This is a genomic window from Bacillus sp. NP247, from assembly GCF_018966865.1.
In the GTDB taxonomy this organism is placed as follows: domain Bacteria; phylum Bacillota; class Bacilli; order Bacillales; family Bacillaceae_G; genus Bacillus_A.
In genome coordinates this window covers 172,162-1,094,907 of the sequence record NZ_CP076653.1, presented here as the reverse complement: position 1 = coordinate 1,094,907, position 922,746 = coordinate 172,162, and the positions used below count along the sequence as shown (strand labels likewise).

The following is a 922,746-nucleotide window of genomic DNA, read 5'->3' as shown; positions in this document are numbered from 1 at the left end:
GAGCAAACACAGGAAGAAGATCGACAAAGAGTTATACAGGCTATGGAAGAGATGGCTAAAAAGCAAGCTGAAGAAAGTGATGTTGTTCATGAAGGACCAGTTGTGCTTGGTTATCTTATTAAGCCAGATGAAGAGATTACGCCGCTGCGTGAAATTCAAGATGAAGAAAGAAGAAAAACCGTTCAAGGGTATGTTTTCCATGTAGAGACGAAAGAACTTCGTAGTGGACGTACGTTATTAACTTTAAAGATAACTGACTATACGAATTCTATTATGATTAAGATGTTCTCACGTGATAAAGAAGATATCCCGATGTTACAATCCTTGAAAAAAGGAACTTGGGTAAAAGCGCGTGGTTCAGTTCAAAATGATACATTCGTGCGTGATTTAGTTATGATCGCAAATGATATAAATGAAATAACGGGACCTTCTCGTAAAGATAAAGCAAAAGAAGGGGAAAAAAGAGTAGAACTTCATCTTCATACTCCAATGAGTCAAATGGATGCTGTTACTTCTGTTTCTAAGCTCGTTGCCCAAGCAGGAAAATGGGGGCATGAGGCTATTGCAGTTACAGACCATGCTGTTGCACAGTCATTCCCAGAAGCATATTCTGCTGGTAAAAAGGCTGGAGTTAAAGTTCTATATGGTGTAGAAGCAAATTTAGTTAATGATGGTGTACCAATAGCGTATAACGAAGCACATCGTCTACTTGCAGAAGAAACATATGTTGTCTTTGACGTTGAGACAACAGGGCTATCTGCTGTATATGATACAGTCATTGAGTTAGCTGCTGTAAAGATAAAAGGTGGCGAAATTATTGATCGCTTTGAATCTTTCGCAAATCCTCATCAACCATTATCGGCAACGATTATTGAACTAACAGGTATTACAGATGATATGTTAACTGATGCACCAGAAGTGGACGAAGTGTTTAAAAAGTTTGAGGAATGGATGGGTGACCATACGCTTGTTGCTCATAACGCAAGCTTCGATATGGGCTTTATTAACGTAGGTTTTAAAAAGGCTGGGATAGAAAAAACGAAAAATCCAGTTATTGATACGTTAGAACTTGCACGGTTCTTATTCCCAGAAATGAAAAATCATCGATTAAATACGATGTGTAAAAAGCTTGATATTGAATTAACGCAACATCACCGTGCGATTTATGATACAGAAGCAACGGGATATTTACTTGTGAAGATGTTAAAAGATGTGATCGAAAAGGGATTTGAATATCACGATCAACTAAACGATAGTATGGGACAAGGGGATGCATATAAACGTGGGCGTCCAAGTCATATGACATTACTTGCCACATCAGATGTTGGGTTGAAAAATTTATATAAACTTGTTTCATATTCTCACTTGAATTACTTTTATCGTGTACCACGCGTACCACGATCACTATTAAAAAAATATCGTGAAGGCATTATAGTAGGAACAGCTTGTGACAAAGGTGAAGTGTTTGAAGCTATGATGCAAAAAGCGCCTGAAGAAGTAGAAGAAATTGCGCAGTTCTACGATTATATTGAGGTCATGCCTCCAGAAGTGTTACGTCATTTAGTAGAACGTGAACTTGTTCGAGATGAAGGACAGTTAAAAACAATAATTTCTAACCTAGTAAAACTAGGTGAGACGTTAGATAAGCCAGTTGTTGCTACTGGGAATGTGCATTATTTAGATCCAGAGGACGCGATATATCGGAAAATTTTAGTCAGTTCGCAGGGCGGAGCTAATCCGTTAAATCGCCATTCATTACCGCCTGTACATTTCCGTACAACAAATGAAATGCTAGATTGTTTTTCATTCTTAGGTGAAGACAAAGCAAAAGAAATTGTTGTGACAAATACACACAAGATTGCATCATTAATTGGTGATGTTCATCCAGTAAAAGATGATTTATATACACCGAAAATTGAAGGTGCCGATGATGAAACACGTGATATGAGCTATGTAATGGCACGAAGTATCTATGGAGATGAACTACCGGAAATTGTAGAAGCTCGTTTGGAAAAAGAATTGAAAAGTATTATTGGACATGGATTCGCCGTTATTTATTTAATTTCACATAAGCTTGTGAAAAAATCGTTAGTAGACGGTTATTTAGTAGGTTCGCGTGGATCGGTAGGTTCATCATTTGTTGCAACGATGATGGAAATTACAGAAGTAAATCCATTACCACCACACTATGTATGTCCAAAGTGTAAACAATCAGAGTTCTTTAATGACGGTTCTGTAGGTTCTGGTTTTGATTTGCCAGATAAAGAATGCCCAACATGTAATGTTCCATACGTGAAGGATGGGCATGACATTCCTTTCGAAACGTTCCTTGGATTTAAAGGGGATAAGGTACCCGATATCGATTTGAATTTCTCCGGAGAATACCAACCCCGTGCCCATAACTATACGAAGATACTGTTCGGAGAAGATTATGTATACCGCGCAGGAACAATTGGTACGGTTGCGGAAAAAACCGCTTATGGATATGTGAAAGGTTATGCTAATGATCATAACTTAACAATTCGAAATGCAGAGATTGATCGCTTAGTTGCGGGATGTACAGGTGTAAAGCGTACGACCGGACAGCATCCAGGTGGTATTATCGTTGTTCCAGATTACATGGATATTTTTGACTTTTCACCAATTCAGTTTCCGGCTGATTCAATAGGTGCTGAGTGGAGAACAACGCACTTTGACTTCCACTCAATTCATGATAATTTATTGAAACTTGATATATTAGGACACGATGATCCGACTGTTATTCGTATGCTTCAAGATTTAAGTGGTATTGACCCGAAAACAATCCCAACGGATGATCCAGAAGTAATGAAAATTTTCTCTGGTCCAGAATCTTTAGGGGTAACGGAAGAACAGATTAACTGTAAAACAGGTACACTTGGTATACCAGAGTTTGGTACGAAATTCGTAAGACAAATGTTAGAAGAGACGAAACCAACGACGTTTTCAGAGCTTGTCCAAATTTCTGGACTGTCCCATGGTACAGATGTATGGTTAGGTAATGCGAATGAATTAATTTATAACGGTACGTGTACACTGAGTGAAGTTATCGGTTGTCGTGATGACATCATGGTATATTTAATTTATCAAGGCTTGGATCCATCATTAGCTTTCAAAATCATGGAGTCGGTGCGTAAAGGTAAAGGTGTACCAGAAGAATGGGAAGAGGAAATGAGAAATAACAATGTACCAGGTTGGTATATTGATTCATGTAAGAAGATTAAGTACATGTTCCCTAAAGCCCATGCGGCTGCTTACGTACTTATGGCTGTACGTATCGCATACTTTAAAGTACATTTCGCACTTTTATTTTATGCGGCATATTTTACAGTTCGTGCAGATGACTTTGATGTAGAGGCGATGGCGAAAGGTTCAGCATCCATACGTGTAAAAATTGATGAAATTGCACAAAAAGGATTGGATGCAGCACCGAAAGAGAAGAGTTTATTAACGGTACTAGAAATGACACTTGAAATGTGTGAGCGTGGTTATTCATTCCAAAAGGTTGATTTATACCGCTCGCATGCAACCGAATTTATAATTGATGGTGATACTTTAATTCCTCCATTTAATGCAGTGCCTGGTCTTGGTACAAACGCGGCTTTCAGTATTGTTGAAGCTCGTAAAAATGGTGATTTCTTATCAAAAGAAGACTTACAGCAGCGCAGTAAGGTTTCTAAAACGATTATTGAGTATTTAGATGGTCAAGGTTGTCTAGGAGATTTACCGGATCAAAACCAGTTATCACTGTTCTAATAGGTAGGAAAAATCTTTGCAAATCAACATTTGCTATGGTATACTATAAACCGAGATAACCATGTCATGTATATTTTGTGAAAAAGAGAGTGGGGAAACCCACTCTTTCGTGTTACTATCTACATTTTGCTTATGTAGATAGTAATGATATTTCTGTCGTATATACATATTTTGTTACAAGTTTTACTTCTTAAATTTGGTAATACTAAGACAGATATTCCCTGCTTAACGGCAGGGGCTTTTGTTAGCTAACGAGAAAGAATAAGATAGACCGTCTTTATGAACGGAATCTTTTCTTGTAAATGGTACATGGCGGCAGGAAGGAGGCTGTTTATGGATAAGAAAGTCACAGAAATTGTAGAAGCATTTGCGCAGCCAATCGTTGAAGAGTTAAATCTTGAACTTGTAGATGTAGAGTATGTGCAAGAAGGACAAGACTGGTTCTTACGCGTATTCATCGATTCTGAAAAGGGAGTCGAAATTGAAGAATGCGGTGCGGTAAGTGAACGTTTAAGCGAAGCTTTAGATAAAGAGGATCCAATTCCTCATCTTTACTTTTTGGATGTATCATCTCCTGGAGCGGAACGCCCATTAAAGAAAGAGAAAGACTTCCAGCAAGCGGTAGGAAAACAAGTGGCAATTAAAACATATAAGCCGATTGATGGTGAGAAGATGTTTGAAGGAAAGCTACTTTCCTACGACGGTACTACAATTACACTACTATTAACAATTAAAACACGTAAAAAAGAAATCCAAATTCCAATGGATAAAGTTGCAAATGCGCGACTTGCTGTTACGTTTTAGTAAGAAGGGGGATCTTCATGAGCACTGAGTTGTTAGATGCTTTGCTCGTATTAGAGTCAGAAAAAGGTATTAGCAAAGATATTATTATTGATGCGATTGAAGCAGCATTAATCTCTGCTTATAAACGCAATTTTAACCAAGCACAAAACGTTCGTGTGAGCTTTAACCCAGAAGTGGGAACAATTCAAGTTTTAGCACGTAAGGACGTTGTGGATAATGTATTTGATCCACGTCTTGAAATCTCTGTAGAAGAGGCAAGACAAATTAATCCAAACTACCAAGATGGCGACGTACTAGAAATTGAAGTAACGCCAAAAGATTTTGGTCGTATTGCAGCGCAAACTGCAAAACAAGTTGTAACACAACGAGTTCGTGAGGCGGAACGTGGTGTTATTTATTCAGAATTTAGTGATCGTGAAGAAGACATTATGGTTGGTATTGTACAGCGCCAAGATGCTCGTTTCATCTATGTAAGCTTAGGTAAAGTAGAAGCTTTATTACCTGTAAGTGAGCAAATGCCAAATGAGCAATATAAACCACATGATCGTATTCGCGTATTTATTACAAAAGTAGAAAAGACAACAAAAGGACCACAAATTTACGTATCACGTACACATCCTGGTCTTTTAAAACGTTTATTCGAAATGGAAGTTCCAGAAATTTATGATGGAACTGTAGAAATTCGCTCTGTAGCACGTGAAGCAGGCGATCGTTCTAAAATTTCTGTATATGCAGAGAATATCGATGTTGATCCAGTAGGTTCTTGTGTAGGACCGAAAGGACAACGTGTACAACGCGTCGTAGATGAACTAAAAGGTGAAAAGATTGACATCGTTCGCTGGTCGAATGACCCAGTTGAATATGTTGCAAATGCTCTAAGTCCATCACAGGTTGTTAAAGTACTTGTAGATGAAGAAGAGAAAGCAACAACTGTTGTTGTTCCAGACCACCAGCTTTCATTAGCGATTGGTAAGCGTGGACAAAATGCGCGTCTTGCAGCTAAATTAACAGGCTGGAAAATTGATATTAAAAGTGAGTCTGATGCGAAACAACTTGGTATTGTGACAGAAGAAGATAGCGTAATCGCATTCGGATTCGATTCAGTTGAAGACGAAATCGAATAGAGGTGATGAGTATGAGCAATCGAAAAGTTCCGTTAAGAAAATGTATTGCGACGCAAGAGATGAAGTCAAAACGAGAGCTCGTTCGCATTGTTCGTTCCAAAGAGGGCGAAGTGTCTATTGATTTATCAGGAAAAAAATCAGGACGAGGTGCATATTTATCAAAAGATAAAGAAAGCATTATTCAAGCCCAAAAGAAAAATATTTTGGAACATCATCTAAAAGCGAAAATCGACAGTTCTCTGTACGATGAGCTTCTTGAGCTTGTTGAGAAGGAGTCGAAATAAGTGTCTGATTGGAAATCGTTTTTAGGACTAGCAAACCGCGCTCGAAAAATTATTTCGGGTGAAGAACTCGTTTTAAAAGAAGTACGAAGTGGCAAAGCAAAGCTAGTATTGCTTTCTGAAGATGCGTCAGCGAACACTACAAAACGTATCATTGATAAAACCACGTACTATAACATACCAATGAGAAAAGTCGAAAATCGACAACAATTAGGGCATGCGATTGGGAGAGACGAGCGAGTCGTTGTAGCTGTGTTAGATGAAGGCTTTGCGAAAAAGCTACGTAGCATGCTCGATACAAATTACCGGGGGTGAAGGTATGAGTAAAATTCGAGTACATGAATATGCAAAAAAAAATAATATCTCAAGTAAAGATCTTATGACAAAACTAAAAGAGATGAATATCGAGGTTTCGAATCATATGACAATGTTAGAAGATGAAGTAGTAAACAAATTAGATAATCAATATAACACTGGAGCAGAAAAACCTTCTGTTGCAGATGAGTTTGAAGTAGAAGATAAAGTTGTTCGCAGTAAAAAGAACAGCAATAATAAGAAGAAGAAAAAAGGCAAAGGAAATGAAGACAAACGTCAAGATAACTTTGCTGGAAGACAACAAACGCAAATAGTAGAAACACCAGATAAAATCACTTTCTCTGGAAGCCTTACAGTAGGTGACCTTGCTAAAAAGTTAAGCAAAGAGCCATCTGAAATTATTAAAAAGCTCTTCATGCTAGGAATTATGGCAACAATTAACCAAGACTTAGATAAGGACACAATTGAGTTAATTGCTACTGATTACGGTATTGAAGTAGAAGAAGAAGTAGTTGTAAGTGAAACTGAATTTGAAACATTCATCGATGAGCAAGATGATGAAGAAAACTTAAAAGAACGCCCAGCTGTTGTTACAATTATGGGACACGTTGACCATGGTAAAACAACATTGCTTGACTCTATCCGTAATTCAAAAGTAACTGCTGGCGAAGCTGGTGGAATTACTCAGCATATCGGTGCATACCAAGTTGATGTAAATGATAAAAAAATTACGTTCTTAGATACACCAGGTCACGCGGCATTTACAACAATGCGTGCTCGTGGTGCACAAGTAACTGATATTACAATTCTTGTTGTTGCAGCTGATGACGGTGTTATGCCACAAACAGTTGAAGCGATTAGCCATGCGAAAGCAGCTGGAGTACCAATTATTGTTGCTGTGAATAAAATGGATAAACCAGCGGCAAATCCTGATCGTGTAATGCAAGAATTAACAGAATATGAATTAGTTCCAGAAGCTTGGGGCGGAGACACAATTTTCGTACCAATTTCTGCAATTCAAGGCGAGGGAATTGACAACTTACTAGAAATGATTCTTCTTGTGAGTGAAGTAGAAGAATATAAAGCAAATCCAAATCGCTATGCAGCTGGTACTGTAATTGAAGCACAGCTTGATAAAGGTAAAGGAACTATCGCGACATTACTTGTTCAAAACGGTACACTTCGAGTTGGAGATCCAATTGTTGTTGGAACATCATTCGGTCGTGTTCGTGCAATGGTAAGTGATATTGGTCGTCGTGTAAAAGTTGCTGGTCCATCAACTCCTGTTGAAATTACAGGTTTAAATGAAGTGCCACAAGCGGGAGATCGTTTCATGGCATTCGCTGATGAGAAGAAAGCTCGTCAAATCGGTGAATCACGTGCACAAGAAGCGTTAGTTGCACAACGTGGTGAGAAATCTAAATTCAGCCTGGAAGATTTATTCCAACAAATCCAAGAAGGCGATGTAAAAGAAATTAACTTAATTGTGAAAGCAGACGTACAAGGTTCTGTAGAAGCAATGGCAGCATCACTTCGTAAAATTGATGTTGAAGGCGTAAAAGTGAAAATTATCCACACTGGCGTAGGTGCGATTACAGAATCTGATGTTATTTTAGCTTCTGCATCTAATGCAATTATAATTGGATTTAACGTACGCCCTGATGTGAATGCGAAGCGTACAGCTGAATTAGAGAAAGTTGATGTTCGTTTACACCGTATTATCTATAAAGTAATCGAAGAAATTGAATCAGCAATGCAAGGTATGCTGGATCCAGAATTCGAAGAAAAAGTAATCGGTCAAGCGGAAGTTCGTCAAACATTCAAAGTAACAAAAGTTGGAACAATCGCAGGTTGTTACGTAATAGACGGTAAAATTACACGTGATAGTGGCGTTCGTATTATCCGTGATGGCGTAGTAATTTTCGAAGGACAACTTGATACGTTAAAACGTTTCAAAGACGATGTAAAAGAAGTTGCGCAAAACTATGAGTGTGGTATTACAATTGAGAGATATAATGATCTTAAAGAAGGGGACATCATTGAAGCATACGTTATGGAAGAAGTGAAGCGATGATTATCGCTTCACTCTCATTCGAGTGTATGATTTACGATGTGCATTCTTTAAAAGAGAAACGAGCAATTTTGCAACGTGTGTTAACTCGTGTGAAACAGCGCTATAATGTAGCTGTTTCTGAAGTTGGGCATCAAGATGTATGGCAACGTACAGAAATTGCAATTGTTTCCGTATCCTCAAATCGTGTTGTCTGTGAAAAAGAAATGAATCGTGTACTTGAGTATATCGATTCATTTCCTGAAATTGAACGTACGATAACACATTTGGAATGGTATTGAATGAGGTGAAGAGTTATGAAATTACGTGCGAACCGTGTGGGCGAGCAAATGAAAAAAGAATTAGGCGACATTATCAGTCGTAAAATTAAAGACCCACGTATTGGATTTGTTACAGTAACAGATGTACAAGTAAGTGGAGATTTACAAATTGCTAAAGTATATATTTCTGTTTTAGGTGACGAAGAACAGAAAGAAAATACATTAAAAGGTTTAGCGAAGGCAAAAGGCTTTATTCGTTCAGAAATTGGCCAACGTATTCGTCTTCGTAAAACACCGGAAATTTCCTTTGAGTTTGATGAGTCTATCGGATATGGTCATCGAATTGATACACTTTTACATGAAATTAATAAAGACGGTAAACGTGAAGAATAATGGATAGACATTTGTCTATCCATTTTTTCAATGTAAAATAAGTTTTGCATAATTGCAATTACTACAAAAGAATAACGATGAGGTGAATATATGGAAGGTGTAGTATTATTACATAAGCCAAAGGGAATGACATCACATGATTGTGTGTTCAAATTAAGAAAGATATTGCGTGAGAAACGAATTGGCCATACAGGGACACTGGATCCAGATGTAACAGGAGTATTACCTATTTGCGTAGGGCGTGCAACGAAAATTGCGCAATTTTTAACAAGTGAAACAAAAACATACGAAGGTGAAGTGACATTAGGGTTTTCAACAACAACAGAAGATGCTTCTGGTGAAGTTGTGGAGAAACAAGATGTAAATCGTGTCATTACACGTAAAGAAGTAGAAGAGGTATTAGCGGAACTAACAGGGACAATTGAACAAATGCCACCGATGTTCTCAGCTGTAAAAGTTAACGGGAAAAAACTATACGAATATGCAAGGGCAGGACAAGAAGTTGAACGTCCAGTTCGTACAATTACAATCCATGAATTTGTATTACTTGATGAACGTGAAGTTTTTGAAGGGGAAAACATTTCATTTCGTTTCCGTGTAACGTGTAGTAAAGGAACATATGTAAGAACGCTAGCAGTAATGATTGGTGAAAAACTTGGATTTCCATCACATATGTCTCATCTTGTAAGAACAGCATCTGGTGAATTTTTATTAGAAGATTGCATATCATTTGAAGAAATTGAAGAAAACGTGCAAAATGGAACAGTAGAGTCTATTTTCATTTCAATTGATGAGGCGCTAAGTAAGTTTCCAAAAATGGTTGTAGATGAAAAGCAAGCTGAAAAAATAAAGAACGGTATGTTCTTAAGAAATGAATTAGAAACAACAGCACCATTTATTACAGTATTTGATAAAAACGATCGTTGCTTAGCAATTTATGAGCATCACCCAAAACACCCTGGCATGTTAAAGCCAATGAAAGTACTTGTGAATAATCAAGAACTAAAGCTATAATGAATTATTGGAAGGATTATTACAGAAAAAGGTGAATTCAAGCGTGAAACTTATTCATTTAACTCATCCACATGAACAAAATAAAATAGAATTACCACCTACTGTAATGGCATTAGGATATTTTGATGGCATTCATTTAGGACATCAACGTGTAATTCGAACAGCGAAAAAAATAGCGGATGAAAGAGGATGTAAAAGTGCTGTCATGACGTTCCATCCACACCCATCTGTTGTATTGGGAAAAAAAGAAGCGCATGTGGAGTATATTACACCGATGCGCCTTAAAGAAGAAATCATCGCAAGTTTAGGAATTGAGATCTTATATGTGGTGAAATTCGATGAGCCATTTGCTGGATTATTGCCACAACAGTTTGTCGATGAGTATATTATTGGTTTAAATGTAAAGCATGTAGTAGCAGGCTTTGATTATTCATATGGACGTTTAGGAAAAGGGAAGATGGAGACTTTACCATTTCATGCAAGAGGGGAGTTTACACAGACCGTGATCGAAAAAGTTGAATACCAAGAAGAAAAAGTAAGTTCTACTTCATTACGAAAGTTAATTCGAAACGGTGAAATGGAACAAATTCCATCTATTTTAGGGAGAGCTTACACGGTAGAAGGAACAGTTGTACACGGTGATAAGCGTGGACGTCAAATTGGTTTTCCAACGGCAAATGTAGGTTTAAGTGATGAATATTTGTTGCCACCTGTAGGTGTATATGCGGTAAGGTTGAAGGTTCATGATGAATGGCATGATGGTGTATGTAATATCGGATATAAACCAACTTTCAAAGAGAATGAGCGTCAATTATCTATTGAAGTGCATCTATTTGAATTTAATAAAGACATATACGATCAAAGTGTTACAGTGGAGTGGCACATGCGTATAAGAGAAGAAAAAAAGTTTAATGGAATTGACGAGCTAGTTGCGCAAATCGCTCAAGATAAAAAGATTGCCCAAGAATATTTTGCGAGCGTAAAGAATATACTTGCTTTTTCAAATGAAAAGTAGTATTCTATGTTATGTACTTTATGACAACCATTACTTGGCATTGCGACTCACCGATGCTTGCTAGGTAACTGGGGGTTTAATTATTAGGAGGTGAAATAGGATGGCTTTAACACAAGAGCGTAAAAATGAAATCATTGCACAATTTAGAACTCATGAGACTGATACTGGTTCTCCAGAGGTTCAAATTGCTGTCCTAACGGAGCAAATTAACACTCTAAACGAGCACTTACGTACTCACAAGAAGGATCATCATTCACGTCGTGGTCTATTAAAGATGGTTGGTAAACGTCGTAACTTACTTACTTACCTTCGTAATAGCGATATCACACGTTACCGTGAATTAATCACAAAGCTTGGCTTACGTCGATAGTCAAAGAAGCGGGAATATTCCCGCTTTTTTGTTAGGTAAAAATATATCTTCCACTCTTTATAGCTTACTTAATTTTCGGCAATACTAGAGGAAAGAATATTGTGATATACTATCCATTTACATAGAAGAATTGAATATTTTAAATTGAGAGGGGTACTTAAATGAGTCAGGAAAAGCAAGTCTTCTCGATAGATTTAGCTGGTCGTCAGCTAACAATTGAAACAAGTCAGCTTGCAAAACAAGCAAACGGAGCAGTATTAGTAAGATATGGCGACACAGCAGTTCTATCTACAGCAACTGCATCAAAAGAGCCAAAAAATGTAGATTTCTTCCCGCTTACAGTAAACTATGAAGAGCGTTTATATGCAGTTGGAAAAATCCCAGGCGGTTTTATTAAGCGCGAAGGCCGTCCAAGTGAAAAAGCAATTTTAGCAAGTCGTTTAATTGACCGTCCAATCCGTCCACTTTTCGCAGATGGTTTCCGTAATGAAGTACAAGTTGTCAGCATCGTAATGAGTGTTGATCAAGACTGTTCTTCTGAGATGGCAGCTATGCTGGGTTCTTCATTAGCATTATCTATTTCAGATATTCCATTTGAAGGTCCAATCGCAGGTGCGACAGTTGGTCGTATTAATGGCGAGTTCGTTATTAATCCAACAGTAGAACAGCAAGAACAAAGTGATATTCACCTTGTTGTAGCTGGTACGAAAGATGCAATTAACATGGTTGAAGCAGGAGCAGATCAAGTGCCTGAAGAAACAATGTTAGAGGCGATTATGTTTGGTCATGACGAAATTAAACGTCTAATTGCATTCCAAGAAGAGATTGTACAAGCTGTCGGTAAAGAGAAAACAGCAGTGAAACTTTATGAAGTAGATGCTGATCTTAATCAAGCTGTACGTGAGATGGCTGAGAAGGATATGCATTCTGCAATTCAAGTGCACGAAAAACATGCACGTGAAGATGCAATTAATGTAGTGAAAAAGCGTGTAATTGAGCATTACGAAGCTCAGGAAGTTGACGCTGATACATTAGGACAAGTAAGTGAAATTTTATATAAAATTGTAAAAGAAGAAGTACGTCGTCTTATTACAGTTGAAAAAATCCGCCCAGATGGTCGTAAAGGTGACGAAATTCGTCCTTTAGCATCAGAGGTTGGTATTTTATCTCGTACACATGGTTCTGGTTTATTCACACGTGGACAAACACAAGCGTTAAGTATTTGTACATTAGGCGCATTAGGCGATGTGCAAATTTTAGATGGTCTTGGTGTAGAAGAATCAAAACGCTTCATGCATCATTATAATTTCCCATCATTTAGTGTTGGTGAAACAAGACCGATGCGTGGACCAGGTCGTCGTGAAATTGGTCACGGTGCACTAGGAGAACGTGCTCTTGAGCCTGTACTTCCATCTGAAAAAGATTTCCCATATACAGTACGTCTTGTATCTGAAGTGTTAGAATCAAATGGTTCTACTTCACAAGCAAGTATTTGTGGTAGTACTTTAGCGATGATGGATGCTGGTGTTCCACTTAAAGCTCCAGTTGCAGGTATTGCAATGGGTCTAGTTAAATCTGGTGAGCATTACACAATTTTATCTGATATTCAAGGTATGGAAGATCATTTAGGTGATATGGACTTTAAAGTAGCAGGTACTGCAAAAGGTGTAACTGCACTGCAAATGGACATTAAAATCGATGGTCTATCTCGTGAAATTTTAGAAGAGGCATTACAACAAGCGAAAATTGGTCGTGTGCACATTCTAAATCATATGTTATCTGTTATTGCTGAACCTCGCATTGAGTTATCTGCGTATGCTCCGAAGATTATTACAATGACAATTAACCCAGATAAAATTCGTGATGTTATTGGACCAAGTGGTAAACAGATTAATAAAATCATTGAAGAAACTGGCGTTAAAATTGACATCGAGCAAGATGGTACAGTATTCATTTCATCAATTAATCAAGAGATGAATGAAAAAGCGAAGAAAATTATCGAAGATATCGTTCGCGAAGTACAAGTAGGAGAAATCTACTTAGGAAAAGTTAAACGTGTTGAAAAATTCGGTGCGTTCGTTGAATTATTTAGCGGTAAAGATGGACTTGTTCACATTTCTGAACTAGCACTTGAGCGCGTAGGTAAAGTAGAAGACGTTGTGAAAATCGGTGATGAGATTTCAGTTAAAGTTATCGAGATTGACAAACAAGGTCGTGTAAACTTATCTAGAAAAGTATTGCTAAAAGAAGAGCAAGAAAAAGAAGCTGCTAAAGAAGAAGCAGCTAAAGAAGAAAACGCACAAGAGCAACAATAAGTGAAAGCCAGTTTAGCTGGCTTTTTTTGTTATGTAAAAAATGTGATTCATTTAGATTTTTATGTGAGTATAGGTATAGTTTTCATTATAACGCTCAAATTAACAAAGATAAGAAGAAAATGGTTTCTTTTTTATAGTTAATGGGAGGGTTTATATGAAAGCTCGTATATTAGCGTACATTTTTATATTTTCTTTATATGTGGGTTTTGGCTCTTATTCCGTTTTTGCGCAGGATAACTTGCATGAAGAGATTCAAAAGCATGTAAAACAGTACGAGGTTATGCCGCAAAATGCGATGATTGATAAGATTTGGAAGGCGACGCCTGGGTATAATGGAAGACAAGTGGATATAGAAGCGTCCTACAATAATATGAAGAAAATCAAGAAGTTTGATCAAAAACAACTTGAATTTAAGGAAGTATCACCGAGTGTACACTTAGAAGATTTACCACCAGCTCCCATTTATCGAGGACATCCAAATAAAAAAATGGTGGGATTAACAATTAATGTGGCCTGGGGTAATGAGTATTTGCCACGTATATTAGAGATATTGAAAAAACATGATGTCAAGGCGACTTTCTTTTTAGAAGGACGCTGGGTGAAAGAAAACTTACGATTTGCCAAAATGATTGTCGATGCAAATCAAGAAGTAGGAAATCATTCTTACACACACCCTAATATGAAAACGCTATCTACAGATGAAATACGAGATCAATTACAAAAAACGAATCGAATGATAGAAGCAGCTACAAATCAGAAAGTGAGATGGTTTGCTCCGCCAAGCGGAAGTTTTCGGGATGAGGTAGTAAAAATAGCGGATGATTTCCAAATGGGGACGATTATGTGGACCGTAGATACAATTGATTGGAAGCGGCCAGAACCGGGTGTGCTATTGCAGAGAGTAATGCGGAAAATACATCCAGGTGCTATTGTGCTAATGCATCCTACTTCATCTACAACAGAAGCGCTAGATACTATGATTAAAAATTTAAAGGAACAAGGATATAAAGTGGGGAATATTACAGAATTACTAGATGAAAAACGAGTGGATTAAATACATTTGCATGACATTCATCTCTAAACTTGTTATCATTAAATAATAGCAATTATTTAGAGAAACTGGCATTAGGAGGAAAGTTTTTGATTAAAAAATATACGTGTAAAAATGGTGTAAGAATTGTTATGGAGAATATACCAACTGTACGCTCGGTTGCGATTGGTATATGGATCCACGCAGGTTCAAGAAATGAAAATGAAAAAAATAATGGAGTTTCACACTTTTTGGAACATATGTTCTTTAAAGGGACAGAAACGCGAAGTGCAAGAGAGATTGCAGAATCATTTGATAGCATTGGTGGGCAAGTAAATGCTTTTACTTCAAAAGAATATACATGTTACTATGCGAAAGTGCTAGATGAGCATGCTAAATACGCGTTAGATGTTTTAGCAGATATGTTCTTTAATTCAACATTTGATGAGGAAGAACTGAAAAAAGAGAAGAATGTTGTATGTGAAGAAATAAAAATGTACGAAGATGCGCCAGATGATATTGTGCATGATATGTTAACGAAAGCAACATATGAAACGCATCCGCTTGGATATCCTATTTTAGGAACAGAAGAAACGCTTGAAACATTTACAGGTGATACGTTACGTCAATATATGAAAGATCATTACACACCTGAAAATGTTGTTGTATCAATTGCAGGGAATATTGATGAAGCATTTTTACAAACTGTAGAGCAATATTTCGGTAGTTACGAAGGAACAACAAATCGTGAACAAGTACATAGCCCAATTTTCCATTTCAATAAAGTAGCACGTAAGAAGGAAACAGAACAAGCTCATTTATGTTTAGGATATAAAGGCTTGCAAATGGGACACGAAGATATTTATAACTTAATTGTATTAAATAATGTTTTAGGTGGTAGTATGAGTAGCCGTTTATTCCAAGAAGTACGTGAGCAACGTGGATTGGCGTACTCAGTATTCTCTTATCACTCTTCTTATGAAGATACAGGAATGTTAACACTTTACGGTGGAACAGGTAGTAAACAATTAGATACATTGTATGAAACAATGCAAGAAACGTTAAATACGTTGAAAAATACAGGTATTACAGAAAAAGAGCTTGTTAACAGTAAAGAACAATTAAAAGGAAACTTAATGTTAAGTTTAGAAAGTACGAATAGTCGTATGAGCCGTAATGGTAAAAACGAATTGCTTCTTCGTAAACATCGTTCCCTTGATGAGATTATTGAAAGTGTAAACACTGTAACAAAGCAAAATGTAGACGAGTTAATTCGCAATATGTTTACCGATGAATTCTCTGCGGCGCTTATTAGTCCAGATGGGAAACTGCCAAAAGGAATCAAACTTTAATCGATTTTGTAATTCATTCGCTTTCGGAAATAACCGTATCTCTTTTATATGAGATACGGTTATTTTTTTTATATATGCAGAATAGGTACTTATTATAGGATAACCTTCATGAAAAGTAGGATAGGGGGAGATTTAATGCGTTTAAGTGAATTAAGTGGTAAAGAGATTGTGGATTTAGAAAGAGCAGAAAAAATGGGAGTTTTAGGTCATGCAGATTTAGAAATTGATGAGAGAGATGGACAAATACAAGCGCTTATTATACCTGCTGGGAAATGGGGAGGTTTCAAAAGAGAACAGCAAGAAGTGAGAGTAGAATGGAGCACAATTAAGAAGGTAGGAAATGATATGATTCTTTGTGATTTTACGAACCATTCAAAATCGTAGTGAAAGATGACCATTTTGGTTGTCTTTTTTTATCTTTATATAAAGTGAAGGCTTTTACGAGCAGCCTGACTGCCTCCTAACTTCTTTGTTTCAGCCGAATTTTGAGGTCCTCGCAAATAGCGGGATAAAGAAGATAAATTACGTGTGCTTTTTGTTTTTCAATCACCTCAAACTCGTACATTACATATGATGTGGAGGAAAAAGAAAAAGTAGGCATTTTTCTTATAAATGAAAGAAAAAGAAGGTGAATTAGGGAATGTTGACTGAGATGCATATTGCTGTCATAGGAGGAGATGCACGGCAGCTAGAAGTAATTCGCAAGCTAGTCGAACTGGACGCGAAACTTTCATTAATAGGTTTTGAACAGTTAGACCATGGCTTCACAGGGGCAGCAAAAGAAAGTATACAAGATTTAAATTTCACTTCTTTAGATGCAATTATTTTGCCGGTTGCAGGGACGAATGCCAAAGGAGAAGTAGATACTATTTTTTCAAATGAAAAAGTTTCCATAACGAAAGAACAAATTGAAAAGACGCCAGAAAACTTTACTATATATTCAGGTATTGGTACACCTTACTTGGAAAATCTTGTATCTACTACAAATCGCAAACTTATTAAATTATTTGATCGTGATGATGTTGCAATCTATAACTCTATTCCGACTGTAGAAGGTACACTAATGATGGTTATTCAACATACTGATTACACAATTCATGGATCGAATGTAATGGTTTTAGGATTTGGTAGAACTGGTATGAGTGTTGCAAGAGCCTTTCAATCATTAGGAGCACATGTCAAAGTTGGAGCGAGACGTTCGGAACATATCGCTCGTATTACAGAAATGATGTTTTCTCCTTTTCATATGCAAGACATAGAGAAAGAAGTAGGCAATATCGATATTGTTATTAACACAATCCCGCATCTCGTTGTAACAGCAAGTGTAATTTCGCGGATGCCAGCTCACACGTTAGTTATTGACTTAGCTTCTAAGCCGGGTGGCACGGACTTTCGCTATGCGGAGAAGCGTGGAGTGAAGGCACTATTAGCACCTGGTCTTCCTGGGATTGTTGCGCCGAAAACAGCAGGACAAATATTAGCGAATGTTCTTTCTCAGTTATTAATAGCAGATGCAATCGCAAAGGAGGAGGATGAGAAATGAGTTTGAAGGGGAAACGAATTGGTTTCGGATTTACAGGCTCACATTGTACGTATGAAGAAGTTATGCCACATTTAGAGAAGTTAATTGCAGAAGGTGCAGAAGTACGTCCCGTTGTTTCTTATACTGTCCAATCAACAAATACTAGATTTGGTGAAGGGGAAGAATGGATTAAAAAGATCGAAGAAATAACAGGATTTAAAGCAATTAATTCAATTGTCGGAGCAGAACCACTCGGACCCAAAATCCCGCTAGATTGCATGGTAATTGCTCCTTTAACTGGAAATTCGATGAGTAAATTTGCGAATGCGATGACAGATTCTCCTGTATTAATGGCAGCAAAAGCGACGCTTAGAAATGGAAAGCCTGTCGTATTGGCTGTTTCAACGAATGATGCTTTAGGGTTAAATGGCGTCAACCTAATTACACCAACAAGGTGACGACAAAGCATAAACGCTTATATATCGCCATCTTGAGGGAGCTTAGGGTAAAGCACAAGTTCAAAATCATCGAGCCTTTGCCACTTTTCTTTCTTATAAACAGCCTTTTCTAAAACTGACTTTAGGAGGCTGTTTTTCTTTTTGGGATCATCTGTTTTAAAGTACAGATCAAGAACATGCTCCACTTGAGGTATTGTATCTTTCTTCACTTTTTCCTTCCTAATTTCTGTTTTAATTTCTTTCTTTAAGTTTTCCATCGTGGAAGTAATTTCAGTAATGCGATCAGAAACTACATTCGAGCGTTCTAAAAACATATCGACTGTGTAAACGCCACGCTCTAATAAATCATGTAAATTATTTTTTTGTTTTTGGACATCCACTAATTCTTTTTCAAGCTTGCGTAATGCAGCTTCATTCATTTGAATAACTTGTGTTTCTTTTAATTTGTCATCTTGCTTATGTTTTTCAAAATCAGCTTTATAGTTGATGTACCATTCTTTTAAAGCCTCGAGTAAACGCTTTTCAATTAATTCAGTATAGCTTGATTTGTTTTCACAGCCACGGTGTTTACAATCCATTGTTTCTTTTCGGTTCTTTGGATAACGCTGTACCATACTGTAACCACATTTAGCGCATTTAATAATACCAGCCAATGGATTCTTTATTCCATTCGTATTGTAAGGAATGTGATATCTTGAGTTTAATTTTTCTTGCACTTGTTCAAATAAGCTTTCGGGTATGATAGGTTCATGTTTTCCATCGGCAATAATCCAATCTGATTTATCTTGTCTTGCACAGCTACGTTTTACAGCATCAGGCTGTTTTACTTCTTTTCGCTTTTGCCATGTTACTTTTCCGATGTACACATTGTTCTTTAATATATCTAAGATGCTATAAGGATTCCATTCATTACCTAACTTACTTTTGTAGCCAAGTTCATTTAACTTGTTTCTGATTGCGCTAGCGCCCATATCCTCGTTTGCATACCAATCAAATATCATTCTTATGACAGAAGCTTCTTCTGAATTGATTGTTAAAGTACGCTCGCGCTTATTTAAACGATGGATATCATATCCGAATGGTGCATGTGTGCCAAGGTAATTTCCAGCCTCTACACTTGCGATACGACCGCGTTGCATACGGCGTGTAATAATCTTTAACTCCTTACGTGCCATAAACGCTTCAAATTCGCTGTATTCTTCGTCCCACTCATCATTAAGGTCATAAGTCTTCCTAGGTGTCATAATCTTCGTATTCGAGCGTTTAAACGTCTCTAAAATGATTCCTTGCTCTTTCATACCACCACGACCTAAACGGTCCATATCCATACAAAGAACAACATCATATTTATTATCTTCAATTTCTTCAAGCAGTGCTAACATCTCAGGCCGTTTCACTAAGCTCTCACCTGAAACGATTTCCTCGCGGACAGAAAGAACATTTAAATTCATTTCCTTGGCAATTTTCAGCAGGGTAGTGCGGTGCTTTGCTAATGTTTCGCCTTCGCCGCGTGCTTCGGCCTCTAAATCGGCACGGGATTTTCTTAGGTAGATTGCAGTTTTCATAGACGGAACCTCCTTATTGATAAAATTATACGAACAGTAATGGATAGAAAGAAGTAAATAACAATAGGAAAAGTTTTCTATTAAGAGAACATTATTTCCTGTTATCATTTTAAATCATCTGTTGGTTGAGCATTTCTTTTGTTTTTTAATGCGGTTAACTTCATCTTTAATGATTTTAAAAATCCTTAAAGATGAATTCTATATATTCGCTAGGTCTTCACATCGTCCTGATTTTATTTAAATTCTATTATTAAACTTAACAAATAACCAGGCTGATTTGAATTGTTATGTAAGAAAAAACCATTTGGGCAAGGACTACTAAACAAATTTATTGTGCGACTAAGGGTGCTCTAGAGAGGACTTTCTGTAAATGGGTAGCGAATAATTGGTTTTCATAATGTAGCAAGCGTTCATTTGCCATTTGAAATGAAACATTAAAAGTCTCTGCTATTAGGCATATTGCTTCTACTCTTGTATCAGGGAAATCCAGTTTCCTTAACATAAAAGTAGGGATACAAAAATGTAGCGTAAAATTTTTTGCTTTTGCCTCTTGATAATCTAAAAACATTTTTGGTATATGTAATTGGTTTCCTACATGAAATAAAATATGGCATAGTTCATGTCCGAAATCTTCCCATTGATTATGGATTGATGTTCGATTATCAATGATAATACTAGGTAATTCGTCCTTATTAATGGCGCGACTTCCAAATGGAGCAAAATGTAACCAAATATTTAATTTTTGGTCAATTGTTATCATATCAATCTGTTTGGGAATCAAGATTGATAATGATCGATACATTTTTTCAATATAGTCTTCGAGCTGTGTTGTGTAGTAGGGCTGCGTTTTGTGCATATATTAGTTCACTCCATTATTTTATAGATAAAAACAAACGTATGTTCTTTTTTGTGGAAAAATAAAAGCCTAAAAAGGCTTTTATTTTTTTTATGAACCTGGAGAATTATTTTGATTTTGAATTATTTTTCGTAATATCTTAGTACGTTCTTCACGATTAATGTTTTCATATTCATTTAGAAAAACTTCGAGTTTGTTCAATAATTCATCTTGTCGGCTGGCATCTTCTTCAATTTTGTGGCGTTCAGTTAACATTTTTGATATATCATCGTAAACAATAAATGTGATATAACCACCAAATCTAAGTGCTGATAATAACATATATATAAGACTTGTGAAAAGTATAATATTAAAATATTGAGCAATTAGGGAATTGTTATCTGACGAAAAGAAAAGTGTTAAGATAATGTATAGGAAACCACCAATTAATGCATTCCTAAGATATTTAATGAGTTTTGTAAGATCTTCTTCCGATAAAGTGGAAATAATTGAACCACGTTTTACGCTAGTAAAAATTGTAAAAAGCGCAAAATAAACACCAATAAATATAGCAGCTATACTGATAAATGAACTTTCTTTTTTACTTAAAAAATAAGAAAGAAAGTTGTTTATATTAATGGAGCCATTAAACCAATTCAAGATAATTATGAGAGAGGCTAGTGAGAAAAACACAATGCATTTTAAACCATGTTCTTCCAGAAAAAGAAAAAATCTATCTAATCGTTGAAACATGGGGCACCTCCTAATTATATAAGTGTCATGTACTAAATGATTATACCAGGAAACTTAATACTTTTAAAAGGCGCATGCTTTGAGAAATTTGAACTTGCTGGTTCGCGATCTTCATAATATTCATTTGAAATCTCATCACATATATATTCCCAGTTATTGTTTTTATCCACATTTTTCAAAAACATTGATTTGACACCATCATGTTTAAGATCCACTTCTTCCATACGGCCTGTAGAATCGCTCTTATATTTAATTTTTACAGTTTCAAATAATTCACTTTCCTCATAAGCTAACAACTCAAGAAGGGATAGTAATTGTTCTGATTGTATGCCTACTTTCTTTCTTCCGTTGCCAAAGGATAGTTTTGCTGTATTAGCGCCAAATTGCGAATGTGTTTCAACGGTCTCACGGATTAATTTTCCTAATAAACTTTGGGGCTTATTCATTTTTGAAATGAAATGTTTTGATTTTCCTGCAATATCTAGTTTTATTTCAATTTGTCTAATATCATCAGATTTTGCAATATCTGCCCAACCTAAATTAGTTTCTACGGGTAATATTTCAATGTCCCAAGTGTTATTAGCATTTTTCGGAAGGAACGAGGATAAATATTGCGCTATCGAATTTATCCGAGGGCCATAATGGTTATATTCCACAATAAGTAATTTTTGAGTAGGGACAAATAATGCTGAACTCATCTCTAAGATGTCTTTTTTTATAAGTTCAGCTAAATCGGTTCCTTTTTTAGCCTCATAGGGCTTATGGTCCCGATACTTACCAAACCCAATTTGTCTATTACGAGACTTTGAAGAGTTTATTTCTGGCATCATTGCTTTTGAAATATAATCAATACCTTTAATCGTTCTTTGTCTATTCTGAGCACTTAGGGGTATGATTTTGTCAAGAAAATCATCTATTGCTAGGTCTGTTCTTTTTCCGTTTAGTGTAATATAACAATTGTAAAGATATGCATACTTTTTCATGAAGTTTCCCCTTTAATATTGATATTTTTTAATAGTTACTTAGGATGCTAACATTATGTATTTATGTAATTTTTAGGATTTGCACATTAAATGAAAACACACCATGTCGTGTGTTTTCATTTAATGTTATTTTAGCTTTTAAGTTCGGACCATAACTAATCATATGATTAGTTATGGTCCGAAAAAAATGCCTGAATATACATTTCAATTAGTATTGTTTATCCCCAGGTCTCCGATTCTTTTCTTTTTCCTTAATAAATTCCCAAAACTGTCTCAGCTCTTCCTGCTTTTCAGGGGAAGCATCTTTAATATCTTTGAACCACAAACCTAAGTCTGGGTCTGTTAAAGGATTATAGGTATCAATGTCTTTTTGAGTAACATCTCTGCCTAAAAGATAGTCAGTTGAAACCTCAAAGAAATCTGCAAACTTATTTAAAGTGTCATAATCAGGTTTTCTGTTCCCATTTTCATAACCTGATATTGTTGATTCAGCAAGATTTAATTTTTGACCTAACTCTTTCATAGTTAGGTTGTTTTTTTTTCTTAATTTGCGTAAGTTTTCTCCAATCATAGGAATCCTCCTATTCATCTTCTACGTTTAATTATACTTTGCAAAGTGCAAAAATTGAAATGAATTGGCAAAAACTTTGCAAAACGCGTTGACACTTTGCGAAATGCATAGTATATTTTGGTTAACAACACAAAATGCATAGTTTTAGGCGGTGATAATGAAATGGATGGTCCAAAAGAAATCCGCATGGAATTGGGGATTAGTATTGAAGAAGCTGCAAGAAATTTGGGTATTTCAGGCGGATATCTATCACAAATTGAAAATGGGCAGCGACAAATTAGCACAGAGAGAGCTGATCAAATAGCCAAGCTATATGGGAAGAGGAAAGAAGATATTTTTTTACCTACTCGCTATTCAGTTTGCAAAGTTTTGAAGTGATGAGGATTTAAGTATTGGTACGTAAATAAACAATAAGATCTGATTAATGAAAGAGGGTGAGAAAATGCCAGCAACTAACATGGCAGTACCAACAGATCCGTCGCATAAACATATAAAAAGCACTTCAAGAGGTGACACCATGAGCCAACAAGAAGAATATGCAGCGACTTATGAATTTGGAAAAACGAAAGTCCATGTTGTGGCTCCTGAGCCAAAATCGCAAAAAGATATTGATAAACTCCTTCAAGCATATTACAAGGCTGGTTGGGCCATCATCAAAGAAATACAAGTGAAAGAAAACATTGAGGAATAGTTCCTCTCTTTTTACATGAATAATAGACAAGTTACGTATGTACTAAATTCATTGTAACCATTTGAAAACTAAATATGGAGGCGAACAGATATGGGAACAAGCATATACTGCAATTCAGCAATAGGGGAATTATTACAGAATGCTAGAGAATGTTGTGATAATGTTCAGCTGAAAACGAAGAAAGGACTATCTAAGTACCTTGGCATTACACATGAACGCTTAACTCGTATTGAATCTGGACTTTCTAAACCAGAATTTGAGCTTGCGATGGATTGGTGCCATGCAACAGGAGCAAATTTGAATCAACAAGCGATTGAACATATTTATGGTGTTGGGTTACCGCCAACAGATCCACGTTTAACTCAAGATGTGAATTTACAATTGATGAACTACATTAAACAGGCTGAAGAGGGGATTATAGCAGCGAAGGAAATCATGAACTTACAAGTCGCAACAAGGTCATGGAAGCTTGATGAAAAAAAGAAACATGAATACGCAGTTCATGCAAAAGAAATCTTCGATACAATCCAAGCTACTCAATGTGTAGTACAAGCTCTTGAGCAGGTTCATTTTGGCATTATGGAACAAATACAAAGAAGTTGGTTGCAAAAGGCTATGGCGGAGAACGTTATTATTCAATCGGTGGATAGCTTAATGACTTTAACAAAGATGCTGTAAAGGAGGAAGAAAAATGACAGTAGATTATAAGCAACCTAGCTTAAGAGAATATAAGGAATTAATTCGCTATGATGCAAAACTAACTGGTGAAATTAAAATAGCAAAAACACTTGGTGAGGATTCAAAGTCAGTTGAGTTAAAGCAAGAGAAAAAGTTAGTGGGGATTCAAATCAAAATTATCGAAGCATCATTCATTTTAAAACATAAATGGGCAAAAGAAAAAGCTACCGCCTAGACAACAGTAGCTCTAATAAAAATATTGTAAAGCAATTATAACATTTTATAAATCATTTGGACAAGCACTGTGCTTGTCGTTATGACCAGAAAGGGATTGTTCCTCCCATCCCCTTAAAATACGTCTTTCTGGTTGTAACGATGCGTACAGCATCAGTCAAAACTGTATGAGGGAGGAAAGTGAAGATGAAAAGGATTCAATTAACAGACGGACAACCAACAAGTGTTAGGAGAGAAGATCTCAAATCAGGAGCGGTCGAGTTATTGGAGATAATTAAGACGGCATGTTTGAATAGTAGTTTGAGTTATGTGGAAGTAAATAAAGCTCTTCATGTGGTAGATGAAGAGCTTTATAAAAGAGTTATTAATAGTTCTTGTGAAAAATCATTAAATTAAACTGAGGTTATCTTCTTCTAACTCTTTTTTGTACTTGTCGTATTGCTCTTGGTTAGCACCTACAACATAAGTGGTGTTGTAGTATGCTTGCTCGTTATAGATGTCGATTAGCTTTGTACCAACATGCAATAGCGTCCAACCTTGTTCTAAATAATCATTGGCACGTGAGTTAGCTATGTCGTCATCAAATTCTAAAGTAAATACAATGTCTTTCATATGTAACACCTCCCTCTATGGGAGATTATACCAAAATAATAGATTTTTAGATATTTTTAGTAATTAGACAAGCGTTGTGCTTGTCGTTATGACCAGAAAGGGATTGTTCCTCCCAATACCTCTACAATGTTCCTTTCTGGTTGTAACGATGCGTACAGCATCAATTTAATTAGAAAGGAGATGTAATTCATGAACGATAAAAACAATCGTCTTCATGATCTAGTTCTTCCTGGGGATTTTTCATTTGCGAATAAACTTCGTAACTGTATGAGTGAATGTATTCATAACATGTTTAATGCAGAATCAACCGAAGAATCAAATCACTGGGAAGAAGAGCTGGAGCGATGTATGAGGGAATTTAAAATGCTTCGTGATACAAAAGAGGAACATGAGGCATCGATGAGTTATCGTGTAGTGATTAAAGATTTAAGAGCAAGAGGAGTTAACGCTTCATTGGTAACACGTAGAAAATAAAAAAGTCTATCACTTGGCAGAGTGATAGATAAATGGTCTTGCAAAGATCTTAGGATTAATTATATCAAATTAGCATTCGTATAACAACGGAGTGTGCCGCATGCTTTTAGACAAATCATCACATAGAGTGTTGCTGAATCCTAAAGTGTTTCAACAAGCAACATCAGAGCAACACCTAATTTACTTAGTAAAACAATATCTCAAAACAGGATATAAGAATTATCGCTTATTACGTGTAGAAGACGGATTTGCGATATGTAAACGGGAGGATGAATAATATGGCAGTTTATAGACCAGTACACGTTTCATTTTGGCAGGATTCATTTGTTTTAGATCTTACACCGGAGGAGAAGTATTTCTACTTATATTTGATGACAAACAGTAAGACGTCTCAATCAGGAATCTATGAGCTTCCACTTCGTATTATTGAAACCGATACAGGATATAACCGTGAAACTGTTATGAAGCTACTAGAACGTTTTGCTGAGTACGGAAAAATTAATTACAACCAAAAAACAAAAGAGTTGTTCTTAATCAACTGGTTGAAATTCAATCCGATTAAAAATGTAAACATTGAAAAGTGTGTTTTAAAAGAGATTCAATCTGTGAAGGACCAAGATTTTTTAGCTGATTTCTATGAAACATGTTTGCAATTAGAACGTGAACAAGATTTCAAAATCCCTCGTATTAAGGAGTATTTATCAGTCCGTTTGGAGGGGCTTATAAGGGGCTTCCAAGACCCTAGCAAGGAAGAAGAAAAAGAAAAAGAAGAAGAAAAAGAACAACAACAAGAAGAACGCGCAAGCGCGGAAGAAGTTGTTGAGGTTAATCCGATTTCTTTTTACGAACAAAACTTCGGACTGATTACACCTTTTATTGCAGATGGTATTCATGCATGGATAGATGATTTAAATGCAGAGCTTGTTGTAAAAGCTATGGAAATCGCTTTAGAGAAAAATACAAGAAACATGAATTACGTAAATACGATTTTAAGAGATTGGCATCTTAAGGGATTGAAAACAATAATGGACGTTGAGGCAGCTGATAAAGCATTTCGTACTCAGCGATTAACAAAAGCGCAGCAACAGACACAAGCACCTTATCAACAAAAAGGCTTATCGGAATCTACTAAAAACGTAATACAGCAGCAAAAATCATGGGAACAAAACATTCCAACGGATGAAGAACTTGCAGCGCTTAATCAAAAAAGTGGGTGGATGGTTCAATGAGTAACGATATGATTCGTAACACAGAAGCTGAACAAAGTGTTTTAGGTAGCATTATCCAAGAAGGCGATTTAATTAAAGATTGCCAGCTAAAGGCAAAACAGTTTTCTTTACCAACACACCAAGTGATTTTTAAAGCGATGAGAGAGTTAGAGGATGCTGAGGTTCCAATAGACCTTGTCGCTCTCATGGGGAAATTCGATGAAAGCTTTATGAATCAGATTGGCGGAATTGAATTCTTTGTAAACCTGACAGAAGTTGTAACGACAACTAAAAACTTCTCGTATCATGAAGGTTTAGTGATTGAAGCTTGGAAGATGCGACATGCTCAAGAGGTTGCTGGTAATTTATATAATCGTCTTCAGCATGAAAGAGATATGAGCGCTATTAGTACATCGATTGATGAATTAAGCGCCATTGAGGAAACAGGTTATTCAGATGAATTTAACCTAAAGGAAACACTAGTTGATCTGTATAAGAACATGCAAATTGATGTAGGGGATTTAACCGGTATACCAACTGGTTATGACGACTTAAACAGAATGACCGCAGGATTGCAAGAAGGTGATTTAATTATTATCGGTGCCCGTCCTTCGATGGGGAAAACAGCATTTGTATTAAACATTGCATTCCATGCAGCAAGCGCTCATACAGCAACAGGGGTCTTTTCTCTAGAGATGGGCGAAGAACAGTTACTTAAGCGTATGATTTCAAGTACTGGAAATATAGATGCTACGAAATTAAAGAACCCTAAAAAGCTATGTAATTTAAAGGATTGGGAAAAGATTAGTCAGGCTATGGGCTTGATAAATGATTTACCATTAGAAATTTACGATAAAGCAAATGTAACGATGCAAGAGATTTACGCAAAGACTAGGAAATTAAAGCGTAAGTATCCTGATAAAAAGGTGCTAGTCGCAATTGATTACTTGCAGCTTATTGTAGGTGATTCGAAGCATAGAGGAAACCGCATGCAGGAGATTGGGGAGATTAGTCGCAAGTTGAAACTTATGGCAAGAGAGCTAAATGTATGCGTGGTTGCATTATCACAATTAAGCCGAGCTGTTGAAAGCAGACAGGATAAACGCCCATTACTATCAGATTTACGTGAGAATGGTCAAATTGAGCAAGATGCGGACTTGATCGCATTTTTATATCGCGAAGATTATTACGACCGTGAAACAGAAAATAAAAACATAACGGAAATCATTTTAGCGAAACAGAGAAATGGTCCAGTTGGTGTTGTTGAATTAGCATTCATTAAAGAATTTAGTAAGTTTGTAAATTTAGAGCGGAAGTTCAATCACCAACAGGAGGCTTAATCATGCTGTTACGTCAGGAAGTAGAGCGTAGAAAACTAGCGATCATTCGTAAATTATTGGGATTAGGATTAGCTGAAATTAACGGACAAACATTAGATCAGCTAACGTTAACGCAGCTTGAAGGAATCTTAATTGCAAGCTTGCAGGTATTGGAGGGAAAGAACAATGCCAAAGCAATTAACAATTTTTGACGTGGAACCAGTTGTATCATTTGATCCTAAGAAAGCTCATATTAACCGTTTGAATTCAAAATTACGGTATGCAGATGTGGTTGTAAAAATACCACGTCACGCCAAAGCGATTGATGAATTAAAACCAACGACAGCGCCTGATCAACGTTATGAGTTATTTGAAGATTACACAATTGGAATTTGGCGTTATAAGCGAGCGGAGGATAAAGAATTTGTATGGGAAGAAGCAGAAAAAATGTGTAAGCAAGCACGGGATGAAAAAAAGCCGATTCCAATACGGCTTCATTTATCATTTGAACAATCATTTGTTCCAGAAAATGTTGTGCGATATTTGTAGACAAACAAAAAAGCCGAGATTGCTCCCGACTTACTTCGACAAAGTAATTATAACATATGGGAGTGATCTTGGTGGGAATCAGAAAAGAAAATCTTGTAGAAATGACAGCTGAAATAGATTTGAAAATAAACGGAATATATGTTGTTAAAAATGGTCAAGTCCAACTAATAGAACCACCTCAAGGTGGATTTGGTGAACAATCATTTGTATATCAAAGTGGAAAAGTAATTCGTATGGAAGAACGAAAAACACAGTTACTTTAATCAAATTTGAATTTTATTAAAAAATTGGACTAAAAGCATCGATAATGAGATGGGAAAAAGAGCATCATCACTGAAATAAAAAAGCCCTGCACACAGGGCGTATAAAAAGATACCTTAGCAATAACGACGATTAGGGGGACGTATTAGCTAAGGTATCTGGATGGATGGATGATTGCATACTAAGTATGCAATCAAGAGCATTGTTGAATGTATTGGGTTATTCAACACGTTCAGAATAACACGAAATTTCTGCTAATTCACCCGGTAAATTTATCCTAAAAATATTCGGTAGGATTTTTAGGTCTAAAATATGTTCATAAATTATAACAAAAGCGTTATTTTAACTGAAAGAGCATCCAACCTTTATTTAAAGGCTCTTTGATTTTAACTTCAGATGTGTCTCTAATTGAATAGTTATCACGAAAATTTACAACAGCAGAAATTTTTTGCTTTTTATTATCTGCCACATGTCCACATAGGTGGATTTCATGTGTTCTATATTCTTCGGAAGGTTCAACTTTTTTAATTATAATATCAAGATCCTTTTCTTTTTTAAAGTAACCGATAGTTACTAGTTTAGCAGTTTTACTTACTTCCGGCCATTCTTCACTGTATTCTTTTGGAACGAATTGAGATGAAACAAAGTGTATAAATAAAATGGGGATAGTAATAAAAGCTATACATACAATGCCATAACGTAATAATTTTCTTTCCACAAGCTGTCACCTACCAATGGTGTTTTGTTTAATCAAGTTAACAATCTATATATTAAACCATTATTAACCAGGAAGACATTCTTTTAGGTGACATTAGTATTACAAATTTGTAAGGTTTATTAGAAAAATTAGCTTAATGGAAAGTTGAATAAAATAGTTATTTAACCATAAATGAATAGAGCACACAAATATGTGTGCTCGTAGAAGAAATGTAATCAGAATGTCTCATGAGAAGCAAAAAATTGTAATCAGATTTTCATGAGTAAATTTTTAATATTGTATGCCTTAATTTGATTTATGAAGCATGTCACTAAAGAAAATCATCGAGTGGGATTTAGATTTAATTTAAACAAAATCCTTATTTAAAAACAAGAATCCCTAGAGTTAGGGCTCTAGGGATTCTTGTTTTGGTATATCTCACACGGTTTTATAAAAAGGTTAGAACATACTGAAGATAACATATGAATGTTTCATAAATGTATCGAAAAAGTGAACAAAATTGCTATTGCAGAAGTAGCAGAAATGAAGTTTCTAATAGTTAAGTACGTAAAAGGTGTTATTTCCAGTGGATAAAATGCGCGTGGGGCACCTAATCATTATTTTATCGGAGGAAAAGAATATGTTATGAACTTGGTTGAATGAAAAAATGAAAATTTTACTTTAAGCGAAGTTAATGAAATATATTTTTGGGGTTATATCAATGATTGTTATCTCGATGGACACTTTAACTTTATAAAAGTCCTAGAAGAAAAACACAACTATGAGGAATAGTAAGCTATAAAAGTGAACAAAATCGTTATTTTGTACCAAATGAAAAGAGCACACTAATAAGTATGCTCCTTGAAAGGTAGATTGCTATGCCTGGAGAGTCTCCAGACAATAACATATGCTTGTCTAGTTTAAGTGTGAAAGGCTTTTTAACCAAAAAGCTATTTAAATAAAAAAACCCCGTTTGTCTGCGGGGCTTCTAAGGGTAATCGTCAAGTAATGACGTACTCGACTAATTAACCATATCATGAATTTTTTGGTAAAAATACTGGTAAATGTGTCCAAATTAATGAGGCGAAATTTTGAACAAAAAATGCTATTTTAATAGCAAGGGGGCGGAGTACACCTAAAGGATTACGCCGTTTAAAAAGGTGAATCGCTCATATGTATCGGAACTATACAGGAATGGGCCCAGCACATGGGAGCATATGGGGATTCCCGATATGAAAGGAGAGCCGGAAGGCTCTCTTTTTTTGTTATAGGGTCCGCCAACAAAACGATAAACTGCAAGTGCATCAATACATTAGAAATTTTGTGAACATGAAGTACAAGGTCCGCCAGTAGGTTGGAATACAACATTATCAACAAAAGCTGTTGCTCCTTCCCCACCTGTAGCAATATTTTGGAAAGCAACACATGCTGTAGTTACACCAGCAGGTATACACACAACGAGAGTATAATGTTGGAAGCTAGATTGCGGTTGATTCGCAGCTGGGATAATATTCGGAATATTCGATGGGCCAAGAGTTGCAGGGAGAGGAGGACATCCATGTCCAAGTTCTGGGAAAGATACAGAAGCTATAAGAAATGCACCATCCCTTATATCCGCAGCAAAAGAAAACGTAAAACAACAACCTTCGCCAACATCAACCGATTGATTAATACTTCCACCTGATTCAATTGACGCAGCTAAGATACTAAGTGTCCCATTTGAAAGAATACGACCACTATGGGCGTTTGGAAAACCTACTTCTGAAACATTTCCATTTTGAATCCAACCTGGAACTGCATCACCTGTTACACCTGGCACGTCAAAACCAGGGTTATCAAGAATATTAGTACATGGACAACATGCTACCGCTGTTGGACCCGTTGGGCCTGTTACTCCTGTTGGACCTGTTGGACCTGTTGGACCTGTTACTCCTGTTGGGCCTGTTACTCCTGTTGGGCCTGTTACTCCTGTTGGACCTGTTGGACCTGTTGGACCCGTTGGACCAATTTCAGGTGGAGGTAAAGGGGGGCCGAAACATTCGCACGGAATATGAAATTTCTTTTTAAATTTACTCATTTTTACACCATCCTTATCATTCACCCACTTACACTATATAATTTATGAATTAGCTAACACGCATGTATAAGGAGAAAGCCTTTAAAAACAAAAAAAATAAACCTAAGCCCTTATGTCACCAATATAAACACATTCCATAATATATAAGGAACATTGGTTCACTTCCTGAGTCAATACCGTTGAACCTGTTGGTCCTGTTGGTAAAGTGAATGGCGGAAAATAGGTGGGCGTGTTGAGCCAATTAAACTTGATTCAACAGCAGCTCCACGGAAAACAATATTTTCTTCATTCATAAATTCACCTCCTATGATTGCTCCTCATAGGAGGTGAATTTATTTGCAAAGTTAAAAAAAGCATACGTAGGCTTATAAATTAAATTTAAATTTTAGTCAGTTACTAAAATATGAGAAAATGATATAATAATACCAATTACACATATAGTCCTACTGGAAGAACCAGCGGACACTGAACTATGAAGAGCATTAGTAATATTGCTCTGTAGTTTGGTGTCCGCTTTTTGTTTTTTATTAACAAAATAGACAAGGAGCGTTTATATATGAATCAATTAACTTTCTTACCTAAAATTGACCGCAAAGCAACACAGGTTCGTTTAGAAGAGATGCTTGAAAATGTTCGTATTTATAGACAGTTCGGGATGATTAGAAATGAGATGAAGGTTACAGCATCTAGCGAAGTAAGATATCACGGTCCAACAAATATAGTGGGAAAACCAGCTGAAGATGTCGCTTTAGCAAATGTTGTTATGAGTGAAAGAGAAGTGAAATTACAACGTTTGTCTTTTCAAATTGATAAGGCATTAAGTCGTTTTAGTAAAAATCAAAGGGATATTATTGTAAAAAGATATTTAGAAGATGAAGAAGTCTTTGATTACATGGTTTATAACGAAATTGGTATGAGTGAGCGTACGTATAGACGAAATAAATCTAATGCTTTTTATAAATTAGCTTTTGCTCTTAGATTAGAAGTTTATGAGACTGAAGAAACGGGAGGTAATGATTAATGAATTTTGTTCAACCGATACGTGATCCAGAGCAAATACAGCAGTTAAAAGAGTATTTTAAGGAAAAGAGCTTACGTAATTATATTCTCTTCATTATGGGTATTAATACAGGCCTCAGAATCTCAGATATTTTGAAATTGAAGATAGGTGATGTCAAAGGCAGTCATATATCTATGAGGGAAAAGAAAACAGGGAAACAGAAACGAATACAGATTACTGCAGCACTGAAAAGAGAACTTAAATGGTTTATTATAGAAAGAGAAGACAATGAGTATTTATTGCAAAGCAGACAAGGTAAGAATCGTCCAATTGGTCGTAGCATGGCATATAAGATATTAAGCGGAGCAGCGGCAGAGTTCGGGTTAGATGAAATAGGAACACATACGTTAAGAAAAACATACGGGTATCACATGTACATGCAAACGAAAAACATAGCATTACTCATGGAGATATTCAATCACTCGTCAGAGAAGGTCACGTTACGTTATATAGGTGTAAACCAAGATGCAATGGATAAAGCAATGACTAGGTTTAAAATCTAATCACTGCTTTTTTCTTTTTAAATCTAGGGGTATCGCCACACATCCATCAACTTAAGCGTTTAGGCTATTTTTAAAGTTAAAAACACGTTACTATTCTCCTATTGTTGACGAATAATAAAGTTGTAAAAAACTCCAATGTATTCACCTCAATTTATACTTAAAACAAATTGTGCACAGCGATTAATAATAATATAAATCCACTTAAAGCTGTGCTAAATTGTCCTAATGTCCAAGATCCAATTTTTACATTTGCAACTTTTTTTCCTAATTTAACTCCTAACCAAACAGTTAAAAAGCTGAATATTGCTGCTGATAATGAAATAGCAAATGGAGATAATTTTAATAGCCCTGCACCTAGTCCATTCGTTAGAGCATTCATAGATATAGCAATACCAAGAACAATAGCTTCAAAAAAGCTAATATTTCCTGATTTATCAAGGTCAGCTTTTTCAGGAGATTTTAAATATCCAGTAATAACATTTGAAACAGATTCATCGTCATCAAATACTTCTTGATTAACTTTCTTTTTTCTTGGAATTGTCATTAAAATAATTCGCAAACCAATTACAAACAAAAACACTGTACCAATAACGTCAGATAATGTACCAGGAAAAACTTTTGAAATATATTGCCCAAACAAAATACCCATTTCACTAAAAACAAAAGCAATAATCGCAATTATAAAGTTAGCTAAAAAACCTATACGAATATTACGAATACCATAAGATATGCCTACTCCAAAATTATCTATACTAGAGGATAACGAAAGTAATAAAATGGTGATTAAAGCTGTTATAGCCACAATTATCATACTCCCTTTTTGTTCTATGCTGAAACAGCAAGCTATTTTCTGGGTTATTGTATGTTTTTGCATAACGTGTTGTTCTTCATAAATGCTGGTGGTACTCCTATACAGTTACTCATAAATTTCGTACCGTGTAACTCAAAAGAGAAAGTTTAATTAAGTCAATGATTGCAAGGGATTTAGCGAAGGGGTCAGTTACACACAATATAAGATATGGGTAATTCAATTAAATATAAGATTGTTATTTTGTCTATAAATAATACGAAGTTAAAAATTGAATATTATATTTTTTCGAAAAAAATGTTTCAACAAATAATAATAGGAATTAAAATATTAATGTATAAAGAGATAAAGTATGAAAAATAAAGGAGTGATTGAATTGAGTTTTGACGGAATTATGGGGAATCTTATTGCAAGTGCGATTTATACGTTGTTGGGGATTATTGTGATTTGGATTTTTCGAACACCCAATAAAGAAAATGAAGTAGCTGCTACCACTATAAATAATTCAATTAAACATATTCAAATTATTAATCTTCCACCAAAAATTACGGAAACAAGAAAAGTAAATAGCGACATATCAAGAGAATGGTTAATTATCCATATAATAGCTTCTCTTATTTTGATTTATCTATCTTTAGTTTACAGGAATGAGATAATAGATTTTGGGTATATAACATTTTCTTTTGGCCTTATTATTTCAATACTAATAATCTACGGGGTACATAAAGTAGCAATATTGCAAGAATTACCCACGAAAGATAAGATTGGATTGTTTTTTCCACTTGTTTATTGGTGTATGTTTCTTATAGTTAATATGAGTTTGAGTTCTCCAATAATAAGCAACTCTAATATAGATAACGCGGAGCAGTTTATAAAAACTGGAGGATGGAATGGATTGTTAGGAAGATTCTTTAACGTTTCAAGTACTTATCATCAGGAATTTATAACAATCATGCTTAAATTTTTTGGGATTGGATTACTTTATATAAGTTTGATTTGGATTATTAGATTCCAGTTGTTCTTTGTATTAAATTGGATTGTTAATGTGAAAAATCAAGGGGATACAAATAGCTTTATTATGTGGATGTATAGAAGGTTGTTTGTTTATAAATTTACTAATTATATTATCGCGATTACATGTATGTTATTAATTTCATTTATTTTGATAAATGGATTTTTATATTTAGTAATACCAGACATAAATAAAATCACATTAGCGGTGTTCTAAGAAATTTAATTGTGGCAGAGTTGTGACCGATTTTTGGCAGTAAATGTGCCGGTTGTTTTGGAATTAACGTGATATATTTGTATTGTGAGCAGTGGCGGAAAACACAACTCATAAAAATTCCATTATAATATGTTGTCTAAACGGTTTCATAATGACGGCAAATAAAATCCGAAACCAGCAGATGGTAACGATTGAATGATACCGTTATTAAGGAGAGCTTTTGCTCTTCTTCCAGTTACTGATATAGGACATATAGTCATTGAACAGATTTTGCAGTAATTGGAAGAAAAACAAGAGGTTGGATAGGAGAGAGCAACTGGTGCATGGTTGCTCTTTTATTACGTGCTATATAATTGAATGTGATACGCTTTTGGATAGATATGTAAAATGACATTGTCATATAGTACAATGTTAATATCGAGATAGAAAGGAGAGATATAAATGAAAGTGAATTTTAAAGATGAAGTAGGGAAAGTGATTTTTAGTGAAGAAAACAATGATGTACCTGGATTGATTGCCATATTAAAAGAAACACGTGGTGTAACAGTAGGTATTGTGAAATATGAGGTTACAGATTATGAATTTAGGTACTTTATGATTTGTCCTGATAATGATAGAAAAATGGTGTCAGAGTTAGATATTATATTAAGAGAAATTAGATAAAATTCCTTATGGAGTGCTTTATATTATGTTAATAATTGTAATGTAATATTAATATTATTATAATAAGATTTTAAAATTAAAAATACCTTCTTTCATTGTATTATTATGGTAGGAGGTGATTAGAAAATGAATCAGGTTCAAGAGTTAGTTAGTGCACTTACTCCTATTTGGCTTATAGCTGGTGGAGTTACTTTTCTATCTTATTGTATTTTTGAAGGAATCCCGAAATTGATAGATAGTATAAAATATTAATTATGTAAGAGGTGAATAACTATGAGTTTAAAATCAGGTTTAAATTCAATTGATCAACAAGGTGTGTTTGTTGATGATACTTCAAATGCATTATATGAATATAAAGTGTTTCATATCGACATTAATCATCCGACGTCACTTATATTTACTAACTTAAGAACAGGAAAAACATATGGTCCAATCTTACTACCAGATGATACAGAAACTATTTCGGACGCTGTTTATAAGGTTTTAAAAGAAAGGGCTAATGAGCTTTACCCTAATATATAACAATGAGAAGGTCACAATTAATAAATTGTGGCTTTTTATTATGCCAAAAATACAAGGTGGTGAGAGGGATGGAAAACAAAAATGTAGCATTGTCTCAAATCATTATTGAAGTTAGAACAGGTTATAGATAAGTTTTTGAATAAGGGTGAACTAAAAGAAATATCAGTTGGTATTGTACTAAATGGCATGGTTACAGCCGAATCAATTGTTAGAAAGATAAATGAGCTAGATAAAAATACAAGAACGTTTTAAATAGGAGTGAGATAAATGAAACTAAACAAAGAAGAACAAACAGTTATTATCGGTAAGTTAATCAATAATGTTATCGGTGTGGAGTTAGTAAAACAACGCATTGATGCTCAGAAGTTAGAAAAAGCTATATCAATGCACAACGAAATGAACGATGACATGACACCAAAGCAAACACGAGAAGCGCTTATTAGTGTGTTAGATAAAACAATTGATGAATTCCTTGAGAATAAGGAGCGAGAATAGATGATAGGAGTATTTACTTACCTTATTGTCGGGCTATTGTATACAACATTAAGATTATATCCATTAATATGTGAGGTTGCATATAAGAATGTGGATGATGTTGTATGGTTGATAGCAACAATAGTTATATCGATTGTTGTCATCTTCTTTTTAATTGCGTTCTGGATTATCCTGTTAGCATTAGATATCGCTAAGTTGTTTTATAAATGGAGAGGTAAGCTTCATGAATGAATACAAAACCAAACAACAGAAGCGTAAGTTCTATGATAGTGGTGAGTGGAAGAGTATACGTGAACAAGTAAAGAAGCGAGACAACTATGAGTGCCAAGAGTGTAAACGCAATGGTAGTGTTCGAGTGGACACCAATGAGTATAGTGAGAGTGCAAAGCGTAAGAAGATTCAACTCGTTGTCCATCATATAAAAGAACTTGAACATCATCCAGAACTTGCATTAGAAATAGACAATTTAGAAACAGTATGTGTGGATTGCCATAATAAAGAACACGGTAGAACATTCAAAAAGAAACAGAACAAATGGGAACACGATGAAAAGTGGTAAAAATGATTCAGAAACCATACCCCCCCTTAAAAAAATTCATCAATTTTTCGTATAAGGGGCACCGGAGGAGGGGGTCGTTTTTCCAGATTTTTAAGCTGTTTCGTATAGGACCCCTACCCAGTATGAAAATATGATTGAATCGAGGTGATATTATGGCGGACGTTGATGAGCGTGAGGTACTAGTAAACAAAGAAAAAAATCGTTTAAAAAGATTATTTAAAGACATCCCACCTAGCAAGTTAAAAGTGGTTGAAGGATTAATTATTCAGGCAGCAAGATTACGAGTTTTATTAAATGAAATGTGGATGGATATATCTGAGAATGGTGACTATGAAATGTTCTCACAATCTGATAAAACAGAGCCGTATGAAAGAGAACGACCTGTTGCCCGGTTATATAATACCCGTGATCAATCATATCAAAGGGTCATTAAACAACTAACGGATTTGTTGCCAGAAGGAAATAATAAAAAAGAAATTAAGAAATATTCGGCAAGTGATTTAATATGATTGTTCATAAACATGTAAGTGAATATATAGAACTATATGAAACGGGAACAGTAGTATTAAATAAAGAACGTATCATGCTTATAAATTATTTAAAGCAAGATATATTAACCCGTAATGATTTACATTTCGATATGGATTTAATTCATAAATGTGTAACTTTCATAGAAAAGTGGCATTTCAAATTAAATTCCTTTCAGAAATTTTTAATAGCATTTGTGTTTTTGTTTGATGAATATGAGGATGTTTATTTTGATCAGCATTTCTGGATGATGGCAAGGGGGGCTGGTAAAAACGGATTGATTAGTGCATTGACACACTTCTTTATTAGTGAATTGCATGGTATTGAGCATTACAACGTATCAGTAGTTGCTAATACAGAAAGACAGGCTAAAACTTCTTTTATAGATGTTTATGAAAAGAATAAAAAACATGGAATATTAGATGAGCTATTTGTATCAACAAAACAATTGATAATAAATAAAGCTACTCGTTCAACTTTTGAATTCCATACATCTAATGCAGGAAGTAAAGACTCGTTAAGAGACGGGTGTGTTATTTATGATGAGATACATAGGTATGAAAATAGCGATGTTGTAGAAGTATTCTCTAGTGGTTTAGGTAAAGTTCCTAACTCTAGGGAATTTTTTATTACCACAGATGGATTTGTCCGTGAAGGTTATCTTGACAAAATGAAAGAGCGAGCTATGAATATCCTGAAAGGGAAAGAAAAAGAGGATAGGTTGTTTCCTTTTATTTGTAAGCTTGATAACGCTGAAGAAGTAGACAATCCCGATATGTGGGAAAAAGCTAATCCGATGTTTAGTAAGCCAATGAGTCAATACGCTAGAGGATTGTTTAAGAAAGTTATGCGTCAGTATAAAAATCTAGAAAACGATCCGTCTAACAGAGAAAATTTCATGACTAAGAGGATGAATATACCGGAAGTAGATTTAACAAAATCTGTGGCTTCATGGGAAGAAATATTGAGAACAGGTTATGAAGAAGATGGAGAAATCCTTAGAGAGATTCCAGATTTGAAACACAAAGTAGCTGTGGGCGGCCTCGACTTCGCCAGCATCAAAGACTTCGCGGCGGTCGGTTTACTATTTAAACATGGTGAGGATTATATTTGGAAAGGTCATTCATTTGTACGTAAAGGATTCTTGGACAAGGTGAAATTAAAAGCACCTATTTATGAATGGGCCGAAAATGGCTTGCTAACAATTGTGGACGAGCCAGTTATTAATATCGCACATATTGTTGATTGGTTTGTAAAAATGCGTGAGTTATATGGGGTTAATACGATTGTAGCTGATACATTCCGTCTTGACCTTGTAAAAACAGCACTTGAAGCTGAAGGTTTTAAATTGTTGTATATTCGTAATCCAAAAGCGATTCATTCTCTTTTAGCTCCACGAGTTGAAACGTTATTTGCAAATAACCGTATTATTTTTGGTGATAATCCATTAATGCGTTGGTACACCAACAACGTCTACGTCCACATTAAAAAAGACGGCAACAAAGAGTACTTGAAAAAAGATGAATTTAAAAGAAAAACGGATGGATTCCAAGCTTTTATTCATGCACTATGGCAAGCGGATAACATTCTTGTGGATGAATTCGACTTTATGCTGGACGGTATTAAGTTTTAATAAAAGGGGGTGATAATCATTGGATGGCTGGATGCAGTATTTAAAAGGAATAGTGAATTAGGATTTATGTTTGATGTGGAAATGTTTATTGATAAAACGAACAGAATCCACATGAAAAGACTAGCGATTGATACATGTATTTCTTTTTTAGGAAGGACGATTAGTCAGTCAGAATTTAGAGTGAAAAACGGTGAAGAATTTGAAAAGAATGAGCTTTATTACCGATTAAATGTTAGGCCAAATAAGAATATGACAGCAAGTACCTTTTGGGAGAGGTTCATTTACAAACTTATTTATGATAATGAAGCTCTAATTATACAAGCTGATGATGGTGATCTACTTATCGCTGATGACTTTGAACATAACGAATACGCTGTGTTTGAAGATACTTTTACGAATGTCACAGTAAAAGATTATCAGTTTAAGAGAAGCTTTAAACAAAGTGAAGTTATTCATTTGAGATATCGAAATGATAAATTATCACCACTCATTGATGGTCTTTTTGCTGATTATGGTGATTTATTCGGTAGAATATTAAACTCACAAAAGCGTAAAAATCAAATTCGTGGAACAGTTGATATGGACATGCTTGCTGCAAAGAGTAAAGAACATCAATCAAAGTTGCAAGAGTTCATTGATAACATGTATAAAGCAATTGGAGAAAAAGATGTTGCTATCATTCCACAACAGCCTGGATTCAAATACGCTGAAACATCAGGCGGTGGGAACTCTGGTCAAAGTGTGGACGAAATCAATAAAGTAACCAATGGTTTTTTAAATCAAGTAGCGATGGCTTTTGGTATTCCGACAGCTTTGTTATATGGCGAAATGGCGGATGTAGAGAAGCAAACGAAGAATTACATGCTTTTCACAGTGAATCCTTTATTAAAAAAGATTTCAGATGAAGCAAACGTTAAATTCTTTGAAATGAATGAGTATCTTGAAGGGAAAAAAATTGAAGTTAAAGCTATTTCCTATCAAAGCATATTTGATCTTGCAACAAGTATCGATAAACTTATTTCTTCAAGTGCATTTACAGGGAATGAGATTCGATTGGAAGTAGGATATGAAGTTTCTGATGATCCGAATTTAAACAAACATTATATTACAAAAAACTATACCGAAACGAATTTAAATAAAGGAGGTGAGAATACAAATGACGGTGAAAATTGACGTTAAAGGGCCAATTATTTCTAATGATGAAGCTTGGATTTATGATTGGCTTGAAATGGATGCTGCAAGCCCAGGTAAGGTTTCAAAAGAACTTACTAATGCCAATGGTGAGGATTTAATCGTATCAATCAATAGTCCTGGCGGTTATGTACACGAAGGATCAGAGATTTATACAGCATTAAAAAATTATCCAGGTCAGGTTGAAGTTCAAATTGTTGGTTTAGCTGCAAGTGCGGCTTCAGTTATTGCAATGGCTGGTGATAAAGTTCGAATTTCACCAACAGCACAAATCATGATCCACAATGCTTCTATGTGGAATGGTGGAGATCATCGTGATATGGAAAAAGCGGCTGAGATGTTGAAAACAACAGATCGAGCAATTGTAAATGCCTATGTCATCAAAAGTGGTAAATCTGAAGAGGAACTACTTAATATGATGGCTGAAGAAACATGGATGGGCCCACAACAAGCATTAGAAAACAAGTTTGTGGATGAAATCATGTTTATGGATAATCCGGTTAAAATGACTGCTTCAGCTGCCACTTCTGCCATGCTTCCACAGAAAGTAATCGACGGTTTTAGAAATGGAACTCTGAATAAAGGTAAATCTGAAGGAATTACAAAAGAAGATTTAAACGCTGCATTATCAGGGTTAAAAAACGAAATCCTGAATGATTTACAAACAAATACAAATCCAAAAGAGCCTATTCAAGAGCCTGTTAATACAAAACAGAATCTGAGTACGCTCTTTTTAACTTTAGGAGGAAAATAAAATATGGTGATTAAATTTAATAATTTTGAAGAAAAGAAACTAGCATTTGCGAAAGCAACACAGGAAGGTACAGCAGAAGAACAATCGGCAGCATTAAATTCTATGATTGAGGCACTTGCTACAGATGTTCGTTCAGATATCTTAAATCAAGTGAATGAATCAATGGTAGATCGTTCTATTATGCAATCTCGTGGCGCTAATGTATTAACAAGCGAGGAAATGAAGTTCTTTAATGCAGTTGTAGAAGAAGGTGGCTTTAAGTCTACTGAAACTTTACCTAAAACAACACAAGAACGAATTTTTGATGACTTAGTTCAAAGCCATCCGTTACTAGGACATATCGGCTTAGAGAACTTAGGAGCTGTGACAGAGTTTATTTATGGAGATCCAGAAGGCGCAGCAGTATGGGGACCATTATTTGGTGATATTAAAGGGCAATTAAATGCTGCATTCCGAAAAGAATCTATTACTCAACTTAAATTAACTGCGTTTATTCCATTAGCGAACGATATGCTTAAACTTGGTCCAGTTTGGGTGGAACGATATGTTCGTACAATGATTTCAGAAGCAAGGGCAGTAGGTTTAGAACGAGGATTTGTAATTGGTACAGGTAAAGAAGAGCCTATTGGATTGTTAAAAGATCCAAGTGGAAGTGTTGTTGGTGGAGTGTATCCTGACAAAAAAACAGCAGGGACTTTAACTTTCGAACCAGGGCGCAAAACAATTAATGAAATGAAAGGTGTTGTTAAATTACTAGCTAAAAAATTAAATGCTGATGGTTCAGATGCAGATCGACCAAAAAATATTGCTGGTAAAGTGGTTATGGTAACAAACCCATTTGATACTTTTGATATACAAGCAAACGCAACAATTCAAAATGCAGCTGGGGTATACGTGACTAGTTTACCATTTAATCCGATTCCTTCAGAATCAGTATTTGTACCTCAAGGTAAGGTGCTGTTTTTTGTTAAAGGAGAGTATATCGCGGCGATGGGTGGAACGGAGCCAATTAAAAAGTTTGAAGAAACATTAGCTTTAGAGGATGCAACACTGTATATTGCTAAACAATATGCTACAGGCAAGCCAAAGGATAAATATACTTCACAAGTTTACACATTGAAACTTGAAGAAGTAACGCCACCAGCACAAGGATGATTTGAATGGATACAGTAATTTCAAATGAAATATTACAGCAATTCAAAGATAGGATGCGATTAGGTGACGATGAAGACGATAACCTAAAACGTATCCTTTTTGTATCTAATAAAGCGTTAGTAAAAATATGCGGATCTTATGACATAAATAATGATGAAGCGTTCAAAGAATTAGTTTTTGAACGCTCTCGTTATGTCTATAATGATGCGCTTGAGTATTTTAATAGTAATTTTTTAACGATGATTAATAGTTTCAGCATTGAAAAAGCTTTAGAAGAAATTGTATTGGACGGTGATTAATATGCGTCCTTTTCAGTACAAAAAACCACTGAATACAGGTGATTTTAGGAATCGAATTATCATTGAACAACCTGAAGTAATAAAAGATGAATTGAATCAACCAATTGAAACAGATTGGAAAGAAGTAAAAAGAGTATGGTCGATGATAAAAACAGTGAAAGGGTCTGAGTATATTGAAGCTTCAGCTTCACAAGCTACTCGGATTTATCGATTCGTTATTCCATACACTTCTGGTATCACGGAAGAAATGCGAATTAATATGAAAGGTCGTATCTTTGATATTATCGAACCGCCAATGAATGATGATGAAATGTATCAAACATTGACTATTATCGCAAAGGAGCATGTTTAGTATGAATGATTTTGCGAGCGAGATTGCTAGAGAATTACAAAGATATGCGAATGTTGTGGAAGAAAAATTAGAAAGTGAAATTGAAGAAATAGGGGATATCGCTGTAGGTAAGTTAAAACAAGGCAGTCCTAAAAAAACAGGCGCTTATCGTAAAGGATGGCGTAAGAAAAAAGAAGATAACGGCGTTGTTCTTCATAATACACAAGGACAACTAACACATCTTTTAGAAAATGGACATGCAAAAGTTAGTGGTGGTCGAGTTCCAGCAAAAGTGCATATTCGTCCAGTTGAAGAGTATGTAATTGATGAATTGCCAAGACGTATCGAAAGGGCGGTTCAACAATGACATTAGGTGAATTAACAAAAATTCTTGAAGCTACAGGTTATTCTGTGGCTTATTCGCATTTCACAGCACCAGTACCAAAACCGCCATACATTTGTTTCCTTGTGGATGGATCAGCGAATTTAATGGCTGATAACAAGGTTTACCACAAGATAAATGACTTAAATATAGAGCTTTATACAACTAGAAAAGATTCAGTTGCAGAATCCAAACTTGAACAAGTCCTGGACGATCATGAAATACCTTATGATTCGTCATTCGAAGGGATTATTGAAACAGAAAAAATATATCAAAAATTTTATGAAACGAGGTTGATGTAAATGCCAGAAAACAAAGTGGCTTTCGGTTTAAAAAATGTTCATTATGCACCATATGAGGTGAAAGATGGTGTTGTTACATTTGGAACGCCAATTCCAATGCCTGGTGGAGTTGAATTAACGTTTGATCCACGAGGTGATTTGATTGAATTTTACGCTGATGACATGCTGTTTTACTCCGCAAGTAATAACCAAGGATATGATGGAACGTTATCAATAGCGAGTATTCCAGAACAATTTGCCATTGATGCGTTAGGCGAACAATTAGATGAAACAGATGGTGTATTAAATGAGTTAGCCGATGCAAAAGGCAAACCATTCGCATTACTATTTGAATTTGATGGTGATTTGAAAGCGACTCGACACGTTATGTTTAGTTGTACAGCAAGTCGTCCTACGATTGCATCTAAAACAAAAACAAGTTCAGCTGAACCAAATACAAACGAGTTAAAATTCGTTTCTAGTCCAATTGACATTGCCGGAAACCGTATGGTTAAAACAAAAACGACCGCTAAAACAACACCAGCAATTTATGATAACTGGTATAAAAAAGTATATATAAAAACACCAGCAGCGCCAAAAGGAGCATAAGTAAATGGAAAAGACAATTACAATAGACGGCAAACAAGTCAAATTAAAAAGTACAGCAGCAACAGTTAAACGATATAAGGCACAATTCAGACGTAATTTATTTGCAGATATGATGGGGTTAGGAGCAATTAATGCTTTAACTACACCAAATGGATCGGAACAACCAATTGATATGCCTAATGTTGATATAAGTAAAGTGGACTTTGAACTTATTTATGACTTGACTTGGTTATTCGCTAAAACGGCTGATTCAAGTATTCCTGACCCTATGACGTGGCTGGATGAATTTGAAGAATTCCCTATTGAAGAAATCATGCCAGAAATAATGGAACTAGTTCAACTCACTATGGGAGCAAAAAAAAAATAACAGGAAATGATGAAGAGCAAGGGACATTCAGTGATGAAGAATTAACAACTGATTTGTTCCTTGCTCTTTGTTATAAAGCAAAATTAACACGTTGGGATTTAGAAGACATGACAATTGGTGATTGTTTTGATTACATTGCTGAATTTGCTGAAATGGAGAATCCGGACAAAGAAAAAGTCAGAAAAGCGAATCAAAAAGATTACGATTCTTTCTAAGAAATGAGGTGAGAAAATGGCAGGAAGAATTAAAGGGATTACGATTGAAATCAATGGGAACACTGAGCCGTTACAAAACGCTTTAAAAGATGTAAATAAACGTAGTAATGATTTAACAAAAGAATTAAAAGATGTTGAACGGTTGTTAAAGTTTGATCCTGGTAATGTGGAAGCATTAGCGCAAAAGCAACAGCTACTCACACAACAAATAGAAAATACCACACAAAAGCTAGACAAATTGAAGACAGCTGAACAACAAGTTCAAGCACAGTTTCAAAACGGAAAAATTTCTGAAGAACAGTATCGTGCTTTTAGGCGTGAAATTGAATTTACACAAGGGTCTCTTGATGGTTTAAAAAACAAACTCGGTAACATGAAAGCTGAACAAGAAAATGTAGCAAGTTCAACAAGGCAATTAGAAACTTTATTTCATGCTACAGGTAAAAGTGTTGATGATTTTGCAGGGGCATTAGGAAATCGTCTTGTGAATGCAATTAAAAGCGGAACAGCTACAAGCCGTCAGTTAGAACAAGCAATTGGGATTATTGGGCGAGAAGCATTAGGAACAGAAGCTGATATTGAAAAGTTGCAAAGGGCACTTCGTTCTGTGGATGCTGGGAACTCAATACAACAAGTACGAAATGAGTTAAGAGATTTACAACAAGAAGCTGGAAGAACAGAGAAGAAGTTTGAAGGACTAAAGGTAGGATTAGAAAACGTCATAGGTGGTATAGCTGCCGGTGGTGGTATTGCAACTGCGATTGAAAAAGCAATGGATATGTCAAAGTTGAAAACTAAGATTGATATAACATTCGATGTTCCAGAGTCCTCTAAAAAATCAGTGGAAGAAGCAATAAGAGGCGTAACCGCTTATGGGGTGGATGCTGAAGAATCGCTTGCTGGTGTACGTAGACAATGGGCTTTAAATAAAGACATTAGTGATGAAGCGAATGCATCTATAGTAAAGGGAGCAGCAACAATCGCGCAATCCTATGAAGGAATAGATTTTACAGAATTAATTCAAGAAACATACGAAATAGGTAGTGAATTAGGGATAACTCAAGAAAGTGCTCTTGGTATGGTTGATGCGTTGTTAAAAATGGGATTTCCACCAGAGCAACTAGATATCATTGCCGAATACGGAAGTCAGCTGACTCGTGCAGGTTTTAAAGCTGAAGAAGTCCAAGCGATTATGGAAGCGGGGGTTGAAACGGGTAGTTGGAATATCGACAATATGTTAGATGGGCTGAAGGAGGGGCGAATCCAACTAACCGAATTTGCTCAAGGTGCGGATAAAGCTTTAAAAGAAGCACTTGATGGATCAGGCATTGCAACTGAACAAATAGAAAAATGGGGTGCAGCTGTCGCTAAAGGTGGAAGTGACGGTTCGAAAGCTATGGTGGAAGTAGCTAAAGCGATAGAAGGAATAGAAGATCCTGTTAAAAAGAATCAAGTAGGGGTTAAAGTTCTAGCCACTATGTTTGAAGACCAAGGACAAAATTTAACTAATACTTTAATAAACGCTTCAGAAAAAACAGTAGACTTCCAGAAGAATCAGGATAAATTAAATGAATCCATAAAAAAAATGGATGCAAGTCCAGCAGTTAAGTTTCAAAAAGCAATGCAAGATTTACAAGTAGCATTAAAGCCTGTTCTTAGTGTTATAGCTGATGTTATTTCTAAAGTAGCAGAATGGATTTCTAACAACCCTAAATTAGCAGCCACGTTGACAGCTGTTGCAATGGCTATCGGCATAATCTCAGGTGCAGTGATGGCACTTGCTCCTATAGTTATGGCGGTGATGAGTATTTTTGAGATTGGAGCGGCCGCAGCGCTAGGGATAGTCGCTGCTGTTCCTCTTATCATAGCGGCTATAGTTGCTCTTGGGATTGCTATTTATAAAAATTGGGATGATATCAAAAATTGGACAATAGAAACCTGGAATTCTATTAAGGAATATTTAATAGAACTTTGGGACGGTATCGTTCAATCCTGTAGTGAATCCTGGTCTTCATTTTTAGAAATAATGCATGAATTTTTTGATCCAATAGGTCAGTTTTTTAGTGATTTATGGACGGGTATAGGTGAGATATGTAGTAGTACCTGGAATTCTATCGTTGAATTCTTTTCTGGGGCTTGGGCCTCGTTCACTGAAATGATGCATAGTTTCTTTGATCCGATAGGCGAATTCTTTAGTATCTTATGGTCTGGAATTGTTGAAACAGCATCTTCTTGGTGGTCTTCTTTAGTTACAACAGCTTCAGAACTGTGGGGGACATTAGTGCAAACCTGGCAGGAAACCTGGAATACAATTCTTACTGTTTTAGATCCAATTATTTCGGCGGTTTCTACCGTTTTAGAAGCTGGTTGGCTACTTATTCAAGCTGGAGCGCAAATTGCCTGGGCAGCCATTTCCCAATTTATTATTCAACCAATCAAACAAGCTTATGATTGGGTAAGTAAACAAATCGGTGAAATGGTTGCTTGGCTTGGTACACAATGGGAAATCGCAAAAGCTGTGGCACAAGTTGCATGGGGATTATTTAAACAATATATCATTCAACCGGTTCAGGAAACATGGAACTTAGTGAAAGAAAAATTTAGTGACTTAGTTTCTTGGCTTGGTTCACAGTGGGAAACAGCGAAATCTTACACCCTTATGGCTTGGAATTTAATAAAACAGTATGTTATCCAGCCTGTTCAAGACTTGTGGAATGCAACCAAGCAAAAACTTGGAGATTTAGCAAATTGGATATTAAGTAATTGGGAAACGATAAAATCTTATACACTTACAGCGTGGAATTTGGTGAAAAAATATGTGATTGATCCAGTCACTGAAACGTATAATCAAGCTAAGCAAAAATTTACTGATTTATATAACTCAGCTAAAGAAAAATTTGATTCTGTGAAGAATGCAGCGCAAGAAAAATTTGAAGCGGCAAAACGTTTTATTGTTGACCCGATAAAAGATGCTGTTGACAGCATAGAAAAATTTATTGGGAAGATTAAGGGATTCTTTAGTGACTTGAAATTAAAAATTCCAAAACCAGAAATGCCACCTCTTCCGCATTTTAGTTTGCAAACAAGTACAAAAAATGTTTTAGGGAAAGATGTTACTTATCCATCTGGAATTAATATTGATTGGCGCGCGAAAGGTGGTATATTCACTAAGCCTACAATATTCGGGATGAATGGCGGAAACTTGCAAGGCGCAGGAGAAGCTGGACCAGAAGCGGTTTTACCATTAAATAAAAAGACACTTGGAGATATTGGTGAAGGTATTGCTAAGACTATGATTGGTACTACCAGATCTATGAGTCAATTAATGGGTGATATGAGTCGCATGATGGATAGTTCTATGAGCCAGTTATCAGGATTAAAGACTGTTATGAGTGGTGTGTATGGAAGTATGTCAAATAGCAGACAAGCCATGACAAACGGTGTATCAAATCAAGTATTTAATTACTCGTCTGGATCATCTGGTGGCGGAGCAATTCCAATGCTTGGTGGTGACTTGGTAGTTGAGGTTCCTGTTGTTTTAGAAGGTCGAGACGTGGCACGTGGAACTTATCGATATACAAAAGAGTATCAAGAAAGAGAAGAACGAAGAAACTCAGACTTTTAGGTTTCTTTTACTTTATAGAGAAACGAGGTGTCAAAATGAGCTCTTTTACATTTAACAATGAACGTAAAAAATATATCCAAATAGAAAAAGGATGGAGTCCACCAACATGGGCACCTCTAAAACGAAATTTTTTAAAAACACCTGGATATCCAGGTGCAAGATTATTAGGAACGGAAACAGATCCTCGTCCACTTCCTGTTCCTGTGGGAATTATCGTTCCAGATGGAACAGATTTAGAAACGTTAAAAGAAGAAATAGCAGCTTGGTTAATTACAGAAGAAGCAGTTGAGCTAACTTTTGACACAAAACCAGATAGAACATATATAGCTGTTATTGATGAAGATTTTAATGTTGATGATTTTGTGAGTCTAGGAAAAGATACTTTAAAATTTATTTGCCCAATGCCATATAAGTTAGGTCCTGTACAAAAGAAAACCTTGGCTATTGCAAATGGTGACTTAAAGACTAGTTTTCTTAACAAAGGTTCTGTAGAGTCTAATCCTATTATAGATATCACTGTAGGAGCGCAGAGTCCTTTCCTTGATGTATGGAATGATGACGAATACTTTAGACTGGGATATCCTACAGGGGTTAAAACTCGTGTTGCAAAACAAAATGAACGTCTCATATGGGACGAAATGAAAAGTTTAACCCCTTGGACAGCTGTAACTGGAAAAATAGGTATTTACAAAAGCTCGGGAGCTATGAAGGTGTGGCAAGGGTATGCTTTTACACCTGATTCGTACGGAACGGGAACAGATACTGAGTGGCGCGGTCCTTTTATGAAGCGAACGATTCCTAATACAGGAGGCGTTATTCAAGACTTTAGACTTGATGTGCAAATGAATTTCCAATCCGAACACTGGAACAGAATGGGGAAAACTGTAGTAATGCTTTTAGATGCTAACGACAACGTAATAGTTGAACTAGCAATGGCTGACGAGTATATGAGTCATGAAATGACAACGGCACAAGCGATTATTGATTCAGGAGGTACTAGAAAGTGGATTTTTGACGAGATGGGAATGTACTCTGATACATTTAATGACTTTAGAGGACATGTTTCAGTAGCTCGCCGGGGCAAAGAATGGAGTTTCTATTTTGCTAAATATCGCAAAAATACTGAAATAGATGATGCTAGTTTTGTTCGTACATGGAGAGATGAGTCTGACAGTAATCCTATGACAGCTAGACCAGTAGCAAAGATAGCTGTAGGTTGTATTGTTTATGGTGCGAATCCGCCTGCTGACATTGTATTTATTGAAGATGTTAAGTTTTGGAAAATAAATACTTTAACAATAGATGAAACTCCTTATATTTTCGATGTAGGAGATAAAATTCAAATAGATACAGAACGTTCACTTGTAACGATAAACGGAACAAACGCAATAGCGCTGAAAGACATATTTAGCACATTTCCTGTTGTGAAACGAGGGCAAAATGAAATTATAGTACGTCCAGCTAATGTGGGGATACCGGAATTAACATACAGGGAGCGATTTAGATGAGAACACCAAGTGGGGACGTACATGTTGTTGATTTTAAAACAAGTCAAATCGTTTCAGCTATACAACCCAAAGACTATTGGGATGACAAACGACATTGGGAAATTAAAAATAATATCGATACATTAGAGTTTAGAGTGTTTGAGAATACAGAGCATGCAGCAATGCTTGTGCAACAAAATTTAGTGTTAAAAGAAGTACGTGGTCGTAGAATCGTTCCTTATGTCATTACAGAAGTGGAAAAAAATTCTGATGATAGGTCATTAACAGTTTATGCATCAGGTGATTGGATTCAACTTGCTAAAGCAGGAATTATTAGCCCACAAAAGTTTGAAAGTAAAACATTGAAAGAATGTATGGAAATAGCCCTTAAAGGGACGAAATGGAAAATAGGTGAAACAGAACATAATGGATCGCATTCTATGACCATTGATGAATTTACCGATCCATTAAATTTACTTAAAAAGATTGCAGCTTCATTTGAGTTAGAAATTCAATATCGTGCTGAAGTTTTGGGCTCTCAAATCGTTGGTCGTTACGTTGACATGGTTAAGAAAAGAGGACGAGATACAAAAAAAGAGGTAACCCTTGGTAAAGATTTGATGGGTATTAAACGTATTGAAAACTCTCAAAATATTTGTACTGCCTTATTAGGTTTTGTGAGAAAAGAAGGCGGAGGTTTTATTACTATTTCAGAAATAAATAATGGTGTACCTTATCTTGTGGATGATGATGCTTTTCAAAGATGGAACGAAAAAGGACAGCATAAATTCGGATTTTATACTCCAGAAACAGAAGATCAAGACATGTCTCCGCAACGTCTGAAGATTCTTATGAAAACAGAAATGGATAAACGCGTGAATACTTCTGTTTCTTACGATGTTCAAGCTCAAAGTATTGGACGAGTATTTGGGTTAGCGCACGAACTAATTAATGAGGGCGATACAATACGAATTAAAGATACAGGATTCACACCTAAGCTATACCTTGAAGCGCGTGCTGTTGCTGGTAATGAATCCTTTAAAAATCCCGATCAAGATGATTATGCGTTTGGTGATTATCGTGAGATTGTTGATCCAAATGATGAGTTGCGTAGATTGTACCAAAAGATGCTTAGCTCATTGTATGACAAGGTTCCTCAAGGACTATTTGACCAATTAAAAGACCGAGTGAATGAACAAAATAAAGATATTATTGATGCTAAGGATAAAGCAGATAAGGCTCAAAAAGAAAGTCAAACAGCCAAAGATTTAGCAGAAGCAACTCAAAATTACATGGAGCAAAATCTTGTGGATATCATAGAAAGTGTTAAACCACCTACTGCTAATCTCAAACCGAATAAAACGTTATGGCGTGACATTAGTGGTGGTAAGCCTGGTATTTTAAAAATATGGACTGGCACGGTTTGGGAATCTGTTGTCCCTGATGTGGAGAAGGCAAAGAAAGAAACTTTAGAGCAGGTCAACAAAGATATTGAGTCCACAAAAACAGAGTTAAATAAAAAGGTCCAGGAAGCGCAAAATCAAGCAACAGGACAAGTAAATGAAGTGAAGGAAAGTTTACAAGGCGTTAGTCGTACGATTTCTAATATTGAGAACAAACAAGGTGAAATTGATAAGAAGGTAACTAAGTTCGAACAGGATTCTAGTGGATTTAAAACTTCTATTGAATCGTTAACGAAAAAAGATACTGAAATTAGTAATAAATTAAATACGGTTGAAACAACTGTGGAAGGTACAAAAAAGACTGTTTCTGATGTGCAGCAAACAACAAATGATCTTAAGAAAGTAACAACTGAAATTAAAGAGGAAGCTGGGAAGATTAGCGAAAAATTAGAGAGTGTAGAAACGAAAATTGCTAATACCAAAATAGGTGGGCGTAACGTTGTAGTAGGTACAACTATTCCGGCTGTTATGATTGGTACTAATATTAATAATCAAGCAGTAACTATTTACAGATTTGCAGCAGGTGATTCCCGCGACATTATGGACGGCAAGGAGTTTATGGTGTCCTTTGGCTGGGAAGTTATCGGTGATGCACCAGTGGGTAAGATGTACATGCAGGGAAGTAATCCCTATCCAGGGTTTACAGGTGCTGTTACCTTTAGTTCTACGAATAAAAAGGGTAGCTATTCCCGCGTTGCTTTAATCCCTACAGGTACAGCAGCGTTTCTTGGTGTAAACATGCGTTGTGATGGTTTGGTAGGTACTCTGAAAATTAGTAATTTCCAAATAGAAATAGGTAATAAAGCAACTGAATGGACACCAGCACCTGAAGACCAAGTAACGACCGATGAATTCACGAAGAAAACCACCGAGATTGAAAAAAGTGTGGATGGCGTTAAAACTACTGTAACAAACGTTCAAAATAGCCAAGGTACAATGCAAACAACCCTGAACCAAGTACAGCAAACTACAAATTCAAATTCTCAAAATATTACATCACTAACGCAAATGCAGGGGCAACAAGGGGCGATTGTTCAACAAAACACTAGCGATATCACGCAGTTGAATAATCAAATTAAATCTAAAGTTTCTGATACCCAAATGCAAGAATATGTAGGAGGGTTAGGAAGTACAAACTTACTATTTAACACTGCATTCGAAAGCCGAACAATAGAGGCTTCTACAGGAGTTATAACTAGTAGAACACCTAGTGTCGATAAATGGGGTTTATGGGCTAATGGAACAAACTTTAAAGCTGCACCTGAGTCAGCTCGTAACCACGATGGATTTAACTCTGTGAAGTTAGAAACTACTGATCTAACAGCTAACAAACCTTCTAGTATGTATCAAGGTGTAGCAAGTCAAGCTAACTCAGGTGACCATGTATTTTCTGCTTGGTTTTACACTGATAGCAAAGCCTTATTAGATGGTGGGGCTTATATAGAAGTATCTTATTACAACGGTGGGACTTGGGTAGCTTCTAAAGCTGTACAACTAGTACCTTTACTAGTTAATAACTCATGGGTATATGCTTCGGCAACTCTACCTGCCCCTGCTACAGCTCATAATGCTGTTCGAGGGAACGTAACTATTAATCGTAATGGTAGACTGTGGGTTTCACAACCACAATTACAAAAAGGTACTACGCCTTCAACATTCATGGAGAACCCTAAAGATTACGCTAACTATGAACAACTTGTAGGTGAGATTGCTAAGAAAGTTGCTACTTCTGATTTTAACTCTAAAGTATCAACTCTTGAAACAAGTATAAATCAGCAGTCTAAAAGTATCGAGTTAAAGGCAGAGAAAACGGATGTTTACACAAAAACAGAAGCAAACGGTCAATTTGGAAGTAAGGCTATTGTAGATACTCATACAAGCACACTCAGTGTAATGAGTAACGAGATTAACCTCAGAGTTAAATCCGGAGATATCGCTTCCACAATCAATCAAACAGCTCAATCTGTATTGATTCAGGCTGGTAAGATTTATCTGGATGGCCACATTGAAGCGAAACACTTGAAAGCTCAAACGCTCCAAGGTGTGACTATACAGACAGCACCTCAAGGTTCAGGTGCTAACCAAATCCGCTTGAATGCTCAGAACATGACTTTATACGGCAGCAATCAGGCTCGTGGTTACTTTGGGTTTATTAACCGTACAGATAGTAATATTCAGTCTGCCTTAATCTTAGGTAATGATTATGAAAGTTCAGGAACCCTTAACGGTTCTTTAGTACTTGATCAAACTACAATTGCAGGAACTCAATGGACTAACTCAGTTGCTTCCATTGGAATTGCTACTGGTAAAAGTGGCAATGACATCTTGAAATCAAGTTACATTAATTTCTATCGTTACGATGGAGGAATGGAGCTCAAGTCTCAAGGTGACTTCAAGATTCTGAATGATAACGGAAACGTGATCTTAAATGCTAATGCTACAGGATCAACAACTGGTTTTATAAATTTAAGTGCTTCTAAGGATATTAACTTTACTGCTAAACGTGGCTACTTTTACTTTCACACAAGTGACAACCGCTCATACCCTTCTCTAGTAATTACGGATAAAAGCCCTACAAATAATGGCGATGTTGATTTTACCTTTGCAAATCAGCTTATGTTTAGAGTGGCAAGACATCCTGACTATGTTGGGGACGGATTACAGATTAAAAATGGAACGGGAACTTCTTGGGCAAACATGAAACTAGGCGTATTACGAACGATGGGGAACATTGGCTGTGATGCAGATGTGTATGCAAAGAATTTCATTAATACGTCTACACGGAAAGTTAAAACAAACATCGAAGACTTACCTTTCTCAGCACTGAAAAAAGTTAATAGCGTAAGAATTAAAAAATATAATTTAATCTCTGATGTTGAAAAATACAATGCAGGTGAAATTGATGCTTTACCTGTAAACTACGGTATGATTGCAGAAGATACTGATGAAGTATTCACAACAAAAGAAAAAGATGCAGTCACACTGTATGGCTCTGTTTCTATTACAATGCAAGCGGTACAAGAACTAGACTATAAAGCAGACAATATGCAGTTTGATATTGGAATGTTAAAACAAGAACTCGAAGCAGAAAAACTTGAGAAAGTTTTCATCCAGGATCAACTTTACGAATTAAAGGATTTAGTAGTTCGTCAGGAAGACAGAATAGCAAAGTTAGAAGAATTATTACTACAACAATTAATTGATAAGAAACCAGAGCAGTCATAGGCTGGTCTTTTTATTTTGTATAAACTACGGCTTTTAGAGACAAGTGTGCGATAACATGCTTTTTTATTTAAAAAAAAGGCGACTGTAAGTGTAATGTATATGGGCTCTAAATATTAACGAGCGGATTTGATGCAGGGTAAGTTATCTTTGTAAAAGAACTAAGGATTAAGATTAATAAAAAGTGATTTAAAAAACGTTACTCTTGATGTCGATTAAATCACTAAGTTAAATTAATCCTGTGAATCTGCGTTGTCATGATTCGCTGAATTCGAATCGTGATTATTACCTTCCGAATGATCCTGAGCGCTTTTCATAGATGCTGTAATAAATGCTGTTGTCGTCACAGCATTCATCCAATTTGCTTCAGCATCATTAGCATTTGTTCCTGTTTCGTTCTGAGTACCAATTTCTTGTGTTGAGGAATGATTTTTTAATTCTTTTTCAATAGATTTGTTATGTTTTTTCTTCCTACCAAAAATCTTCATGGATACTTGTAATATAAAGCATACAATGAAGACTATTAGAAGAAAGAAAAAGAAAATTAAAGATAAATCAATGATCTCTTCCATATGCATACCTGCTTTCTACTTTAAGTGACAATAAATATCCTTAATTGAATGAGCATTCTATATTTTTTAAATCAGTGTACCAATTAGTGAGATATATGTACTACTAAACGATAACAAAAAACGCAGTACTATAAAACATTAAGAGCAAAATAAACAATAGTAAAATCATTCTGAATAAAATACGGCATTTATTCCAAAGAGGGACGAGCAATCGTCTCTCTCTTTTTATTTTGAAAGGAGCTGAACCAATGCAAGAAATTCAAGATTTAAAGCAAGAGATCCAACAGATAAAGTTAGATCAAAAAGATATGCAACGAGACATCCGAAACATAGAAACACGTACCACTGTCAATGAAAAGGACATTGTGAATATAAACAAACAGCTTGAGAAGATTAGCGCCAATACTACTTGGATTCTCCGTATCATTATTGGTGCAATCGTAACAGCACTTATCGGTTTATTGTTGAAGGGTGGTGGTATGTAATGATTGAGATTACTGTAATGATTGGAATTGTTGTTGGTCTTTCACAAATCGCTAAAACAATTGGATTACAAACAAAATACGTTCCGTTATTAAATTTAACGCTTGGCATTGTGCTAGGCGTTTTATTTTTGGGCGGAGATATCAAAACAAATGTATTTCAAGGAATCATCATTGGACTGTCAGCAAGTGGATTATTTGACCACACAAAAATTATGAAAAAGGATGTTGATGCTAAATGAAAAAGTTAATGAAACATGTTACTTCATTTCTTATGATTCTAGTACTTGCTGTTTCTTTTACAACAAGTGCTTTTGCTGATAGAACGCTTATTATTCCTGATTTACCAAAACAACCATACCGTTATGGTGTAGGTGCTTATGAAGGCGTTGTAGCTCATTCCACAGCAACTCCAGAAGCGCCAGCTATCAATATTCAAAAATACGAGTCTCGTACGTGGCGTTCTGCATTCGTTCACTATGCAGTCGATTGGAACGAAACAATCCAAATCGCTGATACAAAGTACATTGCTTATGGAGCTGGACCAGGAGCAAATAAACGCTTTGTTCATGTAGAGTTATGTGAAACAAGAGATTATGAGAAATTTAAGCGCAGCTATGATAAATACGTAAAGTTACTAGCTAAAATCTTACGTGATCGAGGATTATCTGTAGAAAAAGGATTGTGGACTCACTACGATGTAACGAAATATCTTGGCGGTACAGATCATGAAGATCCACTTGATTACTTAAAATCTCACGGTGTATCTGAAGGGCAATTTAGAGCGGAGGTACAACGAGCATATAATAATTCAAATGTTGAAGTTTCTGTTCCTGAGAAACCTTCTAAACCAGCTGAAGTGCCTACGGCTGTTACTGATGGTGTGGCTTATATTGAAGGTTACAACGTTAACTTACGCAAAGGACCAGATACAAGCTATTCTAATATTCGTCAGTTGAACAAACCAGAATCATATATTGTTTGGGGCGAAAAGGATGGTTGGTTAAATCTTGGCGGTGAGCAATGGATTAAGAACGATCCATCTTATGTTAAGTTTAATAAGAAAAGTACAGTGGATTCTTCTATTGTAGGAAAGCGTGTTGTTTCTAAAGTTAACAATCTACGTTTCTATGATGTTCCATCTTGGCAGGATAAAGATGTTGCTGGTTCTGTGGATGCAGGGTTAGGATTCACAATTGATGCGAAAATAAATGTCAATGGATCGTCACAATATAAAGTACACAACAGCCAGGGTAAAACATACTATGTAACAGCAAATGAAGCCTATGTGTATGTGAAGTAAAAACAAGAGCCGTCATTTGACGGCTTTTTTTATTGCTATGTAATTAGAATTTACTTTTAGATAATGCTTTAAGTACTGGCTTTACAATTAAACCTACTAAACGAAAAGTTTTAAATATAGAGCGTACAACCTTCATGAAGATGCTCCCCCTAAATTAAAGGACATATCTTATTCCTCTATTTCTTTTATTGCGTTTAGTGAATCATTAAAATGTTCCAAACCATCAAGTACAGATTGTTGATACCATTCAACCTTTTCTTTATCGTTTCCTTGCTTTCACCGTCACACCACTTTAACATGTTATATGATACTAAAACTACTTCACTTTCTTAGCTTTTAATACGTTTTCTTTTACATCCTCCATTTGAAAAACGTCATTTTTAAATGACTTTATAGTATACTCTATGTTAGAGTTAAGACTGTCCTTATCTTGATTCTTACCTTCTTGCACATACTTATCAATTGCAAGATTAAGTTTCTTTGTTGCTGAATCATATGTCCATTTACCTTTTATATAGTTTTCCTTATGGTCCTTTTTACTTCTACTCTCATATAACATGTATGAACCATCTTTTTTCAAGTCTAAACCTACAGAAAAGAAATTATTCTTATAAATACCCCAGTGACCTACTAGTTCTTTACTGTTTGACGATATACCAATCTCTCCATCTGTAAGGCTCATAAAGAATGAGTCTGAAACAAAACCATCTATATTATCGTCATTTATTTTAGATACATCTTTCTCAGTCTCCTCTTCTGTCTCATAAGTAGAAGTAGACTTTTTATCTTCTTTATCAGAGTCTAGAGATGCTAACGCACCTCTTAGCTGTGCTTCAATCTGTTCATCGCTATAATGCAACTGTTTCATATCCTTTACCATCTTATCTGCATTAAACTCTTTATCCACCTGTCTATACTCTGATTGAGTAAGTCCGTATGTTTCTAGCGTACAACCTGCTAATAACATAACAGGTAAAGCTAACGCTATTAGTTTCTTTGCTTTCATTATGTATACTCCTTTTTAAATGAATCGTAATTAATTAACATATGAAACCATAACATAAATTACATGAATAAGATATACAAATATTCCATCCTTAAGAGGGGTTTTGAGCGTTTTAACAATATGAAAACATGTATTACGGTTGTAGAGAACCCCGCTCCGTATGCTTTTGAAAAAATTACACCGTATCCGATCCTCAACGTTTGGGGGCAGTTTATGCTTTCATAAACTCACTATCGAAATAGAACTTGCCAACCAAATTAATACAATACTGTTGAATTCGTTTATTGTATTAATAAAAAACGTATGATATATATGCTTGGGAATGAAAATAAATTTACAGGATGTGAAATGGCAATATAATAGAAGAAAGAAGAAATATTTATATTGTCATCACCCTGTTGGCGTCAACCTCATGCGCCTAATGGCTACAAAAGACATATACTTCGTACCATTCGGCCAAGATGCACCAGAGAAAAAACCGAACTCAATGGTAGCTCGTATGGAGTTACTTGAAGATACAGTATTAGAAGCGTTACAAGGAAAACAATTACAACCTGTCGTTGTAGAAAAATTCAGATATATGAATTAAAAAACGAAAAAAAACGGACAATTTTTGATGAAACCATCATTCTTACTGTAGAATATGATAAAATTAACGTTATTAAGATTAGAAGGGGCATAGTAAGCTCCTTCTAATTCTAAGTTATAGAAGGATTGGTATCTAGAAAGGGGCATAGTGATGGAAAAGCAAAAAACTTTTCATGTCGCTGTAGTTGGAGCAACCGGCGCAGTTGGTGAACAAATGTTAAATACTTTAGAGAAACGAGAATTTCCAATTGGGAAGTTAACGTTACTTTCATCTAAACGATCTGCAGGTAAGAAACTTGTATTTAAAGGCGAAGAATTTACAGTTCAAGAGGCAACTCCTGAAAGTTTTGAAGGAGTAGATATTGCACTATTTAGTGCTGGTGGATCTGTATCGAAACAATTAGCGCCTGAAGCAGCAAAGCGCGGTGCAATTGTTGTTGATAATACAAGTGCATTCCGTATGACAGAAAACGTGCCACTTGTTGTACCTGAAGTAAATGAAAATGATTTAAAAGAACATAATGGTATTATTGCAAATCCAAACTGTTCTACAATTCAAATGGTAGTAGCTCTTGAGCCAGTTCGCCAGCAATATGGTTTAAAACGAGTAATCGTTTCCACATACCAAGCTGTATCAGGTGCTGGTGCGGCAGCTATTGAAGAACTTCATGAACAATCACAAGCAATCTTAAATGGTGAAGAAGTAAAGGCGAATGTTTTACCTGTATCAGGTGACGAAAAGCATTTCCAAATTGCTTTTAATGCTATTCCACAGATTGATAAATTCCAAGATAATGGATTTACATTTGAAGAAATGAAAATGATTAATGAAACGAAAAAAATTATGCATATGCCTGAATTAGAAGTAGCTGCGACATGTGTACGTTTACCAGTTGTATCGGGTCATTCTGAGTCTGTGTATATTGAAGTAGATAAAGAAGGCGTAACAGTAGAAGAAATGAAAAACTTACTTGCAAATGCAGAAGGTATTGTACTGCAAGATAATCCAGCAGAGCAGTTATATCCAATGCCAGCTACTGCAGTAGGTAAAAACGAAGTATTCGTTGGAAGAATCCGTAAAGATTTAAATAATGATAAAGGATTCCATCTTTGGGTCGTATCTGATAACTTATTAAAAGGCGCTGCATGGAATTCTGTTCAAATTGCAGAGCGCTTAGTAAAATTACAATTAGTGTAAACGGCTAAGAGAAGGTGCAAAATATGAAAATTATTGTTCAAAAATTTGGTGGTACATCAGTACGTGATGACAATGGGCGTAAGCATGCGCTTCACCATATAAAAAAATCGTTAGCTGCTGGTTATAAAGTAGTTACTGTCGTATCAGCAATGGGCCGTAAAGGTGAACCGTATGCAACTGATACGTTATTAAGTCTTGTAAATCAAGAGGAATCTAATATTTCTAAACGCGAGCAAGATTTATTATTATCATGCGGAGAATTAATCTCAGCAATCGTTTTCTCGAACATGTTGAATGAGAATGGTATAAAAGCAGCAGCATTAAATGGTGCACAAGCTGGTTTTGTAACGAATGGTGACTTTACGAATGCAAAGATTATTGAAATGAATTGCGATCGTATACATGAAGAGTTACAAAATGTAGATGTTATCGTCGTTACTGGATTCCAAGGTCAAACGAAAAATGGAGATACGACAACACTTGGACGCGGAGGTAGTGATACTTCAGCTTCAGCATTAGGTGTTGCGCTTCATGCTGAATATATCGATATCTTCACAGATGTTGAAGGTGTTATGACTGCGGATCCTCGCATTGTAAAAGATGCGCGTCATCTTCAAACTGTAACATATAACGAGATTTGTAACATGGCTTATCAAGGTGCGAAAGTTGTCCATCCGCGTGCGGTTGAAATCGCGATGCATGCAAAAGTACCACTTCGTGTACGTTCTACGTATTCTGATAGTGAAGGTACGCTTATTGCGGCATATGATGGTGCCACAAAAGGGCAGGATGTAGAAGAACGTCCTGTTACAGGGATTGCCCATGTGTCAAACGTAACGCAAATTAAAGTGCTTGCAAAAGAAACTGCATACGATTTACAACAACATGTGTTTAAAGAAATGGCTAATGAAGGGATTAGTGTGGACTTAATTAACATTTCTCCTACTGGTGTAGCTTATACAGTAAATGATAGTGTATCAGCTCGCGCTGTCGAATTGTTGAATCAACTTGGATATGAGCCAATTGTGACAGAGCATTGTGCGAAAGTATCTATTGTTGGAGCTGGAATGGCAGGTATTCCAGGGGTTACTGCGAAAATCGTCACAGCTTTAGCGGAAAAAGGTATTCAAATTCTGCAATCAGCAGATAGTCATACGACAATTTGGGTTCTTGTAAAAGAAGCCGATTTAGTGGAGGCTGTGAATGCATTACATAGTGCATTTGAGCTTTCAAAAGAAAAGCAACTGGAACAATAAGGAGTGAGATCATGATAGATTTTGGGACAATTGCAACTGCGATGGTAACACCGTTTGATAAAAACGACAATATCGATTTTGCAAAGACAACGAAATTGGTAAATTATTTAATTGATAACGGTACAACAGCAATCGTGGTAGGAGGAACGACTGGAGAATCTCCTACATTAACATCAGAAGAAAAAGTAGCGTTATATCGCCATGTCGTATCTGTTGTCGATAAAAGGGTGCCCGTAATCGCTGGAACAGGTAGCAATAATACGCATGCTTCTGTTGATTTAACAAAAAAGGCAACTGAAGTTGGTGTTGATGCAGTTATGCTAGTGGCACCGTATTATAACAAACCGAGTCAAGAAGGGATGTACCAGCACTTTAAAACAATCGCTGAAAGCACTCCGCTTCCGGTAATGCTATATAATGTTCCAGGACGATCTATTGTACAAATCTCCGTTGATACAGTTGTTCGTTTATCAAAAATAGAAAACATTGTTGCGATTAAAGATGCAGGCGGCGATGTATTAACAATGACAGAAATCATTGAAAAAACAGCGGACGACTTTGCAGTATACAGCGGTGATGATGGTTTAACATTACCAGCTATGGTAATTGGAGCAAAAGGTATTGTTTCTGTAGCATCTCATGTTATCGGGAATGAAATGCAAGAAATGATTGCTGCATTCCAAGCTGGAGAGTTCAAAAAAGCGCAGAAATTACATCAATTACTAGTAAAAGTAACGGATGCACTATTTATGGCGCCAAGCCCAACACCAGTAAAAACAGCATTACAAATGGTTGGATTAGATGTAGGTTCTGTACGTTTGCCACTTCTTCCATTAACGGAAGAAGAAAGAGTAACGTTACAATCTGTAATGCAATCTATTCCTCGTTAATAAAAATGACCTAGTGTGAAACTAGGTCATTTTTATTTTGACCAACTATATGTAAGTGGTGAAAATTAGCTATAGCTAATAGGCTGTAATAAGAAGGGGACGGCAGGGGGGAGGATTAGTAAGAAACTGATTACAGAGATAAGATTTTTTTAGTGAATATCGTTTCGTGTTTATGTAAAGAACTCACATGAATATTTTTCCATTAAACTCCTATTACGTAGGAAAAATAGTAAGTATGATATGAAAATCCCCCCCGAAAATTACAGCCTCACTTTAGCGTCTTCTCTTGTCTTTCGCATAATTTAACTTGTGTTCTATTTCTTGTATCAGGTATAATATGGCTAAGTAGCTTAGTACGGGTATGCTTAGCAAAATTAGTAAAAATTACGATTCAATGAAATTTTCATATCATATCGAATAAGATATTTGATTTATATAATGAAAGAGAGGTGAAACCTGGTTTAAAAAATTAACAAGGACATGATATCGCATAACGGTAAGGACATTCGTCTTGGACGGTGAATATATGGTGGTTGTAGAGTTTCCCCTGGTGTCTCTGCAATTTTAGTGAAATCAGTGTTTGCAAGATTTTTAAACCAGGCAACAACATGAAGAGAAAAGAGAATGAGTCTGTTAAAGTATTTGCTCTTGGCGGAGTAGGTGAAATCGGAAAAAACATGTACTGTGTTGAAATTGATTCTGAAATCTTTATTGTAGATGCAGGATTGATGTTCCCGGGAGATGAAATGTTTGGGATTGATATTGTTATTCCTGACATTACATATTTAGTAGAAAATCAAGAGCGAGTAAAAGGACTATTTATTACCCATGGTCATGAAGATCATATAGGTGGAATTGTTTATGTGCTTCGTAAATTATCTATTCCAGTATATGCGACGAAATTAACGGTAGGACTTATACAAGAAAAGCTTGGCGAAGCAGGAATGTTAGGCCGTGTAGACTTAAAAACAATTGACTCGAATTCAACAGTAGAGTTTAATTCAACAACTGTGTCATTCTTCGGAACGACACATAGTATTCCGGATTCTGTGGGTGTTTGTTTCCATACATCAAAAGGTGCTGTAGTATATACAGGAGACTTTAAATTTGATCAAACTCCAATCGGAAATAGTGGAGCAGATCTTGGGAAAATGGCGCAAATTGGAAATGAAGGCGTACTTTGCTTGTTATCTGATAGTACAAACGCTGAACGTCCTGGTTATACAGGTTCGGAAAAAGAAGTTGGTATAGAGATTTCTAAAGTATTCTATAGTTCAGAAGGACGTATTATTGTTGCTTCATTTGCCTCCAATGTACATCGAATTCAACAAGTGTTTGATGCAGCTGCTGAAACTGGAAGGAAGGTAGCGGTAGTAGGACGTAGTATGGTGAAAGTGGTAGATATTGCAAGACGTCTTGGTTATTTAGATGTTCCAGAAGGTATGGTTATTTCATTACAAGAAATAGACAATTTCCCGGAAAAAAAGGTAGCTATTTTAACGACTGGTAGTCAAGGGGAACCGATGGCAGCCCTTTCTAGAATGGCGAAGCAAGCTCATAAACAAATTTCAATTCGTAAAGGTGATACTGTTGTTATTGCAGCTTCTCCAATTCCAGGAAATGAAATATCAGTATCAAAAATTATTGACTTGTTATTTAGAGCTGGGGCTGAGGTTATTTATTACGGTGAAAGAAAAGTTCACGTTTCAGGTCACGGTAGCCAAGAAGAATTAAAGTTGATGATAAATTTAATGAAGCCGAAGTATTTTGTACCCGTACATGGTGAGTTCCGTATGCAAAAAGCACATGCATATTTAGCGGAAGATGTAGGTATTACGAGAGAGAATATCTTTATCGTAGAAAAAGGTGATGTAATTGCTTTTGGTGACGATGAAGCAAAATTAGCTGGTAAAGTGCAAGCTGGCAATGTTTTAATTGATGGATTAGGTGTAGGTGACGTCGGTAACATCGTTCTTCGAGATAGAAAGATGTTATCTCAAGATGGAATTTTAGTTGTTGTTGTAACACTAGGTAAGGATGAGAAGAAAATAATCTCTGGTCCAGAAATTATTTCACGCGGCTTTGTATATGTTCGTGAATCAGAAGCATTAATCGAACGATCCACAGATATTGTACGTATGATTGTTGAACAATCAATTAAAGAGTATACAATTGAATGGTCTATGTTGAAACAAAATATTCGTGAATTATTAGGGCAGTTCTTGTACGAAGAAACGAAGAGAAAGCCAATGATTTTACCGATTATTATGGAAGTATAAAGAAGGTCACCTTTACAGGTGATCTTTTTCTTTTTTAACCCCATCGAATGAAATTCATAACTTAAGAAATAATAGTTATATACGAGTGAAAGGGGATGCGATATGACAGAACGTGATCGTTATACAAATGAAGAAAAAGAAGCTGAGCCGAAAGAAGTTCCAAAAGAAGCTTCTATAGTGGAGAAAATTCAGCAACTTGGACAGACGAATGTACCACAAATGAATGAATCGCGTATTCATTGCTTAACAATTGTTGGGCAGGTGGAAGGTCATATTCAGTTGCCACCACAAAATAAAACAACAAAATATGAACACATCATTCCGCAAATTGTCGCCATTGAACAAAATCCGAAAATTGAAGGTTTACTGTTAATATTAAATACAGTTGGAGGTGACGTTGAAGCTGGGTTAGCGATTTCTGAAATGGTGGCCTCGCTTTCAAAACCAACTGTATCTCTTGTTTTAGGAGGAGGGCATTCAATCGGTGTACCGATTGCAGTCTCAACTGATTATTCATTTATTGCCGAAACAGCGACGATGACAATTCATCCGATTCGTTTAACAGGTCTTGTTATAGGTGTGCCGCAAACATTTGAGTATTTGGATAAAATGCAAGAAAGAGTCATTCGATTTGTGACAAAGCATTCGAAAGTAACGGAAGATCGTTTTAAAGAGCTTATGTTTGCAAAAGGGAATTTGACGCGTGATATTGGGACGAATGTAATAGGTGGAGATGCAGTGAAGTATGGTCTTATAGATGGTGTCGGTGGTATTGGTAGCGCACTTCGAAAATTAAACGAATTAATTGATGAACGCAAGGATAATAGTGCAGAAGGGGCAATGCTGCAATGATTTTATATACAATTATGCCAGAGCAACTTGTGTATCCAGCCGATTATTCACAATGCGAAAGCCAAAAAGTTGTGAATATAAATGGTGTGGGATTAGTGGTTTCTGAGGAGGATAATCAATGTTACTCTATTGTACGTGTATTAAGTACGAATCCGTCTCACTACCTAGAGTTTGAGCCTGGACAGAAAATTACCTTTTAGCAAAAAGAAGGATTTTGTTTAGGAGCTATGGTATAATATACAAAACAAGACGGTTGAGCAGCCATGAGTAGGCTGCTTTCTTCTGTTTATTTAACATTTTACAAGAAGTGTAAAAATAGAAGATATAAAGACCTGAAAAATAGAGAGAAAGACATATAAGTAGAGCTTTTTTATAAGGAAGTTGTACTTAATTTTTAGAACACGAGGTGAAGAAATGGCAAAACAAAAGCAAAGAGGGACGAAGGCAAAGGCAAGACGTACGATAAAGCCAACTTTGTATTATGAAATCGTCGGGTTGACTCTTTTTGCGCTTTCAATTATTACGATTTTACAGCTAGGTGTTGTAGGGAAATCGTTTGTGTTATTTTTTCGCTTCTTCTTTGGTGAGTGGTACATAATTGGTGTGTTAGGTGTAATAGCTTTATCTGTTGCATTTGTAATAAAGCGTGGATGGCCAAACCTTTTAAATAAACGGCTAATAGGTGTTTATTTAATTGTACTAGCAATATTAATGTTTAGTCATATTACATTATTTAACCTTCTTACGAAAGATGGAGCTGTGCAAAATACTTCTGTAATTGTTAGTACAAAAGATTACTTCTTCCTTGAAATGAAAAAGGGCCCGGATAGTGTTCATTTAGGTGGTGGTATGTTCGGTGCACTGATGTTCGCAACGTGCTACTTTTTATTTGACGAAGTAGGGGCATATATCATTGGAATTATTTTAGTTATTCTTGGAATACTTTGTATAACAAATAAGCATATTGGAGAAGTACTTGCTCCGGTAGGGAGAATTCTTAGAAGTCAATTTCAAGTAATGCAAGGGGATTATAAAGATTGGAAATCTCAAAGGGTCGCCGAGCAAACTGAAAAGAAAAAAACAACAAGAAGCAAGAGGCGTGAACGTGTTGCTGAACAAGAAGAAGCTATTGAGCCAGTAGAAGAGATAGAAATTGGTCCACCAATTATTTCAAATTTTACTGAGAATTATCCAGTAAGTGAAGAGACGGAAAAGCAAATAGAAGAAAATGATTTAATCACTCCTCCGTTTATTGAAGAGGCAGTTCCGCCTACGCCAGAAGAACAACCTCAAAAGAAACGAGGAGAAAAAATCGTTGAATCGCTAGAAGGCGAAACGAAAGCACCTCCTATGCAATTTTCTAATGTGGAAAATAAAGATTATAAGCTTCCTTCGCTTGATATATTAAAGTTTCCCCAAAATAAGCAAGTTACAAATGAAAATGCGGAAATTTATGAAAATGCTCGTAAATTGGAACGTACATTCCAAAGTTTTGGTGTGAAAGCGAAAGTAACAAAAGTACATAGAGGTCCTGCAGTTACGAAGTATGAAGTGTATCCTGATATGGGAGTAAAGGTAAGTAAAATTGTTAGTTTAAGTGATGATTTAGCGCTTGCATTAGCAGCGAAAGACATTCGTATTGAAGCACCTATTCCTGGGAAATCAGCTGTAGGGATTGAGGTTCCGAATTCAGAAGTTTCTATAGTAACGCTTAGAGAAGTTCTGGATTCAAAGGCGAATAATCACCCAGAAGAGAAGTTATTAATCGGTCTTGGACGTGATATTACAGGAGAGGCTGTATTGGCACGTTTAAATAAAATGCCCCATTTATTAGTAGCTGGTGCGACTGGTAGTGGGAAGAGTGTATGTATTAATGGAATTATTGTAAGTATTTTAATGCGTGCGAAACCGCATGAAGTAAAATTAATGATGATTGATCCGAAAATGGTAGAGTTAAATGTATATAACGGTGTTCCGCATTTATTAACACCAGTTGTAACTGATCCGAAAAAAGCGTCACAGGCTTTGAAGAAAGTTGTGAGTGAAATGGAGCGTCGTTATGAATTATTCGCGCATAGCGGTACGCGTAACATTGAAGGGTATAACGATTATATTAAAGAACATAATAGCCAATCGGAAGCGAAACAACCTGAATTACCATATATTGTAGTGATTGTGGACGAGTTAGCTGATTTAATGATGGTTGCTTCTTCGGATGTAGAAGATGCAATTATGCGTTTAGCGCAAATGGCACGTGCTGCTGGTATTCATTTAATTATTGCGACTCAGCGCCCGTCAGTTGATGTTATCACCGGTGTTATTAAAGCGAATATTCCATCGCGTATTGCATTTGCTGTATCTTCCCAAATAGACTCTCGAACGATTCTTGACGGTGGTGGTGCAGAGAAGTTGCTAGGTCGTGGAGATATGTTGTTCATACCAATTGGTGCATCGAAACCTGTTCGTGTACAAGGGGCGTTTTTATCAGATGATGAAGTTGAGAGAGTTGTAGAATCTGTTATTGCGCAGCAAAAAGCACAATATCAAGAGGATATGATTCCACAAGATGTTCCTGAAACAAAGCAGGAAGTAGAAGATGAATTATACGATGAAGCGGTTCAGCTTGTAGTAGAAATGCAAACAGCATCTGTTTCTATGTTACAACGTAGATTTAGAGTAGGATATACGCGAGCAGCTCGTTTAATTGATGCCATGGAAATGAATGGTATAGTAGGCCCTTATGAAGGTAGTAAACCAAGGGGAGTACTCATTAAAGATGTGCAAGAAAAAAGTTCTTAAAAAAAGCCTAATTGTTTTTACAATTAGGCTTTTTTATATGCTGTTTTTGTTATATACTATAGTCAATATGAAAGAAAGGGCTTACATCGTAGAGTGATCTTTAGAATACGAATGCTTATCATTTTGGTTTTCGAAACGTTCGATATTTAATGTAGAAAAATGTTGAATTATGTTGACACATATGGGAGCAAGTGGTAAGATTACTTCGAAAAGAATCACTGCCTCATATAATCTTGGAGATAAGGTCCATAAGTTTCTACCTGGCAACCATGAATTGCTAGACTATGGGGGAAAAGTGTGTAACAAAGGATGTAAGGGATCTTTGTGCCGAACTTTTTCTCGATATGAGGAATGTTTATGGTGCAAAGTTTTTTTTATGGAATAAAGAGTGAAAATTTCACCTTGAAAAATTATTAATACTTGTTCGATAATTACACTTATTTTTAGTATTTAGTAATTATGCTGTGTTGTAAGTTGAAAAAAGAGAAAAGAAGTCTTACATCAGAGGTCGAATAATTGAAATGCGGGGGAGTCTTATGTCAGTAAAATCCGATAGTCGTCACCTATATTTGCGGGTGATTGATCACATCAAAGGAAAAATTAAAGATGGGGCTTACAAAGAAAAGCAAAAGTTACCTTCAGAGTTTGATCTAGCGAAAGAACTTGGTGTAAGTAGGGCAACTTTAAGGGAAGCACTACGTATTTTAGAAGAAGAAAATGTTGTTATTCGTAGACATGGTGTAGGGACATTTGTAAATGCGAAACCGTTATTTTCTTCTGGAATAGAGCAGCTTTCTAGTATTACAGATATGATTTCTAGTGTGGGGAAAACACCGGGAACAATCTTTTTATCATCATCTACAACAACTTTAACAGAAGAAGAAAAAGAGAAATTCAATTGTGAAGATGCTTTTAGTGCAGTAATGATCGAGCGTGTTCGTACAGCGGATGGGGAACCAGTTGTATATTGCATTGATAAACTGGCAAAAGAGATATTACCAGATTTATCGGGATACAATGAGGAATCGCTGCTTACAGTAATACATAATAATACGCACAAGCGAATCACATACGCAGTTGCTCACATTGAGCCAATAGGTTATCATCCGAAAATTTCACCGATTTTAGAATGTGAACCTGAGACAGCATTGCTAGTTTTAAAACAAATGCACTATGACCAAAATGATGAGCCAATCTTATATTCTATTAATTACTTTAGAGCTGACAAGTTTAGCTTCCACGTATTAAGAAAACGTATGTAGGTAAGTTCCTTTTTAGGGAGGTGACAGCAAGAAGTAGGGACAGCAGCGTATGAATCAATAGACAAATCATTTCAGGAGGGGTTTCTAGTATGAAGAAAAAAACAGGTCTTTTATTATCGTTAACGTTAGCAGCAAGTGCGGTGTTAGGTGCATGTGGTAGCTCGGATAAAGAGAGTAGCGACAAAAAAGAGTTCAAAGTTGGTATGGTTACTGATGTTGGGGGCGTTGATGACAAATCATTTAACCAATCAGCTTGGGAAGGTTTAACGAAATTTGGTAAAGACAACAATTTAAAGAAAAATGAAGGATACCGTTATCTTCAATCAAGTAAAGATGCAGACTATATCCCGAATTTAACGAAATTTGCGAAAGATAATTATAACACAACATTTGGTATTGGATACTTAATGGAAAAATCAATCGAAAAGGTCGCTGAACAGTATCCGAAAGAACAATTTGCGATTGTAGATACAGTTGTAAAGAAGCCGAATGTAACAAGTATTACATTTAAAGACCATGAAGGTTCATTCCTAGTTGGGGCTGTAGCAGCAATGACAACAAAATCAAATAAAGTTGGTTTCGTTGGTGGTGTGAAGAGTCCATTAATTACAAAATTCGAATCAGGTTTTAAAGCTGGTGCAAAAGCAGTAAATCCAAATATCGAAATTGTATCGCAATATGCTGATGCGTTTGATAAGCCAGAAAAAGGATCTGTATTAGCTTCAGCAATGTACGGTCAAGGTGTTGACGTAATTTATCACGCTTCAGGTGCAACTGGTAACGGTGTATTCACAGAAGCGAAAAACCGCAAGAAAAAAGGTGAAAACGTTTGGGTAATCGGTGTTGACCGTGACCAAAACCAAGAAGGTATGCCTGAAAACGTAACTTTAACTTCAATGGTAAAACGTGTTGATATTGCAGTTGCAAAAGTGGCACAAGAAGCGAAAGATGGTAAGTTAAAAGGCGGTAAAGTAGAAGAGTTTGGCTTAAAAGATGAAGGTGTCGGTATTGCGAAAACAACTGACAATGTGAAAAAAGTAAATCCAGAAATTTTAACAAAAGTAGAAGAATTTGAGAAGAAAATTACTGCTGGTGAAATTAAAGTACCTGCGACTGATGAGGAATATAAAACATACGAAGCTTCTCTAAAGAAATAATGATAGAGAAATAGCAAAGGTTAGTTCTTAGAACTAACCTTTGTATATATAAAATTACTTTTAATAGAGTGTAATTGGGGAGTGTTCCCTGCTAGAAGGAGGAACAAAATGGAATACGTAATTGAGATGAACAATATTACAAAAGTATTCCCAGGCATTGTGGCGAATGATGATATTACGCTGCAAGTAAAACAGGGAGAAATACATGCTTTACTTGGAGAAAATGGTGCAGGGAAATCAACGCTAATGAATGTACTGTTCGGTTTGTATCAACCAGAACAGGGAGAGATTAAAATTAAAGGGAAACCTGTAAAAATTACAAATCCGAATATAGCAAATGACCTTGGAATTGGGATGGTCCATCAGCATTTTATGCTTGTTCATAATTTTACAGTTACAGAAAATATCATTCTTGGAAATGAGCCAAAGAGAAAAGGGAAAATCGCTGTTGAAGAGGCTGCAAAAGAAATTAAACAATTATCTGAACAGTACGGTTTAGCTGTTGATCCATATGCAAAGATTGAAGATATTTCGGTTGGGATGCAGCAAAGGGTTGAAATATTAAAGACACTTTATCGTGGTGCGGAGATTTTAATATTTGATGAACCGACGGCAGTGTTAACTCCTCAAGAAATTAATGAATTGATTCAAATTATGAAAAAACTTGTACAAGAAGGGAAATCTATCGTTCTTATTACACATAAGTTGAAAGAAATTATGGAAGTTTGCGATCGTTGTACAATTATTCGTAAAGGTAAAGGGATTGGTACAGTTGACGTTGCGAAAATGGATGAACATAAACTTGCAGAATTAATGGTCGGACGTCAAGTGAATTTTAAAACAGAAAAAATAGAGGCCAAACCGAAAGAAGAGGTTCTGTCTGTTGCGAATCTTGTCGTTCATGATGCGCGCCAATTACCTGCTGTAAAAGGCCTTGACTTAACTGTTCGTGCAGGAGAAATTGTTGGGATTGCAGGGATTGATGGAAATGGACAAAGTGAATTAATAGAGGCGATTACTGGTTTACGAAAAGTTGAGTCAGGTTCTATTGCAATTAAAGGAAAAGAAATAACGAATTGGCCTGTTCGAAGAATTACAGAGGAAGGAATTGGTCATATTCCAGAAGACCGTCATAAACACGGGCTAGTTCTCGATTTTTCTGTTAAAGACAATATAGTTTTGCAAACGTACTATAAAAATCCATTTTCTAAGAAGGGGATTTTAAATTTTAGTAAAATCACAGAGAAAGCAAAGGCGCTTATTGAACAGTTTGATGTACGTACACCTAGTGAACAAACATTAGCGCGTGCTCTATCAGGTGGAAATCAGCAGAAAGCTATCATTGCACGTGAAGTAGATCGTAATCCAGATTTATTAATTGCAGCACAGCCAACACGTGGTTTAGATGTAGGTGCGATTGAATTTATTCATAAAAAATTAATCGAGCAGAGAGATAATGGGAAAGCGGTATTACTTCTATCGCTAGAACTGGATGAAATTTTGAATGTAAGTGATCGAGTTGCTGTTATATATGAAGGGAAAATTGTAGCAATTGTCGATGCGAAAGAAACAAATGAACAACAGCTTGGTTTGCTGATGGCTGGCGGAACGGAGAAAGAGAAGGTGAATACAAATGGCTAAAAAATTTTTAACGGAGCGAACAATTAACATTTTAGTTCCTATATTATCCGTTATTTTTGGTTTACTTGTTGGTGCCATTGTAATGTTAGTTAGTGGATATGATCCAATTGTTGGGTATGCAGCGCTTTGGGAAGGAATGGTTGGAAATCCGCAGGCTATCGGTGAGACGCTACGTACGATGATTCCACTTGTGTTAGCTGGTCTGTCTGTTGCATTTGCGTTTCGTACAGGTCTTTTTAACATTGGGGTAGAAGGACAATTATTAGTTGGATGGCTTGCCGCTGTCTGGTTTGGATATGCAGTATCGTTACCAGCATTTTTGCATATTCCGTTATCTATTTTAGTAGCCGCGATTGCCGGTGGTTTATGGGGGTTTATACCTGGATATTTAAAAGGGAAGCTTAAAGTAAATGAAGTAATTGTCACAATTATGATGAACTACATTGCACTTTATGTTACGTATGATCTTATTAAACGTTTTATACATGAAGGTAATGAGAAATCTTATGATGTACAAGCGAGTGCTTCATTAGCTTCTGATTGGCTATCTTCATTGACAGATGGATCTCGTTTGCACTGGGGAATTGTTGTAGCTATTTTAATTGCTATTGTAATGTGGTTCTTATTAGATAGAACTACGTTAGGATATGAGTTGAAATCGGTTGGTTTTAACCAAAATGCATCGCAATATGCAGGGATGAAAGTCTCTCGTAATGTTGTATTATCAATGACAATTGCCGGTGCTTTTGCTGGAATTGGTGGGGCAATGGAAGGTCTAGGAACATTCCAAAGTATGACGGCAATGACATCGTTTACTGGTATTGGATTCGATGGGATTGCGGTAGCTCTTCTTGGAGGAAATAATCCGTTTGGTATATTATTATCGGCTTTACTGTTCGGTGGTTTGAAAAGTGCAGCCCCGCAAATGAATTTTGAAGCAGATGTACCTTCTGAGTTAATTAATGTTATTATTGCATGTATTATTTTCTTTGTTGCTTGCAGTTATGTTTTACGCTGGGCACTTACACGCATGAGCAAGGAGGGGAAATAAATGAGCTTTATAGATATTTTAGCCATTCTTGTGACTGGTACGTTATATACGGCAGCGCCACTTATTTTTACGGCGTTAGGTGGAGTGTTCAGTGAACGTTCTGGGGTTGTAAATATAGCATTAGAAGGTTTAATGTTATTTGGTGCATTTACTGGTATCGTTACAACGTTATTAATGGGTGATACGTGGGGAGCAATGACTCCTTGGATTGCACTATTATTTGCAGCTATTGGTAGCGGATTATTTGCACTTCTTCACGCAGTAGCATCCATTACATTCCGCGCGGATCAAGTAGTAAGCGGGGTAGCGATTAACTTTTTGGCTCTCGGTTTAACAGTATTTGCGATTAAGAAAATCTTTGGTAAAGGACAAACTGATTTTATTCAATACCGAATTGAAAAAATCGATGTTCCAGGACTTTCGGATATTCCGGTAATAGGGAAAATCTTTTTCTCAAATGTACCGTTAACATCGTATATTGCTATTATTTTAGCTTTTGTTGTCTGGTACATTATTTATAAAACGCCGTTCGGTCTTCGTCTTCGTGCTGTTGGTGAACATCCAATGGCAGCAGATACGATGGGGATTAATGTATATAAAATGCGTTATATTGCAGTTTGTATATCTGGAATGTTTGCAGGAGTGGGTGGTGCGGTCTTCGCAATGTCGATTTCTGGTAACTTCTCAGGTTCTACAATTACTGGACAAGGTTTCTTAGCGCTAGCAGCTATGATTTTTGGTAAATGGAATCCACTTGGTGCTCTTGGAGCAGCGCTGTTCTTTGGATTTGCTCAATCACTTGGAATAACAGGTGGTACAATTCCTGTATTAAAAGAAATTCCAAGTGTATTCTTAACGATATTACCGTATGTATTTACAATATTAGCACTTGTTGGTTTTGTAGGCCGATCTGAAGCTCCGAAAGCACTCGGAACGCCTTATGAAAAAGGAAAACGATGAGTATTTAGAAAGTATAAGAAAAGCTCGCACATTAGTGCGGGCTTTTTTACATAGAATATATGTAATACGTAATTTTACTATGTTCCTTACATATTAAAGTTTTTAGAAAGACTCAAATGTAAGCATAATAAGGAAGAAAAGTTGATTTTTTATTTCTAAAAACTGTATATTGAAGAGGAATATTCCTACATACGTAAAGGAGGGCTATTAATGAAACTAATGGAACAGCAACTGCATGAATTAGGTGGCTTGCGAGTACATATTATTCCGACTGATAAATTTAAAACGAATACCTTTGTATTTCGTTTTAAAGCACCTTTAAATGAGGAGACGGTGACAGAGCGTGCCTTATTGCCATACGTATTGCAAAGTGCGACAGAAAAACTGCCTTCTGTAATTCGTCTTCGTCAATATTTAGAAGAATTATATGGATCTTCTTTAGCGGTAGATGTAAGTAAAAAAGGGGAAGACCATATCATCTCTATTTATGTAGACATTGCAAATGAAACATATTTACGCGATGCACCACCGTTATTTGAAAAGGCGCTTTCTATGTTATCTGATATTGTTTTAAGTCCAGCAACGGAAGGGGACGGTTTTTTAGCTTCTATTGTAGAAAGTGAGAAACGAGCACTCTTGCAACGAATTGAAGCTACTTATGATGATAAAATGCGTTATGCAAACGAGCGTTTAATTGAAGAAATGTGCAAAGTAGAACCATATCGCTTAAGTGCAAATGGAAAAAAAGAAAGTGTAGCTTCTATTACAAATGAAAGTTTGTATCAATATTATCAAAAAGTGTTAGCTGAAGATGAAATGGATTTATATATCATTGGTGACATTTCAGAAGATGCCGTGGAGCTTGTAAATAAGTATTTTTCGATTTCACCTCGCGCTATGAAAGAGAGAAATGTACTTCTTCATAAACGAAATAATGAAGAAAAAGAAATTGTTGAAAAACAAGAACTAAAGCAAAGTAAATTAAATATAGGCTATCGCACATTCATTACGTATAAAGATGAAGAGTATTTTGCATTACAATTGTTTAACGGATTATTTGGAGGGTTTTCTCATTCGAAGTTATTCGTAAATGTCCGTGAAAAAAATAGTTTAGCGTACTATGCAGCATCGAGATTTGAAAGTCATAAAGGTTTGCTCTTCGTTATGTCTGGGATTGAAGCGAAGAACTTTGAAAAAGCTGTTGAAATTATTAAAGAACAGATGAAAGCAATGCAAAGCGGTGATTTTTCAGAGGAAGAGATTCAGCAAACGAAAAGTGTAATTCAAAATCAAATCTTAGAGGCAATTGATACACCACGTGGTTTTGTTGAAATGCTTTATCACGGGGTAATCTCAGAGCGTACGCGTCCAGTTGAAGAATGGCTAACGGGCATAGAAAGCGTGACGAAAGAAGAGATTGTGAAAGTTGCTAATAATATTGAACTAGATACAATTTACTTTTTACATGGAACGGAGGGAGAATAAATGGAGAAAATTGTATATGAGCAATTAAAAGAGACACTATATTATGAAAAACTTCCGAATGGATTAGACGTATATATCTTACCGAAACAAGGCTTCAACAAAACATTTGCAACATTTACGACGAAGTACGGTTCTGTTGATAATACATTTGTTCCGCTTGGAAAAGAAGACATGACTCGTGTACCAGATGGAATTGCTCATTTCCTTGAGCATAAATTGTTTGAAAAAGAGGACCATGACGCGTTTCAATTGTTTAGTAAACAAGGTGCTTCAGCTAACGCTTTTACATCTTTTACAAGAACCGCTTATCTCTTTTCCTGTACATCAAATGTAGAGAGAAATTTAAATACGTTGTTAGACTTTGTACAAGAACCGTATTTCTCTGAAAAAACGGTTGAAAAAGAAAAAGGTATTATCGGTCAAGAAATTCAAATGTACCAAGATAACCCAGACTGGCGTTTATACTTTGGGTTAATCGATAGTTTGTTTGTGAAACATCCAATTAAAATTGATATTGCAGGGACGATTGAGTCTATTAGTAAAATTACAAAAGACCTACTGTATGAATGTTATGAGACTTTTTACCATCCGAGCAACATGTTATTATTTGTTGTTGGAGCGATTGATCCTGAAAAAACAATGGATTTAGTTCGTGAAAATCAAGCGAAAAAAGATTACGAAAATCAACCGGAAATCGTTCGCTCTTTTGAAGAGGAACCAGAAGAAGTAAATGAAAAGAAAAAGATTATTTCAATGCCTGTTCAAACTCCAAAATGTTTAGTTGGTATTAAGGCAACGAATTTAAAAGAAAAAGGGCAAGCCCTGTTAAAACAAGAAATTGCGCTTACATTACTTTTAGATTATTTATTTGGAAAAGGGTCAGTTCATTACGAATCTTTATATAATGAAGGTCTTATTGATGATTCGTTCTCGTATGACTATACAGAAGAAAATAACTTCGGTTTTGCAATGGTTGGTGGAGATACGAAGCACCCTGATGAATTGGCAGAGCGATTAAAAGGTATTTTACTACAAACGAATTATGATCAGTTAGATGAGACTGCGCTGGAACGGGTGAAGAAAAAGAAAATTGGTGGATTTTTACGATCGTTGAATTCACCTGAATATATTGCAAATCAGTTTACACGATATGCGTTTAATGAATCTAGTTTATTTGATGCTCTTACAGTGTTAGAAGGATTGACTGTTCAAGACCTACAACAAGCAGCAAAAACACTATTAATTGAAGAGAAAATGAGTGTCTGCCAAGTGTTACCAAAAAAGTGAAGTAATATTTGAATTAAAAACGCAGTATCTATATCCCTCATCTAACGTTTGGTTATTGCCAAATGGTAAGATGAGGGTATTATTTATTTATACATAAAAGATAAGAGAGGGAATTTATGAAAAAGTATGCATTAGTAACTGGAGGAAGCGGAGGGATTGGCTCTGCTATTTCGAAGCAGTTAATTGAGGATGGTTATATAGTCTATATTCATTACAATAAAAGCGAAGAGAAGGTAAGGGAGTTACAAAAGGAATTTGATGTAGTGATTCCTGTGCAAGCAAATTTAGCTTCTATCGATGGAGCGGAGGAATTGTGGGGACAAATCGAACATCCTATTGATGTTATTGTATACGCAGCTGGAAAGAGTATCTTTGGATTAGTAACAGATGTTACTAATGAAGAATTAGATTATATGGTGGAGCTTCAAGTGAAGAGTGTATATAGACTTTTATCGATGGCGCTTCCACCGATGATCGGGCGGAGAAGTGGTAATGTTGTCATTATTTCATCCATTTGGGGGCAAATAGGAGCATCTTGTGAGGTGCTGTACTCAATGGTGAAAGGTGCACAAAATTCATATGTGAAGGCTTTAGCGAAAGAAGTTTCTTTAAGTGGATTGCGCGTTAATGCGGTAGCGCCAGGTGCGATCGAAACAGAAATGTTAAATGTGTTTTCAGAAGATGATAAAAATGAAATCGCTGAAGATATTCCATTAGGTAGAATAGGACTACCCGAAGAGGTAGCAAAAACAATCTCCTTCCTTGTTTCGCCAGGAGCTTCTTATATTACGGGGCAAATTATTGGAGTCAATGGCGGTTGGCATTGTTAAAAATTTCTTACATAAAAATAAAAAAATGGACAAATTAAGCATGATTCTATTACTCAATAGTGAGGTGCTTAAACATGTCAGTGTTAGATAATTTTGATCAGTGGAAGAGCTTTTTAGGAGAACGTTTAGAACAAGCGGGGGGAAAAGGGCTTGATGGTGGTGCCGTATCAGATATGGCATTTCGTGTTGGTGATTATTTAGCAAATGAAGTAGAAGCGCGCAACGATCAAGAAAAATTATTGTCTGAGCTTTGGAAAGTTGCTGATGAACAAGAGCAACATACAATCGCAAATTTAATGGTGAAGTTTGTACAACATAAGTAAAAGTAGAGAGGAGAAGCTCCTCTCTCTTTTTTTTGTATAATAATTAGGAGGAATAGATTATACATTTAGCTTCCCTATTAAGGTGAAATCATATAATATAGTACGTAGGTGTAAAGTAAGCGTGGGGGAGTGATCATGGATGATTGAATGGTATTTTGAATATGAAATACATAAAAACCGACCTGGCTTACTTGGTGACGTTTCTTCGTTAATCGGTATGCTTGGCATCAATATTGTCACAATTAATGGTGTAGATAATGCACGACGTGGACTTTTGCTTATGTGTGATAATCAAGAACAAATCTCTAGACTTGAATCAATTTTAAATACGATGGATAATATAACGGTAACGAAATATCGTCCGCCAAAGCTTAGAGATAAGCTAGCAGTTAGACATGGTAGGTACATACAACGAGATGCAGATGATAAGAAAACATTTCGATTTGTGCGTGATGAACTAGGATTACTTGTAGACTTTATGGCGGAGATAATGAAAAAAGAAGGTCATAAATTAATCGGGATACGAGGAATGCCTCGTGTCGGAAAAACAGAATCTATTGTTGCCGCAAGTGTTTGTGCAAATAAGAGATGGTTATTTGTATCATCTACTCTCATTAAGCAAACTGTTCGTAGCCAATTGATTGAAGATGAGTATAGCGACGATAATATTTTCATACTAGATGGAATTGTGTCGACAAAGCGTGCCAATGAAAGACACTGGCAGCTCGTTCGTGAAATCATGAGATTGCCTGCAACGAAAGTTGTAGAACATCCGGATGTGTTTGTGAGTCAGTCAGAATACACATTGGATGATTTTGATTATATTATCGAATTGCGTAACGATTATGATGAAGAAATTCAATATAATTTAGTAGATGAAATTGAGCAAGGTACGCGAAATAATTTCTCTATGTTCGACTTTTAAAGAAATATTGAGGTGTTAGTAGTGACGGAATTAGGACAAAAGCTGATAGAAGCAAGAGAAGCGAAAGGCTTGGCTATTGATCAGCTGCATGAGATTACAAAAATTCAAAAACGCCATTTAGTAGCGATTGAAGAAGGCAATTATGATGTGTTGCCAGGAGCTTTTTATGCGCGTGCATTCATTAAACAATATGCAGATGCTGTTGGATTAAATGGAGAGGAACTGCTTGTAGAATATCAGAGCACGATACCACAATCTGAAAAACGTGAAGTTCCACAAGTATCAACTGGACAAAAAACACAAGAAACAATGCAAAAATCTTCATCATGGCCAATTGCAGATCATATGCCGAAAATTTTGATTGTGTTGTTAGTAATCGCATTTGGAGTGGTAGTCTGGTTTGTTATTCAAGCGTTAACTGGAAAAGATGATAGGCAAGTTCCGAATGCTCAAGGTGAGAAAATTGAAGTTCAAAAAGCAAAAGATTCTCCGCTAGATACGAAGAAAGATGAAGTGAAAGCGGAAGAACCTAAAAAAGAAGAACCAAAGAAAGAAGAGCCAAAGAAAGAGGAACAAAAAGGACAGCCAACTGGTGAGAATGAAATTAAGTTAGTTGGAACCGATAAGATAACATCTACTTTGGAAATTCATAATAATAAAGCGTTAGAATTGGAAATTACAACAAAAAACGCAAGTTATATAGGTATTAAAAATGAGGCAGGAAATGATATCTTTAGCGGTACTTTACAGGCAGGCCAGACCCAAAAATATGATTTATCAACAGCGAAAGAGGTAAACCTTAATATAGGAAGTGCACCGAATGTTGAATTTAAATTGAATGGCCAAGTCGTTACATTCCCGTTGAATCCTGAAGAGAATTTTCATCAGAAATTCTTGATTAAAAATCTAGGGATAGGGCAAGCTGCGCAATAACAGTCATCGCTTCGATGACTTTTTTCAATGAACAAATGTTTTTGACATGATGGAGGAATAGCTGTGAATTTACCAAATAAAATTACAATATCTAGAATCTGCTTAATTCCAATTTTTATGGTAATTATGCTAGCGCCCTTTAACTGGGGCTCATATACAATTGGTGATGTCAATTTACCAATTCAACATTTAGTAGGAGCACTAATCTTTATAATTGCTTCAGCTACAGATTGGATTGATGGATATTATGCAAGAAAATATAATCTTGTAACGAATTTAGGGAAATTTCTAGACCCGTTAGCAGATAAATTACTTGTTTCTGCAGCACTTATCACGTTGGTAGAGATGCAATATGTACCTGCTTGGATCGTTATTGTAATTATAAGCCGTGAGTTTGCAGTAACAGGTTTACGCCTTGTACTTGCTGGGACAGGGGAAGTAGTTGCAGCAAATCAGCTAGGGAAAATTAAGACATGGACACAAATTATTGCGATTGCAGCATACTTATTACATGATGTACCGTTAAATTTACTTCATATTCCAGTTGCAGATATTTTCATATGGATTGCATTATTCTTTACCGTTATTTCAGGGTGGGATTATTTCTGGAAAAATAAAGATGCTTTTGTAAAATCAAAATAGAAGCTTATGGGGGAATTGGGATGAATGCTGAAATTATTGCGGTTGGAACGGAATTATTACTTGGACAAATTGCAAATACAAACGCCCAGTTTTTATCTGAAAAGTTAGCTTCAATCGGAATTAACGTGTACTACCATACTGTTGTTGGGGATAATAACAAGCGATTACAGAAGGCAATTGAATTGGCTGAAGAACGAGCTGATATGCTCATTTTTACAGGTGGATTAGGACCGACAAAAGATGATTTAACAAAAGAAACAATAGCATCTAGTTTAGATGAAGAGCTTGTGTATGATGAAAAGGCATTAACATCGATAAGCGATTATTTTAAGCGTACAGGCCGTGAATTTACAGAGAATAATAAAAAGCAGGCGCTCGTTTTAAATGGATCGACTGTATTTGCGAATGATCACGGTATGGCGCCTGGTATGGGGTTAAATAAGAACGGAAAAGTTTATATTTTATTACCAGGACCACCAAAAGAAATGAAGCCGATGTATATAAGTTACGTAGAGCCTTTTTTATGTAAGTTTACAACGGGGGAAAATATTTATTCTCGTGTTCTTCGTTTTTTTGGTATTGGGGAATCTCAATTAGAGGTGAAAGTTCAAGATTTAATTGATGGTCAAACGAATCCAACCATTGCACCACTCGCAAATGATGGAGAAGTGACATTACGTTTAACTGCCAAACATCATGATGCTGATGAGGCGGAGAAACTGATTCAGCATGTGGAAGATTTGATTTTAGAAAGAGTAGGAGAATTTTTCTACGGATATGACCAAGATTTCCTTCATTACAAGGCAATAAGGCTATTGAAGGAAAAAGGGTTAACTTTAGCATGTGCAGAAAGTTTAACAGGTGGTCTTTTTGGAAATCAAGTAACAGAAAATGCTGGTGTTTCGTCTGTATTTAAAGGCGGTGTCATTTGTTATCAAAATGATGTGAAGCAACAAATTTTACATGTACCTGAAGAAGTGTTGCGCACTGACGGCGCGGTTAGTAAACAGTGTGCTCGTTATCTTGCTGAAAATGTAAAGAAACTGTTAAAAGCAGATATCGGAATTAGTTTCACTGGGGTGGCAGGACCGGATGCTTCAGAACATAAAGAACCAGGAACAGTATTTATTGGATTGGTGATTAAAGATGAACCAGCTGTAGTCTTCTCGCTTAATTTAAGTGGAAGTCGTCAACAAATTAGAGAACGCTCTACAAAATATGGATTTTATCATTTATTTAAAAAGCTAGAAGAGATATAAATTTCTTCTAGTTTTTTTTGTTGGAAAACCTAGTTTTATTCGATATAAAATAAAAAAATCGAATAAATGTTCGATTTTTGTTGGCAAATTGAATTGAAAATAGGTATAATAAGATTAGCAATTTAGTTAAGGAGGAATTTTGAATGAGCGATCGTCAAGCGGCATTAGATATGGCGTTAAAACAAATAGAGAAGCAATTCGGTAAAGGTTCAATTATGAAATTAGGAGAACAAGCGGAGCGTAGAATTTCTACAATTTCAAGTGGTTCTTTAGCACTTGATGTGGCACTAGGGGTAGGCGGATACCCACGTGGCCGTGTTATTGAAATTTATGGACCTGAAAGTTCAGGTAAAACAACAGTTTCATTACACGCAATTGCGGAAGTACAGCGTCAAGGTGGACAAGCAGCGTTCATTGATGCGGAGCATGCAATGGATCCTGTATATGCACAAAAATTAGGTGTTAACATCGATGAATTACTATTATCACAGCCTGATACAGGGGAGCAAGGACTAGAAATCGCAGAAGCACTTGTACGAAGTGGCGCGGTTGATATTATCGTAATTGACTCTGTAGCAGCTCTTGTACCGAAAGCCGAAATCGAAGGGGACATGGGTGACTCTCACGTTGGTTTACAAGCACGTTTAATGTCACAAGCACTTCGTAAACTTTCAGGTGCAATCAACAAATCAAAAACAATCGCAATCTTTATCAACCAAATTCGTGAAAAAGTTGGGGTTATGTTCGGGAACCCAGAAACAACTCCAGGTGGTCGTGCGTTGAAATTCTATTCAACTGTCCGTCTTGAAGTACGTCGTGCTGAGCAGTTAAAGCAAGGTAACGACATCGTTGGTAATAAAACGAAAGTAAAAGTAGTTAAAAATAAAGTAGCACCGCCATTCCGTGTTGCTGAAGTTGATATTATGTACGGAGAAGGTATTTCAAGAGAAGGTGAAATCTTAGATATGGCTTCTGAACTTGATATCGTTCAAAAGAGCGGTGCTTGGTACTCTTATAATGAAGAACGCTTAGGACAAGGTCGTGAAAATTCGAAGCAATTCTTAAAAGAGAATACGGATTTAAGAGAGGAAATTGCATTCTTTGTTCGTGAACATCACGGAATTGGTGAAAATTCTGGTGTTGAAGACACGGAAGATTCAACTCGTCAAGATTAAAAAATAAAAGACACGGTCCCGTGTCTTTTATTTTTTAATCCACTATGAAAGCGTTGTATATAGCTGGAGATAAAATATTTATTCTATCCAAAAGGCTATGTGTAAAGGGGAATATTCATATATTTTAAGTGAATGAATTGGGATTTTCTAAGGTTTTCCAGGATAATATGCCGTCTGTTTTTTTAATCCACATAAGATTCAGGGCGGAAGGTAAAGAAAGTAAAAGTAGACAACGCTTGACAATGAAAATTGCGATAGATACAATGAGAATGTATATTTTTTCTTATATACGATATACTCTTCTCAAGAAGAGAAGTAATATTCGGAGTAAGACTTAAATCTTGCCGAAATAATAATATGACATTTTAATTGTGAAATGAAGAAAGTCCCTTAAAAAAGCGGGACGACGGTCTTTGCTGTACGTTGTAATTCAATGTACATGCCGACAGTCTTTTTTCATTCATAGCAAGGGGAGGTGAAATCATGAGTAGTAGTACAGTTTGGATACTCATCTCCATTTTGCTTGCAACAGTCGGTGCAGTTGTTGGCTTTTTTGTTCGAAAGTCTATTGCTGAAGCGAAGATTAATGGTGCAGCTAATGAAGCAAAACGTATTCTAGACGAAGCGAATCGTGATGCTGAAGCACTTAAGAAAGAAGCGCTTTTAGAAGCAAAGGATGAAATTCATACACTTCGTACAGAAGCTGAATTAGAAATTCGTGACCGTAGAAGCGAATTACAAAAACAAGAAAATCGTTTAATGCAAAAAGAAGAGAACCTTGATCGTAAAGACGAAACGCTCGATAAGCGCGAGCAACAGTTAGAAAAGAAAGAGGAATCTCTTGTAGCGAAACAACAACAGATTGAAGAGTTGGAAAGCAAAGTGGGAGAGTTAGTTCAAAAGCAACAAACAGAATTAGAGCGCATTTCCAATCTGACCCGCGAACAAGCGAAAGCAATTATTCTTGGTAAAGTGGAAAGTGAAGTTTCTCATGAAATTGCCGTTATGGTAAAAGAAAGTGAAGTTCGCGCGAAAGAAGAAGCGGATAAGAAGGCAAAAGAGATTTTATCTCTAGCAATGCAAAGATGTGCAGCTGATCATGTTGCTGAAACAACCGTTTCGGTTGTAAATCTTCCAAATGACGAAATGAAGGGACGTATTATCGGACGTGAAGGTCGTAACATTCGTACGTTAGAAACGTTAACAGGTATTGACCTTATTATCGATGATACACCAGAAGCGGTAATTCTATCTGGATTTGACCCGATTCGTCGTGAAACAGCTCGTATCGCTCTTGATAAACTAGTACAGGACGGACGTATTCACCCAGCGCGTATTGAAGAGATGGTCGAAAAATCAAGACGTGAAGTGGACGAGTATATTCGTGAAGTCGGAGAGCAAACAACGTTTGAAGTGGGTGTTCATGGCTTACATCCAGATTTAATTAAAATTTTAGGTCGTTTAAAATACCGTACAAGTTACGGACAAAACGTCTTAAAACACTCTATGGAAGTTGCATATTTAACTGGACTTATGGCAGCGGAGCTTGGTGAGGATGAAAAACTAGCAAGACGTGCTGGTCTATTACATGATATCGGAAAAGCAATCGATCATGAAGTAGAAGGTAGTCACGTTGAAATTGGTGTTGAACTCGCAACGAAATATAAAGAGCATCCTGTTGTAATAAACAGTATCGCATCTCACCATGGTGACACAGAACCAACTTCTATCATTGCAGTTCTAGTTGCTGCAGCAGATGCTTTATCAGCTGCAAGACCGGGAGCTCGTAGTGAAACGCTTGAGAATTACATTCGTCGTCTTGAAAAGTTAGAAGAAATTTCAGAGTCTTATGAAGGCGTAGAAAAATCTTTCGCAATTCAAGCAGGACGTGAAGTTCGTATTCTGGTAAAACCAGATACAATTGATGATTTAGAAGCTCATCGTTTAGCTCGTGATATTCGAAAACGTATTGAAAATGAACTGGATTATCCAGGACATATTAAAGTAACTGTTATTCGTGAAACACGTGCAGTGGAATACGCAAAATAAAGTGGTGAAACACCACTTTATTTTTTTGTGTTGGAATTGGGTAAAATAAAGAAAATTATTTATGAGCAGTATGCAAGTGAAAGAAACTTATAATAGATAAATTGTAACTGTTGTAAGGAAATAGCTTTAAGTTATAGTATGGTAATAAAAAATGTAGTACATAGAAAGGGTAAGACATATGAGAATATTATTTGTTGGGGATGTAGTAGGATCTCCTGGTAGAGACATGATTCAACAGTACGTACCGGCATTAAAGAAGAAATATACACCCACAGTAACAATTATTAATGGAGAGAATGCTGCAGGTGGACGTGGAATTACGGAAAAAATATATCGAAACTTTTTAGAGTGCGGGGCACAAGCGGTTACGCTTGGAAACCATGCTTGGGATAACCGTGAAGTATTTGAATTTATTGATGATGCAAAATATCTTGCAAGACCAGCTAACTTCCCGGAAGGAACGCCGGGAAAAGGGCTTATCTTTGTAAATTGTAATGGAACAGAAGTTGCAGTTATTAACTTACAAGGACGTACGTTCCTTCCTCCAATTGATTGTCCATTCCGTAAAGTGGATGAGTTAATCAGCATTGCAAAAAAACGTACAAACATTATCTTTGTTGATTTTCATGCTGAAACAACAAGTGAGAAGCAGGCGTTAGGTTGGTACGTAGACGGTCGTGCTACAGCGGTAGTAGGTACACATACACACGTTCCTACAGCTGATAATCGTATTTTACCAAGCGGAACAGCTTATATTACAGATGTTGGTATGACTGGCCCATATGATGGGATTTTAGGTATGGATCGCGAAGCGGTATTGAAGAAGTTTTTAACGAACTTACCAGTGCGTTTTGAAGTGACGAATGGTAGAACGCAATTAAGTGCAGTGTTAATTGATGTGGATCCTAATACAGGGAAAGCGAAGAAAATTGAGCGCATTTTAATTAATGATGACCAGCCGTTTTTTGACTGATTTTTAATGAAAAGTTAGAGAATTTGTTATATTTTAATTTTTTAGAAAAATTACAGAAATTTAGCAGGAATACGTGCCATTCCTCGTGAATATAAGTTAAAGTGAAATAATTGCTATTACTTTTTATAGAAACGAGGAGGAAACGCGGAATGGAAATATTAAAAGTTAAAGCAACGTCGGTCCCTAATTCTGTAGCTGGTGCACTTGCAGGTGTTATTCGCGAACGCGGAACAGCAGAAATTCAAGCTATTGGTGCAGGTGCATTGAACCAAGCGGTAAAGGCAGTAGCAATTGCAAGAGGATTTGTAGCGCCTAGCGGTTTGGACTTGATTTGTATCCCAGCTTTTACAGATATTATGATTGATGGTGAAGAGCGTACAGCGATAAAATTAATTGTAGAACCTCGTTAAGTTGAAACAACCTGTTTGCATGTATGCAAACAGGTTGTTTTTGTAATGGAGGAATGAAAATGAAAATTTTTGATGCTCATTGCGATGTACTCTTTCAGTTATGGAGTGCAAAAGGGAAAAAAGACTTTCAAAACGATTCACAATTACATATTACATTTGAACAATTAAAGAAAAGAAAAGGAAGTATACAATGCTTTGCTATATATGTACCAGAAACAGTAGCGTATGAAAGGCGTTTTGAAGTTGCACTGCAAATGATAGATATTTTTCATAATGAAATTCTATCGCTACCAGGAATGAAGTTTATTCAAACAAAAAACGATATTAACATGCTAAAACAGGACGAGATTGGAGCATTATTAACATTAGAAGGATGCGAAGCAATTGGAAAAGAAACGATGAAATTACGTTTGTTTTATCGCTTAGGTGTACGTTCTTTTGGATTGACATGGAACTATGCCAATTTGTTAGCTGATGGAGCGCTAGAGGCACGTGGAGCAGGTTTAACTACATTTGGTAGACAAGTTGTACAAGAACTTAATACGTTACATGTATGGACTGATGTGTCTCACTTAAATGAAAGAAGCTTTTGGGATGTTATTGAAATTGCACAAAATCCGATTGCATCTCACTCGAACTGCCATCAACTATGCCAGCATCCACGCAATTTGAATGACGAACAAATAAGGGCTCTCATAAATCGAAATAGCATTATGGGGGTTACTTTCGTACCGCAGTTTTTAACGAATGAAAGACAAGCGAATATAGCAGATATATTAAGGCATGTGGAATATATTTGTTCATTAGGTGGAGAAAAAAATATAGGGTTTGGTTCTGATTTTGATGGGGTTTTAGAAACGGTTGTAGGTGTAGAAGCATATAGAGATTATGAAAGTATAATTAATCAACTGTGTAAAAAGTATAGTGAATCAACTGTAGAGCGATTTTTGTATAAAAATTTTGTTGACTGTATAACGTTCTAAAGATTACGTTTTAAAAATTCAGAAAAATTAAAATAAATTAACTTGAATTTATTGATTTTTTTAAGACCTAATACTAGAATGGTAAACGAAATAGCATTATACTAAAGATTAAGTGAAATCAGAAGAGGCATAATTTGTGTCCATTGTAGTTTATTTGCATAAAAAATGCTAAACTATTACTGTAAAAAAATACACTACAATGAATGCAGCCAAAAGGGGTGTAGGAGATGATTAGTCAACTTTCATGGAAAGTTGGAGGCCAACAAGGTGAAGGAATTGAAAGTACAGGAGAAATCTTCTGTATTGCATTAAACCGATTAGGATATTACCTATACGGTTACCGCCACTTCTCATCACGTATTAAAGGCGGCCATACAAATAATAAAATTCGTGTAAGTACAACAGAAGTACGTGCGATCTCAGATGATTTAGATATTTTAATTGCTTTTGATCAAGAAACAATTGATTTTAACTTCCACGAACTACGTCCGGGCGGAATTGTAGTTGCGGATGCGAAATTTAATCCGACAATACCTGATAATACAGATGTAAATCTATATGTGATACCGTTTACAGATATCGCTTCAGAATTAGGCACATCTTTAATGAAAAACATGGTTGCTGTTGGGGCATCAAGTGCGGTATTAGGATTAGACGAAACAGCTTATTTAGAGGTTGTTGAAGAAATCTTTGGCCGTAAAGGAGAGCAAGTCGTTCAAAAGAATATGGAAGCAATTAAACGCGGCTCTCAATACATGAAAGAATTGCTTGGTGAGAAAGTAAACATGATGCAGCTTGAAAAAGCTGATGGTAAGAAACGCATGTTTATGATTGGAAACGACGCAATCGCATTTGGTGCGGTAGCTGGTGGTGCTCGCTTTATGTCTGCATATCCAATCACACCTGCATCTGAAATTATGGAATACTTAATTAAAAAGCTACCGAAAGTTGGCGGAACAGTAATCCAAACTGAGGATGAAATCGCAGCTTGTACAATGGCGATCGGTGCAAACTACGCTGGTGTTCGTACATTAACAGCATCTGCTGGTCCTGGTCTTTCTTTAATGATGGAAGCAATTGGTTTAGCAGGTATTACTGAAACACCACTAGTTATCATTGATACACAACGTGGTGGTCCAAGTACGGGCTTACCAACAAAACAAGAGCAGTCTGACTTAATGGCTATGATTTACGGAACGCATGGTGAAATTCCAAAAATCGTAATGGCGCCAAGTACAGTTGAAGAAGCTTTCTATGATATTGTAGAAGCGTTTAACTTAGCAGAAGAATATCAAGTGCCTGTTATCTTCTTAACAGATCTACAGCTTTCTTTAGGAAAGCAAACAGTAGAACCACTTAAGTTAGATAAAGTTGAAATTCGTCGTGGTAAGCTTGATTTAGAAGTAGAATTACCAGAACGTGAAAATAAAGCATATTTCAAGCGTTATGAAGTAACAGAAGATGGAATTTCACCACGTGTTTTACCTGGTATGAAAAATGGTATTCACCATGTTACAGGTGTAGAGCATGATGAAACGGGTAAACCATCTGAATCAGCGTTAAATCGTAAAGATCAAATGGACAAACGTTTCCGTAAAATGGCGAACTTGCAGTTTAATAACCCTATTTACAAAAATGCTAAGCATGATGACGCAGACGTATTGTTAGTTGGCTTTAACTCAACTCGTGGTGCGATCGAAGAGGCAATGCAGCGTTTGGAACAAGAAGGAATGAAAGTAAACCATGCCCATGTACGTTTAATTCATCCGTTCCCAACAGCTGAAATCGATCCACTTGTGAAAAAAGCGAGGCGTGTTGTAGTAGTAGAAAACAATGCAACTGGTCAGCTTGCTAACATTATGAAAATGAATCTTGGCAATGGTGAGAAAATTTCTAGTCTTTTAAAATACGATGGAAATCCATTCTTGCCGAAAGAGATTTACAACGAATGTAAAAAAGGGGTTGTATTAAATGGCAACATTTAAGGACTTTCGTAACAGTGTAAAACCAAACTGGTGCCCAGGTTGCGGAGACTTCTCGGTGCAGGCTGCGATTCAGCGTGCGGCAGCTAACGTTGGTTTAAATCCAGATGAGCTAGCTGTTATTTCTGGTATCGGCTGTTCCGGTCGTATTTCAGGGTATATTAATTCATATGGTTTGCATAGTATTCACGGACGTGCTCTTCCGATTGCACAAGGTGTGAAAATGGCAAATCGTGATTTAACAGTTATTGCATCCGGTGGTGACGGTGATGGTTTTGCGATTGGTATGGGACATACAATCCATTCTATTCGTCGTAACATTGATATTACGTACATCGTAATGGATAACCAAATTTACGGATTAACAAAAGGTCAAACTTCACCACGTAGTGAAGCTGGGTTTAAAACGAAAAGTACACCACAAGGTTCAATTGAACCATCACTAAATGTTATGGAAATGGCTTTAACAGCTGGTGCGACATTTGTGGCGCAAAGCTTTTCAAGTGATTTAAAAGAATTAACGCAAATTATTGAAGCTGGTATTAACCATAAAGGCTTTTCATTAATTAATGTATTTAGTCCATGTGTTACTTACAATAAAGTAAATACTTATGATTGGTTTAAAGAGAATTTAACGAAACTAAGTACAGTAGAAGGATATGATCCATCTAACCGCATGATGGCTATGCAAACATTAATGGAAAAGAACGGGTTAGTAACAGGTTTAATTTATCAAAATACAAAGCAGCCTTCTTACCAAGAGCTTGTAAAAGACTATAGTGAAAAGCCTTTAGTGCAGTCTGATTTGAATATGGATCAGAAAATGTTTGATGAGCTTGTTGCTGAATTTATGTAATGATCGGAGAGAAGGTTGCCACTTGGCAACCTTCTTTTTGAGTTAATAAAAATAAATAATAGATTTGTTTACTTAGAAAATTCAGAATGATAAAATGATATATAAATCGTTGTATAAAAATAGCATGTTCATTAACTGTGAAATGTAATATAGGATAAGGCTTCTTCTTTGTTTAAATTGGCGAAACGCTGCATACTATGGTAATGTGTATAGGGATAAAGCAATATGCTTTTGGGTAGGACAAGATGAAATAATAAAAAGGGAATGTCTATTTGTGTGGGGAAGACTTCATTCTTACGGATGATTAGATCGATTACTCAAGTTTCAAAGGGCAAGTTATCTCTCAAGCTATCTAACATCATTGAGATGGGTCTAAGCGCATTAAAATGGACTACAGAGTGTGTATAGTTAAGGGTGAAAGGAGATTACCGATGAACGAGCAACAACGATTAGCAAGTCGACAAGCAAATTCCTCTACGAAAAAAGAAGAGAAAGATTATAGTAAATACTTTGAAAGTGTATACCAACCACCTTCCTTGAAATTGGCGAAAAAGCGTGGGAAAGAAGAAGTTAAAATTGAACGAGATTTTGGCTTACCTGAAGAGTTCCGCAATTTTGGCGCAGGAAGAAAGTTTTACATTCGTACATATGGCTGTCAAATGAATGAACATGATACAGAAGTAATGGCTGGGATTTTTACAACACTTGGATATGAGCCAACCTTTTCAACTGAAGAGGCAGATGTGATTTTATTAAATACTTGTGCAATTCGTGAAAATGCTGAAAATAAAGTGTTCGGTGAACTTGGTCATTTAAAATCATTAAAGCGAAGAAATCCGGATCTTTTAATTGGTGTATGTGGTTGTATGTCACAAGAAGAATCTGTTGTAAATAAAATTATGCAAAAAAATCAGCATGTAGATATGGTGTTTGGTACACATAATATTCATAGATTACCGTATATCCTAAAGGACGCAATGTTCTCAAAAGAGACGGTAGTTGAAGTTTGGTCAAAAGAAGGGGATGTAATTGAAAACCTTCCGAAAGTACGTCGTGGTGATATTAAAGCTTGGGTAAATATTATGTATGGCTGTGATAAGTTCTGTACATATTGTATTGTACCGTATACACGCGGAAAAGAGCGTAGCAGACGTCCAGAAGATATTATTAAAGAAATTCGCCATTTAGCTGCGAACGGTTATAGAGAAATTACGTTACTTGGCCAAAACGTAAACGCATACGGTAAAGACTTTGAAGATATACAATATGGTCTTGGCGATTTAATGGATGAACTTCGTAAAATCGATATCGCACGTATTCGTTTTACAACAAGTCATCCACGTGATTTTGATGATCATTTAATTGATGTTCTTGGAAAAGGTGGTAACCTAGTAGAACATATCCACTTACCAGTTCAATCTGGTAGTACAGATATGCTTAAAATTATGGCGCGTAAATATTCGCGAGAACACTATTTAGAGCTTGTACGAAAAATTAAAGAAACAATTCCGAATGCAGTACTAACGACTGATATTATCGTTGGTTTCCCAAATGAAACGGACGAACAGTTTGAAGAGACGATGTCATTATATCGTGAAGTAGGATTTGATACGGCATTTACATTTATTTATTCCCCGCGCGAGGGTACACCAGCTGCAAAAATGCAGGATAATGTTCCGATGGAAGTGAAGAAAGAGCGATTACAACGCTTAAATACACTAGTGAATGAATATGCAGTTAATAAGAATAAGCGTTATATAGGACAAATTGTAGAAGTATTAGTTGATGGAGAAAGTAAGAATAACCCTGAAGTACTTGCGGGATACACACGTACGAATAAACTTGTAAACTTTGTTGCTTCAAAATCTTTAATTGGTCAACTTGTGAAAGTAAAAGTAACGGAAGCAAAAACTTGGTCTCTTAACGGGGAATTGGTTAAGGAACCGATTGAGGTGAAATAATAGATGAAAGTATATACAAAAGATGAAATTGTTGAGCAAGCGAAAGAATTAGCAAAAATGATCTCTGAAACAGAAGAAGTCGATTTCTTTAAGCGAGCAGAAGCACAAATTCATAAAAATGAAAATGTAAAGCGAGCAATTGATGAAATAAAAGCTTTGCAAAAACAAGCAGTAAACTTGCAACATTATGGGAAATGGGAAGCCTTGAAAAAAGTAGAAGCTGAAATTGATGCACTTCAAGATAAGTTAGATAATATCCCAGTTGTACAGGAGTTTAAATCGTCACAAACATATGTAAATGACTTATTACAGCTAGTTGCTAGTACCATTTCTAACAATGTAACAGATGAAATATTAGTTTCAACTGGCGGCGATGTGTTGAAGGGTGAAACTGGTGCAGCGGTAGAAAGTAAAAAAGGAAATTGTGGTTGTTAAAGAGATGTCTTATTGGCATCTCTTTTTTTTAATGAGTTATATCGTAAATTCTTCTCAAAAAAAGAATGACACATTCCGCTATTGTCACGCATATGATTAAGTGAATAGTGATTGAGGAGGGTTACGAATGTCCGAATTTAGAGAGATTATTACAAAAGCAGTGGTTGGAAAAGGACGTAAGTATACAAAGTCAACGCATACATGTGAATCGAATAATGAGCCAACAAGTATTTTAGGGTGCTGGGTAATTAACCATTCGTACGAAGCGAGAAAGAATGGGAAACATGTGGAAATTGAAGGTTTCTATGATGTAAACACTTGGTATTCATTTGATGGAAACACAAAGACTGAAGTTGTAACAGAACGTGTTAACTACACTGATGAAGTAAGCATTGGGTATCGTGATAAAAACTTCTCTGGTGACGATTTAGAAATTATCGCTCGTGTAATTCAGCCGCCAAATTGTTTAGAAGCTCTTGTATCGCCAAATGGTAATAAAATTGTTGTGACGGTAGAACGTGAATTTGTAACAGAAGTAGTTGGGGAAACGAAAATTTGTGTAAGTGTAAATCCTGAAGGTTGCGTAGAATCAGACGAGGATTTCCAAGTCGATGATGATGAGTTTGAAGAATTAGATCCGAACTTTATCGTCGATGCAGAAGAAGAGTAAGAGAAAGCTAGGGAGAAGTTCTTCCTAGCTTTTTACAGTACATAAGTGGTGCTGAATGAACATGATTCCTTATGAAATGTGCTATAATGAGGGAAGACTCCTGGAATAGGAGATATCGGTGTCCGTGAAGTGTGACATATATGAATATAGATTATTATGTAAGAATTATGGAGGAAAGACATGACGCAATATACGCCTATGATACAGCAATACTTAAAGGTTAAGGCAGACTATCAAGATGCCTTTTTATTTTTCCGATTAGGTGATTTTTATGAAATGTTCTTTGAAGATGCGGTTAAAGCAGCTCATGAACTTGAAATTACATTAACGAGCCGAGATGGTGGTAGTAGTGAACGTATACCGATGTGTGGTGTACCGCATCATGCAGCTAAAAATTATATTGAACAACTTGTTGAAAAAGGATATAAAGTAGCCGTTTGCGAGCAAGTGGAAGATCCAAAAACAGCTAAAGGTGTAGTACGTCGTGAAGTAGTACAATTAATTACGCCAGGAACGATGATGGAAGGGCGTACAATAGACGAGAAAGAGAATAACTTCTTAGCAGCATTAACACATTTTGAAGATGGATCTTATGCGTTAGCTTGTAATGACTTAACGACTGGACAAAATACAGTGACGTTATTAACAGGTTCGGTAGAAGACATTTTATTAGAAGTGTATGCGACTGGTTCAAAAGAAATTGTTGTAGATTCTACCTTTTCAAAAGATGAATTAAATAAATTAACTGAAACATTAAAAATGACGATTTCGTATGAAGATGCAACAACTATTCCAGAAGGATTAGAACATCTTGTGAAAAATGTTTCACAAGCAAAGTTAATTAAAGCAATTGGACGCTTATTTAACTATGTGATAAGAACACAAAAACGTTCGTTAGATCACTTACAACCAGTAGAAATTTATTACACGAACCAATTTATGAAAATTGATGTGCATTCAAAACGCAATTTAGAGTTAACAGAGACTCTTCGTACGAAGGAAAAGACAGGCTCATTATTATGGCTATTAGATAAAACAAAAACGGCTATGGGTGGGCGTATGTTAAAACAGTGGATGGAACGTCCACTTATCCAGAAAGAAAAAGTTGAAGAACGTTTAGAAATGGTTGAAATGTTTGTAAATGATTACTTCTTACGTGAAGATTTAAAAGAAAAATTAAAAGAAGTATATGATTTAGAGCGTTTAGCAGGGAAAGTTGCATTTGGTAATGTAAATGCACGGGACTTATTACAATTAAGACGTTCTTTACTTCAAGTACCAGCTATTTTAGAAGCGATTAGTCTTTTAGATAATGCTTATGCAGCAAGGTTAATCCAAGGTGCGGATCCATGTGAGAGCTTAACTGAATTACTAGGAAGAAGTATTCAAGAAAACCCACCGCTTTCTATTAAAGATGGAGATATTATTAAAGACGGTTATAATAACAAGCTTGATCAATATCGTTACGTTAGTAAAAACGGAAAAACGTGGATTGCTGAGCTTGAAAAACGAGAGCGTGATATTACAGGGGTTAAATCATTAAAAATTGGGTACAACCGTATTTTCGGCTACTACATTGAAGTGACGAAGGCGAATCTTGCAGCACTTCCAGAAGGGCGCTATGAGCGTAAACAAACACTTGCAAATGCAGAACGTTTCATAACAGATGAACTAAAAGAAAAAGAAACATTAATCTTAGAAGCAGAAGAGAAAATTGTACAATTAGAATACGATTTATTTACAGCACTTCGCGAAGAAGTAAAAGTATTCATACCGAAATTGCAACACTTAGCGAAAGTAATTAGTGAACTAGACGTACTGCAAAGCTTTGCGACAGTTAGTGAAGAAGAGCAGTTTGTAAAACCTGTTTTAACAACTAAGCGCGAAATCTTTATTAAAGATGGTCGTCATCCTGTCGTTGAAAAAGTATTGAACGGGAAATTGTATGTACCGAATGATTGTATTATGCCGGAGAAGATGGATGTCTTTTTAATTACAGGACCGAACATGTCTGGTAAAAGTACGTATATGAGACAATTAGCACTTGTTACTGTTATGTCACAAATTGGTTGCTTTGTACCAGCGACCGAAGCAGTATTACCTGTCTTCGATCAAATCTTTACGAGAATTGGTGCAGCAGATGATTTAATCTCAGGTCAAAGTACATTTATGGTTGAAATGTTAGAAGCGAAAAATGCAATTGCAAATGCATCAGAAAGAAGTTTAATTTTATTCGATGAAATAGGACGCGGTACATCTACGTACGATGGTATGGCACTTGCACAAGCAATCATTGAACATATTCATGACCAAATTGGTGCGAAAACATTATTCTCTACACATTATCATGAATTAACAGTGTTAGAAGAAAGTTTAGACCAGCTAAAGAATGTACATGTTTCAGCAATTGAAGAGAATGGAAAAGTAGTTTTCCTTCATAAAATTCAAGATGGAGCGGCTGATAAAAGTTACGGAATTCACGTTGCTCAACTTGCCGAGCTTCCAGATAGCTTAATCGCTCGCGCGAAAGAAGTGTTAGCGCAACTAGAGGGACAAGAAGAAATTATCATTCCGAAACGAGTAGAAGTGAAAGTGCAAGAAGTTGCTCCAGAACCAGTTGTTGTAAAAGAAGAATCGGCAAAAATAGAAGAAGAGAAAGAAGAAGAATCACAACTATCTTTCTTTGGAGGAGAACAGTCTTCGAAAAAACAAGACAAGCCTGTGCTCGATCAAAAAGAAACGGCAGTACTTGCACAAATTAAAAAGATTGATTTACTCGATATGACGCCTTTAGAAGCGATGAACGAACTGTATCGCCTGCAGAAAAAGTTAAAGAAAGGATGAGTAAGTAGATGGGGAAAATTCGCAAACTCGATGACCAACTCTCTAACTTAATTGCGGCAGGGGAAGTAGTAGAGCGCCCTGCCTCAGTCGTAAAAGAACTTGTGGAAAATTCTATCGATGCGAATAGTACATCTATTGAAATCCACTTAGAAGAAGCTGGTTTATCAAAAATTCGCATCATTGATAATGGAGATGGCATTGCCGAAGAAGATTGTATCGTTGCGTTTGAACGCCACGCAACGAGCAAAATTAAAGATGAAAACGATCTGTTCCGTATAAGAACGCTCGGATTCCGCGGTGAGGCATTGCCAAGTATTGCCTCAGTTAGTGAATTGGAATTAATCACTAGCACAGGTGATGCGCCTGGTACCCACCTTATTATTAAAGGTGGAGACATTATAAAACAAGAGAAAACGGCAAGCCGAAAAGGAACAGATATTACAGTACAAAACTTATTCTTTAATACACCAGCGCGCCTTAAATATATGAAAACTATTCATACAGAGCTTGGGAATATTACAGATATCGTGTATCGTATTGCAATGTCTCATCCAGAAGTATCGTTAAAACTGTTTCATAATGAAAAGAAATTGCTTCATACATCAGGAAACGGTGATGTAAGACAAGTACTTGCATCGATTTACAGCATTCAAGTTGCGAAGAAGCTTATTCCAATTGAAGCCGAATCTTTAGATTTCACAATTAAAGGGTATGTAACATTACCAGAAGTAACGAGAGCATCTCGAAATTATATGTCAACGATCGTGAATGGCCGTTACGTTCGAAATTTCGTATTAATGAAAGCCATTCAGCAAGGATACCATACATTATTGCCAATTGGACGATATCCAATCGGCTTCCTATCGATTGAAATGGATCCAATGCTTGTTGACGTTAACGTACATCCAGCAAAATTAGAAGTTCGTTTTAGTAAAGAACAAGAATTGCTAAAGCTTATCGAAGAAACATTGCAAGCGGCATTCAAAAAAATACAGCTCATTCCAGATGCAGGTGTAACAACGAAGAAAAAAGAAAAAGATGAAAGTGTGCAAGGGCAGTTCCATTTTGAGCATACAAAGCCGAAAGAATCACAGGTGCCAAACATTATTTTACCGACTGGCATGGATGAAAAACAAAAAGAAACAACGACTGTAAAACAGCCAGCACAACTGTGGCAACAGCCGAAGCAAGAATGGCAACCACCACAGTCGCTAGTAAGAGAAGAACAAAGTTGGCAGCCATCTACTAAACCGATAATCGAAGAACCAATTCGGGAAGAGAAATCATGGAACAGTAACGAAGAAGACTTTGAATTAGAGGAATTAGAAGAAGAAGTCGGGGAAATAAAAGAGATTGAAATGAACGGTAACGATTTACCACCGCTTTATCCAATTGGACAAATGCATGGAACATATATTTTCGCTCAAAATGATAACGGGTTATATATGATTGATCAACATGCAGCGCAGGAGCGCATCAATTATGAATATTTTCGTGATAAAGTGGGACGAGTTACGCAAGAAGTACAAGAGTTACTTGTACCGTACCGTATTGATTTATCTCTTACTGAATTTTTGCGTGTCGAAGAGCAATTAAAAGAATTAAAAAAAGTGGGACTATTTTTAGAGCAATTCGGCCATCAATCCTTTATCGTCCGCTCGCATCCAACATGGTTCCCAAAAGGTCAAGAAACAGAAATCATCGACGAAATGATGGAGCAAGTTGTCAAACTAAAAAAAGTAGATATTAAAAAACTACGAGAAGAAGCAGCTATCATGATGAGCTGTAAAGCTTCCATAAAAGCAAATCAATATTTAACGAATGATCAAATATTTGCTTTACTTGAAGAGCTGCGCACAACAACAAACCCATATACATGTCCACACGGAAGACCAATTCTTGTACATCATTCTACTTATGAATTGGAGAAGATGTTTAAGAGGGTTATGTAGGGATACTGTTCATAGAGAAAAAAGGGTTTCTTGTTATTTTAATAAAATATAGAGAGAAATAAAAAGGAGCGATAGTAACAAGTCGCTCCTTTTTAATATAATTCTTTTGTAACTATATATAAAAAATTTATTTATAAACTAGAAATAACCTATTTGTAATTTATATGTGCTTTCTCATTTTTTTGTAAGGAAAGAGGTTTTTAATTTACAGATTTATCAGAATTATGTAAAGTGTAGATAAAACTATAAAATGGGGTGTTCTTTATGTGTACTAGTTTGACATTACATACAAAAAATGGTCAGCATCTTTTTGCAAGAACGATGGACTTCACATTAGATATGAATCAAGAAGTAATAATCATTCCTCGACATTACCAGTGGAATAATATAACTGGTGAAACCATTAATACGAAACATGCTACGGTCGGAATGGGAATTAATCATCAAGGAAGGATCATTATGGCGGACGGAGTAAATGAAGCAGGTATGACATGTGCAACACTCTATTTTCCAGGATTCGCTACTTATAGTCAAAGCATAGATGACAACAATATGAATTTAGCTCCATTTGATTTTGTGACTTGGAGTCTTACGCAATTCAATTCTGTCAAAGAGTTAAAGAAATCTGTAGGTAGCCTTACCTTTTTGGATATACCATTACCGGATTTAGGACTTACGCCACCACTCCATTGGATTTTAGCGGATAAATGGGGAGATTGCATTGTACTGGAGCCGACAAATGAAGGATTAAAAATGTATGACAACCCACTAGGAGTGATGACGAATAGTCCGGAGTTTAATTGGCATTTACAAAATTTAAGACAATATATAGGACTTAAATCGCGGCCATTCGCGCCAACTGAGTGGAGTAACTTACCATTAAGTGCTTTTGGTCAGGGCTCAGGCTCAATGGGACTTCCAGGGGATTTCACCCCGCCATCAAGGTTTGTGCGGGCAGCATATGGCAAACAAAACATTCAAGGTATAGATAGTGAAGAAGAGGGAGTATCGGCCCTATTTCATATCTTATCAAATTGCGAGGTTCCTAAAGGCGGAGTAATAACAGAAGAAGGTACATTAGATAATACCATATATACAAGCGTAATGTGTATGGAGTCCGGAACATATTATTATCATACCTACGATTGTAGACAAATTATAGCCATTCATTTATTTCATGAAAATTTAGATACAGATGAGATTAAAGCCTATTCGTTCCAACGGAAACAAAAAATATTTTATGAAAACTAAGTAGCTTTGAAACAACGCTTAGTAAATTTTTAAATATATATAATAGAGTAATAATGACCTATAAAAAGTAGGAATCGGAAGGAATATAATTGATAATCTAATAAGTAACCCGAATAAATATCCCTTAAGAAAAAATAGATGCAAAATATTCAAGGTATTATATAAATTCAATACAACGACTTCTAGAAATGATAAAAAGGGAAGGGTATCAATGTACCTCATTCCATATGCTCTTTGTTACTTAATTGTTTATAGTCCGCTCCTGCATCGATAAAAAATGTTGAACCTCCCAGTGTAAATAAATTGCCTATATAATTCTTGGGTACTTCTTTAACTTTGTGATTCATCATAAATCTACTCCTTTCTCCAATGACTCCTACCAGTAAAATTCTGCTAGTAGGAGCATTTGTTAAGGAGAAGTGATGGTGAACTCTATCGCCTAATGTATTCGAATATTATTATCCTGATTATCTCTGAAAACGCTAAAGAACTTATTTTTTAATTAAACTAGCTTTTATTTCTTCTAGAAGGGCCATTAAAGTGCTATTATGCAAAGTAAACATGAGCGTACTCCATTTATAAATATAAGGTATGGAAAAAATCCATACCTTATATTTATAATTCAAGTTCTTCCATTATCTATGTATAAAAAAGCGCTGTATATCAGCACTTTTTAAAAGTACATGAGTTGTATAAGAGAGATTTATACATTACTAAAAACATAACTATGCAAGGTCTAATATAGATTCTTATTTGGCACATTGTTACAAGGATCTATACGATTATTTATTTTTATTATTATTAATTTTTTCAGTATATAAAACTTGCTCCTTATAATGCCTTTTAATTGGGAAGTTATGTGTACCTGTGCCGTTCTTGAATTTTTTATCAATGGGGTTCTTTAGAGGGACTGTTGTAGTTTCAGTAAATTCATATGGGTAATTTATTTTAGATTTATCTTCAAACATGAAAATGCCTCCTTTTTAGGATTTCCTGAATTCTTTACTATAACATGATATGCATATATATTTTTTTGGACTAGTTATTTATATAGGTTAATGGAATTTAATTACATAACTATTGAAATATTTTATAGGAAAACAATTCGAGAAAGATATTGTATGAAAAGCCGTTGACTAATATTGTTGTTTTTTAAGTTATTGTGATGTATCTGAAATTCTGAAGAGACGTGCCATATAGGTTCATCTAACAACTATTATATGAGGTTTTTTTGTTTGTCAGCGAATCAAACATTGCATATATATTCGTTATAGATTGTTTTTATAATACAATCCACATTGAATTTTCCTAATAAAATAATGTGGAATATTATAGTATTATTAGGTTATTAGGAACATTTAATGTTGTCTCACAACTGAAAGGGAATTGAAAAAGAACTGAAACTTTTCTCATAAAAATTCAATCTTACTTGAAAAATGAAAGGAAAATGAAATTTTCCAAAAGAAATTCTTTGTTAAGATAAAAAGCATACATACAAAAAAGTATTGACATTTGGAGAAAAACGTATTTTCAAGATATAGTGGGGGAAAAGATGAGATTAGAAAAACAATTAATAAAAAAGATGTATTATGAAACATTCCTAATAGAGAATGAAACACAACCACCTCTTCAAGTACTTGGAGAATCTTATTTAAACGAAGAAAAAGATGAGATTTCCGATGGGTCTTATATTCGTTTTGCACAGGGAGAATTTTATTACCACCATCAAGATTTTGAAGCAGCTATTTTTAAATGGGAGAAAGTTAGTAATGAACTAGCACCATGGGCACAAAAAAACATTGCTGATGCTTACTTCGAACTTAACCGATTATCAGTTGCTGAAGATGTTTATACTTCCATTACTACTGATAATAAAATATTGATGACCGAAATTGGACTGCAATTACTTTCTCTTTACATCGAGAAAAATAATTTTGATTCAGCTTTCAATGTTATTAAAGAAGCAGTTAATTTAAATCCCGATTATCCAAACGTCACAATAATTGCCCGTTCCTTGTATGAGGAACAGCAAGATTTTGATAGTGCAGTAGAGCTTGCTGTGAATGAGTTAATTCGAACAGAATCTTATCCGTGGTTTGAGGTTCTAAAAGGATATATCGATAAAGGATTTACTAAAAATATTTCACCAGATTATTTTTATGAAATATTAGTTACATTAAATAATGTAGATCAAGTGCAATTTACGCAAATTGTTTCATCACTTTGGAACAGTTATAAAAATGAACAAAATTACTTATTATGGCTTAACACAATAAATGAATTTTTCTTACATATCGAAATACATTCGTCCGATATATGGGACAAAATTTCTTCTCTTTACGAGGAAACGTACTTTGAATTAATTCAAGGTCAATATATGCTTAGACAATTACATGATATCATTCCAAATCTGTTAACAAACTGGCTAAAGGTAGTCAATCCATCTCACGCTGTATTTCCATCTGCAGCTGTATTGGCATGGGATGAGATTTTTCCTTCCAAAATAGATTCAGCAAACATAAAACATGCGGAAAACCTACTGTCATATTCTATTAATCATGTGAATGGCTTAGAGTATAGTTTACATCTTTTTGAATCTATTACACAGTGGGCACAAAAGCATGATATAGAAATGGGTCACAGATTTAGATGGTTAGTTGGCGAGCTTGCAGATTTAAGAACAAATCGTATTTTAGTAACGGGAACTTCAGGAAACGGAAAAACTGCATTTATTAACTCTATATTAGGAGAAAATATATTAGAAAGCTCAATCTCAAATGTAGTGGTTTTAAAAAATGATGCTCATACAGAAATTAATGCTATAACAGATTCAGCAATTACAACAACTGAGAATTTCTCTGATTACCATAATATGATGGCAGTGCATCATCAAACATATAGAGAGAGAGCATGTGTTGAATTTAAATTACCATGCAGATTTTTAAGTAAAAATAAACTTGCATTTGTAGTTACACCTGGCTTTAATAGGAATAACGACACTAGAGATGAAATATTCGAATATTTAAATTCTGTAGATGAATTATTGTTCGTATTGAATGCGGATTCACCTTTTACTGACAAAGAACGTGACATTCTATTAAGCATTCAAGAACATACACCAAATCTACAAATTCATTTCTTATTAAATAAAATCGATAACATTTATAGTGAAGCAGAAGTAAAAAGAGTTTTACATGATACGCAAGCGAGAATAAACGCATATTTCCCGCATGCGAGACTTTTCCCTTACTCTTCGTTATATACAAGTAGTCAACAACTAAATGATTTAACTGAGTTTATTCGTTTTAACTTTAACCATAAAAATATCGATGCAGAACGTACTGAAAAGCTATTGTTTTTCATTCGAAAAACAATTACATATCTTCTGGATAAACGCGTTGAGAAGGAAAACAATCTATTAGATGTTATTAATTGGAATGAAGATATGTTAGTTAAACTAAATGGTTGTATTAATAACCTTACTGCTTTTGAAAAGGAAAAAATTCATTTAATTACAGAATCATATCGTGCAATGAAAACTGAGATTACTAATGATCTTACTGAACGTATTCCGAAGCTATTACAGAGTTGTTCTGATTTAATTAGTGAAGACAGCGATTTCGGGCACATTGATATTGAACTAAATACAGCGATGAACGGAAGAGTACACAAATATTTAGAACAAACTGTATTACCTAATTTTGCTCGTTCTATGCAAAATTGGATTGCAACTTCTAATAATGAGTTCCTTCAAAGTCAATCGTACTTAGAAGAACTCAGTGAAGGACTTAATTCTTTATTTGGAGAAAATCGGATACAGTTAGAATGTGACTTTAAAGTGCTTGATGACTGGCGCAGAGATACGGATAGAATGACGACTAGAATACAAATGGAAGAAGTAAATATTTTACGCCGGTTTACGCCAGCAAAATTTTTACTGAAAAGTGCCGGCAAATTATTTGGGGTTCTTCCAAAGAATAGAGCGATGCTATATAACAAATACAAACAGTATTTAGAAAATGAAGATTATACCGAGGTAACGGCTTCTATTATGAAGAAATTTTTCTTGCAATTTGAGCTGTTTGAAAACACACAAGAGCGGGATATTAATATGTTCTTTAGGAATCCATTTAACTCCTTGAAACAAGCTGTAGAAAATACTCATTTAGAAATACAAGAAAAACAAGAGATATTACATAAAATGAAATCAAATCCTGAAGTTTATCATGATTCTATAACGCTCTTTGAATTGAGATTACGTCAATGTGAAGTAATCTTAAATATAGGTGAGTATAATGCCTATACAGATTTAACTTTAGAAACAATCATAGAATAAACGTAAAACAACTCCAAAATATACACTGAAAGTAGATTTTGGAGTTGTTTTTTGCTTACGTCCGTATAATATGTCAGGACTTTTTTTATATTAAATTGCATCAAGTGTTATAAGAGAGTAAAAAGGGAGCAACTGTAGTTAGTTGCTCCCTTCGCATATATAGATTATTTTTCAGTTTCTTTAATTTTAGTTTTTACTTCTCCAGTTTTAATTTTATTACTTTCTGAGAAACGTAATAAATCGCCTTCAATAATTTTGTCAGACATTCGTAATTCATTTTGTGCACGGTTAATCATTTCTTGAGCTTCTTTTTTGGGTAAATCTACAACCTCACCTGTTTCTCGATTATAAAAAGTATGATTTGTATAGGCGTATTTGTCTGTAACGAAGCTACCATCACGGAAAACAACAAATCCGGTATATTCATCTGAAAACATATCATGGCCAAAACGGATATCGTTAGTAGTATCAACCCCTAATAAATTTAGAATCGTAGGTTTCATATCGATTTGTCCTGTGGGCTTTGAAATGGTTTGACCTTCTTTTTGTCCAGGGACATGAATATATAAAGGTGTACGTTGTAAATTTAAAGTATCAAATTCTGTTATTTGATTTTTTTCTAAAAACTGCGCCATTGCGCGATTATGTTTTTCGGAAATGCCATAATGATCACCGTATAACACAATAATAGAATCATCATAAAGCCCCTCAGCTTTTAAACGCTCAATAAAGTTTTTAATTGATTCGTCTAAGTAACGAGCTGTTACGATGTAACGATCAAATACGCCATTACCAGAGTTATATGGTTCAATGAATTTTGTATCTTCATCATACGTAAATGGATAATGGTTTGTTAAAGTAAGGAAACGAGCATAAAATGGTTGGTCAACAGTTTTTAATATATCTACTGATTGATCAAAGTATTCGATATCTTTTAATCCCCAATTTAAATTTGTTTCGGGCGTAATTTTGTAATCAAGTTCATTATAGTAACGATCATAACCAAGAGCAGAGTACATGATATTACGATTCCAAAATGTTGCGTTATTCGCATGGAATACAGAAGTGAAATAACCTTGCTGGCGTAAAATTTCTGGAGTCGCAGTATAATCGTTGTTACCGTGTGTGAAGAATACAGCTCCTCGATTTAATGGATACAATGACGTATCAATTAGAAATTCAGAATCGGATGTTTTTCCTTGTCCAGTTTGATGAAAAAAGTTATCAAAGTAATAGCTTTCATTTATGAATTCATTCAAGAATGGCGTAACTTCTTGGCCATTGACTGATGCGCCTATTAAGAAGGTTTGCAAGGATTCAAGAGTAACGACAATTACGTTTTTTCCTTTCGCTGCACCAAACATATTAGGATTCGGCTCACTTTGGTTTGCCTTTACGTAGTTTTCTGTTTCTTGTAGTTTACTACTATCAGCAAGTGCTTTTTGTGACCCTGCTTTTACTTGCAGTGTTAAATCATATACTTGATGAGTATATAGTCCTAAATTTTTAACAAGCATTACTCGGTCGAAGGATCTCGTTAATAATTCAGGTCGCTCTTTTTCTGCAAGATGTAGATTCGCAAAAAATACAGCAATCGTTAAGAGAAAATATAACAAGCGTGCAGAATGAGTTACACGTCCTGTTTTAAAGACTATTGATTTCTTCTTTAACAAAATAAAGAAGAAAATAATGTCTACGAATGCGAGTATAATTTTGTAGTTCAATATTTCTATAATACTGCCGCCTAATTGGCCAAAGTTTGATGTTTGTCCAAGTACTGGTAACGTAACGAAATCATTATAAAAATCATAGAACATTACATTCCCAACAAGTACGATTGTTAATAAGAAATTAATACATAGCGCTATATAATTTCGCTTTTCACCAGTTGCAAATAATGCTAATCCAACAAATGCTAATGATGCAGCTAGGGGGCTAATAAATAAAATAAGCTCTTGTGTAGAAGACTCAATTTTTAAATCAAAACTGAATCGTGTAATAAGGTATGTTTTTAACCATACTGCTAAAGCAATTATTATAACAAAGCTTATATTTTGCATTTGTAAATTTATTTTATTCTTCATTTTTACACCTTCTTTATATGGATTATTTAACCAATGTTATATATTATATTTTTATAACTATTAGAGTGTAATGAACCATTTAGATTATGTTTTTCTAAAGGTAATAATTTGAAGTATTCATATACATATGATGGGGAATTTTAAAGCGAAGTAACATAAATCTAAATTTTTTTAGAAGCGGAGCAGAAAAAGTCATATTTGTAGCGAAAGTGACTTATAGACATCCTAACATAATAAACACTATGATGATGTTACAAAATATCGAACAAATGAAAGTGTAAATGAATAGACCCTTTTTAAATTATTGACATTAAATTAGTTAGAATTTTAAAAAAGTTATTTTAAAGTAAACGGTTATATCAATTAGTAGAAAACTACATTCTACATAGAATGTAGTTTTTCATATATCACGTAAAATCCTGATTCTTTGTGGGTTAATCATTAGCGGGGGAGGGATAAGGATTTCATTAACGTTATTACTAGATATAAAACATTTGACTGGCATCTTAATTAAAGAGTTTAAATATCTGATAAATATTTTCCAACATACAGACCGCTTGCGGCTGCTTGAGATAATGAATGAGTGACGCCTGAACAATCTCCAATTAAAAATAGCCCATTCATACTTGTTTCAAAATGGTTATTGATTTTTATCGTAGGAGCATAGAACTTTCCATCAATTCCATATAATAAAGTATCTTGATCGATAGGTTCTCGGGTAAATTGTTCTAAACGTAATAAAAATGCTTTGAGCCCTTCAATATATAATGGAGGGATTTCTTTATGCAAATCTCCATACTCTCCTTGCAGTGTAGGTTGTATACGATTATGTTTCATGCTGTTTTCCGCCGTAGGTTGTTTCTTTAGTAAGTCCTCTAAGCGCTGTATAACAATCCGATCTCGTCCTTGGTTAATGCTTTTAATAATTGAACTTGCGTATACATTTGCTTCTTTGAGAGTTGGAAAATAGCGCGGGATAAACAAAGTGAAATTTAAGTTAGGAGTGCCAGTTCCTTGTTCTCGAAAATTTTGACCGTCAGGCATAACTAAACCTTCTTCGTACTTCCGAATAATGCGTCCTTTTGGATTCATACAGTAAGTAGTTGCTGTGAAATTTTCGCTTTGATAAGAAAGTTTCGTTTCGAAAGTATCTTTTAATATAGAACGTAATTGATGTTCTTTCATTTCTACTCTAATACCTAAATCTACACGTGTTTGCTCCTGAGAAATATTTAGAGAAGTACACATTTCTTTTAACCAATCCGCCCCAGAGCGCCCAGTTGCAAATACTAGTTGTTTAGAATGAACTATTCCTTGGTTTGTTTCTATTTTGAAATGATCTTTCTGTTTCATAATATGTTGTACATCTATATGAAATTGAATATTTATTTTCGTAAGTAAAAATTCATAGAGCTGCTGAAAAATGCTGTTGGAAAGTTTAGTGCCCAGATGCCTTACTTCCGTTGTTAACATTTGTAAACCACACGCTTCAGCTCTCTTAGTAAGATTTAGATTTTCTGTAGAATATTTTGAAACTGAACTTCCGCCAAACTGGCATAGAATTTCATCTACTTCAGCCAGCAGGTGCATAAAACCTTCTTTACCTACTTTTTGCTCAAGTTCGCCTCCAAAGCCGTTTGTATAATTAAATTTTCCTTCAGACTTTCCTAAACCACCAAACCCGAAATATTTATCACATGCAGTACAGTTACATATTTCCGCTTGTTCTAAAGAGCAATTTCGATGTTCTAACGATTTGCCTTTATCAAGAATTAAAACCTTTTTGTTGCTTTTGGCTAATGTATAAGCCATAAAAATGCTACTCACTCCAGCACCGATAATTGTAATATCATACATATTTTTTCACCTGCTACCGAATAGTTTGTTTGCTATTTTCTTAGTGTATAACAATTTTACGAAGTTAAGAAATAGCTTGTATTAATAAAGTCATAGTTGTGGATTTGATGCTCTCTCAATTACTCTAAATGGTGAATGAGATACAACAGTTTTTTTATTTGAAAAGAGAGATACTTTTAAATAATCATTTTATCATATGGTTAATAAAAAGCTTACATATAAAAAGAACAGACCTTTTAAGTAAAGAGGTCTGCTAATAATTTGAAATTAATTATAGTTTTATTACGTATCTTTATTTAGCAAAGACATGGTTACCTATGACTGCTACTGTTTGACGTGTAGTAATCCATTTGCTTGTTGATGTTTTCGGATTATAGAAATAAAGCCAATCAGAATGTATTCCATTTGTGGAGATAGCCTCTTCTACTGCCATTTTTGCTTCTGCACTTGCAGGCTGATTAATTCTTCCATCTGTAACAGGAGTAAATGCATATCCGTGTTTAATAGGTTCATAAATAACGCCTGTTATTGTATTAGGAAAACCTTTTGCATTTACACGATTTAAAATAACTTTCGCCACTGCCACTTTTCCTTTATATGATTCGCCACCCGCTTCAGCAGTAACTAAGCGTGCCATTAAGTCTTTTTCTTTTTCTGAAATACTTGAATTAATTTTTAAATGTTGTCCTGTATAAAGCTTGTTTCCGACTGTATTGTTAATTTGTTTTATAGATTGAACGGTAACATTGTAACGCTTTGCTATCGTTTCTAATGAATCTCCCGGCTGTACTTGGTAAATAATTTGTCCAGAAGTGTTCGAAGTTTTTTCGTTTTGATGAACTGTAACCTCATTTGATTTCATAGATCCTGGAATATGTAACTGTTCTCCAATAAAAGCTTGATCGTTTCCTTTATTATTCGCTTGTTTAATGGCTTGTATGGAAACTCCATATTGCTTACTGATGCCCCAAAGTGTATCATTCTTTTTTACTGTATGTATGGTGGAAGCTTCAGCTGCACCTTGATTACATACGAATGTAATTGCTGCTGCAGATAAAGGAATTATATGTTTTATTTTTAATAATTTCATTGTAAATCCTCCCAATAAAAAATTAAGTTTTACCTGTTGAGTAATGTAGTTCAGAGTATATAAGGTATGTATTTACATTTTAATATAAGTATATTAGCACGTACGGAATAAATAATCATCATAAGTTTTTTTATTTATATCATGTAGGACCCAAATATGAAATATTGCATATGAAAGCCCATTGAAGTTCGTATTGTTGATTACTATAATTTATCTAGTGAAAAGGGATATTAAATTTTTCTAATGCATTGAGAATATGTGGATGTTTTTAAATTTTACTTCTATGCAATATTCCATATTTATGAAACATTATTTATTAAGTAGCTTACATTATATTCGGAAAGTTAGATGTAAAACAGAAAAAGGAGGAATAATAATGAACAATAAGAAGTTTATTTTGAAGTTATTCATATGTAGTATGGTACTTAGTGCCTTTGTATTTGCTTTCAATGATAAGAAAACCGTTGCAGCTAGCTCTATTAATGAGCTTGAAAATTGGTCTAGGTGGATGCAGCCTATACGTGATGACATACCGTTAGCACGAATTTCAATTCCAGGAACACATGATAGTGGAACGTTCAAGTTGCAAAATCCGATAAAGCAAGTATGGGGAATGACGCAAGAATATGATTTTCGTTATCAAATGGATCACGGAGCTAGAATTTTTGATATAAGAGGGCGTTTAACAGATGATAATACGATAGTTCTTCATCATGGGCCATTATATCTTTATGTAACACTGCATGAATTTATAAACGAAGCGAAACAATTTTTAAAAGATAATCCAAGTGAAACGATTATTATGTCTTTAAAAAAAGAGTATGAGGATATGAAAGAGGCGGAAAACTCATTTAGTAGTACGTTTGAGAAAAATTATTTTCGTGATCCAATCTTTTTAAAAACAGAAGGGAATATAAAGCTTGGAGATGCTCGTGGGAAAATTGTATTACTAAAAAGATATAGTGGTAGTAATGAATCTGGGGGATATAATAATTTCTATTGGCCAGACAATGAGACGTTTACCTCAACTATAAATCCAAATATAAATGTAACAGTACAAGATAAATATAAAGTGAGTTATGATGAGAAAGTAAACGCTATTAAAGATACAATAAATGAAACGATTAACCATAGTGAAGATGTTAATCATCTATATATTAATTTTACAAGCGTGTCTTCTGGTGGTACAGCATGGAATAGTCCATATTATTATGCGTCCTACATAAATCCTGAAATTGCAAATTATATGAAGCAAAAGAATCCTACGAGAGTGGGCTGGATAATGCAAGATTATTTAAATGAAAAATGGTCACCATTACTTTATCAAGAAGTTATAAGAGCGAATAAGTCACTTGTAAAAGAGTAAAGCTGATGAGAGTAAGAAGCGATGAAATACGTCGCTTCTTTTTTGTTTTCTAATAATTAACATTAAATATAGTTTTATATATCATACGTTCATGATAGAAAAAAATTGAAACTTAAGCTATAATTACACATATAAAATTTGTACCCATAAATTTTATATGTAGTAATGAATTTTATTTATTGTAATGAAACGGAGGTATATATTATGAAGTTTCCACATGATTTTTTATTTGGGGCTGCTTCAGCTTCTTATCAAGTAGAAGGTGCATGGAATGAAGATGGAAAAGGTGTTACGAATTGGGATGAGTTTTCAAAAATCCATGGCAAGACATATAATGGAACAAATGGTGATGTAGCTGTTGATCATTATCATCGATATAAGGAAGATGTTCGTTTAATGGCTGAGATGGGATTAGAATCATATCGTTTTTCTATTTCGTGGGCGAGAATATTGCCGACTGGAGATGGAGAGGTAAATAAAAAAGGAATAGAATTTTATAACAACTTAATTGATGAATGTTTAAAATATGGGATTGTACCGTTTGTCACTTTATATCATTGGGATTTACCGTTACCTTTAGAAAAGGACGGTGGATGGACGAATAAAAGAACAGCGGAAGCTTTTGTAAAGTACGCAGAGATTTGCTTTAAGGCGTTTGGTGATAGAGTGAAACATTGGATTACTTTTAATGAGACAGTGATGTTTTGTGGATTAGGGTACTTAAAAGGTGCACATCCACCAGGGATACAAAATGATGTTCCAAAGTATTTTCAAGCGACTCATTATGTATTTTATGCACATGCAAAAACAGTTGCAGTGTACAAGCAGTTGAAACAATATGGCGAGATTGGTATCACGCATGTTTTCTTGCCTGCTTATAGTGTGGATGATCAAAAAGAAAATATACTAGCAGCAAATCATGCGAATGAATATGAAACGTATTGGTATTATGATCCAGTTTTAAAAGGCGAGTATCCGTCCTATGTTGTACAACAATTAAAGAAAAAAGGATGGACTCCTAATTGGACGGTTGAAGAATTAGAAATCATTAAACAAAATGCCGGGAAAAATGATTTTATTGGCTTGAATTATTATCAACCGATACGAGTGGAAAGATACGATGTGGATCTAAAGAATGAAGAACATTCTCGAGAAAACTCAACACTTGCTCCAGGTAATCCTTCTTTTGATGGATTTTATCGAACAGTTAAAATGGATGATAAAACATATACAAAATGGGGATGGGAAATATCTCCGGAAGGTTTCTTAGATGGCTTGCATATGTTGAAAGATCGTTACGGTGATATAAAGATGTATGTAACGGAAAATGGACTTGGTGATGAAGACCCAATTATTGACGGGGAAATTGTAGATGTGCCGAGAATTAAATTTATTGAAGAGCATTTAAAAGTAATGAAGCGTGCGATTCAAGAGGGAATCAATTTAAAAGGCTATTATGCATGGTCAGTTATTGACTTGTTAAGCTGGCTAAATGGATATAAAAAGCAATATGGCTTTATTTTTGTCGATCATAATGATAACTTAAAACGTAAGAAGAAACTTTCGTTTCATTGGTATAAACATGTGATTGAAACGAGAGGAGAAGAATTATAACAGATAAAAGAGTATTTTAGGAGAAAGTGTATGAGTGCAAAGTATAAACAAATTGCAGATGTGTTAGAGCAAAACATTCGAGATGGGTTTTTTACTGAAACAAAAAAACTACCTACAGAAGAAGCATTGATGAATCGATTTGAAGTAAGCCGTAATACGATACGTAAAGTAATTAGTCAGCTTGTTAATAGAGGTTATATTTTTCAAGTACAAGGTAGTGGGATGTTTTTACGCGAAACTTCTGTAACAGATTACATTAATTTAGGTAGTTTACGCGGATTAACGAAAAACCTCGTTTCGCAAAATATTGAAACGAAAGTGTTAGAGGTTGAAGTAATAGAGGCGAATGAAGAGATAGCAGAACGGATGCAATGCGAGATTGGAACTAGGATATATTTTTTGCAGCGCTTAAGAATTGTAGACAGTAAACCATTCTCTATTGAAGTAAGTTATTTCAAAAAAGATATCATCCCATATTTGAATGAAGAGATAGCATTAAGCTCTGTATACAGCTATTTCATTGAAGATTTACGATTAAATATTGGTTTTGCCGATAAAGTTATTAGTTGTGAAAAAGTAAATAAAGAAAATGCACAGCTTTTAGAACTAAATGAAGGTGATCCGGCGCTTCTTATTGAAAATACAGTTTATCTTGTTAATGGAACAATTTTCGAGTTATCTCAATCGATGTTTCATTATGAAAAGACCAAACTCCTGAATCGGATTAATTTTAAGTGAAAAATGAATATAAATAATCTTGCGAAAAAGCAACTGAATCCTAAGTGAGCAGTTGCTTTTTATTTTTAAAGTGGATGAGCAAAAAAACACAAAAGTGGTTGGTCCGTTTTTTACAAACATCTATTATGATAAGAGAAGAAAGGTAGTATTTTATCGACGTTTTAAAGAGGAAGTTTTTTATTAAAATAGACTGGCCTTAGAGAGGTGAAAATACAATGAGTTTTGCAATTTCACTAGTTGTTATTATTGTAGTTGTATCGCTGTTTGGGACCGTACTGGTTGCACGAAATGTGGAGGAGAATTACGGTAAGTCTACAAAGAGAAATGTGAAAAACTTATCAACTATCTATATTATCCTTCTTTTTGTTCTACTTGTTGGGGTAACGTGGTATGCGGTAGTGATTTGATAGCTTTTTAAAGGAAAAGGTTAATATTGTGTATGATGGAGGAGAATTGTTTTGATAAAAAATGAGCGCCACGTTTTAGTTGTTTTCCCGCATCCAGATGATGAGTCGTATTGCGTGGCTGGCACAATTTTGGCTTATACTGAGCAGGAAATCCCTCTTACTTATGTTTGCTTAACACTTGGTGAAATGGGAAGAGCGATGGGGAATCCACCATATGCAACACGTGAATCTTTATATGCTATTAGAGAGAAAGAGTTAAAGCGAGCTACAAATATTTTAGGGATTGAAGATTTACGTATGATGGGATATCGTGATAAAACTCTAGAATTTGAAGAACCCGGAAAATTAAGAAGTTTAATTCAAACGTGTATCGAAGAATTGAATCCGTCGTTAGTCATTTCTTTTTATCCAGGATATGCAGTGCATCCAGATCATGATGCAACAGGAGAAGCAGTAGCCAGGGCGTTAGCTAATATTCCAGAAAATAAGAGGCCAACATTTTATGCGGTAGCTTTTTCAAATAATCATGAAGCAGAAATAGGACCTCCAAGTTTTAAAAATGAAGTAAAAGAATATGTTCCAAAAAAGTTGGAGGCATTGCAAGCACATGCATCACAATTTGCGACTAAGGTAACGGAACTGAAAAGAGAGTATGAAGATGGTGTTCCAGAAACAGTTGAGTGGTTAGAAAGAGAGCCGTTTTGGATATATCCATTTAAAGATAAGAATGAGTGATGCTATAGCTGAAGGTGATGAATATATATTTTGAATATAAGAATCGAAAGATTTTTTACAATATAGAAGGATCGGGTCCTGTCATATTGTTTTTACACGGTCTTGGAGGAAACTCAAATAATTGGTTATATCAAAGGCAATATTTTAAGGAAAGTTGGACAGTGGTTTCAATTGATTTACCTGGACATGGGAAATCTGAAGGACTAGAAATTAGCTTTAAAAAATACTCAAATGTTTTGTATGAGTTATGCAATTATTTAAAGTTACAAAAAGTAGTCATTTGTGGTCTTTCAAAGGGGGCTAGAGTAGGAATTGATTTTGCTATTCAATATCCAAGTTATGTTTCTAGCTTAATTGTTGTAAATGCATTTCCCTATTTGGAACCAGAAGATCGGAAAGAACGACTTGAAGTATATGATTTACTTAGCTTACATGATAACGGAAAAACATGGGCGGATACATTATTGAAGGCGATGGGAGTAGAAGATAATGAAATAATCGTTCGAGGATTTTATCAATCTTTACTGTCTATTAATCCGGTGCATATTCAAAGGTTATTTGCTGAATTAGTTGATTATGATCAAAGACCGTTTCTTTCAAATATTTCATGTCCTGCTTTAATTATAAGAGGGGAAAATGATGATTTTGTCCCAGAAAAATATGTAAGAGAGTTTGAAAAACATTTAAAAAATACAACTTTCATTGAGTTTGAAAATAGCGGGCACTTGCCTTATTTAGAACAGCCGACTAGCTTTAATATGACGGTAGAAACATTTTTAAATCATGCGCTTAATTAATACCATTGTAACAGTGAATACTGTTATTAGTGAGTAAGGTATAGTTAGTTTTGAGAGGAGGCAACTATATGGAATGGAAACCAAATCGTGCAGATAAGACACCTGTATATAAACAAATTGCTGATTATATTGAAAGGGGTATTTCTTCAGGTGAATTTCCTTCTGATAGTAAGTTACCTTCTGAGCGTATGTTGGCAAAGGAGTTTCAAGTGAACCGGAGCACAATAGTAGCTGCATATGAAGAATTAAAATCACTTGGAGTAGTAGAACGGCAAAAAGGAAGCGGAACGCGGGTAAATACAGACATATGGGGTGTGTCACATAAACGAATACCGAACTGGGGTAGGTACGTTGAGGATGGATCATTCTTACCTAATGTACCACTTGTTCAACAAATTAGAACGGAAACACAAAAAGATGATTTAATTAATTTAGCGAGTGGTGAATTGTCACCAGAATTAATTCCGAGCGATAAATTTCGAACGATTTTGTCGGAGAACACATTTATGGAAAATCTTGGTTATGACCATCCGCTTGGAAATGAAATGTTGAGAAAAACAATTGCAGCACATGTCGAGCAATATAAACAAATTGAAGCGGATTCAAGTTCTATACTCATTACATCTGGAGCACAACAGGCGCTTAATCTTATCGTTCAATGTTTATTAAAACCTGGCGATGCGATTGCGATTGAGGATCCGTCGTATTGTTTCTCACTTCCGATGTTTAAATCCGCCGGTTTAAAAATATTCCATTTACCTGTTGATCAGTACGGAATGAATCCAGATGATTTAATTGATTTGCACAAAAAGCATCGTATTCGTATGGTGTTTTTGAATCCAGATTATCAAAATCCAACTGGCACTGTGCTTTCATTAGCGAGACGTAAAAAGATTTTAGAGCTGTCTTCTGAATTCGGTATACCGATTGTAGAAGATGACCCATACAGTTTAACTTCTTTTAATGGAGAAGTGAATCCAACATTAAAATCAATGGATCAAAATGGAAATGTCCTTTATGTAAGTTCATTATCAAAAATTGTTGCATCAGGATTACGTATTGGCTGGGTAATTGGTCCTACGGGCGTAATAGAGCGTTTAGCAGATGCGAAGCAGCAAGTTGATTTTGGTCATAGTGTATTTACTCAGTGGGTAGCAAATCAATTTTTAGAATCAGAGGATTTTCATGCGCATATTACAATGCTTCGTGGACAATTGAAACAAAGAAGAGATGAGTTAATTAGAAAACTTGAAGAATTATTAGGGGATCGAGTTGAATTTTTCGTTCCGGAGGGCGGAATACATTTATGGTGCAAAGTGCAAGGAAAGTTTGATGAATATCATTTATTAGGTGAATCTATACGAAATGGTGTAGCATTCGTTCCGGGAAGTGTTTTAGGTTCTAAAAGTGAATATATTCGTTTTACTTTTGGACGAGTGGATGTAGAACAAATTTCACTTGGAATTATGAGATTTGCGGACACTTTAAATGAAATTTAAGAATAGTGATGCACGATATTGAAATGAGGGAAAGAGATGAAGTACGTGACGCTGCTACTTCAAGTAGGTGTGCTATATGTATTTAGCTTAGCTGGTACTTGGATTCAGGGAGTATTCCACCTATCGATGCCAGGAAGTTTAATTGGGATGTTAATGCTGTTCTTACTCCTTTCTACTCGTATTTTGCCATTAAAGTGGTTGGAGGTAGGTGCGGAAAAATTAATAGTATTTTTACCGTTATTTCTAATCCCTTCGACAACAGGGTTAATGGAATACGGATCTTTTCTTTTAAGTAAGGGGAGTGTTATATTCCTTTTAGTTGTTGCAAGTACGATAGTAACATTGATTGTTTCAGGGTATGTAAGTCAATTGTTAGTAACATCAAAAAAATAAAATCGACAAGGTGCGCTATTCAAATGGTCTTAATTATTATTACTGTAGTAATATATTTATTTGCGACAAAGCTGTATAAAAAATATACGTTTCCATTTACGTTACCGGTATTAACAGTTACAGCAATTATGATTTGTTTATTCCTTATTTTTGGAATCTCTCATCATGAGTATAAGGAAAATGGAGGAGACATTCTTTCAGGCTTCTTGAGCCCTGCAATTGTAGCGTTAGCCATACCTCTATTTAAAGAGAGAAAGATACTTATGAAAAACTTTTTATCGATACTGATCGGCGTAGTGATAGGTATAGTGGCTTTAACGAGTATGAATGTAGTGATTGGTGGAATTTTAAATATAGATAAGGAACTTATACTAACAACTCTACCGCAATTAGCGACGATGCCTATTGCCATTTCATTAGCGGATCAAATTGGTGGTATTCCTTCTATGACTTCTAGTTTTGTAGTTGTTGCAGGAATAACAGGTGCTATTATCGGACCAACAGTACTTAAGTTTTTCCATATAACAAGTACGATTGGAAAAGGAGTTGGAATGGGCTGCGCCTCACATATTATCGGTGTGAGTCGTCTAGTGAAGGAAGGCGAGAAAGAAGCGACTATCGGTTCGGTAACGATGATTGTAACCGGAATACTCATTAGTATATTAATACCGTATGGAACGAAAATTATATTTTAAAATGTAATGGAGATGATAAAAGTGACAACGTGGTTTATAGTTACATTATTTATTTTTGGTTCTCTTAAAGTACTAGTTTCTAGTATGCCAACTTCTGTTGTAGAATCTATTATTAGTAGATTTGAATTACATCAAAAACTTGAGGAGGAGAATACCTCTATATCGATAGATGGAAAAAATATAGAGGGAGAAATGAAACTACAAGTTATTAACGAATTTAATGAGGCCTTATTTTTGGATAAACATTATTTCCCACCTCAAGGAGAAGGAACACCAATAGTCATTGATACGAAAAAAGGGAATAAAGAGATTAGATTTTCTCTATATAGCTATGAGGAACATGTTGATGTAATAAAGCAATATAAGAAGAAAGTCGTTGCCTATCGTTTACGCTCTAAGAGTCTGCAAACCCCTACATCATTAGCCATAACTGAAGAGTATGCTTAAGAAGAGACCTATAATGGTCTCTTTATTTTTGTAACCAATTATATACTTTCCAAATAAAAGAATGGAAAATCATATAACCAAATAAAGAATATGTATGGTTCCAATCTGCACTATGTACAAATAAACCTAATCTCTCAGCAACTTGCTCAAAAATACTAGCACAAATACCTATTGAAAAAATAAATAGAGTTCTAGAAGCTGTAGATAATTTTTTTGAAACTTGTATAAAAGAGGCTGTTAAAATCGGCAGTACAAACAACGTAAAAGCTATGTTAACTGAAAATATGGATGAGAAGGGCCTAACTGGAAAGGAATATAGTTGTTTATTAACAAAGAAAGCATCTAAACAAGTTCCAATAATAGCAGAGAAAAAAACTGTAATTATTAAAGCTAGAAAGTCATTCTTCCTCTCGGAGGAGGACATTTTTCTTTGCGAGAAGGGCAAGTTCAATTTTTTCGAGTGTTTTGCAGTAGTCTTCTGAAATTTGTCCACTTATACTTTCCTCCTTATCAACTAAGTAATTTACAACTTGCCAATCAGTAAACCAATCTTTACTTTCATCTTCTTCATGTTTCATATCGCGCCATGCGTAGATGAGTGCAGGACTGTATATACGATATGCGCCACTACGCAACTGGCACTTCTTTATTCGGCGTTTATAAAACTCACGGAAAAAAGATTCATTTACACTTGAAAATAAATGAGGCCAGTAATCTTTCCTTGAGCCTGTGTGTGGATGATGCTCGGCCCAACTTATTATTTGAGATAAAATATGTGTATCCCGAAATAATAGTGAATACAATCTTTTTCCAATTAAGATTCGTTCATGCAAGGACGTAAAATGCTTCATTGTATCACCAAATAGTAATACTTTTTGTTTCTTATCATTTTCGTAGAATGGGAAAAGGATATGATTAAACTGAAAGAAATCAAAGAGTTTAAATCCAATACTATTTAGTACAGTCTTTTTAAAGTGTACATTTTGAATAACTCTTTTTTCTAAGTAGTTTTGTTCATTAATAATAGTTGCAATCGCTAATGTTTTTTTGTTACCTGTTTTCCAAAAATCGTTCCACATCGTTTCCATAAATGTAGAAACATTTAGGTGAGGGAGAAGGTGAAATAGCCTTTGTGATCTTTTTACACTCTGTTCATATAGCAAAAATTGAGGATATATATCTTGGAAAATGAGCCAATTTCCTCTTTCTAAGAAAGAAAAAAATGTAATTTGCTCTTTCTCAGATAAAATTCTCGTATATAAATCTCCCTTTAAATCGGTCATATTCCAACCACCGTTACGTGATACCATATGCCCAAGTAGTGCCCAATGTATTTCTGGATATTGAATGTAAAATTGGTAGTATGCACGTGTTCTTGTTACATTATTTTTATTTAGTTGTTTTGTTTGTGCTTTTATGTTGTCGATGATGAGTTGCTCTTCTTTCGTTAATTTATACATGGTTCCAGAATGAATGAGTTTGCATTTTAGTTTTAACTCATTTTTCACATCAAATAGGGAGAGAGGAAGTGCTTTGGAAGCTTCGTTATATGTATTATTTGAGTTGCTTTGGTACATTCCATTACCCTCCTTTTCATGAATTTAAACATGATATTAGTTATGAATCATTCTATTTATTTTATTACGAGTATATGAAATAAATGAGCGGTGTTTTTTTACAAGTAATATAGCTATCGTGCAAACAGTATGAAAAAATCTTACCGTTAAGAGGTGAAATGAAAAACAGAAACTATGTTTAATAGTTTCTGTTTTTTTATTTTGTCAATTAAATGTAACAAACGACGATTATGATTTGAATCAATTGAAAGTAATTCAATCGCGTTAATAAATACAATTTTTAATGAAATGTCCGGTAGGAGGAAAAGGAATGCTTAATAAAATAATTTTAATTACTGGTGGTACAGGTTCGTGGGGGCATGAACTTATAAAACAACTATTAGAAAAATCACCGAAAGAAATTAGAGTTTTTTCAAGAAACGAAACAGTTCAATTTGAAATGCAGCAGCAATTTATAAATGAAGATAGATTGAAATTTATTATTGGAGATATTCGTGATAAAGACCAACTCGTATATGCTTGCCAAGATGTACATTATGTATTCCACCTTGCAGCTTTAAAACACGTTCCAGTATGTGAGTATTATCCTTATGAAGCTATAAAAACAAATATACATGGTACGCAAAATGTAATTGAAGCATCTATCCAGATGCAAGTTGAGAAAGTTATATATGTTTCAACGGATAAAGCAGCCGATCCATCAAATACGTATGGGATGACAAAAGCAATTGGTGAAAAGTTAATGGTTCATGCGAATGTGCAAACGAAGAAAACAAAATTCATTTGTGTTCGTGGTGGAAATGTTTTAGGAACGAGTGGAAGTGTGGTACCGCTTTTTAAAAAGCAAATTAAAAAGTCTTCACAGGTAGGGATTACTGATGAAAATATGACTAGATTTTTCTTAACAATTGAAGATGCTGTTGGATTGTTATTTAAAGCAGCATCTGAAGGAAGAGGAGGGGAGATCTTTGTTATGAAAATGCCAGCATGTAAAATAACGGATTTAGCAAAAGTGTTGATTGAAGATTCAAAAAAAGAAAACGTGAAGATAAAAGAGGTAGGGATAAGACCTGGTGAAAAATTAAGTGAAATGCTTTTATCTGAGGTAGAGAGTAAAACAAGTATAAGTTTTGATCAAAATTATTTTGTGGTACTACCGACTATTCCTATAGAAGGACTTCAAGAATATTATGCTAGTTATCCGCTTGTGGATGTGAAGAGTTTTAGTTCTCAACAAGACTTACTTGCAAAATATGAGGTGAAACAAATGTTAGAAAAAGGAGGGTTTTTACTATGAAAAAAAATGCGAGCCTTTTAATAACTGGTGCAAATGGTTTCACAGGGCGCCATGCTTGCCAATATTTTTTAGACAAGGGCTTTCATGTAATTCCTATGTTTCAGAATCGTTCACATAGAGAAAAATGCAGAAATGGAATTACTTGTAATTTAACTAATAAGAGCGAAGTAATGAAGGTAATTAAACAAATAAAGCCAGACTATGTATTGCATTTAGCAGGAAGGAATTCGGTCATAGAGTCTTGGACAGCTGCTCTTGAATACATGGAGATTAATGTAATAGGGACGTTATATTTATTAGAAGCAATTAAGCAAGAAGCACCACATTGTAGAACATTAGTTATAGGATCTGCATTGCAAGCAGATAGTATGAACAACATAAAAGTTTCAAATCCATATAGTTTAAGTAAAACTATGCAAGTAATCGTCGCAGAGGCTTGGGGTGGATTAATGAATTCAAATATTATCATTGCAAAGCCCTCGAACTTAATTGGTCCAGGAGTATCGAATGGTATTTGTTCTATTCTTGCAAAAAAAATGATAGATATAGAGTCGGGTAAAAGTGAACCAATTATTGAAGTAAACAGTTTGAAAGATAGTAGGGACTTTCTAGATGTACGTGATGCAGTTAAAGCGTATCATATGTTATTGCGTGATGGTATAAATGGAAAAGAATATAATATTGGGTCAGGAGTAAAACGATCTTTATTAGATGTATTAGAACAATATAAAGGATTAACACAGCAGAACTTTACTATAAAAGAAACAGAGAATTTTGAGGATGACTCAAATAAAAGTTTAGTGTTAGAGGATATAAAAAAATTAGGTTGGGTCCCAAAAATCCAATTTCATCAATCATTAAAAGATGTACTTGAGTATGCGAAGCGCAGTGACATCTGCATGCAATGAAAAATAAAAAAGGGTGTAAGAAGTATATGAATGGTGATGAAGCAATAGATAATCAAAATACGCTATTTCTTTCGATTGTTGATACGCTGGATTGGAAAGATGAAGAAGCGCATGTGTTGCACCTCTATGAGGCAATAAATCAATATCGAGCGTATGTGGAAGGAAAAAAGGTTGATCGAATAAAGCCAGCACTAGAGACAAGAACTAGGCATGTGATTCAAGTTTTTGCTCAGTATGAGTGTAGTGAGTATGGAAATGATTTTTATGAACTCATCAAAGATCTTTTACAAGATATAGGACTTGAGTTGAATATTTACATAAATAATAGTAAGCATATTTACATTTGAAAGATTAATATAAAGCTAGATTTTTAATGATAAAGGTGGATATAAGTTATGAGCAAAACGATTCTTTTTACTGGGGGCGGTACAGCCGGACACGTTATGATTAACATTGTATTGATTCCTAAATTTATAGAAAAGGGATGGAGAGTCGAGTATATTGGATCTCAAAATGGAATTGAAAAATTATTAGTTCGAAATGTTAAGTATAATAGTATTTCAACCGGGAAGCTTAGGAGATATTGGGATTGGGAGAACTTTAAAGATCCTTTCAAAATTATACAAGGTTGTTTACAAAGTTATAAATTAATTAAGAAAATGAAGCCTGACGTTATCTTTTCTGCAGGAGGATTTGTTTCAGTTCCTGTAGTTATAGGGGCATGGTTAAATCGTGTACCTATAATAATACGTGAACCAGATAGTACGTTAGGGTTGGCAAATAAAATAGCATTACCTTTTTCTAAAAAACTATGTACAACATTTCCACAAACAGGGGGTAATGTAAGTACTGAGAAGAAGGTTTATGTAGGGCCAATTGTAAGGGAAGAAATTGAGAGAGGTAACGTATTACGAGGAAGAAGCTATTGTAAATTTCAGCAAGATAAACCGGTATTGTTAATAATGGGTGGGAGTCAAGGTGCTAAGTGGATAAATGATATGGTAAGGAAAAGTTTAGATACATTAATATTAAATTTTAATATTGTTCATATGTGTGGTAAAGGGAAGGTGGACTCAGCTATTGGAATGGAAGGTTATATGCAATTTGAATATATAGGGGAAGAGTTACCGCATATACTGAATATGGCAAGTGTTGTAGTTTCCAGAGCGGGTTCTACTGCTATTTCTGAATTGTTATTTTTGAAGAAACCGATGTTGCTTATTCCTTTAACTAATGGTTCCAGTAGAGGGGATCAAGTTTTAAATGCTGACCATTTTTCTAGGCAAGGATATGCGGAAGTTTTACTTCAAGATAGAGTAAACACTAGTACATTTACACATGCAGTAAATCAGCTATATGCAAATAAGGAGAGATATGTTCAAAACATGAATGGATATAAGAAAACAAATGATGAGGGAATTCATCAATTAATAGATTTAATAAATGAAGTGGTGAAATAATAGGGGGTTAAATGGAAAAACAAAAGGAAAGAAGGTATCTTCTTTCCTTTTGTTTTTCAAATTTATTATTATGTAGCCTATTATATTCTGTATAGAGCTATATACTATGGACGAATACCGTTTTCTAGCAGCTTAGTAAATGCATTTGTATAAATAGGTTTACTGTAATAATAACCTTGAATAAACTGACATTTATTTTTTTGAAGGAAATTCACGTGTTCTTTCGTTTCTGCACCTTCAGCGATAACCGACATTCCTAATGTATGTGCTAATGTAATGATCGTTTTAATGATTTCCAGTCCATCTTCACACGTTTCAGACATTGTAATAAATTCTCTCGGGATTTTTAACGTATCGATGGGATATAAAGGTAAGTAGGCTAGCGAAGAATAGCCTGTACCAAAGTCGTCGATTGAAATGTGAACCCCTAAATTTTTTAGTGTACGTAGTTTTATCAATGTTTCTCTCTCATCCATCATTGCAATTCGTTCTGTTAATTCTAGATCGAGAGAACTTGCAGGTAAGCCTGTATTTGCTAATGTAGAAGAAATAGACTTTACAAAGCCTTCTTGTTCAAATTCTTTAGCAGATAGATTTACTCCTATTTTTAAATGTGAATATCCGAGTGCGTGCCAACGTTTCATTTGCTGACAGGCTTGCTGTAATGTCCATTTTCCTATTGGAATAATTTGTAGTGTTTCCTCGGCAATTGGAATAAATTCATATGGAGAAATAACACCTAATTCGGGATGGTTCCATCTGATTAAAGCTTCAGCACCGATAATTTTATTAGATTCACTATCAATCTGAGGTTGATATAAAAGGAATAATTCTTCATTTTGAATTGCATTTGGTAAATCTTTCTCTAATTTTAATCGTCTTTCAATTTTTTTAGCGATTACATCGTCATAAATAGAGACAGAGTTAAGCTCTTTTTCCTTAGCATCATACATTGCAACATTAGCGTTTTTTAAGAGTGTAGCGGTATCGATTCCACCAGATGGATATATAGCAATCCCGATACTAAGTGATAAAGTTAATTTATGCTCATGTATGACAAACGGTTTTTTCATGCTTTCAAATAGTTTGTTACATAACTGGAATAAGGAATCATGGTCTATATAGTTTTCGATTAAAATTGTAAATTCATCGCCACCGATTCTTGACACATGAGTATGTGATGGAAGACATGATTGGAAACGTTTTGCTACTTCTTCTAATATGTAATCACCTGACGAATGTCCAAGTGTATCGTTAATTACTTTAAAGCGATCTAAATCTAAATATAATAATGCAAACTCACTTTGTGTTGTTTGAGCATTATTTATAACTTTTCTTAATTTCTTATGGAAAAAGGCACGGTTCCCAATTTTCGTTACAGTATCATGGAATGCTAAATATTTTATTTCTTCTTGTTGTTTTTTGAGCGCAGTAATATCCTTTACCATAATATAGCTTCCTGAAATTTGCCCATCTATCATAATAGGAACGATGGTAACGTATAAAAAATAAGTAAAGCCATCTTTATATTGAGAACTAAGTTGTAAAGATGCTGATTCTTGTTGTTTAACCTTTTCTAATGCAGATGCTAGTTTATGTTTATCTTCATCTAAAATAATTGAAAAACATGTTTCACCAAGTAACTCGTTCGTTGGTGCTCCAAGTAGTATACTCCCAGCTTTATTTACATTTAAGAATATTCCATTTAAATCAATCGTAAAAATAGGATCAGGGTGATACTCATATAAAGATTTGAATTTTTGTTGTTTTTGAGATAAAGCATCTGATTTTTGGACTAAATCAGAGGTTCTTAAAGTAACTTTTTCTTCTAGTTGAGCATTAAATGCCTGTAAACGTTTTGTTAGGGAATTATTTTGCATACGCACAATAGAATGACGGATGAGTACGAAAACAAAAGTAATACAATTTCCTGTAATGAGAGTTGAAGATGCTGTTTGTTCTTTTAATGTAAACCCGATTAGTATTGCAACAGCAAGATAGGGAAATACGACTAATACTTTTTTTCCTAGTATAGGGTTTACAATGAAATAATTTTTATGACTATTATAATCTTCTGAAATAGCCCCAGCTATTGCGATAAGTAATATAGGTATTCTATATAAAAGACGTAATAACGTTATAGTGTCATTTGCTAAATGGCTACATAAGTAGAAATAAATATAGTTAAAAGTTGCAGAACTTATTAATACAAAAATAAAAATATAAATTTTCCGTTTTGAATTAAAAACAGTTGGACGGAAAAAGAGACTAACACCTAGTAGAAGAAATAATAGGTCTGCAACTGGATATAGAAAGGAGAGAAAAATATCTCCCAGTGAAAGGGAAAATATATTTAAATCTGGCTGATTAAATAAATACCATTCTAATGTAAATATAGAAATGAGTACGATACATAGATCACAAAGAAAGAACGCCTTTTCCCATTTATTGCATTCTTTTAAGATTTTATAGCAGAAAGCGATAAGACAGAAGAATAGAAAAAACATGTAAAATACATCAGAAATAGTAAAGTGATGTATTGGAATTTCGAAGAAGGTATCTTGATATGTATATACTATTTTTCCTAATAAAAAACTCCCAATCGCTATTGTGATACATATCCAAAAAGGGTTTGAACTAACTTTTTTAGAATATATAGAGTAAATTAGTGATATAAATGTAATGGCTTCAACGATGAGTGAAGCGAAGCGTACATTCAAATTTGAAAAATGAGTAGGGAACAGAAAGAAAAACATAGAATAGATTGAAAAGCATATTAACGTTGCGATTAATATACATATTTGTAAATTTTTATTTAATTTCAATAAAATCACCTTCTTAAATTATGCACTATATTCGTAATATCTATACGTAGTAATATTACTTAAGGATTGTATCAGATTTCCTTATAAAAAGCATGCTTATAAGAAAAAAATGAAGAGTATAATACTTCTTAAAATTGAAAAAATGTTGTAGTTAATTATTTTTAGGTTATAAGGAATGTAGATAAAATTTGTATATTTAGTCATTCTGTAAATTTTAAATATTTTTTAGTAATTTGCAAGTGGAGATGCAAAATTGCATATAAAATGATGGAACTTCTCTCTAGATGAGGGGAGTTTTTCGTTATTATAGAGTATTAAGTAAGACCTTTGTATGTACCTATTCTCATACTAATGAGGGATTAAAGAAACGTGTTAATTATATACAATAATATGTAATACAGTAATTGATTTTTAATATGGAGGGAAAATCATCATGAAATGGGTGAAGTTTAGAATAGCACGTCCAACTGATAAATTTGAAGAGGTTATAGCATTCTATGGAAAAGGGTTAGGTTTAAAACGTATAGGTGAATTCTACGATCATGAAGGCTATGATGGGATCATGTTTGGTCTACCAGATGAAGAGTATCATTTAGAATTTACAAGACATATAGATGGGAGCCCTTGTCCGGCTCCGACAAAAGACAATTTACTTGTATTTTACATGCGTGAAGATAGTGAAATGAAAAAAGTGAGTGAAAGGCTGCATGCAATGGGATACGATGAAGTAGAACCAGAAAATCCATATTGGAAAGATAAGGGGATAACGATAGAGGATCCGGATGGTTGGAGAATTGTATTGATGCAAATAGAAGAATGAGGCTAGAGAAGTTTCGAATTTTGATAGAGTGTAAGAAAAGATAAAAAAGTTTCCTTGGAGGAGATACACTCATAGGGAAGCTTTTTTATATTTGTAATCTGAAAATTAAGATTTGAAATTAACTTCTGAAAAGATATAAAATGAGAACGTGTATTCTTCTGAGTTTGAGAGGGTTGTTTTTAAAGGTGAATATAAAAATAGGGAGGTTTTTTATGATATGCCGGATTAGGGATGCAGAAGTATACTATGAAATCATTGGAGAAGGAAAGCCAGTACTTATCATACATGGGTGTGCTCCTGACCATAGATTAATGAAGAGATGTATGGAAACAGTGTTTCAGAAGTCTAAAGGATATCAGCGAATTTATATTGATTTACCTGGAATGGGAAAATCGAATACCCCAGATTGGATAAATAGTTCAGATTGTATATTAGAACTGTTAACTGCATTTATTGAGAAAATCATCCCAACTAAAGATTTTTTACTAGTAGGAGAGTCTTACGGGGGATATTTAGCTAGCGGGATACTTTCAAAGATGTTTGATAGAGTTAATGGATTATTGTTAGTATGTCCTGTTGTTGTAGCGCAACGAGAAAAAAGGCTTCTTCCAGATAAACAGGTAATTGTAAGAGATGAAGAATTTTTAAACGCGCTTACTTCAACCGAAAGGGAAGAATTTTGTGAATTAGCAGTGGTTGCGAATGAGTATACATATAAGCGTTTCAAAGAAGAAATTAAGCCTGGGCTAGATATTGCTAATGATGGGTTTATTGAAAGATTACAAAAGAGTTACTCTCTTACTTTGGACTTCCAGCATAAAAAATATGAGAAACCCGTTCTTTTTTTAGCTGGAAGACAAGATATATCGGTAGGTTATCAAGATATTGTAGGAATCATTGAAGATTATCCAAGAGCAACATTAGCGGTATTAGATATGGCGGGACATAATTTGCAAATTGAACAACCTGAATTATTTGAGAGTTTAGTTTCGGAGTGGGTTAGACGAACTGCTCAGCAAAGTTCATAAAAGAAGAATAAATTAATATTTTGATTGTGTTCAAGTTTTGATACGGAAAAGATTAAATTAAGTAATTAACTTATAAATATTTTCAAGGAGGAATTATGAATACATATATCTATATGGTTAGGCATGGTGAATCGCCAAAATTAGAAGGAAATGAAAGAACACGTGGATTAACTGAGAAGGGAATTTTAGATGCTCATAGAGTAACTGAGATATTAGAAACAGAGGGAATTGATACTTTCATTTCAAGTCCGTATAAGAGGGCTATGTTAACGATAGAAAAGTCAGCTAATTACCATGAAAAAGAAATAGTAGTATATGAAAATCTCAAAGAGTGTAGGTTTTTAAGTGAGGATAAGATTATATCAGATAAGGAAGTGTATCCACTCGTAAAGAAGATGTTCTCTAATCCAGATTTCACACTAACTGGAGGAGAATCGTATGTGGATTGTCAGAGAAGAGTAGTGAAAATATTAAAAGAAATATTAATGGATTTTCAAGGACATAAAATTGTAGTTGGTACACATGGGCTTGTAATGACATTGATGATGAACTATTTTGATAACCAATATGGGCTTGAATTTTTAATGAATACATCAAAACCAGACGTATATAAGCTAGAATTTAAAGACGAGCAATTAATAAATGTAGAGAGATTATGGAGAGAAGAATGAAATGGAGTATATAGAGTGTGTTTTAAAAGTTACTTTTGAAACACACTCTTTTTTTGAAGAGAAAGCACCTTTATCAACTATTTTTAGAATGTTAAATCAATAAGTAATTATTCAGTTTTTGAATAGTTTATTGAGAAATTGGTTTAGGGAAACAACTTTAAATGTGACAAAACTCCAAACGCTGGATTTATATTCAATAGGAGAAAAAGATGTAGAATTTTGTCTTCTTGTACGTGTTTACTTTTCATTTCGTTACATATAGGCTTTGTGGTGTAAGGGGGGACATCGCCTTTACACTAAAATTATAAGGAGGTCATTGTGATGAAAAAAATGAAAAAATTTGCAGGAGTAGCTCTAGCGGGTTCAATTGGATTAAGTGGATTACTTTTTTTAGAACCAAGTGTAAGCGCTGCAGAAACAATGCAAGTGAAAGAGGAGAAGTTCAATGCTATTAATGTAGCGATGAATCAAAGTGAATCTTATTTATTGAGTGGTAGAAGTATTGATATTCTTTCAGGAGATAAAGAAGCGGTACAATTAAGTAATTATACAGTTCAGTTCAATAAACCAGGTAAGTACGTTATTAGAGTAAATGGTTGTATTTATAATGATGTATATACTTTTATTGTGAATGAGTAGTATATGCTTTTGATGTTTAATTAAATATATATTATCGGATGAAAAAAGAAACACCCTATTTGCGGTGGGAATCGTAAATAGGGTGAATTATTTGTAAGAAAGTTAATGAAAAGAGTAATTGGTATTAAGTTATGTTTTATATATTTTCATTAATTTGCTCTTTGTTTTTGTTATGTAAAATATGTAAGAGTGCTTGAAATATCTTAAATGATTGCTGAAAGATTGGACTTTGAATAAAAGTGTATAGAAAAGTTACGATGAAAACAGGACCTCCTAGCATATATCCAATAACTAGTACAACGCATTCTACAATGATTCGAGCCCGGCTAATAGACAGTCCAGTTTTGTCAGAAATAGTAAGCATGAATCCATCGCGTGGTCCAGCACCAATTCCAGCCGCAACGTACATACCGCCCCCAATACCTGTAATTACAATACCAGAAAACAAAATGAATAAGTTTATCCATAAATAATCAGTAGCGTTTGGAAGGATGTTTGATTGTAAGAAAAAGTCCATAATAGGACCGATAAGTAGTGCATTTAAAAATGTGCCCACGTTTATATATTTTCGATCTACTAGTAAAGAAATGAGAACGAGGCATAATCCACATATGACACTCCACGTACCAATGGTCCACCCAAATCTTTGGTAGAGGGCCATATTTAAAACTTCCCAAGGGTGTAAACCGAGGAATTTAACTTTGACTGCGAGAGCATTTCCAAGTCCAAAGAAAATTAATCCTAGGAAAAAAAGAAAATAGCGAAAGAGAGTTAGCCTCATCTTTAAAACCTCCCAATATATAATGATGTATATTACATGTTTGAATTCCAATGTACAAATATTATGTCTTTTTATGATTTATTAAAAATGTAAATGGATATATATTTTCACAGTCAAAAAAGTTAAAATATTTCGTTTTAAGGATTATAATAGAGAGAGAACTATAAAAGAAGTGAACGAATTTGAAACAAGAACTAATTGAAAGATTTACGAGATATGTAAAGATTGATACACAATCAAATGAAGAAAGTCATACAGTGCCTACAACACCAGGACAAATTGAATTTGGTAAGTTACTAGTGGAAGAGTTAAAAGAGATTGGATTATCAGAAGTGACGATGGATGATAATGGTTACGTAATGGCAACACTGCCTGCTAATACAGATAAGGATGTTCCTGTAATCGGCTTTTTAGCTCATTTAGACACAGCAACAGACTTTACGGGGAAAAACGTAAAACCACAAATTCATGAAAATTTTGATGGTAATGCAATTACGTTAAATGAAGAGCTAAATGTTGTGTTAACACCAGAGCAGTTCCCGGAATTACCATCATATAAAGGACATACCATTATTACAACTGATGGTACAACACTTCTAGGAGCAGATGATAAAGCTGGTCTTACAGAAATCATGGTCGCAATGAATTATTTAATACATAATCCGCAAATTAAGCATGGAAAAATAAGAGTAGCATTCACACCAGATGAAGAGATTGGTCGTGGGCCAGCTCATTTTGATGTAGAAGCGTTTGGTGCAACGTTTGCTTATACGATGGACGGAGGTCCATTAGGCGGTTTAGAATATGAGAGTTTTAACGCTGCAAGCGCTAAATTAACTTTTAGAGGGACAAATACACATCCTGGAACAGCGAAAAACAAAATGCGTAACGCAAGTAAACTTGCTATGGAGTTTAATGGGTATCTACCGGTAGAAGATGCACCAGAATATACGGAAGGTTATGAAGGATTCTATCATTTACTTTCTTTAAATGGTGATGTTGAGCAAAGTAAAGCTTACTATATTATTCGAGATTTTGATCGTAATCATTTTGAAGCGCGTAAAAATAACATTAAAGATATTGTGAAAAACATGCAAGAGAAGTACGGTGAAGATGTGGTCGTTTTAGAAATGAATGATCAATACTATAACATGCTTGAAAAAATTGAACCAGTGAGAGAAATTGTTGATATTGCATATGAAGCGATGAAAAGTTTAAATATCGAACCGAACATTCACCCGATTCGCGGTGGAACAGATGGATCACAATTATCATATATGGGATTACCGACGCCAAATATTTTCACTGGTGGTGAAAACTACCACGGTAAATTTGAATATGTTTCGGTAGATACTATGGAAAAAGCTGTTCAAGTTATTGTAGAAATCGCAAGACGATTTGAAGAACAAGCCTAAAAAAGAACCAAGTAGTACGAATGTGCTACTTGGTTCTTTTTAATATAGCACGCGCCATAAATAAAAAGTCGCATAAGATTCCCAATTTATCCAATTTGTCGCAAAGTTTTTTATTTCATTTTTAGTCGGTTTATTTTCGGAACCTTTTATAAATTTAATTGCATTATGTAGACCAACATCATCAATTGGAAAGGCTGAAGGGAAGCGTAAACAGCGCATTAAAACATAGTGGGCAGTCCATGGTCCTATACCATGGATAGCGGTTAATTGTTTTTCAGCAAGCTTTACATCTTGTGTTTGTAGTAATGATTCTTTTGATAGTTTCCCTTCTGTAATAAGCTTCGCAATACCGATTAAATATTCACATTTTCTAGTCGTCATTTTTAATTTTTTAAGATCCTCTACATGTAAATTTGCAATTGTTTCAGGTGATGGAAATATCCTATGTTTTCTATCGTTCCATTTTACGTAACTTCCAAATTGTTCAACCAATCTTCTTTTTAGCGTATAAGCATATGCGAGGTTAATTTGTTGACCGATAATTCCCCAGGAAAGTGCTTCAAATAAATCTGGAATACCTAATGTGCGAAGCCCATAATACTCTTGAATAGGACCTTGAAGGAGTGGGTCATGTTTAGCTAATGTATAAAAGGGAGCTAAATCGGTAGTTAAATCAAACCACTCTTTTACATAGTTAACTACAGCATCGCATACCCATTTTTCAGAGTTATAGGATTCTCCTAAAAAACGTATTTGAATATTTCCGTCAGTATTTATACTAATTTCAACTAAAGGATTTACATGTTCAACAGGGATGACTTTATAAATTTTGTTATCTTCAATGTGAAACATACATTCATTGTTAGAACGTGATAGATAGCGTAAGTTTTCTTGGAAATTAAATTCTTTTGGAGCTGCTAAAGTCAATGTGCTATTATATTCTGCTGTCATATGAATTCCACCTGTAACTTTTCTAATGTAAGCAATTCTTCCTTCATTTCTAGTCCCCCTCTAAAACCAGTTAGTTTTCCATTTTTTCCTATAACGCGATGGCAAGGAATTGTAATAAGAAGAGGGTTGGCCGCAATAGCAGAAGCAACGGCACGCACAGCTGTAGGTTTTTGAATTCTTTCTGCAATTTCTGAATAAGAATAGGTCTTCCCGTAAGGAATTTCACGTACCGTATTCCAAACGGATAATTGAAAAGCAGTTCCGTAAGCATCGATAGGGAAAGTAAAAGTTTTACGCTTGTTTTCTAAATACTCGATAATTTCTTTCTTATATGTTTGCATGTAATCTGGATTGCAAGTCAATATATGTTGGGGCTGTTTTTTTCTAGCCCATATATTTAGTTCTTCAAAGTTTGCATCTTGTGATCCAATGAAACAAAGTCCATTTTCAGTTGCAGCAATATGAAAGCACCAATTTTTATGTGTAAGTAGCGTCCAATATATAGATTTATTTTTGTAGGAATTCATCATTGTCTCCCTCTTTCATTACGTTCTTCTTTCGATATTCAGTAGGAGTAAATCCAGTTTTCTTTTTAAATAAAGTTGCGAAATACTCTTGGTTTTCTATCCCGACAGCAGTACTAATTTCCTTAACGGATTGCTTTGCATGTGAAAGATATTCCGTCGCTTTCATAATCCTGAATTGCTGTATATATTCTATTGGGCTAATTCCTGTCATTCTTTTGAAAGTGCGTTGTAAATGAAAGGGGCTACCGTGGCACATTTCCGCCAGTATGTCGAGAGTTAATACTTCGTCAAAATGCTTTTCAATATACTCTTTAATTTGTTCTACCCACTCTTCATTTGGTAAAGTGATCCCATTTGGTTTACAACGTTTGCACGGACGAAAGTTTTCCTGCAATGCTTGCTCTGCATGAAGAAAAATCCGTACATTGTTTTGATTCGGTATTCTTGATTTACACGATGGTCGGCAAAAGATACCAGTTGATTTCACAGCATAAAAGAATTTGTGGTCATAGGAAGAATCGTTATGAATAATTGCTTGCCAATACTCACTTGTTAACGTAAATCCTTCATTGTGCAAAGAACATCACCTCTGAAATTAGTATAGCCTGAATAAAGTGCGTATGTACGTATTCAAAAATGTAAGAGCAAGATTACAAAGATGAAAATATGATTGTTTTTTTATTTTGTGATAGCATGAACTTTGAAAGTGAACAGCAAGAGGAGGATTATAAGTGAAGTTAATTTCATGGAATGTAAATGGTTTGCGTGCAGTTATCGCAAAAGGCGGATTGTTAGAATATCTTGAGGAATCCAATGCAGATATATTTTGTCTACAAGAAATTAAATTACAATGTGGACAAATTGATTTAAATCCAGAGGGATATTATACATATTGGAATTATGCTGTGAAAAAAGGCTATTCAGGAACGGCAATTTTTACGAAAAAAGAACCAATTTCTGTTACATATGGTTTAGGAATTGAAGAGCATGATCAAGAAGGACGAGTTATTACATTGGAATTCGATGATTTTTATTTGATAACACTGTATACACCAAACTCAAAACGAGGATTAGAACGTTTAGATTACAGAATGAAATGGGAAGACGATTTCCGGGCGCATATTAAGCGATTAGATGAAAAGAAACCGGTTATTTTCTGTGGAGATTTAAATGTTGCTCATAAAGAAATAGATTTAAAAAACCCAAAAAGTAATCGCAAAAACCCTGGATTTTCTGATGAAGAAAGGGAGAAGTTCACACTTGCTTTAGAAGAAGGGTTTGTTGATACGTATCGTTATCTTTATCCTAACCAGGAAGGAGCATACTCTTGGTGGTCATATCGTATGGGAGCAAGAGCGAAAAATATTGGATGGCGTTTAGATTATTTTGTTGTCTCGGAAAGAATAAAAAATCAAATAATAGATGCGAAAATTAACAGTGAAGTAATAGGATCAGACCATTGTCCAGTTGAATTGCATATAAATTTCTAAAAAAAAGAAGTATCTTCCTGATTAATCTGTACCCTTTGTAAAGGACATTTTAAAAAAAGTTAGGCGGCATCAAGAAGATGATTTCTGTATTCAACAGGAGTCATCTTCTTTAAATTCCATTGATATCTATGCTGATTATAGTATTTCATATAGTCTTTAATTTCTTGTTTTAACTGAGGGAAAGACGTACAAGTTTTTATGTGTGCTTCATCTTTAAAGTGCCCGAAAAAAGATTCTTGAGGGGCATTATCCCAACAGTTTCCTCGTCTTGACATAGATTGTCCCAGCTTTAATTTTTTGACTAATTTTTGATAAGTAGGACTTGTGTAATGAGCTCCTTGATCTGAATGAATATAGGCACCTTCCGTTAATCGCACTCTCTTATTCTTCTTTAGTTTGTGAAGAGTCGTCGTTGCGATATCTAGTGTAAGTCGTTCTGAAACATGATACGCCAAAATTTCATTTGTGGACCCGTCTAGAATGGTAGATAAATATCCTTTCTGATTCTTACCATAAAACAGGTATGTGATATCTGTCAGAAGTACCTTTCCAGGTGTACCTTGCCTGAATTCTCGCTTTAATTGATTCGGTACCACGAAGTGTTCTTTCGTCGCTTTCAACATTCTTTTATAGGGATTCGCTTTACGAATGGGACAGATTATCCCATATTTTTTCATGATTCTACGGATACGTTTCAAATTGTAGACAACTTGAAATTGACCCGCCAATGTCATTTTGATTTGACGCGCCCCTTTCTTTCGATTTTTAAATTGAAATGCCTTTAATATGAGTTTCTTCACCACTTCATCTTGATGTATTCTTTCTTCTCGCCTACTTTGAGAAGTGGTGGAAAAATAATTATAGTATCCAGAACGCGAAACACCTGCAATTTTACACAAATATCTCACCATATTTTTTAGGCTATATTTTCCAATAATAGAACGAATTAATAGGTACTTTTGACTAGGTTGTAACGTTATTTTTTTCCCATCCTCCCTTCCATAAATTTGATCTTTTTTAACAGCTCATTTTCAGCTTTTAATAAGTTTCGTTCCGCTTCCAAACGTGCATATTTCTCTTCTAATGTAAGCTCTCTTTCTAGCTTTCTTCCCGAGTTTTCCTTACGTGTATCTCTTAAACCAAACACACCATTTTCCTTATAGGAAGTACGCCATCTATTTCCTGATGACACAGCACGTTGTAGACCGATGATGTCTATATCAAATCCACATTCTTCAAAAATAATACGAGGTGGTTTTCCCTTTTCATTTTCTTCAATAAAGATACGTTTAAATTCATCTGTGTAGGTAATGCCTTTCTCACTTACAGATTTTACGTATGGATTCTTCGATAGGTTTTGTGTTTCCTTTGTGGTGAATAATTTTTTTGTCATTCTGAATGTTCTCCGATTCTAATTTTCTTCTTATTATACAAGAAATACCCTATCGAATAGACTTTTTTAAGTGTCTATTCGATAGGGTACAGTTTACATAGCGGGGATACTTCTTTTTTTATTCAATTTGTTAAAATTTTTCAAATCATTCTTGAAATAATTTAATATTAAATATATACTTAGTAACGATAATCATTATCACTGAAAGTGATTATCAACGGATGGGGTGTAAAAAAGAATTATAGTTTAGGGGAAGTGAACGAGAATGAGTTCCGGATAAAATCATTAATCTATGAAATATATGTATGGGACAAGTTTCATGTAGTTAAGTTTTTATATAAAAATAATCTATTTACAGATTTCGAGAGGAGATATATAAAGATGAACAAGAAATTATTTACATTAGGGATGATAACAGTTTTAAGTGTAGGGTTAGCAGCATGTAATAGTGCAGATAAAACTTCAGGAGAACAAAAACAACAAACAAAGGCTAGTGAGACGAAAAAAGACGAAAAACGAAAAATTACATATTTAGGTAAAGAATATACAGTGCCAGCAAAAGTAGATAAAATTGCGACAGCTAGTTTAGAGTCAATGGAAGATGCGGCAGTACTTGGAATTAAACCAGTTGGAGCGATTACTGTAGGTGGTAAATTACCAAAGTATCTTGAAAAAGATTTAGAAGGTGCAAAATCTGTAGGAGAGAAAATGGAACCGAATTTCGAAACATTACTTCAATTAAAACCAGATGTTATTACATCAAGTACGAAATTCCCAGCAGAAACAGCTGAGAAGTTTACAAAAGTAGCTCCTACATTCCCGGTATCACACGTTTCAACAAATTGGGAAGATAACTTAAAGTTAATGGGAGAACTAACTGGTAAAAAAGATAAAGCAGAAAAAATTATTAAAGATTACAATACAGACGCTGAAAAAGCAAAAACAAAACTTGGAGATAAGTTAAAAGATAAAAAAGTACTTGTCATTAGACTAAGAGCAAACGACCTATTCCTATACCCAGAAGGAGTATACTTTAATCCTGTCATTTATAAAGATCTTGGATTAACTGCTCCAGAACAACTTAAAACTGTAAAAGCACAAGAAAAAATTTCTTTAGAAAAACTTGCTGAAGTTAATCCTGATTATATCTTCTTACAATACGAGGCAAGCGAAAATAATAAACCAAAAGTGCTAGAAGACATTGAAAAAAATCCAATTTGGCAAAGTATGAATGCTGCGAAGGAAAAGAAAGTATTTGTAAACGTTGTAGATCCGATGGCGCAAGGTGGTACAGCTTGGAGTAAAACAGCATTCTTAAAAGAAGCAGTAAAAAATTTATCTAAATAATACAATAGGTAAGGTGCGTTGAATGATATGCAGAAAACTAATGCAGTACCAGTAACTATATTATGTATAGCACCCATACTCATCTTATTTACAGTTATACTTTCTATTTTGTATGGGGCAAAAAGTATTGATGTTGAAACAGTGTGGAACGCATTATTTCATTTTGATTCAAGCGATGTAGATCATAATATTATTATTACTTCACGTTTACCAAGGGTAGTTGCAGCTCTTTTAGTCGGAGCATTTCTAGCCATATCAGGAGCACTTATGCAGGGGATGACAAGAAACTATCTTGCATCCCCTTCTATTATGGGTGTGACGGATGGTGCAGCCTTTGTTATTACACTTAGTATGATTTTCCTTCCAGGAATGTCATCGATCGGTATGGTTTTATGTTCAATGATTGGATCTGCACTAGGAGCCGGTATCGTGTTCGGTTTTGGTTCACTCCTTCAAAATGGCTTATCCCCTGTTAGATTAGCAATTATAGGAACAGTTATTGGAACATTTTTAAGCAGTGTATCGGCCGCGATGGCTTCATATTTCCAAATTTCTCAAAATGTTAGTTTTTGGTTTAATGCAAAGTTAGATCAAGTGGATCCTAATATAATTAAAATTACGATACCTTTTGGGATAATTGGGATAATTTTAGCACTGTTCATATCAAAATCTATTACCATTCTTTCTTTAGGAGAAGAAGTTTCTATTAATCTAGGACAGCGTACAAAACTAGTTAAAGCAATGGCGATTTTATCAGTAATTTTTTTAACTGGAACGGCAGTTGCTTTAGTTGGGAAAATTGGTTTTGTAGGTTTAATTATTCCGCATATTACTCGCTTTATAATTGGGGTAGATTATAAGTGGATTTTGCCATGTGCAGGCGTTATTGGTGGAATTTTCTTAGCATTATGTGATGTATTAAGTAGATTTGTAAACTATCCATTTGAAACGCCAATTGGAGTTGTTACATCTTTAATTGGAATTCCATTCTTCCTTTATTTAATCCGTACAAGAGGAGGAGAGAGACATGCCTAAAAGTTCAAGTCAACGTTTTGGAATGACGATGGGGATTATTATATTTTTAATTTTTAGTGCAATTTATATTAGTTTAACGAATGGTACGTTCGACATTACGATTACAGATGTATTTAAAACACTCTTTAGAATAGACCCAGTACCAGAGCATGATTTAGTTATTTTTGATTTTCGTCTTCCGCGCATTATAATTGCTGGATTAGTAGGATTAGGATTAGGCGTTGCGGGTGCCGTTATTCAAGGGATTACGAGAAATGGATTGGCAGATCCGGGTATTTTAGGAGTAAATGCCGGGGCAGGAACAGCCATCGTCATTTTTATGTTTTTCTTTCAAGGACAATTAAAGAGCACAGACTGGGTTTCTATTATGATGATGCCAATGTTTGGTTTAGTTGGTGGATTAGGTGCAGCTATCATAATCTATCTGTTTTCTTGGAAAAACGGTAAGTTAGATTCACAGCGACTTTTGTTAACAGGGATTGCAATTGGATCAGGATTTGGAGCATTCTCTATGTATTTATCACTCAAAATGAAGTCAACTGATTTTGAAATGGCTGCAGTTTGGGTATCTGGAAGTATATATAGTGCAAACTGGAAGTATATTGTTGCTATGTTACCGTGGCTTATCATTTTAATTCCGCTTATACAAAAGAAAGCTTATTTATTAGATTTATTTCAATTGGAAGAAACGAGTATTACAAGTTTAGGTGTTGCAGTAGAACGAGAGAAATCAATTTTACTATTAAGTAGTATCGGACTTGTGAGTGCATGTGTTGCTGTTTCAGGAAGTATTGGTTTCATCGGATTAATGGCACCGCATATAGCGAAAAGGCTCGTCGGTATTCAGCATAAATATATAATTCCTACGTGCGGAGTAATCGGAATGTTTCTTGTAATTGCTTCAGACTTTATTGCAAAAACAGTTTTCACACCTATAGAGTTACCAGTTGGAATTGTTATTTCTATTGTCGGTGTACCGTATTTCTTATATTTACTTTATAAGGCGAAAGCGTAAGAGGGGGAATAGAAGTGAGTATTTTAAGTGCAAAAAATTTAGAAACGAGTTATGAAAAGCTTACAGTGTTTCGCGATTTAAATGTGGAAATACAAGAAGGAAAAGTAACGACAATTATAGGGCCAAACGGGTGCGGGAAATCAACACTATTAAAAACGATGGGACGAATTTTAAAGCAAAAAAGTGGTAAAGTGTATTTGCAAGGACAGGATTTAAATACAATTCCAACGAAAGAAATTGCGAAGCAGTTAGCTTTACTCCCGCAAACTCCGATTGCACCAGGAGAGCTTAAAGTAGAAGAATTGATCTCTTATGGACGCTATCCACATCGAAATAACGTAAATAAGTTAACCTCAAAAGATAAAGAGATGATTGATTGGGCATTAGATATAACGAAAACATCTGCTTTTCGAACGAGACAAATTACAAATTTATCAGGTGGTCAACGACAAAAGGTATGGCTAGCAATGGCGTTAGCGCAAGAAACGGAAGTGTTGCTATTAGATGAACCAACTACATATCTTGATATGTCCCACCAATTAGATGTATTACAAATTGTAGAGAAATTAAATAAAGAACATAATTGTACGGTTGTTATGGTATTACATGATATTAACCATGCAGCAAGGTTTTCAGATGAAATCATTGCAATGAAAGAAGGGGAAATTGTTACAACTGGTAGCCCAGAAGAAATAATTACAAATGAAGTATTAAAAGAAGTATTTCATATTGATGCGCGTGTCATGATTGATCCGTATAATGGGTCTCCTGTTTGTTTCGGCTACGATAGCGTTGTATCTCAAGAAGAGAAAGTAGAAATATATGTAACAAGTTAACAAAGGGGGATTTACAATGAATACAACTATTGAAAAACAGCAGATTGTTACATCTAATACAGAACAGTGGAAAATGTATTCAAAATTAGAAGGTAAGGAATATCAAATTCATATTTCAAAGCCGAAGCAGCCAGCACCGGATTCAGGTTATCCTGTCATATATGTATTAGATGGAAACGCATTTTTTCAAACATTCCACGAAGCGGTTAAAATACAGTCAGTTAGAGCAGAAAAAACAGGTGTTTCACCAGCTATTATAGTAGGTATTGGTTATCCAATTGAAGGGGCATTTTCAGGAGAAGAAAGATGCTATGATTTTACGCCTATTGTAATTTCAAAAGATGCTCCGTTAAAACCGGATGGCAAACCGTGGCCTAAAACAGGAGGGGCACCTAACTTCTTTACATTTATTGAAGAAGAATTGAAACCACAAATTGAAAAAAGTTTTGAGATTGATAAAGGAAAGCAAACGTTATTTGGGCATTCTTTAGGTGGTTTATTTGCTTTACATATACTGTTTACAAACGTAAATGCCTTCCAAAATTATTTTATTAGTAGCCCATCTATTTGGTGGAATAACCAATCCGTGCTTAAAAAAGAAGAGAACCTTATAAATGAATTAAATAATGCTAAGTTTGAAACAGGGGTATTCCTTACAGTCGGATCATTGGAGCGAGAGCATATGGTTGTAGGTGCAAATGAATTATCAGAGCGCCTTCTCCAAGTAAAACACGATCAGTTTAGATTTAAGTTTTATGAAGCTGAAGGGGAGAACCATGCATCTGTTGTGCCGACTTCTTTAAGTAAAGGATTAAGATTTATTAGTCATTTATAGAAGAATTAATAGCATAAAAAAGAATCCCATATTATGTGGGATTCTTTTAGTTAATAAGGTATACTACATACATAATCAAATATGCATTTGAATAAGAGGTGTTACATATGAAGGAAGAACATTGTGAACTTTGTTATCATGATGAGCAAAAAGTAAAACATGCAAGTGACATGTTGGAGAAAGAAAATATAAGTAGTGTAGCGAAAATGTTTAAGGCACTTGCAGATGAAACACGATTAAAAATAGCTTATGCATTGTATATGGAAAAGGAACTTTGCGTACGTGATGTCGCAAGTATTATTCATAGTAGTATTGCAACAGCATCGCATCATTTAAGGTTGTTACAAACAATAGGATTAGCAAAAAAGCGTAAAGAAGGGAAACTTGTTTTTTATTCATTAGATGACTCTCATGTAGATGGATTAATTGAATTAGCGTTTAGTCATAGTAGTGAAATGAACAAGAAAGAATTCAATAAGTAATCGTGCATTTTCATAAAGATATTTCTTTATGAAAATGCAACTTTAAAAGGAGAGGAGATAATAAGTATGATAAAGTTAGTTTTAATACGACATGGACAAAGTGAATGGAATGTTGAAAATCGGTTTACAGGTTGGACTGATGTTGATTTATCAAATACTGGTCTTAGAGAGGCAAGAGAAGCTGGAGAGATTTTGAAAGCCAATGGATTCTCATTCGATATAGCATATACATCTGTTTTAAAAAGAGCGATGCGAACTTTATGGATTACTCTTGAGGAAATGGATTTAATGTGGATACCTGTTCATAAAACATGGAAATTAAATGAGAGACATTACGGTGCACTTCAAGGGTTAAATAAAGAAGAAACAGCAAGGAAATATGGTGATGAGAGAGTAACTTTATGGAGACGTTCAACAAATGTACGCCCACCAGCTCTTACAAAAGATGATGAGAGGTATGAAGCGGCACATCCGAAGTATAGAGATTTAAAAGAAAATAAGTTTCCCTTTACAGAAAATCTAGAAGATACAGAAAAACGAGTTGTTTCATATTGGGATGAAGAAATAGCCCCTAATTTAAAAGATGGAAAAAAAGTGATTATTGCAGCGCATGGAAATACAATACGAGCTTTAGTAAAACATTTAGATCAAATTTCAGATGAAGATATAGAATATGTAAACATTCCAACAGGAACACCATTAGTTTATGAATTAGATAACGATTTAAAACCGATAGACCATTATTATTTGAATAGGGAAATTTGTATAAAATAAACACTTCAATATACCTTACATATGTATTGTATTTTTATAATGGAGGTGATTTATATTGTTACATTATACGGTCGTAAATAAAAAGAATTGTGAGTCATGTGGATTATGTACTTCTATAGCACCTGATATATATCAATTAGATGGAAGAGGGAAAGCATTTAGTGCATTAGATAACAACCAAGGAATAATGGGAATCCCAAAAACTTTCTTGAAAGCAATGTTGGCGGCAAGTGCCAGCTGTCCAACAGGTTCGATTCAGGTAAGAAAAGAGCCATTTATAAATAAAGTAAAAATTCAATAGAGGAATTATTAAAGACAAAACAAAATTAAAAGGAGGAATTTATATGGGACATCATCACGGTCACCAACATCATGGGCATTCCCACGGACATCATCATTTTGAAGAGAGCAGAGAAGGGAATAAGAAAGGTTTAATTACGGCATTAGTAATTACGGCAATTATTATGTTTCTTGAATTTTTTGGAGGACTAGTTACAAACAGTTTAGCCTTATTATCTGATTCAGGACATATGTTAAGTGATACAAGTTCGTTATTATTAAGTTTAATTGCAATAGGACTTGCAGCTAGAACAGTTACTTCTACAAAAACATATGGATATTATCGTTTTGAAATATTAGCAGCATTAATTAATGGAATTACGTTATTTGTTGTGGCGGGACTTATCGTGTGGGAAGCAATCGGAAGGTTTTTTGAACCACCAACTGTAGCGAGTGGTCCAATGATGTTAATTGCGTCAATAGGTTTACTAGCAAATTTAATTAGTGCATGGGCGCTTATGAGACAAGGTGATGTGAAAAATAACGTGAATTTACGTAGCGCATATTTACATGTTCTTGGGGACGCTTTAGGATCAGTTGGTGCGTTAGTAGCTGGTGCACTTATGTTTTTATTTTCATGGTATATTGCAGATCCAATTATCTCAGTAATTGTAGCGCTATTAATTTTAAAGAGTGCATGGGGAGTAACAAAACATTCCATTCATATACTTATGGAGGGTACACCTGTTTCAATTGAGATAGAACAAGTTAAGCAAGCTATTAAAGAAGTAGATGGTGTACGTGATATACACGATCTTCACATTTGGACAATTACATCAGGATTAGATGCATTAAGTGTTCATGTTATGATTGATAAAAATCAAGATGATCAAGAAGTGCTTCAAAATATTATTAATATGTTAAAACATGATTTCCATATTGAACATAGTACAATTCAAATTGAAACACTTAAGATTAAGCATAGTGAAATGGTCGTTTAATAAAATTGAACAAAAGACTATGGAGAATTTCCTCCATAGTCTTTTGTTTGTGTCAGTAGAATTGTCCTTTTTGAAAGTTTTGTTTCAACTTTTCGTCTAAAGAGACAAAAAGTTGTCACAATTCGGTCACAATTAGCATAAACATAAAATAGACGAAATGAACTTACTTCCAAAAGGCTTGGTTAATTCAATTTATGATTAGTAAAGCTGAAAAAGCGCGGATTAAAAGTTCACTATATTCTCAAGGAGGTAGATCGTATGAAAACTATTCTTGCTATCGCTGGGCTTATTTGGGTTTTATCACATGGCATTCCAATTTATGAAGGAGAGCAAATTCGCAGTGCTCTGAATAAAAATTTTAATGAATATCATATCATTGATCGGCAAGATAATGTTGTGACAGTTCGAGTGAATGATTGTTTTCATACGGTAACCGTTGAAGGAACTTCTGTAGTGAATGATACAAAAGTATGCGATCAACAATAATTATATATAGGAAGAAAAAAGTCTCAATTTAGATCTGTAAAGATTGAGACTTTTATATTTGTGAAACATTAATAAGCGGGGACGGACAATCCCCGCTTATTGATGTTTCATTTTATTGAATTTTGAGGGGAGATGTAATGCTTTTTTGAGAAAAAGGTAAGGGTATAATGATAATTGGGACTGAGAAGCTAATAATGTGTTAAGAATAATCATAAAGAGGAAATATACTCATATGGGGTATCATACATAGATATTTAATGCTATAATTGGTATACTCGTAAAAGTAATTGTTTTATTGGATGAAGAGAAACTTTGAGAAGGTGATAATATGGATCATAAAGAGCATGAATCAGTAACACATAGATCAGAAAAAGAAAAAGAACAAATTATAAATAGATTAAAGAGGATTGAAGGCCAAGTCCGTGGTATTCAAAACATGATTGAAAATGATCGTTATTGCGTTGATATTTTAGTTCAAATTTCTGCGATTAATGCAGCGATGAAAAAAGTAGGAATGGGTGTCTTAAAAAACCATACAAGTCATTGTGTTTCAGGAGCTATTAAAGATGGTAATGGTGACGAAGCAATTGAAGAATTAATGACAGTATTTGAACGTTTTTCAAAAGCGTAAAAACAAGCTAGTATGTAACTGGCTTGTTTTTTTTGTTTATCCTTATATAGGACTTAGGTGTATTGTTGTGAAAAAGTGTGCGTAAAATAAATTTTTAGAAAATAATTGAAAAATCGTGATACAAAACCATTGATTACCTTAGGGGGGTATGGTAAGATGTAGTTGTGATTAACAAACAATGAAGAAACAAGAGGAGGATTTTAAATGGAACAGTTAACATTAAAAGTTGAAGGTATGTCTTGTGGACATTGTGTAAATTCTATCGAAGGCAGCGTGAAAGAACTAAACGGTGTTGAACAAGTGAAAGTTCAATTATCAGAAGGAACTGTTGAAGTTACTATCGACTCATCAGTTGTAACGTTAAAAGATATCGTTGCTGTAATTGAAGATCAAGGATACGATGTTCAATAATTATTTTTAGATACGGAAATAAATCGTACTTTAAACGAAGTACGATTTATTTTGCTAATAATTATACCTTATAAGGGTATATAGAGGTGAGAGACATGAATGAACAAAAAGAGGCCAATCTTCAAATATCAGGAATGACATGTGCAGCATGTGCAAATAGAATTGAAAAAGGTCTTAAAAAAGTAGAAGGTGTTCAAGAGGCAAATGTAAATTTTGCACTTGAAAAAACAAAAATTATATACGATCCAACTAAAACAAATCCGCAACAATTTAAAGAAAAAGTTGAATCGTTAGGATATGGAATTGTAAGTGATAAAGCTGAGTTTACTGTTTCGGGAATGACATGTGCAGCATGTGCGAATAGAGTAGAAAAACGTTTGAATAAGCTAGAAGGTGTGAATAAAGCGACAGTAAACTTTGCTTTAGAATCGGCTACAGTTGACTTTAATCCTGATGAAATCAGTGTAAATGAAATGAAGAGCGCGATTACAAAGTTAGGATATAAATTAGAAGTAAAATCAGATGAACAAGATGCATCAACTGATCATCGATTACAAGAAATTGAGCGACAAAAGAAGAAATTTATCATTTCATTTATTTTATCATTCCCGTTATTGTGGGCAATGGTGAGCCACTTCTCATTTACATCATTTATCTATTTACCTGATATACTTATGAACCCTTGGGTGCAGCTAGCTCTTGCAACTCCAGTACAGTTTATAATTGGAGGCCAGTTTTATATTGGTGCTTATAAAGCGTTACGCAATAAAAGTGCCAACATGGATGTTCTCGTGGCACTTGGAACCTCTGCAGCGTATTTCTACAGTGTGTATTTAAGCATTCAATCAATTGGTTCTTCGGAACATATGACAGACTTGTATTTTGAAACGAGCGCAGTACTTATTACATTAATTATTTTAGGTAAATTATTTGAGGCGAAAGCAAAAGGACGTTCGTCAGAAGCGATTAAAAAATTGATGGGGTTACAGGCGAAAACAGCTACAGTTGTACGAGATGGAACAGAAATGAAAATTTTAATCGAAGAAGTGGTAGCTGGTGATATCGTTTATGTAAAGCCTGGTGAAAAAATACCAGTAGATGGTGAGATTGTAGAAGGAAAGTCAGCGATTGATGAATCGATGTTAACGGGTGAAAGTATTCCAGTTGATAAAACAATTGGGGATGTAGTAATCGGCTCTACAATGAATAAAAATGGATTTTTAAAAGTTAAGGCTACTAAGGTAGGTAGAGATACTGCATTAGCTCAAATTATTAAAGTAGTAGAAGAAGCTCAAGGATCGAAAGCGCCTATTCAAAGGGTAGCTGATCAAATTTCTGGTATTTTCGTACCAGTTGTAGTTGTGATTGCTATTATTACATTTGCGGTGTGGATGATATTTGTTACACCTGGTGATTTTGGCGGAGCGCTTGAGAAAATGATAGCAGTACTTGTTATTGCTTGTCCATGTGCTTTAGGTCTTGCGACACCTACATCTATTATGGCTGGCTCAGGAAGGTCAGCTGAGTATGGTATTTTATTTAAAGGTGGAGAGCATTTAGAAGCAACGCATCGATTAGATACGATTATTTTAGACAAAACGGGTACAGTAACAAATGGAAAACCAGTATTAACAGATATTATTGTAGCAGACGGATTTGAAGAGAAGGAAATATTAAAATTAGTCGGTGCGGCAGAAAGAAATTCTGAACATCCACTTGCAGAAGCGATTGTTGAAGGAATTAAAGAAAAGGGAATTGATATCCCAAATTCAGAAACGTTTGAAGCAATTCCGGGATTTGGTATTGAATCGGTTGTCGAAGGAAAACAATTATTAATTGGTACACGCCGATTAATGAAGAAGTTTAATATTGATATTGAAGAAGTTTCTAAATCAATGGAAGAACTAGAGCGAGAAGGAAAAACAGCAATGCTTATTGCGATAGATAAGGAATATGCTGGAATAGTTGCCGTTGCGGATACTGTTAAAGATACTTCAAAAGTAGCTATCGCAAGGCTTAAGAAAATGGGTCTAGACGTTGTTATGATTACAGGAGATAATACACAAACTGCTCAGGCAATTGCTAAGCAAGTTGGTATTGATCACGTAATTGCAGAAGTATTACCTGAAGGAAAAGCAGAAGAAGTGAAAAAACTTCAAGTAAAAGGTAAGAAAGTAGCGATGGTTGGAGATGGAATAAATGATGCTCCCGCTCTTGCTACGGCGGATATTGGTATGGCAATTGGAACAGGAACTGATGTAGCGATGGAAGCAGCGGATATTACGTTAATCCGTGGTGATTTAAATAGTATTGCTGATGCAATCTTTATGAGTAAGATGACGATAAGAAATATTAAGCAAAATTTATTCTGGGCACTAGCTTATAACGGATTAGGAATCCCAATTGCGGCGTTCGGTTTCTTAGCACCTTGGGTTGCAGGAGCAGCGATGGCATTTAGTTCTGTATCAGTCGTATTAAATGCATTACGATTACAAAGAGTTAAATTAAAATCTTAAAAAGCTCATTAAATAAATGCATATGATTATTACAAAAACAATACTTATTCAAAGTATTGTTTTTGTTCGTATAGAAAATAAAAAGATATAATAAAGCAAAAATATTGAATTGTAGATAGCAGAAAAAATAAGTGTTAGTTTGATAAGGAGATTTACATATGTTGAAGGATATTATAATTAGAACATTCCAGAAAGAGGATTTAGAGCAAGTATTACAGTTGTTCTATGAAACAGTTCATACGGTTAATGCAAAAGATTATAACGTGTTACAGCTACAGGCATGGGCACCAGATCGACTAGATAGAGAAAGATGGTTAGAGTCTTTAGAAAAGAATATTTGTTATGTTGCCGATTATAAAGGAGTAATAGTGGGATTTGGGGATTATAATGATGAGCATTACGTAGATCGTTTATTTACACATAAAGGATATCAAGGGAAAGGCATAGCTTCTTATATACTACAGAAGTTAGAAAAAGAAGCAGTGAAATTGCAGCATAGGGAGATATATACTGAGGCGAGTATTACAGCAAAACCTTTCTTTGAAAGAAATGGTTATATTTGCTTAAAGGAACAAAAAAAGCAGCATAATGGTCAAATTTTTATTAATTATGTAATGAAAAAAATAGCCTTCTCATAAACGAGAAGGCTATTTTTTCATTATTTTACAGCTTCTTTAAGTTCTTTACCAGCTTTGAAAGCAGGTACTTTAGAAGCTGCGATTTGCATTTCTTCACCAGTTTGTGGGTTACGGCCTGTACGAGCAGCTCTTTCACGAACTTCAAATGTACCGAATCCGATAAGTTGTACTTTTTCACCAGCAGCTAAAGTGTTAGTGATTGATTCTACTACAGTTTGTACAACTACAGTAGCTTCTTTTTGAGAAATCTCAGCGTTTTGTGCTACGTTTTTAATTAATTCTGTTTTATTCATGTTTTTCACCTCATATGTAAATAATGCTATTTAAGTTGTTATTATAACGTATAAAACATTCGAGAACAAGTGTACGTACATATATTCGCAAAAAAAATGAAATTTGTAATATTTTTTAGGACCACTTTATAGACATTCAATTTAAGCGGATACAGACTTTTTCTTTACTACAGTTTGCTCTTTATTGGAAGATAGTTTCTTATTATAAGATATGAAATAAGGTAATGCTACAAATAACATACCCCCTACTAAGTTTCCGAAGAAAACAAAAATGAAGTTTGGAAAATATTCACCCCAAGTTAAATGACCAGAAAAAATTGCAGCTGGGATGACAAACATATTGGCTACAACGTGTTGAAATCCAATAGCAACAAAAGTCATAACAGGGAACCAAATACCGACAATCTTTCCGATAAATTCTTTACTTCCCATACTGAGCCAAACAGCTAAACAAACGAGCCAATTACACCCGATTGCAGAAATGAAGGCTTGTAGTGGTGTATCTTGTAGTTTAGCTTGTGCAATAGAAACTGTTTTTGCTAAAAAAGCTCCCTCCGTTAAGCCGACGATATGACCAAAAAAATAAGCGACGAATATAGCACCTATGAAATTGCTAAACGTAACAATAACTAAATTTCGTATGAAGTGAAATAAGTCGATTTTTTTGTGAAGCCATGCCATTGAAACGGTCATCATGTTGCCAGTTACTAATTCACCGCCTGCAAGGATAACGAGTATAAGACCGATAGGGAATACGGCAGCACCTAGAAAACTAGTAAATGATCCCCAAGATTGTGGCATTGTTCCGATAACATGGATATCAAGTAAATATCCTAATGCTATGAAAGCACCACCAAAAAAACCGAGAATTAGCATAGGGAGCAATGATAAATGAGCTTTTTTTCTTCCGGAATTAGCAGCAAGTTCCGTAATTTCTTCTGGTGTAAATACAGACATGAATAACCTCTCCTTAATAGAATGATGGATTGAATAGAAGGAACATTTTAAAGAATCTATGTATTATAAAAATATGTTATGACTTCTGTATAAATTTGTCAAAGTGAATGGGGATAAAATTGGATATAATGACATTGTTCATGTTGTCACATTAATGTAACAATAAGGCTTTAAAGTGATTTTAGAGGTGAAAACATGAATACGCATCATGTAAAAAAAGAACGGAAAAAATCAATCGTAAAGATATTTATTATTAGTTTCATAAGTATATTAATGATACCAGTAAGTTTGTATTTCTATGCGACTGAAATAGAAAGAAGACTAGTAACAGTTACGTGGAATGAAATAGACGCTCCTACAATTCCTAAAGAGTTTAATAATAAAAAAATATTGCAGTTCTCAGATGTACATTTAGGACCAGATTTTACATTGAAACAACTAGAAAATTTGGTGGAGAGGATGAATGAATTACATCCAGATATAGTAGTTTTTACAGGAGATTTAATAGATAAGTTTGGATCCTATAGTGCGGAAAGAGAAGAAGCAAAGGTTATTTTGCAGAAAATTAAAGCTCCCCTAGGAAAATATGCTGTGTTTGGGAATCATGATAGAGGTGGGGGCGGTAGTTTATTTTACAAAAAGTATATGGAGGAAGCTGGTTTTTCTGTGTTAGTAAATGAAGTGCAGAAAATTAAAGCGGAAAACGGCAAGTATATTACAATATCAGGTTTGGATGATTTTTTATTAGGGAAGCCACAAATAGACTCGACTTTAAAAAACTTAAGACAACAAGATTTCAATATGCTATTAATACATGAGCCGGATGTTGTAGATAAAGTATCTCGTTATCCAGTCGATTTTCAAATGTCAGGACATAGTCACGGAGGACAAGTTCAAATTCCTTTTATAGGTCCATTAATTACTACAAAACTAGCTGAGAGTTATGTTGAAGGTATGTATGAATTAGAAGGGAAGAATAGGCCGTTACACTTATACGTAAATCGTGGTATTGGGACAACCCGAATGCCTGTTAGATTTTTGAGTGTACCGGAGCTTTCACTATTTGTATTGAAGCAAAGTAGTGACTAAAGTAGAACGTTTAATATTTTGAAGAATTAAGAGTACTTTTAAAGAAAGTTCTCTTTTTTCATTGATTAAATACGGAATATTATGTATTTTTTATTTAAACTGTTAAAAAGAAAGGGGAATTTTTATGATAGAAACATGGCATAAAGAATTGGAAAGTTTATATAATCAAATGGTTTCGTGGCGAAGAGATTTTCATCAATACCCAGAGCTATCGTTTCAAGAAATAGAAACACCGAAAAAAATAGCTGAAGTCTTAAAAAGCTTTCGTATTGATGTGAAAACGGATGTAGGCGGAAGAGGGGTAATCGGCGTAATTGAAGGTGGAATACCTGGGAAGACGATAGCGTTACGTGCTGATTTTGATGCACTACCTATTCAAGATGAAAAACAAGTCTCATATAAATCAAAGGTTCCTGGTGTAATGCATGCTTGTGGGCATGATGGACATACAGCAACACTTTTAGGAGTCGCAAAAGTATTAAGTGATAACCGAGACCAGCTTTCTGGAAAAATAGTACTTATACATCAACATGCGGAAGAGAAAGAACCCGGCGGGGCAATTGCTATGATTGAGGACGGTTGTTTAGAAGGAGTAGATGTTGTTTTTGGTACACATCTATCTTCTCAAATGCCCTTAGGAATTGTTGGTGCGAAGGCTGGAGCGATGATGGCAGCAGCGGATACTTTTGAAGTGAAGATTCAAGGGCGAGGCGGTCACGGAGGTATGCCGCATCATACTGTAGATGCCATTATCGTTGCGACGCAAGTTATTAATCAGTTGCAACTATTAGTTAGTAGAAAAGTAGATCCGTTACAATCTGCTGTATTAACAGTTGGTACATTCAATGCTGGTCAAGCGGATAATATTATTGCGGATACTGCTACATTTACAGGAACAATTCGGACGTTAGATCCTGAAATAAGAGATTTTATAGAAGAAGAATTCAAACGAATTGTAGAGGGAATCTGTCATTCACTCCATGCGGAAGTGGATATTCAATACAAACGTGGATATCCAATATTAATTAATCATTTGGATGAAACGAATCGTTTTATGAAAATTGCAGAGCGTGATTTTGGAAGAGAGCGTGTATTAGAGGTTCCACCTATTATGGGCGGAGAAGATTTTGCATACTACTTAGAACATGTTCCAGGAGCATTTTTCTTCACAGGTGCCGGTAATGAAGAAATAGGAGCAACATATCCACATCATCATCCTCAATTTGATTTTGATGAACGTGCAATGTTGGTTGGTGGTAAATTGCTTTTAAGTCTCGTAAATAGCTATTTAAGAAATGGAGAAGGATCTCTTCATAATTTAGATATGGATGTGAAAAAGTAATTTACATAAATAAAAAATAACAATAGGTTACTTTATATAACCTATTGTTATTTTTTGTTATTTTTGCAAGGGAATGGCATCAAAATATGTTCTATAGTTATTGGAGAATTCAAAGTTGTTTTTTGCATCCCAATTAATGGACCAAGACATTAGACCACGAAATGCAGGGTAGCCACTTTGATTAGAAAGTTTATACTTTCCTCCGAAAGGAATTCCTTTAATAATATAATCTAAAGCTTTTTTCATTTCAGTTGGAGAAATATATCCACCGCTTGGAGCTGCTGCCGGTGCTGCAGGAAGCCCAATCATTACTTGATCTGAACGAAGAGCCGGGAAAATGTTATTTGGATTACCACCTACAGGAAATCCATGTAAGAGCATATCGGCCATCGCGACCTCGTAGTCTGCGGTTCCTTGATTATAATTATTACCGTCCATTCCAATGCCGCTACCAGCATTGGAATGTTGAACGTGAATGTACGTTAGTTTGTCTTTCACTCCGTAAATAATTGGTAAATATGCACCCCATATGCTTCCATATGCACTATAACCGCCCTGAACATAAGCTGTTTCAGGTGCCATGCTTAATAGAAAATCTGGACCGTAATGGTCTGAAATTGTTCGAATAGCTGAGATAAGATTCACGATTTGAGGAGTTGACGGGTTTTTAAAATTAGTGTCATTTCCGTTTAAGTAAATACCTGATTCAAGGTCAATATCTATTCCATCAAAACCGTATTTATCGATAAGAGATTGTATGGAATTAATAAAACGTTGCTTAGCAGCATTGTCAGGAAGTAAAACGACCCCATTTTGTCCACCTATTGAAAGAACCACTTTTTTTCCTTTACTTTTTAAATAGGAAATATCAGATTTGAACTCTGCATCTGTACCATACACAGGGGAAAATTCAACAGTGGAACGATCACCACCAGTTTCACCGAAAGATACATTTATTACATCCCATTTTGGTGAAACGTCTTTTAATTTAATAATGCCAGTACCGTTATCAAAGTTATGCCAATATCCAACGAGTAGTTTTGATCCTAAATTGTTTGCAGCTTGTGTTTGGAAGGGGACTAGTGGTAGCAGTAAGAAAATTACTAAAAGACAACAAATGAATTTGAACTTGTTTAACATATCAACACTCCTATACAAAAAGTTGTCTAGATGTATAATCTTGTTTATTTAATTATATCTGAAAATTCTTTCTTTTCGAGGTGACTATAATTTTCTCAACAATTTTGTGTGGAAAATTATTAAATCTAATGTAATAATTTCTGTAGGAGGTTGAATTACAATTATTAAATTCAGAATATTTTGATATATTTTAAAGTGTAGGACAAGATTTTATGCATAATACTCTTACATAAATTTCAAAATTAAGTTTGGAAGGGGATGTACAAGAGTTGGATAAAAATCTAAAGAAAGACCTCAAAATACGTCACATTACAATGATCTCAATTGGCGGCGTAATAGGGGCTGGTCTGTTTGTTGGAAGTGGTGCAGTTGTGCATTCAGCAGGACCAGGTTCTATCGTTTCATATGCATTAGCAGGACTTTTAGTCATTTTCGTCATGAGAATGTTGGGAGAAATGGCAGCAATTAACCCGACGAGTGGTTCATTTGCAACATATGCACGAGAAGCAATTGGTCCATGGGCGGGTTATACAATTGGGTGGCTATATTGGTTCTTCTGGGTAATTGTTATTGCAATAGAAGCTACAGCAGGTGCTGGTATCATTCAATACTGGATTCCACAAATTCCACTATGGTTATTAAGCTTAATGTTAACAATTTTATTAACGTTGACGAATGTTTTTTCGGTGAAATCATTTGGAGAATTTGAATATTGGTTTTCTTTTATTAAAGTAATAAGTATTGTCTTATTCCTTTGTCTTGGACTTGCTGTTATTTTAGGGTTTGTACCAGGAACGGAAGCACCTGGCACTTCAAATTTAGTAGGGCAAGGGGGATTTATGCCAAATGGGATAAGTTCGGTTCTGCTTGGAATAACCGTCGTTATATTTTCATTTATGGGGTCAGAGATTGTTGCAGTGGCGGCTGGTGAGTCTGCTGAACCTGTAAAAGCAGTAAAAACAGCAACAAATAGCGTAATTTGGCGTATTCTCGTATTTTTCATTGGATCTATTGCTGTAGTTGTTACACTCCTTCCATGGAATTCAGCAAACATACTAAAAAGTCCGTTTGTAGCTGTACTTGAGCATATAGGAATACCAGCAGCAGCACAAATTATGAATTTTATCGTTTTAACAGCTGTACTTTCTTGCTTAAATTCGGGCTTATATACAAACTCAAGAATGCTTTTTTCGATGGCAGAAAGAGGAGATGCACCAAAGGTATTTTTAAAATTGAGCAGTAGTGGTGTTCCAGTTCGGGCAGTTTTATTTGGAACTTTCTTCGCTTATATTGGAGTTGTTTTTAGTTACATATCTCCAGATAAAGTCTTTCTATTTTTAGTGAATGCATCTGGTGGGATCGCATTACTAGTTTATCTCGTTATTGCAGTTTCACATTTAAAGATGCGTAAAAAAATGGGAAAAGTAGAACAACAAAATTTGAAAGTGAAAATGTGGCTTTTCCCGTATGTAACGTATGTTACAATTGCCGCTATAATAGCAGTTTTAGTTGCAATGCTAGCAATTGAATCTTTACGTTCGCAAGCGCTTTTAACGATGCTTGTTACTGTTCTTATAATACTTTCTTATTTTATTCTTAATAGAAATAAAAATAGCACAGTTTTGAAACCTGAAAGTAGAAAGGAAGAATCTGTTCGATTCTAATTTATTGTTTTGGAAGAGAGTTACACCCAATCATTGCTATAAAAGAATCATATATAAACATAGAAACAAGTAATTACTATTGTCATAGTGAATATAAACTTTTTTCTTGACTTTTTATACGAAGGCGAGCAAAATGGTAAAAAAGGAAGGGGGGATGATGATGGAAGAGTACGTATTGGAGCTTTATAATTTGCTATATACGACGGATTGGCAAGATATTGTTTCGTTTCTTGGGATAGTATTTTGTATGAAAATTGTAATCGTATATATGGAAGAGCAAGGTATGTTCTATTCCTTCTCATCCCCGTTCGATGTGCAACGAGAACCGTTGCTAAACTATGCCAATATAAATGATAAACAAATTCCTTTTGTTATATTCTTTATGATTCGTTTTATAACGGCGATTGTGAAGAAGAAGGAAAGTGATGAAGAAGAATGCCATCCAACTTGTTATGTAGCCAACGCTTTTTAAGCTAAATACAAGGAGGAGATTTATATGTGGTTTCGATTTCTTATGATTGGTTTCTTTTCATTAACAGCAATTTCATTAATGGGATATCAAGTGTCTGAAATATATCAAGCGTATAGCAATACGTTTTTTAATAAAAACTAATCGGATTGCTATTTAAATAATAAAGCGATAAAATCCTTCTTAAGAAGTATTGTTAAGAAGGATTTTTTCTTTGTTTTGTCTTACTGTGTCAAACTATTGTCACATTTACACTGTGAATAATATGTTAAAATAGTGAGGTTACGTATACATATTTGAAGGAAGAGGGAGTGACCATTTTGGTGGATCAATCAACAAGTCAGAAAAGCTATGCTCCTATTGTGATAACGCTTTCTGTAATTGTAAATGCGATTATTTTATTTTTGTTCTTTGGACCTGTTGGCTATGAAGGAGAAGTACATTTTGATGTAACTATCTTACCAATGTTAAATGCAATCTTTAATAGCTTTACGTTTGTATTCTTATTAGCAGCTTTATTTTCTATTATTAAAAAGAATGTAAAGATGCACCGCGGTTTTATTCTTGCGGCATTTACAACGACTTTATTATTTTGTGTGTCATATTTATCGTATCATTACTTGGCACCGGCAACGCATTTCGGTGGAGAAGGTTTCATTAAATATGTGTATTTCATCATTTTAATTACACATATTATCCTTGCGGCAATTATTGTACCACTTGCATTATTTGCACTTGTATTTGGTTTTACGAATCAATTAACACGTCACCGTAAAATTGTACGTTGGACGATGCCGATTTGGTTATATGTGAGCTTATCTGGTGTTATTGTTTACTTAATGATCTCACCTTATTATCAATAAAAAACCTCAGCCTAAAGGCTGGGGTTTTTTTGTTAAGCAAATTTGTTTGTGAAATTAAAAAAGTGTGGTATACAAAAGTATAGTTGCTTTTCATATGGAAGGGATGGTAAAGGTATATGCAAAATTTTGTATTTCGTAATCCAACAAAACTTATTTTTGGTAAAGGACAATTGGAGCAGTTAAAGACTGAAATTCCGCAGTTCGGTAAAAAAGTTCTTCTCGTATATGGAGGAGGAAGTATTAAAAGAAACGGTATTCATGAAAATGTAATTTCTATTTTACAGGAAATAAATGCGGAAGTATTTGAATTAACTGGTGTTGAACCGAATCCACGTTTATCAACTGTAAAGAAAGGAATTCAAATTTGTAAAGACAATGGAGTTGAATTTATTTTAGCAGTTGGTGGTGGAAGTGTAATCGACTGTACAAAAGCGATTGCTGCTGGCAGTAAATATGATGGAGATGTGTGGGATATTGTAACGAAAAAAGCATTCGCTGGCGAGGCGTTACCATTTGGTACTGTACTTACTCTTGCGGCGACAGGTTCTGAAATGAATGCAGGCTCAGTAATTACAAACTGGGAAACGAATGAAAAGTATGGATGGGGTAGTCCAGTTACTTTCCCGCAGTTTTCAATCTTAGATCCAGTTCATACTGCGTCTGTACCGAAAGATCAAACAATTTACGGTATGGTAGATATTATGTCACACGTATTAGAACAATATTTCCATCATGGAACAAATACAGAACTACAAGATCGTTATTGTGAATCTATTTTAAGAACAGTCATTGAAACAGCTCCTAAGCTTTTAAGTGATTTAGAAAATTATGAGCATAGGGAAACAATATTATATTGCGGAACGATGGCGTTAAACGGCATTTTAGCGATGGGAGTAAAAGGAGACTGGGCAACTCATAATATTGAGCATGCAGTTTCTGCTGTTCATGATATACCGCACGGGGGCGGCCTTGCAATTCTATTCCCAAATTGGATGAAGCATGTTGTAGATGAAAATGTGAGTCGTTTTGAACAGTTCGCTATTCGTGTATTCGACGTAGAAACAGATGGGAAGACAGATCGAGAAGTTGCATTAGAAGGAATTGAGGCGTTACGTCAATTTTGGACTTCAATTGAAGGACCAGCGACATTAGCTGATTACGGTATTGGAGAAAATGAAATTGATTTAATGGCGGATAAAGCGATGGCTTATGGTGAATTTGGTAACTTTAAAAAACTAAATAAAGATGATGTTCTAAATATATATAAAGCTTCTCTATAAGTGGATTGAAAGAAGAAACCTATTTGATTATTGTATCAAATAGGTTTCTTTTTGTTATTTGCAATCGTTTTTTTGAATGATTATGATTATTTTTGATTGTTTATGGTTGATTTTTGTGATCGTTTTCATTATACTGTAATCAAAGAAGAGGTGAATAAAATGTTAACTCCTGAACGTCATCAAATGATATTGCAACTTGTAAAAGAACAGAAAGTAGTTAAATTACAGCAATTAGTTGAAAGAACAGAAAGCTCTGAATCAACAATACGTCGTGATTTAGCACAATTGGAAAAGCAAAGGTTATTAAAAAGAGTTCATGGCGGAGCCTCTGTTTTAACAGGAAAAGGACAGGAGCCAACGATGGTTGAAAAATCATCCAAAAACATTCAAATAAAACAACAAATTGCTAAGTATGCGGCTAGCGTTGTTGAACAAGGTGATTGCATTTATTTAGATGCAGGAAGTACAACATTTGAAATGATTCCATTTTTAATAAATAAAGATGTTACTGTCGTTACGAACGGACTTATGCATATTGAAGCTTTAGTTGAAAATAATATTCGTGCGTATTTACTAGGCGGAATGATGAAGAGTAGGACGAAAGCTTTAATTGGTGCAATGGCGCAAGAAAGTATGCAGAAATATCGCTTTGATAAATGTTTTTTAGGAGCGAATGGTGTACATGAACAGCTTGGTTTTACAACGCCAGATCCAGAAGAGGCACTCTTAAAACAAATGGCACTAACATTAGCGAACGAAGGATATTTCTTAATTGATGAAAGTAAGTTTTCAGAAGTTGCGTTTGCGAAAATTGCAAATGTTGAAGATGCAAATATTATTACAAATCATTTAGAAATTGATTTAGAAAAATATAAACAACAAACCAATGTAATTGAGGCTGATAAACAATGATCTATACAGTTACTTTAAACCCATCTATTGATTATGTAGTACAAGTTAATTTTTTTGATTTAGGAACAGTAAATCGAGCAGAAAAAGATATGAAGTTTCCTGGAGGGAAAGGGATTAATGTTTCTCGTGTTCTTCATCGCTTAGGTGTTGAAAATGTAGCACTTGGATTTACTGGTGGATTTACTGGTCAATTTATTAAAGATGTATTACATGATGAAGGGGTAACAACAAACTTTGTCCAAGTAGATGAAGATACTCGAATTAATGTGAAAATAAAGGGGAAAGAAGAAACAGAATTAAATGGACAAGGTCCTATTGTGACAAAAGAGCAGTTTGGCCAGTTAATGAAAAAAATTGAAAATATGCAATCTGGAGATTGTGTGGTACTTGCTGGAAGTGTACCAGCCTCTATTCCAAATACCTTTTATGAATCAATTGCTGCGTTTGGAGCGGAAAAAGGTATTCGTGTAGTAGTAGATGCAAGTGGAAGTGCACTGCAGCATGTAATTAAAAATAAGCCATTTTTAATTAAACCAAACCATCATGAACTTGGTGAGTTATTCGGAGTGGAGCTTTCAACAGTAGAAGACATTTTACCGTATGGAAAAAAATTAATCGAACAAGGTGTAGAGCACGTTATTGTATCAATGGCGGGAGATGGAGCTTTATTATTTACGGCAGAAGGTATATATGAAGCAACTGTTCCAAAAGGTGTTGTAATTAATTCAGTTGGGGCAGGAGATTCTCTTGTTGCAGGGTTTATAGGTAAATATGAACAGACAAAAGATATTGAAAAGGCATTCCAATATGGCGTTGCAACAGGGAGTGCAACAGCATTTTCGGCAGATTTATGTAAAAAGGAAAAAGTAGAAGAATTATTGTCGCAAGTAATTGTTACAAAGCGATAGGGGGAAACAACATATGAAAATTACAGAACTATTAAAAAGGGATACGATCATTATGAATTTGACAGCTTCAAATAAAGAAGCTGTCATAGATGAATTAGTTGAGAAATTAAGTGGTGCCGATCGTTTAAATAATAAGGATGAATTTAAAGAAGCTATTTTAAAGCGAGAGTCCCAAAGTACGACTGGAATTGGGGAAGGTATCGCAATACCTCATGCGAAAACAAAAGCTGTTAAGCAACCATCGATTTGTTTTGGTAGAAGTGTAAGCGGTATCAACTATGAATCGCTTGACGGACAGCCTGCGCATTTATTCTTTATGATTGCTGCGAGTGAAGGGGCAAATAATACTCATTTAGAAACGTTATCTCGTCTCTCTACGTTATTGATGGATGAAGGGTTTCGCAAGCAATTGTTAGAAGCGAAGGATGAGGATGAACTTCTCCGTTTATTTGATGAAAAAGAGAATGAAAAAGAAGAAGAAGAAGTTGAAGTTGAAGTAGCAAAGCCGGAAGGGAATGAACCGTACGTATTAGCAGTTACGGCTTGCCCGACTGGAATCGCTCACACATACATGGCTGCGGATAGTTTAAAAGCAAAAGCGGCAGAATTAGGGATTGCGATTAAAGTTGAAACGAATGGATCAACAGGTGTAAAGAACGGTTTAACGAAAGAAGACATTGAACGAGCGACAGCTATAATTGTTGCGGCAGATAAACAAGTAGAAATGAACCGTTTTGCTGGAAAACATGTTATTCAAGTGCCAGTCGCTGATGGGATTAGAAAAACGGAAACACTTCTTAATCGAGCTGTAAAACAAGACGCACCAATCTTTAAAGGAATAAAAGAAGATGGGAAGACAGAAAGTACAGAGAAAGAAAAAGGGTTAGGAATTTATAAGCATTTAATGAGCGGTGTAAGTAATATGCTTCCATTCGTTGTTGGTGGCGGAATTTTAATTGCATTAGCATTTATGTTCGGTGGAATTAAGGCGGAAGGTCCTATTGCTGAAATATTAATGAATATTGGCGGTGGAGAAAAAGGAGCCTTTTTATTCCTTGTACCTATTTTAGCTGGATTTATTGCAAGTTCTATTGCTGATCGACCTGGTTTTATGCCTGGCGTTGTCGGTGGATTTTTAGCAGCACAAGCGAATGCTGGATTTTTAGGCGGATTAATTGCTGGTTTCTTAGCTGGCTATGTTGTTTTAGGATTGAAAAGATTGTTTTCAGGATTACCAGTACAGTTAGAAGGAATTAAACCTGTTTTGTTATATCCAGTCTTTGGATTGTTAATTACAGGAGTTGTAATGCAAAAAGTAGTAAACCCGCCTGTAGTAGCATTAAATGAAATGTTAACAGGATGGTTAAATGGTTTGAGTGGTACGAATGCTATATTATTAGGCCTTATTTTAGGTGGCATGATGGCAATTGATATGGGTGGTCCAATTAATAAAGCTGCATTTACATTTGGTATTGCTGCAATAGAAGCACAGAACTTTGGAGTGCACTCTGCTGTTATGGCTGGTGGTATGGTACCGCCACTTGCAATTGCATTTGCAACTACATTCTTTAAATCGAAGTTTACTGAAGCGGAACGTAAATCTGGTTTAACAAATTATATTATGGGAGCGTCGTTTATTACAGAAGGTGCTATTCCATTTGCCGTTGCCGATCCGGTGCGTGTAATTGTAAGCTGTGTTGTTGGTTCAAGCATCGCGGGTGCCTTATCTATGTTATTCCAAATTACATTGCCGGCACCGCATGGTGGATTGTTTGTTATCGCATTAGTGAATAAACCGTTGCTATATATTTTCTCTATATTAATTGGGACGATTGTTTCAGCTATTATGATAGGGGTTTGGAAGAAGAAAGCTAAATAAAAGATAAAAAGGGACAGCTAATAGGAGTTGTTCCTTTTTCATTACAAAAAGTAATTTAATAATTGGATTATGATGGATTTTGGTAAAAGATGTAATAAAAAGTGATTTTTTTGTAACAAAAGAGTAATACTGTAATTTTTTTTGGAAAAAAATTCTTATACTAATGTGTGAGAAATATATGAAAACTATTGCTAATTTTGGTGGGAATACAATTCTTTAATATGGAAATTTATGTTACAAATCATTAATCGTTTATTACGAATGCTTTGTAATTGTGTGATTTTCGAAATTCTACAAAAAACTGTTGCTATAATGAGAACACGAAAACAAAGCAAATGGAGGCTATTCATGAAAAAATTATTAGGTATAGCAACAGCAGCAGTTTTTGGTCTTGGGATTTTTGCAGGTTCTGCTAAAGCAGAAACGATTGTAACAACAGATGTATTAAACGTTAGAGAAAACCCAACTGTAGAATCAAAGCTTGTAGGTAAAATGTTAAGTGGAAATAAATTAGATGTTATAAATACAGAAAACGGATGGTCCAAAATTAAATTAGATGGCAAAGAAGCGTTTGTAAGTGCTGAGTTTACGAAAAGTTCTTATTATGTAACAGCAAACGTATTAAACGTTCGTGCTGGAGCGAGTACTGATTCAGAAATTCTGGGCACGCTTAAAAAAGATGACTTGATTGAAACGACAAATCAAGTACAAAACGAATGGTTACAATTCGAATATGGTGGGAAAGCGGCGTATGTTCACGTACCATTTTTAACAGGTACAGCACCTGTTATTGAAAGAAAAGAAGTTCCAGCTCAAGCTGAAGCACCAACTAAGGTGAAAACGGCGGTTAAAAATGATACGGCAGTTAACGGAAAAGAATCAGTTAAAAGTGGAGCATCAAGTAAACCAGTAGCGCAAGCGAAGCCGGCAGCTAAACCAGTGGCGAAATCTACTGAAACAAGTGAACCTGCTGGTGGTCGTGAAATAACAGTAGAAGCGACAGCTTACACAGCGAATCCGGGTGAAAATGGCACATATGGTGGTCGTGTGTTAACTGCGATGGGGCATGATTTAACAGCGAACCCAAATATGAAAGTTATTGCTGTTGATCCGAAAGTAATTCCTCTCGGATCAAAAGTGTGGGTGGAAGGATATGGAGAAGCGATTGCTGGAGATACTGGTGGTGCGATTAAAGGAAACCGTATTGATGTTTTAGTTGGTTCAGATAGCACTGCTGATAGTTGGGGTCGTAAATCCGTTAAAGTGAAAGTTATAAAATAATTTATTAAAACAAAAAACGGCTGCTTGAAAATGTCTAAGCGGCCGCTTTTTTTATATAAGAATTATTGAAAAGGGTAAATTGTTTTGCCTGTAATAATTTTATACGCGGTGCAAAATTGAGTTTGCATATACTCTGTATTTTTATTTTCTGGATGTAACGCTGTTTCTTGAAGAGTAGAATGAAAGGAACGTAGTAAACAATTTAGTGCGAAGTATAATTCTTCTTGTGAACAATTTTGTTCTTTTGTAGCGGTAGCTAAAATAAGGTCTTTTATTAATAATGGAAAATCGATAGTCGCTTGTTTCATAGTCATGGCACCCTCTCCGAGCTATTTTTTATCATGTATATGCAGAATTGGACAAGCTATGCTCTTTTTTTATGTGTAATTTCATGTACTGGATTCAAAGAACTTGCAATCATGCCGTTAAAATTGGTAAGATTGGGTATAATCAATAGATGGAGTATATTACATAAAGAGAGTTGAATGATATGGGAGAAGTGCAACGCGAAAAAGTTGCTGTCATCATTGGGCCAACTGCTGTCGGGAAGACGAAATTAAGTATCGATCTTGCAAAAGCGTTGAATGGTGAGATTATTAGTGGTGATTCCATGCAAATTTATCGTACGATGGATATCGGGACTGCAAAGGTGACGATAGATGAGATGGACGGAATTCCGCATTATATGATTGATATAAAAAATCCGGAAGATTCATTTTCTGTGGCGGAATTTCAAGAACGTGTCCGTAAGTGCATTCGAGAAATTACAGAGCGCGGGAAATTACCAATTATTGTTGGTGGAACCGGTCTCTATATACAATCTGTTCTATTCGATTACCAGTTTACAGATGAGGCTGGGGACGCTACATACCGAGAACAGATGGAAAAGTTGGCACTAGAACACGGTGTGGAATATGTACATAAAAAGTTGCAAGAAGTAGATCCAGAAAGTGCAGAGCGTATTCATGCCAATAATGTAAGGCGTGTTATTCGGGCGTTAGAAATTTTTCACACGACGGGTGAAAAAATGAGTAACCAGCTCGAAAAACAAGAAAACGAGTTACTGTACGATGTTTCATTAATTGGCTTGACAATGGATCGAGAAATGCTATACGATCGCATTAACTTGCGTGTTGACCTAATGATTGAACAAGGTTTATTAGAGGAAGTAAAAGGTCTGCATGAAAGAGGAGTGCGAGAGTGTCAATCTATTCAGGCGATTGGTTATAAAGAGCTATATGATTATTTTGAGAATCGTGTCTCTTTAGAAGAATCGGTATCACAATTAAAGACGAATTCACGCCGTTATGCCAAACGTCAATTAACGTGGTTCCGTAATAAAATGGATGTCGCGTGGTTCGATGTTACTGATGGTGAAAAAACGTCAGAAATTTTACGATACATAGAAGGAAAGTTACAACTAAAGTCGAATAATAGTAAGTAGAGAAAAAGAGGAGGATTCGACATGAAGCAATCAATCAATATTCAAGATCAGTTTTTAAATCAACTCCGTAAAGAAAATACGTTCGTTACGCTGTACTTATTAAATGGTTTCCAGCTTCGTGGATTAATTAAAGGTTTTGATAACTTTACAGTCCTACTGGAAACAGAAGGTAAGCAACAGCTTATTTATAAACATGCAATTTCTACATTTGTACCTCAAAAAAATGTTTCCATTGAATTAGAATAGTAATTAACTGTACATAACAAAAAAGAGCGAGAGAACTCGCTCTTTTTTTATTTGTTATTAACTGCATAAGATTGAAATTTAAGCGATTCTAAATACAGTTAGCCTGATGTTAGTGTTTCCGGTTGCAGGAATTGTAATCTCGTTAAGAGTAGATTGGACAGAAAGATTTGTGCCAGCCGCTAAAGTTTCAATTGTTGTAAAGGAAAGTGAGTCGCCTATTAGATTTGAAGAGAAGTTGTCAGTTGCGACTGCCCCATTAATTGAAATTCCTACTCCAAGTGGAGCACATCCTGGCGCAGTTGTAGAAATGGATACGCTAATTACATAAATACCAGCGTTGATAACAGTAACTGTATTTGTGCCGTTAAAGATAATATTGTTTACGTTAATTGCAGTACTAAAGATAAAGTTATTAAATTGGAGTACTGTTTGTTGAATGTTGTTTGTAACGACAATTGTTGCTACTGGGAAACCAGTTCCAGTCGGGCCAGTCGGTCCTGTAACGCCAATTCCAGTAGCGCCAGTAGCACCAGTCGGTCCTTGAGCGCCCGTATTCCCTTGAGCGCCCGTATTCCCTTGAGGCCCGGTAGCGCCGGTAGCGCCCGTGTTACCTTGAGCACCAGTATTGCCTTGAGGTCCAGTAGCACCTGTGTTACCTTGAGCGCCAGTATTCCCTTGAGGTCCAGTCGGCCCGCCAGAAGGCCCCGTCGGTCCAGTTGGTCCAGTAACTCCGATACCAGTAGCGCCGGTAGCGCCTGTGTTACCCTGAGCGCCAGTATTGCCTTGAGTTCCGGTAGCGCCCGTGTTACCTTGAGCGCCTGTATTACCTTGAGTTCCGGTAGCCCCCGTATTACCTTGAGGTCCAGTAGTGCCCGTGTTGCCTCGAGGACCAGTAGCGCCCGTGTTACCTTGAGCGCCCGTATTACCTTGAGGTCCAGTAGTGCCCGTGTTACCCTGAGCGCCTGTATTGCCTTGAGGTCCAGTAGCGCCCGTGTTGCCTCGAGGTCCAATAGCGCCGGTAGCCCCCGTGTTACCTTGAGCCCCTGTATTACCCTGAGCGCCCGTATTACCTTGAGGTCCAGTGGCACCGGTAGCGCCTGTGTTACCCTGAGCGCCCGTATTGCCTTGAGGTCCGGTAGCGCCTGTGTTACCTTGAGCACCAGTATTGCCTTGAGGTCCAGTAGCACCAGTAGCGCCTGTGTTACCCTGAGCCCCCGTATTACCTTGAGGTCCAGTGGCACCAGTAGCGCCTGTGTTACCTTGAGCACCAGTATTGCCTTGAGGTCCAGTGGTGCCGGTAGCACCCGTGTTACCTTGAGCACCAGTATTGCCTTGAGGTCCAGTAGCGCCCGTGTTACCTTGAGCACCAGTAGTACCTTGAGGTCCAGTAGCACCTGTGTTACCCTGAGCACCAGTATTGCCTTGAGGTCCAGTAGCGCCTGTGTTACCTTGCGCGCCTGTATTACCTTGAGGTCCAGTAGCGCCTGTGTTACCTTGCGCGCCTGTATTACCTTGAGGTCCAGTAGCGCCGGTAGCACCTGTGTTGCCTTGAGCGCCCGTATTACCTTGAGGTCCAGTAGCGCCCGTGTTACCTTGAGCGCCTGTATTACCTTGAGGCCCAGTAGCGCCAGTGGCACCCGTGTTACCCTGAGCGCCAGTATTGCCTTGAGGTCCAGTAGCGCCGGTAGCGCCCGTGTTACCTTGAGCGCCAGTATTGCCTTGAGGTCCAGTAGCGCCAGTGGCACCCGTGTTGCCTTGAGCGCCCGTATTACCTCGAGGCCCAGTAGCGCCAGTGGCACCCGTGTTACCTTGCGCGCCTGTATCACCTTGAGGTCCAGTAGCGCCGGTAGCCCCTGTGTTACCTTGAGCGCCCGTATTACCTTGAGGTCCGGTAGCGCCCGTGTTACCTTGAGCGCCTGTATTACCTTGAGGTCCAGTGGTGCCGGTAGCACCCGTGTTGCCTTGAGTGCCCGTATTACCTTGCGCGCCTGTATTACCTTGAGGTCCAGTAGCGCCGGTAGCACCTGTGTTACCCTGAGCGCCAGTATTGCCTTGAGGTCCGGTAGCGCCTGTGTTACCTTGAGCACCAGTATTGCCTTGAGGTCCAGTAGCACCAGTAGCGCCTGTGTTACCCTGAGCCCCCGTATTACCTTGAGGTCCAGTGGCACCAGTAGCGCCAGTGTTACCTTGAGCACCAGTATTGCCTTGAGGTCCAGTGGTGCCGGTAGCACCCGTGTTACCTTGAGCACCAGTATTGCCTTGAGGTCCAGTGGTGCCGGTAGCACCCGTGTTACCTTGAGCACCAGTATTGCCTTGAGGTCCGGTAGCACCAGTGGCCCCCGTGTTACCTTGAGCGCCTGTATTACCTTGAGTTCCGGTAGCGCCCGTGTTGCCTTGAGTGCCCGTATTACCTTGAGGTCCAGTAGCGCCGGTAGCGCCCGTGTTGCCTTGAGGTCCGGTAGCACCAGTGGCACCCGTGTTACCTTGCGCGCCCGTGTTACCTTGAGCACCAGTATTGCCTTGAGGTCCAGTAGCGCCAGTGGCCCCCGTGTTGCCTTGAGCGCCAGTATTGCCTTGAGGTCCGGTAGCGCCCGTGTTACCTTGAGCACCAGTATTGCCTTGAGGTCCAGTAGCACCAGTAGCGCCAGTGGCCCCCGTGTTGCCTTGAGCGCCAGTATTGCCTTGAGGTCCGGTAGCGCCCGTGTTACCTTGAGCACCAGTATTGCCTTGAGGTCCAGTAGCACCAGTAGCGCCTGTGTTACCCTGAGCGCCCGTATTACCTTGAGGTCCAGTGGCACCAGTAGCGCCCGTGTTACCTTGAGCACCAGTATTGCCTTGAGGTCCAGTGGTGCCGGTAGCGCCCGTGTTACCTTGAGCACCAGTAGTACCTTGAGGTCCAGTAGCACCTGTGTTACCCTGAGCCCCAGTATTGCCTTGAGGTCCAGTAGCGCCCGTGTTACCTTGAGCGCCTGTATTACCTTGAGGTCCGGTAGCGCCCGTGTTACCTTGAGCACCAGTATTGCCTTGAGGTCCAGTAGCACCAGTAGCGCCTGTGTTACCCTGAGCGCCCGTATTACCTTGAGGTCCAGTGGCACCAGTAGCGCCAGTGTTACCTTGAGCACCAGTATTGCCTTGAGGTCCAGTGGTGCCGGTAGCACCCGTGTTACCTTGAGCACCAGTATTGCCTTGAGGTCCAGTGGTGCCGGTAGCACCCGTGTTACCTTGAGCACCAGTATTGCCTTGAGGTCCGGTAGCACCAGTGGCCCCCGTGTTACCTTGAGTGCCCGTATTACCTTGAGGTCCAGTAGCGCCGGTAGCGCCCGTGTTGCCTTGAGGTCCGGTAGCACCAGTGGCACCCGTGTTACCTTGCGCGCCTGTATTACCTTGAGGTCCAGTAGCGCCCGTGTTACCTTGAGCGCCTGTATTACCTTGAGGTCCAGTGGTGCCGGTAGCACCCGTGTTACCTTGAGCACCAGTATTGCCTTGAGGTCCGGTAGCACCAGTGGCACCCGTGTTACCTTGCGCGCCTGTATTACCTTGAGGTCCAGTAGCGCCCGTGTTACCTTGAGCGCCCGTATTACCTTGAGGTCCGGTAGCGCCGGTAGCACCTGTGTTGCCTTGAGCGCCAGTATTGCCTTGAGGTCCAGTAGCGCCAGTGGCCCCCGTGTTGCCTTGAGCGCCAGTATTGCCTTGAGGTCCGGTAGCGCCCGTGTTACCTTGAGCACCAGTATTGCCTTGAGGTCCAGTAGCACCAGTAGCGCCAGTGGCCCCCGTGTTGCCTTGAGCGCCAGTATTGCCTTGAGGTCCGGTAGCGCCCGTGTTACCTTGAGCACCAGTATTGCCTTGAGGTCCAGTAGCACCAGTAGCGCCTGTGTTACCCTGAGCGCCCGTATTACCTTGAGGTCCAGTGGCACCAGTAGCGCCCGTGTTACCTTGAGCACCAGTATTGCCTTGAGGTCCAGTGGTGCCGGTAGCGCCCGTGTTACCTTGAGCACCAGTAGTACCTTGAGGTCCAGTAGCACCTGTGTTACCCTGAGCGCCAGTATTGCCTTGAGGTCCAGTAGCGCCCGTGTTACCTTGAGCGCCTGTATTACCTTGAGGTCCGGTAGCGCCCGTGTTACCTTGAGCGCCTGTATTACCTTGAGGTCCGGTAGCGCCCGTGTTGCCTTGAGTGCCCGTATTACCTTGAGCGCCTGTATTACCTTGAGGTCCAGTAGCGCCGGTAGCACCTGTGTTGCCTTGAGCGCCCGTATTACCTTGAGGTCCAGTAGCGCCCGTGTTACCTTGAGCGCCTGTATTACCTTGAGGTCCGGTAGCGCCCGTGTTACCTTGCGCGCCTGTATTACCTTGAGGTCCAGTAGCGCCGGTAGCACCTGTGTTGCCTTGAGCGCCTGTATTACCTTGAGGTCCGGTAGCGCCCGTATTACCTCGAGGCCCAGTAGCGCCCGTGTTACCTTGAGGTCCAGTGACACCCGTAGCCCCCGTATTACCTCGAGACCCAGTGGCACCCGTAGCTCCAGCTGGTCCAGTAGGCCCTGTAGGCCCTCTGCCGAACGAAGCTGAATTAACTAGAGTAGTTTGTAACTCTGCAATTAATTTAAGGAGTTCTTGGAGTGTACAATGATCGATTCGGAATAACTTTGTGATGTAAAGTAAATAATTAATTAAAATTTGGAGTTCAACAAATACAGCATCCGGTACGAAGGTTGGATTTTTTAATGTAGTTATTAAGTTTTTTATAATAGCTAATCCTTGCGCTTTCAGGGAGGAAGTAGCGTCTAGCGAACAGATGAATTTACTTAGTAGGTTTAAAGTATCAATTAGATCTTCGATGTTTTTAGGAGACGGATTGGCGAAAAGCTTTGGGATTATTTTAATTAAATCGTTAATAATCGCTCGAAATGTTCTAATTTGTGCTTTAGAAATTGGGATGGATGGTGTGTTTGAGATTCGTCCGGCGCTACTTGGAAAGCATGGTTTGGAGAATTTGTTTTGACTGTCGTCATAACGAGACATTAAATCTCTCCTTTCTAATGAGAATGTGAATGAAACTCATCATAGTAGATGCAAAAATTAGTTAAATGGTCATAGTAAAATTTTTTGTTTAAAGAGAAAATAGAAAAAACGCCTTACAATAAGGCGTTTTTTCTATTTTCTGCGTATTTATAATATCGTTTTAGTGAAATTTTTGATTTGAATCCAGCTAGTTTTATAATTTCTGATTCCGGCGTTTCTTTTTTTATTAAGTTTAAAATATAGGTGTTGCGAAAGTGTTGTCCTGAGATTCCTTTGCGTAAATTCGCTCTTGCTACTTCAAGTCGGATCATTTTTTGGATAGCGATTTCTGTTAGTGCTTTTGGTGCGTCGTTTTCGTATACCCATCTGTATGTTCCGCGGTTAAAATCGAATGCAACAAACAATGGGTCATTACTATGGTATTTAGGACGAACTGGTTCTGGAATACTTTTATAATATGTGTACAGTTGTTTTTTGTCTTCGGTTGCTAATGTGATTGTTCTTTCTACGCCTGCGGTTGCTGGAATAGAAAGTGTATTAGTTTCGAAATGAACGTGATGCATAGCTAGTGCTGTAAGTTCCTGTAAGGATAGTCCGTAATCGATTAATAGACTTAAAATAGAAATATTACGATCCATTAATAACGGACGAACAGGACGTTGTTTTTCTGAAAGTCCTTCTAATGAAGTGACTATATGCTTTAATCTTTTTTCTTCATCGGATGAAATGAAATCTTCATTACGCAATGAACGGTTTGGTTGAATAGTAATTTCCATATTCTTTAATGGATTTGGAATGTTAAGAAAATGATGCATTCTATTTAATACAATAAATACGCGATGCATTGTTTTCTCAGAGTAGTGTCGATTCTTTTTTAAGTCTGAAAAGTAATCTTCATAGTCTTTTGTACAAAGTGTTGCCCATATATTACTGGAAGGGAGCTTTTTGTTTTTTTCTAACCAATGTCCAAAATCTTCAATGTCATAAACGTAACGTTTAATGGTTGAAGACTTTCGGCCTTTATTCAATAAAAAAATAGAAAAGGCTTGTATTGTATCATGGAATTCCGTTGTTTCCATAGTCCCACCACCTTAATTATTTCTTATATTATAGCAAACTTTTCTGAAAATAGGCATTTGCAAGAGGGACTGGAATAATAATATTTGGTGAGTGGATAAAATGAGGTGATTGTATGGAACAATCGATGCGTAAGAAAAATAACAATCAAATTAATATTGTATTAAACCATCGAAAAAAAATTTCGTTACCGGCATCAGAAAATCAAACGGTAATTTCAAGTGAAACCACTACTAAACATGAGATGTTGCAGAGAATTGAAGAAGAGATGGGAAAACTTGTTGGGATGGATGATATAAAAAAGATAATAAAAGAAATTTATGCTTGGATTTATGTAAATAAAAAAAGGCAAGAGGTGGGGTTGAAGTCTGAGAAGCAAGTGCTTCACATGTTATTTAGGGGGAATCCCGGTACTGGGAAGACAACCGTTGCTAGAATGATAGGAAAATTGTTGTTTGAGATGAATATTTTATCGAAGGGGCATTTAGTTGAAGCTGAACGTGCTGATCTTGTAGGTGAGTATATCGGTCATACAGCGCAAAAGACGAGAGATTTAATAAAGAAGGCTATGGGAGGGATTTTATTTATTGATGAAGCGTATTCATTAGCGCGGGGTGGAGAGAAGGATTTTGGGAAGGAAGCTATTGATACACTTGTGAAGCATATGGAAGATAAGCAGCACGGTTTTGTATTAATTTTAGCTGGATATTCAAGAGAGATGAATCATTTTCTTTCATTAAATCCAGGATTACAATCTCGTTTTCCATTTATTATTGAATTTGCGGATTACTCGGTAAATCAGTTGTTGGAAATTGGAAAGAGAATGTATGAAGAGCGTGAATACCAGTTATCAAAGGAAGCTGAGTGGAAATTTAGAGATCATTTACATGCTGTAAAGTATTCGTCGCAAATTACATCGTTTAGTAATGGGCGGTACGTACGGAATATTGTTGAAAAATCAATTCGCACACAGGCTATGCGGTTGTTGCAAGAAGATACGTATGATAAGTATGATTTAATTGGAATATCAAGTGTTGATTTAATGTTGGAAGAGGAGACGCACAGTACATAAACTGTGCGTCTGTTTTTTGTGCATAAGTTCGTTTATTCTTTTTTTTCTTTTTCTTGGTGAGATTTATGGAAGCGTTCCATTTTAGCGCTCTTTTCGTGTGCTGAATTAGGATCGTGTCCAAATTGGTTTACTGAGCTTTTTTGAGCACCTTTGTTAACATGGTTTGTCATTGGTATTCACCTCGCTTTAAAAATTAGTATAAACATTATGTAAAGAAAAACTCGTTAGAAAAGAAAAACCTCTTTACGATATGTAAAGAGGTTAGAGTGTTATTTATGCATTGAACGTTCCTTTGTATCGATACGTCTATGCGGTAAATGCCATTTGTAATGAATAGAAATCATGCGGAAGCAAACAATTAAAATGAATAAGGTGTATAAAGCCCAATCGCTAACGATAATTTTAGCGCCAATTAAGAAACCTGCTAAAATCGTCCAAAACGCATATACTTCAGCTCGGAGGACAAGAGGTTTTCTACGAGCTAAAAGGTCGCGGATAATACCGCCGCCGATGCCTGTTAAAACAGCAGCTACGATTGTAGCGCTAATTGGTAAATCTAGTTTTTGAGCATAGAGTGCTCCTTGTACAGCGAATGCTGATAAACCGATGGCGTCCGTGATGTTTTCCCATTTTTTCCACTGTCTAATTAATTTATTTGGAAAAAGAAAAATAATCGTCATTGATAATAGTGCGATTTGGAATAACATGTCTTGTTGCCAAAATGCGACGATTGGATAACCGATTAATAAATTACGAAGGGCACCTCCCCCAAATGCGGTTGCCATTCCTAAAATATATACCCCGAAAATATCATAATCTTCTTCCATTGCAACAATGGCTCCGCTTAGTGCGAAGGCGATTGTGCCTATGATGCTAAAAATCTCCCATGCCATGAATTTTCTCCCCCGCTAACTAGATGAAATATGCTTCCTCTGCTATTATATTAGAAGGTTTAAATTTCGAAAAGGATGAGTGAACATATTTGATGGAAGAAAAAGAAAAAGTCATATTAGTTGGCTGTCAATTGTCGCAAGATGATGATGAAAAATTTATGCATTCCATGAAAGAGCTTGTATCGCTAGCAAAGACTGCGCGAGCGGAAGTGTTAGTATCAACGACGCAAAAGCGCCCGAAGTTTCATCCTGCGACTTATATAGGAAAAGGTAAACTTGAAGAGCTTACGCTGTTAACTGAAGAATTAGAACCAGCTGTTATTATTTTTAACAACGAGTTAACACCAAGCCAAATTCGGAATTTATCTTCAGTATTAGATGCGAGAGTGATTGACCGAACGCAGTTAATACTAGATATCTTTGCGCAACGTGCGAAATCGAGAGAGGGTAAGCTTCAAGTAGAGCTAGCTCAGTTGCAATATACAATGCCGCGCCTTATGGGGCAAGGTTTGTCTTTATCACGTCTTGGTGGTGGAATTGGTACAAGAGGACCGGGAGAGACGAAGCTTGAAACGGACCGTCGTCATATTCGATCGCGTATTGATGAAATAAAGAAACAACTTGCGGTTGTTGTGGAACATCGAAAAAGATACCGTGAGAGAAGAAAAGACAATAAAGTATTTCAAGTTTCATTAATAGGGTATACAAATGCAGGGAAATCGACGCTATTTAATAGATTAACGGAAGCGGATACGTTTGAAGAAAACTTATTGTTTGCAACGTTAGATCCGACAACAAGAAAGATGCCGTTACCTTCTGGTTATACAGTATTGCTAACTGATACAGTTGGTTTTATACAAGATTTACCTACGTCATTAATTGCTGCTTTTCGTTCAACACTAGAAGAAGCTGGTGAAGCGGATGTTATTTTACATGTTGTTGATTCGGCAGATTCTAATTATGTAGGGCATGAGCAGACAGTAAAACAATTATTGTCAGACCTTGAAATTAATCATATTCCTATTATTACGTTATATAATAAAAAAGATAAATTGCATCAAAACTTCATTCCATTTCCGAAAAGTGATTTCTTAATGACTAGTGCTTTTGAGGAAAGTGATTTACTGCGTATAAAAGAAGCGATAGAAATGAAGATGAAGGAAGAAATGGATGATTATCAAGTGGAAATTCCTCCGAGTGAAGGTAGGTTGTTAACGCTTTTAAAGACGGAAACGTTATTAACTAAAATGGAGTTTCTAGAAGATAAATTTGTATATGATTGTACAGGATATATATTTGCTCATTCATCGCTTAATGGGCAATTAAAGAGATTTTTAGTGGAAGAAGGAGAAAATAATAATGTTTGATCGTTTGAAAAATGGAGAAAAAATGGCTCCAATCGTAAAAGAAGTAGAAAGTCAAATTATAGAAGTGCATAAACGTGTGGATGAAGTAATTGAGAGTAATCAATTTCGTGTGCTAGAAAGTTTTCGTAAACATAAAATTAGTGATTCGCATTTTATTCCGACGACAGGTTATGGGTATGATGATATTGGTCGTGACACGTTAGAGAAAGTGTATGCGGATGTATTTGGAGCGGAAGCGGGTCTTGTTCGTCCTCAAATTATTTCGGGTACTCATGCAATTTCAACAGCTTTATTTGGTATTTTACGTCCGGGAGATGAGTTACTATACATAACGGGGAAACCGTATGATACGTTAGAAGAAATCGTTGGTGTGCGCGGAAAAGGTGTAGGCTCATTTAAAGAATATAATATTGGTTATAACGCAGTTCCGTTAACTGAAGAGGGGTTTGTGGACTTTGAAGCTGTTGCAGCTGCGATCCATAGTAATACGAAGATGATTGGTATTCAGCGTTCAAAAGGATATGCTACTCGTCCATCGTTTACTGTTTCACAAATTAAAGAGATGATTGCGTTTGTGAAAGAGATTAAACCTGATGTTGTTGTATTTGTAGATAACTGCTATGGCGAATTTATTGAAGAAGAAGAGCCATGTCATGTTGGTGCGGACTTAATGGCAGGTTCTCTTATTAAGAATCCTGGCGGGGGAATTGTTAAAACGGGTGGTTACATTGTCGGTAAAGAACAGTATGTTGAAGCGTGTGCATATCGTCTAACATCTCCGGGGATTGGTGCGGAAGCAGGGGCATCTTTATACAGTCTACAAGAAATGTATCAAGGTTTCTTCTTAGCGCCGCATGTTGCGGGGCAAGCGCTGAAAGGTGCGATTTTTACAGCGGCATTTTTAGAAAAGTTAGGAATGAATACATCGCCAGCGTGGAATGCTTCAAGAACAGATTTAATTCAGTCTGTTCAATTTGATGATAAAGATCGTATGGTTGCGTTCTGTCAAGCGATTCAATATGCATCTCCGATTAATTCGCATTTCACTCCGTATGCAAACTATATGCCAGGTTATGAGGATGATGTAATTATGGCTGCGGGGACGTTTATTCAAGGTGCAAGTATCGAATTGTCAGCTGATGGCCCAATTCGTCCGCCTTATGTTGCTTACGTACAAGGTGGGTTAACTTATTCGCATGTAAAGATTGCGATTTGTTCTGCGATTGATGCGTTAATTGAAAAAAATCTATTAACAATTTCTTAAAGGGAAGCTGTCGATTTCGGCAGCTTTTTTCGTGTGAAAGCAATCATTTGTACCATTAGAAAAAAGAGTGGAAAAATTTATAAAAAAACATGTAAGAAAAGCTAACATCTATTGACACTAAACATAACATGGTATAAAATGAGAAACAGTTAAGGCGAAGGAGGAACTGAAACAATGAAAGAAGATAGACGTTCTGCTCCGCTGTTTCCAATTGGTATTGTAATGGATTTAACACAATTATCTGCACGTCAAATTCGCTACTATGAAGAGCATAATCTTATTTTTCCAACCCGTACAAAAGGGAATCGTAGATTATTTTCATTTAACGATGTAGATAAATTGTTGGAAATTAAAGATTTGTTAGATCAAGGCTTAAATATGGCCGGAATTAAACAAGTATTGCAAATGAAAGAAAATCAAACAGAAGCAGTGAAAGTAAAAGAAGAAACGAAAGAAATTTCAAAATCCGAGCTTCGCAAAATTCTTCGAGATGAACTACAACATACAGGTAGATTTAATCGGACTTCATTGCGACAAGGTGACATTTCAAGGTTTTTTCACTAAAGATAACTGATTCTGAAGGTGTTTAGAGGGACTAAGGAGGAATTTATAATGGCTAGGTACACAAAAGAAGATATTTTCCGTTTGGCGAAAGAAGAGAATGTAAAGTATATCCGTCTGCAATTTACGGACCTTTTAGGGGTAATTAAAAACGTAGAAATTCCAGTGAGCCAATTAACAAAAGCTCTTGATAACAAAATGATGTTTGATGGATCTTCTATTGAAGGTTTCGTACGTATTGAAGAATCTGATATGTATTTATATCCGGATTTAGATACTTGGGTAATTTTCCCTTGGACAGCTGAAAAAGGTAAAGTAGCTCGTTTAATCTGTGATATTTACAATGCTGATGGTACTCCATTTGATGGCGACCCACGTAACAACTTAAAGCGTGTGTTAAAAGAAATGGAAGCATTAGGATTCTCAGATTTCAATCTTGGACCAGAGCCAGAATTCTTCCTGTTTAAAGTTGATGAAAAAGGAAATCCAACACTGGAATTAAACGATAACGGTGGATACTTCGACCTTGCGCCGATGGATCTAGGGGAAAACTGTCGTCGTGATATCGTTCTTGAACTTGAAGAAATGGGCTTTGAAATTGAAGCATCTCACCATGAGGTTGCACCAGGTCAACACGAAATTGACTTTAAATATGCAAATGCAATTCGCTCATGTGATGACATTCAAACATTCAAGCTTGTTGTAAGAACGATTGCTCGTAAACATGGTTTACACGCAACATTTATGCCGAAACCATTATACGGTGTGAACGGTTCAGGTATGCACTGTAACTTATCATTATTTAAAAATGGTGAGAACGTATTCTTCGATCAAAACGGTGATTTACAATTAAGTGATGATGCTCGTCACTTCATCGCAGGTATTTTAAAACATGCACCAGCATTTACAGCGGTAGCAAACCCAACTGTAAACTCTTACAAGCGTTTAGTGCCTGGATATGAAGCTCCATGTTACGTAGCATGGTCTGCACAAAATCGTAGTCCATTAGTACGTATCCCTGCATCTCGTGGTATTAGTACACGCGTAGAAGTACGTAGTGTTGACCCAGCTGCAAACCCGTATTTAGTAATGGCAACATTATTAGCAGCAGGTCTTGATGGAATTAAAAACAAATTAACTCCACCAGCTGCAGTAGACCGTAACATCTACGTAATGACGAAAGAAGAGCGCGAAGAAGCTGGTATCGTTGATTTACCAGCAACATTAGCGCAAGCGTTAGTTACTTTACAATCTAATGAAATCGTATGTGGCGCATTAGGTGATCATTTACTTGAGCACTTCATTGAAGCAAAAGAAATTGAGTGGGATATTTTCCGCACGCAAGTTCACCAATGGGAACGCGATCAATATATGTCTCTATACTAAGAGAGAAAAAAGCCCTGATACTACGGTATCAGGGCTTTTTCGTCATTTATCTACAATAAATTATAGCGAATGCTGTCGCATTTTTAGAGGTGTCAACAAGAGGTAATTTAGTAAAAATAATTTCTGTTGACTCGTTCTATATAAAGAACTAAAATGGCATTAACTAGAAATGTTTGTATATTTAAAACAATAAAAATATTATTTTTTCTTGATGTTTTGATGTCAATTTCAAGCTCATTGGTTTTAAATGAGGAGGGAAGTTATGGATAAGGAAATAAATTTAAAAAATCTATTTACTATCATACGGAAAAGAATTTGGATACTTCTATTATACAAATAGGAATTGCAATATGGTTATCCGTGAAAATAACTATTTTTGTTTTATTCGCGGGAATTGTATTAGCGTATTTTTCAAGACGGTTTATAAAAAAATCAAGGGAACTAGGGAATAGGACATCGGAGATAGCAAGGGGATATATTGGAGGGATAACCGATCATTTTAATGGTGTGAAAGATATTAAGAGTAATATGCTGGAGGATGCTAGATATAAATGGTTAGATAATTGGTGTGAAAAAATAGAGAAAGAGCAGCTTGAATTCATAAGGTTGAAAAACCATTCTCAGCTTTTTTATAAAATTACATCGTCTGTATTAATTGCCATGCTTATTTTTGTATCTATTAAATTGTTTAAATCTGAACCCACCCAATTACTATTAATCATACTCATCTTTTCGAGACTATGGCCACGATTTACGGCAATTCAATCAAATTTAGAACAACTGGCTGCAAGCATTCCTGCTTTTAAGTCATTATGGGAATTACAAGAGGAATGTAATGAAGCGATTGAAATGCAGGATATACATCAGCAAAAACATATAAAGGCGATTTGTATAGAACAGGGTATTGAATGTAAGGATATTTATTTTCGGTATAATAAGAAGGAGCATTTGTATGCACTTCAAAATATTAATGTGCAAATACCAATCAATAGTATGACGGCTATTGTGGGACATTCGGGAGCTGGGAAGAGTACATTAATCGATGTTTTAATGGGATTGATTCAACCAGAGAAAGGTCAAGTATTAATAGATGGAACCCCTCTTACAAGTGAAAATTTATTGTCATTGAGACGGGCTATTAGTTATGTGCCACAAGATCCTTTCTTATTTAATGCAAGCATAAGAGAAAATTTATTGATGATTGAGCCGAATGCGAGTGAAGAACAAATTTGGACTGCATTAGATTTTGCTGCTGCTGCTGAATTTGTACGAATACTTCCAAAAGGGCTTGATACTCTAATTGGAGATCGTGGAGTGAGACTTTCAGGTGGTGAACGTCAACGACTTGTACTAGCTCGAGCTATTTTAAGACAACCATCCATTTTAGTATTAGATGAAGCTACGAGTGCATTAGATACTGAAAATGAAGTAAAGATCCAATCAGCAATAGAAAGATTGAAAGGAACGATGACTATTATTGTTATTGCGCATCGTTTATCTACGATCCGTAATGCAGATCAAGTTATTGTTTTAGGAAAAGGTGAAATTGTTCAAAAAGGTGAATTTAATCAATTGGCTAAAGAGAGAAAAGGTGTATTTCGAAATTTATTAGGGTCACAAATGGAAGTTGGTTCTTAGAGGAGAAAGATTGAATGAAATCTTGTATTATTGTAATTCAAGTTGAATGATAGCCCGGATAATGGTCAGTTACAGCAGATCTTATTCGGGCTTTTATATTTGTGTTTTGTAAATTTAGGGAATAAATATAATTTAGTACCTTGCAATAAATAGTATCAAGTGGTATATTATGGATAAAATAAGTACCGTGTATTGAACAGTACTAAAATGAGAAAGGGGGATTGTCCTTGAATGTTCAGTTTAAAAAAGGTGTGTTAGAACTGTGTGTATTGGCGCTTGTAAAACGTAAGGATTGTTATGGTTATGAACTTGTTCAGCAAATTTCAAATAAATTTTTAATATCGGAAGGTTCTGTATATCCGCTATTACGTCGTTTAACGAAAGAGGGATATTTCCAAACATATTTAAAAGAATCCACGGAAGGGCCGCCCCGTAAATATTATCAACTAACAGAGCAAGGAGAGATACAACTTACGTTATTAGTAACAGAGTGGCGTGATTTTGCTAAAGGTGTTCAAGAAATTATTGAAGGGGTGGAATGGGATGAGTAAAGAGCAGTTTCTTAAAGAATTATCAAGTCATCTTAGAAAGTTACCGGAAGAAGAGCGACAAGATATTTTATTTGATTATGAAGAACACTTTCAGTTTGGGATAGAAGAGGGGAAAACTGAATTAGAAATAATAAAGGGACTCGGTTCTCCGAAAGTAATTGCGAAAGATTTGCTTGCTTTGTATCGCTTTGATGAGATGAAAAAGGATCCATCGACTTCAAATATAACAAGAGCTGTCATGGCAGCGGTTGGACTTAGTTTGTTTAATTTTATTATTGTGTTAGCCCCATTAATTGCAATTATAGCTTTTATATTTTCCTTTTGGGTCGGTGGTATTGCTAGTGTAGTGACACCATTTTTCGTTATTTTAAAAGTATTTATGGGTACTTTTATTTGGTTGGATTTTTTCGTTAGTATAACGTTTGTCGGAGTAGGTTTGTTGTTCTGTATTGTAGCTTATTATAGTACGAAGTGGTTTAAAAGATTATGTGTACGCTATGTAGTGTGGAACTTCAAAATGATAAAAGGGGAGTAGATGATGAAAAAAATATTATTAGTAGCTATCGCTTGTATCATTATTGGAGTAATAGGGATTTCACAAACATATGAAAAAGCAGTACAAACTGCAGAAAAAGGAGATAGAGAGGACGTAATTAAAAACGAAACGCTAAAAAATGTAGAAGTTAAGTTAGATGCTGGAGATATTGTTGTCCAAAAATCTCCTGATTCCTTTTTTTATGTAAAGCAAACAGGTGACGTAAGTAAACAGGAGATTCGTATTGCTGAAGATGGTGATACATTAAAAGTCATAGGGAAAATAGAAAAAGGTGTTTCATTTGATTTTTCATTTTACAATTTCGGATTTCAAACGCCTACATTAACTATATTAGTACCTGAACGTTCTTATCAAGAGATAAAAGTAAATTCATCCGCTGGACAAATAGAAATAAGTAATGTGAAAAGTGACCGCGTAAGTGCTGAAACACTCGCCGGAGAAGTGGATTTGAAACATATAACAGCAAAGAGTGTGGAGGGTTCTACAAAAGCTGGTGAGGTGAATTTTAAAAAAGTAATAGGGAAAGCATCAGCAAAAACGGCTAGTGGGGATATAGATATTATTGATCATGATTCTAAATATGATTTAGAGGCAATTTCAACTGCTGGAGATGTAGATATTACTTTATTGGAAAAACCACAAGATGCAGTTATAACTGGGCAAACAGCTGCTGGAGACGTGACAATTTTTAATGAAGAAAATAAAAATATAACGATTGGTAATGGTAGTAAAAAGATTAGCGGCAAAACTGCTGCTGGAGATGTTACTATTGAAACGCGTTAATAATGAATGAAATGAATTCTTTTGAATGAACGGAAATCTATCAAAATATAAAAAGAAGATAATTACTTATATAAATAGGTAATTATCTTCTTTTTATTACTTTTAATGTAAATCACGATATACGCCAATTACTTTTCCAATAACTGACACTTGTTTTAAAATAATAGGTTCTAGTGAAGAGTTTTCCGGTTGTAAACGGAAATGATCTTTTTCTTTATAGAAACGTTTAACAGTTGCTTCGTTATCTTCTGTTAAAGCAACTACAATTTCACCGTTGTATGCAGACTGTTGTTGGCGAACAACAACTAAATCACCATCAAAGATACCAGCTTCAATCATGCTATCTCCAGAAATGCGTAACATAAACACTTGATCTGCTCCAGAAACGATACTAGCTGGAAGTGGGAAGTGATCTTCTACACTTTCGACTGCTGTAATCGGTAAACCGGCAGTAACTTTTCCGACGATTGGAACTTGAATAACAGATTGTGTTTCTATTCGGTTGTCACCTAAAATTTCAATTGCGCGTGGTTTTGTTGGGTCGCGTCGAATATATCCTTTTTCTTCTAGTCGTGATAAATGTCCGTGCACTGTAGAACTAGAAGCAAGGCCGACTGCTTGACCGATTTCACGTACGGAAGGTGGATATCCTTTTTCTTGTACTTTTAGCTTAATAAAGTCGAGAATGTCTTGCTGGCGTTTCGTTAACTTTTCCATGTTTTCTAACACCTCGTTTTCTTTCATTTTTCTTATTATTAAGTATAACATGCGAAAAAACATTCTACAAACATAAGTTCGAACGAAAGACGAATTTATGATACACTATAAGGAAAATATAGTGAGAAAGAAGGGTTCAAAATGAATGCAATTATTTATGCACGTGTGAGCACAACAAAAGAAGCGCAGGAAACATCATTATTGCGTCAAAAAGATGAATTATTGCATTTAGCTGAGCGCTATCAAATGAATGTTACAAAGGTGATTGAGGAGCAGGCTAGCGGTTATACAATTGAACGTGATGGCATATTAGAAGTGCTAGATACAATTCGCGATGAACAAGTTGATGTACTTCTAATACAAGATGAAACGCGCCTTGGTAGAGGGAATGCGAAGATTGCATTAATGCACTGTTTACATAAAGAGGGAATAAAAGTATATACACATACGCATAATGGAGAATTAGAACTCTCTGACTCTGATTCGATGGTGCTAGATATAATTGGGATTGTTGAAGAGTATCAAAGAAAGATCCACAATTTAAAGATTAAGCGTGGCATGCAAAGGGCGATAGAGAAAGGGTTTCGTCCGGAAAATAATTTGAAAAATCGTCATTTAAGTATAGGACGTGAGAAAAAAGAAGTGCCAATTGAGGAAATTGTACGTTTACGCCGGAATGAATTAACTTTTGAAGAAATTGCAGCAACACTTCGTGGTTTTGGTCATGATGTTTCAAAAGCAACTGTACATCGAAGATATGTAGAATATACAAAGCAATTGCTTGATAAAGAGGATTAACTATTGTATGATAATAATCAGTTTTGAGTAGAAGGGGGATTCGAGATGCCAAGTCACGAACTCATTGAACGCATTAACTTCTTAGCGAAAAAAGCAAAAGCTGAAGGCTTAACTGAAGAAGAACAACGTGAGCGCCAATCGCTACGTGAACAATATTTAAAAGGATTTCGTCAAAATATGTTAAACGAATTAAAAGGAATTAAAGTCGTTAACGAAGAAGGCACGGATGTTACACCGGCGAAATTAAAAGCTTTAAAAAAGCAAGATAATGCAAAATTAAATTAAAAGATGGGCGCAGCCCATCTTTTTTATTTGTTAAAATCGTTATTTAATAACTTTCCAGTTGTCATTTTTCGTTGCTTCTATCCTTTTATGCTTCAATATATAGTTAGCGATAAGTTCAGACATATCTGTTGGTATGTCTTTTACTATTGGTTTATTTTGAAACATAAAGAAGTTCCCACCACCGCTTGCACGATAATTATTCATAACAACGTCATATTCTTCATTCATATTAAGAGAAGCGCCTTTATACTGTAAAAACTCTATTCTCTCCCCAATAGGTTTTGAAATGTTTAATACATACGAAATTCCTTCCCACATATCGTAATTATAGTGCGCAGGTTTTGGTTCTATGAATGCAGGATTAACAATTATATCTCCATCTTCATTTAATGTGAAATAAGTAGCAGAGAGTTCGAGAGCATCCTTTATATCTGCTCCAGTCACTCGAATAACCTGTAATGTGTTTGGATAAATATAATTGGTAACGATATCCCGCATTGTGACATGTTGCGGGAAACCTGGAGATGTATTTTGGAACAAACTTGTACAAGAAATAGAGACATTAGCTATTTCCATCTGTATTTTATTTATGAATTCAATAAAAGGATGGTCTTGCAAACGAGTTTGCATAGCATCTAAAATTCGCATGTCCCCATGAATGATTCCAATAGGTTGATCAAGCCAATTTTGTGTTTTCTCTTCATAATCGGCTACCAAGGAAAGAACATCTTTGTCTGCCTCAATTCCTTGTACGGGCAATAACTCTGAATAACTCTCTTTTTTCACCCATTTTTGTTCTGCTTTTTCGAATGTTACTGTTACTTTTCCAACTGAGTGTCCATTGCATCCGGTCTGTAAAACTGTTACACCATTATCCGTTGTTTGAGCAATTTCTCGGTGTTGGTGGCCTGTTAGTAAAATATCTATGCCTTCAATGTCATGGCATATTGCATATCCTTGGTTTTCACCTGTTAAAACTTCAGTCGGTTCTCCAGTTTGTAAATCACGTTCAAATCCTCCGTGATAGGCGACGACTAGTAAATCTGGTTTTTCATGTTCACGGATGTAAGAAACCCATTTTCTTGTAGTTTCGAATGCGTCTTCAAATAGTAGATCTTTAATGTGATGGGCTTGTTCCCAATTTGGGATGTAATGCGTTGTTACCCCTAAAATAGCAATTTTCACATTTGATTCGATATGTTTTATTATATATGGTTTCCCGAAATAAGGTTCTTTTATGTTTTTATCTAAAATGTTTGCTGATAGGTACGGGAAGTTTGCAGTATCTACAGCATGATTTAATATATCCATTCCATAATTGAATTCATGATTGCCGATAATTGCAGTGTCATACTCTAAGTAGTTAGCTAATAAGGACATTGGATTTTTCTTATCTTTTTCGTATGTAGCGTAATGATAAGTAAATGGTGTTCCTTGTATAAAGTCACCGTTATCAATCAAAAGAACGTTTGTATTTTGAGAACGTTCTTTTTTTATGAGAGTAGAAATTTTAGCTAAACCAATTTCTGCTTTGGAGTTATCTTGGTAGTGAATTGGATACACTGTACCATGTACGTCGCTTGTTAATAAAATATTTAAAGTTACAATTTGATTTTGATTCAACACCATTCACCTTTTCTATTGTTATCTTTCAATTAATCATATCAAATATATGAAAAGAATTTTAATGTGAATGTATAGAATGTGTAAAGATTCTGTAAATAAGCAATTGTTTGTAAAAATGTGTGATATATTTCTTCATGTTTATGGAAGATTATTTTATAACAACGAAAAATGGAGGCATTAACATGTTGAAAAAAGTTTTTGCAATGAGCACAACAGTTGTACTAGCAGCGGGATTATTAAGTGGATGTGGAACGAAGGAATCAAGTGCAAGTAAAAATGAAGATACGAAAAAAGGTTATGTACCGAAGACGCTAAATGTTCAATTTGTTCCTTCTCAAAATGCAGATACGTTAGAGGCGAAGGCAAAACCATTGGAAAAGCTATTAAGTGATAAATTAAACATTCCGGTAAAAGTTAGTATTTCAACAAATTACAATACAATTGTAGAAGCGATGGCATCTAAGCAAGTAGATGTAGGCTTTTTACCTCCAACAGCGTATGTGTTAGCACATGAGAAAAAGGCTGCAAACGTAATTTTACAGGCGCAACGTTTTGGGGTAGATGATGAAACCGGAGCTCCCACAAAGGATTTAGTAGATGTTTATAAATCAGAGTTTGTTGTTAAGAAAGATTCTAATATTAATAGTGTAAAAGATTTAAAAGGTAAAAAAATTGGCTATCAAGATGTAACATCATCAGCGGGTTATGTATGGCCTGCGGCTGTATTGTTAAAAGAGGGAATCGATCCGTTGAAAGATGTGAAACCTGTTACATTAAAAGGTCATGATCAGTCACTTATTGCTCTTTTAAATGGTGATGTAGATGCAGCTGTTGTATTCCAAGATGCTCGCAATATTGTAAAAAAAGATTATCCGAATATATTCGATCAAACGAAAATAGTAAAATTTACGGAGAAAATTCCAAACGATACAATTTCTGTACGCTCTGATTTAGATGCAGAGTGGAGCAAGAAATTACAAGATGCTTTCATTGAAATAGGAAAGAATGAGGAAGGGCACAAAATCATTAAAGAAGTATACTCACATGAAGGATATGTTAAATCTGATGATAGTAAATTTGATATTGTTCGTGAATATGGAAAGAAAGTGAAAACGCAATAATACATATGGAAATGGCGACTAACTGGAAAGTGTGTGATTTCAGTTAGTTTGCCGTTTTTCAGTTATTGATAATACATAGAAGGTAGGTAAGATGTGTGATAGAGTTTCGAAATGTTTCCAAAGTGTATCCGAATGGTACAAAAGGATTGAATAATATAAACTTAAAAATTCAAAAAGGTGAGTTTGTTGTAATGGTCGGGCTATCCGGGGCTGGAAAATCTACACTTCTCAGATCGGTAAATCGCCTTCATGAGATCACAGAAGGAGAAATCATTATTGAAGGGGAGTCTATTACTGCTGCAAAAGGAAAAGGATTACGACGCATGCGCCGAGATATTGGTATGATTTTTCAAAGCTTTAACCTTGTGAAGCGATCAACGGTACTGAAGAATGTATTAGCTGGGCGGGTTGGATATCATTCTACATTGCGTACAACGTTAGGTCTGTTTCCGAAAGAGGATGTGGAGCTTGCATTCCAGGCGTTGAATAGAGTGAATATCTCAGAAAAAGCATATGCACGGGCTGATGAATTATCAGGGGGACAACAGCAACGTGTATCAATTGCTAGAGCATTGGCACAAGAAGCAAAAATCATATTGGCAGATGAGCCTGTTGCTTCGTTAGATCCACTGACAACAAAGCAAGTAATGGATGATTTGAAGAAAATTAATGAAGATTTTGGAATTACGACAATTGTAAACTTACATTCTATTGATTTAGCGAGGCAATATGCTACTCGTATTATTGGATTACATGCTGGTGAAATTGTTTTTGATGGATTAGTAGAAGAGGCAACGGATGAAAAATTCGCTGAAATTTATGGGGACGTAGCTCAGAAAAGCGCATTATTAGAGGTGGCAGCAAAATGAATGAAGTGACGATATATTCGAAATCGATACCGAAGCCGCCGAGTAAATTGAAACATATGTTAACGGTTATTCTAGTTATTTTACTGTTGTGGGGTAGTAGTGTACAGGTCGACGCATCATTTTCAAAACTAGTAGTTGGTTTTCCAAATATGATGGATTTATTGAAGGAAATGGTGCCACCAGATTGGAGTTATTTTCAAATTATTACAACAGCAATGTTAGATACAATACGTATGGCGATTATTGGAACGACTTTAGGGGCGATTTTAGCCATTCCACTTGCACTATTTGCCGCAAGTAATGTATTTACTAGTGTATTTTTGTACAGTCCAGCTCGATTGATTTTAAATTTTATACGAACAATACCAGATTTATTATTAGCGGCTATTTTTGTAGCGATTTTTGGAATAGGACCACTTCCAGGTATTTTGGCTCTTACTTGTTTCTCGATTGGACTCGTAGCGAAATTATTGTATGAGTCCATTGAATCAATTGATCCAGGTCCATTAGAAGCGATGACAGCTGTAGGAGCGAATAAGGTGCAATGGATAGTTTATGGGGTCATTCCGCAAGTGAAAGCGCACTTCGTCTCCTATGTACTTTATACATTTGAGGTGAATGTACGTGCAGCAGCTGTTCTAGGTTTAGTAGGAGCAGGTGGTATTGGATTATATTATGATCGTACACTTGGATTTTTACAATATCAACAAACTGCCTCCATTATTATTTATACCCTTTTTGTTGTATTGCTAATTGATTATATAAGTACATTGTTGCGGGAGAAATTATAATGAGTAAAACGACGATAATCATACCAAAACCGAAGAAACTAAGTGTAAATCGCTGGATTATTTTTATAGCACTTACAGTTGTATATGTATGGGCCTTTTCAGGAGTCCCGTTAGAGGGAATAAAGAATACGGCGGGAGAAATTACAAAAGCAATTATGACAGGCGTATTAAACCCAGATTGGTCGTATGTATCTTTGCCAGATGGTGAAGATTTATTACATGGTTTAATTGATACGTTCGCAATTGCGATATTAGGTACATTTATTTCTGCTTTTTTATCTGTTCCATTTGCTTTTTGGGCGGCAACGAATATGAGTAGTGGAAAATTAACTTCAGGAACTGGGAAATTTGTACTTAGTTTTGTTCGTACATTTCCAGAATTAGTTATGGCTCTTTTATTTATAAAAGCTGTTGGTCCAGGCTCTTTTGCCGGAGTTCTAGCTTTAGGGTTACACTCTATCGGAATGTTAGGGAAACTATATTCGGAAGGAATTGAAAATATAGATAAGGGACCGACGGAAGCGTTAATAGCAACGGGTGCAAATCGGTTTCAAATACTTTGGTATGCGGTATTACCACAAGTGTTACCGGATTTTCTATCGTATACGTTATACAGGTTCGAAATTAATGTACGATCCGCTGCGATTTTAGGTGTTATTGGAGCAGGTGGTATTGGTACGCCATTAATTTTTGCACTTAGTTCACGTAATTGGTCTCGTGTGGGAATTATTTTATTAGGTATCATTTTAATGGTAATTATAATTGATTTTATTTCAAGTTCTATTCGTAAGCGAATTATTTAACTTATTTTAAAAGCGTCTAATTCAGATGCATTTTTGTATTTTTAAGTGTTTATCAAAAAAGTTGGTATAGAATAAATTAGTGTATTTGTATAAAAATACAGATAATTCCCTTTCTTTTTAAAATAAAAATAATAAAAAAGTATGTCATATTGAATGCCCATACATTCCCGTAATCACTGTTTTTTTTATGGGAAATCAAAAAAACATCAACATATTTGTCGATACATGTTGTATAATCTTGCGTGGGAAGCTATCATATAAATGTATAAAACGTTTACTAACATACGCGAAGGGAAGAATAGCATGTCACATTCAATCGAACAACTTTCTATCAACACGATTCGCACATTATCCATTGATGCGATTGAAAAAGCAAACTCTGGTCACCCAGGAATGCCAATGGGTGCAGCACCAATGGCTTATACATTATGGACTCAATTTATGAAACATAATCCAAATAACCCAACGTGGTTTAACCGCGATCGTTTCGTATTATCTGCAGGTCATGGTTCAATGTTATTATACAGTCTACTTCACCTATCTGGTTATGATGTAACAATGGATGACTTAAAGAACTTCCGTCAATGGGGAAGCAGAACTCCAGGACATCCTGAGTACGGTCATACTGCAGGTGTAGACGCAACGACTGGTCCACTTGGACAAGGTATTGCAACTGCTGTAGGTATGGCAATGGCTGAAAGACATTTAGCGGCTAAATATAACCGTGATGCGTATAATGTAGTAGATCATCATACATACGCTATTTGTGGTGATGGAGATTTAATGGAAGGCGTTTCTGCTGAAGCATCTTCATTAGCTGCTCATTTACAATTAGGTCGTCTTGTTGTGCTTTACGATTCAAACGATATTTCATTAGATGGCGATTTAAATCGTTCATTCTCTGAAAGTGTAGAAGATCGTTACAAAGCATACGGCTGGCAAGTAATCCGTGTTGAGGATGGAAACGATATTGAAGCAATCGCGAAAGCAATTGAAGAAGCGAAAGCTGACGAAAAACGCCCAACGCTAATTGAAGTAAGAACGACAATTGGTTTCGGTTCTCCAAACAAATCAGGAAAATCAGCTTCACACGGTTCTCCACTTGGTGTAGACGAAACAAAATTAACGAAAGAAGCATATGCTTGGACTGCTGAACAAGACTTCCATGTAGCAGAAGAAGTATATGACAACTTCCGTAAAACAGTACAAGATGTTGGTGAAACGACGCAAGCTGCGTGGAACACGATGCTCGGTGAATATGCACAAGCATATCCAGAATTAGCAAACGAACTGCAAGCAGCAATGAACGGTCTTCTTCCAGAAGGTTGGGAACAAAGCTTACCAACTTATGAATTAGGATCAAAAGCAGCAACACGTAATTCTTCAGGTGCTGTAATTAATGCTATTGCAGAGTCTGTACCATCATTCTTCGGTGGATCTGCGGACCTTGCTGGTTCTAACAAAACATACATGAATAACGAAAAAGACTTTACAAGAGCTGATTACAGCGGTAAAAACATTTGGTACGGTGTACGTGAGTTCGCAATGGGTGCAGCAATGAACGGTATTGCACTTCATGGCGGTTTAAAAACTTACGGTGGTACGTTCTTCGTATTCTCTGACTACTTACGTCCAGCAATTCGCCTTGCAGCATTAATGCAATTGCCTGTAACATATGTATTCACACATGATAGTATTGCTGTTGGTGAAGATGGTCCAACACATGAGCCGGTTGAACAATTAGCAGCACTTCGTGCAATGCCAAACGTTTCTGTTATTCGTCCAGCAGACGGTAACGAATCAGTTGCAGCTTGGAGACTAGCTCTAGAATCTACAAAAACACCAACTGCATTAGTGTTAACTCGTCAAGATCTTCCAACATTAGAAGGTGCAAAAGACGATACTTATGAAAAAGTAGCAAAAGGTGCATATGTAGTTTCTGCAAGCAAGAAAGAAACTGCTGATGTAATCTTAATTGCAACTGGATCTGAAGTAAGCTTAGCAATCGAAGCGCAAAAAGCTTTAGCAGCAGACGGCGTTGATGCAGCTGTTGTTAGCATGCCATCTATGGATCGCTTTGAAGCTCAAACTGCTGAGTACAAAGAATCTGTACTACCAAAAGCAGTAACGAAACGTTTCGCAATTGAAATGGGTGCTACAATTGGATGGCACCGTTACGTAGGTCTTGATGGAGATGTACTAGGTATTGACACATTCGGTGCTTCTGCTCCTGGTGAGAAGATTATGGAAGAGTATGGATTTACTGTAGAGAACGTTGTTCGTAAAGTAAAAGAAATGCTTTAATGATTGTAGAAAAATCTCTCCAGCATGGGGAGATTTTTCTATGTAATTGAGTTTTTTCGACAGGAAAAGTTTTTTCTCTCTCCGTAGTCAGACAATCATTGCAAATTTTCTCTTATATAATGTAGGGAAAAGGTTGTCCAGATCGGGAGGGAAAAAATGAAAATGTATGAATTGTACTTAATTCAAGAGGATATTGCGAAAGCTTACTTTGGTCGTGAATATTTGTTTTTTGATTTATTTGCTCGATTTTCAGAATCTGGGTCCCTTTCGGAGAAGAAAGTATTATATAAACAAATGACGTATATTACGATGCCGTTACAAGTAATGAAAATTGATCATAAATTAGAACAAGCTTTGCGTGTTCTTGGTAAATATGAAAGAACAAATCATACTCATACGCTCGATACAGGAGCCGAATACGGCGAAATAATGGTGAAACCACAATATATTCGAATGAATACTTCTGGAAATGTATCCATGGAAACAACTTTCTTTGAAGTGCTTAGAAAATGTGAGTTAACATTTTTAGCGATGGATTATGAAAATAAAAAGTACGGTTGGTTAAATCCTCTCAAACAAGTACGAACATATGTGTAAAAAATGTCGAATAGTATCTTGTCTTATTGAAAAGGTTTTAGTACACTGTAAGGTAGACAACATGAAGGAGGAAAAGATATGCCAATGTGGTTAGGTATTCTAGTGGGCGTAGTAGCACTAGTAGCAGGCGTGGCGTTAGGATTTTTCATTGCCCGCAAATATATGATGAATTACTTACAAAAAAATCCACCAATTAACGAACAAATGTTAAAAATGATGATGATGCAAATGGGACAAAAACCTTCCCAAAAGAAAATCAATCAAATGATGAGCGCGATGAACAAGCAACAAACAAAATAAGCGCAAAAGGCACTCTTACCGGGTGCCTTTTTCTTTTGGGTGCAAAAGATATTTAAAACTTTTAAAAATTCTGTATATTTGTTACACTGAAAATATCGCTCATTTTAAGGGAGGAGGGTAAATATGAAAGTGTTTTTTAATTTAGCTTGGTTTTTTAAACAAGAAAAACGAGCGTACATAATCGGAATTATTATGTTATTTGGTGTCGCGCTTCTTGAACTTGTAGCGCCAAGAGTACTAGGCATTGTAGTAGATGAGATTAATAATGGAACATTAACGTCTGAAAAATTGTTGAACTGGGTTATTCTATTAGTAGTTGTAGGAATTACGATGTATATATTACGTTACTTATGGCGTATTATGATTTTTGGATCTTCTTTAAAACTAGCTCGTCAATTGCGAAAGAATTTATATGAACATTTTACAAAGATGAGCCCATCCTTTTATCAATCACGTCGTACGGGCGACTTGATGGCACATGCGACAAATGATATTCAGGCGATTCAACAAACTGCTGGGTCAGGTGTGTTAACACTCGTTGATTCATTAGCTGTTGGAGGATGTGTACTCGTAGCGATGGGGTTTACAATTAGCTGGAAGTTAACGTTATTAAGTTTAATTCCGATGCCAATTGTAGCTATTTCTACAAATTATTATGGAACTTTACTGCATAGAAGATTTCATAAAGCACAGCAATCGTTTTCTGAAATCAATGATAAAGTACAAGAAAGTATGAGTGGGATGAAGGTAATTCGCTCACTTGGACAAGAGAAAGAGGATTTACAATCGTTTCGGAAGAAATCGGAAGATGTCGTACATAAAAATATGCTAGTCGCACGTATTGACTCGTTATTCGATCCAACGATTGCCCTAATTGTCGGATTTTCATTTTTAATCGCAATTTGTTACGGATCATTATTAGTTGTACGGGGTGAATTAACTGTAGGAGAATTAGTAACATTTACAACATACTTAGGGACTCTTGTATGGCCAATGTTAGCTTTTGGATGGCTATTTAATATTATGGAGCGTGGACGTGCTTCGTATGATCGTGTGGAGAAAATACTTTCACAAACTTCTGATGTAGTGAATAAGGAAAATGCTATACATGCTATAGCAAGTGGTGATGTTTCGTTTGCTGTTGATTCGTTTTCTTATAAAAAGAATGAACTATTAAACTTAAAAGATATTTACTTTAACTTAAGAAAAGGTGAAACGTTAGGAATTGTAGGGCGTACCGGTGCAGGGAAGACGACGTTATTAAAATGTTTAATTCGCGAGTATGACCACTTTAATGGTGAATTAAAAGTTGGTGAGCGGGATATTCGAGATTTAACACTTCACGGTGTACGCTCTGCAATTTCATACGTGCCGCAAGATCATTTTTTATTTTCAGCGAGTATTGGGGAGAACATTGCTTTTGGAAAGGCCGATGCTACATATAAAGAAATTAGTAGGGCTGCTGAGATTGCTTGTATTCATAATGATATTATTCAATTTTCGGAAGGGTACGACACGGTAGTAGGTGAAAGAGGGGTTTCGCTATCGGGAGGCCAAAAACAGCGAATTTCCATTGCACGTGCGTTATTAACGAATGCTGAAATTTTAATTTTAGACGATTGTTTATCAGCTGTAGATGCAAAAACAGAAGAAACTATATTAACTGCATTGAAACGAGAAAGAGCAGAAAAAACAACGATTATTACTGCGCACCGTTTAAGTGCGATTCAGCATGCAAATCTTATTCTTGTTGTTGATGAAGGTAAGGTTGTACAGCGAGGAACACATGAACAACTAATGAATGAAAATGGTTGGTATAAAGAAATGTACGAAAGCCAGCAGTTAGAGACGTTGGTAGAGAAAGGAGGCGTATGATGGCTAAGAAAAAGCGGAGTGATTTAAGGAGATTGCTTTCTTATATGAGACCATATAAGGGATTATTAGCATTAGCATTTTTATTTCTAGTTGGTGCAACTGTAACTGAAATGATGGGTCCTTTTTTAATTAAACAATTTCTTGATGAACACTTAGTACCACGTGACTTTGAACAATCAGCACTTGTTACTCTATTTGTAGTGTATATTATTGCTCACTTATTAAAAGTATTATTTACTTATTTAGACTTATTGTACTTTCAAAATATCGCTTTTAAGATTGTTCAAGATATGCGAGTCGAAGTGTATGAACATGTTCAAAAGTTGTCATTAAGTTTCTTTGATCGTACGCCGATTGGTACGCTCGTATCTCGTATAACGAATGATACGGAAGCGATTAAAGATTTTTATGTTAGTGTACTATCAACATTTGTGAAAAATGTAGTCTTTTTAGTAGGGATTTTAGTAGCGATGTTTTTACTAGATGTAAAATTAGCGCTATTTTCTCTTATATTAATTCCAATTATGTTTGCGATTATGGTACTGTATCGCCGGAAAAGTGCAGCTTTTTATTTAGAGGTACGTAATCAACTGAGTGTATTAAATGCAAAGCTAAATGAGTCCATTCAAGGGATGAATATTGTTCAAGTGTTTCGGCAAGAAAAGCGGATGAGAAAAGAGTTTGAAGAAGTGAACAACAAGCATTATAGTGCTGGACGTCGTACATTGAAATTAGATGCATTACTTTTACGTCCAGCAACAGATCTTGTTCATATTGTAGCAATTGCGTTAGTTCTTGGTTTATTTGGAATTGACGCTTTAAAGAGCCCTGTGGAAGTAGGGGTTTTATATGCTTTCGTTAACTATATTCATCGTTTCTTCCAGCCAGTAAATGAGATGATGATGAAGCTATCTTTCTTCCAGCAAGCGCTCGTTTCATCATCACGTGTATTTCATTTAATGGATGATAAAGATTTAGCTCCTGTTCAAATCGGGAGTGAAAATCCACGAGTAGTTAACGGAGAAATTCAGTTTAAAGATGTTACTTTTTCATATGATGGAAAGCGTGACGTTTTAAAAAATGTATCTTTTCACGTAAAGCCAGGGCAAACGGTTGCTTTCGTTGGACACACTGGTAGTGGTAAGAGTACAATTATGAATTTATTAATGAGATTTTACAATATTAAATCAGGTAATATTGTAATAGACGGAGTGGGTTTAGAGAAATTTGAAGAACAAGAAATTCGAAAGAAAATTGGTCTTGTGCTGCAAGATGCATTTTTATTTGCTGGAAATGTAAAGCAAAATATTCGTATGTATAATGAAGAGATAACGGATGAAGAGATAGAAGAAGCAGCGCGGTATGTGCAAGCGAATACGTTTATTGAAAAATTACCAGAGAAATATGATACAGAAGTAGTCGAAAGAGGAGCTGCGTTTTCTAGTGGTCAAAGACAATTAATTGCTTTTGCTAGAACGATAGCAACTAATCCGAAAGTATTAGTGTTAGATGAAGCGACGGCAAATATTGATACAGAAACAGAGGAGGCTATCCAAACGGCATTGCAGCAAATGCGAAAAGGTAGAACAACGATAGCGATTGCACACAGATTGTCTACAATCCAAGATGCGGATCAAATATTTGTTATGCATGAAGGGGAAATCATAGAAAGAGGAACACATCAGGAGTTACTTAGTAAACAAGGACTTTACTACAATATGTACTTGCTACAAAATAAAGGGAGTTTACAAAAGGCCTTGTAATTACAAGGCCTTTTTTGAGGTGTTAAAAGTGTATTAATGGAGTTTCTGGTGGACGGTGTAGTTTCAATTCCACTTTCTTCTTAAACATCTCAACAAAATAAATATAGTAGAACTTTATTACTATAGCATAAACGTCGTGTCCACTAACTGAAGTTATACATATTGTATACAGAATAAAAAAATTGATAGGAGCTTTTATATGCAAAATAGATCCAGTTCAAATGTTACGTTTATCGATGTGTCTCATTGGGAAGGAAACATTGATTGGAATGCTGTGAAGTCATCTGGCATTCCAGCGGCGTATGCAAAAGCGACGGAAGGTGTGAACTATATTGACCCTACTTTCGTTCAAAATGTACAAGCTGCGAGAAATGCGAATGTATTAATCGGTGCATATCATTTTGCGCACCCAGAACAAAATGATGCAATTTCAGAAGCGAAATATTTTGTGAATATATTACAGGGTAATCAGACGGACTTAATTCCTGTATTAGATTTAGAATCGCCAACGGATACTAGCAATAGTAGTTTAACGGGTGCGACTATATCAAATTGGGCAAGAAGTTTCGTAAATTATGTGAAACAAGCTACTGGGAAAAGTGTAATGTTATATACAGGAGTTTGGTATATTAATGAATTTGGAATTAACGGGTTAAGTGACATTCCACTATGGATTTCCAGATATTCTAGTATACCGCCTGCTGATGCTGGTGGATGGACAGAGTGGACAGCATGGCAGTACACAGATTCTGGTCAAATTTCAGGTGTAGGAAATTGTGATGTATCAGCAGCTGTTTCATTAGAAGCTTTACAAGGAAATGGAGCAAGTGGTGGAGGTAATGTTCCCACGCCTAATAATGCGACTCCAGTATACGGAGTTGCTGTAATTAATGGAGATAATGTGAATTTACGAAGTGGACCATCTTTACAGTCTAGTGTAATTCGCCAATTGAATCGTGGCGAATCATATGAAGTTTGGGGAGAACAAGATGGATGGCTCTGCTTAGGGACAAATCAGTGGGTATATAATGATTCAAGTTATATTCAGTATAAACATTATGTAGCAACTATTACTGGCGATAATGTGAATCTGCGAGACGCTCCATCATTAAACGGGAATGTTATAAGACAGTTACATCATGGTGAATCATATCGAGTATGGAGTAAGCAAGATGGATGGCTTTGCTTAGGGACAAATCAGTGGGTATATAATGATTCAAGTTATATTCAATATGGTGTGCAATAAAGTGAAACTTTAATTGATGAGGATTGTCCACACTGATTATTGGACAATTGGCCAGTACCAAGTGTTTTTTACCAGCAGTCTAACTATAAAAAGGTATCTTACTTGAGGTGCCTTTTTATAAAAAATATATAATTTTTACAAAGTGTATATTAAAAGCATAGTATAATATAATTGATATATTTATAAAAATAATCGGAAATGAAATAAAGGAGTAATAATATGGAGTATGTGCTAATAGGTGGGATTTTAATATTATTAGCTGTAGTGTTTGTACTGTTTTATAAAAATAAACAGTTAGAATCAGAGAGTCAGCAAGTGGAGTTTGAAAAGAAACAAGCGATTGAAACGTATGAAGATGAGATTGCAGCTACGATTACAGAGCATAAAGAACAACAGGATACTTTAAAGAATATGGAACAGAAAAAATATAATGATTTACAAGTGAATACAGCTAGAGAACTTGAAAATATGCGTATGATGAAAAATCAATTGGCTGTTCAACATAGTAAAGAACGTAGTGAAATGCAAGATAAACATAGTAACGAAATACATATGTTTCAAAATTTAATTGCGGATTTACGAGAATATACAAAAAATGGTACTGAAGTGAATGCGCATGAAACATTACATTATATGAAGCGAGGTTTCGTTGAGCAAGGAATAATAATAGAAGAAGAGTTTCATATTATACCGAATGTTTTTATGATACGCAATAAATATAGAGATAAACGTGACATAAACGATAATCGAATCCATAACCTCATCTTATGTAAAACTGGCATTTATCTACTTGAGACGAAAGAATGGACGGGGACATTAATTCATGGTTTAACGAGAGAAAATGCTGGTATATATTCATTTATGATTGAGGAAATTGGTAAGTATCAACATGAAATTGAAAAAGAAGAGACGTTTGAATTTATTACGGAGGGAACTTCATTAACTTTGCAAGTAAGAAATGAAGGGAATCCAGCGTATAAAGCGAAAATACTATCTCAAACTTTATATAATTGTTTGGAAGAAATGCAAGTAGATATTGTAAAGGAAAAAGTAAAACCGATTGTATATTTTGAAAATGAGAGTGGCAAAGAAGTTATTGATCTTTCTAATGAAAAATTGCCGAGATTAAAAGATAGAGAGCAAATTGTAACGTTTTTCAGAAATGAAATTTTAACAGGTAAAGTAATATATACAGCACGAGAACTACAAAAGATTAGAGATATGATTGGCCAGATGAATGATGTTGCGAAGTGAAAAATAAAGTAAAACTTTAATCAGCAGGGCTTTATGGGCAAACGGACTCCTACCCTGTACAGCCGAAATTTGAGGTGGGGGTCTAACTGCCCGCAAATAGTGGGATAAAGTAGGTGCTATTTGGATGGAGAAAGGTAAAAGCGCTATATTGTGGGGAATGTTGTACGCTTATTTTTGTTTGTATATATTAATGTACATTGCGTTTATTTTTGTTATTGATATGGTTCATGTGCCATTGAGTGTAATGAGTATTTTTGTGGTAGTAATGCCGTTTATTTTATTAGTTATTATTCAAAAGTCTATCTTACATGTTTCTGCAAGACGTAATAAAGATAAGAAACTGTTCACTGTAATGATGGTGGGTCTCATTCCATTGGTAGTATGCACAATACAATTAAGTGCAAATAAATACATTTCAAACTTTAATCAGGAACGATGGTTAAAGTTTGAAGATAAACGGGTACATATGGTAGATGACTTAATGCAAGAACATAAATTAATAGGGAAATCAAACGAGGAAATTACAAAATTATTAGGGGCTCCTACAGAAACAAGAAGTTTGGAAGAGGGAATTACCACTTTGTACTATCTTGGGAATGAACGTGGTTTCATTTCTATAGATAGTGAATGTCTTGTTTTGCAATTTGATAGAGATGGTAGGGTTATAGAATATAAGGTGCAACGAGATTGAAATAGTGAGAGGAAGAAGCTATACCTTTTATAGCTTCTTTTTTATTTTTCAATATGTTATAGAAAGGGGATGTGAATTTTGACTGGAATAAGGAATGAAAGCGGAGGTGATGCATATATTTAGATGCATTGGGTAGTTTTTTATAATTTTGTATAAAATGAAAAGGAGGTAAGACGGTGAAAGCGATACCGACTGATGTCCTGAGTAAGGAATTGATGGAAAGAGAAGGGGTTATATCTATTACAGTGAAGGAATTTGAAAAGATAGAAGTGGCTGGGGTTGTTGTCTCTGGACCAGCTGTAATTTTGATTAATCAAGATTAAGTACATATTATCAATATAGAAAAGTAGTAAAAGCATCCGTTTAGGGTGCTTTTTATTTGTATAGAAGTGTGCATATGATAGATAATTGGGGTATTGGAGGGGGAGTATGTGGCAATTATTATAACAATGTTATTAATGGGAGTTTTATTAGGATTTGTCGGAGCAGGAGGAGCAGGGTTTATCATCGCGATACTCACTCTGGTATTCCATATCCCTATTCATGTTGCGCTTGCAACATCTTTAACTGCTATGGCATTTACAACATTATCTGGAGTAGTAAGTCATTACCGAGAAGGGAATGTTGTGTTTGTAATAGGTGGGATTGTTGGGGGATTTGGAGCAATTGGTTCCTTTATTGGTTCAAAGTTTGGTTCGCTAGTACCAGCACATCTTCTGCACTGGTTTACAGCGGGTATGTTATTTTTATCTGCAATTTTTATGTTTATTCGATTGATTATGTTCCAAAACAGGGAGCAGTCGTCTTTAAAAGGGGGAAAAGAACTTACGAAAGATAACTTGATTAAATGTATATGTCTCGGACTGGTTACTGGAATTTTAGCTGGTTCGTTTGGGATTGGTTCAGCACCCTTTATCCAACTCGGGTTAATGGTTCTATTAGGTTTAACGATCCGTCAATCTGTAGGGACGACAATGCTCGTTATATTACCAATCGCAATTGGAGGTGGGCTTGGATATAGTTCGGAAGGGTATTTAGATTATGTATTATTAGTACAAGTTTTAATCGGGACAATGTTAGGCGCATATATAGGAGCTAAGTTTACAAATTATGCACCTCGCATGCTTCTAAGGTTTTCGATGATTATGACACCAATATTAGCTGGATGTATGTTGTTAGTAGATTAAAGAGAATATATAGAAACATATTAATATGTTTTACGAATGAATTATGTAAGTAATTCATATTTCTCATATAAAAAGATTTGCTTTAATATAATGAGTGTAAAGTTCGAGTATTCGAAGTATTACTTGAATTATATCCCTATCCCTTTTCTAAAAAATGCGAACAAGTTTTGCCCTATTCTATTCAATAGCTTATTGTATAGAAATATATTGTTCGATGACCATTATGGAACGCACATAATGGGTAAATCCCGATCCTTAAAGAGGATGCCCCTAATCTTCATGTGAAAATATGATCGGATAAGAAAGCTGGCCAATTTATGGTCAGCTTTCTTTTTGTTCAAAGAGTAATTCTTCTTTAATTTCTGTTTGCAATAATAAAGTTTTTCCGAAACGACGTTTACATTCAGCCCGTACTTTTTGAATGGCTAGTAGCTGAGAAGTAGCAGGCACTGTGACAATTGCTTGCCGAGGTTTCCGATTTTCTTCACAAAAAACACATTCCACAACATATTTAGAAATCATAATTTCATCCTTCCGGTTTGAATTTCTAAGAAGGGACTGCTCATGAAGTTGATGTAATCTTTCGTCATCGTTTTACTTTTTCCCTCTTTTTTCAAGGATAAATATAAAGAAAGATAGAAAGTTAGTATGGGGGGAGATAGGATGAAAAGATGGATTGGTACGGCAGCTATATGTATGAATGAAAAGAATGAGTTTCTAATGGTATTACAAGGAAAAGTAAATGAAGAGAAGCGATGGTCTGTGCCGAGCGGAGGACAAGAAGAGGGAGAAGAGCTTGAAGAGTGTTGTGTTCGTGAAGTATGGGAAGAAACGGGTTATGAAGTAGAAGTTATAGACAAGCTATGTGAAAAAAAGGGGATAACATATGGGGTACCAGTTCATGTGTATTACTATGTTGTGAAGTTAATAGGCGGTAACATGAAAATACAAGACCCTGATGAGTTAATACATGAAATAGATTGGAAAGGAATAGATGAAGTGAAAAAATTATCTTTAGCGTTTCCAGAAGAATATGAGCTATTATATAAATATAAAAATAAAAAAGAAAGTGTTTAAACACTTTCTTTTTTATTGTATCCAAGATAAGAAAAGCGGAACGATAACTAAACTAGCTCCAGCTGTTAAAAGCATTGATAAACTTGCAATTGTACCTTCTACAGGACCGATTTCAAATGCTTTTGATGTTCCGGTTCCATTCGCGCTAGTACCTAGCATTATACCTTTTGCGAGCGCTGTTTTAATACGGCATATGCGTATGAGCGTAGGACCGAGTAATGCTCCAGTTAAGGCAGTTAATACGACGAAAACGGCTGTTAATTGCGACATGCCGCCAATCATTTCTGAAATAGCCATTGCAATAGGTGTTGTTACAATGTGCGGTGCTAAACTTTGTTCTATTGTAGAGTCAATTTGAAAAAAATCAGCTAATAGTGCGGAAGTAATAACCGATAGAAATGAACCAACAATGACATTAATTAAAATGGCCGTTCCATGTTTTTTTAATAAATTAAAGTGTTTATAGATTGGCCATGCGAAAGCAACTGTAGCAGGTTTTAATAATTCTGTTAGCCAATGACTACCAGATTCGTAGGTTTCGTATGGTGTATCTAATCCAAGTAATAAAGCAATTAAAATGATTGGGCATACAAGAAGGGGAGACAGCAAACTCCAATTCCAGCGTTGATACATTTTTTTAGATACCCAATATGTGAATAGTGTTAATAGTAAACAAAGAAAGCCGGTCATTGTGGTGATCCTTTCCGCTTTAATAGCAATTCTGTTAAAAGTCCTGTTACGAGAGTGACACACAGTGTACTAATCACGATAATTAAAATGAGATCGATTCCATATTGTGATAATGTATCTTTGTAACGAATGACAGCGACTGCAGAAGGGATGAAAAATAAAATAAGTTCTTTTAATAAAAAGTCTGCACCGTCTTGTATCCATTCTTTTTTCACTATGTTAAATTTTAATGAGATTAATAATAAAAAAATACCGATTATACTTCCTGGAACTGGGAGGTGTGCCTGTTTTGCAATCCATTCACCTGTCCAAGCGAAACAAAATAATAATAAAATTTGCCCGCTTAACTTCCACCATTTCATACAGTAACCACCTCTTTGTTTTTTACATAAAAATTGTAAAAAATAATTCGCAATTTCTACTATACGTTCATTCGAAATATTTGTCTAATATATAAATTATATGTTATTAATATATTAGATGTATTAATCGAAAGTGAAAAGGGTGTCCAAAATGGAATTACGGCATTTGCAATATTTTGTTGTAGTGGCAGAGGAGTTACACTTTGGACGAGCAGCTGCTCGTTTACAAATGACACAACCACCGCTTAGTCAACAAATTCAGCAATTAGAAAAAGAAATGGGAGTTATGTTATTTTCAAGAACAAAGAGAAAGGTTGAATTAACAGAAGCAGGGGAAATGTTTTTAAAAGAAGTAAAAAAAGCGTTTGAACAAATTGAAAAAGCAGTAGAAGTTGCACAAAGTGCACAAAGGGGAGAAGTTGGATCACTTTCAATTGGTTTTGTAGGTGCGGCGATATATGATATTTTACCGTCAATCGTCAGGGAGTATAGAAAGAAATTTCCGAGAGTGTCTGTAGCATTACATGAATTGTCAACACCGGATCAGGTGCATGCACTTCATGATAATCGAATTGATATTGGATTTTTACGTCCGCCAATTCCAACGCAATTACTTGAGTTAGAACCAATTCAAAAACTTTCGTGTACGTTATGTTTACCGAAGGCACATCCGCTTGCTGAAAAGGACGAAATACATATCGAAGATTTAAGGGATGAACCGTTCGTATTTATTACGAGACCAGTATGGCCAGCGTTATATGATACAATTCTATCACTTTGTCGTGATGTAGGTTTTAGTCCGCACATTGTACAAGAAGCAACGGAGTATCAAACTGTCATGGGTCTTGTAGCAGCAGGTATTGGAATTACGGTGATACCTGTATCAGCAAATAAATTGTATAAAACAGAAGTTGTGTATAAGGAGCTATGTGACTCTAATTTTGTTGCAGAAATGTCAGTGGCTTATAAAAAAATGAATAACAATCCAGAGTTGTTAGAGTTTTTGAAAATTGCAAGAGAGAAAAAAAGGATTGAAGTGGAAGATGCGAAGGCTGAATAATTGATGGAGTTATAAGGCATTCATGATAATTAAGTTGTATAAAGATTCACCTCGTTAAACAAAAACCGGAAATGCAACTAAAGTGCATTTCCGGTTTTTTTTTTTTTAATGCTAAAGAGGTAAATATGCTTGGTTTCTAGGACTAAAGGCTTAGTAAAGATTCCGATTGAAGTGCGATGTTTAAAATGTCATATTCTTATACACTAGTAGTATAGAATGCGTATGTTATGAAGTAAGGTAGGGGGAAACTATGTCTTTATTTCGGTTAGCGAGAAAAAATATACAAACATTTGCTACCAAAAGGTTAAAACAATTTATGTGGATTGCTATGAATACAATGATTTGTTTTTTTATGGTATCATTCCGATTCAATGAAGCTGTAATAAGTAAAGCGGGACATACACTTATATTTGTAAATTGGTTTTATGCTATGTTTCTATTTGTAGTTTTTGTATGTATTTTCATTACTTATAAAATGACAGCCTCGCTTCTACAGGTAAGAAGAGAGGAGTTTAAATCGTACGAAGTAGTGAATATGACGAGAAAAGAAATGTTATGTTTATTATGTCAGGAGCAATTATTAATTTACGGGGGAGCTTTCGTCTTCGGATTAATTCATGGTATGTTATTTTTGAAATTATTTATTATTATTTTTATGAAAGCAGTAGGAATCCAAGGATTAACAAATGCACCGATTACGACGTATGCGATAATGATAACAGCAGTTGTTATGATAACCGTCATTATAATATCAATGTGGCAATGTTGTAGGTTTACACAAAGGTTAAAGGGTGAAAAGTCATATGAAACGAGGAGAAAGGCATGAGAAATCATGGCTTTTTCTTCATTTTACACATGTTATTAATCATGATACAGTGGGAAGAACTGAAAAAAAGAGTTAAGAAGAAAGGTTGTATGGAATGATAAATGAGCAAGCGATCGTAAAAGTTGATCGATTAACAAAGCGAATTGGTTCAAAGATGTTAGTAGAAAATATTAGTTTTGAAGTGAAAAAAGGTGAAGTAGTTGGCTTATTAGGACCAAATGGTGCTGGAAAAACGACATTAATGCGAATGATGGTCGGAATGATTCGTATGACAGAAGGAGAAGTATGGATTGATGGTCAATCTGTAAAACAGCAATTTGAAAAAACTGCTGCGAAAATTGGCGCTGTAATTGAGACACCAGAATTTTATCCTTTCTTAAGCGGCTATGAAAATTTAACATATTTCGGACGAATGAATGGGAATGTGACTGAAGAGCGTATCGATGAAGTTGTGCAACTATTAGGAATGGGACAAGTGATTGACCGTAAAGTAAAAGCATATTCACTCGGTATGAGACAACGTTTAGGAATTGCTCAAGCACTTATACATAATCCAGATGTATTAATACTAGACGAACCAACGAACGGATTAGATCCTAGTGGCATACATGAAATGCGGATGTACATAAAGAAAATTGCACATGAACAAGGAAAAGCTGTTCTTGTCTCTAGTCACTTACTCTCAGAAGTTGAATTAATGTGTGACAGGGTTATTATTATTCAGCATGGAGAATATGTCGCAACACAAAATATTCAAAGTGATAAAAAGGAAGAAACAGAAGAAATACATATACGTGTAGATGATGCGAATAAAGCGGCAAAGGTTTTAGAATACGATGTTTTAGTAAAAGAAAACGAATTAATTATAAACGTGAAAGATGAAGAAATTCCGAATATTCTGCGTATATTGATGGAGAGAAATATTCAAGTTTATCGTGTTTATGAAGAAAGAAAAACGCTAGAAGAGCAGTTTTTAGAATTAACAGGGGGAAAAGATATTGTTTAATTTAGTTTATAACGAACTGTATAAAATATTTAAGCGAAAGCGAACGATTATTCCTTTTGCAGTTATTGCGGTATTAATTATTGGATTAGGATGGGTTACGGTAAAGTATTTAGAGCCAGAAACAAAAGGATGGAAAGCGGATTATACAGAACGAACTGTAGAAATTGAGAAAAAGCTAGGCATGAAAAAAGAGGATATTTTAACAGAAAAGTCAGGAGACGAGCTTGTAAAGGAATACCAGCTTAAAATGAAGCATTTAGATACGAATACAGCGCCAGCAAGTAGTTCTCCACTTTCTTTCATGAGAGATACTGGTTTTATTGTTTTTCCTATTTTACTTCCGTTTATTCTCGTATATGCGAGTACAATTTTTGCGAATGAATATAGCTGGGGAACATATAAATTTTTAACGATTCGTCCAGCGAGTCGATTTAAAATATTAACAGCAAAATTTTTAGCAATCGTTATATTTGCAGCGTTATTGTTTATATTTAATATGATTTTCTCAGTTTTATGTGGTCTTGTTATTTATAAATTCCAACAGCCTGCATGGAGTGAATTTATTTTCCAAGATGGAAATATTATAAAACAAAATATTTTTGTGGAAGCAAGTAAGTATTACGTTTTATCGTGGCTGCCAACTCTTGTGTACGCAGCGTTTGCGTTTATGATTTCTGTATTGACGAGATCTAGTGGAGGCGCGATTGGTATTTCACTATTTCTCGCATTATCGGGGGGAATAGCGCTAATTCCAGCAGCAAGATATGAATGGGCAAAATATTTATTACCAGCGAATACAGATTTATATGGGCTTTTAAAGGGTGGAAGCTTTATTGATGGAGTAACATTCCCATTTGCTTCTTGTATGCTTCTTCTATACTTAGTTGTATTTTTAGGGGTTTCCTATACTGTATTTATAAAACGAGATTTAACAGCATAAACAAAAGCCGTTAAGGGTAACTTAACGGCTTTTTGCTTGTAATAATTGATGAATAGCTTCTTCGGCTAATAAGGCGAAATACTCCGCGCTAATAGGCAATGCTTTTTCATCTACTGTAAAAGCTGGATGATGCCATTCATGTGTACCACTTGTTCCCATAAAGACGAATGAACCTGGTGTTTCTTGTTGGTAAAAAGAAAAATCTTCTCCTGCCATTGATGGTGTAGGAGAGATAACGTTTAGATTCATTTGCTCTGCAATCTGAACAGAAAAATCAGTGAGTACTTTATCGTTTTGAACAGCAGGAGGACCTGGGTAAAATTTGAATTCTGTTTTTGCACCTAGTGCATCAGAAATGCCTTTAATGATACGTTCCATTAATGCCGGAATCTTTTCGCGTGTTTCAGCTTGGAATGTACGAACAGTTCCTTCTAATGTAGCTTTTTCAGGAATAACGTTCCACGTATTCCCTGAATGAATGTTTGTTACACTTACGACAGCGTTATGAGAAGAACTAATATTTCGGCTTACAATTGTTTGAAGTGCCATAACGATTTGAGATGATGCAACGATAGGATCGACGCCGGCATCAGGCACAGCTGCATGTGTCCCAACACCATGAACTTCAATTTCAAATCGATCTACTCCAGCCATTAGTGGACCGTCTTTAATACCGATTGTACCTACTGGTAAATCGGGCTTATTATGCATACCAAAAATGGCTTGCACATTCTTTAAATGTCCAGCTTCAACAACTTTACATGCTCCGTTTCCACTTTCTTCAGCAGCTTGGAATATAAAGCGAACAGTTCCGTTAAGAGAAGCTTCTTTTTCTTTTAATAAGTAAGCCGCACCCAACATAGCAGCTGTATGAAAATCATGCCCACAAGCATGCATTTTACCTTGTATTTTTGAAGTGTATGGAAGGTCTGTTTCTTCCTGTATAGGAAGGGCATCGATATCAGCACGAAGCGCTACAATCGGTCCGTTGTTATTACCAGAAATTTCAGCGATAATTCCTGTTTCTAAATTGGAATCAATAATAGTAATGTTAGCTTCTTCTAACCAATTTTTTATCGCTTTTGTCGTTTCAAATTCTTCGTATGATAGTTCCGGGTATTCGTGTAAATGTCGACGAATAGAAATAAGTTTTTCTGTTAATTGATTTGGAATGGATGCCACTTATTATGCCCTCTTTCTTAAGTGAAATATTTGTATTCATTATATAACACAATAATAAAAGAGAGGATTCTCAAATGAAAATCCTCTCTCGTTTATGCTGCCACTTTTTTATGAGTATGCTGTTTTTTATAACGTCCACGCATTGCGTATGCAATTTGCGGGATTGCGATACCAATCAAAATAAGTGATACACCGAACCATTGTGAAGATAGTACAGCTTCTTTTAAAACGAATACAGACATAATAGTTGTAACTGGTAGTTCTGCTGCACCAAGAATAGTCGCTAATCCAGAACCGATTTTTGGAATGCCAATTGTAAAGGCAATAGATGGAATAACGATACTAAATATTCCTAATCCTAAGCCATATTTCCAAAGCCCTTGAGAAATGGCACCGTTCATAATAAATGTTGGCGGGAATACGAGCATTACTAAAGTTAAAGCACCAGCCATTAAAAGAACACCGCGCGGTAATGAAGGCACTTCAACAGCAACTTTTCCGCTCACGAAAATGTATGTTGCGAATGTAACGGCAGATAATAAACCTAAAATGATTCCAGTCGTATCGAAAGCACCTGCTGATTTTTCTAGTAAACCACTTGATAAAAATGTACCTACAAGTAAGAAAATAACCGAAATAACTTTTTCTCTTGAAGGTAATGTTTTCGTTGCGACTGCTTCAATGATAATCCCAACCCAAACGAACTGGAATAAAAGTATAATTGCAATAGAAGCTGGTACAGTTTTTAATGAAGCGTAATAAAAAATTCCAGTGAAGCTTGCCGATGTTCCTGCAACGAATAAAATTAACGCTTGTTTTAATGGAACACGGTGTCTAGAAAATAGAAGTGTAATAGTAAGCAAAATAATCCAACCGAACAAATATTGGCTACCAATTACCTCTCCAAGTGAAAATCCTTCTGCATAAGCAAGTTTAACGAAAATAGCTAAAATCCCATAACTACACGCTCCTAATAAAACTAAAAGAGAATAACGAAGCATGAAAAATTCCTCCCATCTATAGGAAATTGTTCCGTAACGGACATATATAACTAGAGGGAAGTATACAAAATTAAAAATAAAGGGTCAACTGAAAGAAAAGTGCGACATTTTATAGAATAATAATAAAAGTATGATATTTATGCATAATCTTGAAATTAATAATAATTAAAGTATTGTAAAATCAGCGTTGCATTGTATAAAGACAGCATTTGAAAAAAATATTTTTTCAGGTCGATATGTGTGAAGTTAATTGTAATGTGCTAAGTATTTGAGAAACTGTGAAACCTTTGTTATGTTAGTAACAACTAGAAAGAGCTTCATAATTCAATTGAGATTGTTCTATATAATAGAAGGAAATGAAAACGTTTTATTAGAAAATGTTTGAAAGGGTAGTTTTTCTTATTATCACGTTGTTAAAGTGAGTTCACGAATTGTTCATAGTATTTTTATGTGTTTTTGCTACAATATGTAAGGAGAGGAGTGGAATCATGCAAGATATTAGTATTTTTTTAGCGTTTGGCGCTGGATTTTTATCATTTATTTCCCCATGTTGCTTACCGCTTTACCCTGCATTTTTATCATACATAACAGGTATGTCGGTTTCTGAATTGAAAGAAGAAAATGCAATGCTTCGTAAAAGAAGTATGATACATACAGCGTTTTTCTTACTTGGTTTTTCAATTATTTTTATTGCAATTGGATTTGGTACAAGTTTTATCGGAGGAATCTTTACGGATTATAAAGATTTAATTAGACAGTTAGGTGGTATATTTATCATCGTGTTCGGTTTAATTATTGTTGGTGTGTTTAAGCCGAAGTTTTTAATGCAAGACCGTAAATTTACATTTAAAAATCGTCCGAGTGGTTATTTTGGATCAGTACTAATTGGATTGGCGTTTGCCGCAGGATGGACGCCTTGTACTGGGCCTATTTTAGTGTCAGTAATTGGATTAGCAGCAACGAATCCAGAATCGGCAATGATTTATATGATTGCATACATACTTGGATTTGCTATCCCATTTTTCATTCTTTCATTTTTCATTACGAAAATGTCTTGGATTAAAAGAAATAGTATGGCGTTCATGAAAGTCGGAGGATACATTATGATTGTTATGGGTATCTTCTTATACTTTAATTGGATGACGAAAATTATCGTATATTTCTCAAGTTTATTTGGTGGTTTTACCGGTTTTTAGTATTATTCTGTGAAAATGTTGGAAATACTAACGGAAAAGCATATAATGAAAGTATATTTTGCATATAGCCACAAAAAAGGATGAGAAAATATGAACATAGTTCTTTTATCAAGTATCGTTGCTGTTTGTATGGCTGTCGGTGCGATGTTTATTCGTTTAAAAGCAGCTAAGAAACCTGCAACATTGAAAAAAATTATACTTCCGCCATTTTTTATGAGTACGGGAGCATTGATGTATGTTTTTCCTGAATTTCGATTAACTCCAGCAGAAATGTTAGAAGCAATTGGTGTTGGTTTGATTTTCTCTATTTTTCTTATTAAAACATCTAAATTTGAAATTAGAGGACAAGAGATTTACTTGAAGCGTTCAAAAGCATTTGTTTTTATATTAATTGGATTACTGGTAGTGCGGATTGTATTTAAAACATACTTAAGTCAATCTCTTGATTTAGGACAACTTAGCGGCATGTTCTTCTTACTTGCGTTTGCGATGATTGTATCCTGGAGAATTGCGATGTACCGTTCCTTTACGAAATTACAGAAGGAAATGGAAAAAGAAGACGGTTTTTATAATGAAAAAGATATGAAACTAACTTAAAACTGTATATGTATTAAATAAAAAGACAGCGCCAAAAACGCTGTCTTTTTATTGATATTGTTAACATCCTCTATTCCAGCCGCGACGTATAAAACGTTTACCATTGATGTTAACTTGTTGAAAATAGGGAAAAAAATGAAGATTATTTTGCAAGTAAAGTTTTATAATTCGAATAATCAATCTCTTTTTCTTGCAATTTTTTAACTAAAAATTTATGATCACGTTTTGGTGTGGCAATGATATATCCTTTAATAATTAAATCTTGTGTAATTTGAGAGGCATTTTCTTGTAAGGCGAGTTCTCCAATTTTACCAGCAATTTTTGATTTAGCAACATCGCGAAATAGTTCTGGAACAGGACTTACGAGCTCTTCTAACAATTGTTTTTGCTCGTCAGCCCATAAATGTCTCGTTTTATTTATGTAGTGTGCTTCCCAATCTAAAATAGACATACCGTCTTCTTTTGGTAATCGTTTCAAAAATTTTCTAAACATAAAGTATCCACCGATAGACATAAGCCCTAATAAAATGACAGTCCATAATACAATGAACCAACTGAACCATCCTTCGAGCAAGCGTACCCCCCCTTAATGATTGTGGTTTTCTTTTATTCATATTATAAACAGTGAGATTCATAGAAAGCAAGAACGCTTGGTCAATTTGACCAAGCGTTGTAGTTTAAACGAAGTATAGTTGTTCAACACGTAAAATATCATTTTCATCTTCTACATATTCAATGATAAGAGTGCCAACTTTACGATCTTTATCTTCAGTTGTGAAAATAGAGTAAGAAGTAAAACGTTTTGTTGATAAGCCGCTTATATGTGTAGGTAAAGAAATGTAGTCGTTATCGCGGAAGAATTCCATCAGTTCAATATCTTCAAATTCTTTTCGGTCAACTTGTTTATTTGTATAGCGGCGTTGAAGTTGTTTTAACGATGCATTCCAAGAAATTGCTTTTGTGTCGTATACCATTGTTCTATCCCCTTACTGTATGTAATCATTAAGAACATATGTTCCATGTTAGTATACTATTTTTATAAGAAAAGTGGAAGCAAAAAATAATGTAAGCTTGGAAACCCAAGCTTACATAAAAAATGCGTTTATAATCATCTCTATTTTTCATTATAAGTCAGATGGGAATAGGAAACAAGATGGTAAGTATTTAGTTGATAGTTTTCAAAATTCTGTATATTATAAAAGTAACTTACGATAGTGAAAAGGAATGATCGGTATGACTTATATAGTTTCACTTCAAGGACCGATGGCAAGTGGGAAAACGACATTAGCAAAAAGATTAGAGAAGAGAGGACATTCGATTATATATGAAAACCCTTATCCAATTGTAGAAAAGCGGAAAGAATTAAATTTGGATATTTACACAAAAGACGGGTTTATTACAAATCAAAAAATGTTTATTGAAGCAAAAATAAAAGAGTTTCAAAATGTAAAGGAATCGATTGTTATTTTTGATCGTGGACCAGAAGATATTGAATTTTATACAATTTTTTATCCGAAACTTATTGGAGAAGATTGGGATATAGAAACAGGATTGCAAGAAGAACTATATAAATTAAGAGAGTGCCGTTCGAATGCAATTTTTTATTTAGATGTTTCGAAAGAGAATGTATATAACAGAAAAAATAATGATATCACAAGAAATCGAAGTACATTTGAAGAGCAATATAAATTAGTAGAAACTGAAAAAGAATGGTATAAACAATTTCCTGTAACTTATGTGGACACAAATACATTATCAGTGAACGAATTAGAAATATATTTTATGGAATGGTTAAGGGGGAAAGGAATATGAAAAAGATACTTTTATTCTTATACCCAACATTTGCAGAGTTTGAAATTACGGTAGCAACGGCAATGTTGAAAAATGAATATGAAATCATTACAGTCGGAGTGACGAAGGAAACTGTTATAAGTGAAACTGGCTTGCGAGTACAGCCGCACATAGAATTAAATGAAACTTGTGTAGAAGAATATGAAGGAATTATTATTCCGGGTGGAGATGCAATACATATGAAGGAGGCAGAATTACTCTTCTTAGTTATTCGTCAATTTTCTGAGAAAGAAAAATTAGTGGCAGCGATTTGTGCTGGACCGTATGCGTTAGCAAGAGCAGGTTTATTCAAAGAAATTTCTTATACAGTGACCATAGATTATCAAAAATTAGATTGTTTTCCAGTAGAAAACTTTGTGTATGAAGAAGTTGTACAGCAATCACATATTATTACGGCGCAAGGACATGCATTTGTGCCATTTGGAATAGCAATTGCTTCTTATTTTGGAGTAGCGAACGAACATAATATAAATTTTTATAGTGGTAAGGGTAATGTGGTAATGGAGAAGCTTTTACCTGAAAACGTGTAAAAGCTAGCATTTGCTAGCTTTTTTCTTTTTTACATCGATAAATCGCTAACGTTTTCGGATCGCGCCATATACCGTTGTGAAGTGATAATTCACTTTCTATCTCTTCTTTTAGCCATTCCTTCATTTCGGTGTGAAGATATATATTATCAGGTATATTTAGTGACGGAAACATGCTAGAAATATAGTTTACAATCGGAGTAGCATGATGGAAAACGAGTGCATTATGAATAATTGTTTCTTCAACAGTTGGAAAAACAGATTGTAATAGTTCTTTTCCATTTTCTAAACAAAATGGAGATGCTGACGGTGATGTTTTAGGTAAATCAAATGCGACTAACATTTTGTTACACATTTCATCCATACGAGGTAATGAAACTTTAGAATTTGTTGTAGCTAATAGTGCGCCGCCAGGACGAATTATCTTATGGAATCCTTGAATAGTTTTTTCGACATCTTTCATGTGGTATAACATATGCCTTGCGATTACCCAATCATAACAATTAGCTTCGAAAGGAAGTTTACTAGCATCACCGAGTTTCCATTCAATCATATTATTCGTTATAGCAGCTTCAGAAAGCATAGTGTCTGATTGATCAAAACCGGTTAGATATCCTTTATGACCATTAGTTTGCAAAAGGGAAAGAAATTTTCCATTAGCACACCCGACCTCTAATATTTTTTCCTCCCCTTGGAGTTGTAAATGTTCAATGACGACTTCATCTACATTCACTTGTTTTTCTTCGTAATGTTTATGCGTATCGATACGTGTTTGTAAATGGTCACTAACGTTGTATTGGCGTTTTACATCATTCATTTTTTCACATTCCACCTTTGTGCAAAATTGCTGGACCGCATGTGTTAATACGTCTGTTTTATTTAAACCTTCGTAATGGAGTGCCGATTCAAATCTTTCAAGTAATTTCTCTTCAATTCGAAAATGAATATCTTTTCGCTTTGCCACTGAAATCTCGCCCCTTTGCGTCTGTTAGTGAGACTATAGCACGTCTGAAAAAAATCTGTAAATAAATTGTGTACACAAGTATGAGAGGGATAAAAAATTGTTTGAATAATATTTTAAACTATTGACGATTTAACCGTTTTCATATATTCTTAAATTAAGTAATATTCAAATAATTCAAAAGAAATGAGAGAGTCACATGCTTCTTCAAGGAACACATCGAATTGGTCGTATGGCTATGCTGTTGGCACTTGCGGATGAGAATGAAAGTCCCGTATTATCTATTCCAAAAGGCTGGAAATATTGTACTGGGAAAGTTGGTTCTATGAATTCGCAAAAAGTAGTAGCAGCAATGGAAACAGCGGCTAAGAGCAACCGAGTTATTGAAACAGATGTTTACAGAGAAACACATGCACTTTATCATGCAATTATGGAAGCTTTGTACGGAGTGACGAGAGGTCAAATTCAGTTAGCAGACGTTCTTCGTACAGTAGGACTTCGCTTTGCGATTGTGCGCGGTACACCATACGACGGAAAAAAAGAAGGCGAATGGGTTGCTGTTGCACTTTATGGAACGATTGGTGCACCTGTAAAAGGATCTGAGCATGAGGCGATTGGTTTAGGAATTAATCACATATGATTTGCCCATAGTCTATTAGTTAGAAGGGGGCCTTATTTTTTAGGACAGAAGTCTGTCTTAAAAAGATAAGGTCCCCTTTTGCCTTTATAAGGAGGAAAAAGAATGATTACGTTAACAGGACACACATTGACAGTTGAAGAAATGAAGAGGTTGTTACTTGAAGGTGAAGGTGTAACAGCTTGCCCAACTAGTATGCAAAAGGTAGCAGAGTGCCGCGAAGTAGTTGAGAAAATCGTAGAAGACGGAAAAGTCGTTTACGGTATTACAACTGGATTTGGAAAGTTTAGTGATGTGCTTATTCAAAAAGATGATGTAAAGGCACTTCAGCATAATTTAATTCAGTCACATGCGTGCGGAATAGGCGATCCATTCCCGGAAGAAGTATCACGCGGGATGTTAATTTTACGAGCTAATACGATGTTAAAAGGAGTATCGGGTGTTAGACCACTTGTTGTAAACATGCTTCTTGAGTTTGTAAATCGTAAAATTCATCCAGTCGTTCCGCAACAAGGATCACTAGGAGCGAGCGGTGATTTAGCACCTTTATCTCATCTTGCTCTCGTTTTATTAGGGGAAGGTGAAGTGTTCTACAAAGGAAAACGAGTTCATGCGATGGTCGCTCTTACAGAAGAGGGACTTGAACCTATTGAACTTGAAGCAAAAGAAGGTCTTGCGTTAATCAATGGTACACAGGCGATGACAGCGCAAGGAGTTCTTTCTTATATAGAAGCTGAAGCAACGGCTTATCAATCTGAATTAATCGCTTCTATGACAATTGAGGGATTGCGCGGCATTATTGATGCATTTGATGAAAATGTTCATAAAGCGCGTGGTTATAAAGAGCAAGTAGAAGTAGCCAGCAGAATTCGTGACATTCTTCATGATAGTAAACTTATTACAAAGCAAGGAGAACTTCGGGTACAAGATGCATATTCACTTCGTTGTATCCCGCAAGTGCACGGTGCTTCTTGGCAAGTTTTAAATTATGTGAAAGAAAAATTAGAAATTGAAATGAATGCAGCAACAGATAATCCACTTATTTTTGATGGTGGGGAAAAAGTAATTTCAGGTGGTAATTTCCACGGACAACCGATTGCATTTGCAATGGACTTCTTAAAAGTAGGAATGGCGGAGCTTGCAAATATTTCAGAGCGTCGTATTGAACGCTTAGTAAATCCGCAATTAAATGACTTACCACCATTTTTAAGTCCAGAACCAGGACTTCAATCAGGTGCCATGATTATGCAATATGCAGCAGCGTCACTCGTTTCTGAAAATAAAACGTTAGCACATCCGGCGAGTGTAGATTCAATTCCGTCGTCAGCTAACCAAGAAGATCACGTAAGTATGGGAACAATCGCTTCACGTCATGCGCATCAAATTATTCAAAATGCAAGACGCGTTCTGGCAATTGAGATGATCTGTTCGATGCAAGCAGCAGAATATCGCGGGATTGAAAACATGAGTACAGTGACGAAGGTCTTCTATCATCAAGGTCGTCAGCAAGTGCCTTCTATTACAAATGACCGTATATTCTCAACGGATATCGAAAATATCGCGCATTGGTTAAAAACGAATTATTCGATAAAAGAAAGATTGGATGTAAATGCAGCACTATAAAACGAGAAAAGGGAGAGATTGAAATGGAAAAAGTACAACAAACAATTCGTGCGCCAAGAGGAACAGAATTACAAACGAAAGGGTGGGTTCAAGAAGCAGCACTTCGTATGTTAATGAACAATTTAGATCCTGAAGTTGCTGAAAAACCAGAAGAACTAGTTGTATATGGTGGAATTGGCCGTGCAGCTCGTAACTGGGAAAGCTACCATGCAATTGTTGATTCATTAAAAACATTAGAAAGCGATGAAACGTTACTTGTCCAATCAGGAAAACCGGTAGCAATTTTTAAATCACATGAAGATGCACCTCGCGTTCTTTTAGCGAACTCAAACTTAGTACCAAAATGGGCGAACTGGGATCACTTCCGTGAACTAGAGAAAAAAGGTCTTATGATGTACGGACAAATGACAGCTGGTAGCTGGATTTATATTGGAACACAAGGGATTTTACAAGGAACATATGAAACATTTGGTGAAGCGGCACGCCAGCATTTCGATGGTTCATTAAAAGGCACAGTAACACTTACTGCTGGTTTAGGTGGTATGGGTGGTGCACAACCGCTTGCTGTAACGATGAACGGCGGTGTTGTAATTGCTATTGATGTAGATAAGCGTAGTATCGATCGTCGTATTGAAAAGAGATATTGTGATAAGTATACAGAATCATTAGAAGAAGCATTGGCTATTGCAAACGAGTATAAAGAGAAGAAAGAACCGATTTCAATTGGATTATTAGGTAATGCAGCAGAAATTTTACCTGAGTTAGTAAACCGTAATATTATCCCTGACTTAGTTACGGATCAAACTTCTGCACATGATCCATTAAACGGTTATATTCCAGTAGGTTACACAGTAGAAGAAGCAGCGAAACTTCGTGAAGAAGATCCAGAACGTTACGTACAATTATCAAAAGAAAGTATGAAAAAACATGTAGAAGCAATGCTTGCAATGCAAGAAAAAGGCGCGATTACATTTGATTACGGAAATAACATTCGCCAAGTTGCTTTCGATGAAGGATTAAAAAATGCTTTCGATTTCCCGGGATTCGTTCCAGCATTTATCCGTCCATTATTCTGTGAAGGAAAAGGACCATTCCGCTGGGTAGCACTTTCTGGTGATCCAGAAGATATTTATAAAACAGACGAAGTTATTTTACGCGAGTTCGCGGATAATGAACATTTATGTAATTGGATTCGTATGGCACGCCAGCAAGTTGAGTTCCAAGGTCTTCCATCACGTATTTGTTGGCTTGGTTATGGCGAGCGTGCAAAATTTGGTCGCATTATTAATGAAATGGTGGCTAATGGGGAATTATCAGCACCGATCGTTATCGGCCGTGACCATTTAGATTGCGGATCAGTAGCATCTCCAAACCGTGAAACAGAATCGATGAAAGACGGTAGTGATGCAGTAGCAGACTGGCCAATTTTAAATGCATTAATCAACAGTGTAAACGGTGCAAGCTGGGTGTCTGTTCACCACGGTGGTGGCGTTGGTATGGGTTATTCACTTCACGCTGGAATGGTTATCGTTGCAGATGGAACAGAAGCAGCGGCAAAACGTATTGAACGTGTACTAACTTCTGATCCTGGTATGGGTGTTGTTCGTCACGTTGATGCAGGCTATGACTTAGCGGTTCAAACTGCGAAAGAAAAAGGCGTTAACATTCCAATGATGAAATAAGGAGGAAGAAACATGCTGGACACTTTACTAATAAATATCGGTCAATTACTAACAATGGATCAAGAAGATGGCTTGTTAAGACGGGAAGCGATGAACACGCTTCCTGTTATTGAAAACGGTGCGATTGGAATAGAAAATGGCGTGATTACTTTCGTTGGAACAGCGGAAGAAGCAAAAGGATTACAAGCGAAAGAGGTTATTGATTGCGGCGGGAAAATGGTTTCTCCTGGTCTTGTTGATCCGCATACTCATCTTGTGTTTGGTGGATCTCGTGAAAATGAAATCGCGCTGAAATTACAAGGCGTTCCGTACTTGGAAATTTTAGAACAAGGCGGAGGTATTCTTGCGACTGTAAATGCAACGAAACAGGCATCGAAAGAAGAACTTGTGCAAAAAGCGAAATTCCATTTAGACCGTATGCTATCTTTCGGTGTAACAACCGTAGAAGCGAAGAGTGGTTACGGATTAGATGACGAGACGGAATGGAAACAATTAGAGGTAACTGCGCAATTACAAAAAGAGCATCCAATTGATTTAGTTTCAACATTTTTAGGTGCTCATGCAGTTCCGAAAGAGTATAAAGGAAGATCGAAAGAATTTTTACAATGGATGCTAGATCTATTACCAGAGATGAAAGAGAAGCAATTAGCTGAGTTCGTTGATATTTTCTGTGAAACAGGTGTGTTCTCTGTAGAAGAATCAAAAGAATTTTTATTAAAAGCGAAAGAGTTTGGCTTTGATGTGAAAATTCATGCAGATGAAATCGACCCTCTTGGTGGTGCGGAAGCAGCGGCTGAAATCGGTGCAGCGTCAGCGGACCATTTAGTTGGCGCTTCTGATAAAGGAATTGAAATGCTTGCGGATTCTAATACAGTAGCGACTTTATTACCAGGAACAACTTTCTATTTAAATAAAGAAAGTTTCGCACGCGGTCGCAAAATGATTGATGAAGGTGTTGCGGTTGCTTTAGCTACAGACTTTAACCCAGGTAGCTGTCCAACTGAAAACATTCAGCTTATTATGAGCATTGCGATGCTGAAATTGAAAATGACACCAGAAGAAGTCTGGAATGCCGTAACGGTTAACTCATCTTATGCCATTAATCGAGGCGATGTAGCTGGGAAAATTAGAGTTGGTCGTAAGGCGGATTTAGTTTTATGGGATGCTTATAATTACGCTTACGTACCGTACCATTACGGTGTAAGTCATGTAAATACAGTATGGAAGAATGGTAATATCGCATATACAAGAGGTGAACAATCGTGGAGCACGGCCACTATTTAAAGAAAAATGCAAAGTTTATCGATCGCGAAGTAACGAAATGGAGCGAAATGATTAAAGATTGGGAGGAAGGGGAGGAAATATTCGGTGCTGCCTTAATTGGAGCACCCCTTTCTAAACCATCTATTAGTCATTCAGGAGCATGTTTTGCACCAAAAACAATTCGTTCAATGTTAGATGCATATAGCACGTACGCAATTACAGAAGGACATGATATGAAAGAAAGTGTTCTTCATGATTGCGGTGATATTACGATGCATGTGACAGATATAAAAGAGAGTCATAACCGAATTGCGAAAACAGTTGGTCACTTGACGAAAGTAAATCCGAAAATGATACCAATCGTTCTTGGTGGTGACCACTCGATTAGTTTTCCGAGTATAACTGGTTTTGCAAATAGTAAAGGGAAGATCGGTATTATTCAGTTTGATGCCCATCATGATTTACGTAATTTAGATGATGGTGGTCCATCAAATGGTACACCGTTCCGTAGTTTGCTAGAAAATGATGTGATTATAGGAAAACAACTCGTTCAAATTGGGATTCGTAATTTTTCAAATGCACGAGCGTACCATGAATATGCAAAAGAGCATGGCGTGACAGTGTATACAATGAAAGATGTAAGAGAGCGAGAAATAAAAGATCTTATTTCAGAAAGTATTGAAATATTAAGAAAACAAGGTGTGACTTCTATTTATATTTCTCTTGATATGGACGTACTAGACCAAGCGTTTGCGCCAGGCTGTCCAGCAATTGGCCCTGGTGGAATGGATAGTACAACTTTACTTGATGCAATTGAATTCCTGGGTAAAGAGCCACTCGTTCAAGGGATGGATATAGTAGAAATTGATCCAACTCTTGATTTTAGGGATATGACGAGTAGAGTAGCTGCGCAAGTGATTATGAGTTTTCTTTTAGCGCGAGAAACGATTAGTAAACAGGTTAGTATATAAGCGAGGAATCGTGTGTGTGAAGTTTTGAAGTAACCGTTTTTGTCTTTCATGTTGCACATTATATAAAAACACATCGCTACTTATATGTAGTGATGTGTTTTTTTGTTTTACAAGGTATATAAAATTGGAGGAAATGGGTGTGAAAAGGTAACAAAAATGCGGGTTTTTTAGTGTTTCTGTACAGATTGAATTTTTATGCGTAAATAAATTGACATAGAAAATATTTTTGTGATATTATAAAAATTTTGCTAAAAAAATAAATGTGTGTTAAGATTGAGAAGGTTACCATATATGGAGGTGGATTATTTGTTTCAAATTGGCGATAACATCGTTTATCCAATGCACGGAGCAGGTATAATTAAAGCCATAGAAGAAAAGGAAATCTCAGGAGAAAAACAACAGTATTATGTTATAAAAATGTCGGCTAGTAATATGGAAGTGATGATTCCTATTGGGAAAGTATTGACTTCAAATATACGACCAGTCACAGATATAAAGGCATTAACAAACATAATAGATATTTTTCAGCACGGGGAATCAGATAGATTACTGACGTGGAAACAAAGGTATAAAGTGAACACAGACAAAATAAAAACGGGTAAAATACAAGAAGGTGCTGAAGTTGTACGTGATTTATTACGTATGCAGAAAGAAAAAGCACTTAATGCAAGCGAAAAGAAAATGTTAGATAATGCACATGAATTTTTGATTAGTGAACTGGGATTAATTGAAGGTATCACAGAAAATCAAATAAAAAGCTTTTGTTAAGATTCATTGTAGATAATGTATTACATCCCAAAAAAGATCTTGAATTTTTTGGGAATATAATTATAGAAAATCAATCATTTCAAAAACATTCAACTCTTTCAAACCACTTTTAAAGCATTAACCTCGTTTGTTATGACTACAATTTAATCCATTTTTATTTTTTAATTTCTTTTACGAATGTTCGAAGTTTAATTCAATACTTCGATAAAATAGTTACTTGATTTTTGCAATCCTGATTCACACTGGCACGGACAAGGAGCCGTAAGGATGAAAGAGAGGTAGGGCTTTCATTGTTTTAGGTATATAAGTTTTTATTTTTAGAAGAATACTGAGCCACTCTCATTTCTATTGTTAAGAGATTTTCCATATGTGAGGAGATAATAATTGTTTATTTTCTTTATGTAAAAGAGATAAACGAATTGTTAGCCTTATATGGTCAACTAAAAGAGGTTTCCTAATTAGGAAACCTCTTTAATTTTTGTTTTTGTTATTCTATTTATTTAATATTCGAATATTTAATGTTAAAGACGTATAAATTGACGTTACTATTTAAAAGTAAGTATGATGCGATTATAGTAATTTTTTTATAAGGGGGAAGAAAAATGACAAGTTCAAACAATAAAGCAGCAAATATTTATGCAGGAACAAATATAAATAATTGGGGATCTTTTGAAAACATTGATGAAACAAAGGTGTTTGATCCGATTCAAATTGGATCTTGGTCTCTTCGTAATCGCATAGCGATGGCACCGATGACGAGATGTTTTGCAAATAATGAGACCGGGGTAGTTGGTACTGATGTAGTAGAGTATTACCAAAAACGTGCTGCGGATGGGATTGGATTAATTATTACAGAAGGAATTGTCATTAGCCCGAGAGCAAAAGGGAATCCGGGAGTACCAGGTATTTATACACAAGCGCAAATTGATTCTTGGAAACCTGTTACAGAGGCAGTACATAAAGAAGGCGGAACGATTATTGCTCAAATATGGCATGTTGGACGTATGAGTCATCACGAAATAATTGGTGGTCAAATGCCGCAAGCGCCGTCTGCTATTGCTGCGGAGGGTAATGTTCCGCGTTTTCGTAAACCGTTTGATACACCAGAAGCAATGACAATAGAAGAAATAAAAGAAGTTATCGGTCAATATGCACAAGCTGCAAAGAACGCAATCGAAGCTGGATTTGATGGAGTAGAAATTCACGGTGCACACGGATATTTAATTGATCAATTTACTTATGAATTTGCAAATAAGCGCACAGATAAATATGGTGGTGATTTAAAGCAAAGGTTAACATTTATGAAAGAAGTAACCGCGGCTGTAATTGAAGCAGTTGGAGCTAATAAAACACTGCTTCGCTTCTCTGCCTTTAAAGGTGATAACCCTGCCTATATGTGGGAAAACCCAGAACTTGCGATTGAAACTTTTGTAAATATGTTTAAAGAAGTTGGATTAACGATGATTCACCCTTCAACGATGAATTATACGCAAGTTATTGCTGACGGAAAGAATTTTCATCAATTAGTAAGAAAATATTGGGATGGTACTATTGTTGGGGTGGGCAATTTGAATCCGAAAGAGGCAGAAGAAGCATTGCAAGAAGGAACAATTGATGTAGCGGCGTTCGGAAGACCATTAATCGCTAACCCAGATTTTGTTCATCGAATTAAAAAAGCTGAAAGTTTAGTTGAATATGACGCGAAAGAGCATCTTGCTACGTTAGTGTGAATAAGGATAAAAAGAGAACACATCGAGTGTTCTCTTTTTATTATGGAATTTCATATATAGGGGGAAGCGGAATGAGTGAAGCGCTACTCGTTATTATTAGTATATTGCTCTTTTTGATGCTACTTTTAATTGTCTTTTTTATTATTACATTTTTTATTAAAAAACGGACGCATCATTCTATATTAAAACTGCATCCATACTTAGGTAGAATGCGCTATTTACTCGAAAAAATAGGCCCGGAATTTCGGCAATATTGGTTTGATCATGATACTGACGGAAAGCCTTTTTCGCGCTACGATTTTCAAAGTGTTATGTTTCTAGCGAAATATCGTTCTGAAATACTTGGTTTTGGATCAAAACGGAATTTTGAGGAATCTGGCTATTATATCGCTAATACATTATTCCCCACATTAACAGATGAATTAAGTGTGAATCTCACGCAAGAACGTGAGGGGAAAAAGTATATGATTCATAAAGAAGGATTATTTTCAAGAAGAGAAAAATTGACGGCGGATACAACAAACCTTTGGTTGTATGAAGAAGATGATGCAATTATAGTCGGCGAAAATCGTAAATATCCATGGAAACTGTATGGTATGTTTGGAGCGTCAGCAACTTCTTACGGTGCGATTGGGGAAAATTATATTTTATCAGCTGGGTTTGGTGCAAAAATGGCAGGTGGTTCGTGGATTAATACTGGGGAAGGGGGCGTAATTCCAGAACATTTACATACGGGTGCGAATATCGTTGCGCAAATTGGTCCGGGATTATTCGGATACCGTGACGAGGACGGGAATTTTTCGATGAAAGAGTTTATGGAAAAGGCGAAAGAAAGTAATATTAAAGCGTTTGAATTGAAATTTGGGCAAGGAGCCAAAATACGTGGTGGTCATTTAGAAGGACAGAAGGTAAATGAGAAAATCGCTTCCGTTCGGAAAGTACGAGAAGGTGAAACGATTAATTCGCCAAATCGATTTTCATTTATTAATAGTGCGGCAGAGGCTTTATATTTTATTCAAGATTTGCAAGAAAACGGTGGTAAACCAGTGGGCATGAAAATTGTAATTGGTCAACAGAAGCCTTTGGAAGATTTATTAAAAACAATGAAAGAATTAAACATCTATCCAGATTTTATTACAATCGACGGTTCAGAAGGTGGATCAGGTGCAACGTATAAATCGATGGCAGATAGTATGGGGCTACCGCTGATACCGGCATTACTTACATTTATTGATACGGCGAATCATTACGGTGTTCGGGATAAATTAAAGGTGTTTGCCTCAGGGAAATTAATCACACCAGATAAAGTAGCGATTGCTTTAGCTATCGGTGCAGATGCCGTAAATTCAGCACGCGGCTTCATGATGGCAAGTGGCTGTATTATGGCGCTTCAATGTAATTCAGGGCAATGCCCATCGGGTGTTGCAACTACGAATCCGCACTACCAAAAAGCATTAGATCCGTATGAGAAGAAATGGAGGGTAATGAACTATATTATTAGTATGAGATATAGTTTGTTTTCATTAGCGGCAGCCGCGGGAGAAAAGAGCCCGCGCCATTTAACGAGAGAGCATATTGTGTTTAAAGATGAAAGGGGAAAAATTGTTCCGCTATCGGAGCTGTTCCCTACAGTAAATCGAAAATAAAATATATGTGTTAAAAGTCATACGTTGGTATGACTTTTTTATTCGATAATAAAGTTAATTAAGAGAACAATAATTTAAATAAGTAACTTATTGACAATGAAAAATAAGTTACTTATAATAAATCTTGAGTTCGAGATAAATCGTATTCTAAATAAAGATTTATTATGATTATAAACCGAACAAATATTTTTTTGTGAATTATCTCGAATTCGAGATAAAATTATAATGGCGGATTTTACTTTGCAGTATGGACAAAATGAATAATGAATTGTAGTGTATAAAAAGTTTTTTATAACGAAATAAAAAAGGAGTGGGTGAAATGGAAAAGAAAACAATGGGGATACATCATATTACAGCAATTGTAGGGCATCCACAAGAAAATGTAGACTTTTATGCTGGTGTATTAGGGTCACGTTTAGTGAAACAAACAGTGAATTTTGATGATCCAGGTACGTACCATCTTTATTTTGGTAATGAAGGAGGAAAGCCTGGAACAATTATTACGTTTTTTCCATGGGCAGGTGCTCGCCAAGGAATTATTGGAGATGGTCAAGTAGGAATTACTTCATATGTCGTACCAAAAGGTGCAATGGGGTTTTGGGAAAATAGACTAGAAAAGTTTGACGTTTCATATACAAAGATGACTCGATTTGGGGAGCAGTATTTAGAATTTGATGATCCACATGGTTTGCATATAGAATTAGTTGAAAGAGAAGAAGGCGAATTAAATAATTGGAATTTTGGAGAAGTTACGCCGGAAGTAGCAATTAAAGGATTTGGCGGTGCTGTTCTTTTATCGGCACAACCTCAACAAACTGCTGAATTGTTAGAACACGTTATGGGTCTTGAGAAAATTGGAGAAGAGGGTGAATTTGTTCGATTCCGTTCTTCTGCTGATATTGGAAATATTATTGATTTAAAATTATCAACAATCGGACGCGGTCAGATGGGCGTTGGTACAGTTCATCATATTGCTTGGAGAGCGAGCGACGATGCTGATCAACTAGATTGGAGAGAACATGTATCTCGCTTTGGGTACGGTGTAACTCCTGTGCAAGATCGAAATTATTTTAATGCAATTTATTTTAGAGAACACGGGGAAATTTTATTTGAAATTGCGACAGACCCTCCTGGCTTTGCTCATGACGAATCTGTAGAGACGATGGGTGCGGATTTAAAGTTACCGGAGCAATATGAACCAAATAGAAAACAGATTGAACAAACGCTCTTACCATTTGAAGTGAGAAATTTAGACTAAAGTGATTGAAAGGGGAAGAGGATTATGATGAAACATGTTTTTCAAAAAGGAAAAGATACATCAAAACCAGTGTTGTTATTACTTCATGGTACAGGTGGTAATGAATTAGATTTATTACCACTTGCAGAAAGAATTGATCCAGAAGCTTCTGTATTAAGTGTTAGGGGAAATGTATTAGAAAATGGCATGCCACGTTTCTTCCGTAGATTAGCAGAAGGTATTTTTGATGAAGAAGATTTAATTTTCCGTACGAATGAATTAAATGAATTTTTAAATGAAGCGGCAAAAACATATGAATTTGATAGGAACAACATTGTAGCTATCGGTTATTCAAATGGAGCGAACATTGCAGCGAGCTTATTATTCCATTATGAAGATGCATTAAAAGCTGCTGTTCTTCATCATCCAATGGTGCCTAGAAGAGGAATACAATTGCCTAATTTAGCAGAAACAGCGGTATTTATCGCAGCGGGGACAAATGATCCAATTTGTGCGCCTTCTGAGTCAGAAGAATTGAAGACGTTATTAGAAAATGCCAATGCCAATGTAACAATGCATTGGGAAAATAGAGGACATCAATTAACGATGAATGAAGTAGAGAAGGCAACAGAATGGTATGAAAAAGTGTTTTCACATGCATAAATAGTAGACTAAATCGAGTATAAAATCACAAAGATTTTATACTCGATTTTTTTGTTGCAATTTAAGGAATTAAAAGAGAATAGGAAAGTTATGTTAAAATATAAAGAAAAGCAAAGGGGTTCCTGTTTTGTTAATGAGCAGGGGTGTAGAATAATTGGCAATTTGTTTTAAGTGTGTCGATTTTTCTAATAATGAGGGGGAACTATTAGATGTCAAACTACGAAAATGAAGAAATGCTAACGGGAGGGAATGTCTCAAACGTATATCGTTCGGAAGATACTGTTCGACGAGAATTAAAGCAAGGCAGTACCAAAATTCATAAGCTATTAAATCATTTGGAAAACAAAGGTTTTAGTTATGCACCAAAGTTTTTAGGTATTGATGATAAAGATAGAGAGATATTATCATTTATTGAAGGAGAAGCTGGTAATTATCCTTTAAAAGAGTACATGTGGTCTGATGATGTTTTAAAAGAAATAGCGAAGATGCTCCGTCTTTATCATGATGCTGTGAGTGATTTCCCGTTATCAGATGATTGGAAACCGATGGATAATACTCCAAATAAAATAGAGGTTGTATGCCATAATGATTTTGCAATATACAACATTATTTTTAATAATGAAAAACCAGTAGGTATTATTGATTTTGATGTTGCTGGTCCTGGACCAAGACTTTGGGATATAGCCTATACTCTTTACACTTGTGTCCCATTAAGTAGAGTTTATTATAAGGAAACAGGTGAGGCAGTTTATTATAGTTCATTACAGCATGCGGATCGTATAAAGCAAAGGGTTAAATTGTTTTTTGAATCTTACGGTGGGGGTATGGAAGAAGATTATCTGGAGATGGTATTGCTACGATTAGAAGGGTTATGTAAATATATGAAAAGAAAAGCTAAAGAAGGCGATATGAACTTCAAAAAAATGATAGATGAAGGACACCTTGACCATTATGAAAACGATATTAAATTCATTCGTGAACATGGAAGAGAATGGATGTAATGAAATACGTTTTATACAAAAATAAAGCTCAGAGTCATATAGGGACTTTGAGCTTTTTAGTGTAGATGTATAGTTACGAGTTTGTTACAGGCTGAGATGTAGCAATTGGTAATTGGATATCGACAGTTGTTCCTATATTTAATTCACTTGAAATGAATAATTTTCCGTGATGCTCTTGAATGATTTTATAGCACATCATTAAGCCGAGACCAGTTCCTTTTTCTTTCAAGCTATAAAAAGGTTCGCCAAGACGAGCCATGCGCTCTTCAGGAATCCCACAACCTTCATCGATAATACGTATTGAAACAAAATCATTTTCTAACGAAGTTGTTTGAATGAAAATGTTACCACCATCAGGCATCGCCTCAATCGCATTTTTTACTATGTTAATAAAAACTTGTTTTAATTGATTACTGTCACATTGAATGTCAGAAATATAATCGAAATGGTCCATGATGATATGAACGCTATGCATAATTGCTGTTGGTAAAATAAAAGTTACAACTGCTTCAATTAATGTTTGTACGTTGCATGTATGAATAGATAACACTTGTGGTTTAGACATCGCCATAAATTGGCTTGTTATAGATTCCATTTGTGAAATCTCACTCAACATAACGTCCACATACCATTTATTTTCCTCATTTATTTCTGGATGTAATAATGTTAAAAATCCTTTTAATGAAGTGAGTGGGTTTCTAATTTCATGTGCAATTCCAGCTGTCAGTTGTCCTACTACTGCAAGCTTTTCGGATTTTCGTAATAACTTTTCAGTTTCTTTTAGTTCGGTAACGTCCCTTCCCATCACTATAAGACCTTTGCGTGAGCCATCAGGATGGAAGAGTGGGACTTTTGAAATACTTAAAACTAGGTCGAAATCATCTCTATGTATAATAAATTCCTCTCCGTGAAGAATTTGTCCTTTTTGCCATGTTAGTTCATCGACTTCTTCACAATGTAAAAAAGATTCGCGGTACGCTTCGTTGTATTGAATGAGTTCATTATCTCTTTTTCCATGATAAGGTACGTTATGGAAATTGAAACAAGAAAGCGCATAGTCATTCGCCTCAAGCCAGCGTCCTTCATGATCTTTAAAAATAACAAACGCAGGCATTGAATTCATTAATGTGCGTAATCGTTTCTCACTCTCTTGTAATACTTTCTCAATTCTTTCTGATTTTTCAAGAGGTTTCATAATGGCGTATACACCTGTTAAACGGTTTTTAACAAAAATAGGAACTAATTTTGTTACGACATCTAGTAAATATCCATCTTTATGATAAACAGAGAGGATATACTCTTTTTGATTATCAGCTACAGTATTTTTTATGTATTGTGGCACTTGATCAGAAATATGTGCTTCTAAAATAGAAGTAATTATTTTACGCTCTAATTCGTTAGAAGTGTAACCTAATATTCTTTCAGCAGAAGGATTAATATGTAAAATAACACCTTCTAAACTCAATGAAATAATACTATCAGGGTTATGTTCAAAAAGAGAGGCGTACATTTCTGCTAAAGAACGATTTTGTATATGGTTTCGCAAGCGTCCAGATACGTTCGGATGACGCTTTTTTTGAGTAGATGAATATTTTTTACGACTCATAATATTTCCTCCGTACAACTAGCATCTAAAAAAAAGATTAATCTAGTACTAACTATAATATAGGTGCAATGTGTATTTCTATAAAAAATGGAAATTATATAATAAATTTTCTTTTTTATTTTTAGTAGAAGGTAAAAAAAGGTAGTAATAAGAGAATCTTATATTGCTTGATTAATTTTATGTAAGTTACATGAATGTATTTTCGTTATAACATTAGAATAGAAGAGGGGGAGAAACATGAAAAGTTATATTCAAGGAATTGATCATGTACAAGTAGCTGCGCCCGTAGGATGTGAAGAAGAAGCGCGAGAATTTTATGGTAATAAAATTGGAATGGAGGAAATTCCAAAGCCGGAGGAATTAAAGAAGCGTGGTGGGTGTTGGTTTAAGTGTGGAAATCAAGAGATTCATATCGGAGTTGAGCAAAATTTTATGCCAGCTAAAAAGGCGCATCCAGCTTTTTATGTTACTAAAATTGACGAATTTAAACAAGAATTAATACAACAAGGTATTGAAGTAATAGATGATCATGCACGCCCAGAAGTAATTAGATTTTACGTTTCAGATCCGTTTGGAAATAGAATTGAATTTATGCAAAATAAAAACTAGGTGAAGGTCCACCTAGTTTTTTACGCTTTTCTAAACAATCCTAATACTTCAACAGTCTCCGTAATATTAACGAATGCATGAGGATCAATTTCGGAAATCGTTAGTTTCATACTTGCTAACTCTTCACGAGAAACAACTGTCATAAGTACACGTTTTTTTTCGTTTGAATAAGCACCTTCACCATCAAGTAACGTAATTCCGCGTACTACAGTTGAAAGAAGCTTTTTTTTCATTTCTTCCGCTTGATTTGTTACAATCATAAGTGTAACTTTACGATGTTTCGTATGAACGGCATCAATTACTTTACCAGTTACATAAATTGAAAGTAAGCTTGTAAGTGCAACATCCCAAGTGAAGAAAAAGCCTGCAATGACAACAACAACTGTATTTAAACCGATAAGAAATCCGCCAAGTTTAATATCTCGCTTGCGAGATAACAACATACCGATAATATCAAATCCACCAGTTGAACCATGGCAGTTAAAGACAAGACCGATACCAGCTCCGGCGATGACACCGCCAAATACCGATGATAAAAGTGGATCTGTTGCTACGACTTTTACTGGAACATAGTATAATGCAACAGATAATACAATTACAGAAACAACCGTGTTAAAAATTACTTTTTTTCCAAGACCTATGTATCCTAAAATAAGGATAGGTAAGTTCAATGCAAAGTTAATAATACCTGTGTTTACAGGGGTTACAATCCCTAAAATAATAGCAATTCCGCCAATTCCACTACTTAAAATTTTATGGGGGATAAGGAAAAGATTAAAGGCAATTGCGATAATAATAGAACCAAAAATAACACCAAGAAATCTGACCATCTCTTTCCCGTCCTTCACTAAATAATCATATTATTTCAAGATTATATATGAAATTGAAAGTTTTTTGGGAAAACAGTTTATTTTGGAAAATTAGATTAATCTAAAAAGTTCGAGTGTTTGATAAATTGGGAGGGGATACAGATATGAAGATAACGACGTATCAACAGAAGAGTCCTTTAAAACAAGAGTGTGAGGATTCATTTTTTTGTAATGAAGATAAAACGATTTACGGTGTATGCGATGGAGCAACACCGTTAGTTTCATTTTGTGATGAAGAAGGACATAATGGAGCATACATCGCTTCACATTTATTTGTAAGTCATTTTACTTCGCTACGAGAGATTAATAGTTTACAAGATGAAGTTGCAAAGGCGAATGAATTATTGCAAAACAAGATGCTAGAGTACAAGGTTGATACGAGAAAAAAAGACCATCTGTGGTGTACATGTATTGCAGCGGTTCAAATAGAAGGCGATAAACTTGAATATGCACAATTAGGTGATTGTATGATCGTTGCAATACTTCAGGATGGAGCGATAAGAGTATTAACGAAAGATACAGTTAAGGGAATTAGTAAACGCGCAAAAAAGAAGAGAGAAGAGGATCGTAAAAAAGGATTACCAGTCCCGGAAGAACATGTTTTTCAAGATGTTCGGGAGCAGTTGAAATACAACCGCTATCTTGCGAATGTGCCAAACGGTTACTCCGTTGCAAATGGGATGAAAGAAGCAATGACTTATTTACAACATGGGGAATTACATGTAGCTGATGTAAGTGGGATCTTTATTTGTTCGGACGGATTGTTCCATCCGGAGTGGTCGTTAGAACAAATTGTGATATATATAAGAAAGAATAGTATAAAAGAATATGTAGCAATCATTGAAAGGCTAGAAGGAGAAAATAGAATAAGACCAGATGATAAAACCGTTATTATGATCGATTTGTAAGAGGAGGATGTTCATATGGAAATTAAATGTGCAAATTTAACATTTCAAAATGAGTTAGTTCCTTTAGAAAAAGTAAATAAACTGATTATCCACCATACGTCAGAAGATGGATGGGATGTGTATAAAACTCACGAATTTCATCAAAAGGTAAGAGGATGGAGCGGGATTGGTTACAATTATTTTATTGAAGAAGATGGAACTGTAGTCGAAGGACGAGGTTTACATATTGGAGCACATGCGAAAGATAATAATAGGGATACAATTGGAATATGTATGACGGGAAATTTTGATAAATATGATCCAACTACTGCACAAATGAATTCATTATATTCTTTATGTAAAATGTTTATGAAGCAGTTTGCCATAGAGAAAGGGAATATACTTGGCCATAGGGAGTTAGAAGGGGTTACAAAAACTTGTCCAGGAAATCGCTTTTCTATGGTAGAGTTAAGAAAAGTATTATCTTAAATATAGAGGAGTAACTCATGATGATGAACATAAAAATACCGACTGATAAAAAAGAAGAGCTTGTAGCACAAATTCAGCAATTTTTCGTTGAAGAAGATTTAGATGAGATTGGACGTTTTCAAGCAGAACGTTTAATAGAAGAAATGATTAAATTAGTAGGACCATTTGCATACAATCAAGCAATTGGAGATGCAAGAAAACTTGTAACTGAAAAGTTATCAAATATTGAAGAAGATTTATATGTGTTAGAGAAGAATGAAGGGAAATAAAAAAAGACTAGAAATTCTAGTCTTTTTTTTATTTGATTGGCAGAAAAAAACATGGAGAAAACACGGAAAGGACATTGGAAGTACACTTTTTATTTTTAGAATATTCTTAGTTTTAAAATACTTCAGAAAGGAAGAGTGCAATGAGATTAACGCCAAGAGAAATTGATAAAATGCTGGTAGTTGTTGCGGCTGATTTAGCTTATCGACGAAAGGAGAGAGGGCTTAAGTTAAACTATCCAGAAAGTATCGCTATTATTACGTATGAAATTTTGGAAGGAGCAAGAGATGGTAAAAATGTAGCGGAATTAATGGAGCTTGGAAAAAATATTTTAAGTGCTGAAGATGTTATGGATGGTATTGCAGACATGATATCAGATATTCAAGTTGAGGCAACTTTTCCTGATGGAACAAAATTAGTAACTATTCATCAACCAATTCATTAAAGGAAGTGAATGAGATGATTCCAGGGCAATATATCCTTGCGAAAGAAGACATAGTATGTAATGGAAATAAAAAAGCAACGAAAGTTAAGGTGTTAAATCAGGGAGATAGACCGATTCAAATTGGATCTCATTACCACTTTTATGAAGTGAATGAGGCGTTAAAGTTCAATCTTAGTGTAGCAATTGGACAACATTTAAATATTCCAGCGGGTACAGCGGTAAGATTCGAGCCTGGGGATGAAAAAACGATTGAATTAGTTCCATACTCAGGGAAGCAAGAAGTATATGGATTTAAAAATAAAGTGGATGGCGATATTCAATCTTACAAAAAAAGAGGGAGATAGCATGAGTTTTAAGATGTCACGTAAACAATATGCTGATTTATATGGTCCAACTACAGGAGATTCTATTCGTTTAGCGGATACACAATTATTCGCACATATTGATCGAAATTACACCGTATATGGTGATGAAGCTGTCTTTGGTGGAGGAAAATCAATTAGGGATGGCATGGGACAAAATTCGCAACTTACAAGGGAACAGGGTGTTGTGGATGTTGTTATTACGAATGCAATTATTATTGATTATACAGGAGTATATAAAGCGGATATTGGTATAAAAGATGGAAAGATTTCAGCAATTGGTAAGAGTGGTAATCCTTCAGTTATGGATAATATTGATATCATCATTGGAACATCAACGGAAGTAATTTCTGGTGAGCGGAAAATCGTTACAGCTGGAGGTATTGATACACACGTGCATTTCATATCCCCACAACAAATTGATACAGCATTAGCTTCAGGTATAACAACTTTAATTGGTGGAGGAACAGGACCGGCAGAGGGTACTAAGGCAACTACAATAACACCGGGATCTTGGAATTTAAGAAAAATGCTAGAAGCAGCAGAAGCTTTTCCTATAAATCTTGGGTTTTTAGGGAAAGGAAATAGTTCAAGTTTATCTGCCCTGGAAGAACAAATATTTGCAGGGGCTATTGGATTAAAAATTCATGAAGATTGGGGAGCGACTTCTTCAGCAATTAATCACTCGTTACAGATCGCTGATAAATATGATATTCAAGTTGCTATTCATACTGATACGTTAAATGAATGTGGTTTTGTGGAAGAAACGATAAAGGCTATTGATAATCGTGTTATTCATACGTACCACACTGAAGGGGCTGGTGGTGGACATGCACCAGATATTATAAAGATTGCTGCACTGAATAATATTTTACCTTCTTCAACGAACCCGACCTTGCCATATACAGTGAATACGTTGGATGAACATTTAGATATGCTCATGGTATGTCATCATTTAAAAGCAAATATTCCAGAAGATGTAATGTTTGCGGATTCAAGGATTCGAAAAGAAACAATTGCAGCAGAGGATATTTTGCAGGATTTAGGGGTTTTCAGCATGATTAGCTCTGACTCACAGGCGATGGGAAGGGTTGGAGAGGTTATTATTCGCAATTGGCAAACCGCCGATAAAATGAAAAAGCAGATTGGTAGTTTAGAGGGAGATAAAGAATATAGCGATAATAATAGAATTCAACGTTATATAGCTAAGTATACGATTAATCCAGCTATTACACATGGGATTTCAGAATATGTCGGCTCTATTGAAGTAGGAAAGTATGCAGACCTTGTAATATGGGATCCCCAATTTTTCGGTGTTAAGCCAGATATGGTTTTGAAAAACGGGATGGTAGTGATGGCATTAATGGGAGACGAGAATGCTTCGATCCCTACACCACAACCATATTATGAAAAAAAGATGTTTGGTGCATATGGAAAAGCAGTACAGTCAAGTTCGATTACATTTGTATCCAAAGCAGCTTACGAGAATAATATTAAAGAAAAATTAGGTTTAAATAAAGTTGTATTACCTGTTAAAAATACGAGAGAGATTTCTAAGCAAGATATGAAGCTGAATAATGCAACACCAGAAATTGAAGTAGATCCGCAGACATATGAAGTTAAAGTTGATGGACAAGTTATTACGTGTGAAGCAGTAGATGTATTACCTATGGCTCAAAGATATTTTTTATTTTGATATAACGGGGGAGAAAAAATGATTATTGAAAAAATTAATAACAACGTATGCAATATGAATGATTTTTCAAATACAAAAAAGCATCTTGATAAAATATTGATTTCTAGTGAACTTTTATTGAAGAGGGTTCAGAAATTATTTTCAGAATCTGGTTTTGAAATTGGGGTGTCTTTAGATAATGGGGAAACATTAAAGAATGGTGATATTTTATATGAAGATGAACATCGTATTGTATATATTGAAGTGTTACCAGAAGAGGTAATTGTAATTACTCCAACGTCAATAAAAGAAATGGGAATTATTGCGCATAACTTAGGAAATAGACATTTGCCAGCACAATTCGATGAAGGGTGTATGATTTTGGCGAACGACTACTTAGTAGAAGATTTACTCAAAAAGGAAGGTGTTCCTTATCAAAAAGAAAATAGAGTATTACCAAAACCGTTCAAGCATGCTTCACACAAACATATTTAACCTACTTAACCTACTCCAAATTAGTGATTCGAACTTCCCAACAGGAAGTTTTAGTCACTCTTTTGGATTAGAAACATTTATTCAAGAGGGACAAGTTACAAATAAAGGCGAATTTTTCAAATGGATTAATCGATATGTAAAAGTGCAATTAACACACACGGACGGCTTAATTTGCAAATATACTTACGAAGCCATTAAGAATAATGATGATAAGAAAATTACATTTTTAGATGAATTAATAACGGCACAAACATTGCCCTTTGAATGTAGAAAAGCAAATAGAATGATTAGTAAAAGTACCTCTAAGTTGTGTTGTGAATTGTTTTCATTTGAAAATTTAAATGTGTACAAAGAAAATATTTTTTGTAATAGATTACAAGGACATCCTAGTATCGTATACGGAATATTAGGGGCGGAATTGAAAATGACAATAGAAGAAACGCTCTTAGTTTTCTTATATTCATGTGTTGGAAGCATTATTCAAAATGGTGTGAGAGCCATTCCTCTTGGACAGACAGATGGTCAAAAACTATTACAAGAATGCCATGAATTGATCTGTGAATCTATTGATAGAATTCAAATGCTTTCATTAGAGGATTTTGGATTGAATGATCCTGAATTCGAAATAAATCAAATGCAACATGAAGATGTAAATATAAGAATCTTCATGTCATAGGGAGGAAAAATAAAATGATAAAGCCTATTAAAATTGGTATTGGTGGCCCGGTAGGTGCTGGAAAAACAATGTTAGTTGAAAAGTTAACAAAATATTTAAATACAGATTATGAAATTGCAGCAATTACAAACGATATTTATACGAAAGAAGATGCAAAAATTTTATTGAAAACAGGTGTTTTGCCAGAAGATAGAATTATTGGTGTAGAGACAGGAGGGTGTCCACATACAGCAATTCGAGAGGATGCTTCTATGAATTTTGAAGCAATTGAAGAGCTCATGATTAGACATAGTAATTTAGATATTATTTTTATTGAAAGTGGGGGTGATAATTTAGCTGCCACATTTAGTCCAGAGCTAGTGGATTTTTCAATTTATATTATCGATGTGGCACAAGGAGAAAAGATTCCTCGTAAAGGTGGACAAGGAATGATCAAATCTGATGTATTTGTTATTAATAAAACGGATTTGGCACCTTATGTAGGGGCTGATCTTGGAGTTATGGAGCAGGATACGAAAAATTACCGACATAATAAACCATATTTTTTTACAAATTTGAAGGATGAGGAAGGCTTACAGGGATTAATAAATTGGATGCGACAAAACATCATGTTAGAAGGATTGAAAAAATGAAAGCCCCTACAGGTGTCTTAAACATTGATGTGATGGAAAAGAGACATAAAACGGTACCTATTAAGGTTTATCATAAAGATGCCTTAAAAGTAACGCAACCAATATATTTGGACGATTATGGTAGAGCATATTACTATATCATGAATTCTGGTGGAGGTTATTTAAAAGGAGATTTCTATTCTATAAATATAAATGTTCATGAAGATGCGAAAACATATATAACAAGCCAATCAGCAACGAAAGTTTACAAGACTCCAAATAGTTATGCTTTGCAAGAATTGAATGTTTATATTGGTGAAAATGCTGTTATGGAGTATTTACCAGATCCGTTGATTATGTACAAGGATGCAGCATATAAGCAAAAAACAAATATATATATGCAAAATAATTCTACATTGATTTTATGCGATTCAGTTACGCCTGGTTGGTCTCCAAATATGGAGAAGTTCACATACCAGTATTTTGATTCGCTAACAAAAATATATATGGAAAACAAACTTGTAGTTTACGATCATCTATTGTTAAACCCTTTCAAAGAGCCGTTAGATCAAATGGGAATATTAAATCAATATTCCCATTATGGTACTTTCATAGTTATTAATGAGAATATTACAAATAATTTAATTGCAGCATTGAAAACTTCGCTTTCTAACACTAACAATATGAAGATTGGAATATCTTCTATGCCATGTAAAGGCTTTGTCATACGCATACTTAGTCATAATACAGAGGATATGGAATCTATATTTTTTCAGTGTCATCGTTTTGTTAGAGAGAATTGTCTGCATGAAGAATTAACATCCTATCGAAAATATTAAGTAGGAGAAGGGGATAATATGACTAATGTGGGATTATTATTTGTAGGTGCAGTTCTATTTATGAATGCACTAGCAGCTTTTAAACTCATTGATAGCAAAAGTGTAGGGTACTTCAATTTGTTTGTAGGGGCATTACAAACTTTGACACCATTATATTTATTATTTACAGGAAGTCAATCCGATGAGTGGACTATCCTATCTAATGGAACTATTTTTTTATTTGGTTTTACTTATTTATATGTTGGCCTTACGAATATATTAAAACTTGATTCTTCAGGTGTAGGTTACTATTCTCTCTGGGTTGCTATTATTGCAACGGTTATGGGAATAGTGAATCAATTACATGAGAGTGGAAGTCTACAAAGTACAATAATTTGGTTCTTTTGGGCGTTCCTTTGGTTTTTATTTTTCCTGCAAGATGGGTTGAAAAAGAAGATTCATATTTATGTAGGGATTGTTTGCTTCGTTGAATCTTGGATTACGGCAACGATACCAGCTCTGTTAACACTTACAAATCATACAGACGTGCTAAATAATTTTGTGATTATTTTAGCGACTGTTATAACGATTTTAGTTTTTATTATGGCACTTTTCTTTTTTAAGAGTATTCAATTTAAAGTAGAAAGGGTTAGTAACTATGTGGAAAAGTGAATTAAAAAAAGCAACTAACTTTTTTGTTATTATTATATTTCTTCATGTACTTGGAATTCTCTTATTATTACCTGCACTGTATAAAGGCAATAGCATAATTGGAATGGCTATTATTGCATATTCTTTAGGATTGCGTCATGCGTTTGATAGTGATCATATTGTCGCAATTGATAATACTGTTCGGAAATTAATTGAAAAAGGTAAAAACTCACAGGGGGTGGGTTTTTACTTCTCATTAGGACACTCTACTGTAGTATTTGTGATGATCGCATTAATTGCTTTAATTGGAAAAACAGCAAAACATGGAATGGAGAGTTTTTCTACTATAGGCGGTATTATCGGCACAATTGTTTCTAGTACATTCCTTATTATTATCGGTCTTACCAATCTGATGTATCTTATTAAAGTGTTACGAAGCGAAGAGGATAAGCAGCCAGAAAACTTAGGATTTATATACCGTTTCACGCAACGCTTATTTACGTTTATTGATAGTCAAAAGCAATTGTATATAATCGGTTTTTTATTTGGTCTTGGTTTTGATACAGCAAGTGAAATCGGATTAATTGCTCTTTCTACAGTAACTGCAACAAGTCAATCTATCCCGCTTGTAAGTATATTTGCTTTTCCCATTTTGTTTGCTGCAGGAATGTCGTTGATGGATACATTAGATAGTACATTCATGAATACGAATTATAAGTGGGCAATGGAAAATAGTCGAATTAGAAATTCATATAACGTATTAATTACCTCAATATCTGTTATAACGGCTTTTTTAATAGGGGGTTATCAACTATTATCTTTACTTATTGAAAGCTATAATTTACAGGGGCCGTTTTGGAATCTCATACAGGTAGTTAATTTTGATTATTTGGGTATATGTCTTGTTGTATTCTTTATTATTTCTCTTATTGTTTTTGCTGTGTGGAATAGAAATGCACTTAAAGAACCACTTACAAAGAGTATAGAGAAATAAAAATATATTGTATGTTATTTGGTTAGTTATGTATATAAAGTAAAGATAAAATCTTATAAAATAATAAAAACACGTTAGATGGAAATACATCTAACGTGTTTTTATTATTTATGTTCCTTATATTCATGTACTTTTTCTTTTACATTACCAACTGTATCTTTTGCATTACCTTTTACTTTATCCCATTTTCCTTCGGCTTGTAATTTCTTATTGTCCGTTACTTTTCCGACAACTTCTTTTACTTCACCTTTTACCTTATCAATGGCACCTTCTACTTTTTCTTTTAAACCATGATCATGCTTTGTCATACATTTCTCCTCCTTGTAGTTTGATTAGAATTCTCTTTTCATATTGCAAGTTGAATGATGTATCTAGTAATAGCGTAACAAATATAGTTCGAATATTCAAATGATTAATAGAATAGAAAAGGAATTGTCATAAAATGTTTAAGGTTGTAATGCGAAGAGAAAAAATGTTAATTATATGTCTTTCACAGTCCATATTGATTTTGTATAAGCGATTTTCAAATGAGCACGTTCCATATTATTTTGACTACCACTACCAAATCGAGCTTGTCCAACTATTAAATGACAGTCTGTTGCTATAGCTGTTTCTATTCGTTTTTGAATTAATGCAGTATGACAACCTTTACGCTGAAATTCCGGTAAAGTAGCAGAAGCAGCTAATGAGGCAATACCTTTATTTACATACAGTACACCAATGCCTGCAGGGATATTTTGAACTTCAGATATGAAAAAATGCCACCCGGGTTTATTGTAAAGAATTTCGTTATTTTGGCGAACACCATCTTTTGTAAAGGGGGGCATATTAAATCCACGTACATATATGTCTGCAAAAATATCAAACTCATTTTCTTTCAGTTTGCGTACTGAAATGCTAGAAGGGAGAAGGGATGAATCTTCTCTCGGTATACTATATAAAGCAGTATGGAAGCTAGATTGGTAAAAGCCTTTTTGAGATAAGTATTGAAATAGTTCAGTTGTGCCTTGCGCTGGTGTGATTTCAAAACGGCAAGGAATTTGTAGTGATTGATAATGAGAGATGATTACATCTAACTCATCTGTATTTATAAATGTAATGCCTTTTACCGTATTAAAAGCAGGACCAGTAATTACTTTTGATGAAAAGGCAGTGGCACTTCCGAATTTTTTTATTTGTATTTGCATTGGATTTCCGCTCAGTGCTTGTAGTGCTTCTAATCTAGAAGAAAGCATATCTATTTCTGCGTTTTCAATTTCACTTGCTGTATCGAGTGTCATAATAGTACTCATAAAATTCCTCCAAAAAAAATATAGTCATAGTATATATACGTTTTTTCTAATAGGATTCCTGTTGTAATCTAAGAGAATAAGAAGATTTTTGGAAGGGAAATGGAAGTTAACTGTCGAAGGGAGTAGAAACAGATTAAAGGTGGTGCTCTCATGAAACAGAAAGACGTGCAGACATGCTCTCATTGCGGTTCTCATAACATAGGAGAAGGTGAGTTTATCGGTTATGCACAAATACGGAAAAAGGAGACGATGTTCACATCTTCACCAGTGGATGCTTATATTTGTACAGATTGCGGGAATATCCTTTTATTAAAGGTACGGAATTATGAAAAGTTTAAACAGAAGCCGTTATGATTGTTGAGAAGTGGTCATATCCAGCGTTGTATACGAAACGTCTTATATTAAGGGAAATTAATATGAGTGATATTTTACATATATCCGAGTATGCTTCGGATAATAAATTAACAACTTATACTGTATGAGATGAACATCGATCGTTAAATGGTACGAAAAAGTTTATTTATGAAATCATGGAACGATATGAGAAAGAAAAAGTCGCTCCTCTTGGAATAGTATTAAAAGAGAAGCAGAAACTCATAGGGACATGTGGATTTATAAGTTATGATTCAACTATACATAAATCGGAAATTGCATACACCTTGTCGCGAAAATATTGGGGGAAAGGACTAGCTACCGAAGCGGCGTTAGCTTTTTTTAGTTATGGATTTAATGAGTTACATCTTAATAGCATCGAAGCGGGATGTAATTCAGAAAATGAAGCAACTGAAAGACTAATGAAACGTTTAAATATGGAGTATGAGTGTACGATTCAAAATGATTTGTTTGTAAAAGGTAAATATCGTGATACGAAAAGGTATCGTATATCCCGAGAAAGATATAGGAATAAATGAAATATGTCATAACGAAAACTCCTTTAAATGAATAAGGGAGTTTTTTATTTCCATAACAATAATTACCTTTAATTGTTATAATTGGTTATTGAGAGGGGTTGTTTTATTAACGCCATAATCATAGAAGAAAAACAGCTAAAACGTATACAAAACCGCCATATAACATAATCGCAACCGTAAGTTGACAAAGTGCAACCGCAGGAAGATAGAGATAGGGGCAATGTTTACATACAATTTAGTTAAGAAAACAAGGGGGACACACATATGGGATTTGGTGAGAAACTTTTTAAATTAAGAAAGGAAAAAGGCCTTTCTCAAGAAGCATTAGCTGAGAAATTAAACACGACAAGGCAAGCGGTTAGTAAATGGGAAAACGGTCAAGGTTTTCCAGAAACTGAAAAGCTAATAATGATTGGAAATGTATTTGAAGTATCGCTTGATTACTTATTAAAAGAAACTGCTGAGCAAAGTAATGAAAAGGAACATGGTTATTATGTAAGTAAGGAAATGGCAGAAGGGTATATAGTATATGGGCAAAAAATTTCTAAATATATCGCATTAGGGTTTAGTTTGCTTATTTTATCTACAATACCGTATTTATTATTCAAAGAAGATCCAACAATGTCTACATTCCTTATCATTATTATTGCTGTCCTTGGAATTGGAGCGATTATGGTACCTGTAACGATAGAAGAGAGTCGATACAATGTATTGAAAAAGGAAGAACTACTATTTGATCCAAACTTTTTAAAAGAATTGACAAAAAGATATGCGACTATTAAAAAGAAATATGCTGCAGTAGTAATTGTTGGACTTTGTTTCATAGCAGCGGGTGCAATACCATTTTTGTTTGAGAAAAAGCATATCACTTCAGGAGAGTTAGTACAGTATTATCCTTACTGTGTGGTTCTTATTGCAATTGGTTTTTATCTTTTTGTTAGTGTTTTAGGAGTGTTAGAAACGTACAGAATTTTAGCGGAAAATAAAGAATATAGCAATCGTTTTATCTTTAAACTAAAAAAGAAAATGAGAGAAAAAGTGGATAATTTTTAATAGGAGAAAACGTGTTTTAATTCGTTTTTTTATTAAAAGCTAAGATAGGAGTGGAATGATGTCAAACCTTTTAGAAATTGAAAATTTGAGTAAATCATTTGGAAACAAAGTTGTTTTAAGAGATGTATCATTCAATGTGCCGTCTGGATCAATTGTTGGATTTATTGGTGATAATGGAGCAGGTAAATCAACAACATTTAAAACAGTACTACAATTAATTTCTAAAGATAGCGGTACAGTAAAAATATTTGGTGAAGAAAATATAAATAAACATGCCAAGATTAAGGAAAAGATTGGAGTCGTATTTGATGCTATGAATCTACCGGCTCATCTTACAATAAAACAACTAAATAAGGTTTTTGAAAAGATGTTTGAATCTTGGGACATAGAAAATTTTTATCGATTAGTTCATTCTTTCTCTTTACCTACTGATGAAAAAGTAGGTGAATTCTCACGTGGGATGTCAATGAAACTATCCATAGCTGTTGCATTGTCGCATAATGCAAAATTATTAATCCTAGATGAAGCGACGGGAGGTCTTGATCCTTCATCTAGGGAGGGCGTGTTAGAGGAATTAAAAAGTTTTGTGAGTAAAAGTAATGGTGGTATATTACTTTCTTCTCATATTATGAGTGATGTAGAAAAAATAGCTAGCCACCTTATCATTATAAAAGATGGAGAAATTTTATTGAATGAAGAAAAAGATAAGGTTTTGGACAGTTACGCCATTGTAGATGTTGATGTGGAACAACTAACTTTAATCAACAAAGATATAGTTGTGGCAAAGAGGAACCATGGTTCTTATTTCAATGTACTCGTATCAGATGTACATAAATTACCAAGTGGGATTGCTCATAGAACCATCTCGATAGAAGAAATGAGTGTCTTATTAACGAGGAGTGAAAAATAAATGAGAGGTTTATTATTGACAAACTATTACCTAGTGTATCGAACTTTCTTTATGTTCATGGGAATAGCGATATTGGGAGCGGGATTCGTGTTTTATTTTGGTGATGCTTCAATGTACCGTTTAATTGCTACGTTCATTATCTTATTTGCTGCGATTCCTGCACTTGAAGTTATTAAATATGAGAGTAAGTCGGGTTATGAAAAGTATGTACTTACTTTACCGGTTACTAGAAGTAATATTGTGCAAAGTCACTATTTTTTCTATTTTTTAGTTGTAATTATTGGTACCTTATTATCTTATGGCGTATTTTATGTATATGGTTTAGTTTCAGATACACCAATTGATGATGGTATATTCAAGAGTGTTTCTTTAGGGACTTTCATCATTCTTAATGCCGGAGCAATAGCCTATCCACTCCTCTATATTTTTGGAGCAGAAAAATCTGATGCTATTACAATTGGAGGCGCATGCGGGGGACTTGTTACTTATTTTGGATTACAAAGTGTAATTGGCTATCTAATAGAACAATTTCCAATATCAAATTTAAATTCATCTGTATACATTTCAATTCTATATACAATATTTGGCGTTATCCTATATATCTTTTCTTTTTTTATTTCGGTATTTATATATCGTAAGAAGGAATTTTAATAGATTCTCTCCTAGTATTTTCTGAATTATTTCCAAAGAAATAATTCAGAAAATACAGAAAAAATATCGTAATTTTTTGTAGAAGTCTGTTATAATGAACGAAATGAAAACGCTTTAAAGGGAGGATGTAAACAATATGATGATGAATGTACCTCTAACGATTAGTTCTATGATGGAAAGGGCAGAAAAACTATTCCCAAAGAAAGAAATCATTTCACGGACGCATGATACAGTTACGACCTTAACGTATAAGCAGCTAGGGGAAAGGACAAGAAGGCTTTCCAGTGCGTTAAAAAAGCTTGGGATTAAAGAAGGCGAGCGCATAGGAACGTTAGCATGGAATCATCATCGACATGTGGAAGCATATTTTGCTATTCCAGGTATTGCTTCCGTTTTACACACAATTAATATTCGTTTATCTCCTCAACATATTTCATACATTATTCAACATGCAGGAGATCGAATTTTACTTATTGATGAAGATCTCGTACCACTTGTTGAAAATATTCAATCACAATTATCAACCGTACAAGCCTACATTATTATGACTGATAAAGACGAACTTCCAAAAACTACACTGCAGCCTGTATATCATTATGAAAAGCTATTAGAAGAAGGCGATTCCAATTTCCAATTTATAAAAGATATTGATGAAAATACACCTGCTGGTATGTGTTATACGTCAGCGACTACAGGGAATCCAAAAGGTGTTGTTTATACACATCGTAGTACAGTTCTGCACTGTATGGCACTTGGTTTAGCAGATACGACAGCTTTATCAGAAAGTGATGCGGCAATGGCTATTGTACCAATGTTTCATGTGAACGCTTGGGGACTTCCTTTTGCAGCCACTTGGTTTGGAACTAAACAAGTTCTTCCAGGACCGATGTTTACTCCGAAAATTTTATTAGAGATGATTCAAGCTGAAAAAGTAACGATAGCAGCAGGTGTGCCTACAATTTGGCTTGGTGTTTTACAAGAGTTAGAAAATAATAGTTACGATTTGTCTAGTATTACGAGAATATTATGCGGTGGTGCGGCTGCACCAAAAAGCGTTATTAAAGCATTTGAGCAAAAATATAATGTTCCTTTCGTACATGCATATGGTATGACTGAAACAAGCCCACTCGTAACACTTGCACGTTTAAAAAGTTATGAAACAGAATTATCGTATGAAGAGCAATTGGAAATCCGTTCCAAACAAGGATATCTTGTCCCTGGTGTAGAGATGAAAGTAGTCGGTACAAACGGTGAAGTGAAGTGGGATGGTACTGAGATGGGAGAGTTATGTTTACGAGCACCTTGGATCGCTGAAAGCTATTATAACGATGATCGTACTGTCGAAGGATTCCGAGACGGCTGGTTATATACTGGTGATGTCGTTACAGTTGATGAGGAAGGCTGCGTGAAAATTGTTGATCGTACGAAAGATGTTATTAAAAGCGGAGGAGAATGGATTTCCTCAGTGGATCTTGAAAATGCTTTAATGGCGCATGACGCTATATTTGAAGCGGCTGTCGTTGCAGTTCCTCATCCGCAGTGGCAAGAGCGCCCAATTGCCTGCGTTGTTCAAAAGAAAAATAGTACGGCTACAAAAGAAGAACTATATGAGTTTTTAAAACCACAGTTTGCGAAGTGGTGGTTACCAGATGATATTGTATTTATGGAAGAAATACCGAAAACATCTGTTGGGAAGTTTTTAAAGCAAACGCTCCGGAAAGAACTGGAGCATTTGCATAAAGAGAAATAAAATAAGTTTAATTGTTAACTTGTTTTAAAAATAAGTTGACAAAAATCAAGTGGAAAGATAATATAACTCCTATAATATGTTATCTAAAATGGAATTTAAGTTTACAAACAGGAGAAGCAAATATGAATACAAAAAATTTAGTTTTCGTCGCTTTATTCAGTTCTATTATGGGAGTACTAGGGTTAATACCTCCAATCGCTCTTGCTATTACACCAGTTCCTATTACATTACAATCGCTTGGAGTTATGCTTGCGGGTGGACTGTTAGGATCACGTCTTGGTGCACTGAGCCAGCTTATTTTCTTACTTATTGTCGGAGTTGGAGCGCCACTACTTGCTGGCGGGCGTGGAGGCCTTGGCGTATTTTTTGGTCCAAGTGCAGGATATTTACTTGGTTATATTCTAGGAGCATTTGTCATTGGTTATTTAATTGAGCGTTTACGTGAAGTTTCCATAATAAAAGTATTATGTATTAATATAATTGGTGGTATTTTCGTAGTTTATGTATTTGGTATTATTGTACAAGCTTTCGTAATGGATATTTCCATATGGCAGACGATGAAAGTAAGTGTCGTATTTTTACCAGGTGATTGCATAAAAGCGATTATAGCAGCAATTCTCGTGACAAAATTACATCGTTCATTGAAACACATTATTACGCCCGCTTTAAAGAATGGGAAATATACAAATGCGGGATAAGAAAGAGAAGAAACACGTTAATTGCGTGTTTCTTTTTGTTATTTTGTAAAGAAAGGACGTCTCATATGGGGATTACAAAAGAATACAAAAAATATGCTTCTTTACAACCGAATAAAATAGCGATTAAGGAAAATGATAGAGTTTTAACATATAAAGAGTGGTTCGAGTCAGTTTGTAAAGTAGCAAACTGGTTGCATGAAAAAGAATCGAAGAATAAAACGGTAGCAATTGTTTTAGAAAATTGTGTTGAATTTTTGCAAACATTTGCTGGAGCAGCGATGGCAGGGTGGATTTGTGTGCCACTAGATATAAAGTGGAAGCAAAATGAGCTTGAGGAAAGAATAGCACTTAGTAATCCAGATGTTATTGTTACAGAGCATTATAGATTGAAAGATATATCGAGTGAAGGCGGAAATATACAATCAATTGATGAGTGGAAACGAATGATTGGGATGTATAACTCTACATATCAAACGCTAGAAAATGGTGGGAATAACCCTTTTTATATGGGATTTACATCAGGATCTACTGGAAAAGCAAAAGCATTTTTACGTGCACAAAAGTCGTGGGTCCATAGTTTTGATTGTAATGTACATGACTTTCATATGAAAAATACAGATTCTATTTTAATAGCCGGAACACTCGTTCATTCTCTTTTCTTATACGGTGCAATAAGTGCATTATATTTAGGGCAAACGGTGCACATAATGAGAAAGTTTATTCCAGATCAAGTACTGGATCAGTTAGAAACGGAAAATATTTCGGTCATGTATACAGTTCCGACAATGCTAGAATCTTTATATAAAGAAAAAAGAGTAATGGAAAATAAAATGAAAATTATTTCGTCAGGAGCGAAATGGGAAGTTGAAGCGAAAGAAAAAATAAAGAGTATATTTCCTTATGCGCAAAAATATGAATTTTACGGTGCATCGGAACTAAGTTTTGTAACAGCACTAGTTGATGAAGAGAGTAATAGAAGGCCAAATTCAGTAGGGAAACCTTGCCACAATGTGCAAGTGCGAATATGTAATGAATCAGGAGAAGAAGTACAGATAGGTGAGATAGGAACTGTTTATGTGAAAAGTAATCAGTTTTTTATGGGATATGTATCGGATGGTATTGTAGTTCCAGAGTTGACCGAAGATGGTTGGATGACAGTGCATGATGTAGGGTATCAAGATGAGGAAGGTTTTATATATATAGTTGGTAGAGAAAAGAATATGATTCTATTTGGAGGAATTAATATTTACCCAGAAGAGATAGAAAGTTTGCTATATACACATCCAGCTGTTGAAGAAATTGTTGTTGTTGGTGTGAAAGATAGCTATTGGGGTGAAAAACCGGTCGCTATCGTAAAAGGAAGCGCTACAAAGCAACAATTAAAGAGTTTTTGCTTACAACGATTATCATCTTTTAAAATACCGAAAGAATGGTATTTTGTAGATGAAATACCTTATACGAGTAGCGGAAAAGTAGCTCGCATTGCAGCTAAAAGTATAGTTGGAAAACAGGAGAAGGTACATGAATAGAGCGGTTATTGTAGAAGCGAAAAGAACGCCTATTGGCAAGAAGAATGGGATGTTAAAAGATTATGAAGTTCAGCAATTAGCAGCACCACTTCTTACATTTTTAAGTAAAGGAATTGAGAGCGAAATAAATGATGTCATATTAGGAAATGTCGTTGGGCCAGGAGGTAATGTTGCAAGATTATCTGCTTTAGAAGCAGGACTCGGTTATCATATACCTGGTGTAACGATTGACCGGCAATGTGGTTCTGGTTTAGAAGCAATTCGCATCGCATGTCATCTTATTCAAGGTGGGGCTGGTAATTGCTATATTGCAGGGGGAGTAGAGAGTACAAGTACGTCACCTTTTCAAAATAGAGCGAGGTTTTCACCTGAAACAATTGGAGACCCTGATATGGGGTTAGCGGCTGAGTATGTTGCAGAGCAGTATAACATAACGAAAGAGATGCAAGATGAATATGCTTGTCTTAGCTATAAAAGAACGCTGCAAGCATTAAAAAAAGGATATATACAAGAAGAGATATTACCTCATTATTTTAATGGATCATTAGATGAATTTATTAAGCGAGAAATGAATTATGAAAGAATGATTAAGAGAACGAAACCTGTATTTTTACAAAATGGAACGGTAACAGCAGGGAATTCGTGTGGTGTAAACGATGGAGCATGTGCTGTACTTGTAATGGAAGAAGGGCAAGCTCGAAAATTAGGATACAAGCCTGTTCTTCGTTTCGTTCGCAGTGCTGTAGTTGGAGTGGATCCGAATCTCCCGGGAACGGGTCCGATATTTGCCGTACAAAAACTACTTAGAGAAATGAATTTAGTAATAGAAGATATTGATTGTATTGAGATGAATGAAGCGTTCGCCGCTAAAGTTGTTGCATGTGCGCAAACGTTACAAATTCCGTATGAAAAGTTAAATGTAAATGGTGGTGCAATTGCGCTTGGTCATCCGTATGGTGCGTCTGGAGCTATGCTTGTAACACGCTTGTATTATCAGGCGCAAAGAGAACGTATGAAACATGGAATTGTGACATTAGGAATTGGGGGTGGAATAGGGCTTGCTCTTTTATTTGAAAAAGTAGAAGACTAGCAAGTTAACTAGTTTTCTACTTTTTGAGGAACATAAACATTGCTACCAGGTTTTGCTTTTATTTCGTTCCAAGCAGCGATAGCATCTGTTTTTGATTTTCCTTTGTTGTATGGATCTTCGAAAAAAGAACGAGTAAAACGATTGTATTCAAACTGTGCGCTGATAGTTGTTTTATACGCGGGATCTTTTTTACGTTCGTTTTCTTCATACCAAAACGTTATAGCGTCTTCATACGTTTTTCCGATATTCTTTTTAAAAAACTTTTGAAGGGCTACTGTAAAGCGGAATTTTTCTCCAATTTTTTCTTTGAAAAAAGCACGCACATCTTCACTACAGCGGTGATTTTCAGTAATAATTGTTTGAAGAGAAAGATCTTTATAAGAGAGGGAAGCTTTACTCACTTTTTGATGAGAACGGTTTTTTAATACTTTACCCGTAGTTAAATAATGTGAGATACGACCGCTTATTTCGATCTTAGAGCCACTAGCTGGTAAATCATGCTCACGACAAAATATTTGTAGTTCAGCTTTTAACCAATAATAGTTTTGGAAATCTTCAAGAGATATAGACTTTGTTAAAGGTGGGCGCATGAATATAACAACTTCTTTCTTCCATAATTTTCTTTAATTATAAAACGTACGTTCTTTTTGTGGAAGGATTAATTTATAAATTTAATGGGAAGAGGAGATTACATATGGAAAATGTAATGCAAGTTCGTGTTACTGGAATTTTAATTGAAAACGAAAAGGTATTGCTAGTAAAGCAAAAAGTTGCTAATCGGAATTGGTCTTTACCTGGAGGAAGAGTAGAGAACGGTGAAATGTTAGAAGAAGCAATGATTCGAGAAATGAAAGAAGAAACCGGATTAGATGTTAAGGTTAAGAATTTATTATATGTTTGTGATAAACCAGATGCTCTCCCGTCTTTATTACATATTACATTTCTGCTTGAAAGGATTGAAGGTGAAATTACTTTACCTTCAAACGAGTTTGATCATAATCCAATTCATGATGTACAAATGGTGCCAATAGAAGAATTAAGTAGTTATGGTTTCTCTGAGAAATTTACTAAACTTGCATCTGAAAACTTTCTGAATGCAGGAAGTTACCAAGGCTTAAAACAAAATATTGGCTTGTAAATATAGGAGGAGGCTGTTATTGTGCAGCAGTCTCCTCTTACTCTATAAGTTGTATTTGTATTCGTATTTTGTCGGTAAATCGATATTTCTTATAGAATCGTTGATATATTGTGAGTTGTGATAGATATATTTGCAGAATCGTTCATATAATTTCATTTACTGTACTACTGTGCACGAAACAGAAAAGAGAAGTGGATGTCACACAGTTCAATGACATCCACTTCATAAAATAATCTACACTGCAGATTGTAAAGAAGAAACAAGCCGAATTAAAAACTCATCTCCACTCATAATTGCTTTCCCACCGCCACGAGCACTCTTTTTATTTCCGCCACCTTTTCCTTCAATTGCAGGAAGTGTATCTTTTAAAAGGGTATTCATATCGAGTGCGACTGTTTTTCCGCAAGCAAGAATACATTGTAATTTGTCCTCGTTTTCAATAACGAAATATGTAATGGCATGTTCTTGTTGTTCTGTAATGATAGCAGAAAGCTTTGCGATTTCTTGCATAGAACGATTTGCAAATACTTTAGAAATAAGTATGCCGGCATGTATTTCTTCTGATTGTTGTAATAGTTCATTTGCTTCTACAAATAATAGTTTTTCATTCATCACTTGTATTGTTTTTTCGTTTTCTTTTTGAGAGGTAAGAAGCTGTGCTACTTTTGTTGGAATATCAGTTTCGCTACTGTTCAATTGCTTAGAAACATCTGTTAATATTTGTTGATGTTGTCCCATTAATTTAAGAGAACGCCAACCAGCAATAAATGTTAAGCGTATACCCCCTTTATTACGCTCCCATTCTAGTACTTGAATAGGACCTACTTCACCTGTATGCTTCGGATGTGTTCCACCACAACCGTTGTAGTCATAGTTTTCAATAATAACAACGCGTATATTTTCTGTCATAGTTGGTTCTTTGCGAAGAGGTAATTTTTTCGCTTCTTCTAAGTTCATCCATTGGGTACGAATAGGGTGGTTTTCAAAAACAATTTGATTAGCAATTTGTACGGCCTTCTCAACAGTTTCGGTAGAAAGGTTAGCAGTTTCTAAATCAATTGTTATAGTTTCTTTTCCAAGGTGGAACCCGATTGTCGGTATGTTAAAGTGATCCCAAAAAGCAGCGGATAAAATGTGCTGAGCTGTATGTTGCTGCATATGATCAAAACGGCGTTGCCAATCAATTTTTCCGTCTACTTCTTCTGTATGTAATTGTTCTACTATGAAATGGCGAATTTCTCCATCTACTTCTTCAACGTTAATTACCGGAATACCATTTAAAGTTCCAGTATCATATGGTTGTCCGCCGCCTGTTGGATAAAAGGCTGTTTCATTTAAAACAACATATAAGTTACCTTCTTTATCATAATCTTGCTTTATAATTTTAGTAGTAAAGTCTTTCGTATAAGCGTCGATGTAATATAATTTTTGTTCCAATTTTCTTTCCCCTTTCGTATTCACTAGTTTCATTGTAAAACAATTGAAATAAGTTTCCTAATATTTCGGAAGAAAGAAACTATTTTTAGAATTTTCTTGCTATAATAAGAAAAAGAAAATGCGGGGGTGGAATGAAATGCTATATGAAAACGGCGTAGATAAACTGCTTAGTTTAAGCAGAAATATTTCCGAATTATATCGAGAATTAAATGAGATGACCCGGATTTTAACGGAATGTAATCGAGAAAGTGTGAAATTTGATCGGTTATATGTAAAGGAGTTACTTTGGAAAAAAGAAGATGTGATGGAGAAGTATGATCAATTACTCGTCCAGCTTTGTGTTAATGAATGCTTTGATTTAAAAAGTGTAATCACTGGCGAATATAAGTATACATATGAAGAAGTAGAAAGCATTATTTTACAATTTAATGAAAAATATAATGTAGCTATTTTGATTAAAGATGTTTGTAAAGAACTACAGTTTACATATGGAATTGATATGGAGATAACGAGAACCGCTCGGGTATAAACATTTCAATTATAGAAAAAGGAAGAAGAAAGCAGGTCCTTTGCTTTCTTTTTTTATGTAGGAAAAGAGAGAGTAGGTTTAAAGATGAAGGGGAAGTTACAAAATATTCATCCACTTGGAATGAGTATCATTATAGGGACATTATTTGCTAGGTTTGCTACTTCAATGAGCATTCCTTTTTTAGCGATTTATTTAACGACTGTTAAAGACGTATCGGCTGGAATGACCGGTGCTATCATTGGAACGAGTGCGCTTGTTGGAGTGTTTGCTAGTTTTATTGGGGGCAATTTATCGGATCGATTCGGCCGAAAGATGATTATAATATGGTCCATGATTGTTTGGGTATTTGTATTTATAGGATTTTCAGTTGCAGATCATGTTTTGAGTTTCTTTTTATTAAACGCTTTGAATGGACTATGTCGTTCTTTTTTTGAACCGACATCAAGAGCGTTATTATCAGATTTAACAAAACCAGAGTATCGGTTACTCGTCTATAACTTACGATACGGTGCAATAAATGTTGGAGTTGCGATCGGACCAATTGTTGGATTACAGCTCGGAAGTGCAAAATCAACAATTCCTTTTTTAGTAGCCGCTGGAGTTTACATTTTATATACAGCTATATTAGCACTGCAATTTAAGAAATATCCACTTGATAAAAAGAAAATAAATACAGAAAAGCCTGTTACAATACTAAATGCAATTCGTATATTGCGAAAGGATGTAGTATTTTTAGTTGCTTTAGTCGGTATTATTTTGAGTAATAGTGGTTTTTCGCATTTCACGACGACACTATCTCAATATTTTGCAAATTCACATATATTTCAAGATGGAGTAAAACTGTTCTCATATATGCTAACTTTAAATGCAATTACAGTAGTAGTTATTCAATACCCTGTTATTCAAATGTGTAAAAAGTATACGCCGTTAACGTCTATTATGGTTGGAACGTTATTTGTGAGCGGGGGATTATTTGGATTTGGACTAGTAGAATCTATGTTAGGGGCTGCTATTTGTACAATTATTTTTACATTCGGAGAAGTATTAATGTTTTCAATGACAGATGTATTTATTGATGAGATAGCTGTTTCACATTTGAAAGGGACATATTTTGGAGCTATGGGTTTTTCAGGAATTGGAGGAGTAATTGGTCCTTGGTTTGGGGGAGTACTTCTCGATTATTACGGGTACCAAAATGGGTTTGTAGTATTTTTAGTGCTAGCTATATTTTCAACTGTAGCATTTCCTGTACTTTTAGTTACAAAAGGCTTATTGAAAAAAAGGTACGATAGAAATTATAATATAGAAATACAAGTGAAATAAAATAAGCCCCAGCAAGTTACTGGGGCTTATTTTTGTATTTACGTTAACTCTCAATTTGAAAAAAGAACCTTCTTTTCATGCTTATCGGCAACTTCATTTTTGGAAATATGAATGGCTAAAAATCCATTCTCTAAGCAGGCTAGCATCTTCTTATAAATGATAGTAGTAGGTAAAGGGATTGTTCGCTGTAAAGAAGTGTTTTTATGAAGTATGCATATATTTAGGCCTGTCTCCATCTTTTTAATGAGTACATTTTGTTCAGTTGCATTTGGTACATCTGTTTCCAAAATGTATTCTTGTTCTGTTTCACAAAGGTCAATATGAATTTGATTTGGAAAACTAAAATTACTACAAGAATCAGAACAAAATTGATCCATCCATTCTTCGAAACCATCAACATGAAAAAGACAATCCTTCTTTTTCTTGCCCATGTAAGACACCCTCCGTAAAGTCTCAATTCATACTATGTTATGCATGAATGAAGTAGGGGTGAAGAATAAATGGAAAAATATAAACATTGTATGTGGCAAAAGTAGCCAGTGTGAATGCTTTGTTTTACATATCATGATGCGCATGATTTTTTTGACGAGAATGGTTACGGTTTTTTACTTTATGAGATCCGCTTAACGGTTCAGGTTGTCCAGAAGATTGCCCTTTTTTCTCGCTTTGACGATTAGATTGATTATTGTTTTTACCCATTGTATTTTACACCTCCTCTTCCTATTTAGAATGAGAGAAGTTTGCGAATTTATACGAGAATGTTTTTTTGGAAACGGGTAAAGATAAGTAGGACTAACTCATATAGGAAGGGGAAAATGATATGCCATATCATAAAGATAAGCAACAGGCTTTTCAGGCTGCACAGCAAGGGTTTGTTCAAGCGGAAAATATATTCAATAATATTGTGAAAAATGACCCGAATTACAGCCATGATTTAAAAAAGTTACGCCAAGAAGTGCAAGAGGCGTACGAACAGATTCAAAATGCACTTGAAGTAGCATCAGAAACGCAGCGTCCACAACTTGAGCAATATGAAAGTAATCTCCAAAATATAATGCAGAATGTAGATCAATTAGAAAAGTAAAGGAAGGGTGTTGTGAATTCAACAACCTCCTTACTTTTAGTGCTATTATGCAGAAACAAAAAATTATTCTATTAATTTTTTCTTTAATTTGTGCAGTACATATATTTCAAGTGGATAAAGTGGAAGCTAAAATGTTGTTAAGAAAAGAGTTAGAGCCAACTGGCTATGTAACGTGGGAAGTGCCAAATAATGAAAAGGTTATTGCAATCACATTTGATGATGGACCAGATCCAACATACACGCCGCAAATTCTAGATTTATTACATCAATATAAGGCAGAAGCGACTTTTTTTATGATTGGATTTCGAGTTCAGCGTAATCCATATTTAGTAAAGCAAGTGTTGAAAGAAGGGCATGAAATTGGAAATCATACGATGAATCATTTGTATGCGAGCAATTCATCAGATGAAAAATTAGAAAATGATATTTTAAATGGAAAGAAATATTTTGAAAAATGGGCGAAAGAACCTTTATTGTTCCGCCCACCAGGTGGATATATTAATGATGCTGTATTTACTACGGCAAAAAAAGCTGGGTATCAAATTGTTCTATGGTCATGGCATCAAGACCCTCGTGACTGGGCGAATCCAGGTACTGAATCCATTGTAAATCATGTTGTGAAAAATGCTAAAAGTGGAGATATTGTACTATTACATGATGGGGGAAGTGATCGTAGTCAAACAGTGGCGGCATTAGCAAAAATTTTACCTGAGCTGAAAAAGCAGGGTTATCGATTTGTGAAGGTTTCGGAGTTGCTACGTTATAAGCATTAAAAAAATCCCAAAAGGTACGCCTTTTGGGATTTTTTGTTACTGATTCTTTTTTCGTTTCTTATTATTTTGTCGCTCTGCTGGTGTTAAAGGTTCATTTGCGAACTCTTCGTTATAACCAGTTCCTTGCCCTTGTGCGGATGCAGTATTCATTCCTGAAATAGTATGATTTGCTTTTCGTTTACCCATTGTTTCTCACCTCTATAATGTTTTTTAAAGATGAATCATGAATTGTTCATAACATATATGAACGTAAAGTAGAGTGCTTTACTTTACAATAATAGTATTTATAAGGAGCATGGACACTATTCAAATTTAGAAAGATAAAGAAAACTTATTATAATCCATAAGTTTCTTATTATTTACTTATTTAGAAAGTTGTAATAAGATATTATCGTAAGGTATTGAAAAGTTTGTCTACATTTTATATTCAGACAACTTAGCCACGTTTAACAGGGGGGAAACATAATGGTCAAACATAATCCATTTCAATCACGTGCAACTTTTGAACTAGATGGAAAGACGTATCATTATTATCAATTGAAAGCGCTTGAAAACGCAGGGGTTGGCAACGTATCTCAATTACCATATTCCGTGAAAGTTTTACTTGAATCTGTACTTCGTCAAGTAGACGGACGCGTAATTACAGAAGAACATGTTACAAATTTAGCGAAATGGGGAACGAAAGATGTTCAAGATATCGATGTTCCATTTAAACCATCTCGTGTAATCTTACAAGACTTCACAGGTGTTCCAGCTGTTGTAGATTTGGCTTCGCTTCGTAAAGCAATGGCAGATATGGGCGGGGATCCTGACAAAATTAATCCTGAAATTACTGTAGACCTTGTAATTGACCACTCTGTACAGGTTGATAGAGCGGGTACAGCAGACTCGCTTGCATTCAACATGGACTTAGAGTTTAAACGTAATGAAGAACGTTATAAATTTTTAAGCTGGGCACAGAAATCATTTGATAACTACCGTGCAGTTCCACCTGCAACAGGTATTGTACACCAAGTAAATCTTGAATATTTAGCACCGGTTGTTCATGCGGTGAAAAATGCTGAAGGTGACTTAGTCGCATACCCAGATTCATTAGTTGGAACAGACTCACATACAACAATGATTAATGGTATCGGTGTTCTTGGATGGGGCGTTGGTGGTATTGAAGCAGAAGCAGGAATGCTTGGACAGCCTTCATATTTCCCAGTACCTGAAGTAATCGGTGTGAAATTAACTGGTACACTTCCAAGTGGTACAACAGCAACTGATATTGCATTAAAAGTAACACAAGTGTTACGTCAAAAAGGTGTAGTTGGTAAATTTGTTGAGTTCTTCGGTAATGGACTAAAGAGCATGCCTTTAGCTGACCGTGCAACAATTTCAAATATGGCACCAGAATACGGTGCAACTTGTGGATTCTTCCCAATCGACGATATTTCATTAGAATACTTACGTTTAACAGGTAGAGATGAAGAGCAAATTCGCGTTGTTGAAGAATATTGTAAAGCAAATGGCTTATTCTATACAGCAGACAGCAAAGATCCAATCTATACTGATCTTGTTGAAATTGATTTAAATACAATTGAATCTAATCTTTCTGGACCGAAACGTCCGCAAGATTTAATCCCACTTTCAAATATGAAAGAGGAGTTCCATAAAGCTGTTTTAGCACCAGTTGGAACACAAGGACTTGGATTCAATGAGCAAGAGTTTGATAAAGAAGTGAAAGTTACATTAAAAGATCAGGAAGTAACGATGAAAACAGGCGGAATTGCAATCGCTGCGATTACAAGCTGTACAAATACGTCAAATCCATACGTATTAATTGGAGCAGGTTTAGTTGCGAAGAAAGCAATTGAAAAAGGACTTAAAGTACCTGGTTACGTAAAAACATCATTAGCACCAGGATCTAAAGTTGTTACAGAGTACTTAGATAAGTCTGGTTTAACAACGTATCTAGATCAATTAGGTTTCCAAACAGTTGGTTACGGCTGTACGACTTGTATCGGTAACTCTGGTCCATTAGCAGAGGAATTAGAAGAAGCAATCGCAGCAAACGACTTACTAGTAACATCTGTTTTATCTGGTAACCGTAACTTTGAAGGTCGTATTCATCCGCTTGTAAAAGCGAACTACTTAGCATCACCACCACTTGTTGTGGCATATGCACTTGCAGGTACTGTTGATATTGATCTGAAAAATGATGAAATCGGTAAAGATGCAAATGGTAATGCTGTTTACTTCAATGATATTTGGCCATCAGCTAAAGAAATTGAAGATGTAGTTCAAAGTGTTGTTACATCTGAATTGTTCAAAAAAGAATATGCACAAGTATTTAACAGCAATGAGCGCTGGAATGAAATCCAAACTTCAAACGAAGCTTTATATACTTGGGATAATGATTCAACATACATTCAAAACCCACCGTTCTTCGAAGGTTTATCTAAAGAGCCAGGTGAAGTTGAAACATTATCAGGTTTACGCATAGTTGGTAAATTTGGTGACTCTGTAACGACAGACCACATTTCACCAGCAGGTTCAATTGGTAAGCATACACCAGCTGGACGTTATTTACTAGAAAACGGCGTACAACCAGTTGACTTTAACTCTTACGGTTCGCGTCGTGGTAACCATGAAGTTATGATGCGTGGTACATTTGCAAACATCCGTATTAAAAACCAAATCGCACCAGGTACAGAAGGCGGATATACAACATATTGGCCAACTGGTGAAGTAACATCTATCTATGATGCTGCTATGAAATATAAAGAAGATGGAACAGGTCTTCTAGTTGTTGCTGGTAAAGATTACGGTATGGGAAGTTCTCGTGACTGGGCTGCGAAAGGTACAAACTTATTAGGCATTAAAGCAGTAATCGCAGAAAGCTTCGAGCGTATTCACCGCAGTAACTTAGTATTAATGGGCGTATTACCACTTCAATTTAAAGATGGCGACAGCGCTGAAACGTTAGGTCTTGTTGGTAACGAGTCATTTGAAATTCAAATTGACAAAACAGTTAGACCACGCGATCTTGTAAAAGTAGTTGCAATCGATTCAGAAGGAAAAGAGAAGCAATTTGAAGTAGTAGCTCGTTTCGATAGTGAAGTTGAAATTGACTACTACCGTCACGGTGGTATCTTGCAAATGGTTCTTCGTTCGAAAATCGAAGAGTCTAAAGTGTCAAACTAAATAATTGAAATGAACGATAAGGAAGCTAACGTATGTTAGCTTCCTTATTTTATGGAAAGGGATGAGACCAATTGGTTTCATCCCTTTCTTTTTACTGCGAAAAATGGAGGGAACGGCATGAAAGAATATAAAAGAATATTGTTACCGTTACGACAAGAGAAAATATTAGTAATAGCAGCTATACGTAGTGGAATAATTGCTGCCATTTTAAATTTATCACGCCCACTATTCATGGGGCTAATTGTAGATAACCTTATTCAACAGGAATTAAAAGGTGCATATTTGTACATTGCATTGTTTGCCGGTAGCCGCTTTATGCTGTGGATGAATAATCTTTTATTTGATTATGTAAGCTCAAAAGCGAGTCAGCGAATATTACGAGAGAAGCGTATAGATGTATTACGTCATTTTTTCTTATTACCGTTTGAAGAAAGTGAGAAGGTAAAACAAGGAGAGTTAGAAACTTTGGTCGTGTCTGATATTCCGAACTGGATACGGTTATATGGATCTATATTAATAGAATATATCCACGCTATTGCACAATTTATTGGTGCGTTCATAGCTCTACAACATATCGATGTACAGTTCATATGGTGGATAACTCCGTTTTTATTTTTAAGTGCAATGGTTCCAATGCTTATGGGGAAAAAAGTAAGAAATATTGCGAGTATTGCTCAAAAGAATCAATCAATTGTTGTAGAGATGATGTCACAATTTGTAAAAGGCATACAAGATTTGCGTAGTTTACAAAAAGAGAGCTGGGCAATTGGCTTATTTAAAGGAGTGACAGTAAAATCTTATAAAACAGAAGTAAAGAAGACGATGTTGCAACATTGTATTGGGATAGTTGGAACGGTAATAGAAACAGGAGCATATATAGTTGTTCTTATTATAGGAGCAAAAAAAATAATAAAAGGGGATATGGAAGTCGGTTCGCTTGTGGCGGTATTAGCTACAATTGAGATGTTATTTTTCCCCGTTCGTTATGCGAGTGATTTATTGATGATGACACAAGTTGCTATTGCTTCGGCCAGTCGAGTTTTTTGCTTTTTAGATATACAGGCTGAATACAGAAATGTAGAAAGAGCGATGGGAATGAGATTAACAAATGTTTCATTTAAAGAGAACGGTGAAGAGAGATGTAGAATTAAAAATATTCATTTGGAGATTAATCCTGGGGAATTCGTGATCATTGTAGGAGAAAGTGGTGCAGGAAAAACAACGCTTTTAAAATTAATAACGGGTTTATATAAACCATCTAACGGTAGCGTTGTTTATTATGGTAATGAGGCTCGGATGACTACAGTATGGCAAGAACCACGTTTTTTTCGGACGACAATAAAAGAAAATATATATTTCGGGGAAGAGGGCTTAGAAAACCAGTTAGAAAAAAATGCTGAACTTGTAAATGTAACGCCGATTATTAGGGGGTTACCTGAAGGGAGTCAAACTGTACTACATAAAAGTGGTGAAGAGTTTTCTGGAGGGGAAAGAAAACGTCTTGCACTATTGCGAGCGATTGTATCAAATCCGAATCTCATTATTTTAGATGAACCGACTGCGGGGTTAGATCCGGGCAATCAAGAAGTGGTTTGGAATATGATTGAAGGGCTAGGAAGAGATGTAACGAGAATTGTGGCAACACATGACGTAGAGAGGGCAATACTAGCAGATCGTGTTATTGTAATGAGAGAAGGAAGTATTGTTGAATGTGGAAATCCTAGAGAGTTATTAAATCGTAATTCATTGCTTAAAGAAATGCTAATAAAAAGATAAGAGCTATGTAGCGCTCTTATCTTTACTCAGTCTTATTAAGTTGATACGTATAAGATTCAGGATCGCTAGTACTAAATTCTTTGACTAAAGTAAGTTGATTTGTATCTGGGTTATATTTGAAAATTTTGACCGTATGTTCGCTACTTAGTGATGGATTATATTCTTTAATAGCAAATGTATTTTCTGCAATCTGTGTCATATTACTGGTGGGGAGATTTTCTATGGAATCATGATTTGTAGAAATTTCAACGACTCTTTCACCGTTGAAAAATAAAAGAACGATTACTAAAACAACTAAGCATATTCGTATATAGCGAAGTTCTTTGCTAATAGGGTGTTCTTCCAAAACAATCATCCTTTCTATAACTATTCTATAGTAGTAATGGTAGTCATCGTGAAGAAACTAAGAATACTGAGACCTGCCAAAAGGATAAATGAGATTAAAGCGATATAGAGACAAATACGCCCAACTTGTTTTTTTTCAGGATCTTTACTGAATAGTGAGATGATCCATGTGATAATCCCGATTGGGGAAAATATAAAACTAAGTATATATAGAAGTACTTTTTCAAATAAATTCATAAGAACTCCTTTCAGTATTAAATGACCATATATTTCTAATTATATAATAAAAAGGTAAATTTTTCATCTTAGTTGTAAAAATTCTGATTATTTCGACTGTGAATATTTCCAAGCTTGTCCGTATAAGCTAAAATAAGGTATATAGTATTTTGATGAATTTGTTAAAAGAACATAAACACGTTAGGGTGATATAAAATGTGGAGGAAGCTTACGATTATTGTAGTGTTAGTTTGTTTAGCGGGATATGCAGCTTATGAACAGTTCGGTAATAAAGATCAGGCGGTACAAGGGAAGCAAGAAAAAAGTGAAGCTGCTATGAAAGAGATGATTGCAAGTAATGGTATTGAAATAGGAAAGAGTGCACCAAACTTTGAATTAACTAAGTTAGATGGAACAAATGTAAAGCTATCCGATTTAAAAGGAAAGAAAGTTATTTTAAATTTTTGGGCAACGTGGTGTGGGCCTTGTCAGCAAGAAATGCCTGATATGGAAGCTTTCTATAAAGAACATAAAGAAAACGTAGAAATTTTAGCAATAAATTATACGCCTTCAGAAAAAGGTGGGGGAGAAGAAAAAGTAAGCAATTTTGCTAAGGAAAAAGGAATTACTTTTCCTATTTTATTGGACAAGAACATTGATGTGACAACAGCGTATAAAGTAATTACAATCCCAACTTCGTATTTTATAGATACGAAAGGTGTAATTCAGGATAAGTTCATTGGACCGATGACGCAAAAAGAGATGGAAAAACGAATTGCTAAATTAAAATAACGGTGAAAAGGTAGAGGTGGAGAGTTCCCATTTCTGCCTTTTCTTTTTCAAGTAGTGATAACTTCATGATATGATGTAAGAAATATAATCGTTAATAGATAAAGGAGTGTATGGAGTGGGGAATGTATCCTTACCGTTAGATTATGTTGTAATTGATTTTGAAACAACAGGATTTAACCCTTATAATGATAAAATTATTCAAGTTGCAGCAGTGAAATATCGTAATCATGAACTAGTAGATCAATTTGTTTCATACGTGAATCCAGAGCGTCCGATTCCGAGCCGAATTACGAGTTTAACAGGTATTACAAATTATCGTGTTTCAGATGCACCAACAATTGAAGAAGTGTTACCTTTATTTTTAGCATTTTTACATACAAATGTTATTGTGGCTCATAATGCTTCTTTTGACATGCGCTTTTTGAAAAGTAATGTAAATATGCTTGGGCTTCCTGAACCTAAAAATAAGGTGATTGACACTGTGTTTTTAGCAAAAAAATATATGAAGCACGCACCTAATCATAAACTTGAGACGTTAAAGCGAATGCTTGGAATTCGTCTAAGTTCTCATAATGCATTTGACGACTGTATTACGTGTGCAGCTGTTTATCAAAGATGTGCATCAGTTGAAGAAGAAGGAAAGAGAAAAGCGAAGAAAGAAGTGCTTGATGAAACAATAGTATTTGAAGCGGTAAAAGAAATGCTTGTACGAAATAACCGTGATATTGAATGGATTCGTTGTATGAATGTAGGAAGCTATTTAGATATAAAAGCTTTTTATCCGGTTATGAGAGTAAAAGTAAAAGGGCGAAAGAAATACATATTAACAGAAATATTAGAAGATGATGTGAAAGAAATATGTACGAGTTTAAAATGTGAACCGGCGTTAAAAAGTGAAGTTGGTAATACGAGAATTATGCTTAATAACTTAGAGGATGTCTTGAAATTAGAAAGTTATATTTTAGAACAGTATGATTTCGTATTACGAGCGCTGCGTGATTATAAAGAAAGTGAAGTGAATGCAGAAGAAAAATTAAAAGAGTATTTAAAAGTTTTGGTATAAAAAACTCCGTGTGCTATTTTGAAGTGAACCCGAATCGTGGTACAGGAAAAAACACCTCCTGAATTCGCATACAAAGTATGTAAATTTAACGGAGGTGTTTTTCATTTGAAGGGCAGAGTACATTACTGAGAAGAAGTAATGTGATTGATTTGATATTGAAAGGACCCCACCATTTTAGTCAGATCTAAAATGGTGGGGTCCAAGTTGTTTTCTAGTGAGTCACTTATTAAAAGTAAAGCTGTTTAGTTACCTTACAAATTCTCTTTGGGAAAGTTCTGGTAAAAAATTACTGAACTCACTCATTTCTTCTACATTGTGTTTATATAAACCACTTAGATTAATAAATGGTGGTAATCCTTTCGGGAAAATGAATGTAGAAGTCATTACTGTACCGTTCTCGGATTTTTCGTATTGATGTATTACTTGTGAAATTACATCGTCATTATCATCTAAACATGAACCCATTAAAACATGGCTGTAATGGGTATTTATAGGACAATCTTTAGGGTCTTCCCATCTAATTCTTAGCGGGAATTCTAGTCCATCCCCAGCAGATTCGATTGAAGCTGATATGGCTCCTACATGCCCATGCACTTTAGGATCAACTAGCCACTTAAAATCAACATGTTCTTCTGGGTGCCATAGTTTATATCGTTCAGAGTTATCAATATTATCCCACCACCAGTCAATCATTTCTGGTGTTACGTCATTCAATTCATGTTCAACTACTATTGATACTTGGTTTTTCATTTTTGTACCTCCTATTTTTTAACCAACATAGTGTCGGTTATTTATATTGATTATTATAGTTTGTGTATTGCATACGTTCAATAAACAGAAATAGCCGATCTGTTGTATTCTGAACACTTTATAAAAATATGTCTAAAAAAATTTAGGAGGGGGGAAAATTGGCAAAAGCATACACTGATTTACGTATAGCTCGTACTAAAGAAGCAATACGTGATGCACGAATTAAATTAATACATCATTGTATACGGTTAAGGATATTACAACTAAAGCCAATATTAATCGAGGGACATTTGCTCGGAAGTCAAAATATTTTCCGAATTAAGATATGGATGAGATGGTAACGTATCGATCAAATTTATCGTTTCAACAACCTGTAGGAAAAAAATATCCTTTTGGAAAAATGCCAAAAGTACTAAGTGAATTGGAGTAGATGGTTTAGATGTTTTGATATGTGTCCCGATTTCGGGGGCCATTGCAATTTATTGTGCATGGAGTTTTTTTAGGGGTACTAAAACATAAAATTTTCTTACAAATCTGATTAAAGAGTTTTTTGTTTGCTCATACTATGTAGTAAGAATGAGAAAGAGAGGGTGAACAGCATGAGAAGAAGTCGCCGTAAATCGTTTGAAGAACTTGTAAATGAAAATAAACAACAATTATTAAGCGATCGTGATGCAATCGATCGAATTGAAGAACGTATTGAAAAACGTTATGAAATGAAACTTTTTAAGCAGGCTGAATAATTCTTAACACTAGTACGATACTAGTGTTAAGGAGGCGATAGTAATGGGTAATCCGAAAAAGAATCCAAAAGACTTTGCACCAAATCAAATTGGAACGCAATCGAAAAAAGCTGGTGGCAATAAAGGAAAGCAAATGCAAGACCAAACTGGTAAGCAACCGATTGTTGATAACGGTTAAAAAAGAAGAATGTTATCATTCTTCTTTTTTGTGAGAGAAGTGAAGAAATAAAGATGTATTTTTAACAGGAATATGAAAAAAGAGCTGACTTTCGTCAGCCTTTTTTCGTGATTGTAAAATTTTCAACGAGTAAACGCCAATTTTGTGGGAATGGTAGACCAATTTTCCAATAGCTAATGCCGCCTATTCCTTGTTCTTTCATTAAATTAAATTTACTTTGCACGGACCGTGAATCTTCAAACCAAACTTCATGTTGTACGCCGTTTTCGTCAAAGTAATTAAAGTGTGGAGCTTGAGCCGTGAAATCATAGCGGATAGGAACATTGTATTTACGAGCTAGTGCAACAGCTGCGACAGAACTAATTGCTTTTGCAGGTGGATTTCCTTGTTTGAATGGCAGTTTCCAATCGAAACCGTATAAATTTTGCCCCATCATAATTTTTTGTGGTGGCATTTGAGATTTTGCATATTGAAGTACTTCTTTCACTGGGCCAATAGGAGAAATCGCCATCGGTGGCCCGCCTTGCCAACCCCAGTCGTATGTCATAATGACGACAAAATCAACAATTTGCCCTTGTGCTTTATAATCGTGAGCTTCAAAAAACTTTCCTTTTTGATTTGAACTTGTTTTCGGTACGAGAGTTGTGCTCAATGTGTACCCGCTAGGTAAGCGTGTTTTGACATTTCGTAAAAAGCGATTATATGCCTCGCGGTCTTCGGGTGCCACATTCTCGAAATCGAAATGAATGTCTCGCATACCATATTTTTCAGCTGTTTGTAAAATGTTTGTAATGAATTTATTTTGGATTGTTGCATCGCGTAAAATAACCGATGTCAGATCGGCACTGAAATTTCCATTTTCAATATTTGTAATAACGAGCATAGGGATGGTTTTACCTTGCGTTGCAATAGTAGCAATTTTAGCTGTTTCAGTAGGTTCTTTTAATGTACCATCTCTTTTTGCTTCAAAACTAAAGTAGGCTAAATATGATAAAAATGGATTAATAGCACGTGTAGCATTTACTAAACTTTCTTTTATTGGAATGGTTGAAGGTTGTAAATAAGCGATGGATTCTACTGCTCGCTTCGTTCCTTTCGGTATATATAATTGTTGTCCGACATGGAGAATGGATTTTAAAGATAGATTATTAACTTTAGCTAAACTAGCGAGAGGAACGTTATATGTTTGAGAAATTCGATAAAGGCTGTCACCAGGCTGTACATAATAGTTATTTCCTTTTGTATTAACGATAAGTGCCTGACCAACAACGAGTGTTTCGGCTGGGTTTAGTCCATTGTCTTTTACAATTTCTTCAGGTGTAGATCCATATTTTGATGCTAAACTATAAACACTATCACCGCTACGAACAGTTACAATTTGAATCATATGCTTGCCCCTTTCGGTAAAAGATTCACTGTTTTTATTTTATTTTTGATTCCACTGTATTATGATTAAATGTATGCAAGGCAGCAGAAGTGAAAGAAGGCGAATACATATGTTTGTAGCAGAACATGAAGTTGAAATCCGCTATGCGGAAACAGATCAGATGGGTGTTGTTTACCATTCAAACTATTTAGTGTGGCTGGAACTTGGGCGCACGAAACTTATACAAGATTTAGGGTTTTCATATGTTGAAATGGAGAAAGAGGGAATTATTTCTCCTGTGTTAGACTTGCAAATTTCATATCGTAAAGCGATGCGTTACGGAGAAAAAGCTATTGTGAAAACGTGGGTTGATACTGTGAGCCCGCTTCGCGTTGTATATGGATATGAAGTTTATAATGGTGATGGTGAACTTTGTATTACTGCAAGCACGACGAATATTTGTGCGAAAAAAGAAGGATTCCGCCCTGTATCATTTAAAAAATTATATCCTGAGTGGTATGCGAAATATGAGGAAATCAAGAAAAAATAAAAAAGCGTGGCAGAAGCCACGTTTTTTTATTTTTCATAATTAAATTGCGGGAAATCGTCACCGTCGTTAAGTGTAACAGATAAATTATGTCCATCGAAGAACCACTCATCATCGCCTTCAATAAAGAAGTTAATACCTTCTTCTTGAGTTTGAACAGCAGGATGTGCAGGATCATCTTTACGAATTCCTAAAGAAAGTCCTTTTTGCACAGTACTGCAACCACCGTATTGTACGAAAAAGCGTAGTGTTTCACCTGATTGTAGGTTTAATTCGTCTTTATACCATTGTGCTGCTTCTTTTGTTACGGAAAGATTCATGTATAGTTCCTCCAAATTATGTTGCTTTTTCTTAAGTATAAAAAATAACGCAAAAAGACGCTATTAATATGCTTCACGTTTTCTTTTTGCGTTATGTGGGTTACGATCTTATTTTTGCTTTTTTGAAAAGTTTGCTTTCGGTTCAGTTTTATTTATAATTCGTCCGATATTTGCACGGTGTTTATAAATAACCATACCAGCTAATAAACACATCGCAATAATGAAGATTTTATCCCCGCTAACAATTGATGCAATAACAGCAACGACAGCTGTTACCATAGAAGAAAGTGATACGTATCTTGTTGTAAATAAAAGGGTGAAAAATACAACAGCTAATATTGCAAATACAACTGGTGAGTAGCATAATAGCACGCCAGCAGAAGTTGCAACTGCTTTACCACCGCGGAATTTTGCGAAGATTGGATAGACATGTCCAAGAACAGCGGCTAATCCAAACCATAGTGGGTGAGTATCTAATCCGAAAATAATCGGTAGAGCTGTTGCTAATGTGCCTTTTAAAATGTCAGCAATTGTTACGATAAAACCTGCTTTTTTCCCTAATGTACGGAATGTATTTGTTCCGCCTAGATTACCGCTTCCATGCTCACGAATGTCGATTCCATAACCGATTTTTCCAACGACTAATGCAAATGGAATCGAACCGAGTAGATAGGCAACGATAAATAAAAGATATGTAATAATCATGAGTTCAGTCTCCTTTATACAAATGTGTTGATAAAGGGTAAAAAGAGTTTTTCCCGTATATTGTACCATACATTTGTAAAGAGCACATTTCTTTTTTATAAATGAAAAATTCATTATTTCGTGAAAAAAAATTCACAGGAATGTTACATTTCTCACAGAAACAGCGAGACTATATGTTGTAACATTTTAATCAAAAGACAACAACATATTGATGGAGGGTTATGAATGTTACAACGAAATACATGTGGAGAAGAATTAATGAAAGTGTTTGGGACAATTGTCCACGGCAATGAACAAGATTTAATGCAAGAAAATGCAAATGTAGATGGGCGCTCTCCGATGGGAGTAATGGGAACGTTCGCATCTGAGAGTGCGAGATATTTTGCTGTAGAAAAATTATTATCAGATCAAGTGAAAGAAGCGATAAATAAAAATATATTATATCCACATGATTTAGACTTTTATGCGACAGGAACGACGACTTGTTCGCAAATTCCGTTAGCACAAATGCTTGCTAATGGTTTTCATACTGGGCATGGACATATGAGACAACCGCAAGACATTAAAAGTGCGTTGGCACTTTCGTCTATTATTTTTCAAGCGAATCAAAATATGCAGCACGGTGGTCAATCGTTTGCACTCTTTGATATTGATTTAGCTCCCTATGTGAGAAAAACCGTACTGAGACATAAAAAGCGACTACAATCATATCCGCTTACGAAAGAACAAATTGAGGAATTCGCATGGAAAGAAACAGAAAGTGATACGTATCAGGCGTGTGAAGCTTTCGTTCATAATTCAAATAGTATGCATAGTAGGGGCGGGGGACAAGTACCGTTTATTTCTATTAATTACGGAACAGACACATCGAGAGAGGGAAGACTTTTAATTAAACAGCTGTTAAAAGCGACGCAAGCTGGACTTGGAAAAGGAGAAACACCGATTTTCCCTATTCAAATTTTTAAAATGAAAAAAGGTGTAAACTTTGAAGAATGTGATCCGAACTATGATTTGTTTGAATTAGCATTAGAGACGACAGCAGAGCGATTATTCCCCAATTTTTCATTTTTAGATGCTCCGTTTAATGCAGTGCATTATGATGGGCGACCTGAAAGTGAAGTATGTTACATGGGATGTCGCACTCGTGTTATGTCTAATATACATGGAGAAGAAACAGCAATAGGAAGAGGTAACCTGTCGTTTACTTCTATTAATTTAGTGAAATTAGGGCTAATTAGTGGATCGAAAGAAGCGTTTTTTGAAGCGCTAAATTATTACTTAGATCTAGGAATTAAGCAATTATTAGAGAGGTTCGCGTATCAATGTACGAAGCGAGCGAGAGATTTTCGATTTTTATATTCACAAGGTGTATGGCGTGGTGGAGAAAAGTTACAGCCTGAAGATTCAGTAGCACCTATTTTAAAGCAAGGGACGTTAAGTATTGGTTTTATCGGTCTTGCGGAATGTTTAGTAGCTTTAACAGGAAAGCATCATGGAGAAGATGAGGAATCATGGAAACTTGGATATGAAATCATTTCCTTTATGAGGGAGAGAATGGATAAGGCGACAGAAGAACATCAACTGAATTTCTCAATAATTGCAACGCCTGCGGAAGGGTTATCAGGGAAGTTTGTGAAAAAAGATAGAGAAGAATTTGGTGAAATTAGCGGTATAACGAACCATAACTACTATACGAATTCATTCCATATTCCAGTTTATTATAACATTCAAGCGATAAATAAAATTCGTTTAGAAGGACCTTTTCATGCTCTATGTAATGGAGGGCATATTACGTATATTGAACTAGACGGAGCAGCGATGCATAATCAAAAGGCGTTAAAACAAATTGTACAAGCGATGGCAGAGCATGGCGTTGGGTACGGTTCAATTAATCATCCTGTTGATCGTTGTAAATGTTGCAGTTATCATGGAGTTATTGGAAATGAATGTCCAAGCTGCGGAAATGAAGACGAGGTCCATATAGAAAGAATTCGTCGTATAACTGGCTATCTTGTAGGAGATATGTCGAAGTGGAATAGTGCGAAACGTAGTGAAGAGATGGATCGGGTGAAGCATAAATGAAAGTTATGAATATCATTCATGATAGTGTAGTAGATGGAGAAGGGTTGCGGACAGTCGTGTTTTTTGCGGGCTGTCCGCATCGTTGTTTCGGTTGCCATAATTCGAAATCGTGGAATATTTGCAACGGAACTGAAATGACAGTAGAAGAAATTGTGAAAGAGATTGAAAGTAATTCATTAACTGATGTAACATTTTCAGGTGGAGATCCATTTTTACAAGCTGCTGAAGTGAAAAAAGTAGCAAAATCGGTGAAAGATTTGAAAAAAAATCTATGGATGTATACAGGTTATACGCTAGAAGAGATACAGAGTTCGCGAAATAATGATATGATAGAGTTGTTACATTATGGGGATGTTTTAGTCGATGGAAGATTTGAACTTGATAAAAAAGATTTAACACTTCCATTTCGCGGAAGCTCCAATCAACGTATTATTCGATTGAAAGAGTAAAAAGGCGGGATAGATTATATGAATAAAACAGTATTGCTTGTTGAAGACGAAAGAAGATTACGTGAAATTGTTAGTGATTATTTTCGTAATGAAGGCTTTGAAGTAATCGAAGCAGAAGATGGAAAAAAAGCGCTAGAATTATTTGCTGAACATACAATTGATTTAATTATGTTAGACATAATGTTACCAGAAATAGATGGTTGGTCTGTTTGTAGAAGAATTAGAAAAGAGTCAGCAGTACCAATCATTATGCTAACAGCACGTTCGGATGAGGATGATACATTACTAGGTTTTGAATTAGGTGCAGATGAGTATGTAACGAAACCATTTAGCCCGAAAGTGTTAGTAGCTCGCGCGAAGACATTATTGAAACGTGCGGATGGTGCAGTAGGAGTAACGGAAGAAAATACTATGTCCTTAGCTGGAATAGAAGTGAATCGTCTATCTAGAACCGTTTTAGTAGATGGAGAAGAAATTATATTGACGCATAAAGAATTTGAACTTCTCGTTTATTTAATGGAGAACAAAGGAATTGTGTTGTCACGTCAACATTTATTAGATCAGTTATGGGGATATGATTACTACGGTGATGACCGAACGGTTGATACACATATTAAAAAATTGCGGAATAAGCTAGGAGATAAAGCGAAGCATATCGGTACGGTTATTCGAGTTGGTTATAAATTCGAAGAATAATCTGGAACGAATTGTGCACTTTAGCCTGGAAATGTAGCAATTTTAGATCCTCTTTCTGAAGGTAGAATGTTCAAAAAATACTTTTCTTGTCTACAATGGTAGATAGGAGTATTTTTTTAATTGGATTTCACGATGAGTTCACAAGAAGGACACAAAACGTGACTATACTAAAAATACGAATTCACCAGAGAGGGGAAATAAAAAATGGGATATTACGACGGACCAAATTTGAATGAAGAGCATAGTGAAACGAGAGAAGTGAGAAAATCAGGCAGTAAAAAAGGTTATTTCTTCACAGGTTTAGTGGGAGCTGTAGTCGGGGCGGTTTCGATTAGTTTTGCAGCACCTTATATGCCATGGGTGCAAAATAATGGAGCTGCAGTTTCATCATTCAATTCTAATAAACAAGTAGAAGGTACTGTAGTTCCTGTTGTCAATAAATCAAAAAACGAAACTGATTTGCCAGGTATGGTTGAAGGTGCAAAGGATGTTGTTGTTGGTGTAATTAATATGCAACAAAGTATTGATCCGTTTGCGATGCAACCGACAGGTCAAGAACAAACAGCTGGTACAGGCTCAGGTGTTATTTATAAAAAGGCAGGAAATAAAGCATATATCGTAACAAATAACCACGTAGTAGATGGTGCAAATAAACTTGCCGTTAAACTAAGCGATGGAAAGCAAGTCGATGCAAAATTAGTTGGTAAGGACCCTTGGTTGGACTTAGCTGTTGTAGAGATTGATGGGTCTAATGTGAATAAAGTTGCAAGTTTAGGTGATTCCAGTAAAATCCGTGCGGGTGAGAAAGCAATTGCAATCGGTAATCCATTAGGATTTGATGGAAGTGTAACGGAAGGTATCATCAGTAGTAAAGAGCGTGAAATTCCAGTTGATATTGATGGTGATAAACGTCCTGATTGGCAAGCACAAGTTATTCAAACAGATGCAGCGATTAACCCTGGTAATAGTGGTGGTGCACTATTTAACCAAAACGGTGAGGTAATCGGTATTAACTCAAGTAAAATAGCTCAGCAATCAGTAGAGGGTATTGGTTTTGCAATTCCAATTAACATCGCAAAACCAGTTATTGAATCACTTGAAAAAGATGGAGTAGTGAAACGTCCAGCACTTGGAGTCGGTGTAGTTTCATTAGAAGATGTGCAAGCTTATGCAGTAAATCAATTAAAAGTGCCAAAAGAAGTAACAAATGGAGTTGTATTAGGTAAAATCTATCCAATATCACCAGCGGAAAAAGCAGGTTTAGAGCAATATGATATAGTAGTAGCGTTAGATGATCAAAAAGTAGAAAATTCACTTCAATTCCGTAAATATTTATATGAAAAGAAAAAAGTAGGCGAGAAAGTAGAAGTTACTTTCTATCGTAACGGTCAAAAAATGACGAAATCAGCTACGTTAGCAGATAATTCAGCTACTAAGAATCAATAATCGGAATAAAAGAAAGTCTCTTTCATGTTGAAAGAGACTTTCTTTATCGGATATACTAAAGGAATAGGAGGGATTAATTATGACAATTGAAAACCCAACTCGTACGGAAATTGGTGAAGTATTGAAGAAAAGTAAAACGATTGCAGTTGTTGGATTATCAGATAAACCAGAACGCACATCATATATGGTTTCAAAAGCAATGCAAGATGCTGGGTACCGCATTATTCCAGTAAATCCAACAGTAGATGAAGTACTCGGAGAAAAAGCGGTTTCTTCACTGACGGATATTAAAGAACATGTTGATATCGTAAATGTATTTCGTCGCTCAGAATTTTTAAAGGATGTTGCGAAAGAGTTTGTAGAGATTGATGCAGATGTTTTCTGGGCACAATTAGGAGTACAAGATGAAGATACATATAAACTTTTACAAGAAAAAGGCTATACAGTAATAATGGATCGTTGTATTAAAGTAGAGCATGTAATGACAAAATAGTATAGACTTTAAAGATAGAAAGATTGATTCAGCCCTCGCTTTTTACATAAGTAGGGCGGATGAACGAGGTGTTCATCATGAGATTTTTTAAAGGCTGTTTTTGGGGATTGTTACTTGTTATCCCGTTTTGGATATTGATCATTTGGATCATGATAAAGGTTTGGAATGTATAATGTTGGAATACATATCCATTTCTCGTTGACAAACGATTATTTTTCTGAAATAGTAGCCTAGAGGGATCCTTGTGAAAAAAAACAAGGATTTTTCTATTGAAAATGGTATATAAAAGAGATAAGATAACTTGCCAAAACTATAGTCGAGGCGTTATTCTATAATAGAAACATATGTTCTGATTTGATTAGGAAAGGGGCAAGGAGTTTGGCGAAGCATCAGTTCCAATATAATGAAGATGCAATTCAAGTGTTAGAAGGACTTGAAGCCGTTCGAAAACGCCCGGGTATGTATATCGGGAGTACGGATAGCCGTGGATTGCATCATTTAGTATATGAAATAGTAGATAACTCCGTTGATGAAGCATTAGCGGGATTTGGCGACGAAATTTCTGTCGTAATACATAAAGATAATAGTATTAGCGTTATTGATAAAGGGCGAGGAATGCCTACGGGAATGCATAAGCTTGGAAAACCGACACCTGAAGTTATTTTAACTGTACTTCATGCTGGTGGTAAGTTTGGTCAAGGGGGCTATAAAACGAGTGGTGGTTTACACGGTGTTGGGGCATCAGTTGTAAATGCCTTGTCAGAATGGCTAGTAGTAACGATTAAGCGTGATGGTAACATTTATGAACAACGCTTTGAAAATGGTGGTAATCCTGCAACGACGTTAGAAAAAATCGGGAAAACGAAAGAGTCTGGTACAACGATGCACTTCAAACCAGATACAACTATTTTCAGCACAACAAATTATAATTATGAAACATTATGTGAGAGATTACGTGAGTCTGCATTCTTATTAAAAGGAATGAAAATCTCGATAAAAGATGAACGTAATGATTTAGAAGATGTGTTTCATTATGAAACAGGAATTGAGGCTTTCGTTTCATACTTAAACGAAGAGAAAGATTCGATTCATCCAGTTGTATATTTCTCGGGTGAGCAAAATGGAATTGAAGCAGAGTTAGCGTTTCAGTTTAATGATGGTTACTCAGAAAACATTCTTTCGTTTGTAAATAATGTACGTACAAAAGACGGTGGTACACACGAAGCTGGATTTAAAACAGCAATGACACGTGTGTTCAATGAGTATGCTCGTAAAGTTTCTTTATTAAAAGAAAAAGACAAAAATTTAGAGGGTACAGATATTCGTGAAGGATTAGCTTCGATTGTTTCTGTACGTGTACCAGAAGACGTACTCCAGTTTGAAGGGCAAACGAAAGGGAAACTAGGTACAAGTGAAGCTCGTTCTTCAATTGATGCAATTGTATCTGAGCATTTAGCTTACTTTTTAGAAGAAAACCCGGATGTAGCTACACTTCTTGTGAGAAAGGCAATTAAAGCAGCACAAGCACGTGAGGCTGCTCGTAAAGCGAGAGAAGAAGCGCGTACTGGTAAGAAGAAGAAAAAATCAGAAGGTACTTTAAGCGGGAAGTTAACACCTGCACAATCACGTAATCCTCAGAAAAACGAATTGTATTTAGTAGAGGGTGACTCGGCTGGTGGTTCAGCAAAGCAAGGGCGAGATCGTCGTTTCCAAGCGGTGCTACCATTACGTGGTAAAGTAATTAACACGGAAAAAGCAAAGCTTGCTGATATTTTTAAGAACGAAGAGATCAATACGATTATTTACGCAATTGGCGGCGGCGTAGGCAATGAGTTCGCTGTTGAAGACATTAACTACGATAAAGTTGTTATTATGACCGATGCAGATACGGATGGAGCACATATTCAAGTGTTACTACTGACGTTCTTCTACCGTTATATGAAACCACTTATTGAAGCTGGTAAAGTATTTATCGCACTTCCACCTTTATATAAAGTAAGTAAAGGAAAAGGGAAAAGTGAAGTAATTGAATATGCATGGTCTGATGAAGAATTAGGTGATGTAACGAAAAAGGTCGGTAAAGGCTATATGTTGCAGCGCTATAAAGGACTTGGCGAAATGAATGCCGATCAATTATGGGAAACAACGATGAACCCTGAAACACGTACGTTAATTCGTGTGAAAATTGACGATGCATCAAGAGCGGAGCGCCGAGTTACGACATTGATGGGTGATAAAGTAGAACCTCGCCGTAAATGGATTGAACGTAATGTACAATTTGGTATGCAAGAAGAAGGAAATATTTTAGAAAATGAAATGATTATGGAGACGGAGGTGGAATAACATGCAGGCAGAGAAGTTTCATGACCTCCCGCTTGAAGACGTGTTAGGTGACCGCTTTGCACGTTATAGTAAATATATTATTCAAGACCGCGCGCTTCCAGATGCGCGTGACGGTTTAAAACCAGTACAAAGACGTATTTTATATTCCATGTATGTAGAAGGAAATGTACATGATAAAGCGTTTCGTAAATCAGCTAAAACAGTAGGTAATGTTATCGGTAATTATCATCCACATGGTGATTCCTCTGTATATGAGGCGATGGTCCGTTTAAGTCAAACTTGGAAAGTACGTAATGTTCTAGTTGAAATGCATGGAAATAACGGTAGTGTTGATGGGGATCCAGCAGCAGCAATGCGTTATACAGAAGCACGTTTATCACCAATCGCATCTGAGTTATTACGTGATCTTGATAAAGAAACAGTAGAATTCGTGTCAAACTTTGATGATACGAGTGAAGAACCTGTTGTATTACCGGCGATGTTCCCAAACTTATTAGTGAACGGATCTACAGGGATTTCCGCTGGTTATGCAACAGAAATCCCCCCGCATCATCTTGGAGAAGTAATTGATGCTACAATGATGCGTATCGATCAGCCGAATAGTTCTGTGGATGACTTGTTAGCCGTTATTAAAGGACCAGATTTTCCTACAGGTGGTATTATTCAAGGGATAGATGGCATTAAAAAAGCGTATGAAACAGGTAAAGGTAAAATTATTATTCGCGGAAAAGCAGAAGTTGAAACGATTCGTGGCGGGAAGCAACAAATCGTTATTACAGAAATTCCGTACGAAGTAAATAAAGCGAATCTTGTTAAGAAAATGGATGAATTACGTATAGATAAAAGGCTAGATGGAATTGCTGAAGTGCGTGATGAGACAGACCGTACAGGCCTTCGCATCGTTGTAGAATTAAAAAAAGAAGCGAATGCTGAAGGTATTTTAAATTATTTATATAAAAATACAGATTTACAAATTCCATACAACTTTAATATGGTAGCGATAAATAATCGTCGTCCAACACTTATGACATTACCTAAGATTTTGGATGCATATATTGGACATCAGAAAGAAGTTGTTACAAGACGCTCACAATATGAATTAAGAAAAGCAGAAAATCGTCAGCATATTGTAGAAGGTTTAAAGAAAGCATTATCAATTTTAGATGAAGTAATTGAAACAATCCGCGGGTCTAAAGATAAGCGTAATGCGAAAGATAATTTAAGTGCGAAATTTGGATTTACAGAGGCACAGTCAGAAGCAATTGTTTCGTTGCAATTATATCGTTTAACGAATACAGATATTACAGCGCTAGAGCAAGAAGCAGCTGAACTCAGTAAAAAAATTATAGAGTTACAGTCAATTTTACAAAGTGAAAAAAGACTTCTTCAAGTTATTAAAACAGATTTGAAGAGAGTAAAGAAAACATATAGTGATAATCGCCGTGCGGTAATTGAAGAGGAAATTGAAGAAATTAAAATCGATGTGGAAGTAATGATTCCGCAAGAAGATGTCATCGTTACTGTAACGAAAGAAGGATATGTGAAACGAACAGGTTGGCGTTCACATAATGCATCGAACGGCAAAGACTTCGGTATGAAAGAGGGTGACATCTTACTTGAGCGTTTCGATACAAACACGACAGAAACCGTTCTTTTATTTACGAACAAAGGAAATTATATTTATCTTCCTGTATATGAAATGCCAGAAATTCGTTGGAAAGATTTAGGTCAACATGTTGCGAATCTTGTTACACTCGAGCGAGATGAAGCGTTAATTTGGGCAACAGTCGTACCGAATTTTGAAGAAGAAAAACGATTTATCGTATTTGTTACAAGAAACGGTATGATTAAAAAAACAGAATTAAACCAATATAAAGTTCAGCGTTATTCACGGGCATTCGTTGCTGTAAACTTGAAAAAAGATGATGAAGTAGTTGATATATTTGCGACAGATGGAACAAGTGATATTGTTCTTGCAACACATGGTGCATATGCACTTGTATTCAATGAAGAAGAAGTAAGTCCGGTTGGTGTAAGAGCAGCTGGTGTGAAAGCAATTAATTTAAAAGAAGATGACTATGTTGCTTCTGGTAAACCGTTAAATGGTGAAAAAGATCAACTTATTCTCGTTACGCAGCGAGGTGCTGTGAAACGTATAAAGGCATCGGAAATTGAGAAATCAACGAGGGCGAAGCGGGGCCTTGTAATTTTTAAAGAGTTAAAACGCAATCCGTACCGCATTGTCGGTATTGAAATTGTTCGAGATGACGAATTAGTTTACATGAAGACAGAGAAACACATTGTAGAAGAAATTGATCCGAAAGCGTTTCGAAATAAAGACCGGTATAGTAATGGTAGTTTAGTACTAGATGTTAATGATACTGGTGAAGTAATTGAAACGTGGACGAAGAAAAGAACGTAATGAAGTGAGCATCTTGCTATGAATGATAGTAAGATGCTTTTTTCTAAGCAAATCATTGTGGATATAAAAATAATCTTGTTATAATAATAAAATGAAATCGTTCTCATAAAGTGAAACTTTAATCAGTGGGATTTTCTTCATTCCCCACTGATTATTAGTTGAACCAATCGGGCTTTTACGAGCAGTTGATCCCTCACCTAACTTCTTTGCATCCGTTGAATTTTGAGGTAGGGATCTTACTGCCCGCAAGTAGCGGGATAAATGGAGGGGCAACATGAAAAAAATAGGTGTAGGGATTGTAGGATTTGGATTTTCTAGTACAACATTTCACATCCCGTTATTACAAACGATAGAAGAATACGATATTCGTGCTATTTTATCATCAAAAGAAGAAGTAGTGAAACAAGCATTACCAAATGCTGAAGTTGTTGGTACAATTGATGAATTAGTAAATCGAGCTGATATTGCCTTAGTGGTCATTACTTCGCCGAATACAACCCATTTTCCATATGTAAAAGAAGCGATTGTACACGGTAAGCATGTTGTTGTGGAAAAACCATTCGTTGTTTCAATTGAAGAGGGAGAAGAACTTATTTCATTAGCGAACCAACATAATGTCGTTTTAAGTGTTTATCATAATCGCCGTTTTGATAATGATTTCTTAACGATAAAGAAATTATTACAAGAAAAAAGAATAGGAAATGTATACGCATATGAAGCGCATTTCGATCGTTTCCGCCCACATGTACGCGATCGTTGGAGAGAAAAGAACTTACCAGGATCAGGTATATTATATGATTTAGGATCGCATTTAATTGACCAAGCATTATCAATATTTGGGAAACCAGATGCAATAAGCGCAGATGTAATAAAACAACGACCAGGTGCAGAAGTTGATGATTACTTCCATGTTGTACTTCACTACGGAGTAAAGCGCGTTATTTTACATAGTAGCAGTTACGTAAAGCAAGCTGGACCGCATTTTACACTGCATGGAGATAAAGGTTCTATTGTGAAGTACGGTATGGATTCACAGGAAGAACAATTAAAAAATGGAATGAAGCCAGGCGATAACGGTTATGGAGCAGACTCTGAAGAGAATTTTGCTACCTTAGAAACAGAAGAAGAGTTAGTACGTATTCCGACAGAAGTCGGCTGTTATGACATGTATTATAAAGGTGTAAGAGATAGTATTGTAAATGGTGAGAAACCACCTGTAACAGCAGAAGAAGGCTTGGAAGTTATAAGACTTATTCAATTAGCTATTGAAAGTAGCGAAACGGATAGAGCCATTCCTGTACGATAAAAAAGACACGAACTTCGTGTCTTTTTTATTAGGAACATGTGAATATGACGAGTTATTTAGTTTAATCGTTTATCATACATTAACTGGATTTGTATGCCGAAAGGATCTTCAATAATACCATATGCTTCACTAAATATATTTTTTTCTAATGGAGAGATTATTTTTACATGCTTATCGGAAATTAAATTATTATAAAATCTTTGTATTTCTTCTAAATTAGCGCTTTGAATGCAAAGTGACATGTTATTTCCAACGTTATAACGTTCATTAGATTTCATTGTATCTTCTGCTATCATTAGCTTTGTATTCCCAATTTGTAGAACAGAGTGAGAAATATAATCTTTATTTTCGCTTGTAATTTCAAAAGAACTGTCTCTTTTGGCCATTTCTTCATACGTAACAATCATTAGCTTCTTGGCTTCTAAATTGCGAATGTAAAAATTAATTGCCTCCTTTGCTTTCCCATTCATTGAAAGAAAAATAGCTATTTCTAATGTCATAAATATCTTACTCCTTTTTTAGTTAATAAGTATAATATAGACTAAAAAGGTTTCAATATGTGACACCTTTTATGGAGGGAAATATGAAAAAATCTGAACGAATAAATGATATGCTTATTTTCTTAAATAATAAAAAATATTTTAATTTAAAAGATTTAATGAATAGATATGCTATTTCTAAAAGTACCGCGTTGCGAGACATTCAATCATTGGAAGAAATAGGTGTGCCAATATATTCTGAATTAGGTAGAAATGGAAGTTATAAAATTATAGAAAATAGTATGTTATCACCAATTTATTTTAGCGTGGATGAAATGTATGCTTTATACTTTTCAATCCTTACATTAAATGGATATAAGACGAAACCATTTAATATAGAAAGTATTGCACTTGAAAATAAATTTAAAAATGTATTACCTGATAATGTGAGTAAAAATATTTCAATTATGGAACAAACGCTTTCCTTTGAAGTAACAAACCATAGTAATTTTAGTCCGTTCTTGAAAGAAATTTTACAAGGGATTTTTGCTGAAAGGGTTTATCGTTTAACATATTTGAAGAAAGATAGGGAGAAAGAATTAATTGTCCAATTCATTCGAATAGAATCTAAATTCGGACAGTGGTATGCTAAGATTTTTAATTTTGAGACGAGGGATATTCAAATAATCAGATGTGATAAAATTCTTTCTATTACAGAAACAAATAATACTAATCCTAAAAAGCTGGAAGAACTATTAAGTTATCTTGCTGCTTTTCACAGAAAACCTGATGCAATTGATTTTACTGTCATTGTTAATCAATATGGAAAAGACATCTTTGATAAAGAGAGTTATCCTTCTATGAGGATACAGAAAGAAAATGAAAATTACATTATAACAGGCTATTTTAACAAGAAAGAAGCAGATTTTATTTCAAGTTATTTTGTAAAGTTTGGAAAAACGATTATTTCAATTCAGCCTCTCATGCTAAAAGATTTAATCTATAATAAGGTATTATCTATAACGAATCATTTAAGTTCTTTGAGATAAAGTTAGTTTTAATAATTCTTTTTGGCGTGAAAAAGCCCTTGAGATTTAAATATCCAAAGGGCTTTTTTTGATTTTGTTTGTTCTTTAGAAAAAATTATTTTTCTGGGACGGAAAGTCCGTAAAAGAACATCGTAACTATATCTTGTATATGTTTTTCTCGATCTCCTTCAAGAAGCTGTGCCCCGAAATCATCACCTAATTTAGTGAACATTTGAATGTAAAGTAACATCATTTCTTTTGAAAGGTGTGGATTAATTTCATTTTTGCGCTGTGCTTGTTCTAATATTTCTAAATACCAAGGCAAGATTTTTTCGTTTTGATAACTATAAATAAATTCTCGGAGCGTTTCGTCTCTTTGCATCATTTGTAGTAACATATCAGGCTGAAATAATCCCCCAGTATTCATTTTTCTTACAATCATTTTTTGCATCATATCATGAAAAGGTAATTTTTCTTCTGCAAGATCTTTATAATATTGAAATTCAGATATTATAAATTCTTGTATAAGTTCCCTAAATAACGCATCTTTACTTCCGAAATGATTATAAATTGTAACTTGAGAAACGTTTGCTTTTTTTGCAATATGTTCTATTTTTACTTCATTAAATCCGCGTTCTGAAAATAATATAAAGGCCGCATCTTTAATGGCACGTTTTTTCTTTTCTTTCACTTTTTCAAAGCCGTTCAAAGTAATCACCTCATTTAAAATATACAAGAAAAAATAATTAAAAACAATATTTTTGAAATATGGACATATAAATATTTCAAAAAGTTGTTGCGAATATGAAAGATGAGGAGTACAATGATTTTGAAATATCATACATTAAATATTTCAAAAAATGAGGTGGGCTTATGATTTCAGTTCAAAATGTTACAAAACAGTTTTCAAATGGAAAAGGCTTGTTTGATATTACATTTGAAGTGAAAGAAGGAGAAGTTTTTGGCTACTTAGGACCAAATGGTGCCGGGAAATCAACAACGATTCGTAATTTAATGGGATTTATAAAACCGACGGCTGGTAAAGCGACAATTTTCGGATTAGATTGTTGGGAAGATGCTGCGAAAATTCAAAGAGAAGTTGGTTATTTACCAGGAGAAATTTCTTTTATTGAAGGAATGAACGGATTAGATTTTTTAAAGTTGATGCAAGGAATGCGTGGGTTAAAAGATATAAAAAGACGAGATGAATTAATAGAACGTTTGCAATTCGATGTGAAAACACCAATTCGAAAAATGTCTAAAGGAATGAAACAAAAAGTAGGGATTGTTGCTGCATTTATGCATGATCCAGAAGTACTAATTTTAGATGAACCGACATCAGGACTCGATCCACTTATGCAGCAACTATTTATAGATTTAATATTAGAAGAAAAGCAAAGAGGGAAAACGATTCTTATGTCGTCGCATATTTTCACTGAAATTGAGAGAACTTGTGACAGAGTGGCTATTATTAAAGATGGTTGCCTTGTAACAGTTGAAAACATTCATGATTTACAAGGCATGAGAAGACAGGTGATAGATGTAACTGTATCATCAGAGGAAGAAATCGAGTCTCTTAAACAATGTGATTTGCAATTTGAAGGAGTGAAAGGTAGAGAGGCATCAATTATTGTGCAAGGAAACTATCAAACTGTTTTACAAACACTTTCAAACTATAATGTAACGGCACTTCAAACGAGAGCGACGGATTTAGAACATTTATTTATGCATTATTACGAGAAGAAAGAAGGGGTAAAGCATGAATAAACAACTATTTTTAGCTAGTTTGAAAGAAACTCAAAAAAGTATATTGAGCTATGCTACTGGTGCAGCTCTTTATTTATGGTTATTAATTTGGATATTCCCATCGATGGTTTCAGCGAAAGGGTTAAATGAATTAATAAGTGCTATGCCTGATAGTGTAAAAAAAATCGTTGGAATGGAAAGTCCGATTCAAAATGTAATGGATTTTTTAGCGGGTGAATATTATAGTCTATTGTTTATTATCATTTTAACAATTTTTTGTGTCACGGTTGCAACGCATTTAATTGCTCGTCATGTAGATAAAGGGGCGATGGCATATTTATTAGCAACACCTGTATCAAGGGTGAAAATTGCAATTACACAAGCTGCTGTTCTCATATTGGGGCTACTAATTATTGTAATTGTTACTTATGTAGCTGGTATATTAGGTGCAGAATGGTTTTTAAAAGATAATAATTTAAATAAAGAATTATTTTTGAAGATAAATGTAGTCGGAGGGCTAATATTTTTAGTGGTTAGTGCCTATTCATTTTTCTTTTCCTGTATATGTAATGATGAAAGGAAGGCACTTAGCTACTCAGCAAGTTTAACAATCCTATTTTTCGTATTAGATATGGTAGGGAAATTAAGTGATAAGTTAGAGTGGATGAGAAATATATCCTTGTTTACATTGTTTCGTCCGAAAGAAATTGCTGAAGGAACATATAATATATGGCCAGTAAGTATAGGTTTAACTGCTGGAGCGCTTTGTATCTTCATAGTAGCAATTGTAGTGTTTAGGAAGAGAGATTTGCCGTTGTAAAGTAGAAAGTCCACTGAATTAGTGGGCTTTTTTCGTTTGTGAATTCGAAGGGATATCTTTTAGAGAAACATTTAAGTAGATAGTCAAAATGGAATGTTTACATTTTTTCTTGTAGAAATATTCAAAAAGAAGTGAACCTTTTTCTAGGATACTTCGTCTAATATGTGTAAAGTTTAATTAATAGAGAGGCTGAAACAGGAGGACCAATTGTGAAAGTAATTCCTTTATATAAGATGATTGTAAAAGAAGAAACGGATGTTTCTTTAGCAAAAAAGGGTAATCATGAGGCTTTTATGACACTTATACATACAGAAAAAGTAAAGATGTATCGCATTGCGAAGGCGATGTTACGTGATGAGACGAATATAGAGGATGCGATGCAGGCAACAATTTTAAAAGCTTATGAAAATATAAAAAAACTGAAAAAGGAAGAGTTTTTTCAAACTTGGCTCATTAGAATTTTAATAAATGAGTGTAACAATATAATTCGCTCTTATAAAAAAGTAATTGTAATTGAGGATCATGATAGTAATATGGTGGCGTTCGATCGATATGAAGATATTGACCTTTGTAATGCTATTCAGTCTTTAACGGAAGAACTAAGAGCTGTAACTGTACTTTATTATTATGAAGATATGAATCAAGAAAGTATTGCAACGCTTTTAGAAATTCCAAAAGGAACGGTTAAATCAAGATTGTCACGTGCAAGGGAACAATTAGAAGAGCGATTAAAGATGGAGTAGGAGGTGGTTAAAATGGATAAAGAAAAATCATTTGATGAAAAATTAAAAAAGAGAATAGAAAAAGATAATACCGTATTGCCACAGGCACTAAACGAAAAAATTAATGATACACTTCGTAATCTTCCTGTAAAAAGAAAGAGTTATAGAGTACATATGATGTTTATTAGTGCTGCTGTTCTAACGCTGTCAATTGTATCTATGTCTGAGTTTTCTATACAGAGCTTTGCACAAAATGGAGGGATGTTTAATTACGTAAAGAAGAATGCGTTTTCTGATTATGAGAATGAAGAAGAAATGAAGTCGAACGTCAATTATCCAGATAAGGAAAAGATTCATCAAAAGATGCTTGATTCAATTGATCATTTCCAAAATGTTTCAGGGCAATTCGAAGAATATTCTAGCTCTACAAGAATTGCTACAACATATAAATATGCGATTGATACGGAGAAACAAAGTGGTATTTCATCTAAAGAAGACAAACTATCGAAAAAAAGCACGATTATTTATAGCGAGGACGGAAAAAAAGAGTTTAATGATAAGAATAATACGTATAAAGAGACGAGATGGAGCCCAAAAGAAAGAAATAATGAACTATTAAAATTAAGCCCTACGGAAAGGTTGTTGAGAAAATCAGGTGAGAAGAAACGGTATGATGACGAATATGTGGGATTCGCTAAGTACAGTATTCAATCAGAATTTGCTGATCTATTAATTCGATATAAAGATTGGAGTTATAAAGAAACGAAGTATCTTGGACTCGATTGCTACAAAATAGAAGGGGTAATAAACATAGAAATGCCTGTAAGTACATCTGAAGATTTTAGAGGGAAATTTGAAATGGTTGTAGATAAAAATACGGGGATTATGTTGAAGTTCCTTAGTTTCCATGAAGGTATGATTCAATATTCGATTACGACTGAATGGATACAAATTAACAAAGGATTGAAAGAGAATGTATTTCAAAAGGATAGCACTAATTATGAAAAATTGAAAAACATATTAGATGAATAGAAAACGGAGGGAACTATATGGAGAATACCTCTCCTTCAAGAGAAAATAAAAATAAACGAAAATATAAAAAGACAACGATAATAAGTGTATTGTTAGGAGTATTACTATTTGGTGGAGTTGGTTATGGTGCTTATGTATATATGAAAACTTCTAATCTCGTACAAAAATCTAATATGAACTTATCGCGTGGTGAAAAATCAAATTTACGTGAGAAAGCTGTAAAGCCAATTACAAACAACGTTTCAATGTTAATTATGGGAATTGATGAAAATCAAGAACGGCAAAAGGGGTATAATGGTGCATTTCATACGGATGCATTATTATTAGCTACGTTTAATAAAGAAGATAAGACAGTGAAGTTAACCAGTATACCACGAGATACATATACATATGTTCCAATCGAAAAGAAAAAAGATAAAATAACACACGCATATGGAAGTGGTTTCGTTAAAAATGGAAAAGATGGAGGGCCACAAGCTTCTGTTGAGGCAGTAGAAAAGTTACTGCAAGTGCCGGTAGATTATTTTGTGAAATTTAATTTTGATTCATTTATTAAAATTGTTGATGGGCTCGATGGTGTTGAGGTAGATGTCCCAGTTGAATTTACTGAACAAAATAGTAAAGATGAACCTGATACGATTCACTTGAAAAAAGGGGTTCAAAAATTAACGGGAGAAGAAGCACTTGCTTTGGCGAGAACTCGTCATATTGATAGTGACGCAATGAGGGGACAGCGCCAACAACTTGTTATTGAGGCGATTTTAAGTAAATTAAAAAGTGTAGGGTCTATTACAAAACTGGAGAAAATGGTTGAGGCCGTCGATGGTGATTTTAAAACAAATTTAGCATTGGATGATATTTTATCTTTTTATAAATATGGTTTAGATTGTTCAGTTGAGAAGATTCAGCTAAATGGTGATGATTTATATTTACCAAATGGCCAAAATGGACAGCGTGTATATTATTATAATCCTAATAAAAAGACTTACAAAATTTGAGTAATACACTCAGAACACATCTTGGATTAAGTGAGAAACAAATTGAGGGAAATTAAAGCAGATCTTATATCTGCTTTTTTTGTTTTTGTAGGAAAAAGATTTCTGGAATATACATTATTTATTAACGATAATCTACAGTCTATTTATTAGAAAATATAATTAACACTATTAAATTAGTGTATATGTAACGATAAAAAACGATGCTAAAAAACTATATGGAATTTTTATGAATATTACTGTAAGAAAATAATTTTTTAAAAATTTTCAATAATAATACTTTACAAATTTTAAAAAATTAGTAGAATAAGAATTAGTAAGAATCGTCTGATAAATATATAAAGAAAAACAGAATTATCAGAAAATTCTTTAATAGCTATCGTTAAGAATTGGGGAGGGTACAGAAAATGAAAAAGAAAAAAATGAAAAAACTAACAGCAGTTGTAGTACCGGTTTTAGCAATGAGCATGGCACTAACAGCATGTTCTACATCAGGCGGAGATAAAAAAACAAGCACAAACTCAAGTGGAGATAGCAAGTCAGAGGGAAAATTAGCGGCAAAACAAGTGTTGAATCGAACAGTAAACCAAGAGATTCCAACGATGGATTCTTCTAAATCAACAGATACAGTATCTTCACAAATGCTAGGGAATACGATGGAAGGATTATATCGTCTGGATAAAGATAATAAGCCTATTCCAGCTGCAGCAGAATCTAGCACGAAAAGTGAAGATGGTAAAAAATATACATTTAAACTACGTAAAGATGCAAAATGGTCAAATGGAGATCCAGTAACGGCGAAAGATTTCGTATATGCTTGGCAACGTCTATTAGATCCAAAAACAGCTGCTGAGTATGCATTTATCGCATTCCCAATTAAAAATGCAGAAGTGGTTAATAAAGGTGAAAAACCTGTAGCCGAATTAGGAGTGAAAGCGGTAGATGATCTTACGCTTGAAGTTGAATTAGAGCAAGCGGTACCGTACTTCTTAAACTTAGTAGCATTCCCATCGTACTACCCATTAAATGAAAAATTCGTAAAAGAAAAAGGGGAGAAGTTCGGTATAGAGTCTGATACAACAGTTTATAATGGACCGTTCGTTCTTAAAGATTGGAAGCATGAACAAGGATGGCAATTAAAGAAAAATGATCAATATTGGGATAAAAAGACTGTAAAACTTGAAGAAGTTAACTTCAGTGTTGTTAAAGAACCAGCAACTCTTATCAATTTATATGATAGCGGTCAAGTTGACTTTGCTTTATTAACTGGAGAGTTCGTAGATAAATACAGAAATAAGAAAGATGAATTCGGAACATATTCACAAGTGAGTACGTATTTCATTCGTATGAACCAAAAACGTGATGGACAAGATACACCATTAAAGAGTAAAAAGTTACGTGAAGCAATTGCACTATCAGTTGATAAAAAGAATTTAGCAAACGTAATTTTAAATGATGGATCAAAAGAAGCTGACTTCTTAGTACCAAAAGGTTTAGCAACTGGACCAGACGGTAAAGACTTCCAAGAAACGTTTAAAAATGGTTTAAAACCAAATGCTAAAAAAGCTGCTGCAGCTTGGGAAGAAGCGAAAAAAGAGCTAGGTAAAGACCAAGTTACAATTGAATTCTTAAACTATGATACTGGTAATGCGAAAAAAGTTGGAGAATATATTAAGGACCAAATTGAGAAGAACTTAAAAGGTGTAACAGTTAACATTAAACTTCAACCATTTAAGCAAAAACTAAAATTAGAATCTGAGCAACAATATGATATTTCATACGGTGGTTGGAATCCAGATTATGCAGATCCAATGACGTTCTTAGATATGTTTGAGACTGGACATTCTCATAACCAAATGAGCTTCTCTGACCCTAAATATGACGGCATGGTGAAAAAAGCTGGAACGGAATTAATGAGCGATGCAAAGAAACGTTGGGAAGAGTTAGGAAAAGCTGAAAAAACATTACTTGAAGAAGATGTAGCGATTGTACCTTTATATCAACGTGGAGATTCTTATGTTTTACAACCAAATGTAAAAGGTGTAGTAAAACATAATATCAGTCCAGAATTTAGCTTTAAGTGGGCTTATGTAACCGAGAAAGACGGGAAATAATAGAATTTAAAAAAGCATTCCAAAAGTAGCTAATCTACTTTTGGAATGCTTTTTTTAGTGTAATTAAATAGAGAAGAATAAGGGGTATAGTATGTAAATACAGTAGATGAGGGATAAATCATACTAAATTACGAAGAAAAAATCTGAATATTTAAAATAAAACTATTTACAAACGCGAAAAATAGAGTAGAATAATATTAGTTATAATTTTCTGAAAAGTAAATCCTTAGCAAGGGGTCTCTCAAGGGTTGGTACTGTACATATAATTGGGGAGGGTATAAAAATGAAGAGAAAAAAGATGAAAAAGTTAACAGCAGTTGTAGTACCAGTTTTAGCGATGAGCGTTGCATTGACAGCGTGCTCTGGGTCAGGTGGAGAGAAGAAAACGACTACTACATCTAATAGTGGGGAAGAAAAAAAATCTGATATTAAATATGCAGCGAAGCAAGTATTAAATCGTACGGAAAACCAAGAAATTCCGACGATGGACACTTCTAAATCCACTGATACGTTAGGGGCACAAATTTTAGGGAACACAATGGAAGGGTTATATCGTCTTGATAAAGATAATAAGCCTATTCCAGCTGCTGCAGAATCAAGTACGAAAAGCGAAGATGGTAAAAAATATACGTTTAAACTGCGTAAAGATGCGAAATGGTCAAATGGAGATCCTGTAACAGCGAAAGATTTCGTATACGGATGGCAGCGCTTACTTGATAAAAACACAGCGGCGGAATATGCGTTTATTGCCTACTATATTAAAAATGCAGAAGCGATTAATAAAGGTGAAAAACCTGGAACTGAATTAGGAGCGAAGGCGGTAGATGATTACACGCTAGAAGTAGAATTAGAAAAACCGGTACCGTACTTCTTAAATTTATTAGCATTCCCGTCATACTATCCATTAAATGAAAAGTTTGTAAAAGAAAAAGGCGATAAGTTTGGCTTAGAAGCAGATACAACGGTGTATAATGGGCCATTCGTTATGTCTTCATGGAAACATGAACAAGGATGGCAGTTGAAGAAAAATGATAAATATTGGGATAATAAGACTGTGAAATTAGAAGAAATTAATTATAGTGTAGTAAAAGAAGTTGCTACGAAAGTAAATTTATATGATACAGGATCAATTGATTTCACACTACTATCAGGAGAGTTTGTAGATAAATATAAATCGAATAAAGATGAATACGGTGAGTATGCAGAATCAAGTACATTCTTCTTACGTTTAAATCAAAAGCGTAACGGACAAGATACACCGTTAAAGAGTAAAAAACTTCGTGAAGCAATTGCATTATCAGTTGATAAAAAAGGTTTAGCAAATGTTATTTTAAATAATGGATCAAAAGCAACAGATCAATTGGTTCCAAAAGGGCTTGCGACAGGACCTGACGGTAAAGATTACCAAGATACGTTTAAAAATGGTCTGAAACAAGATACGAAAAAAGCAGCAGCTGCATGGGAAGAAGCGAAAAAGGAACTTGGAAAAGATCAAGTTACAATTGAATTACTAAGCTATGATGATGGAACTGCGAAAAAGATTGCTGATTATGTTAAAGATCAAATTGAGAAAAATTTAAAAGGTGTAACGATTAATACGAAAATTCAGCCGTTCAAACAAAAATTAAAATTAGAGTCAGCGCAAGATTATGAAATCTCTTATGCAGGTTGGAGTCCAGACTATGCGGATCCGATGACATTTATTGATATGTTTGAATCGAAGAGCCCATATAACCAAATGAGTTATTCGAATCCGAAATACGATGAAATGGTGCAAAAAGCAGGTAATGAATTATTATCTGATCCGAAGAAGCGTTGGGAAGCGTTAGGAAAAGCAGAAAAATTATTCCTTGAAGAAGATGCAGGATTAGTTCCTTTATATCAAACAGGAAGATCATATGTAATGAAACCGAATGTAAAAGGCGTCGTTAAACATAACATCAGTCCAGAATATAGCTTTAAGTGGGCGTATGTAACTGAGGATGGCGGGAAAAAATAATATAGAGGCATTTTAAAAGTGGCTAAGCTGCTTTTGAAATGCTTTTTTGTATGAATAGGAGAACAAGGCACATGGAAATTTTGAGAAATGTTGAGGTTGCTTTTAAAATTCTACTGTAGGAAATTAGAAAAGAGTTCAACAATTGGATAGATAAATGATAGCAGAGAGTTCATATTGATGAGAAAAATATAGAACTTAGTAATAGAGAAGAATAAGAGGAGGTATGATTACATATAGTAGATGGGGGATAATTCATATAGTAGTAATAGTAAAATAACAAGTTACTATCATAAAAAAATAAACTTTTAGAATATTCTTAAAAATACTTTACAAAACCGAAAAAAATAGTAGAATATTAATTAATAAGAATTTTCTGATAAATAAAGTTGGTAGAAATCTCTAAAAGTTAGTAGCGTACATATAATTGGGGAGGGTACAAGAATGAAGAAAAAGATGAAAAAGTTCACGGCGGTTGTAGCGCCAGTATTAGCGATGAGTATGGCGTTAACAGCATGTTCTGGGTCTTCCGGTGGGGAAAAGAAAACGACTACGACGTCTAATAATGGTGGGGAAGAGAAGAAATCCGATATTAAATATGCGGCAAAGCAAGTGTTAAATCGTACAGAAACGAATGAAATTCCGACGATGGATACTTCAAAAAATACAGATACACTTGGCTCGCAAATTTTGGGGAATACAATGGAAGGTTTATATCGCCTTGATAAAGATAATAAGCCAATCCCAGCTGTAGCAGAATCTAGTACAAAAAGCGAGGATGGTAAAAAATATACATTCAAATTACGTAAAGATGCAAAATGGTCAAACGGTGATCCTGTAACGGCGAAAGATTTCGTATTTGCATGGCAACGTCTAGTAGATCCACAAACAGCTGCTGAGTATGCATTTATTGCTTACTATCTTAAAAATGCAGAAGCAATTAATCAAGGGAAAGCAGAAGTTTCTACGTTAGGCGTAAAAGCAGTTGATGATTATACGCTTGAAGTTGAATTAGACAGACCGGTACCATATTTCTTGAACTTAATGGCATTTGCATCATACTATCCGTTAAATGAAAAGTTTGTAAAAGAAAAAGGGAAGAAATACGGTTTAGAGTCCGATACAACAGTTTATAACGGTCCATTTGTGCTTACTGATTGGAAACATGAGCAAGGTTGGAAGTTGAAGAAAAATGATCAGTATTGGGATAAAAAGACAGTGAAATTAGAAGAAATTAATTATAGTGTAGTAAAAGAAGCAGCTACTAGGGTGAATTTATATGATACAGGTGCAATTGATTTTGCACTTTTATCTGGAGAATTCGTTGATAAGTATAGAAATAAAAAAGATGAGTTTGGAGCATATTCGGAAACAAGTACGTTTTACTTACGTCTAAATCAAAAACGTGGTGGGCAAGATACACCGTTAAAGAGCAAAAAATTACGTGAAGCAATTGCATTATCGGTTGATAAGAAGGGTTTAACTAATGTAATTTTAAATGATGGTTCAAAACCAGTTGATTACTTAGTAGCAAAAGGTTTAGCAAGTGGACCAGACGGTAAAGATTTCGCAGAAACATTCAAGAATGGTTTAAAACAAGATTCCAAAAAGGCAGCAGCAGCTTGGGAAGAAGCGAAAAAAGAACTTGGAAAAGATCAAGTGACAATTGAATTATTAAATTATGATACTGGTAATGCGAAAAAAGTTGGGGAGTACGTAAAAGATCAAATTGAAAAGAATTTAAAAGGTGTAACAGTAAATATTAAACTTCAACCATTTAAGCAAAAACTAAAATTAGAATCAGATCAAGATTATGATTTCTCATATGGTGGCTGGAATCCAGATTATGCGGATCCGATGACGTACCTTGATATGTTTGAAACAAAAAATTCTCAGAACCAAATGAGCTACTCAAATTCAAAATATGATGAAATTATTGATAAAAGTAAGACGGAATGGATGGCTGATGCAAAAAAACGTTGGGCAGAGTTAGGGAAGGCAGAGAAATTGTTACTTGAAGAAGATGTAGCGCTTGTACCTTTATATCAAAGTGCTAAAGCATATGTTATGCAACCAAATGTAAAGGGAATTGTGAAACATAATATTAGTCCGGAATATAGTTTCAAATGGGCGTATGTAGAAGAGAAATAATAAAAGAAAAAAGCATTTTCAAGTTGCGGTATTATAGCACTTGAAAATGCTTTTTTTCTGTGCACTATTTTTTTATGGATGAATATATGTATTATAGAAAACTCAAAGGAGAATCTCATGAAACGAAACACATACATTGATTTTCTAGCTTATTACGGAATAGGGAGTGCTCATCCCGGTGGCTTTACGCTAACGAAACAATTGCTAGCTCAATTGCCGCTTAGACAGGGAGCTAATGTCCTTGAAATAGGTTGCGGCACGGGGAAAACAGCGGCGTATATGACAAAAGAATTGGGTTATAAAGTGACAGCGGTTGAAAAAAATGAAATTATGATTCAAAAAGCGAAAGATAGATGGTTGTTTGATGGTTTAAATATACAATTGATTCAAGGAGATGTAGAAGGATTACCGTGTTTAAATGATTCATTTGAGCTTGTACTTGGAGAATCTATACTCGCTTTTACAAATAAAGAAAAGGTTATTTCGGAATGTTATCGTGTATTACAGGAGGATGGAAAGCTTGTTGTCATTGAAATGATTACCGAAAAACATATTGAGAAGAAAGAGGAAGAAAAGATTGGACAGTTATATGGTATGAAAGAATTACTAACTGAGAATGAGTGGATTCATTTATTTAAAGCAGCAAATTTCAAAAAAATCACAATTGCGGGTGGCGGAACTATTGCACAAACAGTTGCAGGGCATATGGAGGAGCCAGAGTGGAATGTATCATCATTTATTCCAGAAGAACTGTATGAGGCGTGGGTACAGCATGAACAAGTACTACTTATGTATCAACATATTTTAGGGCATCGTATTTTTATATGTGAAAAATAGAAAAGAGAGTTGGCTAAAGATAGTCAACTCTTTACTATATTAGATGAAAAATAATGCAGCTAAAGTAATTCCAAAAATGAAACCAAATCCGAGTTCAACGCCCCAGCCGCCACCCCAGCCGCCGCCACAACCACGGTCACAGCCACGGTCACAGCCACCGCCGCCGCCGCCCCAGCCCCAGCTACCGCCACCGCCACATCCGAAGCCGCAGCTGTCACATCTACTAAGACCACCGCAAATATCACATCCACTGTTTGAATATGCGTCATAGTATCCAAATCCTGTATCAAAAGATGAACGCCCTTTTACCGGTTCGATCCAAACAGAATCATCTGTCACATCTACTATTTTACCTAAATGGATGCGACCGTCACGATCTTCAATTCGAACTACTTTTCCAAAATAACGTTGGCATGTATCATAACATTTTTGTCTATGCATGTTCTTTCCTCCTTCCCATTACAGTAATACGATATGTAAGCGGGACAAGTGTGGCTTGTATGAATGACCTATCTATCATAATTGTTATAGGAAAGGGGAAATATACGAACAGGATACATAACGAGGAGGAAGAGAAATGAAATCTACAGACCAATTTCAGACGTACGAAGTTCCTTGGGAAGAATTTATTGAAGCATTGCGGGGGGAAATGAAGAAACAAGTAGGGGCAGATATTATTGATACGGTCGTATGTAATTTGAAAGATGGTTTTGAAGTGTATACATATATGCAAGGAGATTTGGATTTTGAATATAAGGAGGCGCTTGAAAGAAAATACGGAAGCGATGCGAAGATACCTAACTTACTAACGGTTATGCTGTTAGCTAGTATTTACAATACAAGTGAAGAGAATATACGTTTACATGCAGATCAAAAGGAAAATCCGATTGTTGAAGTATATGTGAAGAAGTAAAGAGTGCGCTAATTATAGCGTGCTCTTTATTTCTTGTATTGAAAAGAAAATCAAACTTTAATGGTGGAATTTATAGCGGGAAAAGTATGAAAGCTATGTGTTATTTCAGATATATAATAAGGAAAAAACTCGAAATAAAATATGGGAGTAGTTCATTTTTGTTTACATAATGTAATTGTTGTGAACTGTTGTCCTAAAATACAAGTCATATATCTTGTTTCCCCTCATAAATTTAAACATAGGAATTTGTCTACAAAGGTGGCGAAGCCTCATCATGAAAATTCGAATTTGTGCCACGTTCATGTTGTTTCTATTTATATGTTTACCTTTTTCAGTTTTTGCAAAAGGAGAGGAGGCAAAGGAAAGGGTCGTTTCACTTGTATATGATGATTCGGGCAGCATGAGAAATAACGATCGCTGGAAGTATGCCAATTACGCCTTGCAAAGTTTAGTTGCGCTATTAGATGAGAAAGATAAGTTTTCTTATGTTCCAATGAGTAAGCCAAATGATCCGTTAAACATTTTGTTAACAAAGGATCAAAGGCAAACAGAAATTAATGGAATCGGCGCGTGGAAAACATATTTAAATACTCCATTTAGCGCAGTAGAAACGGCGATGCAATCTATAAAGAAGGAAGCAGATATAGATGGGAAACGTGAATTTTGGCTTATTGTATTAACTGACGGGGCATTTAATGATTTGGAGAAAGATAAGGTTGGCGGAAAAGAACAAATTAAACAGAAGTTAGCACAGTTTAAGAAAGAAATGGATTCTAAAAAGATCTCTTTGCACCCAGTCTTAATCACGATGGAAGAGGATTTAGGGCAGCAAGAGAAGCTGCAGTTAAATACGTTTAAAGAGATTTGGAAAAAAGAAATGAATGGAGTTGTCATGCCGTCTAGCGGTGAGGATGGTATTGTACAAAGTGTGAATCAAGTGGCAGCATTAGTTGCAAATCGTGATCCGTTTTCTTCTGTTGAATCGATTGTCAAAACGAAAATAGTAGGGAAAAAAGTAGAGATTACAACACCGTTTCCATTAAAGCGCATGACACTTGTACGACAATCACCTTCTTTGTCTAATTATAAAGTTATGCAACTTTCCAAACCGTTACAATTGCAGTCTTCTTTTTCCATACATGCACCAGGAGAAGCTAAATTATTCGGAAATATAGTGCATGTAAGTACAGAGAATCAGGAAGTGATTAAGCCAGGGACATATACGATAGAAGTGGATCAGGACATTGAGAAAGAGGGATTACAAGTACTTGTTGAACCAGCGCTTAATTATACAGTTTCTACGTATGACAAAGATGATAAAGATAGAAAAAATGTTGAGAAAATGTATGAAGATGTGACAGCCGTTATTGAAGCGAAACCTACTGAATTACCAATTCAAACTTCTTATTTCGAAGCAGAAGTAGAAATAGACGGAAAGCAGTATCCGATGAAGTGGGATGATAAAAGACATGTGTTTTATTACGAGACAAAAGTTGGTAAAGAGTTAGTACGCGGGAAAGTCCATATGAATATAAAGGGATTTTATAGACAGACGAAAGAATTCAAGATTGAACCAGCTGAAAAACCAAAATTATCACTTCGAGCTGTTACGAAAGATTATGAAGAAAAGGTAACAAATTTAGAAAATAGTAAACCGTTCATTTTACAACCACTATTAAATGGTGAACCAATGACAGAAGAGGCTGTAAAGAAATTATTAAAATCTACTGGTGTCACATCCAATCAATCGATCAACTACGAATTAAAACAGCATGGTAGTCAAGTTTATGTTTATCCTCGACCTTATTACTCCGACACATTCAATTTTACAGATACCGGCACCGTAGAGGCTACCATCACGATCAATGATTCAAAATTACAAGAAGTAAAGGAAAAGATTGTACTGCACATTGAAAATGCGCCGTTTTTTGAGAAGTATGCGCTCGTTTTTAAATTTGTAATTCCTATTACTTTATTACTTTTAATAGTAGGAATTATTATTTTAGGATGGATTGTTCGTCCGAGATTTCATCGGAAAGCATTACTATATTACGAATGGGATCAAGAAGTAGCGAAAGATTGGCTTTATCAATCTGAACCAGAGTTACTTAAAAATAAATGGTGGAAGCACTATTTTGGCATTCCATTCCGAGCAGAAAGAAAGACTGTGCAATCTGTAACATTAATAGCGAAAAAAGGATCGAAATCTATATTTGTAGCGAAAGAATCGCAAGTAGTTGGGATGATTATTGATGGAATGTTTATTACAGAGGAAGAAGTGGGAATGGAGCATAAGACGTTGTATCCAAATGAACTTTTAGTAATTGATAGAGGATATGGTAAGGAGATTTACCGGTACGAATGTGAATAGTAGATAGGGTGTAAGAGGGGCGGAGGAGGCCCGGCTCTCTTTATTCTTCTTTTCAAACAAGCAAGAATAGGAAGGTGGTTCACATGACATTACAAGTTCCAACAATTTTAATTGGCTTAGGTGGAATCGGTAGTACTGTCACACATCAAATATATGAAAGATTATCTGAGGAGCGTCGTAAAAAGGTAGCGATGCATGTATTTGATACAGATGTGAATACATTGAGTAAATTTGATCATATTCGGAAGTTTAAGACGCAAACGAGCTCGAGTAAAACACCGAGAGAGTATATTGCGGGAGATCCAACGATTCAAGAGTGGTTCCCGATGGACCCGACTATACTTGATAAACCGTTAACGGAAGGAGCGGGACAGTTACGTGTCATTTCACGTTTAGCGTTACGTGCTGCGATGAAAGAAGATAAACTCACATCGTTTTGGCAAGAAATCGAGAAGATTTTTCCAGTTACAAGTGATCAGACGGAATATGGTGTACGTGTCATTATTGTAACATCACTAGCTGGCGGAACAGGCTCAGGGATGTTTTTACAAATCGCATTATATTTGCGTGAAATGCTCCGGAAGAAATTGCAGCATCACAACATTTTAATTCGCGGTGCGTTTTTAATGCCTGATGTTTTAGTTAAGACGAGAACGGTTAGTGCGAAAGAGTTTGAAACTGTGCAAGCGAATGGTTATGCATCGTTAAAAGAGTTGCACGCTATTACGCTCGGGTCGACTGGTGAATTATCAAAACGAGGCGGCGTAACGATTGAATTAGAATATCGTCCTGATCAAGTGGATGAAGATGGAAGAACAAATCATACGATAAAGCAGCATCATTTACCGTACAATTATTGTTTCTTATATGATTATGAAAATTTACATGGGCACCATTTGCACAATTTATCGGATTATATGGAGCAAATGGCAAATACGATTTATTTACAGTTATTTAGTCCAATGTCTGCAAATCATTTTGCGCAAGAAGATAATCAAATTCAGCAATTGGCAGAATCGAGTGGGAAAGGGAGATATTGCGGAGCAGGAACGGCGAAGCTCATTTATCCGTATGAGCACGTTTTGAAATACTGTGCTTTAAAATGGGCGGTGCAAGGTTTAGATGAATCTTGGCTTCATTTAGATCAACTGTTTCAAGAGAAGAAGCAAAGATATGATCAAGATGTAAAGCGCGGTATGCAGCGTGAAAAGCCAGAGCGCGGGAAAAGTTATTTAGAAGATTTAGAGCATCTTGCTACTCGTCCAGAGCAGGCCCATATTTTTTATAGACAAATGTTCAATGAGACGCGCGAAGGGGCAGAGGGCGGTAAGGTTGGTGTTGCGAAGTCTAAGTTGTTTTTAGAGGCTGTCGAAAGCTATGTACACCGTACAGTGCAAAAAGATGAAGAATTAAACCGCCTGCAGCATGAGTGTAAAATATCGGCTGCCAAACTGAAAATGATGGAACAAATGAAAGGTGAAGTAGCGAGAGTTGATCATGCGGTTCGTTTATATGCTTATGCGATTCCGAGCCGTGTACATGAGCATGTGACTACACTTTTATATGACATGGTCGAATCAGACCGCTTTATACCGAGTGGATCAGAAGGACAGTCTTATCAATTAAATACATGGTTTTTAAAGAAAACGGATCCGGTTCATCCTGTCGCAGCACGTTTTATGCTGTATGAAATTCGTAAGCAGTTAGTAGAGAAGATGAATCGACTGCATGAAAATAATGAACAAAAGCGTAATTTAATTCAAAACTACGATAAGAAATTTAATGTGAGTAATATTGATGGAACGGTAACGGCTGTTCGCCGCGTTGAAATTGCTCAGCAACAAGGCTGGGTCGGGAAAATGTTTTATAATCAGCAACGTTTGTTCAAAAAAGAATTTGAAGATATCGTAACGCAATATGTCCACAAATTAAGTGAGTATCGTAAAGAAATGTTGTTAGAACTCGTGTATCAATCGCTATACCAAGCAGTTGATAAAATGATCCAATATTGGGAAAGATTCTTTGATAATTTACACGAAACACGTGAAAATTTATTGTTTGAAATCCAAAAGCGAAGCAAGGAATTTGAGGGGAAAACGAACCCGACGAATGTATATGTATTAGCAGAAGAGAAATTGCAAGAAAAGATTTGGCAAGATATGCAGCAGCATTTAAATTTAGGTGTATTACCGAAAGATATATCGTCCGAAATTTATATGAGCTTGTACGGGGAATATTGTCGTGATGCGAAAGCCGAAGAAATTCAGTCGAAAAAGGTGGAAGACTTCTATCGTGAACATATATTGAGTTATTGTTATGACGAACTTCAAGTGCGCTATCGTGACAAACTGGAGCTTAATATCGTTGAAGCATTGCGAAAAGAAGCAGATTTCAAGAAACGTGATCGTGATGAATACGTTCGTGAAAAAATTGAAGATCTTTTCCATTTAGCAAGTCCGTTCGTTCCGAAAGTTTCTCATCATAGAGAATTACAATATTGGGGTGTACATCCATCTTTAAAACAAGAATTGCAAGAAGAGTTATTGCAAGAAATGTTTAAAGAAAAAGATACGGTAAACGAGGCGTTTTCACCATTTGAAGTGATTTGTTATCGTGCTCATTACGGATTATCGCTACAAGATTTTCCTAAGCTTTCATCTGGGCATATTGCAAATGGCTTTATGAACGATAAAGGTGACTACTTTCAATCGTATTATCGCCGCGTGAACAAATTAAATAGTAAAAAATCTAGTTTGACGCCGCATTTAGATAAATATTGGCACTTACCAGCCTTTATGCCAGACTTGAATGCAACGCAAACGAAGTTAGATTACGATAAATGTAATCGTGCTCTTCTATACGCGTATATGTATCGCTGGATTAGCCTAGTGGCTGTAGATGGACAGTTCGTGTATCAATATAACGGTGTCGGCCGTAGCTTTTTAATCCAGTCGATGGGGAAAAATATTTCAAGCGAAAGTTATAAGTTGCACAGAGCATTGCTTCATAATCCGTTTATTTATGAAAATATCTTGTCCAGGTTTGAAGAAGAGCAAGAAAAGGCAATGATACAAGGTGGGCATTTATATACACATGCATTTGTATTAGGGGCTCAAGATATTAGATGGCTTCGTAAAGAGCATGTCCATAATATTTTAGATATGATTTTAATGTATGATCGTGAGGCAAAATATGACCCGACGTTAGAAGAAACATCTGATGATTTGTTAAGGCTATTCCTTGATGAAATTGAGCTGTATTTCCAAAACTATTACGGAACAGGTGCAGATATGGTTGCAAAGAAAGAGAAAGAGATGTTTATGAAACAATTGTGGGATCGTTCGTATGCGAAAGGGTATGTGGATCCAAATAGTGCGCCTTATAAAAAATGGCAAAATGTATTACATGTTCCCGATGAAGAAGAAGTGCCAAAAACGAATGTATAATGAGTGAAAAGGGAATCCTTAAGAATGGCAATACAACTTTAGAAATGAGGGATTCCGATGCCGTTTTTAGGAAGTGTATATCAAATATTTGGATTATATCCAGAAATTTATTATGGAATGATTTCAGCAGAGCTGCAAGAAGAAGCTCGAAAGGAACATATCGATAATAGTAGTACAGAAATTGAAGCGGAAGAATAAAGCGCAGATGAACATCTGCGCTTTTTTTATTGTCCTAAGTGAAAATACTGTTTGTAATTTGTAGGGAAGTTAATCGGTCTAACAAGATGAAGAGTTATTTCTATATAACGAATCGACTGGTTTTATTGTGTTTGCATACGGGGATTACATTGGATTCAATGTATAAAAATGAATTTTGAAATAATGAAAAGTGTATTAAAATGGGAATTGATAGTGTTTGTTAGTGGTATCGTATATTTTGAAATGCTATTTTGTTTATAATTATTCAATTCGGGTGAATTAATTATATTGTTGACAATATAATTAATCGTGTGATAAATTCAATCAATCTTCTAAAAATATGCCTGTTAATAAGCGTATTTTCAGGAGATTGATTTTTCTGATTTTTAGGTGTGTAATTTGTGGAGTTTATATAGGGAGTGGAAGTAAAGCATGAATATTATTAATGTGTAATAGCAAAAGTAATAAAGATTGTAATGAGTAAGGGATAATTTTGAAAAAGAGGTTTCTACGAATGAGTTTATTTATAAAGAAAGCAATGAATGAAGAAAAGAAAAAAGTGTTACAACAAACTTTAGGAGCAATTGATTTAACGCTTTTAGGAATTGGAGCAATTATTGGTACAGGCATTTTCGTATTAACAGGTATTGTAGCAGCGAAACATGCTGGTCCAGCAATTGTATTATCTTTCATGTTAGCTGCAATTGTATGTGCTTGTGTAGCCTTTTGTTATGCTGAATTTGCATCTACAGTCCCGGTCTCAGGAAGTGTGTATTCGTATACGTATATGACATTGGGTGAGATTTTTGCTTTTATAGTTGGCTGGTGTGTTATGTTAGAGTACTTATTAGCTACTTCTGCGGTGGCGGCGGGATGGTCAGCCTATTTTCAGTCATTGCTACTAGGGTTTAATATTCATATTCCGGCAATCGTTGCTTCTGCACCAGGGATGGGGAATGGCGGAATTATTGACTTGCCAGCGGTTATAATTATTTTAGTTGTTACATTTTTACTAAGTCGTGGTGTGAAAGAAAGCGCACGTATAAATAATATAATGGTTATTATTAAACTGGCTGTTATTTTAGTATTTATTATTGTAGGGGCAAAGTATGTAAAGCCAGAGAATTGGCAGCCATTTCTTCCTTTTGGATACCATGGTGTTATTGGGGGAGCTGCTACTGTATTTTTTGCCTTTTTAGGTTTCGATGCAGTTGCAACAGCAGCAGAGGAAGTGAAACGCCCACAACGTAACGTCCCAATTGGGTTGCTTGTCTCTTTATGCATTTGTACAATTCTTTATGTTGGTGTTTCATTCGTGTTAACTGGAATGGTTCCATTTACGGATCTGAATGTAGCTGATCCAGTAGCATATGCACTGCGTATTGTAGGAGAGGATAGAATTGCTGGTCTATTATCAGTTGGAGCGATAGCTGGTTTAACAACAGTTCTGTTAGTTGCTATGTTCGCATTTGTTCGAGTATCGTACTCGATGAGCCGAGATGGATTGCTACCAAAAAGATTTTCAAGTGTTCATAAACGTTATCAAACACCATTTTTTAATACATGGATTACAGGAATTCTTGCAGCTTTATTAGCAGGTTTATTGGACTTGAATTTGTTGGCAAATTTAGTGAATGTGGGAACGATAACAGCGTTTATATTTGTATCTATTGCTGTCATTGTATTAAGGAAGACACATCCTAATTTGAAAAGACCGTTTCGTGCTCCGTTAGTTCCATTCTTACCTATACTTGCGATAGTAAGTTGTTTATATTTAGCATTAAATCTTTCTAAAGCCACTTTAATCAGTTTTGCAATTTGGGTTATTGTAGGTATTTTTATTTATTTTATATACGCGAAAAAACATAGTAAGATTAGAAATAAAGTATAAGGTATTACAATGATGGTTGTAGGCTAAAGTTTTTTTACCTATAGCCATTTTTATTTGTGTGCACCTTGTTTTCGTGTTAACATAAAGCGAATTTTTTAAGGGAGAGAATAAGATGAAATGGATTTATTTTATTGTTATCAACGTTATAGCATTTAGTATGATGGGGCTTGATAAGAGAAAAGCAAAGAAAAAGCAGTGGAGAACGCCAGAAAGTACGTTGTTTTTATCAGCTGCAGCTGGAGGAGCGGTTGGAGCTTGGATTGGTATGTATATGTTTCATCATAAGACACATAAAAGCAAATTTGTCTTCGGTATTCCAGTGCTCGTTATTATAACAGTAGGCGTTTTTTTATACATATAAAGGATTTGCAAGAGGAATGTCGAAAGAAATGCAGATTGAATATTGGTAAAGTAAGCATGTGAGACTTTATAATGAAGAAAAAAGAGAAGAGGAGAAAAAGGAAGATGGGGAGTCAAACAGCAGAGCAAAAACAGGGAATTATATATGCAGCAGGTGCGTATACGATGTGGGGAGTCCTTCCGATTTATTGGAAATGGGTGGAAGAAGTACCGGCAGATGAAATATTAGCGCATCGTATTGTTTGGGCATTTGTTTTTATGTTGTTAGTTTTAGGAGTAACGAAGAGGTTTCGTCAGTTTGGTGGGGAGTTAGTGGCCCTTTTTAAACGACCTAAATTATTAATGTCATTAACAATTGCTTCGGTACTTATTAGTGGAAACTGGTTTGTATACATATGGGCCGTAAATCATAATCATGTAATCGAAGCAAGTCTTGGGTATTATATTAATCCACTTATAAGTATTTTACTTGGTACAGTTGTTTTAAAAGAGAAGCTTAATTTTTGGCAATATGTTGCGGTTGGTTTAGCTGGATTAGGTGTTGTCATTTTAACGGTACGTTTCGGATCAATTCCATGGGTTTCTCTTTCGCTTGCTTTTTCATTTGGATTATATGGATTAACGAAAAAATTATTAAATTACGACGCAACAATTGGGCTTACGATGGAAACGATGTTAGTGACACCATTTGCACTTATATATTTGTTTATGACAGGAGTTCATGGCTTTGGTTCGTTCGGTTCTATTTCGGCAATATCAACGCTTCTTTTAATAGGGGCGGGTATTGTTACAGCGTTACCACTCTTTTATTTTGCTAAAGGAGCACAACTTATTCCGCTCTATATGATAGGTTTTTTACAATACATCGCGCCGACTATTAGTTTAATTTTAGGTGTGTTCGTTTTTGGTGAACATTTCACATCTACTCATATGATTGCGTTTTTCTGTATATGGATTGCTTTATTTGTCTTTTCAATGGCGAAAACAAAGTTTCTACTACAGAAACAACCAAAATTTATTAAAAATAAATCAGCAAAAGTATCATAATGCGTAGTATTTTCTACGCATTTTTCTTTATACTTATATTATATAGAAATTCCATTATAGTCAGTGAGGAGCTGAAAAACATGGAAACAATTTTACATAATGATCCACTTATAGCAGCTATAATTTCTTGGTTTTTAGCACAGTTAACGAAAGTCGTTTTTAAATTAATAAAAACAGGCGAGTTTGATTTTGCTAAGTTCTTTGCTTCAGGTGGAATGCCAAGTTCGCATGCTTCGACTGTTACTGCACTTGCTACAGGTGTTGGAGTGGTGGAAGGTGTGGAGAGTCCAATATTTGCGGTTGCCGCTATTTTTGCCATTATTGTTATGTACGATGCTTCAGGAGTAAGGCTTGCGGTAAGTAAGCAAGCGAAAATATTGAATGATTTTTTTCATGGTAGACAAACAGAATATAAAAAGTTAAATGAGCTCGTTGGACATACACCGTATCAAGTTGTTGTTGGTGCACTATTAGGGATTGTTGTCGGGGTTGGGTATTGTTTGTAAGCAGAATGTGTGTAATACACGTTCTGTTTTTCTTTGCTTTCATACATATTTAGCTAAGTTTTCGAATATCGTATACGGACTTAGAAAGGGTGGGTGAGCGGTTTGCTACTATATGACAAAGTGCGTGAGGAGATAGAGCGGAGAACGACTGCACTTCAAACGATGCAAAGGCAAGACGGAACGTGGCAATTTTGTTTTGAAGGAGCTTTGCTAACGGATTGTCATATGATTTTTTTACTCAAATTATTAGGGCGCAATGACGAAATAGAACCGTTTGTAAAAAGGTTAGCATCTCTTCAAACAAATGAAGGGACTTGGAAATTATATGAAGATGAAAAGGAAGGGAATTTATCCGCGACGATTCAAGCATATGCTGCTTTACTTGCTTCGGAAAAATATTCGAAAGAAGATATGAATATGAGGCGAGCTGAAATGTTTATTAAGGAACACGGGGGAGTTTCTCGTGCTCATTTTATGACGAAATTTTTATTAGCGATTCATGGAGAATATGAATTTCCTGCGCTTTTTCACTTTCCAACGCCAATCTTATTTTTACAAGATGACTCCCCCCTCAGTATATTTGGGCTAAGCAGCTCAGCGCGTATACATTTAATTCCGATGATGATTTGTATGAATAAGAGATTCCGTGTAGAGAAAAAGTTATTGCCAAATTTAAATCATATTGCAGGCGGGGGTGGGCAGTGGTTTCGAGAGGAGCGGTCCCCGCTGTTTCAATCGTTTTTAGGTGATGTGAAAAAGGTAATATCTTATCCATTATCGTTACATCATAAAGGATACGAAGAAGTAGAGCGCTTTATGAAGGAGCGTATAGATGAAAATGGAACATTATATAGTTACGCGAGTGCTACGTTTTATATGATGTATGCTTTGCTTGCATTAGGGCACTCTATTCAGTCTCCAATTATTGAGAAAGCTGTGACAGGATTAAAATCTTATATATGGAAGATGGACAGAGGAAGTCATTTGCAAAATTCTCCTTCTACCGTATGGGATACCGCTTTACTTAGCTATTCATTGCAAGAAGCTAAGGTTACAAATGAAAATAAGATGATTCAAACGGCGACAGAGTATTTATTGCAAAAACAACAAACTAAAAAGGTAGATTGGAGCGTACATGCATCATCACTTGTAGCCGGCGGTTGGGGATTTTCAGATGTTAATACGACGATCCCTGATATAGACGATACTACAGCTGCCCTTAGAGCGTTAGCGCGAAGTAGAGGGAGTGATAGAGTAGATGATGCGTGGGGAAGAGGCGTGGAATGGGTAAAAGGATTGCAAAACAATGATGGAGGCTGGGGAGCTTTTGAACGAGGGGTAACGAGCAAGTTATTATCGAATTTGCCGATCGAAAATGCGAGTGATATGATAACTGATCCGTCCACACCAGATATTACAGGTAGGGTGTTAGAATTATTCGGAACGTATGCACCGAATGAATTGCTTGAAGAGCAAAAAAAGAAAGCTATCAAATGGTTAATGGATGTACAGGAACAGAATGGATCATGGTATGGAAAATGGGGGATATGTTATATATACGGGACATGGGCAACGATGACAGGCTTACGTGCATTAGGAGTGCCTTCTACTCATCCATCATTGAAAAAAGCAGCTTCATGGCTCGAACATTTGCAGCATGAAGACGGAGGGTGGGGAGAATCCTGTCAAAGTAGTGTAGAGAAAAAATTTATTTCTTTACCCTTTAGCACGCCGTCACAAACAGCGTGGGCACTTGATGCACTCATTTCTTACTATGATCAAGAAACACCGATTATTCGAAAAGGGATTTCATATTTGCTCGCGCAGCCTACAATGAATGAAAAATATCCTACTGGTACAGGGTTACCGGGTGGGTTTTATATTCGCTACCATAGTTATGGGCATATATATCCGTTACTTGCTTTAGCGCACTACGTAAAGAAATATAGAAAATAAACCGAGAGATACTCTCGGTTTATTTTGATGGGTAGTAGGTCCCTGTTGAAAAGAATAAGGAACGTTGTAGTGCCTTATTTTTCGGTTGATTGGCGTTTTTGACGTGCATCGGCGGCATTTGCACGTGCGTTTGCTTCTAAGTCATTGTGGTCAGCGAATTCGCGAGCGAACTCAACATCAATGCCATCGGCAGCTTTGTTTCGATTTACATTCTTTTTTTTCATTCGACACAATCTCCTTGTGTTTTATCCCGCATAAACGGTTAGTAAAACTCCCATCTCAAAATTCAGATGGAACAAAGAAGCTAGGTGGGAGATTAACTGCCCGTAAATGCCCGATTGGTGAGGGCTAATAATCAGTAGGGGATGAACAAAATCCCCACTGATTAAAGTTTCACTTTATGCGGCGTTGCAAAGTTAGTTTGACACAAATAGACTTTTTTATACAAAGAGGATTTGGAAAGCATAGAGCCGAAATATACAATATAACTAATAGAAATGGGGGATAGGGATGGACTTATTGAATGGGAAAACAGCTGTTGTAACGGGTGCTGCGCAGGGAATTGGAAAAGAAATCGCACGTGTTTTTGCAAAGCTAGGGGCTAAAGTATTAATTAGTGATGTAAATGAAGAGAAGCTACAAGAAACGACACGTGAATTATCAGATGAAGGGTATGATGTGAGCTTATATCGATGTGATGTGAGTAATCAAAATGAAGCGAAGTCGTTAATTGAATATGCGGTGCAAAAATTTGGTACATTACATATTTTAGTGAATAACGCTGGGATTACAAGAGATGCAATGTTACATAAGATGGAGAAGTCTGCTTGGGAACAAGTATTACAAGTGAACTTAACTGGCGTTTTTTATTGTATGCAGCCAGCACTTCTTTATATGAGACAACAACAGTATGGACGGATTATTAATATTTCTTCTATTAGTAGGGAAGGAAATATTGGACAAGCAAATTATGCGGCTACAAAAGCAGGGGTTGTGGGCTTAACAAAAACAGCAGCGAAAGAGGTTGGAAGTTTTGGTATTACGTGTAATGCGATTTGTCCAGGATTTATGGATACTGATATGACAAAAACAATACCGGATAAAGTAAAAGAGAAAATGGTTGGAGCGATTCCAGTTGGAAGAATCGGAACACCGGAAGATATTGCAAACGCAGCTGCCTTTTTAGCATCAGAGTATGCGTCTTATATTACAGGAGAGGTATTAAATGTGAGCGGTGGGTTGCAAGTGTAAATGAATACATAATGAAAAGAACCTGACCGAGTAGGTCAGGTTCTTTCTCGTTAATTTAAGTTAATCCAAACGCTCTTCACTTCTGTATAGTTGTTCAGCGCGTAAGATCCCATTTCGCGGCCAAGGCCAGATTGTTTAAATCCTCCAAATGGAGATGCTGCATCAAAGACGTTATAACAGTTTACCCATACTGTACCTGCACGTACTTTGCTTGCAATATAATGTGCCGTTTTTACGTTCTCTGTCCATACACCAGCCGCTAAGCCGAATTGTGATTTATTCGCACGATCAATTACTTCATCAATATCGTTAAACGGTAATGCGGAAATAACTGGACCGAAAATTTCTTCTTTAGCGATTGTCATCTCATCATTTACATCAGCGAATACTGTAGGAGAAACGAAGTAACCTTGGTCGAATGGTTTGTTTCCTCCGCAAAGTACTTCAGCACCTTCTGCAATCCCTTTCTCAATATAACCCATTACACGTTTTTGTTGTTCTTCGGAAACGAGAGGTCCGATTGTAGTTTCTGGATTTAGACCAGCACCTTGATTTAATTTTTTTGAATATAGAACGAGATCAGCCATGACATTATCGTACATTTTCTTTGGAATAAATAAGCGTGACCCAGCACAGCACACTTGTCCTTGGTTAAACATAACACCAGAAAGCGCAGCTGGAATCGCTCGAGATAAGTCAGCGTCTGGTAAAATAATGTTTGGCGACTTACCACCAAGTTCTAATGTAACGCGTTTTAACGATTCAGATGCTTGTCTCATAATTTGTTTGCCGACTGGAGTAGAACCTGTAAATGCAATTTTATCTACGAGTGGATGATTAACGAGAGCTTGTCCAGCTGTTTCACCGAATCCAGGAACGATGTTAACAACGCCTTTCGGGAATCCAGCTTCTTCAATTAATTCAGCTAAGTATAGAGCGGATAGTGGAGTTTGTTCTGCAGGTTTTAAAACGATTGTACAACCTGTTGCAAGGGCTGCTCCCATTTTCCACATTGCCATAAGAAGTGGGAAGTTCCATGGGATAATTTGACCGACAACACCAACAGCTTCATGGCGTGTATAGTTAAAATATTCACCAGAAACAGGGATTGTTTGCCCAACGATTTTTGTAGCCCATCCAGCATAATAGCGCATATGTTCAATTGCAAGAGGAACGTCTGCTGCTAAAGTTTCGCGGATTGGTTTTCCATTATCTAAAGTTTCGAGCTGTGCCAGCTCTTCTTTATGTTCTTCCATTAAATCAGCGAGCTTGTACATAAGACGGCTTCGTTCAGCAGTGCTCATGCGTGACCAAGGACCTTCATCGAAAGCCATTCGGGCAGCTACAACAGCTTTATGAATGTCTTCGCGACCAGCTTCAGCAACGATAGCGAGTGTTTCACCAGTTGCTGGGTTAGGAGTTTTAAACGTTTTTCCAGAAGCGCTTTCGATGAACGCTCCGTTCACATATAGTTTCTTTGTGCCTTGAAGAAATTTCTCTACCTTTTCATGAAGATTTACAGCTAGTTGACTCATTGTATAACCCCCTTGAAAATATAATTTAAACGCAGTACGAGACGGCGTTTATTCCGAAATCAAGGATGTAGGAACTAGATGAAAAGCCTCTACTTAAAATCATAAATAACAAATACTGAAAATTCAAATTTCATTTGTGTTACAATTGTAAAAAATATGTAATGTAAGAGAATCTTCTATATGATTATAAAAATTCCTGCTTGTTTTTGCTTTCTAGTAGGAAAAACTAGAAGAACAGTGGTACAATAATACATCGTGAGAGGAGGAAGAAAATGAAGGATTATCATGATGATCCACGCTTTCGAGTTGCCCATAGAGAAGCACTAATTGGTCTTGGACTTGCTATTATTAATTTTATAATATGGTACGGATTTGCTTATGGGCTTGGAAGTAAGGATCCGAGTGAATATACATATGTGTTAGGATTTCCAGCATGGTTTTTTTATAGCTGTATCGTTGGATTTATCGTAATGGTTATTTTGCTTAGTTTAGTTGTTCGTTTTGTATTTAAAGATATTTCACTCGATGAGGAAGAAAAAAGTGAGGAATAAGAGATGAATTGGTATGTAATCATTCCAATGATAATTTCGTTTATCGTTGTGTTTTTAATTGGTGTATATGCATCAAGGCGTGTACAAGCAACTGCTAATAATAAATTTTTACAAGAATATTTTCTTGGTGGACGTGAGCTTGGTGGCTTATTATTAGCTATGACTATGATAGCTACGTACGGTAGTGCAAGTAGCTTTATTGGTGGACCTGGTATTGCATACAATATGGGTCTTGGATGGGTACTATTATCAGCGATTCAAGTTGTAACGGGATATATCGTTTTAACGGTTATCGGTAAAAAATTTGCGATTATCGCAAGGAAGATGGAAGCGATTACGCTTATTGATTATTTAAAGGGAAGGTACAATAATAAAGCAGTTGTTATACTTTCTGCGTTATGTATAATTATCTTTTTATTTTCGGCAACAGTAGCCCAGTGGGTCGGCGGTGGACGATTAATTGAGTCGTTAACGGGTCTATCTTATACAACAGCACTATTTTTATTTACTTTTTCTGTACTTGTGTATGTGTTAATTGGTGGATTTCGTGCAGTCGCTTTATCAGATACGTTATTAGGCATCATTATGCTAGTTGGAACGACAATCATTTTAGTTGCAACTGTCATTGCTGGTGGTGGGATTGAAAAGATTATGCATGAACTCGTTCAAATTAATCCGAATTTAATAACACCATTCGGAGCAGATGGCAGTTTAACGAAATCATATGTTACATCATTTTGGATTTTAATTGGAATTGGTGTTGTTGGTTTACCGCAAATTAGCGTACGTGCAATGTCATATAAAAATTCAAAAGCTATGCACCAAGCTCTAATTATTGGAACGGTTGTCGTTGGTACAATTATGATTGGTATGCATTTAACGGGCGTATTTGCACGAGTAGTACTTCCAGGTATAACGGTACCAGATAAAGTAATGCCGCTACTCGCGATGGAAGTGTTGCCACCTTGGCTAGCTGGAGTTTTCTTAGCTGCACCAATGGCAGCAATCATGTCCACTGTAAACTCATTACTATTACTTGTAAGCTCGTCAATTATTAAGGACATATATGTGAATTACATAAATAAAGATGCAGCGGATAGTACGATAAAGAAAGGTAGTCTATGGATTACTGGTATCGTAGGATTATTCGTATATGCTGCCGCTATTAAGCCACCAGACTTTTTAATTTGGTTAAATTTATTTTCTTTCGGTGGTTTAGAAGCAGCGTTCATTTGGCCGATTGTGTTAGGTTTATATTGGAAAAAAGGAAATGCAGCTGGAGCTCTCGCATCTATTTTAGTTGGAGTAGGTTCCTATATGTTTATTCACCTTTGCTACCCTAATCCATTCGGTATACATACAGTTGTTTTCCCGATTTGCTTTGCATTTATTTCTTATATAATTGGTAGTATGGCTACGATGAAAAAAGTAGCATAAAAATATAGAAAAACGTAGGGACTTCTAATATGAAGTTCCTACGTTTTTTGTTTATACAAAATTTATCTTTTTCATTCTGTATTCCGTCATGTATTCATAAAGTAATAACAATTGATGGGATGGAGTTGAGGTCTATGAAAAAAATATTATTTTTAGGAGACCCAGGAATTGATGACTCTTTAGCAATAATGTATGGATTGTTGCATCCTGATATTGATATCGTTGGAGTCGTAACTGGATATGGGAATGTAACGCAGGAAAAGGCGACAAGTAACGCAGCGTATTTGCTGCAACTGGCAGGACGGGAAGATATACCTGTTATTAATGGGGCCAAAATACCTTTTTCTGGGGATTTTGTGACGTATTATCCAGAGATTCACGGCGCAGATGGCTTAGGACCTATTAAACCCCCAAAAGCTTTTTCACCAAATATAAAACCCTTTTGTGCATTTTTCGATATTCTTGAAAAGTATAAAGGAGAATTAATTATTGTTGATGCTGGCAGGTCAACAACATTGGCAACAGCTTTTATTTTAGAAAAACCGATGATGAAGTATGTGAAAGAATATTATATAATGGGCGGTGCATTTTTAATGCCAGGCAATGTTACACCAGTCGCAGAGGCGAATTTTCATGGTGATCCTATTGCGTCACATTTAGTTATGCAAAATGCTAAAAATGTGACATTAGTGCCGCTTAACGTTACATCTGAAGCTCTTATTACGCCAGAGATGGTAAAATATATTACGAAACATTCTAAAACGAGTTTTAATAAATTAATTGAACCAATTTTCACGTATTATTATAAAGCTTATAAAAAGTTAAATCCGAAAATAACAGGAAGTCCAGTACATGACGTTGTAACAATGATGGTCGCGGCGAATCCATCTCTTTTAGATTACGTGTATCGTCGTGTGGATGTAGATACGCTTGGAATTGCAAAAGGAGAAAGTATTGCTGATTTTCGTCCTCAGCCTGATTCGAAGGCATTGAAAAATTGGGTGAGAATCGGTTGGTCATTACATTATAAAAAATTTCTTGAGGATTTTGTGAAAATTATGACGTAGACATAATAGGAGCATACAAGTTAAAATAATGGAGATGGTTATGTAAATAACCATCTCCATTATTTTATTTTTTAAAAGATAAAGAGAGAAGAGTTACACAATAGGAGAGGAATTTTACTTGAAAAAAACTATAGTATGCGCAGTGATTGTGGGTATTTTTGTTTTACTAATATCGGGTAACTTTTTAGTGAAAAAAGTGTGGAGTTCAAATAATGATGATGCGCAGTATATAGCATCTTTTATTGAAGAACATAAAGATGAAAAAAATAGTGCGCTTCTAGTAAAAAGAAATGATAAAGTTGTGTATTCTGTAAATCCAAATGTTGTTTTGCCAGTTGCTAGTACGATGAAGTTAATTGTGGCGCTTGAATATACGAAACAAGTTACAGAGGGGAAAATTGATCCGTCTAGTTTCGTTTCAATTAATGATGTGAATCGTTATTATGTACCGAATACAGATGGTGGTGCACAAGATAGATGGCAAAATTATTTACAGAAAACCGGGAAGTTAACTGAAGGAGCAGTTTCTTTAGAAGAAGTTGCAAAAGGGATGGTTAAGTTCAGTTCAAATGCAAATACTGAATATTTAATGGAAGTATTAGGGCTAGATAACATTAATCGAAATTTACAAAGCTTAGCACTACCTGCACACCAACCACTATTTCCGATTGTTTCATCTTTATATATTCCAGGATATTTGCATAAAGAATTACATGTTCCAAAATATAAAATAGAGAAAAAGTTAAAAGAAATGTCTCAAGAGCAATATCGTGAATATGCTATGATTATTCATGAACGCTTGAAAAAGAAGGGGCCATTATTACAGAAGGAAATTCCTCTTTATTTAGAGGAACGATACGATAAAATTTGGTCGGATAGATTGCCTGCTGCTTCCGCAAACGATTATATGGTACTGCTTCAAAAGGCAAATCATAAAGGTGGCCTTACAGAAGCTGAAGAAAAAGTGTGGGCGAATATCGTTGAAACAGATATGACTGCAAAGAAATATCGTAAAACATTCAGACATGCTGGACAAAAGAATGGCTATACACAATGGACGGTAACTAAAGCAGTTTATGCAATGGATAAACACGGAAACTGTACGGAAATTGTTTTCTTAGCAAATAATTTAAATGAAGATGACAGTGCTGAAATACGTAAACACTTAGCAAATTTACACTTCCAAGTATTGCAAAGTGATAAGTATGATGCGACTTTTATTAAATAAACTCGGTGCTATGAGCGCCGAGTTTATTTTTACGTACAAGCACTTTTTTGCCATCCCTGGGTATGATGGGTAGTAATACTTGGGTGAAAGGGGAAAAGGTGATGAAACAGAGTAAAGAAGAGTTTATTAAGAATGAAGGCGCTGATTTCCCTGGGAAAACATATGTGGATTGTGTATTACAGCATGTATTTGATTTTCAACGCAATTATTTATTGAAAGATATGTTTCAAGTGCATAGGGCACATATTATTATGTTAACTGAAGAAAAGCTGATGAAAAAAGCAGAAGCTAAAGTTATATTAACAGCACTTAAAAAGGTAGAGGAAATTCCCAAGGATCAATTGTTATATACGGAGCAGCATGAAGATCTTTTTTTCTTAGTTGAACATTTACTTTCTCAAGAAGCGAAGTGTGAATTTGTCAGTAATATGCATATCGGTAGAAGTAGAAATGATATGGGTGTAACGATGTATCGTATGAGTTTACGGCAATATGTATTACGGTTAATGGAGCCCCATTTATTACTGCAAGAAAGTATGCTGGAGCTCGCCGGTGAACACATGGAAACAATTATGCCTGCGTATACACATACACAACCAGCGCAACCAACAACATTTGGTCATTATGTTTTGGCAATTTACGATACGATGCAAAGAGACTTAGAACGAACGAGAAAAGCGTATCATCTTGTAAATCATTCTCCAATGGGGGCAGCTGCCCTTTCTACAACAAGCTTCCCAATTAAGAGAAAACGAGTTGCGCAGTTACTTGGGTTTACAAACGTAATTGAGAACTCATATGATGCTGTCGCTGGAGCGGATTATTTATTAGAAGTTAGCTCGTTACTAATGGTTATTATGACGAATACGAGTAGATGGATTCATGATTTTTTACTATTAGCAACGAAAGAATATGATGGGATTACTGTAGCGAAGCCATATGTGCAAATAAGTAGTATTATGCCGCAAAAACGAAATCCTGTTTCAATAGAACATGCCCGTGCTATTACGAGTAGTGCCTTAGGGGAAGCATTTACTGTATTTCAAATGATTCATAATACACCATTTGGCGATATTGTCGATACGGAGGATGACTTGCAGCCATATTTATATAAAGGAATCGAAAAGGCGATTCGTGTTTTTTGTATTATGAACGCAGTTATTCGAACGATGAAAGTAGAAGAGGAAACGTTAAAAAGTCGTTCATATAAACACGCGATTACGATTACAGATTTCGCAGATGTTTTAACAAAAAACTATGAAATACCATTTCGGCATGCGCATCATGCAGCTAGTGCGATTGCGAATATGTCATTGGAGAAGAAAAAGGAGTTACATGAATTAAATCTCAAAGACATAAATGTATACTTACAAGAAAATTTGAAAGTAAATTTATTAGAAGAAGAGTGGAAAGAAATTATATCACCAGAAGCTTTTATTCAAAAAAGAAATGTATATGGTGGACCGAGTAAAAAAGAGATGGAGCGTATGATTAATAAGCGTAAGGAATCGTTTCGAAAAGAAGAAGAGCTATTTGTGAAGGAAAAGAAGAGAGTTTTGCATGCTGAAAATGATTTGAACACATTAGTTTCAAATATTATCGAATCGTAAAAGAAGGATTTAATGAATTAATCGCCAATACCTTATTTAAATATAAATTGAGGGAAGAGATTGTCGATGATTCAATTACAAGTATATGGAAATGTTATTCATTTCAAAAAGGATGTTATACCATTTTTAGAAAAGAATGAGCAGGAGAATAATTTGCTATTAGGTGTATTACAAGTTGCTGAAGAGCCGATGTTTATGGCGGCAGCGAAACAAGGGGAAGAAGTTACGATTGTATTTCTTCAAACAGTGGAGAAACAAGTTATTGTAGCCATATCTGAAATTTCGGAAGAGGCTATAGTGGAACTTGCAAAAGAGTTATCGAAAGCATATCCGGACATTCCTGGGTTGATCGGTAATAAGAAAATTGCACAGAAATTAGCCGAAGAGATTGCGATGTTAGAAAATAAGAAAACGAATGTTGTAATGGAACAAGGTGTATATGCATTACAACAAATTAAGAAGAAGTGGAACGAGGATGGAATTTTTCGAGAAATAACTAATGATGAGTTGCCATTAATAGAAAAATGGATATATCAATTTTGTGAAGATGTGAAGCTCCCAACTACGAAAGAAGAAGCAACACAAACCGCACATACATTAATCACTAATAATCGTCTATTTGGTTTGGAAGTGGAAGGAAGGTTAGTTTCCGTAGCTGCAAAAACACGACCAACTAAAAATAATATAACAGTTAATTTTGTATATACGCCGAAAGAAGCAAGGAAAAAAGGATATGCATCCAAATGCGTAGCCGCACTCAGTCAACGTATGTTAGACGAAGGGTACAAGACGACTACACTATATACTGATTTAGCCAATCCGACATCTAATAAAATTTATCAAGAAATTGGTTATGAACAAATTGCGGAGTCTGTCCTCATATTTTTAGAGAAGTAGAATAAAAAGGCGTGCTATTTTAGCACGCCTTTTTATTATTCATCAATTCTAATGACCTCGCCTTGCGGAAAGTCTGCAGTTTCTAGTAAGTTACGAATAGCTTTCGCAACATATTCAGGTGACAGTAGTTTTCCTTCTTCTTTTAATGCGGTGAATCGTTCTAAGTTAATAAAGTCTTCTTTATTTGTATCACGAATTTGTGCTTGCATATTTGTATCAACAACACCTGGTGCAAAAGCGACGATTTTTACAGGAAATTCTTTTTCCGCTTCTTCAGTAGCTATGCACTGTGTAAACATATTTACACCAGCTTTCGTTGTACAATAAGCACCCCAGCCAAAGTAAGGATTTTTTCCTGCACCAGATGAAATGTTTATAACACGTTTATCTACTTTCCAGCCTTTCGTATGTTTCATGAAAGTGGATGTAAGAATCATAGGTGCGATTAAATTAATTTGAACGTTCGTAATCAATAGTTCGCTTTCTGACTTTTCAATGGGCTTTATTGGTGCAACTGTGCCCGCATTATTAATTAAATGAATAGATGAGACAGTGCCTTCGTCAATAGAAGAAAGAATGTCATTAAAATGAATTTCTAAATTATGTACATCTTTAAGGTCTACGGAATGGAAAATACAATTGCTGTTATTCTGCTCTGCAAGTTTAGTAAGCTCTTTATTTTCTCTTCTAGAAATAGAGATGACCGTTGTATTTTCTTCTAACAATTGCGTGGCAATTGCCTCACCTAAACCTTGTGAAGTTCCTGTTACGATAACGTAGCGCATAGTTTTATAAACCCCTCTCGTATGTGCGGAATTTTGTTGGACAACGTACACTCTATAGTTTGTCTACATTTTATAGTATAGAGCACTTTTTACTATAAATGAAATGAGATGATTATGTGCCTTTTATGAATCGCTTTACAACGACAGTAACTGGTGCCGTCACGTTCACTGGGAACACGTTGGGACTCAGTCCTACATCTCCTGCACCAGGCAATAACTTCGGTACGATTGATGTATTTACTACAGTAAATACATCGCTTCAAGTGCCAGGGTTCCCAGCAGGAACGACAAATGATTGGCCATTAAATTCTTCAAGTGCAATTTTAAACCTTCCAGCAGGGAGTAGTGTTTTATACGCAGAACTAGTGTGGGCTGGCACATACAGGACTGATACTGAGGATGTTACTGCATTTTTAAATGATAATATTTCGTTTACAACACCAGCGGGAACATTTTCAGTTGCACCAGATCCTGCAACTGCTCAACAAGGATCAGTTGGGAATCAGTTTTATTACGTTAGATCTGCCAATGTAACAAACTTTGTTAATGGAGGAGGAGCGGGGACATATACAACTGGGAGTGTTCCTGCTGCGAGAACTGCTGCCAATTCAACTATTAGTCGATCGGTAGGCTGGACACTTGAGGTAGTTTATCAAAATGCGAGTTTACCACTTCGAAATTTATCAGTGTATGCAGGTCAAGAAATCATCGATGCTTCATCGCCACCAGTTGATGCTATTATTTCAGGTTTTGCAACGCCGTCTACGGGGACAGTTACAGGAAGAGTACTTGTAACTGCTCAAGAAGGTGATTCTAACATTGTTGGAGATCAACTTCGTTTTGGGCCGAACGCGAATGCTACAGTTGCATTATTCGGGCCGAGAAATCCCGCAAATAATTTCTTTCAATCACAAATTTGTAATGACAATGGGAATTTAGATACGAGCGGCACGTTTGGGAATTTGAATCAGCCGTTAGGGGCAGCCTTGGCTGTCAGAAGACAAGGGTGGGATATTACGAATGTAGATGCTTCATCATCATTAGTAAATAATCAAACGTCAGCGACAGTTCGCTTCATTACAAATGGAGATGGGTATGCAGCGGCAGGTTTTGGTGTTCAAATTGATGCAACGGGGCCAATTATAAATCCTGTTAAATCGGTGGATAAAACAGTTGCAGCAGTTGGCGATATTCTTACCTATACGATTACCGTTCCGAATACAGGGACGGGAAGTGCAGATAACGTTGTATTACAAGACATTATTCCGAATGGAACGACATTTATAGCCGGCAGTGTGACAGTAGGAGGAGTAACGCAGCCGAGTGCAAATCCAGCTAGTGGAATAAATTTAGGGACAATACCTAATAATGCTCAAAGAATCGTTACATTTCAAGTGAGAGTAACGTCATTCCCAAGTCCAAATCCAATTTCCAATCGTGCAATGGTTTCTTACCAATTCCGTCCTTTCGTTGGAAGTCCTCCTATCACGAGCACAGCATCTTCAAATACAGTACAGACGACGGTAAATCGTGCAAATCTAAGTTTGCAAAAATCTGTAGATCTACAGACGGCAACACTTAATGACGTACTAACCTACACAGTGAATGTCACGAACAATGGGAATGTCGCTGCAAATAATGTTATTTTTGTTGATAGTATACCTGCTGGAACAACGTTTGTAACAAATAGTGTTACGGTAAATGGAGTAGCGCGTCCAGGAGCGAATCCAGCAAGTAGTATTAATCTTGGAAGCATTAATGCTTCGCAAACGACTGTAGTACGCTTTCAAGTTCGAGTGACATCTAATCCTCTTGTAAATCCAATTCCGAACCGTGCAAGTGCAACGTTTAACTTTATTCCGGTTCCTGGTCAACAACCAGTTTCAGGCCAAGCGACGAGTAATACAGTATTTACTACAATAAATATAGCTGATATAAGAACGAGAAAAACAGTAGATAGAGCTTTTGCGACAGTTAATGACGTTCTTACGTATACCGTTACAATTGAAAATACAGGAAATGTACTGGCGACGAACGTTATTTTTCAAGATCCAATCCCAATTGGAACGACTTTTATACCAAATAGTGTAACTGTTGATGGAGTTTCGCAACCTGGGGCAAATCCAGCGACTGGGTTTACAGTAGCGAATATATCTCCAGGTGGAAGTAGAACGGTGACTTTTCAAGTACGAGTTACATCTACCCCATCAGGAGGTACGATTGCGAATCGCGGTAATGTATCTGCTAATTTCGTCGTTATTCCGAATCAACCGCCAGTAACGATTAATAGGCAAACGAATACCGTTGTAACACAAGTTAATACAGGTGGTTTAAATGTAATAAAAGAAGTAAATACAGCTCAAGCGGCAGTAGGTGATACTTTAACATACACGATTGCCGTCCAAAATACAGGTAACGTTCCGTTAACAAACGTATTTTTCCAAGACACTACTTCTTCAGCGGTTTCTTTCGTTGCAAACTCTGTAACAATTAATGGAGTACCGCAAAGTGGATTGAATCCAAATACAGGATTTTCTCTTCCAAATATTCCTGCGGCTCAAACAGTTGTAGTCACATTTGATGTATTAATTGTACAGGATCCAGAAAATGAAGATATTTTAAATCAAGCAAATGTAACAGCAAGTTTTCAAGTGAATCCGAGCGAACCGCCAGTAACAATCAATGTTCCTAGTAATATTGTGAATACAACTGTACAATCAGGGAATTTTGAAGTTGTGAAATCAGTGAATACGGATGTTGCAACGGTAGGTGATGTTTTAGTATATACAATCGAAGTCATAAATGCAGGTAGTGTACCAGCTACAAATGTATTTTTCCAAGATTCAATTCCACAAGGGACATTATTTATTGAAAACAGTGTATTTGTTAATGGTGTTTTACAAGAAGGGGCAGATCCAGAACTTGGATTCCCATTAAATAATTTGCCTACTGGCGCGAGTGTAATTATTTCATTTGAGGTATTAATTGATGAAATTCCGCCAGGGAATAATGTTGTAAATAACGCGAATGTAACTGGAGATTTTCTTGTAAATCCAACAGAACCACCAATTACTGTGACGGTACCAAGTAATACCGTAATGACAGTCGTAAATTCTGCAGGATTAAATGTGATGAAAATTGTAAATGCAAGTGAAGCAGGTGTAGGAGATACGTTAACGTATACAGTTACTATACAAAATAGCGGCACGGTAGTAGCGACAAATGTATCATTTCTCGATCCGATACCAGCTGGCACAACATTCGTAGCAAATAGTGTAACGATTAACGGAACCCCGCAACCAGGATTAGATCCGACTATTGGTTTTTCGCTTGCTAATATTCCGGTTGGATCGATGGTAACAGTCATTTTTCAAGTGTTGGTAACAAGTGTACCGACGAATAGAGTACTTCCGAATAATGCAAATGTCACTGCTGATTTTCAAGTAAGCCCTCTGCAGCCACCGATTACAATTATAACGATTAGTAATATCGTTGTGACACGAGTAAATGTAGGATCAATTAATGTAATAAAAAGTGTAAATACGCCGCAAGCAGGTGTAGGAGATACGTTAACATATACGATTCTTATTCAAAATACAGGAACTGTTCCTGCAACAAATATCATTTTTCAAGATCCAATCCCATCTGGAGCTACATTTGTAGCGAATAGTGTAACGATAAATGGAGTTGTTCAGCAAGGTGCAGACCCTATAGCAGGTTTTCCGGTTACAAATATTCCAGTCGGGCAAACCGCTACAATTACGTTTCAAGTTACAGTGACTAGTGTTCCAAGTGGTGGAAATATAAGAAATCAATCAAACGTGACGGCAAGTTTTCTTATAAATCCAGCAGGTCCTCCTATAACGACTGTTACGAATAGTAATTTTGTAGTGACACAAGTAAATACAGCACAGTTAAATATACAAAAATCTTCATCTGTACAACAAGCAGCACTTGGAGAAACTTACACGTATTCTGTTGTCATTCGAAATAACGGAACAGTTACAGCAACGAATGTTTCCTTCATTGATACAGTTGCTCCAGAAACAACATTTGTCGCAAATAGTGTAACGATAAATGGAACTTCTCAACCTGGATTTGATCCAAATTTAGGTTTTGCGCTTCCTAATATTGCAGCTGGGGCACCATTGACAGTAACGTTCCAAGTTACAGTTGTTGCACCGTCTACACGCGGAGCTGTTTTGAATACAGCATCTGCTACAGCCACTTTCTTATTAAATCCTTTACAACCACCTGTAACAACGACAAATTCTAGTAATACGACGGTAGTGACTATACCGTTACCACCTCCAGGGGAAGTGACCGCTACAAAAACAGTTAATGTTGCTGCTGGAGCTGTTGGAGATGTATTAACGTATACTGTGCTAATAACGAATGTAGGAATTATACCTGTTACAGATGTACTCTTCCAAGATGTCATTCCAGAAGGAACAACATTTGTAGAAAATAGTGTAACGATAGGTGGAATACAGCAACTTGGTGTAAATCCTGAAATAGGATTTACAGTTACTCCGTTATTAAATGCTGGTGGAAGTATTACGGTAACGTTCCAAGTGACGATTACTGAGATTCCAGATAATGAAGTTATATTAAACGATGCTGACGTTACATTTACTTCACAACCAAATCCGCAGGAACCACCGATTACACAAACGATATTAACAAATTTAGTCGTTACGACGATTAATATAGCGTCTATTTTCCCATTAAAACTAGTAGATAAAGAGGCAGCGACGGTTGGAGAAATATTAACCTACGATGTACTAATTTTTAACTTTGGAACAGTGACAGCGACAAATGTTCAATTTCTTGATTCTAGTACGAGTGGTGTAGCATTTGTTCCAGGAAGTGTGAGTATAAACGGGATACCAGAACCAGGATTAGATCCGTTCATAGGCTTTACAGTTCCAGATATACCTGTAGGTGATTTTGTACTTGTCACATACCAAGAGATGGTAACGAGCATACCTCAAGGTGGAACAGTTGTTAACTTTGTGGACGTTACGGCTACATTTGCTGTAAGTGAAACAGAGCCGCCTATTACTGAAACGACGACAAGTAACACGACATTAACTGAAATAAATGAATCTGGTTTGAATGTTTTAAAATCAGTAAGTCAGCCAATCGTTGCAGTAGGCGATACAATCACATATACAACAGTAGTTCAAAATACAGGGACAGTGACAGCGACGAATGTTCAATATAGTGATGTATTACCGTCCTCTATAACATTCGTACCGAACAGTGTAACGATAGGCGGTGTGTTACAACCTGGGTTCAATCCTAATAATGGATTCCCACTTCCAGATATAAATCCAGGTGGAAGTGTAGAAGTCACATTCCAAGTAACTGTTGTCAGCGTTCCATCAAATGGAACGATTGCCAATACGGCAAATGTTACTGGGAGCTTTATATTAGTGCCAGGAGAACCACCGGTTACAGTAAATCAGCCAAGTAATACAACACTCACAACTGTAAATAGAGGGCGCTTTAATGTTATTAAACAAGTAAATAGAGCTGCTACCCTAGTTGGAGATGTATTAACGTATACAGTGCAAATAACGAATACAGGAACAGTAACAGCTAACAATGTTCAGTTTATTGATACGATTTCAGCAGGAGCATCATTTGTACTAAATAGTGTCACGGTAAATGGAGCCCCGCAACCAAACTTAAATCCGATTACTGGATTTGGAGTTGGAGATATACTCGTTGGCGAAACTGTTATAGTGACGTTTCAAGCGACAGTTACGACCATCCCTTCATCAGGAACAATTACGAACGTTGCAAATATAACGGGAAGCTTTATTTTAGTGCCAGGAGAACCACCAGTTATAGTAAATCAGCCAAGTAATACGACAATAACGAGGGTAAATAGAGGGCGCTTCAATATAATAAAAACAGTAAATAAACAAGCAACGCGATTAGGAGATACGTTAACTTATAGTGTGCAAGTTACAAATACGGGAACGGTAACTGCGACAAATGTTCAGTTTATTGACGTTCCATCGCCTAGTTTAGAATTCGTTCCAGGAAGTGTACAAATAAATGGGATCCCGCAAGTAGGTTTAGATCCTTTTGTAGGTTTTTCATTACCGGATCTTGCAGTAGGTAATAGCGTATTAATTACATTTGAAGTAAATGTAATCGCAATACCACCTTCTAATAGTATTATGAATTCGGCGAGTGTAACGGGTGATTTTGTATTGATTCCAGGAGAACCTCCGTTTACAATTACGAATTCAAGTAATACGACAGTCACACCAGTAAATAGAGGCAGTTTAGATATGCTGAAAGAAGTAGATCATTCAATTGTTGGAGTAGGAGAAATGGTAACGTACCGTGTTCGCATATTAAATACTGGTACGGCTGATGCGATGAATGTTCAATTTATTGATGTGCTATCTCCGGAAGCTGCTTTTGTACCAAATAGTGTAACAATTAATGGCGTTCCGCAGCCAGGGTTAAATCCACAGGCCGGATTTGCGATACCAGATATTCCAGTCGGTGAGACGGCGATTGTAACATATGAAGCTACGATTACAAGTTTTCCAGACGGTGGTACAGTAGTGAACGTTGCTGGGGCATTAGCAGAATATATTTTAGTACCAGGGGAACCGCCAGTTACAGTGATGGACACGAGTAATACAGTTATTGTGACAGTAAATACTGCAATCTTATTTGTTGCAAAAGGAGCAAATCTTGAAGTAGCAATGGTAGGAGATGTTGTCACTTACGGAATTGCCGTTATAAATGATAGTACAGTTCCTGTGACGAATATTGTTTTAACAGATATCATTGATCCAAATACGTTATTTATAAATGGCACGGTAACGGTAAATGATGTACCTCTTCCATTTGCCAATCCGAATACTGGTATTCCGTTAGGTGATTTTCAGCCAAATGATGCGGCAATTATTAATTTCCAAGTTGTAATAACAGGAGGACAAATAAATAATTTAGTTACAAATACTGCTACAGCGACTGGACTCGCAACTGTAAATCCGAATGAGCCGCCTGTAGTAGTTGAAGGCGATAGCAATACAGTTGTTATCCCGTTTATCCCTCAAAATGTCTCAACGACAGTCGTAAAAACGGCAGATCTTCAAACAGCAACAATTGGAGATGTCATTACGTTTACGACAGTCATTACAAATACAGGTGATACTGTCATGCAAAATATTCGTTTTCAAGACATGTTAGATAGTAGTGTTCGATTTATCCCTGGAAGCGTAATAGTCGATAGTGTTCCATTACGAAATGTAAGTCCAGTATCGGGGTTTCTCATAGGGAGTTTAAATCCGGGTGAAGCGCGGACAGTTTCGTTTCAAGTAGCAGTTCAGAGCGCACCAAGTGGTTCAGGGAATTATATTAATCAAGCGAGTATCCGCTTCGAACATCAAGTAGGCACAGTATTGCCACCTGTTACACAAACAATAGATAGTAACATAGTTGTCATTCCATTTGTTCCAACGATAGAACAAATTTGCGAAACGAACTTTAATTGCTTAGATAAAATTCCATTTCAATGTTCTCCATGTAATCACTTGCAAATAAATAAAAAATAAATACAAAAAGAGCATCTTGTAAGAATAGGATGCTCTTTTTTATGTGTATCAATCATGTAGATTCTTTTTCGGGTGAGGTGAAAAATTCGTTGGTTTTGTTGGAGAGTAGAAATGGAATAGCTCCTTTTATGACAGAAATATCCCAGTCCCACCATGCAAGTTTTTCTAGTTTTTCAATGGTTTCTTGTGGGAAACGATATCGAACTAGTTTGGCAGGGTTCCCAGCCACAATTGCATATGGAGGTACGTCTTTTGTAACAACACTCTTCGCACCAATAATGGCCCCGTTACCAATTGTAACTCCAGATAAAATACAGGATTGATAACCAATCCATACATCGTTACCGACTACGATATCACCTTTTGACGAAGGGTGACCAGTAATATGTGCTCCTTCATCGAAAAGAGCATTAAATGGGTAAGTCGTTATCCAATCAGCGCGATGTTCACCGCCAAGTATGAAAACGATTTCTTCTGCTAATGAACAAAACTTGCCTATTTTTAATTTTGTTTCATCATTCCACGAAAAAATAGTAGGACCTACTTTGCTATAGGTATAATCACCAATATCATATTGGGCGTATTCAGGTTTTTGATTTAAATATAACATGATTAATTTAGCATCCTTTCTGTAGCAAGTAATGGATATGGAACAGTATATGCAAGTTGGAAGGAAGGTGGATATTCTTGCAAGAGAAAAAACATGCAAGTTCTCGTACAATATAGGCTGTATGTTAAACTAATTATAAGGAGGGGGAAAATATGAGACACCAAATGGGGCTATATAACGGACCTTTTCAATCAATTTGTTCGGGTAAAAAAGTATATGAAGTTAGATTGTATGATAAAAAGCGTCAACAAATAAAACAAGGTGATGAAATTGTATTTACTAACCTTGTGACGGCAGAAATAATTGTTGTAAAGGTAACAGAGGTAAGGGGATACGAGAGCTTTAAAGAAATGTATGAACAAATTGATGGGAAATTATTTGATTGTGAAAATGTTAGTTTAGAGGAAAAGTTAGAAAGTACATACAAAATATATACGAAAGAACAAGAGCAAGAGTGGGGAACAGTTGCAATTGGCATTAAGGTAATAATATGAGAAGAAATCGCGGTGCAGCCATAATTATACAGGATGGTAAAATCGCTCTTATAAAACGTGTTCGAGAAGGTGAGGTATATTTTGTTTTTCCGGGCGGGGGAATTGAAGAAGGAGAAACACCTGAAGAAGCAACGAAGCGAGAGGTTTACGAAGAATTAGGGGTACATATACAGATGGGGCACCTTATTGCAACGGTGGAGTATAACGGTACCGAGTATTATTATGATGCCCATATTATAGATGGAATTTTTGGAAGTGGTAAAGGTGAGGAATTCAAACGGAAAGATAGAGGCAGCTATATTCCTTTATGGATGCCGGTAAATGAATTGGAAAATGTAAATATAAAACCTTATGAAGTGGTTGGAAGTATCTTCGATTATTATATAAGATAAGGTCTGACAACATACAAAAAAAACCATTGACATAGCCTTCTGATTTAAGTATTGTATTCGAGTATGTTTATAATCAGGAGGTTTATATGAGCAATCAAACTACTACACATCATGTGAAAATGACAACAGCAGATCCATCTGGAATCGGTCTATTTGGATTAGCGATGGTAACACTTGTAGCATCATCTCAAAAGTTAGGCTTAACAGATGGCGTTTCACTTGTATTACCATGGGCAATCTTTTTAGGAGGATTTGCACAAATCTTTGCATGCATTCACGATGCAAAGCATAACAATACGTTCGGTACAACAGCATTTGGTGCGTACGGCCTATTTTGGTTAGGTGTTGGAATGACTTGGTTAATTCAACTTGGAGTATTTGGCGAAAAATTAGCCCAAACTGCAGATTCAAAACAGCTTGGTGTAGCCTTTATCGGATACTTGATTTTCACGACCTTTATGACAATTGGTGCAATGGAAACACATAAAGTATTATTTATGATTTTCGTCCTTATTGATTTCTTATTTATCGGTCTTTCATTAAGTACTTTAGGTGTTATGCCGCACGCAATGCATAATTTAGCAGCGTATTCTGAACTATGTATTTCATTGTTATCTTTCTATGGTTCAGCAGCAGCCGTGTTAAATACACACTTCGGAAAAGTTGTATTACCAGTTGGAAAACCATTTGGTATTTTTAAAAAGTAATAAAAAAGAACGGATGATTGTATAGTCATCTGTTCTTTTTTATTTATTTATTGATAGCTACAGTAGTAGATCCTGTCATTTCGGAAATCTTTTGAGAGCTTGCGGGGTTGCCGTCTATTGTTACATGAACTTGTTGCTTAGGGTTTGCGGTAACAACCCAGGCGTTTGGTAAATAGCGTGATTTATGAGATAAGGTTGAAGGGATGTTTAAAATGTCTCCCATTGCGTACAATGTCGCTGACGAGCCCCCGTCCATTGCCATTGCATTTATGGCCCCTTTTTCATAAAGAATATCTTGGCAGTCTCTTAAAGAAGCTCCGATACTATGAGGCTGTCTTCCATCAATGATGAAAAACATAATTGATCCATCTTTTTTCTGAGCCATAATACTTCGGGGACCATAGCCCCATCCGCCATCATTTGTAATCATTTTTTCGCCATTTACAATTAGTTGAGGCATAAAGCCAGCAGCGGAAACGACATTCTTATTTAACAGTTGATTAGCAGAAAACTCTCCTGAAACCATTTGTCCGTATTTTGTAAGTCCACTGACGAGAGTAGGGGTATTAATGTCTTGCGGTGTGTTTATGACCTTCCCGTTTTCCATAACAATACCGATGCCTGTTTTACCACCACCATGCCCCGTTTCATCCCAGAACCCACTAGCATTTACAGCAGCAAGTGCATGGTTTCGTTTTGCCATGACATATATTTTTTCCCCAACGTCTTTTCCTTGTGAACCTTGTTGTGTAACGAGTTTTACATTTAATGGATTACTAATAGTCATTAATTTACCTTCGAAAAAATGGTCGTTATATTTTTTCTTAACTGTTTCAATCGAAACAGTTAGTGGTAAATCTTTCTTTCGCTCTAATTCTTGTTTTGAAAGCTTTGTATTGGCAAACTCGCTATTTTTCCACTTTGGATTTGTAATGGATTGAGAAATATCATTTAACTCGTTATCAGACAGTAATGTAATTTTTGCGTATTGCGGATGTTGAGACGTTAAAATACTTTCCGCTGCGATGACACGTAAATTATGGCCGTATGAAGTGCCAAATAGAATAATGGCACCCACTGTTAATAATAGTGCTGTCAAAAGGGATGATATTTTTAAAAGTCTAATAAAAATTTTTTTCATTATAAAGACTCCTCTTTTTGTAAAATCGAAATTGTTTGTTACCTGAAAAAAATGAAATGTGTAAATGGCCTTTCGCATTATATATGCAACATATGAAATGTGAAAGGATGTATATACAATAAGTTGAGAAACTAGATTTGGCAATAGACGAATATGAATGTTAATACTCAAAATGAAAAAGTAATAGTCAGATGTACGATTTCTTTTAACATAAATGAAAAGGATATAAATCGGATGAAAATAATAATTGAAATTGATTCTCATTATTAATATAATGAGAATGAGAATCATTTATTGTAAGAGGGGGATGCCAAAGTGGCGAAAATTTTAATAGCGTATGCAAGTATGTCAGGGAATACAGAGAGTATTGCTGATTTAATTAAAGTAAGTTTAGATGCCTTTGATCATGAAGTAGTATTGCAAGAGATGGAAGGTATAGATGCTGAAGAATTATTAGCTTATGATGGAATCATTTTAGGATCTTATACGTGGGGTGATGGTGAATTACCATTTGAAGCGGAAGATTTCCATGATGAGTTAGAAAATATAGATTTAACGGGTAAAAAAGTGGCTGTTTTTGGATCAGGTGATACGGCGTATGAACTGTTTTGTGAAGCGGTAACGATATTTGAAGAACGTCTTGTAAAATGCGGGGCAGAACTCGTACAAGAAGGATTGAAAATTGAATTAGCTCCAGAAGATAAAGAAGACGTTGAAAAATGCAGTGATTTTGCAATTGCTTTTGCCGAGAAGTTCTAGGAATGGGAGTGTCAACGTGGAAACAATGTTAAGTGCAACTGCTATTACAAAGTTAAGAAATGGAAAGCTTTTGTTAGCTACTACATATAATGGTTTATTCATTGAAAAAGATGGAGAATGGAAACAGGTTTTAACTGGTTTCCAAAAACGAATTCGAGATTTATATAGTGAAGATAACGTAGTTTACGGAGTAGGAGACGAAGGAGTTTTTATTCGTAGTATGAATGGTGGAGAAACGTGGACGGTCCAGCGCTTTCCAACGAAAGCAACGAGCTGGAATGTACGTAGTAATGAGAATGGAACAGTAATTGCTCATGGAGATAAAACACTGTATCATTCTAATAATTTTGGTTCCACATGGGAGACTATTCAGCCATTTCTTAATTACGGTAGTGAGGCACCATCTATTCGATCATTATTTTTATATAAACATTACTTATTTATCGGTACGAAAATACATACTAAATATGGTGGTGTTTGGCTTTTTGATTTAGAGACACGTAAATTAAAAAGGATTAAAATAGCGATGAATCAGATGATTTCTGCGTTGACTATACATAATTCCTATTTAGTAGCGGCAAGTGGATCATGCAAGGGAATTAGCGGGAATATTACTTTTTGTAGAATAGATGAGAGTATCGAAAGTGATAAAATATGTTGGCATACATGTCAAAGTGAACAAAAAGCTAGTAGCTATTTAGATTTAAGTGTAGATCAACATGTGTTATATACAACGTCAACGCAAAATAAGGCGGGAATTAGCACTGTTTGCCGTGTGCTTCTTAAAGAAGGAATTGTTACAGTATGTGACTCGGTTAAAGGGCATGGTTGGCGCATTGTTAATGAAAAAGAAGGCTATGTTGTAGCTGGATCAGGTGAATTAAAAGCGATGCAGTGGAAGGAAAAAGCTGTATAGCTTAAAAAAAACTTTACTTTTATTATATTGATATGATATAGTTACTTTAAACCATTTTACTTTTAATAATATAGAGATTTAAATGAGCTGTAACTTCCGAGGAGGATAGCAATATTAAATCTCCTCTGGGGGTTGCAGTTTTTTAATATATGAAGTATTATTGTAAAGTGGTTGAAAATGAATATGTACATATAGGTACATTGTAGGAGGATTTTTTAAATGCAAAACGGTAAAGTAAAATGGTTTAACGCAGAAAAAGGTTTCGGTTTCATCGAGGTTGAAGGCGGAGAAGACGTATTCGTTCATTTCTCAGCTATCCAAGGCGACGGCTTCAAATCTTTAGAAGAAGGTCAAGAAGTTACTTTCGAAGTAGAACAAGGTAACCGTGGACCTCAAGCTACAAACGTAAACAAGAAGTAATTATGAAAAAAAGAAGGGCTTGCCCTTCTTTTTTTTGCGTTTTTATTGAATATCCTCCTATGTACATGTAATAATAAGACTGAATTTTTGATTTTTGTGTGAAGTTTTTCATGCATAAAGTGCATTAATAAATACTGAAAATAAAGTATGTGTGTGAAAAGGAATTTAGAAAGAGGTAAATAAATTGAAAAACGCTACACATTTCATTGTGTTTGATATTGAAAGGAATTTTAGGCCATATAAATCAGAAGATCCGTCAGAAATAGTTGATATTGGAGCTATAAAAATAGATGTGAGTACAATGAAGGTTATTGGAGAATTTTCAGAGTTAGTAAAACCAAGTGCCCCATTAACTCGTCATACAACAAAATTAACTGGAATTACAAAGAAAGATTTAATTGGTGTAGAGAAATTCCCTCGAATTATAGAGGAATTTATTCAGTTCATTGGAGAAGATTCTATATTTATTTCATGGGGAAAAGAAGATTATCATTTTCTATCTCATGATTGTACATTACATGGCCTAGAATGCCCATGTATGGAAAAAGACAGTAGATTTGATTTGCAAAAGTTCGTTTTCCAAGCGTATGAAGAATTGTTTGAACATACACCAAGTCTACAGTTCGCAGTAGAACAGATCGGTTTAACATGGCAAGGAAAGCAACACCGAGCTTTAGCAGATGCTGAGAATACAGCAAATATATTTCTTAAAGTATATGGCGAGAGAGATATTAACAAACGATATAAAAGACATGGTGAGCTTGAACTTGTAAAGAACGGGAAATTAACAGAAAAAGCGAAAAAAAAGATGCGGAAATGGGTATTTAAAGAAATGAGAAAAAATACAGAGCGTCCTTTTGTATGGAATGCATTCGAAAGTAGTGACACGTGGGAAAGTATAACGGAAAGATATTATATAAGTGAATCTGCAGTAGAACTTCTGAAAAAACACTTTCCTACGGCGGTGAGAAAAGCGGAGCGGCAGCTTAGGTATTTGGCTGAGATGGAGAAAGTAGTAGAAGAAAGTTAGTAATAAAATTTATTTTATTCATATGTACAACTAGACTTCAGTATTAAGTTGCTGAAGTTTAGTTGGAAAATTCACGGCTTGTCCTGTATTGTTAATGGAATATTTTGTTGTTTTTAGTACGGATATACATAGAAAAGAGTGTAGTTTAATGGAAGCAATCTTTAACATGTTAACCGTTTTAGTTTTTTGATAATATTTACCACACTATTTGCACTAATTACACTTCCTTTCATAGCAAAGAAGAAGAATTGGAAAAGGCTTAATATATCTTTAACTCGTGGTGTATTAAAGATTAAAATCGAAGAGTAAGGTAAGAGTCTTATACAAGGGAGGTGTGATAGTGATAAACTTGGAAATCAAAGATGTCACCGTACAGATGGAATTAAATGGTGTCTTTTGGAATGAGGATGGAATTGCTGAAATGATGGTGACTACAAAAGCGGAGCATTCTCTTATTCTTCGTCTAGTAGTTGACTTAGAAAGTAAAACGATTCGTGCGATGAATGCCGAGATAGTGGGTGGGTTCTGTCCTCTGTGTAAACAGAAAAGGAACGAATGTAGTGAACTTAATGACGTGCAAAATAAAATGGATATTTTAGAAGAAGCCTACGATTGGGTGAGAGAGCATCCGGAATATCGTTTTCAATTATCTTTTTACGACTACAATAAATTTGAGGTAGTAAAGTGAAATTTTCATTTTAACAACATACATAATGACTAAAAGGAAAAACACCAACAACTTATAGAAGGACTTGGTCAACTAGAAATATTGAAGCAGATGTCTCTCATGGAAATACGCTTGATTCTACAAGAAATGTCATCTTGGAGCAAAAATAATTTTTAAAAATAAGCATATTTGTTATAAAGAAGAAAAACCGATTCTTAGTAGAATCGGTTTTTAATATAAATGTCAACTATGTCCCAAATAAAAGAGCGCTTGTTAATAGAGCTCAGTAAAAATAGGTATATGGAAGCATTTATTCAATTCCATTTGGATCATAAGAATACTGCTGCTTATTCTCAATCCGCTCAATCACATCTTGCAATTCATCTGGCTTCAGAAACTCAATCGGAGAGAAGCCTTTCTCAAACGTAAGTGTATCAGCCTCAATCATTAATACGTATCGGTCATTTACCTTTGCGATATGTATTAGGTCTCCGAAATCAGCAAGCAGGGCCTTCACAGAGATATGATCTGCTTTTAGCTTTAATTCTACTTCAGGAGCGTGCTCGACAATTTGAGCAGTTGCTTCCATTACTTCCTCTGTTGAAAACTGTTCCATAATTTCGCGTTTTGGACTGGCAGCCCATACTTCCATCGCTTGGTCAAATTGTTCGCGTTCTTCAGTACCTTCTTCAAATACATCTTCAATTTGGTCGTATACCATGTCCATTACTTGTGTTTTCATAATTTCAGGCATAGAGCGTTCGTACTCGACGAATTTTAAGAAGTCTTCAAAGTAGCGGGCGTGTGATGCCTGATGTATTTTTAGTTCGCCAGGCTCGACCATACCTTCTTCAGGCATGTACGGGTATTGGATAGATTTCATATTTTTTGTTGTGATGGCCATTTCGACGTTACGAATCAGTGTTGATTCATCTGAAATAGAAGCAACTTTCGGTTCGAAGTCACATTTCATAACGAAAACGAATGGATCATCAAAATATTTGCGTAGTTTTGCTTGAGCGATCAAAAATACACCACCGCGTACAGCGCTTGTGTCAAGATATGTATAAACGAGAGGTTCGCTCATATCTTTAAAGTTTTCTTTAGTTTCTGCAAAGCGAATACGATTAAATAAGTTGTAATGAGGGTTTGAATCAAATTCGTGCCCTTCTTCTACAATAAAGCGACCAATCTTTGTTGGGGCTTGTTCTGTTTTTGCGTGACGTTCTACTTTTCGCTTTGAAATTTTTAATAATTCACCATTCAAAAATTCTTTTAAAGAGCTATCTTCATACTCTTCAGCGTCTAATGTTTGAAAATGTTTATAGCGTTTATCAACTGCTTCACCTTTTCCTTCTACTTGTACTACATAAAAGGAAAGAAAATTTATTTCAAAATCCATATTTATCACCTTGTTTCATTTCATTAACTCTTATCAGTATAGAGATGGAAAAAACTTTCGTCAATTTATATAAGGAAGGGGGAGTCCCTTCCTTATATATTTGTTATTTTTCGAAATTAAAAACCATCTTCTAATGCTGAAAATGGAATGTTTAGTCTATTTTCTACTGTACGTAAACGCTGATTTAAGCGGTTTAATCTACGTGTATGACGCTCAACTGTGTTTTCTAGTTGGCGTACTCTTTGCTCAAGCTCATTTACTCGTCGTTCTAGTTGACGGTTTCCAGTGCCAGGAAAAGAGATTGGAAGTTGAAATTGTCGATTTTGATCATATGGATTAACTTCTTCTGTTTGGTCAATATATTGTTGGTATTGTGCCTGTAAATCATATTGAGGTTGGTAACCATATTGGTTATATGGATCATAAGGATTGTAGGGATACATAAAAACATCCTCCATTTCTTTATAATAGGTTAAATTCATCATAATGTATGAGCAAAAGCGGAGTAGTGGCACGGCAAATACCTAATTATGTTTACAGGATTTTTCTTTATAAATAAGAATATGGAGTTTTTACATTTGTATTTATTTCGATTGATGGTATATACTGGATAAAAGGGTTAAGGTTACATAAAGGTTACAATTCTATCAAACTAAAATTTTTATATAAATATGTATAGACATTTACAAAAGAAAAGAGTAATTTTAATAGAGTAAAAAACAACTTGTAACATTTTCTAAATATATTGTAAAATGATTGTAACAAAACATACATAAAATGAAATAATACATAAGAAATAGTGTTGGGGAAAAGGAGAGAGTATATTGTTCCGAAAAATAAAGGGTATATTAGTAGGGGTGCTATGCGTAGCTGTAGTAAGTGGTTGTGGTACAAAAGTAAGTGATGTGGCATTAGTAAGTGATATTGGCGGGAACGTTGTAGAGGCTAAGGCTGATGTACAGGATTCAATTAGCTTAGTGGATGGGCGTACTGGTACTGAAGTGAAAAAAATAGACTTATCGAGTTTAGGTTATTTTGAAGATGAGGCAAAATTCAAAGCAGCGGTAACGAAGGTTGCTAGTGAAGTTGGTAAAAGTGTCGATAAAAAGATGGTACCTTCACGTTTGGCACCTGATGGAACGTGGCAAGAAGGAAAGCCTGCTTATGAGTTAATGGAAAAAGAATTAGTGGCTAAATTATTAAATGTAGGTATGTGGGATTCTTCTTATCAGTTACCAATTGTGGAGAAAAAACCGGTTGCAACACTTAGTGATGCTCAAGGAAGTGGTACTGTAATTGGTAGATATGAAACGAATTTAGGTGGCTCAGCAGGTGGTAGAGTTGAAAATATTCGTTTGTCTGCGGCGAGCATAAATGGGGTTGTTTTAGCGAAGGGAGACCGTTTCTCTTTCAATGCATTAATCGGTGATACAACACCAGATAAAGGGTACCAACTAGGAAAAGAAATTGTGGATGGTAAATTAGTAGATGGTTATGGTGGTGGTGTTTGTCAAACATCATCAACGCTATACAATGCAGCAGATCAAGCTGGTTTGAAAATGGTAGATAGAACTACACATTCTAAAACAGTAGGTTATGTCCCGCAGGGAAGAGATGCTACAATTGCTTATCCATATTTAGACTTAGTATTTGAAAATACGAATGATGCTCCTGTTAAGCTTTATATGGGCATACAAGGCGGAAAGTTAGTTGCTGAAGTACATAAGATGAAATAAATATCATAAGTTATAAGAATAAAAGATTGGAAGCCATTATTTCTAAGTTTATTAGAGGTGATGGCTTTTTGTGTGCAGTTTATCCTGTATTTTAATAATGAGTGAGGAAAAGTTTCACTGTATTAAGATTAGTAATTTTGATGGCATATTGTTTGTATGTACGAAATAAGTATAAATTTAATTCTTAGTTTTCCTATTGACATTGTTTTAATTTGGCTGTATTCTTCATAATAACAACTAAATAAATGGAAAAATTTATTAGTTTTTTTATCGAGAGAGATGGAGGGACTGGCCCGGTGAAATCTCAGCAACAGGCTACAAAAGTACTGTGCTAATTCCAGCAAACGTATGAGGCGTTTGAAAGATGGGGGAAATGGATTAACATTCAACTCTTCTTATATGTGTAAGAAGAGTTTTTTGTTTAGAGAGGGGGATAGAGTGAAATTTGATGTAACGTATTTTTTAGAAAGTTTTCCGCAATTATTTAAATATGTATACATAACTTTAGGGATTACTGTAGTTTCAATGATTATTTCTTTCTTTATAGGGATTGGCTTGGCGATCATTACAAAAAACAAAACGAAATTTTTATATCCAATTGCAAGGGTGTATATCTCTTTCTTTAGAGGGACACCGTTATTAGTTCAATTGTTTGTGTTGTATTTCGGATTGCCACAAATATCTCCGGCTTTTACAGTACTTACAGCTATGCAAGCAACTTTAATTGGTCTCAGTTTAAATAATGCTGCTTATTTGTCAGAGATAATTCGAGGTTCATTAAATGCTGTGGAATCAGGGCAAATGGATGCTTGTTTATCAGTTGGAATGACAAAGGCACAAGCAATGCGACAAATTATTTTTCCACAGGCTATTCGTGTAGCTGTACCATCACTTGGAAATAATTTTGTCGGATTGTTAAAAGAATCTTCACTATCTTTTGCACTTGGGGTGGCTGAAATTTTAGCACAAGCGAAAATGCTAGCGGCACAATCCTATCGTTATATGGAAAGTTATTTAGCGGTAGCGATTGTGTATTGGATTATTACAATCGTAATTAGCTGGGGACAGAAAAAGTTGGAGAAGAAACTTGATGCACCGTATTTATAAGAGAAATGAGGTGATATATGTGATTGAGCTAAAAGATTTGTATAAGTCTTACAAACATAATGAAGTGCTGAAAGGAATTTCACTTACTGTCAAAAAAGGGGAAGTGGTAGTAATCATTGGACCTTCTGGTTCAGGGAAATCGACATTACTACGATGTTTAAATTTATTAGAACAACCGGATGATGGCAGTATTAGAATTGAAGATTTAGAGATTCATACGAAAAAACTTTATCAAAAAGAAATAATAAAATTACGCAAAAAAACAGCAATGGTTTTTCAAAACTATAATTTATTTAAAAATAAAACAGCGTTGCAAAATATTACAACACCATTAACGGTTGTGCAGAAAAAGAGTGACGAAGAGGCAAAGAGAATAGCGAGAGAAATATTAAAGCAAGTAGGCTTAGCTGATAAAGAAAATTTTTATCCGACAATGTTATCAGGTGGGCAACAGCAAAGAATTGGGATAGCTAGAGCAATGGCTTTAAATCCTGCTGTATTACTATTTGATGAACCGACTTCTGCGCTTGATCCAGAATTAGTTAATGAAGTACTACAAGTTATTAAAGATTTGGCAAGGCAACATATAACGATGGTTATTGTTACACATGAAATGAATTTTGCGAAAGAGGTGGCAGATCGCATTATATTTATGGCTGATGGCATTGTCGTAGAGCAGGGAACACCAGAAGAAATTTTTCGGAATCCCAAAAATGAACGTACGAAAAAGTTTTTACGACAATTAAATGCATCTGAAGAAGGAAATCATTTCGTTATTTAGGAGGAAGAGTTATGAGAAAATCGTCATTATTACTAACAATAGCATTAACACTATCAGTTGGAGCTTTGTCTGCATGTGGTTCTAATGTATCAAGTGAAAAAACAAATGAAAAAGTAGTGAAAGTTGGGACTTCTGCAGGTCGTAGTCCATTTGTTTTTAAAGAGGGTGAGAAAGTAACAGGTTTTGATGCTGAAATTATTGAAGCGGCTGCTAAAAAAGCTGGATATAAAGTAGAATGGAATGTTTCTGATTTTGAAGGATTATTCGGTTTATTAGATTCAGGTCGTATCGATACGATTGCAAATGAATTATCCGTTTCTCCGGAAAGAAAAAAGAAATATGATTTTTCGATCCCGTATGTGTATTCAGGTTCTGTTTTTGCGGTGAAGAAAGATAATAATACAATTAAATCGATAGAGGATTTAAAAGGAAAGACTGTAGGCGTTGGACTTGGTACAGCAGGCGAGCAAGAGTTAAAAGCTTTAAATAAAAATAATGCTTTTACGATTAAAACGTATTCAGAGGATCCAACGGCGGAATTGAACGAAGTAGGATTTGGACGCGTCGATGCTTATTATAATGATAAAGTTCAAGTGGAAACAACAATAACGAAGGCGAAACTAGATAATGTGAAAGTGGGATTTGGTCCACTTGAATGGGGAGAGATTGCATTTCCATTTGCAAAAAAGAGTGAAAAGTTAGAAGATATAAATAAGGCGTTAAAAGAATTAGAACAAGATGGAACATTAAGCGATATATCGAAAAAATGGCTAAAAGTTGATGCTACGAAAAAACAAAATTGAGGTGTATTCGTTGAATGGGGTTATTGCCCATCAACTAATATAAAAAACTAAAGGGAATAAGAGAGGAAGTTATCCATGGTACAAATTCATCCGCAAACACGCATTGGTCATGTTGAATTTAAAGTGAAAGATTTAGAGCGTCAAATTGATTTTTATAAGAATGTAGTAGGCTTAGAAGTAATAAAGAAAGAGGGGAATAAAGCACATTTAGCTGGAAAAGGTGGTAATAATACATTACTTGTTCTTGAAAAATTAGAGGACGGGGTACTGCAAGAACCACGTACAACGGGAATATACCATGTTGCCTTTTTAGTTCCGACTCGTGAGGCTTTTGCTTCGGCATTATTTGGTGTGCTTCGTAATAAGAACGTAATTGATAGTCCAGCTGAGCAAGAAGGGCGTTATACATATTCAAATGAAATTTTACCAATTTCAAGGTTTAATAGCGCAAGTGATCATACGTATAGTGAGGCGTTTTATTTACAAGACTTAGAGGGTAATGGTATCGAAATATATGCAGACCGTCCGCGAGATCAGTGGGGAGAAGGGCCAGGAGGAAGTACGCCACTTGATTTAAAAGAACTAGCAACGCTCGTTGATTATGAGTTTGATGGTTTACCAGCCGAGACGGTGGTTGGACATGTACATTTACGAATAGCTGATGTAGATAAGTCACATGAATTTTATGTAGATACAGTAGGTTTTGAAGTGCAACAGCGTGAAGATGATTGCTTATTTATTTCAGCAGGAGGATATCATCACCATATTGGTGCAAATACGTGGAATGGGGTAAATAACCCGCATCCATCAGTACATGCAACTGGACTGAAGGTGTATACGATCGTATTACCTTATAAAGAAGCGTTAGATGAAGTGAAGGAAAGATTAATAGACAAACAACATGAAATAAATGAAACTACACTTGGATTTACAGTAGTAGATCCAAGTGGTATTACAGTCCAGTTTGAAATAGAAGTAGTATAAAAGGGGCCAGAAAGTGTGTAATCACTTTCTGGCTTGCTTTTGCTTATTTAGAGTTCAATCCAATACCTTCTCACAACATTACCATCTTTTTCAGTGAAATCATCATCACGGAGACCGCCGTTATGTAAAATCGTTTTCTCAGAAGCCGTATTCACTTCGTCACAAACGACAAGTACTTTCGTGATGTTTAATTCTTTCGTTTTTTCTAATGATAACTCTAGTAACTTTGTAGCATAACCTTTTCTTCTTTCAGAAGGACGAATGCCATAACCGATATGACCACCAGCGTTAAATAGATGATCAGTTAAACTATGACGTATATTAACAACTCCTAGAACTCTATTTTCATCTGTCACGAGCCAATAAGTAGAATCTGGTACCCAAGTTTCAGGAATATTTATTCCGTTATGTGCGTCGTGTAATTCTTGAATCATTGCCGTGAAATTAGAAGGTTTTTTTGAAATAACCCATGGAATCATCGTTTCACCGCTATCTTTCCATTCGTTATAAAAATCTAAATATTCTTCTTGTAAATCAGTAGTAGGTGTAAGTAAAGAGACGTTCATTGTTAGTAAGCTCCTTTTATTTATGTTTATTTCACAAAAATTATGATATAAAATGAAAGCGCTTCCTGATTTTCTCAACCTCATTTCATGCAACTCATATGCCATTTTTAACTGAAAATAAGTTAGACGTTGAACTTTAAAGTTTTTTGTATGAGAAGTAGGTTGTTTTATTTATGTTAATATTTAAAATATTAACATAAAATCACTGGGATATTAAATGTATTTTAATAAAATGCTTTTATATCGATGGATAGATGCATGTGATAATTTTTGTTTTATCTCTCTATAATGAATAAAAGGGGGAAGTGCTCGTGAGCTTACATATTGATTTTATTATACGAATCGGTGTTGCTGGTTTGTTAGGGGCGATAATCGGTATTGAAAGGGAAATTCGCTCAAAAGAAGCTGGATTAAAAACACATTTCCTAGTAGCCGTAGGGAGTGCTTTAATAATGGTCGTTTCGAAATATGCTTTTTCGGATATTATGTTTGAAGAACATATGGCTCTTGATCCGAGCCGGATTGCAGCGCAAGTTGTTAGTGGAGTTGGATTTTTAGGTGCAGGTACAATCATTATTCAAAAGCAGGCAGTGAAAGGATTAACGACAGCGGCTGGTTTATGGGCCACAGCAGGAATAGGGTTAGCAATTGGAGCAGGTATGTATGTTGTAGGGATCGGAGCGATGATTCTCGTTTTGATTGGTTTAGAGATTGTAAGTCGTATTTTTAAGGTGCAATTTTTATTTCCGCAAAATATAACAGTGCAAATGTGTATAAATAAACAGGAAGCGGTACAACAAATAGTAGAGACGCTACAAGTGAAAGGTATTCCAATACTTTCATATGAAGTGGAATCTTTACAGCAAGATACAGGTGTAGTTTATAAGGTAGGAATGCAGCTGAAAAATATATCACCTGAAGAAAAGAATGCATTAATTCAGTATATGCAAACATTACCGGAAATCACGTTTATAAAGTTAAAATCATAGCGTTGAAAAAGGGGTTAGATGTAGCAGGAATTTCGCTATTATCTATCCTTTTTTGACATAAATCACATGTGAAGTCAAGTGTTAATTTCACTTTGAATGGATACATGTGTGAACGTTCCCTTCTTTTTTCTCAATACAGAATAAATAGTCAGAATAGTAAAATAATGGTGCGGGACATTAAAAAATGTAAGGTAGGGGAGAGCATGAAAGGCTATTCAACAAAAGTTTTAGTGGGGGTAAGTTTTGCTAGTTTAATGTTAGGGAGTTTTCAAGGAAGCATATTGGCGGAAGATAATAAGGGAGAGCAAGTTTCATATCGAAATGTGCTAAAAATGGAGCCGGTTGGTGTACAACTGCCAGTGGAAGAATTAGCTCATTCATCGAAAGTATTAGAAAGCAAGTCTTTTGAGAAAAGGCTACAATTTGCTGATTTATCGCAAAGACCGCCTGAAGTAAAAAAGGAAAGTAAGCAATTAGCTGTAGCGAAAACTTATACAATTGCTGAATTAAATCAATTAAGCAATCAACAATTAGTAGATTTACTTGTAACAATCGATTGGGAGCAAATTACGGGGCTATTTCAGTTTAATAAGGACAGCCTTGCATTCTATCAAAATGATAGTAGGATGCAGGCGATTATTGATAAATTGAAGCAGCAAGGACAAGCTTATACGAAGGATGATTCAAAAGGGATTGAGACATTAGTAGAGGTATTGCGCTCTGGATTTTATTTAGGTTTTTATAATGCAGAATTAAGTAAACTTAATGAGCGGGGCTATCATGACAAGTGCTTGCCGGCGTTAAAAACGATTGCGAACAATCCAAATTTCAAACTCGGTACATTGGAACAAAATAGAGTTGTATCATCATACGGAAAATTAATAGGAAATGCTTCGAGTGATGTGGAAACGGTAACATCGGCTGCAAAGATTTTTAAGCAATATAATGATAATTTTTCTACATTGGTAGATAATCTTTCAGCTGGAAATGCGATTTACGATATTATGCAAGGTGTTGATTACGATATTCAATCGTATTTATACGATACGAGAAAAGCACCGAAAGATACAGTATGGTATCAGAAAATAGATAGTTATATTAATGAGTTAAGTAGATTTGCGTTAATGGGAACGATTACAGAGAAAAACGGATGGCTTATTAATAATGGCATTTATTATACGGGTAGACTCGGTACATTCCATAGTACAGGGACAAAAGGATTACAAGTTGTAACGGATGCGATGAAAATCTACCCTTATTTAGGTGAGCAATATTTCGTAGCAGCTGAGCAAATTACGACGAATTATGGCGGGAAAGATGCAAATGGTAAAGTGGTTGATTTAGATCAAATACGAGAAGATGGTAAGAAAAAATATTTGCCAAAAACGTATACGTTTGATGATGGGGCAATTGTTTTAAAAGCCGGAGATAAAGTGACTGAAGAGAAAGTGAAACGTTTATATTGGGCAGCAAAAGAAGTGAAGGCACAATTCCATCGTACGGTTGAAAGTGACCAACCTTTAGAAAAAGGAAATCCAGATGATGTATTAACGATGGTTATTTATAATAGCCCAGCTGAGTATCAATTTAATCGTCAATTATACGGATATGAAACAAATAATGGTGGTATGTATATAGAAGGAACAGGAACGTTCTTTACTTATGAACGTACACCAGAAGAGAGTATATATAGTTTAGAAGAGTTATTCCGACATGAGTTCACGCATTATTTACAAGGTAGATATGAAGTGCCAGGACTTTGGGGACAAGGTAAGTTTTATGAAAATGAGAGATTATCTTGGTTTGAAGAAGGGAATGCTGAGTTTTTTGCAGGTGCAACGAGAACGGATAATGTTGTACCGAGAAAGAGCATTATAGGAGGGCTATCTTCAAATCCAGCCGAACGTTATACGGCAGAGCGGACGTTAAATGCAAAGTATGGAACGTGGGATTTCTATAATTATTCCTTCGCTTTACAATCGTATATGTACAATAAGAGATATGATATGTTTGATAAAATTCATGATCTTATTAGGAAAAATGATGTGACAGCATATGATGCATATCGCTCTGCTTTAAGTAAAGATGCCAATTTAAACAAAGAGTATCAAGACTATATGCAAATGCTTGTTGATAACCGTGAGAAATATAATGTTCCATTAGTATCAGATGATTATTTAGCAACTCATGCACCGAAACCAGTTTCGGATATTGCGGCAGAAATTACAGCGGAAGCGAAATTAAATAATGTATCGGTAAAGAAAAATAAATCACAGTTCTTTAATACATTTACACTGCAAGGAACGTATACAGGTACTGCTGCAAAAGGAGAATATGAAGACTGGAAAACAATTACGCAAAACGTTAATGATACGTTAAAACGTTTAAGTGCAAAAGAATGGACAGGCTATAAAACTGTAACAGCTTACTTTGTGAATTATCGTGTGAATGCATCAGGGCAATTTGAATATGATGTTGTGTTCCACGGTATTAATACAGAAGAAGGTGCTGTGAATAAAGCGCCGGTCGCGGTTATTAATGGTCCGTATAGCGGAAATGTGAATGAAGCAATCTCGTTTAAAAGTGATGGATCAAAAGATGAAGATGGGAAAATTACTTCTTATAAATGGGAGTTTGGCGATGGTACTGTAAGTAATGAACAAAATCCAACTCACGTATATACAAAAGAAGGAACATATACGGCAAAATTAACAGTAACAGACGATAAAGGAGCAGCTAATACTAATACAACGAGCGTAACAGTTAAAAAGAAAGAAGATAACAGTGTAGAACAAGAGCCGAATAATTCATTTCAAACAGCGAATAAACTGCAGCTAAATCAATTGTTACGGGCTAGTTTAGGAAACGGTGATACAAGTGATTACTTTGAAATAAATGTAGAAACTGCGAAAAACCTTCAAATTAACGTAACGAATGAAAATAATATCGGAATAAACTGGGTTCTTTATTCAGAAGCAGATTTAAATAATTATGTTACGTACGCCCAGCAGCAAGGTAATAAATTAGTGGGTAATTACTACACGTATCCAGGGAAGTATTATTTACATGTATATCAGTATGGCGGGGGAACAGGGAATTATACGGTAGAAGTGAAATAGTAAAAAGGTCGCCATTCATGGCGACCTTTTTATTACGCGTTATACCCAAATAATTTTAAATCTTCTCCTGAGTCTGAAATTATTTTTTTAAATCGCAATCCTACTTTTTCTAACAGATTGCCTGAAGCAGCATTATCTATAGAAGTAATTGCTACAATTCGTTTCATACCTAGCTTATGTACACCGTATTCGATTACCGCAGCAGCTGATTCATAGCCGTACCCTTTCGAACGGAATTTTTCTAAAAAGGCAAAGCCGATATCAACATCTTCTAATGAATCTCTTTTAATAAGGCCGCACATGCCAAGTGGAGTGAGATCTTCTTTTCGTTCAACTAAGTAAAGACCAAAGCCCATTTTATTATACATATCGACTGGTCCGTTTAAAATATAATTTGTTGCATCTTCTAAGTTTCTAACCCCTTTATCACCGATAAACTGAATCCATGCAGGATCATTTACTAACTCGAGAATAAACGGAGCATCTTGGATATCGAACCAACGAAGAGTGAGTCGTTCAGTTTCAAGAACTATCAATCTATTGCACCCCCATTAAAAGTTATAATAATTAGTATGGATTGTGTAACACAAAAGCGCAACATATTTTAATAGAGCCCTGCTTGTTCACATAAAGTTCGATTGTTTTGTATAAAAGGATATTTTATAATTAGGATTGACTGTAAAGAGTGAGACGCTTATACAATGGCTCCTAGGAAACTAGGAGTTTTTACTATATAACTATCATTATTACTAAATATGACGCACTACACATTCTACTTAAGGAGGTACATAATGAAGAAATTATATAACGCATCGTTTACGTATTTAATTATTGGTTTACTATCAGGAATATTCGCTAGGGAGTATGGGAAATTTAAAGGGATAATAGGATCTACACTATTAAATCTTTTGCATACACATACGTTAGTACTTGGATTTTTCTTCTTTTTAATTGCTTTAGGATTAGCAAAAGTATTCGCGTTTCATGAAGTGAAAGGATTTAATAACTGGTTTATTTTACATAATGTTGCATTAACTTTAATGCTAGGTTCGTTGGCAGCGAGAGGGCTTCTTCAACTAAATGGAGCGGACTTTAAAGGGTTAACTTATATTGTAGGGTTCTCTCATTCTATGATGGCATTTACTTTAGTTTGGTTTATGATTTTATTGAAAAAATCGTCTAAAATATAATTTTAAAAAAGAACTTGTAGGGAATACTGCAAGTTCTTTTTTGTATATAAAATTACAGGAATCTTACTATTCTGATTACTTTGTATAAAAATGGTATAATTAATGTGGCGTAAATAATATAAAAGGAGAGTACGTAATGGAAATAACAATTGAACGTTTAGTAAATGAATTAAAGGATGTACTTCCTGAAGATCAAGTAGTGGTTAATAAGACAGTTAGAGAGTTACATAGTAAAGATGAATCTTACCATACTAGTAGTTTGCCAGATGTAGTTGTGTATCCGAAAACGGCTGAGGAAGTTAGCAAGATTATGAAAGTAGCGAGTCAGCATGGAAAGGCTGTCGTTCCATTTGGAGTAGGCTCCAGTTTAGAGGGCCATATAATTCCTTATGAAAAGGGGATTACGGTTGATTTTTCATTAATGAATAAAATACTTGAAATAAGAGAGAAAGATTTTATTGTGAGAGTGCAGCCAGGAGTGACTCGTTCTCAGCTCAATAAAGAATTGAAGAAATACGGTTTGTTTTTTAGTGTAGACCCCGGAGCAGATGCAACGTTAGGTGGAATGGCTGCTACGAATGCGAGCGGAACGACAGCGGTTAAGTATGGCGTAATGCGTGATCAAGTTCGTGATTTAGAAGTGGTGCTTGCTGATGGGCAAGTGATACATACTGGCAATTTAGCGGCGAAGTCATCATCAGGTTATCATTTAAATGGTATTTTCGTAGGATCAGAGGGTACGCTTGGATGCTTTACAGAGCTAACATTAAAAGTATACGGCATACCAGAACATGTTATGGCTGCGAGAGCATCGTTTCCAACTATAAATGATGCAGTAGAAGCTGTTATTAATATACTGCAAGCTGGCATTCCAATTGCGAGAATAGAACTTGTTGATGAATTATCTATGAAACAAGTAAATCATTATAATGAAACAAATTACAGAGAAGAACCAACACTGTTTTTAGAGTTTCACGGAAATGAAGCAGGGCTAACGCAAGATATCGAGTTTACGAAGGAAATTGTTTTTGATCATAAATGTAAAGAAGTCGCTTTTGAAACTGAAACTGCGGCAAGAAATAAATTATGGGATGCAAGACATAACTTAGCTTATTCTTACGTTCATAGTTATCCTGGTAAAAAGCTAATGAGCACAGATGTATGTGTGCCAATTTCAGAGTTAGCTGGCGCGATTCAAAATGCGAAAGAGGCATTAGATAAAGTTGGTCTTGTTGGTGGTATTCTTGGCCATGTAGGAGACGGGAATTTTCACGTGCTCTTAATGATTGATCCAAATGATAAAGATGAAGTGAAAAAAGCGGACGAAATAAATGAAAGTATTGTACTGTATGCTCTTAAACGAGGGGGAACGTGTACTGGAGAACACGGCGTTGGAATTGGAAAACGAAAGTATCAAGAAGAAGAACATGGGGCGGCATTATTAGTTATGGAGAAAATAAAGAAAGCTCTTGATCCGCAAAATATTTTGAATCCGAATAAAATTTTAAAGCTAAAAGATAAGGGCTGATGAAATTTGGAGAAACGAATTATACATCTTGAAGGATTGGTCGTTTTATTAGCAACGATTTATATATACTCATTATGTGGATTTAGCTGGCTATTATTTATCGTATTACTATTTATACCTGATTTAGCAGGGATAGCGTACGCTATTAATCACCGTGTCGGTTCCAAAATTTATAATCTATTTCACACATATATCATATCCATATTACTTGTTTTAATAGGGGTCTATTTTAAGATGGATACAGTTTTAATGGTCGGTTTAATATGGACAGCACATATTGGGATGGATCGGATGCTTGGATATGGATTGAAGTATGAGACTGATTTTAAGGATACTCATATTCAGAGGTTATAAGGTATATGCAGTCTTTATAGGAATTAAGAAGGGTGATAATTTGAATCCGGTAATAATGATTGAAGAGTATGAAGCAAAATGGGAAAGTGAATTTTGTAAGCTCCAAACAGTTCTTCAACACGCAATGGGACAAAACATTTTGTCTACCGAACACGTTGGTAGTACATCCGTTAAGGGGCTTGCTTCTAAACCGATATTAGATATCGATGTCGTAATAGAAGAGTATGATATTTTTCCTAGAATAATAAAGAAACTTGAAAAGATAGGTTATTTTCATCAAGAAGAGTGGAGTATTAAGGGGAGAGAAGCCTTTGGGAGAAAGGATCAATATGTTCCGAGGGATGGAGAGAATACAATTTGGATGGAACATCATTTATATGTATGTGATAAGAATAGTGAAGAGTTAAGAAGACATGTAGCGTTTCGTGATTATCTTCGTGGGAATCCAGAAGCTACTATTGAATATGGGAAGTTAAAGAAAGAATTAGCAGAAACGGCGAAAAATCGATCAAGTTATAGCTTAGGTAAAACGGAATTCATTAGAGCGGTATTAGAAAAAGCTATGAAGGGTAGTTAAATAGTGGAGTTTGTATCAATAAAAAAATTGACTAAGGTGGCAGAAATCATATAATGCCACCTATTATTTTTGAAACAGAGGTTTCGGCCTATAAGCACTGCCCTTATAAAACAATTACAATCTGCCCCTGCCAAATAATAAATCTCGTAAATATAATGGGAAATAAGAAGATAAGAAAAGAGGGAGCTTATGTACATACCAAAACATTTCACTATACAAGATGAAGAGACGAAGTACGAAATGATTGAACAAAATAGCTTTGCAACTTTATTTTCTCAACATAACGGAGCACCGTACGCAACGCATTTACCGTTATTGTTAAATAGGGAAACACTTACTTTATATGGTCATTTTGCACGTCCAAATGAGCAATGGAAAGATAGTGGAAATCAACAAGTGTTAGCTGTTTTTCAAGGACCACATAGTTACATCTCTCCGTCATGGTATGAAACAAATAAAGCAGTACCAACATGGAACTACGTTGCGGTGCATGTATATGGAGAGCTAGAAATTGTTGAAGATGAACAGGAATTAATAGATTCTCTTCAAGATTTAGTACATAAATATGAAAATCCAAAGAGTACCTACTCACTGAATGATGTAGATCCGAATTATATGCAAGGATTAAGTAGGGGAATAGTTGGGTTTAAAATAAAGATAAATAAAATAGAAGGAAAAGCGAAGTTAAGTCAAAATCATTCTGTGGAGAGACGAGAATTAGTTATAGAAGAACTTGAGAAAGTTGGGAGTGAAGGGAGCAGGGGGATTGCGGGGTTGATGAGAGAAGCTTTTTATAATAATTGATGGAAAGATGAACGTATAAAAGAATTCATTTTGGAAAGAACTCTTCAATTTTTATAGATACGAGATCAGGTGAATTAAGGTAGGGCATCAAATTTAATCAATAGGAAAAATTTAAAGGTGTTCTTCTAGTAATATTAAATTAACCGTGAATGACTATACATTATAAATGTTTTTTAAAAATTTGGCATGGAGAACAGACTTATTACATTATGAATAATATGGTTTGTATAGTATGCCTGTTTATGTATTAAACCCACATCAATTACCTCAGGAAAAGATGACTTATGATAAAGGAAATGGGTTTAAATTGATGTTTGAAAACTTATAAAATCAATGAGTTGGAAAATATTAAAGTAGTGAGGACTAATGTTTAATAATATGAGGATTGAGTCTTTTAGTCAAAACATTTGGAGATAAATGTTATTAAATTTACTAGCACTAAAAAAGAAAGTCGTGTGTATATGACTTTCTTTTTTAGTGGAAATTTCAAAAAAAATTCACATGAAAGCTCATAAAAATCAACCGCCACCGTCACCTTCTGATAACATAACTTTAAGTATCTCAGAAGGGTTAGATGAAGTGTCATTTACTACATTAGCTGTTAAAGTTAATAGAGTGATAATTCCCATCAGACTTAATATTATTTTTTTCATTTTAATGCTCCTTTCTCAAAAGATTGTTGCCTTGCTTGTAATGCTAAATGAAAATAGTTACTTGCTTTAGAATGTTGATTTTCTTCATGAAATTTAGTTGCTAGAGCTTCATAATATTCTTGAACATTATCGTATAGTTTTTCGCTTTTAAAATAGGTAATTCCTGCTAGAGTTATTTTTTCGAATTCTTCGGCAGGTGAATTATTGTTCATTTCTCTTAAAATAAAATTACGATGTTGATATTCTTTCTGTTCCAATTCATTACAAATATTTATTCCTTTTTCAATTAGGTCATGAGCAGCGGCAGTCTGTTTTAGTTTGTAATGCTCTTTTGCTTTAACATAGATGGCCTTATAATGATTTGGAGATTTTTCAACAACTTCTGAAAGATAACGAATGGCTAAAACGGAGAGGTTTTGTGTTGCATACATCCACCCTAAGTTGTGTCGAACCATTAAAATAAATCTTTTTTCACAGATTTTTTGAAATTGATCCATTGCAGCTGTAAAGTGTTCTTCGGCTAGTTCCCATTCTTTTAAATATGTACAGGCTAGGCCTAAAATATTGTCACAAAAAGCCATGTTGATTTCATACCCAGAGTGATTAGAAAACATATCTTTAGCTTTTGTTACTTCTTTGATAGCTTGAAGTGCTTGTTGATTATCATAGTAAGAATATCCTAGTTTATAGTAGAATTCCGCCTTTTCAAGTTCATCGGGAATATATTGAAGTAAAGACTCGGCTTTATAATAATGTTCTTTTGCTAGTAGATAGTTTCCAACTGCGTCAGAATGAATTGCTTTAAAGAAATGGTAGTAATAGGATAAAAAATTATTTGTTGGGATTTCAAATGATTCAATTTTATTAAAACTTGCTTTAGATACACCTAAGTTATCAATTAAGTAGTTATATCGGAAGTTTAATAAAGAATAATAAAGTAATAGATTTTGATCTTGTACAATATCTTGAGAATTAGTTTTTAATGTATTAATTTTAATATCTAGTTGCTCTTTGAGATGAGTTGCGTTATCTATATGCCTAGATCGTATTTCAATGTACCATTCATTTAATAGTTGTGTGATTTGTTCACTTTTAGTGGGTGTAAACATAAAGGTTCCTCCTTTTTTGAATATTCTTATAAAATATAATAACAGAAATGATATTACTTGAAAGTGGAAATATTATTTCTCAACATTTGTTGAGTATGTTTATTGTTAAACCTATTGGAATAGAGTGAGTTGTTTATATTATTTTTTGAAAAAATAAAAAAAGATAAGTGGAAAAATTTATTATTAAATAGAAAAGGTATTTTGTTAGGGATACCTATTATATGTTGGAGTATAAGCCCTTCCTAATTAAGCAGCACACAAAAAAATGTGCCTTCAATAATTGAAAGCACATTAAAAATATTAAACAATCACGTCCCACAAAAAGTACGATAAGGACGATTCGTCGGCACAGGTGGAACGCAGTATTCGTCTTGCTCTGTAGAATACGCATAAGGATTTGATAAAGCTTCAAGAAGTTTATCCATTACGCTATAGTCTCCATCTTTAACAGCTGCTTCTAGTGCTTCTTCTACTTTGTGGTTTCTAGGGATGATTACTGGGTTGTTATTTTTCATTAATTTGTATGCATCATCTTTCGATTCTTTTTGTCTTTCTAACCGAGATTGCCATAGCTCGTACCATTCTTTAAATTCGGGACTTTCAAATAAAGGTGCATTTTCTAATGTAGTGTCAGTTAATGAACGGAATGTATTTGTGTAATCTGCTTTATATTTTTCCATTGCTTTTAAAAGTTTCTCAATAAGGGATTGATCTTGCTCTTCATTGCTAAATAGTCCTAATTTCTTCTTCATTCCGAGGAACCAATTGTTTTCGTACTGCACGCTAAACTTTGAAATTTCATCTTGTGCAATCTTTAGCGCTGCTTCTTCATCTTCGTGTAGAATCGGCATTAAAGATTCAGCTAATCGTGCAAGGTCCCATGCAGCCATATAGGGCTGATTTCCATATGCGTAGCGGCCTTTTACATCAATAGAGCTAAATACTGTTCCTTGGTCATAACTATCCATAAAGGCACAAGGACCGTAATCAATCGTTTCACCGCTAATCGTTATATTGTCAGTATTCATTACGCCGTGAATGAAGCCGACGATTTGCCATTTGGCGATGAGGCTGGCTTGTTTCTTAATAACTTCTTGTAGTAATGAAACGTATGGATTTTCAGTAGATTCAATTTCTGGATAATGTCTTTTTATCGTATAGTCAGCTAACGCTTTGAGATCCTCGATTGAGCCGCGAGCTGCAGCGTATTGGAATGTTCCAACGCGTATATGACTGCTTGCAATCCTTGTTAAAATAGCTCCAGGTAGCTTTGTTTCGCGATAGATTGGTTCGCCCGTTAAGACTACTGCTAAACTGCGAGTAGTTGGAATATCAAGCGCGTACATCGCTTCGCTAATAATATATTCACGTAGCATCGGACCGAGTGCAGCGCGGCCATCACCACGGCGCGAATATGGAGTTGGACCGGAACCTTTCAATTGAATATCAAACCGTTCGCCTGAAGGAGTAATTTGTTCTCCAATTAAAAGGGCACGACCATCTCCTAACATGTTGAAGTGACCAAATTGGTGCCCAGCATACGCCTGAGCTAGTGGATGAGCTCCTTCTGGGATTGCGTTACCAGCTAAAATGGCAACTTCGGCTTCCTTTTTTAATTCCTCAGGATTAAAGCCAAGAGATATTGCTAAAGAATTATTTAGTTTAATTAACTCTGGTGAGTGTACAGGAGTTGGGGGGATTTCTGTATAAAATGATTGTGGTAAAGTCGTATAACTATTATCTAAATTCCAAACAGCTTCATTATTTTTAGCCATTTGATCTCCTCCTTTTTGTATTTTTAATTATGTATTTGTACATATGTATTCTTTGTAAAGTTAACTAAAAGTATAATGTATTATTTCCCCTTGCAATCTATTGTAAGGACTTCATTGCATTGTGTCTATTTAACAGCGAATGCAAAAACCCCATTTTTGAAAAGATTCATTAAAATGGAGTTTTGTTATTATTTAATTTTTACAATTATTTTTCCTTTTGCTCTTCCGGACTCTGAATATTCCATTGCTTTTTGAGCATCTTCAAAAGGAAAAACTCGATCAATTATAGGTTTGATTTTTCCAGATTCAATATAGTTTGCAATAATACGTAATTGATCCCCACTTGGTTTCATAAACAAAAACGAATATTGAGCAGTATGCTTTTTTTCAAGTGCAGTAAGTTTTTTGCTTGATAATGAAAATAAGAGTGTTTTGAAAAATCCTGAACTAAATTCTTTACCGAATCGAGCATTCGGCATTCCTGAAATGGAAACAATTTTTCCGCCGCTTTTTATAATATCGAATGATTTTTCAAGTGTTGTACCGCCAAGTGTATCAAATACCGCATCATAATTTTTCAGTATATCTTCAAATTTTTCTGTTTTGTAATTAATAATTTCATCTGCGCCAAGAGACTTTACTAAATTTTCACCAGCTTCACTAGCAGTTGTTGCAACAGTGGCACCCATTATTTTTGCTAACTGAATTGCGAAAGTACCAACACCGCCGGATCCAGCGTGAATCAAAATCTTTTGTCCTTTTTGTAATTGCATGATGTCATGTAATGCTTGATATGATGTTAAGCCAACGAGTGGAATCGACGCCGCTTCCTCAAAACTTAAATTATTAGGTTTTAAGGCTATATCATCTTCATGAATGGCTATATATTCCGTAAAAGTACCAATCTTATTTTTTCTTGGACGTGCATATATTTCATCACCAACTTTAAATTGAGTCACCTTTGTTCCGACTTTTACAATGACACCAGAAAAGTCATTACCAAGAATAAGGGGCATTTTATATTTAAGTAACAACTTCACTTTTCCATCGCGTATTTTAAAATCAATTGGGTTAATGCTAGCTGCATGAATTTCTGCGAGCACCTCATACTCATTTATTTCAGGTGTGGGCATCTCAGTCATACGCATTGGAACTTTCCCATACTTATCAATCACCATTGCTCTCATTTCTTATACCTCCAAATTTCAATAAAAGTTTTGCAGTAGCTTCTCAATATCTAATACAAGATTTTTTAATAATCCTAATTTTGTACGTATGTCAATATAATAAAAGTTCTTTGTACCTTCTTTACGCATTAAAATAATACCAGCTTCTCGTAAAATCTTAAGGTGATGTGATACTGCTGGTCGAGAAAGGTGTGTTTGTTTCGTAATTTCTCCTACACGTAATCCGGTTTGACATTCCGTTTCCATGAGAACTAACAAAATAGCTTGCCTTGTTTCATCGCCAATTGCCAATAATACTTTTTGGGAATCAATAAAATCTTTTTTTATAACATTTAATTGTTCTTGTTTATTCATTTCAATCACTTTACCTCCAATAAATTAGTCGAAAGGTTTAAAATGATGAACCATTACATCGATACGGTAATGCTACATGATTGTTGTATGAGCTGCAATATTGGGAAAGAAAATCGAGACGAATGAAATTTTATGTGTTGAAAATGATAGGGGGATAGAAAAGGATTTTATATTTTATAATACGTTGTTTACAGATGAGAAAGGTTAAGTCATTGACCAAAAAATTAAGCGGTTGTAACCCTGTATAATTTATAGGGTTACAACCGCTTATAATGTTTTTATTATTTTGGTGTCTACTAAAGTGAGTTCTTTAATTTTACTCTTTCATACACGCATAATTCAAGCGGATTATAGATGTATGAAAAAGTAAAAGTAATTTGGGGCGTAATCTATTTATATGATAATTCAAAATGAAATATAAGTCTATATTTTTGTTGATTTTTTGATTATATTTATGTCACTGAGCTCAGAAGAACAAATGTGGAGGGAAAATATATGAAATCAAAACATGTACCAGTTTTAATTGTTGGAGGGGGATTATCAGGATTAGCGTCTGCGTTATTTCTTGGAAAACAGAACATTGAGTACTTACTTATTGAAAGGCATCCGTCTACTGCGATTCATCCGAAAGCGGGTGGAATTACATTTCGCACAATGGAATTATTTCGAGAATTAGGTCTAGAAAAACGAATTAGATTAGCTGGTAAAGCATTAGAGGATTGTCGCGGGAGAATTGCGGTTCAAACAATAGCTGAGGTAAAAAATGAAGAGTTGGAACAAATAAGGGCGGCACAGTATGAAAATAATGAAAAGTTAGTTCGTGAAGTGGAAGAGATTAGCCCATCAAAACAAACTGCTTGTTATCAAATTACTTTAGAAGAGATGATGTTACAATACGCGCAAAAGTTAGGCGGAAATCTATCTTTTAATCATGAACTGGTTTCTTATGAGCAAAATGAGAACGGAGTAATAGCAACGATTCGAAATCGTGAAACGAAAGAAGAGAGCATGATTCATTGTGATTATGTAATTGCAGCGGATGGGGCGAAAAGTAACATACGTGAAGAGTTAGGGATTTTAACCGAGGGCCGTGGCACAATCGGTGGTTATTATATGAACATATATTTTGAAGCAGATTTAAGTGAATGTATTAAAGGAGACGCATTCGGTTTTACTATGATACGACATCCAAAAGTAATTGGTGCGCTTATTCCAGTCGATAACGAAAGTAAATGGATTTATCATGTAGCTTATGATCCAGTAAAAGGGGAGCGACCAGAGGATTTCTCTATAGAACGCTGTAAACAAATTATTCAAACTGCAATTGGAAGTACGGATATTAAGTCAGAAATATTAAGTGTTTTGCCATGGGAAGCGAGTGAAAGTACAGCGGTGAAATTTCAGGAAAATCGCATCTTTTTAGTTGGTGACTCGGCACATATTATGCCGCCAACAGGAGGATTTGGTTCAAATACAGGGATACAAGATGCACATAATTTAGCTTGGAAATTAGCGGCTGTTATAAAAGGGAAAGCAAATCCCAAATTATTAGAAACGTATCATGAAGAGAGATATCCTGTTGCGAAATTAACGACGAACCATGCGAGTAGTATATTATTTCGTGCTGCGGGCAGAGAGGAAGGTAATTTGAGTAATATGGATAGTTTAGCTGTCACTGCTGGTTATCAGTATTGCTCAGAAGCAATTATAGACGAATGTAACACTCCGCATAGTATGGATGTAGTAGATTTGAAGGGACGACCGGGAACGCGTGCACCACATTTTTGGGGAACTTATGAAGAAAATGAAGTTTCTATACTTGATCTATTTGGTAGCAACTTTGTATTACTTACTGGGACAGAGCCAAGTGCTTGGGCTGAAGCAGTACATGTTGTTTCATCCCGATTAGGAGTAAAGATGAAAGTTTATCAGGTTGGTTTAACTGGTGATTTCATCGATCAAGGTAACTCTTTTAGAAAATTATACGGGATAGAAAATGGAGGAGCGGTAGTAATAAGGCCAGATGGATTTATAGGATGGCGTACGGAAAACGAGGCCTTAAAGCCGAACGTATTACTTGAAGACGTAATGAAGCATTTATTGTGTAATTAAATAAGAAGCACCGCTTGTATTTCAGCGTCATTTCCTTTTAAAAACGTAATCTGTTTTTTGTAATATTCAATTATAACCATGTTATTTTTTGTTACCTGATAATGAAATATCAAATCATCTAAACGATTGCGTTTATCAGTCTTTTTCAAATTAACAACTCCATTCTTGTTAATGTGTAGCGAATGTTACATAAGAAATTGAAATTCAAGTTGGATGCATCCGATTGTAAGGTGGAAATTTTACAAAAAAGAAATACAATAGAGAGTAGTCAAAATTTGAGTGTAAGAAAAAGGAATCTAGTGTAATATGATGAATGATAGATAAATTATAAAATGTTTGAAAATTAATAGATATAGCATAAGAATAGAATGGAATAGAATAGTATAAAGTGAAATTGGATAAAAGAGGGTTCCTATATGTTTAAGAAATGGTTAATCGTTTTCTTTGTTTTTGCTATTTTTTGTGGGAGTGTCGCTGCACTCATACATGCAAATAAAGAAAAGAAATACAGTTTGAAGGCATTTTCGAATTTTGAGGATAAGGTTGGAAATGATAAACCGAAAGTTGATGCAAATCAGCAAAAACGTTATGATATTGCAGCAACGAAACTCGATCAATATTTAAAAGATAAAGGATTTAACGGAACGGTTCTCGTAACAGATAAAAATAATGTAGTTTTACGAAAAGGCTACGGGTATGCGAATGTGAAAGATCAAGTATTAACAACGCCAAGAACGAAATATCGAATTGGTTCTATTACGAAAACAGTCGTTGCAATATCTATCATGCAACTAAGAGAAAAAGGGAAATTGAATATTGAAGACAATGTAAATAAGTATATTCCATCGTTTCCGGCAGATAAAAATATTACGTTACGAAATTTATTAACACATACGTCCGGGTTACCAGATCAGGGACAAGGTAGTGTTGATGCGGCGTCACGTTTAAAGTTAGTAACATGGATTGGAGCGCAAAAGTTGCAATTTCCTGCAGGAACAGGATGGAAATATACAGATTATAATTATATGGTACTTGCGTATATTGTAGAAAAGTTATCGAATAAAACGCTGGCTGAATATGTGAAAGAAAATATTTTTACTCCTGTTGGAATGCATGAATCTGGGATGGGGGCAACTTTTCCTGGAGATATGTTTTTAGCAGAAGGATATACGAAAAAAGATAATGAGTTAGTAGTTACGCCTCGTTTAAGAATGAATTGGCTATATGGTTGTGGTGAAATGTACACTACAGTTGATGATATGAGAAGGTTAGATGAGGCAATTATGGATGGGAAGCTGCTTTCTAAACAAAATTTATCAGATATGTTTACTGTATCACCCGCTAGAAAGTATGGATTTAGTTTCTATATTTACCCAGATTATTATCATAATCATGGTGTATTAGCTGGTTGGAACACATTTAATAATTTTAATTGGGATAAACGAACTTTTGTAATTCTTTTCTCTAACGTACAAAATGGAATGAACGATGCATTTAATCAAGAGTTTAGAAAGATGGTGAAAGATTTAATAGAAGGAAAATAATTATTTGAAAATCGGTATTGATATAAAATTATCAATACCGATTTTTTTATTTAGTGAACAAGCAGGTATGAGAGGGGATTAATATTAGAATAAATTTATGAAGGAAGTTAAATGATATTAATGTTAAATATAGGAAATGTATTTTGTGAATGTCATCTATTTGTATTGAAATTATGTGATTATCATGCGGAAGAATAATTGGTAATTTTTACATTGATGAAAAAGCTTGAGCTTCACACTATGTTAAGCCTTACATTATTGGAGACATGAACAGGAGGTTGAAAAATGAAAAAAATAGTAAAGTTTTGTTTAATAGCTACATTATCTACAACGATTATTAGTGGGTGTTCTTTTGAAGGAGGTAATGAAAATGCAAAAGGGAAAGAGAGTGAAAAGGTAGAGGAACAGAAAAAAGTTGGAAAATATACGATGCCGGATGAAAAAGATAAACATGAAGGTACATGGCTACAATGGCCACATGAATACACATATGGTCAAGAGTATAAGCAGGAAGTTGAACCTATTTGGATTAAGATGGCAAGTGCTTTAACTGAGGGTGAAAAAGTCCACATTGTTGCATACGATGAGGAGGAGAAAGAGCGAATCAATAAGCTTTTAATAGATAAAGGGCTAAATATGGAGAAAATTGATTTCTTTATCGCTCCTACTGATGATGTATGGGCAAGAGATAGTGGACCAATTTTTGTTTATGACAATAATAAAAATCTAAAAATATTAGATCCAGCATTTAATGGTTGGGGGAAGAAAACTCCTTATAAAAATGATGCCCGTGTACGTGAGAATGTTAGTAAACAATTAGGGATTGAAAGAATTGATTGGGGGAAATTCGTCCTTGAAGGTGGCGCAATTGAATTAGACAGTAATGGGACTGCTTTATTAACTCGAAGTGCAGTAACGAATAAAAATAGAAATCCTGATTTATCAGAAAAGGAAATTGAAAAATATATAAGTGACCTTGGGGTGACAAACTTTATTTGGTTAGACGGAGTGCCTAATTTAGATATTACGGATTTTCATATTGATGGATTTGCTAAATTCCATGATAAATCTACCATTGTAACGATGAAAGAAGATGACTTGGCGGAATGGGGCTTGTCAAACAAAGATATGGATAAATTGTTAGATGCAAAAAATGCTTCAGGAAAGAAATATAAGTATGAATACTTACCGCTTAGTAAAGATAAAGTTACTTTAGAAGGTGGAAAAACTCTCGATTATAAGGGGTCGTATATCAATTATTATATTGGGAATAAAGTGGTATTGGTTCCTAATTATAATGATCCAAATGATAAAATTGCAAACGATACGATTCAGAAGTTATACCCAGATCGCAAAGTAGTGGGAATTGACGTGAGAGAACTTTATAAAAATGGCGGAATGATTCATTGTGTTACACAGCAACAACCCATTCAATTGAAGTAATCGATTATAGTTTCGCTATGTTGCTTTATAGGCAAAATAGGTGAAATGCTATCACCTATTTTGTCTTGTTTTGACATCTGTAATAAGAGTTAAGTGTAAAATTATTATGTAATGATAATTAAATATAAATATATTGTCAGTATTGTTTTATATGGAAAAGGAGAAAAATGTTTGTGTTAAAGAATATAAAAAGAGTTTTTTCGTTGTTCCCTATCGTTCTACAGTACATTTTAAATGTTGCTTTGATCTGTTTGGGAATTGTTTTAAGTGTGTTTCTGATGAAAGAAGTTATTCAATTTATACAAGAACTTAAATTCGATAGTGAGGAATCTAGTTATCATTTGATTGATAGTATCGTCGTATTCTTTTTATATTTTGAATTCATCGTAATGATTATAAAGTATTTTCAAATGAACTTTCATTTTCCATTACGTTATTTTATATATATAGGTATTACGGCTATTGTTCGTCTGATTATTATAGACCATGATAGTCCAATGGATTCATTGTTATATGCTTGCGCGATTCTTGTATTAATTAGTGCTTTATTCATTGCAAATTCTAGAATAATGCGTCGTGATTTAGAAGAGTGAACATTTGTTGTTTAAATCAAAAAAGATGTTTTATCTTTTGGTAAAAAGGAGTAACGGTATTGAAAGAAATAATCTTAACCAGTTTCATAATAATAGGGTTTATGATTCTACTATTTAATTGTATCCTTTCATAATTTTTAAGATGAAAGAAAGTGTACAATAGTAGCCAAGAAAGAGGTTTTGGTAAATATGGTTCATTACAATAATCAAAATAGTTTACATCAAATATTTACATTAAAGGGAACAGTTATAAGAGATATTTTTCCGCAAATTTTATTATATATATGCGTTTCAACGGTAGTAACTGTGATTAATTATTATTATGTAGCAATAAAAATGAATCAAACTCCTTGGGTAATTGTTGGAGGGGCTTTAGGTCTACTGTTAGTTTTTCGTACTAACACTGCTTATGATAGGTATTGGGAAGGTAGAAAGTTATTTGGTACGATTGTTGCTTGTACTAGAAATTTAGCAGTTAGTTTTTTATGTTATTGGGAGCCCGAAGGGAAAAAGACGGATCAGGAAAAACTAAAATTTTTACATCTATTAATTGCTTTTCCAAAGATAGCGAAAGGACATTTGAGAGATGAAAAAGATTTATCTGAAATAAAAGCATTGTTTGATATTTGTTCTGAGAAGGAAAGGGAAATGTTGACGGAGTCTATTCATTTACCGATTAGTATAGTTTTTATGTTAAAAACTATACTATCAAAAGGTTTGAAAACGGGTCAAATTCATCCAAATGCAATAATTAATATGGAAGCTGATTTGAATACCCTGCTTACGGCTGTGGGTGGATGTGATCGGATTAAAACAACGCCTATTCCTTTTGCATATTTTGCTCATATTAAAATTTTACTGCTCATATTTTGCGGGACTTTATCGATTGGTCTTGTTGATAGCCTTGGATGGTTTACGGTACTTGCAACTACGTTTATAAGTTTTGCATTTATAGGAATTGAAGCAATAGGGGTTGAAATTGAGGATCCATTTGGTCAAGATCCAAACGATCTTCCGCTTGAAGCAATTTGTATAGGGGTAGAAACGAATTTAGTGAATTTATATAATCAAAACGCCCTATTAGAAGTCATGGATTTGAATCTTGATAAAAAAATCATCTAATCCTTCATTGTGTACGACGATTGAAATTTTAAAATCTTGTCAAGAGTCAGTTTACGGCTTAACGACGGCTTTATATTTTTTATATAAATATATAATATTTCTCCGTGCTATAATCCGTTCATGAAATGTGCACGTTTCAAAAATTGTAATGAAAAGAGAAATGAATTGGGGAATAGTTGGCTTATTGAAAACAGTTATTCAATCATTATTAAAAAGTGAGGTAAATAATATGGAACAACAACATAATGGAATTATTTTTACTGCAATACCAGACGAATCGAATGAATATTATCAACCATTTTATGAAGACATTATTTATTTTAATGAATACTTAAATGAAAATAAAGCATTTACCGATCAACTTATATCTTTATCTGTTGAAGAGCAAGACTTTCATACAAGCTTTTTTGAGTATGATGATATTTGGCTAAGAGATGTTGCACCAGTTGTAACAAATCATCTAGTTAAATTTAAATATCAACCAAATTACTTACCGAAAGATCAAGGACGATATTTAGATCAACAATTTAATAAATGGTTGAAAAAGAACGACTTTGAATATGTGACATCTCCATTGATATTAGACGGTGGAAATCTTATTTGGAATAAAAAGGATACCGTTATATTAACGGAACGCATATTTGATGATAATTATGATTGGACGGAAGAAGAAATTATAGAGCAACTGGAATGGGATTTAGATGTGAGTCGGGTTATTATTATTCCTGCTGAAGAAGGAGATGTACTTGCACACGCAGATGGAATGGTTAAATTTATTGATGAACATACAATGTTTATTAGTGATTTTTTAGGAGATCATGAATTTAGATATAATGTTCAAGAAATTATTCAAGAGCAAATGCCAGAAGCTGAATTTATAGTTGTTCCTTCATCATATACAGAGAAAGGGCAGTATGATCAAGAAATAGCATCGGCAAAAGGGTTATATATAAATATGTTAGAAACATGTGATACGATTTACATTCCTAAGTTTGGATTAGCTAAAGATGGGGAAGTTTTACGATATATTCAACAACATACTAAGAAACAAGCTATTCAAATTCATGTAGGAGAAATATCGACAATGGGAGGCGCGATGAATTGTTTAACGTGGTATTGTCCTAGTCATTTGTTACCTTCAAAAATGAAAAAGCTGAACGATCAGAATGAAGGTTCTTCAATCAGAAAAATATTTGATTGGTTTTAATAAATAAGTTTATATAAGAAAATATATTCAAGGGGTATTTATATGTATACAATTACTGAATTTTCACGGATTTGTAAAATGAGTACACGAATGCTAAGGCATTATGATAAAGAGGAGATATTAAAACCAGCATATGTGAATCCGGTAAATGGATATAGATATTATGAGCAAGGGCAGTTAGAAATAGCATTGAAAATTAAAAAGCTGAGGGAGTACAAGTTTCCTTTACCGAAAATTAAAGTCATTCTCCAGTCAGCAGATCAAAATTCATTTATTAAACATATGCAGGCGCAAATTATAGAGTTGTCTCATGAGGTGAAACAAAATTTACAGGTTATTTCTGAAATGAATGAAATGGTAAGTATGAACAATGGTCTTAATATTGCTCGTCATAGAAGTTACGATATATTAATTGGAATGAGAAATGAAATAACGGTAATTGCTCAAAGATTACAAATAGATATAGATGATATGGATGATTATTTTTATGACTTATATGAAAATGTACAAAAAAATAGCTTTCAAATAGTCGGTTCTCCATCCGTAGTTTTTTATGATAAAGAGTATATTCCAAATCACAGTGATATTGAATTAAGAATTCCGATTATGGATGATGACAATAAAGGTGTATTACAAGAGTGTGAAATAAAAAAGCTAAATGAGCATCAAATCGTTACTACTATGCATTATGGTAGTTATGACTATATAGGTTACGCTTATATAGCGTTAGAAGAATGGGTGGAAATAAATGGTTATGTAATAGACAATGCGCCATATGAGGTCTATATAAAGGGACCTGAATGTGATTGTTTAGTAGAGGAGTATGTGACACAAATTTGTTTTTTAGTTACGAAAATAGAATGAGAATAAGGATTGACATTAACATTATGTCAATCCTTATTCTATATACGAGAGCGATTTATCATAATAAAAAGGAGAAAGAATATGAAAAGAAAAATCTTACTTATTTGTCTGGTTCTTAGTATGGTATGGATTTCAGCGTGTACGCCTGAAGTAGGAGAAGGTGGGAATGGTAGCTCTGCTCTACCTAGTCAGTTGCCTAAAAATGTAGTGTTTAAAAATGGTACAATCTATACTTCTAATGAAAAGAAAGAAATGGCAGAAGCTGTAGAGATTAAAGATGGGAAAATCACTTTTGTCGGTTCAAATAAGGATGTAGAAGAGTTGATTAATAAAGATACGAAAGTGATAGATTTACAAGGACGTCAAATCCTTCCTGGTTTTGTGGACAATCATAATCATATTTTTGAAGCGAAATCACCAGCAGCGGGGAATTGTAGCGTTTCACCAGATGCTTCGCTGCAAGAACAACGCTCGTATTTAAAGGCTTGTAAAAAAGATGTAAAGACAGGGGAATGGGTAAGCGGAACTGGGTTTAGTTTGGAAGAGCTGTTAAAAGATATGGACGAAAAATCAGAACAGCAAACTCCATTACAAGTTCTTGATGAGTTATTTCCTAATAACCCAGTATTAATTATGGAAAGAACCTCTCATTCTGTATGGGTTAACTCGAAAGCATTGGAGTTGGCTGGTATAAATCAAGATACGAAAGATCCGCAAGGCGGAAGAATTATTCTGGATCCAGAAACAGGAGAACCGTTTGGTATTCTTTATGATACAGCTGGAGATATTGTGATGGAAAAAGCATGGAATTCCCAACCGAATCTGTTTGAAAAAAATTATGAAGGTTTGCTGGACGGCTTAGATGAAGTTGCGAAGAATGGTATTACTACAGTCGGTGATGGACGTCTCTATTGGAAACGAGGTTGGTTAGATGTTTGGAATAAAGTAAATGATGAGAAAAAGCTAACGTCGCGAGTAGTACTTCGTCCATGGGTGTATCCGAATTTAAATGAAGCAGAACAAATGGAGTATTTCCAAAAAATTAAGCGTGATGATCTGTCGTCCCGCATGCTCATCAATCAAGTGAAGATGTATAGTGATGGAATTAGTATTAATAGTACAGCTAAAACGCTTGAAAAATATAAATTTGAGTGGTTTAAAGGAACCCCGTATGGTTTGAACTATATTCCAGAAGAAAAAATGAAATGGTGGTTAACAGAACTTAATAAACTTGGTTACGGTGCACTCATTCACACAATTGGAGACGGCGGGGTAAGAGAGAGTTTAAATGCAATTGAAGCAGCGAAAAAAGAAGGGGCGAATCAGCCTTATACGCTCACGCACGTGGAGATGGTAGAAGATAGTGATATAAAACGTTTTGCTCATTTAGGGGTTAGTGCTGATTTTCAAGTAGGTCATGATTTTGCGGAAGATCCTAAACAAAGCTGGGCAAGTACGTATTTTACAGATCAGCAAATGAAACGAATTATGCCGTTAGGGAAAATTTGGGGAACGGGCGCGAATGTATCACTTAGTAGTGATTGGGATGTAAACGAACTGAATCCACTTGTGACAATTTCGAATGCATTAAGTATTGATGAGAAAGGCTTGTCTGATGTACATGCAGCTATCGATGCTTATACAATTAAGCCAGCTAAAGCATTAGGTCTTGATAATATTACTGGCTCGATTGAAGTAGGGAAATCAGCGGATATCGTAGTACTAAATGAGGATATTACTAAAATGAGTGTCGATAAGATTCCAAATGCGAAAGTTTTAATGACTGTTTTACAAGGGGAAGTAGTTTATCATAAGGAGAAATAGCGAGTGATCTTATAAAGTTTCCGCAAGTAAAATAAAGATATTTCTGTTGACCTTAACACGATGTCAAAGTTTAAACTGAACTTACATTCAAAGAAGGGGTGAACATGTATGATGAATATACAGAATAGTTTGTTTCATATGCCTGCTGAGTGGGAAAATCATGAGGGGACATGGCTTCAATGGCCTCATGATAGAACTCATAGAGGTGAAGGTTATAGAGCTAAGTTAGATGGTATTTGGGTAGCGATGGCTAAGGAGCTTCATTACGGAGAAAATGTGCATATAGTTGTATTTGATGAGGAAGAAAAAGTACATGTCCAATCGAAGTTAATGGAAGCGAAAGTGAATATGGATAAAATTGATTTCTTAATTCAAGAAACTGATGATATTTGGATAAGAGATAATGGACCGATCTTTGTCAAAGATAAGGAGGGGAGTCTCTACTTAACACACTGGATTTTTAATGGTTGGGGGGATAAATATCCGTATGAAAATGATGCTGTTATTCCGGCCGAAATAAGTGAAATGTATAGCATTCCAAAAGTTGAATCAAGTGTCTGTCTAGAAGGTGGAGGAATAGAGATAAACGGAAATGGAACCTTAATGGCGGCAAAAACTTCTATTATAAATGAAAATCGAAATCCCACACTAAGTCAGGAAGAGATTGAAATGGAGTTAACGAAGTATTTGGGAGTAACGAATTTCATATGGATAACTGGTATTCGCGGTGAGGATAATTATGATGAAGATACGGATTACCATATTGATGGGGCAGCGCGTTTTGTAAATGAAAATACGATTCTTTATGAATATGATCCTTTCGGGGAAGGAGAGGCGTACCTTTTGGATGCGCAAGAAAAGCATTATCAAGAATTGCGACAAGCGAGAAATATAGATGGAAATCCATTTCAACTCATCCCAGTACCGGTAACAAGAAGTGTTGTAAAAGAAGCAGACTGTAAGGGCTCATATCTGAACTTTTATATTGGAAATGAAGTTGTATTGGTTCCTATATATGGTGATGAACATGATAAGTTAGGACTTCAAATCATTGAAGGGCAGTTTCCAGGAAGAAGGATTGTTGGTATTCATGTAAATGCACTGTATGCGTATGGTGGTATGATTCATTGTGTGACGCAGCAACATTTAGAATAAAGTGATTCATATGAAAAAGCATGCAGAGTATATACTCTGCATGCTTTTTTCTATAATGCTGAAAACTCTTCAACAAGTTGAGTAAAGCGATTTAATGCACTTTCAATCGGTTCTGGCGTAGTTAAATCAACACCGGCTTTTTTCAGTAGGTTTAATGGATAGTCGGAACTTCCGCCTTTAAGGAATTCGATATAGTTTTTCTGTGCATTTGGATCACCGCTTAATAATTTATCGGCAATTTGAATGGCAGAGGCGAATCCAGTTGCGTATTTGTACACGTAAAATGGAAGATAGAAATGAGGGATTCTAGACCATCCATATTTTACTTCTTCATCAAATACAAGTGAATCACCGTTATATTCTCTAAATAGCTTTTCATAAATTTCGCTAAAGACTTGGGCGTTTAATGGTTTACCTTGCTGAGCCATTTCATGTGTGATTTTTTCAAACTCAGCAAACATGATTTGTGTAAAGAAAGTACCTTTAAAGCTCTCAATAAAGTGGTTAATTAAATGATTACGCACGTTCGTTTCTTTTGCTTCTTTTAATAAATAGTGAATTAATAACACTTCATTTACTGTAGAAGCGACTTCTGCAACAAAGATAGTATAGTGTGCAGAAATTCTTGGTTGGTATCCGTGTGAGTAATGCGTATGCATACCGTGACCGCATTCATGAGTAAGAGTGAAAAGGCTATTTAAATCATCATGATGATTTAAAAGAATGAAAGGATGAACACCGTATACACCAAAGTTATAAGCGCCAGAACGTTTTCCAGGTGTTTCTCTCACGTCTATATAGCGTTTATCTTTAAAGCTTTTTAATGTTTCAATATATTCTTCACCTAAAGGAGCGAGTGACGCGATCATTATATCAAACGCTTCGTCGTATGGAATGTCTTGTTTTACACCTTTTACTAAATCAACACTCAAGTCGTATTGTCGTAGTTCATCTACATTTAATTTTTCTTTTCTAAGCTCATTATATGTATGTAATGATTGAATGTTTTTTTTCGTCGTATCGATTAAATTTTCATATACTTCTTTCGGAACCATATCGCCAAATAATGATTTTTCTAAAGCTGATGGATATTTTCGTAGCTTTGAAACAGTAACATTATTTTTAATAGCCGCAGATAAAGTAGAAGCAATGGAGTTTTTTAACTGAACATACGGTTTGTAATAAGCTTTATAAGCTTCTTTACGTTTCTCACGATTCTCATCTTCTATTAACTTTGCATACATTCCGCGTGTTAAGTTTACTTTTTCTCCATCATCAGTCGTCACTTCACCAAAAATTATATCTGCATTATTTAACATACCAAATGTATGCTGCGGAGAGGAGAGTGCTTCACCCATTTGTGATAAAATCTCTTCTTGGTCTTTATTCAAAACGTGATTTTTATAACGATATAATTCGAATAAGTCTTCTTTATAATATTGTAAGCCTTCTGCTTCTTCTATGTAAGAATGTAATGTGTTTTCATCTATACTAAGTAAGAATGGAGAAAAGAAAGATTTAGCCGCACTTACTTTCACGTGTAATTGTGATACTTTATCGACAAGGGATTGGGCGTCAGTATCGCGTGTGTCAAGATCAGATTGTAATCGTGCATAAGCGAACATTAAAGATATTATGCTAGATATTTCTTCACCCTTTGTTAAATAGGCTAATAAACTATTGCCATCGTTAATATTTCCATTAAACTTGTGTAATTCATTCGTTAATACTTCAATTTTATGAAAATCGTTTTCCCAATCTTCAATTGTATGGTAAATATCCGTTAAATCCCATTTTTCTTTATCAGCTACTTGTAGTCGATCGTTAAGTTCTGTCATAATCATTTCCTTTCTAAATATGTAGTTATATTCCTATATAACTATGAAATACAACAAATTGCAAAAAATCCCTGCTGTAAATAGCAAAGATTAAACAGTTATAGTGTAATTCCGAACTTTGAATGTAAAAGATTTGTATATTGCTCGTCTGTAACTTCTTCTTTAGATTTTTTACCGTCTTTTGTTATTGTAAGACTATCTTTTGTTAAAGAAGCGTGTCCGTCATGTGTAAGTTTTACAATAAGAGGTACTTTGTTAAATGGTGAGCCCTCATGTTCAACAATGATTTTTTGTGCTGCATTCGCTTTCGTTTCATCCACTTCTTCTATATAAAATGCATAGCCTAACGTCCAATCATCAGCAGAAGATTGATCCAGAAACTCATTGTTTTTACGCATTTCTAAAATGTAATTTCCTTTTTCAGTTGTTTCTTTGCGAATACGATAATCTCCTGTTACTGAGTGAACGACTTCACCTGAGAAAGGAACAGGTGCAAGAGGTAAGTATGATCCGAATCCCACTTCAATTAAATAAAGTGCATGATGAAGTTTTAAAACAGTTGCGATATGTCCGGAATCGACAGCCCATATAGAGTTTGCAGCATTATAAACTGTCCCTGAAACTAAATAAACATCCAATCCAAAGTCTTTAAGAAAGTAATACATAGTAGGATTTAGTTCATAACAAAGACCGCCACGGTTGTTTACTAAAATTTTTTCTTTTAAATTCTCTTTTGATATTTCTTTAAAGTTATTTTCGAGAATATTTAAGTTTTCAAATGGAACAGTTTGCGCCATTCTATACATAATTTGAGATAAATCTTCAAATGATACGGTTTCTTTTTCTTCTATATGTAAACGTGCGAAAAATTGTTTTTGAAAGTCTGTCATAGAAATCCCTCCATCATACTTTTATAGATAAATTGTATACAATTTTGAATACGATGTGAATTTTAAACTATGTGGGGGTACTTGTGGAATAGTTGAATTCATATTTTGAAAAATAATGCGAGAGATTAAAAGATTGTTACTTTACTAACTGTAGAACGAATATTATAATAATTTTAACGAATTATGCAAACGTTTTCTTGAAGGGGATGGTGTAAATATGTTGAAAAGAATTACGGTAGTCTGTTTATTGTTTATTTTGCTTTTTCCTAATATATATGGGGGGAATAAGGCAGAAGCAGCAACGATAAATAATGGAACATTAATGCAGTATTTTGAGTGGTACGCTCCGAATGATGGGAATCATTGGAATCGTTTGCGTTCTGATGCTGAAAGTTTAGCTCATAAAGGAATCACATCTGTATGGATACCACCTGCATATAAAGGGACTTCGCAAAATGATGTAGGGTATGGGGCCTATGATTTATATGATTTGGGGGAGTTTAATCAAAAAGGAACGGTGCGGACGAAATATGGGACAAAAGCACAGTTGAAATCTGCAATTGACGCTTTACATAAGCAAAACATCGACGTATACGGTGATGTAGTTATGAATCATAAAGGTGGGGCTGATTATACTGAAACCGTAACAGCTGTTGAGGTAGACCGTAACAATCGAAATATTGAAGTATCAGGTGATTATGAAATTAGTGCATGGACGGGTTTTAATTTTCCAGGGCGCGGAGATGCTTATTCTAATTTCAAATGGAAATGGTATCATTTTGACGGAACGGATTGGGATGAAGGAAGGAAATTAAATCGAATTTATAAATTTAGGGGTATAGGTAAAGCGTGGGACTGGGAAGTGTCTAGCGAAAATGGAAATTATGATTATTTGATGTATGCAGATCTTGATTTTGATCATCCTGATGTTGCGAATGAGATGAAAAATTGGGGAACATGGTATGCGAATGAATTAAATTTAGATGGCTTTCGTTTAGATGCTGTTAAACATATTAATCATGAATATTTACGCGATTGGGTAAATCATGTCAGACAGCAAACGGGGAAAGAAATGTTTACGGTGGCTGAATATTGGCAAAATGATGTCCAGACTTTAAACAATTATTTGGCGAAAGTCAATTATAATCAATCTGTATTTGATGCACCGCTTCATTACAATTTTCATTATGCTTCAACAGGAAATGGGAATTATGATATGAGAAATATTTTAAATGGAACAGTAATGAAAAATCATCCTGCACTCGCAGTTACTCTCGTTGAGAATCATGATTCTCAACCTGGGCAGTCATTGGAATCTGTAGTAAGTCCGTGGTTTAAGCCGCTGGCATATGCATTTATTTTAACTCGTGCAGAGGGCTATCCTTCAGTTTTCTATGGTGATTACTATGGGACAAGCGGAAATAGTAGTTATGAAATTCCAGCGTTAAAAGATAAAATTGATCCAATTTTGACGGCACGAAAAAACTTTGCATATGGTACGCAGCGTGATTATTTAGACCATCCAGATGTGATTGGCTGGACAAGAGAAGGCGATGGTGTACATGCTAATTCTGGTTTAGCGGCATTAATCTCCGATGGACCAGGAGGATCAAAGTGGATGGATGTTGGAAAGAATAACGCTGGGGAAGTATGGTACGATATTACGGGTAATCAAACAAATACTGTAACAATTAATAAAGATGGATGGGGGCAATTCCATGTAAGTGGAGGCTCAGTTTCCATATATGTTCAGCAGTAAATTGGTGATGAAAAAGAAGAGGTAGACTGAAATATAAGTTTCCTCTTCTTTTTACATTCTGTATAGTTATAAAAGTATGGCACCTTTACTTCTTACAAAACATATAGTATGATAATTTCAGTAAATTAGATTTCAATGACCATAAAATATAAATTAATGAGAGGTGCTTTTTGTGAGTGCGGTAGGTACTAAATAGGAAAAATTTAATGAAATAAATCGGATAAGAACAGGGGATTTTTATGTACATCATACCCCTAACTTTGTCATGGATTTATTTCGATACCTATGAAGATACCTACAATACTTTATAAAGCGTGTAATAAGGGGATTGCCATCTGTTTTTATGGCTTATTTCCTCATATGTTATTACACATGCCTTGTAAATGTAAAAGCTGCGGTATCCCCCGCAGCTTTTTTGTATATATTTATGATGTATAAAAATGGTAATTGAATAATGTAGAACTCATTGGAATCTAATGAGTAGGTATCTTCATTAATGATGAAAACCAATCATAGTGAGGAGAAACAAAATGAATAAGATGACTTTTGAAAAGTTACAATATAACGAATTAATGGAAATAGTGAAATCATATTGTGTAAGTGGATTAGGTAAGGAATTATTAAATAAATTAGAGCCGAGTACGAGTATAAAAGTAGTAAGAAATCGCTTAAATGAAACGACAGAAGCACGAGCTATAGTAGATGCAGAAGGGCATGTTCCTTTCTTCGGAATTTCCAATATCGCTAGTACAATTCAAAAATTAGAAAAAGGGATGATTTTAGATCCAGAAGAGTTAGTGAGTGTTTCAGACTTTTTACGTGGATGTAGAAAGATTAAAAAATTTATGTTAGATAAAGAATTCTTTGCGCCAGTATTATCTTCGTATGCAAATTCAATGTCTGAATTTAAAAGTATCGAAGAAGAAATTAACTTTTCGATTAAAGGAAATAGCATTGATGCGGCGGCTAGTAAAGAGTTGAAACGAATTCGAAATAACATTGATTCTGCTGATGGAAAAATAAAAGAACGTTTAACGAAGTTTTTAAATAGTAGTGCAAATAAGAAGTATATTCAAGAATTCTTTATTAGTAAAAAGGATGATCGTTATACGATTCCAATCAAATCTACCTATAAAAATCAAGTTGCGGGAAGTATTGTTGAAGCTTCCGCTAAAGGTTCTACTGTATTTATAGAACCACATACGGTTACAAAGTTAAATGCGGAGCTCGCAAGTTTGAAAGCAGAAGAAGCGATGGAAGAGTATCAAATTTTAGCGACTTTATCAGGAATGGTATTAGAAAATATTTATCATATAAAAATTAATATGGAATTGATTAGTCAATATGATATGGTATTTGCGAAAGCGAAGTTTAGTAAATCAATCGATGGAATAGAGCCGAAATTAAATGATTATGGCTACATTCATTTAGTAAATTGTAAGCATCCGCTTTTAAGTGGGAAAGTAGTACCGTTAAACTTTGAAATCGGTCAAAACTACCGAAGTTTAATCATTACAGGACCAAATGCGGGCGGAAAAACAATTGTGCTAAAAACAATCGGATTGTTAACATTAGCGACAATGTCAGGCCTTCATATCGCTGGAGATAAAGAAACAGAAATTGCTATTTTTGAAAATGTGTTTGTAGATATTGGTGATAATCAAAGTATTGAAAACGCACTAAGCACATTTTCATCTCATATGAAAAATCTTTCTGAGATTATGAGGATGTCAAATAATAATACGTTACTACTATTTGACGAAATAGGAAGCGGTACAGAACCAAATGAAGGTGCTGCACTTGCGATTTCTATTTTAGAAGAGTTGTACCTTATGGGATGTATTACAGTTGCGAGTACGCATTACGGAGAAATTAAACGATTCTCAGAAATGCATGATGATTTTATGAATGCAGCAATGCAATTTAATAGTGAAACACTAGAGCCACTTTATAAATTAGTGATCGGTAAATCAGGTGAAAGTAATGCACTTTGGATTGCGAATAAAATGAATGTGAGAGAACATGTACTGCAAAGAGCGAAAGAGTATATGGGAAATAAAGAATACGCTATAGAAAAAGTAAATGAAAGTAAAATTAGAAAACCGAAAATGGTGCAAGAAAAAAGAGAAAATGACTATGAATATAAAATCGGCGACCGTGTGAATTTGTTAGATCATAACGATTTCGGGATTGTATATAAGGAAAAAGATAATTTCTATAATGTCGTTGTATATTATAACGGTGAATTTGTTGAAGTGAATGTGAAACGTATTACTTTAGAGGTAGCGGCGAAAGAATTATACCCAGAAGGATATGATTTAAATACACTATTTGTTGATTATAAAGAAAGAAAAATGCAACACGATATGGAGCGCGGATCGAAAAAAGCGCTTCGTAAAATTGAAAAAGAAATAAGAAAGAATAGAGGGTAATATAGAATGGTAACGATTAGACAAGAACAAAAAAATGATTATAGAAAGACAGAAGAAGTTGTAAAAGAGGCATTTTTAAATGAAGAATTTAGTGATAAAAAAGAGCATGAACTTGTAAAACGTATTAGAGAATGTGACGCATTTATTCCGGAGTTATCCATCGTTGCGGTAGATAAGGAAACAGTCGGTCACATTATGTTATCGAAAATTACAATAGAACAAGATGGGACTACTGTAGATTCATTAGCACTTGCACCAGTTTCAGTAGCACCAAGCCATCAGAAGAAAGGAATTGGTGGAAAGCTTATCACGGCTGCTTTAGAAAAAGCGAAAGAATTAGGATACGGGTCAGTTGTAGTATTAGGGCATCCAGAATACTATCCGAAATTCGGATTTAAAAAAGCAAGTGAGTGGAATATAAAAGCACCATTTGAAGTGCCTGAAGAAGTGTTTATGGTAATGGAATTAACAGAAAATGCTCTTGAAGGTGTAGAAGGAATTGTACAATATTCGAGTGCTTTTGCTGAGTAGGAGTATCGGTTAAGAAATGTAATCATAAAAGATGCTATCTTTTTGTAGGGATATACAGAAAGATAGCTTTTTTTATTAAGCAAATCTACTGACGTATATTTTGCTCAATGAATAATTGAAGTGGTAAAATTGATATAGAAATGTAAAGGGAGAGAAGAGAATGAATAAGCGAGAAACAGATAGCAATGAGAATGTAGTTACGTTATATGTTACGAGACACGGTAAAACAATATTAAATACGAATCATCGCGCGCAAGGTTGGGCAGACTCTCCATTAGTAGAAAAAGGTGTTGAAGTTGCCTCTAATTTAGGAACGGGATTAAAAGATATTCATTTTACGAATGCGTATAGTAGTGATAGCGGTCGAGCGATTGAAACTGCTAATTTAGTATTAAAATATAGTGAGCAATCAAAGTTGAAAATTGAGAAAAGAAAAGATTTACGAGAATTGAATTTCGGTATTTTTGAAGGTGAAAAACTTGATAATATGTGGGAAACGATTGGGAAAGTCGCGGGCGTTACATCACCAGAAGAACTCATGAAGCTTTCTATTCAAGAAGTGATTAATCTTATTAGAGCAGCGGACCCTACGAAACAGGCGGAAGATTGGGAGCTGTTTTCTTCTCGCATAAAAACAGAGATTGATAGAATTAGTGAAGAAGCTGCTAAAAATGGAGGTGGCAACGTTTTAGTTGTCGTTCATGGGCTTTTGATTACTGCCTTAATAGAAATGTTAGATTGTAGTAAAACAAAGCTTGGAGTGGAGAATGCAAGTGTAACGAAAATTTTATATAAAGACGGGGAATATGTCGTCGAGTCGGTTGGAGATATGAGTTATGTTGCAAAAGGAACAGAAAGTGTGGAAATATAATCCTATCTCAAATAGATATAAGAAAAGGAAGTTAGTAAAATCTAGCTTCCTTTTCATTTTTTAGTACATCATTTATAGGGTTGTGTTGGAATATTATGGTGGATTTTTCTGTTGTGTAGAGTGTTTCTTTGTTCAACAATCGGGTCATTTAATTGAATAAGGGCTTATTCTTTTGAATAGGACCACTTTGTTAAAAAGGATACATCCAATTTTTAGCGAATACAGGGTTATAAATAAGAAAAAGTGGTGAGGTAAATAGGAAAAGAATGTAATTCCTTTTTGGACAATAAAACGGAAAAATGTATAATTAACAGGCTCCAGAGCGCGGGTTGTGTTTTCGCAGAAGAAGAGACCCGGTTACTTATTTCAGCAGCACGAACTCCAGAGGACCTCAAGAGAATGGTGAAAATGCGAGCCGATGGTGTACCACTTGAATATGTTGTTGGATACGCAGAATTTTGTGGCTTGCGGATAGAAGTGGACCGAGGTGTTTTCGTGCCTCGTCAACGTACCGAGTTTCTTGTTCACCAAGCAGAAGCTCTGTTATGCTTTGGTGATATCGTCGTTGATCTATGTTGCGGTTCAGGTGCTGTGGGTGTAGCTCTGGCGGCAGCTTTAGGACGAGTTGAATTGTATTCTGTTGATATTGATCCTGTCGCAGTACGATGTGCAAGCCGCAACGTAACAAATTTCGGTGGCCATGTTTTTGAAGGTGACTTGTATAAAGCTTTGCCTCACGCACTTAAAGGCCATGTGAACACCCTAGTTGCAAACGTACCTTATGTTCCTACCGAGACAATAAAGCTGCTTCCACAGGAGGCCCGCCTACATGAACCGAAAATGGCGCTTGACGGAGGAGAGGATGGACTCGACATTCAGCGAAGAGTAGCAAAAGAAGCATTTCTCTGGCTAGCACCGGGAGGTCATCTTTTAATAGAGACGAGTGAAATGCAGGCAACTCAGACCTTTGAAATCTGGGCTTACCACGAAAGTGGCTAGAGACGAGGAACTAGACGCTACAGTCGTTATAGGATCGAATTCTAGTTTTTAGCATAGATCCGTACGTAGTCTTACTCAAAAATGAAATGATAATTTCCTAGCAATATACAAATAAAAAAATCCATATTCAATTAAAGGGCGTTTTAATTGAGCAAGGAGCACAAAAAATTATCAAAATTTATTCAAAAGCTATACTGGCCCGTTATTTGAAGCAGAAAGGAGATAACATATTAGTCATATAAAATATGTTATCTCCTTTCATTTATCAATTTTTTTCAATTTAGGTCTTGATAAAGCTTCTTTTTTAATTGGAGTGATTATGGGATTAATAAAATCTTCCCTGTACTTTTTCTGCTCTCTAATAATTCATGAGCAAGAGCACCATCTTGTAAAGAGAATGTAGTGGGACTCGCAATGTTTAATTTTCCAGTAGTGATCCAATCAAATAATTGAGTAGAGCGCTGCTTACGTTCTTCAAAAGTAGTAAGCACGTTCCAAAGGTCTCCGCCAGTTAAAGTTTTTGAAGTATCCATAAGCATACGCGGATCAACGGGCGCAGGATTACCGCCAGCCATTCCGTAAAATACGACAGTACCGCCAATTTTAGTAGCGTTAAAACTTTCCTCTAATGTAGAACCTACTGATTCATATACAACATTTACTCCAGTACCATTTGTTATTTCAAGTACTTTTGAAGGCCATGCTTCCGTATATAAAAATACGTGATCAGCACCAGCTAACGTGGCTACTTTTGCTTTTTCGTTTGATGACGTAAGGCCGATTACTGTTCCGCCTAGTAGTTTAATCATTTGAATAAGAAGTTGCCCAACGCCACCAGCCGCAGCGTGTACTAAAGCTATATCACCTTGTTTTATTTGATAGCTATCTTTCGTTAAATAGTGTGCAGTTAATCCTTGTAATAATACAGAAGCGGCTGTTTCAAAAGAAATAGATTTAGGAAGTGGAATTGCTTTCTCTGATGGAACAGCTACTAATTCTGCGTTTGCAAATGGAACATCAGCAAATGCAATACGGTCTCCAGGATTGATATTCGTAACGTTAGCTCCTACTTCTTCAACAATACCAGCGCCTTCATAACCTAATATATATGGTGGATTGCCAGCGAGATGATAATCGCCGCGGCGTCTATAAATATCAGCAAAATTTAAACCGATTGCTTTCGTGCGTACAAGAATTTCATTTGGATTTATGATTGGATCATGTATTTCTTTATATTGTAGAACATCTGGATTTCCAAACTGTTCGAAACAAAGTGCTTTCATATGGAATACCTCCATTTATATTGTTTGTCGATGCTCTTTATCATACAATACAAATATCAATAGACAAAGAGAATTATTTCGATGGAATCAATCGGAAATATCGATTGAAAAGAGGGATGATAAATGGAGATAAAACAATTAATTACATTTAAAGTAGCGGCAGAGACTTTGAACTTTACACAAACTGCGAAGAAATTAAACTTTGCCCAATCGAGCGTAACGGCGCAAATTAAAACGTTAGAGGCGGAGCTCGGTACGCCATTATTTGAGAGATTAGGAAAACGCCTTTTCTTAACTGAAGCAGGAAGGAAGTTTCAATTATATGCTGATAAGATGATCGCACTTAGTGATGAAGCGAAAATGGCTGTGAAAGATGATGAGGAACTAGCAGGTACGTTAATAATTGGTGCACAAGAAAGTCAATGTACATACAGGCTTCCTTCTATATTAAAGAGGTTTAAGGCACAATTTCCTCAAATTAAACTTATATTTAAACCTGCGCATTCCAATAAAGATGCGAAAGAGCAATTGATGGAGGGGAAAGTAGACCTTGTATTTATTTTAGACGAATGTAAAACAGAAGATGTTTTACATGTGGAGCCACTTATGAAAGAAGAATTAAAAGTAGTAGCGGCGCCAGGGCATCGTTTACTTGAACAACCTTCAGTTTCTACAAAAGATTTAGAGAGTGAAACACTTTTATTAACAGAACTAGGTTGCTCGTATCGGACTTTATTTGAAGAGTTATTTCGGGCAGAAGGTGTATTTCCAGCAAATAAAATTGAGTTTGTTAGTGTAGAAGCAATTAAACAATGTGTCATTGCAGATTTGGGTATAGCTGTTTTGCCAGCAATCGTAGTAGAAAAAGATATAAGAGAAGGGACGATAAAAGAGTTACATGTAGAAAATGCAATCTCACCGATTTATACACAAATTGCTTGGCATAAAGATAAATGGATGACAGTGCCACTGCAGCAATTTATTGATGTGACGAGGGAGTTTTTTACAACAGATTAAGTGGAGAAATATTTGTTTTAAATAAAAGGGAAATGGCATTTTTGTCTAGAGAGAACCGATGCTTGAATGAAACAAGTATCGGTTCTTTTATGTTTTAAATAAAGAATGCTATAAAATGTGTATTTCTCAACTTTTTTTCTTACAAGGATAAGTAAATTTCTTCGTATATTCCAATAATCATAAGGAAATTTACAACGTTTATTTGTTTCTGTAAGATGCCTCTAGGAAGCATGGAAGGAGGGGCGTACATAGGGGAAAGAGTGTCTTTATTATACGTACTTATTTTGAGGGGGGAGATTTACAATGTTTAAAAAGCTAATGAAAGTATGTGTGTTAAGTGCAGCGAGTGTAGGGGTATTATTTAGTTTTCAAGGAAGTACATTTGCAGCTACTGATCTTAGTAGTTATTATGACGGGAAAAACCCAGCAACAACGAAAGTATACGGAGGCAGTACAACATGTGATGCAGATGGATTTAATGCAAAGTCTACAGCGGTTTACGAAGGTAGTAAAAAAGTAGGCACAGTGTATTTACGTTACAGTAATAACTGTCACGCAGCATGGTCTAAGCTTGTTTTAGATCAACCAGCACCTTCTGTTTCCGGGGGGATATATGCTTACGCTGTTATTAATAAATATAAAAACGGTGTATTCCAAAAATCAGTAGATTCTAATAGTGGTAATGGAGCGATTAAAACAGGTCAAACGAGTACGTATACAGGAATGGTATTTGATTTAACTGCTGATTTTGGTTATACAGCTGATGCTGAAGCGGTGACGATTAATAATGGTTACGGGAAAACAGCACGTTACTAATAAAGGAGTGAAATTATATGAAACTTTTAAAAAAGGCGAGTGTATGTTTAGCACGACTAATAGCGATAAAGCATATGCTGAAGACCATTCATATGATGGGAAAAGTCCTTATTATAATAGCTGTGATCAATCCGCAGTAACGAAAGAGAAAAAATGGATAGATTCAAATTCTTATGTAGAATTAAAATTTAGCACGACGTGTAAAACAGCATGGGCAAAAGTTACTGTAACCCGCCCAGCAGTTTATAATAACGAAGCTGATGCAAGGATTGTTAGAAAAACAGATGGAAAGGCATATACTTGCGGAAGTGCTGGAGGAAATGGTGTTGTAAATAAAGGGCAAACATCATGCTATACGCCAATGGTATATGATTTAGATCCAAGAAAGGCACAAGCGCAGGGAAAACATGCCATTCCGAATAGTGATGCATATAATTATGCGGAGACAATTTGGTATTAATACGATTATACATGTGTTAAGAGCTGTTATTTGATATAAAAATGAAAGAGCCTTACTGCATTTTATCCCGCATTAACGGGCAGTAAGACCCCCACCTCAAAATTCAGCGAAAGCAAAGAAGTTAGATGGGGGATCAACTGCCCGTAAAAGCCCGATTGGTTCAACTAATAATCAGTGGGGGATGAACAAAACCCCCACTGATTAAAGTTTCGCTTTATTGTGGTAAGGTTCTTTAAAATTGTTTAATAGATTAAGTACATTCATTTACAAAGGTCTCTCTCTATAATCGCTTTTAAGTATGGCCATAATAATTTCATCCGAGTATGTATCGTTATAAAATAAAGATTGACGTAAAGTTCCTTCTTTTATAAACCCAACCTTTTCATAAGCTCTAATTCCACGTAAGTTATGGTTAAATACTTCTAACTGTAAACGATTTAATGTGAGTTGTTCAAAAACAAACTTTAAAACTATTTTAATAGCTTCAGTTCCATACCCTTTTCCGGTTAAGGGAATAGAAATCATCGATATTCTGAATACTGCTTTTTGGTTCTCCTCATCGATATTTAAAATCGATAACTCTCCAATCATTTCGTCATTGCCTTTCAAGCAAATAGCGAAATCATAGCGACTTGAATCATTATTTATATTTTCTATATGTTTCTTAATTTGTTCTAATGAAAAAGTAGGCTTGGTCCCAGTCATATATCTTATTTCTTTATCCATCGTACTTTCTAATATAATGGGTGCATCTAGTTCACAAAGGGGCCTTAAATAAATTCTTTCACTCTCTAATCTCATTATAAATTTCTCCTTAAGTTTGGTGATAGAGTATATAAATATTTTTGCTCTACATGGAAGAAGAGTTTTATTTTGTGTATTGTTTGAAAAGTATGTGTCTTACTTTGATGTTACATGAATTTTATCATGATATGGTATACCTAAAACGAATAATAAAAGTTTTATACATAACAAAATGTATCAACGAGTTTTTTATAGATATTTTAAGCTGAAAACAAGCATGTACCAATAATCTACATTGTAGTTCAACAAGAATTAAATTATTTTATCGTCACTTTAAAAGCGCGTGTCTTTATCGTTTTTCAAAACAAGCCTTTTTTGTTTATTTATTCCCCCTTAACGGATAGTAAGACTCCACATTCGAATTGCGAATGAAGCAAAGTAGGTAGGTGGAAGTGGGCTCACTCATAAAAGCCTGATTTAGTATGGATGTTCCTTTAATGTTTTTGGGGTAATTTAACATGAAATATTTTCTTTTATCCAAATTTATGCTGTAATTAAAACAAAGGAGGCAAGTAAATGGGGAATGAGATTAAACGATATGTAATATGTACTTTAATAGTTACATGGACACTTTGGGGGTTATTAATTAGCTTGATAAGATTAAACATTACGACATTTGGTACACCGCTAGCGAGGATACTATTTGTTTTCGGCGGAATCATGCCGGCAATCATTGCGATTAGTCTAAAGAAAAAATATGGATCAAAAGAGGAGTTTAGAAGTTTCATTAAAAATATTGTAAATCCTAAACATCACTTTGCATGGTATATTCTAATCACGATTCTAGCTTTTATTAGCTGTTACCTTCCAACGATATTTGGTGGAGCAACGATGCAAAAACCATTATACGTGGCGTTACTTAGTTTTCCAATAATGATCGTTGGTGGTGGTCTTGAAGAAATTGGATGGAGAGGATTCTTACAACCTGCCCTTCAGAAAAGATTTCCGGCATTTTTTAGTACGGTTATTGTGAGCTTTATATGGGCAATTTGGCACTGGCCGTTATGGTTTATTCCAGGCACGAATCAAACTCAAAGGGATTTTATAGCCTTTATAATTACGACAATTGCCGTTTCTTTCTTATTAACTACAATTTTTAACGCAACTAAAAGTATTTTTATGTGTCTAATTTTTCATGCGCTTCTGAATTCTTTTTGGAGTGTGTACGTGCCAAATGATAAAATTTTACCAGCATTTTCAACTTTATTTTTCGGAATATTCGTATTTATTTTGTGTAAAGTTGTAATAAAAAGAAAGAACCTCTTATTGATTAGGTAACTGCAATAATAAAAGGAAACATATTAATATATTTTTTATGGATATGAAACTAATAAATAAGAACACGACACAAACATAATTAAAATAACATACAAGTTTGTGCCACAAAAAAATTGCAGAACTATAAACAACATCAAAAAGAATGAAGAGCCTTTTCATATATAAACAATGCTAACGACAGTTATAGTAGTTGAGTTGTTAGAATTAACTAAGGTCTGTATCAGGAGGAGTGTATCCAAGGTGACGAGCCATGGATACGATTTGTCCTTTATGATGAAACTCATGTGTTTCTGTATGAGTTAAAAGCCATAGCGGTGTTGTACTCCAAGGTTCTTTTTGCCATTTCACTTCATTGGCTATAATTTCGAGCCAACGGTCATTGTATACATCTAAAAAACGTATTACAACTTCATCTACTAACTTAAATCTAGACGGACTTTCGCGACATCTGCATGCTCAATTTCATAATCACTAGCAAATGAAAAATCTGCTCGTTTTTGGTTAAATGCGAATGATCCGAGCCAGTATCGATAGCAATCGGCTACATGAATATGGGTTTTTATAATGCTGCCGCTTCCGAAATTAGGAATTGTATTGTGTAATTTTTCTAGTGGGATTTCCTCCAAAAACGTAAATAGAGTTTCTCTTGTAGAACTAATAAGATTATATTGTTGTTTTAAAATATCTAACACGTAATTACACTCCTTTTTTGTTTACTAAAATATTTGCGCTGTAAGTAATTCTATATTTACGAGGGCTGTACCTTTTTAAAAAGACATATTGCCGAAGTACATTAAGCATATTAGATGTTTTTCTTAATTGTTTCTGATAGATTAAACAAGGTAAAACTTTAATAAGTTTAACATTCTTAGTTCATAATAAATTGTACATAAAAAAGGGGACGATAAAATGAATAGAACAGTTGGTTTAAAACAATTTGAAATGACGCGCGGGGCATTACTTAAATTTATGGAAACGTTAGATGATAAAACTGTGGATACGCAGCCAGAGGGCTTTAACAATACAATTCGCTGGCATATTGGTCACGTGTTAACGACAGCCGAAATTTTTATGTTTGGAAGAGAATTTAAACAATTGCCAACTGAATATCCAGGTATGTTTGGATATGGTTCAAGACCATCTAAATGGAAAACAGACGGGCCATCATTAGAAGTGTTAACGTCTCAATTAAAAGAACAAGCAAAACGTATTAACGAAATTCCAGCAGAAGCATTTGGAAATAAACTTCCAGAGCCATTCTTAGGATTGGAAACAGTAGGGGAGCTTTACGGTATGATGTTATACCATGAAGCGGATCATATTGGTCAAATGAAGGCGATGGAACGTCTTGTGAAATCTCTATAGTTTTGAATTTAATTGCTTAAAAAAACGAAATCCCAGATGGATTTCGTTTTTTTATTGAGCAAGTAGAGAAAATTAATTAATTTTAATATTTCTAACGTAATCAGCATTATCCTTTCGACTGCTTCAAATGTTTGAGTTGTGTAACAATCATAATGCTAATAACAACGAGTAAAAACCATGAGCTAATTTTGCTTAAGTGAACGAGGTTCCATGCTTCGCGTTGATTTGGATATTGCCATGCTCCGAAAAATGTTGTGATGTTTTCCGCAATCCAAATAAAGAATCCGATAAGGAAAAAGGAGAGTACGAGTGGCATTTTATATGTAACGCCTTGTAATGAAAACTCCACGAAAGTTCGAAAGAAAACAATAAATAAAAGTAAAGTTAATACCCATCTAAAGTCATATAGAAAATGATGTGTAAAAAAATTGAAGTAAATCATAGCGCCTAATGGTACTGCAAAAATAGCTTTCGGCCAATTATACATTTGTAAATGCAATCTTCTCCACGCTTGGCATATGTAACTTGCGACACTCGCATACATAAAACCGCTGTAAAGCGGAACTCCGAAAACTTTTGAATAAGCCTCTTCAGGATAACTCCATGAACCGAAATGTACTTTATATATTTCTAGTAAAAGGCCAATGAGGTGGAAAACAGTAATTACTTTCAGTTCATCTTTTGTTTCAAGACCTGTTTTGTACATAATCCATTGCATAAGAAGACAAACGACGAGTATGAAATCATAGCGATATAATCCTGGAATTGAAATGATTTTTGAAAGGGCTAGTGTTAAAAAAATGACGACTGGGAATAAGCAAGATAATGCTTGTTCGTAAGTGAAATGTAGTAGTTGTTTTATATAGTACATTGTGTCACCTTCGGTATTTTATTGGAAAAATCAAAAAAATTAATAAGTATACTACAATTTGAAAAATAATCCAGTAGTCTATTTTGCATGTATTTGTAAGTTTTAGAAGGGAATTGTAATAAGTATTTTAATATTGTAGCAAAGTAAAAAAATAGTTTGCTATTTAAAAAAAGTGGGGATATAATATCTAAATGAAAATGATAATTATTATCAATAATGATTATAAATAAAAAATGATTATAAAAAACAACTGAATATAAAGGATGAAATGAAACATGTTACATAAGCCTACTGTACATGCTGGCAATAATCGCTGGATACATATTAAGTTTATTTCTTTCATAAGCTTAACAATTTTATGCTTAATTGGATCTATATTTTTAGCCGTTGCATTCGGTGCAAAGGATATTCATTTGCAAACGGTGTGGGCAGCGGTGTTTGATTACAATCCGAAATTAACGCAGCATCAAATTATTTATGAATTAAGGCTCCCAAGGGTAATTGGAGCGGCAGTTGTAGGAGCTGCTTTTGCAGTCGCTGGAGCTGTTATGCAAGGAGTAACACGAAATCCTTTAGCTGATGCAGGTGTGCTCGGAATAAATGCGGGTGCGATGTTTGTAGTAGCACTTAGTTTTGCTTTTTTCCCGCATATGCCGTATTCCTACTTAATGATTGTTTCCTTTATTGGAGCAGTTTTAAGTACCGTACTTATTTTTATTATCGGATCAGCAACATCAGGCGGATTAACACCGATGAGGTTAACGATTGCAGGAGCAGTTATGGCAGCGCTTTTACACTCATTAAGTTCAGGTATTGCAATTTATTATGATTTAAGCCAGGATTTAGCGTTTTGGTTTGCTGGTGGTGTTGCGGGGGTTAAGTGGGAACACTTGAAATTTTTAGTGCCTATTATTCTCATAACGATTGTTTTTGCGACAGTGCTAGGGCGATCTATTTCACTCATATCAATGGGGGATGATGTTGCTACGAATTTAGGTGTGAAAACGAACCGTACAAGAATACTTGGGATGATTATAGTAGTTATTCTTGCAGGTGTTTCTGTTTCAGCTGTTGGTTCTATTGGATTTGTAGGACTAGTCATTCCGCATATTGCTAGAAAATTAGTTGGTGTTAATTATCGGCTTATTATTCCTATGTCAGCATTATTAGGAGCTATGTTATTAGTGTTAGCTGATTTAGGAGCAAGAACAGTAAATCCTCCTAAAGAACTTGCGATAGGAATTATGGTAGCTCTTGTTGGAGTTCCGTTCTTCCTTTATATAGCACGTAAAGTTGGGAGGGAGTTATAAGTGAAGGATCTTTTTAACACGGATAAAAAGAGAGCTATTACTGTAACTACAATTTTCGGATGTATAAGTATCGCTGTAATTTTGATTAGCTTAAATACGGGGACGCTGAGTATCGCACCGCTCAAAGTAATTCAAACGCTTTTTGGCTATGGTGATTTTGAGAGTGCAACCGTGCTATACGATTATCGTATGCCAAGAATTATAATCACCATGTTAGCCGGTATTGGCCTTGGGGTTTCCGGTGCGATTTTGCAAGGGCTATCTCGTAATGCACTCGCAGATCCCGGTATTCTCGGATTACATTCGGGTGCATCTTTCGGGCTTATTGTATTTGTTACTCTCTTTCATTCTATTAACGAGAGTGCATCGATTTTAATACCGTTATTTACATTTGGCGGAGGAGTGTTAGCTGCATTTCTTATTGTTTTGCTTGCGAGTGATCGGTCAAAAGGTTTACTTCCTATTCGACTTATTCTTGTTGGTATTGCAGTTTCAGCTGGTTTTAGTGCACTTTCATTATTTTTCTCGCTCAAGTTAAATGATGAGACGTATACATTCGCTTCTAGGTGGTTAGTTGGTAACGTGTGGGGAAGAGATTGGATTCATGTCCTAGCATTATTACCTTGGATTTTGATACTAACTCCGTACGCATGGCTGAAATCTAAAACGTTAAATGCACTGTCACTAGGTGATAGTGTAGCAGCAGGACTTGGTGTATCTGTTCAAAAAGAACGGTTACTACTTTTAGCTACAGCGGTAGGATTGTCTTGTGCAAGTGTATCGATGGCAGGGGGAATTGGCTTTATCGGCTTAGTTTCTCCGCATATTGCAAGGAAGTTAGTAGGTAGTACATATCAGCACTTCCTTCCGTTAGCTGGCATTATTGGAATGATTATTTTAGTACTCGCAGATACGATAGGTCGTTCTGTATTCGAGCCAAACTCTATTCCAGCTGGTGTAGTAGTAGCGGCTTTAGGAGCGCCGTATTTTCTTTATTTACTTACAAAAACAAAATAAATACTTCAAAGAGGAGAACATATGAAAAAGAAACTTTCCATTTTATTTAGCATTATGTGTATTTTAGTATTAGCAGCATGTGGTCAATCGAAACCTAATGAAGAGGCAACTAAAAAAACGGAAAAAAGTAATGATCCAAAAATTGCTTCAATGTCTATTCACTTAACAAATGATTTACTTGCATTAGGAATTACACCAGTAGGTTCTGTTATTGGTGGAGATTTAAAAGATTTCTTACCGCACGCAAAAGAGCAGTTGAAAGATACGAAGAAACTTGGGGTTGTAACAGATCCGAATATGGAAGCATTACTTCAATTAAAGCCAACTGAAATTTATGTGGATGAAAAATATGCTGGCAAAGATTTAGCGAAATACGAAAAAATTGCAAAAACACATACTTTTAATTTAGATGAAGGTACGTGGAGAGATCATTTAAAAGAAGTAGGTAAACTTGTAAACCGTGAGAAAGAAGCGGATAAATATATTCAAGACTATGAAGAACAATCAAAACGAGTAAAAAGTTTAATAGATAAAGAGCTAGGTAATAACGAAAAAGTAATGGCAATTCGCGTGACCGCAAAAGAATTACGTGTATTTAGTACGAAAAGACCGATGGGACCAATTTTGTTCCAAGACTTAGGATTACAACCTGCAAATGGTGTAGAGAAAATTGATGGGAACCGTCCTTTCGAAGTCATTTCACAAGAAGTATTACCTGACTTTGATGCAGATGCGATTTTCGTTGTTGTAAACAGAGACGATAAAGCAAAAGCAGCATTTAAACAACTTCAAGAAACACCAATTTGGAAAGACTTAAAAGCTGTAAAAGGTAAGCACGTATACATTATTAATGACCAACCATGGCTTGACTATTCTGCTTTAGGAAATAAAATGGCGATGGATGAAGCGGAGAAAATGTTTACGAAATAATACAGTTTTGCTATTAGGAAAGGCCCTCTAAATTTGGAGGGTCTTTTTATTGTTTTTATTGTTAGAATAAATGAAAAATTATACAATGAAGTTAATTTAATGTAGAGGAGATGTGCCAATGTCAGCGCTTATTGTAAGTATCCCGTTCATACAAGAGTATATGGAAAAAGGGGATAAATAGGCTAGAATTATTGTCCCCGCTATTTAAAAAGGGGGAGTTTCAGATGACAATTAATCTTTTTCAAGATAAAACAATTAAATTATCAGCTGTTAGAGAAACAGATACTAAAGTAATGGCTAAGTGGCAAGAGGATAGTGAGTATTTAAGAAATGTAGATACAGACTTAGCATGCCCGCAATCTTTACATGAAATATCAAATGATGGACTATTTAAGGGACGAAGATCGAATAGTATTTCTTTCATGTTAAGAACAGTTCATGATGATCGCTTAATTGGTTTTATTGCAATTCATGGCATAGAGTGGAATAACAGAACAGGTTTATTAGCAATTGGTATAGGGGATACAAAAGATAGGGGAAAAGGATATGGGAAAGAAGCAATACATCTTATTTTAAAGTATGCCTTCTATGAAATGAATTTACACCGCGTCGGTCTGGATGTTATTTCTTATAATAAAGCAGCCATTGCGCTATATAAAAAGATGGGTTTTCAAATGGAAGGTTGTATGAGAGAAGCAGTTCAAAGAGATGGAAAGTGTTTTGATCGAATGATTATGGGGATATTGCGGGATGAATGGATGGAGCTGCAAGATTAAAAATACATTCCATATTATATATGTAGTATGCAGGAGATACAATGATAATTGGCGAAATTTTACAGTGAGCTGATTGAATTTATCCCGCTATTTGTGGGCGGTAAAACTCCCACCTCAAAATTCGGCTGGTGCGAAGAAGGTAGGAGATCAACTGTCCATAAATGCCCGATTGGTTCAACTAATAATCAGTGGGGGATGAAAAAAACCCCCACTGATTAAAGTTTCACTTTATAAGGAGCTATGCGAGATGAACTTAGAAAAAAGTAAGCCAGTAAACGAAGAGGTCGCTGAATTAAAGGAGCTTATAAAAGAGCTACACGGAAGTGTGCACCAACTTCAAAGTGAAGTGCAGCAACTAAGGCATGAAAGACCGGTCGTTGAAGTGAGAAAAGGTGTTCAACTATCACCAACAATCGTCGGACAAATAGGTGGTATGATTTTAGGTGGATTAGCAATTATAGGTATATTTTGGTGATGAAAGAAGGTTTGCAGCATGGTGCTGCAAACCTTTTGTATTTGATGATATAATTTCGTACACTACAATTTCTACATTAAATAACGTAAATAAATGTAAGCATGTGATAACAATAGCGCAATGATAGTTAAGGGGAAACCGATTTTTAAGAAGTCCATATAAGAGAATCCATGTCCTTCACGTTTTGCAATACCAGCAACGACTACGTTTGCGGATGCTCCGATTAACGTTCCGTTTCCTCCTAAGCAAGCTCCAAGAGATAACGCCCACCAAAGTACTTCGATTTGCGGGGAATCGACAGATAGTCCGAGTCCTATAGCCAAATCTTGAATAAGTGGAATCATTGTTGCAACAAATGGAATGTTGTCAATTGTCGCAGATGCAATGCCAGATACCCATAAAATAAGTATCGCAGCGAAACCGATATCGCCATTTGTTACGTCGAGTACTTCTTTTGCAAGTGAAGAAATAAGTCCGATATCAATTAACCCGCCAACGAGAACGAATAGTCCGGCGAAGAAGAAAATAGTTACCCATTCAACGTGGGCAAATACATCTTCAATATCATGTTCTTTCACACCGATTAACATAAGAAGTGTAGCACCTGTCATCGCAATAACGGCAGCGTCTACATGAATAATAGAATGAAGTACAAAGCCTAAAATAGTTAGTCCTAAAATCGTAATGGATTTTAAAAGGAGGCTTTGATCTTTAATATAATCTTTCTCATTTAATGCCATTAATTTTTCAATTTGCTCAGGTGTTGTTTTTAGTTTGTTACGATACATGAAGTAAATAATGCCAAGTGTAACGATAGAAATAATAATTACGATTGGAGCTAAGTTTAGTAAAAAAGCATTAAAGTCTAAGTGCTTATTTGCTGATCCAATCATAATGTTAGGCGGATCACCAATTAACGTTGCTGTCCCGCCTATATTTGAAAATAGTACTTCTGAAATTAAATAAGGAACAGGGTTTACTTTTAAAATACGTGTAATGGATAGTGTAACAGGTACGATTAATAATACGGTTGTTACGTTATCCAAAAATGCAGAACCGACAGCGGTTAATAGGGATAGTAATAATAAAATGCGAATCGGTTTTCCGCCAGCTGCTTTCGCTGCTTTAATGGCTACAAATTCAAATACACCTGATTGACTCGTAATATGTACGAGAATCATCATTCCGATTAATAGGGTGATCGTTTCCCATTGAATATGTGATGTGAAAGCAGTATGTAAATCTACAATTCCAAAAATAATCATAATAGCAGCACCGAATAGTGCGATTACAGCACGATTCAATTTTTCAGAAATAATAAAACCGTACGTGACTAAAAATACGGCAATTGCAAAATAATATTGCCAATTTGCTACTTCATGTGCTGAATGTTCCAAGCTTGTCACCTTCTTTAAAGTATGTATTCAATTGTAAAAATGCATCCCTCTGCATAATTTATATTGTAGCAAATTCAAAAAAGAAAGAAAACTATTTAACAAAGTGAAGGAAAAAATGTGAATTCTACATAGGATATAAAAAAATAACAAAACACAGTGCAAATTATTAGGAAAAGTGGGCGTTGTCCTCTAATATAGAGATAGCAATTTACATTATTTTTGCGTAAAATGGTTTAAAGAGGTGAATTCCGATGGAAATAGTAAAAGATAGTTCTCTTATTCAAAATGAAATTGAACGTTTTGTAAATAAAGATGTATATATTCATTTAGAAACGACAAACGGAGCGTATGCATCACACATAAATGAAAAGATGATGACAGTTGGTGCTTTCATTCGAAATGCAATCATTCGTTTTGAACGCGGGAAAATAACTGGAACAAATCCATACCGAGTTGGTCTAAAAATGGATCATGGTTGGGTATATGCAGAAGGTATTACGCACTGGGAAGTAGACGATCAAAAGCGTTTATTACTAGCTGGACATGATAATCTAGGCCGCCTAGCAGTTGCGCTTGAATTAAGCTTAACACCATTTAAGTAAGAAGGAGGGAAACTTATGGAGAGACATGTACTTGTTGTATTTCCGCATCCAGATGATGAGGCGTATGCTGCGGGAGGAACAATTCGCTTATTAACAGATCAAGGAGTACCTGTAACGTATGCATGTGGTACTCTTGGACAAATGGGACGTAACATGGGGAAAAACGTATTCGCTAACCGTGAAACGATTCCAAATATCCGCGAGAAAGAATTGAAAGAAGCTTGTGAAGCGATGGGCATTAAAGATTTAAGAATGATGGGCTTCCATGATAAAACGTTAGAGTTTGAAGATGTTGATTTCGTTGCAGACAAAATTGAAGCAATCATTCAAGAAGTAAATCCATCTCGAATTATTACATTTTATCCTGAGCACGGCGTACATCCAGACCATAATGCATTTGGCCGCGCTGTAGTTCGCGCTGTATCACGTATGCCAAAAGAAGAGCGCCCAGTCATTCATGCAGTTGCAATTACGAAAAATCGTGAAGCGGTACTAGGTGAACCGGACGTTGTAAATAATATTAGTGAAGTATTTGAACAGAAATTAGCTGCACTAAGTGCGCACCGTTCACAAACAGAAGCAATGCTTGAAGACACGCATGCAAAAATAAAAAATAAAGATGCAGCAACATTAAAATGGCTGCAACTTGAACAATTTTGGACTTATAAATGGGAGTAGGCTAGAAGGATATCTTCTAGTAGCTCCTACATAGAAAAAGCGCCGTCACTTGTGACGGCGCTTTTTGTGCTATTTTTTCGTACTAGCCAAATACATGAGCATGTGGAATTTTTCATCTATTACATGATAATCAAAATAAGGTCCTGGATCTGTACAGTAACCGATATTTTCACTTTGCGTGATTTGAAATTCGTGACCTGAAAAATTTTTTTCTAAGTATTTTGGATATAAAATATGTTCGTGAGAATTTGGATATAAGGCTGAAATGTTTTTCAAGGATTTAGCCGAGCTATCATAATACGAGTATCCGCCGACAATCGTTGAACTGTTATGTAAATAGTTTTTTAGAACGTGAATCGGAAACTGCGGATTTAGTAGTGAAAAATCAGTTATTGTAAAACTATCCACAAAAACATCGATGCTAAACGGTTTCAATGGTAGATTTAAATCGGAATTCAAAATATAAAGGACGCGTGGCTTCGGATTCATACGCTCAACTCTGTTTCTAACCTTCTTGAGCATCTCAAGTGAATAGCCACTGAATACATAGGATGCGCTTGTTTCAAGAACATCGATATATTTGGGTAGTGACACGAAAGCGTCAACGTTTGTTTCCACAATTAATTTGTTTTTCAAATCTATATTTTGTAGAACTTTTTGAAATTGAAAATTAATTTTTTCAAATAAGTTAATCATTTTGGGATTGATTTCTTTAATCGTTTCTTTATCGTAAAAATAAGATGGATAAGGAGACGTCTCGTACAAGTTCGCGGTAATAATAATACCTTCCTCGATAGCTGCTTCGTATCCACAGCTACAAGTTAAACTCCCCGTGTGAATGTAGACTATTTTAATCGTTACATCTTTCATTTCAAGGGGAATGCGGCATTTCGGACAATAGAGCAGATTTACAAAGTCAAGTGGAATCCCTGTAACATTCTCTTCTTTAGGTGAAGGTGAGCTAGTTTGAACCGCTTTTTCAATCAAATGAATCGCTTTTGATATGTCTTCTTTTTTATTGTTTAGCTCGTTCTTTTTATCAGTGAGTAAGTTGTTGTAGTAGTCGATATCCTCATGGTCCGAGAAGTTTGTGACACGTCGATACGATAAAATTCGTTGGATTTCTATCAATGAAAAATGAAATTTTTTCAGCTCAGTAATAAAAGTCATGTCGTCGAAACACAATTGGTTCATTTGATACTGGGTGTTTTTTTTGTCTGGTATTAATAATCCTAGTTCAATGTAATAACGAACTGTATCGGTTGTCACATGAAAAAGCTTCGCAAATGTACCAATCTTCATAGATGTACCCCCTGATGAAAAAAGTGGAGTTACTCCACTTTTTTCGCAAAATGAATTCAAAAAACTCTCAAATGGCTATTGACTTGGAGGAAACTCCAAGTCATATTATTAATTTAATAAATGAGAATATTTTGAATATTTTTGACTGTATTGTAACATACATGTCACGAAAGGAGAAGGATTAGCTATGGATAAGATGGATCATATGGATACTCTCTCACTTTGGAAAGCGACTGCAAACAGCTATGACAAAGGAAAACCTCTTGAAGGAAATGAAGAGGCGGATGTTGTCATTATTGGTGCAGGTTTCACAGGTCTTTCTTCTGCATATCATTTGCAAAAGTTAGGGAAGAGTGTCATTGTCCTTGAGCAGGAAACAATCGGATATGGCGCAAGCGGTCGCAACGGCGGGATGGTATTGCCGGGCTATAAGTCAACGATGCAGGAGCTTGCCAAGAAGTATGGTGCCGAAGAGGCGAGACAGCTTAACGATCTTTCTCTGCTTAGTGTTGAATTAGTTAAAAACATTATCGACGAGCATCAAATCAACTGTAATTTTAGAAAGACAGGTCACATTGTGGCAGCTTACAAAGCCAAGCATTTTGAAGGATTGAAACATGAAAGCGAATACTTAAACAAAAATTTTGGATATGAATGTAGCGTGCTTAATCGAAGTCAGTTGCATCAAGAAATTGATTCCCCGCAATATTATGGTTGCTTAGTCGACAACTCGAGTTACTCATTCCAACCACTGAACTATGCAATTGGTTTGGGAGAAGCAGCTAAATCAATTGGTGCAAAAATCTTTGAGCATTCGAAAGCACTATCTATTGAGTACGGCCGAAATATTGTGAAAGTTGTTACAGAAAAAGGTACTGTTACAGCGAAAGACATTATTGTTGCTACAGATGGTTACTCTGGAAAAATCATGGCTGAACTGAATAAAGGCGTACTACCAATTTCGGCACGCATTATTGCTACTGAACAGCTTTCAGAAACACTTTTGAATACCGTCATTCCTAAAGATCGCATGGTTTTTGATACGAGTAGTTTTCTTTACTATTTCAGGCGTACACCAGATAATCGGATCGTATTTGGCGGTGGTGATATTCGTCCGAACTTAGGTGATGCCGTTTATCAAAGTGTTTACGATGCCATGGTTAAAATAATGCCAAAACTAGAAGGAAGCAAGATTGATTACAGGTGGGGTGGATTTATCGGTGTGACAATTGATACGTTCCCGGTTATCGGCAGATCTAAAGAAGGCGCATATTTTGCAACTGGTTATACAGGCCACGGCGCGTCTCTCTCAACATTGTTTGGTAAGTTATTGGCACAATGGATTGTTACGGGGAATGCAGGTGGATATCGATTTGAAAAGGAACGCCTCAAATCATTCCCATTCTATAATCAGAAAACGATGCTGGTCAATATAGCACATATTGGTTTCAAACTGGTAGATATTATTGCGTAAAGGAGAGGTGTTTATGGAAATTAACATGTTCATTGACGGAAAATGGGTAGAAGCATTATCGGGTGCTAGACGAAATATTATCAATCCTGCAACTGAAGAGGTTATTGCGACGTCTGCCCATGGATCAGCAGATGATGCCAAGATAGCAATCCAGGCGGCTCGTAAAGCGTTTGACAGCGGAATTTGGTCAGATTTATCGGCTGATGAAAGAGCTGATTATTTATATAAGATTGCAGACCGTCTTGAAGAGAAGACAGCTGAAATTGCACGTTTGGAAACTGCAAATAACGGTAAAGTTATTCGTGCAACAACCTATGTAGATATTCCTGTATCGGTTCAATGCTTCCGCTATTATGCTGACTTGATTAAAGGTATGAAAAAGGAATCTTACAATCGTGATGATTCTTCAGAAACGATTGTTATTCATGAACCAATTGGTGTTTGTGGACTGATTGTACCTTGGAACTTCCCGCTTATGCTAGCTGTTTGGCAAATTGCTCCTGCACTTGCCTCAGGAAATACAATTGTAATTAAGCCTGCCGACGTCACTCCTGTAAGCGTATTTAAATTATTTGAAATCATCGAAGAGGTTGGACTTCCGGACGGAGTAGCAAACCTAGTATTAGGACCTGGCTCAAAGGTTGGAAATGAGCTTGCAGAGAGTCACGATGTTGACAAAGTTGCCTTTACCGGTGGGACAAAAACAGGTCAAAGTATTATGCGCGCAGCTGCGGGCAATATGAAAAAAGTCACACTTGAATTAGGCGGGAAATCTCCACTTATGGTGTTTGACGATGTGGATTTTGAAACGGCAGTCGATAATGCGATGTTTGGTATTTTCCACAACGCTGGGCAAGTTTGTTCAGCTGCATCCCGTTTGCTTGTACAAGAGACCATTTACGATAAGTTTGTTGAAAGATTGGCCGAGCGTGCGAACAAAATTGTAGTTGGAAACGGAGAAAGCGAGAATATCGAAATGGGAGCTCTCACAACCGAGTCTCATATGAATGACGTTTTACATTATATAAAGAGTGGAATTGAAGAAGGTGCAAAATTAGTTTGTGGTGGTAAACGTTTAACAGAAAATGGGCTTGATCGAGGGTTTTTCATCGCACCAACAATCTTTGCTGATGTAAATGCAGATATGCGTATTGTTAAGGAAGAGATTTTTGGACCAGTCCTTGTTGTACAGAAATTTAAAGATGAGGAAGATGCGATCCAAAAAGCGAATGATTCCATTTATGGATTAGCCGGTGCTGTATTTACTGAAGATATGGACCGAGCAAAACGTGTCATTAGTAAATTACGTGCGGGAATTACTTGGATTAATAGTTATCATCTTGCTTATGTTGAAGGTCCTTGGGGCGGATATAAGCAAAGTGGAATCGGTAGGGCTTTAGGTGTTGCCGGACTGGAGCACTTTATGGAAACGAAGCAAATCAATATCCACCAGCATGCCAAGCCTGTAGGTTGGTATGTGAATTAATTGAGCTTAACTTGCTATATAAATTATTTGTAAGGGGATATGCTCATGAAAATAGTGGACAACCGTCCGTCATCGAACATAGAGAAGCCAGAAGGAATGAATAAGTCGGTGGATGATTCAGTGCTCGGAACCAAAAGTATTCCGTTACTATATTTACGGTTTGCTTTGGCAGGAATTATGGCTAATGTAATTCTAGGAGTTGTATCGGTTATCGATGGCTATTTCGTCAGTGGCTTTCAGGAGCTGGAAATCGAAGGGATAGGAATTGGATTTACCGTTATGGTTATTACCCGTATGATCGGTGTTCTTTTGGGTGTGGGAGCCGGAGCGGTCATTTCACTTCGACTGGGAAAAGGAAAGCTAGAAGAAGCTAGAAGTATTATGGGACAAACTTTATGGTTTACTCTTTTCCTTTCCTCTTTGTTAGCTATACTTGGATTGGCCTTTGAAACGGATATTATGATTCTATTTGGAGCAAGTGATGAAGCGCTTCCGTATGCGGTGCAATATAGCCGACTACTATGGATTTCGTTGCCATTAACGATATTGGCCGTTGTATTAAGTATTTTAGCTAATATCGATGAAAAACCTATATTATCAATGAACAGTTGGTTAGTCGCAGCGGCTGTTGCTGGAATTATGGAATGGATTATGGTAGTGAAGTATGACATGGGGATGATGGGTTCTTCATGGGCTAATACGATTTCGCAATCGATTCCTGTTCTCTTAATCTTTTATTTCTGGTTTGGTAAAACAAAACTTAAGCCGAAAATGAAAGACATGATGATAAATTTCAAGAAAATTGGTGAAGTAGTTTGGACGGGTTTTGCATCTTTCTCTAGTCAGTTCATGATGTTTATTGCAATTATTTTCACCAACAATTTACTGCAAAGCTACGGAGGTGGTCTGCACGTTGCGGCTTTCACGATTCAAAATGGTTACATTACAAATCTCCTCGCTTTAGCGGCGCTCGGTGGGATGACAGGGCTTCAACCGATTATTAGTTATAATTACGGTGCAGGCAACCTTGATCGTGTGAAACAAGCAATTAAGATGGGACTCATTTTTACAGTTTCCTTCTTTGTAATTGTGACAGCCATATTAATCATTTTTGCAGATCCAATTGTGTCATTTTTTTCCGGTGGTAATCCTGAATTGCAAAAACTGGGCATTTGGACGACGGTTGTATTCAATTGTTTGTTTACACTTAGTGCAGTTAGCTTGCTTGTCTCTGGTTATTTTGAATCACAGGAGAGAAACTGGTCCGCAACGTTTATTAGTGTAAGCAAAATATTATTGTTCATGTTACCATTTCTATTTATTTTCCCGAAATTCTGGGGTGTAGAAGGTGTATGGTACGCTGCTCCTGCTGCAGAAATTCCAGGTGTTCTCATTGCTATATACTTTATGAGAAAAGAGTTTAAACGTTTAAAAGCTACCAATATTAATACAGATACCAATGTTAAAACAGTAGATTTATAGGAATGTATTCCGTCAAAATTACTAATAAGAGAGAGGGATATCATCATGTTTTTTGCGAAAAAAATTACAGCAGAAGAAGCAGAGCAACTAGGTGCCAACACATGGGAACCATGGGTAGGTGAACCGAATAAAGGAACGTGGCATGTAGAAGAACAGGAAGTTTTCTATGTGACAGATGGTGAAGTGTTTATTACTGTTGATGGGAAAAAGTATCATGTTACAAAGGACTGGGTTGTTTCCTTGGCTAAGGACCTTGTTTGTGAATGGGATTGCCCAGTATTTTTGAAAAAGAATTATAAGATGAACCATGAGATTGATCTGAAATAATGTGAACTGGGAGTGAAAAAATGCTAAGCAGATGACTGCTCCTACGTATTCAATGGACAAGATTAGTAATGTTGGAGATATGTAAATCAGTTTACATATAATCAAATGAATGCGCTTTCTTTTGAGCGGTGTAATACAAAGGATGGTTATCTTAAAATTAGGAGGTTTCACCATGGTAGTAACGAAAAATGTACAAACGTTAAAAAATTATATTGGCGGACAATGGATAGAATCCACAAGTAAACAAGTTGAAGATGTACCAAATCCAGCAACAGGCGAAATTATTGCTCGTGTGCCACTTTCGACTAAAGAAGATTTAGATAGAGCTGTAGCAACTGCTAAAGAAGCATTCAAAACTTGGAGAAGGGTGGCTGTACCTCGGCGTGCTCGGATTCTATTTCGTTATCAACAGTTATTGATTGAAAACTGGGAAGAGTTAGCGAAACTCGTTACCTTGGAAAACGGAAAAAGTTATAAAGAAGCTTACGGTGAAGTACAGCGAGGGATTGAATGTGTTGAATTTGTTGCAGGTGCACCCACTTTAATGATGGGAGAGCAACTTCCTGATATTGCTACTGGTGTTGAATCAGGGATGTATCGTTACCCGATTGGAGTAATCGCAGGAATAACGCCATTTAACTTTCCAATGATGGTGCCATGCTGGATGTTTCCACTCGCGATTGCATGCGGAAATACGTTTGTATTAAAACCATCTGAAAGAACACCATTGCTGGCAAATCGCATAGCTGAACTGTTTAAAGAAGCAGGTCTTCCAGATGGCGTGTTAAATATTGTGCATGGTGCACATGACGTCGTGAATGGCGTTCTTGACAATGAAGATGTGAAGGCTGTATCTTTCGTTGGTTCTCAACCTGTGGCTGAGTACATATATAAAACAGCAGCAGCTAACGGCAAACGTGTACAAGCTCTAGCAGGTGCAAAAAATCATTCGATCGTATTAAAAGATGCGGACCTTAATTCTGCAGTGAAAGAAATTACAAGTGCTGCCTTCGGTTCAGCTGGTGAAAGATGCATGGCGGCGGCTGTTGTTGTCGTGGAAGAAGAGGTTGCAGATGAGCTCGTTAATAGACTGCTTCAAGAGGCTAATGCAATTACGATTGGTAATGGCCTGGAGGAAGATGTTTTCCTTGGTCCCGTTATTCGCGACGGACATAAAGAGCGTACACTCGGATACATTCAATCTGGTATAGAGCAGGGAGCGACACTTATTCGTGACGGACGTGAAGATGATGCAGCAAACGGTAACGGTTATTTTGTTGGCCCAACAATTTTTGACAATGTGACACAGGAAATGAAAATCTGGCAAGATGAAATTTTCGCACCGGTTCTTTCTGTTGTACGTGTAAAAGACTTGGCGGAAGCGATTCATGTTGCTAATGCATCACCGTTCGCAAATGGTGCATGCCTATACACCGATAGCGCGAAAGCTATTCGTGAATTCCGTGAAGAAATTGATGCAGGTATGCTTGGGGTCAATCTTGGGGTTCCTGCTCCAATGGCATTCTTCCCATTCTCAGGTTATAAGAAATCCTTCTATGGTGATCTCCATGCAAATGGAAAAGATGGCGTAGAATTCTATACTCGCAAGAAAATGCTTACGGCTCGTTATTGAAAGATTGATCCCGCATTAACGGGCAGTAAGATCCCCACCTCAAAATTCAGCTGGAGCAAAGAATTTAGGTGGGGGATGAACAAAACCCCCACTGATTAAAGTTTCACTTTATGTGAAACCATAAAAGAATAGAATGGAGTTGGTGATTGTGCAAGCGACAGAGCAAACACAAAGTTTGAAACAAGCAGATGAAAAGTACCTTTGGCATGCAATGAAAGGAGCATCCCCTAATCCAACGAATTTAATTATTACAAAAGCAGAAGGAGCATGGGTGACGGATATTGATGGAAACCGTTATTTAGACGGCATGTCCGGTCTTTGGTGCGTGAATGTTGGGTATGGACGAAAGGAGCTTGCAAGGGCGGCTTTTGAACAGCTTGAAGAAATGCCATATTTCCCTCTGACACAAAGTCATGTTCCTGCTATTAAATTAGCAGAGAAATTGAATGAATGGCTTGATGATGAATATGTCATTTTCTTTTCTAACAGTGGATCGGAAGCAAATGAAACGGCGTTTAAAATTGCTCGTCAATACCATCAACAAAAAGGTGATCATGCACGTTATAAGTTTATTTCACGCTATCGTGCTTATCACGGTAACTCAATGGGGGCTCTTGCGGCAACAGGTCAAGCACAGCGAAAGTATAAATATGAACCACTCGGACAAGGGTTCTTGCATGTAGCACCGCCTGATACGTATCGCAATCCAGATGATGTTCGTACACTGGCAAGTGCTGATGAAATCGATCGTGTTATGACATGGGAGTTAAGTCAAACAGTAGCCGGCGTGATTATGGAGCCGATTATTACCGGGGGCGGCATTTTGATGCCTCCTGATGGATATATGGAAAAAGTAAAAGAAATTTGCGAGAAGCACGGTGCGTTGCTCATTTGTGATGAAGTTATATGTGGATTTGGCCGGACTGGGAAGCCATTTGGATTTATGAATTATGGCGTTAAACCAGATATCATTACAATGGCAAAAGGTATTACAAGTGCGTATCTTCCTTTGTCAGCAACAGCAGTCAGAAGAGAAATTTATGAGGCATACGTAGGCAGTGAAGATTATGATCGCTTCCGCCATGTGAATACGTTCGGAGGGAATCCAGCTGCTTGCGCCTTGGCTTTGAAAAATTTAGAAATTATGGAGAATGAGAAACTCATTGAACGTTCCAAAGAATTGGGTGAACGACTGTTATATGAATTAGAAGATGTAAAAGAGCATCCAAACGTAGGGGATGTTCGCGGAAAAGGCCTTCTTTTAGGTATTGAACTAGTGGAAGATAAGCAAACGAAAGAACCGGCTTCCATTGAAAAGATGAACAAAGTCATCAATGCTTGTAAAGAAAAAGGTCTAATTATTGGTAAAAATGGTGACACTGTTGCAGGTTACAATAATATTTTGCAACTTGCACCTCCATTAAGCATTACAGAGGAAGACTTTACTTTTATCGTTAAAACAATAAAAGAATGTTTAGCTCAACTGTAATTAATTATTGATAAATTTTGCTGGAAAGCGGAACAGCATCTCGAGAGATATATCTTTAAATATGGAACGAATCACTCTAAAAGAGTAATTCCGAAAGGGCTGAGTTTATGAAAGCTGATGTTGTATTGATAAATGGAGAAGTTATTACAGTAGACCAAAAGAATACAGTGGCCGAGGCTGTAGCAATAAAAGATAATCGTATCGCAGTTGTTGGTTCAAATCAGGAGGTTAAGAGTTTTATAGGAGAAAAAACGAATGTAATTGACCTGCAAGGAAAAACGCTTCTTCCTGGATTCATTGATTCCCATCTTCACCTCATTTCTTATGGGCAAAATCAGTTGGCTGTCAGTTGTAAAGCTGAACATATTGATTCTATCGAGGCTTTGTTAGATGATTTGAAAAAGAAGGCATTAGAAACGCCAAAAGGTGAATGGATACGTGCTTGGGGCTTTAATGAAACCGCTGTGAAGGAAAAGCGTTATCCAACAATTACTGAGCTGGATGAAATTTCAGTTGAACATCCTATTATTATAACTCGTACTTGCCACCATATAAGCGTAGTGAACAGCAAAGCTTTAGAAATTGCGCGAATTAACGAGGACACACCGAACACGAGTGGGGGAGTTATTGAAAAGGATCAGGCAGGAAAGCTTACAGGAAGGTTAATTGAAGCAGCAAATATGAGGATGAGTGAGGTTGCAAGTTATAAAGAAAGTGAAATGATGAAGGCAGTAAAAATTGCATCAGATCATTTCGTTGCAGCTGGCATAACGAGTATACATGACGCAGGTGGAGATGGACCTGAGAGCTTTCGTTTACTGCAACAAGCTGTGAAGAGTAGAGATATTCGTGTCAGAATATATGCAATGATATGTCAGTTAAATAACTCCCATGAATTTGTTAATAAAATGGTCGAAGCTGGTGTGGTAACTGGTACCGGAGATGAAAGATTCAAAGTTGGACCAGCTAAAATGTTTACAGATGGAAGTAGCACAGGGCCTACAATTGCAACCCGCAAGTCATATTCTAGTGACTCTAACAATTATGGTATTCTTTATTATAGTGAGGAAGAAATCTATCAAGTTTTAGGTGAAGCACATAAAAAAGGTTATCAAATCACTGTACATGCACAAGGTGATAAAGCTATTGAAATGTATTTAAATTGTGTAGAAAGAGCGCTAGAGGAATCGCCAAGAAAAAATCACCGTCATCGGATTGAGCACGCGGGAATTTCTTCACCAGATTTACAAGAGAGAATGAAAAAACTCGAGATAGTTCCAATTCCGAATCCTCCATTTCCATATGAATTTGGAGAGATATATGCACGGCACTATGGTGAGCGTGTTAACCACATGTACGCTGCTCGTGATTTTATTGATCGTGGCATCATTGCAGCAGGTAGTTCGGACGCGCCAGTTACTGACTATAATCCTTTATTAGGAATTCATGTTGCTGTTAATAGAAAAAGTAAGTCTGGGATGGAGATTGGTGCGAATCAATCTATAAGTATAATGGAAGCTATTAAACTATACACATGGAATGGCGCTTATGCGAGTTTTGAAGAAGAGATAAAAGGAAGTATAGAGGTCGGTAAGTTAGCGGATTTAGTTGTATTAAATGACAGTATTTTAAATGTCAATCCAGACCAAATTAAAGATTTAAAAGTAGAAACAACGATTATTGATGGAGAAATTATCTATCAAGAAGAACAATCAGTGAAAATTTAGCAATAAAAAAACGCCCCTTCAATTGTGAGATTGATTTTAACAATTGAAGGGGCGTTTCAGTTGTTTAGTTGCGCTTTTTAAATCGTATTAATTTTCCGAGAGAATGGAAAGGACATTCGTGTACTAACAAATATTCAGATTATGAACACTAGAAAACAAATACAACCTATCATATAATTGAAAGACTATATTGTAAAATCAATGTTAATATTGCCCTCCTATAAGTATTAACATGCGTAATTGAGGTGTTTTCTTTGTTGTTTTATGATCGAATTTCTATAATGGCCCCTCCTGTTCCGTAGCTAAGGAAAGTCTATTCATTTCTGAGATTTTCAAAGTTATAGGAGGGTATGAAAAATGAAAAAAGTCTCAGTACCATCACTGTGGTTAATGGTTATTCTTGTGGCATTTCCGCAAATTAGTGAAACAATTTACACACCGTCTTTACCAGACATTTCAAAGGCGCTACATGTAAGTAATAATGAGGTGCAGTTAACGCTTAGTGTTTATTTTGCTGGATTTGCTTTAGGTGTATTTTTTATTGGATGGTTATCAGATATAATTGGTCGTCGCCCAGCAATGTTATTTGGAATTGTAGTATATGGCGCTGGAAGTTTCTTATGCTATATTGCAAGTTCCATTGAAGTTTTATTGCTAAGTCGTTTTATTCAAGCGTTTGGGGCAAGTGCAGGATCAGTTGTTACACAAACGATTCTTCGTGAAAGTGTAGATGGGCATAAACGCCATGTTATGTTTGCTCAAATTTCGGCAGTCATTGCTTTTACACCAGCGATAGGACCGTTAATTGGTGGCTTTCTTGATCAAATGTTTGGGTTTAAAATAGTATTTTTAAGTTTAGTAGTTATGAGTGTTGGGATTTTGCTGTATACGTTTGTTTCTCTTCCGGAAACAAAAACGGGCGCAGTAATGGATAAAATAAATGTTTTCGTAGTAGCGAAAAGATTAATTACAAATCCGAAAGTAGTAACATACGGTCTATTAATTGGAGGAGCGAATGGTGTTTTATTTAGCTATTATGCAGAAGCCCCGTTTATCTTTATTGAATACTTTCAGTTATCGCCTAGTATGTATGGATTTTTAGGAATCGTTGTCGCTTCTGCATCAATTATTGGAGCGAAAGTTTCAAAACGGTTACTGCCTATTTATAAACCGGAGAAAATCATATATATAGGTTGTATTGTAATGACAGGGGGAGCAGTCATTTTATCTGTTATTACTTATGTTGGATCAAATCCAAACATAATATATATGATTGGATTTTTAGTAGCGATGTTTATATTGCTATTAGGAATTGGGGTAGCATTACCTAACTGCTTAAGTTTAGCATTAGTAGATTTTCAAGATGTCATTGGTACAGCAGGTGCATTGTTTAGCCTAGGGTACTATATAATAGTGACGGTGACAATTTGGGGTATGAGCCAGCTTCATACAGGTTCGTTGATGGTGATGCCGCTATATTTTCTGGCTATAGTAGTTATCATGATGGTGTTTACTAAGGTGTTTATTTTTGGTAAGCAAACTTCAAAATCGATTTAAATATGAAATGGTAAAAGAGTCTCATTTTTTAATGAGACTCTTTTATATTTTTTTCATAAAATATAGGTATGAATATGTAATTAATGTTAAAATATAACAAAGTTGTATAGTTATAGTTTTTGGGAGGTGAAAATATGTTAATGAATCTAGCATGCGCTCTACTAATCATTTCCGGACTTACAATAGTTATAAGAAAAACTTTCATTGTCAACCACTATCTTTGTAATTTAATGGCATTCTTTTGTGCTTATATGACAACATCTTCTTATATGTTAAATCAACTTTCATTAGTGAAAACAATAGTTGTACTAGTTTTGTTGTTTATAACTTTAGTTCTCGTATACTCACATTTCGATATTAGAGGGCTAGCTTTTAACGATTATACAGTGTTTAATTTATCTTCTAGCCGAGTGAATATATTAGTGAAAGAAGGGCTTACTGAAGCAAATATAGAATTTACTTTGGATAAAAATAATATATATTTATCAGGATCTCCTGTTAAAATTCGAATATTAAATAGACCATTACATACAACTAATATTTTATTTAGGAAATGTCCAGAGAATATGAGGACAGAAATTAAAGGTATTATTGAGAAAAAGATAAAAGGTGAAGAAAAGAGGCTTCCACTTTCAGGTGTAGTGTTGATTGTATTAAGTGTAGTTATATTTTTCTTGAAATAGGAGATAGGAAAGAGAAATTTTCTCTGTAAGCATTGGGTAAACAAGAGAGTGAGAAGTTAGTAATATTGTAGTTTTACTAATATATTAAATTCCCTGCGGGATGTGTTAATCGGACATGCGGGTAATTACATTATGAACTATAAATATTGAAGTACATGCTGTATAAAACCGAGGAAGAAATGCTTTCCTCGGTTATTTATATTGTAATAACATTTACACTAGAATCATATTGAATAGATGTATTTTATTTCTAATTAAGTTAAAAATTAAACGTAATCATGCATATTAATTTATTGAAAAAATAATTGAATTTTTCAGATAAATGAATTAATATAAAATAAGTAATTTTAAGATTTATAGAATATTGGAAGATGAGAGGTTTTGAGAATTTTATTAGGGGCAAAAAACGATTTTAGGATAGCTTTAAAGCTAGTGTAAAATGACGTTTGCTTCATCATTTTCAGGGCCGAAAGGAATTAGGGGAAAGCATCTTGTTTTAAAATGCGGCTATGAATCATCTAAGAGGGGGAAGTGAAGTGGCAAACAAAGAATTGAAAAGAGGCTTAGAAGCACGTCATATTCAAATGATCGCTTTAGGCGGAACGATTGGTGTTGGTTTGTTTATGGGGTCAGCCAGCACGATTAAATGGACAGGTCCGTCAGTAATGCTTGCATATGCAATTGCAGGTATTTTTATCTTCTTCATTATGCGTGCCATGGGAGAAATGTTGTATATGGAGCCAAGCACAGGTTCATTTGCGACATTTGGTCACAAGTATATTCATCCGCTAGCTGGTTATATGACAGCGTGGAGTAACTGGTTCCAGTGGGTTATCGTTGGGATGTCAGAGATTATCGCAGTTGGGGCATATATGAAATATTGGTTCCCGGATTTACCAGCTTGGATACCTGGTGTTATCGCAATGGTTATTCTTAGTGCTGCTAACTTAATTTCGGTTAAGTCATTTGGTGAATTTGAATTTTGGTTTGCAATGATTAAAATTGTTACGATTTTATTAATGATTATTGCCGGATTCGGTCTCATTTTCTTCGGAATTGGGAACGGAGGAGAAGCAATTGGTATATCTAATCTGTGGAAAAATGGTGGTTTCTTCACAGGTGGTTTTTCAGGATTCTTCTTTGCGCTATCACTTGTAGTTGGGGCATATCAAGGTGTGGAATTAATCGGGATTACTGCTGGTGAAGCGAAAAATCCGAAGAAGACACTTACTAGAGCAATTCAAAGCACAATTTGGCGTATTCTAATTTTTTATATTGGTGCTATTTTCGTTATTGTAACTGTTTATCCTTGGGATCAATTAAGTTCAATTGGTAGTCCGTTCGTAGCAACTTTTGCAAAGGTTGGTATTACGGCAGCTGCGGGACTTATTAACTTCGTTGTTATTACAGCAGCGATGTCTGGTTGTAATAGTGGTATTTATAGTGCTGGACGTATGCTTTATACACTAGGTGTGAATGGACAAGCACCGAAATACTTTACGAAGATTTCTAATAACGGTGTACCTTTATTTGGTACAATGGGTGTAATTATCGGTTTAGCGGTTGGTGTTGTTTTAAGTTATATTGCACCAAAAAACTTATTCGTATATGTATATAGTGCGAGTGTACTTCCTGGTATGGTGCCATGGTTTGTTATTTTAATTAGTCAAATGCGTTTTAGAAAAGAAAAAGGAGCAGAGATGAAAGATCATCCATTCAAAATGCCATTTGCTCCTGTTACAAACTATTTAACAATTGCCTTTTTAATTATGGTATTAATCGGTATGTGGTTTAACGATGATACTCGTATTTCACTAATTGTAGGTATTGTTTTCTTAGCTATCGTAACAATTAGTTTCTATGCTTTCGGAATAGGGAAGAGAGCTCCGTTAGACGTTCAAAATGATCAAGAGATTTCAAGTAAATAAAGGTAAAAAAGTCCGATTTCATATTTAGAAATCGGACTTTTTTATTAAAACTTTTCTAATACAATCTTCCCAATTGTACGTCCACTCTCAAGTAATGCATGTGCTTTTCTAAGGTTTTCTGAATTTATAGGTGTTAGCGTATCGTTTAAAGTTGTACGAAGGATACCTTCATCTAATAATTCGCTCACTTTGTTTAATAGTTCGTGCTGCGTAATCATATCACCAGTTTCATACATCGCTTTTGTAAACATAAACTCCCAAACGAATGTAGCACTTTTACTTTTTAAAATCCCCATCTCAAGAGGGTGCTCATTTTCTACGATAGAGCAAATTTTCCCTTGTGGTTTAATAATGTCACCCATCGCGTGCCAATGTTGGTCTGTATTATTTAAGCAGAAGATGTAATCTACATCTTTTAGTCCAAATTCTAATAGTTGATCTTTTAAAGGTTGGTGATGGTTAACTATATAATCGGCACCGAATTTTTCAACCCAATGTATTGTTTCGTTGCGTGAAGCAGTTGCGATTACATTTAGTCCAGCCCATTTCGCAAGCTGAATTGCGATGGAACCTACACCACCAGCTCCGCCGATAATTAAAATGTTTTTAAATGTGTTTTCACTTTTCTTAGCGTAATCAATCCCTAAACGTTCAAATAGACCTTCCCAAGCTGTGATGGCTGTTAAAGGAAGTGCTGCAGCTTCAGCATCACTCAACGTTTTTGGTTTTTTACCAACGATTCTTTCATCAACTAGATGGTATTCACTATATGTACCTTGTCTCGTAATGCTTCCAGCGTAAAACACTTCATCGCCTTCTTTAAATAACGTACAACCATCGCCAGTTTGCACGACAACACCACTAGCATCCCAGCCAAGTATTTTTGCTATATCTTCTTTTTTATCCTTCGGAGATCGAACTTTTGTATCAACTGGATTAACGGAAATTGCGTTAATTTTTACAAGTATATCTCTTCCTGTGGCAACAGGTCTTTCAACTTCAATATCAATTAAACTGTTTTCTTCTTCAATAGGTAAGTATTCATGTAAACCAATTGCTTTCATTTCTATTCCCTCCATTAAAGTAAGAGTTTTTCTCTTTTATTATAGTAGGTAAAGTGTCATTATGTAAAAAAGTTGAGTCCTTTCCATTTTGTTAAAGGCTTGTTTCATCCTAATTTAGAACTTTGTAACTGGAGAGGAGCCATCGTTTTGATTTTATAGGCGTCGGATGAAAGGTATACTTATTTTTCCAGTGTACCTTGCAATGAACAATACCAAGTGTTATATTATACTTGTAGTTACTTATTATAAAACAGTACTAAACAATAAATAGTAGTAGATGCCAATTAGAATAGGGTGAATGAATATTGAATGTACAATTTAAAAAAGGAGTTTTAGAACTTTGTGTTCTTGTCTTACTTGATAAGCAAGACCGTTATGGGTATGAATTAGTTCGAAGTATTTCCAATCAAATTGAAATATCAGAAGGGTCTGTTTATCCTCTACTTCGTAGATTAACTAAAGAAGAATATTTTACAACGTATTTACAGGAGTCTTCAGAAGGGCCTTCAAGGAAGTATTATAAACTGACGGATAAAGGTAGAACGTATTTGTACCAACTTTTGGAGGAATGGAATGAGTTCTCACAAGGTGTCAATCAATTAATAAAAGAAGGTGTACGTAATGACGAAAGATAAATTTTTACAACAATTAAACGTATCTCTAAAAAGATTATCTGAAAAAGAACGTGCAGATATTTTAAAAGATTATGAAGAACATTTTACTTTCGGATTAGAGGAAGGAAAAACTGAAGAAGAAATTACAGCTTCATTAGGTTCGCCAGCTCAAATCGCCAAAGAGTTATTAGCAGGTTATCATATTGAGAAAGTAACAGCGAGTGCAACAACAGGAAATGTTTTTCGGGCAATTTGGGCAGTAATTGGATTAGGATTTTTCAATTTAGTAATCGTGCTTGGACCTGCAATTGCAGTAGCCGCATTGATTTTTTCGGGGTGGGCTCTAGGAATCTCATTTTTGTGTTTACCACTGCTTGTTATTGTTGATACCATTGTGCATCCAAATACATTCTTACTTTTTAACCTTTTCGTTTCTTTAGCACTTTGTGGACTTGGATATTTCATTGTAATCGCTATGTTATCTTTAACGAAGCTAGCAAAGAATGGATTTGTTCGTTATTTAAAGTTCAATATAGCACTAGTAAAAGGTGGTTTTAAGCATGATAAATAAAAAGAAACTTTCAATCATTGCAGGTATTATTTTCATTATTGGGATTGTGGGAAGTCTATTCACTTATCGTTCAATTGCCACAGTACCAATTTCAGAAGAAAAGGTCATTAACAATAATAATGTGTCAAGCGTCATTATCGATACGAATAACGTGCGTGTTAACATCAATCCTACAACAGAAAGTAACATGAAAGTAACATTAGATGGGGAAGTAAATCCTAACATAAAAAGAACATTAGCTACGGATGAAAAAGATTCAACGCTTCTCATTTCTTACAAAGAAAAACAACAGAGTTGGTTCAACTTCAACATTTCTGAAGTATTGGTCCCATTAACATTAAATGTCTATCTGCCTGAAAAACAATATGATTCATTAAAAATTTCCAATAACAATGGTTACGTTTCTGTAAAACAACAAAATATAACGCATTTTGATATCAATACAAGCAATGGGCGTGTTGAATTAAGAGAGATCAATTCGCAAAAAATTAATGCGGAAACAAATAATGGAAGTATGGACTTTAAAGATATAACGGCGCAAAATATTCATGTGAAATCGAATAATGGACGAATAATGCTAGATCATGTTGAAGGTGAACTAGAAGGGCAATCTAAAAACGGAAGTCTTTCTCTTAAAACAAATGAACTTGATCGAAATCTCAATTTTACGACTCACAATGGCAAGATTAATATTGAAACTGAAAAAGAACCAACTAATGTTCAATTTAATGTCTCTGTCGACAATGGAAAAGCGAATATCCTGAATAAATATAATGGAAATGCCGTTATTGGGAAGGGAGAAAATCAAATTAAATTAAACACACATAACGGAAGTATTTCAGTGAAAAAGCATGGAAACTAAAGTAGCATATTACTCTTGAAAATTTTCGCTCATCACATATAAAGAGCATGCAAATCAATAATAAATAAGCAAAATAGCCGACGCCTTTTTTAAAACATGTAGGTAGTCGGTTATTTTATGTCCAAAATTCGTTTTAACGTCTTGGTTTCGACGACTCAATCATTTCCCTGAAAATATAAAATATACTCTGTTTTCAGAGAACGGGAGTGTTATTATAAGAAAAAGTGATACTTTTATCTTACATACTTAAAGGAGGATTGGATTTCTGCATAGGCTTTCCAGTATCACTGGATTTGGAATGAAAAGTTGTGAACAATTGAAAAGATAATAGTTGAAATAATGAAAGGTGAGAAGGAGTTTATTTCTCATAAGCGAAATATAGTATTGTTTTATCCTAAATTATTTGTAAAGGTGGATACATAATGACAGTAAAGAAGCTTTATTTCGTCCCAGCAGGTCGTTGTATGTTGGATCATTCGTCTGTTAACAGTACATTAACACCAGGAAAATTATTAGACTTACCGGTTTGGTGTTATCTTTTGGAGACTGAAGAAGGACCTATTTTAGTAGATACAGGTATGCCAGAAAGTGCGATTAATAATGAAGGCTTTTTAACGGTACATTTGTTGAAGGACAGATTTTACCGAAAATGACTGAAGAAGATAGAATCGTGAATATTTTAAAACGCGTTGGTTATGAGCCGGAAGACCTTCTTTATATTATTAGTTCTCACTTACATTTTGATCATGCAGGAGGAAATGGTGCGTTTACAAATACACCGATTATTGTGCAGCGTGCTGAATATGAGGCGGCACAACATAGTGAAGAATATATGAAAGAATGTATATTGCCGAATTTGAAATACAAGATCATTGAAGGGGATTATGAAGTCGTACCAGGAGTTCAATTATTGTATACACCAGGACATACCCCAGGGCATCAGTCACTATTCATTGAGACGGAGAACTCTGGCCCAGTGTTATTAACGATCGATGCATCGTATACGAAAGAGAATTTTGAAGATGAAGTGCCGTTCTCGGGGTTTGATTCGGAATTAGCCTTATCTTCAATTAAACGTTTAAAAGAAGTTGTTAGGAAAGAGAACCCAATTGTTTTCTTTGGACATGATATAGAGCAGGAAAAGAGCTGTAAAGTGTTCCCTGAATATATATAAATAGAAAAAGTCATGAGCCTAGTAGCTCATGACTTTTTCTATTAAATAACCTTTTTAAATAAGTTATATACTTTTTTCGAATTACCTTCATTTAATTGATAATAAGTAAGATCTACGTCATCAGGAGAGTTTTGTTGGGCAATCATGACTTCACTACGGTTGTTATCTACTATCCAAATTAAATATTGTTTATAAGTCCCATCTTGGAAAGTAATCCACATATTACAATCTACTAAATCAGAACCTTCTTCATCTAGCGTTAAATCGCCTTTTTTTGCTGTATCCATACTGTTAATGAATGTTTTTAATTCATCTGTTTTTGTAAGGAAAATAGATTTTTTTGTCTTAAGCGACTCTACATGTATATCTTTTATTTCCTGTTTCCCTAAAAAAACAGGAGGTGCATTTGGGTCTCTTTGAGTTGAAATAATAGTAGCTTTTTTCTTCGGTTTATTTGTTGTATAGAAATCTTGAATAGATTTTCCAGAGTTTAAAAACCATACGATTCCAAAAATAATGAATGCGCTACCTAGCAGTAAAATGATTTTCTTAATAGGATATTCTCCTCTCTATTGCTTCATGTGAAGAGCTTTTCTATTAATATATGATAGGTAAGCGTAAAGTATTATAGTTGAACGTGATTATGCTTCACGGTTTTTATAGGACGGTCAACGAGTAAATTGTAAGTAAGCCCAATTAATACGAAAATCCCACCGACAACTTTTCCTATAGAGAGTTCGTTTGACAGGAAAAAATCAATGATAGTTCCCGCAAATAATTGTCCGATAAAGATGAGCAACGTTAAATAAAATGCCGATATTTTAGGAGTAATATAGTTTGATAATGAAATAACGATAACGCCTACTAATCCGCCTAAGTATACAGCGATAGGAATAGATTGCAGTGTATGACTAGGAATATAAAATGAATCTGAACTGAAAATTAAAAATAACATAGAGAAAAATAATCCAGTAATATAATTGAAAAATGTACCTTCCCAGTTTCCAATTTTCTTTGCTAAATTTGCATTAATAATTCTAGCAACAACGATAGAAACACCAGCTAAAATAGCGATACAAATATATAACATTTTCTTACCCCCATTAATAAATTGTCATGACTATAATCCCAGAAGAGATGAATAATAATCCAATTAGTTTTTTCTGTTCAAACTTCGCAACCTTCATTCCTAATAAACCGAAATGATCAATAACAATTGAAGCAATGGATTGACCGAGTAAGCTTAATGCGATTGTAATAGAGGCACCAAGGGCGGAGAAACTTATGTTGCTAAAAAGAACAGTGAATACTCCAATGGCTCCAGCGCTATATAAAAAAAGTGGAATACTTTTATCAAACTGGATTTTATTTTTGTTTATGATTAAAACGAAAATAACTGCTATTAAACCTACAAGATGAATGATAACACTCGCTGTATAATTGCCAGTCGACTCAGATAAAATCCCATTCAAAGGAAGCATAATGGCAATAAGCACACCAATAAAGACAGAAAGAAAGTTATACAATGTAAAATCCCCTTTATATTTCATATTTGTAATGACTGTATCACGGTGAAATTGTGTATTACTATGACATATGTCATAGTGAAAGAAGAAAATTTTGATTACAATGGGGATGAGTTGTAAAGGTGGGGGACTATGAAGAAAGTATGTAATTCTAATAAACTAGCAGAATACATTAAGCGAAATAATATTGATTCATTTTTTAGTAATGATATGAAACCATATATGGAACTTATATTCTTTAAGAAGAATGAGTTCATTTGTAGAGAAAATGAAGAGATAGATTATTTATATTTTTTTGTTGAAGGAAAAGCGAAAGCATTTAATACATTAAGTAATGGGAAATCTGTATTATTATGTTTTTATGACAGTTTGCAGTTGCTAGGAGATGTAGAGTTAATTCACTCTCAAAGAATCACTTCAAACGTACAAGTTATGGCAGATTCTTATTGTGTTGGTTTGCCTTTAGGGAAAGTTAGAAATCAGTTGTTTCATGATGCGAAATTTTTAAGATGCATTTGCGGTTCTTTAGCCCACAAATTAAATCGTCTTTCAAAAAATAGTACAATTAATTTACTGTATCCACTTGAAAATAGACTCGCGAGTTACATGTTAGTAGCTGGAGAAAGGGAGGTACAACACGGGAATAGAATTGTGTTTAGTGGGAATTTAACGGAGATAGCTGAATTGTTAGGAACAAGTTATCGACATTTATTACGAACATTAAATACCTTTTGTGATAAAGGGATAATACAGAAAAACAATGGATGCTTTGAAGTGATGAATGTGGATATTTTGAGGGAATTGGCTGCGGATGTATATAAATAATATATTAAAGTGGGGATTTAGATGAAAATAGCTATAATTTCAGATATTCATGGGAATAGTCACGCATTAAAAGCAGTATTAAAAGATATTGAACGTCGCAAGGCCGAAATGATAATCAATTTAGGAGATAGTGTGTATGGGCCGTTAGATCCTTTAGGGACAATTGAAATATTAATGAATAACGAGATGATACATATTAAGGGTAATTGTGATCGTATGCTTTGGGAACCTATACAAGAGCAGTCTGCTACACTAACTTTTGTCCAAAAGCAATTAACAAAAAATCATATAGATTGGTTAAAACAACATTCTTCCCAATTTATTGTAGACGATATTTTATTTTGTCATGGTACGCCAGCTTCAGATGAGGTGTATTTATTAGAAGAGATGGACGAGAATGGTGCAGTATTAAAGAGTGAAAAAAATATAATGGATCAACTCCAAAATATAGAACAAAAAATAATAGTATGTGGACATACGCATATTCCTAGAGTGGTTTATTTAGCAAATGGAAAGGTCATTATAAATCCGGGGAGTGTAGGACTTCCAGCATACAAAGATGAATTACCCGTTTTGCATAAAATGGAGTCAGGAACTCCACATGCAAAATATGTAGTGATAGAAAAGGTGCTGGGAGAATGGATAATTGAACAAATTTCAGTACCTTATAATTGGGAAGGAGCTGCTCGAGTAGCTGTTCAGCAGGAAAGGCATGATTGGGCCAGAGCTTTAAGGACTGGGAAGGTAGAATGAAGGGGAGTTTACTTTATAGTGAGCTGCTCTTTTTATTTTTGGATAAACATTGAATTATATAAAAATAAAATGTTATGATTACGGAAATACATGAACATATGAACATGTATTCATGTATTTGTAAGAAGGAGGGATTGGAGTGAAAGATATAATTATCGTTGGAGCTGGTCAAGGTGGATTAGCAATGGGATACTATTTGAAGCAGGAAGGATATAATGTTTTATTAATTGAGGCGGGAAACCGAATTGGTGATTCATGGAGAGAACGCTATGAATCACTACAACTTTTTACACCAAGGATATATAGTAGCTTGCCAGGTATGGCATTAATAGGAGAGAAAAATGGATTTCCATATAAAGATGAGATTGCAAATTATTTAGAAGGATATGCAAGGCATTATAAATTACCCGTACAATTGCAAACCGAAGTTTTAAAAATAAATAAAGAAAAAGATATATTCGAATTACATACTCCTACAGAAATTTTACAATCAAAAAAAGTTGTTATCGCAACAGGTGGTTTTCGACAACCACTCATTCCCTTATTTTCACAACATCTTTCATCGCATGTTTTTCAAATACATTCATCACAATATAAATCACCATCACAAATTCCTAAGGGAAAAGTACTAGTAGTAGGTGGCGGGAATTCAGGCATGCAAATAGCAGTAGAACTTGCAAAAACTCATGAAGTTACGATGTCTATCAGTCATCCTTTAACGTTTTTGCCGTTACATTTTTTTGGGAAAAGCATTTTTAATTGGCTAGAAAAAATGGGTTTATTATATGCCGAAATACATACAAAGAGAGGAAGGTGGTTTCAGAAGAGAAAGGATCCTATTTTTGGTTTTGAAGGTAAGGTACTCCTACGTAATGGGGCAATGAAACTACAGGAAAAAGTGGTAAGTGTATCAGGAAATAACATTATGTTTCAAAATGGTGATACATATAGTGCAGAAAGCGTTATATGGTCAACTGGTTTTATGCAAGATTATAAATGGATTGAAATAGAAAAGGCAGTGAACGAGAAAGGATTTCCTAATCACGTAAAGGGAATCAGTCCAGTAAAAGGATTGTATTATATTGGATTGCCATGGCAATCTCAAAGGGGTTCTGCACTTATTTGTGGTGTAGGAAAGGATGCAGCGTATTTGCTTTCTGAAATCAAAAAAATAGATCAGTAGCAGCAACTACTGATCATCCATATGTACATGAATTAGGAGAGGTCAAACATTTATTAACTTTATTATAATAGATTTCCACGGAATAAAAAACTGAAAATTCTTATTTTTATGTTGAGAAAGTTTTTTTGTATCGAAATATATGAAAAAACAGGAATTTTCATTGGGAAGAAAAATGATATTTATATTTTAGTAAATTATGATATAGTCTATATTAGAGCTATTTCCATAAATATAATTACTTGTAAATTATATTTATGTGAAGGAAGGAGAAGCAATTATGAAGTTTGATGATCAACGCCTACTAGGAGCCCGATTAGGTTCAATGCTCGTAACAGAGGAAAATCAATATTTAGTAATTAAGAAAAAAGATCATTATGCATTATTAAACATATATAATTTAGAATGTACTCATGTTGAAGTACAACTAGAACATATTGAAGAACTGTTGCGTGAAGATTTTCAAGAAAGTATAAAGGAAATTATCGCACCGGAACATATAAAAATTGTTGCGAAAAATGTTATATAAAGAAAGAAGCTGGGTGAATCAGCTTCTTTCTTTATATATGTCTAATTCATTATAAGGATAGTGTTTTTAAAACTTCACCAATGATGCCCTCCATTTGATGAACACCTAAGTCTGTATTTGTCATAATAGTAGCTCCATTACCTCTATGTGGATAACAAACCATCATACATTGAAATCCAACGCCCCATCCGAGTGAATAAATTTGTAAGTCTTCATTCGAATCCTCTAGAAAAATGCCTAATCCAGTCCATTTTGAGCAACCTTGAGGAGAAATCATGTCTTGAACTGTTTTTTGAGAAAGTTTTAGTTTACTATTTCCTTGTAAGGAATGAATGATTTCAATAACTAAAGTTGATAAGTCAGTCGGTGTTGTCCAAATGCCTGCAGCAGCTGCGAATGGATAAAATGGATATTTCTCATTTGTTACAGTTCCATCTTTATTATGCCCGCAAGAAAAAGCGTCGGTTTTATCTATGTCTTCGGGGGAGAAGAGTGTACTGTCTTTCATTTGTAGTGGCTGGAAGATATGTTCTTCTAGTAACTGATTAAATGATTTCCCTGTAATATTTTCAAGTAGTTGTTCGATTATACAAAAATTTGCGTCCGAGTAGTGAAATTCACTTTCTGGTTCATAATTTGCTTCTATAGGTACTGGGCAATATAATGATTTACCAGCAAGGAGTTCAGACATGTTAGGTAGTCCTTTTGCAAGTGTATAATGTTCAAAACTATTGGGAGGGTCAATGATTCCAGATTGGTGACTTAATAAGTTTCGTAACGTGACTTTTTTCTGTGAAGTAAATAGATTGGTAGGGATGTTCCAGGATGTGAGTCTATCATTTACGTCTTCATCTAAATGTACGATTCCTTGATCTGATAACGTTAGTACGAGCATTGAGGTGATGAATTTGCTAATAGAACAAGAATTGAATATGGAATTCGTATTGACAGTTCTAGTTGTTCCACATTCAAGTGTTCCGAAGGCAGTAGTTTCATCAAGCCTACCGTCACGTATAACGGCAAGGCTTAATCCTGCAACGGAATATTGGTTCATTTTCTCATATATATTGTTACTTTTTAAGTTCATAGTGACTCCTTTCTTTCAAAAGACAGAATATTAGTTTTATTATACAGCAGTAAATAGAGAGAATGAGAGAAAAAGAAAACACTTCACCTTTTATCGATGAAGTGTTTTCTTATTTTAATTTAATTCGAAGTGAATGCTTTAAAAAAATTATCTCGGTACATGTACATAAGCCATGAGGTTGTTATTAAGGAAATAATGATTTCTTTATTTTTAATTGGTGCATTGAAAACAAGCCAACCAACTATATCAAATAATAAGTGTAGTACGATTGAAAGAACTACAAATTGTAGTAGTGTATTCAAAAATCTTTTCATAAAGTGTCCCCTAAAATAAAAGGTTTTATCAATAGTGTTGTATATTACTATTATACATTAAATGTTTCGTATGGTAAAATTTACATAAGTTACTTAAATAAAACATATGAAAGCTAGTAAAGGAGGAGCAGTCATAGAATTTTGGATTGTCATACCAATTGTGGCTTTTGGATTTATGTGTATCGCTGAAAAATTAAATAAAATCGAAAAGAAAAATGATGTGCGTTTAAAGAGGATTGAGGATAAATTACAACTGATTACGAAAGAAATGGGAATTGTAGAAAGAGAACCTGAGATTAATAAAGAATTGCGTCAGCTTGTGGAAGATGGAAAAACGATTACAGCAGTTAAGAGAGTAAGAGAAGCATTTGGTTTTTCAATACTAGAAGTAAAGCAATATGTCGATAAATTATGAAAAAGATCATCCAATTGGATGATCTTTTTTTAATGAATCATACGTGTATTTACATAAATTTCTATTATAAAGTGTCCAATTACAATGATAGGAATAATGATTTTGACATTAGGAGTAGTGAAGACACTACCGATTGTAGCAATGACACCAGCAATTAGATTATAAAGACCAACTATTTTTGATAACTTCATTTTGTCCCGCATTAACGGGTAGTAAGACTCCCGCCTCAAAATTCAGCTAGGGCAAAGAAGTTAGGTGGGAGATCCACTGCCCGTAAACGCCCGATTGGTTCAACTAATAATCATTGGGGGATGAACAAAACCCCCAATGATTAAAGTTTCACTTTATTAGGTACACGTCGTTCATTGAACCCTGATAAGAGCCAAGTGTATTGTTTTACTCCGATGAAATAAGCTAGTGCAAATGAAATAATTGCTAGTATAAATAATGATGGATACGCGAAGAGAGTCACCAGAAACACCTCTGTTAATGGACTATAAATAAATTATAGTATGAATGTTATAATTTAACAAAATACAGTTTTGATTTTAAGTGTAATAGAAAATGGCATTTGTGAAGAAGGGAGATTAAGTATGAATATTTCAGAATTACAGAGATATGTAGCAAGTTTTAGTAAAGAAAAAGGGTTTCAACATACAACAATTGAAGAACGCACGATGTATGCGATGGCGGAATTAGGTGAATTAGCGGAAGTTATATTAAAGCGTGATAAAATACAAGATTCGAAACGAGAGATTGGTTTAGAAATGTTTGATGTAATTTGGAATGTATGTGATTTAGCGAATAAATTAAATATTGATTTAGAGAAGGCGTTTGAAGAAAAAATGAAAATTAATAAAAAGCGTGAATGGTAAAAAGAAGATTAATAAAAAAGCGTACAGAATTTTGTACGCTTTTTTATTAATCGCATGAAAAATATGTAAGAAAAGATGGAACAAACTTTTGGAATGAATTGTCTATTATAGGTAATAACTATTTATTTTGAAAGAAAGGATTGATAAGGATGAAAAAGAATATGTTATTAAAAATAGGGTTATGTGTTAGTTTACTAGGAGCAACTCAATTTGTTAGTACAATTTCTTCTGTGAAAGCGGAACAAAAGCTAGAGCAAAAAGTAATAAAGAATGAGACCGGAACTATTTCACTTTCTCAGTTAAACAAAAATGTATGGGTTCATACGGAGTTAGGTTATTTTAACGGAGAAGCAGTTCCTTCGAGTGGTCTAGTTCTTACTACTTCTAAAGGGTTAGTACTTGTCGATTCTTCTTGGGATGATAAGTTAACGAAGGAATTAATAGAGATGGTAGAAAAGAAATTTAAGAAGCGCGTAACGGATGTTATTATTACACATGCGCATGCTGATCGAATTGGCGGAATAAAAACGTTGAAAGAAAGAGGCATTAAAGCGCATAGTACAGCATTAACCGCAGAATTAGCAAAGAAAAATGGATATGAAGAGCCGCTTGGAGACTTACAAACAATTACAAATTTGAAGTTTGGAAATATGAAAGTAGAAACGTTCTATCCAGGGAAAGGACATACAGAAGATAATATCGTTGTATGGTTACCGCAATACAACATTTTAGCTGGAGGCTGTTTAGTGAAATCCGCGGAAGCTAAAGATTTAGGAAACGTTGCTGATGCTTATGTAAATGAATGGTCCACATCGATTGAGAATGTGTTGAACCGATATGGAAATATAAATTCAGTAGTGCCTGGTCATGGGGAAGTAGGGGATAGAGGGTTACTTATACATACATTGGATTTGTTGAAATAAGAAATGATGGAAATATAAAAGCGAGGAGAAACAATTTTCTCCTCGCTTTCTTCTAACTATATTTAAATGCGAAGCTATCAATTATGCCTGCATACGTTACTGAGATTTTAATTCCAAGTATACAAATACCAGTACCGTCATAATTGCTATAACAACGTAAGTAACATCAAGCATTATAAGTGTTTTTAAAGTTTCAGTCATCCTCATTCACCCCTGGTATAAAAATATAACATAATCTCTTGTCAATTAGATCAGAGATTATAAAGATAACAACACATGAAATTTCTTAAGTAGTTTCTATATAAATATATCATATAAATAATGTAAACAATGTTAAGATAGTGTAAATGTATTGTAAGGAAAGAGGGTGCTCTCATAATGTGTATAAATCTTTTAATTTGTAAATACTATGTATCTCTTGTGTGCCGAGTAGAAAAAAGTTATAACATGTGAAAAATAGATTTATTTTGATAAATCAATCACAATGGTAGCTGTTACTACATTTTCCTCTAAGACTTCTACCTGTACTTGTTCATCGTTTCTCCAATTGATATTGAAGTTCTCTGTCGTATACATGTCCTTAAGAGTGACCTCTTTATATTTTTCTAAAATGCTACCTCTTTTCCCATAATAGATTCTTACAGTTGAACTGGGACTTGGTCCTTTTGATTTTATTGTTTCCCTAAACTCGATAATATTTATTAGATTTGGAGATTCACTTTTTTGAAAGGTAAAGGAACTGACCACTTTTTGTATTTTCTTAAAAACAGAACTACTGGATTTATCTGATACATTAAATTCCACAACTTCAGGTACTGTTTTTTTTCCGCGTAGCGTTATCGTTGCTTCATAGTCGCTTTTCCAATCTATTGAAACGTTTGAAGAATCGAGACGTTCCCCATCATTTGCAATACTTGTGTCCAAATGTTCCCACAAGCCGTATTTAATTCTGACGGGGGAGGAACTAAGAGAAGAGTCTGAATCTATTTTCACTACTTTAATTGTATTTTTATTATTTGGAGAATGACTTTTTTTAAGTGTAATGTCCTGTAAATACAAAATGTAAGAAAAACAGCCTACTACTAAAATAATTGGAATTAAAATACGTCTGGCAGTAACGGGATGGATTCCTATCGTTTTTTTCTTCGTACTTTTTATATTTTGTTCAAGGTCTTTTTCAATACTCGTTTGAACTTTTACTTTGGGCAGGCGAATAAGCCACCAAATGAAAGCTATAAGTAGTAAGAAAAGAGGTATTCCTTGAATAAAGAGAAATCCTTTCCAAAAATCAAGTCTAGTACTATATGGAGAATCTGTTGCCATCACCCCTATAAAAAGTGCCACTGGACTTGCAAGTATATTTATCCCTAAACCGATCATTACGAATGAAAGATTTTTATTTCTAATTTTTCGTGACCCAGCCATAATAAACAGAAATACTGCAATACCGAGTATAAGAAACAGTATTCCGTAATAAGACATCATATATACCATATTATCCCTCCATAACTTTAATTGTACCATCAGCCAGGAAAATTTTGTGGAATATTAGATGGATATGATATTTATATTTCTTAAAAGTGCGTCGATACATTATGCGAATAAATGATTATACGAAAATATTAATATTAGAAGACGGTAAAAATATTATGTCAACAATGTGAACTGTCACAAATCTTTATATATTATTGTGATTGATATCACATCACTTTTTTTCAATGGGTATTATGCTTAAGGTGTAATGAATGATTGGGAGAGGGTGGGATGATATGTTTTGTTATCAATGTGAACAAACGCCAACAGGCGGATGTAAAGTAATGGGTGTTTGTGGCAAGAATGAAACGATTGCGAGTTTACAAGATACGATTGTGTTTGGGCTAAAAGGAATTGCAGCTTATCGCACACATGCTGCTCAGCTAGGGTATACGGATGCATTTGTAGATGCTACAACACAAGAAGCTTTATATATGACATTAACAAATTCTAACTTTAACGAACAAGAGCATATTGATATGGCTATGAAAGTGGGGAAATCAGCTTTACGGGTAATGGAATTATTAGATGAGGCACATACGAATCATTTTGGTGTGCCAGAGCCTGTACAAATTACACAAAATCGTGTAGAAGGTAAAGCAATTGTAGTTACGGGCCATAATTTATTTGCACTAGAAGAACTATTAAAGCAAACAGAAGGAAAAGACATTAATATTTATACACATTCTGAAATGCTACCAGCACACGGATATCCGCAGCTGAAAAAATATAAACATTTAAAAGGAAACATCGGCAAGGCATGGTATGATCAAAGACGCCTTTTTGAAAAATTTACTGGTGCCATATTAGCTACAACGAACTGTGTTATGCCAATTAAAGGATCGTACGCTGATCGATTCTTTTCATATGATATTGCAGGTTTAGAGGGTGTACAAAAAATTGAAAATGATGATTTTACGCCATTAATTCAAAAAACGCTAGAACTTCCAGAAGTACATATGGAGTCGGATGAACAGTTAGTGACAGGGTTTCATCATAATACAGTATTATCATTAGCTGCAGAAATTATTGACGCAGTAAAAGAAGGGAAAATAAAGCGTTTCTTTGTTATCGCCGGTTGTGATGCACCGGGAAAAGGCGGAGAATATTATCGTGAATTAGCAACGTCACTTCCGCCAGAAACGGTTATTTTAACAACTTCTTGCGGGAAATTCCGCTTTAATGATGTGGATTACGGTGTTGTACCTGGTACGGAAATTCCGCGTTACATTGATTTAGGACAGTGCAATAATTCAATTTCTACAGTGAAAATAGCGGCTACTTTAGCTGATGCTTTTCAATGTGAAGTGAATGAATTGCCAGTAAGTATTGTCCTATCATGGTTTGAACAAAAAGCAGTTGCCATTTTACTCGGGCTATTTAGTCTTGGGATTCAAGATATTCGCATCGGTCCAAAGGCTCCTGAATTTATTTCACCTGGCGTGCTTGATGTATTACAAGAAACATTTGGTTTAAAACTAATTACAAATGCAGCAGAAGATATGGCTATGATGTTATCGTAACAGAAAAGATGTTTTCACGTAATTGTGGCTTTATAAATCATTTGTATGTGCGTGAGTAAACGTACATACAAATGATTTATTTTATTAATAAAGAGGATCTGCTATATCTATAAATTTTATGATTTTATAAAGCTTTTAAAGGGTAACACCACATGCCCATCAACTTAAGATTTTTAAGTATCCCCAAAATGAAATTTCTACATGAATATCTATAACTTCATTTCTTTTTCATTTGATTTTAAAATAAGCTTTCTATTTTTAACAACCAACGATACCCCCTCAAATTATACGAATAAAATCCAATTATTTATTAGGAAAAAAGATTGAAAATAATACGGTAGACTAAAAAATAAAATATTATTTATGATAATCATTCTTTTATAAAATTTAAATCGGAAATAGCCCTACTCATTTTGATTGCACATTTTCAAAATGGAGGAACTTTTTTACTATAAAATCAATATCTGTAGCATATTTTTGTTGCAAAAATTCTCATTCTTATTTTGATAGCGATATGGGTACATATACATGCCTATCAACCTTTTATTATGAAGTGGCCCTTGAATATATTGTTTTTTATTGACAGACATAAAAATGATTTATTTGTCGTATTGATATTTTATAGACGTTATCATAAAAAATTTGTGTATATATAAACTAAATTTATTTTTGTTTGGTTTTATTAAAGTGGTTAGGCAATGTTAATAACAATAAAATAATGGATATATCACCTGCAAAAAGAATGAAACCAATACGGAGAAGATGATTTTGTTAAAAATTCGAAAAATAAGCGTTATTAGCTCTTGAAGAAAAATTACAAGCATATGGAAAATTGGGTTATACAAAAAGTCCTAAAGGGGGACGGAATTATGGAGCAAAGAAAGTATTCAGTAACATCACAAGATCGAATGAATTATGTATTAGGTCTTTATTCTGCAGATCAACAAATTAATGCAGTTCTTTATTTTCCTGTAGGTATATCAAAGGAAATACTTGAAGAATCAGTAAGGATAACGTTACAATTACAGCCAGTTTTGAACAGCCGGTTTGTAGAAAATGATCTTCCTTACTGGGAGGAACATGCATCTGGCAGTAACTCACCTATTTGCTTTTTTGCAGAAGGAAATAATCAAGAACTTGAAATGATGGCAATAGATTTTATTAAGGAACCTGGTGATCGTATTCAGGGACCTATGGTTCAAACAAAATTATTACGAGGTACTACAACAGATATGTTAGTTGTGAAATTATCTCATCTATGTTCAGATGGTGCAGGAGTCAAGGAATATATTAATTTACTTGGAACAATTTATACTCAGCTTTCCTTGGGACGATCTAAGAATCAAATTATAAAGGAATTTGGTGAGGGAAATAAGAGTTTTCGAGATCAATCACATGTATTCAAATATGCTGGAATATCGGACATAAAAAGTGCGTATCGTCCTAACCAAGAACAACAGGCATCGTTATGGTCTTTTCCATCTCAACCTAACAAAAATAAATTCCCCCAAATGTCCGTACGGCGATTGAGTCATGAGCAAACTCTACGTCTAACCCAATGGACAAAAGTACAAAAGGCTACCTTGAATGATGTAATCATGACTGCATACTTCCGAGCTTTATCACATTTCACTGTGTATGCAGAACCCCGCACCACAGAAAAAATGATCGGTTTGACAATTGATTTACGTCGATATCTGCCTAATTATACAACTGGTGCTATTTGCAACTTATCTGGTATGGAAATGCCAGTGATTAAAATGGAAGACGATGAAACATTTAATCAGACTCTTGTTCGAGTTAAACAGTCAATGGATAAAATAAAGTCTCAAAATCCAGGTCTTTCTTCAGCAGCAGGAATGGAGTTGCTGGCAGGTATGAAGCTATCTACGGTGAAGGAAATGTATAATCAGCAATACGAACAGGCTGTACAGATGGGGATGGCGCTGCCGTTACTGACAAATTTCGGAGTAATTGCTGATGAACCTATTCAGTTTGGTGAAATCCAAGCTGAGGACGGGTATATGACATCACCCATTATGTATGCACCATTCTTTTTAATGGGAGCAAGTTCTTATAATGGAAGACTTACATTTACAATTGGTTATCATGCGCCGGATACATCAAAAGAAAAGGTAGACAAATTTTTAGAAAGCGTTGTGAATCAACTATCATAAATAAAATAAAAGCGCAAAAATTTCTAGCGGAATGTTATTTTAGGGGCTCGTCTCATGTACGGCTAACCTCTGTTGTAAACTCTTTTTGTTAAATCTTCTCTGACCGCACCTGTCTCTATGTTTTATATTTATGGGAAATCGTAGTGAAAAACAATTTGCATCGCGAAAAAAACACGATATATCGGTATAAAAATACTAAAAAAAGAGCGGATTTAAACTACACTTTGAATCAGCTCTTTTTATTACTTTTTTGAAATGTTTCATACATATTACTCATATTAGGAGTCCCGTCCATGCTCATCAACGTAAGATTTTAATATATTCTCAAAACGGAAATTTTATATCTCTACAGTTACGAAATGAGAGACAATTACCAAACGGTTATGTAAGAGATGCGATTGTATATAGTATTATTACAAGCGAATGGCCGATTATAAAAAAACAACTATTACAAAACTAGCTGTATATAAATAAGGAAATAAGGTCAAATATATAAAATCGAGATGCTCCCCCATAGCTAGCTATGGGGGAGCACCCCCTCCAATAAAAAATGTATATATTTTTGTTGTAGAGCTTTTTTAGCTTATTAGGTATATGGATAGTCCATCATTAAACGGAGGCTGTATCCGATTGGGATATAGCTGATTTTTTAATTTTTTTTATAATCCAGTTGACATTCCCTCTACTTAGTCATACAATGTAGTTGTAATAAGTAATACTGAATAGTTCAGATTCACAAAAAAACTATTCAGTAAAAATTCGCCTTAGTACTCTGTGATACTGAATATAAGTCAGACAGAATAGGGGGTAGAGGAGGATCATAATATGGAAAATTTAACTGAAATGCTGAAAGGTTCGCTAGAAGGGTGTGTGCTGGAAATCATCAGCCGCCGTGAAACATATGGCTATGAGATTACCCGCCACCTGAATGATCTTGGGTTTACCGAAGTCGTAGAGGGAACGGTGTATACTATCCTCGTACGATTAGAAAAGAAAAAGCTTGTGAATATTGAAAAGAAACCGTCAGATATGGGACCGCCTCGTAAGTTTTATTCGTTAAATGATGATGGCCGCCAGGAGCTTGAATTGTTTTGGGAAAAATGGGATTTTGTATCGTCAAAAATTAACGTCTTGAAGTCAAACTAGCCTCATAAAATAAAATATTCCGGCCGATATTTTGAGGGTTTCTTGTTCTGCTTTATAAAAAAGGAGGGAAATAAAATGTTAGAAATGTTCAAAAAATTAATTGGTGATAAAAAAGAGTACAAAATGATGATGGCACGAGTTGGGGCTCTGCCAGAGGACTACCAGTTTGTATTTAAGAAAATTCAAAACTACATGTGGAATTTTTCAGCGGGCAACGGGATGGATATGCTGCACATTCAGTATGAATTAATCGATTTGTTTGAAGCTGGTGCGGCGGAAGGCAGACAAGTGCTTGAAATCACTGGGGAGGACGTGGCATCTTTTGCTGACGAATTAGTGGCAAACGCTAAAACGTATGTCTCCAAGTATCGTGAAGATTTGAACGAGAGTATCATGAAGCAATTGAGAAAAAAATAAATGCAATAGGTAATACCGACTGATTAGCTGGTTACAAATGTGAATTGCTGCCATCGCTATTCAGTTATATTTTTAAACCACTACTAAGTAATACTGATTATCAGTGATACTAAATAGAGGGTATAGGTAATCTATTTTTATAAGGGGGAAAAAGTATGAGCAATGCAGCGATTTCTGTAAAAGGTTTAAAAAAATCTTTTAAAGACAAGGAAGTTTTAAAAGGGGTGGATTTTGAGGTGCAGCGTGGCGAAATCTTCGCGCTGCTGGGCTCAAATGGAGCGGGCAAGACGACGACGGTCAATATCCTTTCGACGCTGATGAAGCAAGATGGTGGTGAAGTAGGTATTTGTGGTTTTGACGTCCAGCATCAACCGGATCATGTCCGTCAAAGCATCAGTCTGACAGGACAGTTCGCAGCTTTAGACGGTATGCTCTCTGGGAGAGAAAACTTGATAATGATCGCCAAGTTGCGTGGAGTTTCTAGTCCCGCTCAAGTTGCCGATAATTTGCTTGCAAGGTTTAGTCTGACCGATGCAGCCAACCAGAGGGCAGACCAGTATTCGGGAGGGATGAAGCGCCGGCTTGATATCGCCATGAGCTTGATCGGGACACCAGCAGTCATTTTTCTCGACGAACCAACGACAGGCCTTGACCCTGAAGCGCGTATTGAAGTGTGGGATACAGTCAAGGAACTTGCCGGCGGTGGCACAACGATCTTGCTGACGACTCAGTACTTGGAGGAAGCAGAACAACTGGCTGACCGTATTGCTATCTTGCATGGCGGAAAAATTATCACGACTGGTACTCTTACTGAACTTAAAGAGATGTTCCCGCCAGCAAAAGTGGAGTATATCGAGAAGCAGCCGACATTGGAAGAAATTTTCCTTGCGATCATCGGCAAAAAGGAGGAGATGTAAATGAAGAGCAAAACAGGGGTATTACTAGGGCGCTTAATGCGCAACATTATGCGTAGTCCAGATACGATTATTACGGTAGCTATTACACCGATTATGATGATGTTGTTGTTTGTCTACGTATTTGGTGGTGCCATAGAGACAGGAACGGACAACTACGTCAATTATTTATTGCCGGGAATCTTGCTGATGGCTATCGCATCCGGTGTCGCTTACACTTCCGTGCGGTTGTTTACGGATGTAAAGAGTGGGCTGATGGCACGTTTCATTACTATGCCCATCAAGCGTTCGTCGGTATTATGGGCTCACGTATTAACATCACTTGTTGCTAATGTGCTTACTATCGTGGCGGTTATCCTTGTTGCGCTCTTAATGGGCTTCCGTTCCAGCGCTAATATTCTGGATTGGCTTGCGGTAGCTGGAATACTTGGGATGTTTACGCTGGCGCTAACATGGCTGGCTATCATTCCTGGTTTGACAGCGAAGTCTATGGAAGGGGCGACAGCCTACTCGTACCCGCTGATTTTTCTGCCCTTTATTAGTTCGGCCTTTGTTCCTACCGAAACGATGCCAAAAATTGTTCGTGCGTTCGCTGAGAACCAGCCTGTGACTTCAATCGTGAATGCGATTCGTGCCCTCTTATATGAAGGGACTGTTGGCAACGATATTTGGATCGCACTTGCTTGGTGCGTTGGCATTATGGTTATCGCTTACTTCTTCGCCGGTAAAGCATTTAAACGTCAGTTAGGGTAACACCACAAGTTCGGTGCACTATGGCAACTAAATCTTCTGGAATAATATATATGGGAAAATGGATTTAAATCACATTAATCATAGTTATTGCTATAATTGTTAGTATTCTTACTGGTTACGCAGTTGGGACGTAAGTAGGCTCAGGCGTTGAGAAAAAGCAGACTGAGAGAGTTAAAGGGGAAGAGATAATATTTTGACCGCAATTCTAATTGCCATATAATAAATGCAATTTTTATACATGAAAAGCCCACCTATTTTCGTAGGTGGGCTATATCTTTATTACACAATACGAAAGTATACTCTTTTTTCTAAATATGCAATTATACATATTTAGAAAAAACTACACTTAATAAATATTACATATAGTAAATGGAAACTTGTGGTGTTATTCTTTTAACAGGCGTAACGTGTCAAACATAATAGAAGGTGTGATGGTACTAAGTGAGAGAAGTTCCTTTTTTCTGAAAAATGCATGTTAATTCGATATTAGTTATAATTATTCAGTTAGATGATTTTATGTTTTCTTAATTTATTCCTTTATATCTACAATGATTATTTATTATAACAGTTTTCACGTCTAAAATAAGATGTTTCAGAAAAGGGGAATATAACTATCTTTATAATGAGTTCCCAATATAATCAACGTGTTAACAAAAAGGATATCTGTATTATTTTCCCCTTTTTGCTAACTAATACAGCTTCAAAAAATAGACACAATTGCTATATACCAATTGTAATTTATTATCTATTCATAATTCTGTTTATTCTGTCTTTCTAAAAATAAAAAAAAATTAGACTCGCAAATATAAACGTTATAATGAGGGCGTCGAGAGGTAACCGATTACCTACGGAGAAAATATCAAACATTTTAAAATTGGACAGACTGAAACGATTAATTGCAGAAAGGTGTGTGACTAGAAGGGGGATTTCTTCAAAATAGTTTAGTAGCAGCGGACATCGTACTAGCTGGTGTAAACAATATCATCAATGCTGACGAAGTATAGGGTTGGAGGATAAATGCCTCGCACATTAAGAGAGACAGCTTTAGGTGGAATCGTTTACAATATGGTGCATCAAGTAAGCGGTTCATTTTTAAGAATGGTCTATATTCTTAAGCCTAAAAAGAGACGTAAGAATAGGATACAAGGGGGATTTATTATATGAATGGGAATACTGCAAAAAAAATAGAATTTCAAGCTGAAAATACTGCAGTGAAAAATGAGGAATATCTAGATCCTAAAAAGTGGCATAAACAAGATACTACCTGGGCATTGAGCCTTTTTGGAACAGCAATTGGAGCAGGAGTACTCTTTCTACCTATTAATGCAGGTTCAGGTGGCTTATTATCATTACTGCTAATTACATTGCTTGCATATCCAGTTATGTATTACTCACATAGGGCGCTTGCTAAAATGATATACGCTTCTAATTCTGCTGATCAGGGGATTACAGGTACAATTAGAGAGTATTTTGGAAATAAGGCAAGTATCATTTTTAACATAGTATATTTCGGCTCAATTTATACAATCGTACTGATGTATTCGGTTGCGCTTACAAATACTGCAAGTAGTTTTATCGTGCATCAATTGCACATGCCGGAGCCTCCAAGGGCCATTTTATCGCTTGTATTAGTGCTTGGTCTTATCGCTATACTAAATTTTGGTCAAGATATTACTGTAAAGATCATGAGTATGCTAGTGTATCCTTTCATAGCTTCTTTACTTTTTATCGCAATATCTTTGATCCCGCAGTGGAATACGTCAATGCTTAGTTTTTCAAGTGTTTCTACTGCTTCAACAGGAACAGGATATTTTGGAACGATATTGATGATACTACCAATCATCGTATTCTCATTTAATCATTCACCTATGATTTCATCATTCGTTGTGAAACAGAGGGCTACGTATGGAATAGAAGCTACTGATGCCAAATGTGCACAAATACAAAAGGTTTGTTATATCATGACATTCGTGGTTGTTATGTTCTTCGTCTGGAGCAGTACATTGAGTTTGACTCCAGAGGATCTTAAAATGGCAAAAGAGCAAAACTTATCGATCCTTTCATATCTTGCTAATGAGCTTAATTCGCCTGTAATCACTATTGCAGCGCCTATCATTGCTTTTGTGGCTATTACAAAGTCTTTCCTTGGCCATTATATAGGGGCATATGAGGTAATGCGTGACGTAATTATCAAGTTTGGTAAAACACGCGGAAAAGCTATCGAAGAAAAAACAGTTAAGACAATGATTCTTTCTTTTGTCGTATTAACATGCTGGTATGTTGCTTATGCAAATCCAAGTATTCTTGGAATCATTGATTCCCTTAGCGGTCCGTTAGTTGCTGCGATCTTATGTCTATTACCAATGTATGCGATTCGTAAAGTACCAGTACTGGCTAAATACAGAGGGAAAATGAGCAATGTATTTGTCATTATTGTAGGTATACTTACTGTCCTAGCAAGTATTAAGTCATTATTCTAATTCATTATTGTTAGTTCAAGTGCTAAAATAGTGGGATATGAATAAAGAATGAAAGAGATTATGGATAAGATAAATCCACATTCGAATTTTAAACAAGTAATTTAATGAGGGTTAAACTCTAATATAAAAAGACATGAACAAAGATTAGTTCATGTCTTTTTTGTGTTGGCGTTATTACAAGAAGAGCGTTTAAAGTAGCGGTAGTAAATAAAATGTTTTTACTAGGTATTTGAATAGAAGTAACTGGCATCTAGTCAAACTCAATATTATTTTGGGTTTAACTGGTCACTGCTTATGGGCAGTATAAACATAATCTCTCTTTTAAACCTTCTAACACTTCTTCAGGCACTTCCTTGATTTTGATATCTTTACCTAGGAAAAGTAGCCAATTTGTTATTTCTGTTAATTCATCGAGATTGTTAACATTGATAAAAGTCTTTAGAATGGCTGTGGATTGGTAAGGATTTGTATAGGAAATAGAAATTTTTATAGGATGGTATTTTTTGAACTGGGCAATCGCTTTTGGACCAAGTTCAAGTACAAGGTTGATTGCTTCGTCCTTCTTACTTAGTTTTTCTAAAATCTTTTTCTTACTTAATCTCTTTTTCGTCGTATAGGGTTCGACATTGACGAGATGATCGACAGGGAGCATCTTCTTTTTTTCTTCTTTTATGTCAAAGGCTTCAATTATCCAATGGCTTTTTTCTTGATAAAGGTGTAGTAGATAAATTGGATAAGACTTGATTTCTTCCTCTTCTTTTACGGTAATCAATAAATGACTATCCAAAAGAAGGATTTGGATGAGTTTTTCTAACATAGGATGGGGGAGGTCAGAAAGCTCAAGTAGGTCAGGATTATGAGGGTTAGTTCCTTCAAAAAGCAAGATTTGATTTAAAAGAATAAGGTCATCTTGCTGGATTTCTGAGATGAGTCCTATTAGTTTTTCAGCTAAAGACTGACGACTCTTTAGATAGGGAAGCTGTTGATTTCTTGTGGCCATAAAGGCAATAAAAAGAGCTTTGACCTCGTTATCAGTAAAGCGAACAACGGGCAGGATAGAGTTATGCATGACAAAATATCCCCCATCTCTTCCAACTTCAGTGACGAGTGGCATCCCCATGGCTTCAATTTCTTTAATGTCTCTAATAGCTGTCGATCGTGAGATGTTAAATTCTCGTATGATTTCAGAAATTGTAAAGTGGGAGCGGTTGTTGATATACCGCATGATCGTATTAATTCGTTCAACTTTTTTCATTTTGCTCTCCTAAACAGTATCATTTTTTGACATGATTTAAGGATATTATAAACTCATCAGATGAAAAGATAAATCATTTGATTAATTTAAAAAAGAGGAAGGTTTTGAATATGAAAAATTATACTTTAGAAGAAAAAGATAGCTTTATCGTGTTAGGTATTGGAACGGAACTTAAGAGCGAATACACAGACTTTGCTGGAATAAATAAAGAAAAGGAAGACTTTTGGGAGGCCGTTAAACAAGATGGAAGGCTTGACACTTTAAAGGATTTAGCCACAAATGATTACATTTTTTCTGTGAGCGAAGCGGTGAATAACAAGATGATGTATTACGCTGGTGTCATGACAGAGGCAACGATACAAGAAGAATCTAGAGTTATCCAGTTTCCGAGGGGAGAATACCTAGTAGTTAAAGGGGAGGGCAAGACATCTGAGGAGCTAAGTAATAAGCTTACTGGTATTGCATTTGGCCAAGCATTAGCAGAAGCAAAAGATTTTGCCTATGTTGGTGGGCCAAATACAACAGTTGAGATGGGGCAGCAAAACGGCCTAGTATTTGGTGAAATGTGGATTCCAGTTGTTAGGAAGTAAAGAGTTAAAAGGAGAGATGGAATTGTCCAATATCGTTGATTTTAAAAATGTAACTACAGATGGCTTAGAGTCTTCACCTGTAGCAGAAGCGCTTGCTGGTTTACGTGCCCATGAAGCACGTTACTTTATGAACAAATACAAGCATGAATTTACGGTTGTACCAGCTAGTGAAAGCGAGAAGACTCTTGATTATGTGAACCGCATTTTGAAAGAAGAACGTGATATTGAGTTTGCGGCTAAACCTTTAGAAACATCATGTTTTCAAGTGGAAAATATTAAATTTGCCTATGTCTTCTATGAGGATGGTCTTGCAATCAACATCATGTATACATTGGATAATCCGAAGAAGCGGGCTGTTGGATTTAAGCTTTCTGAGGGAATGGAGATACCAAAGGATTTAGAAGCGAAATTTAAGTTTGCTAGGCAGAAGTCTAAACTTGCTGGAACAATTCGAGGTTCGTTTTTTGTAATTAAGGGAGAATATATTGCAAGTTGAAGGGTCAGTCGTTTGTTGTATTTTAAAAGGCATGATTATGTAAAATATTCATAGTCTGCTACACACTACGTTCTTATAAAATGAAACAAAGGGAAATTACTGTAAGGGAGTGGCGGGGTGAGCAAAAAAAGGCTATTTGAGTTATTCTTAGTAACTTTTGCGGTTCTGGTGCAAAAATAAAATAAAAGAGAATAAAGCGCATATATTCCTAACGGAATCGTATCTTATGCTGCAAGTCCAAACAATTGATGGATGAATTCTTTCTGATTTTGGACAGACTGGTCCCGTAAATCAAGCTGTTCTTTTTTAATCATATGCATGGCTTCTACTCCAGAAAGAATGGATGTAGCTGTGTCAAAACATTTGAACCCTAGCATAGAACGGATTCGCTTCTTTATAAAGCGATGATCTTGTTCTACTATGTTATTCAAGTACTTTTGTTGTCTAAGTTGCATACCATCAGGTATGCTTTTTTCTTTTTTTAACTGTTCAATTGCTATAGGATAAGCCGGGTTCTTATCGACTGTTATAACACGTGGCTTTGAAACATGAAAAGACCGTAAAGCTTTCTTGAAAAAGCGCTTTGCAGCCTTCTGGTCTCTTGTTTTGTTTAGGAAAAAATCAATTGTGTTTCCTTTCGAATCAACAGCACGATACAGATACATCCATTGACCTTTTACTTTGATATATGTTTCATCGACTCTCCAAGAGTCATTTGTTTGTTTGAGGTGACGACGGATTCGTTTGTCCAATTCAGGACCATACTGATGAACCCAACGCATAATCGTTGTATGAGAAATGGATAAACCCCGTTCTTCTAGCATTTCCACCAAATCACGAAAACTAAGGTTGTACCGTAGGTACCATCTTACCGTTAACAAAATAATATCAGGCTGATAATGATTCCATTTGAATACATTTTCCTTTTCCATACCAATCACGCACCCTTTCTAAAGGAATAGTAACAGTATGTCCAAGATTTATAGATTCATTGCAATTGTCCTTAGTTTTTGCACCAGAACCTATTTTGTTGACTTCATAAAAAAAATAACTAATTTTTTATTTTTTAAGTATTAATATCAGTATCTTTATGCTTTATAGATTCATAGCATACGTTTTATAGTTTTTGTACTAGAGCCATAAAAACTGTTTTGGGATAATCCGACAACATACGTGTGCCAGCGGGTGAAATCAATCAACTGCTGGTATTCAATCTGAAGATGGAGCGAAAAAATCAACCTGTAGATGGACTTTTATTTGGCCGCTGGTGGTTACACTGATTATGTACCCTAAAAAAGGAAGAGGAGTAGGAAAAACATGATTAATTATCTCATCATTTTGGCTATTGTCATTTTGTTATCTTTAAGGGAGAAAGAAATCCGGCCGTCCCGTTTATGGATTACACCGGCACTATTCGTTTATTTAATTTTTTCCAGCATGAAACAGATTGATTTGGGCGGAGGTAGTTTCTTTCTTTATTTGATCTGTCTGTTTGTCGGGCTAACAATCGGCGCATGGAGAGGAAAGCTGGAGAAAGTATGTATCAATCCAGTAACGGGGAAAGCAACCTCACAAGGTTCCATTGCCGGCGTCGTTATTTTTCTGGTAGTCATGTTGCTACGCTTGCTTGTGGGCAGTTGGGGAGCACAACATGCTTTGCTTTCCTTAAGTACAGCATTGCTGTTTATTCCGCTTGGCAGTGTTATCACCCGTCGTTATGTTATCTACTTGAAATATAAACAACTAACGGGGGGACAGAGCTGCTAGTTAGCTGGTGTGTAAGTTGTTATAATAGGAATAACAATTCTGCGGGAGGCTCATATATGCAAATCAAACGGCAGCTTGCAGCGTTAGGGCAATATATGCTCAATCGTAGTCGAACTGTTATTTTAAGTTTGTTGTTGCTGTACAACTTCTTCATAGGGAAGGCAAAAGTAACATCTTTTCCTAAATTGGCAGCTGGATTGCTAGTCAGCTGTGCTTATTTGGCTCTACTTTGGCTACCCGAAAGGATGTGGGGTGAACGTACCCGCATTGCTTCCGTTATTGGAACGTGGATGTTGACGGCAATGTATTGGGTAATTTTTGATGCGGAAAGTACAGCCGTCGTCCTCGTCTTATATCTTGTAGGATATATAGTACTACGGATGCCCACCAAATCATCCGTTTTGTTAACAGGCGCTATAATCGCGGCGGATGCACTTGTTTTCTTTCTGCTGAGAGAGCAAACAGAAAAGATTCTTGTCTATTCAATCGTGCATGCAGGTACTTACGTGATGTTTTGGGGAGCGAGATTGAAACGGGAAGCGACCGAAACGAGCAAACGACACTACGAACAGTTGCGGGAAGTACATGCCGAATTGGAGAAGGCTCATAAAGAGCTTCAACAGACACACCAAGATTTGGAGGAGGCGACTGTTCGCTTGCTATGGTTTGCTGTACTGGAAGAGAGAAATCGGATTTCGTGTGATCTTCACGACAGCATCGGACATGGATTAACGTCAGTTATCGTTCAGCTTCAGGCACTGCCTTATATCATGAAAAAAGATGCGGCGGAAGCAGATATTTCGCTGAAAACTACTTTGGAAGTGGCACGTCGCTGCTTGCAGGACGTACGTACGGTCGTTCACCAGATGGCGGTTAATGAAGCGGGGCTTGGCTTGGTAGCCTTGCAAAGTTTGGTGAAGCAAGTCCGGGAGCAGGGGCACTTAGACATTGCACTTACTGTAGATGGTTCGATTAGTAGTATTAATCCGGAAATTTCAGAATCTTTATACCGGATTCTTCAGGAGGCGCTTACCAATGTTATCCGTCATGCTCATGCTTCCCACGTTGATGTTGAGGTCTCGGAAAGTGAGGGAGTACTGACAATGTCGGTAGCTGACAATGGGATATGGACTGATAGAACTCCAATTTTGTCCGGTTTAGGGCTGACGAGCATGAAGGCGAGAAGTGAGAGAGCAGGCGGGACTTTACGGATTCATGGGGTAGATCCCCATGGCCTAAAGCTCGTAGTTTTAATGCCGCTGCATGAGGATGGATAAAAGGAAGGTGAAGGGAATTGACGATGCATTCGATTCAGGTCCTAATTGTGGATGATCAGCAGTTGGTCCGACATGGTTTACGATTCATTATAAACGCACAGGAGGACATGGAGGTTGTTGGGGAAGCAGCTGGCGGAAACCAAGCTGCTTTGTTGGCTAATCGTATTCATCCTGATGTGGTACTGATGGACGTCCAAATGCCGGAGGGCGGTGGGATTGAAGCTACTCGTAACATAATTGAGGTTAATCCGTTGTGCAAAGTCATAATTTTGACCACGTTCGATCAGGAAGATTATGTTTACGACGGCATTCGGGCGGGAGCGGTAGGTTATTTACTTAAGGATGCGGAGCCAGAAGAGCTCGTAGATGCCATTCGAGCTGCGTGGAAAGGTGAAGCAATTTTCCGTACAACGGTCGCCGCAAAAGTGATCAGTCAGGTCGTCCGCTCATCTCAACAGTTGCAGCAGGCAGCGGAGTTTACTTCTGACGCCCAGCCGTTTGAGCCGTTAACGGATCGGGAATTGGAAGTGCTACAACAGATGGCGTACGGATTGCGTAACGGAGAAATCGCCAAAAAGCTTTATATTGGTGAAAGTACGGTCAAGACACATGTTCACCGCATCTTTCAAAAGTTTGGTGCCGAAGACCGTACGCAGGCAGTTGTAATAGCAATCCGTAACCGGATTGTAAAATAAGCTAGTGCCAATTATGATTTTAGTACGATAATAGGGAGAAATGAAAAAAATCTTTTTCTACAGTTAGTTATTTTGAGGATTTAGTTCAGGGGGTATTTACATTTCCTAGCTTAATGGTGATGTGGTGGTACCCCCTTTTTAAACATAAACATATGATTAGACTTTTCATCTCCCCCCAATTTGTTGGTGTTATACACCTACAAATTGGGGAAAGAGTCTTCTTGGCTAAAAACGATAAAAAATAAAGTGAATTCAACTTTTCTGGGATATATCGAAGGCGAAACAAATGGAAGTAGTATTGAATTATGGAGGGTAGAACTAAAGGGAGGACGCATTATTTACGTCCTCTATTTATTTGTTTATTTAATACATTTCATATTAGTAAATACGCAGCAAACATTATCATTTAAATAAATCTTCTATTATATTAGCAGGGGATGGTGATAGAAAAGTGTGTTCCTTTTCCTAGTTCACTTTCTATCTCTATATCTCCGTTTAATTCTTTAATAATACTGTACGCAATCATAGTACCAAGCCCAGTACCTTTTTCTGTTGTTGAATAAAATGGCAAGGCAATACGTTTTATTTGTTGGGAAGACATTCCTATTCCTGTATCAATAATATCAATTACAATATTATCTTTTATTTTTTGTATATTTATTTGTAATACGCCACCATTTTTCATAGCCTCAATTCCATTTTGTATGATGTTGGTTAGACATATTTTTAATTTTTCAGTATTAGCATTTATGTAAAGGGAATCTGTTGTAATATGCTGTTTTATTTCAACATTATATGAAAGAGCGAGTGGTGAAATATTATCTTTCACTTGATTTAATATGTAATTAATATCTAGTTCCTCTTTTATAATGTTTTGTGGTTTGGTTAAAGATAAATAGTTATTAATAGTAGATTGTATTTGCTGCATTTCAAGTAACATAATTTCTAAGTACTTATCTTGAGACATCTTAGCACTCTCATCTTCATTTAGTAATTGAGTGAATCCACGTACCGTGGTCAGTGGATTATGAATTTCATGCGCGATCGATGCAGCTAGTTCGCTAGCTATATAAAATTTTTCTGCTCTTTGCATTCTTTCTTTTATTTTATATTTCTCGATCATTCCTTCTATTAAATAAACTGATAATAATACTGTGAAAATATTTATGATTATATAATTGAATAAAAATTCAATGAGAGTAGAGTCAATTTTACCACCTGTATTTATTTGCGTTACAATACCGCAGATAGAAAGGGAAGTTGTACATATCAAAATAAGTAGAATACTTAATAATATCTTCTTTTCCTTGAAATAAGTAGGTGACAAGTAACGAAACATGATTGTAATAACAGAAATAATAGTAAAGATAATAAATGATGGGAAGACTCCGCTTCCACCTAAGTAAAATCTATAAGAAAGATATAAAACTCCAATACAAATAATGCTCTTTGTATTTCCATATAGAAAAACTAATATAATGGGAATAAAACGTAAATCATAAATGAACCCAGCGTGTAAATGAAAAGGGAAAGTCATACAAAAAATAATTGCAGTGGAGGAAAGTACAGAAATTAATATATTATTACATGCCATTTTTTCTTTATGTTCTAGCCAAAATACTTGGTAACTAAGGATACAAATAATAATAATAAATGTATTTAATAATAGTGTAGGAATTCCCATAGTTTATACCTCTCTGAGAGTTTGTAAGTAGGATTATGTATGTGTTTAATCTAGGTGTTTGATTTTATTAGATTTTCTATCTTTAAAAAAGAAAAGGAAGGGCACTTGAAAAAGTGCTTTTTTACCATTTATATTAAAATCGATGAGGAAGATAGAAATAAAAAGTTACTTTTACTTATGAACAAAAAAATTGAAAGTAGCCCTTGTATAGGTAAAAGATGAAGCAAATTACTGAAATAGTTACGTTTCTCTGGAGTGAATATTCCGAAAAAACATTGTGTATGGCGAAATCCATTTTATAACCTTCGCCATATTAACATGTAACTTATTAAATTACAAAGAAAAAATTAAAAATTATTATTTTTTTGTTATTTTAATTTATTTAAAAACGTAAAAGTATTCAAGAGGTTACCATTGAGATGCTAGGGTACTTAGACCAATATTCGAACTTCGTAATAACGTTGTTACTTTTTTACTAATATTCTTAATACTAATTTTAGTATAATTAATTGATTGAAAGTTCTAACAATTATCTGCGTACCCCTTTTTTTATATCATTTTATATTAAATACAATGATATTTATTGTCACATAATAATGCAAATTTCCAGTAAACTAATAGAAAAAATCCTATAAAAACATAATTTACTATCTTTTATATAAACATTGCAGGTGTAAATGCAATAAAATTTCATTATTAATACATATATTCAATCTGAAAATATCTGTTTACATATTAAAATATCTTTGTAGTGGTCCTTCATGCCAAAAATCGTTTCCGTACTCCAACTACCGTTATTCTAGTATTTTACCAAGTTTCTTATTTTGTTAAGGTATCCTAATATTGTTACTTTTATGAAATGAAATGTTTTAATATCATAATTTATAGTGGATGTTGAGAAAATAAATAATTTGTAAAAATAATATAATATTTGTAACTTTATGTCTTATAATATGAAATATCTTCGTTGTGATTATTTTAAATATTTGAATAATACATCAGATTCATTTTATCTAGGGAGGTTTTAAAATTGGGGAAAAGAGTTGTTAAAAGAGTTTTTGCATTATTATCAGTACTAGCATTATTCTTTAATGTGTTTCTACCGAAGGCAAATGCGGAGGTTATGACGCATGAAAAGTATTCAATGAACTGGAGTTATAGCAACAGTTTAGGTAAGTACATTCGAACTGAAATTATTAAAAATTCAAGCGGCCAAATTGCTTATTGTTTAACTCTTGGCTTAAAATCACCAAATGGTGAAGATCTTCCTGAAATGGGGAAAACAGATAATGTAGTATATAGGGTCCTATTAAATGGTTTCCCACAAAAAAGTGTAGAACAACTGGGAGTAGCTAATAAGAATGAAGCACATTATGCAACTCAGCTTGCGGTTTGGAATGCATTAGGTCAACTTGATGTAAATGAATTAAAGCATGAGAATAAAAATGTTGAAAAAGCGGCTAAGGCAATTATTAATGCTGCAAATACAAGTGAAGATACTCAAGATATTTTTATGAACGTGATTCCTGCTGAAAAGCAAAAGGCAGAATTAAAGGGTGAGTTCTTTGAAACAAACCTATACACAGTACAAACAAATGCTAAGAGTGGTTCTTATAAGGTAGTAGCGAAAAATGCACCTAATGGAGTTAAAATTGTTAGTGAAAATGGAGAAGTGAAAGATCAGCTTTCAGTTGGGGAAAAATTCCGTATCCAAATTCCTAAAGATACAAAAACAGGTGAATTTAATCTAAGTGTAGCTGCTAACTTAACTAAAGTTCAAGCAATTGCTTACCGCGGTACTGATACTGTTCAGAATGCTACAGTACTACTAGAAAGAAATGAAGAGAAGCTTAGTAGTGACCTTGCAGTAAATTGGGAAGCTGCTGGTTCTTTAAAAATTAAAAAAGTTGGAGAAAATGGTGAAGTTTTAGCTGGTGCAGTATTTGAAGTCTTTAATGCAAATAATGAATCAGTTGGAAAAATCACGACTGGTGCTGATGGTACTGCAGCATTAAATAACCTACCAATTGGTACCTACACAGTAAAAGAAATTAAAGCACCAACAGGTTATGTTTCAGGTGATAAACCACAAACTATTGAAGTTAAGACAGGGGAAATAGGAGCTGTTCAAGTAGTAAACAACAAAGTAAAAGGTAACATCGAAATTAAAAAACTTAGTGATTCAGGAAAGGTTTTACCTAATGTTGAATTCACAGTCTTTACTGAAGATGGGAAAGAAGTAAAAAAAGTAGTAACAAAAGAAAATGGAATTGCAAATGTTGATGGTCTTACGTATGGTAAATATTATTTCTTAGAGACAAAAACACCTAATGGATATATTGGAAATAAAACAAAGTATCCTTTTGAAATTAAAGAGCACAATAAAACACTTACTTTTACAGTGGAAAATACAGAAGTGAAAGGTAGTGTGAAATTACTAAAAGTAGATAATGAAGATATCAGCAAGAAATTAGAAGGTGCAGTATTCGAGTTAAAAGATGCAAGTGGGAAAGTAATTGGAGAATATAAGACAGATAAAAATGGTGAAGTTAACGTCAAAGATTTAGCGTATGGTAAATATTCATTTGTAGAAAAGGCCTCTCCAAATGGTTATGTTCTTATTACAGAACCAATTGTGTTCGAAATAAAGGAACACGGAAAAATTATTGAGCTATTGGCAGTCAATCATCTTATTAAAGGTGATCTAGAAATTACAAAAGTTGATGTAGCTGATGGAAACAACAAACTTCCAAATGCAGAGTTTACAATTTATAATGAAGCAGGAAAAGAAGTAGTAAAAGGAAAAACAGACGATAAAGGTATCGCGAAGTTTGAAAAGTTACCATTTGGAAAATACACATATAAAGAAACTATTGCACCAAAAGGTTATGTATTGAATGAAGAAACGTTTTCTTTTGAAATCAAAGAGAATGGTCAAATCATTAAACACATTGTCAAAGATGAAAAGATTCCTTCAATAAAAACAACAGCTACTGATAAAACAGATGGTACAAAAGAAATGCACACTTCTAAGTCTGTAACCATCCAAGATAAAGTGGAATACAAAGACCTACAAATAGGTAAAGAGTACACTTTAAAAGGTAAATTAATGGATAAAGAAACTAATAAACCATTAGTTGTAAATGGTAAAGAAGTAACATCTGAAACTAAGTTTACACCAAAAGAAGCAAATGGTTCTATTACTTTAGACTTCACATTTGATGCAACTGGTTTAGAAGAAAAAGAAGTAGTAGTATTCGAAGATGTACTGAAAGAAGGGAAAATTGTTACAACACATGCTGATATCAACGACAAAGGTCAAACAGTTAAGTTTGTTAAGCCTTCTGTAAAAACAACAGCTACAAACAAAGCTGATGGTGGAAAAGAGATTCATGCAAACGATTCTATTACTATCCAAGATAAAGTAGAGTATACTAACTTAGTTGTAGGTAAAGAGTACACTGTAAAAGGTAAACTAATGAACAAAGCTATTAACAAACCATTATTAATTGATGGTAAAGAAGTAACAGCTGAGACTAAGTTTACTGCAAAAGAAAAGAATGGTTTTGTAACATTAGACTTTACTTTTGTTGGTGCTGAACAGCAAGGAAGAGAAGTAGTTGTGTTTGAAGACTTATTACATGAAGGTCAAGTAATTGCAACTCACGCTGACATTAACGATGTAGGTCAAACAGTTCGATTTGTAGAACCTTCCATTAAAACAACAGCTACAAACAAAGCTGATGGTTCTAAAGAGTTAGACGCTTCTAAATCTGTAACAATCCAAGATAAAGTGGAATACAAAGACTTAATCGTGGGTAAAGAGTACGTTGTAAAAGGTAAACTAATGGATAAAGCAACAAACAAGCCATTATTAGTTGATGGTAAAGAAGTAACAGCAGAATCTAAGTTTACTGCAAAAGAGAAAAATGGTTCTATCACACTAGATTTCACATTTAATGCTTCTGCATTACAAGGTAAAGAAGTAGTAGTGTTTGAAGAACTGTATCAAGATAATGTCTTAGCCGCTATTCACGTTGACATTGAAGATAAGGGTCAAACAGTGAAATTTAAAGAGGTAAAACCGGAACAACCTAAACCAGAACAGCCGAATCCAGATAAAAATACTCCAACATCAGAACAACCTAAAGAGCAAGTAAAAGAACAACCACAACCTAAGAAAGAAATTCAATCTAAAATTGGATGGTTACCGCAAACAGGTACTAACCTTACAAGTTGGATCTCTATGGCTGCAGGTGCATTATTGTTAATTGTGGGTGGAGTGATTTTCCTAAAACGTAAAAATGCATAAAAATTTAAAAATAAGCACATCTGTTTTTTTACAAGATGTGCTTATTTTTTATGTTAATAATTTAGTCCTATTTACAGTATTTTAATCTATTTGCTTATTTTTGAGTTGTTGTAATAATTCCCTGTTTTTTTTCCTTAGCTTCCAAAGTGCCAGCTTCTAAATTCACTGTGAGACAAAATCCCTTAGCTATTTCAAAAGATCTCATAGAGAACTGGGGGATATAATGCTCTTTTTTTACAAACTGTGTTTTTTCTGCCGTGATAAAGCAACAAATCCTTTCCTGTTATCTCAATGAAGATAATTTTACCAAAAAAAGAAAGTATTAGCCTTTTAATTTTTGTTTGCATTTTTGTGTTCTAACGAGGATTACATTATAAATAGTAGGTCTTTTAATTACCTTATCAAGTTATTTTTTGTTAGTTAGAAACAGGCATAAGAAAATTACATAGATATATTGCGAAAATGTAGTATGCAGGATTGCATGAATAAAATGGTTGCAATTTCGACCAACCTGTAACTATAATGGTTACAAGTTGGTCGATACCAATCAAACAAATACAATCATCATGAATGGAGATGTTATAGAATGGGTATGAAAAAATTAATTTTAGCAGGTGCTTTAGGGTTCGCAGCATTATCAGGAACGAATCTACCAGGATTAGAAGCAACAAAAGCGAGTGCAGCTTCTATTGAAACGAATTTCTCGACATTAGAAGGACACGTTGTAGAAGTGGATCATGGTGTGATTGTTGTGAAATCTAAACAATACGAAGAACCTGTTAGTGTGTATATAGAAAATCTTTCGAATGTGAAAGTAGGAGACGAAGTAAAAGCGACTGGATCTATGATGCGTAATTTTACGGAATATATGGTTGCAACAGAAGTTGAAAATACTACAAACAAATTAGGTATGCATTTGAAAGAAAATGGCTCACCTGATTATGTGATTGGTGAAGTATCAGAAGTAGGTACGATGGAAGACAGTGCTACTAAATATGTCGTTGTTGAGTATCCATCACTAAATGGGGAGAAAGACATTATTGACGTGTTCTTAACAAAGGGACAAGTATTTAAAACAGGTGAGAAAGTTAAAATTGATATGAAGTATGTAGGTTGGGGCGGCATTTCTATTAATTACAACACAGTTGATCATATCGAAAAAGTGCATGAGGTAAACAATAACACTCAAAATAATGATGATATGTGGATTTGGTCTTAATAAGATTAGTAATATTAGAATCAAAACAGTAAGACGTACTTATGTTGTAAAAGCTATACTGAAGAGAGTATAGATTATAAAATTTATTTCGATTAAACAAAGGAGAGGAGTCTATTCTATGACTTCTCTCCTTTGCTTTATTCGAACTTTGTTTGAGTCTATTTATATGACCATATTTAAGCAAAAATAGTTTTTAAAATCGACACTTTGTTTGTAGTAAATAATACATAATTTTGTTTTACAGTTCTAATTAATATACGATCAGTTGTCCCATATGCTGTTCCGATACGGATTGCACTTGGTTCTTCAACACCCGCATAGGTAGCATCTTCGGTAACCTCAATCACATCACGTAATGGAATCGTGACCTCCGCAAATTGCCATGAAATAATTAACTCTTCTTTTGTTTTTTTGACATCAATACCTAGCATTATACCAAGACCTTTCTATAATAGAATGCTACACTTCTTATCTTATTGTGCAAATTTTTAGATTATTTTTCTGCATGTATGAATAGAGCTGATATTTTAAGGGTGCCAAAAGAAAGGGAAGATATACTATCAATCTATTAAGGAATACGTTATGAAGAAAAGTTCACAGGGAATTAATATGGATTTGATAGGGTTGAAGTATGATGAATGAGTAACAGTAGGAGTTGCAGGAAGGAAATGAATGATGAGACTTAAATTAGTAGGAACCTTAACTTGTATAGTAGTAATGTTAGGTATCTTTATCATTTACACCAATAGTAGTAATGTTAGGTATCTTTATCATTTACACCAATATATCTATTGGTAAAGAACCATATAAGACAAACCATGAAACTAGTGAAAACTCCATAAATAAAGAAAAAAATAGTAAGCAAAATGGGACCTCAAATAAGATAGCAAGTTCCTTTGCTAGTATACAGGCTGTAGTAAATAAGGAATATGGTTTACCCGAAGACTATATGCCAGAGGATTTAGTTGTACCAAATGTACCGTTCTCATTTAGTGGAACGGTAGAAAAGAGTCATCTTCGTAAAGAAGCAGCGGAAGCGTTAGAAAAACTATTCCTTTTAGCTAAGCAAGATGGGATCCAGTTGAATGCTATTTCAGGATTTCGTTCCTATGAGTATCAAAAAGGTCTGTATGCCAACAATGTTAAAAAGAAAGGGCAAGAGCATACGGATCGCTTCTCTGCAAAGCCAGGGCATAGCGAACATCAAACAGGGTTAACGATGGATGTTTCTTCTAAAAGTGCGAACAATGAACTAGAGCTATCCTTTGCGAATACGAAGGAAGGAAAATGGCTGAAAGAAAACGCGCATCGTGCAGGGTTTATCATTCGTTATCCTAAGGGGAAGGAAAGTATTACGGGTTATGCATATGAACCTTGGCATATTCGCTATGTAGGAGATATTGCTGAAAATATATATAAGGAAAAACTGACTTTAGAAGAATATATGAATCTATGAAAATAGAATTGAAGAGTTAAACTGTATTCATTGTTTATGAATGCTACTTTTTCTATTAAAAAGCCTAATTTCTCAATGTTTTGTAGAGAAATTAGGCTTTTTTCATCACTTCATTAGAGTTTTTTAGGCTTCGTTCGTTGGTATACTTCACACAATATTATAAAGGAAATAGAACTTACTGAAGATAACATATGAATGTTTTATAAATGTATGAAAAAAGTGAACAAAATCGTTATTTTGCACAACAAGGTAGTCAGCGTAATGAAATAACTGCTTGTAAAAAAAGAAGCCCTACAGGAAATATTACAGGGCTTCACCAAGTTGAGTTATGTCGTATTCACAAGGGATTTTAACATGATATTTGTGTTGAATAAACTGGTAAATGTGTCCAAGTAATTTGGAGCTATTTTATAAAAAAAGAGAAGCGCTTAATCAGGACGCTCCTCTTAATGCCAATACACAATAACTATCCCATTATACTGTATAAGCGTAAAATATTTAACAATTACCTTCATGGTAAATATTTCATTTTGTCTTAGTACCTTTAAATCACGAAAAAAGGTTCCGCTGTTTCCAACAGAACCTTTCCTAAAATGGCAAAGAGTAACTCTTACCTTACTCTTTGTTCATATACTACAGGAGTGTTAATGAAAATCAAAGGCTCCTTATATTGAGAAATAAAGAAGAATCATTCTAAAGAATCTTATCTTTGTTATAAATATAAGAGCAATTAGCAAAAACTAACTGCTCATCTCCAAGGGGGAACAAGGAGAAAACTCTAATGTCATCTATATTATTGACAGAATATTGAGTTTTACTCATAAAAAACTACGTTTAACTTAATGCATAACCCACAATCAAAGTTAGTGTTAAAAATACTGATAATAACAATGTTAGTAAGACTGTTGCTACACTCCTAAGCATCGCAATCCAATTATTCATCTTAGAAAATCCTATAATGCCAGCAAAAAAAGTTCCTATTGTTAAAACTAGTAATATAAATAAAGGGTGAATGTGTAATGAATCCGTGAAAAATTTGAATAATTCAAGTGGAATTTCAAAATATAAACGGAATAGTCCAACGCAAATCAAAGAGCATATAAAGGACCATAGATTGAGGTTATGCTTCATAGCTTTCTCCTATGTTATCAAAATAGTTTTACTCAATTTTAATGGGAAATAAACGAAAAAGATAGAGGTTATAAATTAGAATCAATTTTTTAACAAAATAATCCTTTTAATAGAAAGCGAGGAATAACAATGGGACTCGGAAACCGTGGGATGGCATGAATCAATTTGATCAGGACCATCAAAAGGTAGCAAATAACATTGAAGTAGCAAAAGAGAAGATGGCCAGCAAGAAACGTAAATTATTAAAGGCTTAATGGATAGCGAAACCATGCAGAGTGGATGGTGGGGGCTACTCTCTATGCACGTTTCCTTTATTCAACAAAGAGATAGTAAAATTTCACGCGCCTGATGTGAATATAAAAACCAAAATTCGAAATAGGGGGATTACAGATGGAGCAATTATCATTCTTTCCAGAAATAAATAACGAGGAATATAAGTTAATACAAAAAGCAGTAGTGAAGGTATTGCGAGATTACAAGGATCTATCAGTCCGTATGATGAACCAAAGCGAATGTGAAAGGGAAAGTATTCAGTTATTCCCAGAATTACGTGATACGAAGAAGATTAACGATTACAAATACTTACAGATTAGAAGAGCAATAGAACATTCATTGGATATAGAGCAAAGGGAGAGAATCGAGCGGAAATATCTAAAGAGTGGTGTAATGAGTGATAAGGCGATAAAGGCTCAAATGATATTAGCTAATGATTGGTATTATTACCAGAAAAAGAATGCAATTATGGCAATTGCAACAGCCTTACGGATTATTTAAAAAAACAAGGAGGGATTGTCAAGAAATCTGTGTAAGTTTTTGAAACGAACACATAGAATAGCAAATATTAAGGTAAGATCGCTTCTGTCTTTTTTATCTTCTTTTGACTTTTGGTTTGTGTGATAATTAAATCGAAAGGTCGTGGAAGAATGAAGATAGCCGTGATACAAGCAAGTACCCAAATTAGCAAAAATGAACTGATTTTTGAAGAGACAAAAAGGGCTGTGGCGAGGCATGGATATGAAGTACTCAATTTTGGTGTTACAGTTGAAGAATCCGAGTTAAGCTATATCCAAGTGTCCTTAGCTGTTGGTCTACTTCTAAATTCAGGTGCAGTTGATTTTGTCGTCACTGGATGTAGTAGCGGTGTTGGTATGTCGATTGCCTGTAATACACTTCCGAATGTCATTAGCGGTTATCTGCCAACTCCAACAGATGCGTTCCTATTTGGTAGGATAAATAACGGAAACTGTGCATCACTGCCACTTGGATTGAACTTCGGTTGGGCGGGCGAATTAAATCTTCGCTTCACGCTTGAGAAACTATTTGAAGAACCGTTCAATACTGGGTATCCTGAAGAATCCGCCGAACGAAAGAAACGTGATGCAGAACTTTTTAAAGCAATCAAGAGTTTTTCACATCATGGCATCGTTGAGATTCTAAGTCAGCTAGATGGAGCCGTTATTAATCCTGTTCTTCAAAAGCAAGATTTAGTGGAATTCCTCTTGCGAAATGGCACCAACATAGATATATCAAATTATCTTATCGAACAAACGAAGCATTTAAATTACGGTAGGTAAATACTATATTTTTCAATACGTTTGGCGAATTTATCGTTAACCATAAGTTGATTCAACACCATTGACCAATTACGGATATGACCGCCATTCCATTTGTTTTGGAGTTCTTTTACACGTAAATACAGAACCTTGAGTAAGGCGTTTTCGTTCGGGAAAGCGCCTTTTTTCGTTACCTTACGGAAACTTGAATTGATGTTAGTATATTAACTAGTTAAAAATGGGGAAAGAAAAATGAAGATTATATTTGATGTGATTAAAGATGAAAATTTTGATTTTACTTTATTAGAAACAAAATTGCTGAAAACTTTTAAAGAAATAGATAATGTAGCAATAGTTGAAAAGGTTGAAGATAAAATTTTTGAAAAAAGATGATGTACCAACCCATTTGGCGGAGATTACTATTAATGTTACAGGAAAGAATATCGGATATAGATCAGTTTCAGCTAGTATATTTATTGTTCTAGAAAGTCTATCAATGAAGCTATTCAATATTAATATTAGTATACATTAAGCATCCAATATGGATGCTTTTTTCTTTGTTATATAGAAATTATACATTAAACATATATTTATAAGCGCTGTTACGACACGCTAAGGAAAGTAATAAACAAGATGAGGCCAATGAAACCGTATAAAAACCAAAAGAATCCTAAGATGGGGAATATTTTATGAAAATTAAGCATGGTAAACCTCCTTGGGTATATAGAGGATTATAATATATCGTTGGTCTATTTAGAAGAGAAAACATAAATTAGTACACATTAAACGTGAATTTGAACAAAATGGACATTTGGTTTAAATGAGTATATAAATAGGAAGAATCTAATTATTTGGTTCACATTTTAATCCAAGGGGTACAAATTCGATGCGACGTGAAAAGGATTTGTTGAAACAATGGAAGGCGGATTTGCAAGCTATTCAAGAAGAAAAAAGGCTGGAGAAGAAGGCTAAGAATAAGAAATATAGTATTCCTGGTAATACAGCTGACTTCATGAATGGAAAGAATACTTATCGTAAAGAGAATGGGGTATGGAAGCAAAGAAATAAATAATGTGAGGATAAATGAGTTTGATTAAGTGTATAGCAATTTTCGTAGGCGCTGCCGTGATCTGGGTGGCGTCTTGTTTGCTGTTAAGGAAAGATAAGGGGTAAAATAGATTTGAAACTTAAAGATTAGATAATAACATTATTACTTTAAAATGCAGAAAGTAGACTAGTAAACAAGCTGTTTTTGTTTTTTAGCATAGAATATGATGAATCCTAGACTAGAGTTAAGAGGAGGTAATTATATTTATGGGATGTAATTGTAATTTCAGACGTTCCCGAGATTGTGATAGATTTTGGGATGATTTAATGTTCTGCAGACGCAGAGATTGTGATGACCGTCGTTGTAGACGTGACCGCGACTGTGATTGTGATGAATGTCGTCGTAAACGTAATCATGATCGTGACTGTGATAAGCGTCGAGAATGGTAAATTCCTATTGGAGAGTGCTTTGAAGAAAAGCGCTCTTTTTTGGTACATGGATTTTCTGGTCTGATTTCTTGTTAAGGAAAGATAACAAAACAAATGAACACAGCGAATGAAAATAAAGAATGAAACGTCCGCTATGGGTGTACTTATTTAGAATTGCATACGTTCATAATTTAGACATATTTAAAATACTTATTTTACAACTCTCTTCATGTTCGGTTTACATGTACGGAAATTAAATGCTGTTATTAAGCTATAGTTAATTTACGGACAAAGGGGAGAAATAGAATGATTCTTGGATATGCTCGTGTATCGACACAAGATCAGAACTTAGTAAGGCAACTCAAACAATTGAGTGATTATGGATGTGATTATGTGTTTGAAGAAAAAGTTAGCGGGGCTACAACAGACAGACCTGAGTTATTACGTATGTTAGACAATCTGCGTGAAGGTGATGTAATTGTAGTAACTGAATTAGCACGTATTACCAGAAGTACACAAGACTTATTTAAACTTATAGAAACAATTAAAGAAAAAGGCGCTTCTATTAAGTCGTTAAAAGACAATTGGCTTGATACTACAAGCGATAATCCATACAGCACTTTCCTACTCACTGTAATGGCTGGTGTTAATCAGTTAGAACGTGACCTAATTCGAACGCGGCAACGAGAAGGTATTGAACTAGCTAAAGAACATGGTGTTTATAAAGGGCGCCCTAAGAAGTACGATGATGATAATCCTAATATGGAACATGCTTTAGATCTGCTTGCAAACCGAAAGGAAAACAAGTTTACAGTAAAGAAGATATGTGAAGTTACAGGTGTAAGCCGCACGGTTCTTTATGAGGGAGCAAAAGAAAAGGGAGTTATGTAGATTTTAAAGCAGCGAATCCGCTGCTTTTTTATTTTATCAAATAAATTGTTTTTGAGTAGAAATGAAAATAGGGGTTTGCCTTAAACATTTATTATTAATCAAGAATATGAGTATAGAAACAGGCTTAAATTTTGTAATGGTGGAGGAGATTGTTGTGGACATAACTCAAAGTGTGGTAAGAATAGTGGTTAATGGGAAAGACCTTCCGTTCACTTCAGTTCAAACCTCTGCATGGAATCATGGACCTGTAAATGATTTAATCGTTTCGACGAATCAGAGAGTGAATGAGCTTTATCAATTCATGTGGTCACAAGTACCAGTTACGATCTCGGTGTATTTTCTTCAAGGGGCGGACTTAATGAGATTCGCTAGGATCGCTGGAATTAATGAACGTGTAACGGGAGAATATATATATCATTTCATTTGGGGATAAGAAGAATTCAAAGTAGCTTAACAGCTGCTTTTTTATTTTGCATAGAAAAAGGAACCATAATAGGCTCCTTAATTTGATTCAGAAGTTGTGTAGTTTTTCTTGATGATATCTTTTATGTTGATAATTAAGGATATAAGGAATCCAGCAGCTAGGATACCGTTTGCCCAGTAATATGTATTCCCGGATGTAAATTTATTATTAAAGGAATCGATATTATAATACACTAAGCCTGCTGAAATGACGGTAGAGATTACTAACGTACCAAAACTTTTCATGACGCCGCCCTCCGATTCTGAAATTTTAGACTTTTAATACAATTATACATTTAAATAAAAAGGTTTACAAAGGAAATACCATAAGGAGGAGTTATAACGAGTTTCTTCCAATTGATGGTTTTTATTTTTGAAAAAATAACTATTTTATAAAAAATATTTTTTTGACCCCCATAAAATCATTTATTCCTTCGAATATATATAAGTAGAAGAAAACAAATGAAAGAAAAAGCTAAAATTACCAAAAATATAGCGAAGAGTTATTCAAAGATTGCAGCTAAAATAAAAAAGAGCAAGAAGAACAAGTGATATTGCAAAAGAAAACAAGAAAGTAGTACAAAATACAGACTTCACTTTAGTACAAGTGGAAAAAATAGTTATATAAAAAAGTCGGCCTCGAAAAATATGAGCAACAGAAATAAGACAAGCCAAAAGAAAAGTACTAAGAAAATGTGCTTGAATGGTCACTTATTTAGTGACCATTTTGCTATTTAAAGCAGAAGGAGGCAGGGAGATTACTAGTGTTGAGTTTAGTAATGAAAATCTTAAAAAAAACGAAAATAGAAGATATCGTATTTAACATACAAAACAACGGAGGAGATAAGGAAGCTTTTATCGTACAGTATCAGCCGTTTATTAGAAAATCAATCTCGTCTGTCTGCCGCAGGTATATTACAGAACAGGATGATGAATATAGCATTGGATTGTTTGCGTTTAACGAGGCAATTGAACAGTATTCATATAAAAAAGGAAAATCTTTTCTAGCGTTTGCTGATCTTCTTATAAAAAGAGATGTAATTGACTATATACGCAAAGAGTCTAAGCATAATCTTGTCTTTTTAAAAGAAGATAAGCAAGAGGGAATATTAGAAATGCAAGTATCGCTTACGGAGTATATGAAAGAGATGGAAAATAGTAACCGTAAGGAGGAAATTCTTCATTTTCAAAGTGTGCTAGCTGAGTTTAAAATCACATTTTCAGAGCTTGCTAAGGAATCTCCTAAGCATCGTGATACGCGTGAGCACTTAAGAGAAATTGTAAAGATTATTATAAAAGACGAGAAAATGATGGAAGAGCTGTTCAGAAAGAAAAAGTTACCGCTGAAACATATTGAACCACGTGTTAGGGTAAGTCGTAAAACGTTGGAGCGACATAGAAAATACATTATAGCAATGTGTATTATCTTTGCAAACAACTATACATATATTCTTGATTATATAAGAGGGGGAAAGCATGATGAATAAAGGAATTGTGATGGATATAAAAAAACATAGCGTAGTTGTTTTAACTCCAAATGGAGAGTTTATTACGTTTAAAAGAAAAGTACACTCTTACATAATTGGAGAGGAAATCTCGTTTAACAAACAAGAGCAAAGAGAACCGCGTTTTTCAATCCCTTCTTTCTTAAAGCCTGCATCATTACTTGTTACTTGTTTTCTATGTGTGTTGCTGTTTTTCTACAACCAACCGGAAGAAAAAGTATTTGCTTATGTCTCAGTGGATATAAATCCAAGTTTAGAGGTGAGCGTAACAAAGGATCTTCGTGTTATAGATTTACGAGCTTGTAATGATGATGGAAGGCGTATTTTAAAAGAAATAAAGCGATGGGAAAATAAAGACCTGCAAGACGTAATACGTACTATTATAAAACACAGTCAAGAGGATAAGTACTTAACGAATGATAAGCAAGTTATGCTAACAGCTGTTACAAAGGACAAGTCGCTAGAACCACAGTTGGAAAAGGCTATGCAAAAATTAAAGAAAGAGTATGAGACAAAATATGTTACAGTCGTATATCAAAGCAGTACGATGCAAATGCGGGAGAATGCTAATAAAGCAGGAGTTGGCACAGGTGTTTATATAAAGCAAGAGAATGAGAAGCAGAAATCGCTTACTCCACCTGCGCCGCCGTCTAATCAAGAGGAGCGCGATGAGGAGATACATTCGCAACCAAAGTCATCTCCTGAAGTATCATCGGATTCGTCTCCTGTAAAAGAAGAGAGATACGAGAAGCAGGAGCATATAGAACAAAAGCAATCCAAGGAACAGCAACCGAAGCAAATAAAAGGAAATAATGGACACCAACAAGAAAACAACGGTAGAGGATCTCAGCAAGGAAATAATGGACACCAACAAGAAAACAACGGTAGAGGATCTCAGCAAGGAAATAATGGAAATCAGCAAGAAAACAACGGTAGAGGATCTCAGCAAGGAAATAATGGAAATCAGCAAGAAAACAACGGTAGAGGATCTCAGCAAGGAAATAATGGACACCAACAAGAAAACAACGGTAGAGGATCTCAGCAAGGAAATAATGGACACCAACAAGAAAACAACGGTAGAGGATCTCAGCAAGGAAATAATGGACACCAACAAGAAAACAACGGTAGAGGATCTCAGCAAGGAAATAATGGAAATCAGCAAGAAAACAACGGTAGAGGATCTCAGCAAGGAAATAATGGACATCAGCAAGAAAACAACGGTAGAGGATCTCAGCAAGGAAATAATGGACACTAGCAAGAAAACAACGATAGGGGATAAAAACAAGGAAATAAAGGTAATATAAACGAAAATAACGGGCCTGAAAATGAGGACAAAGACATTTCTACCACACAACATCAAGGGAATGAAAAGAAGAATCCATAGAATATTGAAGATGGGAATTCGTTTCATGTTAATAAATCTCTCTAGTTTCAAACTAAAGAAATTCTTATTATTTAAATTTTTTAAATGACGGACACAAAATCGTATATCCTTTCGAATTATATATATGGATATCATTAATATTTATATAAAAGGGGAGAAAAAATATGAAAAAAACAAAAGAAATGTATGAAGAAATCGCTGAAGTATTAAAGGTATTGGCACATCCTGTCCGTTTATCCTTAGTAAAAATAATGCTTGCAAAAGGCCCTACTAATGTAACAACAATGTATGGAGATTTACAAATGCCTCAAAGTACAATTAGTCAACATTTATCCAAACTAAAGGCTGCTAAAATCGTAACTGGTACTCGAAAAGGATTAGAAATTTATTATGAGGTAACGGACAATCGTACAAAAGCGATATTAGCAAGTTTAGTTTAAATGCTGACTTTCTAGACTTCAAAATTAAGAAGAGGATAGGAAAGTAATTCTGTGGCTATAATTTTTTAGGAATTTACATAAGAGCTATATTTATATGAATATGTAATTTTCCTTCGCTACAGTTAATTCCTTTGAGAAATAAGCTTTTTTTCATTTTAGGGGTATTTTTTGTTAGCTTAATAGTGATATGACGATACCCCTATTATAAAATTTCAGAAGAATTCTTGACATAGAAGATGTAACAAAGTTGATAGGGTTCTTTTAGTCATTTAATCTTTTTATTTGATGGTCTTTTCCCCATTCAAATAGTTCATCCATAATTTGCATTAAAGATTTTCCATGTGCGCTTATTGTGTACTCAACCTTTGGTGGTACTTCTTGATATACAGTACGATGGATAATTCCATCAGCTTCAAGTTGCCGAAGTTGTTGTGTAAGAACCTTTTGCGTAATGTTTGGAATTTCTCGTTTTATTTCATTCGTTCGCATTTTTCCATCCATCAAAATACATAATATATGAACTTTCCATTTTCCACCGATTACTTCGAGTGTCGTTGCGATTGGGCAATCATCATTTTGATTCATTTAACACCTCCAAAGGTACCTCAAGGTTCCTATAGCACTTGAAAGTACGTACTTTCCAATTATATGTGATTCATTCATACTAATACTAAAGGGTTTGAATTATTTATAAGGGGGAAGAAAATATATGAAAACACTTGTAATTGTAGCACATCCTGATATTGAAAAGTCTCGAATTAATAAAAGATGGGTAGAAGAACTTGAGAAATATTCAGATGAAATTACGGTGCATGAATTATATAAAGCGGCACCGAATTGGGAGTTTAATGTTGAAGAGGAACAAAAGCTGTTAGTAGAACATGACCGATATATATTTCAATTTCCGCTCTACTGGTATAGCTCACCACCATTATTAAAAAAATGGTTCGATGATGTATTAACATATGGATTTGCTTACGGATCTAAAGGGGATAAAGTGCAGGGGAAAGAGTTTGGTGTAGCTATTTCTATAGGTGGATTAGAAAAAGACTATGAAAATAGCGGGATCACAATGGCTGAGTTGACGAAACCATTTCACGCTACAAGCTTATACACGGGAATGGAGTTTATTCCTTCCTTCTATTTATATGGTGCAGAATATGAAATCAGTGATGAAGAGATTGAAAAAAGTGCACCTGAATATGTGAAATATGTTATGAACAAGGAGTATTCTAATATATAAGGAAAAATAGCCATTTACTTGTTAAGTAGATGGCTATTTTTTCATATGTTTTATATTCACTAAGTGTAATCTTTAGTAAATTAATAGTTAATCTGGTAAAATAAAAACCCTAACATATATAAAGGGGAGTTTTACTTGAGAACGATGCGACAATTATTACAAAAGAGAGCAATGCAATCACCAAATTTGGAAGCGCTTGTCGGGGGAGAGAAAAGATATTCGTTTCAGCAGTATAATGAACGAGTAAACCAGCTTGCACATTATTTGTTACATAACGGTGTGCAGGTAGGGGATCGCATAGGAATACTATGCAAAAATAATCATCCGTTTCCAAGCATTATGATGGCAAGTTTGAAAATTGGAGCGGTATTTATTCCGCTAAATCATCAGCTTACAGCTTATGAATTAGAAACGATTGTAAAAGAAGCAAAGTTAAAAGTATTAGTTATTGATGATGAATTTAGTGAAGTGTTATTAAAGGTTGATGCTGTTAAAGAAATTCCTTATGTAATTAAAACGACAGAAGAAGGCTTTGGTTCATTTGAATTAAAATTGCGAGAACAGCCAATTACAGAGCCGAACGTAGAAGTTCATGAAGATGATGATGCGATTTACTTATTTACTTCAGGAACGACTGGACAGGCAAAAGCATGCGTAATTGGTCATAAAAACTTACATCATTATTTTACTGAGATTGCGGGGCAAAGAGAAATTCCAGCAGGTGAACGCTTTTTATCAGTGCATCCATTGTTTCATATGAGTGGAGTGCTTTCTATTTTAAATTGCATTTATCATGGCATAACGATGATTTTCTTATCTGATTCAAATCCTACTCTTATTTGGGATAAGATTGAAGAAGAGAAAATTACTACGATGCTTGCGTTTCCAGCGGTGTATAGTTATATGCTTGATGAACTAAATAAAAAAGAGCGTAACATTTCGACCTTTAAAGTAGCGCAAAGTGGTGGTACAAAAGTTCCAGAAACGCTCATTCAAAAATATATGAAAAAAGGAATATATATGGTGCAAGGGTATGGTAGTACAGAAGGTTGGGTAGTAACTTCTTGGCATCCAAATATGGGAAAAGAAAAAATGTCTTCTGTAGGGAAAACACTTAAGCATGTAGAATTGAAAATTGTTCATCCAGAAACAGGGAATGAACTAACAACAAATGAAGTTGGAGAGATTCATGTAAGAAGTCCATACATGTTTAAAGGATATTGGAATAATGAAAAGGCGACAAAGAAGGTAGTAAAAGATAATTGGTTTAACATGGGCGATGCAGGTATGATAGATGACGATGGATTCCTACATATTATGGGAAGATATAAAGACGTTATCATACGCGGTGGTGACAACGTATATCCAGATCAAGTAGAAGATGTCATTCATGAAATATATGGTGTTCTAGAAGTTGCAGTAGTTGGAATTCCAGATGACTTTTGGGGTGAGGTTCCAAGAGCTTATCTTGTGAAGGATATCGAAACATCATTAACAGAAGAAAGTATTGTTCAGCATTGTAAGAATAAATTAGCAGGTTACAAAATACCAGAAGTGGTATTCATGGAGGAGTTACCGAAAAACGCTTTAGGGAAAGTGTTGAAGAGAGAGTTACGGGATGTAATTCTTATGAAATAAAAGGTTATTAAATAATGAGGAATCCAGTTATGTATAAAGCATAACTGGATTTTTGTTTATAAAAAACATAATAATTTACTAGATTTTGTATTTTGTGTAAGATAATAAAGAATATTCAATAAAATAATTAAAGGAAGAGATATAAATGAAGCTGCCGCTATTACAAGTAGAGACAGAGAGGCTGATTATCCGTCCATTTCAAAAAGAGGATTATGAAAGTTGGTTAGATGGATTCAATAAGAGGTTACCATCTCAATATAAATACGATGATGGCTATCATGACATGTCGTCTTCAACAAAAGAATGGTTCACGGAATGGATAAGAGGGTTTGATGAGGCGGCACGACGGGATGAAATGTATGTGCTAGGTGTTTTTCAGAAAGAAGATGGCGCCAATATTGGAAAGCTAGAGCTTATAAAGATTTTACGCATGGATTATCAATGGGCGATGATGGGCTACTCTATTCATAATCAATATTGGAAAAATGGATACGGAGTAGAAAGTGTAATAGCTGTGCTACCGTTATTTTTTAATAGCCTTCAATTTCATAGAATTGAATTACATATACATGTCGATAATGAGCCATCCGTTCGTCTTGCAGAAAGAGCTGGTTTTTCATTTGAATGTATGAGAGAGGCATTTTCTATGGGGAATGGTAAGTGGGCAGATTTTCTTGTTTATTATAAAAATAAGGAGATGAATATATGAGGATACTTATTACAGGTGGAAATCGAGGATTAGGATTACAGTTAGTAAAGGTATTTCATGAAAATGGACATATAGTTTATCCACTAGTTAGAAGTAAGGAAGCGATAGGACAATTGAATAAGGTTTTTACCTCGAGATGTTTTCCTATATTAGCAGACTTGACAGATGATGAGAGTACTGAGCGAGTTAAGAAGCAAATTGGAGAGTACACAGAGCATATTGATCTAGTTATTAATAACGCTGGAATTACTGGAAAGGAAACTGAGATTTTACGTACAAATTCAGAAGAGTTAATGGAACTATTTAACGTTCATTGTTTAGGTGTTATTCGAGCAATAAAAGGTACGTATTCAGCTTTAACTAAATCAAATCAGCCGAGAATTATAAACGTATCATCTCGTTTAGGCTCTTTACATAAAATGGCCAAAAAAGAATTTCCACAAGGGCAGTTCTCATATTCATACCGGATCGCAAAAGCTGCACAAAATATGTTAACGCTCTGTTTACAACAAGAGTTTGCGGATAAAGGAATTCGTGTAACCGCAATTCACCCTGGAAAATTAAAGACTGACATTGGTGCTTTTGATGCGAATATGACTCCTACTGAAGGAGCTCAAAATATATATGATTGGGTAATGGATTCAAATGAGGATGTTTCGGGTAAGTTTGTTGAGCCAGGTTTAGGGGAGTTGGAGTGGTAATGTACGATCTTACAACCATTCAAAATAGATTTGGACCTTCAAAAAAATTTTAAAAGAGGATTAGGGGATATGAGAATGAAAAAAGTAAACGTAGTCCATTATGATGCATTTAGTAATAAACCGAATATGGGAAATCCAGCAGGCATTGTATTAGAAGCAGATGGATTAGGGGAAGAGGAAATGCAACTCATTGCTGAAAAGGTTGGATTTAACGAAACAGCTTTTGTTCTTTCTTCAGAAGTAGCAGATATAAGAATTCGCTATTTTACACCTGGTCATGAAAATGATTTATGTGGTCATGCGACAGTAGGGTCAATATATGCACTTCATGAAAGAGGAATATTGGGAGGGAAACATAAGTTAACGATTGAAACGAAGGCGGGAGTTTTACCAATACATATAGGTGCGAATGAAAATGGGGAAACTTTTATTAAAATGAGACAAGCAATACCTAAGTTTCAAAGTTTTGCAGGTTCCAAAGAGGCATTAGCTCACAGTATTGGTCTTGAAGTGAATGATTTAGATGGAAATTTACCAATTGTATATGGAAGTACTGGTATTTGGACTTTAATTGTACCTATTAAAAAAATTGATGCATGTGAAAGAATGAAACCTAATAATAATGAATTTCCATCGGTGCTAAAAGAAATGCCAAAGGTTGCGATCCATCCACTTTGCTTGGAAACATATGATGCAGAAGCAAAAATGCACGGTCGTCATTTCTCATCACCTTATTCTGGAACAATAGAAGATCCAGTGACAGGAACTGCTTCAGGTGTAATGGGAGCGTATTATGCGACGTATTTGGAGAAAGATTTTGACCATGAACTGGAGTTAATCGTTGAGCAAGGACAGGAAATGAATAAAAATGGTCGTGTAACGGTTTATGTAACGAAAGATGTAGAAAATGAGAAGTTACAAATACATATTGCGGGAACAGCGGTATATGTGAAAGAGTTTGAAATTTCAATATAAAAGAATAAAGCCCAGCACATAGCTGGGACTTCTCTTTATCCCGCTATTTATGGGCAGTAAGACCCACACCTCAAAATTCAGCGCAAGCAAAGAAATTAGGTGTGGGATCAACTGCCCGTAAAAGCCCGATTGGTGAGGGCTAATAATCAGTGGGGGATGAACCCCCACTGATTAAAGTTTCTCTTTATCTGTTCAACACTTCAATATACGAAGCATCCCCAGTTGTTCTTATAGTAGAGCGGAAATTGTTGTGTTCTAACGTTTCAGCAACTTGTTTTAATTGCTGTGCATCATCGTGATGAATGAGTAAACTATCTGCACCACTTTCTTCTATATGAATATGTTCGACGGTTCCAATTGCATCATGTATAGCTTTTAAAAATTCAGGTTTCATATTGTCCTCCTATATGTATGTAACGTTATTTTTAGTATTTCCTTATTTTTGAAATATAAAAGTAGAAGAAAGGGGAAATGAAAATGAATATAACGCAGTTTAAAGAACATATTACATCACTTTTTGAAGAGCATCTTAATAAATACGGCGATGACGAGTATGGCTTCACTCATATTAGTAAAGAGGAATTTCACAAAATAGGATACACGACAAATTTGACGCTAGAAACAATTGAAGAAGCATATCGAAATGGGGTTGATATGATACTTACACATCATGCGCCGTGGAGTTTTTTATTTGGTATGGAAGAGGCTTGTATTGAGAAATTAAAAGAATATGAAATGAATCATTTTTGGATTCATTTGCCGTTAGATTTTGTAAAGTTTGGCACGTGTACGTCGTTATTTAACGAAATTGGGATACATACAATACTGGAGTATTCCACGTATGAGGAAGAAGAGCTACCGGGAATAGGAGAATATAAAGAAGCGATTCCGTTTTCAAACTTAGTTGGAAAACTTGAAGAGAGAATGGAAGAGAAAGTGAAGAGTTGGAAAAATCATGATAAGCCAGTAAAACGGATTGCGATATTAACAGGTGCAGGAAACAATACAAACCTTATTGAGCGTGCACTAGAAAAAGGTTGTGATACGTACATAACAGGAGAAAAAACATTATATACAGTGCAACATGCGAAATTTAAAGGCATTAACTTAATTGTAGGTAGTCACACATTTACAGAAGTGTTTGGTGTAGAAAGTTTGGCTCGTAAGTTAAAAGAAAGAGATAATTCAATAGAAATTACTAGATTAAATGAAGAGCATTTGGAGTGAGGGAAATGGTAACTATATATGCAAATTATGGGGAATCAAAAGTGAAGTTAACGTGGAAAAAAGATTGTATATTGCCAGAATACGAAAGAATCACGAGTGTTCACGGTTTTTGTTTTCATAATAATAATAAGATTTTACTGATAGACCATGAGCAGCGTGGTTGGGACTTTCCTGGTGGGCATATAGAAGAAGGGGAATTACCAGAAGAATGTTTTAAAAGAGAAGCGTGGGAAGAAGGTTATGTAAAAGGAGAATGTACTTTATTTGGATATATTATCGTTGACCATAGTGATAATCCAAATTGGAATGAAAATAGTCCGTATCCAAAAGTAGGGTATCAGCCGTTCTACCGGATGGAGATTAATGAAGTGCATAAGTTTGACGGTGAGTATGAATCCGATAAAAGGATGTTTGTTAGAGTAGAAGAAATCGCATCGCAATATCATAAATGGAATGAATTATATGATGAAATCTTGAAAGAGGCAGTCTTAATAAATTAAAAATTAATTTCTGTTATATTAAGATGTTGGAAGGAATCCTCTTGAAATTGTCAAATAATAGTAAAGTTGTCTTTTAAATTAAGGGTGGAGAAATGGACATTTCAATAATCGCTGAACAACTAGTTAATGAGAAGGTTATTTCACATTATCCGAAAAGCATGAAAGTGTTGAACGGAGGAACGACAAGTACAGTATATTTGTTGGACGCGAAATACGTTGTAAAGCTGAATGAATCAGAAGTGATACGTGAAGAAGCTGATTTTCTTTCTTTTTATGAAGGGAATACTTTATTTTCAAAGCTTTTGTATAAGGAACCTTTAAATAGATATATTGTGTATTCCTTTCTCGATGGGGCTACTTCGTGCGAACTTGGGTATAAGAGGAGCACACTTTGTACAATTGTTAAAGAAGTAATTAATACGTATGAAATAGTTCCAGAGGTAGATGGATGGGGATGGAAAGATAGTCCGGTTCAATCTTGGACAGAGTTTTTATTAACAAATGTAATGGAAGCTCGTGAAAATTTGAAGCAGTGCATAAGTGATGAAGAAGATCAGCTTGTTCTTACACTTGTAAATAGTCCACAAAGAGGTACTGGAATGGATAGGCCGTTTTTATTACATGGTGATCTTGGATTCCATAATTTTATATTTCAAAAGAATAAGTTAACCGGTGTGATAGATCCTTTACCAGTCTTAGGAGATCCTATATACGATTTAATTTACGCGTTCTGTTCAACACCAGAAGATTTAACGAAAGAAACCATTCAGTATGTGATGAAACAATGTGCATTTCGTAAAAGGGACCGAGATTTATATGAAGAAATAGTAATAGGTTTATATTTGCGTATTGATACATGCTTAAGACACCACCCAAAAGATTTAGAAGATTACTTAGTAGTTTGGCGTTATTGGATGAATGAGATTATGTTCGATAGCGAAAATAAGACGACATTATAGCACTTATATTTTGGGGGAGATATAGAAATGAACATTTCAGAAGCAAAAAGAGATTTAGCACAAAAAACGAAGAAGGGATTTCCTGTTATAATAGCTGGTCTTTTATTTTGGATTGTAGCGAGCATAACTGGTGTTCTTCTTTCAGAAAAGCAAGTTGTGTGGGTATATTTAATTGGTATGGGCTGTGTGTTTCCTTTCGGCTTAATGATAGCTGCTATATTAAAAATTGATATGTTTGCGAAAGGAAATCCGCTAGGGACTTTAGCTGGGGTAATTGGTGGGATAAATGTATTGAATATTCCGTTTGTATTACTTGCATATTTTCAATTTCCGGAGTGGTTACCTTTTGTAGTAGCGATGTTAATAGGTGTTCATTTTTTACCATATGTATGGATTTATGAAAGTAAAAGTTATGGTTTTTTATCAGTAGGAACTGTATTAGTAACGTCAGTATGTGGGATTCTTTTTGCAGAAAAAGGATTTATTGTAATTCCTATGGCGGTTACAGTTGTCTACTTTGTTACTCTTATAAGCGTATCACTTGAAAATAAAAAAGCAGAAAACGATCAACAAATATCAGCTTAATAAAAAATTAAAGGAATAGGAGAATAACTATGAATAATTTCGTTTGTACAACGTGTGGCGTGCAATATGCGGCGGGTGTGGAAGAACCGGTAAGTTGTGTTATTTGTGATGAGGAGAGACAATATGTTAATCCGAAAGGGCAGTCTTGGACGAGTTTAGAAAACTTGCAAACTGGTGGTACGTATGAAAATGAAATTATCGAAGAAGAAAAAGGACTGTATAGTTTTACAACTAAACCAGGATTTGCGATCGGTCAAACGGCATTTGTAGTGAAAACGGAGTCATATCGTTTACTATGGGACTGTATTACTTATTTAGATGAAACGACAATTACGAAAATAAAAGAGCTTGGCGGATTAGATGCAATTGCATTATCTCATCCGCATTATTATTCAACACAAGTAGAATGGGCAGAAACATTCGATGTACCAATTTATATACACGAAGACGATAAAGAGTGGGTAATGCGTCCTAGTAGTCGTATTATTTATTGGACTGGTGAGTCTTTACAATTAGCAGATGGAGTAACAGTGCATCGTCTCGGAGGACATTTTAGTGGCGGTTCTGTATTACATTGGGAAGAAGGAAATGATGGAAAAGGTATTTTATTAACAGGTGATATCATTCAAGTTGTAGCGGATCAGCAGTGGGTAAGCTTCATGTATAGCTATCCAAACTTAATTCCATTACCGGCGAGAAAAGTTGAGGAAATGGCGAATCGAGTGAAACCGTTACAGTTTAATCGTTTATATAATGCTTTTCACCGAGTAGTAAAAGAAAATGCAAATGAGGCAGTTGAACGTTCTGCTGAAAGATATATGAAAGCGATAGAAGGAAAGTTGTTTCATACGTAAAAGGAGAGTTAGCTTTATGAAAACTTTAGTATGCTTCGGAGATAGTATTACAGCTGATGAAACATTTTTTGGTGGAACGCCAAGGTTAACGCCACGTTTGCATGAGATGTTTCCAAATTGGAAAGTGGTTAATGCAGGTGCTGCGGGTGATAATACGTTCGATGCACTACAAAGGATTGAAGAGGATGTATTATCACATGAACCAGACTTTGTAACAGTTTTTCTTGGTACGAATGATGCAGTTTCTTTTGCTCAAGTCCCATTACAAGCATATAAAGAAAACTTAGAGAAAATTGTAGGCACGATTTCACCAGAAAAAGTATTACTTATTAGCCCGGCGCCAGTTGATGAAGAAAGACAACGTAATAGAACAAATGAAATACTCGGCCAGTATGCAGAAGTTGTAGAGGAAGTAGCGAAGCAAACCGGGAGCCATTTTCTAAATTTGTATGCTGAGATGATTCAGGAAGAAAATTATAAAATATTCGTAGAAGATGAAGAAAAAGATGGTTTGCATTTTGGACTAGAAGGCTATGAGTATGTAGCGAAGTTAATTGGTGAAAAGTTAAAAGGGATTTTATAAAAAAGCAAAGCGATATGATATGATCCCCTTATAGTAGACAGGAAAAAGAAAGCGCATTACCCTGTTTACTATGGAGGGGATTTTTTATGGGGAAAATTAGAGTCACTTACGATGTAGAATTTAAGAAACAAGCTATAGATTTATACTTAAAAGACGGCATGAGTTATAAAAACATTGCGAAAGAATTAGGTATTCATCACTCGGTTGTAAGTCGTTGGGTGAAACACTTTGAAGCTGAAGGAATCAAAGGACTAGAAGAAAAACGCGGTAAAGCGAAAGGACCAGGTTTAGGTAGACCAAGGGTTAGACCCGAAGATCCAGAAGCTAAGATCAGACGATTAGAAGCGGAAAATGAAATGTTAAAAAAGCTCTTAGGGATGTAAAAGGAGGAATGAAAGTCGTATCCAAAACGAAAAAATTCGAAGTCATCCATGAAATGACAAAAACAGGTTATACAGTGACCATTCTATGCGATATTGCTGGTGTAACCAGAAGTGGGTACTACAAATGGATAAAACGGCATACGACGCCTTCAAAAAAACAATCAGAGGATATCGAAATTAAGAAAAAGATATTGGCGTGTCATAAAAAATTAAGAGGAATTTATGGATATAGAAGAATACAAGTGTGGCTGAAAGCCACATATAACCTTTATTTGAATCATAAGCGCATCCAAAGATTGATGCGTGAACTAGGTATCAAAGCCGTAATTAGGAAAAAACGACCTTATTACGGAAAAAAAGAAGCTTATGTGATTTCAGAGAACCATCTAAATAGGGAGTTTCAAGCTTCAAAACCGAATGAGAAATGGGTAACCGATATTACCTATTTGATTTTCAATGGACAGCGCTTGTACTTATCCGCTATTAAGGATTTATACAATAATGAAATTGTTGCCTATGAAACCAGTCGTAGAAACGACTTGAAACTTGTGTTAGATACACTGAAAAAGGCAAAGAAAAAACGAAATGTGAAGGGAATCCTTTTACATAGTGATCAAGGGTCCCAGTATACATCTCGTCAATATAATCAATTACTTAAAAAATATCAGATGAAGGCAAGTATGTCTCGAAGAGGCAACTGTTGGGATAATGCTTGTATGGAAAACTTCTTCAGTCACTTTAAGGCAGAGTGTTTTCATTTACACTCCTTCCATAAAGCGAATGAGGTCAAACTTGCCGTGCGTAAATATATGCACTTTTATAATCATCAAAGATTTCAAAAGAAATTAAATAACCTGAGTCCATATAAATATAGAACTCAGGTTGCTTAGTTGCGCTTTTTAAATACTGTCTACTTGACAGGGGTCACTGCAATATCGCTTTGCTTTTCATTGTTTTTTAGTAGATCAATCTAGAAATGCTTGTTGCAATGCTTTCAGCCCATCGCTGTAGATGCAATGAAACAGATTAATTGCCTCTTTATCACTAACCCCTACAGGAGTGAAAGTACCAGACCACTCTACTAACGATGTGTTACTTTCAGTACCTTCTTTACCTGGATTGTAGATAGATAATTAGTGACTGGGAATGGTGCATTCATTATTGAATACGTGTAGTAGCGTTCCTTATCATTGAATACTTCTAAGCGCTCTATAATCGTATCACGATCTGGATTAGCTAGATGACGTACGCGTCCACCTTCAGTTACTTTGCTGCTAGGTATATAAGGTAACCAGTCTGGAAGGGAGTTAAAACCTCCGATTAATTGCCATACTTGTTCAGGTGAAGCAAAAACTGTCATAGATGTAGTAGTATGTGCCATATTTATTACACTCCTTTTTATCCCGCTATTTGCAGGGAAATAATCAGTGGGGGATGGCCCCCTGATTAAAGTTTCACTTTATTTCACGTTGATTGGTAGTGGTGCATTAGGTGCTACTAGTTTTTGTTCGCGCATTTCTTCCCAGAATGCTGCTGGAATTACTGTGTTTAATGCAGTTTGGTCTTCTACAATTCGTTCAGGTTTACTTGCACCAGGAACAACGGCAGCAACTGCTGGGTTAGCTAGTGGAAATTGTAATGCAGCAGCCTTGATGCTGATTTCGTAACAATCTGCAAGAGCTTTGATTTTCTCAACTTTTGCAATAATTTCTGGTGATGCCTTTTGATATTCGAAGTGAGCACCTCCAGCAAGAATACCTGAGCTATATGGGCCACCAACAACAATATCCATATTATGCTTTACAGCTGCAGGCATTACTCGTTGCAAGGCACGCTCGTGGTCTAATAGTGAATAACGACCAGCTAACAAGGAGATATTTGGCTTCGCTTCTTCCAAATCAAGCATAAGTTCAATTGATTCTACTTTGTTTACTCCAAGTCCCCAACCTTTAATGACTCCTTCTTCACGTAAACGTGTTAGCGTACGGAATGCTCCTGTACGAGCCGTTTCAAATTGTGAAATCCACTCGTCGCCATAAAAGTCTTGTGCTAAATCATGAATGAAAACAAAGTCTAGACGATCTGTTTTTAAACGTTTCAAACTTTGCTCGATAGAACGAAGGGTTGCATCTGCGCTATAGTCATTGATCATTTTATTTTTACGACCAAATTCGAAAAGTCCGCCTTTTTCACCTAAATCACGTGCAGATGGATCTTCCAGTTCATCCGAAATAGTTCGACCTACTTTCGTACTTAAAAAGTAATCATCACGATTTCTTTTCGAAAGTGCTTCACCAAGACGAATCTCCGCTAATCCAGATCCATAAAGTGGAGCTGTATCAAAGTAACGAACGCCATTCTCCCAAGCAGCATCCACTGTAGCGATTGCTTCTTCTTCTGGGATATTACGGTACATATTTCCTAGTGGTGCTGTACCAAAACCAATTTTTTCTTTTAGTGAATTACTCATTAAAGATATCCTCCTAAAATGTATTTAAAAATTAATTAATCATTGTGAATGGATGTGAAAATCAATACATGTCATTTCATCGTCTGACAAAATGCATTATAAAAGTATTGAAACAGTTAAAAAAAGTAAGCACTTTAAAGTACGATGGGTATCTAAAAGGTAACAAAGGTAATTTCTACTACTGAATTACTTACTCAACTCTTACAAATGCTATTATGAAATGTATTTTACATAATGAAAAGTACGTACTTTAAAGTGATATAGATACTAAAAAGTAATACAGGTACTTTTTAGTGCCGTACTACTCATGTACTGTTTACGTATGCTATTATGAAACATGTTTAACACAATAAAAAGTACGTACTTTAAGGTGCTATAGATACTTAAAAGTAATATTTAAATGTTTTAGCTTAATTGCCTTATGAAATTATTAAAGGAGATCTTTATATGAAGACATGCAATATTCCTGTGGAGGCAACTTTAGAGGTTATCGGTGGGAAGTGGAAAGTAGTTATTCTTTGTCATTTAAAGAAAGACAAAAAGAGAACGTGCGAATTAAAATAATTAATGCTTGGTATTACACAAAAATAGTAAAAAGTCGGGATGAAAATCGAAATGATTTCTATCCCGGCTTTTTAATTTAATATTTTAGGTGTTTTCAGCATGCTGAAAATGTAAATTGCTTTTGCGATTTCTATAACTATAAGAGCTATGGAGAATAAAACTGAAAGAGTATGTAAAGAAATGAGTAAAAAGGTTTATTTAATATATAATTATAAAATTAAAACTATATACTTTTAATAATAAAAATATATAATAAATGTAGAAACGAAAATTTATGAGCAAGGAAGTTGAAGAACATGACATTGACAATGGGCTTTATTGGATTTGGAAAATCAGCTAACCGTTATCACCTACCATATGTAAAAATACGTAAAAATATAAATGTGAAAACGATTTTTGTACGCCAAATTAATGAAGAATTAGCGGCTCCATATGAGGAAAAAGGTGTTTACTTCACCACTGATTTGGACGAATTGTTGAATGACAAAGAAATTCAAGTAGTGACGATCTGCACGCCAGCGCACACGCACTACGAATTGGCGAAAAAAGTTATACTTGCTGGAAAATCAGTTATCGTTGAAAAACCATTTTGCGATACAGTAGAACATGCTAAAGAATTATTAGCTTTAGGCCGGGAAAAAGGTGTAGTAGTTATGCCTTATCAAAACCGTCGTTTTGATGGTGATTTCTTAGCTGTGAAGCAAGTTGTTGAACAAGGATTCCTTGGTGATATTGTTGAGGTTGAATCGCACATTGATTACTTCCGTCCAGGCTCAATCACTCACGAAGGTCCAAAAGAAGAAGGTTCATTCTACAGTTTAGGTATTCATACGATGGACCGCATGATTTCACTATTTGGCCGTCCGAATAAGGTGACATACGATATTCGTAATAATGAAGTGGAAGGTGCGGTTGATAACTATTTCGATGTTGATCTACATTACGGAAATCAGCTGAAAATTAAACTGAAAACCAACCATGTTGTAGCGAAAGATTATCCACGCTTTATCGTTCATGGAACAAACGGATCATTTATTAAATACGGTGAAGATCAGCAGGAAAATGATCTGAAAGCGGGTGTTATGCCTGAGAGTGCGGGCTTTGGTGAAGATTCCCCGATGTACTATGGCGTTGCTAAATATCGCAACGCAAACGGTGACTGGATTGAAAAACAAATTAAAACGCCGCTTGGTGATTACGGTCGTTTCTATGATGCGGCTTATGAAACAATCGTAAATGGTGCACCAAAACTTGTGAAAGACGAAGAAGCGGTAACGAATATTGAAATCTTGGAAAATGGATTTGCTGCACCCTCACCTTCAGTTTACAAACTTGAAGCTTTAAATTTGAATGAATAGAAGGTAGTTAAGCATAAAAGGAGGTAGGGAAGTGGCAAGTGGATCAACTCAAGTAAAATACCTCGGCATTTATCAAAAAATTAAACAGCAAATTTTAGACGCTGAATATAAAATCAACGAAAAAATTCCGAGTAGCCCTATCCTTGCTGAAGAATTTGGCGTTTCAGTTCTTACTATTAAAAAGGCGTTGGACTTGTTAGTAAGAGACGGCTACATTATTCGCCGGCGCGGAAGTGGAACAGTGGTTCAAGATTGGCGTCAGCAGGAAAAGGCACGAATGATTCAAACCTTAACAGGTACGAAAGCAGTTTACGGCAGTGAGGTAGAAAGTAAAATTATCGAGTTTACAATTGTAGGTGCTGATGAAATAGTTGCTGAAAAATTGAGGATTTCCGTCGGTGATTTTGTCTATAAAATCATTCGCCTCCGTATCATTCACAGTATTCCGACGATTATGGAGCATACATGGATGCCAATTTCGGTCATTCCAGGTGTTGAAGCTTCAGTTTTAGAGGAGTCGATATACTCGCACATTCAAAATAAACTTGGTCTTGAGGTGGGAACATCCGTTGTCAGGGTCAAGGGAGTTCGCCCAGATGATAGGGAAAAGCAATTTATGAACTTAACCAATCATGACTTTCTAATGCGGGTCGAACAAGTAGCCTACTTGACTGATGGACGAACCTTCGAATATTCTTACGCCGATCATCTGCCAGAAACCTTTGAATTTGAAACAGTCATTACGGCAAAAAGTTATAAAGGGTCATAAAAAAACAGGTTGGGGCAAGTATTGCCTCAACCTGTTTTTTATGTCTTCGATAGAATTTACACATATAGTAGGAACAGTTATCCCGCTATTTGTGGGCAGTAAGACTCCCACCTCAAAATTCAGCGAAAGCAAAGAGGTTAGGTGGGGTCGGGCTGCCCGTAAAAGCCCGATTGGTGAAGGCTAATAATCAGTAGGGGATGAACAACCCCCCCCACTGATTAAAGTTTCGCTTTATTATTCATCAGCTGTAATAAGCATAGAAGTGTTCCCATTCTTTTCGAGATGACCTTCTCCCCAAGCGCAAAGTGAATCTAGTATGGCTCCTAAAGACGAACCGTAATCAGTTAAAGAATACTCTACTTTCGGTGGTACTTGGTCATATATTTTTCTTTGGATTACATCGTCTTCTTCTAGTTCACGTAATTGCTGTGTTAGCATTTTTTGTGTAATACCAGGCATTAAACGTTTTAATTCGCTTGTTCTTTTTGTTCCTTTCTTTAAATGACAAAGGATAACAACTTTCCACTTTCCACCAATAACTTCTAAAGTCGCTTCTACAGGAATATTGTATGTCTTCATTAAAAAACCTCCTTTGATGAATTTAGATTTCAGTTTTGGGGCCACATACGTTTTCGTACTAAAATATTTCTTTTTAGTGCCTATAAAACTTTAAAGTGCGTACTATTTATTGTGCTAAATATATTTCATAATAACCGATGTAAGAGGGAAGTAAGCAGAACTGCACTAGAAAATTCATATGTTACTTTTTAGTACCTATAATACTTTAAAGTGTGTACTTTTTATTATGCTAAATATATTCCATAATTGCACATGTAAGCGAGAAATGAATAACATGTACTTTAAAATGCATTTAGAATTGGTTAGCGTAACACTATGGGAGCATTCACACAAAAGAAAACGATTTGTTACGGTAATAGAATTAATCCAAGACTTAACAGTTGATTAATAGAACTGTAAAGTTTAAAATTACAGTATGGTTTTAAGAAGTGATTTGTCATCATTTGTAAAATGTAGATACATTAATTTTATTAAAGTATCATTTTAAAAGGAAACGGATAGTTAAGATAAATTAAACATTGCCGAATAAATAACATTACGTGAATTTGATTCTAAACTGTAATTTTTTTAAATACACTTTTATAACCCATATTTGAAATAAGTGTACAATTGATAAAAAGCATTAAAGGAGTGTGTAAAATATGGTGATTCTATATACAACAGCAAGCTGTGCTTCATGCCGAAAAGCAAAAGCATGGCTTGAGGAGCATCAAATTGATTATATTGAAAAAAACATCGTATCAAATTCTATGACGGCTGATGAACTTAAATCAATTCTTCGTTTAACTGAAGAAGGGGCTACTGAAATTATTTCAACTAGATCCAAAATTTTTCAGGAATTAAATATAAATATTGAGGCGCTTTCGCTTAATGAATTTTATAAATTAATAATTGAACATCCACAAATGTTGCGTCGCCCAATTATGCTGGATGAAAAAAGATTACAGATTGGTTTTAACGAGGAAGAAATTCGCAAATTTTTACCACGTAGCGTTCGAACATTTTTGAACATTGAATTGCAAAAGTTGGCTAATTAATAAGTAATATTTCTTAAGGGGAATTTTTTGAAAGGAGGAAGCAAGAGATGATTGAAGTATGCGTTACAGTTAATTATAAAAATAGAAATTATCAAACAAATGTTATTGTGAGCAAAGATACGATCTGGACAAAAATTGAACAATTGGCAGAAGAACAAGTCAAGAAACAGTGGAATCTTTAAATTTATTTTACACTTAAAGAGCTAAATGAAGTAATGGAACATAGATAAGCTCCGATAGAATACAAAGAAATTTATTTCTTCATGGTAAGAATTATTTATATATTTTAACGTTTGACAAACTTATCTGTAATATTTATGGTTACAGTATGTTGAAAAGTGATTAGTAATTTATATCGTAGGAGGAAGACTATGAACAGTGACTTTACCTTGGCCATTCACAGTTTAACTTATTTAGCTCTACAGCCAGACCGGATGTCAACAAGTAATGCTATTTCAGAAAGTGCCGGTGTTCACCCAGTACGCATCCGCAAAGTGCTAAGTTTGTTAAAAAAACATAAGTTTATACAATCAAAAGAGGGGATTGGTGGAGGATTTATTTTTGCTCGAGATTTAAGTGAAGTTAGTCTCTGGAATATTTATCAAATAACCTCAGAAGGTGCTTTGCAACCTAAATGTCCAGAATCGAATGACCAGTGTATTGTAGGTTCGAATATGCGAAAAGTCCTTTTTACTATTTTCTTAGGTGCTGAAGAACATCTAGGTGAATATTTAAAGAACTATACAATGAAAGAAGTTGTTGATCTTATTAATCAAGAAAGATGAGCGGTTTGATTGTTATATAGCCGTGAGGTTCTTAACGTTTAAATGTAATAAAAAACAGTACAGTTTGGTTTTTATATCTTGTTTGCCGTCACTAAAAAATGAGAAGTTATTCTATTTTATTAATACTAAAATCATTTGTAAGAAGGTGAAAAAGTATGATGTCAAATAATAATCCTGTTTTAGAAGTAGGAGATTGGGTTCGAGGGATATCAAGGGAGGGTGAATTAATAACTGGTTATATTGAATCATTTGATACCCTAGGAGAATTAGTGAAGGTAATGGTTATTAGATGTGACAACGAAGACACAATAAGCAAAACAATTTCAATTTTAAGTAAGCACGTTAAAAAACTTCCTGAATCAAAGGCAATAAACAAGGAGCAAATCCTTTTTCTGATAGATCTGGCATTAGTAACCGGAGATGAAGAATGGTTTATCGGGCTTTCTTCAAAATTAAACGCCATAAAAGAGCTAGTTAATTTTCCCGACTAGCGACAAAAAAGCCACCTTTCACATAAGGTGGCTTTTTCGGTACTCACATGAGCAAAACTTAGTATCTTTTCACAAGTTCATTGTAGCGCTGTAAAAAATATAAACACCTTAATATATTTTAACTAGTCACGTTTAAATAGACCTTTTGGAGCGATAAGCTCTAAATTAGTACCATCTGGATTACGGAAGTAGGCAACTCCTGTACCAAATCCAGATTTCAAGCCATCTTCTTCTTGAAAGACAATTGGCGCGCCATCTGGTTGTACCCCAATTGCTTTTAGACGTTCTACAGCGGCATCAATATCTTCTACTTCAAAACAAAGATGCATTGTACTAATTTGATCATTTGAGTAACATGCTTTATCTGATTTAGGGACAATATATTCTAAAATATCGATGCTCAAATTGTCTAAGTGAAAGTTGGTATATTTAATACGAGTATCTTCAAGTCCTTGGGTCTGCGCCATTCTCTTTCCGCCAATTTCATCGATGTTTGATATTTTCTTACCTGTTAATGCTTCATAAAAAACGATAGATTTTTCTAAATTACTTACAATAATTCCAACGTGATTTACTTATGAGAAGCCTGCTGTTTTTTCACTTATCTTAGTTGCCTCCTATTTTTTAGGTGATGTAATTGTGAAACTTATAAAAATGGACCTTAAATGATAACATGACAAACAAGTTGTTTTTTTGAAAATTTATTCTTTTCATCAATGTTTTACTGTAATTAAAATGAGCCTTTAATAGAAGTTCTATTCTAAGTCTTTTGTAACAAGGCAGGAAAGAGTGTGTGCATGAAATCGTAACTTATGTAAATGTATCGTGGAAGAGTGTCTTTATTATGAATAAAGACACGGGAAATATAAGAGTGTTTTTCGAACAGAAAAGAATCTAATACCGACTAGGTTCTTTTTATTTCACTTGATAAAAAACTCCATAGATGAATTCGGATGGCGGTCATTGAGTGAAAAAAGTTTAATATTTAAAATATTAATGTTTAGTACATACATTTTTAAAGTGTTAAATATATTTCATAATAGTCTCTGTAAGAGGGGGATAAGTAGGAAAGTACTTTAAAGTACTTATAGCACTTTAAAGTACGTACTTTTTATAACTTTGAATATCATTCATAATAGCACCTGTAAGAAGAAAGTAAGCTTTACGGTACTAGTTACTCGATGTTACAGCAGTTTATATTCAGATTGATTGAAAGGTTGTACTATATAGCCTAATAATTTCAAAAAATGCCGGTGGGGCATAAAACAGTTATGGAGGTTAAAGATATGAGTACTTCAAATATGAGTGAAATAAGTCAACAAATTTTAATAGAGGAGGAAACTCTTCAATTTTCCTCTTTTACAAATGAAGATGCCTTGCAATTAGGTTTATTTATCGTTGAAACAGCAAAGCGAGAGGGAAAATTGATTGCTGTTGATGTAACAAAAAATGGTGTGCAATTATTTCATTTCAAGATGACAGGGACAACTGAGGAAAATACGAAATGGATTGAGCGTAAAAAACGGGTCGTTTCCCTGCATAATCATAGCTCGTATTATATGCAGATACAAAGTGAAATAACTGGAATCTCATATAATGAAAAATATCTTTTAGATGCTTCAGAATACGCTGCGTTTGGGGGATGCTTTCCTATCCAAATAAAAAACGTAGGGGTTATTGGGATGATAACAGTCTCAGGATTACCACCAGAAGTAGATCATGAATTGGTTATAAGAGCAGTTAAAAACCATTTGAAGCAGTAATGGAATTCATTTTAATGGTCAAATTAAAAAGGCAAAAACGAACATATTTCTGTTCGTTTTTGCCTTTTTATTATTTGTTTCCTGTAATGAGCAAGGACGTATTCCCATTCTTTTCGAGATGACATTCCTAAAAAGTACAAAGAGAAGCTAGTATGGACTCTAGAGGCCAACCGCAATTAGTTAAGTAATATTCTATTTTCGGTTGTACGCTATTCTTTGGATTATACCGTCTTCTTCTAATAAATAGACAAAACTCTGAAATAGATTACGGAATAAAAACTCTTTAATTCGAGATATTTTTCTTGACGATAATAATTTATGTAGTTAATATGCTGGATATAAGGTTATTTAATAACTAAAAGTAATTAAATATATATTATTAAGTATAGTTCGATAAATAAGCAAGTTGTGGTAGAAATGCTTTGAATTGCCACTATTAATATTGGGGACAATTAGAAAGCGAAAGGTATAAAAGAATTGAAATTTGATAACTCTTTGTTTTTTATAAAAAGAAAAGAGTTAGAAGATAAGAAGAAGCGAGAATGAATCAACAAGAGTATGAGCTTCTGTACAATTCAGTTTTAATATAGTGACAATGATTATACACCATGAGGGGGACTGAAATTGGGATCAATGACCTTTGTTTTATTTGGAGCGACAGGGGACTTAGCGAAACGAAAAATTTACCCCGCACTATATAACTTATATAGAGATCAAAAGCTTCCAAAGCAAATATCCGTTATCGGGCTTGGAAGACGTCAAGTATCTCATGAAGATTTTCAAAAAAGAATAAAAGAATCAATAGAGACGTTTTCTCGTCAGAGGGAAGAAGGTACTCCAGAACTCGAAGGTTTTTTAGATAATTTTCGCTATTGCTCATTAGATGTGAGTAAGCCGGAAGACTATGAGAGATTATTACAAGTCGTTCGTGAAAGGGAAGAAGAACTACATATAAAAGGTAATAGAATGTTCTATCTTTCAGTTGCACCTGAATTTTTCGAGACAATCGCTTTGAATATTAAGGAAAGCGGACTTGATAAAACGGATGGATGGAAACGCCTAATGATTGAAAAACCATTTGGGCACGACCTTACATCTGCTCGTGAGCTTAATGATAAGCTTAGTCGAACGTTTGAAGAAGACGAGATATACCGTATTGATCATTATTTAGGTAAACCGATGATTCAAAACCTTGAAGCACTAGAATTTGCAAATCCTGTTCTCCAATCGATTTGGAACAAAGAACATATAGCAAATGTACAAATAACAGCTAGTGAAACGGTTGGGGTTGAAGAAAGAGCCGGATATTATGATCACGCAGGAGCCATTCGTGATATGGTTCAAAATCATATGTTACAAATATTAATGATGACTGCTATGAATCTGCCGGAAAAGATTAACGCGTGTGAAATTCGAGAGGAAAAACGAAAGGTAATGGAGACGCTTCGTAAAGTGAAAAAAGAAGACGTTCAAAGCCATATCATTCGCGGTCAATACTCTTTGGGAGAGATAAAGGGACAACAAGTTATAGCGTATAAAGAGGAGCCAGGAGTAAATCCTTCTTCTAACATAGACACATTTGTTGCTGCACGCTTATGGATCGATAATCCGTTTTGGACTGGCGTTCCATTTTATATACGAACAGGCAAAAGAATGAAAGAAAAGTCTACTCGTATTGTAATTGAATTTAAAAATACGTTAAAACAGCAATATCAAGATAATAATCCAAATGCAGAACCTAACTTATTAATAATTGAAATTAGCCCAGGTGAGAATGTTTCATTACAGTTAAATAGTAAAAATCCATTGAAAAATGGAGAGATTGAACCAATTCGTATTAACTTTACTTGCGAGCAAGCGGATGTGGGAGTACCTGAAGCATATGAAAGACTTATCCATGATGCTGTGAGTGGAGACGCTACATTCTTTGCACATTGGAGAGAAGTTGAATTGTCATGGGAATGGGTACAACCAATTCTCGAAGCATTCGAGGAAAACTTATTGCCACTTCATGAATATGAGTCTGGTTCATATGGTCCAGATGCGGCTAATGCACTGTTACAAGAAAGTGAATTTAAATGGTGGTTAGATCAAAAAACGGAAAAATAAGTACATTCTTTAATGAAGGTATTTAGGGGGACAATTACTATGGCACAAAACATAAATCAATTAGCAGTGAATACACTTCGTACGTTATCGATTGATGCTATTAATGCGGCAAATTCAGGTCATCCAGGTCTTCCAATGGGAGCAGCACCGATGGCTTATGCATTATGGGCGAATCATTTAAATTACAATCCTAGTCACCCAGAATGGTTTAACCGTGATCGTTTCGTTTTATCGGCGGGACATGGATCTAGTCTATTATATAGCCTACTTCATTTAGCTGGATATGACGTTTCAATTGATGACTTGAAAAGTTTCAGAAAGTTAAATAGTAAAACACCAGGACATCCTGAATTTGGTCATACTCCTGGAGTTGAAGCGACTACAGGACCGTTAGGACAAGGGATTGCCAATGCTGTCGGAATGGCAATGGCAGAAGCTCATTTAGCAGCGAAGTTTAATAAGGATGGTCACTCTATTATAGATCACAATACGTACGCTTTAGTTGGAGATGGTGATTTAATGGAGGGTGTCTCTTATGAAGCGATGTCAATGGCAGGACATATGAAACTTGGTAAGTTAATTGTACTGTATGATTCAAATGAAATTTCACTTGATGGTGAATTAGGCATTGCTTTCTCTGAAGATATTCAGAAAAGGGCAGAATCTGTACATTGGCAATATGTAAGAGTTGAAGATGGAACCGATGTCGATGCTATTACAAAAGCCATTCAATTAGCGAAAGAAAATATGGATCAACCTACTCTTATAGAAATTAGAACAATTATAGGTTATGGAAGTCCAAAAGTTGCTGGAACAAATAAAGCGCATGGTAACCCGCTTGGAGTAGAAGAGGCGACAGCGACAAAACAAGTGTATGGTTGGCATTATGAGGAAGATTTCTTTGTACCTGAAGAAGTGAAAGCTCATTTTAATGAACTGAAACAAAAAGGTATTGAAAAAGATAACGACTGGAATGAGCAGTTTAACTTATACAGAGAAGTGAACCCTGCACTAGCGGATGAATTAGAAAAAGCGATTACAGGTGAGGTTTTAATCGAAGCGAATGATATTCTATCCTTTGATACTGAAAAAACAATTTCAACTCGTGTTGCAAGTGGGGAAGCTATTAATCATTATGTGAAATCGATTCCTTCTATTTTCGGTGGAAGTGCGGATCTTTCGCATTCTACTATGACAGATATGAAAGGTGAAGCAGTGTACGCAGTAGAATCGTTTGCTGGCCGAAATATATACTTCGGTGTACGTGAACATGCAATGGGAGCGGCAGCGAATGGGCTGGCACTTCATGGAGGAGTAAAACCTTTCGTGAGTACATTCTTTGTATTTAATGATTATCTTCGTCCATCAATTCGACTTGCTGCATTGCAAAAGTTACCTGTTACTTATGTATTTACACATGATTCGATTGCTGTAGGAGAAGATGGTCCAACTCATGAACCAATTGAACAATTGGCAGCTCTTCGGGCAATTCCTGGTCTAACAGTTATCCGCCCATCAGATGCAAATGAAACAGCGAGTGCTTGGGCCTATGCTTTACAGCAAACGGATGGCCCAGTCGTTTTAGTACTTAGCCGTCAAAATTTACCGGTGTTTGATGAAACGAAAGCGAATATAGAGAATCTTTCTAAAGGAGCTTATGTATTAACACAAACAAATGAAAATCCGGATGTGATTTTAATTGCGACAGGTTCTGAAGTATCATTGGCTGTTAGTGCGAAAGCAAAATTAGAAGAAGAACATGTTTCTGTTCGTATCGTCGCAATGCCGAGCTGGGAGTTATTTGATCGTCAATCACAAGAATATAAAGAATCGGTTCTTCCGTCTTCTGTAACAAAACGAGTATCTCTTGAGATGGGTGTATCTCTCGGTTGGGAGCGTTATGTAGGCCAAGAAGGAAAAGTATTATCAATTGAAACATTTGGAGCTTCAGGAACTGGAGCTGAAGTCATGAATCTATTTGGATTTACGACAGAAAATGTTGTTCACATTACACAAAATGTATTGAATTCTTAAGCTATGACTGTGAATACCTTTCTAGATTTATCGATACTGAAAGGTATTCAAAATCGTAGTGATATGGATTTTTAATAAAAGATAATCTGAGGAGGAATTATATTATGCAAGTAGGATTAATTGGTTTAGGTAAAATGGGATTAAACTTAGGGAAAAATTTAATTGATCATAAACATGAAGTAGCAGCATTTGATTTAAATACGAGCGCAGTAGAAGAAATGAAAGAGTATGGGGCTACAGGCACATCTAGTTTAAGTGAACTTGTTCAGTCATTAGAATCACCAAGAATTCTTTGGGTTATGGTTCCGCATGCTGTTGTTGATTCTGTTATTGATGAGGTTACACCATTGCTTTCAAAAGGAGATATTTTAATTGAAGCGGGTAATTCACATTATAAAGAGTCTATTCGCCGATATGAGCAATTAAAGAAAGATGGCATTCACTTTATGGATGCAGGAACTTCTGGCGGAATGGAAGGAGCTCGTAATGGTGCTTGTTACATGATCGGAGGAGATCAAGAAGCTTGGGAAATCGTTGAACCTATCTTCCGCGATACAGCTGTAGAAAATGGATTCTTATATGCTGGAAAAGCTGGTAGTGGTCACTTCTTAAAAATGGTTCACAATGGAATTGAATACGGTATGATGGCTGCTATTGGTGAAGGATTTGAGATTCTAGAGAAAAGTGAATTTGATTACGATTATGAAAAAGTATCAAGAGTATGGAACAACGGTTCAGTAATTCGCTCTTGGTTAATGGAATTAACTGAAAATGCATTTTCTAAAGATGCAAAACTTGATGAAATTAAGGGCGTTATGCATTCTTCTGGTGAAGGGAAATGGACAGTAGAAACAGCATTAGACCTTCAAACAGCAACGCCTGTTATCGCAATGTCTCTATTAATGCGCTACCGCTCATTAGACAATGATACATTTACAGGGAAAGTTGTAGCAGCTCTGCGCAATGAATTTGGCGGACATGCAGTAGAAAAGAAATAAAGTGAAACTTTAATCAGTGGGGGTTCTTTATCCACCACTGATTATTAGCCTTCACCAATCGGGCTTTTACGGAAAGCCCGAGCCCCAATCTAACTTCTTTGCTTCGCTGAATTTTGAGGTGGAGGTCTTACTGCCCGGCAAATAGCGGGATAGGCATCCTAAACATGTAACTCATCAACGTTTAAAAACTGGAGGGAATTAATTATGAAGTTTTTTATTGATACTGCAAATCTTGAGGACATAAAAAAAGCATATAAACTTGGAGTTTTAGCTGGTGTTACAACGAATCCTTCTTTAGTAGCAAAAGAGGGTGTTAAGTTTGAAGACCGTATCGCAGAAATTTGTCAGGCAGTACCTAAAGTTGAGTCTGTTTCGGCAGAAGTAACGCCAGATGCTGTTACAGCTGAAGAAATGATTGCTCAAGCAGAAGAATTAATTAAAATTAACGGTGGCGATAAAAACGTCACGATAAAACTTCCGATGACGTTAGCAGGATTAGAAGCTTGTCGCTATCTTACTGAAAAAGGTGTGAAAACGAACGTTACACTTATTTTCACTGTGAACCAAGCTCTTTTAGCAGCCCGAGCAGGTGCAACGTACGTTTCTCCATTTTTAGGACGTTTAGATGATATTTCTGAAGATGGTGTACTATTAGTTGCTAAAATTGCTGAATTATTCGATATTCATCAATTAGATACACAAATTATTGCGGCTTCTGTCAGACACCCAGATCATGTAACTCGTGTAGCGATGGCAGGTGCTCACATTGCAACAATTCCTTATAAAGTAATTGAACAACTTGCTATGCACCCATTAACAGACCAAGGTATTGAAAAGTTTGCTGCGGATTGGGCAAAAGCGCCTAAATTATAATGAAGTGAAGTTTTCAATTGCTTTTTCACGAGAGGGCCACTCTCTATGTAACTTAACTTCATCCTATAAACGTAATCTCGAGTTTGGCATCTTATTACATGAAAACGGCAATATAAAGAGAAAAGATTCATTTTCAAAATAGCACAATAGATAGGAAAAGGCCCCCCTTATGGGAGTAAAGTTTGTTAAAACGTAATTCTCATAAGGGCGAGTCTTTTTTCGTATAAATTATGGTGCTCTCAAGTATGTATATGTAAATATCCTTCTCACTTAAGGAAGAACTTTGTGGGTGCTCTTTTGTTATAGGAATATTTTGAAAGGGGTTACATAGTGAACTCGAAATATATGATTGGTGTAGATATTGGGACAACTAGTACAAAATCAGTTTTGTTTTCGATTGATGGGTCTGTTATTGCAAGCCACGGGATTGAATATCCTTTATATTCTCCAGCACCAGAAATAGCAGAACAAGATCCAGAAGAGATTTTTCAAGCAGTGATACATACGATTAAAGAAGCTATACAATCAAGTGATGTACAACCGATTGATATTCTTTGTGTTTCCTTTAGTTCGGCAATGCATAGCGTCATCGCTGTAGACGAAGAGGGGACTCCATTAACGAGATGTATCACTTGGGCAGATAATAGAAGCGCAAGCTGGGCGGAGAAAATAAAGAATGATATGAATGGTCATGAAATTTATTTGCGTACTGGCACACCAATTCATCCTATGTCACCACTTTCGAAATTAGTTTGGCTACAGAATGAGCAGGCAGAATTATTTGCAAAAAGTTATAAATTCATTTCGATCAAAGAATATGTTTTTTATAAGTTATATAAGGAATATGTAATTGATTATTCAATAGCATCGGCAACAGGAATGTTTAATTTGAAATCTTTAAAATGGGATGAAGAGGCTCTACATGTTGCAGGAATTACAGATGAAAAGCTTTCTAAGCTTGTTCCAACAACGCACAGCTTAATAGGATTAGATGAAGAACTTGCAAAAGAGATGAATGTACTTGTTTCTACGCCTTTTGTAGTAGGGGCGAGTGATGGAGTACTATCCAATTTAGGTGTAAATGCAATAAATCCTGGGGTTGTTGCGGTTACAATCGGTACAAGTGGTGCGATACGTGCTGTAACAAATCGTCCTGTAACAGATCCAAAAGGTAGAATTTTTTGTTATGTCCTAACTGAAGACCATTGGGTAATCGGTGGACCTGTTAATAACGGTGGCATGATTTTCAGATGGGCTCGTGACCAATTAGGCACTTCAGAGATTGAACTTGCAAAGCGCTTAGGAAAAGATCCATATGAAGTGCTTACTGAAATAGCAGGAAAAGTGAATCCGGGGTCTGATGGTTTATTATTTCATCCGTATTTAGCAGGGGAAAGAGCTCCTTTATGGAATGCAAATGCGCGAGGATCTTTCTTTGGACTTGGATTGCATCATAAGAAAGAACATCTTATCCGTGCTGTTTTAGAAGGGGTAATTTATAACTTATATACCGTTCTTCTCGCTTTAAAAGAGCTAATTGGCGAACCGAAAAAAATTCAAGCGACAGGTGGTTTTGCAAGGTCGGAACTTTGGAGACAGATGATGGCGGATATTTTTCATCAAGATGTATATGTTCCTGAAAGTTTCGAAAGCTCTTGCTTAGGAGCTGCTATCCTTGGTTTATATAGCTTAGGTGAAGTAAATACATTAGACGTAGTTGCTGAAATGGTAGGTGCAAATTTCTATCATGAGCCAAATATGGAAAGTGTGAAAAAATATAAAGATTTAACGCCGATTTATATTCGTTTGTCCCGTCATTTAGAAGAAGAATATGAAAGTATAGCAGCTTATCAAAAAAAATGGGTTTAAAGGCTATTTAGCAAGAAAATATGGTAACGTATAAAGAGGTACTCCGATTTTTTAGGATATTCTTTCAATATAAATAGTTTAAGGCTACTTAGTAAGAAGTATGATGAACAAAAACTATAGGGAGAGGGTTATGAAAATGAAGGATAACAAAGAGTTTATTGGATATGTTGGAACTTACACGAAAGAAAATAGTGAAGGAATATATAAGTTTACTTTAAACACAGAAGCGAAAAGAATTAGTAATGTAACACTTGCGGCCAAGCTGGATAACCCTACATATGTAACGATTAACCGAAATAATGAATATCTCTATTCCGTTGTTAAGGAAGGCGAATCTGGCGGTGTAGCTGCTTATTCCATTGATAGTCATACTGGAGAACTAAAAGCGAAAAATAGACAAGTAGTAGAAGGTGCTTCTCCTTGTCATATTAGTGTTGATAGTGGAAACCATACAGTAGTTACAGCGAATTACCATAAAGGAACGATTGAGTCTTTCGTAGTAAATGAAAAAAATGGAACTGTAAATCCTGCCTCATCTATTATGGCGCATGAAGGTTCAGGTCCGAATAAAGAAAGACAAGAAAAACCACATGCGCATTATGCGGGATATACTCCTGATGAAAAATATGTGGTCGGTGTTGATTTAGGAATTGATAAGTTAATTACGTATGAAATAAAAGATAGTACATTAATAGAAGTAAATAGCTTGTCTGGGAAACCAGGAAGTGGTCCAAGACATATTACTTTTCATCCAAATGGAAAATACGCTTATGTAATGACGGAGCTTAGTTCAGAGGTTATTGTGTTAACATATAATGCAGAAGAAGGGTCCTTTACAGAATTACAGTATATTTCTACCGTTCCAGAAGAGTTTGGTGAAAATAGTCAAGGAAGTGCGATTCATATTTCTTCTGACGGCCGTTTTGTATATGCAGGTAATCGCGGCCATAATAGTATCGCTGTCTTCAGTGTGGATCAAAATTCAGGTCAGCTTACATTTGTTGAACATACATCTACAGAAGGAAATTGGCCGAGAGACTTTGTATTAGATCCTACTGAAAAGTTTCTTGTTGCTACAAATGAAAAGTCACATAATCTTGTGCTATTTTCAAGAAATGAATCTACAGGAAAGTTAACACTTTTACAATCTGATGTTGTTGTGCCAGAGCCTGTTTGTGTTAAGTTTTTGAATGTTTAACTTGAGTTGTTTATTCATGTTCTTCGTATGGAAGAATTAGGATGCGGTCACTTATAACACCCTTTTCAAAAAAATAAGGTGAGGAATGCCTTTTCTTAGTGTACATAATAAATCGTTATGTGGTATATATGGAAACCGCAGGTATATTTGCAAAAAATAAAAGCACCCATTTTAGGGTGCTTTTACAACTTATAGACTATTCATCATGTCTCCAATTACTGTTATTTTTAAAAGTGTAATATCAGGATAATTTAATCAAATTAATTGATGCTGCAAGTTTTCGACCATCACAAGTGTCTATAACTTCATCTAATACATTTCTCAATTGAACAGTAGCATTAGCTGGGATGAACACAATAGCACCACCAGAAACAGTGGCACAAACATTGCGATCAGCTTCGTTATCAGTAACGCCAAATCGCGTTTGATTATTGGGAACTTCCACCCCGTTTATGAATATCCCCAAATCCCTGTCACCGCCAGGAACACCGGGATCATAATTCACACTTACATAATATTCAATATAATATGCCCCAGCTTGAACAACGTGGATAGTCACTCCATCAGGATCTAGATTTAATCCACCAGCTGTCTGCCCAGTAGCATTCCAAGGCATAGGCTGGTTGCTGACTAATGTGACAAAGTTAGTCTGATAAAAATTACCGAAAGCCGGTGAAAATACACTTGGTGGTCCCTCGATAACAACCTTCTGTACGCATGTTTTGCATTCTTTATGACATCTACAGTTACAGTGTCTATGTCCGCACTTCTTACAACGTTCAGACAAAAAAACATCTCCCATCTTATCAATTAGCTATTAGTATGAGCTATTAGTAATATATTAAGCTTTTTACAAATACGAAACGGATGCTTGTCCTAGGAGATTTGAATTATTTATAAAAAGCATCATATAATCGACACTGTTTCTGTTCAAACTAACGGACGTACAGAGAGCGGTCCTGACCACTTCCCATGCATTGGTGTAAAAGGTTCAGGTATGGGCATACAAGGTATTATGACACGTGAAAAAGTAACTGTATTAAACTTAGTTTAATATTATAAGAAGAAGTGCTTTTTTATTGTTTCTTTTTCGGTCTACGTACTAATTCGCCGCCGCAGTTTGGACAAACGTTTTGTCTTTCTTCTGTACATGGTGCGCAAAATGTACATTCATATACGCAAATGTATGCTTCAGAATTTGACTCGAGCGATTGATCGCAAATTTGACAGTTGGTTTTCATTTCTAATGCCATAGTAATCCTCCTTGTTATTTGAAAGTTCTTAATTTAATTATAATTGATAGTGTAGTGGAAGTCTTTTTTTATTGAAAAGAAATAAAAGGATTATGTTGTTGTTTGAAATGAAATATGCCCGTTTATTTTAAATTTGATAATTTACTATAGTTGGATTATTATGGAATAGTTGAAAGGCAACTGGGGGTATATATTTTGACTAATAATAACGATTATTTTCATGTAGAAGAGGATGTAAATCACAATGGTTTAAAAGCAGACTGTGAAAAGTGTTTTGGTTTATGTTGTGTGGCGTTACCGTTCGCAGCATCGGTAGATTTTGCAGTGAATAAAGATGGTGGTAAACCTTGTTCAAATTTACAATCAGATTATAAATGTAGTATACATAAAAATCTTAGAGGAAATGGCTATAAAGGCTGTACAGTATTTGAATGTTTCGGTGCTGGGCAGAAGATTTCTCAAGTTACGTTTAAAGGAATCGATTGGCGGAAAGATGCTCAGCATGCTAGAAAAATGTTTGATGCTTTCCCAATCATGCATCAGCTTCATGAAATGCTGTGGTATTTGAATGAATCTCTTCTATTAAATGAGACACAATTGATTCATAAAGAACTAAGTAAAGCGATTGAAGAGACGGAGCGCCTTTCAAATTTAAATGCGGACGAGTTAATGAAAGTAAATATTCCATTACACCGTGCAGAAGTAAATGTTTTACTTTTAGAAACGAGTGAGCTAGTTTGGAAGGAAATGAATGCCGCGCGTAAGAAACGAATTAGTCACCGCGGAGCAGACCTTATGGGGGCAAATTTGAAAAAGAAAGATTTGCAAGGAGCAAATTTAAGAGGAGCATATTTAATTGCGGCTAACTTAAATGGTGCAGATTTAAGAGGAGCAGATCTCATCGGAGCAGATTTGCGTGATGCAGATATTCGCGGAGCAGACTTTACAAATAGTATTTTTCTTACGCAAGTTCAAATTAATGCGGCGAGAGGGGATAAACATACAAAATTGCCGGAAATGCTGTCCCGTCCCGCGCATTGGAGTGCGTAAAGAGTATGGAGTGAGTTAGTTTGGATATGTTTCAGTATTTAGAAGAGATGCAAGAGGATGTCTTTTCGTTAGCAGTAGAGCAAATAGAAATGAAGTATTTTAAAATTTGTAGCATGTTAGCGTCTACAGAATATGCAGAGCGAATTAGAGCAATTGATTTAGAGTCATATAAGGAAAGTATTCGAGTAGGCTTGAATGAAGCTGTACAAATCGCTACTAGTGAAGGGGCAAAAGCGCTTTATTTTGAGTATGATCTCGAGAATGAATGGGATAGTCAGTTTTATATTTGTGAGGAATATGTTCCACTTGAAGAAGAGGATGATGATTGGGCATCTGAATGGACATATGATATAGAGGGGCCGAGGTCTGTAGAATTAGCGGATATGTATGCTGAAAATGGTTTTGATACAACCGAAAAAGCAATCGGTATAACTTTATATTTAATTACAAGAACAGTATGTAGTTTTATGCGTGTATGTAGTGAAGTGCAAAGCAATATGCCAATTTGTATTGGATTCCATGATCAAGATCCAATAATACGAACAGGAAGAGACTAAGTCTCTTCCTGTTTTTTTATACTACGTTCGCTTTTCAAACGTAGTAATGATAACACTGCATATAATAAGAATACCACCAATGAAAAAGTTACTACTTAACGTCTCGTTTAATAAGAGCCAGCCAAGTATTGAACCAACGATAGGTTGGAAGAAGAAAAATAATGAACCGATGCTAGCATCCATTAATTCTAATCCTTTATTCCAAAGGAAAAATGCCCCTGCTGTTGAGACGATTCCTAAATATAATATGCCTAATATTACGTACGTATTTATTGCTTCGATAGAGGTTGATTGGAATTCCCATATCATAGAAGGTGTAATGAAAAAGAGTGAAAAGAATATTGCGTACGTTGTAATAACTAAAGATGAAAATCGAGCTGAAGCGATTTTTACATAAATGGACAGTAAAGCCCACGTAATAGCGGCCCCAACTAAAATGATTGTACCGATAAAATAGGAGCCGATTTCAATATCCCATCCGATAACGATAATGACACCGATTGTCGCTATTATAGTTGATAACAGTCTACGAGCAGTTAGTTTTTCTTTTAAAATGAGCGCTGCAAATATAACCATAAATGCAGGTGTAGCTGATGTTACTAAAGAGCCTGTATGAGCGTCGGATAATTTTGTACCGATGAATTGACATGTAATCGAAATGAAATATCCGATAAATCCAATCCAAGCGAATAGTAGCCAATCTTTTTTGGAAATGGTTACTTTTTTCTTTTGTTTTTTCTCAGCTATTTTTAAAATCATATATAAAACAACGAAAGCGATAATAAAGCGTAGCCAAACGAGTGTAAGTGGTGGGATATAATCGAGTACATATTTGCTAACGACGTACATACCACCCCAAATACTTGCAGCTAGTGATAAGCATATAGCTCCTAAAATTGTTTGTTTCATTTGAAGTACCTCCGTCTATTTTTAGGGTTATGATATATTCCCTAAGACGAGGCATAATGCACTTGTTATATGAATGCCCGTCTTAGTTTATAGACGGCCTACAGGTTGATCGTTTTCGAATGAAGTGTTGTAGTACATATGCATATTCCCCCTTCTGTTTTTATAATAATATTATAACTTAATTTTCAGTTTATTGAAGGGTTATGCGATATATTGTTATGCAACTGTATGTTAGTCATTATATAAAGTGGGTTTTTCTGGAAAATAGGAGGTGGTTTAAATCAAAAGGATGGTTACTAAAGCAAACATTGATTAATAGTAGAAAAACATATTTTTAATATAAGAGAAACCTTTTACATAACTGGTAAGTATATTAAGAGTAGGATGAAAAAATAGATTAATAGAAAAAGAGGAGGAGATTATAATTACTACAACTGTTATCTCTCATTTTTATAATGAAGAGTATTTGTTACCATGGTGGCTTATGCATCATACGAAACTGTTTGATCATGGCATTTTAATTAATAAAGGTTCAACAGATCGTTCTGTTGAGATTTGTAAAAAATTCGCACCACATTGGGAAGTACGAGATTCTGCACATCCAGAATTTGATGCGTTAGCAACTGATCGTGAAGTAATGCATGTAGAACAAGAATTAAAAGGTTGGAAAATGATTTTAAATACGACCGAGTTTCTTTGTGTTCAAGATAAAAAACAATTTTGGAAATCGCTTAATGAAATGGGAGGAAAGATGTACTGGCTGGAAGGGCTTATCATGGTCGATAATCCTGACTATAGTTATCCAGAACTTAGGTATGATATGCCTTTAATGAAACAGCGATTTCACGGTTACTTACCGGAAGATTGGAGATTATGGAGAAGAGGTAGATTCATTCATAATAATGAACATGGAAGTTACACTGTTGGAAGGCATTTAACTGCACATAAATTTATGAATTACCCACCTCTTGCTTGTATTGCATGGCTTGGATTTAGTCCGTGGAACGACTCGATGAGGAAGAGAAAATTACAAATTGGCCCGACTCTTTCTGAAGGTAGTAAGCATGCAGGAATGGGGACACATCATATCATTACACCTGAAAGATTAGAAGCATGGTATAGAGAATTAGCGGGAGGTACAAAGGATTTACGCTTTAGTACTGCATATCGTTACGCTTTTTTATAAATGATTCCCACCATAAAATTGTATCTTCAATTCCAGTGTTCAGATCGTGTTTTGGTTTCCAGTTCACTTCGCTTTTTAAACGTGCCACATTAACACCAACAAATAAAGGTTCATCTTTAGGAAAAGGGATAGCACCTAGTTTAATTAAATTTTCTTTTCCGATTTTTTTAGCAATGATCGAAGCTAATTCTTTAATTTGTACAGATTGACCAGATGCGATATTTATTGAACCTGTAACGTTGCAGTTTAATAATGTTACGAGAGCGTCAGCGACGTCACTAACATGGAGAAAGTCTCTTGATTGTTTTCCGTGTGTACATAGTGCTTCCTCGTTTTTAAATAAGGAGTTGATAATGTTAGAAACGAGCCGATTATCTTGTTCGTAAGGGCCATACATATGAAAAATTCGGCCCCAACAAATGCTGAGACTGGTTTGTTGAGCATATGTTTGTAGCCAGGAGTGCAGTGCATTTTTACATAATGAATACGGGGTTTTATAGGAAAGAAGCGGTGAATCTTCAAATAATACGCCATTAAACCATTCATACTCCGCGCCAGTACCTGCAACGACGACGCGTTTTCCACCACATGTTGTGAAGTGTTGGATTAAAGAAATACTGGACTGGAGCCAATAATAATTATTGATGGATACATAGCATTTGGGCGGCACTGCTTCCCATGCTAAATGAACAAGGTGACTAGGCTTAATGTCGTATATGAGTTTTTTTATTTCTTCATCGCAAAGCAAGTTTACTTTATGCCAATGGCAGGAAAGGTGAGAAGGCTTATTTTTATTATACGTGGCGTGAACTTCATAACCCTTTTGTATAAGTGAATGTACAACATATTTACCAATCCATCCACTACCGCCTGTTACAAGGATTTTTTTCATAGTTCGATCACCTCAACTTCTGGAACCGTCACTAAAAATTTACCGCCCCATTCACGAATGAAAGAGCATTCTTTCATAATTTCATCTTTCAAATTCCAAGGAAGTATAAGAATATAATCAGGTTTTGTACGTTTAATTTCTTCTGGAGATTTTATTGGAATACGGGTTCCTGGTAAAAGAAGATTTTGTTTGTGAGGGTTTTTATCTACTGTATAAGCTAGAAATTCTTTTCCTATCCCGCAATAATTTAAAAGGGTGTTTCCTTTAGCTGGAGCACCATAACCGATAATTTGTTTGTTTGAAGCTTTTGCATCGATAAAAAATTTCAAAATATCTATTTTCAATTGCTCCACTTGTTTCGAAAAAAGGAGATAGCAATCTAATGTATCTAGTCCGTGATCGACTTCTTTTTGGATTAATTTTGTAACATTGGAATGGATAGTGGATTGGGCACTTAGATGGTTTATAAAAATACGCAATGAACCACCGTGCGTTGAAAGTTCTTCTGCATCAACAATTTGTAAATGATGATGAGCTAAAATTTTTTGGAGACTTATAAGTGAAAAGTAGGAGAAGTGCTCATGATAGATTGTATCAAATTGTTTAAAGGAAATGAGATTTAATAGGTGAGGAAATTCAATTGTAATGGTGCTATCTTGTTTTAATAATGTTTTTAGGCCAGCGACAAAATCATGTAAGTTTGGAACATGTGCTAACACGTTATTTGCGATGATTAAATCCGCTTGTGGAAGCTCTTTTGCTAAGTCGTTTCTGAAAAAGTTTACATTCGTAGGAATTCCTTTTTGGATAGCGATTTCCGCTACATTTTTTGCTGGCTCAATTCCTAACGTATTGATATTTTCTTTTTGAAAGTATTGCAATAAATACCCATCGTTACTTGCGATTTCAATTACCTGCGAATGTTTCGTTAAATGGAACCGCTTAATTGCCATTTCTACGTATTGTTTAGCGTGCTGTAGCCAACTTGAGGAGTAAGAGCTGAAGTATAAATAGTCATGAAAAATATTGTGAGGAGATTCAAATTCATCTAATTGTACAAGTAAACAAGAGCTACAAACAAATGTGTGCAGCGGATAAAAAGGTTCCATTTTATATGAGTTTTCTGGAGCTACAAATGAGTTAGCGAGAGGAGAAACGCCTAAATCTAAAAAAGTATCCTTTAGCAATGAGTCGCAAAAACGGCATGTTTTTTGTTCCATTTTATAGCCCCCTTATAAATTTTTGAATGCATCGATTTGTTCTCTTGTGAAGGATTCTATGTTTTCGCCTGCTGCATATTTTTTGTACCATTCAACAGTCCAAGCAATAGAGTTTTCTGTGGATAGCTTAGGAGTCCAACCGAGCTTACTTATAGCCTTTGTACTATCGAGTGTTAAAATAGGTGATTCATAAGGAGTATTTGTAGTGGGAGAAAGGATTGTTAGTGGCTTATTCCATAATTTTATTACAGATTGGATGACATCATGAACGCTTCTATTAGGTTCATTAATTGGTCCGAAATTCCATCCTTCTGCATACTCAGTGTGATGCCAAAGTTTCTCAGCTAGAAGGATATAGCCATGTAAAGGATCTAATACGTGTTGCCACGGGCGAATGGCGTTTTTGTTTCTAATACTTAATGTATCATTCTGTAAATACGCACGAATGATATCTGGAAATAATCGGTTTTCTGCCCAATCACCACCACCGATTACGTTACCTGCCCTTACAGAAGCAAGTGAAGTAGTATTCGTGTGAAAGAAAGATTTATGATAAGATGTTGCAACTAATTCAGCGCAAGCTTTGCTAGCGCTGTATGGGTCATAGCCACCTAAACGATCGGCTTCTACAAATGCTCGATCGCCACTCCCATCATTTTCGTAGCATTTATCACTTGTAACATTAATAATGACACGTACGCTTTCGACGTGTTTTGCTGCTTCTAATACGTGAACAGTACCTAAAACATTCGTTTTAAATGTATCGATAGGTTTTTCATAGGAAGAGGTAACGAGTGGCTGAGCAGCTAAATGAAAAATTATATCTGGTTGATACTGCTTGATAGCATGTAATAATACATCGTAATTTGTAATATCACCTTTCACTGTAGTACACTCTTTTGCTACGTTACATTGTTCAAAAAGGTTAGGGGTGGATGGAGGATGTGAAGAATAGCCGATTACTTCTGCACCTAAAGAAGTAAAAAAAAGGGTGAGCCATGAGCCTTTAAAGCCAGTATGTCCTGTAATAAATACTTTTTTCTTATTCCAAAAAGATAATGAAGTCATATTACCAGACCTTCCATGGAGCGTTATTATTTTCCCATAACTCAACTAATTTATTTTTATCACGTAATGTATCCATCGGATGCCAAAAACCAGTATGTTGAAATGCTTCCAATTCATTTTTATTTACTAACTGAACTAAAGTATCTGTTTCAAATACAGACTTGTCTCCACTAATGTAATTGAAAATATTGTGATTTAATACAAAAAATCCACCGTTAACCCAACCGCCATCACCTAGTGGTTTTTCTTGAAATGATGTAACAGATTGTTTATCTATAACGAGGGAACCGAATCTACCTGGAGGTTGTACGGCTGTAACAGTGGCCATTTTTCCGTGTTTTTTATGAAATGTAATAAGATCTTTTATATTTACATTACTTAATCCATCGCCGTAAGTTAGAAAAAAAGGTTCGTTCCCGACGTAATTTTGTATCCTTTTCACTCGGCCACCTGTTTCTGTATTTAGGCCAGTATCGATAAGTGTAACTTTCCATGGTTCGATACGATGTGAATGGCTAGTGATTGTGTTGTCGCTTAAATGTATTGTGAAATTTGACATGTGTAAGTTGTAATTTAGAAAGAACTCTTTAATTGCATAGCCTTTATAACCTAAGCAAATAATAAATTCAGTAATACCGTAATGACTAAACAGACTCATAATGTGCCATAGAATAGGCTTCGTACCAATTTCAATCATTGGCTTTGGTTTTAAATGTGTCTCTTCCCCAATCCTTGTACCGTATCCGCCAGCAAGAATAACAGCTTTCATTTTTTCCTCCTATTTATAAAAAAGAATTTGATATCGATGTTATTATGATATGTTCTTAAATTCGAAAGGTTGAAAGGAACGGACGATTTAATGACTATATTACGGTAGTGCCGGTTTTCTAAATTCGATAATTTTGATATATAGTTAGATTAATAGGATAGATACTATAAGATGAGACGATAAATTTTGTATAAATTATGAATAAGAAACCGTCACGTTTGACTGTACAGTTTATGTGCTGTATGATGGTAGTAATATAAACAAGGGGGGAAGATCGTTGGGAAGGTGTATCGAATCGGACAGTTGGCTCTCATGGCTCACGTGTCGAAACGAACGATTGATTATTATACGAATCTAGGTATCTTAAAAGCGGAGCGATCTCAATCTAATTATCGCTATTACGACGAAACAGCATTTGAGACGTTACAATTTATTGAAAAGTGCAAAGAAATGCATATGCCGCTTTGTGAGATTAAAGAGAAAATCGAGGAGAAGAAGAAGCTGCTCGGTATCAATGAACACGTTTCGAAACAAGTGAATGAAGTGACAGACCATATTCATAGATTAGAAGCAGAGCTAACGGAGTTAAAGCCTCTTTTAGATGAATTGACTGATTCACAACGTGAAAAAATATCGAAATCTTTATCAGGTCAAACGACAGCTTTAATACAAACGCTTGCTCTATTATTATAGAATAAGTGAAATCCGACCTCTTTAATTTTTGTATCGGGCTATGTTTTCTAACGAACAAATAAGAAAACATTATAGTATACAGGAGGTGGACACCTTAGTTTTTTAACTAAGGGGATTCATTGGAAATATTTAATTTAGTCATGGTTGCGATTTTAATCGCATTTACTGGATTTTTCGTAGCAGCAGAGTTTGCGATTGTAAAAGTACGTTCAAGTCGTATTGATCAGCTTGTTGCGGAAGGGAAACGCGGTGCTTTAGCAGCGAAAAAGGTAACAACAAATTTAGATGAATATTTATCTGCTTGTCAATTAGGTATTACAGTTACAGCTATGGGATTAGGTTGGCTAGGTGAACCGACAATCGAAAAGTTATTACACCCGTTATTTGAGAAATGGAACATAAATCCTTCTATCTCATCAGTATTAACGTTTGGCCTTGCTTTTATGCTAATGACGTATTTACACGTTGTCGTAGGAGAATTAGCTCCGAAAACGATGGCAATTCAAAAGGCTGAACAAGTAACGTTGTTATTGGCAGCTCCGTTAATGATGTTCTATAAAATCATGTATCCATTTATTTGGGTATTGAACGGTTCAGCTCGTGTTATAACTGGCTTATTCGGTTTAAAACCAGCTTCTGAACATGAAGTAGCTCATACAGAAGAAGAGTTACGTCTTATTCTTTCAGAGAGCTACGAAAGTGGAGAAATTAATCAAGCTGAATACAAGTATGTAAATAATATCTTTGAATTTGATAATCGCATTGCGAAAGAAATCATGGTACCGCGTACAGAAATCGTTGGTTTCTATCTTGAAGATTCAGTAGAAGAACACATGAAAGTAATCCAAAATGAACGATACACACGTTATCCGATTTTTGGAGAAGATAAAGATGATATTATCGGTATGGTCAATGTAAAAGATTTCTTTATTCGATATATGAACAACGATCAAGAAGATTTATCATCGATTCGCACGTATATGCGTCCGATTATTGAAGTGATGGAAACAACTCCAATTCATGATTTATTACTGCAAATGCAGAAGAAGCGAATTCCAATGGCTGTTTTATATGATGAGTACGGAGGAACAGCTGGAATTGTAACGCTTGAAGATATATTGGAGGAAATCGTCGGCGAAATTCGTGATGAATATGATGAAGATGAAGCACCACCAATTCAACATGTGAACGAGTACCATAAAATTGTTGATGGAAAAGTTCTAATCTCAGAAGTTAAAGATTTGTTTGGATTACACATTGAAGAAGATGATGTGGATACAATCGGTGGATGGATTATGATGCAAAATCATGAAATCGAAGAAGGACAATACGTTGAAGCAGAAGGCTATGAATTTAAAGTGTTAGAAAAAGATGCTTATCAAATTAAACGTGTTGAAATTCAAAAAATGGATCTTGAACAAGAACAAGAGAAAGCAGCAACTGTGTAAGTTGCTGCTTTTCTTTTGACACATAATAAAATGTGAAATTAGGAGCGGATATTTTGATTCAAGTAGCCTTACGTGTATATCGAGTACAATTGTATACGATCTTTAGTGGTTTACTACTAATGTGGGCGGTTACTCCGTTTGGGAAACAAGTGACAGGGTTCGGTATTGGTTTAGCAGTTAGCGCATATTGTCTTTGGCTATTAGCTCGCAGAGTGGAGAAATTAGGAAGAAGTATCGTGATGAAAGAAAAGGCTCCTGGATTAGGAGTTCTAAACCGATTTGCAGCCGCAATATTAGGGGCTATCATTATGTTTGAAATTGAGCATGAAATGGAAATGTGGGCATTTGGTACTGGAATATTAGGTGGACACTTTTTAATGATTGCGAATTTAGCCTATGCAAATATGCAGTTAGTGAAAGAAGAAGAGAAGCAAAGAGAACATGCTTCAAAAAACATAGAGTTATGATGAAAGGGACCTAATCAGGTTCCTTTTTTGCGTTTAATAACAAATGATATAATACGATTGATTTAATGGTACTTATCGAATTTACGCCAAATATAATACGCTTATTTTTGGGGCTTTTCAATAGTATGAAAAAAATTAAAAAAAAATTAAAAAACTCATCGATTTCTAAAGGTTATGTATGTTATCATGACAAAAGAATTTGCGAAAGAGGTGGATACCAATGTTACAAGCGTTACTTATTTTTGTGCTTCAAATTATATATGTTCCAGTATTAACAATCCGAACGATTTTGCTTGTAAAGAATCAAACAAGATCCGCTGCTGGTGTAGGATTGTTAGAAGGAGCTATTTACATTGTCAGTTTAGGGATTGTGTTTCAAGATTTATCAAATTGGATGAACATTGTCGCCTACGTCATTGGTTTTAGTGCGGGACTATTATTAGGCGGTTATATAGAGAATAAATTAGCAATTGGATATATTACGTATCAAGTTAGTTTACTAGACCGTTGTAATGAATTAGTAGATGAATTACGTCACTGTGGATTTGGCGTTACAGTATTTGAGGGTGAAGGAATTAATTCTATACGTTATCGCTTAGATATCGTTGCAAAGCGTTCGAGAGAGAAAGAGCTTTTAGAAATTATTAATGAAATTGCACCGAAAGCGTTTATGTCTTCTTATGAAATCCGTTCGTTTAAAGGTGGATACTTAACGAAGGCGATGAAGAAGAGAGCGCTGTTGAAGAAGAAGAAAGATGAACATGCATCATAACCGGTTTTGTTGACGGTGGGGAGATATTAAAAGTAGATTAATTTGGGATACCAATTCACATATGAATTGGTATCCCTCTTTTGTTGTTATAGCAGAACTTTAATGGATTTACTGTACCAATTATAAATAAGGAAACAGATTGGAGACAGCACTTAATTTTATGTGGTGTTGTAAAAACCTATGCTAAATTCATTACGAATTGGATATTCAAATTTATGATTAAATGTAGACAGGAGAAAGAACTTAATACGAAGCGAACTTATTTTTTTATGGAAATTACAATTTTTACATTTTAAAATTATAATATGGAATAGTTGAATTCATTTATTTCGGAGGTAGTTACTTGAATATTAACGAGAAGGCAATTGAAATGTTTGAACAAAATGAATATGAAGAAGCAATGGAACTGTTTCAACAAGCAGTACATGAATCTAGAGGTGTACAATCTCTCAATAATCTTGCTTGGATGTACTTTTATGAGGAAGAGGATGATGATAAAGCTCTTGAATTAATAAGAGAAGCTGTTAAGTTGAATCCCTCCGCATACTTTCCTTATAACATTTTAGGGGAAATTTACATGAAACAAGAAAAGTGGGAAGAAGCGAAAGAAGTATTACAAAAGTCTAGTTCGATTCAACCCTCCAATGAAGCATATCACAATGTAGCTGTAGCTCATTATAATCTTGGAGGGCTGGAAAAAGCTTCGGAATTTTTCTTGCGAGTTGCAGGGGATTCGGACATTATAATGTATAACTATGTAAAATGTTTAATTGATTTAGGGCGAACGAAAGAAGCGAAAGAGAAGTTAGATGCTTTTAACAGGAAATCTGATAATTTTGTAGGGGAAATTATCAGATTTATATGTTGAGTTGAATTGCTATAAAGAAGCAATTCAATGGTTCGAAAAGGGATTCAAAGAATACCGGAAAAGTCCCAATTGGATTGGTAGATTTGTTTATGCTCTATATAAAGCTAATAATTTCTCCCGTATAAATGAAGTTATATGGGAATCTATTGAGCAGAAGACAGCAGAAATAAAAGATGTTCAGAATGAAGAAGTAGAAGAAAACTGGACAGAAAATGATAAGAAAGAGTTAATTGAAGAATATATAGAAGAGAACAATTATTATAAAAAAATGATAGAACGTATCGAATCTGGATATGTTCCAGGGTTATACTTTGAAATTGATCATATAGGGGCTTGTTATTTATTTGGTTGTAAAAGACATAATCACCTTGAATATGAAAAATAAAAAGATTCGACTGTCAAACATGATGGTCGAATTTTTTTATTATAGGTCGCTTGTCTAAAGGTACCATCTCAATTGTAATATGTTAAAGATGTTTTGTATCATTAGATAGGAATATATCCCCTTTAGAGACCCCTTTTTTTATATTTAAAATATGTAGTGAAATAAAGCCAATAAGTCCTATTCCGCCGAAAATAAGCCATGGTGTATACATTCCGTTTAAGTTGGATGTAAAAGATGTACCGGCATAATTACCGATGATAAAACCAAATGCGAGTGATAGTTGATAAAATCCGAAGTAAGTAGCTGTATACGATTCGTTACTGTAATTTGCAATAGCGATATCAGCGTTAGGTAATACGAGTGTTTCACCGATTGTAAATAAAATTACACAAATAAATAGCCAATATGGGTCTTGAAATAAAGGAATGAGTAAAAAGGAAATACTCATTAATAAAACACCGTATTTAATAATCGAAAGGGTGTTGTATTTGTGAAATAGTTTTCGGAATAATACCATAAATATGACGCCTGTTATTGCATTTATCGTAATAACTAGTGTAGCAAGTTGATTGCTATTACTAATGTTTTTCATATGAAGTGGAAGTGCGACAGTAAGCTGAGTAAACATAATATAGAAGAAAATCATGATAAATGAAAACAGAAGGAAAGATTTGTTTTGTAAAATTGCCTGTATTCCTAATGTAATAGACGTGTTTTCAGTAGAAACTTGGAAGTGGTTTTTAAGTAAGTAAAAGATTAAAGCGAATATCAGCATAAGAAATCCTGTTAGAGAGAAAGCATAAATCGGATCGAGTAAGAGTAAAAAACCTCCTGCGATTGGTCCGATTATTGCACCGCAATTAAAGCTAAGGTTTAAATATATAAATAAATTTTTTCTCATATGAGCTGGTTGTGAGCCAAATATAGCGCGAGCAGCAGGTTCGTAAAATGCAGTTCCAAAGCCAATAAGTGCGGAAGAAATAGAAATTGTATAGAAATCAGAGGATATTCCTAAAGCAATAAACCCAATTCCTCTTAAAAATAATCCAGCTATCATCATAATGATATAGCCTATTTTGTCCGCGATTAATCCTGAGAATAAAGGGATAACTCTTGATGTGATTGTCATAACCGTCAAAACTGTTCCGACTTGCATGGCTGAAAAGTGGAGAAAATTTAATAGATAAATAGCTAAAAATGCAAATACCGCAAAATAACCAAAAGACATAAAAAATGAAGAAATAAGCATGAAACGTATCGGTATTGAGAAATTTTTCATAGAACTCCTCCTAATTTTGTAACCAGTAAAATCAATTGATGGTTAACTATTTTATATTATAATTATACATAAAGTCAGAAAAAAGTAAATTTTAAGAAGAAGGTGAATGGAATTGAATCAGAATGCACCACATGAATTAGAATATATTCGGGAATTTTTAAATACATGGAAAATACCAAACGATACGAGAGAGCCAATTGATTTGCTACAAACAGAAGGTGATATAAAGCAATTTATGAAAAAATATTTTCATGAAGAGCTTTCATTTCATACAATAGATGAATTGAAAAATTTTCGAGAAGACATTCGGTTAACAATTGAAGGCGAAGGATCGTTGCAAAAATGGTTAGAAAAGTACCCATTTCATGTACATATAAAGGGAGATATGAAAAGTGTTACATATGAACCGGTGCAAGAAGAGAATGTGTATACAAAAGCATTGAGTATTGTTTTAATGGCGATTCAAGAAAAGTCGTGGGGAAGGTTAAAAGCCTGTCCAGATTGCCGCTGGGTATTTTATGATCATTCGCGTAATGGAAGTAAAAGATGGTGCGGTATGTATGCTGGGGAAGAAGGCGGAAGAGCGTGCGGTACAATTGCAAAAGTGAAAAATTACCGAGCGAAGAGAAAAGGAAGATCGGGTTATAATGTGTAATTATTATTGGGAGTGGAAAATAGAATAGAGGGGGATGCAAAGCATGGAACAAACAAAAATGTTACAAGTGAATAAAAAGTGCTGGGACGTAGTAGCACCTCATTTTTTTCAAGTAGATTGTTTGCCTAAATACGGACCGTATACAGCATCAGAAGAGGAAATTCATTTATTCGACTCCATTGAGAATAAAAGTATTCTTGATATCGGATGTGGTAGTGGACATTCTTTGCGATATATGGCGGAGTGCGGTGCGAAAGAGTTATGGGGACTCGATCTTTCAGAGACGCAAATTGAAACAGCAAATGAAACGTTAAAGTATTGGAATCCAAAGTTAATACGCGGGGCAATGGAAGAAGAAGTAAATATACTGACAGAGCATTTTGATATAGTGTATTCCATCTATGCATTAGGATGGACGTCTAATTTAAGAAAAACATTGGAACTGATTTATTCGTATTTAAAGCCAGGTGGAAGTTTTATTTTTAGCTGGGAGCATCCGGTATATTCAAACTTACAGTATGGTACAGAAGAAATTGTTTTAAAGTCTTCGTATCATGAAGAAACTCCTATTATGTTTGAAACATTTAAAGGGGAAGAAGTACAAGCGACATTATATAAGAGAAAAATGAGTACATACATAAATGAGTTAAATAGAGCCGGATTTACAATTGAGAGAATAGAAGAACCTGAACCATCTAGCGTATTTGATGGAGAAATAGCAGAGCCTTCTACGAAGTATTATTCTTTATATAAAGCTAGGATGGTGCCGACGACGTTCATTATTAAGGTAAGGAAGTAAATAATGCTGCATAAAGAAGGGGGAAAAATGAGTCATATTAATATGGTGAAAATTGGTGAAGTATTATTTCTAACATTAATATATATCCAGAGTATATTGGAGGATTAGCTGGCCTTGAGGATTACTATCATGCAATTGTTATTTTTTATATGAATGATTTCCAGGAAGAAAATAACGAGTCGTGGGCTAGAAAGCCAAGGGGACTAAGTGATTTAGATGAAAAAGGATGTTTTGCGCAACGGACAAAGTATCGTCCAAACCCTATTGGAATTACTACTGTTGAAATATTGTCCATTGAAAATAATGTTATGACTGTGCAAGGATTAGATGCTAATGATCAAACGGCTATTTTAGATATAAAACCATATATTGCTGCTTTTGATGCAAGGGAAAATGTTAGTGTTCCAGATTGGATGAATAAATTGATGCAAGATTATTTTTAATGCTAATACAAAAAGATTTGCAGTTCATAATTGCAAATCTTTTTGTGTTAAATATTGTATGCATGGTTTATTTATCTCTTCGGTTGAAAAATATGCTGAAAAAAGTATTTGTGATGTAAGTTATCTACAACTTTATTTGCTTGATATGTGCGATGTTGTTCGAGTCGAAGTCTTTGCTCCATCATTTTTATTGCGTGATCAGATAAACGTAACATAATACATCTCTCCTTTTCTATAAATATAGGTTTTTAATTGATATCGTTCCCATAATTATAACTAAGGAGGTATACTGTGTAACATAGGCAAAAAGCACCTTCCTCTCCCATTACGCTTACGAGGTTAGCTGTCGGACTCGGGAAGTGAGAGTTTCCCTACTTAAAAAAGATTCGCCCCAAGTAGCATTGCTACAAAAATGGTTCCCCCGCTCCAAAAATTCGGACTCAGCAAAAGGTTTTATAAAGTAAAAAATAACATAAAGAGATAACTAAGTCAAACTATTTTATGTTTTCTGATTTTTTAATTGCGTAAGAATCAAATCATCAGGAAATGTTGTATCCGCTACTTCAATGAATCCGTGTTTTTTATACAATGCAATAGCGGGGGTATTTGCTTTACCTGTTTGTACAATGTATGCCATTGAAGAAGGGAACATGTTAAATATATAAAGTAGGAGTTTCGTTGCGATTCCTTTTTTAAAAAAATCAGGCGATACAACTAGTCGGTGAATATCAATTAGCTTTGCTTCTTGTATAAAAGAAATAAAGCCGACAAGTTTATCTTCAGAAAAATATCCATAGAATGTTTCAACGCAACTTTGAATATCGTTTACAGTATCATATAAACGGGGTATTGCAGTACTGTTTAAATAATCTGCTTCAACTTTATAAGCTGGAATTTGAATCTGTAAAATGGATGCTGCTACCTCAAAAGAACTGGAATGTAACTTATGAATCATAGATAATGAAGCCCCCTTTGAATATGATATATTAATATAATTGATTGATGGGTAAGTTTGACAATATTTTTCTTTTTTGCATATAATATATGTATATCCATACATAAAATGTCCTTGCGTTTATTTTTATAGCAGAATATGGTTAGTGTAAATGAATTAGTAATCTTATATGGGAGTTTTGTTACTCTTGTATTTGATCATACAAAACTATAATAGAAATGGAGGACTAAAAATGGGATGGATTATCACATTAATAGTTGGTGCTATTATAGGTGCAATTGCTAGTTCTATAACGGGTAAAAATTTCCCAGGTGGTATGTTCGGAAATATTATCGCAGGTTTATTAGGTGCTTCGTTAGGCAGTAGATTATTTGGATCTTTTGGGCCATCATTTGGTGGAATTCATGTCGTGCCAGCATTATTAGGAGCAATCGTATTAATTCTTATTGTATCATTTGTAGTGAAAGCTGCAAGGAAATAAAGATATAGATAATGATGAAAAGCCCTGAGGAAGGGCTTTTCATCATTCAAAGAGGTGGTTTCATTGGAGAAAGTAAATATAAGAAAAAGAGACAAGTTAAAAAAGTTTTTTAGAGAACAAAATTATTTAGCAGTGTTACTTGGATTTGCATTATTGTTCATTAACATATTATTGCTAACAAAAATTTCTTTCGTTTTTACCCCGTTTATCGTCTTTTTAAAAACAATCTTCTTCCCGGTATTATTAGCCGGAGTGCTATTTTATATCTTGCACCCATTCGTTTCACTTTTAGAAAAGAAAGGTGTTTCAAGAATCGTATCGATAGCCTCGATATATTTAATAGTACTAGGATTATTTGTGTTTTTAGTTGTAACGGTTATCCCTATTATTAAAGATCAAATTGATGCATTAATAGATAACTTACCGTATTTCGGTCATGAAATCGAACGAGCAGCACGTAGATTTGGGGAAAGTAATTTACTCGGTAAAATTCAGGAGAATTTAAATATTGATGTAGCGAATATAGTAAAAGACTACACAGTCGATTTTACAAAGTCATTATCATCAGTAACTGGAAATGTAACTGGATTTTTAAGTACACTTACAGAAGTTGTTTTAACATTTGTCATGGTTCCGTTTATATTGTTCTATCTATTAAAAGATGGTGAACAATTACCGAATCACTTTTTGAAGTTTATTTCAGAGCAAAGACAACCGGCAGCAATGAGAATACTAGATGATATGCATTATGCGATTAGTTCGTATATAAGAGGGCAAATTATCGTTAGCTTGTTTATCGGTATCATGCTATTAATTGGTTACCTTATTATTGGTATTAAATATGCGGTATTACTTGCTATTTTAGCGATGATTGTAAATATCGTTCCGTACGTAGGTCCAGTTATCGCAATAACTCCAGCGTTAATTATCGCATTTATTGACTCGCCAGGAATGGTTTTAAAGGTAATTATCGTTATGATGGTTGTGCAATTAGCAGAAGGTAAGTTTATCTCCCCGCAAGTAATGGGGAAAAAGCTAGATATCCATCCGATTACAATTATATTTATCATTTTAACTGCTGGAAACTTATTCGGTATTATGGGGATAGTTTTAGCAATTCCAGGGTATGCGATATTAAAAGTGTTAGTTACACATAGTTATAGATTTGTAAAATTGAATACGTAAAAAAGAGCTAAAACAGAGAAACCTGTTTTAGCTCTTTTTTATTAATAATTGATTTGCGTATTGGCGTGCCCATTGATCAGCTTCTAATATAGCATCGAGTGAAGGGTCGTTTACGTTATGATGAGCTTCAACTGTATTGTAAATTGTTTTTTCGATATCGAAAAATGTAATTTCATTTTTAAGAAATAGTGCATTTGCAATTTCGTTCGCTGCATTTAATACAGCTGGAGTTGTACCGCCAATTTTTCCACATTCAAATGCATATTGTAGACAGGGGAACTTCTCTAAATTTGGTTTTTCAAAATGCAAACTACCAATTTCTAATAAATTTAATTTTTCATAGGATGAAGGTAGTCGAGTAGGGTAGTGAAACGCATATTGAATCGGCATTCTCATATCAGGGGCACCGAGCTGTGCCATGACTGATCCATCAATAAACTCTACTAAAGAGTGAATGATACTTTCTTTATGAATCATAACATCAATTTTTTCATAAGGAATATCGAATAGCCACTTAGCTTCCATCACTTCAAACCCTTTATTCATTAACGTGGCAGAATCTATCGTTAGTTTTGCGCCCATTAACCAGTTTGGGTGTTTTAATGCATCCTTCGCTTGTAATGTTCTCATTTCTTCACGTGTTTTATCACGAAAAGCGCCGCCAGAAGCTGTAACAATTAATTTTTCGATTTCCTTATTATTTTCCCCATTTAAACATTGGAAAATAGCTGAATGTTCACTATCGACTGGAATTAGGCGGCATCCGTTTTGTTTCGCTAGTTCGGTTACGATATGTCCAGCTGAAACTAAAGTTTCTTTGTTAGCGATGGCGATATCTTTCTTCGCCTTTAATGCTTCAATTGTTGGGAGTAAACCTGAAACACCGACAACTGAACTTAATACAAGATTTGTATCAGGATGGGTAGATACTTCAATTAAACCATCAGTTCCATATGTAATTTTTGTATTTGTTGAAATACGAGAACGTAATGTGTCCGCTAATTCTTTTGTCGCTACGCTTACAATACGAGGCTGAAACGACTCGATTTGTTTTTCGAGAAGATCGATATTATAATTTGCGGTTAAACCGACGATTTTAAAATGTTCAGGATGAGCTGAAACGACATTTAATGCAGATGTACCAATGGATCCTGTTGAACCTAAAATGGATATATATTTTACCATGAAAAAACCTCCAAAGTTGTTACGATTATTTCTGCAAACCTATATATTATTAGACAATTAAGGTGGGAATTCCTGCTATATAAAACAGAAAATTAGGGTTTAATTGGAAAGGGAATGTGATAAACTGTAAAAAATAACCAAAAGCAATGAAAGAGAAGAGTACATATTCAAAACTTTTCAGAGAGCTGATATGTGGTGGGAATCAGTAAGAGATGAATATGGAATGGACTCTGGAGCTTCTTACTGAAATGAGTAGGTAAAGACGGTTACTTCACGTTAAGAAGTTGAAGTGAGCTATAATGATAGCTAATAAAGGTGGTACCGCGGGAGTCTCTCGTCCTTTTTTTAAGGATGAGGGGCTCTTTTTGTTTTTTTATTTTGAGAAAGGAGGAGTTAGTATGAGTGAAAAAATAATGTTAACAGGAATTAAGCCGACAGGTTATCCACATTTAGGAAATTATATTGGTGCAATTAAACCTGCATTGCAAATGTCAAAAAATAATGAAGGAAAAGCATTGTATTTTATAGCTGATTATCATGCGTTAAATGCTGTGCATGATCCAAAGAAGTTCAGTAGTTATACGAAAGAGGTAGCAGCTACATGGTTATCACTCGGACTTGGAGAAGATGTTATTTTCTATCGACAAACAGAAGTGCCAGAGATTTTGGAATTAGCTTGGATATTAGCTTGCCTAACTCCGAAAGGGCTTATGAACCGTGCTCATGCGTATAAAGCGAAGGTGGAGCAAAATAAAGAAGCGGGATTAGAAAGTGATGCAGGTGTGAATATGGGATTATATACGTACCCGATTTTAATGGCAGCTGACATATTACTATTTCAAGCTACTCATGTACCAGTTGGAAAAGACCAAATTCAGCATATTGAAATTGCGCGTGATATTGCGACGTATTTTAATCATACATTCGGCACGATATTTACACTTCCGGAGTATGTAGTGCAAGAAGAAGGTGCAATATTACCTGGTCTTGATGGAAGAAAAATGAGTAAAAGTTACGGAAATGTCATCCCGTTATTTGCAGAGCAAGAAAAACTACGAAAGCTTATTTTTAAAATAAAAACAGATTCTTCACTTCCAAATGAACCGAAAGAACTAGAAACGTTATTTACAATCTATAAAGAATTTGCGACAGAAGATGAAATTCAGTCAATGCGTGAAAAATATGAAACTGGAATCGGATGGGGCGATGTGAAAAAAGAGTTATTTCGCGTTGTAAATCGTGAGTTAGCTGGACCTCAGGAAAAATACGCAACGTATATGAATGAGCCCGATTTACTATATGAAGCATTAGAAAAAGGCGCTGAGAGCGCGCGGACTATTGCGAAGGTGAATTTGGTGGAAATTAAAAAACGGATTGGATTTGAGAGGGAACGTTAAGCGTTCCCTTGTTTTTTTCTGTATGAACCTTAAATATTTATTCGTTATATCTGTATGTGAAGTGAGGAGGCACATTTTCTTTCTAAACTTATTAGTTGCATATATGAAAAAATATGCTAATATAGGGATACTTATTAAACCGCTTTAATAAGTATCATTAAAGTCACTTATTAAACATGTTTAATAAGTGTAATTCATTCGATAACAAAGGAGAGGATTGTATGAAAACTGAGAAAGAAAAGATGTTGGCGGGAGAAATGTATATTGCGGATGACGAAGAATTAGTGGCTGATAGGGTGGAGGCAAAACGTTTAACACGCCTTTATAACGAGGCAATGGAGACAGGAGATGAACAACGTTTTACGTTATTAAATCAGCTTTTAGGTTCTTCAGCTGACGGGAAAACACACATTAATCCTGAGTTTCGTTGTGATTACGGCTACAATATCCATGTTGGAAAGAGCTTTTTCGCAAATTTTAATTGTGTTATCTTGGACGTTTGCGAAGTTCGAATCGGTGATAATTGTATGTTTGCACCTGGTGTCCACATTTATACTGCTACTCATCCGTTACATCCGGTGGAACGGAACTCTGGCAAAGAATATGGGAAGTCCGTAAAGATAGGCAACAATGTTTGGGTTGGCGGAGGAGCTATTATTAACCCTGGTATTTCAATTGGAGATAATGTTGTAATAGCCTCTGGGGCAGTTGTGACAAAAGATGTGCCTAATAATGTAGTAGTTGGTGGTAACCCAGCCAAAGTTATTAAAACGATAGACGAATAGAAATCATTTTTCACGGGTGCATGAATAAACTGGTGTCGTATCGTATAGACAATGTGAAAGGTGTTTCATATGAAGAAAAATAGTGTGGACAATCATACAAAGACATTACTTGCCTCTCGAAATGCTCTTTTTCTTTTATTTGCTTTGCCAGGCGTCGCATTTGCTACATGGATTTCAAGAACAGCAGCTACTCGAGATATTTTAGCAGTGTCAAATGCAGAAATGGGCTGGATTTTGTTCGGACTATCTGTCGGTTCAATAATCGGTTTGCTGAGTGCAAGTCGCTTTATTGACTGTAAGGGAGCTAGAGACGTTATTATAGGCAGTATGTTTTTTATGATTGTTGGATTACTTTGTTTAGGTATTACTATTTATTTTGTTTCTAGTATGGGGGCTTTTAGTAGCTTACTAGTATTTGGAGTAGGATATGGATTAGCAGAAGTCGCATTGAATGTAGAAGGTTCTTCTATTGAGCAGAAATTAGGAGCAACTCTTCTTCCGAAATTTCATGGCCTTTTTAGTATAGGAACTTTAATAGGCGCGCTCAGTGGTTCTGCCGCCATCTCGCTTCACATCCCGATTCTGTATCAGTTTCTTGCGATTTCGGTCGTGTTTGTATTACTTGTATGTATGTTGTATCGTTTTCTTCCGCATGTAACAGGAAAGAAGGAGAAAGGGCGGAACAAAAAGCGAGCGAAGCATACTTCCTTACGTATGAAAAAAAGGATTCTTTTAATTGGTATTTTTGTACTTGGAATGGCATTTACAGAAGGAAGTGCAAATAATTGGCTACCTATCGTAATGGTAGACGGACATCAGCAAAGTGTAGTGACAGGCTCTATTATGTACACCGTTTTTGTATTGGCAATGACATTAGCTCGTATGTGTAGTAGTTATTTCCTTGATTGATTCGGTCGTGTCGCTGTCATACGTGCTACTATTATGATGGCGATTATAGGAATTTCAATCATAATATTTGGGAGTAACTCGTATTTTCTAGCATTTGGTGTAGTACTGTGGGGGATTGGTGCCGCGCTAGGTTTCCCAATTGGTCTTTCTGCCGCTGGAGATGACCGTGAAAATGCGACTTCTAATGTTGCTACGGTTTCTATCATCGGTTATACAGCGTTTTTAGTCGGACCACCATTTTTAGGTATACTAGGGGAATCATTCGGAATACGCAATGCCTTGCTAGCTGTTTTATTATTTGTTCTCTTATCTGGAATTGTATCGTCTGTTACGAGAGAAAATAAATCGAGCTAAACAAGGAGTGCATGCAGCGGAAATATATCATCTTTATTGCTTTAGAAAATGATGTATGATATATTGTCAACGCAACTTATTAAAAATGTTTAATAAGTATGTTGATTAAGGTGGTGAGCGATTTGAGTGAACAATTTGTTACTCAAAAATCGATTAAAGAGACGATCCTTCGCGGCATTCGTACAGCTCTTCTAGAGCAAGGTAGTGCAACGAAAGTTGAACTTAGTAATATATTAGAAATCAGTTTTCCAACGATAAGTAAATTTATAGAAAAAATGAAACAAGATGGTGAAATCACTTTAGTCGGACTAGATGATTCAAGTGGTGGAAGAAGAGCGAAACGATATGCATATAATCCGGAATATATGTTAGGTTTAGCGATATTTTTAGAAAAAAATGAGACAAACTATACAATTTTTAACTGTTTAGGGGAAGTAAAAGAACAAGGAAGTACTTCAAGTGTATTAATTGATACTGGCGTAAACCTATTATCTAAACATATAGAAAGTCTTATAGCTACATTTCCGAAAATAAGCTCTATATCAATTGGTGTGCCCGGTTCGGTTGATAATGGTCGTATTTTTTATATACCTGGTTATGAAAAGTTTCAGAATTTTAATTTGAAAAGTCACTTGGAGGACCTATTCTCTATACCTGTAGTAATAGAAAACGATATGAATGCCGCAGTCCTTGGCTATCATAAAAACACTGGAAATAATGATAATTCATCTCTTGTATATTTGTATTCAGGTCAAAATGGTCCAGGTGCAGGTATTATGATAAATGGAGATGTGGTACGAGGAAGTACATTTTTCTCAGGAGAGATATCTTTCGTTCCGCAGTATGATAATAAAAATTTCTTACAAGCTTTGAGAAGTGGAGATGAAGTGAGAGAGTCTAATAATCCAGAGAAATATAATATAGATGCTATTACCCGTTTAATCTCTGCATTTATAGCTATTATTAATCCTCATGCGTTTATTTTCTGTAACGATGAAGTGAATCAATTTGTAATAGATCAAATTATAAAAAGTTGTCCGAAGTACATTCCAGCGGAACATATTCCAAAAATAACAGTGAGCGATTGGAAAGAAGATTATTTATATGGATTAAAAAGCCTTGGACTTGATCTCATGATTACTAGAACAAACAAAGAAAATTAAGTGTACTTGCAATTAAACATCAAATTGTTGGTTGTATAACATAAAAGAAAAGGTGTCGATTATGAAAATTGAACATGTAGCAATTTGGGTGAATGATTTAGTAGGAATGCGTGATTTCTATAAACAATACTTCAATGGTGAAGCGAACGCATTATATCACAATCCGAAAAAACAGTTTGAATCGTATTTTATAACTTTTGAAAGTGGCGCACGTCTAGAACTTATGAGGCAAGTAGGGATAGGTGATGAAATACAAACACAAACAATAGGATATGCGCATATTGCTTTTTCTGTAGGTAGCAAAGAAAAAGTCAATCAATTAACTGAAATGTTAAGAGAAGTAGGATACCCTGTGTTAAACGGTCCACGCACTACAGGGGATGGTTATTATGAAAGTGTAGTAAGTGATCCTGAAGGAAATCAGATTGAGATAACAATCTAAATACTAAGGAACAATTCGGATTTCCGGTGAAATAAAACACCCTCATTTCACGTTATAATGACGGGAAATGAGGGTGTTTTATTTCTATATACAATATGTAATGTTTTTTAATTGGAGTGCTGAAACTCCCTAATAATCCGCTCAATGACTGGATGAAGAGTAATAGGCAACCTATCAAGCGGAAAGAAGCGTAATTCTTTTGACTCAGCTTGATCACATATAAGTTCGCCGTGGAATTCTCGGCAAATATAAACAACGAGTACACCGTGTACTTGATCGCCGTTTGGATAGATTTGAAAAAAATCTGGTCCTGAGTATGTACGGAACAGTTCTGGATCTTTAATGATAAGCCCAGTTTCTTCAAATACTTCTCGCTTTAAAGCATCTTCTAACGTCTCGTTATATTCTAAGGCGCCACCAATAATACCCCAGCGGTTAAAGTCTGTTCGGAGCTGCAGTAACACTTCATTTTTCTCATTTAATATAATGGCGTGTGAGCCTATTAATATAAGTGGATGATTTCCTACTAGATTTCTTACGTCTTCAATATAACCCATAATTTTTCTCCTTGTATTTAATAATAGTTTGGAAGTTCTTTTAACATTTTTTCTGTTTTACGTGCTGTATAGGCTAAGTTATGATCATCTTTTGTTCTAAAGAATAATGTACGTAAAAAGGTTTTAATGTTGGCACATAAAATACAATACTCATTAAGCGAAAGGCGTTTTCTAATTTGAGGAAGCCTTTTTATTTTTTTATAAATAATTGAAATTAACTCATCTTGCGGGAAGTCATGATACAGCATGGATATTAATGGCGTAACAATACGCTCATCTTCGTTATTATGAAAAATATCAGATGGAATGAAGATTTTATTTAATAAACAATGAATGAGCTCTTCATACCATTCAAAAGTCGTATGTGAATTATGAACAATTTCAGTCAAAGCATCAGATACGTGGGCGATACAATGAGCCCATCCTTTATTTTCGATATATCCTCGAAAGTCCATTTCTAAGTTTGTATATGTAATGAGTTTATTTTTTATCTCCTCGATATCCTCTTCTGTAAAAAAGTAGTGAGAGTTAGCGAATTGGAGTATTAACGCAATTAAAGAAACAGTGTAAGAACGTGTGAAAACCCCATCTGTATGTGGGGAGTAAATGTCACAATATAAATACTCATCACTTAAACAAGTTTGCAACAGTAATTTCAGCTGATCGTCCATAAGGAATTCATGATGAATGAAATGCGCAAAACATTTATATATAAGTTGGTAACGAACGTAACTATCAGTCGTTCCGATGTACTGAAGCATGTTCAAAGTTAACTCATTTACATTTATATGATGCAGCTGCGAATAGTCATTTTGTTGTATAAGCTCTAACTGTTGTTGCAATGCTGTAATATCCAATGGAGAACCTCCTCCGTACTTTAAAGATGCGATGTTTTCTAGTATTCTATATATTCAAGGACAATCCTGCTCATGCAAGGAGAACTATTAGAAATTCGAGTATGACATAGATGAGGGAAGAATATGACGACAATAGAACAGTTAGAAAAACATTTTAAAATAAGAAGAAGTGCTTCTTCTATAACAATAAAAGAAAATAACGCAGAGATTTTTACAGAAGAGCAATTAGAAGAGATGATGCAATATTGCGTCGCTGAGGCAGAAAATGAAGGATTAGAAAAACTACATTTTGAGGTTTCTTCAAAAAGCCCAAATTATAATGTGTATAAGAAATGCTTCGAAACGTATTCATTTGAATATGTTACTGAAAACATGATTGTATTTAAAGATATATACGAAGTAGAAGATATAGAAAGTGATATTGATTTTAAATTAATTGAAGAAGTAGGAGAAGACGTTTTTTATTCACTGTGGAATGAAGTGACAGGAGAACAAGTCGATTATAATCAATTTGTACATATGATGGAACAAGAAATTGGTGGGCAATGGAAAGAGCATTGTTTAACAGCAGTTGTAGGTGAAGAGCCAATAGGAATTGTAATCCCGCATATTGAGAGAGGTACGTTAGAAGAAGGAAAACTAATGTATTTCGCAGTCGCTCCAAATATGCGAAATAAAGGGTATGAAACAGCATTCTTTACAGGGGCAATGTTTGTTTTAAAAGAAATAGGAGCATCTTATTATATTGGGGAGACAAATGTACAAAACGAGTGGATGAAGGATGTTTTTGAAAAGAATGGATGTCAGCTGTTAAGTGCTACCGAGCGATATGTGAGGAAGTTTTAAGATATAATCTGGAACTCATCTAGTGAGAATCCGTGTACAAATTTTGAACAAGTGAAAGAACTTTATGCCTGTTTGTAAGATAAAAAGAAAAATGAGAACGACAAAGTAGATATTCCTATAATACAATAGAGTAAGATTCGATTATAAGAGAAAGCGTTGGTGAAAGAATGGGGCAGCAAAGAAATTGGTTACAAGCAACTGTAGAAAGAAATGAAGCTACTACGTTACAAATAAAGTGGGAAAATAATATAGAAGAAGTGAAAATTTATTGGAGTAATTCACCAGATCATATTGAAGAAAATGGTGAATTACTTGTAACGGTAAATGGAGAATCATCATGTATAATTGAAAACCCGAGTGAGAATGAGCGTCCCTATTTTAGGTTAGTAGGAAATAATGGACAAGCAGTTACAGTAGCTGAGCGTAGATTGCCACTACAAGGAGCGTTTAACTTCCGTGATATGGGAGGATATGAAACGACTGAAGGCCGTAAAGTAAAATGGGGCAAATTGTACCGTTCTGAAGAATTAGCAGGATTAACAGAATGGGATATCGAGTATTTACAGAAGTCGGGCTTAAAATTAATTTGTGATTACCGTACAGACTTTGAAGTAAAGCATAAGCCGAATCCAGGCATTACAGGTGCTCGCCAAGTATGCTTACCAGTTATGCAAGACTTAGCGAAAGATTTAAATATAAATGAGTTTTTCCAAGTTGGTGACCTATCTATGTTAGGGAAACCAGGCGAATACCTTGTGAAAATGAATCAAGATTTCGTCGATGGCAACGAGGCTTTCATAAGCTTTTTACAACTCGCACAAAACCCGGAAAACTTACCGTTAGTAAACCACTGTACAGCTGGAAAAGACCGTACTGGATTTGGCTCAGCATTATTACTACTTTTACTAGGTGTACCAGAAAAAACAGTAATGGAAGACTACTTACTAAGTAACGGTTTTCGTGAAAAGTTAAACGAAAAAATGATGGCCTTTTTAGGTGCGAAATTACAAAACGATGAAAGTAGAGCAATATTAGGTGCAATGTTTGAAGCGCGCGCTGAGTATTTACAAGCTGCGATTGATGAAATCCAAAAGCAATACGGATCAGTTGAAGCATATGCTGAAAAAGCTCTTGGCTTTACGAAAGAGTCGTTAGAGGAAATGAAAGTGTTATTGCTAGAAGATAAATAACAAGGAGGGAGGCTGATTTGGATTAGCCTCCTTTTTTTATTGTTGCTATAATTTTGTTTATGAGGATGTTGTGCACCGAGGAGAAAATGGATGAAAAGAACTTACGAATCGGGGGATAAAATGATCCATACACGTTTAAAAGCAGAGGAGTTAAGGGGAAATTTAACAACAATATTAAGTCAAGAATATAAGGAATTAGCTGTGCAGGATTTAAAGGTGATTGGAACGGGAGTGCAAAATATCGTATTTCGCGGAGATTCAGAAAAAGGGCCATTAGCATTTCGAGTGCCGTGGGAAAGAGAAGTAGAAAATATAAATGAAGATGTATTTAATAGTCGGATTTCGTTGCAAAAGGAAGCAGAGCTTTCTAAGTTTTGCAATTCAAAAGGCATTCCAGTACCAAGGATACACGGATTGCATCTTTCTACCGACCTTGATTTTTTGATTTCAGATTATGTGGCTACAGATCATATGCCTATTTCTGCTTATAAAATAGGAGAACTAGTTAATAAACTTCATAGTATGCCAATTAAAGGTTTACATTACGAGCAGAATATTAAAGAGCCAATTAGTAAGTATATAGCGGAACGCATTGTGAAACGAGTAGAAGGTTTTAATACAATTACGAATTGTGGTATTAAACTTCCAGATGCACAAACAATTGAACATATTCTTAGTACAGCTAATCATGTAAAGTGTTTATTACATATGGACATTCGACCAGCCAATTTAATTGGGTATAATGGAGAAGTTAAAGCAATGGTTGATTGGGATAACGCTTTAATTGGTCATCCATTATTGGAGCTTATGAGAATAGCTGAAACAAATGAGGTTAGTTGGGATGAATTTAAAGATGGATATAAGAATGATAGTATCTTTAATGCTACCCCTCATATTGTTAATTTATTTTATAGACTAGATACAGCGGTCATGCTAGCAAACTTATTTATAGCACATTTGAAAATAAAGGATAAAGGTGTATTCTATAAAGAGCGAGTCAAAGCACTTTATAATGAAATATATAAAAGCTTATAATTAAGCTATGAAAATGAAGTTTTGAAAATAGGAATTGAGGCGAACATCATGAAATACAAAGTAATACTATTCGATGTAGATGACACATTATTAGATTTCCCTGAAACGGAAAGAAACGCATTACATAACGCGTTTGTACAGTTCGGCATGCCTACAGGGTATGATGATTACCTTGCAAGTTATAAAGAGATTAGTAATGGATTATGGAGCGATCTAGAAAATAAAATGATTACGCTAGGTGAATTAGCGGTAGATCGATTTAGACAATTATTTGAACTTCATAGTATAGAAGTAGATGCGCAGCAATTTAGTGATGTATACCTTGAAAAATTAGGGAAAGAAGTACATCTTATAGAAGGTGCAGTGCAATTATGTGAGAATCTTCAAGATTGCAAGTTAGGTATCATTACGAATGGATATACAAAAGTACAACAATCAAGAATTGGGAATTCGCCTTTAAGTAACTTCTTTGAACATATTATTATTTCTGAAGATGTTGGCCATCAAAAACCGGCACGTGAGATTTTTGATTATGCATTTGAGAAGCTTGGGATTACTGATAAATCAAGTGTACTAATGGTTGGAGATTCACTAACTTCAGATATGAAGGGCGGAGAAGATTACCGCATTGATACTTGTTGGTATAATCCGAGTCTGAAAGAGAATGCGACGAGTGTTAAGCCGACTTATGAAGTGGAGAGTCTGCTACAAATTTTAGAAATTGTGGAAGTCGCGGAAGAAAAGGTATCCTCATTTTAATCGTGTTAAAAGTTGTCGAATAGTTGATATATTTTAAGCTGTTTGTAATTGGTCATTACAAACAGCTTAAAAATAAAAAACGATTGTCTCTTAGGATCCGAGCAATCGTTTTTTTATTTTTGTACCCTATCTCCACCAAGTTAAAAAAATGTTTGTTCCCCAGTTCTGAAAAAAATGAACTTAATTCTCATAAATAACTGTAAAGTTGTAAAAATTTCGTTTTGGGGGTAATCCAAAACCTTAAGTTAATGGGCATGGGGTGGAACCCTTTCCTTGTTTAGACCGGATATCCGCCTGTTGGCGGTGGCCAAGCACTAAATAATCTGCGAATCAGCACAATTTCTCCTAAATGGTAGGAGTTATGAGATGCAATATTGCGTAGAACGCCACCAGGGGTTTCACCAGGCCATTCCTCCAATGTTTTATCCAATTGAACAGTTTGGGCAATCGTGCATGCCTGTTCAATCCCTTGAAGAAAATACTGAATAATTTGTTGCCACTCTTCTTCATTGCCAGGCCATTCTTCTTCAGGCCAGCTCTCTTTTACATGGGCAGGCAATGCTGGCTTCTTTCCCTGAGCGGATAATAAGAGAAAATCTTGCCAATAGGTCATGTGTTTTACTAATTGATAAATAGAATAAGGCAGTTCCTCTCTGCGTTTTCCCGCAAGCGCCACGTCTATATCCAACAAAGCATTCTTGATGGGAAGATGTCCTCGTTCTCCTCTTAACGATTTTACTAGTGCCTGACTAAATGCTTTATCTGATTGCTCCATAATAACTGACTCCCGTCCTGTTTTATTTTCTAATTTGCTGATTTTATGGTTCCGTCTCTTTTATATGCACTAAATATATTATAGAAGCTTTACGACTATTAAGAGAAAGTAAAATAAGGAAAAAATTACAAGAATGACTGGCTTCTTAACGTATAGGAAATCGTTGGTTTTTATTTGACTAGTACCTTAATGTACAATTGTAGTAACAGATAAATCGAAGGTTCGAATGACAACATCCAGGTCTGCGTTAATGTCAGCCGCTTTTGATTTTAGTTTTTCCGATCCCTCCTGAATTTTATCCAGTTGATTTTATTGTGAATGAACTATGAGTTGATTATAATGGTTAGAGTGAACTCTAAGTCAAGAAAAAATAATAAAAGGATAGTTATTCTATTATGAGGGAGTTCGCGAAGAAAAAATAGCGCTACCATACTAAGGTCATTTACGTGTTATAATGCATGAATTAAATATATGTATATACATAGTTTCTCAGAGTGATGCGATGTTAGGCATGAGCTGTGTAACAACTAGAGGTGAGTGAAAGATGTTAACGTTTTTATTTGAGTTAGACAAGGCTATTCCACAGAAGGATGAGCCACGGTATGCTGCTTATACTAAGGGCTTTATTGAAGGGGATTTAACGATTTGTGTGGGTGACAGAGTACTTTTTCAAAAGTCATGCATGAAGGTCGCAGAGCTCGGCATTTATTTAGGACAGTGGATGGAACAAGTGCAACACGGGCAGAACGTACATATGAATTATGAAACGATTGACCGTGATGAGATAATTCTTGGCTTCTTTTATGAAGAGGACGATCAGTGGAGAATTTCTTCCAGTTGGCAACAATTTGAACTTCATGAGCGTATCTCTACTACAACATTAGTAGGGAGCGTTCAACGCTATTTATATGAGCTAAACAAGGAACTGCGCGCGATAGAATATCCTGTGACGTTTGATCAGTACTTAAGAGGAGAGCGAATGATGCAGCTTTCTTACAAACGACCGTGTGATAGTAAAGCGGATACGACGTCGATAGAGGTTTACAATGAAAGCAAACAAGTAGGCGTAGTACGAGGCTATTATAAAAATACGTTGATGAAAGTACTAGATTTCATTCCAAAAGTTGGTAGTAATATCATTTATGAAATAAAGGATAGTAAGGACACTATTCGCGTCATTGCAAAGGATGTAAGTAGGCAGCGCCAAAGAAGGATTTTAGTAACGTACAAAGATAATAATGATGTAGAGCATGAAATACTTGTATGTGACGGAAAGTTATTGGATGCAAATTTCTTATTTACCTTTACATATAAGAGAGAAGAATATGTTGTTCACAAAACTTCAATTGGGCTTGGAAAGTTATTACGAAAGGGCTATGTAATTGCAGATTGGAATATTCGTCTTGAGGAAGATATGTATTACATCGAGATGAATGTATATGATGATGACTATATGCAGGATCAATACTTACTGTTAGGCGTATTTCATGCGGTTTTGTATGGGTAATAAAGTGAAACTATAATCAATGGGAGCATCCTCCACTGATTGATTATCAGCCCGACTCCCACAAATAGCGGAATAAATGAGAAGTACCGGTATTCTTCATGGAAAGAATGCCGGTATTTTTTATGCTCTTCTGGTGACTGGATGCCCTTTATCAATCCTCAAAAATAAAAATCTCATCAATCGTACTATGTAGTACCTTCGCTATATCGTGAGCAAGCTGTAAGGAAGGGTTATACTTTCCTTTTTCAAGGTGGCTAATCGTTTCACGACGTACACCAACTTGTTTCGCTAAATCTTCTTGTGTCATGTTCAATTTGGCGCGGTATTCTTTTATTTTCGTCACGAACGCCATGGCGCATCTTCCATTTCATCAACAGGTTTATCGTAAAAGAACATAGAGAAACTGAACGTAAGAATGAGTGTGCTGAAAATAATAGCGATATCAATCTCTTGTAAGATTGGATTTGGAAATAGCATTTCAATGAACATAATGATAGCGGTAGTTAGTAATGTAACGATAAATGCATTGCGGCACGATTTATTGACGATTTGTTCAAACAGTTCATCGTGTTGAACCATTCTATACGATGTGAAAAAGGAGAAGAAACAGAACATAGTAAATAATCCTTTTTCATAAAAAAAGCCGAGAAAACCGAAGAAACCGAGAAAACCTAAATATTTAATCCAAGTTGTTTTCATGATAGGTACTCCTTGCAATATTATAAATAAGTCACATTATGTTATAAATATATCACATATGGAAATTCATAGTAATAATAGTTTTGCGATTTATTTCATAATAATAGTAAAAAAGGTTAAATATTCTGTAAAATAAAAAGGGAAATATCGTAAAATGGTTGTAAGGAGGGGGAGGAAGAAATGTTAACTGGGATAATAATCGTTATATTACTTGTAGTGATTACTGTAATTGCGACGGTGTTAATCGGGAGAAATGGTGATGCGAATTATAGTAAAGCTACAAAAGGGAATATTAAACGTCTTACGATGATTTATATTATATTAGCCGTTGTTTTAATCGTTGGATTAGGAGTGTACATTTATTTTAAAGGTTAAATAAACTGAAAAATGTAAAAATCTTAAAATAGAAGTATGCTATAATATCAATATAGTTATTTGGTAATTAAGGAAAGGATTGGATGGAATGATTGAAATTACGAATGTGTCAAAAAGTTATAATGGGTCTAACTATGCAGTAAAAGATTTAAGTTTATCAGTACCTAGCGGAGAAATCTTTGGGTTTTTAGGACCGAATGGTGCGGGTAAATCAACGACAATTAAGATGATTACTGGTATTCACGCGGTGGACAAAGGGACTATTACGATTAACGGCAAAAATATTATGGAAGAGCCGATGGAAGCGAAGAAGACGTTTGGTTATGTGCCGGATAGTCCAGATATGTTTTTACGTTTAAAAGGAATTGAATATTTAAACTTTATGGCTGATATGTATGAAGTGCCAAAAGAAGTACGACAAGAACGAATAGAGTCTTTAGCGAAGAAATTTGACCTTTATAATGCTTTATCTGATCAAATTCAAAGTTATTCACACGGTATGAGACAAAAGATTGTTATTATTGGTGTGCTCGTGCATGAGCCAGATGTATGGATTTTAGATGAACCGTTAACAGGGCTTGATCCGAAATCTGCATATATTTTAAAAGAAATGATGAGAGAGCATGCGGATAAAGGAAAGATTGTATTTTTCTCTACACACGTATTAGAAGTAGCGGAAAAAATATGTGACCGCGTTGCTATTATTAATAAGGGGAATTTGCAGTTTAAAGGGAATTTAAATGAAATGAGAGATCATTTTAAATCCAATGAATCACTTGAAAAAATGTTCTTGGAGATGACGGGCAATGAGTAAAATTTGGACGTTAACGAAGGTATTATTGAAATTAAATTATGCAGATTTCATAGCAGATAAAAAGAAACGATGGGCATATTTATTTTCATTTGCAGCCATTTTATTTGTAGGTTTTTTAATCTTCGGTTCGATGACCCATGGAATATATGAAGGAATGATACACCTCGGACAAAATCCAGGAATTGTTATTGCGATGGGATTAGCGATTGCTAGTATATGGGTATTTTTGATGAGTATTATGAATATTTTAACAGTGTTTTACTATAGTAATGATGTTGAAATGTTACTACCTTTACCGTTAAAACCAGCGCAAATTATTTCGGCAAAGTTCTTTACAGTGTTAATTACACAATACGTAATGAGCTCATTTATTTTATTGCCTATCTTTATTACTTATGGTTTAAAGAGTGGTGCTTTCATTACATATTACATTTACATGATTGTCATTTACTTATTCTTCCCGATCATTCCGCTAGTTTTAGCTTCGTTAATTATGACAATTATTATGAGGTATACGAATATAGCGAAAAATAAAGATCGAGGGAATATATTCATTGGGATGGTAAGCATACTATTTATTGTAGGAATTAATGTGTTTATGCAATGGAGAAATAAAAGTGCAGTATCTGGAGCTGGAGATTCGGTTGCGAATTATCTTGCAAATAATGAATCCTCACTTTTCATACAAATGACAAATTATTTTCCAACTACATATTTTGGAGCGATGGGATTAGTAGAAAATGCATCGTGGAAGGGAATATTATACGTACTAATATACATTCTTATTTCTATCGCATTTTTCGGGCTGTTTTATTACATTGCAGGGCGTACATATTTAAAAGGGGTTATTGGACTTTCAACGAGTACAGCAAAAAAAGAGGTCATCTCAGCAGAGGGTTTACAGAAATCAACCGTACAAAGTTCACACTTGAAAGCGTATGTGAAAAAAGAATTTAAAACGTTATTCCGTACACCGCAATTTTTCTTAAATTGTATCGTACAAACTTTCGTCATGCCGATTATGTTGTTCTTTATTTTATTTGTACAAGATGGAAATTTAAAGTTTATTACAGAGTATATTAACAATCCAGAGACAACTGGATTTGCAATCGGTGTTGGCCTTTGTGCATCGTTATTTTTAATGGGTAGTAACGTCATTGCAACAACGTCATTTTCACGTGATGGAAGCTCTTGGTTTGTGAATCGATATTTACCAGTAAAGGCTTCGGATATCTTTTTTGCGAAAGCAATCACTGCTTGGTTAATTAATGTGATCATTTTAGCAGTATTTGGTATTACGATGGCAGTTGTAGCTGGGATTTCTCCAGTCTTCATGATACTGTGGTTTTTACTAAGTGCGAACGGGTTGCTATTAATTAATTTAATCGGAACACGCTGGGACGCACAAACTGCAGATATTCATTGGGATACAGAACAGAAATTATTTAAAAGTCGATATACAACTTTGTGGAATTTTTTAGCTAATATTTTAATAGCTTTAATTATTGTAGCGGGAGTAAGTGTATTATACTTCTTCCTTCAAGTAGGACTTTGGGTTATGTTTATCGTTTTATTTGCAATGTTTACGATTGTAAATTATATCTTTATTAAAATTTTAAAATTAGGTGCAGAACGTATATTGTCAAATATTAATTAAGAAGGTAAATCCTCTGTATTCGTGCAGGGGATTTACGTATAGATGGGGGAGAAAAGGTGAAGAAAATAGCAATTGTAACAGGGGCAACTCGTCTGAATGGAATTGGTGCAGCTGTATGCAAGGTGCTTGCTCAAAAGGGGATAGACGTCTTTTTCACGTACTGGCCTCGGTATGATAAAGGAATGCCGTGGGGAATGAATGATCGAGAACCCTTTTTGTTGAAAAAGGAAATTGAAAGTTACGGCGTTCGATGTGAAATGGCAGAAATCAACTTATCGCAGTCTTATTCGCCTAATCGTGTATTGTATATGGTATCAGAACGGTTAGGTGATCCATCTATTCTTATTAATAATGCAGCGTATTCTACTCATACAAAAATTGAGGAATTAGATGTAGAACAACTAGATAAACATTATACAGTTAATGTTCGGGCAACTATGTTATTAAGTTCATTATTTATAAAACATTATGCATGCAAGCAGAGCGGAAGTATTATTAATCTTACTTCAGGGCAGTCATTAGGTCCAATGCCAGATGAACTAGCATATGTGGCAACGAAAGGAGCAATTGAAGCATTTACAAAATCAGTAGCACCAGTTGCGATGGAGAAGGGGATTACCGTTAATGCCGTTGATCCAGGGCCAACCAATACAGGATGGATTACAGAAGAATTACAGCATCATTTAGTATGGAAATTCCCGCAAGGTAGAGTTGGAGAACCGGTGGATGTTGCCCGTTTAATTGCTTTTTTAGTAAGTGAAGAGGCGAAGTGGATTACTGGGCAAGTGATTCATTCGAATGGTGGTTATTCATAAAAATATTATGTTAACAAAGTTGAGAAACAAAAAAAGTTGGCTAATTTTATTTTTTTTGTATAAATAAAATGTCAAAAAAGAGAAAAAGTTGATAGGAGAGTATGTTGTCATTTGTAGATTGAAAATCTTCATGTGACAACATACTCTTTTTCTTTTGCTACAGAGGAGAAAAATGAAGTAGAAGAAACTCGAATATTAAAATTAATTTATCGTTTTTTGTACGTATTATTATGAAGATTACTGTCGGGAAAATGGTGATTCGTGTGAAAAGGGATTTTTTAAGGGGAAATAGAATCGTAAAGAGGAGGATAAATTATATAAACATAGGGGGATTTATATGAAAATGAAAAAGGTCGCTATCGCATCAGTAGCAATTGGTACAATGCTTACAATGGCAGCTTGTAGTACCTCCACAGATAAAGATGCAGCGAAGAAGGATCAGGCAACTGCACAAAATGAAGAGCAATCAAAAACGACAAGTGCAGATGAAGCGTCAAAAACAACGAAAGATACTGAAAAAGACACAAATACTTCTTCGAATGAAAAAACAGATAAGGATGCAAAAAATACGAAAGAATCAACAGGAACAGAAAGTAACGGCAAAACAACAAAAGAAAAAGAAACGACAGGAAAAACGAATGATCAAACTACTAGTGGCAAAGCAACAGATCAATCAACTAGCGGAAAAACGACAGACCAAACGACAAGTGGAAAGACAACGAAAGATCCGAAGAAAAGCGTAGCTGTGAAAACAAATGTAAAAGAAGTCGTTACATTAATTGAAAGCTTAGACAAGCAATTAGCTGCAAATCCTAAATTAGAAACAGTTAATAAACTTGGAAAACAAATTAATGAGAAGTGGGATGTTATTGAAAAAGAATTAGAAGCATCGCATCCGACTGAGTACAAAACAATCGGCCAAAGTATGTATCCGTTAATTGTAGGAGCTGAAAAAGAAAAGATAGATGTTAATAAAATGAAGTCATTAACGACGAAAACGAAAAAAGATTTAAATCAATTATTAACGAAGCTTTCATAGTTTCAAAAGCCTACTCGTGTGAGTAGGCCTTTTTAGTTTGTTGAGGCTCGCCTTATACTATCTAAATCTTTTTAGTTACTGTTCATTTTCGGTGGGTGTGAAGAAATAAAGACTTCATTTGAAAGGAACATCCCAATGATAAAAATAAAACCATTACGGACAATTAACAATGGTAATTGTGACGCTAGCCATTGTTCCAGGAGAATCAAGAAGTGAAGCAGTAACGATTACTGTTCCAGGTCCATTTGCGGCTAGAAATACAGCGGTAAAGTTACCTGAAGCATTGGTGATGGTAGCAAGAGGAACCATAAAAGCAAGAGAAGGGTTACTAAATGAAAAGCTGACTACTACCCCTGCAGCAGGACTACCGTTCACTAATACTTGACCCGAAAAAAATAAAGTATTATTTCCTTGGGTGGATACACATGCTGTGGTTGCGTTAGAAGTTAAGGTAATAGATGCAGGTCCAGCAGGAAGATTAAATCCTGTAGGTCCAGTATTGCCAGTAGGTCCAGTAGCGCCAGTAGGTCCAGTATTGCCGGTAGGTCCAGTATTACCGGTAGGCCCGGTGTTGCCAGTAGGTCCAGTATTGCCGGTAGGCCCGGTGTTACCAGTGGGCCCGGTAGGTCCAGTAATACCGGTGGGACCTGTAGGGAATTGAAAGGGTGGAACAGGTGGAAGGGTAGGCCCAATTGAACCTGGATTTAGCGCAGCAGAAAAGAAAAACTCGTCCATTATATTTCACCTCAGAAAAGTTCGTATTACTAATAGTAAATGCAAAAGTAGAACAAAGTGAAATGGACAAGCGATTGTATTTTTTAATTTAATACAATAGTTATTTTGTAGAAAAGGAGAATGAAGAACATGAAATATGGAGTGTATATTTGTTTTGGGAAGTGATGACAACTCACGATAACTAATTTAAAGCGTGTGACGAGGCGCAACAGTTAACCAGAGATACAGGTATACAGGTGTAGTACATGGTGTTATGCCGATTGAAGAGAAAAAGATTGATAAGACGAAAGTGATTGAATTGTTATCTACATAGATAGTAGATACGCATAGTAACGGGAACTTTGAACGAATGTACAAGTCTATAGATATTTCTTAAGATAAATTATGTGAGGAATTAAGTATTTGCGTTGAAGAAGTACAAGATTGTGTAATAGAGAAGTTCTAAAAAATCCGTATTATAATACATGTTATATAAGCAAAGAAGAGCCTGATATGGCTCTCAGGCTCTTCCCTCAATAGCAAAGAGTAAGTCTTTTAATTACCCTTCTGCTACATAATACACAAAATTTATATATGTGTGTAGAGCAAAAAATTCCAATATAATTATTTGAATATAGTGTTCAAGGATAAAAACAGGGGATTAAAATAAGGAATTAAATTACAAATGTTGATATAACGCTTGAAATCAATAGGTTTCCAACAAAGTACAGGTAATAAAGTGATATTACGATAACGAAATATGAAATATTGCATATCGAATTATGAAAGTGAAAACGGAACAAAAACGTTATTTGATATAGAAAGAGATTTAGGAATTGCAAGGTGAAAAGTTTAATGAATAATCCACTTTCATTCAATATTCATAGTATGCAAGATGGAATACAAAAATATTTACAGAGGTGAGGTGAATAAAGAATGCTTTGTAATTATTTTTACAATGAAACGCAAATGCGTCCTTTAGGAGGGCAGGGGCCTGCGCAAAGTACTATTCAAGCCGTTCATCAGGCTATACAAGCACAGCAACAAGCATTACAAGCACAACAAATGCAACAAAGTTATTATCCACCCCAACCGTATTATTCATTACAGTCTTATTATCCACCACAGGCGTATTACCCATCACAATCATATTACCCGATGTAGATTACACAAGGATGGAATTTATTTTTGATCGTTACCATATGAAACTGTATATGTTTTATAGCGGGAAATGACAAAATAGAAATAGCTCTTTGATGTAGGCTGCAAAAACATAAATTTCATATTTAAAAAAAGAAAAAAGATTGCCTGTATCTTAAGAGGCAATCTTTTTTGAGTTGTTTGTAATGGCTAATTACAGGTTTTAAATATTATTTAGTGTTATTTCTACTCTCCAAAACCTTCTCCATATTATGAGTTGCCCATTCCATCATTAAAAGGATCATTGGACGTAGTGACTCGCCAAGTTCGGTTAACGAATATTCTACTTTAGGAGGTACTTCACGGTATACCTCTCGATGTACGATACCATCTGCTTCAAGTTCTCTAAGTTGAAGTGTTAACATTCTTTGAGTGATATTAGGTTTTAATCTTTTTAATTCGTTAAATCGCTTTTTACCATCTAATAAATGATAAAGAATAACACCTTTCCATTTTCCACCAATAACTTCAACCATAGCTTCTACTGGACATGAATAAGTATTTAAAAATGGATAATTCACATCATCTTCTTTCGAACTAACCATAAAAAAGACTCTCCTTTTACAATAGTATCTTTTTTGATACTATACCACATAAATGTGCGTACTTGTATCATTGTTGCTTAAAAAATATAATTTGGTTGAGCAAAAAAATAATGAAAAGAGGTTTTTTTTATGACTAACACAAATACAAAACAAAAAATTATGGAAGCTTTTAACTTTAGACATGCATGTAAAGAGTTTGATCCTATGAAGAAAATTTCAGAAGATGATTTTAAATTTATTTTAGAAACAGGCAGATTATCTCCTTCTTCTTTTGGCTATGAGCCTTGGAAATTTATTGTGGTACAAAATAAAGAATTAAGAGAAAAACTATTACCATATTCATGGGGAGCAGGTGGGCAGCTCGCAACAGCAAGTCATTTTGTCATTGTTCTTTCAAGAAATATTAAAGATATGCACTATGATGCAGCGTATATTCAGCACATGATGAAAGATATTATTGGATTACCTGAAGAAGCCCAACAGATGAGATATGAAATCTTCAAAAAATTCCAAGAATCCGATTTTAAATTGCTAGACTCCGAACGTGCTGTACTTGATTGGTCATCAAAGCAATCTTATATTGCTTTAGCTAATATGATGACTAGTGCAGCTCAAATCGGTATTGATTCTTGTCCAATAGAAGGATTTGATAAAGCGAAAGTAGATTCTTTACTTCGTCAAGAAGGAATTATAAAAGACGATAATCTTGAAGTATCAGTTATGGTTGCCTTTGGTTACCGTAAAGGAGAGCCGAAGCGTGATAAAACAAGAAAAACTATGGATACAATTGTTGAATGGATTTAATAAGATAAATTTGTATCCATATAACGAAAAAAACGCCATCCTTTCTGTAGAAACATAGGAAAGGATGGCGTTTTTGTATGACGTCTGTTTGTATATTTGCATAGGAAGTTCAATTTCTTTTTTCAAAACTTAGTTTGATGGACACGTGGAGGCACTTTTTAATTTAGTGAGAGTGTCTTAAAAATAGTTGAATTGCTTGCTCAGGTACATAGAATTTCCCATTGCTTTCTACAACGATGCTTCCTAATTCATAATCTTTTCCATCGATACAGATAATGTTTTTATTAACAGACAATCTTGCCTCCGTATTATCGCGTTTTGCTACAAGTACAGGGTTTAGTGCATCTTTTTTATCAATCGTTACAATTGCACCAATTTTTTTAAAGGATGTTTCAGCATCTAAAAATAATTTCTTAGTTATTTCTCCTAATTGAAAGCCCATTGCTTTGGCCATTGTCTTCGCAATGTCGGTATTTTGGACTAAACCGTATGGCTTTTGAGGACCGTAAGAGTATAAGAATACATCTTCACCCGTATGACCACCAGTTGTAAAACCGAGGTTCGCACGGTTGGACAATAATGTAGTAAGGATCGGACCTACATCAGCTTTCTTACGTGCAGCTTTTAATTTTTCTCCTTCATCATCAGTTAAGTTGTCTAAACCGTATAGAGCAGCTACTTCTTTTATATTAGATAAATCATCTTGTAGTTTATTTGTAGCACCTTCAATTGTCATTTTCGCCTTTTTCAGTGGGGCAATGTAAGCTGATACTGGCGTGGTATCATATCCTTTTGTGGTATTGCTGTTACCAATGGAAATACCGCTATTTCCATGATCGGTTAAAGCGATGACCATAGTATTACGATCTTTCTTCGCAAACTCTAACGCTTCGGTAACCGCATCATCAAATGCCAATACATCGCTAATCATCCCGATTGGGTCATTTGCATGTGCTGCCCAATCTGCCTTACTGCCTTCTACGAATAAGAAGAAACCATCTTTATCTTTTGATAATGTTTGAATTGCTTTTCTTGTCATCTGGGAAAGAGTTGGCTGCTCAGGATGATTTGCTTCACGATCCATATCGAACGCAAGGGCAGTATTAGAGAAAGAACCCCAGATTTTATTTGATTTGGAGTTTAATAACGCATCTTTTGTTTCGACAAAGTCGTACCCTTTGTCTTGAATTACTTTTACTAAATCTTCGTTGTCTTTACGAATTCCATTGCTTGTCGTAGGCTGAAGTGCTGCCTTTCCACCACCTAATACAACTTCTATATTTTGATAAACTTGCTGTCCACCAAGCACTTCAAAATTCTTGCGGTTAGCATGGTGAGCGGAGAAACTAGCCGGAGTAGCATGCTGGATTTCTGATGTAGCAACGATTCCTGTTGCGCGGCCTGAATGTTTTGCACCTTCTAAGACGTTGGCAACTGGACGAAACTTGCATTCTTCTTTAATTGGCTCTAACCCAGGCGAATTCACAATAGAAGGTAATACGCCCACATAGCCTGAATTTGATTTATTTCCTGTCGCTAAAGCTGTGGCTGCCGGTGCAGAATCCGTAATAGCTGATTCTGCTGAATACGTACGAACACCTCCGGATACAATTTGATCTAGTGCAAGAGGTGAACCTTTATACCACCGGGCTAATGTTGTAGCAGAAGAGCTTGTCCCATCTATAACCATGAAAATTACATTTTTAGGTGGCTTTACTGCTTTTTTTACTGCAGCTTTTATCTCGTTATCGTTCATCATGATTCCTGCTGCTAATGACCATAGTGCTACCGTTCCCGCTAATGTTAGTCCCATTATTTTTTTACGAAGAGTAGTCATTGTGGTTCCTCCATAGGTTGTTTTCGATATCCCAATCTAACGTTCGTATGTAAACAAGATTTATTATTAGTAGTACCCTATTGCCACGAAACTAACAATAACTATGGAGTTAAAATGCTTTACACGAAAAGTTAAATTTAAGCTACTTTTTCAGCAAAATCTTCTTCTCATATAAAACATCTTTGTATCCTTAAGTTGTACGGTCTTGCCTATAAAGAGAATCTTCTCTTTATTTTATGGGAACCATTTATAAAAAGGATGGTGGAAGAATGGCAATTGATCGAGTTTGTACAATTGGGCCGGCAAGTAATAATAAAGAGACATTAGCTCAGTTAATAAATAATGGTATGAAAATTGTTCGGTTGAATTTATCACATGGCACCCATGAAAGTCATAAAACAATCATGCGTTTAGTAAAATCGTTAGACGATTCTATTAAAATTCTAGGGGATGTACAAGGTCCTAAAATAAGATTGGGTGAAATGAAAGAGGAACAAAGTACACTTGAAGCAGGCGAGTTATTTATTTTACGTACCACTCCAGTTGAAGGGAATAAAAAAGAAGCAAGTGTTGATTATGTAGGGATTGCGAACGACGTGAAAGTTGGAAGTAGGATTCTTATTAATGATGGAGAAGTTGAGTTAATTGTTGAAAAGGTAAGTGCGGAAAAAATAGAAACGAGGATAAAAACAGGTGGAAATATTGCCTCTCATAAAGGGGTAAACTTACCAGGTGCAATTGTTAGTTTACCAGCTATTACAGAGAAAGATAAAAAAGATATTCAGTTTCTTTTAAGAGAAGGTGTTGATTTTATTGCGTGTTCCTTTGTGCGAAAACCTAGTCATATAAAGGAAATACGGGATTTTATACAAGAGCATAAAGAAACTTCGCCCAAATTAATTGCAAAAATAGAAACGATGGAAGCTATCGAGAATTTTCAAGACATATGCAAAGAAGCGGATGGCATTATGATCGCAAGGGGAGATTTAGGTGTGGAATTGCCGTATCAATTTATTCCATTGTTACAAAAAATGATGATTCGTGAGTGCAATCGAACGAATACATATGTAATTACAGCGACACAAATGCTTCAATCTATGGTAGATCACTCTATTCCTACAAGAGCTGAGGTGACTGATGTATTTCAGGCCGTACTGGACGGAACGAATGCTGTTATGCTTTCTGCTGAAAGTGCGTCAGGGGATCATCCAATCGAAAGTGTGAAAACATTACGTCTCGTTTCTGAATTCGCGGAGCATGTAAAAAAAGATGGTCCTTTTGCGATGAAAGATGTATTGGAATTACTACATAAGTCTCTTTAGTATGAAAATTTATATTTATCGATTATAGTATTAATTGGATACTTATGCTGAACCAGCAAGAATTTGTTGTTCTTTCTGTATGAATTTAACTTTTTTATGGAAAGATGTGTAAGTAAGTGTATGGCTTGAACGTTTTATTTTTTAGAGTATGATAGGAGGAGAATGAATATGGAAGCAATTGAAGTAGGCGAAATTTTTAGTCTTACCGATGAGAATAATGAAGAGCAGGAAGTTGAAGTGCTTGGAGCGATGGATGTCGAAGGAGCAGAATACATTGCGGTTGCCTTTGTAGAAGACATTCAAACAGAAACAGAGGAAGACATTGATATCTTCTTTTTAAAAGTAGAAGAAGATAATGAATTCTCATACATAGAGAATGACGAGGAATTTGAAAAAGTATCTGCTGCGTTTGAGAAGATTATGGACGAGCAAGAGCAAGAGTAAGAGTAGTTTGACGCAAGAGGGAGATGCATATCTGCCCTCTTTTTTGTATAGGGTTAAAAAAACTGTCTCTAACTTCTATTTTTCAATTCACTATGAATCATACACTTCTTTTATGTTCGTGGAAGCCGCATCTAATAGAAGGAAAATAGACGCTATAATATGTATAGCGATTTGTATATATGGAAAGAAAGCAACTAGAATAGCCAAGATTCCTATATAATTAGCATAGCCTTTCATACCTGCCTTTTTAGCTAATACAATAGTAATAATATGTAAAGCAATTACTATAAGAAATGGTATCCCGGATAAGTCAACTAGCCCCTGAAATAAATAACAAGGAATTAATAATAGATGGGAAATACCTGTAGTCCACTTTAATGCTTTTACGACTGCCTTCAAAGTAAATGCCTCCTAAATAAGTTAATATGAATATATTACCAAATATAGTGGTGAGTGGATATGTTTTTGTGATTTACACTTATGGGTTATAATAATTATATTATGTAAACTTAATGGGTTTTATCTGTTCAATAGAAAAACCACCCAAATGAGGGTGGTTCGTATTACATATAGTTATTTAATGTGCCATTTTCCAAAGAGAAGAGGGGAATCTTCACTTCAGTACCTTCCTTCATATTACGCAGCACAACGGTTTCTGTAGTAATTTCTTCTTCGCCAATAATAAGTACATACGGGATATTTTCTTTATTGGCGTAATTAAGGGCACGTTTTAATTTGCGTCCTGCTAGTTCGAGTTCAACTTTTAATGAAGTAGCAGCACGTAGTTTTTGGGCGATTTGTAAACATTGTAATTCTGTTCCGAGTGGAATGATAAATAGATCCGCTGTAGATGATGTGGTTTCTTGCTTTTGAAGTGCGGTATAAATAACATCTAAACCGAATGAGATCCCTACTGTTGGATAGCTCATATTATCACCACGGAAGGCGCCAATAATATTATCGTAACGACCACCGCTACCGATGCTAGATGTAATCATGCCATCTTTTAGAAAGATTTCATACACAGTGCCTGTATACATTGTGAGTCCTCTTGCTAAAAATGGATTGAATATCGTATTTTCATTTATTCCGAGAGCGAGTAAGTATTGCTGCAATTGTTGTAATTCGTTTACTCCCTCGGTAACGAGTGTATTATTAAATGCTTCTTCAAATTCAGTAAGCTTAAACTCCATACAAGATAAAACGGTACTACATACTGACTCTACTGTTTGTACAGCGATTTCGCGCCCTAATAAATCTTTCTTTACACCATCAATCCCGATCTTTTCGATTTTATCTAATGATAAAATTACGTCACTCGTTAATTCGGTAGGGATGTTAATAGACTGGAGAATACCGTTTAATAATTTTCGATTATTATATTGAATCGTTACTTCTAAGTTTAACGTTCGGAATAGTTCAAATGCCATACTCATGAGTTCAGCTTCTGCCATGACGGACTCTACACCAACTATATCAACATCACATTGAATGAATTCACGGAATCTCCCTTGTTTAATCGGACCATCTCGAAATACTTTTCCAATTTCATAACGTTTAAAAGGAAGGCGGATATTTGGATTCATCGCAACAACTTTGGCGAATGGAATTGTTAAATCGTAACGTAAGGCAAGATCGCGTTTTCCTTGATCTTGAAGTGTATATATTTCTTTTAAAATTTCATCACCACCACCGTATTTGTATGACATAAGATCATACATATTTAACGTTGGTGTTTCTAACGGTTTACATCCATAACGTTCAAACGTATCTTCACATGCTCTTCTAATTTTGTTTCGCAATACTTGCTCCTCTGGTAAATAGTCTTTCGTTCCTTTTACATTTTTCATTTCCATTGTAATCACTCCTTTTTTTAATTAAAAAAAGCTATGCAGGTATAAAAATACCCACATAGCTTTATGAACGCTTCGTGGGTCAACAGGAAAAGCCCTGTACCCACGAAGAAAAATTTTTCTTCGGATACACGGCGTTATGTATGATGATGAAGTTGGAAAAAAGTATTGAAAGTACACATATGAAATCTCTCCTTAATAAGTTTTTTTCAAAGTATAACAGATGATTTTTGAAATATCAATATTTTCAGTTTTAAAGGGAAGCCTATTAATTCCACAGTAGCTACAAGATATCTTCTGTTCGTGCCATTTTTACCGCCTCTTCACGATTGCTGACACCTAGCTTTGAATAGAGATTTGAACAGTAATTACGGATCGTTCCTTCAGATAAAAATAGCTTAGCAGCAATAGATTTATAGCGTAATCCTTTTGATAGATGCTCTAAAATTTCCATTTCGCGTTTTGTAAGTCCGTACGGGTAAGTTTGTTTAGTCGATCCGATTTTTTCTAATTGCTCACGTTGAAGTTTCATTTCCTCGAAAACTCGTGTAGCAACCGATTGATCGATCCAAGTCCCACCATTATAAATAAGCTTCAAGGCTTCCTTCATTTCTTGTGGATGAATAGACTTCAACATGTAACCTTCAGCTCCATGCTCTAGTGCAGTTGTTGCTTGTAAGGAATCTTCAAATGTTGTCATAAGAACAATTTTCATATTAGGCCAACGTCGCTTCATTTCTAGTAAAGCTTCAATACCATTCATTTCTGGCATTTGAATGTCCATTAGTACAATGCCAGGCTGTAATTGTTCACATAGTTTTAAAGCTTCAGCTCCATCGTGTGCTTTGCCAACAACAGTAAAATCAGTGTGATGCTCTAAAATTTGCTCTAAACTATTTGTAATAAGTTCCTGATCATCAACGACCAATAAGCGAATTATGTTGTGTACAAATTCTGTTTGTAATGGAATATTACAAACGATGAATGTTCCTTGTTCAGTACTAGAATGAACAGATAATGTACCATGAAATTGTTCAAGTCGTTCTTTCATTCCACTGAGGCCAAAGCCAAATTGAATTTCTTCCATTCCAATACCGTTATCTTCAATTTGCAATCGAAGTTGTTGTCCGTCGAAATGCAGTTGAACGGATATGGTGCTCGCTTTACCGTGCCGAACAGCGTTTGTTAACGACTCCTGAAGACAACGATATAGGCAAAAATTCACTTTTTGCATCACAAGAGTTTCATTGCCAATCGTACGAAATGTAACGGTTGTACCTGTAGATTTTATAAATTCTTCTGTTAATTGTTGCAGTGATTCACTTAATGAATTACTAAGTGGATTATGAGATAGCTCGTGTAGATGCTTTCGAATGTCATCTAGACTATGCTGAGCAATGCTGATAAGTGAATCAATTCTTTCAAACTGTGAATTCGGTACTGATGATTTTAGTGATGTGACGCCAGCGATGAGAGAAGTAAGTGTATGACCAATTGTGTCATGTAGCTCATGTGACAATCGATTACGCTCTTCTATGAGAGTAAGCTCTTCAATCCTTTTAATATGTTGTTCTAATAGTAGTTTTTGCTCTTCAATAATTCGAGATTGTTTATGATACTGAATTAATATATTAAAAGAAACGCCAATGGCAAAACCGATGCTACAACTAACAATCATTTCGTATGGCGACCGCCAGGCAATCAAGGCGTTCAATAATGGGAATACAAATCCACAAAAAATACCGCTCCATATATAATTATTTTGATTACTACATAGGCCAATAGTGATTACGAGTAAAATGAAAGGCCAAAGTAAATTTGGGGCTACGGATGCTAAATAAAGATAAAAACAACCTGCGGTGATAATATCGAATGCAGGGTACCATTCTGTTTTCTTATATCGAATAATTAATGGTACAAGGTAAACGACAAAAGCGAGAGCAAGTACGATTATACTTGACGTATGAATGAATGATGGAGACATAAAATTAGTACCAATGATAATGAATAGCCAAAACGTTCGTACTAATATAAATATCCAATCATACCAAAACCATTTTTTTGTGAATGAGAACATAAATTATGCACCTACTTATATTTTAAGGTTAATTATCTAATGATTCAGATTCATCATGTAACATATCTTTTAAATCGTCAATAGAAAGACAGGCAACAAAGCATGTCATATGAAGCAGTTGACAGTTTATCACATGTTTTATGTGACAGAGGTGCACATAGTGTCACGAGTAAATTAAAGCATTTTGTCACTATGTTATTTAACAATATTGAAGTTAAGGTGAGGGAGTGAGGCAACAGAAAAATTCAAAATAATAGGAGCGATGTATAATGAAGTCATTTTTCTTAAAAAAAGGAACGGTTCTTACTTTAACAGGGACTATATTGGTTGGAGCGTTAGCGATACCTTCTCATGGAAACATACATGCGGTAAACAAAAAGATATCAACTGAGCAAGTTGTCGATAAAGCTGCCGATACAAAAAATATTCCAGGAGTCATTGTTACTGTGAAAAATGGAGAAGCTAGTTGGTCATATGCTTCTGGTGAAGCAAATATTGAGAGGAATCATAAGGTAGATGCTGACTCTGCTTTCAGGATCGGGGGCACAACGAATACGTTTGTAGCTACAGTTGCATTGCAGCTTGCTGGAGAGAAGAAACTAAGTCTAGATGATACGGTAGAGAAATGGTTGCCGGGACTTATAAAAGGGAAAGGCTATGATGGTAACAAAATTACGATTCGTCAATTATTAAATCATACAAGCGGAATTGCAGATTACTTGAATCCAGATCTTAAAGCGAAATTAATAGAGAATCCAAGTGAGAATTATAGACCGGAACAATTAATTTCCCGTGCCTTAGAATTAGAACCGGTAAAAGGCTGGTCATACTCGAATACGAATATGGTTATTGTAGGATTGATTATTCAGAAGATAACAGGGGAATCATATACCGAGCAGATAAAAAAACGAATTATTGAACCTCTTAGTTTAAAAGAAACAGTCCTTCCTGGAAGTTCGATGGATATTCCGAAAAAAAATGCCCGTGGCTACTTGAATACGGGAGATAAATTAGTAGATATTACTTTGTTTAATCCATCAGTTGCTAATGCTAGTGGTGAAATGATTTCGACAGGAGAAAATATGACAACGTTCTTCCGTGCCTTATTAAGTGGTAAACTACTGACACCGGAGATACAGAAGGAAATGGTGACTAACACAGTTGATACCCCATTAGGAAAGTATGGGCTTGGCATTCACGCAACAAAATTGCCAGACGGTACTGAAGTATGGGGACATGGTGGTGGTATTCCTGGTTTTACTAACTTTGCTGGTGGAACGGAAGATGGTCAACATGTTATCTCGATAAATATTAATGTATTAGGAGCAGAAAAACAGATTAACAATATATTAGCTTCAGAATTTGCTGGAAAATCAAAAAAGGAACCTGCGGATAAGGAAAAGAAAAGTAATCATAGAGAAGAAGTTAAAAACGTAATGGATCGAGTAGTAACGAATAAAAAAATCCCAAGTGTTATAGCTGGTGGATTAAAGGATGGAAAGCGGTGGTCTTATGCTACAGGGACGGCAAGTTATGAAATACCACGCCCAGTGGAACCGAATTTTTCATTCCGTATCGGAAGTATCACTAAGACATTCACAGCTTCTGTTGTACTGCAATTGGCTGAAGAGAAGCAATTAAACCTTGATGATTCAGTCGAAAAATGGTTGCCAGGAGTCGTACAGGGTAACGGATATGATGGAAATAAAATTACAATTCGTCAGTTGTTGAATCATACAAGTGGAATTGCAACCAATATAGATAAGGATATGCGAGATTTTACACTGCCCCAAAACCCATTTCGTTACTATAGTACCGATGAACTTATCAGTTTAGCACTTGCGAAGCCGCCTGTATTTGCACCAGGGGAGGGCTGGGACTATTCGAATACAAATACTGTTATAGCTGGGAAGATTATTCAAAAGGTAACAGGAGATACGTATGCGGAGCAAATTAGAAAAAGATTCATTGAGCCACTGGGGTTAAAAGAGACATTCGTAATGGAAGCAAGTCCGCACATACCAGGTGAACATGCTACAGGATACAATATGGATAGATCGGGTCGTTTATATGATTTGACAGAAATAAATCAGTCATGGGCGAATGCAGCTGGAGATATGGTTTCAACAGTGAAAGATTTGACTACCTTCTTCAGTGCACTGTTGGGTGGAAAGCTTCTAAATCAAGAGCTAATGGATCAGATGTTCAAAACAGTAGATTCACCTATAGGTAAGGTTGGACTAGGGGTTTATGAAGAAAAAACACCGGACGGACAATCATATTGGGGGCATGCTGGTGGGACATATGGATTTGAAACGAGGGTCGGTGGACCTATTGGAGGAGAGCATATTTTAGTAACTGCTATCAATGCAGTAGGTCCGGAGGTTATTGAGGGGAGGGATAAAATATTTAATAAGGAGTTTGGACGTTAAATGTAAAACCGACATCAAGCCTTTTATTTGAAGGGGAGAGTCGGTTTTCTTTTTGCTCCCTTAGTACCTTTAAGTTGAGAATGTTTAGAGTCAAAACCTAATAATTAAAGTTTTACTTTAAATTGAACAATATGTGAAGTTTTGTAGGAGAATTTGAAAAAGGTGTATAATAAAAGGAAAATTAATGATGTGAAATAAATTTCTATGTATTAAAAGGAGAAGCTCATGAAAAAAGATAAAACTAATGCGATGCGAATATTAGATAAAGAAAAAATTGAATATTCGATGATGTCATATGATCCGGACGATGGGAAAATTGATGGAGTGTCAGTTGCCGAGAAAATTGGACGAGAAGTGAGAGAAGTATATAAAACGTTAATCGCTCAAGGGAATAGTAAAAATTATCATGTTTTTATCATTCCAGTAGATGAGGAACTAAATTTAAAAGCAGCCGCAAAAGCAGTAAGTGAAAAGAAGATTGAAATGATTCCTGTTAAAGATATTACGAAAGTTTCAGGGTATATTCGCGGCGGTTGTTCACCGATCGGAATGAAGAAATTATTTTCTACATGCATTGATGAGAGCGCACAAATACTTGAAACGATGATAGTAAGCGGCGGGAAAATCGGTATACAAATTGAGCTGAAAGTTGATGACTTGGCGAAAGTGACGAGAGCGCAGTTTGGTGAGGTAACGAAGTAAATATACATAGAGAAAGAAGTTCTAGTTTTATGGAGCTTCTTTTTATTTTTGGATGGTTGTTGTGGGTTAATCTAGTTTAGGATATATTTTTTTCGGTATAATGTATTATGAAAATAGGATTCTCTATTGATTTGCCATTTAAAAAACGAACATTTTTTAAATATTAACAAAAAACGTTCATATTTTTATTGCGTATGCATTAATAGTTTGTTATATTATCCATATAATAATTTTAAATATCATCACTCGTATATACTCGGTAATATGGTCCGAGCGTTTCTACCTAGTTCCCAATGAAAGAACTGGACTACGGGTTAAAGTATTCGGTCGTTCTATGTAATGAGTGCTACCGATTTATAATTTTGCATTTGTTTTATCTTTTGCTTAATTAACTTTGACTATCGTAGTTCTAGAAAGTAGAGAGTTTTCTACAGTTTCTAGAACTTTTTTCTTTGGACCAAAACCTCGAGTATAGAAAACAACAAGAGAAAGAGGAGAGATTATTTATGAAGGACAATCTGTTGAAAAAATATGGTGCCCTAGCAACTACTATCGCATTATCATTCTCAATACTTGCAGGATGTAGTGCTAGTCCAAAACAAGTAGCAGAGGCAAAAAGCAATCAAAACCCTATCTTAATCCAAGGTCCAATGCCGATAGAAGCTGAAAAATTTGCAAAAAGGTTAAAAAATGTGAAAGAAGAAAAATCTGGGAGTTTTGTATTTTATAAAGGAACTGTAGACAATTATCCTGTAATCGTTGCGAAAACAGGTAAAGGAATGGAAAATACAGCAGCCGCTACAGCAGTGGCTATTGAAAAATATAAGCCTATAGCGATTATTAACCAAGGAACATCAGGTGGACATGATCCTAATTTAAATGTATTTGATATTGTTTTAGGAAAAAAAGTCGCGAATATAGGTTCATTAAAAACAACAAATATGGATGAGAATCAAGGAATTGAGCCGGCAAAATGGATATCTATGGACTTAATGGCTTCTGAAGGAAGTGCAGGAGAAGATCCAAATGCTGAGAAAATCCGATACTACGAGGGAGATAAGGATTTACTTGCAGCAGCTAATGCAGTAAAGGATAAATATACAAAAGGTAAAGTGGTTGAAGGTACGATAGGTTCAGCAGACGTTTGGAATAATGAAGTTGATAGAATTAAGTGGTTCCATACAAAATACGGTACATCTGTAGAAGAAATGGAAGGCGCTGCCGCAGCGCAAATCGCAAAAGCTTATGACGTACCATTTTTAGGAATTAGAGTATTATCTAACAATAAAACAAACGGCGGAAAATACAACCCAAATACAGCAGCGGCAAATCAAGAATATGTATATGAAGTAGTTAAAAAGTATATAGATTCGATGCCAAATAAATAGAAGTAGTTTTATGCTCAACATAAACGTCAATTAGCTCCAAAAGTTTCCGGGACAGATAGATTTATCTTAGGAATGATAGTTGAAAAAGAAAAGCTTGTTTCTTATTAAAAAATATAAGAAATGAGCTTTTTTATTTAGAAAGAATTGAGTAATTAGTTTATAGCGTTAATGTGCAACAATGAATATTGTAATAATGTAATGGAGGTGAATGTAATATGGCTTTTACTACAGGTCCTATTGAAAACTTGGGAAATCAACCTGCTAATGCAAATAGAGTTAGGGTGAAAATCCTTAACCGTACTGCTGGCCCACTTACTGGAGTAGCTAGAGTTTTTAGACTTGACGGTTCAATAGTATTAATTGAACAGGTGAATTTCAATGTGAATTCTAATGCTTCTACTATTGAAACTCTAAGTTTAGTTCATCCTGCTTTTGGACAAGCATTTGAATATGAAGTTCAAATTGTTCCTAATCAACCGGGTGGGCTATATAGTGTTTATGGAATAACAGCTGAAAGTGTTATCATTACTGCACAACGGGTTGTGAATGCAGAATTAACACAGTTTCTTTAATTAAAATAGATTGGTGCCTACATGGTATCCAATCTATTTTTGTACTTATTCTTCAGAGGAAGAAGAGTTTTATACAAAAAATAAAGACAGTTATGGAAAAAGGAAAAGTCGAGCTATTATCTTGATTTGTACTATTTCTGTCCTAGACTCTATCTGTTTTGTTGCACGGTTTTCTTTGAATGATTTTTATTCAAAATGTTTTTTGGGTAATTTATTGAATATGCATAATTGCATAAAAAAATTGAAATTTATAAGTTAACATTAAACTACTTTTTAATTGTAAAGAATAGTTTAATAATCTTTACTAGAGAAGGATGTTCCTTGTGAAAAGTGAATTTTTTTGAAAAGTAGATAAACCAAAAGTGTGGAAATGATACAGACTGAATAGGGTTTTGTATTAAATAAAAAGAGAAGGGGAATGGAGTTTTAAACGTTTTCGTAGTTTTAGGGAGAACATTTTTAGTGAATGACTTCAAATTATATTTTAAAGGGGAAATGGGTATATGAAGTTCCGAAACACAAAACTTGCTATGGTTACACTATCTTCATTTTTTATTTTAGGTTCAGCATCTCTATCATTCACAGATATCATACATGGTGAAGTAGTTGCAGCATCTCCACAAGTAGATACGTTTTCAGCACAAGAGATTACTGTAAAAAACTATGACGATACATATTATAATAACGCTATAGGAAAAACGGGTTTAGAATTAAAGAAGGAACTTCATAATGTTATTGATAATCATACAAAGATATCATACAGTGCGGTTTGGGAAGCGCTAAGAGATACTGATGAAGATCCAAATAATAAAAATAATGTGTTGCTCTTATATACTGGGCGTTCGCAAGGGAAATTTACGAATGGTTCAGGAGTTGATAACTGGAACCGAGAGCATGTTTGGGCAAAATCTCACGGTGATTTTGGAACGGCTGCAGGACCTGGAACAGATTTGCATCATTTAAGAGCGACGGATGTATCTGTAAATAGTTCACGTGGAAATCTGGATTTTGATAATGGTGGTATGAATCATTCGGAAGCGACAGAATGTAAATATGATAGTGATTCTTGGGAACCTCGTGATAGTGTAAAAGGAGATATCGCTAGAATGCTGTTTTACATGGCTGCTCGTTACGAAGGAGATAACGGCGAAATAGACTTAGAACTAAATGAAAAGGTGGATAACAATAAAGATCCATACATGGGGAAACTATCTGTTTTACTAAAATGGAATGAACAAGACCCTGTCGATGATTTAGAGCGAAAGCGTAATGAAGTGATTTTTACAAAATATCAACATAATCGCAATCCTTTTATTGATCATCCTGAATGGGTAAATAAAATTTGGAAGTAAAATACTTAAAGGTATTTTACTTCGAGAGAAGGGATTGATCACTATGGTCAATCCCTGTTTATATCTATACTAGAATAAGTGATTTTTATAGGATTGGAGAATAGAATAGATATTTTATCAAGTTAAGTATAATATGGTCTTTTAGTACGGTCCCCACTCAATATTCACGCCAACAATAAGAAAAATAAGTCCGATGATAAACCAAATGAATGCAAGTGGAGCCATAAATCGAATCCATTTTCCATAAGAAATGCCACTCGCTGCGAGAACGCCCATTAAAACACCGGAAGTTGGGTTGAGGCAGTTCACAACACCTTCGCCAAGCATAACAGCCTGTACTGTAACTTGGCGTGTAATATGCATGAAATCAGCTAATGGAGCTAATATCGGAATGAAAATAACAGATTCTCCTGTCCCGGATGAAATGAGGAAATGTAATGCGGCACTACTTACATACATACCGATAACCCCAAATACAGGGCTATGTCCTTCGAGAGACTGTGCGAGTTGGTTAACGATTGTATCAAGTAATTTGCCTTGTTCTAAAATGACTGAAATACAACGAGCCATTCCGACGATCAAAGCACCGTAGATGAGATTTTGACAGCCTGCTAGAAAAGTAGAAGCGATATCGTTCGCTTTCATGCCACCTATTATTCCAGCAGTAATTGCTATGAAAATAAAAGTAGCGGTCATTTCTGCGTCTGTCCAATGTAGACGAAAAGCACCTATTAAAAATACAAGTAATGATAAAGCTGAAACGAGTAAAATTAATTTATGACGTATTGTCCAAGGAACTTCTGTTTTCTCTGTTTCTTTCTCACTTGAAAGAGCGTTACTTGGAAACCAGTTATCTCCGAGTATGCTTCCTTTATTCGATTTTTTTAAGCGTTTTACATACCAATTAATATACAAAATGGTGGCAATTAAAAAAGAAACATAGATTGCTGTGCGTAAACCAATCCCTGAAAACATCGGAAGTTCTGCGATTTTTTGTGAAATGCCTAAAGGTGAGGGAGATAATATAGTAGCATTAAAACCAGCATAAGTGCCTAAATAAATAATTGCTACGCCGACGATAGCGTCCCATTTTAATGTGCGTGCAACGATGATGCCGATGGGGATAAAGCCGATAACTGAGTTAACGATAATGCCAGTCGTCCCGAGAATAGAAAAGAGTGCGGCGACAATACAAATGAAAAGTAATTGCTGATTACGAAATTTGTTAATCACATGATAGATTAAACCGTCAAGAGCACCTGTTTTTTCAAGAATCGCAATAGCTCCACCCGTAAATAAAATTAAAAAGATGATAGGAGCAGCAAGTGTCATTCCTTTTTCAATAGCAGTAAAAAAAGAAAGAAATCCTACCGGCGATTGTGGAACAGAATGATAACTTCCTGGTATTGTCGTTGTAACAGTACCGTTTGTAACTCTTTTAAACTCTCCAGCAGGAACGAAATATGTAGCAATGGCACAAAGTAAGGCAATAAAAAATAGTAGTACGTACGCGTCAGGCATTTTAAACTTTCGTTTACTAGGCTGTTTTTTTGCCTCGGTCTGTAATTGCATAGAACCCCTCCCTTTCACTTTGTTAATTTTTAATATTCTGAAATTTATCTGTGGAATAGATTATAATAAAGGTAGCTTCTTAAGGCAATAGTTTTTCTATCCTTTTTCTGCACATACAAATTATTGCAACATTAGACAGGGAAACGAAAAAAATCCAAGAATATGTAATATAAAAGGAAAAGAAAAGAGGGAAAGAGATGTGGAAAACTACGGATCTATGTGATGAATTTGAACAGGAATTACAAATATGTCGCCAGTCTTTTCAATCTTATGGAAAGAAAGAACAATTCTATGGGAAAATCGCAACAGTAAAAGTGAAGGATGATAATGTACTAGTAAAAGAGGGGTTACAAACACTGCCGGAAGGAACAGTATTAGTGGTTGATGGCGGAGCTTCTAAAAATTGTGCGTTACTTGGTGATAATTTAGCAGCTATTGCGGAAGAAAGAAACTTAGCAGGAATTATTGTAAATGGGTATGTTCGTGATTCTATGGATCTAAAAAATATTAATATTGGTATTTTAGCATTAGGGACGATGCCAAATAGAAGTGTAAAAGAAGGAAAAGGAGAAAGAAATATTCCGGTGCAATTTGGTGAAGTTGAATGGAAGCCGAATGAATATGTTTATGTAGATGAAGATGGGATTATTGTTAGTGATAAAAGCTTTCATAGTGAGGGATGACTTCTATTAATGGAAGCTTATTAATCTATTATTCTTAGAAAATAAATCTGATAAATCATGGACAAAAATCTTTGTCAATAGTAAAATAATACAGAAAATCAAAATTTGCAGAATGTATAGGTTTATCGTGTTTACGATAACTTGAAAAGGGATTAAATTTTGCCTAGAAAAGTGAATGTTATCACAATGGTGCGTTCATAAACGAAATTATTTTTCCTATACAAATATAGACGCGAATAATGCGGGTAGGAGGTGTTGTGCATTTTGTTCGACACTTACAAAAAGAGAGTGTCAATCACACGCCCTTAAAGGGTCTTTTTTGTGTAAATGTTAGTAAAGGGAGGAAATTTTGGGATGGCAATGTTAAAGAAATGGCTGCTTACATCATTAATGGCAGTGGCACTTGTATTTGTTTCTTTTACGAATACAGTACATATTACGTTTGCTGAAGGAAAGACAGCGAAACTTGCAATTATTGGTGAATCACAAAAAGGAATTATGTTATGTCCAAAAGAAGTTTCCATTGAAGATGGAGAAACAGCTTTTAGTTTGCTACAAAAAGTCATGGGTGACAAAGTAACATCTGAAAGTATGTCATTTGGAACGTATATAAAGGGTATCGATGGATTAATGGCCGGAGCAACGAGCGGTTGGTTATATGATGTAAATGACAAATCTGCAGAAGTTGGTGCGGATAGTTATAAATTAGAGTCTGGGGATGTTGTTGCATTTCGTTACGTTGCAGACTGGAGCAATATGAGTCAAGAAACATTGCAACAAACTCTGGACAAATTTGGAACTTGTAAAACTGTAGAAGAGCCAAAGACAGAGGAACCGAAACCAGAGGAACCGAAAACGGAAAAACCAGATGGTAAAACAGAGGAACCAAAACCAGAAGAACCGAAAACAGAAAAACCAGATGGTAAAACAGAAGATAAAACAACAGAACAACCAAAGCAAGAGAAAGTTGAAATTCCCGTAGCACAATTAAACGAAGCAATTTCTAAAACATCAGAAAAGATGTTACAAGATGGAATTGGTAGTGATTGGGTTGCAATTGGACTTGCTCGTTCAGGTGTAAATGTTCCACTTGAAACGAAAATAAACTATGTTAAGCCAGTAGCTGAAAAAGTTAAGAAGCGTTTAAATCGTTTTTCAGCAACAGATTTAGCTAGAACGATTATTATGATGAATGCAATGAACGTAGATCCTACAAAGGTAGAGGGACAAAATTTAGTACAAAATTTATTTGAATCAGATAAAGTGAATTCCGTTACAGGATACGCATTTACATTACTTGCATTAGATACAAAGAAATATGAGGTTCCGGCCGAAGCGAAATGGAATCGAGCTGCTTTAGTACAAGCACTTTTACAGGCGCAGCATACAGACGGTGGCTGGACATATGATAGTTCAAGTAATAAAGAAAGTGCTAGTAACGTTGATGTAACAAGTATGGTATTAGCAGCATTAGCTCCTTATCAAGAACAACAAGACGTTAAGCCAGCTATTCAAAAAGCTGTGGATTACTTATACAAGCAGCAGTTAGGTAATGGTGGTTTTGCCGCTGATGGACAAGAGAATTCTAATAGTACTGCACAAGCAATTATTGGACTATCGTTAGTTAAAGATGTAGATCACAATCGTCTTAATAAAGCAGTACAAAATTTAATGTCATATCAGCTTCCAAATGGTGAGTTCAAATGGTTACCAAGTGATCAAAAGGGTAGCGGAATGGCTACAGAGCAAGCATTTTTAGCTTTACTTCAGTTTAAAGAGGTTGGAAAATCGATTTATGATTGGTCAAATGTAGTAGAGAATGAAATCGATACGAAACCAATTGTAGAACCAGAACCAACTGTAGAAGAAAAAGAAGTTGTAGAACAACCGAAACAACAAGAAGAGTTACAAAAACAACCAAAAGATGAAAATCTAAAAGTTGTTGTAGATAACGAACGAGTTAATAAAGAAACAAATAAGAATAAGAATCAATTACCACAAACAGGAGCATCTTCTCATAGTGCAGCTACACAAGTAGGTATGGGTGTATTATGTATCGCTTCTGCATATGTATTATGGAGACGTAAAGCAGCTTAACAAAAATTAGGAGCAATCATTTGCTCCTAATTTTATTATAAAAGGTGAGGGCTAATAATGAGTGGAGATGAACAAAATCTCCACTCATTAAAGTTTCACTTTATTATGAAAGGTGAGGGGCAGCATGAGCAAGATGAAATGGTTCATTTCTTTAGTTCTTTCATTGGGATTATTAGCCGGATGTGAAGAAACGGCTGTAAAGCCTGAGAAGAAGGTAGAACCGAAGCAAGAAGAGCAAAAAGAAGTACCGAAACCGGAAGAGCAACAAGCTGAACCGGAACAGAAACCACAAGAAGAGCAGAAAGATAAACAAGAACAAAAAGTAGAAGAGAAACAAAAAGAAGAAAAAGCGCAGGAACAACCTGAAGTAAAGAAAGAAGAGAAACCAAAGGAACAGCCTGCTGCAAATAAACAACCAGAGCAACAAAAAGTACAAGAAGAGAAACCTCAGCAGCAGAAAGCGCCAGAAGTAAAAGAAGAAGCAAAGGTTGTTAATCAGCCAAAAGAAACACCAAAGCAGGAGCAAAAGAAAAATCCAGAAGAGAACAATAATCTACCAGCTCCGCCAACACCGGTACCACCACCAAATCCAGTACCACCACCAGTACCACCACCAGTACCACCACCACCAGTACCTAAAGCAAAACAAGTTACTATCTCCGTAAAAGGAAATGAAGGATACTTATTAGGTGCGAAAAAGGTTGATGTACAAGAAGGTGCTACTGTATATAGTGTACTAAAGAGTACAGGATTAGATGTTGATGCAAGTGGATCTAAAGGTGATGTTTACGTAAAAGGGATTAATGATTTATACGAAAAAGATATAAGTGATACAAGTGGTTGGAAATACCGTGTGAACGGTGCATTTCCGAATCGTAGTGCTGGTGTAGTTACAGTAAAACCAGGAGATACAATTGAATGGGTGTATGTATTAAAATAAGAAAGGACCTTCGGTAAAGGACTATGAAAATAAGCTTTTCTTCTTTACATCCTTTTGTGAATTTTTTCTATTATATTGGGGTGATGATACTATGTATGATGTGTCTTCATCCTCTTTTTTTAATTGGAGCGATTGTACTAATAGTAATCTTAAATATAGTGCAAGGAAATGGCGAGAAAATAAGAAAGATGCTGCCTAGTACTTTTATATTCTTTTTGATGGTAATTTTATTCAATTCTTTGTTAACACATAGAGGCGCGACTACGTTATTTTGGTTAGGAGATAGCCGGATTAAGCTGGAGGCGTGTATGTATGGGCTTGTAATGGGGTTATTATTAGTTGCGATTATGTTTACGTTTGCTTCTTATAACGATATTATTTCGAGTCATAAATTTTTATATTTGTTTTCAAGAATTTCACCGAAAGTTGCATTGTTAACGATGATTACAGTGCGATTTGTTCCTTTGTTTATTAGGCGGTTAAAGAAAATTACACTCGTCCAAAAAACGAAAGGCGTACAATTAGATTCAGGTTCACTCATTGAGCGTATAAAAAATGGAATGCAATTACTGCAAGTATTATTAGTTTGTTCGTTAGAAGATGCACTACAAACAGCAGATTCTATGCAGGCTCGTGGATTTGGTGTAACGAAGCGTACGACTTATACTCGATATAGAATGGAAAGAAGCGATTGGTATGCGCTAGGTTATTTAAGTATTCTATTTATAGCCTCATTCATATTTAGTTATTATGGCGGAGGGAAATTGATTATTTATCCGAAAGTGGAATCAATACTGTTCCAGCAATACGATGGAATGATGTTTTTCCTATTTATGATGTTTATTAGTTTACCGATTGTAATGGAAGGAAGGGAATGGATATGGTGGCGCATGCAAAAATAAAGAATTTGTCATTTATATATGCTGATGAAAATGAATACGCGTTACAGCATATTTTTCTTTCTGTTCAAAAAGGAGAATTTATAGTACTTGCTGGTGGTTCTGGTTCTGGGAAGACAACTTTATTGAAACATTTTAAAAAGGAGTTACTTCCAATTGGCACGCGTTCTGGGCATACATATTATGATGGTGCTTTATTAGAAGATGTACCTGATTTATTATCTGCACAAGAAATTGGTATGGTATTTCAAAATCCAGAAAATCAGCTCGTAATGGATACAGTTATTCAAGAATTAGCATTCTCTTTAGAAAATATCGGGCTACCATCACATATTATTCAAAAAAGAATAGCGGAACTCATTAGCTTTTTAGGATTTCAAGATTTGTTACATCAATCTGTTCATACTTTATCTGGTGGTCAAAAACAACTAGTAAATTTAGCAGCAGTATTAGTCATGCAGCCGAAGCTACTATTACTGGATGAACCGACAGCGCAGCTAGATCCGATTGCTGCAAAAGAGTTTTTAGGATTGTTAAAACGTATTAATGAAGAACTTGGAATTACGATAGTTTTAAGTGAACATCGTTTAGATGAAGTCATACCGCTCGCAACACGCGTTGTTTGTATGGATAACGGCAGAATCATTTATGATGGTACGTCTAAAAGTGTGATAGCGAACATGTGGGAAGTAGAAAAGCTTCGTCCATTTATTCCACAAATTCCAAGATTGTTTTTAGAGTGGAATGTGAAAGAGATTCCATTTACAGTGCGAGAAGCGCAAATGAAAATGAATGATTTTTCAGCGATATCATATAGGAATGGGCAAGTAGAACAATGTGAGAGGCAAGAAGTAATTTTAAGTGCAGAACATATATCTTTTCAATATGAAAAAAATAGTCCACTTATTTTACGAGATTTAACAGTGAACATCGAAAAAGGAAAATGGACAGCTTTAGTTGGGAAAAATGGAACTGGGAAGTCTACACTGTTAACGATTTTAGCAGGATTGCAAAAAGCTAGAAGAGGTAAGGTAAAGTGGAATGGAAAAGTGATACATAAAATTGATTCGAAAGAACGATTTAAAAGTATAGGGTATGTATCGCAACATCCGTACTATCATTTTACATTTGATACAGTATGGGAAGAGGTTTATGAGCGTGCGCGTGAATTATATGGTGAAGAGGGAAAAGTAATAGCAGAAGAAATGTTGAAAAAGTTCTGGTTAGATTCACTTAAAGAGCGCCATCCACATGATTGTAGCGGCGGAGAGCAACAATTACTCGCATTATGTACAACGTTATTATCAAAGCCAACTTTATTATTACTGGATGAGCCGACAAAGGGACTAGATCCATGGAAAAAGGAAAGAGTAGGAGAGCTATTTAAACAGTTGCAAAAAGAAGGTACAACAATTGTAATGGCAACGCACGATATTGAGTTTGCAGCGAAATACGTTGATCAATGTATGATGTTATTTGACGGGAAAGTCATTATGAATGATGAACCGAAAGAGTTCTTTAGTGGTAACTTCTTTTATACAACATCTATTAATAGATTCATCCGTAGAGAGTTGCCATTTGCATTAACGTGGGAGGATGTGTACGAAGCGTGTCCAAACGATATGTTGCATTTATAATATTTATTTTTGCTGTTGTAATATGTACACTACTCTTTACGACTCTTATTATGGACGGGTATTATATGGTAAGTAGTTTGTTTATATTAGCTGCCATTATGCTACCTTTCTACATCCGTTTTGAAAGGAAGGCGTTTGTTTCACGTGAAATTGTTATCGTTGCTGTGTTAGCGGCGATTGCAGCAGTTAGCCGGGTACCATTTTCGATATTACCGAGTGTACAACCGACTTCCTTTGTCATTATCGTTTCTGCAATTGTTTTTGGAAGTGAAACTGGCTTTATGATTGGGGCAACGGCGGCCATTGTATCTAATATTTTTTTAGGACAAGGTCCGTGGACGCCGTGGCAAATGTTCTCTTGGGGCATGATCGGATTTATAGCTGGACTATTACGTAATACATTTTTAATGAAAAAACTGTGGGGAAGACTGTTGTACGGATTCGTCGTTGGATTTTTATTTGGCTGGATTATGAATTTCTGGGGTCTCCTTGGTTTTATACAGGAAGCAACGTGGGAAACAGTTATTGCCTACTATGTCGCAAGTTTTTCTTTCGATCTTAGTCATGCGATATCGAATGTTATTTTCCTTCTGTTATTTAGTACGTCATGGATTACGATCCTCACAAGATTTAAAAAGAAATACGGTATATTAGATGAGCATAACGTGACATAGAAAAGCATACTCATATAAGGTAGGGTCGCGACTTACATATTCGTTTGCCTCTTTCATGCTTCTTACATATTGTAAGGAGCATTTTTTATTGTCAAAAAATAGATCTAATATATATCCGTTATTATATGAAATTATTTGTATAATAGTAGGTGAGAATTATTTTCAAAAGGGAGGTGTATAGTTAATGAAGTTAGTTATTCCGAAGCAGCATGGAGCATGGGCGATGCTTGTTATACCATTTCTATTAAGTGTATTACTTGGTAAACCTACTTTTTATCATATCCCATTGTTTTTAGCCTGGTTCTTTATCTATCTAGCTACTTATCCATTTCTCATGTACATAAGGCAAAGACGAAAAAAAGAATTTCTACACGCTGCAATTATTTATTTTATCATTGCATTCGTATTTGGGATGATTTCTTTATTATATGAATGGCGAATTCTTTTATTCGCAGTAGTCATGATTCCATTATTTATTGTAAATATGTATTACGCTCGTCAAAAAAATGAACGAGCATTACTAAATGACATTTGTGCGATTATAGTGTTTTGTATAGGTGGTTTAATCAGTTATTATTTCTCCATGAAATTCATAGATAAAACAGCATTATTCATTGCGCTTATTTCATTTCTATATTTTTTAGGAAGTACGTTTTATGTGAAAACGATGATTCGTGAAAAAAATAATCCGAAGTATCGTTTTATATCTTGGGGATATCATATTGTATTAACGGTGATTGTATTTGCTATAAATCCATGGTGTTCACTCATATTTGTACCAAGTGTAATTCGGGCCATTATGTTGTATGGCAAAAAGATTTCTATATTAAAAGTAGGGATTTTAGAAATTGTTAATTCTGTATATTTTTTAATAATAACGGTAATAATGATGAAGTATGCCATTTGAAAAAACTTCCCATCTTTTGATGGGAAGTTTTCATTCTTGTTCTAAAATATGAACGGTATAATCACATCTTTGTAATGCTTGTTCTACAGCGTAAAGGGATTGTTCAATACGTGCGCGATTAAAATCTTCTTCAACAGTTTGTAATGCATCTTCTAAACAATGTTTCGCTTCTTGTAATGATTGAAATGAATCTTGTACGTATCCACGAGCGTTCTTTTGCAACGTAGTAACCTCCTTCTGTACATCTATTTGTAGTATGAACAGTTAAGAAGAAAATATAATTTATTATATTTATTTGACAATTATAATGAAATTACGTATAGTTAAATTTAAAGTGAATATTTTCTTATCCAGAGAGGTGGAGGGACTGGCCCGATGAAACCCAGCAACCGCGATGCAGGTGCTAATTCCAGCAGAACATTTTTGTTCTGGGAGATAAGACGAAGATATACGTAACTTCTTCTTATCGGAGAGGTTTTTTTGTTGCAAAAAAACCGATTACGAAAGCATATAATAAGAAGAAAGGGGTTGCGAAGTACTGTGACACTCGAAAAATACGTAAAACTGCGTAGTACAGTTTATGAATATATGATAGAGCAAGATAAGCCAATATCATTGTTAGATATTCAAGAACATATCGTTTCGCATCATGAAGGAAAATTCACTAAAAAAATGTTACATCAATTTTATTTATCAAGACTATTAGATGAACTCAAACTGGATGGGAAAATTACTTTAGCTGATGATGAATATCGCTATGCTGAAAAAGGGGTATTTTATAAAGCGGGAAAAGGGAGCTAGGCTCTCTTTTTTTTGAAGTATGTAGTGTAAAAGACTGCTAAAGCAGCCTGATACAAGGGAATGGGTGTTGAGTGTGTAGTGTCAAAGATTGAATGTGCCTGAAAGAGGCACTTCATATCGGCTGCAAATGAAAAGAGACACCTTCGCCGAATAGGTGTCAGTCGTTTGTCACGTAGACTCGCTACTTGACAGTTATTAGAATAACATGCAGGATTTTGGAAGTCAAAAGGGAATTAAAGGAAGAGGTGTTGTTATGTACGCATATTTATTAAAAGAACTACATAGGTATATCCCGAACTACATTGTTGATAGAGGTTATGAATATTATGAAGAGGGACATGTAGAAGATGTTGAAGTACATGATAATAAAGTATTTGCTTTTGTGACTGGTAATGCAGGAAATTATGAAGTAGTTATTGATCTTGAAGATTTTGCAGGAAGTAGTTGCGAGTGTCCGTACGAAAATTATTGTAAACATATGGCGGCAGTTGTTTATGATATTCAAGGTGCTGGTGAGAGTACGGTTAAAGAGAAACTGAACGGTTTAGAAAAAGAAGAGTTACTAACAGTATTAAATCGTTTGTTACAAAGTTCGAAAAATGTCCAAATCGTAGAGAAGATGTTAAAGAAAGGGTAGATTTAACTGTAGAGGGGAGTTGCTTTATAGTGAACGTATTAATTATATACGCTCATCCTAATTCTTCAAGCTTTAATGGGGCAATTTTAGAGCATGTGCAAAAAGGACTTGAGGAAACAAATCATTCTGTTACGCTACTTGATTTATATAAAGAACAATTTGATCCAGTGCTTGTATTTAATGAAGAGAAGAAAAGACGTGATTTACTAAATGAAGAAGAGACGAAGCGATATAGAGAATTAGTGCAGAAGGCGGATATTCTTCTTTTCATATATCCAATATGGTGGTGGGGCATGCCTGCTATTTTAAAAGGATTTATCGATCGTATTTTTGTAGCTGGATTTGCTTATAAATATGAGGGGGCATTACCGAAAGGCTTATTTAAAGGTAAGAAGGCGTGGGTTATTAATACGTTAGACTCACCGTTATGGTACGTAGCACTATTATATCGATCAGCGGATTGGATTATGATGAAAAGAGGGGTTTTGCGTTTTTGTGGTATTCGCAATATAAAACGTTCTGCTTTTCAATCTGTGAAAACGAGTAAACTAGATAAGCGTGAAAAATGGCTATTACAAATAGAAGAAAAGGCTCGTACATTATGAATGAAATAGATCATAATATAAAGTGTTGCAATGATGATGACGAACTTTTTCGTACGTATATTAAGTGTTTAGTCCAATTGAAGAAGTGTAGTGAAGCGTTAAAACAAATTCAGATACAATTAAGAAATGATTATTTAATAAGAGGGATTTGTGAAAGAGAAGTTGATGAGGTGATAAAGGGAAGTAAAGAATATGAAACATATTTTCTTCCTAAAGTATTGCAGTGGAATTTCCTTAAGAACAATCCTCATATGATTGGAAAAGTGTGTGAAGATTTGTTTACATATGAAGCATTAAATCATGCCGAGATAGAGTGGAGGAAGGTAATGAACTGTATAGATAAAGAATGATTTATTATATAAAAAAGCTAGTATAAAACTAGCTTTTCGTTTAAATAAATAAGAAACATAGACTAATGATAAATCCTGCATATAGTAAGTTAACAACACAAAATCCCATAATATCACGAGCGCCTAAACCAGCTATCGCTAATGCCGGTAATGCCCAGAAAGGTTGGATTAAATTTGTCCAAGCATCGCCCCATGCAATTGCCATCGCTGTTTTCGCAACAGGTACACCAAGTTCAGCGCCAGCTGGAATCATAATTGGTGCTTGCACTGCCCATTGACCGCCTCCAGATGGAACGAAAATATTTACAATGCCAGCACTTAAAAATGTAAAGAGCGGGAATGTGGTTTCATTAGAAATGCTAATAAAGAAAGTAGAAATAGCTCCTCCAAGCGAAAGCCCTTCACTATTTACTCCAATCATCATCCCCATAATTCCAGCATAAAACGGAAACTGAAGTAAAATACCTGAAGCACTCTTAGTTGAGTCAGAGAAAGCGCGAATATATTGAATCGGAGTACGGTGGAAAATAAGACCCGCAATCAATAACATAAAAATAACGATATCAAGTGTAAGGTTAAAGCCTTTCGTACTAAAATAGTTAAAAATATAAATAAGACCTAATAATCCAATGCAAAGTGTAATAATCATACTATTTTCCATTTTTTCAGCGAATGTTTTTTGTCCTACTTCTTGAGCGGCAGCTTCTTCATGGAATACACTTGGATCCACTGTAATCGTATGTTTTTCATCTGGATGCATTGCTTTATTAATGAGAGGCATCGTAATTAAAAAGATAATGACTGGAACGAGAGCGTATGGTGAGAATAAAGTTTCTGTTATTGGAATCGCTTCTTTAATACTTCCAGCCGTCGTTTTGATTAAAGTTTCGCCGCCTGTTGCTAACGTAAGAGGGATAGAAGCAGAAAGGCCTGCATGCCAAATGAGAAATCCGGAGTAAGAAGAAGCGATTGCTAACCTATAATCTAATCCTTCTAACTGTCTTGCCACTTCTTTTGCATATAAAACAGAGACAACAATACCAAATCCCCAGTTTATGTATGCTCCTAGTAAACTTACAATTGAAATTGCGATAATACCTTGGCCATTCGTTTTTGGTAGTTTTGCTGCTTTCGTTAATCCTTTTTTAATAAGAGGAGCGTTTGCTAATGCCGATCCTGTCACGAGTACAAGAGCCATTTGCATAGAAAAGGCGAGAAGTCCCCAAATGCCATTGCCCCAATGATTAATCATCTCGATCGGTGTTTGATGCGTTGCAAACATGCCGAAGAAGATAACGAAAACGGTTAATAAGCATGATAAAATAAACGGTTCTGGTAAGAAGCGTTGCACTAAGGTGACACAACCATTTGTAAATGAACGAAACAAAATAGATCAACCTCCTTATGTATATTTATTACAATATTCGAGGTTGTTTGAGGGATAACCTTTAATTTGCGGAAAATTCAGATATTTAAGGTGATTATAATTTATTGATAGATTGATATTATTAATAAATGGATAGGCTTATACTAAGTTGGATAGATAAAATAAGGGCATGTAAACTTAGACTATTAAATTAAGCGAGGGTGCTACTATTATTGTTTTAGAAGTATCATTTTCTCCTGATTTTTATTCTGAATTTAAGAATACAGAAGTGTCTAAAGCAAATCTGTATATAACAGGTTATATCGATAAATTAGCTGATGAAAATCATTTTGATTTTATTAAAAGTATTAATTTAGATTGAAAAAGTGCACCTCCGATTGTTAGACTGTGTCTAATAATCAGAGATGCACTTCAAAGGACGCAACTTTTTTTATTGAACTAAAGCACCTGTTAGCTTAATAGCAAATGATTAAAATCCACTATTTCTCCCAAAGCTCGATCAATCGACCTTCAGGATCTTTAATCCAAATAAACTTTCCAAATTCACTAATCTCTTCTTTCTTTTCAAGAGGTACACCAATTTGTTCAAGGTGCTGAATAGTCTCGTTTAGATTATGTACTTGGAAATTCAACATCACTTGTTGTTCTGTTGGAAAATAACTGTCATTCTCGGTAAAGAAAGAAAAGATAGTCTCAGTTCCTAATTCGGGTTTAATCACAGTCCCATTCCAATTTTCTATTTCAATCTTCAATACTTCACTGTACCATTTTTTTATAACATCAATATTTTTAGTTCTCCAAAATATTCCTCCGAAACCTTTTATCATTGTATTTAACTCCTGTCTGTCTTTTAATTTTTAATGACATAGTATGTATTTAATATATCAAAACAAAATAGGAATAGTAAGGGAAATCAGTTGTTTCACCATTCTGAACAATCGGTACATACGAAGTGCACCCAGTGCTTTCTCCATCTGCTAATCTATTTCCTCCGACAAAAAATAAGCCAATACATTCGTTAACTCCTTGAGTATATGGGAGTAAATTTTTTATAGTATCTGGATTAAAACAATCAATTTTATCTACGAAATATTCTTCATTGAACAACTTGTATAAGTTGTATATTATTAATAAATATAGCTTGTACACTTTTCATAATGGTATTTGTTAAGTTTTTTTATAAAATAATCATGTGAAGTCAACATAACTTATTGTATCAATAATATATATTTGCGTAGAATAGCCATTTTAAGGTTTTGAAGTAACCCCCTAAATGAAAATTATATTTCTCTAAAGTTAGTTACTTAGTGAAGTCTGCTCATTTTTTTCGTATTAGGGAAGAAGGTACTTTTTTACTTGATGGGTATGGGGTAGTACCCCTTTTAGCAAAACCGGAGTGGGAATGATGAGTATAAATAGTTTTGTGGGATTGATAAAGGACGAATTATTAAAAGAGGTAAGCATAAGAAGTGAGGATGAATTCGAGCCTGTAGTAGTTAAAGATATTCCCAGACTTTGGAAGTGTTTAGGGACAGGTAATTATGCCGCAGTATTTATGCACAAAGAATACAAAGATTGGGTAGTGAAAGTTTACGCGCGAGAAGGAGAAGGAATTGAAAAAGAATCAGAAGTATACCGAAGAATCGGAAATCATCCTTCTTATTCGAAGCTTATATATAAAGGGGGAAATTTCATAGTATTGAAACGTTTAAAAGCAATTACCTTATACGATGCTATTCATAAGGGGATTAAAATTCCTAGACAGGTAATCCTTGATATCAATGAAGCTATAGAATATGCAAGAGAACAAGGATTAACTCCTTGTGATGTTCACGGGAAAAATGTGATGATGGAAAACGGAAGGGGGTATGTAGTCGATGTATCTGATTTCTTAAAAACAAAAGAAGATAGTAAGTGGAGAGACCTAGAAAAGGCATATTTTACATTTTACTTGCCTTTCATTTATAAATTGCCTTTCCCTGTTAAAATACCGTATTTCATGTTAAACATTGTTAGACGTTCATATAGAAAATATAAGAAGCTTAAAAAGAAATTCAAATTGTAAAAGTGCCACATACTTATCTTTAGGTTAGATAAGTGAACCACTAGTACACAAAAGGACCGTACACTTTAGATATGTCTAATATGTACGGTCCTAATTTTATAACTTCATGAATTAATTTATTTATAAAATGATTGTAACATTTGTATATAATACTGATATTATTATGAGAAGTAAATCTTCTTGTTTTAATAGAAAATACCCATTTCAGTACATTCCATTTTAAACATATTGATGTACTATAGTTCTAAACAAATCACAATAACGGATTAGAAGGGGAATAAACTATGTACACAGACTCAATTGAGTATTAAAATTTTAATCTAATTTACCTTTGCAAAGATGCAGGTATCAATTAGTTTTTTACTGTCAGCTGAAAGATCTTCATTACGTAATATCCCCTCAAGCTCAAAACCTAGTTTTTCAGGGATCGTACGACTTTTCGTGTTAGTAGATTCGCATCTTATTTCAATCCTTCTAAATTTGAGTAACTGAAATGCAAGGTTTGTTAACTCACTTACTACCTCTGTCATATATCCATTGCCACTAAATTGCGTGTTAATCCAGTATCCAATTTCACATTTAGAAATCTTCCAATTAATTCCGTGAAGGCTAGCAGTTCCAATAAAATCATTAGTATCCTTATGATAGATAAGATAGCGAAAGCTTTCTCTTTTTAAAAAATCTATATGGGCATTTCTCAGGATAATTTCCGTTTCTTCAACAGTAGGGATTGACTGGAATAAAAGCAACCATTGCTTTAACTCACTAATGGAATCCTTAATAGCTTGGTGTACGACATTCCCGTCACCAGCTTGAAGTGGTGCTCGAAGAATTAGTCTGTCTGTTTCTATTTGTAACGGAACATCTAATAAAATAGGATGCATATCATTTCTCCTCTCGAAAACTTTAAATTATGACAGAATGAAACTTATATAATAAAAAAACTTTCACCCAAAAGAAATAATTCTTGAGGACGAGAGTTACAATTTTGTGGTACCACCTCAGTTTGTTGATATGTCCCAATATCAACCTCTTCGGGTACGTTACTATAATAAATAAATTAAAAAATACCCTATCTCACTAACAGGAGATCCGTCACAGCATCACTATAAGTTATTATAGAACCGTGCGAAGCTCCTAGTCTTTCTTCATTAAGAACTTGATATGTAGCAATACAGTAAAGCTTATCTCCCATAAAGGGATCTCCCAAAAATTAGTGAACAATAAATATATATTCAATTAATTACTTAGAAATCCCTTTTCACATATTGAAAACTAAACTGCCAGTTGGTACAAAAAATGGCTACCGAAGCAGCCTTAGGTTGTTCAACTAATGCATGCGTTAGTTGAATAAGGAATTATTATTTTTCATCTATTGGCTTCCAATTTTTATCTTTTGCATAATGGGGTACCGCCACATCGCCATCAATCTAAAATTTTATAGCAACCCCAGAACGAAATTTTGTACTAACTTGTAACAAAAAAGCTCATTTTTTCGTTTTGGGGTAATTCTGAATTCTTAAGTTGATGGGCATGTATGGTGACCCCTTATAGAGTTCAGTAAGGATCAGATAGTATTCCTTGTGCCAGCATCAGTTATTCAATCTTATGTTGGGATGTCTCAGTCTCATCAACCGAATTGTAAGAAGTCGATACCGAGAGCAGACTTTGATATTTATGGATACTTAGTAGAACAAACAGAACGAGCACCAGTTGATTACTTACAATACATCGATGAGACAGGATTAATTCCAGGGGTGTTAGATGGGATGATTCAGATAGATCAGGACCATAAAAGGATAGTAAATAACATTGAAGCAGCGAAAGAGAAAATGAATAATAAAAAACGTAAATTATTAAAGGCTTAATGGATAACGGAACCATGCAGAGTGGATGGTAGGGGCTACTCGCCATGAATGTGTCCCTTATTCAACAATGAGATTGTAAAATTTCACGTATCATATATAAAATTTAAATTACAAATTCGAAATAGGGGATTTCTGCATAGAAAGACAATTAACTTTATTACCAGCAATCGATGATAAAAAGGTGCAAAAAGAAATAGTCAGCATCTTAAAGGAATACCGTGCATTAAAGATGCGAATAAACAGAAAGGGGGTGTAAATTATGTTTACATCCTCTATTTATTTAATTTAGCTGCATTAATAACTACCATTACAATGATATACTACTAGTGACCATTTCAAGAATGGCCATATATTTTTATGACAAACTGCTTTAGAAAGCTTAAGAATTCTTAAGAACTTTTGCCCCTATTTCTTAAGGTTTGGGCTCTAGAGTATGATTATGAATGCAAACATGCGGTGTGATTAATTATGAAAACAATTCTCTTTCTTATTTGAGTATATAATGAACCCAAAATCAGTTGGTGCAGCCCTGTCCAGTTCAAAGTTTCTTGAAGACAAAATGATTGAAGAAATTGATCTTAAGAAAGCGTATTACATTGTCGAATATGGAACAAGTACAGGTGTATTCACAGAAAAATTAATTAAAAGAAGAAATCTCAAGACAATTATTCTATTAGTGGAAAATAATAAGGGATTTTATTTTTTTACTAAAAGCAAAATTTAAAGAAGAAGGGAACTTATTAATTGTATATGGATCAGCAGTAAATATTGAACAATATATTAAGGGAACGATATCACTTATATCCATTATGCTATTTCTTGTCTTCCGTTTGCAAGTTTACAATAAAGAGACGATAAACATGTTTCACCTGCTTATGTCTTTAATTGTTCAATACGAGAAAAAATGTGGAGGAATAATATGGAGTCAAAAATTCTTATTGTTGATGATGATAAGGAGATTAGAAATCTAATCTCTGTTTATTTGGAAAATGAAGGTCTGAAAACTCAAAAGGCAGAAGATGCTTTGGAAGCTTTACAACTGTTAGAAGAAAAGGAATTTGATCTTATTATTTTAGATATTATGATGCCGAATATGGATGGTATTGAAGCTTGTATGAAGATTAGGGAAGATCGTAATATGCCTATCATTATGCTATCTGCAAAATCTGAGGATATAGACAAAATTCAGGGTCTAGCCTCTGGTGCAGACGATTATTTATCAAAGCCGTTTAACCCATTGGAATTAATCGCTAGGGTAAAATCCCAATTAAGAAGGTTTAAAAAATACAATACGTCAATAGAACATAATAAAAGCATTCTAGAAATTGGTGACTTAACCGTGAATTCAGATACTCGTCAAGTATGGGTAAGGGGAAAAGAAACTAGGCTAACTCCAAAAGAGTTTGATATTCTCGAACTACTTGTCCGTAACAAAGGGATTGTCCTGAGTGTAGCAAAAATATATGAAGTAGTTTGGAAAGAGGTTTTTTATAAATCAGACAATACCGTCATGGTGCATATTACAAAAATAAGAGACAAAATTGAAGAGGATTCTAAACATCCCATTTACATTAAAACTATTTGGGGAATTGGTTATAAAATATGAAGAATGTTAGTTTTAGAAATAGGATAATTATAAAACTTCTTGGTGCTGTTGCAGTTAGTTTTTTTGTTTCATTCGGTTTAACAATCCTTATTTTGCAATACGTCATAGATCCATTTTTTATAAAACACGAAGATTTTGGCATGTTTGAATTCAGATTCGCAATGTTGTTCTTATTCACGTTCGCAATTTTTAACTTTATAATAATTTTTTTGATATTGGTTCGAAAGAAAATAGCATATTTGAAGCTCATTTCTGATAATGTGAATGATATTGCCAATGGAAAACTGGGTTTAACTATTGGGATTAACGGGAAGGACGAATTAACCCAACTTGCTCAAAATATCAACTATATGTCCAAGAAATTGGAAAATACATTTGAACAGGAAAGACGATTAGAACGTACAAAAAATGAACTTATAACCAATGTATCTCATGACTTACGCACACCGTTAACATCTATTATTGGCTATATAGATCTATTAAAAAGAGGGCAATATAACAGTAAAATACAATTACAAGAATACCTTGAAACCACTTATTTAAAATCACAGAGACTGAAATATTTGATTGATGAACTGTTTGAATACACCCGTTTATCAGGTATAGATGCTAATTTAAACTTTAATGAAGTCGATTTATCAGGTTTGTTGGAGCAAATAGTTGGAGAATACATTCCTATATTTGAAAAAGAAAGTTTGAGCGTTCAAAAATCAATCACGGAAGAAACAATACCTATTTTCATGGATATTGAAAAAATGGTACGTGTATATGAAAATCTGTTTATGAATGCGATAAAGTACAGCATGAAACCATCTGAATTATCTGTATGTCTTGAATTAATGGATAACAAAGCAATTTTGAAAGTATCAAATAAAGTCGAGAAACCGCCTGTTAGCGATCCAAATAAATTGTTTGAAAGGTTTTTTAGGGGGGACAAGGCAAGAAAAGATGACCAGGGAAATGGTCTTGGGCTTGCTATCTCAAAAAGAATTGTTGAACTTCATCATGGTAATATATATGCAGAATATAAAGACGGCTGGATGTCCTTCATTGTTGAACATCCAATTAAATAGAATGGCTTATGGAATTATAGTTTCCATAAGCTTTTTTTTATAAAAACTTAAGAAATCTTAAGGGTTTTACGGGGTGTTTCCTAACTTTCATAGTTTATCATGGGTGTATTCAAAGTGATGAGGTGAGTGAAGAAGATAAAATGAAAGTTTTCATTGTAGCTTTAGGGTGGATGCAAGATGACTATTTTGTTAGTAGCAAATAAAAATAGTAGCTTATTGTAATGAAATAGAAAGAACAAACGTAGGAGGATATATATGATAAAACCAGTTGTAGATGTAAAAAACATTCAAAAATTGTACGGTAAAAAAGGTGAGAATCAATCACACGCGTTAAAAGGTGTATCATTTTCGATTCAAGAGGGAGAGTTTGTTGGTATTATGGGGCCTTCTGGTTCTGGTAAAACAACATTATTAAATGTAATTTCAACGTTAGATACAGCAACGGGCGGTATTGTTGAAATTGCAGGTACTGATATTACGAAAATGAAGCAAGGTGAGCTTTCTGATTTCCGTTCGCAAAAATTAGGATTCATTTTCCAAGACTTTAACTTATTAGAGAATTTATCTATATATGAAAATATTGCACTCCCACTTTCACTTCAAGGTGTCTCATCTCGTAATATTGGAAAGAAAGTAGAAAAAGTAGCTGATATGTTAGGCATTACATCAATACTTCAAAAGTATCCTTCTGAAGTATCTGGTGGACAAAAGCAACGTTCTGCAGCAGCACGTGCGTTAGTGCATGAGCCTGCAATTATTTTAGGGGACGAGCCAACAGGAGCTCTTGATTCTAAAAATGCAACAAGTTTACTTAATGCCATGACAAGTTTAAATAAAGAGCAAGGTGTATCCATTATGATGGTTACACATGATCCTTACAGTGCAAGTTACTGTCAGCGTATTTTATTCATTCAAGATGGTGAGTTATATAAAGAAATTTATCGGGGTGGTACCCGTGAAGAATTCTATAAAGAAATTTTAAACGTGCTTGCAAACTTAGGCACACAAAAAGCGTAAGGAAGGAAGTTCAATCATGTTATTTAAGCTTTCTATGTCAGGCCTAAAAAGTAAGTTGCAAGATTACATTGTTTTACTTGTTGGTCTTATTGTCTCTATTTCAACTTTTTATATGTTTCAAACGCTAGCATCCAATAAAACGTTCCTTGAATCTAACTCTTCTATTAGGGATATTGTGTCTGTATTTAAAATTGGTTCCTTTTTGTTAGCGGTTATTACATTTTTCTATATTTTATATGCAAACTCTTTCTTATCAGCTCTTCGTCAAAAAGAATTTGGTATGTATATGATGTTAGGAGCAAAAAAACATAAAGTTACCTTACTTATGTTTATCGAAACAATCATATTAGGTGGCACATCTCTTTTGATTGGAATTACAATTGGTGTAGGACTTGCAGAAGGTATCGGTCAGCTATTAATGAAACAACTCGAGTTTGCTGGCGAAGGTTATAAAGCATTTTATCTTCCATCTATTGCTATTACTTGCGTCTTCTTCTTTGCACTATTTGTATTATCGGCAATTATGAATAGCATTAAATTTTCTCGTATTTCTGTACTTCAACTTGTACATGCAGATGAACAAACAGAACGTGTTGCCATAAAAGGAAAAATGACAGTTGTAATTGCATTCCTTGGTATTCTTTTATTAGGTATTGGTTATGCATCACTGATTTATATGTCATATGTAAATTCGCTAATTGTTTTGGGATTAATGGCCGTTGGATTAATCTCAGCAACCGTTGGTACTTACCTAATATTTGGATCACTTCTCCCAGTTATGATTAACAAGCTAAAGAGTAATAAAAAACGTAGTGAAAAAGGCCTCAATGCTTTTACTTTTGCACAATTAAATTTCCGCATTAATGGTCTAACAAATGTGCTTGCAACAGTAGCAATCTTAGTGGCTCTTGGTGCTGGTGGAATTGCTTGTGGTATGGCATTTAAAAACAACATCCTAAAAATGACAGATCAAATAGAAATTTACGATTCAGTCATTCATAATCCAACAGCGGAAGAAAAGACAATTTTGGGTGGTATCTTATTTCAAGAAAAACTAGAATATCATTACAAAGTGGATGATAAGTATGTTTATTATCTTAAAGAAGATGTAGAGAAAAATCGCCCTTTCATACAAGGTATGAAAATAGAGAAAGTTTCAGAGGAATTACCCATTGGTGCATTTTCAATAAAACGGGCTAAAGGAGAGACATATACAAAACAATGGATCCAGGCTTTCAGAACGATCCAGCCCAATTATTTATATCCTGATTATGAAATGAAAATTGTAGATCAAAACATATACGATGGGTTGAAGGGTAAAGAAAGTACTGTATTTATGGGGAAAACAAATGATTTTGGATCATACATAAAAGAATGGAAAAAACTTGATGAATTACAAATAGCAAAATATAAAAATGTGAAAGCGGAAGGATTGGATAGTAAGTATCAAGCATATATTAGGGGTCATGATTTTGCCAGCGGAATAATGTTTATGGGTTTCTTCGTTGGAATTGCATTTTTAGCAATGATGGCAAGTTGCTTAATGTTTAAAGTTCTGTCGGGAGCATCAAAAGATGTAACACGTTATCAAATGCTTCATAAAATTGGTGTCCGCCGAGAATTATTAAAAAAATCAATTTATAAAGAGTTATTCTTCATATTCTTATTCCCAGCAATTGTAGGGATTACTCATATATTAGTTGGTATGAACATGTTTAGTCCTCTTGTAATCGATCCGTACGCTCGCATTTGGTTACCACTTGTTATTTTTGTAGTGATTTACTCGATTTACTACTTGATTACAGTTCAATTATATAAAAGAATTGTACTTCCGAAAGAGAAGTAATAAGTATATAATTTTTAACTATGGATCGTTCAATATTTTCGACTTTATAATTTAAGAATTAGATAAGAAATACTTAAAAAGACCTAAAACTAATTGTTAATGTTTTGGGTCTTTTATATTTAGAAACGTTGATTTTATCATTTTAGCCAAGAAGACTCCTTCCTCAAGGAACGCGAAGTGAGTAGCTGGGAGATGAATTGGCTTCGGACAAGGTATGGCAGGAAGCCATCTTAATTGTTCGACATACATAAAGTGTTACTTCACTATAAACCGAATGTGCATTCGGTGTATAATAGTCATATATCGGAATGGAGGTGAATCAAATGATAATTAATAAAGCCTTTAAGTTTCGTATCTATCCAAATCAAGCACAAACAATTCTAATTAATAAAACGATAGGTTGTTCTCGCTTTGTATTTAATCATTTCCTATCCCTATGGAATCACGCATATAAAGAAACTGGAAAAGGTTTTACATATGGTACATGCTCTGCCAAACTTCCTGCCATGAAGAAAGAGTTTGTTTGGCTCAAAGAAGTGGATAGTATTGCGATTCAGTCGTCTGTTCGCAACCTTGCGGATGCGTATACACGATTTTTCAAAAAACAAAATAGTGCCCCGCGTTTCAAGTCCAAGAAGAATAAAGAATGAAGCAATAAGGCTTCTAACCGCAAGGACTGCGGGGTTAGCCTAATCAATTAGAGTTCGATTAGGAATCCCCCACTTCTAAACGAAGTGAAAGTGGGGGTAGTTCAATTTAGAATTTCTAGTCTAAATAGTTTGGAGTTTCATGTCTTTGTACAACAAAAAAGGGGTGTGAAAAGATATGATAGTAGGAACTTATTTTATAGTGTAAAATGCTAAATTATCTACAGATACATTGCATTTAGTAGCCATTTTCTTGTCCATATATCGAGACAAGAAAATGGCTATTTTGTTAAACGAAGACAGCAAAGTGGGTACTTTGTAAAAATAGTATATACTAATTAAGTGTGAAGTTAAAAATCAATTTTATATTATTAACAAACATAGTTATGAAGCATCTATTTTCTTGACCCATTAGGAGGACATGAAGATCTATACCTATGTTAATTTCTTTCGTTCTTATGTTGATGGGCATAGGAGAGGATTTCACAAATATAAAATAATATTGACAATACAAGATTACAAGTGTAATATTCAGTTACGGATTACAAATGTAATCTGAGGGAGGTATAATTTAAACTAATGAAAGAATTACCTAAAATTTCAGAAGCTGAGTTAGAAGTAATGAAAGTACTGTGGTCAAAATCTCCACAAACGGCAAATGAAGTGATTGAAGAGTTAGAGAAGAAAATGGATTGGAAACCCAAAACGATTCGAACACTAATTAATCGATTAGTTCACAAAGAAGCAGTTGCTTACCATCAAGATAAAGGGCGTATGTACGCTTATTATCCTTTGGTTTCGCAAGATAGTTATTTGCAAGTAGAAACAAAATCTTTACTTAAACGTTTCTATGGTGCAGCATTTAAGCCCTTGCTAGTAAATTTCTTGAAAGAAGAAAAGCTGTCTTCAGAAGACATTAACGAGCTTAAACGTATCCTGGATGAGAAAACTGAGGAAAATCAGAGGAAGGATAGATCATAATGACAGAAATGTTAATTAATGTCTATCTTCCTCATTTTTTCGATTGGTTGATAGAGACCTCTATTATGGCGAGTATATTAGTGGGCCTAATCCTATGTATTAAGGTCTTGTTTAGAAATAAGTTAACGCCACGTTGGCAATACATGCTATGGATCATATTAATAATAAGACTGGTATTACCTTGGTCGCCAGATAGTTCCTATAGTATCTATTCTGTTCTTACATACAAGAATGATGATGCATTCATTTCTAGCCGAAACCCTGTAGATATTTTTCTTTCAAAAGAACGCATGCATGAATTGAAAGGTATAGACGATACAAAGGTTCTCACAAAAGAAGATAATCATACCTCAAGTTCAACACAACCTAATCAGGCACACAAGACACAAACACACAATAATGAAAAGCAGGATGGTGAGACGATTCCATTCTATACAATCTGTATATACATTTGGCTTACAGGCGTTATTCTTCTAAGCTTTGCTACTTTTATAATGAACAGGCGTTTACTCCTTTACATACAAAAACAACCTGTTATTAAAGATGAAAAGATTGTCCAGATTTTCGAAAAGTGTAAGCAATCTATGTCTGTTCAACGAGATATCCCTTTACTTGTATCTGGAAAGGTTTCCAGTCCAACAGTGTTCGGATTTTTTCGGCCAAAGTTGTTATTGTCAACTGTACATATGAAAATATTAGATGGATATCAGTTACGCTATATTTTTCATCATGAATTAGCTCACATCAAACGAAGAGATGTTGGTGTGAATTGGCTTATGCATGGCTTACTAATTTTAAATTGGTTTAATCCCATTCTATGGTATGCCTACTCATGTATGCGGGAAGATCAAGAATTAGCATGCGATGCATTAGCCCTTACATATATAGATTCAGAGGAACAAATTGCGTATGGACATACTATTATTAGTCTTTTGGAACATTACTCAAGTTATTATAAAGTACCGAGTATGGCCAATTTCAGTAAAAACAAAAGGATGTTAAAAAGGAGAATTTTAATGATTAAAAAATTCCAAAAAAAATCGTATCGTTGGTCTGCACTAGGGGCTATAGCAGTTATTGCTGTATCATCTGTATCCTTATTAAATGCACGTGCTGATATCTCAACTAATCCTGAGAAACAACAAATAGAAGTGAAAAATAATATGAAAGAATTAAAAAAACAACCTGATATTCCTATACAGAAAATTGTAGAAAAAATGATTGGTACAAAAGAACAAGCAGAATCAGAATTTTTTGTTTCAGAAGGAGAATATAATACTTTACTTACAGAGCTTGGAGTGGCGAAGAATCTGTTTACCAAAGAAGAATTTGATCAATTCATTTCTTTGGAAACAGAAGCACATATTTTAGGTAAAAAAGTAAGACTAGTAGGAAGTCCTGAAAAATTAGACTCAGAAGAGCAAAAAAAATATGAGAAAAATAGTGAAGAAATTGGACCATTCAGACAGAAAATTTATTCACATTTTAGATTAACTAAGAAGGAAGCACAGAAATATCTTGATTTTCCAATTAAGACACCAACTTATGTAGTAAAAGGGTATAAACTAGCTGGAGAAGATGTTCAAACCCCGATGACTACTGGAAAGAAGAATCCAGTGATTGTTTCGGAATATCACAGTGAAGATCCTTTGTCTTGGTATGTTGTGAATCTATCTGCCGTGAGAGATAAAGAAGATAATCCATTTTATGGGATAGTGGAAGAGAGTGACAAGATAACAAATTATGAGTTAGAAGGTACAAAAATTACTTTAGCAGAATCGTCGGAAAGTAATACGAAGCATATGGAAATAATTGTTCCTGAAAAAGGGAAAAGTAGCGCTTATCAAATCAGAATTCTTGCAAATAATTTAAATAAAGAAGAGTTAGAGAAAATTATGCTGTCCTTTTTAAAATAAAAATAGAGTCTTAGGATCTCGTTCCTGAGGCTCTATTTTTTTAGTTTAAATGAAACCATTAAGTGAGAAGAGAAATTAGTATAGTCTACATAATGAGAAAGTAAGATGAAATTTACTTTTGTTAGTTTGATTGAGGCGGAGAAGTATTATATAAAAAATAAAAATTTAATACATCATTTGAATCAAGGTTGACATATTGTATGGAGAACAGGAGGGAGTATGATTCAAAAGAAGTAATAGCAGAATACATCACCAATTCCCCTGTTAGCAACTGAAATTGTTGTATATTAAATTTGATTAAGTAATTCTTATAGTAGTGGTCCTCACATACTCATCCAGCTAAATAATTGTATACATGAAACAGAAAACATCCTTTCTCTATATTTCTACAAGAAGAATAACGCTTTCTATCAATTATGGCTATAAAATTATTTTAGGTTAATAGTTATGTGACGCTCCCCCACTATAAACAAAGACGAAGTCTTTAAGCAGAATCCGTCTTTTCGGCGTACAATGAATTAGAACTATTATTAGTAACTGACTAAAATTTAACTTTGTTACTGAACTTTCCATTTCTTATAAAAATAGATTAATTGAAAGAGCACTATAGCAACAGAAAAAAACGTAACAAGAAAAAAAGTAGTTAATTCTAATTGTACAGAAGATAATATAAATAAAGCTAAAGCAACTAAAGGGATTGATAAAATTATAGAAAAAAAAGGAGAATCCCTTGTGAGAATAAGATTTCGACTTTTTCCTTGCTATCGATAATGAGACGTTATGTTAACTTTAAATGAATACAATATACAGGAAAAATTTTCTTATAAGCGTATTATCTAAGTGATACAATTAGGAAAAGGGAGGTATATGTATGAAAAAGGGTTCTATAAGAAGAATATTCCTGAAGGAATGGACGTTTACTCTGGTACTGATAGCAATTTTCCTTAATGTTTATATCCAAAAAACAGATATAACACACATTTCCCTTCTCAAATTACTGTTTATTCCGATTATCTTTATCATTGCTCATTTCATAGATAAGAAATTTGCAAAGTATGCAAGTTAAGCATAAGAGGTGGCACCAACATTTCGCGAATTTTGTAGGCTAAGGCATAACGTAGTCATTGATTGAAAATATTTCGTAGGATTTTATAAATACAGAAACCCACGAGGAATATTCTTTAAAGGAGAGTGATTACTTTATGTTAAGAGAATGGATAAATAAGGTGAAAGAACCTAAATGTATTCATAAATATAACTATATTAAAACTCAAGATAGTGAAAATTTTAAAACAGGACAGATCGGTACAGCTAGTTTTTATAAGTGTGAAAAGTGTGGAAAAGAAAAGATTGAATATAAATATAACAGTGATATAAATAGTAACTATTGGAATATATAAGGTAAATTGTTAAATGAAACGGAGATTTATTAATATTAATTATTCACTATCAAAAAATGAGAAAAAGATTGCTCTAATATTAAAAATTAGCTTCCTATAACTAAATTTATGTAAATAAGCTGTCCACATGGGCAGCTTATTTTATGAAAATCACTTTCTACTCTAAGAAGTATTCAGTTTCTTGTTTTTCTTCAAAAATTCTATATTATTACACAAGACTGATTTAGTTCAATAAAACTGTTGCTTAGACTTTTTTGTCTAAATACTTTGGCCTTTCATGTCCTTGTTGTAGCAAGACGTGAAAGTAGGACCTAATTTCATAGTGTAAAATATTTCATTTCCGACGGAAACCGTCCATTTAGTACCTATTTTCTTGTCCTCATACGGGGACAAGAAAATGGGTACTTTTTTAAACGGAGACAACAAAGTGGATATTACTTCAAATGTCTTCATCATGCATGGAAATCCTTTTTTAATAAATAGTTTCTATTGAAATGACTATGAATCCATCCGTTTTTAAATAGTGCTGCTGTTACACCGTAACCAGTTTGTTTATTTCCACTAATTACATAAGTCTTATCGTTTTTGCACCAGAACTGATACCCCTACATTTATCTGCCTCTTTGGTAAGGCATCGAATAAACCTTACTTAATCCATTGCGATTTCTGATAACTTACATGCAGAGGTATCGTTCAATATAACAAAAATGTAATGTTAATGAAATGTAATTCCACCGATACTATTAATGAAATTATATAAAATGAATGGGAGTTAAAGAATTTTTATAATGAAAAAGGAGAAGTATTAATGCGAAATATATTAAGTGTAGAAAAAATTGAAAAATATTATGGTAATAAAGATAATGTAACAAAGGCTATAGATAATATTAGTTTTAAGGTAGATGAGGGAGAATTTGTAGGGATAATGGGGCCTTCAGGAAGTGGAAAAACTACATTACTTAACTGTATATCAACTATTGATAATGTTACTACGGGAAAAATAATGATAAATAATAGTGATATTACTCGGTTAAAATCAAAGTCACTAGATAAGTTTAGACAAAATGAATTAGGGTTTATATTTCAGGACTTTAATTTATTAGATACCCTTACTGCTTATGAAAATATTGCCCTAGCGTTGACAATAAAAGGTGAGAAAAGTTCAAAAATTGATGGCAAAATACAAGCAGTTGCAAAATATTTAGACATTGAACAAGTATTAAGCAAATACCCTTATCAAATGTCAGGCGGACAAAAACAAAGGGTTGGTTCGGCAAGAGCTATCGTAACAGATCCATCTTTAGTACTTGCAGATGAACCAACAGGATCGTTAGATTCTAAATCAGCTAGATTATTACTCGAAAGATTTGAAAGTTTAAATAAGGATTTAAAAGCTACAATACTTATGGTTACTCATGATGCATTTACAGCAAGCTATGCTCGTAGAATTCTTTTTATTAAAGATGGAAAAATATTTATCGAGTTGGTAAGAGGGAATGATTCCAGAAAAGAATTCTTTACTAAAATTATCGAAGTTATAACCCTTCTTGGAGGTGACGATAATAATGTACTCTAAGATTGCTATTGGGAATGTAAAGAAAAGTCTTAAAGATTATGCAATATATTTCTTAACACTAACACTGGCTGTTTGTATATTTTATAGCTTTAACTCAATAGAATCACAAAAGGCACTTATGGAAATTAACGCTTCAGATAGAAAGTATGTGCCTACAGTAATGAATGCTATCTCAAATGTGTCAGTATTTGTATCCGTAATATTAGGTGGTTTAATATTGTATGCAAATAATTTCTTAATTAAAAAACGTAAAAAAGAATTAGGAATATACATGACTTTAGGTATGGGAAGAAGAAACATATCCAGAATATTAGTAACAGAGACATTTCTAGTTGGCGTTATATCTTTAGTAAGTGGACTTATAATAGGTATTGGAGTATCGCAGGGATTATCTACATTTGCATTAAAGTTATTTGAATTGCCCATCAATAAATATAAATTTACAATTTCAACAGGTGCTATAGGTAAAAGCGTATTATACTTTGGAATCATGTTTTTGCTTGTTATGTTATGTAATGTATATGTTGTTTCTAAATACAAAATAATTGATTTGTTAACAGCAGGTAGAAAAAACGAAGATGTAAAATTTAGAAATCCTCTTATCTATGTAATCACATTTATTATGTGTGTAGCATCACTTGGATATGCATATGTGACTGTACTAAAAATCGGATTGAATTATAATAATCCTATGCTAGTGGTATCAATCATTCTTGGCATATTAGGTACATTTCTGTTTTTCTTTAGTTTATCTGGATTTATGTTATATGTTGTAAAGAAGAATAAAAAAGTCTATTTTAAAGGGTTAAATATATTTATCATCAAACAAATAAATAGTAAGGTTAATACAAATTTTATATCCATGTCTGTAATCTGTTTAATGTTATTCCTTACAATGGTGGCTTTATCTACAGGAATCAGCTTTAACAGAATGTTGGACGCAACAATGAAAGAAGAAACACCATTTGATGCCAGTATTATGTTGATGAATAGGGATGAAAGTTACACGATAGAAGACGTATTACATAAAGCTAATTTTAAACTAAGTAATAACGAAAAATATGTATCTTATAATGTATATTCAACAAAGATGGAAGTGGGGGACTTTGTACCAGAAGTACCTAAAAATGCTAAGAATATCGGTTTGGATTTCATTAAAGTATCTGATTATAATAAAATTTTAAATCTTAAAGGTGAAAAGAAAATTACTTTAAATAACAATGAAATTTTACTTTTATCAAATAATAACCGGTTGGTTAATTGGATAAATGAAAGATTAAAAAATAGCAATAAGGTGAATATTAAAGAAAAAGAATATCTGGTAAAAAACGCTAAAGTTATACAAGAGAATCTTTACACTTCTGATGCGCAACCTTATTTCTTCACAATCGTTATAAATGATGAGTTTGTATCAGGTTACAAAATTGGTACATCCGTACTTAATGTAAATTATTTAGATGGAAATAGAGAAGAATATAATAAAAAATATGATAACGTTGCACGGGGCTTTTATGACGAAAATGGCCCGAAATTAAATATTGTATATATATCAGGCAAATCAAAGGATGAAGTTCGTGCAGAAAGTAAGGGATTGAAAACTATCATACTGTTTATTGGGATATATATAGGTATTGTATTTTTAATAACGAGTATGGCTGTATTAGCTCTTCAACAATTATCAGAAGCCAGTGATAGCATAGATCGATATAAATCTTTGAAGAGAATTGGTTCAAATGGAACAATGATTGACAAAACGATTTTTATTCAAACTTTCGTATACTTTAGTCTTCCAGTTATTCTTGCCCTAATTCATTCTGTAGTTGGAATTTATGTAGTCAATAATTTTATTAACACAATTCAACAAACAGACATTACTTTACCAGCATTGATGACTGGCTTAGTATTTCTTGTAGTTTATGTAGGATATTTCTACACAACATATGTCGGGTATAAAAATATTGTAAAAAGTAATATTTGATTTTATAATGCTCATTAAGGCTATTACACCTTGTTTCTCAAGATGTAATAGCCTTATATTCTATATAGGAAGGGAAAAGTCATGAAAAAAATCATTCTGATTGAAGATGATGAAATCATTAGAGAAGAATTACAACATTTTTTTATAAAGTATGGATATGAAGTAAAGGCTCCCACAGATTTTAATCATATTATCGAATATATAGAAAGTGAGAATGCAGACCTTATATTACTAGACATAAATCTTCCTGTGTTTGATGGCTATTATATATGCAGAGAAATACGTAAAACTTCAGATGTTCCAATCTTTATGGTTACAAGCAGAGATAGTGATGTAGATGAACTAATAAGTATGAATTTAGGAGCAGACGATTTTATAACAAAGCCATATAATACAGAAATACTATTAGCAAGAGTAACAAACATTTTAAGAAGAACAACTGGAGATTTCAAGACGAATCATATCTTAATTTATAGAGATTTTAATTTAAATCTTTCAAATGCAACAGTTACTTATCAAGACAAGTCTGTAGAGTTAACTAAAAATGAAGTTAAAATACTCTCATGTTTAATAAATAATCGCGGAAATATTGTAAAAAGAGATTCACTCATCGAAACTTTATGGAAATCTGATTATTTTGTGGATGATAGCACCTTAACAGTTAATATAAATAGATTAAGAAAAAAGCTTGAAGATATAGGTATAGAAAATCCAATTACAACAAGAAGAAGCTTAGGGTATATAATGCCATGAATATAGGTGAATTTATTAAAGATAAAATGGTAGTAATACTATTTAATGTACTGGTATTTATTATACTAGCAGGTATATTGCTGACTGTGAATGTTCCGTTCATTATCATATTCTTTGTCTTTTGTATTTGGTTTTTTCCATTGATTTCATATATGGCTATAGAATTTATAAGATGTAAAATTTATTATAATGAGATTAACGGCATATTAGAAAACTTGGAGAAAAAATACTTACTTCCAGAGGTAGTAAAGGAAGCAAACTTTATACATGGGGAAAAGCTTAACGCTATACTGAAAGAAGTAAGTAGAGATATGCATGAAAATGTAAAGTATTATAGAGATATGCAATTGGATTACAGAGAATATATAGAAACATGGGTGCATGAAATTAAGACACCAATAGCTTCTACAAAGCTTATAATTGAAAATAATCAAAATGAAGTAACGAATAAAATTGACTCTCAAATGGATCGGATTGAGGGGTTTGTTGAACAGGTTCTGTATTATTCTCGAAGCTCTAACGTGAATAAAGACTATATGATAAAGCCAATCAACCTTGATAATGTAGTAAGGAATGTAATTAAAAGAAACTATAGGGATTTCATTCATAAGAGAATAAAATTAGATATACAGGATATTGATGAGATTGTATATAGTGATGGAAAATGGATTGAATTTATTATTAATCAAATAATAGGAAATTCTATAAAGTACTCAAATAACAAAGAACAAATGATACGTATATACACAATTAAGAAAACTAACTCAGTAATACTAACTATAGAGGATAATGGAGTAGGGATAGTAACTAAAGATATAAATAGAGTTTTTGAGAAAGGGTTTACTGGAGAGAATGGAAGAAGATTTAGCAAAAGTACAGGAATGGGCTTGTATCTTTGCGAAAAATTGTGTTCAAAATTAGGATTGAAAATTGGCATTGAATCTGAAGTGAATAAAGGAACTAGAGTTACATTAATATTTCCTTTATCAGGTATGGTGACTTTTGAGTCTTATTTATAAAAGAAATGCTGCATCTTCCTACGAATTTCATATGAAACTTATAAACAAATGCAAAACGGTATGAAAAGAGTAGAAATTCTCTTCGTACCGTTTGTATTATTTAGCCATTTAACATATTGGTATATTTAATTGTGAATCGAATGGATGTTAATCTGAAGTAGTCATTACTATTTTTGATGGCCACTAATACTTAACGCAAGATTTGATTCGGTTGCTACACAGACCTCGTTAGCGAGAAATTGTACACTATATAGAACAGTAAAATAAATATCCGATCCCTTAGCTTACAAGGAATCGGATATTTTGTTTCCAAATTGTGTCCAAACTTGCAATTTTCTTTTTTTGATATGGTGACCCATGCCCATCAACTTAAGAATTTAGAATTCCCCCAAAAAATTATGAGTTTTTTGTTACAAGTTATCACAAAATTTCGTTTTTGGGGTAGTTTTATTTTCTTAGCTTGATTGCGATGAGCGGTACCCCATAAAGGCCCCTGATACATAATTGATGTTCTGCCATTTGTAGAAAACAATCCACTTATACCATTTTAACAAGAAGAAATATCTCGTCCATGTTGTAATATTGGCTTACGTTAAGCTTGTGAAAAAATCATATTCATGTATAATACAATTGATGTATGATACATTAGTTGTAGGAGGGTGACCTTTTTGAAAAGAGAAGATGCCTTAAAACTAAGAACAGATATTAAGAAAATGATTATAATAACTGGGGTTTTTGAATCTCAAAATTTGCCCAATGGACCATTTGAAAAACCTTTACCAACTTCTCAAATGATGGCGTTAGAGGAACTAGAGGTGGAAAAATTAACTGTTTGGCAACTATCCAATAAACTTAGATTAGAGACTTCAACTGTAAGTAGATTGGTAGATAAATTAGTAAAAAAGAGGCTTATTTATCGTGAAGTAAATGAAAAAAATAGAAGAGAACTTTTTCTGCACCTCACAGAAAAAGGTCACATAACTGTTAATTGCTTAAGAGAGCAATCCATTACATTTTATCAAAGTATTCTCAATAATTTATCAGAATCAGAACAAAAAATAGTTGTGGATGGTTTTGAATTATTTATTGATTCTATTTCTAAGCCTTTTGATTAGAGTGAGGTAAATCATAACATTTGGAGGATAAAATGAGTTTGGATTTTGAACGTCCTATTATTGAATTAAAAGAGAAATTTGATGAATTAAAGAAAATTATGAAAGAAAATAATGTAGATTTATCTTCAGAAATTCATGTATTAGAAAAACGTTTAAATAAAATGCAAGATAAAATTTATTCTAATATTACACCTTTTCAACGAGTTCAAATTGCAAGGCTACGTAACCGGCCCACGACATTGGACTATATACCTTTATTGTTTACAAACTTTCTCGAACTTCATGGTGATCGATTATATGGTGATGATAAAGCAATGATAGGTGGTATTGCAAAATTTAAAGGGATGCCCGTTACGGTTATTGGTCATCAAAGAGGTAGAAATACAAAGGAAAGTATAGAAAGAAATTTTGGAATGGCACATCCAGAAGGTTATAGAAAAGCGCTAAGACTTATGAAACAAGCTGATAAATTTAATCGCCCTATTATTACATTTATTGATACAATAGGCGCCTATCCAGGGAAAGGGTCTGAAGAACGTGGAATTTCTGAAGCGATAGCTCGAAATCTATTTGAAATGGCTACACTTAAAGTGCCAATTGTTTGTATTGTAATTGGAGAGGCATCAAGTGGTGGAGCTCTTGGCATTAGTGTCGGTAACCATATCCATATGTTAGAGTATTCATGGTACTCGGTAATTTCGCCAGAAGGAGCAGCATCTATCCTATGGAAGGACGCTAAGTATGCTCCAGAAGCTGCTGAACATATGAAAATTTCAGCAAAAGATTTAAAACATTTAGGAATTATTGATGAAATCATTCCTGAAATTAAAGGTGGAGCACAAAATGATATAAAATCACAGGCAAAAATGATTGAATCTGTAATCGAATCATCTCTAAAAAAATTGATACTATTATCCTCGGAAGAGCTTATACAACAGCGATATGAAAAGTATAGACAAATAGAGAATTATAAATGAAGATATTTAAAGTCCGTATTACATTTCGGAGGATTATCGCAAAAAATTCTAAAATTTTTGTAAGTACCCTCTTAAACTGGGATATGCTGATACTATTACTCTACAAAAGATGTGTGATCGGTATGGAAAAGGAAAATTTGTTCAAATGGAAGCATTATCAGCAAGATATTATTTTGTTAACTGTACGTTGGTACGGTACAACTTAATTTTTCGTGATTTAGTAGAAATGATGAGGAACCAGGATTATCCTACCATTATGCTAGAAATATATATGTTATATTTTCTCTTCCACTACCTTTGCACCAGAACCAAAAAATACGCTATTCTTTCTGTAGAATCATAGGAAAGGATGGCGTTTTTGTATGTATCTATCAATTTCTGACGAATTACAATTATTTGCTGAAGAATTATATGAACATCTTACCCCTTCATTTTTGGAAAATCTCGCTAGAGAGCTAGGTTTTGTAAAACGAAAACGTAAATTTTCAGGGTATGATTTAGCTACTATATGTGTCTGGATTAGTCAACGAGTAGCGAGTGGTTCATTAGTCCGATTGTGTAGTCAGCTACATGCATCAACAGGAACTCTTATGAGTCCTGAAGGACTAAATAAGCGCTTTAATAAAAAGGCAGTGTTCTTTTTGAAACATATTTTCTCCACATTATTAAAAAATAAAGTTTGTGGAAAGTCAGCAATTCCAAGTGCTTCACTTACCTATTTTCAGCAAATTCGTATTTTAGATGCAACCATTTTTCACGTACCAAAATACTTGGCCAATGTATATCCTGGATCAGGTGGTTGTGCACAAACAGCGGGTATAAAAATCCAGTTAGAATATGATTTACATAGTGGTCAGTTTTTAAATTTTCAAGTGGAACCAGGGAAAAATAATGATAAAACCTTTGGAACAGAGTGTTTATCAACATTACGCCCTGGTGACCTATGTATTCGGGATTTAGGCTATTATTCACTGGATGATTTAGATCAAATGGATTAACGTGGTGTGTACTATATATCGCGACTCAAATTAAACAATAGGGTATATGTCAAAAATGAATTTCCTGAATACTTTCGAAACGGAACAATAAAAAAACAATCTCAGTACATCAAAGTTGATTTAGAGCACATCATGGATACCTTAAAACCAGGACAGCCCTATGAAATAAAAGAAGCTTATATTGGAAAGGATAAAAAACTATTTACTCGGGTGATTATGTATCGATTAACAGAAAAACAACTTCGTGAGCGTATGAAAAAACAAGTGTACACAGAAAGTAAAAAAGGGATTACATATTCGGAAAAAAGCAAACGATTAGCTGGCATGAACCTATATGTTACCAATACACCTTGGGAGATTGCTCCGATGGAACAAATCCATAATTTTTACTCTCTCCGCTGGCAAATTGAAATCATTTTTAAAACTTGGAAATCCTTATTTCAAATTCATCATTGGCAACATATTAAACAAGAGCGATTAGAATGCCATGTTTATGGAAAACTCATTGCCATTTTTCTATGTTCTTCTACTATGTTTAAGATGCGACAATTAATTTTACAAAAGAAGAAACAAGAATTAAGTGAATATAAAGCAATTGGAATGATTCAAGATCACTTATCGAGTTTGTATCAAGCCATACAACAAAACATCCAAGAAATAACAAAGATCCTAATCAGCCTGTTCCACCTCCTACAGAAGAACGGAAGAAAATCTCATCGATATGAGAAGAAGACTGTTTTTGATATTATGGGTGTTGTTTATGAGTATAATGGGTTGAAAAAACAAAAGAAAGTTGCATAATTTAAAAAAGGAAACCCGTTAGGGTTTATTTGGTATGCATATTATTAAGAGTATGCTTCTATTTTAGGAATGCTTTACCTCCACAAAATGAAAGTACACTTTGTTTTCATTTTTAAGTTGATGGGCATGTGACGCTACCCCTATAAAGGTATAGTTTTCGTACTTTCATATACAATCATGTCACTTAAGTAATGTGAGCGTCGCTGCTATTACATTGTCGACAAATGAACGTTGGGGGCGAGATTTCATCATAACCGTTAGACCGATTAACGCTACAATCAGTGCCTGTGCCAAAGACTTTGCATCTGTGTTGACTTCCAGCTCACCTGATTGGATTCCACGTTCGATCGTCTCCTGAAAAATGACGGCGAGGTACATTTGATGTTCTCTGGTCAAAATTTCAAATCGCTCATCATGAGGTGCTAGTTCAACCATTGTATTGATACAAAAACAACCTTTACTAAGATCTCCTGCGTATTCTTCATTGACGACATCGGCAAAGAAAATAGAAAATGCCTCTTTTACAGAGGAGTGACTTTGAAGCCTAGTTCGTGTATCAGAGGCCCGAGACATTGTATATCTGCGAAGTGCGGCTTCAAACAATTCTTTCTTATCTCCAAAAGCTGAATAAATACTAGGGCGTTGAATGCCCATTCTAGAAGTAAGATCACTTAATGAGGTAGCCTCATAGCCCTTCTCCCAAAATAACTGCATTGCTGCATCTAAAACTTGATCCTCATCAAATTCACGGGTTCTTGCCATTAAGAATTCTCCTCCTCAAACTTTGATTTTATTAATTGTTTTAGGATAGGTGTGTAGGTAATTACAATTGTTGTTTTTTATTACCAAACAGTATGTAATTATTATATATTTAGTCATTCTCTATGTCAAACCAATCTCCATTCATTTAATACAACATTAACTTTAGTGCAAATAAATCGTTGACATCATGAATAAGGCTAAGTTATATTTACCAGTAATCATATTGTACTGAACGGTATGTTATGATTAAAAATCTAATGTGATTGGAGGTTAAGGTATGTTTAAAACAGAGACAAATATAGAAGATGATCCACTCTACACTAAGATAAGTCATAAATCTTCCATAACAAAACCTAATTTGAATCAACAGCCATCCATGTCTCATGCTTTGGCATTATTGTTTGCGACTGCCTGTGGAATGTCTGTTGCCAATATTTACTTTGCACAGCCGTTGCTTGATCAACTATCTAATGAGTTTAGTATTGACCATTCCATTATTGGTGTTGTTATTACCGTTACACAAATTTTTTATGGAGTGGGCTTACTGCTACTCGTACCGCTTGGAGATTTGCTAAACCAGCGACGTCTAATTGTCGGTCAGATGCTATTATCTACAACAGCTCTGGTTATAGTTGGTACTGCTTCCTCCAGCATGGTACTTTTCGCAGGTATGGCTTTGGTGGGTCTGCTTGCAGTTGTGACACAGACTCTCGTGGCGTTTGCAGCGACCATCGCTTCCCCTACAGAAAGAGGACGTGTCGTTGGCATTGTAACAAGTGGGATTGTTATTGGCATACTTCTCGCACGTACTTTTGCTGGTATATTAACAGATGTTGCGGGATGGCGTTCTGTATATCTATTTTCTGCTGCGCTCATGCTTTTGATGGTTTTTATGTTTATAAAGATGTTGCCCAATGTTGACCGCGAGGTAAAATCGCTATCCTACCCTCAGTTGATTAGATCGGTGCTTGCTTTGTTTATTCAAGAACGAACGTTACGCGTTCGCTCCGTTCTAGCTATGCTGATTTTTGCTGATTTCAGCATTTTGTGGACTTCACTAGTACTGCCACTTAGTACACCGCCAATTGCTCTATCTCATAGTGCAATTGGCGCATTCGGTCTTGTAGGCGTGGCTGGAGCCTTAGCTGCGGCACGGGCAGGGAAATTGGCCGATCAAGGTTACGGACAACGAACGACAGGTATTGCTTTAGCTCTATTATTGATTTCATGGTTGTTCATCAGTTATATAGAGCAGTCATTAATCGCGTTAGTGATAGGGATAGTTCTACTTGATTTGGCCGTACAGGCAATACATGTCACGAATCAAACCATGATCCTTCCATTGCATACAGAAGCACGGAGTCGACTTACTGCTGGATATATGGTGTTTTATTCTATCGGCAGTGCTGGTGGTTCAATTGCTTCGACTCAAATATACGCACACTTTGGCTGGGGAGGGGTTTCCTTACTCGGAGCCTCTGTCAGTGCTTTCGCTCTTCTTTTTTGGGCTATGACCAGACGAGTTAAGATTTCATGAAATAAACGTGTGTTAGTCAATATGAGAAACACGTTACTACCATAAAGGAAATGATTAATTTTTTTGACTTAAAATCTAATTGGACTAGGAGAGATGACAAATGGAAATAGGTATTACGTCTTTTGTAGAAACGAAACCAGATGTACATAGTGGTGAAGTGATAAGTCACGCACAGCGATTGCGTGAAGTTGTTGAAGAAATCGTTCTTGCTGATCAAGTAGGACTTGATGTGTTTGGTGTTGGTGAGCACCATAGGAAGGATTATGCAGCGTCCTCTCCAGCGATGGTTCTATCAGCCGCGGCACCACAAACGAAAAAGATACGGCTCGCGAGTGCAGTAACTGTGCTTTCTTCAGCTGATCCTGTGCGCGTTTTTCAGGATTTTTCCACACTGGATGGCATTTCAAATGGACGCGCAGAGATTATGGCGGGTCGCGGTTCCTTTATCGAATCTTTTCCATTGTTTGGATATAACTTGAAGGACTATGAAGAACTGTTTGAAGAACATTTGGACCTACTGCTCAAAATACGTCAGTCCGAAAAAGTGACTTGGGAAGGCGGACATCGACCAGCAATCAATAATTTAGGTGTGTATCCAAGACCTGTTCAAAATCCTTTACCGATATGGGTTGGTAGCGGTGGAAATCAGGAGTCTGCTATCCGTGCCGGTTTTTTGGGATTACCACTTATGCTGGCGATTATTGGTGGTAGCCCAATGCACTTTGCACGAATTGTACAGCTATATAAGAAAGCGGCGGCTCACGCTGGTCATGATGTATCAAAACTTCAGGTGGGATCTCATTCGATTGGATTTGTTGGAGAGAATACGGAATTGGCAGCAGATACATTTTTCCCTTCCACTCAGGCAGGCATGAATAAACTTGGTAAAGAGCGGGGTTGGCCTTATTATGATCGTTCCAGCTTTGATGCTGCACGAAGTTTTGAAGGGGCATTGTATGTTGGTGATCCAGATACAGTCGCCGAAAAAATCATCCATCTTCGTAAGCATGTAGGGATTACACGCTTTATGATGTATGTACCATTAAGTACCATGCCACATGATCAAGTCATGCGTGCCATAGAATTGCTTGGAACAGAAGTTGCCCCTCGTGTAAGAGAGGAAATTGCCAAATGGGAAGCTGAAGGAGAACAGGAGACACATCTATTCCGTTAATTATTCCATAAGGATTGCATCAAGTCTCATTATTTAACTGGAGGAATTTATATGAAAATTGACAGTCGAGTATTACCAGAATTAAAACAGGATTTCTCACAATTTCCAGGCTTTCAATTAGAGGGGGATCTAGAGGCGAGTCGAAGTCTCTTGTCGAATCCACATTTGGAAAAATCAGAGCTGGTACACATGACCAAGCGAATGATTCCTGGCGCTGCTGGCGAGATGTTAGTTAAAATTTACGAACCCGTTGAGAACAATCTTGATAAACTTCCAGCTATGCTGTGGATTCACGGTGGCGGATACGTAATGGGACACCCCGATATGGACGATGTTTTGTGTGAACGCTTTGTTCAGAATGCTAAATGCGTTGTTGTGTCTGTCGATTATCGACTTGCTCCCGAACATCCTTATCCAGCGGCTATCGAAGATTGTTATGCAGGCTTGGTTTGGATGACAAATGAGGCAGACTCGCTGGGCATTGATGTGAATCGAGTTGCGATCGCCGGTGCAAGTGGAGGCGGTGGACTAACAGCAGCGCTTGCGTTAATGGCTCGGGATAAAGGAGGTCCATCTATTATATTCCAGATGCCGCTGTATCCGATGCTTGACAACCGCAACATAACACCATCAAGCTATGAGATTACAGAAGAACACGCAACATGGAATAGAGCAAACAATTTGACGGCTTGGAGTATGTACTTGGGCAAGGAGAAAGATTCCAACGAGCTATCTTCCTATGCCGTACCTTCGAGAGCAGAAAACTTAGCCGGGCTACCGCCAACTTATACATGTGTAGGTCAACTCGATTTATTTCGAGATGAAACCATTGAATATGTAACACGACTTGCACAAGCAGGAGTAGACGTTGAATTTCACCTCTACCCCGGCTGCTTCCATTGCTTTGAAGTATTTGTGCCTGAAGCCGTAGTAAGTCAGCGTGCCAGTCAGAATTATTTTGATGCGATGGCACGGGCACTTCATCCATAATTTATCTTAGCTCAGTCATCAGGGTGTTCAACTGAAGGCATGAGTGATAGCTCTAGGTTTATTCGATGAGCAAAGATTACAGGACGAAGTACAAATAGTGCTACCATATACTTTGAATTTTGCCCCTTACTCATTGATTAAAAAACAGTAAATACTTCAAAGTTTGAATAGCTAACCAAGGTTTCAAAATAGTGTGCCAGCAATTCAACCTTTTTACTGGGGTTACGATCATAAGCATAATCAACACTTTGGAGCGGATTTTTTCGTAAGGCGAGTTACTTTTTTAATCGTATTCGTACTAAACAGCAGCAGGAAACGGCGATAGACTGCATCCTTAGCTGGATATTCATTTCAAGCTCGAAAAAAATAGAATTAAGTTCTTTTGGTAGTTGATGATATTGGTTATTTTGATGTATCGTAGTTAAGGCACCTCTTCTGTGGTAGTGATTTCTAGGCAATCTCACTATACCAAAGAACGAGGTGTTTTTTCATTTTACTCAAGTTGTCAAGTACACAATTGATAGACTCTAAATTCAATATAGCTAAAGCTTCCCACTTATTTTATAGGTGCGAAAGTTGGTTCTGTTGCAAAGTTTTTACAGATAGAAAGTTAGGATGGGGTATAGCTGAATTCTATACAATTGTGAGTAATTGCTGTAATTCATTGGGTTCTGGTGCAAAAAATCTCTTAAACTTGGACATACTGATATTACTACTCTATAAAAGGTGTGTGATCAGTATGGAAAAGGAGAATTTGTTTAAATGGAAGCATTATCAGTCTGAACTAATCTTATTAACAGTAAGGTGGTACCTACGGTACAATTTGAGCTTTCGTAACCTGGTGGAAATGATGGAGGAAAGAGGATTATCAATTGCTCACACAACGATTATGCGCTGGGTTCATCAATATGGACCTCAATTAGAAGACATACAACTAAGACAAGTTAGATATCTCAATAATATAGTGGAACACAGGATCATCGTTTTATTAAGAAACGCGTGCGTTCTATGTTGGGGTTCAAGTCATTTAAAACAGCAACCTCTATATTGAGTGGTGTTGAAGCCATGCATATGATGAAAAAAGGACAACTTCACCGACAGGTGAAGTCTATCCAAGACGAAGTTGAATTTGTACATAACTTGTTTGGAATTACATCATAATCTGGAATTGAACAGAATGTGTAGGCTCTATGTCTCTATTAAATGATTTTTGCACCAGAATCCCCCATAGCTCTCGAAGTCTACGGACTTAAAACGAGAAGATTCTTAGTCTTCTGCCAGTCACCGAATGTAAAGCGCGTAGATAAGGATAGTTAAAAAATTATATGATGCGGTGGCTTGGAAAAGGTTGAGGATAGTCTTTACCTTGAAAGAAGGAACTTTACCATTTGTTTTTTTCATTTCTCTCTATTGGAGATGTGAACTATGGATGATAGTTTTATAAAACATATTTTTTGAATTATTTAATACAAATATATATAATTATATTAATACATAGATGTCAACTTATTAAAAATGGGGAAAGAAAAATGAAGATTAAATTTGATGTGGTTAAGGATGAAAATTTTGATTTTACTTTATTAGAAACGAGATTACTGAAAACTTTTAAAGAGGTGGATAGTGAAGCAATAATTGAAAAGATTGAAGATAAAATTTTTGAAAAAGATAATATGAAAACCCATTTAGCGGAGATTACTATTAATGTTACAGGAAAGAATATCGGATATAGATCAGTTTCAGCTAGTATATTTATTGTTCTAGAAAGTTTATCAATAAAGCTATTCAATATTAATATTAGTATACATTAAACATCCAAAACTGGTTCTTTTTCTTTGTTATATAGAAATTACACATTAAACCAGTGAACATTCTAATAAGACAAGTATATGATGGATCGTGAGACGAGTTATCATATGAGGTAAAACTTGGAGTGCCATACTTACTTGTTGAAGAGTACCTAATGGCGGGTACTCTTTTTATTGCACCTTTTGACAAGGACAAGAATATATTGAATTATGGGACAAGTTCTTCGTGTCTCATTCAATACTCATAGGAAACCCCTTATCACACATTTTAGCATCTACTGACGTGGATGCTCTTTTTTATTGAACAAAATGGACATTTGAATAGATAATGCCTTCCTTAAAATAACCTTAATTAAAACATAGTTTTGATAATATATGGAAAATAAATGGTACAATTTTCTGGTATAACCTAAATAAATTTTTTTTAGAAAAGGGGTAGAAGGGAAATGTTCCAGAAGTTCAAGTTTTATTTAATGAGCATTTTAATTAGTTCAATGTTAGGCGGAATTATTATAGGTGCTAATTTCTTGGTCCATAACATATATAATTTAGTTGCAGGTAAAGAATATCATTTTAATATGTGGTCTTCTATTATTATATTTAGTGTTGTATTTATTTCGGGTTTCTCGTACGCGTTGAAGAAGGGGCCAGATATATTTGTTAATGATTAAACCAATAGCAATTATCGTAGGCGCTGCCGTGATCTGGGTGGCGTCCTGTTTGTTGTTAAGGGATGATAATTGGTGAAATAGACTTGCAATTTGAAGAATAAATACGAATATTATTATTCTAAAATGCAAAACATAGACTAGTAAACAAGCTGTTTTTGTTTTTTAGCATAGAATATGATGAATCCTAGAGTTGAGAGGAGGTAATCATATTTATGGGATGTAATTGTAATTTCAGACATTGCAGAGATTGTAATAGATTTTGGGATGATTTAATGTTTTGCAGACGCAGACATAGAGATTGTGATGACCGTCGTTGTAGACGTGACCGTGACTGCGATTGTGATGAATGTCGTCGCAGACGTAATCATGATCGTGACTGTGATCGCGATAATCGTCGAGATTGGTAAAGTCCTTTGAATGAGTGCGTTTCTTTACAGCGCTCTTTTTTTCGTTTATGAGTTTTCTAAATTAATACTTATTAAATAAGAAGAATGTAGTTGCAATTAAAAATTGCAAGAACAGAAAAGGGGCTAACTCAACAAGAATTAGCCGTGCTTGTAAATGTTACTCGACAAACCATTGGTCTTATTGAACTTAATAAATATAATCCATCTTTATTTGCATTGATATAGCTAAATCACTCGATAAAACTTTAGATGAATTATTTTGGGAGGAAAAATAGAATGGAAAAACTAAAAAATTGGTTTTCACTCAGTACACATTCAGATGAAAGAATTCAGCAAATTGAAATGAAAATTTGGGCCCAATCTGGAATTGTGGTTTTATTGCTAGCCTTCATAGATTTAATAATAAGGGGCGTATACTTACAAAGACCGTTTCTAGAATGGGCTACAGCTCTTGGTATAATTATCTGTTATACGGTATTCTTCTTTATTAGATCCATTTTAGCTGGTGTTTACGAACCAGAAATCGATAACAAGGAAAAATTAAAAGATAAAGTATCATATACCCTTATTTTATCTTTTACTGGTGTATCCTACACTACATATCATAATCAATTACCTCAAGACATTGTTGGATGGATGTTAGTATGTTTAAAGTTCATTTTACTTGTTACTATCTTGTTTGGTATTCAATATTTTCTTACTAAATTAGTATGGAATAAATCCAATAAAATTCAATAAGTATAGAAAAAAAGCTTATCTTTTAGCACTTAATGATAAGCTTTTTTATTGTTTTCTCCATCTCGTTTTCGTTTTAGGGGGTATTTTGTTTTGATAGCTTGATAGTGATGTGGCGGGCCCCTGTTTATAACTATGTGTTAGTTCTATCCTAGTATTAGGCTCAAAACGTATAAAAAGACACTACTTAAAGTGTCTTTTTATACGTTGACATCAATGAGTATTATCTTCAATCGAAAGATTGAAATTGTATTTTCTAAAGAGGATGAACTCGCTTTAGATGGGCAAAGCAGGATTTGTAACTGGTTGTATAATCAACTACTTCATATTGCGAAAGAAGATTATCAAAACGGGTCCCTATTCCTATATCACACTTGTACTTTCTTGATATATCAGTCTTGGAGTATCCATCTTTGTATAACTAATACCATTCATCGACATATTTATCCCATGGACTTTTAGGACGAATCTCTACAAGTCCCTCCAAAGTTCTATTTACTGTCTTTGCATCTACTTTATATAATTGACCGATCTTCCGAAACGACATTTCTGATTCGTATAATTCTTTCCATTCCTTTTGCTACTTTTCATACTTTAATCCTTTACCCATAATTAACGCCTTATTTTTTTACATTGTACCACTTATTCTTGCTTTAAGGGGAAGTAGGGTATATCGGTCAACTAAAATGAATATACATAACTACATAAAAAAGAACTTTGCAGATGGTAATTTCCTAGTTAGGTGTATTCATTTGGCTTTTCGTTATGACTGAATTGTTTTAAAATGTTCGAACGGACAATTAAATAGTGGAGGGCTCTGAATGAAGGTAAATCTAAATATTGCTTTAAAAATTATTGGGTTAGAATTATTAATATTGGTTTTTTACACGCTTAACGGGGCCTATCAAACTATTGCTAAACCATCCAGCCCGGTATTCCAGTTTATCGGACTTGTTCCTTTAGCGGTTGGGATCTTATTGTATTTAATAATAAAGAATAAGTGGGTATACTACTTCTTTGATATTAAGTTAAATAGTTCGACGAAGAATAACTTTCTATTGAGCTCTCCTCTAGTGCTTGTTCTGCTAGTAATACTAATTGGTAATAAAGGATTAAATACAACATCAATATCTGATCTGATTTTTATGTTTATCATACAATTTTGTGTTGTTGCATTTATTGAGGAAACTTTTTTTCGGGGATTTATGCTTAAAATGTTATTTTCAAAAGGAATGAAAAAATCAGTTTTGATTTCAAGTTTCCTGTTTGGTATCACACATTTATTGCAACTGGTTGGTGGGCAGTCTGTTGAAGATACCATTTTACAAATCGTATATGCGTTTTTAGTGGGGCTTGTTCTATCTTTACTTATTGTAAATAGGCAATCTATTATCATCACCATTACTTTTCATGCTTTTAATAATTTCTTGAATTTTATGGGGAATGTTCAAGGCTCATCGCTTTTTGCTTATGTTATTATTGCAATTTTATTTTTCTATACCATTTATTTATGGAAACGAGCTCATAAAAAAGAGTGTGTACGACAAGATATAAATTTAGCGGTTTGAGCTAAATGAAGTTTTCGTATTTTGATACTTAAGGGGCAGCATATCTATTGGTATGCTGCTAGTCTTCGTTTGCAAAAGGGGTGTTTGCATTCCTTTGTTTAAACACGGTAAATTTATGGTTAATAATTATGAATGAGAAAAAGTACTAACATCATTAAGATTTAGCACTTTTGTGTTTATTGATTTTATCAATGGATTCATTAAACTTATTTTGTTCCAGAAATCCATTGTTTCTGCATTAACTGTTCGTCATCATATTTTTTACAACCACAGATGCATTGCTTATTAATCGTGTAGTTGATTTGTTGAATAACTGATGTGTTTTGGTTATTCAATTCGTTTGCATATCTTGATTCTTGAGGCCAACCATCTGAAGAATTATTAACTTCAGCGCTCCAAGAATCGTCTTGAAACATAGCCACTGCGAAAATAAAACCTACGATAATGATTACTACTGCTGTTACTACTGATTTTTTCATGATTTGTTACCACCTTTGATTTCATCGCTATCAAGCTAATATTTTAAAGTACCTCTAAAACGAAAAAAACGGTATTCTTTCTATCTAAGATGTAGGAGGACTATCGTTTGTTTTTTTAAAATGTAAAAAACTTTTAACATTTATAATGAAATTATATAAACTAATAATGTAAAAAGTTTTTGACAAAATTAGGAGTGATGTTCATAAAAATGGAGAACATAATTCGTATTTTACGTAAAGAAAAAAAGCTTTCCCAAGAAGATTTAGCTAAATTATGTCATGTTTCAAGACAAACGATTAATGCGATTGAGAATAACAAATATGATCCTACATTGGAACTTGCTTTTAATTTAGCTAAATCCCTTGGCTTAACGGTTGATCAATTATTTATTTATAAAATCTAGATAAGGAGTAGAGACAAATGAAAAATGGAATTAATATCTTATTTACTTGTTTATACATTGTGATTATGGGTTTACTTGCTTTTGAATGGTATGAGAAACAACAGATTTCTATAACCTCGTTATTTGTAGCAACAATCATTTTGCAATCATTATTTATGAAGAGAATTTTGAAAGGTAAAAAAGAGAGCGAGAATTTTATTGATGAAATATTTTTACATACATTACAAAAAAGCTTATCAATTTGCTGTTTTGTAATGTATGTATTAACTTTAGGTACTTTATTTTTATCAGAAGGAACATGGAATTTTAGCCATATGCATAATAAACCGTTAATCTTTCTGGTTTTCTTATATCCTATCGTTTACCAAATAAGTCATATATTCGTTTCAAGAAACAACTCTTAATAGACTATTTAAAAGTGAAAAAAGCGCTATTCTTTCTGTATAAGTTCAAAACGCCATCCTTTCCAATGATTCTACAGAAAGCATAGCGTATTTTTATATTTTAGGGGGTATTTTGTTTTGTTAGCTTGATAGTGATGTTGCGGTACACCGTATAGCAAAGATTTTTCAAGAATTTGTGGATTTTATAGAAAACAAACGGAATATCAAGTAAAATATTATGTATTGTTTTATACATTTCAAAAGTTATTTTGATGATATTTTTGTAAGTGTATGAGTGGAAGTATCATCATGTATAGTATGGTTGAAATGGCACAAGAGAACTTTTTTAGTTCCTATCATTCTCTTTGATAAATGTTTGAAATACTTTTAAATATTGATATATCTAGGAGAATTTAGAGATTTCGATTGATTATATGCAATGAAAAATGAAAGTGTTATTTTTAGGTTTCTAACTATTATGATTCACATTAAAAGAAGTGTAAGGAGGAAGGTATATCTACTAAAATAGCGAGATATACTAAATTAAACATGAGTATTAGATTTAATAAAAAAGTAGTAGTATTAACAGCCGGACTAACCGTATTATCCTCACCGATGGTATCGATTGCAGAAGAACAACAATCGGTAAATAACCATCAATCCATAAGTGTTCAAGAACAAGCTGTAACTGCTCGACTTCAAGTATCAGACGAACAAGCTTTAAAAAGTATTGAAGAGAGTTTTGAAGGAGTAGACGGACGTGGTGGAGGTACTGTCGATAATAAGAAAGTGGACAGTCTTCAAAGTTCAGAAGGTATTTATGAAGAAACGGGTACATTAACGATCCCTAACAATTCAAATAGAACAAAGCGTAGTCTTTCTTTCTCAGCACCTAAAGTTTCTAGTACTATAAATGGCGTTCCATTTACTGAATGGATTGTTCCAGAAGGAAACGATAATATTCGCCCTCAAAACCATATGATTCCAAAGTATATTACAATTCATGAAACTGATAATAAAAGTGTAGGCGCAGGGGCTAAAAACCACGCTCAATATTTATATAACCAAGCTGTAGGGAACACAGACCGGGCTGCATCATGGCACTTTACTGTAGATGATAAAGAGATTTATCAACACTTACCATTAAACGAGAACGGATGGCATGCAGGAGACGGGGATGGTTCAGGTAATAGAGAATCTATTGCAATTGAAATAGCAGTTAACAGCGATGGTGACTACAATAAGGCAGTGGATAACGCCAAGAAACTTGCAGCTTATTTAATGAAAGAAACAGGTGTACCATTAAATAATGTTGTAAAACACCAAAAATGGAGTGGTAAAAACTGTCCTGCTATTATGATTAATAGTGGGCAATGGGTTCCATTCGTAAGTGGCGTTGAAGGATATTATAATAAATTTTATCAACCAACAGACGATATAACAGGAGGTTGGTATGAGTCAGCTATTCGTGATTTGAATAGAAGAGGTATTATGGTAGGAGAAGGAAACGGTATTTTTGCACCTAATAGATCCGTAACAAGAGCTGAGTTTGCTCAATTAATCTCTAAGTCTCTAAGTCTTCCAGCTGGAGAAGCAACGTTTAAAGACTTAAATGATGCAAATCCAACTTTACGAGATGGTATTAAGCGTACTGCAAGTGTGGGCATCATTTCTGGTAGAGGAGACGGTTATTTTGACCCTAACACACCTATTAAAAGGGAAGAAGCAGCAATTATTGTAAATAGAGCTTTACAGTATAAAGGAATAAATGGACCATTGGCAAACTTACCATTTGCAGATAAAGATCAAATTATCTATAAAGAAGCTGTACAAAGATTATACGGCTTAGGTATTGTAAAAGGTATGGGGGATAATCTGTATGTCCCTAAAGGAACAACAACTCGTGGTGAAACAGCAGCATTCATTTTAAACATGCTTCAAGTAATTGAAACTGGTAGTGTTCAAAAAGGAATTGGTACGGCTGAAATTAATGGCATTGGGGTAAATGTTCGAAGCGGGGCAGGAGCTGGCTACCTTGTTGTTAGAAAAGCAAGCAAAGGTGAAAAAGTTACAGTATACGAAGAAAAGAACGGTTGGTTAAGAATTGGTACAGATGAGTGGATTTATAATGAACCTAGTTACATCGTCTATAAGAAGGATGGAAATTAAATCATACACCCGGCATTTCATTTATTCTCAGGCAATGGAGAGCATTTTCCCCATTGCCTGTTTTTGTGTTGCAGCCTTTTTAATGGTTATATAGAGATTTGAAATGAAGTTGCATACATGTATTCAGTTATATATGATTGTCTTATAGGGATAGTACCCATGTCCATCAACCTCTACAAAAACATACTCAAGAACTATTAAAAATCTTACTTCGTTTGTTTAATTTTTTACAAAAAAACGGAAGGGAATCTCATCGATATGAGAAGAAAACAGTCTTTGATATATTGGGTGTCATGTACAATTGCTTTGTTACTTTCTACAAAAAGAATAGCGTTTTTTTCGTTGTAGGGATACTAATTTACATTAGCTTGATAGCGCCGTGGCGTTGCTTTAATCTAGCCAAGCAAACGATCTCGATTCTCTTGTATTTGTACACTAACAATCTGGTGAAAATAAATGATTCTGTTTTATAGGACGTGTTTACTTAATTTCCAGTAAAGTGGTTCAAGTCGCAGGAAGGCACCTTTGGGTGTTTTTTTTATGGAAAATCCCCACATAAGGTGCAGGGATTTTCATGCTACGAATATATATAACTGATTATTTAATATATAACGAAGTGCGCCACGTATCTCTTGGATAATTTATTGAAGTCTTTTGATATTCAAAAGTCCCTTCTTGATGATTTGATGCGTCCCATTTATATTCCCAACCTACAATAGGATTACCACCAATTATTTGTGAACCAATACTTTTCACATCAAATCCATTCATTTTGGCAAAAGGAAACTGGCCATACCCTATTTCTTTTGTGTAAACATACAAGTAACTACCCCCATGATCTTTAGTTGTACTAAAACTATTAGGGGTAATGTATTCAACTCCACCCAATTGTGATTCCACTTTTACTACACTTAAAGAAGTTAGAGGTGCTGCTGGTCCTGCTGATGCCTCCGATGCCATTCCTAATCCAACTACCGCTGCCACCGCTAATGATGATATCCCTAATGTAACTTTTTTAAACATATAAACATCCCCTTGTTTTATAATAAGTACAAGTTTGATATTAGCAGAATTTTATAATAATATTCCTTATTTTGAAAATGTTAACAAATTATACTTTTTTAGATATGCAATTTAGCATATCGATTGACATACAGGATAATCCATCCACTATTTTCGATATAAAAACTATTAACCCCAAATATAGATTTGAATCATGTTTCTCAATGACCAATATAACTTAACATGGTAAAATATTATTTGGATGAAAGTCCAATATATATTATTAAAATTAAAGTGGTTCAAGTCGGAGGAAGGCACCTTAGGGTGTCTTTTTTTAATTTTCAAGGGGACCTCTCAATTCATACGTAAAAACGTAAGGTAAAGTGAACCCGTTAAAATACATGGAATGAACCCTAATTTTAACCTCTTATCTAAAGGAGAAACTATTGTTATGGGATATGGTGGTAGTTGCAGTAGTTGTGACGGCGGCTTTGCTTTATTAGTTGTATTATTTATTTTATTAATCATAGTTGGAGCTAGCTGCTTCTGCTAAAAAACTATTGGGAAAGACACTCTTATATGGGTGTCTTTTCTTTATGGGGTCTCGCCACATCGCTATCAAGCTAACAAAACAAAATACCCCCCTAAAATAAAAAATACGCTATTCTTTCTGTAGAATCATAGGAAAGGATAACGTATTTTTTGATTTCTTCTATTCAATGTGTACGTTAATATTTACGCATGATGTGATGACTTATATTAACCCTTTATTGCTACTAAGGTAGGAGATATACCAAAAATAGGATTATAAAGTACATTTTTCTTGAGTGGCTCGAAAAGTAAAGAATCGTTGCCGTCCTCCTTAAACGGTTAACTAACCCCAATTTTTTTCTATTTTGACGACATGCTCAACGCTGTGGAAAAATAAGTTTATTTTCTGTTCCTAAAAGCAGCCTTTGTATATTTTCCATATGCCTGAAAATAACCATAAACGCCATTAGGAATGCAAATATATAAAAATATAAGGTATTCCCAAAAACAGGAATAATCGAAGAAACTCATTCAAAATGGAAGAACGGAGAAATAACAGCTATTATGTTTATGACAATGTTAGAATTAAAGAAAAACACATTTTATAAAATAATGAAGGAATATGAAGAAGCAAAGTAGCATCTCTCCTATAGGAAATGCTATTTTGCCCCCGGTTGTAAGAACACTGGTACGGCCTCCTTGTAGCTCATCAGACACTGAAATAGACAGACAAAAAACGCCATTCTTTCCTATAATTCTACAGAAAGAACAGCCTATTTTTTCGTTTTATGGATACAATTTTACTTTATCTTTATGCTGATGGGATACTCTCCCTAAACATTTGCCATAATTCATGTTTGGATGAATGCTTACTTCTGTTTAATAGGCAGTGCATAATAGCCAAAAGCCAAATCGAGCAAGGCGCTCGCTTCTTGACGCAGTAACAGATCTTTCGGACGGAAGGTAAAAGATCCGTCAGCGTTGATGGTAGTATCAGGGTCTATGATTCCTTGTGAGGCAAGGGATTGAATGGACTGGACCGCCCAGGCATCCGCAGTGTCGAGCAATTTCACATGATTGGCTTGGTCAGGTTGAATCTGCTTCAAGTTTTGAATCATGGTTGCTGCAACTTGTCTGCTAATCGGAGTCGCACGGTCATATCCTGGTATGCCTGCTATAAATTGCTTCTTAATCCCTTCGGCTTGACCCGGGAAAATGCTCCATCCATGTGCCAACAACAAGGAATCAGTAAATTCTCCTTGTGTCATCGTGCCCATCGGATCGAATAGATTATCCGCTTTAACATCCATGATGTTTAAAGCATGAAGATTGTCGATATGGCTTCTATAGTTACTCTTTTGCGGGACGTCTGCAAAAGGTGATTTGATATTGATTTTCTGAGATTGAGCAACAATGCCTAGGCCTTTAGGACTGGTGTAATAAAAATATGCGATTTCTCCGGCCGCATTTTTTTGGAAAGCAATCTTATTTCCTTCTGGATCCTCAAACAACAACGGGTGAATCATTTTAAGGACTTGTTTGCCAGCTGTTTCATCTTCCATGACCAACGTTCCATTCTCATAGGTAAAGTGGGTACGAATCGCAAACGCACGTGTGTTTTGGTACATGCCCAAGTATTTTTGGGATTCTTTTTCCTCTAACGAGAGATATACTGTTTTCTCCGCCTTGGGAGCAGGGAAATAATGGTCCATGAACGCTTCATACACTTCTCGGCTCATCATAGAATCATTATTGTAAGACATGAAGAATGCGGTTTTTTGTTCAGGTATCAAAACCATCAATGAAGAATGTCCTGGCATATTCCCGCCCTTTAATACGACATGTTGACCATTGGCAAGGTCATTGAAATATGTTTCAAATCCAACTGTCGCAATAGGAATCGTCTTATCTACGAAAACTTGGTAGGTATGCATCATATCCATGCTTTTTTTACTTGCGATTTCTTTACCTTCAAACTTTCCATTCTGTAGCTGCATAATCATGTACTTTGACATGTCTTCCCCAGTGGACAAAATGCTTCCTTGTGGTCCATCAGTTGGAGCGTGCCCATTTGTTGGATGAGAATCGCCAGTGGGACCGTAATGTGTAGCCATTCTTTTGAGAAGGTCAGGCGTAAAGCGCACACTTGTAGACTTCATGCCTAATGGTTTGAAAATATTCTTTTCCATATATCGTGAGAAAGATGTGCCTGTAACATTCTCCACTGCAAATCCTGCGAGTAAAAATGCAAAGTTGTCATACGTATAAGCTTCACCGGGTGGCCGTACCACTGTCGGCATATGTTTAGGTAGAAATTCCCTAATAGATATATTTTGATTTGCATATTCAGGCCCGATTAGCGTGGTGATATCGGGCAGGTCTACGCCGCTGGTATAGGTCAACATATCAAACAGGGTGAGGGGTTTTCCTGTTTTATTGGGGATTTTTAATCCACCGAGATATTGTTGTACATCTTGATCTAGTTTAAGCTTTCCTTTATCAACTTGTTGCATCACGGCCAAGGCGGTAAAAGTTTTCGAGACTGAAGCGATTTGAAAGACCGTGTCCTTATTGACGGGAATCTTCTTTTCTTTATCTGCATAACCATACCCTTTATTGACGACGACCTTTCCATCATGAACGACGACAAAACTTGAACCGTTCACATTGTACTTCTTCATTTTTTCTTCGAATAACGGATCAGCAAAAGATTCTACTTCTTTTTTGTTATTAGGTGCTTTCGTCATTTTGATATTGGTTGCAAGTGTCGATGACTTTGATTTTCCAACTTCTAATGTTTGTTGGGAACATGCAGAAATCATGCTTGTAGAAGTGAGCAGAATTGCGACGAGCCCCAGTTTATTGATTGCTTTTTTCATTTTTGTACACTCCTTTATGAGATTGAAGATTTCTTGTTTGCACAACGAGTTGTCAGCTCGTTAGTGTATGAACCGAGTGTAGCAAGTAGCAAGTCATAGTAACTAGTGACCTTTCGTCATATTCATGCATGACATAAAAAATAGAGCGTAGTACGGCTAGTTTTATACCCACGACCTACAAGTTATGACATTTTGACACTACTGTGCGTGACAGATGAAAAGTTAGAATCGAAGGGCGACTCATAGAGTATTAGCAAAGAAAAGAAAATGGAGGAGAGAATCTAATGACAAAAGAATCTGTTCAAAAAAGCTTGCAAGATTTCTACTTTTTGTTGTTTACCTTTGGATCTGGATTATTTTACTTTTTCTTTTATTTGGTCAGTATGACATTTGCATTGGTGCTGACGGTGATCTTCGTAGGTATTCCTTTGTTGGTATGGGTGCTGCAAACAACTCACACGTTTGTCCAGTATGAACGCATTCAGACGAAAGTTTATACGGGTATATCGATAGAGCCAATCTTGTCAATGACAAAAAATGAAGGGGATAAATGGATTAAAGCGAGAGAGGCAATTCTTAATAGTAGCAATTGGAGAGCTATTTTTTGGCTCATGCAAAAATCTTTTGTTGGAGTGATTAGCCTTATATGTGCCGTTATATTGTACGTAGCTCCGTTTGCATTTACCTTAGCACCATTGCTTTTTCAATATTTTGATATATACTTATTGGGAATTGTTGTGAATTCATGGCAGAAGGCTATTTTTGTCATGATTGTTGGGTGTATTCTCATCTGGATATGTATTTGTATTGGAAACAGCTTAGTTCGAACAATTGGAATGTACACGCGTTCCATGTTCAAAGCTATTAAGGGGTGATAATTTGTTTAAGACCTTGAAACTATGGCTCTGGTATGATTGGGTATTACTTTGTATACGTTTTATCATTTGGCTATCATTGATGGTAACGACTATCCAACACCGAGACCATTTGACTATACCGCTTTGGGTCATTATCCTTTGGGAAGTCACTTCATTTTCAATACCATGGATTTGTTTAATGTTCAGTTATCGCTATTATCTATTTACTGAGATAATTTTATTTGGCGGAGTATGCTTCTACTTAACTTTATTATTTCCGTCAGCGTACCTTGCTTTTTTAATGCCGACTTTTATGATTGCGGCAAATAGTGCTCATAAATCATACCGTTGGTCGGCTTCTATCACAATTGTTTTATTTCCGTTGCTCATTGCAATATTTTCCCATGGAATAGATGTATGGGGGATTATTCTACAAATCGGTCTGGCTTTTGCTGTGGGTTCTTCCTTTCGTTTACTAGTTGTCAATTACCGTCAAAGTGAAACGATTCGGAACCAAAAGCATGTATTGGAACAGTACGTATCTCAAGTTGAGCGGATTACTTTACTGGAGGAACGTGACAGGATCTCAAAAGATTTACATGATACGATGGGGCATTCTTATACCTCAATTATTATGGGGATGGAAACATTACGTACGGAATTAAAGACTAAAGAAGGAGAGCAAAAGCTCGACTCATTATTACAATTGGCCCGTAACAGTATGGAAGAAGTAAGAATGTATTTACATCAGATGGACTTACCACAAGAATCGCTTTCCTTAACTGTCACATTACAACAATTGACAGAGGAATTTGAGAAGCATGCAAAAGTAAATGTACGTACTCGAATAATAGGGGAAGAGTATATGGTCTCCAAGCAATCAAAACTGACAATGTACCGGAGCTTGCAGGAATCATTAACAAATGCGGTTCGCCATGGACACTCCACCGAAATCATTGTGTCACTTCATTTTGAGCCGCAACAGATAAGATTGGATGTGCAGGATAATGGCTGCGGGGGAGAGGAATGGAAGGATGGCTTCGGATTAACTGCGATGAAAGAGCGCATGAGTCAGTTACAAGGGAGAGTTATTGTTTACTCCAAAAAAGGAGAAGGGACGTTAATTTCATGTGTGTTACCGAGACTTGTACAATTGTCCAATGAACCAATCCGCTTGTGTATCGTCGATGATCATTCTTTTATTCGAGAAAGTCTTCATACAATTTTGGATGGACAGGATGGCTTGCAAGTAGTGGGAATGGCTGAAGATGGAGAACAGGCTGTAGAATTGTGTGAAAGACTGAAACCAGATTTAGTATTAATGGATTTAGAGATGTCCAATCTGAATGGGATTCGTGCGACCAAAATAATTAAGGGAAAATGGCCAGACATTCGTGTCCTCATTCTTTCAACGTTTCAGGATACCAAAAGGGCGAAGGAAATCATACGAAATGGAGCTGACGGTTATTTGCTGAAATCCATAGATTCTCGTGAACTAGCTGAATCGATTCGCCTCATCTATCGGGGAGGCACGATGATTGACCAAGATTTGTTCCATAAGATGTGGGATGGAAATGATGAGGAAGAGTCAGTCGGATTGAAGTCAGATGGAAAAGAGTATGGCTTAACGAAACGCGAGTTAGAGGTTTTGAATCTTTTGTCTCAAGGAATCCGTTATAAAACAATTGCTTCGAAACTTTACTTATCAAATGGCACAGTTAGAAATTATGCCTCTACTCTTTATGACAAGCTAGAAGTCAAAAATCGAGAAGAAGCCGTGCAAAAAGCAAGAGATACAGGATTACTTTCGTAAGAGAGAGTGCTGTCATCTGCTAGGGGTACGTGAATGATTATAGGTTTCAGGGACCACACTTCAAAAAATGTAATTTGAATGTCTGTTATAGGCAATTTGATAGATTTTATAGATTCTATAAATAATGTTTAATTTTCAATGAAATTATATAAAGGCAATTGCATAAAACCCAACATAATCGATCTTATGTTGGATTTTATAGTGAACATTAGCTATGTAACCCTTATACATGGAATTAATTTAAAGGATGGCTCTTCATACCCCGAATCGTTCACATACCTATACAGCATATAACTTTTAATAATGATTCTAATTTTGATGATGGAGTAACATAATAAATCGAGATTCATTCAGTTTTGATGCTTCAGGATTTTCGTAAATCATTTTTAATCAAATTTTATTCCAAGTCAACACCTAGTAAGAATCTATCTTAAAAGTTCTTAATTTTTTTGTAAATACAGGAATAAATTTATTTTATGTATTGTCTATTAAGCGTAATAGCTTTTTTAAAGAAGTAAGATGTCAAGAAAGGGATGATAAAAATGAAAAAAAATGATGTTAAAAGTAGGTCTATGTGTAAGTTTATTAGGAGTAAGTCAATTTGCTAGTGCGGCATTCCCAGCGCAAGCTGCAGAGAAAGTTGAGCAAAAGATAATTAAAAATCAAGAAGGTACTATTTCAATCTCTCAGTTAAATTCCCATGTATGGGTCCATACAGAAATGGTTTATTTTAATGGGGAAGCAGTACCTTCAAATGGCTTAATTCTAAACACCTCAAAAGGGATAGTGCTTATTGATTCTTCTTGGGATGACAAGCTTACAAAAGAATTAATAGAGATGATTGAAAAGAAATTTCATAAACCGATAACAGATGCAATTATAACGCATGCTCATGTAGACCGAATTGGAGGAATTAAAACGTTAAAAGAAAAAGAGATTCAGGTACATAGTACAGCTCTAACGGCTACACTAGCAAAGAAAAATGGTTATGAAGAACCAATTATGGATTTAAAGGACATTACAAATATGAAGTTTGGAAATATAAAAGTAGAAACATTTTATCTAGGAAAAGGGCATACAGGGGTAGCACCACATGCCCATCAACCTAAGCTTTTAAATCCCCCCAAAATGGAAATTTTGTGTTTTTATAGCATAAAAGTTTATTTTTCTCCTATTTGGGATGACTAGTTTTCTTAAGTTGACGGACAATTCCTTCCTTTACTTCTTCTCACTTATCGCTTTATTCACCATTTCTATCAGCTGCATTGGAATGTTAAAATGATTTTGTGCGAGATGAAGTTCGGTTAGCCCCTCTTCTTCACTTGATTTTAATTCGCGTACTTCGTGGTGAAGAGCTTCCATTTTTAAATCTAATTCAGTCGCAACTATAGCGGCTTCTTTTAATTCTGACGTGAGTCTTTCGGGAACTGAATGGTTATATTTATAGTAGATTTTGTGTTCCAAACTAGCCCAAAAGTCCATGGCAATCGTCCTGATTTGTATCTCTACACAAACTCTTTCTTCTCTGTCTGACATATATACTGGTACTTTCACGATTAAGTGTAGGCTTTGATAACCGTTTGATTTTGGCTCTTTTATATAATCCTTACATTCAATGACCTCAACATCCTTTTGATTGCAAAGCATCTCACTTAGACGGTAAATATCCGATCTAAATGAACACGTCATTCGAATACCTGCAATATCCTTCACTTGCTCCTTTATTGCTAAAAAAGATAACTCGATGTTTTTTCTTAATATTTTTTTAAAAATACCTTCGGGCGATTTTAAGCGTGAAGTCGTATGTTCGATTGGGTTGTAATCGTGAATATGCTGAAACTCCTCTTTTAAAATATTTATTTTCGTATTCATTTCATCCAAAGCAAATTTATAGACCAGCATAAACCTTCTCAATTCCTCTTTTATTGCATTCAATTTGTTCATCTGGATGGGCTTATTCATAGTTATACTCATTCCTTTCGTTCGCCTTGAGCGTTTTTTATATTCCTAAATTACAGATATACCAGCAAACTGCAAATCATGTGGAGGTGAGTGAGCCGCCCTGTCGCAGGATAATCGATAGTTATATGTGTAGATTGCTTTCCCATACACAAATAAATCGCTTAGAGCACTGCAGATTTATCTTTGATAAACAACTCATTTGTAGCTGGGTGATCAGCCTCTGCTGACTATCTCAGTACATCATACTAACAATTATCTTTATCTCAAATACGTGTGATTATGCTATTAATGGGGTAAAGCCGAAATAAGTGTAGAAACAGGTCATATTCTTACTTTTATTTCTAATTTATTCATCTGTTCGGTAATCATAGCCAAGATTTGAATGTGCAAATCTTGGAGGCTGTGTAGCGATGGAAGCAAATCTCGCAATAAGCATTTTAAACGGACTATAATAAAAAGCGGACATTTAGTTGGTTGTACAACCATTTTATTTACTACTAATGGGTTATACATTTTTAACTATCAGTATTATTGGTTTTGTTGTATCTAAATAAAAAAGGTCATCAACAATAAAAAAACACTAACCTTACATAAGATTAGTGTTTTTTCATTGTATTTTCCTCTTGTTTTTGGTAATGAGTGCTGGCTAATCTTGTGTGGGCCAAACGCCACGAATTTAACGTAACTTTATATGGCGTAAATGAATTTTTTATTCGATAGATCCAGGCAATTGTACCTTCCAGATTTATGTAAGTGATTTTAAATCCACACTAACTCAAACTTCTTTATTACTTGATTTAAAAAGTATATACAACTTCTTGGCAAGAAATTGTGGTGTATACGGCATGTCCCTATGTAACCACTTTACAATTGTTCCAATTAAAGCTGAAGAACCGTACCAAATAACAATATCTTTTGGAATGTCTTTAGTAACGAGAAAGGGGTGACTTTCTGTTCTCTCTGTTATTTTGTCTGAAAGTGTATTTAACAAGCGTTCTGTAAAAATCGGTGTTCGCCTAGAACCAAGAACTACTTTATAGAATTTAGCATTGTCAGCAATGTACTCAAGTAGGTCTACGAGTTTTAACCATTCTATATCCTCAGAGGAATCTGAGAGGTTTTCCGTGCTTATCATTATCTTTTCAATATCCTCGACCATTTCCTGTGCCATTTTCTCCAACATGTCATGAATATCACGATAATGGAGATAGAACGTAACACGATTAATGGTCGCACGTTCTGCAATTTTATTAACTGTTATTTTGCTAATTTCCATCTCTTGTAGAAGATCTATTAAAGCCGCTTTTATTAACTGGCGTGTACGAATGATTCGAGGGTCTACACGGGACTTTGGATGGTTTTTCATATCTAATCACCTTTCCTATTAATTAGAAATTTACAATATTCTAAGTTCTGTCTATTATCTTAGACTTTATTAACAGAAAGCATAAGAAGTGATAACTAATAGACAGTTATTAAGAAATTGTCTGTTGTCATAATGATCTTTAATAATGTAATTTATATAGTGTAAATTATTCAACACTTTGTAAAAAAAGTCTACGTTAAAATTAGAAAGGATATGAAAGAATTGCATAATCAGACTAAAACAGTCCCAAATTCGATAAAAAAAGGACCTATTATGTTCATTATGATTTTAGGTGCTTTTCTTGCAACATTAAACCAAACACTCATGAGTGTCGCTACTCCTGAACTTATGGTTGAATTTAAGATCTCGGCTACAACAGCCCAGTGGTTAACAACCGGTTACATGCTAGTAAACGGCGTCTTGATTCCTATTACCGCATATTTAATGCAACGGTTTACCACACGTGAACTCTTTCAAACTTCCATGCTTATATTTCTAGCTGGAACCATTGTTTCGGCTGTAGCAACAGGATTTCCTGTCTTGTTAACTGGACGTATGATTCAGGCAGCCGGTGCAGGAATCATTATGCCATTGCTTACGCATGTTATTTTGACCCTCTTCCCTCGCGAAAAGAGAGGAGCGGCTATGGGAATGGTGGGGCTTGCCGTCATTTTTGCGCCAGCAATTGGTCCTACAATTGCCGGATACATTATTGATAACTATAAATGGGAAACGATGTTTTACGGAATGATTCCATTTGCTATCCTTGTTATTGTGCTCGGATTCATTTATCTCCGAAATGTATCCGACCGAATCAAGACAAAACTTAATATCCTAAGCGTTATTCTCTCTACCATTGGTTTCGGTGCATTAATTTATGGTTTCAGCCAGGCCGGAAGCCTTGGCTGGTCAGATATAGAGGTAGCAGGTACGATTACTGTAGGTATCTTAGCCCTTGTCCTCTTTTCATGGAAGGAATTAAGATCACAAAATCCATTGCTTGACTTGCGTGTATTTAAATACAATATGTTTTCTTTAACAACAATAATTAATATCGCAATTACTATGGTTATGTATGCAGATATGATGTTACTTCCGTTATACCTCCAAAATATGCGTGGTTTCACAGCCATTGAGTCGGGTCTTCTGCTTCTTCCTGGTGCGCTGGTCATGGGATTCCTTATGCCAGTTACCGGTAAGCTATTCGATCGCTTTGGTGCGAAATGGTTAGCTATTACTGGAATGACAATTACCATTATTACAACAATGGGTTTTATCAACTTGACGGATTCCACTAGTTATATCTATTTGATTCTCATGTCAACAGGGCGTCGCATTGGTATGGCCTTAATGATGATGCCGATTCAGACTGCTGGTCTAAATCAATTGCCACAGCGGTTAAATGCACATGGAACAGCAATAAGCAATACGATTCGTCAAGTTGCCGGTGCTGTCGGTACTTCGCTTCTCGTGACAGTGATGACGAGCCGTACGAAATCACATCTGCAGGATATGGTTCCTACCGCAGCAGCTAAAGGATTGAATCAAAAAGAGCTTGTTACAGAAGCATCTATACAGGGGATTAATGACGCTTACCTTGTCATCATTGGAATTGGCATCATCGGATTAATACTTTCTTTCTTTATAAAGAAAGTTAAACAGGCTTCCGAATTAGAATCTGACATTCCCGCAGAGATGGTAACTACAGAGAAATTAAAAATAAATTAAAACCATTTGAATTCCCGAAACAAAAAGAAGAAATTTATACCAACTGTTAGTCACCATATTTGGAGTAAATCGCTTCTATCTTATGCTGGCTAGGAATGAGACGTACTCCAAATATGACTATTTATAGATTGAATTATACAATTTGTATTTTTAAGGAGGAATATCAGTGAAAAAAGAGGTTATTGCAATTCAAGAAATCCCTAATTTCCAGACGCGTACTGAAGAATTTTTCCCTTTAAAGTGGTATAAAGAAATGCTTTACAATCATTCTGTTTATTTTCACGAGGAAACGAATACATGGAATGCGTTTAAGTATGAAGATGTTAAGCAGGTGTTAACCAATTATGAATTCTTTTCAAGTCAAGGGCCTAGAAGCGGTATTTTTGTCGGTGATAATAAAAATCAAAAAAACACTTCACCTATAACAATGATTACGTTCCTTGATCCTCCTGACCATCGAAAAGTACGGTCCTTATTGGCAGCAGCTTTCACTCCCCGCAGTTTAAAAGAGTGGGAACCCCGTATTCAACAAATTGCAACGGAGCTTGTAGAAAACATACAAGAAAATTCTACGATTAATATTGTGGATGCTTTGGCATCCCCTTTACCTGCTCTAGTAATAGGCGATTTATTTGGCGTACCTGCACAAGGTCAAGGTCAGTTTAAAGATTGGGTTGATATTTTGTTCCAACCATACGACAAAGAAAGGTTAGAAGACCTTGAACAACAAAAACAAAAGGCAGCGAAAGAATATTTTGAATATCTTTATCCTATTGTAGTTCAAAAACGTTCGAACCTTTGTGATGATATTATCTCTGATTTGATTCGAGCTGAAGTGGATGGGGAAAAACTTACGGATAATGAGATTGTACAAACAACTATGTTACTTTTAGGGGCAGGTATTGAAACAACTAGTCACGCAATAGCCAATACATTCTATTCATTGCTTTATGATGACAAGTCATTATATGAAACACTAAGAAAGGATATAGGCCTAGTCCCTAAAGCCATTGAAGAAATGCTTCGATATCGCTTTCATATTTCAAGAAGGGATCGTACGGTCAAAAAAGATAATAATCTATTAGGAATTGAGTTAAAAAAAGGTGACGTAGTCATTGCTTGGATGAGTGCATCCAATATGGATGAAAACATGTATAGCGATCCTTTTTCTATAGACATTCATCGCTCAAATAATAAAAAGCACCTAACTTTCGGAAGTGGTCCACATTTTTGTTTAGGTGCACCCCTTGCACGATTAGAAATGAAAATTGTATTAGAGGTATTCTTACAAAAGTTTTCTTGTATCGAACCAGTTGAAGGATTTGAATTAGAAAAAAACTTAACTGCTTCTGCTACGGGACAGTCCTTGACTTATCTACCAATGAAAGTTTATGGGATTCAGCCCATACCCATTAACTTAAGAAACTAATTGTTCCCCAAAACGAAAAAACGAGCTGAAATTTCATAAATCACCAGCCCTATAAGAGTATTTTGTTACACGTTAGTACAAAATTTCGTTCCGGGGGTACTATAAAATTTTAGCTTGATGGGCATGGGGTAGCACCAACAAAACACAAATTTCGTACGCTACGACAACATAACGATTTTATGCTGCACGTAAAAAACTGATTAGTGAGAGCTAATAATCTGCGGGGGGAGGGACACCCCCGTGAATTTAAGTTTCACTTTATAAAAAAGTAAGGATCGGTCGGTACTGCTTGTTATTTGACGATTACTTTTCCATCCATTCCTTTCAAGTAGTGGAACCTACATATTAGTTCATATGTACCGGGAGTTTCAGGTTTTACGGTAATTGTTATTTCTTTTCCTGACGGGACTTCGGCGTCAATTCCGAGTTTTTTCACCGTAAAGGTATGTTCTCTATTTCCTTTGTTTTTTAATAGCAACGTTGTCGTTTTCCCAACCGGAACAGTGATGGTACTCGGATTAAAGTAATCATCATTCAATTCAACCTCAATAGGCTGTCTCACAGCGTCGGATTCGGCAAATACACGGAGCGAACCTAAAGTAGTCATCACTACAATCATCGCAAGTGAAATAATCAATACAGTTAATTGTTTTTTCACAGACATTCGCAATCCCTCCTTTCCTAAGCACTAGTCTTTTCAAATTTATAAAATATTATCAAAATAAATAGGCTTTAGGCGTGGTTTGAATAGTAATTCTTTCGGCAACTTCTAATAACCAAGTGATAACTGGAATAGGATTTGGGTAAATAAAAAAAGCCTCCACTACTGTGGAAGCTTTTCCAAATGATGTGCAATATCAATATACATATCGGAATAAACCGAATGGATTTCATTACTAGGCGCAGCGTTAGAAGAGAAGTGGACGATTACCATATTTGCTGTCGGATCGATGTAAAGCGTTTGTCCGTAACTGCCTAACACTTCGAAAGCGCCTTGTTCATTGTGCGGAATCCACCATTGATTATGATAAGAAATTGAAGCGCCGCTGCCAATGGCGAGCTCATCTTCTTGTACATTTTTCACACTTTCTGTAATAGAAGAAGGGACGATTTGTTCTCCATTATATTGACCATTATTTAAAAGTAATTGCCCGAATCTAGCCATATCCCTAGCAGTTGCATTTAAACCGGCGCTTGCTTGTTCTACTTTTGTTTCATCTGTAACGTAATAAGCGTCTTCTTCCATCCCAATTTGAGACCAAATTTGCTCGCTTACATTTTCAGCTAATGATTTTCCTGTGATTGTTCGGATAATCCAAGCGAGTGTTTCACTTGAGCCGTTATTGTAAGAAAAAGCGGAGCCAGGTGGTGCAGTTTCTTCTGCTTCTAGTAACATATCATAAATTTTCATAGGCCCCTCGTAATTTTTACCTCGGGGCAAAATATTACTAGCCAAATATAGTTGTGCATCTTGATTTTCTAGTCCTAGCTGCATATATCCATGAGTAGGGTACTGTGCAGAAACTTGCATGTCCATTAATTGCTGAAGTGTTGCTTTTCCGAACGGTGTGTTTTTTAATTCTTTTATGTAAGTGTCAGCTGTTTTCTTTACATCAATAAGATTTTCTTCAGCGAGAGATTGTATGATTGCACCAGTAAACACTTTTGCTAACGATGCCATTCCATGAGGATCACTCTCGTTATATCCATTGAAATATCGTTCATAAACAAGTTGATCATTATGTACCACGACAAAAGCGTCTGTTTTGTTTTCGTCTAAAAGTTTTTTTAGAGGAGTTGTATTTCCAAATCTACGTTGGACAACAAAAGCGTCTAAGTTTTGTAACGTGGTAGGGAAGGGAGCAACTTGGTCAGGGTTGTTTTTTACTTCATTTATTAAAGTGAATTCTTTCATATGTGTATACGACCAGCGTAAGTAAGGATCGTCTAACCAGTTTTCCTTCGTCACGTTATTTTTCGAGGGGGTCGTTTTATTATGTTTGAAGTATGTAAAACCAAGCCCTGTAATTCCAAATATCACTGTTAGCATAAGTAAGAGTAGGGGAGATTTTTTAAATTTCATATAGGTACCTCCTTTAGTTTCTATTATAAGTATACGCTCGTCTTGAAAGAAATACAAAATAAGGAAAGTAAACGGATAAGTTTACTTTCCTTATGAATGTTAAGCAGATATTTGTCCATCGGTGCTTTGCTTTTTGAATTTTTGTTTTCGTCCGTGTAATCCATAATAAAGTAGTAAAGTGAACGCAACGATAATAGCTGCGATAAAATACATATTATGATAACTTGACCTAGCTGCGACTATACCTAAAATAAAAGAGCCAAAGCCGAGACCGCTATCAAAGAATGAGAAGTACGTAGCTGTCGCAGAACCACGTCGATGGTTTGGAGCGGCAGAAATCGCAATCGTTTGGAAACTTGGAATTAATGTTCCGTAACCTAAACCGATTAGCATACCTGCGCCAAGGAACCAAAATGAAGTTTGCGCTTGGCTTAAAATGAACATCCCGATTGTGAAAATAATGATAGCTGGATAAACAAGTACATTTTCACCGAAGCGATCAAAAAGCTTTCCTGTAAATGGACGAGAAATTACCACAACAAGTGCGTATAAAATAAAGAAGTAACTTGCAATTTCGCTTAAACCGAGTTCTTTTGCATAAATAGGAATAAAGGATAAAATACCACTATAAGAAAAGGCTAAAACAAATCCTGTTAGAGCGATCGGAATAGAAGATGGTTCAAGTAAGTCCTTCCATTTCATTTTTTCTCGTTTTTGTTTACTTACTGGTGCTTCATGCGGAATATTTACAAGTAATCCTAATAAAAATGCAAGTAATGAAAATAAGGAACAAACGATAAATAATACAGTAAACGAAAAATGAGAGATAATAGTTAAGCCTAGAAAAGGACCAATTACCATTGGCAAACTCATAAATACGCCGAAATATGAAAGTGCTTCGCCTCGTCTATGAGCTGGTGCAACATCTGTTACAATCGTACCAGTTGCAGTTGTTGCCATCCCAAACCCAATACCATGTAAGAAGCGAAGGGCAAGTAATAAAAATAAACTTTGCGTACCGAAATACATAACAGTAGCGGCTAAAAATAATGAAAGTGAAATAAATAAAATTTTCTTTCTTCCTAATTCATCGAGCCATTTTCCTGTGAATGGTCTACATAAAACAGATGAAATAAGAAAAACAGTTGCAACTAAACCAATTTCCTCAGGTTTTCCTTTTAGGCCGTCTATAACGTAGACGGGCAGAGTAGTCATAAGCATGTAAAATGTTAAAAAGAGAAACAGACTACTAAAACAAGTTCCGAGGAAATCCTTCGTCCAAAGTTTTTCACTTTGCATCGTCATCCCTCCATATTAATGATCTAAATTTTTGATAATTTGTTGTAACAATTGAAAAGCTTCATGTAAGTCTTCTTCTTTAATACCTTCTAGCGTCTTTTCTTCAAAGGAATCAACTTCTTCTTGCCATACTGGAATCATTTCTATTGCTGTTTCCGATAAGGAAATGAGCTTCTCACGGCGATCTTTTCCTTCCGTACGTATAATCCAGCCCATCGTTTCCATACGTGTTAACGTGCGGGTCATCGTTGGTGATTCAACATTTAAATACTGACATAATTCTGTTTGAGTACAAGATCCAGTTTGATTAATGCGGAAAATAACAGCCCATTGCGCACTAAATAATCCTGTTGGAGATACACGTTCATTAAATTTCTTCGTAAACTTACGAGAAGTTTGACTGACAATGTGGAAAAAATGTTGTTTTTCGTCCATGTATTTTGATCCTTTCAAATTAGTTACCTAGCTAACTATATACCCTTTTATTTTAATTGTCTAGTAATAGACATGTTGTTTTATGTGGGAATTTCGTATAGATTTTATATTGAGAACGTACATTCTGTATGGTATTCTTTAATTAAGTAAAGAATTTTCTTTCTATTAAAAGAATGGGGGAACTTGTGATGATTAAGCCTGCAACAATGGAGTATGTTTCACTATCGAACGGAGAAACGATTGCATATCAAGAAGTTGGAAGGCAAAATGAAGAAATACTCGTGCTCATTCATGGAAATATGACGTCGTCACAACACTTTGATTTAGTTATTGAGAAACTACAAAATCAATATCATATTTACGCAATTGATTTAAGAGGATTTGGACAATCAACGTATAATAAGCCGATAGATTCTTTGCAAGACTTTGCAGAAGATGTGAAACTTTTTATAGATAAATTAAATTTGAAGAAATTTTCATTAATGGGATGGTCAATGGGTGGTGGTGTTGCGATGCAATTTACAGCGAATCATCCAACATTTGTCGAAAAGTTGATTTTAGTAGAATCAGTGGGAATGAAGGGATATCCAATCTTTAAAAAAGATATTAACGGGCAACCGATCGTATCAAGTTTAGTAAAGACGAAAGAAGAAATCGCGCAAGATCCCGTACAAATTGCTCCAGTGCTAGATGCGATAAAAAATATGAATAAAGTATATTACCGTACAGTATGGAACCTATTAATATATACACATAATCAACCTGAACCGGATCGTTATGAAAAGTATTTAAATGATATGTTAACGCAGCGCAATTTCGTTGATGTGAATTATGCGCTCATTACATTTAATATTTCGGATGAACATAACGGGGTTGTAGAGGGAAATAAGCAAATTCATCATATTAAAGCTCCAACACTCGTCATACAAGGTGACAGAGATTACGTCGTACCGCAAGTAGTCGGTGAGGAATTAGCAAAACATTTGCCAAATGCAGAGTTGAAGATATTAGAAGATTGCGGACACTCACCGTTTATAGATTGTTTAGATGTATTTATAAAACATGTTGAGGATTGGTTAGAAGATAAGTAGGTTGAGGAAGAAGTTAGATTAAATGTATCTAGCTTCTTTTTTGTGGGAAAACCAAAATTATTTCAGCCACTAGTTCTTTCTTATTCCACAGTAAACAATATATAATGAGTGTGGTGAATTACAAAAGGGAGAGATTAGGGATGTCAATGCGTTTTACATTTTGGATTATGGTTGGGATTGTGGCAATCTCAGGTTTATCACAAGGGATGCTCTTACCTGCCATCGCAATGATTTTTGAACAAGAAGGGGTTAGTTCAAGTATTAACGGTATTCATGCGACGGCATTATACATCGGGATATTATTTATTTCACCGTTTCTTGAAAAACCGATGCAAAAGTTTGGAATGAAACCAATTATCGTAATTGGTGGGTTTCTCGTTATTATTTCATTATTCTTTTTTACACAAACATTTTCATTTTGGGTATGGTTTATTCTTAGGTTCCTAGTTGGTGTTGGAGATCATATGCTCCATGTCGGAACGCAAACGTGGATTACGACAACGTCAGATCCTAGTAAAATAGGTAGACAAGTATCGATATACGGTGTATTCTTCGGAATTGGTTTCGCAGTTGGCCCGTATTTAGCAAGCACTGTTCAGTACGGTCTTGCAACACCATTTATCGTATCTACTATACTTTGCTTAATAGGATGGCTTTTACTACTACCAACGAAAAATGCATTTCCAGCACAAGATGAGGCAAAAACTGAAAGTGAATCATCCTTTTCTCGTTATAAACAAGTCGTTGGATTAGCTTGGATTGCGCTAATTGGTCCGCTCGCATACGGCGTACTTGAAGCGATGTTAAATAGTAACTTACCAGTATACGCACTTCGCAAAGGATGGTCTGTATCGGAAGTTTCCTTCTTATTACCAGCATTCGCAGTTGGGGGCATTATTACACAAATTCCACTCGGTATATTAAGTGATAAATACGGAAGAGATCATATTTTAACGTGGACGTTCAGCGTAAGTACGGGCATTTTCCTAATCGCAGCAGTATTTGATCAATATTACTGGATTGTCTTTGCATGTATGCTTATAGCAGGTATGGTCATTGGCTCGTGCTTCTCACTAGGGCTTGGATTTATGACAGATTTATTACCGAGACACTTACTACCAGCAGGTAATATATTATCCGGAATCGCCTTTAGTATAGGAAGTATTATGGGACCTGTATTAGGAGGCATATTTATAGAAAAAATACAGTATACAAGCTTTTTTATTGCGGTTATGATTATAATGGGAATTCTCGCAATGGTATATATGGTCTACATGAAGAATCAATTCGCATCAAGAAAAATAGAAAGTAGGTTAGGGCATGACAAAACAACCTAATAAAAAGAAATTTGAAGTACTCGAAAACGAAACAATTACAGACTGCTTAGCGCGTATGGAACAAGAAGGATATGCACCGTCTCGTCGCATGGAAGAGCCAATCTTTCATGAAGTAAAGAAAGACGGAAAAACAGAAGTTGAACCGTGTGGTAGAAAAATTGTTTTTGAGGGGAAATTGAAGTAATCTCATAACAAATAGCCATCCAATTCATTTGAGTTGGACGGCTTGTTTTTTTACTGAACAATGAAAGGCTTAGCTAGAGATCCTTGTTAGTGAAGGTAGTATAGAGAGAAACTAACTACATAAAAATGTAAATTTAAGGATGGTGAATATATTGAATTTTAGGATTGGGACATCAGTTATAGAGCTGGATACCTATACATTTGAAGGAAAGAACAATTATACAAAAGTAGGATGTTTAAAAATATATTAATTTGTATGATAAAAACAAAACATATTTTAAAAAAATTAGAAAGGAGGGAGAAATATATAATGATACAAAGCATATATGAAACTCATTTACATGTAAGAAATTTAGAAAAGGCGATAGATTTCTATCAAAATAAGTTAGGTTTAGTATTCGCAAAAAAACTATCGAAAAGACGAGTTGCGTTCTTTTGGGTAGGAGAAAATAAAAAACAAATGCTCGGATTATGGGAAGTACATACTAATGAAGATTTCGAGATGAAACACTTCGCTTTTCGTGTAGATGTAGAGTTTTTAAAGACTTCCAAATTGTGGTTAGAGAAGCGTGGAATAGAGGTGGTAGGGAGTCAGGGGAAAGGAAATCAAGAGCCAATTGTCCAAAGGTGGATGCCAGCTGCAAGCGTATATTTTCTAGATTGTGATGGAAATAAATTAGAGTTTATTTCTATGTTATATGATGATCCAGATGAACTAGAATATGCAACGTATTTAAGTGAATGGAATGCGGAGCACTAAGAAAAATAAAGTGGAACTTTAATCAGTAGTAGTTTTACAGCTTTGTATTATGTTAAATAGATAGAAACAAAATAAAATCCCTCAAGAAAAGGCACGTTCTTGAAGGATTTTTTTATGCTTTATATATTTTATATTGCTTGTAACGTATTAATGATGTTCACTTTTAGATATTTCAGCGCGTTGAATATAACCATCAGAGAAGCTGAAGTAAAGAGAATAGCTTCCTCGATTATATATAAAGCCTTCACTAGTCATATCCGCTCCAATTTCATCTGGCTCACCAAACCACTCTTTTAATTCCTTGATAGATATATCCATTTTCACCCATATATATCTAGCGTCCGAAGGGTACATATCAATATAATAATTTCCGTATACTGCTGTATTAGGTGCATCACATTCTGTACATGGTGCTTGCTTCCAAACATCAGGTACTCCAAATTCTTTTTTTACCTCAGATATATCTTTACCCAATGCATTTAATTTAAATGGACCAAACGTCCCATCTTGTAAAGCTGTTGTTAACATTTGTTTCATTTCTTCTTTTGTATTGATGTTGAAATTATAATCTCTGTTTTTTGCTATTGCATTATATAAAAATTGTGCATACTCCTCACGTTTCACAAGCATGTTGCCATTGTAATTACCTGCCTCATCACCGTAGGATATTCGGTTACTACGTAGTGTATTTACAAATGCATAGGCCCAATGATCTTGAGGTACATCTTTAAAGTTACTTTGTCCTTTTGATTGTAATTGAAATGCTTTTTGTAATACTACTGCCATTTCATAACGAGTTAATGCATCATCTGGACGAAAAGCACCTGTTCCATCACCCGTCATAATTCCAGCCTGTACAATAGCTTTAATATCCTTTTCAAACATATGATTTTTAATATCGTTAAACATATTGCTCTGTTCATTGTTTGCTGTTAAACCTAAATGACGAGCGATTAAAGAAGTTACCTGGCCTCGAGTAATATTATCCCCAAAACCAAATTTTCCATTTCCATATCCGTTAAAAAGTCCTGCTGACGCTAAGTAATCAATAGCATCTTTTGACCAGTGGTCCTTTGGTACATCTGTAAATACAGTGTTCGCATTGCCAGCTACTTTATAGTTATTCGTAGTTGTTTGTGCGTTTGCTGTGCCTACCATCATTGTAGTTGCTAGTGCTGTGGTGATCACGAATCCCAAAATTTTTTTAGCTTTGCTTGTTTTCTTGCCCATTTGCGAAAGCCTCCCCAGTTTAATTTAACTTTATTAAATATACGTATTACACATATACATCTAATGCAGCTAAATGTACACATCGTAATTATAACATGTAAATGATGGTTATTTGTCATTCATTTCCTTAATGTGGATAAAATTTCAATAATCTATATGAAACTATAATTTTTAGATGATAAATATTCATTGCTATTTAATTGAAGAAAAATGCGAAAGCTTTTTATAAAATATGGAAATGTTAAAACCCCTTTGATAAAATAGCAATATGCAAAAATAATTATTTATAAATTCTCAATGTAATGAATATTCATGTTTAAATATACGAATTTAACTACGTAGTTATTGTAATAAAGGGGGAGAAAGATGTTAGATGAATTGTATAATGCTTTTTTAAATGCATCGGGTTTTACAGAAAGCGCGAGGAAACGAGATCAGTATGATAAATTACATGATTATTTAAAAGATCAAGAAAGAGAGTTAAAACGATTCATTCAAGATGCTGAATCAGCGAAGAGAGATTATGAGAGTAAAAGTAATGGCTTAGAAGCTAATAAAATTCCGGCAGTTGAATTTGAACAAAAACGTCATGAAAAGGATGAAGACTTACATACAGTATTATCCTACTTTAAAAGTGAATTAAGCGATGTTGGATCTGCGATAGGTACAGCTTATGCAAAGTATTTGGAATATAAAGCGAAAGCAGAAGCAGAAAAAGCGTCAGCATATGCTGCAGCGACCAAGGCTTTTGAAGAAAAGAAAAAGGAAATTGAAAAACTTATCCATTAAGCATACAAAGAATGGGGGAATCAACATGAGTGGTAAAGAGGTTGAAATTATAGGAAGTAACACTGCAAGTGCCATTTCTTACGCACAAAACATAGAGAACGGTATGAAGGATTCTTTAAATCAAGCGAAAAATTTAAAAGCATACGTTACATGTGCGAACTGGAATGGAAAAACGAGAGATGCCTTTTTAAGTTATCTAGATTTAATCATTCAATATAACTCAGAAATGGTAGAGGCATTTGAAGGACATACGAAAGCTTTGAAAGAGTTAGATAAAAGTATTCAAACGTACGGAGATAGATCGGAAGTAAGGGCGATAAAACAGTTGTGATGGAGAAATGAGGGATAAAAGAATGGGAAAAGAAATGAATTTTGCACCTGCTGAATTATACGTTCTCGCAGGTGCAGCGGGGGTTACGGATATATTTGGATTGCCAAACCGTGACGTAATTATTTTACTTGATGAAGAATGTGTCACGAAAGCAACTACGAGTTTAGAAGAAAAAGGCTTACTTACAAGTGAAAATGGAATTACCCCTGCAGCTTTTCAATTGATTGAGCTATTAAAGGAATATGAAAATTGTCATGAATACACGAGAATTAATAATGTATTAATTGGTTTTTTGAAACATGATAAAGATCGAGTGGCTGTATTAACAGAAGTAGAGCTAAATAAAAAATACGAGATCGACTACATACCAAAGCCAGACGTATATTTTTCCTTATTAACACGCATCCCGTTCTTGTTGAGAGAACCGAGGGAAATAGAAGATACATTTTTCTCAAAGAGAATGACAGAAACAGAACAACAAATATTTGAGGAAAAAGATTTATCAAATAAAGACGTTATAGCGATGGAAACGTATACAAGGCCTCGGAGTAATAGAGGAGGAAAATGGGAATGTTTCTTATATTTCACTGAAGGAGAAGATTACGTTCAAATAGATGTAGAACGTAATCGATATGACTGGGTGAGCCTCTATGCGGTGAATAAGAAATTGTATGACGTGTTAAAAATGCCGTATAAAAAATTAATTGATCCGAGACAATTCTCGTTAGGAGGTATTGAATAATGCAAGTATCAATGGGAGATGGCGGTTCTAGTGGTGGAGAAGAAGTATTAGTTAATTTTCAAGAACTACTTGATATAGTAATGAAGTTAGAAAACATATATACAATCCATGTAGACGTCATTGGAACGAATATTGAGAGTTTATTAAGCTGTGATTTTTATCAAAAAGGTGAAGCGATGAGAGTAATTGAAAAATATCCTGATATATTACACAAAACACTTGAATTTGCTGAACACTATTCTAGGTCGGCGACAATTGTAAGGAACGTATGTGTAGAAATGCTTGAAAAGGACGAACAATTACGTGAAATATTAAGTAAGTTGTAGAAATCACCATACGGCTGGGGGATGAAAACGAAATGGATGTGAAATATAGACCTGAACCATGGCAAAACATGGGAGATGGTATGAATCGAATTACAAAAGATGCACTCATAAAATTAGGGGACGCAAATGAATTATTAAAAAAAATTGATGGAAGAATACGAGATTTAGACACGGATGGTAGTATACATTTTAACCCAAAAGATCAATCGCAAAAAATCGGGGAATTACTCGAGAGCTATTCGACATTACAAAAATATTGCGGAGAAGCAGGGCGATTGGTCTCTGAACATATAGATAAACCTTTTTTAATAGAAATGGATAAATTCGCTCAAAAAATGAGAGATACATCTATTCTCAGTTTCAAAACAGATAACCGAATTGGCTCCACAACAACGACAGTATTACCAGACTCGCACGCGGGGTACGGAAGTGTACCACAAACAATAAAAACAAAAAAAGATAAAATAACAGTAGAAGATATTTTTAAAGATTCACCCGCATTTGATAACGTACTGAGAGAGGAATACAAAGAACTAAAAAAACAAAATCCAGATGCAAAACTAAATTATGAAGAATACAAGAAAGTAGTCCCATCCACACGAGGATTTGAATACAAATCGATAGAAGATGAACAGAAAAAACTAGAAATGGTGCGAGACATAGGAATAGGCGCAGGAATCATCATCACAACAATCCTTTGCCCACCACTCGGGGCCGCTGCCGCAGTTGTATACGGCGCTGTACAAATAAAAAGCGGTATTGACGGAGAAGACTGGGGAACACACAGGAAATTGAGCCAAGAAGAGCGGGTAGGAAACATCATTTTTGGCGGATTAGATGCAATCCCAGTTGTTGGAGCTGTAGGAAAAGGAGTAAAAGCATTCAAAGGCACGAATGAATTAGCTGATTTAGCAAAATTATTAAAATTCAAAGAAGGAATGCCTGGTTTTAATCCAAATTTGGGTAAAAATGTGGTACAATCGCTTAAGGAAAATAAGACTTTGAAGAATGCACTAGATGCTATGAAAAACACAAACATTCCAGTAGCAGTTAGGGTAGCAGATACTGGAATGGGAGTGAAGCTTCCTTATATAGAATATTCAACTGTTGGAGAAGTAACTGGAAAGTTTTCAAAGGCAAGTACGGCAGCTAAGGATGACGCTTATCAACTTGCTAAGGGTAGTGGTGGCTCAGGGGTTAGTAAGGAAGGTAGTGTGGCTAAGGGTACGGGTAATAGAGAGGCTGAAGTTCCACCTGCTTTTAGACAAACTGATTTTGCTAGTTCTTATGAAGCAAGGTATAATCAGACACCTTCACCAGTTAATTCGAAGGTTGAATTTGAAGGAATCAGAGGAGAATCTTTAAGTACGCTTAAACCACCACCAGACCCTATATTGAAACGTATATTAGATGAAGCTGGGATTAAAGGTATTCAATATAAAAATGGAGTTCCTGATTTTTCGCCAGTATCAAAGGCGCAGGTAGAAATCAATTACATGGTAGGTGGCACTGCTGGATATGGATCAGCAGCAAGACGTCTTAATTTTACTCAAGCTGATGAAAAATTGGCTGAGCAATTGAATAATTCTCCTGAATTAGCACGTAAGTTTGGGATGGAATCTGGTGGAATTACATGGAAACAAATAGAGAAATATCGACGTGCAAATAAGTTAACTTGGCATGAATTGAATGATGTAAAGATAGTGCAACTTGTACCAACAGAGATCAACAGCAAATTTGGACATCTTGGTGGAGTAGGTGAAATCAATGCAGGAGCGTTTATGCCAAATGGATTTGCTAGTAAACAATAAAGGAGATATATATAATGAAAATAAATGATGCAATTTTTGGCGAACTTGAGTTTAATAATTATGATTGGATTGGATATAAAAACATTGAGTTTTTTGGGAACGAAGTTAAGGTGGCGTTAATAGTTAGGGGAGAAGATGATGGTCAGTTTGAGGAAGAACAATATATGGCATATAATTTTTTAATAGAAAGATGGCAACAATTACAACAAAGTATTTTGGAGCCTATATTAGATTATTATAAACAAAAAAGATATGAACTTGGTTACGATGTTGAATCTAACGAAAATTATCCTTTAATAGAAACAGTTACTCAAATTCTCGAAAAAATAACCTTAGCTGGAATTTTTGTTCCAGATAATGACCTTATCGACTTTCTTGATATCGGACTTACGTTTGACTGTACATGGGATATGGAAAATGGATTAGGCCTTTGTCTTGTGAAAGGTGAAGTAACTGAGGTAGGTTATCAGGACGTTGTACTTTAAACTTTGGAGCCTATTTTTATAGAGACAATAAAATTGTTTTTTTAGTCATTCGGAATATATGGGCTGATTGAATTAAGGTATAGTTGAAGTGTACAAAAAAAGAAAAGGTCATTTTGAAGTACGCACTCCATGATGGTTGTACCATCATGGAGTACTATGTGCAATGATAGAATAGAAAACGAAATACGAGCTTAGGCGAGATGACATTTTACTGTGCGACGAATACAAAGACATGGAATGGACATAAAACTAACGAACTCGTACAAACTCGTAATTTTTAACGTAGTAGTTGTCACGACATATCAAAGGTGTCATACTGTCGCCATAAAACTTACAAATTTAATGCTACTTAAAAACACATGAACTTAAAGCACTTGATTGTCAATTAAAGGCAACAAGTGCTTTTTTGTGTTTTAGCGTAGAAATTTAAAAGAGTACTATAATTTTATAAATGCATTAAGTGTTAAATTTTTATTGTTGTTTTATAGATTGTAATGGCTATGTACAGTGTATGACGATAGTAGAGGAAAAATAAAGGGTTGTGTTATTTTTTGAAGTCATCGTACAGTGTGTTGTAACGGATGCATATTACGCACAAGTTAGCCGCAAAAAACGGGTAAACGTTACAGGGATTGTAATTGCTGTAACGGGAGGGAGTTTGATATGGAAGGGAAAGTTGTTGGTTATGTACGAGTTTCAACAGAAGGACAAGTGCGTGAAGGTTATAGCTTAACGTATCAAGTTGAAGAAATCGAACGGTACTGCACTGAAAATAAACTACAACTGCTTCACATATACGAAGATAAAGGAATTAGCGGAGCGACAGTAGATGAAGATGGATTAACAGTTGAACGTGAAAGCTTACAAGAACTATTGTCAGATATGGCATATCAACAAGTGAAGCACGTGATAGTACTCAATACATCTCGGTTATGGCGCTCTGATATGGCAAAAGTGTTAATACAACGAGAGCTAAAGAAACATGCGGTTGATGTGAAAGCAATTGAACAACCGAATTATAGTATATATGCACATGGCCCTAATGACTTTTTAGTAAATGGCATGTTAGAACTATTAGATCAATATCAACGTCTTGAAATTGCATTAAAACTAAGTCGAGGCAGAAAGAAGAAAGCAGAACAAGGTGGATATGCAGGTGGCGGTGTGATGTTTGGTTACAGGGCAAATAAAGGACAAAAAGTGTTAGAAGTGGATACTAATAAAGCAATCGTTGTACGTAGACTATTTGAGCTACGACACTTTTTTAAGCATTGGTCACTTACTCAATTGGCAGAAAGACTGAATATGGAAGGCTATTGTACACAGAAAGGGAAGCGGTTTACGAAAGTACAAGTGAAACGCATGTTAGACCGAGAGAACTTTTATCGAGGGGTATATACATACGGGCAAATACAAACAAATGGGAAACATCCAGCAATTATATAACAGTCTTACTTAAAAAAATCGCTCATTTTACTATATGTACTTATGAAATTATGAAAATGGATAGGCTTGCGTACCTATGCGCATCGGAAGATGAACGCTCGAACTAAGGTTGCCGACATTTTTATATATGACTAAATCATTGAATAGAGGGATGAGTTATGCATAATAGGCAGAACTATTTGTATGTAGGAGTAGATTTACATAAGGAGCATCATACGGCTGTTATTATTAATTGTTGGCAAGAGAAATTAGGAGAAATAAAATTTGATAATAAACCATCTGCATTTTCGAAGTTTTTATTAGAAGTAGAGACATATGTGTGTGATGGGATAACTGTTGTATTTGGTTTAGAGGATGTTGGTGGTTATGGAAGAGCGTTAGCGAAATATTTAGTAGATCATGAACAAATAGTGAAAGAAGTAAATCCGGCTTTATCATTTTTAGAACGAAAAAGCCAAGTGATGATACAAAAAAATGATAGTTGGGATGCGGAATGTGTAGCACGCATACTGGTAAACAAATTTAATCAATTGCCAGATGCAAAGCCAAACGATTTATTTTGGTCGATACAACAACTAGTATCAAGAAGGAATGCATTAGTAAAAGCACAAAGTGCGTTAAAGAACCAACTACATATTCAATTAAACCATCATTATCCAAGTTATAAAAAGTTTTTCTCAGAATTAGATGGGAAAACAGCATTAGCGTTTTGGCAGCAATATCCGTCACCCTCTTGTTTAGAGAGGGCGAATATAAAGCAATTAACAGCTTTTTTATTAGATGTTAGCAACAATACATGTTCAGTAAAGAAAGCAAGCGACATATTAAAACTTGTAAAAGAAGATGGACAAACAATGAAAGAGTATCAAGAAATGCGAAACTTTTTAGTAAGAAGTATTGTACGGGAGATTGAGTTTAAAAAGAAGGAAATGAAATACATCGAAAGAGAATTAAAACAGCTAGTAAATCTACTAGATTATCAATTAGAGACGATGCCGGGAATAGAACTTGTGACGGCATCAGCATTAATAGCTGAGATAGGAGATATAAGACGATTTCTAAATGCCAATAAATTAGCACGATTTGCGGGGATTGCGCCTGTTTACTTTGGTTCTGGTGGGAAAGGTAAGACACATAAAAGCAAACAAGGAAACAGGGCGTTACACGCTTTATTTTATAATTTAGCTGTACAGCAAGTGCAAGTAGCGAAAGGAAGTAAGTTACCTAGAAACCCAGTGTTTCATGCATACTATCAAAAGAAGCTTAAAGAGGGCAAAACCAAAGGACAAGCATTGGTATGTATTATGAGAAGACTTGTAAACATTGTATATGGCATGATGAAATATAAAACAGCTTATGAATTGCCGGTAGTGGAAGAAAAAGAAGTAGTTTAATAAGGTTTACATGGTTTGTTTTTTTATTGTGAGGGTTTAAGATTACAACATAGGGTACGGGTGAAGCTACTAGACTTATTCCAGGTACCCCTGGAAAGGTTACAGGAGGTAGTTCTACAAAATTAGGGCAAAATTTATTGGAATCCATGGGGCTTCCACGTTCTGCATCACGGAAAGGATATCAGGCGCAACATATAATACCTAAAAACTTAAGAAATCATCCGGTATTAAAGAAAATTGGAATGGATATGGATCATGCTGATAACGGGATATTTTTACCGATACCAGCAAAAGATCCAAGTGCTTTGTCTAGGCATAGAGGATTTCATAGTGTATATAATAATGTGGTTAAAGATCATTTAGATAAATTAAATATCAATCAAAGTATTAAGGAGTTGGAACAACAAGTATTTGAATTGCAACAAAAATTAAAAAAAGGTACAGAAAGTGGCTTGCCATTATACAAATCAAAGGTATTAGAAATTGGTATTGAGAAGTTTTACAAGACAAAATTAAATGAAGAAATAAAGATTTGGCAAAGAGGTGGCGGCGCTACTGAAGAACTTTGGGAAAGGTGGATAAATAAATGAAGTACGGAAAAAACACTCAATTAGTCGAAGAGGTTATTAATTTTATTACAAATTTACAACTTTTTCATAATGAAAACCTTCTAAATCGTGATGTTGTTATGGTTAATGAGTATGAAAGAGCACAAGAATTGGCATGGTCTCAAGATTTGGATGAGGTTGAAAACGTTTGGGAAGATATTAAATCCTCAGAAGGTGGGGAAATAATAGGACAATTATATGAGCATGATTTAAACTCTATGGAGCGTCCTATAAGGGAGATTATTCAATCATCCGAGAACTATCCAGGTGATTTTGTATTACAATATATTGATATTTTTGAAGAAATAATTGGAGATTTACATATGTGTGCACTAAATCGTTTAGTAAATGGAAAAGTTGATAATTTTTATGAAAGAATCTTTGAGGTTTATAAGCTTGGGGGATGGCCTTGTGGATGGGAAGGTGAATATCCAGAAGGGAGAATGATTGTATATTCACCAGATAAAAAATAAAGTATATTTGTAGTGGAAAGAAAAACAATAAGTGGTTTAAAAGTAGAGACCCATGATGGTTGTACCATCATGGAGTATTACGTACAATGATAGAATAAGAAAACGAGGTACGAGCTTAGGCGAGATGACATTTTAACGAAAGATGAATATAAACGCATGGAAGAGACATAAAATTAACGAACTCGTACAAGTTCGTTAGTTTTAAATTAATATTTGTCACGATATATATAAGGTGTCATACTATTATTATAAAACTTATAAATTAAAGCTACTTAAAAACAGATGAACTTAAAGCGCTTGATTGTCAATTATGGCAACAAGTGCTTTTTTGCATTTTAGCGTAGAAATAAGTTGGTAAACGTATAATTTTATAAATGTATTAAGTGTTAAATTTTATAAACTGTAGTGGCTTTGTACAGTGTACGACACTACTAGAGAAAAAACTATTGTAAAAATAAAGGGTTGTATTATGTTTTGAAGTCATCGTAAAGTACGTTTTAACGGATTTACGTTACGAACACGTTATCCGCAAAAAAACGGATAAACGTTACAGGGACTCAAATCACTGTAACGGGAGGGGATTTATGATGGGAGAGAAAGTAGTTGGTTACGTACGAGTTTCAACGGAAGGACAAGTACGTGATGGGTATAGTTTAGCGTATCAAGTAGAAGAGATTGAACGTTACTGTAACGAAAATAATTTAGAATTACTTCATGTGTATGAAGATAGAGGATTAAGCGGAGCGACTGTTGATGAAGAGGGATTAACAGTTGAACGGGATGGACTACAAGAGCTATTGTCGGATATGGTGTATAAACAAGTAAGCTATGTTGTTGTGTTGAATACATCACGATTGTGGCGTTCTGATATGGCGAAAGTATTGATACAACGAGAACTAAAGAAACACGAAGTAGATGTGAAGGCAATTGAACAATCAAGCTATAGTATTTACACACATGAGCCAAATGACTTTTTGGTGAATGGCATGTTAGAGCTATTAGACCAATACCAACGACTTGAAATTGCATTGAAGCTAAGTAGAGGTAGAAAGAAGAAGGCTGAACAAGGTGGATATGCAGGTGGTGGTGTATTGTTTGGCTACAAGGCAACAAAAGGACAAAAGGTGTTAGAAGTAGATGGTGAGAAAGCAGTAGTTGTACGTAGACTATTTGAATTACGACACTTTTTTAAACATTGGTCACTTACGCAATTGGCAGAACAATTGAATGTGGAAGGCTACTGCACAGCGAAAGGTAAACAATTTACGAAAGTACAAGTGAAACGCATGTTAGATAGAGAGAATTTTTATCGTGGCATGTATAAATACGGGAAAATACAAACAAAAGGACAACATGCAGCAATTATTTTATAAATTCACTTAAAAAATTAGCTCATTTTACTATACATACTACTAGAGTTATGAAAAATGGATAGGCTTGCGTACCTATGCGCATCGAAAGATGAACGCTCGAACTAAGGTTGCCGACATTTTTATATATGACTAAATCATTGAATAGAGGGATGAGTTATGCATAATAGGCAGAACTATTTGTATGTAGGAGTAGATTTACATAAGGAGCATCATACGGCTGTTATAATTAATTGTTGGCAAGAGAAACTAGGAGAAATACAATTTGATAATAAACCATCTGCATTTTCGAAGTTTTTATTAGAAGTAGAGACATATGTGAGTGATGGTATATCAGTTGTATTTGGTTTGGAAGATGTTGGCGGCTATGGAAGAGCATTAGCGAAATATTTAGTAGATCACGAACAGGTAGTAAAAGAAGTAAATCCAGCTTTATCATTTTTAGAACGAAAAAGTCAAGTGATGATACAAAAAAATGATAGTTGGGATGCGGAATGTGTAGCACGCATATTGATAAACAAATTTAATCAATTACCAGATGCAAAGCCAAACGATTTATTATGGTCAATACAACAACTGGTTTCAAGACGGAATGCATTAGTAAAAGCACAAAGTGCATTAAAGAACCAATTACATATTCAATTAAACCACCATTATCCAAGTTATAAAAAGTTTTTCTCAGAGTTAGATGGAAAAACAGCATTAGCATTTTGGGAGCAATATCCGTCACCCTCTTGTTTAGAGGGGACGAATATAAAGCGATTAACAGCTTTTTTATTAGATGTTAGTAACAATACATGTTCAGTAAAGAAAGCAAGTGAAATATTAAGGCTTGTGAAAGAAGATGGACAAACAATGAAAGAGTATCAAGAAATGCGAAACTTTTTAGTAAGAAGTATTGTACGGGAGATTGAGTTTAAAAAGAAAGAAATGAAATACATCGAAAGAGAATTAAAACAGCTAGTAAATCTACTAGATTATCAATTAGAGACGATGCCGGGAATAGAACTTGTGACGGCATCAGCATTAATTGCAGAAATTGGGGATATAAGACGATTTCTAAATGCCAATAAATTAGCACGATTTGCGGGGATTGCACCTGTTTACTTTGGTTCTGGTGGGAAAGGTAAGGTACATAAAAGCAAACAAGGAAACAGGGCGTTACACGCTTTATTTTATAATTTAGCTGTACAACAAGTGCAAGTAGCGAAAGGAAGTAAGTTACCTAGAAACCCAGTGTTTCATGCATATTATCAAAAGAAACTTAAAGAGGGGAAAACAAAAGGACAAGCATTGGTATGTATTATGAGAAGGCTTGTAAACATTGTATATGGCATGATGAAATATAAAACAGTTTATGAATTGCCGGTAGTAGAAGAAAAAGAAGTAGTTTAATAAGGACATGGTTTGTTTTTTTATTGTGAGGGTTTAAGATTACAACATAGGGTACGGGTGATGTTGGTAAGGGAGCCAGTGGGGCTAATGAATTCGATGATATCTTAGTTGATTCATACAAAAATCTGAGGAAAAATAAAGAAATTTCAGGTCAAGCACATCATTTGAATCAAGATGCTGCTTTTAGAGACTATATTCCAAGAAATGACGGACTTTCTGTAAAATTGGAAGGAAATATATTTAAAGATATAGATAGCCCCCATTACAATGCTCATAAAAGTTTAGAAGATTTTTGGAATGTTTACAGGAAAAATGGAGATCTAGCAGGGCTTAAACCTAATTTAACAGACTATAACAATACATTGAGAGATTCTTTAATTAATGCAGGGTTATCAGAAACACAAGCAAACAAAGCAGTTTCAGAAGCGATCAAGCAACAAATAAATGCTGGTCTTTTGGCTGATGATTTCGTACCTAGAATACCGGGGAGAATTAATTTACCTAAACCAAAACCAAAACCTTGATGGAGGAAGTAAAGTGAGATTAGAAAATGAAGTCGTGAAGTCTTTATGTAGAATTGATTTTTTATCACACACTAGGAAATTAGAAATTGATTTTGAGATAGTACCAACTTTAAAATTGGCTAGTAAAAGTATTAATCAATTAAAGTGGGAGAACCTTTGTTTAGATAGAATAGGAGATGTTACTTCACATTTATCAAAGAATTATAAAGAAATGTATAATAAAAATTGGAATAATTTAGCGATGGATATAAAAAAAGAAATTATTCCCATTGTTGATAAAAAATTGTCTGTTCTGATTAGTGAAGGACAACTTTTAGAAAACATGAAAAGTCAAATTTTATTTGATATAATGAATATCGCACTATATAAAAGTTATTCTTTAGTATGCGAGTCTGAATTTTATAATTGTTTATACGAAATATATATAAATGGTTATATTCCATGTGGGTGGACTGGAGAATATCCTAAAGGAAATATAAAAGTTATATGATAAGGAGTGAATTTTTTTGGAAGAAAATAAAGATTTCCTTAGTGAATGTATGAATATTATAAACACTACCATATATAAGGTTTTTAAAATAGACATCAATGATGAACAAGAAAAGCAAATCTTAGGTGCATACCTTTTTGGAATGTTTAATGGATTAGGACACGAAAAAAATATTAAACCTGTTGACATACAAGGTGCTATGATTCAGATTTTAAACGAAAAACTAAATTATTCTTTAGAGTCTGCTGTTCAATTTAGCCAGTTTCTTATTAATTCCACAGATAAAAATTTCCATCCTACTATGTTTGCTATTATCCATAGAGGGTTGGAAGGATATTCCATGTGTAAAGATGGTAGAAATGAAGAATTATCACGAGATTTTCATGATATTATTGAAGTTGTTAAAACAGCAACCTAAATTAAAATTAAGATAGTATGTGCTATTTCACTAGATTCTATGAGCGAAGGAGAAAGATTTTTAAAGAATAAAGTGAAATGGCTAAAGCAAATGATGGGCATGTTAAACTAGAAAGCGGTCGAGATAATTCAAAGCCAATTATTATATTGAAAGTTTCTTGAAAACTTATTCGGAAACATGGTACGATGCACATGAAATTTATAGTGGTTACTGGAGTTTTGAAAGTGGAGCAATCGCAAAAATTTAAAAATTAGATGACTCAACTTTGAAAGATACTTCATACTCCCCCCTATGATATGGTGCATTACCAAGAAAAATAAATGTAAGAATCCACAGTGATAAACTTTTACACTGTGGATTTTTTAAATTTGTGTTTAAGTACCTACTAAGGGTACGGGTAAAGGTAGTAAGAAAATCTCTGATGTTCCTCATGTAAAAGAAGCAAGAGATATTATAGCAAAGAGAACAAAAGGATTAGATTTAAATCAGCATCCAACTACGACAAAGTAAATGAGTTCTAAGAAAATGAAAGCATTAAGAGATAAAATTGATAATAGAACTATTACAAAACAAGAGTATGCAGACTACATCTGGAATAAGAAATTTGCTAAAAGACGGGATAAAGGAGTTAAAGAATTTTGGTACCAAGAACAACAAAGAATATTAAATAATGAACCGCTTACTCGAGAGTAGTCTCAAGAACAGTTAAAAGATATTCTTGCTGGTAAAACTCCTAAATTTGATGGTAAACCAATTGCAGGGCATCATAGTTATAGTGCTGCAAAATATCCGCATCTCGCTGATAAGGGAGAAATAATCTATCCAGTAACTTTTCGTGAGCATTTTTACGGATGGTATGGAAGAAATTGGAGGAATAGTATTCCAGGTGAGCCAATAATACCAATTAAAGACTTTTAAGGAGGTAAGAATTTATGGTGAAGATGAGACTGGAAATTGATGATGATTCAAATAAATTAAAGTATGTATCGATTATCAGACAGAATAATGGAGCAAGTATTCAAGATATTAAAAGAAATATAGAAGATAATAATGTGGTACTAGAATGTGATTATTTTGATACAGATGAATTAAAAGACTTCAAAAAAACAATGGAGGCTTTAATAAGTAAGGGGGCTACTGTACATTTGTTTCAAGATAATCGAGCGGTTCAAATTGATTATATAAGTAACCTTATTAGTTCATATGAACAAATTGATGAAGACAGAGAAAAGCTAGATGATAGAATTTTAGGTAATGATTAAGAGAGATTAGGGTATTGAAATATACATTATCAACTTTATGTATTGAATAGCGAAGAAAATAATAATAATTATGCTGTTGAAGATAAACACACATAAACGTATATGTAGATGAATAAAGATAAAGTATATTTGTAGTGGAAAGAAAAATAATAGGGTGTTTGAAAATATGTACTCCATGATGGTTGTACCATCATGGAGTACAATGTGCAATGATAGAATAGAAAACAAAGTACGAGCTTAGGCGAAATGACATTTTACTGTGCAATGAATATAAACACATGGAATGTATATTAAATTAACGAACTCGTACAAACTCGTAAGTTTTAACGAGTAGTTGTCATGATATACAAAAGGTGTCATACTGTTACTACAAAACTTACAAATTTATGCTACTTAAAAACAGATGAACTTAAAGCACTTGATTGTCTATGAAAGGCAACAAGTGCTTTTTTACGTTTTAGCGTAGAAATTTAACAGAGCACTATAATTTTATTATGTAAACTTTTTCTGTTTTTTCACATAGTGTATACAACTAACAGGGAGGGAAATGTTCACTATTATTTTCATTTCTATTATAACGAATTCTACAATAGAAGACAGAACGTATATTTGGTATAATTGAAACATACTATATGGAATTACGGACATGAGTTTGAAATTCATGTAATAAGGTAAGTACTACATAACAATAAATAATATTTAAAGTTCCAGTACATATAGGATTCAGTTCATGTTATCTAAATCAATTGTGAGAAAGGAAAAGATGTAATGAATCAAATTTCATTTGAAGATTTATTTGAAGAAGAAAAAGAAAAGGTGGAGGTATCCGAGATACCCGTACCGTTATCGCCATTGCAAAAAGCTATTTTGGAATTACTTAATTCTGAAGAAATAAGTGCACTTGAGCTATGCGAACGATTAATACGATCTGGTAAAATACCCGATGAAAGATTCACTACGAATAAGCCGAAAGCATATGGGCAAGTATGCTTAATATTAGAGGGTTTTGTTACGGAAGGGAAGCTTATTTTTATCAAAAATGATGAGAAAAGGGATAGGGTATATAAATTGAAAGAAGAAGTTTCTAACGGATAAGATGTACAGTGGGAAATGAATGATTGGTTCCCCGTAACTTTTAATATCTACAAAAAGGGTGTCAATCTTGCTTAGATTGACACCTTCATACTTTTAACATCTTACATATTTACGTTTGAAACCAAGTCTTCCTCTATCAACTTCTTTCTGAATACTTTCGTGAGCATTTAGTAAACTGCTTTTTTTCTTATCACGTTTTACTTCAACTATACCAACTTCTTTTGCAGTCTCGACTGCCTTTTCGTGTAGTGGTACATATGAAATTGCCACAGTGTTTAAAAAATTATTCATAGCGGATTTTGTTCGTTCTGGCGAATCATGAATTGTATTTTTCACCATTTCAAGCATATCGGAAATTTTGCTTTCGGAAAATTCATTGTCTTTGCGATTTCCTAAAAGCCAACAGTAGCAACTCCAGCCTGCAGACATTCTAAGCTCGTCCCCACTTGCAATCCATTTATCAGCAACGTCTTGTGCAATATTTGATTCTGATAAAGTTATTGCTACTACATAATCAGACAGCATATAAAAATACGCCCCGTCCATCCAGCGATCAAAATCTGACTCATTCATAGCTTTTGGATCCGCGATAATGCCTGCAAAGTACATAGTATCGTAGTTACCTGTGGAATAAAGTTCCTCAGCTAACTCTTGATTTGATTTAATTTTATTTTCTTAGCGATTGGTTTCATAGCGCCCGTAGCTACGCCGAAAACTGGCTCGTGCGCACCATTAGATATGTATATTTTTTTCGTTCGTTCTTTACCGAGGGCTTCAAGCTCTTACATAACTGTTTTAAAATCCATAGCTGTGCACTTCCTTCCTTAATATAAAGACAATTTTAATTGTAATCATCTAGTTTGTATTTTGTATTAAGTCTTCCATACTTCTCAAATTTAATAATAATTGTATTCAAGAGGCATGTTTACTTTCTATAGTTTCTCGACATTCGGTCTGATTTTTGAATGAAATGAAGCCAGAGCTAATCGGGAGAATGGTATAATATAGAAAAACTGGACGGGAAAAATTACATAGGGGGAATTTAATTGGAAAAAGAGCTGAATAGGTTATATAGAGAGGTAGCGGAAACGGTTAATGAAATGATTCCAGAAGAGTGGGAGAAATTTTATTTTTATGCTCAAATATCAGAAACTGGAGGGGGAACATACTTTTTCTATAACAACCTCAGAAGTAAAGAAAAATATAAATATAGTGTGGGAATTCCTTTTAAATACGAAGTTGATGAAGAGGAATTTGAAAGGAAAGAAGACTCTTTATATAAATTGAGTAAGGAATTAAGAAATGTTTTCAAAGATAATCAGCAAAAACTTTGGTACTCCTTTACGATGTCTCTTGAACATAGTGGGAAATTTAACATGCATTTTGATTATACAAATTGGTTCGATACAGAATATAGTTTTAGTGATCAAATGATTATTTGGAAACATAAATACTTAGGCGAAGTACCAATTGATGAAAATGCTAAAGCGCTAATTAATAAGTATGATAATGAATTTCCGAATAATCCTATTTAACTGAATAGAAAGAAGAAATGGTTTTTATAAAAATCACGAGTTTTAAAGTAGTTGATAAGTTATAGAGTTAATTCTACAAGATAAGAATTAAAGGAGAAATACAATGGATAAGATTCAAATTGCGAAAAGAATTAGAGAGTCTATAAAGAGTGGTCAATTAAACACGTTAAGAGATTTACTTGAGAGAGAGCCGAAGATGTTGGAATATGTGATGCCATTTGGTACGTGGTTACATGTAGCGACAGCGCATGGACAGTTAGAAATAATAGATTACTTAATCAATTCAGGAATTAATATTCATGCAAAGGGTGGGACTTTTTCTACAAATGCCCTTGAAAGAGCTGCTACGAAAGGATATCTACATATTGCAGAGGATCTCATTAAACACCAAGTTGAAATAGACACTAGTGAGCCGGATCGAAATCCTCTGTTTGCTGCAATACATAGCAGTCATTTTGAAATCGTTAAATTGCTAGTTATGAATGGTATAGATATAACGATAAAATATTCTGGTAATAATATGAAAGATATGGACGCTTATACGTTTGCTGTTGAAAGAGGAGAGATGAAAATTGCTGAATATTTAAAGTGTAAGTTGAATGAGAAAGTATAATATATTTTCATAGTGGAGGACGCTATTAATGGAAGTACATGGAATGGTTTCAATATGGTTAGGGAATATGGAAACGCAAGATCAGTTAGATGTATATATGGAGGTTACATATGATGAAGAAGGAGACTCTATACCAGCAAGGTTTTTTGTTGATTTTAATATTGATATGATTGATGTAGATGAGGATTTTATTGAAAAGGAAGTGTTAGAAGAAGCGAGTGATGATATTTCTGTGTTGTTAACGGGATGCTCATATGATGATAAAATACTTTCTCGAATTAAGGAAGAAGTTAAATTAAAGAAATCCTATAATTCTATCGTATTAATTTATAATTTTCAGTATGACAATGCCGTTAGTAATTTTGAAGGCTTTGATTTTGTAACTGCTACAAGCTATCTATAGTTGTGAGAAAATCATAGTAAGGTAAGGAAGAATAAAAAATGAATATGTATAGTTTTCCCAATAAATATTTGGTATGATGGTGAATGGGAAAAATATACAGATTGTTAATGGTTAATAGAAGGGGGGATTGTATTGAAAAGAACACCTGAATTCGTATTAGGTTTAATTGGTGGTATTTTGGGAATTATAATTTCTATTATTTTAATAATTGTAGCCATTAATGTTATGGAAGGTTTTGATTACAAACTTTTGGCTTATTATTCTATTGTTTTAACGGTTCAAATAGGGTTATTCGTTTTAGCATGTTTAGTAAATAAGGTTAATAATAAAGCTTATGGAGTTTGTATGATCGTGGTTCCTATAGTTATGTTATTTATGTCATTATTCTTTTTGTTTATTCCAGTAATTTTACAAATCATTTCTGGTTCATTTGCATTTAGGACATTAAAGTTAGAATCTAATTCATGATTATGAATTAAGTTTGGCTTTTGGTGTCTGTATATTCGGAACATTATGCGTTATCGTATGTAGTTCAAATTAAAATAAGATACAAAGTTGTATGTTTTAGGAGGAGAAACAAATGATTATTTGGTCAGGTTGGGGTTTTTTAGTCGCAATTATTGTAATTATTAATACTCTTTTGGGTAAGGTTTTCTTTGAATCTATAACGGGAGACGCTACATATTTTCAAGAACATAGTTGGCCAATGGCGGTAATGTTTATTATATCAGGGGTTATGTCTTGGTATTTAGGAAAATATATTAATAAGCCAAATGGGAAAATTTATATAGATGCCGAAACTGGTGAAAAAGTTATGTTTAACAAAAAGCACTCACTATTTTTTATAAAAATGGAATATTGGGGACCGATTTTAGGAGTTATTGCGATTGTAACTTTAATTACAAGATAAAAAAAGAGGATGGGTATAGTAAGAGTAATCTATTCAAGTAGAAGGAGAAATCAGTCATGAATGCAAAGAAACTACTAGGGGTAGCAGTTCCGGTCATGTTGTTATTTGGTTGTGGAGTTTCTGAGAAAACGAACACTTCTAAACAGGAGAAAACGGAAGAGTCTAAAGTAAAAGAATCGAAGTCTAATAGTAAGAAAGAAAAAGTTTCGAAGGAAGATTATCCTAATAAAGTGTATAAATTAGGGGTAGAGTTTGATAAGTTGTTTGCGGAGCATAATAAAATAACAAGAGAGGTTTTTGACGGTAAGAAAAAGAAATCAGACCTAGTAGATAGTGTGAAAGAATTAAATAAAATGTTAGATAAATTCGAGTCGATAGATCCCCCTGCAGAGTATGTAAATCAACAAAAGGATTTTGAAAAAGCAATTAGTTATTTTAGAGAGTCTTTTTCTTTAATAAATGAAGTATTCACCCGAAAAGAAAAAAGAGAAAAAGGTGATAAGACTGATAAAGAGTTAATCGAGAAATCCGAAAAGCTAGTGAAAGAAGGAGATATTTACTGGCTTAAAGCATTCAAAAATCTTGAAGGGGATATTAAAGTCGGTGACGGTACAGTATCTATGAAAGATTTGAAAGAGTTAGATAAGAAAGCTGGAATTAACACGGATAACGTTATGAAGAATGTGAAAGATGGTACGGAATTAATCGGTAATTGGGGATTCAAAGGAACAGACGGTTTCAATATGTCACTCATTCTAGAAGGTGATAAGACATTTGAAACGTATGGTAAAGGTGAGTATCCAAATAAAAAGAATTATATTGAAGGAACTTGGGAATATGATAAGGAAGCTTTTACAATCTATTTACATCTCAATAAACGTTTAGTAGACGGTGTAGAAGATACAATTCAAAAAAAGAAAATAGCATATAAAGTTCAAGATTATGATGGGGAAAACTTACGATTATTTAATGAGACGTCATTCAATACAATTAAGTATGTGAAGCAAAGTTAAAGTTATGTAGGGACTAGGTTTAAATGGCATAGTCCTTAATTAAAGTGTGAGTATGTAAATAATAGGTTATCTTTGGTTCTGTCTACTTAGTATCATGTTATTGTTTAATAAGGTAATAAATGAAATTTAAACTTAAACATGCGAGGTTGGTTACAAATGATAAAGAAATTTACTAGAGTAGTATTAACGGTGGTTATGCCAATCGGTCTTATTGCAGGTTGTGGAACTGCTGAAAAAACTGAAGCAAAAGAGCCGAAAGCGGTACAAGCGGAGAAAAAGGATTATACGGATTACTCATACGGTAGTAAAGGTATATTAGTAAGCGGAAAAGCGAAAGAACGTCTACAATACGAGGTTGGATATATGGATGATAACAAGTTAATTGGGATTGATGAAAATATTGAGGACTGTATTATTTTAGATAATAAAGATGAAGCTGGTTACATTTGGAAACAAATAGAGCGCGGATCTATTATTGAAGTGCAATATGGTAAGGACCACAAAGACATCGTAGGGGTACAATTAGTAGGAGATCGTAAGCCATACGAAATTAGTGATAAGTTTGATCGAAATACGATAAACGAGATTGTCGGAAAAGTTAAAGGTAGTTTGTAATAGATGTATTTCGCTAGTATATGATCTATTATCATGAAATGGCGAATCGCATACATAAAATTTGGAATCAACGGCATTTTTAATATGAAAATGCCGTTGATTTATTTTAAAAAGTAAATGGTATTCTATAATCTTGTAGAAAAATACGTATTAAAAAATATATAAATGAATTATTCTTCTTTTAGTTGTGATGATCGTCGTAAGGTCATTGTCCAGAATAAAAGAGCACAAGCACTAACGGATGCACCTAATATACAAACTCCGTTCCATCCGTAGCTTGCATAAATGTTTGTGGAAAGAATGGCGCCTGTAGCACTGCCGATAGAATAAAAAATCATGTAACTGGCAGTGAGGCGACTTCTCGCTTCTGGACGCACTGTGAAAAGCATACTTTGATTGGTGACATGTACAGCTTGCACAGCTAAATCTAAAAGGATAACACCGATAACTAGTAGGAATAGAGAATGGTTCATTAATTTAATTAGGAGCCATGAAAGTAATAATAAGGATAAGGCTATGCCAGTAGTTCTTTCTCCGAATCCGCGATCAGCGAGTTGTCCGGCCTTAGTGGCAGCTAATGCACCAGCAACTCCAGCAAGACCAAATGCTCCGATAGCTGTATGTGATAGATTATACGGTGCAGCACTTAGAGGTAAAACTAATGAAGTCCATAAAATACTGAAGGAAGTAAAAATAAGCAATGCTAATATTCCGCGAATACGTAAGATCTTTTCTTCTACAAATAATAAGAGAACAGAACGTAATAAGTTACGATAGGTCATAGCTGTTTTTTTATGTTCAAGATTAGGTAAATTACGATATAACAACCCAATTACGAAGAGCATAAGTACAGCAGAGGTAAGATAAACGGAACGCCATCCCGCTAAATCTGTTAATGTTCCGGCAAATGTACGAGCAAGTAGAATTCCTATTACGACACCGCTCGTGACGAAACCTACTATTCGCCCACGGTCTTTTGGGTTAGCTAAAATGGATGCGTATGCGACGAGTGTCTGCGTAACAGTCGCAAGAATTCCGACTAAGGCCATACCTATAAAAAGTACGGTACTGGAAGGAGCGACTCCGACCACAATTAAAGCGAAAACGGATAAAAGCATTTGAACAATGATAAGTCTTTTTTGGTTTAACAAATCACCAAGTGGAACTAATAAAAGTAATCCGAGTGCATAACAAACTTGAGTAATCGTAATAACGACACCAATAGTTGAATGGTTGATCTTAAACGCATTTGATAAAGAATCAAGTAGAGGATGAGCGAAGTATATATTCGCCACAGCCATCCCGCAAGCTATTGAAAATAATAGAGTTATATAGCGGGGCATGATTGTATTGATAGGTGATTGGAACTGATCATTATTCTGTGTAAGAGCAGTTGTCATTTTTTCTTTAGCATCCATAATATCATCTCCTTTTGTTTTTAAAATAATGTATCGAACGGTATGTTATTTCGTAAGTCAAATATAATCAGGGATAATTTGCTATGTCAAGTGAATTGTAAATTAAATTCAGTTTCTTTTGACATATCATTTATAATTTAATACGATATATAATATACTGATTAGTACATAAAAACGTGATTTATAATTTAGAAAACAGGTGAAAAAAGAGGAGGGATTAAATGGCCCGACTACGTGAATTTGATAAAGAAAAAGCTTTGGATGCTGCTATGCAACTTTTTTGGGAGAAAGGATACGCTGCTACTTCATTAAGTGATCTAACTGCTAAAATGGAAATACAAAGACCGAGTTTATATGCGGCATTTGGTGATAAAGAAGGGCTGTTTGAAGCTGCATTACGGAGATACACAAATATACACGCGGCTAGTATTCGAACAAAACTTCAAAAAGAACAATCTGTAAAAAAGGCCATTCGTACATTTTTTGAAAATATGGTGGAAGAGGAATATAAAAAAGAATCAAATAAAGGCTGTTTTTGTATTAACACAATGGTTGAGATTGCCCCTCATAATGAAAAATTTGAAGTGCTGACTAGAGAACATCAAATGTATCTTTCAGTTATATTTCAAGAATTAATTACTAAAGGAATTCAGTCAGGAGAACTGCAAAGTGATGTGAATGCTAAAGCATTGGCACAAACGCTAGTCACTTCATTAATCGGATTAACAGTGTTAATGAAATCTCGTCCAGAACGTTCAGTTGTAGATAATTCGGTATGTATCATATTATCGTTACTAAAATAAATGTAACAGAATCGTATTTCAATCAACTATGTCGATTATAGACACTTTTATTTATAAACTTTTAACTTTAAGCACTGAATTGTCTACGAAGGCAACAAGTGCTTTTTATTTTCGTGTAAATATGAGCAGGTGAATCATAATGGTTGTCTGCAATATATGAAGATTGCTGGAGACATTTGTAATTAGGCATCGGATAAGAGAGGAATGAAAACACTATATAAGCCCCTTCAAAGCCCCTTATAAGCACCTACCAAGTAATAAATCACTAAGAAAAAGAAAAAGAAAAAGAAAAAATAAAACCGTCGTTGTAGTAGTTAAAAAAAATTGGAATTCAAATGCAAAAACAAAGCCCTCATCCCTATATGTATATTGAAGGATTGCAATTTACCTTTTTATGAATAAAAGGAGGTGGGAAACATATGGCGGTGTACCGTAATGTGCAGGTGAACTTTTGGCAAGATGAATTTATTTTAGATTTAACGCCAGAGGAGCGTTATTTTTATATATATTTGTTAACTGGTACGAAAACGAAGCAATGTGGTATTTACATATTACCGAAGCGTTTGGCAGAGCTTGAAACTGGTTACAGTATGGAGACTGTTGAGAAGTTATTGAACCGGTTTGTGGAATACGGGAAGATTTTATATGATGCGGAAACGAAAGAGTTATTCATTATAAATTGGTTACACTATAATCCTATTTTTAATACGAACATAGAGAAATGTGTATTACGTGAGCTGAAAATGGTGAAAAGTAAAGAGTTCCTACATAAGTTTTTGCATAAATGTCTTGAAGAAGAATGCAAGATTCCGTTATTACTTCAGTATTTTGGTATGCCAGAGGAAGAGATTGATAGTAATTCACAACAAGTAATTATTCAAGAGAAGGAAGAGGTAGAAAGAGTAGAGGATGCCACTCCGCATAGTGAAGTTTATAAATTTTACGAACAAAACATTAGTAGTCTATCTCCATTATATCGCGAAGGAATTAAAGGAATGGATGCAAAGCGTTTCAGGAGATAAAGTACTAGAGGCACTTAAAATTGCGTTTGAAAATAATAAGGGGACACTTGCTTATGTAAAGGGGATTTTGAAGAATTGGTGTAAGAAAGGACGAGTAAGCTTCAATGAAGGAAAGGAAATAGTGCGTAAGAGAGAAGTATTCAGTTTGTATGATCCATAGCATGAGTAAGGAATGATTTCTTCTTTTCTAAAAGGTTCTTTCACAATAGAAGCGAATAGATTGAGAGAGGAGGGATTGTATGGAAGTCGTCATAAAAAAGAAACGAAATAGGGGAAAAAGGATTTTTATTTGGTCTAGTAGTGTCGTTCTTTTTTTGTTTATTTGCGCTATGATTTTTTTGAACATATATACGTTGAGTTCTATGCCAAAGATAGATGGAACGATAAAACTTGAGGATTTACAACATGCTGTTGCGGTGAAACGAGATAGTAAAGGTGTACCACATATTAAAGCGGAAAATGCGCATGATTTATATTTCTCGCAAGGGTATGTACAAGCGCAAGATCGTTTGTTTCAAATGGATTTAAGTAGAAGACAAGCTTCTGGTATGTTAAGTGAAGTTGTAGGGGAAGCAGCTGTTGATCGAGATAAATTGTTTCGAACGCTCGGTTTACGGCGAGCGGCAGAAGCATCTGTTAGTCAATATGATGGAGAAGCGAAATATGCCCTGCAGTCATTTGCTGATGGGGTGAATACTTTTATACGTGAAGCGAAGGCCGAAAAGAAATTGCCGGTTGAGTTTACTTTATTAGGCTATGAACCTGCTGAATGGTCAATTGTGGACTCTTTAACGATTGGAAAGTATATGGCGTTTGATTTAGGAGGACATTGGCACGGACAAGCGTTTCGATATTGGGCGTTGAAAAATCTTCCGGAAGAGCAAGCGAATGAGCTATTTCCAGCCTATCTGAAAGATGCACCTAGATTACTAGCTGAACTGAAAAATACAAATGTAAATGTAGCACAAAGTTTTTCAAAGACGATCATTCCACCAGAGTTTAATGGGAGTAATAACTGGGTTGTGAGCGGTGAGAAGAGTGCGTCTGGTAAGCCGATTTTAGCGGACGACCCTCATTTATCTCTTGCGACACCTTCTATATGGTATCAAACAAAGTTAGAAACGAAAGATGTAAATGTGAGTGGAGTTATTTTTGCGGGTGTTCCTGGTGTTATGCTAGGGCATAATAAAGAGATTGCATGGGGTGTTACGAATACAGGTCCAGATGTGCAAGATTTATATATTGAAAAGAGAAATCCTAATAATGAAAATGAATTTTTGTATAACGATAAATGGGAAAAGGCTGCTGTTGTTGATGAATCTATTAAAGTGAAGGACGGAAAAACAATCCCTTATAAAGTTACAATTACGAGGCACGGTCCAGTTATTTCGGAATTTGCGGATAAGGGTAAGGAGAAGACGAAAACAGTATTCGCTTTAAGGTGGACTGCTTTAGAGCCTTCCGCTGAATTAAAGGCTGTATTAAATATGAATAAAGCGAAAGATTGGAATGAGTTTGAAACTGCACTTCAAGATTTTCATACACCAACTCAAAACTTTGTGTTTGCATCAAACGACGGCACAATTGCTTATAAAGCGAATGGAAATATACCAGTGCGTAAAAAAGGTGATGGTAGTTTGCCAGTGCCAGGATGGACAGACGAATATGAATGGGAAGGGTATATTCCGTTTGATCAGCTACCGAAAGTAATAAATCCAAAACAAGGGTTTATTTCAACTGCAAATAATAAAATTGTTGATGACGCTTATCCGTACCATATTAGTAATACGTGGGCGCAGCCATATAGGCAAATGCGTATTCAAGAGTTTTTACAAGAGAAGGAAAAGTATACGGTGAAAGATTTAGAAGATTTACAGATGGATCAAAAAAATTTATATGGGAAAGAGTTTACTCCTATATTGTTAAAAGAGTTAAATAAAGCATCTTTAAATGAAGTAGAGAAAGAAGGCGTAAAACAATTATCGAAGTGGAATTTTTACGATAGTAAAGATGAAGCGGCACCATTAATTTTTCATTTGTTAATGAAAGAGATTTCGAATACGTTATTTTCAAAAGAAATACCGAAAGATGTGATGGAGTTATTTGAAGGGAAGTCACAAGTTGTTGATGAATTGATTCGAAAACAAGTAGCAGGAGAAAATAGCGCTTGGTTTACGAAGTACGGAGGCTTCACAAAAGTTGTGCATACATCGTATGAGAATGTAATGAAGAAATTACAGAAGGAATATGGACCAGATGTTGCGGAGTGGAAGTGGGGAGATTACCATCAACTTGCTTTTACACATCCAATTTCGAGATCATCTAGTATATTAGCACTACTTGCATTTAATCGTGAGAAACCAGTTCCAATTGGCGGAAGCCAAGTTACCGTTCAAGCAGCAAGTTACGGAGATAACGGTATTGTAAATCATGGAGCTTCTTGGCGATTCGTTATTGATACGAAAGATATGTCAAACGGTTATCATATAGTAGGGCCAGGACAGTCAGGGCATTTTAGAAGCGATTGGTATCATGACCAAATAGATGATTGGGTGAATGGCACGTATCATACGACTACTTTAAATACAGATGGAATTGAAGGGGAAGTATTAACTTTACAGCCGTGATGTTGTTAGAAGAGATTTTTACATATGTAAGAGTCTCTTTTTTATGATTGTGACAAAATTTGACAAAATATTCTGTAGAAGTTTGTTATGATTTCTTTTGGAATAATTTGTTTAAGAGGAAACGGGGCGTATAGCATAAGGTTTTACAATAGTAGAGATACATTTTTTATGGTATACATACGTTCTAAATTCAAGGATTTCATATGGGGAGAAGGACAAGAATGAACGACATGGAGAAATATCGAGAGAAAATTAAAGTGATTTCTTTTGATAGAGAAAAAAATCAAATGGTTGAAGTGGAAGAGAGTAAAATAACTTTTGATGATATTGGTGGAATGGAAGATATTAAAAAGAAAATAAATATGGACTTTATTATGCCGATTAAGAATCCAGAGTATTTTCAAGCTTTCGGTAAGAAAGTAGGAGGCAGTTTATTATTTTATGGGCCGCCTGGATGTGGTAAGACATTTTTAGCGAGAGCAGTTGCAGGTGAGATAAACGCTAATTTTATTCATTTAGAGTTGCAAGCAATACTATCGATGTGGTCAGGAGAAGCAGAGAAAAATTTACATGAAGTGTTCGAAGAGGCACGAAAAACAAAGCCTTGTATTTTATTTATAGATGAGTTAGACGCATATGGCGGGAATAGACAGAAGATGGGTGCTCATCATCAAAGAACGTTAGTTAATCAATTGCTAGTGGAGATGGACGGAAGCAATTCTTTTAATGAAGGTGTTTATATAATTGGGGCAACAAATACACCATGGTATATTGATCCAGCGTTACGACGACCAGGCCGTTTTAATTCACTTGTTTTTGTGGCACCACCAAATAAAGAGGAAAGACTGACAATACTAGAGTTGAAAACAAAGGATAAACCGAGAATGGAATTGCAGTTAGATTTTGTTTCGAAGTATGCAGAGCATTTTTCAGGGGCAGATTTAACATATTTAGTGGAAGACGCTATTAATGAAGCTATTCAGCGTTCATTTGAAACGGGACAGTTACAACCCTTATCCAATGAAGATTTATTAAAAGCAATGAAAAAACGGCAACCGACAACTTTAGACTGGTTCTCAACCGCAAAAAATTATGCAACGTTTAGTGATGTAAATAAAGATTTTGACAAAGTATTAGAGTATATGGAAGAACACCAATTGAAATAAATGATATTAGATTGGGGGAAAGGAATAGATGGAGGAGCAACTTAGGAGAATCTCGCACTTATTGAAGCTTGGTGATGTTGAGCTTGCAAAAGAAGAAGCGGAATGGATGATTAAAGAAGATCCAGAAGATGCTACTGGTTATATTTGTTTAAGTCATGTGTACTACTTTGGTTTTCGACAAATTGATGAAGCAAGTAAATATTTAGAAGAAGCACTAAAAATAGATCACTTAGATGAAAATGTTTTGTTAACAGCGCTAGATATTTTTTATGCGCAAGAAAATTTTGAGAGATTAAAAGAGATAGCAGAAATAGGGATAAAAAATTATCCGGAAGAAGGCGTATATTACTTTTATGTGGGCGAGGCAAAAGTACATATAGAATCGCTTAATAAAGGTATTACTTACTATAACAAAGCGATAGAGTTAGAACCTGAAAATGATATGTATGTAGGAAGATATGCTTTTATTCTTTTAAGTTATTATCCGAAACGAATAGAAGAGGGTATAAAGGCGGAAAAACGTGCTTTAGAGCTGAATCCAGAAAATGTAACAAATCTAGTCTCTTTTGCAAATGTAGCAAAAGAAAAAGGGAATTTTAAAAAAGCAAGAATGCTAGCTGAAACTGCAATACGATTAGAGCCAAATCACGAAGGTGCTTACAAAATTTATAGGGATACAATCGGAACGAAAAATAAGTATTGTGCCTTTATGGCAAGTTTTACGTATACATTTTGGAATGCATTTTCTAAGTTTTGTAAAATATTTTTGTTTGCAAGTAAGAGGAATCTTAAATTGCACTACATTTTAGTTATTTTAAGCCTTTTAGGTTGGATAATACTTCCTGTATATTTGACAGGTTGGTATGCCGGTTCCGTGTATATAGTTATTTTTATGATGTATAGCATTTCATCTATTATAAAAGGGCGGATTCATAAAGAAGTAGGATTAGGAACACCCTTTGATGCTGAATACAATGTGAAAAGAAATAAAATCATTCGAAATCGTGAAATTTCCAATATGGAGAGTACAGTTGAAAAAGGAGAGACTACTACTATTCCGACTGCGAAACTATCAAAAGAAGAACTGGAAGCACAATTAGAGGGATTTTGGAGTAAAGGAACTGTGTATGATGGGCAGCAAGAAGTTGCGGCGGCAGTGAAAGAGCCCGCTTTATCATCAGCTGAACATAAAAAGATTCAATCATATTCAGATATTGAATCGCCTAAATATAATAAATGGTATATTTGTTTAATTGTCGTTTTATCGATCTCCTTTATATTTAAAGCTGGGAAATTGTATAACTTAAATCATACAAATACGGCGAATACGACGCCACAAATTAGCCAAGAAACGAAGAAAATCATTGTAGAGCAACAGGATAAAGCTCTCAAAGATACGAAAGAATCGTTCGATAAGTTTGAAGTAGTATCTGTATTATACGTATTAAGGAAAGGGGAATGGAATGGAAGTTCAATCGATAAAGTTGTAGAGAAAAGTTATGTACCGGTTATGTTAGAAAAAGTAGGACAACCAGTTGCGGAGAAATTAAAAACAGCAAATCCTATGAAAATTTATAAAGAAGATATAAGAACGTATGTATTACTTCAAAATGAAGATAACTCTTTTATAATCGAAATTTCGGCAAGGAAGTTAACTCATATTTACGGTGAAAGTTGGAATAATGCGCAAGAAGAGATGCAAAAATATGAAGAGTTAATCGGGAAAATAGAGTCACACGGTGTTGAGACAGGGGGGATTTAGTATGAGTATAAAAGTAATAAGAACAACAGGGATAATGGGGGGAGCAGCAAGAGTCGCTGTAAAGGTAGATAACGAAGTAGTAATGAAATTAGAAAATAATGAAGAATACACGCTTCCTTTTGAATTAGATGAAGCAAATATAAAAGTAAAACAATTGTTTTTTGGCAGTAAAGAAAAGAAAGTAAAGGATGGCGATGTAGTAGAAATTAAGATAAATAGTATCGCCATACTATTACTAATGGTGTCAATAATGGCCATTTTATTCGGTTCTTCAATGGGTATAAATATTGTTGTTTTTGGTGTTATAGGAGCATTAGTTACAATGGTATATGGATTGAATAACTGGTTTAGTTTAGAAGTTAAATAATAAAACTGAAGAGTGGGCTGAATCATTGCACGTATTTTGGGGTTCTTTAGTTCATGTAGTTTACTATACAGGAAATGTAATTATTTTTGACGGGAGAATGGGGAGGATTATTATGAAGAGAATGATTGCAGTATCTAGCTTAGCACTTATGGTAGGTTTAACAACTGGTTGTAGCAGTGAAAAAACGAGCGATACAAAAACAGCATCCGTACAGAAAGAAAAAGAGTTAGTAGCGAAAGATATTTTTAATAAAGCAGCTGACGGATTAAAACAAGAGGAAAATCTCACATTAATATATGACGTAGCAATGAATGCGAGCAGTAAATCAGAAGGTATAAAAATGAAAATACAGATGGAGCCGAAACTGAAAAATTCTGGAACTGAAATGAAAATGAGTGGAACTGACATTGTAACGTACGAAGTAGACGGAAAGGTCGTTGCTCAAGTGAAAAACCCTGATACAGGGGAGCTAATTACGGTGCCGAATGATCAATTTAATAAAGATGATTTGATGATGAATAAAAATTTCTTTGAAGAGTTGGATTTACCAGAAGCGTTAGCTAAGAAAATGAAGACTGAAAAAGATGGAGATAAATATAAACTTATACTTGAATTAAAAGGAAAAGAGGCAATGGATACGTTACAGAAAGTCAATGGGAATATGAAAAAATTGACTGAAGAATTGAATATGGATGCATTAAATGTTGAATACATTATAACGAAAGATTATAAGCTTGAAGCTGTAAATTCAAATATAAAAGTGAGTGCAAATGAAGAACACATGAATCTAATTATGAATATGAATGTTGATTCAATTGAAAAATTTGATCCAATTAAGTTGCCAGAAGGAATTTAATAATTTGAATCGTGAAAAGGTAGGAAAAAGGAGCGGAAATCCGCTCCTTTTTTTATTTTCCCTACTATTATTTATATGAATAAAGGCGAACGAAAGTTCTATTAATAAAAATCTCACTTTATATTTTTCTGGAATATATGTGTAACGTTGTATAAAATAATCAAGAAAGCCAAAAATTACAGGGGGAAAGTTTTGAAAAAAAATAAGGGTTTAGTAAGTTTTTTAGGAGTGTGTATTATGTTGTTTTCTTTTTGTTTTCAAGGAAATGTACAGGCAGATGTAAATACTGTTCAATCTGGAAAAATAAAATCAGGAAACGTAACGGTATGGGAAGTAGGAAATGTAGCGAAAGTGTTAGCTGATGTAGAACGTTTGAATTTAAATACGGTGAATGTACCGATTCAAGTTGATATTCCGAATGTGAAGTCGACTAATATGGTAATTGATCAAACGCAAAAGAAACAAGCTATTATTTTAATTCAAGAATTATTAAAGCGTAATATACAAGTTATAGTGGAACCGTTCCCATTTATTCAGCAAGGAAATATTGGAGAAACAGAGTGGAACCCGAGTAATATTAACGATTTCTTCTGGAATTGGAAAACGGTTGTTTTACAAGATATTTTTAATTCTATTACAAGTAAGTACAATGTTTATGGGCTGAAAATCGCTTCTAATTTCGTTAATATGGAATATGCAGAAGGATATTGGAATGATACGATTAATTTTGTTCGCCAGCAGTATAAAGGAAATGTTTTGTATCAAATGAACTGGTGGTTAACTGCAAGCTTTGATCCTTCTTTTGAGGCGAAATTTAAAGAGAAAATAAATCGTCCGTATTTAAAAAAGGTGGACATTGTAAGTATTGATAGTTGGTTTGAAGTTTCAGGGAAAAGAAATCCATCATACGAAGAAGTAAAACAAAGTTTATTTGCGACGACAGTATATAATCGTGGCCAAAATGTTGTTCAGCAACTGGAACAATTACATAAAGCAACAGGAAAGCCAGTGTACTTTGGTGGATTTAACGTACCGGCGCGTGAAATTGGACTACAAAACCCGTGGAACCCAGATGTTACGAATGTGTTTTCAAAAGATGTACAATTTAACGGGTGGCGTGCTTACCGAGATGTATTAGAATCGAAGCCGTATTTTAAAGGTTTTTCAATTTGGTTTATCGGATCTAATGATAGTAATCATTCATATCAAATACATAGTAAAGAAGCAGAGACAGTTATTAATGGCTGGTATAAAAAATAATTTTTATAAAGTAGGTAAGTTTTAGAATCGGCTACATATATTTTAGTGAAAGGCCTTTCACCATCTTATCACCTAGGGGGCAATCATAATGAAATTTTTGTCATACCTTACAGTAATTTTGGTGATTCTTGGCGGTTTGAATTGGTTGTTTGTAGCGTTAGATTATAATGTAGTTGAGAAATGGTTTGGTTCTATGCCGGCGCTTGTGGATACTATTTATTGGCTCTTTGGTCTTTCAGCTATTTATCAAATTTTCGATCGGTTCTTTACGAGTAAGTAGCTATTATACTTTATTACTAGAGTGTTAAGTACGATTATGTACTTAACACTTTTTTGTATGTTTATAAAAAAGTGTTTGCACTTGCAAGCGATTCCAGCGCGTCTTGCGCCGTAATAACGGAAAACAAATTGACCGTGTATTGTATATAGGTTATAATTCAGAAAGTTTAAAAAATAATAAAAATGAGAAATAGGGAGGTTATCTGGGTGATGGAGAGAGTGTATAATTTTTCAGCAGGACCATCTATACTCCCTTTGCCAGTTTTAGAGAAAGTGCAAAAGGAGCTTGTAAATTATAACGGGACAGGCATGTCTGTTATGGAAATGAGCCATAGATCTTCTTATTTCCAAAGTATTATTGATGAGGCAAGCAGCTTACTTCGTGAATTAATGAACATTCCTAATGGATATGAAGTTTTATTTTTACAAGGTGGTGCGTCATTACAATTTTCTATGATACCGTTAAATTTAATGAGCACGTATAAAAAAGCTGGGTATGTACTGACAGGTTCATGGTCTAAAAAGGCACTGCAAGAAGCCGGAAAAGTAGGAGAAGTACAAGTGATTGCTTCTTCTGAAAAAGAGAAGTTTACTACGATTCCTAAAATGGCTGATTTACGAAGTGATGAAAAACTAGATTATGTACATATAACAACTAATAATACAATTGAGGGGACAAAGTATGTGGATATACCACATTTAGAAACAGTGCCGCTTGTTGCGGATATGTCCTCAAATATTTTATCAGAACAATATGATGTTACGAAGTTTGGCCTCATATATGCGGGTGCGCAAAAGAATTTAGGGCCAGCGGGCTTAACGATTGTAATTATAAAAAAAGATTTAATTGGTGGGGCAGATCGTTTTTGTCCTACAATGTTAAACTATGAAACTTACAGTAAAAATAACTCCCTATATAATACACCGCCCACCTTTAGTATTTACGTAGCAAAACTTGTACTAGAGTGGTTGAAAGAACAAGGCGGGGTATCTGCGATGGAAGAACAAAATAGAATGAAATCTTCACTTCTTTACAATTTTTTAGATGAATCTAAATTGTTTACTTCACCAGTTGATCCCACGTATCGATCACTTATGAATATTCCGTTTACAACACCGTCAGAAGAGCTTAACAATCAGTTTTTACAAAAAGCGAAAGAACGTGGTTTCATTACGCTAAAGGGACATCGCTCAGTAGGTGGTATGCGCGCTAGTATTTATAATGCGATGCCAGTCGAAGGTGTTGGGCAATTAGTAGATTATATGAAGGAATTTGAGCTTGAAAATAGATAGGGAGATGGGGATATGTTTCGTGTTCAGACGTTAAATCAAATTGCAGAAAAAGGTTTGCAAGTGCTTAGCGGAGAGCGTTATGAAGTAGGGGATAGAATGGAATACCCAGATGGCATTTTACTTCGCAGCTATTCTTTACATCAAGAAGAGTTTTCAAAAGACTTAAAGGCGATTGCAAGAGCTGGTGCTGGTGTAAATAATATTCCTGTCGAGCGATGTACAGAAAAAGGGATTGTAGTATTTAATACACCAAGAGCTAATGCCAATGCAGTAAAGGAACTCATTATCGCCAGCCTTATTATGTCTTCACGTAATATTATTAATGGAGTAAGCTGGACGAAAAATTTAGAGGGTGAAGAAGTACCTCAGCTTGTTGAATCAGGAAAAAAACAATTTGTTGGATCAGAAATTGCAGGGAAACGTTTAGGGGTTATTGGACTTGGCGCAATCGGTGCTTTAGTTGCAAACGATGCGTTAGCTTTAGGGATGGACGTTGTCGGATATGATCCTTACATTTCAGTTGAAACAGCTTGGCGCCTTTCTACACATGTACAAAGAGCATTTAGTTTAGATGAAATTTTTGCAACATGTGATTATATTACACTGCATATTCCTCTTACGAATCAAACGAAGGGAATTATTGGTGAACACGCTGTAGAGAAGATGAAAAAAGGTATGCGTCTATTCAATTTCTCAAGAGGAGAACTTGTAGATGAAAATGCTCTTCAAAAAGCGTTAGAAGAAGATATTATTACACATTACGTAACGGACTTCCCGAATGAAAATGTTATAAAGATGAAAAATGTAACAGCGACGCCTCACCTTGGTGCATCTACATCTGAATCGGAAGAAAATTGTGCGGTCATGGCAGCACGTCAATTACGTGAATATTTAGAGACAGGAAATATTCGTAATTCAGTAAACTATCCAAACGTCGAACTGCCTTATATAGGAAAGAAACGTATTACAATAATGCATCAAAACGTTCCGAACATGGTAGGACAAATTACAGGATGTTTAGCAGAACATCATATTAATATTGCGGATATGATTAATCGTAGTAAACATTCTTGGGCATACACAATGATTGATATTGATAACGGAATTGATGATATAATAAAAGAGAATATTGTGGAAAATATAAGCAAAATTACAGGTGTTGTAGCCGTTCGAATGATTGTGTAAAGGAGAGAGAAACTTGGCAAAAATCCGACCGTTTCGGGCCATTCGTCCAGTAGAAGAAAAAGCAGCGGAAGTCGCAGCTTTACCGTATGACGTATTAAATAGTGAAGAAGCAAGAGAGGTTGTAAAAGGAAATCCATATTCATTCTTACACGTTGACAAAGCAGAAATTGATTTAGACCCGGCACTTTCACCATACGATGATCGCGTATATGAAAAAGCGGGTGAAAATTTAAAGCAATTTATACAAGAAGAAGTGTTCGTTCAAGATGAAGAGTCAGCGCTTTACATTTATGAACTGACGATGCAAGGAAGAACTCAGTCAGGTCTTGTTGTTTGTACATCGATTGACGAGTATGAAGATGATACAATTAAAAAACATGAAAGAACGCGTCATGAAAAAGAACTAGATCGCATTCGTCACGTAGATGTGTGTGATGCAAATACGGGTCCTATTTTTTTAACGTACCGTACAAAAGAAGAAGTGAAGCGTTTAATTGCAAGCTGGAAAGAAGAACATGCGCCAATCTATACATTTACAGCGGAAGATGGTGTGGAGCATGTTGCTTGGAAGATTGAAGATGAAGATGTAATTGCCACTTTAGTAAATGAATTTGAAGATATTCCTAACTTGTACATTGCAGATGGACATCACCGCTCTGCATCAGCTGCAAAAGTAGGACTTATGCGAAGAGAACAATATCCGAATTACACAGGAGAAGAGGAATTTAACTTCTTCTTATCCGTTTTATTCCCTCACGATGAATTATCAATTTGGGACTATAACCGAGTTGTGAAAGATTTAAATGGCTTATCTGAAGAACAGTTTTTAAAGCAAATCGCGCAGTACTTTTATGTAGAAGAAGCAACTGTTTCACCGTATAAACCAAATGAGCCAAAATCATTTGGCATGTATATAAACGAGAAGTGGTATAAGCTTACTGTGAAAGAGGAAACATTTGATGCGAATGATCTCGTTAGAGGTTTAGATGTATCTATCCTGCAAGATCATTTATTAAGCCAAGTGCTTGAAATACATGATCCGCGATCTGATTCACGCATCGATTTTGTCGGTGGAATCCGTGGGCTAGAAGAACTAGAACGTCTTGTGAACAGCGGTGCATATAAAGCTGCATTCGCGTTATATCCGACGTCAATGGATGATTTATTAGCAATCGCAGACGCTGGAGAAGTAATGCCGCCAAAATCAACGTGGTTTGAGCCGAAACTGCGCAGTGGGTTGTTTGTTCATTCTTTAAAGTAAATATAGACTTCATTAGTTTGAAAAACCGAAATGATTTTAGTTTCGGTTTTTCTTATTTTAAAAGAGTTTTTGAGGAGGGGTATGGATGAAATTGCAAGTAGGCGAAAAAATCACCTTTGAACGAACTTTTACAAAAGAAGATGTTGTGTTATTTACGGAAGTATCTAAAGATGAGGGAATCCACCATGTTACACCAGATGAACAAGGACGATTTGTTGTACAAGGTCTTTTAACATCAACATTGCCTACAAAAGTTGGTGGTGATTATAATGTATTGGCTCGTAAAATGGATTTTGAATTTTTACGCCCCGTTTTTAGCGGTGATACAATTCGTTGTGACGTAACAATTGAACAATTTGAACCCGATGAAAAAAATCGTACAAAGATTATTGCGATGTTTACATGTATGAACCAACTTGAAAAAGAAGTATTGAAGGGGAGTTTTTCTGGGATTATTCTTTAATCAGTAGGCGAAGGAAGCAAGTAAAATAAGTGTGGGGGAACCCCCCACACTTATTTTAAGTTTCACTTTATTCCACTCCACTTTCTAAAACATAGAAAGATCCATTATTACAATCGATTTCTGCCATCGCGCCGTAAGGTAAAATAAACTTCGGTTCGGTATGACCAAAATTTAAATTATAAAGAACTGGTAAATTCTCTAAATTATTTTCCTTCATAACCTTCAGTATTTCATGTTTATATTCTTCATAATATTGTTCATCTTTTGGTTTACCAAAAATGATTCCCTTTGCTTTTTGCAGAATGCCTTGTGCTGCATAGTTTCGAAGCCAATATTTTATATAACTTGGTTCTGGATGATCTTCAGAAGTTTCAAAGAAGAGAATACTATTCTCCCAATATTTTTTCTCAGGCCAAAGCGCCGTTCCTTTTGCAAATTCGAGCACTTCAATACAACCACCAATTAAACGTCCTTGTACAGTAGTAGAGCCTTGAAGTACCTCATAGCCATTGTTGTGCTGCATAGTACGCCTTTGATTTTTATTCGACTCTATCCATTCTAAACGCTCGCTTGTCCATTCATTAGCTGGTTGAATTTCGCCAATAGTTTCATTTGAAAAGAGAGTTCGATTCACCATTTCAATTGTATATGGATCCATCTCTACATTTTCGGCAAAATCGGTCAAAATTGCTGGACCGTAAAAAGAGGAAAGACCTGCTTTATGGCAAAATAAATGTGAAACGGTAACGTCAGAGTACCCCATAAAAATTTTCGGGTTTTCACGTATCACATTAAAATCTATATAAGGAAGTAAACGGATACTATCTTCTCCGCCAATATTCGCAATAATTGCTTTAACGCGCGTATCTTTAAATGCTGTCATTATATCTTCTGCACGAGCCCCTGGATTGTTATAAAGATATTCGCTGCCTTTTAAACTATTTGGCATTGGAATAACCGTAAGACCAAAAACTTCTTCTAATCTTCTTACTCCTTGCTCATAACGCCATCTTAGCTCAGAATCACCTGCTCCTCCCCACGAAGGGCTTACTGTTGCCACAATATCTCCGGGCTGTAATCTGTTTGGTTTTATTAACATTTTAACTCCGCTCCTACATAATGTAATGAACTACGATTAATTGAAAAAATATGATGCATGACATTATTTTCTTCATCATCAATCCGTTTACCTGCTGATATTCAAGAATTTAGCATTAGTGTTGAATATAGGAATAATCGATTCATATTTAAAAATCACAGTATGCAACATTGCATGAGAAAGATGGTTGCTATTCCTTCTAACCTGTAACTATAATGGTTACAGGTTGGTCGTATCCAATCAAAAAATAAAATCAGCATGAATGGAGATGTTACATATGGGTATAAAAAAAATAATTTTAGCAGGTGCTTTAGGAATCGCAGCATTATCAGGAACGAACTTACCAGGATTAGAAGTAACAAAAGTGAGTGCAGCTTCTATTGAATCAAATTTCTCGATGTTAGAAGGGCGAGTAGTAGAAGTGGATAATGGTGTGATTATCGTTAAATCTAAGCAATACGAAGAACCTGTTAGTGTTTATATTGATTCACTTTCAAATGTGAAAGTAGGGGATGAAGTAAAAGCTACTGGATCTATGATGCGTAATTTTACGGAATATATGATTGCAAATACAGTTGAAAATACTTCAAATAAATTGGGTATGCACATGAAAGAAGACGGTTCTCCTGATTATGTAATTGGGGAAGTATCAAAAGTAGGAACGATGGAAGATGAAGGAGACGGTTCTACTAAATATGTCGTAGTTGAGTATCCATCGCTAAACGGTAAGAAAGTTATTATTGATGTTTTCTTAACAAAGGGACAAGTATTTAATACGGGTGAGAAAGTAAAAATTGATATGAAGTATGTGGGCTGGGGCGGAATTTCTATTAACTACAACACAACGGATCATATTGAAAAAGTTCATGAAGTAAAGAACAACGTTGAAAATAATGATGATGTTTGGATTTGGTCTTAATAAGGCGAGTATAAGTCGTTATTTGCAATTTACTCCAAACAATAAATGTAAAAACTAAATGTATCACGCAGTACCCATCAAATTATCATGTGTATGACAATTTGATGGGTATTTTTTATTTTGTGTTTTTTTGAGAATAAGGGATTTTCGATTAGAATATGATGTTTAAATCGGAGCGAGTTTAAAAAATACAATAATGGAAGAGGTGTTTAAGGGTGGAGCGAGATGAGATTTATTTACGAGCTAAAAAAAGGGTGGAGAATTTAAAAGCGTTTTACATTCATTTAACGGTTTATATACTAGTTAACTTAATGCTTTTTTTTATAAATATAAGCTCTGATTCAAGTGAATTATGGTTTTTATATCCACTGGGAGGTTGGGGGATCGGTATCGTTATACACGGTTTGACAACTTTTCCATTTGGGATATTCGGAAAAGAGTGGGAAGAACGAAAGATTAAAAAATATATGGAGAAAGATAAGTAAATTTATTTCTGGAATGTATGAATATAAAATCTCATATAAATCTCTGGGATCAAATGCTTGATGCGAAGTCTATTCTATGGCTTCGCATATTTGTTTTTTATTCGAAGTTTGTGCGAGTCAGTGTACATATTCATTTTTAAGAGTGAATTGCGTGTGAAATCAAAACTTTATTTGTAGTACATAATAAATAAAGTTGTTTTACTGTTTTAATTACATGTGGATATAGGATTAAAGTTTGTTTATTATCTTATATTAAAATAAAAAAAGACCACTGTTCGATTTGAATATTCCACGATATAATGGTGGGAGTTTAAACTTGAATAAATATTTACATAAGAAGTGAGGTACTGTATGAAAAAAAGAACGACAGACATTATTTTTATTATTATTGGTGCATTTCTTTTTGCGTTAGGTGTGAATTTGTTTGTTATTCCGAACGAGTTTGGTGAGGGTGGAGTAACGGGTATCACGATTATTACCTACTATTTATTTGAGTGGTCACCAGGCTTAGTCAACTTAATTTTAAATGCGATTTTGTTAATAGCCGGTTATAAATTTTTGAATAAGATAACAACAATTTATACGATCATTGCTGTAGTTACTAACTCGCTATTTCTTCATTTGACAGAAGGCTGGACTATTGCTTCGGATGAAATGCTGGTAAATGCCATTTTCGGAGGAATATTTATAGGATGCGGGATTGGTCTAATCATTCGTGTTGGCGGAACAACAGCAGGTACTACCATTTTAGCAAGGATGACGCATAAATATTTAGGATGGAGCATTAGCTACGGTCTACTGTTCTTCGATTTAATTGTTGCGTTTTCATCTTATTTCATCATTGGTGCAGAAAAACTGATGATAACAATTATTATGCTATATGTAGCAACGAAAGTGATGGAGTTTGTAATTGAAGGTTTAAATCCGAAGAAAGCCATTACGATTATTTCTGATAATCCGAATGAAATTGCCGGGAAGGTGACTACCTTAATGGGCAGAGGGGTTACCGTGTACTCAGGTCATGGCTATTACACGAAAACTCCGAAGGAAATTCTTTATATTGTTATTAATAAGCAAGAAGTAGTGAAGCTAAAACGGATTGTTCAAACTACGGATCCGGCTGCGTTCATCGCTATACACGATGTTCGTGACGTATTTGGAGAAGGATTTGTTGATATTTCTAAGGCTTAATAAGAGTTAGAATTAGTTTTTAAAAAGGCAGAAAATGAGCAATATTTTTTATTGAAATAATCTTAATGCGAAAATATGAGAATCTATTTTGAGCACTTAATTATCAAGACCTAAATTTTAAAAAAACAAATAAATTCAAGGACATTATATATTTTATATGACTAATATGTAATGTCCTTTCTTATTCCACAATGATGCCCGTTTGTTGACGATTAATTTTAATTATGCTTTTTGTGCCGAGTCCAATGCTTTTTTTAATTCGTCCGGTTTTTGAGTGCCGATTACCACTGTGTTATATTTCAACTTTAACTCTATACCTTTCTTTCCATTCATGTTATAGGCCTTTTCACCTTTAAGGTTAAAACGAATTCCCCATCCTCCGAATCTTTTTAGTGGACTGTAAGTAATGCTTTCATAGTGACGTATATTTTTGAAAAGGTACTGTTTATATTGAAAATGAAAAGGAACAAAACGAACATAAAGACCTTTTTCACGGACCTCTATGATCAGTTTCAATACCCCAAGCATTAATACAGGAAAGGCAATCCCAAAAAACAACCACAAAGCAATTAACACACCATTGGGAGCTGGTTTATCTCCAAACGGGGTATCAAGGATAATTTGTTGAATGAATCCATACCACATCAGTGCGGCGATCCCCAATATGAGTATCCATGCCCAAATTTGTTGTGGTCGCTGAACCTCACGAAAGATAATACGTTCTTGTTGTTTCATTAATAATTGTCACCTCCTAAATGATTTATTACAGGGAATCATCCAGTAATATGTGTCCTTTGTTGTTATTCTCTATGAGAACCTCTTGTACTCTCATAGCACTTCACCCCTAAAAAAATTAACGCTCAGTCTAAAGACCTCACAACGCTTTCCGTTATGAGATGCGTTAGCTACCTAAATTATACAAACTTTTCTGAATCCGGTATACATATAGAGTTTTATTTTTATTATCGGTATAAGTAATCTAATGTTTATAAGAAAAGAGGATATATGCTCATATATTGAACGTAATATCCTCTTCTTAGTTTATTCTATTTAAAATCTATTTCAAAATGGATTCTTTTTATTTATCGTAAAATATTGGCTTGTAGGTATTATTTATGAACCTTTATTCCAAAGCTACATTATCATACGATCTGTTGTACTGTATTGCGGTTCTAATGCGTAGTATCTTTGATAACCTCAATAATTTCACTTTATGGATTTTAAAATTTAGCTCATTGCCATGAAAAAATTAATGCTGTAATTGTTTTTCTTTTTCTTGCAAAAAATCCAATTGTTTCTTAATGTAAGGATGTAGAAGGATGAACAAGAGAGGGTTTAATGAAGATGATACATATTTTATTAGCTGATGATGACAAGCATATTAGAGAGTTATTACATTACCATTTACAAAAAGAGGGTTTTAAAGTTTTTGAGGCTGAAGATGGAAAGGTAGCTCAAGGGATATTAGAGAAAGAAAATATTCACCTTGCGATAGTGGATATTATGATGCCATTTATTGATGGCTATACGTTGTGTGAAGAAATTCGAAAGTATCATGATATACCTGTTATTTTATTAACTGCAAAAGATCAGTTAGTTGATAAAGAAAAAGGATTCATTTCTGGCACGGATGATTATATTGTAAAGCCATTTGAACCAGCTGAAGTGATTTTCCGTATGAAAGCATTATTGCGCCGTTATCAAATGCTGAGTGCTGATATTATTACGCTGCACGGGACGACAATTGATCGAAAAGGGTTTGAAGTGAAGTGTAACGGTCAGACGATTTTATTACCGCTGAAGGAATTTGAATTATTATCGCAACTTGCTAGTTATCCTGGAAGAACATTCTCGAGAGAAGAATTAATTGAATTAGTATGGGGAATGGATTTTGAAGGGGATGAACGAACAGTCGATGTTCATGTGAAGCGACTGAGAGATCGTTTCTCAAAACGAACAGATGATTTTCAAATTACAACAGTACGTGGACTCGGTTATAAGTTGGAGTTGAAATAAGATGAAATCATTGTATTCTAGATTTGTTTTTATGACGGTCGGGATTATGCTACTTAGTAGTATTATCGGTTTTTTATTAACAAATGTGTACTATCAAGTGAAGTTAAAACCGTACAATAGTGAAAAGATTTTAATGTATGCTGAGGAAGTAAAATCATTATACGAAAAACAAAGTGAAGAAAATAAAGAGGCATACTTACAGTCAATTGCGAAATTAGGATATGAAATTTATATTGTAGATGACCAAAAGAATGGAAAGCGCATCGGGAATGCGTTTCGTAAGATAACAATTAGTGATGCTACAGTTCATAAAGTACTGCAAGGTGAAACGTATAATGGTGTTTCCACATATCCAACCCGCCTGTTTATTACAGGATTTTTCGATAATGAATTAATTAATAGTGTAGGTGTCCCGTTAAAACATGGTGATAAACAATACGCTTTATTCATTCGTCCTGACATTCAGCAACAATTTGGTGAGATGAGAATTTTTCTAGCGGTGTTACTTGGTTTCATCGTTGTATTAAGTATCATTTTTATAGCGATTGCAGCAGGGTATATTGTGCGTCCTATTCGAACATTTACGAAAGCTACCAAAAAGATTGCAAGTGGTGAATATGATATTGAATTAGATGAAAATCGAAAAGATGAAATTGGTACGCTAGCAACTAATTTTCAAAAAATGACGAAGAGTATAAAAGAATTAGATCAAATGAGACAAGAGTTCGTTTCTAACGTTTCTCATGAATTCCAATCGCCACTTTCTTCGATACAAGGTTTTTCGAAAACATTACAATCGGAGAATATGAGTGAAGAGGAAAGAAAACGTTACTTGAAAATTATTGAGGGAGAAAGTAAGCGGATGTCTAGTTTATGTAAACAGTTACTTACGCTCGCTTCATTAGATAAAGAAGAGAAAGTTCTACAAATTAAAGAGTTTCACTTACAAAAGCAAATTAAAGACGTCATTTTTATGCTTGAATGGAAATGGCGTGAAAAAGATATCGCCGTTGAATTTGATGTACCTAATATCACTATACAAGGTGATGAAAACTTACTTCATCAAGTATGGAGTAATATTTTTACGAATAGCATTAAGTTTTCAAACGATGGCGGGACCGTTGAATTTGTTGTAGAAGAATTAGAGTCTAGCGTTATAATCTCTATATCAGATAATGGAATTGGTATGGAAAAAGAAGAAATGGATCGTATTTTTGATCGCTTTTACAAAGTAGATACAGCAAGGGCAAGGAACGTGGAAGGAAGCGGCTTAGGATTATCGATCGTACAGAAAATTGTTGAACTGCATCAAGGAACCGTTTCGGTATATAGTACGAAAGGGGAAGGGACTACTGTTCGGGTTGAACTTCCTAAATAAATGAAAAAGAAGACAATTTCACAATGGAAATTGTCTTCTTTTTGCTATAAAGCCGCACCTTTCCCACGTTCTTCCTTAAACCGCACTCCAAAAGTATCAGCTGTAATTTCATCAGCTTTCGGCAATGAACGTAATTTCGGATGAAGTAGCCATACGAGAGAAATAAATAAAATACCGATGCTAGCGAGCGCGAAAATGAGCTGGCTACTAAATACATTTGCAGTGTATCCGCCAATTAAAGAACCGAAAGGCATCGCAATTGTGCCCATACTTCGCATGACTGAGTTGATACGTCCAATATATTGATTTGGAATTACAATTTGACTAATTGTCGCAAATAATATATTCGTGGCACCAATTGGTATCCAAGCTAGGCCAAATAAGAAAATAGACAGCCATTGAAACGGTACAATCGTAGAGAGAAACCAAAAGATAGCACCAGTCGCAAAGCCAATAATAGAGACACGGCCAACATTACGTTTACCAACCCATGAACTTAATAATGCTCCAATTAAACTACCTGCTGATATAGCAGCTAAGAAGAAGCCGTATGATTTCACACCGCCTAAAGAATCAGCGAAAGAAGGGAGTATTGCCATCGTCATACCGATTGAAAAATTGGCAACAACGGAACCGATTAAGAATACGCCCATTAAGGAACGGAAGACGATTGAAAAACCTTCTTTTAAATCAGAAAAATATTGTTTAGTTGAAAGTGATGTGCTCGTTTCTGTTTGCTTTGGCATTTTTAATGAAAAGAACAAAAGGGCAGTAATCGCGAATGTAAAAGAGTCGATTACATATAAAGTAATGGCGCCAAATAGTGCTACTAATATTCCAGAAAGAGTCGTGCAAATTAAATCAATGCCTTGATACGCAAATGAAAAGAGAGAGTTCCCTTTTAATAATTGTGTTTTATGAAGTAGAAGTGGTAAAGCTTTTGACTGTGCGGGATAGGCGAATTGCTCGATAAAGGCTACGATTGGCATAATGATGAGTAGTAGTTGTACTGTTAATAGGTCGAAGTAGTGTGTAATAGGAATGATTAAAATAAGAATGCATTGCAGAACTTGTGTGATGACGAGGGTGTTTTTTATTGACCATCTATCAACGAATGGACCAGTAAGAAATTGTAATGCAGAAGGTAATAATGTAAGGAAACCAGCCAATCCAGAATAAAAAGGATTACCACTAAGTTCATATACGAGCCACATCGCTGCTACGTAATATAAGCTATCTCCTATGTTGGTAAAAATTCTTCCTAAAAATAATAAGAGGAAATTCCGGTTTTTCAATATGTCCATTTAATCTACTCCTTTATAAAAATTTTATTTGGTAAAATAAAATTGACCGTTTGTGAAAAAAGAAGAAAAATCGTATTACGATTTTTCTTCTTTTTTCACAAAGCGCTGCATCGCTCGTTCATCGATTTGTAGTGCAGTAGTAGAAATGTAATAAGATTTACTATTTGGATCTTTATCTGCGTCTTTTGCGATCTCATTTAATTCAGCCATTAATTCATGAAACTTTTTCACCCACACTTGAAATTGTTCTGGCGTTGCATCAAACTCCCAGCAGGACGAAACGTAATTCCACTCAGACGGGTCTTCGCTTACTTTTCGTAATGTAAAAGCTTCTTCTGGTGCAGCGAGAATATGGCTTTTCGTTCTTTCTGTCATTTGTAAAAAGATTTGGCGACCTGATTCGCTTAATATTTCTAAATGAGGTAATAGATCTGCGGCAGGAGTGAAGCCTTTAGCAACAGATTGATAAAACTTTTGAACGATGCCATTTTTCTCTTCTGTATATACGATTTCTATAAAACCATTTTTCTCTAATTCTTTTAAATGATAATGAATTTTCGCCCTTGAAATGCCGAATTTTTCAGATAGTAGTTGTCCTGTATAAGGACGTTCACATAGACGCATCATCATTTCGACTCGTAGTGGATCGCTCATTGCTTTTAGTTGGCTATAAGTAGTTAGTGTTAACATGGGCTTCAACGTAATCAGCTCCTCGAATTAAATTACTCGGTCAATATTATTTGACTGAATTGTATCAAGGATTTTATTTATTTTCAATACTTTCAGAAAATTTATTTTTCACAATGTAATCTTCTGTTCATATTCCGTTCATATTTCTTTTTTATTATAAGTGCATAGAAAGTAATAGGAAGGAGCGAGCGAAATGTTTTTAGCTCTGCGTGAATTAAAACAATCAAAATTAAGATATGGATTAATCGGACTTATTATGGTGTTATTATCATTTTTAGTCCTTGTAATTTCAGGATTAGCAAATGGATTATCATATGATAATGCTTCATCGATTCAAAATATGGAGGCAAATAAATTTGTACTAGCGGATGATGCGGAAAATAAATTACTTCGTTCACAAATTAAGCAAGATGATGTAGATAACGTAGTAAATCAAGTAGGCGAGAAAGAGGCCGTTCCGTTTCGTGTAAAAATTTCAACTTATGAAAAGAAAGATAGTTCAAAAAAAGTGGATGTTGCTATTTTCTCAAGTGAACGTGATTCATTTTTAGAACCGAAAATTGTAAAAGGTGAGAAATTAGGTACAGCAAACAATGAAATGGTTGCTGATGAATCAATTAAAGAAAAAGGAATCGATATTGGAGATACAATTATTGATCCTGTTTCAAAGAAAGAATTTAAAATCGTTGGATTTACGAAAGATCAAATGTTTAGCCATACACCAGTCGTTTATGTAAATGAAGACGTATGGGGCTCTATCTCTCAACCAAACCAAAAAGATTATAGTGCAATTGCACTTAATACAGATAAAGACATTAAAAATGCACATGTTATCGACAAAAAAGAAGTATTACAAAGTATTCCAGGATTTAAAGAAGAACAAGGAACATTAACGATGATTATTGCGTTCTTACTTGTTATCGCAGCGTTACTAATTGGTGTATTCTTCTACGTAATTACATTACAAAAAACACAGCAATTAGGTGTATTAAAAGCAATCGGTACGAAAAATTCTTATTTAGCAAATAGCTTAGTCGTACAGGCGTTATTCTTATCAGTCGTGGCGATGATAATCAGTATTGTTCTTGTACAAGGGTTAGAACAAATTTTACCAGCAGGTATGCCGTTCTTATTAACAACACCGATGATTGCACAATATGCAGCAATCTTTATCGTAATTAGTATTTTAGGAACACTTATTTCGTTATATCAAGTATTAAAAGTTGATGCATTAGAAGCAATTGGAGGCGGGATGTAATGACTTCATTATTAAAATTAGACAAAGTGAGTAAAGTGTACGGAGAAGGGAATACAGAAGTAACAGCCCTTCATCCGATGTCGCTAGATGTGAAAGCTGGAGAGTTTATCGGAATCGTCGGTCCCTCTGGATCAGGGAAAAGTACGTTATTATCAATCGCGGGTGCTTTACTATCACCGTCAAAAGGGGATATTTACATTCGTGAGCAAAATATTACGAAGTTATCAGAAAAGGAAATGACAGACATTCGTTTGAAAAAAATCGGATTCATTTTCCAGTTCGCAAATCTTGTTCCATATTTAAATGTAAAAGAACAATTGCTTTACATTGCAAAGCTAAAAAAAGAAAACAAACAAGAATCTGAAAAGCGTGCGGATCACTTATTAGCGGCATTTGGATTAGGAGAAAGAAAAAATCACTATCCAAATCAACTATCTGGTGGGGAAAAACAAAGGGTAGCAATCACTCGTGCTTTCATGAACAACCCAGATTTAATATTAGCTGATGAACCAACTGCAAGCTTAGACTCAAAACGTGCTCGTGAAGTCGTTGAAATGATGAAACGTGAAGTGAAAGAAAGCCAAAAAGCAGCAATTATGATTACACATGATGAAAGAATGCTTGATGTATGTGATCGTATATTGACGCTTAGAGATGGAAAATTGGTATGATGAAAAAGGAACTCTTACGATTGTAAGAGTTCCTTTTTCTATTTAAATTAAAGAGGCTTTATTTATTTTGTCATGCATTAACAAGAGGAAGAGGGTGGTATACTTTGTGGAAAACGGAATAGATTTTCAGGGTCATATTTTGCTTTTATTTTCCGAAGTTTAGCAAAGTTTGATCCGTAATATTCTTGTCCGAAATTTTCGATGTTTTGATCTGGAACATTAACATAAGAACCAGTTACATAAGGTTTTATTAATTGGCGTACTCTTTCAACTGATGCTAGATTTGCAGCCTCTTCGGACTTATCTTTCCAACTAGCAGTCCATTCCGTATAAAATAATGGGCTACGCCAAAAGAAAGCTGTTTTATTGCTAGGTACTTTACTTATAGCACCTCCCCAATTAATAAAAAAGAAATTAGCTTCTGTTCCAGTAGCTTCTTCTAAAAATTGTTTCATAATTGAAATAGGCTCTTCCGGCCAAAGGTTAAGTGCCCAAGCCGAAGAAAACTTAACGCTCTGATCAGAGCGACCAGGGATTGGCTCATCCGGATCTAAGAAATCTATAGCGGCTGGGTAGGGCAATTCTTCTATAACAATTTGTGTTGGAGTTCCAGCACTTGTTAAAGGTTCTAATAAGTTTATAAGCTCGTTTTTTGAACCTAAAAATATACCTTCTGCATGACAAAGTCCATTTATTTTGCTGTAGATTTCAAGTAGGCATCCTAATCGTGAGTCTACAAAAGGAGCCCATTCTTGCCAGACTTTGAAAACAGTTTCTAACTGATCCCATGGCCAAATGATATTGAAGACTGTGGCAGTATTAGGGGCACGGTGAAGCTTCAATGTATATTCAGTATTGTATCCGAAATTTCCACCACCACCACCTCTAGAAGCCCATAATAAATCTTTATTGCAACATAGATCTGCTTGAATGATTCGGCCTGTCGCATCTACTGTTTCCAAAGCAATAAGGTTATCACTTATTAGACCGATTGTTCGTGAGACTACTCCAAATCCACCGCCCATTGTAATGCCACCAATTCCAACTGTTGGACTATCTCCAAACGGTGACATGAAACCTTCCCTAGCTAGTCCTTTTACAAGTGGACCGACGTGAATTCCAGTTTGAACGGTTGCTATACCATTCTTTTTATCTAAACTAACTTTGTTCATATCACTTACATCGATAACAATGCCGCCATTTACTACAGAAAGATTTTTATCTAGCGCATGCCGACCGCTTCTGACACGTAAGGGAACATGATTTTCGCGAGCCCATTTAATGGCGTTACTGACATCATTTGAATTTTGTGCAAAAACAAAGACGAGGGGGAAGACATCAACGTAAGGATTCCAATTCTTAATAGCTTCTAAATAGCCTGGATCTCCTTTGTAAATTACTCGTCCTGTGAGCTTTGTTGAACCCATTTATTTCACTCCTTATAAATATTTTATAGATGTCGTTCTAATGTAGCCAGGGAACATGGTCATGTAGTAATTAGAAGAATAAGGACTTTATGGGAGGGAGGATGAAAATATCCTGTAGGCACTAGTAGAGGGTGAATATGTGGCAGTCTAGATGATTTGGAAAATTTTATTGCTACACAAGTTCTATTAGTAGTGTATGAATTGAGAGTTAACTTTGTTAAAGAATTGTACATTTTCCTATCAACATGACTTAGGTGAGTGAATTACAGTACGAGTGAAAGTTTTCTTGTTTTGTTAAAGCATAAGGAACGAATATAAGTTTGGAATTTGATAAATGTATTTGTTTTTTGTAGTATCATAGTGGAAAAGTAAAAGGTCTGCCATTACAAAAATGATATGTGGATAGAGAGAGTTCTATTTTAGAAGAATAGTTAGTCCATAAACTTACATATATTTGGTCTCTTCCTTAAGAAGCCGATGCAATGGTTCTTAAGGAAGAGACCGTATATTATATAAAATAAATTATAACTGCCTTATAAAAAACTTTTAATTTTATTACGCGCAAGTAATAAAACGCCGCCTAGTACAGATAACATGCCTAAAGCCATATTATTTGATTCTTCACTACCAGCGTTAGGAAGTTCTCTAGCATTGTTGTTTGTATTTGTAGTACCAGTTTTTGTTTCTGTTTGTTTCGATTGAGATACTTCATTAATTTTGTTATCTACATTTTGCTTCGTTGTATGGACTTCAGCTAATTTGTCATCGATTTTCTTCTCAGTATGTTTAAAATCGTTTATTTTAATATCTAAGTCTTGTTTTTTCTTTGTTAAATCGTCTGAAACAGTTTGTTTCGCTTGTTTGATTTCGTTCAATTTATTTATTAAGTCCTGTCTAGTCTCTTGTAACTCAGCCAGTTTGTTTTTCACATCTTGTTTAGCTAGTTCTAAGTTAGATGAAAGACTATCTAAATTTTGTTTAATTTTCTTCAGTTCCTCTAACGTGTTACCGGTATTCGGCTTATTTTCTTTAATTTCAGCCAGTTTGTCCTCAGCAGTTTGTTTCGCTTTCTTTAACTCAGCTAATGTTTCATCTACATGTTTTTTAACTTCCTTAAGTTCATTAACCTTTGCATCGATATTTTCTTTATGCTGCTTAATTTCATTCACTTTTTCATCGACAGTTTGTTTATGTTCTTTAATCTCATTAACCTTTTCATCAACAGTTTGCTTATGCTCTTTAATTTCAGCAATTTTATCCTCAGCAATCTGTTTATCTTGCTGAAGTTTTGCATCTAACTCTTGTTTATGTTGTTTAATCTCGCCAATTTTTTCATCTGCAACTTGTTTACGTTCATGTAGTTCGTTAACCTTTGTATCAACATTTTCCTTAACTTGGTTAAGTTCATTTAATGTTTGATCCACATTTTCTTTGTGCTGCTGCAATTTCGCATCTAACTCTTGTTTATGTTGCTTAATTTCAGCTAATCGATCTCCAGTACTTTGCTGGGGAGTAGCATCATTTACTTCTGCATGAGTAGGGGTAGATCCCGCAATCATTGCTAAAGCTAGTGTAGACGCAGCGATTGTTTGTTTTGTTTTCATATTTTTGTACCTCTTTCCTATGAATGAACTCTATTGTGTAAAATTGAGCATATAAAAGCAGATTATTATATCATTATATACCATGTGTGATGCCCAGAGGAAGTATTTGCATAATAATCTATGATTATGTAATTCTTATAGTCTCTTATTTTTGGATAGGAGACAAATCTTCAGCAAGATGAACAATTTCTTCTATAGTAGAGTTTACATCCTTATTATTGCGAATAACAAACAAATAATCAGCCTCATTTTCTACAGGGTCTACTACATCTTCATGCAGTGATTCAGTTTGTTGGCGATTTAACACTTCTTTGAAACTAGAATAATTACCTCTAAAGATATTCGTATTTCGTGTACTACGAGCCACTCTTTCATAAAGTACGTCATCTGGAATGTCAAAATGAACGAGTATGCGTACATATTCCTCTTTCTTAAACAGTTCATTTAGCAAATACATCCGGCCGTTCCGGCTTCTATTTGAGTTGCAAATGATAAGGTGTAAATTTGTATATTCTTTTGCATAATCAACAATGAATTTCGAAAGACTGTGCTTAAATGTATTAGGGCCTTCAGTTGGCTGTAATTTTTCATAATGCATGTTAATAAATTCAGCTTGGTTATCTTGATCCATAACGAAAGAGTGGGGTAACTCTTTTTCTAGTTCTCTAGCAAATGTAGTTTTTCCACTGTGGGTTTTTCCCACGGTAATAATGACTAATCGTTTCATATTGGCCTCCATATATATTGTTATAATCTGGAATATTCGATGTGAATCGACAATTTCCCTGCCAGAGAATATACAAAGTGTCGGAGTGTTAGTGGGCTGAAAATTTCACAAAAAACTTATTTATTCTATAATTTACCAATGAGAAAAAAGTGTAGAATAGGGTTCTCCTAATCAGGAGAATCCTATTTTTGCTGTGAAAATGAAGGAGTATGATGTGATGTTGTCTTAACTCAAATGAACTAAAAATATTCTGTTTAGAAAGGAGGCAGCAATACTATGGTTATTGAAATAGATATATCTAGAAGGAAATTTAATTTCGTTTATTCCTTTCGAGGTGAAGCATAAGGAACAATCATTTGAAGCTTTAAAAAAGCCCTGAAGTATGGAAATGCTCCTGGCGAAAAGGAGATCTAGGGCAAATGTTAATGATAGCTGTTAATAATAAAAAAGGTGGGGATTAAAGTGGGAGCTAAAATTTTTAATGGCAGGCATATAGCCAATAGCAAGGATAAAGAATTTGTTGTTTTTATTATTGGTATGCGTATTAATAACTTATTGGAATTTTGGAAGTGGATACCAGTTTTTAATGCTATGGGACCTATGATTAAAGAATTGTATCAAAACCCACAATGGGGTTTCTTACATACAGAATTCTTATTTAGTTGGAGAAAAGTAATTTTAATTCAATACTGGAAGGGATTCGACGAATTAGTAAACTATGCTCACGGAGAAAACCATTCATATGCTTGGAAATCATACAATAATAAGATTAAAGATAATGGGAGTGTCGGTGTTTTTCACGAAACTTATCAAATAGAAAAAGGTGCTTCTGAAGCAATCTATGTTAATATGCCAAAAACAGGTTTATCTAGAGCTACCGAACACATACCAGTATCTCAAGATACTAATACTGCTCAAAAAAGAATGAATAAATAATTTAGAATATTCAATATTAAAACCGATAAAAATCCTCTATTGATATGAAAAATGAAGTAGGAGAAAGGCACCTTAGAGTGTTTTTTCTTTATTTTCAAAAGGACCTGTTCAATGAAATAGGAATATTCTGTATGCAATTTCAATTTTCCTCTTGAAAACATACAATTTATCGAGGTGTTAAAGAGAGTTGAAAACTTGACAAAAAAACTTATTTATGCTATAATTTACCAATATAAAAATACGGTGTATAATAGGGTTCTCCTGGCCAGGGGACCCTATTTTTGTTGTGAAAATGAAGGAGAGTGTATGTGCGTGAAACAAGGTGAAGCAAGTGTAACGTCGTTAGTATCAGCTTTTGGAAGGGCATATCATAGTGAATTTGATAGTCCTAAAATCTTTGATGATTATGTAGCTAAAGATTTAATTTCACAAAAAGAACGTAACAATATTGAAATGAACATGGTTCAAGGGATACATTTTTTCAATAAAGACATTGCAGAGAAGTTTCAAGACAATCCAAAAGAAATATTAAAATGGATTACGCAAGTTCAGTTGTCACCAACACCTTTAGCACGTGCAGCCTATTGTGAACGAGTATTACTACATGAAATTACACTAGGAGCAAAACAATACGTCATACTCGGTGCGGGATTAGATACGTTCAGTTTTAGACACCGAGAATTAGAAAATAAAATAGAAATATTTGAAGTGGATCATCCTTCTACGCAACAGGCTAAGAAGGTAAGAGTGAAAGAAGCAGAATTTGAAATTCCAAATAACCTTCATTTTGTTTCGATGGATTTTACGAAAGGATTTTCCTATGAACAGTTACGCAATGACGGATTTCAAAATAAAAAGACTTTCTTTAGTCTTTTAGGTGTTGCGTATTATTTAACGAAAGAGGAACTTTCCAGTTTAATAGAATGTTTATTTGAGTCGGTTCCAGCAGGGAGTTCCATCGTTTTCGATTATCCTGATGAAAACTTATTTACGGAAAAAGGATTGTCCAATCGAGTTGAAAACATGGTGAAAATGGCTGAAGTAGGCGGAGAACCGATGAAATCATGTTTTTCTTATCGCGAAATGGAAGCACTGTTAGAGAAGTCCGGTTTACTCATTTATGAACACTTATCACCAGAGGATATAAATAAATTATATTTTGAGGGACGAAACGATTTTTTAGAAGCTTTTGAGACGGTGCATTACGTTCATGCGGTGAAGAAGTAGATAATCGTTATGATGAATATTCAGGGGAAACAATTGGGATTTCTTAAGAAAGAAGAGATTTTGTCTTTTAATTGTACACACGAATCAATTTACTTTAATAGTTAGATTCAAATAAACTATGATATGATTAGTATTGGATTTCTTAATAAGGGGGTTTTAAAATGACGCCAGAACAAATTGTTAGAAAATTTTTTGATGAAGTACGTTCGGGGAATAATCCTGACTATTCAAATCAATTAATGGCAGAAAAAGTATTGGCACATCAAATTGTATCTGAAGAAGAACAAACAGTTTGCAGAACACCTGAAGATTATACTGAACATGTAAGAGAGATGATTGAAGTATACGGTAATTTTTCTTTAGAAATTCAAGAATTTTTAGTACAAGGAAGTAAAGTATATGTACGTTGGAAACAAGTAGGTATGCATCTAGGAGAAATCGATGGATATCAACCTACAGGACTCCCAATAATTCAAATAGCAAGTGCGGTGTATAGAGTAGAAGATGGAAAAATTGCAGAGTATTGGATTCAAATTGATAGGTCAGGAATTCAAAACCAATTAGAGCGCAATAAAAATATTCAGTAGTTAACTTTTAAAGCTATAAGTAGGCATGGGGAGAAATCTCTGTGTCTCTTTTTTTAGGGGAAATAAGGAAATGAGATGTAGTGTGGGAAGTAGTAAGTATATGGTTATTGGAAGGGAAATTCGATGGTTTAAAGAATATGTAGTATGAATGTAAAAGATTAAGTAGCAATGATTAAGGAGAATATAATGTACACAATTGGACAAGTCGCTAAATTTTTAGGTGTATCTAGGGATACTTTGAAGTTTTATGAGGAAAAAGATTTGGTCAAGCCTAAGCAAAGTATCGAAAATGGGTATAGAAAATATAATCAGTTTGATATTTATGATATAACAACGGTAAATTTCTATAGGGAAATGGATATTGAAATAAAAAAAATTCAGGAATTAAGAAAGAGTAAGAGTATCGAGGGAATAAAATCATTATTAGAAGAGAAAGAACAAGAAGTGTTAGAGGAAATAGAATATAAAAAACTTCTTTTAAAAAAGCTTCAAATAGTGAAAGAAGATTGCGGAAAAATCAAACGATTCTTAGGAGAATACACAGTAAAAGAAATGAAGCCTTTAGAAATAAAAGGAGAAATAGAACATTTTACTGCGTATGATGAATATGAATCTTTGAAAAAGAACACGGACAGCTTAAAAAAAGCAGTTACTTTAACATCTTTACGAAGAGTCATAAGTTTTAATGAAGAAGGTATTATAGAGGATAAATTTATAATTGTAAGAAAAGTAGAGAACTTTGATAAAGAAATAGAAGGTGAAGTTCTATCGCATCCAAAATGTATTTATACAGTTATTGAAGATGGAAGATGGTCAACTGGTGGGAAAAGTATTGATCATAATGTGGAAGCTAGTTTAAGAAAAGTAGCAATAGAAAAAGGGTATGAATTTTTGGGGCTAGTTTATATAAATCAATTATTGACCACTTATGAAGATGGGCTTGAACGTATATTTTTAGAAATTTATGCACCTATAAAATAATGCAGATATGTATTGACCTGTGAGTAACCCCTAGGTTTAAGCTGAAGGTAGTAGTAAATATGAGCGTTAATATATTTACGAAATACTTAGTTTGAAGAGGGGAATATACATGGATAGAGAAAAGAAACTAAAAAAACTAAAAAAACCAGTAGCAAGTTTTATTCTACTAACTAATCTCATATTTTTGGCACTTTTTTGTCTTGTAGTAGCCATAAGCCTATTAGGATTTTCTACATGGGTAGTTGATGTAATGTTCTGTATATCAGCTTGGTCCTCAACCTTTGCTTTTGCAATACTATTTAAAAAAATCTATCCTGGGCAGAGTTTTATCCAATTTGTAAAAGATAAATTCAAGAATAAACTTAAATTTTCTGTGATTCTTACTACGATTATGATTCAAGCCTTCATATTTTTGATGATTTTATTTCTCGTATCTAATAAAAGTTCAGTAGACTCTATTTTTACTATATCTTCATGGGGAATGCTGGTTTATTTCTTTTTTAAAACCCTGCTTTCAGGGCCAATAGGAGAAGAATTAGGGTGGAGAGGTTTCGCTCAAAGTGAGCTCCAAAAGAAGCATTCGCCATTCAAAGCTTCGGTAATCATAGGGTTTTGGTGGGGTATGTGGCATCTACCTATATGGTTTACTACAGGGTATGTGGGCATTGATTTAATCAAATATATTCTATTCTTTATGATTGCAATCATATCTACTAAGATCGTTATGACAGCATTTTATAACTTAAATCAGAATTTAATTATCCCAATCATCATCCACCAATTCTTTAATTTTTTTATTGGCCTAGTAAACGGAAACTTAATTGATTTAATCACGTATAACGCGATTTTTTATTTAGTAGTAGCAGTTTTAATCATTGTTATAAATCCAAAGAGAGTACTGTATGGAAAGGAAGATATAAACATTATTAATGAAAAGTATCATAGGAGATAGTGATAGCTGTATCAAACCTTTTTGAAAAACAAGGAAATGAAATATAGCGATGGAAAATATAATTATAAGTATATTGCTATTGGAAGGCGGGGAATTATGAAAAATTATATAAGTGTTTATATAGGAGTAGTTGCAGCTATAAGCATTTTTGTACTTTCAATAGTTTTCCTTTATTTTAACCCTTATAGTGATCAAACACTTACCCAAGAAACCTTTATTACGTTTTTTTTCATGTTCTTATTTCCTGCTTTTTTAGCAGTTATTGCAGCATTTATTAGGAAAAAGATTTTCATGATTGTTTGTAACATTTGGTTGTTACCAGGAACTCTTTATTTAGGTGTAGCAACGATTCCAAGTATTTGGAATTTGTATATTGTATTTCTAATTGTTTATTTTTTATCTATTGTTTGGATGAAAAAGGGGTGAAGAGTTTAATGAGAAGAGAATTATCTAAATTAGCAGATATACTAGTCAACCATTCTACTAAAGTGCAGCCTGGTGATCAAGTGTTGATCCAAAGTGTTACAGAAATAGATCCCGCAGTCGTTCGTGAAATTATTAAGTCAGTGGAAAAAGCAGGGGGATATGCACATGTATCAATGCGCGACGTTTCTGTTACGAGGCAATTAATTTTGTCTGGATCTGAAGAATAATTTAAATTATTAGCAGATTGGGAATGTTATCGCTTAAGTAAGATGCAAGTGTATATTAATCTTCGTAGTCCTAGGAATGCATACGAATTAGCGGATGTACCATCAGAAAAAATGAAATTATATCAAAAGATATTTGGAAAAGCTCATAGTGAAGCAGTGTATAAAACAAGATGGGTGACAACTCGAATTCCGAATGCAGCTTCTGCGCAAGAAGCGAATATGAGTACTGAGGCTTATGAAAAATTTTATTTTGATGTATGTACGCTAGATTATAATAAGATGTCGAAAGCAATGGATCCGTTAAAAGAATTAATGGAAAAGACAAAAGAAGTAAGGATTATTGGAGAAGGTACGGAGTTGAATTTTTCAATTAAAGGAATTGGTGTTTTAAAGGGGGATGGTACGGATAATATCCCTGATGGTGAAATATATACAGCACCTGTCAAAGACTCAGTAAATGGATTAATCTCATTTAACACAGTATCTGTTCAACAAGGTTATGCGTTTCAAAATATTAAGTTACATATGAAGCATGGAAAAATAATAGAGGCATATGCAAACGATGCAGAGCGAATCAATCGAATTCTTGATACGGACGAGGGAGCAAGATATATTGGAGAGTTTGCGCTGGCGTTTAACCCTTACATACTATATCCGATGAATAATACGTTATTTGATGAAAAAATAAATGGTAGTTTTCATCTAGCGATTGGAGATTCGTTGCAAGGTGCAGATAATGGGAATACGTCAGCGATACATTGGGACTTAGTACATATTCAAAGACCAGAGTATGGCGGTGGTGAAATTTGGTTTGATGATGTACTAATTAGAAAAGATGGGGATTTTGTTTTGTCAGAGCTGTTAGGATTAAATGAAGAGAATTTAAAAAGGTAAAGTGCTTTTTGGAAGTTGTGTAAAGGAGATTAAAACCCTAGGACAGGGGCAATATAGGAGGAAGTTAAAATGGGAAAGAGTGAAATGTTTCAAGATTTTAATTTTAAATTAGTGGTAATTGAATCTTTATTAGATAAAGAGCCACTATTTCTAAAAGAATTGAAAGACTTAATAGATAAGCATACGAATAATTCTGAATGGTATTCAGGAGCTGGGCCAATTGTTGAAATCAGAGATTTTTTAGAAGAGTTAACTTTGGAAATAAGTGATTTGGAAAAGGTTGAATCCCTTTGCTTTGATGGTGGTAATGAAATTTATCATATTTTAAAGCCTGATTGGGACGGTGAAGACAGTTTATTTGATGTTATATCTGTTGAAGGATTTCAAAATCTAAAAAATTTAAAAACAGTGGAATATATTTCAATGTGTTACCTGAAAGTATTAGAACCATTAAAACAAGCTGGAATAGAAATTGAGGATTAATGAAGAGAATTTAAAATGGTCAAGTACTTTATTGAAATTGTGTAAAGGAAATTAAAACACAACATATTAAACGAATTGATTTATCGTATAAATTTACATTCAGTTAATATTAGTAGGTTAATAGAAAAATTAGTGTTAATTGTTGAATGGGGCGTGTAAAAAAGACAAAATCTCTTAAAAAACACTTAAATTTTTGCTCCATTAATCTTTACAATCTCTCTCTATAATGTGAATTGGACAAGCATCTAAGAGAAAGTAGAACATGTCAGTTTATACATTTTATTATTAGGGGGAGAATTTGTATGAAAAAGGCAGTTGCTTCATTAGCTTTTATGGCAGCGTTATTATCGACATTTTCAGTACATGCGGAAGGGAAAGAGCAAGTCCGAAAGTCAGCTACAACTTTTAACGTTATTAGTGATATTCAAGGGGATTTAGGGGATTTTGATCATGTGTTAAAAGATATGAACAAAGTGATGCCACTTTCTAGAGCGCTTATTATGAATGGGGATATAACATCAACTGGACAGCAGTCACAATATGATGATGTTAAGCGTGTATTAAACAAAAATAAGGTCCCGGAAAATGTATGGTCAACAGTTGGAAATCATGAATTTTATGCTGGTAAATGGACGGCTGATGGGAAACTTTCTCAAAATACATGGCCAAATGGTGTAACTGAGGAAACTTTATTTAACCGCTATCTGAAATTTAGTGGACAGGAAAAGGTATATCATAAAAAAGAATTAGACGGTTATCCGCTTCTATTTTTAGGAACTGAAAAATATATGAAATACCACGATTCAAAAATGTGGGACGAAGTATATATGAGTGATGAGCAACTAGGTTGGTTAAAACAAAATTTAGAAGAGTACAGCCAAAAAGATAAAAATAAACCAATTTTCATTTTCTCTCATCACGTTTTACCTGATACTGTGTCTGGATCAAGGCAATCACCATATTTACAAGACTATTTAAACGTTGATAAATTGTACGATATATTAAAAGACTATCCGCAGGTCGTTTTCTTTACGAGTCATACGCATTGGGATTTAAACTTACCGGATTGGGCTGGTAAAAAGAAGATTGCAGGTGGAGATGAAAAAGGATTTACAGTTGTAAATACGGGCGGAATTGAAACGGGCTGGATGTCAGCTGGACCAAATGGCGGAGAGAAACCTGCTCCGGATGGATATTCATTTAAACAAGGACTACAAATAAAAGCATACGGTAACGATGTAATCGTAACAGCTTACGATTATAAACGTGATAAAGATATTAAAAAATTATTAATTAGCGATTCGAAAGTTGCACAAATGGCACCAAATGTTACAGCAGATGACAGTAAAAACGTAATCGTCGGTGCAACAGAATACATGGAGTATTCTATAGAAGGAACGAATGAGTGGCATACGTATAATCCAGGGAATCCTCCGAAATTTGATGGGGACAAAATTGTATACGTACGCCATAAAGGCGAAATGAATTTACAGCCGGGATTAACGCAGCTACTTCGTTTTTCGGTAAATAAGTAATTGGAAAGGGCCTACTTTTTAATGAGTGGTCCTTTTCGGTTTTGTCGGTAAGTCGATATATTTGAAAAATCGCTCGTATAAATTTCATGTACCGAATTGAAGTGATAAAAGCGTAAATGCAATTTCATGTACTAAATTCCAATACATTTTTAACCCAGAAAGGTGACTTCATCATTTTTACATGTAATAATAGTATCGTTACATACATTGTGAAAGAAGTACAAAAGGAGCGTTATTTATGAATTTAGCTAAATTCCCGAGAAAAAAATATACAGAATCATATACACCGATTGAAAAATTAAACAATTTTTCTGAAGTACTTGGTGGGCCAACTATTTATTTTAAAAGAGATGATTTACTTGGTTTAACAGCTGGTGGTAATAAGACGAGAAAGTTAGAGTTTCTAGTTGCGGATGCACAGGAAAAAGTTGCAGATACGTTAATTACAGCTGGTGGTATTCAGTCCAATCATTGCCGCTTAACACTTGCAGCTGCGGTAAAAGAAAAAATGAAGTGTATCCTTGTGTTAGAAGAAGGACTTGAGCCAGAAGAGAAGCGAGACTTTAACGGAAACTATTTCTTATATCATTTACTAGGTGCTGAAAATGTAATTGTCGTACCAAACGGAGCAGATCTTATGGAAGAGATGCATAAAGTTGCGAAAGAAGTAAGTGAGAAAGGTAATACACCATATGTAATACCAGTTGGTGGATCAAATCCTACTGGTGCAATGGGATACGTTGCTTGTGCGCAAGAAATTATGGCGCAATCATTCGATCAAGGAATTGATTTCAGCTCAGTTGTTTGCGTAAGTGGTAGCGCGGGTATGCACGCTGGTTTAATTACTGGATTTGCTGGAACACAAAGTAATATCCCTGTAATCGGAATCAACGTAAGTAGAGGAAAAGCAGAGCAAGAAGAGAAAGTAGCAAAACTTGTAGAGGAAACGTCAGCTCACGTTGGTATTCCAAACTTTATCCCGCGCGAAGCTGTTACATGTTTTGATGAATATGTAGGGCCGGGTTACGCGCTACCAACGCCAGAAATGGTGGAAGCTGTTCAATTACTTGCGAAAACAGAAGGTATTTTACTTGATCCAGTGTATACAGGTAAAGCAGTAGCGGGACTAATCGACTTAATTAGAAAAGGTACATTTAATAAAGAAGAAAACATTTTATTCGTACATTCAGGTGGTTCACCAGCTTTATATGCGAATACATCATTATTTGCGTAAGTGTAAAAAGCATTGGGTATCCAATGCTTTTTGTTTTGAATTAACATTGAAATTTGATACAATTTCGTGAATATGCGATGTTTTTTCAACGTTTATTAGTAAACAACGATATACATGTTTATAAAGGAGATTGAACTATGACAGAATTTTGGGAAGCGAGTTTTATAGAAAATCAAATGATGTGGGGATTTGAAGCTTCAGACTCCGCAATTTTGACGAAGGACTTTTTCCTTGAAAAGAAAGTGAAGGATATATTGATTCCTGGTATTGGATATGGAAGAAATGCAAAGGTTTTTATTGATAACGGAATAGGTGTAACAGGTATTGAAATTTCTAAAACAGCGATTGAACTGGCAAGGGAAAATGAACTTAATGCTGATTTCTTCCATGGTTCAGTAACTGATATGCCATTTGATAGCAAACTGTATGACGGTATATTTTGTTATGCACTGATTCATTTATTGAATGAGGATGAGAGGGAGAAGTTTATTAAAGATTGCTATAACCAATTAAAACCAAACGGATATATGATTTTTACTACTATTTCAAAAGAAGCCCCAATGTTTGGAAAGGGCAAACAACTGGGTAAAGACTACTTCGAGATAATGGAAGGGGTAAAAATGTATTTCTATGATATTGACTCGGTAAAACAAGACTTTGGAAAATATGGACTGATAGAAACTACGGAAATTGTTGAGCCACATAAGAATGCGGAAAATAAGCCTCCATTTAAATTTATAATGATCAAGTGTCAAAAAAACTTTAATTACATAATAGAAACACCGAAATAGAAGCGAAAGCTGTGGTATATCAAATTTGGATTAGTTCTAGTAAGTATAAAGCAGAAGTAATGGCGGGAGATAATCGGTATGCTCAATTAACTAAAAGAAGAACTTGCCCATGCCAATTAGACTACTAATCATTCCTATTCCATTCATGGTGCTTTTTCCTACTGTAAGTAAGTTTCCAAACATTCCCGGCTGGCCGTTACCTCCGTTATTCCCCCATCCCATGGGATTTACCTGTCCTCCCCAGCCTGTAGGGTTTCCAAAAACACCCCAGTTATTGGTACTAAAATTAAAAGGCTTGGCTGGCGGTGATAGCAAAGCGGTAAGATGCCCTTGTGCGAACATCCCCGTATGATTGAATGGGTGGGCCCAAGGAAAGAGGGATTTTTGAAAATTGAAACCTGCATGGCCGGCTAATGGAGCCCAACTAGCAGGATGTCCTTGGGGCATCATCCCCGCATAATTGTTTGGCTGGCCCCAAGAGAAGGGGGAGGTTTGGGAATTGAAACCAGTATAATCGGCTGATGAATTCCAGCCAACCGGATAGACTCGATAACTCCAATTCTCAGGAATCCCAAGACCATTTATTCCCTCAGCTTTAGTTATTTGGGGCTGTGAATATAATGATGCCATTGAAATTTGGTTATTATATAGTTGCCCGTTCCCCTTTGAATTCAAATACCAATATTGGTGCATACGCTTATTCCCCTCACTTTAAAAATGTAATGTTAGACTTAGCCTATGTAATATTCCTTTTTATGGATGGTTAAATAACTAGATCTACAAGCCCATATTTAAAGGAATGTGTGCGTGGACTTGTTGATTTATTATCAAGAGAAGGAAAAAAACCTAAACGACAAACTTTGTGAAGAAAGTTCATTCGTTTGTTCGTAATTTTTTCATAGAGTCTTGCAATTTGTAATCTAATTATCTTTTGATTGTTTAGAACCTTTTTTTTTGCGTAACAAAGACTTTTTTAAAGGTTAATCTATTTTCAGTTTTTCTCACCCATTTAGGAATTTCGTATGATAAGAAAACTTTTTTATAAAGAAATGCTTATTTCTTGTAAGTTAAATAGCTTATTTTTCATTTAACATTTCCGACGTTAAGGACAAGCAATGAATTATCAAATAGCCAACAGCACTAATTGCTATAAGAATGAAAAGAATAAGTTCTAGTGTAACAGGTATTTTATCTAATCCTAATCCCTTAATTTGGGTTTTTATATAACGATTCTAGTATATATAGACTTATCGACATTTCCACTTTCAATTACCAAAGATTCTAGGTTCTTGACTTATTTTAGAAGGGTATTTTCAATTGCTTCTTTTGTTTATTTCAGCCCTAATTTAATTTCGGTTATAACGCAGTATAGCGTCTCCTTTTGTCATTTTCAAAACAAGCTCATTTATACATTCATTCAAAATCTTATTTAAATGTTTATAAAGGTTTAGTCAATGAAGAAGATTTAAAATGTTATGTTGAGAAAATGGAATTGCTAAAAAGAGAATATCTATTTGAAGAGTTTGGCAAAATACTGCGAGGGTAAAGTATTCTTGTACAGATATGCAAACGATTTAAACTAATCAATGAAATTTATAATGAAGGAGCAAACAAATATATGAGTGAAACATTACATAAAAGAAACCCACCATATTTAATGCTTGTAATTCTTTTTATTGGGGCATTTGTTTCATTTCTAAATAACTCGCTTTTAAATGTAGCTTTGCCATCAATAATGAAAGATTTAGACATTAAAGATTATTCAACGATTCAGTGGCTTTCTACAGGGTATATGCTTGTTAGTGGTATATTAATTCCAGCATCAGCATTTTTAATAACCCGCTTCTCAAATAGGAGCTTATTTATTACATCCATGATAATTTTTATTCTTGGTACTGCCTTAGCGGCTTTAGCGCCGAACTTTGGTTTATTACTTACTGGCCGGATGGTTCAAGCAGCAGGTTCTTCAGTCATGGGGCCTTTGTTAATGAATATTATGCTAGTAAGCTTCCCAAGAGAAAAACGGGGAACAGCAATGGGGATTTTTGGATTAGTTATGATTACAGCTCCAGCAATTGGACCGACACTATCAGGTTATATTGTAGAGTATTATGACTGGCGTTTGCTTTTTGAAATGATTTTACCGTTAGCGATTATTAGCTTACTGTTAGGGATTTGGAAATCTGAGAATGTCATGAAACAAAACAAAAATGCAAAACTTGATTATCTCTCATTACTATTATCTTCTATCGGTTTTGGCGGTTTGTTATATGGATTCAGTTCTGCAAGCTCAGGTGGTTGGACGGATACAGTTGTCTTAACAACCTTAATCATAGGCGCTATTGCCCTAATTGCTTTCGTTATCCGTCAATTAAAAATGAATGAGCCGTTATTGGATTTACGTGTTTACAAGTACCCAATGTTTGCACTTGCGTCTGTAATTGCAATTGTCAACGCTGTGGCCATGTTTTCAGGTATGATTTTAACACCAGCTTATGTACAAAACGTCCGTGGCATTTCGCCGCTGAACTCTGGGCTGATGATGCTTCCGGGTGCGGTAATAATGGGGGTTATGTCACCAATCACAGGTAAACTATTTGATAAATATGGCCCTCGGCTTCTTGGCATAGTAGGACTTTCCATTACAGCTGTTTCAACTTATATGTTGGCAAACCTGCAAATTGACTCTAGTCACACACATATTATTCTTATTTACACACTGCGGATGTTTGGGATGGCAATGGTGATGATGCCACTTATGACAAACGGTCTTAATCAATTGCCAACTCGCTTAAATCCGCACGGTACGGCTGTTAATAATACAGCTCAACAAGTGTCCGGTTCGATTGGTACTGCTATTCTTGTTACGATTATGAATTCTGTAACAACAACAAAAGCTGAAAGTCTAATGTCTGATGTAGATCCAACAACCTTCACAGAAACTACGAAGGCAATATTAACTCAGAAGGCTTTATTATCCGGAATTCAATATTCATTCTATGTAGCGCTTGGCATGAATGTTGTTGCACTACTATTAGTTTTTTTCGTCAAACGTGTAGATACAAGCGCGGAAGCTGTCGAGAGGTTAAATCGGTAGAGAAAAATAAAACTCTAGATAATGATTCCTACAAGTTTTTGCTGATTAGTTAGACTATGAAGAAATGCAAATTTCTGCTGCTAAGGCGCCAGTATTTAAAGCTGGAAAAGAACCAGTGAAATAATTACATATAGTAAAAAGGATCTGATATTCATATCAGATCCTTTCAGATTGAAGATAAACATATTGTTCAATTAAATCATGTGTTTGTTTTTTTATCTATTTCTCTATCCAGCTCAACTTTTTTATTCGGTTTTTTTTATTTTCACTCAATATTTTCTACATGTAAACATTTAGTTTCACAGTAATAGCCTTTGCCGCCAACATAAACTTTTTCTATTTCATTCTTGCTATTGGTTGCTAATTTAACTAATATTTCGGAAGGTGAGTGTAAAGAATAACCTTGTTCAAATACATAGACTTCTTTTTGCGAGTAGTGCTGTTCATAAAGGTAGCAAGCTAATGCACCGTTTGAAGTTCCAGTCGCTGCTTCTTCATTGATGTCGTATAGTGGAGCAAAATTTCTACATATAATTCGATTGTCATTAAAAGTATATAGATGCATCCCGATAACATTATAATACTTGCTGATTTCTTTAATTTTTTCAAAATTAGGCTGCAGTGCATGTAATTGTGTTTCGCTTTTTATAGGAATTAAAATATCTTTTAAGCCCGTGGAGACAATTTGAATTGGGTATGTATTGTCTATAGCTTTAGTGTCAAAACAGTCGATGAACTCGTTTGGAGATACAACATCATAGAATATCGGTTTGTTTTGTTCCATGAATATCATGTCATCTTTTATGGTAATAGTAAGAACACCGCTGTTCGTTTCAATCGTATAGCGATTCCTGAAAAGTTTATTTAAATGCATCAGTATCGCGAAAGAGCCAATTGTGGCATGACCACATAAATCAACTTCTTCTTTTGGTGTAAAATACTCAAATTTATAATCAGCAATTTCAGATTCTGATATAAATGCGGTTTCCGCATAGCCCAGTTGTTTGGCTATTGCCATTTTTTGAGTAGTGGTCAATGTATTCTCAATAAATACCACTCCTGCTTTGTTTCCGCCTTTATGATCCTTGCTAAATGCACTTGCAACATAAACGGATATTTTCATAAGACACCTGCCTTCCTCACTCATAGTAAATTGTAGCATAGAAAGCACTACGTATAAATGTTGTTGGATAAATTTGCTATAAAGCAAGAGGCAAACTTTTTTTTAGCATCTGAACTCTCCAAAAATAGTTTGACTAGACATTAGAAACTATTGACTTTCCAAATACTACAATCTTAAGCTCATCAACTTCTTTGTTTTGGGTATTCGCTTTTCTTAGCTTGACGGATATGTAGTGCAACTGTAGCTGCAAAATAAAGTTTGATCAAAATATGTGGAGAGTTTTTAGGTTGAATTTGATTTATAAAAAAGATGAATCAAAATGAGCGTTTTATAAACAAATACAAGAGCGGACATCCGTTTGCAATTTCTCATAAACATTAATAATTTTAGATGATCTTTTAACATCAACATTATAATAATTTGCTTCATTTTAAGTTAGTATTTTTTCTGCAAGTTACAAATCTAATAGCCAACAACCAAAATAGATTACCAACCTTATACGCAATATCATAATCATGAATAGTTAGGGAAAAGATAAAATAAGGTAGTCAATTACATATCTTTATCCCAGGCGATTCATTGCTATCTTCTCTTTATTGAATGGGATATTTTATCCCGCATTAACGGGCAGTAAGACCCCCACCTCAAAATTCAGCGGAAGCAAAGAAGTTAGGTGGGGGATCAACTGCCCGTAAAAGCCCGATTGGTTCAACTAATAATCAGTGGGGGATGAACAAAACCCCCACTGATTAAAGTTTCACTTTATTTCATGCTTTTTTGAAAGGGTGTCTTTAATGGAAAAAAAAGTATCTGCCATTCCTCAGCCGAAAACATATGGACCGCTGGGTAATCTCCCATTAATCGATAAAGATAAACCGACTCTATCGTTTATTAAGCTGGCGGAAGAGTATGGTCCCATTTTTCGAATTCAAACTCTAAGTGATGCCATAATTGTCGTTTCCGGACATGAACTGGTAGCAGAAGTCTGTGACGAAACACGGTTCGATAAAAGTATAGATGGTGCTTTAGCAAAGGTTCGTGCCTTTGCTGGGGATGGATTATTTACAAGTGAGACTCACGAGCCTAACTGGAAAAAAGCTCATAATATTTTGATGCCTACATTCAGCCAACGGGCAATGAAAGATTACCATGCTATGATGGTCGATATTGCCGTACAACTCGTTCAAAAATGGGCACGACTTAATCCGAATGAAAATGTGGATGTTCCGGAGGATATGACCCGCCTTACATTGGATACAATTGGTCTATGTGGATTTAATTACCGATTTAATAGCTTTTATCGTGAGACCCCTCATCCTTTTATCACTAGTATGAGCCGTGCTCTAGATGAGGCGATGCACCAATTACAGCGACTGGATATAGAAGACAAACTCATGTGGAGAACGAAACGTCAATTTCAGCATGATATTCAATCCATGTTTTCTTTAGTAGATAATATTATTGCTGAACGTAAAAGTAATGGAAATCAGGAAGAAAATGATTTACTTTCCCGTATGTTAAATGTGCAGGATCCGGAAACTGGTGAAAAATTAGACGATGAAAATATTCGTTTCCAAATTATCACCTTTTTAATAGCTGGGCATGAGACAACAAGTGGATTGTTATCTTTTGCAATCTACTTTTTACTAAAGAATCCGGATAAATTGAAAAAAGCCTATGAAGAAGTAGATCGGGTTTTGACAGATCATACTCCAACATACCAACAAGTTATGAAACTTAAGTATATACGGATGATTTTAAATGAATCGCTACGTCTATGGCCTACTGCTCCAGCATTCAGTCTCTATGCAAAAGAAGATACAATGATTGGTGGGAAATACCCAATTAAGAAAGGAGAAGATCGTATTTCTGTTCTTATTCCACAGCTACATAGGGATAAAGACGCATGGGGAGACAATGTGGAAGAATTCCAACCTGAACGATTTGAAGAGCCGGATAAGGTTCCTCATCATGCTTATAAGCCATTTGGAAATGGTCAACGAGCATGTATCGGTATGCAGTTTGCACTTCATGAAGCCACTCTCGTAATGGGAATGCTTCTTCAACATTTTGAATTAATCGATTATAAAGACTATCAGCTGGACGTAAAACAAACATTAACGCTAAAGCCCGGTGATTTTAAGATTAGGATCCTACCCCGAAATCAAACTATCAGCCATCCTACTGTCCTTGCACCTATAGAGGAGAAGCTGAAAGAACATGAAATCAAGCAGCAAGTTCAGAAGACTCCTTCTATTATTGGAGCCGATAATCTTTCGCTTCTTGTTCTGTATGGCTCGGATACAGGGGTAGCAGAAGGTATTGCAAGAGAACTAGCAGATACAGCTAGTTTAGAAGGTGTTCAAACGGAAGTGGTAGCTCTTAATGATCGAATTGGAAGTCTGCCAAAAGAAGGAGCAGTTCTTATTGTAACTTCTTCTTATAATGGAAAGCCGCCAAGTAATGCGGGGCAGTTTGTGCAGTGGTTGGAGGAATTAAAACCGGATGAGCTAAAAGGTGTTCAATACGCAGTTTTTGGTTGTGGAGATCATAATTGGGCTAGTACCTATCAACGGATTCCAAGATACATTGATGAGCAAATGGCTCAAAAAGGAGCAACAAGATTTTCTACACGTGGAGAAGCGGATGCAAGTGGTGATTTCGAGGAACAACTCGAGCAATGGAAACAAAGCATGTGGTCTGATGCGATGAAGGCATTTGGATTAGAACTCAACAAAAATGTGGAGAAAGAGCGTAGTACTTTGAGTCTACAATTCGTCAGTCGTCTTGGGGGATCTCCTCTTGCGCGGACATATGAAGCAGTTTATGCATCTGTACTGGGAAATCGTGAACTCCAATTATCTAGCAGTGATAGAAGCACTCGACATATCGAGATATCTTTGCCAGAAGGTGCTACCTATCAAGAAGGAGACCACCTTGGGGTGCTGCCAAGTAATAGCCAGAAAAATGTCAACCGAGTTTTAAAACGCTTTGGATTAAACGGGAAAGATCAAGTTATACTGAGCGCAAGTGGGCGCAGTGTAAATCACTTACCTTTGGAAAGTCCTATTAGTTTATTTGACCTTCTTAGTTATAGTGTTGAAGTTCAGGAAGCAGCCACTCGAGCACAAATACGGGAATTGGTGACATTCACAGCTTGTCCTCCTCATAAAAAGGAATTGGAATCATTATTGGAAGAAGGAGTTTATTATGAACAAATATTTAAAAAACGTATTTCGATGTTGGATCTTCTTGAAAAGTATGAGGCTTGTGAACTCCGATTTGAACGCTTTTTAGAACTTCTTCCTGCGCTCAAACCGCGTTACTATTCTATTTCAAGCTCTCCACTCGTTGCACAGGATCGTCTGAGTATTACGGTCGGTGTTGTTAATGCACCTGCATGGAGTGAACAAGGGACATATGAAGGAGTTGCTTCTAATTATTTAGCTCAGCGTAATAATAAAGATGAGATTATCTGTTTCATTCGAACACCACAATCAAACTTTCAATTACCTGAAGATCCAGAAACACCAATTATCATGGTTGGACCAGGTACTGGAATTGCACCATTCCGTGGATTCTTACAAGCGCGTCGTGTTCAAAAGCAAAAAGGTATTAACTTAGGACAAGCGCATCTATATTTCGGTTGTCGTCATCCTGAAAAGGATTATCTCTATCGTACAGAACTGGAAAATGATGAAAGAGATGGATTAATCTCTTTACACACAGCTTTTTCTCGCTTAGAAGGATATCCAAAAACATATGTACAGCATTTAATAAAACAAGATAGAACCAATTTAATTTCGTTATTAGATAATGGAGCTCATCTTTATATATGTGGTGATGGAAGTAAAATGGCTCCGGATGTAGAGGATACCCTTTGTCAAGCATATCAAGAAATTCATGAAGTCAGTGAAAAAGAGGCAAGGAATTGGTTGGATCATTTGCAACATGAAGGGCGATATGGAAAAGATGTTTGGACTGGAATATAAAGTATTCTTAATTAGATAAGTAATACTTAACTAATGAACTTCTTTTGACTAAGTGTTACTTATACAAAATAAATTTATTTATGAAAATCCCGTATTCTTTATGGAATACGGGATTTTCCTGTTTTAAATAAGCTGGACTGATAATGTTGCCGTTGTCATAAAATTCACTTGCTTACAAGCTTCCAACACCATTGTTTTTCTTCGCAAATTCTTGTCCAATTGCTTGTGCAATTATAAAAAACGAAACCAAAACAAATAGTTGTCTATATACTTCGTAACCACACCATTAAAGCGTTCCATCCATTCATATGCAAGAAAGTTTAGTTAGCTAATAGCATATGTTTTATTGAAAGGGTGTGATTGAATTATGGATCGGCCGAACTGGGGAATTGGAGGGTTAGTATTCGTTGGCTGCATGTTTCTTGGTGGAGGAGTGGGATCTATGTTAGGAAGTGCCCAAACTGGATGGATGATAGGAATGGGTGTTGGATTTCTTGGAATGGCTTTAACGAGACTGATTAGAAAGTAATGGAATAAGGGTTCTTCTTCCAGTGAAAAAGGAAATATGCATGTAAGTAATTACTTACATACGAGCTCTATAATATGTAGTAACGGTACTTATACAAAGCCACTCTCTAACAGAAAGTGGTTCTTTTTGTTGTCGGCTCTGTTAAATTGCATTTTTGATTTTTATGTATTTACCAAAGTAAACTTTTGAATAGAAATTTACTTTCATTTCCACTAAAAGAAAAATGATTTTGAAACATCTCTAAAACGACCAAGCTAGATTCCTTGGATACTATCGATAATAAGATGTTATGTAAATTAAGAATGAATATTATATACATCATTTAGACTCTGGTAACAATTCATATGATCAAAAATAATTTGGCTAATAGATTTCGTTAGTTTGCCATCATCTTTTTGTAACCAAATAGATTCATTACCGTTTCAGACCTATGTATGAATTCATAACCTAACAGTAAAAGGGAGATGATTGAAGGTATGACAATTAATGATGAATCAATTTGTCAACAGTTTGCAAGAATTATCGGCGGTCAAAAAGGATTCGCCGGTGGGAAATGCGTGGTAACAATAAATCGGGATGAAATACAAGCAACAATCTTGGGAAAACGTTTTAGGGTAACAACTTCTTTTTCATTCGAATCAAGAGATAATAAAACTGGACGGGCATTATGTCTAGGCCGGATAGCGCTCTTACAGAAGGAAGTCACTGAATTTGTTGCTACAATTATTAAACAAGGAATAATAGTTTCGTCTATACACAATGAGTGGTTATGTGATGATCCAAATTTGATTTACGTTAATATCGAAGACGTTGATGATCCACTAATTTTCGCAAGAAAAGTCAGAAGAGCGTTATGCAATTAGCTAATATCTTTAGTTAAATAAGTGATTATGTTAATTAGAATATTTCAGAGTGTTGAATGGTATATTTGGAAAATAGATTTAAGTGAATGATTTTATAAAATCAAAGAAGGCGTTCCATATTTGGAATGTCTTTTCCTGGTGTTGTGTTGTTTGTGTTCTTTTTAATGACAGGAACGAAAATTATATCCGGGAAAATGGCAGATGAGTTCAAACGATTTGGTTTACCTTCTTTTTTAAATTTCTTAACTGGAGCTTTTGAGATTGTAGGAGCGATTGGAATGTTGATAGGGATTTGGGTTCCAATACTAGCTTTATTAGCAGGATTATTGTTAGGAGGTACGATGCTTGCAGCTGCACTTACTCTTATTGTATTAGCGAGAGATCCCTTTAAGAAGGCAATACCTGCGCTTGTCTTGTGTGTCCTCAGTTTAGGGATAAGTTTTTATCATATTTTTTAAGCATACTCTAAAATAGTTAAACTCTATGTGTTTTGTAATTATTTTATAGATAGGGGGTGTGAGAACACATGAATGGATTATTATTATTTAACGTCTTAGCGGTACTCATTCATTAGTAGTATTAATGTATTTAGATGAATAATAATTAACCGGACAATGTAGAATCCACTAAATAAAAAACAGGACCTGATGTTCATATATCAGGTCCTGTTTCACTATGTATTATTATTTCACTGCCGCTTTTAATTCTTTTCCAGCCTTAAAAGCAGGTGCCTTTGAGGCAGCAATTTGCATTTCTTCACCTGTTTGTGGGTTACGTCCTGTACGTGCAGATCTTTCACGCACTTCAAATGTACCAAAACCAAGAATCTGTACTTTCTCTTCATTTGCTAGCGCATTTGTTATAGCATCTAATACAGCTTGTGTCGCTGCAGCTGCATCCTTTTGTGTAAGTTCTGCTTTTTCTGCTACTACTTTTGTTAATTCTGTCTTATTCATTTTCTGCACCTCTTTACATATAATTAGGTGATTATTATAACGTGCCTATACTCCTGATGCAATCAAAAATAGTATAAGCATCTCCGTGTAAATCAGGTGTTTTAATATATAAGGGTACCGCCACGTCACTATCAAGCTACCAAAATAAAATCCCGCATAACGAAAAAACGGTATTTTTTCTATCTAGGATGAGTACCGAAGTTCATTTTTAGCGTTTTTGGAGCGACTTGTTCTGTTAGATTGATAGGCATAGAGTGGGAACACTTTTTATAATGATTTATTACTTGTAAGGGACTATTTAGCGTGAATTGAAAAAAATATCTACCATTTTTATGTGTCGTTCTATTAAGAAATCTAAATAAAATCAATTAATTGCGATAAAATCTAGTCAAAAATAATGAAATTTCAGGAAAAATAAGGTACACTAGTCAATGGTTTTGGTTTAAAATCGATTGACGTTAATGTATACGGGGGAAAGATTGATGAACAACAATACAGTAAATGAATCAGTTGAAGAAGTTGATAGAAAACGAGTAAGATCAAGCAAACGTTTTACAAATTGGAAGTTTATCGCAGCGGGCATTGGTATAATTGTACTTCTCATTGGGGGAGTGAGTTATTATCAGGCAACTCACTTTAATTCGAATGTTACGATTAACGACACAAAAGTCGGTGGTTTGAGCGCTGATCAGGCAATACAGAAATTAAAAACATCTGGATTAGCAAACAAAGTCTATGTCGATCAACAACAAATTTTAGATGAAAAAGATACAAAAACGGAACTCACGGAAAAAGATTTGCCTCAAGTTAAGAAACTATTAAAAAGTCAGTGGACATTTTTCCCTTCCTTAAAGGAAAAAAATTATTCATTGCTACCAGAAAAGGCGGATCAGTATCGTAGTGAAACGATGAAAAAACTTGTAGAAGAAAAGCTCGTTTCAATGAATAAAGAATTAAAAGCACCTCAAGATGCTATGGCGAAGCTCGAACAAGGCAAAGTTATTATCTCGAAAAGTGTTGAAGGAAAGCAGTATGACATTACTAATCTACTGAAAGATTATGACAAGCAGAAGTATAAAAGCGAAATTCATCTGAAGTCTACATACATAAAGCCTATTAAAGAAGACGATCCGATTGTCAAAAAAGAGGAGCAAGCACTACAGGATCTTCTTGGGCAGTCCATTGATTATAAAGTGCAGAATGAAGTGTATCCTTTAAAAGCGAAAGATTTAATTCAAAATGCTTCTATGTCAAAGGATATGAAAGTTACAATCGATGCGAGCGACATTAAGAATAAGATTGCTGAAATTAATAATGCTAAATCAACATTAAATAAAGATTTCACATTTAAAACTCATTCTGGTTCGGTTATACAAGTAAAAGGACAAGGCTATGGCTGGGCACTAGATGTTGAAAAAGAAACAAAACAAGTTCAACAAGCCTTTGAGAAAGGCGAAAAATCACTTTCTGCTTCTAATATTCACGGAAATGGGTGGGAGAAGGAAGGGATCGGTTATGAAACAACATCGAATAATGGCATCGGAGACACGTATGCGGAAGTTTCAATTGCAGAGCAACAAATTTGGATTTACAAAGATGGAAAATTAGTAGTTACAACAAATGTAGTAACCGGTAAACATAGCACGAGTGAAGATACATCACCAGGTGTGTGGTACGTCCTATATAAACGAACACCATACACGTTGAAAGGCAGCGCAGTAGGTAAAGCTGATTATGCAGTTAAAGTAGATTACTGGGTTCCATTCACAAATAGCGGTCAAGGATTCCATGATGCTGGCTGGCGAACAAACTGGGCGAATAATGCCTATGTAACAGGGGGATCAGGCGGGTGTGTTAACCTTCTTCCTAATGTTGCAAAAACTGTATATGATAGTTTGAATACTAATGATCCAGTTATTGTGTACTAGAAAATAGCAATTTCGCGTGAAGCGATGTATGTATCTAGAACTTAAATTTAAAAAAGAAGCAGGAAATCGCGAGTGATTTTCTGCTTCTTTTTTATTATTTATACTATGCACTTCTCGTGTGCAGGGGGAGAGTTATAAGAAATACAAAATATAAGCTAGGTACATTTAAACATAAAATGTGGTTATCAAGTCAGAGAAAGGCACCCGATGGTGTCTTTTCTTTATTTCCAAAAGGACCTGCTCAATATCATAATGGATTTTTATTGATGGCATTTATATTTATATTTACTCATAAGAATGGAACTAGCATAGTATTTACTGGGGGGATTAAGAATGAATAGGGATGAAACCTCATTACATCCTGATACGGGTGTTACGTCTGTAATGTTTGTTGAACGATCATTAAATGAAATTCGTTTTTGGTCTAGAATCATGAAGGAACATTCTTTTTTTCTTCGATTGGGGTTTAGATGTGAGGATACCCAACTAATCGAAGAAGCTAATCAATTTTATCGATTGTTTGAACATATCGAACAAATAGCGTATTCCTATACAAATGAAACAGATCCTGGGCAAATAAAAAGATTTAATTCAGAAGTACAACAAGCTGCAACTAATATTTGGGGATTTAAACGAAAAATTCTAGGATTAATTCTCACATGTAAATTGCCAGGGCAAAATAATTTTCCGCTGTTAGTTGACCATACGAGTAGGGAAGCTGATTATTTTAGAAAACGTTTAATTGAATTAAATGAAGGTAAATTAGATGCCCTTCCTGATGCTATTATTAAAGAAAATGTTTTCTTTTTAAGGATTATGGCAGACCATGCTAAATTTATTGGTCATCTTCTTGATCCATCGGAAAGAAAGCTTGTAGATACAGCACGGAATTTCAGCAATGATTTTGATGAATTAATGTATCAAGCAATTGACTTAGAATCTATGAAACCACAATCTCAAACAGTTCCTCTTTTAGATCAATTTTTAGATCAAAATCGTGTGTCAGTCACATCTCTTCGGGATTTTAAGAAAACGGCACGTGATTTAATTGAGCAATGTAAAATAAAGAGTATCATTCATCCATTATTAGCAGACCATGTATTTCGTGAAGCTGATAGGTTTCTTGAAATAATTGATATGTTTGATGCTCATCTTACCAATATTAAATCACAACCTAGATAGTAAAAAATAAGGAAAGATACTATTTTACCTTAAGCTGAGAAGTTAACAATTTATTGTTAGCTTCTTTTCCTTGTGATTTTTAATATTTCCAAGCAATGTAATGAAGCTTACTTAGCATATAAGCTACAAGAACAAGGAAAACAGGATAAGTGATTTCCTTCTACAAAGATGTGTGGCGATTGTAGAAACAAAAAAGAAATGTTACTATCTGAAAGAACATATGAGTGTTCGTGTGGACTAAAAATAAGTCGTGATTATAATGCAGCTATCACTCTCAAACAGGAAGCCATACGCTTATTAGCGCTGGTAATGAAATAGCCTTTGGAACAAGGGAGTTAGCTCGGCTGTTTTAAGACAAGTTCTTTAGCTATCAAAAGTAGCGATGAACCGAGAAGCCCACACTTCAAGTAAGCTCGTAAGAGGTACTAAGTGGTGGGTACTTCACATAACTTTATTAGCCCCTTACACATTATCCAGAAGAAACAAAGTGGAAAGTAATTGAGATGAAAAGAATGGTTATTCAAATCATGCTATTATGGAGAAGCTTGGAATTAAAAATATTAAATAAAATTGACAATGAATATCGTTTTCATTTAATATGAAGTCGTCACATTTAATTGGAGATGATTTTTGTAAAAAAGTCTACTTTTCTATTAATGTAATAGATTCCCATTAAGGTGTCACTTTCAAAAATTATCACTGATTTTTTATGAATTTAAACGTGGGAAGGGATAAAATAAAAATGAACTGGAAAAAAGGCGGGTTATGGATTATTATTTTTTTCATTGTAAAAGGTACGATTTCTACACTTTTACTTGTTACAGGTGCTAAATATTTTAATTTATCATATATGCAACTTTTCGTACTAGTACTGATCTTATTACTGATTTCTCTCATAAGTCGAAAATTGCTTTATAGACATAAACAAAATAAAAAGCAAAAAGAGCTAAATATATAATGAAGCCCCAGAGATCTTTGGATTTCTGGGGTTTTACTTCGACAGTCTTTTTTTAGGGAATAGCACCACATGCATATCGACTTAACAGAACAGGTTGCCCAAAATGATAAAAATGAAGTTCGGTGTTTTAAAAACATGAAATTTCCATTTATAGCGTACGTTAAAGTCTAAGTTTGATAGCGATGTAGCGGGCTCCCTTTTAGAATAGTGGAGTATAAACGTGAAAAAACTCCTAACAAATCTTGTTAGGAGTTTTTTTAAATACGTGATATTTTATTTATCAATATTTTTTAATCTTCATTATCGATTTCTATTACGCCTGTTCTAGCGCTAACTTTTAAAACATTTAATAGATTCTCAGGTGTCTTGATTTCCACTCCATATTCAAATTTAGATTGTGTTAAGTTGTCATCTTCTAATTCGAATTCTTTTTTTACATTAATAATTTCTCCATTTGTATGTGCTAAAGCAATTTCACGAACTTGTTTTTCTGTGTAGTTGTCATTCTTTTTTGCATAATTGTAACCCATACCATAATATCCACCAACAATAGCGATACCAATTACTAAAGTAGAAATTATACTTATAATTATTTTCTTTTTATGTTTTAACATTTTCATCCACTCCTTAATGATTAATCATCTATTCCAAATCTTGCTTCAAGTGCATTTTCTGCGTGCTCTAATTGATCTTCAAGTATATCTTGTTCTCTTTCTTGTATTTGATATTGTTCAACAGTTATCGTTCCAGCGTGATAACCTGCTTCTAGCTGATCATCAGATAGATCTATCTTGTCATCTAATTGGTCAATTTCTTTTTTTGCTACTAAGTACGTATTTAAGTTATCTTCTTTTGCTCCAACTGGTTTCGTGTTATTTGCCTTTTCTACAATAGATGTGACTTCGTTTTTGAAATCTTGTGTTTGCTTAGTATCATTCATAGCAGGCCCTGTTTTGTGTGGTTCTTTTTGTAGTTGAGCAACTTCTTTTTGTAATTTATCATTTTCCACTTTCAGTTGTTGTATTTCTGTATCGTTATCAGTTTGAGTAGAACAAGCTGTTAAGAATAAACAAGACATTGCTCCAATTATTATCCAGTTTCTCATCATGTTTTCCTCCCTTTAATTGAGCGCCTTATCCTTGTCTTTATATTACTGAATAAACATTAAAGGAAGATTAATGTACAAAAAAATAAAATGATATAATTAAATAGTTTCTAATCTTTCTTTAATGTTTTGGAATTATAGTGATACATATAAATAAGAAGAAAAGGAGAATGTTAATGCGAGTGCTTATTGTCGAAGATGAACAAGACTTACAAAATATATTGGTAAAACGATTAAATGCAGAATATTATAGTGTCGATGGATGTGGGAGTGGAGAAGATGCCTTGGATTATATAAGCATGGCTACCTACGATTTGATTGTGCTTGACATTATGATTCCCGGAATAGATGGTTTACAAGTATTACAAAGATTACGCGCGGACAATAATACAACTCCTGTCTTGCTTCTTACAGCTAAAGATACAATTGATGATCGCGTAAAAGGACTCGACTTAGGTGCGGACGATTATTTAGTAAAGCCGTTTGCTTTTGATGAATTATTAGCAAGAATTCGAGTGTTGATGCGAAGAAAAAAAGGAAACACATCTAATGTGTTTGAAATTGCGGACCTAGTGGTGGATTGCAATATGCATAAAGTAACAAGGGGAGATCGAGTTATCAATCTTTCCAGTAAAGAATTTGCTATTTTAGAATATATGATTCGTAATAAAGAAGTTGTGTTGACACGAGATAAAATTGAGCAACATGTGTGGAATTACGACTATGAAGGTGGATCGAATATTATTGATGTTTACGTCCGATACCTTCGTAAAAAAATTGATAGCCAGTTTGAAACGAAGTTAATTCATACGGTACGAGGCACTGGTTACGTATTGCGAGTAGAATCATGAAAAGACTATCAATAAAAATGAGAGTAACCCTGTGGTATACGGGGTTAGTTGTAATTATTATGGCACTCGTGTTAGCTTTTATTTTAACTTCTTCAGATAAAGTTGTGCTTTTTAATATGAAAAATCAATTGAAGAGCACAGTAAAAGAAAGTATTGAAGATATCGAATATAAGCATGGGCAGTTAAAGATTGACGAAGATTTTGAAACTTTGGAAGATGGAGTAAATATCCTCATTTATAGTAAGCAAGGTGAGCTGCTGGCAGGAAAAACAGGCTTTAATAAAAAGGTATCGCTTAAATCAGATGAAATACAAACCATTAAAGACGGTAATAAAGAATGGATAGTATATGATTTTCTCTATCATGTAGGCGGCGATGAGCAAGTCTGGGTTCGTGGAATAATGACCATGAATCAATTATCATCAACTATGAATACGATTATATGGGTAACACTCATCACATTTCCATTACTTATTCTCATTGCGGCAGTGGGAGGCTATTTTATTACGAAAAGAGCGTTTCGACCTGTGAAACAAATGAGCGATTCAGCGAGTGAAATTGGTGATGGTAAAGACCTTTCGAAGAGAATTAATTTACAAGGTTCATCGAAAGACGAAATGTATCATTTAGCACAAACCTTTGACAAAATGTTTGAGCGGTTGGAGACATCATTTGAAAGTGAAAAACAATTTACATCTGACGCATCTCATGAATTAAGAACACCAACATCTGTTATTATTTCGCAATGCGAATACGCCTTATCGCAGAGGCATAATCCGAAAGAAATGGAAGAATCGTTAGAAGTAATTTTAAGGCAATCGAGTAAAATGTCCTCGTTAATCTCACAACTCTTATTATTAGCACGAGTTGACCAAGGAAAGCATGATACTTTTCAATTTGAATGTATCAATATGAGTGAATTAACGGAAATCGTTGTAGAAGAGCTTTTATTAATGGTTCAAGAAGCTTCGATTGATATAACAACAAATATAGAGGAAGACCTGTTTATTAAAGCAGATCAAACATTGATGATGCGTTTATTAATGAATTTACTAACGAATGCGATTGCTTATAGCAAAGCGGATGGCATTGTGAATATGCAACTGTTCCGTGATGAAACCAACATAATAGGTAAAGTCTCCGATAAGGGCATAGGCATCAGCGAGCAACATATTGCGAAAATATGGGAACGCTTCTATCGAGTTGATGCAGCACGAACATCTTCAAACATTGGAAACACAGGTTTAGGATTGTCGATGGTAAAATGGATTGTCGAACTACACGGAGGAGAAATTACCGTTGAAAGTGAATTAGGGGAAGGTAGTACTTTTACATTTAAACTACCAATTGAAAAACGAACATAATGTATGATCGGTCTGTAGCTTCAGAATAAAGATTGATTAGAAAACTCTCTTCAATCCTTATTTAAAAGTAAATACAAAAACTCCATTTTGAAAAAGAGTGATCAAAATGGAGTTATTCTTTTTAGCTATATATAAGATTTTTATAAAAAAATTGATTACATAAACAGGGCTCACCACATCGCATCAAGCTAAGGGGCTAAGAGGGTGTATGTGAGTGTGATTGTTTGAGATTTTTACCACTACACTAAAGATATGCATAACAAATAAATCGATCAAAATCCCGATCCTTTTCTATCTCTCCGTCTCAAAAAACTCAATCCACTCTCCATCAGGACCAGCGAAGAATATGTAACGTGTTCCATCTGGTAATGTCTCGATTTCTTCTCCTAGTAAAAATGTTACTTCGTGTTTTCTTAGTCTTTCAATTTCATCTTCTAATGAATCTACCTTAAAGCAAATGTGATGTACTTTTCCTTCTGCTGGAAGGGAAGAGTTGTAGCCTTCAATTAATTCGAGTATCGTTTCCTTCGATTCTTCTACACCTAAAAAAGCGAGTTTTAAGTTTGGGTTAGGGTGTCCCATACGTTTAATAAGCTGTAAACCGACTACTTCTTCGTAAAATGAAATAGATGTCTCTAAGTTTGCAACCATAAGTCCTACGTGTTCAATTCTTCTAACTGGCATGTGTACTCCTTCTTTCTGAAAATTATATATAAAATAATATTGAATATTGAGAAAATAAGCAAGATAAAAACCTTACAAATTTTAGCGTGTTATATGGTATAGTGAGAAAGTATGTTTGGGGAGAAGGAAGGAGATTATACTATGAATACACCTACTCAAACTCCTTCATTATCGGAAGCGATGAAAGAGTGGCACTATGCATTAGCATATGAAATTAAACATTGGAAAACGATAGGTGGTAGTAAAATTTCTATCATTAACGGTCGTTTTTTATATACAGATTATGAAAATACAGTGTATGTATTTCAGCTTATTTCGGAAGTAAGCTTACCTGAAGGTTCACCAATTCGAATTGAGTTCGATGGTGAGGAAGCGACAGGGGAAGTATTATCTGTACACGGATTAGAAATAGAGCTGAAGTTAAATGATTATATACAAGGCGAAATACGAGAAGCGGTTTTATATAGTGAACCGTGGCAACTTTTAGAGCAACTACAAGAGAGATTGAAAGAAGCGCGTAAAGATAAGCTGAAACGTAATCGTATAAAGCGTCTTGTTGATGGGACGAGTAGTCCGAAGCATATTGAGAAGATGAAAAATACGAAAAATGAATTAGCGTATCGCTCGTTTTATAATCCGACAACGTACGTATGGGGACCGCCTGGCACAGGGAAGTCTTACAATTTATCGCGTATTATTTCTGCTCATTATCAAAAAGGGAAATCGGTACTTGTATTAGCTCATAGTAATGCGGCAGTGGACGTATTAATGAGTGAAGTAACGAAGCAAATTGAAAAGAAAAAGAAATGGACGCCTGGCGAAATTGTTCGTTACGGTTATAGTCAACATGAACATATACGAAATCATGAAACGTTACTTGCATCGAAGTTAGTAGAAACGACGAACGGATCATGGGGTGAGGAAAGACTCTACTTAGAAGAAACACGCCAAGATCTTCGTGAAAAAATTCTATCGTATAAGGCGACGTCTTCTGATAAGAAGCGTATGCAAGAAATAGAAGGTGAACTTCGAAAGCAAAAAGCGAAAATTAAAGAAGTAGAAAAAGAATATATTGAAAATGCGAAAGTAATTGGTGCGACTTTATCAAAATGTGCAATTGATGCGCTTATTTATGAGCGTACATTTGATTTAGTTGTCGTAGATGAAGTAAGTATGGCATATGTTCCTCAAATTGCATTAGCTGCTTCTCTTGGGAAACGTATCGTCGTTTGTGGTGACTTTTTACAATTGCCTCCTATTGCGATGGCGAACCATGAACTCGTTCGAAAATGGCTCGGCGAAGATATGTTTTATCATGCCGGAATTGTTGATTCTGTAAATAAATCAGAAGCACATCCCAACCTTTTTATGTTGCAGGAACAAAGGCGTATGCATGCGGACATATCGAAGTTTACAAACTCATTTATTTATAAAAATAGAGTATACGATCATCCATCTGTTTCAGAGCGTAAAGAACTTGCACAGTTGCAGCCGTTCGCAAATGAGGCGAGTGTTTTATTTGATACGAGCTCAATGGGAGCTTTTTCGTTAAAAGATGCTGCTTCGGGTTCTCGTTTTAATATTATGTCTGGTTTAGTAGCGATGCAAATGATGTTAATCGGACTGCTAGACGGTGTGCAATCTATCGGTGTGGTTACGCCTTATAGGGCACAGTCACGCTTTTTATCGACGTGTATTAGAGAAATGTTGCAGAAAACGAAATATCAACACATACCAGTATTAGCGGCAACAGTTCATAAGTTTCAAGGTTCTGAAAGAGATATGATGATCTTTGATACAGTTGATAGTTATCCGCAAGAACGACCTGGTGTGTTATTCTTTGACCATAAAAACCATCGTCTCGTCAATGTAGCAGTAACGAGAGCGAGAGGGAAGTTCATTCAATTATCGGATTGCCATTATATGCGTAAAAATCTTTCGAGAAAACAAGCGTTATCACAATTAACAGCTCATATAGAACGTCACGGAGATGTGTATGATCGCACGACATCAAGACAATTATGGGAGAGAAAAATATCGAAACGATTACGCTGGTTTATGGAAATGAATCTTGAAGAAACGAAAGGGCTATTAAAAGATATTTTAGCCGCAAAACGAAAAATCATTATTTCACTTCCAAGTACGAAGCAAGTAGATAAACGAGTATGGCAAGCGTTAATGCGTACAAATGCGCAAATAACGGTTTATAGTGATGGACCAGTTCCATTAAAAAACGTAAAGTTACAAAGACAAAATAAAGCATTCCCATTTGTATTAATTGATGATGAAATCTTTTGGGCAGGGGCACCGCTCACATCTCAAATGATGTTTGAAGGTAGTACGGAATTTCCATATATATGTGCAAGACTGCAAGCACCTGAGACAATTGGTGTATTAAAAGGATTTTTAGATATTCGGTAAATTCGGATAGGAATTCCTTGACTTTTAGTTGAAATGAACTTAGAATGAAAATAATTTAATATAATTTTATGAAAATTCTTATCACGAGAGGTTGAGGGACTGGCCCTATGACACCTCGGCAGCGGATTCTGTATGAATACTGTGCCAATTCCAGCAAGCGTACGACTTGAAAGATAAGAAAGAAGCTCATTTTTGAATGTATATTTCAAAGCCTCTTTCTATCTTTTAGAAAGAGGCTTTTTTACGTGAAAATAAGAGGAGGAAGAAAAAATGGGAGCGACAGGGATAACGTCACAAAGAAAAACAATTGAAGAGAGTATAGAAAGAAATAAGGAAAAGTACATACAAACAAGTCACGACATTCATGCGAATCCGGAGATTGGTAATCAAGAATTTTATGCATCAAGAACGTTAAGCTTATTACTAGGTAGTGCAGGATTTCAGTTACAGCACAATATAGCAGGTCATGAAACAGGTTTTATCGCACGGAAAAGTTCAGGAAAAAAAGGACCAGTTATCGCATTTTTAGCTGAGTATGATGCTTTACCAGGACTCGGTCATGCGTGTGGTCACAATTTAATTGGCACAATTAGCGTTGCGGCAGCAATCGCATTATCAGAAACGCTTGAAGAAATTGGGGGAGAAGTTGTCGTATTCGGGACGCCAGCAGAGGAAGGCGGACAAAATGGTAGCGCAAAATCGAGTTATGTAAAAGCTGGTTTATTTAAAAACATTGATGCGGCGCTTATGATTCATCCGAGCGGAAAAACAGCGGCGACGAGTCCTTCACTAGCAGTCGATCCACTTGATTTTCATTTTTACGGAAAAACAGCTCACGCCGCGGCTTCACCAGAAGAAGGGATTAACGCATTAGATGCGGTAATTCAGCTCTATAACGGTATTAACGCACTTCGCCAACAACTTCCGTCAGATGTGAGAATTCATGGTGTCATTACTGAGGGCGGAAAAGCACCTAATATTATTCCTGACTATGCAGCAGCAAGGTTTTTCATCCGCGCAGCAACGAGAAAAAGATGTGCAGAAGTAACAGAAAAAGTAAGAAACATCGCACAAGGTGCTGCATTAGCAACAGGCACGAAAGTGAAAATTCATCAATTCCAAAATGAAATCGATGAATTGCTCGTAACAAAAACATATAACGACATCGTAGCGGAAGAACTAGAGTTATTAGGTGAAGATGTAAACCGTAAAGAAAGAGTAGGAATCGGGTCAACAGACGCAGGAAACGTAAGCCAAGTCGTACCGACAATTCATCCGTACATTAAAATCGGCCCAGATGACTTAATCGCACATACGAATGAATTTAGAGAAGCAGCTCGTTCAGAACTAGGAGACAAAGCGTTAATTACATCGGCAAAAGCATTAGCGAATACAGCGTATCGATTAATTACGGAAGAAGGGCTGTTAGAGGGGGTGAAGGAGGAATTTAGGGAGGCGCAGAGGAATCAGGGATAGGGAAGAAGGAGAATTATACCCGGTATTTTTTAGTAGGAAATTGAATGGAAAAAGAACCAGCCTATGGCTGGTTTTATTATATTATAAAAGAATTTTCCGCATAAACTTGATATCTGCTACTCCTCTACTTTAGTACCCTCTTACTAGAACGACAATTTCTCCTCAAATTCACTCTTTAAAACAATTAAAGGAGACGATAATCCAAATTGCATTAAAGAGTCTAAAAATGCAGCGAGAGAATCCATCGAATCGCTCATGACCTTCATCATATAATTAAACTCCCCGCTAATTCGATATAAATCTGTTACTTCAGGAGCAGCATTACAAAATTGGATAAAATCAGAGCATTGGCTTGTTTTGAACATAATGAATGCTTGGATGTTTTTATTAATTTTGGAAGGTTCAAATTTCGTTCGGTAAGCCGCTATAACCCCTTGATCTTCAAGCTTGTTAATTCGTTCTTTTACAGCAGGCTGCGTCATTGATATAATTCGTCCTATTTCTGAAACAGAGATTCTCGCATTTTTATATAGCAAGTTCATAATTTTATGATCGATTTCATCCAGTTTTACTGCGTTTTGCATTGTGTAGCCTCCTCATTGTGTTTTCTAAAGTAAATCACAAATTATAACTATAATATCATAAGTGAACGAACTAAATTACCTGTAAATCTATATTTAAAATTATTGGTATTTGAATAAAAATATAAGTGTAGGATTTATTAAACGGAAATTTAGGGAGGATGGAAAAAATGAAAAATCTTGATGGGAAAGTAGCGTTAGTAACAGGAGCGAGTCGCGGCATTGGCCGTGCCATTGCAATGAGATTGGCGAAAGACGGTGCATTAGTTGCGATTCACTATGGACGAAATAAAACAGCTGCAGATGAAACGATTAGAGAAATTGAATTTAATGGAGGGAAAGCATTCTTAATTGAAGCTGAGCTTAATTCAATTGATGGTGTCAAAAAGCTAGTAGAACAATTAAAGAATGAATTACAAACAAGAGTTGGTACATCAGAGATTGATATTTTAGTAAACAATGCAGGCATAGGTACACAAGGAACGATTGAAAATACGACAGAAGAAGTTTTTGATGAAATTATGGCCGTAAATATGAAGGCACCGTTCTTTTTAATTCAGCAAACATTACCGCTTCTACGAGAACAAGGACGTATTATTAACATTTCATCAGCCGAAGTACGGCTTGGTTTTACGGGATCAATTGCATACGGTTTAAGTAAAGGTGCGCTTAATACGATGACTCTTCCTCTAGCTAAACATCTTGGAGAAAGAGGTATAACAGTGAATACAATTATGCCGGGATATACGAAGACAGATATTAATACGAAATTGCTAGATAATCCAGAAATACGAAATTTTGCTACGAATTCATCTGTTTTCGGGCGAATAGGGCAAGTTGAAGATATTGCAGATGCAGTAGCGTTCCTTGCTTCTTCTGATAGTCGCTGGGTAACAGGGCAAATTTTAGATGTTTCTGGAGGGTTTTGTTTATAGAAAAGGGGGGAGCTTCATAACCATCAGCTTTAGATTTCGTATTTTATTAGTTTGATAGTTATGGAGCACTACCGTTTGGAAATAAATCAAATTACGATATGAACCATAATTTTTCCATTTCGGGAAGGCTACGGTTCTTTTTATTTGTAGAAAATTTATGATAGGAGAAAAGGTTTGTATATTAATCAAAAAAACTTGATTAATAAGTTGCATAAAAGATTAATAGTCGTATATACTATAAACATCAAAAAAACTTGATGAAAGGGAGTGAATTATAGTGGCACAAGATTTTCAGCTATTTGAGAAAAAGTTTAAAGCATTGGCTGATCAGAAACGTTTAGAGATTATGTATGAACTTTGCCAGCGAGGACAGACGTGTGTATGTGATTTAACAGAGATTTTTGAAATGACACAATCTAAGTTGTCATATCATTTGAAGATTTTATTAGATGCTGGTTTAATTGTAAAAGAAACAAAAGGTACGTGGAGTTATTATGATTTAAATGATGCGGAAGTCAATAATTTATTATCAGAAGAATTGTGCTGTATCTTTAGAAAAACAGGAAAAGGTAGTTGCTGTTAAAATTTTGATCTATTAATCAAAAAAAATTGATTAATGATAATTAAAGGGGATAATTGAACCATGAGATATGCTCATGTCGGTATAAACGTTACGAATTTAGAGAAGTCTATTGAATTTTACGAGAAGGTATTTGGTGTATCACCAGTTAAACTGAAAACGGATTATGCAAAATTTTTATTAGAGACGCCAGGACTTAATTTCACGCTGAACGTACGAGATGAAGTGAATGGAAATCAGGTAAATCATTTCGGTTTCCAAGTGGATACAGCTGAAGAAATTATATTACATAAAGCAAGATTAGAAAAAGAAGGTTTCTTTGCGCGTGATGAGATGGATACGACTTGTTGCTATGCAGTGCAAGATAAGTTTTGGGTAACGGATCCTGATGGGAATGAGTGGGAATTCTTTTATACAAAAGCAGATAGTGATGTTCATAAAATTGAAGAGTCATCTTGTTGCACGACTTCTAATGAGGTAGATAAAAATTCTTGTTGTTAATAGGAGATGGAAAATAAAATGAAACGTTTATCTTTTCTAGATCGATATTTAACACTATGGATCTTTCTAGCTATGGCTGTTGGGATTGGTTTAGGGTTTGTGTTTCCTAGTGTAGTAGACGGTCTGAATACATTACAAGTTGGCACGACGTCTATTCCGCTTGCTGTTGGTTTAATTGTAATGATGTACCCACCATTGGCGAAAGTTCGTTATGAGGAAATGGGGCGGGTATTTAAAGATGTAAAAGTGTTAGTTTTATCTTTAGTACAAAACTGGATTATTGGTCCGGTACTTATGTTTGTTTTAGCCATTATTTTTCTTCCTGATAAACCAGAATATATGGTCGGACTCATTATGATTGGGTTAGCACGTTGCATTGCAATGGTAATTGTTTGGAACGATCTAGCTGATGGTGATAAAGAATATGCAGCTGGTTTAGTTGCTTTTAATTCGGTATTCCAAATGTTATTTTTCTCGGTTTATGCATACGTGTTTGTAACAGTAATCCCGGAATGGTTAGGAATTGAAGGGGCTATTGTTAGTATTACAATGGCAGAAGTTGCGAAATCAGTATTTATCTATTTAGGAATCCCTTTTATTGCAGGTATGTTGACACGATTTGTATTCGTAAAGTTAAAAGGAAGACAGTGGTATGAAAAGGTGTTTATACCTAAGATTAGTCCACTTACGCTAATTGCATTGCTATTTACGATCATCGTTATGTTCTCTTTAAAAGGGGAAATGATTATTAGTGTACCATTTGATGTAGTAAGAATAGCAATTCCGTTATTCATTTATTTTATTGTGATGTTTTTTGTTTCTTTCTTTATGGGAAAAAAAATTGGTGCAAACTATCCGGTGACAACAACGTTAGCATTTACAGCAGGTAGCAATAACTTTGAATTAGCGATTGCTGTAGCAGTTGGTGTGTTCGGTATTCATTCAGGTGCGGCATTCGCAGCCGTTATCGGACCGTTAGTTGAAGTACCTGTAATGATTGCACTTGTAAACGTTGCTTTTTGGTTTAAGCGTAAATACTTTAATGACCAACCAATAAAAAGTTAAAACAAAGGTGGAAAACAACATGGAAAACAAAAAGACAATTTACTTTTTATGCACAGGAAATTCATGCCGAAGCCAAATGGCAGAAGCTTGGGGAAAACAATACTTAGGAGATAAGTGGCATGTATATTCTGCAGGTATTGAAGCACATGGAGTGAATCCAAATGCTATGAAAGCAATGAATGAAGTAAATATCGACATAACAAATCAAACATCAGATGTGATTGATTCAAATATTTTAAATAATGCTGATTTAGTCGTTACTCTTTGTAGTCACGCAGATTCTGTTTGTCCTTCGACACCTCCGCACGTTCATCGTGTTCACTGGGGATTTGATGATCCGGCAGGAAAAGAGTGGTCTGAGTTTCAACGTGTTCGCAATGAAATCGGTGAACGGATTAAACGATTTTCTGAAACAGGTGAATAAATAAAAGAAAGAGTCAATCTTCTATTGTATAGGGGATTGGCTCTTTTTTCTATACATAGTCACTACTGCATTGGTTTACAACAACTATCTCAACGAATGCAGAATATTATGTAAGAATGATATAGTTAGAATGGTAGTCTGCCTCTATTAAATTTATATATAGAAAAAAACACTATTGGTAATTAACGATGAATAAAATTTTGGTTTTTAGAGTAATCGAGATAGTAATCATAAAAAATAGCGTGTAATAACAATTTTTTCACATGAAAGGAAAAAAGGATGAAACACATAATAAAAGACTTATTAATGAATTATTTTAAAGAAATTCATTCACTAGCAGTGGAAGAAGAGTTACATAAAGATAGTTGGAATACGGATCTGCATTATAAAATAATGGTAAATGGAAAGCGGTATTCCGCAAGGTTTATAAATAGCAAGCGAACAATTAATCCAGCTTTTGGGGCGTTATCAAACGAACAACTGAAAGAGCAAGTACGGTATACGTATTATTTACGCAAGCAGGGGATTCCTTTTATGCAAATTAACAAGAATAGGGCAGGAGATTCATTTACGTTTTTCACTTGGAATGATAAACAGTACCGATTTGTATTGTCTAATTGGATTGAAGGAGAACATATTACACTTTGTACAGAAGCTATCGCAGAAGCATTTGGAAAGGAAGCAAGAAAGATTCAAGATATTTCTAGTGCATTTCAAAGTTCGATTTTTCAAAAGAAATCTCATTTGGATGGGTATGCCCAGTTTATTAATATGTTAGAAAGTAAGGCAAGCGTATGTAAGGAATTGCGGGAGTATATAGATCTTGCTAAATATCATATAGAGTGCGCATATACGAGTGAATTAGAGTTTATCGTACAAACAGACTTAAATCCTTTGAATGTTTTATGGTGCTCAAGTCAACAGGTAAAAGGAATTGTAGATTTTGAATCTATTAGTTATGTTGACCGTATTGAAGGGTTAGCCTTTTTAATAAAGTGGTATTCCCGAACAGAAGGAATACAGTCTCATGAAGTATGTTCAAGTGTTGCTAGGGCATTTTTAGAAGGGTATAAGGCTTATAATATTGTAAACTCAAATGATTATAAGAGACTTTCTTCATTATTATGGTTATCCGGTAGTTTGAATTGGAATTTTGTGAAGAAAACGTTAAGTGTGTTAGATGATGAGAGAGGGTTAGAGGAACATTTGAAAGTTTATAGAGTAAGGGGAGAAAGTTTGGCTTCATTGTTAATTTGTAGATAACATTTTTTCTCCTTTGGGATTTATAAAACAAAACATATGAGGTGTTCTAAAAATGAAAATACAAATTGTATTGTTTGACGGCTTCGGAGAGCTTGTTTCCTTTGCGCCTTTTGAGGTATTGAGAAGAGCGATAGAAGAAGGGGCTCCATTTACGGTTGAATTCGTATCAAGTGAACCGAAGCATGAGGTTACTACTTCGTTTGGAGTTACGGTTAAACTACATGATTTTTTACGAATGGATAATCGTCCAGATTTGTTAATTGTACCTGGTGGTGGCTGGAATCATAAAGCTGAACGTGGGGCGAGAAAGCAAGCAGAGATTGGAACTTTGACCAAAATGATTAGAGAGATGCACAAAGCAGGAACTATTGTTGCTGGAGTTTGTACAGGAGGTATGCTACTAGCTGCCGCTGGGATATTGGATGGTAAAAAGGCGACGATGCACCATTTGGCGCAGAGCGAAATCAGTGAATACGGGGCAGAGCTTCTTCGTTACAGAATTGTGGATCAAGGGAATATTATCACTGCAAGAGGAGTCACTTCAGGACTTGATTTGGGACTCTGGATCACGGAAAGGTTCGCAAGCTCTAAAATTGCAGCTGCCGTTGAGTATAGAATGGAATACGAGAGGCGAGGTGTTGTTTGGGGGTAATTTGAATTCTTTTTTATTAGCTTAATCATAGTTTTTTGCTGTAGACCGCATTGGGTATTCTCAAACGGAAGAAATATAGTTCAACTATTGCTAGGGTATTTTTCATAATATTTTAACCTTAAATGATTATTAAAGATTGTCTTCATTGATAAGTAGAGAAAGAGCCAACTCATACGAGTAGGTTCTTTCGTTTATATACTATAGTGCTAACTTTTCACAGTAATATCCTTTTTAGAAAATCATAGAATGGATAATGTATTTTGTTTAATAGTGATAATGATTTTATTATATATTTATAAATTCGTAAAAATTAGTTTACAAATTTGCATCCAGCTTATATAATTTGACTCATGTAAAAAAGTTTCCTTAGGGAAACTTAGGCGTGAATTTACATTCATATTATATTTTTTTGTTCGAAAGTTGCCTTTACGCAAAATAATTATATTAACGAAAAAAAGAAGGGGGAATACATAAAAAATGAGTGAGGCTATAATCGTCAAAGATTTGTTTGTATCCTATCAAGGGAATCAAGTAGTTCAAAACGTTTCCTTTGAAATTGAAAAAGGAAAACTCGTTGGAATTATTGGTCCAAACGGTGCGGGGAAATCTACTTTAATGAAAGCTGTTTTAGATTTAATCCCAAGTGATAAGGGATATGTTCGAATTCTTGGAGAGGATATTCGAAGCGCTAGAAAACATGTTGCATATGTACCGCAAAGAAGTGATATAGATTGGGATTTCCCGATCACAGTTATAGATGTCGTACTAATTGGAACGTATCCATCTTTAGGGATGATGAAAAGGCCGAAGAAAGAGCATCGGGATTGGGCGTTTGAATGTTTAAAAAAGGTCGGAATGGAAGAGTTTAAAAATCGTCAAATTGGTGAGCTTTCAGGTGGACAACAACAACGTGTCTTTTTGGCGAGAGCTTTAGCACAAAAGGCGGAGATATTCTTTTTAGATGAACCGTTTGTTGGAATTGATGTAACGAGTGAAGAGACAATCATTACAATTCTGAGAGAATTACGTAAAGAAGGAAAAACGATTGTCGTTGTACATCATGATTTAAGTAAAGCAGAATCGTATTTTGATAAATTACTATTATTGAATAAAAGCTTAATTCATTACGGAGAAGTACGACAAGTATTAGAACCAACCGTTATGTCAAAGGCATATGTAAATCAAGGAATATTGTCTAATAATGCAGCGGAGGTACATTCATCATGAAGATTGTAGAATTTATAGATGCATTAACGCAGTACAGTTTTCTGCAGAAGGCGTTATTAACTTCCGTTATGGTAGGAATTATTTGTGGTGTCATTGGATGTTTTATTATTTTACGAGGTATGGCATTAATGGGTGATGCCATTTCCCATGCCGTTCTTCCAGGAGTAGCGCTTTCTTATATGATTGGAATGAATTATTTCATAGGAGCGGTTTTAACAGGCGTTATTACTGCAGTTGGAATTGGTTTTGTAAGTCAAAATAGTCGCATTAAACATGATATGGCGATAGGAATTATGTTTACATCTGTATTCGCTGTAGGGATTATTTTAATTACTTTTATGAAGAGTAGTTCTGATTTATATCATATTTTATTCGGGAACGTTCTATCGGTTCGTTCGTCTGATATGTGGATGACACTTATTACCGGAGTGGTCATTATTGGCCTTGTAATGTTATTTTACAAAGAATTACTCGTATCCACTTTTGATCCAACGATGGCGCAAAGTTATGGGTTGCCGAATAAATGGATTCATTACGGCTTAATGATTCTTCTTACAATGGTTACAGTTGCTTCACTTCAAACTGTTGGAATTATTCTAGTTGTCGCTATGCTTATCACACCAGCGGCTACAGCGTATTTATTAACAAACCGTTTATGGGTCATGATTTATTTAGCGGCAGGCATTGGTGCACTTTCATCTGTAGTAGGGCTATATTTTAGTTTCTCTTATAATCTTGCTTCAGGTGCAACAATTGTTCTTGTTGCAACATTCTTATTCGGATTGGCATTCTTTTTCTCACCGTCACAAGGGTTGTTTTGGAGAGCTATAAAAATTAGAAAAAATAGAGCAGAGTTGTCATAATTGATTGGAGGATAAAGATGAAATTAAAAAATGTTTTATTTTCGATACTTTGTATTTTCGTATTTGCATTAACAGCGTGTTCTAGTAACACAAATGGAAAAGAAGAGGGCAGTGGCAAATTAAAAGTTGTAACTACATACTCAATTATATACGATATGGTGAAGCAAATTGGTGGAGATAAAGTTGAGATTCATAGTCTTGTTCCAATTGGAGCTAACCCGCACGAATATGATCCACTACCAAAAGATGTTATGAAAATGACAGATGCAGATATGGTGTTTTACAATGGGTTAAACTTAGAAGAGGGCGGAGCATGGTTTGAAAAACTATTGAAAACTGCAAATAAATCAGAGAAAGATGCACCTGTTTATAAAGTAAGTGAAGGTGTAGAGCCTATTTATTTAGAAACAAAAGGATTAGAAAAAGAACCAGACCCGCATGCATGGATGAATATTAAAAATGGTATTTTATATGCTGAAAATGTGAAGAAGGCATTAATTAAAGAAGATCCTAAAAACAAAGAGCTCTATACTAAAAATGCCGACAAGTATGTAGCAGAACTTCAAAAATTACATGATGAAACGGTGAACAGAATTCATCAAATACCTGAGGAAAAGCGTTTCTTAATCTCTAGTGAAGGTGCTTTTAAATACTTTGGAAAAGCATATGACATTAAGACGGGATACATTTGGGAAATTAACTCAGAAAATCAAGGTACTCCAGATCAAATTAGAGATGTTGTAAGTTTAATTCAAACAAATAAAGTTCCAGCATTATTTGTAGAAACAAGTGTAGATCGACGTAGCATGGAAACTGTTTCAAAAGAAACAAACGTACCGATTGCAGGTACAATTTTTACAGACTCACTAGGTAAATCAGGTGAGGATGGAGATACTTACTTGAAAATGATGAAATGGAATATAGATACAATTATTAATGGGTTACAAAAATAAAATCTAGCTAGTGTAACTATTGAAGTTCTATAAGATCAGAAAGAGCCAACTCATGTGAATTGGCTCTTTCTTTTAAGTATCATGTTTATTAATAATTTGGCTGAATATATCTTAGTTATATTCGCTTCGTAACAGCTTCTAAAGAAGATGAAACAATATTACAAGAAGCATCACCTTCAAAAATCCCATTAGCCTGTAAAATGAGGGAAGTTCAACATAATGGACATAAACGGTGCTTATACATGTAAAGTAAGAGGTCACTAAAATGAATAAAGACTGCTAATATTGTAGGATTTGGTTGGGAGAATTTAAAGAATTATGAAAGATTAAAGGATAAAATACAACTCTTGCGCTTGCTAAGTATGAAGATGCGTTACAATTTTACGTATCTACTAAAATCAATATAAATTTACATCGTTCACCAAGTGATCAGGAATTGAATTGTAATTCTGTAAATATCCAAGCATATTCAGTAAATAATAGGACGTTTGAAATTAATGCCGTAGGTTCTTTTCAATTAACTGATATACGCCCAGATGTATCAAAGCATTATACACCAGATGTCGAAATAGAAACTTTTTATAGTGCATCGGAGTATTATTTGGAACATGTACAAGAAAGAAAACGTATAGCAAAAAATGGGCTGGATAGGACTTTGAAAAATCACACATATGATAAACGAATGCTACAATTATTAAACTATATTAATTTCATGGGCGTGAAGGTGTAGTCTAATTATTAACTTAAATATATTAGCATCGGTAAACATGAAGTTAAGCGTTTAGTGCTTTCAACTAGAGTTAACTCTCGCATTCTATAAAAATCATTTACGAAAAAGGAACTTGGATAATTTTGTCTAATTTATTCATTCTGAAAAAACAATTTCGTATTCGAACTAATTTACATCTAATAATTAGAGGAGATTAAAAATGAATCACTTTTTTGTAGAATTTGGCGAATATCAAGCAAGTGTTTGTGAATGGGGGGATAAAAGTAATCCTCAAATCATTTGTTTTCATGGTTTAGGAAGTACAAAATTAAGTTTTATAGAAATAGCGGAATTTTTAAAAGATAAATATCATATTGTATCGTTTGATCTACCTGGACATGGGAAAACACCAAATTTTGAGAAGGATGAAGATTACGGTGCATCCCATTTAGCAAATTGGGTAGTAGCATTACTTGAGCAGATAGGAAAAGAAACATTTCATATAGTAGCACATTCATGGGGAGCAAGCGTTGCACTTCACTTTGCGGCAGAACGTCCAGAAAAAGTGAATAAAATGGTTTTGTTAGATGGTGGTTATCATCATGGTGAAATGAATGCAGATTATTTTGCGAAGTTATATAAAGATGCGAAAGAAGGAGAGTGTCCACCGCGATCATTAGAAGAAGAAATCAACCATTATGAAAAAGATTTTGATGAATATATTTTTGATAGCAAAGAAGCATTCTTCCAATCAGAAAAACTGGCTTACAGCAGGTGGTCACCATTAATAGAACGTGCGGTTTATGACTTAATGCGAGAAGAAGATAGTAAAGTAAAATGGCATGCTACTGGCGATACCGCTAGAGGGGTAATTAAGTTTCAATATACGGTGTATAAAACATTGAAATCTCATAAAATTAAAAGCGATATTTTATTATTGTATTGTGATCTTCCCGATAATTATTTGAAAATAAGAGAATTGCAGATTGCGGAATTTAAGAAGCATATTGATATTACGACTAAGCTTTATAAAGATACAGGGCATTTAATGCATTGGGATAGACCAGAAGAGATTGCTGAGGATGTTTTAAATTGGTTGATATAAAGAAGGTCCGTTGTTCGAATGTGAGCAACGGACTTTCTTTTGAAAAACTTAATTCAAGAGTGATAAGGGGACAAGCAAGAGCATTAAAGTTCTATCGCCAATTCTTTTTTTGATATAATAGATGTGAAGCAGGAAATAGATAGAAAGATACTGCTAGTAATTTATACTTAAAATGTAGGGAGATTGAACAGAGTTATGGGGAATGAAAAAGAAATTAGTTCCGCTAAATTAATATGGAAGATGACGCGCCCACATACATTAACGGCGACGTTTTCTCCTGTAATATTAGGGACTGTGGCATCACTTTATGTTGCCGAGATTCATTGGCTTTTATTTATTGCGATGATGTTTGCATGTTTAGCATTGCAAATAGCAACGAATTTATTTAATGAGTACTATGATTTCAAACGTGGATTAGATACCGCTGATTCTGTTGGCATCGGTGGTGGAATTGTCCGTCATGGATTGAAACCAAAAAATGTTTTAACAGTTGCGCTTTTATTGTATGTAGTAGCAGCATTTATTGGAATTTATATTTGTATGAATAGCAGCTGGTGGTTAGTCGTCATTGGTTTAATTGGGATGGCGGTTGGCTATTTATATACAGGTGGTCCATTACCAATTGCGTACACTCCATTTGGAGAATTAGTTTCTGGATTGTTAATGGGGACATGTTTTGTACTCATTGCTTTCTTTATTCAAACGAATACTATAACGATTGAAAGTATATTGATTTCCATTCCAATTGGAATTTTAGTAGGTGCAATCAACATGTCGAATAACATCCGAGATATCGAAGAAGATATTAAAGGTGGAAGAAAGACGTTGGTAATCCTCCTTGGGAGAGAAAAAGCAGTGGTAACACTAGCTGTAGCTTTTTTAATTGCTTATTTATGGATTGCCGTAATTGTGTTGATGGGTTATATAAGCCCTTGGGCATTAGTTATGTTCCTAGGTTTGAAAAAGCCAATCTCTGCTATTCAAAGCTTCCAAAAAGGAGCAAAGGATCCCGGGTATATGCGCATCGCGATGAAATCAACAGCGATGACAAATACGATTTTTGGTTTCTTATTATCAGCAGGATTATTAATTAGTTATCTATTTTAAATAAAAAACTATTGTTAAATGACTAAACTCCAATTTCTTAATTTTAATATAGAGAAATTGGAGTTTTTATCATTTTTAAACAAAATCGACATTATCTGCACTTTATCTTTATCAGCATTCATTACTATTTTCATTAGAAACTGAATGAAAAGCTGATAAGGAGATTGTTAAAATGAAAAAAAGAGCGATATTGCTTTTATTTATTATATTAATAATGGGCACAGGAGTTAGTTTAATACATGCTAAGGGGCATAAAAATATATCACAAGAGGATTTACGATTAAGAGGAAAAACAATTGTAATTGATCCGGGGCATGGTGGAGGAGATAGAGGGACGAAAGGAAAGAAATTTGGAACGATTGAAAAAGATCTTAATTTAAAAGTAGCACAAAATATAAAGAAAGAATTAGAAGAAAGAACGGATGCAAAAGTTATATTGACACGTGAAAAGGATACTAGCTTACTTCCAGAAACAAAGCAAAAGGAAGAATTACAAGCTCGTGTCAAAGTAGTTAAAGACCATTCGGCGGATCTTTATATTAGCATTCATCATGATGCTTTTAAGGATACAAGTGTAAATGGAATAACAACTCATTATGGGGCTAATAAAAGAAAAGATAAAAAGTTAGCTAAAATCGTACAAGAAGCTATTTTTGATCAAAATATAGATAATCACGATAGAGGCATTCATGGAAGTGATTTTCTTGTCTTAAGAGAAAATCCTTCCCCGGCAATTTTAATTGAGCTAGGGTTTACATCTAATGCGAGTGATGAAAAAAGAATGAATTCAGAAGAATTCCAAACAAAATCGCAAAAGGGTATTGTGGATGGCATTATTAATTATTTTATTATGTAATAAAAGGGGCAAATAGAAAAATACTGTTCTTTCTAAATTTTAATTAGAAAGAGTAGTATTTTTTATTTTTGGTGTATACCCAGCTTTCAAATTTATGAATTACCTTAATGGTATTAGAGGGACAAATACTTTTCTAAAGAGTGAATACAATACGTTATTCTTTAACTGATTTCGACATTATCTGCATTTTGTCTTTATTTTTCTCTATTAATCTATTTATTGTAAATATCGGTTGAAACTAATGATTCAGTCGAGGAAAGGCTCAGCCTTATAAATAATTAATATGAAAATCAATAGGGAAGGATCGAAAAATAATGAAAGAATCACAAAATAAGAAAAAAACAAGTGTATTAACTAAGGTAATAATATCTCTAGGAGTTGTTTTGGCAACGACCTTTTTCACATTCTTTTTAATTGGAGAATGGAACTCTACCCCAGCGAAGGGAGTAGCTAAGGAAAGTATGAAACAAGTTAATACTCAACAACAAGAAAAGAAAAAGGAAACATCACCGGCAAAACAAAAAAGACCTGATGGAAAGCCAGTAGGAAAAGTTGTTTATTTAACATTTGATGACGGTCCTAGCGAATTGACTGGGAAATTTTTAGATGTACTAAAAGAGCAAAATGTTGCTTCGACATTTTTTATGCAAGGTAGCAATTTACAAAATACAGGTTTTCAGGAAAATGTAAAACGAGCAGTAAAAGAAGGACATTATATTGGTGCACATAGTATGACACATAATAGTGATAAGTTATACAAAAAAGGACAATTTGTACCAGAGATGAAAGAAACGTTAGATTTTATCCATAATATTACGGGTACAACTCCTAAACTAGTCCGTCCACCATATGGATCTGCACCAGGATTAAAGGGTGAGGAAATTCGTAATCAAATTGTAGAAGCTGGAATGAAAGTTTGGGATTGGACAATTGATTCAAATGATTGGAAATTAAAAGATAATCCAACTCAGATTATCGAAAATGTAAAGAAACAGACAACAGAAGAAGTAGAAGTTGTTTTAATGCATGAAAAGGCACAAACATTACAAGCTCTTCCTGAAATTATTAAATTTTATAAAGAGCAAGGGTATGAATTTGGGGTATATAATGATGAAGATCATTTTCGTCTAAACTTCCAGAAAGATCAACGTTTATAGTATAAACATAGTTATCTTAAAAAGGTGTTTTTTATTACTAAAGTAACAACTAAACTAAAGTCGATTTTCTATACGTTAAAGAAATCGGCTTTTTCTTTATAAAATTTTATTTTAAAACGGCATTTGAGGGCTCGTATTATTTTTTCTAAACTTATTAGTTAAGATTATTCGACAATCATATTAATAATAATTAAAGTATAGAATATACAGATCTTAGGGAGGTGATATATGTGAAGAAATGGATGAAAATTACTCTATACTCTTTACTAGGCTTCTTAATTGTAGGAAGTATTACTTTTTTGACTTGGTCTCAGTTTACTTATAAACCAACGAAAGAGGCTTTGGCTTTAGTTGATAATAAAAAAGATGAAGAGAATATAGTATTTGGACAGAAAGATGCTAAAGTAGGGATTGTTTTTTATCAAGGTGCTAAAGTAGAAGTTGAGTCTTATAGTTACTTGGGGGAAGCTCTTGCAAAAGATGGGCATTTTGTAGTAATGCCTAAGTTACCATTAAACTTAGCGATACTTGGAACAAATGTGGTAGACAGTATAATTGAAAAGTATCCTGAAGTTCAAAAATGGTATGTTGCTGGGCATTCAATGGGTGGAGCTATGATTTCTAGGTATGCCTTTCAACATGAAGAAAAGGTAGACGGTATTATTCTCTTAGGTTCTTATCCTGCAGATGATTTCTCTAACAAGCTGATGCCAATGCTATCAATTTATGGGGAAGTAGATGGCTTAGCCACTGTAGAAAAAATAATGAACAATAAAAAATTAATGTCAAAGAATACAACTATGCACATGATAAAAGGGGGGAATCATGCTAATTTCGGCATGTATGGCGAGCAAACAGGTGATAATGCTAGCTTAATTACGTCAAAAGCACAACAAGATGAAACAGTGAAAGTAATTGAAGAATGGTTATTAAAACAATGATAGCGAATGTAATAAATTTACCGAAAGGATTCTCCCACCCCAAGCATGTGTAGGAAGATAGCCTAACGGTAGGTGGGAGAGATAATAAAGAGCCAACTCGTACGAATTGGCTCTTTTATTTATTTGCTATCTCCAATTGTCCCCTTATTTTCTCCGGAATATCCTTTTCAGAAATAACATCGTAAGAATAGACATACTTTCCTTTCACATGAATCTTTAAGTAAGTTTTTCTTATGAAATCATTAGGAGTGTTAGTTCCTACTGTATATTCTTTCTCATTCCTTGATTCATCAACGCCTTTTAGTGAGTACATAGCTCTTCCTTTATGATGATAATCCGGAACGCCATATCCTTTCGCAATGGCGTATACATCTTTTTCTTCAGCAATCGGATTAAATCTGTCCAAATCCCCGCGTAATATGAAAGGTAGTAAGTATATAGGGAGGCCTATTCCTATTATGTAAAGTACAAATTTCTTCATGATTGTTTCTCCTTTTACGTATTTACGTTTTTCAGTATAGAAAAAACTTCTTATGAATATAGCGGGGAATTTCTTAAGTTTTTCTTAACAAAATTTTTAAAGTGTGGTTATTTTAACTAATGTTTTCATGGAAATACCTGACAAAAGAACGAATGCTCTTTTGTCAGGAGTGATAACCTTAGTGAAAGCGCAATATCGAGTGAATAAAATAATACAGTTAATGAGTAAAGAAGGACAAAAAATCAATTTTAATTCAGTTTCAGAAAAAGCACTTGTTTCTAAAGCATATTTATATAGAGAACCCTTAATTAGAAAAAAGATTGAAGAGTTACTTCAACAGCAAGAAGGAATGCATGATTTTAAAAAGACAAAAAAAGACATCCGATGCCTAAAAAGATGTAATCATAAAAACTTTGAAAAATAAAATCAACCATTCAAAACATAGGAACAAGTTATTAGAAAGTGAAAATGAGCATCTAAAAACACAACTAAAAAAAGAATTAGGAAAAGTATATGGAAATTTATGCCGCATTAACGGGCAGTAAAACTCCCACCTCAAAATTCAGGTGGAGCAAAGAAGTTAGGCGGGAGATCGACTGCCCGTAAACGCCCGATTGGTGAAGGCTAATAATCAGTGGGGGATGAACAAAACCCCCACTGATTAAAGTTTCACTTTATAAATAGGAAGAAAAATCGTATCATTTTTCAGATAACATACTTAACAGTACTAGGGTCTTTGCACACTTTTATGTTCAGAAAAAGAAGTTAAATCATAATTATACATAATAAAATCTTTTGCAAATATCTCTTGAACCAACTGAAGTGTTTCTGCGTCATAAAAACTATCATAAGTAGGTAATCGTGGGAAAAGAGGCTTGGTAATATCAGCTTCTGCATAAATCCCTTTGTAAATCATCTTGCTACTTTGATGATGCCAAGATTTTGATAATAGATCTAATGGTGATTTTTTAAATTTATACTCCTCTTCTAGTTTCGAAATTCCTGTGTTGAAACTTTCTAGATAAATATAGTTCGTAACAAATTCCTCTTCCCCTTGTATATATTGGTGGGTAAAGTGAGGATCTACTAGATCTAATTTGGTCATGTGTGCTTTTAAATAATACAAAAATAGTTTAAAGGAAATGGGTTTATTGCAGGTTTCGTCACCATACAGAAATAGTCGAATGGGCTTCCATGCGGGATGCTCAATATTTAGCGATGGAATCAGAGCAGCAAAAGAACTTACTGCTCTTCTATAAGGGTTTCTTACTAGTTTATACGTATTCTTTTCTTTTGCTTGTAATCCGTTGGCTAATTGTATTAAATGATCTGTAGAGTTTGTGTATACTTCATACTCATAATTATGAATAAAAGGGTCATAATTTATTGCTTCTTCAAATAAATTAATTTGATAAAAAAACCAGTTTGCTAGCGACGTACAACCACTTTTTTGGCTCCAAAATAAGATTAGAGGAAAATCTTTATGAAAATGAGGTACACGTCCTCGCTTAAGTATAAAATTATATAGTTCTGTATAATCCATTTTGAACCTCCATTCTTATATAACAAAAGTATAAAACGCTTTCAATTAAGAGGTGACTAACTTTAGTCCACTAATACAAATAATGATAGCTAGAAATATTTGAAGAGGTTTAACGGGGATTTTAGTGGAGCATTTACTACCAAGTATGACTCCTGGAATAGAACCGATAAGTAAATTAATTGTTAATATATAATCGACGTTTCCTAAATTCATATTTAATATGCTTGCCACAGTAACTAATATGAAAGCATGTGCAATATCTGTTCCTACTAATTCAGATGTTTTCATTTGATATAAATAGATCATTGCAATAGCAAATAAAGAACCAGAGCCAACCGAGGTAAGTCCAACGATAAAACCAAGTATAGCACCAATAAAAATAGTTAAATTCTTCTTTTGTTCTAAAGTTTGTTTTTGAAAATAATTTTGTGTAGATTCATTATAGAAAAAGGCTTTTATAAAAATAGAGATTGCTGCAAAGATTAAAACATAACCTAATACATATTTTATGATTCCCTCTCGATTGAAATGAAAAATTGGTAAAAAATGAATAGTTATTATTGCGATAACTGCACTAGGTATGCTCCCCATAGCTAGATATTTTACTAATCTAAAGTTTATAGTCTTCTGTTTCCAGTGTTGGGATATTCCAAACATTTTAGTGATAGAATTATATACTAGATCTGTTCCAACAGCGATGGAAGGACTTATACCTAATGTTAGGAGAAATGGAGTCAATAATGCTGCGCCTCCTATCCCTGTTACCCCCACTAATACCCCTATGATGAAACCCATCATTATAATAGAAACACTCATTATATTTTCCCTCCTATCCCGATGGCTCTTACTTATTCGTTACCATTTTTAAATAGCCGTTCAATACGGGAATTTATACGGGATATTTGGTGAAAATAAATTCCGTTTTTTCTTATATCCATACATATCAAAAGAAAGGGTAACTAAATGAAAAATGATAACTACTCATACCAGTGTATTTAAATACCAATGTAAAGGTACTTAATTTTGTAGATGAAATGTTAGTGTATTAAAAATAACTCATATATGTGTATGAAATTTCTAGGCGCATTGAAACTTAATAGCGGTACAGTCGATATACGTATAAAAATATATTATAAGGATACATTGTTTTATGAATTTATTTATCTTTAGGTTATATAGATTACATAAAGTTAAAAAGTTGTTGGCATTCAGGAATTAAACGAAGATCTTCAGTTTGTTGCGCATATTGCATGAATCTGTCCCACGCGTGTAAAATGTTTAAATAATAATGCTGAAAATAGAGGGGGATTCACACCATTTCTAGATAAATTATGACTTCCTTCTGTATATAAATATTGGAAAATATAAGTTTGTAAATTAATTGTGAATATATTTTATTTTTAAAAATATCCCTTGATAAATACACAGAATTATTGTAAAGTGATGATAATTAAAATGTATATTGTTTGAAAGCGATGAAAGGAAATAGTAACAAGTATTTTTTCTTTTAGAGAGTCGGTGGGTGGTGTAAACCGATAGAAAGAACTTGTGAATCCGTCCTTGAGCGAAATGTGGAACACTTCAATGTGAAGTTAGTAATCGTTTCCGGCTAAAAGCCGTTAATAATTTAAGTGGAGGGCGTATATTTTTGCGCTTTCAACTAGGGTGGCAACGCGGGTTAACTCTCGTCCCTTTTATAGGGACGGGAGTTTTTTGTATTTTATTTAGTAAACATCCTAATTTTAATACGATTTGTTACTTAATTAAGGGGGAAATAAAACATGTTAGATGTAAAAGTATTACGTACAAATTTAGAAGAAGTAAAGAAAAAATTACTTTATCGTGGTGGAGAGTTTTTTGAATTAGATAAATTCGAGGAATTAGATCAAAAGCGTCGTGAACTGTTAGTGAGGGTAGAAGAGTTAAAAAATAAACGCAATGAAGTATCTGAACGTATTGCGAATTTCAAGCGTGAAAAACAAGATGCTAATGAACTTATTAGTGAAATGCGTGAAGTAGGAGAAAATATTAAAACGTTAGATGATGAGTTACGTTATGTAGAAGAAGAGTTAAATACAATATTGCTAGCATTACCAAATCTACCTAATGAGACAGTGCCTGTTGGAACATCAGAAGATGATAATGTCGAAATACGCAAGTGGGGAGAAATAAATGAATTTTCATTTGAAGCAAAACCACATTGGGAAGTTGCTGAAAAATTAGGATTACTAGATTTTGAGCGTGCAGCAAAAGTAACGGGAAGCCGCTTCGTCTATTACAATGGATTAGGAGCACGTTTGGAGCGAGCGGTAGCTAACTTTATGTTAGATTTACATGTTGAAGAACATGGGTATACAGAGGTGATTCCGCCATTTATCGTAAATAGCGATAGTTTATTAGGAACAGGACAATTCCCGAAATTTAAAGAAGATGTATTCACATTAGAGGGAACAGATTACTCTTTAATTCCAACAGCGGAAGTACCATTAGCAAACTATTATCGTGATGAAATTTTAAATAGTGAAGATTTACCTATTAATTTTACAGCACATACTCCATGCTTCCGTTCTGAAGCCGGTAGTGCAGGACGTGATACGAGAGGGTTAATTCGTCAGCACCAATTTAGTAAAGTTGAAATGGTTAAATATACAAAACCTGAAGATTCATACAATGAGTTAGAAAAATTAACAGCAAATGCCGAAAGGGTATTGCAATTGTTACAATTACCTTATCGAGTGATTGTATTATGTACTGCTGATATGGCATTTCCTGCTGCAAAAACATATGACATTGAAGTTTGGTTACCAAGCTATGGCGTATATCGTGAAATTTCTTCTTGCTCAAACTGTGAAGATTTCCAAGCGCGTCGAGCAAGTATACGTTTCCGCCGTACACAAGGTGCAAAACCAGAGTTGGTACACACATTAAATGGTTCTGGATTAGCTATAGGTCGTACAGTAGCGGCTATTTTAGAGAACTACCAACAAAAAGACGGTTCAGTTATAATTCCAGAAGTATTGCGTCCATACATGAGAGGAATAGAAGTTATTAAATGAGAAAGATATTGATTTGAGATAAAGTGTAATAGCTTATAAACGTTTTGAGGAATACAGAATTATTTAAGTTGATGAAGACGGGAAGAAATTCTTTTAGGAGGTCACATATCAAGATTAAATAATTTTACTGTGTAAGTACTTTTCTATAATAAATATAAAAGGTTAAGGAGATATTAATAATGCATAATCAATATAGATTAATAGATGAATTTAATAATGCGGAATTTGATAAAAGTTTAAAATGGTTCTCCCCACCTAAAGGTTGGGAGGTTAATAGCAATAAATCGAAGTTAATAATCAAACCTGATAAAGAGACAGATTTCTGGCAAAAAACACACTATGAATTTCAAGTTGATAACGGCCATTTTTTATACTATGAACTAAATGGAGACTTTAGATTAATTACGAAAGTAAGCTCTAAACCAGTGAATAAATATGATCAAGCAGGTTTAATGGTTCGATTTTCAAAAGATACTTGGTTAAAGACATCTGTTGAGTATATACCTGATGACAATAGTAAATTAGGTGTTGTTGTAACAAAGAATGGATATTCTGATTGGTCTAGTCAGGAATTTTTGGGAGATTTAAATTCTCTTTACTATCGTATAACAAGAAAGGGTAATAATTACTATGTTGATTATTCATTAGACGGGGGGTTATGGAAACAAATAAGAATGGCTCACCTTTTTGAAGAAAAAGATTGCATGAAAGTTGGCATTTATGCTTGCAGTCCACAAGGTGATGGGTATGAAGCAGAGTTTGAATTTATTAAGATTGAAAATATAGATGATAATACAAAGGTTTACTAAAAGTATAAAGCTAACATAACTTTTATAGGTCTATTGAATGAAAAGTTGATTAATTGTGAATTTGAAATAAAGGTAAGGTGTTTTGAATAGAATACCTTAGTGTATTAGTAAAACCCTGAATCTGTAAGATAGAGTATATAAAAATATTTGTTGGCTAGATTGTTATTTTAAAAAAAGAATGAGCAATGTGAATGTAATTGAAAATACAAAAGTGGAGAGAGTGTTTGAACAGTATCCTAAAAACATTTAATCGAGCGATTGTATTTGCTGTAAATGATAATATGCCAGTTGAAGAATTAAAACAGTGCATTGTATTGGCGTTCACTTATCATACTTGAAAACATCTTCCTGTGCTTGGTCTTTAATAAAGAGAAGTTAAAACATTTTTATAAGAACCTCTCAGCGAAGTAAAGTAATATTTATATATTTAGCTAGTAAAAAAAGGAGTGAGCTATATTTTAGCTCACTCCTTTTTTTATCTTAATGTCCGGTATTTAAAGTGATTTTTCATTTGATACAAATTCTTTTAGCGTCTGCAGTTCTTGGGATAAATCCGATTCAAAGACATCCTCTTGATCGCTTCTAAAGATCAAATTCTTCTAGTCTATATCACGAAATTTTCTATTAATTATTTTTTAATCATCTTTAACAGTTCTTACTGCGGGGTACACTCTAATTAGATTGTTTAGAGCTAAATATGTGCAATTTAATGTTTAATGGTGAAAATAACATCAGCATTTGAATATTGAGGGAAATCTCTTAAGTTTCTTAAAAAAATTTAAAAGTACGGTTATTTTAACCAATATTTTCATAAAAACGCCTTTAAAAAGAACTAATGTTCTTTTGTTAGGGGTGATAACCTTGTATGATTATTCTCTTTTACCGAATCGTATTATTTTATGTGTAGATCTTCGTAGCTTCTATGCAAGTGTGTCATGTATTAAAAAAGGACTTGATCCACGGTATACAAAATTGGCTGTCGTAGGAGATGTAAATCGGAGTGGATCAATCGTATTAGCGGCAACACCGCCATTAAAAGCATTAGGAGTTAAGAAGATGGCACGGTTGTACGAAATACCGAATCGGCCAGATATTATTATTGTAAATCCAATTATGCATACGTATATAAAATGTTCAAATTACATAACGGGTTTAGCTCTGCAGTATGTCGCGCCAGAAGATTTTCATCAATATAGTATCGACGAGTTTTTCATGGATTTGACCGCGAGTATTCATTTGTTTGCGAGTAATCCGTGCGAGTTCGCATTAAAGTTCAAGCGAGAAATATGTGAACGTACACGGATTGAAAGTACGATTGGGATAGGGCCTAATTTATTATTGAGTAAAGTAGCAATGGATATTGAAGCGAAAAAGAATAAAGATGGAATAGCGCACTGGACATATGACGATATACCCGAGAAGTTATGGTGTATTAGACCGCTCAGTAAATTTTGGGGTATATCGTACAAAACGGAAATGAAATTGAATCGAAAAGGTATACATGCAATTGGAGAATTAGCTCAGTATCCTTTGAAATATTTAAAGCAATCGTTTGGTGTAATAGGGGAAGAATTAGTGCGCCCGTAAGGGGTATGTTTGAATCTGTCGATAGCAAGACAGCAGGATATATTGCAACGCCTGTCATCACCTAACTTATCCGGGAAGGAAACTAAACGGGGAGTGTAGCATGTTAGGAAAGTCATAAGTTGACTAAGTACTAAGTCACGACTGAATGGCGAGATGAGAATTGTAAACAAGGATGAAGGTTGCATTACTTGAACGATAACCTGAGCAGTCCCATCGCCGGCTACAGCGGAAAGTACTTATAAACGCTGTATAATCTTAGGGAATTAGTATTGCAGTTCTGCTAATTCCAGCAATACGATAGATTAGGCAATCCTAGTAAAGGATAAAAGGTGAAAGTCGCATCCGACATTACAAATAGCTATGTCAACATACATCTAAACGGGGATTACCTAAATCAGGAAGCCCATAGGGCTATAGTTTTCTGGAACTTGAATACCTGACATGGTAACGGAGTTCTCGTAGTAGTCAGAGATAGGGAAAGCCTATTACAAGGCAAAGGGGAACAGCTTATCCAGCTATATACACGATGGAAGGAGCGTGAGGCTCATGAGAAATCCAGATGATGTATTAGGCAGTCTAGTAACAAAGTCTAACAATAAAAACTATAAATATAATCGTCTTTACAGAAATCTATACAATCCAGCCTTTTATCTAAAAGCCTACACAAATATCAGCTCTAATCAAGGAAATATGACAAAAGGGACTGATGGAAAAAACATCGATGGTTTCAGTTTGGAGAAAATAAATATCCTAATAGAATCGCTAAAAGATGAGAGTTATCAACCACACCCCTCCAAGCGGGTCTTCATACCTAAAAAGAATGGCTCAAAGCGTCCATTAGGTATACCAACATTCAAGGATAAACTTCTACAAGAAGTTATTCGAATGATACTCGAAGCGATATATGAAATGAGTTTTAAGGAAAGCTCTCATGGTTTTCGTCCCAAACGGAGCTGTCATACGGCTTTACACAAAGTACGTAAAACTTTCACTGGGGTGAAATGGTTCGTTGAAGGGGATATTAGTGGTTTTTTCGACAATATCGACCACCACACACTTATAGCATTACTAAGAAGGCGGATAACTGATGAGAAATTTATTCGCCTAATATGGAAATTTCTACGAGCAGGATACCTAGAAGAATGGAAGTATCGAGGTAGCTATAGTGGCACCCCACAAGGGGGAATCATCAGCCCACTTTTATCTAACGTGTATCTAACAGAATTAGATACTTTTATGGAAGAGTACCAAAAAGAGTTTTCTAAAGGAGCAAAAAGGAAAACTACAAAAGCCTATAAACGTCAGGAATACCTAACATACAAACACAGAAAACAACTAAAGGAAAACTGGGGACAGCTCACGGAACAAGAAAAGAAGCAAGGAATTATAAAATATAAATCCTTGAAAGAAGAGTTGCTTAAAACTCCTTTCGGAGACCCCATGGATGACTCATACAAAAGAATTCAATATGTCAGATACGCGGATGACTTTCTTGTGGGGATAATTGGTAACAAAGCGGATGCGGTAAAAGTTAAAGAAGATCTAACAAACTTCTTAAGAGACAAGCTAAAACTTGAATTGTCACAAGAAAAAACACTAATCACACATAGCTCAAAAAAAGCAAGATTCTTAGGATATAACATCACAGCAAATAGAATGCCAGTTACTAAACGTGATAAAAATGGATTTCTAACCAGACACCAAATTATGAGATGTAAACTGTATCTTCCTTCGGAAAAATGGATTGAAAAGCTCAAACAATATGGAGCTCTACGCATCATGGCAGATGGGAAATGGAGAATATGGCATCGCACTTATCTCCTAAATAATGACGAACTAGAAATATTAAACACGTACAATGCGGAGATAAGAGGACTATATAACTATTACAGTCTTGCAGAAAACGTTTGTACACTCCAAAGCTTCCACTACTTTATGAAATATAGTTTCGTCAAAACTCTAGCTGCAAAACATAAAACATCTGTAGCTAAAGTAATGACAAAATATAAAGTTAAGGGAGATTTAGCTATTCAATATCAAACAAAATCCGAGAAAAGAATCAGTTACTTTTACAACGATGGATTTCGAAGAAAAGACAAGATTATGAATATAGTTCAAGACAATCTACCAAATTCACAACTATGGTGGCGTAATAGCTTAATCAAGAGATTGTGCGCAAATAAATGTGAATGGTGTGGAAAAAGTGATGCACCTTTAGAAATGCATCATGTTAAAAAATTGAAAGACTTAGAAGGCAAAAAGCTGTGGGAAAAGAAAATGATAGCAAGGAAAAGGAAAACCTTAGCATTATGTACAAGGTGTCACCAAGACCTACACAGCGGAAAGCTAGATGGATAAGTGGAAAGCCGTATACATCGAGAGATGTACGTACGGTTTGGAGGAAAGCACACGAAAATCTAACATAGCAATATGTCAAGACGTTGGGTGCTTATCCTACCATTTACATAGTAATGGGATTGATTTTAGCAGAATAGCAGAGAAATATGTTCCAGCGACAACATCTATAGCAAAGAGCCAAATATTATTACGTGATTACTCAATTGAAGAGTTCATAGTTATTTTATTAGAGCATATAGAAGAAGTTTGTTACAGGTTGAGACGAGAAAAGAAATGCGCTCAAACAATCCATTTTTCAGTTGGATATAGCAAGGAATATGGCGGTGGAATAAGAAAGGCACATACGTTAAATAGAGCAACAAATTTAACGATGGATATTTACAATGTTTGTACATATTTTTTATACGAGCGTCACAAAGGGGAACCGATTCGATCGTTAAGTGTCTCATTAACAAACCTTATTAATGAAGGAGAAGAGCAAATTTCACTTTTCGATAGCATTATACAAAGAGAAAAAGAAATGCGATTAACGAAGGTTATGGACGAAATTCGAACACGGTTTGGTAAGAACAGTATTTTACGAGGGATTTCCTACACAAGCGTCGCAACAGCAAGATATAGAAACACATTATTAGGAGGACACAAGTCGTGAAGAATGCTAATATACCAAAAGGAAGAGGGATGGTAAAGTGGCAACCGTTTGCCAGTATGCCAGAGCAGTTCGCAGTTATTAAAGAAATGATACAGGAGCAAACGAAAGTCTCGCGTCCAGTCTTAACACAAGATGCAAAAGAGGTGCTTGAAAATAAGTTATTAACTTCATTTTTAGGTGAAGAAGAGATTTTACTTACATATTATAAAGATGGCTATCTATATAAAAATTACATAACAGTAATAAATATAAATCCATTAAGTGAGACGATTACTTGTACGGATGTTTTTCATAATAAAAGAAGGTTTAAGTTTGGTGATGTAATTGAAGTGAATTAGAGGGGGGAAATAAAAGTGATTATCTCTTCCTAACTTAATTATACCACGTAAATAACGTTCGAAATAGACTGTTTATTCTCATTTACTATTGTTACAATCAAGAACACATGACTAGTAAGGAGAGGTGCCAAATGAGTTCTTTCGTTCTCGATTTTCAGGAAATAGAAAAAACACAGCTTTCGCTCGTTGGTGGAAAAGGATTGAATTTAGGGGAGTTAACAAACATTCAAGGGATACAAGTGCCAGAAGGATTTTGTGTTACAACGGTAGGATATGAAAAGGCCATCGAACAAAATGAAGTGTTTCAAACTTTGTTGACTCAACTAGTAATACTAAAAATTGAAGATCGAAATCAAATTGGTGAAATGAGTAAGAAAATCAGAGAAACCATTATGGAAGTAGAAATTCCTTCCGATGTAGTGGAAGCGGTGTCTCATTATCTCTCTCGTTTTGGCGATGAGCATGCTTATGCAGTGCGTTCTAGTGCTACTGCTGAAGATTTACCATATGCCTCGTTTGCTGGTCAACAAGATACGTATTTAAATATCATCGGAAAAGAAGCGATTTTGCAGCATGTAAGAAAGTGCTGGGCTTCCTTATTTACGGATCGTGCAGTAGTTTACCGAATGCAAAATGGTTTTGATCATAATCAAGTTTCTATATGTGTTGTCGTTCAAAGAATGGTTTCCCCGGAGGCGTCGGGCATTTTATTTACTGCTGATCCGATTACTTCTAACCGAAAGGTGTTATCGATTGATGCCAGTTTTGGACTTGGTGAGGCTTTAGTATCAGGCATAGTATGTGCTGATAATTATAAAGTGAAGGAAGAAAAAATAGTCGATAAGATGATAGCAACTAAAAAATTGGCTATCTATGCTTTAAAAGAGGGCGGAACAGAGACGAAACAGATTGATCCGGTTCAGCAAAAGATTCAAACATTATCTGAACAACAAATATTACAACTAGCACAGATTGGAAGACAGATTGAAGCTTATTTTGGTTGTCCGCAAGATATTGAATGGTGTTTAGTTGAGGGGACATTTTATATTGTCCAAAGTAGGCCGATAACTACTCTATATCCAATTCCAGAAGCAAACGATCAAGAAAATCACGTGTATGTATCCGTTGGTCACCAACAAATGATGACCGATGCGATGAAACCACTAGGGTTATCTTTCTTCCTGTTAACGACTAGTGCTCCTATGCGTAAAGCGGGGGGAAGGTTATTTGTTGATGCTACACCAAAATTAGCTTCACCTACTAGCAGAGATTACTTAATAAACACTTTAGGAAAATCGGATCCGCTCATACGAGATGCATTAACGACTGTAATAGAGCGAGATAATTTTATCAAATTGTTACCGGAGGATGAAAAAGAAAAGAGTGTTGGTAAAAGTATGCCGCCTGCAAGATCGCAACCACAAATCGAAAACAATCCAGCAATCGTTACGGATTTAATAAAGAATAGTCAAGCATCGATCGAAGAGTTAAAACAAAACATTCAAACGAAATCAGGGATGGATGTACTTGATTTTATTTTGGAAGATATTAAGCAATTAAGGGAAGTATTATTTAGCCCGCAAAGTATAGCTGTCATTATGGCAGGTATGAATGCTTCAACATGGATGAATGAAAAGATGGAGCAATGGCTAGGTGAAAAAAATGCAGCAGACACACTTTCTCAATCGGTACAAAATAATATTACTTCAGAAATGGGTTTAGCATTAATGGATGTTGCGGATGTGATTCGTCCTTATCCGAATGTCATTGAATATTTACAACATGTAAAAGATAATAGCTTTTTAGATGAATTAGTTCAGTTTAAAGACGGAGAAAAAGCTCGAGATGCAATCGATGCTTTTCTAAATAAATACGGAATGAGATGCAGCGGAGAAATCGACATTACGAAAACGCGCTGGAGTGAAAAGCCAACTACAATTATCCCGATGATTTTAAATAACATAAGAGATTTTGAAATTGGTGCTGGTAAACGGAAATTTGAAGCAGGGCTGCAGGAAGCTTTGAAAAAAGAAGAAGAGTTATTAGAGCGATTGCAGCACTTGCCGGATAGTAAACAAAAAATAGAAGAGACGAAGCGAATGATTAGTAACATTCGCAATTTCATCGGTTATCGCGAATACCCGAAATACGGTATGATTAATCGCTATTTCATATATAAGCAGGCAATATTGAAAGAAGCCGAGCAACTCGTGCAAAATAGCGTTATTAATGAAATAGAAGATATATACTATCTAACTTTTGAAGAACTTCGCGAAGTCGTCCGTACAAATAAACTAGATTACAAGGTTATTCATAAACAAAAAAATGATTACAAAGTATATGAAAAACTAACGCCACCGCGTGTGATGACGTCTGATGGAGAAATCATTACAGGTAAATATAAACGAGAAAATCTCCCGGCTGAAGCGATTGTAGGTCTGCCTGTTTCCTCAGGGGTTATTGAGGGGAGAGCTCGCGTTATTTTAAATATGGAAGATGCGAATTTAGAAGATGGAGATATATTGGTTACGGCATTTACTGACCCTGGCTGGACACCATTGTTTGTGTCTATAAAAGGGTTAGTCACTGAAGTTGGCGGGCTCATGACGCACGGAGCAGTTATCGCACGTGAATATGGATTACCAGCAGTCGTAGGGGTAGAGAATGCTACGAAACTAATAAAAGACGGGCAACGAATTCGGGTACATGGAACAGAGGGGTATATTGAAATACTGTAGTTGCACTTTAAATGAAAGATCATCCGCTATAAGTAGTGGAGGGTCTTTTTATTTTTTAAGCCAGTTGCTATCACCTGAAACATCGATGAATCAGAATGTATATCAATCCAAAACAAAGAATATTTTCAAAAATATTACAAATTAAGACAGTACATTGCGAATTATTAGAATATTCTTTATTATATAAACGTTGGAACGTATTTAATATTGGGGAGGAATAGGGATGAAGAAAAAGCCTTTTAAGGTGCTGTCTACGCTTGCGGCGGCAGCTGTGCTTAGTTGCACATTTGGATTTGGTAGTCAATCTGTTTATGCGGCAACGCCGTCTAGTGTAGGAGCTTTAAGTCCAATTGATGAAAATTTAATTCCAGAGGAGCGTTTAGCAGATGCGCTCAAGAAACGCGGTGTAATTAGTGAATCTACGTCGAAAGCAGACACATTAAAAGCTGTTGAAAAATACGTAGAGAAGAAAAAAGGCGAAAATGCTGGAAAAGAACCAGCAGGGGATAGTGTCTCGAGAGAAGCTTTTGACTTTTTGAAAAAGGTTAAAGATGCAAAAGCAGATGCAAAAGAAAAAGTTGAGCAACCTGCTATTGGTCCGGTAGTTGGACAAGAGCCGGTTAAAGGGGGATTAAACGGCAAAGTACCAACTACTTCAGCGAAGCAAAAACAGTATAATGGTGATGTTCGTAAAGATAAAGTTCTTGTATTGCTAGTAGAGTTTGCTGACTTTAAGCATAACAATATTGATCAAGTACCAGGTTATATGTATTCAAATGATTTTAATCCAGAACATTATCAAAAAATGTTATTTGGTGATGAGCCGTTTACACTCTTTGATGGTTCAAAAGTCCCAACATTTAAACAATATTATGAAGAGCAATCTGGTGGTAGTTATACAGTTGATGGGACAGTAACAAAGTGGTTGACAGTTCCTGGTACAGCAGCGGATTATGGTGCAGATGCAGGAGATGGCGGTCATGATAATAAAGGACCAAAAGGACCTCGTGATTTTGTAAAAGAGGCATTAAATGCAGCTGTAGAAAGTGGTATTGATTTATCGGAATTTGATCAATACGATCAATATGACAATAATGGTGATGGCAATAAAAATGAACCAGATGGTCTTATTGATCATTTAATGGTTATTCACGCTGGAGTTGGGCAAGATGGAGGCGGTGGTAGACTAGGTGATGACGCAATTTGGTCACATCGCTGGAATCTTGGAGCACCATATCCAATTGAAGGAACAAAAGCAAAGGTTGATAACTGGGGCGGTAAAATGGCAGCATACGACTACACAATTGAGCCAGAAGATGGAGCAGTTGGTGTATTCGCACATGAATTTGGTCATGATTTAGGTCTTCCAGATGAGTATGATACAAAGTATTCAGGGGCAGGTGAGCCAATTAACTCTTGGTCTGTTATGAGCGGTGGCAGCTGGGCTGGTAAAATTGCAGGTACAACACCACCGAGTTTCTCTCCGCAAAACAAAGAGTTCTTTCAAAAGAACATGGATGGGAACTGGGCAAATATTGTAGAGGTTGACTATGATAAATTAAATCGTGGTATCGGTCTTGCGACGTACTTAGATCAAAGTGTAACAAAATCAGCTCGTCCTGGTCTGATTCGCGTTAACTTACCAGATAAAGATGTAAAAGGTATACAGCCTGCATTCGGTAAGAAATATTACTATAGTACAAAAGGCGATGATATTCATACAACATTAGAAACACCAGTGTTTGATTTAACAAATGCAACAAATGTGAAATTTGATTACAAAACATTGTATGAGATTGAAACAGGTTATGACTTCCTAGAAGTACATGCAGTGACAGAAGATAATAAGAAAACGTTAGTGGATCGAATTGGCGAAAAGAATGTGAAAAATGGTCTAGACACAACGGATGGTAAATGGGTAGATAAGTCATATGACTTAAGTCAATTTAAAGGTCAAAAAATAAAACTAGTATTCGAATACATTACAGATGCTGGTTTTGCAGGGAACGGTTTTACTCTTGATAACGCTACATTAACTGTAGATGGAAATGTTGTGTTCTCTGATGATGCAGAAGGCGAAGCGAAATTAAAATTAAATGGTTTCGTTACAGCAAACGGTTTTGATAAGAAGAAACATAACTACTATTTAGAGTGGAGAAACCACGCTGGTGCTGATCAAGCGTTAAAATATAGTAGTGGTGTACCGTATAATACAGGTCTTGTTGTATGGTATGCAGACTCTAGCTTTACAGATAATTGGGTTGGTATGCATCCAGGCGAAGGTTTCTTAGGGGTTGTTGACTCTCACCCAGAGGCAATTGTTGGAACGCTAAACGGCAAACCAACTGTTCAAAATAGTACACGATACCAAATCGCAGATGCTGCGTTCTCCTTTAACCAAGTGCCAGCATGGAAAGTTGTATCTCCAACACGCGGAACATATGATTACAAAGGGTTACCAGGTGTAACGAAGTTTGATGATTCTAAATCGTATATGAACGATTTAATCCCAGATGCAGGACGTAAAGTACCGAAGTTTGGATTGAAATTTGAAGTAGTTGGACAAGCAGATGATAATACTGCAGGTGCAGTTCGTTTATATCGTTAATAATGGAGAAGCTGTTGAATAGGATTCCTTTCAACAGCTTTTTTCATAGGAACATAAATTTCTAGCTATTAATAAATACACAGCTATAGGGTATTACTCTAATGAAAATTACATAATAGTAGTTGATATAATAAAACCATTAAATGAGATGATTACTTTTACAGAGACAGAGATGTTTTTCGTAATAAATGCATCTGTAAGGTTATTGATGTAATTGAGGTTGATAAAAACATAGTTCAATGCGACTGACTTATTTTTTTAAACCTGCTGCATAGAAAGGTCCATGAACTGCGATTGTTGATAAAATACGAGCAATTTCCTCCGGTGTTTCTTTTTGCCCACTATTTAACCATTGCTGAATGACACCTATATGAGCAGATGCCATATAAGAAGCTAAGTATTGGCTTGGAAAGATAAATCTCCGTTTGGACTAAGTACAGCTTTTATAAAGTCACTATTTTCATTTAGAAATTCAAGAATAGAAGCGAGAAGTGCAAATGGAGTCGTTGGGGAAGGGTTTGATCCAAGATCCGCAATAACTTCCGGAAATTTCTTTTTTGCAATGCTAGACATCTCGTACATAATTTCTTCTTGGCATCTCGTCATTAAATCAAATTTATCTAGGTAATGTGTATAAAACGTACCACGGTTTATGTTTGCTTTCGTTGTAATATCTTTTACTGTAATGGCGTCAAAGCCTTTTTCTTCAATTAATTCCACAAATGCATTTCGTATTGCCGTTTTCGTACGAATCACTCGTAAATCTAAATTACTATCTCGCAAAGTATGTCCCTCCTAAATTTTCTTCAACATATTTATCAAATGTGTCTTATAACCGACACATTCGCGATTTCTGATTATTGTATAAGGTTCAACGCAAACATATAATTCAAAATATAAATAAACAACACGTTGTTCACTTATTGTAACTGAAATTAAAGGAGGGGAAAAGAACATGTTTAAAAATAAACTTTTATTATTATCACCAGTCATTGCACTACTTATTGTTTTTATTTTTTCATTAACATTATTTCCAAGCGTTCAACCTCAGCCGAAAAATTTACCAATTGCAATTGTAAACGAGGATCAAGGAGTAGAAATTCCGAACCAACCTAAAATGAATATGGGGCAAACGATTGTTGATACGATGAAAAAAACATCGAAATCAGATGAAGAACCTGCGGTGAAGTGGGTAGAAGTGAAAAATAAAGAAGCCGTTCAAAAAGGTTTAAATAATAAAGAATATTATGCGGCATTAGTCATTCCGAAAGAATTTAGCGCAAAACAAGCATCATTACGAACACCACAGCCATCATCACCAGAGGTAGAAATATTCATAAATCAAGGAATGAATACAGCTGCATCAACTATGGCAGGGCAAATATTAAATGGTGTGGTTGATAATATGAACAATACTGTTCGTACGCAGCTACTAGATGGGTTTAAAGCAAAAGGTGCTACTTTAACAACAGATCAAGCTTCAAATTTAGTAACACCTATTGCGAAGAAAGTGACAAATGTGAATGAGGTCGGAAAAAATAGTGCGAACGGTAACTCGCCAATTTCTTTATTCCAACCGCTATGGATTGCAAGTTTAGCTAGTGCAGCGATTATCTTTATTGCGATTAGCAAAATGCCAGTAGGTACAAGAAAAGAAAACTTTGTATTAAAACTAAAACAAATATTAGCTGGAGCTATCGCGGCGCTTGTAATTGGATTTGGTCTTACATGGATTGCAGATGGAATGGTAGGATTAAATATTTCGAATGTAACGGATACGGCGTTGTTCTTATCTATTACAGCGTTTAGTTTCTTCTTAATGATTTCTGCAGTGCTTTCATTAGTTGGACTAAATGGAATCGGATTATTTGCACTCTTACTATTCTTCGGAGCACCGTTATTATCATTAGCACCTGAAATGTTGTCTCCGTTTTATCAAGATTGGATTTACTCATGGTTACCAATGAAATTTATGATCGAAGGACTTAGAGAAATATTTTTCTTCGGAAAAGGGTTAAGCTGGAGTACACCTGTTACTGTGCTTGTTTGGATTGGTGTGGTAAGTATGGTTATCGTTTTAATAACGGCTTTCAAGCGTAGTGCAATAAAGGAACATAAAACTGAATTAAGCGCTTAAAAGGTAAAGAACGTTTCACTTGTAGTGAAGCGTTTTTTTGATGAATTCATTATGAATTGATAAGAAAATTAAGCAGCGATAGATAGGTTTTTTCAATATTTTAAAGGTGATTGAAGAAATAATATTTGCGGTTCTTTTTTGTATACATGCTCCTACTATTTCAAAGTGCATAAAATGTTATGCGAAATTATGGAGGGGATACGATGTATAATTCGAATTATCAAGATTGGTATAGGCAGAATGATAAGTTGATAAGTGATATTGAAAAAGCTATAAACGGAGAGTTTACTGCCATAAATTGCTATGCTAAATTAGCTAACATGGCTCCAAATCAAGTAGAACAAAAACAAATTCTTGAAATCCGTAATGATGAAATAAGGCATTTTCAAAATTTTGTACAAATCTATACGAATTTAACTGGCAGGCAGCCGAAACCGCAGATCAATGAAGGATGTCCTAATACTTACTTACAAGGATTAGAATTCGCTATACAAGATGAGCAAAAGACTGTAGATTTTTATTTAGAAATTTCAGATGAAACATCAGATGCATCTATGAAAGACTTGTTGCGGAGAATAGCTGCAGATGAACAAAATCATGCGGTATGGTTTTTATATTACTTTGTGAAGTCGAAGTGAGCATTAAGAATGAATGGCTGATGTGGTGAATATATTAGGAATTATTTTAAAACGCAGTACAACAATTGAATAAGATATTTAAATGTAAGCAGAAGGAAACCGTTTCGCTAGTAGTGGAGCGGTTTTTTGTGATGAAATACAAGTTACATAGGTATCGACAAAATAGAGTAATCAAATTTGATATATAATGTATGAAACAAAAATGAAAATAAAAATAAATAAGCTAGGAGCAAACATATGAAAAGAGGAATTACAGTAGATATTCTAGATGGATATGATAATTTACTTTGGAAAGTGTTAAGGCCAATTGATATTACTGCATTTGATTGGCAAGCCGTGGGAAGGGAGGAAGCTTATATAATAGTAGGGAATGGATTAGGTCCAGAATTATTTTCAGAAGATAACGAGATCATGGAAGGATCAGAATTAAAAAAACAAATAAAAGATAACATATATTATCTTTTATTTGTAGACTTAAAAGCATATCCAAAAGGGGAAGTACTAGGAGAAATTGAAACATATGAAGAATTTAAGGAGAGTAAGTGTGAAGTAGTCGTATTAGTAGCCGATGGTGATTACATACAAATTTATGCGAAAAAACAAGAAGAGATTGAAATGATGTATGAAAACGCACTGAATCAAGGATTTTATGTAGAATATATTACAGATGAAAATGATGGAAGGACTCGTATGTCAGTATGGTAGTAATTTGAAAGGGGAACAGCAATATGGAGAGAAATATTAGTAAAGAATATACAATTCGAATTGCTACTGAAAATGAAAGTGATAGTATTATAATTCTATTAAAAGAAGTAGCACAATGGCTACAACATAAAGAAGTGGATCAGTGGCAGTATCTTTTAGGAGAGGAAGCTACGGCTGAAATACTAGAATGTATAAGAGAGAAATATACATATGTTGTTATGAAAGAAGATGAAATAGTTGGTACAGTTACGGTTTCTCCTAAACAAAATGAATGGGATGAACACATTTTTGGTAAAGAGGAAGTTTCTAATTCATTATATATTCATAGATTTGCGGTAAAACGGAAGTATAAGGGGAATGGAATAGGAGAATGGATTTTGCATTGGGTAGAAGAGAATGTGCAAAGTGATAAAGAGTATTTGAAGTTAGATTGTGTTGGGCATAACCAACTGTTGAATGATTTTTATAAGCGATGCGGCTTTGAATATATTGGTAGTACAGATGGGCTTAGTAAATTTCAAAAGAGAAGGAGAAAGTGAATGAATCCAATTAACGTAAGTTTAGTTGAGAAGTTAATACAGGAACAGTTTCCTGAATGGGCACATTTAGAAGTGAAGCCTGTAAAGCTTAGCGGGCATGATAATAGAACGTTTCATTTAGGAGATCAGATGAGTATGAGATTACCAAGTGATGCAGCATATGCACCGCAAGTAGAGAAAGAAAATATTTGGCTTCCTATATTAAGTAAGGGACTTTCTTTACAAATTTCTGCACCAATTGCGAAAGGGAATCCATCTGAAGAATATCCGTGGCCTTGGTCTATTAATAAGTGGATAGAAGGGGAGACCGTTACGAAAGAAAATGTTCGTGACTTAGATGAGTTTGCGGCGGACTTAGGTTCATTTCTAGTAGAATTGCAATCAATTGATACGAGTAACGGACCAATAGCTGGAGCGCATAATTTTTACCGGGGTGGGCTTATATCTGTATACGATAAAGAGGCAAGGGTAGCCATTGAAAATAATAAGGATGTTTTTGATGAGACATTATTAAAACATCTTTGGGATTTAGCACTTAGGTCAACATGGGATAGCAAACCAGTTTGGGTTCATGGAGATATAGCGCCGGGTAACTTACTTGTTAAAGATGGGAAGCTTAGTGCCGTAATCGATTTTGGTATTTTAGGAGTAGGAGATCCTGCCTGTGATGCAGCGATGGCATGGACGTTTTTTGATGAAAATAGCAGAAATGTATTTAAAGAAGTATTAAGTATGGATGAAGAAACGTGGAATAGAGCGAGAGGATGGGCGCTTTGGAAGGCGTTAATTACATACGATGCGAATAAAAATAGTAATAAAAAAGTGGCAGAAGAATCTTATCGTGTGATTCAAGTGATTGTGGATGATTATGAGAGGTAATAGAAAAAGGCTTATTTTGATTGTATATTTCAAAATAGGCTTTTTTACATGATTAAATATTCAAAATCAAAAAAAGGAATCTAACATCATTATACAGAATATTTAGATAATAGGAGGTGTCGAATTTTGAATGAAATTGAATTAAAAAGGAATGTAATTAAGGCAGGGCGAGAGAAGGGGATTATTCTTCGGTTTATACTCACTAGTCTAGTAGGTGTGTTTATGTTTTTCGTACCAGTTACGATAAACGGTGCTTCGTCAATTATGATTGATCATATCGTATCGTGGATCCGGACTTCAGTTCCTTCTGTAGTACCATATTACGCACTACTTGTAATGATAATTGGTGCGATTTATCCATTTTATACGAAGAAATGGAATGCATCCATTGTAGATATTTGTTTTTCTATTTTAAAAGTAATAGGTGTTGTTTTTGGCATATTATATTGTTTGAAAGTAGGACCAGCTTGGTTCTTTGCGCCAGATGTTGGCCCGTTTTTGTATGAGAAGTTAGTGATATCAGTAAGTTTACTCGTCCCAATTGGCTCGACGTTTTTAGCGTTATTAGTCGGATATGGATTGCTTGAGTTTATCGGCACGTTTTGTCGTCCGATTATGAGACCGTTATGGAATACGCCAGGACGATCAGCAATCGATGCGGTTGCCTCCTTCGTTGGAAGTTATTCACTTGCACTTCTTATTACTAACCGGGTGTATAAAGAAGGAAAGTATACGACAAAAGAAGCAGCAATCATCGCCACAGGTTTCTCAACAGTATCCGCAACATTTATGATCATCATCGCAAAAACATTAGACATTATGCATTTATGGAATATGTACTTTTGGACTACGCTTGTTGTAACATTCATCGTGACTGCTATCACCGTAAGAATCCCACCACTTAGTAGAAAACCAGATACATATGTAACAGAAGAAGGTTTCCCAGAGCCTGTTTATAAAGAGAAAATGCTAGAACGCGCTTGGGAAGATGCGTTAGAAGTATCAAAATCTGCGCCGAGTGTAATGAAAAATATTGCAGTGAATTTAAAAGACGGTTTTATTATGACGATGGGAATATTGCCATCGATTATGTCAGTAGGGTTAATTGGTATCGTCTTAGCAAAGTTCACGCCAATATTTGATTGGATCAGTTACATTTTCTATCCATTTACGTGGCTATTACGATTGCCAGAAGCAGACTTAGCTGCTAAAGCGGTATCAGTTGGTATTGCAGAGATGTTTTTACCATCGTTATTAGTTGTAAGTGCACCACTCGTGACAAAGTTTGTCATTGCGGTTGTTTCCGTATCATCTATTTTGTTTTTCTCCGCATCAATCCCTTGTATTTTATCGACAGATATTCCGTTAAAAGTATCTGAACTTATTATTTTATATGTGCAAAGAACGATATTAACGTTGCTTATTATTACGCCGATTGCTTATTTGTTGCTTTAAAAAGGAAAGGTATTATCAAAATGGGAAAGCTGGAAAATTATAAAAAAGTAGATTTGAAAATTAATATTTGTGATAAAAATATGAGTAATATACATGTGATATATAAATGCGGGAACAGTTATTTCTGAGTTTTAAAGAGATAAAGCTATAAAAAAGAACCCTTCCGCAAAGGTTGGGTTCTTTTGTTTGTTATTTTTTATTAAAAGCAGGGTGTTCCCACATCGCTATCAAGCTAAGAAAAGCAAATACCCCAAAACGAGAAAAATTACATCTCTGAGTGAAAATGTACATTTTTTTGTTTTGGGGGCAATCTGCAAGCCCATCAATCTAAGATTTTAAAGTTTTACTTTATTTCAAAGTGAAAGCCACATTTAGTGTAAATTTAGTTTTTGAATATTCCTTGACAGGAATATTCCCAGTTGGATATAATCAATTCAACAAGACGATAATATTAGTGATGATATTGATGTGTTATAACTGGAGACCATCACTTAACGAGGTGAGTGATATGTCGGAGGAAATTTCGGGCGTGAACGTGGCGACGCTGAATGCCTTATCTGAACCGAATCGTATGAATATCGTTGAACTATTGCGTGACGGTCCTCTAACTGTTGGGGAAATTGCCGATCATCTGGGATTAAGGCAGCCACAAACTTCGAAACACTTAAAGGTGCTAAGTGATACTGGAATTGTGGAAGTGCAAGCTGAAGCTAATCGCCGGATTTATAAGTTACGACCTGAACCTTTCCAAGCGCTTGATTGTTGGGTACAGTCATTTAAGCATGTGATGGAAGAGAGATTCGATAATCTAGATACGTATTTGAAGGAATTGCAAAACAAGGAAAAATCTTAAGGAGGAATTAAAATGTCAAAAAATACAATGGTATCGAGAGTAGAGAATGATCGAGTATTAGTACTGGAGCGCGTTTTTGATGCACCGCGTGATCTTGTGTTCAGTATGTTTAAAGAAGCAGAGCATTTGAAACAATGGTGGGGACCAAGGGGTTGGGAAATTCCATCATGTACTGTCGATTTCCGTCCAGGAGGCGTTTGGCACTACTGTATGAAGTGTGTCGATCAGAACATGGGGCAATTCTTTGGTATGGAATCATGGGGTAAAGGGGTTTATAAAGAGATTATTGAGCCAGAGAAAATCGTCTACACCGATTATTTTTCAGATGCTGAAGGGAATGTGAATGATTCTATGCCATCAACTGAGATGACATTGGAATTCATTGATTTAGGTGGAAAGACAAAGCTAATAAACCGTGCTGAATATGTTAACAAAGAGGCTCTTAAGACCGTTATGGACATGGGCATGCTACAAGGTATCACTGAAACTTGGGATCGTTTGAACGAACGATTGGAGTCGCTGAAATAGATTTTTGTACCGCAACTTTATTTTCGGTGATAATTAAGTTTAAGTGTATGGAGTTTAATAAAAATTGTTTATAAAGGAGCGTTAAAATAAATGATTAATAATGTTGGTCAAATTATGTTGTATGTGAATAACCAAGATGAAGTGAAGAAATTTTGGACAGAAAAAGTAGGGTTTAGTGTAATTTCAGAGGAAGATAACGGTCAAGGAATGCGATGGATTGAAATTGCTCCGACGAAAGAAGCTGAAACAAGTATTATTCTCCACAATAAAGAGTTAATTGCTAAAATGCAGCCAGAGTTAAATCTTGGTACACCTTCTTTAATGTTCTTCTCAAAAGAATTCGATCGTTTATATAGTGATTTAGTAAATAAAAAAGTTACAGTCGGAGAAATTGTAAATATGCCTTCAGGTAGAATATTTAATTTTGCAGATAGCGAAAATAATTATTTTGCAGTAATGGAAAAAAAGTAAATTTCAATTCAAATTATGAGTGCGATGCTTGAATAAAGGCATCGCATTTTTCTTTATTATAAAAGGCAGTTTACGAGGTATTCGGGGTACACCTTTATTATAAATCTACATTATATTTCTGTAATGCAGAGTTACTTTATGTCTATATATAATGATATATAGACATAAAGTATTATGATATAGTTACAAGAAAGGAGGGGTAATAAATGGAAATTGTTCACGAAAGAGCAAAGTTACGGTTAATTGATAGCAATGATGTCGAAAAAATGTTTTCAATCGTGGAAGGAAATCAAGAAATTTGGGCGTATTTAATCTTTAAAATGGATACTGTTCAAGATATGCAGCAATATGTTCAAAAGGCGATAAAAGCTTATGGGGCAGGGAAGGATTTGCCATTTGTTGTTGTGGATCAAAAGACGAATGAAATAGTAGGGAGTACACGCTTATATAACATTTCAGTTGAAGATAAGACGGTGGAATTAGGGCAAACGTGGTACAACCCAAGTGTGCAACGTACGAGTATGAATACAGAGTGTAAGTATATGTTATTACAATATGCTTTTGAAAAATTGCATATGAGGAGAGTACAAATTAAGACGGATGCACGAAATGAAAAAGCACAAAGAGCAATTGAAAGACTCGGTGCAGTAAAAGAGGGTGTACTTAGAAATGAAAGAAAATTGCCGAGCGGGCATGTTAGAGATGCAGTTGTGTACAGTGTTATTGCAAGTGAATGGCCAGCTGTAAAAGAACGGTTATTAGAAAAATTAGAGTCTTATAAAGAAAAACGATAATTCATATTAAGAAAGGTGTATTGATCGTCAAGATGAAAAATATACCTTTTTTCTTACAAAACGGTTACGTCTTTTATTTACTTTTGTTTCATCATTCCATTATGATAAAAAATTCGTTACAATGTAGTTGTATGGTAATAAACTTATGAATTACAAAAACGTAATGAAAACCGCAAACGAAAAATGAATTGATAATCCTCAATTTTAAATGAAAACCCTTTAATACATATATAACAAGAAAAATTCCTTCTTTTAAACAAATTCAAACAAAATGATTTGATATATACGTTTTTATATAGAAGTATGGATGATGTACGGAGGCAGTTATAAATGAAAGAAAATATGAAAAGTATGAAAAGTAAGAAAAGAAGAATCTTGCAAGTGTTCTTGCTTATGATTTGTTCTATTATTTTATATGTAAGTTATGCAGCTTACGATATTTGGAGTTATCGCTTTAAAACAGAAGATGATGTGAAGACAGATGCTGGTATCGTACTAGGAGCAGCTTCATGGAACGGAAAACCATCTCCTGTATTTAAAGAAAGAATCAATCATGCGATTTCTTTATATAAGAACGGAAATATTAAAAAGATTATTTTTACAGGTGGTACAAAGTTTGAGACGGAGCTTGAGGAAGCGCGTACTGCTAGGGCGTATGCACTTAAAAATGGTGTAAAAGAAGACGATATTTTAATTGAAACAAAATCCCTTTTCACTGAAGAGAATTTAAAGAATGCGAAGGAAGTTGGAATAGAGAATGGAATACGCACCTATACGATCGTGAGTGATCCACTTCATATGAAACGTGCAATGAGAATTGCAAAACACATTCAAATTGAAGCATATGCATCACCAACGCCAACGTCAGCGTATAAAACGTTAGATACAGAAATCCCATTCTTTTTTAAAGAATTATTCTCGTATATTGGATATGTAGCCTCTTTGCCATTAAAGGCGTTGAAAGGGGATTGATATAAGAAAAGAACCTATCCTTGAATAGGAACTTTTCTTATTGTTCAAAAACATTGTATTTTTATCGGAATAGTGAAACAATAGAGAGGTAGCTTCATATAATCATAATGACAAAATGAACGGTTTATGAATCGAACATAAAGGAGATTATAGTATGGCACTCTCATTTGTTGAAACAGAAGAACAATCTTTCATTATTGAACAAATAAATAAATTGATTCCGAAGTTCATGGAAAGAGAGCATCAACTAAGTGAATTAGGATCATTTCCGTATGAAAATATGAATGATTTGAAAGATATCGGATATACGAAATTAACGTTACCGAAGGAATTTGGTGGTAGTGCAATTTCTTTATATGACTTCGTTTTATTTCAAGAGAAAATTGCGGAAGGCTGCGGAGCTACTGCATTATCGATTGGCTGGCATCTTGGTATTGTAAAGGAATTAGCTGAAAACCGTTCTTGGGATGAGGAAATGTTCACTTGGTTTTGTGAAGAAGTGCGTAATGGCGCACTCTTTAATCGAGCAGCGACAGAGCCGAATACAGGTAGTCCTACGCGCGGCGGGAAACCAGAGACGTTAGCTGTCAAAAAAGGTGAGAAGTGGATTATAAACGGAAGAAAAACGTTTACGACAATGGCGCCAGTACTTGATTATTTTATCATTTCAGCAAGTATTGAAGGCCAGGAAGAAATCGGAGAGTTTGTCATTCCGAAGAATACGATAGGCGTAACAATTGAAGAAACGTGGGATAGTATCGCAATGCGAGGAACTGCGAGCCATGATCTCGTTTTACAAAATGTAGAGATAGAGAACCGCTTTTTTACGGATGTATTGGGCGGAAAAGTGAAACAAAAGGGTATTGGCTGGTTGCTACATATACCAGCATGTTATTTAGGAATTGCACAATCAGCAAGAAATTATGCAGTTCAGTTTGCGGGATCATACAAGCCAAATAGTTTAAATCATTCTATTAGTTTATTGCCGAATGTTAGAAGATTAGTTGGAGAATTAGAACTTGAGCTTATGCAAGCTCGTGTCTTTTTATATCAAATTGCGAAAAAATACGATGAGGCAGAAGATAAATTATCATTGCAAGCGGAACTAGCAGCAGTGAAATCCGCTGTAACGAATGCGGCAATATCTATTGTAGATAAAGCTATGCGCATCGTAGGAGCGAAAAGTTTATCAGAAAAAAATCCGCTTCATCGCTATTATTTAAACGTCAGAGCAGGACTGCACAATCCGCCGATGGATGATGCAACATTATCTATATTAGCGGATGCGGCGTTTCGATCGTAATTTTTAAAGCTTACATTTTTTTGTTTATGGACAATATAGTTGTTTTGAAAGCACGGGTTTGATTAGTAATCAAATCCGTGCTTTTTATTCGCTTGATATACTAGTTTAAAATGCAGCGTTTTAATATAAATAATCATTATGATTTTGTGAGTGTTCCTTGATGGAAAAACATTTGCCATTTTCCATCTATCAGTTTCCAAATGGAACTTCGCAAGGGATTCTGCATTCTAGTTTCATCTCTTACACGATATGTCGCCAACACGGTACCTTCCGATAAAGAGTATATTTCAAAATTAGAAAGAGTCATTTCTCTCACGCTAAGTCCACTTCCACCAACAAAATCTTTCTTATACCAAACATTCCCCGAACTACCAAATTCAAAAAAATCGTCTGCAAGTAATTTGTCTAGTTCTTCTGGTGCTGTACGAGTTTTAGGTTCTAATAGCTTTTCCTCTAGTTCACATAAATGCTTTTTTAATTCAGAGTTCTTTTTCACGTGATCATCCCCATATATTAATTATTGTACAAAAACTAAACTGCTCTTTTTAACTAACGAAAAGAATTTTGACTAGTTAGATAATTGTTTGCGTATTATTATAATGCCAGTATAGAAGCGTTGTAAACATTTGTCGTATCTAATCCCAAATTAAAGGTCTTTCCAAGTTAACCATTCGTAAATATTGTAAAAATTGCCCTGCATGGACCGCATCATGATAGGCAATTCGTAAAAGCATATCACCTAAATATCTTTGATAGCCAACATCACTTCGATCAATAAGGGTTGAATCTAGCTCAGTTATACTTATGGATTGAACATATTCTATGAAGTCAGTAAAGTATGATTGTGCCAATTCAATTTCTTTTTTTACACAAGTAATTGGCTCGTCATCATACGGGATATGTATGTCATTTATTGAGCCTTTGTTTTTTAAAATCATATGATAGTAAAAAGTTGAGGTCCAAACATGACGAATCATCTCACCAAAGGACATGGCCTCATGATCAGGCTTCCAATTAAGAAAATTATCGGGAAGAGAATTCCATAATTTTTCTGAGCGCCTTCTCGTTTCTTTCAAATTTAATATACTAAGATCAATTGCATTCATAATACATTCTCCTTTACTATTAAACTTAAAATAATTGTATCAATTTAACAGTTAGGGTATCATCGAAATATGAATGTATATCCGAATATCTCATATATAGCTAAACTAATTGCTGAACCTACAAGAGCAATTATTTTAGATTGTTTAATGAATAATCAGGCACTACCTGCAAGCGAATTGGCTTATATGGCAAAAGTGTCACATCCAACGATTAGTTCTCATCTTTCTAAATTAGTAGAGGGGAATCTACTTACAGTTGAACAACATGGTAGACATCGTTACTATCGACTTGCTAATCAAGAAGTAGCAGAAGTTCTTGAAAAGTTAGGAACAATCGCACCAACAGCCCAAGTTCGTTCTTTAAAACAATCGGATCAACTAAAACAAGTTCGTTATGCTCGAACTTGCTATGATCATCTTGCAGGCAAACTCGGAGTAGAGATAACTGAAAAATTACTAGATAGGGAATTTATAATTTTAGAGGAAGGAGAATACATTGTAACGGAACAAGGTAAGCAATGGTTTCTGAATCTTGGAATAAATATTGAAACGGCAGATATAAAGAGGCGGGTATTTGCAAAACCTTGTCTTGACTGGAGTGAACGACGCTACCATATTTCTGGTTGGTTAGGATCTGCGATAGCAAAACTGTTTTTTGAACAGGAATGGATTACAAAAACGGATAAAACTCGAGCCGTCCATCTTACAAAAAAAGGTATGAAGTTATTGAAAGACCAATTAGGCATTGACATGGAAAATAAAAAAGTCCATCAAAATGCAGTGCCTCCTGTCGAGTAAACAGTATGAAATAACCTGAGTTCTATATTTATATAGACTCAGGTTATTTCATACTGTTTAAAAGTCTTTGATGATATTTGCGCACGGCAACTTTACCCTCATTCGCTTTACGGAAAGAGGCTAAATGAAAACAAAGTAGTAGAAGCAATTCTATTAAATTAGTAATCATATTCATTGAAAATTATGCGTAAGAATATAGTAAATGAAGGGAGATATAAAATGAATAAAGTGAAACTGAAAGTATTAAATGTAAGATATATAGTGATATGTTTTTTATTCACGATTATATGTATTCTCACTTCATTCTTCATTTCTAGTAATTCAAACGTATTTAAATCGTATTATATTAATCAGTTATTGGGAACGAATTCTACTAAAGGTCTTATGTATATGATAGGAAGTGAAAATCGTTATTTTGCAGAAGAATTTCATAAAGAAAAAGGACGAGCGTCTCTGGAATCTTTTTTGCTTTCACTTTCTACAAACATTAATGTAAATGATCTCCGAAGTTTATTAACTCGAGAACTTCCAAATATGAATCAATTTTATTCGGAAATATTAATTGCTGGGGAAGGAACAGATTATACGAACATTCCTGAAGAATCCAGTATTCCTTTAGAGAATATTAAAGATAAAGGATCTGCTATTGAACGCCCAAAGAGTGGGAAAGAAAACAATTCTACTGGTGAAAATTCAAATACACAAAATAACGGTGAAAATAAGGTTTTTATTTATCATACACATAGTTGGGAGTCGTTTATTCCTCTAATTCCAGGTGCCGCTATACCCGATGATGCTTCTAGTACAAATAATGAAGTGAATATTACGTTTGTTGGAAATTATTTAAAACAAAAGTTAGAAGAAAAAGGAATCGGTGTTTCACATGATACGACAAATATGAGGGATTTTCTGCGAAATAAAAATTTAAATTGGGCCCAATCTTACAAAGGGTCCCGTCAAATATTACAAGATAAATTAATACAAGATAAAAATATTATGTTTCCAATGGACCTTCATAGGGACGATGCGCGAAAAAATACTACAACAAAAAATATTAACGGAAAGAATTATGCTCGGCTCTATTTTATTTTAGGACGAGAAAATCCTAGCTATGAAAAAAATAAAAAAATAGTAACAGCAATAAATTCATATTTAGACGAGAAGTATTACGGTTTAAGTCGAGGGATTTTTATTAAAGATCGTAAAAGCGGTAACGGAGTATATAATCAAGACCTATCTCCAAATGCATTACTTATTGAAATGGGAGGGGTAGATAATACACCAGAAGAATTATATGCTTCCGTTGACGCATTAGTAGAAGCATTTAGCCACTATTATAATGAAGTAACTAAGAAAAATAACTAAATATATAGGGGAAACCTAGTGTTTTTGTAAAATAAAAAGGAGTAACACCTAGTCTGAAGTTCTAGGAGGTTACTCCTTTTTTATAGAATTATCAATTTAAAAAATCTTTCTTTTCATTCTTCTTTTTATAGTTTTAAAGGAGAAAGCTAGGTTTCTTATTTTTACTAATGTTATAATAAGAAAAAAGCACGAAAAGAGGTCATCTCATGCTAGAGGTTATTGCAACATGTTTAGAAGATGTAAAACGAATTGAACGAGCTGGCGGGAAGCGAATTGAATTAATTTCATCTTATACAGAAGGCGGTTTAACGCCGAGTTATGCATTTATTAAAAAAGCGGTAGAAGCAGTACATATACCGATTCACGTTATGATTCGTCCGCATGCAAAGTCTTTTATATATACGGAAGAAGAAATTGAAATGATGAAAGAAGATATTGTAGTTGCTCAGAAATTAGGAGTAGCTGGTGTTGTATTAGGTGTATTAAATGAACGAAATGAAGTGGATGAAGAGAAACTAGCGGATTTATTATCTGTGGTAGATGGGATAAATGTCACATATCACCGAGCAATAGACGACACAGAAAGTCCAGCAGAAGCGATGAGAACTTTAAAGAAGTTTCATAAAGTGACTCACGTCTTAACTTCAGGTGGGCAAGGAAATATAGTTGATAATATTCCGGTGCTTACAGAAATGCAAAAGGTAAGCGATGGTCAAATTCAACTTGTAGCTGGAGCTGGCGTGACGAAAGAAAATATAAAGCGATTGCTAGATGAAACTGGAATTTCGCAAGCTCATGTCGGTACAGCGGTAAGAGAAGGGAAATCATGTTTTGCTGAAATTGATCCTAATTTAGTACAGGAATTAGTTCAAATCATACAATAAACACGTAAGAAAGAGGAGAAACGATGAAGGAAAATACTAAGAAAGAATTATTCTCATGGGCTAAAACGATAGGATTTACCCTTGTATTAATCGCTATTATTCGCGGTGTTTTATTTACACCGTCATTAGTACAAGGTGAATCGATGATGCCCACTTTAGAAAATAACGAACGAGTTCTTGTGAATAAGATTGGTTATAGTATAAGTGGATTAGACCGTTTTGACGTTATTGTCTTCCACGGAAAAGAAGGGTACGATTTAGTAAAACGAGTAATTGGTTTACCAGGTGATACAGTTGAGTATAAAGATGATGTTTTATATGTAAACGGAAAAGCGATGGAAGAACCGTATTTAAAAGAATTTAAAGAAAAGGCGTCTGGTCGTGTATTAACTCCTGATTTTACGTTAGAACAAATCACAGGGAAAACGAAAGTGCCAGAAGGCCAAGTGTTTGTTTTAGGAGATAATCGTGAAGTTTCTAAAGACGGTCGTATGTTTGGATTTATTTCAGAAGATGAAATTGTCGGAAAAGGACAAGCTGTTTTCTGGCCGTTGAAACAAGTGAGAGCGTTATAAAGCAAAAAGTATGGGAGAAATATTCTTCCATACTTTTTTTGTGTCTTATTTATTTAAATGTTTGGCTTGGCTATAACTTGAACTTTTGAAAGAGAACCATCATTATTTCTAAAATTGATCTTGTATTCACCTTCAGGAAGCCAATCACTCCAATTTATACTAAATTCACTTATTGCTTGTTCCTCAGGTTTTAAAGTTCCATCAATCATCCAAGAATCTTTAGCGTTATATAAAGTGTAACGAAGAGGAGAATCGCCTATATTTTTTACAAGAACGCTTAAGTCATCCCCATGAGAGTAGTTAAAGCCAGAAATACTTGATCCGAAAAAATGAATTTCTTCGTCCGCTATTTTATGATGTTGTGCAACTTTAGCGGTTGAATGAGTATCTTCATTTGTCGCAAAAATCACATTATAACCTATACAAAAAGATAACATAATTGCAGGAATCACTAGCAGTTTTTTCAAAAGAAACACTCCTCACATTTTGTTGTACATATACCATAATAAATAAAAATATTAGAAATGTAATAATTTTATATAAGAATTTACAAATTAATTTAATTATTTACGTTTTTTAATTAACTGACAAAATATATAGGATAATGAACGTGAAAAATATATTGATAGAATTGAGAGAATATTTTATAATTTTAAATTATATATTCGTTTCGAAAAACGGAATTGAAGTTCCGAAATTCGGAACGCGAAGGAGATAGGATGAATATAAATAAAACGGCAGTTAAGACAATGGATATTTTAGAGTTGTTTTATGAGTATGAGGAGCTAAGTTTAACAGAGATGGTTCAGCTTACGAATATGCCGAAAACATCTGTTTATCGTTTAATTGGCTCTTTAGAAGAAATGGACTTTTTACAAAAAACAGAAAAGGGCAAGTATCGTCTCGGAGTCATTTTTTTACGATTTGGTCAACTTGTTTCACAAAGGTTATCCGTAAGAAATATTGCGATTCCTTATATGAAAGAGCTTAGAGATAGTTTAGGGCAAGCAGTAAATTTAATTATTCAAGATGGTAATGACGCAATTTATGTTGAGAAGATGGAAGGAATTCAGCCGGTACGTGTTTATACGGCGGTTGGAAGAAGAGCACCACTGTATGCCGGAGCATGTCCGAGAATTTTACTATCGTATTTTTCTGAGGAAGAGAAAAGAAAGTACGTAGAGGAAACAGATTTACAGCAGTTTGCGGATGGAACGATTGTGAATAAGGAGCATTTACTAGAAGTGTTACATATGGCAAAACAAGCTGGATATACAATTAGTTATTCTGAATTAGAAAATCATACAGCGGCTATAGCAGCGCCAATTTTTACAAATGATGGAACGGTTGTAGCTGGCATTAGTATTTCGGGATTAGCAATTGAGTATAGCGAAAGTAACATTTCATATTTTACTGCGAAAGTGAAAGAAACAGCGAATCGCATTTCGAAAGAACTCGGCTTTTTGGCATAGAAAGAGGGAGTGGGATGAAATTTTCTGCGTTAGGGGATCAAGCAATTATTGTTACATTTGGTGAAGAAATTGGGATGGATATATACGAAAAAGTACAACGATTATTTCAAGCGCTGAGGCGGCATCCGTTTGCAGGAATGGTTGAATGCGTTCCATCGTTTACTTCATTAGCGGTTTATTACAATTTGTACGAAGTATGGAAGGAAAATGATAGAAATATAAGACCATATGATTACGTTTGTCAGTATATACGGGAGCTGTGTGATTCTTATAAAGAAGAAGTGAACCGAGATGTGAAACATATTTCTATACCAGTGTGTTACGGGGGAGAATATGGACCTGATTTAGAAGAGGTTGCGCATTATCAAGGCCTACAAGTAGAGGATGTTATTCGAATACATAGTGAAACAACATATTTCGTGTATATGTTAGGCTTTACGCCTGGCTTCCCTTATTTAGGGGGATTACCGAAAGAACTAGAAACACCTAGAAAAGAAACACCAAGGCTACAAATTGCTCCTGGTTCAGTAGGTATTGGCGGAAATCAAACAGGTATTTATCCGCTCGAAACACCAGGAGGCTGGAATATTATCGGCCGAACACCTATTTCTCTATTTAATCCAAAAGAAGAAACACCAACATATATTCAAAGTGGTATGTATTTACGATTTATACCAATAACAAAGGAAGAGTACGTATCGCTTGAGGGGGATAAAGAATGGATGTAGAGGTTTTGCATGCAGGAATGTTTACAACAGTCCAAGATTTAGGACGATCTCATTATCAACAATACGGTGTACCTGTTGGCGGGGCTATGGATAAAAATGCACTCAGGATGATTAATATGTTAGTAGGCAATGAGGAGAATGAGGCTGGACTCGAAATTACAATAATGGGACCTAAATTGTTAATAAAGAAAACGACATTGCTCGCGATTGGTGGAGCAGATATGGAACCGTTATTAAATGGAGAACGCATTCCATTATGGCGTCCCATATTAGCTGAAGAAGGAAGCATGCTTTGTCTCGGAAAAGCGAAAAGCGGTTGCAGGGCGTATGTGACTTTTGCGGGTGGTATAAATATTGGTCATACGATGGGAAGTAAAAGTACTTACATACGTGCTGCTCTTGGTGGTATTGAAGGGAGAATGCTGAAAAAAGGAGATTATTTTCAAATTGGTACAGGGGCAGAAGTTGCAAGTCGCTTCATTCAAAATTTACAAGAAGAAAAGCGTATAAAAACGAAGTGGGAAATTTGTAACAATGCTTTACCAAAATATAAGAAGCATCCTATTCTTCGCGTTATAACAGACTTTGAATATGATCAATTTACAGAAGAAAGTATAAAGTCGTTTTTTTCGAAAGAGTATAAAGTATCCAATTATGCTGATCGCATGGGATATAGGCTTGACGGAGATGTTTTAAATAGAGTGGAAGAGATAGAAATTTTATCGAGTCCCGTTACATTCGGAACAATTCAAGTACCGAATAGTGGACAGCCTATTATATTAATGGCGGATAGACAAACGACAGGTGGTTATCCGAGAATTGGAAATGTAATTTCAGTAGATTTACCTCTTCTAGCGCAGCTGAAACCAGGAGACTATGTAACTTTTGAAAAAATAACTATGGAAGAAGCTACACAATTATATATAAAGCAGGAAACAAGTATGAGTCTATTAAAGAAATTCATCGCTTTACGAAGCTGAGATTAGGAGGAAAACATCGTGACTACAATCGATTTAAACTGTGATTTAGGAGAAAGTTTTGGAGCTTATAAAATGGGGAATGATGATGAAATTCTTCCGTTCGTTTCCTCTATAAACGTTGCTTGTGGTTTTCATGCTGGTGATCCGACCGTTATGCGGCAAACAGTTGAAAAAGCATTACAACATAATGTAGCAATAGGAGCACACCCTGGATTTCCTGATTTAATTGGATTTGGGAGAAGGAACATGCACGTTTCAGCAAGTGAAGTATACGATTATGTTTTATATCAAATTGGCGCATTAGAAGGATTTGTTAAAGCTGCCGGTGGGAAGATGCAACATGTAAAACCGCACGGTGCCTTATATAATATGGCGGCAATTGATTCGGAAATTGCGGATGCAATCGCAAAGGCAATTTATCATATTAATCCTGGATTATTACTTTACGGATTAGCGAATAGTGAAGCGTTCATACGGGCTGCGGAAAAATATAATATAACTCTCGTACAAGAAGCTTTTGCTGATCGTACGTATAAGCAGGATGGAACTTTAACGAGCCGTACAGAAGAAAATGCTCTTATAAAAAATGAAGATGAAGCGATAAAACAAGTACTTCAAATGGTGAAAGAAGGGTATGTAGAATCGGTTAATGGGGAGAAAGTAGCAGTTCGGGCGCAAACGATATGTTTACACGGGGACGGAGAGAAAGCAGTCCAATTTGCGGGAAAAATATACAGAACATTCGAACTTAATGGTGTTTCTATATGCGCACCGAAATAAAGTGAAACTTTAATTAGCGGGATTAAAAATGGGAGGAAGTGTTGAAATTGATAAAATTAATTGGGATTTTACTTGTTGCGGTTGGTTTTTTATTTAGATTAAATACACTGTTAGTAGTTATGGTTGCAGGTATTGTTACTGGTATGGTTTCAGGCTTAAGCTTTTATGATGTGATTAGCATGTTCGGTAAATTTTTCATAGAAAATAGATACATGTCTATGCCGATTATACTAACTTTACCGGTAATCGGAATTTTAGAACGTTATGGTTTAAAAGAAAGAGCAGAAGCACTTATAACGAAATCAAAAGGAGCAACAACTGGAAAAGTATTAATGTCATATTTTACGATAAGAGAATCATCAGCAGCACTTGGACTTAATATTGGTGGTCATGCGCAAACGGTAAGACCGCTTGTTGCGCCAATGGCAGAGGGAGCTGCGCAAGGTAAATACGGAAAACTTCCTGAAAAATTAAGAGAAAAAATCAAAGCGAACGCAGCAGCCGCGGAAAACACAGCTTGGTTTTTCGGAGAAGATATTTTTATCGCAACTGGTGCCATTTTATTAATGAAAGGCTTCTTCGATTCAGTAGGTATGCATGTCGGAGTATGGGATATGGCGCTTTGGGGCATTCCAACTGCAATATCTGCACTTATTGTGAGCTGGATCAGGTTTAGAAGGTTTGATAAGTATATAGAGAAAACAATGAAGGCAGAAGAAAAACAAGAGAAGGAGGCAATATAATATGAACATCATAACTATGGATACAATTTATTATGTACTAGGTATAATCGTCGCCTTTATCGCTGTGCGTATCGCATTCGATCGTGAACATCCAAACCGATTCGGTTCTAGCTTATTTTGGGCATTGTTTGCAGTTACATTTTTATTCGGAAATGTAATCCCTTCGTTTTACGTTGGTTGTATTGTGCTCGCTATGGTCGTTTTAGCTTCACTCAATAAAGTAACAAAATCTGAGGAGAAAGAAGTACCAGTACAAGAACGTGTGAAACATGCTGAGAAATTAAAGAATAAAATTTTTATGCCTGCACTATTAATACCTATTTTTACAATTATCGGAACGTTAACGTTAGGAAAAATCAAATGGGGAAATGTTGCACTTGTTGATCCAGATAAAGTAACATTAGTTGCATTAGCGTTAGGAGCATTACTCGCATTCATTGCGGCGATGCGTATTACGAAATCCAAAATAACAACGCCTGTTCAAGAAGGAAGTAGATTATTACAAGCTGTTGGTTGGGCAGTTATTTTACCACAAATGTTAGCGGCACTTGGCGGTATTTTCGCGAAGTCTGGTGTTGGCCAAGTTGTTTCTGATTTAGTCGGACAAGTGTTACCGACAGAATATCCATTCGTTGCTGTTATGGCATATTGTTTAGGAATGATGCTATTTACAGTCGTAATGGGAAATGCTTTCGCAGCGTTTGCAGTAATTACTGGCGGAATTGGCTTACCTCTAATTGTACAAATGCACGGCGGGAATCCAGCAATTATGGCAGCGCTTGGTATGTTTGCTGGATATTGCGGAACGCTGCTTACTCCAATGGCAGCAAACTTTAACATCGTTCCGGCAATGCTTTTAGAACTGAAAGATAAGAACGCTGTTATTAAGGCGCAAGTACCGATTGCTCTTTCCATTTTCATTATCAATATGTTTATCATGTACGGCCTTGTATATCGTTTCTAATTAGGAGAGTGAAACTATGAAAACAGTATTATTAACAGGATTTGATCCATTCGGCGGAGAAAGTATCAACCCAGCTTGGGAAGTAGCGAAAAGTTTGAATGAAAAAACAATCGGAGAGTACAAGATTATTAGTAAACAAATCCCAACCGTATTTCATAAATCAATAAGAGTATTAAAAGAGTATATAGAAGAACTGACGCCTGAAATTATTATATGTATTGGACAAGCTGGGGGCAGACCAGATATTACGATAGAACGTGTAGCAATTAATGTTGATGACGCAAGAATTGCTGATAATGAAGGGAACAAGCCAGTAGATGTACCGGTTGTAGAAGAAGGACCTATTGCATATTGGTCCACACTTCCGATGAAAGCAATCGTGAAAAAACTTCGCGAAGAAGGTATACCGTCATCTGTTTCACAAACTGCAGGTACATTTGTTTGTAATCATTTATTCTATGGTCTCATGCACGAACTAGAGAAACATGATAAGAAAATAAAAGGTGGATTTGTTCATATTCCGTTTTTACCAGAACAAGCTAGTAACTATCCAGGTCAACCGAGTATGTCACTTTCTACAATTAGTCAAGGGATTGAATTGGTAATCGAGGTAACGACGGAAGTGGAGGTAGATATTATAGAGGTTGGGGGCGCGACGCATTAAGTAAAACGAATTGTACAACACCTATTGTAAACAACTGGTATAATAAGTATAGGAATATACATAGAGGTGATTTTTGTGCAATTTGAAGAAGTACGTTCGATATTAGAAAAAGCGAAGAAAATTACAGTGTTAACAGGGGCTGGCGCAAGTACGGAAAGTGGAATCCCTGATTTTCGTTCAGCAAATGGATTATATGCTGATGCGAATGTAGAGATGTATTTGTCGAGAGGCTATTATAATAGAAATCCGAAAGAGTTTTGGAAGCATTATAAAGAAATCTTTCAAATTAATACGTTTCATCAATATAAACCAAATCGTGGGCATCGCTTTTTAGCGGAGCTAGAAGAACAAGGAAAAGACATAACGATTTTAACGCAAAATATTGATGGTTTGCATCAAGTAGGTGGTAGTAAACATGTCATTGATTTACATGGAACACTTCAAACAGCGCATTGTCCGAAGTGTAAAGCGGGATATGATTTACAATATATGATTGATCATGAAGTGCCGCGCTGCGGGAAGTGTAATTTCATTTTAAATCCAGATGTTGTTTTATACGGAGATACGTTACCTCAATATCAAAATGCGATCAAACGTTTATATGAAACAGATGTACTTCTCGTAATGGGAACGTCACTCAAAGTACAGCCTGTCGCTTCATTCCCAGAAATCGCAAAGAGGGAAGTAGGCGCAACAACAATTTTAGTAAATGAAGAATTAACGGGACAAGAATACAATTTTGATTTTGTTTTTCAAAATAAGATTGGTAAATTTGCCTAAGGGTTATCTTCGATTAAATAAGTTTTTGTTTTCGTAAAGAAACTGAGGTGAATGATGTCACCTCAGTTTTTTGTATGAATTATATTCATGTTATTGCTTATCAAGGGGAATGGTAATAAATAGGGTGTAAAATACAAAAACTGAAAATTAAATCTTTTATTTCTTTTGTAATTAATATAAAATTCTATATATAGCATATAAATAAATTTAATACATAATGATTCATGCGTAGAAATGTTAATAGAATGAAGCGAGGGAGCAAAATGAGACAGAAAAAGGAGAAGCAAAAACAGTCAAAAAAGAAAAAGACTCATATTCCGTTTCGGTTAAATGTACTATTCTTTATCGTTTTTCTTTTATTTTCAGCTATTATTATTCAATTAGGTAAAGTACAAATCATTGACGGAGAAACGTATCGAAATGAAGTGAATAAAAAGGAAGATGTAACGGTGAGTACTCCAGTTCCGAGAGGGAAGATGTTTGACCGGGAAGGGAAAGTTATTGTAAATAATAAACCGTTACGAACCGTTACATATACGAAGATGAAAGGAGTGGACTCAAAAGAGGTTTTAATAGTGGCAAGAAATTTAGCACAGCTAATTGAAATGCCGCAAGAAGATATGGACAAGTTAACAGAGACAGATAAAAAAGACTTTTGGATGCAGTTAAATGAAAAACGTGCAGCAACAAAAGTAACGAAAGAAGATGAGAGTAAATTTAGGAAACAGGAAATAGAAGGGAAAGACTTAGATAAGAAAGTAGAAGAGTTGAGACGAGAAAGAATTACACAAGAAGAATTAAACGAGCTTTCGAAAGAGGATATAGAAGTACTAGCAATTAAAAGCAAAATGAATGCGGGATATAAAATGACGCCACAAATCGTCAAAAAAGATGTAAGTCAAAATGAATATGCAGTAGTGAGTGAAAGATTATCAATCTTGCCAGGCGTAGATACGACTGTGGATTGGGAGCGCGAATATCCAAATGACAAAATACTACGTTCTGTACTTGGTAGTGTTTCTAGTGAGAATGAGGGATTACCAAGGGAGCAATTAGATTATTATTTAGTACGAGATTATAACAGAAATGATCGTATTGGAAAGAGTTACATCGAAAAACAATACGAAGATGTGTTACATGGAACGAAAGAACAGTCTAAAAGTATTACTGATAAAGCTGGAAATATTATACGAACTGAAAAAGTGACAAAAGGAAAAAGTGGAAATAATTTAATGTTAACAGTTGATATGGATTTACAGAAAAAGGTGGAGGAAAGTCTTGAAAGGAATTTAAGGGCATTTCATTCTTCTGAACCGATGATGGATCGTGCATTCGTCGTTATGATGAATCCGAAAAATGGTCAAATTCTATCATTAGCAGGAAAGAAAATTGTAAATAAAGATGGCGGGATGCAAATAGAAGACTACGCTTTAGGAACGATGATCAGTTCTTATGAGTTAGGATCGACGGTAAAAGGAGCTACTTTATTAGCTGGATATCAAGCAGGGGTGATTAAGCCATATACGCATTTCTTTGATGCACCAATGTACTTTAAAGGAAGTTCGAAGCCGAAGAAATCTTGGAAAGAATTTGGAGATATTGATGATTTGAGAGCTTTGCAAGTTTCATCGAACGTATATATGTTTAATACAGCTTTAAAAATGGCAGGTATTGATTATGTACCAAACAATCCGTTAGATATTAAGAAAGAAACGTTCAATAAAATGCGTTATTATTTTAGACAATTTGGTTTAGGTGTACCAACCGGTATTGACTTGCCAAATGAATCGATTGGTCAAATGGGTAGAACCGATAATATACCTGGTTTTTTACTTGATTATGCTATTGGACAATATGATACATATACGCCGCTTCAGCTTGCTCAATATATGTCAACGATCGCAAATGGTGGTTACCGAATGAAACCACAAATTGTACAAGAAATTAGAGAGCAACCAAATAGACCAGAGGAAGCCGGGAAAGTTATGCAAGCGATGGAACCAGTTGTGTTAAATCGAGTGGATATGGATCTTTCATATATAAATCATGTGAAAGAAGGGTTTAGAAGGGTTTTCCAAGAGGCGGATGGGACAGGTACTGGAACTTTTAAAGGATTACCGTATAAACCAGCTGGAAAAACAGGAACAGCAGAGACAGTGTACGGTGGAGAAAGTGATATTGGAAGAGATGAAAATAACTATCGAAAAAAATGTTATAATTTAACTCTCGCCGGGTATGCGCCATATGATGCTGATCCGGAAGTTGCTTTTTCTGTTGTTGTGCCATGGGTAAATAATGATAAATCAGGTATTAATTCTGCAATTGGTAAAGAAATTTTGGATGCATATTTTGATTTAAAAACGCAGAGATCGGGTGCAAGTCCAGTCCCAGTAGCACAATAGTCGAGTGAGCCACAGTAAAAAAACATCAAATTGTAGCATATCACTGCGCAAATGAAAATGTATTGTGCAGTGATATATTTTTGAGTTGAAAAGTGTTTTGATAAGGTGGGAATGGATATGAAAGAGGAGATTAAGAGGGGCTTGGGGAAGTACATACTATTTATATTTGTCCTAGTAGGAGCGTACCAGTCCTTCACTTTATGTAAGGTGGAAGGAAAATCAATGCAGCCAACTTTACATGAAGAAGACTACGTATTTGTAAATAAAGCTGCGGTACATTTTTCTAGTTTACAGAACGGAGAAATCGTCATTATTAAGGAAGAGGATGAGTCGAAATATTATGTGAAACGCGTAATAGGACTTCCTGGTGACGTAATTAACATAACGAATGGAACTGTATACGTAAATGACAAAAAGCAAGATGAATCTTATATAAATAAAGATTTATATAACAATACACAAGTATTTTACAACTTTCAAAAGACAAAGATTCCGCCAAATAAGTTATTTGTAATGGGAGACAATCGTGAACAAAGTAAGGATAGTCGAAATGGTTTAGGTTATATTGAAGAAGATAATATAATAGGAAAAGTGGAATTTGTGTACTATCCTTTTTCAAAAATGAAAATACTAGACTAGTTTAGTATTTTTATTTATTTTCATCAAAAAACAATCAATGAATTAGAAGTAACTTTTAATCCGCAGGTGCTCCTATAAAGAGGATGATATTTTCAAGTTAACGGTTAGGAAATAGAAAGGATATGACGATATGTATAAGTACACAATATGCTTCATTAGAAAAGGGGATAACATACTCCTTTTAAATAGAAACAAAAAGCCAACAATGGGAATGTGGAATGGCGTTGGAGGGAAAATCGAGGATAATGAAACGCCATATGAAGGAATAATTAGAGAAACGTTTGAGGAAACGGGTATAGAGCTTCATAGTGCAACGTATAAAGGGAATGTTATTTTTAAAGTTAAAGACGAGCCTCAGGATAGAGAGGGAATGTATGTATTCCTTGCTGATTTACGTGATGAAGTACATATTGATACGCCAGTAAGCACTGATGAAGGTATATTAGAATGGAAGTCAATTGATTGGATATTAGATGGTGATAATAGAGGTGTAGTTAGCAATTTGCAAAGATATTTACCGATATTATTAAAAGAGGGCAACAATTTAGATCATATATTTACGTATGATAATCGGAATATTATTGAGTACACAACTGCTGTTTTGGCAGAAGATGATACGAAAAAACAATATGAAAAACATCTCATTTCTCAATAGGATAAGATGCGTTAAAATAATAAGAAAAAGCCAAATTCCAATAAAGAATTTGGCTTTTTTGCAAGGAATTCTAATTCAAAGTTTACTCTACATGAATCGCTTTAATCATAAAACGATGTTGCTTCACATCAAAATATCCTTTTTGCAAGATGATTTCATGTATGCGATACAATTCCTCATTATAGCTTTCTACTGTAAAATCAGGAATTTGCCACGGAATTGCTTGTAAGTAATAGACAACAGCACCGACATCATAAAAACGCTGAAGAGGGAATTCTTCTTTCGCTTCTAAAATAGTAAATCCATTTTGTTCTAATTCACTACATGCCGTTTTGAGTGACCAACTTGAAAATTCGCTATTCAGCGGTGTGCCAAACTGCTCATTAAGTTCCGCACAATCAAGACCACCGATTTGTTGTGTAAGAAATGTTCCATTGATGGAAAGATTTCTTTTCACTTCAGAAGCAGAATAGGATTCATGTTGATTCACAATTAAATCAAACTGACCATCTTGAAATGGTAAAGCAGTATCATCAGTCACTTCTACGACTATAACTCCTAAAGGTTCTAATTTCTTTCGTGCAATTGGGACATTCGGAGCATAGCCCTCAGTCGCATAAATAGTTGACGGGAACGGTTGTAACATAGATAAAAACTCTCCGCCACCAGTCCCCATATCTAGCATTGATTTTGCACGTTGCATAAGCTGGAAAGCAGTGCTACCGTATGACCATGATAGGGGCTCGCTATTCATACGGCCAGTTTCTGAAATGAAAGAAAAATCCCAGCCGCTAAAGTTAGTCTTTGCACTTTCTAATAGTGCTGAAAATAATGGATCACGCTTCATATTGTTATCCTCCTATTTCGTTAATAAATGATATAGTAAGAAAAGAAAAAGGGAGGACCTCTTATTAAAGTGGAACGGTTTTATGTTTCGTGTTCGAATAGATTCATATAAATTAGCTCCTTGCGAGAATGGTTATTTATATATTCGGGAGTATCGAGTGAAAATCCTTTGAAGTTATTAGGGAAGGTGAAAGTACGATCAAATTTTGGATGGGGTTATACAGTGAAACTGCATTTTGCCAAGATATTTTGTGAAATATGATATTTCACATTTCTGTTACATAACAATAAAGTCGTACTGTTTATAAAAAAGTGGAACCGTTTTATCCCTTTGGATGTACTTATCTATGGGGATATTTTTATTAATACAAGAAATAGATATATAAACTGAATATAAAAACGTTTTAATTGTTTGAAAACATTCGATAATTTAGTATTGTTTATATATGGAATATTTTGTTTTTAGGAAAAAAGGGTAAGGGGCTAGATGAAAAGAATGAAAAATGTAATGTTGCTAGTGTTGTGTTTCTTATGTTTAAGTGGTTGTAATTATGAAGATGAAGATCAGGTGAAAAAATATGTGAAAAAAAAGCACGGAATTGATGTGGTTGTAACAGATTGAGGTGCTATACATGAAGGGAATATGGGACATACATACCATACTGTTCAAGCGAAAAATAACAAAAATATTCAATTTAGAGTAGAGGTAGATGGCATCTTATATTCAACAATAAAAGGTGATGAATATCAATACGGGAAAAAAACATATGAGGAATATAAGGAATTTAAACCAATGCTAGAAGAAATTGAAAAATTAGGTTACGTGGAACCTGAAAATAAAAATGTTTTTCAATATATAGTGGATGATGATTATATAGAGGAAAAACCAACTGATAAGTTATTATTAACTTTAAAAACGAGTGACAAGATTGATTACAGTCAATTTGAATCAAAAGAATTAGATCGTTTATATGCTCTAATCCAATTCATTCAGAAGAGTAATAGAAAGATAACAAAACTTGAAATTGAGGATTATAATGGTGAATCTATAGGCTTACCTTTTTATAATGTGCAAAAAGCTATAACGAAAGAAGAACTGCTTTTGACAATGAAAAACACCGTAAGCGGTTATTGGACATATTTGATTCAAACTGAAACAAAAGTAGGCGAAAGGTTAAATGAAATTCAAAATGATCGTTTTGGAATTGAAGATATTACTTGTTCACACCCGAAAGACGGCAATTGTCTAGAGTATGAATTGACTTTAGTTTTCAATGATAGTGAGATAAAATATAGAAATGATTCATATGTGATAGAGGATTTGAGAAAGGTAGTCACTATTCTTAAAGAAGAACTATACAATAAGGAATTTAACATATTTTTAAGGAACAAGGATGGAACAAGTTATTCACTCTGGCTATCATCAGAAAAAATCAAGAAAAATAATAACATAGAAGAGCTAGTAAAATAAAGGTATAAAGAAGAATTTTAAAGCACTTTTTACGTTTATAATTGCTTTATTCAAAAGGAAAAAACGCTTATACTTCATTTTTGAAGTATAAGCGTTTTTGTTTAAAATACTTAAAAACAAAAATCTTTTGGTAAAGTGCCATTTTTTATCATCGTTCTTAATCCATGTTTCATAATCCAAGGATTAACAGGATGGTTTTTATCGAGTAATTGTTGCAACCATTGAAAAACGAGTTCGTTATCCTCTTTCGTAATATCATTAATGTGATTGGCTACAGATTTTTGAACATACTTAGAAGGGTCATTCATTAATGGCTCAAGAAGCTTTAAATTATTTCTGAAGTCACCTTTCAGAGCTCCTATTTTTTTTGCCCAAGGAAGTCTTGGTCTAGTACCTTCTGAAACTAATCTCCTGATGTGGCTGTTTTCATCACGTAACCATTGCTGCAATATGTCTAAGGTTTCTTCATGGTATTTTTCAAGATAAGGACGAATGGCATATTCAGCAGTATTTCTTTTTGTTATTTCATACATTGCGTTGAATGAGGAGTCAAAATCGTTAAGCCCATATTTTTCAACGTATTTTGCGATAGGCATATACATATAACCCTTTGTAAATGTGCCGACTTCTGTTGTATTTTCTGGTCCTAATGTTTTCAGTAATATATGTATTGCTTCATTAAAATCTTTTTGTAATGCATTGTGTAATTCATCTGCTATTACTTCTATACGTTGCTTTAACTCTAAATTTTCAACTTTATATGTTACGGAATCTACAAATTTTTTTTTAGAGAAATTAGGAACGTGTTTAGAAATAGAATCAGCCATTTTTTCTGCTAATTCTTTGTTAAATAAAAATTTTAACGGAACATATTTACCCATTTTTTCACCTCAGTGGTCAGTTGAAAACAATGTTTATTTTTTAATCGACAATCCATACACCAAAGTCTCACTAGGCGTCGTTATACTAAAGCCAGTCGTCTTATAATCAAGTTTCACCGTATCACCAGTGTAGTCTTTCGTGAATGAGTCCATTTGTACAATAAGCTGTTCATCTTCATATACAACATCATCCGCATTATATGTATCAAAAATTAAATCAACATCAACAAAAATGCTGCAAGAGTTTGTCATAGTGCCTCTAATACGAATGATCTTTTTGTCTTCACGTTCTAGTCTATGTATAGCTGCTTTTGCTTCATCAGTAATACGAATGTTCATGTAATCCCAACCTTTATTTATATTTCCTCTATTATTGCAAAAACAGGAGAAATAGGGAAGGGAGAAGCATTGCATTAAAAAAACGAGCAAACAATTTTGTTTGCTCGTTTTACTTTATTTCAGTTCACATTTATCAAGTGGAATTACTTTCGTTTTCTTAGTAAATTTATAACCTAACCATAGTACTAAGAAGAGTGGTAAACCAATGTAAGAAACGAGTACACCGTTCCAGTCGATAGATGCACCCGTAAATGCTCCGTAGTTTTGACCTAAAATAACGATAACACAAAGTGTAAATGCAAAGATTGGACCGAACGGGAACCATTTCGCTTGATATGGTAAATCTTTCAAATATTTCCCTTGTGCAATATAAGCTTTACGGAAACGGTAATGACTAATAGCAATCCCTACCCAAGCAATAAATCCTGACATCCCAGAAGCATTTAATAACCAAATGTATACAACACCGTCACCGAATAAAGAAGCGATGAAAGCGACGCTACCAACTACTGATGTTGCGATTAATGCGTTAACAGGTACACCGCGGCTATCTAATTTCCCTAAGAACTTTGGTGCTTTTCCTTGGCGAGCTAAATCCCAAAGCATACGAGTTGATGCATACATTCCAGAGTTACCAGCAGAAAGTACTGCAGTTAAAATAACAGCGTTCATAACAGAAGCAGCGAAGGCAACGCCCGCTTTTTCAAATACTAGTGTAAATGGACTTACTGTAACATCACTCGCTGCAAGGCTATCAGTCGTATAAGGAATTAATAAACCGATAACAAGAATTGCTAAAATATAGAATAATATAATGCGCCAAAAGATAGAACGAATTGCCTTCGGAATATTGCGTTCTGGATCAGCAGTTTCACCAGCAGCTACTCCTAATAATTCAGTTCCTTGGAATGAGAAACCAGCTGCCATAAATACACCGATAATTGCCATGATGCCGCCATTAAATGGTGCATCTGCAACAGTGAAGTTTTTAAAACCGACAGCTTCGCCGCCCATAATTCCAAAAATCATCATAAAACCGACAATTAAAAAGATAATAATAGTAACTACTTTAATAAGTGCGAACCAATATTCAGATTCACCAAAACCTTTAACAGATAAATAGTTTAAGAGAAAAATAATAGCTAAACAAAGTCCACTCCAAATAAGAGAAGGGGTATCTGGGAACCAAAATTTCATAATTAATGTTACGGCTGCTAGTTCAGCAGCGATCGTAATAGCCCAGTTATACCAATAGTTCCATCCAAGTGCAAAACCAAGTGATGGATCAACAAATTTTGTTGCATAAGTGCTAAAAGATCCAGTAACAGGCATGTAAGCTGCGAGTTCTGCTAAGCTTGTCATTAAAAAATAAACCATAATTCCAATTGCGGCATATGCGACTAATGCACCGCCAGGACCAGCTGAATGGATAACACCACCACTGGCAAGAAATAATCCGGTACCGATTGTACCACCGAGAGAAATCATCGTAAGGTGACGAGATTTTAATCCGCGTTTTAATTCACCTTGTCCTTGTGTAGTTTGCGTTTTAGAGGTAGATTGATTTGTTGCGCTATTCATGTTCAACACTCCTTTTCTTGTAGGTTAGGAAGGAGCGGGGGAGAAAAATACAAAAAACCGCCAAAGGAATTAGGCGGAACGTTTCACAAATAACCACCCCATCATACCCTTCCGTTAAGATAGCACACCACGTTTTACACGGTAATTTTGTAAACGTGACAGTTCTGTTCCTTTCGGAGACAGCCCCAGCTCATATTTCCAGAGAAGAAATATAAACTTCGGCAACTTTTCCTTTCAAACGGAGTCAGTGACATTCGCTGTGTCTCGTCCATTTTACTTTTAAAAGTCGCAACCTCTACCTCATCGGATTGATGAGGATTTATATATTGCTAAGATATTTAATATATGGCAATTGTAATGACTTTCTGAATATATTGCAAGGAATTTTGTTAGGAAAAGTCAAAAAATATCGGTTATTGTATAGGAAACGCTTGCATAACTCCACCCGAACCTACTATTATGTAGCAATAAGCAAAGAAAAAATTGTTATACAAATGTTTCGCAAAAAATATTGAAAAACCCTTTAAAATTAAAAGAAAATTCAGAAAATATAATTCGACATAACTATCAGAAGGGGATTATTCCTTAAATTCGTTTCAAAGAATAAGTATAAATCCGACAAATAGAATGAATATTCTTTTTATTTCTGGTAAAATTGAGGTATTGTTTAATTGAAAAGGGGATATCATTATGAAATTAGAAACGGAAAGATTACATATAGTACCGTGTACAGAAGAATGGATTCAAATTGCGGATAATCAAGGATACAATAGTGGCCCACATATTGTAGGGCATATAGAAAATGTGAAACGAGATGTGGCTTCATTACCGTGGGGACCGTGGTATGTTATTCGGAAAGAGGATGATGTGGTTCTAGGTGATATAGGATTTAAAGGGAAACCGAATGAGCAACATACAGTAGAAATTGGTTACGGATTTATTGAGAAATATTGGAATAAAGGGTATGCAACAGAAGCAGTTAGTGAATTAATGAAATGGGCTTTTCAAACAAGGGAAGTGGAAACGATTATAGCGGAGACACTCCTTGATAATTATAGCTCTATTCGTGTATTAGAGAAATTACAAATGAAAAGAGTAAATAGTACTGAAACGATGGTCAATTGGAAAATAGAAAAATAAAAAATACCGCTCGAAGTAAATCGGACGGTATTATTATTAATTATGGTAACATTTGTTTTTGATCTTTCGGATAGCCGGCTGTCGATACGTTAGAACGATTGGAATGATTACGAACAGCAATAAAAATAGATATAATAACGACAAGACCAACTGCAACGTAAGAAAGTGAAATAATAGTTGGATCTACTTTAAATGTAGTAAGCAGTGTACGAATATTCGTAAAGATTATAAGGCCACCAACTAGTACGCCAAGTAAATGAGAAGGAACGATGCGTACTAGCCATGCGGCGATTGGTGCAGCGACAATACCACCGAGCATGAGAGAAAATACCCAAACCCAGCTTACTTGTTCCCAGCCAAGTGAAATGAAAAAGCCAATCGTTGCAGCGAGTGAAACAGGAAATTCACTCGTATCTACAGATCCAATAACTTTTCTAGCTTCATTTCCTCTTGCAAGTAGAACAGGTGTCGTAATAGGTCCCCAGCCACCACCGCCAGTTGAATCAACGAATCCTGCGAACAGACCGAGTGGTACAAGTTGTTTAGCAGACATACGCTTATTTGAAGAAACAATTTGTTTTTGAATGATGAATCGTAATAAAATATAAACCCCTAAAGTAAATAAAAATATGGAAATGTACGGTTTAATTACATCACCAGGTAAATTGCTTAAAAAACATGCCCCAATAAATGCGCCAATTGCTCCTGGTAATGTAAGTCTGGAAACTGTATATTTATCAACGTTTCCAAATTTGATATGAGATGCACCAGAAGCGGCGGTTGTAACGACTTCAGCTAAATGAACTGATGCGGAAGCTACAGCTGGTGCGATACCAAACATTAATAATAGTGAGGTAGACGTTACCCCGTACGCCATACCAAGTGCGCCATCAATCAATTGAGCGAAAAATCCAATAATAGCAAAGACAATTAATTTCTGCATAAATAATCCCCCTGTAATAATAAATGAAAAAGACACTTTTCCCGTATGAGAAAAGTGCCTTTGGTTTTTCCAATCAGCAATAATTAAATTTGTTTCATTATAATACATATTAATCGTATAAATCAACTGGGTTTTAAGGCTTTTTGAATTGAATGAAAGAAAAATAAAATATACAATAAAAGGATGGAGAGAAAGGGGAGAAAGAATATGTTAGCATTTGATCATCTCGTTCACGCAGTGCATTGTACACCGGGGGAAGCGGCAAAACAAATGCAGGAGCATGGATTTCATACTGCATTAGGCGGTGAGCATACGACTTGGGGTACTTGGAATAGTTTATGTTATTTTGATTTATCATATATAGAATTTTTAGCAGTTCAGCATGAAGAAAAAGCGAAAGAAGCGGAAAATCCATTAGTACAAGAAACAGTGGTGAAATTAAAAAATGGAGAAGGGATGCTACAAATCGCAATTCGAACAGATGCAATTGAAGAACTAGCAAATAAGTTTAATAAGCACGGCTTACATACGATAGGACCATTTGAAGGGAAACGGATGAGAAAAGATGGTCGGCTTTTAGAATGGAAAATGTTATTTGTAAAGCAAGAAGAGAATGGACCGAAATTACCATTCTTTATACAGTGGAATGAAACGGATGAAGAAAGAAGAAACGATTTACGTAAAATAGGGACGATCACTGAACATAAAAATAAAGTACAAGAAATTGAAACGATTCATTATACGGTGAAAAATGTTCGAGAAACAGTGCGGAAATGGAAAGAAGTAATGGAGCTAACTGCAAATTCAATCATACAAAATGAAGAATGGAATGCTGAGTGTCAAAGTGTATCGTTTGGTGATGTTCATGTGCAGTTTTGTGAACCGATTGGGGAAGGGCTGGTTCAAGATCGCCTGAAGAACCAGGGCGAATATCCATTTGCAGTGGAGTTTAAAGGGGAAAATAAACGAGAGCATGAAGTGTTAGGTAGTTTGTTCGTATATTGATAGAGGTGAGTTTTGTGGAAGAAATGTTAAGAGAGATAGAAAGAAAACTAGAGTGGTCACGTATTGTAAAATGTACAGCAATTACAAAAGGTTTTTCACACGAAGAGAAGTATAAAATTGATCTAGAGAATCGAGAAACTTATTTTGTAAAAGTGTGTGATTCTGCTAATTATGAACGAAAACAAGAAGAATATATGTATATGAAACAATTGGAGTTATTACATATTCCAACGCCGAAGTTAATTCATTTCATAAAACTTGAGGGATTAAATAAATGTGTTCAAGTATTTGAATGGACCCAAGGTGTAAATGGTGAAGAGAGCTTAAGTAAGCTATCGGTGGAAGAACAGTATAATGCAGGAAGAAAAGCAGGAGAAATATTAAAGAGAATTCACTCGATAGAAAGAGAAAGTGCAAGTAATAAATGGGAAATATCTAGGTGGAATAAGTATGAAAGGTACATAGAGGCATTAGCAGATTATGAGGTGAATTTTCTGGATTTGAAGCCAGTATTAACCTTTGTAGAAAATCATAAAGACTTATTGAAAAATCGACCTATCACATTTTTACACGATGATTACCACCCAGCAAATAGTATGATTCACAATAAGGAGTTTATCGTTATCGATTTTAGTGGATATGATTTTGGCGATCCAATACACGATTTTTATAATGTAGCGATTTTTACTACAAGAATAAGCAAACCATTTGCGGTTGGTCAAGTTCACGGTTATTGCGGAGGTGAACCGTCACTCCATTTTTGGAAACTGTATTCATTATATGCAGCGATGACATTCCCAGCGGATATCGTATGGACAAACCGAAGCACGCCACACTTAGTAGGGGATATGAAAGAAAGATTGAACCGAATTATAGAAGATCATAATCATTTTTCATCTTATATTCCGAAATGGTATCAATCATATCATGTGGATATAATAAACAATAAATAATGGAGGGATTCATTTGGATAAAATAGCGGTAATTTCAGATATTCATGGTAATATTCCAGCATTAGAATCTGTGCTGCAAGATATTAAATTAAGAGGCATCGAGCGCATTATTTGTCTTGGAGATTTAGTAGGAAAAGGTCCTCATTCTAGCGAAGTAATTGAAATCGTTCGTAAAGAATGTGAAGGAGTTGTTATGGGGAATTGGGATGATTTTATTACAAAACCGACTGAATTTGAAGCGTTAAAATGGCATCAAAAACAATTATTAGAAGAACAAAATGAGTATTTAAGAAGTTTACCATTTTCAATCGAGTTTTATATGAGTGGCAAACTGATTCGTATGTTCCACGCTTCACCGAGAAGTTTATATGAAAGAATACAACCACATGCTTCAAGAGAAGAGCGTGTTAGTATGTTTGAAAATAGTGATTTGACAGAGAATATAGAAGGAGAAAGAAAACCAAATGTCGTTTGCTACGGTGACGTTCATCAAGCATACATTCAAAATTTTAGGGGGAAAACGTTATGTAATGCTGGTAGCGTAGGAAATCCACTTGAAATTACACAAGCTTCCTATTTAATTTTTGAAGGAACATACAATGAAAAAGAAGCAGCGAGCTTTTCCATTCAACTCGTACGAGTACCATATGATATTGAATTAGCCATCCGATTAGCAGAAGAGCTCGATATGCCAGAGATTGAGGAATACAAGCAGGAGTTACGAACTGCTTTGTATCGGGGGTTTAAAGGGAAGTAAGGAATATGTAACTCAATAAAAATATATCAACGATTTTTCAAATATATCGACTTACTGACAAACAGTGATGAAGTTTATTTATTATAATTATATTATGTAAACAGAGTTGCGGGAGGGAATGTCATGCGCCGAAAACAACGCATTAAAAAAATTGCAGATCATATTTTAACTTTAAATTTAGCACATCCAATAAGAGTTGGAGTAAGCGGTATTACGGCATCAGGAAAGACAACATTTGCTAACGAACTAGCAGAAGAACTTAAAAATCGTGGAGAACAAGTAACACGCGCTAGTATTGACGATTTTCATAATCCGAGAGCAATTCGATACGCGCAAGGAAAAGAATCCGCAAGAGGGTATTATGAAGATGCACATGATTATACAGCCTTCAAAGAAAGGTTATTAAAGCCTTTAGGGTCTAACGGAAATTTACAATATGAAACGATTTCTCATAATTTAAAAACGGACATCCCTGTACAAAATGTGCCGCTAGTGGCCTTGCAAAATATGGTGTTAATAGTAGATGGAACATTTCTATTGAAAAAAGACGTTGAGCATTTATTTGATTATAAAATTTTTGTAGATACAGATTTCGAGATTGCGAGAAATCGTGGTGCAAAGAGAGAGACAGAAGCTTTTGGGAGTTATGAAGAAGCCGAGAAGATGTTTTTGAATAGGTATCATGCAGCTTGTAAGATGTATATAGACGAGCATAATCCTAAAGAGTGTGCGGATGTTGTATTTCAGAATAGTAAACTTGATGATCCGGAAGTTGTATTTAAAGGAATATAAAATCGTTTATATAGCAGAATAAAAAGGGTTTAGCAATCTATGCTTCAAACGCTACCAAATATAGATGTAATAAAAATTATTGCAGTTTTGAATGAGTTAAAATAATGAACTGAAATACTTTATCTCTATAAACATGAAACATGAAATTTAAAAATGAAAAATAGTGTTATACTTTGTGGAAGGAGATGTTTTGGATGGATAAAAAAGATAATCCGAACAATTGGCCTTTGTGGGCGAATGAGTCAGTAGAGATAGTTCATGCAAATCCTGATTGGCATGATAAAGGGAGATGTGAAGAACAGCAACTTTATGAACTGCTTGCTCCTCTCGGTATAAGCGAGGTAATACATATAGGAAGTACATCCATACCTGGTTTACCTGCAAAACCTATAATTGATCTAATGGCTGAAACAGAATCATTTGATAGAGTGCTAGATATTTCAGCTAAATTGGCTATATATGATTGGCATTATGTAAGCCCAGAATTAGATGAAAGACCTTGGAGAAGGTTCTTTGTGAAAGTTAAGAATAATAGGCGTGTAGCTCATCTGCATTTGATGGTTAAAGGAACTGAGCGATGGGAGCAACAACTTTTATTTCGTAACCGTTTACGAGAAAATCCGCAATTAGTTTATGATTACTCAAATCTTAAGCAAGAGTTAGCTAAAAGATTTAACCAAGATAGAGAAGCATACACAAAAGCTAAAACAGAATTTATTAAACAGGTTCTAAAATGATTACAATTTTGATTGTAACTGCGTTTGAATACAAATGAAAAAACTATACTTTATTTTATAACCTAAAATTATATAAAATGCATGTAAACAAAGTGAGAGACTTCGGTGTTCCAATGTATTTGTACTATGCCAATACTTATATTATATGTATTTCCTTTTATTTCTTGGGAGAAATTTTATATAATTGAATCAATTTCATAGAAGGATAGGTACTAAAACTATATTAAAAATCGGCTGGATTTTATGAAAATAATTACAGGGGATAAGGAAAAAATAGGTTAAAAAACGTAAAAAGGGGACAAGAAATATAATGAATGAAGTACTAGAATTAAAAGAAGAGCTACAACAAATTAAAAATAATAATTATGCTGTACCAGAGGATGTAGACGCATATCCATATGCGCAGTGGATGCTAGATTATATCGGATCACCAGATGCTGAATTACGTGATGAACTAATTTATAGTACGCTTCACACATGGATTACAAATGATGTATTTAGACAAAAAGAATTACGAGGATTAATGTTACAAGCGATTAGTCCTGATTATTTATTTTATAAAATTGGTGAAAAGGGAACAGACTCTGTTTTTAAACGTGCGTTTTCCGTATTAATTCCACCACTTATTTTATCTGTTCATGAAAGAGAACCGCTGTTATCTGAAGAACAACTGTACAGTGTAGCAGAACAAGTGCTGGAATATGTTTATTTAGAAGAAGATGTAAGGGGTTACGTAGAAGGAAAAGGTTGGGCACACTCAACTGCACATGCGGCTGATGCACTAGATGCTTTAGCACGTACAATACGAAATCGTGAGTTTTCATATGCAATCCTTGCTGCTGTTCGTCAAAAGGTTCGTTTAAATGACTACGTGTACATACACTTTGAGGATGAGAGATTAGTAACGCCAATGATGTCGTTACGTAACCAAAATCTTTTAACTGAAGAAGAGTGGAGCAACTGGCTACATAGCATAGCAATTGTTGAAGACATCCCGCATCCTCAGCATGATATTTTAGTACAAAATATTAGAGCTTTCTTAAGAAGTTTATATTTCAGAGTTTTAGAGAAAGAGGGAAGCACGGCCTTTACAGATGATATATTGGAGACTTTGGAGAAATTGCGTAGGTATTAAAATGTTTTTAAATTAGAGTGTGTGGTTCATTCCTCGATTTCATCATAAATGATCATTTAAGCAAAGAATAAAATTTGAAAGCCGATTATTTCTGTGGGTTCCCTACAAAAATAATCGGTTTTTTTAGTTGAATTGAAACTTTAGACTTAACTATGTAATAACGATTTTATTAAATATGTAGTTGCGGATTTTCTTCATATAAAGTATTCACATGCTGTTTTAAATTCTTGAATAGTAATAGAATCTCCTGACTAGGCATTCTAGCATGGTGAAGATGAAATATGTTTCCTTTTCCGATTTCTAATTCGTTTGAAGTCAAAGTAATAGGGACATTTCTATAGACATGCCATGGGAAATACAAGTGTACAAAAGTTTCTCTAAAATATATACCAGATTCACAAATTAATACCCCATCGGATCCTTTACCCAAATTACCAAGGACTGATGTATCTAAAAAAGCAATGATTTTTTCTTCTTTTGGAATAATATATTTTGCTCCAATTTCCTTTAACTTTTTGTGTGAAATATGAGTATCTACAAATAATCCATTATCAGGTTCTAATAATTCATCATGCGTCTCGAACAAAGAACAGATTGATTTTATCTCATTAATTTTTATAACTGGATGTATATCATTTTTCTTTGAATTATGGAAAGAACTTATAAGAGTCATAAGTAATTCTTTAAATAACGGTGGCGGATAATCGCTTCCGCTAATATTAAAGCTTTTTTGTGTATCAAAAGATAAAAAACCATCTTTATCAATTTCAATTTGTTGCACTTTATTTAATTGATCCCATTTTATATTCCCGGAACCTAATAGCCAATTTTTCCAATGTAAGCCCGAGCTTGTAAAGTAAACACCATATTTTCCTGAGCCAAATAAATTGCAGCTTAAAAAAGCGATAATTTGATCATCTGTTGGTATAGAAAAGCGTTTTTCGGCAATTGATAAGAAATCTTTAGGGATGCTAGTAACATAAAATCTAGATTGCTGATAATCTAAACAAATATCAGTTAAACGATTAATATCTATATTCAACATAATCATTCTCCATTCCATATTTCTATTCGATATAATAAATTATAATATTTCCAGGAAAATATTAACACTTAAATGTAGCTTAAATTGATAGGTAAAGGATTATAAAAAAATTTGTATTAGGCAAAAAAGTACATAAAACCAATACCTCCCAACCATACTAATAAAATATTTTGGAGGTGAGTTTTATGGACAAAAAAGACTTTCAAAAAGTTTATGATGATTATTTACATCAAGGAGAAGAACAAGCCCGATTGGAAGTAACTCAGGAAGTCGATTCAGGAGCAGAACAAATAATTGCAGTTCGTAAAAATGATGAAGGTGATTTAATTGCTTTTAAAACAAGTAGTGGCAGAGAATTAGATTATATTACTGCTCTTGATGAAGCAAAATCAGGAAAGTTAGCTCATGTGGACGTATTTCATAAGTATGGCAGGGATATTATACGTAGTGAACCTGATGGTATGAAAGAAAATAACTTAGATAATTTACCTTCTTTTTAAACGGGTAAGCCTCAAGAAGAGAATGTTCATTTTAATATTCTCTTCTTTTCTTTGCAAAACTTTTCCTACAAATAGAAGGTTTATTTCTAAAGTGAAATTACACTTTTAAAGAGCTCTCTAAATTTCTCTTTATCTTCTGCTGTAAATGGTTTTGGCCCCTTTGTACGCTTACCGCTTTTTCGAACCATTGCACTTAAATAACGTGTTTGTAATAGTTGGTCAATGTTTTCATTCGTATACTTATAGCCTTTATGGTGTAGAACGATACAGCCTTTCGCTAAAGCGAGCGAAGCTAGGCCGTAATCTTGCGTAACGATTAAATCTTCTTTTTTTGCTAACTGCATAATCCGGTAATCCGCAGCATCTGCTCCAGAATCAACATAAATTGTTTCCACACCTTTAGGTTGTTCCGCATTAGAATAATGAGAAAAGCTAGTAACGAGGGTAACGGGAATTTCTGCATTCGTAGCTTCAAAAATAATCACATCTTTTACAGGACAAGCATCTGCATCAACGTAAATTTTCATTTTTATCACTCCTAAAACTAGGTTCGAGTTGATGATAATGGTAGATTTAGGTTTTGTCAAACGATGATTTTGTATTTCAACTTACAAAAATTGTATATTTTTAAAAAATATGCTAACATAGAGTTGATGGAATAATAATAATTTTTAGAAAGAAAGAATTGAATGATTTATAAAGCAGATAACAATGTAAGGGAAAAGTTAGTTGAGATGTTTGATAATTTTGATAGTACTATTGTACTTTCATATCTACAAGGGCATATGGGAAGTGCATGGGTAGACAATCTTGAAAATCCAACTGTTGCTCAAATAACTGTAGGGATTTTTGTGTTTTATGCTGGGAATCCAAATGTAGAAGAAGCGAAAGAGTTACTATACAATCTTCCTGATTTTACTCTCGCTATTGTTGATTCGAATGAATGGAAAGAACGGATAGAACGGATAGAGGCTATACATAAAGGATCAATTGAGAAGTTTAAAAGATTCAGATTTAATAAGAACCCTGACGATTTAGATAAAGGATACATACGGGATCTATTGTCTACTTTACCTCAAGATTACGAAATGAAAAGAGTCGACAAAAATATAGCAAAGTCTTCGTCATTCCATGCACTCTCAGAAGATTTTATAAGTCAGTTTGATTCAATCGATGATTTTATTGATAGAGGCGTAGGGTATGCTATTTTAAATAAAGGAAAAGTTGTTTCTGCGGCAACATCATTTAGTGTATATGATGATGGAATCGAGATTGAAATTGCTAGTCATCCTGAACATAGAAGGAAAGGTTTAGCCACAATTGTAGCATCTGCACTAATATTAGATTGTCTAGATAGAGGGAAATACCCTAGTTGGGATGGAGCAAATTCTGAGTCTGTTGAACTAGCAAAAAAGCTAGGCTACACTTTTAAAGAATCTTATGATACATATTTTATTGAAATAAAAAAATGAACCAATACAAGTACATAAACTAAAGTGTTTTTAGTTTATGTACTTAGTTAAAAATTAATTAAATTCTATTGACGATATTTAAGGATGCTACTCATTTTTCACAAACTAAAATAGCCTCACGCAAACGAGAAATGCCTTCCTCAATTTGATCTATATTTACCTTCCCATAAGACAAACGTATATAACCATCTTTCGCGCCGAAAATGCTACCTGGCATAAAGGCGATTTCTTGTTTTAAGCTTTGCATAATGAGTTGTTTTTCGTTTATCGGTTCGTTTAATTTTCCCCATATGTATATACCACCGGTTGGGCTTGAGAAAGAGATTTTATCGTGAAGTTGCTCTTTTAGGGCACGAACGATAACGTCTCTTTTTTCTGCTAGTCTTTTTCGTAACGGTACGACATGAGACTGAAATGGTACAGTTTCGAAAAGTTGTTGCATAAGCCACTGCGGGAATATACTCATTCCTAATTCCATTTGATGCCGTGCATCGGATAATCGTTCTACCACAGACTGCGGAGCGACAAGCCAGCCGACTCGTAACCCTGGTGCGATCATTTTTGATAAGGAATGTACATAAATGACAGTTCCGTTTTCATCAATTGATTTTAAAGTAGGGCAAGGTTGTTTATTTTCTAAAGTAAGTAAACTAGACGGATCATCTTCAACAATCGCAATTCGTAAGTCCGCACAAAGTGATAGCAGTTTCTTTCTACGGTTTGGATGCAGCATTGTTCCCGTAGGGTTTTGGAAATTTGGATTTAAAAAGATCATTTTAATACGATGCTTTCTATATAGTTCTTGTACATCGTCTGGATTAATACCGTGTTCATCGACAGGTAATGGAAAAATACGAATACCTGCTGATTGGAATAACGGTAATGAATAGCAGTGTGATGGACTTTCGAAAGCGACTGCATCACCTGGGTTTAATAAACATTGTACGATAAGGTGAAGTGCTTGTTGGGCGCCGGATGTAATCATAATGGATTGTTCTGTTGCTTCAATTTTTAAATATGCTTTCATATATTTTACGACCGCTTGTCTTAGCGGGAGATAGCCCTGCGGATGATCGTAACTTAATGACTGCGTTAACGGCTGCTCTCGTAAAATCGTTTGTAGTTGATCGTGAGGATAGAGGTTACAACCGAGCTCTCCATTTGCGAAGTCAATCATGTTTTCATTTTGTTGTACTTGCGCCCGAATATGGCGAAGTAACGGTAAGTTTGGTAAAAAAGTACCGCCTTCTACGAAACCTCTCCAGTTCGGCGTTAATGTTGGAGAAACGCCCCACATATGTGTACTCACACGTGTACCTTTACCAGTTGTACTTTCTACAATTCCCATAGCACGTAGTTCATTATAAGCAGTCGTTATCGTACTACGGTTTACATTTAACTGCGTAGCTAATTTCCGTTCTGAAGGGAGGAAGCTACCTGGGGGAAGCTCTCCGTATGTAATACGTCTTTCAATAAAATCAACAACTTGCTGATAGATAGGGATTTTACTGTCGTTATCTAGCTTCCATTCCATACAAACGCCTCCGCATCTCTTATATACATCAAGTATAACAAATTGGTTGGGTAAAAAAACAGCCAATTGGACGGTGTTATATCCAGCCAATTTTACTATGCTAAATAGGGAAGGGGAGATTCGGATGAAAAGATGGCAAATGGAGTGGCTCTTAGTATCGGTTGCTTTAGTATGGGGAGCAAATTATACAATTGGAAAGTATGGCGTGGCATTTATGTCATCCATTCAATTTAATAGTTTACGATTTTTAGTAGCATCACCGGTATTATTACTTATTACATTTTTAATGGAACGCTCATTACGTATTGAAAGAAAAGATTGGTTACGATTATTAGCAGTCGGTATCGTTGGTACGACAATGTACCAAACGATGTTTATGCTATCTGTGAAATATACTTCAGCAACGAGCGCTTCATTATTAATTGCGATGTCACCTATATTTACAGGGATATTAGCAGTATTACACAAACAAGAACGTTTTTCGATGAAAGTACAAATTGGTTCAATAGTAGCGTTTATTGGTGCAGCATTCGTTTTATTAACAGGGCATACAGGAGGAGCTACTTACGAGTATGCGTGGCTTGGAAATATAATTGGATTAGTCGCAGCAATTGCGTGGGGATGGTACCCAATTTTAGCACAACCTCTTATTACAAAATACTCGGCAATGAGAGTTACATCATGGTCTACTTTAATTGGAATTGTACCACTTGTTGTATATTGTTTATTCAATGTAAATACATTAACGTGGCCAGTGGATATGCCGAGCTGGGGCTCTCTAGCATATTCAATCGTCTTTGCGACAATCTTCGGACTTGCGATGTGGTATGTCGGTATTAGTAAAATAGGTTCAACGAAAGTAATGGTATATATGTATCTCGTACCACTGTTCGCAGTTATCTTTGCAGCTGTAACAATAGGTGAGCAAGTCAATATGATGCAACTGGTTGGCGGACTTATAATCTTTGTGGGTTTATATGTTGTAAAAAAAGGCGGAATCAAAAAGCCAGCTCTCAATTTGAAAAAAGTAAGCTAACCTTTAAAATGATCTCTTTCACATAGAAGGAGATCATTTTTGTTTTTGCAATAAAAGTGCTTGTTCAACGGCCCATTTTTGATGATCATGAATTAAATGTTCTATAGCAAGCGATGGAGACATCCACCTTAAAATATGATCCTCCCCACAGTTTTCGGTTTGCTTATGTACCATGTTCGCAATGTAAAAGAACCCATCGTTTAAATAATATGTACCTTCTTTTTCTGCATAAAAATATCGCGCTGCATTACCGATATATTGATCAATTTCAATTGCCCATCCTAATTTCTCTAGTAATTCACGATGTAGACATGCTTCTTTTGTTTCCGTACCTTCCATACCGCCACCTGGTAAAAAATAACGTTCTCTATTTTGAATGACAGCTATGTTTGAAGTAACTGGATTGAAAATAACCGCATAGCAACTCGGCCGTAATACATAATGAACGGTGGGATTTTTAGAACCAAATGTGGGTTTTGAAATCATAAAACACGACCTTTCTCTATAAAATACATAAAAGGGATAATAAGGTAAATGTCGAATTATATTAAGATAATCATAGTTGATTGGAGTGATATCAAAATGATAAATCGAAAATGTTCACGATGTAAAGAAATAACAGGTACATTGCATGGTGGTAAAAAATTTAATGAAGAATTTTTATGTGAGGACTGCTTGCAAAAAGGAATTGCGAGCGGGGAGATCGAATTATCACAAGTGGAAGAAAAACAAACTTCGTATCTTTCTATAAAAATATTAAAAATAATGAGTGTTATTTATTTAATAGTATCTATTATAACTGCTTTTTCTGCTGGAGCACTTATACAGGATCCAGGGCTTGGTGGAATATCATTTTCAATAACAGGTGCAGTTGGTGTTATGGTAATTGGATCGATATTCCAGTCTGTTCTTGTATTTTCAGGTATTTGGGTATTCATTCTTTTAGTCGAAACGGTTATTAAAATATATGAAAAAATGAAGTGAGTGAGAGGGAGAAATACATGCGAGTAAGAAACATTCAAGGGGAAGATTATGAAAAGATTCATTCTGTATTAAATGATTGGTGGGGCGGGAGAGATATGGCTAGTATGTTGCCAAAATTGTTCTTCGTTCACTTCCAAGAAACGAGTTTTATCATTGAAGAAGATGGAAAAACGTTAGGTTTCTTATGTGGATTCTTTTCACAAACGCATAAAGATGAAGCATACGTTCATTTTATCGGCGTAAATCCAAAGTATAGAAGAAAAGGAATCGCAACGACATTGTATTCTTATTTCTTTGATGTCGCTCGTGCAAGCAACCGTAAAGTTGTAAAAGCAATCACGTCACCAGTTAATAAAAAATCGATACAATTTCATCAAGAAATCGGCTTTCAAATTGAAGCTGGAGATGATGAAATAGAAGGTGTATCCGTACATACAAATTATGATGGTAATGGCGGGAGTAGAGTTTTATTTTTAAAAAATGTATAAAGTAGGCTAACGTGAAGTTAGCCTTTTTGTTGTGAGGAGGTATGAATATGGAGAGTTCTCAAAGTAGAAATGAGTACATAAGACGCATATATAAAGTTCAAGATTATATAGAATCAAACATAAATGATTCACTTTCAATTGAAGAGTTAGCCAATGTAGCAGGCTTTTCAAAGTTTCATTTTCATAGAATCTTTAAAGGGATAGTGGATGAACCATTATCTCGGTATGTGAATCGCTTGAAACTAGAAAGGGCAACAAATCTACTTACATATCGCACAGACATGACGATAACAGATATCGCGTATCATTTTGGGTTTACAGATTCAGCTGTTTTCTCTCGTACATTTAAAAATTATTACGGAGTAAGTCCGTCAAACTATAGAAATCACAATAGCAAGAATTGCAAAGACGTTAGGGAAGGTTCTCAATACAATGTAGGTAAGAAGGTTCGAGGAGAGGTCGAAATTGTTACAGCGGATACCGTAAACGTTGCATACATACGACATGTAGGTACATATAAAGACTTAGCTATAGCTTTTCCAAAAATGATAGAAAAACTATTTCATTACGCATTGGAGCAAAAATACCATGTATTTGAGGATACGAAAGTATTAACAATTTACCACGATCATCATGAATTTACAGAAGACTATCAGTTAAGAACAAGTCTATGTATAACAATTCCGGATGAGTCCGCAGTAGGAACGAGCGACATTGGAATAATGGTAATACCTTCAGGCAAGTATGCGGTAGGTCGTTTTGAAATACACCAAGATGAATATAAAGGAGCATGGGATTTCTTATACGGTGAATGGCTGCCAAATAGCGGATATAAACCGAGAGATTCGTACCCTTTTGAAGTATATAGAAATGATCCAAGGCAGCATCCCGAACATAAACATATAGTTGATATATATGTACCTATCGAACCTTTTTAATCATTGATCAAGGGGGAAGAACAATGAAAATTGCTGAAAAGTTAGATTGCATTATAAAAGAAGAATACAAAAATATAAATGGTATGTTAGTAATGCAGAAAGGTAATGTTGTTTTTGAAAACTATTATAATGGTTACGGTCCAGATGATGCATTTCATGTAGCGTCAGTCACAAAAACGATAATCTCTGCGTTAATTGGAATATGTATAGATAAAGGATATATCAAAAGTGTTAATCAAAAAGTAATAGAGTTTTTTCCTGAATATAATCTTAAAGAATCTGAAGTAACAGTTCGGCATCTACTTACAATGACAGCTCCATATCCTTTTGTAGATTGGCAGGAACCGTTAGAAGAACTATGTACACAACAGGATTGGGTGCAGTATACGCTAAATAGAATCGGACAAGGCGGAGAAATCGGATCTTTTAAATATTCATCTGCAGGTGCTCATTTACTATCAGCAATTATTACGAGTGTAACAGGGAAAAGTGCTCGTGAATTTGCGAATGAATACCTATTCCAGCAAATCGGTATGAGAGAAATTCCAAACTACAATATGAAAGCATTTGGATTCGATGACTTATTCGGAAAAGATGTGAAAGGATGGGTTCACGATCCAAACGGTATTTCGACGGGTGGATGGGGACTTACGTTAACAGTTAAAGATATGGTGAAGTTTGGACGTTTATATTTGAGTGAAGGTATGCATAATGGAAAGCAAATTCTTTCAAAATCATGGGTAAAAGAATCAACAGCAATGAATTCAAATCGATATGGTTACTTATGGTGGTTACGAGAGGAAGATGGAATCTTTTCATACTGTGCAATGGGCGATGGTGGGAATGTGATTTGTTGTGTACCGGAGAAGGAACTGGTGGTGGCGATTGCATCTGAAATTGTACCGGAAGCGCGGGATAGATGGAGGTTAATCAAAGAGTGTATATTTCCTAATTTAATAGTTTTATGAAAATGACAATAAAAGGAATAGTTATGCTTTCCATGATTGAAATAAGTGTTGTGAGAACAAAGTTGTTCAACTAAGATTATAAAACTTCAACACCTATACGATTATTGAATAATTGTAAGGTGTTGAAGTACTTTATGAGCTATTAAAGGTACTTTCAACTAAAAGCGGAAACAACTTTTTTCTTTCCTTTTAACTATTCTTTAACTTTGTGATGTATAAGGTACATCATGCCGAGCACAATTGCTAGTAAGATAAATTTAATTAATTCTATTAGGCTAGCATCCCACTTATTTTGCGCTACATCCGTTAAATAAAATACATTAAACATCCCATGTAAGATTGCGGGTGATACTACAGAACGACCATATTCTCTCGTGTACGTCAAAATTATAGATAATATAAATAATAAAGCGAGATAACTTAATATTCCTACAAACCAAAACTCATAATTTTTATAAAAGATTGCTACTGGTAAATGCCATAAAGACCACAATGAAGCTGTAATTATTGCGGTTTGTATTAATGAATATTTTTTTCGTAAATAATAATGGGAATTCCCGCGCCAAATAATTTCCTCTAAAAATGCAGACAAAGCTGCAATTGTAAGACCAATAAGTAAAAGAAATACCAATTCATTACAGTGATTAAATAAAAACCTTATATTATAAATATAAAAATAGAAATGGAGACATAGACCTAGAAGTAGTGGGAATAAAATGGAGAAAATTAGTGATTTTAATGTTGGACGTGAAATGCCAAATGTATGAAAAATTTCTTGTTTCTTATATGCTTTTTGATATAAAATAACGGCTAACAACGGAACAACCATCGTAAAACCCAAATAATTACGACCATTTTCTATGTTTAGCAAAAAGATATAAAAGAACGATGTGAGAGAATAAATGTAAAATATTGAATGATAAACTATCTTTTTATTAATATTTATCACCTACCTAAGTACGTATAATTTGTTAATCAAATATTGGATATTTTAATTATATATGAAATGGAAATAGACAGAATGAATATTTTCATATTGTTGATTCTAATAATAGAGAAGGTGATTAAATTATATCTCCTTTTTTTGCTAGTATAGTAAGAGATAGAAAGAGATTTCACTAGATGGATAAAAGACGTTGTTTGAAAGGTGAGGGTATGATGACAAAGTCTAATATTGTAGAAATTATTTCAGCATTAGTATCTATTATCGGCGTGTATATTCTTATAAATGCACCAAAAATGGGGAGTAATGCAGCCGGTGCATCTGTTACAGAGCAAGGCGGTTATATGGATACAAGTACATATTTAGCTTTATTACAGGGGTATGGAAATTCGTATACAATTCTAGGTGCGATTTGTTTATTTATGGGATTGCTTAGTTTAATTTCGATCATTTCAATTCAAGTATATAAAAGTAAATAGAGGTTGAACAAGCAATGCTCCTGTCAATTTGGCAGGAGCATTGTTTTTATAAATAAAATTTTTTACATTATGGATTAATTATAATATCCAGGTAATTACATTTATTGGTTCCGTTGGCTCGAAATAGGCAAAGACTTAGAGTTTGATAAACGAGTAGAGCAAATGCTTATTTCAGCGTGTCAGAAGTCAAATTATAGAACAGTTGAAATGTTAAAGTATTCATTATGGTTATTTATGGGATTTGTATTAACTATATTGCCACTACTAATAGCTATATCAATTCGAGATTATTATGATGACAAATTTTATGAGCGTAAAAATGGTTATTTTAATCATTATTATTCTATACAGCTTACGAGTATAGGGGAATTAAGTTTTAAAGATTTAGTTATACTTGTTTTGTTCTCTATGATAGAAGTAGGTGTTGTGAGAAAGAAGTCGTTAAATTAAGATTACGGAAGAAAGAATTAGATGTTCTCAAATACACCGCGAGTTGCTAGAGGAAGTGCCATCATGTATAGTGTGGTTAAAATCGCAAAAGAGAGCAATTTAAATCCTTATTATTATCTTCTTTATTTGTTTGAAACACTCCCAAATATCGATTTAAACAATGAAGAAGAAATTGATAAAGTCTTGCCGTGGTCAACAGATTTACCGTCTAGATGCAGAGTGCCGAAGTAAAGTGAATTAAATAAAAAGTAACTCCAAAATTAACTTTTATTGTATATTTTGGAGTTACTTTATTTCATATGGAGATAGTTTTCTTATTGAGCTATCCTGCCCAGTTAGTGCCGTAAAGAGTGTAGTTAGTTTTCGGTACATCTTTTTTATAAACAATACAACTTTGTTTTATATTAACCGTCTACTCCCATATTTAAAAATTGAACAAGCTGATCATTTAAATAACTTGTACTATAAGAAAAATCATGTTGATACCACTCAATAATGATGCCAATAATCGCATTTGCTTGGTAGGAACAATAAAGTGAATGGTTCACGCCTTCTTTAAGCAAAGCTTCTTTATCTTGAAGTAACAAATGCTTTATTTCCTCAAAAAATAAATAATAGTACATTAAAGGAACCTTTTTGGAAAAAACAATTCTGTAGAATGATTTGTATTTTTCGATATGATGAAAAATCCGAATTGTAGAAGGATCTAATTTACTAGTTTTCAATACTGATACATAGCGATAAGGTTCTTGATAAGACCGTGTCAAATCTGCTGTAATTTCTTTAAAATACTCCTCAAATAAATCTTCTACTTGTTTATAATGCAAGTAAAATGTACCACGATTTATTTTTGCTTTTCTGCAAACTTCCGAGATGGAGATGACTTCTAAAGTTTTTTCGGTTAATAATTCTAACAATGCGTTATGTAACGCCTCTTTTGTTTTCACAATACGTATATCTGTACGCATTATTTTTTCACCTCTTATTGAACACATTTCTTACGATTTGTTAATTATTGAACATTTATCGTTTTTTTGCTCATTGTAAGCGTTCTTTTATATTATTATAATTTTTATTGAACAACTGTGCAATAAAAGACAAAGGGGGCCGTTTCAGATGAGATTAAAAGGTAAAGTAGCAATTGTCACTGGTGCTGCGTCAGGCATGGGGAAAGCAATTGCAGAAGGTTATGCAAAAGAAGGAGCAAAAGTCGTTGTATCAGACTTAAACTTAGAAGGGGCTCAACATGTAGTACAAGGAATTAAAGCTACAGGTGCAGAGGCCATAGTTGTTCAAACAAACGTTACCTCCGAGGAAGATGTTCAACGTCTTTTCGATGAAACAAAACAAGCTTACGGGAAATTAGATATTCTTGTTAATAATGCAGGTATCATGGATGGAATGGAGCCTGTTGGTGAAGTTTCAGACGGACGCTGGGAGAAGGTTTTTTCTGTGAATACAGTATCTGTAATGAAAACAATGCGTATTGCAGTGAATCTATTCTTGGAACAAGGACACGGTACGATCGTCAATAATATTTCTGCAGGTGGATTATACGGTGCACGTGCTGGTGCTGCTTACACAGCATCTAAACATGCAGTCGTTGGCCTAACAAAAAACACTGCCTTTATGTATGCGAACAACAACATCCGTTGTAACGGTATCGCTCCTGGAGCAGTCATAACAAACATTGCTTCTACAATGACAAATATGAGCGAATTTGGTGCGAGCCGCCAAGCATTAGGTATGGCAATTAATCCACGTGCTGGACAACCAGAAGAAGTTGCACAACTGGCTATCTTCTTAGGATCAGACGAAGCTAGTTTTGTAAACGGACAAGTGATTTCTGTAGACGGCGGCTGGACTTCATATTAATTTTAATTCACACTTATTAGCTATCAAGCTTAAAAAAATAAGTTCGATGCCTTTGCATCGGGCTTGTTTTTTCGTTGTTGAGATTGATTTGTTGATGGGGAAGTTGTGCGGAGTTAAAGAATTAATGAACAGAATGAGAGTTAGCAATTTAGTTAAGATACATATAAAATATAATTACTTTTTAATTTAGAAACCATCTTGATTAATTTTTCAAAATGGTTTCTTTTTTGTCTATAGAATTAAAATTGAAGTAAAAAAATAAATACCCGTAACTTTCCACCTCAAAAAATCGTTAAACAAAAGAATAGATTTTTTATCACGAATGGGGGAGAACCATGAAAATTCTAATACTAGGTGGCACACGATTTTTAGGAAGAGCATTTGTAGAAGAGGCTTTAAAAAGAGGGCATGAAGTTACATTATTCAACCGTGGAACAAACAAAGAAATTTTTCCTTACGTAGAGCAGTTAATCGGTGACAGAAATGATGATGTTTCAAGATTAGAAAATCGAAAATGGGACGCGGTAGTCGACACGTGTGGGTTTTCTCCGCATCACATTAGGAATGTTGGAGAAGTATTAAAGGATAATGTTAAGCACTATATATTCATCTCAAGTCTTTCCGTATATAAAGATTGGATCCCGCATCACATAAAAGAAGACTATATATTACAACCAGAACCGACGAGTAATCAAATGAAGGCTGTAGAGAATGGTGAAATATCTCCGTATGAGTATTATGGTGCGCTTAAAGTATTATGCGAAAAAGAGGCAGAGAAGTATTGGCCAGGGCGTGTTTTACATGTAAGAGCAGGACTTCTTTCAGGAATGTTTGATTATACAGATCGCCTTCCATACTGGGTTCAGCGTGTAGCAAAAGGTGGAAAAGTGTTAGTACCAGGAAGAAAAGACCGTCCAGTACAGTTAGTTGATATAAAAGATGTTGCGAGCTTTGGACTAAACATGGCAGAAAATAATAAAGCCGGTACATTCAATATAACAGGTCCAAATGATGAATTGACGATGGAAGAGCTATTAAATGTGTGTAAAAAGGTTACGAATAGCGATGCTGAATTCGTTTGGGTAGATGAGTCATTTATGAATGAAAATAAAGTGCAGCCTTGGACAGAGATGCCTTTATGGCTTCCCGAAACTTTTTTGTTAGAAGGTGAAACGAAGCCGTGGAAAGGTGGGTTTTCTATTTGTGTCGAGAATGCTGTTAAAGCAGGGCTTACTTTTAGAAGGTTAGAAGATACTGTTACAGACGTGCATGACTGGATAAAGAGTATGGACGAATGGGAATTAAAAGCAGGTATTTCAGGCGAGAAGGAGAAGAGGTTGTTAGAAAAGTGGTATTAATAAATTCAGAGTAGCCTTATATATATACTCGATTGAACATAAGGAGGAGAAAAGGTGATGTGGAAAGACAACATTCACAGTATCTCATCAAACTTAAGCTTAAAAAATCCGGCTACGAAGGATGAGCTTAGTGATATACAAAAATGTTTACATGTAGAATTACCAAATGATTTATATCAATTATTACAAGAAACATACTGTGCAATGGGCGATGGTGGGAATATGATTTGTTGTATTCCGAAGCAGGATTTGGTTGTAGTAAGTGCTTCTGAAATTATGCCGAATGCACGGGATAGATGGGAATTGATTGTGAAATATATTCTTCCTGGTATACAGTCAAATAAATAATATTAGTACAAAGATGGTGTGAATTGGAGTTTCATACCATCTTTTTGTTTTATGACGGAAAGTTCAGGGGAATGTAAGGGTTATGCAAAGAAATGTAAATATTAGGATTTTTTGATATAAGATTATTTTTTTTATGTATAATGAGGACAAGGCCTGAAAATACTTAAATATTTAAGTGAATATATTAAACAAGGGAGATTGAGTTTATATGAAAAACTTACTTCAAAAAACTTTAGCTACTACAGGGCTAACTGCTTGTTTATTAGGTATGGCTTCTTCCGTTTCATTTGCTTCGATTAGTTGGGATAATAATGCAACGTGGACAGGAAGCGGAGCAAAAGCTAAGGCAACTGCCTATACTGCGAAAAAGAACGAACCTCATTTTTACAAGATGACTGTAAGAGCTAGCTTTGATGATGGGACTTCTAAAGAGTTAGCATTGTATGATGCTAAAATTTCAGATCGTATAAACGTTAGCGTTGCATCCAAAGGACCGGTGACCAGAGGTTATTCGGGTCATGAATGGATAATGGTAGGGGATAGTGCGTACACTTCTAAGGAAATGGTAATTAAATAAATATCAACAAAAACCGTGAAAAAGGATAAATGCCTTTTTCAAGGTTTTTAAAATGAGGAGGATATATGAATCTAGTATTAAAAGAAATAGTGGTGAACAAAACAATATTCATTATGTTATTTATTGGATTTGTATTGACAATATGGCCAATCCTGATCGCAATGTCGACGCGAGATTATTATGATGAGAAATTTTATGATAGTAAAAATGGTTATTTTAATTATTACTATTCTGTTCAACTTACTAATATGGGGGAAATCAATTTCGAACAATTTCAGACGTTAGTAGAATCTGATTTTAAAAACGCTAGTGTTATTACAAATGATATTCGTATTACTATTCCGGATATCGGCCACGTAATAATGAATGGTCTCCTTAATAAAAATTGGTCTCCACCTTTGCTAAAAGGTTCTCAGATGGGACAAGATGAAAAAAATAGTGTAGTAGTGGGGAAGAAAATTTATAAGGATATGGAAACAATAAAATTATTTAATAAGGAATATACAGTTAAAGGCGTAGCTGGAGAAAATACTGGATATGAGTATAATATTAAAATTTACGTCTCTCTAAATGACATGCCAGATGAAGTGAAACAGATGATACAAAAAGATAATACATTCCAAATGATTGTTCGTTCTAACGAAAACCCTATCAAGGAAATAGAAACTTTCATACAGCATATGAAACAGAACAATAAAGATATAAATGCCAAAGTGATTAGTGAAAAAGAGAACTATGAGAAGGAAAAAAACTCAAGTGAAGCCGTAGAAGAGTTACTCAGTTTTCCATATAGGCTTTTATGTATAGCTTTAATTACCAGTATAATAGTAAGTTATTATTGGATTTATACGAAGAAAAAAAGTTTGTCGTTAAGGAAAGCTTTGGGAGCAAGTAATGTAAATCTTTTTATTTTTATATTTAGTCAATTATTTTTATGTGCAATCACTGCATCAGCCTGTGCAATATGCATACAATGGATTTTTAGCATTTTGAGTGAAAATATTATAGAGTTTACAAGTTATAGTATTAGTTTACAGTCTACTCATATTGTAATGTGTGTATTTCTTTCACTTACTATAGCTTTCATCCTCTCTGTAATACCATTTGTATATGTGCTTAAAAGTGAACCTGCTAAAGCATTAAAGGAGTAAAAATGATGAGAATAAAAAGTGCGTTCATAGCATTAAAAAAGAGATTTCTATTTTCCGTACTTCTTCTAATACAGATTACATTTGGATTAGCAACTATAACGAGTTCAATTAATGTATTTTATAATTTACACCATCTAAACGATAAATCCAGCTCGGTATTAAATGTGGATAAAACATATTTAGTTACTTTTGAAATGACGACAGATAGATTACAAAGCAATCAATTTAATAAAGAGAAAATTCAAGCGGTTTATAATACAATTCATCAAAATAAAGATGTGATTTCGTATGGTACATACGAGGAGCGAGTTATTGAAATAGAGTCAAGTAATAGACCATTTCAAAACAGTATGATTACTGATTTGAAACATAAAACGTTTCACGATGAAAGACCTACCATTAAAACAATTTTTGCAGATGAAAATTACTATAAAATGTTAGGTTTACCTTTAAAACCTGAAGAAGGTTTCTCGCATGATGACTTTCAAAAAAATAGTGAAGAAAAAACAAAAGTTTTAATGGGTTCTTACTTTAAGAAATATTTTCAAGTTGGGGATACAATTAATAATCAATATACAATTACAGGATTTTTGCCAGAAAATAAATTTATCGTAAATAATAATACGACGAACACATATTTGAAGTTGGATTACGCAATGATAATGCCTATGTCATTTGATAGATTTGAAAAATATGAAGCAATGTTTTTAAGGCTACATCAAAGTACAGTGTTATACTTACAAAAAGGTGCAGATGTAAAGAAACTAGAAGAATCAATTCAACTTAAAGGAAACGGCGGTACGTTTCCTTTAAAAAGTTTAGGTGATGAAATAAATGAAGATGTTACTCTTAACGGCTATTCTGAAATACCTCAACTTATAGTAGGAATCTTATTCATTGTATTCTCGATCGTCGGAATTGTAGTAACGACCATTGTTTCTATCTTGATGAGAAAGCGGGAATTTGGTATAAAAATAGCTTTTGGCGAAAGTAAATTTGGTATGTTTATTCAAATTGTTTTAGAGAACATTGTTGTAGCAATAACTGGCTTAGGAATGTCAATAGCTTACTTTTCATGGAGGTATGGGGTTCTATTACAAATGTCGAAGGATTTAAAGGAAGCAACGGTATTAGACTTTAAATTGGATATGCCTATATTGTTTTTAGTATTTCTTTTCTTATTATTGATTATCATTGTCTCAAATGTAATTGTCTTCTTATTTATTAGAAAGCTTGAACCAAAAACATTAATAGGTGGGATGGAATAATGAGTTTAATTGTATTGAAAGACATTAAGAAGGTGTATAGTAACAAGAACCATAATACGTTCGCGTTAAACGGTATAAACTTAACGATAAATAAGGGCGAAATTATAGCGATAATGGGTCGATCAGGGTCGGGGAAAAGTACGCTATTAAATGTTATAGGATTAATTGATATGCCAAATGAGGGTGAATATACGTTAAATGAAAAAACATTAACTGAAATTAGAGCAAATAAAGTTCATAAAACAAGAAATGAAATGATTGGATTTATTTTTCAATATTTTGCGTTGTTAAAAGAACATAGTGTACTGGATAATGTAGCACTACCACTAACGTATAGAAAGCTAAAGCAACGTGAAAGAGAAAATAAGGCGAAGTTCTATTTAGAAAAAGTAGGTTTAAAAGAACATATGCATAAAACACCGGACGAGCTATCAGGTGGACAACAGCAGCGCGTCGCAATTGCTAGAGCGTTAGTAGGTGAACCAGAATTAATATTGGCTGATGAACCGACAGGGAATTTAGATAGAAAAACAGGAGAAGAAATTATGAATTTGCTATTACAACTGAATGAAGAAGGACGAACGATTATTATTGTAACGCATGATATTGAAGTGGCGAATAAGTGTAATAGAATTATTGAGTTAGTTGATGGGGAAGTTGTGCGGAGTTAAATGATATTAATAAGGGAATATATATTAACTAAAATACATCGCAATCTGGTGATGTATTTTTTATAAGAATAGTATATAAATTCGATTCTTATCGTAACAAAGTAGGATTAATAATGATGGTAGAACGTGGGTTGCTCCTTCTTTAGAAATGTTTATGAAATGGTGGAAGAATAATAATTTAACCATAGTATCAATAAAAAACGCCTTGTTACTAAAGAAACAAGGCGTTTTTCATATGTAAATCTACCACTCAATCGGTTCTTCTCCGTACAGTTCCCACAGCTTAGGAAACATCTTTTTCAAACCGTCTTCGTCATCTTGGTCCCAGTCGAATTCAATGTCGTCATTATGAGCTCTTTCATCAGTTAGTACATGGTAAAGCGTAAAGTAAGTATCATCTTCATCTCCTGTTTTTTCTGCATATACAGTGACACCGAAATATAAAGAAAGTTCTTCAATGCTTGGAACGTCATACTCGCTCAGATTTTCTAACGCAGGAATTAACCGTTCTGGATCTTCAATACACGCTTCGTAAGTTTCTTTTCCTTGATATAATAACCATCCACGGAAATAATCAAAACAATCATCCGAACAACCACCCATAATAATATAAGCAGCTGCCCATAAGTGAGACGTATAGGAAGCTTTTAATATACGATGCATATGCATATCAAAAGCTACAATTTCATGTACTGTACGTTTAGCGAGGTGAGAAGTGAGCCATTCTATTTGTTCTTCTTGGTCTTCGCCTTTCGTTTTTGCACGATTAAGTAGTTCCCAAAATTCTTCTTCTGTTATCGTTTTATCTTTTATGTAATCTTCCCCAGGGCACGGGTCTGTATATCCTTTTTTACGTTTGGAAGCAACTAGTTTGTTAGCTTCTTTTATACATTCTTCTTCTGTTTCAAACTCTTTCGCTTTTACACTACCAGCTGTGCCAATTTTTCCGTAAAACACAACGTAGTCTCTATCTTTCACAACGATTTTCCAAAACTTATTTGATTTTTCATTTTGCTGGATTAATAACGCTTCCATTCATACCCCCATAGTGCTTTTCTAGTGTGTATTGTGATTGTAACATATGTATATATACTTGTAATGACAAAAAGGTGTGATTAGTTTTTGGAAAGTTCGAAAAATATTGAAAAAAATAGAAAAATTTAGTAATCTTATTTGTACAGCATATACATAATCGTTTTGTAATAAATCGATATTTAATATATTAGGGGGCATTACGGATGGATCTTACGTTTAAAGTAGAGCAAACATGTTTTAATTACCGAGTCGGAGCAATTTGTAAACATGATAATAAAATACTTATCCTTCAAGACGAAGGGGAAGATTATTGGTACGTACCAGGCGGACGAGTGAAAATGCTAGAAAATAGTGAAGATGCGTTAAAACGAGAGCTTGCAGAAGAGCTAGCTGTTCCAATCGAAGTAAAGAGATTAATATGGTCAGTAGAAAATTTCTTTACACTTTCTGAGCGGAAGTTTCATGAAATTAGCTTTTATTATGAAGTAGAGCTGCATGAATTACCCGCGAGTGGGGCGGATCAATACATTCTCGAAGAAGAGGGAAGAAGGTATGAATTTAAGTGGGTGCCGGTAGAAGAGTTAGATGCATATAACTTACAGCCCGCGTTTATAAAAGAGAAAGTAAAGGATGTATCAGTTCATACAGAACATATCGTTTTACAAAAGTAAACGTATCCGGAGGGAAAAACCGTGAAGGGGACTAAAAAAGAGATACATATAGATGATAAAGCCATTCGTTACACACATATCGAAAAAGGTTCCAGTGCGATTTGTTTTATGTTTTCAGGTTCAGGCTACAATTATGATAAACCGTTATTCTATTATGCAACGATGTTAATGCTTGAACATAAAATAGATGTAGTACATATTCATTATTCCCACGAAGGACAATTAATGGAAAAACCAATGGAAGTAGTAACGAAAGTAATGATGGGTGATATTAATCCTATCATTAATGAAGTGCTAAGAAGTGGACAATACAAAGATTCGATGTTTTTAGGAAAATCACTTGGAACAATTCCGCTTGCAAATGATTTAATGAAGAGAGAAGAGTTTTTACAGTCAAAAATGATATTATTGACACCTTTACTGACGTTTGAAACGATTTTTGATTCTATCTTACATAGTAATCATGAAGGGCTTTTAGTAATTGGAGACAAAGATCATCAATACAATACAGATCAAATTAATCAGTTACATAAAACGAATTTAAAGATCGATGTTGTCAAAAATGCAAACCATTCTTTAAATGTTGGGGAATATGAAACAGAGAATTCAATTGAAGCAATAGCAAAAGTAATAGAACAACTTAAAGAAGTTGTAAGGACAAATTAATTTAAGTTTCAATACATACAAAAAGAGGTGCAATTTGCACCTCTTTTTTATTTAATAAGCCTTCAGCACATGAAGTAAATAATCCTTGCGATTCAGTGGATTAAAGTCAACACGTTTTCGAGTAGTGAAGGGAGCCGTAAGTTTTGTAAAACCACCTGGCTTTGTTGTGAAGATTCCTTCTCCTTCTGTAAATGAATGGAGCATTCGTTTAAAATTCTCTGTTTTCGCAATAGGTAACGATCCAGTTAAGTGATAAGAATCATTATGCAATATAGGCTCTGCGAAAGTTGCTGGAATGGCTGCAAGCTTATACATTGCGGTACTAATTGCGTGCTCCGGTACAGTTAATTCAAATTCGTTTAATGGCTCAAATACACATGTTTCAGCTTGCTTTAAAGCATCCATTAAAACGAGCGGTGTTAAATTTCTAAAGTCACTCGCTGTTGTAACAGGGCTTGCATAACCAGAATGTGTTAACGTGACGGAAATGTCCGTAACTTCCCAGCCGTATAAACCTTGTTTTAACGTTTGAAATACAGTATCTTCAATCGCTTTATGAAATGCTAAAGGTAGTGATCCAAGTTCAACGCCTAAGTTATACGTAATACCAGAGTTAAGCACACCACGTTCCACTTTGAAGCCGATTGTTGCGTAAAAAGGATTCTCTTTTTCACTCATTACTTCAACGCTATTCCCTATGCCAATTGGTTTTTCAATACATACAACTCGCGTATTTGAAAAAGTAACTTGTAAATTGTATTTTTCATAAAGTGTTGTTTCGATAACTTCTTTTTGCACTTCACCGAAAAGACGGATATATAGTTCATTATGAACACCGTCTTTCCATATTTTAATGAGGGGATCTTCTTCGCATAGTTCCATAAGAGCAGCGTATAAATCATGAATTCGCTCTTTAGGCACTGCATCAATTGCAGCCTCCATTTGCGGTTCGGCAAAGTGAATATCCTTTATATAATCTGTCCGTTCACCGATAATATCACCAATTTTAATATCACTCAGTCCCCACACTTTGCAAAACTCTCCGCTTTGAACAGTAGAAGCTTGAACCGCATTTCCATTATGAAACATGCACATTTTTTTAATCTTTTCTTTACGTGACGGAGACTCACTGCGCTGAATGTCAACATATTTTCTAACGTGTAAACTACCTGAAAAAACTCTTACGTAAGCAATCTTTTCACCAGAAGATTCACGTTCTATTTTAAACACAACACCAGACAATGTTTCATTTTGTGCCGATTTATTAGCTGGAATTAGGGCTGAAATATTTTCAAGTAGCTCAGTTACGCCCATACCTGTCATTGCTGAACCAAAAAAGATAGGAAACACATTTGCTTGCTGTATTTGTTTTTCTAGTTCTTTTCTTAAAAGTGCGGCCGGTATTATTTCGTTATTTACATATGATGCAAGCAAGGACTCGTTATATGGTGCTACTCGTTCCATACAATCGTCATATGATTTATATTCAATAATCCGTGCTTCTTTTGTTCCTTCGTTTTTTACAGAGTAGAAGGGGAATACTTCATTTGAAAGAATCTCTTTTATTTGTTTCACAACTTTTTCAGTATTTGCGCCACTGCGGTCTATTTTATTTACAAATAAAACAGTCGGTATGTGTAGTTTCTGTAATGTCCGCATTAAAATCTTTGTCTGTGCCTGCACGCCTTCAACGGCAGAAATAACTAAAATTGCACCGTCTAGTACGCGAAATGATCGCTCCACTTCAGCGATAAAATCAGCATGTCCAGGTGTATCAATAACATTTACTTTTAAATCATCAATAAAGAAAGAAACGACAGATGCTTTAATCGTAATTCCGCGTTGTCTTTCTAATTCCATTGAATCAGTTTGCGTACTTCCGCTATCAACTCGGCCAACTTCTTTAATCACATTCGTTTCATAAAGAATACGCTCAGTCAAACTCGTCTTGCCAGCGTCTACGTGCGCGACAATCCCTATATTTATTGTTGTCATATATGAATATCCTCATTTCATTTTCCATTTTTAATTCCTCATTTCTATTTGTGTATTGCCGCATTACAATCACTCTCCAGTCATTTAAATTATTACTATTATAATGTAATTTACATTTTTTGTAACGCTACAAAGCGCCTTAATTTGGAAAAAATAAAATGAAAACAAAATGCTTGCATTCTAAATCGATATAGATTATATTAATTGACGTATCAACTATTGATACGTCAAACGTTTTTGATTTGGATGTAAAGGAGGGGTAATTTGACAAGTTCATGCTCAAAAGAAGCAATAATTTTATATAAATTACACTTCCTCAATAAAGAAGTAAGCTCGAAGTTTGAAGGGTGTACGGGTATGAGTCAATCTAGACTAGAGCTTATACTTCAGTTATATGAAGTAGATGAAATTAGTCAAAAAGCACTTCAGAAAGAAGTGAATATTGATAATGCCGCCATTACGAGGCATTTAAAACAGCTGGAAGCAAACGGAATGATTACAAGACGTAAAAATCCAGATGATAACAGAATTACGTTAGTTTCTCTTACAGAAGAGGGGCGAAATAAAATTCAAGTGTATCAAGAGGAAAAAGAGCGTTTCGCTACTTCAGCATTTAAAGGATTAAGTGAAGAAGAACGCGACAATCTTTTAACGATGTTAGACCGCATTCAAGAAAACATAAAAGAATTATAAAAAAGGGAGAATACAACTATGACAAACTTACTAAAAACAAATGACTTTAATGAAATTTTAACAGGACGCCGTTCAATTCGTAAATATGATCCAGCTGTAAAAATTAGCAAAGAAGAAATGACTGAAATTCTTACAGAAGCAACACTTGCACCATCTTCAGTAAACATGCAACCATGGAGATTCCTTGTTATTGAAAGTGACGAAGCGAAAGCAACACTTGCGCCACTTGCGAAATTCAATCAATCTCAAGTAGAAACATCTTCAGCGATGATTGCTGTATTTGGTGACTTAAACAACTTTGATAACGCAGAAGAAATTTACGGTACAGCAGTTGAGCGCGGTTTAATGCCAGCTGAAGTAAAAGAAGATCAAATGCAAAAACTTTCAGGCTACTTCTCAATGGTTACGCCAGAAGTAATGAAAGATACAGTACTAATTGACGGTGGCCTTGTAGCGATGCAATTTATGTTAGCAGCTCGTGCTCACGGCTATGATACTTGTCCAATTGGTGGATTTGAAAAAGACCAAATCGCAGAAGCATTCGGATTAGATAAAGAGCGTCACGTACCAGTAATGTTAATTTCAATCGGAAAAGCTGCTGACAGTGGTTACGAATCAGTACGTCTTCCAATTGAAAAAGTTGCTGAGTGGAAGTAATTTAACATAGTACAGAAATAAGTGAGATATGAGAGGGGAAACACCATGATTATTATTCACGCAATATTTCAAGTAGATCCAGCGAAACAACAATCATTTTTAGAAGAAATTCAACCACTCATTCATGGTTCAAGAGAAGAAAGTGGAAATATATCTTATGACTTATATAAAGATACAGAAAAAGAAAATGTTTATACGATGGTAGAAGTATGGAAAGATGATAAAGCAGTTGCGAGTCATAATACGAGTGAACACTTCACATCTTTTGTAAGTAAAGCATCACAATTTTTAACTGCTCCGCTTAATATAAAAGTGTTTAATGGAGAGTTAGTAAAATAATAAGGTAGAAAAAGATGACTTTAGCATATGGCTGAGGTCATTTTTTTTATTTCAATCTGCCATAACATTGAAGGGCTTATATGAGCTAATTCAGCTAAACTTTTACTAGTTAATTCTGCACTTTTTTTAAACGACACGATTTTTTGATCAACATTCTTTTTAATGTATATAAGGCCTTCAAATAAGTAAAGAAACTAATTATAAATTAACTGTATTTACTTATACTTAATGGCGTGTTAATGTATACTTAATTTTAATAAATTATAAATTATTTTTAAGTATCTCTGCCAATGTGAAAACATCCACAAACTGTATGCAACTTCTTGTAGAGCATTGTTTCTTAAATTTTTCATGCAATTATCTTTATTTTATTAATATAGAATGAAAAAGAGATGTAATAGAGCTAAAGGGTTAACTGGTGGCGTGTAAATAAAAAGTTATAATTTATTTTTAAACTTTTTAAGGGTGTGAAAATATAATGAAACCAGTATTGAAAAGCATACTTATTTCCTTTGCTTTTTCTGCAGTAGGGATGTGTTGGCTGCTGTTCATGTTATTTAGAGGGGGCGGAGACTGGTTATTGTCTTGGATAGGTGTATTAATGGCATATTTATCTTTATACACTTTAATAGATTTATATTGTAAAAATACATACGAAAAAACATTAAATATAGTGCTTATAAAATCAACAGTTACTACCTTTAGTTTTGGAGTATTAGGAATCATATTTGGTATAATACACGAGCTATTAACACCATGGAGTCTCAGTTTAATGGTTTGGTATTGGTTGCTAATTCTACTTTTATTTTTAACGACCATAATATTATTAGTTATTTTAGTATTTGTAAATCGTAAAGATCAAAATTTCCCCGGGGTATATAGATTACTTATACTTCTAAATTTACTTCTTACGTTAGGACCAGTATTGTGGCCACTATTTCTTACTATTCTTGGAAATGGTATGAATGCTAGTGCAGGATGGTAAAACTGAATAAAGATTAGTAGTTTAAAGAAGTGAATGAAATGAAAAGTTGATATAGGGTTTTAAGTATATAAGAGAACGTGTTTTGATAAATTGAAAACACGTTCTTTTTTATTGTTAATCTTAATATGAACTCCTTAAATTTATAAGATAATTCGATTGGGAAAAAGATATGTTACTGGAACAAACATATATGTACCTTTGAAACGAACACAATTAATGAATCATCTTAAAAATAATAAAGACGAGGTGGAATGAAAATAAGGGCAGTTAAGTGACTGTCCTTATTTTATATGCCTTTTTTATTTTCATGCATAGCTCTTTCTCAGCTTATCGTATCCAAATTTGAACGTAAGTATTTCGTAAGGAATGGATAAGAAAAAAGAGAGATTTATCATATAGGATTAGAGTATAACTTGAATCAATACGATATTAATAGAGGAGTGAAAGCCTTATGAAAAAATGTAATTCAATTAAGTTAGCAAGTTTGGCAGTTTTATTAGCGGGTACTACTCTATTCACGCCAGGTTTTACTGTGAAGGCAGAGTCGGTTCAAAATTTATCTAGTCCGTCACAATCACATGATCAAAAGAACCGGAATGGTTGGAAACAAGTAATGCAGGAAACAGTACAGCTTGGAACGCCAGGGATATTAGCTAAGGCGTCTAACAACGGAAAAACTAGTAGTTATACTGCTGGCGTGGCGGATTTAAGTACAAAGAAACCGGTGAAATCGGATTATCGCTTTCGGATTGGTAGTGTGACGAAAACATTTACTGCTACGACTGTTCTTCAATTAGTAGGAGAAAATCGCGTACAACTTGACGATCCAATTGAGAAGTGGCTACCAGGTCTCATTCAAGGAAATGGGTATGATGGCAATCAAATTACGATACGTCAACTTTTGAATCATACGAGTGGTATAGCTGAATACTTAAAGTCAAAAGACGCTGACATAATGAATTCAAAAAAAACGTATACAGCAGAAGAAATAGTGAAAATGGGGCTTTCTCTACCGCCTGATTTTTCGCCAGGTAAGGGGTGGTCGTATTCAAACACAGGATACGTAATATTAGGAATGCTTATTGAAAAAATAACTGGAAATAGTTATGCAGAAGAAATTGAAAAGCGAATTATTGAACCTTTGGATCTGTCAAATACGTTTTTACCAGGGAATTCAACCGTTATCCCAGGAAAGAATCATGCTCGAGGGTATATGAAAATTGAAGGAACAAGCGAGTTGAAAGACATAACGTATTATAATCCGAGTTTAGCTAAGTCAGCTGGAGATATGATTTCTAATGCGGACGATTTAAATAAGTTCTTTTCATCTTTACTCGGTGGTAAGTTACTGAGGGAAAATCAACTAAAAGAAATGCTTACCACAGTTCCTGTAGAAGGAAAAGGTGTTGGTGATGGATATGGTCTTGGAATCTATGAGACTAAACTTCCAAACGGTGTTTCAATTTGGGGTCACGGAGGGGCAATTCCTGGATTTACAACTTTTGCTGGGGGAGTAATTGGAGGCAAACATACATTGTCTGTCAGTATTAACTCTTTAGGTGCGATTGATATTGGTACGCAGTTTAATAAAATGATGCAAATTGAATTTAATAAATAGAAAAAAGAAAGTGAATTGGATTCTGCTATAGTTGTATATAAAAGAGATGGTTTTGAATTTTGTAAATATGAACAGTGTTAGCATTTATGATATGGCATCAAGTTTATGTGGAACATAAATACGATATAACTGTATTTCAAAGTGAAAGTCAATCTTATATCTTACTATAAAAATAAAAAGAATGTCGTTGCATGACATCCTTTTTATTTTGGAGCAAAGAGGTATGCCTTTAATTCTGAAAATTGTTATTTTTTCAACCATTCCATATAATAAAGGTTATAGGGATTTATACAGGGGAGTTATGAATGGAGAATATTTTAGTTGATTAACTATTTCTCGTTTTAACCAATATAACAATTAATAGATTTGGAGTTGAGTACATTGGGACAAAATCATTATAAATGGAGTAATAAGCAATTACGAGAACATGTTGAAGTACTAGATGGCACGAGAAGTCCACACATTTTATTAAAGAATGCGGCATATTTAAATTCATATATGCGTGAGTGGATGAAAGCAAATATTTGGGTTTATGATGACCGCATTGTATACGTAGGAGAAAAACTGCCAGAGCAATTTACTCATTGTGAAGTTATTGATTGCGAAGGGAAGTATGTAGTTCCTAGTTACATAGAACCGCATGCACATCCATATCAATTATACAATCCAGAGACTTTAGCAAATCATGCAATGCAATTTGGGACAACAACTTTTATTAATGATAATTTAACTTTATTTTTCACATTACAACGTGAAGAAGCATTTCGTTTATTAGATGAATTTAAAAAGATTCCGGCAAGCATGTATTGGTGGTGTCGTTTCGATGGACAAACTGAGTTGCAAAATGGCCAATCATTATTTAATAGTGAAGAAATAATGGAATGGCTTAACCATGAAGATGTTCTTCAAGGCGGGGAGTTAACAGCATGGCCAAAACTATTACATGGCGATGAGGAAATGTTAAATTGGGTACAGGAAACAAAACGATTACAGAAGAAAGTAGAAGGGCATTTTCCTGGAGCATCTGAAACAACTTTAGCAAAGTTAAAATTGTTAGGTACGGATTGTGATCATGAAGCGATGACAGGGCAGGAAGCATTAATACGCCTTATGCAAGGTTACACCGTTTCTCTTAGAAACTCTTCAATTCGTCCAGATTTAGAAGTTTTACTGAAAGAATTGCTGGAATTAGGTGTTAAGCAATTTGATAGATTCACGTTCACAACAGATGGTTCACATCCTTCATTTTATGAAAGTGGAATGACGAATAGGATGATAGAAATAGCGATAAAACAAGGGATTCCAGTAATCGATGCTTATAATATGGCAAGCTACAATATTGCTCGTTATTATAATATGGAGCATTTACACGGCTCGATTGCGACAGGAAGAATTGCAAATATTAATATTTTGGAAAGTAAAGAAAATCCAACTCCAATTAGTGTAATAGCAAAGGGTAAGTGGATGAAACGTGAAGGAGTAAACAAAAATAAATCAGTAAGTATAGAGTGGGATAAATTCCTAGTCACTTCTTTACAACTAGACTGGTGTTTGCAGAAAGAAGATATGATTTTCACTGATGCAAAGGGTATAAAGTTATTAAACGACGTCATAACAAAACCATATGTAACTGAAATCGATTTGAACGGTGATGAACTTTCCTTTGAACATGATGAATGTTTCCTAATGATGATTGCCCGCGATGGTACTTGGCGAGTGAATACAGTTGTGAAAGGTTTTGCGAATGGATTAGGAGGTCTTGCTAGCTCTTATTCTGGTACAGGTGACATCATTCTTATTGGAAAAAGGAAAGAAGATATGCTTACAGCTTTTCATAGAGTAAAAGAGCTAGGTGGCGGTATGGTAATAGCGGAAAGAAATGAAGTGTTACACGAAATTGCATTACCGTTGCTCGGGATTATGTCCGATTTAAAAATGAGCGAATTAATACATAAAGAGAAAAAAATGGTGGAATTACTACAAGAGCGAGGATACACCTATAACGATCCAGCATTTACGATTTTATTCTTTTCTGCGACGCACTTGCCTTTTATACGGGTAACACCTATAGGATTATATGATGTGAAAAGTAGTAAGATACTTGCTTCACCGGTGAATTTAATAAACCAATATTAAAAGGAAAGGTCCTATAAAAAGCATATTTTATAGGACCTTTCACATTCCTAGCATAAGAATATCCTAAGCCTCAAATAATATAGTATCTAAATCATTTGAGGTGATACTTAAATATGAAAAAACTATTGTATGTTTTAAGTGTATTTATTTTGTGCGTATCTATACAGCATGTGGTACATTCTCAGTCAAATGCACCAAGGTTATCTTCAGATTGTCTGGAAGAAAGGAAAATTCGTGATGAAAAGTATGTGAAAAATATTATGAATGACATTATATCTACATTTGATTTAAAGATTGATGAAAATAGTTTTTGGGAAGTTAGTAAAAGAGACCTAGAGGCTGCGCATTTGATGTATGGCGGAAGGGAAAATGATTCTTATTATAATTCGCTAACTAAAGTTTATGATAGTGGTGGATATAGGGGAGAGCCTAGATTATTTGTGAAGGCGCAAGAAGCATTTTTACTTTATAAAGAAATAGACGATACAAATGTAATGAAACGCCTAAATCTAAACCTTGAAAAAGGGGAATGGGTAGTAATCGAAACGAAAAAGAAGCAGGGGAAAATAGTGGAATACAGACCGTTACAATGTGAAAAGGACTATATGAACAAGAGAAATGAATACCATCATGTAAAATAATATGACAAAGTATGAACGAATGAGCCACTGATGGCTTGTTATAGAAGAAGGTAAGTAAACATATTAGCCTTAGGTAATATGTTTACTTACCTTTTTAATGAGGTTTTTTAAATTCGGAATGGAGTATGTTACAAAATACTTGCTGGCTAATGTGCTTATAGTATTCTTTGGGTTCATTCTTCATAAAATGAGGTTTTGTGTCAAAAGATTTGTACATTGGTGAACTATCTGTGTATATTTTATTCTACAGTATTAATAAAGAAATGTTTGCTATTCGCAAGAAATATCGTTGGCACGGTTTTTGCAAGTACTAAATGTAAGGAAGGAGGATTGAATGTAAGAAATCTGTATAGGTAATAGTAAAAAATCAGCTGCTATTGCATCATTGATCATACTTGTATTTATATGAGAACTATACATACAAATAAGAATGTTCCGGTATTAAAATTCAGAATTTTCTTTTAAATGAGAGAGGGGTAAAGATATGGTTAAATATTCAAAAATTTCTAAGTTGATTCTTGTTGTTGGACTAGTGACAATATCATGCAATGGTTTACAAATTCAAGCAGAGACAAAAGAAAAAAATGTGAAGAACGTATTACAAATGGAGCCGGTAGGCATACAGAAATCCGTTGATGAGTTGGCACACTCTTCAAAAGTACAAGAAAATGCATCTTTTACAAAACGGTTAAAGTTATCGGATTTATCGCAGCGTCCGCTAGCACCAAACAAGGATGTTAAACCGTTAGCTCAAGAAAAAAAGTATTCGATGGCTGAGTTAAATCAATTAAGTAACAAACAATTAACTGATCTTCTTGTGACAATTAATTGGTATCAAATTCCGGAATTATTTCAGTTTAATAGTGATAGTCTCAAATTCTATCAAGATGATAGCCGAATGCAAGCGATTATTAATAAACTAGCAGAACAAGGACAAGCTTATACGAAAGATGATTCAAAAGGGATTGAAACATTAGTAGAAGCTCTACGTGCAGCATTTTATTTAGGTTTTTACCATGATGAATTAAGCAAACTAAATGAGCGTAGCTACCATAATAAATGTTTACCGGCTTTAAAAACAATTGCAAAAAATCCGAATTTCAAACTTGGTACATCAGAACAAAATAAAGTTATTTCATCATATGGAAAATTAATTGGAAATGCATCGGCTGATGTTGAAACGGTTTTATATGCAGGTGAAATTTTCAAACAATACAATGATAATCTTGCAACTTTCATTGAAGACCGAACAAAAGGAGACGCTATTTATGAGTTGATGAAGGGGATTGACTTTGATATTCAGACGGATATGTACACGACTGGAAAAGAGCCAAAAGATACGATGTGGTATCGAAATATTGATAACTTTATAAATGAAGTAAATCGTTTTGCACTAATTGGTACAGTAACAAATAAAAACGGCTGGTTAATTAATAATGGAATTTATTATGCTGGTCGATTAGGCAAGCTTTATAGTACACCAACAAAAGGCCAGCAAGTTGTCACCGAAGCGATGAGGATTTATCCACATTTTGGGGAGCAATATTTTGTTGCAGCAGAACAAATTACTACAAATTACGGAGGAGTAGATGCGAACGGAAAAACAATAAATTTAGATCAAATTCGAGAAGATGGTAAAAAGAAATATTTACCGAAAACGTATACGTTTGATGATGGAGCAATTGTCTTTAAAGCTGGGGATAAAGTTAGTGAAGAGAAAATTAAGCGTCTATACTGGGCGGCAAAAGAAGTACGTTCTCAATTTTATCGTACAGTTGGTAGCGATAAACCACTTGAAAGTGGACATGCTGATGATGTACTAACGATGGTTATTTATAATAGTCCAGATGAGTATCAATTTAATCGCCAACTGTACGGATATGAAACGAATAATGGTGGAATTTATATTGAAGGGACAGGAACGTTCTTTACATATGAACGTACACCAGAGCAAAGTATTTATAGTTTGGAAGAATTGTTCCGCCATGAATTTACGCACTACTTACAGGGAAGATACGAGGTTCAAGGATTATGGGGCCAAGGGGAAATGTATCAAGATGAACGTTTAACATGGTTTGAAGAAGGGAATGCAGAGTTCTTTGCAGGTTCAACGCGATTAGATAGTGTAGTACCGCGAAAAAGTATAATTGGTGGATTATCTTATGATCCTGCAAAACGTTATACAGCATCACAAACATTAAATGCGAGATATGGAACGTGGGATTTTTATAACTATTCGTTTGCATTGCAATCATATATGTATAATAACCGTCCTGAAATGTTCGATAAAGTGCATGATTTAATTCGTGCAAATGATGTTTCAAGTTACGATGCATACCGTTCTACATTAAGCAAAGATACTAAATTAAATGAAGAATATCAATCTTATATGCAAATGCTTATTGATAATCGCGATAAGTATACAATTCCACAAGTATCAGATGAGTACTTAGCGCAGCATGATCCAAAATCGCTTTCGGACGTTACGTCAGAGATCACAAATGAAGCAAAGTTAAAAGATGTGAAAGTAACAAAGAATAAATCACAATTCTTTAATACATTTACACTACAGGGGACATATACAGGAAGTGCGGCAAAAGGAGAAATTGAGGACTGGAAAGTGATGAATCAAGCAACAAATGATATGTTGAAACGTCTTTCAGGAAAAGAGTGGACTGGATATAAAACATTAACTGCTTACTTTGTAAATTACCGTGTTAATAATGCTGGACAATTTGAATATGATGTTGTGCTTAGTGGAGTGAATACAGAAGAAGGTACGGCTGTAGAAAAAGAACCGAATAATTCATTTGAAACAGCGAATCCACTATCTTTAAATACGTTACTAAGAGGAAACTTAAGCGATCAAGATCAGGTTGACCGATTTGTTATTGATGTAAAGGACCCAAAAGATTTACAAATTACTATTACGAACGAACAAAACATTGGATTGAACTGGGTACTATATTCTGAATCAGACTTAAATAATTATGTAACTTATGCAACAAAACGTGATGGAAACAAATTGCTTGGCAATTATAATGCGAAGCCAGGGAAATATTACTTAAGTGTATATAAATATGGCGGGGGAACAGGGAATTATACAGTGGAAGTAAAATAGTTTACTATAGTTGATTTGAGAGGCTGCTAGTTGTATTTTTTTAGCGAAGTAAAGTATTTAATGTTAAATATTAAACTACTTCAATATACCCCTGTTCTATAATTAGAGCAGGGGTATATTGGCTTTATATTTTAAAATTAAATAACCTCATTGGATTTTGACAAGAAAATAATTAATATAGATTTGAATTCTCATTCGTAAAGCATGTTCTAATCTTCTTAATGCTCTTTCATTTTTGTCTCAATTCTTGTTTTCAAATCAGTTGATACTTGATTGAAATACCCCAAAACTATCTTCCTAATATCATTGGAAATGACTTTCAAATCATTAGCTAAATTTTCAGCAAGATGTTCTTTTTCAATGAGTGATAACTTAGCATAAAATTCACCAGCCTGCCCAAAGTCGTCTTGCTTAGTTATAGAAGCTCTTTCAAGTTTCCCTTCGACATATCTTCCGTCACCGCTTGTAATTTGATTATCAGGTGTCCAATCTTGCTGCTGGTTAACCTGTAATTTACGAAATTCTGGTCCAATTCTTCGTCTTTGAGAATCGCTATAAATGTTAGCACGGCCCTGTAGCATTTTATCATCAGATAATTCTGCTCCATCCAGTAAATTAGAAGGGGAGAAGGACACTTTTTCTACTTGTTCCATATAGTTTTCAGGATTTTTATTTAATACCATTTTACCGACTGGTATAAGTGGATACGCCTTTTCGTCCCATACTTTTGTATCATCTAAAGGATCATAAGAAAGATGTGCTTCATCTTTTGGATCCATGAGCTGGACATATAAACCATATTCCACTGGTTTACCAGCCTCAATTGCATCGTATAAATCTTTCCCGCTATAATCAGGATTTTCCGCAGCTAGTTTAGTTGCTTCCTCACTAGTAATGAATTGTACACCTTCAAATGGATACCAATGATACTTTATATACTTTCGATTACCTTCAGCGTTTCTCCAAACATATGTATTTACACTATGTCCTGGGATGTGGCGAAGACTTTTTGCGGTACCAGCATCAGAGTATAAATGGACAACAAAATGAATGGATTCGGGTGCTGTAGCGACAAAACTCCAAAATCTATTAGGGTCTATTAAGTTATTTTTAGGTGAAGGCAAGAGCGCTTTAATTGTTTCAGGGAAACGCATCGGATCACGAACAGAAAAGACAGGAATGTGATTACATAAAAGGTCAAAAACGCCATCATTTGTATAAAATTTTGTAGCAAAACCGCGTACATTTCTAGCAGTATCAGGTGTTCCTTTCGTACTAACTGCAAATGAAAATCGTACCATAACAGGAACTTTCGCATTAGAATTTTGTAAAAAGCTTAGTTTAGTATGTTCTGACATCGGATATATCGTTTGGAAATAACCGAATGCACCGTAACCTTTTACATGAACAGGTCTTTCTAAAATTTTTTCATGAATAAATTCTTGTAACGCCTCGTGCAGTACACTATCTTGCTTTAAAACAGGTCCACGTGAACCAACTGTTTGAGATTGAAGTTTAGCTGGTTCATTACGTTCTCGATTTTGGTTAAAGTCTTCTCCTAATAAAGATTGCCTCTGTTTATCATATTTTTCATTCATCGATTTAGCCTCCAAATTTTTTTCGTCGATTGTTACTAAATATGATTCTATAGCCTTGATTATGTATTACATAAAAAGTTCAAATTAGTAACATACCGCTAGATGAAAAAAACGCACATGTAGTGGACCTGTTGAAATAGAAGAAATTATGGAAAAATGAATATCGGGAAGAGAAATAACACGTTTTATTTAAGAGGTGGAAGAAAACCACTATTAAAATTAAAATTTCAATCTTAAAAATTAATTTGTAAATGAATTTATAGATAATGAACATGAAAAACGGAAAAATAGCCAGGAGGAATTTATTATGTCGGATTGGTCTCAATTAGATAAAGAATATATCATGCCTACGTATTGTCGTACGAAGGTTGCGATAGAAAGAGGAGAAGGGTGTAAACTTTATGATGTGGATGGAAAAGAGTATTTAGATTTATTTTCTGGTGTAGGAGTAAATGTATTAGGATACAATCATCCTAAAATTGTGCAAACGACAATGGAGCAAGTTACGAAGTCATTGCATCTTCCTTTTCATTTTTTAAACCCAGTTGCGATTGAGTATGCAAAGAAATTAGTTGATTACTCTTTAAAAAATGGAAAAGTCTTTTTTACAAACTCTGGTACGGAAGCGACAGAAACAACGTTGAAATTAATTGATAAGTATAGAGCTAATACGCATGAGGGACGTGAAGGAATCGTAGTGCTGAAGAATAGTTTCCACGGGCGTACGTTAGGAGCACTTCATTTTACGAGACAAGAAAGTGTATATCAAAATTTCCCTAAAACATCGATTCCGGTATATGAAGTAGAGCGTGAGAATATAAAGCAATTAGAAGAAACAATAATTCATGAAAATCCAATTGCGATTATGTTAGAACCTGTTTTAGGAAGCGGCGGTATATATCCTTTATCGCGTGAATATTTACATGGTGTTCAAAACTTATGTGAGAAATATAATGTACTACTTATTGTTGATGAAGTACAAAGTGGTATGGGGAGAACAGGAAAACTATTCGCTTATCAAAATTTCAATATTACACCCGATATTATTCAAATTGGCAAAGGAGCAGGAGGCGGGATACCGCTAGGTGGAATTATTGTAGGTGAAAAATTATGTGATGTATTTGCACCAGGAGATCACGGCACAACGTTTGCTCATTCTTCAATGGGAACAGCTTTAGGGTTAACGGTTTTAAATACATTGATTGACGATGGTTTAATGCAAGAAGCTTATGAAATGTCGCTATATTTAAATGATAAATTGCGAGAAATTCAGAATGAAAATTCTTATTATATTCAGGAAGTACGTCATGCTGGTATGATGTTTGGAATTAGTTTGAATGATACGAATACAAATGTAAAGAAATTACAGGTAGAGCTAATGGAGAAAGGGATGTTAGTTGATGTTACACAAGGGAACATCATCCGTTTACTTCCTCCATATATAATTACAAAAGTAGAAATTGATGCATTTATTTATGAGTTTATCTCCTGTATTCATAGCTTATCAGCTATAGCAAATGTTTAAAAATCTTTATGAAAAAGCACCTTATTTTTAATTCAAATAGGAAGAAAATAGAGGTAAAAAAATAAATTTATATATTAAAATAAAAAAGCTGAAAAAGGTACTCGTATAGCGCCTTCTTCAGCTTTTTAAAATAGTAAATTACTTAACCTAGAGAGCATCTCATTGGACAAATAATTAATTATATGAAACAATAATAACAGATAAGGAGACGTTGCTTTTCCTTAAGTGCTTCGTATTGAATTTATTCTAGTAAGAGAAGGTGTGCTGAAAGAAGTTAAATTAAATAAGGGGCTGTTTTACTATATGCAACAAAATAATGATTTAAATTTTGAACCTCAAGACGTTAATATTGTCAATCCTAAACAAGCCAGGAAAGCAGTCGTTGCTACTGGTATAGGGAATGCAATGGAGTGGTTTGACTTCGGATTATATGCTTATTTAGCGGTTATTTTAAGTCAATTATTCTTCTCAGGTGTAGATAATAGTGGTTTGCAACTTGTACTAACATTTGGTACATTTGCGGCGGCCTTTCTAGTTCGACCAATTGGAGGTATTTTCTTTGGTAGAATAGGAGATAAATACGGCCGAAAGATTGTTTTAAGTACAACTATTATTTTAATGGCACTTTCTACATTATTCATCGCATTACTACCAACCTATGAACAAATTGGTGTATGGGCACCAATACTACTTTTAGTTGCTCGAATGATTCAAGGCTTCTCTACAGGCGGCGAATATTCAGGAGCAATGGTTTATATCGCAGAATCTTCTCCAGATAAAAAGCGTGGTATACTCGGTAGTGGTCTTGAAATTGGAACACTCTCAGGTTACATTGCTGCCTCGGTAATTGTTACCATTTTGACGTTATTATTAACAGATGAGCAAATGCTCAGCTGGGGATGGCGTATTCCTTTCTTAATTGCTGCACCAATTGGTTTGGTCGGTTTATATTTACGACGTCATTTAGATGAATCTCCAATCTTTCAAGAGATGGAAAAAGCACAAGAGGAATCTGAAGACAACGAACAATTTTCATTTATGGATATATTAAAATATCACAAAAAAGACTTCTTATTAAGCACAGTAATTGTTGCCTTCTTTAACATTACAAACTATATGATCCTTTCGTATATTCCTTCTTATCTAACACAAGTACTAAAAGTCAAAGAAACAACTGGCTTATTAATTATTTCAATTACGATGGCACTTATGATTCCACTGGCACTTTATTTCGGTAAATTAAGTGATAAAGTAGGTAATAAACGTGTAGTACAAATTGGTTTACTTGGTTTAGCATTATGTTCAATTCCAGCATTTTTATTAATTGGTAACGGACATATTGTAGCCATGTTTGCGGGTATTTTCGTTTTAGGTTTCTTCCTAAGTGTATATGAAGGAACATTGCCTTCGTTATTACCAGCACTCTTTTTCACCGATGTACGTTATCGTGCACTTTCTATCTCCTTTAATATTTCTGTATCTATATTCGGTGGTACAACGCCGCTTGTATGTTCATACTTAGTTCATGCTACTGGTAATCCACTGGCACCAGCATTTTATTTAACAGGTGTAAGTGTAATTGGATTAGTTGTATTTAGTGTACTGTTTGTTACAACATCAGGACGTGCATTAAAAGGATCTTATCCTACCGTAGAATCGAAGAAAGAAGCACATCAAATCGCTAAAGAGGATCCTGAAGAAACACTTTGGTGGCATGAAGAATCTTTAGAAATTGAAGCAGGAAAAAAAGCATAATTTGTGAAAAGCAACGTGGACTTGTATACAAAAAGACTCCTAGTTTAATAGGAGTCTTTTTGTATACATTATTTTCTCTTCTTCTTCAAACTCTTCTGATAAGCATAAAGCTTATGAACCTCTTCCTTAAATTCATGCAAAAGTACAGTGTTTTCACTATTTGAATAACGTACTGCATTATAAGCATCTATAATGATATGACTCTGAATATTTACCTCTTCTTCATGATTTACTCTTTCTAGCCAAGCCTCAACAGTTTCTCCTCGTTCTCGGTTTAAAGGAGGGGATAGCTTACTCTCAAGTTTGAAAATTTCTTTTCGAATTTCGTTATTTGGTGGTTTATTTTGTTTGAAGCGTTTTTGGCTAATTCCTTCTTTATCAGTAATGATTGTAGATTCAAAGACAGGCATATTTGGTAAACTTAAATGTTTTCGTTTTTTTACTATTTTCCAAACGACGTAAATAGCGATGGCTGTACAGGCTATTATTGTAATGCTATTAATGAGAGTTGGATCAAAAGGACGCTGCCCCAATTCCTCTTTAATTTGAGGATCTTTTAAATTTCCTTTATTCGACCAAAAGTCGTCTGTATCTTTTAATGCAGCTGCCGAGAACAATGGATTTAAAGCATAACCAAATCCTAAGGCAACTACTTGTATGATATAAGAAAAAAGAAGCCGAATATAAGGAAATACCGGAATAAGTAAAGCGCTAATTATTCCAATCGTAATAATAGAAGTGAAACGTAATAGCTGTTGATTACGATTGGAACCTGTTAACCAAAATGTAATCATAATGTGTAAAGTTAATAGTAACAATTTCCACAATGGCGGAAAGGGGGCATAAAATATAGCTGAAACGACAAACCATACAATACCGCCTAACGATTTTTGTACTGGATATCCCGGTCCAACAGAGTGTACGATAAAGAAAAACAGTGGTAATAATATTGTGCCTAAAATAGAGAAAGGTAGAAATAAAGAACAACCGATTATTTGAATAACTAACAGTAGTACAAAACCTGTTGTTTTTTTATTCATAAATTTATGAATAAGAAATACTCCTACATAACCGGTCACTAAAAATATAGCAATACCAACTAGTTCGTCCCTTTCTGTTAATAACGAAAGGAGGAGGAGCAGAATAAAGTCATTAACGTGATAGAGCCAAGTTTTCAAGTGATTCCACCATCCCTTCATTATTAATGAGGAACGTAGGCTGAGATAGAAGAGGGAGCTCCTTTTTCTGCAAACCAATGTATATCATTGTAGATGAGCGTTCCCTTTTTCTCGTTACATAGTGAAGAAATCCTTGTTTTGGAAGTAGGGTACTATCATCTGAAATACGTGCTAATTCTTCTAACGCTTTGGCGTAATGTGTTTGTCCTTCGTTTAATGGTAAAAGCAAAGGGCCACCTTCTGCTAAAACACTAATAAATAACTCAAACGGAATTTGATGCTTCGTTGCGAATTGACAAATGTACGTTGTAAATGAAATAAGGTCTTCTACATTTTCTTTCCAACCAAACCCACGATCAGCAGCTAAAGAAAGACAAATTGTCCAACTATAATTTTTTACAGGTTCATATTGCTTCGCTTGTAACGCCTGCATTTTAGCAGATGCTTTCCAATGAATAGAGCGGAAAGATTCACGTTCATATCGCTTTACACCGATAATGGATGTTTCATCATTGTAAAAAGAGAAATTCGTTCGATACGAACCTGTTAATAGTTGCTGAAGTTCTTGTAAACCGGCTACTTCTTTAGGGGTAGGATATACAATAATTTCAGTCTTTAATTTATCGAAAACAGGTAAATGTACAGTTAATAAATGAAAAGGATCTTTTAAAACACATTCAAACTGTTCAATTTGAAAGACACCACGCTTCGTTGCGGTTAATGTTAAATCCCATTTTTGTGCTGAATGAGCAGGTTGTGAAAATGGGAAAGAAAATAATGTTTTTGATATTTGTTCAATCCCTTGATCTTTATGCGGTATAAGAGATGAATTTAAATGAAAATAACAAACGCCGTTAACGAGTGGTATATTTGCACCATTTTTTAAATGAATAAAAAACTGTCCAGATTCATCAGGGAAAAGCCGAGTTGTTTGTTTTTCATTTATAACTTGAAATCTTTTCTCTATGTAAGCGACATATTTATAAATGAAAATCGCAAATAAATAGTAGAAGAAAAAGAGAAACATAATAATTCGTTGCGGCAGAAAAAACGTAAATAGTATAGCGCCTGGCACAGTTAATTGAATAATATGGAGTTGAAAAAATAAAGGTACAGTTACAACGCGCTGTCCATTCATGCTTGTTCAATCTCCACAGGTACGTCAACTTCTTTTAAAATCCTTTGCGTGATTTCATTTTTTGTCGTGCGTAAGGCACCTTCCATCGATAAGACGATACGGTGATTCCAAACAGAAGGAACTAAAAATTGTATATCTTCAGGTGTGCAATATTCTCTCCCGCGTAAAAAGGCTAATGCTTGAACTGCACGTACTAAAGCTAATGTGGCACGCGGGCTTACACCGTTAGCGATGTAATCGTGATTTCTTGTAGCGTGAGCAAGTTTAATAATGTAGTGTTCTAACGGTTCTGATACGAAAATTCCTTTCACTTGTTGCTGCGCTTCTAAAATGTCCTCTAAAGAAATGACAGATGTGATGCTTTCTAACGGTGCATTGTTACGAAAACGGCGCATCATTTTTAATTCATCTTCAGGAGCCGGATAACCAATTGAAATCGTCATTAAAAAACGATCAAGTTGTGCATCTGGAAGCGGGAAAGTTCCTTGTGATTCAATCGGGTTTTGCGTCGCAATAACAAAAAACGGTTTTGGAAGAGGAGTAGACTGCTTTTCAAGCGTTACTTGTCGTTCTTCCATCGCTTCTAACAAACTAGACTGTGTTCTCGGCATCGCACGGTTAATTTCATCTGCAAGTAGAATATTTGTCATAACTGGTCCAAGTCTTAATTCGAATTCACTCGTTTTTGGATTGAAATATTCAATACCTGTTACATCACTCGGAAGTACATCAGGGGTAAATTGAACGCGAGAAAAATTACCACCAATGCTTTTTGAAATGGTTTTCGCTAACAAAGTTTTCCCAGTACCAGGAACATCTTCAAGCAGTACATGGCCTTCAGCAAGCAGTGAAACGAGTAATAGATCAATAACATTCTCCTTACCAACAAACACAGATCCTATATTTTCTTTTAATTTATGTATCATATGTATCATTCCTTTCATAATAAAAGCTGATATCTATATATTTTAACAAATTATTCAGAAGATTAGTATGATTTTTCAATTCAAAGAAAACGATATTCAATTGGAAATTCCACTTGCATATTTTGGAATATGATTATACAATATCGTTATACGATGTATCGTAAATCGATATATCATAAAGCGATGTATCGGAGGTAGTTATAATGAATAGGAAATCGCAAAAATATATTCCATTAACTGAGGCGACATATTACATATTATTGTCACTAGTGAAGCCAATGCATGGTTATGGAATTATGCAAATGGTAGAAGAGATGACAAATGGGGAAGTCAAGCTCGGTCCTGGTACTTTATACGGGAATACGACGAAGTTATTGAAAGAAAAGTTAATTGTTGAAGTAGCATCTACAGACAGAAAAAAGTGCTATGAGTTAACGCCGTTTGGGAGAGAAGTGTTGGAACTAGAGTACAACAGATTACAGCGTTCGGTTAAAAACGGGAATAGTATTTTAGGGGAGTGAATGGAAGATGGAGACAAAGAAGATATTCAAACCTTTCGCGGTATGGAGCGTAGAAAAAGAAGAAGCTTTTTTACGGGATATGCACCAACAAGGCTGGGCATTACAAAAATATAATATAATGTATACGTTTAAGAAAACTAAGACGAAAGATGTAGTATATAAAGCGGATTTTAGATTGGATTATAAAGATTCGAAAGAAAAACAAAAAGAATATATTGAAATATATGAAATGTGTGGATGGAAACATGTAACGAGTTTTGCAAAATGGAATTATTTTTGTAAAGATGTAGAAGATGATAATGAGTTACCTGATATTTATTCAGAAAAGGAAACGAAGGTACAAAAAATGAAGGAATTACTACAATTTTTTGCATTTATTTCAATAACTATATTACCCTCAATGTATAACGTATTTTTAAGTTCAACAGAATCAAGAGTGCCAATTTGGGCGAAAGTTATGCTGGGGTTTGTTGGTTGTATGTATATGTATCTCTTTATAAGGCTCTCTTGGAAAATTAAGAAATTGAAAAGCGAAATATTATAATAAAGAGTGGATTTTTAAAGAAGATGATTTCGTAGATATTATACGGGAATCATCTTCTTTCATTTTTATGTAATTTTATTTTGTTCACTCTTTTTTACACAATAAAAAACTATATATTTAAGGCATAGAACTAACAGTTACAAAGATAATACCAGTGATAATACCTGAAAAAATCATAAATGATGAAGAAACGATTAATAATAATGAACTACTAATTAATACTATTTTATTAGAGTTTTGATGTTTAAAGTGGTAATAAAGTAAAAAGCCGCAAACAGTAGAAACAATCCATATAGCTAGACCGTAAGGAGTTGTTATCTTCTTCCAATCGAAAATCCAAAAGTAAAAGATGACTATGTGACAAGTTAATAGTAGAAATGTAGATGGAATCATTAACTTTTTATTTAAAATCATTTATGTCACCTCTCTTATGTAAATATTACCAAAAGAGTGTGGAGTTGAAAATATAATAGGGAAGTGAATAAGGTTTTCACTTAAAGAAACTACGAGATGAGTAAGAGATATTTCTAAAGCAATTTCCATTTGTATGGGAATTTAAATAGGAAAAGAACCATATAAAATTATGAAGGGAGGAGAGTCATAAAATGCAGAGAATGAACAATTATTTTCGTGCTCGTGCGAGTATGGTATACATGATGACTAATAATGAAGTAATGAATCACATTGTTGCTTTTCATATGGATACGAATGGAATGCTCACTTTTGTGGGTTCTTACCGAACTTACGGAAGAGGTACTGGTATAAAGGAAGTTTCTACAGAAACAGCAAACGATGGTATAGATCCTCTAGCATCACAAGGTTCTCTCACTTTATCCCGTGATGGTCGTTTCCTATTTGCAGTTAACGCAGGCAGTCATAGTATTAGTAGCTTTATCATAGCAGATAACGGGGTGCCGGTTTTCGTGGATGTAAAGTCATCAGGGGGTGCTCAGCCCAATAGCATTGGTGTGTATGATAATCTTCTCTACGTCTCCAATGTAGGTAATGCTGCAAACAATTTTGCATCAAATATTACTGGATTTCACATAGATGATAAGGGAAACCTTACACCTATTCCAGGATCCACTCATGCTCTCAGTACCTTTAATGCTCAGCCCGCACAAGTTCTCTTCACCCCGGATGGTAGTAAAATCGTTGTCTCCGAGCTTACATCGAACCATCTCAGTGTCTTCCATGTAAATAAAGATGGTACGGTTACAGGACCAATCGTAAATAATTCTTACGGTAAAGGCCCTTTGGGTGCTTACTTTTTATCGTCCGGAATTCTCTTAGTGACAGAAGCGGTTTCAAATGCGTTGTCATCTTATTCATTGAGCAATGACGGTACTCTTCATGTTATCAGCGGCTCTGTACAAAACGGATATAAAACTGCTTGTTGGGTTATAACAACGAAGGATGAACGTTTTGCCTACACTACGAACACTTTAAGTGGCACCATATCCACCTACCAAATCGTCCCGAATGGAGCACTGTCGGTAGTAAGGCATATTACTAGTACACCGCCGGGGACTGCGCCAGGTCTTCCGATGGATGTTGGAGTGAGTAAAGATGGACGACATTTTTACACCCTTAACGGAAATCAGGGGACAGTGTCAGCATTTAATATTCAAAATGATGGTAGTCTAGTAAGGTTGCAGGTTGTTGCTTCATCCAATGTGCCTTATTTTGGGTCGCAAGGTTTAGCTGTTCTTTAATTCTATTGGGCCGCTATTTTTGTGTAGAACAGAAATATATATGACAGTGTACGAATAGTAGCCATGTAGATAAATTAGGAACCTTTGATTAAACAGCAATTGTGCATCTTGCTTATGAAAACCAGAAAAAACCCCCTATAGAAAATTGGTAGGGGGTAATAAAGATGTTTAAGAGAAAGACTGATTTTGAGCCGGTTTAATAAATTGTTCTGGATTTTCAACAAGCCCGCATACAGCACATTGGACGCGATAAGTAGGTCCTTGATAGGCCATATGAAAAGCGTTCATCGTTTCATTTGTGTATTCTTCTTCTACTTGACCAGTTTGCGGATTTAATTTTACTGGTTTTACTTGTTGCTCAAGAATATTAAAGCGAGTGCGGTTCGTTTTACAGCTTGGACATAACATTGGTTCCATATGTATACACCTCCATTTGTAGCATTTCTTAAATGATATGAATTTATGCACATAGTTTTATGGTCATGTAAAAAAAACTTTCTCAACATAAATAGGTATATATTATATTTAAAATTCAGAAAAAATAAAATATAATAATACGTAAGAACTGGTTATGTCCAAACCAAATCTCCTGTTTTATGCCAATAAGCTGGGGGGCCGAGAAATCGGCCTCATTTTTTTGTGCTCATCTCCATAAGGTACAAGGTTTTTAAAAACATTTGTCGAATTTTTAGAGGTGAAGGTAAAGGGGGGAATAATGATGAACTTAAAAATGAAATACATTATTTTATATGTAGAAAAGTTTGAGGAATGTTTAAGGTTCTATAAAGATATTTTACAGTTACCTATAAAAGCAGAGCACGGTACATATATTGAATTTAATACTGGAACTACAATTTTAGCGATGAATACGCGAGAGGATGTAAGGGAGTTAACTGGATTACCACTTACAGAAGGGGTATTACAGTCTTCTCATTTTGAATTAGGATTCGTTGTTGAGAATGTGCAAGAAACGATTGAGCAATTCAGAGAACAAGGTATTAAGGTTTTAGTTGAACCGATGACGAAACCGTGGGGACAAACAATTGCTTACATTGCCGATCCAGACGGTAATTATATTGAAATTTGTAGTTCATTAGAATAGAAGGAGAAAAAGAGGATGGGGTTTCCAAAATTAGAAACAGAACGTTTACTATTAAGAGAACTTACACTATTAGATGCAGAAACGATGTTCCATTATTTTTCAAAAGAATCCGTTATTCGTTATTTCGGAATGGACTCTTTCGAAAATGTTGAGCAAGCGAAAACGACTATTCAAACGTTTAGAAAGCGTAATGAAGAGGGAAGCGTATTTCGCTGGGGAATAGAGAAGAAAGGAACGGATCAATTAATTGGTACGTGTGGATTTCATTTAATTAACAATCATCATAAACGGGCTGAAATTGGTTATGAGCTAGATGATACATATTGGGGGCAAGGATATGCATCTGAAGCACTACAGGCTATGCTAGCTTACGGATTTGAAACGTTGCACTTTATAAGAATTGCAGCTGTCGTATATATAGAAAATGAAGCTTCTTGTAATTTATTAAAAAAAGCCGGATTTCAAGAAGAAGGATTACTTCGAAAATATATGATTCAAAATGATGTTGCTCATGATACGGTCGTTTATTCATTATTAAAAGAAGATTGGCAAAAGTAATGAGCACAAATGAAATAATGAAAGTTATTAAGGAACATAAAGATGAGCGATTTATACTAGGTATAGACGGACTAAGTCGTTCGGGTAAAACAACTTTGGTTAAAGAGTTGGAAGAAGATATGAAGAAAAGTGGAATCCCGTTTCATATATTCCATATTGATGATCATATTACCGAGCGTAACAAGCGATATAATACTGGATTTGCAGAATGGTATGAGTACTACAACCTTCAATGGGATATAGAGTGGTTGCAGCAAAACTTATTTCAGAAGTTACAAAGTGACATGCAATTAGAGTTGCCATACTATCATGATGAAACAGACACATGTGAAATGAAAGAAATACATCTTCCTTTAGTAGGTGTAATAATTGTTGAAGGTGTTTTTCTGCAGCGAAAAGAATGGAAAGAGTACTTTCATTATATGGTGTACTTGGATTGTTCAAGAGAAACAAGGTTTCTTCGCGAGAGTGAGGAAACGCAGAAAAACATTCCAAAGTTTCAAAGTAGGTATTGGAAAGCTGAGGAGTATTATTTGGAAAAGGAATCACCGAGGGATTTGGCGGATTTCGTAATACGCAATATGTAACAATGTAAGTAAGTACAAAATAGAAGGTGTATAAAATGAATATATTATGGGATTTTGATGGAACGTTATTTAATACGTATCCTGCATATACAATGATGCTTTCTGAAATATTAGGTGATGCAGTAGATAAACAAGAAATATACAAAAACTTAAAAATATCATATTCCCACGCAATTCAATATTACAACATTTCAAATGAACAGGAAGAACAGATTAAAGTTTTGAAGAAACAGTTTACTCCAAAAGATATGAAACCATTTGAAGGTGTCGAAGAGATTTTGAAATTTGCGCATAAAAACGTGATTATGACACATAAACATAGGGCAGGAGTTATGGAAATCTTAAAGTATTATGGATGGGACAAATACTTCGTCGATATGGTTACAATTGACGATGGTTTCCCCCGAAAACCGAACTCTTTAGCTTATGATCATTTACATAAAAAGCATAATATTGATCTAGCAATTGGAGATAGAGAGTTAGATTTATTGCCTGCAAAGGAATTAGGTATTTCAACATGTATGTTTCATGGTAAAAGTGATGTAGCGGATTATTCTTTATCGCATTACTCTGAGTTTTTTAAGGTAGTGAATGATAGAGAGTTTTCTTTATAAAATAAGTTATTATTAAAGACTGTATCTATTAATTAATAGATACAGTCTTTAAATATTTGAGCTACTTCTTTTTATTTTCTATACACTTCAATACGTTCGTTCCCCCATGTATTCAAGAAGTTTTCTGTATGTACCAATTGCCATGGGTTTAAGAACGATTGTCCATCTTTATTAAAGAAATAACCGTCGCCTACATGAAAAGAAGCGTGTATTACTTTGTTCTTTTCATTTTTCCAAACAAGGATATCGCTAGGTTGTAAAGCTTCGATAGAAGCTGATTTTAATCTATACCTTTTTATTTGTAAACCTTTTAGAAAGCTATTATCATGTACCCATTTCGTAATAATCCATTTTGCCTCAGATTTTTCGCTACAAATACTCGCTAAAGTAGCTGCAAGACAGTTTGCTCCGTTTGCAGTAGAAAAAGTATTAAAATATGGAGCGATATGGGGAAAATCTTCTTTAAACTTCTCGATTTGTTTTTCACTTAATGAAGTTTGATTAACAAATTGTTTTGTTAATAGAAGTAGAAATTTATATTGAAACTCTTTATGTAAGTTATCCCATAGTGATTTTTGCATACTTATATAACGCTTTGAATCATATGTAAATGAATAAGGAGATACATGTTGCAATATGGCCGCTTTACTTGAAGGAGATGTTATACCTTCTAGTACACATTCAATCATATCCCATTCATAAATAGAGCCTCTATTAACTTCAAATTGAATTTGGAAAATGCTTTCGCGTGTTTCTTTGTCCCATTGCATAATCAAACTAGGGTTTGCTACACAAACAAATTGAATATCCTTATGAATATTCCATACTTGATAGCTATTTCTACTATCAATAGTGTTGAAAATGGTATGGTTAGAAAATTCCTCTTTAGGCATAAGTAAAGTATTAGAAGTGAAATGCTTTACGACTGTTCCATACTTTTTAGGGAAAAAGAATAAATCATATTCAGGTAGAAATTGTTCAATCCATTTATTTAGTATATTCGTTTCGATTTGTATACTAGTCATTAAAAATCACCTCTAATCTATATTCTATAATAATAATTTAAATGCCTTTTAAATATGTAGAAAAAACGATACGAATTATCATTTGATATGAAAATTAAGGGAATATTATTCAGTATTTGTAAGTAATCATGTTATTCTAATAATAGATTTCAATAAAGAGAGTGATCACATGAGTATTTTCATTTTAGAAGATGATGCCATACAAGCGCAGCAAATGAAGCGGTTAGTTGAAGAGATTTGTGAGAAATATATGTTGCCATATGATTTTATTGAAGTAACTAGTAAAAGTGAAACTATTATTGAAAACATTCCAAGGGCGACTTATGTACCAATTTACTTTTTAGATATTGAGATTAAAAGAGAAGAACGTAAAGGGCTGCAAGTAGCACAAGAGATTCGTAAATATGATACACAAGGGATTATTGTGTTTGTAACGACGCATTCTGAATTTGCACCAATCTCGTATCAATATATGGTATCAGCGTTAACATTTATTGATAAAGGTTTGCCTTATGAAGAACGCTATCAAGTTTTTGAACAATGTTTTCTTCAATATGAAGAGCGTAATAAGGCTACTATTCCGAATGACGATTTTATCGTTGAAAATAATAATGCGACTGTGCGAGTCCCATTTCATACAGTTGAGTATATTATGACCGATGAGCCACATCGTTTAGCATTAGTTACGTTAGATCGTATCGTTTATTTTTACGGGGCATTAAAGGAGATTGAAATAATAGATGAACGTTTATTTCGTTGTCATCAATCATATATCGTGAATACGAAGCAAATGTCTTCTTACGATGCGAAGCAAAAAATGATGATATTAAAAAGTGGGAAACGAATTCCAGTATCGCGTCGTTTAGTTAGTAAAGTACGTAAAATGTTAAAGGGTGAGATGTAATGTATATTTATGATTTATTTGCACTACTACTTACTAGTATGAGTCATACATTCTTATACATTCAATTAGTCCGGTACAATAGATTGTCATATAGAATGTTAGCAGTTTTAAGTGCCATATTTATTATTTTGCTTGCAATTGTCGTAACAGTAACGAGATATCCAGAGTTAAATAGTACAATTGTGTTATTTCTAATAAGTTTAGGATTAATGCAAAATGAATTGAAATTTAAGCATAATTTATATTTTGCATTAGTTAGTATGGTTGTTATTACATTGGTGAAAATGTTGTGTTTTGAATTAGGTATGAAGTTATTTATGTTAACACCATTTAATTTATATTTATGGACAGGGAGTATCATCCATCTTTGCGTGTCATTAGTTACTTTTGTTGGTATTATAGTAGCCCGTAAACAAATTCAAAAGATTGCACAGTATATTGTAGGAAGTCCGCTGTATTATATTAGTTATGTTTTGCTAATTATAGGGTTTATGATTGAATTAATTTTGACGAGTCCATCCAATGATTTTTTAGCAAATTTAAATCAACAATATGGTGAATTGAGTTTTATTTCAGCAATTATATTGTTTTTAGTATTACTACTTATTGTATTACTGAGTTCACATTTAGCGAAAGAGAAGTTAGTGGAAGAGCATGAAAAACGTTTAGATAAAGAGTTACTCGAATATGTGGAGAAATTAGAATCGATGCATGATGAACTGGCTAGTTTTCGCCATGATTATATAAATGTGCTACTTGCGTTAGAAGCGGGTATACGTACAAAAAATGTGAACGAAATCGAGCAAGTTTATTATGACGTAATTACTCCTACTTTAAAATTAATAAATGATCATGAACTCGATATTGCGAAATTATCTCGTATACATATTCCTGAAGTGAAAAGCGTATTACGAGCGAAAGTTGGTACTGCCCAGCAACAACAAATAAAAATAATGCTTGATATACCAGGGCAAATTGAAACGGTTTCGATGTCTACTGTTTCATTTATTCGCATCATTTCAGTTTTATTAGATAATGCAATTGAAGAGGCTGTACAGAGTGAGGAAAAGATAATGCAAATTGCCTTTTTTGAAATGAATGCAGAGCAATATTTTGTTGTACATAATAGCTCTCATTATAAAGAGATTGATTTACAAAAAATTTATGAGAAAAACTACTCGAGTAAAGTAGGGGATAGAGGGTATGGGTTATTCTCATTAAAACGCATTATAAATAAAACGAATAACGCAATGTTAGAAACTACTTATAAGAGCCCTTATTTCACACAAACCTTCATACTAAAAAAGATAACCATTTATGATGGAAATCAAACCGAATAAGAAATAACTACATACTTTCTTTACTCGTTTTTATACACTTCAAGTAAGAGGTGAAGCGAGATGAATGGTCTTATTTTCACAGCAATGATTAGCTGTGGTTTACCGCTTATAGCACTTTTATATGCTTTTTGGAAGAAACGCTATATCCCGTATATGTTAGGTGTATTGGCTTTTGTTGTATCACAAGTTTTGATCCGTATACAAATACTAAAATATTTAGGGGAGAATAGCACTTCTTTTTCAATGTTCAGTGCAATGCAGCCAGTATTATTTGCTGTAGCACTTAGTTTGTCAGCAGGTATTTTTGAAGAGATAGCTCGCTTTATCGTAATGCGCTATTTTATGAAACAACGAGATTGGCAGTCTGGATTTTTATTTGGGGCAGGGCATGGTGGTATTGAAGCGGTGTTGATCGTCGGTATTCCAGTAGTATCTTTCTTATTAACACAAACCGTAGTTCAAGGTAGTGAAAATTATTATATCGGCGGGATTGAACGTATCTTTGCAATGGTATTACATGTTGGACTTTCCTTTATAGTATTGCAAGCTGTCGTTCAAAAGAAATTCCGTTTTGTTATCATTGCAATTCTCATCCATGGGGCTGTAAATACATTAGCTGGCATTATACCACTATATGTACCTGCAAATAGTGAAATATTCGTTGTAGAAGTTACATTAGCGATTTGTGCTTTACTTGTTTTTAGTTATAGTTTGCTCTTAAAAAGAAAGGGTGTATTAAAATGAAAAGAATGTTACTCATAATCATTGGCGCTATCGCGGCATTTGCACTTGCAGCATGTACGGGTAATAAAGTAGATGGAAGTACTTCAAAAAAAATTATTCCGAAAGCGGAAGAAATTGTAACGTTACTAAATGAAACTAAGTATAAAGAAGTGCATGATAAATTTGATAGCAAGATGAAAACTACATTATCAGAGGAGAAAATGAAGGATCTTACTCCTGTAATTGAAAAAGCTGGTACATTCGAAAAGATTGAGAAAAAGTCGATTGAGGAAAAAGATGGTTTATATACTGTTGTTCTTGTAGCAAAATATAGTAATGAGAATCGTACTTTTATAGTCACTTATAATGATAAAGAAGAAATAGCGGGATTGTTTATTAAAAAGTAGTTGAATGACAGATAAAGTGATTGTATTTACTTTATCTGTTTTTTGTTTTTACCAATTTTTAGTTGTTCGTACTAATATAAACTCATATGTATAAAAGAGGGGGTGTTACGTTGAATACCGAAATAGTTCCCAAAAAGAAGTACAGCATAATAAGCTATGTATCTTTACTCATCGGAATTATGTGTCTTTTATTCGTTTTTATAACTCCGACGAGAATAGCGAATGCGGGTAATATAGTTGGAGATTATATAACGATTGCTCTGACTGGCGTAGGTATTATACTTTCAAGCATTGGAATTACGAAACAAACAGAGAAGAAGGCAATTGTAATTATCTCATTAATACTTTCCTCATCTTTCTTCATTTTTTGGATTATCACGATTATCTTATTGTTTACTGGTCAAATAAATTTTGCGCCTTAATGAGCAATAAAAAGAGTCCTTCATACGAGAAGGACTCTTTTTTATCCCGCTATTCGTGGACAGTAAGACTCCCACCTCAAAACTCGGCATATGCGAGGAAGTTAGGCGGGAGATTAACTTCCCGTAAAAGCCCGATTGGTGAGGGCTAATAATCAGAGGGGGATGAACAAAACCCCCTCTGATTAAAGTTTCACTCTTCTGGTTGATATTCTAAAATATCCCCAGGTTGGCATTCTAATGCTTTACAAATAGCATCTAAAGTTGTAATTCTAATTGCTTTTGCTTTTCCATTTTTTAATATAGAAAGGTTAGCCATTGTAATGCCGACCTTCTCTGAAAGTTCAGTTACACTCATTTTTCGTTTAGCTAACATTACATCAATATTAATTATTATTGCCATGTTATTCACCTCAGACCGTTAAATCATTTTCTGATTTTATATCTATCGCATCTTTTAGAAGTCTTTGGAGAACGGCAGCAAAGACTGCGATAACCAATGAAGCAAAGATCATAAGCATGCCAAGTATAATAATACCAGGTGCATCGTCTCTTTCCGCCACAAGATAGAAGAGTGGCATACCTACCACATATAAAATACTGATTGTTACTGCGCAGTTTTTTATCTTTTTTAAAGCTCTAACAGATAATTTCGAGAAGGCGTTACCCTTGTCAATGAAGCTTACAAGTTTAAAAGCTTGATACAGAGCGAAATAAAAAGGTAGTACCGTTGCATACAGATTGATTAAAATAAGATATTTTATATATGCAATATCGGGATACAATTCCGCTGCATAATTCCCTATGTTAGGAACTAAAAATATACATAAAGCAAGGACAGGGATTCCAATCAGAATAATAGCTGTCTTTAAAAAGAGTGTTGATCCTTGTTTCATATAAAGCACCTCATTTATTAATTATCTATTTAATCTAACATGAAATTTATCGTATAACAATAAATTTTTATTTATTATAATCGTGTTTTTATTGTTAAGTAAATTTTGAATTTAAATGAAGATAATCGTTTCTTCTTTCTGTAAATGATGTTATGTTAAAGGTAACGATTAAGTCTTTATTATCTCGCTATTTGCGGGTTAATAACCAGTGGGTGATGGACCCCCCTCTGATTAAAGTTTCACTTTATAGCTAATAATTAATATGATTGTGCCTTTAGAATTTATTCAACTGCTACAAGTAATTGAATAGTAACATGCCCGATTATCATTTAGATTATGGAAAATCGGCTTTTTTATATACAAGATCACTTAGTGCACGTTATCAAGACATAAATTCAAAAAACAATTAAAGTATCAAGCTCCTAACCTATTTTGTATGACTAATATGTTAGGAGCTTTTATTTTTGATAATGATTATTACAATTAGGATAGTTGATTAACCATACTTTCTAAAAATTTGTCTGCTTTTTCTTTTAATGTATCCGGCGTATGATAACCAATCGTAAATGTAAGCCTTCCATTATATGAGCTTATTCCCATTGTAAAGGATGGTGCATACATAATAGGTGATGACATATAACCGTCCTCAGCTTGAACTTCACCAAACTAAATAGGTGCAGTTGCTATCAGTCTGAAAAAATTATGCCCTGAACATAACACCTACTACTAACAATTTCGATTCATTTCTGTTATAATACGAATTAGCAACATAAAGGAAAGGAATTAGAAAAAATGACATTACAAAATACTAAAAATTTAAAAAAACAAGTTGCTCCTTTTGAAAAATCAACGGCAAAAAAAAGTGTTTGGCAAATCATCAATACGGTAGTGCCATTTATTATCTTATGGTACCTTGCTTATAAAAGTTTGTCCGTTTCTTATTGGTTAGCATTAGTTCCAGCTGTGTTAGCCGCTGGATTTATGACACGGATTTTCATTATTTTTCATGATTGTACCCATCATTCTTTCTTTAAAAGTCGTCGTGTAAATAGAATAGTAGGGACATGTATGGGTGTTTTAACTTTATTCCCGTTTGATCAATGGGGGCATGAGCATTCCGTTCATCACGCTACAAGTGGTAATTTGGATAAGCGAGGTACAGGAGATATTTGGACCCTTACAGTGAATGAATATTTGGCAGCGCCATTTAGAATCCGTTTAGCATATCGTTTATATCGCAATCCATTGGTTATGTTTGGTTTAGGTCCGATTTATGTTTTCCTACTTAAAAATAGATTTAACAGAAAAGGTGCTAGAAAGAAGGAACGCATGAATACCTATTTGACGAATGTTTTAATTGTTGCTTTAGTAGGGTTATTTTGCTGGGCAATCGGATGGCAATCGTTTCTTTTAGTACATGGTTCCATATTCTTAATAGCAGGTTCAATAGGTATTTGGCTGTTTTACGTACAGCACACATTCGAGGATTCTTATTTTGAAGAGGATAAAGAGTGGGAATATGTGAAAGCGGCAGTGGAAGGAAGTTCTTTTTATAAACTTCCCAAAATCCTGCAATTTCTAACTGGTAATATTGGGTATCATCATGTTCACCATTTAAGTCCAAGGGTACCTAACTATAAACTAGAAGAGGCACACAATAATACGCTTCCTTTAAAAAATGTACCAACGATTACTCTTGCTACAAGTTTACGGTCACTCCGTTTCCGTCTTTGGGATGAGCAAAGTAACAATTTTGTTAGCTTTAAAGATGTTAAAAATATTATTAAAAATAATGTTTCTGTTCGGGTGAAATCTGAACTATAATTTCATCGTATATAAAACTCCCCTTAATCATTTTCGATTTAAGGGGAGTTTTTGTTTAACTAGTAGATGCACGATAAGGAGAAAACTTAAATGATTTAAATTGTAATTGCGGAGGATTAGGAACTGGTAGGTATTAATATAAGAAGACGATAAAATTATTATGTTAATAATTTGAGACGATTGATAGCACAACCTTTTTTAATGGATATTGTGCTTAGTCCCTGAGAATATTTCAATAGACATGAAAATGATGTTAACGTAATAACAAGAGTATCTTAATCTGCAAAATAAATAACAATAAGAGTTATGAAGTTATTTCAAGATAATAAAATGTAAAACGGACAAACTCAATTATTCATGAATTTGTCCGTTTATCTTTTAGTGGAAACAGGGGAGTATATAAACCACATGTGAGTAAAGTGTAAAGCTGTTTAAAGATTTGTGTATTCAGCTAATCTGGTCTTTTTTACAGTTGTTACTTTTTAGTTTGACCGGATAGTTCAACAGACTTTTGCGTACAACGCTGCATAGCTGAAATGATGGCTGTTCGTAAGCCTTTTTCCTCTAATGTTGCTACAGCTTCTATAGTTGTTCCGCCAGGAGAACAAACCATATCTTTCAATTCACCTGGATGTATTCCTGTTTCTAGTACCATTTTTGCAGAGCCTAACACAGCTTGAGCAGCGAATTTATATGCTTGATTTCTTGGCATACCATCTAGTACAGCTGCATCTGCCATCGCTTCTATAATCATATATACGTATGCTGGTGAAGAACCACTTACAGATGTTACAACATCCATTAATTTTTCGCTTACAATCTCTGTTTGGCCAAAACTATTGAAAATGTTTAGTACATCTTCTAAATCCCTTTCTGTCACCATTTCATTAGGACATAACGCTGACATTCCTTCTCCAACAAGAGCAGGTGTATTAGGCATTACTCTTACAATCCTTAACTTTTTATGAAAAGCATCCTCAGTACTTTTAATGCTTTTACCTGCAGCGATCGTTACGACGATAACATCGTTTTTGATCACTTCTTTTATTTCGTTAATTATTGATGCGTATAGGTCTGGTTTAATTGATAAAATTAAAATATCAGCATTTTTAGCTACTTCATTGTTGTCAGTTGTTGTAGTTAGTCCATATTTTTCACTAGCATTTTTTAAATTAGTAGTGTTTAAATCTGAACAAATGATTTTATTTGAAGACACTATATTTTTGTTTAACATCCCGCCAATCATAGCCATTCCCATATTTCCGCATCCGATGAATCCAATTTGTTTGTCCATAATAACTCAATCTGGCTCCTTTTATAATAAATTATATCGGTCTGATATTGTTATTCTAAAATAATAATGATATCTCCATGCAATATAAAGAAATATTCTAAGAGAATATATTCCTTTTTGCAACAGTAAAAGATAAAAATCAATTATATTCGACATTCTGTAAATATATACACTATAATTTGAGGCTTTATATTTAAGTATATGTGTTAAACTTATATCGATTTGTATTTTCATTCATTAGGGCAATAATTTCATACAAATAACTTGCGGCTCTATTTATTTTTAAAAATACCACTTGACACCAAATTGAACTATATCGCATAATATAAAAAAATCAGATCGAAAATCGTTGAAGGGAAATAGTACATATGTCTTCTTGCGAAAGAGAGTGGAATTCACCGGCTGAAAGATTCCTCGTATAGAATATATCGAACCTATCCCTGAGTCTTAAATGAAAGTTTAAGCGTTCGCCTGCGTTATAGGCACCAAGTGGATATCTATGTATATCAATTAAGGTGGTACCGCGGAACAATGACCGTTTCGTCCTTTTTATTTTATTAAGGGCGAAGCGGTCATTTTTATTTTGCCCTTAAATAGGCTAGGTACAGCACTGATGAGAATAGAAGTGTAATTTATAAAAAACTTTGATTTTAGACTTGGGGGATATAAAAGTGAAAAAACAACGCATTGTTGTAAAGATTGGGAGCAGTTCTTTGGCAGATAGTCACGGAGGCATTTCTAAAGAACAACTTTCAGATCATGTTGCCGCATTGGCACGATTGAAAGAGGAAGGGCATGAAGTTTTGTTAATTACATCTGGGGCCGTCGCTGCAGGTTTCACTGCTCTAGGTTATCCTAGCAGACCTGTGACAATTAAAGGAAAACAGGCAGCTGCCGCTGTCGGACAAAGTTTATTAATGCAGGCATACACGGAGGAATTCCGTAAATATGGTATCGTTACTGCACAACTGTTACTAACGAGAAGTGATTTTTCTAGAAAAGAACAATACAGTAACGCTTACGCTACTTTAGGAGAGCTACTAAACCGTTCTGCTCTTCCAATAATCAATGAAAATGATTCTATTTCTTTAGAAGAGCTGACGTTCGGTGATAATGATATGCTGTCAGCTTTAGTAAGCGGACTTGTTTCGGCAGATATGCTCATGATTTTTACAGATGTGAACGGTTTATATGACCAAAATCCTCAGAAAAATGCGGATGCGAAAAAATATTATTTCCTTCCTGAGGTAACGGAAGAAATTGCTTCTCTTGCAGGAGATGCTGGCTCAAAACTTGGGACTGGCGGTATGAAATCAAAAATCGATGCTGCAAAGACGGCACTATCTCTTGGAGTGAGTGTATTTATCGGAACGGGATGTGGACAGGAGAAGTTTTTAGATGTTATGAAGGGCAAAGGTGATGGAACATATATCGGGAATGCTCCTCAAAAAGTGATTAAGATGAACAAGCAATGGATCGCACTACATTCGCTCGTTAGCGGACAAATTGAAGTAGATGCCGGGGCAGCTACCGCTATCATTCAGCATGGAAAGAGCCTTCTTCCTGCTGGTGTTACAAATGTGTCAGGATTTTTCCAAGTGGGCGATGTTGTTGAGGTAATCACGCAACAAGGGCGAGTAATAGGAAAAGGACAATGCACATATAGTGCAGAGGAACTAAGGGATCTAAAAGGTATGCAAAGCCAAGATATTCAAGCAAGAGGCGAAAGGCATAGCTATGAAGTCATCCATAGAGATCATTGGGTTTCATTTTAAGAATAGAGACCGTTCTAATTCTAATAAGTAGGATAGTGCATTACTAGCGTTAAAAAGATCTCAAATTTTATACTGATTAACCTTAAAAAAGGAGGAAATAAAAATGAATGAAGTGTTGGCAAAGGGGAAAAAGGCGAAAGAGGTTGCTAGAGAACTTGTGCTTAAATCTACAGATCAAAAAAATGAAGCACTTGCCGCAATTGCTGATCAGTTGATAGTAGGAACAACTTATATTTTAGAGGAAAACAAACGGGATATTGAAGAAGGTAAGGCAAAAGGGTTTTCTGATTCTCTCCTTGATCGCCTTATGCTGAATGAACAGCGTATCATTGATATGACTGAAGGTATTAAGCAACTAATTGATTTATGTGATCCTGTTGGAGAATGTGTAAGTGCATGGGAAAGACCAAATGGATTATCTATTCAGGAGATGCGCGTACCACTTGGTGTTGTCGGAATGATTTACGAGGCAAGGCCGAATGTGACAGTGGATGCTGCTACAATTTGCTTAAAAACAGGAAACGCAGTAATACTACGTGGTAGTTCTTCTGCTATTCATTCTAACAAAGCCATCGTTAGCGTTATTCACCGGGCGCTTAAACAAACAAGCTTGCCTTCAGAAAGCGTACAGCTCATAGAAGATACAACGCGCGATAGTGCAAAGCAGTTGTTTACATTGAATGAGTACTTGGATGTTCTTATACCAAGAGGCGGCAAGCAGTTAATAGATACTGTAGTGAGAGAAGCATCTGTTCCAGTACTTGAAACAGGTGCGGGAAATTGTCATATTTTCATTGATGAAACAGCGGATAAACAAATGGCATTTAATATTATTATAAACGCAAAAACGCAGCGCCCATCTGTATGTAATGCAATTGAAACGATTGTACTTCATGAGAATTGGGCGCAGCAATTTGGCAGTGAGCTGTTTTCTTCCTTGAAGAAAACAGGAGTAGAGCTACGTGGTGATAATAAAGCATTGGCAATTGATTCTTCTATTGCATTAGCTTCAGAAGAAGACTGGGAAACAGAGTTTTTATCTCTCACACTGGCAGTTAAAGTGGTTTCCACTGCGGAGGAAGCAATTCATCACATAAATACGTATGGATCCATGCATTCCGAAGCGATTATTACAGAGAACGAGGAAAACGTCAGTAAGTTTTTCACATCTGTTGATGCCGCAGCACTCTACCATAATGCATCGACTCGTTTTACAGATGGATCTGAATTCGGATTCGGCGCAGAAATTGGCATCAGTACACAAAAGCTACACGTAAGGGGACCGATGGGGCTACCTGCATTGACTTCCACAAAATATGTGATTCGTGGAAATGGACAAATTCGAAGATAAAAATTATAAAAGAACAAGTAATAAGATGAAGACACCCAATTCAGTTTAAGTGTCTTCATCTTATTACAATTATTCATTTACCATACAAAAAGCCCTACAAGCATAGCACTTAATAAGGAAACAGCCATTCCGCTAACAAGCAGCTTCCAAACATTTTTACCAATTATTGATGATTTTTCTCCGCCAAATAATGAATTGTAGGTTCCGTAGATCATACCTACTGTACTAAAGTTAGCAAAAGAAGCTAGAAATGTTGTTGCAACAGCAATTGTATGTGGTTGTAAAGACTTTAGGTTTGATTTTAAATCCATCATTGCAACAAATTCATTCGTTGTTATTTTTATCCCCATTAATTCTGCTACATACATAGCATCACTGCCTGATAAACCAAGTAAAAAAGCGAAGGGACTAAAGATAATAGAGAAGATTTTTTGAATCGTTAAACCTGTTACAAAGAAGCTCAAAATACCATTTAAACATGCTGTTAAAGCTACATACCCAATTACCATCGCTAAAATAACAATAACCATATTCATCCCAACTAACATACTGTTTGAAATAGTAGAAAAGAAATCTTTTTTTTCATTTTTTGAAGGTGAATAAATAACATCTTCTTCTTTAGTAATTTCTACAGGGTTTAAAACATTAGCCAAGATTAATGCGTTAATACAGTTTAAAGGAATAGCACTGAAAATATATGTTGCTGGAACCATTGATAGATAAGCACCAAGAATGGATCCGCTGACGCTACTCATACTCATAATTCCAAAAGTCAATAAACGATTTTCTTTTAAAACAGATAATTGATCACGAACAACTGCAAGTGCTTCCGTATTCCCTAAAAACATCATTTGAATGGAAAAGAAGCTTTCTAACTTTGGTAAACGAGAAATCTTTGAAATAATTGCACCTACTTTATCAATAATCCAAGTTAAGACTCCAAAATACGAAAGAATATCAAAAAAAGTGATAACAAAAATGATAGGAAGTAATGCGCTAAAGAAGAAATCAACGGTTTGATTTTCCATAGCTGAAGGAAATGCAAATCGAATACCTTCATTCGCACATGATAGTAGCCAACTGAAAAATGATGCAATTTTATTAATGATAATACTGCCTAATTTCGTGCCTAACATAAACCACGTAATAAAAAGCTCCAATATTATTAGAATAACGATTGGTCTCCATTTTATTTGTTTTTTATTAGGCGAACATAGAAAAACGATTAATATTACAACAAAAATCCCTAACATATTTAATATGAAATGCATGTCAACAACTCCTTGAGGTTTATTATTTGTATATAAAAAAGCCTCTATTCTTCCAAATTTGGATTATGATCAGAAGTTATGAAGAATGTAAATTATGTTTGGGATTAATCTATTTCAATTTATGTACTAAAAATTAATGTTTTTTCGCTTTATAAAGGATATGTATTAATAATGTAAAGCAACAAAATAAATCTATTGGTAGAACGAAGGACAACAATTATCGGAAGTATGATAAATTTTTCTAAACTAATAACTGTGTCCATTTTTAAATTGTCTAGGTGAAATACCAGTATGTTTTTTAAAGACCTTTGTAAAATGACTTTGGTCATGGAAATTTAATAGTGTGGAGATTTCTGATATAGAATGTTTTGTATAGGTCATTGAGCTTTTTGACTCATCTATCTTAGCAAGCTGAATATATTCGCCTAATGAAATTCCAACTTCTTTTTTGAAAAGGGAAGATAGATAACTAGGATTTAATACGACTATTTCTGCGAGATGGGATAGTGTAATATCTTCGTAAAGATGAGTAAATATATAATTTTGGCATATGTTTATAGGCTTTGAATGTTTTTGCATTTTCCCGTTGTTAACTCGTTCTGAGAACTCAAGTAAAGCATTCTCTAAAAATGGGGAAATGGCTTCACTTTTTTTTATTTCTTCGAGTTTCTGAATTAATAAATCACTGAGGGTATATGCGATTTCAGGGAATAGTCCACCATCTATAGCCGACCTTGTCGCAAGTGTAATTGCTGCGATGGCAGAATTTTTCTGGCTTCGCAGGTGGCTTGTTTTTGACAACACCCCAAGATCTCCTGATTCAGGTAATTGTCTTAAATTTTTAATTAAATCATCCTTTTTTCCTTCCTTAATACACTCAAATATTTTCCTTTCAACGAGTGGATCGATATGAGTTAATGTACTTTGACGTTGCTCCGATATATGTATATCGGGCTTTTCAATCTCAAAATCATCCTTTTTTAACAGTATATTTTTTTGCAAAATATCAGCAATGTCTAATTTTTGTTGATACAGCATGTAATAAAGAACCATACTTATATTTAAAAACTGCAAATTGCTTAAGACGGGGAGAGATTGATAATAGTGAATCATTTCCTCTTTGTCTGTTTTTAATTGAAGATCATTAACGATTCCTTTAATTGATGTTTCTGATAGTCTGGAATAAAGGACTGGTCCAACGATGATATTCCCGCTAAGTGGATCGTTTAAACGTAAGTTAATTGAGAAAAAATTTTCAAGAAAGGCAGTCTCTTCTAGTGACGGAAAAGTACAGGGAGGCTGTTCCTTAAATAGTTCATTAAGTATCGCCTCTTTTGAAGAATACATAGGGTTATGCTGAATATTAGATGAGATTTCAAATGCTAAATCTCCTTTGTTATTAAGAAAATAGATAGGTGTTTTATGTATGTCAAAGACTATTTTGCAAATATAATATAAATCTTCTAGTTTAGAGCAATTCATTATTTTAACCTCTATTCTTTAAACATCAGCCAATATGTGTACAAGTTAAAAACAGCAGAAACACCTAGGAGGAAAAAGTATTTTTCCCTCTGCATAGTAACCATATATATAATCAGATAAAATTTTTACCAGTATTCTAAAAAATATACCATAATATCTAAAAAATAATAACATCAAGAAAGCGTTTACTTAATTATTTTTAGGAGGGCTATCATGAAAAGGGATATTAAGAAAATCATTTCACAAATGACATTAGAAGAAAAGGCAAGTCTATGTTCTGGATTAGACTTTTGGAATACAAAAGGGATTGAGCGATTGGGAATCCCTTCCATTATGGTAACTGATGGACCACACGGCCTTAGAAAACAGGCAGAGGGAGCAGATCATTTAGTGATTTATAACAGTATTCCATCGACTTGTTTCCCATCAGCAGTAGGATTAGCAAGTACATGGAATAAAGATTTAATAAATCAAGTAGGGGTTGCATTAGGAGAAGAATGTCAGGCTGAAAATGTAGGAGTTCTCCTTGGACCAGGTGCAAACATTAAACGTTCGCCGCTATGCGGAAGAAACTTTGAATATTTTTCAGAGGACCCGTATTTATCATCACAAATGGCTGCAAACCATGTTAAAGGCGTACAAAGTCAAGGGATTGGAACGTCATTAAAACATTTCGCTGCTAATAATCAGGAGCATCGCAGAATGTCTGTAGATGCAATAGTTGATGAAAGAACATTGCGTGAAATCTATCTTGCTAGCTTTGAAGATGTTATTAAGGAAGCACAGCCATGGACAGTAATGAGCGCTTACAATAAAGTAAATGGTGAATACGCTTCGGAAAACAACTATTTGTTAAATGATATTTTAAAAGATGAATGGGGATTTGAAGGTTTTGTCGTTTCTGATTGGGGTGCAGTAAATGAGCGTGTTGAAAGTTTAGCTAACGGTTTGGAGTTAGAAATGCCTTCAAGCTTTGGAATTGGTGAGAAGAAGATTGTTGATGCAGTTAACTGTGGTGGGCTAGCTGCAGAAAAACTTGATCAAGTGGTAGAGCGTCTTCTTAACATTATTTTTAAAGCTTACGATAACCAATTAGAAAGCGCTGTGTATAGTAAGGATGCACATCATCAGCTTGCAAGAGAAGTTGCAAGTGAAAGTATGGTTATGTTACAAAATGAAGATTCCATTCTTCCGCTGAAAAAAGAGGGAACGGTAGCGGTAATTGGAGGATTTGCAAAGCAACCACGTTTTCAAGGCGGCGGAAGCTCTCATATTAATCCAACAAAGCTTGAAAATATTCTCGAAGAAATCGAAATGGTATCAGGTGAAAAAACGAACATATTATTTGCCCAAGGCTATGACATTGCAAGTGATGATGTAAATGAAAGCATGGTTAATGAAGCGAAAAAAATAGCAGAGCGAGCAGATACAGCGGTCCTTTTCGTTGGACTTCCAGATCGCTATGAATCTGAAGGCTTTGATCGAAAACATTTACAGATGCCAGAAAATCACGTGCAATTAATTGAGGCTATCGCTGAAGTTCAAAGTAATATCGTTGTAGTTTTAAGTAACGGTGCTCCAATTGAAATGCCATGGATAGGTAAAGTAAAAGGAATACTGGAAGGCTATTTAGGTGGCCAAGCATTAGGCGGGGCGATTGCTGATTTATTATTTGGTGATGTGAATCCAAGCGGGAAATTAGCGGAAACATTCCCGAAAGTGTTAAGCGATAATCCTTCTTACTTAAACTTCCCTGGTGAAGGTGACAAAGTAGAATACAAAGAAGGTGTGTTCGTCGGATATCGTTATTACGATGTGAAAAATATTGAACCGTTGTTCCCATTTGGTTTTGGGTTAAGCTATACAAATTTTGAGTATAGTAATCTTTCAATAAATAAGAAAGAGATAACGGATACGGACACTGTTTCTATCAGTGTGAACGTGAAAAATACTGGTAGTACGGCAGGGAAAGAAGTTGTTCAGCTTTATATAAAAGATGTTGAAAGCAGTATGATTCGTCCTGAAAAAGAGCTAAAAGGATTTGAAAAAGTAGAATTGCAGCCGGGAGAAGAAAAAACGGTTAGCTTTACTTTAAATAAAAGATCATTTGCTTATTATAATGTTGAATTGAAAGATTGGCATGTTGAAACAGGTGAATTTGAAATTTTAGTAGGAAAGTCTTCAAGAGAGATAATTTTACATAATAGCATGTATGTTCAATCAACGACTATAATTCGAAAACCAGTGCATCGTAATACTTTACTTGGGGACATATTTACGGACCCAATCTTAGCACCAATCGCAAAAGGGCTTATGGAAAAAGCATTAAAAGACAGTCCGTTTGGCAGTATGACTAGAGGCGATAGTGATGCCTCTGAAATGATGGACGCTATGCTGAACTATATGCCATTACGAGCATTAGTGAACTTTAGCGCAGGTGCTTTTACAGAAGAAATGTTGAGTGAAATAATTGGGCTATTGAACGATGCGCAGATGAATCGATAAGTGGTGAATGCGAGGAAGTGAGGCGGGAGATAATGGCCCGGAAATGCCCGGTTGATTTGGGTTAATAATCAGTGGGGATGGACAAAATCCCACTGATTAAAGTTTTATTTTATCCATGTAGGACGTTTCTCCAACATACAAAAAAGCAAATGAGAGTTAGAATCTCATTTGCTTTTTTTTGTACTTCTTCTGCTAAATATAGAATCATATGCTTGTCTATCATCTTTAATCATCGTTTATAAATATGAACGATGAGATGGCCATGAACCTTGGAGTTTACGAAGTTGTATAATTTGACCTGTATGATAAGCATCGTGCAATAGGATATTCAGATATTGTTGCCAAACTGGTAGAGACGGACTTGGTTGATCCAGTTCTGCTTCTTGAAGGGATGTTAATGAAGATTGTAAGGCATCATGTACTTGAAGCGTTCGCTTCACTGTTTGTTGCCAAGCATCATCATCATTAGGTCCACCTTGGAAAAACGTGTCATCATTATTTTGTGGAGCAACAAATGTGTCATCTTGATGTAAGCGGGAAAGTAAGCGCTCTTTAAAGGTTAGTAAATGGTTTGCATTTTCCCAAATCGTATTACTGGCCTTTCCTTCTGGGTGCCAACATGCTTGTGCAGCAGTAAGATTCTTTAACGCTTCTGATATCGGTGGGTACCATTCTTCTTCGTAAAAAACTTGCTTGACCCCATTTTGTAATATTTCTTTTTTACTCATTCGTATAGCCTCCTTAACTATGAGATAGACCAACAATAAGTGTTAGATAAATTAGGTAGAAACGTACCTACTTCTCATCTGATTGATGTTTGGAAGTTTTTAAAAGAACAATACGGCGCCGTTGTAGTAATTGCAGAAATAAACTTATACTTTCTAAATCATTTTTCTAAGTGTAATAAATTCTCCTTTCTCTTCAAGAAACCTGCCTCATAGTTGAACAAGAAAATCTTAAATTTTAAAATTTGTAGCAATATAAAGTTTTAGAAGGTTTTAAAATTCTAAAAATTTAGAAGGTATAATTCGATGAATATAGAATTTAATACATAGCAAATAAGGAGGGGATAACATGGAAGTCTTTCACGTAACGAGTAGAAAGAGGGAAACGTACAACATTCAAATGAGGTATTCGATACTTTTCGAATGTGCACTTGGTATTGCGGCAATTACTCATAAGAGGTTAATCGACACGCTTGAAAAGTCTCAAAGCGAATGGGAAGAAATAAGACAATCTTTATCACATGAAATGGTGGAGCATTTGCAATTTGTTGAGAAGCACAATACGTGGAAAGCGTTGCTACAGTTACTGTATGATGGAGATTTTACGGATTTATCTCAGTTTGTTCATAATATCAATTCGTTATCGGAAGTAGATTTTAAATATGTGTGTTTACCGTTTTTAGGAGAAATCCATCAAGAAAAAAGACGTTTAGCATCTAGCGGAGAAATTTCAGCGGTACAAGAATTAATGGAGCTAACGCATGAACATCAATTTTTTTCTACGTATATTGAGTTTATATGTAATGTAGACGTCCAGTTATTAAAGAGGCATTTAATTAATGTTATGACAGGATGGTATGAGGGTGTTATTAAGAAAGAAGAAGAGCAACTGCTCTCTATATTAAAGCGAGATTATGAAGCGAAAAATGAAATGAATAAAAAGATGAAACCAGAAGAGTTTGTCGAGTGGGCGACTGGTGGAGTGAACTATATGCCAGAGCCAAGTGTCCATCACGTACTTCTTATCCCGCAAATGACGTACAGACCATGGAACATAGAAGCGGATATTGAAGATACGAAAGTGTTTCATTATCCGGTCGCAAATGAAAGTATACATCCAGAAGATCCATATGAGCCGAGTTATTTTTTAGTTCATAAACATAAGGCGCTCGGGGATGAGGCAAGACTCCGTATTGTAAAACTATTATTTGAACAAGAGCGTACGCTGCAAGATATAACGGAAAGATTACAACTAGGAAAATCGACAGTACATCATCATTTGAAACTTTTACGTTCCGCAAAGTTAGTAGATATTCATGACGGGAAATATGTGTTGAGGAAGAAAGCAGTGCAGTCGTTAGCGAAAGAATTAGATGCATTTTTGAATAGATAATATACAACGAGAATGTACATAAAGGGAGGAATTTAATAGAAAAGTTGGTGAGCTATAGTGAAAAGTGTATTGAAAAACCGTTCATTCTTTTATATGTGGATTGGTAGTGCAATTTCAGAATTAGGCGGGGCTTTCGGGACGTTATGTAATTCAATTCTTGTATATGAGTTAACAGGGTCGAAAACAGCATTAAGCAGTATGTGGTTACTATATTTAATTCCTTCTCTTATACTGCAACTTATAAGTGGGCCATTTATTGATAAATGGAGCCGAAAGTGGATTATGATTTTTTCACAATGGATGCGGGCATCTGTTTTCTTACTGCCTTTGGCGATGCTAGTTACTAGCAGTATAGAAGTTTGGCACATTTACGTTGTCCAAATTATAGTTGGTCTCATTACGCCTCTTTATACCCCTGCGAGCCAAGCGATTACACCAACTGTTGTGAATAAAGAGCAGCTTCAAAACGCGAATGCGTATATTGATGGGATGACTCGTCTTATGATGTTTCTTGCGCCAGTATTAGGTGGTATCGTTATTAAATTCATTGGAATCAAATTAACAATGTTGTTCGTATGTGTTTTTCTATTCATTAGTGGAGGATTGTTACTTTTCATAAAAGAAAAAAGAGTAAAACAAGAATTGAGAAAAACGTGGCTAGAACAGTTTCTTCACGGTTTTACATACTTTTTCACAAAACCAATAATCGTTTGGCTCGGTGTATTTCTTACTTTCGTACAGTTTGGAGTAGGGGTAACGATGGTCACAAACCTTCCTTATATAAAAGATGACCTGGCAGCGGGATATGCGGAGTACGGTTACTTCATGGCAGGTTTCCCGCTTGGCTATGTAGTTGGTTCCATATTAGTTGCAAAAGTAACATATAAAAGTCGGCGTATACTTATGCTCGGAGGATTGTTTATAGGGGGCCTCACATACATTTCTCTAGGGTTCAATCATAGTATTATAATTGCGGTAATAATTGAAATAATTGCAGGGATTTGTATTGCATTTTTCAATGTTCATAACACGACGATATGCCAACAAGTCGTTCCAAATCATATGATAGGAAAAGTATTTTCAGTGCGGTTATTTTTCATACGATCCGCTATGCCATTAGGGGTGTTATTAGGAGGAATACTGAGTGAAATGTGGGGAGTGAGAGTGTTATATTTTATAATTGGTTCGATTATATGTGTCACTTCTTTAATAGGAATATTGCTCCCATATTTCAAATTTTTAGATGAGGCGATTGAGGAGAAATCAGCATAATTCTAAAAATTTGAAACTTTTTAATTGAAAATAATTATCATAATCAATTATAATGGAAGAATACTAGTATTCGTATTACAAAGAGGGAGTGGAATATATGTTTATCGAAACAAAGACATTTACAGTAAAAGAAGGTACATCTAATATAGTTGTAGAACGTTTTACTGGAGAAGGAATTATTGAAAAATTTGAAGGATTCATCGACTTAAGTGTTCTCGTTAAAAAAGTAAGACGCGGAGACGAAGAGGTAGTAGTTATGATTCGCTGGGAATCTGAAGAAGCATGGAAGAACTGGGAAACGAGTGAAGAGCACTTAGCTGGACATAGAGCGGGCCGTGGTAAGCCGAAGCCAGATCATATCATTAACGTTGAGCATGGGGTTTATTATGTGAAATCATCGAAATCGGCTTATCAGAAGTCGTAAAAATACATTTGCTTATTTATATTGAATAAAGAGAACGACTCGCATGTGATGTAAGAAGAATTAACGGACAGGTTAAAAATAGAAATGCTATAATGTAACTCAATCAGTGAGAAAATTAGGAGGGATAATAGTGGTTCAATCGATAGTTCATATTGCATTAGTAGTAAAAGACTATGATGAGGCAATAGAGTTTTATACAAAGAAACTAAATTTCACATTAGTTGAAGATATTTATCAGCCAGAAGAAAACAAACGGTGGGTAGTGGTATCTCCTCCAGGTTCAGTCGGCACTACAATATTACTAGCCAGGGCATCTAAACCTGAGCAAGAGCCCTTTATTGGTAACCAATCAGGTGGTAGAGTATTTCTTTTCTTAAATACTGACGATTTTTGGAGAGATTATAATGAAATGATTTCAAGAGGAATAGAATTTGTGAGAGAACCGAAAGAGCAATCATACGGAATTGTTGCAGTATTTAAGGATTTATACGGGAATTTATGGGATCTGTTGCAACTAAAGGATGATCACCCAATTGCACAAAGAATTAATAGAAAGCAATGCGACTAAGCATTTCACACGTATGTGCAAATAAAATAGAGCTTGGTATGTAACAATTAGCAGTGTGTATAATGGAAATGTATGAGAAAAAATATAATTCAAAATCGTTTAAAAGGTGTTTGCTTATTTTAGAAACTGAGAAATATCGATCTATTCTTATAAGAATTATATTACGCGCTCGATAACTTGGAGGGTAGAAATGATAGAAAACCTTTCATTTATTACATATGAAAACCATAAAGAGTTAGTACATAAAACTCTAAATGAACATATAGCTAGAAATGAATTAAGTGGATTAATGCTTATCGGATCTGTCGCAAGAGGTGACGCATACCCCGAATCCGATTTAGATTGATACGTTCTTTTAGAGAATGGATAAAAGAAAGATTTTCATTCTGAAAAGAGAGAAGGTATTTTAATTGAATATAAGTATGCAGACTTTAAAAGAATTCAATTAAACTTTAAAAATAATCCAATGGAATTATACTCTTTTCTAGAAGGAGAAATTTTATTTGATAGTAACGGTGAGTTGAAAAGGTTAAAGGAAATAGCTCAACATAAATATGAAAATTATTCTGTTTCTAGTGATAAAGTAAAAGGCATTTCTCATTGGTTACATAGTTCGCTTATTAAAATTCAGGCTGCTTTGAAAGCTAAAAGCATCATACATAGTTTACACATCAATGTGGACATTGCTAGAGGGAATATGGGCTATTAATAACAGACCAACACCTCCAGCTGGATCTGCTTTAAGGTATATTCAAGCATTATCTATTAAACCGACTAATTTTGATGATTTACTTAATAAAGTGTTTTTAGGAGATACGACAGAGCGGATCTCTTCAGCAATTTCCTTGATTGAGTGGATTTTACTTAATTTGGAGAATAAATAATATGGCTATAACACTTGTCAACTTATATAGGTAAATCGATACTCCATGTCGAATTGTTCATATGATTGCATTCCTTTCGAAAAACGTTCTAAGCTATAGGAAAAAGCATAAGACTATAAAAAAGTCTTAGACGGTATATCTTTCTTTACATATGTAAGTGTTATCAATATGAGTATATATACCCTCTGCTTAAAAGGAGATGAGTAAATGAAGTTAAATCATATGAATCTATGTGTTGATGATTTATCAGAAGCGAGACATTTCTTTGAAACATTTTTTGATTTTCAATTTTTGGAGCAAAAGGGAAAGGCACTAGTAGTGATGAGTGATGAGAGTGGATTTATACTTGTGCTAAGCGATCCAAAAGCATTTAAGGGGAATAAGGAAGTTATGTATCCGGAAGCTTTTCATATTGGTTTTTTAGTGGATACTTCAAGTGAAGTTGATCATGCATATAATCGTTTAGTAGCTGGTGGCATTGAAATAGACAAGGAACCGTATGCAATGAGAGGTAGTAGTTATGGTTTTTATTTTACAATGTTTAATGGATTGTTAATTGAAGTGTCTTGCCTTGACTATAAAGATGGTAAGAAAGTCTTAAAACTCAATAGCAATCATCAAGAGTAATCGTTTGAAGATATATAGCCCCTTATCCAGTTTGGAAAGGGGCTTGATTATTTTATTCGCTTTTTTAATGGAACACCAAAGCAAAAAATAAACGGATTTTAGTCAAAAATCTGACTTGTGAGATAGCTTCTTTATTAATCTGTAATGTAAATGGTCTCCATTTTCGAATGAAACAATGGATAGACCGATTTAAAGGCGTGGTTACAAAAATATTTCGATAACTATCTCGCTTGATTTTTATTTATTGATAGTTGCAGTAACGAAAGCGCTAAACACAATATAAAAAAGTTTCTCTTATCGTCATTTGTGTATGAAATGATTGATACGTATGAGAGCTTACGTTTATCTAAGTTTATCGTGTAATTGTTCATTCTTATGCAACAAAAATAATTATCGTTTACTCCTTAAAATGGTAAAATCATATTTGGAGGTATAATTATGAAAAAATTCAGTTTATTATCGATAGTCTTGATGTTTGCAGGGATATTATTATTCGGATTAAATTGGATAATAGATGGATATTATGAGCCGATTGTCCTTTTTAGTTTTATTTCTTTTTTAGTTGGAATTGTACTAAGTTTTATAGCAGTTGCTAAACGGGAAAAAGGAACATTAAAATTCATATCACTTATTTCTTACTTCGTTGTGATGTTTTTAATTACTTGGTTTGAACCATTTCAGGTAATTCGAATTATTACTTGGCTAAAAAATGTCTCTTAACAGCGAAAAAGTCGAAAGTATAAAAACGGGAAACCCTTATATTTGGGTTTCCCTCTAATTTACTCAATTTTCAACATTAAAATTGAGCAGAGCCAAAAATATAAATATTAAGCGTGAATATAGTAAGGATACACCGATTATGGTAGCAAATTATTGGGAGTATATCATTATTTTAAGAAGTAGAGAAAGATGTTTTGTATAATAATTGAAAATCTAAAACAAACAAAACCATTAATGAACTAGAGTGTAGTCAACTTAAAACAAATGCTGTAGATTTGAAATAAAGTTTGATAAAAAGGTCTATTTTTTAGGGGAATTGCTTATGCATTAAACATCACTAATTTTTGTATACTGTTGCTGTAAACTTTCGCGATAGTTGGAAAATAGATTTGCAAATCAATCGGGTTTACAATCTGATGTGGTGATGAGGTGCGAAATTATTATGAGTGCAGTGATATAACTAGGAGGTTTTCACTATGACAGCTGTATATAAAGATATGGCATTCGAGCTGAAAACGGAACGACTCGACCTGAATATGTGGGAGGAGTCCGATGCAGTATGGCTGAGAAAATTAATTGGCGAACGTGGTGTGGACATGCCAACCATTGACTCTGTTCGTAGCGACCTTATTGAGATGCGCAAGAAAGCAGCTGAAAATGGTATTTCTCTTCTCACTATTCGTAGGCGAGACGAAGGCGATTTCATCGGATACTGTGGTTTAATTATCGGTCGTTCTACTCTTGAAGAACCGGAGATTGCATACGAGTTGTTCCGCAGTGCTCATCGCAAGGGTTATGCGACTGAGGCAGCATCCGCTGTGCTGGAGGCTACGATTGCTACCGGGCGCCACAGACTTTGGTCAACTGTAGGTGCTTGGAATGTTGCGTCCTTCCGAGTACTAGAAAAAATAGGATTTGAGCGGCATCACAGTACGTGGGACAAGCGCGGTGAAATTGTTTGGAACGTACGCAATCTGTAGGGACCTGATTAAATTCGGAACAATGAAAAATGTAAAAGAAAGCCCATATGTTAGATGACTGAGTCATCTAACATATGGGCTTTTCCTTATAGTAGAATATTGATTTTGTATATATTTAAGTGTAATAGTCTGTCTTTCACCTTAATTTTTTACATCTTCATATAATTGGAGTGCCTCTTTCACACTCAATCCATTCTTAACAATACCATGAATCGCTTGAATCATCGCAGACGGATGTTCGGACTGCCATATGTTTCGGCCCATGTCTACTCCAATTGCACCTTCTTGCAGCGCATTGTACGTAATGTTTAATGCGTCTTCGATTGAATCTAGTTTTGGGCCGCCTGCAATTACGACCGGGGCAGGGCATGTACTCGTAATTTTTTCGAATCCTTCGCAGTAGTACGTTTTAATAATGTCAGCTCCCATTTCAACACATACGCGGGAGGCGAGTGCTAGAAAGCGAGCTTCACGTTTTTGTAGCTCTTTCGCAACGGCGGTAATACCGAGTACTGGCAGGCCATAATCGTGAGCTTCAGAGACTACATTTGCGAGATTTGAAACAGTTTGTGTTTCATAGTCTGATCCAACGAAAACAGAAACGCCGACGCCAATTGCGTTTTGTTTTACTGCTTCTTTTACAGGTGTAACGATTGTTTCATTCGCTAAATCTTTACCAACGACAGTAGCTCCGCCTGATACACGCATTACCATCGGTGTACTGCAGTTTTCAGGAATACAAGAGCTAAGTACACCGCGCGTTAAAAAGAGAGAATCTGTATATGGAAGTAAGTTTTTAACTGTTTCTAACGGTTGTTCAAGTCCGTGAATTGGTCCTAAAAAGTAACCGTGATCTATCGCTAACATAACCGCTCTGCCATCAGGTAAAATTGTGTTTAATCGATTTTTAAATCCCCAAGTCATTCGAAATCACTCCTTCGTTAATGTTGGATTTTCCGTTTGCACTGTATCTTTATTTGGTAAGTGTGGTGACTTTATAAAAACAGCTTTAAAAGGTTTATCGGAATGGTTAATAAGATAGTGAGATTCATGAGGGCGAACTTGCAAGACATCTCCTTGTTTTATTGGAATTCTTTCGTTATTTACATAGAAATCTATTTCGCCTTCTAACGCATAGAAGACTTCTTCGCACGTTGTATGATAATGATTTTGAAACTCTTGCCCAGGCTGAATGACAACAAGACCAAGATCAATATTTGGACCTTGTATTAAATATTTCGGCCCGTTATCACCGAAGCGATAGGAGAAATCATTTTCATTCGCTTTTAGCATATATTTCACTCCTTTATCCCGCATTAACGGGCAGTAAAACTCCCATCTCAAAATTCGGCTGGAGCAAAGAGGTTAGGTGGGAGATCAACTGCCCGTAAACGCCCGATTGGTTCAACTAATAATCAGCAGGGGATGAAGAAAACCCCCACTGATTAAAGTTTCACTTTATGTAATGTGTTACAGTGCACCAGGCGCAATCCACATATGTGATGTAAGTCCTTTATCGGCTAAAGCGAGCTGACTGTCATATACGGTTTTCCATGTTTCATAGAATTCCTTATAGTGTTCATGGTTTTCAGTGACCGGTTCGAATGTGTTTTCCCACTGTACAAACTGTTCGGCAGTCTCTTCCATAGATGAATATATGCCAGCACCAACACCAGCAGCAATTGCAGTGCCTAAAGCAGCTGCTTCTTTCACAACGGGTACTTTTACAGGAATACCGAGTACGTCTGATAGAATTTGCGGCCATAGTTTTCCTTTAGCACCACCGCCAGCAAAAACAACTTCAGAAGGGAATGTACCTGTGAGATTTTCAATTCGTTTTAAGTTTCCAAGTGTAACGAAGGCGGCATTTTCTTCAATAGCGCGGAACATTTCTTTCTTCCCACATTTGTCAGCATCTAAGCTTAAATTTAAAAAAGAAGGTGCGGCATGACGCCAAGAAATATAGTTCATGACGTTTGAGAAAGTAGGGATAATGCCATGTGAGCCGACAGGTACGTCTTTCGCTTGTTCTTCTAACAATTCATATGCATCTACACCGAGTTTTTCAGCGAGTTTCTTTTCTTCTTGGCAAAAAGCATCTCGAAACCAGCGCATAACGAGTCCTGGGAAAAAGGCGATCGTTTCATATTGCCAAAGGTTAGGAACGACATGGCAATTTACGCGAATCGCAGCATGCGGATCCGTTATTGGTTCAGTAATGTTAACTTCTTGCTGCCAAAAGCTACCCCCGCATATTAATGTTTGATTTTGCTTAACAACTCCAGTTCCGAGTGATGCCATTTGAGCATCACCGCCGCCAGCAACGACAGGAGTTCCTTCATGTAATCCTGTTAATTCAGCACTTCGTTTTGTGACATTCCCAATAGTTGTACCAGCTTCATTTACTTTTGGAGAAAAGGCTAGAGTAAGACCGCATTGCTCAGCGATGGAATTATCCCAAGCTCTATTTTGTAAATCGAATATACCGGACGTACATCCATTTGAAGAATCAATTTGCAGTACGCCGCACAATTTATATAAAATCCAATCGTTTAACATCGTAAAGGAATGAATGTTTTTGTACACGTCTGGTTCATGGTTTTTAATCCAAAGTAAGCGAGGTAAAGCACCTAACGAAAAAGTTTGACCGGATTTTCTATATAAATCTTCTTCAATTTCGGAACGTATTTGTTTTAGTTCACTAACTTCCGCTGATGCGCGGCCATCAACATTTGCACAAGCCCATATTTCTTGCCCGTTTTTATCGTATAAAACAAAGCCTTCGCGCATGCTCGTTGCACTTATACCTTTAATAGAAGAGGGGGACGTATTACTTTTTTGCAGCACATCCTTTGTACATTCTTGGACGAGCTGCCAATTTTCTTTTACATCAAAATTCATAGAACCGGGATAACGACTATCGGATTTATGAATCCATTCTTTTTGACTGACTGCAAGCTGATTTCCTTGTAAATCAAAAAGGACTGCTCGAATACTTCCTGTACCAGCATCGTAAGCTAATAGAGTAGACATTAAGAGTCACCTTCCTTTCTTAATAAGGAGAGAGCAGTTTCTTCGTCGGTAATTAATGTATGGATGAATTTTCCTTTTAAGGCGCCGAAAATTGCATCTAACTTTTCAGTACTGCCAGCTACACCAACGACATGTTTCATACTTTGAAGAACAGAGAGTGGTGTGCCGATAAGACGGTTATGATGGGGAAGCTCTAATTGTTTTCCATCAGTATTATAAAATTGACCTAAAATATCTCCGGCTCCGTTCTGACTACGTATATATGTCATTTCATGTAGCGTTAATTTTTCTTCTTTTACAATTGTGGCATCTTGAGATAATCCGCCAATGCCAACTACTGCTGTATGAGCAAGTGAAGCGACGTGAAGCATATCTTTCACGCTCGGTTCTGATAGAATACTTTGCGCCATTTCGGTTGTGGATGCTAGAAAAGGGGTAGGAATAATGTGAAGATCTCCTTGCATGTAGTTCAAATAGTTTTGTTTCCTCGGAATATAGTGGTTAACACCGCCTGTAAGAGTAACGATTGAAAGATTCATAGAACTTTCAAAATGGATGTTTTCTAACATTTTACTGATCGTCTCTCCCCAGCCAATGCCGAGTAAATCGCCTTGTTGCAGGTGAGTTTCTAAATATTGTGCGGTAGCTTTTCCGAGTGAATATGCATAATCTTCTGTTGGCGTTGGAATAACAAAAGCATCTTTTAGATGGAACTTTTTCATAAGGTCACGTTCAATACTTAAACAGTGCAAACCAGTACCTTTTACGTGAAATGTGACGACACCTTCCGTCCGTGCTTTATCTAACAACCGAACGACTTTATTGCGTGAAATGTGAAGAAGTGAAGCAATTTCTTGCTGGGTTAATTGATCTTTATAATAGTACCAAGCTACTTTTGTTAACAAATTGTCTTCAAAGTTCAGCTGTGACATACTCTTCATCCCTTTCAACAATTGACCACTGCTTAAACATATGTGCTCGTTATTTTGTTTATTCCAGTTGAAGCGATAAATAGTCCGGTGAAAAAAGTGTTCTAGATATGAAAAAAGGAATATACAATGCTACAAAACAAGTAGAACAAAAAATCATTTTCTCAAAAAATGTTCTGCATAAAGGCAGGTGACATCATGTGGAGAACGTGCTCTTATTACAAGTTACAAAGATGAGTAAATCATTTGCAAATCAACTCGTATTAAAAGAAGTTAATTTGCAATTAGAGCGTGGAGATGTATACGCTTTAGTCGGTGGAAATGGTGCCGGGAAATCAACGTTAATGAAAATATTAACGGGTTTGCATTCATACGATTCAGGCGAGATGTTTGTGAAAGGGGAAATGAAACAGTTTTCAAACACAGCAGAAGCGCATCAACATGGCATTTATTTAATACCACAAGAGCCCCTCATATTTCCTCATATGACAATTGAAGAGAACATTTGTATCGGAATGAAAGCGAAAAAGAAAGAACTGCGAAATAAAATTAATAAGTTACTAGAAGACTTAGGATGGAACATTCAACTTCATGAGCTAGGGTTATCGTTATCAATTGCTCAGCAACAATTGGTAGAAATATTAAGAGGATTAATAAGGGAAGCTGAGATTCTTATTTTAGATGAGCCAACATCGACATTAACAACTCACGAAATTAAGAGTCTTTTTGTGTTGATGAAAAGTTTAAGAGAAAAAGGAATTGGCATGATTTATATTACGCATCGTTTTCCAGAAATCTTTGAAATTGCGAATAAAGTAGCGATTTTGCGTGACGGAATGATTGTAAGTCAAGGGGATGTATCAAGCTATACATATGACATGCTAATGGAGGGATTATTATCGAAAGGTTATAAACTTGAGGAGAAAAAAGAGATCATACAAGAGGAAACAGAGCATTCGGAAAAAGTATTAGACGTCACGAATGCGTCTAGTTATGCGTTTCAAAATGTATCATTAACTGTACACGCTGGAGAAGTTGTCGGGATTGCAGGTATCGTCGGATCAGGTAGGACTGAATTAGCTGAATCGATATTCGGATTAATTCCTTTGAAATCAGGTTCTGTTTTATTAGAGGGAAAATCCATTACGAAGCATTCGGTACATAAGCGAATAAAGGAAGGTATGGTGTATGTACCAGAAGACCGGGCAGGGAATGGTATTTTTTCAATTGCGTCTGTTAAGGAAAATATAACATCTGCATCTTTAAACGGTATTAGTAGCTTCTTTTTAAATGACAAAAAAGAAAGCGCTTTATCCGAATTGTATATAAAACAGTTTAGAATTGTTGCCGCACATATGAATGAAGAGATGACGTCTTTATCAGGTGGGAACCAACAGAAGGTCGTGCTAGCGAAATATCTTGCATGTAATCCGAAAGTGATTATTCTTGATGAACCGACCCGCGGTATTGATGCGAAAGCAAGACTAGAAGTATACGAAACGATACAAAGTTTGAAGAGAGAGGGGCTTGCGATCATATTAATCTCTTCAGATGTAGAAGAAATTGTCCAATTAGCGAATCGGGTATATGTAATGAGAAACGGAGAATTCGTCTCTCATTTAGAGAAGAAGGAAATTTGTATTGATGAAGTTACACGCCTTGCGTACGGAGGAAAGGGAGGTGTAACGGAGTGAAACGTATATTTAAAATGCATGAGACGTCTATTATTATTTTATTACTTCTTTACATAGCCTTCGTTGGAGTAATGAATCCGAGTTTTGTTCAGTTTAGCTCTTTATCTTTAATTATGAAATCAAGCGTTATTTTAGTTGTTTTGGCAATAGGTCAATCTTTCGTATTGTTTACGAAAAATATAGATGTATCAGTAGGATCTATTATGGGATTAAGCGCTGCGGTTTGCGGGATGTTGTTAACAAATGGATACAATACTTTCTTTTCAATATTTGCGGCAATTATACTTGGTGCTCTTATTGGTATGGTAAACGGAATTGGCGTTACGAAATTTCGAGTGCCAGCTATCATTATGACATTAGGAATGCTCGGGATTATTAGAGGTGCAATGTTAATATTTACGGGCGGAAAGTGGATTGAAGATATTCCGAATGAGTATAAACAAATTTCTTCTATTATGATGTTAGGCATGCCGATAACGGTATGGACCGTTCTTATCATATTACTACTATTATATTTCCTTTTAATGAAAGTGCAAATTGGAAGATATTTTTATGCGGTGGGTGATAATGAAGATGGTGCAAGACTTATTGGAATAGCTGTAGATAAAGTGAAAATATACGCGTTTATCATATCAGGCATAAGCGCTGGGCTCGCTGGATGCATATTCGTGATGAATATTGGGTTCGTTCCAAATCAAACAGGTACAGGGATAGAATTGCAAGTGATTGCCGCTGCTGTTTTAGGTGGTATTCATTTAAAAGGAGGAACAGGTTCTATATTTGGAGCGGCATTAGGCGCATTCTTTTTAGAAGTGATAAGCAGTTCACTCGTCTTTTTAAAAATACCTGCATTTTGGAATAGTGCTATTTCAGGATTTTTACTTTTACTCATCATCATATTAGATAGCGTCTTAAAAAAATGGAAGAAACTCCGGCAATTAGAAGAAAGGAGGGTGAATCTATGAGGGGAATACGTAGCTTGTATAGATGGGAAGGGGTTCTTCTCATATTGCTTCTCGTAGAATTCATGCTCTTTAGTTTTATAAATAGTGATTTCTTAAACATTAGTAACCTCCTTTTTAGTATGAACGATTTCCTCATTATTTCAATCGCGGCTATTCCGATGACATTTGTCATTGTAACTGGTGGAATCGATGTATCAGTAGGATCGATTATGGGGCTTACTTCGATTTTTATCGGTGTACTTTGGATGAATGGCATGCCTATACTGTTGGCCGTTTTCATTTCGCTCGTAGTAAGTTGTATAGCGGGCGGATTAAATGGACTTATTATAAAAATGACAGATGTAGAACCTCTTGTTGTTACACTTGGAACGATGTTTTTATATGCAGGAATCGCCCTTGTTATTTCAGGTGGTTCGGGTGCAGCGGGCTATGAAGGAATAAGTGGTTTACCAGATTCGTATGTGCAACTGGCAAATGGTAGTTTTATCGGTATACCTAATTTATTATGGCTCCTTGTCATTTTAACGATAGTATTTACGATATTGTTTCACCGTATAACATACGGTCGCCACGCAAAATTAACTGGCGCAAATGAAAGTACGGCGAAATATTCCGGAATTCGAACGAAGAAAGTAGTCATTATTGCTTACGTACTTTCTGGGCTAGGAGGTGGATTAGGAGGAGCTTTCTTAACAGCGTATTTCGGTTCTGCTCGTGCTGATATTGGAAGTGAAACAATTTTGCCAGTTATTACGGCAGTTGTATTAGGAGGCACACTTATTACAGGCGGCAAAGGTAGCATTATTGGGACAGTACTAGCGAGTATTTTTATAGGACTTATGCAGTATGGTTTGCAAATGACGGGCTTAACGAATGAACAATCAAATGTAGTAATAGGTATTATCCTTATTGTTTCTGTTATTATGAGACATTTCAAATTACAACGATTCACTACGGAGAAAAGAAGGAATTTGCATAAGGGGGAAATGTCATGAAGAGAAAACTGGGGATTGTTATTATTATGTGTATTTGTTTAGTCGGTTTAATCGCTTGTTCTAGCCAAACAGCGGATAAGAAAAAAGCAGATGATGTGAAATTTGCATTTATTCCGAAATTAACGGGAGTTGGCTTCTTTACATCAGGCGGTGAAGGTGCAAAAGAGATGGGAGATAAGTTAGGTGTACAAGTGAAATATGATGGACCTTCTGAAGCGAGCGTATCAGGGCAAGTAAAATATATAAACAATTTTATTAATCAAAACTACGATTCAATTATGGTTTCATCTACGTCAGTTGATGGTCTTTCGCAATCATTACAACGTGCAAAGAAAAAGGGGATGACCGTATTAACGTGGGATTCTGATGTGAATCCGAAAGACCGTTCGTTTTATATTAGCCAAGGTACACCAGACCAACTAGCAAACTTATTAATTGAAATGACTTCTAAGCAAATTGGAGATAAAGGAAAAGTAGCATTCTTTTATTCAAGCCCGACTGTAACAGATCAAAATCAATGGGTAACGAAGGCGAAAGAGATTATTAAAGAGAAATATCCGAATTGGGAAATTGTAACGACGCAATACGGTGAAAATAATGCGCAGAAATCTTTATCAGTAGGGGAGAGTATTTTAAAAACATATCCGGATATTAACGCAGTAATATGTCCAGATGCAACAGCACTTCCAGCGATGGCGCAAGCAACTGAGAATTTGAAAATGGATAAGAAAGTAGTCGTAACTGGGTTTTCGACACCGAACGTTATGCGTGAGTATGTAAAACGAGGAACAGTACAACAATTCGGATTATGGGATGTTAAACAACAAGGTGCACTCGCAACTTATGTTGCAAATGAAATTGTTGTAAAAGGGAAGAAATTAAAAGTAGGGGATAGCTTTGAAGTAAAAGGAATCGGCAAAGTGAAAGTAGAGCCAAACTCTATTCAAGGGTATGACTATGAGGCGGAGGGAAACGGTATTATCGTACTTCCTGAACGAGTTGTATTTACGAAGGATAATATCGATAAGTATAATTTCTAGTAGAAAATAAAAACGTCCGAATATATCGGACGTTTTTATTATGTCGTTTTTAAAATCTATTCATTAATTGTGAACAGCTTCTTTTTCATTTAACCCAAGTGTGCGTCCTGTGGAAGCGTGAAGCTCTTGGAACAGTCTTGGATTTTCCGTAAGTGACACGCCGTAAGAAGGGACCATTTCTTTTATCTTTGGCTCCCATTCTAGTATACGTTCTGGGAAGCATTTTTCTAATACTTCAAGCATAACGTGAACAGCAGTAGAAGCACCTGGAGAAGCACCAAGTAACGCAGCGATTGATCCGTCATTTGCACTAACAACTTCTGTACCAAATTGAAGTGTGCCTTTACCACCTGCATCAGTATCTTTAATTACTTGCACACGTTGTCCAGCAACGACAGTATCCCAATCTTCACTTTTAGCGTTCGGAATAAACTCACGTAATTCTTCCATACGCTTTTCGTGTGATAACATAACTTGTTGGATTAAGTATTTTGTTAATCCCATTTCTTTTACACCGGCTGCTAACATCGTTAAGACGTTATTTGGTTTTACAGAACCAATTAAATCAAGGTTTGAGCCAGTTTTTAAGAATTTAGGTGAGAAGCCTGCAAATGGTCCAAACAGTAAAGCTTTTTTGTTGTCTATATATCTTGTATCAAGGTGAGGTACAGACATTGGCGGAGCACCAACTTTAGCTTTTCCGTATACTTTTGCATGATGCTGCTCTATAACTTGTTGGTTTTTACATACCATAAATAGTCCACTTACTGGGAATCCTCCAATATGTTTTGATTCAGGAATACCAGTCTTCTGAAGTAGAGGTAGACTACCGCCACCGCCGCCGATAAAGACGAACTTTGCAGTATGGTGTTCGATTTTACCACTATTCATATCGTGTACTTTCACTTCCCACAAACCGTTCTTCGCACGTTTAATATTTTCAACACTGTGTTTGTAGTTTAGTTCGACATTTTTAGTTTTTAAGTAATCAAACAACATGCGTGTTAACGCACCAAAGTTAACATCTGTTCCAGAATCAATTTTCGTTGCAGCCACCGGTTCATTAGAGGTACGGCCTTCCATAATGAGTGGAAGCCATTTTTTTAATGTATCAGGAGCATCAGAAAATTCCATTCCTTGGAATAGCGGATTTTTTGAAAGCGCTTCAAAACGGTTTTTTAGAAACTCTACATTTTTTTCCCCTTGCACCAAACTCATATGAGGTAGTGGCATAATAAAATCTTGTGGATTACGAATTAAGTTTCTCTTTACAAGATACGCCCAAAATTGTCTTGAAAGTTGAAATTGCTCATTTACTTTTACAGCTTTACCAATATCTATAGACCCGTCAGATTTTTCGGATGTATAGTTAAGCTCACATAGCGCAGAATGTCCTGTACCAGCATTATTCCATTCGTTAGAACTTTCTTCTCCGGCATTAGCGAGTTTTTCAAATACTTTAATTTCCCATTCAGGTGCCAATTCTTTAAGTAATGATCCTAACGTTGCGCTCATAATTCCAGCGCCAATTAAGATAACGTCTGTTTTTTGCTGCATGTTGCTCATGATAATCTCTCCATCCCCTATATTGGCAAAAAAGAGTAGGTGTTTTAATATCTAAGCCGTAAAAAGAAAACACCGCCTAGGCCCCACCTAGGTATTTACCTTTTTTGTCTCAATTATATAACCATCTCATAGTCTATTATAATAATTAATAGACTAAAATATCTAGTGTTATCTGATAATTTTAAACTATTTAACGTTTTATTTCATAGAATTCTTCTGTCATAAGGGTAAAAAGCATAGTAGTAAAGCGGGATTTGGAGAAGAATTCCAGTTTGATGTTATCCCGAAAAAACTTACTAATATTTTTATTACTCTATTTTATCTTTGGAAATTTGTAAAAATAGAGTAAATTAAAAATTAGTGGTAAGATTATTCTGAAAATAAAACAGGAGGGATACCAATGCTTACACGAGAACAAATCGTAAACTTATTTCGAAATTTTTCTGTGAATGAATGTAAAGGATCAAGTGATTTATACGAGTATTTAGCAATAAAAATTTCTGAAGATGAGGAAGTTCTTACGTTAGCTTCCTATGCACAACCTGGTCAACCAATTCCAAACTTATTATTAGGTGCAGTACACTATTTATTGTTAAAAGGAAAAAAACATACTTTAAAAAGGTATTATCGTAGTTTAGTTGAAAATGCTGATACAAATTTTGAACATGCCTTTCATCAATTTAAAGATTTTTGCCATGAATATCGAGAAGAAATTATCTCTTTATTACAAACGAAACTCGTTCAAACGAATGAAGTAAGGCGATGTGCCTATTTATATCCAAGTTTCTGTTACATATTTAATAAAGTGAACAAACCGTTAGCGTTAATAGAAATTGGTACAAGTGCGGGATTACAACTATTTTGGGATCAATATCGTTACTCATATGGAATGGAAGAAGTGTATGGAAATACACAATCGAATGTTCATTTAACCTCTGAAATAAGAGGGGATAATATGCCGTATTTGCTAAAACAAAGTCCACCTGTCTTAGAAAGAATCGGACTAGATTTACACGTGAACGATTTAAATGATGACGAAGCCTATTTATGGTTACGAGCGCTTATTTGGCCAGAACATAAAGAAAGACTGGTACTATTCGATCAAGCAGCAGAACTTGTAAAAGAACAATCAGTGCAATTAATTGAAGGTGATGGTGTAGTGCTTCTACCATCCATTGTAGATCAAATAAGGGAAGATGCAGTGATTTGTATTTTCCATACACATGTAGCGAATCAAATACCAGAAGGTGTGAAACATACGCTAGAAAAACAAATTAAAGAAATTGGTGCAAAACGTGATGTATTCCACCTATATAACAACATGTGGGACCGGGACCTTCATATTGATTATTATATTAACGGAAACGAATATTGTGAAACGGTTGGGGAAACGGAAGGGCATGGAAAGTGGTTTAGTTGGATGCTGGGGAATGAGTCATTTTGTTAATGTAATCCTATAGAGTGGAGATCTTTTGTTTTAAAATTAAATTTTTTTGATTAATATGATAATAATTATGATAAGTTGTATATAAGGATAAAATAAAAAGGATGATAAGCGTGCAAAAGAGACCAGAAGCAAATGAATATAACCCGTATTATTCAACGTACATAAGCTTAATACCAGATGGAGATATCATACATATTTTAGAGAAACAAATGAAAGAAACAAATCTTTTATTGAAGGATATTTCTGATAGTGAGGGACATTTTAGATATGCTCCTAATAAATGGAGTATAAAAGAAGTAATCGGTCATATTGCGGATACTGAACGTATTATGGTGTATCGATTGCTTTCCATAGCAAGAGGCGAGACAGCAGAACTTCCTGGATATAACGATGATATGTATGTTCTTAGAGCAGCTTTTGATAAGCAATCTATGCAAGATCTTCTTGAGAATTTAACAGTTGTTCGCCAATCTACTATACATTTGCTTAAAAGTTTAGATAAAGAAGCTTGGTTACAATGGGGAATTGCGAACAATTCTGAAGTCACGGTTCTTGCATTAACAAACATAATTGCTGGTCATGAGCTTCATCATTGTCAACTTATAAAAGAACGTTATTTGGGTTCTAAGGCATATCCAGCACGTTAAAATATGAAAATAAAAAGAGAATGATTCATAGGGAATTTATGAATTATTCTCTTTTTATTTTTCTGCGTATCAATGGAATTATAAATGTTTTTTTACAAGGTCTATTCCTTCTCGTTGATGCTAATAGGGGGCACTATACATGCCCATCAAGTTAAGGGTGGGTATGGGGGTTTGTGTAGTAGCATTGGAACCAAATCACGCAATAAGCATTAGCGAACGTTAGAAATAGTAAAAATGCCACTTTTTCCTGTTAAAACGAGGTGATTTTAAATTTCAAATTCTTCTTTTACAACAGTCGCTAGTCCATCAATTGATTTACGTAAATCTGTTGCCCCTGGTGCAAGATATACTTTTTCTATTGTGATTTCTGACAGCTTATTTATTAGTAAATTCATCGGGAGTCCAAATAGAGATTTCATTTCCAGGTGCAGCAACTACAAGCCAATCCTCACATTGGACCCCAGCTTGCCAGCATTCATAGTGATCATGAAAACCATTTACAAACATGATTTGTCCGTTCTCAAATGTTATAAATAAATGCGGAGATTCATTAGCAAGTTGTATGTCTGTAACTTTTTGTCTTCTTACTTCAAAAATTCTCTTATATTCTTCCTCCTCAGTATAATCGTCAAATTCCTCCTCATTAGATGGATATTTTTCAGGTGGAGTATTAAATAAAAACCATTTCGATTCAATGTTGACATATAATTGCCCGTCATAATCAACGGTGGCTTCAAAATCTGTAAAATGAATCTTTATAGTTGCTGGAGAAATACCAAATTGCAATCCATCAACTTGTGCTCCTATGAAGAGATGTTTTAATACATTTTCAGCATAAATTTTGTCTTCTTTGTTCATTATACGAATCCTCCTTTCTGTAAAATATATATTATATTTTTATTGTAATAAATAAATTTTTATGTAAAATGAACTTTTTGTGAGAAACGGACGAATATTGTGTGAAGGATCATGAGAGGGGAACGTAATTTTGGATGAAGTAGAATTAAAAGAATGGCTGTATAAAATGGAGTCAGGGGACCAAGAAGCCTTTCAAGTTATTTATGAATTAACAAGTAAAGATATTTATAGAACAGTATTATTTTTATTAGGGAATCAACACCAAGATGTAGACGATATAGTTAATGAGGTATACATCAAAATGTGGAAGTCAGTAACGAATTATGATATGAACCGTTCATTTCGTTTTTGGTTACATGGTATCGTTGTAAAACAAGTGCAAGATTGGCGTCGTAAATCGTGGCGGCGATTTCGAATCTTTGAAAAGAAGAAAATGTATGAGCAAGACCGGTCATATATAATGGATGAGGGCATTTTACATAAAGAAACACGTAATGAACTAGTAGAAGTTGTACAAAAATTATCGTATAAGCATCGTGAAGTCGTTATTATGCGTTACTTCCATGAATATAGCCTGGACGAAATTGCAATGCTTCTTCAAATCCCTGTTGGCACAGTGAAATCTCGATTACATACAGCGTTAAAACAATTAAGAACAGAAATGGAACATATGCCAGAAATAAGGGAGGGAGAAGTAAATGGATTTTGAAAAATATATAACGAATGAATTGAAAAGAAAAGCGGAATCAATCGAACCAAATACTAATCTAGAAAATAAAGTACAAACCTCTTTTCATAAATACCAACAAATGAAAAACAAAGGGAAAACTTCTATGAAAAAAAAGTTATTACTTGGCTTTATAGCTGCGGCTGTTCTTATTCCAACCGGTACTTTTGCGGGTACAACAATAATCGATAAAATTATAGGTACACCAGAAGAAGCGAGAAAAGATATGGGAATGTCAGAAGACGGCTATACAGGATTGATGGAGAGGGTAGAAGTTGCTAAAAAATTATTTGCAAAAGAGGACTTTGAAAAATATGTAGAGTTATTACAAGAAACATATCATTTTTATAAAAAAGTTAGTGTCGTAGAGAACGGAGAAAGAAAATATACAGCTACAGATCGTCTAAATGCTGATGAAGAAAAAAGAGATAGTGAGGTAATGGAAGAGCTAAACAAATATGAAGAAAGATTAGATCAACATTTTACATATACATTTGAACACGCTGAACAAATAGCTGGTTTTCTAATAAAGCATCCCACATATATTCCTTCTGGGTATCAAGTAGTATTTGAAGAAGCAAAGGCGAATGCAACAGTGGGAAAACCAATCCCTCTAATTACAATGAGATATGAAGATCGTAATGTGAAAAAAAAGCCATCTACATCAAACGCGGAATTAGGATTTACAATTCATCAATTAGAAATACATCAAGATGATAAAAAAGATTATTTTATTGAAGAACCGTTTGATAAAGCAACTGAAAAAGGACCAAATTTTTATAAAGACATTAAAACATATAAACTAAAAGGATACGATATTACATTTGGTGAGTATAAAGAGTCGAATGTACGGGCTATGAAAATAGTGGTACCAGCAAAGGAAGGAAGAAATGCATACCAAGTCTATATAAACGATAGTATGCTATCTAAAAAAGAGCTTGAGAAAGTTTTAATTTCAGTTGTTGAATAGATAATGAAATTTCAGAAAAATGAAAGTAAGTAGTTACTTTCATTTTTCTTTTATGATAATATGTTAGTAATCACTTACTTACATGTTGAATGGAGGAATAAAGATGGGGAAATTAACAGCAAGAGAAAAAGTTATGGAAGCTGCTACTTTATTATTCGGTGAAAAGGGGTATACAGCGGCAACAATTCGTGAAGTGGCGGAAAAAGCAGGGGTTAGCGAATTAACAATATTCCGTAACTTTAAAAATAAGGAAAACCTATTTAGAGAGAGTATTATTTTACGTACGACACCAGTGGCCTTGTTAGAGGAAATAGAAGAGCAATTTACTGGTAATTTACATAAGGACCTTACGAAAGTAGCAGAAACATATATTCAAATCAATTTGCCGAAGCTAAATTATATTTGGGCTGCGTTAATAGAATCAAGACAAAATAGTGAAATGAAAACATTACTGGATGAGTTGAATTCACATTTGGTGGATCATTTAGAAACTTATTTAAAGCAACTTGGAGAGAAGGGGCATATTTCCTCATGTAACTACCATTTAATAGCGAATATGTTTTACGGACAACTGTTTTTATACATTATGAATGTTAGTATAGCGGAAGAAGAAATTCAGATAGAAGAGTATATAGAGACTTGTGTAAATTTATTTATGAATGGGATCTTAAATAAAGAAAACGAATAGGGATGGGGAAAATGCGAAATATATTTGCATTACTAGCTTTAATCGCAGGTTTTTTTATGGCAATTTTAGATTCAAACATTGTAAATATCGCATTACCAGAAATGACAAAGACATTTCATACATCAATTGATACCATTTCTTGGTTTGCTAATAGTTATAATGTTGCCTTTGTAGCGTGTTTATTAATTGCAGCACGTCTTGCGGACCAGTTTGGTCGCAAGAAGCTGTATATTATAGGTTTATTAGGGTTTTCTATTAGTTCGCTTATGTGTGGTATTGCCAATTCGTTTCATACACTAGTAGTTTTTAGAGTATTGCAAGGGATTTCGGCCGCAATTATCGTACCAGTTGCTATGCCTCTGGGCCTTGAGTTAGTATCGAAAGAGAAACAAGGTATGATAGGCGGTATTATGGGGGCTTTCGGAGGGTTAGCGGCGGCAATTGGTCCTTCACTTGGTGGTGTTTTAACTAATAAATTGAATTGGAGCTGGGTGTTTTTTATTAATGTCCCAGTTGGTATATTATCTTTAATCTTCGTGATTCTTTGTATTAAAGAATCGTATGATCATACTGCAAGCTCTAAAATAGATTGGGCGGGTATGATTACTTCTGCATCCGCACTATGCATACTTGTATATGCACTCATGCAAGTAAATACAAATCAATTAAGTATGTTAAGTTTAATTCTTCTTTTTATGCTCTCATTAATAAATTCTATATTATTTTTTATTATCGAAAAGAAAAATAATAATCCAATGTTACCTTTAAAGTTGTTTTCATACATAGAGTTTTCAATTTCAAATCTTTCCTTATTTTTCGTTGGTATGGGATTAATGAACTTTTTATTTATACTTGCTTTTTATTTCGTTCAAGTAGAAAGTATGTCTGAACTACAGTCAGGCTTAATTATTAGTACTTTAGCAATTGTATCTATGGTTGTTACAGGGGTAGTAACACCAATTGCAGCGAAACGAGGTAGTTTATTAATAGGTAGTATAGGGATCATTGCTTTTATCATAGCCTCATATTTATTTAGTCATATAGATTCAAACTTTACTACATGGGATTATATATGGCGATTAGTGATCGTTGGAATTGGAACAGGGTGCACTTTAGCACCGTATACAACAACTGCGGTTTTAAGTGTGCCTACGGAGAAAACAGGTGTTGCTTCAAGCGTATGTAATATCTCTAGAACGGTCGGAAGTATTGTAGGGTTAGCGATACTGGTCATGTTTTTGAATCATCAATTGTTAGTTGAAAAAGAAAAAGTAGATAGGGAAGCAATGACTGTAATTGAAAAAAGTAATTTAACAAATATAGAAAGAGAACAAGTGTTGCAAGCGATGAAAGGAATTGATAAAAATCAATACAGCATATTAAAGTCTGAAGAGGGCAACAAGTTATACGAGCAGATGAAGCAGCAACATAAACAAGGAATTGTATATAGTTTTAATAAAACATTTTTAATGGGTGCAGTTATTTTTACTTTAGCGCTCATTTGTAATGTAGTTGGTATGTATGTTAGTAGGAAAACAGGTGCAATCTCGTTAAAAGGATAGTTTTATTACATAATATTATTATGTAAACAAAATTAATGAATATACAACCGTCGTTCAAAATGGCTCGTTATTAATCAAGTCTGTGCGCACTAAATTTAGTGATGATGCAAAAGTTACAGATGAGGATACAAAGCAAGCTCTTATTTCTTTAATTCATAGTATATTAGACGAAATAATGATTTGTTTTATAAAAAAGGCAATACTACTGGTAGTTTAAATGTAGTATTGCCTTTTCATTTTCTCTTGTTTGAAATTTTGTACTAACGATTAGGCAATCATGTCACCTATTTTAAGGTTTAGACAAAATATATATTAATTTAGGCTCTGGCTCGCGTCTTTTTTCGTCTTGGTCAAATAAATAACTAAGCTCAAGATTATTACGAGGAAGATTACGCTTGTTCCTACCGTACCGAGACCAAGGCCACCGGAATCGTGAGGCTGTGATAGATAATCGCCAAAAGAGGCACCGAAAGGACGAGTTAAAATATAAGCGATCCAAAAGGCCAACACTGCATTTAATTTGAAGCGGTAGTAAGCGACGGTTACAGCCCCAATTAATGCGGCGAATATGAGCGCTGAAATCCAGTAACCTAAGTTGAGACTCTCTGCTACGAGATCACCAGCTGCGGTACCTAAGGCGAAGGTGAACAGAATAGACAACCAGTAGAATGCTTCTCGCTTTGTCGTGTAAATAGAGTGAATGGACAGTGTCTTCTCACTCACGTACCAAGCAGCAAAAGTTGCCAGTAGGAAAAGGGTGAAAACGATGGTGGTCGTCTCTAGAGCGACCCCGAAGTTGTCCGTAAGATTGTCGGTGACTAGCGTGCCGACAACACTAATCAGCAAGACAGTGAGCCAGTAAATTCCTGGAACATATTTCTTCAATTTGAACTGGAAGAACAGTGTGATGAGCAAGAGAGCACTCATAACAAAGGTCGTGTTAGTCAAGCCAAAGTTCAGGTTTGTATTTAAGAAGTCTGCGCCTGTTTCGCCCACTGTAGTTGCCATGATTTTGATAATCCAGAAGAAAATCGTGACTTCTGGAACTTTGTTCAGCATCTGCCAGCCTCGTGATGAGACGGAAGCGACTTCATCAGAAATGGATGGATTTTCTCTATTCTTATCCTGATCCTGATCCTTCTCATAATAGTTCATGTAGGATTCCTCCTTATTAGTTTTTTATGGCCAACGCCAATTTATAAACAGAGTGTAACTAATAAGAATGAGATTCAGATGAAATTTGGATGAAAAAATCATTAAAATAAGATGAAAAAAAGAAATTTCTAAAGTGTCTTTTTTATTTAACAAATACAGTTAAAAAAGTATATCCTTTTTTTGTTCGCGACATTGAAAATACAGCAAAATTGATACTCTTCATTTGATATCCTACGTTGGTCGTTTTCTGCAAAATAATAGTTTGACATGGAGTCTTTACAAGCATGACTCACATGCCAAGACCGTCATTATAACAAGTGTTTGGCGCTATTATACTTGTTTCCCCATGTTAAAGCATGTGTGACTAATCGATTAAGTGTCTTTTGTATTTAGGGGACATTAAGAATATCTTATGTATTTCTCATCAGATTTTAATATTTTTTTAGTAGTGTATACCTTGTATCCTACAAGGAAAGAGGAAGAAGACTATGCATGTACTACATTTTTTAAGTGAATATATAAAGCACCCAAGAACTGTAGGAGCAGTATTGTCAAGTTCTAAGCAACTTGCAAAACAAATGGTAGCCCCTATAAATTTTGAACAAGCAAAATGCATTATTGAGTATGGACCAGGAACTGGAGTGTTTACGGAACAGCTCATTCAACATAAACATAATGAAACAGTATTGTTAATCATTGAGAATAACGTACAGTTTTACCGTATACTTCAAGAGCGATATTCACACATGGAAAATGTGTACATTATTCATGATTCTGCCGAATATACGGAAAAGTATGTTCAGAAATATAAAATTACCCAAGTGGATTATATTATTTCAGGATTGCCATTTACCAGTTTATCCCTTGATACTTCTACAAAGATATTACAGGTAACAAAAGAAGTATTAGGGGAAGAAGGGAAATTTATTACTTTCCAATATACACGCTTTAAACAACAATTTTTCCGTTCTTTTTTTGCAAATATTGAGGTGAAGAAAATAAACTGGAATATTCCACCGGCTTTCGTGTTCACTTGCTTTATGTAAGTTGATGGGAAGGCGCGAAACCAAATCACTATCATGCAAAAGAAATGAATTATTTCCAACATAAAAAACGAACGATTTTCCCTGTGAAAATCGTTCGTTTTTTCGTGAGAAATACAAACTATAACTTTCATTTTGGACTATTAAAAAGGCGGAATACTTTGCGGAAAGTTGAAAACATTTTTCGGGTCATATTTAGCCTTTATGTCCATTAACCGGTCAAAGTTACAGCTGTAGTAAGCATCTGGCCAGTCTTTAATGGAAAGGTCAGGTGTATTAACGTAAACGCCTTTTGTGTATGGTAGCATCACCTTTTTGTATAGTTAAATATATGTACTCAAAATCTCCCCAGGCAATCCATCAATCTCGCAAACTTTTTCAGATGTAAAACCAACGTTTAGTAAAATCTTCCGAGAGGGGATATTGCTCGGATCGATAATTGCTTTTAGTACGTTTACATCAGTATGCTTCGCTATTTCAATTAATTCTCTTGCAATACAACTACCATATCTTTTTCCCCAGTGTTCTGGCAATAACATATAACCAAGTTCAGCTTCTTTAAAATCATCCTCATTTACTGTTATATGTCCAAGTCCGATAAATTCATTTGTTGCACTGTTATAAACTTTATAAGATCCATACAGTTTATGTTTTTCATTGCGCCTTAACAATTTTTCATAGTCGTTTTGTGCTTTATCTAACGGAATGGTGCGCTCTGTAATTTGTGCCATTACTCTTTCATTTGATACGAGCAGGAAGTAGTGATTAAAATCTGTTGCTTCAAATTTTTTGAAGTGTAGCTTATGCATATGCTTCCTCCAAACTAATTTTCATTTGTACTTCAGAAAAGAAAAAGATAAGTTAAATCGTAATTTCAATTTGATTGCCTTCTGGATCGTTTATTACACTTTCGTAATAGCCATCTCCAGTGAAACGTGGTCCATTTAATAAAGGATAACCAGCTTCTTTTAACGTTTTTGTCAGTTCATTCACACGTTCTTCACTTCCAACAGAGAAAGCTATATGTGCATAGCCAGTTATATTAAGGTTAGGTTAGGTTCGTTTTCTATACCTTTTTTACGCATAAGTTCAATCCGCGTTCCAGATTCGAACGTAATAAAATAAGATTCAAATTGTTTTGCTTCGTTATGATATAAAGAGTTTGCTTTACCGTTGAAATACTTCGTATAAAAAGTACGCATTAATTCTAAATCATTTACCCAAATTGCGATATGTTCGATTTTCATAGGTTTCACCAATCCTATCTGTACTAATTAGGCTTCCACTGTATAAAAGTTGCATGTACATTGCAAGAAATTTGATTTGGTGAAAAAAGACAATTGTTAATTTTTGGTTGTATCCGTACATACAATGTGTAATTAAGTGAATGATCTACATAGTAATTACTGAAAAGGGTGAATGAGGCTTATGAGTCAATTAGAGCAAATGATGTACATTGGTGTAATCATGTCTATTGTACTTTCTGTAATGATTTTGGGGTCTTTATATTATAATCCTCGTCTTTCGTTAAATGATTATCCGAAAGATATTCAAAAGGTAGTTTTTCCGAAATCAATTCATGAAAAAAAGCAAACGATTTACTTTAATATTGCATACAATGTGATTCTCTTCGGTACTCCTTTCGTTTCAACCTATATACTAAATCAACATGAAACATTATTGTATATTGAGGCCTATTTACATACTTTTGGTATTTTAATGATTTTCAATTTAGTAGATTTATTAATAATCGACTGGCTTATTTTTTGCTGGATTACCCCGAGGTTTGTTGTTATTCCTTGTACGGATGGGATGAAGGGATATAAAGATTATATGTTTCATTTAAGAGGGGCTATAGTGGGTACTCCATTTTTAGCAATTGTAAGTTTATTTCTGGCAGGAATTGCGACAACTATTTAGTATAAAAAAGAAAGATAGGAAACGTTTATATAAGGTAAGTAGATTTATAATTTATAGAATTAAAAATGAGAATTTGATACTATTGAAGCGAAGGGTTCTAATAGCAGTATATTAAGCGATATCAATATACGATTGCGAATGTTTTGATATTCCATGAAATCACCTAATTTTATGGAAGCATTTGATAGAACTCAAAAAAACGCAATGGAGGCTAATATGAAAAAAATAATTGGCGCAGCAACAGCAACAGTTCTTGGATTGGGGGCTTTTACCACATCTGCTATTGCAGAAACTATCGTAACAGCGGATGTACTCAACGTACGTGAAAAGCCAACTACGGAATCAAAAGTTGTCGAAAAAGTAAAAGAAGGACAAAAGTTAAAGGTCATACATACTGAAGAAGGATGGTCAAAAATTGATCTAAATGGTAAAGAATTGTTTGTAAGTTCGGAGTATACAAAAGATATTTATCATGTAACAGCAAACCTATTAAATGTACGTACTGAAGCAAACACGGAATCAGAAATTCTTGGCAGACTGAAAAAAGATGATGTAATTGAATCAACACATCAAGTTAAAGATGGATGGCTACAATTTGAGTATAAAGGAAAAACAGCTTATGCAAATGTTTCTTTCCTATCAAGTACAGCACCAAGTGAAAAGAAAGCTGAAGAGAAAACGAAGAAAGTAGCGAAAGTACAAAAAGCGGTAAAAGCAAAGGAAGAAGCCAAAACGCAGAAAGTAGCAAAAGCGCAGGAAGAAGTAAAAGTACAAGAAGAAGCAAAGCCTAGGGAAGAAGCGAAAGTACAAGAAGAAGCAAAGCCTAGGGAAGAAGTAAAAGTACAAGAAGAAGCAAAGCCTAGGGAAGAAGCGAAAGTACAAGAAGAAGCAAAGCCTAGGGAAGAAGTAAAAATACAAGAAGTAACAAAGCCTAGGGAAGAAGCGAAAGTACAAGAAGAAGCAAAGCCTAGGGAAGAAGTAAAAGTACAAGAAGAAGCAAAGCCTAGGGAAGAAGTAAAAGTACAAGAAGAAGCAAAGGCTAAGGAAGAAGCAAAAGCACAAGAAATAGCGAAAGCAAAAGAAGAAGCGAAAGCACAAGAAATAGCCAAAGCGAAGGAAGAAGCAAAAGCACAAGAAATAGCGAAAGCAAAAGAAGAAGCGAAAGCGCAAGAAATAGCAAAGGCTAAGGAAGAAGCGAAAGCGCAAGAAATAGCCAAAGCGAAGGAAGAAGCGAAAGCGCAAGAAATAGCCAAAGCAAAAGAAGAAGCGAAAGCACGAGAAATAGCAATGGCTAAGGAAGAAGCGAAAGCACGAGAAATAGCAATGGCTAAGGAAGAAGCAAAAGCAAAAGAAGTATCTAAAAATAACACACAGTCTGCTAAACGTGAGCTAACGGTAGTAGCGACAGCTTATACTGCTGATCCAAGTGAAAATGGTACATATGGTGGACGCGTTTTAACTGCGATGGGGCATGATTTAACGGCTAATCCGAATATGAGAATTATCGCAGTTGATCCGAAAGTAATTCCATTAGGATCAAAAGTATGGGTAGAAAATTATGGTGAAGCAATCGCTGGTGATACTGGTAGTGCAATTAAAGGTAATCGTATTGATGTTTTAATGGGTTCAAAAAGTAAGGCAATGAATTGGGGAAGACAAACTGTTAAAGTAAAAGTTCTATAATAACGATAGTTATCCAAAAAGAAGTCAGTTCTCTTTATTGAGACTGGCTTTTATTTTTTGAGTTAATGTGATTCATTGAAAAACCATGTTGATTTAATATAGGAGTTTTAAAGGGAGTATTACTAAATCTGCACTAAAACATAAATAAAAAATGAAACTTGTATCATGTCTATAAAATACAACTATTAAGAATAAGACTGACTCATTCTGTCAGTCTTATTTTTGTTTTGTAACCTCATTAAGAATTGCATGAAATATGTCTTTTTGTGTGAAATTATCTGTAAAAATAGTTTCTCTATTCACTTCAAGTGTATCGTGCGGATTATACCATTTCCATAGGGAGCCCTCACCAAATTCATACCGTTTTTCTCTCGTATTATGTCGTCTAATCGTTTCTTCTAATGATAAATCGAAGTAGTATGTAAAAGCGTTGTCGTCGAAATACTGTATTAATTCTTTCAACATATCACCGTATCTACGACTGTTTAATATTCCTTCTAAAATAACAAATTCGCATTTTTCTTTTCCGTACTTCGTAATTTCAAATAGTAAATCATGAGATAAGTTACCCATTGTGTCGTGCACTTTTAGCATATCTCTACGCACGACATCTTGAGAGACTAGAAGTGTCCCTTGGCCAAAATATTCTTGCAGTTCTTTTGCGATAGTTGTCTTGCCGCTTGCGGAGTTTCCCCGAAGGATGATTAATGTTGATTTCAAAGTCTCATCTCCAAAATGTTTTAGTTTTTTAGGTCTTGCTACAAAAGAACTTCATTATGGGAAACATTCTTTTAGTTAAGTAATAGTTTATGATACTCAGTATAAGTTGAACAGAATAATTTCTTATTGTGGGATTATGCAAGTAAAGCTGGTTTGAAAATTTACTATCCGCATATAGAAAAGTTATTATAAGAGTAACTAATAAGGAGGTGACCTATGTTATTCCAAAAGGGACAATTATTAGTTAGATACGTAATAAAAAACGATGCACCTATCATTTCAAAATGGTTAACAGATCCAGAAGTTTTACAGTATTACGAAGGACGCGATAATCCGCAATCTGTAGAAAAGGTACTCGATCATTTTATACATCATCCAAACAGTAATGAAAAAAGATGTTTAATAGAATTCGATGAAGTGCCGATCGGTTACATTCAAATGTATCCAGTTGATGCTGAATGGAAAGCGTTATATGGATATGAAGAATCGCATAATCTATGGGGAATGGACCAATTTATCGGTGAACCACTCTATTGGGGAAAGGGAATTGGAACAAAACTCGTTCAAGCAGCGATTACATACATTATGGAGAATTTGGGAGCGGAAGCAATCGCAATGGACCCTAAAGTAAATAATGAACGCGCGATAAAGTGTTATGAAAAATGCGGATTTAAAAAAGTGAAGGTTTTAAAGGAACATGAGTTACATGAGGGGAAATTAGAAAATTGTTGGATGATGGAATATAAACAATTATAATACTTTATGTAAGGGCTTATACAAACAAAGGGGGATGCGCGAAATGAAAAAAGCATTAATAGTAATTGATGTGCAAGCAGGTATGTATACAGCTGGAATGCCAGTACATAATGGGGAAAAGTTTTTAGAAACGTTGCAAGAGCTTATTGGGGAATGTCGTTCAAATGATATTCCAGTTATTTATGTTCAACATAATGGGTCAAAAGATGATCCGTTAGAAAAAGGTACAGAAGGCTGGCAAATCCATGCGGCGATTGTACCGCGAGAAGGAGACAATATTGTTGAAAAGACGACGCCAGATTCATTCTATAAGACGAACTTAAACGAACTGTTACAAGAAAAAGGAATTGAACACGTTATTATTTCAGGAATGCAAACAGAGTACTGTGTGGATACGACAACGCGCAGAGCGTTTAGTGAAGGGTATAAAGTAACATTAGTGAGTGATGCGCATAGTACGTTTGATACAGATGTATTGCGTGCTGAAGATATTGTGAAACATCATAACTTAGTGTTTGGAGCATTTGCTGATGTTGTTACGTTAAAAGATTTGAAAGTGGCTGTCTCTAAATAAGAGGCAGTTTTTTATTTGAAGATAACATATCAAATATTGTCGGTAAGTTTATATAATTTCATGTACCGAAATGATTGTACAGAAAAAGGAGCCCACATGATTAAAAAGGGAGCTCCTTTATCAAAATGTTACTTTTTCTTATCTTTATCCAACACATTCTGTTCTTCAGCGAACTCCGTACCATATGCAAAACGGCGATTAATTCGAATGTTATCATTGTTATGCCTTGTGTGGGAATTAGAAAAGCGATGGACGATTACTTCTGATAATGTAAAGACGATGGCAGAAAGGATACTGCCCCATGCAATTTGCATGTAGTTGTCTAATAAAATATTACCGAAAATCCAAACGCTTAAATACGTAAGTAAGAAATCCGTCATAATGGCAGCGGAATTGCCAATTCGATTTAAAATAATTTTATCAACAAACATATAAGAAACGATTGTGACGAAGAGACTAAAAGAAATGATTTGGACGAGCGTTGCTGGGAAAAATAGAGCTAGTCCGATACTAAAAGCGATGATGCATGATATAAATTTGATAAGTATTACAGTAATATCACTCAATATTTACACCTCCCATTTATACATAGTTTTACAATAAATTCAGGAGTTCATACATTGGAACGGTTTAATTTATATAAAACTTTATCACGTCGAAAACTTATCTAAATATTAAAAAAACAATTAAAAAATGTTATAGTGAAATGAGAGCGTATGACATTTTTAGGTAAGGGGGAATCCGGGATGTGGATTACTTCAGAAGTAGAAATTCCAGATGAGTTAATCGATCACCTTGAACAAGGGAAGTTAGTATTATTCGTTGGAGCAGGAGTTTCTATGAAGGGGAAATCAAACTTACCGAATTTCGATGATTTAGTTGATGAAATTTCGAAAGCTTTATATGTCGAAAGGCGTGAGATGACAGAACCCCACGATTATTATCTCGGTAAAATTGCGAAAACGAAAGATGTGCATCAAGTTGCAAAAGACCTCGTTAATATAGAAAAATCAAAACCAAATTCATTACACTATGCGATTCCAAGGCTGTTTCCGTTAGATACGGATGTTCGAATTGTAACGACAAACTTTGATCAACATTTTACGTCTGTAATTGCAGAAATGAATAGAGGGCTGAATATTTATTATGCACCTGCTTTACCGACAGGGAGAGCGTTTAAAGGGTTGGCTTACATACATGGGAATATAGAACAAGAGAAAGAAGCTTTAATTTTAACGGATGGTGATTTTGGAAGGGCTTACTTAACAGAAGGATGGGCGAGACGATTTTTAGTTGATTTATTTTCAAATTACACTGTTTTATTCGTTGGGTATAGTCATAATGATCCTGTAATGAAATATTTAGCAACAGGCTTACCACCGAGTACAAGGCGTTATGCTTTCGTCGCACAAGGGGATAATACATATCATTGGGAGCATTTAGGGATAAGACCGATTGTGTATCCGAATAAAGCAAATAATCATCAGGCACTTGTGAAAGCGGTGAAGCGGTGGGCGGAATTAATGGGGGATAATTATATTACGAAAAGAATGCGTATTCGTGATATTGTAACCGTTCCTCCATCAGTAGAACAGGAGCAATTATCGTATATAAAACAGTCAATAAAAAAAATTGAAACCGTTCGGTACTTCGTTGAATTTGCTCGTGATTATGAATGGGTGGAATGGCTTGAAGCAGAAGGGAAACTAAGAAATTTATTTCTGCTTACAGCAAATTATGATGAAGTAGATGAATTGCTTGCGGGATGGTTAGTGGAGCAATTTCTATTTAGTCATCAAAAAGAACTATTTCAATTGATTTTTAAAAATCATTCTAAAATATCCCCGTTATGGTGGCGAATAATTTGTACTTACTTAAACGAAACGAAAGAAACGATGGACCCTTTGTTGTTTGCAAGATGGACATTGCTTTTATTAGAAACAGCAGAGAAAGACAGTAGCTCTATTGAAATGATTACATATTTATTGCAAAAATGTTCTTTCCCTGAGCATAAAGAAATTGGCTTGTTGCTATTAACGTTTATTTTAGATGGAAAACTAAAATTGAAGCGTGTAAGAAGATGGGGAAATGATACGCAAGAGTCGATTGAACTCGAGGAATCGAGTCGTATACCGATGCCTATTTTTTCTCATGTGGAGCGAATTTGGAAAGAGAAAATGAGACCACATATTGCATACTATGCAAATCCAATTATGGTTATGGGATTAGAAAAGATACAACTATTGTCATTAAGACAACATGCACTGAAAAAAAGAGATAGAGAAATTTCAGAGCAGGAGTTACAGCAAAATGACTTTACATTTTTAATTCGAATTGTAAAAGAGTGTCTTACATATTTATGTGAAAACAATGAGAAAAAAGCAAATTATTATATTACAGAAATGATAGAAACTGATAGTGTACTTCAAAAGCAAATTGCGATTGAAGCAATGATTAATAATGTATTCGTTGTAGCGGATGACAAACTGAAGTGGTTGTTGCATGCAGATGTTCTTTTAGATTTCACATGTAAACATGAAGTGTTTCAACTTTTAAAAAATTATTACGCAGATGCTTTAGAAGAAACTAAAGAAGAAGTAATTCAACATGTATTAGAGTACCTTGCAGAAGAGAGGGCGTTTGATGTTTGTCTTCTATTAGACTTACTATTCACGTGTGATCCGAATAGTAAGTGTACGAGGGAAGGATACGAGCTAATGAAACAGAAAAACCCTCATTTTTCTTCAAATCAATACAGTGTTCCAAAGAAAGAGGCAAATGAACAACGTATTACATGCAATGTAACAGCTGATGGATTACTGCAGCTTAAAGACGATGAAATAATGGAGCAAGTTCGGCAATTTTCAAGAGATGGTGTTTTTGAACAACGCCATTTTTCAGAGATGTTATCAAAAGCGTGTAAATTGAATGTAGAGTGGAGTATTTCGTTTGCTTATCAACTAGTAGGCGTGCACGAAATTAGTAATGAAGTATGGTTTGTGTGTATTAGAGAGTGGCGAAATAACAGAAATTTGACGAATGAACAAATTCAAAAGATTATACCGTTATTGCAGAAGTTTGTTAGAAATACTGCTTTTCATTGGTTAATTAGTAATTTTCTATATGAAATTAGTAATCGATTAGAAGAGTTAGATGAAAATAGTATACGGATTGTAAAACGTTTTTCTTTTTCTGTACTTCCACAAGTTATGAGAGGGGAATCGGATTTTAAGATTGGAAAACAAGAGTTTTACAATGAATCTATTCAGCATCCTGTTGGGAAGATGACTGCTGTATTACTAAAGCTGTTAGCATATGATCATTTATACGATCGCAACGTGTATGAATATTTATTTTTATTTGAGGAGCAGGTAAGGGGTACTTCGGAAAGAACGAACTTTATGTTTGCTCGTTTAACAGCAGATATTACGTTTTTATACCATATTGAGAAGCAATGGTGTCGAAAAAATTTATTACCTTACTTAGATTTAAAGAAAGAAAGTGAGCTTACGAAATATGCGTGGGCGGGATTATGTTATACGCAAATTAATGTACCTTTGTTTACAGAAATAAGGCGATATATTAAGTATGCGGTAGAACATTTAGATACACTACATCCATATACGAGAGAAGCATTTTTAAAATGGCTTAGCTTTGTATTTATTAAATGTGTATTATATTGGGAGCAAAAAACAGATTGGTTATATCCACTTTTGATGCAAGAAAACGAAGAGAATAAAATTAAATTTATGCAGTATTTATGCTACTACGTAAAAACGTTAAGTGGTAAGGAACAACAAAAATTTTGGACAGCGTGGCTTAGTGTATTTTTAAGAGAACGTCCGAAAATGGGCGTAATATCAACGAGAGAATATATAATGCTTTTACGTATTGTTTTATGCATGGATGAGGTTTTAGAAAAAGGATTAAATATTATTTCGAGTAAATTTCAAGGTGTGGAAGGACAATGTAATCAAGAAGAAATGAAACAATTATTTATCGAGATACTTGAAAAGAAAGAGAGTATGAAAGCGTATAAAGAATTGTATGCAAATGTGTTTTTCACTTTACTTCAGACGTGTCAAGAAACCGATTTACTTGAAAGTGAAATCATACAAATAAAAGAACTATTAACCAAGTATGGCGTAGAAAGACATGTATTTAATTTAATAGAGAATGAGATGATTCGCATCGGAATTGTAACGGAGAATTTACAAGAGGAATCATAGGGCGAAAACGGAATTTCAAAAAAAAAAACAAAAAGTTGTTGACAGTGTTTTGAAAAGCGTTCTATAATACGAATCATACTTATTCAATTTCAAAAACATTTGAATAAACAAAGTGCAATGAAGAGATCACAGTAGTGGTTAGTCTTACTGTAACAGAGAGCTGGTGGTTGGTGTGAACCAGTACAGGGATAATCATGAATTACAGTCTTGGAGCATCTTTTTCGTAGTAAAGATACGATTGTCTTTATGAAGAAAGAGCGGTCAATTGATCGTTAACAGTGAAGAGAGGTAGACGGAAAGTTAGTCTACAACTAGGGTGGTACCGCGATAAATATCGTCCCTACTGATTTATTCAGTAGGGACTTTTTGTATTTTGACGGTCCAACTTGAAAATATAATAGTCATGCGTTGAAAGGAAAAGCAGTAGTTGTTGTTTCCCTGTAACAGAGAGCTGGTGGGTGGTGCGAACCAGTACAAAAACAAGAGCGAATTACAGTCCTGGAGCATCTTTTTCGTAGTAAAGATAGTATTGTCTTTATGAAGGGAAAGACGGTCAGATGATCGTTAACAATGAAGAGAGGTAGACGAAATAAGTCTACAACTAGGGTGGTACCGCGATAAATATCGTCCCTACTGATTCAATCAGTAGGGCTTTTTTGTACAAAAAAAGCGATTTTTAACTAGTAGTTAGTGTCTTTGTGGTAATTATTAGTTTAAAATAAGAAGAGGTATCGATTCCACTTTAAATTTGTATAATTAACCAGTTCAGAAAATAGAGAATTTTTTATTCTCTTACTATACTTTTAAAACATTAGAGGAGGATTTCCAAATGGCAAATCATGAATTAGATCAATTACGTAAACAGGTAGATGAAATTAACTTACAACTATTACACTTATTAAACAAACGCGGTGAAATCGTTCAAAAAATCGGGGAACAAAAACAAGTACAAGGTACGAAACGTTTTGACCCAGTACGTGAGCGTGAAGTGCTTGATATGATCGAAGAGCATAACGAAGGACCATTCGAAACATCAACAGTTCAGCATATTTTCAAAACGATTTTCAAAGCAAGCTTAGAATTACAAGAAGATGATAACCGTAAAGCGTTACTAGTATCACGTAAAAAGAAAAAAGAAAATACAATCGTTAATGTGAAAGGCGAATTGATTGGAAACGGAACACAAACGTTCATCATGGGACCTTGTGCAGTAGAAAGCTTAGAGCAAGTTCGCCAAGTAGGGCAAGCGATGAAAGACCAAGGTTTAAAATTAATGCGCGGTGGTGCTTTCAAACCAAGAACATCTCCATACGATTTCCAAGGCTTAGGAGTAGAAGGTTTACAAATTTTACGCCAAGTAGCAGATGAGTTCGACTTAGCGATTATTAGTGAAATTTTAAATCCAAACGATGTGGAAATGGCATTAGAATACGTTGATGTAATTCAAGTTGGCGCACGTAACATGCAAAACTTCGATTTACTACGAGCTGTAGGTAAAGTTAACAAGCCAGTATTATTAAAACGTGGTTTAGCAGCAACAATTGATGAGTTCATCAATGCAGCGGAATACATTATTGCACAAGGTAACGACCAAATTATTCTATGTGAGCGCGGTATTCGCACATACGAAAGAGCGACACGTAACACATTAGATATATCAGCAGTACCGATTTTAAAGAAAGAAACACATTTACCAGTTATCGTTGACGTGACGCATTCAACTGGACGTAGAGATCTATTATTACCAACAGCGAAAGCGGCACTTGCAATTGGAGCAGATGCAGTAATGGCTGAAGTACATCCAGACCCAGCAGTTGCATTATCAGACTCTGCACAACAAATGGATATTCCAGAATTCCATAGATTCATGGATGAGTTAAAAGGTTTCAAAAATAAATTATCTTAATTCCATATCATATATGCGCTGAAGAGGAAACAGTAGTGCTTATCTCACTGTTAAAGAGAGCTGATGGCCGGTGTGAATCAGTACAAAGGTAAGCATGAATTACAGCCTTGGAGCATCTTTTCCGCCAACTATTGGAGGGAAAGACGGTCAAACGATCGTTAAAGAAGAAGAGAGGTAGACGAAATAAGTCTACAACTAGGGTGGTACCGCGATAAACATCGTCCCTACTGAGCGCTCAGTAGGGACTTTTTTGTACAAAAAAATAGTAAAGGGGCAAGAGAAATGAGATACATTACAGCTGGAGAATCACATGGTCCGCAGTTAACAGTTATTTTAGAAGGTGTACCAGCAGGTTTATCACTAACAGCGGAACATATTAATAAAGAATTATTAAGAAGACAAAAAGGGCATGGGCGCGGAAGACGCATGCAAATTGAAACAGATACAGTTGAAATTGTAAGTGGTGTTCGTCACGGGATGACACTTGGCTCACCGATTACGTTAATCGTAAAAAATGATGATTTCAAACATTGGACGAAAGTAATGGGTGCAGACCCGATTTCGGAGCAAGAAAGTAAAGAAATGAAACGTACAATTACAAAACCACGTCCAGGACATGCGGATTTAAACGGAGCAATTAAATATGGCCATCGTGATATAAGAAACGTATTAGAGCGCTCATCTGCAAGAGAAACGACAGTTCGTGTAGCTGCTGGTGCAGTTGCGAAACAAATTTTGAAAGAATTAGGCGTGGAAATTGCAGGGCATGTTCTTGAAATTGGTGGGGTACAAGCGAAGCGTATTTCAAACTTACCAATTGAAGAAATTCAAACGATAACTGAAAATTCACCAGTTCGTTGTTTAGATAAAGAAGTAGAACAAGAAATGATGGATGCGATTGATGATGCGAAAAGCAGCGGAGATTCTATAGGCGGCATTGTCGAAGTCATTGCAGAAGGTATGCCAATTGGCGTTGGTAGCTATGTTCATTACGACCGTAAATTAGATGCAAAACTTGCCGGTGCTATTATGAGCGTGAATGCGTTTAAAGGTGCTGAAATCGGAATTGGCTTTGAAGCAGCAAGACAGCCAGGAAGTAAAGTACACGATGAAATTTTGTGGGATGAAGAAAAAGGATACACGAGAAAATCGAACAATGCGGGCGGTTTAGAAGGCGGTATGACAACGGGAATGCCAATTGTCGTAAGAGGCGTAATGAAGCCAATTCCTACATTATATAAACCGTTAGCAAGTGTAGATATTGATACGAAAGAAGCGTTCCAAGCAAGTATTGAAAGATCTGATAGCTGTGCAGTACCAGCAGCAGGTGTTGTAGCTGAAGCTGTCGTTGCATGGGAACTTGCAGATGCACTAGTCGAACAATTCGGAAAAGATCGCATGGAATTACTAAAGCAAAACATTTCGCAACATAACAAATACGCAAAAGAATTTTAATAAAAGGGTGGGTTTAACATGCAAGTAAAAGATCAACTATCATCATTACAACCATATAAACCAGGTAAATCACCTGAACAAATGAAAGAAGTGTACGGAGATCATTCATTTGTAAAGTTAGCATCAAATGAAAATCCATTTGGCTGCTCACCACGTGTTTTAGAAGAATTACAAAAATCGTGGGAGGAACATGCTTTATATCCTGACGGAGGTGCTACAACGCTCCGTCAAACGATCGCAAAGAAACTACAAGTACAAGTCGAACAAGTGCTTTGTGGTAGTGGACTTGATGAAATCATTCAAATTATAAGCCGTGCCGTGCTCTGCAATGGAGATAATATCGTAACTGCTGGCATGACATTCCCTCAGTACCGTCATCATGCAATTATTGAAGGCTGTGAAGTGAAAGAAGTTGCTTTAAATAACGGTGTATACGACTTAGACGAAATTTCGTCAGTAGTTGATAACAATACAAAAATCGTTTGGATTTGTAATCCGAACAACCCGACAGGCACATATGTGAATGAGCGAAAATTGACTCAATTCATTGAAAGTATTAGTGAAAATACGTTAATTGTCATTGATGAAGCGTACTATGAATACGTAACAGCAAAAGACTTCCCTGAGACATTACCGCTTCTAGAAAAACATAACAACATTCTTGTACTTAGAACGTTTTCTAAAGCGTACGGATTAGCTTCTTTCCGTGTTGGTTATGCGATTGGACAGGAAGAGTTAATCGAGAAATTAAATGTCGTACGTTTGCCATTTAACGTATCTTCATTAGCGCAAAAAGCAGCGACGATTGCATTTAACGATGAAGCATTTATTGAAGAAATTGTACGTGTTAATACAGAGGGATTACAACAATACGAAAGTTTTTGTAAGGAAAACGAAATTCCATTTTATCCGTCGCAAACAAACTTCATCTTCTTACCAGTAGATAATGGTGGAGAGATTTATGAAGCTTGTGCACACGCAGGATTTATTATTCGTCCGTTCCCAAATGGTGTCCGTATTACAATCGGAACTAGGGAACAAAATGAAGGAGTGATTTCAGTGTTAAAACAACACTTTGAAAATAAAAAAGGTAAGTCTCGAGATGAGGCAAATGTGTAAAAAGGTAGTATTAATCGGTACTGGATTAATAGGAGGCTCACTTGCATTAGCGATTAAAAAAGAGCACGATGTAACGATAACAGGTTATGACATATTTAAAGAGCAAGTAGAGCGCGCGAAAGAATTGCATGTAGTAGATGAAGTAGCAGTAGATTTACAGCGTGCATGTGAAGAGGCACATTTAATTGTCTTTGCTTCTCCAGTTGAAGAAACGAAGAAGTTATTACACAAACTTGCATCATTTCATTTACGAGAAGATGTCATTGTTACCGATGTAGGAAGTACGAAAGGGACAATCATGAATGAAGCGGAAGCTTTATTAACAAAGAAAGTTTCATTTATCGGCGGTCATCCGATGGCAGGTTCTCACAAAACAGGAGTTGAAAGTGCAAAGGCACACCTTTTTGAAAACGCATTTTACATTTTAACGCCAATGAATCACGTGCAGGCGGATCAAGTAGACGAGCTAAAAGAATGGTTAAAAGGAACAGGTTCTCATTTTCTCGTATTAAATACAAAAGAACATGATTATGTAACAGGAATAGTTAGTCATTTCCCACATTTAATCGCAGCAGGATTAGTAAAACAAGTTGAGAAACATGCTGGTGATAATCCGCTTATTCATCAACTAGCGGCAGGCGGATTTAAAGATATAACACGTATTGCATCAAGTAGTCCGAAAATGTGGAGTGATATCGTAAAGCAAAATCGCGGGCATTTATTGGAACTATTAGAAGAATGGATTTCAGAAATGGAAGAACTATATAAGAGGGTTTCTAAAGGAGATGCAGGAGAAATACAAAGTTATTTTGCAGATGCGAAAGAATATCGTGACTCTTTACCAGTTCGAAAAAGAGGGGCTATTCCTGCCTATCACGACTTATACGTCGATGTTTTAGATAAAGTAGGGGCATTAGCTCATATTACGAGTATTCTAGCAGAAGAAGAAATTAGTATAACAAACTTGCAAATATTAGAAGCGCGAGAAGGATTGCTCGGAGTTTTACGAATTAGTTTCCAAAGAGAAGAGGATCGAACGCAGGCAAAAATCGCGCTCGGAAAAGAAGAATACCAAACGTATGAAACAATTTAATGAGGAGGGTGACAACGTGAAAGAAAAAACAGTACAAACTGTAAATAACGGATTAAATGGCACAATTACAATCCCTGGAGATAAATCAATTTCCCATCGCGCTGTCATGTTTGGCGCAATCGCGGAAGGTAAAACAACAATTAAAGGATTTCTTCCTGGTGCGGATTGTTTAAGTACCATTTCTTGTTTTAAAGAAATGGGAGTAGAGATAACACAAAATGGAGACGAAGTTACGGTAATTGGAAATGGATTAGAAGGTTTACAAGAGCCAAAAGCTGTATTAGATGTTGGTAATTCTGGTACAACGATTCGATTAATGTCAGGAATACTTGCAAACACACCATTCTTTTCTTGTGTACAAGGCGATGAGTCTATTGCAAAAAGACCAATGAAACGTGTAACAAATCCACTTAAGCAAATGGGTGCAAAAATTGATGGCCGAGAAGAAGGAACGTTTACGCCACTCACAATACGGGGTGGTGATTTAAAAGCGATTCAATATACTTCACCTGTCGCAAGTGCGCAAGTGAAATCAGCTATTTTACTTGCAGGCCTTCGTGCAGAAGGTGTAACAGCTGTTACAGAACCTCACATTTCGCGTGATCATACAGAAAGAATGCTTGAAGCGTTTGGCGTTACAGTAACTCGCGTGGAGAAAACTGTAAAACTAGCCGGTGGACAAAAGCTAAAAGGAACAGACGTTCAAGTTCCGGGTGACGTATCATCAGCGGCATTTTTCTTAGTAGCAGGCGCAATTATCCCAAATAGTAAACTACTATTACAAAATGTAGGAATGAATCCAACTCGTACAGGTATTATTGATGTTTTAGAGAAAATGGGTGCTACATTTACTGTAGAGCCAATTAACGAAGGTGCATCAGAACCAGCTGCAAACATTACAATAGAAACATCTTCACTAAAAGGTATCGAGATCGGTGGAGATATAATCCCAAGATTAATCGATGAAATTCCAGTTATCGCACTAGCAGCAACACAAGCAGACGGAATTACAGTCATTAAAGATGCACACGAGTTAAAAGTGAAAGAAACGAATCGTATCGATACAGTCGTTGCTGAATTAACAAAACTAGGGGCTCGCATAGAAGCAACTGATGATGGAATGATTATTTACGGAAAATCAACTTTAAAAGGTAGTGCAGTACATAGTCACGGAGATCATCGCATTGGCATGATGCTTGCAATTGCTGGCTGTATAGCTGAAGGAGAAACAACAATTGAAGATGCAGAAGCAGTAGGTGTATCGTATCCTACATTTTTTGAAGAGCTTCAAACGTTAGCTAAATAAAGTGATGGAAGCAGATATGCAATGTATCTGCTTTTTTATGTTAGATTGTTATTAAATCGATATCTTTTGTTGAAACGTCTGTGTAGCTTCACTTACCGAACTATAATATTAAGAATTATGGTACAATTCAAACAGGGAATGGAGGAGAATTATATGAACGTCATACAGTTAAAAGAAGATAAGTTCAGAGAAGCACTAGCCTTATCAGAATATGCTTTTCAATATAAAGTAAATGAAGAACGAGTGCAGCAACAACTTACACGAATGAAGGAAAGTCATCAAGTATATGGCATTATGGAAGGTGAAGAGTTAGCAGCAAAGTTGCACTTAATTCCTTTTCATATTTACATAGGAAAAGAAAAGTTTAAAATGGGCGGCGTTGCGGGGGTAGCGACGTATCCGGAACATAGAAGAAGTGGATATGTAAAAGAGTTACTTCAGCATTCACTGCAAACTATGAAAAGAGATGGATATAGTGTATCGATGTTACATCCATTTGCCGTTTCATTTTATCGTAAATACGGCTGGGAACTTTGTGCGAATCGAATCGTATGTCAGATGACAAAGAGCGATTTAATAATTAAAAAACAAGTGAATGGTACAGTGAAACGTTTTAGTAAAGATAATCATCCAGAAGAAGTAGAGAATCTATATGAAACATTTGCAGAACGATTTTCTGGTATGTTAGTTCGCGGACGTAAATGGTGGCTACAAGCGGTGTATCATGATTTAACATTGGCAGTTTACTATGATGAAAATAAAACGGCGGCTGGTTACATGTTATACAAAATAGAGAATTCTAAAATGACAGTAAAAGAATTTGTCCCATTACATAATGAAGCGAGAAATGGTCTTTGGAACTTCATCTGCCAACATGATTCTATGATTAAAGATCTAGAAATGATACTAAGTGAGACAGAACCACTTCTTTACACATTACAAGAACCACGAGTAAAAGCAGAAGTAACTCCATATTTCATGGGGAGAATTGTAGATGTAGAACAGTTTTTCAAACAATATGAATGGAACTGGAACAACGAAGAGCAAGAAGTAATTTTACATATTACAGATTCATTTGCTCCGTGGAATAACGTAACGGTTCAACTTAAAAATAATGAAATAACAATCGTTAAAGAAGAAACAGCAAAAGAAAATGGAATTCAAATCGATATTAATGCGTTATCTACTATTATGTTTGGTTACAAGCAACCGCTAGAATTAAATGAAATAGACTTAATAAGCGGTAGCGAAGAGGAGATACGTGCATTTGAGAATGTAGTGCCGGTGCGTAAGCCGTTTATTTATGATTTCTTTTAATTTTGTAAAGCTTTGTGCGGCATACTAATGTTTAAATAGCAATGTACTATAATTAGTCATAGTACATTGCTGCTTTTAACGAAGCATTATGAATGTTAACCACTTGACTTTTAATTCATGTAATTTATAATTAAAAACGGAATGAATTTTCATTCCTGAAAATTGAGGTGAGAAAAATGGCTAAAAATAAGCAAGAGGATATTTTTGATGCTGCTATAAAACTTTTCGCAGAGCGTGGTTACGATGGTACGACAATTCCGATGATCGCTGAAAAAGCAAATGTCGGCGCTGGTACTATTTATCGCTATTTTGAAAATAAAGAGGCACTCGTTAACTCATTATTTTCAAAAAGCATGCTACAGCTATCTGAAACAATAAAGACTGATTTTCCTGTTGAAGCAAATATTCGTGAACAGTTTAGTCATACGTATAACCGTTTATTTGAATTTGCGAGAAACAATGTGGATGCTTTTCTTTTTACAAATTCTCACTGTGATAGTTATTTTCTTGATGAACAGAGTAAGAAAATATTTGATGATTTTATAGGCTTTTTTATGAATATTATTGAAGATGGAATCGAAAAAGGTTTTCTTCGTCCATTGCCTATAATTGCTTTAATTATTATTGTATATCAACCGCTTGAAAAATTAATAAAAGTAATGGCGACAGGGCAATTAGAATACTCAAAAGAATTAGTAAAAGAATTGGAAGAAAGCTCTTGGAATGCTATTAGAATCATTTGATTCTATAGCTTTATAAGGATAGGAATGAATATTCATTCCGGAAAGAATAATTTAATAGGGTTTTGAAGATAATCTAATAGAATGATAGGAATGAATATTCATTCCGAAACTGACATAAAACTCTAGAAACGGGAGATGATTCAAATGAGCAAGTTAAAAAGTTGGAGAAGTTTATCTTTTCTATTATGGATAGTTATTACTATTACAATGATCGTAACTATGCCTAATATGGATAAATTAGTGAAGGAAAAAGGGAAAATTACAATCCCTAATACAGAACAAAGCAGTATTGCTGACAAGATGATCAAAGAAATGGATAAAGAAGGGGCTGAAAAGTATGAAATTATAGCCGTTTTTAATAGTGGCAATAAAGCAGCCTTAACTACTGAGCAAAAAGAGGAAATAACAAAAACAATCAACGCTTTACAAAGTGAAAAAGATCAATTGGGAATAAAGGAAGTTGTTTCACATCTAGATAATAAAGACTTGGAAAAACAGTTAGTTTCTAAAGATAATACGACTATTTTAACTCAAATATCAGTAGATAAAAAACATGGTGAAATATCAAAACTTGTAAACGGACTTCAAAATAAAATTAAACTAGAAGGTGTTAAAACGTATTTGACAGGAAGCGATTTAATAGCGGGTGATTTTCTTAAATCCTCTCAAGAGGGAGTGAAAAAGACAGAAATTATTTCAATCATTTTCATTCTTGTTGTATTAATCATTGTATTTCGTTCACCAATTGTTCCGATTGTTTCGCTTCTTACAGTTGGTGTATCGTATTTAGTTTCAATGGGGATTATTGCTCATCTAGTTGATCAATTTAATTTCCCGTTTTCAAACTTTACACAAGTGTTTGTAGTCGTCGTACTATTTGGAGTGGGAACAGACTATAACATCTTATTATATACAAGATTTAAAGAAGAATTGAGTAAACAAGAAAATGCATTTTTGGCTACGAAAGAAACATTTAAATCGGCAGGTAAAACCGTTGTATATAGCGGGATAGCAGTGCTAATTGGTTTTGCATCACTTGCTTTAGCGAGTTTTAAATTATATCAATCTACTTCAGCAGTAGCAATTGGTGTCGCAGTATTACTACTCGTATTAACGACATTAAACCCATTTTTTATGGTGTTATTAGGAAAAGGAATGTTTTATCCAGTTAAAACATTTAAAGGACACGAGGATAGTCGTTTATGGGGTTTCTTTGCGAAAAACTCAGTAGCAAGACCTTTTGTCGCTTTAATCATTGTATTTGTGATATCGATTCCTTTCGTATTAAAGTATTCGAATACTCTTAATTACAATGATTTATTTGAAGTGGATAATAAATATGAATCAAAAATGGGGATTAACGTAATAGAAGATCATTTTCCACCTGGTTTCTCTTCACCAAGTACGTTAGTCATTCAATCGGATAAAAATTTAGATGAGGCGACTTCTCTACAAACTTTAGATGAACTAACTGATAAAATTTCGAAAGTTAAAGGTGTTTCAGAAGTATATTCACCGACGCGTCCAACTGGTGATAAGATAAAAGAATTATATTTAAATAAACAAGCGGGAGAACTAAATACTGGTTTAGGCGATGCTAATGGTGGCATAAAGGAAATTAATGATGGCTTAACGGATGCGAAAGATAAAATGGGTAGTAATGACTCAAATAGTCTTGCAAATGTTCAAAAGTTAATTGATGGAACGAACGAAGCGAAAAACGGTGTATCAGCATTAGGAACAGCTTTAAATCAATTATCGAATGGAATAAACAATGGGGCACAAGGGGCGAAGCAAATAGAGGATGGGCTATCATCATTAAACGGAAATATCAATGCCCTTTCAAATGCAACTTCGCAGCTTCATGCTGGTTATAAGCAGTTAGAAAAAGGTTTAAGTTCTTACGATCAATACTTCGGAAGTATTTCTCAAGCGATTGATGGTGCGAAAAAAGGATATGAACAAATTGAAACGTTAATGAACAATTTCATTCAAACAAAACCAGAATTAGCAAATGATCCGAACATACAGCAAACATTAGGAATTGCTAAAGAAGCTCAAAAACAATTAACTGGACTTTCAAAAGAATTAAATCAATTAGCAACGCAGCATAAAGCAGCGATGAATTCATTTAAAGAAGCGAATCAATCGTTATTGAAAGTCGATAATGGTTTAAAAGAAATGAATAATGGAGTTACCAAGTTACAAAAAGGAGCTGCTGAGCTGAACAAAGGATTGAGCGAAGGGGCTACAGGTTCAAAACAAATTGCGAACAAATCAACTGAGTTACAATCCGGATTAACGAAAATAAACGATGGGCAAGGGCAACTTTTAACAGGGCTTAAGGATTTGCAAGAAAAGATGGGGCAATTACAATCAGGCTTATCTAAAAGTACAGAAGGGCTTGGAAAGGTAAGTAACGGCCTAGGGGATGCTCAGAAATATTTAGGCGAGCTTAATGAATCAAAAAGCTCTGAGAAATTTTATATTCCAAAAGAAGTTTTAGCGGGAGAAGATTTCCAAAAAGCATTGAATACGTACATGTCACATGATAGAAAAATTGCTAAAATGACAATTATTTTAGACGTAAATCCGTATTCAAAAGAAGCGATGCCAATCATACAAGAGATTAATAAAACGATAGACGGTACGTTAAATGGTACAGAATTAAAATCGACGAAAACAGCAATCGGCGGGACAACTGCTCGAAACGTGGATTTAAAAGACGTAACACAAAAAGACTTCTTACGTACAGCGACTATTATGTTAATCGGTATTTCACTTGTATTAATCATGATTACACGTTCATTCGTAAACACAATCTTTATTATTGGATCATTAATTTTAGCGTATTTCGCATCACTTGGTATAAGTGAGTTAATTAGTACACATGTATTAAATGTTGAGTCACTAAGCTGGAATGTTCCATTCTTTAGCTTCATTATGATTGTTGCACTAGGAGTGGATTATAGCATTTTCGTAATGATGCGATACAATGAGCTAGAAGGGGATTCAGCAACGAAAATTGTAAATGCATCTCGCCATATTGGCGGGGTTGTATTATCGGCGGCACTTATTTTAGGAGGAACATTCGCAGCATTAATTCCCTCAGGTGTATTAACGCTTATACAAGTAGCATCCGTTGTTGGCGTTGCCCTTTTACTATTAGCTGTAATCGTGATGCCAATGTTGTTACCTGCTTTAATCGGGTTAACAAGTAAACTGAAGAGTTATAAAGAGAAATAGTAAATATGAAATAAGAAAAGACTGTAGGGAATGTTTTCTCTACAGTCTTTTCTGTATATAAAATTTGAAATAAAAAAGTGATCCAATATATTAGAGAATGAGAAGCGAATGGATATATTAGAATGAGGTCAATGATATATATATGTAAGCTAGGGGAATGGATAAAAACTATTCGATTTCATTGTAGAAAGCTAATCAACCGTTGCTATTCATCCAGCTTCTACTATATAATAGCTATAGTCTACAATAATTGAGTCGTAATATGCGATTTTTTAAGACAATCGGTGAGAAAACGCTGAAATAAGCGGTATTAGTAGGAGGACACAAATGATTACAGTAAGTAACGTTAGTTTGCGTTTCGCAGATCGCAAATTATTTGAAGATGTTAACATAAAATTCACGCCAGGTAATTGCTATGGTTTAATTGGAGCAAACGGTGCTGGTAAATCAACATTTCTAAAGATTTTATCTGGAGAAATTGACCAATCAACAGGTGACATACATATTACGCCAGGTGAGCGTCTAGCAGTATTAAAACAGAATCACTTCGAATATGAAGAGTTCCCTGCACTAGAAACAGTAATGATGGGTCACACACGTCTTTATAAAGTAATGCAAGAGAAAAATGCAATTTACATGAAAGAAGACTTTAGTGATGAAGATGGCATGCGTGCTGCAGAACTTGAAGGTGAGTTCGCTGAGCTAAACGGTTGGGAAGCTGAGTCAGAAGCTGCAATCCTTCTAAAAGGATTAGGTATCGGCGAAGATATTCATGATAAAAAGATGTCTGAATTAACAGGGGCAGAGAAAGTAAAAGTATTACTTGCCCAAGCTTTATTCGGTCAACCTGACATTCTATTACTAGATGAGCCTACCAACCATTTGGACTTAAAAGCGATTCAATGGTTAGAAAACTTCTTAATGAACTTTGATAATACAGTTATCGTTGTATCCCATGACCGTCACTTCTTAAATAAAGTATGTACGCACATGGCTGATCTTGATTTCGGTAAAATTCAATTGTACGTTGGTAACTATGACTTCTGGTATGAATCAAGCCAATTAGCATTAAAACTAACGCAAGATTCTAACAAGAAAAAAGAAGAGAAAGTAAAAGAGTTACAAAACTTTATTGCGCGCTTTAGCTCAAACGCATCTAAAGCGAAGCAAGCAACTTCTCGTAAAAAATTATTAGATAAAATTACATTAGATGATATTAGACCGTCATCACGTCGTTATCCGTTCGTTGGTTTCACACCAGAGCGTGAAGTAGGAAATGACTTATTAACGGTTGAAGGTATTTCTAAAACAATCGACGGAGAAAAAGTATTAGATAATGTGAACTTCACTTTAAATAAAGGTGATAAAGTTGCATTTATCGGCCGTAACGATATTGCAATGACAACATTATTTAAAATTCTTATGGGTGAAATGGAGCCAGATAGCGGTTCATTCAAATGGGGTGTAACAACATCTCAAGCTCATTTCCCAAGAGATAACTCTGAGTACTTCGAGAACAGTGATTACACTTTAATTGATTGGTTACGTCAGTTCTCTCCACAAGATGAATCAGAAAGTTTCTTACGTGGTTTCTTAGGCCGTATGCTATTCTCTGGTGAAGAAGTAAAGAAAAACGTTTCTGTTTTATCTGGAGGAGAAAAAGTTCGTTGTATGTTATCTAAAATGATGTTAAGCGGTGCAAACGTATTAACATTAGATGATCCGACGAACCATTTAGACCTTGAGTCTATTACAGCATTAAACAACGGTTTAATCACATTTAAAGGAACATTACTATTCACTTCTCATGACCATCAGTTCGTACAAACAATTGCAAACCGTATTATCGAAGTAACGCCAAACGGTGTAGTTGATAAGGTAGCAACGTATGATGAGTTCTTAGAAAATGAAGAACTTCAAAAACAAGTTGATGCAATGTACAAAGGTTAATAATGAATGATTAAAACCCTCGCTCTCTTTATGAGAGCGGGGGTTTTGTTGAAAAGAAATACTATTTTTTGATTTAAATATAGGATGGTACTAAGATGAATAATTATTCAAGAATAACATTAACGCTGGTAAGAAATTTTAATGTTGCTCCTGAAGAAATTTTTGAAATATGGATAAATCCTAAAATGATGAAGAAATGGTTTTTTACATTGGAAGGAACGAATAAAGTAACGGCAAATACTCCTGAAGTAGGAGGAAGTTAGTTATAAAGGATAAGATTGTAGGAAAAGTGTAGTTTGAGCAATTACTTCAAACTACACTTTTTCTTATGTGAAATATGTACCAAAATTGGAGATAGATTAGTTTGCAAATGAGGAAATAAAGGATTATAGTTTGTGGAGTCATAATTAGTGGATGAGTCTTGGGAGAAAACAGGAAATGTTACAAATATATTTTGTTAAATAGAAACCAAGGTCAAAATGTTTGAAAAGAAATAGTTGAATAAATAAAAGCTACAAATTATAATTACTAATATTCTTCATATAGTTAAACAAATAAAATCTATCTGAAGAAGAAAAATTAAATAGAGAGACAGACTTATACAAAATAAGCCTTGGATGATCAAAAGAGGTGGAGAGATGCAACAATTTTTATTAAAGAGTAAACGAGTATTAAGTAATCATTTTGGATTTTTCGTATTTGCCGTTATTTTACTTTGGTTAAAAACATATGCAGCATATGTGACAGAATTTAATTTAGGGATATCGAACACAATCCAAAAGTTCTTACTGTTTTTCAACCCGTTAAGCTCAGCAGTTCTATTTTTAGGACTCGCATTATTCGCAAAAGGGAAACGAGCTTACATTTGGTTAATTATTATTAATTTGCTAATGTCTATACTTTTATACGCCAACGTAGTATATTATCGCTTTTTCAGCGACTTTATTACGTTCCCGACATTAACACAATCGAATAACTTTGGAGATTTAGGTGGTAGTATTTTTGCATTGCTACACTTATATGATCCACTATATTTCTTAGATACAATCATTTTAATTGTTTTAGTCGCAACGAAATTTGTAAACCCTAAACCAATCCGTGTTGCGAAGCATAAATTATCTCTAGTATTTGTAGCAGGTATTTTATTCTTTAGCGTTAACTTAGGTCTGGCAGAATCTGACCGTCCTGAATTGTTAACAAGAACATTTGACCGCAATTATATCGTGAAATATTTAGGGGCGTACAATTTTACGATTTATGATGGTATTCAAAGTGCGAAAGCATCAACAGAACGAGCATTAGCGGATGGAGATAATATGACAGAAGTTAGAAACTATCTTACATCAACTTATGCAAGTCCAAATCCTGAGTATTTCGGTAAAGGAAAAGGAATGAACGTAATTTATATTCATTTAGAGTCATTCCAAAACTTTTTACTGAACTACAAGCTAAATGGTCAAGAGGTTACACCATTTTTAAACTCATTTACAAAAGATGCGAATACGTTATACTTTGATAACTTCTTCCATCAAACAGGGCAAGGTAAAACATCTGATGCGGAGTTCATGTTAGAGAACTCAATGTTTGGATTACCGCAAGGATCTGTTTTTACAAATAAAGCTCATAACACGTATCAATCAGCACCAGCTATTTTAGGTCAACAAGGCTACACATCAGCAGTGTTCCACGGTAACTACAAAACGTTCTGGAACCGTGATGAAATTTATAAATCGTTTGGTTTTAATAAATTCTTTGATGCGTCATACTATGATATGAACGAAAAAGATGTAGTAAACTATGGCTTAAAAGATAAACCGTTCTTTAATGAATCAATTCCGTTATTACAAACGTTGAAGCAACCGTTCTATTCGAAGTTCATTACGTTATCGAACCATTTCCCTTATCCGATTGATAAAGCGGAGGCAACGATTGAACCAGCTAAAACAGGTGATTCATCAGTAGATACGTACTTCCAAACAGCACGCTATTTAGATGAATCTGTAAAAGGATTCATGGATTACTTGAAACAATCTGGTTTATACGATAACTCAATTATCGTTATGTACGGTGACCATTACGGTATTTCAGATAATCATAGTGCAGCAATGTCTCAAATAATGGGTAAAGAAATGAACTCATTTGAAAATGCTCAATTACAACGTGTACCATTAATCATTCGCGTACCTGGAATGGAAGGCGGCGTACAACATCAATACGGCGGAGAAATTGACGTTCTTCCAACGTTATTACACTTACTAGGTACAGATACGAAAAATTATGTCCAATTCGGATCAGATTTATTATCACCAGAGCATAAACAAGTCGTTCCGTTCCGTAACGGTAACTACGTAAGCCCAACAGTTACAGCACTTAACGGCAAATACTATGATACAGCGACTGGGAAACCAGTAGAATATACAGATGAAATAAAACAAAATGAACAAATGGTTCAAAAATCACTAAAATACTCCGACCAAGTTGTTAACGGTGACTTATTACGATTCTACACACCAGAAGGATTTACACCGGTAGAACCTTCTAAGTACAACTATAACCATCGTGATAACAATAAAACGAAGGTGAAGACGACTGAAGACGGAGAAACAAAATAAATAACAAAAAATCCTACTCGTATAGAAAACGAGTAGGATTTTTTGTTTTAATATTTACTTTCGGATTTTTGGATTGCTACTTTTTTAGGCATAAAACATGCGATAATCAAAGCTACAAAAGATAAGACTAACATAAATACGTAGGCATCACTTGAGCTGAAGATAGAAGCTAATTTCGTTACTTGCATAGCTGATATGCTTCCGTTCTCACTAGATAACTGTGAAGTATATGAAGTGGATTGAATTGTATACACAGTGATGATGACTGCTGTTCCAATAGCACCTGCTAATTGACGTACGGTATTATTCACTGCAGAACCATGTGAACCCAGTTCTCTTGGTAAAGCGTTTAAACCTGCTGTATTTAAAGGCATCGAAATGAAACTTAGTCCAATGCGTAGAATAATGGTGCGAACCATTAAATACATATAAGTGGTGGATTCGGTCAAATCAAGTACACCCCACATCGATATAATGATACATATTAAGCCTGTAATAAAGAGTGGTTTTGCCCCGTATTTATCAAACAGTTTACCTGTGATAGGTGATAAGAAGGCATTAATCACAGCTCCAGGTAATAGAAGTAAACCTGATTCAAAAGCAGTAAAACCTCGTCCATTTTGCAAGTAAATCGGTAAAAGAATTAAATCAGCATACATAATCATCGTAATGAGTACGTTAATGACTGATGTAAGAGTGAAAATTTTATATTTAAATACGGATAAATTTAATAGTGGATCGCTAGACTTTATTTGACGTAAACAGAATAGGGTTGTAACAATTATTCCGATGATAATTGTAGTAATAACAACTGGATGATCCCATCCTTTACTTCCTGCACTACTAAATCCAAATATAATACAACCAAAGCCAATCGTTGATAAAATGACACTTACGATATCTAATTTTGCTTTTGTTGTCTCAGCAACATTCATTAAATATTTTAGCGCGAGAATAATAACGATTAATACAAATGGAGCTAATCCAATAAATAACCATCTCCATGATACATATTCAATAATAAAGCCAGATAATGTTGGAGCGATGGCTGGCGCGAAAATTATGGCGAAACCGATGGTTCCCATAATACTTCCACGCTTTTCACTAGGGTATAAATATAAAATAACTGTCATCATTAGTGGCATAATAATTCCTGCCCCAACTGCTTGAATCATTCTTCCTGTTAACAAAATGCCAAAATTCATGGCGCATGCGCAGAGAACAGTCCCAATAAACAAAGAGAGCATCGAGCTAATAAATAGCTGCCTTGTTGTAAATCGCTTCATTAAAAATGCCGTAATTGGCACGAGAACACCATTTATGAGCATAAAGCCTGTTGATAGCCATTGAACTGTAGCGGCCGTAACATCAAATACTTCCATTAAATTACTCATCGCAACATTTAATAGTGTCTGATTTAATGTTGATAAAAAACAGCCAGCAATGAGCACAACTAATATAATTTTTTTATTTCTTTCTGATATTTCCTTTTGCATTGGTAAACTCCTTCATTGTTTCCTTGATTTATCGACAATGTGTCGATAAAATTAATGGTAACAAAATAAATTTTCTTTGACCATGAACAGTTTTGTTGAAAATGTTCACTACTCGACATAGAAGGTATGCACTGTCGAGTAAGTAAAGAGAAAATCTATAAAGGAGTTTCAAAATGTCTACAGCTAAAAAAGAAGATCCTCGTACAGTTCGTTCAAGAGAAATGTTCAAAAATGCTGTGTTTTCTCTCTTATGTGAGAATCCTAGTATTTCAAGCTTAACGGTTCAGAAAGTAGCGACAACGGCAGGATTAAATCGAACAACATTTTACTTGCATTATCAAGATATTCAAGATTTATTAGACCAAATCACTAACGAGATTTCAAATGAACTTTCTAATAAAATTGTTGATTTAATACATGCAAAAGATTTATCAGAAAAACAAAAGCTAACACAATTGCTTGATTATTTATATATCCACCGAAATTATTTATATTATTTAAAATGAATCAATTTGAGGAGCAACTATTTTTATTTTTAAAAGAGTTAATAGAAACGAGAAGAGAGAATACGAAAAAGGATCTGCCTGATGATTATGTTGCGGTTGATATTAAAACAGCCTCTTTGGTAGGTATCATCATGTGGTGGATAAGGAATGGACTTCACTTTAGTTCAGATTATATTGCAAATCAAATTTATTTTATGTACAAAGGATAATAAATTTAAACAATTCATCAGTATTAAAAAACGATTAGAATAACCTAGTATAATTTAAAGTATCGGGATTAATAAAAATTAATAAAACAAAAGCTTCAGAGATAGAAGGGGATATGCATGAATTTTAAAAATGAAAAAGTAGCATTACGCTTAGAGGTTGTAAATTACCAATATAAAGATGCAAAAGACGAGTGTGATAGAAATTGGTTAAGAGTAAAGGCGAAACTATCAGAAGAAAATAAAGTATTTGAAACGATGGATCCTTTTTTACAAACATACGACTTACAGTACATGATAAAATGGTTTGAATCTTTACCAAACCCTACATATAACGAACTAGATTTCATAGAACCAAATTTAGCGTTTGAATTTATGGGAGAAAAAGAAGGGGAGTTTCACCTTGTTATTCGCTTATCGCTGGAACTTAATCCTTCATGGTGTAAGGAAGAGGAGTACGAATTTTCTATTAGTATCACTCAAGATGATAGAGAGAATATTATTCGTTCTATTGAAGAGCAACAAAGGAAATTCCCAAAACGATAAAAAAAGACTTGATAACCTAAAAGAGGGAATCAAGTCTTTTTATTACATACGATTATCATGCCAGAAGTTTAATGGGAAGTGTTCGTTCTCATTATAGGCTTCTAATTCATATCCTCTTTCTTTCAGCCCTTTAATAATTCCAGGTACTGCTTTAACTGATTGTGGATGAATATCATGCATTAGAATAACTTCTGTTGGGTTTGTAGCACCATGTAGAACGTTTTCTACGATTTTAGCAGATGCAGCGTCTACTGGCATTTTGTTGTATTTCCAGTCTAATGAATCAATTGTCCAGTCCCAAACTTTTAAACCATTTTCGACAACTTTGTTGCGAAGGGCTTCATTTAATCCTGGCATTGAGCCGTAAGCAGGACGTGTTAATACTGGTGATTTTCCTAGAACACCAGCGATTAAGCCTTGGTCTTCTTTCATTTCATCAACGTAATGACCTTCTGTGTACAGCTTCTTGTAGTTATGAGTCATACTGTGCATCCCAACATAGTGGCCTTCAGCATTTTCACGTTTTACAAGATCAGGGAAAGCTTTCACGTTTGAACCAATTAGGAAGAATGTTGCTTTTGCATTTTCACTTTTTAACATATCTAAAAGCTCAGCTGTGTATTTTCCAGGACCATCATCAAATGTTAAGTAAGCAACTTTTCTAACCTGCCCGTTATAGTGTTTTGGAGCTTCTTTTGGTGCTAGGGATGTTTGAATTTCACTTACAAGTTGAACAGATTTAGTTTCATCCTCTGTACTTGCTAGAGCAGTATGTGTTGATCCATAAGCAGCTTCGTATGTAAACAATACCCCGACGCATATGAACAGAGCCCTTTTCACTAAAGTTGTCATCCGAATTCCATTGCGCATAATTTTCCTTCTCTCTATAAAAGTTCTACTCTACTATATTAGCAATTTTAGAGGGGGTAATGCAAAAAAAGTTTTTTACAAGCGCAAAGTATTTTGTAAAAAAGTATGCAAGATTTCACTGTTTTGCAGGTTTGAAAAAATGAAACAAGAATTAAATGAATGGAACTGTATGTAAAATGGTTCATTCATGTTTTTTGTTTTAGAAAGGGAGGATAAGTATGAAAAAACTAGCTTGTTTACATGCTCATCATTCAAATATTGAATACATTGACCGAGCGTTGTAATCTTTTGGAATCGAAATACTCCATTTTGTAGATCCCATCTTATCACGCATATTAAAAAAAGATGATGATTTTGAAAAAGAACAAGCACGAAATAATTTAAAAAATATTATAAAGTATATAGCCAAAAGTGATGTAGATACACTTTTATTAACTTGCGCAGGAAGAAATAGTGACGGAACACCAGATCATTGTTTTATCAAAGGGAAAGAGTACGAAATGTGCTTTGATGAGAAAAAGGCGAGTGTTTTACAGTTGATGAAGTGAAGATGATGCATTTTGTAGGTTGTGAAAACGAATATTATTTCGATAAACACTTTGAAGTAATGAAAGAGTTACACGAAGACGATTTTGAAGGCGATGAACTTAGACTTCAACGATTAAAAAGAATGTTTAGAGAGAAACTCAATTACGAGGAATAAAAGGATATAAAACCAAACAAAAGCGTTATTTAACAACAAAGTAAAAGAGCACATTTTTATATGCACTCTTAGTAAGGCAGGTGAATGTCTCATGAGATATAAAAAATTCGAAAAGTCGTAATCAGATTTTCATGAGTGAATTTTTAATATTGTATGTCTTAACTAGATGTATTGAGCCTGTCACAGAACAAAATCTTTTTTTCATAACAAGCGAAAAAGAGCACACATATAAGTATGCTCTTTGACAAAAAAGGTAGATTTCTATGAGTGGAGAGTCTCCATACAATAACATATGCTTGTCCAGTTAAAAGGTGAAAGGTTTTTAATAAAAGCATTATTTAGTGGCAAATGAAAAGAGCACACTAATAAGTATGCTCCTTGAAAGGTTCGCTATGCTTGGAGGGTCTCCATACAATAACGTATGCTTGTCTAGTTTAAGTGTGAAAGGCTTTTAACCAAAAAGCTACTAAAATAAAAGAAACCCCGTTTGTCTGCGGGGATTCTAAGGGTAATCGTCAAGTAATGACGCACTCGACTAATTAACCATATCATGAATTTTTTGGTAAAAATACTGGTAAATGTGTCCAAATATATGTGGCATCAGTTCGGACAAAAACGCTATTTTAAATAAAAGAACAGTTAGCAAAAGCTAAATGTTCGGTTCTTTGGAAAATAAGAATTAGAATTTGTGTTTAAAATGGTTTACATCAATTAACGAAATTGCTGTAGAGAGATTAATAAATCTTTATGAATACGCAATAATGTTTGAACATCATCTTCTTGAAGCTGTTGTAGTGCTAGTTCCATTGCTTTGTAGGAAGTAGAGTTTTCAATGGATTTTTTCGATGCTTCTTGTCCTTGGTTTGTTACTTTTAATTTTATTTCCCTACGATCTTCATCTGATTGTTTTCGCTCGATAAACTCTAGATTAACTAATTCATCTACATTCACACTCACTGTACTTTTAGGAACTGAAAGACGTTCTGAAATCTCTTTAAGAGTAATATTAGGGATTGCATAAATTGTATTTAAGATACCCATTTGTTGTACTGTTAATCCTAAACTGGAAGCGTTTTGATGTGTGAACTTTATAATTTCTTTGTTTATTGTTGCGAATGACTGGACAACTTCTCCTGCTTGTTTGAAACTTAGATTTTTTAAACTCATAATACTCATTTCCTTTCTTTTTTACTTAGTTTAACACGGAACAGTTCAACGTTGAACTATTTACTTTTAAACTAATTAAGAAAAGAAATCAATATACGTTATTAATAGAGAACTTAATAAAAATTTCATTTTGTAGAAAAGGGGAATTGATAATTTATGGATTACGAATTATTTGAAGAATTGAAGCCATATATCGAAAATGCAGTTGAAGATAAGAAGAATTCTAAAGAAGTAATTAAAACTTTAGCCAACTTAATTACACATGTTGCTGAGTTTTATATAGATCGTGCGAAATAAAAGAGCAGCTAGCAAAAGCTAATTGCTCGGTTCTCCAAAAAAGGGGGGAAAGGAGAAAGGTTAGGGACTTCATTAAATGAGTTCTGGCTATCGCCTATCTATAGTATTGACGGAATATTGAGTTTCATTCATCTATAAAAGTCGAGATAAAATATCTTTAATTAATCCTGAGGCCCCAATAAGGAGTATCGATAGAAAAATTATTGAGAATATACTTTTTTAGGCTTTTTAAACTCTAGGTATAAGTTAATGATTGCACCAATTGCAACAACAATAAAGATAACGAGTCTTAATGTATCTGGCATGAATAACACTCCTATTAATTACGCTGGCTTGAAGACAGAGTGGGAGAGGTTATGAATGAACTTGGTTTCATCTGATTTAACTAGTGTACTAAAATTCATTCAAGATACTACTGGTGTAAATGGACATACAACAAGAAGGCAGGAAAAAAAGTCTCCTTTTTTCTATTTGTAAACACCAGTTGGTAAACCGTATCAGGATTCAGTCGGCTTTCATCGATACAGACCACTGATCCACGGTACATTGTTCCTGGATAAAGAAACACAAGCACTGCAATTTCAAGCGAAGTTGCAAGATGCATTAATGCGTTGTAAATATGACATTCCGCTAGTAGATGAGAATTTCAAAATTGACATACCTATATTGAAAATTGATGAGCCATTCTTTGAAATGATTTGTCAGGTTAAAGAGCCACAAACAATACTTTTTACAAATAATCGTACGGTTTCAGGAACGATGGAACGTTTAAAACAATACGCTCGGCAGAATAATAAATCCATACATGTAAAAGTAGAAGTGATAAAAGGGATATTTGAGTTAATTATGCAAGGTCGTAAAGAAGAGCGTGATGCTAAATTAGAAAAGTATTTATATGAAATTATGAAAGATAGAAACGAAATGCTTTCAGTTGCACAATTATCTATGGTAGACGCTGCTACAAGGGTAGAAAACATAATAAATCCGCTACATGCGCTAGTGGAGTATTGTATACAGAGGAACAGCCGTGTGAAAAATAAGGAAGAGGATATTTGTTGTTTTAAAATGCATCATTAAAAATTTCACATACCGTACTTAAAAAATAAATATAGGAAAACCAAAAAGTAATGTAGAATATATCGTACATACATACATACATATGTGAAGTCAACCAAATATATAAAAGAGGTGGACCTATGTTACTTGAAGAAGTAATGCAGCAACTAGAAGAGTATGGGACAGAACAAACTCGTAAGACTTATAAAAACCATGGGGCGAAAGAGCCGTTATTTGGAGTTAGTTTTGCAAATTTAAAATTGTTAAAAAAGAAGATAAAAAAGGATCATGATTTAGCAATTTCATTATGGGAAACGAAAAATATGGATGCGATGACTTTAGCAACGATGATTTTAGATCCAAAGAAACTAACGTCAGAACAGCTAAATAGATGGATTCAGGAAGTTGATTATTATTGCTTAATGGACGTTCTTATGACAGCTATATGTACGTCGCCAATCGCGATAGAAAGAATGGAAGAATGGACGAAGTCTGATGATGAATGGATTGGAAGAGCAGGTTGGTCATTATTAGCAAATATCGCAATAAAAAATAAAACGTTAGACGATGACTTTTTCTTACCGTATTTAGAAGAGATTAAAGTTCATATACATAATGAAAAAAATCGAAAAAGAGAAGCAATGAATAGTGCTTTAATTGCGATAGGGATTCGAAATAAAGTTTTAGAACAACAAGCAATTGAAATTGCACGCGAAATTGGAAAAGTAGAAGTTGATCATGGTGCGACGTCATGTAAAACACCAGATGCAGAATCCTATATGAAAAAGACAAGAGAAAGAGCTGAAAAAAAGAAAGTGAAATAAGGAAAGAGGAAAGGCTATGAAACCAATTGAAGCGGCACAAAACATAATCACATCACAATTTTCGAATTGTGATGTTGCTTTACTAGGGGGAAGTGTTGCTAGAGGAGAAGCTACGAAAACATCTGACCTTGATATTGTAATATTCGACCAAAGTTTGTCATCTTGTTATAGAGAATCTTTCTATAGTAATGGCTGGCCTGTTGAAGTATTTGTACATAACTTTGAAACGTATAAAACTTTCTTCAAAAGTGATTGTGAGCGCGGGCGACCTTCATTACCTCAATTAGTTTCAGAAGGAATTGTTTTAAAAGGAAATGATGAAATTGTAGAGAGGTTAAAAAGAGAAGCGAATGCTCTGTTAAATAAAGGTCCAGAAAAATGGACAGAAGAAACAATGAAGCAGAAGCGCTATTTTATTACTGATGCATTAGATGACTTCATTGGTGCAGCAAAGAGAGAAGAAGAATTGTTCATTGCCAATTTATTAGCCGATTTAGTACATGAATTTGTTTTGAGAGTAAATGGCCAATGGCTTGGAAATTCAAAATGGTTTATTAGAGTATTGAAAAGGTACGACGAAGTATATGCAGAGAAATTTGTTGCGGCTTTCGACCACTTTTATAAAACTGGGGAGAAGAAGGAATTAATCGCTTTTATAGAAAAAACGTTAGAAGAGTATGGGGGAAGAATATTCGAAGGATTTTCTATAGGCAAATGAAAAGAGGTTCAAAAAATGGATGTGCCAACTATTCAATTAAGAGAAATAACACTCGATGATGTAGAAGATCGGTATCAATGGTCATTAGATACGGAAGTAACAAAGCATTTAGTTGTACCAGATCAATATCCACCGTTCACTCGTGAAGATACGAGAAGGTGGATTGAAGCATGCATAAGTCGAGAGAATGGTTATGAACAACGAGCTATCGTTACAAAGGAAGGTCTACACATTGGATGGGTAGACCTAAAAAACTTTGATAAAACGAATAAAAATGCTGAACTAGGAATTGCAATTGGAAATAAAGAATATTTGGGTAAAGGATATGGAATGGCTGCTCTATACAGTATGTTACAAATTGGCTTTTCTGCATTCGAATTAGAAAAAATATGGCTACGAGTAGACGAAGATAATTTACCAGCTAGAAAGAGTTATGAAAAAGCTGGATTTGTTTGTGAAGGAATAATGAGAAATGATAGATTACGTCATGGTGAATTCATTCATCGCTATCGTTATAGTATGTTAAAAGAAGAATATCAATCTTTATTTAATAGTCTATAAAAATATTATGTTAACTAAAGGGGATAGGGAAATGATTCGATTACTTACTAAAGAAGATGCGGAAAAATATTGGGATTTACGCTTACTAGCATTACAAGTAAATCCAGAGGCGTTTATAACAACTTATGAAGAGGCAATCCGCCAGGAAAATCCTCTTGACCGAGTTGCAAGTAATTTAACATCTGCTACTAGTTGTACATTCGGTGCTTTTAATAAAGAAAATCAATTAGTTGGAGTTGTCACTTTACTGACTGAAGAGAAAGAGGCATATAAGCATAAAGGTCATATCGTTGCGATGTATGTAGATGCACAAAACAGGCGGAACGGATTGGCACGTGAGTTAATAACAAATGCCATTCAAAGAGCGCGAGATATAAAACTAGAGCAATTAACCTTAGGAGTTGTATCCACAAACGAACCAGCAAAAAAATTGTATGGATCAATGGGCTTTAAAACGTATGGAATTGAAAAAAGAGCTATAAAGGTGAATGGTGTGTATAGTGATGATGAAAATATGGTGTTGTTTCTTTAAAGACTACATCCATAATGAGATTTTCGAATATTAATTATATTCATTTTGTTATATAGTAAAAGGAGAAACTATATAAGGGGTTTTAAGATGAAAGCTATTGCAATAGGGATATTGGCATCGTTTTTCTTTGCCTTTACCTTTGTGTTAAACCGATCGATGGACTTAGAAGGTGGAAGTTGGATTTGGAGTGCATCATTACGGTATTACTTTATGGTTCCCATGTTATTACTAATTGTCATGTATAGAGGGAACTTAAAACAACTCTTTCAATATATGAAAAACAATCCGAAAGAATGGTTGTTATGGAGTATTGTTGGATTTGGTCTCTTTTATGCACCGCTTAGTTTCGCGGGTGCGTTTGGACCGGGGTGGCTTGTCGCTTCGACTTGGCAAATTACAATAGTTGCAGGGATTTTGTTAACACCATTTTTTGCGGTAGACCCATTACATAAAAAACTTCCGATAAAAGAATTAGTAATGTCAGGCATTATTTTATTCGGTGTTGTTCTTATGCAAGTAGAACACGCTTCTTCTTTAGGAATTCGTGAAACCGTTTTATGTGTAGTTCCTGTACTCATTGCTGCGTTTGCATATCCACTCGGAAATAGAAAAATGATGCAAGTATGTAAGGGCGAATTAGATGTATTCCAACGAGTTCTCGGTATGACATTAGCAAGTTTACCATTTTGGTTTATACTATCTGGTTACGAAGTATCTACAGGTGGATTACCGTCAAGTAGCCAAGTTTTCCAATGTTTTATTGTAGCGGTTAGCTCAGGTTTAATTGCGACAGTATTATTTTTCTTTGCGACAGATCTTGTAAAAGATGATCCGCAAAAATTAGCAACAGTCGAGGCGACACAGTCTGGTGAAGTTTTATTTGCGCTAGTAGGAGAGCTCATCTGGCTATCTGCTCCAATTCCGTCTTCATTATCTTGGATTGGAATGAGCCTTGTAATTGTCGGAATGATACTTCATAGTTATGTAGCTGTAGTTGTAAAAAAAGAGGAAAAAATAACCGCGTAAAAAGATTAGCTCTTTTTCACTAAAGAGCTAGTCTTTTTTCATGAGAAAGGATGGAGATAGGATGTTGCAACGTGTTGAGCATATAGAAATAGATTCCATTAAAAAAGTATTAAAGCATGCGACCGGTCCGAGTGAAGCAAGCTTAATAAAAGCAGTTTCAATGTATAAAAATGATCAGGCAGTGCTATATAAATATGGGAATAAGGGTTGCATAGGTATAGCGTTAATTCATACGAATAGAGCGAGAATGTGTCACATAGCTGTTGATGAAAAATATCGTCATCAAGGAATTGCACTTCAAATGATAAGAGAAATAATTAGGAAGTATGAGTTAACGTATATAGAGGCAGAGACAGACGAAGAGGCAGTCGAATTTTATAAAAAGTGTAGGTTTAAGATTAAAAGTCTGGGAGAAAAATATCCGGGGGTGGAAAGATTTCATTGCTATCTCGGGAATGAACAGTTTAAAAGTATGCGAAATATGTAATTTTACATATTTAGTTTAGTTTGAAAAAAATGATATATACAGTATATAATAAAGATAATTGGGAAAATATAGATAAATAGAAATTAGGTGTATAACACATGAGAATGGATAAAAGCAAATTTGTGAAAATTGCAGCTTCAATAGGAGTGTCATCTTTTTTATTAACAGGATGTGCTGATAATGATGAAGAGAGCGCACAAAAAGAAAGTAGTGCGGTAAAGACAGATGGTACGAAGCAAGAAAGCGAACAAGAAACATTAAATTGTGATGATAAAGCGCCAACGACAGAAAATATAGAAAAAGAAGAATTATGTAGAGATAATAATTCACCTGCTTCATTTAATAATGAGAGCTCCCATCTGCCAATACTTCCGTTCGTTGCTGGATATTTATTAGCAAGTAAGACGTCGAATATGTATAGTACTGCGAAACCAAATCTTATAAAGAAGCCATATACAAATAATATTATCCCATACCGTGAAAAGGATGAGCGAAGAAGTGGTGGCAGCGGTGGTGGTGGGTATTACGGTGGCACTAGTGGCAATAATGATTCTTCAAAGAAAGTGGATTTAAATAAAGAACAACCGAATAGTTCAAATAAAGTAACAACAGATTCAAACACGTCAAAATCATCTACTACGCAAACGCCGAAAGTGAATTCTGGTTCAAGTGGAATTGGAAACGCAAAAGCACCAGTTGGATCCTAATTTGAAAGGATAATGGAGAAATGTATACAGAACAAGAACAGGAAGCTTATATGAAAGTATGGTTTTCTCTTGCAGAAGAGGCTAGTAGAAATGGATTTACGTGGCCAAGTCTTTTAGAGAATGAAGAATGGAATCAATATATGGCAACTGGTATGTACCGGATGCCAGTACGTACATATACTGCAATTTCTAAAGCGACGGAAGAAATTATGTATGTGTTATATAAAACATATCAATACATTACAAATACCCCAGAGCAATTTCAACAACTCGGATTTCCGCCAGAAACGTGGGAAATTGGAAGAATGAAACAGGCTGGTTTATTCTCATATTTTGCAAGATTCGATTTCATTGTAAATCATGACGTTATTAAATTAATTGAAGTAAATTGCGATACTCCGACTGGATATTTAGAACCATCTGTTGCTAATGAAGTATTGTGTCGTTATCACGATGTGAATCATCCGAATCATATTGAAGAACATATTGTGCAAGCTTGGGAACAAATTAAACATGATTACAAAGTAAGTCCTGACGAAACGATTTATTTTACAAGCTACGATTGGCATGATGAAGATCATCAAACAGTTCAGTTTTTAAGAAGTTATTGCTTACAACAACAAACCGATTATGTAGGAATACAAGATATCGTTGTTGCAGATGATGGAATATACACTCCGGCAGGCGATAAAATTAAATACTTATATCGTTTATATCCAATTGAATATTTAGTTGTAGATACTGATAAAAATGGTAAAAGAATTGGTCTGCAATTTTTAGATCATATCGCACAAGGAAGGGTGCAAATTATTAACCCACCAGCTGCTTTTGTTATGCAAAATAAAGGTATGCTCGCATTGATTTGGCAACTTTATGAAGATGAAGTTTTCTTTGACAAAGAAGAACGAGAGATCATTAAGAAATATTTCCTTCCAACGTATTTTACAAATAAACGATTTTTAGAAAGAAAAGAATCTTATGTTTCAAAACCATTATTTGGCCGCGAAGGCGGCGGAGTATCTATCTATGAAAATGATGAACTATTAGCTGAAGATCAAACAGAGTATTATTTTGAACAACGAAAAATATATCAGCAATATGTAGACATGCCTGACTATACAATTGATACGTGGGATGGACCGTATACTGGTAAACTACTTATCGGTTCTCATTGTATTAGCGGAAGGGCCGCTGGACTGTTTTTACGAGTAGGTGAAAGAATAACAGGGAATTTATCAATGTTTACTGGAGTTACGATTGAAGGATAGCAACAGTTGAATTAAAAGGTAATTAACAAAGAGCGCATCATTTGTAATGCGCTCTTTCATATGAGTATAAAGTTTAAATTAAGATTGCTAGAGTGAAAGTTTTTCATTGCTGTGATGTAACGCTTTCATTTTGTTTCATTTCAAAAATTTTCTTACCATCTTCATCTACAATTTTAATAGAATCTCTAAGTTTAGGCACACCGATATACAAAACAGGGTTTTTATCTTTTCCCTTGTTTTTTTCAATATGTAAGACGATAACGGATGTATCTTTTTCGTCTTTAACTTCTTTTACTGTAATTTTATCGTTTTTATACTTTGCTCCAAATGCTGAATATACCATCTTCTTTCCTTCACTAATGCTATCATTTGAGTAATGAATCATAGTTGGATCTTCTTGTGCTTTTTCGTATAAGTGTGAAGGACCATATCCACCTTCGTTATATCTAGACTTTTCTAACACCCAAAAATCTTCATATTCATTATTAGAAAAAGTACAACCACTTAAATTAATCATTCCTAATAGGAAAAGGGATAATATCATTTTTTTCATCGTGTTCACCTTTCTATATTTATTTCAAATTAACATACCATAATTTAACTGTTTCCGATATGATAAGAACGATAGGTGTATAGTAATCTATACGATTATGTTAAAAATTAAGAAAAATATGATAATATATTCATGTACTAGTTTAAAGCAAAATGGGGGAACAATCGTGAAAATGAATGACATAGTGGCGAATACACAATTTCCAAATACAATCGAAACAATTACAAATGATTTAAAAGCATTAGGGATAGAAAAGGGAATGACAGTTATTGTACATTCTTCATTAAGTTCGATCGGTTGGATATCTGGTGGGGCAGTTGCCGTAGTAGAAGCGTTAATGAAAGTTGTTACAGAAGAAGGAACGATAATTATGCCGACGCAATCTTCGGATTTATCCGATCCAAAACATTGGTCAAGACCACCTGTACCAGAAGAATGGTGGCAAATTATCCGGGATAACGTCCCAGCATTTGACCCGCGTATAACACCAACAAGGGCAATGGGAAAAGTAGTTGAATGTTTTCGTACATATCCGAATGTATTACGAAGTAATCATCCGCTCAGTAGTTTTGCAGCATGGGGGAAATACGCAGAAGAAATTACAGCGAATCATTCACTTTCCATAAGTTTTGGTGAAGAATCGCCATTACGAAAAATATACGATTTAGATGGATACATATTATTACTTGGTGTCGGTTATGACTCCAATACATCCATACATTTATCTGAGGTACGTACAGGTGCACGCGAGTTAATAAAGGTAGGAGCGCCTATTATAGAAGAAGGTGTAAGAGTATGGAAAGAATTCGTTGAAATGGATTACGATTCTGACACGTTTGTAGAAATCGGAGTTGAATATGAGCTTAAAGGAGCAGTTACGCGTGGGAAGATAGGGAATGCGACGTGCCGTTTTATGAGGCAGCGTGATGCAGTTGACTTTGGAACAAAGTGGTTTCGTGCGAAAAATTAGTAAGGGATGGTTATTATGCAGGGGAAAAAAGTATTAATTACGAGCGGCGGCTGCCTAGAAAAATGGGACCAAGTACGCGGACATACAAATTTAGCAAAAGGTACGATTGGAAGAATTATTGCAGAAGAGCTAATGACAAAAGGAGCTAATGTTATATATTTGCATGGCTATTTTGCTGAGAAGCCAATGGATGTAAATAACCAATTAGAATTGCACCCATTTGAGGGGATTATTGATTTACAGGATAAGATGAAAAGTATTATTACACATGAAAAAGTAGATGCAGTTATTATGGCTGCTGCTGGCTCAGATTGGGTTGTTGAAAAAATTTGTGATCAAGATGGAACTGTTCTTAATATGAACGGAAAGATTTCAAGTGATATCGCACCGATTATTCATTTTCAAAAAGCACCAAAAGTATTAAAACAAATAAAGAATTGGGATCCAGAAACGATACTCGTTGGCTTTAAACTTGAAAGTGATATAAATGAAGCAGAACTTATTGAAAGAGCAAGCAAAAGGATGGAAGATGCAAAAGCGAGTGTAATGGTAGCGAACTCACCGCATTCTTTATATTCTCGCGGCGCTGTGCATCATGTCATTGGACAAGATGGTAATGTGAAGTTATGTAATGGGAAAGATGAAACTGCAAAAGAAATTGTCAATATGTTAGAGCATTTATGCAATCGTATTACTGCTATGGAAATTTAAGCTTTTAGAAAGAGCCGTAGTTGCATAGTATATAATGGAGTTAATATTAAATTAGTGGGGGAACGTATCCCTCACTGATTATTAAATCGAACCAATAGAATAGGCCATTAGCTGCCCGTAAATGTGTAATACATGATATATGCATAATGAACATTTTGTGAGGAGTGGATTGTATGGAACATTTATTAAAGCAAGCTATTAAACTTAGAAATGAAAAAAAATATGCGCAGTCTAGAGAGATACTTATAGGATTAACAAACTTTACGAGGGATGCAGAAGTACTATATCAATGCGCTTGGATACATGATGCCATGGGTCTTGAAACGGAGGCGGTTCCTTATTATGAACAGGCAATTGCGAACGGACTTGATGGTGAATCCCTTCGTGGTGCGTATATCGGTCTTGGCAGTACGTATCGTTGTATAGGGGAATATGATAAAGCGATTACTGTATTAGAAGCAGGGATAAAGAAGTTCCCGGAAAATGATGTAATGAAAGTGTTTTTATCATTAGCAAAATACAATGTGAAAGATCATGAAGAAGCGGTGAAATTATTGCTTGAAACGGTCGTAAAAGTAGATGAGGTAAAAGAATTTGAACGTGCTATCTCATTTTATAAAGATAATTTAAATGAGGTCTTTAAATAGAGGAGAGAAGGAATGAACCCATCAATTTCACGAAGGAAAAAAGGTATTTGGATTGGACTCGTTTCTTTAATTATGTTATCAAACTATTTATTGTATGCCCTTCCAATAGTACCAGCTGCCCCGAAAGAAGTAGTCCTCGGTTCATTATTAGATTTTATGTTTGTAATTCCGGTTATCACATATTTCTTTATTATACGGAAAAGATATTCGTTAACGTATATGTTTCCTGTAGTTATAGCTGGATACGTAGTCGCAAGATTTATAATTCCTAGTGATTATTTACAAGCTTTTTCGTTTGTTTCGTATGTAATAGTTGCTGGAGAAATTGCGTTTGTATGTTTTGAACTGTTTCTTATATATAAAATTATAAGAGTACTTCCTAAAATAATAAAACGATATAAAGAATATCGAAGTGAGCATTCTTCATTTTCTTATGCGATTGATGCAGCATTTGATGTTAATATGAAGAGAAGTAAGACAGTAAATATCATTCTAACAGAGTGTAAATTACTCTATTATGCTTTTTTATCGTGGCGTGAAAAAGTACTAGAAAATGAATTCACATATTCATATCATAAGAAGACCGGTGCAATAGGTGTTTATATCATGATTATTCATGCAACATTAATTGAAAGTATCGGTTTTCATTATTTACTTCATCAATGGAATCCAGTTATAGCTTGGATTTTACTCATTTTGAACATATATGCGATGTTTTATTTTTTAGCTGAAATCCAAGCGATGCGTAAAAATCCAATTATCGTTGCGGAAGAAAAAGTGATCATTCAAATTGGATTAGGAAAGAAAATCGTTATACCGTATACACAAATTGATAACATTGCGTTTTATAAAGGCGAACCTTTAATGAAAGAAGAAGAGAAAGAGGTTCTTGACGCAACTGTTATGGAATTTATAAAAGAACCTGCCACTTTTGAAATAACGTTAAAAGAGCCAATTAAAGCACAGTTGTTATATGGATTTTCTAAAACAGTAAGTCGTATTCACTTAAATGTAGACGCTGAACGGAAATTTTATGATGCTGTTAAGGGAAAGTTAAAACATGAGTAAAGTTACAAAATATCATCGTGCATTTGGTGTATACGGCATTTGTATCGAAAATAATAAACATATTAGTAATCGATAAAAATAAAGGACCATATAATAATCGTTACGATCTGCCAGGTGGTAGCTTAGAAGAAGGTGAATCGTTATTAAATGGACTTCATAGAGAAATTGAAGAAGAGACTGGGATGAAAGTGAAGGTAGTAAAACAAATAGGTACAATTGATTTTCAATTTCCATCAAAATTCAAGGAGTACACACATGTACATCATATTGCAGTGCTTTATATCGTTGAAAAGTGCGAAGGTGAATTCATAGTACCTGAACAATTTGAAGGGCAAGATTCATTAGGTGCGGGATGGATTTCTTTAGAAAGCATTACAGAAGACAATTCATCTCAGCTTGTATGTAGTGCAGTGGAGTGGTTGAAAACGAATGAGTTTCCTTTAGAAGTAAAGCTATATGAATCGTGGTTAATAAAATAGTATTGGTTCATTAACTCCTTCCATAATAGAAGGAGTTTTTATGATGCGGCATAGTAAAGGGAATTATATTGATGTATCCACAACAAACAATATAATGAGTAATTGAACCCTTTCTTAATCAGGGATGTAAAGGCTATAATGAAAAATAGACGTATTATATGATATAAGGGGAACCTAAAAAATGAATAGTTTACCTACACAAAGGATTGAAATTATAGAAAGAAAAATACGGTACGATTCTACAACTGTAGATCACCTTTGTTTATTAGTGGAAGCACAGCCGAAAAAAATCGTGCTATTTCATGAAGTACAATATTCTTTTACAATGACTGCAAAAGAAACAAAATTAACTATTCCTAAAGGTAGTTATACAACCGCATATTACTGGGAGAATCGTTCGTACAATTTATCCCGCATTAACGGGCAGTAAAACTCCCACCTCAAAATTCAGGTGGAGCAAAGAAGTTAGGTGGGAGATCGACTGCCCGTAAACGCCCGATTGGTGAAGGCTAATAATCAGTGGGGATGAACAAAACCCCCACTGATTAAAGTTTCACTTTATACATATGGAGAGATAAGATAGGGCATTATTTAGGGGCCTATTTTAATATCGTAAAAAATACACATATAAGGGAGGAGTTAGTATCATTTGAAGATTTGATTATTGATATTATGGTTCTTCCTAGTAATGAATATTTCATATTAGATGAAGACGAATTACCTGAGCCGTTAGTTCAATTTGAGAGTGGTTATGTGAAAGAAGCGCTTAACGTATTAACAGATACTATCCATGTCTTGTTACCTCGTATGATTTTAGAAACTGAGACTATATTTAAAGAAAAAGGGAGTTTATTTGCATACAAAACCAAATAGTGATATGTGTTCTTTTTAAAACCCTAGTTGACTTATCGGAAATATTTGTATAATATGTAGTTAATTCCATAACGTATAGCTGATTGGAGAAACCAAAGGCATTTCATCGAGTGATGAAATGCCTTTGGTTTTTTTAGTTACATAAAATGGCTTAATCAATTAATCTATATGATTTGTTTTAAGGAGGGTAAAGGAGTGGCTGTTTCAATTAAAGGGGTATCAAAATATTTCGTAAAACAAACAGGGAACGTTCAAGTGTTAGAAAACATTCAATTTCAAATAGAGAAAGGAGATTTTGTAACGGTAATTGGTCCGAGTGGGTGCGGGAAAAGTACGCTTCTTAAAATTGTAGCAGGGCTAGATAATGATTTTGAAGGTGAAATTATCATTGATGGAGAGCGTATTGAAAAACCAAGTAAGAAACAAGAGTTTATATTTCAAGAACATCGCCTTTTTCCTTGGTTAACAGTTGAAGAAAATATTGCTGCAGATTTGTCGTTAAAAGATAAGTATGTAAAAGATAAGGTAAAAGAATGGATAGAGATCGTTCGGCTAGAAGGTTTTGAAAAATCATATCCAAAAGAAATATCAGGCGGGATGTCACAACGTGTTGCGATAGCGAGGGCATTGCTAAGGGATCCCAATGTATTATTACTTGATGAACCATTTGGAGCACTTGATGCATTTACTCGAAGTCATTTACAAGAAGTGTTACTAAATATTTGGGAACAGAAGAAAACGACAATGATTTTTGTTACACATGATATAGACGAAGCAATCTATCTTTCGAATCGAATTATTATTATGCGTGCAAAGCCGGGAAAAATACATAAAGTCATTGAAAACAATATACCGTATCCGCGAAGTAAAACCTCTTCATCATTTCAGCAATTGCGAACGAAAGTTTTACAACAATTTGAACATGGGGGACTTGTTCAAAAAAGTATATAAGGAGAGGGGAAATATAAATGAATAGAAATATGAGGGGTATCTATTTGGTAATTGCACTTTTCCTATTTTTAATAGGCTGCGAAAACAGTAAAGCTAATGGCAAGAAAGAAGATATCACAATTCAAATCGGTATACAGCAAGGATTAAGTCCACTATTATTAGCGCAGAAAAAAGGATGGTTTGAAGAAGAGTTTAAAAAGGAGGGCGTGAAAGTAAAATGGACTGAGTTTCAAAGCGGCCCTCCTTACTTTGAAGCAATTGCATCGAATCGGTTAGACTTTGGTGAAGTCGGAAATTCTCCAGTTATTTCAGCGCAAGCAGCAGGAATAGGATTTACGGAAATTGCAAATACAAGCTATGCGAGAAAAGGAACTGGAATTTTAGTTCAAAAAGATAGCAAGATTACGAGTGTAAAAGATTTGAAAGGTAAAAAAATTGCAGTAGCAAAAGGAAGTAGTGCTTTTAATTTATTATATCGAGCACTAGATAAAGAAGACATCGATGCGAAGGATGTAAACGTGATTCAGTTACAACCAGATGAAGCACAGCCTGCATTCGAATCAGGATCGGTAGATGCCTGGGCAATTTGGGATCCTTTCATATCGTTACATACGGTAAATAAAGGGGCGAAGGTGATTGCAGATGGTGAAACATTAAATGTCTCTTCACCAGAATTTTTAATTACGAGGACCAAATTTGCGAAAGAGCATCCAGAAGTAGTTGAGAAATTCCTCAAAGTTTATGAAAAAGCACGTGTATGGCAAGATGAAAACTTGGATGAAGCAATAAAAATATACACTTCTGCAAAGAAAATAAATGCAGAGATTGTAAAAGAAGTGTTCAATCACGATAAACCAATTTTAGTTCCAGTTACGAAGGAAATAATAGCAGAACAGCAAAAGACAGCAGATTTTCAATATAAGCTCGGTTCTATAAAGAAAGAAATTAAGACTGAAAAAGTTGTAGATAATTCTTTCGTAGAAAAAGCGTTAAAGGCGAAGTGAAAAGAGGTTTTGTAAATTGGAAAACACGAAAGCGGTTATGAAACCAACGAGGATAACGATCGAGAAAAATAATGTAAAGAAAGTGCGAAAGTTAAATTTAAAAGTTTTAGTAAGGGCAATTACTATACCGATTATCATATTAATGATTTGGCAGTTGGCCGGTGTATTCGGTCTTGTTTCTAAAACAGTTTTACCAACGCCATTAGATATATTTTTAGCTTTTCAAGAACTTATAAAAACAGGAGAGTTATTCGGTCATTTAAGTATTAGTGTATTTAGGGCAGCAGCTGGTTTCTTTATCGGCGGGAGCTTAGGAATCATTTTAGGAACGATTGTTGGATTTTCAACGAGAAGTGAGCAATATTTAGATCCGTCTGTACAGATGTTAAGAACTGTACCGCATTTAGCAGTTGCGCCGCTTTTCGTATTATGGTTCGGTTTTGGTGAAACATCAAAAGTATTACTTATTGCAGACGGGGCATTTTTTCCATTATACGTAAATGCTTTTTTAGGAATACGAGGTGTAGATTCAAAGTTATTCGATGTTGCAAGAGTGTTAGAGTTTAGTAGACGGAAATTAATTACGAAACTAATTTTACCAGCAGCATTGCCTAACCTTTTACTTGGGGCAAGATTATCTTTAGGTGTTGTATGGGTAAGTTTAGTAGTAGCAGAACTGATGGGATCTACAGAAGGTATTGGCTATATGATTATGGACGCAAGGCAATTCTCCAATACAGACATCGTATTTGTCGGTATTATTATCTTTGCATTTGTTGGAAAGTTTTCTGATTCACTTGTACGTTTACTAGAAGTGAAGTTTTTAAGATGGCGAGATAATTTTAAGGGTGAGACAGGAAATTAACATATAAATTATTAGGGGTAATTTATATGGAGCGATTTGTTATACGTTTCAAAATAAAAAAGGGGTGTGTAAAGGTATGGAAATATTATGGTTTATTCCGGCTTATGGAGATGGTCGATATTTAGGAACGACAAAACGAGGAAGAGCAGCTGAATATGGCTACTATAAACAAGTTGCCGGGGCAGCTGATTATTTAGGATATACGGGTGTTTTACTTCCAACTGGCCAAGGGTGTGAAGACCCCTGGGTATTAGCTTCAGCTCTTGCTGCTGAAACAGAGAATTTAAAATTTTTAGTTGCAGTTAGACCAGGACTGATGTCACCGACAGTTGCAGCAAGGATGGCATCAACATTTGATAGAATTTCAGAGGGGAGACTGCTTATTAATGTTGTAGCTGGAGGAGACCCAGTTGAATTACAAGGAGATGGACTATACCTTGAACATGATGAAAGATATGAAGCAGCCGATGAGTTTTTGACAGTTTGGAAGTCAACTTTACAAGGTGAGACAATCTCTTTAGAAGGAAAACATATTAAAGTTACGGATAGTAAAGTTGTATTTCCACCACTTCAAACACCTTATCCACCTATATATTTCGGCGGATCATCAGCTGCGGGTAAAGAAGTTGCTGCGGAACATAGTGATGTATATTTAACGTGGGGAGAGCCACCAGAGCAAGTGAAAGAAAAAATAGAAGAAGTAAGAAAACTTGCAGAAGCGAAAGGGCGTACTGTGCGATTCGGTATTCGATTACACATTATCGTTCGAGAAACGGAAGAGGAAGCATGGGAAGAGGCAGAACGTTTAATTCAATATGTAGATAATCAAACAATTGAGCTTGCTCAAAAGACATTTGCAAGATATGATTCAGTTGGTCAAAAACGGATGACACATTTAAATAAAGGAACAAGGGAGTCGTTAGAGATAAGTCCTAACTTATGGGCTGGAATCGGACTTGTAAGAGGTGGTGCAGGTACTGCACTTGTAGGAGATCCGCATACAGTAGCGGAAAGAATAAAAGAATATGAATCCCTAGGAATCGATACATTTGTTTTATCAGGATATCCTCACTTAGAAGAAGCATATGAAGTAGCAGAACTGTTATTCCCTTTGTTGAAAGACGAGAAGAAACAAAAAAATAAAATTGTTGGTGAAATGATAGCTGATGCATATGCATTAGAAAAATAATGAGAAAAAACCCGCAAGTAATTCGCTTGCGGGTTTTCATCGTAAACTATCAGAAAATATGATAAAATTAAGAGGTAACTTATGGTACGGTTGGTTGTTCAATTATCACTTCTCCGAGTAGGAGGGGGGTGATAATAAGTGAGTGAAATTGCGTTGTTACTGCAAGGTGGACTGTTTCTCATTGCATTGTTAACGTTTATTGTCGTCTTAATTGACAAGCTCAAAAAATAACAACCCACCTATGCCGATAGAATGTGGGTTGTTGTGTTTGTACGAAACAAATAGGATAAATGAACAATCCAATCTGCTAAGTTATGTGGACTAGTGTGTAGCCGCACACTAGTCTTTTTTATTTATATACAGTTTTTAATTGTTTTATGTGATTGTATTATTCTTTTCATACTCATTATAACACAGTGTCTTTTCATGAAGAAAGGAGACCGTATGTTCTTATGTGGATTAAATAGAACGTGTAGTTTCTTTAAATAGCCCATCCATATACTGTTTTAAACTTTCCACAAAAAATCCTTTTTTGTCTACATTATTTACGCCGACAATTGGTGATGAAAGATTGTATCTTTTTTCTGATAAATGAACAACAACATCAAAAATATCAAATAGGCGAATGAAGCAGAACAGACCGTCTTTATCACTAAGTAAAATAAAGTAATGGTTTTCACTCGTTGTATTTAATGTATTCCATAAAGAGCTTTTGCTTAAGTCACGAACGATACTCTTTTCCTTTAATTCCATAAAATCGGCATTTAATAGAATGGTAGAAATATCAATCGCATCTGGATCGTCAAAGTAGCCATCAATTGTTTGTACAGCAAAAGTATAAGCCATTTTTAATACACTCATTTTATATTTACGGTTATCTAATAGCAATTCACGTTGAATAGAACTAGCTACTTTTGTTACGCGCTCTTCTTTCCAGATTTCATTATGTAATGAAATATCGTGCTTTTTACATAGTTTCATAATTAATGCATTGGAATAAAGTATCTCATCACTTACTTCGACTACATCTGTCTCAGCGGCTGCTAGCTCCTCACCATGTTCATTCGTATAGAGAGGGGAGTCGATTTGTTTTTTCATTTGCTCAATCTTAAATTGACTTAGTTTATGCCTAATTAAAGGACGGTCAATATTTGTTGTCATATGTTCATGACAGGAATCACAAATTGAGTTTGTGAAATAATATCCACATAATATCTCTGGAATGACATATTGTTCACTAAGTTCTTTCGTATCTTTTCTGCAAATGATGCATTGTGTCATATTTATCACCTTTACCTGCAAATTTGTCTGTAATCTCATTGTAGTGTATTTAATGGGATTTTGGAATATTGTAAAGGAAAATATTATGTGAAATCTAAGTTTAATTTGGTACAATGAAGAGAAGTGCTAGTTTAAAGGAGGACGTTTTTTTGAAATCGAAAGTGCACTTTTGGACATTAGAAGTGCTGATGGTTGTAGGAATTATATTTATTTGCACAAAAATATCGTTTCTATTTCAACCGATTGGTATCTTCATATCAACATTATTTTTCCCAATTTTAATCGCGTTATTTTTATACTTCATATTTAATCCATTGTTAGTCTTTTTGGAGAATAAAAAAGTACCTAGAGGTTTAGCGATTTTACTACTGTATCTTTTTATCATCACATTAACTGGAGTTGCTATTGGAGTAGTTGTTCCAACCATCTCACAACAGCTAATGGATTTAGTGAAAAACATGCCGACTTATATAAAAGAGGGAAAAGTATACATACAAGATCTATCCCATCATAGATTATTTGAATGGCTATCTACACAAAACTACGTTTCCATTGAGACAATTGAGAAAAATGCAATTGAATACTTAAAGGAAATACCAAACACACTTACGTCGAGTGCAACGGCTTTATTTGGTATTATCACGAACGTGGCGTTAGTTATCTTTACAGTACCGTTTATTTTATTTTATATGTTTAAAGATGGACATGCATTTCCAGGGAAAGCTGTTAGTGTATTACCAGAGTCTTACCGTGAAGAAGGACTTCGTATCATAAAGGAAACGAACGAAACATTATCTGCATATATTCAAGGTCAAGCGCTCGTTTGTATGTTTATTGGTGCCTTTACATTTACTGGTTATTTAATCATCGGTTTACCGTATGCTTTCGTTTTAGGAATTATCGCAGCATTTACAAATATAATTCCGAACTTAGGTCCATTTATCGGAGCAGCACCAGCTGTCATTATAGGTCTGTTCGTATCTCCGATGCAAGCTTTGTACGTAATTATTATAGTAACAATCGTACAACAGTTTGAAAGTAACATCATTTCACCGCGTATTATGAGTTCAAAATTAAATATCCATCCGTTAACAATTATCATCCTTATTTTAGGGGTAGGTAATTTCGCGGGAATTATCGGAATGATTTTAGCAGTACCAGCTTATGCGGTAACAAAAACGGTTGTTTCGAACTTAGTGAGATTGTTTAAGACGAAACGAAGTAAACGGAAATAGAATATGTTGAGAAAGATACACCGCTTAATAGTGGTGTATCTTTTGTTTTTTAGAGTGTATGAAATACGTATTATTATATATTTTTCACACATCAAATTAACTGCAGCACTTGTATAAATTATTCCTGTTAAACTACGTGGAATCCCTCTGAACTATCCAAATCATTTCTTTACACCGCGTCATTAACATCATAATCGACTCCTTTCATTTCTAATATAAGTTCAAACAATTATAGGTGAGTGTAGTACTTGCTTCTACGATCACGAATTTCATCTATAATCTTTTTATACTGTACCTCTTGTTGTACTTCATTTGCAGATATAGTTTCTTTTTGAATCGTAATGGTTAAAAAGAAAAGGTGAAACTTCATACATGAATTCCTCCTTTCGAATAGGAATTACAGGTGACTACAATAATGACTTTGTCGTTCTTTTACGTTGTCCATAGCCTGTTCAATTTGTCGGTCATGAAGCATATCAGACTCAGACAGTTTATTTTTTTGAATGGTAATAGTTAAAAATAATACTCTGAATTTCATTGGATATTACCCCTTTATAATTTATTTAGTAAAGACGATTGTAATAAGAGGACTGGCGCTCTTTCACATCATCCATAATATTTTTAATTTGTTGTTCACGTAAGATTTCAGCTTTAGTAAATTTTCGTTTTTGAATAGTGATAGTTAAAAAGAATGCTTTAAATTTCATTAAGATAATGCCCCTTTATAATTTATTTAGTAAAGACGATTGTAATAAGAGGACTGGCGCTCTTTCACTTCGTCCATAATGTTTTTGATATGTTGTTCACGTAAGATTTCAGCTTTTGAAGGTTTACGTTTTTGAATGGTAATCGTTAAAAAGAAAGCCTTAAATTTCATTAGGATATTACCCCTTTATAATTTATTTAGTAAAGACGATTGTAATAAGAGGACTGACGCTCTTTTACTCCGTCCATAATATTTTTAATTTGTTGTTCGCGAGAAAGTTCATCTTTTGAATGGTAATCGTTAAAAAGAAAGCTTTAAATTTCATTAGGATATTGCCCCTTTTAAAAAAAATTAATACATTTGTGTATAATACGAACTTTTAATGTCCGTTATTTTATCCATAGTTTGTTTTAATTGTTGTTTACGAAAGATTTCAGCTTCAGATAACGTTTTTTTCTGAAGTGCTGTCGTAAAAAAGAAAATATGAAAAGTCATAGACGAATTCCTCCTTTCGAAAAGGAATTACAGGAGATCACAATAAAGCACTTGGCGCTCCTTAACATCATTCATAGCTTTTGCAATTTGCTCATTATGAAGAATTTCAGCTTTGGAAAGTGTATTTCTTTGAATCGTAATACTTAAAAACAATACGCTAATAGTCATCGAATGTTGCTCCTTCCTTTAAAAAATAATGTAAGAGACTAAAAAATCGCACAAAAAATCGCACAAAAAAGCCACAGGAAGATATCGTTCTCCTACGGCTGGGCGTGAAAAAGCCACAGGAAAGTATACGACCTCCTGTGGCGAATTTATGAATTAATAGAAATAAAGTACGATTTTCAATTCTCCGTTAGGGTGGTCGAATTCATATTTAATTGTCCGAAAAACACAGGTGCAGTTAACAATAAAGTTAAAGCATGTAATTGTAATTTCATCATTTTCTTCGACCTCCTTTTAGAATGTTTTTCTTACGTTAGTAAGTATATACAATTAATGGATAATTGTAAACAGAAAAATTGAAAATTTTTAATTTTGATTAAAATGCGTATATTTTAAAGGGTTTTTAAGGGATACATTGTATAGATTGGATAATAAATAGAACTTGGGGGTGTCTAATGAACTATATGAATAGAATAGCAGGTGTTATGCTAACAATTTTTTTATTTGTTACTGCTTGTTCTAACGGAGGGAGAATAAAAGAAATATCAGATATTGGACCAGCGGATTTTAAGAAATATACGTGGACGTACGTTGGAAATAATTCTGATGTGTCTGCAATTGTTAAAAGTTTACCTGGTGGTGAAACAGTTCAAAGTATAAGCTTGAAAAATGAGAAAATTGCAGTGAAATACGGTGAAAAAAAGAACGATAAATTAACAGAAGATATGATTGAGACGTATTGGTTTGACGAAAAGGATACGATGAAAAAGAACTTTCTCTTTAATGCTATTTATCTTGCAATTTTAGTACCAAATGCGAAAGGGTATGAGTTTCAATTGGAAACTAAGAATTTTACACTGAAAAGAGAAGAACTCTTACCCATACTGTATAAAGAATTTAATGATTTTCCGAAAGGCGATCAAATATGGAATAAGGGAATCATAATGAACTTCTTTTATGGTAATTTAGAAAAAATAGTAGCGCTTGTTAATAATAAAAATTTCCGGAAACAATTCTTTGATGAACATCCTATACAGGAAACTAAGTGAGACGGTGGGGGAAAGATGGAGCTTGTTTATAAAATTTCTTATTTCAGAATGTATGATCATTATTTACCAAAGCTAACACAAGTAATAAAGTGTTTAAATGCGGAAGACTTGTGGAAAAGAGATGGTGAGGCTAATTCAATTGGAGGTATAGTATTACATATCTGCGAACATGTAAAAAGAAATACGATTCGTTACTCGAATCCAAATGTGAATTTTGAAAAGGGGATTGAAGAGTACTTTCCAAAGAAGGCATTAAATTCTGAAATGCTGCTGGAAATTGTAGAAAAAGTATTTCGTGAATGGGGAAACAGGTATATAAAAGCATGTAAAGGAAGAACCGATATTGATTTGCATAGCTTATTACACTTAGTCGAGCACACAAGTTATCATTTGGGGCAAGTAGTAGACCGAACGAAATCTTTAAAGCGAGAGAGGTTTAACTTTTGTCAAAATGGTATCAATGAAAAAGATTTGAGAACGAAGATTGAAAATACGGAAATTTTCAGAAGAGGGTCATTCATTATCGAATGATTCTCTTTTTTTATGAAAATTATGGTAAAAAATAAAGTGATGTGATATGGTTAGTTGCATAAGTAATGAACCTATGAACCTAAGGTGGTGAAATGGTGAAACCAACTCTGGAGCAAAATAAATTAATATACATACAAATTGCAGAAACTATTGAATCTGATATTTTAAAAGACATATTACTTGAAGAAGAACAAGTTCCATCGACAAATCAATTTGCTAAGATGCTACAAATTAACCCGGCAACTGCTGCGAAAGGGGTAAATCTATTAGTGGATGAGGGCATTTTATTTAAAAAGAGAGGGATTGGAATGTTTGTTGCAAGTGGTGCGAAGGAAGTCGTATTAAAGAAGCGGCAAAATGCTTTTATGACAGAGTATTTACCTAAAGTATGGGAAGAAGCAAAAGTATTAGAAATCTCTAAAGAAGAATTAATGGATATGATTCAAAAAATTACAAAGGAGGCGAAAGAGGAATGATTGCACTTGAAACGAAAAAATTGTCCAAAAAATATAAAAAGAAACTAGCTGTAAATGAAGTAACAATTTCATTGGAAGAGCATAAAATATATGGTTTGCTTGGAAGAAACGGAGCAGGGAAAACGACATTATTAAACATACTTGCTGGTCAAATTATTTCAAGTAGTGGAAGCGTAGCTGTATTTGGCGAAAATGTATTTGAAAATAGTAAAGCGATGCAAAATATTTGTTTCGTTAGAGTGAAAGAAGAAGCTCATTTAAGTTATAAAGTAAAAGAAATCTTTAAGATGTGTAGCATGTTTTATAAAAATTGGGATGGAAAGTATGCTGAAGAACTTGCAGATAAATTTCAGCTTAATATGACAGAGAAATACCATAAACTATCACATGGCATGCAAACAGTCGTAGGAATTATTCAAGGACTAGCAAGTAGGGCACCAATTACTATTTTTGATGAGCCGACTACCGGTTTAGATGCAGCACATCGAGAGTTGTTTTATAGTTTGCTATTAGAAGATTATGGTGAGTATCCCCGAACAATTATATTATCAACACATTTAGTAGAAGAAGTAACCCATGTAATTGAAGATGTAATCATCATAAAAGAAGGAAGACTAGTTGTTCAATCATCAGTGGAAGATATATTACAACAGGGGCATATAATTTCAGGACAAAAAGATAAGGTAGATGCATTTTCGATTAATAAAAAAGTTATAAATCGAGAAGTTTATGGAAATAAGGGCATTGCTGTTATATGGGAAGAACTTACTAATGAAGATTATTACTCTCTTGAAAAAGAAGGATTAGTAGTTGATAAAATTACATTACAAAAACTATTTATTCATATAACTGGTGGTGAAGTGAAATGACGATGTTAATGAAGCAGTTGAAGTTACATATAAATTTTCATTATAATGCATTTATTATATTTTGGATTGCAGCATTACTTATAAAAGGAATAACAAGTGCAATGGATTTAAAAGGAATAAAGGAAGGATTTTTACAACATATTTTAAGTAATCCTTCGATTGTAATTATATTTTTTATAGTAGTAAGCTCTTTCATTATACAGGATGATCTGTTTCGTTTAGCTGTTTCGTTTGGAGTAACGAGGTTAGAGTTTTTCATTGGATCAGTTTGCTATATTATATTACAGGCTGCGGTTTTCTCATTCCTTCAAGTGATTCTTTTACAAAATACATTGTACAGTACAACAAATACTAGTCTAGGAGAACACTCAGTAGAACAGTTTATTGTACAACTATTATTGTATGCTACAATAGCAACTTTCTTTCAAGTAGCAGTAGTAATTAAGAAACGGTTTAAGTGGATTGGTCTTATGGTAGGAGGAACACTTTTTATATCATTGAATAGTGTGCTTTATGGTGAAGTAGGAATACAGGATTTAAATTCTACATCTAATCTATCTTTAATAGATATTCCATATTTTACTGCCATTTCAATTGGATTAACTGTCGTCTATATCTTGACTAGCGGTATATTCATTCGAAAAGTATCATTTGAGTAAACGATTTAAAGTGTAATTAAATATATACTTTGGGAGAAGAGGAAAAATAAATGGGAGATACATCTTCACTAATAACAGTCTTTTTATGCGTAGCACTGCTAATTTTTTGGCGACGATATCGTTCTATGTATAAGCCGATAAAGGGAAAGGGAAAACGTATTTTGTGGCCATTACTATTTTTAACACCGGGTATTTTATTGTTTTTTGGCCCAGTACATCCAGCTATATTACAAGTGACTATAGCGGCATCCATTGGGGTGATTTTCGCAATCCCACTTATATTTCTAACAAACTATGAGCGAAGAGAAGACGGAAACATTTATACGAAAAAAAGTGCTGCCTTTTTAATTACTTTTATCGGAATTGTTATTTTAAGATATAGTTCAAGACAATATATTGTTGGCTTAGATCCGCAAACAATAGGCTTATTATTTTACGTTGTTGCGGTGTCTTATATTATTCCGTGGAGGATTGCTTGTTATATAAAGTTTAGGAAAGTTTGGCGGGAAAATAATAATCATGCTATATGAAAACTTCTCATTTGAGAAGTTTTTTATTTTTCTATGTAAGTGAAATAACTTGTTGAAGTGCAAGCTACCATGCAATATGATAAATATAAAAAATTGAGGAGAGTGGAGGATATAAAAATGCGTACAATTTTACTTTTTCTAAATAACATGTCTACTGATGAGATAGAAAGTATTCGAGAAATACACGACCCTTTATTTGGTTTAATTCCTCCCCACATAACAAGTGTATTTCCTTTTGAAAGTAATATTTCAAATGATGAATTGAAATCACATATTTCGAATATGTCAAAAGGGATAGGTACAATTGAGATTAAGTTTGCAAGTGGTGTAACTAGTATAGGAGACTATTTGTTTTTAGGAGTTGAAAAGGGTAAAGAACAAATAGAAAAACTACATGATAAATTGTATACAGGCCCCTTATTACGATTTTTGAAAAGAGACATTCCGTACATACCGCATGTAACAGTCGGAAGAGAAAGTAGCCCTGAGTTAGCAACTGAAATAGCGAAGGAGATTCCTAGTTTTCATGAGAAGTTGAACTGTGTAATCAATAGGATTAGTGTGGAACGAATTGGTGAGAATGGAGAATCAATTATTGAATTTGAAGTACCATTGCAAAAAAGCTGACAAAAGTCAGCTTTTTTATTGCGTACCATGAAGTAAAGCACCAATCGCACCACTATAACCGCCGTCTTGTAAAAAGACTGGTATTTTGTTTTGATATTCTGTATAGCTACTTATAATATTTTGAAGATGTACGTTATTACATAGAGTAGAACCGATGTAAATGATATGGTCAATATTTTTCGCTTCGGCGAATTGAAGGCTTAATGCGGTGATGACTTCACCGACAAGTCCTTGAACGGTAGCTAGTATATCTGAACTACTATAATTTGAATCTGTAATGGTCGCTTTTCCGAAATTGCTAGCAGTTAAGTTATTATCAATAGGGGAGAGAATCCCGCCATAAATATCTCCAACTGTAATATCTAGACTTTTTCTTGAACCAATTTTCGTAAGCGGAATCACATCTTCAAAATGATCTATATTTGTTAATAGTTTTGAAAGACCCATAATAGTACCACCGCCAACTCCAGTTCCACCAGCGCGAACGTATTGCTTGTCGTGAACGTAGTGAATGGAAGTACCTGTACCGATATTTGTTAATACAAAGTTGTTTATAGCAAGTTTTTCTTCTTTTAGTATGTATCGTACTCCAGCTAAAGTAGCTTCAAACTCGTTTAACTCTACTATTTCATATGAACCTGAAAGTAGTTGTTCTAACTGTTTAGCTTTACCACCTGTAATGCATAATTGTGTAATTGAATTATTATTATGAAGCCATTCTTTAATTCTTTCTTGTTCATATGAATAAAATTTTTCAAAAACTAATCTGTTCATTTCGTTAAAGTAAGCAATTTTTGTTAATGTTCCCCCAGCATCAATACCAACAACATTCCGCATTTTTCTACTCCTTACTATGTAATATGTTTAATCAGCTTGATATATTAATAGCTTTTCAATGGTAACGATTGATTGATCGTTTACAGAGGCAATTCCTTTCCCAAGAATAAAACCTCGTCTGTTACGTGTTAATTCATAATGTAAGTCAAGTTTATCACCAGGATACGCATTTTCATGAAATACCACCCCGTCTAAAGAGGAGAGGAAACCAAGTCCTTCAGATTCATCTATACTTACAAAAGCACTAAGTTGAGCCAGTGCTTCTACAATTAGCATATGAGGCATATAGTTTTGATTGTTATTAATAAACCACTCGTTATTTGTGATCAGTTTGTATCCTGTAGCTGATTGAGATTCTTTAACATTTGTAATTTTATCGATCATTAAAAATGGATAGCGATGGGGAAGAGTATCTTTAATATTCATATCGTACCTCCAGGAATAATAATACCCCTGCTAAAGTTAAGCAGGGGAGTTATTATTAATTTTTAACTAATTCTTCTATTTTTTCAATAGAGAAAATACCGCTATTTTTAATGTTTTCAACTGCTTCTTGTAATACTACTTTATCTTGAACAAGTGCAATACGTACAAAGCCTTCGCCGTGAGGACCAAATGCATGGCCTGGTGTGACAACGACATTTGCACGATCCATAAGTGCATAAGCGAAATCTAGAGAAGTCCATCCTCTCGGAACTTCAGCCCAAACGAACATACTTCCAGCTGGTTTATCGACATTCCAGCCAAACGTTCGGAATCCATCAACTAAAGTATCTCTACGCTCTTGGTAAATAGCACGGTTTTTCTCACAAAACGCAGCACCGTTTCGTAATGCAGCGGATGCAGCCTTTTGAATTGGTAAGAACACACCGTAATCTGTATTAGATTTAAATTGTGTAAGTGCACCGACAATTTCTTCATTACCAATCATATATCCAATACGGCTACCTGCTAAACTATAACTTTTTGATAAAGAGTTTATTTCTACACCAACTTCTTTTGCACCAGGTACAGATAAGAAGCTAATCGGCTTTTGGCCATCAAAATAAAATTCAGCATAAGCAAAATCATGGACAACGATAATATTATGTTTTTTCGCGAATGCGATTACCTCTTTAAAGAAATCTTCATGTGCCATTGCTGGAACTGGATTTCCAGGGAAGTTCAAAATCATAATCTTTGCTTTATTGGCGATTTCTTCAGGGATAACTTCTAAGTTAGGTAAGAAATCATTTTCTTTTTTTAATGGCATGTAGTAAGATGTTGCACCGGCCATTTGAATGCCTGTTTCATAAGCTGTATATCCTGGATCAGGAACTAATATTATATCTCCCGGATTTGCATAAACCATAGGTAAATGAACGAGTCCATCTTGTGAACCCATTAATAATAAAACTTCTTTTTCAGCATTTAATATAACGTTATGAGTGTTATTGTAATATTCAGTTACAGCTTCGTGAAATTCTTGAATACCAGTTAATGTGTATCCGTAGCTTTCTTTTTCACTTGCTGTATGTACCATAGCTTCTCTTACGAAATCAGCAGGAGGCATATCAGGATTCCCGATACTTAAATCAATCATTTTATGACCTGCTGCAATTTTCTCTTTTTTATAGGCCCCTAATTCACTAAATATAGAAGATTGGAATGCTTTCATTCTAGTTGCTAACGTGTAAGTCATTAAAACCCCTCCTAAAAACAGTGTTTTCTTTCTGCATTTTTAATTATTCTGAAAACACATGTTTATATTTTATCATTTTTTTATGAAAATTAAAACGATTGACAAATTTAGAGGGAGGATTTGTCTATGTTGAAAGAGGGCACTGTATATAGGCTAGAATGGTTAATTGAAATGTCTATTATATCTTTCTATACGGATTAGGGTGTTTTATAGTTTTTGTTAAGTATATCTCGCATGTTTTGAATGAAAAAGAATACGAAAACAAAGCCTAGTATTCCGCTAATCCAATAGTATGAATTTCCTGTCGTAAATTTTTCATAAAGTGAAAGGACATTCCATAGGGTTAGGATTACGGAACAAATTGTTGATATAAGTAATGAACTTAAACTTCTCATAATAAGCACCTCACATTGAGTTTATTTAGATTATTAAATAACGATACATTCAAATTAAAATATTTAAAAGAGGGAAATGTTTTTGAGAAAGCTTTCTAAAGTAAAATAACGCAGAAAATATTTCCTGCGTCTCATCTGAAATGTAATCATTTCTTTTTATATGTACATAATTTTTCGGCTGTCAAAAAGTATACATTTAATTTATCATCGACAACCTTTAAAGTTTGATCCGATGTAAATGAGTTACCATAATCAATGTGATATACATTAGAATTTTTGACAAATGAACCTTTATATAAATCCTCTTTTTTATTGGTTGTTTGCATTTCCACTAAATTGTGAACAACCTTTTCTTTCTTTTCTTCTTTTACAACTGTTTCAAATTTATAATACACAGGGCATTCACCTTTTTTATTATCAATGACTTCCCAAGAGTCGTATATATCATTATTGCTACATCCACTAAGTAGAACGATTAATATAGGGAAAATAAGTAGAAACTTTTTCATTGTGTACTCCTTTCTTATTATTTTTTATAAACGTGCGAATACAATAAGAATATTGTAATGAATAAAGTTTAAATTTTTATAAAGAATTAATAAATTTCACATAAAAATTTGGAAAAGGGTGGGATTTCAAAATGAAAAGGCATGAATCTAGTGTAATACCAGATTCATGCCTAGAACTCTATCTTATGTTATGTCTTTTGAGGATAAATGAAGCGGAAAGAAGAATGACAATTCCATTTACAACATACATATTTGCAATAATGAAGGCTAGGTTAGCTGCGCCAAATCCACCTTTATCGAATATGGTAGCGAATGCTGTAGTAGTCAAAAAGATAATGGGAGTTAACAGTAAGAATAAGAAACCTGCAACAATCCTTCTTTTAAAGTTATTTTGAGATAGGGAAATGACTAAAAAATTAAGGGCGCCAAACATAACGAATGAAAACAGAAGGGTAATTAATAATTGCATACCAGCAGACATTTCCACAGCTCCTTTTTGAAGAATCTATAATTTATTGTATTCGAAAGTAGTAGGGGATACTCCTTTAAAAATTGGAACTATACAAAGCATATAAATTTCAATCCTAGAAATTGAAAAAGAATGGAGCCATATTAAAATACTGGATCCATTCCTAAGAAGTATTAGTTTTATAAATTCGCAGATTGCGAAGGTTGTTTTTCATATTGTTTCTGTTTAGATAGGGAAATGAAAATAATTAACAATGAAATGACTCCGAAAATGAGAACCATATATTGTAACCCAATCGTATCTAAGAAGAAGCCAGTTCCAAGTAAGACAATTTGGAACATAACTCTCTCAAACATATTACGGAATGAGAAGAGGCGGCCGTGATAGCTTTTTTCTACTTTCGTTTGGAAAATTGTCGACATAATAGGGAAGAAACAGCCGACACTAAAGCCAAACAAACCAAACGATGTAAGAGCCATCCATTGTATATCGCTAAAGAACAATGAAAGGTGTGCAAAAGCGGTACAAATTGCGAAGAAATATAGTAACTTTTCAGGTTTGAAATGATCAGATAAACGTTTAATAACGAAGGCACCTAACATAAATGCTACACCTTCAATTGTATATATGAATCCTTTAATCGTTGGATCGTGTTGCATTTCGCTAATGTTAATAACCATTAAATTGAATCCAGCTATAAATAATAGAGGGATAATACTTAATATAAGTGCTGTGAAAGCAATAGGAATTCCTTTTAAAATACGAAATACTTCCATAAAGCTATTATCTTTAGCTGATTCTTTACTTGATGTAGTTGACTTTTTATCTTCAAATTGTAGGAAGAAAGTTGAGAGGAATAATAAAGCGTATGCTGCCATTGAGAAGGCATACATATACTGTAAACTCATTACAACTAAAAGAATTCCACCCAGTGAAGTACCTGCAATACGAGCGATTGTACCGATATTCATATGTACACCGTTCATCTGCAATAGTTCATGTTCCCGAACGATGAGTGGGATTACAGATTGTAATGCAGGGAAATAAAATGCCGCTGAAATTTGAAGTGCAATCATAAAAGCAATCATAAAGGCGATACTTTCATATTGAATAGCGAAAAACATGAAAATAACACTAAGAACACGACCAAATCCAGCGTAAAGAAGAACTTTTTTCTTTTCATACTGATCGATGACACGACCAGCCATAGGACCAACTAGAACACCTGCTAATAGTCCGATAAATAATATAACTGATTTCATAAAATCAGAAGGGACATATTTTTGCATAAACTCAAGGTTGCCAAGAATACCAAGCCATAACCCTAGGCCAGCAATAAACTCCCCAATTAAAACGATCCAAACATTTTTATTACGCCACATAATGTAAAACCTCTCCGTCTTTTAAAGTGAAAAACTCGTATATAAAACCTCCTTATTTATGTAGTATTTTTATACGAACTTTTTTAGAGTCAGAGTCTATATTACGTGTTTCATTAATGGATTTCAATCTTTTTGATTTGTAAAAAAATGATGAATTAAGTGATACAATGGGTAACTAAAAATACAAAGAATTCACAAGTAAATTCAAAGGAAAGGTAAGTGTGGAGAAAATAAAAAAAGTAAGAACGCAGATAATACGTCTTACTTTTCTCGAAAAAACAAAAATAGATTAAATTAGCAACACTTATGATCTTGTCCAATAGCTAAACCGCTAAAAGACAGAGGGCCAACAATGTCTGCACTTGCAGCACTTGTTAGATTTTCCACAGTTAATGAATACTCGTGAGTCCCGCAGCTTACATCTTGATCTATAGCTTGAAATGTTTGCGCGTAAAATTGCTCAGAACCTGTAGATTCAATCCCTACTTGAGCGTTGAAGATTTCTGTATTGTCACGGAAAATTCTAAATAATATTTGTGCTATGTCAGTTATACCTTTAACCCCAACTGTTGCAATTAATTCTACTCGATTATTACGTGAATCTCTTCTTGAAATTTTTAATTTAATATTTGCTAGAATTGCTTTTTCTGGGGAATCGGGAATTACAAAAGTTGTTTCACCAGTTCTATTTAAAGGCTGAGTAGCTTGGTAATCAATGATATGAGTCATATTCGTCACCTCCTCATATACTAAAATATGAAGGTAACGATGAATTAGCTTGGACATATACTATAAGATTTTAAGAGAATTGAGGAGTAATGTTGAATATAGAGAGATAATATAAAAGCATCAAGAAAAAATCCCAATTATGAGAGTCATTTTTTGATGCTTTTCATACTTTAGGCAGAATATTCTTCTTTACGTACTTCGAAGAATTCATTCCGGCGTAAGTAATTAAAAATTTTTTCCGAAACCTCTTCTTCATGAGACACTAAGAATCGATGATCAAAAGCATAGAAAGATTGGCCTTTAATTAATTTTACGTAGTATATTTTACACGCCTCCTTTAAATTAGGATTCTTAAATACTTTCTATTATGATGACCTATCTGGTTGTTAATAATACTTAAAGTTTCAAAGGGAAGAAGTATAAATTCAAAAAAACATTGAAACAGCTTACAAATCTGTAATGTTTTTGTCATCTTTAACGATAGTTAAAATTAACCAATATCTCCTATACTACAAATAGGTTACATAAAACAAGGAGGTAGAAAGATGGAGGAAGTAATTGGAGAAGTTGTAGCAGGGATTTGTGAATTTGTAGTTGAAGTTACGGTGGATGCTTTAGGGAATTTAGTTTCCGAAAATGAAGAGGAGAAAGAAACGTTATAAAAATTTGTAAAGAATTTAAAGGTGAATAATGTGTAAAGGCTGATTTCTAAAGGGAAGTCAGCTTTTATATTTTTTACATTATATCAACATTATTTAAATATTCATTTGTTATGATATTGGTGAAACCAATAAAGGAGCTGATCAAAATGAATATACCGAATTTTAGATTTGATGTATCTGATACTCGTATGATTGTGGCGAATATAGATGAAAAGGAATATCACTTTATTGTTCGTGAACATTCACTTGTAGGAAAGGTTATATCGCTATTCGAAAATGGAAAAGAATATGGTTTGATAGATAAGCAAATCGCCGTTAGGGATAAATTTATTAGATCAGAACTTACTAAGTTGGAGCATTTCAACATTGATATGCTTTATAATTCACCAGGCTGGATATGGGTTGGCATGAATCAATTTGGATTGTATGCAAGAGAGGCTACACCTAACGAAGTAGAAATTTTTATGAGGTTAAAGGAGAATGTAAATTATTTAGACGTATATATAGGTACCACGATGTAAGAGTTATTTTTCGAGGTTATGGGATTTGTTCCCGTAACCTTTTTTTGTTTTGAAAATAAAAATTCACGAGTTATTTTATTTTGATACTAGTCCTCTTTTATAAGGGATAGATCCTAAAAGAGGATTTGAAATTATATAAAGAGAACTTATTAATTATATGAATACTTATAGAAAGAAGATGATAAAAATGAGTAAAGAAGAGCTTGTGAAACAACAGTTTGGTAGTAATGCAGAGAAGTATGTGAAAAGTAAAATTCATGCAAAAGGACCGGATTTACAATATGTAGTTCAGCAAGTTGAAACTCGTCATAATACTCGTCTTCTTGATATTGCTACTGGTGGTGGACATGTTGCAAATTTGTTAGCCCCAATGTTTAAAGAGGTAGTCGCTCTTGATTTAACAGAAAAAATGTTAGAAAAAGCAAAAGGTTTTATAGAAGGGAATGGGCATGAAAATGTATCATTTGTAGCAGGAAATGCAGAAAATTTACCATTTGCTGATGAATCCTTTGATACAATTACATGCCGAATTGCAGCACATCACTTTGTTGATCCTTTGCAATTTATTTTTGAAGTAAATCGAACGTTAGAAGATAATGGAGTATTTATATTAATTGATAACGTTTCACCAGAAAATAATGAATTTGATACATTTTATAACTTTATCGAAAAGAAGAGAGATCCGAGCCATGAACGAGCTTTGAAAAAAACAGAATGGATTACTTTATTAGAGAAACATGGTTTGCAAATGCAGTCATGTCATACTTTTGACAAGAAGTTCGATTTTGATTGGTGGTGCGATATGATGGATGTTCCTATGCAAAAACGTGTAAAGTTAACAGAGTGTATGATGAAAACATCAAATGAAATGCAGGAATTTTTCAAGATTCAATTTGAAAACAATAAAATAGAATCGTTCTATACTGAAATGGCACTGTTCGTATGTAAAAAAAGCTCAACATTAAAAAGATAAATTTCTTGCAGTCTTTCTGATGTACGATATACTTAGTACAGAGAAAATGAGAATTGAGGAATAGTAATAATGATTCGTGTACGTATTGAGGGAACTGAGGAAGAGATGCTTGAATTTTTAGAGAAAATGCCTGACATTCCTGGGTTTGAAAAAACACATATGAGAGAACCGAGAAAAGGGAATAATCCGAAATATGATTCAAGCAAAAATGTACTAGCATATTTATCTTATAAGAAGATTGAAGTCGCCAATAAATAGGCGGCTTTTTTAATTATCTTCGTTTCACCACCTTGTCTTTTTTGCATAATAATGGTAGTAGATTATGCTGGAGAGGGGTGAGGAAAGTCAATAAAAAAATAATCTTTTTCGGAGATTTTGGTATTGATGATGCAGTAGCGTTAATTTATGCGAATAAAACATGCAAATTAGATATTATAGGTATCGTTGCAGAGTATGGTAATGTATCACGGAAAATTGTCACGGAAAATGTTTATTTTTTAGAAAAATACTATGCTACAAAAGTGAAAATCATTGAAGGTGCCAGTAGACCGATGACAGCTGAAGAACCTTTATTTTTCCCTGAAATTCATGGGGATCACGGTTTAGGTCCAATTATTCCACCGAAAATGAGAATTTGTGAAAGAGAAAATTTTTGTGAATTGATTAAATTAATTGAGCCTTGTCCAGAAAATATTATTATAGTGGCGACGGGACGATTAACAACACTTGCAACATTATTTTTATTGTACCCCAATTTAATGAATCGAGTATGTTCTTATTATATAATGGGTGGTGCTTTTCTTTTTCCGGGAAACGTTACACCAGTATCGGAGGCTAATTTTTACGGCGATCCAATTGCGGCGAATATCGTGATGAAATACGCGAAGAATGCTACTATATATCCGTTAAATGTAACGCAGCGCGCTCTTATCACCCCTGAAATGGTCGATATTATTGATAAAGAAGGAACAGGACAGGCGAAACTTATTAAGCCAATGATCGATTTTTATTACGAGAACTTTTACAAAAAAGAATATCCAGGTATAACTGGGAGTCCGATTCACGATTTACTTCCGTTCATTTCATTTATAAATGATGATATTTTTGAATATAAAAAATCAGCAGTTTGGATAAGTACGACAAATGATGTAACGAGAGGTCAAAGTGTTGCTGATTTTAGAAAAATAGCTGAGCCGACGACATTTGATAATCGGCCTGTACAAAGAATTGCTGTTGAATTTAATTATCAAGCTTTTAAAGACGAATTTATGAGAACAATATTGAAGCCAGATTGTCCTTAAAAGGTTGAGCAGATTTGAATGATTTTCATAAGACGAATAACTTACGAAAAATGAAACATAACTAATGGTAAGCAATTGTTTCTGATTATAATTTTTATTGGTCAATTATAAAGGAGGAAATGATATGATTTGGTCTTTAATCGTTGGTGGTATATTAGGATGGTTTGCAAGTTTGATTACTGGGAAGGATGTACCTGGCGGTGTAATCGGTAATATTATTGCAGGTATTGTCGGTTCTTGGCTTGGTACAGCGTTACTTGGTAAATTCGGACCTGTTATAGGTGGATATGCGATTGTTCCGGCTTTAATAGGTGCGATTGTTTTGATTTTCATCGTAAGCTTTATATTCCGTGCAATGCGGAAATGAATACAGGGGACTGTTTACATTTGTAAGCAGTCCCTTTGTATTATGTTGTCTAATCTGTTATGCTACTGTTATACAATCAGGAGGTGTCAGCATTGAAATCATTTACAGTAAATTTTCATCAAGAAGATAATGCAAAGGCAACAACAGTACATAAATTAAGTGAAGAGGACTTCGATAAAGCAACAGAAAAAGGTACTCGTCATCTATTTGATTTGGATACAAACGTTGGTTTCTTCGTATTCTTCGATGCTGAAGATGCAGAAGGAAACGAGCAATATTTAATGTTACAATATGAAGGAGATCACGAAGAGCCAAGTGCTTGCTACGGGTTTGATTTGAAACTGTTCTATCAATTTTTAGCATTATACTTAAATGATCTTGAATTCCAAGGTGAAACAAATGAAGAAGAGGAAGAAAATGGTCCAATTCATCATTTAGCACACTTACTTTACCATATCGTTGAAGATGGTAAATCTATCGAAGTATAAAATACATAATTGAAGCTGTCCTTTAATAGGGCAGTTTTTTTACTTTTCATGATTTTGATGAATACCGCGATTTACATAACAATAAATGGAATTCTGATAGCGACAAATGGTTTGATTAAACTTCAGAAATTCACAATATGAAACCAGCAAGGAAAGATTAATCATTTCCTGCTGGTTTTTTGCATTTAAATAAGCTTTTTTGACAGCTTATTTAAAGATTTATAAGGAGGATTGTAACAAGTAAGGAGAGAAGGTGTGTATACAAGGAGATGAATAAGATGATTAACAATACAATTCCAAGCTTTTTAAAGCTTTTGGAAAGCAATGATATAGGATTACATGACTTGAACAAATATTATGATATGCACCCAGAAGCATTCGAAGAGTATTTTAAGTTTCACTGTCCGAAAACAGAAGAACGCCTTTCTAGTGCGATTGAAAAGTATCCTGCAAAACTAGAAGATATTCTTATGATTTCGGAAACTTTACCATCTATTATTCAAGAAGTAAGTGAGGGCTGTCGTGCTCAATTTGGCCTTGAGGTAAATGTAACATTTCATTTATTTGTTGGTGCATTTGGTTCCAATGCATTTGTGGAAAGGGAGATTATTGGGGATATCTTTTTTGCGGTAGAAAAATTATCTCCTGTAAGGGAGCATCTTCGTGTTATCGTTGCTCATGAAATCGGACATATATATCATAATTTCGTATTACAAGAGAGCGGAATGGATTGGACTAATGCTGAATGGACTGATGCATCGGTAAGTTTGTATCGTGAAGGTGTTGCAACTTATCTGTCAAAACAAATTGTTAAAGATTTAAGTGAGTCTGTTTACTATTCATATAATAGTGACGGTGATCCATGGTTCCAATGTTATAAAGAAAATGAGAAGCAGATTAAGAAACGTTTTTTACAAAATTACATTGAAGGATGGACAGGTGAAAAAGAGAAAGAATGGTTCCGTCTATCAGGAGGGAACTATTTCGGATACAACCGACTCGGCTATTTTTTAGGAACATCATATATAGAGTATATGGTCCATACTTTCGGAGAAACCGAAGCACTTACTTTTTGGAGAAAAAATAATTTGAAGAGTAGTGTAATGGAATGGTTACAAAAGTGAATATGTTGAAAAGGGAGGCTGAAAATGATGAAAGTATATATGAAAGTACTTATATTTTTCCTAGCTTTAACATGTGTAGTGGCATTAACGGCTTGTACTAGTGCAGAGGAAAAGAAACAAACTAATCCAACATCAGAAAATAGTACAGAAGAAAAGAGCAATAAGCCGGAAACGAGTAAAAAGAATGAGGACACCGCTCTAAAAAAAGAGAAAGAGTCTGTGGAAAAATCAAAAGATCAAGACTCATCAAAACCTTCAAAAGACTCTAATTCAAAAAATACAGCAGTTAATCCAAAATCAATTAACCATATTAAAGATTTATTTGAGCTAGCGAAAGAAGGTAAAGTACCTAATGTTCCATATGCAGCACATTCAGGTGATATTGAAGAAATAGAGAAGGCATGGGGGAAAGCAAATAAGACGGAGCAAGCAGGAAACGGGATGTATGCGACGTTTACAAATAAAAATGTTGCATTTGGCTTTAATAAAGGATCACAAGTCTTTGACGTGCGATCTTACCATTCAGAACTTAAAGTGATTACGTTACAAGAGATCGAAAAGGCTTTAGGAAAACCAGTGTCTGTTAAAGTCAACGGTAATGATAAAATATACATTTATAAAGTAAATAATCAGTTTGAGTTGAAATTCGTTATTCCGAAATCTACTGGTAAAGTAGATCATATTTCTGTGTTCTCACCGGAGGATAGTATTAATAAAATGGCAGGTTAAATAAAAGAGCTGTTCCTATAGGGACAGCTCTTTTACTTTGCTTTTTTCTAACGATTGAACAAAAAAAGCTTGAATGATACCGCCGATTATTAATAAGAAGGCACAAATATAAAATAGAGTACTGCCGCTAAATTTACTTAATAATAGTGCACCTACAAAAGGCCCACAAGTCCTTGAAATGTCCCAATGTATACCGTAAATAGAAAAGTACAATCCACGTCTATGACTTGGAGCGATTTGTGAAACGAATCGTAGTAAATGATTTAAAGCAATACTTTCCCCAATTACTAAAAAGAGTAATGTAAAGAATAATGACCATATTGTCGTGGAATAACCGTAGCCAATAGCAGCTAAAGTAAAGCAAGTATAGGAAATAACAATGATTTTAGCCATAGAAAATTGTTCAGACCATTTCACAAGGAAAATTTGGAGAATCACTTCCATGACTGCTTTACAAGTTGAGATAAACACGAGTACAAATAGAAAATTTGGAAATACACTTTCGGCGAATATACGATAATTCGATTCGGTTTGAGCGTAGAAAAAACTAATCGGTAGCGTAGAAACCATGAGCCCAAATACAGCATAATGTTTTGAAATAAATTGTTTTGGCGAATATACTTCTTTCATTTTTTCATTGTTTCTTATAAGCGGGGCAGTTTCAGGAAGCTGCGTCCAAACGAGAATGGCATATAGCGTAAGGGCTACACCTTGTAAAATAAATAAATATTCAGGATGACTATTATAGAAAAAGGCGCCGATTAATGGGCCGATTACAGAGCCCATTGCCCCCATCGTTTGCAGAACCGCAAATATTTCAGCCTGTTGTTCTTCCTTCGTTAAGTCAGCGATTTGAGCGCGCTGTGCCGGAATATATAAAGAGCGGCCAATACCATTTACGACATACAATAAGGCGAAAAAGGCGACCGATTCAGCAAAAACGAACCCGCTTACGGCGAAAGCTTGTAAAACTAATCCGAGTAACATGATTTTCTTACGACCGTATTTATCTGTTACACCTCCAGCGATTAATGTAAACACAATATCAGCGAGAGGCTGCAATCCGAAAAGAAGCATTGTAACGATGACATTACCATTTAACGCTTTATTTACGTGAACGATAAAAATGATAGCTAACATTGCTTCAGTCGTCCGGACTAACAATTCACCGAACAACCGAATGAGGATTGGCCTATTATAACGTTTTAAAAGATGATTCATTTCTAATTCCTCCTTTCTATATTAAAATGATAAGATGGAAGCTAGAAATGAAAAAGGGTAGAATGAAAGAGGAAGATTTTTCATCTTTTAGGGGGCGTTTTATGACTATTTTGGAGCAATATATGCACCTATGGCTCCAGTATGGAAAAGGGAGATCAGAGGGGGAACAATTAGAAATAACAATACAAAATATATCTGAAACATTATTTTGTACAGATCGAAATAGTAAACTAATCATAAAAAAACTGGAAGAAGTAAGTTGGATTATGTGGTTTCCAGGCCGAGGGAGAGGGAATCGTTCAAAGGTATTGTTTCAAAAACATCCACTTTTATTAATTTTAGAAAGAGGAAAAGAAATAACGAAACAAGGGGACGTAAAAAGCGGGATCGCTTTTATCGAACGGTATAGCTCGTATTTTCCATCGCTCCAACCACAATTTCAAACTTGGATTGATTCAATATTTGGTTATCAAGTTGAAAGGACGTCTCAAGGGAGAAGAGATGTGCTACGTTTGCAAGTCCATATGAATCTAGACATTGCATTAGATCCTGTTTACGCTACGATGCGTTCGGAATGTCATATGGTAAAACATATATATGACACGTTAGTGTATGTAGATGGAAATACAAACAGTGTTGAGCCAAGACTTGCGTTTTATTGGGAATATGATGATCAGAAAAATATATGGACCTTTTACTTACGAAAAGGCGTTCAGTTTCATAACAGGAAAGAATTTACCGCTTATGATGTAGTATATACATTTGAACGATTCTTGAAAGCTAAAAATAATCCGCATGTTTGGATGTTACAGCACGTTAAAAGTTTACATATTCTTGATGACTACATTGTGCAGATTCGGTTATCTACAGAAAATAAGCTGTTTTTACATGCTTTAAGTGCAGAACAGTGTTCTATTATAAGTGAAGATGGAAAAGGTAATTTAATTGGTACAGGACCGTTTCGGTTATGCGAAAAAAATGAGGATGTATTCGTATTAGAAGCACATGATTTTTATTTTCGCGAGCGATCTTTTCTCGATCGAATTGAATTATGGAATGTAGAGCACAGTGTAAATACGTGCGATATTTTAGCGAAAGCACGATATAAAGATATAGAAAAGCATCATAAAGAACTAACTCGACTGGAGTCGAATGTAACATACATTACGTTAAATACTGCAAAAGAAGGACCTATGCAAGATATGATATTTCGAAAAGCTTTATATAAAATCATTTATAGCAAGGCGATTGTTGCGGAATTACAAGGAGCGCGCGGAGAGATAGCTGAAGAATTAGTGCTAACAAAGAGTGGTACAATACGTATAAATGAGGACATAAATACGCTTATTAAAGAAAGTTCTTACCGTAATGAAACATTGCGACTATACACATTTACAGGACAAGATCATGTTGAAGACTCCAATTGGATACAAAAAGAGTGTGCGAAATACGGAATTATAATTGATATTGAATTTCTTGAAACAGAAGAGTTGTTGCAAATAAGTACGATACAAAACGCTGATATTATGCATGATAGTGCGACAATTAGCGAGCGTATTGAAGAGAGTTTACTATACATGTTTCTTACAAAAAACAGTTTTATTCATCAGCAAAGCAATATAAACTTTAACGAAATATTGCAGCCGTACTTTATGGAGAGTAAAGTAGAGAAACGAGTTGCACTGTTACGCGATATTGAGGATACACTGTTACGTCAAATTCATATCATTCCTTTGTACCGTAACAAACAGCAAGTAAGTTCACACGAAAAAATACAAAATATAATGATTAATTCACAGGGCTGGATTGATTTTTATGATATATGGTTTAAAGCTTGATATAAAAAGGTTCTTACGCATTTTAAAGGTATGCGCAAGAACCTTTTTTGTATGTAAGGCAGGTTTGTTTCACACATTGTTACGCTACTTGTTATAAAAGTCTATTTACAGCGTAACAGTGTTATGTTACATTGTTATCAGAAGGAGTGATATACAGTTGAGTACAGATTTAATTTCAAAAAAAGATTTATTAGAGCTAACTGGTATTTCATACGGACAGTTATATAGGTGGAAGAGAAAAAATTTAATACCGGAAGATTGGTTTGTACGGAAGTCAACGTTCACAGGTCAGGAAACATTTTTTCCGAAAGAAAAGATATTAGAGCGTATTGATAAAATTCAAACGATGAAAGAAGATCTATCACTTGATGAATTGGCAAATATGTTTTCACCAAGCGTAACAGAGATTTTTTTAACAAAAGAAGATCTCATCCGTAAAGGGATTACATCAGAGACTGTTTTACAATTTTTCATGGATCAAACGAACAAAACGGCAGATTTTCAATTTGCAGATATTCTTTATGTATACGTGTTAGAAGAACTTCTTCAATCAGGAGACGTTAGCTTAGAAGAAGGGAAAATGGTTTTACAAGTTTTACGTGAAAATTATGAAGCGATTAAACATAAAAATTGTGACTTAGTTATTATTCGGAAGTTAGGGATTTCTACATGCTTCTTAGTATCAAGCGTTGAGGATTTAATTTTTGAAAAGGGAACAAAGATTGTTTTACGTGTAGCAATTATGAAATATACCGAAGCATTAAAAACTAAACTGTTGTAGTGGAGGAGAAATAATGCGTACAGAAAATTTAATTATAAATGGATATGGTTCATCAAACGGTGGAGAGTTTCATAAAGTGCAACTAAATGGAAAAGGAACTGTTAATGGAAACGTTGAATGCGACCAATTTGAATGTAATGGCTACGGAACTGTTACTGGTGATTTGAAAAGTGGCGATGCGAGAATTAGCGGATCAGGCAAAGTTGAGGGTACAGTTAGTGCAGAAACGATGCGAATCGATGGGAAAGGGACAATTACACAAGATGTAAAGGCGACCACTTTGAAAATTGCAGGAAAAGGGACGATAGGTGGTAATGTAACTGGTGAAGAATTTAAAATCAATGGTCAAGCGACGATTGATGGTAATTGTGAAGTTGATATTTTTTCTTCAGAAGGACAATTTACAGTTGGTGGATTATTAAGCGCAGATGAAATTAATATAAATGTTCACGGTACATGTAGAGCGAAAGAAATTGGTGGTCAAACGATTAAAGTAAGACATAGATTAAGTACTTTTAGTAGACTTTTTAAAACAGTATTTGGCCTGCAGTTAGAAGCTGAACTGCTAGAAGGTGACAATATCGATATTGATTATGCTCACATAAAAACGGTAAGAGGAAATAATGTTACAGTAGGACCGAACTGTGAGATTGAACTCATTGAATATACCGGAGTTCTTACTGTTGATAAAAGCGCAAATGTAAAAGAAATTAAGCAGGTGTAAAGAAGGGAGCAATTGATATGGAAAATCAACATAGTCTTACGGTTAATGGATCAGGTAGCTCAGCAGGTGGAGATTATAACAAAGTAAAGATTCGCGGCGAAGGAACAATTTCTAATGATATGAGTTGTAATGAATTTAAAACGTACGGCACGAGTGAAGTACGTGGCAATATGAAAGCAAAGAATTATGTCGTGTATGGAGATAGTGAAGTGCAAGGGAATATGAAGGCGGAATATGTAAAAGTATATGGTAATGCCCAAGTACAAGGCGACGGACAAATTCATAAAACAAAAATTAGAGGTATGATAGAATTTAAAGGGAAGCTATCTGGTGATTTTGTAGATGTGACAGGCGCTTTAAATGTGAAGGGAGATATAGAAGTAGAGGAATTATTACTAACTGGCGGTCTTGAGAGTGATGGTTTACTTAATGCTGAAAATATTGAAATCTCACTTCGTTATGAAGGAAGTAAAGTAAAAGAAATCGGTGGGAAAAAGATTACAGTACGTAAAAAGGCGAGATTTATTCCTTTTACAAGTCATTCAGGAAGCCTTCAAACATCAATTATTGAGGGGGATGATATTTATTTAGAACATACAATAGCAGACGTAGTAAGAGGAAATCATGTTATAATAGGCCCTGGCTGTGAAATTAGTGTTGTAGAATATCATACTAGTTTTAATCAGAAAGGTAATACAGTCGTAAAAGAACATAAACAAATATAAGTAGTATGAGGGAGAGCAAGGCTATGGTTGAGAAGAA

General features: G+C 35.0%; 897 protein-coding genes, 61 pseudogenes, 7 riboswitches and 6 other annotated features (2 of these 971 cut by a window edge). Of the genes and pseudogenes, 726 read left to right on the top strand and 232 right to left on the bottom strand.

Going from position 1 to position 922,746, the window contains the following annotated elements; genetic code table 11:
* From KPL75_RS05645 to dpaB, 17 genes and pseudogenes are all read left to right on the top strand, one after another.
* Window positions 1-3,774 carry the 3' portion of a PolC-type DNA polymerase III gene (locus KPL75_RS05645; protein ID WP_219919722.1) on the top strand. Its footprint begins 528 nt before the window's first position, so the window shows 3,774 of its 4,302 coding nt (coding positions 529-4,302); its start codon lies beyond the left edge, outside the window; the stop codon is at window positions 3,772-3,774.
* Between the two features lie 333 nt (window positions 3,775-4,107).
* Window positions 4,108-4,578 carry a ribosome maturation factor RimP gene (gene rimP / locus KPL75_RS05640; protein ID WP_002146103.1) on the top strand — a complete coding sequence of 157 codons (471 nt, stop codon included), beginning with the start codon at window positions 4,108-4,110 and terminating at the stop codon, window positions 4,576-4,578.
* A 17-nt stretch (window positions 4,579-4,595) separates the two neighbouring features.
* A complete protein-coding gene (gene nusA, locus KPL75_RS05635; protein WP_002173086.1) occupies window positions 4,596-5,702 on the top strand; it encodes a transcription termination factor NusA in 1,107 nt (368 codons plus the stop codon).
* An 11-nt stretch (window positions 5,703-5,713) separates the two neighbouring features.
* On the top strand, window positions 5,714-5,986 hold the full coding sequence (rnpM, locus tag KPL75_RS05630) for an RNase P modulator RnpM (RefSeq protein ID WP_219919721.1): 273 nt from the start codon (window positions 5,714-5,716) through the stop codon (window positions 5,984-5,986).
* A complete protein-coding gene (locus KPL75_RS05625) occupies window positions 5,987-6,298 on the top strand; it encodes a YlxQ family RNA-binding protein (protein ID WP_001286519.1) in 312 nt (103 codons plus the stop codon).
* A gap of 4 nt (window positions 6,299-6,302) precedes the next feature.
* Window positions 6,303-8,372, top strand: coding sequence for a translation initiation factor IF-2 (infB, locus tag KPL75_RS05620; RefSeq protein ID WP_219919720.1), 2,070 nt, complete (start codon window positions 6,303-6,305; stop codon window positions 8,370-8,372).
* Window positions 8,369-8,650, top strand: coding sequence for a DUF503 domain-containing protein (locus KPL75_RS05615; RefSeq protein ID WP_002088157.1), 282 nt, complete (start codon window positions 8,369-8,371; stop codon window positions 8,648-8,650). Before infB ends, KPL75_RS05615 begins: the two co-directional genes overlap by 4 nt.
* A gap of 15 nt (window positions 8,651-8,665) precedes the next feature.
* Window positions 8,666-9,022 carry a 30S ribosome-binding factor RbfA gene (gene rbfA, locus KPL75_RS05610; RefSeq protein WP_002173084.1) on the top strand — a complete coding sequence of 119 codons (357 nt, stop codon included), beginning with the start codon at window positions 8,666-8,668 and terminating at the stop codon, window positions 9,020-9,022.
* 90 nt (window positions 9,023-9,112) lie between these two features.
* Entirely contained in the window at window positions 9,113-10,036 is a 924-nt protein-coding gene (truB, locus tag KPL75_RS05605) for a tRNA pseudouridine(55) synthase TruB (protein WP_219919719.1), read from the top strand.
* A 43-nt stretch (window positions 10,037-10,079) separates the two neighbouring features.
* Window positions 10,080-11,051 (top strand): bifunctional riboflavin kinase/FAD synthetase, encoded by a 972-nt coding sequence (gene ribF, locus KPL75_RS05600; protein ID WP_219919718.1) that lies wholly within the window; start codon window positions 10,080-10,082, stop codon window positions 11,049-11,051.
* Window positions 11,052-11,151: 100 nt separating this feature from the next.
* Window positions 11,152-11,421 carry a 30S ribosomal protein S15 gene (gene rpsO / locus KPL75_RS05595; RefSeq protein ID WP_001229392.1) on the top strand — a complete coding sequence of 90 codons (270 nt, stop codon included), beginning with the start codon at window positions 11,152-11,154 and terminating at the stop codon, window positions 11,419-11,421.
* 161 nt (window positions 11,422-11,582) lie between these two features.
* Complete coding sequence (gene pnp / locus KPL75_RS05590) at window positions 11,583-13,736, top strand: polyribonucleotide nucleotidyltransferase (RefSeq protein WP_219919717.1); 2,154 nt, start codon at window positions 11,583-11,585, stop codon at window positions 13,734-13,736.
* A 154-nt stretch (window positions 13,737-13,890) separates the two neighbouring features.
* Window positions 13,891-14,790, top strand: a complete 900-nt coding sequence (locus tag KPL75_RS05585; protein ID WP_219919716.1) for a polysaccharide deacetylase family protein — start codon at window positions 13,891-13,893, stop codon at window positions 14,788-14,790.
* Between the two features lie 86 nt (window positions 14,791-14,876).
* Entirely contained in the window at window positions 14,877-16,118 is a 1,242-nt protein-coding gene (locus tag KPL75_RS05580; protein WP_016092224.1) for a M16 family metallopeptidase, read from the top strand.
* A gap of 135 nt (window positions 16,119-16,253) precedes the next feature.
* Complete coding sequence (locus KPL75_RS05575; protein WP_219919715.1) at window positions 16,254-16,502, top strand: YlmC/YmxH family sporulation protein; 249 nt, start codon at window positions 16,254-16,256, stop codon at window positions 16,500-16,502.
* Between the two features lie 256 nt (window positions 16,503-16,758).
* Window positions 16,759-17,661, top strand: coding sequence for a dipicolinic acid synthetase subunit A (gene dpaA, locus KPL75_RS05570; RefSeq protein WP_219919714.1), 903 nt, complete (start codon window positions 16,759-16,761; stop codon window positions 17,659-17,661).
* Window positions 17,658-18,083, top strand: a pseudogene (gene dpaB, locus KPL75_RS05565) (dipicolinate synthase subunit B); the annotation flags it as partial. The gene dpaA and the pseudogene dpaB, both read left to right, overlap by 4 nt.
* A gap of 32 nt (window positions 18,084-18,115) precedes the next feature.
* On the opposite strand, the gene KPL75_RS05560 reads toward dpaB, so the two are convergent.
* From KPL75_RS05560 to KPL75_RS05540, 5 genes are all read right to left on the bottom strand, one after another.
* Window positions 18,116-19,663: a recombinase family protein gene (locus tag KPL75_RS05560; RefSeq protein WP_219919713.1), complete on the bottom strand. Its 1,548-nt coding sequence runs from the start codon at window positions 19,661-19,663 to the stop codon at window positions 18,116-18,118.
* A 328-nt stretch (window positions 19,664-19,991) separates the two neighbouring features.
* The gene (locus tag KPL75_RS05555) at window positions 19,992-20,519 is read right to left on the bottom strand and encodes an ImmA/IrrE family metallo-endopeptidase (RefSeq protein WP_219919712.1); all 528 of its coding nucleotides are present in this window, start codon (window positions 20,517-20,519) and stop codon (window positions 19,992-19,994) included.
* A 90-nt stretch (window positions 20,520-20,609) separates the two neighbouring features.
* Entirely contained in the window at window positions 20,610-21,251 is a 642-nt protein-coding gene (locus tag KPL75_RS05550; protein ID WP_219919711.1) for a hypothetical protein, read from the bottom strand.
* A 32-nt stretch (window positions 21,252-21,283) separates the two neighbouring features.
* Entirely contained in the window at window positions 21,284-22,234 is a 951-nt protein-coding gene (locus tag KPL75_RS05545; protein WP_219919710.1) for a DUF6731 family protein, read from the bottom strand.
* Between the two features lie 208 nt (window positions 22,235-22,442).
* On the bottom strand, window positions 22,443-22,805 hold the full coding sequence (locus KPL75_RS05540) for a helix-turn-helix domain-containing protein (RefSeq protein ID WP_219919709.1): 363 nt from the start codon (window positions 22,803-22,805) through the stop codon (window positions 22,443-22,445).
* 162 nt (window positions 22,806-22,967) lie between these two features.
* Between KPL75_RS05540 and KPL75_RS05535 the strand changes: the two genes are divergently transcribed.
* From KPL75_RS05535 to KPL75_RS05515, 5 genes are all read left to right on the top strand, one after another.
* Window positions 22,968-23,183: a helix-turn-helix domain-containing protein gene (locus tag KPL75_RS05535; RefSeq protein WP_219919708.1), complete on the top strand. Its 216-nt coding sequence runs from the start codon at window positions 22,968-22,970 to the stop codon at window positions 23,181-23,183.
* Between the two features lie 64 nt (window positions 23,184-23,247).
* Complete coding sequence (locus KPL75_RS05530) at window positions 23,248-23,496, top strand: hypothetical protein (protein WP_219919707.1); 249 nt, start codon at window positions 23,248-23,250, stop codon at window positions 23,494-23,496.
* A gap of 90 nt (window positions 23,497-23,586) precedes the next feature.
* Window positions 23,587-24,174, top strand: coding sequence for a sporulation sigma factor-processing peptidase (locus KPL75_RS05525; RefSeq protein WP_219919706.1), 588 nt, complete (start codon window positions 23,587-23,589; stop codon window positions 24,172-24,174).
* 13 nt (window positions 24,175-24,187) lie between these two features.
* The gene (locus tag KPL75_RS05520) at window positions 24,188-24,409 is read left to right on the top strand and encodes an RNA polymerase subunit sigma (protein WP_219919705.1); all 222 of its coding nucleotides are present in this window, start codon (window positions 24,188-24,190) and stop codon (window positions 24,407-24,409) included.
* A gap of 185 nt (window positions 24,410-24,594) precedes the next feature.
* Window positions 24,595-24,804: a hypothetical protein gene (locus KPL75_RS05515; RefSeq protein ID WP_071728551.1), complete on the top strand. Its 210-nt coding sequence runs from the start codon at window positions 24,595-24,597 to the stop codon at window positions 24,802-24,804.
* Here KPL75_RS05515 and KPL75_RS05510 read toward each other — a convergent pair.
* On the bottom strand, window positions 24,796-25,020 hold the full coding sequence (locus tag KPL75_RS05510) for a hypothetical protein (protein ID WP_000652091.1): 225 nt from the start codon (window positions 25,018-25,020) through the stop codon (window positions 24,796-24,798). The genes KPL75_RS05515 and KPL75_RS05510 overlap by 9 nt on opposite strands.
* Before the next feature lie 189 nt (window positions 25,021-25,209).
* Here KPL75_RS05510 and KPL75_RS05505 point away from each other — a divergent pair, with 189 nt between their 5' ends.
* From KPL75_RS05505 to KPL75_RS05480, 6 genes are all read left to right on the top strand, one after another.
* On the top strand, window positions 25,210-25,494 hold the full coding sequence (locus tag KPL75_RS05505; RefSeq protein ID WP_012261572.1) for a hypothetical protein: 285 nt from the start codon (window positions 25,210-25,212) through the stop codon (window positions 25,492-25,494).
* 278 nt (window positions 25,495-25,772) lie between these two features.
* Window positions 25,773-26,723 carry a DnaD domain-containing protein gene (locus KPL75_RS05500; protein WP_219919704.1) on the top strand — a complete coding sequence of 317 codons (951 nt, stop codon included), beginning with the start codon at window positions 25,773-25,775 and terminating at the stop codon, window positions 26,721-26,723.
* On the top strand, window positions 26,720-28,042 hold the full coding sequence (gene dnaB / locus KPL75_RS05495; RefSeq protein ID WP_219919703.1) for a replicative DNA helicase: 1,323 nt from the start codon (window positions 26,720-26,722) through the stop codon (window positions 28,040-28,042). Before KPL75_RS05500 ends, dnaB begins: the two co-directional genes overlap by 4 nt.
* 2 nt (window positions 28,043-28,044) lie before the next feature.
* Window positions 28,045-28,233 carry a hypothetical protein gene (locus KPL75_RS05490; RefSeq protein WP_016109007.1) on the top strand — a complete coding sequence of 63 codons (189 nt, stop codon included), beginning with the start codon at window positions 28,045-28,047 and terminating at the stop codon, window positions 28,231-28,233.
* The gene (locus KPL75_RS05485; protein ID WP_219919702.1) at window positions 28,208-28,570 is read left to right on the top strand and encodes a cell division protein SepF; all 363 of its coding nucleotides are present in this window, start codon (window positions 28,208-28,210) and stop codon (window positions 28,568-28,570) included. The genes KPL75_RS05490 and KPL75_RS05485 overlap by 26 nt, the downstream gene beginning before the upstream one ends.
* Before the next feature lie 71 nt (window positions 28,571-28,641).
* Window positions 28,642-28,833: a DUF3954 domain-containing protein gene (locus tag KPL75_RS05480; RefSeq protein WP_000512853.1), complete on the top strand. Its 192-nt coding sequence runs from the start codon at window positions 28,642-28,644 to the stop codon at window positions 28,831-28,833.
* Window positions 28,834-29,168: 335 nt separating this feature from the next.
* On the opposite strand, the gene KPL75_RS05475 is transcribed toward KPL75_RS05480, so the two are convergent.
* From KPL75_RS05475 to KPL75_RS27390, 3 genes are all read right to left on the bottom strand, one after another.
* Complete coding sequence (locus KPL75_RS05475) at window positions 29,169-29,549, bottom strand: phosphoglycolate phosphatase (RefSeq protein ID WP_219919701.1); 381 nt, start codon at window positions 29,547-29,549, stop codon at window positions 29,169-29,171.
* 1,291 nt (window positions 29,550-30,840) lie between these two features.
* Window positions 30,841-31,605 carry a collagen-like protein gene (locus KPL75_RS05470; protein WP_219919700.1) on the bottom strand — a complete coding sequence of 255 codons (765 nt, stop codon included), beginning with the start codon at window positions 31,603-31,605 and terminating at the stop codon, window positions 30,841-30,843.
* A 170-nt stretch (window positions 31,606-31,775) separates the two neighbouring features.
* Window positions 31,776-31,898, bottom strand: a complete 123-nt coding sequence (locus KPL75_RS27390; RefSeq protein WP_258237015.1) for a hypothetical protein — start codon at window positions 31,896-31,898, stop codon at window positions 31,776-31,778.
* Between the two features lie 263 nt (window positions 31,899-32,161).
* Here KPL75_RS27390 and KPL75_RS05465 point away from each other — a divergent pair, with 263 nt between their 5' ends.
* Complete coding sequence (locus KPL75_RS05465) at window positions 32,162-32,626, top strand: ArpU family phage packaging/lysis transcriptional regulator (protein WP_219919699.1); 465 nt, start codon at window positions 32,162-32,164, stop codon at window positions 32,624-32,626.
* On the top strand, window positions 32,626-33,168 hold the full coding sequence (locus tag KPL75_RS05460) for a site-specific integrase (RefSeq protein ID WP_219919698.1): 543 nt from the start codon (window positions 32,626-32,628) through the stop codon (window positions 33,166-33,168). The genes KPL75_RS05465 and KPL75_RS05460 overlap by 1 nt, the downstream gene beginning before the upstream one ends.
* Window positions 33,169-33,325: 157 nt before the next feature.
* Here KPL75_RS05460 and ytaF read toward each other — a convergent pair whose 3' ends face one another.
* The gene (ytaF, locus tag KPL75_RS05455) at window positions 33,326-33,970 is read right to left on the bottom strand and encodes a sporulation membrane protein YtaF (protein WP_205753518.1); all 645 of its coding nucleotides are present in this window, start codon (window positions 33,968-33,970) and stop codon (window positions 33,326-33,328) included.
* 358 nt (window positions 33,971-34,328) lie between these two features.
* Between ytaF and KPL75_RS05450 the strand changes: the two genes are divergently transcribed.
* The 21 genes from KPL75_RS05450 to KPL75_RS05355 all read left to right on the top strand — a co-directional run bounded on the left by KPL75_RS05450 (window position 34,329) and on the right by KPL75_RS05355 (window position 54,988).
* The gene (locus KPL75_RS05450; RefSeq protein ID WP_219919697.1) at window positions 34,329-35,204 is read left to right on the top strand and encodes a hypothetical protein; all 876 of its coding nucleotides are present in this window, start codon (window positions 34,329-34,331) and stop codon (window positions 35,202-35,204) included.
* 441 nt (window positions 35,205-35,645) lie between these two features.
* The gene (locus KPL75_RS05445) at window positions 35,646-35,867 is read left to right on the top strand and encodes a hypothetical protein (protein WP_219919696.1); all 222 of its coding nucleotides are present in this window, start codon (window positions 35,646-35,648) and stop codon (window positions 35,865-35,867) included.
* A gap of 126 nt (window positions 35,868-35,993) precedes the next feature.
* Entirely contained in the window at window positions 35,994-36,119 is a 126-nt protein-coding gene (locus KPL75_RS27385; protein ID WP_258237014.1) for a hypothetical protein, read from the top strand.
* Window positions 36,120-36,140: 21 nt separating this feature from the next.
* Complete coding sequence (locus KPL75_RS05440) at window positions 36,141-36,389, top strand: hypothetical protein (protein WP_219919695.1); 249 nt, start codon at window positions 36,141-36,143, stop codon at window positions 36,387-36,389.
* Between the two features lie 267 nt (window positions 36,390-36,656).
* Window positions 36,657-36,884, top strand: coding sequence for a hypothetical protein (locus KPL75_RS05435; RefSeq protein WP_219919694.1), 228 nt, complete (start codon window positions 36,657-36,659; stop codon window positions 36,882-36,884).
* Window positions 36,885-37,115, top strand: a complete 231-nt coding sequence (locus KPL75_RS05430) for a hypothetical protein (protein ID WP_219919693.1) — start codon at window positions 36,885-36,887, stop codon at window positions 37,113-37,115.
* Window positions 37,108-37,443: an HNH endonuclease gene (locus tag KPL75_RS05425; protein WP_016095505.1), complete on the top strand. Its 336-nt coding sequence runs from the start codon at window positions 37,108-37,110 to the stop codon at window positions 37,441-37,443. Before KPL75_RS05430 ends, KPL75_RS05425 begins: the two co-directional genes overlap by 8 nt.
* Before the next feature lie 152 nt (window positions 37,444-37,595).
* Window positions 37,596-37,952, top strand: a complete 357-nt coding sequence (locus tag KPL75_RS05420; RefSeq protein WP_219919692.1) for a hypothetical protein — start codon at window positions 37,596-37,598, stop codon at window positions 37,950-37,952.
* A complete protein-coding gene (locus tag KPL75_RS05415; protein WP_219919691.1) occupies window positions 37,949-39,604 on the top strand; it encodes a terminase TerL endonuclease subunit in 1,656 nt (551 codons plus the stop codon). The genes KPL75_RS05420 and KPL75_RS05415 overlap by 4 nt, the downstream gene beginning before the upstream one ends.
* Window positions 39,605-39,613: 9 nt before the next feature.
* Window positions 39,614-40,777 carry a phage portal protein gene (locus KPL75_RS05410; protein WP_219919690.1) on the top strand — a complete coding sequence of 388 codons (1,164 nt, stop codon included), beginning with the start codon at window positions 39,614-39,616 and terminating at the stop codon, window positions 40,775-40,777.
* The gene (locus KPL75_RS05405; RefSeq protein ID WP_219919689.1) at window positions 40,761-41,549 is read left to right on the top strand and encodes a head maturation protease, ClpP-related; all 789 of its coding nucleotides are present in this window, start codon (window positions 40,761-40,763) and stop codon (window positions 41,547-41,549) included. Before KPL75_RS05410 ends, KPL75_RS05405 begins: the two co-directional genes overlap by 17 nt.
* Window positions 41,550-41,552: 3 nt before the next feature.
* The gene (locus KPL75_RS05400; protein ID WP_219919688.1) at window positions 41,553-42,704 is read left to right on the top strand and encodes a phage major capsid protein; all 1,152 of its coding nucleotides are present in this window, start codon (window positions 41,553-41,555) and stop codon (window positions 42,702-42,704) included.
* Window positions 42,705-42,709: 5 nt separating this feature from the next.
* On the top strand, window positions 42,710-43,003 hold the full coding sequence (locus KPL75_RS05395) for a hypothetical protein (RefSeq protein ID WP_219919687.1): 294 nt from the start codon (window positions 42,710-42,712) through the stop codon (window positions 43,001-43,003).
* A 1-nt stretch (window position 43,004) separates the two neighbouring features.
* A complete protein-coding gene (locus KPL75_RS05390) occupies window positions 43,005-43,355 on the top strand; it encodes a phage head closure protein (RefSeq protein ID WP_219919686.1) in 351 nt (116 codons plus the stop codon).
* A 1-nt stretch (window position 43,356) separates the two neighbouring features.
* Entirely contained in the window at window positions 43,357-43,701 is a 345-nt protein-coding gene (locus tag KPL75_RS05385; protein ID WP_219919685.1) for an HK97 gp10 family phage protein, read from the top strand.
* Window positions 43,698-44,018: a hypothetical protein gene (locus KPL75_RS05380; RefSeq protein WP_219919684.1), complete on the top strand. Its 321-nt coding sequence runs from the start codon at window positions 43,698-43,700 to the stop codon at window positions 44,016-44,018. Before KPL75_RS05385 ends, KPL75_RS05380 begins: the two co-directional genes overlap by 4 nt.
* Window positions 44,019-44,606 (top strand): major tail protein, encoded by a 588-nt coding sequence (locus KPL75_RS05375; RefSeq protein WP_219919683.1) that lies wholly within the window; start codon window positions 44,019-44,021, stop codon window positions 44,604-44,606.
* A 4-nt stretch (window positions 44,607-44,610) separates the two neighbouring features.
* The gene (locus tag KPL75_RS05370) at window positions 44,611-44,973 is read left to right on the top strand and encodes a hypothetical protein (RefSeq protein ID WP_219919682.1); all 363 of its coding nucleotides are present in this window, start codon (window positions 44,611-44,613) and stop codon (window positions 44,971-44,973) included.
* Between the two features lie 231 nt (window positions 44,974-45,204).
* Entirely contained in the window at window positions 45,205-48,813 is a 3,609-nt protein-coding gene (locus KPL75_RS05365; protein ID WP_219919681.1) for a phage tail tape measure protein, read from the top strand.
* Between the two features lie 35 nt (window positions 48,814-48,848).
* A complete protein-coding gene (locus KPL75_RS05360; RefSeq protein ID WP_219919680.1) occupies window positions 48,849-50,321 on the top strand; it encodes a distal tail protein Dit in 1,473 nt (490 codons plus the stop codon).
* Window positions 50,318-54,988, top strand: coding sequence for a phage tail spike protein (locus tag KPL75_RS05355; RefSeq protein WP_219919679.1), 4,671 nt, complete (start codon window positions 50,318-50,320; stop codon window positions 54,986-54,988). The genes KPL75_RS05360 and KPL75_RS05355 overlap by 4 nt, the downstream gene beginning before the upstream one ends.
* A gap of 230 nt (window positions 54,989-55,218) precedes the next feature.
* On the opposite strand, the gene KPL75_RS05350 is transcribed toward KPL75_RS05355, so the two are convergent.
* Window positions 55,219-55,557 (bottom strand): hypothetical protein, encoded by a 339-nt coding sequence (locus KPL75_RS05350; RefSeq protein WP_219919678.1) that lies wholly within the window; start codon window positions 55,555-55,557, stop codon window positions 55,219-55,221.
* A 248-nt stretch (window positions 55,558-55,805) separates the two neighbouring features.
* Here KPL75_RS05350 and KPL75_RS05345 point away from each other — a divergent pair, with 248 nt between their 5' ends.
* The 3 genes from KPL75_RS05345 to KPL75_RS05335 are packed head-to-tail and all read left to right on the top strand — an operon-like array spanning window position 55,806 to window position 57,342.
* On the top strand, window positions 55,806-56,042 hold the full coding sequence (locus tag KPL75_RS05345) for a hemolysin XhlA family protein (protein ID WP_078180707.1): 237 nt from the start codon (window positions 55,806-55,808) through the stop codon (window positions 56,040-56,042).
* Window positions 56,042-56,281, top strand: a complete 240-nt coding sequence (locus KPL75_RS05340; RefSeq protein ID WP_219919677.1) for a holin — start codon at window positions 56,042-56,044, stop codon at window positions 56,279-56,281. Before KPL75_RS05345 ends, KPL75_RS05340 begins: the two co-directional genes overlap by 1 nt.
* A complete protein-coding gene (locus KPL75_RS05335) occupies window positions 56,278-57,342 on the top strand; it encodes an N-acetylmuramoyl-L-alanine amidase (RefSeq protein ID WP_219919676.1) in 1,065 nt (354 codons plus the stop codon). Before KPL75_RS05340 ends, KPL75_RS05335 begins: the two co-directional genes overlap by 4 nt.
* A gap of 316 nt (window positions 57,343-57,658) precedes the next feature.
* Here the strand turns inward: KPL75_RS05335 and KPL75_RS05330 are convergent, their stop codons facing one another.
* The gene (locus tag KPL75_RS05330; protein ID WP_219919675.1) at window positions 57,659-58,348 is read right to left on the bottom strand and encodes a DUF3994 domain-containing protein; all 690 of its coding nucleotides are present in this window, start codon (window positions 58,346-58,348) and stop codon (window positions 57,659-57,661) included.
* A 400-nt stretch (window positions 58,349-58,748) separates the two neighbouring features.
* Between KPL75_RS05330 and spoVFB the strand changes: the two are divergent.
* From spoVFB to KPL75_RS05155, 34 genes and pseudogenes are all read left to right on the top strand, one after another.
* A pseudogene (gene spoVFB / locus KPL75_RS05325) lies at window positions 58,749-58,937 on the top strand (dipicolinate synthase subunit B); the annotation flags it as partial.
* A gap of 150 nt (window positions 58,938-59,087) precedes the next feature.
* On the top strand, window positions 59,088-60,134 hold the full coding sequence (asd, locus tag KPL75_RS05320) for an aspartate-semialdehyde dehydrogenase (RefSeq protein ID WP_002014577.1): 1,047 nt from the start codon (window positions 59,088-59,090) through the stop codon (window positions 60,132-60,134).
* A gap of 23 nt (window positions 60,135-60,157) precedes the next feature.
* Window positions 60,158-61,390 (top strand): aspartate kinase, encoded by a 1,233-nt coding sequence (gene dapG / locus KPL75_RS05315; protein WP_193644834.1) that lies wholly within the window; start codon window positions 60,158-60,160, stop codon window positions 61,388-61,390.
* Between the two features lie 11 nt (window positions 61,391-61,401).
* Entirely contained in the window at window positions 61,402-62,280 is an 879-nt protein-coding gene (gene dapA, locus KPL75_RS05310; protein WP_219919674.1) for a 4-hydroxy-tetrahydrodipicolinate synthase, read from the top strand.
* 608 nt (window positions 62,281-62,888) lie between these two features.
* Window positions 62,889-64,559 (top strand): ribonuclease J, encoded by a 1,671-nt coding sequence (locus KPL75_RS05305; protein WP_219919673.1) that lies wholly within the window; start codon window positions 62,889-62,891, stop codon window positions 64,557-64,559.
* A gap of 102 nt (window positions 64,560-64,661) precedes the next feature.
* Entirely contained in the window at window positions 64,662-65,411 is a 750-nt protein-coding gene (tepA, locus tag KPL75_RS05300) for a translocation-enhancing protein TepA (protein WP_219919672.1), read from the top strand.
* Entirely contained in the window at window positions 65,408-65,611 is a 204-nt protein-coding gene (locus KPL75_RS05295; protein ID WP_098632804.1) for a YlzJ-like family protein, read from the top strand. The genes tepA and KPL75_RS05295 overlap by 4 nt, the downstream gene beginning before the upstream one ends.
* Window positions 65,612-65,825: 214 nt before the next feature.
* Window positions 65,826-68,210: a DNA translocase FtsK gene (locus KPL75_RS05290; RefSeq protein ID WP_219919671.1), complete on the top strand. Its 2,385-nt coding sequence runs from the start codon at window positions 65,826-65,828 to the stop codon at window positions 68,208-68,210.
* Between the two features lie 203 nt (window positions 68,211-68,413).
* Window positions 68,414-68,515: riboswitch (purine riboswitch) on the top strand.
* A 231-nt stretch (window positions 68,516-68,746) separates the two neighbouring features.
* On the top strand, window positions 68,747-69,472 hold the full coding sequence (locus tag KPL75_RS05280; RefSeq protein WP_002088063.1) for a GntR family transcriptional regulator: 726 nt from the start codon (window positions 68,747-68,749) through the stop codon (window positions 69,470-69,472).
* Window positions 69,473-69,561: 89 nt separating this feature from the next.
* Entirely contained in the window at window positions 69,562-70,629 is a 1,068-nt protein-coding gene (locus tag KPL75_RS05275) for a BMP family lipoprotein (protein WP_219919669.1), read from the top strand.
* Window positions 70,630-70,737: 108 nt separating this feature from the next.
* Entirely contained in the window at window positions 70,738-72,270 is a 1,533-nt protein-coding gene (locus KPL75_RS05270) for an ABC transporter ATP-binding protein (RefSeq protein WP_219919668.1), read from the top strand.
* Entirely contained in the window at window positions 72,263-73,321 is a 1,059-nt protein-coding gene (locus KPL75_RS05265) for an ABC transporter permease (protein WP_219919667.1), read from the top strand. The genes KPL75_RS05270 and KPL75_RS05265 overlap by 8 nt, the downstream gene beginning before the upstream one ends.
* On the top strand, window positions 73,322-74,281 hold the full coding sequence (locus KPL75_RS05260; protein ID WP_219919666.1) for an ABC transporter permease: 960 nt from the start codon (window positions 73,322-73,324) through the stop codon (window positions 74,279-74,281).
* 210 nt (window positions 74,282-74,491) lie between these two features.
* Window positions 74,492-75,766: an EF-P 5-aminopentanol modification-associated protein YfmF gene (gene yfmF / locus KPL75_RS05255; RefSeq protein WP_219919665.1), complete on the top strand. Its 1,275-nt coding sequence runs from the start codon at window positions 74,492-74,494 to the stop codon at window positions 75,764-75,766.
* Window positions 75,767-77,053: an EF-P 5-aminopentanol modification-associated protein YfmH gene (gene yfmH, locus KPL75_RS05250; RefSeq protein WP_002014592.1), complete on the top strand. Its 1,287-nt coding sequence runs from the start codon at window positions 75,767-75,769 to the stop codon at window positions 77,051-77,053. It abuts the gene before it with no gap.
* A gap of 116 nt (window positions 77,054-77,169) precedes the next feature.
* Window positions 77,170-77,883, top strand: a complete 714-nt coding sequence (gene ymfI / locus KPL75_RS05245; RefSeq protein ID WP_002146126.1) for an elongation factor P 5-aminopentanone reductase — start codon at window positions 77,170-77,172, stop codon at window positions 77,881-77,883.
* Window positions 77,884-77,957: 74 nt separating this feature from the next.
* On the top strand, window positions 77,958-78,206 hold the full coding sequence (locus KPL75_RS05240) for a DUF3243 domain-containing protein (protein WP_000114449.1): 249 nt from the start codon (window positions 77,958-77,960) through the stop codon (window positions 78,204-78,206).
* Between the two features lie 139 nt (window positions 78,207-78,345).
* On the top strand, window positions 78,346-79,131 hold the full coding sequence (locus KPL75_RS05235; protein WP_002146128.1) for a DUF3388 domain-containing protein: 786 nt from the start codon (window positions 78,346-78,348) through the stop codon (window positions 79,129-79,131).
* A 21-nt stretch (window positions 79,132-79,152) separates the two neighbouring features.
* Window positions 79,153-80,064 carry a helix-turn-helix domain-containing protein gene (locus tag KPL75_RS05230; protein ID WP_219921071.1) on the top strand — a complete coding sequence of 304 codons (912 nt, stop codon included), beginning with the start codon at window positions 79,153-79,155 and terminating at the stop codon, window positions 80,062-80,064.
* Window positions 80,065-80,127: 63 nt separating this feature from the next.
* Window positions 80,128-80,706, top strand: a complete 579-nt coding sequence (gene pgsA, locus KPL75_RS05225) for a CDP-diacylglycerol--glycerol-3-phosphate 3-phosphatidyltransferase (protein ID WP_002111336.1) — start codon at window positions 80,128-80,130, stop codon at window positions 80,704-80,706.
* 20 nt (window positions 80,707-80,726) lie between these two features.
* Window positions 80,727-81,965 carry a competence/damage-inducible protein A gene (locus KPL75_RS05220; RefSeq protein WP_002111335.1) on the top strand — a complete coding sequence of 413 codons (1,239 nt, stop codon included), beginning with the start codon at window positions 80,727-80,729 and terminating at the stop codon, window positions 81,963-81,965.
* A 143-nt stretch (window positions 81,966-82,108) separates the two neighbouring features.
* Window positions 82,109-83,140, top strand: coding sequence for a recombinase RecA (gene recA, locus KPL75_RS05215; protein ID WP_002014599.1), 1,032 nt, complete (start codon window positions 82,109-82,111; stop codon window positions 83,138-83,140).
* Window positions 83,141-83,623: 483 nt separating this feature from the next.
* Window positions 83,624-85,189, top strand: a complete 1,566-nt coding sequence (gene rny / locus KPL75_RS05210) for a ribonuclease Y (RefSeq protein WP_219919664.1) — start codon at window positions 83,624-83,626, stop codon at window positions 85,187-85,189.
* A gap of 178 nt (window positions 85,190-85,367) precedes the next feature.
* Complete coding sequence (locus tag KPL75_RS05205; protein ID WP_002014601.1) at window positions 85,368-86,162, top strand: TIGR00282 family metallophosphoesterase; 795 nt, start codon at window positions 85,368-85,370, stop codon at window positions 86,160-86,162.
* Window positions 86,163-86,311: 149 nt separating this feature from the next.
* Window positions 86,312-86,572, top strand: a complete 261-nt coding sequence (gene spoVS, locus KPL75_RS05200) for a stage V sporulation protein SpoVS (protein ID WP_000404341.1) — start codon at window positions 86,312-86,314, stop codon at window positions 86,570-86,572.
* Between the two features lie 59 nt (window positions 86,573-86,631).
* Window positions 86,632-87,555, top strand: coding sequence for a dipeptidase (locus KPL75_RS05195; protein ID WP_219919663.1), 924 nt, complete (start codon window positions 86,632-86,634; stop codon window positions 87,553-87,555).
* 227 nt (window positions 87,556-87,782) lie between these two features.
* The gene (locus KPL75_RS05190) at window positions 87,783-89,540 is read left to right on the top strand and encodes a 2-oxoacid:acceptor oxidoreductase subunit alpha (RefSeq protein ID WP_219919662.1); all 1,758 of its coding nucleotides are present in this window, start codon (window positions 87,783-87,785) and stop codon (window positions 89,538-89,540) included.
* A complete protein-coding gene (locus tag KPL75_RS05185) occupies window positions 89,527-90,393 on the top strand; it encodes a 2-oxoacid:ferredoxin oxidoreductase subunit beta (RefSeq protein WP_002146134.1) in 867 nt (288 codons plus the stop codon). The genes KPL75_RS05190 and KPL75_RS05185 overlap by 14 nt, the downstream gene beginning before the upstream one ends.
* Before the next feature lie 431 nt (window positions 90,394-90,824).
* Window positions 90,825-92,354, top strand: coding sequence for a tRNA (N6-isopentenyl adenosine(37)-C2)-methylthiotransferase MiaB (gene miaB / locus KPL75_RS05180; RefSeq protein ID WP_002146135.1), 1,530 nt, complete (start codon window positions 90,825-90,827; stop codon window positions 92,352-92,354).
* A 3-nt stretch (window positions 92,355-92,357) separates the two neighbouring features.
* Window positions 92,358-92,789, top strand: a complete 432-nt coding sequence (locus KPL75_RS05175) for a YlbF/YmcA family competence regulator (protein ID WP_002033698.1) — start codon at window positions 92,358-92,360, stop codon at window positions 92,787-92,789.
* Window positions 92,790-92,916: 127 nt separating this feature from the next.
* Complete coding sequence (gene cotE, locus KPL75_RS05170; protein ID WP_001288802.1) at window positions 92,917-93,459, top strand: outer spore coat protein CotE; 543 nt, start codon at window positions 92,917-92,919, stop codon at window positions 93,457-93,459.
* Between the two features lie 180 nt (window positions 93,460-93,639).
* Window positions 93,640-96,303: a DNA mismatch repair protein MutS gene (gene mutS / locus KPL75_RS05165; protein WP_219919661.1), complete on the top strand. Its 2,664-nt coding sequence runs from the start codon at window positions 93,640-93,642 to the stop codon at window positions 96,301-96,303.
* A gap of 8 nt (window positions 96,304-96,311) precedes the next feature.
* Window positions 96,312-98,255 carry a DNA mismatch repair endonuclease MutL gene (gene mutL / locus KPL75_RS05160; protein WP_219919660.1) on the top strand — a complete coding sequence of 648 codons (1,944 nt, stop codon included), beginning with the start codon at window positions 96,312-96,314 and terminating at the stop codon, window positions 98,253-98,255.
* 264 nt (window positions 98,256-98,519) lie between these two features.
* Window positions 98,520-99,506, top strand: coding sequence for a choloylglycine hydrolase family protein (locus KPL75_RS05155; RefSeq protein ID WP_219919659.1), 987 nt, complete (start codon window positions 98,520-98,522; stop codon window positions 99,504-99,506).
* 218 nt (window positions 99,507-99,724) lie between these two features.
* On the opposite strand, the gene KPL75_RS27380 is transcribed toward KPL75_RS05155, so the two are convergent.
* Entirely contained in the window at window positions 99,725-99,856 is a 132-nt protein-coding gene (locus KPL75_RS27380) for a hypothetical protein (RefSeq protein ID WP_016096267.1), read from the bottom strand.
* Window positions 99,857-100,288: 432 nt separating this feature from the next.
* Window positions 100,289-100,474 (bottom strand): hypothetical protein, encoded by a 186-nt coding sequence (locus KPL75_RS05150; RefSeq protein ID WP_002066770.1) that lies wholly within the window; start codon window positions 100,472-100,474, stop codon window positions 100,289-100,291.
* 584 nt (window positions 100,475-101,058) lie between these two features.
* Between KPL75_RS05150 and KPL75_RS05145 the strand changes: the two genes are divergently transcribed.
* Complete coding sequence (locus KPL75_RS05145) at window positions 101,059-103,842, top strand: dynamin family protein (RefSeq protein WP_219919658.1); 2,784 nt, start codon at window positions 101,059-101,061, stop codon at window positions 103,840-103,842.
* A gap of 164 nt (window positions 103,843-104,006) precedes the next feature.
* Here KPL75_RS05145 and KPL75_RS05140 read toward each other — a convergent pair whose 3' ends face one another.
* The 3 genes from KPL75_RS05140 to KPL75_RS05130 all read right to left on the bottom strand — a co-directional run bounded on the left by KPL75_RS05140 (window position 104,007) and on the right by KPL75_RS05130 (window position 108,873).
* Entirely contained in the window at window positions 104,007-105,926 is a 1,920-nt protein-coding gene (locus KPL75_RS05140; RefSeq protein ID WP_219919657.1) for an LTA synthase family protein, read from the bottom strand.
* A gap of 519 nt (window positions 105,927-106,445) precedes the next feature.
* Window positions 106,446-107,783, bottom strand: coding sequence for an NAD(P)-binding protein (locus KPL75_RS05135; RefSeq protein WP_219919656.1), 1,338 nt, complete (start codon window positions 107,781-107,783; stop codon window positions 106,446-106,448).
* 292 nt (window positions 107,784-108,075) lie between these two features.
* Complete coding sequence (locus KPL75_RS05130; protein WP_219919655.1) at window positions 108,076-108,873, bottom strand: cell wall hydrolase; 798 nt, start codon at window positions 108,871-108,873, stop codon at window positions 108,076-108,078.
* A 376-nt stretch (window positions 108,874-109,249) separates the two neighbouring features.
* Between KPL75_RS05130 and KPL75_RS05125 the strand changes: the two genes are divergently transcribed.
* The 10 genes from KPL75_RS05125 (at window position 109,250) to KPL75_RS05080 (ending at window position 117,564) form a co-directional block, all read left to right on the top strand.
* On the top strand, window positions 109,250-110,239 hold the full coding sequence (locus KPL75_RS05125; protein ID WP_219919654.1) for a phosphatidylinositol-specific phospholipase C: 990 nt from the start codon (window positions 109,250-109,252) through the stop codon (window positions 110,237-110,239).
* A 204-nt stretch (window positions 110,240-110,443) separates the two neighbouring features.
* The gene (locus KPL75_RS05120) at window positions 110,444-111,853 is read left to right on the top strand and encodes a glycoside hydrolase family 1 protein (RefSeq protein ID WP_219919653.1); all 1,410 of its coding nucleotides are present in this window, start codon (window positions 110,444-110,446) and stop codon (window positions 111,851-111,853) included.
* A 30-nt stretch (window positions 111,854-111,883) separates the two neighbouring features.
* Entirely contained in the window at window positions 111,884-112,591 is a 708-nt protein-coding gene (locus KPL75_RS05115) for a GntR family transcriptional regulator (RefSeq protein ID WP_219919652.1), read from the top strand.
* A 215-nt stretch (window positions 112,592-112,806) separates the two neighbouring features.
* Complete coding sequence (locus KPL75_RS05110; RefSeq protein ID WP_219919651.1) at window positions 112,807-112,998, top strand: hypothetical protein; 192 nt, start codon at window positions 112,807-112,809, stop codon at window positions 112,996-112,998.
* 54 nt (window positions 112,999-113,052) lie between these two features.
* On the top strand, window positions 113,053-113,733 hold the full coding sequence (gene bshB2, locus KPL75_RS05105; RefSeq protein ID WP_219921070.1) for a bacillithiol biosynthesis deacetylase BshB2: 681 nt from the start codon (window positions 113,053-113,055) through the stop codon (window positions 113,731-113,733).
* Window positions 113,734-113,750: 17 nt separating this feature from the next.
* Window positions 113,751-114,530 carry an alpha/beta fold hydrolase gene (locus tag KPL75_RS05100; protein WP_219919650.1) on the top strand — a complete coding sequence of 260 codons (780 nt, stop codon included), beginning with the start codon at window positions 113,751-113,753 and terminating at the stop codon, window positions 114,528-114,530.
* Between the two features lie 68 nt (window positions 114,531-114,598).
* Window positions 114,599-116,029 (top strand): MocR-like pyridoxine biosynthesis transcription factor PdxR, encoded by a 1,431-nt coding sequence (locus KPL75_RS05095; protein WP_219919649.1) that lies wholly within the window; start codon window positions 114,599-114,601, stop codon window positions 116,027-116,029.
* A 36-nt stretch (window positions 116,030-116,065) separates the two neighbouring features.
* Window positions 116,066-116,422, top strand: coding sequence for a CidA/LrgA family holin-like protein (locus KPL75_RS05090; protein ID WP_219919648.1), 357 nt, complete (start codon window positions 116,066-116,068; stop codon window positions 116,420-116,422).
* A gap of 23 nt (window positions 116,423-116,445) precedes the next feature.
* Complete coding sequence (locus tag KPL75_RS05085; protein WP_219919647.1) at window positions 116,446-117,117, top strand: LrgB family protein; 672 nt, start codon at window positions 116,446-116,448, stop codon at window positions 117,115-117,117.
* A 21-nt stretch (window positions 117,118-117,138) separates the two neighbouring features.
* The gene (locus KPL75_RS05080; protein ID WP_309137447.1) at window positions 117,139-117,564 is read left to right on the top strand and encodes a YfmQ family protein; all 426 of its coding nucleotides are present in this window, start codon (window positions 117,139-117,141) and stop codon (window positions 117,562-117,564) included.
* Window positions 117,565-117,586: 22 nt separating this feature from the next.
* Here the strand turns inward: KPL75_RS05080 and KPL75_RS27375 are convergent, their stop codons facing one another.
* Window positions 117,587-117,988, bottom strand: a complete 402-nt coding sequence (locus KPL75_RS27375; RefSeq protein ID WP_258237013.1) for a CBO0543 family protein — start codon at window positions 117,986-117,988, stop codon at window positions 117,587-117,589.
* Window positions 117,963-119,141 carry a DUF2515 domain-containing protein gene (locus KPL75_RS05075; RefSeq protein ID WP_219919645.1) on the bottom strand — a complete coding sequence of 393 codons (1,179 nt, stop codon included), beginning with the start codon at window positions 119,139-119,141 and terminating at the stop codon, window positions 117,963-117,965. Before KPL75_RS05075 ends, KPL75_RS27375 begins: the two co-directional genes overlap by 26 nt.
* A gap of 310 nt (window positions 119,142-119,451) precedes the next feature.
* Here KPL75_RS05075 and KPL75_RS05070 point away from each other — a divergent pair, with 310 nt between their 5' ends.
* Genes KPL75_RS05070 through KPL75_RS05055 form a run of 4 tightly spaced genes read left to right on the top strand, consistent with a single transcriptional unit; the run spans window position 119,452 to window position 122,806 of the window.
* Window positions 119,452-120,438 carry a UDP-N-acetylglucosamine 4,6-dehydratase family protein gene (locus KPL75_RS05070; RefSeq protein WP_219919644.1) on the top strand — a complete coding sequence of 329 codons (987 nt, stop codon included), beginning with the start codon at window positions 119,452-119,454 and terminating at the stop codon, window positions 120,436-120,438.
* Entirely contained in the window at window positions 120,435-121,346 is a 912-nt protein-coding gene (locus tag KPL75_RS05065) for an SDR family oxidoreductase (RefSeq protein WP_219919643.1), read from the top strand. The genes KPL75_RS05070 and KPL75_RS05065 overlap by 4 nt, the downstream gene beginning before the upstream one ends.
* A complete protein-coding gene (locus tag KPL75_RS05060) occupies window positions 121,343-121,693 on the top strand; it encodes a DUF6572 domain-containing protein (protein ID WP_219919642.1) in 351 nt (116 codons plus the stop codon). Before KPL75_RS05065 ends, KPL75_RS05060 begins: the two co-directional genes overlap by 4 nt.
* 48 nt (window positions 121,694-121,741) lie before the next feature.
* Window positions 121,742-122,806, top strand: coding sequence for an undecaprenyldiphospho-muramoylpentapeptide beta-N-acetylglucosaminyltransferase (locus tag KPL75_RS05055; protein WP_219919641.1), 1,065 nt, complete (start codon window positions 121,742-121,744; stop codon window positions 122,804-122,806).
* Between the two features lie 104 nt (window positions 122,807-122,910).
* Here the strand turns inward: KPL75_RS05055 and KPL75_RS05050 are convergent, their stop codons facing one another.
* Window positions 122,911-125,631, bottom strand: coding sequence for a sensor domain-containing protein (locus KPL75_RS05050; RefSeq protein WP_219919640.1), 2,721 nt, complete (start codon window positions 125,629-125,631; stop codon window positions 122,911-122,913).
* Between the two features lie 430 nt (window positions 125,632-126,061).
* On the opposite strand from KPL75_RS05050, the gene KPL75_RS05045 reads away from it, so the two are divergent.
* From KPL75_RS05045 to KPL75_RS05030, 4 genes are all read left to right on the top strand, one after another.
* The gene (locus tag KPL75_RS05045) at window positions 126,062-126,451 is read left to right on the top strand and encodes a VOC family protein (RefSeq protein WP_219921069.1); all 390 of its coding nucleotides are present in this window, start codon (window positions 126,062-126,064) and stop codon (window positions 126,449-126,451) included.
* Between the two features lie 212 nt (window positions 126,452-126,663).
* On the top strand, window positions 126,664-127,479 hold the full coding sequence (locus KPL75_RS05040) for an alpha/beta fold hydrolase (protein WP_219919639.1): 816 nt from the start codon (window positions 126,664-126,666) through the stop codon (window positions 127,477-127,479).
* A 95-nt stretch (window positions 127,480-127,574) separates the two neighbouring features.
* Window positions 127,575-128,150, top strand: a complete 576-nt coding sequence (locus KPL75_RS05035) for a histidine phosphatase family protein (protein ID WP_033707106.1) — start codon at window positions 127,575-127,577, stop codon at window positions 128,148-128,150.
* 321 nt (window positions 128,151-128,471) lie between these two features.
* Complete coding sequence (locus KPL75_RS05030) at window positions 128,472-128,789, top strand: hypothetical protein (protein ID WP_002146163.1); 318 nt, start codon at window positions 128,472-128,474, stop codon at window positions 128,787-128,789.
* A 136-nt stretch (window positions 128,790-128,925) separates the two neighbouring features.
* Here the strand turns inward: KPL75_RS05030 and KPL75_RS05025 are convergent, their stop codons facing one another.
* Window positions 128,926-129,570 carry a YczE/YyaS/YitT family protein gene (locus KPL75_RS05025; protein WP_219919638.1) on the bottom strand — a complete coding sequence of 215 codons (645 nt, stop codon included), beginning with the start codon at window positions 129,568-129,570 and terminating at the stop codon, window positions 128,926-128,928.
* A 182-nt stretch (window positions 129,571-129,752) separates the two neighbouring features.
* Between KPL75_RS05025 and pepT the strand changes: the two genes are divergently transcribed.
* Window positions 129,753-130,985, top strand: a complete 1,233-nt coding sequence (pepT, locus tag KPL75_RS05020; RefSeq protein WP_219919637.1) for a peptidase T — start codon at window positions 129,753-129,755, stop codon at window positions 130,983-130,985.
* 39 nt (window positions 130,986-131,024) lie between these two features.
* Here pepT and KPL75_RS05015 read toward each other — a convergent pair whose 3' ends face one another.
* From KPL75_RS05015 to KPL75_RS05005, 3 genes are read right to left on the bottom strand one after another with little or no spacing between them, the layout of a single operon-like run.
* Entirely contained in the window at window positions 131,025-131,936 is a 912-nt protein-coding gene (locus KPL75_RS05015; protein ID WP_219919636.1) for a DNA-3-methyladenine glycosylase 2, read from the bottom strand.
* A complete protein-coding gene (locus KPL75_RS05010; protein WP_219921068.1) occupies window positions 131,933-132,463 on the bottom strand; it encodes a methylated-DNA--[protein]-cysteine S-methyltransferase in 531 nt (176 codons plus the stop codon). The genes KPL75_RS05015 and KPL75_RS05010 overlap by 4 nt, the downstream gene beginning before the upstream one ends.
* Window positions 132,444-133,040, bottom strand: a complete 597-nt coding sequence (locus KPL75_RS05005; RefSeq protein WP_219919635.1) for a bifunctional transcriptional activator/DNA repair enzyme AdaA — start codon at window positions 133,038-133,040, stop codon at window positions 132,444-132,446. Before KPL75_RS05005 ends, KPL75_RS05010 begins: the two co-directional genes overlap by 20 nt.
* A gap of 154 nt (window positions 133,041-133,194) precedes the next feature.
* Here KPL75_RS05005 and KPL75_RS05000 point away from each other — a divergent pair, with 154 nt between their 5' ends.
* Window positions 133,195-133,953, top strand: a complete 759-nt coding sequence (locus KPL75_RS05000) for an exodeoxyribonuclease III (RefSeq protein WP_219919634.1) — start codon at window positions 133,195-133,197, stop codon at window positions 133,951-133,953.
* Between the two features lie 59 nt (window positions 133,954-134,012).
* Here the strand turns inward: KPL75_RS05000 and KPL75_RS04995 are convergent.
* Window positions 134,013-135,346, bottom strand: a protein-coding gene (locus KPL75_RS04995; protein ID WP_258237012.1) for an IS3 family transposase whose coding sequence is annotated in 2 segments (ribosomal slippage) — window positions 134,013-134,959 and window positions 134,959-135,346 — 1,335 coding nt in all. Because the reading frame shifts where the segments join, the coding sequence is not laid out codon by codon here.
* 381 nt (window positions 135,347-135,727) lie between these two features.
* On the opposite strand from KPL75_RS04995, the gene KPL75_RS04990 reads away from it, so the two are divergent.
* The 14 genes from KPL75_RS04990 to KPL75_RS04925 all read left to right on the top strand — a co-directional run bounded on the left by KPL75_RS04990 (window position 135,728) and on the right by KPL75_RS04925 (window position 147,632).
* Window positions 135,728-136,693 carry an iron-hydroxamate ABC transporter substrate-binding protein gene (locus tag KPL75_RS04990; RefSeq protein WP_219919633.1) on the top strand — a complete coding sequence of 322 codons (966 nt, stop codon included), beginning with the start codon at window positions 135,728-135,730 and terminating at the stop codon, window positions 136,691-136,693.
* Window positions 136,694-136,720: 27 nt separating this feature from the next.
* On the top strand, window positions 136,721-137,728 hold the full coding sequence (locus KPL75_RS04985; RefSeq protein WP_219919632.1) for a FecCD family ABC transporter permease: 1,008 nt from the start codon (window positions 136,721-136,723) through the stop codon (window positions 137,726-137,728).
* Entirely contained in the window at window positions 137,721-138,743 is a 1,023-nt protein-coding gene (locus KPL75_RS04980) for a FecCD family ABC transporter permease (RefSeq protein WP_219919631.1), read from the top strand. Before KPL75_RS04985 ends, KPL75_RS04980 begins: the two co-directional genes overlap by 8 nt.
* A gap of 14 nt (window positions 138,744-138,757) precedes the next feature.
* A complete protein-coding gene (locus KPL75_RS04975) occupies window positions 138,758-139,579 on the top strand; it encodes an ABC transporter ATP-binding protein (protein WP_219919630.1) in 822 nt (273 codons plus the stop codon).
* Between the two features lie 16 nt (window positions 139,580-139,595).
* Window positions 139,596-140,414, top strand: a complete 819-nt coding sequence (locus KPL75_RS04970; RefSeq protein ID WP_002146175.1) for an alpha/beta hydrolase — start codon at window positions 139,596-139,598, stop codon at window positions 140,412-140,414.
* A 107-nt stretch (window positions 140,415-140,521) separates the two neighbouring features.
* Window positions 140,522-140,896 (top strand): ArsR/SmtB family transcription factor, encoded by a 375-nt coding sequence (locus KPL75_RS04965; RefSeq protein WP_219919629.1) that lies wholly within the window; start codon window positions 140,522-140,524, stop codon window positions 140,894-140,896.
* Between the two features lie 66 nt (window positions 140,897-140,962).
* Window positions 140,963-141,670 carry a 2,3-diphosphoglycerate-dependent phosphoglycerate mutase gene (gpmA, locus tag KPL75_RS04960; protein WP_219919628.1) on the top strand — a complete coding sequence of 236 codons (708 nt, stop codon included), beginning with the start codon at window positions 140,963-140,965 and terminating at the stop codon, window positions 141,668-141,670.
* 55 nt (window positions 141,671-141,725) lie between these two features.
* Window positions 141,726-141,971, top strand: coding sequence for a ferredoxin (locus KPL75_RS04955; RefSeq protein ID WP_219919627.1), 246 nt, complete (start codon window positions 141,726-141,728; stop codon window positions 141,969-141,971).
* A gap of 43 nt (window positions 141,972-142,014) precedes the next feature.
* A complete protein-coding gene (locus KPL75_RS04950) occupies window positions 142,015-142,950 on the top strand; it encodes a cation diffusion facilitator family transporter (RefSeq protein ID WP_219919626.1) in 936 nt (311 codons plus the stop codon).
* 258 nt (window positions 142,951-143,208) lie between these two features.
* On the top strand, window positions 143,209-143,436 hold the full coding sequence (locus KPL75_RS04945) for a hypothetical protein (protein WP_000849103.1): 228 nt from the start codon (window positions 143,209-143,211) through the stop codon (window positions 143,434-143,436).
* A gap of 328 nt (window positions 143,437-143,764) precedes the next feature.
* Window positions 143,765-144,067, top strand: coding sequence for a metal-sensing transcriptional repressor (locus KPL75_RS04940; RefSeq protein WP_000349641.1), 303 nt, complete (start codon window positions 143,765-143,767; stop codon window positions 144,065-144,067).
* Window positions 144,068-144,271: 204 nt separating this feature from the next.
* Complete coding sequence (gene copZ, locus KPL75_RS04935) at window positions 144,272-144,478, top strand: copper chaperone CopZ (protein ID WP_219919625.1); 207 nt, start codon at window positions 144,272-144,274, stop codon at window positions 144,476-144,478.
* 95 nt (window positions 144,479-144,573) lie between these two features.
* Window positions 144,574-146,994, top strand: coding sequence for a heavy metal translocating P-type ATPase (locus tag KPL75_RS04930; protein WP_219919624.1), 2,421 nt, complete (start codon window positions 144,574-144,576; stop codon window positions 146,992-146,994).
* Window positions 146,995-147,152: 158 nt separating this feature from the next.
* Window positions 147,153-147,632, top strand: coding sequence for a GNAT family N-acetyltransferase (locus KPL75_RS04925; RefSeq protein WP_128853736.1), 480 nt, complete (start codon window positions 147,153-147,155; stop codon window positions 147,630-147,632).
* Window positions 147,633-147,652: 20 nt separating this feature from the next.
* Here the strand turns inward: KPL75_RS04925 and KPL75_RS04920 are convergent, their stop codons facing one another.
* Both KPL75_RS04920 and KPL75_RS04915 read right to left on the bottom strand, forming a co-directional pair.
* Entirely contained in the window at window positions 147,653-147,925 is a 273-nt protein-coding gene (locus KPL75_RS04920) for an HU family DNA-binding protein (protein WP_001043904.1), read from the bottom strand.
* 141 nt (window positions 147,926-148,066) lie between these two features.
* The gene (locus tag KPL75_RS04915) at window positions 148,067-148,882 is read right to left on the bottom strand and encodes a formate/nitrite transporter family protein (RefSeq protein WP_219919623.1); all 816 of its coding nucleotides are present in this window, start codon (window positions 148,880-148,882) and stop codon (window positions 148,067-148,069) included.
* Between the two features lie 195 nt (window positions 148,883-149,077).
* Between KPL75_RS04915 and KPL75_RS04910 the strand changes: the two genes are divergently transcribed.
* Entirely contained in the window at window positions 149,078-149,971 is an 894-nt protein-coding gene (locus tag KPL75_RS04910) for a metallophosphoesterase (protein ID WP_219919622.1), read from the top strand.
* 124 nt (window positions 149,972-150,095) lie between these two features.
* A complete protein-coding gene (locus KPL75_RS04905) occupies window positions 150,096-151,313 on the top strand; it encodes an amidohydrolase (RefSeq protein WP_219919621.1) in 1,218 nt (405 codons plus the stop codon).
* Between the two features lie 57 nt (window positions 151,314-151,370).
* Here the strand turns inward: KPL75_RS04905 and KPL75_RS04900 are convergent, their stop codons facing one another.
* Window positions 151,371-152,453 (bottom strand): chitinase, encoded by a 1,083-nt coding sequence (locus KPL75_RS04900; protein ID WP_219919620.1) that lies wholly within the window; start codon window positions 152,451-152,453, stop codon window positions 151,371-151,373.
* Between the two features lie 269 nt (window positions 152,454-152,722).
* On the opposite strand from KPL75_RS04900, the gene gabP reads away from it, so the two are divergent.
* The 8 genes from gabP to entD all read left to right on the top strand — a co-directional run bounded on the left by gabP (window position 152,723) and on the right by entD (window position 161,709).
* Complete coding sequence (gene gabP, locus KPL75_RS04895) at window positions 152,723-154,117, top strand: GABA permease (RefSeq protein ID WP_219919619.1); 1,395 nt, start codon at window positions 152,723-152,725, stop codon at window positions 154,115-154,117.
* A gap of 133 nt (window positions 154,118-154,250) precedes the next feature.
* Window positions 154,251-154,589: a hypothetical protein gene (locus KPL75_RS04890; RefSeq protein ID WP_219919618.1), complete on the top strand. Its 339-nt coding sequence runs from the start codon at window positions 154,251-154,253 to the stop codon at window positions 154,587-154,589.
* A gap of 317 nt (window positions 154,590-154,906) precedes the next feature.
* On the top strand, window positions 154,907-155,449 hold the full coding sequence (locus KPL75_RS04885; RefSeq protein WP_219919617.1) for a DUF420 domain-containing protein: 543 nt from the start codon (window positions 154,907-154,909) through the stop codon (window positions 155,447-155,449).
* A gap of 116 nt (window positions 155,450-155,565) precedes the next feature.
* The gene (locus tag KPL75_RS04880) at window positions 155,566-156,729 is read left to right on the top strand and encodes an iron-containing alcohol dehydrogenase (RefSeq protein ID WP_219919616.1); all 1,164 of its coding nucleotides are present in this window, start codon (window positions 155,566-155,568) and stop codon (window positions 156,727-156,729) included.
* Window positions 156,730-156,888: 159 nt separating this feature from the next.
* Window positions 156,889-157,641, top strand: a complete 753-nt coding sequence (locus KPL75_RS04875) for a DeoR/GlpR family DNA-binding transcription regulator (RefSeq protein ID WP_219919615.1) — start codon at window positions 156,889-156,891, stop codon at window positions 157,639-157,641.
* Window positions 157,638-158,549, top strand: a complete 912-nt coding sequence (pfkB, locus tag KPL75_RS04870) for a 1-phosphofructokinase (RefSeq protein ID WP_219919614.1) — start codon at window positions 157,638-157,640, stop codon at window positions 158,547-158,549. Before KPL75_RS04875 ends, pfkB begins: the two co-directional genes overlap by 4 nt.
* 13 nt (window positions 158,550-158,562) lie before the next feature.
* Complete coding sequence (locus KPL75_RS04865) at window positions 158,563-160,428, top strand: PTS fructose transporter subunit IIABC (protein ID WP_219919613.1); 1,866 nt, start codon at window positions 158,563-158,565, stop codon at window positions 160,426-160,428.
* Between the two features lie 348 nt (window positions 160,429-160,776).
* Window positions 160,777-161,709 (top strand): cell wall-binding protein EntD, encoded by a 933-nt coding sequence (gene entD / locus KPL75_RS04860; protein WP_219919612.1) that lies wholly within the window; start codon window positions 160,777-160,779, stop codon window positions 161,707-161,709.
* A gap of 62 nt (window positions 161,710-161,771) precedes the next feature.
* Here entD and KPL75_RS04855 read toward each other — a convergent pair whose 3' ends face one another.
* The gene (locus KPL75_RS04855; RefSeq protein ID WP_002199601.1) at window positions 161,772-162,017 is read right to left on the bottom strand and encodes a hypothetical protein; all 246 of its coding nucleotides are present in this window, start codon (window positions 162,015-162,017) and stop codon (window positions 161,772-161,774) included.
* Between the two features lie 182 nt (window positions 162,018-162,199).
* Between KPL75_RS04855 and miaA the strand changes: the two genes are divergently transcribed.
* Window positions 162,200-163,153 carry a tRNA (adenosine(37)-N6)-dimethylallyltransferase MiaA gene (miaA, locus tag KPL75_RS04850; protein ID WP_219919611.1) on the top strand — a complete coding sequence of 318 codons (954 nt, stop codon included), beginning with the start codon at window positions 162,200-162,202 and terminating at the stop codon, window positions 163,151-163,153.
* A gap of 21 nt (window positions 163,154-163,174) precedes the next feature.
* The gene (gene hfq / locus KPL75_RS04845) at window positions 163,175-163,399 is read left to right on the top strand and encodes an RNA chaperone Hfq (protein WP_000813896.1); all 225 of its coding nucleotides are present in this window, start codon (window positions 163,175-163,177) and stop codon (window positions 163,397-163,399) included.
* 78 nt (window positions 163,400-163,477) lie between these two features.
* On the opposite strand, the gene KPL75_RS04840 is transcribed toward hfq, so the two are convergent.
* Both KPL75_RS04840 and KPL75_RS04835 read right to left on the bottom strand, forming a co-directional pair.
* Window positions 163,478-168,415 (bottom strand): Gly-Xaa-Xaa repeat protein, encoded by a 4,938-nt coding sequence (locus KPL75_RS04840; protein ID WP_219921067.1) that lies wholly within the window; start codon window positions 168,413-168,415, stop codon window positions 163,478-163,480.
* 113 nt (window positions 168,416-168,528) lie between these two features.
* Entirely contained in the window at window positions 168,529-169,494 is a 966-nt protein-coding gene (locus tag KPL75_RS04835; RefSeq protein WP_002146205.1) for a tyrosine-type recombinase/integrase, read from the bottom strand.
* 113 nt (window positions 169,495-169,607) lie between these two features.
* On the opposite strand from KPL75_RS04835, the gene spoVK reads away from it, so the two are divergent.
* Window positions 169,608-170,564, top strand: coding sequence for a stage V sporulation protein K (spoVK, locus tag KPL75_RS04830; protein WP_002146206.1), 957 nt, complete (start codon window positions 169,608-169,610; stop codon window positions 170,562-170,564).
* A gap of 32 nt (window positions 170,565-170,596) precedes the next feature.
* Here the strand turns inward: spoVK and KPL75_RS04825 are convergent, their stop codons facing one another.
* Together KPL75_RS04825 and KPL75_RS04820 are read right to left on the bottom strand one after the other, a co-directional pair.
* On the bottom strand, window positions 170,597-170,734 hold the full coding sequence (locus tag KPL75_RS04825) for a hypothetical protein (protein WP_000181506.1): 138 nt from the start codon (window positions 170,732-170,734) through the stop codon (window positions 170,597-170,599).
* A 99-nt stretch (window positions 170,735-170,833) separates the two neighbouring features.
* Window positions 170,834-171,457 carry a trimeric intracellular cation channel family protein gene (locus KPL75_RS04820; protein WP_002146207.1) on the bottom strand — a complete coding sequence of 208 codons (624 nt, stop codon included), beginning with the start codon at window positions 171,455-171,457 and terminating at the stop codon, window positions 170,834-170,836.
* Window positions 171,458-171,549: 92 nt separating this feature from the next.
* Between KPL75_RS04820 and hflX the strand changes: the two genes are divergently transcribed.
* The 8 genes and pseudogenes from hflX to KPL75_RS04780 all read left to right on the top strand — a co-directional run bounded on the left by hflX (window position 171,550) and on the right by KPL75_RS04780 (window position 179,563).
* Entirely contained in the window at window positions 171,550-172,824 is a 1,275-nt protein-coding gene (gene hflX / locus KPL75_RS04815) for a GTPase HflX (RefSeq protein ID WP_219919610.1), read from the top strand.
* Window positions 172,817-174,088, top strand: coding sequence for a methionine gamma-lyase family protein (locus KPL75_RS04810; RefSeq protein WP_219919609.1), 1,272 nt, complete (start codon window positions 172,817-172,819; stop codon window positions 174,086-174,088). Before hflX ends, KPL75_RS04810 begins: the two co-directional genes overlap by 8 nt.
* A 174-nt stretch (window positions 174,089-174,262) precedes the next feature.
* Window positions 174,263-174,652 (top strand): transcriptional repressor GlnR, encoded by a 390-nt coding sequence (gene glnR / locus KPL75_RS04805; protein WP_002014475.1) that lies wholly within the window; start codon window positions 174,263-174,265, stop codon window positions 174,650-174,652.
* 48 nt (window positions 174,653-174,700) lie between these two features.
* Window positions 174,701-176,035: a type I glutamate--ammonia ligase gene (gene glnA / locus KPL75_RS04800; protein ID WP_002014472.1), complete on the top strand. Its 1,335-nt coding sequence runs from the start codon at window positions 174,701-174,703 to the stop codon at window positions 176,033-176,035.
* 324 nt (window positions 176,036-176,359) lie between these two features.
* Window positions 176,360-177,673 (top strand): annotated as a pseudogene (locus KPL75_RS04795) (ABC transporter ATP-binding protein); the annotation flags it as partial.
* A 227-nt stretch (window positions 177,674-177,900) separates the two neighbouring features.
* Complete coding sequence (locus KPL75_RS04790) at window positions 177,901-178,224, top strand: PadR family transcriptional regulator (protein WP_219919608.1); 324 nt, start codon at window positions 177,901-177,903, stop codon at window positions 178,222-178,224.
* Window positions 178,217-178,759 carry a DUF1700 domain-containing protein gene (locus KPL75_RS04785; protein ID WP_219919607.1) on the top strand — a complete coding sequence of 181 codons (543 nt, stop codon included), beginning with the start codon at window positions 178,217-178,219 and terminating at the stop codon, window positions 178,757-178,759. The genes KPL75_RS04790 and KPL75_RS04785 overlap by 8 nt, the downstream gene beginning before the upstream one ends.
* The gene (locus KPL75_RS04780) at window positions 178,760-179,563 is read left to right on the top strand and encodes a DUF4097 family beta strand repeat-containing protein (RefSeq protein ID WP_219919606.1); all 804 of its coding nucleotides are present in this window, start codon (window positions 178,760-178,762) and stop codon (window positions 179,561-179,563) included. It abuts the gene before it with no gap.
* A 102-nt stretch (window positions 179,564-179,665) separates the two neighbouring features.
* On the opposite strand, the gene lexA is transcribed toward KPL75_RS04780, so the two are convergent.
* Complete coding sequence (lexA, locus tag KPL75_RS04775; protein ID WP_215579317.1) at window positions 179,666-180,280, bottom strand: transcriptional repressor LexA; 615 nt, start codon at window positions 180,278-180,280, stop codon at window positions 179,666-179,668.
* 141 nt (window positions 180,281-180,421) lie between these two features.
* Here lexA and KPL75_RS04770 point away from each other — a divergent pair, with 141 nt between their 5' ends.
* Together KPL75_RS04770 and KPL75_RS04765 are read left to right on the top strand one after the other, a co-directional pair.
* The gene (locus tag KPL75_RS04770) at window positions 180,422-181,078 is read left to right on the top strand and encodes a YneB family resolvase-like protein (RefSeq protein WP_144505515.1); all 657 of its coding nucleotides are present in this window, start codon (window positions 180,422-180,424) and stop codon (window positions 181,076-181,078) included.
* 45 nt (window positions 181,079-181,123) lie between these two features.
* Window positions 181,124-181,363: a DUF896 domain-containing protein gene (locus tag KPL75_RS04765; protein ID WP_002121521.1), complete on the top strand. Its 240-nt coding sequence runs from the start codon at window positions 181,124-181,126 to the stop codon at window positions 181,361-181,363.
* Window positions 181,364-181,402: 39 nt separating this feature from the next.
* On the opposite strand, the gene KPL75_RS04760 is transcribed toward KPL75_RS04765, so the two are convergent.
* On the bottom strand, window positions 181,403-182,986 hold the full coding sequence (locus KPL75_RS04760; protein WP_219919605.1) for a bifunctional metallophosphatase/5'-nucleotidase: 1,584 nt from the start codon (window positions 182,984-182,986) through the stop codon (window positions 181,403-181,405).
* Window positions 182,987-183,171: 185 nt separating this feature from the next.
* Here KPL75_RS04760 and KPL75_RS04755 point away from each other — a divergent pair, with 185 nt between their 5' ends.
* The 14 genes from KPL75_RS04755 (at window position 183,172) to KPL75_RS04690 (ending at window position 197,790) form a co-directional block, all read left to right on the top strand.
* Window positions 183,172-184,110: a phosphate/phosphite/phosphonate ABC transporter substrate-binding protein gene (locus KPL75_RS04755; RefSeq protein ID WP_002137777.1), complete on the top strand. Its 939-nt coding sequence runs from the start codon at window positions 183,172-183,174 to the stop codon at window positions 184,108-184,110.
* A 95-nt stretch (window positions 184,111-184,205) separates the two neighbouring features.
* Window positions 184,206-184,979 (top strand): phosphonate ABC transporter ATP-binding protein, encoded by a 774-nt coding sequence (gene phnC, locus KPL75_RS04750; protein WP_002033479.1) that lies wholly within the window; start codon window positions 184,206-184,208, stop codon window positions 184,977-184,979.
* On the top strand, window positions 184,976-185,770 hold the full coding sequence (phnE, locus tag KPL75_RS04745; RefSeq protein WP_219919604.1) for a phosphonate ABC transporter, permease protein PhnE: 795 nt from the start codon (window positions 184,976-184,978) through the stop codon (window positions 185,768-185,770). The genes phnC and phnE (KPL75_RS04745) overlap by 4 nt, the downstream gene beginning before the upstream one ends.
* On the top strand, window positions 185,770-186,573 hold the full coding sequence (gene phnE, locus KPL75_RS04740) for a phosphonate ABC transporter, permease protein PhnE (protein ID WP_219919603.1): 804 nt from the start codon (window positions 185,770-185,772) through the stop codon (window positions 186,571-186,573). The genes phnE (KPL75_RS04745) and phnE (KPL75_RS04740) overlap by 1 nt, the downstream gene beginning before the upstream one ends.
* A 303-nt stretch (window positions 186,574-186,876) precedes the next feature.
* Complete coding sequence (gene tkt, locus KPL75_RS04735; RefSeq protein WP_128853762.1) at window positions 186,877-188,877, top strand: transketolase; 2,001 nt, start codon at window positions 186,877-186,879, stop codon at window positions 188,875-188,877.
* A gap of 156 nt (window positions 188,878-189,033) precedes the next feature.
* A complete protein-coding gene (gene sirA, locus KPL75_RS04730) occupies window positions 189,034-189,474 on the top strand; it encodes a sporulation inhibitor of replication protein SirA (protein WP_219919602.1) in 441 nt (146 codons plus the stop codon).
* A 78-nt stretch (window positions 189,475-189,552) separates the two neighbouring features.
* Complete coding sequence (locus tag KPL75_RS04725) at window positions 189,553-189,774, top strand: YneF family protein (RefSeq protein ID WP_001132292.1); 222 nt, start codon at window positions 189,553-189,555, stop codon at window positions 189,772-189,774.
* A gap of 123 nt (window positions 189,775-189,897) precedes the next feature.
* Window positions 189,898-191,649, top strand: a complete 1,752-nt coding sequence (locus tag KPL75_RS04720; protein ID WP_219919601.1) for an ABC transporter transmembrane domain-containing protein — start codon at window positions 189,898-189,900, stop codon at window positions 191,647-191,649.
* Window positions 191,649-193,412, top strand: coding sequence for an ABC transporter ATP-binding protein (locus KPL75_RS04715; protein WP_219919600.1), 1,764 nt, complete (start codon window positions 191,649-191,651; stop codon window positions 193,410-193,412). Before KPL75_RS04720 ends, KPL75_RS04715 begins: the two co-directional genes overlap by 1 nt.
* 199 nt (window positions 193,413-193,611) lie before the next feature.
* Window positions 193,612-194,658, top strand: coding sequence for a GH25 family lysozyme (locus KPL75_RS04710; protein WP_219919599.1), 1,047 nt, complete (start codon window positions 193,612-193,614; stop codon window positions 194,656-194,658).
* A 219-nt stretch (window positions 194,659-194,877) separates the two neighbouring features.
* Window positions 194,878-195,912, top strand: a complete 1,035-nt coding sequence (locus tag KPL75_RS04705; RefSeq protein ID WP_219919598.1) for an NERD domain-containing protein — start codon at window positions 194,878-194,880, stop codon at window positions 195,910-195,912.
* A 124-nt stretch (window positions 195,913-196,036) separates the two neighbouring features.
* Complete coding sequence (locus tag KPL75_RS04700; RefSeq protein ID WP_219919597.1) at window positions 196,037-196,603, top strand: hypothetical protein; 567 nt, start codon at window positions 196,037-196,039, stop codon at window positions 196,601-196,603.
* A 176-nt stretch (window positions 196,604-196,779) separates the two neighbouring features.
* Window positions 196,780-196,926: a BC1881 family protein gene (locus KPL75_RS04695; RefSeq protein ID WP_002146257.1), complete on the top strand. Its 147-nt coding sequence runs from the start codon at window positions 196,780-196,782 to the stop codon at window positions 196,924-196,926.
* Window positions 196,927-197,034: 108 nt separating this feature from the next.
* Window positions 197,035-197,790 carry a sulfite exporter TauE/SafE family protein gene (locus KPL75_RS04690; protein ID WP_219919596.1) on the top strand — a complete coding sequence of 252 codons (756 nt, stop codon included), beginning with the start codon at window positions 197,035-197,037 and terminating at the stop codon, window positions 197,788-197,790.
* A 321-nt stretch (window positions 197,791-198,111) separates the two neighbouring features.
* On the opposite strand, the gene KPL75_RS04685 is transcribed toward KPL75_RS04690, so the two are convergent.
* The gene (locus KPL75_RS04685) at window positions 198,112-198,312 is read right to left on the bottom strand and encodes a DUF3903 domain-containing protein (protein WP_002121502.1); all 201 of its coding nucleotides are present in this window, start codon (window positions 198,310-198,312) and stop codon (window positions 198,112-198,114) included.
* A 141-nt stretch (window positions 198,313-198,453) separates the two neighbouring features.
* On the opposite strand from KPL75_RS04685, the gene KPL75_RS04680 reads away from it, so the two are divergent.
* Window positions 198,454-198,867 carry an NUDIX hydrolase gene (locus KPL75_RS04680; RefSeq protein WP_219919595.1) on the top strand — a complete coding sequence of 138 codons (414 nt, stop codon included), beginning with the start codon at window positions 198,454-198,456 and terminating at the stop codon, window positions 198,865-198,867.
* 12 nt (window positions 198,868-198,879) lie between these two features.
* Here the strand turns inward: KPL75_RS04680 and KPL75_RS04675 are convergent, their stop codons facing one another.
* On the bottom strand, window positions 198,880-199,557 hold the full coding sequence (locus KPL75_RS04675; RefSeq protein WP_219919594.1) for an LrgB family protein: 678 nt from the start codon (window positions 199,555-199,557) through the stop codon (window positions 198,880-198,882).
* On the bottom strand, window positions 199,554-199,919 hold the full coding sequence (locus tag KPL75_RS04670) for a CidA/LrgA family holin-like protein (protein WP_002087869.1): 366 nt from the start codon (window positions 199,917-199,919) through the stop codon (window positions 199,554-199,556). Before KPL75_RS04670 ends, KPL75_RS04675 begins: the two co-directional genes overlap by 4 nt.
* A gap of 151 nt (window positions 199,920-200,070) precedes the next feature.
* Here KPL75_RS04670 and alsR point away from each other — a divergent pair, with 151 nt between their 5' ends.
* The 4 genes from alsR (at window position 200,071) to KPL75_RS04650 (ending at window position 203,751) form a co-directional block, all read left to right on the top strand.
* A complete protein-coding gene (alsR, locus tag KPL75_RS04665) occupies window positions 200,071-200,979 on the top strand; it encodes an acetoin biosynthesis transcriptional regulator AlsR (RefSeq protein ID WP_002033496.1) in 909 nt (302 codons plus the stop codon).
* Window positions 200,980-201,229: 250 nt separating this feature from the next.
* On the top strand, window positions 201,230-201,805 hold the full coding sequence (locus tag KPL75_RS04660; protein ID WP_219919593.1) for an FtsX-like permease family protein: 576 nt from the start codon (window positions 201,230-201,232) through the stop codon (window positions 201,803-201,805).
* A gap of 94 nt (window positions 201,806-201,899) precedes the next feature.
* On the top strand, window positions 201,900-202,811 hold the full coding sequence (locus KPL75_RS04655; RefSeq protein ID WP_219919592.1) for an ABC transporter ATP-binding protein: 912 nt from the start codon (window positions 201,900-201,902) through the stop codon (window positions 202,809-202,811).
* Window positions 202,804-203,751 (top strand): ABC transporter permease, encoded by a 948-nt coding sequence (locus KPL75_RS04650; RefSeq protein ID WP_219919591.1) that lies wholly within the window; start codon window positions 202,804-202,806, stop codon window positions 203,749-203,751. The genes KPL75_RS04655 and KPL75_RS04650 overlap by 8 nt, the downstream gene beginning before the upstream one ends.
* Before the next feature lie 21 nt (window positions 203,752-203,772).
* Here the strand turns inward: KPL75_RS04650 and KPL75_RS04645 are convergent, their stop codons facing one another.
* Both KPL75_RS04645 and KPL75_RS04640 read right to left on the bottom strand, forming a co-directional pair.
* Entirely contained in the window at window positions 203,773-204,933 is a 1,161-nt protein-coding gene (locus KPL75_RS04645) for a M20 peptidase aminoacylase family protein (protein ID WP_219919590.1), read from the bottom strand.
* A gap of 92 nt (window positions 204,934-205,025) precedes the next feature.
* Entirely contained in the window at window positions 205,026-205,934 is a 909-nt protein-coding gene (locus KPL75_RS04640) for an EamA family transporter (protein WP_219919589.1), read from the bottom strand.
* Window positions 205,935-206,256: 322 nt separating this feature from the next.
* Between KPL75_RS04640 and KPL75_RS27660 the strand changes: the two are divergent.
* From KPL75_RS27660 to KPL75_RS04630, 3 genes and pseudogenes are all read left to right on the top strand, one after another.
* Window positions 206,257-206,406: pseudogene (locus tag KPL75_RS27660) on the top strand (peptidase T).
* A gap of 16 nt (window positions 206,407-206,422) precedes the next feature.
* On the top strand, window positions 206,423-207,130 hold the full coding sequence (gene ccdA / locus KPL75_RS04635) for a cytochrome c-type biogenesis protein CcdA (protein ID WP_219919588.1): 708 nt from the start codon (window positions 206,423-206,425) through the stop codon (window positions 207,128-207,130).
* 90 nt (window positions 207,131-207,220) lie between these two features.
* Entirely contained in the window at window positions 207,221-207,727 is a 507-nt protein-coding gene (locus KPL75_RS04630; RefSeq protein ID WP_001028440.1) for a CcdC family protein, read from the top strand.
* Between the two features lie 142 nt (window positions 207,728-207,869).
* Here KPL75_RS04630 and KPL75_RS04625 read toward each other — a convergent pair whose 3' ends face one another.
* Together KPL75_RS04625 and KPL75_RS04620 are read right to left on the bottom strand one after the other, a co-directional pair.
* A complete protein-coding gene (locus KPL75_RS04625) occupies window positions 207,870-208,301 on the bottom strand; it encodes a DUF2621 domain-containing protein (RefSeq protein WP_002121475.1) in 432 nt (143 codons plus the stop codon).
* Between the two features lie 103 nt (window positions 208,302-208,404).
* A complete protein-coding gene (locus KPL75_RS04620; protein WP_002121472.1) occupies window positions 208,405-208,701 on the bottom strand; it encodes a hypothetical protein in 297 nt (98 codons plus the stop codon).
* Between the two features lie 250 nt (window positions 208,702-208,951).
* On the opposite strand from KPL75_RS04620, the gene KPL75_RS04615 reads away from it, so the two are divergent.
* Together KPL75_RS04615 and KPL75_RS04610 are read left to right on the top strand one after the other, a co-directional pair.
* Window positions 208,952-209,539, top strand: a complete 588-nt coding sequence (locus KPL75_RS04615) for an AAA family ATPase (protein WP_219919587.1) — start codon at window positions 208,952-208,954, stop codon at window positions 209,537-209,539.
* Window positions 209,536-210,108 carry a DJ-1/PfpI family protein gene (locus KPL75_RS04610; RefSeq protein ID WP_219919586.1) on the top strand — a complete coding sequence of 191 codons (573 nt, stop codon included), beginning with the start codon at window positions 209,536-209,538 and terminating at the stop codon, window positions 210,106-210,108. The genes KPL75_RS04615 and KPL75_RS04610 overlap by 4 nt, the downstream gene beginning before the upstream one ends.
* 13 nt (window positions 210,109-210,121) lie before the next feature.
* On the opposite strand, the gene KPL75_RS04605 is transcribed toward KPL75_RS04610, so the two are convergent.
* A complete protein-coding gene (locus KPL75_RS04605; protein ID WP_219919585.1) occupies window positions 210,122-211,069 on the bottom strand; it encodes a class I SAM-dependent methyltransferase in 948 nt (315 codons plus the stop codon).
* A gap of 196 nt (window positions 211,070-211,265) precedes the next feature.
* On the opposite strand from KPL75_RS04605, the gene hutP reads away from it, so the two are divergent.
* The 11 genes from hutP to KPL75_RS04550 all read left to right on the top strand — a co-directional run bounded on the left by hutP (window position 211,266) and on the right by KPL75_RS04550 (window position 224,287).
* Window positions 211,266-211,706: a histidine utilization transcription antiterminator HutP gene (hutP, locus tag KPL75_RS04600; protein WP_000926519.1), complete on the top strand. Its 441-nt coding sequence runs from the start codon at window positions 211,266-211,268 to the stop codon at window positions 211,704-211,706.
* Window positions 211,707-211,808: 102 nt separating this feature from the next.
* Window positions 211,809-213,326 carry a histidine ammonia-lyase gene (gene hutH, locus KPL75_RS04595; protein WP_219919584.1) on the top strand — a complete coding sequence of 506 codons (1,518 nt, stop codon included), beginning with the start codon at window positions 211,809-211,811 and terminating at the stop codon, window positions 213,324-213,326.
* A gap of 23 nt (window positions 213,327-213,349) precedes the next feature.
* Complete coding sequence (gene hutU, locus KPL75_RS04590) at window positions 213,350-215,008, top strand: urocanate hydratase (RefSeq protein ID WP_219919583.1); 1,659 nt, start codon at window positions 213,350-213,352, stop codon at window positions 215,006-215,008.
* Window positions 215,009-215,020: 12 nt separating this feature from the next.
* On the top strand, window positions 215,021-216,292 hold the full coding sequence (gene hutI, locus KPL75_RS04585) for an imidazolonepropionase (RefSeq protein WP_219919582.1): 1,272 nt from the start codon (window positions 215,021-215,023) through the stop codon (window positions 216,290-216,292).
* Window positions 216,271-217,242 (top strand): formimidoylglutamase, encoded by a 972-nt coding sequence (gene hutG / locus KPL75_RS04580; RefSeq protein ID WP_219919581.1) that lies wholly within the window; start codon window positions 216,271-216,273, stop codon window positions 217,240-217,242. Before hutI ends, hutG begins: the two co-directional genes overlap by 22 nt.
* Window positions 217,243-217,548: 306 nt before the next feature.
* Complete coding sequence (locus KPL75_RS04575) at window positions 217,549-218,010, top strand: CarD family transcriptional regulator (protein WP_219919580.1); 462 nt, start codon at window positions 217,549-217,551, stop codon at window positions 218,008-218,010.
* Window positions 218,011-218,612: 602 nt separating this feature from the next.
* Window positions 218,613-219,740: an alkene reductase gene (locus tag KPL75_RS04570; protein ID WP_219919579.1), complete on the top strand. Its 1,128-nt coding sequence runs from the start codon at window positions 218,613-218,615 to the stop codon at window positions 219,738-219,740.
* Window positions 219,741-219,811: 71 nt separating this feature from the next.
* On the top strand, window positions 219,812-221,386 hold the full coding sequence (locus KPL75_RS04565; protein WP_219919578.1) for an FMN-binding glutamate synthase family protein: 1,575 nt from the start codon (window positions 219,812-219,814) through the stop codon (window positions 221,384-221,386).
* 319 nt (window positions 221,387-221,705) lie between these two features.
* Window positions 221,706-222,644, top strand: a complete 939-nt coding sequence (locus KPL75_RS04560; RefSeq protein ID WP_219919577.1) for a ring-cleaving dioxygenase — start codon at window positions 221,706-221,708, stop codon at window positions 222,642-222,644.
* 27 nt (window positions 222,645-222,671) lie between these two features.
* The gene (locus tag KPL75_RS04555) at window positions 222,672-223,286 is read left to right on the top strand and encodes an alpha/beta hydrolase (RefSeq protein WP_219921065.1); all 615 of its coding nucleotides are present in this window, start codon (window positions 222,672-222,674) and stop codon (window positions 223,284-223,286) included.
* Window positions 223,287-223,495: 209 nt separating this feature from the next.
* Window positions 223,496-224,287: a phosphotransferase gene (locus tag KPL75_RS04550; protein ID WP_219919576.1), complete on the top strand. Its 792-nt coding sequence runs from the start codon at window positions 223,496-223,498 to the stop codon at window positions 224,285-224,287.
* 73 nt (window positions 224,288-224,360) lie between these two features.
* On the opposite strand, the gene KPL75_RS04545 is transcribed toward KPL75_RS04550, so the two are convergent.
* On the bottom strand, window positions 224,361-225,893 hold the full coding sequence (locus tag KPL75_RS04545) for a BA3702 family sensor histidine kinase (protein ID WP_219919575.1): 1,533 nt from the start codon (window positions 225,891-225,893) through the stop codon (window positions 224,361-224,363).
* Window positions 225,894-226,130: 237 nt separating this feature from the next.
* Here KPL75_RS04545 and KPL75_RS04540 point away from each other — a divergent pair, with 237 nt between their 5' ends.
* Window positions 226,131-226,502 (top strand): VOC family protein, encoded by a 372-nt coding sequence (locus KPL75_RS04540; RefSeq protein ID WP_219919574.1) that lies wholly within the window; start codon window positions 226,131-226,133, stop codon window positions 226,500-226,502.
* A gap of 20 nt (window positions 226,503-226,522) precedes the next feature.
* Here KPL75_RS04540 and KPL75_RS04535 read toward each other — a convergent pair whose 3' ends face one another.
* Window positions 226,523-227,332, bottom strand: a complete 810-nt coding sequence (locus tag KPL75_RS04535; RefSeq protein WP_219919573.1) for a YitT family protein — start codon at window positions 227,330-227,332, stop codon at window positions 226,523-226,525.
* Between the two features lie 143 nt (window positions 227,333-227,475).
* Here KPL75_RS04535 and KPL75_RS04530 point away from each other — a divergent pair, with 143 nt between their 5' ends.
* The 12 genes from KPL75_RS04530 (at window position 227,476) to KPL75_RS04475 (ending at window position 235,741) form a co-directional block, all read left to right on the top strand.
* On the top strand, window positions 227,476-228,279 hold the full coding sequence (locus tag KPL75_RS04530) for a protein phosphatase 2C domain-containing protein (protein ID WP_219919572.1): 804 nt from the start codon (window positions 227,476-227,478) through the stop codon (window positions 228,277-228,279).
* Window positions 228,280-228,294: 15 nt separating this feature from the next.
* Window positions 228,295-228,747, top strand: a complete 453-nt coding sequence (locus KPL75_RS04525; protein ID WP_219919571.1) for a peptidoglycan recognition protein family protein — start codon at window positions 228,295-228,297, stop codon at window positions 228,745-228,747.
* A gap of 17 nt (window positions 228,748-228,764) precedes the next feature.
* On the top strand, window positions 228,765-229,016 hold the full coding sequence (locus KPL75_RS04520; protein WP_002111161.1) for a DUF2164 domain-containing protein: 252 nt from the start codon (window positions 228,765-228,767) through the stop codon (window positions 229,014-229,016).
* A gap of 140 nt (window positions 229,017-229,156) precedes the next feature.
* Window positions 229,157-229,459 carry an urease subunit gamma gene (locus KPL75_RS04515; protein ID WP_002066603.1) on the top strand — a complete coding sequence of 101 codons (303 nt, stop codon included), beginning with the start codon at window positions 229,157-229,159 and terminating at the stop codon, window positions 229,457-229,459.
* A gap of 14 nt (window positions 229,460-229,473) precedes the next feature.
* Window positions 229,474-229,803 (top strand): urease subunit beta, encoded by a 330-nt coding sequence (locus KPL75_RS04510; protein ID WP_219919570.1) that lies wholly within the window; start codon window positions 229,474-229,476, stop codon window positions 229,801-229,803.
* A gap of 1 nt (window position 229,804) precedes the next feature.
* Window positions 229,805-231,517 carry an urease subunit alpha gene (gene ureC, locus KPL75_RS04505; RefSeq protein WP_219919569.1) on the top strand — a complete coding sequence of 571 codons (1,713 nt, stop codon included), beginning with the start codon at window positions 229,805-229,807 and terminating at the stop codon, window positions 231,515-231,517.
* A gap of 18 nt (window positions 231,518-231,535) precedes the next feature.
* A complete protein-coding gene (locus KPL75_RS04500) occupies window positions 231,536-231,991 on the top strand; it encodes an urease accessory protein UreE (protein WP_002146294.1) in 456 nt (151 codons plus the stop codon).
* The gene (locus KPL75_RS04495; protein ID WP_219921064.1) at window positions 231,969-232,667 is read left to right on the top strand and encodes an urease accessory protein UreF; all 699 of its coding nucleotides are present in this window, start codon (window positions 231,969-231,971) and stop codon (window positions 232,665-232,667) included. The genes KPL75_RS04500 and KPL75_RS04495 overlap by 23 nt, the downstream gene beginning before the upstream one ends.
* A 14-nt stretch (window positions 232,668-232,681) precedes the next feature.
* A complete protein-coding gene (ureG, locus tag KPL75_RS04490) occupies window positions 232,682-233,299 on the top strand; it encodes an urease accessory protein UreG (RefSeq protein WP_000594929.1) in 618 nt (205 codons plus the stop codon).
* Entirely contained in the window at window positions 233,296-234,117 is an 822-nt protein-coding gene (locus tag KPL75_RS04485) for an urease accessory protein UreD (protein WP_219921063.1), read from the top strand. Before ureG ends, KPL75_RS04485 begins: the two co-directional genes overlap by 4 nt.
* Before the next feature lie 18 nt (window positions 234,118-234,135).
* Complete coding sequence (locus KPL75_RS04480; RefSeq protein WP_016096343.1) at window positions 234,136-234,768, top strand: AmiS/UreI family transporter; 633 nt, start codon at window positions 234,136-234,138, stop codon at window positions 234,766-234,768.
* Entirely contained in the window at window positions 234,755-235,741 is a 987-nt protein-coding gene (locus KPL75_RS04475) for a HoxN/HupN/NixA family nickel/cobalt transporter (RefSeq protein ID WP_219919568.1), read from the top strand. Before KPL75_RS04480 ends, KPL75_RS04475 begins: the two co-directional genes overlap by 14 nt.
* Window positions 235,742-235,845: 104 nt before the next feature.
* On the opposite strand, the gene KPL75_RS04470 is transcribed toward KPL75_RS04475, so the two are convergent.
* Together KPL75_RS04470 and KPL75_RS04465 are read right to left on the bottom strand one after the other, a co-directional pair.
* Entirely contained in the window at window positions 235,846-236,049 is a 204-nt protein-coding gene (locus KPL75_RS04470) for a CsbD family protein (RefSeq protein WP_002066614.1), read from the bottom strand.
* A 171-nt stretch (window positions 236,050-236,220) separates the two neighbouring features.
* Window positions 236,221-237,033, bottom strand: coding sequence for a hypothetical protein (locus KPL75_RS04465; protein WP_002066615.1), 813 nt, complete (start codon window positions 237,031-237,033; stop codon window positions 236,221-236,223).
* A 150-nt stretch (window positions 237,034-237,183) separates the two neighbouring features.
* Between KPL75_RS04465 and KPL75_RS04460 the strand changes: the two genes are divergently transcribed.
* The 9 genes and pseudogenes from KPL75_RS04460 (at window position 237,184) to KPL75_RS04420 (ending at window position 245,625) form a co-directional block, all read left to right on the top strand.
* Window positions 237,184-237,387 (top strand): hypothetical protein, encoded by a 204-nt coding sequence (locus KPL75_RS04460; protein ID WP_002146302.1) that lies wholly within the window; start codon window positions 237,184-237,186, stop codon window positions 237,385-237,387.
* Window positions 237,384-237,944 (top strand): annotated as a pseudogene (locus KPL75_RS04455) (GNAT family N-acetyltransferase). Before KPL75_RS04460 ends, KPL75_RS04455 begins: the two are co-directional and overlap by 4 nt.
* Before the next feature lie 264 nt (window positions 237,945-238,208).
* On the top strand, window positions 238,209-238,997 hold the full coding sequence (locus tag KPL75_RS04450; RefSeq protein ID WP_219919567.1) for a helix-turn-helix domain-containing protein: 789 nt from the start codon (window positions 238,209-238,211) through the stop codon (window positions 238,995-238,997).
* Window positions 238,998-239,055: 58 nt separating this feature from the next.
* A complete protein-coding gene (locus tag KPL75_RS04445; protein ID WP_016096348.1) occupies window positions 239,056-239,907 on the top strand; it encodes an ABC transporter ATP-binding protein in 852 nt (283 codons plus the stop codon).
* Window positions 239,908-240,558 carry an ABC-2 transporter permease gene (locus KPL75_RS04440; RefSeq protein ID WP_002146309.1) on the top strand — a complete coding sequence of 217 codons (651 nt, stop codon included), beginning with the start codon at window positions 239,908-239,910 and terminating at the stop codon, window positions 240,556-240,558. It begins immediately after the preceding gene.
* A 136-nt stretch (window positions 240,559-240,694) separates the two neighbouring features.
* On the top strand, window positions 240,695-242,308 hold the full coding sequence (locus tag KPL75_RS04435) for a long-chain fatty acid--CoA ligase (RefSeq protein ID WP_219919566.1): 1,614 nt from the start codon (window positions 240,695-240,697) through the stop codon (window positions 242,306-242,308).
* A 122-nt stretch (window positions 242,309-242,430) separates the two neighbouring features.
* Window positions 242,431-243,006, top strand: coding sequence for a biotin transporter BioY (locus KPL75_RS04430; RefSeq protein ID WP_219919565.1), 576 nt, complete (start codon window positions 242,431-242,433; stop codon window positions 243,004-243,006).
* 65 nt (window positions 243,007-243,071) lie between these two features.
* A complete protein-coding gene (locus tag KPL75_RS04425) occupies window positions 243,072-244,535 on the top strand; it encodes an acyl-CoA synthetase (protein ID WP_219919564.1) in 1,464 nt (487 codons plus the stop codon).
* Window positions 244,528-245,625, top strand: coding sequence for an acetyl-CoA C-acyltransferase (locus tag KPL75_RS04420; protein WP_219919563.1), 1,098 nt, complete (start codon window positions 244,528-244,530; stop codon window positions 245,623-245,625). Before KPL75_RS04425 ends, KPL75_RS04420 begins: the two co-directional genes overlap by 8 nt.
* Window positions 245,626-245,633: 8 nt before the next feature.
* Here the strand turns inward: KPL75_RS04420 and KPL75_RS04415 are convergent, their stop codons facing one another.
* On the bottom strand, window positions 245,634-246,215 hold the full coding sequence (locus KPL75_RS04415; RefSeq protein ID WP_219919562.1) for a DUF6434 domain-containing protein: 582 nt from the start codon (window positions 246,213-246,215) through the stop codon (window positions 245,634-245,636).
* 104 nt (window positions 246,216-246,319) lie between these two features.
* Here KPL75_RS04415 and KPL75_RS04410 point away from each other — a divergent pair, with 104 nt between their 5' ends.
* Entirely contained in the window at window positions 246,320-246,763 is a 444-nt protein-coding gene (locus KPL75_RS04410; protein WP_219919561.1) for an NUDIX domain-containing protein, read from the top strand.
* A gap of 234 nt (window positions 246,764-246,997) precedes the next feature.
* On the opposite strand, the gene KPL75_RS04405 is transcribed toward KPL75_RS04410, so the two are convergent.
* The gene (locus KPL75_RS04405; RefSeq protein ID WP_219919560.1) at window positions 246,998-248,200 is read right to left on the bottom strand and encodes an alanyl-tRNA editing protein; all 1,203 of its coding nucleotides are present in this window, start codon (window positions 248,198-248,200) and stop codon (window positions 246,998-247,000) included.
* 136 nt (window positions 248,201-248,336) lie between these two features.
* On the opposite strand from KPL75_RS04405, the gene KPL75_RS04400 reads away from it, so the two are divergent.
* Together KPL75_RS04400 and KPL75_RS04395 are read left to right on the top strand one after the other, a co-directional pair.
* Complete coding sequence (locus KPL75_RS04400) at window positions 248,337-248,729, top strand: hypothetical protein (protein WP_219919558.1); 393 nt, start codon at window positions 248,337-248,339, stop codon at window positions 248,727-248,729.
* Window positions 248,730-248,813: 84 nt separating this feature from the next.
* Window positions 248,814-250,052 (top strand): MDR family MFS transporter, encoded by a 1,239-nt coding sequence (locus KPL75_RS04395; protein WP_219919557.1) that lies wholly within the window; start codon window positions 248,814-248,816, stop codon window positions 250,050-250,052.
* 50 nt (window positions 250,053-250,102) lie between these two features.
* Here KPL75_RS04395 and KPL75_RS04390 read toward each other — a convergent pair whose 3' ends face one another.
* Together KPL75_RS04390 and KPL75_RS04385 are read right to left on the bottom strand one after the other, a co-directional pair.
* On the bottom strand, window positions 250,103-250,483 hold the full coding sequence (locus tag KPL75_RS04390) for an Hsp20/alpha crystallin family protein (RefSeq protein WP_219919556.1): 381 nt from the start codon (window positions 250,481-250,483) through the stop codon (window positions 250,103-250,105).
* Between the two features lie 124 nt (window positions 250,484-250,607).
* Entirely contained in the window at window positions 250,608-250,751 is a 144-nt protein-coding gene (locus tag KPL75_RS04385) for a small acid-soluble spore protein P (protein WP_002111142.1), read from the bottom strand.
* Window positions 250,752-250,872: 121 nt separating this feature from the next.
* Here KPL75_RS04385 and KPL75_RS04380 point away from each other — a divergent pair, with 121 nt between their 5' ends.
* Window positions 250,873-251,136, top strand: a complete 264-nt coding sequence (locus KPL75_RS04380) for a hypothetical protein (protein WP_219919555.1) — start codon at window positions 250,873-250,875, stop codon at window positions 251,134-251,136.
* Between the two features lie 47 nt (window positions 251,137-251,183).
* Window positions 251,184-251,909, top strand: coding sequence for a polysaccharide deacetylase family sporulation protein PdaB (pdaB, locus tag KPL75_RS04375; protein ID WP_219919554.1), 726 nt, complete (start codon window positions 251,184-251,186; stop codon window positions 251,907-251,909).
* A 36-nt stretch (window positions 251,910-251,945) separates the two neighbouring features.
* Here pdaB and sspO read toward each other — a convergent pair whose 3' ends face one another.
* Window positions 251,946-252,095, bottom strand: coding sequence for a small acid-soluble spore protein SspO (gene sspO, locus KPL75_RS04370; RefSeq protein ID WP_016080671.1), 150 nt, complete (start codon window positions 252,093-252,095; stop codon window positions 251,946-251,948).
* A gap of 279 nt (window positions 252,096-252,374) precedes the next feature.
* On the opposite strand from sspO, the gene acnA reads away from it, so the two are divergent.
* Together acnA and KPL75_RS04360 are read left to right on the top strand one after the other, a co-directional pair.
* Window positions 252,375-255,098, top strand: coding sequence for an aconitate hydratase AcnA (gene acnA, locus KPL75_RS04365; RefSeq protein ID WP_219919553.1), 2,724 nt, complete (start codon window positions 252,375-252,377; stop codon window positions 255,096-255,098).
* 51 nt (window positions 255,099-255,149) lie between these two features.
* Window positions 255,150-256,874 (top strand): ABC transporter ATP-binding protein, encoded by a 1,725-nt coding sequence (locus tag KPL75_RS04360; protein WP_219919552.1) that lies wholly within the window; start codon window positions 255,150-255,152, stop codon window positions 256,872-256,874.
* A 22-nt stretch (window positions 256,875-256,896) separates the two neighbouring features.
* On the opposite strand, the gene KPL75_RS04355 is transcribed toward KPL75_RS04360, so the two are convergent.
* A complete protein-coding gene (locus KPL75_RS04355; protein ID WP_219919551.1) occupies window positions 256,897-257,229 on the bottom strand; it encodes a YmzC family protein in 333 nt (110 codons plus the stop codon).
* A gap of 11 nt (window positions 257,230-257,240) precedes the next feature.
* Complete coding sequence (locus KPL75_RS04350) at window positions 257,241-257,456, bottom strand: hypothetical protein (RefSeq protein ID WP_219919549.1); 216 nt, start codon at window positions 257,454-257,456, stop codon at window positions 257,241-257,243.
* Between the two features lie 195 nt (window positions 257,457-257,651).
* Here KPL75_RS04350 and KPL75_RS04345 point away from each other — a divergent pair, with 195 nt between their 5' ends.
* Both KPL75_RS04345 and KPL75_RS04340 read left to right on the top strand, forming a co-directional pair.
* On the top strand, window positions 257,652-258,227 hold the full coding sequence (locus KPL75_RS04345) for a TlpA family protein disulfide reductase (RefSeq protein ID WP_219919548.1): 576 nt from the start codon (window positions 257,652-257,654) through the stop codon (window positions 258,225-258,227).
* A gap of 115 nt (window positions 258,228-258,342) precedes the next feature.
* Complete coding sequence (locus KPL75_RS04340; protein ID WP_219919547.1) at window positions 258,343-259,290, top strand: 3'-5' exonuclease; 948 nt, start codon at window positions 258,343-258,345, stop codon at window positions 259,288-259,290.
* Between the two features lie 246 nt (window positions 259,291-259,536).
* On the opposite strand, the gene KPL75_RS04335 is transcribed toward KPL75_RS04340, so the two are convergent.
* Complete coding sequence (locus KPL75_RS04335) at window positions 259,537-260,040, bottom strand: DAPG hydrolase family protein (protein ID WP_219919546.1); 504 nt, start codon at window positions 260,038-260,040, stop codon at window positions 259,537-259,539.
* 158 nt (window positions 260,041-260,198) lie between these two features.
* On the opposite strand from KPL75_RS04335, the pseudogene KPL75_RS04330 reads away from it, so the two are divergent.
* From KPL75_RS04330 to sspN, 3 genes and pseudogenes are all read left to right on the top strand, one after another.
* Window positions 260,199-260,332, top strand: a pseudogene (locus KPL75_RS04330) (TetR/AcrR family transcriptional regulator); the annotation flags it as partial.
* A 307-nt stretch (window positions 260,333-260,639) separates the two neighbouring features.
* The gene (locus tag KPL75_RS04325; protein WP_001254699.1) at window positions 260,640-260,783 is read left to right on the top strand and encodes an FbpB family small basic protein; all 144 of its coding nucleotides are present in this window, start codon (window positions 260,640-260,642) and stop codon (window positions 260,781-260,783) included.
* Window positions 260,784-260,826: 43 nt separating this feature from the next.
* Entirely contained in the window at window positions 260,827-260,961 is a 135-nt protein-coding gene (gene sspN, locus KPL75_RS04320) for an acid-soluble spore protein SspN (RefSeq protein WP_097894539.1), read from the top strand.
* Window positions 260,962-261,055: 94 nt separating this feature from the next.
* Here sspN and KPL75_RS04315 read toward each other — a convergent pair whose 3' ends face one another.
* Window positions 261,056-262,348: a glycoside hydrolase family 18 protein gene (locus KPL75_RS04315; protein WP_219919545.1), complete on the bottom strand. Its 1,293-nt coding sequence runs from the start codon at window positions 262,346-262,348 to the stop codon at window positions 261,056-261,058.
* A 109-nt stretch (window positions 262,349-262,457) separates the two neighbouring features.
* Here KPL75_RS04315 and KPL75_RS04310 point away from each other — a divergent pair, with 109 nt between their 5' ends.
* The gene (locus KPL75_RS04310) at window positions 262,458-262,877 is read left to right on the top strand and encodes an acyl-CoA thioesterase (protein ID WP_219919544.1); all 420 of its coding nucleotides are present in this window, start codon (window positions 262,458-262,460) and stop codon (window positions 262,875-262,877) included.
* Window positions 262,878-262,903: 26 nt separating this feature from the next.
* Here the strand turns inward: KPL75_RS04310 and KPL75_RS04305 are convergent, their stop codons facing one another.
* On the bottom strand, window positions 262,904-263,194 hold the full coding sequence (locus KPL75_RS04305; RefSeq protein ID WP_219919542.1) for a HesB/YadR/YfhF family protein: 291 nt from the start codon (window positions 263,192-263,194) through the stop codon (window positions 262,904-262,906).
* A gap of 108 nt (window positions 263,195-263,302) precedes the next feature.
* On the bottom strand, window positions 263,303-263,899 hold the full coding sequence (gene plsY, locus KPL75_RS04300; RefSeq protein WP_219919541.1) for a glycerol-3-phosphate 1-O-acyltransferase PlsY: 597 nt from the start codon (window positions 263,897-263,899) through the stop codon (window positions 263,303-263,305).
* A 225-nt stretch (window positions 263,900-264,124) separates the two neighbouring features.
* Here plsY and KPL75_RS04295 point away from each other — a divergent pair, with 225 nt between their 5' ends.
* From KPL75_RS04295 to KPL75_RS04260, 8 genes are all read left to right on the top strand, one after another.
* The gene (locus KPL75_RS04295) at window positions 264,125-265,981 is read left to right on the top strand and encodes an anaerobic ribonucleoside triphosphate reductase (RefSeq protein ID WP_219919540.1); all 1,857 of its coding nucleotides are present in this window, start codon (window positions 264,125-264,127) and stop codon (window positions 265,979-265,981) included.
* Window positions 265,978-266,430 (top strand): anaerobic ribonucleoside-triphosphate reductase activating protein, encoded by a 453-nt coding sequence (nrdG, locus tag KPL75_RS04290; RefSeq protein ID WP_219919539.1) that lies wholly within the window; start codon window positions 265,978-265,980, stop codon window positions 266,428-266,430. Before KPL75_RS04295 ends, nrdG begins: the two co-directional genes overlap by 4 nt.
* A gap of 18 nt (window positions 266,431-266,448) precedes the next feature.
* Window positions 266,449-267,126, top strand: coding sequence for a response regulator transcription factor (locus KPL75_RS04285; protein ID WP_219919538.1), 678 nt, complete (start codon window positions 266,449-266,451; stop codon window positions 267,124-267,126).
* A 204-nt stretch (window positions 267,127-267,330) separates the two neighbouring features.
* Window positions 267,331-268,572, top strand: coding sequence for a S1C family serine protease (locus tag KPL75_RS04280; protein ID WP_219919536.1), 1,242 nt, complete (start codon window positions 267,331-267,333; stop codon window positions 268,570-268,572).
* A gap of 79 nt (window positions 268,573-268,651) precedes the next feature.
* Entirely contained in the window at window positions 268,652-269,065 is a 414-nt protein-coding gene (locus tag KPL75_RS04275) for a CoA-binding protein (protein WP_002137699.1), read from the top strand.
* 378 nt (window positions 269,066-269,443) lie between these two features.
* On the top strand, window positions 269,444-271,408 hold the full coding sequence (gene parE / locus KPL75_RS04270; protein WP_219919535.1) for a DNA topoisomerase IV subunit B: 1,965 nt from the start codon (window positions 269,444-269,446) through the stop codon (window positions 271,406-271,408).
* Window position 271,409: 1 nt separating this feature from the next.
* Window positions 271,410-273,830: a DNA topoisomerase IV subunit A gene (parC, locus tag KPL75_RS04265; RefSeq protein WP_219919534.1), complete on the top strand. Its 2,421-nt coding sequence runs from the start codon at window positions 271,410-271,412 to the stop codon at window positions 273,828-273,830.
* Between the two features lie 274 nt (window positions 273,831-274,104).
* A complete protein-coding gene (locus tag KPL75_RS04260; protein WP_219919533.1) occupies window positions 274,105-275,136 on the top strand; it encodes an oxidoreductase in 1,032 nt (343 codons plus the stop codon).
* 56 nt (window positions 275,137-275,192) lie between these two features.
* Here the strand turns inward: KPL75_RS04260 and KPL75_RS04255 are convergent, their stop codons facing one another.
* The gene (locus KPL75_RS04255) at window positions 275,193-275,636 is read right to left on the bottom strand and encodes a VOC family protein (protein ID WP_219919532.1); all 444 of its coding nucleotides are present in this window, start codon (window positions 275,634-275,636) and stop codon (window positions 275,193-275,195) included.
* Window positions 275,637-275,695: 59 nt separating this feature from the next.
* Between KPL75_RS04255 and KPL75_RS04250 the strand changes: the two genes are divergently transcribed.
* Window positions 275,696-276,664, top strand: coding sequence for a helix-turn-helix transcriptional regulator (locus KPL75_RS04250; RefSeq protein WP_219919531.1), 969 nt, complete (start codon window positions 275,696-275,698; stop codon window positions 276,662-276,664).
* A 94-nt stretch (window positions 276,665-276,758) separates the two neighbouring features.
* Here KPL75_RS04250 and KPL75_RS04245 read toward each other — a convergent pair whose 3' ends face one another.
* Window positions 276,759-277,352 carry a TetR/AcrR family transcriptional regulator gene (locus KPL75_RS04245; RefSeq protein WP_219919530.1) on the bottom strand — a complete coding sequence of 198 codons (594 nt, stop codon included), beginning with the start codon at window positions 277,350-277,352 and terminating at the stop codon, window positions 276,759-276,761.
* A 164-nt stretch (window positions 277,353-277,516) separates the two neighbouring features.
* Here KPL75_RS04245 and KPL75_RS04240 point away from each other — a divergent pair, with 164 nt between their 5' ends.
* From KPL75_RS04240 to KPL75_RS04200, 9 genes and pseudogenes are all read left to right on the top strand, one after another.
* Window positions 277,517-278,410, top strand: a complete 894-nt coding sequence (locus KPL75_RS04240; protein ID WP_219919529.1) for an ABC transporter ATP-binding protein — start codon at window positions 277,517-277,519, stop codon at window positions 278,408-278,410.
* On the top strand, window positions 278,403-279,209 hold the full coding sequence (locus tag KPL75_RS04235; RefSeq protein ID WP_002199699.1) for an ABC transporter permease subunit: 807 nt from the start codon (window positions 278,403-278,405) through the stop codon (window positions 279,207-279,209). Before KPL75_RS04240 ends, KPL75_RS04235 begins: the two co-directional genes overlap by 8 nt.
* 209 nt (window positions 279,210-279,418) lie before the next feature.
* The gene (locus KPL75_RS04230) at window positions 279,419-279,952 is read left to right on the top strand and encodes an RNA polymerase sigma factor (RefSeq protein WP_000864747.1); all 534 of its coding nucleotides are present in this window, start codon (window positions 279,419-279,421) and stop codon (window positions 279,950-279,952) included.
* 12 nt (window positions 279,953-279,964) lie between these two features.
* A complete protein-coding gene (locus KPL75_RS04225) occupies window positions 279,965-280,963 on the top strand; it encodes an anti-sigma factor (RefSeq protein ID WP_219919528.1) in 999 nt (332 codons plus the stop codon).
* Window positions 280,964-280,980: 17 nt separating this feature from the next.
* Window positions 280,981-282,017 (top strand): annotated as a pseudogene (locus tag KPL75_RS04220) (LCP family protein).
* Window positions 282,018-282,365: 348 nt separating this feature from the next.
* Window positions 282,366-284,072, top strand: a complete 1,707-nt coding sequence (locus KPL75_RS04215) for a peptide ABC transporter substrate-binding protein (RefSeq protein WP_219919527.1) — start codon at window positions 282,366-282,368, stop codon at window positions 284,070-284,072.
* Window positions 284,073-284,355: 283 nt separating this feature from the next.
* The gene (locus tag KPL75_RS04210) at window positions 284,356-286,071 is read left to right on the top strand and encodes a peptide ABC transporter substrate-binding protein (RefSeq protein WP_219919526.1); all 1,716 of its coding nucleotides are present in this window, start codon (window positions 284,356-284,358) and stop codon (window positions 286,069-286,071) included.
* A gap of 441 nt (window positions 286,072-286,512) precedes the next feature.
* Entirely contained in the window at window positions 286,513-288,219 is a 1,707-nt protein-coding gene (locus KPL75_RS04205; protein ID WP_002146347.1) for a peptide ABC transporter substrate-binding protein, read from the top strand.
* 117 nt (window positions 288,220-288,336) lie between these two features.
* The gene (locus tag KPL75_RS04200; protein WP_219919525.1) at window positions 288,337-289,056 is read left to right on the top strand and encodes a class I SAM-dependent methyltransferase; all 720 of its coding nucleotides are present in this window, start codon (window positions 288,337-288,339) and stop codon (window positions 289,054-289,056) included.
* Between the two features lie 39 nt (window positions 289,057-289,095).
* Here the strand turns inward: KPL75_RS04200 and KPL75_RS04195 are convergent, their stop codons facing one another.
* Window positions 289,096-289,497: a hypothetical protein gene (locus KPL75_RS04195; RefSeq protein ID WP_219919524.1), complete on the bottom strand. Its 402-nt coding sequence runs from the start codon at window positions 289,495-289,497 to the stop codon at window positions 289,096-289,098.
* Window positions 289,498-289,633: 136 nt separating this feature from the next.
* Between KPL75_RS04195 and KPL75_RS04190 the strand changes: the two genes are divergently transcribed.
* The 9 genes from KPL75_RS04190 (at window position 289,634) to KPL75_RS04150 (ending at window position 301,744) form a co-directional block, all read left to right on the top strand.
* Window positions 289,634-289,969 carry a hypothetical protein gene (locus KPL75_RS04190; protein WP_219919523.1) on the top strand — a complete coding sequence of 112 codons (336 nt, stop codon included), beginning with the start codon at window positions 289,634-289,636 and terminating at the stop codon, window positions 289,967-289,969.
* A gap of 274 nt (window positions 289,970-290,243) precedes the next feature.
* Entirely contained in the window at window positions 290,244-292,340 is a 2,097-nt protein-coding gene (locus KPL75_RS04185; RefSeq protein ID WP_219919522.1) for a vWA domain-containing protein, read from the top strand.
* 83 nt (window positions 292,341-292,423) lie between these two features.
* Window positions 292,424-295,786 carry a tubulin-like doman-containing protein gene (locus KPL75_RS04180; RefSeq protein WP_219919521.1) on the top strand — a complete coding sequence of 1,121 codons (3,363 nt, stop codon included), beginning with the start codon at window positions 292,424-292,426 and terminating at the stop codon, window positions 295,784-295,786.
* A gap of 57 nt (window positions 295,787-295,843) precedes the next feature.
* The gene (locus KPL75_RS04175; protein WP_002066460.1) at window positions 295,844-295,984 is read left to right on the top strand and encodes a hypothetical protein; all 141 of its coding nucleotides are present in this window, start codon (window positions 295,844-295,846) and stop codon (window positions 295,982-295,984) included.
* A gap of 514 nt (window positions 295,985-296,498) precedes the next feature.
* Window positions 296,499-297,875: a branched-chain amino acid transporter BcaP gene (locus KPL75_RS04170; RefSeq protein WP_219919520.1), complete on the top strand. Its 1,377-nt coding sequence runs from the start codon at window positions 296,499-296,501 to the stop codon at window positions 297,873-297,875.
* Between the two features lie 112 nt (window positions 297,876-297,987).
* On the top strand, window positions 297,988-298,236 hold the full coding sequence (locus tag KPL75_RS04165) for a DUF1294 domain-containing protein (RefSeq protein WP_219919519.1): 249 nt from the start codon (window positions 297,988-297,990) through the stop codon (window positions 298,234-298,236).
* A 104-nt stretch (window positions 298,237-298,340) separates the two neighbouring features.
* Window positions 298,341-299,282: an EamA family transporter RarD gene (gene rarD / locus KPL75_RS04160; RefSeq protein ID WP_219919518.1), complete on the top strand. Its 942-nt coding sequence runs from the start codon at window positions 298,341-298,343 to the stop codon at window positions 299,280-299,282.
* Between the two features lie 80 nt (window positions 299,283-299,362).
* Complete coding sequence (locus KPL75_RS04155) at window positions 299,363-299,788, top strand: divergent PAP2 family protein (RefSeq protein ID WP_000447809.1); 426 nt, start codon at window positions 299,363-299,365, stop codon at window positions 299,786-299,788.
* A gap of 102 nt (window positions 299,789-299,890) precedes the next feature.
* Window positions 299,891-301,744 carry a terpene cyclase/mutase family protein gene (locus KPL75_RS04150; RefSeq protein ID WP_219919517.1) on the top strand — a complete coding sequence of 618 codons (1,854 nt, stop codon included), beginning with the start codon at window positions 299,891-299,893 and terminating at the stop codon, window positions 301,742-301,744.
* Between the two features lie 74 nt (window positions 301,745-301,818).
* Here the strand turns inward: KPL75_RS04150 and KPL75_RS04145 are convergent, their stop codons facing one another.
* Window positions 301,819-301,968, bottom strand: a complete 150-nt coding sequence (locus tag KPL75_RS04145) for a YfhD family protein (RefSeq protein WP_002087743.1) — start codon at window positions 301,966-301,968, stop codon at window positions 301,819-301,821.
* A 286-nt stretch (window positions 301,969-302,254) separates the two neighbouring features.
* Here KPL75_RS04145 and fabG point away from each other — a divergent pair, with 286 nt between their 5' ends.
* Window positions 302,255-302,995 carry a 3-oxoacyl-ACP reductase FabG gene (fabG, locus tag KPL75_RS04140; RefSeq protein WP_219919516.1) on the top strand — a complete coding sequence of 247 codons (741 nt, stop codon included), beginning with the start codon at window positions 302,255-302,257 and terminating at the stop codon, window positions 302,993-302,995.
* A gap of 50 nt (window positions 302,996-303,045) precedes the next feature.
* Here fabG and dhaS read toward each other — a convergent pair whose 3' ends face one another.
* Window positions 303,046-304,530 carry an aldehyde dehydrogenase DhaS gene (dhaS, locus tag KPL75_RS04135; protein WP_131230915.1) on the bottom strand — a complete coding sequence of 495 codons (1,485 nt, stop codon included), beginning with the start codon at window positions 304,528-304,530 and terminating at the stop codon, window positions 303,046-303,048.
* A 272-nt stretch (window positions 304,531-304,802) separates the two neighbouring features.
* Here dhaS and KPL75_RS04130 point away from each other — a divergent pair, with 272 nt between their 5' ends.
* The 6 genes from KPL75_RS04130 to KPL75_RS04105 all read left to right on the top strand — a co-directional run bounded on the left by KPL75_RS04130 (window position 304,803) and on the right by KPL75_RS04105 (window position 311,320).
* Window positions 304,803-305,081 carry a YhdT family protein gene (locus KPL75_RS04130; RefSeq protein WP_219919515.1) on the top strand — a complete coding sequence of 93 codons (279 nt, stop codon included), beginning with the start codon at window positions 304,803-304,805 and terminating at the stop codon, window positions 305,079-305,081.
* A 3-nt stretch (window positions 305,082-305,084) separates the two neighbouring features.
* Window positions 305,085-306,518, top strand: a complete 1,434-nt coding sequence (gene panF, locus KPL75_RS04125; protein ID WP_219919514.1) for a sodium/pantothenate symporter — start codon at window positions 305,085-305,087, stop codon at window positions 306,516-306,518.
* 134 nt (window positions 306,519-306,652) lie between these two features.
* The gene (locus tag KPL75_RS04120) at window positions 306,653-307,585 is read left to right on the top strand and encodes a nucleoside hydrolase (protein WP_002146377.1); all 933 of its coding nucleotides are present in this window, start codon (window positions 306,653-306,655) and stop codon (window positions 307,583-307,585) included.
* Window positions 307,586-307,703: 118 nt separating this feature from the next.
* On the top strand, window positions 307,704-308,813 hold the full coding sequence (locus KPL75_RS04115) for a serine hydrolase (protein WP_002146378.1): 1,110 nt from the start codon (window positions 307,704-307,706) through the stop codon (window positions 308,811-308,813).
* A gap of 101 nt (window positions 308,814-308,914) precedes the next feature.
* Complete coding sequence (argH, locus tag KPL75_RS04110) at window positions 308,915-310,423, top strand: argininosuccinate lyase (RefSeq protein ID WP_219919513.1); 1,509 nt, start codon at window positions 308,915-308,917, stop codon at window positions 310,421-310,423.
* Window positions 310,424-310,483: 60 nt separating this feature from the next.
* Window positions 310,484-311,320 carry a GNAT family N-acetyltransferase gene (locus KPL75_RS04105; RefSeq protein ID WP_219919512.1) on the top strand — a complete coding sequence of 279 codons (837 nt, stop codon included), beginning with the start codon at window positions 310,484-310,486 and terminating at the stop codon, window positions 311,318-311,320.
* Window positions 311,321-311,355: 35 nt separating this feature from the next.
* On the opposite strand, the gene KPL75_RS04100 is transcribed toward KPL75_RS04105, so the two are convergent.
* Entirely contained in the window at window positions 311,356-312,105 is a 750-nt protein-coding gene (locus tag KPL75_RS04100) for a (S)-benzoin forming benzil reductase (protein ID WP_219919511.1), read from the bottom strand.
* Between the two features lie 116 nt (window positions 312,106-312,221).
* Between KPL75_RS04100 and KPL75_RS04095 the strand changes: the two genes are divergently transcribed.
* A complete protein-coding gene (locus tag KPL75_RS04095) occupies window positions 312,222-319,694 on the top strand; it encodes a DUF7507 domain-containing protein (protein WP_219919510.1) in 7,473 nt (2,490 codons plus the stop codon).
* A 52-nt stretch (window positions 319,695-319,746) separates the two neighbouring features.
* Here KPL75_RS04095 and KPL75_RS04090 read toward each other — a convergent pair whose 3' ends face one another.
* The gene (locus KPL75_RS04090) at window positions 319,747-320,304 is read right to left on the bottom strand and encodes a CatB-related O-acetyltransferase (RefSeq protein ID WP_201040698.1); all 558 of its coding nucleotides are present in this window, start codon (window positions 320,302-320,304) and stop codon (window positions 319,747-319,749) included.
* Between the two features lie 152 nt (window positions 320,305-320,456).
* Between KPL75_RS04090 and KPL75_RS04085 the strand changes: the two genes are divergently transcribed.
* The 3 genes from KPL75_RS04085 (at window position 320,457) to KPL75_RS04075 (ending at window position 321,897) form a co-directional block, all read left to right on the top strand.
* Window positions 320,457-320,798, top strand: coding sequence for an ASCH domain-containing protein (locus KPL75_RS04085; protein ID WP_219919509.1), 342 nt, complete (start codon window positions 320,457-320,459; stop codon window positions 320,796-320,798).
* Entirely contained in the window at window positions 320,795-321,190 is a 396-nt protein-coding gene (locus KPL75_RS04080) for an NUDIX hydrolase (protein WP_219919508.1), read from the top strand. Before KPL75_RS04085 ends, KPL75_RS04080 begins: the two co-directional genes overlap by 4 nt.
* 86 nt (window positions 321,191-321,276) lie before the next feature.
* Window positions 321,277-321,897, top strand: coding sequence for an acetate uptake transporter (locus KPL75_RS04075; protein WP_219919507.1), 621 nt, complete (start codon window positions 321,277-321,279; stop codon window positions 321,895-321,897).
* A gap of 43 nt (window positions 321,898-321,940) precedes the next feature.
* Here the strand turns inward: KPL75_RS04075 and KPL75_RS04070 are convergent, their stop codons facing one another.
* Window positions 321,941-323,038 (bottom strand): phosphodiester glycosidase family protein, encoded by a 1,098-nt coding sequence (locus KPL75_RS04070; RefSeq protein ID WP_219919506.1) that lies wholly within the window; start codon window positions 323,036-323,038, stop codon window positions 321,941-321,943.
* 315 nt (window positions 323,039-323,353) lie between these two features.
* Between KPL75_RS04070 and KPL75_RS04065 the strand changes: the two genes are divergently transcribed.
* The 5 genes from KPL75_RS04065 to KPL75_RS04045 all read left to right on the top strand — a co-directional run bounded on the left by KPL75_RS04065 (window position 323,354) and on the right by KPL75_RS04045 (window position 326,851).
* Entirely contained in the window at window positions 323,354-323,797 is a 444-nt protein-coding gene (locus KPL75_RS04065) for a flavodoxin (protein ID WP_219919505.1), read from the top strand.
* Between the two features lie 16 nt (window positions 323,798-323,813).
* Window positions 323,814-324,713, top strand: coding sequence for a WD40/YVTN/BNR-like repeat-containing protein (locus tag KPL75_RS04060; RefSeq protein WP_219919504.1), 900 nt, complete (start codon window positions 323,814-323,816; stop codon window positions 324,711-324,713).
* Window positions 324,714-324,932: 219 nt separating this feature from the next.
* Window positions 324,933-325,133 carry a cold shock-like protein CspB gene (gene cspB / locus KPL75_RS04055; protein WP_001179147.1) on the top strand — a complete coding sequence of 67 codons (201 nt, stop codon included), beginning with the start codon at window positions 324,933-324,935 and terminating at the stop codon, window positions 325,131-325,133.
* 184 nt (window positions 325,134-325,317) lie between these two features.
* Window positions 325,318-326,163 (top strand): exonuclease, encoded by an 846-nt coding sequence (locus KPL75_RS04050; protein WP_219919503.1) that lies wholly within the window; start codon window positions 325,318-325,320, stop codon window positions 326,161-326,163.
* 340 nt (window positions 326,164-326,503) lie between these two features.
* Window positions 326,504-326,851, top strand: a complete 348-nt coding sequence (locus tag KPL75_RS04045) for a hypothetical protein (protein WP_219921062.1) — start codon at window positions 326,504-326,506, stop codon at window positions 326,849-326,851.
* Window positions 326,852-327,140: 289 nt separating this feature from the next.
* Here KPL75_RS04045 and KPL75_RS04040 read toward each other — a convergent pair whose 3' ends face one another.
* Both KPL75_RS04040 and KPL75_RS04035 read right to left on the bottom strand, forming a co-directional pair.
* Window positions 327,141-328,232, bottom strand: coding sequence for a DUF3900 domain-containing protein (locus KPL75_RS04040; protein WP_219919502.1), 1,092 nt, complete (start codon window positions 328,230-328,232; stop codon window positions 327,141-327,143).
* Between the two features lie 116 nt (window positions 328,233-328,348).
* Window positions 328,349-328,675, bottom strand: coding sequence for a hypothetical protein (locus KPL75_RS04035; RefSeq protein WP_219919501.1), 327 nt, complete (start codon window positions 328,673-328,675; stop codon window positions 328,349-328,351).
* 381 nt (window positions 328,676-329,056) lie between these two features.
* Between KPL75_RS04035 and KPL75_RS04030 the strand changes: the two genes are divergently transcribed.
* From KPL75_RS04030 to KPL75_RS04010, 5 genes are all read left to right on the top strand, one after another.
* Window positions 329,057-329,968 (top strand): VanW family protein, encoded by a 912-nt coding sequence (locus KPL75_RS04030; protein WP_219919500.1) that lies wholly within the window; start codon window positions 329,057-329,059, stop codon window positions 329,966-329,968.
* Window positions 329,969-330,232: 264 nt separating this feature from the next.
* Window positions 330,233-330,339, top strand: a riboswitch (SAM riboswitch).
* A gap of 67 nt (window positions 330,340-330,406) precedes the next feature.
* The gene (locus KPL75_RS04025) at window positions 330,407-331,075 is read left to right on the top strand and encodes an amino acid ABC transporter permease (RefSeq protein ID WP_219919499.1); all 669 of its coding nucleotides are present in this window, start codon (window positions 330,407-330,409) and stop codon (window positions 331,073-331,075) included.
* 19 nt (window positions 331,076-331,094) lie between these two features.
* Window positions 331,095-331,856 carry an amino acid ABC transporter ATP-binding protein gene (locus KPL75_RS04020; protein ID WP_033711035.1) on the top strand — a complete coding sequence of 254 codons (762 nt, stop codon included), beginning with the start codon at window positions 331,095-331,097 and terminating at the stop codon, window positions 331,854-331,856.
* An 11-nt stretch (window positions 331,857-331,867) separates the two neighbouring features.
* On the top strand, window positions 331,868-332,659 hold the full coding sequence (locus KPL75_RS04015; protein ID WP_219919498.1) for an amino acid ABC transporter substrate-binding protein: 792 nt from the start codon (window positions 331,868-331,870) through the stop codon (window positions 332,657-332,659).
* A gap of 75 nt (window positions 332,660-332,734) precedes the next feature.
* Window positions 332,735-333,643: a VOC family protein gene (locus KPL75_RS04010; RefSeq protein WP_219919497.1), complete on the top strand. Its 909-nt coding sequence runs from the start codon at window positions 332,735-332,737 to the stop codon at window positions 333,641-333,643.
* Between the two features lie 47 nt (window positions 333,644-333,690).
* Here the strand turns inward: KPL75_RS04010 and KPL75_RS04005 are convergent, their stop codons facing one another.
* On the bottom strand, window positions 333,691-334,209 hold the full coding sequence (locus tag KPL75_RS04005; RefSeq protein ID WP_219919496.1) for a GNAT family N-acetyltransferase: 519 nt from the start codon (window positions 334,207-334,209) through the stop codon (window positions 333,691-333,693).
* Between the two features lie 311 nt (window positions 334,210-334,520).
* Here KPL75_RS04005 and KPL75_RS04000 point away from each other — a divergent pair, with 311 nt between their 5' ends.
* On the top strand, window positions 334,521-335,198 hold the full coding sequence (locus KPL75_RS04000; protein ID WP_219919495.1) for an MgtC/SapB family protein: 678 nt from the start codon (window positions 334,521-334,523) through the stop codon (window positions 335,196-335,198).
* Between the two features lie 203 nt (window positions 335,199-335,401).
* Window positions 335,402-338,317 (top strand): collagenase ColA, encoded by a 2,916-nt coding sequence (gene colA, locus KPL75_RS03995; protein WP_219919494.1) that lies wholly within the window; start codon window positions 335,402-335,404, stop codon window positions 338,315-338,317.
* Window positions 338,318-338,349: 32 nt separating this feature from the next.
* Here the strand turns inward: colA (KPL75_RS03995) and KPL75_RS03990 are convergent, their stop codons facing one another.
* Window positions 338,350-338,853: a GNAT family N-acetyltransferase gene (locus KPL75_RS03990; protein WP_219919493.1), complete on the bottom strand. Its 504-nt coding sequence runs from the start codon at window positions 338,851-338,853 to the stop codon at window positions 338,350-338,352.
* A 255-nt stretch (window positions 338,854-339,108) separates the two neighbouring features.
* Between KPL75_RS03990 and KPL75_RS03985 the strand changes: the two genes are divergently transcribed.
* The 5 genes from KPL75_RS03985 (at window position 339,109) to KPL75_RS03965 (ending at window position 342,770) form a co-directional block, all read left to right on the top strand.
* Window positions 339,109-339,507, top strand: a complete 399-nt coding sequence (locus tag KPL75_RS03985) for a DUF2871 family protein (protein WP_219919492.1) — start codon at window positions 339,109-339,111, stop codon at window positions 339,505-339,507.
* A 136-nt stretch (window positions 339,508-339,643) separates the two neighbouring features.
* Window positions 339,644-341,035 (top strand): FAD-binding oxidoreductase, encoded by a 1,392-nt coding sequence (locus tag KPL75_RS03980; protein ID WP_219919491.1) that lies wholly within the window; start codon window positions 339,644-339,646, stop codon window positions 341,033-341,035.
* 6 nt (window positions 341,036-341,041) lie between these two features.
* On the top strand, window positions 341,042-341,389 hold the full coding sequence (locus tag KPL75_RS03975) for a DUF4260 domain-containing protein (protein WP_219919490.1): 348 nt from the start codon (window positions 341,042-341,044) through the stop codon (window positions 341,387-341,389).
* A 55-nt stretch (window positions 341,390-341,444) separates the two neighbouring features.
* A complete protein-coding gene (locus KPL75_RS03970; protein ID WP_375141023.1) occupies window positions 341,445-341,966 on the top strand; it encodes a GrpB family protein in 522 nt (173 codons plus the stop codon).
* 189 nt (window positions 341,967-342,155) lie between these two features.
* Window positions 342,156-342,770 carry an FMN-binding negative transcriptional regulator gene (locus KPL75_RS03965; RefSeq protein WP_219919488.1) on the top strand — a complete coding sequence of 205 codons (615 nt, stop codon included), beginning with the start codon at window positions 342,156-342,158 and terminating at the stop codon, window positions 342,768-342,770.
* A 518-nt stretch (window positions 342,771-343,288) separates the two neighbouring features.
* Here KPL75_RS03965 and KPL75_RS27370 read toward each other — a convergent pair.
* The 5 genes from KPL75_RS27370 to KPL75_RS03945 all read right to left on the bottom strand — a co-directional run bounded on the left by KPL75_RS27370 (window position 343,289) and on the right by KPL75_RS03945 (window position 347,857).
* Window positions 343,289-343,423, bottom strand: coding sequence for a hypothetical protein (locus KPL75_RS27370; RefSeq protein ID WP_258237011.1), 135 nt, complete (start codon window positions 343,421-343,423; stop codon window positions 343,289-343,291).
* Window positions 343,420-344,532, bottom strand: a complete 1,113-nt coding sequence (locus tag KPL75_RS03960) for a response regulator aspartate phosphatase (RefSeq protein ID WP_219919487.1) — start codon at window positions 344,530-344,532, stop codon at window positions 343,420-343,422. Before KPL75_RS03960 ends, KPL75_RS27370 begins: the two co-directional genes overlap by 4 nt.
* A 308-nt stretch (window positions 344,533-344,840) precedes the next feature.
* The gene (locus KPL75_RS03955) at window positions 344,841-346,307 is read right to left on the bottom strand and encodes a protein adenylyltransferase SelO (RefSeq protein WP_219919486.1); all 1,467 of its coding nucleotides are present in this window, start codon (window positions 346,305-346,307) and stop codon (window positions 344,841-344,843) included.
* Between the two features lie 188 nt (window positions 346,308-346,495).
* Complete coding sequence (locus KPL75_RS03950; protein ID WP_219919485.1) at window positions 346,496-347,494, bottom strand: NADP-dependent oxidoreductase; 999 nt, start codon at window positions 347,492-347,494, stop codon at window positions 346,496-346,498.
* A gap of 18 nt (window positions 347,495-347,512) precedes the next feature.
* Window positions 347,513-347,857 carry an ArsR/SmtB family transcription factor gene (locus tag KPL75_RS03945; protein ID WP_219919484.1) on the bottom strand — a complete coding sequence of 115 codons (345 nt, stop codon included), beginning with the start codon at window positions 347,855-347,857 and terminating at the stop codon, window positions 347,513-347,515.
* Between the two features lie 486 nt (window positions 347,858-348,343).
* On the opposite strand from KPL75_RS03945, the gene KPL75_RS03940 reads away from it, so the two are divergent.
* Complete coding sequence (locus KPL75_RS03940; RefSeq protein WP_219919483.1) at window positions 348,344-349,960, top strand: FAD-dependent oxidoreductase; 1,617 nt, start codon at window positions 348,344-348,346, stop codon at window positions 349,958-349,960.
* Here KPL75_RS03940 and KPL75_RS03935 read toward each other — a convergent pair.
* Window positions 349,957-350,109, bottom strand: a complete 153-nt coding sequence (locus KPL75_RS03935; RefSeq protein WP_219921184.1) for a hypothetical protein — start codon at window positions 350,107-350,109, stop codon at window positions 349,957-349,959. The genes KPL75_RS03940 and KPL75_RS03935 overlap by 4 nt on opposite strands.
* 267 nt (window positions 350,110-350,376) lie before the next feature.
* On the opposite strand from KPL75_RS03935, the gene KPL75_RS03930 reads away from it, so the two are divergent.
* From KPL75_RS03930 to KPL75_RS03895, 8 genes are all read left to right on the top strand, one after another.
* Window positions 350,377-351,504: a serine hydrolase domain-containing protein gene (locus tag KPL75_RS03930; protein WP_219919482.1), complete on the top strand. Its 1,128-nt coding sequence runs from the start codon at window positions 350,377-350,379 to the stop codon at window positions 351,502-351,504.
* A 285-nt stretch (window positions 351,505-351,789) separates the two neighbouring features.
* A complete protein-coding gene (locus tag KPL75_RS03925; protein WP_219919481.1) occupies window positions 351,790-352,947 on the top strand; it encodes an agmatine deiminase family protein in 1,158 nt (385 codons plus the stop codon).
* Between the two features lie 173 nt (window positions 352,948-353,120).
* Window positions 353,121-353,540 (top strand): phosphate-starvation-inducible protein PsiE, encoded by a 420-nt coding sequence (gene psiE / locus KPL75_RS03920; RefSeq protein ID WP_219919480.1) that lies wholly within the window; start codon window positions 353,121-353,123, stop codon window positions 353,538-353,540.
* 189 nt (window positions 353,541-353,729) lie between these two features.
* Complete coding sequence (locus KPL75_RS03915) at window positions 353,730-354,662, top strand: bestrophin family protein (protein ID WP_219919479.1); 933 nt, start codon at window positions 353,730-353,732, stop codon at window positions 354,660-354,662.
* Window positions 354,663-354,891: 229 nt separating this feature from the next.
* Window positions 354,892-355,869 carry an agmatine deiminase family protein gene (locus tag KPL75_RS03910; RefSeq protein ID WP_219919478.1) on the top strand — a complete coding sequence of 326 codons (978 nt, stop codon included), beginning with the start codon at window positions 354,892-354,894 and terminating at the stop codon, window positions 355,867-355,869.
* 42 nt (window positions 355,870-355,911) lie between these two features.
* Window positions 355,912-356,733: a MerR family transcriptional regulator gene (locus tag KPL75_RS03905; RefSeq protein ID WP_219919477.1), complete on the top strand. Its 822-nt coding sequence runs from the start codon at window positions 355,912-355,914 to the stop codon at window positions 356,731-356,733.
* 81 nt (window positions 356,734-356,814) lie between these two features.
* Window positions 356,815-358,557: an amidohydrolase gene (locus KPL75_RS03900; RefSeq protein WP_219919476.1), complete on the top strand. Its 1,743-nt coding sequence runs from the start codon at window positions 356,815-356,817 to the stop codon at window positions 358,555-358,557.
* A 108-nt stretch (window positions 358,558-358,665) separates the two neighbouring features.
* Window positions 358,666-359,712: an agmatine deiminase family protein gene (locus KPL75_RS03895; protein ID WP_219919475.1), complete on the top strand. Its 1,047-nt coding sequence runs from the start codon at window positions 358,666-358,668 to the stop codon at window positions 359,710-359,712.
* 50 nt (window positions 359,713-359,762) lie between these two features.
* Here KPL75_RS03895 and pepF read toward each other — a convergent pair whose 3' ends face one another.
* A complete protein-coding gene (gene pepF, locus KPL75_RS03890) occupies window positions 359,763-361,550 on the bottom strand; it encodes an oligoendopeptidase F (protein ID WP_219919474.1) in 1,788 nt (595 codons plus the stop codon).
* Window positions 361,551-361,648: 98 nt separating this feature from the next.
* The gene (locus tag KPL75_RS03885; protein WP_219919473.1) at window positions 361,649-362,440 is read right to left on the bottom strand and encodes an arylamine N-acetyltransferase family protein; all 792 of its coding nucleotides are present in this window, start codon (window positions 362,438-362,440) and stop codon (window positions 361,649-361,651) included.
* Window positions 362,441-362,657: 217 nt separating this feature from the next.
* On the opposite strand from KPL75_RS03885, the gene amyS reads away from it, so the two are divergent.
* The 5 genes and pseudogenes from amyS to KPL75_RS03860 all read left to right on the top strand — a co-directional run bounded on the left by amyS (window position 362,658) and on the right by KPL75_RS03860 (window position 369,084).
* The gene (amyS, locus tag KPL75_RS03880) at window positions 362,658-364,199 is read left to right on the top strand and encodes an alpha-amylase (RefSeq protein ID WP_219919472.1); all 1,542 of its coding nucleotides are present in this window, start codon (window positions 362,658-362,660) and stop codon (window positions 364,197-364,199) included.
* A 530-nt stretch (window positions 364,200-364,729) separates the two neighbouring features.
* The gene (locus tag KPL75_RS03875; RefSeq protein WP_219919471.1) at window positions 364,730-366,631 is read left to right on the top strand and encodes an endonuclease MutS2; all 1,902 of its coding nucleotides are present in this window, start codon (window positions 364,730-364,732) and stop codon (window positions 366,629-366,631) included.
* Window positions 366,632-366,637: 6 nt separating this feature from the next.
* The gene (locus KPL75_RS03870) at window positions 366,638-367,162 is read left to right on the top strand and encodes a GNAT family N-acetyltransferase (protein WP_002066533.1); all 525 of its coding nucleotides are present in this window, start codon (window positions 366,638-366,640) and stop codon (window positions 367,160-367,162) included.
* 160 nt (window positions 367,163-367,322) lie between these two features.
* Window positions 367,323-368,033: a histidine phosphatase family protein gene (locus tag KPL75_RS03865; RefSeq protein ID WP_219919470.1), complete on the top strand. Its 711-nt coding sequence runs from the start codon at window positions 367,323-367,325 to the stop codon at window positions 368,031-368,033.
* A gap of 279 nt (window positions 368,034-368,312) precedes the next feature.
* Window positions 368,313-369,084: pseudogene (locus tag KPL75_RS03860) on the top strand (putative protein N(5)-glutamine methyltransferase).
* A 265-nt stretch (window positions 369,085-369,349) separates the two neighbouring features.
* Here the strand turns inward: KPL75_RS03860 and KPL75_RS03855 are convergent.
* Window positions 369,350-370,315, bottom strand: a complete 966-nt coding sequence (locus tag KPL75_RS03855; RefSeq protein ID WP_219919469.1) for a quinone oxidoreductase family protein — start codon at window positions 370,313-370,315, stop codon at window positions 369,350-369,352.
* Window positions 370,316-370,438: 123 nt separating this feature from the next.
* Between KPL75_RS03855 and KPL75_RS03850 the strand changes: the two genes are divergently transcribed.
* From KPL75_RS03850 to KPL75_RS03840, 3 genes are all read left to right on the top strand, one after another.
* On the top strand, window positions 370,439-371,332 hold the full coding sequence (locus tag KPL75_RS03850) for a LysR family transcriptional regulator (RefSeq protein WP_219919468.1): 894 nt from the start codon (window positions 370,439-370,441) through the stop codon (window positions 371,330-371,332).
* A gap of 303 nt (window positions 371,333-371,635) precedes the next feature.
* Entirely contained in the window at window positions 371,636-372,148 is a 513-nt protein-coding gene (locus tag KPL75_RS03845) for a DUF2690 domain-containing protein (RefSeq protein ID WP_219919467.1), read from the top strand.
* A gap of 43 nt (window positions 372,149-372,191) precedes the next feature.
* A complete protein-coding gene (locus tag KPL75_RS03840; RefSeq protein WP_219919466.1) occupies window positions 372,192-372,608 on the top strand; it encodes a DUF2690 domain-containing protein in 417 nt (138 codons plus the stop codon).
* Window positions 372,609-372,872: 264 nt separating this feature from the next.
* Here the strand turns inward: KPL75_RS03840 and KPL75_RS03835 are convergent, their stop codons facing one another.
* Window positions 372,873-373,409 carry a GNAT family N-acetyltransferase gene (locus tag KPL75_RS03835; RefSeq protein WP_219919465.1) on the bottom strand — a complete coding sequence of 179 codons (537 nt, stop codon included), beginning with the start codon at window positions 373,407-373,409 and terminating at the stop codon, window positions 372,873-372,875.
* A gap of 519 nt (window positions 373,410-373,928) precedes the next feature.
* Between KPL75_RS03835 and KPL75_RS03830 the strand changes: the two genes are divergently transcribed.
* Window positions 373,929-374,690 (top strand): CPBP family intramembrane glutamic endopeptidase, encoded by a 762-nt coding sequence (locus KPL75_RS03830; protein ID WP_219919464.1) that lies wholly within the window; start codon window positions 373,929-373,931, stop codon window positions 374,688-374,690.
* A gap of 204 nt (window positions 374,691-374,894) precedes the next feature.
* Here KPL75_RS03830 and KPL75_RS03825 read toward each other — a convergent pair.
* Window positions 374,895-375,382 (bottom strand): annotated as a pseudogene (locus KPL75_RS03825) (DinB family protein).
* Window positions 375,383-375,599: 217 nt separating this feature from the next.
* Between KPL75_RS03825 and KPL75_RS03820 the strand changes: the two are divergent.
* Window positions 375,600-376,055, top strand: coding sequence for a DinB family protein (locus KPL75_RS03820; RefSeq protein WP_219919463.1), 456 nt, complete (start codon window positions 375,600-375,602; stop codon window positions 376,053-376,055).
* Window positions 376,056-376,161: 106 nt separating this feature from the next.
* Here KPL75_RS03820 and KPL75_RS03815 read toward each other — a convergent pair whose 3' ends face one another.
* Window positions 376,162-376,926 carry a DUF817 domain-containing protein gene (locus KPL75_RS03815; RefSeq protein WP_219919462.1) on the bottom strand — a complete coding sequence of 255 codons (765 nt, stop codon included), beginning with the start codon at window positions 376,924-376,926 and terminating at the stop codon, window positions 376,162-376,164.
* 275 nt (window positions 376,927-377,201) lie between these two features.
* Between KPL75_RS03815 and KPL75_RS03810 the strand changes: the two genes are divergently transcribed.
* The 5 genes from KPL75_RS03810 to KPL75_RS03790 all read left to right on the top strand — a co-directional run bounded on the left by KPL75_RS03810 (window position 377,202) and on the right by KPL75_RS03790 (window position 381,434).
* A complete protein-coding gene (locus tag KPL75_RS03810; protein ID WP_219919461.1) occupies window positions 377,202-378,236 on the top strand; it encodes a FecCD family ABC transporter permease in 1,035 nt (344 codons plus the stop codon).
* Complete coding sequence (locus KPL75_RS03805; protein ID WP_071771954.1) at window positions 378,237-379,253, top strand: FecCD family ABC transporter permease; 1,017 nt, start codon at window positions 378,237-378,239, stop codon at window positions 379,251-379,253.
* Between the two features lie 21 nt (window positions 379,254-379,274).
* A complete protein-coding gene (locus KPL75_RS03800; RefSeq protein WP_219919460.1) occupies window positions 379,275-380,183 on the top strand; it encodes an iron-hydroxamate ABC transporter substrate-binding protein in 909 nt (302 codons plus the stop codon).
* Window positions 380,184-380,407: 224 nt separating this feature from the next.
* Entirely contained in the window at window positions 380,408-380,959 is a 552-nt protein-coding gene (locus KPL75_RS03795; protein WP_219919459.1) for a GNAT family N-acetyltransferase, read from the top strand.
* A 247-nt stretch (window positions 380,960-381,206) separates the two neighbouring features.
* A complete protein-coding gene (locus KPL75_RS03790; protein WP_001047525.1) occupies window positions 381,207-381,434 on the top strand; it encodes a coiled-coil domain-containing protein in 228 nt (75 codons plus the stop codon).
* A gap of 71 nt (window positions 381,435-381,505) precedes the next feature.
* Here the strand turns inward: KPL75_RS03790 and KPL75_RS03785 are convergent, their stop codons facing one another.
* Entirely contained in the window at window positions 381,506-382,831 is a 1,326-nt protein-coding gene (locus KPL75_RS03785; RefSeq protein ID WP_219919458.1) for an ArsB/NhaD family transporter, read from the bottom strand.
* Between the two features lie 251 nt (window positions 382,832-383,082).
* On the opposite strand from KPL75_RS03785, the gene KPL75_RS03780 reads away from it, so the two are divergent.
* Together KPL75_RS03780 and bshB2 (KPL75_RS03775) are read left to right on the top strand one after the other, a co-directional pair.
* Window positions 383,083-383,433 (top strand): YojF family protein, encoded by a 351-nt coding sequence (locus tag KPL75_RS03780; protein WP_025150464.1) that lies wholly within the window; start codon window positions 383,083-383,085, stop codon window positions 383,431-383,433.
* Window positions 383,434-383,448: 15 nt separating this feature from the next.
* A complete protein-coding gene (bshB2, locus tag KPL75_RS03775; RefSeq protein WP_219919457.1) occupies window positions 383,449-384,111 on the top strand; it encodes a bacillithiol biosynthesis deacetylase BshB2 in 663 nt (220 codons plus the stop codon).
* Between the two features lie 69 nt (window positions 384,112-384,180).
* Here bshB2 (KPL75_RS03775) and KPL75_RS03770 read toward each other — a convergent pair whose 3' ends face one another.
* Window positions 384,181-385,413 (bottom strand): MerR family transcriptional regulator, encoded by a 1,233-nt coding sequence (locus tag KPL75_RS03770; protein WP_219919456.1) that lies wholly within the window; start codon window positions 385,411-385,413, stop codon window positions 384,181-384,183.
* A 187-nt stretch (window positions 385,414-385,600) separates the two neighbouring features.
* Here KPL75_RS03770 and KPL75_RS03765 point away from each other — a divergent pair, with 187 nt between their 5' ends.
* From KPL75_RS03765 to KPL75_RS03720, 10 genes are all read left to right on the top strand, one after another.
* Window positions 385,601-386,887 carry an NAD(P)/FAD-dependent oxidoreductase gene (locus KPL75_RS03765; protein WP_219919455.1) on the top strand — a complete coding sequence of 429 codons (1,287 nt, stop codon included), beginning with the start codon at window positions 385,601-385,603 and terminating at the stop codon, window positions 386,885-386,887.
* 13 nt (window positions 386,888-386,900) lie between these two features.
* Window positions 386,901-388,373: an aldehyde dehydrogenase family protein gene (locus KPL75_RS03760; protein WP_219919454.1), complete on the top strand. Its 1,473-nt coding sequence runs from the start codon at window positions 386,901-386,903 to the stop codon at window positions 388,371-388,373.
* 45 nt (window positions 388,374-388,418) lie between these two features.
* The gene (locus tag KPL75_RS03755; protein ID WP_219919453.1) at window positions 388,419-389,855 is read left to right on the top strand and encodes an MATE family efflux transporter; all 1,437 of its coding nucleotides are present in this window, start codon (window positions 388,419-388,421) and stop codon (window positions 389,853-389,855) included.
* Window positions 389,856-389,900: 45 nt separating this feature from the next.
* Window positions 389,901-390,182: a cupin domain-containing protein gene (locus KPL75_RS03750; RefSeq protein WP_219919452.1), complete on the top strand. Its 282-nt coding sequence runs from the start codon at window positions 389,901-389,903 to the stop codon at window positions 390,180-390,182.
* Window positions 390,183-390,354: 172 nt separating this feature from the next.
* Complete coding sequence (locus tag KPL75_RS03745; RefSeq protein WP_219919451.1) at window positions 390,355-391,815, top strand: CoA-acylating methylmalonate-semialdehyde dehydrogenase; 1,461 nt, start codon at window positions 390,355-390,357, stop codon at window positions 391,813-391,815.
* A gap of 133 nt (window positions 391,816-391,948) precedes the next feature.
* Window positions 391,949-393,304, top strand: a complete 1,356-nt coding sequence (locus KPL75_RS03740) for an aspartate aminotransferase family protein (RefSeq protein WP_219919450.1) — start codon at window positions 391,949-391,951, stop codon at window positions 393,302-393,304.
* Between the two features lie 107 nt (window positions 393,305-393,411).
* Window positions 393,412-395,031, top strand: a complete 1,620-nt coding sequence (locus tag KPL75_RS03735; protein ID WP_219919449.1) for an amidohydrolase — start codon at window positions 393,412-393,414, stop codon at window positions 395,029-395,031.
* A gap of 357 nt (window positions 395,032-395,388) precedes the next feature.
* Complete coding sequence (locus KPL75_RS03730; RefSeq protein ID WP_219919448.1) at window positions 395,389-396,588, top strand: multidrug effflux MFS transporter; 1,200 nt, start codon at window positions 395,389-395,391, stop codon at window positions 396,586-396,588.
* Window positions 396,589-396,722: 134 nt separating this feature from the next.
* Complete coding sequence (locus KPL75_RS03725) at window positions 396,723-397,271, top strand: hypothetical protein (RefSeq protein ID WP_219919447.1); 549 nt, start codon at window positions 396,723-396,725, stop codon at window positions 397,269-397,271.
* Between the two features lie 536 nt (window positions 397,272-397,807).
* Entirely contained in the window at window positions 397,808-399,199 is a 1,392-nt protein-coding gene (locus KPL75_RS03720) for an amino acid permease (RefSeq protein WP_219919446.1), read from the top strand.
* A 44-nt stretch (window positions 399,200-399,243) separates the two neighbouring features.
* Here the strand turns inward: KPL75_RS03720 and KPL75_RS03715 are convergent, their stop codons facing one another.
* Entirely contained in the window at window positions 399,244-400,263 is a 1,020-nt protein-coding gene (locus tag KPL75_RS03715; protein ID WP_219919445.1) for a zinc-binding alcohol dehydrogenase family protein, read from the bottom strand.
* Between the two features lie 305 nt (window positions 400,264-400,568).
* On the opposite strand from KPL75_RS03715, the gene KPL75_RS03710 reads away from it, so the two are divergent.
* From KPL75_RS03710 to aiiA, 4 genes and pseudogenes are all read left to right on the top strand, one after another.
* Window positions 400,569-400,898 carry a PadR family transcriptional regulator gene (locus KPL75_RS03710; RefSeq protein ID WP_002165328.1) on the top strand — a complete coding sequence of 110 codons (330 nt, stop codon included), beginning with the start codon at window positions 400,569-400,571 and terminating at the stop codon, window positions 400,896-400,898.
* Window positions 400,885-401,448 (top strand): HAAS signaling domain-containing protein, encoded by a 564-nt coding sequence (locus tag KPL75_RS03705; RefSeq protein WP_002066387.1) that lies wholly within the window; start codon window positions 400,885-400,887, stop codon window positions 401,446-401,448. The genes KPL75_RS03710 and KPL75_RS03705 overlap by 14 nt, the downstream gene beginning before the upstream one ends.
* Window positions 401,438-402,310: a DUF4097 family beta strand repeat-containing protein gene (locus tag KPL75_RS03700; RefSeq protein ID WP_219919444.1), complete on the top strand. Its 873-nt coding sequence runs from the start codon at window positions 401,438-401,440 to the stop codon at window positions 402,308-402,310. Before KPL75_RS03705 ends, KPL75_RS03700 begins: the two co-directional genes overlap by 11 nt.
* Before the next feature lie 422 nt (window positions 402,311-402,732).
* A pseudogene (aiiA, locus tag KPL75_RS03695) lies at window positions 402,733-403,484 on the top strand (N-acyl homoserine lactonase AiiA).
* A gap of 41 nt (window positions 403,485-403,525) precedes the next feature.
* On the opposite strand, the gene KPL75_RS03690 reads toward aiiA, so the two are convergent.
* The 3 genes from KPL75_RS03690 to KPL75_RS03680 form a co-directional block, all read right to left on the bottom strand.
* Entirely contained in the window at window positions 403,526-404,020 is a 495-nt protein-coding gene (locus tag KPL75_RS03690) for a hypothetical protein (protein WP_219921061.1), read from the bottom strand.
* An 89-nt stretch (window positions 404,021-404,109) separates the two neighbouring features.
* Window positions 404,110-404,574 (bottom strand): DMT family transporter, encoded by a 465-nt coding sequence (locus KPL75_RS03685; RefSeq protein ID WP_219919443.1) that lies wholly within the window; start codon window positions 404,572-404,574, stop codon window positions 404,110-404,112.
* Between the two features lie 13 nt (window positions 404,575-404,587).
* Window positions 404,588-405,034, bottom strand: a complete 447-nt coding sequence (locus KPL75_RS03680; protein ID WP_219919442.1) for a DMT family transporter — start codon at window positions 405,032-405,034, stop codon at window positions 404,588-404,590.
* Window positions 405,035-405,142: 108 nt separating this feature from the next.
* On the opposite strand from KPL75_RS03680, the gene yeiL reads away from it, so the two are divergent.
* From yeiL to KPL75_RS03660, 4 genes are all read left to right on the top strand, one after another.
* Window positions 405,143-405,835: a transcriptional regulator YeiL gene (gene yeiL, locus KPL75_RS03675; RefSeq protein WP_219919441.1), complete on the top strand. Its 693-nt coding sequence runs from the start codon at window positions 405,143-405,145 to the stop codon at window positions 405,833-405,835.
* Between the two features lie 21 nt (window positions 405,836-405,856).
* Window positions 405,857-406,588 (top strand): metallophosphoesterase family protein, encoded by a 732-nt coding sequence (locus KPL75_RS03670; protein ID WP_219919440.1) that lies wholly within the window; start codon window positions 405,857-405,859, stop codon window positions 406,586-406,588.
* A gap of 139 nt (window positions 406,589-406,727) precedes the next feature.
* Complete coding sequence (locus KPL75_RS03665; RefSeq protein ID WP_219919439.1) at window positions 406,728-407,771, top strand: flavin-containing monooxygenase; 1,044 nt, start codon at window positions 406,728-406,730, stop codon at window positions 407,769-407,771.
* Window positions 407,772-408,048: 277 nt separating this feature from the next.
* The gene (locus KPL75_RS03660; RefSeq protein ID WP_219919438.1) at window positions 408,049-408,297 is read left to right on the top strand and encodes a hypothetical protein; all 249 of its coding nucleotides are present in this window, start codon (window positions 408,049-408,051) and stop codon (window positions 408,295-408,297) included.
* A gap of 49 nt (window positions 408,298-408,346) precedes the next feature.
* Here KPL75_RS03660 and KPL75_RS03655 read toward each other — a convergent pair whose 3' ends face one another.
* Window positions 408,347-409,384 (bottom strand): serine hydrolase domain-containing protein, encoded by a 1,038-nt coding sequence (locus KPL75_RS03655; protein ID WP_219919437.1) that lies wholly within the window; start codon window positions 409,382-409,384, stop codon window positions 408,347-408,349.
* Between the two features lie 119 nt (window positions 409,385-409,503).
* Window positions 409,504-409,698, bottom strand: a complete 195-nt coding sequence (locus KPL75_RS03650; RefSeq protein ID WP_219919436.1) for a hypothetical protein — start codon at window positions 409,696-409,698, stop codon at window positions 409,504-409,506.
* Between the two features lie 133 nt (window positions 409,699-409,831).
* Here KPL75_RS03650 and KPL75_RS03645 point away from each other — a divergent pair, with 133 nt between their 5' ends.
* Window positions 409,832-410,113 (top strand): hypothetical protein, encoded by a 282-nt coding sequence (locus KPL75_RS03645; protein ID WP_219921060.1) that lies wholly within the window; start codon window positions 409,832-409,834, stop codon window positions 410,111-410,113.
* Between the two features lie 29 nt (window positions 410,114-410,142).
* Here the strand turns inward: KPL75_RS03645 and KPL75_RS03640 are convergent.
* Together KPL75_RS03640 and KPL75_RS03635 are read right to left on the bottom strand one after the other, a co-directional pair.
* Window positions 410,143-410,310: pseudogene (locus KPL75_RS03640) on the bottom strand (exonuclease); the annotation flags it as partial.
* Window positions 410,311-410,447: 137 nt separating this feature from the next.
* A pseudogene (locus tag KPL75_RS03635) lies at window positions 410,448-410,585 on the bottom strand (exonuclease); the annotation flags it as partial.
* A 121-nt stretch (window positions 410,586-410,706) separates the two neighbouring features.
* Here KPL75_RS03635 and KPL75_RS03630 point away from each other — a divergent pair.
* Entirely contained in the window at window positions 410,707-410,988 is a 282-nt protein-coding gene (locus tag KPL75_RS03630; protein ID WP_219919434.1) for a MazG nucleotide pyrophosphohydrolase domain-containing protein, read from the top strand.
* A gap of 149 nt (window positions 410,989-411,137) precedes the next feature.
* A complete protein-coding gene (gene bla2, locus KPL75_RS03625; RefSeq protein ID WP_219919433.1) occupies window positions 411,138-411,911 on the top strand; it encodes a BcII family subclass B1 metallo-beta-lactamase in 774 nt (257 codons plus the stop codon).
* Between the two features lie 462 nt (window positions 411,912-412,373).
* On the opposite strand, the gene KPL75_RS03620 is transcribed toward bla2, so the two are convergent.
* Window positions 412,374-413,405, bottom strand: a complete 1,032-nt coding sequence (locus KPL75_RS03620) for a hypothetical protein (protein ID WP_219919432.1) — start codon at window positions 413,403-413,405, stop codon at window positions 412,374-412,376.
* Window positions 413,406-413,680: 275 nt separating this feature from the next.
* On the opposite strand from KPL75_RS03620, the gene hcp reads away from it, so the two are divergent.
* The 9 genes and pseudogenes from hcp to KPL75_RS03580 all read left to right on the top strand — a co-directional run bounded on the left by hcp (window position 413,681) and on the right by KPL75_RS03580 (window position 422,854).
* Window positions 413,681-414,967, top strand: a complete 1,287-nt coding sequence (gene hcp, locus KPL75_RS03615) for a hydroxylamine reductase (RefSeq protein WP_219919431.1) — start codon at window positions 413,681-413,683, stop codon at window positions 414,965-414,967.
* Between the two features lie 869 nt (window positions 414,968-415,836).
* Window positions 415,837-417,144: a condensation domain-containing protein gene (locus tag KPL75_RS03610; RefSeq protein ID WP_219919430.1), complete on the top strand. Its 1,308-nt coding sequence runs from the start codon at window positions 415,837-415,839 to the stop codon at window positions 417,142-417,144.
* 352 nt (window positions 417,145-417,496) lie between these two features.
* Window positions 417,497-417,604, top strand: a pseudogene (locus tag KPL75_RS03605) (N-acetyltransferase); the annotation flags it as partial.
* 365 nt (window positions 417,605-417,969) lie between these two features.
* Window positions 417,970-418,290, top strand: coding sequence for a PadR family transcriptional regulator (locus KPL75_RS03600; protein WP_064475931.1), 321 nt, complete (start codon window positions 417,970-417,972; stop codon window positions 418,288-418,290).
* 75 nt (window positions 418,291-418,365) lie between these two features.
* A complete protein-coding gene (locus KPL75_RS03595) occupies window positions 418,366-418,707 on the top strand; it encodes a DUF1048 domain-containing protein (protein ID WP_002014108.1) in 342 nt (113 codons plus the stop codon).
* 155 nt (window positions 418,708-418,862) lie between these two features.
* Window positions 418,863-419,624: an ABC transporter ATP-binding protein gene (locus tag KPL75_RS03590; protein WP_219919429.1), complete on the top strand. Its 762-nt coding sequence runs from the start codon at window positions 418,863-418,865 to the stop codon at window positions 419,622-419,624.
* A complete protein-coding gene (locus KPL75_RS03585) occupies window positions 419,625-420,374 on the top strand; it encodes an ABC transporter permease (protein ID WP_219919428.1) in 750 nt (249 codons plus the stop codon).
* Between the two features lie 856 nt (window positions 420,375-421,230).
* A pseudogene (locus KPL75_RS27365) lies at window positions 421,231-421,388 on the top strand (L-serine ammonia-lyase, iron-sulfur-dependent, subunit alpha); the annotation flags it as partial.
* Window positions 421,389-421,534: 146 nt separating this feature from the next.
* On the top strand, window positions 421,535-422,854 hold the full coding sequence (locus tag KPL75_RS03580; protein ID WP_199661480.1) for an aromatic amino acid transport family protein: 1,320 nt from the start codon (window positions 421,535-421,537) through the stop codon (window positions 422,852-422,854).
* Window positions 422,855-423,146: 292 nt separating this feature from the next.
* On the opposite strand, the gene KPL75_RS03575 is transcribed toward KPL75_RS03580, so the two are convergent.
* Entirely contained in the window at window positions 423,147-424,109 is a 963-nt protein-coding gene (locus KPL75_RS03575; RefSeq protein ID WP_219919427.1) for a helix-turn-helix transcriptional regulator, read from the bottom strand.
* 110 nt (window positions 424,110-424,219) lie between these two features.
* On the opposite strand from KPL75_RS03575, the gene KPL75_RS03570 reads away from it, so the two are divergent.
* On the top strand, window positions 424,220-424,699 hold the full coding sequence (locus KPL75_RS03570; RefSeq protein ID WP_219919426.1) for a GyrI-like domain-containing protein: 480 nt from the start codon (window positions 424,220-424,222) through the stop codon (window positions 424,697-424,699).
* Window positions 424,686-425,195 carry a phage tail protein gene (locus KPL75_RS03565; protein ID WP_219919425.1) on the top strand — a complete coding sequence of 170 codons (510 nt, stop codon included), beginning with the start codon at window positions 424,686-424,688 and terminating at the stop codon, window positions 425,193-425,195. The genes KPL75_RS03570 and KPL75_RS03565 overlap by 14 nt, the downstream gene beginning before the upstream one ends.
* A gap of 224 nt (window positions 425,196-425,419) precedes the next feature.
* Here KPL75_RS03565 and KPL75_RS03560 read toward each other — a convergent pair whose 3' ends face one another.
* Window positions 425,420-426,127, bottom strand: a complete 708-nt coding sequence (locus KPL75_RS03560) for an IS6 family transposase (protein ID WP_219919424.1) — start codon at window positions 426,125-426,127, stop codon at window positions 425,420-425,422.
* A gap of 385 nt (window positions 426,128-426,512) precedes the next feature.
* Between KPL75_RS03560 and KPL75_RS03555 the strand changes: the two genes are divergently transcribed.
* Genes KPL75_RS03555 through KPL75_RS03545 form a run of 3 tightly spaced genes read left to right on the top strand, consistent with a single transcriptional unit; the run spans window position 426,513 to window position 428,934 of the window.
* Window positions 426,513-426,962: a hypothetical protein gene (locus KPL75_RS03555; protein WP_219919423.1), complete on the top strand. Its 450-nt coding sequence runs from the start codon at window positions 426,513-426,515 to the stop codon at window positions 426,960-426,962.
* Between the two features lie 56 nt (window positions 426,963-427,018).
* Window positions 427,019-428,239 (top strand): sensor histidine kinase, encoded by a 1,221-nt coding sequence (locus KPL75_RS03550; protein ID WP_219919422.1) that lies wholly within the window; start codon window positions 427,019-427,021, stop codon window positions 428,237-428,239.
* Between the two features lie 17 nt (window positions 428,240-428,256).
* Window positions 428,257-428,934: a response regulator gene (locus KPL75_RS03545; RefSeq protein ID WP_309137446.1), complete on the top strand. Its 678-nt coding sequence runs from the start codon at window positions 428,257-428,259 to the stop codon at window positions 428,932-428,934.
* 427 nt (window positions 428,935-429,361) lie between these two features.
* Here the strand turns inward: KPL75_RS03545 and KPL75_RS03540 are convergent, their stop codons facing one another.
* On the bottom strand, window positions 429,362-430,618 hold the full coding sequence (locus tag KPL75_RS03540) for an ATP-binding protein (protein WP_219919421.1): 1,257 nt from the start codon (window positions 430,616-430,618) through the stop codon (window positions 429,362-429,364).
* A gap of 1,030 nt (window positions 430,619-431,648) precedes the next feature.
* Between KPL75_RS03540 and KPL75_RS03535 the strand changes: the two genes are divergently transcribed.
* Window positions 431,649-434,930 (top strand): VaFE repeat-containing surface-anchored protein, encoded by a 3,282-nt coding sequence (locus KPL75_RS03535; protein WP_219919420.1) that lies wholly within the window; start codon window positions 431,649-431,651, stop codon window positions 434,928-434,930.
* A gap of 586 nt (window positions 434,931-435,516) precedes the next feature.
* Window positions 435,517-436,149 carry a hypothetical protein gene (locus KPL75_RS03530; RefSeq protein WP_219919419.1) on the top strand — a complete coding sequence of 211 codons (633 nt, stop codon included), beginning with the start codon at window positions 435,517-435,519 and terminating at the stop codon, window positions 436,147-436,149.
* Window positions 436,150-436,325: 176 nt separating this feature from the next.
* On the opposite strand, the gene KPL75_RS03525 is transcribed toward KPL75_RS03530, so the two are convergent.
* Window positions 436,326-436,580, bottom strand: a complete 255-nt coding sequence (locus KPL75_RS03525) for a SunI/YnzG family protein (RefSeq protein ID WP_219919418.1) — start codon at window positions 436,578-436,580, stop codon at window positions 436,326-436,328.
* A 323-nt stretch (window positions 436,581-436,903) separates the two neighbouring features.
* Between KPL75_RS03525 and KPL75_RS03520 the strand changes: the two genes are divergently transcribed.
* Window positions 436,904-437,605, top strand: coding sequence for a M15 family metallopeptidase (locus KPL75_RS03520; protein WP_375141018.1), 702 nt, complete (start codon window positions 436,904-436,906; stop codon window positions 437,603-437,605).
* Window positions 437,606-438,439: 834 nt separating this feature from the next.
* On the opposite strand, the gene KPL75_RS27360 is transcribed toward KPL75_RS03520, so the two are convergent.
* Entirely contained in the window at window positions 438,440-438,736 is a 297-nt protein-coding gene (locus tag KPL75_RS27360) for a hypothetical protein (RefSeq protein WP_002142559.1), read from the bottom strand.
* A gap of 146 nt (window positions 438,737-438,882) precedes the next feature.
* Between KPL75_RS27360 and KPL75_RS27355 the strand changes: the two are divergent.
* From KPL75_RS27355 to KPL75_RS03510, 3 genes and pseudogenes are all read left to right on the top strand, one after another.
* Window positions 438,883-438,990: pseudogene (locus KPL75_RS27355) on the top strand (Holliday junction resolvase RecU); the annotation flags it as partial.
* Window positions 438,991-439,126: 136 nt separating this feature from the next.
* Window positions 439,127-439,510 (top strand): ArpU family phage packaging/lysis transcriptional regulator, encoded by a 384-nt coding sequence (locus KPL75_RS03515; protein ID WP_219919417.1) that lies wholly within the window; start codon window positions 439,127-439,129, stop codon window positions 439,508-439,510.
* Between the two features lie 149 nt (window positions 439,511-439,659).
* Window positions 439,660-440,310, top strand: coding sequence for an RpiB/LacA/LacB family sugar-phosphate isomerase (locus KPL75_RS03510; RefSeq protein WP_219919416.1), 651 nt, complete (start codon window positions 439,660-439,662; stop codon window positions 440,308-440,310).
* Here the strand turns inward: KPL75_RS03510 and KPL75_RS27350 are convergent.
* Window positions 440,298-440,507: pseudogene (locus KPL75_RS27350) on the bottom strand (IS256 family transposase); the annotation flags it as partial. The gene KPL75_RS03510 and the pseudogene KPL75_RS27350 sit on opposite strands and share 13 nt — an antisense overlap.
* Window positions 440,508-440,541: 34 nt before the next feature.
* On the opposite strand from KPL75_RS27350, the pseudogene KPL75_RS03505 reads away from it, so the two are divergent.
* The 5 genes and pseudogenes from KPL75_RS03505 (at window position 440,542) to KPL75_RS03485 (ending at window position 443,089) form a co-directional block, all read left to right on the top strand.
* Window positions 440,542-440,821 (top strand): annotated as a pseudogene (locus KPL75_RS03505) (hypothetical protein).
* A 354-nt stretch (window positions 440,822-441,175) separates the two neighbouring features.
* Entirely contained in the window at window positions 441,176-441,361 is a 186-nt protein-coding gene (locus tag KPL75_RS03500) for a hypothetical protein (protein ID WP_002137396.1), read from the top strand.
* A gap of 242 nt (window positions 441,362-441,603) precedes the next feature.
* Complete coding sequence (locus tag KPL75_RS03495; RefSeq protein ID WP_219919415.1) at window positions 441,604-441,786, top strand: hypothetical protein; 183 nt, start codon at window positions 441,604-441,606, stop codon at window positions 441,784-441,786.
* Window positions 441,787-442,071: 285 nt separating this feature from the next.
* Window positions 442,072-442,656 carry a recombinase family protein gene (locus KPL75_RS03490; RefSeq protein ID WP_219919414.1) on the top strand — a complete coding sequence of 195 codons (585 nt, stop codon included), beginning with the start codon at window positions 442,072-442,074 and terminating at the stop codon, window positions 442,654-442,656.
* 61 nt (window positions 442,657-442,717) lie between these two features.
* Window positions 442,718-443,089 (top strand): hypothetical protein, encoded by a 372-nt coding sequence (locus KPL75_RS03485; RefSeq protein ID WP_219919413.1) that lies wholly within the window; start codon window positions 442,718-442,720, stop codon window positions 443,087-443,089.
* A 68-nt stretch (window positions 443,090-443,157) separates the two neighbouring features.
* Here KPL75_RS03485 and KPL75_RS03480 read toward each other — a convergent pair whose 3' ends face one another.
* The gene (locus KPL75_RS03480) at window positions 443,158-443,364 is read right to left on the bottom strand and encodes a hypothetical protein (protein ID WP_219919412.1); all 207 of its coding nucleotides are present in this window, start codon (window positions 443,362-443,364) and stop codon (window positions 443,158-443,160) included.
* 518 nt (window positions 443,365-443,882) lie between these two features.
* On the opposite strand from KPL75_RS03480, the gene sigI reads away from it, so the two are divergent.
* From sigI to KPL75_RS03465, 3 genes and pseudogenes are all read left to right on the top strand, one after another.
* Complete coding sequence (gene sigI, locus KPL75_RS03475; RefSeq protein ID WP_002161054.1) at window positions 443,883-444,605, top strand: RNA polymerase sigma factor SigI; 723 nt, start codon at window positions 443,883-443,885, stop codon at window positions 444,603-444,605.
* A pseudogene (locus KPL75_RS03470) lies at window positions 444,598-445,875 on the top strand (anti-sigma factor domain-containing protein); the annotation flags it as partial. The gene sigI and the pseudogene KPL75_RS03470, both read left to right, overlap by 8 nt.
* Window positions 445,876-446,171: 296 nt before the next feature.
* Window positions 446,172-446,447, top strand: coding sequence for an ArsR/SmtB family transcription factor (locus KPL75_RS03465; RefSeq protein ID WP_002146515.1), 276 nt, complete (start codon window positions 446,172-446,174; stop codon window positions 446,445-446,447).
* 261 nt (window positions 446,448-446,708) lie between these two features.
* On the opposite strand, the gene KPL75_RS03460 is transcribed toward KPL75_RS03465, so the two are convergent.
* A complete protein-coding gene (locus tag KPL75_RS03460) occupies window positions 446,709-447,032 on the bottom strand; it encodes a winged helix-turn-helix transcriptional regulator (RefSeq protein WP_071747510.1) in 324 nt (107 codons plus the stop codon).
* Between the two features lie 124 nt (window positions 447,033-447,156).
* On the opposite strand from KPL75_RS03460, the gene KPL75_RS03455 reads away from it, so the two are divergent.
* The 5 genes from KPL75_RS03455 (at window position 447,157) to KPL75_RS03435 (ending at window position 451,713) form a co-directional block, all read left to right on the top strand.
* On the top strand, window positions 447,157-447,690 hold the full coding sequence (locus KPL75_RS03455) for an NAD(P)H-dependent oxidoreductase (RefSeq protein ID WP_219919410.1): 534 nt from the start codon (window positions 447,157-447,159) through the stop codon (window positions 447,688-447,690).
* Window positions 447,691-447,825: 135 nt separating this feature from the next.
* The gene (locus KPL75_RS03450) at window positions 447,826-449,328 is read left to right on the top strand and encodes a class I adenylate-forming enzyme family protein (protein ID WP_219919409.1); all 1,503 of its coding nucleotides are present in this window, start codon (window positions 447,826-447,828) and stop codon (window positions 449,326-449,328) included.
* A 145-nt stretch (window positions 449,329-449,473) separates the two neighbouring features.
* Window positions 449,474-450,037 (top strand): GNAT family N-acetyltransferase, encoded by a 564-nt coding sequence (locus tag KPL75_RS03445; RefSeq protein WP_219919408.1) that lies wholly within the window; start codon window positions 449,474-449,476, stop codon window positions 450,035-450,037.
* Window positions 450,034-450,738, top strand: a complete 705-nt coding sequence (locus KPL75_RS03440) for an SDR family oxidoreductase (protein ID WP_219919407.1) — start codon at window positions 450,034-450,036, stop codon at window positions 450,736-450,738. The genes KPL75_RS03445 and KPL75_RS03440 overlap by 4 nt, the downstream gene beginning before the upstream one ends.
* 75 nt (window positions 450,739-450,813) lie before the next feature.
* Window positions 450,814-451,713 (top strand): PhzF family phenazine biosynthesis isomerase, encoded by a 900-nt coding sequence (locus KPL75_RS03435; RefSeq protein ID WP_219919406.1) that lies wholly within the window; start codon window positions 450,814-450,816, stop codon window positions 451,711-451,713.
* 184 nt (window positions 451,714-451,897) lie between these two features.
* On the opposite strand, the gene KPL75_RS03430 is transcribed toward KPL75_RS03435, so the two are convergent.
* On the bottom strand, window positions 451,898-452,107 hold the full coding sequence (locus KPL75_RS03430; RefSeq protein WP_219919405.1) for a hypothetical protein: 210 nt from the start codon (window positions 452,105-452,107) through the stop codon (window positions 451,898-451,900).
* 83 nt (window positions 452,108-452,190) lie between these two features.
* Between KPL75_RS03430 and KPL75_RS03425 the strand changes: the two genes are divergently transcribed.
* The 8 genes from KPL75_RS03425 (at window position 452,191) to KPL75_RS03390 (ending at window position 457,694) form a co-directional block, all read left to right on the top strand.
* The gene (locus KPL75_RS03425) at window positions 452,191-452,940 is read left to right on the top strand and encodes a Nif3-like dinuclear metal center hexameric protein (RefSeq protein WP_219919404.1); all 750 of its coding nucleotides are present in this window, start codon (window positions 452,191-452,193) and stop codon (window positions 452,938-452,940) included.
* 5 nt (window positions 452,941-452,945) lie between these two features.
* Window positions 452,946-453,440 (top strand): NUDIX hydrolase, encoded by a 495-nt coding sequence (locus KPL75_RS03420; RefSeq protein ID WP_219919403.1) that lies wholly within the window; start codon window positions 452,946-452,948, stop codon window positions 453,438-453,440.
* Window positions 453,441-453,532: 92 nt separating this feature from the next.
* On the top strand, window positions 453,533-454,399 hold the full coding sequence (locus KPL75_RS03415; RefSeq protein WP_219919402.1) for a phosphotransferase: 867 nt from the start codon (window positions 453,533-453,535) through the stop codon (window positions 454,397-454,399).
* A gap of 27 nt (window positions 454,400-454,426) precedes the next feature.
* Window positions 454,427-454,984, top strand: a complete 558-nt coding sequence (locus KPL75_RS03410; protein WP_219919401.1) for a DUF7010 family protein — start codon at window positions 454,427-454,429, stop codon at window positions 454,982-454,984.
* 29 nt (window positions 454,985-455,013) lie between these two features.
* Entirely contained in the window at window positions 455,014-455,838 is an 825-nt protein-coding gene (locus tag KPL75_RS03405; RefSeq protein ID WP_219919400.1) for an MBL fold metallo-hydrolase, read from the top strand.
* Window positions 455,839-455,854: 16 nt separating this feature from the next.
* On the top strand, window positions 455,855-456,421 hold the full coding sequence (locus tag KPL75_RS03400) for an SGNH/GDSL hydrolase family protein (protein WP_219919399.1): 567 nt from the start codon (window positions 455,855-455,857) through the stop codon (window positions 456,419-456,421).
* Between the two features lie 86 nt (window positions 456,422-456,507).
* A complete protein-coding gene (locus KPL75_RS03395; protein WP_016096828.1) occupies window positions 456,508-456,804 on the top strand; it encodes a transposase in 297 nt (98 codons plus the stop codon).
* Between the two features lie 8 nt (window positions 456,805-456,812).
* Window positions 456,813-457,694, top strand: coding sequence for an IS3 family transposase (locus tag KPL75_RS03390; protein ID WP_219917553.1), 882 nt, complete (start codon window positions 456,813-456,815; stop codon window positions 457,692-457,694).
* 75 nt (window positions 457,695-457,769) lie between these two features.
* Here the strand turns inward: KPL75_RS03390 and KPL75_RS03385 are convergent.
* Both KPL75_RS03385 and KPL75_RS03380 read right to left on the bottom strand, forming a co-directional pair.
* A pseudogene (locus tag KPL75_RS03385) lies at window positions 457,770-458,185 on the bottom strand (SRPBCC family protein).
* A 78-nt stretch (window positions 458,186-458,263) separates the two neighbouring features.
* Window positions 458,264-459,274, bottom strand: a complete 1,011-nt coding sequence (locus KPL75_RS03380) for an aldo/keto reductase (protein ID WP_219919398.1) — start codon at window positions 459,272-459,274, stop codon at window positions 458,264-458,266.
* 447 nt (window positions 459,275-459,721) lie between these two features.
* On the opposite strand from KPL75_RS03380, the pseudogene KPL75_RS03375 reads away from it, so the two are divergent.
* The 3 genes and pseudogenes from KPL75_RS03375 to KPL75_RS03365 all read left to right on the top strand — a co-directional run.
* Window positions 459,722-459,835, top strand: a pseudogene (locus KPL75_RS03375) (winged helix-turn-helix transcriptional regulator); the annotation flags it as partial.
* Between the two features lie 299 nt (window positions 459,836-460,134).
* Window positions 460,135-461,196, top strand: a complete 1,062-nt coding sequence (locus KPL75_RS03370; protein WP_219919397.1) for an oxidoreductase — start codon at window positions 460,135-460,137, stop codon at window positions 461,194-461,196.
* A 31-nt stretch (window positions 461,197-461,227) separates the two neighbouring features.
* Entirely contained in the window at window positions 461,228-461,965 is a 738-nt protein-coding gene (locus KPL75_RS03365; RefSeq protein ID WP_219919396.1) for a GntR family transcriptional regulator, read from the top strand.
* A gap of 234 nt (window positions 461,966-462,199) precedes the next feature.
* On the opposite strand, the gene KPL75_RS03360 is transcribed toward KPL75_RS03365, so the two are convergent.
* On the bottom strand, window positions 462,200-462,544 hold the full coding sequence (locus KPL75_RS03360) for a winged helix-turn-helix transcriptional regulator (protein ID WP_219919395.1): 345 nt from the start codon (window positions 462,542-462,544) through the stop codon (window positions 462,200-462,202).
* Window positions 462,545-463,185: 641 nt separating this feature from the next.
* Between KPL75_RS03360 and spxA the strand changes: the two genes are divergently transcribed.
* From spxA to KPL75_RS03340, 4 genes are all read left to right on the top strand, one after another.
* Entirely contained in the window at window positions 463,186-463,581 is a 396-nt protein-coding gene (gene spxA / locus KPL75_RS03355) for a transcriptional regulator SpxA (protein ID WP_219919394.1), read from the top strand.
* A gap of 47 nt (window positions 463,582-463,628) precedes the next feature.
* Window positions 463,629-463,763: a BA3454 family stress response protein gene (locus KPL75_RS03350; protein WP_002146538.1), complete on the top strand. Its 135-nt coding sequence runs from the start codon at window positions 463,629-463,631 to the stop codon at window positions 463,761-463,763.
* Between the two features lie 189 nt (window positions 463,764-463,952).
* Entirely contained in the window at window positions 463,953-464,366 is a 414-nt protein-coding gene (gene saiR / locus KPL75_RS03345) for an Rrf2-family transcriptional regulator SaiR (protein WP_002146539.1), read from the top strand.
* A 158-nt stretch (window positions 464,367-464,524) separates the two neighbouring features.
* The gene (locus KPL75_RS03340) at window positions 464,525-464,857 is read left to right on the top strand and encodes an IDEAL domain-containing protein (protein ID WP_219919393.1); all 333 of its coding nucleotides are present in this window, start codon (window positions 464,525-464,527) and stop codon (window positions 464,855-464,857) included.
* 122 nt (window positions 464,858-464,979) lie between these two features.
* On the opposite strand, the gene KPL75_RS03335 is transcribed toward KPL75_RS03340, so the two are convergent.
* Window positions 464,980-465,417 (bottom strand): VOC family protein, encoded by a 438-nt coding sequence (locus KPL75_RS03335; RefSeq protein WP_258237036.1) that lies wholly within the window; start codon window positions 465,415-465,417, stop codon window positions 464,980-464,982.
* A 687-nt stretch (window positions 465,418-466,104) separates the two neighbouring features.
* Between KPL75_RS03335 and KPL75_RS03330 the strand changes: the two genes are divergently transcribed.
* Window positions 466,105-466,620, top strand: a complete 516-nt coding sequence (locus KPL75_RS03330) for a heme-degrading domain-containing protein (protein WP_219919392.1) — start codon at window positions 466,105-466,107, stop codon at window positions 466,618-466,620.
* Window positions 466,621-466,747: 127 nt separating this feature from the next.
* On the opposite strand, the pseudogene KPL75_RS27340 reads toward KPL75_RS03330, so the two are convergent.
* Window positions 466,748-466,834, bottom strand: a pseudogene (locus KPL75_RS27340) (MarR family transcriptional regulator); the annotation flags it as partial.
* Window positions 466,835-467,244: 410 nt separating this feature from the next.
* Here KPL75_RS27340 and zwf point away from each other — a divergent pair.
* From zwf to KPL75_RS03300, 6 genes are all read left to right on the top strand, one after another.
* The gene (gene zwf, locus KPL75_RS03325) at window positions 467,245-468,729 is read left to right on the top strand and encodes a glucose-6-phosphate dehydrogenase (protein WP_219919391.1); all 1,485 of its coding nucleotides are present in this window, start codon (window positions 467,245-467,247) and stop codon (window positions 468,727-468,729) included.
* Window positions 468,730-468,768: 39 nt separating this feature from the next.
* Entirely contained in the window at window positions 468,769-470,763 is a 1,995-nt protein-coding gene (gene tkt, locus KPL75_RS03320) for a transketolase (protein WP_219919390.1), read from the top strand.
* Window positions 470,764-470,867: 104 nt separating this feature from the next.
* Window positions 470,868-471,761, top strand: a complete 894-nt coding sequence (gene gnd, locus KPL75_RS03315; RefSeq protein ID WP_016129964.1) for a phosphogluconate dehydrogenase (NAD(+)-dependent, decarboxylating) — start codon at window positions 470,868-470,870, stop codon at window positions 471,759-471,761.
* Between the two features lie 204 nt (window positions 471,762-471,965).
* Window positions 471,966-472,634: a fructose-6-phosphate aldolase gene (gene fsa, locus KPL75_RS03310; protein ID WP_000667688.1), complete on the top strand. Its 669-nt coding sequence runs from the start codon at window positions 471,966-471,968 to the stop codon at window positions 472,632-472,634.
* A 345-nt stretch (window positions 472,635-472,979) separates the two neighbouring features.
* The gene (gene gntK / locus KPL75_RS03305; protein WP_219921059.1) at window positions 472,980-474,503 is read left to right on the top strand and encodes a gluconokinase; all 1,524 of its coding nucleotides are present in this window, start codon (window positions 472,980-472,982) and stop codon (window positions 474,501-474,503) included.
* Between the two features lie 136 nt (window positions 474,504-474,639).
* Window positions 474,640-475,701 (top strand): lactonase family protein, encoded by a 1,062-nt coding sequence (locus tag KPL75_RS03300; protein ID WP_219921058.1) that lies wholly within the window; start codon window positions 474,640-474,642, stop codon window positions 475,699-475,701.
* 241 nt (window positions 475,702-475,942) lie between these two features.
* Here KPL75_RS03300 and KPL75_RS03295 read toward each other — a convergent pair whose 3' ends face one another.
* Window positions 475,943-476,488, bottom strand: a complete 546-nt coding sequence (locus KPL75_RS03295; protein WP_219919389.1) for a hypothetical protein — start codon at window positions 476,486-476,488, stop codon at window positions 475,943-475,945.
* 289 nt (window positions 476,489-476,777) lie between these two features.
* Window positions 476,778-476,954, bottom strand: a complete 177-nt coding sequence (locus tag KPL75_RS03290; protein ID WP_002146550.1) for a DUF1272 domain-containing protein — start codon at window positions 476,952-476,954, stop codon at window positions 476,778-476,780.
* Between the two features lie 195 nt (window positions 476,955-477,149).
* On the opposite strand from KPL75_RS03290, the gene KPL75_RS03285 reads away from it, so the two are divergent.
* Window positions 477,150-478,004, top strand: coding sequence for a pentapeptide repeat-containing protein (locus tag KPL75_RS03285; protein ID WP_219919388.1), 855 nt, complete (start codon window positions 477,150-477,152; stop codon window positions 478,002-478,004).
* Between the two features lie 20 nt (window positions 478,005-478,024).
* Entirely contained in the window at window positions 478,025-478,561 is a 537-nt protein-coding gene (locus KPL75_RS03280) for a hypothetical protein (protein WP_219919387.1), read from the top strand.
* A gap of 21 nt (window positions 478,562-478,582) precedes the next feature.
* On the opposite strand, the gene KPL75_RS03275 is transcribed toward KPL75_RS03280, so the two are convergent.
* Entirely contained in the window at window positions 478,583-479,470 is an 888-nt protein-coding gene (locus KPL75_RS03275) for a DMT family transporter (RefSeq protein ID WP_219919386.1), read from the bottom strand.
* Between the two features lie 400 nt (window positions 479,471-479,870).
* On the opposite strand from KPL75_RS03275, the gene KPL75_RS03270 reads away from it, so the two are divergent.
* A complete protein-coding gene (locus KPL75_RS03270; RefSeq protein ID WP_219921057.1) occupies window positions 479,871-480,656 on the top strand; it encodes a glycosyltransferase family 2 protein in 786 nt (261 codons plus the stop codon).
* On the opposite strand, the gene KPL75_RS03265 is transcribed toward KPL75_RS03270, so the two are convergent.
* Genes KPL75_RS03265 through rfbF form a run of 4 tightly spaced genes read right to left on the bottom strand, consistent with a single transcriptional unit; the run spans window position 480,625 to window position 484,605 of the window.
* Window positions 480,625-481,548, bottom strand: coding sequence for an NAD-dependent epimerase/dehydratase family protein (locus KPL75_RS03265; RefSeq protein WP_219919384.1), 924 nt, complete (start codon window positions 481,546-481,548; stop codon window positions 480,625-480,627). The genes KPL75_RS03270 and KPL75_RS03265 overlap by 32 nt on opposite strands.
* Entirely contained in the window at window positions 481,545-482,768 is a 1,224-nt protein-coding gene (locus KPL75_RS03260) for a class I SAM-dependent methyltransferase (RefSeq protein ID WP_219919383.1), read from the bottom strand. Before KPL75_RS03260 ends, KPL75_RS03265 begins: the two co-directional genes overlap by 4 nt.
* Window positions 482,769-482,780: 12 nt before the next feature.
* Complete coding sequence (gene rfbG, locus KPL75_RS03255; RefSeq protein ID WP_219919381.1) at window positions 482,781-483,836, bottom strand: CDP-glucose 4,6-dehydratase; 1,056 nt, start codon at window positions 483,834-483,836, stop codon at window positions 482,781-482,783.
* 1 nt (window position 483,837) lies between these two features.
* Window positions 483,838-484,605, bottom strand: a complete 768-nt coding sequence (rfbF, locus tag KPL75_RS03250) for a glucose-1-phosphate cytidylyltransferase (RefSeq protein WP_219919380.1) — start codon at window positions 484,603-484,605, stop codon at window positions 483,838-483,840.
* A 285-nt stretch (window positions 484,606-484,890) separates the two neighbouring features.
* On the opposite strand from rfbF, the gene KPL75_RS03245 reads away from it, so the two are divergent.
* The 5 genes and pseudogenes from KPL75_RS03245 (at window position 484,891) to KPL75_RS03225 (ending at window position 489,238) form a co-directional block, all read left to right on the top strand.
* Entirely contained in the window at window positions 484,891-485,298 is a 408-nt protein-coding gene (locus KPL75_RS03245) for a MerR family transcriptional regulator (protein WP_025149265.1), read from the top strand.
* A gap of 119 nt (window positions 485,299-485,417) precedes the next feature.
* Entirely contained in the window at window positions 485,418-486,746 is a 1,329-nt protein-coding gene (locus KPL75_RS03240) for a hemolysin family protein (protein WP_219919379.1), read from the top strand.
* 53 nt (window positions 486,747-486,799) lie between these two features.
* Window positions 486,800-487,213: an ATP synthase subunit I gene (locus KPL75_RS03235; protein ID WP_219919377.1), complete on the top strand. Its 414-nt coding sequence runs from the start codon at window positions 486,800-486,802 to the stop codon at window positions 487,211-487,213.
* Window positions 487,214-487,433: 220 nt separating this feature from the next.
* The gene (locus KPL75_RS03230; RefSeq protein ID WP_002146565.1) at window positions 487,434-487,985 is read left to right on the top strand and encodes a DUF2179 domain-containing protein; all 552 of its coding nucleotides are present in this window, start codon (window positions 487,434-487,436) and stop codon (window positions 487,983-487,985) included.
* 343 nt (window positions 487,986-488,328) lie between these two features.
* Window positions 488,329-489,238: pseudogene (locus KPL75_RS03225) on the top strand (tetratricopeptide repeat protein).
* Between the two features lie 82 nt (window positions 489,239-489,320).
* On the opposite strand, the gene KPL75_RS03220 reads toward KPL75_RS03225, so the two are convergent.
* On the bottom strand, window positions 489,321-490,517 hold the full coding sequence (locus KPL75_RS03220) for an MDR family MFS transporter (protein WP_219919376.1): 1,197 nt from the start codon (window positions 490,515-490,517) through the stop codon (window positions 489,321-489,323).
* Between the two features lie 112 nt (window positions 490,518-490,629).
* On the opposite strand from KPL75_RS03220, the gene KPL75_RS03215 reads away from it, so the two are divergent.
* From KPL75_RS03215 to tsaA, 3 genes and pseudogenes are all read left to right on the top strand, one after another.
* Window positions 490,630-491,172 (top strand): CGNR zinc finger domain-containing protein, encoded by a 543-nt coding sequence (locus tag KPL75_RS03215; RefSeq protein ID WP_219921056.1) that lies wholly within the window; start codon window positions 490,630-490,632, stop codon window positions 491,170-491,172.
* Between the two features lie 43 nt (window positions 491,173-491,215).
* Complete coding sequence (locus KPL75_RS03210; RefSeq protein ID WP_219919375.1) at window positions 491,216-491,971, top strand: class I SAM-dependent methyltransferase; 756 nt, start codon at window positions 491,216-491,218, stop codon at window positions 491,969-491,971.
* Between the two features lie 27 nt (window positions 491,972-491,998).
* A pseudogene (tsaA, locus tag KPL75_RS03205) lies at window positions 491,999-492,414 on the top strand (tRNA (N6-threonylcarbamoyladenosine(37)-N6)-methyltransferase TrmO).
* 71 nt (window positions 492,415-492,485) lie between these two features.
* Here the strand turns inward: tsaA and KPL75_RS03200 are convergent.
* Together KPL75_RS03200 and KPL75_RS03195 are read right to left on the bottom strand one after the other, a co-directional pair.
* On the bottom strand, window positions 492,486-492,629 hold the full coding sequence (locus KPL75_RS03200; RefSeq protein WP_000945246.1) for a hypothetical protein: 144 nt from the start codon (window positions 492,627-492,629) through the stop codon (window positions 492,486-492,488).
* A 97-nt stretch (window positions 492,630-492,726) separates the two neighbouring features.
* Window positions 492,727-492,870, bottom strand: a riboswitch (cyclic di-AMP (ydaO/yuaA leader).
* Window positions 492,871-492,913: 43 nt separating this feature from the next.
* Window positions 492,914-493,369, bottom strand: a complete 456-nt coding sequence (locus KPL75_RS03195; protein ID WP_219919374.1) for a GNAT family N-acetyltransferase — start codon at window positions 493,367-493,369, stop codon at window positions 492,914-492,916.
* A 232-nt stretch (window positions 493,370-493,601) separates the two neighbouring features.
* On the opposite strand from KPL75_RS03195, the gene KPL75_RS03190 reads away from it, so the two are divergent.
* Window positions 493,602-493,850: a GlsB/YeaQ/YmgE family stress response membrane protein gene (locus tag KPL75_RS03190; protein WP_000539737.1), complete on the top strand. Its 249-nt coding sequence runs from the start codon at window positions 493,602-493,604 to the stop codon at window positions 493,848-493,850.
* Between the two features lie 63 nt (window positions 493,851-493,913).
* On the top strand, window positions 493,914-495,035 hold the full coding sequence (locus KPL75_RS03185) for an AI-2E family transporter (RefSeq protein WP_219919373.1): 1,122 nt from the start codon (window positions 493,914-493,916) through the stop codon (window positions 495,033-495,035).
* A gap of 27 nt (window positions 495,036-495,062) precedes the next feature.
* Here KPL75_RS03185 and KPL75_RS03180 read toward each other — a convergent pair whose 3' ends face one another.
* Window positions 495,063-496,220 (bottom strand): 1-deoxy-D-xylulose-5-phosphate reductoisomerase, encoded by a 1,158-nt coding sequence (locus KPL75_RS03180; RefSeq protein ID WP_219919372.1) that lies wholly within the window; start codon window positions 496,218-496,220, stop codon window positions 495,063-495,065.
* Window positions 496,221-496,357: 137 nt separating this feature from the next.
* Window positions 496,358-496,565: a binding site (T-box leader), on the top strand.
* Between the two features lie 53 nt (window positions 496,566-496,618).
* Here KPL75_RS03180 and KPL75_RS03175 point away from each other — a divergent pair.
* The 5 genes and pseudogenes from KPL75_RS03175 to KPL75_RS03155 all read left to right on the top strand — a co-directional run bounded on the left by KPL75_RS03175 (window position 496,619) and on the right by KPL75_RS03155 (window position 501,270).
* Window positions 496,619-497,617, top strand: coding sequence for a tryptophan--tRNA ligase (locus KPL75_RS03175; RefSeq protein ID WP_219919371.1), 999 nt, complete (start codon window positions 496,619-496,621; stop codon window positions 497,615-497,617).
* Window positions 497,618-497,838: 221 nt separating this feature from the next.
* Window positions 497,839-498,402: a maltose acetyltransferase domain-containing protein gene (locus KPL75_RS03170; RefSeq protein ID WP_219919370.1), complete on the top strand. Its 564-nt coding sequence runs from the start codon at window positions 497,839-497,841 to the stop codon at window positions 498,400-498,402.
* 69 nt (window positions 498,403-498,471) lie between these two features.
* Window positions 498,472-499,665, top strand: a pseudogene (locus KPL75_RS03165) (MFS transporter).
* Window positions 499,666-499,787: 122 nt separating this feature from the next.
* Window positions 499,788-500,828: an ROK family transcriptional regulator gene (locus tag KPL75_RS03160; RefSeq protein WP_219919369.1), complete on the top strand. Its 1,041-nt coding sequence runs from the start codon at window positions 499,788-499,790 to the stop codon at window positions 500,826-500,828.
* 61 nt (window positions 500,829-500,889) lie between these two features.
* Window positions 500,890-501,270: a VOC family protein gene (locus tag KPL75_RS03155; RefSeq protein ID WP_219919368.1), complete on the top strand. Its 381-nt coding sequence runs from the start codon at window positions 500,890-500,892 to the stop codon at window positions 501,268-501,270.
* Between the two features lie 107 nt (window positions 501,271-501,377).
* Here the strand turns inward: KPL75_RS03155 and KPL75_RS03150 are convergent, their stop codons facing one another.
* The gene (locus tag KPL75_RS03150) at window positions 501,378-501,827 is read right to left on the bottom strand and encodes an NUDIX hydrolase (protein ID WP_219919367.1); all 450 of its coding nucleotides are present in this window, start codon (window positions 501,825-501,827) and stop codon (window positions 501,378-501,380) included.
* Window positions 501,828-501,844: 17 nt separating this feature from the next.
* Window positions 501,845-502,684: a DUF2785 domain-containing protein gene (locus KPL75_RS03145; protein ID WP_219919366.1), complete on the bottom strand. Its 840-nt coding sequence runs from the start codon at window positions 502,682-502,684 to the stop codon at window positions 501,845-501,847.
* Between the two features lie 123 nt (window positions 502,685-502,807).
* On the opposite strand from KPL75_RS03145, the gene KPL75_RS03140 reads away from it, so the two are divergent.
* The 4 genes from KPL75_RS03140 (at window position 502,808) to KPL75_RS03125 (ending at window position 506,514) form a co-directional block, all read left to right on the top strand.
* Window positions 502,808-503,530, top strand: a complete 723-nt coding sequence (locus KPL75_RS03140) for a GNAT family N-acetyltransferase (protein ID WP_219919365.1) — start codon at window positions 502,808-502,810, stop codon at window positions 503,528-503,530.
* A 167-nt stretch (window positions 503,531-503,697) separates the two neighbouring features.
* Window positions 503,698-504,720: a tyrosine-protein phosphatase gene (locus KPL75_RS03135; RefSeq protein ID WP_219919364.1), complete on the top strand. Its 1,023-nt coding sequence runs from the start codon at window positions 503,698-503,700 to the stop codon at window positions 504,718-504,720.
* 90 nt (window positions 504,721-504,810) lie between these two features.
* Window positions 504,811-505,755: a phosphotransferase family protein gene (locus KPL75_RS03130; RefSeq protein WP_219919363.1), complete on the top strand. Its 945-nt coding sequence runs from the start codon at window positions 504,811-504,813 to the stop codon at window positions 505,753-505,755.
* Window positions 505,756-505,803: 48 nt separating this feature from the next.
* Window positions 505,804-506,514, top strand: coding sequence for a YjjG family noncanonical pyrimidine nucleotidase (locus KPL75_RS03125; protein WP_219919362.1), 711 nt, complete (start codon window positions 505,804-505,806; stop codon window positions 506,512-506,514).
* A 277-nt stretch (window positions 506,515-506,791) separates the two neighbouring features.
* On the opposite strand, the gene KPL75_RS03120 is transcribed toward KPL75_RS03125, so the two are convergent.
* On the bottom strand, window positions 506,792-507,289 hold the full coding sequence (locus tag KPL75_RS03120) for a DinB family protein (protein WP_219919361.1): 498 nt from the start codon (window positions 507,287-507,289) through the stop codon (window positions 506,792-506,794).
* Window positions 507,290-507,478: 189 nt separating this feature from the next.
* A pseudogene (locus KPL75_RS27655) lies at window positions 507,479-507,577 on the bottom strand (oxidoreductase); the annotation flags it as partial.
* Window positions 507,578-507,833: 256 nt separating this feature from the next.
* Between KPL75_RS27655 and KPL75_RS03115 the strand changes: the two are divergent.
* Window positions 507,834-508,796 (top strand): tubby C-terminal domain-like protein, encoded by a 963-nt coding sequence (locus KPL75_RS03115; RefSeq protein WP_219919360.1) that lies wholly within the window; start codon window positions 507,834-507,836, stop codon window positions 508,794-508,796.
* A 151-nt stretch (window positions 508,797-508,947) separates the two neighbouring features.
* On the opposite strand, the gene KPL75_RS03110 is transcribed toward KPL75_RS03115, so the two are convergent.
* Window positions 508,948-509,148, bottom strand: coding sequence for a helix-turn-helix transcriptional regulator (locus tag KPL75_RS03110; RefSeq protein ID WP_219919359.1), 201 nt, complete (start codon window positions 509,146-509,148; stop codon window positions 508,948-508,950).
* Entirely contained in the window at window positions 509,136-509,495 is a 360-nt protein-coding gene (locus KPL75_RS03105; protein WP_219919358.1) for a DUF3796 domain-containing protein, read from the bottom strand. Before KPL75_RS03105 ends, KPL75_RS03110 begins: the two co-directional genes overlap by 13 nt.
* 180 nt (window positions 509,496-509,675) lie before the next feature.
* Between KPL75_RS03105 and KPL75_RS03100 the strand changes: the two genes are divergently transcribed.
* The 7 genes from KPL75_RS03100 (at window position 509,676) to KPL75_RS27650 (ending at window position 514,856) form a co-directional block, all read left to right on the top strand.
* Window positions 509,676-509,870 carry a hypothetical protein gene (locus KPL75_RS03100; protein WP_219919357.1) on the top strand — a complete coding sequence of 65 codons (195 nt, stop codon included), beginning with the start codon at window positions 509,676-509,678 and terminating at the stop codon, window positions 509,868-509,870.
* An 88-nt stretch (window positions 509,871-509,958) separates the two neighbouring features.
* A complete protein-coding gene (locus tag KPL75_RS03095; RefSeq protein ID WP_219919356.1) occupies window positions 509,959-510,684 on the top strand; it encodes an ABC transporter ATP-binding protein in 726 nt (241 codons plus the stop codon).
* On the top strand, window positions 510,677-512,341 hold the full coding sequence (locus tag KPL75_RS03090; RefSeq protein WP_219919355.1) for a putative ABC transporter permease subunit: 1,665 nt from the start codon (window positions 510,677-510,679) through the stop codon (window positions 512,339-512,341). The genes KPL75_RS03095 and KPL75_RS03090 overlap by 8 nt, the downstream gene beginning before the upstream one ends.
* Window positions 512,342-512,397: 56 nt before the next feature.
* Window positions 512,398-513,156: an SDR family oxidoreductase gene (locus KPL75_RS03085; protein WP_219919354.1), complete on the top strand. Its 759-nt coding sequence runs from the start codon at window positions 512,398-512,400 to the stop codon at window positions 513,154-513,156.
* A 337-nt stretch (window positions 513,157-513,493) separates the two neighbouring features.
* A complete protein-coding gene (locus tag KPL75_RS03080) occupies window positions 513,494-514,195 on the top strand; it encodes a hypothetical protein (RefSeq protein ID WP_219919353.1) in 702 nt (233 codons plus the stop codon).
* Between the two features lie 169 nt (window positions 514,196-514,364).
* On the top strand, window positions 514,365-514,580 hold the full coding sequence (locus KPL75_RS27335) for a hypothetical protein (RefSeq protein ID WP_002146605.1): 216 nt from the start codon (window positions 514,365-514,367) through the stop codon (window positions 514,578-514,580).
* Window positions 514,581-514,625: 45 nt separating this feature from the next.
* Window positions 514,626-514,856, top strand: a complete 231-nt coding sequence (locus KPL75_RS27650) for a hypothetical protein (RefSeq protein ID WP_309137445.1) — start codon at window positions 514,626-514,628, stop codon at window positions 514,854-514,856.
* Between the two features lie 17 nt (window positions 514,857-514,873).
* Here KPL75_RS27650 and KPL75_RS27645 read toward each other — a convergent pair.
* Window positions 514,874-514,930 (bottom strand): annotated as a pseudogene (locus tag KPL75_RS27645) (exosporium leader peptide-containing protein); the annotation flags it as partial.
* Window positions 514,931-515,845: 915 nt separating this feature from the next.
* Here KPL75_RS27645 and KPL75_RS03070 point away from each other — a divergent pair.
* Window positions 515,846-516,073 (top strand): DUF3947 family protein, encoded by a 228-nt coding sequence (locus KPL75_RS03070; protein ID WP_219919351.1) that lies wholly within the window; start codon window positions 515,846-515,848, stop codon window positions 516,071-516,073.
* Between the two features lie 206 nt (window positions 516,074-516,279).
* Here KPL75_RS03070 and KPL75_RS03065 read toward each other — a convergent pair whose 3' ends face one another.
* Complete coding sequence (locus KPL75_RS03065; RefSeq protein ID WP_219919350.1) at window positions 516,280-516,654, bottom strand: winged helix-turn-helix transcriptional regulator; 375 nt, start codon at window positions 516,652-516,654, stop codon at window positions 516,280-516,282.
* A 129-nt stretch (window positions 516,655-516,783) separates the two neighbouring features.
* On the opposite strand from KPL75_RS03065, the gene KPL75_RS03060 reads away from it, so the two are divergent.
* Entirely contained in the window at window positions 516,784-517,458 is a 675-nt protein-coding gene (locus KPL75_RS03060) for an NAD(P)H-dependent oxidoreductase (protein WP_097833183.1), read from the top strand.
* 163 nt (window positions 517,459-517,621) lie between these two features.
* Here KPL75_RS03060 and KPL75_RS03055 read toward each other — a convergent pair whose 3' ends face one another.
* Window positions 517,622-519,295, bottom strand: coding sequence for an alkaline phosphatase (locus KPL75_RS03055; protein WP_219919349.1), 1,674 nt, complete (start codon window positions 519,293-519,295; stop codon window positions 517,622-517,624).
* A gap of 269 nt (window positions 519,296-519,564) precedes the next feature.
* Here KPL75_RS03055 and KPL75_RS03050 point away from each other — a divergent pair, with 269 nt between their 5' ends.
* Together KPL75_RS03050 and KPL75_RS03045 are read left to right on the top strand one after the other, a co-directional pair.
* Window positions 519,565-520,617, top strand: a complete 1,053-nt coding sequence (locus tag KPL75_RS03050) for a pyruvate kinase (RefSeq protein ID WP_219919348.1) — start codon at window positions 519,565-519,567, stop codon at window positions 520,615-520,617.
* Between the two features lie 162 nt (window positions 520,618-520,779).
* Window positions 520,780-521,061 (top strand): DUF1292 domain-containing protein, encoded by a 282-nt coding sequence (locus KPL75_RS03045; protein ID WP_002013967.1) that lies wholly within the window; start codon window positions 520,780-520,782, stop codon window positions 521,059-521,061.
* 90 nt (window positions 521,062-521,151) lie between these two features.
* Here the strand turns inward: KPL75_RS03045 and KPL75_RS03040 are convergent, their stop codons facing one another.
* The 3 genes from KPL75_RS03040 to KPL75_RS03030 form a co-directional block, all read right to left on the bottom strand.
* Entirely contained in the window at window positions 521,152-521,460 is a 309-nt protein-coding gene (locus KPL75_RS03040) for a hypothetical protein (RefSeq protein WP_097833179.1), read from the bottom strand.
* A 164-nt stretch (window positions 521,461-521,624) separates the two neighbouring features.
* Entirely contained in the window at window positions 521,625-522,917 is a 1,293-nt protein-coding gene (locus KPL75_RS03035) for a histidine--tRNA ligase (RefSeq protein WP_219919347.1), read from the bottom strand.
* A gap of 280 nt (window positions 522,918-523,197) precedes the next feature.
* The gene (locus tag KPL75_RS03030; RefSeq protein WP_219919346.1) at window positions 523,198-524,991 is read right to left on the bottom strand and encodes a helix-turn-helix transcriptional regulator; all 1,794 of its coding nucleotides are present in this window, start codon (window positions 524,989-524,991) and stop codon (window positions 523,198-523,200) included.
* A 269-nt stretch (window positions 524,992-525,260) separates the two neighbouring features.
* On the opposite strand from KPL75_RS03030, the gene KPL75_RS03025 reads away from it, so the two are divergent.
* The 5 genes from KPL75_RS03025 (at window position 525,261) to KPL75_RS03005 (ending at window position 531,437) form a co-directional block, all read left to right on the top strand.
* Window positions 525,261-527,423 (top strand): serine hydrolase domain-containing protein, encoded by a 2,163-nt coding sequence (locus KPL75_RS03025; RefSeq protein ID WP_219919345.1) that lies wholly within the window; start codon window positions 525,261-525,263, stop codon window positions 527,421-527,423.
* A gap of 225 nt (window positions 527,424-527,648) precedes the next feature.
* Window positions 527,649-528,125, top strand: a complete 477-nt coding sequence (ybaK, locus tag KPL75_RS03020) for a Cys-tRNA(Pro) deacylase (protein WP_219919344.1) — start codon at window positions 527,649-527,651, stop codon at window positions 528,123-528,125.
* A gap of 226 nt (window positions 528,126-528,351) precedes the next feature.
* Window positions 528,352-528,455: riboswitch (purine riboswitch) on the top strand.
* Between the two features lie 176 nt (window positions 528,456-528,631).
* On the top strand, window positions 528,632-529,513 hold the full coding sequence (locus KPL75_RS03015) for a 5'-methylthioadenosine/S-adenosylhomocysteine nucleosidase (RefSeq protein ID WP_219919343.1): 882 nt from the start codon (window positions 528,632-528,634) through the stop codon (window positions 529,511-529,513).
* Between the two features lie 215 nt (window positions 529,514-529,728).
* Entirely contained in the window at window positions 529,729-530,085 is a 357-nt protein-coding gene (locus KPL75_RS03010) for a hypothetical protein (RefSeq protein WP_002146626.1), read from the top strand.
* Window positions 530,086-530,588: 503 nt separating this feature from the next.
* A complete protein-coding gene (locus tag KPL75_RS03005) occupies window positions 530,589-531,437 on the top strand; it encodes an endonuclease I family protein (protein ID WP_219919342.1) in 849 nt (282 codons plus the stop codon).
* A 141-nt stretch (window positions 531,438-531,578) separates the two neighbouring features.
* Here the strand turns inward: KPL75_RS03005 and KPL75_RS03000 are convergent, their stop codons facing one another.
* Complete coding sequence (locus KPL75_RS03000; RefSeq protein WP_219919341.1) at window positions 531,579-533,009, bottom strand: YfcC family protein; 1,431 nt, start codon at window positions 533,007-533,009, stop codon at window positions 531,579-531,581.
* Between the two features lie 197 nt (window positions 533,010-533,206).
* Here KPL75_RS03000 and rraA point away from each other — a divergent pair, with 197 nt between their 5' ends.
* The 7 genes from rraA to KPL75_RS02965 all read left to right on the top strand — a co-directional run bounded on the left by rraA (window position 533,207) and on the right by KPL75_RS02965 (window position 540,846).
* Window positions 533,207-533,692, top strand: a complete 486-nt coding sequence (rraA, locus tag KPL75_RS02995; RefSeq protein ID WP_097833171.1) for a ribonuclease E activity regulator RraA — start codon at window positions 533,207-533,209, stop codon at window positions 533,690-533,692.
* Window positions 533,693-534,046: 354 nt separating this feature from the next.
* Complete coding sequence (locus tag KPL75_RS02990) at window positions 534,047-535,789, top strand: DUF4430 domain-containing protein (RefSeq protein ID WP_219919340.1); 1,743 nt, start codon at window positions 534,047-534,049, stop codon at window positions 535,787-535,789.
* Window positions 535,790-535,913: 124 nt separating this feature from the next.
* Window positions 535,914-536,729, top strand: coding sequence for a DUF4430 domain-containing protein (locus KPL75_RS02985; RefSeq protein ID WP_219919339.1), 816 nt, complete (start codon window positions 535,914-535,916; stop codon window positions 536,727-536,729).
* Between the two features lie 23 nt (window positions 536,730-536,752).
* The gene (locus KPL75_RS02980; protein WP_219919338.1) at window positions 536,753-537,631 is read left to right on the top strand and encodes an energy-coupling factor transporter transmembrane component T; all 879 of its coding nucleotides are present in this window, start codon (window positions 536,753-536,755) and stop codon (window positions 537,629-537,631) included.
* Window positions 537,604-539,265 (top strand): ABC transporter ATP-binding protein, encoded by a 1,662-nt coding sequence (locus KPL75_RS02975; RefSeq protein ID WP_219919337.1) that lies wholly within the window; start codon window positions 537,604-537,606, stop codon window positions 539,263-539,265. Before KPL75_RS02980 ends, KPL75_RS02975 begins: the two co-directional genes overlap by 28 nt.
* Entirely contained in the window at window positions 539,238-539,939 is a 702-nt protein-coding gene (locus tag KPL75_RS02970; protein WP_219919336.1) for an ECF transporter S component, read from the top strand. Before KPL75_RS02975 ends, KPL75_RS02970 begins: the two co-directional genes overlap by 28 nt.
* Before the next feature lie 184 nt (window positions 539,940-540,123).
* Window positions 540,124-540,846, top strand: a complete 723-nt coding sequence (locus KPL75_RS02965) for a YwiC-like family protein (RefSeq protein WP_219919335.1) — start codon at window positions 540,124-540,126, stop codon at window positions 540,844-540,846.
* Between the two features lie 30 nt (window positions 540,847-540,876).
* Here the strand turns inward: KPL75_RS02965 and KPL75_RS02960 are convergent, their stop codons facing one another.
* Entirely contained in the window at window positions 540,877-541,068 is a 192-nt protein-coding gene (locus tag KPL75_RS02960; protein WP_002110871.1) for a hypothetical protein, read from the bottom strand.
* Between the two features lie 121 nt (window positions 541,069-541,189).
* Window positions 541,190-541,288, top strand: a riboswitch (SAM riboswitch).
* A gap of 38 nt (window positions 541,289-541,326) precedes the next feature.
* Between KPL75_RS02960 and KPL75_RS02955 the strand changes: the two genes are divergently transcribed.
* The 4 genes from KPL75_RS02955 (at window position 541,327) to KPL75_RS02940 (ending at window position 543,239) form a co-directional block, all read left to right on the top strand.
* Complete coding sequence (locus KPL75_RS02955) at window positions 541,327-541,647, top strand: hypothetical protein (protein ID WP_002110869.1); 321 nt, start codon at window positions 541,327-541,329, stop codon at window positions 541,645-541,647.
* Between the two features lie 253 nt (window positions 541,648-541,900).
* Window positions 541,901-542,284 carry an SWIM zinc finger family protein gene (locus KPL75_RS02950; RefSeq protein ID WP_219919334.1) on the top strand — a complete coding sequence of 128 codons (384 nt, stop codon included), beginning with the start codon at window positions 541,901-541,903 and terminating at the stop codon, window positions 542,282-542,284.
* Between the two features lie 29 nt (window positions 542,285-542,313).
* Entirely contained in the window at window positions 542,314-542,889 is a 576-nt protein-coding gene (locus tag KPL75_RS02945) for an NAD(P)H-dependent oxidoreductase (RefSeq protein ID WP_219919333.1), read from the top strand.
* Window positions 542,886-543,239, top strand: a complete 354-nt coding sequence (locus tag KPL75_RS02940; RefSeq protein ID WP_219919332.1) for a group-specific protein — start codon at window positions 542,886-542,888, stop codon at window positions 543,237-543,239. The genes KPL75_RS02945 and KPL75_RS02940 overlap by 4 nt, the downstream gene beginning before the upstream one ends.
* A 40-nt stretch (window positions 543,240-543,279) precedes the next feature.
* Here KPL75_RS02940 and KPL75_RS02935 read toward each other — a convergent pair whose 3' ends face one another.
* Both KPL75_RS02935 and KPL75_RS02930 read right to left on the bottom strand, forming a co-directional pair.
* The gene (locus KPL75_RS02935) at window positions 543,280-544,626 is read right to left on the bottom strand and encodes a short-chain fatty acid transporter (protein WP_219919331.1); all 1,347 of its coding nucleotides are present in this window, start codon (window positions 544,624-544,626) and stop codon (window positions 543,280-543,282) included.
* A gap of 479 nt (window positions 544,627-545,105) precedes the next feature.
* The gene (locus tag KPL75_RS02930; RefSeq protein ID WP_016091784.1) at window positions 545,106-545,453 is read right to left on the bottom strand and encodes a VOC family protein; all 348 of its coding nucleotides are present in this window, start codon (window positions 545,451-545,453) and stop codon (window positions 545,106-545,108) included.
* A gap of 578 nt (window positions 545,454-546,031) precedes the next feature.
* On the opposite strand from KPL75_RS02930, the gene KPL75_RS02925 reads away from it, so the two are divergent.
* Window positions 546,032-546,691, top strand: a complete 660-nt coding sequence (locus KPL75_RS02925) for a protein kinase family protein (RefSeq protein ID WP_219919330.1) — start codon at window positions 546,032-546,034, stop codon at window positions 546,689-546,691.
* Between the two features lie 320 nt (window positions 546,692-547,011).
* On the opposite strand, the gene KPL75_RS02920 is transcribed toward KPL75_RS02925, so the two are convergent.
* A complete protein-coding gene (locus KPL75_RS02920; protein ID WP_219919329.1) occupies window positions 547,012-547,575 on the bottom strand; it encodes a GNAT family N-acetyltransferase in 564 nt (187 codons plus the stop codon).
* Window positions 547,576-548,238: 663 nt separating this feature from the next.
* Between KPL75_RS02920 and KPL75_RS02915 the strand changes: the two are divergent.
* The 19 genes and pseudogenes from KPL75_RS02915 to KPL75_RS02830 form a co-directional block, all read left to right on the top strand.
* Window positions 548,239-548,559 (top strand): annotated as a pseudogene (locus tag KPL75_RS02915) (Holliday junction resolvase RecU); the annotation flags it as partial.
* A gap of 136 nt (window positions 548,560-548,695) precedes the next feature.
* Window positions 548,696-548,806, top strand: a pseudogene (locus KPL75_RS27640) (ArpU family transcriptional regulator); the annotation flags it as partial.
* Between the two features lie 255 nt (window positions 548,807-549,061).
* Window positions 549,062-549,283, top strand: coding sequence for a ribose ABC transporter ATP-binding protein (locus KPL75_RS02910; RefSeq protein ID WP_219919328.1), 222 nt, complete (start codon window positions 549,062-549,064; stop codon window positions 549,281-549,283).
* 195 nt (window positions 549,284-549,478) lie between these two features.
* Window positions 549,479-550,165, top strand: coding sequence for a response regulator transcription factor (locus tag KPL75_RS02905; RefSeq protein WP_219919327.1), 687 nt, complete (start codon window positions 549,479-549,481; stop codon window positions 550,163-550,165).
* Window positions 550,162-551,238: a HAMP domain-containing sensor histidine kinase gene (locus KPL75_RS02900; RefSeq protein ID WP_219919326.1), complete on the top strand. Its 1,077-nt coding sequence runs from the start codon at window positions 550,162-550,164 to the stop codon at window positions 551,236-551,238. Before KPL75_RS02905 ends, KPL75_RS02900 begins: the two co-directional genes overlap by 4 nt.
* Before the next feature lie 255 nt (window positions 551,239-551,493).
* Window positions 551,494-552,255 carry an ABC transporter ATP-binding protein gene (locus KPL75_RS02895; protein WP_219919325.1) on the top strand — a complete coding sequence of 254 codons (762 nt, stop codon included), beginning with the start codon at window positions 551,494-551,496 and terminating at the stop codon, window positions 552,253-552,255.
* Window positions 552,256-552,271: 16 nt separating this feature from the next.
* Complete coding sequence (locus tag KPL75_RS02890) at window positions 552,272-554,101, top strand: FtsX-like permease family protein (RefSeq protein ID WP_219919324.1); 1,830 nt, start codon at window positions 552,272-552,274, stop codon at window positions 554,099-554,101.
* A gap of 323 nt (window positions 554,102-554,424) precedes the next feature.
* Window positions 554,425-554,742: pseudogene (locus KPL75_RS02885) on the top strand (helix-turn-helix domain-containing protein); the annotation flags it as partial.
* Between the two features lie 585 nt (window positions 554,743-555,327).
* A complete protein-coding gene (locus tag KPL75_RS02880) occupies window positions 555,328-555,729 on the top strand; it encodes a BlaI/MecI/CopY family transcriptional regulator (protein ID WP_000661427.1) in 402 nt (133 codons plus the stop codon).
* Complete coding sequence (locus tag KPL75_RS02875) at window positions 555,729-557,645, top strand: M56 family metallopeptidase (protein ID WP_219919323.1); 1,917 nt, start codon at window positions 555,729-555,731, stop codon at window positions 557,643-557,645. The genes KPL75_RS02880 and KPL75_RS02875 overlap by 1 nt, the downstream gene beginning before the upstream one ends.
* A gap of 1,202 nt (window positions 557,646-558,847) precedes the next feature.
* Window positions 558,848-559,045 carry a hypothetical protein gene (locus KPL75_RS02870; RefSeq protein WP_219919322.1) on the top strand — a complete coding sequence of 66 codons (198 nt, stop codon included), beginning with the start codon at window positions 558,848-558,850 and terminating at the stop codon, window positions 559,043-559,045.
* 808 nt (window positions 559,046-559,853) lie between these two features.
* Window positions 559,854-560,621 carry an ABC transporter ATP-binding protein gene (locus KPL75_RS02865; protein WP_001244401.1) on the top strand — a complete coding sequence of 256 codons (768 nt, stop codon included), beginning with the start codon at window positions 559,854-559,856 and terminating at the stop codon, window positions 560,619-560,621.
* Complete coding sequence (locus tag KPL75_RS02860) at window positions 560,611-562,599, top strand: FtsX-like permease family protein (RefSeq protein ID WP_219919321.1); 1,989 nt, start codon at window positions 560,611-560,613, stop codon at window positions 562,597-562,599. The genes KPL75_RS02865 and KPL75_RS02860 overlap by 11 nt, the downstream gene beginning before the upstream one ends.
* Window positions 562,600-562,680: 81 nt before the next feature.
* Complete coding sequence (locus KPL75_RS02855; protein ID WP_219919320.1) at window positions 562,681-563,352, top strand: response regulator transcription factor; 672 nt, start codon at window positions 562,681-562,683, stop codon at window positions 563,350-563,352.
* Complete coding sequence (locus KPL75_RS02850; protein WP_219919319.1) at window positions 563,349-564,371, top strand: sensor histidine kinase; 1,023 nt, start codon at window positions 563,349-563,351, stop codon at window positions 564,369-564,371. The genes KPL75_RS02855 and KPL75_RS02850 overlap by 4 nt, the downstream gene beginning before the upstream one ends.
* Window positions 564,372-565,039: 668 nt before the next feature.
* Window positions 565,040-565,486, top strand: a complete 447-nt coding sequence (locus KPL75_RS02845; RefSeq protein WP_219919318.1) for a MarR family winged helix-turn-helix transcriptional regulator — start codon at window positions 565,040-565,042, stop codon at window positions 565,484-565,486.
* A gap of 32 nt (window positions 565,487-565,518) precedes the next feature.
* Window positions 565,519-566,463: an acetyl-CoA carboxylase carboxyltransferase subunit alpha gene (locus tag KPL75_RS02840; RefSeq protein ID WP_016091897.1), complete on the top strand. Its 945-nt coding sequence runs from the start codon at window positions 565,519-565,521 to the stop codon at window positions 566,461-566,463.
* A 122-nt stretch (window positions 566,464-566,585) separates the two neighbouring features.
* Window positions 566,586-566,704: pseudogene (locus KPL75_RS02835) on the top strand (IS6 family transposase); the annotation flags it as partial.
* 121 nt (window positions 566,705-566,825) lie between these two features.
* Window positions 566,826-568,262 (top strand): annotated as a pseudogene (locus KPL75_RS02830) (IS4 family transposase).
* Window positions 568,263-568,442: 180 nt separating this feature from the next.
* Here the strand turns inward: KPL75_RS02830 and KPL75_RS02825 are convergent.
* Window positions 568,443-569,024, bottom strand: coding sequence for a TetR/AcrR family transcriptional regulator (locus KPL75_RS02825; RefSeq protein WP_002014099.1), 582 nt, complete (start codon window positions 569,022-569,024; stop codon window positions 568,443-568,445).
* 277 nt (window positions 569,025-569,301) lie between these two features.
* On the opposite strand from KPL75_RS02825, the gene KPL75_RS02820 reads away from it, so the two are divergent.
* The 10 genes and pseudogenes from KPL75_RS02820 to KPL75_RS02775 all read left to right on the top strand — a co-directional run bounded on the left by KPL75_RS02820 (window position 569,302) and on the right by KPL75_RS02775 (window position 577,911).
* Window positions 569,302-570,561, top strand: coding sequence for an MFS transporter (locus KPL75_RS02820; protein ID WP_219919317.1), 1,260 nt, complete (start codon window positions 569,302-569,304; stop codon window positions 570,559-570,561).
* Window positions 570,562-570,661: 100 nt separating this feature from the next.
* Entirely contained in the window at window positions 570,662-571,735 is a 1,074-nt protein-coding gene (locus KPL75_RS02815; protein ID WP_016091903.1) for an LLM class flavin-dependent oxidoreductase, read from the top strand.
* 51 nt (window positions 571,736-571,786) lie between these two features.
* Window positions 571,787-572,725: an alpha/beta hydrolase gene (locus KPL75_RS02810; protein ID WP_219919316.1), complete on the top strand. Its 939-nt coding sequence runs from the start codon at window positions 571,787-571,789 to the stop codon at window positions 572,723-572,725.
* Between the two features lie 739 nt (window positions 572,726-573,464).
* Window positions 573,465-573,886: pseudogene (locus tag KPL75_RS02805) on the top strand (transposase).
* Between the two features lie 368 nt (window positions 573,887-574,254).
* Entirely contained in the window at window positions 574,255-574,533 is a 279-nt protein-coding gene (locus KPL75_RS02800) for a hypothetical protein (RefSeq protein ID WP_002016849.1), read from the top strand.
* A gap of 443 nt (window positions 574,534-574,976) precedes the next feature.
* Complete coding sequence (locus tag KPL75_RS02795) at window positions 574,977-575,201, top strand: hypothetical protein (RefSeq protein ID WP_000486589.1); 225 nt, start codon at window positions 574,977-574,979, stop codon at window positions 575,199-575,201.
* Between the two features lie 212 nt (window positions 575,202-575,413).
* Entirely contained in the window at window positions 575,414-575,608 is a 195-nt protein-coding gene (locus KPL75_RS02790) for a hypothetical protein (RefSeq protein WP_080017270.1), read from the top strand.
* Window positions 575,609-575,698: 90 nt separating this feature from the next.
* Window positions 575,699-575,883: pseudogene (locus tag KPL75_RS02785) on the top strand (helix-turn-helix transcriptional regulator).
* A gap of 1 nt (window position 575,884) precedes the next feature.
* Window positions 575,885-576,346, top strand: coding sequence for a DUF6773 family protein (locus tag KPL75_RS02780; RefSeq protein WP_219919315.1), 462 nt, complete (start codon window positions 575,885-575,887; stop codon window positions 576,344-576,346).
* A gap of 818 nt (window positions 576,347-577,164) precedes the next feature.
* Window positions 577,165-577,911, top strand: coding sequence for a CPBP family intramembrane glutamic endopeptidase (locus KPL75_RS02775; RefSeq protein ID WP_219919314.1), 747 nt, complete (start codon window positions 577,165-577,167; stop codon window positions 577,909-577,911).
* A gap of 206 nt (window positions 577,912-578,117) precedes the next feature.
* Here the strand turns inward: KPL75_RS02775 and KPL75_RS02770 are convergent, their stop codons facing one another.
* On the bottom strand, window positions 578,118-578,390 hold the full coding sequence (locus tag KPL75_RS02770) for a hypothetical protein (protein ID WP_219919313.1): 273 nt from the start codon (window positions 578,388-578,390) through the stop codon (window positions 578,118-578,120).
* Between the two features lie 209 nt (window positions 578,391-578,599).
* Here KPL75_RS02770 and KPL75_RS02765 point away from each other — a divergent pair, with 209 nt between their 5' ends.
* The 3 genes from KPL75_RS02765 to KPL75_RS02755 all read left to right on the top strand — a co-directional run bounded on the left by KPL75_RS02765 (window position 578,600) and on the right by KPL75_RS02755 (window position 581,346).
* The gene (locus tag KPL75_RS02765) at window positions 578,600-578,794 is read left to right on the top strand and encodes a helix-turn-helix transcriptional regulator (protein ID WP_002146676.1); all 195 of its coding nucleotides are present in this window, start codon (window positions 578,600-578,602) and stop codon (window positions 578,792-578,794) included.
* A gap of 17 nt (window positions 578,795-578,811) precedes the next feature.
* A complete protein-coding gene (locus KPL75_RS02760) occupies window positions 578,812-579,198 on the top strand; it encodes a hypothetical protein (RefSeq protein WP_219919312.1) in 387 nt (128 codons plus the stop codon).
* Between the two features lie 528 nt (window positions 579,199-579,726).
* Window positions 579,727-581,346, top strand: coding sequence for an S-layer homology domain-containing protein (locus KPL75_RS02755; RefSeq protein WP_219919311.1), 1,620 nt, complete (start codon window positions 579,727-579,729; stop codon window positions 581,344-581,346).
* A 597-nt stretch (window positions 581,347-581,943) separates the two neighbouring features.
* Here the strand turns inward: KPL75_RS02755 and KPL75_RS02745 are convergent.
* Window positions 581,944-582,369 (bottom strand): DUF4879 domain-containing protein, encoded by a 426-nt coding sequence (locus tag KPL75_RS02745; RefSeq protein WP_002167259.1) that lies wholly within the window; start codon window positions 582,367-582,369, stop codon window positions 581,944-581,946.
* 433 nt (window positions 582,370-582,802) lie between these two features.
* Here KPL75_RS02745 and KPL75_RS02740 point away from each other — a divergent pair.
* Window positions 582,803-582,901: pseudogene (locus KPL75_RS02740) on the top strand (YjcZ family sporulation protein); the annotation flags it as partial.
* 491 nt (window positions 582,902-583,392) lie between these two features.
* A pseudogene (locus KPL75_RS27325) lies at window positions 583,393-583,518 on the top strand (recombinase family protein); the annotation flags it as partial.
* A 230-nt stretch (window positions 583,519-583,748) separates the two neighbouring features.
* Here KPL75_RS27325 and KPL75_RS02735 read toward each other — a convergent pair.
* A complete protein-coding gene (locus tag KPL75_RS02735) occupies window positions 583,749-585,758 on the bottom strand; it encodes a serine hydrolase domain-containing protein (protein ID WP_219919309.1) in 2,010 nt (669 codons plus the stop codon).
* A 284-nt stretch (window positions 585,759-586,042) separates the two neighbouring features.
* On the opposite strand from KPL75_RS02735, the gene KPL75_RS02730 reads away from it, so the two are divergent.
* The 3 genes and pseudogenes from KPL75_RS02730 to bla form a co-directional block, all read left to right on the top strand.
* Complete coding sequence (locus KPL75_RS02730) at window positions 586,043-586,633, top strand: sensor domain-containing protein (RefSeq protein ID WP_219919308.1); 591 nt, start codon at window positions 586,043-586,045, stop codon at window positions 586,631-586,633.
* A 4-nt stretch (window positions 586,634-586,637) separates the two neighbouring features.
* Window positions 586,638-588,428, top strand: a complete 1,791-nt coding sequence (locus KPL75_RS02725) for a helix-turn-helix transcriptional regulator (RefSeq protein ID WP_219919307.1) — start codon at window positions 586,638-586,640, stop codon at window positions 588,426-588,428.
* Window positions 588,429-588,980: 552 nt separating this feature from the next.
* Window positions 588,981-589,508 (top strand): annotated as a pseudogene (gene bla, locus KPL75_RS02720) (metallo-beta-lactamase); the annotation flags it as partial.
* A gap of 138 nt (window positions 589,509-589,646) precedes the next feature.
* Here the strand turns inward: bla and KPL75_RS02715 are convergent.
* A complete protein-coding gene (locus KPL75_RS02715; protein ID WP_258237035.1) occupies window positions 589,647-590,330 on the bottom strand; it encodes a GTP pyrophosphokinase in 684 nt (227 codons plus the stop codon).
* Window positions 590,331-590,890: 560 nt separating this feature from the next.
* Here KPL75_RS02715 and KPL75_RS27790 point away from each other — a divergent pair.
* Complete coding sequence (locus KPL75_RS27790; RefSeq protein ID WP_144489023.1) at window positions 590,891-590,944, top strand: hypothetical protein; 54 nt, start codon at window positions 590,891-590,893, stop codon at window positions 590,942-590,944.
* A 221-nt stretch (window positions 590,945-591,165) separates the two neighbouring features.
* Here KPL75_RS27790 and KPL75_RS02705 read toward each other — a convergent pair whose 3' ends face one another.
* Entirely contained in the window at window positions 591,166-591,756 is a 591-nt protein-coding gene (locus KPL75_RS02705) for a TetR/AcrR family transcriptional regulator (protein ID WP_219919305.1), read from the bottom strand.
* 273 nt (window positions 591,757-592,029) lie between these two features.
* On the opposite strand from KPL75_RS02705, the gene KPL75_RS02700 reads away from it, so the two are divergent.
* A complete protein-coding gene (locus tag KPL75_RS02700; protein WP_258237006.1) occupies window positions 592,030-593,484 on the top strand; it encodes a DHA2 family efflux MFS transporter permease subunit in 1,455 nt (484 codons plus the stop codon).
* A gap of 166 nt (window positions 593,485-593,650) precedes the next feature.
* Window positions 593,651-594,913, top strand: a complete 1,263-nt coding sequence (locus tag KPL75_RS02695; protein ID WP_219919303.1) for a cytochrome P450 — start codon at window positions 593,651-593,653, stop codon at window positions 594,911-594,913.
* A gap of 292 nt (window positions 594,914-595,205) precedes the next feature.
* Here the strand turns inward: KPL75_RS02695 and KPL75_RS02690 are convergent, their stop codons facing one another.
* The 4 genes from KPL75_RS02690 to KPL75_RS02675 form a co-directional block, all read right to left on the bottom strand.
* Window positions 595,206-595,577, bottom strand: coding sequence for a cupredoxin domain-containing protein (locus KPL75_RS02690; protein ID WP_219919302.1), 372 nt, complete (start codon window positions 595,575-595,577; stop codon window positions 595,206-595,208).
* A 159-nt stretch (window positions 595,578-595,736) separates the two neighbouring features.
* Window positions 595,737-596,996 carry a serine hydrolase domain-containing protein gene (locus KPL75_RS02685; RefSeq protein WP_219919301.1) on the bottom strand — a complete coding sequence of 420 codons (1,260 nt, stop codon included), beginning with the start codon at window positions 596,994-596,996 and terminating at the stop codon, window positions 595,737-595,739.
* A 99-nt stretch (window positions 596,997-597,095) separates the two neighbouring features.
* Window positions 597,096-598,295 carry an MFS transporter gene (locus tag KPL75_RS02680; RefSeq protein ID WP_219919300.1) on the bottom strand — a complete coding sequence of 400 codons (1,200 nt, stop codon included), beginning with the start codon at window positions 598,293-598,295 and terminating at the stop codon, window positions 597,096-597,098.
* A 15-nt stretch (window positions 598,296-598,310) separates the two neighbouring features.
* Window positions 598,311-598,730: a MarR family winged helix-turn-helix transcriptional regulator gene (locus tag KPL75_RS02675; RefSeq protein ID WP_002013810.1), complete on the bottom strand. Its 420-nt coding sequence runs from the start codon at window positions 598,728-598,730 to the stop codon at window positions 598,311-598,313.
* Window positions 598,731-598,903: 173 nt separating this feature from the next.
* On the opposite strand from KPL75_RS02675, the gene KPL75_RS02670 reads away from it, so the two are divergent.
* The 4 genes from KPL75_RS02670 to KPL75_RS02655 all read left to right on the top strand — a co-directional run bounded on the left by KPL75_RS02670 (window position 598,904) and on the right by KPL75_RS02655 (window position 602,101).
* A complete protein-coding gene (locus KPL75_RS02670) occupies window positions 598,904-599,821 on the top strand; it encodes an intracellular short-chain-length polyhydroxyalkanoate depolymerase (protein ID WP_219919299.1) in 918 nt (305 codons plus the stop codon).
* A gap of 140 nt (window positions 599,822-599,961) precedes the next feature.
* A complete protein-coding gene (locus tag KPL75_RS02665; protein WP_219919298.1) occupies window positions 599,962-601,158 on the top strand; it encodes an MFS transporter in 1,197 nt (398 codons plus the stop codon).
* On the top strand, window positions 601,142-601,342 hold the full coding sequence (locus tag KPL75_RS02660; protein ID WP_000166302.1) for an NETI motif-containing protein: 201 nt from the start codon (window positions 601,142-601,144) through the stop codon (window positions 601,340-601,342). Before KPL75_RS02665 ends, KPL75_RS02660 begins: the two co-directional genes overlap by 17 nt.
* A 309-nt stretch (window positions 601,343-601,651) precedes the next feature.
* The gene (locus tag KPL75_RS02655) at window positions 601,652-602,101 is read left to right on the top strand and encodes a VOC family protein (RefSeq protein WP_219919297.1); all 450 of its coding nucleotides are present in this window, start codon (window positions 601,652-601,654) and stop codon (window positions 602,099-602,101) included.
* 147 nt (window positions 602,102-602,248) lie between these two features.
* Here the strand turns inward: KPL75_RS02655 and KPL75_RS02650 are convergent, their stop codons facing one another.
* Complete coding sequence (locus KPL75_RS02650) at window positions 602,249-603,331, bottom strand: S-layer homology domain-containing protein (RefSeq protein ID WP_219919296.1); 1,083 nt, start codon at window positions 603,329-603,331, stop codon at window positions 602,249-602,251.
* 366 nt (window positions 603,332-603,697) lie between these two features.
* Between KPL75_RS02650 and KPL75_RS02645 the strand changes: the two genes are divergently transcribed.
* The 19 genes and pseudogenes from KPL75_RS02645 to KPL75_RS02555 all read left to right on the top strand — a co-directional run bounded on the left by KPL75_RS02645 (window position 603,698) and on the right by KPL75_RS02555 (window position 618,290).
* Entirely contained in the window at window positions 603,698-604,120 is a 423-nt protein-coding gene (locus KPL75_RS02645; RefSeq protein WP_219919295.1) for a hypothetical protein, read from the top strand.
* A gap of 25 nt (window positions 604,121-604,145) precedes the next feature.
* Entirely contained in the window at window positions 604,146-604,451 is a 306-nt protein-coding gene (locus tag KPL75_RS02640) for a WXG100 family type VII secretion target (RefSeq protein WP_219919294.1), read from the top strand.
* A 22-nt stretch (window positions 604,452-604,473) separates the two neighbouring features.
* Window positions 604,474-605,193, top strand: a complete 720-nt coding sequence (locus tag KPL75_RS02635) for a DUF5081 family protein (RefSeq protein WP_219919293.1) — start codon at window positions 604,474-604,476, stop codon at window positions 605,191-605,193.
* A complete protein-coding gene (locus KPL75_RS02630) occupies window positions 605,193-605,519 on the top strand; it encodes a hypothetical protein (RefSeq protein ID WP_016105442.1) in 327 nt (108 codons plus the stop codon). Before KPL75_RS02635 ends, KPL75_RS02630 begins: the two co-directional genes overlap by 1 nt.
* Before the next feature lie 32 nt (window positions 605,520-605,551).
* Entirely contained in the window at window positions 605,552-607,330 is a 1,779-nt protein-coding gene (locus tag KPL75_RS02625) for an HNH endonuclease (protein ID WP_219919292.1), read from the top strand.
* Between the two features lie 14 nt (window positions 607,331-607,344).
* Entirely contained in the window at window positions 607,345-607,815 is a 471-nt protein-coding gene (locus tag KPL75_RS02620; RefSeq protein ID WP_219919291.1) for a DUF6985 domain-containing protein, read from the top strand.
* Between the two features lie 663 nt (window positions 607,816-608,478).
* Window positions 608,479-609,261, top strand: a complete 783-nt coding sequence (locus KPL75_RS02615; protein WP_219919290.1) for a recombinase family protein — start codon at window positions 608,479-608,481, stop codon at window positions 609,259-609,261.
* A gap of 158 nt (window positions 609,262-609,419) precedes the next feature.
* The gene (locus tag KPL75_RS02610; RefSeq protein WP_219919289.1) at window positions 609,420-610,655 is read left to right on the top strand and encodes an IS110 family RNA-guided transposase; all 1,236 of its coding nucleotides are present in this window, start codon (window positions 609,420-609,422) and stop codon (window positions 610,653-610,655) included.
* Window positions 610,656-610,732: 77 nt separating this feature from the next.
* Complete coding sequence (locus KPL75_RS02605; RefSeq protein ID WP_219921054.1) at window positions 610,733-611,245, top strand: AHH domain-containing protein; 513 nt, start codon at window positions 610,733-610,735, stop codon at window positions 611,243-611,245.
* Complete coding sequence (locus KPL75_RS02600; protein WP_219919288.1) at window positions 611,242-611,736, top strand: cytoplasmic protein; 495 nt, start codon at window positions 611,242-611,244, stop codon at window positions 611,734-611,736. The genes KPL75_RS02605 and KPL75_RS02600 overlap by 4 nt, the downstream gene beginning before the upstream one ends.
* A gap of 587 nt (window positions 611,737-612,323) precedes the next feature.
* Complete coding sequence (locus tag KPL75_RS02595) at window positions 612,324-613,109, top strand: recombinase family protein (protein WP_219919287.1); 786 nt, start codon at window positions 612,324-612,326, stop codon at window positions 613,107-613,109.
* Between the two features lie 156 nt (window positions 613,110-613,265).
* Window positions 613,266-614,501: an IS110 family RNA-guided transposase gene (locus tag KPL75_RS02590; RefSeq protein WP_219919286.1), complete on the top strand. Its 1,236-nt coding sequence runs from the start codon at window positions 613,266-613,268 to the stop codon at window positions 614,499-614,501.
* 164 nt (window positions 614,502-614,665) lie between these two features.
* Window positions 614,666-615,025, top strand: coding sequence for a type IV secretion protein Rhs (locus KPL75_RS02585; RefSeq protein ID WP_258237005.1), 360 nt, complete (start codon window positions 614,666-614,668; stop codon window positions 615,023-615,025).
* A 13-nt stretch (window positions 615,026-615,038) separates the two neighbouring features.
* Window positions 615,039-615,515: a hypothetical protein gene (locus KPL75_RS02580; RefSeq protein WP_002128144.1), complete on the top strand. Its 477-nt coding sequence runs from the start codon at window positions 615,039-615,041 to the stop codon at window positions 615,513-615,515.
* Between the two features lie 16 nt (window positions 615,516-615,531).
* Window positions 615,532-615,933, top strand: coding sequence for an Imm48 family immunity protein (gene imm48 / locus KPL75_RS02575; RefSeq protein WP_219919285.1), 402 nt, complete (start codon window positions 615,532-615,534; stop codon window positions 615,931-615,933).
* Between the two features lie 166 nt (window positions 615,934-616,099).
* A pseudogene (locus tag KPL75_RS02570) lies at window positions 616,100-616,253 on the top strand (PoNe immunity protein domain-containing protein); the annotation flags it as partial.
* 205 nt (window positions 616,254-616,458) lie between these two features.
* Window positions 616,459-616,626, top strand: a complete 168-nt coding sequence (locus tag KPL75_RS02565) for a hypothetical protein (RefSeq protein ID WP_219919284.1) — start codon at window positions 616,459-616,461, stop codon at window positions 616,624-616,626.
* A 239-nt stretch (window positions 616,627-616,865) separates the two neighbouring features.
* Window positions 616,866-617,195, top strand: coding sequence for a hypothetical protein (locus tag KPL75_RS02560; RefSeq protein ID WP_219919283.1), 330 nt, complete (start codon window positions 616,866-616,868; stop codon window positions 617,193-617,195).
* A 768-nt stretch (window positions 617,196-617,963) separates the two neighbouring features.
* On the top strand, window positions 617,964-618,290 hold the full coding sequence (locus tag KPL75_RS02555) for a DUF3895 domain-containing protein (RefSeq protein ID WP_219919282.1): 327 nt from the start codon (window positions 617,964-617,966) through the stop codon (window positions 618,288-618,290).
* A gap of 93 nt (window positions 618,291-618,383) precedes the next feature.
* Here the strand turns inward: KPL75_RS02555 and KPL75_RS02550 are convergent.
* Window positions 618,384-619,036 (bottom strand): annotated as a pseudogene (locus KPL75_RS02550) (DNA alkylation repair protein).
* A 300-nt stretch (window positions 619,037-619,336) separates the two neighbouring features.
* Here KPL75_RS02550 and KPL75_RS02545 point away from each other — a divergent pair.
* The 7 genes from KPL75_RS02545 (at window position 619,337) to KPL75_RS02515 (ending at window position 623,379) form a co-directional block, all read left to right on the top strand.
* On the top strand, window positions 619,337-619,825 hold the full coding sequence (locus tag KPL75_RS02545) for an antitoxin YezG family protein (RefSeq protein ID WP_219919281.1): 489 nt from the start codon (window positions 619,337-619,339) through the stop codon (window positions 619,823-619,825).
* A gap of 103 nt (window positions 619,826-619,928) precedes the next feature.
* Window positions 619,929-620,438 carry an ankyrin repeat domain-containing protein gene (locus KPL75_RS02540; RefSeq protein WP_219919280.1) on the top strand — a complete coding sequence of 170 codons (510 nt, stop codon included), beginning with the start codon at window positions 619,929-619,931 and terminating at the stop codon, window positions 620,436-620,438.
* Window positions 620,439-620,466: 28 nt separating this feature from the next.
* Window positions 620,467-620,841, top strand: a complete 375-nt coding sequence (locus tag KPL75_RS02535; protein WP_002199929.1) for an immunity 22 family protein — start codon at window positions 620,467-620,469, stop codon at window positions 620,839-620,841.
* 132 nt (window positions 620,842-620,973) lie between these two features.
* Window positions 620,974-621,309, top strand: coding sequence for a DUF4064 domain-containing protein (locus tag KPL75_RS02530; RefSeq protein WP_219919279.1), 336 nt, complete (start codon window positions 620,974-620,976; stop codon window positions 621,307-621,309).
* A gap of 112 nt (window positions 621,310-621,421) precedes the next feature.
* Window positions 621,422-621,751: a hypothetical protein gene (locus KPL75_RS02525; protein WP_070128748.1), complete on the top strand. Its 330-nt coding sequence runs from the start codon at window positions 621,422-621,424 to the stop codon at window positions 621,749-621,751.
* Between the two features lie 56 nt (window positions 621,752-621,807).
* Complete coding sequence (locus KPL75_RS02520; RefSeq protein WP_219919278.1) at window positions 621,808-622,764, top strand: DUF3994 domain-containing protein; 957 nt, start codon at window positions 621,808-621,810, stop codon at window positions 622,762-622,764.
* Between the two features lie 156 nt (window positions 622,765-622,920).
* On the top strand, window positions 622,921-623,379 hold the full coding sequence (locus tag KPL75_RS02515; protein WP_219919277.1) for a hypothetical protein: 459 nt from the start codon (window positions 622,921-622,923) through the stop codon (window positions 623,377-623,379).
* Window positions 623,380-623,549: 170 nt separating this feature from the next.
* On the opposite strand, the gene KPL75_RS02510 is transcribed toward KPL75_RS02515, so the two are convergent.
* A complete protein-coding gene (locus KPL75_RS02510) occupies window positions 623,550-624,797 on the bottom strand; it encodes an MFS transporter (RefSeq protein ID WP_219919276.1) in 1,248 nt (415 codons plus the stop codon).
* A gap of 221 nt (window positions 624,798-625,018) precedes the next feature.
* On the opposite strand from KPL75_RS02510, the gene KPL75_RS02505 reads away from it, so the two are divergent.
* The 13 genes and pseudogenes from KPL75_RS02505 (at window position 625,019) to KPL75_RS02445 (ending at window position 639,141) form a co-directional block, all read left to right on the top strand.
* Window positions 625,019-625,600, top strand: a complete 582-nt coding sequence (locus tag KPL75_RS02505) for a TetR/AcrR family transcriptional regulator (protein ID WP_219919275.1) — start codon at window positions 625,019-625,021, stop codon at window positions 625,598-625,600.
* Window positions 625,601-626,019: 419 nt separating this feature from the next.
* A pseudogene (locus KPL75_RS02500) lies at window positions 626,020-626,782 on the top strand (DnaD domain-containing protein).
* Window positions 626,783-626,861: 79 nt separating this feature from the next.
* Window positions 626,862-629,249 (top strand): penicillin acylase family protein, encoded by a 2,388-nt coding sequence (locus KPL75_RS02495; RefSeq protein ID WP_219919274.1) that lies wholly within the window; start codon window positions 626,862-626,864, stop codon window positions 629,247-629,249.
* A gap of 221 nt (window positions 629,250-629,470) precedes the next feature.
* Window positions 629,471-630,415 (top strand): ATP-binding protein, encoded by a 945-nt coding sequence (locus KPL75_RS02490; protein WP_219919273.1) that lies wholly within the window; start codon window positions 629,471-629,473, stop codon window positions 630,413-630,415.
* Between the two features lie 28 nt (window positions 630,416-630,443).
* Entirely contained in the window at window positions 630,444-632,177 is a 1,734-nt protein-coding gene (locus tag KPL75_RS02485) for a tetratricopeptide repeat protein (protein ID WP_219919272.1), read from the top strand.
* Window position 632,178: 1 nt separating this feature from the next.
* The gene (locus tag KPL75_RS02480) at window positions 632,179-632,544 is read left to right on the top strand and encodes a hypothetical protein (protein WP_033706969.1); all 366 of its coding nucleotides are present in this window, start codon (window positions 632,179-632,181) and stop codon (window positions 632,542-632,544) included.
* Window positions 632,545-632,656: 112 nt separating this feature from the next.
* Window positions 632,657-633,400, top strand: coding sequence for a hypothetical protein (locus KPL75_RS02475; protein WP_219919271.1), 744 nt, complete (start codon window positions 632,657-632,659; stop codon window positions 633,398-633,400).
* Between the two features lie 192 nt (window positions 633,401-633,592).
* The gene (locus tag KPL75_RS02470; RefSeq protein WP_219919270.1) at window positions 633,593-634,660 is read left to right on the top strand and encodes a glycoside hydrolase family 113; all 1,068 of its coding nucleotides are present in this window, start codon (window positions 633,593-633,595) and stop codon (window positions 634,658-634,660) included.
* 88 nt (window positions 634,661-634,748) lie between these two features.
* Complete coding sequence (locus tag KPL75_RS02465) at window positions 634,749-634,940, top strand: DUF378 domain-containing protein (protein ID WP_002084566.1); 192 nt, start codon at window positions 634,749-634,751, stop codon at window positions 634,938-634,940.
* 209 nt (window positions 634,941-635,149) lie between these two features.
* Window positions 635,150-636,232 (top strand): 3-phosphoserine/phosphohydroxythreonine transaminase, encoded by a 1,083-nt coding sequence (gene serC / locus KPL75_RS02460; protein WP_219919269.1) that lies wholly within the window; start codon window positions 635,150-635,152, stop codon window positions 636,230-636,232.
* 12 nt (window positions 636,233-636,244) lie between these two features.
* A complete protein-coding gene (locus tag KPL75_RS02455; protein ID WP_219919268.1) occupies window positions 636,245-637,417 on the top strand; it encodes a 3-phosphoglycerate dehydrogenase family protein in 1,173 nt (390 codons plus the stop codon).
* 13 nt (window positions 637,418-637,430) lie between these two features.
* Window positions 637,431-638,678 (top strand): DUF1015 domain-containing protein, encoded by a 1,248-nt coding sequence (locus KPL75_RS02450; RefSeq protein ID WP_219919267.1) that lies wholly within the window; start codon window positions 637,431-637,433, stop codon window positions 638,676-638,678.
* 85 nt (window positions 638,679-638,763) lie between these two features.
* Complete coding sequence (locus KPL75_RS02445; protein ID WP_219919266.1) at window positions 638,764-639,141, top strand: hotdog family protein; 378 nt, start codon at window positions 638,764-638,766, stop codon at window positions 639,139-639,141.
* A gap of 67 nt (window positions 639,142-639,208) precedes the next feature.
* Here the strand turns inward: KPL75_RS02445 and KPL75_RS02440 are convergent, their stop codons facing one another.
* On the bottom strand, window positions 639,209-640,240 hold the full coding sequence (locus KPL75_RS02440; RefSeq protein ID WP_219919265.1) for a S66 family peptidase: 1,032 nt from the start codon (window positions 640,238-640,240) through the stop codon (window positions 639,209-639,211).
* 277 nt (window positions 640,241-640,517) lie between these two features.
* Between KPL75_RS02440 and KPL75_RS02435 the strand changes: the two genes are divergently transcribed.
* The 3 genes from KPL75_RS02435 (at window position 640,518) to KPL75_RS02425 (ending at window position 642,835) form a co-directional block, all read left to right on the top strand.
* Complete coding sequence (locus KPL75_RS02435; protein ID WP_219919264.1) at window positions 640,518-641,159, top strand: hypothetical protein; 642 nt, start codon at window positions 640,518-640,520, stop codon at window positions 641,157-641,159.
* A gap of 215 nt (window positions 641,160-641,374) precedes the next feature.
* Entirely contained in the window at window positions 641,375-641,644 is a 270-nt protein-coding gene (locus tag KPL75_RS02430) for a 2TM domain-containing protein (protein WP_219919263.1), read from the top strand.
* A 351-nt stretch (window positions 641,645-641,995) separates the two neighbouring features.
* On the top strand, window positions 641,996-642,835 hold the full coding sequence (locus KPL75_RS02425) for a YitT family protein (RefSeq protein WP_000747487.1): 840 nt from the start codon (window positions 641,996-641,998) through the stop codon (window positions 642,833-642,835).
* Window positions 642,836-643,057: 222 nt separating this feature from the next.
* On the opposite strand, the gene KPL75_RS02420 is transcribed toward KPL75_RS02425, so the two are convergent.
* Window positions 643,058-643,570: a DUF6141 family protein gene (locus tag KPL75_RS02420; protein ID WP_219919262.1), complete on the bottom strand. Its 513-nt coding sequence runs from the start codon at window positions 643,568-643,570 to the stop codon at window positions 643,058-643,060.
* A gap of 603 nt (window positions 643,571-644,173) precedes the next feature.
* Between KPL75_RS02420 and KPL75_RS02415 the strand changes: the two genes are divergently transcribed.
* Entirely contained in the window at window positions 644,174-644,851 is a 678-nt protein-coding gene (locus tag KPL75_RS02415; RefSeq protein WP_002066188.1) for a response regulator transcription factor, read from the top strand.
* Window position 644,852: 1 nt separating this feature from the next.
* Window positions 644,853-646,229 (top strand): sensor histidine kinase, encoded by a 1,377-nt coding sequence (locus tag KPL75_RS02410; protein WP_219919261.1) that lies wholly within the window; start codon window positions 644,853-644,855, stop codon window positions 646,227-646,229.
* Between the two features lie 44 nt (window positions 646,230-646,273).
* Here the strand turns inward: KPL75_RS02410 and KPL75_RS02405 are convergent, their stop codons facing one another.
* Both KPL75_RS02405 and KPL75_RS02400 read right to left on the bottom strand, forming a co-directional pair.
* A complete protein-coding gene (locus KPL75_RS02405; protein ID WP_219919260.1) occupies window positions 646,274-647,533 on the bottom strand; it encodes an MFS transporter in 1,260 nt (419 codons plus the stop codon).
* Between the two features lie 75 nt (window positions 647,534-647,608).
* A complete protein-coding gene (locus KPL75_RS02400; RefSeq protein WP_219919259.1) occupies window positions 647,609-648,232 on the bottom strand; it encodes an ArsR/SmtB family transcription factor in 624 nt (207 codons plus the stop codon).
* Between the two features lie 184 nt (window positions 648,233-648,416).
* On the opposite strand from KPL75_RS02400, the gene KPL75_RS02395 reads away from it, so the two are divergent.
* Window positions 648,417-649,481, top strand: a complete 1,065-nt coding sequence (locus KPL75_RS02395) for an ABC transporter permease (RefSeq protein WP_002146730.1) — start codon at window positions 648,417-648,419, stop codon at window positions 649,479-649,481.
* Window positions 649,481-650,152: an ABC transporter ATP-binding protein gene (locus tag KPL75_RS02390; protein ID WP_002066196.1), complete on the top strand. Its 672-nt coding sequence runs from the start codon at window positions 649,481-649,483 to the stop codon at window positions 650,150-650,152. Before KPL75_RS02395 ends, KPL75_RS02390 begins: the two co-directional genes overlap by 1 nt.
* Before the next feature lie 77 nt (window positions 650,153-650,229).
* Here the strand turns inward: KPL75_RS02390 and KPL75_RS02385 are convergent, their stop codons facing one another.
* The 3 genes from KPL75_RS02385 to KPL75_RS02375 all read right to left on the bottom strand — a co-directional run bounded on the left by KPL75_RS02385 (window position 650,230) and on the right by KPL75_RS02375 (window position 653,910).
* The gene (locus tag KPL75_RS02385) at window positions 650,230-651,579 is read right to left on the bottom strand and encodes an FAD-binding oxidoreductase (RefSeq protein WP_219919258.1); all 1,350 of its coding nucleotides are present in this window, start codon (window positions 651,577-651,579) and stop codon (window positions 650,230-650,232) included.
* A gap of 533 nt (window positions 651,580-652,112) precedes the next feature.
* The gene (locus KPL75_RS02380) at window positions 652,113-653,183 is read right to left on the bottom strand and encodes an LPXTG cell wall anchor domain-containing protein (RefSeq protein WP_219919257.1); all 1,071 of its coding nucleotides are present in this window, start codon (window positions 653,181-653,183) and stop codon (window positions 652,113-652,115) included.
* A gap of 145 nt (window positions 653,184-653,328) precedes the next feature.
* The gene (locus KPL75_RS02375) at window positions 653,329-653,910 is read right to left on the bottom strand and encodes an ATP-binding protein (RefSeq protein ID WP_219919256.1); all 582 of its coding nucleotides are present in this window, start codon (window positions 653,908-653,910) and stop codon (window positions 653,329-653,331) included.
* A gap of 462 nt (window positions 653,911-654,372) precedes the next feature.
* Here KPL75_RS02375 and KPL75_RS02370 point away from each other — a divergent pair, with 462 nt between their 5' ends.
* The 11 genes and pseudogenes from KPL75_RS02370 to KPL75_RS02320 all read left to right on the top strand — a co-directional run bounded on the left by KPL75_RS02370 (window position 654,373) and on the right by KPL75_RS02320 (window position 664,183).
* Window positions 654,373-654,846 carry a DUF4188 domain-containing protein gene (locus KPL75_RS02370; protein ID WP_219919255.1) on the top strand — a complete coding sequence of 158 codons (474 nt, stop codon included), beginning with the start codon at window positions 654,373-654,375 and terminating at the stop codon, window positions 654,844-654,846.
* Window positions 654,847-655,152: 306 nt separating this feature from the next.
* Entirely contained in the window at window positions 655,153-656,073 is a 921-nt protein-coding gene (locus KPL75_RS02365; RefSeq protein WP_219919254.1) for a class I SAM-dependent methyltransferase, read from the top strand.
* 161 nt (window positions 656,074-656,234) lie between these two features.
* Window positions 656,235-656,660, top strand: a complete 426-nt coding sequence (locus KPL75_RS02360) for an ester cyclase (protein ID WP_219919253.1) — start codon at window positions 656,235-656,237, stop codon at window positions 656,658-656,660.
* 186 nt (window positions 656,661-656,846) lie between these two features.
* A complete protein-coding gene (locus KPL75_RS02355) occupies window positions 656,847-657,641 on the top strand; it encodes a MerR family transcriptional regulator (protein ID WP_219919252.1) in 795 nt (264 codons plus the stop codon).
* A gap of 109 nt (window positions 657,642-657,750) precedes the next feature.
* Window positions 657,751-658,593, top strand: coding sequence for a CPBP family intramembrane glutamic endopeptidase (locus tag KPL75_RS02350; RefSeq protein ID WP_219919251.1), 843 nt, complete (start codon window positions 657,751-657,753; stop codon window positions 658,591-658,593).
* A 96-nt stretch (window positions 658,594-658,689) separates the two neighbouring features.
* On the top strand, window positions 658,690-659,019 hold the full coding sequence (locus KPL75_RS02345; protein ID WP_219919250.1) for a hypothetical protein: 330 nt from the start codon (window positions 658,690-658,692) through the stop codon (window positions 659,017-659,019).
* 8 nt (window positions 659,020-659,027) lie between these two features.
* Window positions 659,028-660,140, top strand: a pseudogene (locus KPL75_RS02340) (aminopeptidase).
* 69 nt (window positions 660,141-660,209) lie between these two features.
* A complete protein-coding gene (locus KPL75_RS02335) occupies window positions 660,210-660,623 on the top strand; it encodes a DUF6892 domain-containing protein (protein WP_219919249.1) in 414 nt (137 codons plus the stop codon).
* A gap of 302 nt (window positions 660,624-660,925) precedes the next feature.
* On the top strand, window positions 660,926-662,158 hold the full coding sequence (locus tag KPL75_RS02330) for a DUF4073 domain-containing protein (protein WP_219919248.1): 1,233 nt from the start codon (window positions 660,926-660,928) through the stop codon (window positions 662,156-662,158).
* Window positions 662,159-662,396: 238 nt separating this feature from the next.
* Window positions 662,397-663,392: a D-cysteate sulfo-lyase gene (locus KPL75_RS02325; RefSeq protein ID WP_219919247.1), complete on the top strand. Its 996-nt coding sequence runs from the start codon at window positions 662,397-662,399 to the stop codon at window positions 663,390-663,392.
* A gap of 137 nt (window positions 663,393-663,529) precedes the next feature.
* Window positions 663,530-664,183, top strand: coding sequence for a class I SAM-dependent methyltransferase (locus KPL75_RS02320; protein ID WP_219919246.1), 654 nt, complete (start codon window positions 663,530-663,532; stop codon window positions 664,181-664,183).
* Between the two features lie 90 nt (window positions 664,184-664,273).
* Here the strand turns inward: KPL75_RS02320 and KPL75_RS02315 are convergent, their stop codons facing one another.
* A complete protein-coding gene (locus KPL75_RS02315) occupies window positions 664,274-664,876 on the bottom strand; it encodes a hypothetical protein (RefSeq protein ID WP_219919245.1) in 603 nt (200 codons plus the stop codon).
* Between the two features lie 925 nt (window positions 664,877-665,801).
* On the opposite strand from KPL75_RS02315, the gene KPL75_RS02310 reads away from it, so the two are divergent.
* Window positions 665,802-667,280 (top strand): DHA2 family efflux MFS transporter permease subunit, encoded by a 1,479-nt coding sequence (locus KPL75_RS02310; RefSeq protein ID WP_219919244.1) that lies wholly within the window; start codon window positions 665,802-665,804, stop codon window positions 667,278-667,280.
* Window positions 667,281-667,545: 265 nt separating this feature from the next.
* Here KPL75_RS02310 and KPL75_RS02305 read toward each other — a convergent pair whose 3' ends face one another.
* Window positions 667,546-668,403 carry a PhzF family phenazine biosynthesis protein gene (locus KPL75_RS02305; RefSeq protein ID WP_219919243.1) on the bottom strand — a complete coding sequence of 286 codons (858 nt, stop codon included), beginning with the start codon at window positions 668,401-668,403 and terminating at the stop codon, window positions 667,546-667,548.
* Window positions 668,404-669,197: 794 nt separating this feature from the next.
* Here KPL75_RS02305 and cypD point away from each other — a divergent pair.
* The 4 genes from cypD to KPL75_RS02285 all read left to right on the top strand — a co-directional run bounded on the left by cypD (window position 669,198) and on the right by KPL75_RS02285 (window position 674,245).
* Window positions 669,198-672,395, top strand: a complete 3,198-nt coding sequence (cypD, locus tag KPL75_RS02300; protein ID WP_219921053.1) for a bifunctional P-450/NADPH--P450 reductase — start codon at window positions 669,198-669,200, stop codon at window positions 672,393-672,395.
* A gap of 367 nt (window positions 672,396-672,762) precedes the next feature.
* Window positions 672,763-672,924 (top strand): hypothetical protein, encoded by a 162-nt coding sequence (locus tag KPL75_RS02295; RefSeq protein ID WP_219919242.1) that lies wholly within the window; start codon window positions 672,763-672,765, stop codon window positions 672,922-672,924.
* 464 nt (window positions 672,925-673,388) lie between these two features.
* Window positions 673,389-673,787, top strand: a complete 399-nt coding sequence (locus KPL75_RS02290) for a DUF1259 domain-containing protein (RefSeq protein WP_219919241.1) — start codon at window positions 673,389-673,391, stop codon at window positions 673,785-673,787.
* A 125-nt stretch (window positions 673,788-673,912) separates the two neighbouring features.
* The gene (locus tag KPL75_RS02285; RefSeq protein ID WP_219919240.1) at window positions 673,913-674,245 is read left to right on the top strand and encodes a DoxX family protein; all 333 of its coding nucleotides are present in this window, start codon (window positions 673,913-673,915) and stop codon (window positions 674,243-674,245) included.
* Between the two features lie 225 nt (window positions 674,246-674,470).
* Here KPL75_RS02285 and KPL75_RS02280 read toward each other — a convergent pair whose 3' ends face one another.
* Window positions 674,471-674,743 carry an HU family DNA-binding protein gene (locus KPL75_RS02280; protein WP_219919239.1) on the bottom strand — a complete coding sequence of 91 codons (273 nt, stop codon included), beginning with the start codon at window positions 674,741-674,743 and terminating at the stop codon, window positions 674,471-674,473.
* Window positions 674,744-675,225: 482 nt separating this feature from the next.
* Between KPL75_RS02280 and KPL75_RS02275 the strand changes: the two genes are divergently transcribed.
* The 4 genes and pseudogenes from KPL75_RS02275 to KPL75_RS02260 all read left to right on the top strand — a co-directional run bounded on the left by KPL75_RS02275 (window position 675,226) and on the right by KPL75_RS02260 (window position 678,811).
* Window positions 675,226-676,671 carry a L,D-transpeptidase family protein gene (locus KPL75_RS02275; RefSeq protein ID WP_219919238.1) on the top strand — a complete coding sequence of 482 codons (1,446 nt, stop codon included), beginning with the start codon at window positions 675,226-675,228 and terminating at the stop codon, window positions 676,669-676,671.
* 333 nt (window positions 676,672-677,004) lie between these two features.
* Complete coding sequence (locus tag KPL75_RS02270) at window positions 677,005-677,853, top strand: DUF2935 domain-containing protein (protein WP_002146788.1); 849 nt, start codon at window positions 677,005-677,007, stop codon at window positions 677,851-677,853.
* A 105-nt stretch (window positions 677,854-677,958) separates the two neighbouring features.
* Window positions 677,959-678,171, top strand: a pseudogene (locus tag KPL75_RS02265) (zinc ribbon domain-containing protein); the annotation flags it as partial.
* A 424-nt stretch (window positions 678,172-678,595) separates the two neighbouring features.
* On the top strand, window positions 678,596-678,811 hold the full coding sequence (locus tag KPL75_RS02260; protein WP_001104095.1) for a hypothetical protein: 216 nt from the start codon (window positions 678,596-678,598) through the stop codon (window positions 678,809-678,811).
* Window positions 678,812-679,101: 290 nt separating this feature from the next.
* Here the strand turns inward: KPL75_RS02260 and KPL75_RS02255 are convergent, their stop codons facing one another.
* Together KPL75_RS02255 and KPL75_RS02250 are read right to left on the bottom strand one after the other, a co-directional pair.
* On the bottom strand, window positions 679,102-679,425 hold the full coding sequence (locus KPL75_RS02255) for a PepSY domain-containing protein (RefSeq protein WP_219919237.1): 324 nt from the start codon (window positions 679,423-679,425) through the stop codon (window positions 679,102-679,104).
* A gap of 20 nt (window positions 679,426-679,445) precedes the next feature.
* A complete protein-coding gene (locus tag KPL75_RS02250; RefSeq protein WP_219919236.1) occupies window positions 679,446-679,916 on the bottom strand; it encodes a hypothetical protein in 471 nt (156 codons plus the stop codon).
* Window positions 679,917-680,092: 176 nt separating this feature from the next.
* Between KPL75_RS02250 and KPL75_RS02245 the strand changes: the two genes are divergently transcribed.
* A complete protein-coding gene (locus KPL75_RS02245) occupies window positions 680,093-680,767 on the top strand; it encodes a response regulator transcription factor (RefSeq protein WP_219919235.1) in 675 nt (224 codons plus the stop codon).
* Entirely contained in the window at window positions 680,764-682,131 is a 1,368-nt protein-coding gene (locus KPL75_RS02240) for a sensor histidine kinase (RefSeq protein ID WP_219919234.1), read from the top strand. Before KPL75_RS02245 ends, KPL75_RS02240 begins: the two co-directional genes overlap by 4 nt.
* Window positions 682,132-682,422: 291 nt before the next feature.
* On the opposite strand, the gene KPL75_RS02235 is transcribed toward KPL75_RS02240, so the two are convergent.
* Entirely contained in the window at window positions 682,423-682,815 is a 393-nt protein-coding gene (locus KPL75_RS02235; protein ID WP_002146799.1) for a VOC family protein, read from the bottom strand.
* A gap of 111 nt (window positions 682,816-682,926) precedes the next feature.
* Between KPL75_RS02235 and KPL75_RS02230 the strand changes: the two genes are divergently transcribed.
* Window positions 682,927-685,236 (top strand): AAA domain-containing protein, encoded by a 2,310-nt coding sequence (locus KPL75_RS02230; protein WP_219919233.1) that lies wholly within the window; start codon window positions 682,927-682,929, stop codon window positions 685,234-685,236.
* Window positions 685,237-685,311: 75 nt separating this feature from the next.
* Window positions 685,312-685,416: riboswitch (SAM riboswitch) on the top strand.
* Window positions 685,417-685,506: 90 nt separating this feature from the next.
* Window positions 685,507-686,712, top strand: a complete 1,206-nt coding sequence (locus tag KPL75_RS02225) for a M20 family metallopeptidase (RefSeq protein ID WP_219919232.1) — start codon at window positions 685,507-685,509, stop codon at window positions 686,710-686,712.
* Between the two features lie 143 nt (window positions 686,713-686,855).
* On the opposite strand, the gene KPL75_RS02220 is transcribed toward KPL75_RS02225, so the two are convergent.
* On the bottom strand, window positions 686,856-687,296 hold the full coding sequence (locus tag KPL75_RS02220) for an Lrp/AsnC family transcriptional regulator (protein ID WP_219919231.1): 441 nt from the start codon (window positions 687,294-687,296) through the stop codon (window positions 686,856-686,858).
* A gap of 167 nt (window positions 687,297-687,463) precedes the next feature.
* Here KPL75_RS02220 and KPL75_RS02215 point away from each other — a divergent pair, with 167 nt between their 5' ends.
* From KPL75_RS02215 to KPL75_RS02140, 16 genes and pseudogenes are all read left to right on the top strand, one after another.
* Window positions 687,464-688,228, top strand: a complete 765-nt coding sequence (locus tag KPL75_RS02215) for an SDR family oxidoreductase (protein ID WP_219919230.1) — start codon at window positions 687,464-687,466, stop codon at window positions 688,226-688,228.
* 277 nt (window positions 688,229-688,505) lie between these two features.
* Window positions 688,506-688,811 carry an arsenical resistance operon transcriptional regulator ArsR gene (gene arsR / locus KPL75_RS02210; RefSeq protein ID WP_219919229.1) on the top strand — a complete coding sequence of 102 codons (306 nt, stop codon included), beginning with the start codon at window positions 688,506-688,508 and terminating at the stop codon, window positions 688,809-688,811.
* A 60-nt stretch (window positions 688,812-688,871) separates the two neighbouring features.
* Entirely contained in the window at window positions 688,872-689,309 is a 438-nt protein-coding gene (locus tag KPL75_RS02205) for an ArsI/CadI family heavy metal resistance metalloenzyme (protein ID WP_002146806.1), read from the top strand.
* An 18-nt stretch (window positions 689,310-689,327) separates the two neighbouring features.
* Window positions 689,328-690,374 (top strand): ACR3 family arsenite efflux transporter, encoded by a 1,047-nt coding sequence (arsB, locus tag KPL75_RS02200; RefSeq protein ID WP_219919228.1) that lies wholly within the window; start codon window positions 689,328-689,330, stop codon window positions 690,372-690,374.
* Between the two features lie 19 nt (window positions 690,375-690,393).
* On the top strand, window positions 690,394-690,798 hold the full coding sequence (arsC, locus tag KPL75_RS02195; RefSeq protein ID WP_219919227.1) for an arsenate reductase (thioredoxin): 405 nt from the start codon (window positions 690,394-690,396) through the stop codon (window positions 690,796-690,798).
* A gap of 279 nt (window positions 690,799-691,077) precedes the next feature.
* The gene (locus KPL75_RS02190) at window positions 691,078-692,061 is read left to right on the top strand and encodes a phosphotransferase (RefSeq protein ID WP_219919226.1); all 984 of its coding nucleotides are present in this window, start codon (window positions 691,078-691,080) and stop codon (window positions 692,059-692,061) included.
* A gap of 52 nt (window positions 692,062-692,113) precedes the next feature.
* Window positions 692,114-692,713: a DJ-1/PfpI family protein gene (locus tag KPL75_RS02185; RefSeq protein ID WP_219919225.1), complete on the top strand. Its 600-nt coding sequence runs from the start codon at window positions 692,114-692,116 to the stop codon at window positions 692,711-692,713.
* A gap of 477 nt (window positions 692,714-693,190) precedes the next feature.
* Entirely contained in the window at window positions 693,191-693,940 is a 750-nt protein-coding gene (locus tag KPL75_RS02180; protein WP_219919224.1) for a metal ABC transporter ATP-binding protein, read from the top strand.
* Window positions 693,937-694,803 carry a metal ABC transporter permease gene (locus tag KPL75_RS02175; protein ID WP_219919223.1) on the top strand — a complete coding sequence of 289 codons (867 nt, stop codon included), beginning with the start codon at window positions 693,937-693,939 and terminating at the stop codon, window positions 694,801-694,803. Before KPL75_RS02180 ends, KPL75_RS02175 begins: the two co-directional genes overlap by 4 nt.
* A 17-nt stretch (window positions 694,804-694,820) precedes the next feature.
* Window positions 694,821-695,756, top strand: a complete 936-nt coding sequence (gene mntA, locus KPL75_RS02170) for a manganese ABC transporter substrate-binding protein/adhesin MntA (RefSeq protein WP_219919222.1) — start codon at window positions 694,821-694,823, stop codon at window positions 695,754-695,756.
* 272 nt (window positions 695,757-696,028) lie between these two features.
* A pseudogene (locus tag KPL75_RS02165) lies at window positions 696,029-696,486 on the top strand (glycosyltransferase); the annotation flags it as partial.
* Window positions 696,487-696,685: 199 nt separating this feature from the next.
* On the top strand, window positions 696,686-697,570 hold the full coding sequence (locus KPL75_RS02160; RefSeq protein WP_219919221.1) for an alpha/beta fold hydrolase: 885 nt from the start codon (window positions 696,686-696,688) through the stop codon (window positions 697,568-697,570).
* Window positions 697,571-697,765: 195 nt separating this feature from the next.
* Window positions 697,766-698,677, top strand: a complete 912-nt coding sequence (gene menA / locus KPL75_RS02155; protein WP_219919220.1) for a 1,4-dihydroxy-2-naphthoate polyprenyltransferase — start codon at window positions 697,766-697,768, stop codon at window positions 698,675-698,677.
* A 172-nt stretch (window positions 698,678-698,849) separates the two neighbouring features.
* Window positions 698,850-699,533 (top strand): N-acetylmuramoyl-L-alanine amidase family protein, encoded by a 684-nt coding sequence (locus tag KPL75_RS02150; RefSeq protein WP_219919219.1) that lies wholly within the window; start codon window positions 698,850-698,852, stop codon window positions 699,531-699,533.
* Between the two features lie 314 nt (window positions 699,534-699,847).
* Window positions 699,848-700,690, top strand: coding sequence for a polysaccharide deacetylase family protein (locus KPL75_RS02145; RefSeq protein ID WP_219919218.1), 843 nt, complete (start codon window positions 699,848-699,850; stop codon window positions 700,688-700,690).
* A 230-nt stretch (window positions 700,691-700,920) separates the two neighbouring features.
* On the top strand, window positions 700,921-701,631 hold the full coding sequence (locus tag KPL75_RS02140; protein ID WP_219919217.1) for an alpha/beta hydrolase: 711 nt from the start codon (window positions 700,921-700,923) through the stop codon (window positions 701,629-701,631).
* Window positions 701,632-701,746: 115 nt separating this feature from the next.
* On the opposite strand, the gene KPL75_RS02135 is transcribed toward KPL75_RS02140, so the two are convergent.
* On the bottom strand, window positions 701,747-702,112 hold the full coding sequence (locus KPL75_RS02135) for a YxeA family protein (protein ID WP_219919216.1): 366 nt from the start codon (window positions 702,110-702,112) through the stop codon (window positions 701,747-701,749).
* A 181-nt stretch (window positions 702,113-702,293) separates the two neighbouring features.
* Here KPL75_RS02135 and KPL75_RS02130 point away from each other — a divergent pair, with 181 nt between their 5' ends.
* A complete protein-coding gene (locus tag KPL75_RS02130; protein WP_258237004.1) occupies window positions 702,294-702,536 on the top strand; it encodes a DUF6262 family protein in 243 nt (80 codons plus the stop codon).
* Between the two features lie 303 nt (window positions 702,537-702,839).
* Here KPL75_RS02130 and KPL75_RS02125 read toward each other — a convergent pair whose 3' ends face one another.
* Together KPL75_RS02125 and KPL75_RS02120 are read right to left on the bottom strand one after the other, a co-directional pair.
* The gene (locus KPL75_RS02125; RefSeq protein ID WP_219919215.1) at window positions 702,840-703,655 is read right to left on the bottom strand and encodes a sulfotransferase family 2 domain-containing protein; all 816 of its coding nucleotides are present in this window, start codon (window positions 703,653-703,655) and stop codon (window positions 702,840-702,842) included.
* Window positions 703,656-703,700: 45 nt separating this feature from the next.
* Window positions 703,701-704,471: a sulfite exporter TauE/SafE family protein gene (locus KPL75_RS02120; RefSeq protein WP_219919214.1), complete on the bottom strand. Its 771-nt coding sequence runs from the start codon at window positions 704,469-704,471 to the stop codon at window positions 703,701-703,703.
* 650 nt (window positions 704,472-705,121) lie between these two features.
* Window positions 705,122-705,351 (top strand) — a binding site (T-box leader).
* A gap of 85 nt (window positions 705,352-705,436) precedes the next feature.
* Between KPL75_RS02120 and serS the strand changes: the two genes are divergently transcribed.
* From serS to KPL75_RS02080, 8 genes and pseudogenes are all read left to right on the top strand, one after another.
* The gene (serS, locus tag KPL75_RS02115) at window positions 705,437-706,711 is read left to right on the top strand and encodes a serine--tRNA ligase (protein WP_219919213.1); all 1,275 of its coding nucleotides are present in this window, start codon (window positions 705,437-705,439) and stop codon (window positions 706,709-706,711) included.
* A 179-nt stretch (window positions 706,712-706,890) separates the two neighbouring features.
* On the top strand, window positions 706,891-707,520 hold the full coding sequence (locus KPL75_RS02110) for a DUF1349 domain-containing protein (protein ID WP_219919212.1): 630 nt from the start codon (window positions 706,891-706,893) through the stop codon (window positions 707,518-707,520).
* Window positions 707,521-708,381: 861 nt separating this feature from the next.
* Window positions 708,382-709,095 (top strand): annotated as a pseudogene (locus KPL75_RS02105) (DNA repair protein); the annotation flags it as partial.
* Between the two features lie 558 nt (window positions 709,096-709,653).
* On the top strand, window positions 709,654-711,465 hold the full coding sequence (locus KPL75_RS02100) for a reverse transcriptase/maturase family protein (protein ID WP_219919210.1): 1,812 nt from the start codon (window positions 709,654-709,656) through the stop codon (window positions 711,463-711,465).
* Window positions 711,466-711,565: 100 nt separating this feature from the next.
* Window positions 711,566-712,117, top strand: a pseudogene (locus tag KPL75_RS02095) (DNA repair protein); the annotation flags it as partial.
* A complete protein-coding gene (locus KPL75_RS02090; RefSeq protein ID WP_219919208.1) occupies window positions 712,114-712,455 on the top strand; it encodes a YolD-like family protein in 342 nt (113 codons plus the stop codon). The pseudogene KPL75_RS02095 and the gene KPL75_RS02090, both read left to right, overlap by 4 nt.
* Window positions 712,456-712,586: 131 nt before the next feature.
* Window positions 712,587-715,193, top strand: a complete 2,607-nt coding sequence (ppsA, locus tag KPL75_RS02085) for a phosphoenolpyruvate synthase (protein WP_219919207.1) — start codon at window positions 712,587-712,589, stop codon at window positions 715,191-715,193.
* Window positions 715,194-715,416: 223 nt separating this feature from the next.
* Window positions 715,417-717,801 (top strand): immune inhibitor A domain-containing protein, encoded by a 2,385-nt coding sequence (locus tag KPL75_RS02080; RefSeq protein ID WP_219919206.1) that lies wholly within the window; start codon window positions 715,417-715,419, stop codon window positions 717,799-717,801.
* Window positions 717,802-718,051: 250 nt separating this feature from the next.
* On the opposite strand, the pseudogene KPL75_RS02075 reads toward KPL75_RS02080, so the two are convergent.
* Window positions 718,052-718,584 (bottom strand): annotated as a pseudogene (locus KPL75_RS02075) (TetR/AcrR family transcriptional regulator).
* Between the two features lie 172 nt (window positions 718,585-718,756).
* Here KPL75_RS02075 and KPL75_RS02070 point away from each other — a divergent pair.
* From KPL75_RS02070 to KPL75_RS02015, 12 genes are all read left to right on the top strand, one after another.
* On the top strand, window positions 718,757-719,938 hold the full coding sequence (locus KPL75_RS02070) for a YhgE/Pip domain-containing protein (RefSeq protein WP_219919205.1): 1,182 nt from the start codon (window positions 718,757-718,759) through the stop codon (window positions 719,936-719,938).
* A gap of 203 nt (window positions 719,939-720,141) precedes the next feature.
* Complete coding sequence (locus KPL75_RS02065) at window positions 720,142-720,576, top strand: ferritin-like domain-containing protein (protein WP_002200003.1); 435 nt, start codon at window positions 720,142-720,144, stop codon at window positions 720,574-720,576.
* A gap of 237 nt (window positions 720,577-720,813) precedes the next feature.
* Window positions 720,814-721,281, top strand: coding sequence for a DUF2691 family protein (locus KPL75_RS02060; protein ID WP_219919204.1), 468 nt, complete (start codon window positions 720,814-720,816; stop codon window positions 721,279-721,281).
* Between the two features lie 23 nt (window positions 721,282-721,304).
* The gene (locus tag KPL75_RS02055; RefSeq protein WP_002146851.1) at window positions 721,305-721,820 is read left to right on the top strand and encodes a GNAT family N-acetyltransferase; all 516 of its coding nucleotides are present in this window, start codon (window positions 721,305-721,307) and stop codon (window positions 721,818-721,820) included.
* Window positions 721,821-722,699: an aminoglycoside phosphotransferase family protein gene (locus KPL75_RS02050; protein ID WP_002200004.1), complete on the top strand. Its 879-nt coding sequence runs from the start codon at window positions 721,821-721,823 to the stop codon at window positions 722,697-722,699.
* Between the two features lie 126 nt (window positions 722,700-722,825).
* Complete coding sequence (locus KPL75_RS02045) at window positions 722,826-724,154, top strand: YjiH family protein (protein ID WP_219919203.1); 1,329 nt, start codon at window positions 722,826-722,828, stop codon at window positions 724,152-724,154.
* 508 nt (window positions 724,155-724,662) lie between these two features.
* Complete coding sequence (locus KPL75_RS02040) at window positions 724,663-725,007, top strand: ArsR/SmtB family transcription factor (protein ID WP_215582100.1); 345 nt, start codon at window positions 724,663-724,665, stop codon at window positions 725,005-725,007.
* A gap of 12 nt (window positions 725,008-725,019) precedes the next feature.
* Complete coding sequence (locus tag KPL75_RS02035; protein WP_215568912.1) at window positions 725,020-725,535, top strand: SRPBCC domain-containing protein; 516 nt, start codon at window positions 725,020-725,022, stop codon at window positions 725,533-725,535.
* A 90-nt stretch (window positions 725,536-725,625) separates the two neighbouring features.
* A complete protein-coding gene (locus KPL75_RS02030; protein ID WP_219919202.1) occupies window positions 725,626-726,006 on the top strand; it encodes a VOC family protein in 381 nt (126 codons plus the stop codon).
* A 206-nt stretch (window positions 726,007-726,212) separates the two neighbouring features.
* On the top strand, window positions 726,213-726,800 hold the full coding sequence (locus KPL75_RS02025) for a GNAT family N-acetyltransferase (RefSeq protein WP_219919201.1): 588 nt from the start codon (window positions 726,213-726,215) through the stop codon (window positions 726,798-726,800).
* 330 nt (window positions 726,801-727,130) lie between these two features.
* Window positions 727,131-727,772 (top strand): YdcF family protein, encoded by a 642-nt coding sequence (locus tag KPL75_RS02020; RefSeq protein ID WP_219919200.1) that lies wholly within the window; start codon window positions 727,131-727,133, stop codon window positions 727,770-727,772.
* A 154-nt stretch (window positions 727,773-727,926) separates the two neighbouring features.
* Window positions 727,927-729,075, top strand: coding sequence for an acyl-CoA dehydrogenase family protein (locus KPL75_RS02015; protein WP_219919199.1), 1,149 nt, complete (start codon window positions 727,927-727,929; stop codon window positions 729,073-729,075).
* Window positions 729,076-729,211: 136 nt separating this feature from the next.
* On the opposite strand, the gene KPL75_RS02010 is transcribed toward KPL75_RS02015, so the two are convergent.
* Together KPL75_RS02010 and KPL75_RS02005 are read right to left on the bottom strand one after the other, a co-directional pair.
* The gene (locus tag KPL75_RS02010) at window positions 729,212-729,571 is read right to left on the bottom strand and encodes a nuclear transport factor 2 family protein (RefSeq protein ID WP_219919198.1); all 360 of its coding nucleotides are present in this window, start codon (window positions 729,569-729,571) and stop codon (window positions 729,212-729,214) included.
* A 139-nt stretch (window positions 729,572-729,710) separates the two neighbouring features.
* Window positions 729,711-730,181, bottom strand: coding sequence for a DinB family protein (locus KPL75_RS02005; protein WP_219919197.1), 471 nt, complete (start codon window positions 730,179-730,181; stop codon window positions 729,711-729,713).
* Between the two features lie 69 nt (window positions 730,182-730,250).
* On the opposite strand from KPL75_RS02005, the gene KPL75_RS02000 reads away from it, so the two are divergent.
* From KPL75_RS02000 to lepB (KPL75_RS01985), 4 genes are all read left to right on the top strand, one after another.
* The gene (locus KPL75_RS02000; RefSeq protein ID WP_219919196.1) at window positions 730,251-730,979 is read left to right on the top strand and encodes an ArsR/SmtB family transcription factor; all 729 of its coding nucleotides are present in this window, start codon (window positions 730,251-730,253) and stop codon (window positions 730,977-730,979) included.
* A gap of 219 nt (window positions 730,980-731,198) precedes the next feature.
* Window positions 731,199-732,344, top strand: coding sequence for a stage II sporulation protein P (locus KPL75_RS01995; RefSeq protein WP_219919195.1), 1,146 nt, complete (start codon window positions 731,199-731,201; stop codon window positions 732,342-732,344).
* A gap of 206 nt (window positions 732,345-732,550) precedes the next feature.
* Complete coding sequence (locus KPL75_RS01990; RefSeq protein WP_219919194.1) at window positions 732,551-733,228, top strand: copper homeostasis protein CutC; 678 nt, start codon at window positions 732,551-732,553, stop codon at window positions 733,226-733,228.
* Between the two features lie 23 nt (window positions 733,229-733,251).
* Entirely contained in the window at window positions 733,252-733,803 is a 552-nt protein-coding gene (lepB, locus tag KPL75_RS01985; protein WP_002013664.1) for a signal peptidase I, read from the top strand.
* 53 nt (window positions 733,804-733,856) lie between these two features.
* Here lepB (KPL75_RS01985) and KPL75_RS01980 read toward each other — a convergent pair whose 3' ends face one another.
* Window positions 733,857-734,270 carry a hypothetical protein gene (locus KPL75_RS01980; protein ID WP_219919193.1) on the bottom strand — a complete coding sequence of 138 codons (414 nt, stop codon included), beginning with the start codon at window positions 734,268-734,270 and terminating at the stop codon, window positions 733,857-733,859.
* 252 nt (window positions 734,271-734,522) lie between these two features.
* Between KPL75_RS01980 and KPL75_RS01975 the strand changes: the two genes are divergently transcribed.
* From KPL75_RS01975 to KPL75_RS01925, 11 genes are all read left to right on the top strand, one after another.
* On the top strand, window positions 734,523-735,275 hold the full coding sequence (locus tag KPL75_RS01975; RefSeq protein ID WP_219919192.1) for an IclR family transcriptional regulator: 753 nt from the start codon (window positions 734,523-734,525) through the stop codon (window positions 735,273-735,275).
* 14 nt (window positions 735,276-735,289) lie between these two features.
* Window positions 735,290-736,003 carry a 5-oxoprolinase subunit PxpB gene (pxpB, locus tag KPL75_RS01970; RefSeq protein ID WP_219919191.1) on the top strand — a complete coding sequence of 238 codons (714 nt, stop codon included), beginning with the start codon at window positions 735,290-735,292 and terminating at the stop codon, window positions 736,001-736,003.
* On the top strand, window positions 735,994-736,983 hold the full coding sequence (locus KPL75_RS01965; protein WP_219919190.1) for a 5-oxoprolinase subunit C family protein: 990 nt from the start codon (window positions 735,994-735,996) through the stop codon (window positions 736,981-736,983). Before pxpB ends, KPL75_RS01965 begins: the two co-directional genes overlap by 10 nt.
* A gap of 18 nt (window positions 736,984-737,001) precedes the next feature.
* Window positions 737,002-737,763, top strand: a complete 762-nt coding sequence (gene pxpA, locus KPL75_RS01960) for a 5-oxoprolinase subunit PxpA (RefSeq protein ID WP_219919188.1) — start codon at window positions 737,002-737,004, stop codon at window positions 737,761-737,763.
* Between the two features lie 47 nt (window positions 737,764-737,810).
* Window positions 737,811-738,506: a DUF969 domain-containing protein gene (locus KPL75_RS01955; RefSeq protein WP_128854174.1), complete on the top strand. Its 696-nt coding sequence runs from the start codon at window positions 737,811-737,813 to the stop codon at window positions 738,504-738,506.
* Window position 738,507: 1 nt separating this feature from the next.
* Window positions 738,508-739,470 carry a DUF979 domain-containing protein gene (locus tag KPL75_RS01950; RefSeq protein ID WP_201034008.1) on the top strand — a complete coding sequence of 321 codons (963 nt, stop codon included), beginning with the start codon at window positions 738,508-738,510 and terminating at the stop codon, window positions 739,468-739,470.
* Window positions 739,471-739,486: 16 nt separating this feature from the next.
* The gene (gene pcp, locus KPL75_RS01945) at window positions 739,487-740,134 is read left to right on the top strand and encodes a pyroglutamyl-peptidase I (protein ID WP_219919187.1); all 648 of its coding nucleotides are present in this window, start codon (window positions 739,487-739,489) and stop codon (window positions 740,132-740,134) included.
* 75 nt (window positions 740,135-740,209) lie between these two features.
* Window positions 740,210-740,914 carry an NAD-dependent protein deacylase gene (locus KPL75_RS01940; RefSeq protein WP_219919186.1) on the top strand — a complete coding sequence of 235 codons (705 nt, stop codon included), beginning with the start codon at window positions 740,210-740,212 and terminating at the stop codon, window positions 740,912-740,914.
* A gap of 245 nt (window positions 740,915-741,159) precedes the next feature.
* Window positions 741,160-743,316: a peptidoglycan D,D-transpeptidase FtsI family protein gene (locus KPL75_RS01935; protein ID WP_219919185.1), complete on the top strand. Its 2,157-nt coding sequence runs from the start codon at window positions 741,160-741,162 to the stop codon at window positions 743,314-743,316.
* 117 nt (window positions 743,317-743,433) lie between these two features.
* Window positions 743,434-743,955 (top strand): signal peptidase I, encoded by a 522-nt coding sequence (gene lepB, locus KPL75_RS01930; RefSeq protein WP_219919184.1) that lies wholly within the window; start codon window positions 743,434-743,436, stop codon window positions 743,953-743,955.
* A 130-nt stretch (window positions 743,956-744,085) separates the two neighbouring features.
* Window positions 744,086-744,610, top strand: coding sequence for an NUDIX hydrolase (locus KPL75_RS01925; protein ID WP_219919183.1), 525 nt, complete (start codon window positions 744,086-744,088; stop codon window positions 744,608-744,610).
* 82 nt (window positions 744,611-744,692) lie between these two features.
* Here KPL75_RS01925 and KPL75_RS01920 read toward each other — a convergent pair whose 3' ends face one another.
* Window positions 744,693-745,457 (bottom strand): methyltransferase domain-containing protein, encoded by a 765-nt coding sequence (locus tag KPL75_RS01920; protein WP_219919181.1) that lies wholly within the window; start codon window positions 745,455-745,457, stop codon window positions 744,693-744,695.
* A gap of 642 nt (window positions 745,458-746,099) precedes the next feature.
* Here KPL75_RS01920 and KPL75_RS01915 point away from each other — a divergent pair.
* A complete protein-coding gene (locus KPL75_RS01915; protein WP_258237003.1) occupies window positions 746,100-746,927 on the top strand; it encodes a hypothetical protein in 828 nt (275 codons plus the stop codon).
* A gap of 110 nt (window positions 746,928-747,037) precedes the next feature.
* Here the strand turns inward: KPL75_RS01915 and KPL75_RS01910 are convergent, their stop codons facing one another.
* The 3 genes from KPL75_RS01910 to KPL75_RS01900 all read right to left on the bottom strand — a co-directional run bounded on the left by KPL75_RS01910 (window position 747,038) and on the right by KPL75_RS01900 (window position 749,728).
* On the bottom strand, window positions 747,038-747,808 hold the full coding sequence (locus KPL75_RS01910; protein ID WP_002066054.1) for a DNA alkylation repair protein: 771 nt from the start codon (window positions 747,806-747,808) through the stop codon (window positions 747,038-747,040).
* A gap of 33 nt (window positions 747,809-747,841) precedes the next feature.
* On the bottom strand, window positions 747,842-748,147 hold the full coding sequence (locus tag KPL75_RS01905; protein WP_002066055.1) for an iron-sulfur cluster biosynthesis family protein: 306 nt from the start codon (window positions 748,145-748,147) through the stop codon (window positions 747,842-747,844).
* A 114-nt stretch (window positions 748,148-748,261) separates the two neighbouring features.
* On the bottom strand, window positions 748,262-749,728 hold the full coding sequence (locus KPL75_RS01900; RefSeq protein ID WP_219919180.1) for an amino acid permease: 1,467 nt from the start codon (window positions 749,726-749,728) through the stop codon (window positions 748,262-748,264).
* A 112-nt stretch (window positions 749,729-749,840) separates the two neighbouring features.
* Window positions 749,841-750,034, bottom strand: a riboswitch (Lysine riboswitch).
* A gap of 384 nt (window positions 750,035-750,418) precedes the next feature.
* On the opposite strand from KPL75_RS01900, the gene KPL75_RS01895 reads away from it, so the two are divergent.
* Window positions 750,419-750,868, top strand: coding sequence for a GNAT family N-acetyltransferase (locus KPL75_RS01895; protein WP_016095731.1), 450 nt, complete (start codon window positions 750,419-750,421; stop codon window positions 750,866-750,868).
* 40 nt (window positions 750,869-750,908) lie between these two features.
* Here KPL75_RS01895 and KPL75_RS01890 read toward each other — a convergent pair whose 3' ends face one another.
* Window positions 750,909-751,919: a sulfite exporter TauE/SafE family protein gene (locus tag KPL75_RS01890; protein WP_016095730.1), complete on the bottom strand. Its 1,011-nt coding sequence runs from the start codon at window positions 751,917-751,919 to the stop codon at window positions 750,909-750,911.
* A 99-nt stretch (window positions 751,920-752,018) separates the two neighbouring features.
* Between KPL75_RS01890 and KPL75_RS01885 the strand changes: the two genes are divergently transcribed.
* The 6 genes from KPL75_RS01885 (at window position 752,019) to KPL75_RS01860 (ending at window position 757,190) form a co-directional block, all read left to right on the top strand.
* Complete coding sequence (locus KPL75_RS01885) at window positions 752,019-752,816, top strand: VOC family protein (protein ID WP_016095729.1); 798 nt, start codon at window positions 752,019-752,021, stop codon at window positions 752,814-752,816.
* A gap of 14 nt (window positions 752,817-752,830) precedes the next feature.
* Window positions 752,831-753,769, top strand: a complete 939-nt coding sequence (locus KPL75_RS01880; protein WP_219919179.1) for an aminoglycoside phosphotransferase family protein — start codon at window positions 752,831-752,833, stop codon at window positions 753,767-753,769.
* Window positions 753,770-753,782: 13 nt separating this feature from the next.
* Entirely contained in the window at window positions 753,783-754,526 is a 744-nt protein-coding gene (locus tag KPL75_RS01875) for a metallophosphoesterase family protein (RefSeq protein ID WP_219919178.1), read from the top strand.
* Window positions 754,527-754,649: 123 nt separating this feature from the next.
* Entirely contained in the window at window positions 754,650-755,318 is a 669-nt protein-coding gene (locus KPL75_RS01870; protein WP_219919177.1) for a nucleoside/nucleotide kinase family protein, read from the top strand.
* 194 nt (window positions 755,319-755,512) lie between these two features.
* Window positions 755,513-756,055, top strand: a complete 543-nt coding sequence (locus KPL75_RS01865) for a GrpB family protein (protein WP_219919176.1) — start codon at window positions 755,513-755,515, stop codon at window positions 756,053-756,055.
* 310 nt (window positions 756,056-756,365) lie between these two features.
* A complete protein-coding gene (locus tag KPL75_RS01860) occupies window positions 756,366-757,190 on the top strand; it encodes a DUF2785 domain-containing protein (protein ID WP_219919175.1) in 825 nt (274 codons plus the stop codon).
* Window positions 757,191-757,359: 169 nt separating this feature from the next.
* Here the strand turns inward: KPL75_RS01860 and KPL75_RS01855 are convergent, their stop codons facing one another.
* Window positions 757,360-758,235 carry a hypothetical protein gene (locus KPL75_RS01855; RefSeq protein ID WP_219919174.1) on the bottom strand — a complete coding sequence of 292 codons (876 nt, stop codon included), beginning with the start codon at window positions 758,233-758,235 and terminating at the stop codon, window positions 757,360-757,362.
* A gap of 185 nt (window positions 758,236-758,420) precedes the next feature.
* Between KPL75_RS01855 and KPL75_RS01850 the strand changes: the two genes are divergently transcribed.
* Complete coding sequence (locus KPL75_RS01850) at window positions 758,421-758,735, top strand: DUF3892 domain-containing protein (RefSeq protein ID WP_219919173.1); 315 nt, start codon at window positions 758,421-758,423, stop codon at window positions 758,733-758,735.
* 86 nt (window positions 758,736-758,821) lie between these two features.
* Here the strand turns inward: KPL75_RS01850 and KPL75_RS01845 are convergent, their stop codons facing one another.
* A complete protein-coding gene (locus KPL75_RS01845) occupies window positions 758,822-759,262 on the bottom strand; it encodes a YaiI/YqxD family protein (RefSeq protein WP_219919172.1) in 441 nt (146 codons plus the stop codon).
* A 162-nt stretch (window positions 759,263-759,424) separates the two neighbouring features.
* Here KPL75_RS01845 and KPL75_RS01840 point away from each other — a divergent pair, with 162 nt between their 5' ends.
* Window positions 759,425-760,207 (top strand): GNAT family N-acetyltransferase, encoded by a 783-nt coding sequence (locus tag KPL75_RS01840; RefSeq protein ID WP_219919171.1) that lies wholly within the window; start codon window positions 759,425-759,427, stop codon window positions 760,205-760,207.
* A 91-nt stretch (window positions 760,208-760,298) separates the two neighbouring features.
* Here the strand turns inward: KPL75_RS01840 and KPL75_RS01835 are convergent, their stop codons facing one another.
* Window positions 760,299-761,741: a MocR-like pyridoxine biosynthesis transcription factor PdxR gene (locus KPL75_RS01835; protein WP_219919170.1), complete on the bottom strand. Its 1,443-nt coding sequence runs from the start codon at window positions 761,739-761,741 to the stop codon at window positions 760,299-760,301.
* Between the two features lie 124 nt (window positions 761,742-761,865).
* Here KPL75_RS01835 and KPL75_RS01830 point away from each other — a divergent pair, with 124 nt between their 5' ends.
* On the top strand, window positions 761,866-762,777 hold the full coding sequence (locus KPL75_RS01830) for a DMT family transporter (RefSeq protein WP_219919169.1): 912 nt from the start codon (window positions 761,866-761,868) through the stop codon (window positions 762,775-762,777).
* 33 nt (window positions 762,778-762,810) lie between these two features.
* Here the strand turns inward: KPL75_RS01830 and KPL75_RS01825 are convergent, their stop codons facing one another.
* A complete protein-coding gene (locus KPL75_RS01825) occupies window positions 762,811-763,263 on the bottom strand; it encodes an NUDIX hydrolase (RefSeq protein ID WP_219919168.1) in 453 nt (150 codons plus the stop codon).
* 96 nt (window positions 763,264-763,359) lie between these two features.
* On the opposite strand from KPL75_RS01825, the gene KPL75_RS01820 reads away from it, so the two are divergent.
* From KPL75_RS01820 to KPL75_RS01805, 4 genes are read left to right on the top strand one after another with little or no spacing between them, the layout of a single operon-like run.
* Window positions 763,360-763,761: a DUF3980 domain-containing protein gene (locus tag KPL75_RS01820; protein WP_219919167.1), complete on the top strand. Its 402-nt coding sequence runs from the start codon at window positions 763,360-763,362 to the stop codon at window positions 763,759-763,761.
* Window positions 763,762-763,778: 17 nt separating this feature from the next.
* Complete coding sequence (locus KPL75_RS01815) at window positions 763,779-764,249, top strand: GNAT family N-acetyltransferase (protein ID WP_219919166.1); 471 nt, start codon at window positions 763,779-763,781, stop codon at window positions 764,247-764,249.
* A gap of 47 nt (window positions 764,250-764,296) precedes the next feature.
* Complete coding sequence (locus KPL75_RS01810) at window positions 764,297-765,187, top strand: AraC family transcriptional regulator (RefSeq protein ID WP_219919165.1); 891 nt, start codon at window positions 764,297-764,299, stop codon at window positions 765,185-765,187.
* Between the two features lie 23 nt (window positions 765,188-765,210).
* Complete coding sequence (locus tag KPL75_RS01805; protein ID WP_219919164.1) at window positions 765,211-766,155, top strand: serine hydrolase domain-containing protein; 945 nt, start codon at window positions 765,211-765,213, stop codon at window positions 766,153-766,155.
* 193 nt (window positions 766,156-766,348) lie between these two features.
* On the opposite strand, the gene KPL75_RS01800 is transcribed toward KPL75_RS01805, so the two are convergent.
* Window positions 766,349-767,104: a CPBP family intramembrane glutamic endopeptidase gene (locus tag KPL75_RS01800; protein ID WP_219919163.1), complete on the bottom strand. Its 756-nt coding sequence runs from the start codon at window positions 767,102-767,104 to the stop codon at window positions 766,349-766,351.
* A 173-nt stretch (window positions 767,105-767,277) separates the two neighbouring features.
* Between KPL75_RS01800 and KPL75_RS01795 the strand changes: the two genes are divergently transcribed.
* The 4 genes and pseudogenes from KPL75_RS01795 to KPL75_RS01780 all read left to right on the top strand — a co-directional run bounded on the left by KPL75_RS01795 (window position 767,278) and on the right by KPL75_RS01780 (window position 768,258).
* Complete coding sequence (locus KPL75_RS01795; RefSeq protein WP_219919162.1) at window positions 767,278-767,577, top strand: hypothetical protein; 300 nt, start codon at window positions 767,278-767,280, stop codon at window positions 767,575-767,577.
* 84 nt (window positions 767,578-767,661) lie between these two features.
* A pseudogene (locus KPL75_RS01790) lies at window positions 767,662-767,793 on the top strand (IS1595 family transposase); the annotation flags it as partial.
* A gap of 8 nt (window positions 767,794-767,801) precedes the next feature.
* A pseudogene (locus tag KPL75_RS01785) lies at window positions 767,802-767,958 on the top strand (ABC transporter permease); the annotation flags it as partial.
* Window positions 767,959-768,090: 132 nt separating this feature from the next.
* On the top strand, window positions 768,091-768,258 hold the full coding sequence (locus tag KPL75_RS01780; RefSeq protein WP_309137444.1) for a transposase domain-containing protein: 168 nt from the start codon (window positions 768,091-768,093) through the stop codon (window positions 768,256-768,258).
* 173 nt (window positions 768,259-768,431) lie between these two features.
* Here the strand turns inward: KPL75_RS01780 and KPL75_RS01775 are convergent, their stop codons facing one another.
* On the bottom strand, window positions 768,432-768,995 hold the full coding sequence (locus KPL75_RS01775; RefSeq protein WP_375141017.1) for a TetR-like C-terminal domain-containing protein: 564 nt from the start codon (window positions 768,993-768,995) through the stop codon (window positions 768,432-768,434).
* A gap of 148 nt (window positions 768,996-769,143) precedes the next feature.
* On the opposite strand from KPL75_RS01775, the gene KPL75_RS01770 reads away from it, so the two are divergent.
* The 7 genes and pseudogenes from KPL75_RS01770 (at window position 769,144) to KPL75_RS01735 (ending at window position 775,275) form a co-directional block, all read left to right on the top strand.
* Window positions 769,144-769,902, top strand: coding sequence for an SDR family oxidoreductase (locus KPL75_RS01770; RefSeq protein WP_219919161.1), 759 nt, complete (start codon window positions 769,144-769,146; stop codon window positions 769,900-769,902).
* Window positions 769,903-770,237: 335 nt separating this feature from the next.
* Window positions 770,238-771,260 carry an SDR family oxidoreductase gene (locus KPL75_RS01765; protein WP_219919160.1) on the top strand — a complete coding sequence of 341 codons (1,023 nt, stop codon included), beginning with the start codon at window positions 770,238-770,240 and terminating at the stop codon, window positions 771,258-771,260.
* A 192-nt stretch (window positions 771,261-771,452) separates the two neighbouring features.
* A pseudogene (locus KPL75_RS01755) lies at window positions 771,453-771,608 on the top strand (6-aminohexanoate hydrolase); the annotation flags it as partial.
* A gap of 208 nt (window positions 771,609-771,816) precedes the next feature.
* The gene (locus KPL75_RS01750; protein ID WP_219919159.1) at window positions 771,817-772,185 is read left to right on the top strand and encodes a hypothetical protein; all 369 of its coding nucleotides are present in this window, start codon (window positions 771,817-771,819) and stop codon (window positions 772,183-772,185) included.
* A gap of 65 nt (window positions 772,186-772,250) precedes the next feature.
* Window positions 772,251-773,336, top strand: coding sequence for an ABC transporter permease (locus KPL75_RS01745; RefSeq protein ID WP_219919158.1), 1,086 nt, complete (start codon window positions 772,251-772,253; stop codon window positions 773,334-773,336).
* 2 nt (window positions 773,337-773,338) lie between these two features.
* Complete coding sequence (locus KPL75_RS01740) at window positions 773,339-774,604, top strand: ABC transporter permease (RefSeq protein WP_219919157.1); 1,266 nt, start codon at window positions 773,339-773,341, stop codon at window positions 774,602-774,604.
* Window positions 774,604-775,275, top strand: coding sequence for an ABC transporter ATP-binding protein (locus tag KPL75_RS01735; RefSeq protein ID WP_002161300.1), 672 nt, complete (start codon window positions 774,604-774,606; stop codon window positions 775,273-775,275). The genes KPL75_RS01740 and KPL75_RS01735 overlap by 1 nt, the downstream gene beginning before the upstream one ends.
* Window positions 775,276-775,518: 243 nt before the next feature.
* On the opposite strand, the gene KPL75_RS01730 is transcribed toward KPL75_RS01735, so the two are convergent.
* Window positions 775,519-776,310, bottom strand: a complete 792-nt coding sequence (locus KPL75_RS01730) for a DUF4240 domain-containing protein (protein ID WP_219919156.1) — start codon at window positions 776,308-776,310, stop codon at window positions 775,519-775,521.
* 203 nt (window positions 776,311-776,513) lie between these two features.
* Between KPL75_RS01730 and KPL75_RS01725 the strand changes: the two genes are divergently transcribed.
* Window positions 776,514-776,981 (top strand): NUDIX hydrolase, encoded by a 468-nt coding sequence (locus tag KPL75_RS01725; protein WP_219919155.1) that lies wholly within the window; start codon window positions 776,514-776,516, stop codon window positions 776,979-776,981.
* A 21-nt stretch (window positions 776,982-777,002) separates the two neighbouring features.
* Window positions 777,003-777,647: an alpha/beta hydrolase gene (locus KPL75_RS01720; RefSeq protein ID WP_219919154.1), complete on the top strand. Its 645-nt coding sequence runs from the start codon at window positions 777,003-777,005 to the stop codon at window positions 777,645-777,647.
* Window positions 777,648-777,698: 51 nt separating this feature from the next.
* Here the strand turns inward: KPL75_RS01720 and KPL75_RS01715 are convergent, their stop codons facing one another.
* Window positions 777,699-779,642, bottom strand: a complete 1,944-nt coding sequence (locus KPL75_RS01715) for a GTP-binding protein (RefSeq protein ID WP_219919153.1) — start codon at window positions 779,640-779,642, stop codon at window positions 777,699-777,701.
* A 264-nt stretch (window positions 779,643-779,906) separates the two neighbouring features.
* Here KPL75_RS01715 and KPL75_RS01710 point away from each other — a divergent pair, with 264 nt between their 5' ends.
* Genes KPL75_RS01710 through KPL75_RS01700 form a run of 3 tightly spaced genes read left to right on the top strand, consistent with a single transcriptional unit; the run spans window position 779,907 to window position 781,331 of the window.
* On the top strand, window positions 779,907-780,335 hold the full coding sequence (locus KPL75_RS01710) for a MarR family winged helix-turn-helix transcriptional regulator (protein WP_219919152.1): 429 nt from the start codon (window positions 779,907-779,909) through the stop codon (window positions 780,333-780,335).
* 18 nt (window positions 780,336-780,353) lie between these two features.
* A complete protein-coding gene (locus tag KPL75_RS01705) occupies window positions 780,354-780,992 on the top strand; it encodes a nitroreductase family protein (RefSeq protein WP_070143780.1) in 639 nt (212 codons plus the stop codon).
* Window positions 780,993-781,037: 45 nt separating this feature from the next.
* A complete protein-coding gene (locus KPL75_RS01700) occupies window positions 781,038-781,331 on the top strand; it encodes a putative quinol monooxygenase (RefSeq protein WP_219919151.1) in 294 nt (97 codons plus the stop codon).
* A gap of 50 nt (window positions 781,332-781,381) precedes the next feature.
* Here the strand turns inward: KPL75_RS01700 and KPL75_RS27785 are convergent.
* A pseudogene (locus tag KPL75_RS27785) lies at window positions 781,382-781,495 on the bottom strand (MerR family transcriptional regulator); the annotation flags it as partial.
* 314 nt (window positions 781,496-781,809) lie between these two features.
* Here KPL75_RS27785 and KPL75_RS01695 point away from each other — a divergent pair.
* The 5 genes from KPL75_RS01695 to colA (KPL75_RS01675) all read left to right on the top strand — a co-directional run bounded on the left by KPL75_RS01695 (window position 781,810) and on the right by colA (KPL75_RS01675) (window position 789,832).
* Window positions 781,810-782,316 carry a DUF3902 family protein gene (locus tag KPL75_RS01695; RefSeq protein ID WP_016091668.1) on the top strand — a complete coding sequence of 169 codons (507 nt, stop codon included), beginning with the start codon at window positions 781,810-781,812 and terminating at the stop codon, window positions 782,314-782,316.
* A gap of 451 nt (window positions 782,317-782,767) precedes the next feature.
* On the top strand, window positions 782,768-783,934 hold the full coding sequence (locus KPL75_RS01690) for a serine hydrolase domain-containing protein (RefSeq protein ID WP_219919150.1): 1,167 nt from the start codon (window positions 782,768-782,770) through the stop codon (window positions 783,932-783,934).
* Between the two features lie 381 nt (window positions 783,935-784,315).
* Window positions 784,316-786,070, top strand: coding sequence for an adenine deaminase C-terminal domain-containing protein (locus tag KPL75_RS01685; protein ID WP_219919149.1), 1,755 nt, complete (start codon window positions 784,316-784,318; stop codon window positions 786,068-786,070).
* Window positions 786,071-786,183: 113 nt separating this feature from the next.
* Entirely contained in the window at window positions 786,184-786,711 is a 528-nt protein-coding gene (locus KPL75_RS01680) for a hypothetical protein (protein WP_219919148.1), read from the top strand.
* Between the two features lie 484 nt (window positions 786,712-787,195).
* A complete protein-coding gene (gene colA, locus KPL75_RS01675) occupies window positions 787,196-789,832 on the top strand; it encodes a collagenase ColA (protein ID WP_219919147.1) in 2,637 nt (878 codons plus the stop codon).
* A 218-nt stretch (window positions 789,833-790,050) separates the two neighbouring features.
* Here the strand turns inward: colA (KPL75_RS01675) and KPL75_RS01670 are convergent, their stop codons facing one another.
* Window positions 790,051-791,430 carry a catalase gene (locus tag KPL75_RS01670; protein WP_219919146.1) on the bottom strand — a complete coding sequence of 460 codons (1,380 nt, stop codon included), beginning with the start codon at window positions 791,428-791,430 and terminating at the stop codon, window positions 790,051-790,053.
* Between the two features lie 307 nt (window positions 791,431-791,737).
* On the opposite strand from KPL75_RS01670, the gene KPL75_RS01665 reads away from it, so the two are divergent.
* Together KPL75_RS01665 and KPL75_RS01660 are read left to right on the top strand one after the other, a co-directional pair.
* Complete coding sequence (locus KPL75_RS01665) at window positions 791,738-792,955, top strand: aspartate aminotransferase family protein (protein ID WP_219919145.1); 1,218 nt, start codon at window positions 791,738-791,740, stop codon at window positions 792,953-792,955.
* Between the two features lie 303 nt (window positions 792,956-793,258).
* The gene (locus KPL75_RS01660) at window positions 793,259-794,710 is read left to right on the top strand and encodes an MFS transporter (RefSeq protein ID WP_219919144.1); all 1,452 of its coding nucleotides are present in this window, start codon (window positions 793,259-793,261) and stop codon (window positions 794,708-794,710) included.
* A 68-nt stretch (window positions 794,711-794,778) separates the two neighbouring features.
* Here the strand turns inward: KPL75_RS01660 and KPL75_RS01655 are convergent, their stop codons facing one another.
* The 3 genes from KPL75_RS01655 to KPL75_RS01645 are packed head-to-tail and all read right to left on the bottom strand — an operon-like array spanning window position 794,779 to window position 797,952.
* Window positions 794,779-795,888, bottom strand: coding sequence for a DUF4018 domain-containing protein (locus tag KPL75_RS01655; RefSeq protein ID WP_219919143.1), 1,110 nt, complete (start codon window positions 795,886-795,888; stop codon window positions 794,779-794,781).
* Window positions 795,863-797,026, bottom strand: coding sequence for a DUF58 domain-containing protein (locus KPL75_RS01650; protein ID WP_219919142.1), 1,164 nt, complete (start codon window positions 797,024-797,026; stop codon window positions 795,863-795,865). Before KPL75_RS01650 ends, KPL75_RS01655 begins: the two co-directional genes overlap by 26 nt.
* A complete protein-coding gene (locus KPL75_RS01645; RefSeq protein WP_219919141.1) occupies window positions 797,023-797,952 on the bottom strand; it encodes an AAA family ATPase in 930 nt (309 codons plus the stop codon). Before KPL75_RS01645 ends, KPL75_RS01650 begins: the two co-directional genes overlap by 4 nt.
* A 203-nt stretch (window positions 797,953-798,155) precedes the next feature.
* On the opposite strand from KPL75_RS01645, the gene KPL75_RS01640 reads away from it, so the two are divergent.
* Both KPL75_RS01640 and KPL75_RS01635 read left to right on the top strand, forming a co-directional pair.
* On the top strand, window positions 798,156-798,473 hold the full coding sequence (locus tag KPL75_RS01640; RefSeq protein ID WP_219919140.1) for a PadR family transcriptional regulator: 318 nt from the start codon (window positions 798,156-798,158) through the stop codon (window positions 798,471-798,473).
* A gap of 7 nt (window positions 798,474-798,480) precedes the next feature.
* Window positions 798,481-799,017, top strand: coding sequence for a DUF2812 domain-containing protein (locus KPL75_RS01635; protein WP_219919139.1), 537 nt, complete (start codon window positions 798,481-798,483; stop codon window positions 799,015-799,017).
* 117 nt (window positions 799,018-799,134) lie between these two features.
* Here the strand turns inward: KPL75_RS01635 and KPL75_RS01630 are convergent, their stop codons facing one another.
* The gene (locus tag KPL75_RS01630; RefSeq protein ID WP_219919138.1) at window positions 799,135-799,431 is read right to left on the bottom strand and encodes a hypothetical protein; all 297 of its coding nucleotides are present in this window, start codon (window positions 799,429-799,431) and stop codon (window positions 799,135-799,137) included.
* A 191-nt stretch (window positions 799,432-799,622) separates the two neighbouring features.
* Between KPL75_RS01630 and KPL75_RS01625 the strand changes: the two genes are divergently transcribed.
* Window positions 799,623-800,732, top strand: a complete 1,110-nt coding sequence (locus tag KPL75_RS01625) for a lactonase family protein (protein ID WP_219919137.1) — start codon at window positions 799,623-799,625, stop codon at window positions 800,730-800,732.
* Between the two features lie 168 nt (window positions 800,733-800,900).
* Here the strand turns inward: KPL75_RS01625 and KPL75_RS01620 are convergent, their stop codons facing one another.
* Window positions 800,901-801,149, bottom strand: a complete 249-nt coding sequence (locus KPL75_RS01620; protein WP_000433610.1) for a hypothetical protein — start codon at window positions 801,147-801,149, stop codon at window positions 800,901-800,903.
* A gap of 301 nt (window positions 801,150-801,450) precedes the next feature.
* On the opposite strand from KPL75_RS01620, the gene KPL75_RS01615 reads away from it, so the two are divergent.
* The 4 genes from KPL75_RS01615 to KPL75_RS01600 are packed head-to-tail and all read left to right on the top strand — an operon-like array spanning window position 801,451 to window position 803,593.
* Window positions 801,451-801,834, top strand: a complete 384-nt coding sequence (locus KPL75_RS01615) for a VOC family protein (protein WP_219921050.1) — start codon at window positions 801,451-801,453, stop codon at window positions 801,832-801,834.
* 15 nt (window positions 801,835-801,849) lie between these two features.
* A complete protein-coding gene (locus KPL75_RS01610) occupies window positions 801,850-802,392 on the top strand; it encodes a GNAT family N-acetyltransferase (RefSeq protein WP_219919136.1) in 543 nt (180 codons plus the stop codon).
* Window positions 802,392-802,979, top strand: coding sequence for a kinase (locus KPL75_RS01605; protein ID WP_219919135.1), 588 nt, complete (start codon window positions 802,392-802,394; stop codon window positions 802,977-802,979). The genes KPL75_RS01610 and KPL75_RS01605 overlap by 1 nt, the downstream gene beginning before the upstream one ends.
* Window positions 802,980-803,014: 35 nt before the next feature.
* Window positions 803,015-803,593, top strand: coding sequence for an HAD-IA family hydrolase (locus KPL75_RS01600; RefSeq protein WP_219919134.1), 579 nt, complete (start codon window positions 803,015-803,017; stop codon window positions 803,591-803,593).
* Window positions 803,594-803,664: 71 nt separating this feature from the next.
* Here the strand turns inward: KPL75_RS01600 and KPL75_RS01595 are convergent, their stop codons facing one another.
* Complete coding sequence (locus KPL75_RS01595; protein WP_219919133.1) at window positions 803,665-804,618, bottom strand: hypothetical protein; 954 nt, start codon at window positions 804,616-804,618, stop codon at window positions 803,665-803,667.
* A gap of 169 nt (window positions 804,619-804,787) precedes the next feature.
* Here KPL75_RS01595 and KPL75_RS01590 point away from each other — a divergent pair, with 169 nt between their 5' ends.
* The 5 genes from KPL75_RS01590 (at window position 804,788) to KPL75_RS01570 (ending at window position 808,414) form a co-directional block, all read left to right on the top strand.
* Window positions 804,788-805,522, top strand: a complete 735-nt coding sequence (locus tag KPL75_RS01590; RefSeq protein ID WP_219919132.1) for a LytR/AlgR family response regulator transcription factor — start codon at window positions 804,788-804,790, stop codon at window positions 805,520-805,522.
* A complete protein-coding gene (locus KPL75_RS01585; protein WP_219919131.1) occupies window positions 805,522-806,862 on the top strand; it encodes a GHKL domain-containing protein in 1,341 nt (446 codons plus the stop codon). Before KPL75_RS01590 ends, KPL75_RS01585 begins: the two co-directional genes overlap by 1 nt.
* Window positions 806,863-806,922: 60 nt before the next feature.
* Window positions 806,923-807,606, top strand: coding sequence for a YhfC family glutamic-type intramembrane protease (locus KPL75_RS01580; RefSeq protein ID WP_219919130.1), 684 nt, complete (start codon window positions 806,923-806,925; stop codon window positions 807,604-807,606).
* Window positions 807,603-807,992 (top strand): DUF3887 domain-containing protein, encoded by a 390-nt coding sequence (locus KPL75_RS01575; RefSeq protein ID WP_219919129.1) that lies wholly within the window; start codon window positions 807,603-807,605, stop codon window positions 807,990-807,992. The genes KPL75_RS01580 and KPL75_RS01575 overlap by 4 nt, the downstream gene beginning before the upstream one ends.
* 110 nt (window positions 807,993-808,102) lie before the next feature.
* On the top strand, window positions 808,103-808,414 hold the full coding sequence (locus tag KPL75_RS01570; protein WP_219919128.1) for a hypothetical protein: 312 nt from the start codon (window positions 808,103-808,105) through the stop codon (window positions 808,412-808,414).
* A 190-nt stretch (window positions 808,415-808,604) separates the two neighbouring features.
* On the opposite strand, the gene KPL75_RS01565 is transcribed toward KPL75_RS01570, so the two are convergent.
* The 3 genes and pseudogenes from KPL75_RS01565 to KPL75_RS01555 all read right to left on the bottom strand — a co-directional run.
* Window positions 808,605-808,814 carry a helix-turn-helix domain-containing protein gene (locus KPL75_RS01565; RefSeq protein ID WP_219919127.1) on the bottom strand — a complete coding sequence of 70 codons (210 nt, stop codon included), beginning with the start codon at window positions 808,812-808,814 and terminating at the stop codon, window positions 808,605-808,607.
* A gap of 10 nt (window positions 808,815-808,824) precedes the next feature.
* Window positions 808,825-809,307, bottom strand: coding sequence for a DUF2975 domain-containing protein (locus KPL75_RS01560; protein WP_219919126.1), 483 nt, complete (start codon window positions 809,305-809,307; stop codon window positions 808,825-808,827).
* A 483-nt stretch (window positions 809,308-809,790) separates the two neighbouring features.
* Window positions 809,791-809,973 (bottom strand): annotated as a pseudogene (locus KPL75_RS01555) (hypothetical protein); the annotation flags it as partial.
* 126 nt (window positions 809,974-810,099) lie between these two features.
* On the opposite strand from KPL75_RS01555, the gene KPL75_RS01550 reads away from it, so the two are divergent.
* Window positions 810,100-811,131, top strand: a complete 1,032-nt coding sequence (locus tag KPL75_RS01550) for a Delta(5) desaturase DesA (protein ID WP_219919125.1) — start codon at window positions 810,100-810,102, stop codon at window positions 811,129-811,131.
* A gap of 475 nt (window positions 811,132-811,606) precedes the next feature.
* On the opposite strand, the gene proC is transcribed toward KPL75_RS01550, so the two are convergent.
* The gene (proC, locus tag KPL75_RS01545; protein ID WP_219919124.1) at window positions 811,607-812,425 is read right to left on the bottom strand and encodes a pyrroline-5-carboxylate reductase; all 819 of its coding nucleotides are present in this window, start codon (window positions 812,423-812,425) and stop codon (window positions 811,607-811,609) included.
* Between the two features lie 340 nt (window positions 812,426-812,765).
* Window positions 812,766-812,976 (top strand) — a binding site (T-box leader).
* Between the two features lie 120 nt (window positions 812,977-813,096).
* On the opposite strand from proC, the gene proB reads away from it, so the two are divergent.
* Window positions 813,097-814,200, top strand: a complete 1,104-nt coding sequence (gene proB, locus KPL75_RS01540) for a glutamate 5-kinase (RefSeq protein WP_219919123.1) — start codon at window positions 813,097-813,099, stop codon at window positions 814,198-814,200.
* 103 nt (window positions 814,201-814,303) lie between these two features.
* On the top strand, window positions 814,304-815,551 hold the full coding sequence (locus KPL75_RS01535; RefSeq protein ID WP_219919122.1) for a glutamate-5-semialdehyde dehydrogenase: 1,248 nt from the start codon (window positions 814,304-814,306) through the stop codon (window positions 815,549-815,551).
* A gap of 77 nt (window positions 815,552-815,628) precedes the next feature.
* On the opposite strand, the gene KPL75_RS01530 is transcribed toward KPL75_RS01535, so the two are convergent.
* Together KPL75_RS01530 and KPL75_RS01525 are read right to left on the bottom strand one after the other, a co-directional pair.
* Window positions 815,629-816,822, bottom strand: a complete 1,194-nt coding sequence (locus KPL75_RS01530) for a NupC/NupG family nucleoside CNT transporter (RefSeq protein ID WP_219919121.1) — start codon at window positions 816,820-816,822, stop codon at window positions 815,629-815,631.
* Between the two features lie 246 nt (window positions 816,823-817,068).
* A complete protein-coding gene (locus tag KPL75_RS01525; RefSeq protein ID WP_219919120.1) occupies window positions 817,069-818,304 on the bottom strand; it encodes a helix-turn-helix domain-containing protein in 1,236 nt (411 codons plus the stop codon).
* A 213-nt stretch (window positions 818,305-818,517) separates the two neighbouring features.
* On the opposite strand from KPL75_RS01525, the gene KPL75_RS01520 reads away from it, so the two are divergent.
* On the top strand, window positions 818,518-820,809 hold the full coding sequence (locus tag KPL75_RS01520; RefSeq protein ID WP_219919119.1) for a glycoside hydrolase family 3 C-terminal domain-containing protein: 2,292 nt from the start codon (window positions 818,518-818,520) through the stop codon (window positions 820,807-820,809).
* Between the two features lie 236 nt (window positions 820,810-821,045).
* On the opposite strand, the gene KPL75_RS01515 is transcribed toward KPL75_RS01520, so the two are convergent.
* Window positions 821,046-821,537 carry a DinB family protein gene (locus KPL75_RS01515; RefSeq protein ID WP_219919118.1) on the bottom strand — a complete coding sequence of 164 codons (492 nt, stop codon included), beginning with the start codon at window positions 821,535-821,537 and terminating at the stop codon, window positions 821,046-821,048.
* 346 nt (window positions 821,538-821,883) lie between these two features.
* Here KPL75_RS01515 and KPL75_RS01510 point away from each other — a divergent pair, with 346 nt between their 5' ends.
* The 9 genes and pseudogenes from KPL75_RS01510 (at window position 821,884) to KPL75_RS01470 (ending at window position 828,402) form a co-directional block, all read left to right on the top strand.
* Window positions 821,884-822,927 (top strand): ArsR/SmtB family transcription factor, encoded by a 1,044-nt coding sequence (locus tag KPL75_RS01510; RefSeq protein WP_219919117.1) that lies wholly within the window; start codon window positions 821,884-821,886, stop codon window positions 822,925-822,927.
* Window positions 822,928-822,984: 57 nt separating this feature from the next.
* The gene (locus KPL75_RS01505; protein WP_219919116.1) at window positions 822,985-824,199 is read left to right on the top strand and encodes an MFS transporter; all 1,215 of its coding nucleotides are present in this window, start codon (window positions 822,985-822,987) and stop codon (window positions 824,197-824,199) included.
* Window positions 824,200-824,296: 97 nt separating this feature from the next.
* Entirely contained in the window at window positions 824,297-824,623 is a 327-nt protein-coding gene (gene hmoA, locus KPL75_RS01500) for a heme-degrading monooxygenase HmoA (protein ID WP_070139454.1), read from the top strand.
* A 130-nt stretch (window positions 824,624-824,753) separates the two neighbouring features.
* A complete protein-coding gene (locus KPL75_RS01495) occupies window positions 824,754-825,191 on the top strand; it encodes a VOC family protein (protein ID WP_000250787.1) in 438 nt (145 codons plus the stop codon).
* A 190-nt stretch (window positions 825,192-825,381) separates the two neighbouring features.
* Window positions 825,382-826,075: pseudogene (locus KPL75_RS01490) on the top strand (nucleotidyltransferase domain-containing protein).
* Between the two features lie 207 nt (window positions 826,076-826,282).
* Entirely contained in the window at window positions 826,283-826,702 is a 420-nt protein-coding gene (locus tag KPL75_RS01485) for a VOC family protein (RefSeq protein WP_219919115.1), read from the top strand.
* Window positions 826,703-826,839: 137 nt separating this feature from the next.
* Window positions 826,840-827,065, top strand: a pseudogene (locus KPL75_RS01480) (IS1595 family transposase); the annotation flags it as partial.
* A 75-nt stretch (window positions 827,066-827,140) separates the two neighbouring features.
* Window positions 827,141-827,422: a hypothetical protein gene (locus KPL75_RS01475; protein WP_219919114.1), complete on the top strand. Its 282-nt coding sequence runs from the start codon at window positions 827,141-827,143 to the stop codon at window positions 827,420-827,422.
* Between the two features lie 476 nt (window positions 827,423-827,898).
* A complete protein-coding gene (locus KPL75_RS01470; protein WP_219919113.1) occupies window positions 827,899-828,402 on the top strand; it encodes a GNAT family N-acetyltransferase in 504 nt (167 codons plus the stop codon).
* A 141-nt stretch (window positions 828,403-828,543) separates the two neighbouring features.
* On the opposite strand, the gene lsrF is transcribed toward KPL75_RS01470, so the two are convergent.
* The 4 genes from lsrF to KPL75_RS01450 all read right to left on the bottom strand — a co-directional run bounded on the left by lsrF (window position 828,544) and on the right by KPL75_RS01450 (window position 832,367).
* The gene (gene lsrF, locus KPL75_RS01465) at window positions 828,544-829,326 is read right to left on the bottom strand and encodes a 3-hydroxy-5-phosphonooxypentane-2,4-dione thiolase (protein ID WP_219919112.1); all 783 of its coding nucleotides are present in this window, start codon (window positions 829,324-829,326) and stop codon (window positions 828,544-828,546) included.
* Window positions 829,327-829,332: 6 nt separating this feature from the next.
* The gene (locus KPL75_RS01460) at window positions 829,333-829,695 is read right to left on the bottom strand and encodes a cupin domain-containing protein (RefSeq protein WP_071711834.1); all 363 of its coding nucleotides are present in this window, start codon (window positions 829,693-829,695) and stop codon (window positions 829,333-829,335) included.
* A gap of 177 nt (window positions 829,696-829,872) precedes the next feature.
* Complete coding sequence (gene lsrK, locus KPL75_RS01455) at window positions 829,873-831,435, bottom strand: autoinducer-2 kinase (protein WP_219919111.1); 1,563 nt, start codon at window positions 831,433-831,435, stop codon at window positions 829,873-829,875.
* Window positions 831,435-832,367: a sugar-binding transcriptional regulator gene (locus tag KPL75_RS01450; RefSeq protein WP_219919110.1), complete on the bottom strand. Its 933-nt coding sequence runs from the start codon at window positions 832,365-832,367 to the stop codon at window positions 831,435-831,437. Before KPL75_RS01450 ends, lsrK begins: the two co-directional genes overlap by 1 nt.
* 197 nt (window positions 832,368-832,564) lie before the next feature.
* On the opposite strand from KPL75_RS01450, the gene KPL75_RS01445 reads away from it, so the two are divergent.
* From KPL75_RS01445 to lsrB, 4 genes are read left to right on the top strand one after another with little or no spacing between them, the layout of a single operon-like run.
* Entirely contained in the window at window positions 832,565-834,058 is a 1,494-nt protein-coding gene (locus tag KPL75_RS01445; RefSeq protein ID WP_219919109.1) for a sugar ABC transporter ATP-binding protein, read from the top strand.
* A complete protein-coding gene (locus KPL75_RS01440; RefSeq protein ID WP_219919108.1) occupies window positions 834,055-835,023 on the top strand; it encodes an ABC transporter permease subunit in 969 nt (322 codons plus the stop codon). Before KPL75_RS01445 ends, KPL75_RS01440 begins: the two co-directional genes overlap by 4 nt.
* Window positions 835,020-836,018, top strand: a complete 999-nt coding sequence (locus tag KPL75_RS01435) for an ABC transporter permease (protein WP_219919107.1) — start codon at window positions 835,020-835,022, stop codon at window positions 836,016-836,018. Before KPL75_RS01440 ends, KPL75_RS01435 begins: the two co-directional genes overlap by 4 nt.
* Window positions 836,015-837,058, top strand: coding sequence for an autoinducer 2 ABC transporter substrate-binding protein LsrB (gene lsrB / locus KPL75_RS01430; RefSeq protein WP_219919106.1), 1,044 nt, complete (start codon window positions 836,015-836,017; stop codon window positions 837,056-837,058). The genes KPL75_RS01435 and lsrB overlap by 4 nt, the downstream gene beginning before the upstream one ends.
* A gap of 63 nt (window positions 837,059-837,121) precedes the next feature.
* On the opposite strand, the gene KPL75_RS01425 is transcribed toward lsrB, so the two are convergent.
* Entirely contained in the window at window positions 837,122-838,624 is a 1,503-nt protein-coding gene (locus KPL75_RS01425) for a malate:quinone oxidoreductase (protein ID WP_219919105.1), read from the bottom strand.
* 400 nt (window positions 838,625-839,024) lie between these two features.
* Here KPL75_RS01425 and KPL75_RS01420 point away from each other — a divergent pair, with 400 nt between their 5' ends.
* Window positions 839,025-840,071: a DUF2332 domain-containing protein gene (locus tag KPL75_RS01420; RefSeq protein WP_219919104.1), complete on the top strand. Its 1,047-nt coding sequence runs from the start codon at window positions 839,025-839,027 to the stop codon at window positions 840,069-840,071.
* A gap of 110 nt (window positions 840,072-840,181) precedes the next feature.
* A complete protein-coding gene (locus KPL75_RS01415; RefSeq protein ID WP_219919103.1) occupies window positions 840,182-840,718 on the top strand; it encodes a DinB family protein in 537 nt (178 codons plus the stop codon).
* 266 nt (window positions 840,719-840,984) lie between these two features.
* Here the strand turns inward: KPL75_RS01415 and tnpB are convergent, their stop codons facing one another.
* A complete protein-coding gene (gene tnpB, locus KPL75_RS01410) occupies window positions 840,985-841,113 on the bottom strand; it encodes an IS66 family insertion sequence element accessory protein TnpB (RefSeq protein WP_002165570.1) in 129 nt (42 codons plus the stop codon).
* Complete coding sequence (locus KPL75_RS01405; RefSeq protein ID WP_219919102.1) at window positions 841,094-841,576, bottom strand: hypothetical protein; 483 nt, start codon at window positions 841,574-841,576, stop codon at window positions 841,094-841,096. The genes tnpB and KPL75_RS01405 overlap by 20 nt, the downstream gene beginning before the upstream one ends.
* Before the next feature lie 130 nt (window positions 841,577-841,706).
* On the opposite strand from KPL75_RS01405, the gene KPL75_RS01400 reads away from it, so the two are divergent.
* From KPL75_RS01400 to KPL75_RS01385, 4 genes are all read left to right on the top strand, one after another.
* A complete protein-coding gene (locus KPL75_RS01400) occupies window positions 841,707-842,285 on the top strand; it encodes a sigma-70 family RNA polymerase sigma factor (RefSeq protein WP_201040282.1) in 579 nt (192 codons plus the stop codon).
* Window positions 842,275-843,273 carry a hypothetical protein gene (locus KPL75_RS01395; RefSeq protein WP_219919101.1) on the top strand — a complete coding sequence of 333 codons (999 nt, stop codon included), beginning with the start codon at window positions 842,275-842,277 and terminating at the stop codon, window positions 843,271-843,273. The genes KPL75_RS01400 and KPL75_RS01395 overlap by 11 nt, the downstream gene beginning before the upstream one ends.
* A 103-nt stretch (window positions 843,274-843,376) precedes the next feature.
* A complete protein-coding gene (locus KPL75_RS01390) occupies window positions 843,377-843,961 on the top strand; it encodes a TetR/AcrR family transcriptional regulator (protein WP_219919100.1) in 585 nt (194 codons plus the stop codon).
* Between the two features lie 11 nt (window positions 843,962-843,972).
* Complete coding sequence (locus KPL75_RS01385) at window positions 843,973-845,523, top strand: MFS transporter (protein WP_219919099.1); 1,551 nt, start codon at window positions 843,973-843,975, stop codon at window positions 845,521-845,523.
* A 312-nt stretch (window positions 845,524-845,835) separates the two neighbouring features.
* On the opposite strand, the gene KPL75_RS01380 is transcribed toward KPL75_RS01385, so the two are convergent.
* Window positions 845,836-846,678, bottom strand: a complete 843-nt coding sequence (locus tag KPL75_RS01380; protein ID WP_219919098.1) for a COG4705 family protein — start codon at window positions 846,676-846,678, stop codon at window positions 845,836-845,838.
* Window positions 846,679-847,166: 488 nt separating this feature from the next.
* Between KPL75_RS01380 and KPL75_RS01375 the strand changes: the two genes are divergently transcribed.
* Window positions 847,167-847,724 carry a class I SAM-dependent methyltransferase gene (locus KPL75_RS01375; protein ID WP_201040285.1) on the top strand — a complete coding sequence of 186 codons (558 nt, stop codon included), beginning with the start codon at window positions 847,167-847,169 and terminating at the stop codon, window positions 847,722-847,724.
* 140 nt (window positions 847,725-847,864) lie between these two features.
* On the opposite strand, the pseudogene KPL75_RS01370 reads toward KPL75_RS01375, so the two are convergent.
* From KPL75_RS01370 to KPL75_RS01360, 3 genes and pseudogenes are all read right to left on the bottom strand, one after another.
* A pseudogene (locus tag KPL75_RS01370) lies at window positions 847,865-848,041 on the bottom strand (BBE domain-containing protein); the annotation flags it as partial.
* A 3-nt stretch (window positions 848,042-848,044) separates the two neighbouring features.
* Window positions 848,045-848,530 (bottom strand): GNAT family N-acetyltransferase, encoded by a 486-nt coding sequence (locus KPL75_RS01365; protein ID WP_219919097.1) that lies wholly within the window; start codon window positions 848,528-848,530, stop codon window positions 848,045-848,047.
* A 52-nt stretch (window positions 848,531-848,582) separates the two neighbouring features.
* A pseudogene (locus KPL75_RS01360) lies at window positions 848,583-848,968 on the bottom strand (VOC family protein).
* 181 nt (window positions 848,969-849,149) lie between these two features.
* Here KPL75_RS01360 and KPL75_RS01355 point away from each other — a divergent pair.
* Both KPL75_RS01355 and entB read left to right on the top strand, forming a co-directional pair.
* A complete protein-coding gene (locus KPL75_RS01355; protein WP_201040289.1) occupies window positions 849,150-849,641 on the top strand; it encodes a nitroreductase in 492 nt (163 codons plus the stop codon).
* Window positions 849,642-849,857: 216 nt separating this feature from the next.
* Window positions 849,858-851,324 carry a cell wall-binding protein EntB gene (entB, locus tag KPL75_RS01350; protein WP_219919096.1) on the top strand — a complete coding sequence of 489 codons (1,467 nt, stop codon included), beginning with the start codon at window positions 849,858-849,860 and terminating at the stop codon, window positions 851,322-851,324.
* A 216-nt stretch (window positions 851,325-851,540) separates the two neighbouring features.
* On the opposite strand, the gene KPL75_RS01345 is transcribed toward entB, so the two are convergent.
* Window positions 851,541-852,044 carry a kinase gene (locus tag KPL75_RS01345; protein WP_201040291.1) on the bottom strand — a complete coding sequence of 168 codons (504 nt, stop codon included), beginning with the start codon at window positions 852,042-852,044 and terminating at the stop codon, window positions 851,541-851,543.
* A 216-nt stretch (window positions 852,045-852,260) separates the two neighbouring features.
* Here KPL75_RS01345 and KPL75_RS01340 point away from each other — a divergent pair, with 216 nt between their 5' ends.
* Together KPL75_RS01340 and KPL75_RS01335 are read left to right on the top strand one after the other, a co-directional pair.
* Window positions 852,261-852,800: a GNAT family N-acetyltransferase gene (locus KPL75_RS01340; RefSeq protein ID WP_219919095.1), complete on the top strand. Its 540-nt coding sequence runs from the start codon at window positions 852,261-852,263 to the stop codon at window positions 852,798-852,800.
* Window positions 852,801-852,843: 43 nt separating this feature from the next.
* Window positions 852,844-853,374 carry a cysteine hydrolase family protein gene (locus KPL75_RS01335; RefSeq protein WP_219919094.1) on the top strand — a complete coding sequence of 177 codons (531 nt, stop codon included), beginning with the start codon at window positions 852,844-852,846 and terminating at the stop codon, window positions 853,372-853,374.
* A gap of 128 nt (window positions 853,375-853,502) precedes the next feature.
* Here KPL75_RS01335 and KPL75_RS01330 read toward each other — a convergent pair whose 3' ends face one another.
* Window positions 853,503-853,940 (bottom strand): YndM family protein, encoded by a 438-nt coding sequence (locus tag KPL75_RS01330; protein WP_070170276.1) that lies wholly within the window; start codon window positions 853,938-853,940, stop codon window positions 853,503-853,505.
* Between the two features lie 150 nt (window positions 853,941-854,090).
* Between KPL75_RS01330 and KPL75_RS01325 the strand changes: the two genes are divergently transcribed.
* The 12 genes from KPL75_RS01325 (at window position 854,091) to KPL75_RS01270 (ending at window position 874,350) form a co-directional block, all read left to right on the top strand.
* A complete protein-coding gene (locus KPL75_RS01325) occupies window positions 854,091-857,603 on the top strand; it encodes a DUF4020 domain-containing protein (protein ID WP_219919093.1) in 3,513 nt (1,170 codons plus the stop codon).
* Window positions 857,604-857,711: 108 nt separating this feature from the next.
* Window positions 857,712-857,948 (top strand) — a binding site (T-box leader).
* Between the two features lie 54 nt (window positions 857,949-858,002).
* Window positions 858,003-858,238, top strand: a binding site (T-box leader).
* Between the two features lie 194 nt (window positions 858,239-858,432).
* Window positions 858,433-859,509 carry a bifunctional 3-deoxy-7-phosphoheptulonate synthase/chorismate mutase gene (locus KPL75_RS01320; protein WP_002147144.1) on the top strand — a complete coding sequence of 359 codons (1,077 nt, stop codon included), beginning with the start codon at window positions 858,433-858,435 and terminating at the stop codon, window positions 859,507-859,509.
* A 9-nt stretch (window positions 859,510-859,518) separates the two neighbouring features.
* Window positions 859,519-859,738 (top strand) — a binding site (T-box leader).
* Between the two features lie 53 nt (window positions 859,739-859,791).
* A complete protein-coding gene (aroC, locus tag KPL75_RS01315; protein ID WP_219919092.1) occupies window positions 859,792-860,964 on the top strand; it encodes a chorismate synthase in 1,173 nt (390 codons plus the stop codon).
* Between the two features lie 18 nt (window positions 860,965-860,982).
* Window positions 860,983-862,083 carry a histidinol-phosphate transaminase gene (gene hisC, locus KPL75_RS01310; protein WP_219919091.1) on the top strand — a complete coding sequence of 367 codons (1,101 nt, stop codon included), beginning with the start codon at window positions 860,983-860,985 and terminating at the stop codon, window positions 862,081-862,083.
* The gene (tyrA, locus tag KPL75_RS01305) at window positions 862,076-863,176 is read left to right on the top strand and encodes a prephenate dehydrogenase (protein WP_219919090.1); all 1,101 of its coding nucleotides are present in this window, start codon (window positions 862,076-862,078) and stop codon (window positions 863,174-863,176) included. Before hisC ends, tyrA begins: the two co-directional genes overlap by 8 nt.
* A gap of 16 nt (window positions 863,177-863,192) precedes the next feature.
* Window positions 863,193-864,482 carry a 3-phosphoshikimate 1-carboxyvinyltransferase gene (gene aroA, locus KPL75_RS01300; RefSeq protein ID WP_219919089.1) on the top strand — a complete coding sequence of 430 codons (1,290 nt, stop codon included), beginning with the start codon at window positions 863,193-863,195 and terminating at the stop codon, window positions 864,480-864,482.
* A 153-nt stretch (window positions 864,483-864,635) separates the two neighbouring features.
* Window positions 864,636-865,799, top strand: a complete 1,164-nt coding sequence (gene eis / locus KPL75_RS01295) for a GNAT family N-acetyltransferase (RefSeq protein ID WP_219919088.1) — start codon at window positions 864,636-864,638, stop codon at window positions 865,797-865,799.
* A 176-nt stretch (window positions 865,800-865,975) separates the two neighbouring features.
* Window positions 865,976-866,542 carry a TetR/AcrR family transcriptional regulator gene (locus tag KPL75_RS01290; protein WP_002013443.1) on the top strand — a complete coding sequence of 189 codons (567 nt, stop codon included), beginning with the start codon at window positions 865,976-865,978 and terminating at the stop codon, window positions 866,540-866,542.
* Window positions 866,543-866,686: 144 nt separating this feature from the next.
* Window positions 866,687-869,788 carry an MMPL family transporter gene (locus KPL75_RS01285; protein WP_219919087.1) on the top strand — a complete coding sequence of 1,034 codons (3,102 nt, stop codon included), beginning with the start codon at window positions 866,687-866,689 and terminating at the stop codon, window positions 869,786-869,788.
* 327 nt (window positions 869,789-870,115) lie between these two features.
* Complete coding sequence (locus tag KPL75_RS01280; protein WP_219919086.1) at window positions 870,116-871,738, top strand: ABC-F family ATP-binding cassette domain-containing protein; 1,623 nt, start codon at window positions 870,116-870,118, stop codon at window positions 871,736-871,738.
* 95 nt (window positions 871,739-871,833) lie between these two features.
* Window positions 871,834-872,001, top strand: coding sequence for an SRPBCC family protein (locus KPL75_RS27320; protein ID WP_258237002.1), 168 nt, complete (start codon window positions 871,834-871,836; stop codon window positions 871,999-872,001).
* Between the two features lie 375 nt (window positions 872,002-872,376).
* Complete coding sequence (locus tag KPL75_RS01270) at window positions 872,377-874,350, top strand: lipoteichoic acid synthase (RefSeq protein WP_219919085.1); 1,974 nt, start codon at window positions 872,377-872,379, stop codon at window positions 874,348-874,350.
* Window positions 874,351-874,397: 47 nt separating this feature from the next.
* Here the strand turns inward: KPL75_RS01270 and KPL75_RS01265 are convergent, their stop codons facing one another.
* Window positions 874,398-875,846 carry a DHA2 family efflux MFS transporter permease subunit gene (locus KPL75_RS01265; RefSeq protein ID WP_219919084.1) on the bottom strand — a complete coding sequence of 483 codons (1,449 nt, stop codon included), beginning with the start codon at window positions 875,844-875,846 and terminating at the stop codon, window positions 874,398-874,400.
* Window positions 875,847-876,019: 173 nt separating this feature from the next.
* On the opposite strand from KPL75_RS01265, the pseudogene KPL75_RS01260 reads away from it, so the two are divergent.
* Both KPL75_RS01260 and KPL75_RS01255 read left to right on the top strand, forming a co-directional pair.
* Window positions 876,020-876,561, top strand: a pseudogene (locus tag KPL75_RS01260) (TetR/AcrR family transcriptional regulator).
* 117 nt (window positions 876,562-876,678) lie between these two features.
* Window positions 876,679-877,104: a WapI family immunity protein gene (locus KPL75_RS01255; protein ID WP_219919083.1), complete on the top strand. Its 426-nt coding sequence runs from the start codon at window positions 876,679-876,681 to the stop codon at window positions 877,102-877,104.
* Window positions 877,105-877,146: 42 nt separating this feature from the next.
* On the opposite strand, the gene KPL75_RS01250 is transcribed toward KPL75_RS01255, so the two are convergent.
* Window positions 877,147-877,974: a peptidoglycan-N-acetylglucosamine deacetylase gene (locus KPL75_RS01250; protein ID WP_219919082.1), complete on the bottom strand. Its 828-nt coding sequence runs from the start codon at window positions 877,972-877,974 to the stop codon at window positions 877,147-877,149.
* Between the two features lie 218 nt (window positions 877,975-878,192).
* On the opposite strand from KPL75_RS01250, the pseudogene KPL75_RS01245 reads away from it, so the two are divergent.
* Window positions 878,193-878,414: pseudogene (locus tag KPL75_RS01245) on the top strand (hypothetical protein); the annotation flags it as partial.
* A gap of 974 nt (window positions 878,415-879,388) precedes the next feature.
* Here KPL75_RS01245 and KPL75_RS01240 read toward each other — a convergent pair.
* The gene (locus KPL75_RS01240; protein WP_002147182.1) at window positions 879,389-879,844 is read right to left on the bottom strand and encodes a MarR family winged helix-turn-helix transcriptional regulator; all 456 of its coding nucleotides are present in this window, start codon (window positions 879,842-879,844) and stop codon (window positions 879,389-879,391) included.
* Between the two features lie 156 nt (window positions 879,845-880,000).
* On the opposite strand from KPL75_RS01240, the gene KPL75_RS01235 reads away from it, so the two are divergent.
* The 10 genes and pseudogenes from KPL75_RS01235 (at window position 880,001) to KPL75_RS01190 (ending at window position 887,320) form a co-directional block, all read left to right on the top strand.
* Entirely contained in the window at window positions 880,001-880,141 is a 141-nt protein-coding gene (locus KPL75_RS01235) for a hypothetical protein (RefSeq protein ID WP_219919081.1), read from the top strand.
* A gap of 624 nt (window positions 880,142-880,765) precedes the next feature.
* Window positions 880,766-881,181 (top strand): annotated as a pseudogene (locus KPL75_RS01230) (hypothetical protein); the annotation flags it as partial.
* Between the two features lie 156 nt (window positions 881,182-881,337).
* Window positions 881,338-882,021: a DNA alkylation repair protein gene (locus KPL75_RS01225; protein ID WP_215578819.1), complete on the top strand. Its 684-nt coding sequence runs from the start codon at window positions 881,338-881,340 to the stop codon at window positions 882,019-882,021.
* Between the two features lie 16 nt (window positions 882,022-882,037).
* Window positions 882,038-882,739, top strand: coding sequence for a nucleotidyltransferase domain-containing protein (locus KPL75_RS01220; RefSeq protein ID WP_219919080.1), 702 nt, complete (start codon window positions 882,038-882,040; stop codon window positions 882,737-882,739).
* Window positions 882,740-882,754: 15 nt separating this feature from the next.
* Entirely contained in the window at window positions 882,755-883,300 is a 546-nt protein-coding gene (locus KPL75_RS01215) for a GNAT family N-acetyltransferase (protein ID WP_219919079.1), read from the top strand.
* Between the two features lie 31 nt (window positions 883,301-883,331).
* Window positions 883,332-883,832, top strand: a complete 501-nt coding sequence (locus KPL75_RS01210) for a GNAT family N-acetyltransferase (protein WP_219919078.1) — start codon at window positions 883,332-883,334, stop codon at window positions 883,830-883,832.
* An 87-nt stretch (window positions 883,833-883,919) separates the two neighbouring features.
* Complete coding sequence (locus KPL75_RS01205) at window positions 883,920-884,858, top strand: DMT family transporter (RefSeq protein WP_002147196.1); 939 nt, start codon at window positions 883,920-883,922, stop codon at window positions 884,856-884,858.
* Window positions 884,859-884,919: 61 nt separating this feature from the next.
* Window positions 884,920-885,345 (top strand): GNAT family N-acetyltransferase, encoded by a 426-nt coding sequence (locus KPL75_RS01200; protein WP_219919077.1) that lies wholly within the window; start codon window positions 884,920-884,922, stop codon window positions 885,343-885,345.
* A 98-nt stretch (window positions 885,346-885,443) separates the two neighbouring features.
* Window positions 885,444-886,052 carry a hypothetical protein gene (locus KPL75_RS01195; RefSeq protein WP_219919076.1) on the top strand — a complete coding sequence of 203 codons (609 nt, stop codon included), beginning with the start codon at window positions 885,444-885,446 and terminating at the stop codon, window positions 886,050-886,052.
* Window positions 886,053-886,072: 20 nt separating this feature from the next.
* Window positions 886,073-887,320, top strand: coding sequence for a glutathionylspermidine synthase family protein (locus tag KPL75_RS01190; RefSeq protein ID WP_219919075.1), 1,248 nt, complete (start codon window positions 886,073-886,075; stop codon window positions 887,318-887,320).
* Window positions 887,321-887,423: 103 nt separating this feature from the next.
* On the opposite strand, the gene KPL75_RS01185 is transcribed toward KPL75_RS01190, so the two are convergent.
* Window positions 887,424-887,873, bottom strand: coding sequence for a hypothetical protein (locus KPL75_RS01185; protein ID WP_219919074.1), 450 nt, complete (start codon window positions 887,871-887,873; stop codon window positions 887,424-887,426).
* 172 nt (window positions 887,874-888,045) lie between these two features.
* Between KPL75_RS01185 and KPL75_RS01180 the strand changes: the two genes are divergently transcribed.
* The 12 genes and pseudogenes from KPL75_RS01180 (at window position 888,046) to KPL75_RS01125 (ending at window position 896,861) form a co-directional block, all read left to right on the top strand.
* On the top strand, window positions 888,046-888,843 hold the full coding sequence (locus KPL75_RS01180) for an AAC(3) family N-acetyltransferase (protein WP_219921049.1): 798 nt from the start codon (window positions 888,046-888,048) through the stop codon (window positions 888,841-888,843).
* Window positions 888,844-888,858: 15 nt separating this feature from the next.
* Window positions 888,859-889,554, top strand: coding sequence for a phosphopantothenoylcysteine decarboxylase domain-containing protein (locus tag KPL75_RS01175; RefSeq protein WP_219919073.1), 696 nt, complete (start codon window positions 888,859-888,861; stop codon window positions 889,552-889,554).
* Window positions 889,555-889,727: 173 nt separating this feature from the next.
* Window positions 889,728-890,201, top strand: coding sequence for a tetratricopeptide repeat protein (locus tag KPL75_RS01170; protein ID WP_219919072.1), 474 nt, complete (start codon window positions 889,728-889,730; stop codon window positions 890,199-890,201).
* A 12-nt stretch (window positions 890,202-890,213) separates the two neighbouring features.
* A complete protein-coding gene (locus tag KPL75_RS01165; RefSeq protein ID WP_219919071.1) occupies window positions 890,214-891,269 on the top strand; it encodes a hypothetical protein in 1,056 nt (351 codons plus the stop codon).
* A pseudogene (locus KPL75_RS01160) lies at window positions 891,262-891,748 on the top strand (NUDIX hydrolase). The gene KPL75_RS01165 and the pseudogene KPL75_RS01160 overlap by 8 nt, the downstream one beginning before the upstream one ends.
* Window positions 891,749-891,929: 181 nt before the next feature.
* Window positions 891,930-892,157, top strand: a pseudogene (locus KPL75_RS01155) (DUF402 domain-containing protein); the annotation flags it as partial.
* Window positions 892,158-892,300: 143 nt separating this feature from the next.
* Window positions 892,301-892,621 (top strand): annotated as a pseudogene (locus KPL75_RS01150) (DUF402 domain-containing protein); the annotation flags it as partial.
* Between the two features lie 195 nt (window positions 892,622-892,816).
* Entirely contained in the window at window positions 892,817-893,572 is a 756-nt protein-coding gene (locus KPL75_RS01145; protein ID WP_219919070.1) for an ABC transporter ATP-binding protein, read from the top strand.
* 17 nt (window positions 893,573-893,589) lie between these two features.
* Window positions 893,590-894,576, top strand: coding sequence for an aliphatic sulfonate ABC transporter substrate-binding protein (locus KPL75_RS01140; protein WP_219919069.1), 987 nt, complete (start codon window positions 893,590-893,592; stop codon window positions 894,574-894,576).
* 16 nt (window positions 894,577-894,592) lie between these two features.
* Window positions 894,593-895,441 carry an ABC transporter permease gene (locus KPL75_RS01135; RefSeq protein ID WP_219919068.1) on the top strand — a complete coding sequence of 283 codons (849 nt, stop codon included), beginning with the start codon at window positions 894,593-894,595 and terminating at the stop codon, window positions 895,439-895,441.
* 76 nt (window positions 895,442-895,517) lie between these two features.
* Window positions 895,518-896,630: an FMNH2-dependent alkanesulfonate monooxygenase gene (gene ssuD / locus KPL75_RS01130; RefSeq protein ID WP_219919067.1), complete on the top strand. Its 1,113-nt coding sequence runs from the start codon at window positions 895,518-895,520 to the stop codon at window positions 896,628-896,630.
* A 138-nt stretch (window positions 896,631-896,768) separates the two neighbouring features.
* Window positions 896,769-896,861, top strand: coding sequence for a putative holin-like toxin (locus KPL75_RS01125; protein WP_001289318.1), 93 nt, complete (start codon window positions 896,769-896,771; stop codon window positions 896,859-896,861).
* 228 nt (window positions 896,862-897,089) lie between these two features.
* On the opposite strand, the gene KPL75_RS01120 is transcribed toward KPL75_RS01125, so the two are convergent.
* Window positions 897,090-897,911 carry an HNH endonuclease gene (locus KPL75_RS01120; protein WP_219919066.1) on the bottom strand — a complete coding sequence of 274 codons (822 nt, stop codon included), beginning with the start codon at window positions 897,909-897,911 and terminating at the stop codon, window positions 897,090-897,092.
* Between the two features lie 149 nt (window positions 897,912-898,060).
* Here KPL75_RS01120 and KPL75_RS01115 point away from each other — a divergent pair, with 149 nt between their 5' ends.
* Window positions 898,061-899,146, top strand: a complete 1,086-nt coding sequence (locus KPL75_RS01115; protein ID WP_000837889.1) for an AI-2E family transporter — start codon at window positions 898,061-898,063, stop codon at window positions 899,144-899,146.
* Between the two features lie 229 nt (window positions 899,147-899,375).
* On the opposite strand, the gene KPL75_RS01110 is transcribed toward KPL75_RS01115, so the two are convergent.
* The 7 genes and pseudogenes from KPL75_RS01110 to KPL75_RS01080 form a co-directional block, all read right to left on the bottom strand.
* Complete coding sequence (locus KPL75_RS01110) at window positions 899,376-899,516, bottom strand: YrzI family small protein (protein ID WP_002110425.1); 141 nt, start codon at window positions 899,514-899,516, stop codon at window positions 899,376-899,378.
* Between the two features lie 27 nt (window positions 899,517-899,543).
* A complete protein-coding gene (locus tag KPL75_RS01105) occupies window positions 899,544-899,684 on the bottom strand; it encodes a YrzI family small protein (protein WP_002147207.1) in 141 nt (46 codons plus the stop codon).
* 25 nt (window positions 899,685-899,709) lie between these two features.
* A complete protein-coding gene (locus KPL75_RS01100) occupies window positions 899,710-899,853 on the bottom strand; it encodes a YrzI family small protein (protein ID WP_219919065.1) in 144 nt (47 codons plus the stop codon).
* 26 nt (window positions 899,854-899,879) lie between these two features.
* Window positions 899,880-900,023: a YrzI family small protein gene (locus KPL75_RS01095; RefSeq protein ID WP_219919064.1), complete on the bottom strand. Its 144-nt coding sequence runs from the start codon at window positions 900,021-900,023 to the stop codon at window positions 899,880-899,882.
* A gap of 26 nt (window positions 900,024-900,049) precedes the next feature.
* Window positions 900,050-900,177 (bottom strand): annotated as a pseudogene (locus KPL75_RS01090) (YrzI family small protein).
* 26 nt (window positions 900,178-900,203) lie between these two features.
* Complete coding sequence (locus KPL75_RS01085) at window positions 900,204-900,347, bottom strand: YrzI family small protein (protein ID WP_000142704.1); 144 nt, start codon at window positions 900,345-900,347, stop codon at window positions 900,204-900,206.
* Window positions 900,348-900,374: 27 nt separating this feature from the next.
* Window positions 900,375-900,515 (bottom strand): YrzI family small protein, encoded by a 141-nt coding sequence (locus KPL75_RS01080; RefSeq protein ID WP_219919063.1) that lies wholly within the window; start codon window positions 900,513-900,515, stop codon window positions 900,375-900,377.
* A 452-nt stretch (window positions 900,516-900,967) separates the two neighbouring features.
* Here KPL75_RS01080 and KPL75_RS01075 point away from each other — a divergent pair, with 452 nt between their 5' ends.
* The 7 genes from KPL75_RS01075 (at window position 900,968) to KPL75_RS01045 (ending at window position 905,253) form a co-directional block, all read left to right on the top strand.
* Entirely contained in the window at window positions 900,968-901,561 is a 594-nt protein-coding gene (locus tag KPL75_RS01075; RefSeq protein ID WP_219919062.1) for a DUF4825 domain-containing protein, read from the top strand.
* A 15-nt stretch (window positions 901,562-901,576) separates the two neighbouring features.
* Window positions 901,577-902,092 carry a DinB family protein gene (locus KPL75_RS01070; RefSeq protein ID WP_002147220.1) on the top strand — a complete coding sequence of 172 codons (516 nt, stop codon included), beginning with the start codon at window positions 901,577-901,579 and terminating at the stop codon, window positions 902,090-902,092.
* A gap of 95 nt (window positions 902,093-902,187) precedes the next feature.
* A complete protein-coding gene (locus tag KPL75_RS01065; RefSeq protein WP_219921048.1) occupies window positions 902,188-902,568 on the top strand; it encodes a GntR family transcriptional regulator in 381 nt (126 codons plus the stop codon).
* Complete coding sequence (locus tag KPL75_RS01060) at window positions 902,565-903,437, top strand: ABC transporter ATP-binding protein (RefSeq protein WP_219919061.1); 873 nt, start codon at window positions 902,565-902,567, stop codon at window positions 903,435-903,437. The genes KPL75_RS01065 and KPL75_RS01060 overlap by 4 nt, the downstream gene beginning before the upstream one ends.
* A complete protein-coding gene (locus KPL75_RS01055; RefSeq protein WP_219919060.1) occupies window positions 903,434-904,096 on the top strand; it encodes a DUF4052 family protein in 663 nt (220 codons plus the stop codon). Before KPL75_RS01060 ends, KPL75_RS01055 begins: the two co-directional genes overlap by 4 nt.
* 50 nt (window positions 904,097-904,146) lie before the next feature.
* Window positions 904,147-904,626 (top strand): CcdC family protein, encoded by a 480-nt coding sequence (locus KPL75_RS01050; protein ID WP_219919059.1) that lies wholly within the window; start codon window positions 904,147-904,149, stop codon window positions 904,624-904,626.
* 117 nt (window positions 904,627-904,743) lie between these two features.
* On the top strand, window positions 904,744-905,253 hold the full coding sequence (locus tag KPL75_RS01045; protein ID WP_219919058.1) for a 2'-5' RNA ligase family protein: 510 nt from the start codon (window positions 904,744-904,746) through the stop codon (window positions 905,251-905,253).
* 15 nt (window positions 905,254-905,268) lie between these two features.
* Here the strand turns inward: KPL75_RS01045 and coaW are convergent, their stop codons facing one another.
* The 9 genes from coaW to KPL75_RS01005 form a co-directional block, all read right to left on the bottom strand.
* Window positions 905,269-906,090: a type II pantothenate kinase gene (coaW, locus tag KPL75_RS01040; protein WP_219919057.1), complete on the bottom strand. Its 822-nt coding sequence runs from the start codon at window positions 906,088-906,090 to the stop codon at window positions 905,269-905,271.
* Window positions 906,091-906,117: 27 nt separating this feature from the next.
* Window positions 906,118-906,516, bottom strand: coding sequence for a 3-hydroxyacyl-ACP dehydratase FabZ family protein (locus tag KPL75_RS01035; protein ID WP_219919056.1), 399 nt, complete (start codon window positions 906,514-906,516; stop codon window positions 906,118-906,120).
* Between the two features lie 55 nt (window positions 906,517-906,571).
* On the bottom strand, window positions 906,572-907,771 hold the full coding sequence (locus tag KPL75_RS01030) for an LL-diaminopimelate aminotransferase (protein ID WP_219919055.1): 1,200 nt from the start codon (window positions 907,769-907,771) through the stop codon (window positions 906,572-906,574).
* Between the two features lie 197 nt (window positions 907,772-907,968).
* Window positions 907,969-908,166 carry a hypothetical protein gene (locus tag KPL75_RS27780; protein ID WP_002147229.1) on the bottom strand — a complete coding sequence of 66 codons (198 nt, stop codon included), beginning with the start codon at window positions 908,164-908,166 and terminating at the stop codon, window positions 907,969-907,971.
* A gap of 146 nt (window positions 908,167-908,312) precedes the next feature.
* Complete coding sequence (locus KPL75_RS01025; RefSeq protein WP_219919054.1) at window positions 908,313-908,675, bottom strand: hypothetical protein; 363 nt, start codon at window positions 908,673-908,675, stop codon at window positions 908,313-908,315.
* A 178-nt stretch (window positions 908,676-908,853) separates the two neighbouring features.
* Complete coding sequence (locus tag KPL75_RS01020; RefSeq protein ID WP_219919053.1) at window positions 908,854-909,156, bottom strand: hypothetical protein; 303 nt, start codon at window positions 909,154-909,156, stop codon at window positions 908,854-908,856.
* 167 nt (window positions 909,157-909,323) lie between these two features.
* Window positions 909,324-910,526 (bottom strand): MFS transporter, encoded by a 1,203-nt coding sequence (locus KPL75_RS01015; protein WP_219919052.1) that lies wholly within the window; start codon window positions 910,524-910,526, stop codon window positions 909,324-909,326.
* A 294-nt stretch (window positions 910,527-910,820) separates the two neighbouring features.
* On the bottom strand, window positions 910,821-911,255 hold the full coding sequence (gene exsC, locus KPL75_RS01010) for an exosporium protein ExsC (RefSeq protein WP_219919051.1): 435 nt from the start codon (window positions 911,253-911,255) through the stop codon (window positions 910,821-910,823).
* A 170-nt stretch (window positions 911,256-911,425) separates the two neighbouring features.
* Window positions 911,426-911,578, bottom strand: coding sequence for a YqbF domain-containing protein (locus KPL75_RS01005; protein WP_080001761.1), 153 nt, complete (start codon window positions 911,576-911,578; stop codon window positions 911,426-911,428).
* A 485-nt stretch (window positions 911,579-912,063) separates the two neighbouring features.
* Between KPL75_RS01005 and KPL75_RS01000 the strand changes: the two genes are divergently transcribed.
* The 8 genes from KPL75_RS01000 to KPL75_RS00965 all read left to right on the top strand — a co-directional run bounded on the left by KPL75_RS01000 (window position 912,064) and on the right by KPL75_RS00965 (window position 917,420).
* A complete protein-coding gene (locus KPL75_RS01000; RefSeq protein WP_016095638.1) occupies window positions 912,064-912,438 on the top strand; it encodes a hypothetical protein in 375 nt (124 codons plus the stop codon).
* Window positions 912,439-912,625: 187 nt separating this feature from the next.
* Window positions 912,626-913,411: a class I SAM-dependent methyltransferase gene (locus tag KPL75_RS00995; protein WP_219919050.1), complete on the top strand. Its 786-nt coding sequence runs from the start codon at window positions 912,626-912,628 to the stop codon at window positions 913,409-913,411.
* A gap of 69 nt (window positions 913,412-913,480) precedes the next feature.
* Entirely contained in the window at window positions 913,481-913,669 is a 189-nt protein-coding gene (locus KPL75_RS00990) for a DUF3970 family protein (protein WP_002110407.1), read from the top strand.
* Window positions 913,670-913,746: 77 nt separating this feature from the next.
* Window positions 913,747-914,712: a nucleoside hydrolase gene (locus KPL75_RS00985; RefSeq protein WP_219919049.1), complete on the top strand. Its 966-nt coding sequence runs from the start codon at window positions 913,747-913,749 to the stop codon at window positions 914,710-914,712.
* Between the two features lie 124 nt (window positions 914,713-914,836).
* On the top strand, window positions 914,837-915,079 hold the full coding sequence (locus KPL75_RS00980) for a GlsB/YeaQ/YmgE family stress response membrane protein (protein WP_002013368.1): 243 nt from the start codon (window positions 914,837-914,839) through the stop codon (window positions 915,077-915,079).
* 92 nt (window positions 915,080-915,171) lie between these two features.
* Complete coding sequence (locus KPL75_RS00975; protein WP_002110404.1) at window positions 915,172-915,567, top strand: hypothetical protein; 396 nt, start codon at window positions 915,172-915,174, stop codon at window positions 915,565-915,567.
* Window positions 915,568-915,845: 278 nt separating this feature from the next.
* Entirely contained in the window at window positions 915,846-916,691 is an 846-nt protein-coding gene (locus KPL75_RS00970; protein WP_219919048.1) for a DUF5700 domain-containing putative Zn-dependent protease, read from the top strand.
* 24 nt (window positions 916,692-916,715) lie between these two features.
* Window positions 916,716-917,420 (top strand): YjgB family protein, encoded by a 705-nt coding sequence (locus KPL75_RS00965; protein WP_219919046.1) that lies wholly within the window; start codon window positions 916,716-916,718, stop codon window positions 917,418-917,420.
* Window positions 917,421-917,435: 15 nt separating this feature from the next.
* On the opposite strand, the gene KPL75_RS00960 is transcribed toward KPL75_RS00965, so the two are convergent.
* Window positions 917,436-918,641, bottom strand: coding sequence for an MDR family MFS transporter (locus KPL75_RS00960; protein ID WP_219919044.1), 1,206 nt, complete (start codon window positions 918,639-918,641; stop codon window positions 917,436-917,438).
* A 62-nt stretch (window positions 918,642-918,703) separates the two neighbouring features.
* On the opposite strand from KPL75_RS00960, the gene KPL75_RS00955 reads away from it, so the two are divergent.
* From KPL75_RS00955 to KPL75_RS00935, 5 genes are all read left to right on the top strand, one after another.
* A complete protein-coding gene (locus KPL75_RS00955) occupies window positions 918,704-920,479 on the top strand; it encodes an SgrR family transcriptional regulator (RefSeq protein WP_219921047.1) in 1,776 nt (591 codons plus the stop codon).
* Between the two features lie 157 nt (window positions 920,480-920,636).
* A complete protein-coding gene (locus KPL75_RS00950; RefSeq protein ID WP_219919042.1) occupies window positions 920,637-921,260 on the top strand; it encodes a YhbD family protein in 624 nt (207 codons plus the stop codon).
* 13 nt (window positions 921,261-921,273) lie between these two features.
* Window positions 921,274-921,984, top strand: a complete 711-nt coding sequence (locus KPL75_RS00945; RefSeq protein WP_219919041.1) for a bactofilin family protein — start codon at window positions 921,274-921,276, stop codon at window positions 921,982-921,984.
* A 17-nt stretch (window positions 921,985-922,001) separates the two neighbouring features.
* A complete protein-coding gene (locus KPL75_RS00940) occupies window positions 922,002-922,709 on the top strand; it encodes a polymer-forming cytoskeletal protein (RefSeq protein ID WP_219919040.1) in 708 nt (235 codons plus the stop codon).
* Between the two features lie 23 nt (window positions 922,710-922,732).
* On the top strand, window positions 922,733-922,746 hold the start of the coding sequence (locus tag KPL75_RS00935; protein ID WP_219919038.1) for an MDR family MFS transporter. It continues 1,522 nt past the right edge of the window; the window shows 14 of its 1,536 coding nt (coding positions 1-14); its start codon is at window positions 922,733-922,735; the stop codon falls past the right edge of the window.

Bases quoted from the DNA above. Each gene is read 5' to 3' on its own strand.
- rimP (WP_002146103.1), top strand. From the start codon at position 4,108: ATGGATAAGAAAGTCACAGAAATTGTAGAAGCATTTGCGCAGCCAATC.
- nusA (WP_002173086.1), top strand. From the start codon at position 4,596: ATGAGCACTGAGTTGTTAGATGCTTTGCTCGTATTAGAGTCAGAAAAA.
- rnpM (WP_219919721.1), top strand. From the start codon at position 5,714: ATGAGCAATCGAAAAGTTCCGTTAAGAAAATGTATTGCGACGCAAGAG.
- infB (WP_219919720.1), top strand. From the start codon at position 6,303: ATGAGTAAAATTCGAGTACATGAATATGCAAAAAAAAATAATATCTCA.
- KPL75_RS05615 (WP_002088157.1), top strand. From the start codon at position 8,369: ATGATTATCGCTTCACTCTCATTCGAGTGTATGATTTACGATGTGCAT.
- rbfA (WP_002173084.1), top strand. From the start codon at position 8,666: ATGAAATTACGTGCGAACCGTGTGGGCGAGCAAATGAAAAAAGAATTA.
- truB (WP_219919719.1), top strand. From the start codon at position 9,113: ATGGAAGGTGTAGTATTATTACATAAGCCAAAGGGAATGACATCACAT.
- rpsO (WP_001229392.1), top strand. From the start codon at position 11,152: ATGGCTTTAACACAAGAGCGTAAAAATGAAATCATTGCACAATTTAGA.
- pnp (WP_219919717.1), top strand. From the start codon at position 11,583: ATGAGTCAGGAAAAGCAAGTCTTCTCGATAGATTTAGCTGGTCGTCAG.
- KPL75_RS05585 (WP_219919716.1), top strand. From the start codon at position 13,891: ATGAAAGCTCGTATATTAGCGTACATTTTTATATTTTCTTTATATGTG.
- KPL75_RS05575 (WP_219919715.1), top strand. From the start codon at position 16,254: ATGCGTTTAAGTGAATTAAGTGGTAAAGAGATTGTGGATTTAGAAAGA.
- dpaA (WP_219919714.1), top strand. From the start codon at position 16,759: ATGTTGACTGAGATGCATATTGCTGTCATAGGAGGAGATGCACGGCAG.
- KPL75_RS05560 (WP_219919713.1), bottom strand. From the start codon at position 19,663: ATGAAAACTGCAATCTACCTAAGAAAATCCCGTGCCGATTTAGAGGCC.
- KPL75_RS05555 (WP_219919712.1), bottom strand. From the start codon at position 20,519: ATGCACAAAACGCAGCCCTACTACACAACACAGCTCGAAGACTATATT.
- KPL75_RS05550 (WP_219919711.1), bottom strand. From the start codon at position 21,251: ATGTTTCAACGATTAGATAGATTTTTTCTTTTTCTGGAAGAACATGGT.
- KPL75_RS05545 (WP_219919710.1), bottom strand. From the start codon at position 22,234: ATGAAAAAGTATGCATATCTTTACAATTGTTATATTACACTAAACGGA.
- KPL75_RS05540 (WP_219919709.1), bottom strand. From the start codon at position 22,805: ATGATTGGAGAAAACTTACGCAAATTAAGAAAAAAAAACAACCTAACT.
- KPL75_RS05535 (WP_219919708.1), top strand. From the start codon at position 22,968: ATGGATGGTCCAAAAGAAATCCGCATGGAATTGGGGATTAGTATTGAA.
- KPL75_RS05530 (WP_219919707.1), top strand. From the start codon at position 23,248: ATGCCAGCAACTAACATGGCAGTACCAACAGATCCGTCGCATAAACAT.
- KPL75_RS05525 (WP_219919706.1), top strand. From the start codon at position 23,587: ATGGGAACAAGCATATACTGCAATTCAGCAATAGGGGAATTATTACAG.
- KPL75_RS05520 (WP_219919705.1), top strand. From the start codon at position 24,188: ATGACAGTAGATTATAAGCAACCTAGCTTAAGAGAATATAAGGAATTA.
- KPL75_RS05515 (WP_071728551.1), top strand. From the start codon at position 24,595: ATGAAAAGGATTCAATTAACAGACGGACAACCAACAAGTGTTAGGAGA.
- KPL75_RS05510 (WP_000652091.1), bottom strand. From the start codon at position 25,020: ATGAAAGACATTGTATTTACTTTAGAATTTGATGACGACATAGCTAAC.
- KPL75_RS05505 (WP_012261572.1), top strand. From the start codon at position 25,210: ATGAACGATAAAAACAATCGTCTTCATGATCTAGTTCTTCCTGGGGAT.
- KPL75_RS05500 (WP_219919704.1), top strand. From the start codon at position 25,773: ATGGCAGTTTATAGACCAGTACACGTTTCATTTTGGCAGGATTCATTT.
- dnaB (WP_219919703.1), top strand. From the start codon at position 26,720: ATGAGTAACGATATGATTCGTAACACAGAAGCTGAACAAAGTGTTTTA.
- KPL75_RS05490 (WP_016109007.1), top strand. From the start codon at position 28,045: ATGCTGTTACGTCAGGAAGTAGAGCGTAGAAAACTAGCGATCATTCGT.
- KPL75_RS05485 (WP_219919702.1), top strand. From the start codon at position 28,208: ATGCCAAAGCAATTAACAATTTTTGACGTGGAACCAGTTGTATCATTT.
- KPL75_RS05470 (WP_219919700.1), bottom strand. From the start codon at position 31,605: ATGAGTAAATTTAAAAAGAAATTTCATATTCCGTGCGAATGTTTCGGC.
- KPL75_RS27390 (WP_258237015.1), bottom strand. From the start codon at position 31,898: ATGAATGAAGAAAATATTGTTTTCCGTGGAGCTGCTGTTGAATCAAGT.
- KPL75_RS05465 (WP_219919699.1), top strand. From the start codon at position 32,162: ATGAATCAATTAACTTTCTTACCTAAAATTGACCGCAAAGCAACACAG.
- KPL75_RS05460 (WP_219919698.1), top strand. From the start codon at position 32,626: ATGAATTTTGTTCAACCGATACGTGATCCAGAGCAAATACAGCAGTTA.
- KPL75_RS05450 (WP_219919697.1), top strand. From the start codon at position 34,329: ATGAAAAATAAAGGAGTGATTGAATTGAGTTTTGACGGAATTATGGGG.
- KPL75_RS05445 (WP_219919696.1), top strand. From the start codon at position 35,646: ATGAAAGTGAATTTTAAAGATGAAGTAGGGAAAGTGATTTTTAGTGAA.
- KPL75_RS27385 (WP_258237014.1), top strand. From the start codon at position 35,994: ATGAATCAGGTTCAAGAGTTAGTTAGTGCACTTACTCCTATTTGGCTT.
- KPL75_RS05440 (WP_219919695.1), top strand. From the start codon at position 36,141: ATGAGTTTAAAATCAGGTTTAAATTCAATTGATCAACAAGGTGTGTTT.
- KPL75_RS05435 (WP_219919694.1), top strand. From the start codon at position 36,657: ATGAAACTAAACAAAGAAGAACAAACAGTTATTATCGGTAAGTTAATC.
- KPL75_RS05430 (WP_219919693.1), top strand. From the start codon at position 36,885: ATGATAGGAGTATTTACTTACCTTATTGTCGGGCTATTGTATACAACA.
- KPL75_RS05425 (WP_016095505.1), top strand. From the start codon at position 37,108: ATGAATGAATACAAAACCAAACAACAGAAGCGTAAGTTCTATGATAGT.
- KPL75_RS05420 (WP_219919692.1), top strand. From the start codon at position 37,596: ATGGCGGACGTTGATGAGCGTGAGGTACTAGTAAACAAAGAAAAAAAT.
- KPL75_RS05415 (WP_219919691.1), top strand. From the start codon at position 37,949: ATGATTGTTCATAAACATGTAAGTGAATATATAGAACTATATGAAACG.
- KPL75_RS05405 (WP_219919689.1), top strand. From the start codon at position 40,761: ATGACGGTGAAAATTGACGTTAAAGGGCCAATTATTTCTAATGATGAA.
- KPL75_RS05400 (WP_219919688.1), top strand. From the start codon at position 41,553: ATGGTGATTAAATTTAATAATTTTGAAGAAAAGAAACTAGCATTTGCG.
- KPL75_RS05395 (WP_219919687.1), top strand. From the start codon at position 42,710: ATGGATACAGTAATTTCAAATGAAATATTACAGCAATTCAAAGATAGG.
- KPL75_RS05390 (WP_219919686.1), top strand. From the start codon at position 43,005: ATGCGTCCTTTTCAGTACAAAAAACCACTGAATACAGGTGATTTTAGG.
- KPL75_RS05385 (WP_219919685.1), top strand. From the start codon at position 43,357: ATGAATGATTTTGCGAGCGAGATTGCTAGAGAATTACAAAGATATGCG.
- KPL75_RS05380 (WP_219919684.1), top strand. From the start codon at position 43,698: ATGACATTAGGTGAATTAACAAAAATTCTTGAAGCTACAGGTTATTCT.
- KPL75_RS05375 (WP_219919683.1), top strand. From the start codon at position 44,019: ATGCCAGAAAACAAAGTGGCTTTCGGTTTAAAAAATGTTCATTATGCA.
- KPL75_RS05370 (WP_219919682.1), top strand. From the start codon at position 44,611: ATGGAAAAGACAATTACAATAGACGGCAAACAAGTCAAATTAAAAAGT.
- KPL75_RS05365 (WP_219919681.1), top strand. From the start codon at position 45,205: ATGGCAGGAAGAATTAAAGGGATTACGATTGAAATCAATGGGAACACT.
- KPL75_RS05360 (WP_219919680.1), top strand. From the start codon at position 48,849: ATGAGCTCTTTTACATTTAACAATGAACGTAAAAAATATATCCAAATA.
- KPL75_RS05355 (WP_219919679.1), top strand. From the start codon at position 50,318: ATGAGAACACCAAGTGGGGACGTACATGTTGTTGATTTTAAAACAAGT.
- KPL75_RS05350 (WP_219919678.1), bottom strand. From the start codon at position 55,557: ATGGAAGAGATCATTGATTTATCTTTAATTTTCTTTTTCTTTCTTCTA.
- KPL75_RS05345 (WP_078180707.1), top strand. From the start codon at position 55,806: ATGCAAGAAATTCAAGATTTAAAGCAAGAGATCCAACAGATAAAGTTA.
- KPL75_RS05340 (WP_219919677.1), top strand. From the start codon at position 56,042: ATGATTGAGATTACTGTAATGATTGGAATTGTTGTTGGTCTTTCACAA.
- KPL75_RS05335 (WP_219919676.1), top strand. From the start codon at position 56,278: ATGAAAAAGTTAATGAAACATGTTACTTCATTTCTTATGATTCTAGTA.
- KPL75_RS05330 (WP_219919675.1), bottom strand. From the start codon at position 58,348: ATGAAAGCAAAGAAACTAATAGCGTTAGCTTTACCTGTTATGTTATTA.
- asd (WP_002014577.1), top strand. From the start codon at position 59,088: ATGGAAAAGCAAAAAACTTTTCATGTCGCTGTAGTTGGAGCAACCGGC.
- dapG (WP_193644834.1), top strand. From the start codon at position 60,158: ATGAAAATTATTGTTCAAAAATTTGGTGGTACATCAGTACGTGATGAC.
- dapA (WP_219919674.1), top strand. From the start codon at position 61,402: ATGATAGATTTTGGGACAATTGCAACTGCGATGGTAACACCGTTTGAT.
- KPL75_RS05305 (WP_219919673.1), top strand. From the start codon at position 62,889: ATGAAGAGAAAAGAGAATGAGTCTGTTAAAGTATTTGCTCTTGGCGGA.
- tepA (WP_219919672.1), top strand. From the start codon at position 64,662: ATGACAGAACGTGATCGTTATACAAATGAAGAAAAAGAAGCTGAGCCG.
- KPL75_RS05295 (WP_098632804.1), top strand. From the start codon at position 65,408: ATGATTTTATATACAATTATGCCAGAGCAACTTGTGTATCCAGCCGAT.
- KPL75_RS05290 (WP_219919671.1), top strand. From the start codon at position 65,826: ATGGCAAAACAAAAGCAAAGAGGGACGAAGGCAAAGGCAAGACGTACG.
- KPL75_RS05280 (WP_002088063.1), top strand. From the start codon at position 68,747: ATGTCAGTAAAATCCGATAGTCGTCACCTATATTTGCGGGTGATTGAT.
- KPL75_RS05275 (WP_219919669.1), top strand. From the start codon at position 69,562: ATGAAGAAAAAAACAGGTCTTTTATTATCGTTAACGTTAGCAGCAAGT.
- KPL75_RS05270 (WP_219919668.1), top strand. From the start codon at position 70,738: ATGGAATACGTAATTGAGATGAACAATATTACAAAAGTATTCCCAGGC.
- KPL75_RS05265 (WP_219919667.1), top strand. From the start codon at position 72,263: ATGGCTAAAAAATTTTTAACGGAGCGAACAATTAACATTTTAGTTCCT.
- KPL75_RS05260 (WP_219919666.1), top strand. From the start codon at position 73,322: ATGAGCTTTATAGATATTTTAGCCATTCTTGTGACTGGTACGTTATAT.
- yfmF (WP_219919665.1), top strand. From the start codon at position 74,492: ATGAAACTAATGGAACAGCAACTGCATGAATTAGGTGGCTTGCGAGTA.
- yfmH (WP_002014592.1), top strand. From the start codon at position 75,767: ATGGAGAAAATTGTATATGAGCAATTAAAAGAGACACTATATTATGAA.
- ymfI (WP_002146126.1), top strand. From the start codon at position 77,170: ATGAAAAAGTATGCATTAGTAACTGGAGGAAGCGGAGGGATTGGCTCT.
- KPL75_RS05240 (WP_000114449.1), top strand. From the start codon at position 77,958: ATGTCAGTGTTAGATAATTTTGATCAGTGGAAGAGCTTTTTAGGAGAA.
- KPL75_RS05235 (WP_002146128.1), top strand. From the start codon at position 78,346: ATGATTGAATGGTATTTTGAATATGAAATACATAAAAACCGACCTGGC.
- KPL75_RS05220 (WP_002111335.1), top strand. From the start codon at position 80,727: ATGAATGCTGAAATTATTGCGGTTGGAACGGAATTATTACTTGGACAA.
- recA (WP_002014599.1), top strand. From the start codon at position 82,109: ATGAGCGATCGTCAAGCGGCATTAGATATGGCGTTAAAACAAATAGAG.
- rny (WP_219919664.1), top strand. From the start codon at position 83,624: ATGAGTAGTAGTACAGTTTGGATACTCATCTCCATTTTGCTTGCAACA.
- KPL75_RS05205 (WP_002014601.1), top strand. From the start codon at position 85,368: ATGAGAATATTATTTGTTGGGGATGTAGTAGGATCTCCTGGTAGAGAC.
- spoVS (WP_000404341.1), top strand. From the start codon at position 86,312: ATGGAAATATTAAAAGTTAAAGCAACGTCGGTCCCTAATTCTGTAGCT.
- KPL75_RS05195 (WP_219919663.1), top strand. From the start codon at position 86,632: ATGAAAATTTTTGATGCTCATTGCGATGTACTCTTTCAGTTATGGAGT.
- KPL75_RS05190 (WP_219919662.1), top strand. From the start codon at position 87,783: ATGATTAGTCAACTTTCATGGAAAGTTGGAGGCCAACAAGGTGAAGGA.
- KPL75_RS05185 (WP_002146134.1), top strand. From the start codon at position 89,527: ATGGCAACATTTAAGGACTTTCGTAACAGTGTAAAACCAAACTGGTGC.
- miaB (WP_002146135.1), top strand. From the start codon at position 90,825: ATGAACGAGCAACAACGATTAGCAAGTCGACAAGCAAATTCCTCTACG.
- KPL75_RS05175 (WP_002033698.1), top strand. From the start codon at position 92,358: ATGAAAGTATATACAAAAGATGAAATTGTTGAGCAAGCGAAAGAATTA.
- cotE (WP_001288802.1), top strand. From the start codon at position 92,917: ATGTCCGAATTTAGAGAGATTATTACAAAAGCAGTGGTTGGAAAAGGA.
- mutS (WP_219919661.1), top strand. From the start codon at position 93,640: ATGACGCAATATACGCCTATGATACAGCAATACTTAAAGGTTAAGGCA.
- mutL (WP_219919660.1), top strand. From the start codon at position 96,312: ATGGGGAAAATTCGCAAACTCGATGACCAACTCTCTAACTTAATTGCG.
- KPL75_RS05155 (WP_219919659.1), top strand. From the start codon at position 98,520: ATGTGTACTAGTTTGACATTACATACAAAAAATGGTCAGCATCTTTTT.
- KPL75_RS27380 (WP_016096267.1), bottom strand. From the start codon at position 99,856: ATGATGAATCACAAAGTTAAAGAAGTACCCAAGAATTATATAGGCAAT.
- KPL75_RS05150 (WP_002066770.1), bottom strand. From the start codon at position 100,474: ATGTTTGAAGATAAATCTAAAATAAATTACCCATATGAATTTACTGAA.
- KPL75_RS05145 (WP_219919658.1), top strand. From the start codon at position 101,059: ATGAGATTAGAAAAACAATTAATAAAAAAGATGTATTATGAAACATTC.
- KPL75_RS05140 (WP_219919657.1), bottom strand. From the start codon at position 105,926: ATGAAGAATAAAATAAATTTACAAATGCAAAATATAAGCTTTGTTATA.
- KPL75_RS05135 (WP_219919656.1), bottom strand. From the start codon at position 107,783: ATGTATGATATTACAATTATCGGTGCTGGAGTGAGTAGCATTTTTATG.
- KPL75_RS05130 (WP_219919655.1), bottom strand. From the start codon at position 108,873: ATGAAATTATTAAAAATAAAACATATAATTCCTTTATCTGCAGCAGCA.
- KPL75_RS05125 (WP_219919654.1), top strand. From the start codon at position 109,250: ATGAACAATAAGAAGTTTATTTTGAAGTTATTCATATGTAGTATGGTA.
- KPL75_RS05120 (WP_219919653.1), top strand. From the start codon at position 110,444: ATGAAGTTTCCACATGATTTTTTATTTGGGGCTGCTTCAGCTTCTTAT.
- KPL75_RS05115 (WP_219919652.1), top strand. From the start codon at position 111,884: ATGAGTGCAAAGTATAAACAAATTGCAGATGTGTTAGAGCAAAACATT.
- KPL75_RS05110 (WP_219919651.1), top strand. From the start codon at position 112,807: ATGAGTTTTGCAATTTCACTAGTTGTTATTATTGTAGTTGTATCGCTG.
- KPL75_RS05100 (WP_219919650.1), top strand. From the start codon at position 113,751: ATGAATATATATTTTGAATATAAGAATCGAAAGATTTTTTACAATATA.
- KPL75_RS05095 (WP_219919649.1), top strand. From the start codon at position 114,599: ATGGAATGGAAACCAAATCGTGCAGATAAGACACCTGTATATAAACAA.
- KPL75_RS05090 (WP_219919648.1), top strand. From the start codon at position 116,066: ATGAAGTACGTGACGCTGCTACTTCAAGTAGGTGTGCTATATGTATTT.
- KPL75_RS05085 (WP_219919647.1), top strand. From the start codon at position 116,446: ATGGTCTTAATTATTATTACTGTAGTAATATATTTATTTGCGACAAAG.
- KPL75_RS27375 (WP_258237013.1), bottom strand. From the start codon at position 117,988: ATGTCCTCCTCCGAGAGGAAGAATGACTTTCTAGCTTTAATAATTACA.
- KPL75_RS05075 (WP_219919645.1), bottom strand. From the start codon at position 119,141: ATGTACCAAAGCAACTCAAATAATACATATAACGAAGCTTCCAAAGCA.
- KPL75_RS05070 (WP_219919644.1), top strand. From the start codon at position 119,452: ATGCTTAATAAAATAATTTTAATTACTGGTGGTACAGGTTCGTGGGGG.
- KPL75_RS05065 (WP_219919643.1), top strand. From the start codon at position 120,435: ATGAAAAAAAATGCGAGCCTTTTAATAACTGGTGCAAATGGTTTCACA.
- KPL75_RS05060 (WP_219919642.1), top strand. From the start codon at position 121,343: ATGAAAAATAAAAAAGGGTGTAAGAAGTATATGAATGGTGATGAAGCA.
- KPL75_RS05055 (WP_219919641.1), top strand. From the start codon at position 121,742: ATGAGCAAAACGATTCTTTTTACTGGGGGCGGTACAGCCGGACACGTT.
- KPL75_RS05040 (WP_219919639.1), top strand. From the start codon at position 126,664: ATGATATGCCGGATTAGGGATGCAGAAGTATACTATGAAATCATTGGA.
- KPL75_RS05035 (WP_033707106.1), top strand. From the start codon at position 127,575: ATGAATACATATATCTATATGGTTAGGCATGGTGAATCGCCAAAATTA.
- KPL75_RS05030 (WP_002146163.1), top strand. From the start codon at position 128,472: ATGAAAAAAATGAAAAAATTTGCAGGAGTAGCTCTAGCGGGTTCAATT.
- KPL75_RS05025 (WP_219919638.1), bottom strand. From the start codon at position 129,570: ATGAGGCTAACTCTCTTTCGCTATTTTCTTTTTTTCCTAGGATTAATT.
- KPL75_RS05015 (WP_219919636.1), bottom strand. From the start codon at position 131,936: ATGACAGCAGAATATAATAGCACATTGACTTTAGCAGCTCCAAAAGAA.
- KPL75_RS05010 (WP_219921068.1), bottom strand. From the start codon at position 132,463: ATGAATTCCTACAAAAATAAATCTATATATTGGACGCTACTTACACAT.
- KPL75_RS04990 (WP_219919633.1), top strand. From the start codon at position 135,728: ATGAACAAGAAATTATTTACATTAGGGATGATAACAGTTTTAAGTGTA.
- KPL75_RS04985 (WP_219919632.1), top strand. From the start codon at position 136,721: ATGCAGAAAACTAATGCAGTACCAGTAACTATATTATGTATAGCACCC.
- KPL75_RS04980 (WP_219919631.1), top strand. From the start codon at position 137,721: ATGCCTAAAAGTTCAAGTCAACGTTTTGGAATGACGATGGGGATTATT.
- KPL75_RS04970 (WP_002146175.1), top strand. From the start codon at position 139,596: ATGAATACAACTATTGAAAAACAGCAGATTGTTACATCTAATACAGAA.
- KPL75_RS04965 (WP_219919629.1), top strand. From the start codon at position 140,522: ATGAAGGAAGAACATTGTGAACTTTGTTATCATGATGAGCAAAAAGTA.
- gpmA (WP_219919628.1), top strand. From the start codon at position 140,963: ATGATAAAGTTAGTTTTAATACGACATGGACAAAGTGAATGGAATGTT.
- KPL75_RS04950 (WP_219919626.1), top strand. From the start codon at position 142,015: ATGGGACATCATCACGGTCACCAACATCATGGGCATTCCCACGGACAT.
- KPL75_RS04945 (WP_000849103.1), top strand. From the start codon at position 143,209: ATGAAAACTATTCTTGCTATCGCTGGGCTTATTTGGGTTTTATCACAT.
- KPL75_RS04940 (WP_000349641.1), top strand. From the start codon at position 143,765: ATGGATCATAAAGAGCATGAATCAGTAACACATAGATCAGAAAAAGAA.
- copZ (WP_219919625.1), top strand. From the start codon at position 144,272: ATGGAACAGTTAACATTAAAAGTTGAAGGTATGTCTTGTGGACATTGT.
- KPL75_RS04930 (WP_219919624.1), top strand. From the start codon at position 144,574: ATGAATGAACAAAAAGAGGCCAATCTTCAAATATCAGGAATGACATGT.
- KPL75_RS04925 (WP_128853736.1), top strand. From the start codon at position 147,153: ATGTTGAAGGATATTATAATTAGAACATTCCAGAAAGAGGATTTAGAG.
- KPL75_RS04920 (WP_001043904.1), bottom strand. From the start codon at position 147,925: ATGAATAAAACAGAATTAATTAAAAACGTAGCACAAAACGCTGAGATT.
- KPL75_RS04915 (WP_219919623.1), bottom strand. From the start codon at position 148,882: ATGTCTGTATTTACACCAGAAGAAATTACGGAACTTGCTGCTAATTCC.
- KPL75_RS04910 (WP_219919622.1), top strand. From the start codon at position 149,078: ATGAATACGCATCATGTAAAAAAAGAACGGAAAAAATCAATCGTAAAG.
- KPL75_RS04905 (WP_219919621.1), top strand. From the start codon at position 150,096: ATGATAGAAACATGGCATAAAGAATTGGAAAGTTTATATAATCAAATG.
- KPL75_RS04900 (WP_219919620.1), bottom strand. From the start codon at position 152,453: ATGTTAAACAAGTTCAAATTCATTTGTTGTCTTTTAGTAATTTTCTTA.
- KPL75_RS04890 (WP_219919618.1), top strand. From the start codon at position 154,251: ATGGTAAAAAAGGAAGGGGGGATGATGATGGAAGAGTACGTATTGGAG.
- KPL75_RS04880 (WP_219919616.1), top strand. From the start codon at position 155,566: ATGCAAAATTTTGTATTTCGTAATCCAACAAAACTTATTTTTGGTAAA.
- KPL75_RS04875 (WP_219919615.1), top strand. From the start codon at position 156,889: ATGTTAACTCCTGAACGTCATCAAATGATATTGCAACTTGTAAAAGAA.
- pfkB (WP_219919614.1), top strand. From the start codon at position 157,638: ATGATCTATACAGTTACTTTAAACCCATCTATTGATTATGTAGTACAA.
- KPL75_RS04865 (WP_219919613.1), top strand. From the start codon at position 158,563: ATGAAAATTACAGAACTATTAAAAAGGGATACGATCATTATGAATTTG.
- entD (WP_219919612.1), top strand. From the start codon at position 160,777: ATGAAAAAATTATTAGGTATAGCAACAGCAGCAGTTTTTGGTCTTGGG.
- KPL75_RS04855 (WP_002199601.1), bottom strand. From the start codon at position 162,017: ATGAAACAAGCGACTATCGATTTTCCATTATTAATAAAAGACCTTATT.
- miaA (WP_219919611.1), top strand. From the start codon at position 162,200: ATGGGAGAAGTGCAACGCGAAAAAGTTGCTGTCATCATTGGGCCAACT.
- hfq (WP_000813896.1), top strand. From the start codon at position 163,175: ATGAAGCAATCAATCAATATTCAAGATCAGTTTTTAAATCAACTCCGT.
- KPL75_RS04840 (WP_219921067.1), bottom strand. From the start codon at position 168,415: ATGTCTCGTTATGACGACAGTCAAAACAAATTCTCCAAACCATGCTTT.
- KPL75_RS04835 (WP_002146205.1), bottom strand. From the start codon at position 169,494: ATGGAAACAACGGAATTCCATGATACAATACAAGCCTTTTCTATTTTT.
- spoVK (WP_002146206.1), top strand. From the start codon at position 169,608: ATGGAACAATCGATGCGTAAGAAAAATAACAATCAAATTAATATTGTA.
- KPL75_RS04825 (WP_000181506.1), bottom strand. From the start codon at position 170,734: ATGACAAACCATGTTAACAAAGGTGCTCAAAAAAGCTCAGTAAACCAA.
- KPL75_RS04820 (WP_002146207.1), bottom strand. From the start codon at position 171,457: ATGGCATGGGAGATTTTTAGCATCATAGGCACAATCGCCTTCGCACTA.
- hflX (WP_219919610.1), top strand. From the start codon at position 171,550: ATGGAAGAAAAAGAAAAAGTCATATTAGTTGGCTGTCAATTGTCGCAA.
- KPL75_RS04810 (WP_219919609.1), top strand. From the start codon at position 172,817: ATGTTTGATCGTTTGAAAAATGGAGAAAAAATGGCTCCAATCGTAAAA.
- glnR (WP_002014475.1), top strand. From the start codon at position 174,263: ATGAAAGAAGATAGACGTTCTGCTCCGCTGTTTCCAATTGGTATTGTA.
- glnA (WP_002014472.1), top strand. From the start codon at position 174,701: ATGGCTAGGTACACAAAAGAAGATATTTTCCGTTTGGCGAAAGAAGAG.
- KPL75_RS04785 (WP_219919607.1), top strand. From the start codon at position 178,217: ATGAGTAAAGAGCAGTTTCTTAAAGAATTATCAAGTCATCTTAGAAAG.
- KPL75_RS04780 (WP_219919606.1), top strand. From the start codon at position 178,760: ATGATGAAAAAAATATTATTAGTAGCTATCGCTTGTATCATTATTGGA.
- lexA (WP_215579317.1), bottom strand. From the start codon at position 180,280: ATGGAAAAGTTAACGAAACGCCAGCAAGACATTCTCGACTTTATTAAG.
- KPL75_RS04770 (WP_144505515.1), top strand. From the start codon at position 180,422: ATGAATGCAATTATTTATGCACGTGTGAGCACAACAAAAGAAGCGCAG.
- KPL75_RS04765 (WP_002121521.1), top strand. From the start codon at position 181,124: ATGCCAAGTCACGAACTCATTGAACGCATTAACTTCTTAGCGAAAAAA.
- KPL75_RS04755 (WP_002137777.1), top strand. From the start codon at position 183,172: ATGTTGAAAAAAGTTTTTGCAATGAGCACAACAGTTGTACTAGCAGCG.
- phnE (WP_219919604.1), top strand. From the start codon at position 184,976: ATGAATGAAGTGACGATATATTCGAAATCGATACCGAAGCCGCCGAGT.
- phnE (WP_219919603.1), top strand. From the start codon at position 185,770: ATGAGTAAAACGACGATAATCATACCAAAACCGAAGAAACTAAGTGTA.
- tkt (WP_128853762.1), top strand. From the start codon at position 186,877: ATGTCACATTCAATCGAACAACTTTCTATCAACACGATTCGCACATTA.
- sirA (WP_219919602.1), top strand. From the start codon at position 189,034: ATGAAAATGTATGAATTGTACTTAATTCAAGAGGATATTGCGAAAGCT.
- KPL75_RS04725 (WP_001132292.1), top strand. From the start codon at position 189,553: ATGCCAATGTGGTTAGGTATTCTAGTGGGCGTAGTAGCACTAGTAGCA.
- KPL75_RS04720 (WP_219919601.1), top strand. From the start codon at position 189,898: ATGAAAGTGTTTTTTAATTTAGCTTGGTTTTTTAAACAAGAAAAACGA.
- KPL75_RS04715 (WP_219919600.1), top strand. From the start codon at position 191,649: ATGGCTAAGAAAAAGCGGAGTGATTTAAGGAGATTGCTTTCTTATATG.
- KPL75_RS04710 (WP_219919599.1), top strand. From the start codon at position 193,612: ATGCAAAATAGATCCAGTTCAAATGTTACGTTTATCGATGTGTCTCAT.
- KPL75_RS04705 (WP_219919598.1), top strand. From the start codon at position 194,878: ATGGAGTATGTGCTAATAGGTGGGATTTTAATATTATTAGCTGTAGTG.
- KPL75_RS04700 (WP_219919597.1), top strand. From the start codon at position 196,037: ATGGAGAAAGGTAAAAGCGCTATATTGTGGGGAATGTTGTACGCTTAT.
- KPL75_RS04685 (WP_002121502.1), bottom strand. From the start codon at position 198,312: ATGATTTCTAAATATGTTGTGGAATGTGTTTTTTGTGAAGAAAATCGG.
- KPL75_RS04680 (WP_219919595.1), top strand. From the start codon at position 198,454: ATGAAAAGATGGATTGGTACGGCAGCTATATGTATGAATGAAAAGAAT.
- KPL75_RS04675 (WP_219919594.1), bottom strand. From the start codon at position 199,557: ATGACCGGCTTTCTTTGTTTACTATTAACACTATTCACATATTGGGTA.
- KPL75_RS04670 (WP_002087869.1), bottom strand. From the start codon at position 199,919: ATGAAATGGTGGAAGTTAAGCGGGCAAATTTTATTATTATTTTGTTTC.
- alsR (WP_002033496.1), top strand. From the start codon at position 200,071: ATGGAATTACGGCATTTGCAATATTTTGTTGTAGTGGCAGAGGAGTTA.
- KPL75_RS04660 (WP_219919593.1), top strand. From the start codon at position 201,230: ATGTCTTTATTTCGGTTAGCGAGAAAAAATATACAAACATTTGCTACC.
- KPL75_RS04655 (WP_219919592.1), top strand. From the start codon at position 201,900: ATGATAAATGAGCAAGCGATCGTAAAAGTTGATCGATTAACAAAGCGA.
- KPL75_RS04640 (WP_219919589.1), bottom strand. From the start codon at position 205,934: ATGCTTCGTTATTCTCTTTTAGTTTTATTAGGAGCGTGTAGTTATGGG.
- ccdA (WP_219919588.1), top strand. From the start codon at position 206,423: ATGCAAGATATTAGTATTTTTTTAGCGTTTGGCGCTGGATTTTTATCA.
- KPL75_RS04630 (WP_001028440.1), top strand. From the start codon at position 207,221: ATGAACATAGTTCTTTTATCAAGTATCGTTGCTGTTTGTATGGCTGTC.
- KPL75_RS04620 (WP_002121472.1), bottom strand. From the start codon at position 208,701: ATGGTATACGACACAAAAGCAATTTCTTGGAATGCATCGTTAAAACAA.
- KPL75_RS04615 (WP_219919587.1), top strand. From the start codon at position 208,952: ATGATCGGTATGACTTATATAGTTTCACTTCAAGGACCGATGGCAAGT.
- KPL75_RS04610 (WP_219919586.1), top strand. From the start codon at position 209,536: ATGAAAAAGATACTTTTATTCTTATACCCAACATTTGCAGAGTTTGAA.
- hutP (WP_000926519.1), top strand. From the start codon at position 211,266: ATGCTTCTTCAAGGAACACATCGAATTGGTCGTATGGCTATGCTGTTG.
- hutH (WP_219919584.1), top strand. From the start codon at position 211,809: ATGATTACGTTAACAGGACACACATTGACAGTTGAAGAAATGAAGAGG.
- hutU (WP_219919583.1), top strand. From the start codon at position 213,350: ATGGAAAAAGTACAACAAACAATTCGTGCGCCAAGAGGAACAGAATTA.
- hutI (WP_219919582.1), top strand. From the start codon at position 215,021: ATGCTGGACACTTTACTAATAAATATCGGTCAATTACTAACAATGGAT.
- KPL75_RS04570 (WP_219919579.1), top strand. From the start codon at position 218,613: ATGACAAGTTCAAACAATAAAGCAGCAAATATTTATGCAGGAACAAAT.
- KPL75_RS04565 (WP_219919578.1), top strand. From the start codon at position 219,812: ATGAGTGAAGCGCTACTCGTTATTATTAGTATATTGCTCTTTTTGATG.
- KPL75_RS04560 (WP_219919577.1), top strand. From the start codon at position 221,706: ATGGAAAAGAAAACAATGGGGATACATCATATTACAGCAATTGTAGGG.
- KPL75_RS04555 (WP_219921065.1), top strand. From the start codon at position 222,672: ATGAAACATGTTTTTCAAAAAGGAAAAGATACATCAAAACCAGTGTTG.
- KPL75_RS04550 (WP_219919576.1), top strand. From the start codon at position 223,496: ATGTCAAACTACGAAAATGAAGAAATGCTAACGGGAGGGAATGTCTCA.
- KPL75_RS04545 (WP_219919575.1), bottom strand. From the start codon at position 225,893: ATGAGTCGTAAAAAATATTCATCTACTCAAAAAAAGCGTCATCCGAAC.
- KPL75_RS04540 (WP_219919574.1), top strand. From the start codon at position 226,131: ATGAAAAGTTATATTCAAGGAATTGATCATGTACAAGTAGCTGCGCCC.
- KPL75_RS04535 (WP_219919573.1), bottom strand. From the start codon at position 227,332: ATGGTCAGATTTCTTGGTGTTATTTTTGGTTCTATTATTATCGCAATT.
- KPL75_RS04530 (WP_219919572.1), top strand. From the start codon at position 227,476: ATGAAGATAACGACGTATCAACAGAAGAGTCCTTTAAAACAAGAGTGT.
- KPL75_RS04525 (WP_219919571.1), top strand. From the start codon at position 228,295: ATGGAAATTAAATGTGCAAATTTAACATTTCAAAATGAGTTAGTTCCT.
- KPL75_RS04520 (WP_002111161.1), top strand. From the start codon at position 228,765: ATGATGATGAACATAAAAATACCGACTGATAAAAAAGAAGAGCTTGTA.
- KPL75_RS04515 (WP_002066603.1), top strand. From the start codon at position 229,157: ATGAGATTAACGCCAAGAGAAATTGATAAAATGCTGGTAGTTGTTGCG.
- KPL75_RS04510 (WP_219919570.1), top strand. From the start codon at position 229,474: ATGATTCCAGGGCAATATATCCTTGCGAAAGAAGACATAGTATGTAAT.
- ureC (WP_219919569.1), top strand. From the start codon at position 229,805: ATGAGTTTTAAGATGTCACGTAAACAATATGCTGATTTATATGGTCCA.
- KPL75_RS04500 (WP_002146294.1), top strand. From the start codon at position 231,536: ATGATTATTGAAAAAATTAATAACAACGTATGCAATATGAATGATTTT.
- KPL75_RS04495 (WP_219921064.1), top strand. From the start codon at position 231,969: ATGCTTCACACAAACATATTTAACCTACTTAACCTACTCCAAATTAGT.
- ureG (WP_000594929.1), top strand. From the start codon at position 232,682: ATGATAAAGCCTATTAAAATTGGTATTGGTGGCCCGGTAGGTGCTGGA.
- KPL75_RS04485 (WP_219921063.1), top strand. From the start codon at position 233,296: ATGAAAGCCCCTACAGGTGTCTTAAACATTGATGTGATGGAAAAGAGA.
- KPL75_RS04480 (WP_016096343.1), top strand. From the start codon at position 234,136: ATGACTAATGTGGGATTATTATTTGTAGGTGCAGTTCTATTTATGAAT.
- KPL75_RS04475 (WP_219919568.1), top strand. From the start codon at position 234,755: ATGTGGAAAAGTGAATTAAAAAAAGCAACTAACTTTTTTGTTATTATT.
- KPL75_RS04470 (WP_002066614.1), bottom strand. From the start codon at position 236,049: ATGACAAAGCATGATCATGGTTTAAAAGAAAAAGTAGAAGGTGCCATT.
- KPL75_RS04465 (WP_002066615.1), bottom strand. From the start codon at position 237,033: ATGAGTACTATTATGACACTCGATACAGCAAGTGAAATTGAAAACGCA.
- KPL75_RS04460 (WP_002146302.1), top strand. From the start codon at position 237,184: ATGAAACAGAAAGACGTGCAGACATGCTCTCATTGCGGTTCTCATAAC.
- KPL75_RS04450 (WP_219919567.1), top strand. From the start codon at position 238,209: ATGGGATTTGGTGAGAAACTTTTTAAATTAAGAAAGGAAAAAGGCCTT.
- KPL75_RS04445 (WP_016096348.1), top strand. From the start codon at position 239,056: ATGTCAAACCTTTTAGAAATTGAAAATTTGAGTAAATCATTTGGAAAC.
- KPL75_RS04440 (WP_002146309.1), top strand. From the start codon at position 239,908: ATGAGAGGTTTATTATTGACAAACTATTACCTAGTGTATCGAACTTTC.
- KPL75_RS04435 (WP_219919566.1), top strand. From the start codon at position 240,695: ATGATGATGAATGTACCTCTAACGATTAGTTCTATGATGGAAAGGGCA.
- KPL75_RS04430 (WP_219919565.1), top strand. From the start codon at position 242,431: ATGAATACAAAAAATTTAGTTTTCGTCGCTTTATTCAGTTCTATTATG.
- KPL75_RS04425 (WP_219919564.1), top strand. From the start codon at position 243,072: ATGGGGATTACAAAAGAATACAAAAAATATGCTTCTTTACAACCGAAT.
- KPL75_RS04420 (WP_219919563.1), top strand. From the start codon at position 244,528: ATGAATAGAGCGGTTATTGTAGAAGCGAAAAGAACGCCTATTGGCAAG.
- KPL75_RS04415 (WP_219919562.1), bottom strand. From the start codon at position 246,215: ATGCGCCCACCTTTAACAAAGTCTATATCTCTTGAAGATTTCCAAAAC.
- KPL75_RS04410 (WP_219919561.1), top strand. From the start codon at position 246,320: ATGGAAAATGTAATGCAAGTTCGTGTTACTGGAATTTTAATTGAAAAC.
- KPL75_RS04400 (WP_219919558.1), top strand. From the start codon at position 248,337: ATGCTATATGAAAACGGCGTAGATAAACTGCTTAGTTTAAGCAGAAAT.
- KPL75_RS04395 (WP_219919557.1), top strand. From the start codon at position 248,814: ATGAAGGGGAAGTTACAAAATATTCATCCACTTGGAATGAGTATCATT.
- KPL75_RS04390 (WP_219919556.1), bottom strand. From the start codon at position 250,483: ATGGGCAAGAAAAAGAAGGATTGTCTTTTTCATGTTGATGGTTTCGAA.
- KPL75_RS04385 (WP_002111142.1), bottom strand. From the start codon at position 250,751: ATGGGTAAAAACAATAATCAATCTAATCGTCAAAGCGAGAAAAAAGGG.
- KPL75_RS04380 (WP_219919555.1), top strand. From the start codon at position 250,873: ATGCCATATCATAAAGATAAGCAACAGGCTTTTCAGGCTGCACAGCAA.
- pdaB (WP_219919554.1), top strand. From the start codon at position 251,184: ATGCAGAAACAAAAAATTATTCTATTAATTTTTTCTTTAATTTGTGCA.
- sspO (WP_016080671.1), bottom strand. From the start codon at position 252,095: ATGGGTAAACGAAAAGCAAATCATACTATTTCAGGAATGAATACTGCA.
- acnA (WP_219919553.1), top strand. From the start codon at position 252,375: ATGGTCAAACATAATCCATTTCAATCACGTGCAACTTTTGAACTAGAT.
- KPL75_RS04360 (WP_219919552.1), top strand. From the start codon at position 255,150: ATGGAAAGGGATGAGACCAATTGGTTTCATCCCTTTCTTTTTACTGCG.
- KPL75_RS04355 (WP_219919551.1), bottom strand. From the start codon at position 257,229: ATGATTGTTTTGGAAGAACACCCTATTAGCAAAGAACTTCGCTATATA.
- KPL75_RS04350 (WP_219919549.1), bottom strand. From the start codon at position 257,456: ATGAATTTATTTGAAAAAGTACTTCTATATATACTTAGTTTTATATTT.
- KPL75_RS04345 (WP_219919548.1), top strand. From the start codon at position 257,652: ATGTGGAGGAAGCTTACGATTATTGTAGTGTTAGTTTGTTTAGCGGGA.
- KPL75_RS04335 (WP_219919546.1), bottom strand. From the start codon at position 260,040: ATGAAAAACCAAGTATCAATAGTAGTTGAACATGAATTGAATGACGTA.
- KPL75_RS04325 (WP_001254699.1), top strand. From the start codon at position 260,640: ATGAGAAGAAGTCGCCGTAAATCGTTTGAAGAACTTGTAAATGAAAAT.
- sspN (WP_097894539.1), top strand. From the start codon at position 260,827: ATGGGTAATCCGAAAAAGAATCCAAAAGACTTTGCACCAAATCAAATT.
- KPL75_RS04315 (WP_219919545.1), bottom strand. From the start codon at position 262,348: ATGATTCAAATTGTAACTGTTCGTAGCGGTGATAGTGTTTATAGTTTA.
- KPL75_RS04310 (WP_219919544.1), top strand. From the start codon at position 262,458: ATGTTTGTAGCAGAACATGAAGTTGAAATCCGCTATGCGGAAACAGAT.
- KPL75_RS04305 (WP_219919542.1), bottom strand. From the start codon at position 263,194: ATGAATCTTTCCGTAACAAAAGAAGCAGCACAATGGTATAAAGACGAA.
- plsY (WP_219919541.1), bottom strand. From the start codon at position 263,899: ATGATTATTACATATCTTTTATTTATCGTTGCCTATCTACTCGGTTCG.
- KPL75_RS04295 (WP_219919540.1), top strand. From the start codon at position 264,125: ATGTTACAACGAAATACATGTGGAGAAGAATTAATGAAAGTGTTTGGG.
- nrdG (WP_219919539.1), top strand. From the start codon at position 265,978: ATGAAAGTTATGAATATCATTCATGATAGTGTAGTAGATGGAGAAGGG.
- KPL75_RS04285 (WP_219919538.1), top strand. From the start codon at position 266,449: ATGAATAAAACAGTATTGCTTGTTGAAGACGAAAGAAGATTACGTGAA.
- KPL75_RS04280 (WP_219919536.1), top strand. From the start codon at position 267,331: ATGGGATATTACGACGGACCAAATTTGAATGAAGAGCATAGTGAAACG.
- KPL75_RS04275 (WP_002137699.1), top strand. From the start codon at position 268,652: ATGACAATTGAAAACCCAACTCGTACGGAAATTGGTGAAGTATTGAAG.
- parC (WP_219919534.1), top strand. From the start codon at position 271,410: ATGCAGGCAGAGAAGTTTCATGACCTCCCGCTTGAAGACGTGTTAGGT.
- KPL75_RS04260 (WP_219919533.1), top strand. From the start codon at position 274,105: ATGAAAAAAATAGGTGTAGGGATTGTAGGATTTGGATTTTCTAGTACA.
- KPL75_RS04255 (WP_219919532.1), bottom strand. From the start codon at position 275,636: ATGACATTAGAAATAGCTATTTTTCTTTCAATGAATGGGAAAGCAAAG.
- KPL75_RS04240 (WP_219919529.1), top strand. From the start codon at position 277,517: ATGATTTCAGTTCAAAATGTTACAAAACAGTTTTCAAATGGAAAAGGC.
- KPL75_RS04235 (WP_002199699.1), top strand. From the start codon at position 278,403: ATGAATAAACAACTATTTTTAGCTAGTTTGAAAGAAACTCAAAAAAGT.
- KPL75_RS04225 (WP_219919528.1), top strand. From the start codon at position 279,965: ATGGATAAAGAAAAATCATTTGATGAAAAATTAAAAAAGAGAATAGAA.
- KPL75_RS04215 (WP_219919527.1), top strand. From the start codon at position 282,366: ATGAAAAAGAAAAAAATGAAAAAACTAACAGCAGTTGTAGTACCGGTT.
- KPL75_RS04210 (WP_219919526.1), top strand. From the start codon at position 284,356: ATGAAGAGAAAAAAGATGAAAAAGTTAACAGCAGTTGTAGTACCAGTT.
- KPL75_RS04205 (WP_002146347.1), top strand. From the start codon at position 286,513: ATGAAGAAAAAGATGAAAAAGTTCACGGCGGTTGTAGCGCCAGTATTA.
- KPL75_RS04200 (WP_219919525.1), top strand. From the start codon at position 288,337: ATGAAACGAAACACATACATTGATTTTCTAGCTTATTACGGAATAGGG.
- KPL75_RS04195 (WP_219919524.1), bottom strand. From the start codon at position 289,497: ATGCATAGACAAAAATGTTATGATACATGCCAACGTTATTTTGGAAAA.
- KPL75_RS04190 (WP_219919523.1), top strand. From the start codon at position 289,634: ATGAAATCTACAGACCAATTTCAGACGTACGAAGTTCCTTGGGAAGAA.
- KPL75_RS04185 (WP_219919522.1), top strand. From the start codon at position 290,244: ATGAAAATTCGAATTTGTGCCACGTTCATGTTGTTTCTATTTATATGT.
- KPL75_RS04180 (WP_219919521.1), top strand. From the start codon at position 292,424: ATGACATTACAAGTTCCAACAATTTTAATTGGCTTAGGTGGAATCGGT.
- KPL75_RS04175 (WP_002066460.1), top strand. From the start codon at position 295,844: ATGCCGTTTTTAGGAAGTGTATATCAAATATTTGGATTATATCCAGAA.
- KPL75_RS04170 (WP_219919520.1), top strand. From the start codon at position 296,499: ATGAGTTTATTTATAAAGAAAGCAATGAATGAAGAAAAGAAAAAAGTG.
- KPL75_RS04165 (WP_219919519.1), top strand. From the start codon at position 297,988: ATGAAATGGATTTATTTTATTGTTATCAACGTTATAGCATTTAGTATG.
- rarD (WP_219919518.1), top strand. From the start codon at position 298,341: ATGGGGAGTCAAACAGCAGAGCAAAAACAGGGAATTATATATGCAGCA.
- KPL75_RS04155 (WP_000447809.1), top strand. From the start codon at position 299,363: ATGGAAACAATTTTACATAATGATCCACTTATAGCAGCTATAATTTCT.
- KPL75_RS04145 (WP_002087743.1), bottom strand. From the start codon at position 301,968: ATGAAAAAAAAGAATGTAAATCGAAACAAAGCTGCCGATGGCATTGAT.
- fabG (WP_219919516.1), top strand. From the start codon at position 302,255: ATGGACTTATTGAATGGGAAAACAGCTGTTGTAACGGGTGCTGCGCAG.
- dhaS (WP_131230915.1), bottom strand. From the start codon at position 304,530: ATGAGTCAACTAGCTGTAAATCTTCATGAAAAGGTAGAGAAATTTCTT.
- KPL75_RS04130 (WP_219919515.1), top strand. From the start codon at position 304,803: ATGAAGGATTATCATGATGATCCACGCTTTCGAGTTGCCCATAGAGAA.
- panF (WP_219919514.1), top strand. From the start codon at position 305,085: ATGAATTGGTATGTAATCATTCCAATGATAATTTCGTTTATCGTTGTG.
- KPL75_RS04120 (WP_002146377.1), top strand. From the start codon at position 306,653: ATGAAAAAAATATTATTTTTAGGAGACCCAGGAATTGATGACTCTTTA.
- argH (WP_219919513.1), top strand. From the start codon at position 308,915: ATGAAACAGAGTAAAGAAGAGTTTATTAAGAATGAAGGCGCTGATTTC.
- KPL75_RS04100 (WP_219919511.1), bottom strand. From the start codon at position 312,105: ATGCGCTACGTTATCGTAACAGGAACTTCACAAGGTTTAGGTGAGGCA.
- KPL75_RS04090 (WP_201040698.1), bottom strand. From the start codon at position 320,304: ATGTTATATTTAAATCAAAAACCTGAATACGCCCAATATGATATTGGT.
- KPL75_RS04085 (WP_219919509.1), top strand. From the start codon at position 320,457: ATGAGACACCAAATGGGGCTATATAACGGACCTTTTCAATCAATTTGT.
- KPL75_RS04080 (WP_219919508.1), top strand. From the start codon at position 320,795: ATGAGAAGAAATCGCGGTGCAGCCATAATTATACAGGATGGTAAAATC.
- KPL75_RS04075 (WP_219919507.1), top strand. From the start codon at position 321,277: ATGAGCAATCAAACTACTACACATCATGTGAAAATGACAACAGCAGAT.
- KPL75_RS04070 (WP_219919506.1), bottom strand. From the start codon at position 323,038: ATGAAAAAAATTTTTATTAGACTTTTAAAAATATCATCCCTTTTGACA.
- cspB (WP_001179147.1), top strand. From the start codon at position 324,933: ATGCAAAACGGTAAAGTAAAATGGTTTAACGCAGAAAAAGGTTTCGGT.
- KPL75_RS04040 (WP_219919502.1), bottom strand. From the start codon at position 328,232: ATGGATTTTGAAATAAATTTTCTTTCCTTTTATGTAGTACAAGTAGAA.
- KPL75_RS04035 (WP_219919501.1), bottom strand. From the start codon at position 328,675: ATGTATCCCTACAATCCTTATGATCCATATAACCAATATGGTTACCAA.
- KPL75_RS04015 (WP_219919498.1), top strand. From the start codon at position 331,868: ATGAGAAAATCGTCATTATTACTAACAATAGCATTAACACTATCAGTT.
- KPL75_RS04010 (WP_219919497.1), top strand. From the start codon at position 332,735: ATGGTACAAATTCATCCGCAAACACGCATTGGTCATGTTGAATTTAAA.
- KPL75_RS04005 (WP_219919496.1), bottom strand. From the start codon at position 334,209: ATGAACGTCTCTTTACTTACACCTACTACTGATTTACAAGAAGAATAT.
- colA (WP_219919494.1), top strand. From the start codon at position 335,402: ATGAAAGGCTATTCAACAAAAGTTTTAGTGGGGGTAAGTTTTGCTAGT.
- KPL75_RS03985 (WP_219919492.1), top strand. From the start codon at position 339,109: ATGAAGAAATTATATAACGCATCGTTTACGTATTTAATTATTGGTTTA.
- KPL75_RS03980 (WP_219919491.1), top strand. From the start codon at position 339,644: ATGGAAATAACAATTGAACGTTTAGTAAATGAATTAAAGGATGTACTT.
- KPL75_RS03970 (WP_375141023.1), top strand. From the start codon at position 341,445: ATGATTGAAGAGTATGAAGCAAAATGGGAAAGTGAATTTTGTAAGCTC.
- KPL75_RS03965 (WP_219919488.1), top strand. From the start codon at position 342,156: ATGTACATACCAAAACATTTCACTATACAAGATGAAGAGACGAAGTAC.
- KPL75_RS27370 (WP_258237011.1), bottom strand. From the start codon at position 343,423: ATGAAAAAAATAATATTAAGTCTGATGGGAATTATCACTCTATTAACT.
- KPL75_RS03960 (WP_219919487.1), bottom strand. From the start codon at position 344,532: ATGTTTACACCCACTAAAAGTGAACAAATCACACAACTATTAAATGAA.
- KPL75_RS03955 (WP_219919486.1), bottom strand. From the start codon at position 346,307: ATGGCTAAAAATAATGAAGCTGTTTGGAATTTAGATAATAGTTATACG.
- KPL75_RS03950 (WP_219919485.1), bottom strand. From the start codon at position 347,494: ATGAGAGCAATGGTGATTGATAAGTATGGGAAAGTTCCAATGCGTATG.
- KPL75_RS03940 (WP_219919483.1), top strand. From the start codon at position 348,344: ATGAAATCAAAACATGTACCAGTTTTAATTGTTGGAGGGGGATTATCA.
- KPL75_RS03930 (WP_219919482.1), top strand. From the start codon at position 350,377: ATGTTTAAGAAATGGTTAATCGTTTTCTTTGTTTTTGCTATTTTTTGT.
- KPL75_RS03925 (WP_219919481.1), top strand. From the start codon at position 351,790: ATGAAAAAAATAGTAAAGTTTTGTTTAATAGCTACATTATCTACAACG.
- KPL75_RS03915 (WP_219919479.1), top strand. From the start codon at position 353,730: ATGGTTCATTACAATAATCAAAATAGTTTACATCAAATATTTACATTA.
- KPL75_RS03910 (WP_219919478.1), top strand. From the start codon at position 354,892: ATGGAACAACAACATAATGGAATTATTTTTACTGCAATACCAGACGAA.
- KPL75_RS03905 (WP_219919477.1), top strand. From the start codon at position 355,912: ATGTATACAATTACTGAATTTTCACGGATTTGTAAAATGAGTACACGA.
- KPL75_RS03900 (WP_219919476.1), top strand. From the start codon at position 356,815: ATGAAAAGAAAAATCTTACTTATTTGTCTGGTTCTTAGTATGGTATGG.
- KPL75_RS03895 (WP_219919475.1), top strand. From the start codon at position 358,666: ATGATGAATATACAGAATAGTTTGTTTCATATGCCTGCTGAGTGGGAA.
- pepF (WP_219919474.1), bottom strand. From the start codon at position 361,550: ATGACAGAACTTAACGATCGACTACAAGTAGCTGATAAAGAAAAATGG.
- KPL75_RS03885 (WP_219919473.1), bottom strand. From the start codon at position 362,440: ATGACAGACTTTCAAAAACAATTTTTCGCACGTTTACATATAGAAGAA.
- amyS (WP_219919472.1), top strand. From the start codon at position 362,658: ATGTTGAAAAGAATTACGGTAGTCTGTTTATTGTTTATTTTGCTTTTT.
- KPL75_RS03875 (WP_219919471.1), top strand. From the start codon at position 364,730: ATGAATAAGATGACTTTTGAAAAGTTACAATATAACGAATTAATGGAA.
- KPL75_RS03870 (WP_002066533.1), top strand. From the start codon at position 366,638: ATGGTAACGATTAGACAAGAACAAAAAAATGATTATAGAAAGACAGAA.
- KPL75_RS03865 (WP_219919470.1), top strand. From the start codon at position 367,323: ATGAATAAGCGAGAAACAGATAGCAATGAGAATGTAGTTACGTTATAT.
- KPL75_RS03855 (WP_219919469.1), bottom strand. From the start codon at position 370,315: ATGAAAGCACTTTGTTTCGAACAGTTTGGAAATCCAGATGTTCTACAA.
- KPL75_RS03850 (WP_219919468.1), top strand. From the start codon at position 370,439: ATGGAGATAAAACAATTAATTACATTTAAAGTAGCGGCAGAGACTTTG.
- KPL75_RS03845 (WP_219919467.1), top strand. From the start codon at position 371,636: ATGTTTAAAAAGCTAATGAAAGTATGTGTGTTAAGTGCAGCGAGTGTA.
- KPL75_RS03840 (WP_219919466.1), top strand. From the start codon at position 372,192: ATGTTTAGCACGACTAATAGCGATAAAGCATATGCTGAAGACCATTCA.
- KPL75_RS03835 (WP_219919465.1), bottom strand. From the start codon at position 373,409: ATGAGATTAGAGAGTGAAAGAATTTATTTAAGGCCCCTTTGTGAACTA.
- KPL75_RS03830 (WP_219919464.1), top strand. From the start codon at position 373,929: ATGGGGAATGAGATTAAACGATATGTAATATGTACTTTAATAGTTACA.
- KPL75_RS03820 (WP_219919463.1), top strand. From the start codon at position 375,600: ATGAATAGAACAGTTGGTTTAAAACAATTTGAAATGACGCGCGGGGCA.
- KPL75_RS03815 (WP_219919462.1), bottom strand. From the start codon at position 376,926: ATGTACTATATAAAACAACTACTACATTTCACTTACGAACAAGCATTA.
- KPL75_RS03810 (WP_219919461.1), top strand. From the start codon at position 377,202: ATGTTACATAAGCCTACTGTACATGCTGGCAATAATCGCTGGATACAT.
- KPL75_RS03800 (WP_219919460.1), top strand. From the start codon at position 379,275: ATGAAAAAGAAACTTTCCATTTTATTTAGCATTATGTGTATTTTAGTA.
- KPL75_RS03795 (WP_219919459.1), top strand. From the start codon at position 380,408: ATGACAATTAATCTTTTTCAAGATAAAACAATTAAATTATCAGCTGTT.
- KPL75_RS03790 (WP_001047525.1), top strand. From the start codon at position 381,207: ATGAACTTAGAAAAAAGTAAGCCAGTAAACGAAGAGGTCGCTGAATTA.
- KPL75_RS03780 (WP_025150464.1), top strand. From the start codon at position 383,083: ATGGAAATAGTAAAAGATAGTTCTCTTATTCAAAATGAAATTGAACGT.
- bshB2 (WP_219919457.1), top strand. From the start codon at position 383,449: ATGGAGAGACATGTACTTGTTGTATTTCCGCATCCAGATGATGAGGCG.
- KPL75_RS03770 (WP_219919456.1), bottom strand. From the start codon at position 385,413: ATGAAGATTGGTACATTTGCGAAGCTTTTTCATGTGACAACCGATACA.
- KPL75_RS03765 (WP_219919455.1), top strand. From the start codon at position 385,601: ATGGATAAGATGGATCATATGGATACTCTCTCACTTTGGAAAGCGACT.
- KPL75_RS03760 (WP_219919454.1), top strand. From the start codon at position 386,901: ATGGAAATTAACATGTTCATTGACGGAAAATGGGTAGAAGCATTATCG.
- KPL75_RS03755 (WP_219919453.1), top strand. From the start codon at position 388,419: ATGAAAATAGTGGACAACCGTCCGTCATCGAACATAGAGAAGCCAGAA.
- KPL75_RS03750 (WP_219919452.1), top strand. From the start codon at position 389,901: ATGTTTTTTGCGAAAAAAATTACAGCAGAAGAAGCAGAGCAACTAGGT.
- KPL75_RS03745 (WP_219919451.1), top strand. From the start codon at position 390,355: ATGGTAGTAACGAAAAATGTACAAACGTTAAAAAATTATATTGGCGGA.
- KPL75_RS03740 (WP_219919450.1), top strand. From the start codon at position 391,949: ATGGAGTTGGTGATTGTGCAAGCGACAGAGCAAACACAAAGTTTGAAA.
- KPL75_RS03735 (WP_219919449.1), top strand. From the start codon at position 393,412: ATGAAAGCTGATGTTGTATTGATAAATGGAGAAGTTATTACAGTAGAC.
- KPL75_RS03730 (WP_219919448.1), top strand. From the start codon at position 395,389: ATGAAAAAAGTCTCAGTACCATCACTGTGGTTAATGGTTATTCTTGTG.
- KPL75_RS03725 (WP_219919447.1), top strand. From the start codon at position 396,723: ATGTTAATGAATCTAGCATGCGCTCTACTAATCATTTCCGGACTTACA.
- KPL75_RS03715 (WP_219919445.1), bottom strand. From the start codon at position 400,263: ATGAAAGCAATTGGTTTACATGAATACTTACCTATTGAAGAAGAAAAC.
- KPL75_RS03705 (WP_002066387.1), top strand. From the start codon at position 400,885: ATGACGAAAGATAAATTTTTACAACAATTAAACGTATCTCTAAAAAGA.
- KPL75_RS03700 (WP_219919444.1), top strand. From the start codon at position 401,438: ATGATAAATAAAAAGAAACTTTCAATCATTGCAGGTATTATTTTCATT.
- KPL75_RS03685 (WP_219919443.1), bottom strand. From the start codon at position 404,574: ATGTTATATATTTGTATCGCTATTTTAGCTGGTGTTTCTATCGTTGTT.
- KPL75_RS03680 (WP_219919442.1), bottom strand. From the start codon at position 405,034: ATGAAATATAAAGGGGATTTTACATTGTATAACTTTCTTTCTGTCTTT.
- yeiL (WP_219919441.1), top strand. From the start codon at position 405,143: ATGAAGAAAGTATGTAATTCTAATAAACTAGCAGAATACATTAAGCGA.
- KPL75_RS03670 (WP_219919440.1), top strand. From the start codon at position 405,857: ATGAAAATAGCTATAATTTCAGATATTCATGGGAATAGTCACGCATTA.
- KPL75_RS03660 (WP_219919438.1), top strand. From the start codon at position 408,049: ATGAAGTTTGATGATCAACGCCTACTAGGAGCCCGATTAGGTTCAATG.
- KPL75_RS03655 (WP_219919437.1), bottom strand. From the start codon at position 409,384: ATGAACTTAAAAAGTAACAATATATATGAGAAAATGAACCAATATTCC.
- KPL75_RS03650 (WP_219919436.1), bottom strand. From the start codon at position 409,698: ATGAAAAGATTTTTGAATACACTACTACAATTTGTAGTTCTTTCAATC.
- KPL75_RS03630 (WP_219919434.1), top strand. From the start codon at position 410,707: ATGAATATTTCAGAATTACAGAGATATGTAGCAAGTTTTAGTAAAGAA.
- bla2 (WP_219919433.1), top strand. From the start codon at position 411,138: ATGAAAAAGAATATGTTATTAAAAATAGGGTTATGTGTTAGTTTACTA.
- KPL75_RS03620 (WP_219919432.1), bottom strand. From the start codon at position 413,405: ATGGTATATATGATGTCTTATTACGGAATACTGTTTCTTATACTCGGT.
- hcp (WP_219919431.1), top strand. From the start codon at position 413,681: ATGTTTTGTTATCAATGTGAACAAACGCCAACAGGCGGATGTAAAGTA.
- KPL75_RS03610 (WP_219919430.1), top strand. From the start codon at position 415,837: ATGGAGCAAAGAAAGTATTCAGTAACATCACAAGATCGAATGAATTAT.
- KPL75_RS03600 (WP_064475931.1), top strand. From the start codon at position 417,970: ATGGAAAATTTAACTGAAATGCTGAAAGGTTCGCTAGAAGGGTGTGTG.
- KPL75_RS03595 (WP_002014108.1), top strand. From the start codon at position 418,366: ATGTTAGAAATGTTCAAAAAATTAATTGGTGATAAAAAAGAGTACAAA.
- KPL75_RS03590 (WP_219919429.1), top strand. From the start codon at position 418,863: ATGAGCAATGCAGCGATTTCTGTAAAAGGTTTAAAAAAATCTTTTAAA.
- KPL75_RS03585 (WP_219919428.1), top strand. From the start codon at position 419,625: ATGAAGAGCAAAACAGGGGTATTACTAGGGCGCTTAATGCGCAACATT.
- KPL75_RS03580 (WP_199661480.1), top strand. From the start codon at position 421,535: ATGAATGGGAATACTGCAAAAAAAATAGAATTTCAAGCTGAAAATACT.
- KPL75_RS03575 (WP_219919427.1), bottom strand. From the start codon at position 424,109: ATGAAAAAAGTTGAACGAATTAATACGATCATGCGGTATATCAACAAC.
- KPL75_RS03570 (WP_219919426.1), top strand. From the start codon at position 424,220: ATGAAAAATTATACTTTAGAAGAAAAAGATAGCTTTATCGTGTTAGGT.
- KPL75_RS03560 (WP_219919424.1), bottom strand. From the start codon at position 426,127: ATGGAAAAGGAAAATGTATTCAAATGGAATCATTATCAGCCTGATATT.
- KPL75_RS03555 (WP_219919423.1), top strand. From the start codon at position 426,513: ATGATTAATTATCTCATCATTTTGGCTATTGTCATTTTGTTATCTTTA.
- KPL75_RS03550 (WP_219919422.1), top strand. From the start codon at position 427,019: ATGCAAATCAAACGGCAGCTTGCAGCGTTAGGGCAATATATGCTCAAT.
- KPL75_RS03540 (WP_219919421.1), bottom strand. From the start codon at position 430,618: ATGGGAATTCCTACACTATTATTAAATACATTTATTATTATTATTTGT.
- KPL75_RS03530 (WP_219919419.1), top strand. From the start codon at position 435,517: ATGGGTATGAAAAAATTAATTTTAGCAGGTGCTTTAGGGTTCGCAGCA.
- KPL75_RS03525 (WP_219919418.1), bottom strand. From the start codon at position 436,580: ATGCTAGGTATTGATGTCAAAAAAACAAAAGAAGAGTTAATTATTTCA.
- KPL75_RS03520 (WP_375141018.1), top strand. From the start codon at position 436,904: ATGTTAGGTATCTTTATCATTTACACCAATATATCTATTGGTAAAGAA.
- KPL75_RS27360 (WP_002142559.1), bottom strand. From the start codon at position 438,736: ATGAAGCATAACCTCAATCTATGGTCCTTTATATGCTCTTTGATTTGC.
- KPL75_RS03515 (WP_219919417.1), top strand. From the start codon at position 439,127: ATGGAGCAATTATCATTCTTTCCAGAAATAAATAACGAGGAATATAAG.
- KPL75_RS03510 (WP_219919416.1), top strand. From the start codon at position 439,660: ATGAAGATAGCCGTGATACAAGCAAGTACCCAAATTAGCAAAAATGAA.
- KPL75_RS03500 (WP_002137396.1), top strand. From the start codon at position 441,176: ATGCGACGTGAAAAGGATTTGTTGAAACAATGGAAGGCGGATTTGCAA.
- KPL75_RS03495 (WP_219919415.1), top strand. From the start codon at position 441,604: ATGGGATGTAATTGTAATTTCAGACGTTCCCGAGATTGTGATAGATTT.
- KPL75_RS03490 (WP_219919414.1), top strand. From the start codon at position 442,072: ATGATTCTTGGATATGCTCGTGTATCGACACAAGATCAGAACTTAGTA.
- KPL75_RS03485 (WP_219919413.1), top strand. From the start codon at position 442,718: ATGAAAATAGGGGTTTGCCTTAAACATTTATTATTAATCAAGAATATG.
- KPL75_RS03480 (WP_219919412.1), bottom strand. From the start codon at position 443,364: ATGAAAAGTTTTGGTACGTTAGTAATCTCTACCGTCATTTCAGCAGGC.
- KPL75_RS03465 (WP_002146515.1), top strand. From the start codon at position 446,172: ATGAAAAAAACAAAAGAAATGTATGAAGAAATCGCTGAAGTATTAAAG.
- KPL75_RS03460 (WP_071747510.1), bottom strand. From the start codon at position 447,032: ATGAATCAAAATGATGATTGCCCAATCGCAACGACACTCGAAGTAATC.
- KPL75_RS03455 (WP_219919410.1), top strand. From the start codon at position 447,157: ATGAAAACACTTGTAATTGTAGCACATCCTGATATTGAAAAGTCTCGA.
- KPL75_RS03445 (WP_219919408.1), top strand. From the start codon at position 449,474: ATGAAGCTGCCGCTATTACAAGTAGAGACAGAGAGGCTGATTATCCGT.
- KPL75_RS03440 (WP_219919407.1), top strand. From the start codon at position 450,034: ATGAGGATACTTATTACAGGTGGAAATCGAGGATTAGGATTACAGTTA.
- KPL75_RS03435 (WP_219919406.1), top strand. From the start codon at position 450,814: ATGAAAAAAGTAAACGTAGTCCATTATGATGCATTTAGTAATAAACCG.
- KPL75_RS03430 (WP_219919405.1), bottom strand. From the start codon at position 452,107: ATGAAACCTGAATTTTTAAAAGCTATACATGATGCAATTGGAACCGTC.
- KPL75_RS03425 (WP_219919404.1), top strand. From the start codon at position 452,191: ATGAATATAACGCAGTTTAAAGAACATATTACATCACTTTTTGAAGAG.
- KPL75_RS03420 (WP_219919403.1), top strand. From the start codon at position 452,946: ATGGTAACTATATATGCAAATTATGGGGAATCAAAAGTGAAGTTAACG.
- KPL75_RS03415 (WP_219919402.1), top strand. From the start codon at position 453,533: ATGGACATTTCAATAATCGCTGAACAACTAGTTAATGAGAAGGTTATT.
- KPL75_RS03410 (WP_219919401.1), top strand. From the start codon at position 454,427: ATGAACATTTCAGAAGCAAAAAGAGATTTAGCACAAAAAACGAAGAAG.
- KPL75_RS03405 (WP_219919400.1), top strand. From the start codon at position 455,014: ATGAATAATTTCGTTTGTACAACGTGTGGCGTGCAATATGCGGCGGGT.
- KPL75_RS03400 (WP_219919399.1), top strand. From the start codon at position 455,855: ATGAAAACTTTAGTATGCTTCGGAGATAGTATTACAGCTGATGAAACA.
- KPL75_RS03395 (WP_016096828.1), top strand. From the start codon at position 456,508: ATGGGGAAAATTAGAGTCACTTACGATGTAGAATTTAAGAAACAAGCT.
- KPL75_RS03390 (WP_219917553.1), top strand. From the start codon at position 456,813: ATGAAAGTCGTATCCAAAACGAAAAAATTCGAAGTCATCCATGAAATG.
- KPL75_RS03380 (WP_219919398.1), bottom strand. From the start codon at position 459,274: ATGAGTAATTCACTAAAAGAAAAAATTGGTTTTGGTACAGCACCACTA.
- KPL75_RS03370 (WP_219919397.1), top strand. From the start codon at position 460,135: ATGACATTGACAATGGGCTTTATTGGATTTGGAAAATCAGCTAACCGT.
- KPL75_RS03360 (WP_219919395.1), bottom strand. From the start codon at position 462,544: ATGAAGACATACAATATTCCTGTAGAAGCGACTTTAGAAGTTATTGGT.
- spxA (WP_219919394.1), top strand. From the start codon at position 463,186: ATGGTGATTCTATATACAACAGCAAGCTGTGCTTCATGCCGAAAAGCA.
- KPL75_RS03350 (WP_002146538.1), top strand. From the start codon at position 463,629: ATGATTGAAGTATGCGTTACAGTTAATTATAAAAATAGAAATTATCAA.
- saiR (WP_002146539.1), top strand. From the start codon at position 463,953: ATGAACAGTGACTTTACCTTGGCCATTCACAGTTTAACTTATTTAGCT.
- KPL75_RS03340 (WP_219919393.1), top strand. From the start codon at position 464,525: ATGTCAAATAATAATCCTGTTTTAGAAGTAGGAGATTGGGTTCGAGGG.
- KPL75_RS03330 (WP_219919392.1), top strand. From the start codon at position 466,105: ATGCCGGTGGGGCATAAAACAGTTATGGAGGTTAAAGATATGAGTACT.
- tkt (WP_219919390.1), top strand. From the start codon at position 468,769: ATGGCACAAAACATAAATCAATTAGCAGTGAATACACTTCGTACGTTA.
- gnd (WP_016129964.1), top strand. From the start codon at position 470,868: ATGCAAGTAGGATTAATTGGTTTAGGTAAAATGGGATTAAACTTAGGG.
- fsa (WP_000667688.1), top strand. From the start codon at position 471,966: ATGAAGTTTTTTATTGATACTGCAAATCTTGAGGACATAAAAAAAGCA.
- gntK (WP_219921059.1), top strand. From the start codon at position 472,980: ATGATTGGTGTAGATATTGGGACAACTAGTACAAAATCAGTTTTGTTT.
- KPL75_RS03300 (WP_219921058.1), top strand. From the start codon at position 474,640: ATGAAGGATAACAAAGAGTTTATTGGATATGTTGGAACTTACACGAAA.
- KPL75_RS03290 (WP_002146550.1), bottom strand. From the start codon at position 476,954: ATGGCATTAGAAATGAAAACCAACTGTCAAATTTGCGATCAATCGCTC.
- KPL75_RS03275 (WP_219919386.1), bottom strand. From the start codon at position 479,470: ATGAAACAAACAATTTTAGGAGCTATATGCTTATCACTAGCTGCAAGT.
- KPL75_RS03265 (WP_219919384.1), bottom strand. From the start codon at position 481,548: ATGAAAAAAATCCTTGTAACAGGCGGTAGTGGATGGATTGGTAAATAT.
- KPL75_RS03260 (WP_219919383.1), bottom strand. From the start codon at position 482,768: ATGGAACAAAAAACATGCCGTTTTTGCGACTCATTGCTAAAGGATACT.
- rfbG (WP_219919381.1), bottom strand. From the start codon at position 483,836: ATGACTTCATTATCTTTTTGGAATAAGAAAAAAGTATTTATTACAGGA.
- rfbF (WP_219919380.1), bottom strand. From the start codon at position 484,605: ATGAAAGCTGTTATTCTTGCTGGCGGATACGGTACAAGGATTGGGGAA.
- KPL75_RS03230 (WP_002146565.1), top strand. From the start codon at position 487,434: ATGTTACAAGCGTTACTTATTTTTGTGCTTCAAATTATATATGTTCCA.
- KPL75_RS03220 (WP_219919376.1), bottom strand. From the start codon at position 490,517: ATGAAAAATTTCTCAATACCGATACGTTTCATGCTTATTTCTTCATTT.
- KPL75_RS03210 (WP_219919375.1), top strand. From the start codon at position 491,216: ATGGAACAAACAAAAATGTTACAAGTGAATAAAAAGTGCTGGGACGTA.
- KPL75_RS03200 (WP_000945246.1), bottom strand. From the start codon at position 492,629: ATGTTACGTTTATCTGATCACGCAATAAAAATGATGGAGCAAAGACTT.
- KPL75_RS03195 (WP_219919374.1), bottom strand. From the start codon at position 493,369: ATGATTCATAAGTTACATTCCAGTTCTTTTGAGGTAGCAGCATCCATT.
- KPL75_RS03190 (WP_000539737.1), top strand. From the start codon at position 493,602: ATGGGATGGATTATCACATTAATAGTTGGTGCTATTATAGGTGCAATT.
- KPL75_RS03180 (WP_219919372.1), bottom strand. From the start codon at position 496,220: ATGGTAAAATATATATCCATTTTAGGTTCAACAGGATCCATTGGTACA.
- KPL75_RS03175 (WP_219919371.1), top strand. From the start codon at position 496,619: ATGAGTGAAAAAATAATGTTAACAGGAATTAAGCCGACAGGTTATCCA.
- KPL75_RS03170 (WP_219919370.1), top strand. From the start codon at position 497,839: ATGAAAACTGAGAAAGAAAAGATGTTGGCGGGAGAAATGTATATTGCG.
- KPL75_RS03155 (WP_219919368.1), top strand. From the start codon at position 500,890: ATGAAAATTGAACATGTAGCAATTTGGGTGAATGATTTAGTAGGAATG.
- KPL75_RS03150 (WP_219919367.1), bottom strand. From the start codon at position 501,827: ATGGGTTATATTGAAGACGTAAGAAATCTAGTAGGAAATCATCCACTT.
- KPL75_RS03140 (WP_219919365.1), top strand. From the start codon at position 502,808: ATGACGACAATAGAACAGTTAGAAAAACATTTTAAAATAAGAAGAAGT.
- KPL75_RS03135 (WP_219919364.1), top strand. From the start codon at position 503,698: ATGGGGCAGCAAAGAAATTGGTTACAAGCAACTGTAGAAAGAAATGAA.
- KPL75_RS03130 (WP_219919363.1), top strand. From the start codon at position 504,811: ATGAAAAGAACTTACGAATCGGGGGATAAAATGATCCATACACGTTTA.
- KPL75_RS03125 (WP_219919362.1), top strand. From the start codon at position 505,804: ATGAAATACAAAGTAATACTATTCGATGTAGATGACACATTATTAGAT.
- KPL75_RS03120 (WP_219919361.1), bottom strand. From the start codon at position 507,289: ATGGAGCAATCAGATAAAGCATTTAGTCAGGCACTAGTAAAATCGTTA.
- KPL75_RS03115 (WP_219919360.1), top strand. From the start codon at position 507,834: ATGTTAACGTTTTTATTTGAGTTAGACAAGGCTATTCCACAGAAGGAT.
- KPL75_RS03110 (WP_219919359.1), bottom strand. From the start codon at position 509,148: ATGGCGTTCGTGACGAAAATAAAAGAATACCGCGCCAAATTGAACATG.
- KPL75_RS03105 (WP_219919358.1), bottom strand. From the start codon at position 509,495: ATGAAAACAACTTGGATTAAATATTTAGGTTTTCTCGGTTTCTTCGGT.
- KPL75_RS03100 (WP_219919357.1), top strand. From the start codon at position 509,676: ATGTTAACTGGGATAATAATCGTTATATTACTTGTAGTGATTACTGTA.
- KPL75_RS03095 (WP_219919356.1), top strand. From the start codon at position 509,959: ATGATTGAAATTACGAATGTGTCAAAAAGTTATAATGGGTCTAACTAT.
- KPL75_RS03090 (WP_219919355.1), top strand. From the start codon at position 510,677: ATGAGTAAAATTTGGACGTTAACGAAGGTATTATTGAAATTAAATTAT.
- KPL75_RS03080 (WP_219919353.1), top strand. From the start codon at position 513,494: ATGAAAATGAAAAAGGTCGCTATCGCATCAGTAGCAATTGGTACAATG.
- KPL75_RS27335 (WP_002146605.1), top strand. From the start codon at position 514,365: ATGGTAATTGTGACGCTAGCCATTGTTCCAGGAGAATCAAGAAGTGAA.
- KPL75_RS03070 (WP_219919351.1), top strand. From the start codon at position 515,846: ATGCTTTGTAATTATTTTTACAATGAAACGCAAATGCGTCCTTTAGGA.
- KPL75_RS03065 (WP_219919350.1), bottom strand. From the start codon at position 516,654: ATGGTTAGTTCGAAAGAAGATGATGTGAATTATCCATTTTTAAATACT.
- KPL75_RS03060 (WP_097833183.1), top strand. From the start codon at position 516,784: ATGACTAACACAAATACAAAACAAAAAATTATGGAAGCTTTTAACTTT.
- KPL75_RS03055 (WP_219919349.1), bottom strand. From the start codon at position 519,295: ATGACTACTCTTCGTAAAAAAATAATGGGACTAACATTAGCGGGAACG.
- KPL75_RS03050 (WP_219919348.1), top strand. From the start codon at position 519,565: ATGGCAATTGATCGAGTTTGTACAATTGGGCCGGCAAGTAATAATAAA.
- KPL75_RS03045 (WP_002013967.1), top strand. From the start codon at position 520,780: ATGAATATGGAAGCAATTGAAGTAGGCGAAATTTTTAGTCTTACCGAT.
- KPL75_RS03035 (WP_219919347.1), bottom strand. From the start codon at position 522,917: ATGGAAATGAAAAATGTAAAAGGAACGAAAGACTATTTACCAGAGGAG.
- KPL75_RS03030 (WP_219919346.1), bottom strand. From the start codon at position 524,991: ATGTTCTCATTCACAAAAAAATGGTTTTGGTATGATTGGATATTTATA.
- KPL75_RS03025 (WP_219919345.1), top strand. From the start codon at position 525,261: ATGAAGTCATTTTTCTTAAAAAAAGGAACGGTTCTTACTTTAACAGGG.
- ybaK (WP_219919344.1), top strand. From the start codon at position 527,649: ATGAAAAAAGATAAAACTAATGCGATGCGAATATTAGATAAAGAAAAA.
- KPL75_RS03015 (WP_219919343.1), top strand. From the start codon at position 528,632: ATGAAGGACAATCTGTTGAAAAAATATGGTGCCCTAGCAACTACTATC.
- KPL75_RS03010 (WP_002146626.1), top strand. From the start codon at position 529,729: ATGGCTTTTACTACAGGTCCTATTGAAAACTTGGGAAATCAACCTGCT.
- KPL75_RS03005 (WP_219919342.1), top strand. From the start codon at position 530,589: ATGAAGTTCCGAAACACAAAACTTGCTATGGTTACACTATCTTCATTT.
- KPL75_RS03000 (WP_219919341.1), bottom strand. From the start codon at position 533,009: ATGCAATTACAGACCGAGGCAAAAAAACAGCCTAGTAAACGAAAGTTT.
- rraA (WP_097833171.1), top strand. From the start codon at position 533,207: ATGTGGAAAACTACGGATCTATGTGATGAATTTGAACAGGAATTACAA.
- KPL75_RS02990 (WP_219919340.1), top strand. From the start codon at position 534,047: ATGGCAATGTTAAAGAAATGGCTGCTTACATCATTAATGGCAGTGGCA.
- KPL75_RS02985 (WP_219919339.1), top strand. From the start codon at position 535,914: ATGAGCAAGATGAAATGGTTCATTTCTTTAGTTCTTTCATTGGGATTA.
- KPL75_RS02980 (WP_219919338.1), top strand. From the start codon at position 536,753: ATGAAAATAAGCTTTTCTTCTTTACATCCTTTTGTGAATTTTTTCTAT.
- KPL75_RS02975 (WP_219919337.1), top strand. From the start codon at position 537,604: ATGGATATGGTGGCGCATGCAAAAATAAAGAATTTGTCATTTATATAT.
- KPL75_RS02965 (WP_219919335.1), top strand. From the start codon at position 540,124: ATGAAGTTAGTTATTCCGAAGCAGCATGGAGCATGGGCGATGCTTGTT.
- KPL75_RS02950 (WP_219919334.1), top strand. From the start codon at position 541,901: ATGTACGCATATTTATTAAAAGAACTACATAGGTATATCCCGAACTAC.
- KPL75_RS02940 (WP_219919332.1), top strand. From the start codon at position 542,886: ATGAATGAAATAGATCATAATATAAAGTGTTGCAATGATGATGACGAA.
- KPL75_RS02930 (WP_016091784.1), bottom strand. From the start codon at position 545,453: ATGATAAAAGGTTTCGGAGGAATATTTTGGAGAACTAAAAATATTGAT.
- KPL75_RS02925 (WP_219919330.1), top strand. From the start codon at position 546,032: ATGAGTATAAATAGTTTTGTGGGATTGATAAAGGACGAATTATTAAAA.
- KPL75_RS02920 (WP_219919329.1), bottom strand. From the start codon at position 547,575: ATGCATCCTATTTTATTAGATGTTCCGTTACAAATAGAAACAGACAGA.
- KPL75_RS02910 (WP_219919328.1), top strand. From the start codon at position 549,062: ATGAACCCAAAATCAGTTGGTGCAGCCCTGTCCAGTTCAAAGTTTCTT.
- KPL75_RS02905 (WP_219919327.1), top strand. From the start codon at position 549,479: ATGGAGTCAAAAATTCTTATTGTTGATGATGATAAGGAGATTAGAAAT.
- KPL75_RS02900 (WP_219919326.1), top strand. From the start codon at position 550,162: ATGAAGAATGTTAGTTTTAGAAATAGGATAATTATAAAACTTCTTGGT.
- KPL75_RS02895 (WP_219919325.1), top strand. From the start codon at position 551,494: ATGATAAAACCAGTTGTAGATGTAAAAAACATTCAAAAATTGTACGGT.
- KPL75_RS02890 (WP_219919324.1), top strand. From the start codon at position 552,272: ATGTTATTTAAGCTTTCTATGTCAGGCCTAAAAAGTAAGTTGCAAGAT.
- KPL75_RS02880 (WP_000661427.1), top strand. From the start codon at position 555,328: ATGAAAGAATTACCTAAAATTTCAGAAGCTGAGTTAGAAGTAATGAAA.
- KPL75_RS02875 (WP_219919323.1), top strand. From the start codon at position 555,729: ATGACAGAAATGTTAATTAATGTCTATCTTCCTCATTTTTTCGATTGG.
- KPL75_RS02870 (WP_219919322.1), top strand. From the start codon at position 558,848: ATGTTAAGAGAATGGATAAATAAGGTGAAAGAACCTAAATGTATTCAT.
- KPL75_RS02865 (WP_001244401.1), top strand. From the start codon at position 559,854: ATGCGAAATATATTAAGTGTAGAAAAAATTGAAAAATATTATGGTAAT.
- KPL75_RS02860 (WP_219919321.1), top strand. From the start codon at position 560,611: ATGTACTCTAAGATTGCTATTGGGAATGTAAAGAAAAGTCTTAAAGAT.
- KPL75_RS02855 (WP_219919320.1), top strand. From the start codon at position 562,681: ATGAAAAAAATCATTCTGATTGAAGATGATGAAATCATTAGAGAAGAA.
- KPL75_RS02850 (WP_219919319.1), top strand. From the start codon at position 563,349: ATGAATATAGGTGAATTTATTAAAGATAAAATGGTAGTAATACTATTT.
- KPL75_RS02840 (WP_016091897.1), top strand. From the start codon at position 565,519: ATGAGTTTGGATTTTGAACGTCCTATTATTGAATTAAAAGAGAAATTT.
- KPL75_RS02825 (WP_002014099.1), bottom strand. From the start codon at position 569,024: ATGGCAAGAACCCGTGAATTTGATGAGGATCAAGTTTTAGATGCAGCA.
- KPL75_RS02820 (WP_219919317.1), top strand. From the start codon at position 569,302: ATGTTTAAAACAGAGACAAATATAGAAGATGATCCACTCTACACTAAG.
- KPL75_RS02815 (WP_016091903.1), top strand. From the start codon at position 570,662: ATGGAAATAGGTATTACGTCTTTTGTAGAAACGAAACCAGATGTACAT.
- KPL75_RS02810 (WP_219919316.1), top strand. From the start codon at position 571,787: ATGAAAATTGACAGTCGAGTATTACCAGAATTAAAACAGGATTTCTCA.
- KPL75_RS02800 (WP_002016849.1), top strand. From the start codon at position 574,255: ATGAAGATTAAATTTGATGTGGTTAAGGATGAAAATTTTGATTTTACT.
- KPL75_RS02795 (WP_000486589.1), top strand. From the start codon at position 574,977: ATGTTCCAGAAGTTCAAGTTTTATTTAATGAGCATTTTAATTAGTTCA.
- KPL75_RS02790 (WP_080017270.1), top strand. From the start codon at position 575,414: ATGGGATGTAATTGTAATTTCAGACATTGCAGAGATTGTAATAGATTT.
- KPL75_RS02780 (WP_219919315.1), top strand. From the start codon at position 575,885: ATGGAAAAACTAAAAAATTGGTTTTCACTCAGTACACATTCAGATGAA.
- KPL75_RS02775 (WP_219919314.1), top strand. From the start codon at position 577,165: ATGAAGGTAAATCTAAATATTGCTTTAAAAATTATTGGGTTAGAATTA.
- KPL75_RS02770 (WP_219919313.1), bottom strand. From the start codon at position 578,390: ATGAAAAAATCAGTAGTAACAGCAGTAGTAATCATTATCGTAGGTTTT.
- KPL75_RS02765 (WP_002146676.1), top strand. From the start codon at position 578,600: ATGGAGAACATAATTCGTATTTTACGTAAAGAAAAAAAGCTTTCCCAA.
- KPL75_RS02760 (WP_219919312.1), top strand. From the start codon at position 578,812: ATGAAAAATGGAATTAATATCTTATTTACTTGTTTATACATTGTGATT.
- KPL75_RS02755 (WP_219919311.1), top strand. From the start codon at position 579,727: ATGAGTATTAGATTTAATAAAAAAGTAGTAGTATTAACAGCCGGACTA.
- KPL75_RS02745 (WP_002167259.1), bottom strand. From the start codon at position 582,369: ATGTTTAAAAAAGTTACATTAGGGATATCATCATTAGCGGTGGCAGCG.
- KPL75_RS02735 (WP_219919309.1), bottom strand. From the start codon at position 585,758: ATGAAAAAAGCAATCAATAAACTGGGGCTCGTCGCAATTCTGCTCACT.
- KPL75_RS02730 (WP_219919308.1), top strand. From the start codon at position 586,043: ATGACAAAAGAATCTGTTCAAAAAAGCTTGCAAGATTTCTACTTTTTG.
- KPL75_RS02715 (WP_258237035.1), bottom strand. From the start codon at position 590,330: ATGCTGGTCTATAAATTTGCTTTGGATGAAATGAATACGAAAATAAAT.
- KPL75_RS02705 (WP_219919305.1), bottom strand. From the start codon at position 591,756: ATGAAAAACCATCCAAAGTCCCGTGTAGACCCTCGAATCATTCGTACA.
- KPL75_RS02700 (WP_258237006.1), top strand. From the start codon at position 592,030: ATGTTCATTATGATTTTAGGTGCTTTTCTTGCAACATTAAACCAAACA.
- KPL75_RS02690 (WP_219919302.1), bottom strand. From the start codon at position 595,577: ATGTCTGTGAAAAAACAATTAACTGTATTGATTATTTCACTTGCGATG.
- KPL75_RS02685 (WP_219919301.1), bottom strand. From the start codon at position 596,996: ATGAAATTTAAAAAATCTCCCCTACTCTTACTTATGCTAACAGTGATA.
- KPL75_RS02680 (WP_219919300.1), bottom strand. From the start codon at position 598,295: ATGCAAAGTGAAAAACTTTGGACGAAGGATTTCCTCGGAACTTGTTTT.
- KPL75_RS02675 (WP_002013810.1), bottom strand. From the start codon at position 598,730: ATGGACGAAAAACAACATTTTTTCCACATTGTCAGTCAAACTTCTCGT.
- KPL75_RS02670 (WP_219919299.1), top strand. From the start codon at position 598,904: ATGGGGGAACTTGTGATGATTAAGCCTGCAACAATGGAGTATGTTTCA.
- KPL75_RS02665 (WP_219919298.1), top strand. From the start codon at position 599,962: ATGTCAATGCGTTTTACATTTTGGATTATGGTTGGGATTGTGGCAATC.
- KPL75_RS02660 (WP_000166302.1), top strand. From the start codon at position 601,142: ATGACAAAACAACCTAATAAAAAGAAATTTGAAGTACTCGAAAACGAA.
- KPL75_RS02655 (WP_219919297.1), top strand. From the start codon at position 601,652: ATGATACAAAGCATATATGAAACTCATTTACATGTAAGAAATTTAGAA.
- KPL75_RS02650 (WP_219919296.1), bottom strand. From the start codon at position 603,331: ATGGGCAAGAAAACAAGCAAAGCTAAAAAAATTTTGGGATTCGTGATC.
- KPL75_RS02645 (WP_219919295.1), top strand. From the start codon at position 603,698: ATGTTAGATGAATTGTATAATGCTTTTTTAAATGCATCGGGTTTTACA.
- KPL75_RS02640 (WP_219919294.1), top strand. From the start codon at position 604,146: ATGAGTGGTAAAGAGGTTGAAATTATAGGAAGTAACACTGCAAGTGCC.
- KPL75_RS02635 (WP_219919293.1), top strand. From the start codon at position 604,474: ATGGGAAAAGAAATGAATTTTGCACCTGCTGAATTATACGTTCTCGCA.
- KPL75_RS02630 (WP_016105442.1), top strand. From the start codon at position 605,193: ATGCAAGTATCAATGGGAGATGGCGGTTCTAGTGGTGGAGAAGAAGTA.
- KPL75_RS02625 (WP_219919292.1), top strand. From the start codon at position 605,552: ATGGATGTGAAATATAGACCTGAACCATGGCAAAACATGGGAGATGGT.
- KPL75_RS02620 (WP_219919291.1), top strand. From the start codon at position 607,345: ATGAAAATAAATGATGCAATTTTTGGCGAACTTGAGTTTAATAATTAT.
- KPL75_RS02615 (WP_219919290.1), top strand. From the start codon at position 608,479: ATGGAAGGGAAAGTTGTTGGTTATGTACGAGTTTCAACAGAAGGACAA.
- KPL75_RS02610 (WP_219919289.1), top strand. From the start codon at position 609,420: ATGCATAATAGGCAGAACTATTTGTATGTAGGAGTAGATTTACATAAG.
- KPL75_RS02600 (WP_219919288.1), top strand. From the start codon at position 611,242: ATGAAGTACGGAAAAAACACTCAATTAGTCGAAGAGGTTATTAATTTT.
- KPL75_RS02595 (WP_219919287.1), top strand. From the start codon at position 612,324: ATGGGAGAGAAAGTAGTTGGTTACGTACGAGTTTCAACGGAAGGACAA.
- KPL75_RS02590 (WP_219919286.1), top strand. From the start codon at position 613,266: ATGCATAATAGGCAGAACTATTTGTATGTAGGAGTAGATTTACATAAG.
- KPL75_RS02565 (WP_219919284.1), top strand. From the start codon at position 616,459: ATGAAAGCATTAAGAGATAAAATTGATAATAGAACTATTACAAAACAA.
- KPL75_RS02560 (WP_219919283.1), top strand. From the start codon at position 616,866: ATGGTGAAGATGAGACTGGAAATTGATGATGATTCAAATAAATTAAAG.
- KPL75_RS02555 (WP_219919282.1), top strand. From the start codon at position 617,964: ATGAATCAAATTTCATTTGAAGATTTATTTGAAGAAGAAAAAGAAAAG.
- KPL75_RS02540 (WP_219919280.1), top strand. From the start codon at position 619,929: ATGGATAAGATTCAAATTGCGAAAAGAATTAGAGAGTCTATAAAGAGT.
- KPL75_RS02535 (WP_002199929.1), top strand. From the start codon at position 620,467: ATGGAAGTACATGGAATGGTTTCAATATGGTTAGGGAATATGGAAACG.
- KPL75_RS02525 (WP_070128748.1), top strand. From the start codon at position 621,422: ATGATTATTTGGTCAGGTTGGGGTTTTTTAGTCGCAATTATTGTAATT.
- KPL75_RS02520 (WP_219919278.1), top strand. From the start codon at position 621,808: ATGAATGCAAAGAAACTACTAGGGGTAGCAGTTCCGGTCATGTTGTTA.
- KPL75_RS02515 (WP_219919277.1), top strand. From the start codon at position 622,921: ATGATAAAGAAATTTACTAGAGTAGTATTAACGGTGGTTATGCCAATC.
- KPL75_RS02510 (WP_219919276.1), bottom strand. From the start codon at position 624,797: ATGGATGCTAAAGAAAAAATGACAACTGCTCTTACACAGAATAATGAT.
- KPL75_RS02505 (WP_219919275.1), top strand. From the start codon at position 625,019: ATGGCCCGACTACGTGAATTTGATAAAGAAAAAGCTTTGGATGCTGCT.
- KPL75_RS02495 (WP_219919274.1), top strand. From the start codon at position 626,862: ATGGAAGTCGTCATAAAAAAGAAACGAAATAGGGGAAAAAGGATTTTT.
- KPL75_RS02490 (WP_219919273.1), top strand. From the start codon at position 629,471: ATGAACGACATGGAGAAATATCGAGAGAAAATTAAAGTGATTTCTTTT.
- KPL75_RS02485 (WP_219919272.1), top strand. From the start codon at position 630,444: ATGGAGGAGCAACTTAGGAGAATCTCGCACTTATTGAAGCTTGGTGAT.
- KPL75_RS02480 (WP_033706969.1), top strand. From the start codon at position 632,179: ATGAGTATAAAAGTAATAAGAACAACAGGGATAATGGGGGGAGCAGCA.
- KPL75_RS02475 (WP_219919271.1), top strand. From the start codon at position 632,657: ATGAAGAGAATGATTGCAGTATCTAGCTTAGCACTTATGGTAGGTTTA.
- KPL75_RS02465 (WP_002084566.1), top strand. From the start codon at position 634,749: ATGAAATTTTTGTCATACCTTACAGTAATTTTGGTGATTCTTGGCGGT.
- serC (WP_219919269.1), top strand. From the start codon at position 635,150: ATGGAGAGAGTGTATAATTTTTCAGCAGGACCATCTATACTCCCTTTG.
- KPL75_RS02455 (WP_219919268.1), top strand. From the start codon at position 636,245: ATGTTTCGTGTTCAGACGTTAAATCAAATTGCAGAAAAAGGTTTGCAA.
- KPL75_RS02445 (WP_219919266.1), top strand. From the start codon at position 638,764: ATGAAATTGCAAGTAGGCGAAAAAATCACCTTTGAACGAACTTTTACA.
- KPL75_RS02440 (WP_219919265.1), bottom strand. From the start codon at position 640,240: ATGTTAATAAAACCAAACAGATTACAGCCCGGAGATATTGTGGCAACA.
- KPL75_RS02435 (WP_219919264.1), top strand. From the start codon at position 640,518: ATGGGTATAAAAAAAATAATTTTAGCAGGTGCTTTAGGAATCGCAGCA.
- KPL75_RS02425 (WP_000747487.1), top strand. From the start codon at position 641,996: ATGAAAAAAAGAACGACAGACATTATTTTTATTATTATTGGTGCATTT.
- KPL75_RS02420 (WP_219919262.1), bottom strand. From the start codon at position 643,570: ATGAAACAACAAGAACGTATTATCTTTCGTGAGGTTCAGCGACCACAA.
- KPL75_RS02415 (WP_002066188.1), top strand. From the start codon at position 644,174: ATGAAGATGATACATATTTTATTAGCTGATGATGACAAGCATATTAGA.
- KPL75_RS02410 (WP_219919261.1), top strand. From the start codon at position 644,853: ATGAAATCATTGTATTCTAGATTTGTTTTTATGACGGTCGGGATTATG.
- KPL75_RS02405 (WP_219919260.1), bottom strand. From the start codon at position 647,533: ATGGACATATTGAAAAACCGGAATTTCCTCTTATTATTTTTAGGAAGA.
- KPL75_RS02395 (WP_002146730.1), top strand. From the start codon at position 648,417: ATGTTTTTAGCTCTGCGTGAATTAAAACAATCAAAATTAAGATATGGA.
- KPL75_RS02390 (WP_002066196.1), top strand. From the start codon at position 649,481: ATGACTTCATTATTAAAATTAGACAAAGTGAGTAAAGTGTACGGAGAA.
- KPL75_RS02385 (WP_219919258.1), bottom strand. From the start codon at position 651,579: ATGGGTTCAACAAAGCTCACAGGACGAGTAATTTACAAAGGAGATCCA.
- KPL75_RS02380 (WP_219919257.1), bottom strand. From the start codon at position 653,183: ATGAAAACAAAACAAACAATCGCTGCGTCTACACTAGCTTTAGCAATG.
- KPL75_RS02375 (WP_219919256.1), bottom strand. From the start codon at position 653,910: ATGAAACGATTAGTCATTATTACCGTGGGAAAAACCCACAGTGGAAAA.
- KPL75_RS02365 (WP_219919254.1), top strand. From the start codon at position 655,153: ATGTGCGTGAAACAAGGTGAAGCAAGTGTAACGTCGTTAGTATCAGCT.
- KPL75_RS02360 (WP_219919253.1), top strand. From the start codon at position 656,235: ATGACGCCAGAACAAATTGTTAGAAAATTTTTTGATGAAGTACGTTCG.
- KPL75_RS02355 (WP_219919252.1), top strand. From the start codon at position 656,847: ATGTACACAATTGGACAAGTCGCTAAATTTTTAGGTGTATCTAGGGAT.
- KPL75_RS02350 (WP_219919251.1), top strand. From the start codon at position 657,751: ATGGATAGAGAAAAGAAACTAAAAAAACTAAAAAAACCAGTAGCAAGT.
- KPL75_RS02345 (WP_219919250.1), top strand. From the start codon at position 658,690: ATGAAAAATTATATAAGTGTTTATATAGGAGTAGTTGCAGCTATAAGC.
- KPL75_RS02335 (WP_219919249.1), top strand. From the start codon at position 660,210: ATGGGAAAGAGTGAAATGTTTCAAGATTTTAATTTTAAATTAGTGGTA.
- KPL75_RS02330 (WP_219919248.1), top strand. From the start codon at position 660,926: ATGAAAAAGGCAGTTGCTTCATTAGCTTTTATGGCAGCGTTATTATCG.
- KPL75_RS02325 (WP_219919247.1), top strand. From the start codon at position 662,397: ATGAATTTAGCTAAATTCCCGAGAAAAAAATATACAGAATCATATACA.
- KPL75_RS02320 (WP_219919246.1), top strand. From the start codon at position 663,530: ATGACAGAATTTTGGGAAGCGAGTTTTATAGAAAATCAAATGATGTGG.
- KPL75_RS02315 (WP_219919245.1), bottom strand. From the start codon at position 664,876: ATGCACCAATATTGGTATTTGAATTCAAAGGGGAACGGGCAACTATAT.
- KPL75_RS02310 (WP_219919244.1), top strand. From the start codon at position 665,802: ATGAGTGAAACATTACATAAAAGAAACCCACCATATTTAATGCTTGTA.
- KPL75_RS02305 (WP_219919243.1), bottom strand. From the start codon at position 668,403: ATGAAAATATCCGTTTATGTTGCAAGTGCATTTAGCAAGGATCATAAA.
- cypD (WP_219921053.1), top strand. From the start codon at position 669,198: ATGGAAAAAAAAGTATCTGCCATTCCTCAGCCGAAAACATATGGACCG.
- KPL75_RS02295 (WP_219919242.1), top strand. From the start codon at position 672,763: ATGGATCGGCCGAACTGGGGAATTGGAGGGTTAGTATTCGTTGGCTGC.
- KPL75_RS02290 (WP_219919241.1), top strand. From the start codon at position 673,389: ATGATTGAAGGTATGACAATTAATGATGAATCAATTTGTCAACAGTTT.
- KPL75_RS02285 (WP_219919240.1), top strand. From the start codon at position 673,913: ATGTCTTTTCCTGGTGTTGTGTTGTTTGTGTTCTTTTTAATGACAGGA.
- KPL75_RS02280 (WP_219919239.1), bottom strand. From the start codon at position 674,743: ATGAATAAGACAGAATTAACAAAAGTAGTAGCAGAAAAAGCAGAACTT.
- KPL75_RS02275 (WP_219919238.1), top strand. From the start codon at position 675,226: ATGAACAACAATACAGTAAATGAATCAGTTGAAGAAGTTGATAGAAAA.
- KPL75_RS02270 (WP_002146788.1), top strand. From the start codon at position 677,005: ATGAATAGGGATGAAACCTCATTACATCCTGATACGGGTGTTACGTCT.
- KPL75_RS02260 (WP_001104095.1), top strand. From the start codon at position 678,596: ATGAACTGGAAAAAAGGCGGGTTATGGATTATTATTTTTTTCATTGTA.
- KPL75_RS02255 (WP_219919237.1), bottom strand. From the start codon at position 679,425: ATGTTAAAACATAAAAAGAAAATAATTATAAGTATAATTTCTACTTTA.
- KPL75_RS02250 (WP_219919236.1), bottom strand. From the start codon at position 679,916: ATGAGAAACTGGATAATAATTGGAGCAATGTCTTGTTTATTCTTAACA.
- KPL75_RS02245 (WP_219919235.1), top strand. From the start codon at position 680,093: ATGCGAGTGCTTATTGTCGAAGATGAACAAGACTTACAAAATATATTG.
- KPL75_RS02240 (WP_219919234.1), top strand. From the start codon at position 680,764: ATGAAAAGACTATCAATAAAAATGAGAGTAACCCTGTGGTATACGGGG.
- KPL75_RS02235 (WP_002146799.1), bottom strand. From the start codon at position 682,815: ATGCCAGTTAGAAGAATTGAACACGTAGGACTTATGGTTGCAAACTTA.
- KPL75_RS02230 (WP_219919233.1), top strand. From the start codon at position 682,927: ATGTTTGGGGAGAAGGAAGGAGATTATACTATGAATACACCTACTCAA.
- KPL75_RS02225 (WP_219919232.1), top strand. From the start codon at position 685,507: ATGGGAGCGACAGGGATAACGTCACAAAGAAAAACAATTGAAGAGAGT.
- KPL75_RS02220 (WP_219919231.1), bottom strand. From the start codon at position 687,296: ATGCAAAACGCAGTAAAACTGGATGAAATCGATCATAAAATTATGAAC.
- KPL75_RS02215 (WP_219919230.1), top strand. From the start codon at position 687,464: ATGAAAAATCTTGATGGGAAAGTAGCGTTAGTAACAGGAGCGAGTCGC.
- KPL75_RS02205 (WP_002146806.1), top strand. From the start codon at position 688,872: ATGAGATATGCTCATGTCGGTATAAACGTTACGAATTTAGAGAAGTCT.
- arsB (WP_219919228.1), top strand. From the start codon at position 689,328: ATGAAACGTTTATCTTTTCTAGATCGATATTTAACACTATGGATCTTT.
- arsC (WP_219919227.1), top strand. From the start codon at position 690,394: ATGGAAAACAAAAAGACAATTTACTTTTTATGCACAGGAAATTCATGC.
- KPL75_RS02190 (WP_219919226.1), top strand. From the start codon at position 691,078: ATGAAACACATAATAAAAGACTTATTAATGAATTATTTTAAAGAAATT.
- KPL75_RS02185 (WP_219919225.1), top strand. From the start codon at position 692,114: ATGAAAATACAAATTGTATTGTTTGACGGCTTCGGAGAGCTTGTTTCC.
- KPL75_RS02180 (WP_219919224.1), top strand. From the start codon at position 693,191: ATGAGTGAGGCTATAATCGTCAAAGATTTGTTTGTATCCTATCAAGGG.
- KPL75_RS02175 (WP_219919223.1), top strand. From the start codon at position 693,937: ATGAAGATTGTAGAATTTATAGATGCATTAACGCAGTACAGTTTTCTG.
- mntA (WP_219919222.1), top strand. From the start codon at position 694,821: ATGAAATTAAAAAATGTTTTATTTTCGATACTTTGTATTTTCGTATTT.
- KPL75_RS02160 (WP_219919221.1), top strand. From the start codon at position 696,686: ATGAATCACTTTTTTGTAGAATTTGGCGAATATCAAGCAAGTGTTTGT.
- menA (WP_219919220.1), top strand. From the start codon at position 697,766: ATGGGGAATGAAAAAGAAATTAGTTCCGCTAAATTAATATGGAAGATG.
- KPL75_RS02150 (WP_219919219.1), top strand. From the start codon at position 698,850: ATGAAAAAAAGAGCGATATTGCTTTTATTTATTATATTAATAATGGGC.
- KPL75_RS02145 (WP_219919218.1), top strand. From the start codon at position 699,848: ATGAAAGAATCACAAAATAAGAAAAAAACAAGTGTATTAACTAAGGTA.
- KPL75_RS02135 (WP_219919216.1), bottom strand. From the start codon at position 702,112: ATGAAGAAATTTGTACTTTACATAATAGGAATAGGCCTCCCTATATAC.
- KPL75_RS02125 (WP_219919215.1), bottom strand. From the start codon at position 703,655: ATGGATTATACAGAACTATATAATTTTATACTTAAGCGAGGACGTGTA.
- KPL75_RS02120 (WP_219919214.1), bottom strand. From the start codon at position 704,471: ATGAGTGTTTCTATTATAATGATGGGTTTCATCATAGGGGTATTAGTG.
- serS (WP_219919213.1), top strand. From the start codon at position 705,437: ATGTTAGATGTAAAAGTATTACGTACAAATTTAGAAGAAGTAAAGAAA.
- KPL75_RS02110 (WP_219919212.1), top strand. From the start codon at position 706,891: ATGCATAATCAATATAGATTAATAGATGAATTTAATAATGCGGAATTT.
- KPL75_RS02100 (WP_219919210.1), top strand. From the start codon at position 709,654: ATGAGAAATCCAGATGATGTATTAGGCAGTCTAGTAACAAAGTCTAAC.
- ppsA (WP_219919207.1), top strand. From the start codon at position 712,587: ATGAGTTCTTTCGTTCTCGATTTTCAGGAAATAGAAAAAACACAGCTT.
- KPL75_RS02080 (WP_219919206.1), top strand. From the start codon at position 715,417: ATGAAGAAAAAGCCTTTTAAGGTGCTGTCTACGCTTGCGGCGGCAGCT.
- KPL75_RS02070 (WP_219919205.1), top strand. From the start codon at position 718,757: ATGTTTAAAAATAAACTTTTATTATTATCACCAGTCATTGCACTACTT.
- KPL75_RS02065 (WP_002200003.1), top strand. From the start codon at position 720,142: ATGTATAATTCGAATTATCAAGATTGGTATAGGCAGAATGATAAGTTG.
- KPL75_RS02060 (WP_219919204.1), top strand. From the start codon at position 720,814: ATGAAAAGAGGAATTACAGTAGATATTCTAGATGGATATGATAATTTA.
- KPL75_RS02055 (WP_002146851.1), top strand. From the start codon at position 721,305: ATGGAGAGAAATATTAGTAAAGAATATACAATTCGAATTGCTACTGAA.
- KPL75_RS02050 (WP_002200004.1), top strand. From the start codon at position 721,821: ATGAATCCAATTAACGTAAGTTTAGTTGAGAAGTTAATACAGGAACAG.
- KPL75_RS02040 (WP_215582100.1), top strand. From the start codon at position 724,663: ATGTCGGAGGAAATTTCGGGCGTGAACGTGGCGACGCTGAATGCCTTA.
- KPL75_RS02035 (WP_215568912.1), top strand. From the start codon at position 725,020: ATGTCAAAAAATACAATGGTATCGAGAGTAGAGAATGATCGAGTATTA.
- KPL75_RS02030 (WP_219919202.1), top strand. From the start codon at position 725,626: ATGATTAATAATGTTGGTCAAATTATGTTGTATGTGAATAACCAAGAT.
- KPL75_RS02025 (WP_219919201.1), top strand. From the start codon at position 726,213: ATGGAAATTGTTCACGAAAGAGCAAAGTTACGGTTAATTGATAGCAAT.
- KPL75_RS02020 (WP_219919200.1), top strand. From the start codon at position 727,131: ATGAAAGAAAATATGAAAAGTATGAAAAGTAAGAAAAGAAGAATCTTG.
- KPL75_RS02015 (WP_219919199.1), top strand. From the start codon at position 727,927: ATGGCACTCTCATTTGTTGAAACAGAAGAACAATCTTTCATTATTGAA.
- KPL75_RS02005 (WP_219919197.1), bottom strand. From the start codon at position 730,181: ATGAATGCAATTGATCTTAGTATATTAAATTTGAAAGAAACGAGAAGG.
- KPL75_RS02000 (WP_219919196.1), top strand. From the start codon at position 730,251: ATGAATGTATATCCGAATATCTCATATATAGCTAAACTAATTGCTGAA.
- KPL75_RS01995 (WP_219919195.1), top strand. From the start codon at position 731,199: ATGAATAAAGTGAAACTGAAAGTATTAAATGTAAGATATATAGTGATA.
- KPL75_RS01990 (WP_219919194.1), top strand. From the start codon at position 732,551: ATGCTAGAGGTTATTGCAACATGTTTAGAAGATGTAAAACGAATTGAA.
- lepB (WP_002013664.1), top strand. From the start codon at position 733,252: ATGAAGGAAAATACTAAGAAAGAATTATTCTCATGGGCTAAAACGATA.
- KPL75_RS01975 (WP_219919192.1), top strand. From the start codon at position 734,523: ATGAATATAAATAAAACGGCAGTTAAGACAATGGATATTTTAGAGTTG.
- pxpB (WP_219919191.1), top strand. From the start codon at position 735,290: ATGAAATTTTCTGCGTTAGGGGATCAAGCAATTATTGTTACATTTGGT.
- KPL75_RS01965 (WP_219919190.1), top strand. From the start codon at position 735,994: ATGGATGTAGAGGTTTTGCATGCAGGAATGTTTACAACAGTCCAAGAT.
- KPL75_RS01950 (WP_201034008.1), top strand. From the start codon at position 738,508: ATGAACATCATAACTATGGATACAATTTATTATGTACTAGGTATAATC.
- pcp (WP_219919187.1), top strand. From the start codon at position 739,487: ATGAAAACAGTATTATTAACAGGATTTGATCCATTCGGCGGAGAAAGT.
- KPL75_RS01935 (WP_219919185.1), top strand. From the start codon at position 741,160: ATGAAGCGAGGGAGCAAAATGAGACAGAAAAAGGAGAAGCAAAAACAG.
- lepB (WP_219919184.1), top strand. From the start codon at position 743,434: ATGAAAGAGGAGATTAAGAGGGGCTTGGGGAAGTACATACTATTTATA.
- KPL75_RS01925 (WP_219919183.1), top strand. From the start codon at position 744,086: ATGTATAAGTACACAATATGCTTCATTAGAAAAGGGGATAACATACTC.
- KPL75_RS01920 (WP_219919181.1), bottom strand. From the start codon at position 745,457: ATGAAGCGTGATCCATTATTTTCAGCACTATTAGAAAGTGCAAAGACT.
- KPL75_RS01915 (WP_258237003.1), top strand. From the start codon at position 746,100: ATGGGACATACATACCATACTGTTCAAGCGAAAAATAACAAAAATATT.
- KPL75_RS01910 (WP_002066054.1), bottom strand. From the start codon at position 747,808: ATGGGTAAATATGTTCCGTTAAAATTTTTATTTAACAAAGAATTAGCA.
- KPL75_RS01905 (WP_002066055.1), bottom strand. From the start codon at position 748,147: ATGAACATTCGTATTACTGATGAAGCAAAAGCAGCTATACATAGACTA.
- KPL75_RS01900 (WP_219919180.1), bottom strand. From the start codon at position 749,728: ATGAATAGCGCAACAAATCAATCTACCTCTAAAACGCAAACTACACAA.
- KPL75_RS01895 (WP_016095731.1), top strand. From the start codon at position 750,419: ATGAAATTAGAAACGGAAAGATTACATATAGTACCGTGTACAGAAGAA.
- KPL75_RS01890 (WP_016095730.1), bottom strand. From the start codon at position 751,919: ATGTATTATAATGAAACAAATTTAATTATTGCTGATTGGAAAAACCAA.
- KPL75_RS01885 (WP_016095729.1), top strand. From the start codon at position 752,019: ATGTTAGCATTTGATCATCTCGTTCACGCAGTGCATTGTACACCGGGG.
- KPL75_RS01870 (WP_219919177.1), top strand. From the start codon at position 754,650: ATGCGCCGAAAACAACGCATTAAAAAAATTGCAGATCATATTTTAACT.
- KPL75_RS01865 (WP_219919176.1), top strand. From the start codon at position 755,513: ATGGATAAAAAAGATAATCCGAACAATTGGCCTTTGTGGGCGAATGAG.
- KPL75_RS01860 (WP_219919175.1), top strand. From the start codon at position 756,366: ATGAATGAAGTACTAGAATTAAAAGAAGAGCTACAACAAATTAAAAAT.
- KPL75_RS01855 (WP_219919174.1), bottom strand. From the start codon at position 758,235: ATGTTGAATATAGATATTAATCGTTTAACTGATATTTGTTTAGATTAT.
- KPL75_RS01850 (WP_219919173.1), top strand. From the start codon at position 758,421: ATGGACAAAAAAGACTTTCAAAAAGTTTATGATGATTATTTACATCAA.
- KPL75_RS01845 (WP_219919172.1), bottom strand. From the start codon at position 759,262: ATGAAAATTTACGTTGATGCAGATGCTTGTCCTGTAAAAGATGTGATT.
- KPL75_RS01840 (WP_219919171.1), top strand. From the start codon at position 759,425: ATGATTTATAAAGCAGATAACAATGTAAGGGAAAAGTTAGTTGAGATG.
- KPL75_RS01835 (WP_219919170.1), bottom strand. From the start codon at position 761,741: ATGGAATGGAAGCTAGATAACGACAGTAAAATCCCTATCTATCAGCAA.
- KPL75_RS01830 (WP_219919169.1), top strand. From the start codon at position 761,866: ATGAAAAGATGGCAAATGGAGTGGCTCTTAGTATCGGTTGCTTTAGTA.
- KPL75_RS01825 (WP_219919168.1), bottom strand. From the start codon at position 763,263: ATGATTTCAAAACCCACATTTGGTTCTAAAAATCCCACCGTTCATTAT.
- KPL75_RS01820 (WP_219919167.1), top strand. From the start codon at position 763,360: ATGATAAATCGAAAATGTTCACGATGTAAAGAAATAACAGGTACATTG.
- KPL75_RS01815 (WP_219919166.1), top strand. From the start codon at position 763,779: ATGCGAGTAAGAAACATTCAAGGGGAAGATTATGAAAAGATTCATTCT.
- KPL75_RS01810 (WP_219919165.1), top strand. From the start codon at position 764,297: ATGGAGAGTTCTCAAAGTAGAAATGAGTACATAAGACGCATATATAAA.
- KPL75_RS01805 (WP_219919164.1), top strand. From the start codon at position 765,211: ATGAAAATTGCTGAAAAGTTAGATTGCATTATAAAAGAAGAATACAAA.
- KPL75_RS01795 (WP_219919162.1), top strand. From the start codon at position 767,278: ATGGATAAAAGACGTTGTTTGAAAGGTGAGGGTATGATGACAAAGTCT.
- KPL75_RS01780 (WP_309137444.1), top strand. From the start codon at position 768,091: ATGTATAGTGTGGTTAAAATCGCAAAAGAGAGCAATTTAAATCCTTAT.
- KPL75_RS01775 (WP_375141017.1), bottom strand. From the start codon at position 768,995: ATGCGTACAGATATACGTATTGTGAAAACAAAAGAGGCGTTACATAAC.
- KPL75_RS01770 (WP_219919161.1), top strand. From the start codon at position 769,144: ATGAGATTAAAAGGTAAAGTAGCAATTGTCACTGGTGCTGCGTCAGGC.
- KPL75_RS01765 (WP_219919160.1), top strand. From the start codon at position 770,238: ATGAAAATTCTAATACTAGGTGGCACACGATTTTTAGGAAGAGCATTT.
- KPL75_RS01750 (WP_219919159.1), top strand. From the start codon at position 771,817: ATGAAAAACTTACTTCAAAAAACTTTAGCTACTACAGGGCTAACTGCT.
- KPL75_RS01745 (WP_219919158.1), top strand. From the start codon at position 772,251: ATGAATCTAGTATTAAAAGAAATAGTGGTGAACAAAACAATATTCATT.
- KPL75_RS01740 (WP_219919157.1), top strand. From the start codon at position 773,339: ATGATGAGAATAAAAAGTGCGTTCATAGCATTAAAAAAGAGATTTCTA.
- KPL75_RS01735 (WP_002161300.1), top strand. From the start codon at position 774,604: ATGAGTTTAATTGTATTGAAAGACATTAAGAAGGTGTATAGTAACAAG.
- KPL75_RS01730 (WP_219919156.1), bottom strand. From the start codon at position 776,310: ATGGAAGCGTTATTAATCCAGCAAAATGAAAAATCAAATAAGTTTTGG.
- KPL75_RS01725 (WP_219919155.1), top strand. From the start codon at position 776,514: ATGGATCTTACGTTTAAAGTAGAGCAAACATGTTTTAATTACCGAGTC.
- KPL75_RS01715 (WP_219919153.1), bottom strand. From the start codon at position 779,642: ATGACAACAATAAATATAGGGATTGTCGCGCACGTAGACGCTGGCAAG.
- KPL75_RS01705 (WP_070143780.1), top strand. From the start codon at position 780,354: ATGACAAACTTACTAAAAACAAATGACTTTAATGAAATTTTAACAGGA.
- KPL75_RS01700 (WP_219919151.1), top strand. From the start codon at position 781,038: ATGATTATTATTCACGCAATATTTCAAGTAGATCCAGCGAAACAACAA.
- KPL75_RS01695 (WP_016091668.1), top strand. From the start codon at position 781,810: ATGAAACCAGTATTGAAAAGCATACTTATTTCCTTTGCTTTTTCTGCA.
- KPL75_RS01690 (WP_219919150.1), top strand. From the start codon at position 782,768: ATGAAAAAATGTAATTCAATTAAGTTAGCAAGTTTGGCAGTTTTATTA.
- KPL75_RS01680 (WP_219919148.1), top strand. From the start codon at position 786,184: ATGAAAAAACTATTGTATGTTTTAAGTGTATTTATTTTGTGCGTATCT.
- colA (WP_219919147.1), top strand. From the start codon at position 787,196: ATGGTTAAATATTCAAAAATTTCTAAGTTGATTCTTGTTGTTGGACTA.
- KPL75_RS01670 (WP_219919146.1), bottom strand. From the start codon at position 791,430: ATGAATGAAAAATATGATAAACAGAGGCAATCTTTATTAGGAGAAGAC.
- KPL75_RS01665 (WP_219919145.1), top strand. From the start codon at position 791,738: ATGTCGGATTGGTCTCAATTAGATAAAGAATATATCATGCCTACGTAT.
- KPL75_RS01660 (WP_219919144.1), top strand. From the start codon at position 793,259: ATGCAACAAAATAATGATTTAAATTTTGAACCTCAAGACGTTAATATT.
- KPL75_RS01650 (WP_219919142.1), bottom strand. From the start codon at position 797,026: ATGAATGGACAGCGCGTTGTAACTGTACCTTTATTTTTTCAACTCCAT.
- KPL75_RS01645 (WP_219919141.1), bottom strand. From the start codon at position 797,952: ATGATACATAAATTAAAAGAAAATATAGGATCTGTGTTTGTTGGTAAG.
- KPL75_RS01640 (WP_219919140.1), top strand. From the start codon at position 798,156: ATGAATAGGAAATCGCAAAAATATATTCCATTAACTGAGGCGACATAT.
- KPL75_RS01635 (WP_219919139.1), top strand. From the start codon at position 798,481: ATGGAGACAAAGAAGATATTCAAACCTTTCGCGGTATGGAGCGTAGAA.
- KPL75_RS01630 (WP_219919138.1), bottom strand. From the start codon at position 799,431: ATGATTTTAAATAAAAAGTTAATGATTCCATCTACATTTCTACTATTA.
- KPL75_RS01625 (WP_219919137.1), top strand. From the start codon at position 799,623: ATGCAGAGAATGAACAATTATTTTCGTGCTCGTGCGAGTATGGTATAC.
- KPL75_RS01620 (WP_000433610.1), bottom strand. From the start codon at position 801,149: ATGGAACCAATGTTATGTCCAAGCTGTAAAACGAACCGCACTCGCTTT.
- KPL75_RS01615 (WP_219921050.1), top strand. From the start codon at position 801,451: ATGAACTTAAAAATGAAATACATTATTTTATATGTAGAAAAGTTTGAG.
- KPL75_RS01610 (WP_219919136.1), top strand. From the start codon at position 801,850: ATGGGGTTTCCAAAATTAGAAACAGAACGTTTACTATTAAGAGAACTT.
- KPL75_RS01605 (WP_219919135.1), top strand. From the start codon at position 802,392: ATGAGCACAAATGAAATAATGAAAGTTATTAAGGAACATAAAGATGAG.
- KPL75_RS01600 (WP_219919134.1), top strand. From the start codon at position 803,015: ATGAATATATTATGGGATTTTGATGGAACGTTATTTAATACGTATCCT.
- KPL75_RS01595 (WP_219919133.1), bottom strand. From the start codon at position 804,618: ATGACTAGTATACAAATCGAAACGAATATACTAAATAAATGGATTGAA.
- KPL75_RS01590 (WP_219919132.1), top strand. From the start codon at position 804,788: ATGAGTATTTTCATTTTAGAAGATGATGCCATACAAGCGCAGCAAATG.
- KPL75_RS01585 (WP_219919131.1), top strand. From the start codon at position 805,522: ATGTATATTTATGATTTATTTGCACTACTACTTACTAGTATGAGTCAT.
- KPL75_RS01580 (WP_219919130.1), top strand. From the start codon at position 806,923: ATGAATGGTCTTATTTTCACAGCAATGATTAGCTGTGGTTTACCGCTT.
- KPL75_RS01575 (WP_219919129.1), top strand. From the start codon at position 807,603: ATGAAAAGAATGTTACTCATAATCATTGGCGCTATCGCGGCATTTGCA.
- KPL75_RS01565 (WP_219919127.1), bottom strand. From the start codon at position 808,814: ATGGCAATAATAATTAATATTGATGTAATGTTAGCTAAACGAAAAATG.
- KPL75_RS01560 (WP_219919126.1), bottom strand. From the start codon at position 809,307: ATGAAACAAGGATCAACACTCTTTTTAAAGACAGCTATTATTCTGATT.
- KPL75_RS01550 (WP_219919125.1), top strand. From the start codon at position 810,100: ATGACATTACAAAATACTAAAAATTTAAAAAAACAAGTTGCTCCTTTT.
- proC (WP_219919124.1), bottom strand. From the start codon at position 812,425: ATGGACAAACAAATTGGATTCATCGGATGCGGAAATATGGGAATGGCT.
- KPL75_RS01535 (WP_219919122.1), top strand. From the start codon at position 814,304: ATGAATGAAGTGTTGGCAAAGGGGAAAAAGGCGAAAGAGGTTGCTAGA.
- KPL75_RS01530 (WP_219919121.1), bottom strand. From the start codon at position 816,822: ATGCATTTCATATTAAATATGTTAGGGATTTTTGTTGTAATATTAATC.
- KPL75_RS01525 (WP_219919120.1), bottom strand. From the start codon at position 818,304: ATGAATTGCTCTAAACTAGAAGATTTATATTATATTTGCAAAATAGTC.
- KPL75_RS01520 (WP_219919119.1), top strand. From the start codon at position 818,518: ATGAAAAGGGATATTAAGAAAATCATTTCACAAATGACATTAGAAGAA.
- KPL75_RS01515 (WP_219919118.1), bottom strand. From the start codon at position 821,537: ATGAGTAAAAAAGAAATATTACAAAATGGGGTCAAGCAAGTTTTTTAC.
- KPL75_RS01510 (WP_219919117.1), top strand. From the start codon at position 821,884: ATGGAAGTCTTTCACGTAACGAGTAGAAAGAGGGAAACGTACAACATT.
- hmoA (WP_070139454.1), top strand. From the start codon at position 824,297: ATGTTTATCGAAACAAAGACATTTACAGTAAAAGAAGGTACATCTAAT.
- KPL75_RS01485 (WP_219919115.1), top strand. From the start codon at position 826,283: ATGAAGTTAAATCATATGAATCTATGTGTTGATGATTTATCAGAAGCG.
- KPL75_RS01475 (WP_219919114.1), top strand. From the start codon at position 827,141: ATGAAAAAATTCAGTTTATTATCGATAGTCTTGATGTTTGCAGGGATA.
- KPL75_RS01470 (WP_219919113.1), top strand. From the start codon at position 827,899: ATGACAGCTGTATATAAAGATATGGCATTCGAGCTGAAAACGGAACGA.
- lsrF (WP_219919112.1), bottom strand. From the start codon at position 829,326: ATGACTTGGGGATTTAAAAATCGATTAAACACAATTTTACCTGATGGC.
- KPL75_RS01460 (WP_071711834.1), bottom strand. From the start codon at position 829,695: ATGCTAAAAGCGAATGAAAATGATTTCTCCTATCGCTTCGGTGATAAC.
- lsrK (WP_219919111.1), bottom strand. From the start codon at position 831,435: ATGTCTACTCTATTAGCTTACGATGCTGGTACAGGAAGTATTCGAGCA.
- KPL75_RS01450 (WP_219919110.1), bottom strand. From the start codon at position 832,367: ATGTCACAGCTGAACTTTGAAGACAATTTGTTAACAAAAGTAGCTTGG.
- KPL75_RS01435 (WP_219919107.1), top strand. From the start codon at position 835,020: ATGAGGGGAATACGTAGCTTGTATAGATGGGAAGGGGTTCTTCTCATA.
- lsrB (WP_219919106.1), top strand. From the start codon at position 836,015: ATGAAGAGAAAACTGGGGATTGTTATTATTATGTGTATTTGTTTAGTC.
- KPL75_RS01425 (WP_219919105.1), bottom strand. From the start codon at position 838,624: ATGAGCAACATGCAGCAAAAAACAGACGTTATCTTAATTGGCGCTGGA.
- KPL75_RS01420 (WP_219919104.1), top strand. From the start codon at position 839,025: ATGCTTACACGAGAACAAATCGTAAACTTATTTCGAAATTTTTCTGTG.
- tnpB (WP_002165570.1), bottom strand. From the start codon at position 841,113: ATGAATTTACTAATAAATAAGCTGTCAGAAATCACAATAGAAAAAGTA.
- KPL75_RS01405 (WP_219919102.1), bottom strand. From the start codon at position 841,576: ATGAACAAAGAAGACAAAATTTATGCTGAAAATGTATTAAAACATCTC.
- KPL75_RS01395 (WP_219919101.1), top strand. From the start codon at position 842,275: ATGGATTTTGAAAAATATATAACGAATGAATTGAAAAGAAAAGCGGAA.
- KPL75_RS01390 (WP_219919100.1), top strand. From the start codon at position 843,377: ATGGGGAAATTAACAGCAAGAGAAAAAGTTATGGAAGCTGCTACTTTA.
- KPL75_RS01385 (WP_219919099.1), top strand. From the start codon at position 843,973: ATGCGAAATATATTTGCATTACTAGCTTTAATCGCAGGTTTTTTTATG.
- KPL75_RS01380 (WP_219919098.1), bottom strand. From the start codon at position 846,678: ATGAACTATTATGAGAAGGATCAGGATCAGGATAAGAATAGAGAAAAT.
- KPL75_RS01375 (WP_201040285.1), top strand. From the start codon at position 847,167: ATGCATGTACTACATTTTTTAAGTGAATATATAAAGCACCCAAGAACT.
- KPL75_RS01365 (WP_219919097.1), bottom strand. From the start codon at position 848,530: ATGCATAAGCTACACTTCAAAAAATTTGAAGCAACAGATTTTAATCAC.
- KPL75_RS01355 (WP_201040289.1), top strand. From the start codon at position 849,150: ATGAGTCAATTAGAGCAAATGATGTACATTGGTGTAATCATGTCTATT.
- entB (WP_219919096.1), top strand. From the start codon at position 849,858: ATGAAAAAAATAATTGGCGCAGCAACAGCAACAGTTCTTGGATTGGGG.
- KPL75_RS01340 (WP_219919095.1), top strand. From the start codon at position 852,261: ATGTTATTCCAAAAGGGACAATTATTAGTTAGATACGTAATAAAAAAC.
- KPL75_RS01335 (WP_219919094.1), top strand. From the start codon at position 852,844: ATGAAAAAAGCATTAATAGTAATTGATGTGCAAGCAGGTATGTATACA.
- KPL75_RS01325 (WP_219919093.1), top strand. From the start codon at position 854,091: ATGACATTTTTAGGTAAGGGGGAATCCGGGATGTGGATTACTTCAGAA.
- KPL75_RS01320 (WP_002147144.1), top strand. From the start codon at position 858,433: ATGGCAAATCATGAATTAGATCAATTACGTAAACAGGTAGATGAAATT.
- aroC (WP_219919092.1), top strand. From the start codon at position 859,792: ATGAGATACATTACAGCTGGAGAATCACATGGTCCGCAGTTAACAGTT.
- hisC (WP_219919091.1), top strand. From the start codon at position 860,983: ATGCAAGTAAAAGATCAACTATCATCATTACAACCATATAAACCAGGT.
- tyrA (WP_219919090.1), top strand. From the start codon at position 862,076: ATGTGTAAAAAGGTAGTATTAATCGGTACTGGATTAATAGGAGGCTCA.
- eis (WP_219919088.1), top strand. From the start codon at position 864,636: ATGAACGTCATACAGTTAAAAGAAGATAAGTTCAGAGAAGCACTAGCC.
- KPL75_RS01290 (WP_002013443.1), top strand. From the start codon at position 865,976: ATGGCTAAAAATAAGCAAGAGGATATTTTTGATGCTGCTATAAAACTT.
- KPL75_RS01285 (WP_219919087.1), top strand. From the start codon at position 866,687: ATGAGCAAGTTAAAAAGTTGGAGAAGTTTATCTTTTCTATTATGGATA.
- KPL75_RS01280 (WP_219919086.1), top strand. From the start codon at position 870,116: ATGATTACAGTAAGTAACGTTAGTTTGCGTTTCGCAGATCGCAAATTA.
- KPL75_RS27320 (WP_258237002.1), top strand. From the start codon at position 871,834: ATGAATAATTATTCAAGAATAACATTAACGCTGGTAAGAAATTTTAAT.
- KPL75_RS01270 (WP_219919085.1), top strand. From the start codon at position 872,377: ATGCAACAATTTTTATTAAAGAGTAAACGAGTATTAAGTAATCATTTT.
- KPL75_RS01265 (WP_219919084.1), bottom strand. From the start codon at position 875,846: ATGCAAAAGGAAATATCAGAAAGAAATAAAAAAATTATATTAGTTGTG.
- KPL75_RS01255 (WP_219919083.1), top strand. From the start codon at position 876,679: ATGAATTTTAAAAATGAAAAAGTAGCATTACGCTTAGAGGTTGTAAAT.
- KPL75_RS01250 (WP_219919082.1), bottom strand. From the start codon at position 877,974: ATGCGCAATGGAATTCGGATGACAACTTTAGTGAAAAGGGCTCTGTTC.
- KPL75_RS01240 (WP_002147182.1), bottom strand. From the start codon at position 879,844: ATGAGTTTAAAAAATCTAAGTTTCAAACAAGCAGGAGAAGTTGTCCAG.
- KPL75_RS01235 (WP_219919081.1), top strand. From the start codon at position 880,001: ATGGATTACGAATTATTTGAAGAATTGAAGCCATATATCGAAAATGCA.
- KPL75_RS01225 (WP_215578819.1), top strand. From the start codon at position 881,338: ATGTTACTTGAAGAAGTAATGCAGCAACTAGAAGAGTATGGGACAGAA.
- KPL75_RS01220 (WP_219919080.1), top strand. From the start codon at position 882,038: ATGAAACCAATTGAAGCGGCACAAAACATAATCACATCACAATTTTCG.
- KPL75_RS01215 (WP_219919079.1), top strand. From the start codon at position 882,755: ATGGATGTGCCAACTATTCAATTAAGAGAAATAACACTCGATGATGTA.
- KPL75_RS01210 (WP_219919078.1), top strand. From the start codon at position 883,332: ATGATTCGATTACTTACTAAAGAAGATGCGGAAAAATATTGGGATTTA.
- KPL75_RS01205 (WP_002147196.1), top strand. From the start codon at position 883,920: ATGAAAGCTATTGCAATAGGGATATTGGCATCGTTTTTCTTTGCCTTT.
- KPL75_RS01200 (WP_219919077.1), top strand. From the start codon at position 884,920: ATGTTGCAACGTGTTGAGCATATAGAAATAGATTCCATTAAAAAAGTA.
- KPL75_RS01195 (WP_219919076.1), top strand. From the start codon at position 885,444: ATGAGAATGGATAAAAGCAAATTTGTGAAAATTGCAGCTTCAATAGGA.
- KPL75_RS01190 (WP_219919075.1), top strand. From the start codon at position 886,073: ATGTATACAGAACAAGAACAGGAAGCTTATATGAAAGTATGGTTTTCT.
- KPL75_RS01185 (WP_219919074.1), bottom strand. From the start codon at position 887,873: ATGAAAAAAATGATATTATCCCTTTTCCTATTAGGAATGATTAATTTA.
- KPL75_RS01180 (WP_219921049.1), top strand. From the start codon at position 888,046: ATGAATGACATAGTGGCGAATACACAATTTCCAAATACAATCGAAACA.
- KPL75_RS01175 (WP_219919073.1), top strand. From the start codon at position 888,859: ATGCAGGGGAAAAAAGTATTAATTACGAGCGGCGGCTGCCTAGAAAAA.
- KPL75_RS01170 (WP_219919072.1), top strand. From the start codon at position 889,728: ATGGAACATTTATTAAAGCAAGCTATTAAACTTAGAAATGAAAAAAAA.
- KPL75_RS01165 (WP_219919071.1), top strand. From the start codon at position 890,214: ATGAACCCATCAATTTCACGAAGGAAAAAAGGTATTTGGATTGGACTC.
- KPL75_RS01140 (WP_219919069.1), top strand. From the start codon at position 893,590: ATGAATAGAAATATGAGGGGTATCTATTTGGTAATTGCACTTTTCCTA.
- ssuD (WP_219919067.1), top strand. From the start codon at position 895,518: ATGGAAATATTATGGTTTATTCCGGCTTATGGAGATGGTCGATATTTA.
- KPL75_RS01120 (WP_219919066.1), bottom strand. From the start codon at position 897,911: ATGACACAATGCATCATTTGCAGAAAAGATACGAAAGAACTTAGTGAA.
- KPL75_RS01110 (WP_002110425.1), bottom strand. From the start codon at position 899,516: ATGAAGTTTCACCTTTTCTTTTTAACCATTACGATTCAAAAAGAAACT.
- KPL75_RS01105 (WP_002147207.1), bottom strand. From the start codon at position 899,684: ATGAAATTCAGAGTATTATTTTTAACTATTACCATTCAAAAAAATAAA.
- KPL75_RS01100 (WP_219919065.1), bottom strand. From the start codon at position 899,853: ATGAAATTTAAAGCATTCTTTTTAACTATCACTATTCAAAAACGAAAA.
- KPL75_RS01095 (WP_219919064.1), bottom strand. From the start codon at position 900,023: ATGAAATTTAAGGCTTTCTTTTTAACGATTACCATTCAAAAACGTAAA.
- KPL75_RS01085 (WP_000142704.1), bottom strand. From the start codon at position 900,347: ATGACTTTTCATATTTTCTTTTTTACGACAGCACTTCAGAAAAAAACG.
- KPL75_RS01080 (WP_219919063.1), bottom strand. From the start codon at position 900,515: ATGACTATTAGCGTATTGTTTTTAAGTATTACGATTCAAAGAAATACA.
- KPL75_RS01075 (WP_219919062.1), top strand. From the start codon at position 900,968: ATGAACTATATGAATAGAATAGCAGGTGTTATGCTAACAATTTTTTTA.
- KPL75_RS01070 (WP_002147220.1), top strand. From the start codon at position 901,577: ATGGAGCTTGTTTATAAAATTTCTTATTTCAGAATGTATGATCATTAT.
- KPL75_RS01060 (WP_219919061.1), top strand. From the start codon at position 902,565: ATGATTGCACTTGAAACGAAAAAATTGTCCAAAAAATATAAAAAGAAA.
- KPL75_RS01055 (WP_219919060.1), top strand. From the start codon at position 903,434: ATGACGATGTTAATGAAGCAGTTGAAGTTACATATAAATTTTCATTAT.
- KPL75_RS01050 (WP_219919059.1), top strand. From the start codon at position 904,147: ATGGGAGATACATCTTCACTAATAACAGTCTTTTTATGCGTAGCACTG.
- KPL75_RS01045 (WP_219919058.1), top strand. From the start codon at position 904,744: ATGCGTACAATTTTACTTTTTCTAAATAACATGTCTACTGATGAGATA.
- coaW (WP_219919057.1), bottom strand. From the start codon at position 906,090: ATGCGGAATGTTGTTGGTATTGATGCTGGGGGAACATTAACAAAAATT.
- KPL75_RS01035 (WP_219919056.1), bottom strand. From the start codon at position 906,516: ATGAATATTAAAGATACTCTTCCCCATCGCTATCCATTTTTAATGATC.
- KPL75_RS01030 (WP_219919055.1), bottom strand. From the start codon at position 907,771: ATGACTTACACGTTAGCAACTAGAATGAAAGCATTCCAATCTTCTATA.
- KPL75_RS27780 (WP_002147229.1), bottom strand. From the start codon at position 908,166: ATGAGAAGTTTAAGTTCATTACTTATATCAACAATTTGTTCCGTAATC.
- KPL75_RS01025 (WP_219919054.1), bottom strand. From the start codon at position 908,675: ATGAAAAAGTTTCTACTTATTTTCCCTATATTAATCGTTCTACTTAGT.
- KPL75_RS01020 (WP_219919053.1), bottom strand. From the start codon at position 909,156: ATGTCTGCTGGTATGCAATTATTAATTACCCTTCTGTTTTCATTCGTT.
- KPL75_RS01015 (WP_219919052.1), bottom strand. From the start codon at position 910,526: ATGTGGCGTAATAAAAATGTTTGGATCGTTTTAATTGGGGAGTTTATT.
- exsC (WP_219919051.1), bottom strand. From the start codon at position 911,255: ATGACTCATATCATTGATTACCAAGCTACTCAGCCTTTAAATAGAACT.
- KPL75_RS01000 (WP_016095638.1), top strand. From the start codon at position 912,064: ATGAATATACCGAATTTTAGATTTGATGTATCTGATACTCGTATGATT.
- KPL75_RS00995 (WP_219919050.1), top strand. From the start codon at position 912,626: ATGAGTAAAGAAGAGCTTGTGAAACAACAGTTTGGTAGTAATGCAGAG.
- KPL75_RS00990 (WP_002110407.1), top strand. From the start codon at position 913,481: ATGATTCGTGTACGTATTGAGGGAACTGAGGAAGAGATGCTTGAATTT.
- KPL75_RS00980 (WP_002013368.1), top strand. From the start codon at position 914,837: ATGATTTGGTCTTTAATCGTTGGTGGTATATTAGGATGGTTTGCAAGT.
- KPL75_RS00970 (WP_219919048.1), top strand. From the start codon at position 915,846: ATGATTAACAATACAATTCCAAGCTTTTTAAAGCTTTTGGAAAGCAAT.
- KPL75_RS00965 (WP_219919046.1), top strand. From the start codon at position 916,716: ATGATGAAAGTATATATGAAAGTACTTATATTTTTCCTAGCTTTAACA.
- KPL75_RS00960 (WP_219919044.1), bottom strand. From the start codon at position 918,641: ATGAATCATCTTTTAAAACGTTATAATAGGCCAATCCTCATTCGGTTG.
- KPL75_RS00955 (WP_219921047.1), top strand. From the start codon at position 918,704: ATGAAAGAGGAAGATTTTTCATCTTTTAGGGGGCGTTTTATGACTATT.
- KPL75_RS00945 (WP_219919041.1), top strand. From the start codon at position 921,274: ATGCGTACAGAAAATTTAATTATAAATGGATATGGTTCATCAAACGGT.
- KPL75_RS00940 (WP_219919040.1), top strand. From the start codon at position 922,002: ATGGAAAATCAACATAGTCTTACGGTTAATGGATCAGGTAGCTCAGCA.